This window comes from Larkinella arboricola, assembly GCF_003259745.1.
Classification (GTDB): Bacteria; Bacteroidota; Bacteroidia; order Cytophagales; family Spirosomataceae; genus Larkinella; species Larkinella arboricola.
In genome coordinates this window covers 576,713-1,499,458 of sequence record NZ_QLMC01000001.1, presented here as the reverse complement: position 1 = coordinate 1,499,458, position 922,746 = coordinate 576,713, and the positions used below count along the sequence as shown (strand labels likewise).

Below are 922,746 nucleotides of genomic sequence, written 5' to 3'. Positions count from 1 at the left end.
CCGTCGGTTTTTGTCCAGATTCGCAAGAGCCAGCTCACCGGTTTGCTGCAAAATCTCCCGTTGACGCGTCAGCGGATCGTTGGCAATACCGGAGGAATAGCATTGCTCCAGCGTTATCACCGACTGAGCCCGCGCCAATGGCATCAGCAGCAGGCCAAACAAAAACATGGATAATGGTTTCATACGGACAGTATTAAAAACTATTTTTAAAAATATTTTTAATGAATAGACAAAAAAATTCAGGTTGGTTTTAAATACGCCATAATGGTTTCAAAAACCGTCACTTTTCGTTCCTCCAGAAAAGCCTGATAAGCTCCATTATCCATAGCACCGATGTAAGAAATAATGGGTTTAGCCATAAACGGAAAAATCAGGCTGCCCAGCATCGTGACAATAAGCTGCAACGGTTTTACGGGTCGAATAGCTCCTTTTTCTCCTTCAATTGCCAATTGCCTGACAAAGAAAGACGACTCAACAGCCGATTTGACATTGAGCTTTTCGAAAATTTCGCTACTATCTTTCTGAAGCTCAGCTAGAACGAAAACCGGTACATGGGGGTTTTGAGTTAAAAAGTCAGTATAGTTATCAACTACTTTCCAGACTTTAATCTCCAGAGGCACTTCCTCATTCAGAATCGATACTACCCGTCCCAGGAAAGAACCCAGCGTTTCCAGAAAAATACTTTGAAAAAGTTGCTCTTTACTTCGGAAATAATAATTGACCATCGCCATTGTCGTACCAGCCTCCTCGGCAATATGACGCAGTTTGGCACCATCAAAGCCCCGTTCCAGAAAGACTTTTTTAGCGGCTTCCTTTATTTTCTGCTCTGTATTCTGTTCGGCGTGTTTCGGTTTCATAAAGCAAAAGTAGTTGCCACCAGTTTATTAAAAAGTTTTTTAATAAATATTTTTAATAGAAATTAGTTCGCAGCGTAAAAAGAGTTGAACAGCGACTCCGTTTAACTTTCTTTACTCCGCTCCACTCCGCGAAATATCTCTTTTCCGTCCATTCTCGTGTGCTTCCTGCACTGCATATGCTAATTTAGTGGCTCCGTCACTCCCTATCCACTCTTATGCAACCTATTTCAGCCCCCGAAAAACCGCATCAGATTCCGATTGACCAACTAATTCAGGCTCTGAACGTTGACCCCAAAACGGGCCTGACCGCCGACGAAGCCAAACGCCGTTATGAGGAATCAGGACCGAATGCCCTCCAGGAAGCCAAACGGGAAAGCGCGTTTACGATACTGCTGCGCCAGTTTACCGGTGTCATTGTTTACATCCTGGCCGCTGCTGCTGGTATTTCCTTTTTTCTGGGTGAAACCGTCGAAGGTTTCGCTATCATTGCCGTGCTGCTCATCAACGCTATTACCGGGTTTATTCTGGAATGGAACGCCCGGCAGTCGATGGATGCCCTGCGCAAAATGGACACCACCCCCGCGCGGGTCCTGCGCGACGGCCGTATTCGGGAGATTTCGTCGGAAGAAGTGACCATCGGTGATATTCTTGTCGTTGAAGCCGGTGATCTGGTAGCCGCCGATGCCAACTTATTTGAAGTGAGCCAACTCCAGGCCGACGAGTCCGCCCTGACCGGCGAATCGCTGCCGGTCGATAAAAACACGGAACTGCCACCGGACGAATCCCCGCTGGGCGATCAGCACAACCGGCTGTTCAAGGGCACGCCCGTGACGGCGGGTACCGGGCGGGCTGTCGTTACAGGCATCGGCCAGCAAACCGAACTGGGCAAAATTGCCACGATGGTCGAAGAAGCCAAACGCTCGGCTACCCCGCTGGAAGCCAAACTCGACTCCCTGGCGAAAGTCCTGATCTGGGTAACGGTCGGGCTGGCGGCCCTGTTTCTGGTGGTCGGGCTGCTGCGCAACGAAGAACCGCTGCGGCTAATCGAAACGGCGCTGGCACTGTCCATTGCGGCCATTCCGGAAGGTATGTCGGTGGTGGCAACCATCGCACTGGCATACGGTATGCTGCGGCTGGCCGAAAAGAAGGTAATCGTCAAGCGGTTGTCGGCGGTGGAAACGCTGGGCGGCACCAACGTCATTTTTACCGATAAAACCGGCACCCTGACCCAAAACCGCATTGAAGTCAACACACTGCAACTGCCGGGGCAGCAGGCCGAGATCCGGGCGGACGCGGAAGCGCAGAAGCTGGAAGTAGTCCACGGCGATCAGGCCATTACCGAATCGGAAACCTACCAGCAACTCATTCGGGTCGGGGTGCTTTGCAACAACGCAGATTACGACATCGTTGACGGGAAACCGAAAGAAGTGGGCGATCCGGTGGAAGTTTCGCTGCTAAAATTTGCAATTGCCGCCGGGCAGAACCCGGACCAGATTCACAGGGAATTTCCGCGAAAAGCCGAGAAAGCGTTCAGCTCCGACACCCGGATTATGGGCACGCTCCACGAACACAACAACGGCTTTCTGGTAGCCGTCAAAGGCGCGGCCGAAGAGGTGCTGGACCGGTGCCAATCACTCGACGAAAAGGACCGGAAAGCCTACTACGACCTTTCTGAAAAGATGGCGACCGACGGCCTGCGAACGCTGGCGTTTGCTTACCGCCAAACCGATACCCGCCCCGGTGATGATTTTGCCGACAAAGACCTGACGTACATTGGCCTGATTGGTTTTCTCGATCCGCCCCGCACCGAAGTAACGCCCGCCCTGCAAGCCTGCCGCGAAGCCGGTATCAAGGTGATTATGGTTACCGGCGACCACCCTGCCACCGCCCTGACGATTGCGTCTAAGGTCAGGCTGATCGAACCCGGCGAAGAAATGGTACTGACCGGTAAAGACCTCAAACCGTTGAACGAACTCCAGGCCGACGATCGGAAGAAGCTGCTCGAATGCCGGGTGTTTGCGCGGGTTAGTCCGGCGCAGAAGCTGGATATGATTGAGTTGTACCAGCAGGATGGTGATATTGTCGGGATGACCGGCGACGGGGTGAACGATGCTCCGGCCCTGAAAAAGTCGGATATCGGTATTGCGATGGGACTGCGCGGAACGCAGGTGGCCGCCGAAACCGCCGATATGGTGCTGAAAGACGATTCGTTTACCTCCATTGTAACGGCCATTGCGCAGGGACGCGTGATTTTCGAGAACATCCGCAAGTTTGTCTTGTTCCTGCTGTCGTGTAACCTCAGTGAGATTTTTGTGGTGACGTTTGCCGGTTTCCTGAACGTCGGCAATCCGTTGCTGCCGTTGCAGATTCTGTTCATCAACATCGTCACCGACGTCTTTCCGGCGCTGGCGCTGGGCGTCGGTCGGGAGAATTCGAGTCTGATGCACCAGCCACCCCGCGACCCCAAAACGCCGATTATGGACCGTCGCGACTGGCGAATGCTCGTTTTGTATGCCCTGGCCATAACGGCTTCGGTGCTGGGGGCTTACTGGTTCGGAACCCAGAAGCTGGGATTGACGCAGCAGGAAGGCAACAACCTGACGTTCTACGCCCTGTCTTTTGCGCAGTTGATGCACGTCTTCAACCTGCGTTCGGGCCGTTCGTTTTTCGTCAACGAGATCACCCGCAACCGGTATATCTGGTACGCGCTGCTGCTTTGCGTGTTTATTCTGCTGCTGACCTATTACGTACCATTTTTGGCACAGATCCTGAGCATCAAAACCATCCCAAGTACGGAACTCTGGATGATTGCCGTGGCCGGTATTGCGCCGGTTATCCTGATACAGCTTGTGAAGGGAGTTATGCGGCTAGGGAAATAGCTTATTCCCATTTTCGGCCGGGGCGTCCGGCGTGGTTCAGACGCCCCGGCGGATTTTAATAGAAGTTCGAGCAGCGTTTATCAGAACACTAATCCCGCCGATTTTTTAAACCATTCAAGTTCAGCCTGATAGTTGAATACGGCTTTCCGGCGTTCTTCGGGGGTCCAGCCGAGTTCAACGGCCATCAGATCGGCAACGGTTTCGGTGATTTGTTCGGTAGATTGCCAGTCGGTCAGTTCCAGCCCAAACCGCCGGGCCAGCACATCTTTGAGGGTCTGGGCCATTTCGGCCCGCACCACAAACACGACTTCGGCTTTGGTGATGGGCAAATGGTCGGAAAGCCGTTGGTTCCAGTCGGGCTGTTCGCGCATGAGCTGCACAATTTCCAGGCTTTCCGTGCCGTACTGCCGGTTGAGGTGCTGGGCCACCGTTTCCTCAACCCCGTATTTGCTAACCAGCACTTTCCAGAAGTCATCCGCGTAGCCTTCTGCCCCGACCAGTTTGATGTGATCCGTCGTACAGGGCGTTTCGGTTACGCCTTCCAGTTCGTAGAACTTGTCGATGGTATCTTTTGCCATCAGCCGGTAGGTGGTCCACTTACCGCCCAGAATGCTGATCAGGCCCGACAATTTATCTACTTCCACTTCGTGATCGCGCACCAGTTGCTTCGTATCGGCATTCGGATCGGCCTGCAAAAGGGGGCGCAAACCGGCAAAACCGGCAATGACCTGATCCGCACGAATCGGTTTCTCGAAGTAGCGGTTTACGTAGTTGATCAGGTATTCGACTTCGGCCCGTTCCACCACCGGCTCCGATTCGGCCAGTTCAGACTCGGTTTCGGTGGTCCCAATCATCAGCTTACCGTTGTACGGGATAATGAATACCACCCGTCCGTCGTCGGTTTTAGGCACCAGAATGGCAGTATCGGACGGCATCAGTTCGCCCGGCACAATGATGTGAACGCCCTTACTCACCCGCATCCGTAAGCCCATGTCGGGATTGGCCAGCAGCCGGATGCGGTCCGCAAATGGGCCGGTGGCGTTGATAAACCGTTTGGCCCGAATCCGCAAAAGCCGTCCCGTCAGCGAGTCCCGCACGTACAGAACCACCAGCCGTCCGCTCGCGTTTTTCTCGAATGTGCGGGCTTCGGCGTGGTTGAGCGCCACGGCACCGTACTGCATCGCCGTTTTGACCAGCGACATATTGTAGCGGGCATCATTCAACTGCCCGTCGTAATACAAAACCGCACTGTGAATCTTGTGGGTCATGGCCGGATTGCGTCTGAGGGTCTCTTCCTTGTTCAGCCACTCGCTTTTTCCGATGCTCAGTTCGCCCGACAGGGTATCGTACATTTTGAGTCCGGCGGTGTAATAAATTCCTTCCATCCAGCTCATGCAGGGCGTCAGCAGGGCCAGCGGATGGGCCAGGTGGGGAGCATTGCGGATAAGCGTCAGCCGTTCGCGCAGGGCTTTTTTCACCATATGATACTGGTTCAGGTCGGCCTGTTTGACGGCCTGTTCCAGATACCGTACTCCGCCATGAATCAGCTTCGTTGATTTGCTGGACGTTTCGGAGGCAAAATCGTGCTTTTCAATTAAAATAGCTTTCAGTCCCCGACTCTGGGCGTCGAGCAGACAACCCGCACCGGTGGCCCCTCCGCCAATGATGCAAATGTCAAATTCCTGACTTTCGGCTTGTTCAAGATGGTAATTGCGTTGCATAAAGAAAACGGTTATTTCGCGGGTCTAGCGGAGGTAACAAAGTTACGCAGAGTCTCCGCTTAAGTCCGCACTTCACCCCGTAACTCTATGAAATAACTTTCCAAAAAACGTTTTTTGCCGCATTCCCATTACCTTTGGTTATTAAAAAAGCGTACTTGCCATCTCCATGGATGATTTTCGATTAAGAGTATTTTACAGCGTAGCCCGTCATCGCAGTTTCACCAAAGCATCGGCGGAATTGTTTATCACCCAACCCGCCGTTACCAAGCACATTAAGGCCCTCGAAGACATGCTCAGCCTGCGGCTGTTCGACCGGAAGGGCAATACCATCGTCCTGACGCCCCCCGGTGAAGTACTGTTTCGCTATGCCGGACAAATTTTCGATCTCTATCAGGAAGCCCTTTTTGAGTTAAACTCCTTTAAAAGCCAGCAGAAAGGCAGCTTGCGGCTGGGAGCCAGCACCACCATTGCCCAATACCTGATTTCTCCGCTGCTGGCGTCGTATTACGAACGGTATCCAACCATCCAGCTCAGCCTGCTAACCGGTAATACCGAAATGATCGAGCACGCGGTGCTGGCCAAAGAAATCGATCTCGGCATTGTGGAGGGCAAAAAGCACCACGCCGGTCTGAAATACCACGACTTTCTGGAAGACGAGCTGGTGGCCGTGGTCCACAGCAAAAGCCGGTATAGCCGCCTGAAAGAAATTACGCTGGAAGAACTCAGCGCCCTGCCGCTGGTGCTGCGCGAACGGGGTTCGGGTACGCTCGAAGTGCTGGAAACGGCGCTGCAAGGTCGGGGTATCCGGCCCTCCAATCTGACGGTAGTGATGCACCTGGGCAGTTCAGAAAGCATCAAGTCGTTTCTGGAACACGCCAACTGCCTGTCTATTCTGTCATCGCGGGCTATCGAGAAGGAGGTTCGGAGCGGTGAGCTCAAAATAGTCTCCATCAAAGATTTCCGGCTCCCCCGCACGTTTAGCTTTGTCCATCTGCAAGGCTTACCGGAAGGGCTGGCCGCGGGTTTCATGACCTTTGCCCGGCGGTATTATCAACAGTAATTGCTTTCAACAAAAACACCTACAACAAACAGTTAACAATCAGATCTTTACAACCTAATTACTTATAAATAATTGCTATTTCTGGCTAACACTATACCAATAGTAATTATTTATGAGTAATTTCACTTAGATTTTAGTGCATTTCGGCTCTTAGGACCAATTTCCACGTAGTACGAAAAGCTGTGCTAACTCACTAGAAGCGTGTTGTAAATGGTCTAATTCATGCTTGTTCGTTCTGCTCCTTTCCCTAAAACCCTCGATTCCATTCAGGCTTTACGGGCCATTGCGGCCTTACTCGTCACCTTGTTCCATCTATACATCAAAATGGGACAGATCCACATCCCGCCCTCTGTTTTCGGGTATTTCAAAGCCGGTTTTGGTGGAGTTGATCTCTTTTTTGTGATCAGCGGTTTTGTTATTACCCATACGAACGCATCCAAAATAGCCACACCCCGGTACCTGTTACCGTATTTCAAAAAACGACTGGTCCGGATTTACGCCATTTACTGGTTGGTTTTTCTGCTGGCCAGTGTCGGGTTGCTCGGGTTGCATGCCTTTGCTCCTTCGTTGCAATGGATCGCGTATTCCTTCGAACCGTTTACCACCCTGAAAGCGCTTTTTCTGGTTCCTGCGCATGAAAGTATCTTGCCGGTAACCTGGACACTGAGCTACGAGCTCTACTTTTACATCCTGTTCGGGCTGATGATCCTGTCCCCGTTCCTGCTGATTATTCCCGCGCTGGTTTTGGCGGCTACGGTCCTGAGCGGACTGGCCCGCTGGACGGGGCTGGCTTTTTTTCCCGAATTCCCGTTCCACGATTTTCTGTTTAGCCCGTTCAATCTGGAGTTTTGCTTCGGTGTAGTGGGGTATCTGGCCCTGCGACGGTATCGGTTTAGCATACCGCCCGTCCTGACGGTTGTGGCCCTGCTGGTGTTCTTCCTGGCGGGTAATTTCATTGATCCGGCAGACACCTGGCTGCGCATCGGAGGGCTGGGTTTACCTGCACTGGTTCTTTTACTAAGCCTGGTTAACCTGGAATTAAGCGGTCGTTTCCAGTACCCGGATTGGGTCCTTAAACTGGGCGATGCATCGTACCTGTTGTACCTGATTCACATTCCCGTCATTATGGTTGTCACCCACATACTGCTGATGAAACATCATTCCGAACTGGTGATTTTGGGCAATGTCGTTGTGTTGGTTGGGATGAGCTGGTTTAGCTGGCAGCTACACCGCTGGGTCGAAAAGCCGGTGCTAAACTGGATTTACGCGTATCGCTACCGTATTTTCGGCTTTAGCTACCGGGCTGTTGTTCTTGCCCAGCTCCGGGTCAGAATCCCCAAGCAATCCGACGACCACAAGATGATTTCGCATTAACGATTTTTGCCAATCAGGTATTTTTTTACCCCAAAGCCTCGAAAGAGGCTTTTTTTATTGACAAAAACTTTCGAAGATTGGTTTTATCTTTATCAATCACCTTTGTTTTTCATGCGCACCAACCTGTTTTATTATCTTGTTTTGCTGGTTCTGACCGTCGTTGCGGGCTGGTTGCTTGCCCACCCCAATCTGATCGGGCAGATCGGTATTTTCTGGTACGACCACGATTACCTCGAAACCCTGCCCAAAGCCATGGCAACCGTGGCGGTAACGGTGCTGGTTGCCTTAACCATCAGTCTGGTTATCAAGCGGGTGACGAGCGGCCCGGTGGCGGTGGTGCTGGCAATCGGCTTGTTTGTGGCCAGCCTTTTCCTTGTTTTTCAGACCTACACCCAGTTTTCGTCCGGCGCTTACCGGTTTACGGGCTCAGGGTTTAAAACCGGTGCCGTACTGTTGCCCATCATTCTGGCTATTGTTTTCGGAAAAACGTCGTACGATGTGATCACCACCCGGCGAACCAAACGCTGATAGTTCAGCACTAGGGTTTCCTGTTGCTGCTGATCGCTGGCCGATCTGGTCGCTGCCGAGAGGAACCTAATCCGGTTGGTGAGCGCGGTTCGGCGGGGGACAGGAATGGAGCAATTATCAAGCCATACCTGCAACTAATGGTCTCAACTTTGGGTTAAACAAGTAGATTTTGGACATTCCTCATGTTTTTACCAAAGTAATCATGTGTCGTTACTAGTTTTTGGCTAATTTCGCCCGGCGCGGAGTCTACCATTGCGGTGAGTATGCCCAATGTACCGTTCGCATTTTGCAGGTACTGATCCAGTGGAGTGCCAACCTAATTATTCCAATTTACCATAACCGATTTACTCTACCCCGAATACGTATGTCAAACACAGCCGAATTATCTGTCGATGGTAAAACCTATCAATTTCCTGTTATTGTTGGTAGCGAAAACGAAAAAGCCATAGACATTTCCAATCTCCGCGACCAGACGGGCTACGTCACCTTAGACAGAGGATATAAAAATACCGGTGCCACCCAGAGTGCAATCACGTTTCTGGATGGCGAAGAAGGCATCCTGCATTACCGGGGTTATTCAATCGAAGATCTGGCCGAAAAAGCCAGCTTTCTGGAAGTAGCTTACCTGCTGATTTACGGCGAACTGCCGACGCAGGAACAATACACGGCCTTTGAAGACCGCATCCGGCGTCATACGATGGTCAACGAAGACATGCGGAAGATTTTTGAAGGCTTCCCCAACAACGCGCACCCGATGGGCGTGCTGTCGTCGCTGGTCAGTGCCCTGAGCGCCTTCTACCCGGATTCGTACGACGAAAAAGCACCGGACCAAACCGAACTGCACATCATTCGGTTGCTGGCGAAACTGCCAACCATTGCCACCTGGTCGTACAAAAAGTCGCAGGGGCATCCGGTTAATTACCCCAAGAACCAACTTGACTACTGCTCGAATTTCCTGCAAATGATGTTTGCGCTGCCGGTGGAAGAATACCAGCCCGATCCGGTGGTATCCAGCGCCCTGAACAAGCTGCTGATTCTGCACGCTGATCACGAACAAAACTGCTCAACGTCAACGGTTCGGCTGGTGGGCTCGTCGCGGGCCAACATCTATTCGTCGATTTCAGCCGGTATCAACGCACTCTGGGGACCGCTGCACGGTGGCGCCAACCAGGAAGTAATCGAAATGCTGGAAGAAATCAAGGAGAACGGTGGTGATGTGGCTAAATACATTGATATGGCTAAAAATGCCAAGACAACCGGCTTCCGGCTGTTTGGTTTTGGTCACCGCGTTTACAAAAACTTTGACCCACGGGCTAAAATCATCAAAAAAGCCGCCGACGACGTGCTGGGCAAACTAGGCGTCAATGACCCGGTTCTGGAAATTGCCAAAGGTCTCGAAGAAGCCGCTCTGAGCGATGAGTACTTTGTATCGCGTAAACTGTACCCGAACGTTGACTTCTACTCTGGTATCATCTACCGCGCGCTGGGCATCCCGACCAATATGTTTACGGTAATGTTTGCCATTGGCCGTCTGCCGGGCTGGATTGCCCAGTGGAAAGAGATGCGCGAACAGAAGGAACCCATCGGCCGGCCGCGTCAGATTTACACCGGCGCTACGCTGCGGGAATTCAAAGCCATCGGCGACCGTTAACAGACTCGAATTCGTCCATACAGACAAAAACCGGCCGAGGCCGGTTTTTGTGTTTTATAGCTATCCAAAAAGCAAAAAAGAGGTGGTCAGCAACAGCCAACCACCTCTTCATTTGTCAAACAATAATTAAATAAAACACTCCGCTTCAATTTCTTCAAAGCAACGCACGGCGGAAGCTTAATTCAGTGAGTCCTCATCCTCTTCTGCGTTACCAGAAGCATCAACCAGGGCTTCTTCGTCGCTGTTGACGTGAGCCCGGATTTTGGCTTCCAGTTCAGCCATCAATTCGGGGTTGTCCAGCAGCAGGTTTTTAACTGCATCACGACCCTGCGAAAGCCGGTTCCCATCGTAGGAGAACCAGGAGCCTGATTTCTTCACGATATCGAGTTCTACAGCCAGATCAAGCACTTCGCCTACTTTGGAGATTCCCTGACCGTACATGATGTCGAATTCGATCACTTTGAACGGAGCGGCTAACTTATTCTTAACCACTTTCACTTTCGTGCGGTTCCCCAGAATATCGTCGCCGTCTTTAATCTGTCCGATCCGGCGGATGTCCAACCGAACGGATGAATAAAATTTCAGTGCGTTACCACCGGTCGTTGTTTCGGGGTTTCCAAACATAACGCCGATTTTTTCGCGCAACTGGTTGATAAAGATACAGCAGCAACCCGTTTTGTTGATTACCCCCGTCAGTTTCCGCAGGGCCTGTGACATCAACCGGGCTTGCAGACCCATTTTGCTTTCACCCATATCGCCTTCCAGTTCAGCTTTCGGAACCAGAGCGGCAACGGAGTCAATAACAATAATATCAATTGCGCCGGAGCTAATTAGGTGTTCGGCAATTTCGAGCGCCTGCTCTCCGTTATCGGGTTGAGAGATTAATAAATTCTTGGTATCGATTCCTAGCTTCTCGGCATAGACGCGATCAAAAGCGTGTTCGGCGTCAATAAAGGCGGCCAGGCCACCGTTCTTCTGCGCTTCGGCGATGCAGTGCATCGTCAACGTCGTTTTCCCCGACGATTCCGGTCCATAGATTTCAACGATCCGGCCGCGCGGAACACCGCCGATTCCCAACGCCAGATCCAACCCCAGCGAACCCGTCGAAATAACCGGAACATCAACGACTTTGCTCTCGCTCAGGCGCATTACGGTTCCTTTTCCGTAGGCTTTATCCAATTTTTCGATGGTCGTTTGCAGGGCTTTCAGTTTGCTGTCATTAGCCGTACTAGCAGGTGCTTGTGCCATGTGATGTGTTTACGCAAAAATTAATTTTTAGTATGTTTAACCTTATAAAATTAGCATTTTTCGGCCAAAATTGCAAGGAAGTCTTGTAAAATAATCAATAATACATGAAGCGTATTCCACGCCTTATTACCGGGCTAAAGATAACACAGATTAAACAGTTTCACAAAGGCCCCGTAGCATTCAGGCAAAAAGCTAAAATACTTATATGTTATTTATATTTTATTTCACACATAACATCGGCCCAAGTACCCAACCAGAAACTGGAACAACGGTTTCCGTTTGACAGTACGCAAAAGTGGCAATTTCGATTCAACGGCCTGGGGTTTGTCCGGAATAATGAGTACTTCGGACCCATCGCCGACGGCTATACTTTATTCGGCTATCAGCTGAACCCTCGGGTTGCCTACCAGCCTGCACCCAACGTGGTGCTGGAAGCGGGCGTGTTCTTTAAAAAGGATTTTGGACAGGACCGCATCACGCAGTTGGCGCCAACGTTTACCGTGAAGTTTCAGCACCGCAACTGGAATTACCTCTTTGGGACGCTGGAAGGATCGGTGGGTCACAGGCTGATCGAGCCACTGTATAATTTTGAACGGCTGCTCCAGCAACGGATCGAGAACGGCCTGCAAATTAACCACCAGACCGACCGCACATTCTTCGATTTCTGGATAAGCTACCTCCAGAACACCCTGCCCGGCTACACCCGTCAGGAGCACTTCTGGGGCGGCATTTCCGCGGAACAACGGTTTGGTAACCCCAATCAGGAATGGGTGCTTTCCATCCCCGTACAGATCACCGCTTTTCACGCGGGTGGGCAGAATATCAACAGCCCGCTACCTGTCCGGACAGCGCTTAATGCGACCGCCAGTCTGAGCCTGACGTGGCAGAATCCGAAATCCGGCTTTCTGCGTTCGGCCCGGCTGGATACCTACACGGTGGGCTACACCGAAAACGCCGACAAACCGTACTCCGGTGGGGCTTTTTACCCTAACCTGACGGTCAATCTGAAACCGGTAACGGTTTTGCTGAGTTACTGGAACGGCAACGGCTACCGGGCCGAATTGGGCGGAGATCTGTACCAGAGTTACACGCGCCGGTACAACAGCACGTATCGGGAACAGCACCGGCGACTGTTGATGGTACGGTTTCTGAAAGACATAAAAATAACGGACGGCCTTGGCGTAACCGTCCGGTTTGAACCGCATTATGATCTTGCCAATAACTTATTTGAGCATTCGGAAGGCGTTTACGTCTGGTTTAGCCGGTAAGCGCTTATTCGCCTGAAGCGGGGTAAGCCGGTCGGGCCACCGGCATCCGGCCCGAATCTTCCTGATAAATAACCGGAAAGCCCCGGCATTCGCTTTCCACTTCACGAATGGGTACGGGCGTGTTTTGTTCTACCACTGCCAGTATTGCCCAATCCCCTTCTCTTGTTGTTGTTACCCCGCTCCGGATAACCGCCGGATGATGCAGGTGCACGGAAGCGGCTAAATCACCCAGATTGGGCGGCTGCTCGGTTGTGGGTCGGCCCGGAATATGAACGCTTGGCTTCATGGCGACATGGGTTACATACGAAGTTACAGGTTGATGGCATCTTCTGCAACCAGCTGGAATTTACCCTTAAACGGGAAAAGCCTGAAATTGCCGGCACACCCCACCGAAATCGCAGGCGGTGGTTGTCCGGCCATCGCCCGCAAACAGGAGCGCCACCGGTCGGCCCGTATCCGCGTCCAGAATGACCGAACCCGAATCGCCGGGCATACTGAACGGTTTTGTCTCGTCTTCGCTCACAATCTCGACGGTATCGTTGAACGTCGCAATGCGGGGCGATGTACGGGTTCCGTAATTGACCTGCACACCGTTGACGCGGGTGGCCGTGACGATGCCCGTCGTTACGCCGGTGGTTCGTCCGGATTTGATCACCCGCATACCCGGAACAGCCGCGGCCACTTTCGGCTCATACCTGCCGATGCCCAGCATCTCGCCCTTACGAATCAGCTTTTCGTCGGCCACCACGGCAATGGCCGCATCGAACACATTCACAACCGGGTCAATGCGGGTGGCCGGAAACTGAATCGGTATAAAAGCACTCAGGGCGGCAAAAACGTCGTTTGGACTGGTGGGAGCTACTTCCGGCCCCGGCTGAACAACGGCCGTTCCAATAGCCAGCCGGTTTGTATCGGCCAGAACGTGGTTGTTACTCAGAACAAAAACTTGCTTGGAACCACTAACCGTCCGTTGCAGAAAGCACCCCAGCGTACCAACAAACGATTCATTCAGGGGCGCAATGGAAACTCCTCCGACAATGGGCCGCTGTTTGCTTCGGTGCTCCTCCACGGTGGTCGCAGCCTTAGCTTTTGTTTTGCTCAGCGCCAGTTGAATCGGTAACGCTTCTACATCGACTTCAATGCCCTGAAAGCTCCGGGTGATGGAAGGCGTGTTCGCACCCAGATCCAGTTTGTCGAACACATACACTTTCAGCACAAAATTATCCCTAACGGGTTTGCCTGCTTTGATTCGAATACCGACGCCGGAAGCGTGTACGTTCGACAAGGGCGTGGCAAATGCCGAAACCCCACCCCGGGCAGAAAACGCGTTCAGGATGGTACTGCCTTCCTCAAACTGGGATTCAATTTCGGTCTGAACCCGTTCTTCCAACTCGTTGCGGTATTCCCGCAGCGCTGCCAATACTTCGTTGTAACCAGCCATTTTGTTAACTTTTAAGGATTTGCGATCATTACCGCCCGCCCCGACGTTAAAAACCGTTCACCCGTATGAAGCTTGAAAACGAAAACAGAAAAAAAGAAGGAAAAATCATCTGTTGGAAGAGGATTTTTCCCGGATAAATGTCTTATTGATGTGTAATTTGGAAACACAGTCTGTCTAGTAAGCAACACCATAGTGCCAGTTCAGGTTTTATGGCTTGCGGGTATTCTATTCAATTTTTGTTCATGATTAAAAAAATCCTCCTGGCGCTCCTGGGTATCTGTATGGTGCTGGGCATCTGGTACCGCGAACTGATCGGCTACGGCTGGATGCAGGCGAAGGGACAATTCCGGATTCTGTGGAATACCCGACCGGTCGAAGAAGTGCTGGCGGATGCGTCGTTTCCGGACTCGCTCAAACGGAAAATAGAACTTATTCAGGAAATAAAGCGTTACTCTATTGACTCTTTGGGGATTAACCCCTCCAAAAACTACACAACATTTTACGACCAGCACGGGCAGCCGATCCTGTGGGTTGTCGTCGCTTCGGAGAAATACCGGCTTGCGGCCAAAGAGTGGGGGTTTCCGGTTATCGGTATGTTTGCCTACAAAGGGTTCTTCGAAAAAGACCGTGCCGACCAGGAGCTGAACGCGTTGAAACAACAGGGCTTTGATACGCGTTTAAATGAGGTATCGGCCTGGTCAACTTTAGGATTTTTCCGCGATCCGATTCTTTCGTCAATGCTGAAACGGTCGGAAGGGCAACTGGCGGAATTAATTATCCATGAGTTGACGCACGGCACACTGTTTGTTAAAGATAACCTGGAATACAACGAAAACCTGGCCGATTTTGTCGGTGAATACGGAGCGTTGAAATTCCTGACCCAGAAGTACGGCGCCAACTCGCCGGAAGCCCTGGGTTATCTGGATGCGAAGCAGTACGGCGAAAAGTACGACGAACATGTTTTGCGCGGTACCCAAAAACTGGATAGTTTATACGCAACTTACAACCCTCAAACGCCCGAACGGGTCAAAGAAGACAGGAAGTGGCAGTTGATTGCCCAGATTGTGGAAACCGTAGACACGCTGGAAACCAGACCGTCGGCGGAAAAACCGAATCCTAAAAAACGGCGGTTTACGCAACAGAATTTACCCAATAACGCGTACTTCGTAGGATACAAAACCTACCGGCAACAGCAAAACAGTTTCCGGCGCGAGTTTGAGGAGAAATTCAACAGCAATTTCCAGCAGTACCTGACGTATTTGAAAAAGACGTACCCGTCGTTATGAATTTTATCAATTGAACGGGCTTTTTTGTCGGTTCATGCGTTTATTGTAATAAATAGCTATCTCTAATCCTGAACTTTGCGAGGCCATGGGTCAAGCGATTATGAAAAAAGTTATTGTCATCCTGTCCATCATAACCACCGCTGCCTTATCACAGGTGGCGCTGAAACCGGAGAATGCGTACCGACGCGTCAACAATACCAGCTTTGGAACCGGCGAACACCTGGAGTACAAGGTCCATTACGGTATTTTTAACGCAGCCGAAGCCACGGTTGATGTTGCGCCGACGGTTTATAAAGTCAACGAACGCCCCTGCTACCGGGTCAATGTCTACGGTCGCACGGTGGGTGCGTTTGACCTGATCACCCGTATTCGGAATACATGGCGGTCTTACATTGATACGACGGCAATTTTGCCGCAGAAATTTTTCCTGCACGTTGAAGAAGGCAACCACCGCAAGGAAGAAAACGTTACCTTCAACCACTTCGCCAATACCGTTCGGTCGGAGGAAAAAACCGAGAAGGACGTGTTTAAAGTGCCCGATAACGTCCACGACGTCATCAGCGGCTATTATTACCTCCGGACCATTGATTTCAATCGGGTTAATACCGGCCAGGTGATTGAAGTACCCGCGTTTTTTGACGATCAGGTGTACAACATGAAGGTGCGGTATCGAGGCCGGGAGGTCATCAAAACCAAGTTTGGCCACATCAACGTGCTTAAACTCAATCCGCTGTTGCCGGAAAACAAATTGTTTAAAGGGGAAGATGCCATTAAAATCTGGGTGTCCGATGACGCAAACAAAATTCCGGTGAAGGTAGAAGTCGAATTGTGGGTTGGCTCCATGGAAATGGACCTGAAAAATCACGCCGGTTTACGAAACGAACTGAAGTTTTTTAAACGCTAATGATAACGGGCTTCGGCCCGTTTTTTTTACCCAATTGGCTCCCAAATCGCGCATCAGCGTCCGGGCGTACGTCAGCAGCCGGGGCAAACGGTTGTACGAAATCTCGGTGTAAAACCGGCTTTCGGCCCCGAAACTCTGGTAGTAGGCCTTGACCGATTCGGCCCCCACGGCGGGGCTTTCAAAATCAAATTCCAGCGGTTTCCCGGCCCATTCCTCCACCAGCCGGTTGATCATCCACAACCGGGCCTGCTGCTTCCGCCCGCTAACCGACGCGCCGTTAAAAAGGTAAATGATGCGGTTATGATCCACCACAAACACCCCACCGGCTTCCGGTGATTCGGCTCCTTCTTTTCGGGCCATCCAGATCCGGACCAAACCGCGCTGGTGCAGCTCATCGACGGCATGGGCAAAGCGGTCGTAAATCGTTAAATCCAGGTCGATACCGCCAACGGCTTTTTCCTCGTTGTGGGTGCGGTGCAATTGAATCAACGGCCGCACATCCGAACGTTCCTCCACCACCCAACCCGTATTCCGTGCGCGGTTGAGGTTCGTTTTCCGGTCCGTTGCGTACCCCTGATAAATTTCAGCGTAGGGTTTGTTTAACGGCAATACGTGATTGCTCCGTTTAATGACCTGTAACCCATCCGGAAAGCAAAGTTCGTGCTCATTTTTCTCGTTGAACCGATACGAAACCACCCACTTGAAGCGCCGGTTCAACCGCTGCCAGAAATAGGAAAAAACCGTTTTCAGATCAACACCGTCCCGGCTGAAAACGCCCAGTTGCTGGCAATAATCAGGCTGGAAAACATACCGAATACCGTACTTCGTTTTGTAAACAACCGGCATTACGGCCACATACCGCCCCTGATTTTCGGCCACGATACCGCCCCAGTGCGGGGCCTTGTCGCCGGTCGTGAGGGCGTCCAAATACCACGAAGCCGCGTAAACCAACCGCTGCGTCGACGCATTTACGCAATCATCCCAGCGATCCGGATCAAGGGCAGGGCGGTCGAGGTAACGAATTGTCATCGAAGCAGAAGGGTTTGGTGCAGCCGCTTTTTGATCTGGTGCAAAAACCGCATCGGCCCCGGTAACCGATTGCTCACCAGCCGGACATACGGCTCCGGCCCGGCCCCAAACCCCCGGTTAAAAGCCGCCAGACTGTCTACTTCCGGACTTTCGAAATCAAACCAGATGGATTGTCCGGCGTACTCCCGGATAAACTGATCCAGAATCACGGTTCGGGCACTGCCTTTTCGACCTTCCGGACTGGCCGAACAAAACAGGTGAATCACGCGGTTTACATCCGTCACCAGCAGGTTACCCGCTTCTACCCGGCCGTTTCGCTGCGCCACCCGAATGCGAACCTGCTGCCGCTCCTGCAATACCGCCACCAACCGCTGAAGTTTCGCGTAAGCGTCGGATGCCACCCGACCAATGCCACCGGTATTGTACGTTCGGAACAACCCGATCAGCGGAGCTATGTCGTCGGTTTCCGTAAATTCCCAGTTCTGCCGCAAACCGTGTCTGAGGTTCCATTTCTGCCCTTTCGAATACCCGGCAGCCAGTTCGGTATACGGTTTTTGCAGATTCAGCACGTGGTTGGTCATCGGAATCAGTTGCCCCGCTTCGGCCGTCAGGCCGGGCATGTTGGCGGCCTGAAACTGGTAGGAAGGAATGTAGCGAACGTGTTGATACAGCGTGTGCAGAAAGCGGGTCAATACCGTTGCGTCGGGCGTTTCATGAAGGGCAAATACGCCTAACTGGTGACAAAAGAGAGGCTGAATGACGGCTTTCACACCGTACCGCCAACGAACGGGCAACGGCATCACCCGTTCATAATCACCTTCCACGAGGAGTTCCCAGCCCGGCGTTACCACATCCAGATACCACGAAAACGCATAGATCAGCCGTTGCGGGGAATACGCAATGCAACGGTCGTAGGCAGTAACGTCAATCTGATTGCGGGACAGGTAGCGGACCAACGAGCGGATCGGTTTATCGTTTCTTGTTCAGAGTGACCGGAACCCATTAAGTCACTTACCGGAAACGATACCGACAAACTTTATTTTAGCGAGCCTTTCAGTTTTTCGACGGTTTCCCGGATTTGGGGGTTGTTGCTGACCAGATCGCTGATGGTCTGGATGGCGTGAATAACCGTGCTATGATCGCGGCCACCGAAGTGGTAACCAATTGATTTCAGTGACAATTCCGTCTGTTCTTTTGCCAGAAACATGGCAATCTGACGCGGAAAAACGGCTTCTTTTTTCCGGCTTTTGCTTTTCAGGTCGGCCACGGTGATGTTGAAATGCGCAGCGACTACGTCCTGAACGGTATCGATGGTTACTTCTTTATCCGAATCGATAACGATGTTGCGGAGGGTATTTCGGGCCAGATCGAGGTCAATTTCCCGGCGGTTGAGCGACGCCTGGGCCATCAGCGACACAATGACGCCTTCCAGCTCCCGAACGTTCGTATTGATGCTATGCGCCAGGTATTCAATCACATTATGCTCAATAAAAATCCCTTCGGCCTGTAGTTTTTTCTGGATGATTGCCGTCCGCGTTTCCAGGTCCGGCTGTTGCAGGTCCGCCGTCAATCCCTGCTTGAACCGCGACTGAAGCCGGTCCTGCATGCCCTGCAAATCGCGGGGAGCCCGGTCGGAAGTCATGATAATCTGCTTCTTGGCGCCGTGCAGGTGGTTGAAAATGTGGAAGAACGTCTCCTGCGTTTTTTCTTTTCCCGCCCAGAACTGCACATCGTCGATGATCAACACATCAACCTGCATGTAAAAACTCATGAAGTCGCGCAGTGAATCGGTCCGGATGGCGTTGATAAACTGGGTCGTAAACTTCTCGGAGGAAACGTACAGGACAAACTTATCCTGGTTGTTATTCTTGATATAATTGCCGACGGCCTGCACCAGGTGGGTCTTTCCCAAACCAACGCCCCCGTAAATCATCAGCGGATTGAAAGCCGTCGTGCCCGGATTCTGCGCAATGGCAAAGCCCGCCGAACGGCCCAGCCGGTTGCAATCGCCCTCTATAAAATTATCAAACGTGTAGGCCGGGTTCAGGTACGAATCCAGTTGCAGCGAGTCCAGATCCTTCATTTCGAACGGACTCTTCAGAATATCGGCATCTACATTGTCGGGTTTGGCGGTTTGGGGCGATTTTGTCGTTGGCACATTCACCGTCAGCGGTTTACTGCTTTCGTCGCCTTTATCGACAATAATGGAGTATTGTAACTGGCCGTGGCGCCCAATGGCAAAGTCAAGTGCTTTCCGGAGCAAATGAACATAGTTTTCCTCCAGCCATTCGTAGAAGAACTGGCTCGGAACCTGGATGGTTAGTTCGCTGCCATTCAGGCGCAGGGGAACGATTGGCTCAAACCAGGTCCGAAAACTCTGGTCTGAAACGTTCTCCTGGATTACCTGCAGGCAACGGTTCCAGACCGTCACTGCTTCGCGTTGTATGCCGGGTACGGGTATGCTCACTGTTACATTTTGCCTATTCAAAAGCCAATTACCCGAGGATAGTTAGCCCGGTGGGTTAAAAAAGGGAGACAAAAGTAGGAAAAAAATCAGAGCGGACAAGACCGATTGTCAACTCTGGTAGGATAAAAATACAGGCAAAATTTTTGTTGGTCAAGCCATAAAAATAGATTATGGGAATAATGCAACCCCATCCGCAACGGCTCCCTCCGCTCCTGTGACGTTCCTCTAAAAAGACCTAACTTTGGAAAAAAGACTGGATGATATAAGGGGGACCGGGATAAGACGAGTCAGCGTTTTTTTGGTTAAGGACAAGTATATAGCTAGTAAATTAACCGGATGACAACGCTTTCAATCCTTAAGACTACCCTTTGTAACCATCCAGCCATTTAAGTATCAAGAACCATGCCCGATCTTAATCTAGAAGCGTTGTTTCCGCCGGTTTCAAAAGCGCAGTGGACGCAGCAGGTGGTTGCTGACCTGAAAGGAAAACCCTTTGAATCCCTGAAACGGATGAGTCCGGAAGGTTTTGAACGAGAGCCTTTCTATACCGCTGAAGACCGCGACCGGCTGCCCCTTGCAACGGACCCAATCATAGCGAACCAGTCGCCGGGCTGGCTGAACGTGCCCCGAATACAGTTTCATTCCGTGAGTGATACCAATACCGTTCTGCGCGATGCGCTGGCCAAAGGAGCCGACGGTCTGCTGCTGGATCTGACCAGCTTCAACATGGCCGAACTGGATTGGAAACGGCTGCTGAACGGTCTGAAACTGAGCGAAACACCCGTCTGGTTTCAAACCGACGGCCCGGCAGAGACGCTGGTGGCGCCCCTGCTAGAACTGCTGCCCTACCAACTAAAAGGCGGTATTATTGCGGAACCTTTCTCTCCTTATCTTCGGTCTGGCGCGCCCCCCGGTGAAAGCCTTGCGCAACTGGCGGAAGCTACCCGCCGGACGCTGGATTCGCCCCAGTTCCGGACCATTACCGTGAGCAGCCACGTTTTCCATAACGCCGGAGCCAACGCCACGCAGGAACTGGCTTTTCTGCTGAACACGGCCGTCGATCTCTACGATTCGCTGACCGACGCCGGTTTGTCCGTTGAGTCACTGCTCTCCAAAACCATGCTCTCGGTTTCGGTCGGTACGAGTTATTTCACCGAAATCGCCAAACTCCGCGCCCTGCGTGTTCTCTGGCAACGCCTTATAAGTGGTTACCAATCATCGTCTATCGTTCATTCCTTATTTCTACACGGCCAAACTTCCACCTTTCACGACGCTACGGCTACGCCCTATACGAACCTGCTCCGGGGTACGACAGAAGCGATGGCGGCCGTAATCGGTGGCTGCGATGCGCTAACCGTTCATCCGTATGATACGGTTTTTGGTGAACCCAATGCGTTTTCGAGCCGCATCGCCCGTAACATTTCGATTCTGCTCAAAGAAGAAGCGCATCTGGACAAAACGCTCGATCCGGCGGCCGGTTCGTATTACCTCGAAACCCTGACGCATCAGTTGGCCGAATCGGCCTGGGCGTTGTTTCTGGCGGTAGAAAACCGGGGCGGTTTGCAAAAGGCGTTTGAGCAGGGCTTTATTCAGAACGAGATCGAAACAGCGTACCAGGCCAACGTGGAAGCCGTCAGAAACGGGCGGGTTCTGGTGGGAGTGACGAAGTTCCGGATGGATGAAGAATCGGCTGCCACTCCCATCCGTCAGCCCGACGACTCTTCAACCAGCACCGTCCAGGTTTTACCCGAACGCCGGTTGGCGGCCCCCTTTGAATAAACTTTACCCGAACACCGTTATGCGCCCTGATTTTAAAACCACACCCAGTCAACCACCCGCCGATCCACCTTCTGTGGCCTCCTCGGCCCGCTCGGTTGTTACCGCCGAAGGCATCCGAATCAAACCACAGTATGGTCCCCAGGACCTCGCCAATGCCCAGCATCTGGGCTCCGTAGCCGGGATTCCGCCGTTTTTGCGCGGGCCGTACAGCAGTATGTATGTGACGCAGCCGTGGACCATTCGCCAGTACGCCGGTTTTTCGACCGCCGAAGAATCGAATGCTTTTTACCGCCGGAATCTGGCAGCCGGACAGAAAGGACTTTCCGTAGCGTTCGACCTGGCAACACACCGGGGCTACGATTCCGATCATCCGCGGGTGGTTGGTGATGTGGGAAAAGCCGGGGTTGCCATCGATACCGTCGAGGATATGAAGATTCTGTTCGACCAGATTCCGCTCGATCAGATGTCGGTGTCGATGACCATGAACGGGGCCGTGATTCCGATTATGGCGTTTTACATCGTGGCCGCCGAGGAGCAGGGCGTGCGGCCCGAACAGTTGTCGGGCACCATCCAGAACGATATTCTGAAGGAGTTTATGGTGCGAAACACCTACATCTACCCGCCCGAACCGTCGATGCGGATCATCGGTGATATTTTTGCCTACACGAGCCGCCACATGCCGAAGTTCAATTCCATCAGCATCAGCGGTTACCACATGCACGAAGCAGGCGCTCCGGCGCAACTGGAATTGGCCTACACACTGGCCGACGGCCTGGAATACATCCGAACGGGGTTGAAAGCCGGAATGAACATTGACGACTTTGCACCCCGTTTGTCTTTTTTCTGGGGCATCGGCATGAATCACTTCATGGAAATTGCCAAGATGCGGGCTGCCCGGGTTTTGTGGGCCGCGCTGGTCAAGCCGTTTCATCCGAAGAACCCAAAATCACTGGCGCTGCGGACGCACTGCCAGACCAGCGGGTACAGCCTGACCGAACAGGACCCGTTTAACAACGTGGCCCGGACCTGCGTGGAAGCCCTGGCGGCCGTCCTGGGACATACCCAATCGCTGCACACCAACTCCCTGGACGAAGCCATTGCGCTGCCCACCGACTTTTCGGCCCGGATTGCCCGCAATACGCAGCTTTATCTGCAACACGAAACCGATATTACCGCCGTGGTGGATCCGTGGGGCGGTTCGTATTACGTTGAATCCCTGACCGATCAGTTGATTCAGAAAGCCTGGTCGTTGATTCAGGAGGTAGAAACACTCGGCGGCATGACCAAAGCCATCGAAACCGGTTTGCCCAAGCTCCGCATCGAAGAAGCAGCCGCCCGCAAACAGGCCCGGATTGATGCCGGGAAAGACGTGATTGTGGGTGTGAACAAATACCGTTCTGAAGCAGCCACCGCACTCGAATTGCTGGAAGTAGATAATCAGGCCGTCCGGGAAGCGCAGATCAGGCGGATCAACGAAGTAAAGGCGAACCGGAATCAGGAACAGGTTGAAGCCGCACTGGCTACGATTACGGAAGCCGCCGGTTTAGACCGTACCGCCGGGCTACCCGAATCCGGCTTTGCCACCAACCTGCTGGTCCTTGCCATCGAAGCCGCCCGGCACCGGGCCACCTTGGGCGAAATTTCATACGCTATGGAAAAGGCATTTAACCGACACAAAGCTACGATTAGGGCCGTATCAGGCATTTATTCCGCGGAAGTATCCGACGATGAAAATTTCCGGCTGGCCCGCCAGTTAACCGACCGCTTTGCCGAACGCGATGGTCGTCGCCCCCGCATTCTGGTCGCCAAAATGGGTCAGGATGGCCACGACCGGGGGGCCAAGGTCATTGCCACGAGCTTTGCCGATCTGGGCTTTGATGTAGACATGGGGCCGTTGTTTCAGACGCCCGCGGAAGTGGCCCGGCAAGCCGCAGAAAACGATGTGCATATTGTCGGGGTGTCGAGCCTGGCCGCCGGGCATAAAACGCTGGTACCCCAACTGATTGATGAACTGAAAAAAATTGGTCGCGACGATATTGTGGTCATTGCCGGGGGCGTAATTCCGGCGCAGGATTACCAGTTTCTGTACGATGCGGGCGTCAAAGGCGTTTTCGGACCCGGGACGGTTATTTCCGTAGCGGCTCAGAAAATCCTCCGGGAATTGATGCCCGATCTGAATGCAGAGAACCCGTAACTGGCGATCCGGTTAAAGGAAATAACGGTATACGGGCATTGCTGGCCCGGTAATTCGCTCATTTGTTGACTCGTAAGTTGGTGTTTACTATCCGGATGGTCAGGGAACGTAGTAAGCGGATGCGGTTGTGAATCAGCCGGAAAACCGGCATTTCCAATTATTTCTTTCTGGACAGGCCCGAACCGGTTTTAAGCCCGCACCGGAAAAAGGTTTAGTTGCTTTTCCAGATCGTAGATGGCGTGTTCCAGTTCATCATTGTCCGGCATGACGGGCAACCAGAACGGTTTTGAACTGTCGTCGTACCAGTCGGGCGTCGCTTCCTGATCGAGTTTGATGCCAAACTGGTAACGATTAATGTCACTTGACGCATAGCGGAAACCCAGACACGGTTCTACAAACGAAAGCCGGGGCGACAACTGCCGCCGGGACACCACCGAGCGCATCCATTGAATCAGCAGCTCAATTTCCCAGGTGGATAACAGGGGCGCCGTTGTGGTGTATTCCTTATTTTGGTAACGAGTTTTCAGACTAACCAGTAGCCAGTTGCGATCCATAAAATACTGTGAATCGCTATACTCGTAATCCAGAATATTCAATTCAAAAGAAGAATCAGGGCCAGTTAATTTCATGGGTTAGAAGGTCAACCGAACTGCCGGAAACAGGTCGCATTAGAAGACTACAAATTGCGTGGAATACGTTGGCACTGGGCAGCTATCGCAAAGGGAAACAGAGGCAGCAGAAAAAATCTGTTCGTCAGCGTTTTATTGGATAGCCATTAAGAGACTGGCAATGGTACACGTCATAAAGCATAGTAAAAATACAAAATCATCTGGATTTAGTATTAACTACATATTAAAAAATTTACCGGACAATGAAATAATTCAAATTCACCCTGTTACTGCCGCCAAAAATCAATTAAGTGGGACAGGATACGAACATTTTTTTTGTCTTATTGGAATAGTCGTTAATTTCACCTGTCCAAATTTTCTGTGAAGGTTTAGTTCACCACAAGCCATTGACTTTATGTCTACCAAACGAGTACTGATTGCCGAAGACAGCTCCGTTATCCAGAACCTAGCCCGTAAAATTCTCGAGTTTCAGAATTACGACATCACTTCCGTCAAAAACGGGGAGCAGGTCATGCAGATTCTGGAGAAAGAAGATTTCAGCATCATCCTGCTGGATATTAATATGCCCGTGATGGATGGAATGGAATGCGTACGCCGGGTGCGGGCGCTGGCCGATAAGGAAAAAGCCAATATCCCCGTTGTTGCCATTACCGGTAATGCCAAAAATTACACGGAAGAAGAGTTCAAAACCGCTGGTTTCAACGATGTGCTGGTGAAACCCCTGAACTTCGACCGGTTGGTGGAGGTTGTCAATCAGCTTACTGATAAATAAGGATTGAACGAGTGAGGGACGGCAGGATTGGAAATCACTCCCTCACTCCCTCACTCCCTCATTCCTTATGATTGTTACCTTACTCGGAACCGGAACCTCCTCCGGTGTGCCCTTGATTGGCTGTACGTGTGAAGTATGCCGTTCGATTGACTTCCGGGACAAACGGCTGCGGACTTCGATTCACCTCGCCGTCGGGGGCAAAAGCTTCGTCGTTGATACCGGTCCGGATTTTCGCCAGCAGATGCTGCGCGCAGGCATCCGGCATCTGGATGCCGTTCTGTTCACGCACGAGCACAAAGATCATACCGCCGGGCTGGACGAAGTTCGGGCCTACAATTTTCTTCAGCGGCAGGATATTCCCGTCTACGCCCACAAACGGGTACTCACGCAGCTCCAGACTGAGTTTGCGTACATTTTTGCGGAAAAGAAGTACCCCGGTATTCCGCGCCTTCAACTCAACGAAATCAACAACGAACCCTTTGAACTTGAAGGGGTGCCGATCATCCCCATCGACGTGTTGCACCACCGGCTGCCGGTTTTTGGCTACCGCATCCAGAATTTTACCTACCTGACCGACCTTAACTACATTTCCGATCAGGAGCTGGAAAAGGTCTACGGAACCGAAGTTCTGCTGCTGGACGCGCTGCAAATCGAACCGCATATCTCCCATTTCACACTCGATCAGGCCATTGCCCTGGTGGAGCGGATTCAGCCGGAGAAAGCGTATTTCATTCACATCAGCCACAAACTGGGCCTGCACCGCGAGGTGGAAAAGCGGTTGCCCGAATCCATGCGCCTGGGCTACGACGGGTTGAAAATCTCGCTCTGACGCCCCGCAACTTACCCCAGTCGGTCCACCATTTCGATGCACGCCCGGCCGTTGTGGTACGGGCATTTCCACATACTGATTTTGGTATTCCCGAGAACTTTGTGGTTTTCGTCGATGCCGCTGTACCACTCGCCGTTCTTCCGGTCGAGCATATATTCCTTAATAAACACCCAGTTTTTCAGCGACTTGTCCAGAAACTGCTTTTCCTTCGTAAGCTGGTAAGCGTTCATGAAACCCACCATCGATTCGGCCATGACCCACCACGAGCGTTCGCGGTTCAGGTGCTTTTCCTTCGGATCATATTCGTAGTTCATCCCCCCATCGGCTTCCAGACCCGTAGCGGCCGCCCGCGCCATTTTAACCGACAGGGCCTTAATTTTTTTAATCAGCGCTTCGTCGTGCAGAGCCTCGGCCGATTCGACCAGCAGCCACGACGCTTCAATGTCGTGTCCGTAGGAAATAGCGGTTTTTCGGACGTTCCAGTTGTCGTCCATGAACAGGTTCATGCGGTACGTTTTCGGATCGACAATGTGCTTTTCGAACATATCAATCAGCCCACGGATTTGCCCATTCAGCCCTTTATCCGGCCAGGCTCGGTACAGGTTCGTAAAGGCCTCCAGAATATGGAGGTGCGTATTCATGGTTTTACTTTCCTGATTTTCTTTTTTGCTGATGATGTACTCATCGGCCATCTCCGACCAGTCGCGGGTCAGGCATTCGTAAAAACCGCCCCGTTTCGGATCGTAGGCGTGTTTAATCATCAGACCGTAGATTTCTTTCGCAAAATCCAGCGCGGGCTGGTGTTTGCTGGCGCGGTAATATTCGCTCAAGCCGTAGATAGCAAACGCCTGACCGTACTGCTGCTTGAACGTTTGGAGCGGTTCGCCCTTGTAATCGACCGACCAGTAGACTCCGCCGTGTTCTTTATCCCGGAAATACCGCTCGATGTAGTTGTAGGCCCGCTCGGCGTACGGCAGGTATTCGTCGTGCTGCATGTGCCGGGCGGCGGCCGAAAATGTCCAGACAATGCGGCTGTTGAGCACAATGCCTTTGGCAGCATCGGTTTTCGGTACGTTCTGATAATCAACCTGGCCGTAATAACCGCCCCCGACCGGATCGGGACCGTATTTCTGCCAATACGCCAGAATGTCTTTCAGCTCCTGGTTAAGTTCTTGTCGGGTTGTTCGCAGGTCGAACATAGCGGGTTTAGTAAAAATGAAAAAAGGAATATTGATTAGTAAATATCGAATTACGAAGTGAAATATTCTACTTCGGCTTCCATATTTCCTGATCAATATTCCTTCCTACCGTTTATGGGCCGCTTCTTAATTACCCGAATCACTGCCGCTCCGCGAACTGCTATGCCCACTGTGTCCGTGTCCTCCGCGTTCTTCCTGCAATTCGGCTTTGGTTTTCTGAGTGTGGTCTTCGTCGGGTCCTTCTTTGGCTTTATTCTGGTTAGAACGCATCTTCTCCATGTTAGTCGTCATGGCGGAAGTATCGCGTGCTTCGTAGTTGCGGGTTCGCTTCGAATTAGCTTGTTTGTCGTTTGAACCCGGCTGGTCGGTCGTTTTGTTATTTGCCATGGCCTTGGTTAATTTAGTGATAAAGGTTAACCCACCGGCAGCCGCAATTGTTCGGATGAGTATGTTTGTGGATTCATAACTCGTTCGCCTGTGCACACCAATTATTATTTCCTTCGTCAGCTTGCGCCAGCCCTCCAGCCACACCTGAATGGCCTGAAATTCATGGAATGTTTCAGTCAGGACCGCGACGAACTGGTGCTGGTCTTTGCCCAGGCCCGGGGAAAACTCAATTTTTACCGACCTTTTTTTATCAAGGCAACGCTCCGACCGGATTTTTCGGGCCTGCTATTCCCCGAAACCATTCAGCGCGCCCGCTTCAACAGCGTCGATCTGTTTGAAGAATGGTACGACCGGGATGTGCTGGCCGTTCGCTCATTTCTGAACGAGCGATGTCTGGGAATCACGCTTGAAGGGGGGATAACGTTACTGTTCAAGTTTTTCGGAAACCGCCCCAACCTGTTGATTTTTTCGGACGATACCGTCATCGATCTGTTTAATAACAAACTCGTCGCCGATTCGCAATTACTCCTTTCCGGTCTCGACCGCCCCCTCGACCAATCGTGGGACGCCTACACTCGGAATGATTTCGACCACCGGAAGTTGTTTCCGACATTCGGCAAACTCGTCAACGCGTACCTGGAGGAAAACGGGATTCAGCAGAAAGAGCCGCCGGAAAAGTGGCAGTTGATTGGGGGAACCGTTCGGCAACTGGAGCATCCGCAGTACTACCTTACGACTTTCCAGCACAAACCGGCGCTCGCACTCCTGCCCTATGGTGAGCCGATTCGTCAGGAATTTACCGACCCGCTGGCCGCCAGCAACCGGTTTTATTCGGCCATTATGGGTCAGAATACGATGGACCGCGAGAAAGGCGACGCCCTACGGCTGTTGGAAAAACGCCTGAAACGCACACAGGCTTACATCGACACCAACCTGCAACGGCTCATCGATCTGGAGGACGCGGTGAAGAACGAAGAAATTGCCAACATCCTGATGGCCAACCTGCATCAGATTCCCGAAAAACCGGGGTCACGATCGCCCGACGTAGTGGAGCTGGACGACTTTTACCGGAATACGCCCATTAAGATCAAGCTCAAAACGGACCTCAGCCCGCAGAAAAACGCCGAGAATTATTACCGGAAAGCCAAAAACGAAAAAATTGAACGGGACCTGCTGCAACAGCAAATCGACAACCGGGAGCAGGAAGTGGGGCAAATTCAGCAGCAAATCGAAGCCATTCGGCCCATCGAATCGCTGCGGGAATTGCGGAAATACCTCAAAGCCCACCCCATCCTCGACGAGAAAGCCGCCGACGGCACGGCCCCGCTCTTCAAGCAGCTTGTCCATGAGGGTTTTGTCATTCTGATTGGCCGTAATGCTAAAAACAATGATCTGCTTACACAGCAATATGCTTACAAGGACGACCTCTGGCTGCACGCCCGCGACGTTTCGGGTTCGCACGTCATTGTCAAGTATAAAGCCGGAAAACCGTTCCCCAAAACCGTCATCGAGCGGGCTGCGGAGCTGGCGGCCTGGTATTCCAAACGCCGGACCGATTCGCTTTGCCCGGTGATTTATACGCCCAAAAAATTCGTCCGGAAACCCAAAGGGCTGGCCGCCGGTCAGGTGAAAGTAGACAAGGAAGAAGTGGTTCTGGTGGTGCCGCGGGGCGAAGAAGAAAAAAAGCCGTCGGCGGGTCAGTAACCAGTCACAACGACCATTTTTTCATTTTTATTTATCATCTACTTCCCCGAACTTCGTGCAAGTTCCCAAGCTTTTCTTTAAAAATTCCGATGTTAAAAATTTCACTAAGCCTGGTTTACGCCTTTCTGATTCTGCTCACGTTGATGCAGAAACTGGGGGATTCGGAAACCCGTAACCGCCAATCTCTTTCTGGACAACCTGCCCATTTCAAAACCGCCCCGGACGTTCCGGCGGACATTAAGCTGACCAATTTTGCCGGACCGGATTTAACGCCCAGCCCGGCCTGTCTGGCCGTAGCCCCAACCGGCGAGGTATTCGTAGGAGTCGACATGATTGGGTCGCTGGGCAAAACGCCGGGCAAAGGCTACATCATCAAGCTCATCGATAAGGACAACGACGGCAAAGTGGATGAGCACACGAAATTTGCGATGGTCGATAACCCACGTGGTATTCTGCCGGTCCGCGACCAGATTTTTGTGCTGCACACCACGTTCTCGAAAGAAACCGGCAAAGCGTCCGGTATGGATCTGGTGGTGTTTGACGATGCCAACCAGGATGGGGTGGCCGACGGCCCTTCAAAACCGCTCGTTCAGAACATCTGCTCGCCCAAATTTCTCCAAAGCCGGGGCACCGACCACGCCACCAACGGTATTCGGATGGGCATCGACGGCTGGATTTATATTGCCGTGGGCGACTTCGGTTTCCACGAAGCCGTAGACCGCAGCGGCAAGAAACTGACCATGCTTGGCGGTGGTATTGTGCGTGTCCGGCCCGACGGCACCGAAATGGAGATTTATTCGCACGGGATGCGGAACATTTACGACGTGGCCATCGACCCGTACATGAACATTTTCACCCGCGACAACACCAACGACGGCGGGGGCTGGAACATCCGGTTTAGCCACCAGATTCAGTCAGGCGAGTACGGCTACCCGGTTCTATTCAAGCATTTTACCAACGAAATCATCCCCGCGCTGGTGGATGTGGGCGGAGGCTCCGGAACGGGTTCTTTCTTTATGGACGACCCGACCTGGCCCGACCAATACAACCACGTTCCGATGATGGCCGACTGGGGGCGGAGCCAGTTGTATATTCACCGCGTGACGCCGGATGGCCCCAGCTACAAGCAGAAAGAAGAAGAATTTATCAAACTGGCGCAGATTACCGACGTAGACGTGGATGCGTCGGGTCGGATGTACCTCTCGGCCTGGGATGGAGCCGGTTATTCAGGAAACCCGAGCAAAGGGTATGTAGTCCGCGCCGTACCGAACAACTGGACGTATAAAGCGTTCCCGAGCATTAAAAAAGCGTCGGTGAAGGAGTTGACGAAGGTTCTGCAATCCGGTAGCGCCGTTGCCCGGCTGGCGGCTCAGCAGGAACTGCTGACTCGCCCGGCCAAGCAGGTAACCAAAGCCACCTGGAAAATCGCGGCTGATAAAACCGTACCCCTTCACGTCCGCATCGCCGGTATGTACACCTACGCCCAGGTTGCTGGACAGGACGGTATTGAAAATCTGGTCAAGCTGACCACGGAAAACGACATGCGTGAATATGCACTGCGGGCCCTCAGCGACCGGAAACCGTTTGTGTCCAACATCCCCCTCGAACCGTTTATGCAGGCCATGAGCGATCCATCCGAGCGGATTCGGACGGCGGCTACGATTGGGTTGGGCCGTCTGGGTCGTCCGGAAGCCGCTACGGCTTTATTGCAGGTACCGGTTCCGGCTTCGTTCGTTGAACCGGCCAAAGGAACGGAAGGTCCGCACGCGACTCCAAACGCGGCCATTATTCCGCCCCACCTGGCGGTACGGGCGCTGGTTGGTCTGAATGCGGTGGATGCCTGCGTACGGGCCATCGGAACCGGCAATTCGGCGCTGGCACTCTGGGCGTTGCGCTACATACACGATCCCAAAGCCGTAGACGGTTTGATCGCGGCTTACCAGCAAACTAACGACGGAAAACTCAAAAAAGAAATTTTGACTACCGTCGCCCGGCTGTACAAAAAAGAAGCGCCGTACGACGGTTCGTGGTGGTGGGGCACCCGCCCCGATACCCACGGGCCCTACTACAAAGGCATCACCTGGGAATCATCGCCCGCCATCGAGAAGTTTCTGAAAGCCGAATTTGAAAAGTCCGGAGAAGCCGAAAAACCGCTGTTTGCCGATCTGAACAGCCGTCTGCGTCTGGAGATTGCCGACTTTGGGGGTGAAGAAGCCGTGGCTGCGAAAGAAGAAGTTAAAATTGACCTGGAGAAAATCCGCAACCAGAAAGGGCAGATTGGCAAATCGTCGATTGAAGATGTAATGCTGGCGATGGCAAAAATCAAAGGCGATCCGATTAAAGGAAAGGCCCTTTTTGCTCAACAGGGCTGCATTGCCTGCCATAGCCTGTCGAAAAGCGAAACGATGAAAGGCCCGTTTATGGGGCAAATCGGCTCGATCATGAACCGGGAGCAGATTGCCGAATCGATTCTGAAACCCAACGCGTCCATCTCGCAGGGATTCGCAACGGTTCTGATCACGGCCAAAGGCGGTAAAAGCTACACGGGATTTGTGACCGAAGAATCAGCGACGCGCGTGGTGCTGCGGGACATCACGGGTACCGTGACCACACTGAAAGCGGGCGACATCGTTAGCCGGAAGGAAATGGAAACGTCAATGATGCCGAGCGGTCTGGCCGACGCCCTGTCGTATGAGGAATTTGCTTCGTTGATTACGTTCCTGTCGGAACAGAAAAAATAACTGGTTTTGATGATTCCGGCGGCTAATCCGGTCGCCGGAATCATCAAACTAATTTCTTACTTCTTCTTTTCGTTCAGTTCGAACAGATAACCGTCCGGATCGGGAAAATAAATCTGCACCACGCCGTCGAAGCGGACCTGTTTGTGGAATTTGATATTGTGCTGGGTCAGAAACTGTTCAGATTTAGCAATATCATCGACAAACAGCGCAAAATGGCTCCCGTCTTTGTCGTGTACAAAAGAGGCCGTCCGGCCCGCCAGCAAGTGAATCTGCTGCCCGTTCCCAATATCAAACCACGACCGAATTGCCTTTAGATTATCCGGTACCGGAATGGGTTTCAGACCCAGAATTTCGCGGTAAAACTTAGCACTCGTCTGAATGTCCTTAACCTGTAACGCCAGGTGATTATGACCCGCAATCCCGAGCGACTGGGGTTGATTCTGGGCGAAAAGGGTGCTGCCGGTCAACAACAAAGAGGCCATTAAAAGCAATCGTTTCATCATGGTTGGTTTTATTTAGTAATCAGGACGGCTTTGGTTAGCCGCCGTTCTCCGGTGTTGATTGTCAGGTAATACCGCCCAGCGGGAAGGTGCAACACCGGCCAGGTTATAGTGTGCCGTCCGGACGTAAAAAGCCGGTCGGATACCGTAACTACTTCCTGCCCCGCCAAATTTGTCAAGGTCACCCGGCCGGTAAACGGTTGGGCTACATCGAGCTGCGCCGTTAGCCGTTCGCGGACGGGATTGGGCAAAACCGTCAGTTGCGTAGCAGAAACCGGTTCGTTTACTGCCGTAATTACCTCCGTTACCTCCACCTGCTTCAGAATCCAGTTGTTTGGATCAATCTGCACCTCCGTCGGTTGTCCTTTTACAATCAGTTCAAACGTCTGGCTGGCGCTATTGTTCATTACCGTTATCAGCGTATCGCCCGCCGGGGTCAGCACCTTGACCTGCACCGGCATGGTAAAGAAAGCCGGGTTGGCGGTATTGGTACTTTGTTCCAGCCGCAGCGCCACCCGGTATTGGTCGGTTTGCCCCGCTACGGCCCCGCTGCTCCACCGAACCCGGTAGGTTGGGTAATTCTCGCCGTAAATCCACTGCTTGAAAAAATAATCCAGCGACTGTCCGTATACCTGCGATGCGATGGCGGCAAAGTCCTCGGTGGTGGCTGTACTGTACGCAAACTCCGAAGCCGCGTATTTCTGAAGAATTTCCTTGAATTTCTGATCGCCCACCACGCCCCGCAGCATGTGCAGCACCATCGCCCCCTTGTAATACGTCCGGTTGGACTCGAAAATATTATCTACATCGGTTAAATCCTGCACAAACAGGCTGCCCCGCGCCCGGCGTGCCAGGAGCATGTAGGTGTTGATGTAAGCGTTCAGGGCCGCCGTTCCGCCGGTTGCTTCCCGGTAAAGCACTTCTGCATAGGTCGCAAAGCCTTCGTTGAGCCAGATGTGCTCCCAGGTTTCGCAGGTGATCTTATCTCCAAACCACTGGTGCGCCAGTTCGTGGGCAATAATGTCGGTGTTGAACGCGCCCATCGAACTAATCGTCTGGTGTTCCATGCCTCCACCCCATCCAAATTGCGCGTGACCGTATTTTTCTTTCAGGAATGGATACGGCCCAAAGTAGTCTGAAAAAACGTCCAGCATCGACGTGGTCTGGTCGAGCGTCCGGCGCAGATTGTCGGTCAGCGCTTCCGGATAGATATAATGCGTCACTGGCATTGTAGCACCGGAAGCCGAACGGTAGGTTTGTTCGTAGAGTACATAATTGGCCATTGCCAGTGAAATCAGGTAATTGGCGATGGGATAGCGGCTTCGCCAGCGGTACGTGCGGGTGTCGTCGGCATTGTCGATGGTTTGTTCCAGAATACCGTTCGAGACAGAAACAAACTGCTTTGGCGCGGTAATCCACACATCCGACGAATCGGCTTTATCGGCGGGTGTATCTTTACAAGGAAACCAGTCACGGGCACCGTAGGGTTCGCTCAGGCTCCAGATCACCGGCTGATTTTGCGCACCGTGCAGGTCAAACGCAAAACTCCCTAAACCCGTTGCGCCCGGCACGCCCTGATAATAGACGGTAACAAACAGGTTTTGCCGCTGCCGAAGCGGTTGGGTTGGGGTAATGCGCAGCTGGTTGTCCTGCTGCGAAAAGGCCAGCTTTTGGGCGCCAACTTTCACCGAATCCACCGTCATGGCGTCGGACAGGTCCAGGTAAAACTGATTCAGGTTGTCGTTGACGCTTTGCAGACCAACCGTCACGGCCCCGCGCAGGTAATTGGGCGTGTAGGTAATGTTCAGATCGAGCTTGTAATACTTGATGTCGATGGTGGCATCGCCGGGGTATTTGATGCGGGCCGCCCGGTTTTTTGCCAGTGAACCGAAATAATTCAGACGGGTGTGCTGGCAGGATGCGACGCCTTCATCAGGCTGCTGGGCGTAGGTGGTCAGGATGCCTAAAAAAAGGACCCAGCTCCACACGGTTGCGCCCTTCCAAAGCTTCGTAAAATGTGTTCTCATACGCTAGGTTTCGTTCTTTAGTGCATCCCCCGGCAGGGCCTTGGGTTCAGCTTTCAACTGGTCATATTGCCGATTCAGTTCCGCTAATTTACGCTGTTCAGCTTCCGGCAGTTCGAGATTCCAGCCCATCGAATCGGCTAGCTGGAACATCATAAACTGAATCTGATTGCTGGCAATCCGGGGCAAATCGCTTTCCATCGCCCGGTCGAGCATCGTCTGTTTCGACTCGTCGAGCAGCCGCGTATAATCCTCGCTGCGAAAATGGTTCAGATAGCCCGGATCGATGTCGTAAAACTTGTAATCGGTATCGATGGACAGGACCTGCGGTTCCGGAAATGACTCAATAACCAGCTTTTTTTCGTCCCCCTCCGGCTGTCGAAAGCGAATTTTGGCAAAATCAAACCCGACCAGCACCTTTGCCTTCGCAATAATTAACGCTTTTTTGGGGTCAGTTATGAAATACAAATACTTTTTCTCGTCCTGATAACTCAAAATTTCGGTAAAATACCCTTCCGCCATCACCACTTTAAACACTTTCTCAATCCGATCCAGCAAGACCGTTGATTCCTGGCGGATTACCGTTGTTGGATTTTCTTTTTTTCTGCGCCACCAGTTTGCTACTACAATGCCGCTAAACCCACCCAACAGCAGCGTAACCAGCACTAACAACGTATTCGATGACTCCATAGCGAGTTGGATAGTTAACGAAAGGTACTGACTTTTGCAGTTCAACCAAAAACGAACCGCTCCTTATGATAAGACGCGTAAAAACGGGTTTGGTTTCGTATTGTTGATGAATAAATTACTGATTGTGGTGGCCGGTCCGACGGCGGTTGGAAAAACCAGTCTTTGCGTTCGGCTGGCTAAAGACCTGCAAACCGACGTTGTTTCTGCCGATTCACGGCAATTGTACCGCGAACTCAACATTGGTACGGCCAAACCAACGCCGGAAGAAATGCAGGGCGTTCGGCATCACTTCGTCCATTCGCACAGCGTGCTGGAACCCGTCAGCGCCGGGCAGTATGAGCGGGAAGCCCTTGCCGTGCTGGATGCGTTGTTTCAGGAAAAGGATCAGGTCATTCTCTCGGGCGGAACGGGTCTGTACATCAACGCCGTTTGCTTCGGCCTCGACGATGTGCCACAGGCCGACCCGGTCCTCCGAACGGAGCTGATGAACCGGCTCGAAACCGAAGGACTGGAACCGTTGCAGCACCAGCTCCGCCAGCTTGATCCGGTGTATGCCCAAACCGCCGATCTGCAAAATACGCAGCGCGTCATCCGGGCGCTGGAAGTGATCTTAAGCTCTGGCAAACCGTTTTCTTCGTTCCGAAAACAGGAGTCTACCGGTCCGGCGGCCCGACCGTTTCAAACGCTGTTCATCGCCCTGGACCGGCCCCGCGACGAACTCTACGACCGCATCGACCGCCGGATGGACGAAATGCTGGCCAACGGCCTGGTGGAAGAAGCCCGCTCGCTTCTGCCCCATCGGCAGCTCACAGCTTTGCAAACCGTTGGCTACAAAGAAGTTTTTGATTATCTGGATGGTGCGTACGATTATGAAGAAATGGTTCGCTTACTCAAGCGCAACTCCCGGCGCTACGCCAAACGCCAGTTGACCTGGTTCCGGCATCAGGGGGAGTATCACTGGTTTGGCGCAGAAGATTTTGAAGGAATCAGGAAGCTGATTGAGGAGTAATCTGTCTTGGATTGATGTAATCTAAGCCGGATATTTTCTTAAAATCTTTATCATTATCAGCTACTAATACCCAGCCATTTGCAAGAGCAGTAGCAGCAATGAGCGCATCGGGTAGTTTTACCCTGAATTCTTTCCGAATCCGTATAGTTTCACTGATGATGGTGGATGATGTGCCAATAACCTTTGAATTTGAAACAAACGTTTGATAAATGGCGGTGTCCTCCGGATTGGGTGGCGTCCAGACTTGAAGTTCGATTTCTGAAATAAACGAGATGGCACTTTGCTGATCTATGATGCCATCAATAAATAGAAGTCCATCCTCCGGAAATGTCCCGTTCAGGTATTTGATTACGGCGCTGGTATCAATTAAATATTCCGTTGCCACTCGTCGCGAAGCGTGTCTAACTGAGTATGTATTTCGTTTTCCTGCATTGGAGTTTTTATTTTCCCTCGCAGCGAAGACAATTTTTGTTTTCTTTTTACCAGTTTAATCAGATTTAACTCCTCCATATCCTGCAAGAGTTTAAGTGCCTTCTGATTGGTAAGTTCTATCTCTATAGTTTCCATAGGGCGATTGCGACCTTTTAACCAAAGATACAAAATTCAGTTGCCGTCATCAAATCAAACGGGCGGATTGAAGAACGATCCGCCCGTTTGCTGCTTTGTTTTGTACTGAATATGATCAACAAATCACCCCGCTTTCCGTTCGTTCTCGCGGTACGCCAGAATGCCGCCGGTTAGGTTTCGGACGTTTGAAAAGCCGTTTTGTTCCAGAAACTGTTGCGCCCGGGCACTGCGCGCACCCGACCGGCAGTGAATAATAATTTCTTCGTCTTTGCGGTCTTCCAGTTCATCGATCTGGCTGGGCAGACTGCCGAGCGGATAGAGTTCTCCGCCTAAATTATCTTCCTGATATTCGTTCTCTTCACGAACGTCGATCAGGTTGATTTTTTCGCCTTTGTCTAATCGTTCCTTGAGTTCCTGTACGGTAATGTCCATGGCTGTTTTGGTTTTGTCATTCCTTGGAACGGCAAAAGTAGGTTACTTTCGGATAATTAATTTCTGCACCACGGTCTTTTTACCATCCGACAACCGAACAATATAAAATCCGTTGGCCAGCTGACTAACATCCAGCTGCCGCTGCCCTTCCGTTAAGCTAACATTCAGTACACTCCGCCCGTTCAGATCAACCAGCTCAATTTGCTCAATAGCGGGGTTCTGCCAGATCAACAGGCCAGCGTTCGGGTTCGGAAACACCATCAGCCGGGTGAGGGCTTCGGGTTCTTCTTCCACACCCGTAACGGGAGCCGTACCGCCCCCGCCAATGATGGGCCGGATCATCGGTACACCGCCCGGATTAACCGCGTCCCAGGATGTGCCCTGCCCTTCGAAAACCTGCCCGCCGAAGGGACTGTTTTTATCAAATCCAATGGCGGTAATGTAATCCTCGTTCACCTGCGTCCAGCCCACATAAAAGGTATCCGTTACAGCAACTCCGTAGTCAAACGGAATGTCGATAAAGCCGTTGCGGGAACTAGCGTACCGGATGGTTGTAGCCTTCTGATACAGCGTTCGGCCCGGTTTACCGTCGTCATCGGCATAAATACCAAATACAGCCGTCTGCCCGGTCAGGTTGGTTTTCACGGGCGCAAAGCAGACCCGGAGTCCGGAGACGGCATCCGCTTTGTTCAGGATAAAACGCATGGCAACCCGTCCCTGACGCTGCGTGTTCTGAATGGCGGCTTCGGCGGTCCCGTCGTCGTAAGCATAATAGTTATCCAATACCGTTACAGCCGTAATTGTATCGTTCCGGCGGAGGTTAACGCCCGGAATGGTGTCGGTGGTCTGCACGGCAAACTGGGTTTGCAGCAAAGCCCGCTGTCCGGCAAAACTGGCGGGTAGGGGTTGCGGTTTCAGGATTCTGGTTTGGGAACTGAGTGCGGCAATTCCTTCCGACGGCGACTGGTATTGCTGCAAAACCCTCCCCGTCACCTGATCGCGGATTACGGCCCGGAAAGTTGTGAAGTTGAAGTTATTGAAGAGATTAACAATATCGGTCCGGATGGTATCGGCCGTTTCGCCCGCTGGGTTCAGCAGGTATTGTTTCAGCGGCATGGCCGTATACCGTCTGAGATACGGCGATACGGGTTGGCGGGTTGCAATGTCTTTGATATACAGGCTGGTGACAGAACGCCCCCGGTCCAGATAAATATAATCGAGGTGCCAGCTATCGAACGCGCCCGAGGTCCGGCCAAACGCCTGAAACCGGAACTGAAACGCATCGTGCAGAAAACGGGCCTGATTGACGGCAACGAACGATTGCGTGAAATTGTTACTGGCCGTATCGCCGGCCTGCATCCAGACGGTTTCCCAGGCACCGGTGTTGTTGCGGAACTGGAGCCGCAGCGAATCCTCCGCATCGGGCAACTCACCCAGGCCTTTGCGCTGCCAGTAGAAACTCAGGAAGATGGCATCAGCAGCCCTGCGCCCGGCCAGGTTGATGGGCTGGCTGGTCAGCGTATCGGTCGGGCCGGAGGCATTGGAATTCGTAAAATTGTAGGGTGAACCATCCGCTTTCAGACCGTCGAACGTGGCTACGTTCCGGGATGGGTGGTTGACGGGCAGCGTATTGTTGATATACACACTGCTGGGCTGCCACAACGTCGGATCGGGTCGGGTGGTTGCCGTGGCAAAATCGTCAAAAAAAGGGAGTTGCAGGGCTTGTATGCGGGCTCCGGCGGTCGGCGATTTGGGTGCCGTCGCCGGTTGCGGGAACGATTCAATCGGCACAATCCGAATCTGGGCCGAAGCCGTTGTTGCCAACAGGTAAGCAAGAAGCAGGAGGCTATAGACAGTCGTGTGGTTGCATGCATGCTTAACCAACTGTCGCCCGCTATTTCTACCTACCTGCGGTCTGTAAACCGGCCTGTAACTTCCTAAACGTTGCTTCATTCCTTACTGAGAATCATCATTTTCGACCGGGCCGACCACCCACAAGTCAATTACATCACCCACCCGGATGGTTGCGCCGGGCCGGGCAGCCGGGTTCTGCCGGACTACGGTACCGACTTCCTTCTCTGGATCATCCACCGGAAGAATTGTGCCGACCTGCAAATTGGATCCCCGAATGAGCATTTCGGCCTCGTCCCGGGGTTTACCTACAACGTCGGGAACGGCAAACATAGTATTGCCCAGGCCGTCACCTACTACAATATCAATCTTGGAACCTTTAGCAATCCGGGTACCCGGCAGAATTTCCTTGCCATCGTAGAGTTGTTTCAGCACCGTTCCCTGCGCCAGATCCGGTACGTATTTCAGCTTACCCATCTGTAACCCATTGCTCGCCAGCGCATACTGGGCACTCACATAGGTCTGATCCACCAGCTTGGGCATCGGAATCATCGGCGGATTCTCGGTTGTGATGGTCAGATAAACTTTCCGGCCCTGCTTGACTTTAAAACCCGGTTTGGGGTACTGCGCAACCACCGTCAGCGGTTCGGCTCCGGCTACGTACGTACAATCAGAGACTTCATACCGCAGATCGTAGTCGTTCAGAAACTCTTCCAGTTCAGACGTGTTCATCCGAAACAGCTCCGGTACGGTAATCGTTTGACCGTGGCTGGTTGTAAAGGGCAGATACAGAAAAAAAAAGCCTAAAAACAGAACGGCTACCAGGCCCAGCAGGATACCGATGTGCGTAAGCAGGTCGGCAGTGGTACGTGTACTGATTTTCGCCATGAAAGCAACTATAAACGCTTGGTTAAATCACAATATTAGCGGTTTGCCAGCCGGTTATTGATACAGGGCCAGCATTTTTTTTATGTATTTCCCCACCACATCGAACTCCAGATTGACCACATCGCCCACCCGCAGATCGCCAAAGGTCGTGTGTTCGTAGGTGTACGGAATAACGGTGACCCGAAATGAATCCGGTGCCGAATTAAAAACGGTTAAACTCACTCCGTTAATACAAATAGACCCTTTTTCCACGGTGATATTATTTTGCCGGGGATCGTCGGACACCGAACGGTATTGAAAATCGAACAGCCAGCTTCCGTTCTGGTCGGTAATGCTGGTGACGATGCCGGTCTGGTCGACGTGGCCCTGCACAATGTGGCCGTCAAACCGTCCGTTGGCGGGCATACACCGCTCCAGATTCACCCGGTCGCCTGGTTTCAGCAGGCCCAGACTGGTCTTTTTCAGGGTTTCTTCCACCGCCGTCACGGTATAGCCTTCTCCGCTTACTGACGTGACCGTCAGACACACGCCGTTGTGGCTCAGGCTCTGGTCCACTTTTAATTCGGGGGCAATACGGGAGGTTAGATGGAATGTCAGGTTGGTTCCTTCGGCGGTGATGTCGGTTACTTCGCCGGTTGCTTCGATAATTCCGGTAAACATGTCTTGAACTTGGATTACACTGATTGAAGGCTTAACAGGAAGTCCGGGCTAAGAATTCCGATTTATTCTTTAATCTGCCCTCCTTACACCGGCGCCCGGTTGATCGTGTCGATAATTCGCTCCATTTCGTCGTCACGCAGAACGGTATTCAGGGGCAGGCTAATCACTTCGCGGTGAAGTTGTTCGGTTAGCGGGAACGACAGCGACCGCAGATCAGAATAAGCCTGTTGATGATGCGGGGGGATGGGGTAATGGATAGCGGTTTGAATACCGTTGTGGCCCAGATAATCGATGAGCTTTTGCCGCTCCGGGTGCCGAATCACGAACAGGTGCCAGCCGTCTTCCGCCAGCGTATCAGCCGGCGGCAGTCTCACCTTCGGGTGCGCAATACCGTCCAGATACCGCCGGGCCAGTTGCCGCAGACGCCCATTTTCAGCATTCAGATAGGGCAGTTTTTCGGACAGGATAGCCGCCTGAAGTTCGTCAAGACGGCTGTTGCTGCCCACATACGCATTAACGTATTTAACCTGCGAACCATAATTGCGCAGATAACGTAGCCGGTCGGCCAGAGCCGGATCGTTGGTGGTGATCGCGCCCCCATCGCCCAGAGCACCGAGATTTTTGACGGGGTAAAAACTGAATCCGGACGCATCGCCCAGACTACCCGCTTTCTGGTTCCGGTGCGTTGCTCCGTGCGCCTGAGCTGCATCTTCGATGACCTTCAAACCGTGTTGCCGGGCCAGCCCGGTGATGGGTTCCATCTGACAGCATTTCCCATAAAGATGCACCACCAGAATGGCCCGGGTGCGGGGGGTAATGGCGGCCCGAATGCAATCCGGGTCGATCAGATACGTTTGCGGGTCGGGCTCCACCAAAACCGGTTTCAGACCGGCATGGGTAACGGCCAGCACCGACGCAATAAACGTCTGGGCCGGCACAATGACTTCGCTGCCCGGCGGAAATTCGTAGGCTTTCAGGATAAGTGTCAGGGCATCCAGCCCGTTGCCAACCCCCAGGCAGTACCTGACACCGCAGTAGTCGGCAAACCGTTGTTCAAACGTTTCGAGTTCTTTGCCCAGAATATACCATCCCGACCCCAGTACCCGCTCCGTTGCCCGACGAATGTTTTGCTGATGGGGCGCGTTTACCGCCTGCAAATCCAGGAACGCAATCGCCGGTTGGGGAGCGGGACGGCTCATACGGTTTGGAGGGAATAACGCTCGTAGATGTAATCGGCGGGATCGTAATATTCGTTGGAAAGCACCAGTAAAATCGCTCCCCTGGTAAACTGATCCATACTATGCCAGTCTCTGGGTTCCAGAACCAGACATTTCTGGGGATGATCCAACACAATATACTGTTCATCACGGCCATCATGACAATACACCCGGCAACTCCCGTTGACACACATCATCGCGTGCCAGGCCCTGCAATGCCGATGACCGGCCCGCTGAGCCGCTTCGGCGTCGTAAATGTAGAAAAACCGCTTGATTGACCCCGGCATCACGTTCTCCAGAACCGTCAGGTTGCCGGAATCGGAAGTAAAGGTGTTCAGATGTAACAATTGAGGCATACACGTATTTTATCAAAAACCGCCCGACAACAGATTATCGGCCATCCATCAATGCCGCATAAAGTGGCAATGACTGCCTTCTATAAAGCTAGCAAAACAGACGTAATATCCCGCAATACGATGACTTGTTTGTGCAATAATTACACCAATTAACGGTTTATTCCAGAAATCAGCCAGATTCTGCTACAAAATCACGGCACGAATCTTAATTTCACGACATTAAAAATCTTGTGGATATGCCTCGGAATCGTTTTGTCTTGGTGGGTCTTTTCCTGATTGTACTGGCAATCATCTATTATTCATTTTTTGACGGTGGCAACGTCGACACGCCCGCGGTGGCCAATCCGGAAGCCTACCGCCTGGAAGTTGCGCAGAAACGAAAGGAGAAAGAAGAATTTTTCCGAACCAGCACCGAATCCCCTTTTACGGATAAAAGTAAGATTGGCAGTCTGATTTATTTTAATCCGGACCCGGCCTACCGCGTTCAGGCCCGGCTGGAACGGTTTGCCGATAAGAAAAAAGTCGTAATCCGGTTAACCGACGGCAGCGAAGAAGTCTACGAAAAATACGCTCACGCGGTTTTCACGCTCCAGGATGAAATTTGCCGCCTACTGGTGCTCAAACAGAAGAACACGCTGTCCGTTCTCTTCAAGGATAAAACAAGTGGGAAAGACACCTACGGCGGGGGGCGCTACCTGGATTTCAGCGAAAATGACATCAAGGAAAACCGGCTAATCATCGACTTCAACGAAGCCTATAACCCTTACTGCGCCTACAACCACGAGTATGCCTGCCCGGTGCCACCCGCCGAAAATACATTGCCGGTTGAAGTGCGGGCGGGGGAGAAATATTCCGAACCCTGATCGAATAAGATTACGGATCAACGATGGGCGGCTGTTGCAGCGCCATACGGCGTTCTTCGTCACTCCTCTATCATTTTAAAAAAAACGCCCTTATCACTGGAATCATAGCTATCTTTGTAATCCATTTCCAGTTACTGTATGAAGATTTCGTATCAATGGCTCAATCAGTTGGTGAGCCTGACCGAAGATCCCGAAACTATTGGTAAAATCCTGACAGGTACGGGCTTAGAGGTTGAAAGCATTGAAAAAATAGAATCTATTCCCGGGGGGTTGGAAGGCGTCGTTATCGGCGAAGTCCTGACGTGTGAAAAGCACCCCGAAGCTGATAAACTGAGTCTGACAACGGTTGATGCAGGCCAGGCCGCCCCGTTGAACATCGTTTGTGGTGCGCCCAACGTTCAGGCCGGGCAGAAAGTGATTGTGGCGCTGGTGGGTGCTACCCTGCATCCGGCCAGTGGCGAACCGTTTACCATCAAGAAGGCTAAAATCCGGGGCGCAGCCTCCGAAGGCATGATTTGCGCGGAGGACGAAATCGGGCTGGGCACCTCGCACGCCGGTATTATGGTACTCGATACCGACCTGCCGAACGGAACACCCGCCGTGACCTACTTCGGACTGGAAGCGGATTACCAGATTGAAATCGGCCTGACGCCCAACCGGGCCGACGCGGCTTCGCACCTGGGTGTAGCCCGCGACCTGAAAGCCGTTCTGCAACGACCCGTCCAATGGCCTTCAGTAGATGCCTTTCAGGTTGATAATCAAAACCTTTCAATTTCGGTTTCTGTCGAAAATTCGGAAGGTGCCCCGCGTTATACGGGACTGACCATCGACGGCCTGACCGTGGCGGAATCGCCCGACTGGCTGAAGCAGCGACTGCGGGCGATTGGCCTGAACCCGATTAATAACGTGGTGGATGTTACCAACTACGTGTGCCACGAATTGGGCCAGCCGCTTCATGCCTTCGATGCAGATCAGATTGCGGGGGGCCAGGTGATTGTCAAAACCGTAGCTGAGGGAACACCGTTTGTAACGCTCGACGGGGTGGAACGGAAACTGTCGGCCAACGACCTGATGATCTGCAACGCCCAGGAACCGATGTGTATTGCCGGTGTGTTTGGCGGGCAGAAGTCGGGCGTAACGGCCCAGACAACCCGGATTTTTCTGGAATCGGCTTATTTCGATGCAGCCTGGATTCGGCGGACTTCCCAATACCACAGTCTGAAAACCGATGCTTCGTTCCGTTTTGAACGGGGCACGGACCCCAATATGCCAGTTTTTGCCTTGAAACGGGCGGCCCTGCTCCTGAAGGAAATTGCCGGAGGAACCGTCAGCTCGGACCTGATCGACCTGTATCCCAATCCGGTTTCGGATCGCCGGGTGCCGATTCGCTACCGGAACGTTGACCGGCTGATCGGTATTTCAATTGACCGGCCCGAAATCACCCGGATTCTGGAAAGTCTGGACATTCGCGTGGCTGACACGACGGACGACGGTTTTACGGCCCTGGTACCACCCTACCGCGTGGATGTGGAACGCGAAGCCGATGTCATTGAAGAGATTCTGCGCATTTACGGCCTCGACAACGTTCCGCTTTCGGATTATCTGTCGGCCGATTACCTTTCCGAAACTCCCGAAACCAATCCCGATCAGTTGCAGGGACGTGTCAGTCAGTTGCTGGCCGCTAACGGTTTTTACGAAACCATGACCAACTCGCTGACCCGTCCGGCCTACCACGACGCCGTCCGGGCCACGCTGCCCAATGCCGACGTACCGTTGCTGAACCCACTAAGTGAGGACTTGTCGGTCATGCGGCAAACGCTGCTGTTTTCTGGTCTGGAAACACTGGTTTACAACGTCAATCGACGCCAGAAAGACCTAAAGATTTTTGAGTTTGGCAAGGTATACAGCCGCAGCGACGAACGGTTTTACGAACGGCCCCGGCTGGGTATCTGGATGACCGGACGGACGCAGTCAGAAAGCTGGCTGACGGGCGGCCAACGGTCGGCCGATGCCGCCGTCAGCTACCATGATCTGGCGGCTGTGGTGCAGCGAATGCTGACTTTGTTCCGGATCAAATCCACTGATAGCCAGCCCGCTGATCCCGGTATCTTCCAGTATGGCTTGACGTTGCTGGTTAACAAAAAACCGCTGGTATCGTTAGGTCTGGTGAAGGCCGGTCTGACGAAACTGGTTGATCTGAAACAACCGGTTTTCTACGCCGATTTTGACTGGCAGTATCTGCTGAAGCTCTACAACGGCAAAGTAGAGTTTGAAGAGGTGTCCCGGTTCCCGGAAGTCCGGCGTGATTTGTCGCTGGTGCTCGATACCGGTGTCACGTATGCGCAGATCAGCCGGCTGGCTTATTTAACCGAGCGCAAACTGCTCCGCGACCTAAACGTATTCGACGTTTACGAAGGGGAGAACCTGGAAAAGGGCAAGAAATCGTATTCGGTCAGCTTTATTTTGCAGGACCCTGCTCAGACGCTGAACGATACGGTAATTGACAAAACGATGAACCGGCTGATGTCGGCCTTCGAACGGGAATTGGGTGCTGTGATTCGAAAATAAGCTTCACTCGTTATGAGCAATACGTCGTCGGTCTTCTCGCGCATGGATTCCTTCGAGGAAAAGCTGTATAGCCTGATCGAACGGGTCAATGCGGACAGGCAACGTATTCAGGAGCTGGAGCAGACGATTTCGGTTTTACAAAAGGACAAAGAAGAGTTAATCAAAGAAAAGACTAACTTAACCAATGACTTTACAAAACAGCAGAATCAACTGAAACAATTGGAAAAAATGGCGAATAATTTGCCAAAAGAGTTTTCAAAACCAACAAATATTCATAAGATTGTAAATAACAAACACAATGACGCAGCAACGGCTGCTGAATTGAAGCAAAAATTGACGGCGTACATCGAAGAATTAGATCGCTGTATTGCCTATTTGAGTGACTTGTCATAAAGCATATAACCGGTATGTTGAAAGGCGTATTTCCTTTTAGCGTCGGATCGACAAGCTGTACGGATGGAAGAATTATTGCCAATAAATATCCGAATTGCAGGCCGAACTTATCCTTTAAGCGTTCGTGCTGAAGACGAAGAAACGGCCCGTGAAGCCGGTCGTCTGGTGAATGAACGCTTTTTAGAAGAGAAGAATAAGAAAAAAAAACGCGACGACCAGGATATTCTGGCGGTAGTAGCCGTTATGAATACCGTAAGATGGCTGGAAGCGCGTCGTGAACGAACGGACCTGCAAGATAAGATAGCCCAACGGATAAGCCGTTTAGACGAACTGATCGACTCTACGTTAACAACCTGATTTATAGGATGGTAGCAACGTAAAAACCGGTCATCTTCCTATCCATTCACTCGCTGGCTGAAAGGTCGGCTTGCTTCTTTTTCGGCACTGTAGTTGTCTGTGCGAATTCTATTTCTCACACAAACGTCTACGGACCATGAATAAAATCGATTTCTGGGTAATGCTCCTGTCGGACTTTGTTTCGATAGCACTGGGCATTTACATTGGCAGGAAACTACTGAGTCGCCTGTTTACCCAGCGTGAAAAAAACGCCGAAGCTCGGTCGGCGGAGATTATCAAAAATGCCGAACTGACGGCTGAAAATATCAAGAAAGACCGCATTCTGGAAGCTCGGGAGAAATACCTTAAACTGAAAGCTGAATTTGAGGAAGACACCAACCGGAAAAAGAATATTCTGATTACCAACGAGAACAAGCTCAAACAACGGGAACAACAGCTCCAGCAGCAAGCCGAACAATATAAACGCCGGGAAGCCGAGCTGGACCAGCAAAAAGCCAAACTGGATCAGCAACTGGAAAGCATCGGCAAACGCCGGGAAGAAGCCGAACGGATGCGCCAGCAACAGGTGGAAGCGCTGGAAAAAATTGCCAACCTCACCGCCGATCAGGCCCGCGAACAACTCATCGATGCCCTGAAAGCCGAAGCCGATTCACGGGCGTCGTCCTACATTAAAAGCGTGGTGGAAGAAGCTAAACTGACGGCCACCAAGGAAGCGAAAAAAGTGGTGATCGAAACCATTCAGCGGACGGCAACCGAACACGCCATCGAAAACTGCGTATCGGTTTTCAACATCGAAAGCGACGATATCAAGGGGAAAGTCATTGGGCGCGAAGGCCGGAACATCCGGGCGCTGGAAGCCGCCACAGGTGTTGAAATCATTGTGGACGATACGCCGGAAGCCATCATTATTTCCGGTTTTGATCCCGTTCGGCGCGAGATCGCCCGTCTGTCGCTGCACCGACTCGTGCAGGATGGTCGGATTCACCCGGCCCGAATTGAGGAGATCGTGGCCAAAACCCGCAAGAACATCGAAGACGAGATTGTGGAAATCGGTGAGCGGACGGTTATTGATCTGGGCATTCACGGTTTGCACCCCGAACTGATTAAAATGGTTGGCCGGATGCGCTTCCGATCGAGCTACGGGCAAAACCTGCTGCAACACTCCCGCGAGGTAGCCAAGCTCTGCGCGACCATGGCCGCCGAACTGGGTTTGAACGCTAAACTGGCGAAACGCGCCGGACTGCTGCACGACATTGGGAAAGTCTGGCCCGAAGAAGCCGAACTGCCGCACGCGGTTCTGGGCATGGAACTGGCCAAGAAATACAAAGAACATCCTGAAGTTTGCAACGCCATCGGGGCGCACCACGACGAAATTGAAATGACCAGCCTGATTTCGCCCATTGTGCAGGTCTGTGACGCGGTGTCGGGTTCGCGGCCAGGGGCGCGTCGGGAGATGATGGAGTCGTATATCAAACGACTGAAAGAACTCGAAGAACTGGCGATGGGCTTCCAGGGGGTTCTCAAATGCTACGCCATTCAGGCCGGTCGCGAACTGCGCGTGATGGTCGATGCTGAAAATGTGACCGACGAAAAAGCCAATACACTATCCTTTGATATTTCGCAGAAAATTGAAAAGGAAATGCAGTATCCCGGCCAGATCAAAATTACCGTGATTCGGGAGATGCGTTCCGTAGCCTACGCAAAGTAACTTCTTCTACTCAAAATAGAGCAAACAAAAACCCGTACCTGGCTCACACCGGTACGGGTTTTATGTTGAAAGCCTGCTGCTACTACGGTTTATTGGACCGGGAAACGCAGTCTTGGCACTGCTGTTGGGGTGGGTGCAACCGGCAAAACGGCTTCGTGTTTCAGGCTGTCGGGTAAAATCTTCACGTCAATTCCAAGCTGTTTCCGCAACCCCTCCCAGTTATTGCGCCCATCCTGGTAAGCCGGATTGACCATCATCGACATATTGTAGAAATAGGATGCCAGATGATAGCGCCCTTCATTCTGGTAAATCACGCCAAGGTTGTTGTAGGCGGGTGCGTAGTTTGACGACGCCCGGATAGCCTGTTTGTAGTAATAAACCGCCGAATCCCGGTTAGGAATTAACTTCTGATACGAGTACGCAATGGAAAAGAAGGCTTCGCCAAAGCCGGGATAGATCTCGGTCGATCTCCGCAAATGGAAAATGGCTTTGTTGAAATAATACCGTTTCTTTTTCGGGTCTTTCTCTTCCGCGCATTTGTTGATCCACTCATTGGCCACGTGCCGGTTTACCTGACAACTGTTGGATGCGTAATCCAGACCGCTGTTAAAAAGCGTAAAGTTATCCTTCCAGTCTTCGTTTCGCACCACCGTCCGGAAGCTGAATAAAGAGCCAACCACCAGACAAAAGCCGATCAGAATACCGTACCGTTTCAGAACCGGCTTGTTTTCGGACAAATCCAGCCGTTTGGAGAGTACCAGATCAAGCCCGGCAATGACGGCTATAGCGAAGCCCAGAATCGGTGCGTACAAAAACCGTTCGGCCAGAATACCGCCCCGAAACAGAACAAAGCCCAGGCCCGGCGTCATGGTAATAAACATCCAGCTCAGCCCGAAACCCCACAACGACCGTTGCCAGAAGCCCTTCCAGGCCAGCCAGACCAGCCCGCCAAACGTAAACAGGCCCAGCAGCGTTTCCCAATCGCTCAGTTTCCCGGACGGAATGACGTTGTAGGAATAATCGTAGGATAAATGCAGCGGGAAAATCAACAGACGCAGATACTGGGCAAAAAATTTGAAGGTGGTCAGAAACTTCGTGTTTTCCAGCGCATAGGGATAATTGGCCCAGTCGACCGGCGGATTGCCGCTTAGCGTGCCGATCATCGCTTTTTTCTGCCAGAAAAACACCGCCGTCACGACCAGATACGGCCAGATGCTGATCAGTGACTGCCAGAAGGTACGTCTGGCAAAAGTATACTGCATGATGACAATGAGCCCTAAGCCAACCAGCGACGACTCTTTTGACAGGTAGGTGAGGTACATCCAGAAGGCCGAAAACACAATCCAGCCCTTTTCTCTGGTTTCCAGATACTTCCAGTAGGTCAGCATCACCAGCGTCAGGAACAGGAAACTCAGCATTTCGTCCCGGCTTTTGATATTGGCCACCACTTCGGTATGCAGCGGATGGGTCACGAACAGCAGGGCAATGAGTGTCGTCAGAACCGTTCGTCCGGGCATCCACTTCTGCAGCAAAACCACCAGAAAGAACCCTGTCAAGCCGTAAAGAATACCGTTTATGATGTGGCTGATGTGCGGATCAGCGTTGAAAAATTCTTTTTCGAGCGCAAACGTAATGAGAGCCAGCGGGCGATAATAGCCGAGTGAAATGTTACTGAAATGCCAGAATTCAGTCTTAAGAAGATCCGGAATGCCCTCTATTCCCTTTTGAACAAACAGGTTTTGGGTGATCGCGGCAATATCGTCGAGCGCCAGACCGTGGTTGAACGTATTCGCATACAAGGCAAAAGCTACCGTAGCGATGAGCAACGCCCAGATCCACTGAATGGGATGCACGGCTATTGGTTCGGAAACACTCGCCGACGGAGGTTGTGGAGCGCCAGAGACCGGAGGGCGACCGGTTAACTTACTGCCCGCAGTTGCAGTAGACCGAATGGGCGTTTTTTGTCCTGATAATGGCTGTTTTTTCTTAGACATATAAACTGGTCAGGTCAGTTAGTAGTACCACTTTTATTTGCTTAGCGAAACAACTTTAGATCTCAAATTTAGCTGTAAAAATGGTAAGAATCGTTAAAAAGTCAATGAGATAACGACGGACAAATGCCATATTGTTACCTTTCACTAAAGTAAGTTTTTTTGATTGCCCTGCCCGGTAAGATGGATAACGCTTTCTGATTAGAAACCAGCCACATAATTGTCTGTTTCTCCGAAGAAGTATAAACCGGAAAAGAAATTCTCTTCCCGCTATTTAATCTTTTTTCTTATTTTTCCATTTCATTTCCATACGCGGCCAATACCGTGGTGGGCAACTCTTTCCTTTTTATGGCATCCGCTTTTCTGGGCCTACGAACGGTAATCTACGCGGCACCCGATCTGGTTTACGCAAAAAGCTGGTACTCAACCATATTAGGTGTTACACCGTATTTCGACGAGCCGTTTTACGTGGGTTTTTCAGTGGGCGGCTACGAGCTGGGACTCGACCCGGCAGCCAAACCGTCGGACGGCAGCACCATTACCTATTGGGGGGTCCCTAATATTGAAAAAGCCTGGGAACACCTGATGAGCCATGGCGCCAGCCTCCATTCGGGCATCGAAGAAGTGGGCGAAGACATTAAGGTAGCCAGTGTAAAAGACCCGTTTGGCAATGTGCTGGGCATTATCGAAAACCCACATTTCAAGGCTGAATAACCCAATAGGGTTGACATAAAAAAGTCCCGCATAACCGTTATGCGGGACTTTTTTATGACTTCGTATTACCTTACAACCGCGGAATCCGCAACACCTGACCCGGGTAAATCAGATCCGGGCTTTTCAGCATCGGTTTGTTGGCTTCGAAAATAATACCATACTTCATCGGGTCCCCGTATACCTTCTTGGAGATGGCCGACAGGGTATCCCCTTCTTCGACCGTATGGAACTGGCCTTCGGGCTCCGGCGTGTCAACCACCAGGCGGTTGTCTACCTGATGAACGCCCTCAACGTTACCAACGGCCAGAGCCAACTTCTCGGCATCTTCCTGGCTAGCCACTTCGCCTTCCAGTACCACCGTATCACCTGCGGTTTTGACGGTTAGTTTCTTATAAGACAAGCCTAGCTGCTTTACGTGATTGAGCAATGCGCTGGCTTTCAACGGCTCCACTTCAGCCGCTTTGGCCGGTTCGGCGGCCGGAGCTTCGTGTTCTTTACCGAAAACTTTTTCTCCGACACCTTTGAAAAAACTGAGCAGTCCCATGTGTGTTTCGTTTGTGTGTTATTGAGTGTTGATACTGATTTAATTAGAACAACTGCGAATGCACTTGAACTGTTTACTGACGGATTTCCGGTACCATCACAATCTTATTTTAGACGGCAAAGTGGCGTGTAAGTAATCAATCTTCAATAAAATCTTTCAATTTCTATTTTTGCCTTGCCAGACTTTGGCCTTCTTGCGGTACTTTGCAGTCGGAAAAGAGGCAAACCAGACTTAGTTTAGCAGAAATGAAATTTCTTGGCGTTGCATGGATGATGTTGCTGATGGCCACAATGGCCCAGGCGCAGGGAACAGTTGAATTGGGAGTCAGAGGGGGCGCAACCTTCATGCACGGTTTTACGAACATTCCGGCCCGAACGTTAGCACCGGGTTTAGAAATACCCCGAATTCAGAACCAGAACAACGGAATCGGCACCGGCTACCTAGGAGGAATCTGGGTCCGGAAAACCTGGAACCGTTTTTTCCTCCAGGCTGAGGTAAGCTATTCAAAACTAGCCCTGAAGCAAAAGGCAACCATTGATCGGATCGACGTCGCTGCGGCTTCCGAATTTGGAGTTACGATCCCGAACATTCCCATCGGAACGTTATTCGTCAACCTGAATACCACATCCGACCCGGTACTCAATTCGATTAACATTCCCATTTATATCGGAAAACAAGGACAGGAAGGCAAATGGCGGCTCTACGGCGGCCCAACGTTTCTGTTCACCCAAAAGTCGGAAGCGGCCCGCACGGCTTCCGGTCGGGTGATATCGGGGCCAAATTTTCCGGTTTCCATATCCGACAAGGTCGATCTGACCGACCCGGAGCAGGCCGGTATTCTCCAGGTGAAAAACTTTAATTTCGGCATCGAATTGGGTGCCGGACTGACCGTTCTCAAACGGCTGGAAGTTGACGTGCGCTACGGTCTGCCCGTTGGCGGAGTCTTCAATGATAGTGGCATAACCGGCTACATTGGCTACGCAACGGTTGCCGTAGGGTACCGCTTTCTTGACTTTTGATACAGAAGCTTCAATACCGGAAAGCCCGGTATTGAAGCCTGCCTTTACATAAATACCCGCCCGACCTGACTGAGAACATCGATCACGGGCAAAACCGTATGACCTTTTTCGTTAAGCCGGTATTCGACGCGGGGTGGGACTTCGCCAAATGACTGTTTATCAACCATCCCCAACTCCACCAATTGCTTTAATTCGTGAACCAGAACTTTTTCGCTTATACCCGGTATCGCGCGTTTGATTTCTCCGTATCTGAGCGTTTTATCGCGCAATAAATGAATAATAATAAGTCTCCATTTCCCACAAATCACGTCTACTCCTTTTTTAATAATCTGTTCAATGGGAACATTTTCCTTCTCTGTTTCCTGTAGTTCTGGTGTCATTTCTCAATACGTACCATACAGCAATTAAAGCACTGTATAGTACGCCGTTATAGTACTAATTCCAGACAAAAACACATCAATGCAGTATAAGATAAACTGCCGACAGAGATTGATTTACTAATTGGAAGTAAGTTCTATAAATCAATTTACAACGGCCGTTATCTCAATTTCAACCAACAAATCTGGATGAATTAACGCACTAACTTCAACCATTGAAGTGGCCGGACGAATATCGTTAAATACTTCGCCATGAGCCCGACCCACCTCCTGCCATTGCGAAATATCAGTAACGTACATCCTTGTACGCACAACATTCTGTAAGGAGGCTCCCGCTTCCTCAAGCACTTGGCTCACCTTTTGTAGAATAAAACGGGTTTGCTCGTAAATGTTATTCTGACCTATTAAACGGTCCCCATCCATAGCGGTGGTTCCCGAAACCTCGATTAGATTCCCGATCCGAACCGCACGGCTGTAACCGACGACCGGCTCCCAGGGGGTACCCGACGAAATAAGTTGACGTTCTGACATAATTGTACCTTACCCGGCTTTTTCGGCGACCAACCGATCCAGCGCGGCTTTATACTCCTGAATAAAAATTTTAAACTCTTTGTCCAGCAGATGCAGATCATCGGCCAGCGAACTGGTATCGTTTACTTTCAGCTTGGCTTCGGCTTCACGGGCAATCTGCGCCATTCGGGCCACCCCAATTGTTCCGGCGCTGCCTTTCAGGGTGTGCAGATGGCTTTTGACGGTGGGTACATCGCCAATGGCAAACGCATCCAGCGACTCCTGCACAAGTGTGGTAGCCTCGATTTCAAAATCTTCATAGATCGACACCACCAGATCGCGACCGCCGACCTGCTCCAGTTGCGCAATAATCTCGGTATCAATCATCGGCGCTTCCAGTTCCCGCAGGGTTTCCAGTTGTTTGGAACGCATATGGGCGGCTTCCCTGAATTCCTTTCGAGCCTCGACGGTTTCTTTGACCTTGGCAATCAGGCTCTGGGCCCGGATTGGCTTGGCAATGTAATCGTCAAGTCCCTGACTCAGAAAACGATCCCGGTCTTCGCGCATCGAGTAAGCCGTCATGGCAATCACCGGTGGCAATTGGGCACCAAATTGGCTCCGGAGTCGGCTGGTGGTTTCCACCCCGTCCATATCCGGCATTTGAATATCCATAAAAATCATCTCGTACGGATTTCCGTTTTCGGACATGGCCGCCGTTACCTTATCGATGGCTTCCTGCCCGCTCGACGCCATATCGACAATACAACCCGATTTTTTCAGGATTTCGGTGGCCACTTTCCGGTTCACGGCATTGTCATCAACCAGCAGCAGATACGGCCGATGTTCTTTAAAAACATCTTTCAACGACACTTCGCCCGGATCGGATTTCTGCGCCGTCGGACTGATCAGGGTTTCTTTCAGTTCGATGGTAAACCAGAAGGTACTGCCCTCTCCGGCGACCGAATCCACACCAATGCTGCCTTTCATTAAAGCCGCCAGTTCCTTGGAAATGGCCAGCCCCAACCCCGTGCCGCCGAAAGACTTCCGCGACGACATTTCTACCTGACTGAACGAATTGAACAGGATTCCCAGATCATCCTTGGCAATACCGATGCCCGAGTCTTTCACTTCCACCTTAATCCGGTTGAATTTGCCTTTTTTCCCGATCAGGGTAGCCCGCACGGTGACGGCTCCGTTTTCGGTAAACTTGATGGCGTTGGAGGTCAGGTTCGACAGAATCTGCAACAACCGCGTCTGGTCGGCAATCACGAATTTCGGCAGGTCGTCGGCTAGGTGGTACGTCAGCTTGTTGCCTTTGACGGCAGCCTGCTGCCCGAACAGCGACACGAGTTTTTCAAAAACCTCCTCAAACCGGATGGGCGCTTCGTGCAGCACCATTTTTCCGGCTTCGATTTTCGACAAATCCAGAATATCGTTCAGGATGTTCAGCAGCGTTTCCGACGATTTTTTAATCGTCTGCACATAATCCTTCTGCTCCTGATTCAGCGGAGTGTCGTTCAGCAGATCAATCATCCCGATTACCCCGTTCATGGGCGTCCGGATTTCGTGGCTCATGTTGGCCAGAAAACGCTCTTTCACCTTCAGCGACCGCTCCGCTTCGTCTTTGGCCTTCATCAGTTCCTGGGCGTTGCGCTTCAGTTCGGTGATGTCGCGGGCCAGACCTGCCACTTCTTCAACCCGGCCATTTTTGTCGTTCAGCGTCAACATGTTGAGCATGATCTGCCGAACCGTGCCGTCTTTCCGCTGAAAGGTAGCTTCGAAATTTCGCAGGCTCTTGTTCCGGATCAGCCGGACCAGCGCCCGCCGGATGTACTGCTTATCGACAAAATCCGTAATGGGTCGGCCCAGCACTTCTTCCGGCGTATATCCCGTCCGTTTCAGCACCGACGGACTGATCATGGTAATCCGTCCTTCGCGGTCAACACGGCAATAAATATCCTGTAGATTGACAAATATGCCCCGGAATTTTTCTTCACTGCCGCGCAGTTCCAGTTCCGTACGCTTGCGGGCCGTAATGTCGCGGGCAATGCCCGACACTTCTTCAATGATCCCGCCCGAAAGCAGAATCGGGTTCAGATGCACTTCCAGCCAGGCTTCGCCTTTCTTCGTCTGAAAGTGCAGTTCAACGGTTTGCGGCAACCCCCGGAACGCCAGCCGGTATTTTTCTTCCAGCAACCTCCGGTTTTCGCCCCCAATGATACGCCAGCCTAATTTTTCGGTTGTCACGTTCAACTGCGGCACTTCGCCCAGCTGGTTTTCGATCAACCGGGTGTAATTGCGGTTGAAGGAGGTGAGCTGGAAACTTTTGTTGACCGACCAGATGAGGTGAGAACTGCTGTCAAAAATGGCATTCAACCGGGCGGTTTGTTTGTTGATGGCCGCTTCATCCTGTTTACGGGCAATCGCCAGCGCCACCTGTCCCGAGATAAATTCGAGCAGTTCGAGATCGCGGATGTTGTAGGTATCGGCTTTGTCGTACGCTTTTACCCCAATAATCCCCGTAATGCGTTCGCCAATCCGGAGCGGCACACAAAGCATGGCTTTCGGTATCTGGCCATAGAGGTATAAATTCTGCGTAGCCGCCAGTTGCTGAATATCCTGCTCGTAGAGAAACAGCGGTCGGTTGGCCCGAATGGCGTATTCTGTCAACCCGTTGCCCAGCCTCCGCTTCGTAAACCGCATTCCGGTGAAGTATTCATCAACGTAATACGGAAAATACAGAAAACTTTTGCTCTGGTCGTACAGCGCAATGAAGAAGTTCCGGGCGTCGATGATGTTGCTCAACTCATCGTGAATATTCTGGTATAGTTCGTCCAGATCGGTCGCATTAAGCGTCCAGTTGGCAATGCTGTAGTAGAGCTTCTGCGCTTTTTCGGCCCGGATGCGGCTCGTCGTGTTGTGCAGAATACAGCGGTACGCCGTGGGCTTTCCCTGATCATACCGGCAGTTGACACTCCCTGAAACGAAGATCGTTCTGCCTTTTTTGCTCTGAAAAACCGTTTCGAAATACGGAAATTTCTCCCCATCCCGCACCCGTTGCAGACGCATGAGCGTACTTTCGGCGTAATCGGGATGCAATACGTCTTTCAGTGTCAGCGACGAAATTTCGTCGGAACTGTATTCCAGCGTTTCGCGCCACGCCCGGTTGACAAACAGAAATTTGCCGTCGAGCGTAACGAGCTGAATCAGGTCGCTGGTGTTGTCAACCAGATCCTGTAACTGCGAGTTCGAATAGGAAAGTGCCGACGCCACCCGCTTTTTGTTGGTGACATCTTCGCCAATGATGGTATACGACGCCACCGCCGACAGGTCCGCGGCATTGTTGATGATAAACGAGTTCAGTTGAACATTCCGGACGGCCCCGCTTTTGGCCAGCAGGTTGATTTCCTTCTGTTCAAATACCCCATCCCGTCCGATGGCATCCTCAAAGTACCGCTGCACCTGCACGCGTTCGGCCGCAGGAATAAAAAGCTCAAAGAAATTTTGCCCGATCACGTCGGTCGGCTGCCAGGCCGTAATCCGGAATGTATATTGATTGCAGAACGTTACGGTTCCGTCTTTCTCAATCGTTAAACCGATAAGATTCAGTTGGTCAACGGTTTTGCTCACGTCGAAAACCGTCGCGTGCGGAATTTCGGGACTCCCATCCAGGGAGTTGCGTATATTGACTTCTTTACTCAGTCGCCGAATCTCGGCCACGAGCTCATCTTTTGTTTTTGCAGACCAGGACATTAGTATGTGTCGGTATTTGAACGCAGTAACACGTTATTTGCTGCTCCCTGTTTGGCATCGCATAAGCGATTCGCAGCCCCAGGACAAGGGCAGTATTACTGGATAAATTTACAAAAAAATACCGGCAATGTCATAAAGGTTTGGTTCGTTACCGGAATGGCCGTATTTTGGAAGTACGTTTCCTGGAATTTAATTAGTTTCGTAGACGTATTGAATTTTATCATGAAAGTCTTTATTGCACTGATTCTGACTAGCCTGTGCTTTTTTAGCTGTGAACCGTTTGATCTGGATCAGAAAAGCTTCCCGGTTTGCGAAAAACCGGAAGGGATCATCGGCTTCACCGTCTCTAAACTGGAAGTTACGTTTTACCTGGAAAATCCGAAAGGCGATATCGGGGCCGTCGGCTGGGACCTGGGCGATGGTCGAAACCGTTCCGGAAATCAATTTACGGTTATTTACCAAAAGCCGGGTACCTATAATGTCTCTATGGTCCTGGCCAATCAGTGTGACGATCGGTATACGGCCACCCAACTGGTTACCGTCTCCAACTAGCTCCTCCTGCTATGCATCAGTACTACACGCGTTACTGGCTGAAACGATTTGTTTGTTTTCTGCTGTTAATTCCGGCTTTGCCCACTTTCAGTCAGGTTTCCGTTACCAATATTCGCATTAACGTTATCGACGAATCAGCCGTTGAAATTCTCTACGATCTGACCGGCACTCAACCCGCCGACTCGCTATACCTCCGCATTCGCAGCCAAAGCAATGGTTTACTCAATCCAGCGGCTCAGTACCTCTCCGGCGATTGGGGCCAGGATGTCGCTCCGGGTACGAACCGACGTATTCTCTGGAAAGCACTCGAGAACGGTTATGAACTGGATGAACCCATTCGGGCCACTCTTCTGATTAAAACAGCGCCCAAGGCTGGCACACAACCTCCTGCAACGACAAATACGGTTTCGGAGACGGCGGCAGGAATTGACCCGACGGAGAAGAAATACCGTCCTGGCGGACCCGGATTTGCCCTGTTATCCGTGGTTGCGCCGGGCGTCGGCAACATTTTTGTTCAGTCGCCCCGCCCCGTTATCGGCCATCGGCTTGGCATTACGGCGGCTTGTTACGGCCTGATGGCCTACGGTCTTATCGAGAAGAAAAAGTCACGCGATGAATACGCGCTGTACGAGCAGCAACGCAACCGGATAGCCGCCCAACCCTTTTACGACCGGGCGAACGGGCACCACCACCGCTATTACCTCGCCACCCGGCTGGGCGGAGCGATCTGGATTACCGACATTGTAGCCACCTTTATCAAAGGGGTGCAGAATCAGAAACAGCGGGCAAAAGCGGCCCAGCCGAAGCTAAATCTGCTGCCGGGCTCTCAGGCGGGTTATCCGGTAGCGGTTTTTCAGTACAAATTTTAAGCATTGATCATGATCCGTTTCGCTATTATTTGGGGAATTCTGTGCAGCCTGATGAGCGAAAGCCAGGCGCAGGTTGGGGTTTATTCGGCTTCCAGCTCGTGGGTTCACGTCCGGTTAAAATCCAAGAGCCCCACGGCGACCAACAGCCGGACGCTGACCGACGACTTTAGTGATAACCACAACCGCTGGCGCATTGGGCAGCGGGGCGCTTATTCGTTTGATCTGTACCAGAATTCGTACCGGGTTCGCAAGCAGGCCAGCAACGTTCAGACCCCGGCGTTTAGCTACATTCCGATGCCACCGGCCATTGATCTGAATAAAGTTGATACGTTTATGGTACAGGTCGATGTGGCTGGCCCCAGCGGCATTATTCCAGACGCGGGTTTGCTGATCGGCGTGAAAGATACGCTAAATTACTGCCACTTCCGGATCAATAACAAGAACCAGGTATCGGTTAAATACGTCATTAACGGACTTAGTTATACGATTTACATGCGGGGAGATTATGTTCCGGCCGGTATTCCGCTCTCGTCGATGAAGAACACCCTGGCCGTTCGCAAAAAAGGGGATCAGATTCACTTTTACGTCAACGGACGGGAGATTCCCACCAGCCCGTATCAGTTCCGGCAATACCAGGGCAACGGCATTGGATTTGTTGCGAACACCGACGGAACCTTGTTCCAGAATCTGACGGTCAGCACGGGTGCGCCCTCGCGGTAATTATTCCTCCTCCCGAATGCGCACGCCGTCGCGGTCGATGCTGATCTGCTGACCATCCAGCATAACAATGGCCTTTCCATTCCGAAAGGGAGTAACATCGTCGTAGACCGGATCAATATGCCACTGATCTTTCGGGTCAACATACCCCCACTTGTTCCCTTTCCGGGCCGCCCGTAATCCAAAGTCGCCAACCCGGTCATCCACCGCATCATACGGCATTACCAAACTGGCTTCCAATGGCTTATCAGACAAAGGCATTTCAACAGGCTTGTCGGTTTTCGGGACCGGGATGGTCACCGTATTAGTTTCTGCCACCGAAGACGGAGAAGTCGGAGAACCGGCCCGCTGCCGCTGTACAAGGGCTGCATTCGACTGGGTAGTTACTTCGTTACCCGGCACTACGGCACCAGCCGCACTTGGTAAAGACTCGGACGAATCGCTTTGCGTCCCCTTGTCAATTTCGGAAAGCTTGCCTTTCCAGAGCCACAGCAGGACGCTTACAAACAAAATGACCAGTGTAATCAGAACCTTGTTCGACTGGCCCAATGGAATGGCTACAGGATGAGCCGAAACATCGGCAGTCATTGGCAGAGGCTGAGGTTCAGGCACCCAGTTCTTCTCTTCTTTCTGACGCCAGTCCGTCGAAATCAGGCGTTCCCGTAATGATTGGCCTTCCGGAGTTTTAAGTGCTTCGTAATTATGCTCCAGCAGGTATCCCATAATTTCCTGCGTCAGGGTCGTTTCATCGTTGGGTATAACCAAAAATAATCCCTTGATCACCTCGGCAGGAACATGACGATCATAGTGGCCAAAAACTTCTTGAATCCTTTGTCTAACGGTGTAGATCATTTTAAGTGTATCAATCGACGAGAGAATCGCTTCTTTAGACTTCGAAAAGTTACGAAAAGTCAAGCTGTCTTCATAATTTTTTATCTGCCCGATTGCCGGCACTCATCCATATAACATCCTTTATTGATGTGTGTTTACTTTTTTAACCATTCAGTTAAACTCAATTTTGGTCGCGTTCTTTTCCTGCCGTCTACCAGAATATTACTACTCAACTAGTTAGATTCGCGGATCCGACTCCCCTGCCGATTAATAAAAAATTGATTCCCGTCCAGCTCAACACTGGCCTTTCCGGCATTGAAAGGGGTAGCCAGATCAAACTGGGGAGCAATCACCCAGACATTCTCCTCATTGATGTACCCCCATAACGTACCCTTCTGAGCGGGTCGCAAACCGAATTCGCCAGCGCGATCATCCACGGCATCATAATCCGGTGTTCTCAATTCTTTTTCCGGTTCACCTGACGTATCCCGACCATACGTTTCTGTTTCTGCCCAATCCGTTTTTTCATCCCTAAGCTGCTTTTTTGTTTTTCCGAAGGTGAGGGATGCCCTTGACACCTTCCTGCCGTGATGAACGCTTCGATGCTGGCTCGTCGAGCTTTTCGATGGCGGACGAACCGGTTCCTCCTCTTCGTTTGCCCCGCGGGTTAGCCGCAACACCACCCAGATGATGACCAACGCCGATAAAACCGCCAGTCCGATCAGAGCCGCATCCGACAGCCCACCCTTCTTAGGCGGCTCAGTCGACAACGCTGGCGGCAGGTTCTGCGGTTTTTCCGTGGATGGCCAGGGCGGAGGAGCGGGTGAAACCGTCGGGTTGGGTGGTGTGGTGTAACCCGTTGGAGTTTTAACGTAGGCCGCTGGTTCCGGACTGGTTTTAGGCGTTTCCTTTTCCCACCAGCTCAAATGCCGCCAATCCGTCGAAATCAGCTTTTCTTTCAGCGTATTTCCGCGGGGCGGGTTAACGGAAGCGTAGTAATTTTCGGATAAATAGCGCCGGATTTCTTCCGCCAGAGCCGCTTCGTCGTAGTCAACGGCTTTAAACAGAAACTTCAGACTCTGCGCCTGAATGTGCTTGTCGTAATCATCCAGAATACTCTTGATTTTCTTCCGAACCGACTCCACTTTATCCGGCAGCGGTGCCAGATCGGCAGCCGCCAGGCTGGGCGTCGGTGGTTGCGGAAGGGGATTGGGTTCGGGTTTAACCGGATTTTCCGCTTTTGGAGCCGCGGGAAGAGCCGACAGAATGGTAGGTATCCATTGCTCGGTTACAAACGGGCGTGCCAGCTGAATCCGTTCGGCTTCGGCCACAAACTGGTTGATATCGGTATCGGATAGCCTGTTCTGACGCTGGAGAGCAACCGTAACAATTTTCTTTTTGAGGTCGAGAATCTTCCCGAAATCACGGTTTATCTGCCGACTTATGTCATTGACTAACCGGGTAAAATCAGTAATACCGAGTTCATTGGCTTCGTCCACCAGCCCTTTCTGACGCCATTGCCAGTCGGCCAGTTCGCCTTCGTACAGAACGACCTCATTTTTAATACGCTCCCGTAATTCTTCCAGTGTCATGTTACCAGTAACTGCCTATCCAGATACATAGGAAACCGGTTTCAGTGTCATTAGCGGCCACAATGTTCCTACTCTCTATCGACGTGGTTTAAATTCAACCCGGCTGGCTATTAAATTACGAAATAAATCGAATTTTTGCTTTCTCAATAATCTTCCACTTATCGCCCTGCAAACTCAGCCGACCGGCCTGCTCCGTGCGAATGCGGCTGGTGGGGTTAGGCTGTGTGAGGTATTCGCAGGCATCGTTGAGGTACGAATACGGATCGCTCAGGGCCAGACGCTGGGCGTCCGGATTTTCCGAAATCTGGTACGTAGCCAGGGTGTCGTTCTCCAGAACAACGTCAAATACCGTATCCCGCTCAGGCTTGGTCAGTAATCCCCCAGCACTGAAACCGTCGCCCAGATCGGCCGTTCGCGCGTAAAAAACCGATGGTTTGGGCGGCTCAACCGATGGCGTCCGGTAGCGGTTCATCGGACGGCCAGCCGCTTCCGATTCTTCCGGACTACCCGGAGCCGGCGGAACAACTTCGAGCGGTACTTTAGGAGCGGGGGCCGGAGTCGCCGGTTTTTCGGCCCGGTTTTGCTCCAGTTGACGAACGGCCCTTTCGAGGGCTTCCAGTTGCGAATTTACCTGAAAACTCTCGTTGGGCTGGTTTTTACGGACTTCCAGTTTCGTAACCCGGTCGGCCAGTTTTGCCAGTTGTGAGTCAAATTGTATATCCCGCGCCGACTGGTCCGGCTTCTGGTTTTTCAGTGCGGTGTATATTAAAAAAGCAACACCAATGAGACTAAGTATGGATAAAAAAAGCGCAATTCCTGCCATAGAAATCCAGTTTGATTGAGTAGTTGGGGTGGACGTAATCGGTGGTGAGGGCGTTTCCAGCGTATCGGGCAACCCTGCCGATTCCGAAACCGTCGCCGGTTTCTGGGATACCGCCGTAGCCGTTTCGGGCGAAACCGTCCGGTTGATGATGTCGTCCAGGGCCGCTTCAAAGGCTGCATACGTGGGCAGATTCTTCCGTTCCGCCCGGTTTCCCGAAGCTATTTTCTGAATCAGAAACTCCTTGACTTCGTTCAAAGCCGTCCGGGGCTGGTTGATCTGCGCAATATGCTGCGCGGCTCTTCGCTTAGATTCGTCCACCAGCTTATCCGCCCCGACCAGATCGTTCTGCTTGATAAACGCTTTCAGACTGTCATACGAGTCGCAGTTGCACTGCGTCGTCTGCACATTCGGGAACGTCTGCCGGTCCGTGGTCAGAAACTCAACGGTTGTTTTGATAAGCTGAAAAGAAGCCTGCTCGAGATTTTCCCGGTATTCGGCATCGGTCTGGGCCAAAGCCGGGCGGTTTAACAGCAACACGCTAAGCAGCAGGCACCAGCGGGTAATGGAAGCAATCATCCGTTGCGTCGGTGGTTAGTAGGTTGATGGTTACGATTCAGCAATGTGTTTCGACAGTTCATAGAGCGCATGTTTGAGCGGCAGGAAGAAGTAGGTTTCTCCCAGCGCATCGTTTGGCCGTTGTTCAAAGCCCATTCGCGCCAGCATATAACTGTCGTACAGCCGCCCTCCGCGCGTAATATCCGTGCCAGCCAGGTAGTCCACATACCGTTCGGGCGTCTGGATGTTGTATTCGCTCAGGAAGTACGCAATATCGCGGTCGAGCAGCGTCAGTTCCAGAAACCGTTTCATGTTGTGCAGTACCGAGTGGTGAAACTCCTGCAACGGGCTCACCTCCCCAATTTTGGTCCGGCGGTATTCAAACGTGAAGTCTGGTTGCGGCTCCTGCCCTTCCCCACCCTCGTCGGTTGCGGGCAGATTTCCCCAGTAGCTGGTCGTTTCACGGTTTTCGTACTGCGCTTTTTCGGCTCCGGCATTTTCGTACAGCACCGCACCGTTGGCCGTCGTTTCCTTTGGATTTTCGGAAAGAATCACCTCAAAATCGGTCGGAACTGGCTGCTTCGAGTACGCCTTGAACAGCATTTTCGTATACTGAATCAGGCGTGAACGCGACCCGAGCATCGCCAGATACTGACTGCCCCGACCCGTAAATGTCAGGTAACGCGGCAGGGCCAGATTGTGCGCTTCGAGCAGTTGCACCAGGTGGTACACAATGGCGCTGTAGTGCAGGTACAGAACAATTCGCAGGGCCGGTTTACCGTCCTGAATCGACTGCGTAAACTTGAAGTGACTATCGTATTTAAACAGTAAACTAACAATGTCCTCGGCAGTCAGCTCCGGTTTGTTCAGGAACGTATCGAGAATCGAGTCCTCCCGCGCGGGCGCCTGGTTGAGCGTCCGGCGGTAGGCCAGGTAATTCTTGACAAAACCGTTGTCCTTCCGGTGCGACGGATGACCCTGTTCGTCCAGTCCACCCCCCCAGATGTCGTACCCGGCAAACCGGAACGAAGTGTTCAGATACCGACCCTGCTGCTTCATAAACAGCATGATATCCGCCGTTCCGCCCCCGATGTCCACGTTGACGGTATCAGCAAACGATTTCACTCCGTTCTTCACCAGATAGAAATACGGAGCCAGTGACTCCGGCACCGGTTTCGACCGGAAATTGGCCGTTGTACCGAATACATTCCGAGCCGCCTGTTCCCACTCACCCACCAGACTCTCTTCCGTCATGGCCCGCATACTCGACGGAGCCAACCAGGCTACCGTTGTTTGCTGAACATTACCCTGATTTAGAATTACTTTATTCCGAATCAGTAACAACAATGTTTCAAAGAAAGCGCGTACACGGGGCCGGTTCAGGGTATCGGCCGGCTGGTTTTCAAACAGCCATTTCAGGTTCGTCACGTAGTGGTTAACACCCGTACTCCCCTCTTCCAGGTCGATGTTAAAGCCCAGGTTGACTTTCGAAAACAGGTTGTGGGGGCTGTTTGTAAAGCCGCTTTTTTCGTATACGGTAGTGCGTAGCGGAAACGAGAAGGGCGAGCCAAACTCTTTGCCGATGATGGCCGGAATAAACTCGCGCCGAATCAGGGCATCCAGTGGAACAATGCCTCCGTAACTGGCCGGAAGCCGGTATTTATCGTAAACGGTCTGTGCTTCGTAGCCTTCATACGGCTTGTTAAACAGGACCATTTGCAGTTCGTCCCTGTCCAGTGCCGTCACCTGATCGCTGACCGTTAAGGCTTTCGGCTCTACATCACCCAGCGCAGCATCGGTATAGGCAATGTGCGTGTTGGATGTTCCGAAATCGATGGCAAACGTAAAGTTTTTGTAACCCTTCTCGGCGATGGTCGTAAACTGCGGCAGGACCAGTCCACGGTACGGAATACCGCTGCGTTCCAGCCGGATTTCCATCACATCGAAAGCCTGCGGCACGTTGTAGAAATACGAAGCCGGTAGCGGGTCAACCTTCGGCGAACGCGGTTCGGGCGTCGGCACGTTGAGCGGTTTTCCGGCGATAATGTTGGGCAGTTCGTAAAACTGGACGGAATTGTGGGCCCGGAAACCGATGCTCGGGTCGCTGACGTCGGCCAGCATGACGTGGTACTGATTCAGGTTTTGCAAATCCGGAACCGTCAGCCGGTAGAACGGGAAGAAGGCCAGCCCAGCCCGGAAATCAACGGCGGTTTCCGTACGCGACAGGTTGTATTCTTTCCGGAACTCAATGGTGCGGTTATTCCGAATCGGTATCCGGAGGGTGGCCGTAATGATTTTATCCGTTCCGCGGTGTTCGGCCGAAAAGGTGAATTGCCTCTGCAAATCTTCGATCCGGAAGAAGTTAAAATACTCTTTCCGCACCGGCAGCAGAAATTCACACTCCCCGATTGTTCCCGTAAAAAACCGTTTGTTGTTGATCTTAAACGGCACCTGAATCAGAAAATCCTCCAGAAAATCGTCGGTAGTCAGGAAGGGATACCGCACGTTGTCAACGCCCGGCAAATACCGTTCGGCCAGTAAACCGCCTTCGCTCAGGTTGTTCAGCATCGACCGCAGAATTACCGTTTGCGGATTCCAGTTGGTGTTTTTAACATACCGCCCGGCTACATCCATGCGCGACGCGAGGGCCAGCGGTTTACGTACGTTCGTGGGCGCTCCGTTGCGACTTTCCTGCTGGTAATACGAAACCGTGGGCTGCATCACGAAATCACTGTTTTCTTCGATGTCGTCCAGCACGTCGTTTTCGCGCACTTTGTACAGCGCCAGCCCCGGCAACACTTGCAGGGTTGAATTGCCTTCGCCCCCAATCTGAATCGGCTCAAAGTTCGCCAGCGTCGTATTCCCTTCCACCGGCAGTTGCACGGCATTATCGAAAAACGCTTTGTATAGAAACTCGGAAAAACCGCTTTTGGCGGGCAGGGAATCCTTGTATTGATCGTAAAGCCGTCGCAGGTAGGTGACAAACGCCGTATCGCGGTCCTGCAACGGGATATATTCGTTCTGGAATAAGGTGCGGCCGGTTGTGCTTTTGGGCGGATCGATAAACTTGTTCTGCCGTTCCTGCTCCCAGTTGGGCGACGTAAACACCAGCGTCAGAGGTGATGTTCCGCCGAGCAGCGCGCCTTTGTAATAAATCAGCGTAAACTGCTGAAGAGTCTCCAGGGCACCCCGCAAATCCAGTTCCAGTGCTTTGGCCAGAATCTGGTGCGAATGCCGGACGGTTGTTGAAGTATTGGCTTTTCTGCGCAGGGTATCCAGCCGGTCGGCCCGGCTCCAGACCCGGTAGGTCAGGTCGGCACTGTTTCCGGCCTGAAACAGAAGCTCCAGCATATCGAGCGCGTGCGACACCAGAACGTGGTATAGCGACAATTCGCGGGGAGTCTGGTTGTTTTTGACCATTCGGAACGCCGTGTCGAACAGGTACAGCCGCGCAAACGGCGAAGGAATCGACGTTCCGGCTTTTGCTGCGGCCCCGGCGGCTCCACCACCTGCACCGGAAAGCGTGTCAGGAATGTGTTCAATGCGGTTGCCCGTCAGACCCGTGTGCGAACCCGTCCAATCCTGATGGTTCTGCTGGCTGACGTTGGGGTCGTTATCAATTCTGAGAATATGTGGCATATTTAAAAAACTATTTCGCAGAGTTTATCAGAGGAAATCAGAGCTAAGCGGAGCCTCTGATCAACGCTGATGATCTCCGCTAAACCGCCGGGCGGCCCCGTCTGTTAAATAACTTAAACCTTATACAGCAGCGTCGGATAGTTGCCGGTTCAGCGGGCCGAGTTTTTCGCGGCATTTTTCCGCTACTTCGATGAGCAGCTGCATAAACCGCTTCTCCGGTTCGGGGAAAGACGACTGTAGGGAATTTTCAATTTTCCCGGCCTGATCCCGCAGAAACTTCTCGCTGATTCCTTTGTCGAAGAAACCGGTTTCGATTCGCTTCGAGCGCACCATCGCGTTGAAATCGTTCTGCATATCGAACGGATAAAAAGCCCGGTCATTCTGCGCCATTTCGCCCAGCCAGTTCTTGAAGTGGTGCGTCATGAAATTGTCCAGCGACGTGTAGAACGTATTCGTCCGCAGGTTCTGCGACAGCGACAGGTTTTTGGCAAAGGCTTCGCCCAGGTTGCCTGGCACAAAGTCGGTGAAGAATTTTGTTGCGTAGGCAAACCGGATGAGGGGTTCGAGCAAACCGTTGTAGGTCTGGTCGTAGAAATGCGGCAGGTCGAGCGTGCGGTCGTTGCGCTTCAAACCGTACTCAAAATACCGTTTGGCATCGCCGAACTCGCCCTCGGGTTTGTTGGCAAAATCCAGAATGGACGCAGCCGCCAGCATCTCGACCACGTGGGCGTTGTTGGTCTGCTTGGCCCCGCCTTCTACGTTCGGATACAGTTTGCTGCCGGGTCGGTCGCCGATGTAATAGAGCGCATCCAGATTCACCTGCGTCTGGTAGTACGACAAAGCCGCCTTGGTTTTCGACAGGAAACGGTTCTGGTCGATGGCGCTTTGGCTGTTTTCTTCCAGCGCAAAATACGGCATTACCGTGACGGCACCTTTCTTCGCATTCCGAATCTGGATTTTCTGGCTGGGGTGTTGCAGCAGCTTCACCAACTGCGGAAAACCCGCCGAACCGGTTCCACCGAAAATGGAACTGATCAGAAAAATCCGGTCGGTCTGGTCGTTGAAAGCGCCGGTAAAATATTTATACACCGCCGAATCTTCCAGTGCATTAAACACCACACTGCCGATATTGGGATTCCCTTTAAAACCGACCGACAGATTGAGTTTCAGCTCCGCACTGGTGGGCTTGGCCGAGTTATCATAGAGCAGTTTCAGCAGTTCGCGGTCGATGTCGTCCATGTTGCTGACGCTCAGAAATTCTTCGAACGTGCCTTCGTGGTCGGTCAGCTTGGGCAGCACCGAGTCTCCGATTTTTTCCTGGGCATTTTCGGCCTGTAGGGTGCCGAGCGGTTGCAGGGGTGTGGCAAAAAAGGTTCGCCGTTCGGTCTGTGCGCCCTGGCTGGCGGCCGTGTCTTTATAAGCCACCCGGCGGATCGCGCGATACAGTTCAACCTCCCGCAAGGCCCGTTCCGTGTCCCCGTTCTGCATGTCCATATCAAGCAGAATAGGGATAATGGTCAGATCCGCAGGGGCTTTGGCTCCAGCCGCCAGTAACATCGTCAGCGAGCGAAGGACGCGGGCGCCCGTCCCGCCAATACCAAATAAGAATAGTTTCATAGTCGTCTTGAATTGGGATTATGCGGATTAAAGGGTTCCCAGGTTATAAAACCATAAGTGCTTACCGCTACTCCTCTAATCGGTAAAATCCCAGTTCAGATTTTCTTAGTTAATCCTTGAATTGGTGTAATTCCAGTTCAAGACCAGTTAAGTTCAGAAAGGGGTTCGCTTCGCAAAAATGGAAAACCGCTTCAGGAGTAACGAAAAAACGAAGAAGTAAATTAGAGCATACAATAAGTTTACTCCTCCAAACCCCTGCATGTAACTATCGGTTTCTTCGGCGTCGGTGGCATCCAGCGCGTACCAGAGCGCATAGGCGTATCCGAAAATACCGGCAATGACCAGCGCGATAATCCAGTGGGAAGTCCGGTAAAAAATGGCTTTCCAACGGCCCAGAATCAGGTAAAACAAAGCCGCTAATGCCAGTGAGAATAAGAGCGTAATGAGCCCAACCGGGGTAAAAATTTCATCAGCGTAGATGGGGTCGTTGTTCTGGCCCAGCCAGAGTTCATAGAGAGTTACAAACATTTGGGTAATAGTTAGTATTTGTTTGCATTTTACCCCTGAAGGTACCTGAACGCACGCAGCCAGTCACTCCAGAGTACGGGTAATTTATTTTTCCAGTGTAAGATTCAGGACCAGAAAATCGTTGGTCGACGATTGGTAGGCTTCCTTGACCCCGTTCATCAGGTGAACCAGCGCAAAGGTTTTGTTCAACCGGCTCGCGGGCGTCCGGTCGTCCATCGTCGACCAGCCGGTAGCATACCAGTCATCGAATCGGACCGGCAATTTAATAGCTACATTGGCTTTTTCATCATAAAGATTTTCGACCCGGAACGTCAATACGTGCGTATTCTGGTTGAGTAGTTTCAATTCCCGTTCTTTAATGCGCTCGGTCGGCACCTTCTCTTTCTTCTGCACATTGACCAGCTTGACGGTGGCATTAGGTGAGGTTACCGCCAGATTTTTCTTCACATAGTCTTCGGCCTGCGCGTAGGTTGGCAAACCGCCCAGGTTAACGCCGACCGCAAACTCAGCAGGCTTCGACGGTTTGACGGTTAGTTCAGAAAGGCCCGCTTTCTCGGCCCGCCAGTCTCCTTTTTTATTGAGGGAAAAGAACAGATCGTACTGTTTGAGTGCACCGCTGGCCCCGAAATCGAGTTGTTTGGCGGGTTTGGTGATCAGCAATTCGTTCAGCTTCTGGTTTAAATCGGCTACCAGTTCCTGTTTGCCAATTACCCAGACATAAAACGGCCGGGATTCGCCGGTCAATTTGTGTTTGTTGTTCTGATAGTCGTAGTAAGTCCCATTAAAACCGGAGCTGTAGGCAAAAACCGTGGCGCTGATGCCCTGTTTTTTTAAGGCCGCAAACTGGTCATTGATCTGGCTTTTCAGGACGCTTTCCGCGTTCTGGCGGTTGATTTCGGGGTTCTTTTTAATCTCGGCATCCGGAAACGAAAGAATGCAGTCTGATACCAGCATCGCAACGGTATTGCCTTTGGCCTTCTCGCCCACCTGCTTGAAAATCCGGTGCAGTTCTGAGCTTCGTTCGTTGGCCAGGGGCGTAGTGGCCAGATTGACCACGAACTGATTGTAGCCCCCCGCAAACGGCTGCGGTTTTCCGGCAATGGTCCAGACTTCGACCGGGGCCACCTGGTTCAGTTTGGTCACCAGTTCGGATACGGTTACCTTAAAATTCGTCTCTCCTTTCAGGTAGCCGCCCATACTGGCCGATGTTTCCAGAAAAAACAGAATGTTGCTGATGCCCGCGGGTTTGGTTTCGGGTTGTTTCTCGGCTTTTTTTTCTTTTCGGCTACACCCCTGAACCAGGAGAAGAAGCACTAAAAAAAACAGGCCATTGGCCCGGAAAGATGGCTGATTCATTCGTGTGTGCGTCGTAATTTTTATGTTCAGAAAGAAAGCTCCACCTGCCTCTTCCGGTATTAACTAGAAATAACGAATACTGTCACCCGTTTTTTTGCCGGGGTAGTAAGTAAATGATTACCATCAAAAGGGCCAGTACGATGGTATAAACGTCCGCTACCCGGTCGGCCTGATAATTTTCGCAGCCCTGCATGAGCAACGTGGCAAATACTGTACAAACGACAATCGCCCAGTAATTCGTACGTATGCGTGATCGGGCGGCTCCGATGCTGAAATAAATCAATTCGATCAGGAGCAATCCTCCGGCGGCTACGGCCCAGATCGACTCAATGAGCTTCGGATTCGTGCCCATGCCGTCTTTGCGGGGTCCGCCCCCAATGTTGATCAGCAGCAGCAGCGCCAGCCCGGACAAGGCCATGCCCGCCCAGTTCAGCACCTGCATCCGGCTCGCCCGTCCTGCGCCGGAACGGGTTTGGGATGTTACTATGGGCGGATTTTCAGCTACAACAACGGGTCTGGGCGGTATTGGCCCGGTTATTACCGAAGCCGTATCCAACGGTTTTTCCGGTAGTTCGTTCGCCCAAAGGCGCTGATAAACCGGATCGCCTTTCCGGAAAACATGGATCTGGCCGCTGGCGTCTTTAAACAGCCCGCATTCGGTCAACTCATCGTAGTGAATAACGCCCTTCTGCATGAATAAATGACGGATCGGCCCGAAAGCCGTAAAATTAACCAAATCTCCAGCAAATGCCACCCGATTTTATACCGTTCATCACTTGGTAAGCGTACCTTTGTAACTTAAAATAGCGGATCTATGTCTGAGCGTTCCTACGGAAAAAAATCTAAATACACGAAACCCGACCGGTCTTCTTCCGGCCGCGACGATGCGGTTCGGGCCAAAAAACACCTGGGTCAGCATTTTCTGAAAGACCTCAGCATTGCTGAACGCATTGCCGGGCTGCTGACGGGTCATAACGGCTACAAGACCGTTCTGGAAATCGGCCCCGGTATGGGCGTCCTGACGCAATATCTACTGAAAGACGGTTTACCGTATACTACCCACGTCATTGAAATCGACACCGAATCGATTGTTTACCTGAACGCTCACTTTCCGGCACTGCACGGTCGTATTCTGGAAGGCGACTTCCTGAAAATGGATTTATCGGCCCAGTTTCCGGAGCCAGTGGCGATCATTGGTAACTTTCCGTATAACATTTCGTCGCAAATTCTCTTTAACGTATTAGAACACCGCCAGCAGGTCCAGGAAGTCGTTTGTATGTTGCAACGGGAAGTAGCGCAGCGGATTGCCTCACCACCCGGCAACAAAGACTACGGTATTCTGAGCGTTTTTTTGCAGGCTTACTACGACATTAAATACGAATTCACGGTGGATGCCAGCGTTTTTTCGCCCCCGCCGAATGTGCAGTCGGGCGTCATCAGCCTGCGCCGGAACGACGTGGTGGCCCTGCCCTGCAACGAAAAGAAATTCATGCAGGTTGTCAAACAGGGTTTTAATAACCGCCGGAAAACGCTCCGGAACGCCTTGAAACCGTTGAATCCGCCGGAAAGTCTGCAATCTCACCCGCTGCTCGACAAACGCGCCGAACAGTTGGGCGTAGCGGAATTTGTCGAACTAACCACGTTAATGATGAACCAGGAATGACGAACGATGAATTTATCTGCGTCGCATTCATCGTTCATCATTTATAATGCATCATTCTAGCTAATGACTTTCGAGCTTACCAAAGAATACGTAGAGCACATTCAGACAGCCATCGACACCCAGGACGACGCTACGCTGCGGACGGAGATGGAAGAACTGTATCCGGCCGATATTTCCGGCATTCTCTACGAACTCGATACCGAATCAGCCCGGTATCTGCTGACACTGCTCGATAAGAAAGTTGGAGCCGAAATTCTGGCGAATCTGGAGGAGATCGACCGGCGGGAGTTTCTGCAAAGTTTCACCTCCGGCGAACTGGCGCAGTACGTCGATGAGATGGACTCCGACGACGCCGTGGACCTGCTCAACGAACAGCCCATCCAGACCCGCGAGGAAGTTATCGCCCTGCTGACGGACCGCGAACAGGCCCGGTTTATTCTCGATCTGCTGCATTACGACGAAGACGTAGCTGGCGGTTTGATGCAGAAGGAGCTGATCAAGATTAACCTCAACCTGACCGTCACCCAGTGCGTGGAAGAGATCCGGCAGCAGGCCGAAAACGTGGAGAACGTCTACTCGGTGTATGTGGTTGACGATACCGACAAACTCGTGGGCCGGGTGTCGCTCAAGAAAATTGTGCTGGCGCGCAAAGCCGCCAAAATAGCCGACATTTATGAGCCGGATGTTATTTTCGTGGAAACCTACCGGCCCGTTCAGGAGGTGGCTGAAGTGATGCAGCGGTATGACCTCGAAGCCGTGCCGGTCGTCAACGTACAGGGGCGGCTGCTGGGCCAGATTACCATTGATGACGTGGTGGACGTGATTACCGAGCAGGCCGAACTGGATATTCAGGCCATTACCGGTATTACGGGCGACGTGGAAGAAGAAGACGACACGATCTGGAAGCTCGTCGGTGCCCGCTTGCCGTGGCTGATTGCCGGAGCCGTTGGTAGTTTGCTGGCCGCTACGGTGATCAATACATTTAATGCCCAACTAAGCAAAATTGCGGCCCTGGCGGCTTTTATCCCGATTATTGGCTCAACGGGCGGCAACGTCGGTATTCAGACCGCTTCGCTGATCGTGCAGAGCCTCGCCGAAAAATCCGGTTTGAGCGCCACGGTGGGTCAACGGCTGGCGAAAATGGTGCTCGTGGCCTTAATCAACGGATTGATTATTGGCTCGCTGGCCGGTTCGTATTGTCTGCTCATCGGCGAACCGCGACTTGTACCGGTGGTTTCGCTGGCCCTGCTTACGGTGGTCCTGCTGGCGTCGTTTATGGGCACCATCACGCCCATCGTTCTGAATCAGTTCGGCATCAACCCCGCCATTGCGTCCGGCCCGTTCATCACTACCGTCAACGACCTGATTGGCATTGGTGTTTATTTTTTAATTGCCAGTTTATTACTTAGTATATAACCCGTGATTGCAGTTATTCAACGCGTTTCTGAAGCATCCGTCACCATCGACGGACACATAAAGGGCCGGATCGGCACCGGTTTTCTCATTTTGCTGGGCATCACCCACGAGGACACCCGCGAAGACCTCGACTGGCTGAGCAAGAAAATTGTCGGGATGCGGATTTTCGGCGATGCCGAAGGCAAAATGAACCTGGACCTGAAAGCCGTTGACGGCTCCATTCTGCTCATCAGCCAGTTTACGCTACACGCCAGCACGAAAAAAGGAAACCGCCCTTCGTTTATCGAAGCCGCCCGGCCCGAGGTAGCCATTCCCCTCTACGAACAAATGATCCGGCAGCTTTCGGCGGACCTGGGCAAACCCATCGAAACCGGTGAGTTTGGGGCCGATATGAAAGTAGCCCTGGTTAACGACGGCCCGGTGACGATTATCATCGACTCCAAAAACCGGCAGTAACACCCGGTGCCATATTCAGGTAAATTTTTCGTAATCATTTCCCGGTTGAAATCACAATTTCTTAACCTGTTTCGGCGGGCGTAAAATCTGTTAATTCTGTTTCTTCGCAGCTCAATTCCTAACCCCCGCTCCGATTCAGCCGGGTCGTTCGCCAGCGATCATTCGTCACCATCAGGCTGGTCAATCCAAAACTAACTAAAAAAACAGTTGAATATTTTCGACCAAAAGGTGGATTGGGATGAATGTGTAATGCGCTCAAGGACCGAAAGTTGAAATTTACTGCAAAATTAAGCAGCATCCAGCGCACAATAATAATCCAAAAAAACCTAGTTTTATTGTTGCAAATGAGCCAAGGCGGCATGATCTAATGTCCACTAACCTATTTATTTAGCCAAGTTTTCTATGAAAAAACTCGTACGAAACGCGTGTTTTCTGGCTGTCCTGCTGACCGGTAATCAGGTCACGGGCTATAGCCAGACGTTCGCCAGTATCAGGCAACCGGCCGATACAAAAACCGCCGTTGTTGACGTCTCCATTGAGGGCCGTGTCATCGACAGCGAAAAAGGCGAAGCCCTGCCCGGTGTCAGCGTTATTCTGAAGGGCTCCTCCAAAGGAACCACTACCGACGTTGATGGTACGTACCGTCTGGTTGTCCCCTCGACGGATGCCGTGCTCGTCTTCAGCTTTGTGGGTTACGAACCGCAGGAAGTGGTGGTGGGCAACCGCACCAGCCTGAACGTTTCGCTCAAACCGGACACCAAAACGCTGAGTGAAATCGTCGTGGTCGGTTATGGAACGCAGAAAAAAGTAAACCTGACCGGAGCCGTTGATCAGATCACCAGCGAAGTGCTCGACAACCGTTCGCTGCCTAACCTGACGCAAGGTTTGCAGGGCACCATTCCGAACCTGAACCTGAAAATGGGCGACGGCAAACCCATCCAGTCACCCTCCTACAACATTCGGGGTACCACGTCCATTGGTCAGGGAGGTAACGCCCTGGTGCTCATCGACGGTGTGGAAGGCGACCCCAGCCGCCTGAACCCGAACGATGTAGCCTCGGTATCGGTCCTGAAAGATGCGGCTTCGGCGGCTATCTACGGAGCACGGGGAGCCTTCGGGGTGGTATTGATTACGACCAAAAATCCAACGAAAGACCGGACCAGCGTTACGTACTCGCTGAATCATTCCATCAAAAGTCCGACGACAGTACCGGATTTTGTAACCAACGGCTACCTGTTTGCCAAAATGTTCAACGAAGGGTGGTCGGCCTGGAACGACTATTCCCAGACACCCCAGAACGTCAACAAAACCGTGCGGTTTTCTCCGGCTTACCTGGCGGAATTTGAACGGAGAAACAACGATCCCAGTCTGCCCAAAACCGACATTGACCCGGCCACCGGTGAATACGTCTATTACCATAACACCGACTGGTACAAGGAGTTGTATAAAAACCGGACCAGCGCTACTGAACATAACCTCTCGGTATCGGGCAGCAGCGGCAAAGCGGATTTTTACGTAACCGGACGGTATTACGCGCAGGAAGGGTTGTTCCGCTACAATTCCGATGATTACAACATTCTGAGTTTACGCGCCAAAGGGTCGGTGCAGGTGTTTCCGTGGCTGAAGGTTGGCAATAACGCCGATTTTTCGTCCATGAAATACCACAACCCGCTGAACGTTGGTGAAGGCGGCAGCATCTGGCGGAACATCTCGGACGAAGGCCACAACATGTCACCCATGTTCAACCCGGACGGAACACTGTCGTACTCAGCCGCCTATACCGTGGGTGATTTCTGGTACGGCAAGAACGGTATCGACATGGACCGGCGGGTTTTCCGGAACACCGCCGATTTTACGACGAACTTCTTCGATAACCAACTACGGGTCAACGGTAACTTTACGTTCCAGACGACCGACAACAACGAATACCGTCGGCGGGTACCGGTGCCGTACAGCCGCATACCGGGCGTCATCGAGTACGTGGGAACGAACACCAACGACCTCCAGAACATTTACCGCGAAACGCTGTATACGGCGACTAACCTCTACGCCGAGTACGAGCCTAAGATCAACCAGAACCATTATGTAAAAGCGCTGGTGGGTTACAACTACGAAACGTCCAATTACCGTCGGCTGGAAGTAGTTCGGAACGGCTTGATTTACGAAAATGCGAATGACATCAACCTCGCGTTGGGTCAGGCCATTACAACTGGTGGCGGCAGCGATATCTGGGCCATCGTAGGCGGTTTTTACCGGCTGAACTACGGTTTCAAAGACCGGTACCTGCTGGAAGTAAACGGTCGTTATGACGGTTCTTCGAAGTTCCCGGCGGGTCAGCGGTACGCGTTTTTCCCCTCGGTTTCGGCGGGCTGGCGCGTTATCAATGAACCGTTCTGGAAAGTATCCCCGAAAATCATTTCTGACCTGAAAATCAGAGGGTCGTACGGTTCGCTGGGGAACGGAACAATTGATTCGTACGCGTTCCAGGAGAAGTTTGCCATTTCGCAATCCGGTCGGATTCTGAACGGTACCCGTCCGCAGAAAACCGGCCAGCCGAGCGTCATCCCCGACGGCCTGACCTGGGAAACCTCCACCACCGCCGATCTGGGTCTGGACCTGGGTATGCTGAACAACCGCCTGACGCTGACCGCCGATGCCTACATCCGGAAAACAACGGATATGTTCACGGTCGGGATGACCCTGCCCGCCGTTTTCGGAACCGATGTCCCCAAAGGCAACTACGCCGACCTGACCACCAAAGGCTGGGAAGCCGTGCTGGCCTGGCGGGATAAGGCCAATGTAGGCGGCAAACCGTTCGGCTACGAAGTGCGGCTGACGATGGCCGACTACCTCGCACGGATCGACAAGTTTAACAACCCGTACAGACGACTGACAGATTATTACGCCGGTCAGACCGTGGGCGAAATCTGGGGGTATACCACCGAAGGTTTCTTTACGTCGGAAGAAGACATTAAGAATTCGGCCAAGCAAACGCTGTTCCGGGCGTCGAATACCGGCCAATGGCTGCCGGGCGACATCAAATTCCGCGACATCAACGGCGACGGCGTGATTAACAACGGTGATAATACCGTTGATAATCCGGGCGACCGCCGGATCATCGGTAACTCGACGCCCCGTTATACCTACGGCATCATGCTCAACGCCGACTGGAACAACTTCTTTTTCTCGGCTTTCTTTCAGGGCGTCGGCAAGCAGGACTGGTGGCCGGGTGCCGAAGCCGGTACGTTCTGGGGGCAGTACAACCGTCCGTACAACCGCCTGCCAACCTGGCATCTGGACAACATCTGGTCGCCCGAAAACCCGAATGCTTACCTGCCCCGGTACCGTGGCTACGTAGCCCAGAATGGCGCGGGTGAACTCCGTCAGGAACAAACCAAGTATCTGCAAAATCTGGCGTACATGCGGTTAAAAAACATCCAGTTGGGCTACAACCTGCCGAAACTGCTTATCAGCAAGGCGGGCATGAGCAGTGCCCGGGTGTTTGTATCAGCCGAAAACATCTGGACGCTGGCGTCGCTGTACAAACGGACGCGGGATCTGGATGTGGAAAGCGCAACCGAATCCGACCGGGTTCTGACCAGCGGCACCAGCGGAAACGGCCACAACTACCCGATTCTGAAGAGCTTCACGATGGGTCTGTCCGTAACCTTTTAATTGATCATCAGTAACACCATGAAATTACAACATATAGGACTTTTGCTGGCCGGTCTGTTTTTCACCGGCTGTAGCGAACTGGAACAGGTGCCGGAATCCACGGCCACCAAGAATGCGGTTTTTAGCAGTGAGAAAGGGTTAGAACTGTACGCCAACTCGTTTTACGATGCCCTTCCCTCGGCCAACGACATTATTCGCAGCGACGAAATGGCGGATTTTGCCGCCCGGACCCAGGTGCCGGATTTCATTCGGGAAGGTGCTTATGGCCCCCGCCAAAGCAGCGGATGGTCATGGACAACATTGCGGAACATCAACTATTTCATCGAAAATACGACCGATCCGGCGGTTCCGGTCGATGTTCGGCGGCATTACATCGGTCTGGCGCGGTTTTTCCGGGCGCTGTTCTACTTCGATAAAGTGAAGCGGTTTGGCGATGTGCCCTGGATCAACAAAGCTATGGGCGTGTCGGATCAGGATTTGTACAAAGGCCGCGATTCGCGCGTAATGGTGATGGATTCGGTACTGGCCGACCTGAATTACGCGACCCAGAACATCCGGACCACTTCCGACAACTCGCGCACGCTGATTACCAAATCCGTTGCCCAGGGGTTCAAATCCCGGATTTGCCTGTTTGAAGGTACATTCCGGAAATACCAGACCTCCTACAAGCTCGAAGGCACGGCGGCCAAATGGCTGGCCGAAGCGGTAACGGCCGCCGAAGCGGTGATGAAAGAAGGCGGTTTCTCGCTCTACGAAGCGGGCGGAACCGACAAATCGTACCGTCAGTTGTTCATCAATAAGACGCCGATCACGAACGAAATCATGCTGTCGGCGGTCGTTGATCCGGCCCTGAGCATATTCAACGACGCCAACTGGTGGTGGACCAGTGCTACCTACGGCGCCCGCGTGAGCCTGACCCGCACGTTTGTCAATACCTACCTGAACATCGACGGAACACCGTTTACGAGCAAACCCGGCTATAAAACCCTGACGTTTATGCAGGAAGTGAAAGGACGCGACAAACGGCTTTCGCAAACCATCCGTACGCCCGGTTATACCCGGGTAAATGGCGGAGTATCCGAGCCTGGCCCTCCGGTTTTCTCGTACACCTACACGGGCTACCAGCCGATCAAATGGACGCTGGACGACACCTTTTACGACGGTGGAAGCCGCAACGACAACTCCATCTCGATCATGCGCTACGCCGAAATTTTGCTGAATTACGCGGAAGCTAAAGCCGAGTTGGGTACCTTTACCGACGCCGACTGGACGCAAACCATTGGTGCGCTGCGGAAACGGGCCGGTATTACGGGTGGTCTGACGGCCCGGCCCACGGTGGCCGATCCGTACTTACAGGCCAATTATTTCCCCGGTATTTCGGACCCGTCGCTGCTCGAAATCCGGCGTGAGCGGGGCATCGAACTGGCGCTCGAAGGTTTCCGGTTCTCGGACCTGATTCGCTGGAAACGCGGGGAATTGATGGAGCAGGTCTGGAACGGTTTTTACGTTCCGGCGCTCGACACGCCACTGGACCTGAACGAAGACGGCAAAAACGACGTGGTGTTCTACAAGGTTAGACCGGCTACGCAACTGGCGGGCGTGACGTACATCAACGTGGCCGAAACCGTCAACGGTGTGCCGAATCCGCAGCGGCTGTCGAACGACACCTCCGGTGAACTGACCTGGCTGAGCAACATTCCGCGGAAGTGGAACGATAAATTTTACCTCTACCCCATCCCCGAAAACGACCGGCTGCAAAATCCGGAGCTGGGCCAGAATCCGGGCTGGTAACATTTTAGCTGTTCCACAGAGTTAATCAGAGGTTATCAGAGTTGATCAGGGAATACTCCGATTAACTCTGATAACCTCTGATTAACTCTGTGAATAACCCTTTTAATCCCAAATAACCCCTTATGAAACTAACAATCCTACTTCTGCTGACCAGCATTCTGATTACCCAAAACGGTTTTTCCCAGAAAAATACGCCTATTACCATTGCCACTTACAATCTGCGCATGAACACCAAAAATGACGGAATCAATGCCTGGCCCAACCGCAAGGAAGACGTCAAAGCCCTGATCCGTTACCACGAATTTGATCTGTTCGGAACGCAGGAAGGTTTTCGCGGACAACTCGAAGACATTGCCGAACTAAACGAATTTGCGTTTCTGGGCGCGGGCCGCGACGATGGCAAACAGGGCGGTGAGCACTCGGCTATTTTCTACAAAAAAGACCGCTTTAAAGTCCTGCAATCCGGCGATTTCTGGCTGAGCGAAACGCCCGACAAACCCGGTAAAGGCTGGGATGCGACCTGCTGCAACCGCATCTGCTCGTGGGCGCACTTTCAGGATTTGACCACCAAAAAGAAATTCTACTTTTTCAGCGTTCACTTTGATCACCAGGGCGTCGAAGCACGTCGGCAGTCGGGCAAGCTGATGGTGCAGAAGATTCAGGAGATTGCCAAGAATGAGCCGGTGATTCTGGTCGGCGACCTGAACTCAACGCCCGATACCGAGCAGGTAAAAACCATCGAAACCCTTCTGAATGATTCGTATAAGGTAACGGCCCAGCCGCCTTACGGCCCGGTCGGCACCTTCAACGCCTTCAAACACGATGCGCCGATGAAGATTCGTATCGATTACATTTTTGTCAAAAAAGGCATTGATGTGCTGAAATACGGTGTTCTGACCGACGCCAAAGACCAACGGTATCCATCCGATCACCAACCGGTTGTGATCAAAGCCGTTATCCGCTAACTTGGGTGCCGTATCATCCCGAATTCTTTTATGGCTGCCCTCAATGTCAATGGTACTCCGCTGGAATGCTGCTGCACCAAACCAATGACCGGTTTTTTCCGTGACGGCTTTTGCCGTACCGCCGAAGAAGACCAGGGCTATCACCTCGTCTGCGCGATTGTCACCCGGCAATTTCTGGAGTTTTCGCGCAGACGAGGCAATGACCTGATTACCCCGCGCCCCGAATTGCGCTTTCCGGGTTTGAAGCCCGGCGACCGCTGGTGTCTGCACATCCTGCGCTGGCGCGAAGCCTACGAAGCGGGCGTGGCACCACCGAACGAGCTTTGGATTACGTGACCGTCGATATGCTGCGAAAGCTGGCCTTTGAAGAGTAGAGAGGGCTCCATTCTCTACAACGACGCCAGTTGACCCACACAACCTAAACCCTTTATCCTTACCCCATCTTGTAAAGCTATGCCCTTTAACCGACGATCCTTTCTTGAAAAAGCAACCCAACTGGGTACGTTGAGCGCTCTGGCCCCCACGGCTTTTGGCGCAACCGGCCCGCCGGACAACGAAAAAAATACGTTTGTAACCGGTCCTTACCTGCAAAACGTTAGCCAGACGGAAGCCACAATTATGTGGGTGACCAATAAAAACAGCCTGAGCTGGGTAGAATACGGAGCCGGTATGCACGTAAGCCTGAAAGGATACCGCTACCGGAACGGTCACATTGAAGCGAATAACAAAATCAATAAGATTACGCTCAAAGACCTAAAACCCGGTACGACGTATAAATACCGTATCGTCTCCTCCGAAATCCTGAATTTTCAGCCTGCCAAAGTCCAGTATGCCGAGGCCATCAAAAGCCCGATGTATACGTTCAAAACGCCGGGAACAAACGACGAAGAGGTAAAACTGGTCATTTTTAATGACATTCACGACCGGCCCCAAACCATTCCTTACATGTTGTACCGGCATGGCTATACTGGCAACAAGCCGGATTTCGACTTTGTAGTTTTCAACGGCGATTGCTTCGATAATGTCAATACCGAACAACAGGTTTTTGAACACCTGATTAACCCTGCCGTCGATATTTTTGCTAAGGAAACTCCCTTTATTCTGACGCAGGGAAACCACGAAACGCGGGGTGCTTTTTCACGCAATATCCCTGATTACTTTGCCTACCCGACCGAAGAATATTACTACGCGTTCACGCAGGGGCCAGTTCGGTTTGTAGTTATGGATTCGGGGGAAGACAAAACCGACGACAACTGGGAATACAGCGGTTTAGCGGCCTACGACCAATACCGTGTTCAGGAACGCGCATGGCTGGAAAAGGAAATTGAATCCGAAGCGTTTAAAAAAGCGCCATTCCGGGTTGTACTGATTCACATTCCGCCGTTTCATTCCGGCGACTGGCACGGACCGCTGCACAACCGCGAACTGTTTGCGCCCCTGTTTGCAAAAGGCAAAGTGGATCTGGTCCTTTCGGGTCATACGCACCGCTACGGTGTTCATAACCCGGACGCGACCCATCCGTACCCCATCGTCATTGGCGGTGGCCCGCTGGAAGGAAACCGTACGCTGATAAAACTCCATGCCAACGCCAAAGAACTCAACCTGCGCATGATCCGCGACGACGGCGAGGAAGTGGGAAAATATACCGCCAGAAAAACGAAAACGTAGTGCATCCGGTACCGTATAAAACCAGCAAAGGACCGTGTTGCGGTCCTTTGCTGGTTTTAACACGTCCTATTAATATCCCTGATTCTGCGTAATCTTTGACCGATTGATGTCGATCTGACTTTGCGGAATGGGAAACACCAGGTTGTTTTCGGTCAGGTTGGTTTTAATACCAATGGCTGCGGCCTTGGCCTGTAGGACCGGCAACGCCCGGCCTGTCCGGACCAGATCAAACCAGCGGTGACCTTCAAATGCCAGTTCAACGCGCCGTTCCTGCTCCAGTGCCAGCCGCATGGCCGCCTGCGTGCCGACCTCGGTAGCGGTTTTGGCAGCCAGTCCGGCCCGGGTCCTGACACGGTTCAGATACGGCAGGGCATCGGCGGTTTTTCCGGTTTCGTTCAGGGCTTCGGCATACATCAGCAGCACGTCGGCGTAGCGCAATACCGGCCAGTTGTCTTCCGAATCGTTGTTGATAATGGGCGCATCACGGTATTTCCGGATGAAATTATAGTCTACGTTGGCTCCACTGGCGTTGGTGTAGCTGGTTGCCAATGAGACATCCTTTCGCAGATCACCCGGTTCGTAAGCCGCAATCATATCCGGCGTAGGCTGGTTGTTACCTCCACCGCCAAACTGAATGACTGCGTTCCCTGAGTTCTCGGGTGCGTACTGATTGGCAAAGCTGCTGCCCTCGCCGATGCTCCCCTTTTTATACTGCACATCAAAAATCGACTCTTTGTGATTCTTGTTCGATGCCTGAAATACACTGGCGTAGCTCGGCAGTAAATCGTACGTTCCGGCATCGATGACCTCTTTCAGCTTGGTTGCGGCATCCGCGTATTTCCGCTGTGTCAGATACACCTTGCCCAGCAGCGATTTAGCCGCTCCCCGCGTAGCCCGACCGACATTGGCACCCGTGTAGCTCACATCCAGTACGGTTTCCGCATCCGTCAAATCCTTGACGATCTGGGCGTACACATCGGCAACCGGTGCCCGGCCATAATCGTAGCCTTCCTGCGGGTCAATGATTTCCTTGACGACCAGCGGCACATCGCCAAAAACGCGAACGAGGTTGAAGTACATCAGCGCCCGCAAAAATTTGGCTTCCCCGAGAATCCGGCTTTTCAGGGCTTCGTCCATCGTTACGCCCGCGCTCCGGTCGATGATTGCGTTGCAGCGGTAAATCCCCCTGTACCCATCGCTCCAGCGGGCGGCCAGATACGGGTTGGTGGTGCGCAGGTAAAACTTATCGAATTCGTCCTGATCCGTTACCGAACCGGACAAAACCGGCCGCGTATCGTCGGACGGCACTTCCGACACCACATAGTACTGACCGTACTGACCGTTAAGCTGAAGCGCCCCGTATGCGCCGTTCAGGGCGTTCAGCAGATCGGAACTGGTTTTATAAAATGTGGTGGTACTGGCCTGCGAAATCGGAGATAACGCCAGAAAATCGTCTTTACAGCTCCCCAGCGTCAGGCTAAGCAGAGCAACAAGCAAATATGTTCGTTTCATGAATGTACAGGATTAAAGGCCAATGTTTACGCCAATTGTATACGTACGGGCCAGCGGGTAACTGCCGTAGTCAACCCCGCCGGTTAACGGCCCTTCGTACCCACTCACTTCCGGATTATAGCCCAGGTATTTCGAAACCGTCAGAACGTTTTGCACCCCGCCGTACAACCGGATCGTTTGCAGTTTGGCCCGTTGAATCAGCGTTTTGGGCAGGTTGTAACCAATCGTAATGTTCCGGATGCGGAAGTAGCTGCCGCTTTCGACCCAGCGCGACGAAATCGCGTTGTTGTTTCCGGTCGTGCGGGTGTTGGCGCGGGGCGTAGTCCCATCGCCGGGCTGCTCCGGCGACCGCCAGCGGTTCAGGGCCGTCGTCAGCGAGTTGGCATTCCCTTCGAGGTTTTCGTAGAACCGGCGCGACAGGTTCAGGATGCTCGACCCCTGAACGCCCTGCACCACAATACCCAGATCAAACCCTTTGAACGTGAATGTATTGGTCATCCCGTAGATAAAATCCGGCTGGTTGTTACCGATCAGCGTCCGGTCGTTGGCGTCAACTTTTCCGTCGCCGTTTACGTCTTCGTATTTTACATCACCGGGCCGCGTATCGGCAAAGTGTGGGTACGAATCCAGCTCGGCCTGATCGCGGAACACGCCAATCTGCCGGTAGCCGTAGAAACTCCCCAGCGGTTCGCCAATGACGGTGATGTTTGATTCGCCCACGCCCGTTCCGCTCCGAATAGGGTCGCCCGTGGGTCCGAGGGCCAGTACTTTGTTGCGGTTGAACGAGAAGTTCAAATCCGTTGTCCAGCTAAATTCGCCCGTCAGGTTGCGGGTGTTCAGCGCCAGTTCCACCCCTTTGTTTTCCACTTTTCCGATGTTCTTCACCGCCGTTGAAAAACCGGTCAGCGTTGGCACCTGCACGGCCAGCAACAGGTCGGTTGTGATGCGTTTGTAGTAATCCGCCGTCAGAAAAATACGGTTGTTCAACACACCCACTTCCAGACCAATATCGGTTTGACGGCTTTTTTCCCAGGTCAGGTTGTCGTTTCCGATGGTATTCACGGCCAGACCGTTCGCCAGCGCGTTGCCCAGCACGTAGTTGTCCGGACTCAACAGACCGATGGCCGGGTAGTTGCTTGTAAAGGCGTTGTTGCCCGAAAGACCGTAGCTGGCTTTAAGCTTCAGTTCCGAAATAAAGCGGTTGTTTTTCAGGAACGATTCTTCCGAAACCCGCCAGCCGACCGAAGCCGAGGGGAAGGTTCCCCAGCGGTTGTTGGACCCAAACCGCGACGATCCATCGCGCCGGAACGACGCATTGAACAGATACCGGTCCCGGAACGAATAGGCCACCCGGCCAAAATACGACGCCAGCGACCACTGATCGCGCAGGTTACGGCTTGAGTTTGTACCGATGATGGTTCCGGCATTGACCGTCCGGACCAGATCGTTCGGGAAGTTGTTCGCATCAATCCGGGTGCGCTCAAAATCGTTTTTCTGACTTTCCAATCCGACCAGCACCTCCAGTCGGTGCAGTTGGGCAATTTCTTTCTGGTACGTCAGCGTGTGGTTGGTCACCCAGTTCAGTTCCTGCGCGTTTTCTGCATAGGCGGAGTTGGGCGTTGGCGGCAGCAGTTGGTTGCCGGGCAGGGCCGACGTTTTGTAGTAGTTCTGCCGAAGCTGCCGGGCGTCGGCGCCGATGGTTCCCCGGTATAAAACGTTGAACGGTAATTTTACTTCTGCGTACGCATTTCCCAGCAGACGCATGGTACGAAGCTGGTTATCAATCTCGTAGATATTCGCTACGGGGTTCGTAATGCCCGGCCAGTCGTAGGGGGCTGCATAATAAGACTGCGAATTATACACCGTCGTTCCCGGCTGATAAATCGGAATAAACGGCGGCAGGCTCAGCGCAGCGTTGATAATCCCGTTGTCGGCCCAATGCCGGTCGGTATTAGCCTGATTCTCAACCGAAAAAGAAGGGCTCAGGCTGATACCCATTTTCAGATACGAGGTAATCTGGGCGTCTATATTCGTCCGAACCGTGTAGCGGTCAATTCCTGATCGCTTGATGACCCCCTTCTGGTTCAGATAGTTACCCGATACCATATACTGCACCTTGGCGCTGCCTCCCGACGCCGATAGCTGGTAGTTGCTTATGGGGGCATTCTGGAAAATCATATCCTGATAATCGTAGGTTGGTAGACTGCCGGGGTCATCAAAACTCACACCGGCAACCTCCCCGCGCGGATACCGATACCGTTGACCGGACGGACGGGCGCTATTGGGGTCGTCGATTTTGGCACCCGTCACCCGCTCAAGGTAGGCGTTGTTGAAGGCCTCTTTCGAGAACTCCGCAAATTGCTGGGAATTGAGCAGGTCCATTTTTTTAGTCACCTGCTGAATGCCGGTATAGTAATCGAAATTCAGCCGCCCCTGACCGGATTTGCCGCGTTTGGTCGTGACGACCACAACACCGTTAGCCCCACGAGAACCGTAAATAGCCGTTGCCGAAGCATCTTTCAGAATGTCAACCTTGTCGATGTCGTTCGGGTTCAGTAGGTTCAGCCCTCCGCCGTTGGCCAGATCACCCGAGTTCAGCGGCTGACCGTCGATCACCACCAGCGGACCGTTTCCGGCGCTGATCGACCCCAAACCACGAATCTTGATAGACGGACTGTTACCCGGTGCGCCCGTACTTTGCTGAATTAAAACACCCGGCAATCGCCCCGTCAACCCTTCCACAATGTTCGGAACGGGCTGGTCCTTGATATTTTTCGTACTGATTGAAGCAATCGAACCGGTAACATCGCGTTTTTGCTGCGTTCCATAACCGACCACTACCACTTCGTTCAGCGTCTGGTCAGATCCTTTTAAAGCTACGTTGATAGTTGCCTGACTGCCAATGGGCACTTCCTGCGTCACGTAGCCAATGAAACTAAACACCAGCGTACCGCCTTCGTTCGGGACAGCTACGGTATAATTTCCGGTTGCGTCGGTTGTGGTTCCGCGGGTTGTCCCTTTTAGGGCTACGCTGACGCCCGGCAACCCTTCCAAATTTTCTTCGGCGGTCACCCGGCCCGTTATGCGTCGTTCCTGCACAGTTGACCTTGGAACTTGCCGCATGGCCAATACCGTCGGAAGCGTTCTGGGGGCACGTTCGTCGCCGGATTCGCGGATGGCGTCATTTGAAACGGTTGAACCTGGGGTTCGGGCTACTTGGGACAAATGGCGAGCCGGTCGGTAATGCGATGATGCCAGCATTTGTGCTTCGGCCGTAGTCGCAAGACACCATACGCCCAGAATCGCCAGTCTGATTGGGGTTGGTAGGTGGTTTTTCATTGATTTAATTGGGTTAGCACAAGGTGATTTTGTTTTTATTAAACTGATACGTGTAATGGTGCGGCTGATTGGCCGGAACCATACTCGTCAACCGTTCAGCCGGAACAGAAATTGCAGGCCGTACGGGTTCGCCAGCAAAGCGGCTTAATCTGTAAAGGTCGTTGCGGAGCAAACCTAACCGGCTTCCGTGAAAATTGGCATTATTTACTGATTAATCCGGTTGAGCGTCGAACCAATCAACCGGAAGAAATAGCTTTGTACCTCTAAACGTTCGTTCAGAACGCTAAAACCGCAAACCGCTCTTTTCAAATGACCTTACGCGAAGCGCAGGATACCGTCGATGAATGGATCAAAACCATCGGCGTCCGTTATTTCAACGAACTCACCAACATGGCGATGCTGACAGAGGAAGTCGGCGAAGTGGCCCGGATCATCGCCCGGCGCTACGGCGAACAATCGGAGAAGGCGTCTGACAAGAGCAAAGATCTGGGCGACGAGATGGCCGACGTATTGTGGGTGCTGATCTGCCTGGCCAATCAGACGGGAGTAGATTTAACGGCGGCTTTTCAAAAAAATCTGGAGAAGAAAACCGTGCGGGATGCCACGCGGCACCGGGATAATGAGAAGCTGAAGTAGGAGTTGTTACACAGAGTTTATCAGAGAACATCCGAGAGAATCAGAGAACGCTCTGATAAACCCCGATAACCTCTGATTAACTCTGTGTGACAATTTTAATTATAAACCGTGTTGATCGAGTAGATAAACCAGGGCCGCCATCGAGGCCGCGCCCAGCTCCAGCTCCCGCTTGTTGACGCTTTCAAACCGATCAATACCCGCGTGGTGGAAGTCAAAATACCGTTGAGAGTCCGGCTTAAAACCAAACAAGACCGTGCCCAGTTGCGCCAGTGGGCCAATATCGGCGCCACCCGACCCTGCACCGATTTCGTGCAGACCGTAAGGAGCCAGTAACGGCTTCCAGGCGATAGCTTTGGCCCGTTGCTCCGGCGTCCCGACAATGCCGAAGCCGCGGGGCGTAAAACCGCCGTTGTCGGATTCGACGGCGGCAATGTGGTTTTCATTGTTCTTTTTGGCGTAGTCGGCGTAGCCAATACCGCCCCGCAAACCGTTTTCCTCGTTCATGAACATTACCGCCCGAAGGGTTCGTTTGGGTTTAATGCCGAGTGCTTTCAACGCCCGCAGCACCTCAATGGATTGCATACAGCCCGAGCCGTCGTCGTGAGCACCTTGTCCTATATCCCACGAATCCAGGTGCCCTCCTACAACGATGATTTCGTCCGGCTTTTCGGAGCCTTTAATTTCGCCCACGACATTATAGGATTTGGCGTCGGGCAGGGTTTCGCAGTTTTGCTTGAAATAAAACGTCAGCCCCGGGTTGTCTTTCAACATCTTACTGAGTCGTTCGGCTCCGTTGGTGCTGATGGCAGCCGACGGAATCAGCGGTACACCGGTTGCGTAGCGCATACTGCCGGTATGCGGATTATCGTCCAGCACCGTCGTCATAGACCGAACAATGGTGCCTACTGCGCCGAGTCGGGCGGCTTCCGTAGCACCGTTCCCGCGTTGATCGACGGCTCCGGCGTAGGCTTCGAAGGTATTCAGTTTGGTTGGGTCCATCGGGCGGTTGTAAAAGACGATTTTGCCCTTCACCTTACCCGCGCCCAAATCCCGCAGTTCCTGGAAACTTTTTACTTCAATCACCTGGGCTTCAATTCCCTTCGTCGGGGTAGCGACAGAACCGCCCAGGGCCGCAATCGGCACCGTAATTTTCTGCTTACCATTCTGAATGTAAGCCACTTCCTTCGCTCCGCGTACCCAGTGCGGTACCATTACCTCCTGCAAGAATACGCGGTCGAACCCTTGCTGCTCCATCAGTTGCTTCGTCCAGTCAACGGCTTTCTGCGCCCCCTCCGAACCGCTCAGTCGTGGTCCAATCTGCTGGGTTAGATGCCGCAGCCACTCGTACGACGGGCTGTTGGTCAGGACTTCATTGTAGATTTTCCGGATGGTAACCGAATCGGGTGATTGGGCCTGCGCACCGGTCACCAAAAGGCTGAAAGCAAGTAGTAATCGTTTTTTCATCGGATGAAGGGGTATGTACTAAAAAAGAAAAACCCCGCTTTATTTCCAAAGCGGGGTTGAAAAACAGCAAATAAGTCCTATCGGCTATCAGCTAATTGCAATTGCTTACATATGAATGGCCCGGTTCTCGGTCGCGGCCAGACAGGCTTCCTTGATGGCTTCCGTGTAGGTCGGGTGTGCGTGCGATATCCGGGCGATATCCTCCGCCGAAGCCCGGTATTCCATCGCCACCACGCCTTCAGCGATCATATCGGCAGCCCGCGCCCCGATGATGTGCATCCCCAGGATTTCGTCGGTTTGCTTATCGGCCAGCACTTTCACCAGACCGTCCAGGTCCATTGAAGCGCGGGCGCGGCCCAGGGCTTTGTAGGGGAACGTACCGACTTTATAAGCGCGGCCTTCCTGCTTCAATTCTTCTTCCGTGAAGCCCACGCTGGCTACTTCCGGCCAGGTGTACACCACGCCCGGAATCAGTCGGTAGTTGACGTGCGGCTTCTGTCCGGCCAGGGTTTCGGCTACAAAAACGCCTTCTTCCTCGGCTTTATGCGCCAGCATCGCCCCCCGAATCACATCACCGATGGCGTAGATGTTCGGTACGTTCGTCCGTAGGTGATTGTCTACTTCGATGCGGCCCCGGTTATCGACGGCCAGCCCGGCGGCTTCCAGATTCAGACCATCGGTGTACGGACGACGACCCACGGAAACCAGGCAGTAATCCCCTTCGATTGTAATCTGTTCGCCTTTCGGGTTATCGGCTTTTACTACCACGCCTTCGCCGGTGTTTTCCACGCTGGTTACTTTGTGGCTGAAATAAAACTCGGCTCCCAGCTTTTTAACGGCTTTTTGCAGTTCTTTACCCATTGTCTTGTCCATCGTCGGAATCATCGAATCAGCAAATTCGACGAACGAAACTTTGGAACCGATGCGGGCATAAACCGACCCCAGTTCCGCGCCAATGACTCCCGCTCCAATCACAATCAGGTGCTTGGGCACTTCCTGTAAGGTCAGGGCTTCGGTCGAGGTGATGATGCGTTTTTTGTCGATCGGCATCGACGGAAACGACGACGGTTTGGAACCGGTGGCAATGATAAAATTCTTGGTTGTAATCTGCTCTTCGCTGCCGTCCTCCTTCTTCACTTTCAAGGTGTTGGCATCAACAAACGAACCAAATCCCTGATGAACCGTAATCTTGTTCTTTTTCATCAGGAACGAAATACCGGTTACGTTGGCTTCCACGACACCAGCCTTGCGTTTAATCATCTGGGGCAGATCAACCTGCAAATCAGCCAGTTTGATACCGTGTTCAGCGAACGTATGGGCCGCATTGTAAAAATGCTCCGAAGAATCGAGCAGGGCTTTTGACGGAATACAGCCGACGTTCAGGCAGGTACCGCCCAAGGTTTTGTATTTTTCAACGATGGCCGTTTTCATGCCCAGTTGAGCGCAGCGAATGGCGGCCACATAACCACCCGGCCCGGAGCCAATGACGATAACGTCGTATTGCATAAAATTGTAACGCTTTTTGCCAGTGAATTAGCTATATACAAACGTAGGACGGACCCTAAAATCATCTCTGCGCCAGACAACGGTTGCCCGAAGCAAAGACAGTTTTACAATCCGTCCTACCAATAAGTTAAACGCCCAGTAAAATCCGAGCCGGATCTTCCAGCAATTGTTTTACCCGAACCAGGAAGCTCACGGAGTCTTTTCCGTCAATGATGCGGTGATCATACGAAAGCGCCACGTACATCATCGGACGAATGACGATTTCGCCGTTGACAACCACCGGACGCTCGACGATGTTGTGCATTCCCAGAATGGCCGACTGGGGTGCGTTGATAATCGGCGTTGACAGCATCGAACCAAAAATACCGCCGTTGGTGATCGTGAACGTTCCGCCGGACATCTGCTCGATGGTCAGCTTGTTGTCCCGCGCCAGACCGGCCAGACGAATGATTTCCTTCTCGATGGCGGCAAAGTCCATGCTTTCGGCGTTCCGGATTACCGGTACGACCAGCCCCCGTTCCGTAGAAACGGCAATGGACACATCGCAGTAATCGTTGTAAACAATGGAATCACCGTCGATCATGGCGTTCACGTTCGGGAAGTCCTTCAGGGCTATGCAAACCGCCTTCGTGAAGAAGGACATAAAGCCCAGACCAACCGCGTATTTGTCCTTGAACTTGTCTTTGTACCTGGCCCGCAGGTCCATGATCGGCTTCATATCAACCTCGTTGAAGGTCGTCAGCATAGCCGTTTCATTTTTCACGGCCACCAACCGCCGGGCGATGGTTTTCCGCAGGGAGGTCATCCGCTCACGGCGTTGACCGCGGTTACCGTCTCCAGAAACCGGGGCAGGTGCCGCAGGAGCAGGTGCCGGTTTCGAAGCCGGTGCAGCCGCAGGTTGGGGAGCCGCAGCGGCTTTTTCAGCCTTGACCGCATCATCTTTTGTAATCCGGCCACCAATCCCGGTACCGTTTACTTCTTTCGGATCGATGCCTTTTTCGGCAAGGATTTTAGCCGCAACGGGCGACGGATGATTGGCTGCATAGCCTTGTTCGGTCGATTGAGCGGCTGCCGGCTGGGTTGCCGGTTGTGATGACGGAGCTGCGGGTTGCGAAGCCGGTTGGGCCGCGCCCGCGCCAACTTCAATCCGGCAGATCACTGCGCCAATCGCCAGCGTTGATCCGGCTTCGGCCACAATCCGGAGCGTTCCGGCTGCTTCAGATGGCAATTCGAACGTAGCTTTATCAGACTCCAGTTCGCACAGAACTTCGTCCATTTCCACCCGGTCGCCGTCCTTTTTATTCCAGGATGCAATGGTTACTTCGGTAATTGACTCACCCACCGGAGGCACCTTCATTTCAACCGTTTGCGCGGCAGGAGCCGGAGCCGGTTGTGAAGCGGGTTCCGGTTTGGCCGGTTCGGGCTGCGGAGCCGCCGGTTGTTCGGCGGGCTGGGGCTGAGCGGGCGCTTCTGTTTTTGGAGCTTCCTCATTGCCTGCGCCAGCCGGTTCGAGGGTACACAGAACAGCACCGATCGGCAATACATCGCCTTCCTGCGCCAGAATGTGCAACACACCGTCGGCTTCGGCCGGAAATTCGAACGATGCCTTATCTGATTCCAGTTCACACAGCACCTCGTCTCTTTTAACCGTATCGCCCTCTTTCTTATGCCATGCACCAACCGTTACTTCCGTAATCGACTCCCCAACCGGGGGTACTTTCATTTCTATTGCCATTTTCTCTTAGTTTTCAGTTGTCAGCTATCTGTGCGTTTATGATAACTGTAAAACCTTATTCAAACGCCCGGCGGATAATGTCGGCTTGTTCCTGACTGTGAACTTTGGAATAACCCGTTGCCGGAGATGCACTATTTTTCCGCGTAATGCCGCGCAATTTCAGTTCCGGTGCCGTAGTACGCAGCAGGTAAGTCCAGGCTCCCATGTTCGACGGTTCTTCCTGCACCCACACCAGCTCCGCGCTCTTGCTGTATTCGGCCAGAACGGTATCGAGTTGTTTTTGCGGGAACGGATGTAACTGCTCCAACCGAACGATAGCTACATCGTCGCGTTTATCGGCCTGTTGTTTTTCGAGCAGTTCGTAATAGATTTTACCCGTACAGAGCAAAATCCGTTTTACTTTCTTGCCTACTGCGAACGGGTCAGGCAGAACTTCCTTGAAAGAACCCGTGGTAAGGTCTTCCAGCGGAGAACTTACTTGTGGGTGACGCAGTAACGATTTCGGTGACATCACCACCAGCGGTTTGCGGAACTGCCAGGTCAACTGCCGACGCAACAGGTGGAAGAAGTTGGCCGGTGTTGTTACGTTAGCCACCACCATGTTGTATTCTGCCGAAAGTTGCAGATACCGTTCCGGGCGGGCGTTGGAGTGTTCCGGTCCCTGGCCTTCGTAGCCGTGCGGCAACAACATCACCAGACCGTTCATCAGTCCCCATTTCGATTCGCAGGACGAAACGAATTGGTCGATGATCACCTGCGCCCCGTTCGAGAAGTCCCCAAACTGAGCCTCCCAGATAACCAGCGCGTGGGGGTTGGCCATCGAGTAACCAAACTCAAAACCGAGTACGCCGTATTCCGACAACAAGGAATTGTAAATCTGGAGTTTCTGCTGGCTGCCCTCAATGTGGTCGACCGAGTTGTACGATTCGTTGGTTTCAGAGTCATGCAGAACGGCATGGCGGTGTGAGAACGTTCCGCGCTGCACATCCTGCCCGCTCAAACGAACCACTTTATTTTCCAGCAGAATTGAACCGTAGGCCAGCAATTCTGCCGTTCCCCAGTTGATCTGCTTCGTTTCAAACAACATCTGCCGACGGTCTTTCAGCAGTTTCTCAATCTGCTTCAACGGTTTAAAACCGCTCGGAACCGATACCAGGGCGTTGCCGACTTTTTCGAGCACGTCCATTGAAACGCCGGTTTCGGGCGACTGGTCGAAGTCTTCCGGTTTGCTCACCCGCAACTCCGCCCACTCACGGTCGAGCCGCAGCGGTTTATACGGAATTTCGGCTTTCTGCTTCACCATATCGAGCCGGTCCTGCAACTCCTTCTTAAACTCAGCGTCCATTTTGGTGGCCAGTTCGGCATCCACTTCGCCCCGTTCGATCAAACTTTTGTTGTAGATCTCCCGTGGGTTGGCGTGTCTTTCAATGGTGCTGTATAACGTCGGCTGGGTAAATTTCGGCTCGTCCGACTCGTTATGGCCGTACCGACGGTAGCAAACCATGTCGATAAAGACATCCCGGTTGAATTTCTCCCGGAACTCGATGGCCAGCTTTACGCAGAAAATAACCGCTTCCGGATCATCCCCGTTAACGTGGAAAACCGGCGCGTCGATAATCTTGGCAACGTCTGAACAATAGATTGACGAACGGGCGTCTTCAAAGTCGGTCGTAAAACCAATCTGGTTGTTGATCACAAAGTGGAGCGTTCCCCCGGTTTGGTAACCGGCCAGTTTCGCCATCTGCGTCACTTCGTAAACAATCCCCTGTCCGGCCACAGCCGCGTCACCGTGAATCAGGATCGGCAGGATTTTATCATAGTTCCCGGCGTATTCTTCATCAGCCTGCGCCCGCACAAACCCTTCAATGATCGGGTTGACGGCTTCGAGGTGCGACGGGTTCGGCGCCAGTTTGACACTGACCTGCTTGCCCGATGCGGTTTCGATTAGACTCGAATAACCCAGGTGGTATTTTACGTCGCCATCGCCAAAAACCTGGTCGGGCACGTTGCCTTCAAAACCGCTGAAAATAGCCTCATACGACTTGCCGAGGATATTCACCAGCACGTTCAGACGACCGCGGTGCGCCATCCCGATCATCACTTCCTCAACGCCCAGTTCTCCGGCGTGATTGATGATGGCATCCAGCGCCGGGATGGTGGTTTCGCCCCCTTCGAGTGAAAACCGTTTCTGACCCAGGTATTTTGTGTGCAGGAAGTTCTCAAAAACCGTTGCTTCGTTCAGTTTTTTCAGAATCCGCTTTTTCTCATCCAGTGTCGGATCGAATACCAGCGCTTCTTTCTCAATTTTGTTGCGCAGCCAGTTCTTCACGTCGATTTCGCGGATGTACATATACTCGAAACCGATGGTTCCGGCGTAGATCTTCTCCAGCGATTCCATGATTTTCCGCAACGAGCTCGGCCCGATTCCCAACAGATTACCGGCTTCAAATACCGTGTCGAGATCGGCTTCCGACAGCGCATAATCTTCCAGACCAATCCGCGGATTGCGGTCTTTCCGATTCCGAATGGGGTTGGTTTTGGCCAACAGGTGCCCCCGTGAGCGGTACGCTTTAATCAGACTGGCTACTGATACTTCTTTTTCAGCGTGCTTGGTGTCGATAACGGGTTTTGTAGTTGCTTCCCCGTTGGTGTGGCCGTTGGTTCCATTACCACTTTCACTATACGACTGGGAAAATTCAAAACCTTCAAAAAATTTTTGCCAGCTTTCATCCACTGACCCGGGATCTTGCTTGTAGGCCCGGTATAAATCGTCGATGTAGGCTGCTTCAGAGTTAGCTATATACGAGAATCTGTCCATAATTCGGGATCACCCTTGTTCGATTGGCAAAGTTAAATGATTCAAATAGAAAGATTGTCTACTATTTATTCAATTCTTTACGAATCGACGCAGGTTTTATTTTGGTAACAACCCCGATTGCAAATAAGTTGAAAAAAAGGCGGTAAGAGGACGTGAAAGTGGGCTAAAAACGAAGCCGGGAGGAAAAGGGGAAGGAAACCCCAACAGGCTCCCTGCTCCTTCCCTCCCGGCTTCGTTTTTTCCGGTTTACACCAGATTATTCTTGAAGGCGTAGGCCACCATTCCGGCGGTGTTTTTGGTTCCGGTTTTTTCCAGAATCCGGAGCCGGTGTCCCTCGACGGTGCGCGGGCTCAGGAAGATTTTCTCGCTGATTTCAGCCGTCGATAATCCTTCGCAGATCAGCTTCAGAACCTCTTTTTCGCGCTCCGACAGCAGCACTTTGCTGTTATACAGCGTGGAGGTCTGCGGATTTTTGATCACGGTGGTGGGTTTGTTGACCATTTTCCGGTGCATGACCTTCGACACAAAATCGTTCAGGTAAACACCGTCGTCCATCACCCGATGAACAGCCTTCTCCACCTCGTCCAGATCGGCATCTTTCAAAACATACCCGCTAACGCCTTTTTCGAGCAGGTGCAGCACGAAACGGTCTTCATCGTGCATCGTCAGCATAATAATCCGAATGTCGGGATGGTTTTCGCGGATGTATTCGGTGGTGGCAATCCCGTCCATGACCGGCATTTCCAGATCCAGCAACACCACATCGGGCAGTCGGCGCGTCAGTTTGTCGATCAGTTCCTGCCCGTTGCTGGCTTCGAGCACCAGTTCAAAATCTGGCACCTGACTCAGTACGGAAGCCATTCCCTTGCGGAATAAATTATGATCATCGGCGAGGGCAATCTTGATTTTTTTCATAGTAAGGGGTAGCCTGGAGTGTAACGGTAATTCAGGGTGGATGCCGCGATGGTGCAACGGTCGCTCTGGGTGGCTTCTTCCGTTTTATATATTAACCATCCAGCTATTCAGAACTACTCTCCCGTATTCTTCAAGCTTTTTATTTTTTACACCGGTTCCACTTCTACCTCCACTTCCGGTTTCAGGTTTTTCACCTGAATGTGAATCCGGGAGCCACGGCCTTCCTCCACATCAAAGGTAACGTGTCCATCGATTACGTTCAGACGGCTTTCGATGTTGCGGAGCCCCAGCCCCCGCTTCCTGTCTTTCATGATTTCATCCAGATCAAAGCCCTGCCCGTCATCAATGACCGACAGCAGGATGCCGTTGGGCTGGCAGTGCAGATCAATAATAATGTGCTGGGCGTTGGCGTGTTTAATAGCGTTGTTGATCAGTTCCTGCGCAATGCGAAACAGCGTCAGGTCCAGTTGCGGCATCAGGGGCGGCAGCTTGTCAGAGCACGACAATTCGACGTGGACCTCGCCGTTGCTGGCTTTTTCGGCCAGTTCTTCCAGCGCCGAAACCAACCCGAAGCGTTCGAGAGTGGTCGGCACCAGATCGCGGCTGATGCGCCGGACGTTGGCAATGGTTTCGTCCAGCAGGGAGCGGGTTTTCTGAACCAGCACCGTTGAGCTGGGGTCATTGTGTTCCACGGTCCGACCAAGTTGATTCAGACTCAATTTGGTCACCGAAAGCATGGTACCAATTTCGTCGTGCAAATCCTGGGCGATGCGCCGACGTTCGTGTTCCTGCGCCTGGAGCGTGGCCGCGAGCAGACCTTTACGGTATTTCTCCTGCCACTCTTTCAGAATGAGTTGCTGACGAATTTGTTTTTGCTGGTAATAGGCCACAAAGACGATGATAAAAATCGCCATCACCAGCAAGACGGCCGTACCTACGGCAATGTATAATTTCATGTCCTCGTTCACAGCGAGTCAGAGGCAAAGTGCAATCCCATACACGGACTTATAAAAAATCAATTGTCGAAATATACCAGCTTGACGCCACATCCGCAAGCTCCTCATATTAAACGGTTATGTGCTCGGCCATTCTGAATTCGCGTCGTCGGAGCCAGAAACTGATGATCAGAACCACGTAAAAAAAAGCGGTAAAAGCCCTGACGATTTGAATATACAACCCGTAACTTCCGTTCGAACTAACATCACCGAGTGTTACTTTCACAAACAGAAAAACAAACAAGGTCCCGGCAGCGTGGACGATGGCCCCGGCGCTGATCCAGAACATGGCATGAATCAATATATTTTGTACTTGCATCTTCGTCAGAATGTAATGAAAGTACAGAAGCGCGTACACAATCATTATGATTCGCTGAACACCCAGTGTAATACCGGCAATTTTAGTCCAGCTAAAATCGTATAGAAATACCGATAGGTAAACTCCTAAGCTGATCAGCAGAATTGTCCGGTTTCGTTTGGATTTTAGCTCAACCCAGTACGCTCCCGTAAGGCAGCCTATTTCGGCAACAGAATTTAAATTATACAGGTAAAGATTATTCAGCCGATATGCGGCATTATGGTTCTGTAAAAGAGAAATCCCCAGTGATAAAATCAGCATTCTGAACAACCAATGACTTGCCTTATCCAGGAATAGGTAATTTACCAGACCCGTTACCAAGGCTAACACCAGGAACAGATCTGGTAAAAACGAATGGGGATACTTAAGAACTAGTTGAATATAAGGGTGATCCACCATAAATAACTCGTTCCTATCAACCTCCTTTGCCTACCTTATTACATTCTGGCGGACACAACGGGCCATCGGCTAACTGGCCGGACCGGACGGCGGGCATATCTTTCATTCCGGCTTCAACGGGTTCGCTCAACTCCAGCAGTTCATCCCCGTTTTCATCAACACCGACCAGCACCACCCGGGGCACCAGATGTTCGGAACCGTTGATTTTCTCCCGGCGTTTGGCGTGGTACACCCGGATGCCCACGCACCCCGGCTGACTTAGAATTTGTTGCAGATTGTCGCTGCCAAAAAACTCGGAACGAACGGTATCAGCCTCCGGAATTTGCTGTTCTTTCTTGCGTTGCTGATAGGCACCTTTAAATTCACTGGCTTCGTCTTCTGAAATAAAGCGTCCTGCGCCACTGCTGATTGCACTCATGGTTAAAAAGAGGTTTAACTTAAAAATGGTGGTTGTTATAAGGTTTCAAAGTTGCACAGACTTGTTGTGATAAACAATGGTCTTTTAGCAAACGGAATGTCAAATCATACTTCTATTCTTTTATTTAACTTTAAACTATTAGCCTTTGATTTTAGTAATGCTAACCAATTACTTGCTATATCTAGAGAAAATTGTTTTTATCATATTTACTTACCCAAAGACCAATAGATGAAAATAAAGCAAAAGTTATATACATTATTTGATTCATATTCCAATACAAGTTGAATAGACCAGATTCCGTGTTAATTGAAAGAGCATAATTAGCAAAAAGATAAACAAAAAAAGTACCAGTAAACTGTAAAATTAAACCGCTGCTTATCCAGAAGAGGGAATGCTTTAAAATATCCTTTACATTCATATCCTCTATTAGCTGCCTAAAATAAAATAAAACTACCAACAATTCATATAATCTAGACGATGTCAGTATCCCAGCAGATAACTCATTACTCCGCCAGAAGAAGACACACAGCAAAACAGTTATAAGGGCTCCATAATCAACAAACTTCTTGGTGCTTTTTTTAGTAATTTCAAATCTAAATAAAAGGCAGACAGAAATAACTTCAAAAAAAGCAGATAAATTATAAAGAAATAAGTTGTTTACTTTCCTAACGGCGTAAAGATTTGAAGTAAAGTCTCTAACAATTATTATAAAAAAAAATAATATCAGAAACTTTACTCCTTTTCTTAAAGATCTATACCTTACAACACCAACTATTAATGGAAATATGCTTATTGATTCGGCAATTAAGTCTAACGGATGTTCAGTAAAAATATCGTATAATCTATAAAACATTGGCGCTATGAATATTTTATCCTTAGCAATGTTGAGGACACGGTACTCCATTCGCCAAAGCATCTCGTCCGGCGGGCATGTCTTTCAAACCGGTCGGATCGTCGATATCATCCGTCTCTTTTCCTCTAAACTCCGAATCGCGGGTCAGGCTGCCCAGGAAAATATCTTTGCCTTTTGAGTTTACAGCCGTCAGCACCAGTTGCGGTTTCGGATCACCATTGTCGTCTTTGCCCCTGCCCAATCCGTAATAAATCCGGATGCCGACGCAGTCGTCGTGGCCCAGTAGCTCATTAATCCGATTGATCCCAAAAAACTCGGCGCGGGTGTACGTGTCTTTACCCGACCCCTGCCTTTCTTCTTTAAACTGACGAAAATTGCGGGTTAACATTTCCGCGTCACGATTCCGGATGAAGTCGCCTGCATCGCCCCGGTAGGGTTCTTTTGGATCCTGTGTCATGTTTTCCTGGATGAGAGTTGATCGTTAAGTTCATCCAAAATAGAAAAGAGAGGCAGGAATTACAAGGATAAAGGAAAGTTACTAACAACACAACGTCCTGATATACAGAGATATATCTTACCAAAAACAAGTAAAACTACGTGGTCGAATACGCAGAATCACTTGTGAAAACGAGATCGTCTTATTTTTTTATAAAGAAGGAATTTGTTCTCTGAATTTCTTACTAAATTCCCTGCACATTTGCAGAGACTTGGTACGTTTCATCACCCGATGAGACAAGCCGATTTTCTCATCTCATAGGTTAGGTTTGGAAAAGGCCAGGACTTTGTCCAGGCTTTTTTTTTGATGAAGCCAGCAAGAGGAAACAGGAAGAGAGAAAGAAAGCCGGGAGACAAGAAGGCCGCTTTATCCTTTTCTCCCGGTTTCCGTTATTTCAGTAAATTCAGCAGGTATTGCCCGTAGCCGCTTTTGACCAGCGGCTGGGCGATGGCTTTCAGTTGATCGTCGTTAATGTAGCTCATCCGGTAGGCCACTTCTTCAATGGAACCGATTTTCAACCCCTGACGCTCCTCGATTACTTCCACAAACTGACCCGCCTGCATCAGCGACGCAAACGTCCCCGTATCCAGCCACGCAGTACCCCGGTCCAGAATACCGACTTTCAGTTTGCCACGCTCCAGATACACTTTGTTCACATCCGTGATCTCGTACTCGCCCCGGGGGCTGGGTTCCAGATTCTTGGCAATCTCTACCACGTCATTGTCGTAAAAGTAAAGCCCCGGCACGGCGTAGTTCGACTTAGGCTGCTGCGGTTTTTCTTCAATCGACAGGGCTTTTTTGTTCTCATCGAACTCGACAACCCCGTAACGTTCCGGGTCGTTGACTTTGTAGGCATACACCACTCCACCGTCGGGATCGTTGTTGGATTGCAGAAGTTTCGAAAGACCCGATCCGTAGAAAATATTGTCGCCCAGAATCAGCGCCACTTTGTCTTTGCCGATAAACTCCTCCCCGATCACGAACGCCTGCGCCAGACCGTTCGGCAGGGGTTGCTCGGCATAACTAAACGAACAGCCCACCTGTGCCCCATCGCCGAGCAACTTCCTGAAATTAGGCAGATCGTGCGGAGTTGAAATGATGAGAATTTCGCGAATGCCCGCCAGCATCAGAATCGACAGCGGATAGTAAATCATCGGCTTGTCATAAACCGGCATAAGTTGCTTGCTGACGGCTAATGTCAATGGGTGCAGACGGGTTCCGGAACCTCCGGCCAAAATGATGCCTTTCATAGCTTTTCAATGAGTGAATGAGCGAATGATGGAATGAGTGAATAGCGCTGCGGGGTTAATAATAACAGCGTTATTCACTCATTCCATCATTCGCTCATTCAAAATTGGTTATCGGTTTTCGTACATGGAATCGTAATACTTCTGGTAAGCGCCGGACGTGACATTTTCCAGCCAGTCCTGATTGGCCAGGAACCAGTCAACGGTTTTTTCCAGCCCTTCTTCAAATTGCAGGGACGGCTTCCAGCCCAATTCGTTCATCAATTTGCTGGCGTCGATGGCATACCGAAGGTCGTGGCCCGCGCGGTCGGTTACGTACGTAATGAGTTGGGCCGATGTCCCTTCGGGGCGTCCCAGTTTCCGGTCCATGATGCTGCACAGCAAGTTTACCAAATCAATGTTTTTCCACTCGTTGAAACCACCGATGTTGTACGTGTCACCGTTTTTGCCGTTGTGGTAAATGGTGTCGATAGCCCGCGCATGATCAATTACATACAGCCAGTCGCGCACGTTTTCGCCTTTTCCGTAGACCGGCAACGGCTTGTTGGTCTGGATGTTATGAATCATCAGCGGAATGAGCTTCTCCGGAAAGTGATTCGGACCGTAGTTGTTCGAGCAGTTCGACAGGACAACCGGCAGTTTATAGGTGTTGCCATACGCCCGCACGAAGTGATCGGAAGCCGCTTTAGAGGCCGAATAGGGCGATTGCGGATCGTACGGAGTGGTTTCGACAAAGAAATCTTCGGGGTTGTGCAGCGAACCGTACACTTCGTCGGTCGAAACGTGGTAGAAACGTTTGCCGCTGAAATCGGATTGCCAGCTATTTTTGGCGGCATTGAGCAGATTAACCGTACCCACCACGTTGGTCATTACGAAGGCCATCGGGTCGGTGATTGACCGGTCAACGTGCGATTCGGCCGCCAGGTGAATGACGCCGTCGAAATTCTGTTCCTGAAACAATTGATCCAGAAAGGCAGCATCGGTAATGTCGCCTTTTACGAACGTGTAGTTGGGAGCGTCCTCGATGTCGGTCAGGTTGGCGAGGTTACCGGCATACGTCAGTTTGTCCAGATTAAAAATCTGATAATCTGGATATTTGGCCACAAACAACCGAACGACGTGTGAACCTATAAAGCCGGCTCCGCCGGTAATCAGAATCTTTTTAGCCATAACGATTAACCCGTAACGGTTGATTTTTTCAAGTGCAGATTTTGCTCCCAGCGCCACGCATCGCGCAGCCCGTCGGCCAGTGTTTGTTCGGCCCGCCAGCCCATCACATTGTTTACTTTATCGACCTGAGCGTAGATTTTCTCAACGTCGCCCGGACGGCGTGGCCCAATGGTGTAATTCAGTTTTAACTGGTTAACTTCTTCAAACGTCTTGATCAGTTCGAGCACGGTATTGCCCTGTCCTGTACCCACGTTAAATATATCGTAATAGGAGCTTTCCGATTGCGAATCGAGCAGCCGCAGGGCCTGAACGTGCGCTTTGGCCAGATCAACAACATGGATATAATCCCGGATGCAGGTGCCATCGGGGGTATCGTAATCATTGCCGAAAACCGTCACTTTTTCCCGCAGTCCGGCGGCTGTCTGCGTAATGAACGGAACCAGGTTGCTCGGCACGCCCAGCGGCAATTCGCCAATCAGACCGGACGGGTGAGCCCCGATCGGGTTGAAATACCGCAAAGCAATAGCTTTCAGAGCGGCTCCCGAATGAACGGTATCGCGGATAATGTCTTCGCAAATGGTTTTGGTGTTGCCGTAGGGCGACTGCGCCGGTAGCCGGGGTGTGGCTTCCGTCACGGGCAGTTGTTCGGGCTGGCCATACACCGTACACGACGACGAGAAAACCAGGTTCGAAACCCCGTACCGCTGCATGGTTTCGAGCAGCAGAATGGTCGAATCCAGGTTATTGCGGTAGTACATCAACGGTTTAGCCACCGATTCTCCCACGGCTTTGTGGGCCGCAAAGTGGATGACACCCCCAAGGTTTTCCTTTTCAAAGATTGCGTTCAGCGTTTCCGGATCGTTGCAATCCCCCTCATAAAAGGTAACGTCGCGGTTGAGAATCTGACGCAGCCCCTCCAGGGCCGAACGATCTGAGTTTGAGAAGTTATCGATGATAATCGGTTCAAACCCGGCATTCACCAGTTCCACAACCGTATGCGAACCGATGAATCCGGCTCCGCCAGTGACTAAAATTCTCATGGGAGTGCTTATATGTAAGACGTTATTTCAGGCGTTGAGTTTGTAGTAAGCAAGCAAAAAACTTGCCGTTACGTGCGGGTTGACTGCTAAATTTTATCCACCCTGGTAAGAAAATCATTTTTTATAAAATGGTGTTAAGGATTCAGGACATTTCCTGATTGCCTGCGGGCAAAAGTATAAAATTCACTAGGTTTCTAAAAATAAGTTTTTATCTTCGGGTAGGCCGTCGCAGCACGGCACCACCGAAGCTTCGGGCCACCGATTTGTCAAGGGTTCAACAAACCGGACCGTAACTCTAGTTGGAAGGGCATGATAAACGATAACGAAATAAAAGCGTTGATTTCGCTGTTAGACGATGACGACCAGGAAATCACCGAGCATGTAGAGCAGAAAATTCGTGAATTGGGTGGACAGTTAATCCCGTATCTGGAAAGTGAGTGGGAGGATAGCTTTAGTCCGCTTCATCAGAAGAAAATCGAGGAGCTAATCCACGATCTACAATACCAATCCGTTCTGGACCGCATCCGAATCTGGAAAGAAACAGGGGGCGTCGACCTCCTGGAAGGTTTATGGATTGTGGCAACATACCAGTACCCGGATCTGTCGCTCGACAAACTCCGGCAGGAGATCAAGCAACTTTACCTGGATGTATGGCTGGAAGGTAAATCGGAAATGCACCCGATTGACCAGATCAAGACCTTGAACAGCGTCTTTTTTAATAAGCTCAAGTTTGCCGCCAATACCAAACACTTTCATTCGCCGTCCAATTCGATGATCAACGTCGTCCTGGAAAGCCGGCGCGGTAACCCGATTTCGCTGTGCGTCATTTATATGATGATCGCCCAGCAGCTAGGCTTGCCGGTATACGGTGTCAACCTGCCGAGTCTGTTTGTGCTGACGTATAAAAAAGACCATACGCAGTTTTACATCAACGTGTTCAACCGCGGTCTGGTGTTTTCCAAGTCGGACATTGACCACTACATCGGTCAATTGAACCTGAAACCCGCCGACACCTATTACCAGCCCTGCACCAATCTGGACATTGTCCGGCGCGTACTGCGGAATCTGATGCTGGCGTTTGAGAAAATCGGCGATACCGGGCGTATCAAGGAAGTGGAACAACTGCTGGATGCCGTCAACGACGAAGGCGCCACCCCGCCCCTGTCGGACTATACGAGCAAATAACCTTACGTACCTGCGGGCGCGGGTCCGCAGGTACCCTAAAAGGCCACGGCCAGCATTCCGGGACCGGTTTCGAAGTAGTGAATAGTCAACTTCCGTACATCATCGGGCAAACGAACGTGTCCTGTCAATAACCCCGCACCGTCGGCAAACGGCTCGATGTGCAGGTGTTCGCGGAAGGTGAGCTGGCGTTTCCCGTACAGTTTATAGAGAGCTTCCTTGGCGCACCAGTAAACGGCCAGTCGGCGCAGATCACCATCGGCATGGCGGATTTCGTCGTCGGATAACACCCGCGGTACCACCCGCACAAACTGCTCCCGGAACGGTTCAATATCAATTCCAACGGGTTTGAAATGATGCATAACGGCAGCCGCCCAGCCCGTTGTGTGAGAAAGGGAGATGTGCGCATCCAGCCCGATCAGGTGCGGCTTTCCGTATTCGTCCTTGTACAGCCCCGCGTAGGCCCCGTTCAATTCTACCAGCGCCCGAACAGCCGCCCGGCACGCCAGCCATTCGACGCGCTGGGCCGGGTGCGTGATGGTCAGCAATTCCATCTGCTCCGGAACCGTCAGCGTCAGCAGGGGGCGCAGTTCGTCTTCACTTTCCTCAATTTTCCACAACACCGCCGTACAACTGGCCCCAAGCCGGTGGGTTTGATAAACTGACATAGTCCGAATCTCGATTTGAGGGTGCAATGATAAAGGAAAATGGCGAATCTGAAGCGAAAAAGTGAACGCAGCCACACAGTTTCGCATTTTCCCTTTATCATTGTACAAACTATAGCTAATGCAAGTCCATAAAGTTGATACGTTTGCCGGTCATCGCGACTGCGTCTATACGCTCGATGCGGGCACATCACCAACCGAATTTTTTTCGGCCGGAGCCGATGGTCTGGTGGTTCGCTGGCAATTGGACAAACCGGATCTGGGTACGCTGCTGGCCCGCATTCCGGCTTCCGTTTATGCCCTGGCGTTCGAGCCAGAGCGCGCGCAATTGTGGGTGGGGCAAAATTACGACGGTATTCACGTCATCGATCCGGTTCAGAAGCAGGAAGTTCGGTCGGCTCAGATTACCTCCGCGGCTATTTTTGACATCAAATTCTTTGAAGGTTCGGCCTGGGTAGCCTTGTCCGACGGGGTTGTCGCTGTGATGGACACTGACGAATTCGCCGTTCGTAAACACCTGAAAGTAAGCGAAAAAAGCGCCCGCTGCATTGCCATCAACCCGATCAGCCGGGAAGTGGCCGTGGGGTACAGCGACCACGGCATCCGTATTTTTGACGCCGGTGAATTGACGCTCAAACAGACCATTCCCGCACACAGCAATTCCGTTTTTACGGTCCAGTATTCTCCCGACGGACGGTATTTGCTCTCGGCGGGCCGCGATGCCCACCTGAAAGTCTGGGATGTTGCCGACCGCTACACCGAACAACAGGATATTCCGGCCCACCTTTTCGCCATCAACCACATCTGCTACAGCCCGGACGGCGCGTTATTTGCCACGTGCAGCATGGATAAATCCATCAAAGTCTGGGACGCCGGGAGCTTCCGGTTGCTGAAGGTAATCGACCGGGCAAGGCACGCCGGACACGGTACGTCGGTCAATAAATTACTCTGGAGTTCGTTTCACCAGCAGTTGGTATCGGCCAGCGACGACCGGCTGATTTCGGTCTGGGAGCTTACCCGCTAGCTAAATGATTTGCTTTGTTCTTGGCGATTTCGCAAATTTCAGGATAAAAAATTGATAATTTGGGCCGGATCAGCTTACTTTTAGCAGAAAAGTGAAAGTGATGGCACCATAAACCTTTCCAACATGAAAATAACGCCCATCGAGATTCGGCAGCATACATTTGAAAAGAAAGGATTCGGCGGTTATCGTCCCGAAGAAGTAGATGCTTTTCTGGCGTCTCTTTCGCAGGAATGGGAACGTGTAACAAGTGAAGGAAAAATGCTGAAGATGCAACTCGAACTGGCCGAAAAAGAACTCAGCAAGTTCAAGGACATCGAGATGACGTTGTTTAAAACGTTGAAGACTGCCGACGATACCAGTACGCAGATCACGGATCAGGCTAACAAAGCCGCTGAAAAATACCTAAACGAGTCCAAACAAAAAGCCGACGAAATTCTGGCCGAAGCCCGCAAGCGCTCCACGCTGATGGTGCAGGACGCTGAAAATCAGGCCCGTTACATTAAGGAAAATATTCTCAACGACCTGAAGGCGATGGAACACGACTTCAAGGCGATGGAAAAATACAAGGAAGGACTGATCAAGCAGATTCAGACGCTGGCCAACGGAGCCCTCGAAAACGTTGATCGGTTTGAAAAGAAATTTAATCAGGCGTCCATTCAGGCAAAAATTGACGAGGTGACCGCTCAGCACACCGAAAGCGAGCCCCTCGCAACCAAAGGCACGCCGGCTGCCGACGCTGATTCGGACCTGGTGGACCCCGAAACCCTGCGTGTTGAAACTACGGACGACACCCTGCAACATGAACCCGTTAGACTCGACTCCCCGACCGACGAAGCCGGGTTTGCCGATCCGGTGGCGGCCCAGGGTGCCGAAGCCGCCGAAGCGGGCCTGCCCATTACCGAACCGATAACCGCAGACGAACCAACCGAACCGCAGGCCATTGCGGAAGAACCTCAACCGGAAGGAAAGAAAAAAGAAGCAGGCTCCTTTTTCGATCAGATTTAACAAAAAAGCGGACCCCGAGTCCGCTTTTTTGTTCTACTTTTGGGCGAAACTTTAACCAGTTCGAAACGACGGAAAACCGTTGATTCACTGCCTATGGGAACGATTTCGCTTGAAGGGCTTGAATTTTTCGCCTACCACGGCTTTTATGACGAAGAACAAAAAATTGGCAACAAGTACTCCGTCGACATTACCGTTACCGCCGACCTCTCCGAAGCCGCCCAACTCGACCGCTTAAGCACGACGGTTAATTACGGCGACTTGTACAACATTACCCACGCGGCCATGCAGCAACCCGCCCGGCTGCTCGAACACATCGCCCACAACATCATCGTTGAAATCCGTAAAAAATACCCCCGGGTCGATACCGTCGAGGTGAGCGTATCCAAATTTAACCCACCCATCGGGGGCGTTTGTCACCGGGCGAAAATTACGCTGCGGGGTTAATTCATGGTGTGGCCGCTATAGTTGTGCCGGAATAAAATCGGTTCACAGTTCGTAGAGCCATGAAAAAGCGCCCGGTCTTTTGCAGACACGGGCGCTGGTCAATGCTTTATAGCTGGTTATGCCGATACGACCTGTTGTTTCAGGGTATCGAACGAAATGTCAAAATGAGACGCGTCGTAAACACATTCACCGTTCTGAATCAGCAAGACCTGCGGAGACTGGTGCGGAACGCCAAAATCCTCCGCCACCTGGTTTGACACCGAACGGAACGAAATCAGGTCCAGATAATACGGTTTAATACCAGCCGAATCGCTCCAGTTGCGCTCCATGCGGCTTAATGCTGTTGAGCTGATGGAGCAGCGGATGCTGTGTTTGAAAATCAATACCGGCTGTTCGGCCGACTCTTTCCGGATTTGGTCTAATTGGGCGTTGTCTTGCAGTTTGTTCCAGTTCATAAGGCTTGTTCACACGTAACTACGAGCATATAAGCCGAATGACCCTAAAAAAGTTTCGAACGAAATCACTCAATTTTTAATTTTGCCATCATTTCGTTCGACACCTCGTCGGCATACACCCCGTAGGCACTAACGAGCGTTCCCTTCTGGCCGTCGGTAGACTCAATGGCGTAAAGGATTGAATTATCATCCGGATTGCTCATGCCTTCAAAGCGAAAAACGTCCACAATATGAAACTGTTCGGGCCGGAGTTGTAGGAGGGGCTTATGGCAAATCAGGCAGTCGTTGGCCAGATTGAAATCATGCGTATAACCTTTTTTGTTCAGGTCGTCGAGGGCTTCGACAAGCGTGTCGTACGTTTGCATGGGGTATGAGTTAAGTTTGTAGTTTTGCACATCCGAATCAATCTGCCATCCGCTTGCTCGCTGCACTTTATACCACGTCCATCCGACTCTATCAGGCTACGCTCCAGATTGCGGCCCGGTTTCATCTCAAAGCCCGACTGGCGGTTCAAGGCCGTACGGGATGGATTAAACAAATAAACGCAAAACTCGCCGATAATACCGCACCCATTGCCTGGTTTCATGCCGCGTCTTTGGGTGAATTTGAGCAGGGCCGCCCGGTTATGGAAACCTTTCGGCAGCAATATCCCGGTTACAAAATTCTGCTCACGTTCTTTTCACCATCGGGCTACGAAGTTCGGAAAAACTACGCTGGTGCCGATTTCATTTTCTATTTACCGTTTGATACCCCCGAAAACGCCCGGCGGTTTGTCGAGATGGTGAATCCGGCGATTGCGTTTTTTATCAAGTACGAATTCTGGTACAATTACCTGCGGGAATTGAAAAGCCGTCAGGTTCCGGTTCTCTCCTTTTCCGCCATCTTTCGGCCCGATCAGATTTTTTTCAAACCGTACGGCGGTTTTTACCGGTCGTTCCTGCATTTTTTTGACCACATTCTGGTCCAGAATCAGGAGTCGGTAGACCTGCTGAAAGGCATCGGCATCACTCAGGTAACGCTGGCGGGCGACACGCGTTTTGACCGGGTAAAGCAGGTGGCCGACGCCCGGAAAGAGATTCCGGTGGCCCGGGATTTTAAAGACGGAAAACCGTTGCTGGTGATCGGTAGCGCCTGGCAGGCCGACATGGACGTGCTGATTACATTTCTCAACCGCTTCGACCGGCCATTGAAAGTCATCATTGCGCCCCACGAAATCCACAATGACGAAATCGAACGCTGGCGGAGCCAACTGCCCGGCCAGACCGTGCGGTTTTCGGAAGCCGCAAATCATTCAAGCCTTCAGCCGTTCAACCAGCTTATCATCGACAACATCGGGATGCTTTCCTCCCTCTACCAGTACGGCGAATTTGCTTACATCGGGGGCGCGTTTGGCAAAGGGCTGCATAACATTCTGGAAGCCGCCACGTTCCGGATGCCGCTGTTTTTCGGACCCAATTACGGCAAATTTCAGGAAGCCGTTGATCTGGTGAAGGCCGGGGCGGCTTTTCCGGTGACGGACTCCGCTTCGCTCGAGACGGTTTTCCGGCGGCTTTATGAGGACCCGTCGAAGGCTTCTGCGATTTCTGGTGATTACGTTACTCAGAATACCGGCGCTACGTCTAAAGTGATGGATGTAGTCAACGGGTTGGCTATTTCGCGGAGTTAAGCGGAGGTTAACAGAGTTTAGCGGAGGAGTATGGAGGATAGTAAGTTGTCGTATCAGATTATCAGGGGTGCCATTGAGGTGCATCGGGCGCTGGGGCCGGGGTTGCTGGAATCCGCGTATCAGGAGTGTTTGCACTATGAACTGTCAGAATACGGTTTGTATGTTGAGCGTGAAAAACCGATGCCGATTGTTTACAAAGAAGTTCGGCTAAATCACGGCTATCGAATGGATTTGTTGGTAGAGGGTCGAATCGTTGTCGAAACGAAAGCCGTTGAAGCACTGACCGACGTGCATTTTGCCCAACTGCTCACTTATCTGAAATTAGGTCAATTTCGGTTAGGTTTGTTAATCAATTTTCACGTAACCTTGTTAAAGGAAGGAGTAAGCCGAGTGTTGAATCCTGAGTTGAGAAACTCCGCTTAACTCTATTTCACTCCGCTTAACTCCGCGAAACAACTTAACTAAAGCTTTGCAAACCGGCTTAATCATACGCTCTACCGGCTCCTGGTACGAAGTCCGCCACCACGACGGACACATTTACCGCGCCCGGCTGAAAGGCAAATTCAAGATTCAGGGCCTGAAAGTCACGAACCCGATTGCCGTCGGCGACCGCGTGCAGTTCGAACTAGAAGACGAAACTGAAAATACCGTCGTCATCACTGGCATCGAGCCCCGCGAGAATTACATTATTCGTAAATCGGTCCACAAAACCGCCCACGGACACATTCTGGCCGCCAACATCGACCAGGCCGTGCTGATCGTCACGCTGGCGTTCCCGCGTACGTCGCTGGGCTTTATCGATCGTTTTCTGGTGGCATCCGAATCGTTCCGCATCCCGACGACGCTAGTATTCAACAAAGCCGATATCCTGAAAGATGAAGCCCTGGACTACCAGCAGGAAATTATTAACCTGTACGAAAACATCGGGTACCCCTGCTTGGAGACCTCGGCAACGGAAGGCGCCAACGTTGACGTTTTCCGGAACCTGCTCGATCAGAAAATCAGCCTGTTGTCGGGCCATTCCGGCGTTGGCAAATCGTCGCTGGTCAATGCCGTGGCACCGGACCTGCAACTGCGTACCAATGAAGTATCGACGTTTGCCAACAAGGGTGTTCATACCACCACCTTCGCCGAGATGTTCGAGATTGCGCCCGATACCTTTATTATCGACACCCCGGGCATCAAGGAACTGGGGCTGGCCGATATGGAAAAGGAAGAAATCAGCCATTATTTCCCCGAAATGCGCGACCGACTGAACCAATGCCGATTCCACAACTGCCTGCACATCAACGAACCGGGGTGCGCCGTCAAGGAAGCCGTCAACGAAGGCGACATTGCCGAAAGCCGCTACTGGAGTTACCTCGGCATGGTGTCGGGAGAAGACAACCGGAAATAGAGTTATGACGGGGCCGCCCGGCGGTTGGCTCCGCCGTTACCTAATCATATGGCAGCGCCAACCGCCGGGCGGCCCCGTCATCACTCTTCACTCATCACTTTTAATTAGTAATCGCGGCCAGAAGGTCAGCTTGCGTGATGATGTGAACCTGCTGGTTTTCATCGCGGACGAGCAGAGCTTTGTTATCCCGATCGATAAGCGAAGAAAGGACATCGACGGTATTGTCGAGGGCTACAAACTTGAAGGGTTTGTCCATCACTTCGCCTACATGGAGGTCTTTGACGGTTGGATCTTCGATTAATTTATTTAGAATGGTCGAATCGGTCAGGCTGCCGACGATTTCGCCCTCGGCATTGGTCACCGGAATCTGCGAAATACCGTGCTGGTTGAGCAGCCGGATAGCCTCGCCTATTTTCAGGTCCTGCCCTACCGTTGTTAGTTTCGCCTTTCCGTTTTTGCTGCGGACAATATCGCGGGCCGTCGAAAACTCGCGGGATTCCAGAAACCCGTGGTCTTTCATCCAGGTATCGTTGTAGATTTTGGCGAGGTAACGCGTGCCGTGGTCGGGCAGCAGAATCACCATCACATCCTCGTCGGTCAGGTGTTCGCGCGCCCATTCCAGCGCCCCATGCACCGCCGAACCCGTCGACCAGCCCACAAAAAGCCCTTCCTCCTTCGACAGCCGCCGGGCCATGATCGCGGCATCTTTGTCGGTTACTTTCACAAAATGATCGATCAGGCTAAAATCAACGTTCTGCGGCAGAATGTCCTCGCCGATGCCTTCGGTGAGGTACGGATAAATTTCGCGCTCGTCGAAAATGCCGGTTTCCTTGTATTTCTTGAACACCGACCCGTAGGTATCAATACCGACCGTCATAACGCCCGGCTTCTGCTCTTTCAGGAATTTGGCCGTGCCGCAGATGGTTCCGCCCGTGCCGACGCCGGCGGCAAAATGGGTGATTTTCCCTTCGGTATCGCGCCAGATTTCCGGTCCGGTAGAATCGTAATGAGCCGCCGTGTTCGAAAGGTTATCGTACTGGTTGGGATACAGCGAATTCGGAATTTCGCGGTTCAGCCGCTTGGCGACGGAGTAATAGGAGCGCGGGTCGTCGGGTTCCACGTTCGTCGGGCAGACCACCACATCGGCCCCCACAGCCCGCAGAATGTCGATTTTCTCCTTCGACTGTTTATCGGCCATCGTGAAAATACACTTGTAGCCCTTCGCAATGGCCGCCAATGCCAGCCCGAAACCGGTGTTGCCGCTTGTGCCTTCGATGATGGTACCGCCGGGTTTCAGGATTCCGGCTTTTTCGGCATCCTCGATCATGCGGATAGCGATGCGGTCTTTCACCGAGTTGCCGGGGTTGAAGTACTCGACTTTCGCCAGAACCGTTCCCCGGATGCCTTTGGTCACTTTATTGAGCTTCACCAGCGGGGTGTTGCCAATGGTATCTATGATCGAATTAAAGTAGTTCATGGTTGTGTGGTTTGGTGATTGTTTAGGAATGTAACGACTTGCTGGTGGAAATGGTTGAAGGAGCGGGATTGTTTAGCGAGTTCAACCTGATAAGGTAATCCTCTCCTTTAATCCGTGTAATCCCAGTTTAAGACGGGCCAATCTCCTGACACAACTCCACCAGCACGCCGTTCGTTTCTTTCGGGTGCAGAAAACAGACGAGTTTGTTGTCGGCGCCCCGTTTGGGTACTTCGTTCAGGGGGGTGAACCCTTCGGCTTTCAGGCGCTCGATTTCGGCGTAAATATCCGCTACCTCAAACGCCAGATGGTGGATGCCCTCGCCTTTTTTTTCCAGAAACTTCGCGATCGGGCTGTCGGGCCGGGTGGCCTCCAGCAGCTCGATCTTGGTCTGGTTTACTCTGAAAAACGAGGTGGTCACTCCTTCCGACTCAACAGCTTCGCTTTTGTAAGGTTTTTCGCCCAACAACTTCGTAAACAAAGCATTCGAAACCGCCAGGCTTTTCACCGCAATGCCAATATGCTCAACATTCGTCATCATTTCTCTGATTACCTCCGCTGCTCTCCGCTCTCCTCCGCGTAACAGCATTTCTTCTTTGGCACAAGTTAAAGAGTTATTTCGCAGAGTGAAGCAGAGATGTGCGGAGTTACGCGGAGTTTTTGAAGAAACTTTTCTTTTCGGCCTGCGGTTTTTACCTTAGTGACTAAATACTACGTACTGCTATGGTTTCGGTAACGGATAAAGCCAAAGATAAAATTATTGAACTCCGCCAGAAAGATGGCCTGAACGACGATTACGCTATCCGCGTGGCGGTTCAGGGTGGCGGATGCTCGGGCCTGATGTACGATCTGCAATTTGATACGGCACAGCAACCCAACGACCACATTGTGGAAGATAAAGGCATTAAAATTTACGTCGACCGGAAAAGCCTGCTTTATCTGGCGGGTACCGAACTGGATTTTTCCGACGGCCTGAACGGCAAAGGATTCCAGTTTAAGAACCCCAATGCCAGCCGGACCTGCGGCTGCGGAGAAAGCTTCTCCGTCTAAAATTTTTCTTGATTAGGATTGTTAAAGGCACCGTCGGCTTCCACGCGGTGCCTTTTTTATGGTTTTGGGGGAAACAACACGGGAATGTTGTAGTTGACCGACACCGGCTTTCCTGAAACCTTTCCGGGTTTCCAGCGGGACATATTCCGTACTAACCGAAGCGCTTCCTCATCACAGCCGTAACCAATCCCCTTGATTACCCGAATAGTAGAATCCTGGATATAACCCCGGGAGTCAATTTGAAAGTTAACTAAAACCATCCCTTTTACCTGATTCTGACGAGCCTGTTCCGGGTAGCGCTGATGTTTACTAAGGTAGGCTCCAATCCCACCCGGGTATTGAGGAGACGTCTCGATGGGTTCAGAGCCGCGATTGGTTAAATCTTTCAATTCAACGTTTACTTCGGTTCTCTGTCCATACACAATTCCGGATAACCCAAACAGACCGATCAGCAAAACGAACTTCTTCATGCCTTCTGTATGATTCTCATAAAATAACGGCGATTAATTCGGCAACTTCAGTGATTGCCAGGCCACCATCTGCCACTGCTGGCCTTTTTTAACGTACACGTCGGTATAGCGGATTTTCGAGTTGACCGTCTGGCCGTTGTTCGATGCCTTGATTAAACAAATACCGCTGATGACGGCGGTATTGCCGTACAGCTTGATTTTCTGCTCCTGAATCCCGATGGACTCATACGTCTGCTTGCCGTCTTTGAGCGACTGAATATACGATTGCTTCGTATCCTGAAGCCCGTGGGAATGTGTGTAAATCAGGTCGTCGCCGAGCACCTTTTCCAGCACAGCGTAGTTACGGGACACCTGCGCATCGAAGCGCTCTCTTTCGACCGCCAGCACGGCTTTTTCGTCGGCGGAATGTTGAGCGAAAGCAAAAGAACTGATTAACAGATACGTTAAAAGAAGGAAGGGTTTCATAATAGCTGACATAGATTACGGGATTAACAGGATTAAATAAACCGCTGATAGCGAAGCATCCTAGTTAATCCTTTCATCCGTGTAATCCAAGTTCAGGACGAGATTTATTCCGGCCAGACGGATTCAATATTCCGGATGGTGACAGCCCGAAAACCGTCGCCGAAAAACTCGAAACCCTGGCTGTCGGGTTTCGGAAAAATGAGGTTCGTCAGCGTCACCAAACCGTCGTTAACAAACACCTCAACCGACGAACGGTCCACGAAAATCTGCATGTTGATCCGTCCGTTCGCCAGGTCCTCCCGCTTTAACGGGGCCGTAAACCGTCCGGGAAACTCTTTTTTAAAATCGGTTTTGCCGGAGCGCGTGCGGTCCACGTACACCTCCTGTTTGACCGGATCATAACCGACCACCGTTTCTTCGCCCGTTCCTTTTCGCACTTTCACGCCCAGATCACCGGCAGCCGCGCCCGTTGCCTCCGCTTCAAGCGTCAGCACATACGTCTCGCCTTTGATGCGGTTCGAATCCAGACTACGGTTTAACTCTTTGGTGTCCAGCCCCCGCCATTGGAAACTGTCCGATGTGAGCGGACGGATTTCTTTGACCACTTGCTGCCGGAGTTCATAGCCATTTTTACCCCGAACAATTTTCAGCTCGCGCGGCAGCGTCATGGCGCCCCGGAACGGATTGGTCGGAATGTCGTTGGCGTACTGCCAGTTGTTGAGCCAGCCCAGACTGATTTTGCGGGGTGTATTGTTGTAGGTAATAGCCGCGTAGTAATCCTTGCCGTAATCGACAAACCGTACATCACCCTGTTTGAAATCGCTGCGGAACGCTTTGCCGTCGAAGTCGCCGATGTAATACTGCATGCCCGAACCACCGGCTGGCGTTCCGGCCCCGATGGAAATAAACAGCAGCCATTTGCTGCGCTTCGACCCAACCACCGGTATTTCCAACAGGGCCGGACATTCCCAGATGTTTCCCGGGGTATCAGCCGACGCAAACTCGCCGGTTTTGTTCCACTGTTTCAGATTGGTCGAACTGTAAAAGAGGGCCTTTTTCTCGGTTGGCAGCACCACACTCATAATCCAGCGTCGGGACGGTTCGTGCCAGAACACACTTGGATCGCGGAAATCCTTCTGGTTCAAATCAATTACCGGGTTGCCTTCGTACTTTGTCCAGGTGCGGCCTTTGTCCAGGCTGTAGGCAATGTGCTGACTCTGGTTCGTTTCGCGGTGGTTGGTGTAAATGGCCACCATCGGCACCACACCGTTTTTCCCAAAACCGCTTGTATTCTTTGTATCGACCACACAGCTGCCCGAAAAAATCATTCCTTTCTCGTCTTCGGCGATGGCGGGCGGCAGTTCTTTCCAGTGAAACAGATCCGGGCTGACGGCGTGGCCCCAGGTCATGTGGCCCCAGCGAATGCCTTTCGGATTGTACTGGTAAAACAGGTGGTATTCCCCATCGTGGTAAACCAGCCCGTTGGGGTCGTTGGTCCAGTTGATGCGGGGCGAAAAATGGTATTGAGGACGGTAGGGCTGGCTGTAAGCCGTGTCCTGCGCCAAACCCGATACCGCGTGAAGAGCCAGACCAAAAGCCAGGCCGATGAAAAGAAGGTTCATGGCAAAATGGGTTTAGGAACCGTTTCAACAATTTTCCCGGGAGCTTTATATACACGGGCAAAGCTCCGTCGGGAAGTCGGACAAGCTGTTAAAAAATCTCGCGGGCAATTTTGATGACATTATCCGATTTGCCCATCGTATAGAAATGCAAACCCGGCACACCGGCTTTTGTTAATTCCCGGCATTGCTGAATACACCACTCGACGCCCACCTGCCGCGCCTGCACATCATTTTCGCAGGCTTCCACGGCTTTGATCAGATCCTGGGGCATTTCGAGGTGAAACAACCGCGGCAGAACCTGCAATTGCTTCCGCGTACTCAACGGTTTCAGGCCCGGAAAAATCGGCACGGTGATGCCCGCTTCCCGGCATTTTTTTACGAAATCGAAAAACTTCTGATTGTCGAAAAACATCTGGGTCACAATGTAATCGGCTCCTTTATCAACCTTCATTTTCAGATAGTTGAAATCCGTTTCGTGATCGACGGCTTCAAAATGTTTTTCGGGATAGGCGGCCACACCGATGCAGAAATCGCTCGGCGTCATCGCGTGGTCGCTTTCGTGCAGGTAGAGTCCCCGGTTCATGTTGGCCACCTGCTCCACCAGTTCGCTGGCGTACGAATAGCCGTTGGTTTTAGGCTTAAACGTATCGAACGGTTTGGCCGGATCGCCCCGCAGCACCAGCACATTGTCGATACCCAGGTAATTCAGATCGACCAGAAAATCCTCGGTTTCGTCCCGTGTAAAACCACCACAGAGAACGTGCGGCACCGGATCAACGCCAAATCTGTGAAGAATGGCCGAACAGATGCCGACCGTACCGGGCCGTTTTCGGGTGATGATTTTCCGGATGGTGCCGTCGGGTTCGGGCCGCTCAATATACTCTTCCCGGTGGTAGGTGACGTCGATGAACGGCGGTTTGAACTCCATCAGGGGTTCAATGTTGTCCAGCAGGTTTTTGAGATTGTCGCCTTTAATGGGGGGGATAACTTCAATTGAAAAGATCGTTTTTCCGTTTGCCCGACGGATGTGATCAGAAACTTTCGCCATGTGGTGTTGTTTTGGAACAGTAGTTACGGCACGGGCTGCCCCGCGCCGAAGCCGAATGAAAACAATGTACGGCCGTAGTTACCACCCAGCCGTACACTGGTACAAAAGTACAGTAAAAATTGGAGATAATCGGCTTATAACTTTACCAGCCCGCAGCGAACGGCTTTCAACGCCATACCCACCCGGCTTTTCACCTGCATTTTCTGAAAAATAGCCTCCCGATAGCCGTCAACGGTCCGTGTACTGACGCACATTTTATCGGCAATCTCGGCATATGTCAGATCGCTGCACGCCATTTTTAGAAAGGTCCGTTCGCGTTCGCTGAACTGATAATACTCCCAGGGTATACCGTTTACCGCACCAGTCAGACTACGAAGGATCCGGTTGGTCACGAATTCGGAATAGCGGTCATTTCTGGTGCGCAGATGATCGAGTGCCTCGCGCAGGTCCGTTGGCCGTCCGCCTTTAGGCAAATAGTGCCGGGCACTGTTTTCTCCCCGGTCCCGCACCGACAACGCTAACACTTTTATGGCGGGATGGTGCTCTTTGAGGTACTTAGCCGTTTCATACCCATCCATATCCGGCATACTAATATCCAGCAATACCATATCCAGAGGGTTGCCCCGGCTCAAATACCGGATCAGGTCGCGCCCATTTTCGGCGATGTGGCGCACTTCATACGTCTCAAACTTCTGAATCAGGTCAGAAAGGGTCTGGGCCATCATATGATGATCCTCGACAATTACGATAGAAGTTTTCACAGGAATAGAGATTGATTTGTGTGAGTTAAGGTGCTGAAAATTAAGATAAATATAACCAAAAATGCAAGCCCCATTTACCTAATTTTCAGACAGTAATTTTACCTACACGTTGTCAAAGACTACCGTTTAATCAAAATGCTGTTCCTTCTTTTTAGTGAAAAATCCGGTTGATTGGCAGAAAGTGCGGTTCCAACCCGGAAACTTGCTGCCAGATAATAAATTATGTATAATCTGATTTGTCCGATAAACTACCTTGCACTTTATTACAATTAGGTCCCTTTCAATCATTTATACCTCAAACCATTTCGGGAATGACTACCTCAACCTCTACTCTTCGCTGGCTGCTGACGCTGGTGATTGTCGGCAGTTGCCTTTTTACCGTCACGAGTTGCCAGAAGCTCCTACAGGACCACGATTTTCCTAACCCCATGACCTTAGCCCTTGCCCCCGGGCCGCCGGTTGCCGCCGGGCTCATGGCCCCCATTGGTCTGGCCGAAGACAGCAAAGGGTATTTGTGGGTTACAGAAGCCGGTAGCGGCACGGTCAACAACGGGCAGGTTTCGGTGATTACCCCAACCGGGACCTACACCGCCATTACCGGTTTTGTATCGGCTGTCAGTCCTGAAGGTTCGCCTGAGGGCCTTAATCACCTGGCGTACCGGGATGGCAAGCTCTACATTCTGCACGGGTCTGAAGATAAACTCTACATTGTAGATGTTTCGGGCTTTGTTCCCGGCACGAGCGCCCCGATTCAGGCCAGCTCGCTTACGGGTATTGACCTGGGTACGACCATTCGCGGTTTCCACACGAATGCGCCCGACGCGCCCGACTCCAACCCGTATGATCTGACGTTTGGGCCGGATGGCGATCTGTTCATTACCGATGCAGGAGCCAATGCCATCATTCGCCGGGATAAAGACAACGGTGCGCTAAGTGTTTACGCCGTGTTCCCGGATGTTCCCAATCCGACTTATCCGGGCTCACCCGTAGGCCCGCCGACCATCGATGCCGTACCAACCGGAATCGTTTTCAACGGAACCGATTTTCTGGTTACCACATTGGTGGGCTTCCCCTTCCCCACCCACCTGTCCGCTATTTACAAAGTAAGTGGTACGGCAGCGGCCCCCGTTACGCCAATGGTTTATCAGGACAAATTTTCGGGTCTGACAAACATCGCTTTGACGCCCGGTGGTAAACCCATTGTAACGGAATTTGGTTTTTCAACACCGTCCCGCGTAGCCAACGGTGAAATGGATGGCGGTAATGCGGGTGGAACGTTGTTTTCGCCGGGTGTTCCGCCTTATGTCACGGCTGTTGACATCCTGACCAGCAGCACAGCAAACACCTATTATGCCCTGTATTACGGGCCGGGAATAATTGTAAAATTAACGGCTACGAACTAATCAAAAGTAATTAAAGCGGCCACCCGGAATCATTCCGGGTGGCCGCTTTAATTACTATTCTCTTTTTTGAGCAGCCTAATTTTCCACCGCTCGCCTTTATTTCCGGTTAAAACGTCAGCAGTACCCCCACCGATGCGTAATTGATCCAGGTAAAGGTGTAAATCTCCTCCGTGTCGGCCCCGCCTTCAACTACCCGGTAGCCCGCTTTTAGCGACAGTGCCGGACTGAATTTATAAGCGGCTCCCAAGAAAATATCTTCCGCGCGTCCCTGTTTCGCGCCCAGCGCATCGCCTTCCAGCAAAACCGTCAAACGCTCCCCGGGTGTATAAGCCGCGTAAAAATTCAGCAACGGTACAAACCCGACGTTATCATAATCCGACTGACGGCCTTCTGTCTCGAACCGGGTATTGGCATCACGGATTTTCGCCGTAAACCCCGCCCCAACCCGCCAGTGTTCACTGGCCACGAAATCGTAGCGATACGTCAGCCGGTAGGAGTTAAATTTGTAATAAGCCGTTGTGGGCTGGTTGGCGGGAAAGAGGACGTTATTGTAATTGATATTCTGGTTGAACTGCCCCTCGTATCGCACCGTCAGGGGAGCGTACAGGGCCGAAATGGTATGCCGGTTGGCGATGGTATACCCCAGCCGAACCCGGTAAAATACCTTGGGGTCGGTGCTCAACTGTTCAGCCAGATCCACGAGCGTACCGCCCTGATTCGGAATTCTAACATCCGTGTAGGCCGTTCCGAGTACCAGACCCGATTCAGCATCGATCCGAAATTGAGCCCGCAGGGGCAAGGCAAACAGCAGCAACAAAACGGGCGCTATCGCCCGGGAAAGAAAGATACGGTTCATCGTTTAGTTTAATGTGGATACCAGATAAACTCGTTCGGGTTGAAATGGTTTTCCACAAACCGTATTCAAATTTCAGCGGGTTAATCGGTACAGCAGCAGGGCAGCCCGCTGAATCAGCAGCGGATACTGCTTCAGATTGATGTCTTCCTCGATGCTGTGCGCCCCCCGGCCCGACGCTCCCAGACCGTCCAGACAGGGCAGATACTGCGCCACAAACGACACGTCGCCAGCCCCGCGTGCACCCGGATCACCCGACTTGACCGGCCCCAGTCCCATGTCGCGGCTGACCTGATCGACCATTTCCCGCAGCTTCTCGTTTTTTTCGGCCGGTTCCATCGCCGGAATACCGTCCTCAAACGTGATGGTGGCTTTGGTAATCGGCAGGCTTTTCTCCACAATTTCACGCATCCGGGCGCGGGCACTTTCCTTCTGTTTTTCCGAGATAAACCGCAGATCGCCCTGCACCAGCGCCAACGGTGCCACAATGTTGGTCTTTCCGGTGGTTTCGCCTTTGGCGGTCTTATCATCGTACCGAATGTCGGAGCCGCCAATAATCAGACCGGGATTGAGCGTCAGGTACTGCTCCTGCCCCAGCGCACGCCGGAATTCGTTCAGAATGCGGGCGGTTTCGAAAATGGCACCGTAGCCCAGCCCACTAAAAATCTGCGAAGAGTGGCCCGTCCGGGAAACCACCTTGAGTGTCCAGCTACTGAAACCGCGCCGACCCGTTGTTACAGTATTCAGCCCCTGCGCCCCTTCAAAAGCCAGAGCAATGTCGCACTGGCGGGCCCGTTCGATGAAATCCCGGCGGCTTTCGCTACCCCCGCTGCTTTCTTCATCGCCGGTAAAATAAGCCGTAATCGACACATCATCCAGCAAACCGTGCGCATGAAGGGCTTTCAAAGCCGCCAGAATCAGCACGTTGCCGCCCTTGATATCGTTGGCCCCCTGCCCCGTTGCCGTCGAATCGTTCACCCGCGTAAACGGTTCAAACGGGACACTTTTTTCAAAAACCGTATCGAGGTGCCCAATCAGAAACAGCTTTTTCCCACGTTTGCCCTGCCGGGTGGCCACCAGATGCCCCGCCCGGTTGAGCGAATCGGGAAGCGTGATCCACTCCGTTTTGAAACCCAGTTTCTCAAACTCGGCCGCCAGCAATTTCCCGTTTTCCCGAACGCCTTCGAGGTTGAGTGTCCCGCTGTTGATGTTGACGGTTTTCTCCAGAAACTTCTCCGTTTCGGGCTGGTTCTGCCGCGCGGTTTGGATTATCTTCTTTTCGATGGCCGTCAGCGACTGGCTCCGGGCTGCGCAATGGATTCCCAGAACCAGCAAGGCACTCAGGTAAAACTTGATCATATCAGAAATCTTCAGGTTTGCGGTAAATTAAGCAGCATCTGGAAGAAAACCGCTTTCGCGTCGAAAAACAGGTTATCGGCTCGCGGTGAAATGGCAGGGTTACAGGCAGGCCGGTCGTTGTACCTTAAAAATATCAACAATTTGCGCCGGGCATGAGAATTATTCAGCCATCAATAACCATCTTCGTACCCAACCCGGTCACACTCGCCCTGTTGTGGGGAGTTGCGATCGGTACAACCCCCTTATGGAAACCTTAGTCTGCACAACGCCCGGCCAGTTTGAATACCGTTCGGGCCAGAAACCGGAATTGACGCCGGGGCATGCCATCGTCAACATCAAGCGCATCGGTATCTGCGGAACCGACCTCCACGCTTTTGAAGGAACCCAGCCCTTTTTTGAATACCCCCGCATTTTGGGCCACGAACTGGCGGGCGAACTGGTCGATTTCGACGACGCCCCCGGTTTTGAAAAGGGCGAGCGGGTTACCATCATTCCGTATTTTTACTGCGGAACCTGCGTGGCCTGCCGGGCCGGGAAAACCAATTGCTGCGCCCAGCTACGGGTTTCGGGCGTCCACATGGACGGTGGAATGGTCGAATACCTGAGCGTTCCGACCTACTCGCTGGTGCACGGCGACGGGTTGAGCCTCGACGAACTGGCCCTGGCCGAACCGTTGTCCATCGGGGCACACGGTATTCGACGGGCTGGGGTTCAGGCGGGTGAGTTCGTGCTGGTCATTGGTGCAGGGCCTATCGGTCTGGGCGTCATGGAATTTGCCCGTATTGCGGGTGGGCAGGTGATTGCGATGGACATCAACGAAGCCCGGCTGGCCTTTTGCCGCGCGAAATTGCAGGTGCCGTACACCATCGACGCCCGCTCGACCGACGTGACCGAACAACTCCGGAGCATTACCAACGGCGATATGCCGACGGTCATCATCGACGCCACCGGCAACCTGAAAGCCATCAACAGCGCGTTTCAGTACATGGCCCACGGTGGTCGCTACGTGCTGGTTGGTTTACAGCGCGGGGATGTGTGCCTGAGTCATCCGGAGTTTCATAAGCGCGAAGCCACGCTGATGAGCAGCCGGAACGCCACCCGCCAGGATTTCGAGCACGTCCTGAATTCGCTGAAACAGGGGCTGATTGACCCCGTTACCTACATTACCCACCGGGTGCAGTTTGGTCAGGTGAAAGACCAGTTTGCCGACTGGCTGAATCCGGCCAATGGAGTCATCAAGGCGATGGTCGAACTGGATCGTTAAGCCGTTTGCCGAGCGCCATTAAAGCCGTTCCGTCCAGCCGCGAACGGCTTCTTTTTTAAGATCTCCCGCGCCATCCGGTGCAGCAGTTTTTATTTTCGCAAAGCCGACAAACCGGTACGCATAAACAGGAGGATCAGCCGTTTATAGATCATACGACCATCTCTTACGGCTTCTCTCATGAAAAGGTTTCTACTCCTGTTTTGCTGTGTAGGGTTTTGCCTGACAACCGCATCGGATGCACTGGCGACGCACGTTCGGGCGGGCGAAATTACCACCCGCCGGATTTCCTCAACCGCACTAACCTACGAGATTACCCTAACCGTGTATTATGATGTTACGCGCGGTGCGGGAGGTGGGTATCAGGCGGCCCTGAGTCAGCGGGATGTGAATTTCTGCTTTGGCGTGGGACAGGAAATGCGCCGGGTTCCCCGCGTGGATGCCGAAACCCGGAACATCAATCCCAACACAACCATTAATATTTACCGGACTACCTACACCTATCCCGGTCCGGGCACGTATGAGATCAGTTGCACGATTGTCAATCGGAACGAAGGAACCCGCAATATTCCGAACTCGATAGAAACCAATTTTAAGCTGCGGACCACCATCGTGGTCAACTCCGGTTTGGGACTCAACAGCACCCCGGTTCTGCTGAACCCGCCCCTGGACTCGGCCCGCGTCGGCCAGAAATGGTGTCACAACCCCGCTGCTTTCGATGCCGACGGCGATAGCCTGGCTTACCGGTTGTATGTTCCCTCCGGAAAACAGTACGAAGCCGACGATGCTTCCTGTAGCCCGCTTCCCGTGGCTGGTTATACTAACCCGGCCACCATTGGCCGCAACCCAACGACCGAAGCCGGTACCGGCCCCGCGACGCTGACCGTCAACCCTATCACCGGGGATGTATGCTGGGATGCACCCGCCGAACAGGGCCAGTACAACATCGCTTTTATTGTGGAAGAGTGGCGCGATGGCGTCAAAATCGGCGAAATTGTGCGGGATGTGCAGATTATTGTGACGCCTTCCATCAACAAACGCCCCGAGTTGAAGGTGCCAGACGAAATCTGCGTGGAAGCCGGAACGCTCATCAATGAGGCCATTACGGCCATCGACCCCGACGGAAACCGGCTTGAACTGACCGGTTACGGCGGGCCATTCAACAAAGGCGCCGACGGCACAACCCTCAATCTGGTGGCTAATCCAACGGCCACGCTAACGCCCTCCGGCATTCAGAACAGCCCACTAACGGGGACGTTCCGCTGGCAGACCAACTGCGCACACGTCCGCGAGGAACCGTATGACGTCATTTTCCGGGTGATTGACTTTCCCCACGCCACCCAGACACAACTCGCCACGCTGGGTTCCTTCCGAATCCGCGTTTACGCGCCCAAACCGCAGAACCTGACAGCCCGGCCCACCGCCGATGCCGCCGGGCGAGCCATCGCCTTGTCCTGGTCGGCCTACACCTGCGGAACTACCGCCCCGCCCGCCAACGCCCAGATGGTGATTTACCGCAAAGAAGGCTGCACTACCCTGACACCGGATGTTTGCGAAACGGGCGTTCCCGCCGGGTCGGGTTACGTGGAGGTGGGTCGGGTGCCCATTGGTCAAACCAATTTTACGGACAATAACAAAGGGGGCGGGCTGGCGCGTGGGGTGGCCTACAGTTACCGCATTGTGGTGCAATACCCCCGTCCCGGCAACGGCCAGAGCGTGGTTTCGGAGGAAGCCTGTATTACGCTGCCCGAGCAGGTGCCGCTGATCACCCACGTCACCGTCGACTCGACCGATGCCGCCCGGGGAGTGATTACCGTTCGCTGGACGCGCCCGCCCGGTATCAACCCCAACGACGGCACCGGTCCTTACCAATACCGTCTGCTGCGGGCAACGGGCCTGAACGGCACCGACTTCACCCAAATAGCCGCGATCAATACTACGCTTCAGGCCAGTGCCGCCGACACGGTTTTCACCGACCGGGGCCTGAATACCGTGGCCAATGCGTATCGTTACCGCGTCGAATTTTACATCACCGATCCCGTATCCGGCCAGTTGCAACGGCTCGACGCCACCGAAAACGCCAGTTCGGTCCGGCTGACGGCTACGCCCGGAATGCGCCGGGTGCAACTCAACTGGCAGGCCCGTACGCCCTGGAGCAACGACAACCGGGTTCACCGGATTTACCGCAGCAAAACCGGCCCCAACGGTCCGTTTAACCGCATTGCTGAAGTTACCGTACAAGGGCCTGACACCTATACCTACACGGATACCGGGGCCGATGCCTATGCGGCTGATGAAACCGTACCGGCTACCATGTCGACCGATAGCAACTACTGCTACCGGGTCGAAACGGCGGGTCAGTACACCCCTCCCCTCTCGGCGACGCTGCTCTATAATTTTTCGCAGGGCGTGTGTGCTACACCCATCGACACAACCCGGCCCTGTCCGCCCGTCCTGTCTATCGACCAGATTGACTGCGCCAGTCTAAGCGACGACGCTCTCTGCAACCAGCCCACTTTTACCAACACACTGACCTGGCAAAGCCCATCGACGGGTTCCTGCGACCGGAATGTTGTGAAGTACAATCTGTATTACACGCCTTGCCAGGACAGCGAACCGCAGTTACTGGCGACAATTGATGCTGCGACCCTGACCTACCGGCACGAAAACCTGACGTCAATGGCCGGTTGTTACCAGATTACGGCGGTGAGCCGGAGCGGACAGGAAAGCGCACCCAGCAACCGGGTTTGTAAGGATAATTGCCCGTTTTTCGGGATGCCCAACGTCTTTACCCCCAACGGTGACGGCAAAAACGATGTATTTCAGCCGCTGCGGTGCCCGCGCTTTGTGGAGTCGGCTGAGTTGACCATCATCAACCGCTGGGGCATGAAAGTCTACGAGAATAGCGGTGAGGGGCTGCGATGGGACGGCAAAACCAACCGGGAGCAGGACTTGCCCGGTGGTATATATTTCTATCAGGTACGGGTGAAATTCAAGCGGCTGGATTGCAGCGCTCCGGCGGAGGTTTACAAAGGCTGGGTGGAAATGCTGCGCGAATCCGGCGGGACGAACTAGTTGCCCCAGCGGAAATAGTTAGCCCCGGGCACAACCCGGGGCTGATAAAAATTCATCCTTTCAGGAGTGCGGGGTAACTCATCCACCCGAACAGGTTTTACTGCGCTTTCTGCAAGGCTTCCAGCGCCCCGGCCAGATACACCAGCGGAGCGTTCCAGTTGATGGCAATTTCGTTGGAAGCGTACGAACATGATGAATCGATAAACATTTCGTCGGCCGACGAGGCCGTGTACCCCGCGCATTTGTCCTGCTTCGGGGCGTTCCCATTGGGTCCGCCCGACAACAGGCCGGGAACGGGCGCTTCAATACCGTCGGCCACCGAGGGACGGTGGTGCGGGTTCATCACCTGCTTGTCGCCAAAGCCGGTCACGAAGCAGTAGCCGGTAGCGTTGCGGCCCAGCAGGTAGTCAAAGTTGGTCAGGGCGTTGCGCAGGTATTTTTTGTCGCTGGTCAACCGGTAAGCCTGAATCAGCGCAACACCCTGATTGGCGGCCACGGCACTGCTGCCCCAGATGTAATCCTGCGCCGATTTGCCCATAACGGTCTGGTACGCCTGTTTGTCCACATCCAGAATCAAGCCGTCGGCAAAACCGATCAATTGTTTCTTCAGTTTCGGAAGGTCTTTCCGGGCCAGCGGACTCAGGCTTTTCTCAAAACGGACCAGCGTGTAATAGCCCAGCAGCCGGACCTGCGCCCACGACGGCAGCGGCATTTTCTCGTCGGGAAACAGGTTGACGGCTTTGTAGTAAGCATCGTCTCTGGTGGTTACATACAGTTCGGCAGCCGCCCAGATCCACTCGTCACTGGCATCGCGATCACCGTATTCACCCGAGAGCACATCGGGATCAAACTTTTCGTTTATTTCGTTCTGCCGGTAAAGCTGATTGGGGTTTTTCCGGGCCCACTCCCATGCGCGAACGGCCGCCGTCACACACGAATCCGCCAGCCCGGGCAACTCGCGGCTGAACGGTTTGAAAATCCGTCCGGCCTGCGCCATCACGGCCGCAAAATCCAGAGCCGCCGTGACGCTTTTCTGCACGACATACCGTTCTTTATTCGCTTTATCAGGCATAATCATGCCGTCGAAGCGGGGGTTGGTCAGCTTGTGGTACACCCCGCCGTCGGCCGGGTCCTGCATGGTCAGCATCCAGCGCAGATTCCAGAGCGATTCATCCAGTAGATCAGGGATTTTGTTACCGCTTTCGGGAATATTGGTTTCAAACTGTTGACAGAACTGCGGAAAGTCTTCGTACAACGATAGCAGCGTACCCACGGTTATGCCCGAATTGACGATGTATTTGTTGTAGTCTCCGGCATCGTACCAGCCCCTCGGCGACGACAGAACCGTCCCTTCCGGACGCCCGGGCGACACCGCCGACGGATGCACCAGCACGTGCGTATCTTCCTGAACGTGTCCGGCCGGACGGCTCCACGCTCCGGCGTACTGGGGAGGTAAGTCAATCGAAATACGCTGATAATAAAAGCCTTTCAGGGAGCCAATGGCCACGGCGCGGTGTACGTCATTTTTGATTTCAAACGGATAGGAATGGCCTACACCGGGCACGACAACAACAAATGTTCCAGCGGTTTTCAGGCCCGAGAAGTCGGCGGTCCGGGCGTTTTTGCCGGAAATGGCATTTTGCCGGGCCGCGCTCAGCGTTCCTTTAAAGACCACCTTTTTCAAGTCCGGCGTCGTCACCTGAAATTCACCCGCTGCATCGCCCACGACAATAGCAATTTTGGCGGCATTCGGATAGAAGCCAATCTGATTCAACCGGATCAGTGGAGAAAGCTCCTGCGCCCGGACAACCAGAGCGCAGAAGGTAATAAAAAGAGCAGCAAGTGTTTGACGAAGCATGGGAAATCAGGAACAGAAATTTTGTCCTGAAGTAACAGAAAAAGTGTCAAAACACCCCCACGTAATCTTTCAAATGAGACCGGAGTGATCGTAGGGACTGCATAATGTGGTATTCGACGGTGCGTTCGGGAATGCGCAGGGAGGCTGAAATTTGCCGAACGGACTGGTTTTCCAGACGGTTCAGCCGAAAAATTTGCCGGGTTTTGTCGGGCAGGTGAGCAATTCCGGTTTCCAGAGCCTTATTGAGATCATTGTAGGCCAGTACTTCTTCCGTATGACAATCCAAATCGGCTAACTTCGCATTCTTAAAATCTTCATATTTCTGCCGGATTAACAGGGCTTTGATATGATTCAGTACTTTATACTTTACCGCACCAAAAAGATACTTTTTCAGATCGTCAATCTGGATGGTTCCCCGCCGTTCCCACAGGTCTACAAATAAATCCTGAACCAGTTCTTCCGCGTTTTCCTGCGAGTACAGTTTCTTACGGGCCACGGCCAGAAGCGGCTGCCAGTATTTACGGTAAATCGTTTGAAAAGCCGTTGTGTCTCCTGCCTGTAGGAGCTTTACCAATACGACATCACTCAGGATTGAGTAGTCCATAAAAGAGCATTATAGTGGGTCAGGGTACGTACCCGCCAAGTAATATTCCCGGCGGGAAACAATTTTATATTCTAAGATTCCCATTTTCATCTTTTATGCCGTCCTGTACTTACCTGTTTCGTTTGCTCCTTACCGGAAAGCCCAGCGACCAAACTGACGTTTTTTTTCTTTCCTTGCCGGAAGTGCCCAACTCTTCATTTTATCATATTTCTACAACGATTTGCATTAAAATAAGGACTTTAAACTATTTAAAAGCCAAGGATATAAACATTCAAATATTTTACAGAATGATTTGCGGCTCTCCACCGGTTTAATTGACATAGTTATAAAACCGCTCATTCTGTTTCTAAGCATGCAGGCAAATCATCAGGGATTCTTGGAGGTGCTTCAACGCTACATCGATGGTGCCTGTTCGCCAGCGGAGAAACAAATGATGGATTATTGGTACGACTTGCTGGATCACCGCCACAGCAGCTCAGCCTCCGCCTTGTCCGACGAGCAGCAGGAAGCTTTGCTCTGGGCCAAGATTCAGCAGCGAATCCGACAAAAGAAACCGTCTGATAACGGCCCACCGGGGTAGCCATCGTCCTGTAATCCAGGCCAGAAGTTTACGCTGCTAGTTCCTAAACCCTTACAGTATGTTTATCTCCCTCTACTGTGATTGGCCGCCCGAATGACCCTGGCACGATGCACGTGCGGTAACCGATTGATTACCGAAAGTATGTTTTGTTCTAATCCCTTAACAAAAAACGCAATGAAAAAACGCTTACTAACACGGCCCTTATCGGGTATTTTAAGGAGGGTTCCTCTCATTCGGCTGTGCCTGTTTCTGCTGGCTATTACCAGCCTGTCAGTTCGCGCCAACGCAGCCATCGACCGGCTCGTGTCCGGAACCGTGAAAGACGAAAAAGGCGAGGCACTGCCGGGCGTCAGCATCGTTCTGAAAGGAACTACCCGGGGAACCACCAGCAATGCCGACGGCAGCTATCGGCTTGATGTGCCGGAAAATAACGCCGTTCTGATTTATTCCTTCGTAGGGTATCTATCGCAGGAAATCAACGTTGGGAGTCGAACTAAAATCGATGTTCAGCTGACCGTAGGTGACCGTTCGCTGGATGAAGTTGTCGTTGTCGGGTACGGTTCGCAACGGAAACAGGATATTACCTCGGCCGTATCGGTTATCAGCATGAAGGACATTGGCGAACAGCCTTCCAACAACACCAACCAGCTCATTCAGGGTCGGGCGCCGGGGGTGGTTGTGAAACAGAAAGCCGGAACGCCGGGTGGTTCTTTTGAAGTACGGGTTCGGGGCATTGGCTCCCTGGGCGCAGGCAGCAACCCGCTATACGTCATCGACGGTTTTCCGGTGGGAACCGATGTTGGACAAAACCTGAACCCGAACGATATCGAAAGCATTTCCATCCTGAAAGATGCGGCTTCGACGGCTATTTACGGGGCCAGGGGCTCAAACGGGGTTGTGCTGATTACAACCAAAAGCGCCAAAGAGGGTAAAACAAGCATCAACTTCTCACTCGACTACGGCATTCAGACCGTACCCATGTCGCGACGCGTGAAGATGCTGAACGGTCCGGAATTCGCGCAGTTCAAGAAAGACGTTTTCATGGACCAGATTCGCATCCTGCAAAATCGGGAACCGTCAATTGAAGAGGTGCCTATCGGTTACCGGTATCCGGAACAAACGAAATATTCGACCGACTGGTATGATCTGATCATGCACAAAAACGCGCCATATACGGATGCGAACCTGACGATTTCGTCCGGCGGAGGGCCCCTGAAAGCCTTGTTATCGGTGGGGTATTACAAAGAAAACGGAACCATCAAGCACACGGATTACGACCGGATTTCGGTGCGTACCAACCTCGGCGGCCAGGTGAATAAGTTTATCAACGTAGGGCTGAACATCAACGGTTCTTACACCAACAACAACCTGGCTAACACAAACGGTCGGAGTGCCCTGGTTGGGGGAGCCCTGCTCATGGACCCACGCGCCACGCCCTATAACCCGGATGGTTCACTGATTCCGTATATCAACGGTGTCGACGGCGTATTCGGGTTTCCGAACCCGCTGTTTGTGCTCGAAAACGTACTCCGCAGAAGAAACATCGCCGATGTGCTGGGTAACGGTTTTATTGAGGTGTCGTTCCTGAAAGACTTCAAATTCCGGACGTCCGCCAACATCAAGCTCAATAATAATACCTATAAGGAGTTTGTGCCTTCAACCATTGGTCTGTCGGTTGCTAACGGTACGGCGGGAGCCCCTCCGCGCATTGCTACGCAAACCGACAATACGGAAGAGTTGACCAACTACGCGCTCGATCAACTGCTGACGTACACGCCCAGACTTGGCACCGGTCATACGATGGAAGCTCTGGTGGGTTACACCGCCCAGAAGGAACGGCTTCGGGGAATCACGGGTTCGGGGAATACATTCCCCGACGACATGGTGCCTTACCTGGGTGCGGCCTCAATCCGTCAGTCCAATTCTTACGAGTACGGCTGGACCATGTTGGCTTTCCTGAGCCGGGTCAACTACTCGTTTAAAGACAAATACCTGTTCTCGGCCTCTTATCGTCGGGAAGGTAGCTCCCGGTTTGGCTCCCAGAATAAATACGGGGATTTCCCGGCAGCGTCTGTTGGCTGGCGGGTAACGGAAGAATCGTTCATCCCCAAACCAAACTGGCTGAGCGATCTGAAAGTCCGGGCCAGCTGGGGGGTAACCGGAAACAATGACATCGGTAATTACCCGAGCCTGGCCTTCGTTAGCGCCAACAATTACATTCTGGGCAATGCCTTTGCCGCCGGAAAAGTCGTCAGTTCGTTTGCCAACTCGGGTCTGAAATGGGAGAAATCCAACCAACTGGACATCGGTATGGATCTTTCGCTGTTCAACAACCAGTTGAACTTCAACTTCGAGTACTATAAGAAGATTACCAACGATATGTTATTGCCCATTTCGATTCCGTCCGTTTCCGGCTTCACCACGAGTCTGGCCAACATCGGAAAAGTGGAAAACCACGGTATTGAACTGGGTGCCGACTACCGCATTAGCTTGGGTAAGCTGAACCTGCGGACGAACGCAAACATCTCCTTCAACCGGAACAAAATTCTGGCCATCAAAGGCCAAAACGATGCCTTGTGGTATGGTAGCTTCTACGGTGGCTACAACGTTCAGAAGGTGGGCCGCCCGATCGGTATGATTTACGGATACCGGAAACTGGGTATTTTCAATACGCAGGAAGAAATCGACGCTTGGCCGAAACAGGACGGAGCCATCCCAGGCGCCATGAAATTCTGGGATGCCAACGGCGACGGTGAGATCTCGTACGATACGCAGGACATGGTCGAAATCGGCAACCCGAATCCGGCCTTTACCTGGGCCTGGACGGTAGCCGCCGACTACAAGCAGTTCGACTTCAACATCATGTTCCTGGGTGCCCACGATTTTGATGTGTACCGGAACATTGAAGCCTCAACGATGAACATGGACGGCGTGTTCAACGTCCTGGACAAAGCCAAAGATCGCTGGCGGTCGGCCGAAAACCCGGGTTCCAATCCGAATGCGAAAAACTCACAGGGTGGTACGAGCTACTTTAAGTGGTCGCGGGAGAGCAGCGAGCGGTATGTCTACAATGCCAGTTACACCTGGCTGAAAACCATTACCATCGGCTATAATTTCCCCCGCTTTAAGTCCGTCCTGAGTAATGCCCGGATTTTTGTGACGGGCAATAACCTGTTCATGTTCACAAAATACCCCGGTAATAACCCGGATGCGGGCGTACGCGGAGGAAACGAACTGAATAATGACGATGAGTCTTATCCAGTTCCGAGAACAATGGCTGCAGGTATTAAACTCAACTTCTAATTGTCACGAAAATGAAAAAAATAACCGTCATAGGGACATTTCTTCTTTGCATGACTCAGTTTTCGTGTAAAGATGACTTTCTGGTCACCACCGATCCAACTCGGATTGGCACCGATCTCTTTTATAAAACCGAAACCCAGTTTCAGCAGGCACTGAATGGTGTATACGGCCAGTTGCAGCAAATGACCAGTTCGGCTTACATCTTTCAGGAGTTTCCGTCCGACAACACCACGCTGGACTTCAATCCGCTCGACCGCGGGGGAGCCGCCGGTTGGGAAGCCTTCGAATTCTCGACGGTCAACCAGGGAAATGGCGAAATTGCCAACATCTGGAACCTCTATTATTCCGCGCTTTACAATACCAACTATACCCTGGAAAAGCTATCGACCAGCACGCTCGACGCAGCGGCTAAAGGTCCGATCGAAGGGCAGTTGAAGTTCCTGCGGGCGTATTTCTATTTCCATTTGGTGCAGTATTTCGGGGATGTGATCCTGGTTACCTCCACGCTGGCTAACCCCAATGAGGCCTTTGACCTGGTACGGTCTCCCCAGGCTGAAGCGTGGGCCCAGATCGAAAAGGATCTGAAAGAAGCGGTTGCGCTGCTGCCCGCGACGTATCCGGCGGCTCAGGTTGGGCGCGTTACCAAAGGCGCGGCACTCGGTATTCTGGGCAAGGTGTACCTGACCCAAAAGAAATACACGGATGCCGTCACGACGCTGAAGCAAATCCTGCCCCTGGGCTACAGCCTGAATCCGCTTTATACCGACAACTTCAACCCCGCCAAAAAGAACGGTCCGGAGTCGCTATTTGAAGTGCAGTATCAGGGCGGTAACGACCTGGGCGAGTGGAGCAACTTTGCCTACGTCTTTGCTCCCCGGCTTTCGGCGGGTGCCATCACGGGTTTTGCCAATACGGCTCCTTCCGGTCGGAACATCCCAACCAATGACCTGATTGCGGCCTACGAACCGGGTGACGTACGGAAAGATGCTTCCCTGAAAACCAGTTATACCTTAAACGGCACCGTTGTAAACATGCCTTACGTTATCAAATACACGTATCCCCACACCATTACCGGTCGGACCGACAACAACTGGCCGGTACTGCGTTACGCGGACGTGTTGCTGATGCTGGCCGAGTCGATCAACGAAGCCACGGGCCCATCCGCCGAAGCGTTTGATTACCTGAATCAGGTTCGGAAACGGGCGGGACTGGCCCCAAAAACCGGTCTGGATAAGGTTGCGCTCCGCGATGCTATCCTGAAAGAACGGCGGGTGGAACTGGCGTTTGAAAACCACCGCTGGTTTGACCTGCGCCGGACTAAAACCCCGGCTGAACTAGCGGCTTTCATGAATGCCTACGGGGCGAAGGAAAAGGCAAAACCGACAGTCGACCGGGGTGGCATTGCTTTCAACGCCCAGGATTACGTGTACACCGAGAATGAATACTACCTGCCGATTCCGGCCCCGCAAATCCTGATTAACAGTAAATTAACCCAGAATCAGGGCTATTAAAGGAAAGTGCAGGATAGTTTCTGCGAAAAAATGCACCTTATTGGACGGATTAATGTAAATTTAGGATTGATCCATGCCATAAGGTGCATTTAACAATTGATTTTAGTTAACTAATTCGATTTCAAAGTGACGGTTTTAACAGAATCTTTTTGGCTTTGGCAATTCCTTGGCCGTCTGCACCCGCTGATGGTCCACTTTCCGGTTGGTCTTCTCTGCGTAGCCCTGCTCCTGGAAATCGTCGGCTGGTCACGGAAATCCACCGACCTGCGTGCTGGCATTACCGCCCTGATCTGGATTGGTGCCATCAGTTCGGTCGTAGCGGCAATTCTGGGTTTAATTTTAATCAACCAGGAAGAGTACGGTGGCGATACCGTCACCATTCACCAGTGGTCGGGTCTGGCCACAATGGCGCTGGCTCTTCTCACGGTTTTTGCAGTACAAACCAGGCGGTTAGTCTTATACCGTAGCCTGCTGTTTTTAACGGTTTTCGGGGTGACCATTGCGGGTCACTACGGGGCACTCCTGACTCACGGCGAAGACTATCTCACAAGTGTGTTGCCTTTCGGAAACGAGAAACAATCGCCCACGACCACCGATCCCAACCTTGCTTTTATCAGCAATACCAGCAGCCAGCCGCTTGACGCCAAACAGATTGAGGACCTCAACCTGGAAGTTCGTTCGATTCTGGCCCACAACTGCTACAGTTGCCACAGTGCCACCAAAATGAAAGGGGAACTGCGGCTTGATACCAAAGAACTGCTCATGAAGGGGGGCGAAAACGGTCCGATTCTGAAAGCAGGCCACCCGGAAGACAGTGATATGATTCGCCGGGTAAAACTGCCCGCCGGTCACGACGACGCCATGCCGACCAAAGGCAAACGGCTCACCGACAAAGAAATTGCCGTGCTCGAATTCTGGATCAAACAGGGCGCTCCCTGGCCCAGCGGGGCACAGAAAAGCATTTACCGTGTGGCAGCCCTGGAACCCCGGATGCCCGCCGTTCCCGCAGCAACCGGCGATCTGACCAACCCCATCGACCGGTTTGTAAACGCCTATTTTCAGCAGCACAAACTTACCTGGAAAGCGCCGGTCGACGACCGGACCTACCTGCGCCGGGTGTATCTGGATGTGATCGGGTTACTGCCGACGCCCGAAAAAATTCAGTCTTTCACGGCGGACCCGCGGCCCAACAAACGCGAGTTGCTGGTGACCGAACTGCTCAACCAGAACGACGCCTACGCGCAACACTGGCTTACCTTCTGGAACGACGCCCTGCGGAATGACTACTCCGGAACAGGCTATATTACCGGGGGCCGCTTCGATATTACGAAATGGCTGTATGCATCACTGAAGAACAATAAACCGTACAACCTTTTTGTCAAGGAACTAATCAGCCCAACCAAAGAGTCGGAAGGGTTTATCAAAGGCATTAAATGGCGCGGAACCATCAACTCAAGCCAGAGTACGGAAATGCAGGCGGCCCAAAACGTGGCGCAGGTGTTTCTGGGCCTGAATCTGAAGTGTGCGTCCTGCCACGACAGCTTTATCAGCGACTGGAAACTGGCCGATGCCTACGCCTTTGCCAACGTCTTTTCCGACACCACGCTGGAAATTCACCGCTGCGACAAACCGACCGGCAAGATAGCCGGACGAGCCATTCTGTTTAAAGAACTCGGAACCATCAACGGCGAAGCGCCCACGGCGGAACGGCTCCGCGAACTGGCCGAGTTTATGACCCAACCGAAAGACGGGCGGCTTTACCGCACGCTGGTCAACCGGGTTTGGGCGCAGTTGATGGGCCGGGGGCTGGTCGAACCGGTGGATATGATGGATAACGCGCCCTGGAGTCAGGACCTGCTCGACTGGCTGGCCGCTGATTTTGCCGCCAACGGCTACGATATTAAAAAACTGATGGCCAACATCCTGACGTCTAAAACGTATCAGTTACCGTCCATCAGCGTGAAAGACCCGGCTTTGCTGACGGCCCCCACCTTCGTGTTTGAGGGCATGGTGCGTCGGCGGATGTCGGCGGAGCAATTTGCCGATGCCGTTAGTCTGGCGTTCAATCCGGTTTACGGCGACTCGGCGCTGGCCGAAAAACGGCTTCCGGAAAACATCAAGCAGGAAATACCGTTCCCACGGGCTTCGCTGGTGAAAAACGATCCGTTCCTGACAGCCCTGGGTCGCCCGAACCGCGAAACCGTCAGCACCAGCCGGACTTCGCAGGCCAACCTGTTGCAGGCACTCGAACTGACCAACGGAGCCAAGTTCAACGCAGCCCTGAAACAGGGTGCCGAACGCTGGAAAGCCAAATACCCAACGTCGGACCGGTTGGTGAATCAACTCTACTGGAATGCGCTGGGCCGGGCACCACAACCCAAAGAACTGGCCGTAGCCGAGAAGATTGTGGGCAAGACCCCGAACGTGGAAGGCATTCAGGACCTGGTGTGGGCCATCAGCCTGCACCCTGAATTTCAATTAATCAATTAGAATACCAAGACGAATAGCGATATGAAAATGAGGTGGAACAGACGGGAATTTTTGCAGCGCACCAGCGCAGCGACGCTGGCCGCTATGGCAGCCGGTGCGCCGATGGCGAGCCTTCTGTCAGGCTGTAAAACCAAGAAAATCGGTCAGACCAACGGAACCGCCGACACGGTGATTCTGCTCTGGATGGCCGGTGGCATGGCTCATACCGAAACCTTTGATCCGAAGCGATACACGCCCTACGAAAAGGACATGGAAGGCAACCGTGTTCTGAGCACCTTCAAACCGGTGCCGACGGTGCTGGACGGAATTAACTTCTCGGAGGGCCTCGAATCCATCGGAAAGGTGATGGACAAAGGCACGCTCATTCGCTCCTATGTCTCAGCCGACCTGGGGCACATTCTGCACTCACGTCACCAGTACCACTGGCACACCTGCTACGAACCTCCCCAAACCGTAGCGGCTCCGCACATCGGCTCCTGGATTGCCAAGGAACTCGGTCCTAAAAACCCGGTTATTCCGGCTTTCATTGACATCGGCCAGCGGTTTACGGTCGGCGAGGCCGAAGAACTGAAGGCGTTCCATACCGCCGGTTTTCTGGGCAATGAGTTCGGTCCGTTCTTTATTCCGGACCCCAGCCAGGGTCTCGAGAGCGTTCGGCCACCGGTCGGGATGGATGCCAAACGGTTTGAGCGCCGGAACCAGTTATACAACGACCTGATCAGCAACAGCCCGTTTGGCGAATTCGGCAGCGATTACCAGAAAGAATCGCTCAAACGCTCGATGGAACAGGCGTATATGCTGCTCAATTCGCCGGAAGCCAAGGCCTTTGACCTGAGCACGGAGCCGAAGGAAAGCTACGACATCTACAACACCGGCCGCTTCGGGCTGGGCTGCTTGCTGGCCCGCCGACTGACCGAGCAGGGCGCACGGTTTATCAGCGTCACCACGGAATATGAACCGTTCAAGGGCTGGGATACGCACGAAAATGGGCATACGCGTCTGGTCGATATGAAGAAACTGATCGACGGACCGGTGGCCCAGCTGGTAAAAGATCTGGACAAAACTGGTCACCTGGACCGCACCATGATTATTCTGGCGAGCGAATTCAGCCGGGATATGATGGTGGAAGGCCGTCCGGGCGAGAAGGTGAAGGAGCAGGTTAACCAACCCGATATTCTATCCGACATGAAGTTCTATGGCATGCACCGGCACTTCACCGACGGCAGTTCGCTGCTGATGTTTGGCGGAGGGATAAAAAAAGGGTTTGTGTACGGAAAAACCGCCGACGAGCGCCCTTGCAAAACCATCGAAAACCCCGTCAAAATCGATGGTATTCACCAAACAATTTACCACGCGCTGGGCATTCCGGAAGACACACAGTATGAAATCGAAAAGCGGCCTTTTTACACGACACCGGACGGAAAAGGTAAAGCAGTCATGGAGTTGTTAGCCTGAAAATAGGCTAATAATGACATTTTAATCGAATAAGCACTTTTTTTCCTGAAACCAGCAGAGTAAAGGACGGTCCTTATTGCATATTTTTGCTAATTGAACTAATTTCATAATTAATAGAAATTAATGAATACAATTTTCCCTAAACCCTTAATTTTTTAAGTGTGGTAAGCTATCCACCGTCAGAATGAAGTATAACACTTAACCATCTCAATTATGCTGTGAAAGTAACGTACCCGGTGCCCATGATGCGAGAATAGATGTGGACGCACTTTTAACTCACTCCTGAAGAACATTTGGTTCTCAAACAGGACTTCTACTAAAACCTTTACCGATTATTTTCTCATGAAAAAACGCATTACTCACTTGGGTAGCTCCCAACGTATTGCCCAACAGATACTGACTCCGTGTCTGCTTTTTAGCCTACTAACCAGCCCCGCCTGGACCTACGCTGGTGATAAAAAACCCGGATCAGAAAAAAGTTTAACCGCAACCGCTCCGCTGGCCATTGACATCACGGGTACCGTAACCGACGAAAGCGGTGCTGGCCTGCCGGGTGTCAACGTAGTTGTAAAAGGAACCACTCAGGGAACGACTACCGATGCCGATGGTAAATTCAAAATCGCCGTTCCCGACAACCGCACAACGCTGGTTTTCAGTTCAGTAGGTTATACCAAACAGGAAATTGTAGTTGGCAGCCAAACGTCAATCAATGTCAGATTAGTCCCCGATGACCAGACTCTGTCGGAAGTGGTCGTAGTTGGTTACGGTAGCCAGTTGAAAAAAGAAGTAACCGGTGCCGTACAGACCGTTTCGGCGAAAGAGCTGAAAGATATTCCGGTTTCGCAGGTCACGCAGAAACTTCAGGGCCGTTTGGCGGGTGTGCAGATCAATCAGGCCACCGGTAAACCGGGTCAGGGGATGTCCGTCCGGATTCGGGGCCAATTGTCGGTATCGGCCGGTAGCGAGCCGCTGTATGTGGTTGACGGTTTTCCGATTACGGGTAACATCGGCGCCCTCAACCCCGACGAAATCGAAGATATTTCCGTCCTGAAAGATGCTTCGTCTACGTCTCTTTACGGGTCGAGAGCGGCTAACGGGGTGGTACTGATCACGACCAAACGGGGGCAGGCCGGTAAAACCAGCGTGAGCTTCAACACCTTTGTGGGGGTTCAGCAGGTACCGGAAAAGGGCCGCATCAAAATGCTGAATGCCCAGGAATTTGCGCAATTCAAAAAAGAATATTACGAGGACGAAGGCAAACCCGTTCCGGCCGAATTCCAGAATCCGTCCCAATACGCCGGCAAGGATAACGACTGGTTTGGCGCTCTGCTCCGGACGGCTCCCATCCAGAGCTACAACCTGACCATCTCGTCGAATACCGAGCGGGCCAGAACCTCAATTGTAGCGGGTTACTTCGATCAGGAGGGCGTTATTCTTAACACGAAATACACGCGTTACTCCCTCCGGATGAACACCGACTACGATGTATCCGATAAAATACGGGTTGGATTTAACGTGGCTCCGCAGTACGTTTTTGATAATACGCCCCGCACCGATGGTGACCGCGGAACGGGTATTCTCTTCAATGCCCTGCATACCTGGCCCGTCATGCCCATCCGTGACGCCAACGGTAATCTGACGAAGTTCAATACGTTCCCCAGCAGCACCGGTAACATTTATAACTACCCGAACTGGGTACGGGCCGCTACGGAACTGACCAACCAGAACAAGCAGACCAAACTGCTCAGCAACGCATACCTGCAATACAGCCCCATCAGCGGCTTGCGGTTGAAATCAACGATCAACATCGAGTTTGAAAACAACAAGTTTTTCTTCTTCAACCCATCGACAGCTACCAGTGCGATGAACGTACCGATTCCGACAACGGCGGTATCCATCCGGCAGGCGCTGGAAAACGTGGGCTGGCTGAACGAAAACACGGCGACGTATAACCGCAGCTTTGGGGATCATAGCTTTGAGTTGCTGGGGGGGTATACCAACCAGCGGTATCGTCAGGAATTCTCTCGTATCCAGGCCGATACGTATGCGGATGACCGTCTGCCAACTGTTCAGGGCGCGCTTAACATCAACCGCGGAGGAACAACCAATGGTGTAAACGAATGGACGCTGACTTCCTTGCTGTCCCGGCTTAACTACAACTACAAAGGCAAATACCTCTTCACGGCCGCGATTCGTCGCGACGGTTCATCCCGGTTTGGGTCCAACAACCGCTGGGGTACGTTCCCGTCTGTGTCAGCGGGCTGGGTTATTTCGGATGAAGACTTCCTGAAAAGCACTCCTCAGGTTTCCTTTGCCAAAGTGCGGGCCAGCTACGGGATTATCGGTAACAACAACATCGGTAACTACACGCAATATGCGCTGATCAACAATACCGTGAACTCGGTTTTTGGCAATACCGTTGCCACGGGAGCCGCCGTAACCTCACTGGCCAACGCCAACCTGGGCTGGGAAACCACCCGGCAGCTGGACCTTGGTCTGGATCTGGGCCTGTTCAACGACCGGATTCAATTCACGTATGATTTCTACACCAAGCGCACCACGAACCTGCTCTACGCCGTACAGATTCCGCAGGAAGCCGGATTTGGCAGCTTCTGGGATAACATTGGTGAGATCAAATTCTGGGGACATGAATTTGCCGTTACCTCCCGCAACACGGAAGGAAAACTGCTCTGGACCACCAACGCCAACATTTCCTTTAACCGGAATAAAGTACTGGAGTTAGCCCCGGGCATTGACCGCGTATACGGAACCTTCCACATTACGCAGGTTGGTCAGCCTTTCGGAATGTTCTACGGCCTGGTGAAGGACGGTTATTACAGAACAGAGGAAGAAGTCAAAAGCTCTCCCATCATTCCGGGTCGCTCGGCAGTTGGTACCATCAAGTTTAAAGATGTCAACGGCGACGGTGTGATTACGAATGGCGGTGATATGGACGACCGGGCCATCATTGGCAGCCCATTCCCCAAATTTACGTACGGTATTACCAACAACCTGAGCTACGGCAACTGGGATCTCTCCATCGTAGGTTCCGGTTCGTACGGCAACCAGTTGTGGGTTCGTCACCTCTACAGTACGGCCAACCTCGACGGGGTGTTCAACATGGTAGAAGGTGTTAAAGACCGCTTCCGGGTTAAAAATGTCCTGGATGCCCAGGGGAATGTTACTGGCCGTACGGTGATCACGGAAGGAAAAGGCATGTTTGGCGCTACCAACGGAGGAGGTAACTTCACGGGTATCGAGCGCGACTGGAACAGCAGCCAATTCCTGGCCGATGCGTCGTTCTTCACCATTAAGAACATCACGCTGGGCTACACCTTTGGCGCCCTCCAGAAGTTCTTTAAATCAGCCCGCGTGTATGCTTCCGTTCAGCAGGCTTACGTGTTCACGAAATACTGGGGTGGACCGAACCCCGAAACCAGTGCCCAGGGCGACGGTGGTGGTGACGGTGGTAACCTGAGCCAGGGTGTGGATTTCTCCAACTATCCGGTTCCGCGTACCTACACGATTGGTGTGAATCTAAATTTCTAAAACCAGTTGCCAGTCAACTTTCACAAGACTCTTATAGCCAATATGAAAATAAAATACGTAGCGACCTGGCTCTTGGCAATAGCCCTGACCGGTTGCAAAGACGATTTCCTGACAGTTATTCCCGAAACCCAGTTAAGTTCAGCTATATTTTTCAAGACCGAAGCTGATTTCGCGCAGGCTGTCAATGCCGCCTACGCGCCCCTTCGCCCGATGTTCAACGACCGGGCCTGGAAATTACAGGAACTGCATTCGGACAATGCCTACTACGCCCGAAACATTCTTTACGGGGCGGTTGATGCCACGGAAAACCTGGCCGACTTTGCCGTCCCGACGGCCAACGGTGTAACGGCCAACGATAACGTGCTTCAGCAGTATCGGTTAAATTACCAGATCATTGCCCGGACCAACCAGATTCTGACCACCATCGACGGCGTTGATTTTGCGGAAGCTTCCAAGAATAACCTGAAGGGTCAGGCGCTGTTTTTACGGGCGTTTGCGTACTTCGATCTGATTCGCCTGTTCGGGAAAGTGCCGCTGCACTTGAAACCCGTTCAGAATCGGGAAGAAGCCGCCCTGCCGCTTTCAACGGCGGATGTGGTTTACGCTCAGATCGAGAAAGATGCCAAGGAAGCGGCTACCCTGTTGCCCAATAAGGCCAAGCAGGAACCGGGTCGGGCAACGTCTGGCGCGGCCAAAACCCTGCTGGCAAACCTGTATATCACGCAGAAAAAATGGCCGCAGGCCGAACCGCTGATGAAGGATGTAATCGCCAACGACGGTTACCAGCTGATGCCGGATTACAACGATGCGTTTTCGAATACTGCTAGTAATAAAAATAACCAGGAGTCGGTTTTCGAAGTCCAGTACATGGAAGGCGCAGCCGGATTTAACGGGAACTTCATGTACCAGTTTATCCCCTCGCCCGTTACCATCGACGAGTTGAAACCGTTGACCGGAACCTCCAACACCCAGCCGACGTCGCAGGAAAGTAACAACATTCCGACGCCGAACCTGATCCGGGCCTACGAAACGGGCGATAAGCGCAAGGATGCCACTATTGGCTACATCACGCTGAGCACCAGCCTGCGGGCCGACAAGCGATTCCCGTACATTAAAAAATACGCCCGGACTCACTCGCTGCACGGCAACACCGGTCAGAACTGGCCCGTGTATCGCTACGCTGAAGTGCTGCTGTTCCTGGCCGAATCGCTGAACGAACAGGGAAAAACCGGCGAAGCCGCAACGTACCTCAACCAGGTTCGGGCGCGGGCTGGCCTGGCGCCTACTACCGCCACCTCACAGACGACTATGCGGGAAGCTATCTTCAAGGAGCGTCGTGTCGAACTGGCCTTCGAAAACAAACGGTGGTTTGACCTGACCCGGACCGGGCGCGTGAAGGAAATCATCACCGCTTACGGCGCCGAAGTCAAGGCAAATCCGGCAGCTTACTACTATCCGGCAGGTGCCGTTCCGCCACCAAACGCCTTTACGGTGCTGGATGATTATTACGGCCTTCCGGCGGTTGAGGCTGCCCTGACGCCCCATTTTTAATTACCATCAGCCCGGACGGTCCTAACACCCGTCCGGGCTACCTTTTGCCTTGTTTTGGAGTTGCAATCAGTAAGAAGGCCGTTCTTTTGGCTTATTAGAACAATACCTGTTCAACTATGATACGCTTCTATGCTACCACTCTCTACCCATTAACTATCTTTCAAAATCTACAAAATTATTGAGCCGGGTCAGTACAGCGCCGGACAATCCTTTCAAAGGATATCCATTATTTTACCATTTCATTGAATTTATATCACTTAATAAGTAACGGCTTTGCCCGGCATTCGGGTCAACAAGCATTTTTTACTGTATAAACCCAATTACTTATGTTTTCAACGTACCGATCGGTTAAGTTGTTTTTATCGGTTTCCGCACTGGCTCTGCTCGGGACATCCTGGGTAACGATGCAGGTTTCGGAAACGGATAAGAACCCGCTGGCCGACAACTCCAAAATCGATAAGCTCAAGCTCCTGCCCGGTTTTAAGGCGGAGCACCTGTACAGCCCGTCCGAAAACGGCCAGGGTTCCTGGGTTTCGATGACCTTCGACGACAAAGGCCGCATGATTGCGTCCGACCAATATGGTGGCTTGTATCGGCTGAAAATTCCGGCGGTTGGTTCCGGCTTAACCAAACCGGCCGTTGAAAGACTTACCGTTGGGAACGATACCCTCGGAATGGGCTATGCGCAAGGGTTGCTATATGCCTTCAACAGCCTGTATGTGATGGTTAACAACCGGTCTAACCCCCGCTTCCCCAAGGCCAGCGGTTTATACCGGTTGCAGGACACGAATGGCGATGAGCAGTATGATAAAATTACCCTGATCCGAGAGCTGAAAGGCGAAGGTGAACACGGCCCGCACAGCGTTGTGCTATCGCCCGACAAAAAATCGCTTTATGTTGTGGCCGGTAACCACACCGACGTACCGCAAATGGATGCCTACCGGTTACCGTCCAACTGGCAGGAAGACAACCTGTTCCCGTTAATCAAAGACCCGCGCGGCCACGCCAACGACCGCATGGCTCCCGGTGGATGGGTCGCCAAGATCGATCCGGAAGGAAAGCGTTGGGAACTGATCGGAGCCGGTTTCCGGAACGAATTCGACGTAGCTTTCAACGAAAACGGTGATATGTTCACCTACGATTCGGACATGGAATGGGATTTTGGTACGCCCTGGTACCGCCCCACCCGGATTTGCCACGTGACGAGCGGAGCCGAATTCGGCTGGCGCACGGGAAACAGCAAATGGCTGCCCGGAAATCCTGATAACCTGCCGCCGTTGCTGAACATCGGTCAGGGTTCACCAACCAATGTGTTTTACGGAGCGAATGCTAAATTCCCCCAGAAATACCGTCAATCGCTCTACGCATTCGACTGGAGTTTCGGGATCATTTACTCGATTCACCTGAAGCCTAAAGGGGCTACCTATGAAGGCGAACGGGAAGAGTTTATTTCGGGCTCACCGCTTCCGCTGACGGACGGCGCAATCGGCCCCGACGGAGCCATGTACTTCCTGACCGGTGGTCGGCGGCTGGAATCCGATCTGTACCGGGTTTATTACACCGGTTCTGAATCGACTTCGACGGCACCCATAGCGGCCAATAGTACGCCCGAGCACAAACTCCGCACCAGCCTGGAGCAATACCACGGCGAACCGAATCCGGCTGCCCTGGCTGCTGCCTGGCCGAATCTAAGCCACCCCGACCGCTTTGTGCGCTACGCAGCCCGGATTGCCGTTGAACACCAGCCGGTAGACCAATGGCAGGCCAAAGCCCTGGCTGAAACAAACCCGCAACGCGCTACGCAGGCCATCGTTGCCCTGGCCCGTCAAGGCAAAGCTGACGCCAAAAGCGGTGCCATCAATACCCTGCTGAAGATCAATTACGCCCAGCTTCCTGAATCGCAGCAATTTGACGTACTCCGCGCTTTTGAATTGATTTTCCTGCGTATGGGCGCTCCGGAAGCAGCTGATAAATCGAAGATCATTGCGTATCTGAACCCGCATTATCCGGCCAAAACCGCCTTGTTGAACCGGGGTCTGAGCAAAGTACTGATTTATCTGGAAGCACCGGGTGTCGTTAGCAAAACGCTGGCGTTGATGGATAAAAAACAGGAACCGGGTATGGAGGCTCTTGATTTAACACCTTCTACGGCCTCTTCCGACCTGATTTTGCGGAACCCACAGTACGGTCTGGACATCGCTAAGATGCTGGAAAAAGTACCACCGCTGCAACAAACGTATTACGCCGTCATGCTGAGCCGTCAGGAAACCGGCTGGACACCCGAACTGCGGACTAAATACTTTACCTGGTTTGGTAATGCCTTTAAATACCAGGGGGGACGCAGCTACGTCGGCTTTATCGACCGGGCCCGCAAACTGGCCCTGGCGCACGTTCCGAAAGACCAGTTTGAAAAATACAACAAACTATCGGGATCGGATCTGCTAACGACTTCAGGAAATGACCTGGCGATGGGGTATGCCCCCAAAGGACCGGGTCGGCGCTGGCAGTTGGATGATGCCGTGGCGGCTGTTGGCAACGATCTGTCGGGCCGGAATTTCGAACAGGGCAAGAAAATCTACGGTGCCATTCTGTGTAGCCGTTGCCATTCGATTCAGGGTTCAGGTGGAGACGTCGGGCCGGATCTGACACAGCTGGGCACGCGGTTCTCCAACAAGGACATCCTCGACGCCATTATCCACCCGAACAAAGCGGTTTCTGACCAGTATGCTTCGACAATTTATTACCTGAAAAACGGGCAGTCTGTGGTAGGTCGCCAGTTGTCGGAAGATAAAACGAGCTATACCATTTCGCAGAACCCGTTTGCGACAGACCAAACCCGCAAAATTCTGAAGAAGGACGTTACCTCGACCAAGTTTTCATCGGAATCAATCATGTTGCCCGGGCTGATCAACGCCCTGAACCCCGAGGAACTGAAAGATCTGATGGCGTACCTGAAAGCCGGTGGAAACCCGGACAACGAAGTGTATAAAACGAATGGTGGAGCCACAAAAGGCAAATAAATAACGAACAGAACCGTAATTCTCCGCCTGGGTGGGGGATTACGGTTCTTCGTTTTCGTAAACGTTCACGCGCTAAAATTTAACAGTACAATGTTCACAAAAACAGGATTGAAATTCCTTACGGTCGGTCTGACACTGGCCGCCATGCTCTTTAGTGGTGTAACAACGACCAGCCTGGCACAAGGAAAAAAAAGTAAAAAAGATAAAGGGTTTGTCTCCATCTTCAACGGCAAAAACCTGGATGGCTGGGACGCCGACCCAACCTACTGGCGGGCCGAAAACGGCGTCCTGGTGGGCGAGATCACCCCTAGCACCCTCCTAAAAACCAACAACTTCATTATCTGGAAAGGCGGACAACCCGCTGATTTCGAGCTAAAAGGCGAGTTCAACATTACCGAAACCGGCAACTCCGGCATCAACTACCGCAGCGAACAACTGACCGACATTCCATTTGCCCTGCGCGGTTATCAGGCCGACATTGACGGTAAAAACAACTATACCGGCCAGAACTACGAAGAACGTAAACGCACCACGCTGGCCTACCGCGGGCAAAGAACCACCATCAAACCCTACACCGGCCCCGCAACGCCGGAAGGCATTCGCGCCAACGTCAGCCGCAATGCCTGGAACGGCCTGAACGTAACCGGTTCGCTGGGTAGTTCCGACTCCCTGAAGACTTTAATCAAGAGTGGCGACTGGAATTCGTTCCACCTGATCATAAAAGGCAACAAATTACAGCACTACATCAACGGCGTTCTGATGAGCGAAGTAACCGACGAAGATACCGTCAACGGAGCCAAAAAGGGACTTCTGGGCGTTCAGGTACACGTTGGCCCGCCGATGAAAGTGCAATACCGTAACCTGATGTTGAAGCAATTGTAAAAAGGCATCGATTTGACACCATCAAACTGGCATAATAAACTCTCTCATCCTGCCCAGTGGGGCGGCATCGAAACCGCCGTACTCGACAACGGCTCCGGCCGGGGCACCCGCATTGCCTGGATCAATACCGGAACGGGCCTGCGGTATAAAGTAGTCATTGACCGGGCGATGGACATCGCCGATGCCTTTTACAACCAGCACGGTCTGGCCTGGATCAGTCAGGTAGGCATTACGCCCCCGCAACCGTTTTCGGACCGGGGCATCGACTGGCTCCGTACCTTCACCGGCGGTTTGCTGACCACCTGCGGCCTCACCCACGCCGGCGGTCCCGAATCGGACGAATACGGACAGCGGGGGTTGCACGACGAAATCAGCAACATTCCGGCAGAAATCGAATCCATTATTCAGCCTGACCCGGCGCGGGGCCAGTTCGACATGAGCATTACCGGACGCATCCGGCAAACGCGGGTGTTTGGCCCCAGCCTGGAACTCCGGCGCACGATTTCGGGTACGCTCGGCCAACCGACAATCCGGATTCACGACGAGGTGATCAACCGGGGCAACACGGCGGCTCCGCATATGCTGCTGTATCATTTCAACTTCGGCTGGCCCCTGGCTGATGAAGGAACCGACATCGTCTGGCAGGGCAGCTGGCAACCCCGCCACCCCGATCAGAACAATAAGATCTTCGTAGAAGGCAACGACTTCCGCAAATGCCCGGCTCCCCGGGAAGACCACAACGGCGCGGGCGAAGAAGTGGCCCTTATCGATCCTACCGCCGACGCCAATGGTATCTGCACCACCGGCTTATACAACGCCAACCTCGGTTTTGCCCTCGCTCTGCGGTTCCGGAAAGAGCAGTTACCGTGGCTGACCAACTGGCAGCACTGGGGCCAGGGTGAATACGTAACGGGCCTTGAACCGGGTACGCATCCGCCCATTGGTCAGGCAGCCGCCCGCGCACAGCAGACGCTGCTGTTTCTGGAACCGGGCGAAAGCCGGCGTTACGAAGTTGAAATCGAGATTTTGAGTAAGGAAGACGCCATTCAGTCCTTTTTAGGAAAATAAGTATTAGTCGATTAAAAGTAACCCTTCATGGAAACAACCGAGAAAGTAAGTTTAGCTGAAAAAGCATTAGAACAAGGCCAGGGAATTTTGCGGCTGGCCCCGACCTGGGTGCCGCGCTCTTTTTGTGTTCCCGGACGCCGGATCAAGCTGCATCCTGATGACTATTACGTCCTGGGTGGTGAGCGTGGCGGTATCGACGAACGCTGGTTATCGTCGACGACGCCCGCCAAAAACGGTCCGCTGACCGGCGAAAACGAAGGGCTGAGTCAGATTGTTTTCCAGGATGGCGATCAGGAAGTGCAGTTTTTGCTGAAAGACGCCGTTGATGAACTGAAAGGCGAGTTGATTGGCGACCGGCTATGGGATCAGTACGGTAGCTGGCCGATGTACTCCAAGTTTTTCGACAACATGGGTCCTCTGCCCCACCACCTGCACCACAACGACGAGCAGGCGGCTCAGATCGGGCAGCTGGGCAAACCGGAAGCCTATTATTTCCCTCCGCAGCTGAACAACCACGGCGGTGATTTCCCCTATACGTTTATCGGTATTGCCCCCGGCACCAGCAAGGAAACGATCAAGGAATGCCTGAAAAACTTCACCAAAGGCGATAACAAGATCACCAATTACTCGATGGCCTACCGGCTCGAACCGGGAACGGGCTGGGATGTGCCGCCGGGCCTGCTCCACGCACCCGGTAGCCTGTGTACGTACGAGCCGCAGAAAGCGTCGGACGTATTTGCCATGTACCAGTCGCTGGTAAACGAAGCCATTATTCCGGAAGAACTGCTCTGGAACGGCACGCCGAAAGACCGTATTGGCGATTACGACCAGTTGATGGAAGCCATCGACTGGGATCTGAACGTCGATCCGGAGATGATGAAAAACCGTTTCATGGCTCCGAAACCGGTGAAAGACGAAGCCGAAATGGCCGCCGAAGGATACCGTGAAGTCTGGGTTTGCTACAAATCCGACGCCTTCAGCGCCAAGGAACTGACGGTTCTGCCCGGCCAGACCGTCACCATCAAAGACAGTGCGGCTTACGGCCTGATTGTCATGCAGGGTCACGGCAAAATGGGCGTCTGGGACATCGAAACCCCCGCCCTGATTCGCTACAGCCAGTTGACGAACGACGAATTCTTTGTCAGTGAAAAAGCCGCTAAAGAAGGTGTCACCATCGTCAACCCGTCAACGACCGACCCGATTGTCATGCTGAAACACTTCGGCCCGGGCAACCCTGACCTGGTGCTGTAATACCCGGCGCTGGTAGACGACGTTCAGGCGTCGTCTACCAGCGTTCTCAATCAACCACTAAAACCTTAAACCAAAAATTCATCATGAGTGCGAATACGTTTCCCAAGCTCCACAACGCTACCTGGCCGGGTGTTGTCGGAAAAGGCCCTGACTCCGAGCCGCTGATTCCCATCGATACCATGCTTGAACTGACGGCGGCTGCGGAAGTTGACGGTGTGAAGTTCGACGGTGTCGATGTCGGCCTGTTCGACCCCAGTATTGATATCAACGCCCCCAAAGAAGGGGCTAAAAAATTAGCCGATAAAGTAGCGTCGTACAACCTGGTCATCGGTTCGCTGGTGGCTCCGATCTGGGGCGGCCCCGTTCTGGGCAGCAAGGAAGACCGGGCCACGTTTGTCGATATGGTACGCAAATCCTGCCAGTACGGCCAGTACCTGCGCGAAATCGGGATTCGTCCGTACGGTGTGATTCGGATTGACTCGGCCAGCTCCCCCGAAATCTGGTCGAAAGATCCCGCTGGCAACACCAAACTGATTGCCGACACCTTCCGCGAAGCCTGCGATGTGGCGGCTGAGTACGGTGAAAAACTGGCCGCTGAAGGCGAAATCTGCTGGGGAGGTATGCATAGCTGGCGGGCGATGATCGATACGCTGGAAGCCGTTGACCGTCCGAACATGGGTTTTCAGGCCGATATGTCGCATACGTTCCTGTACCTGTTGGGTTATAACAGCCCCGAAGACCGCATTCTGCCCGCTGATTTTGAATGGAGCGACCGCGCTGCGCTGGAAGAAGGTCTGAAAAAAATGACGGCGGCCCTGCGCCCCTGGACCATCGACTTCCACGTCGCCCAGAACGACGGAACCGTCCACGGAACCGGCTCCCACGACAAAACTGGCCGTCACTGTCTGGCTACCGACCCGAACGGTAAACTCGACATTACCAAAGACGCCGGTTACTGGCTGCGCGACGAAAACGGCAACCTTACCAAAGCCTTCAAACACATCTGCTGGGATGGCTGTATGTTCCCGAATGAAGTTATGCATAAACAACAGACCTGGAACGACATTCTAGCGGCCATGATTAAAGTCCGCGATCAGCACGGCTGGAGCGAATAAAAACTTTTCCGTAGCTACGGGCTAAACAGGGGTCGCCCGGCTGTCTGTAGGTACGGAAACGAAACACCGTAAATCTGTAAACCCATTACTTCTAAAAATGGCAGCTAAAAAAGAAATACGAATTGGATTGATCGGAACCGGTTTTATGGGCCGGACGCACTCCAACGGTTATAATCGCGTACCTAATTTTTTCCCGGATCTGGCCTACACGCCGGTCCTGAAAGCCGTCTGCTCACGCAACGCCGAAAAAGTACAGGCATTTGCCGACCAATGGGGCTACGAATCCATCGAAACCGACTGGAAAGCCCTGATTGCCCGCGACGACATCGACGCCGTAGACATCTGTACCCCGAACGATACCCACGCCGAAATCGCCATTGCTGCGGCTGCCGCTGGCAAAATGATTCTCTGCGAAAAACCGCTCGCCCGCAATCTGGAAGAAGGCCAGAAAATGGTGGATGCCGTTAACAAAGCCGGTGTTGCCAACACGGTTTGGTACAACTACCGCCGTCTGCCCGCCGTAACGCTGGCGAAGCAGATTGTGGCTTCCGGTAAACTGGGCCGTATTTTCCACTACCGCGCCAACTTTTTGCAGGACTGGACCATCAACGCCGATGTACCACAGGGCGGTACCGGCACCTGGCGGATGGACGTGGAAGCCGCTGGTTCGGGTGTAACGGGTGACCTGCTGGCGCACTGCATCGACACGGCCATGTGGATCAACGGCGGTATTACCGACGTGTCGGCCGTAACCGAAACGTTCGTGAAAGAACGGATGCACGCTGTAACGGGTAAAATGCAGCCGGTGGGCATCGACGACGCCTGTATTTTCCACTGTCACTTCGAAAACGGTTCGCTGGGTCTGTTTGAATCAACCCGGTATGCGCGCGGACACAAGGCTCTGTATACGCTCGAAATCAACGGCGAAAACGCTTCGATTCGTTGGGATCTGCACGATCTGAACCGCCTGGAATACTTCGACCACAGCGATGAGTCGGTGGTGCGGGGCTGGCGTTCGATTCACGTCACGGACGGCGATCAACCCTACATGGACAAATGGTGGGTGCCGGGTCTGGGCATTGGCTACGAACACGGTTTTATCCACCAGGTGGCCGACTTCCTGAAAAGCCTGGAAACCGGAGAGCCCTGTTCGCCCACGTTCAAAGACGCCCTGGAAACCCAGAAAGTCTGCGAAGCCGTCATCAACTCCGCCAAAGCCAGAAGCTGGCAGGATACCGGTGTCGAGTGGACCGAGAAATAGCCTGAAATACAACCAATGGACAGCCCACGGTTAAAACCGTGGGCTGTTGTTTATCCCGAAATTCGCTTTTAAACCAATCATGCATCAGGATTCCATTCTCACCGTTCGGGGGCTGACGAAAACCTTTTCGGGCGTGAAGGCGCTGGACGGGGTTCAACTGGACCTGCGAAAAGGCGAGGTTCATGCGCTGATGGGCGAAAACGGGGCCGGTAAATCGACCTTCATGAAAATTCTGGTCGGATTGCACCAGCCGGATGCGGGCGAGATTTTCTTTGAAGGTCAGGCGTTAAAGAGCCAGGCGGTCAGCGAGGTGCTGAAAAAAGGCATTTCCATGATTCACCAGGAATTGCTGGTGGTGCCGGAACTGACGGTTGCACAAAACATCTTTCTAGGCCGCGAATCCCGCGGGGGGCTGTTTGGCTGGATCGACGAAAAAAAACTGAATCAGGAAGCCGGGGCGCTGCTGACGCAGATGGGCGTGACAATTTCGCCCACCACTAAAATGAAATACCTGAGCGTGGCCGAAATGCAGATGGTGGAAATCGCCAAAGCTATTTCGAACAATGCCAAGGTGATCATCATGGACGAACCGACCTCCGCCCTCTCCGACCGGGAAGTGGCTACGCTTTTCGGCATCATCCGCGATTTGAAGACCAAGGGGGTCGCCATTGTTTACATTTCCCACAAAATGGACGAAATATTTACCATCTCCGACACCATTACGGTTTTGAGGGATGGCAAATACATCGCCACCCAACCGGCCAGTGAGCTGGACAATACTGCGCTGATCAGGATGATGGTCGGACGCGAGCTTGACAGCCTGTTTCCCGAATCCGTTGCGCAAAAAGGCGCAGAAATCCTGTCGGTGCGCAACCTCCGCCGGAACGGCAACTTTGCCGACATCAATTTTGAGGTTCATGCCGGGGAAGTGCTGGGGCTGGCGGGTTTGATGGGGGCCGGTCGCACCGAAATTGCCCGCGCCATCTTCGGCCTGGACCCGCTCGATGAAGGGGAGATTTACCTGAAAGGGCAACCCGTCCGGATCAAGAGTCCCCAGGATGCCATTCAGCACGGAATTGGTTATGTTAGCGAAGACCGTAAAGGCCTGGGATTCATCCCCGGTATGTCGGTGAAGCACAACATAACGCTGGGCAGCCTGTCGAACCACGCCCGAGGGCCCTTTATTCAGGACCAGAGCGAAGCGGCTACGGCGGCCCGGATGATTACCGACTTACGCATTAAAACCGCCGGTCCGGACCAAAAAGTCCAGTTTCTGAGCGGAGGCAACCAGCAGAAAGTGGTCATCGGCAAAGTGCTGCTGTCGTCGCCCGAACTGGTGATTCTCGACGAACCGACGCGGGGCATTGATATTGGGGCCAAGTCCGAGATTTATAAACTGATCAAGCAACTGGTGGCCGACGGCATTGCGGTCATCATGATTTCGTCCGAACTGCCCGAAATTCTGGGCCTCAGCGACCGGATTCTGGTGCTGTCGCAGGGTCGGCAGACCGCCCTGCTGAGCAAGGAAGAAGCCACGCAGGAAACCATTATGCACTACGCGGTGCATCACTAATTACGCCTGAAAACCCGAATGAAAACCCTTTTTAAACCGGACCTGACTACCGCTGACAAACCGTCCCGGACGCGCCTGCGCGGTTTGGGCCAATACGGTCTTTTGATTGCCTTTATCGTTGTCTGCGTAGTTTTGTCACTCATTACGCCCCGGTTCCTGACGGTTTCCAACCTGATGATCATCGTCACGCAGGTTTCGATTAACGCCCTGCTGGCGTTTGGGGTAACTTTTGTCATCATTACGGGCGGCATCGACCTGTCCATCGGTTCGACGGTGGCCGTAACGGGCGTGGTAGCAGCCATGTTTGCCCATCCGGATACGTACCCGGTTATTGTTCCGGTGCTGGTGGGGCTGGCGGCTGGTTTGCTGCTGGGTGCCTTCAACGGTCTGGTCATTACCAAAAGCAAAGTGCCGCCGTTTATTGTTACGCTCGGAACCATGACGATTGGCCGCGGGCTGGCCCTGATTCTGAGCAAAGGCCGCCCGGTTTCAAACCTTTCGGATTCCTTCAACTTCATTGGCGGTGGTCAGGTTCTGGGCATTCCGACGCCCATCATCATCCTGATCGTTTTCTTCATCATCTGCTCGGTACTGCTCCGAAAAACCGTATTGGGCCGCTATATGTATGCCGTGGGCGGAAACGAACAGGCCGCCAAAGCGTCGGGCATCCAGTTAAATAAAGTCAAAATGGTGGTGTATACGCTCTGTGGAGGGCTGGCCGCGCTGGCCGGAATTCTGCTGACTTCCCGCATCACCACCGGCCAGCCGAACGCGGGCGTCGGTTTTGAGCTTGACGCCATTGCGGCCGCCATTATTGGCGGTACCAGCACCTCGGGCGGCACCGGCACCATGACCGGCACACTGATCGGGGCGCTGCTGATTGGTGTCATCAGCAACGGGCTGGACCTCATGAACGTCACTTCGTACTACCAGCAGGTCGTGATGGGCATTATCATCATCGGCGCGGTGGTTTTGGATAGTTTAAATCAACACAAGAACGGGTAACCGACTCCCTTTAGCTATTGTATGAAACGCATTATTTTCTATTCATTTTCCCTTCTCATTGCCAGCTTTTTAACCAGTTGCAACCAATCCTCATCGGGCGAAAACGGCGAGAAAAAACTGACGGTGGGCGTGTCGATGCTCAGTATGCAGAACGAGTTCATCGTCAATGTCCACGACGAAATTGAGAAGAAAGCGAAGGAGTCCGACGTCGAACTGATCACCGTCGATGCCGAGCGTTCGGCCCTGAAACAGATTGAGCAGGTGGAGAGCTTCATCGCGCAGGGTGTCGACGCCATCATCATGAACCCCTGCGAAGTAGAAGCCAGTTCGCCCGCCGTGACGAAAGCTCTGGCCGCCAACATTCCCATTATCAACGTCAACTCCGAAACCACGGCCAAACCGTCGGCCTTTATCGGTTCCGACGATGTGGAGTCGGCCCGCATTGCGATGAAGTTTATTGCCGAAAAACTGAACGGCAAAGGCAACGTCCTGATGATGCACGGCTATATGGGCCAGGCCGCCCAGATCAAACGGGAACAGGGCGCCCGCGAAGTGTTGAAACAGTACCCCGGCCTGAAACTCATTGCCCACCAGACTGCCGAATGGGACCGCGCCAAGGCGATGGCCCTGATGGAAAACTGGATTCAATCGTACGGCAACACCATCAACGCGGTTTTTGCCCAGAACGACGAGATGGGCATGGGTGCCGTCAAGGCCCTGACCGATGCCGGACTGAAAGATAAAGTCGTGGTGGTCAGCATCGACGCCATTCCGGATGCCCTCCAGGCTGTTCAGAAAGGCACACTCAACGCCACGGTTTTCCAGAATGCCGAGCAGCAGGGTGCCCAGGCCATCGAAACCGCCATCAAAATTGCCAAAGGCCAATCCTACGAAAAAGAAACCTTAATTCCGTTTCAGTTGGTTACCAAGGAAAATTTGGCTAAATTTATGAAATAGTAGCATTATCTAGTTGAATCGTATCAGTTCTTTACCCGCCATTTTCGTTAATTGCTTATTGTTTTGGGCTATGGTCGCCGGGCCGTAATCCCGCAAATTTCCTAAACCTGAATAGTAGTAATGAAGCGGTTTTTTTATTTGATCGGCGCATTGACCGGCTTTATGGGGATGATGCAAGCCTGTCAGACGGATTCAGCCACGAAAGCCGACGATGCCAAACTGCCGGATGTGGTGAGTTATAATTTTGACATCCGGCCCATCCTGTCCGACAAATGCCTGGCCTGCCACGGACCCGATGCCAACAAACGCGAAGCCGGTTTACGGCTCGATGTGGCCGAAAGTGCCTTCAAAGCCTTGCAGGAAAATCCATCGGCCCACGCGCTGGTGGCGGGCAAACCCGAGGTATCGGAAGCGTTTCTGCGGATTACGACGCAGGACACGTCCCTGCTGATGCCCCCGCCCTCGTCCAACCTCAAACTCTCCCAACGCGAAATCAGGCTCATTGAGAAATGGATCAAGCAGGGCGCCAAGTACGAAAAACATTGGGCGTTTGTGCCACCCCAGAAACCGGCGCTGCCCGAGGTTGACCAAAAAGACTGGCCCAAAAACGAGATTGACTACTTTATCCTGCACAAACAGGAACAGAAAGGTTTGAAGCCCAACGAGGAAGCCGACAAAGAACGGCTGCTGAAGCGCCTGAGCCTGGATTTAACGGGATTGCCGCCGAGTCTGGAAATGATGGACCGGTTTATGGCCGACAACAGCCCGAACGCCTACGAAAAAGCCGTCGATCAGTTGCTGAAAAACCCGGCTTACGGCGAGAAAATGGCCCTCCACTGGCTGGATCTGGCCCGCTACGCCGATTCGCACGGGTATCAGGACGACGGCTACCGGACGCAATGGCCCTGGCGCGACTGGGTGATCCACGCGTTCAACAAAAACATGCACTACAACGACTTCGTCACCTGGCAGTTGGCGGGCGATCTGTTACCCAATTCGACCAAAGAACAACTGCTGGCGACGGGTTTTAACCGCAACCACAAAATCACGGAAGAAGGGGGCGTTATTCCGGAAGAATACCGGATTATGTACGTCACCGACCGGACGGATTTGTTTGGAAAAGGTTTGCTCGGCGTCACGATGGAGTGCGCACACTGCCACGACCATAAGTACGATCCGTTTTCGCAGAAAGAATATTACCGGCTGTTCGCGTTTTTCAATAATGTGGCCGAAGTCGGCATTGAGTCGGTGATCGGCGGGCCGGAAACCTACGCCAAAAAACCGTTGATGGAAATCAGCGACAAGGATGTAAAAGACATTCTGACGTTCGTCAACAAACCCGACACCAACCGGCTGATTGTCTCGGTGATGGGCGACCTGGATACCCTCCGCAAAACGCACATCCTTAATCGGGGCAACTACGACGCGCCGGGCGATGTGGTGGAGCCCGGAACACCCGAAGCCATTCTGCCCTTCAACAAAAACTACCCCAAAAACCGTCTGGGACTGGCGCAGTGGCTGTTCGACAAAAAGAATCCGCTGACGGCCCGGGTGTATGTCAATCTGCTCTGGCAGGAATTTTTCGGCAAAGGCATCGTCAAAACCTCCGGCGATTTCGGCATGCAGGGCGATTTGCCCACCCACCCGGAACTGCTGGACTGGCTGGCCGTCGATTTCATGAGCCACAATTGGGACATTAAACGGCTGGTGAAACAGATGGTGACATCGGCCACCTACCGGCAATCGGCGGTGGTTCCACCGGAAAAGCTTAAAAATGACCCGGATAACGTATATCTGGCGCGGGGTCCCCGCTACCGCATCCACGCCGAATTTGTGAAGGACCTCGTTCTGTCGAGCAGCGGCTTGCTGAACCAAAGCATTGGTGGGCCGAGCGTTAAACCGTACCAGCCCGCCGGTTTGTGGGAAGGTGCGACTTCCGGACGGGGTTTACTCTCCACCTACAACCAGGACCACGGCCCGAGCCTGTACCGCCGGGGTATGTACACACTGATTAAACGGACGGTTCCGCCCCCATCAATGGCGATTTTCGACGCCAGCAACCGGGATTTGTGCGAAGTAAAACGGCTCCGGACCAATACGCCCCTTCAGGCCCTGGTGATGATGAACGACCCGACGGTATTGGAAGCATCGCGCGTACTGGCGGCTAAGTTGTTGCAGGAAAACACGGCGGATAAAGACAAGATTTCCAAAGCCTTCCGCCTGATTGTGGGCCGAAAACCGCGGGAGCAGGAAGTGGAAATGCTCACGGCTTATTACGAAAAAGAAACGAAATCCATCAAAAAACCGGTAGCCGAAAAAGCGGTATCCGTAGGTGAATACCCCATTCCGGGGAACGTTGACAAAACGAAACTGGCGGCTTTAATGCGTGTAGTTTCAACAATTTACAACCTGGAAGAAACCATTACAAAGACTTAATCACATGGAAAAGGAAATCCTGGAACACGGCTTTAATTTCAACCGGCGTCGGTTTCTGTCCCGGTTAAGTTTAGGATTGGGCAGCGCGGCCCTGGGGTCGCTTATGATCCCCGATCTGTTTGGCGGAAACAGCACCGACGAAGAAGGGTTCACCCCCGGCATTCCGCACTTTGCGCCCAAAGCCAAACGCGTCATTTATCTGTTTCAGAACGGCGCGCCCTCGCAGCAGGAACTGTTTGATTACAAGCCCAAACTGCGCGAAATGCTGGGGCAGGAAATACCGCCTTCGGTGCGCGGTAACCAGCGGCTTACGGGCATGACGGCCAATCAGTCGTCGTTTCCGCTAGTGGGTTCGTTCGTCGATTTCAAGCAGTATGGCCAGTCGCGGGCGTGGGTGAGCGATCTGTTTCCCTACACGGCCAAAATCGTGGACGACCTCTGCATCGTCAAGTCGATGTACACCGAAGCCATCAACCACGACCCGGCGCTGACCTTTCTGCAAACCGGCTCGCAGCAGGGCAACCGTCCGAGCATGGGCGCGTGGCTGAGCTACGGACTGGGTAACGAAAACAAGAACCTGCCCAACTTCACGGTCCTGCTGTCGCGCGGTGTCGGCAACGGGCAGGGGGTTTATTCCAAACTGTGGTCGAACGGTTTTCTGGATTCCATTCACCAGGGCGTGCAGTTCAGCAAGGGCGAAGACCCGGTGTTGTACCTGCGCGACCCGGAAGGCATGGACCGCCACGCGCGCCGGGATATGCTCGATAATCTGGCCAAGCTCAACGACATGGCCTATCAGGAGTTTGGCGACCCAGAAATTACGGCGAAGGTGAAACAGTACGAAATGGCGTACCGGATGCAAACCGCCGTGCCGGAAGTCATGGATTTGTCGAAAGAACCGGACGATATTGTCAAGCTCTACGGCCCCGACTGTCTGGTACCCGGAACCTATGCCGCCAACTGCCTGCTGGCCCGAAAACTGTCCGAAAACGGCGTCCGGTTTGTGCAGCTTTACCACCAGGGTTGGGACCAGCACGGCAACCTGCCGTTCGAAATTGCCAAACAGGCCAAAGACGTTGATCAGGCGTCGGCGGCCCTGGTAACCGATCTCAAACAACGCGGTTTGCTGGACGAAACGCTCGTCATCTGGGGCGGTGAATTTGGCCGCACCAGCTACACCCAGGGCAAACTGACCGCCGATAACTACGGTCGCGATCACCACCCGCGCTGCTTCACGATCTGGATGGCCGGGGGCGGAATCAAACCCGGTATGGTCTACGGCGAAACCGATGAGCTGGGCTATAACATCGCCCAGAACCCCGTCCACGTGCACGATTTTCAGGCGACGGTCTTGCACCAGTTGGGCCTCAATCACGAAAAATTGATTTTCAAACACCTGGGCCGTCGCTACCGCCTGACCGATGTATCGGGAAAGGTTGTGCGCGACATCATTGCCTGAAAAAGTACCCCATTCCTAAACCCGCTGGATTAATTTTGTGATGACTAAAAAGGTCAAAAGTCTGGCCGAGCAGGCGTTGTTTGCTTCGGCCATCTTCATTCTATTTCTCTTGCTGTTCGAGAGCCGGATTGTCGTACCGGCCTGGGTGCAGTCCATTGGGCGGATGCACCCGCTGTTTCTCCACTTCCCGATTGTTATTCTGCTGCTGGCGATGGCGATGGAACTGTTTCGTTTCAATGCCGCCAATTCGACCAACGAGTTCTACCGGGACTTTCTGACCAACCTGCTGCTGGTCGGTCTGCTGTCGGCCGGAATTACAGTTATTATGGGCTTGTTTCTGTCCAAAGAAGACGGCTATTCGGGTCAGGTGCTGCAATGGCATAAGTGGACGGGCGTACTGCTTTTTTACCTGTCCTGCTTCATCTACTGGAGTCGCACAAAAAGCTGGTACAAGGCTCCGCTGGCCAAGTCCACGGCCATTTTGACGGTTTTTCTGCTGGTGGGCGCGGGTCATTATGGCGCGGTTTTGACGCATGGTGATGATTTCATTTCGGGGCCGATCATGAAGCAAACCGAAGCCGAACCGGTGGCGCTGGATCAGGCGATGGTCTACAAGGATGTGATTAAACCCATTTTTGAGCAGAAGTGCGTCAGTTGCCACAATCCTGAAAAATTAAAAGGTCAACTGAGTATGGCTACGGAGGAAGCCCTGCTGAAAGGCGGTAAATCCGGCAAGCTGTTCAAACCCGGCGACCCGAAAGCCAGCCTATTGCTTCAGCGGATTCATTTGTCGGAAGAAGACAAAAAACACATGCCCCCCAAAGGCAAAACCCAGTTGACCACCGACGAAATGACGCTGCTGGCGTTGTGGGTGAAAGGCCGTCCGGATTTCAATGAGAAGGTCATCGACTTGCCGCCCTCGGATTCATTACGACAACTGGCATCAAGCCGGTTTAAATCGGCCGATCCGGTGCAGGAAATTTACCGGTTTGCCGCGGCTGATGAAGAAGCCGTTCAGAAGCTGAACAACGACTACCGCACGATTGCCCCGCTGGCCAAAGGCTCCCCGGCGCTGGCGGTCAACCTATATAATCAAAGCACGTATTCCGCCGAGAAATTGCAGGAATTGAGCGACATTAAAAGCCAGATCGTTTCGCTGAATCTAAACAAACTGCCGGTGAAAGATGCGGATTTGAAAACGATCAGTCAGTTTGAAAACCTGCAACGACTGGATTTGAATTTTACGGATGTGACGGGCCAAAACCTGAAAGAACTGGCCAGGCTGCCCCATCTGAAAAGCCTGACGCTGTCCGGCACCAAAGTTACCTACGCCCACTTGCAGAACCAGATTCGCGACTTCAAAAGCCTGCAAACCGTGGCGTTGTGGGAGACGAAGTTAACGCCGTCGGAAATTCAGCAGTTGCAGAAAGCGCACAAAAATATCACGTTCATCGCCGGTTTTAAAGACGATGGCAGCAATCCGCTCACGCTCAACCCGCCGGAGATTAAAAACCCTTCGATGGTTTTTGATCAGTCGCTGGCGCTGGCCCTGCATCACCCAATCAAAGGTGTGCAGATCCGCTACACCACCGACGGTACCGAGCCCGACAGCATCCATTCGCCGGTTTTCAACAACAAAACCGTGCTGACCGACCGGACCACCATTAAGGCCAAAGCCTACAAAGATGGCTGGTACGGCAGTAGCGTAGCCACGTTCGACTTCTTTAAATCCGCCTACAAACCCGACAGCATCATCCTGCTGCAACCGCTAAACCGGGTCCACCAGGCCGACGGCCCCAAGTCTTTCTTTGACCGCAAGCTGGGCACCTTTAACGCCAACAGCCCGGCTTGGGCCAATAACTGGACCGGCGTTCGCAACAACGACATGGTGGTGGTTTCGGAGTTTAAAAAACCGATTACGGCCTCGTCGGTGGCCCTGCGCATCATGATCGAAGAAGCCACCGGTATTTTTCCACCGGCCACAGTGGAAGTCTGGGGCGGAACTAGCCCCGATCAGATGAAACTGCTCTCGACGGTTAAACCGAAGATGCCGGCCAAAGGTGACGAACATTCGCTGACCAACGTGACCTGTACGTTCAAACCGCAAACCGTGGCCTGTCTGAAGGTCGTTGCCAAACCGTGTACGCTGCCGGAATGGCACGGCGGCAAGGGCAAGCCGGGGCTGGTGCTGGTGGATGAGATGTTTATTAATTGACGCCAGTATGCGGACGCTTTGAACCGCATTGTTAATGAGTAACGGCATATGGATCAGAAGCCCCTACCCTTCAATCGTCCCGCAGAACTTGTTGTATGGCAACGGTTTCTGTCAGGCGATACCGTGGCTTTTGAGTATCTGATGTCTTCTCATTTTCAGGCTCTGTTTCGGTACGGCAGTAAATTTTCAAAAGACAGGGAGTTTGTCAAAGACTGCATCCAGGACCTGTTTCTGATCCTTTGGGAACGTCGTGACCGACTCAACACAGAGGTGGCAGTGAAGCCTTACCTGATGACGTCGCTCCGTCGGCTGATGAACCGAAGCGGGCAATCCAAACCCGGCTTATCGAATGAGATTCCCGACGACGACCAGGGAGCCTTTGACATCGAATATTCGGTGGAAGAGGAATACATCGAACAGGAAAGCGTCCGGGTCCTCACCCAACGGTTCAAAAAGCCGCTGGATGAACTTCCCAAACGGCAGAAGGAAGTCATTTATCTGAAATTTTTTCAGGAAATGGACCGTAACCAGATTTCGGAGGTGATGGACATTACTCCCCAAACCGTATCCAATCTGCTTCAGATTGCCATCAGACAACTGAAAGTGTACTGGAAATTTGAATTCTTAACGCTGCTTCTGGTCTATTTTACGGATACCCAATTCTATTGGCACCATTCTATTTTTTTAAAATAATTCTGATTTTTTTGGTATCACGGCTGTGATTTCGTCTATCGTAGAGTATAGATAGATGCACAGGCAGGTATGGACCAGTACAAGTACAGAAGTTACAAAACCGGCGACTTTGTCTGGGATCCTTTTTTCCGGCAGTGGGTGCTTACACCCACCAGCGAGACGGATTTCTTCTGGAATCAATGGATGCAGGAAAACCCGGACCGCGCCGACCGGATTCACGAGGCCCGAAGCGTTGTGCTGTCTCTTCAGGTAAAGGAATCTACGCTGCCTGCGCACGAAATTGAGGAGGTCGTCAAATCGACGATTTCCAGAATCCAACAGCCGTCATCATCAGCCCCGGAATATAAGCAACTCCCCTTACCGGTTTACAAACGCAGTTGGTTCCAGGTGGCGGCATCAGTCAGCGTTGTTCTGCTGGCAGGATGGCTGACTCGCCACTCTCTCCATTCCGAACGGCCGTCCGCCCTGTTGAAATCGCCCTTCACAATTACCCAAAATCAGCCATCATCCGTTACCGATACCGCGAATACCTCATCTCAACCGATCTTGATTCACCTTAGCGATGGCAGTACCGTTACCCTCGCGCCCGCCAGCCGGATTCACTACGCAAAAAACTTTTCAACTCTTAAACGGGAAGTCTACCTCAGCGGAGAAGCCTTCTTTGACGTTGCCAAAGATCCGGCCCGGCCTTTTCTGGTATATTCAAAAGGCCTGGTTACTAAAGTTTTAGGGACTAGCTTTACGGTAAAAGCCTATAAAAGTTCGCGGGAAGTTATCGTAGAAGTGAAGACCGGGCGCGTTTCGGTGTTTGCCCAGTCGGACCCCAAAGCCAGGGAGAAAGCAACCAACCACGAACTGGAAGGGGTCATTCTTTCTCCCCATCAGAAGATTGTCTATAACACGGATGAAGTACGGATGCGAAAGACCCTGGTGGAAAAGCCGGTGTTACTCAAAACCGCAGTTCAGCCTTCATTCCGTTTTGAAGACAAACCCCTGAGCGAAGTTTTTGCTTCTCTCGAAAAAGCCTACGGTATTCCGATTGTGTATGATAAAGACCTGATGATGGATTGTCCATTGACGGCATCTCTGGACGGTATGTCATTGTATAATCAGCTAACCATCATCTGTAAAGCCGTAGAAGCCCGGTATGAACTGGTAGAAGGGAAGATTATCATTCACGGCAAGGGATGTAAAACAAATTGAATCATACCTGTTAAGCCGGTTTGTATACTGGCTGAATTCTTTTTGTGATAGCAATAACCTAAACCCTTAAAACTTTATACGGTATGATGACCGCAAAAACCTGCAATCTGAAAAGGTGCCGGGCGGAGTTCGTTCGGCCCGGTTAAATTCCAGCACTTCTGTTCAAAAATGTTTGTGATGCTACTCCCCGAAAAAGGGGAGCCGGGAAAACTATTGCCTACTCAAATTCCTATACCCTTAACTTTTATGAAAAAAAACGTACAGTATCGCCAATTCGCCTGTCGAATCATCTGTCGAAACCTGGGGCTTACTGCGATTCAGGCCTTGTTCGCTTTATGCTTCGCCAGACTGGGCTACGCCAGCGACGGCCTAGCCCAATCAATTCTTAATCAGAAAATTACGATCAAAGCGCAGGACATGCAGATTAAAACGGTCCTGAGCCAGTTGGAACGGCAGATAGACGTCCGTTTCGTGTTTAGTTCCAAACTGATTCAGTCCAGCCGAAAAATTACCCTTTCTGCCGAAAACAAACCCCTTCAGCAGGTACTGGACCACATCCTGAGCCCGCTGGGATTGCAGTATGAACTAACCGGAAAGGTCATTATCATCCGACGCGAAGAAGTTACACCGGTACCACTTCCACCGGTGGGCCAGGTTGCCCCCAAGCGGGCGGTTTCCGGAAAAGTACTCGATGAAACCGGGAAAGGATTGCCCGGTGTCAGCGTCGTTGTGAAAGGAACGCAGCGGGGTACGATTACAAACGGGGAGGGCGGTTTTCAACTGGAGACGGAAGACAATGCCACCCTCGTTTTTAGCTTTGTTGGCTACAAAAGCCAGGAGGTGACGATGGGCAACCAAAACACCCTTTCCATTGCGCTGGCTCCGGAAGACCGGGCGCTGGAGGAAATCGTGGTGGTGGGCTACGGCACGCAGAAACAGCGGGAAGTTACCGGTTCCATCGCAACACTGCCGGCGGCCCAACTGGAAGATCAGCCGGTGGGCCAGTTTGCTCAAAAGCTTCAGGGGCGCATTGCCGGTGTCCAGATCAACCAGGCTTCGGGAACACCCGGTAGCGGAATGGCCATCCGGATTCGCGGAGCGGCTTCCATCAATGCCGGCAATACGCCCCTGTATGTGGTCGACGGGTTTCCGATTGTGGGCGGTATCAACAACATCAACCCCAACGAGATCGAAAATTTCTCCGTCCTGAAAGGCGCTTCAGCGGCTGCTTTATACGGTTCGCGGGCGGCCAACGGGGTCATTCTGATCACCACGAAACAAGCCAAAGAAGGCCGGACCACCATCCAGTTCAGCGCCACCTACGGCATTGCCCAGGTTCCGCAGCGGGGGCGGGCAAAACTCATGAATGCGAAGGAGTTTTTACAGGATCGGAAAGAAATTTTTGAAGATAAAATTAAATACGAAGGGTACACGGGCGGTATTCCGGAGCTGTATCAAAACCCCGAAGCCTATACCGGAAAAAGCACCGACTGGTATAATGAACTATTGCAGACGGGCGGGCAGAATAGCTATAACCTTTCCATTTTATCAAACAAAAACAATTTCAGTTCGGCCACAACCCTCGGCTATTACAAAGAGAAAGGGGTGGTCTTGAACACCAATTACGAGCGGTTTTCCCTGCGGTCCAACAATCAATACAAGATCAATGACTTTGCCCGGGTCGGCATCAACATAGCCCCAACCTATCAGCGTAGTCTGAATCAGGAAACCGACGGTTTCTATAGCACGATCTATTCGGCCATCATTACGCCACCCATCTTTTCGCCCGATGACAAAAACCCCGATGGTTCCGACAAAGTTAGTTTTACCGGACCGGGGCTTTTTACATTTCCGAACTGGAAAAAAACGCTTCTGGAAACCACCAACCGGTCCAACTCAACCCGGATCCTAAGCAACGCCTACGCCGAGATCGACTTTCTCAAGAATTTCCGGTTTAAAAGCTCCCTCTCCCTGGATCTGGAAAGCCGGAAACAGCGAATTTTCAATCCCTCGACGGCGGGCGGCATTTTTGCCCCCCCGCCCAAGCTGGCCACCGGCTCGTATGAAACGAATGAATATACATCGTGGCTGACCGAGAACACCCTCAATTACAGTAAAACCTTTGCGACAGACCATCACGTCGAAGCACTGGTGGGGTATTCGGCCCAGCAGTTTCGGCAGGAAACCAACCGGCTGACGGGCACCAGCTTTCCGGATGACGCTGTTACCTGGATTGACGCGGCTGCTATCAAAAACGGGAACAGCTACTCAACCGAATGGTCGCTGCTTTCGATGTTTAGCCGTGTAAACTACAACTACAAAGGGAAATACCTGCTGGCCGCTTCCATTCGCCGGGATGGCTCCTCCCGGTTTGGCTCCGTAAACCGCTGGGGCGCTTTCCCCTCCATATCGGCGGGCTGGATCATTTCAGACGAAGGCTTTGCCCAGAAATGGAACGGCCTGAGTTACCTGAAATTACGGGCCGAATACGGCGATGCCGGCAATTTTAACATTGGTAATTACAGCCAGTTTGGCAACATCCTCTCCACCAACTACACGTTCGGAAATGCCCTTGTACAGGGCCGAAGCCCCAACACAATTGGCAACACCAGCCTGACCTGGGAAACCACCACCGGAATGGACATTGGTCTGGATGTGGGGCTGTTGAACGACCGGATTTCGCTGACGGCGGATTATTACAACAAAAGAACCAAGGACATGCTGTATCAGGTGGATATTCCGACGGGTACGGGTTTTTCCAACATTCAGGACAACATTGGCGAATTCCATTTCTGGGGGTATGAATTTGGTGCCAACACCCGGAACCTGGTTGGAAACCTGAAATGGAGCAGTGATTTCAATATCTCTTTTAACCGAAACAAGGTCATCAAGTTAGGAACCAATGACACGCCCATCGGCGGCATTGGCAACTATTCCAGTACGATCTGGAAAACGGAAGTAGGCCATCCCATCGGGCAGTTCTACGGCTACGTATTCGATGGCATTTACAAAACACAGGAGGAGTTTGATACGCAGCCCAAACACAGTACATCTGCGGTTGGCACCATGCGCATGAAAGACATCAACGGCGATGGAGTCATCAACACCCTGGATAAAACGTACATCGGCAACCCCAATCCGAAATTTGTTTACGGCCTCAATAATACATTTTCTTACCAGAATCTGGATCTGAATATTGTGATTTCAGGAGCCTACGGTGGGAGAATGTACTATGCACTGGCGGAATGGACCGAAACACTGGAAGGGATTTTCAATATCGAAACGTACATGAAAGACCGCTGGCGGTCGCCCGAAAACCCCGGTGCCGGTATTGTCGGACGGTCACTGTCGGGAACCACTGAATTTCCGCGCAATGTACAGGACCGCCTGGCGCTCGATGCATCCTATCTAACGGTAAAAAATATTACGCTGGGCTACACCTTGCCGAAAGTGTCGAAATACCTCTCCAAATCCCGGATCTTTTTGAGTGTACAGCAGGCGCTGGTTCTGACCAACTACAAAGGGGCCAATCCGGAAGCCAGTTTCAACGGTTTGAGCGGTCTTAGCGAAGGGGTCGACATCAGCCCTTATCCAGTTCCCCGCACGTTTGCACTGGGCCTGAATTTAAATTTTTAATCGTATTGGAAACCAAAGACATGAAAAAGCTTCTGTATATATCGTTCTTAACGACCTTCCTCCTAACGGGCTGTTCCGAAGATTTTCTGGAAAGAGTGCCGGAAAGCTCCGTCACATCCGGTAATTTTTACCAGACCGAGGTCCAGTTCGAACAGGCTATGGTGGGTGCTTATGCGGCCATCAGAGACGCCAAAGGATCTATTGCCGCCTGGTGCATGGGGGAGATGCGTTCTGACAACACGCACCTCGAGTTTAACAACACCAACCGCGGACCGGCCTACATTGAACGGGAATACACCGATTTCTTTCTGGATGATGTCACCAGTACGCTGGTTGCCGACAAATACAACCGGTGTTACATCGGCATTGCCCGCGCCAACAACATCATCGACTACCTGCCCGGAGCGGGGTTGAGCCAACAGGTATCCGACCGGCTTACGGGTCAGGCCAAGTTTTTACGGGCGCTGTTTTATTTTGATCTGGTGCGGTATTTTGGCGGTGTTCCGCTGTACCTGAAAGCCGTGTCCGGAGCCAGTGATGCCTATCTTCCGCGTTCGTCCGTCGACGAGGTGTATAAAGTCATTATCGACGACCTGAAAGACGCCATTACCAAACTGCCGGTGCCAGCATTTCCACAAACGGGACGTGCCACGCAGGCAGCCGCTAAAATGCTGCTGGCCGATGTGTATCTGACGCAGAAGAATTTTGCACTGGCCGAAACCGAATTGAAAGAGATTGTCCCGATGGGTTTTACCCTCCTGCCCGACTATGCCTCGGTTTTCAGCTTATCGAATAAAAACAGCCGGGAATCGCTGTTCGAAATCCAGTACCAACAGGGGAATCAGGGGCAAAACAGCAACTTTCTGTATCCTTTTCTGCCCCTGGCTTCGGATGTCAGCCGGATCACCGGCATCACCTCACAAAACCGCCAGGGGGGCGGCTGGAACGTCCCGACGTTCGAGATGATTGGCACCTATGAACCCGGCGACAAGCGGCTGGAAGCGTCGATTGCCATTGCTGAAGGTACCGGTGTGGTGGGCGATATGACCATTGAAGCTGTAAAAAGCCCGATTGGTTATGTCAAACCCGCTGGTAAAAGGGCGTATCCGTTCATCAAGAAGTATCTGCACGCCCACAGCCTGGAGCAGAATACCGACGACAACTTCCCGATTTATCGGTATTCCGATGTGCTCCTGGGGCTGGCCGAAGCCCTCAATGAACAAAATAAAAGTGCCGAAGCGCTGACCTATTTGAACCCAGTCCGGGTTCGGGCGGGTCTGGCCCCGTCGACGCAAACCAGTCAGGCGGCTCTGCGGGACCTGATCGCCCACGAACGACGCGTTGAATTCGCCTTTGAAAACAAACGCTGGCTGGATTTGGTCCGCACCGGTAAAGCCATCGAGGTGATGAACAAGAACGGGGAGTACATCAAGGCTTTTCATGCCGGCGAATCGTATCTGCCCGGCACCAGTTACAATGTAACCCCGCAGCGTTTGCTTTTCCCGATACCCAACCGCGAAATATTAATCGGAAAACTGCAACAAAATCCGGGTTATTAACGCGTCATTTAGATTAAAAAACCACGTTTACCTGTTTTATAAATGAGACGCTTCACGGCGGTTTATTTATAAAACAGGCTTTCAAATTTAATTCAACGAATCGTAGTCCAGAAGTTGCAATGAGAAGGCTTTGTTATTTACTGCTCATGGTGGCCGGTAGTACAGGCACTTTCCAATCCTGCTCGACGGGTTTGACGAGCGGGTCAGCGGAGGAGAAATTACCGGAAACCGTCAGCTATAACTTTGACATCCGGCCCATTCTCTCCGACAAATGCCTGGCCTGCCACGGGCCCGATGCCAACAAACGCGAAGCCGGTCTGCGGCTCGATGTGCCCGAAAGTGCCTTCAAAGCCTTGCAGGAAAATCCATCGGCCCACGCCATTGTCGCCGGAAAACCGGAATTATCGGAAGCGTTTCTGCGGATTACGACGCAGGATACGTCCCTGCTGATGCCCCCGCCCTCGTCCAACCTCAAACTCTCCCAACGCGAAATCAGGCTCATTGAGAAATGGATCAAGCAGGGCGCCAAGTACGAAAAACACTGGGCCTTTGTGGCTCCCAAAAAAGCCCCCCTGCCGCCCATTGATCAGACGGAGTGGCCCCGGAATGAAATCGATTATTTTATCCTGCACAAACAGGAACAGAAAGGTTTGAAGCCCAACGAAGAATCCGACAAGGAACGGCTGCTCAAACGGGTCAGTCTGGACCTGACCGGACTACCACCCGACTTGTCGATGATGGATCAGTTTTTGACGGATACCCGCCCGGATGCCTACGAAAAAGTAGTTGATCAGTTGCTGAAAAGTCCAGCCTATGGGGAAAAAATGGCGCTGCACTGGCTGGATCTGGCCCGCTACGCCGACTCCTACGGCTATCAGATGGATAATTTTCGGACGCAGTGGCCGTGGCGGGATTGGGTCATTCATGCCTTTAACCAGAATATGCCGTACGACCGGTTTATCACCTGGCAGCTGGCGGGGGATTTGTTACCGAACCGCGACGGCGGACCGGCAACCAAAGAGCAGCTACTGGCGACGGGCTTTAACCGCAACCACAAAATTACCGAAGAAGGTGCCGTAGACGAAGAAGAATACCGGGTTACCTACGTGACCGACCGCAACGACACCTTCGGCAAGGGGCTACTGGGGATCACGCTGGAATGTGCGCATTGCCACGACCACAAGTATGATCCGTTTTCGCAGAAAGAATATTATCAGCTCTTCGCATTTTTCAACAACGTCGATGAAATGCGCCCCAAATACACGGCCATCGACCCCACCGTCGGCAAACCAGAGTCGTATGCAAAAAAACCGCTGATGGAAATCAGTAACGACGATGTAAAAAGCCTGTTGAAATTCGTCAACAAACCCGACACCAGCCGCCTGATTGTGTCGGTAATGGGCGATCTGGATACGCTTCGCAAAACCTACATTCTGAAACGGGGGGTTTTCAATGCCTATGGCGACGAAGTGCAGCCCGGCACACCCGAAGCCATTTTGCCGTTCAACAAAAATTATCCCAAAAACCGTCTGGGGCTTTCGCAGTGGCTGTTCGACAAAAAGAATCCGCTGACGGCCCGGGTGTACGTCAATCGGATCTGGCAGGAATTTTTCGGGCAGGGCATTGTCAAAACCTCCGGCGACTTTGGGATGCAGGGCGAGCTTCCCTCCCATCCGGAACTGCTGGACTGGCTGGCCGTCGACTTTATGCAGCACGGCTGGAACATCAAACGGCTGGTGAAACAGATCGTCACATCGGCCACGTACCGCCAGTCGATTGTCGTTACGCCCGAAAAGCTGCGGGCCGATCCGGAGAATGTGTTGCTGGCCCGGGCGCCACGCTACCATATTCCTGCCGAACTGGTGAAAGATCTGGTGCTGGCGAGCAGCGGTCTGCTGAACCGCGCCATCGGCGGCCCCAGTGTAAAACCGTATCAGCCGCCGGGTCTGTGGGAAAGCGCCACCGCCGGGGGCGACGGTATGTTGTCCACCTACAACCAGGATCAGGGTCCGGCCTTATACCGGCGCGGTATGTACACGTTCATCAAGCGAACCGTGCCGCCCCCCTCAATGGCGATTTTCGATGCCAGCAACCGCGACCAGTGCGAAGTAAGCCGGCTCCGGACCAACACACCGTTGCAGGCCCTGGTGATGATGAACGACCCGACGGTATTGGAAGCATCGCGCGTGCTGGCGGCCCGTCTGTTGCAGGAAAATAGTGGAATGGAAACCAAAATCGGCAAAGCATTCCGGCTGATTGTGAATCGAAAACCGACTCAGCAGGAACTGAGTGTACTCATGACCTATTTCGGTGAGGAAATGCAAACGATGAAAAAAACGGACCCTGAAAAAGTGCTGGCCGTCGGGGAATATCCGGTTCCCGAAAAGATCGATAAAAAGCGGCTGGCGGCACTGATGCGCGTTGTATCGATGATTTACAACCTGGAAGAATCCATTACTAAATCCTGACCGTCATGGAAAAAGAACTGCTGGATCATTTACTGACCTTCAACCGGCGTCGATTTTTCTCGAAGCTAAGTTTAGGGCTGGGGAGTGCTGCGCTGGGTTCGCTGCTGATCCCGGACCTGTTCGACAAACGCAGCGATTCCGACGACCCTGATTTCATTCCCGGAATCCCGCATTTTGCTCCGAAAGCCAAGCGGGTTATTTACCTGTTTCAGAACGGTGCCCCTTCTCAGCTCGAAACGTTCGACTATAAACCCAAGTTGCGGGAGCTTTTTGGCAAAGACCTCCCGCCGTCGGTGCGGGGTGGGCAGCGACTCACCGGTTTTACCGCTACCCAGACCACCCTGCCCATGGCCGGATCTTTCGTCGATTTCAAACAGTACGGCCAGTCGCGGGCGTGGGTGAGTGATCTGTTTCCGCACATAGCCAAAATTGTGGACGATCTGTGCATTGTGAAATCCATGCACACCGAAGCCATTAACCACGACCCGGCCATCACATTTTTTCAGACGGGTGCCCAGCAGGGCAATCGTCCGAGCATGGGCGCGTGGCTGAGCTACGGACTGGGCAACGAAAACAAGAACCTGCCCAACTTCACGGTATTGATTTCCCGGGGAAAAGGCAACAGCCAGGGCGTTTATTCCAAACTGTGGTCGAACGGTTTTCTGGATTCCATTCACCAGGGCGTGCAGTTCAGCAAGGGTGAAGACCCGGTGTTGTACCTGCGCGACCCGGAAGGCATGGACCGGCAGTCGCGCCGGAAAATGCTCGACCGCCTGGCGGAATTAAACCAACTGGCGTACGAGCAAGTGCATGATCCGGAGATTAATGCCAAAATTAAGCAGTACGAAATGGCCTACCGAATGCAAACTGCCGTGCCGGAAATTACGGACCTGTCGAAGGAACCGGACGACATCGTCAAGCTCTACGGTCCCGACTGTCTGGTACCCGGAACCTATGCCGCCAACTGCCTGCTGGCCCGCAAACTGTCCGAAAACGGCGTCCGGTTTGTGCAACTCTACCACCAGGGTTGGGACCAGCACGTTAATTTGCCCGAAGAGATTACCGGCCAGACCAAAGACGTTGATCAGGCGTCGGCGGCCCTGGTAACCGATCTCAAACAACGCGGGTTGCTTGATGAAACGCTCGTCATCTGGGGTGGTGAATTTGGCCGCACCTGTTTTAGCCAGGGAGAGCTGACGAAAGAGAAATACGGTCGTGATCACCACCCGCGCTGCTTCACAATCTGGATGGCCGGGGGCGGAATCAAACCCGGTATGGTCTACGGCGAAACCGATGAATTGGGCTACAACATCACCCAGAACCCGGTCCACGTGCACGATTTTCAGGCGACGGTCCTGCACCAGTTGGGCCTCAATCACGAAAAATTGATTTTCAAACACCTGGGCCGTCGCTACCGCCTGACCGATGTATCAGGCAAGGTTGTCCGCGACATTATTGCCTGAAAAAGTGGCAAGCCGGGGTTGGTGCTGGTGGATGATCTGTTTATTAATTGATGCCGAAGCCGTGGAACGTGCCTGACAGCCAACACATCCCAGAAGAAAAAAAGCGAAAAAGTCCGCTTTTTTTCCTAAATTCCGGTTCCTAATGACCCGATAATAACCGTTCCTGAATTCCCATGAACTACAAACTCCATCTGGTGGGTGCCGTCCTGGCCGTGGTGGTCTTGTCCTCCTTTTTGTGGGTGGGACTGTTTGAGGATAAAGTTGATTTCAACACGCAGATCAAACCGCTGCTCAACAAACACTGCATTGCCTGCCACGGCGGGGTCAAAAAAGCCGCTAACTTCAGTTTGCTCTTCAAACACGAAGCGCTCCAGCCCGCCAAATCCGGTAAACACCCAATTGTCCCCGGCGATGCGTCAGCCAGCGAAATGATCCGCCGGTTGACGCTCACCGACCCCGAAGAACGGATGCCGCTGGATGCACCCCCGCTCAACCCGGAGGAAATCGAATTGCTGAAAAACTGGATTGATCAGGGCGCCGAGTGGGGGGATCACTGGGCCTATCAGTCCGTCAGACAACCAGACGTACCGCAAATTGGTACATTCTGGGCCCGGCTGGGGCTGGCCGAAAGCGACGAATTGAAGTGGGCTAAAAACGAAATCGACCATTTCATTCTGGATAAACTCAAAGCGGAAAACCTGAAACCGTCGCCCGAAGCCGACAAAGCCGCCTTGATTCGGCGCGTTTCGCTCGATCTGACGGGCTTACCGCCTACTGAACAGGACGTGACGGCTTTTCAGCAAGACACCTCGGCAAATGCCTACGAAAAAGTAGTGGACCGGCTGCTGGCATCTCCGGCTTTTGGCGAACGCTGGGCAGGTATGTGGCTCGATCTGGCCCGCTACGCCGACACCAAAGGCTACGAAGCGGATTTGTCGCGCACTATGTGGCGATACCGCGACTGGTTGATCAAAGCCTTCAACGCAGATAAACCGTTCGACCAGTTTACCATTGAGCAACTGGCGGGCGACCTGCTGCCCAACCCCACCGACGATCAACTGGTGGCCACGGGTTTTCACCGCAACACGATGACCAACGACGAGGGCGGTACACAGGATGAGGAGTTTCGGGTATCGGCCGTGATCGACCGGGTGAATACCACCTGGGATGTGTGGCAGGGCACGACGTTTTCCTGTGTGCAGTGTCATAGCCACCCCTACGACCCGTTTGTACACGAAGACTACTACAAATACCTGGCTTTCTTCAACAATACCCGCGACGAAGATGTGCCCAGCGACACCCCCACCCTGCGGTTTTACAAAGGCGACGATTCGCTGAAAGTCCAGGAACTGCAACAATGGCTTACCAGCCAGTCGGCTCCACGCCCGACGGTTCGGGATGCCATGCGGCTGGTTCGGGTGGTGGAGCCAAAAATCAACTCGCACAGCTTTGATGAGTACGTCAATGCCTCGCTGATGGGCGCCATGTACACGGCCATCCAGCACGGCGGCTCGGCCCGGATCAAAAATATGGAACTCACGGGTAAGAATCGGTTGCTGATTGCCTGGGGTACCAAAGCCGAAAAAGCCGTGATGTCCGTTCGTCGGGATAGTGTCAACGGCCCGGTCTTGCTGACACAGCCGGTCGCCAAAACCGGCAGTCCCTGGAAAGACACCACCCTGATTTTTGCCCTGCCGGACGTATCGGGGCGGCACCACCTGTACCTGACGCTCGACAGTCCGAAAATGCCCAAAGAATGGGTGATGGTGAAATGGGTGGCACTGCAACCCGCCCTGCCCGGTCAGCCCGCCCACGCGCTGGGGCCGATGGACCAGAAACTGGGCGAACTGCTGAACGCCAAAGCCGAGGTTGTGCCCATTCTATACGAAGGAACCGGCGATCTGGCCCGGAAAACCCACGTTTTTGAGCGGGGCAACTGGCTGGTCAAAGGAAAACCCGTGCGGCCCGATGTACCCAAATCCCTGCCATCCCTGCCTGAAAATTCACCTCAAAACCGTCTGGGGCTGGCGCAGTGGATGGTCAGTCCTGAACACCCGCTCACCGCCCGCGTGGCCGTCAACCGCTTCTGGGAGCAGTTGTTTGGTACCGGTATCGTCGAAACCGTTGAGGATTTTGGTACGCAGGGCATCCCGCCCACCCACCGCGAACTGCTGGACTGGCTGGCCGTTGAGTTCATGGAAACCGACCGCTGGAGCGTCAAGAAACTGCTCAAAAAGATGGTGTTATCAGCCACATACCGTCAGCAATCGGCGGCCTCGCCCGAGTTACTGGCCAAAGATCCGTTCAATAAACTGCTGGCCCGGGGTCCGCGGGTTCGGCTGTCGGCAGAACAGGTGCGCGATCAGGCGCTGGCTGTGACGGGTTTGCTGAGTTCCAAATTGGGTGGTCCGAGCGTGATGCCCGCCCAGCCCGACGGCATCTGGCAGTCGCCCTACAGTGGCGAAAGCTGGAAACTCAGTTCAGGTGAGGACCGCTACCGGCGGGCCCTGTACACCTACTGGAAGCGCACGGCCCCCTACCCCTCCATGATTACCTTCGACAGCCCCAGTCGGGAGTTCTGTCAATTGCGAAGATTGCGAACCAATACCCCCTTACAGGCACTGGTGACGCTCAATGATCCCGTATATGTGGAAGCCGCCCAGCGACTGGCCGAAACGATGAAGTTGCGCGGAAAAACGCCCGAACAGCAATTGCGGGCGGGCTACCGGCTGGTGATGCAACAGGAAATACGGCCGAAGAAACTAACGGTATTGAACCGGCTGTATCAGAACACCATAGCGCATTACCGGCAACACCCGCAGGAAGCCGTGCAACTGCTGGCCTGTACGGAAGCGACGCCGGAACTGGCAGCCCTGACCGTTGCGGCCAACACCCTGCTGAATCTGGACGAAGTGGTTACAAAAGAATAAAACCCCGGAAAGGAACCGGTTTTATTACACCCAAATGCGGTAACTTCCGGTAAGAAGGCGGGTAGTTAGAAATTCCTGGCAGGTAAGTAAATGGTTTGGGCAAGCTCCCCAATTCGGAACAATGTCCCCCAATCCTTGAGTAAGAAGCAAGCTTTCTTCTCTTCTTATGCTGTTTACTAACCCATTTTCTATGCTACGAATCGCCTTAGCCTCTCTTTGTTTTTACTGTTTTGCCGGTCTTTTTTTTCAATCCAGTGCGCAATCCACGCATCTGGGCATCACCGCACACCGCGGCAATTCAACTCAGTTTCCGGAAAATACCCTGCCTGCTTTTAAAAGTGCCCTTTCTCTGGGCGTCGATTGGGTGGAACTGGATGTGTATAAAACCAAAGACGGCAAGCTGGTGGTGCTGCACGACGCAACGACCGGGCGGGTGGGCAACCAGAATCTGGACGTGGCCCAGTCAACCTACGACCAGTTGAAAAAAGTGGATGTGGCCACGGACTTTCGGAAGCGAACCGGAAAATCCAGCCGCGAATGTCCTCCGCAGACCATCCCGTTGCTGGAAGATGCGCTGAAACTTTTTGCCGCGCAGTCGAAAACCCGGGTTTCCATTCAACCCAAAACCGACTGTGTTGCCGAAGCCATTGCCCTTGTCCGCAAAAACCAGATGGAAAAAAAGGTGGGGTTCAATGACGGCAATCTGGCCTACATGGCAAACGTCAAAAAACTGGCCCCGGCTATTCCGGTTTTCTGGGATCGCCCGGCGAACAGCGACATTCAGGAAGATATCCGAATTGCAAAAGAACACAGTTTTGAGTCGTTGGTCATCAACGAAAAGGGTCTGACGGAAGAAAAGATCAACCAGTTGAAAATCGCCCGCATCGAACCGGGCGTCTGGACGGTGAACGAGCGGGACGATCTGATTCGTTTTCTGGATATGGGCGTAGCCCGGATTTATACGGACGATCCGGCCCTGTTGATTGATTTAAAAAAAGTACACCAGACGGTGGTTTGTGAAGGTGCCTACGAAGTGCATTTGCAGGGCATTTGTACCGACCAGAAATCGTCCATTTACTGGAGCTGGACCACAGCCATTGTCCGGACCGATATGCAGGGGAAAATCCTCGCCAGCGTAGCGGCTCCCAGCCACCAGGGCGATTTGTGTTACCACAACGGAAAACTATACGTAGCCGTGAACCTCGGGGAGTTTAATAAACCGGCGGGTGAGGCCAAATCGTGGGTATATGAGTATGATGCACTTAGCTTGAAGAAACTGAATGAATATCCGGTTCCGGAGCTGGTTCATGGTGCCGGTGGTATGGAATTTCATCAGGGCAAATTTATGATTGTGGGTGGGCTGGTACCCGGCATAAATGAAAATTACGTGTATGAATACGATGAAAAGTTCCGGTTTATCCGTCGCCATACCGTCGCCAGCGGCTATACATTAATGGGGATTCAAACCATTGCGTATGCGAACGGAACCTGGTGGCTGGGGTGCTACGGCAAGCCCGCTGTGACCTTGCGAACGGATGACGCGTACCGGTTTCAGGGACAGACGGTTTTCGATGCATCGCTCGGCATTGCTCCGTATTCCAGCACCCATCTCTGGATTGGGAGTAATGTCCGACTGCCCGGGCAGGGCCATGTGGGCCGGGTGCGTCTGGTAGCGATCGAAAAAATAGCGCAGTAACGCGGAAAAAGGCCGGGCCGTCACCTCTTGATCAAAGGCAGAAGATCGGGAGGTGACGGCCCTTTTTGGCTTTTTGGGTTTCGGCAAAACGGTTTTACTCCACAATCCAGCGCCCCAGGTTGTTATACCGCCCTTCCAGCACGATTTTGTAAAAACCGGCGGGGAGCTTTGCAACATCAATAACGGTTTTTTCAGCACGGGCGGGCACTTCATCCATCAGCAGATAAAGGTCGCGCCCCCCCTCCTCAAACTGGTTGGTGGTCGTGAGCCAGATTTTGACGGCGCCTTCCGGGTCGGCGGCTTTCCAGGTCAGCGCAATTTTCCCGGCTTCTTTACGGGCCGTCGGGTCGGTGATCGACAGTTTGCCGGTCAGCGGAATACCGTCGATTTCAAACGCCTGTTCTTTCGGAATCGAAACGTTCAGGTGCCGGGCCATCGTCGGCATGATATCGACGACGCCGGGCAGGGCTTTCCTAAAGTATGGATTCAGGGCTTTGGCGTTGGTCACAATCCACGTGCTCCGCTCCCGGTCCGACTGTCCGCCGTGGTTTTTGCCCATATCGGCGCTGCGGCCGTGGTCGGTCGTGATAAACACCTGCCAGTCTTCCCCGAACGTTTTCTGCCGCTCCTTCACGGCTTTCCACAGGCGACCGATCTGATCGTCCATGATCCGAATGGCGCGGTGGAACTGTTCGCTATCACCGTATTTGTGGCCCATGTCGTCGGTATATTCCAGGTACACCCACGACAGATCAGGGCCTTCCTGCCGGATGTAAGCCGCAGCTTCGTTCACCACTTTTTCGTCGATCTTGTGAATGTATTCCCGCTCGGCATCGTGCGGAAAATTAATCGTGTCCAGCTCAAAACCGTCGAACGAATAATCCAGCCGCAGGTGGCCGGTCGCTGCCAGCCCCTCGCCCACCAGCTTGGTCCGGTTGTCGAGCCAGGTCGAGAAAACCGCCGTTTTTTTGTGCGGATACTGGGTTTCAAAAAGCCGGAAGATCGTCCAGTAGTGGTAATTCGGCGCCTTGATGCTGTTGTCCCAGACGTTGTGCTTATTGACCCACGTACCTGTCAGCAGACTGTTGTAGCCCACCGCCGAAATGGTCGGCGTCTGCGAATATGTCCCTTTCTGCCCACCGACGTACGCCCGGGCGTAACCGCCCTCCTTGGCAATCGCGTCCAGATTCGGTTTGGCAATTTTCTCGATTACATCGGCCGAAATACCGTCTACAATCACAAAAAGGGCTTTTTGCCGGTCGATCTGGGCCCAAGTGATCTGAGCAACAAGGCAACTGGTAGCAAACAACAATACGGTTTTGGAAAACATTTGGGTTACAGAAGTTGGGTTAGTAATAATGCGGGTAATGGGTATGGGTTACGATTCCGTTTATTGCCAGCCAAAAACCTGCCGCAGGTTCGGATTCAGCACCAGTTGCTGCTGCGGAACGGGCCGGTAATAGTATTTGGGGTCTTCAAATTTCCGGGGGGCGGTTTCTGTTACCATTGTACCGCCATTGACGCCGTTGCGCAAAAATACAGTCACGTCGTCGGTGATGCTCCCGGCGCGGTAATAAATCAGCGTTACCCCCAGCGAATTTTTCTCTTTTTTGTCCTCCGTCGGAATCGAGGTCGCTTTGTCGATCAGCACGATGTCGGCCACGCCGTCGCCGGTCAGATCGTATTTACCCAGACCGGGAAAGTACATTCCTTCGGGGATGTTGGTCAATAATTTACCCGCTTTCCAGCGCATCAGATCGTCGAAGCGCGTATTTTCAAAGGCAAACTCCACGCGTCGTTCCCGCCGGATTTCGAGCAGAACGCCCTGATTCGCGCCGGTCAGGTTCGGGTATTTCTGCGCCATGAACGGGTCCGGACTGGCATTGGCTTTGGCCAGATCGAGGTTCGGCAGCCCCGCGCGCTTCCGCAGCAGATTAACAGACTGGTCGAGGTCGGCCTGCGTCAGTTTACCCAGTTCGGCCTGTGCTTCGGCGTAGATCAGCAGGGCTTCCGCGTAGCGGTAAACCGGAAAATCTGCCCCGCCGATTACGGTTGAAACCGTGCTGTTGCTGAACCCTTTTAACTGGTGATACCCCGTAAAGTTCTTGTTTAACCGCTGAATATACGGCTGCGGGTCCGGCTGACGTACCCAACCCGGATAGACTATGGTCTGGGCCAGACGCGGATCGCGGTTCTGAAACTCCTTCACAAACTGAAATTGCTGATACCCCGGCTGACTGGAAAAATAGCTGCCGTCTTTCATCAGGTACGTCTGAACCAGATCGCGGGAAGGCGCCTGTTCATAATCCCCGAAAACCGCCAAGTTAATGTCCTGCCCCCGTTTTTTGTCTACATCGTAGATGTTGACCAGCATCACTTCCGGATTCGCCAGCAAATCCGAACTCCCAAACAGGGCCGCATAATCCGCTTCGGGCTTGCCGGTATTGTAAATTGAATACTTTTTGGACGCCATAATTTCGGCAGTGACCGTAGCCGCCGTTTCCAGAAGGGAGTTGGCCGTGGCTTTCAGATTCAGCTCGTCGTGGTACTTGCGGAACGTTCCTTCGTAGAGGGCCACCCGCGCCCGGAGGAGTTGAACGGCCCATTTGCCGGGCGTACCGGTCGGTACGGCTTCCCGCACGTTGGCAGCCGCAAACGCCAGATCAGCCATGACACTGTCCATCACCATCGCCCGCGAATCCTGCGGTTTATAGAGTTGCTCGTCATCCGGGTTGAGGGCTCCCGAATACCACGGCACGTCGGAATACCGCTTCACTTTGTTGAAATAAAATTCGGCCCGGTAGTAGCGCGCCAGTCCGGCATAATGGTTTTTCACCGCAGGGGCGGCATTCGCCTTCTGGTAATTGTCCAGAAAATAATTGATGTTGCGCAGCCGTTCCCAGCTCCAGCCGCTCGTGATGTTCTGGGAACTGGGCGAACCGGTCATGATGGTTTTGACTTCCACAGCCGCGGTGGTGGCGGCATTGTCGGAATTCTGATCGTTCAGGTACGAATCCCGACCGGGCAGCGAAAGCAGGCCGTTGACATACAGGGCCAGGTCTTCCTCGGTGTTAAAAAAGGCTTCCGGTGCAATCGACGTTTGCGGATACCGATCCAGAAAATCATCCTTGCAGGCAGTGGCCCCGATCAGCAGGCCGGAAAGCAGAATATATAAGGTCTTTTTCATGATTTTTAGCGGTTCAGGAAGGTTCAAAGTTCGAAATTCAAGCCAACGGCCATCTTCCGCTGGAAGGGATAGGCCCAGCCGTATCCGTCGTTAACCGACTCGGGATCAACGTATTTTTTAAGTTTCGAAAACTCGAACAGGTTCTCACCACTCGCAAACACCCGCACCCGGTTAACCTTGATCCGACGCGTCAGCACGGCGGGCAGCGTGTAACCGATGGTCACATTTTTAACGCGCACGTAAGCCGCACTGAGCAGATACTTGGTTTGGGGAATATCCAACCCGGCGGCTCCTCCTCCCTGATAGTTGTTGTCCGCCAGCCACGATTGCAGCACCGGATACTCGGCATCGGTATTGGCATCAGCCAGACCCGCCTGAATGTACGAGGCCGAATGTTTGGCGCGGTCGGCTTCCGGTTCGGACGTGCCCCGGTAGAAATCCAGATTCCAGGGGTAGATGTTGGCGTAGGGCTGCTGGTACGGCCCCCAGAACAGGTAGTGTTGCGGGTAATAATCAGCTTTGCCCACGCCTTGCAGGAATACCGTTGCGTCGAAACCGTTCCAGCTGGCGCTCAGATTCAGGCCCAGCCGGTAGCGGGCTGTGGTGTTGCCAATGACTTGGAGATCTTTCGGGTCTTTCTGCGAAAAGCCTTTCTCGATTTTGCCGTCACCGTTCAGGTCCTTGTATCTGGGCCAGCCCGGCACTACTGACAACGCGCCCCAAGGCACAATGGCCGACTGATCGAGTTTCTTGATTTCGTCCTCGTTAGCAAACATTCCGTCGTTGACCAGCCCCCAGATTTCGCCCAGTTGCTGGCCTTCGCGATACGTCGAAAACAGTTGCTGATCGTTCCGGAACTTTGTAATCACCGAACGCGAATCAGACAGGATAAATTTAGCATCAAGCGTCAGCGGTTTGGCCCCCACGACGTACGAATCCCGGTAATTAAGCGTCAGTTCCCAGCCGTTGGTACGCAGATCGGCGGCATTCTGGCTGGGCACCGACGTTCCCAATACGCCCGGCAACTCCTGACCCGCCGTTAACATTCCCCGTGTGTTGCGGATGTAGTAGTCAAACGAAATCAGGACTTTTTCTTTGAATAGACCCACATCAGCGCCAAAATTCATGGTTGAAACCCGCTCCCAGGTATAATTCCGGGGATCAATTCGCAAGGAAGGCGCTCCGGTAATGACGGTTTGCTGGCTACCGTTGATCAGGTAGCTGGATAAAGCCGTCGGTAAGGTTTGTAAATAATTGAAGTACCCAACGCTCTGATTACCAAGATCACCGTAGGAAGCCCGCAATTTCAGCGTCGGAACATACGGCAGCATACCGTTCAGGAACGGTTCGGCGCTGGCCACCCAGGCTGCGGAAATCGACGGGAAGAAGCCCCAGCGGTTGTTGGATGGAAAACGGGAAGAACCGTCATACCGCCCGTTGGCTTCCAGAATATACCGTTCTTTCAGGGTATAGTTAAGTCGGCCAAACAGACTGCGAGTAGCGTACGAATTGTAGCTTGGACGAATGAAGGCATCGCCGGTGGTAAGGCCAATGTGCGGCAGGGAGGACGAGATCAGCACGTTTTTTTCGGACTCAACCGTCGAGTAAACATATTCTTCCTGATTGTAGCCCGCCAAAGCCGTGATTGTGTGTTTCCCCAGCGTTTTGGAATAATTGGCGTAGAGGTTGTAAACGGTATTTGTCAACGTTCCATTCCGCTCGATGACTGCGCCGTTGGCGTAACTGCCAGTGCCCTCCTGCCGAATATCGCCAGGACCGAATCCAATGCTGAATTTTCGGTAGTCCCGATGGTACTTCCATTGTTCACGTTTGAAACTGGCGTCACCCGTTACCTGTAAATCGCCGTTCAGAAACGTAGCCACCATTCGGCTGATGTTCTGAAACCCGAACATATCTTCCTGGTTATTACCACCGTCGGTCAACCGGGCGGCCAGTCGTCCGGCACCGGTATTGGCCCATGAACCATCCGGGTTTACAGCCACGTCGGTGGGTTGCAGGTAATAAATATCCGTAATGTTGACAGATGGGCTGGCGCGTTTGGTCTGGTAGATGGTCAGGTTGTTGTCTATTTTCAGCCATTTCAGGGGAGAGAAATTGACCCGGGCGCGGAGCGAATACCGATTCCAGAAGTCGTCCGCAATTTTGTTCAGTCCGTTTTCCTTGGTATAATCGGCGGATACGTAGTAGCCAATCGGCATGTTGTTAGCCGTGGCGCTTCCGTTGAACGAAACGCTGTGGTTCTGCGACAGGCTGGATTTATTGAAAAAGTAGTCGTACCAGTTGTTGCTACCCAGGTACGCCCATTTCGTCGGGTCCGCCGGGTTCAGCCGGACATCCTCAATTGCCGGGTTTTCCGAGCGTTCTTTGGCCCACCGGTAATGCTCGTCCGAGTAGTTCACGTAATCCCAGGGAGTGTTGTCGGTCGATGTTTCCAGCACGCGGGAATAGATGTAGGGGTCAGTCACCGGCTGCGGCAATACCGTGGGTCGTCCCCACGAAAAGTAATTGTTGTAAATGATGGACTGGCGCCCCTGTCCACCCTGCTTGGTCGTGATCAGCACCACGCCAAAAGCCGCCCGTGCGCCGTAAATCGAAGCCGTAGCCGCATCGCGCAGCACCGAGAAGGAGGCAATATCCGACGGGTTGAGCCGCAAGAGATCCTCGTTGTTGGAGGAAGGAATCCCGTCAATGACAATCAGCGGGCCACCGCCGTTGATGGATGTAAAACCGCGGATGTTGATGTTCGGCACGGTTCCGGGCTGCCCGCCCTGGTAGGTAATGTTGAGCCCCGGACTCACGCCCTGCAAGCCCTGCATGACGTTGGCGATGGGCCGGGCTTCCAGGTCTTTCCCGGCAATCTGATCGACGGCCCCCGTGATGTTGATTTTCTTCTGGGTCCCGTAACCCACCACCACCACCTCCTGCAAATTGGCCGCGTCGAGCGTCAGATTCAGGTTGACGGTATTGCGACCGTTCAGCGGTTCTTCGGTGGTTACATACCCGATATACGACGCAACCAGAACCGCGTTAGACGGCACATTCGTAATGGAATACCGTCCGCTGCCGTCGGTGGTGGCCCCTTTCTGCGTTCCCTTGATCACGACGTTAACGCCCGGTAATGGTTCGCTGGCGGTGCCGCCGGTAATCAGGCCACTTACCGTGACGCCCTGCGCAAAAGAAGCGATACGGGCCGAAAAGACGACTATCCAAACAAGCCCCAAAAGCCGTAAGGAGCTGCAACGACCGGAAAAAAAACCTGGTAAATTTTTCATCATACTGACGCGTTAAGTTTGATTTTAAGCAAGGCGTATCATGGATTGACTCAGGCACTGAGCTGGCGGCAAAGGTAGGGAGCGCCGGTTCCAGGTGACGTTACGGTAATGTTACAAAAACATTAATTTTGTTTGAATATTCATTCAATAAAAAAAGGAAAGGAGGCTCCGGTTTTTACCTTATATTTGAGCAATTCTTTTGAAGTATAGTCTGAATGTAAGCAGAATGGGCAGAAAAAGTCTGAAAGACACGCGGCAGAAGGAAATCATCCGGATGTTTTACCGGGTAGCCAAAAAAGAAGGATTGGAAAACACGTCGATTGCCAAGATTGCCGCCGTAATGGACATCAATCCCAGCCTGATCATGCATTACTTTCAGACCCGGGATGACTTAATCAGCGGCCTGATTGATTTTATGCTGGATAAGTACCAATTACTCTTTGGCATCACCTCCAAAACGCCCGACAAACCCGAAGTGGTTTTGCTGAAAGTAATCGACCGGCTGTTCTCCAAAGAGTGGAACCAGTTGTTCGACGACGGCCTGTTCTATAGTTGTTATTCGCTGACCTTCCGGAATGCCCAGATTCGCGAAAAATACAAGACATTACTGGATTCGCTGCGGCAGAAACTGGCCGCGCTGATTCAGGATTGCGCCGATGCCGGAACGTTACACACACCGGATGCGTACCAGACCGCCGATCTGATTTTTATCCTCGTCGATGGAGCCTATTATTACCTGAGTCTGGTCAATGACAAAAAGGAGTACGGCCAAAAGCTGGACCACTATAAACAGCAGGCACTGCAACTTCTCCAGTTGTCAAAAACTTTGACGGGGCCGGTAGTTGCGGTAAGTCGCCCAGAGCCCGATCAGCAGCCAGGCTACATTGACGACAATACTCTGCCGGTCGTGGGTGTGCAGTGAGTTAATAATCAACCCCGTTGCTCCAACCACGTTTAGACAATGGTAGGTCAGCGTGTCGGCGCGCAGGATTCGCAGAGCCAGCAGCAGATAAGCCGCCAGGTAAGACAGTACACCCAGCCAGCCGGCCAGTTCAATCCAGTAAAGCATCATGGTGATACAAGTCGGTCATTGAGAAATAAATTGAAAGTACTTATTTCCTCCCGGCAGCCGTCGCTTTTACGCTGCTCTTTTCACCAAATGGCCAATTAACCGTACGTATGAATCGTCTGGCAGGGCCAAGCACCCGCCTTTCTCATTCCGCCAGATAATTACCAATCCCGACAACCACGGTTGAAAACACCACCGTGGCAATGCCGATGGTGATGGTACGCATGGTCGGGCGGTTGGCACCCCGCCATTCGTGCAGGTACAGTCCCCAGAAGCTGCTGAAGGCAATGATGAAGGCCATGTGCAGCGTCCAGCCCGAGAAACGGTATTCGCCCATTTTGCTGTCGCCCATACCGTAAAAGAAAAATTGCAGGTACCAGGTCACTCCAGCCAGGGCGCAGAAGGTAATATTTCGAACTGCCGGTGCCGAAATATTGCGGTAGTCGGTATAGGTTTTATTTTTGATATTCAGGTAGAGGCACCAGATCGCGTTGGTGGTCAGACCGCCCAGCAGAATGTAAATATAAGGGGCGCAATTCATAAAAAGCGGATCGGCGCCATGCTGCACGGCCAGTTCGGCAATGGGCTGTCCGGCTGTCACGCCAAACGAAAAACAGGCGCTCATAACGCCCGAAAAAATGGCCACCAGCACGCCTTTTTTGAGATCAAACTCGGCCACAGACTCCTTCTTTTTCTCCTCCGTCACGGATTTTTCTTTCATCATCCCGGCCACTCCGCAAATGGCGATTCCCAACACGCAGATGGCCAGTCCCAGCACAATAACCTGCCCGGAGGTCGTCCGCATCAGATCCCCAAACTGCCCCAGCCAGATGGGCGGCACCAGCGTTCCGAACACGGCACAAAGGCCCATAACCACCGCCATACCGAGCGATAACCCCAGATACCGCATGGTTAGCCCGAACGTCAGGCCCCCAAAACCCCAGAGAACTCCCCAGAAATAAGACCACCATTTGGTTTCGGCTGGAGCCGCTGCCAACACTTCGAATAAATTCGGAACGGTTACGAGGGCAAAAATCAGGGGCGCCATCACCCAGGAAAAAAGACCACCAACGAGCCAGTAACTTTCCCAGGCCCAACCCTGTACTTTTTTGTATGGTAAATAAAAACTCCCGGAAGCAAATCCTCCGATTGCGTGCAAAACAACTCCCCAGATTACAGCCATTGGTTACAATTATAAAAGTCCGCGGGTACGTGCGTATAGTGCTTTTTCAACAAATCTGTGTAGTTTCTGGAGAAATACTTTCCTGCCCTCTCCTGACTCTTAAAGCGTAAATCCCGTTCGATCTAACGATTACAACAGCTAACTATTTTTGAAGAAGCAGGAGAGCACGGTATAGTTGGATCAAACTCATTTAATAGTATTGTCGTGTAGAATACTATTTCATCATAGGTTAGTAGGATAGGCCCGTTAGATTTCTAATGGGCTTATTTTGTTTTTGCCCCAACCCCATTAGAACCGCCCCCGCCGACACTCGTTCAGCCCCATCGTCCCACTCATTTTCAGCCTTTTGTTTACGCTTCATTAAATACCGTCGGAGTGCCGGAAAACCTCGCCTGTTTCGCGGTGTTGACGTGAGAAGAGTGCCCCGAAACAAACCGCTGTTTTTTTATAAAAGTACGCTTCGGCGCACCCTGTTTCACCGCCGACAGACCGGGCTATGCGGCCGTTTATTTGTTTATAACCTTCTTTCAAACCTGCTCATATTCTGGTTAATTTGTATAGTTCATCAGCTACACAATGAAAAAACTAAGCTACTACCTTGGCTTCCTGAGCCTGATGGTGACCCATCTGGCTTTTTCACAAGCCAAACTCGTTGAAACCGTAACCCGTAAAGACGGCGAACTGATTATTCCGTACCAGAAGTACGTCCTGCCGAACGGTCTGACGGTGGTGATTCACGAGGACCATTCGGACCCGATTGTACACGTCGATGTTACCTACCACGTTGGCTCGGCCCGGGAGGAAATCGGCAAATCGGGTTTTGCGCACTTTTTTGAGCACATGATGTTTCAGGGATCCGACCACGTGGCTGACGATGAGCACTTTAAACTCGTCACCGAAGCCGGAGGAACGCTAAACGGTACCACCAACGCCGACCGCACAAACTATTTCGAAACCGTACCCAGCAACCAGCTGGAGCGGGCACTCTGGCTCGAAGCCGACCGCATGGGGTTTCTGCTGGATGCCGTGACCCAGAAAAAGTTTGAAATTCAACGCGCCACCGTCAAGAACGAACGGGGTCAGAATTACGACAACCGCCCCTACGGGCTGGTTTACGAGTACACGGCCAAAAACCTGTATCCGTACGGCCACCCGTATTCCTGGCTCACGATTGGTTACATCGAAGACCTGAACCGGGTGAATGTCAATGACCTGAAAAACTTCTTCCTGCGCTGGTACGGCCCCAACAACGCCGTATTGACCGTTGGTGGTGACGTTAATCCCAAACAGGTTGTGCAACTGGCCGAGAAATATTTTGGCGGTATTCAGAAAGGGCCGGACGTAACCAAAACCGTGGTGCCGGCTGCCGTATTGGATAAAGACCGGTATGTTTCCTACGAAGACAACGTTCGTTTCCCGATGCTGCGGATGGTGTACCCGACGGTGCCACGTTTCCACCCCGACGAAGCCCCGCTGGATGCGCTGGCCCAGATTCTGGGTGGTGGCAAAAGCTCGTTGTTCTACAAAAATCTGGTAAAAACCGAAAAAGCCGTGCAGGCCAATGTCGGCCACCCGGCGCAGGAACTGGCGGGCGAGATGGCCTTTACCGTATTGCCCTTCCCGAATATGCGGCTGGACAGCACCGAAGCGATTATCCGCAACACGCTGACTGAGTTTGAAAAACGGGGCGTCACCGACGATGACCTGGCCCAATTCAAAGCCACCCGCGAAGCCGAAATTATCAAGTATCTGTCGAGTGTAGCGGGCAAAGTTTCCCAACTGGCTTCCTTCCAGACATTTACCGGATCACCCAACTACCTGCCGAAAGAACTGAAACGGTATCAGGAGGTTACGAAAGCGGATATTATGCGGGTCTACAACCAGTACATCAAGGGCAAGAAAGCCGTTATTCTGACGGTATATCCGAAGGACCAGAAAGAGATTGTAGCGCATCCAGACAATTATACCATTGATACAACCGGTTACAAAGCACCCGATTATGGTTACACCGGATTAAAATACGTCAAGGCCAAAGACTCGTTCGACCGCAGCAAAAAACCGGCTTCCGGCCCTAGCCCAACCCTGAAAGTTCCGCCTTTCTGGACGGATAAACTGCCGAATGGTGTGAAAGTGATCGGAACCAAAAACGACGAGGTGCCCGAAGTAACGCTGGTGTTTTCGGTCAAAGGCGGACACATGCTGTCGGCCAGCGATCCGTCTAAAGCCGGAATTGCCCAGCTTACGGCGTCTCTAATGAACGAAGCCACGCAGAATTTCAGCAACGAAGAAATCAATGCGAAACTCGAAAAACTGGGCAGCAGCATCCAGGTGTACGCCAGCACGGAAGAAATTCAGGTGGCGGTGTCGTCGCTGACCAAAAATCTGGACGCAACGCTGGCGCTGGTGGAAGAAAAAATGTTCCGCCCCAAGTTTGCCCAGGCCGACTTCGACCGGCTGAAAAAACAGCAGCTCGAACTGATTGCCAACCAGAGTACGCAGCCGGTGGTGATTGCCAACAAAGCATACAACAAACTGCTGTACGGCAACGACAACATCCGCGCCATCCCGACCAGCGGAACCACTAAAACCGTTGAAAGCCTTACGCTCGATGACGTAAAGGCGTTTTATCAGAAGAACTTCTCCCCCTCCGTTACGAATCTGGTTGTGGTGGGCGACGTGGATAAAGCCGTCATTTTGCCAAAGCTCGATTTCCTGAAAAAATGGGAAGCGAAACCCGTCACGTTGCCGAAACCGGCGATGGCGAAGAAAATCGACAAAACCCGGATCTACCTGATTGACAAAGACAAAGCCGCACAGTCGGAAATCCGGATTGGTTACCTGACCGACCTACCGTTTGACGCGACGGGTGAATACTACCGGGCGGGGCTGGCCAATTACATCCTCGGCGGGGCTTTCAACAGCCGCATTAACATGAACCTGCGCGAAGACAAAGGCTGGACGTATGGTGCCCGGTCATCATTCGGAAGTACCAAAACCCCCGGACCGTTTACGGCACAGGCCGGTGTGAAAGCCGCAGCCACGGACAGCTCGGTGGTTGAGTTTATAAAAGAGATGAAGAACTACAGCCAAACCGGGATTACGGATGCGGAACTGGCGTTTCTGAAAAGCTCGGTGGGCCAGCGGGATGCGTTGCGGTACGAAACCTCGTTCCAGAAGGCCCTCTTCCTGAACCAGATTATTGACTACGGTCTGCCGGGTAACTTTGTGGAGCAGCAAAGCCAGATTCTGAAAAACATCACGAAGAAGGAAATTGACGCGATTGCAAAAAAACGGCTTCCCATCAACAACCTGATTATTACCGTGGTCGGCAACAAATCGGCCATCAAGCCGGGCCTGCAAAAGCTGGGTTACGAAGTGGTTGAACTCGACAAGGAAGGGAATCCGGCCGTAGCCGAGGGAACTTCTACTCCGGCATCTTTGGGCGGTGCCTCATCGACGCAACCAAGGAAGTAGAACGAAGCTGTTGAATAGTTCTCCAAAAAGAAAGCCGCTCCTGAGCGGCTTTCTTTTTGGTAGCTGATTATCAGGCCAAAAAATAACTGGGGAATTATTTGCCTTTCATATACCGATCGGTATATATTTGTCACATGAAATTTACACCGCGCTCCGAAACCACCCGCCAGTTTATTATTGAGACTACCGCCGGTATTTTCAACAGGAAGGGATACGCCGGTACGTCGATGTCGGATCTGACCGAAGCAACCCGGTTGACCAAGGGAAGCATTTACGGAAATTTCGAAAACAAGGAAGAAGTTGCTCTGGCGGTTTTTAATTTCAATGCGGCCCGGCGGAAGAACATCATTCAAAATAAACTGGACAGGGCAACCAGCAGCAAGGACAAACTGCTGGCCTTTATCCAGTTGTTTAACAGTACGCAGATTCAGGTCTTTCCGGAAGGCGGCTGCCCCTTGCTAAACGCCGGAACCGAAGCCGACGACACGCACGAACCCCTGCGGCAACGCGTGGCGGAAGAATTGCTCAGTACTCATAAAAATCTGACAACCCTGATTCTGACGGGTATAGCCAATGGCGAGTTCCGCAGCGATACCGATGCCGACCTACTGGCTTCGTCCCTTGTGGCGCTAATCCAGGGCGGTATTTTCATCGCCCGTACAACCAGGGACCCTGCCGCTCTGGACAGGGTACTGGAAACCGCTACCTATCTTATTCATCAAATTGAAGAAAAACCCTCTACGTAATTTTTTTACCTCTACATATACCGATCGGTATATAGCCATTTAACAGTTTAACTAAATAATTGAGAAATGAAAACGCAGCACAACACCGTGTTGATTACAGGCGGAAGCGCCGGTATCGGCTTTGAAATTGCCAAACTGTTTGCTCAAAACGGTAATCAGGTCATTATTACCGGACGCAATGCCGAACGGTTGCAGGAAGCAGCCACGCAACTGGAAAATACCACCGCCATTGTATCCGACATCAGCAAACCCGACGATGTAAACCAACTTGTCGAACGATTACAGAAAGAGTTTCCGACGCTGAACGTCGTCATTAACAATGCCGGACGGGCGTTTGCCTACTCGCTGTCCGCCGACGGCATTAACGCGGCCGGGAAGGCTACGGAGGAAATTACCACGAATTATCTGTCCGTGGTTTCCTTAACCGAAAAACTACTGCCTCTGCTGAAACGACAAAACGAAGCGGCTGTGGTCAACGTCTCCTCCATTGTTGCCTTTGTGCCGGGGTCCCGAACGTCTACGTATTCGGCCAGCAAAGCCGCTCTTCACTCCTACACCCAGGCGCTGCGCTATACCCTGGCAGCAGACACGGCCATCAAGGTTTTTGAACTGATGCCTCCGCTGGTCAACACCGATTTTTCGCAGGAAATCGGCGGCATTAACGGTATTTCGCCCGTTGTTGTGGCGGAAGCCCTGCTGGAGGGGCTGCAACAGGACACGTATGAAATCCACGTTGGCAATACCGCCAACCTCTATAAGCTCTTTCTGTCGTCGCCCGAAGAAGCGTTACTGGCGATGAATAACGGACGCTAAAAGAAGCTGCCTTTACAGCCTTCTATCAACAGTTTATAAGTATCTTTAGCGGTTAAACAACCTTGTATTGCGATGGAAGAACCGCTGGTTGATGGCTCATACCGGCTCAAAAAATTTGAGGGTAAAGGAGGTTGGACCTATGCTGCCCTGCCCGAAGTCAAGCCCGATAAAAAGTCGTATTTCAACTGGGTGAAAGTAAAAGGCCGTATCGATGAGTATGAGCTTAAAAACTGCCAGTTGATGCCGCTGGGTAACGGCCAGCTTTTTCTGGCGGTGAAAGCCGAAATCCGGAAACAGATTGGGAAACAGGCCGGCGACTGGGTACACATCACCCTGTATCCGGAACAGGCTCCGGTCGATACCCGGAAGGATTTGTTACTTTGTCTGGAAGACGAACCCCAGGCTCATCAGACCTTTTTGAGTTATTCAGACGACGAGCAAAAAGCGTACATTGACTGGATTGATTTGGCCAAAACTGAAGAATCCAGAATTGAACGCATGGCCGAAACCATCAACCGATTGCTACGAAATAAAAAGCTGTCCGATGTATAAACCAAAAGCCACCCGGAAAAGGTGGCTTTTGGCATTCTGTTTCGAAGTTTTGGTAGCGGCTAACCCGCCGTTACTTCAATCTCCTCGCCCTGTTTGTTGTAGAACTTAAATTCATTGATGCCAAACGAGCTGTCTTTGATCAACGTGATCCACGTTTTATATTTCATAAACCACTGCATCTGCTTCGACCACCAGCCTGCGGTATAATAGGCAAAAAGGTAAGGATGCAGCATAATTTGGACCCCGCGCTCGTTCTGACGGGTCAGAATATATTCCAGGTTCTGCTCAATGACGTCGGTAATCAGGATACTGGCCTGAATGGTACCGGTTCCGCCACAGGTCGGGCAAACCTCTTTGGTAACAATATTGATTTCCGGTCGAACACGCTGCCGCGTAATTTGCATCAGACCAAACTTGGTTAGCGGCAAAATCGTGAATTTGGAACGGTCGGCTTTCATTTCCTCCCGCATCACGTCGAAAATCATTTTCTTGTTGTCGGGCTTCTTCATGTCGATAAAATCGATCACGATAATTCCGCCCATATCGCGCAGCCGGAGCTGGCGGGCAATTTCTTTGGCAGCCTCTTTGTTGACGCTGACAGCCGTAGCTTCCTGATCCTCCTCAGAATTCGATTTATTACCGCTGTTGACGTCGATGACGTGGAGAGCCTCCGTGTGTTCGATAATCAGATAACCGCCACCGGGCAGACTCACCGACCGACCAAATAGCGATTTAATCTGTTTTTCCAGCCCGAATTGTTCGAAAACCTTCGCCTTTGTGTTGTTGTGTAACTTGACGATCTTTTCTTTTTCGGGGGCAATTGTGTGAATGTACGTTTTAATTTCATCATACATCTCCCGGGTATCGACGGTAATGCTGTCGAAGGATTCGTTCAGCATATCGCGGAGGATGGATGAAGCCCGGTTCATCTCGCCAATAATCCGGTCGCGGGGTTTGGCGTCGCGCAGAGCCGCAATTCCTTTTTCCCATTTTTCGAGGGAGTTAGTCAGATCGCGGTCCAGTTCTTCAACGTCTTTCCCTTGTGCGACGGTCCGGACAATTACGCCAAAATTTTGCGGTTTAATCGACGACATCAGGCGCATCAGGCGCGTCCGTTCGGCTTTATCCGTAATTTTTTTGGACATATTGACCGTATTGGCAAAGGGTACCAACACCAGATACCGCCCCGCAATGGAGATATCGCAGGATAAGCGCGGCCCTTTGGTCGAGATGGGTTCTTTGACAACCTGCACCAGAATGGGTGCATTCTTGTTCAATACCTTATCGATTTTCCCGAGTTTGTCAATTTCGGGTTCGAGCTTGAAATTGTTCAGCTTGCCGGTATTGACCCGTTTGGCGATTACATCTTTGGTAAATTTGTTAAGCGAATTAATGTTGGAGCCTAGATCCAGATAATGCAGAAACGCATCTTTTTCGTAACCAATGTCGACAAATGCCGCATTGAGGCCCGTCACTAATTTTTTAACTGTTCCTAAATAGATATCGCCGACGGTAAAGCTGCTGTCCGACTCTTCAACGTGATATTCCAGCAGTCTTTTGTCTTGCAAAAGTGCTATCCGATCGCCTTTCTGAGTCGAACTAATTACTAATTCGTTACTCACAAGATGAATGTGCGGTTAAGAGGCCTGAGATAAAGAAAAAGGCCGGACAATCGGTTCGTTGGCATTCAGGCAGTTACCTGCTGCACAAGCGAATAAGTCCTCCGATTGGCCGGCCCGTATGGTATCATACCACCCGCAGGTGGTCTACCTTATTTTTTCTTATGGCGATTCTTTCTCAGGCGCTTCTTCCGCTTGTGGGTAGCAATTTTGTGGCGTTTTCTTTTCTTTCCGCAAGGCATAATAGTAAATATGTTAAATGGTTTTAAAAAATTTCGTACCCACCTACCTTCGTCTATGAATCGAACAAGACGGATGAAGTCCGTGAGCACGTTACAAATTCTGCTCGAGTTCTTTGATAGCCGCCTGAATGGTCGGGTCTTTCTCCCGCGCTTTCACCTTGGCCAGCAACTCCCGGGCTTCATCTTTCCGGCCCATTTCGCCTAGGCTAATGGCCAGATAAAACTGCGCTTTGGTATTTTCCGGATGACTGCTCAGGATTGCCTGAAACCGTTCGACGGCCCGGTTGTATTGTCCGGAACGCATCGCGAGCAGCCCCATGTTAAACAGCGCCAGCTCATTGGTCGGGTCGTCTTTCAGAACCTCCCGCAGCAGCATAATTCCCTGCATGGGCGTTTCGGTCGTCACATAGGTCATCGCCATGTTTGCCTTGGCCGCCAGCAGATTAGGGTTGCCGTCGAGGGCTTTCTGATAAAACTCCCGGGTTTTTTTACCCAGACTTACCATTTTCTGGTTGTCTGCGGCAAACCCGTAGGCTTCATAATACAAATCTCCGGCCCGCAGCACATTTGCTTCGGTCGGAGCCACCTGAGCCAGTTTGTCGGCAACGTAGGCTGCACTGTCATAGCGACTTACCTTCCGATAAGCCTGAATCAGTTCGGCACCAACGGCCGGTTTTTGTTTATCGTCAACGGCTTCAAAACGGCCGCTTAAACGGTTAAGTTCCTTCTGCTGTTCGGGCGTCAGTTTAACCGTGTGCAGGTCGCTGCGATCGGAGCGCAACACCGCCGTATCCCGAACGGCCGTTTCCGGATCGGTGGTCCGTTCGTTGGTCAGTGTGCGATCTTCGTTCCGAACCACCACGTTTGGCAGACTATACAGACCTGCCGTCGCCAGTACGCCCAGGCCGATGACGAGAAGAATGGATTTGTTCATTGTATCAGACATGAGAGATTAGATAAGAGGGGGTGAGAATGCTTCTCTTGTCTAATCTCTCATCTCTTTTGTCTTACAAAAGATTAAGCTGAAACGTTCTCCTGCTTAACCTGCGTTTTTACTTGTTCAACAAACACTTTCGCCGGCTTGAAGCTGGGGATATAATGCTCGTCAATCACCATCGCCGTATTCTTGGAGATGTTCCGGGCCACTTTACGGGCTCTTTTTTTGTTAATGAAACTACCGAACCCTCTCACGTAGATGTTCTCGTTCTTCGCCAGGTTGTTCTTAATTACGGTGAAGAATGTCTCAATGGTGTGTTGAACATCTGCCTTGTCGATTCCTGTCTTCTCGGCAATTTCTGCGATTACGTCTGCTTTCGTCACGTTCGTACTAAACTTTAAGGTTCAATCAGTTGTTGAAAAAAAGTCTCTCCAAATTGGAGCACAAAGGTAGATTTTTCCTGTTATAGAAAAAACACTATTTCGGGTTTTTTCTTCTCAACGACACCTAGTTACAAATTATTTTGGATTGGATTTCAGACTCAGACGACTTAAAAGACGGTTTTGTCAACACCCTGACGGCATGGTATGAACATCATAAACGGGATCTGCCGTGGCGCCATACCCGCAACCCTTATTTGATCTGGTTATCAGAGGTTATCCTGCAGCAAACCCGTGTGGCACAGGGCCGCCCCTACTACGAACGCTTCGTGGCTGCCTACCCCACTGTGCAGTCGATGTCAGACGCCGACGAACGGGATTTGCTCCGGCTCTGGCAGGGTCTGGGGTATTACTCCCGCGCCCGAAATATGCACCGAACCGCCCAGTATGTGGCCGGGCCGCTGGCGGGAAAATTCCCGGAAACGTACCAGGAATTGCTGAAACTTCCGGGAGTTGGTACCTACACGGCGGCCGCCATTGCCTCATTTTCCTTCAACGAAAAGGCGGCCGTTGTCGATGGCAATGTGTACCGCGTACTGGCCCGGGTGTTTGGCGTTGAAGCGGATATTACGACGACACTGGCTAAAAAGACCTTTGCAAAACTTGCGGACCAGCTTATTCAATTGTCTGACAACCCGGCTACCTACAACCAGGCCATCATGGAGTTCGGGGCAATTCAGTGCACGCCGGTTTCGCCCGATTGCCTGATCTGCCCGTTACAACAGCGGTGTCAGGCGTATCTGACGGGTCGCCAGCGCGAATTACCGGTTAAAAGCAGGAAGAATGCCGTCCGCGAACGGTATTTTAACTACATTGTCATCCGGCAGGGCGACCGCATTGCGTTGAAGGAGCGAACAGAGAAAGACATCTGGCAACATCTTTACGATTTTTGCCTGATTGAAACCGAAGAACCGATGGAAGCGTTTCGGGAATTACCGGAAGGAGCCATCCTGAACTGGGTCTTGCAGGAAGGAATTTTGAAGGGATTATCTGACGAACGGACGCATGTTTTATCACACCAGCGTATCCGCGCGCGGTTCTGGCTGGTGGAGATTCCGGAGGGTCGAAATGTGCCGCTGCCCGATGGCTTAATTTTTTGTAAACCATCTGATACAGAACGGTTACCAAAGCCAATTTTAGTAGTAGACTATTTGAAAAGTCTTCATTTTTGACTAACTTTACTTGCTTAGATAATCTCAATTCATCATCTTATTTTTACCGTTTTATGGCAAGCATGAACAAAGTGATTCTGATTGGCAATGTTGGTAACGATCCGGAAGTCCGCTACCTTGATGGAGGGTCGGTTGTTGCCAAATTTAGCGTTGCCACAAACGAACGCTACACCACCCGCACCGGAGAGCAAGTAGACCAAACGGAATGGTTCCGTGTGGAAGTTTGGAATGATCAGGCTAAAACTGTTGAAAAATATGTCCGCAAGGGCAACCAGATTTACGTTGAAGGACGTCTGAAAACCGAAACCTATACCGACCGCGAAGGGAAAGAACGTTTCTCGCTGACGGTTCGGGCCACCACGTTCCAGTTTCTGGGCAGTCGCCAGGACGGGAGTGATGGCGGAGATTACCAGGAACCGGCTCCGCGTCAGCAGGCAGCTCCGCAAGCCGCTCCAGCTCCGGCCCCGCGTCAGGCCGCCCCACAACCGGCACCAGCCCGGCAGGCGGCTCCGCAAGCCGCTCCGGCAGCGCGTAAACCGGAACCCGTTCCCGACGATATGAGTAACGCCGGCGACGACGATTTACCGTTCTAAGCCTGCGCTTTGTTCACTTATAAACAACTACATGGATAGCGATCCACTCTCGGGTAAGGTGCTCCAGGCTGACGTCTGGAGCACCTATCTTAGTTTTTACGGCCCCTATGCCGCCATTCTGATTGTCTTACTGGCTCTGGCGGCTATTGTTTCGGCTTCTGAAGCCGCTTTTTTCTCCCTTTCGTCCGACGATCGGGCGGTCTGCCGCGTCAGTGACAATACTGCCGAACGCCGGATCATGCAGCTACTCGACCGCCCCCGGCGGTTGCTGGCTTCCCTGCTCATCTTCAACAACTTACTAAACCTGGCTATTGTCGTCATCGTGACGTATCTGGTCTGGAAACTGAGCCAGCTCGACCCTACTTCCGGCTGGGTACTGGCCAGCGTGACGGTTATTGTAACCCTGGCCATTGTGTTGTTCGGGGAAATCATTCCGAAAGTCTACGCCAGCCAGAACAGTTTGTCGGTAGCCCGGCGAACGGCTCCGCTGGTTGCCCTGGCCTCCACCCTCTTCCGGCCTTTATCCATCCTGCTCGTCAGCCTGACCAGCGTTATTGACCAGCGTATTCAGCGACGCGGCTATAAAGTGTCAATGGAGGAACTCAATCAGGCGGTTGAACTGACCAGCCGGGACTCTACGCAGGAAGAACGCGAACTGATCAGAGGGATTGTCAATTTCAGTAATCTGACGGCCCGGCAGGCCATGCGGGCGCGGGTTGACATTACGGCTTTTAGCGACGATTTGACCTTTACGGAACTGCTGGCGCAGATTAATCAGTCGGGTTATTCGCGGGTGCCGGTTTATAAGGAATCGCTGGACGAAGTGGAGGGTATTCTGTACCTCAAGGACTTACTGCCGCACCTCGACAGCGATGATTCGTTCCGCTGGCAGACGCTCATTCGGCCCGCCTTTTTTATCCCGGAAACCAAAAAAATTGACGATCTGCTCCAGGATTTTCAGAAACGACGGGTCCACATGGCCATCGTTGTAGACGAATATGGCGGAACCCGGGGATTGATCACCCTGGAAGACATTATTGAAGAGATTTTTGGCGATATTAACGACGAGTTCGACGACGAAGAACCCGTGGCTTTCCATCGCATTGACGAGCGAACGGTTGTTATGGAGAGCAAAATTCTTCTGACGGACGTTTGCCGCGTTCTGAACGTCGACATGACCTATTTTGACGCCGTTAAAGGCGAAAGTGAGTCGCTGGGTGGGCTGCTGCTCGAACTGTTTACTCGCGTTCCGGAAACCGGGGAAGAGGTTAGTTATGAAAGCTTTACATTTAAAGTTCTTTCGTCCGACGGTAAACGGATTCAAAGCGTGGAAATAGTAAGGCAGGAGACAGCCGCTTAACCAGCTTTTAACCCGTTTATTATGCATAGTCAATCGCTGCCGCCTGAATTATTTACGTTTTCGTGTTATGCCGGGCCCGACGCCGGAAAAACCCTTGTTCTGACACCCCATCACCGTCTGTTGCTGGGCAGTGGCGGTCAAAGCAGCTACCAGCTTGCTGATCCGTACGTGGCCGATCAGCACCTGCACCTCTTTTTCGACGGCAGCCGACTTCATTTCCGTACCATTGACAATCAGTACGTCCGACTCAATAGCGCCCCCGTCATGACGGGTGAAATGGATGTTGGGACCGACAGCCTCCAGATTGGCAGTTCGCTGTGGCGGCTGGCAAAACCGTCCCCTCCTCACACTTCGGACAGCCACTTTGGCGAGCCCTATCAACGGTTTTCCACCTTCGCCAATGTCGAACAGCTCGACAACGATTTTAGTCTGAAAACCATCTTCTCGCGCATCGGCGAAAAACGAAGCGACGACGACATCGAGAATGCCTTTACCGTGGGCACACGCGACACCACACCCCCGCTTGCCAGTATTGCAGCTACCTGGCCGCAACCCTGGCTTTTTGGCCGGATTGCCTCAGCCTCCTTACTGGTTTTCTGGGGGTTATACATTGGCGTAGCGCAGTTCAACAACATCATTGTTATTCCCGGCTTACTCTTTATCGGGGCTTTCGCCGTACCGTTTGCGTGTCTGATTTTCTTCTGGGAAATGAACGCGCCCCAGAACGTTTCGCTGTACCAAACCGTAAAGCTCCTGTTTACCGGCGGCATTCTGTCCATCCTGATTTCGCTGCTGTTTTTCAGCAACGTTAGTTTTTTATCGAGCTGGCTGGGTGCTTCGAGTGCCGGTATTGTGGAAGAATCCGGCAAGCTCCTGACGGTTCTGGCCCTGATGCGGAACAAACGAAAATACCCCTGGATTCTGAATGGTCTGTTGTTTGGTGCCGCCGTCGGAACAGGTTTTGCGGCTTTTGAGTCAGCCGGTTATGCTTTTGTTGCCCTGCTGGAATACGGCTCCATCGACGTGGCCCTTGCCAACATTGTGGCGCGGGGCATCATGGCGCCGTTCGCGCACATCATCTGGACGGCCATCACGGCTGCTGCCGTCTGGCGGCTGAAAGGCTTCGGGCCCTTCCGGTGGGAGCTTTTGCAGGAGAAATCGTTTATCCGGTTGTTTGTTCTTGTCATGTTTATGCACATGCTCTGGAATGCCGATTTCGGTCTGGCGCTGTCCGTCTTTGGAATTGAATTCAAGCACATCCTGATCGGACTGCTGGGCTGGACGATTGTGCTGAGTCTGGTTCAGGAAGGATTAAACCAGATTAAAAAGGCGCAGAAAGACGGCGGGCCCGCCTTGGTTACGTACTGAAACCACTCCAAACCCCGGTTTACTTCCTTACTCTGGCGATTAGTTCTACGTTTGCCGAAATTAACTTATTTATAGATTCGATTGTAATTAACGAACAAGCAGCGACTTCCTTTCAGTTAACGTTCGTTTAATCATTACTTTAGTAATAGAACCTAAACGTTACCAGCCATGAAAAGACGCCTGCTGCTTTTTAGCGTCCTGACCAGCCTTTCCCTGACATCGTTTGGCCAGAACGACAAACCGGATAGGGCCGTTGTCAAACAAATCCGGGAGGAAGGGCTAAACCGTTCCAAAGTGATGGAAACCGCCTTTTACCTGACAGATGTAAACGGACCGCGTTTGCAGGGACCAGGTTTTATGAAAGCCGCCAACTGGACGAAAAACAAGCTGACCGAATGGGGTCTGCAAAACGCCCGGCTGGAACCCTGGGGCGAGTGGGGCAAAGGCTGGGAGATCGAGCGCTGCTACATCGCCATGACGGTGCCGTACTACAAGACCATTATTGCCGTACCGCGCGCCTGGAGTGGCGGAACTGACAAACTCCAGCAGGCCGAAGTGCTGTATATTGATGAGTCGGATACGACGGCTTTGGAAGCATACCGCGACAAACTTAAAAATAAAGTAATCCTGATTCATCAGCCTTTCGCCATCCGACCCTCATTTAATCCGGACGCCAGACGGTTTACGGAAGCGGACCTTGAAAAAATGGCGAAAGATGAATCTGCGCCCCGCGACTCCTCCTACCGCAGCATGATTCAGGCCATGCGGACCCGCAACGCCTTTAACCAGAAAATGCGGAAACTCGCCAAACAGGGCGGTGCGCTGGCGATTCTGAATACCAGTCAGCTCAGCAAGGACGGCACACTATTTGTGAGCGGTGATTTCGCCAATGCCGCCAGCGGAACGGCCCATGATGACCTGGCCGACCTGACCATTTCCGTAGAAGATTATCTGTCGCTGAGCCGAATGGCGAAAGCGGGCATTCCGATCAAACTGGAACTGGACGTAAAAACCAGGTTCTACACGACCGACACGAAAGGCTACAACGTGCTTGCCGAAATTCCGGGCACGGACCCCAAACTGAAAGATGAAGTAGTAATGCTGGGCGCTCACCTCGACTCCTGGCACGCAGCGACGGGGGCTACAGACAATGCGGCAGGGTGTTCGGTGATGATGGAAGCCGTCCGGATTCTGAAAACGCTGGTGCTTAAACCCCGCCGGACCATCCGGATAGCGCTGTGGAGCGGGGAAGAACAGGGCTTACACGGTTCCAAAAATTACGTTACCAAGCATTTTGTGGACCCGGCTACCAACCGATTATCCAAAGAAGGGCAGCAATTAGCGGCCTATTTCAACGTCGATAACGGAACCGGGAAAATTCGGGGTATTTACCTTCAAAACAACAGAGCCGCCGGACGGATTTTTGCGCAGTGGCTGGAACCGTTTCACGATCTGGGGGCCACCACGATTGCGCCCAAAAGCAGCGGAGGAACCGACCACGTACCATTCGATCAGGCTGGGCTGCCGGGTTTTGGTTTTATTCAGGACGGTATTGAGTACAGCACCCGCACGCACCACACGAACATGGACACCTACGACCATCTGCTGGCCGATGATCTGAAACAGGCATCGACCATTGTGGCCTCGTTTGTGTATAACGCAGCCATGCGCGATCAGAAAATCCCGTTAAAAACCGCGTCTGCTGAATCAGGGCGTTAATGAGCTGAACCCGTAACAATCGGCTTGCTTACAGGCCGATTGTTACGCTCTTTATAAATAAAATCACAAAGGCTACGGTTGTAATAATCAGCCCCCATTCTTTGATGCGGGTCAGCAGTTGCCGGTGTTCAACCTGACTTTGGAAAGAACCGACAAGGTGCTCGGCAATATCGGCAGTAGCAAACAAACTGGCGATTTGCAGCAGATGCCAGGCATACTCATACCCATCGACACAGCGCTGCCACACGAGAGGTTGCACGAAAAAATAGAAAAGCAGCAGCCATTCTTTGATTCCAAATTGAGTTACACGAACTTGAACGCGGCCAGCGAGATTGATAAAAAGTTGTCTGATCATGGCAGGGTTGTACGATGAGCAACTCAAATATAGCAAATATCAGGCTAGACTTTCAGACTTTTTTCACAAAAAAGTGCAATTAGTTAACTTTTTTTCTGTTTTTGGGTTGGTGCATCATTAATGCTTCGATTTCTTCGGTAACCTGCGCCACCGGCATTTTATCGGTCAGGTAATAATGAGTTCCATTCGGATCATCCTGCCAGCCGTTGTTACCCCCTTTGGCGATATACCGTCCTCGTTTCAAACCATAATACGGTTCGGCACCGCGAATGGCCACCAGGACGGCCGTCTGGTCCCAACTCATCCTCCCGTTATTATCGTCCTTCGTCATGGGCATACAACGGGCAAAAACATCCTTCACGGGGCTTTGCAGCTTCTGGTCAGCCACCAGCCGGAGGCCGGTTTTCACCTGCTTTCCAATTTCGAAACCGCTGAAAATAATCGGTGTAGGCCAGTTGGCAAACGCTTTTTCGGAAGCCACCGAGTCTTTGAACACATTAAACTCACGGCCTTCCGGAAAAAGTCCTGCCATTGATACCAGCTCCTTTACTTTCTGTTTTACCAGGTCTCTTCCGTTCAGTCTGGAATACTGATCCGGCTTTGAGTCCAGCAGATCCGCCATATTCGTTAGGAATCCGATGGTAACAATGGTGACGCTTCCGTTGGGTTGGCGGGCCAGCACCCCGCGATAGGTCGTTACGGCATCGGGCGCGTCGGCGCTCGACCGAATGGTATGTGGGTAGGTAGCCACCAGCATTTCCGGCCATTTCTGCCAGGCGCCATCCGTCACGCCGGGGCCTTTCGGCACACCGGTCGGCAGGTCCGGGCGGCCAAAATACGTGTTCAGCACATCAATCGTTGGGACGACTAATTTGTGCTTGTTGGACGAAATAACGGCCAGCGGTCGGGCCTCTCCCCGATCGGCCAGGGCGTGCAGCACCGCCATAGCGCCAACATCGTCATAGTCGGGGCCAATATCGGTATCTAAAATGACGGGAACGGGTTGTTTCGGGCGGTTTTGAGCAAATGAAATGATGGCAAAAGCCAGCAGGCACAGGGTTAAAAAGGGTTTCATAGGAATAGATGATTAACGGACCAAGTTCCGAAATTACACCCACAACCCCTCTCCTTTCACAAAATTTCTCTGCATTGTCTCCACATCAGCCATCGGCGTTTTCACCACGCCCGCATTTTGCCATTGCCGGAGCCGGTTCCGTTCCAGCGGTGATAGATGCCCGTCGATGAGAATGGTAAATAGAAAAAGCCGTTCGACTCCCTGCCGAATATGATTTGGACAACTAGCCAGTTGTTCGGCAAAACCGTCGGTTCTGACCACCCGCATCTTATCCGGATCAATGGCAAAACGAGACATAAGGGCTTCCAACAGCAGCAGATGCGGATAATTGCCCGGCTTCGACGAAACGCCAGCCTGCTGCAATATGCCCGGAAGAAACCGCCGAAAGGCAGGCTCCCGCCCAAACTCCTCGACCAGATCGTTGGTAAACTGCCGGATCGTAAGCGGAACCATCACCCGAATCTGGGCTTGCTGTAAAATCTGGTGTGTGGCCCAGCCAATCCAGACGGCGGCAACCAGTGTACTGCTCAGCACCATACTAACGGGCGAGATGGGCTGCCCATTCCAGAACCGAAACCCCAGTTGCACAATCGCATCGCTTGCAAAAGCCAGCAGTAGGACCGTTACCAGATAACCGGGCATTGTCCAGGGCAACAAAGGCCGGGGTTGCATTCGAAGCCGAAACACACTGCGTTGGGGGCCGTTCTCGGCCAGTTGATTTAAATGACGGTTGTACGAAGCATCATGAAAGCGGGGAAACTGGCACGTCACCTCAATAAGCCGAATAGCCCCGTTGTGAACCAGAATCAGGGCGTGTACAACCAGATACAGAATTAAAACCGCAAACAGGATGCTGATCAGCGGCCAGTCACCCAGCGTGGTATGGGTTTTGGTAAACCAGTCGGTCCACAAAACGTGTGGCAGGTAAAACACCCAGATACCCAGCACGACAACAGCCGCAGCCGCCAGCATGGTAAAAATCTTGAGCCGCTGAATTGCAAGCTTTTCGGCACGACTCAACACAAATGGCTCGTCTGACGGATGGACTGTATGCATGGCGCGCGCCAGATAACGAAGAGCCGTCCGGCCTGCGGTGGCCTGGTCAAAATCGCCAGTAGAATCGGGGGAATCGGACATGAACGTAAACAGCTTGCTTCTCTTATAACTCATAAAAAAGGCAAGCTGTTTACGTTCAAACGGACTTTAGCTCACAAATCCCGGGTTCGGGTCTGAGTATCAGGACGTACAAAGATTAAAGCCTGGAATGGCTGATCCGTAGGCCGATTCTAGACCGGATATTTCCATTCACCGCGGTATTCACGGCTCAGGAGTTTGTTGGCTTCGGCGTCGTTTTTGATCAACTGTTTTTCACCATCCCACTCAATACTACGCCCTAGCTTATACGACAACATCCCCAGCAGCGCCATATTGGTCGAACGGTGTCCGATTTCAATGTCGCAGGTCGGGAGGCTTTTGGATTTAATGGCTTTCAGAAAATCATCCCACAGTTGGGCAATGTTCTGATCATCGGGCTTATTGAGTTGGGCATCCTGATGGATTACCGGCTTTTTGGGATCCGTCGGATAAAAGGTCCAGCCATCGAGCCACCCCATGTGGAAGGTTCCTTCCGTGCCGTAGAAATAAACGCCTACGGCCTGCTGCGGGTGGGTTTTCTCGGCGTTGTTGCCCGCAAACGTGCGATGTTCCCAGACCGCCGTAAAGTCTTCAAACTCGAAGCTGGTCACCTGATGATCGGGCGCGTCGGTATTGTCTTTTTTGATGGCCCGACCACCGGCGGAAAAGACCTTTTTCGGATATTTTTCTTCCGTCCACCACAGAATCTGATCCATCCAGTGGATGCCCCAGTCGCCTAGCGTTCCGTTGGCATAATCCAGATACTGCCGGAAACCGCGCGGATGGATGGTTCGGTTGTAAGGCCGCAGGGGGGCGGGTCCACACCAGAGGTCCCAGTCCATTTCTTTCGGTGCTTCCTCATCCGGCACCAGTTGCCCCGGTCCACCGCCGTAATGCACAAACGCCCGGGCCATTCCGATCTTACCGGCTTTGCCCGACTTCAGAAACTCCATTCCGGACACGTTATGCGGAGAAACCCGCCGGTGCGTACCAACCTGACACACTTTACCGGTTTGCCGGGCGGTTTTGACCATGGCTTTCCCTTCATTGATCGTATGCCCGATTGGTTTTTCTACGTACACATGCGCGCCCTGTTTCATGGCTTCGATGGCAATGAGCGGGTGCCAGTGGTCGGGCGTGGCCACAATCACAATTTCGGGTTTCTCGCGGGAAAGCAGCTCCCTGAAATCCCGGTATAATTTTGGTTTGTCGCTGGTAAGTTTGGAGAACTCTCCGGCGGTTTTGGTCAGTTGGCGCTGGTCAACGTCACAAAGCGCCACGAGTTTTGACTGCCCGGACTGCATCGCACAACGCAGGATATTGTTGCCCCACCAACCGGCGCCAATCAGGGCCGTACGGTACGTCGATTGCTGGGCCAGCGTGATCAGGGGACGGCTCATCACCGCAGCACCGGCCAGAGCCGATGTTTTCAGAAAGTCGGAACGATTCATAGACACAAAGGGAAGAAATAGTCCTGGAAAACTACGGATTCTGAGAAGGAATCACAAACTTTCTAGCCAAAGGCACCTACCTTTGTCAAACGAAATGGTTGAATGGTTTTGAGGGTTACCTAGTTAGAATGGTCAGATGATTTCAGCGGCTGAAAAAGGGTTAGCGGGTTGGTACCCGGGCAGTTTTTTCATACCATAAATTATCCAGCCTTTTTAGCTACTAAACCGTTTAACCAGCAATAACCATCTCAATTATTTTTAATCATTCAGCCAAGAATCATCATGGCCGTTGTTCCTTACAAAGATAAAAAAACCAGCAAGCGCGAGCAGGTCGAGGAAATGTTCGACTCCATTTCGCCCAAGTACGACCTGCTGAATCACCTGCTCAGCGCCGGTATCGACATTGTCTGGCGGAAGAAAGCGATTCAATTGCTGCAACCGGAAAAGCCCCGCCGGGTGCTGGATATTGCCACCGGTACGGGTGATTTTGCCATCGAAGCCCTCAAACTGAATCCCGAAAAAATAACCGGCGTCGATATTTCGGAGGGAATGCTGAAAATTGGCCGGGAGAAAATCCGGAAACTGGGCCTGGAAAACAAAATTGAACTGCGCACCGGCGATTCGGAAAGATTGCCGTTTTCAGACAATGTTTTCGACGCCGTGATCGTTTCGTTTGGTGTACGCAATTTCGAAAATCTCCTCAAAGGGCTAACCGATATGTACCGTGTGACACGGAAGGGCGGCACTTGTGTGATTCTGGAGTTTTCGAAACCGCGTAAATTTCCATTTAAGCAGTTTTTTAGTTTTTATACCAATCGCTTGCTGCCTTTGATCGGTCGGCTGGTGTCGAAAGATGCTTCGGCCTACACGTATCTGCCCGAGTCAATGCAGGCGTTTCCGGATGGCCCGGATTTTGTTCGGGTTCTGGAACAGGCAGGTTTTACGCAAACACGATGGATACCTCTTACATTTGGCATTTGTTCTATTTACATCGGAAAAAAAGTATAGCGGTTGGTTTGCTGCTGACGTTGCTGATTCCCGATCTGCGGGCGCAGTCGTCGATGCGCTACCGCCGGATTCACCTGGAAGATTACGAAGACAGGACCATCCGGTACGGTTTTCTGTTTGCGGCTCCCATTACCCGCTTCAATATTAAATACAGCGACGCCTACGTGAACGCCGATTCAGCCTACCAGCTGTATTCGCCCAATAAAGCGGGGTTTCGGGTTGGCTTCATTCTGAACACCATTCTGAGCAACCGTTTTGATGTCCGGATTACGCCCGCCGTGTCGCTTTATTCCCGCTCGGTCGAGTCCAGATACCCGGGCGGTACGGGCAAAAGTGAAGTACGCGAATCGACCTGGGTTGACTTTCCGGTGTTGTTAAAATACAAATCCCAACGGCGAAGGAATTCGCGGATGTACATGGTGGGTGGCGCATCGCTCGGTCTTGAGACGAACGTTCGCCGGCGGGAAGTAGCCGGTTCAAGCCGACTGCTTACCAAAAACAAGGATCTGTCGGTGGAATACGGTATTGGGTTCGAGCAGTTTTTCGAGTTTTTCAAATTTTCGCCGGAGATCCGGTTTTCGCACGGTTTGGTCAATCTGTTCGAACCGGTGCAGGGTAATACCGCTAATATTGGCCTCCAGAAACTGCGGACGCATACGGTAACGTTGTACCTCAATTTTGAATAAAAAAGCCTCTATAAAAGTCACTGAGGCTGAATGCATTGGAAAATAATTTAATTTTTTTTGGTTAAAAGCTTGCATAAAGCCCCCAGAGCTAGCTATATTTGCACTCCCAAACGACGGGAAATAGTCAGCGGGAAAACATAAAAAGGGAGTTTAGCTCAGCTGGTTCAGAGCATCTGCCTTACAAGCAGAGGGTCGGCGGTTCGAACCCGTCAACTCCCACCTTGAAAATCAAGCACTTACAATAATTTGTAAGTGCTTTTTTGTTTTTAGGTAAAGCGTTAGGTAAAACATTGGCACATAAGTTGTAAAAGGCGTGCTATTTATGGCTCATCGGGTGTCAGTCTCTTTGCCCCTACTGAATAATCAATCAGTGTAAACTTGGAGGTGTTGGGTATCTGATCAAACTCTTTATCAGTTAATAGCTTTTGGCTACCATCTAAATTAATCAGGTATTTTATGGCTTCTGTAGTACTGTAAACCGCCCAGCGGTAGGAGGAACACTGTTTTTGCTCCTGCTTGCCTTTATAGACTCGCAAGTTTTCTGGTTTGCCTGTAAAGAAATCCGCCAATAGTTGACGTTTGATGTTACTCCGGGTGTAGCTCATTAGTTTGACGTCGATAGTTATCGGGTATCAGGATTAATACCTTTCCTGCCTTTGCCAAGATTTCGCCGTATGTAAGTGAATCTGTTATCATAATGCCACTATTGAGAGTATAGCTTGCTTGAACAGGTTCACCGCTCAACTCATCAGGCATCCGGTCAACGATTATAACCCCGGTAATACGCTGCTGTTCCTCCTTTAAAGCCCGTAAGCCGTTTGTCTGTCCTTGTAGAAGCTGGTTTAACAAAGTACGTTTATCCGGTTGCTGCATGATTAAATGTCTAGAACAATACAACTACAGCCGTAGTAAATGGGGTCGTTTACAAAATCTTTATAGTGTATTTTTTTGACAATTCCTCCATGCCGGGGCCGGACCTCAACCCAATCCATTGGTTCAGCGTCTCTTCCCTCTGTAACGACCATGAACCAGGCATCGCGCTTTTCTTCCCGTAGCTGTTTTATTGCTCGCTGGCTTGATCTCCCATTTATCAATTTTGAAAGAAAGGCAATTTTTTCAGCTCGTTTCATAAAATGTTCTTTTTTGTCTGGCTGAACAGTCTTATCTAGAAGCGTCCGTTTCAAAGGAAAGAAGAAGTATAGGATACAAATCAAAAGCTGATGCACTTTGATTGAAGTAACGGCGGAGGTCTGCAATAGTGCCGCCTTTTAGGTAGCGGTTTGAATAATCAGGATAGCGGATTTGAATAGAATCTAACTGTACAGCATCAAACCTATAATCATCAACATCAATACTTCCAACGGCACTATAAGGATAATAAGGGTACTTGAAAGTGTCAATTGCATCAAATCGGCGTAAGCAGTCCCTTAATGGTATGTAAACCTTTCGGTTATGATCTATGATACTTGCGGTCGGCATTACCAACACATCTAATAGAAGCGGAGAACATTGTCGGATATTAACGAACCCATAAACTTCAAGATAAGGCATAGCCTTTTTCTGGCGTTCACAGTGTAATTCTCTCAACTTTTCATTGTTTCCCTCCAAAAGGTTCTCCAAGACTTTTAGTTTTTCGGTCCGGTTCATAAGCTGTTACGTACGGTAAACGATTCGTCCATCCGGGTAACGGTCATAACTCTTGCTAGTGCCATCGCGATAGATTTCAATGTGAAATGTCGGCTGGTCGGGGTTTTGCAGCTGTAGACGGGTTTCGTCGCCCAAATTCAATGTTAAATAGATGGGTTCCTGACTTTTACGAAAGTCCGAAATCTGTTTTGGCGTCATCGTGCCTTGCAATGCACTGGCTAATAGCTTAATCTTTTCGGCACGGGTTAGCAATGGCATGGCGGAAGTTATCTGCATGTGCTCTTAGTTCCTCATCTGTCAATGCTTCGAAGTCAGGTAAGGGTGGAGGCATGATACCGGTTTCTCGATATATCTTTTTCCTGATTCGTTCTTGCTTTGCTTTTATTTCCGCATCCGTCATTTTGGAAAAATCGCGTTCACGGCTTTGGTAATGGCTACGTATCGGGGCTGACCGACCATTCACTAATTCATGCAAGATCTTCACCTTTTGCGAGCGGCTAACTTGTGCTAATCTCATGCCTAATCCAGCTTAGCCATTGCCTTATCTAACAGAGCGTCAATTTGATCATCCGTCAGCGTGGATAGATCTATTTTCTGTTCCCGCTGTTTGGGCAGTACATACTCGATAAATTTCAGGTAAGCCATTACTCGGTCTTTTGGTTCGAGCAATTCCAGGTCAGCTTGAATCGAATCAAACTGATTGTCGATAAGAGTAGCTATCCGATTTTTTAAATCCGTGCTGGTTCGGTTGGTGCTACCGAGCTGTCTCCCTCCCGTTTTTTCGCGTCCTTTTTCAAACTTCATCGGTCCTCTATTTTCTCTCTAATTTAGAGAAAATAAGGCTAAAAAAGAAGTTAAAAGTAAAGTCAGATTTTGTAAATAAATGCAATAAAAGTATTTTATTTTAAAGAGAGACAACGGTTCGGACACTGCCGAAGGGGAGGATTTTCACCACGGCCGTTTAATAGAATTACAATGTTCAATTACTTTCATTAGTTTAATAGTATTGCGCACCCCCGCCTCTGACAATTATTTGTACCAATTAGTTCTTTATTTCCTTTCCATTTCTTATCAAGTCAGTGAGTAACTGTCCATTTTGATTAATCCAATAACTTTTGTCACAAACTATTATTAATTGCTTTTTAGCTCTACTTACAGCGGTATTAACTAAGTTTAATCCCTTAGAGGCTAATATAGTTGAGTCAACAAACCATTTGTCAGATGTATCAACAACACTAAGGATAACCGTATCCCATTCACGCCCTTGAGAACCATGTACTGTAAGAATTTTTAAGTCATTTCTTTCTTTTGGCAATTGAGTATTCAAGAGCTTTATCTGTTTCTTATATGGCGTAAGGATAACAAAATCTTCTTGATTTAATCTTTTCAAATTTTCAACGATTTTTCCTATAGCCTGAACCTCATTACTTGAAATTCGACTCTTTAGACCTTCAATCTTTTTAGCGTCAATATATAAAATCTGGGTTTCACCAATAGGGTTTAATGAGGTAAATTGCCTATTATAAACATGTTGTCCCAGTATAAGGGCTAAGTTATTGCCAAATCTATATGTAGCATTTAACGATGTTTTTTTGATATCTATAGGATTAAAAGGAATATTATTTAAGTATTGATTAAGACAAGTATCTCTATCTCTTACAAATATATGGTCAAGATGGATAGCCGATTGAGCCCACAAAAACATATTTTTATATTTAGCCTCTCCTTTGATATCTGAATCGTTTATCTCACAAACAGGAGGCAATTGCATGTGATCACCAAGTAGCGTAACTGGTACTCTATGATTGAAAATTGTTAATGTTTTAATAATATTTGCATAACCCGCTTCGTCTAAAAATATATGGTCAACATTTAATTTAGATTCTGTATATCTTCCAATGTATCCGTCGAGTGTACAGGCTATGACTTGCACAGATTTTAACCTTTCTTCGGTTGAAGCAGCCGCTAACTTATTTCTTAAATTTATGTATTTTGTTAGTTCGTATTGAATCTGTTGAATTGGTATTTGTTTATACTCTTGGATGAGATGACTATCTATTTCTCTCTCTTCTTTTTCTTTTCTTAATAAGCTTTTTATCACACTTTTAACTTCTTCCAAATTTTTTTCTGATAAATCAGCTATTTGCGGTTCATAGTTTGTGTATTCTATGAAGAGGCCCTTTAAGTTTGAAAGTATATTCAATACATTACTATTTGCCTTTTCAAAAGATACTTGTTCCGCGTTAAGTTCTCTATCTAAACTTTCGTATTCATAATTATAAAAATCTAAGTCTTTATATGCATTTATAATTTTTGATTGAACTACCTCTAACTGGTCTTCATATTTTGAAGAAGATGAGAAAAATTTAGATACAGTGTATAAAATTGAGTTCTTCTTTCTTTCAATAATATTTTTATCATTTAATATCTTTTTAATTTCTTCATTTTTAAATTTTATATCTATTTCTTTTCTTTTCTTTAAGTTTATTTTATTGTCAACCTCATCTTTTATTTTTAACTTTTTTTGATATGCATATAATAAAGTATCAAAAATCCTTAAATTTTTTTCTTTAATCTTTATCTCTTCTATAGCATTATCGTAGCTTATAACTCTCTCAAGAATAGATATTTGTTTGTCAATTTCCTGTAAGTTTTTTTGAACTCCTTTTTCTTCACAAACGTCCGGAAATTCTTCAGCAAATTTCTTTGAAGGTGTTCCTAATCTTAATATTTTCGTTCTATCACTCCCCGCTTTGTCAGTCATTTTAATCACACCTCTCAAAACTTGTTCAATTGAATTATTAGTAGGTGCAAGTATTGCTACTTTTTTATTATTAGATATATAATGCAATACTGCGTATGAAAGGACGAATTGTGTTTTGCCCGTCCCTGGCGCTCCCCATACATACGAAAATGGGTTAATAAAAATATTTTCAAGGGACTGTTTCTGATTCAATGAAGGTTGGAATTCCTTTCCCGGAATAAACCTGATTGAGTCAAAAGTTTCTTTGAGAGAAGAAGTTTTTAAAGGGAGTGCTATATCCGCACCGTTAAGCTCAAACCAAGTTTTGACTCTCTGAATCAAGAATTTCAAATCAGAAATAACCTTAATGTCTGAATGCTTCAGATTTTGAAACTCATCCATTAATTCAATTGATGGCTTTATTAGCAGAATGTTTTTGTCTCCATCATATTCAACGACCTTTACTTGACCTGTATCATATTTTTTATTGTTTCTATAATTCTTAAAAAATAATGCTTCAGTATCAAAAAGTTTAGCCGATAGCCTTAGTTTAATAAACAGGTCTCTGCTTTCAAGATATTCTAACTCAAATACTTCTACCTCTTGTATTCCTTTTTCGTTTTGATCTAGGTAGTTATAATAAGCTGAGGAACTATCTATGGCAATTTCTCTAATTTCTTCTGTATTCATTCTATATCAATTTTGTCAAAAGTGTCAAGTGGGCCGCTAGCAAATGGCAAATACTCATATAACAGACAAAAACTTTGGTAATTAGATATAACTTTAATCTGAATCCCGATTCTCCAGTTTTGACTGTCCAATATTTGGAATAAGTTCACACTTTCTTGGCTTCGAGCGCCGGGATATCTGTATTCTCGGTACTTGAGTTCAATTCGCCAGCTTATCGAATTGTTAATTGTTCTTTAATTGGTTGTTGAGAAGACCCAAATCCAAACCTCATCGAAAGTTTGATCACAGCAAAGGCTTTTACCACTCTGTTTAAAGCAATCGGCTACAGGACTTTACAATGTGCTGTTCAACCTTTGATTCGCATTAAAAACTGTTGAGTTTCCTTCACCAATGCTCCACCCATACTTAGCCTGCGTCGCTGGAATCATCTCATACTTCATCGCTGAGGCATCCGCCATCTCATTTGCCCATTTTTTCTTGGCTTGGACAATGGCATCATCAATTTGATAATCCGCTTTCACTTCAAACATGACGTAACTACCGTCTGTGAGTTGAACCAAAAAATCTGGGTAATATGTTCGTAGCGAATGGCTTTCCGGGTCTATGTAAGGAATGCAGAAATCGCTTTGGCCGTGGGTCAGCATACCGGTGAACCAAACCTTATTGACTCGACTATCCCGAAGAAGTTCTTTGAAGAACTCGAACTCCGGTAAAGAGTCGAAGCAGTAGTCGCTTAAGTGAAACGACTTGTGTTTATACGCTTCATAGTATGAAGCTTGGTAGTTGGCAACACGATCTAGCCTGGCCTTGATTCGGTAGAAACCATCTTTGGGAGGTTTCACCAATTCGATTTCTAGTGGTTCTTTATACTCAAACGACTTCAACTCATACAATTCGTTGAACAGATGTGGAATAACCCATTCGTATAGCAATTCATTGAACTCGTTAACCGATTCAAGAATAGCAGTTATCCCTTCTTCCGAATTACGAAGCAGTTGAGCAACCCGCACAGGTGACAGGTTCAGGTAGCGGGCAATTTCGGCTACTAAACTTAATTCTGAAAATGTCCTTTTCTCCTTTATATCGGTCATATCCAGCTCGGGACCAATTTTCTTATCCAAGTTGGTCAGTGATCGTTGCGTGACAGAAATCCGATACTGTTCGGTCGGTGCTTCCCGAAGGCTAATCCGGGGACGCTCTACCTGCTTGGTCCGCAATTCAAACCGCTTCTGAACTCTTTGGAGCTTTACCTTAATGGGAGGGGGTACTACATGTACTTCAATCCGGTCACTATCGTCATCGCCTGCTGTAGTCAGGTCCTCAAGGGTCAATTTAAAGTTCTGGTCTAGTTCATTACGCAAAATGGTTTCGCACTCCTTCGATAGATAGACCTTAGCTGTTTCCTGTACCTCTCCAATTGCCCGCAAACAGCGCATTGTGGCTTGTAGCACAAAAACTTTTGACTTCGGCTCCCGGTGCATAGCCACTGAGAAAAGGCTCCGACAGTTCCAACCTTCTTTTCCCTTGTTAACCAGCAGAATAAACTGCTTCTCCGACGCGGGGGTATCAAGTAGGTTGAACTCTCTAATTTCATCGTTGGTACTCTTTTCGGTATTCTCCAGAACTTTACTGGTTGGAATGTTCAATTCTGCCAAAATGCTTTCTACTGAGGGGCGAATATCACCCTTTAATTCATCGACCGTTGTGCAGAAGATAGCCATTTTAGGAAGCATTCCTTCGTAGCGCTCTTGCCCAAACTGCTCCCAAAAGCCACTAATTGCCGACTTCAAAAAAGCCTTGGTCTGATGGCGAACGTTCTCATAAGCATCGAGTTTGACCTGTTTTAGGTATTTATTGTCAATGGCTTCTTTCAGTCCATAGCTATAGACTACTTCGGGTAGCAGGCGACTTCCGACGTAGGGCGTTCCGGTAAAGTTGTAACAGGCTACTACCTTTTCGCCCCGGTCACTGAGCAGTTTGGCTAATGCGTTGATCGTCGCCCGCAAACTGGTTTGTTGGGTAGGGTCAAAGTCCTGCGCCAGCTTGGTACCAAAGACGTGGTGGGCTTCATCGACGTAGATACCCAGGTTGCGCAGCCGACGCAGCTTCTCGAACCGCTGGTTGGTAACCAGCTCGGCTTCGGAGTCAAGATTGTCAAAGTCGTACAGGTCTTCAAAGTCCTTGTTCAGTTCTTTGATGTTGTAGGTTTTCTTGGCGTCGGCAAAGAGCAGGTCAGCGGCTTGTTTGGCCTTGTTCTGCCGCTTCAGGATGATCTTCTGCGTGTTGGTAATGATGACATTGTAAGCCGTTCCATCCAACACGTTCAGCGCGTCGCCCGACTCATCCAGGAAGTGAAACTTCAAATGGGCGTCCAGCCAGTTGATGTGCTCGGCCGGGACAACCCGCGATTTATCGAAGGTTTCGATCTCACGCAGGGCGGTCAGAACGGTTTTGTCAGGGGCAAATACCAGCGCGTTGTGGCAGTATTTCTCATCTTGAGGGAATTTATTGGCCAGCAAAAACTCGTAAAAGATGCAGGTAGCCATCAACACGGTTTTGCCAAGGCCCATCGTCAGGGCGAAGATGTAGTTTGGATAAGCTTGTTTGTAGGCGGCCATTTGCTGGAAAATGACGCGGGCAGTCTCCTTGTCGGTTTCCTGGTCCTGTTCCAGCACATCAAAAATTTGCCCTTGTCCGCTACGGTTAAAACCGCCTACGGCCCGCCCTTCAAACTTGCCACTCCGCTCAAACCACTCCATGAAGATGTCCGAGAGCTGAACGTTCCCAAAATACTCTTTTAGGAAGACGTAAATTTCGAGGGCCTCAAACTGGGGTTTGCGGAGGTAGGCACTGGCGTTCGTAGGGTCGTTAAATCGTAAAAATTTACGGGTTATCGCCGGATAGCTGGCGTAGATATCCTTGCGTTTCTCGGTATGGAACTTGAGCAGGAACCGGTAGAAGTGAAACTCTACTGATGGTTGCTTGGTGCGTTTAGCCATGAGTAGGTCAGTTAAAACGGTTCTACGGTTAGTTCAAGGGATTCGGATAGCAAGTCCGTAATTTTTACGCGGATCGTTCCGTGATTTGCCGGTAAAGGGTATACGCCACGCACGAGGGCGTTACCTTCGGGAATATCGACCGTGGTAGGTTCGAGCACGGCCCCGTCGTAGTTCCAGTCAATCAAGACTGATTCGACCAGTTCTTTCCAGTCACCCGCGTCCTCTTTCATGAGCGAAAGTTTTTGGAGCAGGTTCATCGGGTAGAACTCCCGGATCAGTAGCTGGTTGTTCTCGATAGTTACCACGGCCTCGGCGTCACGCTTGAATTCAAGCTTCGAGCGATCGCGCAGGACATCCACAACCTCTACGTCGATGAGGTAACCCATCTGCTTGACTTCGGCTTTGAGCTGCGCAGCCAGGTCGGGTTCGTGACCCATACAAACGAGCGTGATATGTTCGACGGGGCGGTTAGGGCTTGCGTCTTTGCGGATCTGGTAGGCGCGCAGGTCGATGTTGGCCAGCAGGTCGTTGAGGTCGGCGCGGGTAGCAATCCGGTTGACGGGCATGACCTTGACCATGCGCCCGTCTTTTTCACCGTCCCACAACCCACCGGCGGGGGCAGGTTCCACTTCGAGCGCTTTCATTAGGATTTCTTTAGCTTCGAGCGGATTGCGGAATACGTCGTAGTGGTTGACGTTATAGACCTGAAAGCCGGTATAAACCTTGCCATCGGGCAGTTTGGCGTTCAGTTCCTGAGCCACTCTGACAAGCCGTTTGGTAGTGGTCTGAATAGCGCCGAGGTTGATATCAGCCCCCAGAAACCGCCGACCAAGTTTCATGGCTACAGCTTGCGTAGTGCCACTGCCCATAAAGCAGTCAAAAACGAGGTCGCCAGGATTGGTGGAAGTTTTTAGTATTCGTTCAAGTAGTGCCTCTGGTTTTTGAGTAGGGTAATCTACCCTCTCTTCCGCTTGGGAATTTATAGTGAAAACATCAGTCCAAAGGGACTGTACAACTTTTCCTTCCCATTCATCTAGATATTGCTTGCGACGTATTCTTTTTGTCTTATCTTCGGGAAAATACAATTTGCCTTCTTCTTCATATCTTAGCATTGTTTCGTAAGAAACACTCCAGCCATTTGAATGAGGTTTATAACCTTTATAATCATAGATAAGATTTGGCCGAGGATTTGGCGAATTAAGAGCAGTTAATTGATATAGTCTGCCATCAGCATCTCTATTTGTAAATTTTTCTTTAATATATTTTTCTGATTCTTCTTTCGAAAAAAGCTGATGGTAAGTATAATTCTCCGATTTGACGTACCAAAATATCGTTTCCGTTACTGACTCAAATAAATTTGATTCACCTGTAGTCGTTCGTCCTCCTCGTCTTTTCCAAATTATCTCGTTCTTAAAATTACTTTGCCCAAAAACTTCATCCAATAAACATCTTAAGTAATGATTTTTATGATAGTCACAGTGTAGATACAGAGAACCCGTTTCGGCTAACAATTCCCGTAATATTACCAAACGTTCATACATAAACTGCAAGTACTCGTCATTGGTCCAAATGTCAGTATACTGCTTTTCCTCAAAAGCGGTGGCGTCGTTGGCAACGGCTTTACCACGTAGTTGAATCTTCTTCTTATAATCCGCCTTCGAGTCGAACGGCGGGTCAATGTAAATCAAATCCACCTGCCCCCTAAACTTCTTCAGCAAGTGACTCATGACTTGAAGGTTGTCTCCCCAGAAGATCTGGTTTATCCAACCATCGGTCTCTTCGCCGTAGGTTTCTTTAAGTTGAGCGGGGTAGAACTGCGTACTGGTAAACGGCCGTTTTCCCTGCCACTGGAGCATGGGGTAACCTTTGATGGGTTCAAACTGGTAATTTTCTACGGTGGTTTCCTCCTGCCGAGTACGGGCGTTGAGGTTAAGGTTAGTTTGCATGTTGTAAAGTGTGTTCATTAAATCTATAGGAAAAGCCACTGAGCTAAAGGAGAATCAATCTGCAGGTCGTTGATAACCAACCTGTACCTTGGGGCAAACCCAGCGTCCTCGGTGCCTTCCTGACTTTTCTTTCTACTCTTCTGCCTTCTTGGCAAGGCCTCATTTGTTGAAACCCAGTTATTGCCATCTTCATCAAACGGTCGCTCATATTGTGTTAGGTTATCATCAGTGTTTTCGAGATTGGCCGACCGAAGCATATCCCTCAAATTAATCGATGTATCAGACAATTCCATAGTCTCAAAAAGTTTATAAAAAGGCTTTGCCTGTTGAATATGCAGTGATCTAAAGGTTGGTATCGTATGCCAGTCATTGATAGAGTAATAGTTTCCTATCAATGACCTTGCATCTACGTATGAACATCCATATACTTCGATATTTTCCGATGAGGACTGGACAATATCGTTTACTGTTTTTTGATCGGCGCAATAATTGTAAAAAAGGTAAATGGGGATACCCCCTTTCCTCTTCGCATATCGTAACAGACTTTCGATCTGTTCTTCAGGATTGGGTGTTTTTTTATTTATCAAGTGTTTAATCGAATCATACGTATCTGGTCTTCTTGCGCTACTCTTATCATAGACAATCTTGGCTTGGCAGGCAAAAAATATATACCGGCCGTTGATTTTAATGTACAGCTCAATGTCATTGCCATTCGTCTTTTCGCTATCTGCTTCATACATAATCACACCACTGGGATTGGCTTCTGCTAACAGGCGAAATTGAAAAAGGAGGTTTTGCGTGGCCGTGACCTCATGGAATTTAAGTCCTTTCTGTCTCCTGACAAAAGCAATTTTCTCCCATGTAACAACCGAGAAGAGTTTAATGAACGAAACTACGTCCTTGCTGGCCATGAACTGCTGATGGATCTTAGTTAAAATTCCACTCATCTAATTATGTCGTTTAATTCCTACCCAGTTAGAGCGAAAACTTTGTGGGGTTACAATGATACCGCATGTCGCAGTCACCACAAAGTTTTTCGGTTTTAGGCGTGTGGGCCATGTCGTAGTCATGCGCTTCAATTTTCTTGACGACTTCATCAAATGATCCCACTGTAACAGCTACATTGTCACGGTTGTAGGGGAACGATACATAGGGGCTACCGCTTTCCTCCTTCGGGTAATACAAATTCATTCGCGAAACCGTCTGCCCTGTCCGCTCCTCCACCAGGTGTGCGTAAATCTCCAACTGACGCCGGTATTGGTTGAGTTGTTTCTTCAGCCGGGGGTCGGTTGTGTTTACGTCCGGCTTGTCGCCCGACTTAAAATCTACCAGTTCCACCGTCCCGTTTTCGCCTTCAATGAGGTCAATTGTCCCCTTTAGTATATAGTCCTCTTTCACCAGCGACACATCGACTTCAGCTTCGCGGATCAGATGCCATTGATTGGCCTGTCGATCCCGGTAACGCAAAATCTGCCGGTATAGCGCATCTAACTGGGCCTGCCGGAGTTGGGTACGCTGTTGCTTAGCCAATAAGTAATAGTTGAGATCATACCATCCCTTTATTTTTTCATCGGTCAGTTCGTGGTGCGGTTCCCCACGTAACACGTGGCGATGAATGTCTTCGATAGTCTGGTGGAGCAGCGAGCCACCAAGTACGCCCCCCGTCCGAACTTCTACAAACTCCAGTTCTTTGTAAAACTTATACTGCAACGGGCAATTCTCATAAAGCAAAATGTGCGAAGTAAAAGAATATTCATGCTTGAGATTGACTGGTTTGAGCGAATCGAACACAAAGTCGTCCAGTCTAAAGCGGGCATCCCTCCACGATGGTAAAGACCAATATACCTCATCGAAATACTTGGACGGGCTACGTCCTTGCCCTTGTTTCTCATAAGTTGTGAGGACCAGCAGATTCTGCGGGCGGGAGAAAGCCGTATAGTAAAGCCGCCAAAAGTCAAAGCGGTGCGTCTCCGTGGTGGGCTCAAAGGGTGGCTTAGAAAGGTAGGCAGTCAAATCGACCGGTTCCGTTTGGGAACGTGGCACCCCATTGAGGGACCCCACCATAACAATTGGAAACTCCAGGCCTTTCGCCTGGTGAATCGTCATAAACGAGACACAGCCCGATGGAGCCATCTCGTCGAAATCCTCGTATTCCTGAATGCCGCCTTCGTAAACGAAACGTAAATACTGGTTAAAAAAACTTTGCAGGACCGATTGAAGTTTCTTCGGCGTCAGAATCGTAACATCATATAGATACTCGAAGCGGTAAAGAATTTTGGAAAGAAGGGCAATGTTAAACGCAGCTCGAAGGTTACGCTTTTTATCATTCATGTCCACCTCCAGGAACTCAGCAAACATAGGGAACTCAAGAAGTTGATAGAGCAGAGCTGCCAGCGCATAGGTAGTCGAACTGGCCATCGTTGCGTGAATTTTGGCTGTCTGTCGTACCCACAAGATCAAGTCACGGTGTTTATTTTTGTCAGCTCGGAGTGCATCTGCGAAGAATTGTTTCCACTCGGTGTATCGGTCCCAGATGCCGAGTTGGGCGTCTTCCTGCCACTTTAAGTCTTCGAACAGATTAGGGAACAAGAAAACTAGGGCTCCCAGCAGTAGTTTAATTTCGTCGCGTTCGAAGAACAGGGCTGAACGAGGTGAGAAAACCGGTACACCATTGTCTTCCAGAAACGCGGCCAGTGCCAGCACCTGATCGTTACGTACCGACCGGAATAGCATAGCAATCTGATTGTAATCGGAAATTTTACCCGAGTTTTCCAGTTGGCGAATGAAGGCCAATACCTCCTCGCAATAGCGCTCAAAACTCCCTGATGCGCCCACGCGGATTACAGAAGGCGATGAATGAAAGCTTCCCGGACGAGGTATGATCGTTTTATCGTATCGAAAGCAAGTGGATGTACCTCCCGACCAGTCAAGGCGAGCCATCCAGTCGTTATAAAACGCGATAATATCAGGATGCGACCGGTAATTTGTCTCAAGCCGAATGGTCGTGCATTCGCTTGGTGCAAAATGATTTGGAAATTCAAGGATGTTCCGGATGGATGCTCCACGAAACCGATAAAGCCCCTGATCGTCATCCCCCACAACACACAAGTTATGTTTGGCATCCGCTAACAGCAGCACGATCCGCTCCTGGATTGTATTGGTATCCTGGTACTCATCGATCATCAGGTATTTAAACTTCTCTTGGAGTCGAGACAATATCTGAGGCTGAGTTTCGAGCAGATGCAAAAGCTCGGTCTGGATAACAGCGAAATCCAATACATTTTCTTCTAGCAGGATTTCCCTATATAGGATATAAGTTTGACCTAAAACCTGGACAGCTAAATCGGCGGAATTAGAAAGGGTAATAGCATCTATATACTCTTCCGACACTTTGCCAAGCAGTCTGACTAATGAGGATGCTCTCTCCCAACGAGAGCGAGTCGGCGGCCCAGTCAAAACGTCAACATTCTGAATCTCATCAAATCGGCTAATATTCCGGTAAATGAGAAATTGCTGGTCGAAGTCATCCAAAATTCTGTAACTACGTTTGAATCGAGTGTACTCACGATATTCTTCAAGCAGGCGCAGAAACAAAGAATGGAGTGTACCAAGGTACATCTCATTAAGATTAACCCTAATATCCAACCTCAATAATTGATTAGAAATTCGGGTGACCAGTTCCTTGGCCGCTTTTTCGGTAAAGGTAGCTACGAACAAATCCTCAGCGGGGATGCCTTGTTCAATTAGCCGAACAATACGATCTACTAGGGTTTTGGTTTTTCCTGAACCGGGGCCCGCGATGATTAACAAGGGGCCTTCCAAGGTAGCTATTGCCTTTAGCTGTGAAGAATTAGGTGCATGATTCAATTCAGTCATTGAGAAAAGTCGAAAGATTCAGGAGGCTTGGAAAAGGACCAGGCAATAAATAGAACTGTCGGATAGTATCCAATGGTAGAGATAGGTTTGATTTACACCCTGCTAGTTTATTGACCTTAAATTAATTAAAGATATACACAACATGATATTATGCATTATATATATTAATTTTCAAGGACTATATATTAGTTCTATTATAAACTTCTGATGAAGACTAATTAATTGTTGATTGGCTTATTCTCATACCTAGAATCGTTTCCACAGTCGATGGAAGGAAATCGGCCAGAACAATTTTCCCGCCGGGTGCGGTACTCATTCGCATTAAGCTTTTCCGCATTCTCTCGAAACGTCAGGTCCTTCTGGCGATACGGCTGAATCAAATTCCCCGCCTAGCTGGTTTGGGCTTTTATATCCAAGGCCGTCTGAACGAAGGAGGTTGATAACGCAGACCTGCTTTCTGTATCAGTTCCAAATGGATGTAAAAGGAAAAATACTTTGCTTGAAACTCCCCAATAGAACTAATAAGGTTAAGACTTGTATAAAGTTAATTGACGCTGTGTATTCAACAAGGTAGAAAGGTAAAATCACTCGTCTTTTCCAATAATTCGTAGGTAAAAAATAATTAATTCTTGTTCGGGTTCTCAGTCCCTAATCTTCTCAGCGACACCAAACCAAGTTGATTAAACGGCGGATGTGTTCGCTGCCATTCAAAGAAGTTTATTTGCCAAAAGTCCCTATCAGAATTAACCGGTTCGGACCGGACATTTTTTTGGGCAGTAATCATCGGATTTAGCTTTTCTGGCGTTTCATCCGTGCAGTAACCATCCTTAATCCTATTATTTGCTTGAACTACTTCAGCAACGGATGAATGTAATGGGGCCTGCGGCTCTACAATTGGTTTAGCTAACCCATAGGCAATACCGTCACGAATCGTTTTTTGGGACTTGCTAAAGTTCGGCCACTCACTCGCTACGGTTTCCAGGGCATAAACGGCGGTTGATTCATCAAGCTTACCGGTGGCTACATAGCCGCCCGCAAGAATGGCCGCTTTCAATAGCGTTTCGTGCCGCTGGCCTTCAGCGGCATTTTGGGTGAAGCGAACCAGGCGGGTCACTAACTCATGTTGATCAACAGGCTTCGTTGGTCGGGCCGGATTTGTTCGGAAAGTCGGTTTTGAGGACGGTGTGTAAATCCCTTTCATCACCGTAGCGTTTTCATTCAGATACGGTTCGGCGTCATAGCTGACAAATCGTAAATGGGTCGGATTTCCACCTTTGCTGGCATCGAGTACAATCCCGAACTTTTCCAGGAACACCTTTTGCAAGTATCGGAAGTGAGCGGTCAACGTTTCCGGGGTCTGGTCATCCGGTAACCGCACCACAAACCAAAGTCCTCCCCGCACGGAGTAAGCACAGAGCAATACATACGGCAAGCGCGTCAGGTGTTTTTTCAGTTCGGCCATATCAACGCCCGGATTATCTTTCCAGTCAATATCCCCCATCAGCATCGGCCATTGTTGCTTAATCTTTTGGGCAAACGTCGTTTCGCGTCGGCGGTGGTAGAGTAGGGCTACGGGTGTAATAGCCGGAAGCTGTTTCTTGAGCTGGTCCTGCCGGATCGGATCGGTTTCGGATCGGATCGCTTCAATCGTAGACCGGTAAAACCGGGTGGTGACAATCCGCCGTAAAGTGGTTTCCTGGGAGGGTGTATTGGCAAAATGGTTGCGCTGGTGATCGTACTCAAAAAAGCTAATCGGCACGTCCAACAGATTCGGACGTAGGGCGTTCGGTTCCATGCTGCTAACTGCTAGAGTAGGTGCTAAAATGATTTTGGCAGTAATAAAGGTTAGTGCCAACTGCCAGCGGCCCTATAAGGGCTTTAGCAGTTAGCACTAACGTTAATCGGCGCTTTCGGCCTCATGGTCTTCCTCCAATGGCTCCAGCCGGTAGAACTGCTGTCGGCCTTCGCGGTATTCGCCCAATTTCACCAATACCCCCTGATCGTTGGTCATAAAGAGCTGATCGTTGATCACTTGCTTCAGACGTTCCCGAATCGTGGCATTTTTGGCCCCAAATTCAGCTTCCAGGGTTTCTATGACATTTCCTTTTGTCATGGGGCCATCTGCCAGCAAACTTGTCAAGCGGTCGGCAATATCCTCAGCGTCGGCTTTATGCTTCCGGTAGTTAATATGATTGGCTACCGCTTCCGCATCCGCTAACCGTAATCCATTCCATTCTTTGCAGAATTGCAAATACAGATGTTCAGGCTTTTTCCCGTAACGCAATTTGAGGTAACGAAGCTTAATCAAGTCGGTGTCGTTGCCGTTGGCATCTTTCTCAATCCCAATCTGAAAAACGGTGCTAGCTTTGTTAGCGGCTTCAGTGCCGGTGTGGCCTCTGGCTTTCTCGGTACCGGGATTCTGGTGGATAACCAAAAGAAACGTCGCGTCGTAGTTATCACAGAGGTTGCCGATAAAATCAAATAACGACATCGATTCTTTAGGGTCGTTAAAATCTCCAATGGCATCGGTGACCACATCAATCAGACAGACCAAATGCAGGGTGGTACTCTTACGAACGCTACGGATAAACGTATCGATGGCTTCAAATCGCTCGCTGCGTTTTTCGCCTTTGATGGAGGTAAAGCGGAACTGTTCCGGTAGCTCATCTAACCGATAGCCCGCCCGTTGCTTGATGCCCTGAATAGCAAACGGGAGTTCCTCATTTTGGTTGCGTTCGGTATCAATGTAGCAGACGCAAAACCGTTCCAGCGCTGCGCGAGCGAAGCCTAAAAATTTGGGATTCATACTCTCATTGACCGTGAGCATCAGAGACGCCAATAATTCAGCAAAGCGGGATTTATGTGACCCAAAAGCCCCTTGAATGACATTGACCGTACCCCGCCCAATAATTCCCATCTCATCCCGGCTGATCAGCGGAGGACTGAACACAACCGGTTTTGTGGCGGCTTCTGCCAGAGACTTTTCCTTATCTAACAGCCGCTGTAAAAGAAGGTCTTTCTTTTCAGGTTGCTGCGGTGGTGGTTCTTGTTCTTCCTCTGTAAACGGTATATCGGCGGTGTCGGCCAATTCCTCATCCGTCATGTCGAAGATTGGCGGCTTTTTCGTATCTTTATTCTGTTCAGTATTCATTTGGAAAAGTGTTGAACAGGGTCGATGCTGCGGGGTATCGACCCTGTTAGTTAGCGGAGGGATTCAAAAAGGTGGGGTTAGAAATTCGGCCTTGAACCAGTCGTAAAACCCCTGAAAGTTATCAGCCACATACACCCAGGCTCCGGCTTGCTCAAGCTGATTGATGGTGTGCTTCTGCACATCCGACAGCCGATCTTTTCTAACTTTGACTTCGATAAAAACGGCTCGGCCTTCAACGACTCCGAATACGTCGGGCAACCCGGCCCGTTGCTGAGACTGGACAAACTTTTGCAGGTCGGCGCGGTAGGTTCCCGTACTGGCAAGGCGGGTACCAAAATGACCCGATAAATTGAGATAATCTACAATGCACCGCGTCAAGTCGTTGGCGTCGCGGTCACTGTACTTGCTTGATGGTGTGTATTTAGCCGGAAAGCTAGGGTGTCTAGCGGCCTTGTCCTGGTCGGCCAGGGTGTTGAGTTTTTGAAGTGCGGTCACGATTCCAGCCCTCCTCTCTCCTTCCGGTTTCCCTGCTCTACCCAGGCAATTAGCTCGGTGCGGTTGAAATAAAGCCGGTTTCCGCGTTTCTTGTGGGGAATAGCCCTTTCCGATACGAGTGTATAGATACGGGCTTTGCTTAGGCGGGTAATCTGAGCAGCTAGCTCAATTCCGCCGATTTGGTCTTTAGGCGTAGGGTCGGAAAGGAGCTGGCTTATTGCCCTACGGACAGATTTTTCGATGAGAGTTTCAAGTTCGGACAGCCGTAGCGGGCTTAAAAGGATATCGTTCATAGCCGATGTAGTATTTGGTTCGGCTACAAAGAAAATAGCATTATTAGTGAAAAAACCAATTACTGCTTACCCCGTTTACCTAGAGTGTAAACGGGGTATTTTGTGTAATCAATAAGTACTTGCAGGCTTTATAAAATCAAAGTGAGAAGAAGAGGGCTGCGCTTTTTTTACACTATCTATACTTAATTGAACACCAAATGTATTTTGAGCAACAATGACAATTTCTTGGTTAGAAGGTTTCTTTTTATTCTTAAAAAAGCCTTGTGCATGCAGATGTTTGATTAATATAACTACTGTGCTTTTAAAACCTGGCGCTGTATCAATCCAAATATATGTTCCTGCCTGACAGTACTTTCTTTCAACAAGCAATTCCATAACTATCTTATATTTCGAAGTATGTTCAAAATATAATTCTAAAGCATTATTTGCAAAGGCTGGCTTCTTTTTTTTAATTGAAGGAATTGATCGTCCGCTTACATTTTGCTGTATCAACTCGTTAAATCTGCTGATTGCCTGATAGTAGCCATACAAATCACGTAACAGTCTCAAACCAACCATGAAAGGTTTATCTTGATTGTAGCAGAATAGGAACACTTCCGACTCTAAAGCATTAATATCTTTTACCTCTCGGGCTTGATCATCCCAAAAATTATGATACCAATTATCAATTGGCACATAAATATCTGCTAACCGCTTTACATACCAGTCTCGATTTTCAATTAATAATTCAGCTTTACGTTCAGGTTGCTTTCTTAACTCCCTTTCATAGCCTTCAATCAATCTATCAACTACTAATTTTGAATCATTTATATACCCTATAACTGCTTCACGAAAGAGGTCTTTAGTTTCTTTACGTTCTTTTCCTTCGAGCGAATTCCATAAATCAGCAACTGATTTATATAAGTTCGGAGCAAATAGCGAGCTTCTAAATTGGTCATTTACATTATTTGCTATTTTTTTCTCGACTGTCGCAATTTCATCTAAAAAGTTTTGAGACTTGTCTATAACTACTATTTCTGGATTCTTAACAGATATTTGAGGGAGATCAGTTGTATAGGTTGCTTGTGAAAGATGTAATTGCTGAATCAAGAAAAGTTTAAACGCCACCATATCCCACAAGAAAGCAAACGGTTGTAATTGATATCCACGATGAAAAGCTAACCAGTTGATTGCTCTGTTGCCTAATAACTCACTTTCAATAAGCATAGGTGCAGTCAGCCGCTGCCGCTTTACTTCAATCAGTTCTGAATCTCTTGGTTCTTTGTCCCAGAACCCATTATACTCTTTATGAAACCGAGCTATTTCATTATTAATGATATTAAGATGTAGCCGGGCCAAGTCAACCGAATTGTAATTATTCAGTTGCTTATTATATAATTCTTTACGCTTCTCCAATGGCTCATTAATCCAGGTGCCGAATGCCTTGAACTCCGAATGCCTCACCTCGATAAACCATAACTTCCGGCTTATTCTACGTTCCTCATCCGTAGTTACTTTTAATCCCCATTGCTTATGCGGAACCAGGTTGCCCTCTTTATCTAGGAAATTAAGTGGTTCTCCATTATCTGTAGTCCAATAGTCCCGCTCAAATATGTTTTGCGTTCCCATATTAAGCGCCGGAATACCTACACCCAACACTTTACTAATCTTCATAAAGTATTGTACTCTTTCTGCATAAGGCTCAATCGTATTCATGTATTCCGAGAATTGATCGACCATTGCAAACCGATATGACTTGTCAACCAAAAGTCGATCAACATCATATGACGGCTTTATACTTGCTTTATGTTGTGATAGTGAAGATAGCGAGGCAATTTTTTCACTCAACTCTTCAAACCAGTCTGGCATACGTTGTAGTTCTACTAAATACTTGTAATACTTGTATGCTTGTTCACCTTCAATATATCTTATCATTTCATCAAACCCTCTATGCATTTTAGGCTCCTCAGCATAGTTAAGTACGAAGCCATTGTAACGGTCTTTAAAGGTTTTGATATGTGCGTTAATATGTTCAGTTTGCGGGGTCCATTTTTTGCCTGGTTGAAAATATTCATCATAAATAGAATCTATTTCATCCTGTAACCCTTTTGCTGGATACAAATGATTGATAATACGTTCAGTAAAAGTCTTCTTTCGAATAGCAAACGCTTTATTCTTAAGAGATGGGGTTTCAAGCAAATGTTTCTCCCAAGATTCATATGATAGTCGGTTATATATCTCCCATTCTTCAGGCGTTTCTGGCAGAGTACTAAATATAATTCCCTCTTCAGGAACGAACGTATTTAAAGCCATACCAAAATGCTTAAGACAAAAATCTATTCTATCTTGGTAAGTCGTTAGTTGGTCGAAAGTTGCTTGAAATGGTTTGTAATAATTTTTTCGCCATTCAATTAATATGGCTTGTTTTTCTGGAGTGAAGTTTTTGGCGCACTGTGGGCTTTCGCAATAGAAATGGAAAATAATTTTATAACCAACATCTACAGAGAGCCTTCTACCCATAGCGGGCAAGTCGAAATATTTATTCCATAAATCTAACTGATCGCTGAAATCAGTTAGGTTAAGCACCGTTGACTTAAAATCATCTAAGTTAAAATCATTTGCTTTTTCAGGGCGTAAATTGTTATACTTATCTTCCATATAGCATGAAAAATTACAATAAAGCATCATAAGCCGAATCTACAATCTCTGATGCAAAGGAATCTAAATAGACAGCGGTAACGGCCTCTGTCTTGTGTCCCATTGCTTGACTAATTACAGCCGTTGCGGTTCCTTTCTGTTTTAACGTAGTCGCAAAGGAGTGACGGGCAACATAGGTAGTTAATGGTGTATTGATTCCGGCACGGTCAGCAAGCGTTTTCAATTCCTTATTCACTTGCCCCAATACCTTATGGAGCCGGTTATTGATCTGCACCTCAGTAACATGTGCCGCAGTGTCTAATATCGGAAAAATGTAGCTATTAAGGTTATTGAAAGTGAAAGAACGGTAGGACTCAATAATGGTAACGGCTGGAGGTAGTAATTTCACAGTAAACTTGCCTCCTGTTTTCTGGCGTATGTATGATAGCCGTAGATTTCCATCCGCGTCAATGCTGATATTGCACCAACGAAGTTTTGCCAAGTCAACAAAGTTGATCCCTCCACAATAGAAAGAAAATAGAAATACGTTTTTAGCTAATTGAAGGCGTTCCACTTCAGCAGCATTCTTTTGACTAGACCAAGCCCCGGTAGCTGTTCCGACAGGTTGGTAAGCTTCCAACTTCCGTACATCATCCCGGGTAATGGCCCGTTTCTGGGTTGAGGTATCAAATTTACCGATACTGAATTTGTGTTTTTCAGATACATTACGAGCAAATGGATAATGTTCGGCTTTGGCTACTCCTTCGGCAATTGCTTTATTAAGCACAGCCCTTAAGGTTCTAAACCGGTTGCTTAATGTAGTGTCAGAGTTGCCCCGCTGCCGGAAGAAAGTCTCTAATTGATTACAAAACCGTACTGTTACTTCACTAAAGGGCAGGTCAGCACCACGGCTTTTATATTCATCGGTCAAAAAGTCGGCAAGCTGGTTTCTCAAATCACGGTAGATAATGCTGTTACCCGTCTGTTTGGAAGCTACCATTCCGGCTACTAACTCATCAATGTAAGCGAGCAACCCGACACGACGGGCCTTATTACGGCCTTCCGCAACTTTGGAGGCAACAGCCTTTGAATCATACACCTCATCCGTTTTTGCCAGCTCCCTTTCACCAAGGATATATTTATTTTCCCAATCGGCTAGACGGGTCAGTAATTCGTCACGAAGTTTATCAGGGTATTTCCGGCGTATAGCTTCTTTGTAGCCGGTTGCCTTTTCATTCCAGTACTTAGGATGCAGACTTAAGCCGGTGGCAATGTAGGTGCTTTTGCGGTTCTTGGTAATGCGTATCCAAAAAGGATGTGACCCATCTTTGAGCGTCTTATCAACCCGGTAGATGATCTTTACGGTAGCTTTGCCTTCTTTGTGTTCGGTCGTTCTAGCCATTTTGTTTTACCCAGCTTTTAGGTAAAGCGTTAGGTAAAACAAATATAACAAATTATGCTATATCCACAATAAGCGACAGCAAAACAAACCTTATCAATAAACTGATAATCAATATATTAAACAAACAATAACAAGCAACTTAAAGTCATTTCACACCGCCTTACAAGCAGAGGGTCGGCGGTTCGAACCCGTCAACTCCCACACTGAAAATCAAGCACTTATCAGAAATGGTAAGTGCTTTTTTGTTTTTGTTTACACTTTGATAATTATTGTATATCTTTTCTGTGTTTATTAATTTATGCCATCAAGTCTATTATTTCGGGAAACTAAATTTTTAAGGTATAAACGGCTCAGTAAATTATAGTCATTTACACCTTAGAAGGGAGTATTGGCTGATCATCGCGTTAACGGCCTCCTCCTCTATCAACGTCAGGAGGCTAAAACATAGAAAGATGATAGGTAAATAAATTCGCATAGAGGTCTCATGGTAACGTAGCTGAAAGTATGGACTTTAAAGCTCTTCCGTATTTTATGACAGATCAGATACCTATATTTCTCTGCTAAGTTATTTTTAGGAGAATTCATCACTTCTCAATAACCTATTTCACCTATTTCTAATCGCCCCGCCACCAGCAGGTGAGTGTTAGCCCGGGTCTGTACCTGTTGCAAGTCGGGCAGGGCAAAGCCACGCAGCACTTTAAGGTGATCAAAACGCAGTAAGTAAAAGCGCAATAGGATCACCATTTAAACGGGCGGGGTAACCTCCTGCCCGTTTTTTAACAGATATGGGATGACTCCCTGCCCTCTGATTTTCCCGCACTTTTGCGAAAAAAGGCTGATTGTGGAAAATTAACGGTTATTCACCTCACCCCAGAGCTAGCAATGGGCTCAACCGAAGCCCTATTTTTCCTCCCCAACGAAAAAGCCCCGCCATCCTTCAGGGTCTATAAGTTTACTTTTCTAATGACCACTAAAGCTTTCAGCAGTCTTGTTTTATGGCACACCTTCAAGCACTTACCTCTCCACCATTAAGTAATTAAAAATCAACCAAAAAGAGATTGCTTGTCGTTTTTTATTTTAATTTTCTTCCTGAGAAATACTACCTCTATTACCCCACCGGCCTTTCAATTTTACAGCTAGCTATAGCTGCCATCCATGCAACCAGCAGCCGATTCTCGTTAGCATGAACCGGTTTGCGGATCAACATGGAGCAGAGTGACAATAAAATAATTGCGATTACTCATTTACACATTGTATCAATCCTAACCTGTTTCTTTATGACCCGTTCACTACGCTTTTTCCGATTCCCGTAGCCGGTTTGTTAACCGCTGGTCTCCTACTAGCAGGATGCTTATTTACGGCATCCGCTCAAACCATTACTACCGTTGCGGGTAACGGCCCTGAAGGCAATTATAGTGATGAGGTACCCGCAATCAGTTCACGCTTATACACCGTCTATGGACTAGCCGTTGATGGCCAAGGCGACCTCTACATTTCCGACGGCGGGCGCATCCGCAAAGTCACATCTGATGGCATCATCCACGCCTTTGCCGGTGATGGTTGGACTGGCTTTCAGGGGGATGGTGGTCCAGCCATAAAGGCCCGTTTTGCCAATACACACGGCATTGCCGTTGATGCCCAAGGTAGCCTGCTCATTGGTGATCAAGTATTCAATAACCGCATTCGTAAAGTGACGCCTGATGGCATCATCAACACCATTGTAGGCAACGGTTTAATTTGTGGCGGTCCTGGTAGTCAAGGTTGCTTTACTGGTGATGGCGGACCAGCCATCAATACGAGCTTGTATAGACCCATATCGGTAGCCCTCGATTCGCAGGGGAACCTCTTCATTGCTGATCAGGGTAACTCTCGCATTCGTAAGGTAACGCTCCAAGGCATCATCACTACAGTGGCTGGCAATGGCACTTATGGCTTTAGTGGTGATGGCGGTCCAGCGACCAGCGCCAGTCTGAATCTTCCGATAAGTATCGCCGTGGATCGTCAGGATAATGTCTTAGTTGTCGATTATGGTAATCACCGCATTCGAAAAATTACTCCGGATGGCGTTATCACCACCGTTGCGGGAAATGGGCAAATAGGCTTTAATGGAGACTAGCAAGCGGCTACCAATGCCAGCATGTTTCCAACGGCTATTGCCGTAGATAACCATAATAATATCTTGATTCTTGATTGCGGATGTTGGCAACCACCGCATTCGTCAGATTAGTCCTGATGGTATTATTAGCACCATTGCCGGCAATGGCATAGCAGGTTTTAGCGGCGACGGCGGCTTGCCTTCACAGGCAAGTTTTAATCAACCCATTGCGATTGCAGTCGACGCTCAGGACAATATTTACATCAGTGACGCCATAAACGAGCGTGTCCGTAAAATTACTCCGGCCGCCGTGCCGCTGGCTGTGCTGAGTGTTAGCTTAATCAACGCCCATACCGATCAACAGATCCGCGAACTAAAGGCCGGTGAAGAAATCAACCTGGCGGGCCTGCCTACCCGTAACCTGGCCATCCGGGCCAACACCAATCCGGCTACTGTGGGCTCGGTGGTGTTTCAACTCAGTGGTCAGCAGTCGCGCACTCACATCGAGAATACGGCACCCTACTCCCTGAGTTTTACGATAGCAGACTATTTGAAGGTGGAAAATTTCACGTTGATCAATGCGGTAACCCATCAGCCCATTCAGGAAATAACCGATGGGCAAGTGCTGGATCTGGCCAGCCTGGCCAGCCATATGTTTAATATCCGGGCCCACATCAATCCCGACACGGTTGCCTCGGTCATCCTGTAGCTAGACGGTACGCAGACCCGTACCCAGTTGGAGGATGCGCCCCCTTATGCGCTTTTTAAGGATGATGGCAATGGCCATTACCGTACCTGGAAACCGGTTCTTGGCCCTTATACGCTGACGGCGACGCCTTACCCCGGTAAGGATGGCACCGGTTCAGCCGGTATCCCTTTAACAGTCAGTTTTCAATTCGTTGATTCATCACCCGCAGCCCGGCTGAGTGCCGACACAGAGCCGGGCTGCGTTCAGGTCTTCCCGAACCCCTTCCGGGAGTCGTTTCAGCTCAAGGGCAGAGGGCAGGTAGCCAGCAAACGACCGGTAGCTCTTTACGATCTCTCGGGCCGGAAGGTGCTGGAGTTAAGTGACGTGCAGGATGAACAGTCTATCGATCTAGGTCCAACGCTGGCTTCCGGCATGTACCTTTTGCAGGTGGGTCAGGGGAAGGCGGCCAGGCGATACCGACTGGTCAAAAGTAAGTAGGCTGACTAAAGGGTGTAGAATTAAGTGTATGGAGCTTCCATACACTTTTTCGCTTCTGGTTGCTTGGGAGAATAAGGCCACTCTAGTTATGACTGCCCAAGGAATTTTCAGCCGCTTAGCCAATAAGGATTTGAGGGGTGAAAGCGAATGCGTAGGTTGGCCTGAAGAACATACATTCGTTTCTTTTTTCTCCCTTGTCTTCAAGTCATTAACCACGTCCGCCCCTTATATCTCCTACCGTCTTTATTGCGGCTGCGCTCCGGGCAGGTGGAAACTGGCACCTAAGTCTTCATTCCTACCGCGCAGGCAAGGCGATTGTTAGCTCGAGTTGGCACAGGGTTTGCGAAGACATAGGCATGAAACAATTAAGTACTCCCCGCTGGTCAATTGTTGTACTGGATAATGCAAAACAGGTAACCCATCAATCGGAACACTGTACATTGATAGACGCTATTCAGCAGCAGTCTGTTTATGTGCTCCATGGAGCCTTTCGGGTAACGATTTACGACACGACTACCCTAAAACCCTTGATTGTGTTGCACAGTTCTCCCAGATAAAAAGCCGGACCTTTTAGACCACATAAGGACAAATCGGTGAATTTTCCTGTTAGAAAACAAACGCTTGCATCCTAATGCCATCCTACGGCCTTCTGATCGCCACTCACACTCCCTTGAGGCTAGGTATGGTTTTCAGAAACAATGGGTAGTGCAGCAAGCCGCCTTAAACGCTAAGTAGGGGCATCTGGCACTTTCTAGGGCGTCATTCACAAACCATTTGCAATGTAGTCTGTTTGCCCAAACAGGACTATTTCATCAATGCTATGCCTGAACTCCTACCCGAAACGCTGCTTCCAATCTACCAGACGGTCATTGATAGCATGAACCAGGGCTTTTGCTTATTGGAAAAAGTCCCTACTCCACCCAATGCCCCCAGCGATTTTCGCTACCTGCTGACCAATCCCGCTTTCGAAGAGCAATCCGGACTTGGGCAGGTAGTCGGTAAAACCATTCGGCAACTGGTCCCTGGGGCCCAGGAACACATCATGGCCCACTATGACCAGGCCGCTTTAACCGGCCAGCCGGTTCATTTCCAAGACTATGTAGATTCGCTTGACCTTTGGATTGAGGCTCATGCTTTCCGGCTCGAGGGGTATGATCTGCCCCGAATCGCAGTGCTTTTTACAAACATTACCGAACGCAAAAAGAGCCAGGAAGCCCTGCACTACAACCACCTCTGGCTGACGCAAGCCATGCGCAGTGCCCGGGCGGGCTGGGCCCGGTGGGACTTGGTGAGTGGTCAGGTGGAATGGAGCCCGGAAGGCAAAGCCATTGTGGGATTTAGCTCTCAGGAAGAGGCTCAAACCCTTGAAGGTTGGTTGGGTAGGATTCACCCCGAAGACCGCTCCAACGTCCAGGCCCGGGCCGCCGAATCGATTGCCCAGCGCAAGGAGTTTGAATACGAATACCGGGTGGTGCACGATGATGGGCAGGTGCGCTGGCTTCAGGGGACCGGCCAGGTATTTTATAATCAGAGTGGCAGGCCCTATCACAGCGCCGGATTAGTCATCGATATCACCCAGCGCAAGCAGGTAGAGCAGGCCTTGCGCCAATCGGAAGAACAATACCGCCTGTTGTTTAGCTCCATCGAGGAAGGCTTCTGCCTGATTCAGGTCCAATTCAATGAGTGGGGCCAGGTCGAAGACTACCGCCTTCTGGAGGTCAATCCCTCGTTTGAGAAACTGACCGGCATCTACCAGGGCACAGGTCGATGGATTCGGGATATTGTCCCCACTTTTCCTCAGAACTTTCTGGATATGTTTGGCCAGGTTGTGCTCACTGGAGAACGCTGCCGTTTTGAAGTCCAATCGAAATCAATGGACCGCTGGTATGACATCTATGGCTTTCGGGTAGGGCAGGCCAGTGAGCAGAAAGTGGGCCTGTTGTTTAACGATATCACCCAACGCAAACGCCAGCAGGACCACCAGGACCTGCTGGCTGACATCACAGAAGCCATCACAGGCCAGGTTGGCACCCAGGAGATTATGGCAATAGCAGGCCAAAAACTCACGGCCGTTTTTCCCATTTCCTCCTTTAGTATCTGGGACATCCGGCCCGACTCTGACGAAGTGTACCGGCGCTTCTTCTGGGCAAAAGATCCCTTGTTGCTGCCCGAAAGAGCCCACCTGTCGGCGTACTTCAGCCCCGACGGCGTCGGGCGGCTTCGCCAGGGTGAAAACGTGGTTATTAGGGATATCCAAACCGATTCGGGGGCCAACGCCGAGGCATTCAAAGCCCTGGACATTGGTTCGTATGTAGGCTTGCCCTACCGCCGGGAGGAACACTGGAAATCGATTCTGACCCTCTTTTCGCCCATTGCCTACGACTGGCAGCCCGACCAGATTGCCCTGCTGACCGATGTGATGAACCGGCTGCTGCCCCGCATCGAACGCGCCCGTGCCGAGGAGGCCTTGCGGGCCAGCCAGGCCCGGCTGACGGCCCTATTCGAAAGTCTGCCCGTAGGGGTGGGCGAAGCTGACACCAACGGTCGACTGGTACTCGCTAACAGACAGATGCAACGATTTTTACCCAATGGTCTGATCCCTTCCCAGGACCGAGCCCGGCAGGATCGCTGGCAGGCTTATCACCCGGAGGGCCGCCGGTTGGAGCCAGAGGAATACCCTGCAGCCCGGGCGCTACGGGGGGAGCGGGTGGTGCCCGGCCTGGAAATGCTTTATACCCCGGATGAGGGGCCTCCCATCTGGATCCGCATGGCTGCCGTGCCAATTCGGGAGGATGAGGGCCGGGCCACGGGGATCGTGGCCATCATCACCGACATCAGTGAGTTAAAACAGGCGGAAGAGGCCCTGAAAGAAGCCAGCCAACGCAAGGACGAGTTTCTGGCCATGCTGGCTCATGAACTGCGCAATCCCCTGGCCAGCATCCGACTGGGTATGGGCCTGCTGAGCTGGACGGACGAAACCGATCCACTGCAGCAGCAAACCGTGCGCCTGATCAATCAGCAGGTCGATCACCTGGTCCGGCTGGTCGATGAACTGCTGGATGTGAGCCGAATCAGCCGGGGAAAAATCCAGCTTAAGCTTGAGACCGTAGAGTTAACAGGTCTAATAGCGAGTTCGGTAGCAGCGATTCGTCCCCAGTATGAGGCCCTCGGCAAAGGGCTCCACTTCACTCCTTGGGGAAAACCGCTCTTTGTCCAGGGCGATGCCACCCGGCTGGGGCAGGTGGTCACCAACCTGCTGACCAATGGCCTGCGCTACACCGGCGAACAGGGGCAGGTATGGGTAAGCCTGCAGGAAAAAGACGGACAGGCCCTGCTGCGGGTAGCCGACAACGGCATTGGCTTAACGCCCGATCAGCAGACGGCCATCTTCGAGCTGTTTGTTCAGGTGGATGTCTCGCTGGCGCGTTCGGAGGGGGGGCTGGGCATTGGCTTAACGCTGGTCAAGCGGCTGGTAGAAATGCACGGGGGGCGAGTGCAGGCCCACAGTCCGGGCTTAGGCCAGGGCAGTGAGTTTCTCATCTGCTTACCCTTGCTGGAGCCGTCCTCCAATGCGGCAACGCCGGTTGCCTCCCCCCTCGATGCAAAGCTAGTCCACCAGCGAATCCTGGTGATCGACGATAATCCCGGTCTGGCTTTTATGCTCACCCATACATTAAAGCTACGAGGCTATGAGGTTCATACCCGGCACAGTGGCCGGGAAGGAATCCAGGCTGCCGAAGTGCTTCATCCTACGGTCATTCTGTGTGATATTGGAATGCCCGAGCTGGATGGCTACGAAACCTGCCGCCTTATTCGCCAACAGCCCTGGGGGCAGGACGTGGTGATGATCGCTGTAACCGGTTATGGTGGGGAAGAAGATAAACGAAGAGCCAGGGAGGCAGGATTCGATCACCATCTGGTCAAACCGCTTGATATGAAGCTGCTCACACAGCTATTGAATCAGCACTCTATCCACAAGTAAGTATGTGTCATAGAAACGAGCTCTTTAGCCATGAATGGCTACAGGTGGCCTCAACTCACAAAGACTCTGGTAACCTTAAGAGCGGTGTTTGAAATCAACAGCCTCAATCCGGATAGGTCGTTACCCGGCGTGCCACCGGGATGGCTTCCCCGTGGTTAAGTACGCAAACCGACCCTGTGGTGACTTGCGAATCAGCCGAATATAATCCGGATTAACCAGGTGCGATTTGTGCGTCCGCCAGAAGGCCGCCAGCCGCTGACTGCCCTTTTGCAGCGTCACGGCGATGACATACGCCTGACCGCTTTGGATGTAGATACGCGGCTAGGAGAATCATTTTGCTTAAAAACGTAATAATCTTTTCAGTTCCTCCCTGTTCCTTCTGGATATGGGTACCTGGGAGCCATCGGTCAGCAACAAAAAGTCACCAAATTCCTTTTTCCAGCTCTTTATATACATTTTGTTAACCAGGTGCGATTGATGGCACCGTATAAAGCCACACGCCCCTAATAAATCATTATAGCTATAGATGGGCTTGCAGACAAGCAGGGTTTCGCTACCAGTCAGATAGAAGGTTGTATAGTTGTTAGACGATTCGCAACGAATGATTTCACTGGTTTTGACGAAACGCGTTTCTTTGGCCGTTGCTAAGGCAATGCGTGGCTCATCTAACTTAGGGTCAGCTTTCAAAAAGTGCATCAGGTTTTGAAGCAGTTTATTCTGCTCCTTCTGATGATGCTGCCGATGGGCTCTTTCCACTGCCGCTTGTAGCTCCTCAATTGCAACGGGTTTCAACAGATAGTCAATCGCCGAAAAACGCAGGGCCTGGATGGCATACTGATCATAAGCTGTCACAAAAATTACCTCAAAGTGATAAGCAGGGAGGCTACGTAATAAGTCGAATCCATTTTGCCCCGGCATCTGGATGTCTAGAAACATCAAATCCGGTTGGTGGATATACAGCAGCCTTGTCGCATCCTGAGCGTTCAGGGCAGTACCACAAATCTTTACCTGGGGGCAATACATCTCCAGCAACGCCTGTAGATTATCCAGGTTGGGTTGCTCGTCATCAATCAGAAGCGCTTTCAAAACCATTGGCTAAAAGTGAGGATAATTTGCGTGCCAGATGAAACGGCGTTCCGAATGGCTAAGGTAATCTGCGATTCAGAATGAAACTTATTTAGCAGATTGATTCGGTCACGGGTGAGCTTTAAGCCTAAACCCGAAGTTGCTTTGTCCTCCTTAAAACCATTGCCGTTATCAGTAACGGATACGATCATGCTGTTATTGGACTGGTTAATGGCCAGATTAATTGAGCCTTTTTCTCCCAACAAGGCTACACCGTGCTTTACCGCGTTTTCAACCAAAGGTTGTAAAAGCAGGATAGGTACACTCGTTTCGTATACGTTAATCGTCGAATCGACCTGAATGGTGTATCCAAAACCAAACCGCAGCTGCTCAAGCTTTAAATACCTGTCTAATGTCTGGATTTCTTCATACAGCGCTATTTCATCTTTCTGGCTCTGCTGGAGCGACTGCCGCATCAACCGGGCAAAGTCAGACAGGTAACTGTTAGCTCCTTTAATATCTTGTTTATTGATGAGGCCCTGAATCGAGCTAAGGGCATTGAAAACAAAGTGAGGGTTTAGCTGAGCATATATAGCTTTTAATTCGAGTTGTAACTTGGTTTTATTGAACTGTTCCTGCTGGGTTTTTAGTCGCTGTCGAATCAACAAGAACAGTAATCCCACTAGTCCAGCCACCAGCATACCGGCCAAAAGGCGGAACCAATTGGTTTGGTACCAAAGGGGAGCTACCTCAAAGCGGTATTGGGCGATATGCTGAGGCTGAACGGAGTAACGTATTCTCATCGTATAGCTGCCGGGCGGGTAATCTTTGATCCAGACAAAGCTATTGTCATACGCATTGTATCGCCAGGGGGTATAAACGCGGCCATTGCGAATCAATTCATATTGAATCTGCTTTTTAGTAAATGTGCCATTTTGTAAGGAAAATATCAGGTTTGTATTGGTGGCAGGCACGGTGAGAACCGGCGAAAAATGGCCAACCGACTGATCGTAGGGCATCCAGGGTGATTGCAGCCGCTGCAGAAATTTATCCATCGTTTCGGAGGTATAAATACTGGTAATCTCCGGTTTGATGGACTCCCAGGCAATCAATGAAGTGGCTACAATCTGATTTACATCTACTCTCCTAACATCTATAATCAACATTTTACCCAGGCTGGTTTTATAGCCCCCCAGATAAGCCATCTTAGGCAGACCTGAACTGTGGATCAGAGTTGAATCGGTGAACCGGGTGATTCCATGCCAGGGGACTTGAATTCGCTTACTGGGGTATTCCATAACCCGGAATTGATATAAGTGGGCATTTTGCGGACCAACTCCGTGCAGAAAGAAGTGGGCACAAGCGGTATCAAAGGTAGTACGTGCCAGGATTTCTTTAGGTCTGAAACGTCGGAAAGACGAATCCTTCGCCAGCGTATGAAAATGATTACTCTTGTCCCGGATTTGCCAAAAGGAGTTATTCTCTTTCCGGATGGCTAGAATTAACCCCAGGACTGAGGGGTGTTTTTGGAGCTTATCCGGGTAGCTATGCGAGTAATCGCCCCAGTTAATTTGCGCCTTGACTGAAGAAAGTGTTAGTACCCCTGCAATAATAAATAAGGCTGTCTTTTGCATGTTGTCGAAATTATAAAGACAAAAAACAGTTCTTTCTAGCTTCCCAATCCGGCTTAATGTGAATCCGGTTACGCTGCCTGTGAATTCGGTATAACGGATATAGTAATCAATACCACTGTAGGCGGTCAGATGAACGCCAACTGGCTGTTGAGAACCTATTTAGAAGAATTTTAGACGACTTGGCCACTTCAGGGCCATTATACTGGGCAGGTAATCGTAGCGGATAATGAGCTACGTCATCCTTGCAAAAGCAGGATGGGTGATGTTGCCTGTAAAAAGTATACTAAGCCGGCTGCTTTTTGAGTAGCATCTGCGGCAGTATTATTCCGATCGCAAACTCCTCACCGGGTTGACCAGGGCCGCTTTAATGGATTGGTAACTAACCGTCAGGAATGCAATAAGCATCGCCACTACACCCGCCAGAGCAAACATCCACCACTCCAGATCAATGTGATACGCATAATCTTGTAACCATTGGCCGGTGACCCACCAGGCTATGGGAAAGGCAATCCCATTGGCCACTAACACTAATTTGAGAAAATCCCCCGAGAGCAGCGTAGCCAGGCTGACGGTGCTGGCACCCAGTACTTTTCGAACCCCCACTTCTTTGGTGCGTTGTTCGGTGGAGTAAGTAGCCAGACCAAACAAGCCCAGGCAGGCGATGAAAATGGTGGCCAGGGCGACCCAGATGAGCAGCGTCTGTCGGCGGGCGTCTTCCTGGTAGAAGACCGCCAGTTGCTGATCCAGAAAATGATACTCAAACGGCTCGTCTGGATCAGCTTTCTGCAGGATAGATTGAAGCTTTTCCAGGGTTTGGGAAATGCCATTGGCATCAATACGTACCGTATAATAGTCAATGCCATGAATCGGATTTTGGTGGTAAGCCAGCACCAGCGGTTCAATCTTAGCCTTTAGTGACTGAAAGTGAAAATCCTTGACAATCCCGATGACCCGGACTTTGAAGGGCGTATTGTCGGGGTTGACCGGCCGAAACTCACCGCCCCATGACAGGGTGGGAATCTCCAGCCATTGGCCGGAAGGCTCAGTCAGATTAAACAGACGAGCGGCTGTTTCATTCAGCAGTACGGACATGGAATCCGCCGGATTGACAAAGTTTCGTCCCTTTAGCAGGTCAACCTCAAAGGTTTTAAGAAAGTCCTTGTCCGCCCCAATCAGGTAGGAAATTTGTTGATCATCCGCTTTACCCGGCGGGTGCATCTTAACCGTCCGAATCATCTTCCATTCCCCGGGTACTCGGGAGGTAACCGATACATTTTTTACGGTAGGTATTTTGGCCATGTCCGCTTTGATCGTCTCAAAACGGTCCCTTGCGGTACCGGTATTGACATCGATGACCACCAACTGGTCTTTATTAAAACCCAAATCGGTGGTGTTCATAAACCGTACCTGCCAATACAGAACGATGGTACCAATCATCAGCACCGTCGAGATTGTAAATTGAAAAACCACCAGGACTTTCCGCAAACTCAGACTACCCCGCGGGTTAATCTTCATGCCTTTTAACAGGAGCACCGGCTTGAAACCCGATAGCAGCAAAGCGGGGTAACTTCCCGACAACAGCCCGATCAGTAGGGTAGCGCCCAGAGTCATGAGCCAGATTCGGTAATCCGTGCCCCATCCCAACGTCAGTTGTTTCTTGACAAATGAATTGAAGAAGGGCAGAAGAATGTTGACCAGCAGCAGGGCTGCCACCAACGAAAGAACCGTTATCAGCAGAGCTTCTACCAGGAATTGATAGATTAGCTGACTGCGTTGGGCTCCAATCGACTTACGGACTCCAATTTCCTTTAAGCGGTTCGAGGCCCGGGCGGTCGATAAATTCATGTAATTGATACCGGCAATACCCAGAACAAACAGCGCGATAAATAGGAAGATTCGGATGTAAAACAGACTTCCCTGCGCCATGGCCTCCACGTTCGTATTCCGGGCGCCATCGATGATGCCTTCCGAATGCAGGTGAATATCGCTCAGTGCCTGAAGGCGGTACGACAGGTGGGTACCTGGCTCGGGCTTAACATTAGCCAACACGAGCCTGGTTAATTGAGAGGAAACCGTTTCGGCGTTGGTGTTGGGCCGTAGCAGAACATAGACGGAAAAATCGGCAGACGACCACCCACTAGCTACGGTTTGTTTATAGAAATCGGTATTCTGATAGGTAGCTTCCGAAACGAGCGAATTAAAGTCGAAACTGGAATTACGCAGGTGATTTTTGAGAACACCCGTCACTTTCAGCGGGGCGTCCAGGTGGCTAAATTGGAGCGTTTTGCCCAAGACCTGGGTGTGGCCAAATAGCCGCATGGCCAGGTCTTCATTGATCACGATGGAGTTGGGCTCCTTTAACGCCGTGTACTTATCACCTTGAATCAGGGGAAAGTCAAAGATTGACAGGAAGTTTTCATCGGCGTTGGTGACGGTTTCCTGAAAGTTTACCGGGTTTTCGGGGTTGATCAGGTTCGCCCGCCCGATCCGGGAAAGACGCGTCGTGTTTTCAATTTGGGCAATGGTTTTCCCCGATTCAGCGGCCAGTTTGTAGCTGGCCGCGGCAAGGGTGGTGGCCTCACCTTTTACCACCTTATGCTCAATAACACGGTAGATGTGATTGGCCCGACTATGGTGTTGATCAAAAGTGAGTTCATCGAACAGATACAGCCCAATGAGCAGAAAGCAGGTAATTCCAAACGTAAGCCCCGCTATGTTGAGGGCGGTATAGAGCTTGTTTCTGCTCAAGGTTCTGAAGGCGATGGTGAGATAATTTCGTAACATGGCCGGGCGGAGAAAAAAGGGTTGGGAAGAGTCAGAAGGATATTGATGCAAAAAGGTAGATTGATCCGGCGGTCGGCGCCAGAGCCGGGGATGCAATAGCAGCAGGACATCCAGCCAATACAACCAGCGCGCCTTTGGGTAGCCCTGGCGCTGCGCCCGTTGATGAAACAACTCATCGAGGTCGCCTAGAATTTCCTCCCGCAGATGAGCAGCGGCAATCCAGGCCAGCAGGCGCTGCGCCCACCTGGGTGGTTGGGGTCTTGCTTGATGGCTCATAGGGTAGGTCCGCCGAAAGCGGTTTTCGGAATACCGGCCCACAGTTCGTTGCGAAGTCGGCGAGCTTCCTGCAAAGCCTGCTCACCGGTCATGGTAACGGTGTAAAGCCGCTTGCGACGTCCACCTCGTTCGGCACTGGCCTCTCCAAACCGGGAATTTACCAGGCCTTTTTCTTCCAGTCGTTGCATCGTGCGGTGAACAGCACCTAAACTCACGGGGCGCTCCAGCCGCTGCCCCAGTTCTTCAACCACCGCCACACTGTAGGCGTCATCATATAGGAGCGCGATGGCCAATAAGACCAGCTCTTCAAATTCGCCCAACTGGGTGCCTTTCATTAGTTATCTGTATCTGAGTTTTATCTTTCTCATTTGCATAGCAAATAAATTGCCAGTTTATCAAAATAGGCCTCAGAAGAAATCAAAGCGGATTTTGTAGATAAGCGAATTCAACTAGCTGTCCGCAAGTGGACAGAATCTGTACGATTCAGGACACCTTCGAGAAATGGAGGATTACTTTTTACTTGATGGGTTCATGCGTCTTTACGGAGATTGAGGTCATCTAGGATGCTTTTGACCAGTTGTAGCAGAGCTCCGCCTGTCCTTTTCATGAATTTTTCGTACGGCGGTGTTTGGCACGATCGTATGAAGAATTGGCAATTCAAAAACGATCTATTATTTAGCAAGCCTCAGCGCCAGTAGCTATCAAAAACTTAAGCCATCGGCGTCCAGTCATACTCCCGGGAAAACACCTGGCAGTCCAAAGGTGGCTCCAGCTCCTGTTTGGTCACAAACGAATCGATCTGTTGCAGCACCCAGTCCGAGCCGAGTCACACCGGAGCTCCGTTCGCATCAACGAGCAAAGAAAGCATTCTCGCAAAGATCAGCGCCATCGAGTTTTGGCAAAGGTGTTAATGCTACGCAATTGACTTTGACATGGAATCAGGCCAGTAACATTACAGAACTGACGCAGGCTCAGTTAGCCCTATTAAGCATTGTGGGCTGGAACCCAACGACCCTACAGTGGGAAGCTTTACCAACTTTGGTTGACTCAATAGCGCTTTTAGAAGGGGCCAGTACTTTAACCGCCGGGTCGATTACTACCATTGAACGGGTTATTCCTAATACATATAGCGTTTATACCTTACCAACCCGCACGTCAGCTAACCTTCCGGCAAGTTATAGCGGAAAGTTAGAGTTCGGCTTTGACGATTGAAGTACTCGAAGGTACTACTGTTCATGCCACTGCCCAGGCCGATCTAACTCGGCCTGACTTGAAACAGGCCGGCACGGGTTCGGGTCAATATGGGTTTAGCTTCCCCCTACCCTCAAGTCTGATTGACGGTCAGTCGAATCAGGTGAGTTTTCGTAAGGTGGTGTGGGCGGCAATCAAACCCGAAAATTACCCAAGTGACACCGTATAGAGCTGTGAGGAAGTGCCATAATTCCGGCTGTTTGCCGGCCAGCCTGTCAGTTGACCGAACCCAAAGCTGACGCTCATGCCACTATTCTTACCCGCTTCTTGAAAAGAAGCTGAACCACATCCGTTTACCAAACGTATGTTAGGCTTAGTCGGGCAAAAAACGGGGTTCCCGGTGTAAAATGAATCTCTTCCACCGGTTCAGCTTCACCCCGCAACCGGCTTTCGGTCGCAAACTGCGTTTCTTTCCAGCGTACGTTAAAGAGATTTTGCACCGACAGTCCCAACATGTAGTTGCGCCGGGTATAATTGACTTGCAAATCGTTCACGAAGTACCCTTTGGCAACGATGCTGTTGTCTTCGTTGGCCGGTCGGTTTGCCAGGTAACGGTAACGGATCGAACCACTCCACGGCCCTGCGTTCTGAAGCGACAACCCACCCACAGATGTCAAAGTGGGGGCCAGCGGCAGATAAGCCTGCCCCGCTTCGGCACCGATGGCGCGTGGCCTGGTCGTATTCAGGTCCAGATCGGCATACAGATGGTGGGTCAATTGATAGCGCACCGACAAATCGAGACCATAGCGACGTGTCTTTCCGCTTGGCTCAACCACGCCTTCGTCGCCCACGTATACAAACTCCTGTTGCAGCCATAAATACCAGGCAGCCGCGTTGATGAGCAATTTAGGAAACGGTTTGAAAATAACACCCAGATCAGAACCATACGCCGGAGGCAGAATTTGCCGACCATTTTGCGGAATGACAACCCGCACATCGTTGGAATGAAAACCTCTACCGGTATTCAAGTACAATTGCAAAGCCGGATTTGCCGTATAGTAGAGATTCAGCTTGGGCGAAAAAATTCCCTGGGTGGCGTGTCTAACCGTGACCGGCAGAGCCAGTAAATCCTCGTACTGACTGCGAAAAATGTCGTAGCGTAAGCCCACATTCAGGCTAAACCGGTCGGTTAGCTGCACGAGCTCGTCGGCGTACAGGGCCGCATTGATCTCGTTGATGTTGCCGTACTGCATCCGATCCAGCGTTTCGACCCGGTTTCTGGTATGCGACAATTCAGTTTCCCGCGTTATATCCTGACGGTATTGAGCGCCCAGAGTCGTTGTCCACTGGCTGCGACCAATAGACGCCTGGGTCGAATAGCTGCCATTGTAACCAAATAAATTTCGGTGTTCTTTCTGACGAATCTGATCGCCATTCAGGCTGTCGTTAAGAAAGAACGTAAAGTTGGAGTAAAGCTCAAAGTTGTAATTGCTGTAGAAAAACTGGTTTTTGACGGTGTGATTGCGGGGCGTCACCGTCACCAGTTGCGCATTGATATTCGTCCGACTGGTCTGCCCCCCTTCCGTCGGATCAACCGAACCAAACCAGCCAATCAGGCCCGATTCCACAGCCCGGTCGGGAATCTGGCCGGAGTGATTCCACTTGCTCCAGAACGTTGATCCCGTCAGAGTCAGGTGGGTGTTCAGGGATAGGTGCCCGTGGTATTTACCCTGTATATTAAACCGTTTGAAATTTTGCGGATGTTCGAAGTACGAATCCGAATACGAGTACTCCGAGGCCAGGTAAGCCGACTGATTGTTAGCCCGGCCGGTTTGTCCCAGCAAATCCAGTCCGGCCACGGCCCGGAAGGTACCGTATTGTCCTCCTTCCAGTTTAACAAAACTTTTGTCCAGCGTGGTGCGGGTTCGGAAGTTGGCCCAGCCGGCGGTCGTAAAATTGCCCTTGTCGGTCGAGTAGGAGCCTTTTTTAAAGTCAACGGCTTCCACCAGTTCGGGGATAACGAAGTGCAGATCGGCGTAGCCCTGACCGTGGGCGTGTGAAACCATGTTGACCGGCATATCATCGACCGTCAGGCGGATGTCGGTACCGTGGTCGATGTCGAAGCCGCGCAGAAAGATTTGTTCGGCTTTACCGCCCCCCGCGTGCTGGCCAATAAACAGACCCGGCACAATCCGCAGGATTTCCTGCGAGTTGGTGATGGGCCGCAGCCGAATGTCGAGGCTACTAATCAGCTGCTGATCGTGGGCTTTCAGGGCGGATACCGTCACGGCATTGAGGGTTACCGGCGCTGTTGTTAAACGGGCTTGAATATGGGTGGTCTGGTCGTCAAAAACCGTGGTTTCCTGCACGAGAGAAGCGTAGCCAACATGCGAGAATTCGACTTTATACGGAGAAGCCACCAGGCCATGAAAACGGTACCGTCCCAGTTCATCAGTTAGGGTGGACTTTCCCAGTCCGACCACTTGCACCGTTACAGACCGCAGGGGAAGACCGGTCGTGCCATCGATTACCGTTCCAGTGAGCGTTCCCAGGTGGGCATACGTAACTCGGGCAATCAGCAAAAAGAAAAGCGTTAAAAAGGGGAATTTCATGTAAAATCAGTTTGGCTGCAATATAGCCTCAAGCTATCCATGAGCGCAAACCTCCAATATGAAACCGTGAGAGGAAATACCGTGTCTCCTTAATCCGCTCACCATTTCTTTCTAAATCAGACCGATGATTTACCAACGGAACCCAACCTCCGTGCAGGTTGGAATAAAAGTGGCAGATGCTTTAGTATGGGCTAAAAAAGATAAAGCCTCCCGATCATTGCGAGAGGCTTTATACTGACTATTCCTAAACCCTTAACCTTTTCTTTTTGAAAACTTATCTTCCAGTCACCTGATTGCCAGAATAGTTCTGAAGCAATTGCCTTTAAGACGTGGCGTTGTTGTGGAAGTAACAAACTAAAATCAGAATTCTCTAAGTTAACTTAATATTTCCTGATTTTGTTCAATTGCCCTTCCGTTGAAGAACAATGCAAATATCGCAATAAATTTTAAGAGTACAAATTTTATTTTTAAATATTTCCCACAAACCAATGAGGTATAGTATTGATTTGTAAATGGTTACAATGGCTTCTGTACGCTATTTAAGCCGTATATTAAAACAATATACTACAAATTACCCAATTCCGCCAAAGGAAATTTTTATTTCAGAAACTGAAAAAATCTTTAAATTATTCTATTATTGGTTGAAAAAATTCATCGTATGTTGTAACCCAGAAGTACAAAAACTGATCAAGGCATCACCCGCCCGGTCAAGATGCTGCGGGAGTTCCGCCATTTCCTCTTCAGGAAACCGTCCTAAGACGAAATCAACCTGACGACCTTTCGCAAACGTGTTGCCGATGCCGAACCGAAGCCGGGCGTACTCCTGCGTTCCCAACACCTCGTCAATATTACGCAGTCCGTTGTGGCCGCCCGGCGAACCTTTGGGTTTCAGACGCAGCTTACCGAATGGTAAATCTTTATCGTCAGTAATAACTAACAGATTTTCAACCGGAATGTTCAATTGCTTGAGATACGAGCTAACGGCCCGTCCGCTCAGGTTCATGTACGTCGTTGGCTTAATGAGATGAATCACTTTCCCTTTATACCGCCATTCTGCGGTATACGCCAGCCGGTTGAGCGAAAAAGTCAAACCGTGCTGGGCGGCCAGACGATCCAGCACCATAAAACCGGCGTTGTGACGAGTTAGCATATACTCCGGACCAATGTTGCCAAGCCCGGTAATGAGAAATTTCATGGAAAACTACGTTAGTGAGTCTGTCGATCGTTACAGGACGCAAAGTTCGCAGAAACAATTCAACAAAAAACACCCCCTGAAAACCGAAAACTGGAAACCGACTACTATCTTTCGTTCATGAACCAGAAACGTCTTATCCTCGCCAGCCCGCTCTTCGAAATTGTCATCAGCCGGTTGTGCCAGGAACTGATTGAAAATCATCAGAATTTTGCTGATACCGTCGTTTTGGGCATGCAACCGCGCGGTATTTATTTTGCCAAACGGATCGTAGCCGAACTGAATCAGACCTTACAGAAAGATATTCCGCTGGGCTTTCTGGACGCTACGTTCTACCGGGATGATTTCCGCCGTCGCGAACTGCCGCTGCGCCCCAACAACACGAATGTCCCCTTCCTGATTGAAGACAAAAAAGTGATTCTGGTTGATGATGTAATTGCAACGGGTCGGATGGTTCGGGCTGCGCTGGATGCGATGACGGCTTTCGGGCGGCCCCGTTCCGTGGAACTGCTGGTGCTGATCGATCGGCGGTACAACCGCGATTTGCCGATTAAAGCGGACTACATCGGCAAGCGTGTTAATACGCTGGAATCCCAGCGGGTGCTGGTCGAGTGGACCGAGCAGGGCGCCGAAACCGACCGCATCTGGCTCATGGAATAAGCTTCTTTAGTCGGCATAACTCATCGCTTCCAGGGAGAAGCGTCTCTCATTGGCTTTTAACCAGCCATTAATGTGATGCGAAAGCTGTTCGTCATTTAATGTCGTGCCGCGTTGAATCAGGGTAGCCAGCAGGTTAGGATCAGCCTCCATCTCAATAAAAACGTGCGTCAGACCGTTGATTACGTTGTTTTTTATCCGGAGATGATACTGCACTAAGCTATCGATAAGGATACCGGAGAATACGGTCAGCAGGGCGATAAGGGAAACGATTAAATAAGTCATGGTTACGGTGGGTGAGAATGTTTAAAAACTAGATTGGTTAAATCTTCCGCCCCCTTCGGAGCTACAATTGTTAAACGGTGTTGCTGTTGAATTATGCTACCAAATTGAGTAAATCATTTGTCAACACCAAACGGATTACCCCTAAAACCACAGATTTTAACCAGATTCTAATCGCCCGCTCTCCACATTAATTCTTCTTTAATAATTTTGCTGCTTTTAAGGCCATTCCAGAGCGTAAACGGACATTTTAAGATTCCCGCAAAATCCATTACTTAAGTAGTTACCGAAAGGAATAATTAAGTAAACTAACCCACACGTCCGTCAAAACCGACTCACTTACCAGTGCCACTCTGAGCGTCTAGCAGATCCAGATTTTTTAAAGTTTTTTTACTACCGCATAGGGGTATGGCTCCCGGTGCGGGTCATAGCGGCATCAAACAACAGATACCTTTAAAAATTGCTATGACAGCCATGAAATTCACCTCCACTTTCTCCGCATTATTTATCGCCACACTGGTATTGCTGACATCCTGCGACTTTGAGCGCGTCGGACCGTACGAAGACGACGACCGTACCTATGGCCTTTCTAACTTTGACCGGCTCGACATGGGCAGCGCTTTTGATATAACCGTTCAGGAAGGAAGCAATTTCAGTGTTGAAGCCCGCGGAAACCGCCGGGATCTCGACGATCTTGACATTTACACCAGCAACGGTACGCTGCACGCCAAATACCGTAATCACCGGAACCGTCGGTACGACATGCGCCTTACGATCACCATGCCAACGCTCCGGGGGGTCGATTTCTCCGGTGCTTCCCGTTCGGAAGTCAGCGGTTTTCAGGGCTTGCGCGAGTTTGATATTAAACTGACGGGAGCTTCTCGCGCTGTATTCGATGTAGATGCCAACCGCACAAACATTGACCTGTCGGGGGCATCGGATCTGGACCTGAAAGGGGCCAGCGGAATTCTGAAGGGTGAGTTGTCGGGAGCGAGTAAACTGGAAGCATTTGACTACCCGGTTGACGAAGCAGAACTGGATCTGTCGGGCGCCAGCACGGCGCGGGTCCGGGTAGTAAAACGGCTTGATGTAACGGCCAGTGGTGCCAGCAGCGTACGGTATCGGGGAGCCCCCGAACTGCGGTCCCGTCTGTCGGGTTCCAGCACCGTACGGCAGGATTAAACGGCTTTTAATTGATCGAAGCGCGAAAAGCAGAAATGTAAGGACGCTGTCCCAGGATCATAAGCCTTCTATAACAAAACGCCCGAAACCCGCTTAAACAACGGGTTTCGGGCGTTTCAGTATTTACATACCGGCTAGATTAGTCGATGGCTTTTGCCACTTCCAGTTCCTGCGGTTTTTTCGGTTTTACTTTTTTACCGCTGAAGCGGGCCATTAGCCGGTCAACCACCAGGTACATCGACGGCACCACCAGCAGGGTCAGCAACATCGAGGATGTCAGACCACCGATGATAACCCAGGCCATACCGTTTTTCGTCTCCGCACCGGCACCACTGGCCAGAGCAATCGGCAGCATACCCAGAATCATCGCCAGCGTCGTCATCAAAATCGGCCGCAGACGTTCTTTACCCGCTTCAATCAGCGCGTGAATCACATCGTGCCCTTCAGCTTTCAACTGGTTGGCAAAGTCAACGATCAGGATGGCGTTTTTGGCCACCAGACCGAGCAGCATAATCATACCGACAATCGAGAATACCGTCAGACTTTCCATCGTCAGGGCCAGGGCCAGCAAGGCGCCGACCAGCGCGACCGGAATCGAGAACAAGACGACGAACGGATACACGACGCTTTCGTACAGGGCCACCATGATGAAATACACCAGCAGAATAGCGATTCCCAAAGCCAGCCCTAAGCTACCGAAGGCATCCGACTGTTGCTGCAACTGACCCAGATACTGAATGGAAACGCCTTCCGGCAGTTTCACCTGCGCCATTTTAGTCTGAATGTCGGTACCCACCGTACCCACCGGACGACCCACGACCTGCGCGTTAACTGTTACGGACGAAAGACGGTCGATCCGTTCCAGAACGCTTTCTCCGATTTGCTCCTGTACCTGGGCAAACTGCGACAGTTCAAACGTTTTACCCTGGTTGTTCACAAACGTCAGGCGACTGATGTCCTGCGCGCTGGTCCGGTTAAATTGATCCAGGCTGATCAGGATGTCGTACTCGTTACCGGCCTGTTTGAACTTCGACTGATCGTTACCCCGGAAGGCGTTTTGCAGCGCCATCCCAACTTCGGAAGCGTTGATGCCCAGTTGAGCCATCTTTTCGCGATCAAGGTTCACGGTCACTTCCGGTTTCGGATCTTTCACCGAATACTTCACGTCCTGCGTACCCGGCACCGACTTCGTAACATTCAACACCGTTGCAGCCGCTTCCCGAATATCCTTCAGGTTGGTTCCTTTGACCGCAATCTGGATCGGTGCCTGCGCATTCCCCACAATACCGACCGGGCTAACCGTTACTTTCGTTCCCGGAATCTGACCCACTTCTTTTTTCAGCAACTGCCCAAACTCTTCGGTCGAAATGGTACGATGTTTCTTATCCACCAGTTTGACGTTGATATCCGCAATATTGCTGTTCGAGGAGGTCGCCAATCCGTTACTCGTGTAACCGACGTTGGTAAAAACATTGGTTACTTCCGGGTGTTTCATAATGATCTCTTCCGCACGCTGGGCGACGGCATTCGTCTGGTAAATCGAAGCCGTTGGCGCCAGTTCAATGGTAACGGCCGTCTCACCCATATCGCTTTGGGGCATGAAGGCGCCCCCGATAAATCCGGCAGGAACCAGAGCAATTGAACCGACCAGCAGGGCAATCGTGCCCAGAAAAACATACCGTTTATGACCCAGCACCCACACCAGAATACGGCCGTAGGCTTCGGTCAGGCGGGTAATAATGTTTTCAAAGCCCAGGTTCAGACGGCCCCAGAGCGAGTTCCGGCTCAGTATTTCAACTTTACCGAACCGCGAAGCCAGCAACGGCGTCAGCGTAAACGACACCAGCAAACTCATCAGGGTTGAGAATACGACCACGAGGGCAAACTCACGGAGAATGTTCCCGATCAGACCACCGGTCATTGCCAGCGGCACGAACACCACGACGTCAACCAGCGTAATGGCCAGGGCCGTAAACCCGATCTCACTCCGACCGTCCAGAGCCGCCGAACGCTTGTCTTTCCCCATTTCGAGGTGTCGGTTGATGTTTTCCAGGACCACAATCGAGTCATCGACCAGAATACCCACCACCAGCGAAAGGGCCATCAACGTCATCAGGTTCAGGGAGAAGCCCATCAGATACATCAGCGCAAACGTCGGAATCATGGACGACGGCAGCGCCACCAGCACGAACATGGCCGACCGGAAACTGTGCAGGAACAGCAGCATCACCACGGATACAATCACAATGGCCAGCCCCATATCAAATACCACCGCATCCGCCGAAGCCAGCGTGTAGACCGACTGGTCGGCGGCAATGTTGAATTTCAGGTTGATGTTGCTGTACTGCTTTTCAAGCTGCTTGATGCGCTCCTGCGTCAACTGACTCACCGACACGGCATTGGCGTCCGATTGCTTCTGAATCTGCAAACCGATGGACGGCTGTGCGTTGATGTGGTTAATGGCGGTCGGTTTCGTCGTTGCGTCCACCACTTCGGCCACATCTTTCAGCAATACCTGACTACCGTTGGCCTTGCGGGCAACGATCAGGTTACGCAGCCGGTTTGTCGTTTCAACCGACGCATCAAAGCGAATCGAGAGTTGTGATTCGCGCGTCTCCAACTGACCAGCCGGGTAGCTCGTGTTAGCCGCGGCAATCGCCTGCGACACCTGCCCAATGGACAGACCGTAACCCCGCAGTTTTTCCTGATTAACGTTTACCTGAATTTCGCGTTCGTTTCCGCCGATGACGTTCACCTGACCGACCCCCGATACGTTCGACAACTGCGGTTTGATGTTGTCATCAATCAGGTCATACAGTGCCGTAGGCGGCAGATTGGCCGTAACCCCCATCCGCAGAACGGGAATTTCGTCAGTTGAGAATTTATTGATAATCGGACGATCGGCTTCGTCGGGCAGCAGGTTCAGAACCTGTTCTACTTTCCGCTGGGCGTCCTGTTGCGCCAGGGTGGTACTAACCCCGTTTTTCAACTGAACAATCACAATGGAAGCACCTTCCTGCGACGTGGACGTCATACGGTCCAGCCCTTCGAGCGACGACAGTGCGTCCTCGATTCGCTTGGTTACGTTGGTTTCAACCTCATCGGCCGAAGCACCCCGGTAGGTTGTCGCTACGCTGATTACGTTGGCTTCGAATTTTGGCAGCAGGTTGTATGATAGCTGTTTGTAGCTCAGGGCGCCGAACAGAATCAGCACGGTGAAAACCGTGAGGACCAGTAGGGGGCGTTTGACGGCTATTTCGGATACAGACATAATTTCTTACTTATTTTGTGATTTGTACGGGTTTGCCGTCGCTCAGGTTCAATTGACCCGTAGCCACCACCTGGTCGCCAGCCGACAAGCCTTCCAGCACTTCAATATTATCGCCGAATTCCCGGCCCACTTTAATCTGGCGTTGTTTGGCCACATTGCCTTCGATTACGTATACATACGGGTTCTTGATGCTTTCCACCAGAGCAATACGCGGAATTTGCAGGGCTTTCTGGTTGGATTTCTGCGAGAAATCGACATTGACAAACGTACCGGCTTTCAGACCACCGGCGCTGGCCAGCGTGATTTCGACGGGGTAGTTATGTTCTTCGGTTCCCTGCGGAGCAATGTAGGTGATCTGACCGCTGAACGTTTTGCCGGGGAAAACATCCGCCGTAATCCGGACCGACTGGCCTTTGCGCAATGCATAAACATCACTTTCGTTTACCAGCACATTGACTTTCAGACGGTTTACGTCCAATACCGTACCCAATACCGTACCCGGAGAAATGTACTCGCCAGGTTCAATGTCTTTCTTAACAATCTGACCATTGATCGGCGCTTTTACATTCGCTTCCAGAATCTGCTTTTTGATCTGCTCGGCCTGATTGATGGCATTCTCGTAGTTGAAGCGGGTTTCGTTCACCTGAATTTCGGTGGTGGCATTCCCGGCCAGCAGCGTGTTATAGCGATCAACGTCTTTTTTGAGTTTATTGATGTTTAGCTGTGTGGCTTCCAGCGAGAGTTCTCTCAGTTTATTATCCAACTGAACCAAAACCGCACCCTGACGAACCTGCGAGCCCAGATCAAAATTGACCTGCGTAACCCGACCAGCCGTTGTTGCCGTAATGTTAGCCTCTTTGAACGGAATCAGATTACCGGTTTTCACCAGTTGCTGGCTAACTTCCCCTTCTTCAACCCGCGTCACGGTCACCGGAATGGCCACATTGGTATTCGTCGGCTGCTTGTTTTTCTCATCGATGGTCTTCTTATTCGAAGCCAGTCGGAAGCCGATGAGCGCAGTAACGGCCAGAAAGGCCACTACAACGAGGATGGTTGACTTTTTCATGGTGTTTTTCAGTTGTATTCTATGGTGTATTATCAGAGTTGATTATAAAAGTTTAACAAAGAGCCCTGCGATTGTTCCAGATCGAGCCGGGCCTGATAAAAATTAATGAGCGAATTGATGTAGTTCGACTGGGCCTGCCGGTACGAGTTATCGGCGTTAATCAGGTCCGTTAGCGGTTTGGTTCCCTGCCGGTATTGCAATGTGGTGATGTTGTATACCTCCTGAGCCAGTTTCACATTTCGGTCATCGTTCTGAACGTTTGTCTGAGCGCGTTGAATCTGCGACTGCGCATTGTTGAACTGAAGCTGATAGGCCGCCGTGTTCAAACGCTGTTGCTCTTCCTGCGTCAGTACGGTTAATTTCTGTTGCTGTACCTGCGCATCCCGCTGGAAACCGTCGAAGATGGGGACATTCAAACGCAGACCGATGCTGCCGTATCCGAGGAAGTTCTTAAAGGCGTTATCAAACTGATTCGCGAAATTCAGCGTACCATAATTGGCGGTAAAGTTTAAACTAGGCATATAACCGGCCTTGATGCGTTGAAGCTGGATGCGTTGCAAGGCCAGATTGGTCTCCCCCTGTTGAAAGGTGACCAGATTTTTGGCATCGAACTGGGTTTGCTCCACGCGGGGTGCCACTTTCATCAGTAAAGAATCCGATAACACCAGCGGTTGATCCTGAGGCAACCCCATTTGGTATTTCAGGCGGTTTAAGGCCAGATTGACGTCGTTTTCGGCCAGCGACAGTTGCGAACGGGTGTTATTGTAGCTCACTTCCGTATTTGTATAATCTACGGGTTGAATAACACCATTGTCCCGTTGCAGTTTCAGAATGTCCAAAACCTGCTGCGTTCTTTCCAGATTATCTTTCAGAAGCGCGATCTGCTGCTGCGAAATAAAGACCTGATAATAGTTGCTCGTAATGTTGTAAATCACGTCTTCACGCGTTTGCCGGGTGTTCAGTTCAGCCAGTTGCTGATTCGGCTTATTGGCCTTTAACCCAAGCAATAACCCTTTGTCATAAATAGGTTGATTAAGCTGGGCCGAAACGTTGTTCTGGTATTTCTGGCCAAAAGTGATCCGGATTGGTTCCGGATTCAGCGGCCCTGCCGGTAAAATGGATGATTGCAGCTTGAGGTTGTCCGTAAAGTTCGCTGAACCCGATACTTGTGGTAAGTAAAGTCCCAGCGCTTGCCGAGCTTGCTGGTTAGCGGTTTCAACCTGATACTGAGCGATCTTCGTGGTCCCGAAATGCTGAAGACCGTAGTCAATACATTGTTTCAGCGACCAGCTCGTCTGTGCCTGGGTGGGCAACGAAGCCGTCAGCAGTAAAGAGGCAACAAAAGCAAATAGCCTTTTCATAATTTGTACTTAAATAAGAAAAACTTAAATTGTGGATATATCAACAGTGGATATATCAACTATCCACCCAAATAAAAAATTAGCACTCCAGTAATTTCGAGATTTTCCCCAGAATCCGTATCAGCGATTCTACTTCTTCCGCTGATAGTTGGTTGGTCACTTCGCGATCCAGGTCTTTGGCCGTTGCAATTACTTTTTCTATAATCACCTTACCTGCCGGCGTTAACTGGATCAGATTTTTACGACGATCGGTGCTATCAGGCATTATCCGCAGGTACCCATCACGCTCCAACGTGCGAATAGAGCGCTGAATACCCGATTTATCCCGATGCAATACGTTGGCAATGTCTTGTTGTGAAAGCAGGCCATCCGTCGAACAATTCACAACAAACAGGATAGGCAACTGCTCCAACTGCAATGAAAAACCTGACTTCGTTAAGTTCCGGTTGGCTTTGCGGCCAAACGCGTGCGATACCTGATGAATATTGAATACCAGGAGCTGCCCCATTTGAGCAAGTATCTTTTCTTTTATTCCGAGTTCTTCAGTTACCATGACACAAAAGTATATTCCGTTGATATATCAACCAAAATATTCAGGAAAAAGTTTTGCATTTTTTTAGGAAGTGGTGAATAGATTGGATGAGCGGTAAAAGAAAAATTCCACGGACCTGGGCCTGTAGCCCTTCGTCCGTGGAATGAATATAATCGGCAGTAATTTTTGCTGGAGAACCTTATGAAAGTGAACGATACTGCTCTACGCAGCCAGATCAGTCAATAGATCACACGGCATACCGGCCGGCGGTGGTATAATGCTTGAGTTCGATGGTATCGCCCGGCAGCGGTTTGGAGTTCCAGTGGTGATGAATGGCCAGGGCAGCACCGAGCGCAGTGGCCTGCGCCATCGAAGCCGCGAATACTTCGGTCTGGGGAAAGGCTGCCGCCAGCAAATTCATGTAAATCGGATTTTTGCTGAAGCCGCCATCCACAAAAATGCGTTTCACGGGCGAGTTGTCCAGTACCAGATTGGTCGAAATCAATTGCTGGGCGACAATATCCAGCATCAGTTGATGGTAAGCCTCCTCGTAACTGCGGAAAACCGACAAATCCCGGTGACTAAACAGTGATTCCTGGAGCGGGGGCGCTTTGACCTCTTCAAACCGGTTGTCAGCGTTGGGCCGTGATTCCCGCAGGTACTGAATCAAATCCGGGTTGTAATCGACTTGCTTGTAGTAATTTTCGGCGGTATTGAAGTGCGCGGCCAGCCGTTTGGTTTGCTGCTCGTGCTCGTACCCCGCAAACAGCCGCGATGCCTTGACCGGCTGGCCTTTATAATGCATGTAGCACAGGCAGTCGTACTGCAATTCCTCGGCTGTCAGCGGTATGGTATTAAACGGGTTCAGGCTAATCGACCAGGTGCCGGTTGAGATCAGCACGAACGGTTCCTGAAAAGAAGCCAGATACGGTATGAGAGCCGCCGAGCTATCGTGCAACCCAACTCCCACCTTCAGCGGATGATTGAGCCAGATGGCGTTCAGTACGCTGTCGGACGTAAAAATCGGCCCGAAGAGTTTATCCAGCTTCTCGTTAATAACCCAGTCGTGGTACTGATTCTTGGTATAATCCCACAGCATCGTGTGGCAACCAATGCTGGTTACATCCGTCAGCACCTGCCCCGTAAACAGGAAACTCATGTACTGCGGCAAATGCAGCGAATACCAGATCCGGCGGAATAACTTCGGTTTGTCGTATTTGATCCGGTATAGCATCAAACCCGAATTCAGGCTATCCAACGCCGGAGATGCGGTTTCCATCGCCAGCGTCGCTTCGTCACCGTAGGTTTTGTAGAACTTCTTTCGGATAGCCGCCGGATACGGTTTCAGGTAATTGTACAAATGACCAATCGGACGGCTTTCTTCGCTCAGATGGACAAAGCTGGCCCCGTAGGTTGAAAAATTCAGGGCCTTGATATCAAATTCCGGCAGCTCGATCACCTCCTCCAACAGCGTCTGCACCCAGTTGGTCAGCCGCGAAAGGTCTTCGCACGGATCGCCATCATCGTCGACAATTTCAGCAAACGGTTCGGTGCGTTCCCACACGATCTCATACCGCTCGTTGAACAGAAACAGCTTCTTATTCGTCTTCCCGATGTCAAAAATGGCAATAACTGGCGTTTTCATGGTTTCGAATGACTGAATGAGCGAATGAGTGAATGAGTGAATAGGATCAAAGATCATGCTTTTTATAGCGGCAGCTATTCCCCGCACCGGCTGCCCGGTTATTCACTCATTCACTCATTTGCTCATTCAAAATTGAATTTAAAGTCCTGTTGCAATGGTTTTTAGTCCTCGTTCGCTGATGAGTTGCTGGCGGATGTTTAATTGACGGAATAAGCTCAGCGGCTGTAAGGCGCCACCGGTCCGCCAACGGGCTTCGGCCACCAGCGGGCGAACGTCAGTGCGGAAGGCTTCCTGCAAGATCTCCTGCGCCCGTACCACATCGTTGGCTTCACGGGCTTCCTCCAGCGCGGGCCGGTCCACCAGCAACGCCTGGGCGTAGGCCAGCTGAATGGCTTCGACCGATTGCAAAAGGTCTTCCAGCGGATCTTTAACGTTATGGCTCGCGTCGATCATCCAGCCGAGGTCCGTTGCGTGATTCATCCCTTTGCTGTCCATGCCGTCGATCAACTCATTGAAGATCAGGAAAAGCTGGTAAGGCCGGATGCTGCCCACGGTCAGGTCGTCGTCGCCGTACTTGGAGTCGTTGAAGTGAAAACCGCCCAGTTTGCCTTCCATCAGCAGCAACGATACAATCTGCTCAATGTTCGCATTCGGCAGATGGTGACCTAAATCAACGAGCGTATACGCTTTGGGACCGAGTTTGTTGGCGAACAGCAGCGACGAACCCCAGTCGCCGACCGTCATGGAGTAGAAATTGGGTTCGAAGGCTTTGTATTCTACAAATACTTTCCAGTCGTCGGGCAGGGCCGCGTAGATTTCCTGCAAACTGTCCAGTGTCCGTTCAAACGCTTTCCGGAAATTCAACTGACCGGGGAAACTGGAACCGTCAGAGAGCCAAACCGTCAACGACTTGGAACCCAGCGCAACCCCGTGTTTGATGACATCAATATTGTGTTCGATAGCCTGTTGCCGAACCGCCCGGTCGACGTGCTGCAACGAGCCGAATTTGTAGCTCAGCGGCTGGTCGGGCTGGTCCTGGAAGGTATTGGAGTTCATCGCGTCGAACCGCAAACCGTAGCTGGCAGCCAGGCTTTTAATGGCGTCTCCATCTTTCGGAATATCCCACGGAATGTGCAGAGAAATAGCTCCGCTCGACTGGTTCAGGGCGTGCAACAACCCCACATCTGAAATTTTTTCTTCCAGCGAACGTGGCTCTCCCCCACCCGGAAACCTGCCGAAGCGTGTACCACCCGTGCCCAGTGCCCAACTCGGAATCGCAATCTGAAAATCAATCAGTTTTTGGATCACCTCCTCGGCGTTGGCGACCTCCTCGGTCCAGTACGACAGCCTGCGCTGGTGCGCTTCCTGGAGCTTATTATTATGATCTGCAATCTGATACGCTTCGAGTTGCATGAGAGGTTAGGGGTTTAGGAGTCTTGTTACACAGAAGTTAATCAGAGATTATCAGGGTTCATCAGAGAAAACTCTGGTACGCTCTGATGAACCCTGATAATCTCTGTGTAACAACGTAATCAATTTATCGCACAAACGCCATAGCCACACCGCCATCGACGTTCAGGACGTTCCCGGTGGATTTGCTCAGCAAACCGCCCACAAACGCAAAACAGGCATTGGCAATGTCGTCCGGCAGAATGATTTCATTCAGCAGGGTCCGTTTGGCGTAGTAAGCGGGCAGTTCCTCCACCGTCACGCCATAGGCTTTGGCCCGGCCTTCCGCCCAGGCACCCGCCCAGATTTTGCTGTCGGAAATCACCGCATCCGGATTCACGACGTTGACGCGAATGTGGTCTTTACCGAGTTCGGCGGCATTCAACCGGCTCAGGTGCAATTGAGCGGCTTTGGCCGAACCGTACCCCGCGTTATTCGGACCCGAAACCAGACCGTTCTTGCTGGCGATGTTGATGATATCACCGCCCAGTTTCTGTTTCCGCATGACTTCAACGCCTTTCTGCGTCACCAGGAACTGACCTTTCACCAGTACATCATACAGCAAATCCCAGTCTTTTTCGCTATGTTCTTCAATCGGTTTGGAGATCGACAGACCCGCGCAGTTGACCACAATATCCACTCCACCGAACGTCAAGGCCGCCACGTCGAACGCGTTGCTGATCACTTCGGCGTTGGTTACATCCAGAGTAGCCGAGGTGTGCGTATCCCGGCCATACTGCTGGCGGAATTCTTCGTCGGCTCCTTTCAGGCGCTCGGGATCGTTGTCGTTGATAACCACCACCGCACCTTCGGCCACAAATTTCTTGGCAATGGCTTTTCCAATACCGCCTGCGCTACCAGTAACCAGCGCAATCTTGCCCGACAACGGTTTCGGCTTCGGCATCCGCTGTAATTTCGCTTCTTCCAGCAGCCAGTATTCAATGTCAAACGCTTCCTGACGCGGCAGTGAGGTGTATTCCGAAATGGCTTCGGCCCCCTTCATCACGTTGATGGCGTTGGTATAAAACTCAGCCGCCACCCGCGCCGTCTGCTTGTCTTTGGCAAACGCGAACATACCCACGCCCGGCCACAGAATCACGACCGGATTTTTGTCGCGGATTGCCGGACTGTTCGGGTGTTTGCAGGTTTCGTAGTATTCTTCGTACATCGCGCGGTAAGCTTCAAACGCCGGCGTCAGCCTTTCCTGAATGGCGGCCGTATCCGTTACGTCCTCGTCAGGTGTCAGGTCCAGCACCAGCGGGCTGATCTTGGTCCGCAGAAAGTGGTCGGGGCAGGACGTTCCCAGCGGAGCCAGCCGCTCCAGGTCGTTGGAGTTGATGAACTCCAGCACGCGATCATCGTCCGTAAAGTGGCCGATCATCGACGTTTTATTCGAACAGAAACCGCGCAGCACCGGCGCCAGCGTGGCCGCCTGTTTCGCACGCGCTTCTTTTTCAAGGCTTTGCAGTTTGGCCCCGCCAAAAACCGGACGGTTTTTACCGTAGTTTTCTTCCAGGTATTCCGCACACCGTTCGATGACTTCCAGCGTGTTGATGTAGCTTTCGTATGCCGTATCACCCCAGGTAAACAACCCGTGCGAGCCCAGCATAATACCCCGGATGCCCGGATTCTGTTCCAGGCATTCGGCCAGTTTCAGACCGAGATCGAAACCGGGACGCTGCCAGTCCACCCAGCCGATGGTGCCGTCGAACAACTCCTGCGTAATTTTTTTACCGTCTTTGGCCGCAGCAATCGCAATGGCCGCATCCGGGTGCAGGTGGTCGATGTGCGCAAAGGGCAGAAAACCGTGCAGGGGCGTGTCAATTGACGGGGCTTTGGACGACAGATCGAAAATGCAGTGGTTGAACAGTTCGACCATCTCATCTTCAAATTCAATGCCCCGGTAAATGTTTTTCAGACTCCGCAACCGGTCAACGTACAGGGCGGCCAGACCGCTCCGTTTCATCGTGCCGAGGTCTCCCCCGGATCCTTTGATCCACATCACTTCGGTTTCGTTGCCCGTCAGCGGATCTTTCGCCATGGTTTTGCAGGACGTGTTTCCTCCGCCGTAATTGGTCAGCCGGAGGTCGGCACCTAGAAGGTTGGAACGATAAATGAGGAGGGCCACTTCGTCACCGGCCAGTTCGGCGGCTTTGGCTTCATCCCACAAGTAGCTTACATGACGAAACTCGTTCGCCTGCCGTGTGTTGTTCGTACTGAGCATATCGAATTGATGTCGGAACGCCGACGCGATTGAATCTTCAGAGTTTAGACTCTCCTATAAAAGAAGATTTAGCTGATTTATACCCAAAGATAAAAGCGAATGACAGGTTGACTTTCATGCACTGTCCTATTTGAAGTCTGAAAAATAAACTTTGCATCCAGCCACCAGCGTTTGAAATTGCGAAAAAATGGCATTCTGGCGCATTTGAACCCTTTTCGTAAAATTGAGTTATTTAAATAAATAGTAAGAAATTATTATGCTGACCGTTGCCCCCGTAACCATTCAGAAGGTTACTCAATCGCATGAGCCTCTGGAACACAGTGATTTGCTGGCCGTAGAAGAACCGCTGGAAATCCGGCTGGGCTTTGGTCCGGTTGATGACCGTCAGCAACGCAGCGTGGCTGTAACCATGCGAACACCCGGGCATGACGAAGAACTGGCGCTGGGTTTTCTGTTCACCGAAAATATTATCCAAAATCCGTCGCAGCTCATTTCCGTCCGCCACTGCGTAACCAATTCCGAGAAAAAGGGCAATGTGCTACGGGTAGAACTGCAACCGGACGTTGAAATCGACTGGCAACGGCTTGAACGGCACAGTTATACGGCTTCCAGTTGCGGTATCTGCGGAAAAGCCTCCATTGAAGCCGTTCAGACCGTTTGCCGCGCTCCCCTGTCATCCGGCTTTTCCATCAATGCCGACATCATTCACGGTTTACCCGAAAAGCTCCGGGAAACGCAGCGGACGTTTGCCTATACGGGCGGTCTACACGCAGCGGCTCTATTCGACGAAACCGGGCAACTAATGCTGGTCCGGGAGGACATTGGGCGGCATAATGCGCTGGATAAGCTTATCGGTGCGGCTTTCTGGCAGGGCTGGCTACCGTTGAGCCAGTACGGTGTTCTGGTCAGCGGGCGCGTGGCCTTCGAACTCGTGCAGAAATGCTGGATGGCGGGTGTTCCCCTGCTGGCAGCCGTGGGGGCGCCGTCGAGCCTGGCGGTAGACCTGGCCAAAGAAGCCGGAATGACGCTACTCGGGTTTGTGCGGGACAATCGGTTTAATAACTACACCCCGACCGCTCTATCGGTCCCCTAAAAAATAGACAGCAAGCTTTCCTCTATATCATCAAGCGGTCAAGCAAAACCGGGCATACCGCCAGGCCGCTCCTGCCATCGTGCTGTCTAATAAAGTGGGTCGTAGCTCTTCACAGAAACCGTTACAATTTTTCTCTTACTCCCCTCGTACCGGAAATTACTGAGTCATAGGCACGGATTAACAGACAGTAAAAATTATCCAACAGGCTTTTTAGCAGACAATATTGCCTTATCTTGACCAGCAATCTTTCTTATCAATCCCTAAACTAAGTGTTAGTAAATGAAAAACATCAACCTTTTTACCACGCTCCTCGGGCTTTTTTTTCTGGTTACCAGTTGTGAAACCGACACCTTAACCATTCCGCAGGATAGACTACACTCCCGCCATGCTTCCGCCCGACAAGCCGCGTCACCTGCGGCTGCGTTGAAAGCAAGGCTCGCCCAATTGCAGGCATCGTTGCCCGCCAGCTACGGAGGAAAACTAAAACCCATCCCGGCTCTTTCGGGTAAAGTTGATCCGCAGTACCGGGAGTTGGTTACCCGGGCGCTGGGGGCCATTGAACCTACTCCCTGTGAGACCAATACCCGCATTAATCTCTGGCTGGATGAACAGCTGACCGATTGGGATAGAGAAGTGATTTCGTTGGTTTACGAAACCGCCATGCTCGATCTGCCCACTTACTATACCCTCGTTTTTGAAAATAGCTCTGCGAACCAGACCTTTGGTGTAAAGGGTGAATACACCCAGAAGCTGACCAAAACCTTCAAGGACCTGAAACGGTTCTGGAACATAGAATCCAGCGATATTGCCCTGGTAGCCATGCATGGAAGCATGCTGCGCGACCGGACCAAACTGATTAAAACGTATATGGTTGTCTACGGCCTGCCATCTTCGCTGGCGGCTGCTTATGCGGATATCGTAATCGATGCTCTGACTTATTTGCCGCAATACCGGAACGGCGACCACCCGATCTTTACCTTCAACGCCTTTGCACAATCGTCTTTCAACCTGCCGGGTGTGGGACTGATTCCCGACAAAATTGTGATGGGCGACGGTATCATGGCTGCCTACACTGCCATTGGATACGGTGATGTAGCAGTACCGGCCATCCTGGCCCATGAATTTGGTCATCATATTCAGTTCCAGTTAGACTTATTCGGTGACGAATCTAGTCCGGAAGCGACCCGCCGGACAGAGTTGATGGCGGATGCCTATTCTGCTTATTATCTCTCCCACGCCCGAGGAGCTTCCATGCAGTGGAAACGCGTTCAACAGTTCCTCCAGGTGTTTTATAACATCGGCGACTGTGGATTCACCAGCGACGGGCATCATGGCACCCCCACGCAACGAATGGCAGCCGCCGAATGGGGTTACAATGTGGCCAACAATGCGCAGAAGCAAGGACATATTCTGACGGCTCAACAGTTTACCGCCCTCTTCGAAGCGCAACTCCCCTCCCTGGTTACGCAGTAAAACCATTAGCTTACAAAGCTTTTTAATAAAAAAGAGCGAATCAAACATTCGCTCTTTTTTATTGGTCTTACCCTACTTCGCTTCGCCCATATCGCTTTTCAGAACTCCAGCAATTGGTTTGCCCATAGTCAAAGCGACCGGGTCAGATTAGGCGAAAATTCAGGAACGCCCCGGGAGCCGATCATTATCTTCCCCGTATTTCAATCCGGCTTTTTTTGGAATAGGTCCGTTCCCTGCCTTACTTTGGATTTTCACTCTTATCACGATCGCATGTCTACCGTTTTATTGACGGGTGGAGCCGGTGGCCTGGGCCGCGCCATCACCCAGAATCTGCTCAAAAGCGGCCATACCGTAGTGGCAACCCTCGAACCGGGCGGCCACAAACTCGCTGCCCAACCCAACCTGTTTCCCCACGAACTTGACCTGACCGACGAAGCGGGCTGTCAGGCGCTGGTGCAGCAGATCGTAGCCGAGCACGGCAAAATCGATGCAGCCGTTTTGCTGGTGGGCGGTTTCGCGATGGGGTCGATCAGTGAGACGGATTTTGCTGCCGTCGATAAAATGTACCGCCTGAACTTTCAGACGACCTACCAAATGGTTCGGCCTGTGTTTGAACACATGAGCGGACAACCCGATGGCGGGCGGCTGGTGCTGGTGGGGGCCCGGCCCGCGCTGGTCCCGTCGGCAGGTCAGCATATGGTGGCTTACGCCCTGTCCAAATCGCTGGTGATCCAGTTGTCAGAAATCATCAATGCCGCCGGGAAAGATAAGAATATTGTGTCAACGGTATTGGTTCCGAGCACCATCGACACGCCCGCCAACCGGCAAGCCATGCCCAACGCCGATCCGGCCCATTGGGTCAAACCCGACGATATTGCCGAGCTGGTCGATTTCGTGACGTTCGGAGCCGGAAAAATGCTGCGCGAACCGGTTTTAAAAGTGTATAACAAAGCCTGACGTCGGGTACCGGTAGAGTAATTTTTCGTATCGATTCACTTTTAAACGTATGCACGTATTTACGCCTTGCTTGCGAAAAGGCCGTCCATTCCTATCCCGAAAAACCGTCTGGGTTAGTCTGTTCTGGCTCGTTACAAATGCACTTCTGGCGCAAAAGCCGTCGGCGATCTGGTACCGGCAACCCGCCCGCAACTGGAACGAAGCCCTTCCGGTGGGCAACGGGCGACTGGGCGCGATGGTATTTGGCCGGGCAACTGACGAACTGATTCAACTGAACGAATCGTCGCTCTGGTCGGGCGGACCGGTCAACCGCAACCCGAATCCCGGAGTTGCCAAATACCTGCCCGAAATCCGGGAAGCCCTTTTTCGGGAAGATTACAAGGCTGCAGCCAAACTAACCCAACAGCTACAGGGCCTGTATACGGAAGCCTACCAGCCACTCGGCGATTTGCTGCTAAAACAAACCCTTTCGGGTCAGCCAACGGATTATTACCGCGATCTGAACATCACCAACGCCACCTCGACCACCCGTTTTCGGGCCGACGGTGTTACCTACACCCGTGAAATCTTTGCGTCTGCACCCGATCAGGTCATTGTCCTGCGGTTGACTGCCGACAAAAAAGGAACCCTGAATGTAACGGCAGCCGCCCGAAGCGTTCATCCGGTCACGAAAACCGTGGCGGGGCGCGATGAACTGGTCATTCGCGGCAAAGCGCCCGCCCACGCCGATCCGAATTACGTCAACTACAATCCCAAACCGGTACTTTACGACGATGCCGACGGTTGCCGGGGGATGCGGTTTGACTGGCGCGTGAAAGTCCGCTCCACCGACGGTACGGTTTCGGCTGATACCGCCGGAATCCGGATTCAGAACGCGACCGAAGCGGTTTTACTGCTGACGGCGGCCACCAGTTTTAACGGTTTTGACAAATGCCCCGACCGCGAAGGCCGCGACGAAAAACAACTGGCCGATGGTTACCTGAAAAAAGCCGTTGCCAAAACCGTTGACGCCATCCGCCGAAACCACATCGCTGATTATCAACGGTATTTCAACCGGACCACCTTCACGCTGGGCAATGCCGCCCCGGTCAATCTGCCGATGGACGAGCGACTACAGCGGTATGCGGAAGGGGCCGCCGATCCGGAACTCGAATCATTGTATTTTCAATTTGGGCGGTATCTGCTCATCTCAAGCTCGCGACCCGGCGGCATTCCGGCCAATTTGCAGGGCCTCTGGAACCCAATGGTGCGCCCGCCCTGGAGCAGCAATTACACGACCAACATCAACACCGAGATGAATTACTGGCCGGCGGAAATGGTCAACCTGTCGGAACTGCACACGCCCCTGCTCGACTGGATCAGCTACATGGCGGCAACGGGTCGTGAAACAACGAAAAACTTCTACAACGCCCGCGGCTGGACCATTCACCACAACTCCGACCTCTGGGGCACCAGCAACCCCGTGGGCGACAAGGGGAAAGGCGATCCATCGTGGGCCAACTGGGCTATGGGCGGGGCCTGGCTGTCTCAGCATTTATATGACCATTACCTGTTTACGGGCGACAAAAAATACCTGCGCGAGTACGCCTATCCGCTCATGAAAGACGCGGCCCAGTTCTGCCTCGACTGGCTGGTGCCGGACAAACAAGGCCGTCTGGTTACCGCACCCGCCACCTCGCCCGAAAACATTTTTATCACCGATCAGGGCGTCAAGCAATCGGTGTCCGTTGCCACGACGATGGATATGGGGCTGATCTGGGATGTATTCTCAAATGTCATTCAGGCATCCGAACAATTGGGCATCGACGCCGATTTCCGGAAAACCGTCGCCGACAAAAAACGCCAGTTGTTTCCGTTGCAAATTGGTCAGAAGGGGAATTTGCAGGAATGGTATAAAGACTGGCAGGACGAAGATCCGCAACACCGCCACGTGTCACACCTGTACGTGCTGCACCCGGGCCGGGAGGTTTCGCCCCTGACGACACCGAAGTTGGCCGAAGCCGCCCGAAAAACGCTTGAAATCCGGGGCGACGGCGGAACCGGCTGGAGCAAATCCTGGAAAATCAACTTCTGGGCGCGGCTACACGATGGCAACCACGCGTACAAACTCCTGCGCGAACTGCTGAAACTGACGGGCATGGAAGGCACCGATTACGCCAAAGGGGGAGGCACCTATCCGAACCTGTTCTGTGCTCACCCGCCGTTCCAGATAGACGGCAATTTTGGTGGCACGTCGGGCATCGGCGAAATGCTGCTGCAAAGCCACGACGGCCTGCTGAACCTGCTGCCCGCCCGCCCCGATGCCTGGGCTGATGGGGAAGTAAAAGGGCTGAAAGCGCGCGGTGGTTACGAACTGGACATGACCTGGAAAGCAGGAAAGCTGACCCGCGTGGCCGTTCGTTCGGCGCTGGGCGGCAACTGCCGATTGCGGGTGGCAAACGCGCTTAAAGGCGACAGCAAAACCCGGCTGCAAACTGTCAGTGGCAAGAATCCGAATCCGTTTTATCAACAACCGGAAAACCAGTACCAGACCAGCTCGCCGGAAACACCCGCCAACGGTGTCTGGGTCTATGATCTGAAAACCGAACCCGGTAAAACATACGTCTTGCTGGGCGCTAATTAATTCCAGACAAAAGAGTAAAGTTCTGCGTTTCGCATCTCTTGTCTCACGTCTTGTGTCTCTTGTCTATTCGTTCATTTCTTTATTACAACTCAAATCAGATTACCCATGAAAACCCTGAAATGCCTGTTAATGCTGTTGTTTGTTGCGGGAAACGTAATGGCCACCAACCCCACCAAAGATGAGAAACAAGCCGTTGAACAAGCCGTTGAGAAGCTGCGAAAAGCCATCATCGACGCCGACAAAGCCGCCCTCGCAGCACTGACTACCGACCAGCTGACCTACGGCCACTCAAACGGTTTGGTGGAAGACAAAGACGCTTTCATCAAAGCGCTGGTGAGCGGAGAATCAGACTTCACCTCCATCGATTTAACAGACCAGACGGTGACGGTGGTCGATAATACAGCCTGGGTTCGGCACAAACTGGCGGGCAACACCAACAACAAGGGCGTTCCGGGCACAGCCAAACTATCGGTATTGATGGTCTGGGTGAAACAGAAAGGCGGCTGGAAATTGCTGGCACGTCAGGCCGTCAAAATTTAACGCCCATCCCCAAAAAACAAAAAAGGAGGCCACGGCCTCCTTTTTTAGTTTCTATCTACCAGATCATCAGCTTACCGTTCCGCCGTTCCAGACGGCTTTGTCGGGGCTGATGAGCGATAAACTACCATCTCGGTCTTCGGCCATCAGAATCATGCCCTGCGATTCGAGGCCCATCATCTTGCGGGGGGCCAGGTTTGCCAGGAACGTTACCTGCGTACCGATGAGTTTTTCGGGCTCAAAGTGTTTGGCAATGCCGCTCAGAATCTGGCGCTGGCCGGTGCCGTCGTCTACTTTCAGTTTCAGGAGCTTATCACTTTTCGAAACGCGCTCGGCTTCCACGATGGTACCGATGCGGATGTCCATTTTAGCGAAATCGTCGTATTGAATCACCGGCTTGGCTTCCGGTACGGTTTTGGTGGCCAGTTCGTTCATGCGTTTGGCTTCGTGCAGTTTAGCGATTTGTTGATTAATCAGGTCATCTTCCAGCTTCTCGAACAGCAGCACCGCTTCACCCAGCGCATGGCCATCGGGCAGCAAATCCGCTTTGCCCGCATTGATCCAGTGGAAGGCCGTGCCGGTGGCATCTTCCGGCGTGATGTTGGCGGTATTCAGCAGCTTACGAAGTTTCTCGGCCGTAAACGGCATGAACGGTTCGCAGACAATGCTGAGGTTGGCCGAAATCTGCAAGGCCAGGTTCAGAATCGTGTTAACGCGCAACGGGTCAGTTTTGGCAACCTTCCACGGTTCCGTTTCGGCCAGATACTTGTTACCCAACCGCGCCAGATCCAGCAAATGGGCCAGAGCTTCGCGGAAACGGTATTGCTCGATGGCCTGCCCGATGCGGTCCGGAAACTGCGCCAGTTCGTCCAGCACGGCCCGATCCAATTCCGTCAGCGACCCTTTGGGTGGTACCTTGCCTTCGCAGAATTTCTGGGTCAGCACCATCGCCCGGTTCACGAAGTTACCGAACACGCCAACGAGTTCGCTGTTGTTGCGAGTCTGGAAATCTTTCCAGGTAAACTCGCTGTCCTTGGTTTCGGGCGCATTGGCCGCCAGCACATAGCGCAATACATCCTGCTTGCCCGGCAATTCGTTCAGATACTCGTGCAGCCAGACCGCCCAGTTCCGCGAGGTCGAAATTTTGTCGCCCTCCAGGTTCATGAACTCGTTGGCGGGGACGTTGTCGGCCAGAATATAGTTATTTTCGTGCATCAGCATCGCCGGGAAAATGATGCAGTGAAACACAATGTTGTCTTTCCCGATGAAGTGAACGAGCTTGGTGTCCTTGTCGCGCCAGTACAGCTCCCAATCGCGGCCCTGCTGCTCGGCCCACTCTTTCGTCATCGAAATATACCCGATCGGCGCGTCGAACCAGACGTACAGCACCTTGCCTTCGGTGTCGGGCAGCGGCACTTTAATGCCCCAGTCGAGGTCGCGGGTCATGGCACGGGGCCGCAATCCTTCCTTAAGCCACGACTGGCACTGCCCCATCACGTTGGTTTTCCATTCCGGGTGGCTGTTCACGTATTCTTCAATGCGAGGCTGCATCCGGTCGAGGGGCAAATACCAGTTTTTGGTTGCTTTCAGTACGGGTTTGGAGCCGGAGAGCATCGAGCGCAGCGGTTCTTTTAACTCCGTCGGGCTGAGCGTTGAACCGCAGCGTTCGCACTGATCGCCGTAGGCGTTTTCGTTGGCGCAGACCGGGCAGACGCCGATGATGTAACGGTCGGCCAGAAACTGCCTGGCGGTTTCGTCGTAATACTGCTCGGTGATTTCCTCGGTGAAGTTGCCGGAGTTGTACAGGTTCAGAAAAAACTCTCGCGATGTTTCGTGGTGAATCGGTTTGGACGTGCGCGAATAAATATCAAACGATATTCCAAACTCCTCGAACGACCGCTTGATCTGGCCGTAGTATTTATCGACCACTTCCTGCGGGGTAATGCCTTCTTTCTGAGCGCGGATGGTGATCGGGACGCCGTGCTCGTCGGTGCCGCTGATGAAGGCCACATCCTTGCCCGTGGCCCGGAGGTACCGCACGTAAATATCGGCGGGCAGGTAACAACCGGCGATGTGTCCGATGTGGATCGGGCCGTTGGCGTAAATCAGGGCCGCCGTGACGGTATAGCGCTGCGGATTTTCTAGTGACATGTGCTTCGGTTTACGGTTTGCGATTGATGGTTCCTGATGCGTGAGCCGGGGCCAGACCGGCGTTGACCCGTATCTGAACCTTGAACCCAAAACCTAATTTTGGCGCGAAATTAGCAAATCGGCGGCAAACGTTGTTATGTTTACAAATTGGATGGTACGAACCGTACCATGATTAAGTGAACGCTTATTAACGGGCCGGTTACGGATAACAACATGGAAACCACGAATAATTTCCTGAACTGGGTTGAAAATCACTAAATGACTTCCTCACAACCTGACATTACGCTTATTACCGGCGCCAACGGCCTGATCGGCAGCCACATTGTCCGGCGGTATCTCGACGCGGGCCGGAACGTGGCCGCCCTCCGACGCACCGGTAGCGATCTGCACCTGCTCCACGATATTCAGGACCGGATTACCTGGCTCGAAGGTGACATTCTGGACATTCCGGCACTGGAAGAAGCCGTGCAGACCGTACAGGCCAGCGGCACGGTGGATGTGGTTCACGTAGCCGCCATGATTTCGTACCAGCCCAAAGACCGCGCCCGCATGGACAAGGTCAACGTGGAAGGTACGGCCAACGTGGTCAATGTCTGTCTGGCGAAGGGCGTTCGAAAATTGGGCTACGTGAGTTCGGTGGCCGCCGTGGGCCGCCCGACGGTCAAAGGAGATACCGGAAAGCTCCTGGTGATCAACGAGGAGCAGCGCTGGGAGGAATCCCCGCAAAATTCGTTTTACGGGCAAACCAAATACCGGGCGGAGCTGGAAGTCTGGCGCGGCATGGCCGAAGGGCTGCATGCCGTGATCGTCAACCCGTCGCTGGTGCTGGGCGAGGGCGACTGGACACGCAGCAGCACCCAACTGTTCAAGTATGCCTTCGACGAAAAACCGTTTTATCCCGCCGGTATTGTTAATCTGGTCGATGTGCGGGATGTGGCCGAAGCGGTTTTCCAATTGATGCAAAGCCCGATCACCGCCGAACGGTTTATCCTGACAGCCACGACCTTACCCTACAAAACATTCCTGGACAAACTGGCCGATGCGCTGGGCAAAAAAAGGCCCAAATACCGTGTTCCGCCGAAATTGACGCAACTGCTGTGGCCGCTCGAAGCCGTCCGCTCCTGGTTTACGGGCAAGGCTCCGCTCATTACCCGGGAAACCGCCCGCTCGGCTTCGGGACTCTACCAATACGACGGTCGGAAGATTGAAACGGTGCTGCCTTTTCGTTATCGTAATATTGACGAAACGATTCAGCGGATTTGTATGTTCTTCAAACAGAAGAAGGGGTAATTTACCGAGCATTTTGGTAAAAACCTGATCGCCAATTCCTGCCAAAAATGCGACAAAGCCAGTCGCTACATTTTTTCCCGGAATGGTTGCGAAACAGAATATTAGTTGTATATTTCTACTACATTTCCACGCACAAGAGTGGTGTATAGAATATACGTAACCCCTGTAACGATGTGAATATGGAGCAAGAGTTTGAGGAAAGAGAAAGCGAAATAAAAGCCTCTATACAGCGGTTTGAAAGTATGCTGGGAGGTACTGAAACCCAATTTTTCGACCTGGATGTTTACGAACAGATGGTCGAGCATTACATGGAAGAGGGCGATCTGGAAAAAGCCATGATGGCCTGCGACGCCGGACTCGGAAACTTTCCCTACTCGCTGGAGTTAATGTTGGACAAAGCGCAGTTGCTAGCCACCAGCGGGAAGTTTGAGCAGGCGCTAAGCCTTCTTGATAAAGCCGCTCTCTACAACCCCAGTGATCTGGATATTCAGTACATGCAGGGAACCATCAGTAATCTGGCCGGTAATTACGAACAATCCATTGAGATTCTGACCGATTTGCTGGAAACCGCCGACGAGAAAGACGATATCTACTTTCAGATTGGACAGACCTACCAGAACTGGGGCAAATACGAAGAGGCCATCGATAACTACAAAACATCGATTCACCACAACATCAACAATGAAAACTCCCTGTACGAACTGGCGTTTTGCCTGGATCTGATGGGAGAACTGGAAAACAGCCTGGATTATTACCAGCAACTGATCGACCGCGATCCGTATTCGCACAACGCCTGGTATAACATCGGTATTGCCTACAGCAAACTCAGCCGCTACAAGGAAGCGGCTGAAGCGTATGATTACGCGACGATTATCAAGGAAGACTTCGCGTCGGCGTACTTCAATCTGGGCAATACCTACATGAACCTCAACGAGTTTGTCAAGGCCGAGGAAGCCTACCGCAACACGCTGAAGTATGAGGAAGCCACCGCTGAAACCTATTGTTACCTGGGAGCCAGTCTGGAAAAACAAAACCGGTATGGCGAGGCCATTACCCGCTACCGGGATGCCGTTCGGTTGGACAACCTGTGGGACGAAGGGTATTACGGCATTGGTGTTTGCCTGAGCGAACTGGGAAAGTGGCACGAATCCATTCCGTTTCTGCGGAAAGCCGTCAAGCTGAACGAGAAAAACGCCGAATACTGGCTGGCTTTAGCCGAAACCGAGTATAAACTGGGCAACGGTGTGTCGAGCATCGAAGCGTTCGAGAAAGCCGTTGAAGCCGATCCGGCCAATATCGACATTTACCTGCAATGGTCGCTGGTGATGTTCGATCAGGGCGATTTTAGCCGGGCTCATGAAATTATTGAAATGGGAATCGAGGAGTTGCCGCAGGAGGCCGATCTGTACTACCGCGCGGTGATTTACCTCATTCATGCCGGTTCCTACCGCGAGGCCTTGGTTAGCCTGGAAGCCGCCCTGACGCTCAACTACGATCTGCACGTTCAGTTGTTCGACTTTTTCCCGGAGCTGGAAAAACAGAAGGCCTTGTACAAAATTATTGAGCAATATCGCAAAAATTGATTTGACCCATTCCGGTAAAAAAAGCTACTCTATTCAGTGTAGCTTTTTTTACGGGCATAGTTTTTGCGCCCGATTCTACGATTCATCCATCCCCTAACGTTATGACGAAAACGCTTTTACCCTTCCTCTTTCTGGGCATTCTGATCGGATTGAGCATTTCCCACTCATCGGCCGCTCAGAGTCGGCTTAAGAAAATCACGTATTCAGATGGTAGCGTACGGCAGTTTTTTTATGATGCGACCGGCAAACTGACCAAAGAAGAACTCACGCGTGATAAGGCCCCCGTCAGCCAGGTTCAGCACGGTTATGGCACTGCCGGTAAACTGACGACCTATTCCATGCAGTACGTACACCCCGAAACGCCTTGGAATGTGGGTTACTCCGAACAGTATAATTACAATCCACAGGGCCGTCTAAGCTCGAAAGTACGCTACCTGCTCCACAAGGGTGCCACGGCGGGCAAGACCGACAAATCCGTCTTTTTTTCGGACTCGCTGATCTACAATACCAGCGGGCAAATTGTGGGCCGTCAGCGTTATACCTACGCAACCACCCAGGGTCTGACAGGCAAGTCGCCGGTTACGCTGACCACCCACCAGTACCGTTACAACGACCGGGGTAATCTGGCAGAAGAAACTGTGACCACCGTTCCGCTGCAACGCCACGCGGCTGCCTCCTCGCAAACCCGCCGGATTGTCTACGAATACGACAACAAACCCAACCCATACCGCCTGACCGACTGCCCGATTTTTGACGAGATGAGCTGGTCGGCAAACAATTGCATCCGGGCTTCAACGTATCTGGTGAGTGCAGGCAGCACGGCCAAACCGTCCGTCAACGAATACCGGTATGTGTACAGCAACAACCTGCCCGTCAGACGGGTACAGGCCAACAATTCGACGGTCCTGGAGCAGTACGAGTACGAAACGCTTTAAGACTGCGTTCCCGCTGTAGATTCATTCGCCCGCTTTTTGAGGTCGTAGGTGTGCGGTGGAAACATCATCAGCACGTCGTTTTCCCGAAAAGCCTGTTTGACGGCCTTAATGGCTTCGCTGAGGGCTTTGGTCGCATCGTTTTTGGTCGGATCAATCCAGAACCAGACCATAAACTGAACCATGTCAATGGTAAGGCCCTTATAGTGCATTTCTACCGGCTTGTCTTTCCGGATAAACGGCAGTGCTTTCACGGCACTGATGGCTACTTTTTGCGCCTTCGCCAGATCGTCGAGGTGCGAAACGCCCGCCGTTAATTCAATCCGTTGCAGCCCCGTGCGCGAGAAGTTGATGATCGGTTTCTGAAAAACGTCTTTGCTCGGAATTTCAATGGTTTGCCCCGCGCCGTTGTCCAGCACCACCGAGCGAAGTTTGATGTTAACAACGCGCCCCTGAAAACCGTTGGTTTCGACAATGTTGCCGACTTCGATGGGCCGCTGAATGGCAATGATGGTTCCCGAAATGAAATTGGCCGTCAGGTCCTGAAACGCAAAACCAACCGCCAGCGCCAGCACACCCGCCCCGGCCAGCAGCGAAGTGACGGTTTTCTCAAGCCCCAGCACGTCCAGCGCAATAAACAACCCCAGGGCCAGCGCCAGCAGTTGGGCCACGGTGCCGGTCAGGTTAATGAGCGAAACGTTGTTGCTGAAACGGCCAAAACTCCGCACCACCAGCCGCCGGAAATACCGGGAAAGGATATTGAAAAAAGCAATGACCAACAGCGCCACAACCAGATTCGGCACCAGAATTACGGCAGTTTTGCCCCAGCTTTCGAGTTGTCCAAAAATCAGTCGGGCTATTTGTTCCAGATTGAGCATATACTAAAAAATTAGGCCGGTAGAAACCGTCGCAGCAGGGCTTCCTTCGGCGGAATCAGGCCAGCAGCGGTTGCAGTAACTGGTCCGTCCGAATTCCGTAGGCACACTGAAAATGCCCCAGCGGACACGCCTTTCGCCCGTGCAAACTACAGGGTCGGCATTCCAGGATCTCCTCAATTTCAACCACATAGGACACATCAGCCAGCGGACCAAAACCAAACTGCGGTATGGTCGAACAAAAAACGGCGGTAGTGGGCGCATTGACCGCCGACGCCAGGTGCATCGGAGCCGAGTCGTTGACGTAGTTCATCTGCGCCCCCTTCATCAAAGCCGCCGACGCCAGCAGCGATAACTGGCCGGTCAGATTCACCACCCGCTCACTGCCAACGGCCTGCCGAATGCGTTCCGCAGCGTCCCGGTCCGACGGCGCTCCGAGCAAATAAACCGTTAGTGAAGCGGGAAGCTGCCGCACAAAATCAATCCATTTCTCTTCCGGATATTGTTTCGTAAACCAGACGGAGGTGGGCGCCACGCAGATATACGGCCCGGTCTGATACGGTTGTACCTGCGCGAAATCGTCGGGTGATGGATAAAGCCGGGGTTTAAAAACTAACCCGTCGGTAAACCAGCTCACCAGTTCGGTATTGCGGTCAATTTCGTGAATACCCGGCGCAATGTGGTGTTCGATGCGGTGGTTGAAAAAACGGGCAAACGGATTTTTGCTAAAGCCTGCCGTTTCGACAGCGCCCGACAGGGCCGTTAGCAAACCCGTGGCCCCAAACCGTTGCAGGTTGATAACCTTATCGTAACGACGCTGCCGAAGCAGCCGAATGAGCCGGAGCAAATCGCGGTATTTTCCGTTTTTTTTATCCCAGATCAGGACTTCATTCAAATACGGGTGCCCCTTGAGTAAACCTTCGTTGCCTTTCCGCACCAGAAAATCGATGGTGGCTTCGGGAAAGTGAAAATAGAGTTTTTCAATAAGCGAGGTTGCCAGAATAACGTCGCCAATGAAAGCCGTTTGGACAATAAGAAACCGTTGATTCGGGTACATTCAGGAGTATTTCAGGACAAAGTAGTTACATCTCAGCGTAATTATGTCAATATTATAGCAAAAAAACCGGGAGTCCAAAACCGTCCGGCAGAATACCATTGCCCCGGCTTTTCTGCCAACTGGTTCCGCTGGTACGGCCTTGTCCATAATTGTACATCCCCTGTCCGTTTCTGGACAAATTGTAGAGTACCATCTCGTTAAAATAGCCCTCATTTCGTCAAAAAGCCACATTTGTTTCTTTGGCAAGGCATTTGTTTAGCAAATAATAATCAAATCCACTGCATCATGGGCCGACCTTATCTGGGAGAGTTTGAAGAGCTGGTTCTGCTGGCCGTCGCCGTGCTGGACGGGGGCGCATACGGTGTTACCATAGCCGCCGAACTCAAACAGCGTACCGACCGCAGCATCAGCCTGAGCGGAATCCACATCGCTTTATACCGCCTGGAAGAAAAAGGCTTTGTGTCCTCCATGCTCGGCGGGGCCACAGCCGCCCGCGGAGGGCGTCGGAAACGGCTATTTGCCATTACCGCGGCCGGGAAACAAACCCTGCACGAAATGCGGCAGATTCGCAATGAACTCTGGAATGCCATTCCCACCCCAAGCTGCTCGTAGCCATGAAAAAGCCACATCAAAATCCGCCGACGCCCCCAGCCTGGGCCGACCGCCTGCTGGGCGCGCTGTGTCCACCTTATTTACTGGAAGAACTGCTGGGTGACCTGCACGAGCAGTTTGCCGATCAGGCAGCCGAATTCGGGACGGCAAAAGCGCGTCGGCTTTACGGGCTGGAGGTCATTAAATTCTGCCGCCCCTATTTTCTGAAACGCCAGGCTGCCAGCCTGACCCAGTCCGCAACCCGAAAACCCGTTTACCCCGCGAACGATTATTCCCAACCGTTTTTTCTGCATCCGGACATGCTTCGTAATTACTTTAAAATTGCTTTCCGCAGCCTTTGGAAAAGCCGGGGCTATGCGGCCATCAATGTCGTGGGCCTCTCCGTGGCTTTCTGTATCTGCGTTTTCCTTTTCCTGACGGCCTACCTGCAACTGACGTATGATTCGTTTCACCAGGACGGGGACCGGATTTTTCAGACGTATTTTTTCTCAAATGATCCGGAAAAAGCCGTCCGCAGCGGAGGAATGCCCCTTCCTTTTACACCGGCCTTAAAAGCCGATTATCCGGAAGTGGAAGCCGCAGCCCGAATTCTGACGGGCCGCAAAAGTCTGGTGGAAGTAAATGGGAAGTATTTTGACAAACTGGTGGTGCATACCGATCCGGATTTTCTCACTATCTTTTCGTTTCCCTTGCTCAAAGGCAGCCGGGAATTGGCCCTGCGTAACCTGAGCAGCATTGTAATCAGCGAAAACATGGCCCGGACCGTCTTTGGCTCCACTGACGTTGTCGGGAAAGCCGTGCGGGTAGGCAGCGGCAGCGATCGGAAACAATACGTCGTAACCGGTATTCTGAGCGATGCCCCCAACAACTCGTCCATCCAGTACGATGCGCTGATTCGAATTGAAAACACCCCTAATTACCAGAGCGACAAAGATAACTGGAGCGCTGGTTCCCACCCGGTTTTTATCAAATTGTCACCCCGGGTTGATCAGGCTACGCTGGAGAGCCGGTTGAAACCGTTCGCCCAAAAGTATTTTCCCGGAACGCTGGCCGAACTTAAAAAGAAGGGAGCCCAGCCCGACCCGGCGGGCGATCTCTTTGCCGTGCGGTTGCAAAAACTTTCGAACGTTCATTTTGACCGGGAGATAGACGGTGGTAAAGGCACGCCAATCGCCATCGTATACATCCTGCTCGGCATTGGCCTTTTTATTCTGCTGATTGCCTGCATCAATTTCATCAACCTGAGCATCGCCCGGTCGTTCACCCGCGCCCGGGAAGTGGGCGTGCGCAAGTCGCTGGGCGCGCTCAAAAACCAGCTTTTTGTCCAGATCTGGGGCGAATCGACCGTTATTTGCCTGATCGGTTTTGGCGCTGGCGTGCTGCTCGCGTACCTGCTGCTGCCGCAGTTCAATGCCACGTTTGATGCACGGCTGAAACTGTCCTCTATGCTTCAACCGGGTTTTATTGGATTGATTGTCGGTGTGTTTGTGCTGGTAACGCTCATCGCGGGTGGTTATCCGGCCTGGCAAATGGCAAAGTTTAACACGGTGGAAGTCCTGAAAGGCAAACTTTCCCTGAAGCGCCCCGGTGTTTTACGAAACTCGCTGATTGTAACACAGTTTTCGATGGCCTGTCTGCTGGCCTGTTGTACGATCATTGCCGCGCAACAGGTTGATTTTCTGCGCAGCCGACCACTCGGTTTTGACAAAGAGCAGGTGATTAGCATCCCGGTGGGGAATCAGGTGGACGGTCGGCAGGTACTCGGACGGTTGCGGAGCCAACTGGCAACAGACCCGTCGGTAGTGGCCGTGACGGGCACAAGCGTCAACATTGGCCGGGGGCAGGATCGCGTCAGTTCGAGATCGGTATTGGGTTTTACCTACAAAGGCAAAAACATCGCAACCGACTGGCTGCTGGTGGATTACGACTACCTCAAAACCCTCGGTATGAACGTGGTAGCCGGACGGGATTTTGACCGGGCTTATTCAATGGATTCCGTTAACCGGGTGATCGTGACGGAAAGTATGGCGAAAATGCTGGGAGAAACCAATCCGGTGGGCCAGTTGCTGGGCGACGATACCGATTCTTCGGGCACAAAATCGCAGATTATCGGGGTTGTTCCGGACTTTTACCTGTATTCACTGGCGGATAAATCCCGGCCCATTACCATGCATATTTCCCATTCGGAGCCTATTCACTACATTTTTGTGCGGGTCGCTCCGCAAACGCTGGCGGGTTCAATGGAAAAGCTGAAAGCCGTCTGGCAGCAAATAGCCCCCCAGTCGGAATTTATCGCTTCGTTTCTGGACGAAAACGTCGATGCCTGGTATCAGAACGAGGAACGGATGGCCCAGATTTGCAGCCTGGCGTCGGGCATTGCGGTTTTACTGTCCTGCCTGGGGCTGTTTGCCGTTGCCCTGATGATGATTAAACAGCGGACCAAGGAAATTGGCATTCGGAAAGTGATGGGGGCCAGCATCGGCAACATCATCCTGGTGCTCTCGCGGGACTTTGTCAAACTGGTGGTTCTGGCCTTACTGATTGCCCTGCCGATAGCCTGGTTTCTGATGAATACGTGGCTGGACAATTACCTGCAACGCATCGAGATCAGCCTCTGGGTTTTCCTTGGAGTGGGGCTGGCCGCCATCCTGATTGCGCTGGCAACGGTTAGCATTCACACAATCAAAGCCGCTTTGGTGAACCCCGTAACGAGTTTGCGAAGCGAATAAATAGTTACCCCTATTAACAGTGAGGCATTCCTTTTGTGAAGCCTCACTGTTAATAGGGGTAAGTTACCGGGCAATCCGGTATTTCTGCTGAATATTCTGGCGAACGCAGGTGCCAAGGGCGTAGGAGAAGCAAATCAAACCCGCCGTCCAGATTGCGCCCCAAACGCTCAGGTAATTCCATTTTCCGGCGCTGAAACTCGCCAGCAGCGACATCATCATCATGACCAGCCCGACCGTCATTAACATCGCCATCAGCAGCGAATACCGGTATTCCTGCCGCAGATCGTAGGCTCCGTAGGCTTTGTTTCGAAACTGGAACACAATGTCGTCCAAATCCGCCTGCTGGAGTTGCTTTTCGGAGAGCGTCAACTCAATCTGATACGTTTTGCGCAGGTACTTAAAAGCCTTGGGGCTGGCTTCAAGCTGTACTTTTTCCAGCGCCGTTTCAAACGGAAGGCCGATCCACATGTAGTGCTCCACCTCACAAGCCAGGTGATCGAGGAGTTCTTCAAGCAAGGCTTCGTCGGTGCCGTTCCGAAGCAGGTGACGGTGTAACGTGTCTATTTGCTGCGGGCTGAGCTTTTCCATGTTTCTAGCCGATTTAGAAGTTAGTCATTCGGGATGTTACTGCCCCAGCGACAAAGCCGGTGCGGGTTGGAGGAGGTGTTTCATCACTTCAACAAACCGCTCAAAATCAGAGACTTTCTGAATAGCAGCTTCGTTGCCACGCGGAGTTAGCGTATAGTATTTGCGCAGTCGCCCATCTACTTCTACGGATTCCGTAATTAATAAACCCTCCTGTTGCAATTTATGCAAAACCGGATATAACGCCCCAAAGGTGAGAATGACCTCCCCCTGCGTACGTTCCTTAACGGACTGTGTGATTTCATAACCATACATCCGGCCCCGCTCAGTCAGCAGTTTCAACACGATTGTTTTGAGGGTTCCCCGCAAAAATTCGTTGCCTGATGGTTCCATTGGCTGAAAAGCTAAATTGTGAATTGATTCGTCTCCAGCAAATATATAAAAGATTCCAATATATCCTACAAAAAATAAAAACTTTCATAAGAAAGTTTTTATTTTTTGCTGTTACTGATAAACTATTCCAGCGTTGTATAATGCTAGTATTAGGCGTCGTACGACAGCACCGGCGACAACCAGCGCTCCACTTCCTCCACGCTCATGTTTTTGCGCTGGGCGTAGTTAAGCACCTGATCCTTATTGATTTTCCCAACCGCAAAATACCGTGAAGCCGGGTGTGAGAAATAAAAACCGCTTACCGACGAAGCCGGGTACATCGCAAAACTTTCCGTTAGTTCGATGCCAATCTCGCCCGCATTCAGCAGTTCGAACAACGTGGCTTTTTCGGTATGATCGGGACAGGCCGGATAGCCCGGTGCCGGACGAATGCCCTGGTATACTTCCTTGATCAGTTCCTCGTTGGTCAGGCTTTCGCCGGTTGCATACGGCCAGAACTCCGTCCGCACCCGCTTGTGCATCAGTTCGGCAAAGGCTTCGGCCAGCCGGTCGGCAATGGCCTTGATCATGATGCTGTTGTAATCGTCGTGGTCTTTCTCGAACTCCTCGATCAGTTTTTCAATACCGATTCCGGCTGTCACGGCAAAACCGCCGATGTAATCCGTATGACCCGTTTCCAGCGGTGCCACAAAATCCGACAGGCAGAAATTGGGCAGACCCGGCGCTTTCTGGTTTTGCTGCCGCAGGAAGTGCAACACGGTTTTGGTATCGTACATCAGCTCACCGACGGATTTCTGTTCGGCTTTAGCCTCCGCCAGATGGCTCAGTTTGTATTCAATATGGGTATGCGAACCGTGCCGCTCACAGGGAACCTCGCGGGCAATTTCTTCAAACTCGTGCAACAGAATATCATCTTCCGCCGAGTTGGCCGGAAAAAACCCAACCACGGCTTTCGCTTTCAGGAGCTTTTCGTCAATAACGCGCTGCAACAGCCGGTTGGCATCATCGTACAACCGCTTTGCTTCCTGACCCACCACGGCGTCGTCAAAAATCATCGGGTATTTGCCGTGCAACTGCCACGTCTGGAAAAATGGCGTCCAGTCGATGTATTCTGCAATTTCTTTCAGGGAATAATCCGGAAAATACCGGTTGCCCAGGAATTGCGGTTTTACTGGCTCAAAGGCCGACCAGTCAATAGCGGTTTTGTTTTTGCGGGCCGCGTCGATGGTCAGGTAATTTTTGTCCTGCTTCCGTTTCGCATGATCCGCGCGTAGTTTGACGTATTCGGCTTTGATTTCCTGAAAAACCTGCTCGCGGGTGCTTTCCTGCTCGCTGGTAAGCCGTCCGGCCACGGGCACGCTCCGGCTGGCGTCCAATACGTGAATCACCGGCCCCGAATAATGCGGATCAATCTTGACGGCGGTGTGAATCCGGGAGGTGGTGGCCCCACCGATCAGCAACGGCAATTTGAAGCCCTGCCGCTCCATTTCTTTTGCCACGCCCACCATTTCGTCGAGCGAGGGCGTAATCAAACCGCTCAGGCCAATAATATCGACGTTATGTTTTTTGGCTTCCTCCAGAATTTTCTGGGTCGGCACCATCACGCCCAGGTCAATGATTTCGTAGTTGTTACAGCCCAGCACAACGCCGACAATATTTTTACCAATGTCGTGCACATCGCCTTTGACGGTTGCCATCAGAATTTTTCCGGCGGCTCTGGCGCCTTCCTGCTTGCTGGCTTCGATAAACGGCAGCAGATAAGCCACGGCTTTTTTCATCACCCGCGCCGACTTCACCACCTGCGGCAGAAACATTTTTCCCTCACCGAACAGGTCGCCTACCACGTTCATACCGTCCATCAGCGGCCCTTCAATGACCTCAATCGGGCGCTCAAACTGCTGCCGGGCTTCTTCGGTATCCTGATCAATGTACTCGGTAATCCCGCGAACCAGCGCGTGTTTCAGCCGTTCGGCCACGGGTTCCAGCCGCCAGCTTTCGTCCTGCACCACGGCTTTGCCTTTCGCTTTAACGGTTTCGGCAAACTCGACCAACCGCTCCGTAGCGTCGGGACGACGGTTCAGGATTACGTCTTCGCAGTATTCGAGCAGGTCTTTCGGAATCTCGTCGTACACCGCCAGCTGACCGGCATTCACGATGCCCATGTCCATACCGGCTTTGATGGCGTAGTACAGGAATACCGAGTGCATGGCTTCCCGCACTACTTCGTTGCCCCGGAACGAGAACGAAATGTTGGACACCCCACCGCTCACCTTCGCCAGCGGCAGGTTTTCCTTAATCCAGCGAGTGGCATTGATGAAGTCAACGGCGTAGTTGTTGTGTTCTTCAATACCGGTCGCAACGGTCAGGATGTTGGGGTCGAAAATGATGTCCTGCGCCGAAAAACCGACCTTATCGACCAGAATCCGGTACGCCCGTTCGCAAATTTCGATCCGCCGTTCGTAGTTGTCGGCCTGACCGGTTTCGTCGAACGCCATCACCACAGCAGCGGCCCCGTAGCGTTTAATCAGTTTGGCCCGTTCAATGAACGCTTCCTCACCTTCTTTCAGCGAAATCGAGTTGACGATAGCTTTCCCCTGCACACATTTCAGACCGGCTTCAATCACCTCCCACTTCGAGGAGTCGATCATGATGGGCACGCGGGCAATGTCCGGTTCGGAGGCAATCAGGTTCAGGAAGGTAGTCATCACCTCTACCGAATCCAGCATTCCCTCGTCCATGTTGATGTCGATTACCTGCGCACCGTTCTCCACCTGCTGGCGGGCCACGGCCAGGGCCGCATCGTAATCACCGGCTTTAATCAACCGCGCAAACGCTTTTGAACCCGTCACATTCGTCCGCTCGCCGACGTTGACGAAGTTGGTCAGTTCCGTAATTTTCAACGGTTCCAGCCCACTCAGTTTCTGGTACGGTTCGGGCTGCGGTTTCGGGCGGGGCGCGTATTTGGCCACAGCCTGGGCAATCGCCCGGATGTGATCCGGTGTTGAACCGCAGCAACCGCCCACGATGTTCACAAAACCGTCCTGTACAAATCCTTCCACCTGGGCCGCCATTTCAGCCGGCGACTGGTCGTATTCGCCCATTTCGTTGGGCAAACCGGCATTCGGATACGCCGAGGTATAGAACGGCGATTCTTTCGCCAGCGTCTGCACATAAGGCCGCAACAGTTCGGCGCCCATCGCGCAGTTCAGGCCAATGCTGAGCAGCGGCAAATGCGATACCGAGTACAGAAACGCTTCCGTCGTCTGCCCCGAAAGGGTACGGCCCGACGCGTCGGTGATGGTTCCCGAAACCATGATCGGCAGCGGCTGCTGGCCTTTGTCCGAGAAGTATTTGTCAATGGCAAACAGCGCGGCTTTGGCGTTGAGCGTATCCGTGATGGTTTCGATCAGCAGCAGGTCGGCCCCGCCTTCGACCAGACCGGAAACCTGCGTATAAAACGCTTCCACCAGCTGATCGAACGTAATGGCCCGGTAACCGGGATTGTTTACGTCGGGCGACATGGAAGCCAGCCGGGTGGTTGGCCCCATCGCACCGGCCACAAACCGGGGCTTGTCGGGCGTCAGGCGGGTCACCTCTTCGGCTACCTCTTTCGCAATTTTCGCCGACTGGTAGTTGAGTTCATACACCAGCTCCTCCATGTGGTAATCGGCCATCGCCACCCACGTACCGCTGAAGGTATTGGTTTCGATGATATCCGATCCGGCGTCGAGGTACTGGCGGTGGATTTCCTTGATAATGTGCGGCTGCGTAAGGGAGAGCAGGTCGTTGTTGCCCTTCAGTTCGTGCGGCCAGTCGGCAAACCGTGTGCCCCGGTAATCTTCTTCCCCCAGCTTATAGCGTTGAATCATGGTACCCATGGCACCATCCAGTAGCAGGATGCGCTGTTGAAGGAGGTCGGTTATTTTTTCCAAGTTAGTGTATCAGTTATTGTTACAGACCAATGCCAATTGTCCGTCGGTAACGAAATAGGTGCAAATTATGGGACGCAGCTTATCGAAGAAAGGAAGCGGGGTGCAGGCTTTCAACTTATCTGTCCCCGTCGTCGGGGCGGAATTTGGCACCTTTTTCAGGGGTTTGAATGGTTGCCAAGACTTCATTGGGTCCAATCCCTCCGTCTTTCTCGATAAGCATTTGACAAAAATAGAAAAAGCACCGGTTTTCGCCAAACCGGTTTTGATGAGGCAAACAGACGGGCGCTTCAAAAAATTCCGCTACCAGGTATGTTCCAGATCGTCTTTGGTATAGGTATGATCTCGTTCGTGGTACAGGGAGTCACTTTCAGGCCGTTTAATCGCCAGCGGATTTTTGGTCGTGCGTCGGTACAGCCACGCAATGGGCACCAGAACCAGCCCGAATAAAACCGTCAGAATAATTTTGCTGTTTACAAAGCCGAGCCCTTCGGCCAGCTTAAACCACAGCCAGGCAATGCCGTTCCCGGCCGCCGGAACCAGCACGCTCAGCAACCCCACGGCAGAAGCTGCATAAAGCCAGTAAACGGAGTTAAACACAAAATACAACACAACCAAACCGGTTACGATTACCAACTGGGCCTTTGCGCGATCTAAGGTGCTCATTGTGTATACGTTACGATATAGGTTCGGTCGTCAATCCAGCACAAACTCGTTCTTCCATTCCTCCTTTTCCGGCCAGTCGGGCTGCTGTTTTTTATCAAACCAGTAATTTCCAACGATCAGATAATCCATTTCCGTGCGCATGAAACACCGGTAAGCATCGTCGGGCGTGTTGATGATGGGTTCGCCCCGAACATTAAAACTGGTGTTGACCAGCACCCCGCAGCCCGTCCGCTTCTTGAACGCATCAATTAACTGCCAATACCGCGGATTCGTAGTTTGGTGTACGGTTTGCAGCCGGGCCGAGAAGTCAATGTGCGTAACCGCTGGCAAATCAGACCGTTGGTAATAGAGTTTGTCCCTCAGGGAAAGACCGGAATAATCGGCAGGCAACGATTTTCGACGGTTTTCCCGAACCGGATGCACCAGCAGCATGTAGGGCGAACAACCGCCGTAGTCGAAATAGTCAGCACAATCGTCGGCCAGCACCGAGGGCGCAAACGGCCGGAACGACTCGCGGTATTTGATTTTCAGGTTTAGTTTTTGCTGCATATCGGCACTACGCGGATCGCCCAGAATGCTCCGGTTTCCCAGCGCCCGGGGGCCAAACTCCATCCGTCCCTGCACCCAGCCGACAACGTGTTCACTGGCCAGCAAACGGGCGGTTTCTTCGCACAATTCGCCAAAATCGTCGTAGCGGACGTAAACGGCTTTGTATTTTTTCGCCATCAATTCCACCTCCAGATCCGAAAACGTCGGTCCCAGGTACGACCCGTGCAGCGCATCGTCCTGATAATCGATCACCCGTTTCTGGCCGAAATAAATGTGGTAAGCCGCCAGAGCCGCCCCCAACGCGCCCCCGGCATCTCCGGCTGCGGGCTGAATAAAAATATTTTCAAAAATACCGGCTTTTTGCAGCTTTCCGTTTGCCACGCAATTGAGCGCAACGCCCCCCGCCAGCACCAGATTGTCGGTATTGGTCAGCCGCCGGGCTTCGCGGGCCATCTTCAAAACTACCTCCTCGGTTACGCGCTGTATGGCCAGCGCCAGGTTGCCGTGTTCCGCGTTCAGTTCGTCCTCCGGGTTTCGCCGGGACAGGCCAAACAGGGCTTCCCACTTTTTTTCGTGGACCATCCGCAGCCCCGTCGCGTAGTCGAAGTACTGCTGACTGAGCCAGATCGAACCGTCGTCCTTCATTTCGACCAGACTGGTTTTAATCAACTCCACATACCGTTCGACTTCCGGTGAACAGGGATCGCCATACGGCGCCAGTCCCATCAGCTTGTACTCGCCGGAATTGACCCGAAAACCCAGAAAATACGTAAAGGCCGAATACAGCAGGCCCAGCGAGTGCGGAAAATGCTGCTCTTTCAACACCGTTATGTCTTTTCCGCGACCCAAACCGATGGAAGCCGTTGCCCACTCCCCCACCCCGTCGATGGTCAGAATAGCGGCTTTTTCAAACGCGGAGGGATAAAACGCGCTGGCCGCGTGGGACAGATGATGTTCGGGAAACAGGAGTTTAACGGGTTTGCGGGCATCGTAACCCAGCTTTTTCAACTCGTTGCGGAGCAGCCGTTTCAGAAACAGCTTGTCTTTCAGCCAGACCGGCATGGCCGTCAGAAACGACCGCAAACCGCGCGGGGCAAAGGCATAATAGGTTTCCAGCAACCGCTCGAATTTCAGCAGCGGTTTGTCGTAAAAAACAATCGCATCCAGCGCATTCAGCGTCGTTCCGCCGTATTCCAGGCAGAACCGGACGGCATTTGCCGGAAACCCGGAATCGTGTTTTTTACGGGTAAATCGCTCCTCCTGCGCAGCCGCCACAATCCGCCCGTCTTCGATCAAAGCCGCAGCCGAATCATGGTAAAAAGCTGATATTCCTAGTATTGTCATAAGAAAAGGCCGCTACCGGATCAAATCACGGCAAAGGTAACGAGAGAGCCCTTCATTTCTGCACGGTATTTGCGGTACGTGCCACACCATAGAAAAGCCCTTTTATTGCGTCTACGGAACGTAAATTGACTATATTTGGGCGTTTCAGTAACCACTTTTCCCAACGTCACCTTGAAAGTTGCTGCTATCGATATCGGTTCCAACGCGGCCCGTCTCCAGATCTCTACGGTTCTACACGCCGACGACGGGGTTAGCTTTAAAAAGGTTGAATACGTCCGTTTTCCGCTCCGGCTCGGCCACGATGTGTTTAATTTTGGCGAGATTACGCCGGAGAGCGAGGTTCGCACCAACAAACTGATGCAGGTTTATAAACTGCTGATGGAACTGCACGAAGTGGAGGACTACATGGCCTGCGCCACGTCTGCCATGCGCGAAGCCGCCAACGGCCACAAAGTAGCGACCCGCATCAAGGAGCTGACCGGCATTGAAATCACCATCATCGACGGTCAGAAAGAAGCCGAACTGATCAACAATGTGGTGGTGCAGGCGCTCGATGAACGGCAGTTTCTGCACATCGACGTGGGGGGCGGCAGTACGGAACTGAACCTGTATCTGAACCGGAAAAAAGTTAATTCGAAGTCGTTCAAAATCGGCTCCGTGCGGCTGCTGGAAGGCAAAGAAACCAAGGGTGCCTGGAACAAGATGCGGGAATGGGTGGAGGAAAATGTGCAGAACTCCCAGGAACTGGTAGCCGTTGGAACGGGTGGTAACATCAACAAGATTTTCAACCTCGTCTCAAAGGTGGACGACACGACCACGCTGGCCGAAATTGAACGGATGCGGAATTATATTTCGGGATATAGCCTCGACGACCGGATCAACAAGCTGCGCCTGAATGCCGACCGCGCCGACGTGATTATTCCGGCGGCTGACATTTACATTTCGGTGATGAAATGGGCCGGTGCCGATACCATCATCGTGCCCGATCTCGGTCTGAAAGACGGAATTATTCAACTGGTCCACGATCGCTGGATTAAAAAACAGCAAAAAAAGAAATAACAACGTGGTGCTGCAACGGCCTTCGTTTCTCCCACGTTCAACGCGCCGTGTACACCCTGCTTTCAATCGAAAATCCACTTTCTGAACAGTTTCCGGCGTTTTACCGCGACGGTTTTCTGTTTTTGCAGGCCCGCCATCTGCTCCATCAGCCCTGCCGACCGCTTCATTATCTGGCTCTGATCAACGCAGAAACTGGTGTGGCCGACGCCCACTGTGCATTTTTTGTCCGCGATGGCTGGGTGGTAAGCCCGTGTGCGGCTTCGTTCGGGTCGGTTGAATTTTCGGAAAACGTACCGGATGCCGCGATCCGTCAGTTGATTGATGCTGTAGTAATGTCTAGTAAAAAGTTACTAGATGCTGATAAAAAGTTACCAAATTTTGGAGTTCGTCTGGTCAATTATCCGGACTTTTACTTACCCAGTCAGGCGCAGCGGCTTCGTCATCTGCTTCTGAACGCCGGTTTTACGGTCTGTTACGAAGAACTAAATCAGCATATTCCGGTTGATAACCGTCCGTTTATCGATCACGTACATCCTCCAGAGCGCCGACGGCTGCGAAAATGCCGACAGGCCGGTTTCACCACCCAGATTTGGGAAGATCCGGATGTTGACAAACTATTTACGCTGATTCAAAAAGCACGCCATAGAAAAAGCCTGCCTGTAACAATTCAGAGCAAAAATCTTGCCAGCTTACTAAGCAATTTCAAGGATGTTTGTCCGGTTTTTACCGTCAGAAATGGCGAGCAACTCATTGCCGCCTGCATTGGAATTCGGGTCACGCCCGACATTCTCTACTACTTCCTGCCCGCCGATCACGAAGATTACCAGCAATTTAGCCCGTCGGTGCTGCTCATCGAATCCCTGTATGACTATTGCCGACAACACGGTATTTCGTGGCTCGATCTGGGTATTTCGACCAGCCGGGGTATTCGGAACGAGGGATTGATTCGCTTCAAGCGGCAGTTGGGCGCGGTCGAAACGCCGAAGTTTGTGTACGAGATGCGGCTTTAATTATCGCTGCCGGAACGCCCGTACCTGCCCCCAGAGCGAACCCGCCAGCCCGTTGACGTCCTCCGACACCCGCAGCCACAACACCAGCCCCGCAAACAGCCCCGTCAGAATCAGGGAGCGTAGCGCGATACTTAAGAGCGTTATCCACAACGACCCGCTCCACTCGGGCAGCAGCAGCGACACGCCGTACACCAGCGCCAGCACCGCAACGGCCTTCACGCCCGAAAACGTAAACGGTAGAATTCGGAAGAATATCCAGACCATGCCCACTTTACTCAGGGCAAAGATCAACGTCGTAATCGTGGTGGCTAAAGCCGCTCCGTTGATGCCGTAGCGCGGAATAAAATAGGAATTAGCCCCGATGGCAAGGCAAGCCATCACAATCATCAGGTAGGTTGCGTACCGGAAATATCTGGAGTAGTTGATGATTTCGCCGTTTACGCCGGTTGCCATTTCGAACAGTTTCGCCGACGCCAGCAACAGCACCACCATCTTGCCCTGGCTATAGATTTCGGCCTTCGGCAAGATGCTGAAAATACCGTCGATGTTGGTCCAGATCAGCAAAAACACGAAACCGCCCGCCAGTAACTGATTGAGCGACGATTTGTGGTACAACTCCTGAACGTGCGCCATGTCGTTCTGACGCAGTGAATTGGAAACCAGCGGAGTTGAAATCTGTGTGATGGTTTTTCGCGGTATTTCGATAATTCCGGCGATGTTCGTCGCAATGATAAAAATAGCGGCATTCGCCAGCCCTTTTCCCCCGGAAAGCATGGTCCGGTCGATAAAATAAACGACCTGCGTACCCACCCCGCCCATGACAATAAACAGCCCAAAATACAGCATCTGCCGAAACAAACCGCCTTTTAACTGACCAAAATCAAATTGTAGCGAAAACTTGCCCAGTTGATAAATATAGAACAGCAAAATGACTACCGCTAAACCGTGAATTCCGATCACCAGATACAGCATCCAGTCAAAACTATACCAGCCCAGTCCAAACATCAGAATCACCAGCACGTTCGCCAGTTTCAGATAAACTTCGCGGACAAAGGTTGGAATGGCAATGCGGGCGTTGTTACGGCAATAGGCTTCCAGAACGGAAATGTAAATCCAGAAAATGGTAAACGGGATGACCAGAATATGGTACGGGATCAGCTTCGCGGATTTTTCGGCAAAATAGCCTTTAATCTGCTGTTCAAAACCGAGGTAGGCGGCTATAAACAAACTAATCCCGATGAGCGGAAAAGCGAGTAGGAAGCCTAAAAACCCGTTGTTTTTGGTTTTATCATCCCGAAAATAGCTAAAAAAGCGATCAGTAATAAATGGGGTTCCCAGGTGGGCAAAGGCCGCAAAAAGAATGCTGTTTTCCAGCAATAGCCGTGAAATGGCCAGTTGATCGGCTTCCAGAAACTCCAGCGAAACATACAACTGGTTAATGATCCCGATGCCGACTCCGATGTACGAACCGACGCTGGCTTTCAGGCTTTGACGAATGACAATTCCCATGTATTCTGATTAACTCACTTTCGATAAATTGCCACCACCGTCGCACCGTCGGACATAATGGGCAGGCGTTTGGCAACGAAGCGGGTGCTTTTGTACACCAGCGTGGTCAGCAAATTCCGGCCCAGATTTTTCTCCAGCCACAGCCGGTAGCCCAGACTCCGGTGCGTGACCGTTGCGGGCTCGTTGCGGGTTTCGACCACCTTCAGGCCCATCAACTCCCCGGCATACCGCAGCGACGTAGGGTCCCAGAGCAAGGTGTGGTGGGGCGGCAGGTTTAGCGTGTGGTACGGGTCTTCGCGGAAATAATAGGAGGCATTGTTCGGCACGCCGATGGCCAGCAAACCGCCCGGTTTGACGCACTGAGCCGCCTGCCGGAAAAACTCGCCGACGTTGTTGACGTGCTCAAATACCTGAAACGCGCACACCACATCATATTGACCGGCGTGCTGCTCCGCGTGAATCTTCAAATCTTCGTTGATGATGTTAACGCCGATTTTTTTTCCGTACGCAATCGCATCATCGTTCAGTTCCAGACCCAGCCCGACGGCCTCTTTTTCGGGCAGCCGTTTCAGGAAATAACCGTTACCGCTCCCGATTTCCAGGACCCGATCACCCGATTGAATGTGCTGAAAAACCGTCTCATGCTCCCATTTCCACGGACTGTAGTAGCCTTTGTAATGCTGGCCCAGATCGGCGTAAAAAGCCGCGTCGCCCGCCAGCGAAAACGGGTAATAAAACCGCAGTTTCGACCGATTGCATTCGTAAATCATCACCTCATCCAACCCGGCAAAATACCGGCTGACATCCATCCCGAACTGCTCACGATACCGTTGTTCGATGGTGCGGGCGTTCAGGCTCCGAACGGGCGAAACATCCGGGGAATTGGTCAATGGTGAGATCACGGTCATAGTTCCAGAATGTGTTTGAGAGCGTTGATGCGGTCGCTCATTTCGTATTCATGAATCATTTTCTGGCGGGCGTTCCGGCCCAGTTCTCCGGCCAGCTTTGGCTCATCCAGCAACTGGACCATGTGGTTCGCCATCGCCTGAAAATCGCCTTCCTCGACCAGAAAACCGGTTACGCCGTGCTCAACGGCTTCCTTGATTCCGGCATGGCGCGTACTAACGATGGGCAAACCAGCCGCCGACGCTTCCAGTACGGTATTGGGCGTCCCTTCCGAATCGCCGTTTACCGGGTTCACCATCGAATGCTGGGCGTACAGCCGCGCCTTCCGGTGCCATTCGGCAATTTCTTCGGCGGGTTTCACACCCAGCAGGCTAACGGCGTATTTTAACTGCAACTGGTCCACCAGCTTTTTACATTCTTCAACTAACTCGCCGGTGCCAATCATTACCAACTTTGCGTCGGGGTGCCGGTCCAGCACTTTATCAAACGCCCGAATGGTCAGTTGGGGCGCTTTTTTGGCCGTAAACCGCCCGACTGAAACAATTACTTTATCCGCCCTTTCCGGTTCGGCCCCGGAGAAGAATTTCGTTTCAACTCCGTACGGATTCCGGTGGACTTTGGCTGGGTCGCCCCCCAATCGAATAAGCTGCTCCACCATGTCATTGGATACCGCCACAATCGCTTTGGCCTGTGCGAAAAGTTGACGGTAGGCCGCCCCGTATTTCCGTAACGTTTCCTTATCCACGGCGTCGAACCCGTGAAAATGCACCACCAACGGCACACCCGCCTTCCGGCAAGCGGCCATTACGGCGCAGCCCGTCGGACCGTATTCAGCCAGTACCACATCCGGACGGTTTTGCCGGAGATACCGGGTCAGGAAATGCGTGTAAAAAGCCGGATACAGAAACGACAAACCCCGTTTGACACCCACCCGAATCGGCTCGGCCAGCGGCATTTGGATGATTGAATCGCCGTCTTTGGTACGATACGGTCGCCAGCCGCCGGAAAGCGTCAGTTCCGGTTTGAGGTTTGCTATATGGTTGTAAATAAACGTCTCCGAAAAGCTATTTTTGTTCGGATAGGCAATGCAGAGCTTCATAGTTTCCTCCCAACGACCAGATACGTACACGCGTCCTTGTCCTTTGTTTCCTGCGAGGTCGTTTTATCAAACAAACTGATCGACGCCTGCATCACCAACGCGAACGGCGGCCACAGCCAACGCGGTATTTTAAACAGAAAACCGTCCTGAAACAGTTGCAGCCCCATCGCCGACCGGCCAATAATTCCCCGGAACGAGACGATTTCAAACCCGTTGCGAGCTACAATTTTTTGCAGCCCCGATGAGGTCCACCGCCAGTAGTCGGTGGGGTCGGGGTGATACATCCAGTAACCGTGGGTGGTCAGCAGCAGCAAACCGCCGGGTTTCAGAATACGGCAGGCTTCCTGCAAATACCCTTCCGGATCTTCGACGTGTTCGAGCACCTGCGTCGACAGCACCACGTCCACCTGCGCATCGGGCATGTTGATGCGGCTGTCGGAGCCAATATAGACATCCGCGTGCGGGTTCCAGTCGAGGTCGATGCCGATGTACTGCACCTGTTCGGGCGGAAAAAGCGAGACGTACGGTTTGGTGCCGCAGCCGTAATCGGCCAGTTTAATCCGGCCCGTTTTCGTCATCGGATCGATAAACGTAGTTTTGGCATACTGCACCAACTCCCTCAGTTTCATGAGGTAATACCGTCGGGGATTGGTCAGTGGAGGTTTAATCCGGTAGTGCTCAGACGGGTCGTCCGGCATCGCTTCAGCGCGGATTGTTGTCATAATAAAGTCTAAACGTCGTGGTACCGCCCGGGCTGCTAATCAACTGATTTGATGGGCTCCTGCGGGTAAGCCCGGCGCAAAGATACCACTTTTGTACAAGCAGGCCCGACTGCTTTTTCGATGCGGGTCGAAATCCTGCACGCAAAGAAAGCAGAGACGATGCAAATAATTGAGTAATCTTGCAATTAGTTTGAAGGATACGGTATTGGGTAGCGACTACCCAAATGCTGTCATCGGAATACCGGCTATTGAAATGACTCTCGCTCCCATTGTTTTATTCTGTTACAACCGCGTCGATCACCTGCGCGAAACCATCCAGTATTTAGCGGCCAACCCGTTGGCAAAAGACAGTACGCTGTATGTTTTTTCGGATGGTCCTAAGACAAATTCAGCCACCGCCAAAGACGATGCCGAACGGGTGCAGAAGGTACGGGATTACCTGCCAACCATCGAAGGCTTTGCGGACGTTCGCATCAAAGCCGCCGAAACCAATCAGGGCCTGGCCAACTCCGTCATCCGGGGCGTTACGGAAGTAATTGCGCAGCACGGCCGCGTGATTGTCATGGAAGACGATATTATTTGCACGACCGATTTCCTGGCGTTCCAGAACGCGGCTTTGGACTTTTACGAAAACCACCCGCTCGTTTTTTCGATTTCGGGGTATTTGTATCCGTTCACGATTCCAGCCACGTATTCCAGGGACGTTCTGCTGTTGCCCCGCGCGTCGTCGCTGGGCTGGTCGACCTGGAAAGACCGTTGGGAACTGGCCGACTGGTCGGTACCTGACTACGCCGATTTTATCCGCAATCCGGAAGCGCGCCGGGCGTTTTCGGCCAGTGGCAGCGACCTGATTCCAATGTTCGAGAAGCAGCAAAAGGGCCTGATCAGCTCCTGGGCCATTCGCTGGAGTTACACACATTTCAAGCAAAAACGGTATTGCCTCTACCCCATCCGGTCGAAGGTGGAGCACATCGGTTACGACGCCGGAACCAACTTTGGCCGGTTCAGCCGACACCACAACACGGCCCTGCACGAAGGAAAAATTCAGTTAACGTCAGACGTGCAGCCCGAGCCGGAAATGGTTCGCAACCTGAAACGATACTTCCGCCCGAGCCTGATCCGCCAGGCTATCAACCGCTACAAGTACGGTATCTAGCCCCATCCCCGTTCGGGGTTGCGGGACGACTTTAGCGGCTGGCGGTTTCGATTCTGTGCGAGAGTGACTATTTTTGTCGGGATGCGGGACCGCTGCCTGCTCCTTGATTCACTACGGCTTTGACACTAACCGACCGCACATTCTGGCTCAATTACTGGGAATCGAAAGAAGGGTTGATTTTTAAAGTACCAAACAAATACCCCTTTTTGCCCCTCATTCGGCAACTGGCAACAGCCCGGCCCACCCATTCGGCGCTGGAACTGGGCGGTTTTCCGGGCTATTATTCGGTCTGGATGAAAAAGCACCTGAACACCGACACCACGCTGCTCGACTACGTTGTCCATCCGAAAATTCTGCACGATCTGGAGCGGGCCAACGGGTTGCCGGAAGGCTCAGTGGGCGTTATCGAAACCGATTTGTTTCAGTATACCCCACGACAGGGCTTTGACCTGGTGATGTCGAACGGCCTGATCGAGCATTTCGACGATACGGAAAATATCATTGAAAAGCATGTGGAATCGCTCAATCCGGGTGGAACGCTGCTTGTTACCCTGCCCAACTTTCGCGGGCTGAACGGCTGGTTTCAGAAAACCTTCGACCCGGAGAATTATGCCAAACACAACATCCAGTCGATGGATCTGGACCGATTGCGAAAAGCGGGTGAGCGGCTGGGGCTGAAAAACATTCGGGTGTATTATGACGGTCGGTTTATGCTCTGGCTGGAACGGGAACACGAAAAGCCGTTGCTGGGCCGGATACTGAAAAAAGTGCTCTGGCTGCCGTTAAAGGTGTTCTTCAAACTGGTTCCGGTGGAAACCAAAGCGTTTTCGCCTTATATCGTCCTGACGGCTACCAAATGAAGGTTCTTCATCTGAGCACCTACCACCGGGCGGGCGGGGCTGCCATTGCCGCCAATCGGCTCAATCAGGCGCTGAACCGAGCGGGTTTGCCATCGCAAATGCTGGTGGCCGAAACCTCGATCGACGAACCGTCGGTGGTTTCGCTGGCCCGGACAGGCTGGCAAAAACGCTGGGCTACGGCCCGGTTTGCGCTCGACCGCCTGACGTTTGTGCCCTTTGAACGCAGCCGCGCCGTTCGGTTTGCCTTTTCCCCCGCCCTGATCGGTACTGACATTAGCGACCACCCGCTCGTTCGGCAGGCCGACATTCTGCACCTGCACTGGACCACGTTCGGCTTTTTATCCACCCGCTCGCTGGGCAAACTGTTCGCGCTGAGAAAACCGGTGGTCTGGACCATGCACGATATGTGGTCGTTTACCGGTGGCTGCCACCACAGCGGTACCTGCGAACGGTATCAGCAGCAGTGCGGCCACTGCCCGTTCCTGCGCAATCCGGCGCCCGACGACCTTTCCCACGGCGACTGGCTCCGCAAACAACAAGCCTACGAAAATGCCCGGTTAACGCCCGTTGGTTGCAGCCAGTGGCTGGCCAATCGCGCCCGGCAGAGCAGCCTGTTCGGGAATCTGGCGGTTAAAGCCATCCCCAACCCACTTGATACCCAATTATTTTCTCCGCTGGAAAAAACCGCAGCCCGGCAAGAGTTGAACGTCTCGACAGACAAACGACTCATTCTGTTTGCTGCCGCCAAAGTGTCGGCGCTGGGCAAAGGGTTTTCGTATTTCCAGCAGGCGCTTCACTCCTTACACCAACAACTGGCCCGGCCTGAGGAGGTGGAATTGCTGATCTTCGGCGGTGGTGACGAAAGCTTGTTGCAGGACCTACCGTTCCGGTATCACTTTTTAGGCTCGTTGAGCAACCTGCGGCAAATCGTGGCCGCTTACAGTGCCGCCGACCTGTTCGTGATTCCTTCGCTGGAAGAAAATCTGCCAAACACGATTATGGAGTCGATGGCCTGCGGAACGCCGGTAGTGGGCTTTGAGGTGGGCGGTATTCCCGAAATGGTGCATCACCAGCAGAACGGCTATCTGGTACAATACCGTTCGGTGGACGATCTGGCCAATGGGATGCAGTGGATTCTGGAGCAGCCTGCCACGGCTTACGAACAACTGGCCGCAAACGCCCGCCAGCACGTAGTGACGAATTACGACGAAACCGTGGTTGCCCGGCGCTACATCGAGCTGTATAAGAGTGTTGTTACACAGAGTTAATCAGAGGGAATCAGAGAAAACTCCGGTAAACTCTGATTCCCTCTGATTAACTCTGTGTAATAAACTTCCCTAGAAAATAGCCAGATCACTTTTTTTCCGGCACAAAACCGCGAAGGCACTCGGCTTGATTTTCCGCAACGGCGGCACGGATTTCAGAATCTGCGTTTTCAGCCAGATGGCCCAGAACGCCAGTGCATTCGGTGCCGAATGCCGGATGGCGGCTGTGTCGTAAAAAACGCTATGCTCCGCCAGAATTTCGAAACCCTCGGATTTGAGCAGGAATTTAAACAGGGAGGGCGTGAAAATATTGATGTGGCCGTACGACAGAAAGTGGTCGGTTTTCCGGTCGACGAAAAAGCTGAAGTCAATAGGCACTTCGAAAAACTGGTACTCTGACACCCGAGCGATTTCGCGCAGCAGCAACCGGGGATGTTCGACGTGTTCGATGACGTGCGAGCAGGTTGCCAGCGGAAACTCCTTTTCTCCGTACGGTATTTTGTAACCGTCGAAAAGCTGCACATTCTGCAACGTACTCAGGCCCCGCTCCCGGATTCGGCTGGCCCCGCTTTCCGAGATTTCCAGCGAATACAGGGCCGGGCAAAACCGGGCCTGATCGAGCTGCTGCAACACGGCACCGTCGCCCGAACCCACGTCCAGCATCTTCGGGAAGTTGTAGGATTGACACAGACGACGAATGGTTTCGGCCTTCATCCGCGCACCCATATTCCGCCAGGTCCGGTCAGAATCAGCGTATTGGGACCGGTACGCATCCTGAAGCGCCGACGAAGTTGTTGAATTCGTTTCCATTCAGCCGTTGGTTAGCACGTAAAATTACCGTTTTTTTGCAAATTGCGCCACGCAGCTATGCCCTTACTCTCAATCATTACCGTCACCTACAACGCCGAACGGTTTCTGGAACGCACAATCCAGAGCCTGATCGCCAATCAGCCGGGCGACGAGGTGGAGTATCTGATCATCGACGGCAACTCGAAAGACGGTACCCTGGACCTAGTACGGAAATACGAAAACCACATCAGTCGCTGGATTTCGGAGCCGGATCGCGGTTTGTACGATGCCATGAATAAGGGCCAGCAACTGGCGACGGGCGACTACGTGTGGTTTATGAACGCCGGGGATGAAATTCATGACGCCACAACGGTTGCCAACCTGCTGCATCAGATCCGGACTAATCCCGCCGATATCTATTACAGCGATGCCCTGTTTGTTGATGAAACGGGAAAACCGTTAGGGTTGCGTTCCCGGGTAACGCCCCATACGCTACCCCACCACCTGACCTGGCGCGATATGGCGATGGGTATGAAGGTGTGCCATCAGGCTTTTATTGCCCGACGGAGCCTGGTTCCCGATTTTTGGGTCGATAATCTCAGTGCAGACATCGATTGGGAAATTCGCTGTTTAAAAGCCGCCCGAACAATAGTTTGGCTCGATTTTATCTTGTGTAAATACCTGACTGGTGGCTTGTCTGTTCAACGCCACCGGCAATCGCTGGCCGATCGGTTTAAAGTACTGGCAACGCATTTCGGAACCGCGACGACACTATGGAACCACGTCCGAATTGTGGAGCGGGCGGTACGGTTTCGGTTTGCGAAATGAAGCCCTAACGTCGTTAAAAAGATTGGCGGGAGAAGTACTTTGGTTTTGTAAAAACTCATCGCTTTAGCCGTGGGTACAGGAGGCAACGCTTCCGGTTATCCAAACGGCTTTAACCGATTTAATTTCACATCATGGCTCAACGCATACGGTTTCTTTTCTTATTCTGGCTCACGGCTTTTCGGTTGTTTGCCCAGACGGCGGGTGATTCCATTCCGACCGAACGACGGTATCCGTTAAAGGCCTTTATCGTTCCGGCGGCACTGGCGGGTGTGGGAACCGCGCTGCTGGGCCATCCGACCCGCGAACCCTTTACCTCAACCGGCCACGTCAGTGCCGCCGACGATTACCTGCGGTTTGGACCTTATGGGCTGCGGGTAGCGTTGCAGGCAGCGGGCGTTAAACCGGCCATTAAACTGGGCGACGAAATTGCCGTGACGGTTTTATCAAATGTTGTCATGGGTGGTGTCACGGAAGGACTCAAGCGCACGGTTCAGTCGACGCGCCCCGATGGTTCCAATCGGCGGTCGTTTCCGTCCGGGCACACGGCGGTGGCCTTTACGGGTGCCGAACTGCTCCATCAGGCTTATAAACACAAAAGTCCCTGGATCAGTATTGCCGGTTACGCGATGGCAACGGCCACCGGTGTGTTACGGGTTGCCAATGAAAAACACCATTGGGCCGATGTTTTGACCGGGGCAGGGATTGGGATTGCGTCGGTGAAGATAACGTATGCCGTTTATCCGGTGATAAAGCGAAAGTTGAAACGCCATCGCAAGCAGCCTGATAAGTAATCACAAACAACTCATTCCCAATCGCTTATTGAGCGTTTTTGAATAAGTAATCCGGTTAAAAAAAACGACTTTGGACTTTACGAAAGTATTAAATTCGTTTTTCATTGAGCACATTTGTCGGTTTGTCCGAAAATGAAAATAAATTTGCGGTTCGCAAGCGAAAGGCAAACGAATATCTTTTTGCACACTGAAAATTTAAAATAGACTTTTATCATGAAGCGCGTAGCTGTTTTTACTTCCGGCGGTGACGCCCCCGGCATGAATGCCTGCATTCGGGCGGTTGTCAGGGGAGCAGTCTACCACGGCGTCGAGGTGTTCGGCATCCGTCGGGGGTACAACGGAATGATTAACGGCGATATATTCCCCATGACGTCCCACTCGGTTAGTAACATCGTTCAACGCGGAGGGACTATCCTGAAATCAGCTCGCAGCAAAGAGTTTATGACCCCCGAGGGCCGCAAAAAAGCCTACGATCAACTGATGAGCCACGGCATTGAAGGGTTGATTGCTATCGGCGGGAACGGGACTTTTACCGGAGCTTTAAAGTTTTTTGAAGAATATCATATTCCAACCGTCGGAGCGCCCGGAACCATCGACAACGACCTCTACGGAACGGATTATACCATTGGCTACGATACGGCTGTCAACACGGCCTTGGAAGCCATCGACAAAATTCGGGATACGGCCGACTCCCACGACCGGGTGTTCTTTATTGAAGTAATGGGCCGCGACTCGGGGTACATTGCCATCCAGTCGGGAATTGCGGGCGGTGCCGAACTGGTGATGGTACCCGAAGTGCTGACACCCATTCCGGAAGTTGTCGAAACGCTGAAACAGGGCTGGAGCCGGTCGAAATCGTCGTCCATCATTATCGTGGCGGAAGGCGACGTAGAGGGCAATGCCGTCGTGCTGGCCGAACAGATTCGGGAGCAGGTTGGGGTTGACATCGATATGCGGGTTACCACGCTGGGCCACATTCAGCGCGGGGGCGTTCCCACCGCCTACGACCGGATTCTGGCCAGCCGCCTGGGTCTGGGAGCCCTGGAGGGATTAATGGAAGGCCAGAAAAACGTGATGGCCGGTATCGTCAATAACGAACTGATTTATACTCCTTTTATTGACACCATTAAACTGCCGAAGCCGATCAATGAAGATCTGCTGCGGATGGTGCGGATTCTGAGTGTTTAGAACAAAACCGTAGTTGGATGGATTGCGATCCTTACCCAATGAAAAGGGAGCCGAAAACGGCTCCCTTTTTTCTTGCGAATCCAAACGCAGATTGGACGGATTCAAACGCTCTGGGTGCCTCACTCCGCTCGCAGCGACTTCACCGGATTGGTCAAAGCGGCTTTGATCGACTGGAACGATACCGTCACAAACGCAATGACCACGGCGACAACACCAGCGACGGCAAACACCCACCAGGGCACATCAATTTTATACGCAAAGTCTTCCAGCCACTGATTCATGCCGTACCAGGCAATCGGTGTCGCAATCAGAATAGCAATCAGAACGAGTTTGAGAAAATCCTTCGACAACAGGCCCACAATGCTGGTGGCGCTGGCACCCAGGACTTTGCGAACGCCAATTTCCTTCGTGCGTTGCTCGGCCATGAAAGCCGCTAACCCAAACAGGCCCAGACAGGCAATCAGAATAGCCAGCACCGAAAACGTCAATACAATCTGACCAACACGCTGTTCGGCACGGTACATCGAATCAAAACTGTCTTCCAGAAAGGAATAATTGAAGGGCATACCCGGCGCCATTTGTCGCCACTTCGCTTCCACCTGTTTGACCAGCGCCGGAATATCCTGACTACTGATCCGGAATGAAACCGCCCCACGGGACGGATCCATGAAAAAGGCCACCGAACCGATGTTCTGCCGAAGAGACTCAAAATGGAAGTTTTTTACCACACCAATAACCGTGTAGGTTTTGAAAACCGTCCCTTCATCGTCTAGCATTCGCGCCACCCGCTGGCCAATCGGGTCCTTAAAGCCAAAAATTTTGACGGCGGTTTCGTTTAGAATAATGGCGGAGGAATCGGCCCCAAACTCCCGTGAGAAGTTCCGGCCCTGGGCCATTTCCATACCCAGCGTCGGGATATAGTCATGATCGACGGCCCACAGTTGTGAAGAAACCGCCTTGGCCTGATCAATCTGGCCTTCCGGAAACAGCGGGCTGTCACTCCGATCCGACGGTACGGGCAGGTAGCTCGATAACGAACCCGATACCACACCCGGAAGTTTCAATATCTCCTCTTTAAACGCCTGCGCCTGCTTATCCAGTGCGTAGGCTTCATTGATGGTCAGCACCTGATCGCGTTTGAAACCCAGTTTGGTGGTCTGGATGAAGTTAATCTGTCGATAAACCACCATCGTGCCGATAATCAGAATAACCGACATCATGAACTGAAACACCACCAGACCGCTCCGCAAACCGGCGCTTTTTAACCCCAGGTTGACCTTTCCCTTCAACACGCTGATGGGCCGGAACGACGACAGAAAGAATGCCGGATAACTGCCCGCCAGCAAACCGACTACCAGCGGCAGAATCAGTAAAACCGGCAGGAACTGGGGTACAAACAGGCTGTCAATGGTCAGTTGTTTGGCCGAAATTTGATTGAAGAACGGCACCGTCAGGGCCACGATCACCAGCGCTAATCCCATTGCCAGAATGGACATCAATATCGACTCGGTCATGAATTGCCCGATCAGTTGCCGCTGCACGGATCCCAGCACTTTCCGGACGCCCACTTCCTTCGCCCGGTTGGCCGAGCGGGCCGTCGAAAGATTCATGAAATTAATACAGGCAATCAGCAGAATAAATACCGCCACCGCCGAGAATACGTAGACGTACTGAATGTCGCTGTTGGGTGCCAGTTCAATGGTCTGCTTGGAACGCAGGTGAATATCAGTCATCGGAATCAGCGAGTAACTAATTCGGTTACCCGATTGCCGAAGTTGCTTAATGGCTATTCCCAGAAAAGTTACCACCTGCGGTCCGACGTATTTTTGAATGATGGTTTCAAAGTTCTGATTAAACGTCCGGTAGTCTACTCCCTCTTTCAGCAAAACGTACGTATGATGGTTGTTGCTCAGCCACCGCCCCCACTCGTAATTGTCACTTCGCATACTGATGAAATAATCCGTCCGGAAATGCGAATTCGTGGGCATATCCCGCATGACACCCGTTACCCGGCAGGTCAATTGATTATCAAACACCAGCGATTGCCCCATCGGGTTCTGGTTGCCGAACTGCCGTTTTGCGGCCGACTCACTGATAACGACGGTATTGGGTTCGACCAGCGCCCGTTTCGGATTTCCGGCCACCAGCGGCAACGTAAAGACGTCAAAAAGCGTCGAATCCGCAAAAATGATGTCTCTTTCCCGCAGGCTGTTCAGTTGTCCCGCCCGTTTGACCAGCCACGTACCCCGTCCGTGTAACCGCACGAAGTTCTCCACCTGCGAATAATCTTTCAGCAAGGTTGGCCCCATCGGGTCGGGCGACACGGCCATGTGCATATCATTGCCGCCAAACTTGATGTCGCTGTTGACCCGGTAAATGCGGTTAGCTTTTTCGTGGTAGCGGTCGTAGCGCAGTTCATCGATCACATAGAGCGTAATCAATAGACAGCAGGCCAGCCCAACCGCCAGCCCAAAGATGTTGATGAATGTAAAGCCCCGCTGCTTACGGAGGTTACGAATAGCGATTTTGATGTAGTTGCGTAGCATGGTTTTAAAGGCCGTGAATCGTCCTGATCGTTTTATTCACTCCGCAGTGACTTTACGGGATTCGCCACGGCGGCTTTTAGGGATTGATAGATAACGGTTATCCAGCAAATGAACAGGGTGAGCGCACAGGCCATCACGAAAACGCCGACGCCAATTTCGGTTTTGTACGGAAAATGCTGCAACCACCGGTCCATCGAATACCAGGCCACCGGAATGGCGATGGGAAATGAAAACAGCACCAGTTTGGTAAAGTCTTTGGAAAGTAAGAACACGACGTTGGAAACCGACGCCCCCAGCACTTTCCGAACGCCGATTTCCTTTACCCGCTGCTCGGTTGTGAACGTCGCCAGGCCAAACAGACCCAGACAGGCAATCAGAATCGTCAAGGTCGAGAAAGCCGTAAAGACGCGCCCACGGAGTTCGTCGGCCCGGTAGGCCGATTCAAAATCCTGATCCAGAAAACGGTATTCAAACAACCGGTCGGGGTAGGTTTCGCGCCATTTTTGCCCGATAAACGCCACCGTCTTGTCGGCATTCTTCGCATCGATCTTGATGTGTACCACCCCATTATTCGGACGGTATACCATAATCATCGGTTCGATGGGGCTGTACAACGACTGCTGGTGAAAATCTTTCACCACACCCACCACTTTCGCCGTCGGCGGAGATGGCTGACCGGCTTGCGGCAACCCGCCCAGCAGCACCTTCTTGCCCAGCGGTTCTGTCCAGCCCATGCGCTTGACGGCGGCCTGGTTGATCAACACGCCGTTCGTGGTATCGGCAGGAATATCGGCGGAAAAATCCCGCCCGCTGACCACTTTCATGCCCATCGTTTTCAGATAATCGTGGTCAATGCCCATCGGTTTGAATCCCATCTCTTTCAGGCCGGTATTGGACTCCACCGCAAAAATAACGCGCCCGCCAATGTTGCTGGTCGGCGACGAAGCCGTGGCAACGCTGCGAATGTTCGGGTTGGTCAGGAGCGCCGTCCGCAGTGCATTGTAGCGGTCGCGGGGTTGACCATCCTGGTAGTCGACGGTCAGCACCTGCTCGCGGTCGTACCCCAGGTCCTTGTTCCGCATGTAGTTCAGTTGCTGATAAACAATCCAGGTGCAGATGAGCATGATCAGCGAAATGGAAAACTGGGCGACCACCAGCGTTTTCCGGAAGAAACTGCCGCCTTTGGCATTAAACGAGCCTTTCAAAACCGTTGCTGGTTCAAAAGAAGACAGATAAAAAGCGGGATAACTGCCGCTGATGAATCCGGTAAAAACCACGATGGCCAGCGCAATGAGCAGAAACTGCGGCTGCAACAGCTCCCGGAACTGAATCTCTTTACCCGAAACGGTATTGAAAAACGGCAGCAGCAGAGCCACAAAAATGAGACTGGCTGTCAGGGCCAATACCGTCATCAGTACCGACTCGGTCAGGAATTGGGCCATCAGTGCCTTTCGGAGCGACCCCATCACTTTCCGCAGACCGACTTCCTTGGCTCGCTTGGCCGAGCGGGCCGTCGAAAGATTCATATAGTTGATACTGGCAATCAGCAACATAAAGAAAGCCACAGCCGCAAACGTATACACGTACCCAATGTCTCCGCCCGCTTCCCCGTCCAGTTTGGAGTGCAAATGAATTTTGGTCAAGGGTTGCAGTTCATAGGTAATTTTGATGCCCATCCGCTGGAAAATCGACGCCATGTGCTTCTCGTAGAGCTGCGGAAATTTGCTTTCCAGAATCTTCGTGTCAAAGTTTTCGGGCAGCAGCAGGTAGCTCACCACGTAAAAATTACCCCAGTAATCTGCCTGACGCTCGTTCGGGCCGAGCGCGAACAAGGCGTTGAAGGTGAAGTGTGAATTTTTGGGAACATCTTCAATTACGCCCGCAACTTTGTAAAACGTTGTATCGTTCGTTTGCAGCGATTGGCCCAGGGCCGGTTGGTTTCCGAAGAATTTACGAGCCGTCGTTTGCGTCAGAACGACATTGCCGGGCCGGTCTAAAGCCGTTTTAGGATCACCTTCAATGAACGTGTAGCTGAATACGTCGAAAACCGTCGAGTCGGCGGCATACACGTCGGTTTCGTAAAACCGCTTTTCACCCCGCCGGAACATCACCCGACCGTATGGAAAAAACCGTACGTAATTTTCGACGAACGGGTAATCCTGCCTGAGCGTTTTCGCCAGTGGGGCCTGTGTATCCCGCCAATGGTTGATTTTATCCGGTTCCGTGATGTTTGAAACAATCCGGTAAATCCGGTCGCGCTTTTCGTGGTAGCGGTCGAAGCTCAGTTCATCGGTCACGTAGAGCAGCAGCAACAGGCCACAGGTGACGCCGATGGTCAGGCCCAGAATATTGATCAGGCTGTAGAATTTGTCTTTCAGAATATTCCGCCAGGCAATGGTCAGGTAGTTTCGCAGCATAAAAATCATCGGAGGAGGTTAGGCTACCAATCCCCGTTCAACTTTTATGCCGACGAAACCATCCCACTGGCTTACAGCTATTTACAAAACAAAATAGTATGCTTATGTACGATTTCGGACAAACCGATGTCCGCGGATGAACAATAAGATTCGGAATCACCTTATTCCGTCCGCAAACTCCTGACCGGGTTCATCAGGGCGGCTTTAATGCTCTGGAAGCTAACGGTTAGCAGGGTGATTGTCAGTGCGCCAACGCCCGATGCGGCAAAAATCCACCAGGAAATCTCCGTCCGGTATTCGTATTTCTGTAGCCAGCCATGCAGGAAATAATAAGCGATGGGCGTCGCTATTCCGAAGGCGATCAGGACCAGAAAAACAAAGTCTTTCGACAACAACCCCCATAAGTTGAGCACCGAAGCCCCCAGGACTTTCCGCACGCCAATTTCTTTGGTCCGCTGCTCCACCACGAAGGAGGCCAGCCCAAACATCCCCAGGCAACTGATGAAGATGGCAAGCACCGCAAAACCCGAAGCGAGGGTGCCGATCCGCTCCTCAGCCGCAAACTTGGCCGCAAACTCTTCATCCGCGAACTTGTAATCGAAGGGAGCCGAGGGAATGACGCGCTTAAAAACGGCTTCTATTTTAGCCACGGATTCGCTTGCGCTTTTGGCCGGGTTCAGCTTCAGATCGATCCAGTTCACATTTTCATAATCGAGCAGATAGAAGGCTTGCTTCACCGGGTCATAGGGCGAATCCATGATCATGTCTTTGATGACACCGACGATCTTGAACGATCTGGCCCTACTGTCGGTTCCCCACCGCACAACGGTGCCAATTGGGTCCTTGATGCCCATGAATTTGACGGCGGCTTCGTTAACCACAAGGGATGAGGAGTCGGTTGAAAAGTCCCGCGAAAAATCCCGGCCTTCCTTAAATTGCCAGCCGACGGTTTTTCCAAACTCGTGTGTTACCCAGATGGTGGAAAAATCAGCATCCAGGCTGGGATCTTTACCGGCCCATTCAAAGCCCCCGTTGTTTGACCAGACCGATGTTACCGGGCTGGACGATTCGGCCATTTCGATAATGGCACCGGAGCGTTTGAGTTCGGACCGGAGCAACTCAAATTTGCCGTAAAATTCCGGCGATTTCATCTGAATCATCATCAGTCCATCCCGGCTATACCCGATGGGACGGTTTTTTGAAAACTGAATCTGGCGGTATACGATGATGGTCCCGATAATCAGGGAAACCGAAACCGTAAACTGGAGGACAACCAGGACTTTCCGGGGAATGGAAACGAAACGGATGGTCTGAAACCGTGATGCGTACCTATTTCCTTTCAATGCTTTAATAGGCTCAAACGACGATAAATACAGGGCGGGGTAACTACCGGCAACCAGGCCCGTCAGCAGGCTAAAACCGAGGCCGAGCAGCCAGAAGCCCGGATGAGTCCATAAAACCTCCATGCGCTTGTTGGCCACCTCATTGAACCAGGGCAAACTCAACTGAACCAGCAACAGGGCCAGCACAAAGGCCACGGCAACGACCAGCAGCGATTCGCTCAGAAACTGACTAATCAACTGGCTGCGCACCGACCCGATGGCCTTCCGGATACCAATCTCCTTGGCCCGCTTTTCCGACCGGGCTGTGCTCAGATTCATGAAGTTAATACAGGCCAGCAGCAGGACGAAAACGCCGACGATACCAAACAGCCAGACATATTCAATGAGTCCGCCCGTCTGTACTCCCTCCTCCCAGTTGGATCGCAGGTGCCAGTCGCGCATGGGATGGAGAAAAATCCGGGCATTGAATTTTTTCTCGCTCTCGTCCACATTGTTGTACCTGGCCTTAAGGATGCGTTTGTTGACCGTTTCGTAATGGGTCTGGTCGTTAATCTGCGCAAAAAGCTGGAAGGAGTTATTACCCCACTCGTCCCGGGCGCGTTTAATCCACGATTCCGATGTAGCGTACAAGTCCCAGGGCGCAATAAACGCGAGGTCTCTGAAAGTCGTATTGTAAGGAAGATCTTCGTACACTCCGGTTACTTTGACATCCAGCTTATTGTCAATTTTCATCAGCTTATTCAGCGGATCTGCCTCGCCAAATACAGCTTTGGCTACCGACTCGGATAGCAGAATGGAATTGGGCTCTTTTAACCCTTCCTCCGAGCCTCTCAGCATGGTAAGCGAGAACATCCGGGGCGCATCAGGTTCCATGTAACAGCCCGATTTCGAAAACTTCCTGTCGCCGTACGTCAGAATATGTTCCCCCTCCCAGGATGCCATCGACAGGTACTTGAACTCACCGCCGTATTTGGTTCGCAGTTCGTTGCCCAGCGGAAAAGGAATTGCAGACTGCGTGTATATTTTCCCGTTCGAGGTTTGCTGTTGCATTACCTGCGCAACCCGATCGTAATTTTTATGGTATTGGTTGAATGACAGTTCATCATACAGCCAAAGGCCGATAAGCATTGCTACAGCCATTCCGACGGCTAATCCGCCGATGTTGATAAACGAATACACCTTGTTTTTGACAAGGTTTCGGAAGGCCACTTTCAGGTAATTGCGGATCATAACAGGGCTTAGGAAAAAGGGTGTTGAATAGTGCGTTGCGGGTTTACGACGGGCCAGAGGCCGCATTAATTTCAGGGCATTCAGCCAGTAGCGCCAGCGAGCCTTGCGTTCTCCGACGGTTTCGACCCAATAGGCATACAACTCCAGCAAGTCGCCCTGCACTTCCTCCCGCGAATCGGGATGGGCGAATGCTTCCAGCAGCCAGGTGGCCCAGCGGGGCGGTTTTGACGTTTTCATGGGTGATTGTTAATTTCCCATTAATTGCAGCGTTTGCGGAGGCAGCGCGCCCCACAATTGCTCGCGGATATGTTTCACTTCTACGAGTGCCTTCCGGCCCGCGGTGGTGACCGTAAAAAACCGTTTCCGCCGACCACCGCGTTCAGCCGTAGCTCCGCTCATTCTCGACGACAGATACCCTTTTTCCTCCAGGCGTTGCAGCGTGGTATGAACTGTACTGAAGCCCACCGCCCGACCGGTTTTCTGTTCGATCTCCTGCGTAACCGTCACGCCGTAGGCGCTTTCGTCCAGGACAGCCACGGTCAGCAAAACCACTTCTTCGAATTCCCCCAAAAAAGCCCTTTTCATGGCGCTGGTATTTTATACGATAATGCCGAACAAATGAAGTGCCAAGCAGGCCAAACAGCCTTTGCCGGGCATTAAGCCACTATTTTCAGTCTATTGCGTTAAAAATATGTCCAAAAGCGGACAGCAGAACGTACTAAAGCGGACACCGCCTGACCTATAACAGTCTTGAAGCTAGCATGACGCGGATTGAACTAGTCCGCGTCATGCTAACGTAGATTATTCACTCCGTAAACTCTTCACCGGATTTGCGAAGGAAGCCTTGATGGATTCGTAGGAAACCGTTAGTAAAGTGATCAGGGCTGTCAGAAGCATCGCCAGAGCAAAAATCCACCAGTCCAGTTCGATGCGGTAGACAAAATCCTGCAACCAGTGGCTCATAACCCACCAGGCCATCGGCGTTGCTATGACAAAGGCTACGACAATCAGCCGGAAAAACTCCCGGCCAAACAGCCAAAGGATATCCCGAATGCTAGCACCCAGGACTTTGCGAACGCCAATCTCCTTGGTTTTCTGAGCCGCCATAAACAGCACGAGTCCGTACAGACCCAGGCCACCGATAATAACCGCAATGCCGGCAAAGAAATTGACCAGACTTGCCATCGTCTGCTCCTGAACGTAGAATTCCTGCAATTGCTCATCAACGAATTGCGCGGAGAAATAACTGTCCGGATAAAGTCCGTTATAGTCCTTTTCCAGTTGCTCAATGACACGCCTGAAATTGCCATTGTGCAGTTGCAGATTCGCATAGAAATAGCTGGTTGCCCGGGTGGTCATATAAAGTGGCGCAATCCCGCTTTTCAGATTGTTCTGATTGAAGTCCTTCAGCACCCCGACAATTTCGAGTCCCCGCCCGTTATGCATGAGTTTACCCAGCACCTTCGCCGGATCACGAATTCCCAATGCCTTCACAAACGCTTCGTTGACCAGCACCTCGCGGGCGGTGTCGGCAGGTTGAAGATTCCGCCCGGCGACCAGTTTTAAGCCGTATACATTCAGGTAATCGGCATCGATAAATTGTTGCTGGGTAGTAAATTTTTCGGGTTCAGGCCGAGTATCGAACTTAATCATCGTCTGACTAATCCAGCCCGACTGAGGTGGTCCGCTAACCGAATAGCTCAGTTTTTTCACCTCCGGAATAGCCAGGGCCAGATTTCGGAACGTGTTCATTTTGCTGATATCCTGCTTCGGTGAACTGGGTAGCCTAACCGTTAAAATGGCCTCCTGACGAAAGCCCAGATCTTTGGTCTGAATGTATTGCAACTGGCTGGCCACGACGATCATGCCCACAATCAGCATCTGGGAAATAGCAAATTGGGTAATGACCAGACCTCGCCGTACCGAAAACCCGCCCACCTGCCGGGTCGTAATCCGCCCCGCCAGGGCCATTGCCGGTTTAAAGCCCGCGAGTACCAGCGCCGGATAAAGACCAGATAAGCCAATCACGACGACAACGATTAGTGCCAACCAACCAATGACTGACACGTCGTAGTAGAACGTAAACCGAAACGCACCGTGTAAACGTTCCTGCGCCAGTTGCTGACCGATCTGGAAAAAAAGGAGCGCCAGGGCCGTTGCTGCGAGGGTTAGCAAAGCCGTTTCGCCGATAAACTGCCAGAACAACTGTCCCCGGGTGCTGCCCAGCACTTTCCGGACCCCCACCTCCCGGGATCGGTTGAGGGCCTGCGCCGTGGCGAGGTTGACGAAGTTGATGCTGGCCGTAATGATTAGGAAAACGCCAATGGCAAACAACGACCAGATCAGCCCCTGACTAACTCCGCCGGTGTCGGTCGAGAAATGAATATCGCGCAGCGGCTGCATCGGAAACCGGGTATCCTTGACGCCATGCGGTTTGTATTTCTTTACAAATGCCATCATCTGCCGGTCCCAGTCGGCTTTGGAGAAACCGTCATTCAGGCTCACAAAGCATTGTGTATCGCCGTTTATATTGTCAAAACCCTCCGTCAATGGTCTACCGTAGAACTCCCGCAGACTGGCCCACGAAGCCATGATTGGATAGGCGAAGTCGGTATTGTCCCGGTAATCTTCAAAAACACCGACAATCCGGGTATTCATGACAGCATTGAGCTTAATGACTTTACCGATTACCTGCGTTGTGCCAAAGTACTTCGTTGCATTTTCGGCGCTGATCACCACGGTATTAGGCTGAGCCAGTTCAGTTGGTCCGCCCACTACCCAGTGATAATCGAAAATCCTGAAATAAGCCGGTTGCACAAAAGCGCCCATTTGGTGAGCTTCCTTGAATTTCCGGTCGGGTCCGGTGGGCATCGGTATGGCCACTAAAGGATCCCGATAAATATCGATCATCGCCAGATTTTCGATAGCCGGATGGTCATTCTGGAGTGCTTTCCCCATTGCATAAGGCACACCGGCTATATCAAAAACGCCTTCGGGGGTTACAAACTCGGTCAGTACCCGGTAAATGCGATCATACTTCTGGTGGTGTTTATCAATGGCATAATGGTAACGAACCAGCGCAAAAATCAGGAGCGCAGCGCCAATACCCAGTCCCAGACCGGTAACGTTGATGAGGGCATACGTCTGGTTTTTCACCAGGTTCCGCCAGGCGATTTTGACATAATTTTGAATCATAGAAGGGCTGAATAAAGGGTTTGGCGAATAGTCGCCCGGTTTACGCCTGATGGCGAAGGGCCTGAAAAATCCCAGCACATCGCGCCAGTACCGCCAGCGCGCCCGCCGTTCGCCGACGCGCCTAACCTGATAGGCAAACTCCTCGTGCAAATCGCCCTGCACTTCTTCCAGCCGGTCAGGAGCGCAGAAGAATTTGAGGAACTGGTCGGCAAGGCGGGGCGGGGTCATGGGAGTTAAGAATTAAGAGTTATGAGTTACAAATAGGCCCGGGAGCTAGAGGATTCTGATGTGTTTTAATTCTTCACTCATCATTCTTCATTCCGAGCGCAGCGAGCGAACCGGGTTCATCAGCGCGGCTTTGATGCTCTGAAAGCTGACGGTCAGTAGCGCAATGGCAACGGCCAGCAAACCCGCCAGCGCAAACATCCACCATTCTATGTCAATCCGGTAAGTGAAGCTCTGCAACCAGCGGTGCATGGCCCACCACGCCACCGGCGAGGCCAGCAGAATAGCAACAAAGACGAGTTTCAGGAAGTCTTTCGAGAGCAGCACAAGAATTCCGCCCACGGATGCGCCCAGTACTTTCCGGACTCCAATTTCCTTCGTCCGCTGCTCGGCGGTAAACGTGGCCAGTCCGAACAGGCCCAGACACGAAATGAAAATGGCCAGAATTCCAAAATAGTTGATGAGGGTATTTACGAGCGTCTCGCTTCGGTACAGTTTTTCGTATTCTTCGTCCACAAAATGGTAGTCAAACGGATAGCCGGGATTGAGTTGCCGGGCCGTCTGTTCAATCACCTGAATGGCCTCCTCGGTTTTTCCGGGCTGCGTTTTGATCAGAAAGTAATTCGTCCATTTCGGATAATTGCTTAACACCAGCGGACGGATGGGTTCGTGAAAAGAACTCAGGTGGAAATCCTGCATTACACCGATAATCCGCCCTTTTCCCCGCTGAAAAGTCACTTCGGCGCCGATGGGATTTTCAAGCTTCATCATCTTAACCGCCGATTCATTCACCAGGTAATTGGACGTATCGGCTGCGGTAAAATCGCGCCCGGCCAGCAAGTTGATCCCGAGCGTTTTCGTAAAATCGACACCGACTTTCATGGTCGAAACCGACGCGTCGGTTTTCGGATCTTTCCCCGGCCAATCGAGGCTACCGGTGCTGCCAATCCGGATGGGTAATTCACCCGTTGTGGTTACGGCCTGAATCGCATCAGAACGTTGCAGTTCCTGCCGAAACGCTTCCATCCGGGGCCGCAGGTTTCCTTCGACAGCGACGTGCAACAAATCTTGCCGGTTCAGGCCCAGTTGTTTCGTACGGATGTAATGCATTTGCCGACCGATAATCAGCATACCGACGATCAGAAAGATGGAAAGCGAAAATTGAAAAACCACCAGCGTTTTCCGGAATCCGGCGCCGGTCGGGGTGCTGCTTAACGCGCCTTTCAGCACCCGGGCGGGCTGCATAACCGACAGCACCAAGGCCGGGTAACTTCCCGCGATCACACTGGTGACGCCAATCAGGGCCAACAGGCTTCCCCAGGCCAGGGGTGCGGTAAAATCGATTGCCAGTTGCTTGTCCACCAGTGGGTTGACGTATGGCAGCATCAGTTGAACCAGGCCAACCGCCAGCCCCGCCGAGAAGACATTCAGCAGCAACGATTCGCTCATAAACTGGCCTATCAGCGACAGCCGTCGGGCCCCAACGACCTTCCGAATCCCCACTTCTTTTGCGCGCAGCGATGACCGGGCCGTGGCCAGGTTCATGAAATTGACACAAGCCACCAGTAGAATGAGCAACGCGATCAGGCTGAACGTACGCACGTACTCAATCCGCCCGCCGGTAGGCTTGCCGTTCGTATACTCGCCATACAGGTAAACGTCACCAAGCCGTTGCAGAATCGGTTTGGCGGTTGCTCCCGTCTGATACCGTGGCAGCAGCCCCGCCATCCGGGCTTCCGCACCGGCCTGGGTACTCCCATTTTTGAGCTTTACATACGTCCGAAACGCGTTATTGTTCCAGGTTTTCATCCAGCCTTCTTCGGCTTCGCTGAAGTTGACAATCCAGTCAAACTGGACCGATGAGTTTTGGGGCACGTTCTCGATGACGGCCCCAACGCGGTAGTATTTTTCGTTGTTGAGCTGGATGGTTTTGCCGACGGCTTGCGAATTCCCAAAAAATGCCTGCGCCACATTGCGGGTAATAACGATTGCGTTGGGCGACTGAATGGCCAGACCGGGGTTGCCCTGTAAAACCGGATACTGAAACACATCGAAGAAATCGGCGGATGCGTAAAGGCCCACTTTTTTACCAAACCGGTTTCCGGCCCTGAGCAGAAAATCGTTGCTCCAGACCGTAAATTTCGTGGCCTTATCCACCTCCGGAACGTCTTTCTTTAGGGCTTCGGCGAGCGGGCCCGGCAGAATATCACTGGTATAGGCACCATCCGTCAGCCGGACCAGGTAAAGCCGATCGCCATCCGGCAGCCCTTTATCAACCTGAAACTCATCCCACACCCACAGACCAATAAGCAGACTACAGGCCATCCCGAGCGATAAACCCGCAACGTTGATAAATCCCAGCAAACGATTTCGTTGCAGGCTTCGCCAGGCGATTTTAAAATAGTTCTGGATCATATCGAACGGTATAATTTTTTGGTATTCTTTTGATTTTCTCCTACTCGCGAACGGTCGAATAAACCCCAGCACGTCGCGCCAATACCGCCAGCGTGCCCGTCGCGCCCCCACCCGCCGAAACTGGTACTGAAATTCCTCGTGCAAATCGCCCTGCACCTCTTCCAGCCGGTCAGGCGCGCAGAAGAGGTGGAGAAGCCGGTCGGCCAGGCGGGGCGGGGTCATGAGTGAAGAGTTATGAGTTAAAAGTTAAGAGTGATGATTTACAAATAGGCCAAGGTTCTAGAGCATTCCGATGCGTTTTAACTCATCACTCTTAACTCATTACTCTGCATTCCTCTTATGAGCAGGCGACTCCAGAACGTCACCCGCACCTCCTGAATCTCTTCCAGGGTTCGTCGGCCGTACGCCGTGACGGTAAAAAACCGCTTGCGCCGACCACCGCGCTCGGCCGTGGGTTCGCCCATTTCCGACTTCACCATCCCTTTATCTTCCAGCCGTTCCAGCGCCGAATGAATCTGGTTCAGCCGCACCGAACGACCGGTTTGCTCAATGATTTCGTGGGTAATGGATACGCCGTAGGCCGCACCTTCCAGCACGGCTACGGTGAGCAGAACGATTTCCTCAAACTCACCTAAATAGCTGCGTTTCATCGCTATCAATTAGTTCTATTTTTGCTGATCAAATATCTTACCAGGCTAAAAAACCGCCCTAAATCGCCATTTCAGATGGGTTTCAGAAAACCGTTGTACGATTTCGGACAACGAATTGTCCGGTTGTGAACGGGCTCATCCATCACGGACAGTAGTTTGGCCGCCCCTCCCGCTTTTCTCTTCAATTCCTGAACCGATAGGTATTCCGCCATGAAACCGTTGCTCCTGCTGCTCCTGCTCGGCCTTACGACAGGGTTTGCCCAGAAGAAAAATGTCTCTGTCATCGACGCCGGTGTCATTCAAGTTGACTCACTGCTGTGGGATTTGAAAGCCCTGAGCAAAGCTCCCCGTGTTGAATGGATAAACCAAAACGGCACCGTTCATTCCTTGCTTTACCAGGGAACTGACTACGAAGGAAAACCCACGCAGGTTTTTGCCTATTACTCCAACCCTGATCTGATTCGGGGAAAAGCCACCGGTAAACAGCGGTTTCCCGGCGTTGTCCTGATCCACGGCGGGGGCGGAAAAGCGTTCAAAGAGTGGGTCGAAAAATGGGCTGCCGACGGGTATGCCGCCATCGCGATGGACCTGGCCGGAAAAGGAGCTGACGGCCAACGGCTGGCGCAGGCCGGACCCGACCAGGGCGATGTCGATAAGTTCTCTAAACTGGAGAAAGCCGCTCTGAAAGATATGTGGACGTATCAGGCCGTGTCCAGCGCCATTCTGGCCCACTCGCTGCTGCGGAGCTTTCCGGAAGTGGATGCGGCCCGAACGGCGGTAACCGGAATCAGTTGGGGTGGTTACCTGACCTGCCTAGTTGCCAGTCTGGACAACCGGTTCAAAGCAGCCGCCCCGGTGTACGGCTGCGGGTATTACGACGAGTCCGATATTTTCAAAAAATCGATCAGCCGGCTTTCGGCGGGGAGCCACCGGAGATGGATGAAGTTTTTCGACCCGTCGAGCTACCTGCCCTTTGCAAAGCCCCGGTTTCTGTTCGTCAACGGCAATACCGACCGGTTTTACAACGTGGTTCCCTACCACAAAACCTATGATCTGGTGCCTGAAAACCAGCGAACCCTGTGCCTCATTCCGAACATGGCGCACGGCCATGAAGCGGGCTGGATACCGCACGAAATCCGGTATTTTTTCGAAAGTGTACTCAACGACGGCGTTCCGCTGGTGCAGGTGGCACCGGTAACGGTTCAGGACTCCACACTCCATTTGTCCTACCAGTCGCCGGTCTCCATCCTCACCGCCGAGTTTCACTACTCCAACGACACCACCTCACTGAACGAACACCGGGTCTGGTCGAAACAGAAAGCAACCGTTGATCCGAAAAACCGTACCGTCACCAGCCCCATTCCGAAAGAAGGTTTTCGATACGGCTTTTTTTACCTGAAAGACCACCGGGACGTGTCGGCTTCCAGTTCATTCATAATTAAACCGAATTAGATTATTTCCCGTTGGTCGGTAGGTGTATGGGCGTTCGCTTGAAGAGCTAAATAAATGCCGTTGGTCCAGCCAAAACCATCCTGATTAGGGTATTCGCCCCCACCCGCCGTTAAACTGGTGTCCACGACATTGTACTTTTCCATCATTTTACCGGTATCGCGAAACACCTTATCATTGAGTGCCATCCAGCGCTTTCGGATTTCATCAGCAGTCTGCGTAAACCCATACCTCAACAGGCCCTGATGGGTGATCCATTGCAGGGGTGCCCAGCCATTCGGAGAATCCCACTGTTGTCCACTTTCCTGAAGCGTTGAAACGACCCCGCCTTCTTTCAAAAAGCTTTTTTCAATGTGCTCGTGCACATGAGCCGCCTGCTCATCGGTAGCTATTCCACAGAATAAAGGAAACAGGGCCGCCAGCGACCAGACCGGCGTTGGCTTATGTAAAACGATGTCATAATCCATGAAAAAGTGCCCTTTTTCGTCCCAGAGATAGGTCATTATGGCTTTTCGTCGAGTCTCCGCTTTTTGTCTGAAATGGTCACCTGGCTCCTGAAAAGAACTCTGGAGATAAGCGTCTGACAGGGTCATTTCCAGCTCATACATCAGGCAGTTCAGATCCACCGGAATAATATCCGTTGTGTGAATGGTGGCCAGATGTTCTGGATTGCCAAACCAGCGGCAACTGAAATCCCAGCCGGATTCGCAAGCCGCCCGGATGTGTCGATACAGCGTTCCGGGCGATATCCGGTATGGAGCCGCCTGGTGAGCCAGTTCAACATCCTCCCGGTACGATTCGGGGCGGGGTGCTGAAAGATCATCCCAGTAACGATTTAAAATGCTGCCATCGGGCAACATAACCACGCGCCGGAAAGCGTTATCCTGATCATCGAGCCGAAAGTATCCATCCATCCAGTAGTTGTATTCTTTCTGCATGTGGGGCAGGTAGCGAACCAGGGTATCTGGACCATCCATTTCGGCCAGTAGCCTTACCATCAGGGCAAAAAACGGCGGTTGCGACCGGGTCAGGTAATAGCTCCGGTTGGCATTCGGAATATGACCGTAGGTGTCAATCAGATAAGCAAAATTATCGACCATGTCCCGAATCAGTTCGTATTCGCCCGAAACCCGCAGCCCCAGCATGGTAAAGTAACTATCCCAGTAATAGAGTCCCCGAAAACGCCCACCAGGGACGATATAGGGCTTGGGAACGGGCAACATGGAGCACTGCGGCTCTGACTGTCGCTTGAAAATCGGCCACATCCGGTTCAGATGCACCGACGTCGGCAGCGACTGGTCACTGATATGGTTGGTTTCCAGATTTTTGGGCAGATGAAAATACGTATGCACAAAATCCTCCAATCGAAACCCATCCCGGTGTTTCTCAATTTCATACCGGCTCAGAATCTCTTCCGGTGCCCGCCTGGGATAGCAGTCGGCAAATGTAATGGAATCGTCAAACACGAATTGCATCTGCACATCATGAAACAAAGGGCCGAATAGCTGGTCGGGGGGCAAAATGGCTGGTACTATACTGTATATTTGAGGGAAATGCGGAGTTGTGTCTGCCATAGAATCACATTGCGTTTATTAACTAAACGCAATGCGATTAAGTTAATTATGGATTTTTGCACTTCCCATTGCCAAACTCATAGACTAAAAAGTCATTTTTCTGTTGATTCAAGCTGTCGCCTTTTAAACCCGCCGTTTGCTGACGGCTTCCATCAGTCCCCGCATATAACCCAGGGCGTACAGGGTTCCGATGGTGCTATAACCGGGGTGCTGGTTGCTGTCACCGGCCATCGTCGGGACGTGGTCGGGACGGATGGGCCCTTTGAAACCGATGTCGTAATACGCCTTCATGCTCGCGTACATATCGATGATGCCCTCGTCGTGGAAGGTTTCTTCAAAGGCAAACTTGCCGCCCCGTACGTTGCGGAAATGAACAAAGTGGATTTTCTTCCGTTTGCCGAAATACGCGATGAGGTTCGGAATATCGTCGCCCATCAGGGCAAAATTACCCTGGCACATCGTAATACCGTTGCTCGGGCTAGGGTGAATCTCCAGCAGACGTTTGAAGGAATCAACGGTATTCATGATGCGGGCAATCCCCCGAATGCTGTCCACCTGCGGGTCGTCCGGGTGCATCGCCAGTTTCATGCCAACTTTCTCGGCTTCCGGGACAACGGCTTTCAGGAAGTACTCCAGATTTTTCCAGAGCGTTTCTTTCGATACTTCACCGTACTGGGTCGGCGGCAGATTCTTAACCGTTTCATAATCGAAAGCCGTTACCAGCGCCCCTCCCCGACCGGGCTTATCGTTCTGCGTACGGTACCAGCCGATGACCGGCATCCAGTTGTAGCAAATCGTATCAATCCCGACCTGCGTCAGGTTTTTCATGAGCGTAATAAAATTGGCAATTTCCTCATCCCGGCCCGGCAGCCCCAGCTTGGTTTTTTCGCCCAGCGCTGGTGGCCCTTCAATGACGCGCAGCTTGAGTCCGACGTTATCCCAGGCTTCCTTGACGGCCTGCACGGCCTTCAGTTCCCACGGTTTGACATCCTTCAGCCCGACCATACCGGGGTTAATGCCGCCTACCGCCCCCAATACGTCCATCTGCTTCGTCAGCGCCATTTTCTGCTCTTCCAGTCCCCAAAAATACGCTTCGCACAGGTGCATACCGGCATCCCGAATCACCTCATTCGTTTTGCGGTTTTTATCAGCCAGCGATGGAATACGACTGACGCCCCCGACGGTGAGGGCAGCCAGGGAGGAGCTTTTTTGGAGGAACGTTCTGCGGGAATCTCTCATCTTGAACTGGGATTACACGGATGAAAGGATGAAGGGGAACAATCTTACTTAATCCTTTTATCCGCACAATCCCGGTTCAGGACGGTTTTATTCGGTTTTCAATGACTTTACCGGATTCATCAAAGCCGCCTTGACACTCTGGAAACTGATGGTAAACAGCGCAATGAACAAGGACGCTACCACGGCAACGGCAAACATCCACCACTCAATGTCGATGCGGTTGGCGTATTTTTCCAGCCAGCTACGCATGGTCCACCAGGCTACCGGCAGCGCCACCACCGAGGACAGCAATACCAGTAGCAGGAAGTCCTTCGACAGCATCAGCACGATGTTGGTTACGCTGGCTCCCAGCACCTTCCGGATGCCGATTTCCTTGGTTCGTTGTTCAGCCGTAAAAGCCGCCAGGCCGAACAGTCCCAGGCACGAAATAAAAATCGCCAGAAAGGCAAAGTAATTCGCCAGTTTGCTGATGATGTTCTCGCTCTTGTAATAGGTACCAAACTCCTGATCGGTAAACTTGTATTCAAACGGATACCGTGGATTGAATTTCTGAAACGTTTTTTCCAGACTGGCCAGGGCTTCCCGCGTCTGGCCGGGCTGAGTTCGGGCCAGCACTACCCCGTCAAATTCTTTGCGTTGCATGTGCAGAATCAGCGGATCAATGGCCACATGCAGCGAATTGATGTGGTAATCTTTCACTACGCCGACAATAACACCTTTACGACCCCAGAACGTCAGTTCCTGCCCCACCGGATTTTTGTAACCGATTTTCCGGGCCGCGGCTTCGTTGATAATGTAATTAGTGGTGTCGGTGGTGTAAGCGGGCGAAAAATCCCGACCTTCCTTCAGCCGGATGTTCATGGCCTTGAGGTAGCCGTAATGCACCGCCGTCTGGTTGAACAGAATCCGTTGCGTGGTGTCCTTGCCGCGCCAGGTGACGCCGATGGTCGAACTGCCCACCTCCAGCGGATCGGACCACGAAGCCGAAATTTCCTGAATACCGGGCTGCGTTTTCAGTTCGTTGCGGAAGGTCTCGTAGTTCTTTTTCAACTCTCCTTCCAGCGGCATATACACCAGATTTTCTTTATCAAACCCCAGGTTTTTGGTCTGGATATAGCGAATTTGCCGGTAAATAATAATCATCCCGGCAATCAGCATGATAGACAGGGAAAACTGAAACACCACCAGCCCTTTCCGAAAAAATCTGGCACTCGGCTTGAATTTCAGAACGCCTTTCAGCACCACCACGGGCCGGAGCGACGACAGAAACAAGGCCGGATAACTGCCCGATAGCAAACCGGTTACGAGCGTCAGGCCCAGCAGGATCAGCCAGAACGTCGGGTCCTTCAACCGAAACGTCAGGTGTTTTTCCGTCAGTTCATTGAACATCGGCAGCATCAGGGCCACGACCACAACCGCAACAAAGAGCGCCAGAAACGAAATCAGGAGGGATTCGCCCACAAACTGCGCCATCAGCGACTGCCGCATGGCTCCCACCACTTTCCGGACGCCCACCTCCTTGGCCCGCTTCACCGACCGGGCCGTGGCCAGATTCATGAAATTGATGCAGGCAATGATCAGTATAAAAATCGCTACCACCACAAACATCCGGACGTACTCGATCCGGCCGCCGTTGAGCTGGCCGTTTTTGAAGTTCGAGTGCAGATAACCGTCACTGTTTTTTTGCAGAAACAGCTCGATGTTGTTTGTTTGCTGATTGGTTTTCTGCTTGATATAATCCCTGATTTTGGCCGAAACTTTCTCCGGATTGGCTTTTGCGCTCATCAGCACAAACGCCCGGGGACCGTTGTTTCCCCACTCTTTCACCCAGGGATTTAGTTTAACAAACCGCTCCCACGAAATCAGGTAATCAAATTTCAGGGTGTTATTCTCCGGCAACTCGGCCATGACGCCCGTTACCATCAAATCGTCGGTATTATCCACGCGAATCGTTTTGCCAAGCGCATCCTGACCGGGGAAATACTTGTGGGCCAGTTTTTCAGAAATAACAATGGCATCCGGCCGGGCCAATGCGGTGCGAAAATCGCCCTGAAGCAGCGGAAATGAGAAAATACTCAGGAAATCGCCACTGGCATACCGGCCTTTTTCCTTGCCAAAGGTGTTGCCCACGGTCAGCAGCATATTCCCTTCCCAGGTCATCATGGCCGCTTTCTCGATCTCCGGAAAATCCTTTTTCAGACTTTCGGCCAGAATACCGGGCGTTGACGGGGTAGTTCCTATATCCTGCCCGGCCCAGGCCTGGTTTTCCATGACCCGAAAAATCCGGTCGTCGTTCGCATGAAACCGGTCCATCGAAAGTTCGTCCTGCACCCAGAGCAAAATGAGCAGGCTGCACGCCATACCAAGGGCCAACCCCAGGATGTTGATCAGCGAAAACGTTTTATTACGCAGCAGATTCCGCCAGGCGATTTTGAGGTAGTTCGTTAGCATCTTCGCAGTTAGGGTTAAGAGTTATGAATGAAGAGTTAAGAGTGATGAGTTGGCGGACGCATTAATGCTTAACTCATCACTCTTAACTCATCATTCTTCATTCCGAGCGCAGCGAGCGAACCGGGTTCATCAGCGCGGCTTTGACGGACTGGTACGAAACCGTCAGGAGCGCAATGAGAATAGCCAGCGCAAACACCCACCAGTCGATCTCGATCCGATAGGCGAAATCCTGCAACCACCGGTTGATCGCGTACCAGGCCACCGGTGAGGCAATCAGGATAGCCACCAGCACCAGTTTTAAAAAATCCCGGGAAAACAGGGTCACAATTTTGAAGTAGTTAAGTAGCATAGTTGTAAGGCGTCTTGAACTGGAATTACGCAGATGGTTTATTCTGCACGCAGAGACTTCACCGGATTCGTCAGTGCGGCTTTCACCGATTGAACCGAAACCGTCAACAGGGCAACCAATCCGGCCAGACCACCGGCTACCGCAAAAACCCACCCGTCAATTTCAATTTTGTACGTGTACTCCTGCAAAAAGCGGTGCATGGCGTACCAGCCAATCGGCACGGCAATTGCAAAAGCGATCAGGACGAGCTTGAGGAAATCTTTCGATAAGAGCGAAACGATGCTGGTGACGGTTGCCCCCAGCACTTTGCGAACACCGATCTCCCGGGTCCGTTGGGTAACCACAAACGATACCAGCCCGAACAAGCCCAGGCAACCGATCAGAATCCCAACGGCAGCAAAGAGCGTCAGGAAGTTGGCTATTTTGCGTTCATCGTCGTAGAAAGCCCGAATGTCCTGATCCAGAAACCGGGACTCAAAATAGTGATTGGGAAAAATCGCTTTCCATTCCTCTTCAATGTGCCGTAAAGCCGCCAACGGGTGCCGCGAATCGATGCGAATGCTGGCCTGCTGAAAATTCCAGTCGGCATATAGAAAGATATGCGGCACAATGGACGACCGCAGGCTCTGCGAATGATAGTCTTTCACCACACCCATGACCGTAAATGGCTGATTGTCGCCCAGATAAACCCGCTCCCCAATGGCTTTTTCAGGATTTTTATAGCCAAAATCCCGGGCGGCTTTTTCGTTGATAACCGCCACGGCATTCGTATCCGCCCGGGTCCACGACCGCCCGGCCACCAGCGGAATTTTGAAGAAATGGAAGTAGTTCGTATCGACGTATTGCATCCGAAATTCGTTCATGCCGTTGGGCAGGCTGGGATGGTGAACGGTTCGCCACCACCAGTTGTGGTTGCTCGACGGCGTGGTCAGCGCAAAGGCCACGTCTTTTATTTCCGGATGCTGAAGCAATTGCCGCCGTAACCGCTCCCGCAGAACCCCTTTACCCCAGTCCGGCACGTCGACCGTCACAACGGCTTTTTTATCAAAGCCCAGGTCGGTTTCGTAAAAATAACGAATCTGTTTACTACCAATTAAGGTGCAAATTACCAGCACCTGAGCAATAACGAACTGCGTGACTACCAGCGACGAACGTAGCGAAATACCGTTAGGTCGTGATAAGGCAAACCGTCCCCGTAACACCTTCACGGGTTGAAAACCGGATAGCACCAGTGCCGGATAAAAGCCCGCCAAAGCCGTTACCACAACCCCCAGAAGCAACAGAAACGCGACGGTATTTTCGTCCCAAACCTCCGACTGCGCGACCTGCGTATTGAGTAACTGGTCGGCGTACTGAATGAACTGCGTAGCCAGCAAACCGCCCAACCCGATGGCGGCAAACACTAGAAAAGCCGTTTCCCCGAAAAACTGGATCATCAGTTGTTTCCGACTGCTACCCAGCACTTTCCGAACGGCAATTTCACGGCTCCGCTGAACAGCCTGCACGGTGGCTAGATTCACAAAGTTGATGCAGGCAAGCAGAACCAGAAACAGACCAATGGCGGTCAGCGTATTGAGCATCCACTGCGCAATGACGTAATTGAACGGATCCGGATCGCTTTCCGTGTTGCGATGAACGTCCGAAAGCGGCAGCAAACCGTAGCCCATAGCGGACGAATCAGTCTGGTGTTGCCGGGCCAGCTTCGTTAGCGCAGCTTCAACGGCAGCCGCCGAAACGCCCGATTTCAGCACTACATAACCGTGGTGCATCGAATCGCCCCCACCCCAGTATTCCTCGCGGTTAAATTCGTGCCGGATGCGTTTCAGGGTTTCGCGGGAAGCCATCACCTGAAACTGAAATTCGGTATTGACCGGCATTTTGCGGATAATTCCCGACACGACCAGATCGATCTGGTTATTCAACCGAATGGTTTTACCCATTGCTTCGCCGGTATTGAAAAACCGTCGGGCCGTGGGCTCGTCCAGCACCACCTGACCCGGTTGGCTAAGTGAGGACCGGGCCGATCCGGCTAGCCACTCCACATCAATCATTTCCAGAAACTGCGGGGGCGAAAAAAAGACATGCTTCACATTAAAAATGGCCTGCCCGACCCGTAAGCCACTGGACTCGGTGCCGTAGACATTGGCCGCATCGTCAACCCCCGGAATCTGTTCTTTCAGCGCCTTGACGACCCCCTGCGGAACATAGGTGCTCTGTTCGCCGTAGCGGTCCTTCGAAATGATTCGATACAACCGGTCGGCTTTCGCGTGATACCGATCAAAACTATACTCAAACCGTACAATCCAGAACAACACAATTGCTACGCCCAGCCCCAGCGTCAGGCCCGTGATATTGATGAGCGCATAACTCCGGTTCCGGATGAGACTGCGCCAGGTCGTTTTGAGGAAGTTGCGAAGCATCTTTCTAGTTATGAGTTATGAATGAAGAGTGATGAGTTGGCGGACGCATTAATGCTTAACTCATCACTCTTAACTCTTCATTCCTTATTCCGAGCGCAGCGAGCGAACCGGGTTCATTAAAGCCGCCCGGATACTCTGGAAACTGACCGTCACCAGCGCAATCATGCCCGCCAGCAACCCCGCTATCGCAAACATCCACCACTGAACCTCAATCTTGTAGGCAAAGTCCTGAAGCCATTTGTCGGTAAAATACCAGGCGATGGGTGCAGCTAGCAGCAGCGCCAGAAAGACCAGTTTCAGAAATTGCAGCGAGAACAGGCCGAAGATATGGGAGGTTGAAGCCCCCAGCGCCTTGCGGATACCGACTTCCTTCGTCCGCGACTCGGCCATGAAGGCCACCACCCCGTATAATCCCAGACAGCCGATAAAGATGGCAATACCGGCCAGCAGCCGGAACAGCGAGTACAGCCGTTCTTCGGCCGCGTAGAAGTTGGCAATGGTTTTGTCGAGGTATTCAGACTTAAACAGAAAATCCGGGAAGGTTTCCGACCAGGCCGCTTCAACGGCCACCAGCGTTTTTTTCACCTGCGCCGAATTGCCCGAAATCTGAACGCCCAGATTTCCGTAAGCACCCCGGTGGGTTGTCAGGATGCAGGGTTCGGTTTGCTGGTGAAGTGAGAACGTATTGAAGTCTTTGACAACCCCCACAATCGGTAGCCGCCGATCGTTCAGCAAAACGGTTTTATTCAGAATGTCCTGAGGCTGCCGAAAACCGAGTTTAGCCACAAACCGCTCATTCACCACCACTTCCCGCATGGTGTCCGCCGGTAAGTTGACCCGGCCCGCAATCAGTTTCAGGCCGTAGGTATGAATATAGGAGGTGTCGGCGGGGCGCATCACCACGCTGTAGTCTTCGGGTTTTTCGCGATTTTCGAATTGAAAACTCGTCCACCAGTTGCCCCGCGCCGAGGGCGACGAAATGCCGAAGCTCATGGAGCCGATGCCGGGCAAACCCGTCAGTTTGGCCCGCAGCGATTCAAGTTGACCCGGTTTTTTTTCCGGAATGGGAATCATCACGACGGCATCTTTACGGAAACCCAGGTCGGCATTTCGGAAATAATCCATCTGGTTGTAGACAATTACGGTTCCGATAATCAGCGTCTGCGAAATAGTAAATTGCAGGACGATCAGGCTCCGGCGAAGCGTTAACTGCCCGCTGCCCATGCCTTTGATCTTGCCTTTGAGGGCCAGCACCGGCTGATAGCCCGACAATACGAGCGCCGGGTAAAAACCCGCCAGAACCGTGGTTAACACCGCCAGCAGCACCAGAAAGCCCAGCACAACCGGATCGGTAAAGAAAGAAACATCGAGTTTGATAGTGAGCAACTGAGCTACGGATGACAGCGAAAGCTGGGCAATCAGGAAGGCTAGCAAAACCGCCACCCCGGTCAGAAAGCCGGTTTCGCCCAGAAACTGCCGCACCAATTGCAGCCGCGAACTTCCGAGCACCTTTCGAACCCCCACTTCCTTCGACCGCCGGATAGCCTGCGCCGTGGCCAGATTAACGAAGTTGACGCAGGCCGTGACCAGCAGAAACAGGCCAATCAGCGCCATCGCCCAAATCATTTCCTTGCCAATGGTCCGCTCGTTAAAGCTCGACATTTCTGTCGCATAATGAATATCAGTCAGCGGTTGTAGCTCATACCGTTGATCGCGGGCTTGCTCTTCACTCACGTGTTTCCGCAGAAAAGAAAGCAACTGCTGCTCCATAGCAGCCTCCGAGGTCGTTTCTGGTAACGTCAGGTAGAGCTGCGCGCCACTGTAGGAAGAACCCCAGTCGTCCCAGTTGGTGTTGGCACCAAATTGTTTCAGGGAAGAAAAGGACAACAATGCCTGAAACGGAATGCTGCTTGTTACCGGCGGGTTCTTCACGACCCCGGTGACCAGAAAATCCATCTTGTTTTCTACCTTCAACGTGCGGCCCATCGGGTCGGCATCGCCAAAATATTTATGCGCCAGCTCTTCCGACAGCACCACCGTACCCGGTCGGTTCAGGGCCGTGACCGGATTTCCGCTAACCCATTCGTAGTCAAACACCCGGAACAACTCCGGTTCGGCAAAAGCAACCGTTCCGCTCTCTTCCTGAAACCGGCGCAGATTGCCTTTGGAGCGGATATCTTCAGCCGCCACAACCGGACTTCTGACATCGTGGATAAAGGTAACCTGCTGCTTCAATGCCGGAAAATCCGTCCGCAAACCGGCCAGCACCGGCAGCGGAATTCCCACATTGTAGCCGTCTTCCGGTTTGGTAAAATGCCGGATCAGGCGGTAAGTCCGGTCGGCGTTGGTGTGGTGCCGGTCGAAACTCAGTTCATACCGGATCACGACAAACAGCAGCAGGCAGCAGGCCAGACTGAGCGTCAGGCCAATGATGTTGATGACCGAATAATTCCAGTTGCGCCGAAACGCGCGGAAGGCGGTGAGAAGATAGTTCTTTAGCATTGTTGTTACTGTTGTAATCCGGGTTCAGATTATCTATTCACTTTTAAGACTTTTCACCGGGTTTGCCAGGGCGGCTTTGATGGACTGATAGCTAACGGTTAAAAAGGCGATGATAACCGCCACCAGCCCGGCGGCAACAAACAGGCCCCACGATAGCTCAATCCGGTATTGGAACGTGCCCAGCCATTTGGTAATCGCCCAGTAGGCCAACGGAGATGCCAGCACCAGCGCCACCAGCACCAGCTTCAGGAAGTCTTTCGACAGCAGCGAAACAATACTACCGACCGATGCGCCCAGCACCTTCCGGACGCCAATTTCCTTCATCCGCTGCTCAGCCGTGAAAGCCGCCAGCGCAAACAGACCCAGACAGGAAATAAAAATCGCCAGCGTTCCGAAGTAATTGATCAGCGTGTTGACCTGCTGCTCACTGCGGTACATTTGCTCGTAGGCCTCGTCCAGAAAGTGGTATTCAAACGGATAGTCGGGGTTGAACTCCTTGGTTACCTGCTCCAGTTCAGCAATGGCTTCGGCGGTTTTTCCTTTTTCCGTCCGCACCAGCAAATAACTCGTATTCGTCGGAATCAGCGTCAGCACCAGGGGCGTAATGGGGCTGTGCAGCGATTGCAGGTGAAAATCTTTCATCACCCCGATAATCGGCCCCTTGCCCATCCAGAAGCCCACCTGCTGGCCCAGCGGGTTTTTCATGCCCATCATTCTGGCCGCGGCTTCGTTGATGATGTAAGACGCAGAGTCGGCTTTACGGTCGCTCGAAAAATCCCGGCCCGCCACCAGCTTGATGTTCATCGTTTTCAGGAAATCGTAGCCTACCGATATGGTCGATACGTCGTCATAATGAACATTCGGTTTTTTACCGGCCCAGGTCAGGTCGCCCGAAGTGGCCTGAATGTTCATCGGCAGACTCATGCTCACCGAAGCCGACGAGATTGACGGGGCTCGAATCAGTTCCTGCCGAAAAGCTTCCATGCGGTTGTAGGTTTCGCTTTCGAGCGGCACATACAGCACGTTTTCGCGGTCGAGCCCCAGGTTTTTGGTGCGGATATAGTCCATCTGATGCGCCACGGCGAGCATCCCGATGATCAGAAAGATGGATAGCGTAAACTGAAAAATAACCAGCGCCCGACGAAACATGGCGGGTCCGGCACCAAATTTTATTGTACCTTTCAGAATGCGAATCGGTTGCAGTGACGACAAAAATAGCGCCGGATAACTACCTGACACAAACCCTGTTACCAATACCAACGTCACTACCCCTAACCAAAGCACTGGGTCCGCCAGATTCAAGGTAAGCTGTTTCGTAAAAACCGTGTTGAAAACCGGCAGCACCACTGACACGATGCCCAGCGCCAGAAAAACCGCCAGCAGACTCGTCAGCACCGACTCGCTGATGAACTGCCCGATCAGCGATGACCGCAGTGCCCCCACCACTTTCCGGACGCCCACCTCTTTGGCCCGCTTCGCCGAACGCGCCGTGGCCAGGTTCATGAAGTTGACGCAGGCAATCAGCAGAATGAAGACGGCGACTACGGCAAAAATCCGGACGTATTCAATCCGCCCGCCCACGGCCTTACCGTCTTCGTATTCCATGTACAGATACACGTCCTTCATCGGCTGGAGCGTCGGCCTCGGCACCTCTTTCCAGTTGGTATTCCGGCGGTAAATGTCTTTCATATTGGCCTCCGCTTTCGCCGGATCAGCCTTCGAATCGAGCCGGATAAACGTCATGAAGGAGTTGTTTCCCCAGGTTTTTTTCCAGTCCTCTTCCTGTACATCATAATTGATAATCCAGTCGAACTGGAATGTCGACTGGCTCGGAATATTTTCCAGCACCGCTCCAACGGTATAATACGTCGTGTTGTTGAATTGCAGGCGCTTCCCAACGGCATTGGTCGTTCCAAAAAATTTCTCCGCCAGTTTCCGGGTAATAATAATCTGATCCAGTCTGGAATGCGCTACGAAAGGGCTTCCAAAAAGGGCGGGATAGTCGAACACCAGAAAGAAGTCTTTCGTGGCATAAAAGCCGCGTTCTTTGGTGGATTTCTCCCCCACTTTTACAAGCATTTCTTCCGGAAACTGCATCTTGGTCGCGTAACGGACCTCCGGCACATCGCGTTTCAGAACGCCCGCCATTGGCCCCGGTGTCAGCGTCCCGGTATAAGTTTTGCCTTCGTACGTGCTGCTCGTGCGCACGAAGAAAATTTCATTCAGGTGGGGCAGGAATCGGTCATGGCTCAGTTCATCTTTCACCCAAAGCCCAATGAGCAGGCTACAGGACATCCCCAGGGCTAACCCAAAAATGTTGATAAAGGAGAAGAGCTTGTTTTTCAGTAAACTTCGCCAGGCAATTTTGATATAATTTCGCAGCATGGTTAAGACGGGTAAGGCTTGTTTCTTTCGTATCCCAAACGGTATACCAGAAATCATAAAATACTAACTACCAATACCTTACTATTAAGCCAAAGAAATAAACTGTCCGCAAACGGACGGTTTTGCGGACACCTGCGGACAGCCAACCCGGTTTTGTTCGGGCCCTTACTTCACCACGAATTCAACCCGACGGTTTTTCGACCGGCCCGCTTCTGTCGTATTTTCGGCTACGGGCTGCGTCCCGCCGTACCCTCGGGTTTCAATCCGCTGGCTGTCAATACCGTTCCGGATGAGGTAGGTGGCAATCACTTTCGCACGGTTTTCGGATAAAGCCAGATTCAGGCGCGGGTCGCCCACGTTGTCGGTGTGCCCGCCAATCGCAATTTGAAGGGCCGGATTCCCGGTCATGGCCCGGACCAGCCGGTTCAGTTCCGCGTACGATTCGGGCAGCAAACGGTATTGACTTTGCTCAAAGAACACCTCTTTCAGCACTAGTTTGTCGCCGGTTTTCAAAGCTTCAAACCGTTCAGGAACAATAACGGGTGCCGGAATGCTGGCCGCTACAACGGGCGTTTTATTGGCAACCGGGTTTGGCATCACCGAACTCCGAACGACAACCGGCTGGGGTTTGGGCTTCACCGCTACAGGCTTCTCAACGGCTTTGGCAAGTACGGGTTTGGGCGGTTGGTAGTTCGGACGGAACAAAAAGTTAGTAGTGACAACCGTATACGCCGTCTGTTTGGGCGGCATCCAGAACAGCCGGATACTGCCGCCGTGTACATCATTGAAATAATCGACCCGGAAATCGTAATACTGACCCGCTTTCAAGCTGATTTCGCCCTGAAACGTCTTTGAGTCGTTGAGACTCCAGACATCCATGACCTTTTTACCGCCCACCCAAAGCCGAATACCGTCGTCGACTGTCGCCGTAAATTTGTAGACGCCGGTTGTGGGTGCGTACAATTTCCCGGTCCAGCGGACGGAGTAGAATGAATGTCCGATTCCCGGCCCTGGCGTCGACCGCCACTCCCAGTCAAAATCAATTTGCGGGTCTATGCGGGTGAAGACCTTTCGCTGGTAGCTGGTCCCGTCGAAATACTCCCCTTTCAACCCGTTTCCGGTTGTTGTTTTCGATTGGCCGGTTGCGGTCTGCGCCAGTAACCAACCCATCACTCCCCAAAGTAAACACCGCGCTACCATAGCCCATGAAGTGAAGAAGTATGAGTTAAAAGGTACGCATTAAAAATAAAAAAGTCCAGTATCACACGCGCCCATTCTTTACTCTTACTCCTTCATTCTTAACTCTTTATTCCGAGCGCAGTGAGTTCACTGGATTCATCAGGGCCGCCCGGATGCTCTGAAACGAAACCGTTAACAAGGCAATGACAAGCGCCAGCCCACCGGCCAGTACGAACACCCACACACGCAGGCTGATGCGGTAGTCGAACTGCTGGAGCCAGTCGTTCAGGAAGTAGGCCGCCAGGGGCGACGCCAGCAGACCGGCAATAACCACCAGACTGACAAATTCGCGGGAAAGCAATCCCCATAAACTGGCAACACTGGCCCCCAATACTTTCCGAATACCAATTTCTTTGGTCCGCTGCTCGGCCAGCGAAGCCGCCAGCCCGAACAAGCCCAGACAGGCAATGAAAACCGCCAGGACCGCAAACACGCCCGCCAGCGTGCCAATCAGTTCTTCCTGCTTAAACTTACGGTTATATTCCTCATCGACAAACTGATAATCAAACGGATAAGCCGGATTGAATTGCTGAAAAATCGGTTCGATACGCGCCAGAGCTTCGGCGGTATTGACGTGAGCCGCCAGCCGGAAAATGGTGTAATTTTCGAACGGAAGACCGGTCAGCAGCATGAGCGGAGTAACAGGCGTGTAGGGCGATTCGATAATTGAATTTTCGACCACGCCCACCACCCGAAGCTTCTGACCGGGATTCCAGACCAGGCTCATTTCCTGATTGAGCGGTTCGTTCAGGCGCATGGCCCGCACGGCGGCTTCGTTCAGAATGACCGACAGCGAATCGGCCCCGGTCGGGCTAAAATTGCGGCCACGTTTGAGCTTGATGCCCATCGTTTGCAGGTAGTCCGGCGATGCCGAAATCAGATTAAGCCGCATGATCTCGTCGGGTGCTTTGCCCGACCAATCCACCCGTGTATCACTCGTAATGGTCGTTGCCGGGCTGGATGCTTTGGTCACCTGTTCGACCACGCCCGACCGGAGCAATTCGTTACGCAAGGCGTTGTAATTCCGTTGCAGATCGCCGGTTAGCTCAACCGTCAGCAGTCGGTCGGGATTGTAGCCCATCGGACGGTTTTTGGCGTACTGAATTTGCTCATAGACCAGCATGGCACTGACGATGAACGCAATACAAACCGTAAACTGGACGACAACCAGCACTTTTCGGGGCCAGTTGGCCGTTCGGCCCGCGTGAACCCGGCCCTTCAGCACCCGCACCGGATTGAAGCCAGAAAGATAAAAAGCCGGATAACTCCCCGCCAGCATGCCCGTAATACCGGTAAAACCCTGCGCCAGCAGCCAGAAACCGGGTTCGCTCCACGGAAAGCTGAATTGTTTTTGCGTAATTCCGTTGAAAACCGGCAGCAGCAGCCACACCAGTACCAGCGACAGTACAAACGCCAGCCCGGCAATCAGCAGCGATTCGCTCAGAAACTGGCCGATCAACTGCGACCGAAACGACCCCACCGACTTCCGCACGCCTACTTCCTTTGCCCGTTTTTCAGACCGGGCCGTCGCCAGATTCATGAAGTTGATGCAGGCAATCAGTAAAACCGCCACCCCCACCATGCCGAAAAGCCGTACGTATCGGATAAAACCGCCGGTATTCTGGCCATTCTGGAATTCGCCGTACAGATGCCATTGAGCCACCGGATGCAGAAACGCTTCGAAGATCGATTCCGGATTGTGGCGCTTGATGATGCCTTTCAGTTTGGCGTCCACGGCGGCCCGGTTGGCGTTCGGGTGCAGTTCAACCAGGTACTCAATCAGGTTGTTGTTCCAGTCGGTCCGGCTGGCCTGCGCCCAGGGCAGATTTACCTCAAGGTGCCGGAAGGGAACCAGAAAATCAAAGTCCCAGGCCGTATTGCGGGGCAGTTTTTTCAAAACGCCACTTACTTTCAGGTCAAACTGGTTGTCGAGCCGCACGGTTTTTCCGACCGGATCAGTTTCATCAAAAAGCGCCTGGGCGGTTTCTTCGGTCAGCACCACCGAATTCGGGTCGCGCAGGGCCGACTTCCAATCGCCGGACCGCATCGGAAACTGAAACATCGCCAGGAACCCCTCGCCGACGTTCTGCACTTTTCGCAGCACTTTCCGTTCGCCCACCTGAAGAGCCGTTTTACTCTGCATCCTTGCTGGCAGGTTCTCCACCACCCGTTTGATTTCCGGCACTTCGGTTCGCAGCACATCCCGCAGCGGCAGCGCGGCATTGGCCTGGGTAGTGGTTTCGCCGTTGGCCGTCCGGTTCAGCATGATCCGGTACAGATTGGCTTCGTTTTCGTAAAACCGGTCGAAGGTCAGTTCATCCCACACCCAAAGGCCGATCAGCGTTGCCACCGCCATCCCGACCGCTAATCCGAGGATGTTGATGAAACTGAACCCCTTGTTTTTTCGCAGACTGCGCCAGGCAATTTTCAGGTAATTTTGGAGCATGTTTGTACGTCTTGGTTTAAGCGCCAAGGTACGTACAACCGTCAATTTCAGGCCGTTAAAAAATGTTAAGCTTAGGGAGTTATGAGTGAAAAGCTTTGCGTCAGCCAACCACCCGGTGCCCCTGTCTTCACGCTTAATTCTTTATAATCATTATTTTAGCCCATCATACCAGTTCTTGTTTCTTAAAACCATGAGTCAACGGCTCCGATCAGCGGCTTTCTGTTTTGCATTAACGTGTTTATCGTTCCAGAGTCTGCGCGCTCAGGAAACCGTGCCGGTCGACAAACGCTACACCGACGAGATTAAGGCGCTGGCGAATCGTCCGGCGGTCAAGGCGGTTTTTCAGACCTTTCTGGACCTCGAACCGCAAACCAAACAGGACCTGATTACGCTCACCGAAATACCGGCTCCGCCGTTCAAGGAAGAAGCCAAAGCCAAAAAATATGCCGCCATGCTCAAAGAAGCCGGGGCGGATTCAGTCTGGACCGACGAAATCGGGAATGTGATTGCGAAACGCAAAGGCCGCTCCGGGAAGAAAACCGTGGTGGTCGAAGGGCATCTGGATACGGTTTTTCCGGAAGGTACCGACGTGAAGGTGAAACAGAAGGGCGACACGCTCTACGCGCCCGGTGTGGGCGACGATACCCGCGGGTTGGTGGCGATTCTGACGGTTTTGCGGGGACTGGAAAAAGCCAAGATTGAAACCGATGCGGATGTCTGGTTTGTCGGGACGGTGGGCGAAGAAGGGCTGGGCGATTTGCGGGGTATGAAACACCTGTTTAAAACGCACGGTTCGAAGATCAATGCCTGCATCTCCGTCGATGGCGACGGGTTCAGCGAAATCGTACACCGGGGACTGGGCTCCTACCGATACCGGATTACATTCAAAGGGCCGGGCGGGCATTCCTACGGCGCGTTCGGTATTGTCAACCCGCACAGTGCGCTGGGCAAAGCGATTTATTACTTCACCAGTGAAGCCGACAAATTTACCCGGCAGGGCATCAAAACTACTTACAGCGTCAGCGTGATTGGCGGTGGCACGTCGGTCAATGCGATTCCGTTTGAGTCGTGGATGGAAATTGATATGCGCTCCGAAAGCCCCGAGCGACTCAACGGCATCGACCAGTTGCTGCAAGCCGCCGTTCAGCGGGCGTTGAAGGAAGAAAACAGCCTGAAACGCAGCGGCCCGGATTTGACCGTCGATGTTAAGAAAATTGGCGACCGGCCTTCGGGCAAAATCGAACCGACGGTTCCGCTCGTTCAGCGGGCGATGGCCGTTTCTACGTACCTGGGTGCCAAACCCCGGCTCGACGTTTCATCGACCAACGCCAACACACCCATTTCGTTAGGGGTTCCGGCCATTACCATTGGCAGCGGGGGCACGGGCGGTAACGTCCACGCCCTGAACGAATGGTGGCTGAACGACAAAGGGCATCTGGGTTTACAGAACGTACTGCTCGTGATGCTGGCCGAAGCGGGAATGAAATAACAAGAGCTAAAAGCAGCGGGCCATAACGCTATCACGCGTCAGCGGTTCAATAGGCTCCGACCCGCCTAATCGCTTATTTCCGCGCGTTCGACAGGCCCAGACTCCGCTCGGTGTCGGCAATCAGCCGTTGTTTTTCGGCTTCGGATTTCCCCTGCACGTTGAGCGTCCGCTCGAAAACGTGTTCTTCGCCGTCCAGTTTGTATTCGTATTTGAGTTTCAGCCGGCTGTTGTCCGAATCTTCAATCACGGTTTTGGTATAGGGCGTGCCGTCCGGGGCCACGATGACGTTTTTGGGCAAGTTGCCATCCTCGTTTCGAGAACGGTTTACAGTGCTGGCGTTCCGGTTTACGGTTGCCACTTCGCCTGATTCGTACCGGGGCGGCCGGGTATCTCGTGAAAACGTGGGCGCTTTGGGCGGGCGCGGAGGGCTCACCACCACGTGCACACCCAGCGAATCCTGAATATGGCTGATCAGATAGTCCTTCTCCTCTTTGCTCATGCCCGTCGCATCAAACTCCTCATCGTAATGAACCTCCCGGTTGGGCTGTTCTACGTCGATCTTTATACGTACAGTTTTGCCATTATCGCTAATGCTCCGGCTGATCGACGAGCGCTCCTGCCCGACGGCCACGACACTGATTCCTAGAAGTGCGAGGGTAATTGCTGTTTTCATTGTGTTTACTGTTTTGGAAACTATCTTGAACTCGGATTCAGGGGATTATACGAATCAACGGGCACTTTACAGAAGTTCAGGTCAAGACTCTTTTATACTAGTCACCGGATTCATCAACGCGGCTTTCACCGACTGGTACGACACGGTCAGCAGCGCAATCAGAACAGCCAGGCCGCCCGCCCAGGCGAAACTCCATCCTTCCAACCCCACACGATACGCGAAATCCTGCAACCAGCGATCCAGTGCATACCAGGCAACCGGCGCAGCAATGATAATGGCAATGAAAACTAACTTGAGAAAATCTTTGGAGAGCAATAATACCACGTTAACGACAGAGGCACCCAAAATCTTGCGTATGCCGATCTCTTTTGTTCGCTGTCCGGTGGTAAAGGTAACTAAACCAAACAGTCCCAGGCAAGAAACCAGCACGGTTAATGCCGCAAAACCGTTAAAAACCGTCGTCATCAACCGATCTTTCGTGTATTGCGCTTCCACCGATTCGTCCAGAAACTGATAATCGAACGGGTGCGCCGGGTAATGACGCTGCCAGATTGCCTTCACCACCGGCAGATGTTCGGGTTTAACGTTCACCATCAGACTGGTCGCCGGAAACGTGTTGTAAATCAGCACCAGCGGCTCCACCAGATTGTGCAGGGAACGGTAATGGAAATTTTTGACGACACCAACCACTTTCCCCTTGTGACCAAATCCTCCGATGGTCTGCCCGACACCCTGCTTCCAGCCCGCCATCTTTACAAACGCTTCGTTGACGAGAAACCCGCCGTTCCAATCGGCTTTCCGGTCAGACGACAGGTTCCGGCCCGCTTTCAGCCTGATGTTGAGCAACGGCAAAAACTGGTCGTCGATAAACAGGTAATTGCTCATGATTTCGCGCTTCCGTCCGTTGCTGACCAGGTTGGTGGAAGCCATCGGCAGCAAACCGCCCGTCGGCAACCCCGACCCCAGCGTGACCCCGCCCATTTCGCTCCGGTTTTTCAGGCTGTTGGCAAAGGCCGTAGCCCCAGCCTGAGCGGTCGAATCGTCGGGCAGGTGGACGCTCAGGATGCGCTCTTTCGTAAAACCCAGATCATGATTTTGCAGAAAATTCATCTGTTGCCGGATCACCAGCACGCCCGCAATCATGCCAACGGCCAGCACGAACTGAAAGACAATCACCGATTTGCGCAGCCAGGCCCCTTTTCCGTAGGTTCCCAGGCGCCCTTTCAGCACCTCGACCGGGCGGTAATTCGACAGGACAAAAGCCGGATACAAACCACCCGCCAGCGTGATGAGACTCCACGTAAAGACCGTCAGCGAAACGGCTTCCGGGACCGAAATTTGCAGCCGGATGTTTAACAGTTCATTAAAAAACGGAACCGCCGTTAGCACCACGAGAACCGCCAGGCCAACGGCCATACCGCTCAGGAGCCACGATTCAAACAGAAACTGCCGAACCAGTTGCCCCCGTTGCGCTCCGCTGGCTTTCCGAACGCCCACCTCCCGGGCCCGTTCGGTAGCTTTGGCAGTCAGCAGGTTGATGTAATTGAGCAGGGCGATGGTCAGCACAAAAACCGCCAGAAATGCGAACAGATACCCGTACTGCTTATTGCCCTTGGGTGTGTCGGCCATCTTGCCCTCGCTGTAATGCACGTCTGTGAGCATTTCCACCGGAAAGCGGAGCGAATACCCTTCTGCCCCCATTTTCTTCAGCTCCGGATTGGCGTATTTTTCGGCGATCTGCGCCAGCTTTTTACTGAAGTCGGCCAGATTGGGCTGCTCCCGGAACAAAACGTAGGTGTAACAGGGGAAATCATCCTCCACCCACGAGCGGGTTCCCGTAAATTTTCTCGACAACAGGGCACTCACGGGCAGGTCGGTATTGCTGGGCCCATCGGCCATAACCCCCGTCACCTGATAAAGCTGCTTATCGAATTTGATGGTCTGCCCCAACACGTCCGTCTTCCCGAAGTAAGTGCGGGCAAACCGCTCCGTCAGGACCACGGTGTTCGGGTTGGTTAAGGCCGTTGCCGGATTTCCCGCCAGAAAGCGATAGGAAAAAACCGTGAACACATCCTGATCGGCGTGATACACATTCGGTTCTTTAAGCAGCTTTTCGCCATGCCGCACCACGCCCTCAAAAGGCGTTAGCCGGATGGCGGTTTCCACTTCCGGATAATCCCGTTTCAGGGTGGTCGCCAGCGGAACGGGGCTTGACGCCAGCACCAGGGGCGATTCCGGTGTTGTCATGGTGGTCGTGACGCGTACAATCCGGTCGGCCCTGGCGTGAAAACCGTCGTACGAAAATTCGTGGTTTACATACAACGCCATCAGCAAACAGGCCGCCAGCCCAATCGCCAGTCCGCCGACGTTCAATGCCGTATACAGTTTGTTGCGCCAGAGATTGCGCAGGGCAATTTTGAAGTAGTTGCGAAGCATCATTGTTGTTCGTTATGAGTGGACTGACGACTCTTCACTCTTAATTCTTAATTCCTCACTCCGACCGCAGGGAGGTGACCGGGTTCGCCAGAGCCGCTTTGACGCTCTGAAACGAAACCGTCAGCAGGGCGACGACAACCGCCAAACCACCTGCCAGCGCAAACATCCACCACTCGATGCTGATTTTATAGGCGAAATCGTTCAGCCATTGTTTCATAGCATAACCGGCCATTGGCGATGCGATCACCAGGGCAATGACCACTAGTTTGATGAAATCTTTCGAGAGCAAAGCGACAATGCTGGCGACCGACGCGCCCAGTACTTTCCGAACGCCGATTTCTTTGGTTCGCTGCACCACCATCAGCGACACCAGGCCGTAAAGGCCCAGCCCGCAGATCAGCATGGCAATCCCGGCAAACGTGTTGACCAGCCGGAAAAGCAGGCTTTCGGTTTCGTAGAATTTCGCCAGTTGCTCGTCCAGAAACTCATACTCAAAGACTTCATCGGGATAGACCTTCTCCCAAATCTTCTGAATTCGCTGCACGGTCTGCGCCGGATTCTGCCCAGCAATCCGGATGCCTACCCGCTTGTAGAACTCGGCCTTACTGGCAATGAAACAGGGTCCAATCTCGTCGCGCAGCGAGCGTTGGTGAAAATCTTTGACGACCCCAACAATGGGCAGCAAAACCGGCGACAGATGGTACTGCATCCGGCGGCCCAGCACCTGTTGCGGATTTTGGATGTTCATTTTCCGCAAAAACGCTTCATTGACCAGGTACTCCCGGAGCGTGTCGCTCTCTGAAATGTTCCGCCCGGCAACGAGTTGCAGCCCGTAGGTTTTCAGGTAATTGGCGTCGGCCAGCCGCTCGCGGATCGGAAATTCCGCCCATTCGTCGCTCTCAAACTTAAACGAGCCGCCATTCATCATCTGCGCCGACGGTGGCCGGTAGCTGGCACTGACGGTTTTGATTTCGGGATATTGCAGCAATTCGTTTTTGAACGTTTCCCGCAAGGATTTTTCGGATTTGGGCAGCGGCACCACCACGACGTTTTCTTTATCAAGCCCCAGATCGGCGTTCTGGATATAACGAACCTGCATAGCCACCACCAGCGACCCGATGATCAGAGCCTGACAAACCACAAACTGGACCACCACCAGCGACTGCCGAACGGAGTAACTTCCCAACGACCGCGTTGGAATTTTGCCTTTCAAAGCCGCCCAGGGAGTGAAGCCCGATAAAACCGCAGCCGGGTATCCACCCGCCAGCAGAATAACAACCCCGATGAGCAGGAAGATAAAACCAAGCATCAGCCCGTCGAGGTGCAGGGTCAGCGGGATGCCCGACCAGCGGTTAAAAAGCGGCAAACTGAAAAAGGCCAGTAACAGGGCCAATACCGTCGCGGTCAGCACGATCAGGGCCGTTTCGAGCAGAAATTGCCGGACCAGTTGCGCCCGCGTACTGCCCAGCGTTTTACGGATACCCACTTCTTTGCTCCGGCGCAGCGCCTGCGCCGTGGCCAGATTCACAAAATTGATGCAGGCCGTCAGCACCAGAAAAACGCCCACCAGCCCCAGCGACCAGAGCAACAACGGACGAATGGCCGTGGCCCCCGTGGCCAGCCGCCGAACATCGAAATGCACTTCCCGGAGTGGTTGAAAATGGAAATGAAAATATTTAGCACTTTCCCCGAACTGCTTTTTCGACAAGGCCGGCATAGCCGCTTCCAGATTACCAACAGCTTCCGGGTTTTTCAGCGTGCAGAAAAGCCGGTAATTGCTGTTGAGCTGGCTCCACTCGTTCTGATTGAACTGCGGGTCCAGCGTTTTGAGCGTCGCCATCGAAATAAACAACTGGATGTCTACGTCGGTCGTCCGGGGTGGATCGGCCAGAACGCCCGTCACTTTGGCATCCGTTTTATGATTGAGATTCAGCGTCTGGCCCATCGGGTCGGCTTCACCGAAGTATTTTTTCGCCCACGACTCCGTGATCACTACGGTATTGGGTTCGCGGAGGGCGGTTTCCGGATTCCCGCGTAGCCACTGATAATCCAGAATATCGAATAGTTCGGGTTCGGCCAGCCCCGTGCCGCTATGTTCCTGAAAACGCTGAGGGGCGGTTTTTCCGGGCTTCTGATAACTGACGATCAGCTCGCGGTTCATGATCAGAAAAGCCGCCTGATCGACCTGCGGATAATCGGTCCGCAACGTCCGGGCCATCGGCAAGGGGGCTTCGGGATAATATTCCACGGAACCGTCATCCAGGTGCAAGTCCGTTACGACCCTAAAAATGCGGTCGAATCGGGTGTGGTGCCGGTCGGTACTGAGGTGATACCGGATAAACAAAAACAGCAACAGGCCGCCCGCCATTCCGACTGACAGGCCCAGGATGTTGAGCAGCGTATAACTTCGTTGCGTAGTTAAATTCCGCCAGGCGATTTTCAAGTAGTTTTGCAACATACGTTCCGTCAGCAAGTTTCGCGTTGCGCCAAAGGTACTCTCAATCGCTTCTGAACGGTTTCGCCGGGGTGTTAATAAACGTTAAACCCGGTTCAGACGGCTTTTATTCACTCCGCAGTGACTTCGTCGGATTCGTCAGGGTAGCCTTTATACTCTGAAAACTCACCGTTGCAAACGCAATTCCAATGGCCAGACCGCCCGCCAGCGCGAACATCCACTATTCGATAGCAATTTTATAGTTAAAATCGGCCAGCCATTGGTTGCACAATGAGCGGACAGCTTGCGACGCCCACTGCCAGCCCAAACAGGTTACTGAACGAATAAACCGTGTGCGTCCGCAGATTTCGGAAGGCAATTTTGAGGTAATTCAGCAGCATCGGAATAAAGGAAATAGCGTTAACCTTTTCATCTAAGCACTAACTCACTGTTGGTAATCCCGCCAAGCTTATGCCACGCTACTATAACACTGACTGACAAGTCATTAAAACCATAACCGGTAAGATTACTGTCCGATTGCGGACGATTTTCGTACGGTAGCGGACAGGCTAATGCAGCATACGTTCCTTGTTTGCGCTCACGCAGAGAATCTCTGTATTCTTTCGTCTATTGACTTCTTTTTAACCAGTTTTTACTTTTTTTTAACTAGAAAGGTTAAATTATTTTAATAATTATTATTCTATTACTAATTTAACATTACAATTTTGGAAGTACACGACTATTAAATAGCACTATTCAAACAAAGCTAATAAACAGAAATGTCAGTTCGAAGCCAATTGGCTGACCTGGGTAAGCGGAGTGAAATAGTACTATTTTGACAAAAAATGCACTCATTAGCCTGTTTTGTCAAAAAAGTGTTCATTTCATCATTTAAATGTTCAGCGAACCATCTCTATTAATTTTATCACTTATGCCAGAAAACTACTATAATCGAGTACGTTCCCTCCCCCTGTCAGTAGTTCCCTTTCGATTTTCAATGCGTTTTCCGGTAGTAGCCACTAACCGGAGTCATTGACGCCTGCGCTCTTGCTATCCACGCTTTCGCTTAAATCGTTTTGAGTATTGAGTTCCTAGTTAATTCCTTAATTAAAACCAATCCTTCTTTATCTGTATGAAAAAGTCTACTCATCAGGTACCGGTACCTCCCGAAAAAAGGTACCTTTTAGTACTTTATTTAATGCTTATTTCCGTCACTGGTGCGCTGGCCCAGACAACTGTAAAAGGAAAAGTGACGGGTTCAGCCGGTGATCTCCTGCCGGGTGTAAGCATTGTAATAAAGGGTACCACACAGGGAACTACCACCACCTCCGAAGGTACTTATTCGCTCAATGTTCCGAATAAGAATGCGACGCTGGTGTTTTCATTTATTGGATACGTTACCCAGGAAGTCGCCCTTAACGGTCGCGCAAACCTGGATGTTAAACTGCTCGACGACATCAGCCAGCTGAACGAAGTCGTGGTGGTTGGATATGGGGTTCAGAAGAAAGAAACCGTAACCGGTTCGGTTGTTTCGGTTAAAGGAACGGACCTGATCAAATCCCCGACGACCAACCTGTCCAACTCCATCGCGGGCCGTCTGCCGGGTGTGGTTGCCGTAAACCGTTCTGGTGAACCGGGTTATGACGGTTCGGCCATCCGGATTCGCGGTACCAACACACTGGGTAACAACAGCGCCCTGATCGTGGTCGACGGTGTTCCGGCGCGTTCCGGTGGTCTGGAGCGGATCAACCCGAACGACATCGAAAACATCTCGGTCCTGAAAGATGCGTCGGCGGCTATTTACGGTTCTCGGGCGGCCAACGGGGTTATCCTGATCACGACCAAACGGGGAAAAACCGGCAAGCCGCAGTTGTCGTATTCGTTCAACCAGGGCTTTTCGCAGCCAACCGTTGTTCCGAAACTGGCCAACGCGGGCGAGTATGCCAAAATGCTCAACGACCTGAGCGTCTACGAACTTCCGGTTTCGGAATGGGGTCCCGCAACCCAGGCTTATACGGCCACGGGTTCGTATACCCGCCCCGACGGAACGATTCGGAAAGCGCCTTACTCACCGGACGACATTACCAAATACAACGACGGTTCGGACCCCTGGGGCCACCCGAACACCGACTGGTATAAATCAACGCTGAAAACCTGGTCTCCGCAGCAGCAGCACAACCTGCAAATCACAGGCGGTACCGAATCGTTCAAATACCTGGCTTCGCTGGGCTACCAGGATCAGGATGCGTACTACAAACGGTCAGCAACGGGTTACAAACAGTATGACCTGCGTATAAACCTCGACGCCGACATCAACAAGTACGTACACGTGGCCGTTGGCTTGCTGGGTCGCGAAGAGTTCCGGTTCTATCCGACGCGCGGTGCCGGTGCCATCTTCCGGATGCAGATGCGCGGTAAACCAAACCAACCGGCTTTCTGGCCCGATGGTCGTCCAGGTCCGGACATCGAAAACGGTGAAAACCCCGTGGTGATCACGACGAACGATACGGGTTACGACAAAGACAAACAGGATTATTTCCAGACCAACGGGCAGCTGGACATCAAAATCCCAGGTATTGAAGGCTTGAAGTTCAGCGGTACAGCCGCCGTTGACAAACGGATTCGCAGCCGTCGGCTGTGGCAAACGCCGTGGACGCTGTACGAACGTGGAACCGGTGTCGATGCCAACGGTATTCCGAACCTGATTGCCAGCCGGCGCGGTCCGGCGGAACCCCGTCTGAACCTGTACAACGAAAACCAGTTGAACATCCTGCTGGGTGGTATTGCGAACTACGAACGGAAATTCGGCACGGATCACGGTCTGACCGTGCTGGCCGGGGTAAACCGGGAAACCATCACCGGTGACAACTTTGAAGCCTACCGCCGGTACTTTATTTCGCCGGCCATCGACCAGCTTTTTGCCGGTGGTGACCTGGAGAAAAACAACAACGGTGGCGCTTACGAACGGGCCCGGATCAACTACTTTGGTCGGGTAGCGTATAACTACAAGGAGAAATACCTGGCCGAGTTCCTGTGGCGTTACGACGGCTCCGACATCTTTCCGCAGGCAACCCGTTACGGTTTCTTCCCGGGCTTCCTGGCAGGCTGGGTAATTTCGGAAGAAAACTTCCTGAAAAACTCCATTCCGGCCCTCAATTACCTGAAACTTCGCGGTTCATGGGGTCAGTTGGGGAATGACCAGATCTACCTGCCGGGAACAACTAATTTAGCGACCTATCAGTATCTGGCAACCTACAACTTCAACACGTACATTATCAATAACCAGCAGCAAAAAACGCTGGCAGAAGCCCGGATTCCGAACCCAACCATTACGTGGGAGGTAGCCAATAATGCTAACATCGGTCTGGAAGGACAGTTGTTCAACGGGAAAATCAACTTCGAATTTGACTACTTCAACAACCTGCGGACGTCCATTCTCTACCCCCGGAACGCATCCATCCCCCGCACCACGGGTCTGGTACTGCCTCCGGAAAACATCGGAAAAGTTCGCAACAGCGGTTTCGACGGTCAGATTGGCTACAACGGCCAGGCGAAAGACCTGAAGTTTACGGTCAGTGTAAACGGTGGTTACGCCCAGAACAAAATCATTTTCTGGGATGAAGCACCGGGCGCACCAGCCTGGCAGCGGACCACGGGTATGCCGATCAACTCGTACATTGCGTATCAGTATGATGGCGTATTCAAGGATCAGGCCGAAATTGACGCCAACCCCATCGACTATTCGGCCATTGTCAAAACCCTTCGTCCGGGTGACATGAAGTACAAGGATTACGATGGAGATGGTAAAATTACGCCCGATGACCGCGTACGGAACAAACGGACGAACCTGCCGCTGTTCCAGGGTGGTATGAACATCACGGCTGCTTACAAAAACTTTGACCTGACGATTCTGTTCCAGGGTTCGGCCGGTGCACAGCAGTACATCAGTCTGGGTGAATCTGGTAACATCGGTAACTACCTGAAAGAGATCTATACGGATCGCTGGACGGTTGAAAACCCGAGCAGCGTTCACCCCCGTATCGCCAACCGGAGCGACCAGTATTTCTCCGGCGGAAACACCTACTGGCTGCGTTCGGCTGATTACATCCGCCTGAAAAACCTCGAACTGGGTTATACCATTCCGGACAATATCGGTAAGAAGGTAGGCGTTAGCAGCTTTCGCTTATATGCCAATGCGCTGAACCTGGCGACGCTGGTCAACAAACTGGGATCATTTGATCCGGAAGTAGAAAGCACGACCGGTCAGTACTATCCACAGGCTCGGGTTATCAACGTTGGTGCGTCGATTCGTTTCTAATTTTTAATTCAACATGCTACGAAAATTTAAAACCATAACATTAGCCGTCGGTATTGCCGCTTTTTCCGTAACGGGTTGTAACGACGATTTTGTAAACACCCAGCCGCTGGATCAGGTATCCGGTGAGGCTGTCTGGTCGGATGCGGCTTTGACCGAAGCGTTTGTAACCGGAATCTATGCCGGTCTGGGACAGGGTGGCCTGAACGAAGAGCAACTCTCGTCGTTCACCGATGAAGCCATCTTTACGCACCCCGGTCGGGGTATCACCAACATCACCGAAGGACGTTCAAACCCGGCTGATCCGGGTTTGATCAACGAAACGCGTGAGTGGAATAACATGTATCTGCGCATTCGGGCGACCAACCTGGCGCTGGCTAACCTGGCTCAGCCCAAATTTGCCAATACCAACAAAATTGTGGAACGGTTAACGGGCGAAGCCAAGTTTCTGCGGGCCTACTACTACCATCAGTTGGTGCGGTATTACGGTGGGGTTCCGCTCATCGACCGTCCCTACGAACTGGGTGAAGCCGACTACGCGGTTACCCGGAACACGATGGAAGAGTGTATCAACTTCATTGTGAAAGATTGCAACGATGCGGCCGCCCTGCTGAAAGGAATGTCGATGGCGAAAGGCCGGGCCAACGAAGTGGCGGCTCTGGCGCTGAAATCCCGCATCCTGACCTATGCCGCCAGCGATCTGTACGATGCCGCTACGGCCAAAGCCAAATCATCGGTGCACGCTGCCTATGCCAAACCGGAGTTGCTCGGTTACACGACCGGAACCCGGGCCGAACGCTGGAACAAAGCCAAAGAAGCTTCCAAAGCCGTTCTGGATCAAACCAGCTACGGGTTTATGTTTAACCTGACGGCTCCCGTTGCAAAAGAAGAAGGTACGACCAATTACAACAGCATCGCTCTGTCGCGCAACGGTGGTGAGCGGGATGTGCTCTTCTCCCGTTCGTTTATTAACGACAAACAGGAAGCGGGCGGTCAGGTAGGCTTGCACAATGGGCCCAACGGGTACCACAACTGGGCGGGCAATACGCCGGTTTCGTTGCTGGTCGACGACTACGAAATGATGGATGGCAGCAAATTTAGCTGGAGCGATCCGGCCAAAGCAGCCAACCCGTATGCCAACCGCGACCCACGTTTTTATGCAACGATTCTGTACGACGGCGCGCCCTGGAAACCCCGCACGGCCGATGTAGCGGCCAAAGATCCGGTTAACCAGATTCAGACGGGTAGCTACGAGGTCACGGGGGCTGGTGGTGCCAAAACCGTCATTGCCGGTCTGGATACCCGCAAGAGTTCGGTAGAAGACTGGAACGGTAGCTATACAGGCTATTACCAGCGCAAATTTACCGATCCAAACCCGGCGATTGTTGACCAGAACACGTATCAGCAAATTCCCTGGCCGTTCTTCCGTTACACGGAGGCCGCTTTGAACTACGCCGAAGCGTGTATCGAACTGGGTCAGGATGCCGAAGCCAAACTCTGGCTGAACCGCATCCGCTTCCGGGCCGGTATGCCCGCTATCACCGAAACGGGTGCCGCCCTGCGGGAACGGTATCGGAACGAACGCCGGGTCGAACTGGCTTTCGAAGAACACCGCTACCACGATGCCCGTCGCTGGATGATTGCCCCTACTACCCTGGGCCGGAAAGCCAACGGAATCACGATCACGGGAACCCTGAAGCCGGGCAAAACGGTCACCTTGTATAAGTACGACCCGACGAGCTACGACTACACGTACAAAGTAACCGAGATTGACCCCGGTAAAGAAAACCGGAACTGGGCCGACAAGCAGTATTACCTGCCGATCCACCGCGATGAGATGAACCGGAACAACAAACTGGTGCAAAATCCGGGCTACTAAGAACCGGAGCATCCATTCACACAATAGACCTGTGCCAGCTCATTTTGGGCTGGCACAGATTTTTTGAAAGCACCCTAACCGCAACGCCATGAAAACGATTCTGCTGATGATAGGAATTGGGCTGTTCCATTCGGCGGTTCTTTGGGCACAAACTGCTCCAACCATCCGGGTGAAAGGCGGTCCAAACTGGCAGCGATCCGTCCCATTTGAGGAACGCTATCGGTATCCTCAATTCCGGACCGGTACCATCACCTACCGCAACGGTTTGGCGGCAACCGGACGGTTCAACTACAACATCTTGATCGGTGAAATGCAATTCATTGACGCCAAAGGTGATACTTTAGCGCTGGCCAATGAAAACACGATCCGGGCCGTGCAGGTCGCACAAACGACATTTGTGTATGATCAGAAGTACGGTTTCATGGAAGTGACCGCCGATTACAATACCGTCAAACTGGCGATGAAACCGATTTTCAAAACCGTCCGGGCCGAAAAGAACGGCGCGTATAATCAGTCCTCCGGTACGTCGTCCATCACCCAATACAAATCCTTTATCGGCAGTACCGGCCAGTTGGCCCGTCTGGAGCAGGAAGGCGACCTGCTGCTGGAAAAAGAAGTCGTTTATCTGGTGATCGACCCGAACAATCGTTTTTACCGGCTCAGCAGGGGCTCCATTCTGAAAATATTCCCCAAAAACAAATCCGCCATTGAAGCGTATCTGAAAGCGGAATCCATCGATTTCAAAAAGGAAGCCGACCTGAAAAAATTGCTGCAATTTTGCAGTGAATTAAGCATTTAGCCTTCGTAAATTTACAGTTTACAAGGCCATTAGCCGCGTACCTCTGTCTACTATAAATTGATTGTGTCAATACCGTCTCGCTGTAACATCGTATGAAGTTGCCCCTTCCCTTTTTCCTTTACCCATTTTTGCTATTTCTCGTCCTGACCGGCTGCCGGGATTCGTCCTCCCGGGAGGAACAAACCGCCGTTGAAAATACCGGCCCGCCCCTGTTTACGCTGCTATCGCCGGACGAAACCCATGTTGACTTTGCCAATACCCTGACCGAAGGATTGAATACCAACGTCCTGATGTACGAATACTTCTACAACGGTGGCGGGGTAGCCGTCGGCGATGTCAACAACGACGGCTTGGACGACTTGTATTTTACCGGGAACATGGTTCCCAACAAGCTCTACCTCAACCGGGGCAACCTCAAATTCCAGGACGTTACCGACTCGGCGGGCGTGGCCGGACGCGAAGGCCCGTGGAAAACCGGCGTGACGATGGCCGACGTCAACGGCGATGGTCTGCTGGACCTGTACGTTTGCTATTCGGGAAACCTGTCGCCGGAAAAAAGGGTCAACCAACTGTTTATCAACGAGGGTAGTCGGGCGGGGGGCGTCCCACGCTTTACCGAAAAAACCGCCGAATACGGACTAAACCATCCCGTCAACGGAACACAGGGCTTCTTTTTCGACTTCGATAAAGACGGCGATCTGGATTTGTTTCTGCTGAACCACAACCCCAAATCCCTGCCGGTTCTGGACGAAGCCAGCACCGCCGATCTGCTGAAAAACCCGAATCCGGAAACCGGTATGCGGCTGTTCCGCAACGATCTGAAAAACGGGAAACCGTATTTCCAGGACATTACCCGCCCGGCTGGTCTGCGAAATACCTCCCTCTCGTACGGCCTGGGGGCCGGAATTGCTGACATTAACAACGACGGCTGGCCAGACCTGTACGTGTCTAACGACTATACCATTCCCGATTATTTATACATCAACAACGGCCGGAAAGGTGGACCGTTTTTTTCGGATAAAATTCAAAGCAGTCTGGGCCATTTCTCCCATTTCTCGATGGGCAACGACGTGGCCGACATTAATAACGACGGCCTGCCGGATGTGTTTGTGCTGGACATGCTGCCGGAAGACAACCGTCGGCAAAAGCTGCTCTTTGCGCCCGACAACTACGAGAAATTTGACCTGAACCTCCGCACCGGTTTTCATTACCAGTATATGCGGAATATGCTGCAAGTCAACAACGGCGACGGCACGTTCAGCGAAATCGGGCAGTTGGCGGGGCTGTCGAATACCGACTGGAGCTGGGCTCCCCTGCTGGCCGATTACGACAACGACGGCTGGAAAGACCTGTTTGTAACCAACGGCTTTGTGCGGGATTTCACAAACATGGACTTCATGAAGTACATGAACGACTACCTGCAAAACAACCAGAGCAACGTCCGGCGGCAGAACATCCTCGAATTGGTGTACCAGATTCCGTCGTCGGATGTGAGTAATTACGTCTTTAAAAACAACGGTAACCTGACGTTTTCGGACGTGAGCAAAGCCTGGGGTATGAACCTGCCGTCGAACAGCAACGGGGCCGCCTACGCCGATCTGGACAATGACGGCGACCTGGACCTGGTGGTGAGCAACCTCAACAAACCGGCGTTCATTTACGAGAATGAAGCAAATCGACATCTTAAAAACAACTACCTGAGCATCAAACTGGAGGGTAAAGGCGTCAACCGGTTTGGGATCGGGGCTAAAGTAACGGTTTATCAAAAAGGACAGCAGCAATTTCTGGAACAGATGCCGTCGCGGGGCTACCAGTCGAGCGTGTCACCCGTGCTGCATTTTGGCCTGGGTAAAAACACCACCATCGACTCGCTGCGGGTGGTCTGGCCGGGCGGGAAACAGCAATTGTTGACGAATGTAAAAGCAAACCAACGACTAACGATTTCGGAAAAAGACGCCCAAACCACCGCCCGCCCGCTTCCCACTCCTGCACGAGTGTTTACCGAAACCCCATCGCCCATTGCATATCAGGCCGCCAGAAACAACCTTAATGACTTCAAACGCCAGCCGCTGCTGGTCAACCCGCAGTCGTTCGTTGGCCCCTGCATGACGAAAGCTGACATCAACGGCGACGGGCTGGAAGACGTGTTTGTGGGCGGAGGCAACGGGCAAGCCGGAATGCTCTATCTGCAACAGGCCAGCGGGCAGTTTTTGCCCAAACCGCAACCCGCACTCGAAGCCGACAAAGCGAGCGACGATGCCGATGCGGTTTTCTTTGACGCCAACGCCGACGGCAAACCCGATTTGTACGTCGTTAGCGGAGGGTACGCCAACTTCCTGCCCGACGACGCGAAGCTCCAGGATCGGCTATATCTGAACGACGGCAAGGGTAACTTCATCAAAAACCCGGCAGCTTTGCCCACCATGCGTACCAGCAAAAGCTGCGTTCGGGTGGCCGACGTAAACGGCGACGGCAAACCGGATGTGTTCGTGGGTGGCCGGGTTATTCCGGGACGGTATCCCGAAGCGCCCCAGAGCTTTTTGCTCATCAACGACGGGAAAGGAAAATTCAGCGATCAGACGGCCAGTCTGGCTCCGGAACTGCAACGGATCGGGATGGTAACGGATGCCGCCTGGACCGAGCTGAACGGCGATAAAAAGCCGGAACTGGTTGTGGTGGGCGAATGGATGCCCGTGACGGTTTTCGGAAACAGCGATGGAAAATGGACCGATCAGACGACCGCCTATTTTGAAAAACCGTACCGGGGCTGGTGGAACAAACTCCTGGTGGATGACCTGAACGGCGACGGCAAACCGGATTTTGTCATTGGTAATCAGGGCCTAAACACGCAGTGCAAAGTGACCGACCAGGAGCCTGCCGAACTGTTCTACAAGGATTTTGACGACAACGGCTCCGTCGATCCGATTCTGTGTTTTTACATGCAGGGCAAAACCTATCCGTACGTCTCCCGCGACGAACTGCTCGACCAACTCAGCATCATGCGCACGCGCTTCCCCGACTACAAGAGCTACGCCGATGCATCGATGAAAGACATTTTTACCGAAGAAGAACGCAAGGGCGCTAACCGACTGGAAACCAACTACCTGAAAACCGCTTATTTCGAGAGCAACGCCCAGGGCAAACTTCAGAAAAAACCCTTGCCGATTGAAGTGCAGGTTTCGCCGGTTTTCGCCTTGACAATTCTCGATTATGACCGTGATGGGAAGAAAGATTTGCTCGTTGGCGGCAACATCAACCGGGCACGGTTGCGGTTTGGCAAATCCGACGCCAACTATGGTATCCTGCTGAAAGGCAACGGCAACGGACAGTTCACGTACGTTCCGCAGCGGCAATCCGGTTTCCAGCTCAAAGGCGACGTGCGGAGTATCCTACCGATTGGCAACACGGTTTTATTCGGAATTAATCAGCTGGGTATCAAAGCGTATACGTATAAATAGAAATTTATTGTTTCGCAGAGTCAAGCGGAGGAAATCAGAGGTACGCAAAGACTCTGCTTAACTCCTTTTATCTCCGCTTAACTCTGCGAAATAGCTTTTCAGTCTCCATGAAAAAACTCCTCTTTTTCTTCCTTATTCTTAGTAGTTGCCAGACCAAAAAAGCCCCGGAACTCAGTAGCCGGGAGATCACCAAAGTCGTTGACGAAATGACCGAGGTCATGATCCACGACGTGACCAACCCGCCCCTGGCCGCCCGGTTTTTCGCCTACGCCTGTCTGGCGGGTTACGAAGTGGTGGCCCAGAACGACAAGGCGTACCGGAGTATGCACGGTGTGCTGAACGAGTACCCGGTTATTGAAAAACCGAAAGATGCCGACGGCTTTTCCACCGATCTGAGCGCCGTATTGGCCATGATGAAAACCGCCCAGAAAATGCAGCCGTCGGGCAAGCGGATGGAAACGCTGGAAAAGCAGTTGCTGGATTCGTGCCGCGCCGTAGGCTTTTCCGACGACGTCATTGAAAGCTCCCTCAGCTACGCCCAGCAGATTAGCCAGCAGATACTGAAATATGCCAAAGCCGACCGGTACAATAAAATCAGCAACTACCCGCGCTACACGCCCTCCGGCAAAGAAGGAACGTGGTATCCCACCCCACCGGGCTACTTTGCGCCAGTGGAACCGTATTTCAATACCGTCCGGCCCTTTACGCTGGACTCGGCCACGCAGTTTAAACCCGTGCCGCCGGTGCGGTTTTCCAAAGAAAAAAAATCAGCTTTTTACCGGTTACTGGTGCAAAACCACCAAGCCGGAAGCGGTACGTTAACGGACGAGCAACGACATATTGCTGCTTTCTGGGACTGCAACCCGTTTGCGCTCGAAAATAACGGTCACATGCTGGTGGGCTTGAAAAAGATTTCACCCGGCGCGCACTGGCTGGGCATTACCGGCATCGCCTGCGCCCAGGCAAAGAAGAGTTTCGCGGAATCGTTGAAAATTCATACAGCGGTTGCCATCGGTTTGATGGACGGTTTTCTAGCGTGCTGGGACGAGAAATACCGCAGCGACCGCATCCGGCCCGAAACCGCTGTCCGCCAGCTTATCGATCCGACCTGGAAACCGTTCCTGCAAACGCCCCCGTTTCCGGAATACCTGAGCGGACATTCCACGATTTCGTCGGCTTCGGAAGTGATTCTAACCCACTTTTTCGGTGATAATTTTGAATACACCGATACCGTTGAGGAACGCTACGGCCTGAAAGCGCGTTCGTTCAAATCGTTCCGGGAAGCCGCCATTGAAGCGGGTCTGTCACGGTTTTACGGCGGGATTCACTTCATGGACGCCATCGATCAGGGCCGGGCGCAGGGACTCAACGTGGGCGAATGGGTCGTAAAGAAAATCCAGTAAAACCGTAGCTGCGAACCGGACTATTCCGGTCGTCCGGTTCGCAGCCAGTTTACTAATTCCCGGTTAAACCGGTCGGGTTCTTCGAGTTGGGGCGTGTGGGCGCTTTTTTCGAAAATTCGAAGGGTGAGGTTGCTGAACCGATGCTGCACCTCGTCCCACAGGAACGGCAGACCCGTCAGGTAATCATACCGCCCCAAGGCCAGCAACACCGGACTATCCAGCTTTTCCAGTCCAGCGGTGATGTCAATGTCCCGAAAAACCACGCCCCAGACGTAATCGAAAACCTGCATATTGGTGTATACGCCCTCCCACAAAGCCGTCGCGTCAAACCGGTAATCGTACCAACTGGCGGGACCGGCGCAGAGGCACATTTGCACAAACCGGCGTTCGGGATCGGCGGCAATCCGTTGCGGCAGTTGCGCCATGCTCGCTTCAAAAACCGCCTTGCGCTCCGGAGTAGTGTCTTTTTCAAAAAATGCCCAACGGGCCTGGGTAGTGGCTTCGCTATAATCCGGGCTGGCCCCAATCATCACGACCTGCGAAACGTGCTGCGGGTACCGTTTGGCGTATTCGAGAGCCAGAAACGCGTGCCCCGAATGCCCGATGACGACGAACCGTTCCAGCTTCAATGCCTTCCGGACGGCTTCAATATCGTTCAGTAGCACTTCCAGTCTAAAATCTTCGTCTTGCCAGTCGCCGGGCGGGGGCGGCACAAACCCCCGGTGGTCGATAAAGATCAGTTGTAAGTGCTGCCGGAGGTTGCCCACAAACGTTCGTGGGTAATAAACCGTACTGCCAATCACCAGCGCCGGAAGGCCCGCACCCTCCACTTTGTAACCCAGCTTGAAGCCTTCGACCTCAACAATGCCTGTCGTGTTCATTTCTGCCATACTTTTTACAAAGCAAGCCGACAGACCGAAAAAACGCACGAAAAAGGTATTTGATAGGCCGGATTAGCGGCTTGACCTGTCAAAAACCGGCACTGAAGCGGTTATTTCACGCGTACGTACACCAGTTTCATATTCCTCTTGCCCGTGTCCCGCTCGTCCACCTCAAATTGGTCGACGCTTTTCAGCAGCGGAACCAGCTTTTTAAATCCATAATTCCGGGGGTCGAAATCGGCCTGTTTTTTGGGCAACAGATTGCCCAGTTCACCCAGAAAGGTCCAGCCGGATTCGTCGGCCAGGTCGTTGATGCTGTCAGCGAGCATCTTGATGACCTCCGGTGTTAGTTTACCAATCGCTTCGGGTTCCTTAACCGGTTTTATCGGGGTTTCGGCCGGTTTTGCCACGGCTTTCTTCCTGGATCGGGTTTTGGGGACGAGCACGGGTACCTCCTCGTTCTTTTTCAGAATCTCCAGGTAGATAAATCGATTACAGGCGGATATAAAAGGCGTTGGCGTTTTCTTTTCGCCAATCCCAAACACTTTCATGCCTGCTTCGCGCAGTCGGGTTGCCAGCCGCGTAAAATCGCTATCACTCGAAACGATACAAAAGCCGTCGACGCGTCCGGTATACAGAATATCCATAGCATCAATGATCATGGCCGAATCCGTGGCATTTTTGCCGGTTGTGTAGCTATACTGCTGAATGGGCGTAATGGCATTTTCAAGCAATACGGTTTTCCAGCCAGCCACGGTCGGCTTGGTCCAGTCGGCATAAATTCGTTTAAAGGTCGGGGTTCCGTACTTGGCAATTTCTTCCAGCATGCCCCGCACGTTGGAATACGGAACATTATCGGCGTCGATCAATACAGCAAGTCTCAGATCAAGGACGGTTTCCATACGTTATAAGGATGTATCAGCAGAACATAATTCCGGCAACTTTACCGAAAATTACGCAGAATACAAGCATCCTGCTTCACAGCGCGGCCCCTTCAATGAGCAAAACGCGGTCGATGGATTGATCTTTCAAGGCCAGATGGCGCTTCCGTTCCGGGTCGTCACGGTAGGCTTCAAAGTCCGCCCGGGCCTTAAACGTAACCAGATGGATTTCGTACGGGTACCCCAACGTGGTAGCAATAACCGAGGATTCCGACGGTCTGATTCGGTAAATCAATTCGCCGTTGTAGCGTTCAAGCAGGGGCAGAACCTGGTCCTCAAATGAATGAAAGACCGTTTCCTGACCCGGTTTTACAAACAGAATCTGCGTGTAATAAAGCATAGGATGGTTGTTAGTGGCAAACCCATCATTCAATGACCCGAAACAGCCGGTTCCAGCGGATTTTGGCCCACGCCGTCGCGGGTGTGGGGTCGATGGACATCCAGACGAAAACCGCTTTGCCCACGATATGATCCTTCGGCACGAAACCCCAATAGCGGGAATCGTCGGAATTATGGCGATTGTCGCCCATCATGAAGTAATAATCCTGTTTGAAGGTATACGACTGAATCGGTTTTCCGTCAATTTTGATGCTGTTGGGCGTTATTTCTACCTTCTCGTTGCCGTCGTACCGGCTGATGACGGGGCCGTACACGGCAATGGTTTGCGGGTTAATCGGGATGGTCTGCCCTTCTTTCGGAATGGTGAGCGGACCAAAATTGTCGCGGTTCCATTCGTGGGTCGCTCCGCCGTATATGCCCGGCTCCGGCTGGCCTGCGGGTTCGGTCAGGGGTTCAACGGCTTTTACCCAGTCGAGCGCCCTGATTCTGGCGATGGTTTCCGCCGTGGTGGTCACCTGATAGCCCACCAGCGCCGATGTTTTGGCTGCTTCGTCGTATTGCTCAACGGGTTGCCAGTTGATAAACGGCCCTTCTGCCGAATTGTAATCGTTGACAATGTTGTATTTCCGGAAAAACCGTTCGTTCAGCACCTCCGATGTGCGGATAAAATAACTAGTTTGGGAGCGGGCCGGAGCCGGAAACGCCTTGCCGTTGATGTAAACCTTTTCCTGCCGGATTTCCAGCCGGTCGCCCGGAATCCCAATACAGCGTTTGATCAGATTCGTCCGCAGATCGACCGGGTGATCGGGCTCGCCGGGTTTGGGCGGAGGAAAGTTGAACACCACCACATCGCCATTTTTCACCGTCGTAAAACCGGGCAACCGGAACGACGGCAACTGAATCAGGTCACTGTACGACGGTATTTTCGTCCCCCAGATGGACTGGTGCGTGAGCGGAATTTGCAGCGGAGTTCGGGGCGTCCGAATACCGTAGTGCAGTTTGCTGACAAACAGAAAATCGCCCACCATCAGGCTGTTTTCCATCGACGGCGTCGGAATGGCGTAGGCTTCAAACGTCAAAAACCGGATCAGGGTGGCGGCAATGACCGCAAACAGAAGCGAATTGAACCACTCCCGGAGGAAGGATTTTTGGGGTTTGGCAGGCTGATGACCCAATGTTTTTTTGCGCATGACGGAGGAGATCAACGTTCCGGGACACGGTTCGGAAAGAACCCGGATCTATCTAGGCAAGATACGGCCCCGTCGTATAGCCGGACACCGATTTTATAGGAATGGTTTGTTTATTTGCTGAATGGCAATCCCTTGGCAACGAAGGGCTTCGGCTTCCGGCTAGCGCAGCAGTACCATCCAGAGGATGAACAGCGAATTAAGTCCGACATACCAGTAATCTTTCAGTTCCCGGAGGGTTCGCCAAAGCAGATTGGCAACGCCCTGACGGCTGAGCGACATCAGTTCTGCAATCGCCTGGTTATCGAGGTTTTCGTAAAACCGCAGGTAGATAATTTCCTGCTGACGGCGGGAAAGCTTGGGAATGAGCAGTTGCAGTTTCCGGATGTAATACTGGCTGGCTTCGTCTTCGATGATGGCGGTTTCGATGGGAAAGGTCCCCACCCGATCCGACTCGAACGAAAGTTCTTCCCAGTCTTCCATCCACTTCAGTTCACTGCGTTTGCGCTGCATTTTCCGCCGGAGCGAGATCAGCAGGTAGAGCTTCACCGAGTCCGGCACACTCAGGTTATGGCGTTTATCCCACAACTCCAGAAATAAATCCTGAATGCAGTCTTTGATGAATTCGCCGTCTCTGGAAAACTTACTGCCGTAGCCATACAGGCGTTTGTAATACCGTTCGGCCAGCATTCCAAACGCCAGTTCATCATCACCCTTGAATTGCCGCCATAGTTCCGCATCGGTCTGAAAACCAGAAGCCGGATCGGAAAGTGAAAAATTGGCCATACGTGCTCAACAAAGAGAAATTAGACTTCAAACACCGGTTTGGCGCTCCTCCGCAAACCAGTCAATGGCCGTTACCCGCTCCTCTATAAAGAAACGCTAACTGTTTGATATACTGCCTTCCGACGGATGAGACCGGGAATAGTTGAAAAATAATACGTTTTTTTTTGATTATTCCACCCGGCAGGCTGTCTCTCCCTATACAAAAGGCACCGTGTTGTATCGCCATGAAGCAATACCAAAAAATAGAAGACTTTCTGCTCGACGACTCGTTCCATGCCTGGATCGAGGGCGATCAGGAAGCGGCCGTGTTCTGGCAGAACTGGCGAAAACATCATCCGGACCAGGAGGAGATGCTGAATCAGGCCAAAGCACTGGTATACACGCTGAAACGACAGCCGGATCCAATTTCGGACGGAGAAATGCGTCAGGAAGTGACCAGACTGGTTCAGGAAGCCCGTCGCCGAAAATCCACAGCAGAAGCGGAAGCCGTTGCCGAAAGGAGAATAGAAATCCGTTGGAGTTCCTGGCTGACGGTGGCGGCTTCGATTCTACTGGTGCTGGGGCTTGGCTTAGGCTGGCGCTATTACCAAACCGCTCAGTCCCCGGCAGTTAGCTATCATCAACTAAAAGCCAAAGCCAAAGCCCCGGTTGCGCTGCTTGAAAAAGTGAACCATTCGGCCCAGCCGCAGACGCTTCTGCTGGCGGACGGCTCGGCGATTCGTCTGGAGAAAAACAGCCGGATCAGCTATCCCGCAAAGTTTTCGGGCGATTTCCGGGAAGTGTATTTGTCGGGCGAAGCCTTTTTTGAAGTTGCCCCCAACCCCCGAAAGCCGTTTTTGATTTACGCCAACGAAACTGTTACAAAAGTGCTGGGAACCAGCTTTCGGATTCGGGCTTTTGATAATGATACCCAAGTAGAAGTGGCCGTACGAACCGGCAAAGTATCCGTGTACACTCAAAAAACCTTTCGGAAAGGGCCGGTCGCCGACCATGAAGGCACGGGCGTTCTCCTGATTCCGAATCAGGAAGTGGTGTACAACCGGAAAACGGAAAGCCTGCAAAAAAGCCTGGTAAAAATACCGGAACTGGTGGCCCCAAAAACCGGCGAAGCCCTGATGACTTTTGACGATCAGCCGGTAACGGACGTGCTGCAACGCCTGGAGAAAGCATACGGTATCGACATTGTCTATGACGAAGAATTACTGCGCCACTGCCCCATTACCGCCGAATTTATGGATGAAACCCTGTATCAGAAACTCCGTTTCATCTGTCAGGCGGTGGGAGCCAGTTATGAAGTACTCGACGGGCAGATCGTCATCAGCAGCTCCGGTTGCCGGTAACTTATTAAACTAACCCTGTTCTAACCTTTAATCCCTGTCTATGACCGACTAAGCGACCTTTACACTCCCCCGATTTTCCGCAAAGCAAGTCGGTGATGGGCCTAGCATCACCGACTCAAGCAAGCCTCCTCACCGAAGTAAGACGCCCTTTCGGGCGTTAAGAGGTGGTTTTTGCCCATTTCCCGTAGAAACGAACCAAAAACAAGCCAAGTTATGAAAAATCCAGACCGGATTTCACCCTTTCTAATTAAGCTTATGAAACTTTCGCTGTTGCAGGTCCTGCTGATCGCTGGTCTGGCAAGCTTCTCCTTCGCCCGGGATAGCAAGGCGCAGGAAGTGCTTCATAAGAAAGTAACCATCCGAATTGTCGATCAGGACATTAAATCGACGCTCAAACAACTGAGCCGTTCGGCTCAAGTGCGTTTTCTGTATAGTTCCCTGCTCATCCAGGCCGATCGGAAAGTAACCCTCACGGCCGTTGACGAGCGTCTGGAAAGTGTACTAAACCGCCTTCTGGTGCCCCTGAGAATCCACTACAAAGTCGAAGGACAGCAGATTATTCTGGTATCGCCCCCCGCTGCTGGTGCCAAACCGCAGCTACCCGACGAAGCGGCATTGCCAACTCCGGTCGACCAGACCATCACGGGCCAGGTTTCGGACGAAAAAGGCGAGCCGCTGCCCGGCGTTAACGTTGTTGAAAAAGGCACCAGCCGGGGTACGACCACCGACAATAATGGTAATTACCGGTTTCAGATTTCCAGCGGAAATGTAGTGCTGGTGTTTAGCTCCATCGGCTTCACCCCCCAGGAAGTAGCCGTTGGCAACCGCCAGACCCTCAACATTCGGCTGGAAGCCGACACCAAAACGCTGGGTGAGATTGTAGTGGTGGGTTACGGCACGCAGGCCCGGCGCAACGTAACGGGCTCAGTGGCCAAAGTGGACCTGAAAGTGACGGAAAACCTGCCCAATACAAACGTAGCCCAGTCGCTGCGGGGCCGCGTGGCCGGGGTGCAGTTTATTGACAACGGCCGACCGGGCCAGGGTGGTAGCATTCTGGTGCGGGGCCGCCGGTCCATCACGGCCAGCAACGACCCGCTCATCGTGCTCGACGGTATTTTCTTCAATGGCAGTCTGGCCGAGATAAACCCGAACGATATCGAGTCGATGGAAATTCTGAAAGACGCCAGTGCTGCGGCCATTTACGGTTCGCGGGCGGCCAACGGGGTTATTCTGATTACATCCAAACGCGGAAAAAGCGATAAGCCAACCATTCGGGTCAACAGCTACTACGGCGTATCGGGCTGGAGCAACCGCATCAAACTGCTGACACCCGAACGATACATTGAGAAAACACTCGATTATCGTCGGCAGAGCGGCCAGGAGGCCGATCCGAGCCAGGTGGCGATGTACCTCCAGAATACCGAAGCCGAAAATTACCGGAACGGCAAAACCATCAACCCCTGGGACGAGATTTCGCAGGAAGCCGGTATCCAATCCTACGATGTGAGTATTTCGGGACAGTCGGGCCGGACCAATTACCTGGTTTCCGGGGCCTTCGTCAACGAAAACGGCTTGATGCTGAACGACCGCGCCAAACGGATTACGCTCCGGAGCAACCTCGAAAACCGCATCACCGACTGGCTGACCGTGGGTGTCAATGCCACATACGCCCGTCGGGACCTGTCGGGTGTCGATGTAGCCATCAACTGGGGGTCCATGCTGAGTCCATTCGCCAAAATGTACTACGACGACGCCCAAACCGACCCCGTCCGGTTTCCGCAGGATGCTCAGCTCGTTCCGAATCCGATCTTCAATACGCTCCGCCGGCAAAACGAGGAGGTGTACCACAACCTGTTTTCCAACTTCTATGCCACCATCAACTTTCCGTTCGTGAAAGGGCTGAGTTACCGCGTCAACTATTCGCCCAACTACCGCTGGCAGCACAACTACACGTTCGAACCAGCCTATCAGCGCAACGGCGATAATATTCTGGCGAACGTCTCTAAATTCAACCGGGAAGATTTTGACTGGGTGCTGGAAAACATCGTAACCTACAGCCGTCAGTTTGGTCAGGATCACGCGCTGGATGCCACGCTCCTATACGGTCGTAACCACTTCGGCTGGGAGTCAACCACGGCCACGGCGTCCAACCTGTTCAACGGTGCCAACGGCTGGAACAACCTCGGTATCGCCCAAACCCAGCAGACCCAGTCCAATGCTTCCGCTATCGAAGGCATTTCGTCGATGCTGCGGCTCAACTACCACTTCAAAAACCGGTATTTGCTCACCCTGACCGCCCGCCGGGATGGAAGTTCCGTTTTCGGAGCCAGCAACAAATACGCAACCTTCCCTTCGGCGGCTCTGGCCTGGATCGCGTCGGACGAAGCCTTCCTGAAGTCCCTGACTTTTATTGACCTGCTGAAAGTCCGGGTTTCGCACGGTTCGGTCGGCAATCAGGCCATTTCACCCTTCCAGTCGCTGAGTCGGTCGGGAACGTCCCAGTACGTGTTCGGCGACGGCAGTGCCACCTATACCGGTACCTTCCCGTCCGGCATGGCCAATACCTCCCTCATGTGGGAAACCACCACATCGACCAACACTGCGCTGGATTTTGAAGTGCTGAAAGGCCGGATCGGCGGTACTCTCGAGTATTACAACATGAACACCAAAAACCTGCTGTTGAACCGCTCACTGCCATCGGCAACGGGGTTTGCGTCGGTCATTACCAACCTGGGTGCCACCAACAACCGGGGTTTCGAACTGACCCTCAATGCGCTGGCGATGCAGCGGGGCGCGTTTGAGTGGAACACCAATGTGGTTTTCTCGACCAACCGCAACCGGATTGTTCATATCTATAACCGCGACCTGAACAAGGATGGACGGGAGGACGATGACCTCGGAAACCGCTGGTTTATCGGGAAACCCGTTCAGGTGGCTTATGATTACGTCATCGACGGGGTGTATCAGGATGGCGAACAGCTGCCGACGGGCTACAAACCCGGTTTTTACCGCCTGAAGGATATCAACAACGACGGCAAGATCACGACCGACGACCGGGCCATCATCGGGCAGCTCGAACCCCGTTACCGCTGGGGATTCACCAACAGTTTCCGCTACGGTAATTTCAGCCTGACGGTTTTTCTGAACTCAATGCAGGGCTGGATCAGAAGCTTTAACCAGATGATTCCGAGCAATAACTTTCCCGGTGGTGCCGCCAACTTTCCGGACAACGGCTGGTGGACACCCGAAAACAAATCGAACACCATGGCGTCGCTGGTGTACACCAACCCCTACGGACACGGTTATTACGTAAGCCGCAATTTCGTACGGGTACAGGATGTAGCGCTGGCCTACGAGTTTCCGAAAACGCTGCTGAACCGCCTGAAAATCGGCACACTGCGCGCCTACATCAGCGGCAAAAACCTGCTGACGTTCACCAAATACCCCGGTTTTGATCCTGAGATCGGTTCGGAGGCTTCGGGCTATCCCATGCCCCGTTCGTTTACCGGCGGTTTAAATATCAGTTTTTAATCCTGACCCTCCATCCTGAAAATAACGACTGTATGAAATCTATTTTCTTTCTTTCCCGGCGTCGATGGTCGGTACTATGCAGTATGGCACTCCTGCTCTGGACGAGTGGCTGCAAAGACAGCGTGCTGGACGAAAAACCGCTGGCCTTTCTGAACCCGGACGTGGTACTGGTTGATAAAGCCGGTTTTGAAACCGCCATTGTTGGCCTTCACATTGCCGCCCGCGACGAATTGTTTGGCACCGACAGCGAAAATATGCACGCCATGAACATCGGCACCGACGCCTATATGCAGGGGGCGGTTTCGCCCCTGCTGCGCGACTATAACATTTCGCTCACTCCCACCCTCAACCCGGTGGATTACTGGTGGGAATGGGCCTATCTCAAAATGATCCCCCGCTCCAACAGCGTGATTGAATACGCCGAAAAACCGCAGGCAAAATGGGCCAGCGAAGCCGAAAAGAACGCCATCGTGGCCGAAGCGCGGTTTTTTCGGGGGTATACCTACAATATTCTGGCGAACCTGTACGGCGGGGTACCCCTCGTCGCCAGGGTTGAAACCGGCCCCAAAACGGATTATGTCCGGGCCAGTCGGCAGGAAGTGCTTGAGTTTGCCCGGCAGGATCTGGAGTTTGCCTCACAATGGTTGCCCAAAACCCCCGCGGCCCCGGGCCGGATCATCAAAGCAGCTGCCGACCATGTGCTAACGGAAATCTACCTGGCGCTCGGCAACAACGACAAAGCCATTGAAGCGTCCTCAGCCGTCATCAACGACGGCATGCACAAGCTAATGACCGAGCGGTTTGGCAGTAAAGTATCGCAACCCGGTGATGTATTCTCGGATCTTTTCCGGGATAAAAACCAGAATCTGGCGGCCAATACCGAAACCATCTGGGCCATCCAGTTCGAGTACCAGACGCCGGGCGGGGTGGCCTACTCAAACGCGACCAACCCGACGGCGTTCGGCGGCAATAGCAGCATGCGGGCCTGGGGAGCCGGGTACCACAACATCAAAGACCCGGAAGGGAAAGTGGGTATGCTGGTCTGCGACAGCCTGGGGCGCCCGGTCGGCTGGGTAATGGGCACGCCCTACGCCAGCTACGATATCTGGAAGGAAGACTGGAATGATATGCGTAATTCACCTTATAACATCCGCCGGGCTTTCTACTACAACAACCCGGCTTCCAACTTTTTCCTGAAACGCGTCGATCCGGTGGCCGCCAAAATCGACACACTCAATTCGGGCTGGTATTTCCCGTACACGCGCAAACTCGAAGGCGACCCGCTGGCGGGCAATACCGCGGGCCGGACCTTCGTGGAATTTTACAAAATCCGTCTGGCCGAAACGTATCTGCTCCGCGCCGAAGCGTACCTGCGAAAAGGCGACCGCCAGAAAGCCGCCGACGACCTCAATGTCCTGCGCAGTCGGGCCAAAGCCAAACCCGTGACCGCCGACCGCTTATCACTCGACTACATTCTGGACGAACGGGTGCGGGAACTGATTATGGAAGAACCCCGCCGTCGGACGCTAATCCGGTTCGGTTTTCTGGCTAACAAAAATTTGCTCGTCGAACGGGTCAAGAAATATAATCCGAAAACCGGCAGTAATATTGCCGACAAGCACGAACTCTTTCCCATTCCCCAAAAGTTCATCGACGCCAACCTCGACGCGCCGATTGAACAGAATCCGGGGTATTAAAAACACTTAGCATTTGCCTTTTGAGCAGTATGACGTATTTGAAGCACAACGCCCGGCGGTTTTTCCTCTTTTTTATTCTGTTCAACACCCGGCTGATCGCCCAAACGCCTGATTCGCTGGAGGTCCGTTCGCCGAATGGCCGGCTGCGGTTTGCCTTCTCGATTCAGGCGGAGGGCGTGCCAACCTACGAAATTCAGGATCAGAACCGGCCCATTATTCTGCCTTCGCCCCTCGGACTAAGCAGCAATCCGAACGGGCGAAACACCAGTTGGGACCGCAACCTGCGCGTTGTTTCAGTAACCCGCAACCGCCGGGATACCACCTGGAAACCGGTTTGGGGCGAACGGTCTGTCATCCCAGACCGGTTTAACGAACTGGTTATCAACCTGCAACACACCAGCGGCAACCGGGGGGCGTTACAAGTTATAGCACGAGCCTACGACGAAGGCATTGCGTTCCGGTATTCTTTCCCGGAAAATATGCGTACCCAGATTCTGGACATCGGGCAGGAACAGACGCATTTCAGCCTGCCCGTCGGCACCAAAGCCTATTTCACGAGCCACGCTCAGGGGAGCTACGAAGAACGGAATCCTGAAAACTGGACCCAGGGGGCCGAACTGCCGGTTACGCTGAAACTGCCTAATGGGTCGTGGGCGTCCATTGCGCAGGCCGAGCAAACCAACTACCCCCGCATCCGGCTGCACACGGCCAGCCCGGGGCAATTGGTCAGCCGCTTGTTCGGAGACGTCACCGAAACCTCGCCCTATGCCCTGCCCTGGCGGGTGGTGCTGGTTGGCGACCGACCGGGGGATTTGATGGAACGGAATTACCTGATTCAGAACCTCAATCCGCCCACCGAAATAAAAGATGTGAGCTGGATTCAGCCGGGAAAAGTGATGCGGGAAGTGACGCTTTCGACCAGCGGGGCCAAGGAACTCGTCGATTTTGCCGTTGAGCAGAACATCGACTACATCCACTTCGACGCGGGCTGGTACGGACACGAATACGAAGTCGGTTCCGATGCCACCACCGTAACGGTCGATCCCCGGCGGAACCCGAAAGGGGATCTGGATTTACCGGAAGTCATCCGCTATGCGCGTTCAAAAGGTAAAAAAGTGATTCTGTACGTTAACCACCGGGCACTCGAACGGCAGCTCGACACCTTGTTTCCGTTGTTCAAAAGCTGGGGCGTCAGCGGGGTCAAGTTCGGATTTGTGCATACCGGTTCGCACCGGTGGACGGTTTGGGTACACGAAGCGGTCCGCAAAGCCGCCCAGCACCAACTGGTGGTGGATATTCACGACGAATACAGCCCGACCGGTTTCAGCCGGACGTTTCCGAACCTGCTGACGCAGGAAGGAATTCGGGGCAACGAAGAGTTTCCCAGCGCGACCCACAACACGGTTTTGCCGTTCACGCGCTTCATTGCCGGTGCCGCCGATTACACGTTCTGCTTCAACGAACCCCGGCTGAAAAACACGAAAGGGCATCAACTGGCGCTGACGGTTATTTACTTCAGTCCGCTGCAATACCTGTACTGGTACGGCAAGCCGGAACATTACCCGGATCGGGAGGAGATTTCATTCTGGAAAAACCTGCCGACGGTTTGGGACGACACGAAAGTGGTGGAAGGCACACCCGGCCAGTGGGTTTCGGTAGCCCGGCGAAAAGGAAAGGACTGGTATCTGGGCACCATCACCAATACGGAAGCGCGAAAAGCATCGGTTCCGCTGACTTTTCTGGAACCCGGCAAAACCTACACCGCCGAATGCCACGAAGACGACGGAACGGGCAAAGTTCGCAAAACCGTCCGGAAGGTAACAGCGAAGGATCAGTTACCGGTTACGCTGCTGGCTTCCGGCGGTCAGGCGGTTGTTCTGAAACCCGTTAAGTAATGCATGGCTGGAGATGATTGATGGGTCATCTCCAGCTTTTACCGCAAAAGCCAGTTTCCAGCGCCCATTGGTTATTTTTATTCCGAGCGCAGGGATTTCACGGGGTTCATCAGGGCGGCTTTAATGCTTTGAAACGAAACCGTCAGAAAGGCAATCAGCAGGGCGATAGCCGCCGTCACCACAAATACCCACGGACTGATGCTGGTCCGGTACACGAAGCCTTCCAGCCATTGATTCATCCCCCACCACGCTACCGGCGAGGCAAGGATGAGCGAAATCAGCACCAGCTTCAGCAGGTCTTTGGAAAGCAGGGCCACCAGACCGGGCGTTGTTGCGCCCAGCACCTTGCGAATCCCGATTTCTTTCGTGCGCTGCTCGGCCATGAACATGGACAGGCCAAACAAGCCAAGGCAGGAGATCAGGATGGCAATTCCGGCAAAAATTCCGAACAGCGTCTGCTGCGTTTGCTCGGTGGTGTAAAGTCGCCCAAACCGCTGATCCAGAAACTCGTACGTGAATGGCCGCTCCGGAAAGCGTCGCTTCCAGACGGATTCAATGTAGGCCAGGCCGTTTTGCAATCCGGCTCCACCCGCCAGTTGTACCGAAATCCAGCCATTCCGTTTTGGTTCCATAAAAATAGCGATGGGCGGAATCGACTGCTTGAGGGATTCAAAATGAAAATCTTTGGTTACGCCAATGATCTGCCCCCGCCGTTGACCATACCCGAAAGCCTTGCCAATGGCCTGCTCCGGCTGCTTCCAGCCCAGCATACGAGCAGCCGTTTCGTTCAGAACAAAGGCCGCGGTATCATCGGTAGCATAGGAACGGGAGAAGTTGCGACCGGCGGCCATTTTCATGGCATATGCCGAAATAAAGTCATGATCGACCGACAGGGCTTTCAGAATCACTTTGGAAGGCGCCATGCTATCGCCCTTGGCGACGTAGGACTCCCAGGAATCCAGCAACCGCCCCGATGGTATTCGCGACGACATGCCCACGGCCAGTACCGCACTATTGCGTTTCAGCTCCTGTTTGACGGCTTCGTAATCGATCCCCGAATCGGAAACCGTCCGTAGCAAAACAATCTGGTCTTTCTGATAACCCAGTTTGTAGTTTCGAATGTAATCCATCTGGTTATAGACCACCACCGTACTAATGATCAGTACCACGGCAATGGCAAACTGCGCCACGACCAGCACAGCCCGGAGCTTTCCCGTCCGCATAGCCGACGCAATTTTACCTTTCAATACACTGACGGGCTGAAACGAAGTCAGAAAGAAAGCGGGGTAGCTACCTGATACCAGTCCGGTCAGCAGCGTAATGCCCACTACAATGACCAGAAAGCCCGGGTTGATCAACTGCGACAACGTCAACTGCTTCTGGGTAAAATCATTCAGGTACGGCAGACACACTATCACCAGGATTAAAGCCAGCCCCAGCGCGAAAACCACCAGCAAAATCGATTCGCTCAGAAACTGACCGACCAACTGCCCACGAAAGGCCCCGACTACTTTCCGCATCCCGACTTCCCGGGCCCGCAGCGCCGACCGGGCCGTGGCCAGATTCATGTAGTTAATGCAAGCAATCAGCAGAATAAACAAGCCGATGGCCGAAAACAGATACACGTAGCGAATATCACCATCGGCGTCCAGGGCGTCATCTGTATCCGAATGCAGGTGAATATCCGTCAGCTTCTGTAGATTCAGGATCGAATAGGTCGAGGCTTTGGGTTCAATCCGACGGTTTTGAAACGCCGGAAACGCCTTCACGAGTTTGTCCGGGTGCGCGCCTTTTGCCAGCAACACATACGTCAGAAACGAGTTATTACTCCAGTTGGTCCGCAAGCCTTCCGCCCCGTACACACGGTCGTCGCGGAGGGTACTGAAGGCGGCCAGAAAATCCGGATGAATATGCGATTGCGACGGCAACGGTTCAAATACGCCCGTCACCATAAAATCAAACCGGTTGTTGAGCCGCAGGCTCTTGCCCATCGGCGACTCGTTGCCGAAGTATTTCTGGGCCATCGGCTGCGACAGCATGATCGAAAACGGATTTACCAGTGCCTGATCCGGATTTCCGATAATTACCCGAAAATCCAGCACCTTAAAGAGGTTTTCTTCGGCAAAAAGAATATGGCTCTCGTTGTAAACATGGTCACCGTGCTTCACCAGGGCGTTGTTGTTGAGCGTTCGGACCACCTGTTCGGCTTCCGGGAAATCCTGTTTGATAAGTGGACCAAACGGGGGAGCCACCGTTCCCAACTTCAGTTCAACGGTTCCGTCATTGGCATTCAGAAACGTCCGCAAAACCCGGTACGTGCGGTCGGCTTTGGCGTGGAAGCGGTCAAAACTAAGTTCATCCCGCACGTAGAGGGCAATCAACAGGAAACACGCCAGCCCGATGGCCACACCGACAATGTTGATAAACCCGAACGTTTTGTGTTTCAGCAAATTCCGGAATGCAATTTTCAGATAGTTACTTAGCATACGATTCGTCGTTCACTGTCCAGTCAAGGTATGTTTTCCAAACGATCAAACCCTATACCAACAAACACAACCACCTGTTAAACAATAGGTTAAACAACGGATCAGCTATTCATCTGTCCGATTGCGGACGTCTTGCGTTCGCAGCCGGACAGGGAAAAGAGTCAAGCGGAGTCTCTGCTAACCTCTGATGATCTCCGCTTAACTCTGTGATACAACCCACCCTCTACTCCGTTCGCAAGCTTCTGGCCGGATTCAGCAACGCGGTTTTTACTGACTGAGCCGAAACCGTTAGCAACGTGATGCCAATGGCTACCAGCCCGGCTAAAGCTGGAGCTTCTAAACAAAATGGATTTTCGCCCGGCTTTGGGCCACTGGTCCGACCACAAAAACACTCGAAAAAATTGGTACAATCCAACGGATATCTAGGACAATCCAGTTTAAGTACTAATCCTGAATTAATGGTATAAGTCCCATTTTGGCAAGTCAAAAAAACGCTGTAAAATTTTGTAAATGAATTGTAAAAATTATTACTTTTCCAATAAAATAACCCATTTCGGCCAAGCCTCCAGCCAAGCTATGTACAGCGGTATTAAACGTCTTTTGCCCATTTCCCACAAATTATTCCATAACTACCATTCTTTAGAAAGGTTTTAAAAAGTGAATTTTTATACCAGTATTTGCCTAATAAACCCAACTAAATATTAATTTAAGGCCCGAATGTAAAATATAATTAAACAATGTGAAATTTCGCCAAAATTATTACAATTCCCACACCTTCTTCGATTAGTAAGTACTTAACCACCGATTACCATTTCTAAAACCACTATTACTTGTATGCAAAAAACAGTACATCTTCTAACGCAGAAAATGCCGACTCCCCGCAGCCTGCGCCGATGCACGCTTCTGGCGCTCGCGGCTACCTGTACGGCATTTCTAACTCCTCAGGTACCTGCCCATGCTAAGTTGAAAGGAGACAACGTTAACGCTCCGCTTGCCAAAGACATTACCGGAACGGTGAAAGACGCAAACGGCGCGGGTATACCGGGTGTAAACGTCGTGATCAAAGGAACGACCAAGGGTACAACGACCAACAGTGCGGGCCAATATTCCATCACGGTTGACAACAACGCTACGGTTTTGATTTTCTCGTTCATCGGATCCATCACGCAGGAAATTGTCGTGGGCGATCGCTCGGTGATCGATGTCATGCTTCAGGAAGATGCCAAGCAATTGAACGAGGTCGTCGTAACGGCCCTCGGTATTGAACGGAACGCCAAAACACTGACCTACGCCACCCAGCAGATTGATGGCAAGAAGCTGGTCGATGTGCGGGATGCCAACTTTGTAAACACGCTGTCGGGTAAAGTAGCCGGTATGGTGGTTACGCAGGGCTCCTCCGGTCCGGGTTCGGCCACGCGGGTTGTATTGCGCGGAAACCGTTCCATTACGGGTAACAACAACGCCCTGTTTGTGATTGACGGTGTGCCGGTTGATAACACCGTGCGGGGTCAGGTAACGAGTGACTTCGGCGGTATTAACGGAAGCGACGGTGCCAACAACATTAACCCGGACGACATCGAATCCATGAACGTCCTGAAAGGTGCGGCCGCTTCGGCGCTGTACGGTTCACGGGCGGCCAACGGGGTTGTCATGATCACCACCAAAAAAGGAAAAGCCGGTAAAGTGTCGGTGGATGTAAACTCCGGTGTTCAGGCCGAAAGTCCGTTCCTGCTGCCCAAACTGCAAAATACGTACGGACAGGGCGCGGGTGGTAAATCCAGCGAAAACTCACCGTATAGCTGGGGTGCGGCCACTACGACCTACCCGAACAACGTCAAAGACTTCTTCCGAAACGCCATTTCAACCAACAATTCCGTAGGGATTGCCGGCGGTACGGACAAGGTGCAGACGTATACTTCGTATACGAACAATTACAACCAGGGGATTCTGCCGAACAACGAACTGGTGCGTCATACGCTGAACCTGCGCCTTAACTCGCAGATTACAAGCCGCCTGTCGACCGACGCCAAGATCACGTACATCAATCAGAAAATTGATAACAAACCGCGGTCGGGTGAGGAAAGCTCCGTGACGATGAACCTCTACAAAGTGCCGCGCAGTGTGGATTTGAACGGTAAGTACAACACGTTTGAAGATGCCAACGGCAATCCGACCTACTGGACCAGTTCGGGGATTTATATGAACCCGTACTGGACACTGAACCGGACCTTTGCCAATGAAACCCGGAACCGGGTAACGGCCCTCGGATCGGCGAAATACGATATCACCGATTGGCTGAACATTCAGGGACGGATCAGCTACGACTGGTATACCGACCGCAACTCTCAGAGTTATGCCAACAATACCCTGTTGTTTGCCGGAAGGGGTGGTTCGTATCAGGAGTTTACGCTCGACCAGCTGGAGCGCAACATGGACGTGATCATTTCCGGAAACAACAAGCTGAGCAATGATTTCGCCATTACGTACAACGCCGGAGCTGGACAGACGTACAACCGCTTTTCGCAGGTAGGCGCCAGCACCAACGGTCTGTCGGTAGCCAACCGCTTTGACCTGTCATTTGCGTCGGCACTGACTCAGATTACCGGCTTTAGCCAGAAAGAACTGCAATACGTATTCGGAACGGCTTCGGTTTCGTTCCGTGATTATCTGACGCTCGATGCTTCGGTACGGAACGACTGGTCATCTACGCTGCCTCCGCCGTATTCGTACATTTACTCGTCGTTCGGTGCTAACTTCATTCTGTCAGACGCGGTAAAGCTGCCCAACTGGATCAGTTTCGCCAAAGTCCGGGGATCGTTGGCCCAGGTGGGTAATGATGCGGCCCCCTACAGCCTGCAACAAACGTATTCGTTCTCACAGGGCGGAACCGGCGGTTTCATTTCGCGCAGCACCCAGCGCCCGGCCGAAAACCTGAAGCCCGAGATTTCGACGTCTACCGAACTCGGTGCGGACGTGCGTTTCCTGAATGGTCGGCTGGGTCTCGACTTTACGTATTACAACAGCAATACGGTCAACCAGCTTCTTTCACTCGGTCTGGCTCCGGCATCCGGTTTTGCCACTCAGTTTGTTAACGCCGGAAAGATCAACAACAAAGGTTTTGAGCTAACCCTGACGGGTTCTCCGCTGAGAGGCAACGCGCTGAACTGGGATGTTTCGCTGAACATGGCCCGCAACGTCAACACGATTGTCGAACTGTACCCCGGTATAAAACAGGCTACCCTGGGCGGTAATACCCGGACCACAACGGCTGTCGTAGAAGCGGGTGGTTCATACGGTGATTTGCAGGCCTATGGCTGGGCCAAAGACGCGCAGGGACGGTTGGTGGTCAACGCCAACGGTCTGCCGGTGGTAAGTGCCTTCCAGACCATTGGTAACTTCAACCCCAAACTGACGTTCGGTTTTAACAACACGTTCTCGTACAAAAACTTTGTCCTGAGCTTCCTGGTGGATGGCCGCGTGGGCGGTATCATGGTATCCGGAACGGATGGCAACCTGGCTTACGACGGAACCGCCGAATACACGCTCGAGCACCGCGAAGGTGGTTGGATACTGCCAGGCGTAACGGCAACGGGCGAAACCAACACCAAAGCGATCACGTCCGAGCAATTCTGGCAAACCGTATCGCAGGGCCGGTATACCTGGGGCGAGTTTTTTGGCTACTCAACAACCAACGTCCGGCTGCGCGAGTTGACGTTCGGATATAACATTCCGTTCCCGACGAACTTCTTTATCAAGAATGCCCGTTTGTCACTGACGGCCCGCAACCTGTTTTTCCTGTACCGGGGCAACGCCCTTCTGGACATTCCCGGTCTGAAAACCCGCAAACTGCCGTTTGACCCGGATGTTAACATTAGTGCCGCCAACTACCAGGGTTCTGAATACGGCGCCTTGCCTTCAACCCGCACCGTTGGTCTTAATCTGAAATTAGGATTCTAAAAGTAAGCCCACCTGAGAAACCCTCATTTTTGGAATCAAAAACACGTTAGAAAGTATCATGAAAATGCCAATTAATAAATTCCTTAAAATGTCAATGGTCGGGCTGCTTGCCGGTTCGGCCGGAATCTGGAGCGGCTGTACGGGCGATTTTGACGAAATCAACACCAGCAAAACCGCCATTACCACGCTGACTCCCACGGAACTCCCGTACCTGTTTGCGCGGGCTCAGCAACAGGCTTCGTATGCGGCCGGTACGTACCAAACCGCCCAGAACCTGTACGCGGATTTGTTTGCCCAGTACTTTGCCACCACGACGCCGAACTTCCAGTCGGACCGGTATTTCATGCACCCCACCTGGATCAACTCCCACTGGAACCCGATTTACACGCAGGTGGTACCGCAGTTGAAGACCCTGTTTGAGCAAACCGATCCGGCCTCGTCGCAGTACGCACTGGCCAGCATCTGGTGGGTGTTTGCCTTCCACCGCCTGACGGACTACTACGGCCCGGTACCTTATTTCGATGCAGGTGTTCCGGCAAACAGCGTTAAATACGATCCGCAGGACAAAATTTACGATGACTTCTTCAAGCGCCTGGCGGCAGCTACCGAGGTTTTGAAAGGCAAAACGGCCGAAAAACCGTACGGCAGCTACGACATCATCTACGCGGGTGATGTGAATAGATGGATCAAGTTTGCCAACACATTGCGGTTGCGGCTGGCACTGCGGATTTCAAAAGTCGATCCGGCCCGGGCCAAGACTGAAGCGGAAGCCGCCATTGCCGGTGGCCTGTTGACGGCGAATACCGACAATGCGTACATGGTTAAAAACCTGGCGGGTGGCGACAACAACGGTCTGGCTACGATTTCGGGCTGGGGTGAGTTCCGGATGAGTGCCGCCATGGAATCCGTTCTGAAGGGTTTTGAGGATCCGCGGATCGGTATCTATTTCCAACCGGCTTTCAACACCAAAACCTACGAAGGGCTGCGGAATGGCTTGGGACCCACGGAGTTGACCGACCCACTGAACACGAACGACAACAATTCCAATATCGGTACGCTCTGGATTCGCAACACGGGTGCGGGTTCGGCCTGGGATCGTCAGTTGGCGGTAAGACAGGACATCATGCACACGGCGGAAGCGTATTTCCTGCTGGCCGAAGCCGCCCTGAACGGCTGGAACACCGGTGGTGTGACGGCGCAGCAGGCTTACGAAAACGGTATCCGGGCTTCGATGGAAGGCTGGGGTATTACGGGCGCAACGGTTGATGCCTACATTGCCAGCACGAAAACGCCCGTTGCTCCGCAGGATCAGCAGAAATCGCCCGCTCTGACGAACATTACCGTGAAGTGGGGGGCTACAGAAGCCGTTCAGCGGGAACAAGTGGGAACGCAGAAATGGCTGGCCCTGTACCCTGACGGTATTGAAGCCTGGGCGGAAGTTCGCCGGAGCCGGTATCCGAAGCTGTACCCCGTTGTCAACTCGGTGAACGCCGATCTGCCGACCACGAAGTCCCCCCGCCGGATTCCGTTCCTGTTGCTGGAACAACAATCCAACACCGAAGCCGTCAAAGCCGCCGTTTCCCTGCTGAACGGCCCGGACAATGCGGCTACGCCGTTGTGGTGGGATAAAAACTAAAAACTCTTTCGCAGAGTGACGCAAAGTAAAAAGGAGTTTAGCGGAGAGAATATCTCTGCTAAACTCCTTTTTTTCTCCGCTAAACTCGCGCAATAGCCTTCTTTTCAGGCCCCCTCCACCAGCAACCTGCGCTGTTTGGCCAGGTCTTCCCGCTTCACAAACGTAATGGGCACAAACTGCTCGGTGGGCGAACCGATGTAGTAGAGCGTCCAGTCCTGATCATAACCCGCCAGCATTTGCCGGATGCAGTCCACGCGGTCGATGGTCGGAATGTTGCAGTCTTCCCAGTAAAACAGCTCAACCCGGTAGTGTAACTCCTGACGTTTGCCGTTGATGGTCACTTCAATTTCGATGTCCTGTTTGCCGGGCATCATGGGAATGGGAATCGCGATATGTGCCATAGGTATAGGAAATTATGTCAACTTATTCACTTCTCAAACTCTTCACCGGATTCGTCAACGCGGCTTTAATGCTCTGAAAACTGACGGTAACAAAGGCAAGCACGATGGCTATAACGGCTCCGGCGGCAAAAATCCACCATTCAATATCAATTTTATAGGCAAAGTCCTGCAACCACTTATCGGTAAAGTAGTACGCAATTGGCGAGGCAATCAGGATAGCAACCAATACGAGCTTCAGGAAATCTTTGGTCAATAGGCCGACAATGCTGAATACCGTCGCGCCGAGCACCTTCCGAACGCCTACTTCCTTGATGCGCTGGTACGCAATCAGGGTTGAAAGGCCGAATAAGCCCAGGCAACTGATGGCAATGGCCACCGCCGTAGCCAGATTGATAACCCGGGCCGTATTTCGCTCGCTGGTGTACATCTCTTCCAGCGTGCTGTCGTAAAATTTGTACTCGAACGGTTCGGTCGGGTAAAACGTTTTCCAGATCGGTTCGATCCGTTTGAGGGCGGCCTGCCACTGTTCGGGGTTCGACGACTGAAGTTTGATGTTAAACGTGGTCAGATGACGCTTTCCGTTCATCAGAATTACCGGCTCTATTTTCTGGTAGAACGTCCTGATGTGAAAATCCCGGACCACGCCCACCACCGGAATCGCCTTGCCATCGATTTTCTGAATGTACTTCCCAATGGCCTCCTGGGGCGACTTAAACCCGAATTCATGTAGCGCCGTTTCATTGAGGATGTACTCCTGAACGGTATCGGTTGCCGACAGATTCCGCCCCGCCAGCAACGGTATTTTATACAGCGAAAGCAGCGTTGTATCAATGGTCTTGAAGAAAACCGATCGCTCGGTAATCTGCCCCCGGCTATTTTTATACTGAAAATTATCGCTGCTGAACGAAGTGTTCATGGGCGGTTCTCCCAGGGCAACACTGGCAATGCCCGGCTGCCTGACAAGTTCCTGCTGCATCGTAAACTGCCGCCCCTTATACGCCGGGTCATCCCACAACTTCCAGGGAACCTGCAACAGCACAACCGCTTCCCGGCTGAATCCCAGATCTTTGTGGAGCAGATAATTCAATTGCCGGCCCACCAGCATTGTTCCGACGATAAACAATTGAGCTACCACAAACTGAAACACAATCAGGCTTTTGCGCAGCGTCAGACGGTTTTTGCCAACCTGCACCGTGGCCTGTCCGCGCATGATGCTGACGGCCTGTACGCGGGTGATCAGCCAGCCGGGATATAGGCCCGAAAACACCGTGATGCCCAGCATCAGCGCGAGCAGGAAAACCGCAATTTGCCCGTAGTCCGTATGTTGCCCCATGCCATCCGGAATCAGCTCCTGGAAGGTAGCCAAAACCCAATAGGATAACAGATACGACAATAGAATCGAAAAAGCCGTAATGACCAGTGTTTCGCCCAAAAACTGCCGGATCAGGTGCCAGCGCGAACTGCCTAGCGTTTTCCGAATGCCGATTTCCTTGGCCCGTTGCGGCACCTGCGCCGTCGTCAGATTGATGTAATTGATGCAGGCCAGCAACAACAGAAAAACCGCAATACCCATCAGACCATAGAGCACGTTGCGGTTAGCCTTGCGCATGTTCTCACCGTATTCCGTCGAAAAGTGAACGTCTGACAAGGGCAGCATCACGTGCCACCGCTGGAAGTGGTACTTCTTCATGTTCTCCGCGCCGTTCCGGTACGAAATGGCGTTGATCTGCTTCAGCACCGCCTGCGGAGACGCCTGCGCAACCAGTTGGAGATACAGTCGGTTGTTGGAGCTAACGCCCCCCCATTGTTTGCTGATGTCGCCCTTATTTTCGAGCGGAAAAATTTCTTTGGCGCTGAAGCTACTCGGGAAATCCAGATCGGCCACCACCCCGGAAACCCGCACGGCCACCGTGTCGTCGTACACGAGGGTCCGGCCCAGCACATTTACAGGCTTCACACCCGGAAAATACTGCTCCGCCCGGCTTTGGGTTAGCACAACCTTATCCGGCGCATCCAGGGCCTTGACCGCACTTCCCGCCAGCCAGCGGTAAGGTACCAGTTCAAAATACTGGCGGCTGGTCATGACCTGGTTTTTCGGCTCCGAAAACCGGTCCGCCCCGGCTTTGGCACCCGGTATTCGTACGGATTGCGTCCATTGATCCCACACCGGCACCACCTGCTCTACGCCCGGCACCTGCTGCCGAATTGCTTCGGACAACGGTTTGGGTACGCCAGCGTTACCGCTCTCGATCCCGTCGTATTTGAAACGGCTCACCACTCTGTAGATCCGTTCGCGGTTGGGCTGTTGCTGGTCAAAGCTAAACTCGTAACTCACAATCCGGTAGATGACCCAGCAACCGCTGATGCCAATCGACAGGCCGATGATGTTCAGGAACGTAAACAAACGGTTCCGCCAAAGATGGCGCAGGGTGGTTTTGAGAGCGTTCATGGTTAAGGTATATCCAGAGCTGGGTTGGTTTTGGTTCAGACCGTTTTATTCGCTGCGTAACGACTTCACCGGATTCGTCAACGCGGCTTTGATGCTCTGAAAACTCACCGTCAGCAGGGTTACGGCTACGGCCAGAACGCCCGCGAGGGCAAACATCCACCACTCGATGTCAATCTTGTAGGCAAACTCGGAGAGCCACTTGTTCATGGCCCACCACGCCACCGGGGAGGCAATGACCAGAGAAATCACCACCAGCATTACGAAATCCCGCGACAACAGACCGACAATGCTGCCGACGGTTGCGCCCAGCACCTTCCGGATGCCGATCTCCTTCGTTTTCTGCTGGGTCACGAGCGACACCAGACCGTATAAACCCAGGCAGGAAATCAAAACCGCCAGCCCGGCGAAGTAACCGATGAGTTTGCTCAACCGCTGTTCGCTTTCGTACAAACGTGCCAGACTCTCGTCCAGAAACGTATAGGCAAACCCTTTTTCCGGGAAAAACCGGTCCCACTCCTGCTGAATAAACTTCAGCGTTTCGGCCCGGTTCTGCGACTGGATTTTGATGGAAAATAACCGCAACAAGGGCTGGTCGATGGTCATCAGCATCCCCTCGATGGGCCGTTGCAGCGACTGGTTGTGAAAGTCCTTCAGCACGCCGATGATCCGGCCCTGCTTCCCTTCCAGATTGATTGACTTGCCCACAGCAACCGCAGCCGATTTCCAGCCCAGTTGCTTCACCCCGGTTTCATTGATGATAAAAGCCGCCGTTTTATCGGTTTCGAATGACTCCGAGAAATCCCGTCCGGCCACAAACTTCAGGCCGTAGGTGGTGGCAAAATTGTGATCAACGCCCATTGTTCCCATAAAAATGTTTTCCTCCGGCGCGTGGCCTTCCGCTACTACACTCCGCCGGACCGAGCCGGACCCCATCGCTTGCGTCGAAAGCGTCACCTGCCGGATGTTGGAATTTTTCAGGAGAATGTCCCGGAACGTCCGCAACCGGAAATAGGTGCTGTCGGAGCGATCGGCAAACACATTGGTAATCTTCTCGTTGCGCGTATTCGCGGTAATGATGAAATCTTTTTCAAACCCCAGCGGCTGGTTTTTCATGTAGCTGAGTTGCCGGAAAGCCACCACCGCCCCGATAATCAAGGCAATGGAGGCCACAAACTGCGCCCCGAGCAGGACCTGACGCAACCGTCCGCCTTTGGCTTTCCCGCTCACAAAGCTGCCTTTCAGCGTAGCAATGGGCTGAAAACCGGAGACGAAAAAGGCGGGGTACGTGCCGGACAGCAAACCCGTTATCAGGGCAATGCCAACAAACAGCAGCAGGAGACCGATGTCGGACAGAAAATAGCCAATGGTTAATTCCTTGCCCGTCAGGTTATTCAACGCCGGAATCAGAGCCGCAATCAGAACAAACGAAAGGGCGAGTGCAATGACACTCAGCAGCAGCGACTCCCCCAGAAACTGCGCGATCAACTGTTGTTTTTCGCTGCCCAGCACCTTCCGGATACCGACTTCCTTCGCCCGTTTCAGCGAGCGGGCCGTCGAGAGATTCACGAAGTTGATGCAGGCAATCAAGAGCGTAATGAACGCCACTCCGAGAAAAACGTAAATGTAGAGCATCCGGCCGGGCGCTTCGGGTGTAGCCTGCGCCTGTGAGCGCAAATGGAAATCGCGCATCGGTTCGAGTTTGTACTCAATGTCTTTGGCTACCTGCTTGGGCGCGTAGGTCTGTAAAAACTTCGGAAACCGGGCGTTGACGGACTCCGGCGTTTTGCCGGGTCGCAGCAACACGTACGTATAGCCGTGCGAAATAATCCAGTTTTGCGGCAGGTTTTGCCGCACGGCTTCGCTTTCGGTTGCGTACATGGTTTCGTAATTCGACAGCAGATCGATGTGAATGTGCGAATTGTCCGGAAACTCCTCAACCACGCCCGTTACCCGCAGGGGATGTCGCCCTTCGTACAACAGCGTTTTGCCGAGCGGGCTGGTTTTGCCGAAATACTTCTTCGCAATTTCATCGGTAATGACCACCGTAAACTTGTCCTTCAAGGCCGTGCGTGGATTGCCTTGCAGGAAATTGAAAGAGAAAATATCGAGCAGCGTCGAATCGCCGAAAAAAAACCGTTCTTCGTCGTACTTGACGGGCTGCGACTGCCGGTTATCCCGCAGTTCAATGGTGGCGCTGCTGTTGAAAATCCGGGCCGATTTTTCGATTTCCGAGAAGTTCGAAGCCAGAACCGGCTGTACCGGGGGCGGGGTCAGCGCGAGTGGTTCGGTCAGACCGGCGAATTTGGGCAGGTACGTCACGCGGTAAATCCGGTCAAATTTCTGCTGAAACGTATCGTAGCTCAGTTCGTGCCTGACGAACAGCAAAATTAGAAAACAGCACGTCAGCCCGACGGTCAGGCCAACGATGTTGATTACCGAAAACGTCTTTTGCCTCAGCAGGTTTCGGTACGCGATTTTCAGGTAATTCTTAAGCATAACGTATAGGATAGGTTTGGACTTATTCACTTCGTAAGCTCTTGACCGGATTCATCAAAGCCGCCTTGATCGACTGAAACGAAATCGTCAACAGGGCAATACCGACGGCCAGAAAAGCTGCCAGCGCAAACACCCACCAGGCGAGATCGATGCGGTAGGCAAAATCCTGCAACCAGTGGTTCATGACCCATCCCGCAATCGGAAAGGCAATCAGGACGGCGATGAGCACCAGCTTCAGGAAGTCTTTCGTCAGCAGCAGCACAATGCTCGACGAGGTGGCCCCCATCACTTTCCGAACCCCAATTTCTTTCGTGCGCTGCTCCGCCGTGAACGTGGCCAGACCAAACAGCCCCAGGCAGGCAATGACAATGGAAATTCCGGCAAAAACCGTAAACAGGCTACCGGTTTTCTGCTCGGATTCGTAAAGGGCCTCAAACCGGTCGTCCAGAAACGTGTAGGTAAACGGAGCCGGTGGGTTAAACGCTTCCCATTTTTCGCGGATGGCCGCAATCACCCCGGCGGCATCGTCCGCTTTCACTTTCACCTGCACGGCCCCCGAATTATAGCCCAGCAGCAGCATGAGCGGGGCAATTTTCTGCCGGGCCGACGCGTAATGAAAATCCTTAACCACGCCAATCACCGTAAATTCTTTCCGCCCGGACCGGACCAGCGTTTTGCCAATCGGGTTGATTGGCCCCCAGCCCAGCTCCCGCACCACGGCTTCGTTGATGATGACGGCGGAAGAGTCGGATGGGAATGCTTTGGAGAAGTTGCGTCCCTGCCGCAGTTTGATGCCCAGCGTGGGCAAATACTGGTCGTCGATTCGGAAGATAGCAGTTTGAATTTCCCGGGTGGTCTGCTTTTTAACGGGGTCTTTTCCGTAAATCTGCGTCCCTTCCTGGCCCTCGTTGCTCAGGGGGATGCTCCGCGACAGACTGGCCTGAACAATCCGGCTGTCCTGCCGCAACTGATCTTTAAAAACCGTTTCGTTTGTTCCGAGGGTATACGTGTCGTGAATCACCATAACCTGCTCTTTGTCAAATCCCTGCGTTTTGTTCTGCATGAATTTCAGTTGCTGATACGACACGATGGTGGCAATGATCAGGATGCCGGAAATGGCGAATTGAAAAACCACCAGGCCGCTGCGCAAACCGTTCCGGCTGCTGGTCTGGAGCACCGAACCGCCTTTCAAAACCGTCGTGATTTTGGAAAACGCCAGGAAAAAAGCCGGATACGTTCCCGCCAGCAACCCGACAATCAGACCGAAGCCGAACAACACCGCCAGATTTGGAGCCGTAAAGAAGCTATCCAGTTCGATCTGCTTGCCGGACAGTTCATTAAAGAAAGGCAGGAACATCGTAATGAGCCCCAGCGAAAACAGCAACGACAGAAACGTGATAACAATGGATTCAATCAGAAACTGCCCCACCAACTGCCCCTTTACCGACCCCATCACCTTGCGTATCCCGATCTCCTTCGAGCGTTTGGCGGCCCCGGCCGTCGACAGATTCGTGAAGTTGACAATGGCCAGCAGGAGAATGAAAACCGCCAGAACGCTGAAAATGTAGACGTAATTGATGTTGCCGTTGGGCTCCAGTTCGTATTTGGTAGCCGAGTGCAAATGGATGTCGGTGAGCGGTTGCAGGAAAAACCGGAATGTATCGACCGATTTCTGCGCTTCGGCCAGACTAACGCCCATGTCGCGCTGCACCTCCGGAACAACGTGCTCGGCCACCAGTTGCGGTAATTTCGCTTCCAGTTTCTGCGGATCAGCGCCTTTTTTGAGCACCAGATACGTATAGGTGCTCACATTACTCCAATCCTGCCGCTGGGCGAAGGCTTCCCCGACGGTGCTCAAAAAGATGTCGAAGTGGAAATGGCTGTTTTTCGGAATCGCGTCGATGACTCCCGTAATCTTGCGGGCCTGCTGATCCTGGCCAAACTTCAGAACTTTACCCAGGGCCGGTTCACCGCCAAAAAACCGTTCGGCAAAGGCTTTCGTCACCACCATCGAGTTGGGTTCCCGCAAAGCCGTTTTGGGGTCGCCTTCCAGGAACGGGATCGAAAATATTTCCAGAAAGTTAGAATCGATCATGGCAATCGACTTCTCCTTGCTATTTTTTTCCTGATAGCGGATAAAAATCTGACCTCTCCGGAACAGGCGTGTGGAAGCTTCTACTTCCGGAAATGCCCGTTGAATGCCCTGCCCTACCGCCATATCGGCATTCGGAAACTCCGTCACTGCTCCGTTGCCAATCAATCGCACACCAACGCGGTAAATCTGCTCGGCCTGAGCCGGATACCGGTCGTAGCTTAACTCGTCTTTGACAAAAGCCGCAATGAGAATGCAGCAGGTTAACCCAACCGACAAACCGACACTATTGATGAGCGAAAACACTTTGTTTTTCAACAAATTCCGCCAGGCGATTTTGAAGTAACTGCGTATCATAGGGACAAAAGCAGAGGAAAGAGACACGTATCATTTTAGAGCCGCCCAAACTACGTACCAGTTTCATAAGTAACTTATTACCAATTTCATACAGAAGGAAAATAAAATAAAATGTCCGTAAACGGACGATGAACGTACATTTACGGACAAGTATAAACAACCGGCCTGGATAAGATAAAACCGGCTCAGTTCGGAATCATGCCGTGCGGGTCGATAACGAATTTTTTGGCGGCTCCCTTATCGAAATCCTGGTACCCCTGCGGGGCTTTATCCAGCGTGATCACCTCCACATTGACGGCTTTGGCAATCTGGATTTTGTCGTACAGAATGGCGTTCATCAACTGCCGGTGGTATTTCATCACCGGACACTGGCCCGTGTAGAACGAGTGCGATTTGGCCCAGCCCAAACCGATCCGGATGCTCAGGCTTCCTTCCTTGGCGGCATCGTCTTTCGCGCCGGGGTCGCCGGTTACGTACAGGCCCGGAATGCCGATGGCTCCGCCCGCCCGGGTAACCGTCATGACGGCGTTCAAAACAGTGGCGGGATGTTCTGTTCCGGCTTCCGAACCGTGGCCGCGCGCTTCAAAACCGACGCAATCGACCGCACAATCGACTTCCGGTACGCCCACAATGGCGGCAATCTGCTCCGACAAGGCAACGTCTTTCCGCAGATCGACGGTTTCACAACCGAAGCTTCTGGCCTGTTCCAGCCGCTCGGGAATCATGTCGCCAACAATAACCACAGCCGCGCCCAGCAGGTGGCAGGAAGCCGCACAGGCCAACCCAACCGGACCCGCTCCGGCCACATACACAATGGAACCCGGCCCCACACCCGCCGTAACCGCACCGTGATACCCCGTCGGGAAAATATCGGACAACAAGGTCAGGTCGCGGATTTTGGCCATTGCCTGGTCTTTGTCCGGAAATTTCAGCAGATTAAAATCCGCGTAGGGCACCATCACGTATTCGGCCTGCCCGCCAACCCAGCCGCCCATATCGACGTAACCGTAGGCCGCGCCGGGCCGGGCCGGGTTCACATTCAGGCAAATACCGGTTTGACCGACCTTGCAGTTCCGGCATCGTCCGCAGGCAATGTTGAACGGCACCGACACCAGATCACCGACTTTGATAAACTCCACATCGCGACCGGCTTCGATCACCAGACCGGTAATCTCGTGGCCCAGCACCAGCCCCGCCGGAGCCGTGGTTCGTCCGCGAACCATGTGCTGATCGCTGCCGCAGATGTTGGTCGAAACGATTTGCAGGATGACACCGTGCTCGCATTTGCGGTCGCCTAGCGCCAGTTTGGGATACTCAATGGATTGTACTTCGACCACACCGGGTTTGATGTACGCAACACCGTGGTTTTGACACATATTGTATAAGGGATTTAGGGGTTTACTGGCTAATCGCATCAACACCGGCCTGCGCAACGGTGTGATCATTTTCAACGGTACTGCCCGACACACCAATGGCACCGATGATCTCTCCGGCTCCGTTTTTAATCGGAATTCCACCCGGAAAGGTGATCAACCCACCATTCGAGTGTTCAATGTTGTAAAGTGAACCGCCGGGTTGTGAGAGCTTGCCGATCTCGCCGGTTGGCATATCAAAATACCGTGCTGTCCGTGCTTTTCGCTGCGCAATATCAATGGAACCCAGCCATGCACCGTCCATGTGTACAAACGCCTTCAGGTTAGCGCCAGCGTCCACGACGGCAATGTTCATCAGGGTTCCGATCTCGGCGGCTTTGGCTTTGGCGGCTTTTACAGCCTGTTCTGCCTGTTCTAACGTGATGCTCATGATTTTAAGTTAGGATTAAAACGTGTACGCAATCCGTTTCTGCAAACAAAGCTAGTCAAAGCACCAGGCGGTGAATTTACACTATAATACCAATAAATAATATTATTATCCAAATCCTGTTGTAAACTCAATTCTATCTCCGCAGAAAGCCCTTTCTTTAGCGTATGACAACGAAGCAGGCAAACCTTTGCGGATGCAAACTGGCTCCTATCAATTTATCCGACGCGAAAGAGTTGCATTCTTTGGTGGAGCACCGGCGTGTTTTTAACCTGAACCAGTACGAACTCAATATTTTTGAGACGTATCATCCCTGCTCGGGCGTCGTGCTATCGTACGACGGTCTGGTGATTACCAGCATGATGCGGGGCCGCAAGGTCATGTATCTGTCCGAACGATCAGGCTTTGACTTTCTGCCGGGCGAAACCGTCATTCTGCCCGAAGGCATTTCCATGAAGGTGGATTTTCCGGAAGCCGATCAGAAGCATCCGGTGCAATGTGCCACCATTGCGCTGGACTGGCAGGTGGTTAACCAGACGCTGCATTTTCTCAATGAATACTACCCCAGACACGATGCGCTGGGGGAATGGAAACTGAATTTCAGCCAGTATCATTTTTATAACAACCGGGAGCTGGCTAACGTCATGAACCGGCTCATCAGCATCAGCATGGAAGATGATCCGGCCAAAGATGCGCTGGCCGATCTCACGCTTAAATCGCTCCTGATCCGGGTTATTCAGACGCAGAATATGGCTCCGGTTGAAAACAGCCTGCCGGTCAGCAACCGCTTTGCCGAAGTCCTGGAATACATCCGAGAGCACCTGACCGAGAAAATCGGGATTGACGTGCTATGCCAGAAAGCGTGCATGAGCAAATCCGGCTTTTTCCGGTTGTTTAAAGAAGACTTTGGTTTATCGCCCATGGAATACATCATCCGCGAACGCATCAACCTGGCCAAGCGTCTGCTGACCAATCCGGCTTCTACCGTGACGGAAGTTTGCTATCAGGCCGGTTTCAACAACCTGCACTATTTTTCCAGATTATTCAAGATGCTGGAAGGCACCACCCCCACGTCATACCGGCAATCGGTGGGCTGAACTTGCGGGAAGTGATTTCTAAACTACCGTCCTATTGCGATTCTACTCCGTTTTCAGACTCTTGACCGGGTTCGTTAAAGCCGCCCGGATGCTCTGGAACGATACCGTCAACGTTGCCAGCACCACCGCAAACCCGCCCGCCAGCGCGAACATCCACCATTCCATGCTGACTTTGTATTCAAAATCCTGAAGCCATTTATCCATCACATACCAGGCAACGGGTGCGGCTACCAGCATAGAGATTCCGACCAGTTTCAGGAAGTCTCTCGAAAGCAGTAGCACAATGCCGGATACCGACGCGCCCAGCACTTTCCGAATCCCGATTTCTTTCGTGCGGGCTTCGACCGAAAAGGTGATCAGACCCAGCAAGCCCAGACAGGCCACCAGCAATGTCAAACCCGTAAAACCGTTGAAAAGCCGCAACAATTGCTGTTCTTTCGTATACAGTTTATTATACGCGTCATCCAGGAAATAGTAATCGAAAGGGGCCGTTGGCTTACTCCGATCATAAATTGTTTTCAACTCCCTGAGCGCCTGTTCCACATCAGTATGCGGCTGTAACCGAACCAGCAGGTAACTCCCCCGCTCAACCAGAGCCTTGGCCGTGTCGCTCACCACCTCCAGCCGCAGGGGCGATACCGGGCCGTGCAGGCTACCAATGTGAAAATCAGCCACCACGCCCGCGGTTTCCATACCCTTAAAGGGCGGTCCCTGTGACTGTGGGTTGCCTTTGATGTCGGCGGCTTTCATCACCGCTTCGTTAAATACATTCAGTGGTTCGGTTACCGGTTTTTTCTCCCAGCCCTCGGGTGGATACAACCAGCGAATACCCATCATCCCGAAAAAGTTTTTGTCAACCGTCAGCATCTGCACGATGACCTGCTTTTTGGTTTTCGCGGTATTCATAAACCACATGGAGATATTGTTGGTAAAAATAGCCGCGTTAGAAACCGCTGTATTCTCCGGCCCGGCCCATTGCCGCACGTCGTCGCGTAACGCCGGAAACTGGCTTACCATTTCGGCATCTACGGCCAGTGCCACCACCTGCGCCCGGTTAATTCCCAGATTTTTCGTCCGTAAAAACCGCATCTGCGTATACAATACAATGCTGCAAATCAGTAAGCCAATTGAAGTGGCAAACTGAACGGTGGTAAATACCCGTCGAACCGTAGCCCCGCTTCGCCCCGAACTCATGGTTCCCTTCAGCACCTCCTGCGGTCTGAATCTGGATAACAGCAAAGCTGGATAGCTCCCCGCCAGCAGCGAACAGCCCAGCCACAACACCAGCATCAGCATCCAATAGGCCCCCTGCTGCAATACCCGGTTGTCCATGTGCAGATCCAGCGCCTGATTGGCCCACGGAAAAAGCGCCTGCAAAACGCCCAGCGACAGAATAAAAGCGAGTGTGGTGGTCAGAAATGATTCGGTGAAAAACTGACCGATCAGTTCGTTGCGCAGTCCGCCCACGGCTTTCCGGACGCCCACCTCGCGGGCGCGTTTGGTAGCGCGGGCGGTGGTCAGACTGATGTAATTGATCACGGCCAGCACCAGAATGACCAGCGCAACCGTCAGAAAAATGTAGAGGGTTTGCCGGGCATTTTTCGGGGCCATCTGGCTGTCGAGGTGCAGCGAAGGCAGCGGCTCCAGGATGTACCGCGATGTTATATCCTTGAATACAAGACTAGTAACTACCTTTTTCAATTTCCTTTCAACCAAACGCACATCGGCATCCGGACGAAGTACCAGATAAGTGGTCAGAAAGCCGCCAGCCTTATACATATTCTGCCTGACGGGCCCCAGGGTTGGCATGGAACTCAGCGACACCAGCGCCCGGAATTGAAGCACCGAGTTCGTAGGCAGTTCTTCCAGCACTCCCGAAACCGTTAGCGGGTACTGTTTGTCGTACTGGATTGTACGCCCGACGGGGTTATTCGGGCCAAAATACTTCTCGGCCAGCACCCGGGTCAACACAATCCGGCCCGGTTCACTCAGGGCGGTTTTGGCATCGCCCCAACGCAACCGAATCCCCATCACTGAAAGAATCGAGGCATCCGCAAAACCTATTTTCTCCTCTTTAAACCGAGGGTTTCCATCAGGCTGTAGCACCACTTCCGCCAATCCTTCTGACACCCGCACGGCGGTTTCTACTTCCGGAATCTGTCGTTTTGCTTCCGTGCCAAAAGCTTCGTGTAGGCCCGGAATGGAAACATCTTCACCTCCGTAATTCACTACCGACAGGATTCGATACGTCCGGTCGGCGAAGGGATGGTGCCGGTCGTAGTGAAACTCGTGCCAGACGTACAGGGCAATGAACGTGCTGACGGCTAGCCCGACGGTTAATCCCAGGATATTCATGAAGCTGAACAAGGCGTTGGTTCGCAGTTGGCGAAAGGCAATTTTGAGGTAGTTCGTTAGCATGAGCCTTATTCGGTTTTTAGTGATTTGACCGGATTCATCAGGGCCGCCTTAACGCTCTGAAACGATACCGTCAGGAAAGCAATACCGACGGCCAGGAGTGCCGCCACGAGAAACACCCACCAGGCTACGTCAATGCGGTAGGCAAACCCCTCCAGCCAGCGGTTCATGGCCCACCAGGCCACCGGCGACGCCAGCACAATGGCAATCAGCACCAGTTTCAGAAAGTCTTTGGAAAGCAGCAGCACGATGTTGGAAACCGACGCACCCAGCACCTTCCGAACACCGATCTCTTTGGTCCGCTGCGCCGTCGTATAGGCCGACAAACCAAACAGCCCCAGACAAGCCAGCAGAATCGACAGAAAGGCAAACACACTGAAAATCTGCCCGGTACGGGTTTCCAGCGAATACAGCCGGTTAAATTCCTCATCCAGAAACTCGTACGCGAAGGGCAGGGAAGGCACGATGGTTTTCCACTTTTGTTCCAGAAACTGAAGCGTATGCGGCAACCGGCTTCCCGACAACTTCACCAGCACCACATTCCCGCCGTCTTCCGGAAACAGCACCAACGGCGTGATTTTCTGCTTCATGGACGCAAAATGAAAATCTTCCACCACCGCCCCTACGACACCGGGCCGCCCATTTCCCATATCCATCTTCTGGCCGATGGCTTCCCGGGGCGATTTCCAGCCGAGTTCTTTCACCGCCGATTCATTCAGTATAAAATGAAAATGCCGCAGGCTATCGCTGCCCGGAACCGTGGCCCGCTCCAGATCCCCGGCCGTCAGGTCACGACCCGCAACAATCCGCAGGTTCATGGTTTTGGCAAAATCCTCATCGACGGGCAGCGCCGTCACCGATTTGTACTGATTTTCGGCTTTATCAGACCGGCGCATACTATACCCCCCTTCGATGAACGTCGGCGATTCGTAAGCGCGGGCCACCTGTTGCACGTCGGCATGCTGCTTAAACTCCGATTTCAGGGCCCGGATTTTTTCGTTTACCTGCCCATCCGCCGGCAACACAAGCACGTGCTCCTTGTCATAGCCCAGTTTTTTATCCTGAATAAAGGCCAACTGATTGCGAACCAGCAACGTACAAACGATCAGAAAAGCCGTAACAGCAAACTGAAACACAATCAGCGCCCGGCGAAACTGTCCGGCTCCGGCGACTTTCAGGTGGCCCGTCAAAGCGCGAACCGGCTCAAACCGCGCCAGCACCAGGGCCGGATAACCACCCGCTACCAGACTAACCAGCAAACCGATACCCAGCAAACCCAGCAGATGACCCGGCTGCATCAGCATCTCAAACGAAAATTGCCGGTCGGACAACTCATTGAAAAGCGGCAGGGTGAGGTAGACCATCAGCAGACTCAGGGCCAAAGCCGTAAACGTCACCAGCACCGACTCACCCATGAACTGCCCGAACAATTGCCTTCGCAACGCACCCATCACCTTCCGCACACCGACTTCCTGCGCCCGTTCAACGGCTCTGGACGTTGCCAGATTGATGTAATTGACGCAGGCAATGATCAGAATCAAAACCGCTACCGAACCAAAAATGTAGATGTAAAGCCGATCGCCGTTGGGTTCAAAACTGCCTTCCGTGTCTGAATACAGGTGTACGCTCCGCAAGGGTTCGAGCAGGTAGGTCAGGTAATTGCCCGCACTCATCTGGCCCGGACCGAACTGCGTTTTCATGAAGCCCGGAATCTTGACCTGTAAAGAAGCAATCGACTCGGGTTTCCGAAGCAGCAGGTAGGTGGCGTAATTGGCCGAAAACCACTGCTCGATTTTCGAAGCCGACAGCGTGCTGAATGACGCCAGCACATCGTATTTGATCTGCGAATTGGCCGGACTGTCTCCCACAATACCGGTGACGGTATAGTCCTGATCACCCCAGCCGGTATTGATCCGCACGGTTTTTCCAACCGGGTTCTGATTTCCAAAATATTTCCGGGCCGTCGATTCCGACAAAACCGTCTTGTTCGGACCAGCCAGCGCGGTTTTCGGATTACCCACTTTCAACGGAAACGAAAAGATAGCAAACAAGGTCGAATCAGCATACACCACCCGTTTTTCCAGAAACTTCCGGTCGGCGTAACTGACGACAGCGGGCCGGTTTTCGAGCCGAACCCCCAACTCCACTTCCGGAAACCGTCGGCTGAACTCCGGTGCCACCTTCGTTCCGGTCTGCTGTACCCGGTTTACCTGGCCTTCCATGCTGTATTCCATCACCACGCGCACAATCCGGTCGGCGTTCGGGTGGAAATTATCGTAGCTCAGTTCGTGCGAAATATAGATGTACAGCAGCAGGCAGGATGCCAGCCCGACCGCCAGCCCCACCACATTGATTCCCGTAAAAACCGGGTTTCTCCGCAGGTTTCGAAAAGCGATTTTGAAATAATTTCGTAGCATTGATAAAAGGGTTTAGGAACTCATTTTCTGATCTGTACACGGCTTTCGTCACAAGCTGGTTTTATTCGCCCCGCAACACATCCGCCGGTTTGATTCGGGTAGCCCTTGCGGTTTGCGACAGTACGGTTAGGCCCCCCACCAGTACCACCAGACCAAAACCAATCAGCAGATTGACCGGCCCCAGATCAACCCCGGAAGCCATGCGGTCGCGCAGGAGTTTCCCGCAGAACCAGCCCGCCGGTAAACCAAAAAGACCCGCCCACAGGAGCAGTTTGATAAACGTTTTTGAGAGCGTCCAGATCACCTCGCCCGGGCCAGCGCCCAGCGTCCGCCGAATACCAATTTCGCGCGTCCGGACCTCCACCGCATACGCCGAGATACCCAGAATACCCAGACAGGCCACCAGCATGACGAGGCCGCAGAAGAACCCGAAAAACTGATTTACCGTCCCAAATCCTTTCTCAAAGTCCTCCTTCACTTTTTCGTCATAGCGGTATACTTCGGGCAGACGGTTGGGCACGCGCTCCTGCCAGATCCGGCGGCTGGCTTCCAGAACGGCAGACTCGCTGCCGGGCTCGGTTTGCAGGGCCAGCAACGTAGCCTGAGCTGGTTTGTACCGGAAAACCGTGGGCTGGATGGGCGACAACGGGGCATCAGGCTCGGCCAGTACGCCCGCAATCTGCACATCGGCGGAGTCGATCCGGATGCGTTGCCCGATGGCGGTTTCGGGCTTATTTCCCGGCAGTTGCCGCGCCAGTTGCTCGTTGACCAGCACGTATTGCTCCCGCGTGGGCGAGAGGTTTGACGGCAGGTTGCGACCCGCCCGCATGGTAAGCCCAAAAACCGGAACGTAATGCTCATCAATCACTTTGGAAACCACGGTTCGGGAAGATGCTCCTTCCACACGCAGCGTGCCGGGAATCGTCGCCGGGTAAATGGCTACCTGACTGGCAGCTGTAACGCGCCGGACCTGACTTAGTTGCTCCAATTGCGGTTTGAGCGTTGCCACCGACTCACCCCGGAGCGTCAAAAGCACTACGTTGGTGGGTAATACGCTTCGGAGCTGATCGCTGGTATGCACACCGACATCGCGCAGGATCACCAGAAAAACCATCAGCATGGTCGTAACCGCAAACTGAATTACGATGAGCACCCGGTAAAAGCCGACCTGCCGGAACAACCGAACCGTTTGCAGATTACGCAGTACCTGAACGGGTTGAAAACGGGCCAGCAAGCCCGCCGGAACCGCTCCGGCCACCAGACCAGTCAGCAATGCATACCCAAAAAGCCAGCCCGTTAATTGCGCATCGGGCCAGAATGCGCGGGCTTTGGATTCGGGCAACCAACCCGAGTTGACCACCGTGTACCAGAGAGTCAGACCCACCAGCAGCGCAACCAACGCAATAACCGTCGATTCGGTCAGGAACTGGCCCACAATCTGCCTCCCCAGTGCCCCGCTGGCTTTCCGAATGCCCACTTCTTTCGCCCGCGTGAGCGACCGGGCCAGCGAAAGGCTGGTGTAGTTGAAAGCCGCCAGCAGGGTAAGCGTTGCGATCAGAAATAAACTTTGGCTGATGCCCGCCCAGTTTATACCCGCGTGCCGGTCGTTCTGAATTGCCGGGTTCCAGGGTGTAATATCTTCAATGGGTTGTGCCGAAAAAGACAGCGCCGGACCAGGTTCTGCCGATTTTGATTTCTGATTAATCCGGCTTACGAGTTGATGAAAAGCCGGCGCATTGTCAGCGGCTCTTAGCAGGGCATACGTAGCCGTTGTTTTGTACTCCGTCCACTGCTCCGACAGCACAGGGATTCGGCCCGCTTTTTCCAGACTCCGGGCGGCTTGCAGCGAGAAAACGGCTTCCACGGGCAGGTGCGTACGCAAAGGCGGCTCCTGCATGATACCCGCTACTGTAAACCGGCCCAGGCCATCAAACAATACCGTTTGCCCCACCGCGTGCTGTTCCCCAAAAAGCCGGAGCGCAACGGACTGACTCAGTAAAACCGTCTGCGGGGATTGTAAAGCCGTGCTGGCGTTGCCAACGGTCAGCGAAAACCCAAATACATGGAAAAACGAAGGTTCCGTAAAAACCGTGTTGATTTCTAATTCGCCCTGATCGGTCAGTACCCGGACGGTTCCGCCCTGCCGCACCTGCACGACCTCTTCGACCATGCTCATCTGCCGGATGGAGGCCGCAATGGGCTGTGGGGCCGTAGCCCAGCGGGTTCGGCCTTCGGAGGTGGTGGCATCCGTCAGCACCCGAAACGTACGATCCAGGTACGGATGAAAATGATCGGTATCCAGATTTGCTTTCAGGCTGGTGAGCATCCCGATTCCGACGGCCATGCTGAGCGATAACCCAATGATGTTGACCAGCGAAAACAGCTTGTTGCGCCAGAGGCTACGAAGGGCAATTTTCAGGTAGTTTTGTAGCATAGTCAATTCGTGTCTTTCATCCGCGTACTCCTGGTTCAAGACTATTCATTTTTTAACGAATTCACCGGATTCATCAACGCGGCTTTGATGCTTTGAAAACTGACCGTGATAAAGGCCACCACCACCGCACCGATCCCCGCAATGGCAAATACCGACCACCCCAGGTCAATTTTGTAGGCAAAATCCTGTAGCCAGCTGCTCATGGCATACCACGCAACCGGCGATGCGATCAGGATGGAAATGATCACTAGTTTCAGAAAATCTTTGGAAAGCAGCGCAACAATGCTGCCCACGCTCGCACCCAGCACTTTTCGGACTCCGATTTCTTTGGTCCGTTTTTCGGCGGTGAACTTGGTTAGCGCGAACAAACCCAGGCAAGCGATGAAAATGGCTAATCCGGCAAACACGCCAAACAGGGCCGACAGTTGCTGCTCGGTTTTGTATTGGCGGTTAAAATCTTCATCCAGAAAATAATAGTCGAAATCATAGCCGGGAAACCGCTTTTGCCAGAACCGTTCTACCTCCGCAACGGTTGTGCGCACATCACCCGCCCCTAGCCGGAGCGATAAATAGCGATACGTATAAGCCGGGGTGATAAACGTCAAAACCGGTTTTATTTTTTGCTGTAAACCGTGCTGGTGAAAGTCGGCTATAACACCCACCACCCGACCATCGTCGAGTCCCGCTGACTGGATCCGTTTGCCAATGGCTTCGTCGGGTTTCCAGCCGATCGCTTTGCAGGCGGCTTCGTTGAGCAGCACACCGTGCCCTGCATCCGTCGAAAAGCGTTTAGAATAGTCGCGCCCGCTGCGAATCGTAAGGCCCAGCGTTTTGACATAATCATGATCAACCGGGATCACTTCCATCGACAACGGCTGATCGGACGGCCGACCTTCAGGATAAACGATCTGGCCGTTCCAGCCGTCGCGCCCCGGCAAAGCCGACACGCCCGATACCGACTTGATAGTGGGCAGAGCCGCCACCTGCTGCTTCAGGCTTTCGTAGTTCTGAATAAAATCCAGCCGTGGTAATTTGCGCAATTCCACCGTAAGCACCCGTTCTTTATTAAATCCCAGGCTCTGGCTTTGCATAAACCGCAATTGCCGGACTACTACCAGTGTACTGATAATGAGGACCAGCGAGATACCGAATTGAAAAACCACCAATCCGCGACGCAATCCAGCCCCTTTGGTCGTGACAACCTGTCCCTTCATGGTATCGACCGGACGGAAACGCGCCAGCAGTAAGGCCGGATACCATCCCGCCAGCAGGCCCGTCAGCAATAAAAAACCAACACCCATCAAAACCGTACCGGGTTGGGTCAGCATAGACAGCGGAATGGTCTTTCCCGTGAATTCATTCAGAAAGGGTAAGGTCCCCAGCAGCAGGACCACCGCCAGCATTCCGGCCAGAAACGCCAGCAGGATCGATTCGCCGAGAAATTGAAGCACCAATGCCATATAGCCCGCTCCAATGGCTTTCCGAACCCCTACCTCTTTCGCCCGCTCTCCCTGATGGGCCGTGGTCAGGTTCACGAAGTTGATGATCGCCAGCAACAGGAGAAATAAACCGATTGCCCCCAGCCATTGCAGTTGTTTCGCACTACCGGTTGCGCGATTAGCCCCACCCGGGTCCGGAATCCCGGTCGAATTAAGGTAAATCGAGGACATTGCTTCCAGCGATTGCGTTATATAAATACCATTATTGCGGTATTCTTCCGCATTGTATTTCATCGGCAGGGCCGAAATTTTCTGTTCAGCTACGGCCCGATTGGCCTTTTCGGGAAGCAGCACATAACAGAATTCATCCCAGGTAAACCATTGCCCTTCAGACGTATTGCCAACCGCATAGAATGTCGGCATCGACAGCAGTAGCTGAAAGGAAAGGTGGGAAGGCTGCGGTTCGGCCAGAACGCCCGTGACTTTAAACGGAAGGGTGTCGCTCAGCATCAAAGTTTTACCAAGTGCCGGGCCGTCGCCGAAATACTTACGGGCTGTGCTCTCTGTCAACACTAGGGTATACGGTTCGCGCAGGGCGGTTTTCGGATCTCCTTCGAGCAGCGGAAACGTAAACGTGGTCAGGAAATCCTCCCCCACATACAACTCCTGGTCGTAGAAATACCGGTTGTTATGTTTGATCGGAAAGTTCGCCCAATGAATCGGCACCACCGCTTCAACTTCAGGAACCTCCTGCCGGATGGCTTGCGTCAGCGGCCGCCCAACGGTATTGGCTGCCCGTTCGGTTTCGCCTTTGGTGACGGTATTGGTTACCACCCGGTAAATACGATGCCCCTTTTCGTGAAACCGGTCCACCCGCCATTCGTTGAAAATATACAGCGCAATCAGACCACAGGTTGCCAGCCCTACACTAAGGCCCACGATGTTGGTCAGGCTGTAAACCTTGTTTCTGAACAGCACCCGAACGGTTATTTTCCAGTAGTTGAATAGCATATTTTTGGGAGCAAAGAGTTAAGAATTGATGACGAATTCTTTTTATTCTGGCGGAGCCAACTCACCATTCTTACCTCATCGTTCTAAACTGACTATTCAGAGCGCAGCGACCGCACCGGATTCATCAGGGCCGCCCGGATGCTTTGGAACGATACCGTCAGAAAGGCGATCAAAACCGCTCCGGCTCCCACCAGCGCAAACACCCACCACTCCACGTCGATGCGGTAGCTGAACGCGCTCAGCCAACGGTCCATCGCGTACCAGGCAATCGGTGTAGCAATGAGCAACGCGGCCAACACGAGTTTGAGGAAATCTTTTGCCAGCAGTGCCACAATACCGGCTACCGACGCGCCCAACACTTTCCGAACGCCAATCTCTTTGGTTCGGCGTTCTATCACGAACGACGCCAGCCCCCACAATCCCAGGCAGCAAATGACCAGGGCCAGCCCCGCAAACACGCGCAGGAGCGTAAACTGCCGCTGCTCGTTTTCGTATAATGCCTGCAAACTCTGATCGAGAAATTTTGCTTCGAACAGCGCGTTCGGGAAAATCTTTTTCCAGCTTTTTTCAATGGCCGCCAGCGTACCGACATAATCGCTCGTTCGCAGCTTTATACCCGCCGAATAGTAAAGGGAGGGAAAATTCATCATCACCATTGCCCGCATCGGCTCCCGCAGGGAACTGGTGTGAAAATTCCGGACGACGCCAATGATTTCGCCTTCAATATCATACAGACCCGCCCGAATTTTGCGACCCAGTGCCTGTTCCGGCTTCGATAGGCCGAGCGCCTTGACGGTATTTTCATTGACAACGTACAGAAACCTCCGCTCGGCTTGCGGAATCGTGTTCGCAATGGCCAGCGTGTCACGATGTTCGAAAAACCGCCCCGCCAACAACCTGAGTCCGTACGTCCGGAGGTAATCGGCATCCGCAAGTTTAAGCGAAATACCTACTTTTTCATCTGGATTGGCCGGTTCGATCTGGATGGACGTATCGAAATTGTTGTTTGACGTTGGTGCTCCGATGGCAAACGAAAGTTGCTCGACGCCCGGAATCTGCCGCAGCGACTGGCCCAGCTCCTGCAAGCCTTTTGCTTCGGGCAATCCGACCTCCACGATGGCTTCCTGATCAAAACCGAGGTCTTTGTCGCGGAAGAAGTTCATCTGGCGGTATACAACCATGACGCCTACGGCCAGCACGAGTGATATCGTAAACTGAAAAATCACTAACCCCTGCCGCAACCAGGCCATACTGCCCCGCCCCGGCTCGGCCGCCGTTTTCAGCACCCGGATGGGCTGGAACCGCGCCAGAAAGAATGACGGATACAAACCCGCCAACAAGCCCGTCAACAGGGCCAGGACCGTTAATAAAACGATTGATTCACCCCAGACAAAGGCAATCTGTTTCTGCATAAAGTCGTTGACCAGCGGCATAACCTGATACGTCAGCAGCAATGCCAGCACCGCCGAAAAAGCCGTTACCCAAAAAGCTTCACTCAAAAATTGAGCAACCAGCTGGTTCTGTGTTGCCCCGATCACTTTCCGAACACCCACCTCCCGGGCGCGGATCATGGCGCGGGCGGTCGACATATTGATAAAATTGACGCAGGCAATCAGCAGCACGAACAACCCAACAATTCCAAATACATAGAGGTACGTTGGCGAAATGGCGGGCGTCAGAATCGTTCCGTCAAAAGCCGGGCTGAAATGAATAGCGCGCAGGGGTTGCATGACCAGTTCGGAAGTCTCCCCGGCCCGCTGAGGAAAGTACTTCTTTGCTGCCTGACGTAGCCGGTTTGCGTATTCTTCGGGCAAATGGCCTTCGGGTAACACGGCATAGACACTACCGCCCGATCGCAGGCCCCATTGTTCGATTCCAAACTGGAAATAGGTTTTCATCGACGAAAACGAGACCAGCATACTGGCGGGCAGATTCGATTGTACCGGCACATCCTGCATAAGACCTTTCACTACCACCGTCAGATCATTGCCCAGGCGAAGCGTTTTACCAATAGGTAAATCCGTACCGAAGTATTTTCGGGCGGTACTTTCATTCAAAATCACCTGATTAGGCTGGCTTAAGATAGCCGAACCATCACCGGTCAGTAGGTTAAAATCGAATATATCCAGCAGTTCCGGCTCGGCAAAAACCACCTTGTCCTCCTTGAAAAGCTTTGTTGGAGAGACAACAACGGTCAGGTCCTCCTCCGCGTGAATCCGGGCTATTTTCGGCCAGTCGGAAAAATCCGTTCGCAGCGCCGGGGCTAATGGATACGGCGTAACACCCCCCTGTTCCACGTTGCCCCCGGACGTCCGCGTCATCCCGATGCGGTAAATTCGGTCCTTTTTCGTGTGGTAATCGTCGTAGCTGAGTTCGTTGCGGATAAACAGCCCGATCAGAAGGCAGGTTGCCAGCCCCAACGTCAGCCCCACAACGTTAATACCGGTTGTAGTGGGGTATTTGACCAGATTCCGCCAGGCTATTTTCAGATAATTACGTAGCATTTGAGAAGGTTTAAAGCAATGGAGGAAAACGAGATAGAGATTGATATGCTACTTACTCTACTCCGTTTTTAAACTTTTTACCGGATTCATCAACGCGGCTTTGATGCTCTGGAAACTGACGGTAATGAATGCGATTAGCAGGGCCAGCGCACCGGCGACAAGGAACACCCACCACGGAATGGCAATTTTGTAGGCAAAATCCTGGAGCCACTCATTCATGGCCCACCACGCAATCGGTGAGGCAATCAGGATGGCGACAATGACCAGTTTCAGAAAATCTTTGGAAAGCAGCAAGACAATGTTAGCCACCGACGCGCCCAGCACTTTGCGCACGCCGATCTCCTTCGTCCGCTGCTGGGCCGCGAAAGCCGCCAGCCCGAACAGCCCCAGGCACGAAATCAGGATAGAGATGGCCGTGAAATAGCCCACAATCCGCGAAGTCCGGGCCTCGGCCTGGTAGTTTTTCTGAAAATCTTCGTTCAGAAACGAGTATTCAAACGGTTCGTCGGACCGTAGCGATTTCCATTTCTGTTCCAGAAAACCCAGCACCTGCTCCATATTGGCCGTGTTGACATGCACAATGATGTAGTTGTAATTGGGCCGATTGTTCAGCATAAACCCGTAGGGTTCAATGGTCTGGTGCAGGTTTTCGTAGTGAAAATCTTTCAGCACGCCCACAATTTCGTACTGATGCGTCTGGCCCTGCCAGTCGAAGTTCAGCTTCTGGCCAATGGCTTTCTGAAGCGGTATCTGCAACTTCCGTAGCGTCACTTCGTTGACCACCATGCGGTTGGCCGTATCGCCGGGAAACTGACGCGAAAACAACCGCCCGGCTACCAGCTGGAAACCCATCGTTTGCAGAAAATCGTAATCGACCCAGTTGGTTTTGATACTCTGGGCGTTGGCCACGCTCTGCTCGGGTTTATACAACATAAAGTCGCTGGCATTGACAATGCCCGGATAATACTGCGTTCCGGCAGCCGACGCCACCTGATTGTTGCGCAGGATTTCGTTGCGGTAAGTCGTATAAATACCGCGGGATTCGCTGCTGCGGAGCGGAATGGCAATCTGCTGATCCTGCGTGAAACCCAGCGACTTATTCCGTAGAAACCGCATCTGTTCCTGAATGACAAACGTGGCCAGGACCAGCCCGACCGAGATGACAAACTGAAACACCACCAGCCCGCGACGCAGGGCCGTAGCCGACAGCATGTTGGTAACCTTGCCGCTGCTGGTCCCCGCCTTCAGCACCTGTGCCGGATTGAACAGCGACAGATAGAGCGCCGGGTAACTACCGGCCAGCAGCCCCGTCAGCATGGCTAAACCCAGAAAGGCCAGAATGATTCGCAGTTCGAAAAGCTCGGACAGGTGCAACGTCTTATCGGTCAACTGGTTGAACACCGGCAGGAGAAGCGCAACCATTCCCAGGGCTATAAACAGGGCCAGCAACGCCAGCACCATCGACTCGCCCAGAAACTGCCCGATCAAAGCGCCCCGTTCGGCGCCCATGACCTTCCGGATGCCCACCTCAGCCGCGCGTTTGGCCGAGCGGGCCGTCGAGAGGTTCATGAAGTTGATACAGGCAATCAAGAGTGTAAACAGCGCAATCGACGCCAGAATATACAGGTAGGTTGTGGTGTTGGTGGGGGTGACCACGGTTTTGAAATCGTGGTAAAGATGCAGGTCCGGCACCGGAGCCAGGAACAGCCGTTTATTGAACCCTACCATTTTCAGGTCGTTGCGGGCGTACTTTTCCACAAACGCGGGCAGTTTCTTTTCCAACTGTTGCACGTCGGTTCCGGGGCGTAACCGCAGGTAGGTCGTAAACATATTGTTGCTGGCGAAATCCAGCCTTTCATTCCGCAGAAAGTTGCCGACCCAACCGGAGTAAAGCGGCAAAAAAAACCGCGCGTCGATGTGCGAACGGGCGCTTTCGTCGCGGTAAACACCCGTTACCTTAAAATCTTCTCCTCCCCCCATCGTGCCGCTGATGCGAATCAGTTTGTTCAGCGCCGGAGTATCGCCAAACAGCTTATACGCCATGTCTTCCGACAGGACCACCGAGTTCCGGTCTACCAGCGCGGTGCGGGCGCTGCCTTCGGTAAACTCGTACGAAAACAGGTCGAAGAAGGTAGAGTCCACCTGGTAGCCTCTGGTTTCATAAAACGATTTCAGCGCCTTGCCTCCTTCCCGCACCTGCAACAGCGCCTTCCCGTCGATCATGTTGACCCAGAGCCGGGTTGCCTGTTCAATTTCCGGAAATTCGGATTTTAGCGCAAACGCGTAGGGAGCCGATATGGAGGGCCACATCTCTCCTTTGCCCTGCCCAACGCGCGACTCCTGCCCCAGCAGGTATAGTTCACGGGCATGCTGGTGGTGCTTGTCGAATGACATCTCACTCCGGACATAGAGCAGCAGCAGCAGGCAGCACGTCATCCCGACCGACAGCCCCAGGATGTTGATAGCTGAGAACGACTTGCTTCTCAGCAGATTGCGGATGGCAATTTTCAGATAATTCCTCAGCATACATTGGAGAGTTAGGAGTTATGAGTGAAGAATTAAGAGTTGGCTGACGCATTATTCATTTCTAATTCTTCACTCATAATTCAGCATTCCGAATTCTTTATTCCGAGCGCAGCGAGCGAACCGGGTTCATCAGGGCGGCCCGGATGCTCTGAAAACTCACGGTTGCGAACGCAATCAGGATGGCCAGCAAACCCGCCAGCGCAAACACCCACCAGTCCAGGTCAATTTTATAGGCAAACTCCGTTAACCACTGGCTCATCATCCACCACGCGATGGGTGAAGCAATGACAATTCCAATCACTACCAGTTTCAGAAAGTCTTTCGAGAGCAGGGCCACAATGCCCGTCACCGACGCGCCCAGCACCTTGCGGATACCGATTTCTTTCGTCCGCTGCTGAGCCGTGAAGGTAGCCAGCCCGAATAAACCCAGGCAGGAAACCAAGATTGTGATGCCCGCAAAGAAGTTGAACAACTGACCCGTCCGCTGCTCCGATTTATACATTTCGTTGTACTGCACATCCATAAACTGGTATTCGAATGGATAATCCGGGCTGTACTGCTTCCAGAGCTTTTCGGCTGCGGCCACGGCTTTGGGAGCATCGAGGCCGGTGGTTTTGATGTAAATCCGGCTTAAGTTGTTGTTAGGACGGTAGTAAAAAACCGCCGGTTCCACTTTCTGGCGCAGGGAGGCAAAATGAAAATCCTTGATGACGCCAATGATGATGCCTTTGGTCTGCCCCAACGTAAAGCTTTTGCCAATCGGTTTTTTGATCCCGGCCTTTTTCACGGCGGTTTCGTTCAGGATGTAGTGCATCGAATCGGCGGGCGAGCCGGTAAACGTTTCACCGTACGCCATCTTCAGCCCGAAAGACGAAATAAAGTCTTTTTCCACCTGCATCCGACTGACAATGAACATGCTATTTTTAGGCTTCCCCTCCCAGTCCGTATCGCCGGTGCTGTTGCCGATACTCAGCAGATTGTTGTTGGAAGCCGTTACACCCCGCACACTTGGCTGACGCAGCAACTCGGTTTTTACCGCATCATAATGCTTCGCCATTTCTCCGGTCATCCAGAACGCAAAGGTGTTGTCACGGTCGTAGCCTAAATTACGTTCCCGCAAAAACCGCAATTGGTTGCCGATGATGAGCGTCCCCACGATCAACGCCGTTGAGAAAGCAAACTGGACGATGACCAGCGTTTGCCGGAATGTTACACCTTTACCACCCGTCGCCATTTTGCCGCGCAACACCTTCAGCGGCTCAAACGACGACAGGACCACCGCCGGATAGATTCCCGCAACCGCCAGCGTGAACGCCAGCGCCCCAACCAGCACCAGCCAGACCTGCGGATCGAGCAGCGAAAAAGGCTGTGACTTGCCCGCCAGCTCCTGATAGGTCGATTCCAGCCCTTTGAGCAGGGCTATTGCTCCCACCAGAGCCATCACGAAAATCAGCAGCGACTCCGCCAGAAACTGACCAATCAGGTGTTCACGGCCCGCGCCGACGACTTTCCGAACGCTCACCTCCCTGGCCCGTTGCGTGGCCCGCGCCGTCGCCAGATTCACGTAATTGATGCAGCCAATGGCCAGCAGAACAAGGGCGACAATACCCATCATTTTAACTTCCTGCATGGCTCCCGGCGTACCGTCGGGCCGGTAGAGGTGAATGTCTTTCAGCGGTTGCAGGCGGTATACCGTCACCTGGTCATACTGATTGCTGGCGTGATGAACGTCGGTCAGCGTTTTGGCAATTTTGTCCAGATCGGCTTTTGGATCAACGCGGACAAACGTTCTGGCGTACCAGTTACCCCAATCTGAGTCCATTGACTTCCAGTAATCGTTCGGCTGATAGGCTTTGGCGACAAGTTCCAGCGGAAATAGCATATTACCCCGGATGCTGGAGTTGTCCGGAAAATCCCGCATAATCCCGCTGACGACATAGTTCTGCTTCTTGGAAACGGAATACAGCACTTTCCCGACGGCATCCGTTTGCCCGAAATACCGTACTGCCGCCGATTCCGTCAGGATAACCGACTGCAAGTCCGGGAACGGCCGCGCCCGGTTTCCCTTGATGAATTCAAAATTGAAAAAGGTAAAAAATGCCGGATCGACGTACATCGCTCGTTCTTCCACGAGCGTTTTATCCTGCACTTTGAAAGGCGACATATCGTAACTATCCACAACCCGCACGGCATCCTCCACATTCGGCATGTTTTTCCGGGCATAGGCCGCTACCGGAGCGACAATCTGCCCCGAAAACTGCTGCGACTCGCTCGATCCGAAGCTGCCGTTAATGCGGTAAATCCGGTCGCTGTGGGTGTGAAAACGGTCAAAGCTAAGTTCGTCTTTCACCCACCAGAGCAGTAGAATACCGATGCCCAGCGCCACGGCCAGCCCGCCAATGTTAATGGCCGAATAGCCTTTGCTGTTGAGAAGACCGCGCCAGGCAGTTTTGAAGTAGTTACGTAGCATAGTTGTTGTCGGACCGGTTGGCGGAAGGGTTTAGATAATTTTATTCCGTTCTTAAACTCTTCACTGGATTGGTTAAAGCCGCTTTGATGGACTGGAAGGAAACCGTTAGAAACGCGATGGCAATGGCCAGTACGCCCGCCAGCACCAGAATCCACCACTCGACGTTAATTCGGTACGCGAAATCCCGCAACCAAGTATCCATCGCCCACCAGGCCACCGGAGACGCCAGAATAACGGCTATTAAAACCAGTTTTAAAAAGTCTTTGGACAGCAGCAGAACAATGCTGGGCACCGACGCTCCCAGTACTTTGCGCACCCCAATTTCCTTGGTTCGTTGGACCGTTGTGTACGAAGTCAGGCCAAACAATCCCAGACAGGCAATGAAAATAGCCAGTCCCGAAAAGTAGAGAAACAGCTTCCCAAACCGTTCTTCAGCCCGGTATTGCTTATCGAATGCCTGATCGAGAAAGTAATAATCGAAAGGCCGCTGCGGCACGGCGGTTTTCCAGAAGCGCTCCAACGCCCGGATGGTTTTTGTTACATCGACACCTTTGACTTTCAGGGAAAAAAGCGAAAAGTCACTGGGTTCGATGCGCAGCGTGAGCGGCTCGATTCTCTCCCGCAACGAACTGGTATGAAAGTCCTTGACGACACCAATGATCTGCCCTTTTCGGCCCCATTGCGAAAACCGTTTGCCAATAATCTGATCGGGTGAATGGTAGCCCAACGCCCGGGCCGCGGCTTCGTTGATGACCAGCGCCTGGGTTGAGTCGGTTGAAAATTTCGGTGAGAAAACCCGTCCGGCAACCACCTTCACGCCGTATTGCGGCAGGAAATCAAAATCGACGGAATACAGCCCCATGTTGGCCGCCTGCATCTCGCCCATCGTGTTCTCAATCTCGGTATAGGCACCCAGACTACCGCCACCGGGCAGGTGTGACGAAACGGCCACAGCCTGCACACCGGGCAGGGTCGCCATCTGGTTTCGAAGTGCCCGCTGGTTTTTCAGCATGTAATCCCGGTCGGGCAGGCTCACCACCAGCGTCTGATCTTTCTGGAAACCCAGTTGCTGGTTGCGCATAAAATTCAACTGACGATAAGCCACCAGCGTCCCGATCGTCAACGAAACCGAAATCATGAACTGCACGACGACCAGGGTACGGCGGAGTAAAATACCCTGTGAACTGCTTACGAAACGCCCCTTGAGAACCGCAATCGGCTTGAAGCTGGACAACACCAGCGCCGGATAAATCCCGGCGAAACCACCCACCAAAGCCGCTAAACCCAGCAGCGTAAGCCAGTAGGTTCCGTCGGTAAACAGACTGTGGCTGATGATTTTACCCGACAGGGTATTGAAAGCCGGTAGTAACAATTCGCACAGAATACCGGCCAGGATAAACGCAATAAAGCTTAGCAGAACGGATTCACTCAGAAACTGTCCCGTCAACTGGCTACGAACTGCGCCGACAACCTTGCGGACACCCACCTCCTTGGCCCGTTCCGACGACCGGGCAATGACAAGATTCATGAAGTTGATGCAGGCAATCAGCAGAATAAAACCGGCCACAATCGAGAAAACATAGATGTTCGTTAGACTACCGCCTTCGGTTCCCTGTGTATGCCGGGGTGAGCGCAGGTACACATCGGTGAGCGGCTCCAGCAAGAGGGTAAACTGCATTTTGTTTTGTTTCATGAACGATCCCGCCCGGCGTTCCAGCAAATCCGGCAGTCGGGATGTTACTACTGCGGCATTCGTATGTTCTTTCAGCAAGAGATAGGTAATAGGGCCAAAATTCCCCCACTGCTCATCAATACCGGGCGCAAACGTTCTGGTCAGCGTTGCCATGGAAACGAGGATGTCGAATTTGACATGGGAATTATCCGGCACATCGGCCACCACCCCGGTAACAGTTGCGCTGTTCTGCCCGTCGAGCATCAGGGCTTTTCCAATGGGATCTTCGTTACCAAAATATTTTAAAGCCGCTTTTTCGGTCAGCACCACGCTAAACGGAGCCACCAGCGCCGTCTGCGGATTGCCTTTGAGCAACGGAAAGGAAAAGACCTGGAAGAAAGCCGAGTCGGCATACAACAGGCGGTCTTCCTGAAATTTGTGTTCCCCCCGCTGCACCAGCATGCCCCGGTTCAGCAACCGAACGGCCTGTTCAACTTCCGGCAATCCGGTTTTGACGGCATTCGCCATGGCAAAGGCCGTAGATTCCGTGTTAATGGTTTCGGTTGGCGTTTTAATGTCCGTAACGAGCCGGTAAACCCGACTGGCCTTTTGGTGAAACTGGTCATAGCTCAACTCATGCCGCACGTACAGACTAATCAGCAGGCAGGCCGTCACCCCGACCGTTAGCCCTAAGACGTTAATGGCCGAGAATCCCCAGTTGCGCAGCAGGTTCCGCCAGGCGATTTTCAAGTAGTTCGTTAGCATGTTGTTGTTAGTTATAAGTGAAGCTTGTGGTTACGTCGGCCAACACATCATTTCTTAATTCCTCATTCCGAACGAAGTGAGGTTACCGGATTGGTTAAAGCGGCTTTGATGCTTTGGAAGCTGACCGTTGCCAATGCGATCAGGATGGCCAGCAAACCCGCCAGCGCAAACACCCACCACTCAATCGTGATCTTGAATGCGTATTCTTCCAGCCACTGCGCCATCATCCACCAGGCCACCGGCGTAGCAATGACAATGGCGACCAACACCAGCTTCAGGAAGTCTTTCGAGAGCAGGGCCACAATGCTGCCCACACTCGCACCGAGCACTTTCCGGACCCCGATTTCCTTGGTCCGCTGCGCCATCATCATCACCGCAATGGCAAACAGTCCCATGCAGGAGAGCAGAATAGCAATCACAGCCGCGCTGATAAACATCTTCGACATTCGCTCCTCCGACTGGTATTGCCGGTTGGTGTTTTCGTCCAGAAAACTGCCCTGAAACTCCGACGTGGGCGCCACCTCTTCCCAGGCTTTCTTCAGCGTAGCCATCGTTGCCGGAACATTATTTGGAGCGATTTTAACCAGAATATAAGCAATGGGCCAGTCGTGGCTGATCAGCAGGGTATTCGGCTGGATGGTCTTCTTCAGTGACTCGTGGTGGTAGTCTTTTACCACCCCGATCACCTGCATCGGCGGAGCGTTCTCGTCTACGTTCAACAAGGTTCCCACCGGGTTTTTCTCGCCCAGTTGTTTGGCCATCGTTTCGTTGATGATGACGCTGGTGGTGGTATCTGTTGCGTACTGACGGGAGAAATCCCGACCAGCCAGCAGCTTGATGTCCAGCGTTTTCAGGTAATCATAATCGACGGGTTGCCAGTGCGAACGAACCGTACGGTTTTTGTGATCAAATCCAACAATGGATATAAAGGTTGAGCCATCGAGGCCCCGGCCAAAGTTCTTGTATGCCCCCGTAACACTCAATACATTCGATTGTTGAACGAGTTTGTCGCGGAACAGATTCAGCGCCTGCCGACCGTTGATCCGGTCGCCCACCGGGATGCTGACCACCTGGCTTTCGTTGTAGCCCAGCGGCATATTTCGTAAAAAGGTTACCTGTTGCCACGCAATCATGGTGCAGCCAATCAGGAACGTCGCGATGGCAAACTGAACGATGAGCAGGGTGTTCCGGACGGCGCCGGTTTTGCCCAGTGAGACTTTGCCTTTCAGAATTTGGGTGGTGTTCAGCCGCGAGACGAACAAGGCCGGATACCCCCCGGCAACGAAGGTGATGAACACAAAAACCGCTGTCATTGAAAGCAGCAGGCCGGGCGTAAACACGTCGTCGAAGGAGGTTTGGCTCCGGAAAATCGCGTTAAACTGACTAAGCAGCGATACGGCGAGCAGCCCGCCCAATACCAGCGCGATCAGACACAGAATGAAGGCTTCTCCCCAGAACTGGAGTACCAGTTGCTGCTTTAGCGCCCCCAGCACCTTCCGCATTCCAACCTCGCGGGAGCGGGTCATGGAGCGGGCCGTTGACAGATTGATGAAATTAATGCAGGCAATCAGCACGATAAAACCGGCAACAACCAGCAGCAGAATTGGATAAGACCGTTTAATGGGCGAATTGTTGCCCCCGCCAATTTCCGTATCGAAATGCAGATCGCGGAACGGTAACAGCCGCAAACTGGTCAGATCCCCGTTTTCGTCGGGTTGTCCGCCATCGCGCTTCAGGTTTAAAATCGAATTGGCGTAATACTTTGCGACAAACGGCCGGAGTCGCTGTTTCAGAGCCGCTTCGGTTGCTTTCGGATCGACCTGGACGTAAACCGTATGGAATTGATTATCCCACTGATCTTTATTGGGCTGATACTCCGGATAGGCTTCAAACCGGGCCAGAATGTCGAATCTGATGCTGGAATTTTCGGGGGCGTCGGCAATGACGCCCGACACGACAAACGGTTTCCAGACCTCTTCCTGACGCAGCAACAGCGTCTTGCCAATGGGGTCGGTTTTTCCAAAAAGGGCTTCGGCCGTCTTTTCGCTGATGACGACATTGCTCAGGCTGTTCAAAGCCGTTGCCGGGTTGCCTTTCCGTATCGGAAACGAAAACATGGCAAAGAAATCCGGATCAACATACTGAATGTTCTTGTCGAACTCCTGATTACGGTATTGAACCAGTCGGCCCCCGCTGACAATCCGGGTAGCATGTTTGATTTCCGGCAATTCCTTCCGAAGCGCAGGGGTCAGCGGAGCGGGCATTGCCCCCGACTTGTTGGTGGGTCCGGATTGTTCGTACACCATGTACAACTGGTCGCGGTTCACCTGAAAATCATCAAAGGACAATTGGTTCCAGGCCGTCAGAAACAGCAAAAGGCAGCTCGCAAAAGCTACCGACATGCCAATGACGTTGACCAGCGCAAACGTTTTGTGTTTCCACAGGTTACGCAGCGCAATTTTAAGGTAGTTAAGAAGCATGGAGAGAAAATGAAGAAATACGATTAACCAGCCAGTGCCCGGACGTATTCAATCAGGGATCGCTTTGAAAGGCGGCAAGCTGATCGCTGCCCTTCTTTGCTTTTCGGCGCATATTGCTTTGCTTTCTGATGCACCGAAAACAGGTTGTGTGGGTGGCCCATCGCCGAAGCCGACAAACGCCCAAAACAAACCAGCACTAAGAACAGGATCAGCTTTTTCATAAGTAATTTTAATCTTGAACTGTGATTACGCGGATTAAAGGGATGAACCGGAGTCCATTCACTGCGAAGCTTTCCCTTACTCCCCTGATCGGCGTAACCCCAGGTCAGAACGGGTATTATACGTGGAAATTCTCCGTCACAATCTTGCCGTCAAACAGGTTGACAATCCGGTGGGCAAATCCCGCATCGTAGGGTGAGTGCGTCACCATGATGATCGTTGTGCCTTCGGTGTTTAACTGGTTCAGCAGTTTCATTACCTCTTCACCGTTGGTCGAGTCGAGGTTACCGGTCGGCTCATCGGCCAGGATCATCTTGGGTTTGGCAACCACCGCCCGGGCAATGGCCGTCCGTTGCTGCTGACCACCCGACAGTTGCTGCGGGAAGTGATTCCGCCGGTGCATGATGTTCATCCGCTCCAGCACTTCCTCAACGGCTTTTTTACGTTCGTCGGCGGGGGTTTTCAGGTACAGCAGGGGGAGTTCAACGTTCTCGTAAACCGTTAGTTCGTCGATCAGGTTAAAGCTCTGGAACACAAAGCCGATGGAACCTTTCCGCAACTGCGCCCGCTGACGTTCCGACATCTTCGACACCTCCGTGCCGTAGAAGAAGTACTCGCCCTCCGAGGGGTTGTCGAGCAGGCCAAGGATATTCAGCAGCGTAGACTTTCCGCAGCCCGACGGGCCCATCATGGCCACAAATTCGCCATCCTTAACATCCATTGAAATACCGTGCAGGGCGGTGGTTTCGACTTCTTCTGTCGCGAAAACTTTTTGTAGGTTTACAGTCCGTATCATGTTTTATGACTAGTTTCTGGTTTTACTCGGTTTACCTCCGCGCCACTCTGATGCTCTCTGCTCAACTCCGCGAAACAATCTTTGAAACCTATTTCGCCAAATTGAGCAGAGAAAGATAGAGCGAAGCTGAGAATTAGAATTCGAGGACTTCGTTGTCGCCAAAGTTTTCGTACGACGAGGTGATGACCTGATCGCCCGGTTCCAGGCCCGTCAGCACTTCGAAATATTCCGGGTTTTTGCGGCCCAGCGTAATGTTCCGCTTCACGGCCCGGTTGCCTGTTTTGTCGATGACGTACACCCAGTTGCCGCCCGTATCGGAGAAGAACCCACCTACCGGCAACAGCGTCGCTTTTGAGGCTTTGCCCAGTTCCAGCTGGATTGGCGTCGACTGACCGCGCTTGATTCCCGCCGGAGCACCTTTCGTGAAAATCATATCCACTTCAAACCGTCCGTTTCGCACTTCCGGATAGACGCGGGTAATCTGCAATTCGTGGTTTCCGCCGTTGTATTCAAACGTTCCTTTCAAACCCGCAAAAATCCGGCTGTTGTAGTGTTCGTCGATGCCGACGCGCATTTTAAAACCGTTTAAATCGTCGATCTGGCCAATGTTCTGCCCCTGATTGATGTTGGAGCCGACTTCTACGTCCATCGATGACAACTGACCCGAAACCGGCGCTTTCACAACCAGGTTATTCAGCGTTTGCTGCCAGAGGGCTACGTTTTTCTGGGTGCGGGCCAGCGTTTCTTCCAACTGTTTGATCTGAATCATGGCGTTCTCCTGCTGGTATTTCTGCGATTCCACCTCAATTTTCCGCTGCTCAATCAGGCGGTCGTAATCCCGTTTGGCGGTCAGATAATCCTGCTCAGGGATGGCTTTGTCTTTGAAAAGCCTCGTTTGCCGCTCATAGGTATCTTTCGCCTTATCAAGCTGAAAATCCAGGTCCGACAATGTTTTTTGCAGCGTATACCGCTCTACCCGCAACCGCTGCCGGGTGTTTTGCAGATCGTTCACCAGTCGGTTTGCTTCCGTTTCCGATTGAAGGAAGTTCAGTCGCAGGTTCTGGTTTTCCAGCCGCAGCAGCGTTTCGCCCTGCTTTACCATGTTACCGCCTTCTACCAGTTTCTCCGTAACGTAGCCGCCCGCAATGGCATCAAGCCGAATGGTTTTCAGGGGTTGAACCACCCCGGTTACGACAATAAAGTCGTCAAACGTGCCCGTCGAAACGGTGGATATTGTAATTTTATCTTTCTCGACGTTCAGCTTAGAACGGTGATCAGCCCATATAAAATTATAAACCAGCAGTCCCACTAACGCTATCCCACCGCCGACAAGCGCAATTCGCTGATTTGTCCAGAATCGTTTTGGTAATACGCGATCCATTACTTTTAAAATTGTTGATTGGTAGATGATTCAGAGTTGGATACCGTTTCCAGTGTTTCCCAACTATTCCGTCTAGTGCCAATTGACGTGCCAGTAATCAACCAATACTGACAATCAATACGTTACATTGGACTTATTGCCTTTTTCCTGTCCACATGCGGACAGGTTTTGTCCGAAAGCGGACACGGACAAAAATAGCGTATCTTTCGGCCAAAAACCGCTGGTATAAGCCACTTTGCAGGGTAGCTTGAGACTGGCTATATTTAGGCAATAAATCGCTATCCTGCCTGCATAAATGATGCGGTTTTGACCACCGTTTTAGAAAATTATATGTCCAAAATCCTGATTATTGACGACGATGTTGATGTGCTGAGCGCGGCTAAATTGCTGCTCAAACGCCACTACCCCCAGGTTGATATTGAAAAAAATCCTGAGAAGATTCCGTTTCTGATCACCAACGGTAGCTACGATCTGGTGTTGCTCGACATGAACTTCCAGCGCGACAACAGCAGCGGCCGCGAAGGCTTTCTGTGGCTCGACCGCATTCTGGATATCAAACCAACTACGGCCGTCGTCCTGATTACGGCTTACGGTGACGTAGAAATGGCGGTGCGGGCCATCAAGTCCGGTGCCCGCGATTTTGTACTCAAACCCTGGGAAAACGATAAACTGCTGGCAACGCTGCACAATGCGCTGGAAGGCGGCGCCGGACAAGGTGCCGCCAAGGGAAATGGGCAAAACGGATCGGCCCCAGGTGCCCCGGCTTCGGGCAAGGCCAATGCCTCAGGCGCATCGTACATTGCCGTCAGCCCCGCCATGCGGCAGGTTTTTGCCACCATCGAGCGCGTCGCTGAAACCGATGCCAATGTGCTGATTTTGGGTGAAAATGGCACCGGAAAGGACGTGGTGGCCCGCGCCCTGCACCAACGGTCGCTCCGGCGCGACAAACCGTTTGTAAGCGTCGATCTGGGGGCGCTCAGTGATAGTTTGTTTGAAAGCGAGCTGTTCGGACACGTCAAAGGTGCCTTCACCGACGCCCGTGAGGACCGCGCCGGACGGTTTGAAGAAGCCCAGGGCGGCACGATTTTCCTGGACGAAATTGGCAACATCTCACTCCCGCAGCAGGCCAAACTCCTGACGGTTCTGCAGCAGCGGGTAGTCACGCGCGTAGGCTCCAACAAGCCGAAAAACATCGACGTTCGGTTGATCTGCGCCACCAACTCACCGATTTACCAGCACGTCAGCGACCGCTCGTTCCGGCAGGATTTGCTGTACCGCATCAACACCATCGAAGTACACATTCCCCCGCTCCGCGAACGGCCCGAAGACATCCTCCCACTGGCCGAACATTTTCTGAAGCAATACCGCAAACAGTACAACCGCAAAGTCGCTTCCATCAGCCCGGCTTTGGCGCGGCAGTTGCAACAATACCGCTGGCCGGGCAACGTTCGGGAGTTGCAGCACGCCATCGAACGGGCTGTCATTCTGGCGCAGGGAAACGTCCTGGAGCCGGAAGATTTTTACTTTGGCACCAATGCTCCGGCCGCTATTCCGGCGGATAAAGAGCTTCCTTTCCAGGAAAATCTTCAGATTGAAGACATGGAAAAAAAGATGATTCAGCAGGCCATGCAGAAGTACCACGGCAACATTACCGACATTGCCCGGGAACTGGGACTGTCGCGGCAGGCGCTATACCGGCGACTGGAGAAATACGGACTTTGATGTATGAAACGATTCGCCACGGGGCTTTTTATCCGCATTGCCATCATTCTGCTTACCTGTTTACTGATCGCCTACGCCTGGTGGGCGGTTCCGGCCAGCCGGTCGCTGCTGGTGGGCCTCGGTATTATTCTGCTGACCGCCGAAACCGCCAATCTGCACCGGTACATCACCAGCCTGAACCGCAAGCTGACGCGGTTCATGGAATCGGTACGGTATTCGGATTTTGCCGTGGCTTTCAAAGCCGATAACGAGCTGGGGCCGAGCTTTAAAGAACTAAACCAGCAATTCAACGAAGTGCTGGAAGCGTTTCGGCAGGCGCGGGCCGAAAAAGAAGCCAATCTGCACTACCTCAACACCATCGTTCAGCAGGTAAGCGTGGGTCTGATTTCGTTCGATGCCGTGGGCAATGTGGAGATGAGCAATCAGGCAGCCCTGCGGTTATTAGGAATTTACCGGCTCCGACATCTCTCTGATTTACAAACCGTTCACACTGGATTGTACGACATTCTGACGGCCACACCCAGCAGCACCCCCGCCATTTACCAAAGCAGTTTTGAGCAGGAACTTTCGGTACGGTGTGCCACGGTCAGTCTGCGCGGTCGGCCGGTGACAGTGGCGTCGATCCAGAACATCCGGACGGAGTTGCAGCAAAAAGAACTGGAAGCCTGGCAGAATCTGACGAAGGTGCTGCGGCACGAAATTATGAACTCGGTTACGCCCATTGTGTCGCTGGTCGGAACGATGCAGCAGATTGTGAATACCGAACTGGCCGGAGCCGACGAAGAAGCCGTCAACGACCTTCGCGAAGCCCTGACCACCATCGAACACCGGGGGCGGGGCATCATGCGGTTTGTGGATGCCTACCGCAATTTTACGGCTATTCCGCAACCCCGTCTGGCCGAAATCTCCGTCGAGAACCTCCTGAAAAACGTGATCGCGCTGGTTCAGGCTGAATTACAACAGCGACATATCATCCTGCAAGCCCCGCCCGTTCCGTCATATCTGATGATTTTTGCCGACGCGGGGCAGATCGAAATGGTCCTGATCAATCTCATCAAAAACGCGATGGAAATTCTGGAAGGACACCGCAAACCCAAGCTCAGGATCGAAGTAAAATCGGAGGACAACCGCCTGATTATTTACGTCAGTGACAACGGCCCGGGCATCGAACCGGAAGCCATCGAAAAAATTTTTATCCCGTTTTACACCACCAAAAAAACCGGTTCCGGTATTGGGTTAAGCCTTTCCCGGCAGATCATGCAGCTTCACAACGGCCAGTTGAAAGTAACCTCAACGCCGGGGCAGGGCAGCACGTTTTCCATGATTTTCTGATAAGAATACCGGCTCATTTTCAGCCTCGGGCCCAGAAGATAAAATCCGTCATCGGTACGTCGGCCAGCTGCGGGCGGATCAACTGCACAACCTGGCCCCGGTGGTAAGCCGCGTGATGACTCATGTGCATCAGAATGTCGATCAACGGGTTGGTAAAAGGCTGGCCCGACGTAGTTTTATACGAAATTATACGGTTTAGGCCCTCTGCCGGTTCGGCTTCCAGAAACGTTTTTAACCGCTGGGAATTCCGGTTGGATGTCTCGCTCATCCGGGCCATCGGAATGTCTTCCCAAACGGCTACGTTACTGACCTCACCCGTCAGCCGCGACAGCCAAATCTGCTGCGCCGACAAAATATGGCCCATCACCCTGACCGCGCGCTCGGGTGGATTTTCAACACGCACCAATGCGTCAATTACGGCCTGATTGGCCCATTGCTCGTAGTCGAGCAAACGAATAAGATAACTTTTCATGGCACTCAGATTAACAGTACGCAGAAAAAAGCACCTTTAGCCTAGCCTGCCCAAAACCGTCTTACGGCGTTGCCAGGATGCCGGCCAGGTTCGAACTGGGCCCCCGGCGGATGGCTTCATACAACACATCGGCAACATTCGTCCGGATGTTCAGGGTAATGAGCTTGGTATGCGTACGGCTCGGATACACCCGGTTCGACATAAACACGTACGAGGTATTGTACTGCGGGTCAACCCAGATAAACGTTCCGGTGAAACCCGAGTGCCCGAAACTCTGCGGACTGGCATATCTGGGCGCATTTCCCGTGTATTTATATGTCGGTTTGTCGAAGCCGATTCCCCGCCGGTTGCCTTTTTCCGGAAACTGATACCGTGTAAACTCCGTAACTGTCTGCGGGCTGATGAACTGTTTGCCGCCGTAATACCCTTTTTGCAGGTACATCTGCACCAGTTTCATTAGGTCATTGGACGAACCAAACAGACCGGCATGGCCCGAAACCCCGCCAAGCATGGCCGCCCCTTCGTCGTGTACCCGGCCCCAGACCAGCGTCTTGCGGAATACTGAGTCGTATTCGGTCGGCACCATGCGCGGCAAGGGATAAAACCGCATCGGATTGAACGTCAGTGTCGTTGCGCCCAGCGGTTCGTAGACGTTCTGTTTCAGGTAGTCCTCAAACTTCTGATCCGTCATTTTCTCCACAATTTTCGGGTAGAGGATAAACGACAAATCGCTGTAAACGTAATCCTTCTTGGCACTTACGGGCGAATCGCGAATCGTCTCGAAGATGGTTTTCCGGTATCGCCGGTGCATAAACAGATTGTCCGTAATCTCTATTTTATACGGTCCATGCTTCTCTTCATCAAAGGTCTTGTCCTTCCAGGTGCCATCGGGGTTTTTCGTATCCGTCCAGAACGCAATCGACGCCTTCAAACCGGCCTGGTGCGTCAGCACATCGCGCCAGATGAGGTTGGCCTTATTCGACTCTTTGAAATCCGGCAGATAGTCCGCCATCGTTGCGTCGAGGTTGAATTTACCTTCGTCCACCAGTCGCATCAGAGCCAGCGTCGACGTACTGACTTTCGTCACGGACGCCAGATCGAACAAGTCGTCTTCTTTGGTGGGCGTGAGTCCTTCGTACGTGTGGGTTCCGTAGGCTTTGCGGAAAATCACCTTGCCGTCCTTGGCCATCTGCACCACACCGCCCGGCGTCGCTTTCTGGGTGAGGGCCACCTGCATCAGCGAGTCAATTTTCGCCGTCAGAAAATAGGAGTCTACCCCCACTTCTTCCGGAATCGTGTATTTCAACCGGCCAATCGACGAGGTAGCAATTCCGTCGTTGCGTTTATACCGCTCGTTGACCGTCACCGGCAGTTTTCCTTTCGCCGGAATGGCGCCAAAAATCAGTTGAGCGGCCAGTTCTTCCGTGAATTGGGTTAACTGGTACGCCATGATAACGCCCCGCGCCTGGTCGAGCCCTTCCAGCTTCGCCAGCGCATACGGGTTTCCAAACACCGAAACCACGGCTTTTCCGGTTTCGCACAACTCTTTCAGCATCGCGACGGTTTTGGGCGTAACGCCGTATTGCACCGCCGGACGGATGTTGCTCAGGTGAACCCCCACCAGCAGCAGGTCATAGTCTTTCAACTCCTGCCGAATCCGTTTCAGAGTGGTGTCCGCCGTAGCGGCCGCTATGTTGAAATGCTTGACCGCCGTATAATTACCAAGCATTTTCTGGAAATACGTTTCCTGTGCGGCATCCAGCGAAACCGACGCAATCTTTTTCGTGCCCAGATTCAGCAACGGAATCAGCGGTTCACCCGACTCTTCTTTATCATTTTTCAAAACCGTCAGGGCCTCTTCCGTCAGCAGGCGGTTGAGCAGTTCGGATTCGGGTTCATTCAAATCCCGGACGAGGTTCATCAGGTCAACGGGTTTGTAGCGATCCAGCCCCGCCCAGGCTTTGGCCGCCAGCACTTTGCGGCAACGGGCATCAATGTCGGCCTGCGAAAGCCGTCCGTCGGCTATGGCCTGCTTCACTTCGGCAATGGCCCGCGGAATGTCGAGCGTATATTCCAGCACATCCATTCCCGCTTCGAGCCCCATCCGATCGGCAATACCGGACGGATAATATTTGGTGACCCCCTTCATGTTCATGGCGTCGGAATACACCAGTCCGCCGAAACCCAGTTCGTTTTTGAGCAAATCGGAAACGACCTTGCGCGAGAGCGTACTCGGCAGGTTAGGGGTAGCATCCAGCGCCGGAATGTTCAGGTGGGCAATCATAACGCCCGCAGCCCCGGCATCGATGAGTTTGCGGAACGGATACAATTCGAGCCCTTCGAGTTGCTGACGGTTTTTAGAAATCAGCGGCAAATCATAGTGCGAATCCGTTCCGGTATCGCCGTGGCCGGGGAAGTGTTTCAGGGAGGTTAGCAAACCGTTGTCCTGCATCCCTTTCATATAAGCCAGCGCCTTGCGGGCTACGGCTTCCTTGTCTTCGCCAAACGACCGGAAATTGATTACCGGGTTGTTTGGATTGTTGTTCACATCCGCGACCGGCGCAAAATTAATGTGGATGCCCAGCCGACGGCTTTGACGGGCCACGGCCGCTCCCATCTTATAAATCAGGTCGTCGCGCTCCTGAATGGCTCCCATCGTCATCTGGTACGGAAACCGTACGGTGCTGTCCAGCCGCATACCCAGCCCCCACTCACCATCAATCGCCACCAGCATGGGCACTTTGGTAACGGTTTGCAGCCGGTTGATCAGCCGGGCCTGCCGGATGGGTCCGCCCTGGAAAAACACAATTCCGCCAACCTGATACGTCTGCACCAGCCTCATCAGCGAATCTTCGTACCCCCTGCTCCGGTTCGAAAAACCCGCGACCATGATAAGCTGGGAAATCCGCTGATCGGGCGTCATGGCGTTAAACACCGAATCAACCCAGCGCGGATTCGCTTTTAAAAACGACGGAACAGTTTGAGAATGAGCCGTATGAAAAGACACAAAGAGGCTGAAGGCACAGGCTAACGAACGCAGACAAACGGAAAAACGCATGAGCAACAAATCAATGGTTATGCAAAAATAACAAAATTGAAGGGCTAAATGTGCTCCAACGCCTGCTTTAGGTCCGCAATCAAGCCCTCCGGTTCTTCCAGCCCAATGTACAACCGGATCAGATTAAACCCTGTATCACCGGGCTGGGCGGTGCCGTCGGCATAGCCGGAACTGGCCGGGAACGCCAGTGACTCGTGCCCACCCCACGAAACACCCAGCAAAAACCGTTTCAGCGAATTGGCAAACCTGTCAACCACCTCAATCTGATCGGTTTCGAGCGAAATGGTCAGCAAACCGCCACAACCTGACATCTGCCGTTTGGCCAGTTCGAGCTGCGGATTGGTTTTTGAATACGGGAAATAGACGCGCCGGACCTTCGGATGGTTTTCGAGGTACGCTACCACTTCGGCAGCCGTCCGGGCCGACCGCTCGAGCCGCAGCGGCAAAGTCCGCAGCCCGCGAATCATGAGCCACGCGTTCATGGGTGAGATAATACCGCCCAGCGTCATGTATTCGGAATAGAAGATTTTCCGCATCATTTCCTTCGTTCCACAGATCACGCCCGCCACCACATCGCTATGCCCGCCGATGTATTTGGACGCCGAGTACAGCACGACATCAATGCCCAGTTCAACGGGTTTCTGATACAAAGCCGTCGAGTAACTGTTATCGATCATCGTAACAATTCCGTGCGCCTTCGCCAGTTTTGCCACGGCGGCCAGGTCCTGCAACTCGAACGTGAACGTATTGGGCGATTCGAGGTAAATAACTTTGGTATTGGGCTGGATGGCGTTTTCAAACTGGCTCACGTCCGTACCGTCAACAAACGTCGTTGTAACGCCGAACCGGGGCAGAAAATTCTGCATGAGCTTGGTGGTCCAGCTATACGGTTTGGCCACCGAAACGATGTGATCGCCCTGATTAACGTTGGCAATTACCGCCGTGGCAATGGCCGCACTGCCGCTCGCCAGCACGAGGGCGTCTTCGGAGCCTTCGAGAGCCGCCAGTTTCTTCCGCAGAATTTCGACCGTCGGGTTGTTGCCCCGTGTATAAATCGGCAGTTCAAATTCATGGGGAAACATCCGGCGCATCGTCTCTACGTCCGGAAACATGAAATTACTGGTTTGGATAATGGGCGGGGCCACGGCATTGAAATACTGGCTGCGCTCTTCTCCGAGTTCATTGAGAATGTACGAAATATCCACGGGTAATTGACGTAAGTGATTCGGACGGCAGACCGTCGCGGTTTAACATTCAAAGATAATCTGCATTCAATGCGGGTCGAAACCGTACCGCCCTTAAAAGACCTTTTTGAGCAGCCAGTACAGGGGCGCTCCGCTGAAAAACAGGCCCCAGCCAATAGCCGCCGGAACCGGATCGCTCACAATCACATTGACCGAAACCGCTAGCAGAAACAGGATGAAAATCAGCGGAATCCACGGATACAGCCGAAGTTTGTAGCCCGTGTGCGGATCATTGCCCCGAACGCGGTGCCGAAACACAAAAATCGACGCAGCCGCACTCGCCAGCGCCAGGCTGTCAATCGACATGACGTAACTGACGATTTTCTCGAAGGTGCCGAGTACGAGCAACGACGCCAGCACCACAACCGTAATGAAGACCAGCGTAAACTCCTGCACCTGCGTCCGTTCGTTGACTTTCTTGAAAATGGGCGGCAGCACACCATCGTCGGCCATTGCGTAAAACACCCGTGGCAACGACAGTAAGGTTGCGTTGATGTATCCCAGCACCGAGATAAAAATCGCGACCGAAACAAAGGTAAAACCCCAATCGCCAAACAAAGCCCGCGCCAGATCGGCGGCAATGAGTTTGGAATTGGCCAGTCCGGCAAAGCCCAGTTGGTGGTAATAGGCGTAGTTGATGCACAGATACAAACAAATGACGATGGCCATTCCGATCAGAATACCGCGTGGGGTATTGCGCACCGGATCTTTAATGTCTGCGCCGAAATTCAGCGTCTGCTGATAACCGCCGTAGGTGTAAAAAACCGCAATCAGGCTAACGGCAAAGGCGGAAAAGAAGTTATACGTGCCGAGTGAAGAGGTATGCGTCACAACGGGAGCGATTTCCGCGCCTGGAGCAATGACGACACCCAGACAGAGCAGCGCCATCAGAACGATTTTGAGGCTACTGAGGATGTTTTGCAGCCGGGCGCTGGACTTGATGCCGAGGTAATTGATCACGAAGAAAAAAAGCACCGTTGCAATCACCGTTCCCTGAACACCGGCTCTGGTTTGCAGCGATACCGGCAGCAGCGGGTTGATGTATTCGGCCCCGATGAGGGCCACCCCAGCCAGACCCGCGCCGTACGTCAGCACAATGACCCAGTTGAGCATGAAAGCAAAAACCGGGTGGAAAGCCGTGGAGATCAGTTTGTAAAAACCGCCGGGGAAGTGATACCGGGCACCAATTTCGGCGTAGGTCAGGGCACCGCACAAACTCACAAAACCACCCGCCACCCAGGCGGCAAAAAATACCGTTGCCGACCCCGCCGATTGGGCCACGATGGCGAGCGTTCGGAAAATACCCACGCCAATGACCAGGCTAACGACAATCATTGCAACATCGAACGTGGTCAGTTTGGGCTGGATCATTGGCCTGTTTCTTATTTTTTCCGGTTTTTAGCGGCCTGCGCCTTTTCCCGCTGTTCTTTTTCGTAGGCTTCACGGTGGCGTTTCTCAGCCGACAGGTTACGGTACAGGCCGTTCAGAACGTAAATATCGTCTACTTCGTCGATGAGCCGGTGCAGTTGTTCGCGTATTTGATCAATGTTCATAGTAAATCAATAATCGTTGCAAGTCCAACGTGGACCTGACTATGGATAACCCGGAATCCTGATTTCGGGTTTGCTCAATGAAAAAAGAAGTACCCCAGCGCAATCCCGGCCAGTACCCCTGCGGCATCAGCAATCAAACCGGCCACAATGGCGTAACGGGTTTTCTTGATACCGACGGAGCCGAAGTACAGTGCAACGATATAAAACGTGGTGTCGGCGGCTCCCTGAAAAATGCAGGATAGCCGGCCTACGAACGAATCCGGCCCAAATTCTTTCATGGCGTCGATCATCAACGCCCGCGACGCGCTGCCGCTCAGGGGCCGCATAAGGGCAACCGGCAAGGCATCGGTGAAATCGGTGTTTACGCCCGTCAGCCCAATAATGTACTTCATCCCATCCACCACATAGGCCATCGCACCGGAGTTTCGTAGTGCGCTGATCGCAACCAGCATACCGACCAGATAGGGAATAATCCGGACGGACGTTTCAAAACCACCTTTCGCCCCCTCAATAAACGTATCAAAAATATCGACCTTCTTCCGCATCGCGCCGAGCAGAAACGCCACGATGATGACAAACAAAGTAACATTGCCCACCACCTTGGACACCTGCTCAATTTCCTCCTTTGGCAGCGATGAAAGGTACCACAATGCCAGCGCCAGGAAAGCCGTAATGCCGCCCAGCCAGCCCATTACCAGTCCGTTGAAGAGGTTGATTCGCTGTTTCAAAGCGACAATGAACATGCTGAAAACCGTGGCGACGTAGGTTCCAATCAGGCAGGGGATAAAAATATCCGACGGATCTTTAGCGCCCAGAATGGCTCGTTGCGCCATGATGCCCAGCGGTATGATGGTCAGCCCGGAGGTGTGCAGCACCAGAAACATGATCTGGGCATTGGAAGCCGTGTCCTTTTGCGGATTCAGTTCTTGCAAACTCTGCATGGCTTTCAGGCCGAAGGGCGTAGCGGCATTGTCCAGCCCGAGCATGTTGGCCGAGAAATTCATGATCATCTGCCCGTTGGCAGGGTGGTCTTTCGGCACTTCCGGAAACAATTTGTTGAAAAAAGGACCGATAATCCGCGCCAGAAAATTGATGGCTCCGGCTTTTTCGCCAATGTTGAGCAAACCCAGAAAAAAGGTCATGACGCCCGCCAGTGGCAGGGCAATGTCCATCACAGCCACTTTGGAAGAATCAAACAACCCTTCCACAATGGTCTTGAAAATTTCGGTATCGCCCAGAAAAATCAGCTTAAAGAGCGCAATCAGAAAGGCAATCAGGAAGAAAGCTACCCAGATGTAGTTAAGGGCCATGTTACGGGGAAACGCGTTATGTGTAGCAAAATAGCGGGTTTTTCGTTATTTCGCAACGAATCCTCTCCGATCAACTCTGATGTTCTCTGATTAACGCTGTGTAATAGTTATTAATCAGGGTTAATCAGAGAACATCAGAGTTGATCAGGGTTTTGTAGACAATGAGATATACCGTTTTATCACTTTTGCTAATTCCGCAATTTCTCTTCGCGCAGGGAAAACTGGAGCAGGCCATGATCCGGCAGGGACTGGTAGATATTCAGAAAGTCGATCCGACGATTCGGGTGGAGCTGAAATACTCGACAACCGACAATTTTATCGGCAAGGACGTGTACGGCGACCTGACGCGGGCCTACCTGCAACCGATGGCCGCCCGCAAACTGGCCCACGCCAGCCAATTGCTCCGCCAAAAGCACCCGGAACTGCGGCTCCTGGTTTACGACGCCACCCGCCCGCGCTCGGCGCAGTGGGATTTGTGGAATACCCTGAAGCACCTGCCCGTCAACGAGCGCGGAAAGTACGTTTCGAATCCCCGCAACGGCTCCGTCCATAATTACGGTTGCGCCGTCGATCTGACCCTGGCCACCAAAGATGGCAAACCGCTCGACATGGGCACCCGGTTTGACTACTTCGGCGAACTGGCGTACCCCGTAAAAGAGGATCAGTTACTGAAGCAGGGGAAACTAACGCAAAAACAGGTTGACAACCGGCGGTTGCTGCGGTCGGTGATGAAACAGGCCGGTTTCGCCCCGTTATCGGCCGAATGGTGGCACTTTAACGCCCTGACACGGGCGGAGGCCAAAAAGCAGTATAAGATTGTGGAATAAAGGGACGTTGTACAGATACGGCAAACCTAAACCGTCAGTTGCCGGTCCTTGATCAAACCGTGAATGTCGTTCATCAGCAGCCGTTCAAAAAGCTGGACCGTAGCGGCTGCATCCCCGTGGGCACGGTGGCGGTTGCTCACCGGTATTTCCAGCGAACGACACAGTTTACCGAGGCTGTAGGAAGGCAGACCGGGAAAAATCCGGCGACTGAGCTGCACGGTGCAGAGCCGGTTCCGCTCAAAGGGCAGTCCCACCCAGGCAAATTCTTTTTTGAGAAAACCGTAGTCGAACGGGGCGTTATGGGCCACGAAAACCGCACCCTGCGTCACGCGGTCAATTTCACGGGCCACATCAGCAAAATCGGGAGCCTCCTGCACCATCGCATCCGTGATGCCGGTCATGCGCGCAATAAATGGCGGAATCGGGCAACGGGGGTTCAACAGCGAATGAAAGCTATCAACCACCTCGACACCATCGTACCGAAAAACGGCTACCTCTGTCAAACGGGTTGGTCCTCCGATTCCTCCCGTCGTTTCTACGTCAACAATTGAAAACATCGTTTTGCAAGATACGTTTTTTTCCTGTTCAGTAAGTTTTTCGGGAAAGAATACCGTCAACAAGGTTGTCGTTTAAACGCAATACCGTTTGTCGGGCGCAAAAAAGAAACCAGTCATGAATCGTCGCGAAGCTCTTTCCTCCATCGGCCTGCTCACCGCTGGTCTGCCAGCCACTCACCTGGCGGGACCTTACCAGCGGAAACGCGTCCTGCGCGTGGCTCACCTGACCGACGTACACATGATGCCGCGCCCGAAAGCCGAAGCGTCACTGGCGACCTGTCTGCACCGGCTCCAGTCCATGAAAGACCGTCCGGCGTTTATTCTGAACGGTGGCGACGCCATTATGGACGCCCTCTCGCGGGATAAAAGTACCGTTCGGCGGCAGTGGAATGTCTGGAACCGGATTCTGGAGCAGGAAAACGGCCTGCCCATTCACCATTGCATTGGCAACCACGATGTCTGGGGCTACAAAGGTTCGAGAAAAGACCCGCTGTACGGCAAAGCCTGGGCCGTCGATCAGTTAAAGCTTTCCAACCGTTACTACAGTTTCGACCATAGCGGCTGGCATTTTGTGGTGCTCGACAGTACGCAGCCGACGCCCGAAGGGGGCTGGTACACGGCCCGGCTGGACGAATCCCAACGCGACTGGCTGGAAAAGGATCTGCGGAAAACCGATCCGAAAAAACCGGTGCTGATTCTGTCGCACATTCCGATTCTGTCGGCATCCGTGCTGTACAACCGAAAGGTGCTGAAAAACGGTCGGCGGGAAATTTCGGGCGGCCTGCTGCACACCGACTCCTCGGACCTGATCCGGTTGTTTCACAAACGCCCGAACGTGAAGGTTTGCCTGAGCGGCCACACGCACCTGCTCGACCGGGTGGATTATAACGGGGTTACGTACCTCAACAACGGCGCGCTCAGCGGCAACTGGTGGGACAATGCAACCTACCACCACACCCACGCCGGTTACGCCCTGATCGACCTGTTCGACGATGGCTGGGTGGAGCGGACATACGTCAATTCCTAAGCCGCGCTTCGCTTATTTACCTTTTTTGTAGAAATTATAGACAATAGACACCTGGAACGTCCGGTTGCGGTGTTCGACAATCGGGTTGGCCGACACATTGTTCAGTCCGTAGATGTAGCGCAGGTGTAGACTGAATTTTTCGGCCATATCCAGAAAATCATAGTGCGCACCGACGGCAATACCGGTATCCTGCTTTTTACCCGGTCCATTCGGGGTATTCAGGGCGTAGCTGAATTCCGGACCGGCCTGAAGCACGAGCCCTTCCGTAGGAATCCAACCCAGTAAAACCGGTAAACTGATGTAATTATAATTATTCCGGATGACCTGCTGGGTCGGGGCGGTGCGTTTAAAAGAGCCACCTTTCACGGACAACAACAGTTCGGGTTGAGCCACAAAACGCTGATACCGCAAACGGTAAATTCCACCCAGGTGAAAAGCGGTTTTGTAACGGGAAATATACGGTGTAACGCCCTCCTGCGCGGTGATGGATGAACTAGCGCCCGCTTTAAGACCGAACACGCCCTGAAGCTGAGCAAACGAAGAAAACGAAGCGAATGAAAACGCAAGCAGTAGAAGTAATCTGACTTTCAACATACCGTTTTGGGTAAAAAACCGACCGGCCCACCATCCTGAGAGTAAACCGGCAGACAAATAACGGGAGAATTTGGGTTATCTTACGGCTGTCGCCCGAAGTTTCACGGTATTTTCACAAAAATTAAGAGATTGGACGAGCGAGAATAGACAAGAGACAAAAGACAAAAGGCCATTAACTAGCGGGTGTTTTACCTTTTTACGCTCTTGTCTCACGTCTCCTGTCTGACGAAAATTAGTTCAATCGCGGATCAACCGGATAATGCGACAGTACCCGGTATTGCCCGCCCATCTGGCGCAGAATACCCCGCCAGAACTGATCGGAAGGCGTATTCAGAATAAAGTCCGAGTCGGCATGGGTCACAATCCAGGCGTTTTGCGCCATCTCATCGGCCAGTTGCCCGCCCGACCAGCCGGAGTAACCGACAAAAAACCGTACGTCCTGTTCTTTGACGGCTCCGGCGTTGATCAGTTGCCGCAACTGATCGAAGTTGCCGCTCCAGTAAAGACCGTTTGGCAGCGCGATGGACTCCTCCAGCGCCGGACCCAGCCGGTGAATATAATGCAGTGTATTCTGCTGAACCGGCCCACCGACGTACAGCGAATAGTCGTGATACATTTCTTCGGTCAGCACGTCGTTTAGTTTTACCTGGGCAATCTGGTTCAGAACCAGCCCGAAAGTGCCCTCTTCGTTGTGATCGCACACAAGTACGACACTCCGTTCAAAATTAGGATCGCCCAGAAACGGCTCGGCAATCAACAAACAGCCATTGGTGATAGTGTGCGTACTCATATTGCTTGGATTCAGGTTGTGACAAACAGGAATGTTACTACTATATACGAACAATGGGATAACTTCCGTACGTGCCTGGCGTATTTCCGTAACACAATCTTATTACCAGAAAGTAGTCAGTAACGGGTAGTGTTTGGAAATTTGATTTTTAGGACCAAACACGTATGGTATTTCGCAAATCTGTGTAATTTGTGCCTAAACCGATACGAATGCCCAACAAATCTATTTTACGCAACCCCATCCTCTTTGTTCTGTTCGGCGCGGTGGCCGCATTCTGCACGTATGCCTGCATGTACGCATTCCGCAAAGGCATTACGGCCGTGATCTTCGAGGGCATGAGCTACGCCGGAATCAACTACAAAATCTGGCTCATCACGGCCCAGGTGCTCGGCTACGCGGTTTCCAAGCGGATTGGCGTAAAGGTCGTGTCGGAGATGCAGCCCGGCCAGCGGGCGCTGTACGTGCTGCTGTTCATTGGCCTTTCGGAGCTGGCACTGCTCGGTTTTGCGCTGGTGCCCCCGCCCTACAACATCGTTTTTCTGTTCCTGAACGGTCTGCCGCTGGGGATGGTCTACGGTATTATGCTGGGTTTTCTGGAAGGTCGGCGGCAAACCGACGCGCTGGTTGCGGGCCTGACGGCTTCGTTTATTTTCGCGTCGGGTTTCGTTAAAACCGTGGCGCTGACGATCCGGAGCGCCTGGGAAATCTCGGAGTTCTGGCTTCCGTTCGTAACGGGGCTGCTGTTTGTCGTGCCGCTGCTGGTATCGGTCTGGATGATGACGCTGCTGCCCCCGCCTTCGGCTGAAGACCGCGCCCTCCGCACCGAACGCTCGCCCATGAACCATACGGAACGGCAGCAATTTTTACAGACCTTCTCGGTTGGCCTCACCACGCTCATTATCTCCTACGTGCTGCTCTCGGCGTTCCGCGATTTCCGCGACAATTTTGCGCCCGAAATCTTGTCGGCGGTCGGCATCTCCAATCCGGCGGTTTTTACCAAGACAGAAACCACCGTTGCGGTTGGTATTCTGGTGGTGATGGGGGCGTTGCAACTGGTGAAAGACAACTTTCAGGCGTTTCGGCTGATCAACATCGTCATGCTGCTGGCGGCCGTTCTGATCGGGAGCAGCACCTGGTTTTTTCAGCAGGGAATGCTGTCGCCGGGGGTCTGGTTTACGCTGGTTGGATTGGGATTATACGGGGCGTATGTCCCCTGCAACGGCTTGTATTTCGAGCGGCTGGTGGCGTCGTTCCGCTACGTCAGTACGGTTGGCTTTATCGTAACGCTGGCCGATTACTACGGTTATATGGGCAGTGTGGCCGTAACGCTCTATAAAAACTTTGGCCAGCCGAACATCAGCTTTCTCGACTTTTTCGTCTATTCGGCGTACGTGGTTTCCGTGGTCTACGGCGTCCTGGTGATCGTATCTTTTGGGTATTTTCAGCGGAAGTATACCAAAACTATTTCGCGGAGTTTAGCGGAGGAAGTCAGAGTTTAGCAGAGCTTATGTAAAAGAAAAGGAGTTGAACAGAGATACTCCGCTCAACTCCTTTAACTTCGCTACGCTCCGCGAAACAACTCGCGTTACTACACGATACTCAATTTTACGGTATTGGTTTTCAGGCTTTCCATCAACGGCATGCTGAGCGTGTTGATGAAAATGTCGCCCGGTTCCAGAACGCCCTGTTTCACCAGCAGGTCCCTGATTTCGGCCACGGTCTGATCAACGGTATTGGCCGGATTCGGCTCGTACGGCAGCACATTGACTCCCCAGTACAGCGCCAGTGTACTCATCATGGCCTTGTTGGCCGTGAAGACGTACAGACCCGCTTTCGGACGGTGGTGCGACAAACGGAAAGCCGTATAACCCGAAGTTGTAATGCCGATAATGGCTTTGGCTTTGGTATCACGGGCCAACCGGCACGCGCTCATCACCACATTATCGTTCAGGACGTTTTTCCCCGGGTTTTCGTTGACGTAAGCGTGATACCGGTAATAGATTTTATCACTCAGTTCTTCAACTTTCCGGATGGTATTCGTCATGTTCTCAACGGCCAGAATCGGGTACTTACCCGAAGCCGTTTCGGCGCTCAACATCACGGCATCGGCACCGTCCAGCACCGAGTTGGCAATGTCGTTGACTTCCGCGCGGGTCGGGCGGGGCGCGTCGATCATGCTTTCGAGCATCTGCGTCGCCACAATAACCGGCTTGGCGGCTTTGTTGGCTTTCTCAACGATCATTTTCTGAATCATCGGAACGTCCTCGGCGGGCAGTTCAACGCCCAGGTCACCGCGGGCGACCATCACCCCGTCGGTAGCGGCCACAATTTCGTCGATGTTCAGGATCGCTTCGGGCTTTTCAAGCTTGGCAATAACGCGGCACGTTTTGCCCCGCGCCCGGATGTATTCTTTAATTTCCAGAATTTCAGAAGCTTGCCGGACAAACGACAGGGCAATCCAGTCGACATTATGTTCCAGACCAAAATCCAGGTCTTCAAAATCCTTCTCGGTCACCGACGGCATCGAAACCTTCGTGTTGGGCAGGTTAACGCCTTTCTTCGATTTCAGCGGGCCGCCATAGACCACTTCTGTAACCACATCGGTTCCTTCCGTGCCGATTACCTTCACTTCCAGTTTGCCATCGTCCAGCAAAATGCGCTCACCGTTCCGAACGTCGCGGTACATCCCTTTGTAGGGCGTGCTGACGCGCTCGGCGGTTCCAATGATATCATCGTTGGTGAAAATCAGCTTATTACCGGGCAGAATCTGCACCCCTTCATCGCTTTCAACTTTGCCAATGCGGATTTTGGGGCCCTGCAAATCCTGCAAAATGGCGAGATTCAGACCGTATTCTTCGTTAATTTCCCGGATGCGCTGGATGCGAACCAGGTGTTCTTCGTGAGTGCCGTGGGAAAAGTTTAGCCGGAAAACGTTAACACCGGCGCGGGCTAAAGCCAACAGTTTTTCTTTGCTCTCGGACGCCGGACCGACCGTGGCAACAATCTTGGTTTTTTTCAATGACATAGAATTTGACGGTAGTCAGTAGACCATATAAATGCAAAATAAGCAACCCTTTCTGACATATCAGCAAAATTTCTGTAAAGGTTGTGTAATGTGCGGTAAAAAAGCCGTCTTTAATGGCTAAAAGCCAACCGGTTTTTTTCTTTTATTCGGGGATTGCCTTCGTTTGGAACAGGGCTTTTTCGTGCATGAATTGCAGATAGACCCCATTGGTCCAGCCAAACCCGTCCTGATTGGGATACGCGCCCCCACCCGCCATCAGCACATCGTCCACTACATTATATTTTTCCATCATCTTGCCGGTTTCGCGGAATACCCGGTCGTTCAGCGCCAGCCAGCGGTCGCGCCCGGTGGTGGCCGTTTCGGTAAAACCGTAGTTCATCAGCCCTTTGTACACAATCCACTGCAACGGAGCCCAGCCATTGGGCGAGTCCCACTGCTGCCCGGACCGGACCAGCGTGGTTACCCAGCCGCCCATTTTCAGAAAATCCGCCCGCAGCCGGTCGTGAACGGCTTTGGCCTGTTCGGAAGAGGCCAGTCGAAAGAAGAGCGGAAAAGCTGCCGCCAGCGTTAAAGCCGTGGTGCGCTGCTGCGTTGCCAGGTTATAATCGACATAAAACTGCTGGTGTTCATCCCAGAAGATCTGGTTAATGGCCATTTTCCGGTCCTCAGCGCGTTTTTCAAACCGTTCGGCTTCCTGCGTCTGGCCCTGCTGCCGGTAGACATCTCGCAGCGTTTGTTCGAGAAAATACAGAATACAGTTCAGATCAACCGGTAGCAAATCGCCCGCGCTGGTGTTTACAATGGTTTCATCCTGACCAAACCAGCGGCTGCTGAAATCCCAACCCGACTCGCAGGCCGCCCGCAGATGACCATACAGCGTTTGGGGTTCAATCCCGGCGGCCCGGGCCATTTCGGTCAGCTCCCACTCCTTGTAATACGCTTCTGCGCGGGGGCGGGGTGTTGGATCGTAATACCGGTTCAGCACCAGCCCGTCCGGCAGCGTTACGGCCCGGGTTTGGCCGCTTTCGGCCTGCTGCATCCAGAAGGTATATTCCTGTTGAAGCTGAGGCAGGTAACGTGTCCAGACCTCCGGGCCGTCCGTTTCGACCAGCAGTTGAAGCATCAGCGCAAAAACGGGCGGCTGCGAACGGGTGAGAAAATAGGTCCGGTTGCCGTTCGGGATAAAACCGTAGGTATCAATCAGGTAAGCAAAGTTATCCACCATGTGCCGGATCAGGTCGATTCGCCCGGCCCTTTGCAAACCCAGCATCGTGAAATAGGTATCCCAGTAAAAAATCTCGCGAAACCGTCCGCCCGGCACCATATACGGATGCGGTAGTGGCAACCGCGAACTGCCCTCCACGGCGGCATCCGGTGGGCGCGTGAGGACATCCCAAAGCCGGTCGATGTGTTCGCTGGTCGGCATTGACGGATCGCTGACAAAACCAGATGTGATTGATTCGGGAACAGTAAAGTGTTGATTGACAAAATCCTTCAGGGAAAAATCCTGCTTTTCTTTCTGCGCTTTATAGAGCGTTAGAATGGCCTCCGGCGCCATCAGCGGCACACAATCGACGAACGTCTTTGAATCCGGAAATATCCGGCTCAACTGCACATCCAGAAAAAGATCGCCGAACAGTTCGTCCGGAGCAGGCGGAGTCTGGTAGACACGGGAGGTAACGGTTTCAGGCTGCTTCATACTTCGATCAACTCCGGAAGTACCCCGGTGGTTTACATCGTTCAACCCCGTTGTGGCCTGACGTCGGTTCCCCCGAATGGCATCCGTCCCCTTCCGGCCTAGCTCGTCACGGGGCTGGGTAAGGCTTTTTCAGTATTGATACTTGTTAGATGGGCGGTTTGTCTGCAATTCCGGCGTTCTGCAAAACATCTCGTTGCCGTACAAGTTTGATTGATTAAGCACCGCTCACTGGCGGTCAACTCCATTCAGATTAACCGGGATTTTTGACGAATAAAACATGGCAACACAGAAAACAGCTTTAGACGACAAACTCCATTGGTACAAGGATGCCATTATTTATGAATTACATATTAAAGCCTTCCGGGATAGCAACGGCGACGGTATTGGGGATTTTCAGGGCCTGCTCGAAAAGCTGGACTACCTCCAGGACCTGGGCGTAACGGCCATCTGGGTACTCCCCTTCTACCCTTCTCCCCTGCGCGACGATGGGTATGATATTGCTGATTATTATAGCATTAACCCGTCCTACGGCAACATTGAGCAGTTCCAGCAGTTTTTGCAGGAAGCCCACAACCGCAATCTGAAAGTGATTACGGAGCTGGTGATCAACCACACCTCCGATCAGCACCCGTGGTTTCAGCGGGCCCGCAAAGCGCCGAAAGGGTCACCCGAACGGGAGTATTACGTCTGGACCGACGACCCAACCCAGTATAAGGACGTCCGGATTATTTTTCAGGACTTTGAAGCGTCAAACTGGACGTGGGACCCGGTGGCGCAGCAATATTACTGGCACCGGTTTTTTCACCACCAGCCCGATCTGAACTACGACAACCCGCTGGTGCAGGAAGAGGTCATGAAAATTCTGGATTACTGGTGCGCCATGGGCGTTGACGGCTTCCGGCTCGATGCCGTGCCGTATCTCTACGAACGCGAGGGAACCAACGGCGAAAACCTGCCCGAAACCCACGCTTTCCTGAAGCAGCTTCGGAAGCACATGGATGAGAATTTTCCGGGAACGGTTTTTCTGGCCGAAGCCAATATGTGGCCCGAGGACTCGGCTTCGTATTTCGGCGACGGCGACGAGTGCCACATGAACTACCACTTCCCGGTAATGCCACGGATGTTCATGGCGGTGCAGATGGAAGACCGGTATCCGATTACCGACATTTTTGATCAGACCCCCGAAATTCCGGAAACCTGCCAGTGGGCGATTTTTCTGCGGAACCACGACGAGTTGACGCTCGAAATGGTAACCGACGACGAACGGGATTATATGTACAAGATGTACGCCAAAAACCCGAAAGCCCGCATTAACCTGGGTATCCGGCACCGGCTGGCTCCGCTGATGGACAACGACCGGCGGAAAATCGAACTGCTGAACAGCCTGCTGTTTTCGCTGGCGGGCACCCCGGTTTTATATTACGGCGACGAAATCGGCATGGGTGATAACGTTTATCTGGGTGACCGCGACGGCGTTCGGACCCCGATGCAGTGGACGCCCGACCGGAACGCCGGTTTTTCGGTGACCAACCCGCAGAAACTGTACCTGCCGGTTATTCTTGATCCGGCTTACCATTACGAAGCCGTCAACGTGGAAACGCAGTGGCAGAATACCTCGTCGCTGTTGTGGTTTACCAAGCGGATGATTAACATGCGGAAGCGGCACAAAGCGTTCGGACGGGGTGACCTGAAGTTCCTGAACGTCGAGAATCCGAAGGTGCTGGCATTTACCCGTACGTACGAAGACGAAACGCTGCTGATCGTGGTTAATTTGTCGAAACACTCTCAACCGGCGGAAATTGACCTGACTGATTACAAAGGCTACCGGCCCGTTGAGGTGTTCAGTAAAAACCGTTTTCCGGTAATTAAGGACGAACAGGGCTATCCGTTCACACTGGCACCGTATGATTATCAGTGGTTTACACTACAGAAAGTCCATTCAGAAACCGATCCCGGCAATGTACCACAGTTAACACTGGCGAAATGGGATGACCTCACCCAGAGCCGAGCCCGGGCAAAACTTGAAAACGAAATTCTCCCCGCCTATCTGGAAAAAGCCCACTGGTTTATTGGCAAAGGCCGGGCGCTGGAGGGTGTTACCATTGCCGATCAGGCCGTTGTTGGGCTGGCCGACAAAAAAGGTACGCTGCTGCTGATCGAAGTGACGTATGAGCAGGGACTGCCCGAATTATACCAGATTCCGGTTACGTTTGTGCAGGGCGAGCGGGCCAGTCAGATTACCGCCAGCAGTCCGCAGGCGGTGTTGGCACAACTGAAACTGGATGGAGAAGAAGGTTTGCTCTGCGATGCCCTGTTTACGTCCCGACTGCATCAATTGCTTTTCGCCAGTCTGGTCACCAACCAATCGATTCCGGCCCAGAAAGGCAAACTGGTTTTCTCGGCAGACGGGCCGCTTAAGGCATACGACCCCAAAACCGACGAGCCCAAGTCGAAAGTGTATACCACCGACCGGGATTATACGGCCATTTCGTACGACAACCGTTTCTTCCTCAAAATGTACCGGAAAGTGGACTGGAACAGCAATTCGGATGTAGAAATTAGCCGGTATCTGACCGAAGAAGCCAAATTTGAATACGCGCCGACATTTATCGGAACCATCGAGTGGCAGTCTGAGAAAGGAACGGTGGCGCTGGGCATGATCGAAGAATTGATCGAAAACCACGGCGACGGCCACAGTTTCATGCTCGAACGGATTCACAACTATATTGAACGGATTCTGGCCCGGAACAAAGAAACCCTGTCGAGCATCTGTAAACAGGGAAGCTGGACGGACCCCATGAGTTTCGAAGAACTGTCGCCCGGCTGCCGCGAATTGCTGGGCGGAACGGCTTCGGAGCAGGCCCGGCTGTTAGGCGTCCGGACCGGTCAGCTGCATCTGGCGCTGGCCAATACGACCCTGAAAGATTTTGCCCCGGAAGCGTTTTCGCTGCACTACCAGCGGTCGCTGTTTGCGGGAATGCAGTCGCTCGTTCGGGAAACGTATCAGGTCCTCGACCATACTCTAAACCATTTATCGCCGGACCTTCAGCAGGAACTTGCCCCGATTCTGGGTAAAAAGCAAGCGGTATTGACGGCCCTAAAGCGGGTTTACGCGCATAAATTTGACGCCCTGAAAATCCGGATTCACGGCAATTATCATCTGGCGCAGGTGCTGCTGACGGGCAAAGATCTGGCCATTCAGGACTTTGGTGGCAACCCGCAGCAGAGTGTCACCACCCGACGCATCAAGCGATCGCCGTTGCGGGATGTGGCCGCCATGATCCGGTCGTTTTACTACGCGGCGTATGAAGGCTTTATGGCCACAAGTCAGGTGCCTAAAGAAGAGGTTAATAATTTGCTGTCGTTTGCCGATTTATGGGCCTATCAGATGAGCGGAATCTTCCTGAAATCGTACCTGGAAACCGTAGAAGGCAGCGCGTTTTTCCCAAAAAATAACGACGATTTTCAGATCATGCTGGAAACCTATCTGGTGGAAAGGGCCATTTCGGATTTAAACGATGAGCTGAAAAACCGTCCCGAGCAGGCTTTATTACCCGCCCGGATTCTTAAATCGATTATTGACTAAACTACCCATTCCCGGTATACAGCCACGGCCCGACAGTGTTCACGATGTGGCTGTATACCAAACCTTTACCATACCGTTAGAATACCGATGATCCGGCTGCGGCCCAGATTAGAATTTCTCTAATTCGTCTTTTTTAGAACCATAATACCGTAAATAGTCTTATAATTAAGTGCCCAACGTAATTTGTAAACTAGTTTACGGTACTCAGTTTACAGTCCAGGGATGCCAATCCGCCGGGTGCTTATTCCCCAAAAACCGTAAACCGAGAACCTATCCTCTCCCGCTATGAAGAACAACAACAGATTGATTATCGTATCGTACCGTTTACCTTTCTCCTTTGAAACCGCTAGTGGCAGTACAACCGTAAAAGCATCCGCCGGAGGATTGGTAACGGCGATGAAATCGCTGGACTTTAGCGAGGCCAGGGAAAAGCCGGTCTGGATTGGCTGCGCCGATTTTTCCCGCCGGACCTGGGAGAAATATCAGCATCTGGTCAATGACGATTTCGAGTTTGTCCCGGTTTTTTTAGAGCGCAAAATTCAGCAGAACTTTTACAACGGTTTTTCCAATTCAGTGCTGTGGCCGTTGTTCCACTATTTTCCTACCTACGTTGATTACCAGGAGCGGGATTTTGTGGCTTACCAGAAAGCCAATGAAACCGTCAGTGAAACGGTGGCAGCGGTGGTGCAGCCGCAGGATATTGTCTGGGTACACGATTACCATTTTATGGGATTACCCAAATTGATTCGGGAGAAAAAACCCGAGGCTACCATCGGGTTTTTCCTGCACATCCCGTTTCCCTCCTACGAAATTCTCCGGATTCTGCCCTATAAAGTCAAAGAGTACCTTTTAACCGGCTTGTTAGGGTCCGATCTGATCGGTTTTCATACGAACGATTACAACATTCACTTTCTGCAATCGATCCAGATCAACCTGGGCGTTCAGCACAAAATCTGGAAGATCAATTACCAGGACCGGCTGATTCAGTCGGACTCGTTTCCGGTAGGAATCAATTATTCCCTGTATCATGATGCGTACGATAACGAGGATGTGATTGCCGAACGGGAAGCGTTAAAGAATGCCTATCAGGATACTAAAATTATTTTTTCGGTTGACCGGCTGGATTATACCAAGGGTGTCATGCAGCGTCTGGACGCCCTGGAGGCTTTTTTCGCAAGGTATCCCGAGTGGATCGGACGGCTGACGTTTATTCTGGTGGTGGTACCCTCGCGCGACGAAATCCAGAAGTACGGCGAACGGAAAGTGATGATTGAACAGGCCGTCGGGCGAATTAACGGAAAATACGGGACGCTGATCTGGCGGCCGATTGTATACCGCTATGGTTCCGTGCCGTTCCCCCAATTGGTTGCGCTCTATACCGCTTGCGACGTGGCCCTGATCACGCCCATCCGCGACGGTATGAATCTGGTAGCGAAAGAGTTTGTTGCGACTCGCAAAGACCACCAGGGCGTGCTGATTCTGAGCGAAATGACCGGAGCCGCCAACGAACTGAGTACCGCCCTGCACATCAACCCGATGGACGAAAACGAAGTGGCCGACAAAATGAAACAGGCGCTCGAAATGGAGCCGGAGGAGCAGGCCCGCCGAATTGCCATCATGCAACGACGCCTGAAAGACTATGACGTAAAAAAATGGGCCAACAGTTTTGTTGAGTCTCTATTGAACATGGAAAACACACAGCACAAAGACCCCACCCCATTAACCACCCCACTCAATTCGGAAAGTGAGCTCTCAATCCGGGAACGCTACGCTCAGGCCCGCTCCCGGCTTTTGCTTCTTGATTACGACGGTACGCTGGTCAATTACAAAGCCAAGCCGGAAGACGCTTCTCCGCCCGCCGAGGTGATCAACATCCTGGGTCGGCTGGCCAGCCGCCGGGAAAACTACGTGGTGATCATCAGCGGACGCGACCAGCAGACGCTCGACGAATGGCTTGGGTTTCTGCCCATTGATATGGTGGCCGAACACGGTTCATACATTAAACAGAAGGGACTTTGGCGACGTGATATTCTGGACGACGGTTCGTGGAAACAGATTGTCAGCCCCCTGCTGGTTGATTTTGTCACCCGCTGCCCCGGTTCGTTTATTGAAGAAAAAAGCCATTCGCTGGCCTGGCATTACCGCAGTTCGGAATCGGAAACCGGTTTTGTCCGCTCCCGCGAACTAATCAACACGCTGGAAAACCTGCTTCCTTACCAGCTCCGGGTCATTGACGGCAACTGCGTGGTTGAAATCAAAAGTACCGAAACCGACAAGGGAAAAGTAGCCAAGCAGTTGTCGCTGGCCCGCCCCTACGACTTTGTGCTGGCCATCGGCGACGACCGCACCGACGAAGATATGTTTTCGGCCCTGACCCTGGAAAACCAGTATACCGTCAAAGTGGGCCCCGGCACCACCAGCGCGGCTTACCGGCTTGAGGGCGTCGAAGAAGTATTAGGGTTGCTGAAAGATTTTTCCGCTGACTGGGTCAACAATACCTGGTAATTACACTTGCTTACCTACGGCGCTGCCCGGGACCGAAACGGCGAACCGTTGCAATCCCGGGCAGCTTAATCCGGTGAAAAAGAGAAGTTTTTGTTGCGTTTCGTAAATCAGCGTTAAGCCACGACGGCATCTTCAAAGACGCCTTTCCAGACCAGAGCCGCCAGCACACCGCCAAGAATCGGCGCCACAATGAACAGCCATAGTTGCTGCATGGCCAGACCGCCCGCAAAAACCGCCGGTCCGAAGCTCCGTGCGGGGTTCACCGACGTTCCTGTGATGGGAATGGCAACCAGGTGGATCAGGACGAGTGTAAAGCCGATGGCCAGCCCCGCCATGGAGCTGTTTCCCCATTTGGCCGTGGTTTTGAAAATGACCAGCAGGAATAAAAAGGTCAGCACTGCTTCCGCAATAAAAGCAGACGTGGCATTGTAAGCGGCCAGTAACCCGGTCCCCAACCGTTTGCGCCCAGCGCCCATTCTTTCATCATGAAACCGGGAGCCCCGCTTTCGATCAGGTACAAAACACCCGCTGCTAACGTTGCGCCCACAAATTGGGCGATGATGTACCCCAGGGCCTCACCGGTTCTGATTTTTCCCGCCACCAGCATTGAAACCGTAATGGCCGGGTTGATGTGACAACCGGAGATGGGCCCGATGGCATACGCCATGACAACAACCGTCAGGCCAAAGGCAAACGAAATACCCAGCAGACCAATACCGGCGGGGCCGGTTGCCGAAATCCCCGAGATACCGGCAGCTCCGCATCCAAAGAAAACCAGCGAAAACGTGCCGATCAGCTCAGCCAGCGATTTTTTCATAATCCGTTTTTTAGTTAAAAGAAAGGCTTTGTTTTTCCAATCTTTGGACCCCAAAAAACGAATTACGTCACAGTGAAGCAGGATTAACCCCGCCCAAACCACCAGTTTTGGCCTGTGGCCCTATTTCAATTCCTTAATTTTCATATTTCGGAAATAAATCGGCGCTCCGGCATGCTTGCCCTGAAAACCAACGTTTCCTTCGTTCGGCAACGTCGCCCACGGTTTGCTGAGCCAGTTCGGGATGGCCGAACCGTCGGGGTTGGTTTTGCCGGAAGTCCACTGGCTCATGTCGATTTCATTGACCAACTGACCATTCAGCAGAACGGTGATGTGCTTGCCCCGGCAGGTAATTGTGTAGCGGTTCCATTCGCCCGCGGGTTTGACTACTTTTGGCCGAACGGCGGGTTTATGGCCGAAAAAGGCTGCACACTGCCACGAAGCGGGCGCTTTGGACCACTGTTCGCTGTAATCGTCGGCAATCTGAATTTCAACGGAATTGGGGATAAAGTTGGCTGTATCGCTGCAATAGACAAATACCCCGCTGTTGGTACCGGATGCGGTCTTGAATTCCAGATCGAGAATAAAATTTTTGTAGGTCTTTTTGGTCCAGATCGGAATGTCTTCCGTAGCGGTCAGTACGCCGTTTTCCACGCTCCAGATTCCTTTCGGAAAACCGGCATCGGACAGGTCGGCGGCAAAAAGCGGTTTCCAGTCTTTTCCGGATGTTTTGGGGTGTTTCTGCGTGGTCTGGGCAAACGTCAGGCTGGTCAGCAGACAGCCGATCAATAGAAGAATCTTGTTCATGAAGTTGATTGTTTCAAAATAGATTAGCGGTGCGAAGTTGCCGGTCTTTTCCGAAAAAGAAAAGTTTTGGCTGTCCAACCCCACGGCAACCGGTCGTAATACGGGTCATTATCCGCTGTTTTTACCGGGGCCCAATGACTTCGCTCACCGTTGAAACCCCGTTTTCGTTGAACGCTTCGATCGCATAATAATAGGGCACACCCACATTCAGTGCCCGAAGCTCCAGTTTATTCGGCTGGTCGTTCCAGATCTGGTACGTCTGGTATAATTTGTCTTTGCCAATTCCCCACAGAATATTATACCCCACCGCACCGGGTACTTTCTGCCAGGTAATGTCGGCATTCCGCTGATCTTTCTGCCGGACAACGGTGAGCTTTGGCGGAGTGGCCGGAGCTTTCCCCAACCCGTTTCCAAATACCCGAAAACCGTTGATGGCTACGTAAGGACCGGCGGTATAGACGTGTTCGTACCGCACGTACCGCGCCCGCACGGGAGCTGGCAATTCAACGTAGGCGCAGGCCCGGTCGCGCCGGGGTTCCGGACGGTCCGACGAGTCGGTCAGGTCGGCAATTTTATTCCACTTTTTGCCATCTTTCGACGCATAGAGCCGAAACTGCGTATAGACCGTAGAGTCACTGTCAAAAATGGTGTTTTTGTAATCGACATAAGTGACCTGCACCGCCCGTACGTCGTGTTCGGCGCCCAGATCCGTCGTCAGGGTTTCACCCGGCTGGTTTTTCGTCGGCACCCAGAACGTGCGCGGGTTTTCGTCGGCGGTCAGTTCGGCCCGCAGCGTATCGAGCGTCGAGGAAGCCGTTACCGGCTTTTTGTAATTGAGCAACATCCAGCCCGTAAACAGTTCGTTGCTGTTCTGCCACTTGCTGGTTGGCAGCCGGTGCGGAAAATCCCCGAAGCGGGTGTTGGCATACAGTTGATCGTCTTTGTCGAAACCGGCGGGGTGCATAACAATCCGGCGCTCCATGCCCCAGACAATCCCCAGCCAGGTGGTGCCGGTATTCCAGTAATTACCAAAATTGTCCTGAAACGTGTTCCCGTGGCCGGTGCCGGTAGCATACCCGCCCGGTTTGTAAGCAATCGGGTTATAAGGTGCGTATTCAAACGGTCCGAGCGGATCTTTCCCGACATACGTACCGTTGGCATAGACGTTGTATTCCGTGCCCGGTGCACCGTACTGAAGGTAGTATTTGCCGTTGTGTTTGGTCATCCAGGCTCCTTCCGTAAACGGTTTAATGGGGTCAGAATGGTTGGGGCCAAAACGCTCCCAGCCGTGCTGCCAGGGGTCGAGCCAGAGCATCGGCTGATAGGCTTTGGACGGTTCCGGATTTTTATACGTCAGCCGGCGGCTGTGATCGAGTTCCGCCCCGAAAATGGGGTAGACGTTCGAGGAGCCCCAGTACATATACCATTTGTCGGTATCAGGGTCGTGAAACAACGCCGGGTCCCAGGGGCCGATGTCTTTGGGCAACCGGGGCAGCCAGCGGTTATAAAACTTGAGTTTGCCTTTTTCCGGCTCGGTAGAATAGAAAATAGGCCGCTGTTCGAACGTGGACTGAAACAGAAACAGGGTATCGCGCACCGATAAGGCCGCCGGGGCGCACATATCTTCCATCGGCCACTTATCCGGAACGACATACTGCCAGTTGACCAGATCCTTCGATTTCCACCAGCCGCCCGAGATGGTTACAAACAGAAAGTACTCGCCGGGTTTGTTGCCTACTTTATGATTGATAATGACGGGATCGGCACCGGAGCGGTAGGAAATCCGTTCGTTTAACTGTTCGAAATTATACCGATAGCTAATGTCCATCGGGTTGCAATAGGTTTGCTGCTGGGCAAAACCGTGAACTGTTACCAGGAGGAGAACACTCCCTAACCACAACTTTCGATCAAAGATTTTCATAACCGTTCCGCCATTTCAATTTCTTCTTTGAAACCTGCAAATTTAATGCATGGTACGGTAATAAAAGCAATCGCTGATCGGAACGAGTTTATTTCTCTTTTGGGCTTGACGGCTTGAAAAAACAGGCGAACCGGCCCAAAAATCAGGATGCCACTTTTCTGCGGGTTAATGCCGGATTGGGTTGTCTGCCTGGACTCGGCAATCGGTTATTATTCCGCATTTTATAATCTATTTCTATAAAGCTTTAAACATATGATTAACGATAAAAGCAAATTGGACGACTTCTTTAGAAATTGATTTTATTTTTAAAAATTGACTAAACGGTTGTCTGATTATTTTAAGTATATTCGCTAAAAAATTAAGAGAACAAACCTCTTATAAAGAGTTTATACCATAGGAACCGCTCATATATACGATTTTACAAACTCGTTTCTGAGCATACCCCCGGCCGAAAAAGGCTAAAATGGTATAAGGGGGGCCTATCTTGTAAACTATAGCCTTTTCACCACGGTTCGTTTTGAAGACAGATTGACTGCCAGCCCTTTGAAAAACATACCAATCAAGGGCACTAAAAAGTCGTTTTAATCTGTCCGGTAAACGTTTCAGCAATAGGATTAAAAAAAGATTTGGTTCGCAAAATTTTGAAAATTATTACGATGGGTGATCCTAACCCGGTCATCGAGACAGCACGAATTGGTCGATAATACAATGAAGGAAGTAGCCAAAGCCGTTTTAGACAAGGAACTGGATCTGATTCAGGCGTATAAAAGGACGATGAAACTGGCTGAGTTAGCGGGCCTGACGCTGGTCGATCAAACCTCGTTTGCAACGGCGGTTTCGGAAGTGACACAGGATGCCATCACCCATAGTTCCGGGATAACGCTGGCGCTGGGTGTTTCGGAGGAAACGGAACGGCACTTGCTGGCCCGGATTCAATTGAAAAAGGGCCCGCTCACCGGTATCAGTCAAACCGGAATTGACTATGCCCGGCCCTTAGTGACGCACCTCGCCCTGGCCGAAACCGAAGGCGGCTCAGAAATTACCCTCCATTTCCGGCTCCCGGCCAGCACACCGATCAGCGACGTTACCCTTCAGGAATGGGAAATGCAATTACGCGATGAACCCGTCCTCTCGCCCATTGAGCAAATCCGGCAGCACCAGCGGCAACTACAGCAAATGGCCGAACGGCTTCAGGAAAGCAAAAACCAATACTATACCTTGACGAATTCGCTGCCGCTGATGATTTTTACGGCCACGAAGGAGGGAAAACTTCTGTATGCCAATAAATGGTTACAGGAGTACACCCGGACAACACCCGATATACTGAATGCCAAAGGCTGGCGGAGCATCGTACACGCCGACGACGCTTACAAAAAATGGCACTGGCAGGAACAGCTTCCCAAACAAACCAACTTCCAGAACGAAATCCGAATCCGGCATGCGGCCACGGGTGAATACATCTGGCACCTGATCAACGCAACGGCGATTCTGAACGAGAAAAACGAGGTAACCTCCTGGAACGGTTTTCTGGTGAACATTCACGCCCAGAAGATGATGGACCGCACCCTGAAAGACAATCAGGAACTGACGGAAACCAAACAACAACTGGAGCAATACCAGCTCGAACTCCAGATGAACATTGGTGAACTGAACCGGAGCAATCAGGAACTGGCCGAGTTTGCCTACGTGGCCTCCCACGATTTGCAGGAACCGTTACGCAAAATTCAGTCGTTTGGCACCTTACTGCTTCAACAGGCTTCGGCAGAGTTGAGTCCATCGGCGCAGGATATGATCCACCGGATGCACTCAGCGGCCGAGCGGATGCACGTTCTGATCAAGGATCTGCTCTCCTACTCCCGGCTTAACACCCACCAGCAAACCTTCCGGCCCGTCGATCTCAATGACCTGATCAGCGAAGTGATGGTGGATCTGGAACTCAACATCCGGGAACGGAACGCCCAGATAAAGTGCCCCACCCTGCCAACCATCAAGGGAAATCCGCTACAGCTTCGGCAGATGTTCCAGAACCTTCTTTCCAACGCGTTGAAATTCAGGTCGCCCGAACGGCCTCCCCAAATCCGGATTCGCACCGAGAAAGTAACTATTTTTGACATTCCGGTACCCATGCGCAAACGGGAACCGGCTTACCTGGCCATCAGCGTGGAGGACAACGGAATTGGTTTCGATGAACGCTACCACGACCGGATTTTTCAGCTTTTCCAACGGCTACACAGCCGGGATCAGTATGCCGGAACGGGTATCGGCCTGACAATCTGTAAGAAAGTAGCCGAGATGCACGGCGGCACCATCGCGGCCCAGAGTATACCCGGAGAAGGCGCAACATTCACGGTCTACTTACCGGTCAGCGTACTCGTGAAAACGCCCGTTGCCAGTGAGTCTTAATCTACCCTCACCCGGAATTTTCTACCGGCCCAACAAACGGTCCTGATAAAACGGGTCAGTAGACTGGTTCATCCGTTCCCTTAAACGAAAAAGCTCCCCGAGTTATCGGAGAGCTTTTTCGTTTCGTTCGTTTGATCTATTTATTGAACCGGAACACAATCGGTTATTTTGTAAATCCGTCCGTCGGCTTTCGTATACAAGAAGAAATCGTTGTTCAGCCCGGTACCAAACCGCAAATCCGTTTTCTTGCTGTTGCTCAATTGCTGGAACGTAGCCGGTTTACCCGCCACCTGAATCGCCAGTTCCCGGATCGGGGTCTGCTTACCCGGCGTTAACTGACGGCTTTCCACGTAGTAGACCCGCCCATTGACAACATCGCCAAAGATATACTTGCCCGTCAGGGCCGGAATGGCGGTTCCGGTATAGACAAACCCGGCCGAGAACGCATTTCCCTCGTCGTGGTCGTACTGCGCCACCGGGTACGTATACTTGAACGTCGCATCGTTGGCAGGCAGGGCATACACCCGGTCCATACGTCCCCGGTAGTTGATAACAAACGTACCTTCGCGGTCCGGCCAGCCGTAATCGGCCCCGGCCTTACCCAGATTCAGTTCCTCCGAGTGGGCCTGACCAATATCGGAAATCAGCATTTTACCGTCCGGTGTCCAGCTAATGCGGTTGGGATTCCGGAAACCCTGGCAGAAAATTTCGCCCAGAGCCGACTTATCCCGGGCAAACGGGTTATCAGCCGGAATACCGTATTTCCCATTTTTGCTGTTTCGGCCTTTTGGATCAATGCGCAGCACCTTGCCCCAGGGGCGGCTTCGCTCCTTGCAGATGAAATAATAACCATTTTCGGTACAGCCGCCGTCGCCGATGCCGATGTACAGCATACCGTAATCGGGTGTGCCGGGTTTGGCCAGCGGGTTAAATGTAATTTCCTGAACGCCGTGAATCGGGCTCACCATGTTGATCCGGAACAATTCCCGACCGGTTCCTGAAAACTCCGCAGCGTTCGGATCCGTTACCTTCCATTCGGTCAGTACCCATTGCAGCGTAACCTTGATGGAATCGGCATAACCGAAGTCGGCGGGTGCGGCATTGGCCTTTTCGGTATGGGTCGTATACAGCAAACCGTTGGTGTAGAAATCCGGATGAAACGCGTAACTGCCAAAACCGGTAGCCAAACCGGGTGTATGGATAAAGCCCGCGCGTTCTTTTGCCATCGACATATAGGGCCGCAGCGAATTACCCTCCATTTCGTACAGGGTTCCGCGCAGATCTTCCAGAAACAGCCGGTCTTTTTTACCGGGCAGCACCTGCATTTTGTTGATGCGCGCCAACGGAATTTTATCCGCGCTGGCCGGAGCCGTCGTCACTTCCTCTAGCTTGAGCTGCAAACCAGACTGCGCTATTTTGGCCGGAATGGGGTCGTTCAGGGGCGCGCCCAGCTTTTCGCTCCCGGCATCCGCAGTCGACACTTTGCGTTTCGAATGAATAAAAGCCATCAACGCTTCCACATCACCATCGCTCAGGTGCGTGAAAGGCGGCATGGTCTGCTTGTATTCCTCAAAAAGCGCATACGCCCGGGCGTCGCCCCGTTTGATCACTTCCGGCGCGTTATGGATAAACGCTTTCAGCCATTCGGCGGGAACTTCGGCCGTTACGCTGGCCAGATTCGGTCCAATTCCTTTTTGCAGAAAGTTATGGCAAGCCGTGCAGTTCTGCTGAAACAATTGCTGTCCTTTTGCCACCACCTGCTTGTCGGTTGAGTAAGCGGCCCCGGCAGACCCCGCCTGTTTAGCACTAGCAGCCTGCTTACCAGCCTTTTGTGCGTACGTTTGTACCGAAAGACTAATCAGAACCAGGAGCCAAAGGGAGGTAAAGATCTTTAAAAAATGATACGGAAAGTTGGTTAGGTTGAGGGGAATTAGAAGAATTTTCATGTCGTTATTTCATTTTCAACCATGAAAATTAGGGCAAATCTTCGCCAAAATCAACCTTTTTGGTCATGCAGTTCAACAACGCCATGTGATTTGCGTTACGGGCTGACGATTGCAGCGGCATTTCCGGCTTCATATCCAAAAGCAGCTTCCCGGACGGGCCTTTTCGGTAGGCGGTTTTTCGGCTATCCGGCGGTTTCCTGACGGTCAGGGCGGATGCTGGCTGTATTTTCCGGCCCAGCAATCCACCATCATCGTGTTTCTGAACAAAGGCGTGCCGACCGACAAAAGTCTGGTAGACCGCGTTCTGTTCGCGCCCTGACTTGATCGGCTTTGGGATAGCTGCAACGACGCGGCTTACAACGTCTTATTTGAAAAAGTGATGATGGGGAAGCACTCCGGAACGTGCGAGTCCCAGACGCGGTGGGAGTTCCAGGCCCAGCCCCCATGATCGTCGGACGGGGCGGCTTCCTTGTAGGTATTGAAGCGTGAGAAATCAATGCGCCAACGGTCGTTGTTTCGGGGCGGAAGTGCCCGGTTGTCTGCCCTGGCAATCCACTCCATCCCTTTCCAGGGGAAAGCCAGTTCAACCGTCCATCTCCGGTCGCGGTCCTGGTTATTGTTGATGGTTCCGTCGATATGAACCGCGCTTTGCAGACCCGGGAAACGGAAATCCCACGAACCGTAGCGTAGCCCCCGCGGATGGTTTTTAAAACCGACCCCGTTGAACGGCTTCACCTTCGGATTGGCAAGGGCAAACAGGGGATTCTTGTCAAACCCGCCTTTTTCGTAAGCGTCTTTCCAGATAAAAAAAGCTTCGTAAAGCGTCCCAAAAGAATTGATTTCAAATTCGTAATAGGTATCCTTTCCAGCGACAAATACCTCCACGTCGTTGTCCGTATAAATCGGATCGTTATGATTGGTCAGTTTGGCGTTGATAAAGGGTTCTTCCACCCAGAAGGCTATGTACAGATTATCGTTGTCCCAGCACACGGCAGCCCGCGTGTCGTGAATGGTTTTATTGCCCGAAACCAGATCGACGAACCGGGGAGAACGCGGAATTTTTGTCCACATTTCCTCGTCCAGCTTTCCGTCAATCACGGGCGGTTTGGTGGTTCGGTAAGCCGTATACCGTTCGATGGTCTTTCTGTCGCAGGGAAACGCCCATTGAGCCGTATCACCAGCGGCCGGCCGCCCGATTCCGACTTTCCCGGCGTTGCGCTCATCGTCAGCCGGTTGCCCCGTTTCACCAAAGTCCGTTCGAAGGCTTGAGCCTTGAAAAAATAGTAAACCAAGGGCAAGAACAAAGAACGAGGGTAAGCCGACCGGACGATATTTTTTCATTCGTGTACCTGAAGCGTTATTTTATCGGAATGAGGAGAAAGGGCAAATATAGCCCGTTCAAGGCGTAGTAACCTATTGAATGCAATCCTATTTTGCCTCTTCCCGACGCGCCATACCGTTCTACCCTCACCCGTAGCGAGGCTGCGACAGGCGTTTTCCTGCAACAACCGGTTGAGAGCTACGGGTTAACCGCTTCCGGGGCCGTGATGATTTTCCAACGGTGTTTCATTCCCCAATTCCGCAACGCACCCAGCACTTCGTCCAGCGTCGTACCGTGGGGTGTGATGGCATATTGAACACTAACGGGTTTGGTTTGCAACACCGTTCGGGAAATCAATTGATGTTCTTCCAGTTCCTGCAACTCCTTGGAAAGCATCCGGGGGGTAATGCCAATCTCACGGGCCAGTTCTTTAAATCGATACGGCCGATGTTGCAGGGTAATCAGAATCAGGAGCTTCCACTTTCCATTGAGCACTTCGAGCGTATCCTGAATGGCTAATCGGCTCTTGGCGCAGCTTTCGGCGGTATGATTTTCCATCGCTATAGTTTTTGATACCGGTATACTATATGTAACTGATAGCAAATGTATACCATTGGGTCCATACTTTTGACCATCACTAACGAATTCCTATTGCTATGGACATTTTTGTATGGGTTTTACAGATTTCGCTGGCCCTGTTTTTTATGGCTCCGGCCCTGATGAAAATCAAAACACCGAAACGGGAAATGATTGAAAAACAACAACTTGCCCCGGGCGAATCCATTCTCCCGATCCGGGCTCTTGGCGTGATAGAAGTTCTCGGCAGCATCGGCATCATTTTGCCCCTTTGGCTGGGTATCCTTCCCGTTCTGACACCCCTGGCAGCCACGGGTTTTTGCGTGGTCATGGTGGGGGCTACCATCGTGCATTACAAGAAAGGCGATTACAAGGTTTTGCCGCTGCTGGTGGTGGTATTTATCGCTGCGGCCTTTGTCGCCTGGAGCCGCTTCCAAAGCCTTCCGGCATGAAACTCGTTTTTCTTATCGGTCGCATTTTTAAAAGCAGGAATAGAATGTAATCAAGCTTGTTAACGAGCAGATCAGTGTTTATTAGTTGAGTGCAAAGTGTCGGGCCGGAGATGGGAATACGTGTTTTTTAAAAGTGCATACCACTTACTCACTTAAGATTAGGTGGGTAGTTTTCCTGCGTAAATTCCCAACGGTTTATTTTTACATTTGGTGTCATTAATTAAAAACCAAACCTATGTTCATGCAGTGGATAGAGGCCATTTAAAAATTCAACGCTTCCCGACTCCACTGACACAAACGCCCGATCAATACTTCTATGAAGCTCTTTACCCAATCCTGCCTGCTGGTTGCAAGCTTTCTCCTTTTGTTTGGTTCCTGTACGCTACAGGATCATCAGTTACCACCCACAAGTGCAACCTGTTTACTGTATCAAGTTGCCGAACTGTATCAAGTTATGGATGGATCTAACCCCGAAGATATAATTGAGGTAGATGGGCAAAAAATTCCAGTGAAAACCTCTTCATATACTTCATATAAATACGACGAGCAGGGACGGATTATCGAAAAATATAACGTTCTGGATAAGTGGAGGACCTATTATGAATATCTGACGAAGGATATAAAATGGACTAGTGTACCAGATCCGGATCGTCCTTATGCAGTGTCAACTACAGCTATACTAGGATTAGATTCACGAGGTTTATTTGCAAACGCTGCAAATGTTTTTGATTCAGAAGGCTTTCGGACTTATTTTAATGAAGGAACCTGGAAGTTATATACCACTATTACAGACGGCAATATAACTAAGACTGAAAGGACGGAGGTCAGATGGTTCACAACCACAGAGTATGAATATGACCTAACACAGCCGAATAAGATTCCTAATCCTGAGCCATTTTATGGTAAAACGAGTCGCAACATGCTCATTAGGGAAAAATATAATGCTGTTGATTCCAAAGGAGAACGCTTTTACTCAATAACGGACTACAAATATTTTTACAATCAAAACGGACAGGTCAAATATCGTGTAGGTTTAAAAAAGACTTACAGTCCCTACTTAGTAGAGCAACCCGCTATTCAGTACACTATTACTAGCTATACTATTACTTGTCAGTAATAGCCTCTGCTAAAAGCATACCTGTGAAGGTTGGTTACAGGTATGCTTTTAAATTTTAATTCGTCATAAACCGCCACGTCACTTTCCCGACCGTATCCGGTTTGCCCTTCTCAGCCGCCGACATCCGGCCTTTCAACGCCCCGTTTTTCTGCCGTTCGACCTGAATCAGCCGCCAGCTAAACTGACCTTTTTCGTAGTTATAGGTTTCGCCATCGTCGTCGTAAAGACGGTATTGCGCTGGTTTTTCGCCGTAATGCCGGATTTCCAGATCAACCTTCTCCCCGGCTTTCGGCGCGTGGAGCCTCGGCGGTGTCATCGGCACAATGCCACCATCTTTCACAAAAACCGGAATCCTGTCCAGCCCCGGTGTGATGGTAATCACCTCGCCGTTACCCGCATACTTACCCGTGTAGAAATCATACCACTTTCCCTTCGGTAAAATCACCTTCCGCGACGACTGACCGGTAAACATCGGCGCGACCAGCAGGTACTCCCCCGCCATGTACTGATCCTTAATTTCTTTGGTAACGGCCTGCTGGTACGGGTTTTCACCCAGATCTGCCACGGTGGTTTGCTTCTCCACATTCTCGATAAAACCGTCTTCCAGATTCAGCGCCCGGAACGGTGGCGTCCCTTCAAAATGGTATTTGGCAAATTCCGTATACCAGTACGGCATCATCTGCATCCGCAGTTGCGCCACGGCTTTCACCTGTTCGGCCACATCCGGGAACGACCACGGTTTGGTACCGTCCGCCCAGGCGTTGATCATCGCCATCGGTGAAAAACAAACCGACTGAAACCGGCGCAGCCATTCTTCGCCCGTCTTGGATGCCCGCACTTCCGGCGTCCACAACACCCCGGCAAAACCGCTGTTGATCACCCCCGTAATAAAATCCTGGTGGCTGTAATTGTCGTTGTAAATCACGTACGGAAACGACGAGCCGCCCGCGTTTGACGCCCGCACCAAACCGTAGGTCCGGCTATTCCGGTTACGGTACAAGTCCGTGCTTTGCTTCTGCACCAGCAAACCGTAGGTCTGCCGCATCTGCTCGGCGCTGATACCCGACGGAAACGTAGCAACATCCGGCCACAACCACGAATCGTTGCCGTCTACCTCGTCGATTTTATACCCGCTGACGCCAATACCGACGTGATCTTTGTCGAACTGCTGCCAGTAAATTTTCTGCGCCTGCGGAATCGTCAGGTCGGGTACGGCCCCGACCCAAACCGTGTGTGAACCGCTGAACGGTTTGATCTGCGGAAAAATCGACGCATCGGGCGAGACGTAGGGGTTGGTCCAGAGGTTGATTCGTACGTTTTTGCTGAGCATTTCCTTCACAAAACCGGCCGGATCAGGAAAGCGGGTTTTGTCCCACTCAAACGTGCAGGGGTACGATTTACTCTGCCAACCCGGTTCCAGCCCAATGAAATCCAGCGGATACTTTCGGGCTTCAAATTCGGCGGCCTCTTTCCGCACACTGTCGGCGGTATACAACCGGTGGACACGCTGCGTAAAACCGAGTCCCCAGCGGGGCGGCAAACACCCTCCGCCGTTGAACAGATTAAACCGCCGAACGGCCTCCATCGGTTTGGGACCGCCAAAGACGTAAATCTCAACGCCCTCCGCCGGAACCAGTACCTCAACCGCGTCGGAATACGGATTCGCCGACCAGTCTTTATCGGTATTCCGGTCCTGCACCTTTGGTGCATTTTTACTGTCCAGCCGGGCCGCCGATCCGGCATACACCGTCAGGTAGCGGGCCGAATTAACGAAAACACCGTATCCGTTGGACGACACATAAAACGGTGTAGGCGAATGGGTTCGCCCATTATCGCGGTTTCCGTAATGATCCATGTGCAGGTTCAGAATCCGGCCGCGCTGGTGAACCGTCTGGAAATTCAGGCCGAAACCGTACAACTGCTCCCCGCGTTCGAGCGGAAAACGCAGGTAGGTTTTCCCGTCTACTACTTTCACCGAAATGTCTTCTTTTGGTAGCGGAAAATCGGTTTTGGGCAGAGCGGCTAGTGCAACGGTATTGGGTTGTACACCCGCTGCCGTCAGTAGATTATACGCTTCCGGTTTCCCAACCGAAAGCTTCCAGACGCCGGGCGCGGTTTCGGTCCAGGCGGTTTGGGCGAAGGCCGACAGGCTCCCGATCCATAAAAAGAAAATGGTTTGGGCTAGTTTTTGAGCAGTAATCATAGACGAGAAGCGTGTTGACCAACAACGTACTGAGTTGAAAAATGGGCTTACGGCCAATTCTACTCACTACACGTTCCAGGCACAAAATTTTTGAAAAGAAAAAAGCCATTGAGCGTTGTTTCTCAATGGCCTTCTTCAACGATTACAGGTTTTCACCAGGGTTTTGAGGTTCCCTGTACAAGCCACATTTTGGCGTAGTGGTGATCCTTGCTCTGGCCGGATGGAATAAAGTTGGTATTGCCCAGCCTTTCTACAGCCTCATTATAATTCGCGATGTATTTGGGGTCCAGGTTGGGCGTGGGATACATATAACGGATCGGCAGGGCCGCGCCAAACTGCGCCACCGGGCCGGTTTTGAGCGCGGGATAACCCGTCCGTCGCCAGTCGAACCAGGACTGGATACTAAACCAGGACGAAATCCATTTTTGCTCTAAAATCCGTTCCTGCTTGTTGGCCGCGCTCGCGTAGTTTACCCCGGGTTGCGCATAGTACGTATCAAATTTAAAGCCGGTGGCTGCCAACGCCCCTTCTTTGTCCATCGACGCCTGGACGGCTTTTTTGTAGTGATCTTCCGCATCCGTGGCGCCGAATCCGCCCAGCAAGGCGGCCTCCGCCAGGATAAACTCCACCTCCGGGTAATTCATGAAATTCATCGCTACATAGGGATCGTTATTGTTCCGATACCGGTCATGAGTTAAGGAAATGTAGGGATTCCGCTCATTGGGATAAACCGCTACGTCATTTCCCTTGTTGTAGACGATGCCCTGTGTGATGGGAAGGCCGACCGGTAAGCCCACGTAAAGGTTGGTATCGGCAGTTGTAGCTACGCTCGGAACATACACCACGGAATAGGTTTCCCCGAACAGGTTTGTGACCGACTTCGTGGTTTCTGTTTTCACGTTGGCATCCCATTTCCTCAGTACCGGATTGGCCCAGCGCTGCAACCGGGGATCGTTCAATTGAAGCAACTTGTCAACGAGCGGTTTGGCGGGTTTGGTCAGCCGGTTGGGCGTAGCCGTCGCCAGCGGACCACCGGGCTGGGCGTTGTCGGAGTTGGTCCCCAGAAATGCAATGGTGGCATCATCGGCCTTGCTGGTAAATGCGCTGGCAGCCGCTTCCTTGAACTCGGTTTCCAGATTGATCCCCAATGCCGCCATCTCCGCCTTTTTATCCGCCAGTCGAAGGGCATACCGCAGCCGCAGCGAATTGGCAAACTTCCGCCATTTGGCCGCATCGCCCTTGTACATCACGTCGGAAGTGGCACTTACCACGTCCCTGGCGGTCAGGTTCTGAAGCAGTTGGTCGGCCTGTTTCAGGTCGGTGAGAATGCCTTTGTAGACATCGGCCTGTTTGTCGTATTTTGGAAAAAACGACCCGGTGCTGGCCTGCAGGGCCTCGCTGTACGGAATATCGCCATACAGGTCGGTCAGCAAGCCGAAGAGCATGGACTTCATGGTCAGCCCGATGCCCTGGAAGAGCTTGTTGTCATCCCGCACGCCGTTGTCATAAATGATCTGCACGTTCCGCAGGATGTCGTAGTAGCCGCCCCAGCCATCCTGCACCCAGGCATACTGATTCTTCTCGGCGGCCCCTTCGTTGGTTCCCGCCTGCATGTACTGCATGGCAGCCGCGATCTTGGAGCCGTCTCTACCGAGATTGAAGACCAGCTTCCCGCTATTGACCAGCGAATAGGTCAGGATGTAGTTGGACGACACATTTTCAGGACTGTTGGGATTCTGGTTGATCTCGGTAAGGTCCTCCTTACAGGCCGATAGCCATAGACACATCACTGCCAGCAGGGGAATTCGCAATGCTTTTATCGTATTCATTTTCACTTCCAATTAAAAGTCCACATTCAATTTAGCCCCGAACGAACCCGTGAAAGGCAGTACGTTGTAATACTCCACGCCCTGCGACCAGCCTGCACCGTTGGGCCGGAAAGCGCGCTCGGGATCCAGTCCTTTAATACCGGCTGCCGTCCACATGAAGAGGTTGTTCGCGACGAAGCCAACCGATGCATTCTGCAAATGCAGGCGGTTTACGAAGGCTTTGGGCAGACGGTAGGTAATCGAAACTTCTCTCACTTTCACGTACGTGGCACTGTACATGTTCTTTTCCGCAAACGGACGGTTGGCGTAGCGGTAGGCGCTGAAGGGGTCCAGCCATTTGCTGCCGGGGCCGCCCAGGTTTTCGGTATAAACCGTATTGCCGTTGGCATCTTTGGTGGCGACAACACCGGGGTTCAGGCTGGCATCCTGCACCCGTCTTCCCGCTTCCACACTTCCTTCCGGCCAGGCAAAACCGTGGTATTCGGCATTGCGGCCGCCCACCCAGCTACCCAGGTATTTGTCCGGATTTTCTTTGATCTGCTCGGCCAGGCTCCGGTTCGGATCGTAGCTTTCGCCGGTCAGGGTTTCTTCCAACTGCCCATTATTGCCCAGGAACATCATCGTATTGGAGTAGAACGACCCACCAAGACGCCAGTCCACATTGGCAAATACCGTTATATTTTTATACGTGATTGAGGGTTGAACGCCCATCAGAAACTGGTGGTTGAAGTTTCCGATCTTTTTCAGGTTGTTCACATCGTTGTCGGTCTGGTAAAGCCCTCCGCTGGTCACGATCGGATAACCGTAGTACGGTGAACTGGTATCTTTCACCTTCAGGATCGGGGCCGCGTAGATGTCGCCCACCTGACCGCCTTCGTACGTCCGTACTTCAGCGCCGGAGTAGGACGCAAACGAGAAGTACTTGATGCCGTCCGCCAGCCGGGTGATGTACGTGCGGTTTCGGGTCAGGGTGAAGTTCATGTCCCAGCTAAAGTCCTGCGTTTTGATGGGCGTCGTGTACAGGGCCAGCTCAAAGCCTTTGCTTTCCACCAGTCCGGCGTTGATCTGCTTGGTGTTGGCTCCGGATTCAATGGGCGTTACGATCGACAGAACCTGGTTTTTGTTTCCCCGCTGATAGTAGGTCGCATCCAGTCCCAGCCGGTTGTTCAGAAATTTCAGGTCAACACCGATTTCGGTCGATGTAGCAATTTCCGGTTTCAGGTTCGGGTTGGTGAGCGTACCACCCATGTACATGCTTTTGGCAGCGCCCCAGTCGAGGGCGGTCTGGTAAATACGGCTGTAGGCATAAGGCGCTACGTCATTCCCCACCTGCGCATAGCCCGCCCGGAGTTTGGCGAAGTTTACCCAACGCGGCATTTCGATCATTTCCGAAGCGATCACGCTGAGCGAAGCGGACGGATAGAAATAGGAATTGTTTCCTTTCGGCAGGGTGCTGGTCCAGTCGTTACGCGCAGTCAGATCAAGGTAAACCATGTCCTTAAACCCGATAGACGCCGATCCGTACACGCCGTACAGCTTCTTGCGGTTCAGCAGGCTGTTGTAGGCAACGGCTCCGGGAGCGCCATTGGAAATGTTATACACGCCGGGTACCACCAGCGCGGTGGCCGAAGTCGCCAGACTGCGTCCGTATTGCTCCAGCCGGTTTAATCCGGCCAGGGCGTTCAGGCTCCAGGCGTCGCCAAAGCTTTTCTTGTAGCTCAGAATCAGGTCAAGGTTGGTTTCCTTGTTGTAGTTGTTGGAAACCTGATAGGCACCATTCAGAGCCTCGAAGTTGTTGTAGGCCTTTTTAGCTTCCTGAATCTCGGTATACGAGTCGCGGGAATACCGCCCAGTAATCGAAAACTCCTTCGTGATATCGTAGTCGAGCTGGATCTTGCTCACCACCCGGTCGCGTTTAAAACCGGTAGGATTCTCGTATACCAGGTAGAACGGGTTATTTTGTTTGTCCTTGTATTTCCGTTGCGCAATGCCCTCCTGACCGGGAAGCCAGTAGTCGCGCAGATCGTTGATGTTTACCTGCGAGCCGGTTTCGTAAACACTCCGAACCACGTCATTGCGGCTTTGGTCGATGATCGGCCGGTTGTTGGAACCCGATTCGGTGATGTTCATATTCACCGACGCCCGCAGCTTGTCGGTCAGGTTATAGGTGGTGTTCAGGGCGAGCGTCAGGCGCGACAGATCCGTGTTCGGAATGATGCCGGTATTGGTCATGTTCCCGAGCGACAGCCGGAAGTTTCCCTTGTCGTAATTACCGTTAACCGAAATGTTGTTCGTGTTGGTGATTCCGGTCTGGAAAAAATCCTTGAAACGGTTGGGGTAAGAAACCAGGGGCACTTTTTGTCCATTGCTGTTCCACAAGGCCCATTGTTCGCCTTTGTCGAGTGCAGCGCCCCAGCTTTCATTTTCCTGCTCCTCCAGAACGTGCGCACCGGTTTTACCCGATCCGAATTTGTTCTGAACCGCCACATACTGCAACGGAACGTCGGCCACCATGGCGGTGTTCAGCGACACGCCAATGCCTCTTTTTCCTCCCGCGCCGGATTTTGTCGTGATCAGCACAACCCCGTTACCGGCCCGTGAGCCATACAGGGCTGCGGCACTGGGGCCTTTCAGGACGGACACATTGGCAATATCGTTCGGGTTAATATCGGAAATGGGATTCCCCATGTCAGCGCCCCCGAACCCGTTATTGAGCTTGTTGGCGACCGGAACGCCGTCAATGACAAACAACGGCTGGTTGTCGCCATTCAGGGAGTTGGCACCGCGGATGACCATGCTCACCGACGACCCCGCGCCCCCACCCATCTGCGAAATCTGCACCCCGGCCACTTTGCCCGACAGCGCGTTCAGGACGTTGTTCTGGGGCGTTTCCGTCAGGGCTTTGCTTTCGACATTGCCCACCGAATAGCCCAGGGACCGTTTTTCGCGCTTGATTCCCAGGGCCGTCACGACGGCTTCCTGCAACGTCGAAACATTTTCGGTCAGGCTCACATCGACGGTTTGGCGGCTGCCAACGGGAATTTCCTGCGTATTGAAACCAATGTAGGAGAAAACCAGCGCGGGAGCCGTACCATTCACATCAATCGTATACTTGCCATCGCCGTTAGTGGTCGTGCCGACCTGCGTTCCTTTCAGAACGATGTTGACACCCGGCAGCGGAGCACCGTCAACGGTTGATGTTACTTTGCCCGTAACGACTTGCCGGGCGGGGCTCTGAGACCAGACCGGACTTCGACACACACCGATCAGGCCGGCAAAAAGCAGAGTCCAGCGGAAGAGGAATCTACCAGTAGATTTTGTTTTCATAAAAGGTTAATTGAAGGGTTAGACTGAATTGCCAACCTGCTGATGCGGAACATTAATTCAGGCTGACAATTGGATTGCTTACAATGGGCCTTGCTTTCCACCGTGACTTGCGGAAAGGCCAGAATTTACTGAACATCAGGCTGACCAGTCAGGATTGACGGTTTTAGAAAAGCCGCACAATGGATGCGGTCTGTAACTTTTCTTTTTTAAAGTACTGCCCGTCAAAGGCTTTATGCTCCTTATTCTGGTGAGTGGTTTCTGCGCAGGTCTGCCGGATCAGCTCATTTCGGTCAGCGGTTCGCAGATGGATCAGACATTGATCCCGCAGACGCAGGAAAAGGCCAGTTTTAAATTTCCAGTCGGGTTGCAGCGCCAGACCGCTCTCCTCAATTTCACCAAAAACGTCATTAACCAGCCTTTCGGCGGCCGCTTTGTCTTTTATCAATGACTCGCAGAACCGTAGGGCAACGGCCCGATAATCGATGGTCCGCCAGACCATTTGATCTTCTCCGGTTACCCGATACGGTCGTTGGTCATTCGTTGAAAGCATAACTGATACTTGTATACGTCTTAAAATCTACGTGAAGGTATGCTCGGATTCTCAGGGCCTGCGATCAGGATGCCGTCTTACGCTTAGCCCGGAAACAGGCGCACGTGTTCATACTAAAATAATACACTTTACCATGCCCCTATCGGCGGTACACCTTAGTATTATGGAACACATCATGCATTTCATTCAATTATATCACAATATTATAATAAACAAGTCCAAGTTTTTTATACATTCATATCAATTCACTGTACAATATTAGCACAAAAGAAAGATGCACTCTCCCGACCACCGATAAGCGCCCTAAATGCACGCGGAATAAGAGCAAATGGCTTCAGAAACCGTATCCGAAAACCGTAATTCCCCTGCCTTGATGACTTATTCACGGAATAAACTGCCCTGCCTGCCGCTTCAGACCGACGATCCGGAAGTAGTATGCAACCCGCTTCGCCCGTTCGTTTGAATTTTGTAAGTTTGCTCTATGGAAAAGCCTGAAACACTCGAAGACTTTTATCAGAAGAAGTTTAATTGGCTGCCCGCCAATCTGCAACAGGATATGGGGCACTTCAACGTCTTCCGGCTGGAAGACTGCATCGGGCAGGGCCAGGAACCGATTAAATACAGCCGCCGGGATTACTACAAAATCACGCTGATCCGGGGTCGGAACGTCTACCATTATGCCGACAAGAGCCTGGAAGTTGATGGCCCTGCCCTTCTCTTTTTTAACCCGCAGGTCCCTTATAACTGGGAGCCGTTGTCCGGTGATATTACGGGCTATTTCTGCATTTTCAAGGAAGGTTTCTTTACCGAAAAAATGAAGGGCAGTGTAAGCGAACTGCCACCGTTTTCCCCTGGCGGCAAACCCGCGTACCTGCTCGGTGGCCCTCAGCATGAGCAGGTTGTTCAGTTATTTCAGAAGATGCTAGATGAAATCGAATCAGACTATCCGTACAAGTACGACTTGCTGCGAAACTATGTGATGGAACTGATTCACTGCGCCCTGAAAATGCAGCCGACAGAAACACTGTACCAGCATACGGATGCCAAATCACGGATTACGGCCATCTTTACGGAATTACTGGAACGTCAGTTTCCCATCGAATCGCCCACGCAGCGGTTTCAACTGCGCTCGGCGCGTGATTTTGCCGACCAGCTTTCCGTACACGTCAACCATCTGAACCGCTCAATCCGGGAAACGACCGGCAAAACCACCACCGAACACATTACCGAGCGGCTGGCCAGTGAAGCCAAAGCCCTGTTAAAGCACACGGACTGGAATATTTCTGAAATTAGCTACGCGCTGGGTTTTGAAGAACCCGCCCACTTCAACAACTTTTTCAAGAAACAGACCCAGTTAACACCGTCTGCCTACCGCACTGTTTGAATTTTGCAAGTATCGGTTTGATTGCCGCAATGTCCGCCTTCTCCTGCCGTCCTACTTTTGTTCCACCCAAACAAACAGAGTTATGGACACGCAAAAAGTATGGTTTATTACCGGAGCCTCAAAAGGTCTCGGATTGAATTTAGCGAAAACATTGCTGGCTGCGGGCCACTCGGTGGCGGCTACGTCGCGCCAACCCGACGATCTTATTAAAGCCGTTGGGCAGAAATCTGCCCACTTTCTCCCCTTACAAGTCGATTTGGCAGACGAACAGAGCGTTGCCCGCGCCATTGAACAGACCCACGCCCTGTTCGGGCGAATTGATGTCGTCGTTAACAACGCGGGCTACGGGATCGGGGGCAGCATTGAAGAACTAACCGACGCCGAAACCCGCGTCAGCTTTGATGTAAACGTGTTTGGCGCCCTGAACGTCATTCGAAACGTCCTGCCTTATTTACGCGCCCAGCAATCCGGCCATATCATTAACATTTCGTCGATTGCCGGATTTACGGCCAACACTGGCTGGGCGATTTATGCCGCAGCCAAGTTTGCGATTGTGGGTTTTTCGGAAGTGCTGGCGCAGGATGTTAAGCAATTTGGTATCAGGGTGACGGTGGTAGCGCCGGGTGCTTTCCGGACCCGCTTCCTGTCGTCGGACTCCCTCGCGCTGGCTCAACACCCCATCGATGCTTACACGGATGTACGGGCTTCGCACGCCCAATACCTTCAAATGAACGGCCAGCAATCGGGCGATCCGGAGAAAGCCGCAGCCGCCCTGATGCAGTTGGTTAACGAATCGAATCCGCCCATATACCTATTGCTCGGTAGCGACGCCTACCGACGCGCCATGCAGAAAGTCGATGTGTTGAGCCAGACATTTTCGCGCTGGGAAACGCTTACCCAATCGACGGATTTTACGCAGGCGTAACGCAAAAAGACCAACCAGTATACCATAATATCCTATCAACATGAATACACAAAACGTATGGTTTGTCACCGGAGCTTCCAAAGGCCTGGGACTTTCCCTCGTCAAACAATTACTAAACCGTGGTTACCGCGTCGCTGCGACCTCCCGGAAGCTGGATGAGTTAAGTCGGGCCGTCGGCACAAATGACCATTTTCTGCCGCTGGCGGTTGATCTGAAAACGGAGTCGAGCGTTGCCGAAGCAATTACAAAAACCGTTGACCATTTCGGACGGATTGATGTGGTGGTCAACAACGCCGGTTACGGTTTGCTCGGCAGTCTGGAAGAGTTAACCGACGCCGAATCCCGCGACAACTTTGAGGTCAATGTCTTTGGTTCACTCAACGTCATCCGCAACGCAATGCCGCATCTGCGGGCGCAGCAGTCGGGACATATTTTCAACATTTCGTCCATTGGCGGTTTTACGGGTGCCTTTCCCGGCTTCGGTATTTACTGCGCTACCAAGTTTGCCGTCGAAGGATTCTCGGAATCGCTGGCGGCCGAAGTGAAGCCGTTCGGAATTCACGTCACGATTGTCGAACCGGGCTATTTCCGGACGGAGTTTCTCTCGTCAGGCTCGATGGGTGTCCCTCAGAACCAGATTGAAGCGTACCGGGCCGTTCGGGATTCGCAGCAGGCCCACCAGAGCCAGATCAATGGCAACCAGCCCGGCGACCCGGAAAAAGCCGTAGCGGCCCTGATCCGAATCGCTTCGGAAAACAACCCGCCCCTGCATTTATTTCTGGGTCAGGATGCGTACGATAGGGCGTACGAAAAAATCAATGCCGTCCGGAACGATCTGGAAACCTGGAAAGCCGTTACGGTATCCACGGGTTTTGAAACCGTGAGCGCCTGATCGGTTCTGCCCATAAAAAAGCCGTCGCCCGAAGTAAGCGACGGCTTTTCAGTAGTTGGTTTACGAACTGATTACAATTTAATCTGCGCGAGTGCTACCGAATTTTTCTTGTTATCGTTCACGGCTTCGTAGGCAACAATCAACTGGTTATCAACCACCAGGCCGCTAGCATTCATCGCGTGGCGGCTTTCTTTCACAAACTGGGTGGTTGGGTTGCTGTCGCCCGAAATGTTTTTATAGCCGATGGTCGAAACCCGTCCGCTTTCCGACGCCAGACTCTGCTCCCACAACAGAATCGACGACTTCGGGGCCGATACCAGAAACGCGCTTTTGGCCGTCGGATCATCCAGCACAAACAACCGCTTGCCCTGCTGATCGACGATTCGAACGCCCGGCGCATCGGAACTGCCAGAAAACCAGGCAATCAGGTTTTTACCCCCACCCGTACTTGACGTAGGGCCAGAATGCGGGCAGGCTTTTACCTGCCAGTTGTCTTTATACAACGGTTGGCCCTGGGAGAAGGTTTTGCCGTTATCTTTCGAACTGATCTTGAAGATATCGCGAATATTTTCCTGATTCTCACGATAATACATATTCAGCGTTCCCGACGCATCCACCAGCAGACTGATCGGGCAGCAGTCGCAGACAAAGGGGTCAATCACCTTCTCGGCTTCAAACCCGTCGCCGTTGGAGGCCACAAACCGCAGGTCGCGCTGGTGCGCTTTGCCCGGAATGTCGTTCAGGTACGCTACGCCAATTTCGCCGTTGGCCAGCACCGTCGCATCAAAAAAACCGCGCACCACATTCGGGGACTGGTCCTGGTGTACGGGTTTGGGGGTGGTCCAGGTGTTGCCCTGATCTTTCGACAGGACGTAGACAATCTGCAAATCGGTAGGTCGTCTGCCTTTGGCTTTGGCCGGAGCCGTCTGGCCATGTCCGCCATGCTCACCGCCCTGATGAGCCGCGTGGTTATCGTGGGACGCCTGAGCTGCAGCCGCTTCCCCCCGCAGGCCAAAAACCGCCACCGCCGAACCGTCTTTTTTAAACAGCAGTTTGGGTTTCATCAGACGCGAATTGCCAATACCGCGCGACGCGAAAATCAACTTCTTGTTATCGAACGTCTTGCCTTTGTCTTTCGATTCCGCCCAGTAAAAGTAAACGACGTCTTTGCTGTCTTTTTCGGTCCATGACAGGGCAACCGTACCTTTCGGCGTTTTGGAAAGCAGCGGGGTCGCATACGCCCGGGTGGTGTCGCCTAAGTTGTTAGCGGCATAGCTTTGCAGCCCCAAAGCGAGCAACCCGGCACAAAGAAATGGTTTAAAAAACGACTTCATACCAGCAGGTTTTAGTGAAATGCGCTAGTCTGCCTCCATCGGCAGTCAGCATGCACCTGCAAAATAAACGCAGCCGATGCGTTTTTGAAATGATTTTGCGGTTTTGTTTAGAATTATTTTAAATAAATTCTCTCTTTGAAGTATAAAGGTCGGCTAGCGCCCGTATCTGGAAGCAAGCGTGAATGGGAATAGCACTTTCCGATTGGAGTGCGAAGCAAAGAAAAAGCCAGTTCAAAAGAACCGGCTTTTTAAGAGTTGGTCAACGCTAATAAGTAGTATTGGTATGTGCATACCGTTGATACAAACTTCGTAATAAGGAGCATGCTCTGCTTTAAAATGAGCTTAAATCTTGCTCCAATACAATTAAAAACAGATTAAATTTTAATATACCGTTCCTAAGCCGAACGCTTTGCTTCTCCGCAAAAAGTGTATAGTTTCGTAGCGAAGCCGTTGCCTGCGGTTTCTGTTCATTCCAAATCCCTCCAAACCATGCGCAGCCTTCTTACACTCCTCTTCATTGCCCTGGTTCACACGGTTTTTGCCCAGGACCTGATCAGCAACCGCCAGCGGGAAATTGTTTTTAAGTCGGTTAATGTCATTCCGATGGATCAGGAACGGGTGCTGGCGAACCAGACCGTGGTGGTCAAAAACGGGAAGATCACCGCTATGGGTAACGACGGAAAAGTAAAATATGCCAACGATGCGCAGGTGATCGATGCCAAAGGAAAATACCTGACGCCCGGCTGGGCCGAAATGCACGCCCACGTTCCGCCCATCGACGACATTGAGCCCATGAAAGACGTGCTGATGCTGTACCTGACCAACGGTATCACGACCATCCGCGGGATGCTGGGCCACCAGAAACACCTGGAACTCCGCAGCAAGATCAACAGTGGGGAAATCCTGGGACCGCATTTTTACGCAGCCGGACCGTCGTTCAGCGGCCAGACCGTCAAGTCGGCAGAACAGGGCGCCCGGATGGTGCGGGAGCAGAAAGCCGCCGGATACGATTTTCTCAAGCTCCACCCCGGTCTGACCAAAGAAACCTTTCCGGCTATTGCCAAAACCGCGAAAGAAGTCGGTATCCCGTTTATCGGGCACGTTTCGTTCAACGTAGGTGCCTGGATGGCCATTGATGCCGGTTACTCGTCAATCGACCATCTGGATAGTTTCATGGAAGCCATCACGCCGGGTTCGGATACGCTGGTGGAGCAGGAAACGGGCTTGTTCGGGGCCTGGATTGGCTACCGGGCCGACCCGAAGTTAATCCCGAAACTGGTAAACGGTCTGCGCCAGAAAAACATCCGGGTTGTGCCCACCGAAGCCCTGGCCGAACGCTGGCTATCTCCGCTCCCGGCCGACGAGTTTGTGAAAGCGCCCGAGATGAAATACATGAAAGCCGAAGAGGTGCGAAACTGGACCAACACCAAAAACAGCTACAACAATAACCCGAATTTCTCGAAAGAGAAAGCCGAGAAGTACATCGAAATGCGCCGGAAAATCCTATACGAATGTCAGAAAAACGGGGTTCAGATTCTGCTCGGTTCGGATGCTCCCCAGGTTATGAACGTTCCGGGCTTTTCGATTCATCACGAAATGCAGTATCTGGTCGGTGCGGGCCTGACTCCCTATGAAACCCTGCGCACGGGAACGGTCAATGTGGCTTCATACCTCAAAAAACCGGATTCGGGCACGATCAAAACCGGAAATGTGTCGGACCTGGTCCTGCTAAACGGCAATCCACTGAAAGACATCAGCCAGACCCGGAACATCGAGGGCGTCATGATTGGCACCAACTGGTTGTCGAAGGCGTATATTCAGCAGGAATTAAAAAAACTGGAGAAGCAGTAAACCCGTTTCGGACTTCTGCCTGCCCTGATCAGCGAGCCAATCATCCACGGACGGACCGGGGCTGGTCAGGCTCGTTTCTTTTTGAATAGCCGGAGAAAGCGTCAGCAGAATTTATAGCCAGAAAACCGTCGCCTTATCTCCCTAAACACCTAGTCAACTCCGTGGTTTATGGTAGACACTCTTTGCCAGATGTAATGAACACCTTTAACCAATCAGAGACTGCCGGATCGCTCGGCCCGACAACGGCTGAAGATTACCGTACGCTTCTGGAGTCAGTTGCCCAGGCATTTTGGGAAACCGATGCCCAGGGTAAAGTTGTTACGGACTCACCAAGCGGGCGGGCGTATACGGGTCAAAGTTTGCAGGAATGGCTGGCTGGAGGCTGGGTGGCCGCCATCCATCCCGACGACCGACCCGATGCGTTGCGGCAATGGCAGCAGGCTGTTGCTCAGCACGTACCGATAACTACCGAGCTTCGTTTACAAGGACCCGACGGCGGCTGGCGCTGGACGAACATGCGGGCCGCCCCGATTCTGAATTCCGACGGCTCCGTGAAGAAGTGGCTGGGAATCAACCTTGACATTAGTGATAAAAAGCGGACCGAAGCCAGTGTTCAGGCCCGGTTGGAAGAGGAAACAGCACAACGGCAGTTTCTCCAGGCCACCCTCGACAGCGTACCGGCGATCATCCAGGTCTTTGAAGCCGTCCGGGATGAGCAAAACCATATCATTGACTTCACCTGGGTGCTGAACAACCGGAAAGCGATTGAACAAAATGGCGACGTTATCGGTAAACGTCTGTTGCAACACCATCCGGATGTGCTCCAAACCGGCTTATTTGAAAGCTTTGTTCAGGTTACCGAAACCGGCTTACCAATGGAGCAGGAGCAATTCTATGACCAGGAACAATTTAATGCCTGGTTCCACCAGTCCCTAGTAAAAATGGGGGATGGTTTTGTGATGAATACGCAGGAAATCACCGCCCGCAAACAAGCCGAGCAGGAGGTATTCCGGTTAAAAGATGAAACAGCCCAACGGGCCGAAGAAGCCATTCGGGAAAGCGAAGAACGCTATCGTACCCTGTTGCAGAACCTGCCTGATTATGCCATCTACCGCCTTGACCCCAGCGGCTTCATCACCGAATGGACCGAAGGAGCCCAGCGCATGAAGGGCTACACCACCCAGGAGGCTATCGGACGGTATGCCTCTCTATGCTATACACCGGAAGAACTGGCCGCTGGCGAACTTGAAAAACAACTGGAGGAGGCTACCCAAACCGGTCGTGCCGAACGGGAGTCGATCCGGATACGGAAAAATGGAGAGTATTTCTGGGTCAACGAAATTACCACGGCAATCCGCGACACCCACGGGCAGTTGACGGGCTTTACCAAAATCAGCCGCGACATCAGCAAGCGTAAACGAGGGCAGCAACTGCGTCGGCAATTGGAAGAACGCACACGTCTGGCTGTCGAGGCCGCCCAGATGGCTACCTGGGAGTGGCATCTGCCCACCGATAAAGTGTACTGGAACGAGCAACACTTTCATCTGATGGGCCTGCCAGTGAAAACCGGACCGCAGAAGTCCGATACCTTCCTGAGCCATATCCATCCGGATGACCGGCCCTGGGTAACCCGTGAACTGACCCAGGCCATTGACGAGCAAAACTTATTTGATGCTGAATTTCGGCTAGTGCGGGCCGATGCGGTAACCCGATGGATGAATGGCTACGGACGAGTAACGCGGGAAAGAGCCGGCCAACCAACCCAAATGAGTGGGGTTATGTTTGACATTACCGACCGCAAGCTGGCCGAAGAAAAGCTCAGAAAATCAGAAGAGCGGTTGCAACGGGCCATGTCGATCAGCACCGTAGGGGTTATCTACTTTGATTTAGCGGGAAGCATACACGGTGCCAATGAAGCCTTCCAACGCATGAGCGGCTATTCGCTTCAGGCGTTGGTCAATGACCCGCTGCGCTGGAATGAACTGACACCCCCGGAGTTTATGGACGTCACACTGAATGCCCGGGAGGAATACCGTACGAAAGGAGAAAACACCCCGTATGAGAAGCAATCTATTCGTCCGGATGGCAGCCGCTGGTGGGGGCTGTTTGCGGGAAGGCGGCTGAGCGAAGACGAATACGTAGAATTTGTCGTGGACATCACCGAAAGCAAACAGACTCAGCAGGCGCTTAAAGAGGCCGACCAGCGTAAGGACGAGTTTCTGGCCATGTTAGCCCACGAACTGCGCAATCCGATGGCGACTCTTCACAATGGCCTGCATATCCTGACATTAACCGCAGCAGAGGATGACATAACGCGGTCCACGTTAGCCATGATGACGCGACAAACCGACCACCTGGTGCGACTGGTGGACGATCTGCTCGATGTAAGCCGCATCAGTAGGGGTAAGATCGAATTGCGCAACGAACGGGTGAATCTGGTAGAACTGGTAAGCCACGCAGCAGAAGCTATCGATTCGCTCTATCAGGAACGTAACCGCAGGTTATATCTTCAGTTACCGCCCTCCCCCATTTATCTGAACGGCGATCCCGCCCGGCTCACCCAGGTAGTAACCAATCTGTTAAGCAACGGCGTCCGCTACACCAAGGAGCAGGGTCAGGTCTGGCTGACCCTGGAACTGCGCGATGGGGCGTCTCCCGGCGGACCGACATTCGGCCCGGAAGCCGTCCTGCGGGTGCGGGACAACGGTATTGGCCTGGCTCCGGACCAGCTCACCGCGATCTTCGAGTTGTTTGTGCAGGTCGATAACTCACTGGCCCGTTCACAGGGTGGTTTAGGATTGGGGCTGACACTGGTCAGGCGGCTGGCCGAAATGCATGACGGACGGGTTGAGGTCCAAAGCGAGGGGTTGGGCAAAGGCTGTACATTTACCGTCTACCTGCCAACGTTGCGCCGGAATTACTGACTACCTTGCCCGATACGTCCCAAAGCCGGTATTCAGGTGATGCAGAACCAGTGCCTGATGATAGAACACGGCAATGGACAGGCTGTCGCTGGATTGTCGAGGTTTTATCTCATAGCAGGAACCGGTGCAGAAACGACGGCGTTTACGGGTAAATACATCTCCGAACAAAAGCATGAAATTCATTCTTTTCTTAAGTACGCTGCTCATTGCCCAACTTAGCCTGGCCCAAACCATGTCGCCCGATTCCTTTGCGCGCCAGCTTACCCAGAGTCCGCAAGGTCAGTTGATTGATGTCCGCACCGCCCAGGAGTTTGCCGGAGGGCACCTGGATAAGGCCATCAACCTGGATTTCAAACGGGCTGATTTTGAACAGGCCGCCAAAAAACTAGACCCTGGCAAACCGGTTTTTGTATATTGCCTTTCGGGCGTAAGAAGCCGGGCGGCCGCTGAAAAATTACGGGAATGGGGTTACGGTCCCGTCTATGAACTCGGAGGTGGTTACCTTAAATGGTCGGCGCGGATGATGCCCGTTGTGGGTGTACAGCGCTCCTCGGCCCCCGCCCAGTGGAACGCCCAGCGACTTGATAGTCTGGTACGGTCCCAGTCGCTGGTGCTGGTTGATGTGTATGCCCCCTGGTGTGCGCCCTGCCAGAAAATGGCGCCGATCATCGACAAGTTATCGACAGAATGGGCAGGCAAAGCCGTGATTGTCAAACTCAACGCCGATCAGGAAAAAAAGATGCTGGCCCAGTACCGCGTGGAGGAACTGCCGACAGTGCTGCTATTCCGGAACGGTACGCTGGTCGATCGTAAAATTGGCTTTCAAGATGAAGCAGCTCTCCGGTCGCTGGTTACCCCGGAAAAATAGCCCCCTCGGAAGGGGATAAAGAACGGTAAAAACGGCTGCTGGCGCGTCGAGTTGACGGTGTTTAAACCGTAGCCACCTAACGGTTTTTAGCAAATACCCAATTTAACACACTCATTATAAGCGCATTAAACCAGAAAAAAAATGAACTGCACGAGCAAGAAACGTGTTAGGTAATTGTATGCGTTCCTTCCAACCAACCCCCATTTTCTACACCCCCGATGCGCTGAATGAGCGTGGGCGGCAGGTGTTGCAGACGTATCCTGAAGCCGTTCAGCAGCCAGTTGGTCAGCACAACCGGTTGCCGCAACTGGATGCCAATCTGTATAAAATCAAATCGGATGTACTCGTGCTGGGCCGACTCAAGACACTGATTTGCCGGGAGAGCGGTCGGAGTGCTGATTTTGTGTCGCCGAGTCTGGCCAATGGCTGCTTTGGCGCCTGCGCCTACTGCTACGTTGACCGCAACAAACCCGTCAATCCGATTACGCTATTCACCAACACGGAAGAAATTCTGGGCGCGGTAGACAAGCACGTTTACAAGCAACCCTGGCCGAAGGTACCCAATCAAACGCATGAGTTTTACTATACGTACGATATTGGCTGTAATTCCGACATTTCGGTAGACGCTTCCCTGACCGACGGCGTCGAAACGGCCGTTGCATTCTTTCGCGATCATCCGCGCGCTCTGGGCACTTTTGCCACCAAGTTTGTCAATCCGCAGTTGCTTTCGTATGATCCTCAGGGTAAAACGCGCATCCGGTTCAGTCTGATGCCGACCCGGATTAGTAAACTGGTGGATGTGCGCACCGATTCGATCGAATCCCGACTGGCGGCTATCAATGATTTCTACGAGGCCGGTTATCAGGTCCATGTCAATTTTTCGCCGGTTATTTTTTACGAAGGCTGGCTCGACGACTACCGCGAACTCTTCGAGCGGCTGAACGAAGTCGTACATCCCGCCGTGAAAGCCCAGATGCAGAGCGAAGTTATTTTCCTGACCCACCACGAAGGAATGCATCAGGTAAACCTGTCGCTCAACCCGAAAGCCGAGCAACTGCTCTGGTCGCCCGATCAGCAGGAGTACAAGCGGAGTCAGTGGGGCGGCATCAACATCCGTTACCGGTATGAGCTGAAGGGACAAATGATTGCGGCCTTCAAACACCTGTACCAGCAGGTGATTCCGTGGTGCGACATCCGGTATATCTTCTGACGGCTATACCTGATCGTAGCGACGCCTGAATGTACCGCTCACGACGCTATCGGGACCGGGGCGACGGCCCCGTGGTTTGTCTGATAAAAGCCGTACCACGAAAGCGTCCTGACTTATTTTCTAAACACTTTTTTCACCCCAAAAGCGGGCGGGTTTATCCCCTGAAAATGAGCGGGAGGAGACGGGAATTGTGTGCAGTGGCGGCTGCAACGTCGATAATTTTTCGGGCATTATGTGCTTAATTGATCTGATTAGGGGCAAAAAGGTCGTATAATTGTAAGTATGTCCTGCATTTGGCTATCCATACCGCTGCTTCGGCAGGAATCCATTAAATAGACAACCATTCTCCGTTATGGCTCATTTACCACATCTGATTGTCGATCTCGCCATCATTTTGGGTGCTGCAGCCATTACTACGCTTCTTTTTAAATGGCTCAAACAACCGCTCGTGCTGGGCTACATCCTGGCGGGCGTTCTGGTAGGCCCCAAGTTTTCGTTATTCCCGACGATTTCCGACCCTAATACCATCCGCATCTGGGCCGACATTGGCGTTATTGTGCTTCTGTTTAGTCTGGGGCTTGAATTTAACATAAAAAAACTAGTTAAAATCGGCGGCACGGCGGCCATGACGGGCGTCTACGAGATTTTGGCCATGATTTTTCTCGGTTACCTGACCGGCCTGTGTCTGGGATGGTCGACGATGGACAGCATTTTTCTGGGCGGTATTGTCAGCATTTCATCTACGACCATTATCATCCGCGCGTTTGAGGAACTGGGCGTCAAAACCCAGAAATTTGCGGGCAACGTGTTTGGCATTCTGGTTATTGAAGACATTGTTGCGGTTTTACTGCTTGTACTGCTTTCCACGCTGGCCATCAGCAAGCAGTTTTTCAGCCCCGACATGCTGTTTGCCATCATGCGGCTGGCGTTCTTTCTGGTCATCTGGTTTTTAGCCGGTATTTTTCTGGTGCCGTCCATTCTGCGCAGCAGCCGAAAATTCATCACCGACGAAACCCTGCTGATTATTGCCCTGGCGCTGTGTCTGCTGATGGTCGTGATTGCGACCAGTGTGGGCTTTTCCCCGGCGCTGGGGGCGTTTATCATGGGGTCTATTCTTGCCGGAACCCCTTACGCCGAACGCATCGAACACCTGCTGACCTCGATCAAGGACCTGTTTGGGGCCGTTTTTTTCGTTTCCGTTGGGATGCTCATCGAACCGGCCAAGCTGGTTGAGTTCGGCGGTCCCATTGCCTTGATTACGCTCGTGGTGATTGTCGGAAAAGCCGTGAACGTAACCCTGGGTGCGCTGGTGGTTGGACAGCCGTTGAAGCAGTCGCTCCAGACCGGGATGAGTCTGGCGCAGATCGGTGAATTTTCGTTTATTATTGCCACCCTGGGTCTGAACCTGAAGGTGACCAGCGACTTTCTGTATGCGATTGCCGTAGCGGTTTCGGCCCTGACTGCTTTTACGACGCCCTACATGATCCGGGCATCCGGACCGCTCTACAACTGGCTGGACCGCAAACTGAGCCCCCGAACCAAGATGTTCCTGAGCAGCTACAGCTCCGGGGCACAAACCATTGGCAGCGTGAGCGACTGGTACCAATTGCTGCGGGAACACATCCAGATTATGATTGTCAATACCGTTGTCATTCTCGGTATCATTCTGATGACCTCCCGTCTGCTGCTTCCGCTGTTGCACGAACAACTGACGGGCGCTTCGTGGGCCGAACCGCTGGCTGGTTTTCTGTCGTTTGTGCTGATGGCTCCTTTCCTCTGGGCGCTGGCGCTCAAACGCATCAACCAACCGGTTTACACCCGACTCTGGACCGAACGACGCTCCTATCGGGGGCCGCTGGTTACGCTGGCCGTGACGCGCGGACTCATTGGGCTAGGACTCGTTCTGCTGTTGCTACAACAGTTTTTCCCGGTCAGCATTATCCTGTTTTTTATTGTCGTAGCGGTCGGAATCTGGCTCGTGTTTGGCAAACGGCTCCCGCTGATTTATCATCTGATCGAAAAACGCTTTCTGCTCAACCTGAATGCCCGTCAGATTCACCAGGAAGCCCGAATGGGCCGGAATCTGCTGCCCTGGGATGCCCACCTCTCCTACTTCGAGGTAACGGCCGAATCGCCGGGTGTGGGCTTTACACTGGCGGAACTGGCCCTGCGGGAAAAATACGGCGTCAACGTCATTTCAATCGCCCGGGGTAGCCTTACCGTACTGGTGCCGAGCGCCAGCGAGCGCTTTTATCCGGGCGACAAAATTGCCGTTATCGGTACCGATCAGCAACTGGAGCAATTCAACAAACTGATTGAACCCGCCCCTGCGAGCCACCTACGGGTAACGCCCGCACAGGAAATTTCTTTGCAAAAAATTGCCGTTGATGAATCGTTTCCGTTTGCGGGCATGACCATCCGCGAATCCCGCGTCCGCGAAAAAACCCAGGGGCTCATTGTCGGTATCGAACGCAAGGGAACCCGTATTTTAAATCCCGATTCAACGACCTTTTTCCACCCCGGCGATGTTATCTGGCTGGCCGGGAATACCAAGCTGATTAAAGAGTTTCAGCGCGAGAATCGTTTGCGGAACGTCCAATAACGCCCATTACTCTTCCTGGCTAACACCGTTCCAGACCGGTGCCTCTACCTCTCATTTTAGCCTATGAAACTACTTTACAGCTACTTACGCCATTATTGGCCCCTGCTCATGCTGGCCCTGTTACTGGCTGCCATCAACCAGATTTTCTCGATGCTCGACCCGTATATTTTCCGGAAGATCATCGATCAATACGTCGTCAAACCGGGTTCAGCCATTCAGAAACTGGATTTTGTGAGCTTCCTGAGCGATGGTGCCGGTATTCTTATTTTGCAGGCGCTGGGCGTCGCCATGGTCAGCCGCATTGCCAAGAATTTCCAGGATTACTACGTAAACGTCATTACGCAACGCCTTGGAGCCCGGCTTTATTCCGACGGCCTGCGGCACTCGCTGGACCTGCCCTATCAGGTGTTTGAAGACCAGCGCTCGGGCGAAACGCTGGGAAAACTCCAGAAGGTGCGGACGGATGTCGAGAAGCTCATTCAGTCGTTTGTCAATGTCCTGTTTACGTCGGTAATTGGCATTATCTTCGTCATGTGGTACGCCAGCACGGTATACTGGCCCATCGCGCCCGCTTATTTTCTGACCATCCCGCTCCTGGGTTTTGTCAGCTCCCTGCTGAGTAAAAAGATTAAGGTCGTACAGAAAAACATTGTGGCCGAAACCACGGCCCTGGCGGGTTCAACCACCGAAAGTTTACGCAACATTGAACTTGTAAAAAGCCTCGGTCTGGCCCAGCAGGAAACCGAACGGCTAAACGCGACCACCGAAAAGATTCTGCGGCTGGAATTGAAAAAGGTCCGCTACGTTCGATCGCTGTCGTTTGTGCAGGGAACGTTTGTTAACCTGCTGCGCAACGCCATTATGCTGATGATGCTGTTTCTGGTGGTGCAGCAACGGATTACCGTGGGCGAGTTTTTCTCCCTCTTTATTTACTCCTTCGCCATTTTCGGCCCGTTGCAGGAACTGGGCAACATCATCAACATTTACCGCGAGACGGAAGCATCGCTGGCCAATTTCCAGCAGATTCTTGATACACCCCGCGACGTAAAACCGGCGCATCCCCAACCCGTCAGAAAAATCCAGACGCTGGGGTTCGAAGATGTGCGGTTCAAGCACCTGTCGGCGGATAAACCGGCCCTCGACGGCATTTCGTTCGATGTTAAACTCGGCGAAACCATCGCCTTTGTAGGACCGTCCGGTTCCGGGAAAACGACGCTCGTCAAGCTGCTCGTGGGATTATATCCGCCACTGGCGGGCCGGATTCTGTACAACGGAATTCCCAGTACGGAGGTGGATCTGGACGAACTCCGCGAACAAATCGGTTTTGTGACGCAGGATACCCAACTGTTTGCCGGGACCATTCGCGAAAACCTGCGGTTTGTAGCGCCCAACGCCACCGATGCCGAATGCCTTATGGCGCTCCGCCAGGCTGCGGCTGATTCGCTCCTGAGCCGGGCTCCGCAGGGACTCGATACGGTGATTGGCGAAGGTGGCGTTAAAGTTTCCGGGGGCGAAAAACAGCGGTTGAGCATCGCCCGCGCCCTGCTGCGCCGTCCGACGCTGCTGGTGTTCGACGAGGCAACCTCAGCTCTCGACTCGCTGACGGAGGAGGAAATCGGCAAAACCGTCCGCCAGCTTTCGGGATCGCGGCAGCACATTACCATTCTGATTGCCCACCGGCTAAGCACGGTTTTGCACGCCGACCGGATTTTCGTCCTGGAAAAAGGTCACGTTGCCGAACAGGGTCACCATGCTGAATTGCTGGTGCAGAAAGGGCTGTATTACGCCATGTGGCGGCAACAAATCGGCGAACGGAAAGAAGTAGCCACAGCGTAATGCATTGCTATCCTGCGTTTACTCCCCGTTAACTTCCAGAGCCTGCCTTTTGCTGATGGTATTCAAAAGCATATAGCCCAGGACGCCAGCCAGGGTTGACGCGGTTAGAATGGCGAATTTTGCCTTTGCCGCAACCTCTGGCTGGGCGGGGAAAGACAGCAGGGCGATAAAAATCGACATCGTGAAGCCAATGCCACCCAGAATGCCCAAACCAATCAGGTGACGCCAGCGGGCACCCGCCGGTAAGACACACCAGCCAGCTTTGACCGAAAGCCAGGAGAACAGGGAGATGCCCAGCGGTTTGCCAACGACCAATCCCAACAGGATGCCCAGACCCAGAGTAGTAGTTAGTCCTTCCAGCATCCCCGATTCAAACCGGATATTTGTGTTCACCAGCGCAAACAACGGCATAATGATGAAATTGACGGGTTTAATCAGTGCGTGCTCCACTTTTTCGAGCGTAGATGGTGTATCATCCTCTGTGGTTGGCAGCGTAAACGCGGTTAACACCCCGGCGATGGTGGCATGAATTCCGGAGTGGTGGATAAAATACCAGATAAACAGGCCAGGAATCAGGTAAAACACCGGATGGGTGACGCCCCGCCAATTCATAAGCAGCAAACCAGCGAAAATTGCAGCCGCGTAGGCCAGATATGTAACGTGTAAATCAGTCGAGTAAAAGACCGCGATGACCACAATGGCCGCCAAATCATCCACAATGGCCAGAGCGGCCAGAAAGATTTTCAGCGATGCCGGAACGCGTTTTCCGAGCAAGGTCACAACGGCCAGCGCAAACGCAATGTCCGTCGCCATCGGAATGCCCCAGCCTCCCGCCGTTTCAGTGCCCTGATTGAAAGCATAGTAGATAGAAGCCGGTACCAATACGCCCCCCAAAGCCGCAAAAATTGGCAAAGCCGCTTTTTTAAGGGACGACAATTCTCCTTCGATCAGCTCCCGTTTAATTTCCAGTCCTACCATCAGGAAGAATATGGCCATCAATCCGTCATTAATCCAGATCAGAACGGAATAGCGCAGGTGCAGATTTTCACTCGCATACCCAATTTCAGTTGACAGAAGCTGTTCAAAAGGCGTTCCTGACGACGAATTAGCAATGAACAATGAGACAAAAACGCACAAAATCAGGATGATACCACCAACGGAACCAGACTGTACAAAATTCTGAAATAATCTATAAAGCGTACCTTTCATAGGATGAGCTGACTAGTGAGAATACAATAATAGGCAATATCCCCTGTTCCCTTTCGATCTATTTTTACTTTTTCTCCTTGCTTTTTTTAATTCCTTTTTAATCTTTGTAACCAGTTATACCGAAACTATGCCGCAACTTACTCCCCCCTGATGACAACTCTACGCTGACAGTCCTACTGGTCAGCCTGTCATTTCGGCGTTCTCCGAGCGCCGGGGAGATTCCTTATTATTCCCTGATTATCAAACCGTAATAGCTAACTATTACTGGGTCTGTTACACCCTTCCTGCTCGCTCGGGAAGCGGCTACTCGTTTGTTTTACCCTTCTAACACTACAATGCCCATGAGCACAATGCTGAAAAAGAACGTACAGGAGTTTAACCGAAATGTCCATGAGAACGGCGGTTTTCTGTACACAACCAATGCCCAATTCTCTTCTTACGTTGCCAACAAACGTATTTCGGACGAAATCTTTAAGTTCATCAAACCGCATTATAAAACGCTGGTTGATATCGGTTGTGGAGACGGTATGTATACCAACAACATTAAAGAGAACTTTCCGCATCTGGACGTGTACGGTTTTGACCCCGCCCAGTCAGCCATTGAAATAGCCCGCAACAAGTATCCCCGGGTTAGTTTCGACACCATCAATTTGCTGGACGATAACCTGCCCGTACCGCAACAAAAATACGATGTAGCCGTCATTCGGGGCGTTCTGCACCACTTATCTGACCAGCAAAAGGCCATTACCAATGCGTTCCGGCTGGCTGATCACCTGATTATTATGGAACCCAACGGCAATAATCCCCTTCTGAAGCTGATCGAAAAAACCTCGAAGTACCATATTGAGCACGAAGAACAATCGTTCTTTGCGTGGCAACTGAAGCGGTGGATCAGGAATGCGGGCGGTGAAGTCAAGGACTGGAGCTACGTCGGTTATGTGCCGTTCTTTTTTCCTACCCTGCCCGCCAAAGTTATCTACTTTTTCCAGCCCTTCCTGGAGAAAATACCGGTTCTTAAGCACGTTTTTTCCGCCCAGTTTATCATTGCCTGTTCGAAGAAAAAGTAAGCGCGTACGTTTGCCAGCCTAATCCTTTCCAACCCACTACCGGATTGTTCCGCCCCCGCAGGCGCGGAACAATCCATAATTCACGTTAATTTTGCATCCGGTAACGCATTTCGAGCCTGGCCGGAAGAGGTTTGCCCCAACAGGAACCGGTTTTTCAAAAGCCACCGCCGGAATAAAAACCAAACAGCCTCGTTATCAGTAACGTGATCTAAACACCATTTAAATGACCAGTACGCCATCCGGACACGCTGCTTCGGCCAATCCGACCTCCAAGAAACCGTTTAATCACCTGAAACAACTGGATGGGATTCGCTGTATTGCCGTTACGCTGGTCCTGATCAGCCACTGGATGGCCGGGCATACGACACTGCCCATTGGCTCACTGGGCGAACTGGGTGTCACGATTTTCTTCGTACTCAGCGGCTTTCTGATTATTCGGATTCTGTTGTCGGGGAAAGACCAGCTGGAGCAATCGCCGGAAAAAACGCCGGGGAGTTACTTTAAAAATTTCTACATCCGCCGGGCCATCCGGATTCTGCCCGTTTACTACGTTACCGTGCTGGTACTGGCCCTGATCGGTGAGCCGGGTATCCGCCAAACGCTGCCCTGGCTGCTGTTGCACGGCACCAATTACTACGTTATTCTGAACAATACCTGGATTGGAACGGCCGATCACCTCTGGTCGCTGGCGGTTGAGCAGCAGGTGTATTTATTTCTTCCGTTGCTGATTTTCTTCGTACCCCAACGGTTTATTCCGCTCACGGCCGGGATCATGATTGTCGGGAGTGTGGCCCTGCGGTTTATATTTTACCTGATGGATTTGCCCTGGGCCGTCCAGTACATTTTCACGCTGACCTGCATGGACCCCTTCGGATTTGGGGGCGTGCTGGCTTACGGGTACCTCTACCGCCGAAGCTGGTTTGAACAGTTTTTCCGGGGACGCTGGTGGCTACCGCTGAGTATTCTGTCTTTTTTTGCGGTTGTATTCCTGTATGAATTCTTGCCGAAGGTCAATCACGTCAACGTCATGAATTACATTTGGGAACGGTTTGCGGCCTCGCTGCTGGGCTTTTTCCTGATTGGCCGGGGCATTCTGGGTTTCAACGGCTGGATGAAGTGGCTGCTGGAAAACCGTGTCAGCCAGCATATCGGGCTGGTCAGCTACGGTATTTACCTGTTCCACAATTTTATTTATAACTACTACCACACGCCCCCCACGCATTTTACGCTGCGGCTCTGGAATCACCTGACCAACTACGTTCCCCTGCTGAATGCACATTACAGCTTCCAGCTTCTGTATTTTGCGGGCCTGACGATTGGCCTGGCAACGCTTTCCTGGTACCTGCTCGAAAAGCCCATTAATTCGCTGAAGGTGTCGTTTTCCTGAAGCCGGTTACCGCAAGGATCAGGTGTGGTCAATCATTCGTTTCATGACGACCGCCGAAGCCGGGCATAGGCCGCCAAACTGCGGTGTCTGCCGGATCGCTATTGGTACCGTCTGCCGGTCTACGGGCTGAAAACCGTGTCGCGCAAAATACCGATCGGCTGTAGTCGTGATCAAATACAGCTCTTTTACTCCGGCACGTTTCGCCCTTTCCAGCAACTGCTCCACCAATCGCGCGGCTATCTGCCGGCCCTGATGGTCAGCATCAACCGCTACGGAGCGGAGCAGCGCCACCGGGCCAAACCGTTCCAGCCCGGCGACGCCCACGTAACCGTCCGGCGCTTTTGCCAGCATAAAATCCGCCAAATCCGTCGGCAAATCATCGGTCAGCAGGTCCGCCTTTTGCAGCAGGGCTACAATCGTTTCCCGGTCTTCCGGGCGGGCGTTTTCAATGGCTATATCCATTTGTTTACACTAACTTCTGGTCAACAAACTGTCGGCAAAACGCCTTAATCTGATCCCGTACCAGCCGGAAGGATTCGGGCGAATCCGGGTCCGGAAAGCTCTCGTGAATGCGCTGGACACTCGCCGGATAGACCGGACATTGTTCACGGGCGTTATCACAAACCGTAATGACGTAGTCGAACCGCAGGTATGCATACTCGTCCACATGATTAGAGGTGTGGCCGGAAATAGCAATGCCGTCTTCGGCCATCACCTGAACGGCCAGCGGATTGACGCCCTTCGGGTTTGTTCCGGCGCTGTAGACCTCGGCCCGTTCTTGGGCAAAATGCTGCAAATATCCCTGCGCCATCTGCGAGCGGGCGGAATTACCTGTGCAGAGTACCAGAATTGTTTTCATCAATACAAGTCCTTTTGTTTAACAACATCCAGTACCGGGCTGACAAGCCGACACCTGAGGCCGATTTTCGACGGTTTTCACCGGGGCCACTCCACAGCTTTCGCCCCGATCCTCGGCTTTGCACTGCGTAACATCCGGCGTCAGTCTAACCGTAAACGTATCGTCATCGGCGGTGAATGCACTGGGATAGAGTTGGCGGGCGTCGAACTGCGTATTACCATACTCCAGCTTTACCGTCGCCAACGGGTTGAGCGGCAAGACGCTTTCCACCCGGTTAATGATGGATAAGGCTTTGCTAACTTTCATCGACCGGTCGGCTTCTTTAACGGCTGGCTCCCAAAGCTGCACGATGATTTCGGTCCAGCTATTCATTTTTCCGCCACAGTCGACAGACACAATCGGCGCCTGTTTGATTTCGGTAATGTGAAACGAAGGATCGACAAATTGCCCGGCGGCATACTCGATTTGCAGATGCTTATCCGGATGTTGGTCCAGGCTGTTCTTGAATGCCTGCCAGGTCAGGGTGTTTGTGGTGTTCATCTTATCGGATTATTGTAATATTACGATTGATTAATGTAAAAAAAATAGACGACTCAGCAACAGGTCGTTTTTTCGGTCATCAGCGCATTCAGCAACGAACCGAATACCTGCCGGGCCTCCTCCCAGACGGTTTCATTGATGCAATAGCACACCCGGGGCGGATCAATCTCGCCTTTGATAATACCGATGCGCTTCAGTTCTTTCAGGTGCTGCGAAACCGTCGGCTGCGCCAGCGGCAGTTCGTCCACCAGATCACCGCAAACACAGGCTTTTTTGGCAATCAACAATTGCAGAATGGCCACCCGTGCGGGATGGGCAAAGGCCTTTGCCAAATCCGCGATGCGGTTTTGCTGCTCGGAAAATATTTCGGTTTTGGTTGCGCCCACGCAGCAAAGATAACAACGACTCCCTTTATCGCAATATTACGATAGGTTATTTTTTTAAACGGTAATTTCTATCGGAACGATTTACGGCATTTGAACCGGAATTGGCTTCTCGAAATCGGATTGCATTTTCGCCGGTAACTGGAAAACATGGCCCTTCTGGTTGCAGAAATACAGGTACGAAGCCGATGGCTGCCGGGCGTTGCCGTCGGCCCAAAAAGCATAGAAGTCGGGATGGCCCGCCACCGGACGACGCGGATACGACTGATTGCGCGCCGGATTGCGGGTTATATTCTTTACGGTTTTCCAGCTTTTGCCCCGGTTACGGCTTTCGAGCAACACCAGATCGCCCCCGGTTCCGTAGGGTTGTGGTCCCGCTCCCACCGAGCCAATAATCCGCCAGCGATTCCCTTCGACATACAGCGATCCCATATCATAATTATGGTCCGATTGGGTAACGGGCCAGATTTGCCACGCGGTGCCGGTCCAGTGTGCAACGTTCCATTCATACGGTCCGTTCGTCGGGCCGGGTTCGGGGCCTTTGCTGGTGACGTACAGAATGATAGGACGTCCCGACGGGTCGTAATTAACATCGCTGATGTACACATTCAGTCCCAGGCTTTTGTAGTCTTTTACCAGCGCCGGATTCGTGATTTCCGTCAGCGGCAACTGAACCGGTTTGCCGTCGGCGGTCTGCCAGGTCTGGCCAACATCGCGGGTTTCCACGTAATACAGGTTGGTGCGGTAATCGAGTCCGGCCCCGACTTTGGTGTTGGGGTGGTAGTTAAAGGCGCTACCTACTTTATCTCGCCATTGCCCGCTGCTCTGGTAGTGGCCCTCTTCGATGGTACCGATGTCCTGCCAGGCCGACCACGAAATACCGTCCGGACTCGTAATGGCTGACGTGGTTCGGCGGGGTTTATTAGTGCCATACACCAGAACACCCCGGTCGTAGTGGGTCATCAGACCCAGAAAGCCGCGTCCGTTCTGGTAATAAATCTGTAAGTACGAAAAATTGTCGAACGGAATTCGCTGCCCTTTCTCGTCGAGTCGCGTGGCTTCAATTTTCTCGAACGCGTCAATGTTATACGGCTGGCGGCTCCGGTGGATGAACGACGGTCGTTCGGTGCCGTGGGATGTCGAGAAAATCCAGACGTACCCCTGCGCATCCAGTTGAATTACCGGGTTGTCGTGAGCGTCGTTGGTTTGTTTGTTCAGGAGCAGCGTCGGTTTTGAAACCAGCCCGGTTTTATGGTCAAATACCCCAACCATATGGCACAGTTCCCGCGAGGTCGAGTCGGTGACGCCCCCGTAGCAGAAGAACGTCTTGTCAACTGCTGGCGAATACACCGAAAACGGGTAGTGGTTGGCCGGATAGGTTCCTAATCCGCCACTGTATTTATAGGCGTATTCGTTTTTGGTCGGGCCAATGAAGTACCAGATACCCCGATACCCATCGGCTTTTATGACATTCTGGCTGCGGGTTTCCGGCGCAAAAACCGTAACGATAAGCCAGCCAATCCAGCTTAGAATAATTTTCTGTTTCATAGATAGCTCTAAAACGGGTAGCCGGACTAGCCAACTTCAACTTTTGCAGGAAACAATTGGAGGGACGTAAAAAGAATGTACATTTGCCCGTCACTCTACTGCACTCTACTGTATACCGATGAAAGTAAAAGTAGAAACTTTTCTACCGATTTACAATGGTTTGACAGGCAAATCAGGTCATTATGGATAAGCTTACGCCCGATTTACAGCCCCAGGCGGTCAGTGGGCAACCCAAATACCAGCAGTTAATCGAATCCGTCCTGACGGCCATCGAACACGGCACACTGGCGCACGGTCAGCAGCTCCCGTCCATCAGCGAACTCGCCGGTACCCAGAAGGTTGCGAAGGTGACGGTTGCCAAAGCCTACGAAGAGCTGCGGCAAAGGGGAATCATCCGTTCGCACCACGGCAAAGGTTTTTACGTCACCAGTACCGACGTGCGGGCGCCCCTGAATGTGCTGGTCATCTTCGACACCCTGAACGCCTACAAGGAAACGCTTTATGACGCCCTGAAAGCCGCCTTACCGCCCGATACCGCCCTGAGCATTTTCTTTCACCATTACAATCCGCAGGTTTTCGAAAACCTGATCCGGAATGGCGTCGGGCATTACAACGCCTATGTCATTATGCCGCACTTCGACGAGGATGTTTCCGCGATTGTGGACGTGCTGCCGAAGGATAAACTGCTGCTCATCGACCAGGCCCTGCCACAACTGGAGGGTTCATATGCGGCTGTTTATCAGGATTTTGAGCACGACATTTATCAAGCCCTGATGACCGCTCTGCCAACCCTCCGAAAGTACAGAAAACTGACGATGGTACAGTCCAGAGCGCGGTTTCAGTACATACCGTCGGGTACGCTGGCTGGTTTTAAACGGTTTGGCGAAACGGCCGGTATGGAATGTACGGTGGTCGACGATTATTCCGACGACCTCGTTCAGCCGGGCGAAGCCTATCTGCTGTTTGCCGACCGCGACCTGATTCAGTTTATTAAGTATGTCCACCGAATGAACTGGCGGCTGGGCAGGGAGGTGGGCCTGATTTCGTACGACGACACACCGATGAAGGAGATTCTGGCGGGAGGTATTACGGTTATTTCGACGGATTTTGCCCGCATGGGACAAACCGCCGGGCAACTGCTGGCCAAGCGGAGCCGGGTTCAGCTTGCCAACCCCGGCGGGTTGATTCTACGCCGGTCGCTGTAAACCGCTGCGGCAGTAGGCACACCGTCTAAACTTAAAAATTCCGATTTTCCACGAAATACCGTCTTCCAAGCCGTTTTTTGCAATTATCTGCCTATTTTTAGAGCCTCACCCAGGCAGAACCAAATTGCTATGAAACGCAGGGAAATCTTGAAAGGCCTGACGGCTTTACCGCTGGCCGGGGCCGTACCCGCAGCCGCTTCGTCTACGACAACCACCCCTAAAGCGGTCGCCCGCGAGCGGGATATTTTCAAGGAACTGGGCGTACGGACGTTCATCAATGCCGCCGGTACGCTCACCTACATGTCGGGTTGCCTGATGCGCGACGAAGTAGTGGACATCATCAACAGCACCTCAAAGCATTTCTGCATGATCGATGAGGTGCAGGACAAGGTTGGCGAACGGATTGCGCAACTGGTTCACTCTGAAGCCGCGATGGTGACCTGCGGGGCATTTTCGGCCATGACGCTGGGGCTGGCGGGTATCCTGACTGGCGAAGATGTGCGGAAAGTGGAGCAACTGCCTCACCTGGAAGGCACCGGCATGAAATCGGAAGTGATCTGCCAGAAAAGTCATAACGAGCGCTACAATCACGCCTTTCTGAATACGGGCTGCAAGATCGTCGAGGTGGAAACTATCGAAGATGTGGAGAAGGCCATCAACGAAAAAACCGCCCTGCTGCATTTTCTGAATATTACCGCCAACCACGGTCAGATCAAACACGAAGAATGGGTGGCCCTGGGCAAAAAACACAATATTCCGACTTCCATTGACATTGCCGCCGACGTGCCGCCCGTTTCCAACCTCTGGAAATTCAACGACATGGGCTTTGATCTGGTGTTTATTTCGGGCGGGAAAGCCATCCGGGGGCCACAAAGTGCCGGTATTCTGATGGGCCGCAAGAACATCATTGCCGCTGCCCGGCTGAACGCGCCCCCCCGCGGCTATACCGTTGCGCGCGGTCACAAGGTGAACAAGGAGGAAATTCTCGGTATGTATATCGCGCTGGAAAAATACATCGCCACCGATCACGACAAGGAGTGGAAAGAATGGGAAACCAGGATTGCTCACATTCAGAATGCCGTGAAGGATTTGCCCGGCATTACCACCAAGATAACCATTCCGGAGCTGGGGAATGTTACGCCCACGCTGAGCATTAACTGGGACGACACGGTAGTGAAGTTGACGGGCCGGGAAATGCGCGACCGGCTTCGGAACGGCAATCCGTCCATCGAAGCCGGTTTTTCGGGGCTTCCTCTCTACCATTATCAGGCTGGTTCGGATTCGATTGACCCCGCGGTGGCCGAAACACTGAAGGGGGCCAATACCGTTCGCGTAACGGCCTGGATGCTGCAACCTGGTGAAGAAAAAATGGTGGCCCGCCGAATTCGGGAAGAACTCCTGACCGCATCCGCCAGTAAAAGTTAAGCAGCAACCGCCGACGGCCTTCGGTGGGTTGCACTCGTTTTCAGGCTGGTCAGATCATCCCTGATACCGTTCCAGCATCGCCCGCAGCGATTCTTTCATGGCCTTGACCAGACTTTCCGGCTGCACCACTTTCAGGTGTTCACCATAACTGCGCAGGTGCATCATCAGGTCGCGGTTCGGAGCCAGCCGAAGTTTCACGACGCATTCGGTATCGTCGTCGCGCAGCACCACCTGCGTCTGGTGAATCGGTTTGGCTTTGACGTAGCGACCAAACAGGGGCGTAAACGACAGAATAATATCCTCAACCGGATCGCTGGTGTCCGTAATGCCGTAAATGTGCTCGAAGAACTCCGACACATACGCCAGAACCGAATCCGGTACGGCACAGGGTTCGTCCAGAATTTCCAGGTCGCTCATGCGGTCGAGGGCGTAGGTTTTTTCCCGGCCGCTGGCTTCATCATACCCGATCACATACCAGCTATCCGACACTTCCCGCAGCAGAATAGGGTGAAGCTTCCGAGTGCGCTCCGCGGATGCGACGGTTTCGTTCACCGCCCCGTCGTGTTTGTGGTAATGAAAAGAAACCTGTCGGTTTTGGTTGACAGCCCGAATCAGCACCGGCACGTACTGGCGGTTGCCGCCCAGAATTTTCTCTTCGACATACACCACCTTGCGGCCCGGCGCCAGGGTATTGCCGTCTTCGTGCCGTACTTCCCGCACAATATCCAGACTCTGCCGCACTTTTTGCAGCGCGTTGGTCAACTCGGCCACCACCGGCGCGCCCTGCGTAGCGGCCAGTACCTCGCGGGCATAATCGAGGGCTTCCATGTCGTCGGGGGTGAGCATGAGCCGGAGCAACCGGAATTGCGGATCGGTGTAGTAATAGCCGTTGGCCCGTTTGTCATAGGCAATAGGCGCATCGTGGTCTTCGCGCAGCCGCTGAATGTCTTTCTCCAGCGACGAAATGGACCGGATGCCGCAATGCTCGCGGAGCAGTTCAAAAAGCCGTTGTTTGGAATACCGGCGGGGATGGCGGCTGATCACTTCGTCGATCAGGCGATACCGTTGAAAGGCAGAGCGGGTTATGGGCATAGGGCAACGAATTAAGCGCGGTAAAAGAAGCGATTTTTTTTGCAGAAAAATAGAAGACCGTAAAAAGATTACGGTGTGGGCGGGGCAACTTTGTCCTGTTCGATTCCTCAACCGAACCGTAAACAACAACACGATGAACGCACTATTCTCCTCTCCGCAAACCGCCGTTACCCCCGGTCGCCGGTCGGTTCGGCTCTCCGCCCGCCAGCTTCTGGACGTTGAACTGGGCCTGTTTCTAATCTCACAGCTACGGCCTGACGCATCCCCCAACGCCCTGCCTGACCTGCTCAGCCAGGTCAACCCCGGCTGGACCACCCGCCAGCATAAACTCCGAAATCGCGGACTGGCACTGTTGGCGCACCTGACGCAGTATAGCCGCTGGCACCACCTGCTGGAAAGCTACATGGCGGCCCCCGTCGAGCTTCAGGCGTATGACATCAGCCGCGACCGCAGCCGGTTTGGCCCAAAAACCGTCGGATTTTCCCGCAACCGGTTGACCGTTCTGCGGAAAGTGCTGAGCTGATCGCCCTCCTGTTTGTTTCTATCCCTCCTTTACTAAATTTTCCAGATTGCTATGCTTTCGAATCTGATTCAGCAGGTCGCCCAACTTGTTGCGCCAGCAACTGCGCCCAAAACCGCCCCCTTTCCGACTAATCCCCCCACTCCCATTCTTGATTCATCGGCCAAACCGGTTGATGTTCCAACTCCAAAGCTGCGTACCGTAAAACTGATTATGGTAACCGCCGAAAACAACAACAAATACTATGAAATGCACGAACAACCGGATGGTACGTTTACGGTCCATTATGGACGGGTAGGCGGCTCAAAAAGTGTTGCCACCTACCCGATGGCGCAATGGGACCGGAAAATTCGGGAAAAAGTAACGAAAGGCTATGTCGATCAGACGCACATGTACGTCGAGGGACCCGCCGTTACCGATGCCAGCACCATTGCCAATCCCGAAGTGCGCGGCCTAATGAGCCGGTTGATGGAACTCGCCAACCAGTCGATTTTCCAGAATTACGTTGTAACGGCCCAGCAGGTTACACACAAACAGGTTGAAACGGCCCAGCAACTGCTCAACGATCTGACGACGCTGGTGGGACTGAACGCCGACGTAACCGCTTACAACCAGACGCTGCTCGAGCTGTTTAAAGTGATTCCCCGGAAAATGGGCAAAGTCGGCCAGCATTTGCTAGCCCAAACGCCCCAAACCGCCGACGACCTGCAAAAGCTGCACGATCAACTGGCTTCCGAACAGGACACGCTGGACGTTATGCGCGGGCAGGTTGAGTTGCGTCAGTCGCAGGAAAGTCCTGACCAAACGCCCGCTTCGCTGCTTGAGATGATGAACCTGACGGTAGAGCCCGTCACCGACAAGCGGGTGCTTACGCTCATCAAACGGATGATGGGTTCAGACGCCGATAAGTTCGACGCGGCTTTCAGCGTCAGCCAGGCCCACACGCAGGCGGCTTTTGAAGCCCACGTCGGCAGTAGCTCCACTCCCAAAACACAGTTGCTCTGGCACGGCAGCCGCAGCGAAAACTGGTTATCGATTCTCAAAACCGGGTTGGTGCTGCGCCCGACGAACGCCGTCATCACCGGAAAAATGTTTGGCTACGGCATTTACTTCGCCGATCAATTCAGCAAATCCCTCAATTACACGTCTCTACACGGGTCAGTCTGGGCCAACGGAAAGCAGAGAGAAGGATACCTGGGCATCTACGAAGTTCATGTCGGCAAACAGATGAAAGTAACCCGGCACGAGCCTCAGCACATGAACCTGGACCAGGAAGCTCTGAAGCGGATCAATCCCCGGTACGATTCGGTGTTTGCGCAACGGGGTGAGAGCCTGCTCAAAAACGAATTCATTGTGTACAATCAGGCCCAATGTACGGTTCGGTATATGGTCAGAATCAAACTATAAGCATGAAAACCGGAGCAAAGAAAATTACCCGGCAGGCCGTCTGCCTGGCCGCTACGACGCTGATCCTGGCTGAAGGAAGCACCACAACGCTGGACGTAAAAAACCACCTCCGCAACCGGGGTTATCGGGCCTATCAGGCTGAAGTTTCAACCTGGCTGTTTGCAGTAGCCCAACAGCAAAACTGGGCCATCAACGATAACGGAACCTACCGGGTCTACTATTTTGCACCCCTGACGGCCCTGCCAGCACGGCTGACAAATCGGACAAAAAATAATTGATAAAAAAGTTGACAACGTAAAAAGATTACGTTCTTCAGGGTGCATTTTTGTTATGATCAACGCGTCGAACTGACCGACGGTAAACAACATCGACTATGAATGCACTGCGTTTGTCCAACTCCTCTCTCGCCCGCCAGTTAAGTCCTTTTCTTCTGCACTGGCAGGAACCGCTGGCGACGCAGCTCCGCTTTCAGCACGAACTGCCGGGCCAACTGGCCAACCGGCTGCTGAACGTGGAACTGGGTTTGTATCTCCTGGCTGAACTGCTGCCGCTGGCTCCACCCCAGGCCCTGCCGGATTTGCTAAACGGCGAGGGCATTGTGTACGAGCAACGCCCCGTCTGGAAACCGCGCCAACACCGTTATCTGAACCGCGCCCGGGCACTCCTGACTCCCTACATGGACCGCACCCGCTGGCTGACGGCTTTGGCAAAATACGATTCGCTGCCGACGAGTGTGCGGGCTTTTGGGTCGCACACGGCGGGTAGCTATGGGGCCGAACTGAATCGGAGTATCTTACGGAGTCGGGAAGAACTTTTTCGGCAAGCACTGGCCTAAACCCATGAAAACCAATCCACAATCTGCATTCGCCACGACCGTCATGGCCTTGAAGATCCTGTTATTGCTTATTTTTCAGAATAAACCGTTACTCCTTTTCCAACTGACCTGCTATTCGATGCTGGCCCGGTTGCAGGCGGTTTTCTATGTGGTATTACTCCACCAGAGTTTCTACCGGCGATAGAACTCCCCCGCCTTTGGGCTTGCAGCGGTAGGAGCTTAGAGACAATCCACATCCGCTACGATGGTGACAGCTTTCAGACCCTTGTCGCTCAGCAGTTCGTTGATTTTTTCCAGAATAAACACCTTGACGGCTTTGGGGCTGATGCTGCGTTCGAGTTTGATCAGCACCGTGTACAGAAACTGGTTACGGATGCGCTCAACGAGCGGTACTTCCGGCCCGAGTACCCGCGCTTCGCCCAGCTTTTCGGTCAGCTGATCCACCAGCCGTTGAGCCGCCTGCTGGCTGATGTTCTGCTCGGTATGCCGAACGGTCAGCTTAATGAGCCGCGAGAAAGGCGGATAATTAAAATTCTGCCGCTCAACAATTTCCTCCTCAAATAAGCCTTTGTAATCGTTTTCAAGTACCCTGAGTAACACCGCCTGTTGCGGATTGGTCGTCTGAATCAGGACTTTACCCCGGCGGTCAGCCCGTCGCCCGGCCCGGCCACTGACCTGCGTAATCATCTGAAACGCCCGCTCAATAGCCCGGAATTCCGGATAGTGAATCATACGGTCGGCATCAAAAATACCGACCAGACTGACATTTCCGAAATCCAGTCCCTTGCTGATCATCTGCGTTCCGACCAGAATATCAACGTTGCCGCCCTCAAATTCGGAAATAATCTGTTGGTAGGCATTTTTAGCCCGCGTTGTGTCCAGGTCCATCCGCTGAATCCGGGCTTCCGGAAACACAATCTGCAACTGGTCTTCCAGCTTCTCCGTTCCGAAGCCGATGGTGCGCACCTTGAACGAACCGCAGGCCGGGCAGCTTTTCGGTACGGGGTCTTTGTGACCGCAGTAGTGGCAACGCAATTCGGCAGCCCGCATGTGGTAGGTCAGGCTCACATCGCAGTTGGGGCAGCGGCTGGTCCACTCGCAGTCTTCGCATTGCAGGTACGGCGAATAGCCCCGCCGGTTCTGGAACAGAATACTCTGTTCCTTCCGCTCCAGATTGTGTTGCAGATGCTCCAGCAAAACCGACGAAAACTCGTTTTTCATCTTCTTCTGCTGCTTTTCGATGCGGGTATTCACCAGCACAATGTCGGGCAGCATCGCGTCGCCGTAGCGTTCCAGCAATTCCACCAAACCGTAACGGCCCTGCTGTGCGTGGTAATAGCTTTCGATGGAGGGCGTGGCCGAACCGAGCAGGACTTTGGCTTTCTGCCAGTGGGCAATCATCATCGCCACATCGCGGGCGTGGTAGCGCGGGGCCGGGTCGTGCTGTTTGTAAGAGGTTTCGTGTTCTTCATCCACAATGATCAGCCCCAGGTTGTCGAACGGCAGAAAAACCGCCGAGCGAACCCCCACCACAAACTGATATTGCCCGTCGACAATACCTTTCCAGACCTCCACCCGTTCGTTATCCGAAAATTTCGAGTGGTAAATGCCGAGTTTGTCGCCAAAGACTTTTTTGAGCCGGACCACAATCTGGGTCGTCAGGGCAATTTCAGGCAACAGGTATAAGACCTGCGAACCGCTTTCCAAAGCCGTCTGGATCAGATTAATATATACCTCCGTTTTCCCACTTCCGGTAATACCGTGCAGCAAAACGATGTCTTTCTCGTTGAACTGACTGAGTACCTCGTTGCAGGCCCGCTGCTGTACCTCCGTTAGTTTTACTTCCACATTGGGCAAATCATCGTCGCCAAAACGGGGCACAATCACCTCAAACGTTTCAAAAATCTGGTTCTTGATCAGCGTTTGCAGCGACGACTGCGACACCTCATCGTCCTGGTTCAAGACGGTTTTGTCGAGCCCTTTGCGGTTCAGGATGGGGTTGTTCTGCACCGGCACGTAGCTCAGGTATTTCATCACCACTTCCTGCTGTTTGGGCGATTTTTCCAGCGTGTTAATCAGGGCCAGCACCTGCTCACGGGTTTCGTAGCGCGTCGTCAGCCGGACTTTCCGCACCATCTTCGGCACGTATTTTTCCCGCACTTCGTCGAACACAATGACCGCCCGTTTGCCCACCAGCGATTTGATGGTCGTCGGCACGTTGGTCTCCCCGACCAGCCGCCCCAGCTCTTCGTACGACAGGGCCGAATGTTTTTTCAGTTCATCCAGCAGCCGCGTTTCCCCGTCCGTCAGCAGTTCAGGATAATCGAAGTCCGGGTTGTACTGTACTTTCGACTGACTCGTAATCTTCAGTCCCGACGGCAGGGCCACGTTCAGCACCTCGCCGATGTTGCAGAGATAATACTCGGCCATCCAGGAAAATAGCTCGAGTTGGTACGCCGTCACCAGCGGATATTCGTCCAGCAGTTCGAGGATGTATTTGGCCTGGTAATTACTCGGTGGCTGGTGGTGAATGCGCCCCACAACGGCCGTATACACCCGGTTTTTGCCAAACGGCACAATCACCCGCGCCCCCACTTTCAGCCGTTCCACCATATCGCGCGGCACGCGGTAGGTAAACATTCTCGGAATTGGAACGGGCAGAATCAGGTCGGCGAAATAGGTGGTTTCTTCGGCAAAATCAAATGTCAGCGGCAACGGTTGCACAGGTCGGTATGGCTATATTCTTACAGCAAGTTAACAATTGCCGCGATAAGTTCCTTCCGAAAAATCGCCAAAGCCGCCCCAGTGCTCAAAACAGCGTCTTAATTTTTTGGAATGCTCACGGCTTCATCTGCCGGACTTCATTGCGCAGACTTTCGGGGTCCCAGCCGTCTTCCACGTCTTTCAGCCAGCGGTCGTTGGTGTCGGAACTAAGCAATTCTTCGAGGTCGCGGATACGCTGGCGGGCGCTGCTGAAATACTGTTTGCGGTCGTGCCGGACGGCGGCCAGTTCGGCCATATTCTGTTCGTCGTGCTTCCGGAACAACCGGGCCGCCCGCTGCGACTGGTAGGCCCGAAAGCCCAGCAACGTCATGGCATCGACGCCCATCCGGAGCGAACTGTCCAGTGTTTCGCGGTAAACATGGGTAATACCCGCATCCAAAAGTTCGTAGGCATCCTCACGGTCGGCCGCCCGCACCAGCAGTTTCAGGTTTGGAAAATGTTTTTTAGCAGTTTCGACCAGTTCAAGCACTTTTTCCGGCGAATCGAGCGCAATGATCATCAACCGGGCTTTGTCGGCCCCCGCCGACTTCAACAGATCATACCGGGACGCATCACCGTAATACACTTTCATACCCAGTTTCCGCAGCGTATCGACCCGGTCCGAATCGAAATCCAATACCGTCGCACCAATATTATTGGCCCGCAAAAACCGCCCAACAATGTTTCCGTACCGCCCAAAACCGGCTACGATCACGGCATTGTGTTCTTCAATGTGGTCCTGCTCCTTACTGGCCTTTTCTTTCGTACCCAACCGCGGCAATAACAGCTTTTCGTTCGCCAGAAAAACCAACGGAGTTACTCCCATGCTGATGGCTACGACTGCCGTCATCAAATCCACCACCTCCTGCGCTAAAATGCCGTTCTGCGAAGCGAAAGAAAACAGCACAAAGGCAAACTCCCCCACCTGGCAAAGCCCCAGCGCAAACAGCAGATTCTGGTCTGTCTGCAAACCAAATACCTTTCCTAATAATCCTAAAACCAACCCTTTAACTGCCATGATACCCACAACGAGCCCAATAACCAACAGCGGATTCTCCCTGATTAAATCGAAATTGATAGCCGCCCCGACCGAGATAAAAAACAAACCGAGGAGCAAGCCTTTGAACGGATCTATGTCGCTCTCCAGTTCATGTTTGTATTCACTATTAGCCAAGACCACCCCCGCGACGAACGCCCCCAGCGCCGGACTCAACCCCACCATTTCCATCAGGACCGCGATACTGGCCACCATCAGCAAAGCCGTGGCAATAAACACCTCCCGCAGACCGGTTCGGGCGATGATCCGAAAAACCGTTCCCATTACATACCGCCCAATCAGCACCAGACCCAGCACCGCTCCCACGACCACAAACGGCCGCAACCAGCCGGGCAAACCGTCGGTCAGCGAAAAATGCGCATGATGGTCGGTTGACTCCGCAACGGGATACGTTGCCAGGAGGGGCATAATCGCTAAAATCGGGATAACGGCAATGTCCTGAAACAGCAGCACCGCGAACGTATTCTGTCCGGCGGCTGTCTGCATCAGCCCTTTTTCGTTGAGCGTTTGCAGCACAATGGCCGTCGACGACATGGACAGAATCATACCCAGCGCCAGCGCCGGTTGCCACGGCAAACCCGCTACCAGCGCCAGCCCACCGGTCAGCAAGGCCGTTAGCAGCACCTGTAAGCCGCCCAGCCCCAGCACCGGAACACGGAGTTTCCAGAGCCGTTCGGGTTCGAGTTCCAGCCCCACCAGAAACAGCATGATGATGACGCCGAATTCGGCAAAGTGCATGATGTCCTGCCCTTCATCGCCCACCAGCCCCAGCACCGCCGGACCGATGGCCACCCCAGCCAGCAGGTAACCCAGCACCGACCCCAGCCCCAGACGTTTGGCAATGGGAACAAACAAAACACCCGAGGCCAGATAAATGATGGCCTGAATTAAAACAGATTGATTCATAGTGGATTAATCAACAAGTAATTCATTCAGATACTGGCGATTCCGGGCATCTTCCACGTCAAGCTGGTCGGTGGTCAGCAGGGTTAGCAGGCTTTTGTATTGGCGGGCGTACTGGTGCATTTCCTCCTCTGTAAGCCGGTGCGTGCCGTGGACAACGAACGGGGGCAGGTAAATCATCTTGCACAAGTGGGCCGTCTGGTCGAACGGAGCCAGAAACTGCCGTACCGTAAAACGGTTTAATCCCGCTTCGTCGTAAGCGCGCTGAGGGCCACCGGTCGTGATGACGTTAAAGATTTTTTTGCCCACCAGCGCATTACCCTCCCTGCCGTACGCCCAGCCGTGTTCGAGCACCAGATCTTCCCACTGCTTTACCATTGCGGGCGAACTATACCAGTAAAAGGGATGATGCAGAATAATGTATTCGTGGTCCAGCAACAACTGCTGCTCGCGGTCTACGTCAATATCAAAATCCGGATATTCCTGGTAAAGATCGTTGATTGTTACCGACGTAACCGAGGCTACCGACTGGCAGGCTCCCATCAAAATCCGGTTGGTTCGGGACTTTTCTAGGGCGGGATGCGCAAAAAGGATGAGAACGGACGCCATTTTTAGTCAAAAAGGAAGTAAAACAAGTAACGGGCCAGTCCGTTGGATGCCCCATCTGGTCAAATGTAAGCCAAACGGAAAGAAATAAAAACCGCCCGCGTCTTTACCCGTTCATGACAGCCCTGTGGAACGGTGTCAAATCAGCGCAGGATTTCGGGAAAATATCCCGCCAAACAGAACTTCTTTGGTTACTTTTGGTATTCTTATATTGGTGCATGAATACAGCCTGATTAAGAGAGTTCCAACTATGTACGACGTAATAATTATTGGCGGTGGACCGTGTGGACTGGCCGCTGGTATTGAGGCTTCCAAAGCCGGTTTGAGTCACCTGATTCTGGAAAAAGGCAGCCTGACCGAATCCATCCGGCGGTATCCGAAAATGATGCGGTTTTTCTCCACCGCCGAAAATATTGAGATTGGCGGCATTCCGTTTCCGATTTCGGGCGTAAAGGCCAACCGGAACGAAGCTCTCCAGTATTACCGCAAAGTAGCGGGTTATTTTAACCTGAATTTCAAGCTATTTACCGAAGTCAACCACGTAACCCGATATGCGCCGACTGGCAATGAGGGTGATCAGAGCGAGGAGTTGTTTACGGTTTTTACAACCGACGGCCAGGCGTATCAGGCCCGCAAGGTGATTCTGGCGACGGGTTATTTCGACAAGCCACGCTGGTTGCAGATTCCGGGCGAGGATCTGCCGCACGTCACGCACTATTACGACGAACCGTTTCAGTATTCTTACACCAATGTTGTCATCGTTGGCGCGTCGAACTCGGCAGTCGAAGCGGCTCTGGAACTTTACCGCGCGGACGCCCACGTGACGATTATTCACCGGGCTGACGATTTCCGCAAAACCGTCAAATACTGGCTGGTGCCGGATGTTAAAAACCGGGTGAAAGAGGGCAAAATTCATACGCGGTTCAGCACCTGTGTAACCCGCATTGAACCCGGAAAAGTCGGCATCACGGACTTGCAAACCGGCGAAGAAAGCGAACTGCCCGCCGATTTTGTCCTGATTCTGACGGGTTATATTCCCGATGCCGGGCTGCTGCGGGAATGTGGGGTAGAACTGAATCCGGAAACGCAGGTACCGGTCTACGACAAGGAGACGTTTGAAACCAACGTGCCGGGTTTGTACGTCTGCGGTACCGTTATGGCCGGGATTTATACCGAAAAAGTGTTTATCGAAAACGGCCGCGACCACGCCAAAGCCATCATGGACCACATTACGGGCAAGCCGGTGCGGAAAGTGGCCGAGTTGATTGAGCGGATTTGATGGTGCTTGGCAGCTTCTTTGTCCAGTGCCATATTTATACAACTGACAGTCTATTAAGATAAGCATTGAAATTCAGTAATACCGGGTTTCCAACGACGGCTTTCTTCTCAAACGGACAAAAGCGCAGAAGCGCGGATTTGTCATTATCTTGCAGCAAGATTCTGATTGATTCGCGCTTATATGAAAACCCGGTTGCTGTTTTTCTTTATTCTTCTCCCTTTCATTTCTTTTGCCCAGACTCCTGCTCCCGTGGCCGCTACCCCCAATCCCCGCTGGCAAACCGACTTCTGGAAAGCACAGTGGATCGGGCACCCAACAGCGCCGATTCGGTCATACGGTGTTTACCATTTCCGCAAGAGTTTTGATCTGGCCCAAAAGCCCAGTCGCTTCGTCATTAATATCTCCGGCGACAACCGCTATCAACTGTTCGTCAACGGAAAAGCCGTGGTGTCCGGCCCCGCCCGCAGCGATCTGCAAAACTGGAATTACGAAACCGTCGATATTGCGCCCTACCTGACCAGCGGCAAAAACACGCTGGCGGCTGTGGTGACCTACATGGCCGAATACGCCCCGTTTTACCAGATGCACTACCAGTTTGGATTTATTGTGCAGGGCGATAGCGACGCCGAGCAGGTCGTTAATACCAACAACACCTGGAAGGTTTACCAGAATCCGGCCTATTCGCCCGTTATCAACGACATTCCAAAGCTGCGAACCTACATTGTTGTCGGTGCGGGCGACCGCGTAGACGGTTCCAAATATCCCTGGGGCTGGCAGGAACCGGCTTTTGATGATACCGGTTGGTCGGCGGCCAAACCGGTGGGCTGGGCCGCCAAACCGCGCGGACTCGGCACCGACGGCAACTGGAATCTGGTACCACGCACCATTCCGCTGATGGAAGAAATGCCGCAACGGCTGGCGACGGTCCGCCGGGCGGAGGGTGTGGATGTAGCCGACGACTTTTTGCAGGGGAAAAACTCGTTTACCGTTCACCGCCACCACAAAGCCGTGATCCTCTGCGATCAGGGCCATCTGACCAACGCCTTTCCGGAACTGACCATCAGCCGGGGCAAAGATGCCGTCATTACGCTGGCGTACGCCGAAGCACTGGTGGACGATAAACGGCAGAAAGGCAACCGGGATCAGGTAAACGGCAAACAGTTGATCGGCTTTGAAGATCAGTTTATTGGCGACGGCAGCAAACAGAAAAGAACTTTCCGGCCCCTCCTGTTCCGGACGTATCGCTACCTGCAAATTACCATCGAAACCAAAGGCGATCCCATCGAAATCCACGATCTGACCGGCCACTTTACGGGGTATCCGTTTCAGGAAAAAGCCCGGTTTGCCAGCAGCGACGAAAGCCTGAAAAACGTCTGGACCGTGGGCTGGCGGACGGCCCGGTTGTGTGCGGGTGAGACGTATTACGACTGCCCCTACTACGAGCAATTGCAGTATACCGGCGACACGCGGATTCAGTCGCTGATTTCTCTTTACGTGACGGGCGACGACCGGCTGATGCGGAAAGCCATCATGGATTACGACCACAGCCGGTTTAACGACGGCTTGACGCAGAGCCGCTACCCAAGCGCCGATTTTCAGGTGATTCCGCCATTTTCGTTGTTCTGGGTGACGATGGTTTATGATTACTGGATGCACCGGAAAGACGATAAGTTTGTCGAATCCATGTTGCCCGGTATTACAACCGTACTTGACTGGCACGAAAAACGACTGGCCGACAACGGCCTGAACGGTCCGCTTCAGTGGTGGAACTTCGTGGACTGGGCGAAGTGGGAAGCGCCGGATGAAGGCATGGGCGGGGTGCCGAAGGGGGCCAGAAAAGGCGGCTCGGCTATTCTGACCCTGCAACAGGCATATACCATGCAGCGAATTTCGCAGGTATTTTACCATTACGGCAAAAACCAGCAGGCCGAACATTACCGTCTGATGGGCGCACGGCTTGCAAAAAATGTATACAACCGTTGCTGGGATGCGGGCCGGGGGCTGATGGCCGACACGCCCGACAAAACCGGCTTCAGCCAGCACGCCAACATCTGGGCCATTTTGACCGACGCGGTTCCGGTGGCGCAGCAGAAAGCCCTGATGCAGAAAATCATGAATGAGCCGAGCCTGACGCAGGCTACGTTCTACTTCAAATTCTATCTGTTTCAGGCACTGAAAAAAACCGGCATGGCCGACCAGTTTCTGCCAACACTCAAACCGTGGCACGACATGCTGGCGATGGGCCTGACCACCTTTGCAGAAAACCCCGAACCGACGCGCTCCGACTGCCACGCGTGGAGTGCGGCCCCAAACTATGAATTCCTGTCAACGGTCTGCGGCATCAATCCGGCTTCGCCCGGTTTTCAATCCGTCGTCATCACCCCCTATCTGGGGAATCTGGAATTTGCGGAAGGGGCCATGCCGCATCCGGCGGGTGAAATTACCGTACGGTTCGATAAAACTCCGACTGGTGGTTTGAAAGGAACCGTTACCCTGCCCGACGGCTTGACCGGCACCCTGAAATGGCGCGGCAAAACCGTGGCCTTGAAGGAAGGGGAGCAAACCATCAATTTATAAACTGATGCAACACAAAAAGACCGGCGCAGGCCGGTCTTTTTGTGTACTCGTCCTTCGACTACATCATTGATGCGAAGAACGGACCGGCAATCGCCAGCACTTCATCTTTAGTCAACGGTTCGTCAAACGATTCGTAGACCGTACGCTTCGCCATTTCCGGCGTGTATAATTTCATTTTATTCTCCGGCAGGTTGAAATACCCTTCCAGATCAGCCCCACCCTGCTGGCCCATGTCTTCGTGCGCATACACTTTCGGATCAGCTTCCATTCCGTTTTCGCCACTGGACGCCCAAACGCGCAATCCACGCATATGACGAACAGCGGCCGCGTGCCGTGCTTCTACCGAGTGAATCCGCAGGGCTACCGGCAGCGCCACTTTCGCCGTAGCCGACCCCTCTTCCAGCAGACAGGCGGCCTGTCCTTTGTACGCCCGAACCCCAGTGTCTTCCAGCGCCTGGGCATAGGTCAGGAAGGTATCATAATCGGCCAAAGCTGCGTTGAGCGTACCCGTATTATATTTTGGCTGCAACTCATTCTTTTTCAGACCCAATACGCCTTCGAGCAGATCAACGTGCTGCGCTTCGTGTTTGGCAATTTGCACCACGTATGCCCGTGTTCCGGCAGGCAATAATCCCGCTTTGAACTGGGCGGCCCGGTAGAAGTCGCGTTCCAGGTATTCCAGCGTCAGGGCGTATTTCAGGATCGCCACCGCATCACCGGCGCAACCTTCAGCCGCAAACGCCTTGTTGACCATCCCGACGAAAAACGCGGGCGTAGCAGCAGCAGCCACCGTTGCGGTTTTCAGCATTTTCCGGCGGGCAAAATCCAGTTTGTCACCCGCTTCTGCATCCGCTTTTTCAATTTGTGAGAATATTCCGAAGAGATTCATGATCGTTCGTTGGGTTATGATTTGGATGATTCCAGCGCCAGCAAGGAAGCCGGGTTGATAGGAGTTTTGATGTACTTACCGGCTCGGCCCAGTACCTCGGAGATCGTCAGCGGTCGTTCTAAACCGTTGTTATCCACCACATAATCACCGGCAAACAAAGCACCACCCGGTTGCAGAATCATACTGATCAGGGACGCGTGACGAGCCTCCACGGATACGATTTTCCCCGCCAACGTCATGAAGGTTGAATTGGTCAGCAGCGGTCCGGCTCCGTTATAAGCCGCCACTCCCGTATCTTCCAGTATCCGGGCGGTGTTCAAAACTTCCCGGCGATTGCTGAAATCAATGCTGCTCACGTCAAACTCCAGTTCACCAATGGCGTTGGAACCGAGTGCCAGCTTGAAAAACTCCCGGTGGACGAGCTCGTGATCATGAATATCTTTAAAAACCATCTCTTCCTTGCTACCCGCCGGGAACGTTTTCTTCTCGATCACGGCCATGTAAAAAGCGGTTTCTAACTGCTCAAGAGCATAGGCGTAGTTCAGAATGGCAAAATCGCCTTCCCCGAAACTGACTCCTTCGGCCGAAATCCGGGCACCGGAAATCTTGGGAGCAACATCATTTATTGAGTTCTGGCAGGCCGCCAGAAACGCTGAAGCAGAAACCGTTGTCAAGCCCAAAGCACGCAGAAACATCCGGCGCTCGACCGATGGAATGGCCGCTACACTCGGACCTTTTTTGGGGATAGAGGTACTCGTTAATTCTTCCATGACAAAAGATTAGTTGTAAAATGGGTGAATTGAAATGGTGCTTCTTGCAAGACAACCATACGAACGAGTAAGCCTGATTTTTGGATTTCGGGAGTGCAGAATTATTTTTTTCCAAGGCACTATTCGAGGGAACGGGCAAGCGGAAACCCTGATTCTGGAGCGTAAGAACCGTTTTTTCTAAAATTATTTTTTATTGAAATCTTTCACTCGCCCTTAAAAACACGGCTTGCCTGTCAACGAAATCCGGTGATCATACGTGTTATTTTGCCGCGTGTCAGATCGTAAACCGCGTCTTGAACGGGCGATCCGGACGGTTTTATTCCTGAGGTTATACCGGCAGGTGATGAATTTCCTGGGCGAGAAACTGCTGAAAACGCTCTTGCAGTCCGCGGTAATAGGTGAGGTATTTGAGACCTTCTTCGGTGACGACGGCGCCCCCGCCCCGCTCCCCACCGGTCTGGGTACTGACCAGTGGCGCATCGGCCTGGCTGTTCATGGACTGCACCAGTTCCCAGGCGCGTTTGTAGGACATTTTCATTTCTTTGGCGGCCTGGTTGATCGAACCGGTTTGCTGAATCCGTTCCAGCAATTCCATCCGACCAATTCCGAAAAACCGTTCCTGCGCTTCCAGCCAGACCCGTCCGTTGATGTGTAAATTTGCCATACTCGAAGGCAAGTTTAAAACAATGTCGTCACTTTTCGAAACGACCGTTCCAGTCGGTTCAGTGACAAAAACCGGTTTGATGGCCGGAATGGCAGCGTCACCAGCACCCTCGTTCCTTCGCCGGGCGTCGATTGCCAGTCAATATCACCGTTGATCAGGGCCACGCGGGATTCGATGTTACCAATTCCCAGCCCTCGCCGGGCTTCCTTAAGTTCAAAACCCTGACCGTCATCACTGTAATAGAGCTTTACCAGCGGCTGTTCGAACACCAGCCGGATACTGACCTGCCGCGCGTTGGCGTGCTTCAGGGTGTTGTTCAGCAATTCCTGCGTGATTCGGTACAGCATTAGTTCGGTTTCAGCCTCAAGCCGCGACGGTAATTCATCGGCCCAGAAATGGGTTTCCAGCGTCGTGCGGTCAATGCGCGAGAGGAGTTCTTCCACGGCTGCGGCATACCCGTATTGCTCGAGCGTCCGGGGGCTGAGTTCGCGCAGCAGGTTACGGATGTTACCGATGATATCGCTAATAAGTTCGCGGGCCAGTTCGCTCAAGGAGGTAGAACGCGCGGGTTGGCCGGGGGGGTCGGTCAGGCGGCTGACGTACAGTTTGAGGGTGGCCAGTTGAGTGCCAATTTCATCGTGCAGATCGCGGGCCAGATTTTTCTTGATCTGCTCCTGCAACTCAACGGCCAGCCGGGTATTCCGCTGGTGCTGCCGGTGAATCCGGTTTTCGCGCCGACGCAGCCAGTAAAAAGCGGCAGCAACCACCAGCACGGCAAGCAATCCCAGAAACCAGGCCCGCTGCCAGAAAGGCGGTCGGATGATAACCGTCAGCCGCCTGATTTTGGGGCTCCATTGTCCGTCTTTGTTGGCGGCCTTGACCCGAAACACATACGTACCCGGCGGCAGATTAGCGTACCGAACATACGTAGCATTTCCGGAATTCACCCACTGATCATCGTAGCCAACCAACTGATACTGATACTGGTTACGGCCGTTGCTGTAATAATCCAGGGCCGTAAATTCGAGGGCTACGGTATTTTGATTGTACGGCAGTTCAAGCCGGGAAGTTTCCCCAATGTAGCCGTCGGACTGATACGGCATTTCGTTGACCGTCATTTTGTGAATATGCACCGACGGCATGTACGAACTCGTCCGGAACTGCTCGGGATAAAACCGGTTGAAACCGTTGACGCCCCCAAAAAACAACTCACCATCCTGGGTTCGGTAGTATGCATTGCCGTTGAACTCATACCCCTGCAAACCGTCGGTGAGGTCGAAGTTCTTGAACGTGCCGGTCGTGGGGTTAAAGAATGAGATGCCGCGGTTACTGCTGATCCACAGCCGGTTCTGGTGGTCGGGCAAAATACCGTAGACAAACGGATTGGCCAGGCCCTGCCGGTGATCGTAAATCCGGATCCGTCCCGTCTGGGTATTCAGAGCCGCAAGCCCTTTGTCGGTGGCCATCCAGATAATCGGACGAACGGGGTCCTCGTAAAAATACAAAATGGTGTAACCGTCCAGACCCCGAACAATTCGTTGCGGACGCAAATCATTGCCAATGGGTGCCCGCTCATAGCAGTAAAAACCATCCGAGTACGTGCCGACCCAATAACGCCCGGCCCGGTCCTTTGCCAGACTAAAAATATTTTTATGGGCCAGCGTTGGCAGCAGCCTGAACTTCCGCTGACGCACATCGAGCAGAAAAAGACCGTCTTCCGTAGCCGCCAGTATGGCGTTGTCATCCAGCGCCAGCAACCGACGAACGTAGTTTTCGACCACTTTGCTGTTGGCCGAACCCGGCAACGGAATTTTACTAAACGTGGAACGGGCCTTATCGAACGTAAGCACACCGCCGTTTGCACCCACCCAGATCCGGCCCAGCGGATCCTTGTACAGGCATTTGATGAGGGTGCGCGTCGGCAAATCGCTGTATTTGGCCTGCGTCAGATAACGTCGGACAATGCGGTTTTGGGTTCGGTCCAGCACGTCGAGGCTGCGCTCGGTTGCAATCCACATTTCGGTCGATGAGGTTTCCAGGAATCCCCGAACCACAAAATGGCTGAGTGTGGAGGGGTCTTTGGTCTCATGGGGTTTGGTCTGAGAAACGGCCATACCGCCAAAAAACATGCTTCCCGGCACAATCCGGGCCAGACCGCCGGGGTCGGTATTCGCCCAGATAATGCCTTGCCGGTCGATGTAAATTTTACAGATTTCGTAGTCGGTTAGCTGCCAATTACTGCTGGCAAGACCGCCAACCTGACTAAGCCGTTTGTCCGACTTGTCGAAAAGCCAGATTCCTCCGCGCTGCGTCCCGAGCCACAACCGGCCATCGTGGTCTTCCGCAATGGTATAAATTGAGGTTAAATTCTGGCCCTTATCGGGCACAAACGTCTGATAACGTCCCGTTTGCGGTTCAAATCGAATCAGTCCGGCTGCCGTTCCGAGCCACACCACACCCGCCGAATCGCAGTGAAATGAAAAAACGCCCATCGACGGACCGGCTTCGTTGGTGGGGTGACTGCTGAAATAATAATGCGCCCGGCGTTCGTAAAGATTATAACGAATCAAACCCGTGGGTGCGTGGAGCCAGACATCGCCCAACGGCGTACGAACCGTCGAATTAAGCTGGTCGTACTCGTGCGTGGGCCGAATGGTGGGGTCCAGCACCAGCTTCTGCCGCGTTTTGATGGTCAGCGAAACCAGCCCTTCCGTTTCACTGTAATACAGCACCTCCTGTCCATTGGCGTAAAATGGAATGGTTTTACTCTTTAACAGTTTTTTCGACTTGGAGTATGAATAAATGCAGGTAAAGCGGTCCGTTGCGCGGTCATAATAATTCAGACCGTATTCGGTACCCACCCAGAGGTTGCCGTTGCGATCCTCGACAATACCGGAAATATTGATTCCGACAATAGCCTTCGGGTCCATCCTGTCAGGGCGGAAATGGCGAAAATGGGCGCCATCGTACCGGTTCAGACCGTCCTGCGTACCAAGCCAGAGAAATCCCCGGCTGTCGTTCAGGATATGATACACCGACCCCTGCGTCAAGCCCTCATCGACCCCGATGTGATCAATCCGGAGAGACTGATTCAATGGGTCTTTGGGGGCTCCCGAAACGTCTGGCGACCCGAAGGCCAACAACCAGATGATCAGAGCGAAGAATGGGGTTAGTTTCATTTGTTACCGGGCCGGAAACATCATGGTAAATTAGCGGATTGCTTGATAATCTGCAAATTCCGTTGTTATGGCAAATTTTCCCAGCGTGACTTTACCAGACCGGAAAGAATGATTCATCAACCGTCTGAGGGCCGGATGGACTGTCATTGACGGTTCTTGATTCTGGGGCTGATCCGATCAATCGTGCTGTTTTCAAACCGGCCGGAGTTGTGAAGCTGTACCCGTACTCTAATTATCCACCGCGATATCCTGAGCCGTTGGTTAACTAACTTATTATAATGACATCATCAATTGATGTTATATTATTCCGTATTATTACCACCACAACCGTAAAATTTTAATACCCTAAACCCATGAGGAAAAATTTACGCAGCCGCTTATGGCTGCTTATTGGCCTATCAATCTGGGCTTTACAACTCCATGCACAGTCCCGGCAGGTAACCGGGAAAGTAGTCGATGAAACCGATTCCGCCGTTCCAGGCGCGAACGTCCTGATCAAAGGTTCTACAACCGGCACCACAACCTCCAGCGATGGTAACTTTTCGATTTCGGTACCGGCCGGAAAACAAACCCTGGCCGTGTCCTCCATTGGATTCCAGACCAAGGAGGTTGAAATCACCCCGGCCATCTCAAAGGTGACAATCAAGCTTCTCCCCGATGTTAAAAGCCTCAACGAAGTGGTTGTGACGGCGTTGGGGGTTCAGCGCAATACGCGTAATGTGGGCTACGCCGTCCAGCAGATCGACGGCTCCGGCATTCAGGAAGCGCGGGAAGTCAATTACATCAATTCGCTCCAGGGCAAACTGGCGGGGGTGCAGATCGGCGGCAACAGCGGCTCGATGGGCGGCTCATCGCGGGTTACCATCCGCGGTTTGAAATCCATTTCCGGCAACAACAACGCCCTCTTTATTGTGGACGGCGTGCCGATGGCCAACATGAACATGAATTCGACCGCCACGACGGGCGGACAGGGTACTGGCGGGGGCGGCTATGACTACGGTAACCCGGCGCAGTTGCTCAACCCCAACGATGTGGAAAATATTTCTGTCCTGAAAGGTGCTGCGGCCACGGCCCTCTACGGCAGCCGCGGGCAAAACGGCGTTATTTACATCACCACCAAGTCGGGGAAAGGCGCGGGCAGCCTGTCGCTGAACTACGATCTCAACGTGCAGATCGACGAGGTTTCGTATTTGCCGAAACTTCAGAATTCCTACGGCGGGGGTGGCAGTCCGACCTTCACCAAGCTGTATGTCAACGAAAATCCGAGCGGTTTTCTACCCGGTGGCGGTACCTACGACGACAACGACGGGAAAGGAAAATACGACCTGATCCCGCAGTATGGCATCGACGAATCGTGGGGGCCGAAACTCGACGGAACGCTGGTCCGGCATTACTGGTCGTGGGATCAGGACCGCAACAACCCGAACTTCGGAAAAGCCGCCCCTTGGAGCGCCCACCCTACCAATGCACGGGATTTTTTCAATACCGGCATCACGTTTTCCAATAACCTCTCGGTTGCCAGCAGCAGCGACAAAGGCTCAATCCGGTTTTCGCTGGGCAACACCAACCAGAACTTTATTTACCCCGGCAGCGACCTGAAGCGGTTTTTCATGAGTCTGAATACCGTCTACAAATTCACGGATAAATTTACGTTCAGCGGGGGGATCAATTACATCAGCGACAAATCCAAAGGACGGCCCGGAACCGGCTTCTTCGGTAACAACCCGATGCTGTTTTACGTCATGTACGGCCAGCGCCAGATCGACGACGCGTATCTGAAGAATTACAAATACGCCGACGGCACCGAACAGTCGTGGAACCGTACCGCCTGGAATATCCAGAAACCGGCGTTTACGCAGAATCCCTACTGGAATCAGTACGAAAACTACAATACCGACCAGAATACGCGGTATTTCGGTAACGCCGGTTTGACGTATCAGATTATGGATGGGCTGACGGCCGACGTGCGCGTGTTTTCGGACTACCTCAATCACCTCGATGAAGTCAGAAGTGCCAAAGGCTTTTTCGTCGGTTCCTACGCCAAACGGACGATGGTGAACCACGAAACAAACTACCAGGCCACGTTGAACCTGAACCGGACGTTCAACGATTCTAAACTTAGCCTGGAAGCCGTAGCCGGGGGTAACATCCTGAATATCAAATCCAGCACGGATGCAGGTACGACGAATGGCGGCCTCCAGAACCCAATGGTCTATGTCCTGCAAAATTCGGTAACCCCAGCAACGATTTCCAATATTTTTAATAACCGGCAAACCAACTCCCTTTTTGCCTCGGCCACGCTGGGTTACAACAAAATCCTGTATCTGACGGCCACGGGCCGCAACGACTGGGCCTCGACCCTGTACCAGACCGGCAACTATTCGTACTTCTACCCGTCCGTTGCCACCTCGTTCATCTTCTCGGATGTACTGCCAAAAACCAGGTGGCTCACGCTCGGCAAAGCCCGGCTGTCGTATGCCCAGGTCGGGAATGACGCCGATGCGTATTCGGTTTCCCGGTATTACGATTACGTAGCGCCGTTTGGCTCTTTCCCCCTGCAAAGCACCTCCGACAAGCTGTTTAACGGCAAATTGAAACCGGAGCTGTCGTCGGAAGTAGAAGGCGGTGTCGACTTCAAGTTTTTCAATGAACTGCTCGGCCTCAATTTCACCTATTACGACCGCCGGACCATCAACCAGATCTGGAATGTGCAGATACCCGCCGAAAGCGGTTTCACAACCAAGGTTGTCAATGGCGGAACCGTCCAGAACAAGGGGATTGAACTCACGCTCTCAGCAACGCCCGTTATGACCCGCACGTTTAGCTGGCGGACCACGCTGAACTTTTCGAGAAACCAGAATACCGTGCTCAACCTGAACACAAACGGCGAGAAGGTCGAAGGCATCGAACGACTGATCGTCGGCACCGAACGCCGGACGAATAAAGTGTCCATGATTGCGCAGAAAGGGATGTCGCTGGGTACCATGATCGGCACCGACTACGTGTACGACGCCAATGGCAACCGGACTGTCGGCGCCAACGGAACCTACAACGTTACGCCTACGCCGGTCATCATCGGCGATGCCAACCCGGATTTCTTCGGCGGTTTTAACAACATGTTCAGCTATAAAAACCTCTACCTTTCGGCGCTGGTCGATTTCCAGAAAGGCGGAGATTTCTTTTCCTACACGAATCTGTACGGCAATAAATCCGGGATGCTGGCCGAAACCGCCGAAAACGGTATTCGGGAAAACGGCCTGATCAATCCGGGTGTGAAGTCCGACGGAACCCCGAATGATGTGGTGATTACGGCCCAGACGCACTTCAACGCCGACGGCGGAAACCGCATCAGCAAGGCCAACCTGTACGACGGCAGCTTTATTTACCTGCGCGAAGTCCGGCTGGGCTGGAACTTCCCGGATGATGTTGCCAAAAAGCTCCGGATGCAGGCACTGCGGCTGACACTGACGGGCCGCAACCTCTGGCTGATCAAAAGCAACGCGCCCAACGTCGATCCCGCCAACATCACCAACTCCATTGGCAACCAGCTTGGCTTTGAGGGCGGTGCGCTGCCCCCGGTGCGCAGCTACGGTGTCAATTTAAACCTGACTTTCTAAGGGTCGTTTCGCACCCTGTCGATCAAAAAATACGGACATGAAGTTTAAAAATAAACTATGGTTAGCGGCTCTGTTCCTGACATTGACGGGCTGCAACAATTTTGAAGAAATGAATACCGACCCGGCCCGTTCGAGCGAAACCCAGCCGGAGTTTCTGCTGGCCAGCGCCGAAAAACGGGCCTCCGACCTGATGTACGATTCGTATTTCAATGGCCGGATCGGGATGGAGCTTTCCCAGTACTGGATGGGCACCGACAAGACCTCCGACGGGCGGTTTCTGTTTACCAACGAAGGACTCTGGTCGGGCCTGTATGCGGGTCCGCTGATGGATTTGCAGGAAATTCAGAATTACTACGACCAGCATCCGCAGGAAAGCAACCCGCACACGCTAGCCGTGGCCGAAGTGCTGAAAGCCTGGCTGTTTCACGTCCTGACCGATGTGTATATCGACATTCCGTATTCGCAGGCGCTGAAAGGTGACGACATCCCCCAACCGGCTTTTGACAAGGGGAAAGATGTGTATGCGGGCCTTTTGGCTTCGCTGAAAAAACAGGTGGATGTTCTGCAAAATACGGCTTCAGGGGCCATCCGGGGCGACATTATTGCCAACGGCGACCCCAAACAATGGGTCCGGATTGCCAACGCCCTGCGAATCCGGATTGCCCTGCGCATGGCCGACGCCCAGCCCGCCGAAGCCAAAACCGTGATTGAAGAAGCCGTCAAAAACACCCTGACCAGCGTTAGTCAGGATGCGTTTTTCCCGTATAACCTGACCACAACAACCAACCGGTTTCCGTACAATGATGTGGAGCGGCCCCTGGTGGAGTTTGCTGTCACCTCGACCCTGGTGGATTACCTGAAAACCGTCAATGACCCCCGCTTGCCCATTTATGCCCGCCCGGACGAAACGCAGGGGCAGTACATTGGCAAAGTATACGGTACGGAAGCCAACGCCCCGACCATGATCGGCCTGTCCAAACCGGGTGTGGTAGCCTACAGCGGTTCGGCGAAAGGCTACATGATTACCTACGCGGAAATCGCTTTTGCCAAAGCCGAAGCAGCCGCCCGCGGCATGAACGTAGGTCCCGAAAGCGCCGAAGCGTTATACCAGGAAGCGGTCAAGGCTTCGCTGGCGCAGTGGGGCGTTACGGATGCAAAAGTGGTGGCCACCTACCTGGAAAGTGTACCCTACAAGGCCGGAAACTGGAAAAACGTGATTGGCACCCAGAAGTGGCTTGCGCTGTATATGCAGGGAATACAGGCCTGGATGGAGCGCCTGCGGCTGGACCCGAAGAAACCGGACGGAAGCATCCTGTTTATTAATCCGGCGTCGGGCAGCCTCGATCCGGATGTCACTGACGTTCCCAAACGGCTAAAATACCCGAGCGCTACCCGAACCAACAATGCCGTGAACAGCCAGCAGGCTACCCAGAGCATCGGTGGCGATACCCAGGCTATTAAAAACTGGTGGGATATTTTCTAGTCTTAAGCTGTCCTTTTATTGCCCGGCCCGTTGTTAAGATGTTAACAACGGGCCATTTTTATGCAATCCGCCGGAACTGATTTTCAAGCAGGTTTCTTTTTTGTATATTAAGCTAGTACGAACAATGAACCTGCTTGCTTCGTACGACCGATTATGCTAAAACCGTTATTGACTGGCTTCATCCTTATGCTTGAAATTTCCGGGGCGCTGGCCCAATCAAACCCGATTACGTATCCACAAACGCGTAGAACCGACCAGATTGACGATTACCACGGCACCAAAGTCGCCGATCCATACCGCTGGCTGGAAGACGACCGCTCGGCCGAAACCGAAGCGTGGGTAAAAGCCCAGAACGCCGTCACGTTCGGTTATCTGGAGCAGATTCCGTACCGCAAACAACTCGAAAACCGGCTCGAACAGATCATCAATTACCCCCGCTATTCGGCGCCGGGCCGCAAAGGCGAATGGTTTTACTTTTACAAAAACGACGGTCTGCAAAATCAGTCGGTGCTGTACCGGCAGAAGGGCCTCGACGGTAAACCCGACGTGGTGATTGACCCCAATAAACTCGCAGCCGACGGCACCACGCGCCTGACCAGCTTTTCGCTGTCGAAAGATGGCCGGTATGCGGCTTATGCGCTCTCCAAAGCCGGTTCCGACTGGCAGGAGATTTTTGTGATGGACATGCAGACGCTCCAGACACTGCCCGACAAACTCGAATGGGTGAAATTTACGGGAGCCGCCTGGCAGGGCGACGGTTTTTATTACAGCCGTTACGACAAACCGGCCGCGGGGCAGGAACTGTCGTCGAAAAACGAGTTCATGAAGGTGTATTTTCACCGGAAGGGCACTCCGCAAACGCAGGATCAGCTGATTTACGAAGACAAGGCGCACCCGCTGCGGTATTTCTTCCCTCAGACCACCGAAGACGAACGGTTTCTGATTCTGAACATTTCGGAAGGGACCGACGGCTCCGAAATCTGGTACAAAGACGCCCAATCCGGCGACAAGGAATTCAAACGACTTTTTGAGGGCTTCAAGTATAATTATTCGGTGATCGACAACGTGGGCGATGCGTTGCTGGTCTATCACAATAACGGGGCTCCGAATTACAAGGTGTCGAAAGTGCTGCCGAAAACCGGCGCCATCAGCGATTTGATTCCCGAAAAACCGGAGAAACTGGACGAAGCGCATACCGCCGGGGGAAAGCTGTTTGTCAATTACCTGAAGGACGTGACCTCGCGCATTTACGTCTATGACCTCAACGGCAGGCTGGAGAATGAGGTGAAACTGCCGGGCTTGGGTACGGTGAGCGGTTTTGGCGGTGAGCGCGACGACAAATTCGTTTTTTATACGTTTACCTCGTTTACGTTTCCGGCGACGATCTACCGCTACGACATTGCTACGCAGAAAACCACGCTGTTCCGCGCCCCGGAGGTGACGTTCCGGCCCGACGATTACGAAACCAAACAGGTGTTTTTCAACAGCAAGGACGGCACCCGCGTACCGATGTTTCTGACCTACCGCAAAGGGCTAAAACTCGACGGCAGCAATCCGACGATGTTGTACGGCTACGGCGGTTTTAATATCAGCCTGACACCCGGCTTCAGCGCGTTACTGATTCCGTTTCTGGAACAGGGCGGCATTTACGCATCGATGAACCTGCGCGGAGGCAGTGAATACGGCGAAACCTGGCACGAGCAGGGCATGAAGCTGAAAAAGCAGAACGTGTTTGACGACTGCATTGCGGCTGCCGAATACCTGATTGCCCAAAAGTATACCTCACCCCAGAAGCTGGCGTTGCGCGGTGGTTCCAACGGCGGTTTGCTGGTGGGTGCCGTCATTAATCAGCGACCGGATTTGTTTCAGGTGGCCATTCCACAGGTGGGCGTGATGGACATGCTGCGGTTTCATAAATTCACCGTCGGCTGGGGCTGGGTGAGCGACTACGGTAGCAGCGATAATCCCGAAGAGTTCAAGGCGATTTATCAATACTCGCCCATTCATAATATCCGGCAAGGCATCAACTATCCGGCCACGATGATTACGACCGCCGACCACGATGACCGCGTGGTTCCGGCCCACTCGTTCAAATATGCCGCGACCTTGCAGGAGAAGTACAAAGGGCCAAATCCGGTGCTGATCCGGATTGAAACCAACTCGGGCCACGGCGCCAGCAATACGAAGAAGAACATCGAAACGATGGCCGACATTTACGCCTTTATGCTCTGGAACATGGGCGTGAAAAGCCTGAAGTAACCCGTATGATGAGACGGGCCTAAAGCAAAAACCCGCCGGGAGATCGCTCCCGGCGGGTTTTTAATTATAGAACGTTATCTTAGAATTTGAAGGTAACCCCCAACTGGAGAGGTGCTATTCCAAAACCGGCTTCGGCAAAAGCACCGACGCTTTCAGAGAAGAAGTACCGACCACCAACGTGACCACCAAGATCAACACCGCCGATGGAATTGCGGAAACCGCCGTAGGCATTGTTCCAGCTCCAGCCACTATAAATCAGACCAAGACCGGCGTACAGATCTACTTTGTCATTGTCCAGTTGCAGCAATTCATTGAAGTGGTATGAACCCCGTACACCAATACTGTAGTAGGAGCCATAACCGCTGTAGCCGCGAAAAGCGCCCAGCGCACCCACTGTGATATTTTTAGCAACACCAAGATCAAATGATGCCCCTAAACCAATACCGCCACCGCCAAAGCCAATACCGCCCCAGCCGCCTAAGCCAATACCGGCGTTGAGAAATTTCGATCCTTTATCAATAGGCATCTGAGCGAATGTTTCGGTACCAACCAACAGAAGGGTCATTACAAGCAGAGAAGAGAGAATTTTTTTCATCAGTATTTGTAGAGTTGAATGTTAAACTTGGGCCAAAATAAGGGAGTTTCTAAACGTCTTACAAGAGTTTTACGGCCAGTTTATCAATTTTGGCTAAAAATTGGGTAGAAATCCTACATGATATCGCCGTGGTACCACGTATTAACAACCATCCAGCAAGTAGTTCTACGTATTGTCTGCCTCTCCAGACGATGGGCCGAATGTCAACAGCCCACCAGCCGCCCGTGTCTTCTTTGTAACGGTTTCTACATTGGCGTGAAAATAAACGATGGACTTGTTGGCTGGCGCTGTACCGAATTTCGCTTCCGTCGGCGCTGTCACCAAAATGAAAGTACAAGCCTTCAAACACAAGGCACGCCCGATTCAATACTGCTTTGCAGTAGTTTTTCTACCAAACGCCAGCCATTGGATTCGTACAACAGTGCGAAGCCCCGGCTCTGCGGGTAGCTCCGAAACCGGTATCCGGACAGACTAAAATCACAGCTCCCCGTCGGCAGACGATGATGCTGATCGCAGAAGGGCATCAGGCAACGGAATTTCAGCCTACGGCCAGACCAAATTATCAGACATTGCCAGCGTGCGGCATTGCTTTACCCAGACGGGGCCGCCTGCTGACCCTCAAAACATAATCAGGAGTTAGCGGTTTTATCCACCAGTTAACCGGGTTTTCGCGGACAGTTCATGAAACGCCCAGTCGTTGACCCGTATCGGTACAACTAAATGACTGAAGATTATGGCACGAGGAGACAAATCGGCTTATACAGATAAGCAGAAACGACAAGCCGAACACATTGAGGAAAGTTACGAAGACCGGGGCTTACCGGAAGAAGAAGCCGAGCGCCGGGCCTGGGCTACCGTGAATAAAACGTCGGGCGGAGGCAAAAAAAGCGGTTCGGGCCGGGGCCACGCCGAAAACCGGGAGCCTGCCCACAAAGGCGGTAAAAAAGGCGGAGCGGCATCCGCTTCGCGCAGCCCCGAAGAACGGTCAGCATCAGCGAAGAAGGCCGCCGAAACCCGGAAAAGAAACGCGGCCAAGGCCGCCAGCTAGAATACTGTTCCGGGGTTGATTTCGGCGGTCGTTGGCCCCAACAATACTCCGCAGACCTGAACACAAAAAAACCGTCCCGTTGAAGCAACGAGGACGGTTTGAGGTAAAGAATCGCGTCTTCCCAACTCAGGAAGACGCGATTGCAGCATCTCACGCGAAGGTAAAGGGCTCAGGTATTTCCAGTTATTCTTCCAACCAAAAAATTTTGTTACGCAAATATGGGCTCCAGCCGATACACCTCATCGATCTCGCTGGTATGGTCTTTGGTAATTTGCAGATCTTTCAGCAGGCCCGTTTTCAGGTCATACACCATGCCGTGAATCTGCAACGGTCTGCCCGCCGTCCAGGCATTCTGAACAATAGTCGTGGTGGTCAGTCCGTACACCTGTTCCTGAATGTTCAGTTCGATCAGCCGATTGAGCCGCTGACCCGGATCTTCAATGGCGTTCAGTTCATGCTGGTGCAGCCGATACACGTCCTTGATGTAGCGCAGCCAGTTGTCAATTAACCCGACCTGCTTGTTGCCCATAGCAGCCGCCACACCTCCGCAACCGTAGTGACCGCACACAATGACGTGCTGTACACCTAACACGTTGACGGCATAATCGAGCACGCTCAACATACTCATATCATTATGAATCACCATGTTGGCGATGTTGCGGTGCACAAACAGATCACCAGGGTCGGTACCGGTTACGACGTTGGCCGGAACCCGGCTATCAGAGCATCCAATCCACAAGAATTTAGGCCGTTGTCCTTCGGCCAGGTTATCAAAAAAGGCGGGGTCCTGAAGGGTGCGGTCTTCAACCCATTTTTTATTATTAGCAAAAAGCTCCTGGTAGGTTCGGATCATCTAATTATCTGTCTATTTTAAATAAACCAGCATTATTTACCCGAGATCGCGTAAGGACCGGCTTGCGGCCCCTTACGCGGTCGGGCGAGGAAAGCCCCTGAATTAGTTTTTCTGGGGAAGGGAGGTGTGTGGAATCGAATTGGCAACTTCGGGCGTAACCGGGGCCGCAGCATTCACGCGCTGCATTTTATAGTTCCGGTTGGCCAGATTTTCCTGGGCGGTATGCGGCACAATCAGCCCGTCAACGGGTTCGGTACGCACGACCTGCTGTTTATAATTGGCCACCCGTTTCTGATCAAAGCCGGGTACGCTAATTTCGGACCCTTTTTCAGCAGCCCATTTCCGGGCTACGGCCGACTTATTCGGGTGTTTGTAATTATGCGTCGAATAGGTAACATCGTTCCGGCGTTTTGCATCGTCCTGAGCTGAAGCTGTCAACCCAAAAAGTCCGATAAACGCGAAGGCAAAAAAGTATGTTTTCATGGCTATTTTATCTTTTAGTGGTCAACTCTGCGAATTTCAGGCAGTTACTACCTAATTCCTTGTTGACATTACAAAGATCGTAAGCCGGGGTTAGGCTCGCGTTAGAGCCGCATTAGAACGGGATTAGAAATGCATCAATCCCTCCCAAAACGCCGGAAACGGCGTTTTGGGAAACATTTTAACCACAAAAACCGGTGTGAAAGAGAAGTGGGAAACCCGAACCAATTTTAACGCGGGAAGGTGACAACAAAAGTGGTTCCGGCTTCGGCCGACGATTCAACCCGAATCTGGCCCCGGTGCAGTTGTACAATGCGCTCGGTCAGCGGTAGCCCAATGCCGTAGCCCGGTAGTCCGCTGGCATTGCGGCCCCGCTGGAAAGGCACAAAAATTTCGGCTAACTGGTCAACCGGAATCACCGAACCGGCATTATGAACCCGGAGTTGCATCGACTTAGCCGGTGCCGACAACTGCATGGTTACGGTATGATCCGGCGAAAACTTGCCACCATTGTCCAGCAGATTAAAAAAAGCCGTCCGCAGTAAGGGTTCACTGCCCGTCAGTTGCCAGTCGGCATACGGTTTCTTCACCGGGTCGATCTGGAGATGAACGGTATAATTCGGTTGCAGGCGCTGAATTTCCCGGCAAACCTGTTCGAGCAGATGGTCCAGTTGCACGGGTCCCATGGGTACGGCGGACGAATCCATACTGGCACTGGCAAGGGCCAGCAATCCGTTGGCCATTCGGTTCAGCCCCCGCACATCGTCGAGCACCGACCGGAGCGTGGCGCGGAGTTCGTCCGGCTCATCGTCGGCCAGCAACGAAACTTCCAGTTGACCCGTGATGGCAGTCAGCGGAGTGCGCAGTTCGTGCGACGCGTGCGACACAAACGACCGCTGCAACCGAAACGCTTCTTCGAGCCGATTGAGCATCCGGTTGAATCGTTGCGCCAGTTGGGTCAATTCATCACCGCTTTTTCCCTCCGGCAACCGCAACGACATATTGGAAGCCGTAATTTCATCAATCCGCTGATTGATCCGGCTAATGGGCTGCACGATGCGGCCCATAAAAAACCGTCCGGCAACCAGCACGATGCCGGTCATCAGAAACCAGCCTCCCGCCAGTAGCCGGGCAAAATCCTGAACGGTCCTCACACCGTAGATATCGACAGCGGAGGCTAAAATGACGAAGGGTTCGGCCTCTTCGGTGAACAACATACCGACAATTTCGCGGTTGCCTTCCCGCCAACGCGTGGTTTTCAACTCCCGAACGCGTTGCAGGGTGGCCGGCGTGACGGAGATGTAATCCGTGCCGCTTTCGTAAATCAATTCATTTTTGACGTTGTAGATGATGATTTCCTCATCCGGCAAGACCGTCAACTGGTTTTTGTCGATTAGTTTATAAAGAGCGGGTCCCAGGCGCTCCCGACCGACCAAAAGATGACCCGCCGTCAGTGCTTCAGCCCGCAACCGGGTCAGAAACGCGTGATTACGGTATTGTTCGGCCATCAGGTACATAAATAGGCAGAAAACCGCCAGCAGAACTGAGACGATGGCAGTCGATAAGAGGGTCAGACGGTTCTGAAGGCTCATTTTTCTTTCAGCACATACCCCATCCCGATCAGGGTATGGATCAGTTTAACGGGATAATCCTTGTCAATTTTGGCGCGTAGGTAGCTGACATATACATCAATCACGTTGGTCCCCGTGTCGAACCCAATGTCCCACACCTGCTCGGCAATATCCACCCGTGACACCACGCGCCCGGCATTACGCATCAGGTATTCCAGCAGAGCATATTCGCGGGCGGTTAGTTCGATGGTCTGCCCCTGCCGACGGGCCACGCGCTCATCCAGATTAAGCTCCAGATCGGCCACGCGCAGAATGCGGTCCGCATCTTCCGTCGTACCGGCCCGGCGGAGCAGGGCTTTGACTCGGGCCATTAATTCCAGAAAATCAAACGGTTTGGCCAGGTAATCATCGGCCCCGGCTTCAAACCCCAGCAATTTGTCGGCGGTGGTATCCAGGGCGGTCAGCATCAGAATAGGAACCCGGCGGTTCTGCTGACGGATGTATTCGGCCAGTTCGAGGCCGCTGATGTCGGGCAGATTCACATCCAGAATAATCAGATCAAAGGCCGCTGCGTCGAAACGCTGCTTCCCCTCCTCGCCCGTTAATGCCACTTCAACCGTGTACGACTGCGTTTGCAGCCCTTTTTTAATAAATGAAGCTACCTTGGGTTCGTCTTCCACCAGGAGCAAAGTCGCGTTAGAACCAGCCGTCATAAGCAAGAATAGAGGCATTCGGGAGCAGCCCCGACAACCCGATTGCAATGTACTTATTTCTCTCCTAGCTTTCAGGGTTGGCATCCATGAAAAAAGCCCCTTGCGGGGCCTTTTGAAACAGTATTCACCAATACGGTTCATTGTTGAGCAGCACTAATCCGTCCAATGCCCACCAACAAGCGAACAAAGGGCCCTGACGTACCGAACGATGTACCCTTGACAGATTCTGTGTAATTGACCCGCCATTTGGTACTGGCCGGCATAAAGCTATAGCCCGCCCGCAGGCCAACCGACAAGCCTTTGGTACGGCTCCCAGCCTGTTTTCCGAGTATATACTCCGCTCCGGCGGCTATGCTGCCCGTCACACCTTGTTGCGATGAGACGATATTTTCCCGCATACTGACCTGCTCCGGGACGAAGGACGGATACCGTTTTTCGGCTTCCCAAATCCGGGTGGCAAAAAAGCCGTACCCCACCCCGGCAATCGGAAACACCGTCAGCCCTTTCTTATGCAGCAGGACATAACCGAAATTAAAATCAAGATTAGCCGCACAGGGCGTCAGTTTGGCGGCCGTATTACGTACTGTGCTCCCGGTCTTAACCTGAAGCTCCCCGCCTAACAACACATTGTTTCTGACTCCGTAACCGCTAAAACCGAAGGTGGTGTACGTTTTTTGAAGGGTGGGATAACTGGGTAAGAACCAGCCATTGATTTTCGCGGCATTGAAGTTTTCGTAACCCACCTGCAAATGCAGCGCCCGACCCGAAACCTGAGAAAAACCTAATTTTGAGCAGAGTAAAAATACTCCCAAAACACTAACCCGTAAATAGAAGTTGATCATCGTCTTATTGTTTTAACCTGGATATAAGACGAATGTATAGAAAATTTCAGAATATCTAATAATCAAGCGATTTAGCTTAAAATATTTTTTTCTTTCAAATTTACAGGCCGCAAGCCGCAAACATCCGCATCTGCTACACGCTACCTTTATACGTCCGGCAAAGCGACAACGGCCCTTATTTACCCTAAGTACATATTACTAATTAAATTCAGCCATCCTATTTTAAGAGTACAAACCACGGTTTCAGTCATGAATTTATGACAAACCGGCTTTTCCAAAAGCGGTCTTTCTGAAGACATTGCCTGATCGTGCATAAGCCTATAAACGAAAAAAGCCCCTTGCGGGGCCTTTTCCAGAATCAGTGCAGTACTTACTCAGTGGCTTGAAAGCTCGCTGCTTTTGAGCTTATCCTTGAACACCTTGCGGAATTTATCCAGTTTCGGCGCAATCACGAAAGCGCAGTATCCCTGCTCCGGGTTATTGGCAAAATAGCTCTGGTGGTAATCTTCGGCCACGTAGAACGTCGAAGCCGGGCTGATTTCGGTCACAATCGGTTTATCATACGCACCGGACTCGTTCAGTTCTTTCTTGATGGTTTCGGCCAGTTGCTTCTGCTCGTCGTTGTGGTAAAAAATCACCGAACGGTATTGCGTACCCACATCGGCCCCCTGGCGGTTCAGCGAAGTGGGGTCGTGGCTGCGGAAAAACGCTTGGAGCAGTTCGGCGTACGTGATTTTTTTCGGATCATAGGTTACTTCTACACACTCGGCATGGCCGGTTGTTCCGGTGCAGACTTCTTTGTACGTCGGGTTAGCTTTGGTGCCGCCTTCGTAACCGGAAACGGCTTCCGAAACGCCGTCCAGAGATTCAAACATGGCTTCCGTACACCAGAAGCAGCCGGTTCCGAAGGTCGCTTTTTCCATTCCGGGGGCAATAGATGCAGTGTTGCTGATATTCATACTAGTAGGTTTTCGTTCGGATGATGATTGTTTTGAGGATTGACCACACGACAACAGCGGGACGATGGGCAGCAGCGCCATCAGCCAGGCCGCAAGACGTTTCAGTTGCAGAGGTTTGAACATAGTTCGATGTTGAAAGGTTTACACCCCTAAAACAAAAGCGAGTTCCCGAACTGTACATACGCAGGAATCGGCCCGACGGTTTTTATTAGAACATAATCTGTTTTAAGACGGTTCGGTGGGCTTCGCGTTTATCACAATCCTTGCAGCACCATGACCGAATCCCTGGCGATAGACACCAAACAATTCCGTTTTACGGGGCACGAATCCAAAAAAATTTCCATCGCTGACGTTCCCACCAGGATTGACGATTTATACGAGAACCGGGAGCACTACGAGGTCTTACTGCGCAACCTGGCGTCCGAACTGAACGAGTTACAGGAAAAGATGTTTGCCCATAACCGCTACGGTCTGGTTACGATTTTTCAGGCGATGGATGCCGCCGGTAAAGACAGCACCATTCAGCACGTCTTTTCGGGCGTCAATCCGCTGGGGCTGCGCGTTCACTCCTTCAAACGGCCCAACGACGCCGAACTCGAACACGATTTCCTCTGGCGCAGCATGATTAATCTGCCCGAACGCGGCACCATCGGTATTTTTAACCGTTCGTATTACGAAGAGGTGCTGGTGGTTAAAGTGCATCCCGACATTCTTACCCAGAGCCAGCGGCTGCCCGACGAACGCACCGACAACCTGGATAAACTCTGGAAGCAGCGCTACAAGGACATCCGGAATTTTGAAACCTACCTGACCCGCAACGGCTTTCCGGTACTGAAATTTTTCCTGAACGTTTCGAAGAAGGAACAGGCTGAACGGCTGATTGACCGCATCGAAGACCCGGCCAAAAACTGGAAATTCGACAGTCAGGACGTGGTTGAACGCGGTTTCTGGAAACAATACATGCAGGCTTACGAAGAAGCAATCAACGAAACCGCCACCGAAAAAGCGCCCTGGTACATCATTCCGGCCGACGACAAGAAAAACATGCGTCTGATTGTGGCAAAAGTGCTGGCGGAAACACTGCAAAGCCTGAAAATGGACTATCCGAAGGTGACCAAAGAACAGCAGAAAAACTTGCAGGACCTGATTGATGTCATCAACAGAGCGGACTGATGATCCAAAAAGCCATTCGAACGGTGTATCTTCTAAACGCTTCCGTCGTCTAAGCAACTGAAAGAAATCTTTCAGCCGGACCGGGCCGTCCGGTAAACGTGCGGCCTTTTCAGTTGTGACGACGCTTTGAAACACCGTTTTACAGTATGGTTCGTTGGCGGCTTTCTGATGCTTCATTCGCTTACGTGGGCGCAGCAATACCGTCGGCACGAAACCAACCTTGGCGACCTGATTCATAATCTGTTTCCGGTGCAGACCGATGGCATCGATTACCCCACGGTTTACGAAAACCTCTATCAGCTTTACGCCAGCCCGCTGGACCTCAATACTGTCACCCGCGACGAGCTTTCGGCCACCTATCTGCTTACCGAACGTCAGCTTAACAGCCTGTTTGAGTACCGGGTCAGCTTCGGCCCTTTTTTATCCGTCTACGAATTACAGGCCGTCCCGGATTTCGACCTGCCGACCATCCGCCGACTGTTGCCGTTTGTGACCGTCGATGCGCAAAACCGTCTTTTTTCAATCCGTAACCCGACTGACCACTACCTGATCATGCGGGTCGAACGGGTGCTGGAGCCGCAGAAGGGCTTCACACCGGGCGAACCCGACAAAAACGGGAAGGTACCCCGGCGCTACAACGGTAGCCGACAGCAGTGGTACTGGCGATACCGCTACAGCCGCCCGCGCGATTTCAGTTTCGGCTTCACGCTCGAACAGGACCCCGGCGAACCGTTCCGCTGGCAGCCGGACCGTTATCAGTACGGTATGGATTATGTCTCGTTCCACGCCCAGTTCCAGAGCCGGGGACGCTGGCGCAACATTCTGATTGGCGATTATCAACTGCAAATTGGGCAGGGGCTGGTGCTGGCGTCGGGATTTTCGCTGGGCAAAGGGTCCGAAACCGTTGCGGGCGTTCGGCGGCCATCGCTGGGCGCACGGCCTTATACCTCGCTGAGTGAATACGGTTATTTACGGGGCGTAACGGCAACCTATACGCTGGCCAAAAACTGGGATATTACGCTGCTGACGGCCCGGAACCGGCGCGACGGCAATGTGGTAACGGATTCAGAAAATCAGGAGGACAAAATCAGTTCGCTCCTCACCAGCGGTCTGCACCGAACCTCCGCCGAACTGGCCGACCGCGCCAGTGTTCTGGAACAGAACCTGGGGGCACATCTGCTCTATCGTACCGACCAACAGGTGCAACTGGGCGCGACGGTATTGCACACTACCTTCGACAAAACGCTGCAAAAACGCGATTTGCCTTATAACCGCTACGAATTTACAGGCACCCAAAATACCGTAATCGGGCTGCATGGGAATTACATCTGGCAAAACATCAACTTTTTTGCAGAAGTAGCCCGTTCATCAAGCGGAGGTATTGGCGCCGTGGGTGGGGCCATTGCCAGCCTGACCAAACGATTGGACGCGGCCCTGCTCGGACGGTATTACGACCGGAATTTTCATAGCTTCTATGCCAATGCCTTCGGCGAAAATGGGCGCAACAGCAACGAGCGCGGCATTTATACGGGTTTGCGTTACGTCATTTACCGCAAACTGACCTTAGGTGCCTCCTTCGATTATTACCGGTTTTCGTGGCTGAAATACCTGGTTGACAGGCCGTCGCAGGGTTACGATTTTTTGGTACAGGCCACATATACGCCCACCAAAAGACTAACGGTTTACGGGATTTACCGCGAAGAACACAAGGAGAAAAACCTGCCGACGGCGCTGAGTAAAACCAAAGAAACAGTCGGAACTGTGCATAGAAATTACGCGCTCAATGCCGAATTCGCCCCTTCGCGCATGTGGTCGCTGCGGACGCGCGTGCAGTGGGGCGGTTTCCGATACGACGGTTTTGAACCCTCTAACGGCTTGGCGGTGGTGCAGGATGCAACGGCGGATTTTGGGTGTATCTCGCTCAGTGGGCGGCTGGCGTGGTTTAGCACCGATACTTACGACAGTCGGCAGTATGTTTACGAACGGGATGTGCTGTCGGCTTTTTCGATTCCGGCCTACGCCAACAAAGGCATCCGCAATTATCTTCTGATTCAGTACACGCTGAACAAGCATCTGGACTTCTGGCTGCGCTGGAGCCGCACCGATTTTCGTCAGCAGCACACCGTTGGCTCCGATCTGGACGAAATTGCCAAACCGCACAAAAGCGAAGTGAAGGTGCAGGCGCGGTGGAAGTTTTGAGAAACAGAAAAAACGGATTCAACGAACCCGTTTTTATGACCTTCTATCGTACAAAACCTCACAGCTCGGTGAGATTTTGTCCTCGTAAACAACGAATACTTTTTAAAGGTGTGGATAAATGATGTTTGCCGTTGCTGAACAAGACAAAAGTACCTTATCGCTAAAACGGATTTGAATACCCATCCGCTACCGGGACAAAACGAACGGTTGGGCCGCTCAAACAGGCCGTTGCGTGGTCCAATGAGCAAACGGTTTTCAATCGTCGCTTGGCCGAATGGTGCCCGGTTCTACCCTGGCGGTTCGGCTGCTGAGGGCCGACACCCCGAAGAAACCCACGGCTTTCGGACCACTGGCGTTGCGGTTAACAATGTTAGTCGGCACGTTGGCGGGCGGGGAGGCAAACAACCCGCCGTTGTTAATCTGCGTGCTCAGTTGTTGAAAGAAATAAAACGCATCCGGCGTAATGGACAACACTTCAACCCGTACCGAATCGTTCATCTGATAGAGGTCTTCGGGATTGATCGACCACCGGATGGGCTGAATAAACAGCAGGCCATCCGTATCCGCCGACCCGTTGAACGACCCGTTGTAGGACACCACAATGTTGTTGGTGCCGTCGAGCCGCTTGCCGTTGTGGTAAGTACGAATCCAGTAATAATCAGCCTGCCCCGGCAGGTCGGTGGCGTAGAATTCGCTCAGAAAACCCGTTTCACTCGAAACCGGATTGAGCTTTTCTTCCCGAAAAACCAGCGAATCGACAGTCGGAACGGGCTGCATCTGCGAAATGGCGTAATACTCCTGCCCTTCGTAGCGAATGCCCAGCAAATACTTCTTCCCGATTTTACCAAATGTCTCGCCGTTTTTGGGCGTCCAGACGTAAGTACCGTTGCCTTTCAGGTCGATAAACTCGTGAATAACACTGTCTTCGTCGGCCACAATTACCGTCGCACCCAGAGCCGCCGGGGGTTGGGCCGCATCGAAATAACCGGCGGTACGCATCAGCCGGATTGTTTGCGGACCGGGCTGATCGGTCAGCCAGCCGTCAACGGCCAGTTGCACCGGGCCGGTTTTCAGGTTAATGTCGATGGGGTCTTCGCAGGAAGTCAGGCCGAGCAGAAGCAGGCCGAACAAGATTACATGAACAATCGAAAAACCGCATATATGGATATTTTTCATGGCTATTTTCTATAAAAAAGTCCGTGGGTTGCTTAGAACTTGAAATTGTAGGTTGCTGACGGAATCAGCGTAGCGAAAACCGAATACCGGACGGCTTCGGCGACCGGAATCTGCACCTGTTCGCCGTTCAGCATTACAGTGCGTTTCTCTTCGGCCTGCCGGAAAAAGACCGAGAACGGATTTTTGCGGCCGTAGGCATTATAAACCGAGAACACCCAGTTGCTCTCCCACTTCTGATCGGGCCGTTTTTTCCTGTTTTGCAACGTCGCCGACAAATCGATCCGGTGGTACGGCGGAATGCGATAGTTGTTGCGGGAGCTTTCGGCGTTGTGCGGTATCAGATACCCCTGGAAAAGATAACCGTTGGTCGGGAAGGTGCCGGGCGTACCGGTTGCAAACGCGAAGGAGGCCGAGAAACTCCAGCGTTTATTGAGGTCGTACAAGGCCACGGCGTTCAGGGTGTGCCGCTTATCGAACCGCGTCGGAAACCACCGGTTGTTGTTGATACCGTCCACAAACCGTTCGGTTTTGGCCAGCGTGTAGCTGATCCAGCCGGTCAGGTCGCCCCGGTTCTTTTTCAGATAAAATTCGGCGCCATAAGCCCGGCCTTTGCCGTTCAACAGATCGCCTTCGAGGTATTTGTTGAGCAACAGTTCGGCCCCATCAATATAATCGACCTGATTTTGCAACCACTTGTAATACAGCTCCACCGAAGCTTCAAACTCCGTTCCGGTTTTGCCAAAGTTTCGGAAATACCCCCCGGCAATCTGGTCGGCAAGTTGCGGTTTGATGTTGTTTGTCGATGGGGTCCAGACGTCCAGCGGAGTCGACGCCGTGGTGTTCGATACCAGGTGCAGGTACTGCGCCAGCCGGTTGTAGCTGACTTTCAGCGAACTTACCTCGTTTAGCTCGTACTTGGCCGAAAACCGGGGTTCCCAGTTTCCGTAGGTCTGGATCACTTCGTTGCGGTCATAGGTCGTGGTCGAAACCGGAAACCGTCGCTTACCGGCGGGCACATCCGTTTGAAATTCGTAGGATTCGCCGGGGCCGAGGTAGTTGTAGAGCGAATACCGCAGGCCGTATTGCAACTGCACCCGCCGGGAAAGCTGTTGCTCATTGCCGATATAGAGCGCGCTTTCGAGGGCATACTTGCTTTCCAGCCCAAACGACCGCACCTCTCCCCCGCTGGCGGCATTGGCCTCGCCCGGTCGGAAGTCGTAGATAATGGCCTGCCCACCAAAGGTCAATGTATTGTTTTTCAGGAACAACGTAAAGTCGGGCTTCACGCTATAATTGATAATACTCGATTTCCAGTTGAAAAAGTCTTTCTGATTTTCGCGTTTCAGGTCGCTGTCCAGCAGGTAATCGTAATTGCTGTAAAATGCCGTGGTATTCAGAAACAGCTTGTCGCTAAAAACGTGGTTCCAGCGCAGGCTCGTCGTGGCGTTGCCCCAGTTAAAGCCAAAATCGGCACCAAACACATCGCGCCCCAGGTAGCCGGATGCGTAGATGGTATTTTTGTCGTTGATGCGGTAATTGGCTTTGGCCGTCAGGTCGTAGAAGAAAAACCGTGAGCCTTTCAGATCGCCGGTCAGAAATGGTTTGGCCAGCACGTCGGCGTAAGACCGGCGGCCCGCGATGATGAACGAGCCCCGCGCCTGTCCGTCTTTGTCCTTAAAGAGCGGCTGTTCAATTGTCAAGCGACTGAAAATAAGTCCAATACCGCCCGATACCGTGGTTCGCTTCGAATTACCTTCCTTCATCCGAACATCCAGAATCGAGGAAATCCGACCGCCATAAAGCGCAGGAATCCCGCCTTTCACCAGCTTTACGTCCTTGACCGCATCGGGGTTAAAAACCGAGAAAAAACCAAACAGGTGGGACGAGTTGTAAACCGGCGCTTCGTCGAGCAACACCAGGTTCTGATCAACGTTACCGCCCCGGACGTTGAAGCCCGTTGCACCCTCGCCCACCGTCGAAACGCCCGGCAGCAGTTGAATGCTCCGGACGACATCCACCTCACCCAGCAGGGCCGGCATTTTCTGAATCGTTTTCATCTCGACCGTATTGACGCTCATGGCCATGCTTTTGACGTTATCGTCTTCACGTCTGGTCGAAACGGTTACTTCCTGAAGCTCACGTCCTTCTTCCTGCAATTCGATATTAAGCCGGACGTTTTCGCCCGTCAGGTCGACAGTACGGGTTTGTCGGGCAAACCCGACGTAGGTGTAAACCAGATTATACGTACCGGCCGGAAGCGTGAGGGAATAAAAACCGTAGGAGTTGGTGGTGATACCCGCTCCGGTTTCCTTCACAAAGACCGATACTCCAATTAACCCTTCACCGTTGGCGGCATCCTTGATGTAACCACTCACCGTTGCCTGCTCATTTACGCGCCGGGCCGTCGGAGCAGGCGTTTCCTGCGCCCGCAGGGTTGTGCTGATCAACAGCAGCAGAAAACATGCTTGTAACAACTGTTTCATAAGTCAGGCTGTAAACGCGCCATTCGCTTTTCGTATTTGTTGATTGACAGCAAAGGTCGGCTTTCCCCCCATCATGTAGGACAAAAAAATGACGAACCGTCCAAATTCCGTTCTGAAAGGTACAGGACGTTGGATAAAATCTATGAAAAAACAACCATCTGTGTCTATCCGTAAATCCTTTCAACAGTTCCGCCAAATTGTTGTTAAATGAAAGACGATACAACCAACGAACGCATCATGAGTGAACTAAAAGAACTTGGCTTAGGCATCATTGGTTTCGGCGGCTTTGGCCTTTTTGCCGCCCAGCATTTCCTGCAATCTCCACACCTTAAACTTATTGGCATCGCCGGCTCCCAGCGCGAGGAAGCCAACCGGGCAGCCGCCCGCTTCGGGGCAACCCATTTCGATTCCATCGACGAAATGCTGGCCCGGCCCGATCTCGACATCGTGTACATTGCCACCCCGCCTTTTCTGCATTACGAGCAATCCATGCAGGCGCTGCGGGCCGGGAAGCACGTCATCTGCGAAAAACCGCTGGCAACAAACGAGGAACAAGGCCGCGAAATGGTGGAATTCGCCAGAAGCAAGGGGCTGCTGATGGTAACAAACCTGATGCAACGCTACAACCCGATGTTTGAGCGAATCAAAACCCTGATTGACAAAAAGATACTGGGGGAATTCCTGCACGGTTATTTCGAAAATTACGCGGGCGACGAAGGACTTTCGCCCCAGCACTGGTTCTGGAACCGCGAACTCAGTGGCGGTATTTTCATCGAACACGGGGTTCACTTCTTCGATCTGTTTGCCGGGTGGCTGGGCGACGGCAAAGTGGAAGCCGCCCAGGTCTGCAAACGCCCGGGTACGGACCTGGAAGACCAGGTGCAGGCCACCGTCCGCTACGGCGATTCGCTCGTCAATTTTTACCACGGTTTTACGCAGGTGGGCCGGATGGACCGCCAGGAAATGCGGCTGTTGTTTGAGCGGGGCGATGTCACGCTGCATGAATGGGTGCCGACGCGGGCCGTCATCCGGGGGCTGGTGGACGAAGCCGGGACGCGGGCACTGATGGATTTGTTTCCGGGTTCCATTCTGGACGTGACGGGCAATTATGGCGGCAAAGACCGGGCAGTCCGGGGGCGTAACAAGGAGTTTGAAATTGCCCAGAATGTGGAGATTCGGTACGGTTTCGATCACAACAAAATGCACCTTTACGGCGAACTGCTGCGGCTGATGATCCGCGACCAGACCAGCTACCTGTATTATCCGGAAACACACCGGAAAATCACGGAACAGAATGGACTAACCTCCCTGCTGACGGCGGTAGAAGCCGACCGGCTGGCACACCGCGCCTAGCCTAAGGACAAGCCTGAAAGGCTTGTCCTCCCATTACCCCGACGGAGTCTGATGCCGCCGGTAAAAGTTGCAGGTAAAACCAATACGTTTTACATTTGCCCCACTGAAAATCATCATCATTACATACTGCCCCGCAAGCACTTACCGGTAATCGGCAGGTGCCTTACTGCACGCTTCACTTTATCGCGTGGCAGCATTCCATTTTAATTTCTTACCAAGTCCAAGGACGTGAATCCGGACAACTCCGGGTCGTACCCGGGCGGCAGTATGCCCCGCCATCGCCGTCCCCGAACCATACGGAGGAATCCAGCCAAAAGCACGTCGGGCTTCTGTATGAACCCAATAAACTTGATGATTATCATGCATTCCATAGAAGTTAATAAAGCCATCATCCGGGACTTTTACCGGCGGGCCATCGCCAGCGGTGACCTCGATTATGCCGACCAAATCATCGCCGACGACTACATTCAACACAGCGCCACGGTTAAACCGGGGAAGGCGGGCCTACTGGATGCGCTCCGGTACATAAGCCAAATGCCCAAACCAGCCACCTCCGCTAAACCGTTTATGCGGCTCATTGCGGAGGGTGACTACGTGGTAACCAACCTGCGTTTCGCCGTCGGCGGTCAGCCAAAAGCCGTTGTTGATCTGTTTCGGCTTCACAACGGGCAGGTGGTTGAACACTGGGACGCGGTTGAGAATCAGCCAGAAAGCACCCTGAATGGAAACCCCATGATGGACGGAGCCGTTGAGATTGAAGATGTTGCGCTGACCGGAGAGAACAAAAAAATCGCTGGAGAATTTTTCCAGCGCGTTCTGGTAAATCGGGAGTTGGTGCTTCTCCCCGAGTATGTAGTCTCCGATCTGGTTCAGCATCAGCCCGACATCGCCAACGGGCGGGCCGGTCTGGAGCAGTATGTACAGCAAAATGCCGATCTGTTAGTTTTTCAGAAAATACACCGAATCATCGGGGAAGGCAATTTTGTCGTGATTCAGTCGGAAGGACAGCTTGATCAAAAGCCGTATGTGTTTTACCACGTTTTTCGGCTGCATGAACGGAAAATTGTAGAACAGTGGGCCGTGAAGCAGCAAATACCGTAATAACAACCGCCCCCGGTGTAAGCCGGGGGCGGTTAAAAAGGCAACACTTTTTTATTTACAATCGCGCCGTTCGCAGCCGTAAACTGTTGCTGACCACCGACACCGAACTGAGGGCCATAGCCGCTCCGGCCAGCATCGGATTCAGCAGGAAACCGCTGATCGGGTACAAAATACCGGCGGCAATCGGAATACCGATCAGGTTGTAAATAAACGCCCAGAACAGGTTCTGACGGATAACCCGCACCGTCCGGCGCGACAGTTCCAGCGCTTTCGGAATCCGGCCCAGGTCCGACGTGATGAGCGTCATCCGGGCCACATCCATCGCAATATCGGAGCCTTTACCCATTGCCATACTCACATCGGCCTGCGCCAGCGCCTGGGAGTCGTTAATGCCGTCGCCCACCATCGCTACGACCTTACCCTGCTTTTGCAAATCCTTCACAAATTCGGCTTTGTCGGACGGCATTACCTCGGCGCGGAAGTCCGTCAACCCCACGGTTTGGGCAACGGCTCCGGCGGTTTGCGGATTGTCGCCGGTCAGCATATACACCTCGATTCCACGGCTTTTCAGCGTCTGAATCGCGGCTTTGGATGTTTCCTTGATCGGATCGGCAATGGCAATGAGGGCCAGCACGGTTTTTTCGTCGGCAAAGTACACCACCGTTCGGGCTTCTTTCTGCCACTGTTCGGCCCGCTGCATGACGGGCAAACTCACGGAAATCCCCTGCTCGTCGAGTAAATGACGGTTTCCGATTAGGTACCGAATTCCTTCGTACCGGCCTGTCACCCCGCGCCCGGTCAGGCTTTGAAAGTGGTCCAGCGTCACGCTTTTTTCAACCGAACCCTTCAGGTAGTCCACCACGGCTTCGGCCAGGGGGTGTTCCGACTGATTTTCGAGGGCGTATAAAATGGCCGCTAGTTGCGTTGATTCTGGCTGCTGCCAGTCCAGGTCTGTAACGGCGGGTTTTCCGGCGGTGATGGTACCGGTTTTGTCCAGCACCACGGCGTTCACCCGATAGCCTAACTCTAGACTTTCAGCATCTTTGATTAGAATCTGGTTGTCTGCGCCCTTGCCAACCCCGACCATAATCGCCGTGGGCGTTGCCAGCCCCAGCGCACACGGACAGGCAATGACCAGCACCGTTACGGAGGTTAGCAGGGCCTGCGCAAAAGCATTTTCGCCCCCAAAAAGCATCCAGACGATAAACGTCAGCAGCGCGATACCGATAACGACCGGCACGAAAATACCGGCAATCCGGTCTACGAGCTGCTGTACCGGCGCCTTGCTGCCCTGCGCTTCCTGCACCATGCGGATGATTTGCGCCAATACCGTGTCGGCCCCAACTTTCTCAGCCCGGAAGCGGAAGCTGCCTTTCTGGTTGATCGTTCCGGCAAACACCTTTTGATCAGCTTTTTTCTCGACTGGCACGGCTTCGCCCGAAATCATGCTTTCATCCACAAACGAGGAACCCGCTATCACCACGCCATCGACCGGTATTTTTTCGCCGGGCCGCACCACAATTACCTGCCCAACCCGTACTGATGCCACCGGAATTTCGGATTCAACGTCATTTTCTACAATGCGGACGGTTTTGGCTTGCAGCCCCATGAGCTTCTTAATGGCCGATGAGGTGTTTGATTTAGCCCGTTCTTCGAGCAGTTTTCCGAGCAAAATAAAGGTGATAACCACGGCGGCTGATTCGAAGTAGACGTGGGGATGAATGCCGCGCTGGTGCCAGAAATCCGGGTAAACCGTGTTGAACGTGCTGAACAGAAAGGCAATGCCGGTGGACAGGGCCACCAGCGTATCCATGTTGGTTTTGCCGTGCCGGGCCTGCTTCCAGGCATTGACGAAAAAGGAGCGCCCCAGCCCGAACACCACCGGCGCCGACAACGCAAGCATGATTTCGTTGGCAAAAGGCATATCCATGAAAACCATGCCGATGACTACCAGCGGAACCGACAGAATGCCCGCCCAAAGGGTGCGTTTTTTCAGCGATTCGTAATGCCGCTGCCGGGCTTCGGCCTGCACTTCCTGCGGGTCTTCGGCGTCGATAATCAGGTCGTAACCGATGGCGCGCACGGCATTCTGCAAGTCCTGCTGCGTAACGGCTTTGGGATTGAATTCCACCCAGGCCTGCTGGTTGGCGTAATTGACCCCCGCGTCGGAAACACCCGGCGTGTGTTTCAGCATGGATTCTACGCTGACGGCACAGGCCGCACAGGTCATTTCCAGCACGGGATAGGTTTTCCGTACCGACGGGGTGCCGGTACGGCCCGTTCGTTCGGTTACGGTTGGTTGCGCGTTCATACCAGTTCGGCTTTATACCCGGCGTCTTTCAGCGCTTCTTTCACCTGATCGGCCGTGGCGCCTTCGACCGTCAGCAACTTATCCGGGTTTTGCGTATCTACCTGCCAGTTGTTGTCGCCAACGGCTTTGTTCAGAAACGGCGTTACCGTGGCCACGCAGCCACCACACTTGATATTGGTTTTGAAAGTCAACTTTTCCATGATCTTGTTTGTGTATTTTGATAGGGCAAATATCATCGATAGAACACCGGCAACCGTTACAGAATTCCGGTTGGTTGGTGCAGAATTGTGCGCCAGTCGAAAACAAACAAAAAACCGGGCCTGTCCGGACCCGGTTTCTGCGTATGGAATTGATGCCGGTTTTCCTAGCATTCTGCCAGATGGGGCAGTTCGACGGTTCTTAACCAATACCGCAGGGTGGTCTGCAATTGCTCCTGCCAGTCTTCAAACAAAACCGGTTTGGTATGAAAAGCGCGCGCGCCCAGCCGGTACGCCTGGCTAATGTCTTCGGGCCGCGACGACCCCGACCACATCACGACCGGTATCTGCTGGAAATTTTCGTTGGCTTTCAGCTGTTGCAGGGTTTTCAGCCCATCCAGCACCGGCATAAAAAAATCGAGCATGATCAGAGATGGGTATTCGCCGGGCTGGCTGTTTTGCAGATGAGCCAGCAAAGCCGCACCGTGCAGAAACCGCCGGATTTTTAAGGCCGGCTGAATCTCGTGAATCGCCCGCTTGATATGTTCAAAATCCGTCTGGTCATCTTCCACAATGTAGAAGGTTATGTTTTCTTCTTTATCCATGTTCTCGCTACTTCATCCACTCAAAATAAAATGTAGTGCCTTTGCCCATTTCGGACTCCACCCAGATTTTACCGCCCTGCTCTTCCACCAGCATCTTCAGGATGAACAACCCCAGCCCCGTACTGCTCTCGGTCTGGGAGACGTTGGCGGTGGTTCGGAACAATTTAAAGATGGCTTCGTGCTCATCCTCCGGAATGCCCGGACCGTTGTCTTTTACGTAAAACTCCACCGAAGCCCCCCGATCGGTGCCTCCCACTTCGATGTGTCCCTCGGCTTTATCGTTGTACTTGATGGCGTTGCTGAGCAGGTTCTGAAAGATTTGATGAAGCTTGATTTTTTTGGTTTTCAATACGGGCAGCCGACCGTTGATTTCGATGGAAATATGCCGGGGCGGAAAAAGCATCATCGCAATCTGATCGACCAGTTCGTGAACGTCCACTTCCTCCACGGTCTGCTGCGCCACGTTTTGCCGCGAAAATTCGAGCAATGAGTTAATCATTTCGGACAAGTGGAAAGCCGCCGACTTCGAATGCCCCACGTACTCCTGGATCTCATCCCGCGGCACCACATCTACTTCGTTTTTCATTTCCAGCAGCGACAGGGCGGCAATCATACCAACCAGCGGAGACTTCAGATCGTGCGCAACGATATAGACAAACTTCTCCAGCTGTTTATTGATCTTTTCCAGTTGGAGGGCGGTCTGTTTCAGTTCCTGCTGATAATGATAGAGTTGTTCAAAAACGTTGACCTTGGCTTTGGTGACATTGACATCCAGCGGCTTTTGCAGGTAATCGACGGCGCCTTCGCCGAAGCCCTTCAAAATATACTGTTCTTCCTTGTTGATGGCCGTCACGAAAATAATCGAGATATCCTTGGTTTTAGGGTTCGACTTCAGAATGCGGGCCACCTCAAACCCGTCCATCTCGGGCATCTGAACATCCAGCATCACCAGCCCGATGCGATCATTTTTTAAGGCATGACGCAGCGCTTCATTGCCGGACGTGGCCTTTATAAAAGTGCGCTGATCATTAGCCAGCATCTCTTCCAGGACAAGCAAGTTCTCTTCGCGGTCGTCGACGAGCATGATTGTCATCTTCTGGGAGTTATTCGCTGCTACCATTTTTTATCGGTTATTGAGTAAGAGTTCGTAAAAAAGCTGCAATTTCCGGCGGTGTCAGAACGACAGCCTCCCGGTTCCGCTCCAGGGCGGCTTTCGGCATTGCCGGATATTCAGCGGTTGCCGGGTCCTGAACGATCACCATACCACCCTGATTGATAATGGCCTGCAAGCCGTCGGCTCCGTCCTGATTGGCTCCACTCAGTAACACCGCCACCGCCTGACTGGCATACACCTGCGCAACGCTTTCAAAGGTTACATCGATGGACGGACGGCTGTGGTGAACGGTTTCGGAGTAATCCAGACTGAATGTTTTATCCGCTTCAATCAGGAGGTGGTAATTTTGCGGGGCTAAGTAAACATACTGCTCCCGAATTTCCTCCTTATCATTCGGTTCCCGAATGGTAATTACCTGAACTTTGTTTCCTAAAATAGTATCCAGGCTGCTGATGACATTCCTCAGCCGGTGCAATACAATAATTACACTGAACTGAAAATGCCGGGGTAACGCCTGTAACAATTCTGTCACAACCGGTATACTGCCTGCTGAACCACCAATCACCACCACACTCACTCGACTCATCTGCCCCTGGTTTCCTTATCGTTTACTGCGGTAAATCCGGACCGCGGGATTCACTACTTCAAACTGGTGCCGGACGTCTGTAAACAGCAGTGATTCCTTCATACCGAGGGCCAGATACCCCAGCGGTGTCAGGCTGTTGCTGAACAGATTAATCGCCCGGTTCTGTAAATTTCGATTGAAATAAATCAGTACATTCCGGCAGCACACCAGCTGAAATTCGTTAAAGACGTGATCTGTCGCCAGATTGTGCACCGCAAACACGATGTTCTTCCGGTATTCCTTGTGGATAATCGCATTTTCGTACCGGGCGGTATAATAAGCCGAAAAATCGTTGGTTCCGCCCGACTGAATGTAATTGGCCGTATAGTCTTTCATGTATTGCAGCGGAACAATGCCCTGCCGCGCCCGGTCCAGATTCGCCGGATTCAGGTCGGTGGCATACAGCCGGGTTCGACTGAGCAAACCCATTTCGTGCAACAGAATAGCCATTGAAAATACCTCTTCACCCGTTGAACAACCGGCGTGCCAGATTTTAATGGCCGGATACGACGCCAGTTTGGGCAGCACATTCTGGCGTAATTCTTTATAAAAACTCGGATCGCGAAACATTTCGGTGACATTTACCGTCAGCGACTCAATAAACCACGCAAAAAACCGGTGGTCGTTCGTGAGCTGATACTTTAATTCGTAGGCCGTCAGGCATCCCGCCTTCTGCATACACCGAATGACCCGACGATGCAGGGAAGCCCGGGCGTAATCGCCGAAATCATAGCCGTACTGTCGCTGAATCAGGATGATAATCTCCTCCAGTTCTTCCGCTGAAATGGAATTCTGCACCGTCATATTTTTACCGACAACCATACCCGCATCAAAGAAAACAAGCGCCCGCTATCGACTGGTTTAGTAATGTAATCCGACGCACCCGCTTCAATGGCCTTTTCGCGATCGCCGGGCATGGCCTTGGCTGTCAGGGCGATCACCGGCAAATGGGGCCTTTTCAGATCCGTGCGAATCCGCCGGGTGGCTTCATAACCGTCCATTTCGGGCATCATAATATCCATCAGTACCACATCCACATCCGGGTTCTGCTGCAACGTTTCCAGGGCCTCCCGACCGTCGACCGCCGTCAGCACCTCCATTTGCTGGTCTTCCAGCAACGTACTCAGGGCAAAAACGTTCCGCATGTCGTCGTCGACCAGCAACACTTTTTTGCCCTGCAAACTCTGGTCGTTGATCTGCGTCAACGGCTGTGGCAGGTCTTTGGTTTCTACCTCCTGAACTTTATACAAAAACAGTTCCAATTCATCCATGAGCCGGTCGATCGACTGCGAGGATTCGCGAATCACTACGTCTGATAGCTTTTTGAGCTTCCACTCATCCGCCGGGCTCAGGTCCTTATCCATGTAAATAATGACCGGCAACTGTTCAGACGGCATAGCTTCCCGCAATTGCTTCAGTTGTTCCAGACCGTTTTCCAGATCGCCCCCCATATCCACAATCAGGCAATCGAAGGTTCGTTCACGAAGTTTTTCGAGCGCTTCTTCGTTTGTACGCACGTACTCGCATTCCAGTTCGAACTGGCGCTGACCAATAATCTGCTGGAGGGAATCATCGTTCAGATAATTGCCCGACAACACCAGCACCTGTTTGATCTGAGCATGCAGATGGTCGCTGATTCGTCCGAACGCCTTTTCCAGATCCTGCTTCTCAACGGGTTTACGGAGGTAAGCCAGCGCACTGCCGATGCCGGATTTCGGTTCATCAGCCGCCGACATGACATGCACCGGAATATCCTTCAGCGTTTCGTCGTTTTTCAGCCAGCTCAGCACGTTCCAGCCGTCGACTACCGGCAACTGCATGTCCAGAATAATGGCTGACGGTTTATACTTCCGGGCGTAATAGATGCCTTCGTCACCCCGCAGGGCCACCACGGTTTTGTATCCTTTTCCGCGGGCAAAATCCTGAACCACCGACGCAAACGCCGGATCATCTTCCACAATCAGCATCACCTTATCGCCTTTCTGCACGGCATTCCGGTCGTCTTTCAGGTCGTTTTGCTCAACAATATCAGCCTGCAAATGCGTCACTTTATCCTTCACGGGTGCAGGCTGCTGGCTGGGTTCCGGCGTTGGCTGCCTGGTCGGCGAAGCGCTCGTGGGGGCTTCCACCAACGGCAGATAAATGGTAAAGGTGCTTCCTTTTCCTTCTTCACTGTGCAACCGCATTTCGCCCCCCAGCCGTTTGACCAGCTCTTTACTAATGGAAAGGCCCAGACCCGTACCGCCGTATTTCCGGCTGGTGGAGCCGTCGGCCTGCTGAAATGCCTCAAAGATCAACTGCTGTTTGTCCGCCGGAATGCCGATCCCGGTATCGGTTACGGAAATAACCAGCAGGCGACTGGCGCGAATCAGCGGCTCATTGGTAAAGCCGTTCATAGGCGCTTTCGTCCGGAAAGAAAGCGTGACGGTGCCGCCCACGGGGGTAAATTTAAACGCATTCGACAGCAGATTTTTGATCACCTGCTCGAGTCGCGTCTTGGCTATAAAGAGCGTCTGCGGAACCGATTCGTCGATTTCCGTTACCAGTTTCACTTCTTTCTGCTCGGCTACCACGCTGAACAATTGTTCCTGATCGTGGATCATGTTGCTGACCGACGTATTTTCGGGCACCATGTCAACTTTACCGGCTTCAATTTTGGAAAGATCCAGAATGTCGTTGATCAGATTGAGCAGATCCGAACCGGATTTATGGATTACCTGGGCGTACTCAATCTGTTTGGCGGTCAGATTGCTGTTTTTGTTTTCCGACAGCATTTTGGCCAGAATCAGGACGCTATTCAATGGAGTTCGCAGTTCGTGCGACATATTGGCCAGGAACTCCGACTTATACTGGCTGTTATTTTCCAGTTCGCGGGCCTTCTCCGCCAGGGCCTGCCGACCGACTTCCACGGCTTCGTTTTTCTCTTCCAGTTCGGCATTGATCTGGCGTAACTCTTCTTCCTGGACCCGCAGTTCTTCTTCCGACGCCTGCAAAATTTCGGCCTGCCGCGTCAATTCCTCGTTCGACTGCCGGAGTTCTTCCTGCTGATGTTCCAGCGCTCCTTTCTGTTCCTGAACCTGCTCCAGCAGACGCATCACCCGTTTCCGGGCTTCGGCTGCGTTCAGGGCAATGGCAATGTTGTTGCCAACGGTTTTGAGCAAATCCAGTTGCGCCGGGCTCAATGCCTGAAAGGTCGCCAGTTCCAGCACACCCTTCAACTCCTTTTTGTACCAGAGGGGCACACAAACGATTTGTCCCGCAACCGCCTGCCCACTGCCCGACCGAATGGACCAGTAAGCCGCCGGAACGTGATTCGTCACAACGATCTCATGACTGGTAGCCGCCTGCCCCACGAGCCCTTCGTGCAAACCGTACGTGCGCTGAATCTGAGCCGGTAGGGCCACAGCCGCATTCAATTCCAGCAACTGCCCTTCTTCGTCGTAGCAATAAAAACCGCCCGCCGGAATATCCAGGTAGCGGGTAATCGTTTGCAGGACCTCCTGCGCCAGTGAGTCGGATTCGGTCACGGCCTGAATCGTATCATTCAGCAGCGACATACCGGTCAGCATCCAGTTCTTTTCCGTACTCACCTGGTTAAGTTGCTCCACCTCATCCAGATTCTGCTGAAGATAAACTTCCGCCCGCTGGCGTTTCCTGATCTCGGACGAAAACAGGTAATAGAGAAGAACACCCAGCCCCAGCAGGAAAACGGCGCCAACGCTAAATACCGTAATCGCCAGCTCCACCGCCCGGTTGCTTTCTTTTTCCCGGTTGGCCAGCAGTACTTCTTCTACCCGAATCATGGTGGCCAGTTGCTGCCGCAGCGTATCCATCCGGGCCTTCTCGCCGTCCGTAATTCGAACGATGTCGGCACGGCTATACTGGCTGGCGTCGTTGCTCTGGCTTTTCCAGTATTGCAGTATCTCCAGCACCCCCCTTTCGATCTCAACGGCCCGTTCGGTCTGTTTGGGATTATCCGAAACCAGATCTTTGATGTGACTGGCCGCTGGCATCACTTTATGAAGAGCGTCGTTATAGGGTTTCAGAAACCGCGTCTCACTGGTGCTTCGGAAGCCCCGCCGACCTGTTTCCATGTCGATTAGCAATTGCCGGGTCCGACCAATCTGGTTTAAAACCTGATAGCTATGTTCCACCCACCGTGCTTCTTCCAACTGGTTCCGAATGGTTCGAAACGCAATAAGCCCGAGGGTAACAAAGATCACTAATGCAATTACTGATCCGATTGACAACCATTTGGTTGATGAGATTCTCATACGTCTGAAGCTGGAGACGATAGCAATAAATTGAAATTTTATGCAAATTGGCCCCCTAAATTATCTGTAACTAATTTAAGATTATTCCCGGCATACCGAATCACCACCTGAAGCCGTGATTCGTGTGGTAAAAGGGCCACTATTCCTATCGAGAGGGCAAAAACCGTACCGCTCCTTGTTACTGTATTTGTATAATAGTATCTTTAAAGAAATTCTCTAAAAGTAGTAACTAATCCTAATTATCAGACATAAAATCCCCGAAAAGTTGTACTGTTGCCTTAAAATCTATGAAAAGCCATTTGTCAGGAATTCATCATGAGTTTTCCAAATTTACAACAACCCCCAAGTACTGAACTGGCTGGTCAGGTGCTGATTGTTGAAGACAATCTGATTAACCAGGCATTTCTGTCGACCCTGCTTCGCAAATACGGTATTTCGAATGCAGTAGTCAATAATGGATTGGAGGCTGTTAACTTCCTGAAAACGGAAACGGTCGATCTTGTACTTATGGATATCCAGATGCCGGTTATGGATGGTCTGATGGCTACAAGGATGATTCGGGAGCAACTCCAGCTTACAGTTCCGATTGTAGCGGTTACTTCTAACCCGGAATTTGATGCCTGGCCCCGCTGTCTGGCCGCTGGCATGAATGATTTCCTGTCAAAACCAGTTCAAAAAAGACGCCTTGAAGCCGTGTTACAGCGGTTTTTACCGGAGAAAGAGCAAAAGCCGCCCGTCATTGATCGGGCCTATCTGGAAGAAATGACGGGGGGCAGCAGCGAGTTACTGAATGAGTTAATCGATTTCTTTAAAAACGAACTCCCGAACAATCGGCAGGCGCTGTTCAATGCACTCGAACAGCAAAACCGGGAGGAGTTTGATCGGGTTGCCCACCGATTTCGCTCCTCGCTTAATTCAATAGCCATGCTCGGACTGGCCGCCGAACTAAAAAAACTGGAACGAAACCCCGCCCTGCCCGACGATGAAATCCGCGAAAAACTGACGATTCTGTTTGGCGAGATTGCAGTCGGCCTGAAAACATTGGACGAGGTGGACAACAGGTAGCGTTACTTCTTTGTTTCTTCTCCACTTATACGGAACGGCAACGTTGAAAACAGACAAAAAAACAGGGCCTCACTGAGTGAGGCCCTGTTTTTTTACCAGGACAAAGGAAAAGTTGATTACAGCAAGAATTTAAGCCGAATCACTTCTTTTTCGTCCAGATACCGCCACGAACCGCGCGGCAGTTCTTTTTTGGTTAACCCGGCATAAACCGTGCGGTCCAGCTTCGTGACTTCATAGCCAAAATGCTCGAACATCCGGCGGACAATCCGGTTACGCCCGCTGTGAATCTCAATACCAATCACCTGAGCATCAGGCGTTACAATACCTAAATCATCGGGCTTAACAAACCCGTCTTCCAGTTCAAACCCGGCGCGAATCGCTTCGAAATGCTCGTCGGTAATCGGTTTATCAATTTCTACCTGATATACTTTTTTAACCTCGTTCGACGGGTGCGTCAATTTTTCAGCCAGTTCGCCGTCGTTCGTCAGCAGCAGCAGGCCGGTCGTATTGCGGTCCAGACGCCCTACCGGATAAATCCGGTACGGAGTAGCGCCTGCCACCAGATCCATTACCGTGTTGCGGTCGTTCGGATCGTCGGTGGTGGTGATATAATCTTTTGGTTTGTTCAGCAGCACGTAGGTCATTTTCTCCGGATTCAACACCCGGGTACCGTATTTGACCACATCCGTGGGCTGCACTTTGTAACCCATCTCGGTAACCACTTTTCCGTTGACGCTCACGTCACCCTGGGCAATCAATTCGTCAGCATCCCGGCGCGAACAAATCCCGGAGTTGGCAATGTACCGGTTCAGGCGAATCAACCCCGAATCCTCATCGTGCGAAGCCGACTCGCTGCGGCCTCTGTTACCAGCCTGACCCCGACCCGGTTTTTTCCCTTTTTTGTCGCGCGAATCCCGACCGCCAAACGCTTTGGCTTTCATTTTATCGAGATCGTATTCCGGAGCCTGTGAACGACCCACCTGACGCTCCCGGCTGTCTTCTACCTTGCGCCGGAAGGTTTCATCCCCCTCATCCCGGCGCGAACGTCCAAACTGCGAGGGACGCTCATCGCGTGACGGGCGGTCATCCCGACGTGGCCGCTCGAAACTCGGACGCTCATCGCGCCGGTCGCGGGAGCCGGTATCACGGCTACGGTCTGAACGGTCGCTGTAGCTGCGCTCGCTGCCAAAACGATTGTCCCGGCGGTCAGAGCGAGCATCCGTATTCCGTGAGCGGTCACCATACGATCGCTCTCCGCCAAAGCGGTCTTCGCGCGATTCCGAATTACCAAAGCGATTTCCGCGGCTTTCCCGGCTGTCATCCCGACGGAATCGGTCGTTATCCCGGCGGGGTTCCCGGTTGCCATCGCGCGATTCGCGCGGGCGATCAAACTCCCGACGCGGCCCTCCGCCTTCGAAACGGCCGCTGCGTTCTCCACGGTCATCATTCCGTTCGAAACGGGGGCGTCCCGCGTTGCCACGGTCTCCAGAGTCCCGATCATCCCGGCGAAATCCTCTGTCCTCGTCTCTGTTGGAACGCGATCCGCCAAAATCACGACGGCCACCCGCGCCTTCAAAGCGCTTGCTCTGGTTGTCCCGGTTGTCATCCCGACGGAAACGGTCGTTATCCCGGCGGGGTTCCCGGTTGTCGTCGCGTGATTCGCGCGGACGGTCAAAATCCCGGCGGGGTCCTCCGCCCTCGAAGCGGCCACCGCGTGGGGCATCATTACGGGAACGGTTATTGTCGAATGGACGTCGGCTGTCGGGCGAACGTTCTCCACGCGGTTTGTCGAAGCTGCGCTCCCGGCGTTCTTCCCCGCGAAAATCGTCCCGACGATCGGCGTCTTTATTAAATTTGCTGTAGAATTTATTGGCTGAATCAGGACGCCCCGCTCCTCCTGTCGGGCCTTCCCGGCGCCCTGTTGATTCTTCTCTCCTTTTGCTCATAAAAGTTGCAGTATCACTACTGTAGTCTGTATAGATTAAATTGATTTTCAGCCAGTTCCGAAACGGCCTCTGAAATGGGCTGCAAAGTTAGCGTATTTTCGTATATATTCTGACTTTGTTCTGAAACGGAACATAATTTCGTCCGAAACGATTCAGAATATTCCAGAATTACGAGTTTGATTTATAATATGGCCTCTGAACACATCCCCACACACGCTGAACGCAAAGAACCGCTCTGGAAACCCGACCGGCGGTTCATCGAATCCTCCCAGATGAAACGGTATCTGGACTGGCTGTTTGTCAAAAAAGGACTGTATTTCCGCGACTATCACGATCTCTGGGACTGGTCGACCACCGATCTGGAAGATTTCTGGCTGAGCATCTGGCAGTTTTTTAATGTGATCTGCCACGATGACTACCAGGAAGTGATCGAAAAACCGGCTTCCGGCCAGATTGGTACCCGCTGGTTTACGGGCGCTACGCTGAACTACGCCGAACACATTTTTCGCAATAAAACCAACGAACGTCCGGCTCTTCTTTACCAATCCGAACGAAGCCCGCTGAAATCCCTGAGCTGGTCGGAACTGGAGCAGCAGGTAGCTTCGGTAGCCGAATTTCTACGCCAGAACGGTGTCCAGCCCGGCGACCGCGTGGTGTCGGTCCTGCCCAACATTCCGGAAGCCGTCGTGGCGTTTCTGGCCACCAACAGCGTGGGCGCTGTCTGGTCGAGTTGCTCACCGGATTTCGGTACGGCCAGCATCATCGACCGGTTCCGGCCCATTGAACCCAAAGTTCTGTTTGCCATCGACGGTTACGTATACGGCGGCAAGGAAATTGATAAAACCGACGCGCTGAGTGACTTGCAGAGCGCCCTGCCGACAGTAAAGAAAGTGGTCTGGATACCGTACCTGAATCCCTCCTTTGAGCCGCCGGCCAGTCCCCGCAACAAAGCCATTTCGTGGAATACCGTGCTGGAAACCATCCCCATTGCTCCCCTGGCATTCGAACCCGTACCGTTTGAGCATCCGATCTGGATTTTATTTTCGTCGGGCACCACGGGCAAACCCAAAGCCATTACCCACAGTGTCGGCGGTTGCCTGCTCGAACACCTGAAGGCACTGTCCTTACACCAGGATGTGCAGCCCGGCGACCGTTATTTCTGGTATTCGACCACGGGCTGGATGATGTGGAATTATTCGGTGGCCTCGCTGCTGGCCGGCGCGACGCTGGTGCTTTACGACGGTTCAGCGGTTTCCCCGGATATGGACGTACTCTGGAACCTGGCCGAGCGGGCAAAAGTCAACCATTTTGGCGCGGGAGCGGCTTACCTGCTGGCCTGTATGCGGGCGGGGGTATCTTTCACGGGCCATTCAAAACTGGCGCATCTGAAAACCATTGGTTCAACGGGTTCGCCCTTGCCGCCCGAAGGATTCCGCTGGGTTTATGAATCGGTCAAAAAAAATGTCTGGCTCGTGTCGCTCAGCGGTGGCACCGATGTATGCAGCGGGTTTGTTGGCGGGTGTCCGCTCCTGCCGGTGTATGAAGGCGAAATCCAGTGCCGGATGCTGGGCTGTAAGCTCGAATCATTTGATGAAAACGCGTTGCCGGTACGGAACGAACTGGGCGAAATGGTAATTCTGGAACCCATGCCGTCGATGCCGGTGTATTTCTGGAACGACCCCGACCACCAACGCTACAAAGCCAGTTATTTTGAGCAGTACGAAGGCATCTGGCGACACGGCGACTGGATTAAAATTACCGACCGCAAAACCGTCATCATCTACGGCCGCTCCGACGCCACCCTCAACCGCGACGGGGTTCGGATCGGAACCAGCGAAATCTACAGTGCCGTTGAAAGCCTTCCGCAGGTAGCCGACAGCCTGGTGGTTTGTCTGGAGCTTCACGGCGGACGGTATTTCATGCCCCTGTTTGTCGTACTCAAGGATGCCCCGAACCGGCAGGCAACGGAACTGGATGAGGCTACGGCCCAACCGATCCGGCAGGCACTCCGGACGCAGTATAGCCCCCGGCACGTTCCCGATATCATTTATCAGGTACCCGAAATACCGTACACGATCAGCGGCAAAAAAGTCGAAATGCCGGTAAAAAAAATCCTGATGGGGGCGTCGCCCGAACGCGTTGCCAACCCAGACACCCTCCGGAATCCATCGGCCCTCGATACATACATTCAACTGGCGGATACCCTAAAATCAGATTTATTGGTCAAGTAGGAGAGTCAGAATAAATTACGTATCTTTCATTAAGAATCCGGCAAACAATTTACCGGTTATTTTACGTTATGCAGAAGTTGCGTCCCTATAGTCCGAGACGGGCGGGCTTCGTCCGTAAAGAAGGTGAATGACAAAGCCAGTTAAATGAAAACACGACCTTTAGTCCGTGAGTATGTTTATGACGAAAGAACCTGAAAACGAAAAAATTAACAACCCCAGGGCGACTGTGCGGTTGCCCATGCTTCTGGGAATTACGCTGGCAGCCGGCGTGTTGATCGGCGCTACGTTTTTTGGGGGCGGCAAAAGCCTCAACAACATCGGACGGGGCTATTCCAAGTTTAAGGAGGTGCTGCAACTGATCGAAAACAACTATGTGGATTCGGTCAATACGGAGGAACTGGTGGATTATTCGATCTCCAAAATGCTGGAGAAACTCGACCCGCACACCACGTATATGAACCCGCAGGATGCCGTGGCCGCCCGGACACAGCTCGAAGGCGGTTTTGACGGTATTGGCGTCGAATTCAACATTTATAAAGATACCGTGTATGTTGTGACGCCGATGGCGGGCGGTCCGTCGGAACACGCCGGTATTCTGAGCGGTGACAAGATCATCAAGGTTGATAATACGGAAATGACCGGCAGCAAGCTCGACAATGCGCTGGTTTTCAAAATGCTGCGTGGCAAAAAAGGCACAGAGGTGAAACTCGCTATTCTGCGGAAAGGTGAGAAAAAACCGTTGACCTTTACGGTTCGGCGGGACCGGATTCCGACCTATTCGGTGGATGCGTCGTACATGATCGATGACAAAACGGGTTACATCAAAGTAAACCGCTTCTCGGAAACCACCTACGATGAATTTAAGAAGGCCCTAGCGCTACTGAAAGAGCAGGGAATGAGCCAGTTGCTACTCGACCTGCGCAACAACCCCGGCGGCTATATGGACAAGGCAACGAGTCTGGCCGACGAATTTATTTCCGGCGATAAACTGCTGGTGTACACCGACGGGAAAGATGACCGCTACGACCGCCAGACCAAAGCCCGGATCGCCGGTCAGTTTGAAGACGGCCCGCTGATCGTGCTGGTGGACGAAGGAAGTGCGTCGGCGTCGGAGATTGTGGCCGGAGCGTTGCAGGATCACGACCGGGCGCTGATCGTCGGTCGGCGGTCGTTTGGCAAAGGACTGGTACAAATGCCGGTGACGCTGTCTGACGGTTCGGAGCTGCGGTTGACCATTTCACGGTATTACACGCCGAGCGGTCGGAGCATCCAAAAACCGTATACGGCGGGTCATGGCGAAGACTACGAAAAAGAACTGGAAGCCCGCTCGAAAAACGGTGAATATTACGTAGCCGACAGCATCAAGAACAACGAGAAATACAAGTTCAAAACCACGGGTGGACGGCCGGTATTCGGTGCGGGAGGAATTACGCCCGACGTCTTTGTGCCCCGCGACACGATGTTCATGACCAAATACCTGATTCAGTTGTTCAACAAGAACATTGTGCGGGAGCAGGCGATGGAGTACGCCAACGATCACCGCAAACAACTGGAGAAAGACGGCTTTGCAAGCTACAAGAAAAGCTTTGTCATCACGGATGCCATGCTGAAACGGCTTACCGACGACGCCACGGCGCAGGGCATCAAGTTTAACGAAGCGGAATTCAAGCGTTCGAAAAAATACATTCAGACGCAGCTAAAGGCGTATATCGCGCAGAATGTATGGCGGAAAAGCCACCGCGATGGGCTCAACAACGAGTTCTTCGAAATGCTCTCGGAAAACGATGAAACGTACCGAAAAGCACTCACGCTCTTCCCGCAGGCCCGGAATCTGGAGCGGGGAAGTTATACCTCCCAGAAATAAAAGCAGGACTAAACCAAAGAAGGGCGGGGATGATCCCCGCCCTTCCTTATTTTTATAGCCACCGTCAACCGGCTCACTTCATCATTTTGCTGAGTTTGCCCGACGACTGCATCTGATTCATTTTCTTCATCATCTTCCGCATCTCGTCAAATTGTTTCAGCAGGTTGTTTACTTCCTGAATGGACGTACCGCTTCCGTTGGCAATGCGTTTCTTGCGGTTGCCGTCGATGATCTCGGGCCGTTCGCGTTCTTTGGGTGTCATGGACCCAATAATGGCTTCAATGGGTTTGAACGAATCGTTGTCGATGTTAACGTCCTTCATCATCTTGCCCATACCCGGAATCATGCCGATAAGGTCTTTGATGTTCCCCATCTTCTTGATTTGCTGCAATTGCCCGCGGAAGTCGTTGAAATCGAATTTGTTCTGCCGCATTTTGGCGCTGATGCGCTTGGCCTCGTCTTCGTCGAAAGCCTGTTGCGCCCGCTCCACGAGTGAAATCACGTCACCCATGCCCAGAATCCGACTGGCCATCCGATCGGGATAGAAGACATCAAGCGCTTCCATTTTCTCCCCCGTACTGATGAACTTGATTGGCTTCTGCACCACGCCCCGAATCGAAAGCGCGGCCCCACCCCGGGCGTCACCGTCCAGTTTGGTCAGTACCACCCCGTCGAAATTCAGCCGTTCGTTGAAGGTTTTGGCCGTGTTGACCGCATCCTGCCCCGTCATGGAGTCAACCACAAACAGCGTTTCGGCCGGATTCAGCGACTTCTTGAGGTTTTCCACCTCCGTCATCATCACCTCATCAACGGCCAGACGACCCGCGGTATCGACAATGACCACTTTCTTATTGGTCTTGCGGGCGTGTTCCAGGGCGTGCTGCGCAATCTCAACGGCATTTTTGTTTTCCGGTTCGGCATACACCTCCACGCCAACCTGCTCACCCAGCACTTTCAACTGGTCGATAGCCGCCGGGCGGTAGATGTCGCAGGCCGTCAGCAGCACGTTACGGCCCTGCTTTTTCAGATAAGAGGCCAGTTTACCCGAGAATGTGGTTTTACCCGAACCCTGCAAACCTGCGATCAGAATAATGGCCGGATCACCTTTCAGGTTGATGTTCTGGGCCTCACCGCCCATCAGTTCGGTCAACTCCTCCTGAACGATCTTGACAAACAACTGGCCCGGTTCAACGGCAATCAGTACTTTGCGGTCAAGGGCTTTTTCTTTAACACGGTCGGTCACCTCTTTAGCAACCTTGTAGTTAACGTCGGCATCCGTCAGTGCCCGGCGCACTTCCTTCACGGTCGCGGCCACGTTGATTTCGGTAATCCGGCCCTGCCCCTTGAGGGTTTTGAAGGCCTGATTCAGCTTATCCTGAAGATTTTCAAACATATTCCCAATTTTTACCTCTGATTACCTCTGATGTTCTCTGATCAACTCTGATTAATAGCTATAACACAGAGTTAACCAGAGAATATCAGAGGTAATCAGAGAAACGCAAAGGTAGTGATTTTTAGGAGCAGAGGAAATAGGAGACGGCGAAGGTAGCCCCCTGTTTTTCATCATAGCAACCGGTGCCAGCCTTCCCGCAGTTTGTTGACGGCCCGGTGCAGCAGATTGCCGACAGACTGGTAATTGAGGCCCATCACTTCCGCGATTTTTTCGTTGGGCAGGGCCGCAAAAAATTTCAGGTGGATGGCTTCCTGCTGGCGGTCAGTGAGGGTTTTTAGCAGGGCTTCCAGGCGCGACCGCTGGTAGGTCGATAGCTCCGTCCGGATCAGCTCGTCTTCGAAACTTTCGGCATAAAAAAAGTCGTCCGAAAAATCTTCCTCCAACGGTTCGGCAAGCCCATTCCGAAGGGCGCTTTTGTGCAGTTTCCGCCGTAACGATTTAAAAAGATAAACCCGTACGTATTCGGTTTGCGTAATGTTCCGGCGGTAGGTCCACAGTTCCACAAAGAGGTCCTGAATACCGTCTTTTAACAAATCGATGTCGCGGGTGAATTTCAGACCGTAATGGTACAGGGGCCGGTAGAAACGCCGGATTAACTCTTCAAAGGCCGGTTCATCCCCCATCCGGACCTCTTCCCATAGATCGGAATCCGGCAAACTTCTTTTCATACAGGCGGAATATTAAGCATACGGTGGTCTTTCTCACCTACAAAGTAGCAAAATTCTCCAATGAAATAGCACTGGATCGGGACATTATTGCAAATAAAAAAATTTACCCGGCGTTGGGTATGCCATCGAAAAACCGTCCTATCTCCAGTAGACAGCTCACATCGGCCCGTTATTCCCACTCCATGCAGGCGTATCATACCTACAAAGCCGAAGATTTTTTAAATGACGATTCGTTTATCGCCTGGGTTTACACCCGCGACCCTGCCGCTGTGGCTTTCTGGTCCGGCTGGATGGCCGAAGCGCACCCAAACCGTTCGGAAGCCATACTGGCCAAAGACATTCTGGAAGCGCTGAGCCCGTCGGATGCGGGTCTGACTGACGCGACGCTGGAGTACGAAGCGGGCCAGATTCTTCGCCGGGTGCGCCAGGTTCCCAAACGAAAGTTTTTTCCCGCTTTCGGCTTAACGGGCTACCGGATTGCGGCTTCGGTGGCGCTCCTACTGGTGGTTGGTTGCCTGGGCTGGCTCATCACGCATCAGGCGTTGTCGCTCAGAAGCTCCCTGTCGGCGGCCCACGCCCACGAAGGAATGGTGGAACAGACCAACCGAACCAGCAAGCCTGTTCTGGTGCGGTTGCCGGACGGCAGTACGGTTCGGCTGCAACCCAACAGCCGGATTCAGCACGTTGCCAGCTTTGGGCAGGGTGTTCGGGTCGTTATGCTCACGGGCGAGGCTTTTTTCAACGTGGTTCCCAATCCGAAGGTGCCGTTTCTGGTTTACGCCCGCGACGTGGTGACACGGGTGGTCGGTACAAGCTTCACGGTGAAAGCCTTTGATCCGCAGGTAACGGTTGCCGTTCGGACCGGGCGCGTGACGGTGTATTCCCGCAAGGAACTGGAGCAGCAACGGAACGCCGAAAAGCCGGTGGTGTCGGGCGTGGTGCTAACCCCCAACCAGCAGGTGGTTTTCAACGCAAAAGAGGAAGTTTTCCGCAAGGAACTGGTGGAAGAGCCGGTTCGGGTATCGCCCCAGGCGGCAACGGTTTCCTTTGAATTTGAGGACGTACCGATTGCCGAAGTGTTCCGGCGCATCGAGGAAGCGTACGCAATCGACATCGTGTACAACGAATCATTATTGCAAAAATGCACGCTGACGGCTTCGCTGACCGGCCTGACGCTGTATGAACAACTGCGAATGGTCAGCAAATCGCTCGGTGGTTCTTACGAAGTAACCGACGGCAAAATCCTCATCCTGGCAACCGGATGTGGCGAGTAAAACTGCATGAATTATGCGACACCTTTAACAAACAAACAATGAAAAAACGACTACGAATCCAACCGTTCGTGGGGTATCTCCACCGAATGACGTACCTGCTCCTAATGTTGGCAGTCACGCGGGCCGGTTTTGCCTTCAGCCCCGATCAGACCACGAAAGAACTGCTGAGCCAGCGCATCAGCCTGAGCCTGAAAAACACTCCGCTGAAGCAGGTTTTAAGCACCATTGAAAAGCAATCGCAGGTTAAGTTTATTTACGTTCCCCAAAACATCCGGGCCGAGCGCGACATTTCGGTCAGTGCCACCAACGAGGTCCTGTCCGGCGTTCTGGAACGGGTTCTTGTCCCGCTGGGCATTGCCTATGAAGTGGCCGACAACCGGATTATCCTGACCAAAGGAAAAACGAGCGAACTGGCCCCTACTGACCCCGCAACGCTGGATCAGACGGTTTCGGGAAGCGTTACCGACGACAAAGGAGAAGCGCTGCCGGGCGTTAGTATTGTGGTCAAAGGTACCAACCAGGGTACCACCACCGACGCTCAGGGAGCGTTCAAAATCAACGTCCCTAACGGCAACACTGTACTGGTTTTCAGCTTTGTAGGCTACGCCAGCCAGGAAATTACCGTCGGCACGCAAAGTGTCCTTACGGTTCGGCTGCTGCCCGGCGATCAAACACTCAACGAAGTGATCGTGACGGCATTGGGTATCAAACGCGAGAAAAAAGCCCTGGCGTATGCCGCCGGTGAAATCAAAGGTTCCGATCTGGCGCAGGCCAATGTTACGAACCTGGGTACGGCCCTGTCGGGAAAAGTGGCCGGGGTACAGGTGACCTCCTCGGCGGGTGGAGCCACCGGTTCGTCACGCATCGTGATCCGGGGAAACTCCTCGCTGTCGGGCAACTCGCAGCCCCTCTACGTGATCGACGGGGTTCCAATCGACAACTCCAACCGCCGGGCAATCAGCTCGTTCCAGCTTCAGGGCGGTCTGGATGGCGGTGACGGTATTTCGAACATTAACCCCAACGACATTGAATCCATGACCATCCTGAAAGGCCCCAACGGAGCGGCTTTATACGGCCAATTGGGAGCCAACGGGGTTGTTATTATTACCACTAAATCGGGCCGTCGCAACCGCCGTCCGAACATTCAGTACAACGGCAGTTACTCGGTCGGCAATGCCCTGGTCACACCGGATTACCAGAACGAGTACGGGCAGGGCTACAACGGCCAGTTTACGTTTTATCGTCAGGCCGACGGCAAGGTTGTCCCCTATAATTCAGCGCTGACGGGCGGTATTCCGAAACTGAGTGCGGGCCGCAACCCAACCACGCGTGGTAGCTGGGGACCGAAAATGCAGGGGCAAACCGTGGAGGATATGTGGGGCGATACCGCCAGTTACTCACCGATTGCCAGTCCGTACAAGGAGTTTTTCCAGTCCGAAAAACAGGCCATCAATACCGTCAGCGTCGATGGCGGGGGCGAGAAAGTAAATTACTACTTTTCGCTCACCAACCTGAACAACAACGGTTTTGTGCCGACCAACAAACTAAACCGTAATTCCGTAACGGTCAAGCTGTCGGCGGATATTGCCAAGGGCCTGAACCTGGACACGAAAGTGAATTACATCAACCAGAAGGTCAACAACCGGCCGTATGTGGGCGACGATGGCTTAAACCCCGTCTACCGGTTTCTGTACGTGCCGCGCAGCCTGAGCATGGACGGTTTGAAGCGGTATGAGTACACGGCTAAAGACATTCGCTACTCGCAGGACCTGGGCGGAAACGGTTTCTTTGTCGGCGGGGAGAAAATTTTCGAAAGCAATTCGGTGACTTCCAACCCGTTCTGGACGATCAACAACACGCACAACGAAGACACCCGCGACCGCATCATTGCCTACGCCAAGCTGAATTACGAGATCGCCAAAGGCATCAACGTCCAGGTTCGCTATGGCTCCGATCTGTATTACGAACGGCAATTTAGCTGGAGAGCCGTTGGAACCCGCATCTCGCAAACCGGCGAAGTAGCTGAAAATATGGAGTTTAACAAAACCGAGAACGTGGATGGTTTGCTGATGATCAACCGGGAAATCGGTGACTTCTCGATCAATGCCAACCTCGGCGCCAACCACCTGAGCAGCCGCTACCGGATTACGGGTAACGCCGGTACGCAACTGAGCATTCCGGGCCTGTACGCCGTCGGCCGGACGGTTTTGAATACGCCCCGGCTGGGCGTGGCCGAATCGGTCATTAACTCCGTGTTCGGGCAGGCCAGCGTCGGGTTCCGCAACTACCTGTTCCTCGATGTATCGGCGCGCAACGACTGGTCGTCCACCCTCCCGATCACCAACAGTTCCTTTTTCTACCCATCGGTGGGGTTGAGCTGGGCCGTTACGGATGCCATTCCGCTGAACATCCCGGCTCTGGATTTCCTGAAACTTCGGGCTTCGTACGCGCAGGCCGGTCGGTCGGGCGATCCGTATTCGACGTTGGGCTATTACAACCTGAACGCCAACACGTTCCTGAACCAGCCGCTGGCCACCTACACCAGTACGGTAGTTGACCCGAACCTGAAAAACGAACTGAAAACCTCGTACGAAGCCGGGGCCGAACTGCGTTTTTTCAAGAACCGTCTGAATCTGGACTTTACGTATTACCAGTCCGTAACGAGCAACCAGATTCTGCCAATTGTTATCTCACAGTCAACCGGTTATAGCAGCAAACTAACCAACGCGGGCCGGATCGAAAACAAAGGCATCGAGTTTCTGATTGGGGGTACGCCCGTTAAACTCAACAACGGTTTTAGCTGGGACATCAGCTTCAACTTCTCGGCCAACCGCAACAAGGTGCTGGAACTCATTGACGGCGTCAACGAAATCGTCGTTGGTTCCGACCGCAACATTCGCGTGGTGGCCGCCCCGGGTGAACCCTACGGCCAGTTGAAAGCCGCCGACTACGCCTGGCTGAAAGACGAAAACGGCAACCGCCTGATCGACGACAAAGGCCTGCCGATTGTGCAGAGCATCGGAACGCTGGCCATCGGTAACGCCACCCCGAAATGGATTGGCGGTTTGACCAACAGCTTTTCCTACAAAGGTTTGTCGCTGAGCAGTTTGATCGACATTCGGCAGGGCGGGCAGATTTTCTCGCAGGGCCGGGTGCAGGAAGCCGCCTACGGAACGTCGAAACGGACGCTGGAAGGCCGGGAAGGCGGTTTGATTGCCTCCGGCGTCAAAGCCCGCAAGGAAGGCAACCAGTGGATCAGCACCGGCCAGCCAAACGACATTCCGGTGACGGCCCAGGCCTACTGGAACCGCGTGGCTTCGGATAAGGGCTTTGCCGTGGCCGAAGAATTCCTGTACGATGCCAGCTACATTGCCATTCGGGAGATTCGGCTGGCGTACCAGATTCCGGCGGGGCTGCTCAAAGACAACAAGGTAATCCGGGGTGCGTCGCTGGCCCTGTATGGCCGAAACCTGGGTTACATCGAACGGCATACCGACGGTTTTTCACCCGAAAACGCATCGATCAACGTCAATTCCGGAACAATGGGCATGGAACAGCACTCGCTGCCGCTGATGCGGACGGTGGGTGTAGACTTAAACCTGAGCTTCTGATCGGAACCTAAACCGCCATTCAATTATGAAACGATTCTCTAAAAAAATACGGCTTTCGGTACTGGGCTTGCTCATGACGGCATCGGCCTGTACCAACAATTTTGAGGAACTAAACACCTCCCCAACCCAGCCCCGCAACGTACCGGCAGAATACCTGTACTCACAGGCGCAACTCAACGGTTTTCTGGCCGATGGCACCAACTGGTGGCAGGTCGGTTCGTGGGTGGAGCAATGGGCCAGCGGTTCGCTGTCGGCGCCTTCGCAATACCTCGAAGACCGGGATATTTACGAAACCAACAACTGGACGTCGCACTATGAGTTGATCAAAAACCTTTCTCAGATTCGCAATCAGATTCTGAAGGGACAGGAAACGACGCCCAACGGACGCACCAAGCTGGCCATTGCCAAGATTACGGAAATCTATTTCTGGCAGCGCATGACCGATTTCTGGGGCGATATTCCGTACACCGAAGCCGGTTTGCCCGATAACAACCTGATTCTGCTCCCGAAATACGATAAGCAGGAAGACATCTATAAATCGCTCATTGCGGAGCTGGATGCGGCCATCGGCCAGTTGAACGCAACGGATGTGTCGTACGGAAAGGCGGATTTTGTTTATAATGGTGATGTAACCAAATGGCGTAAATTTGGCAATTCGCTGAAACTCCGGTTGGGGATGCGCCTGCGGTATGCTGATGCGGCCCTGTCGCGCAAAACCGTGGAAGAAGCCCTGAGCGCGCCATTGATCGAAAGCAATGCCGACAATGGCGCCATGCCGACGGTAACGCAGGACGGTAACCCGTTTGGTTACCACCCGATCATAGGCGGTTACAACGGTAGTAAAGAACTGAACCAGCTGGCCGCTCCGTTCATCGACGCCCTGTTGGCGAAAAAGGACCCACGGCTGCCGCGCATTGCCGAACCCACCGAAAACTCCAAGAAAGCAGGTAACCCAATTTACCGGGGCCTTGGCGTGGCGCTGGGCAACAGTGTGATTATCAACCGGGATGATTATTCGTACGGAAACATTGCCATTTACAACGACCGGAAATCCACCTTCCCGTTCGTGTTTCTGGCTTATTCGGACAACTGCTTTTTCAAAGCGGAAGCGGCTTTGCTGGGTTGGGGCGGTCTGACACCCGCACAGGCGGAAGGCTTCTACCAGGCCGGTATCCGGGCCGCCATGCAGATTCAGCCGTATTCCATCCCCGAAGCCGACATTACGGCCTACATCGCCCGGGAAGGGAAACTAACGGGAACGGCCGAGCAGCAACTGGAACAGATCATGACCCAGAAGTGGATTAGCCTGTTTATGCGTCACTACGAAGCTTATGCCGAATGGCGCCGGACGGGTTACCCCAAACTGGTACCCGGCCCGAACCCCGGAACCACCAATGGCCAGATTCCGCGCCGGGGCGTGTATTCGAGCACCGAACGGATTCGAAATGCCGCTAACTACAACGAAGCTTCGTCACGCCTGAGCAACGGCGACACCTACCTGAGCAAAGTCTGGTGGGATAAGAAGTAAGGTTATTTAGAAAAAGAGCCAGGACAGGAGAAGAAAGACTTAGGGTCTCTACGCTCCTGTCCTGGCTCTTTTGTCTTTACTCTCTCGTCCGAAATCCCTATTCCGACAAAGCCGCAACGTCTTCTTCGGACAATTCAATCTGGTCGGCAGCCAGGTTTTCTTTCAGGTGTTCGGGCGAACTGGTGCCCGGAATCAGCAGAATGTTCGGGGAGCGTTTCAGCAGCCAGGCCAGCGCAATCTGGGCGGTGGTGGCGCCGTGTTTCTGCGCGATAGCCTGAATTTTGCTCGCCAGTTTGTCCGGCCCCGACGCCAGCGGATACCAGGGGATAAACGCCATGCCGCGCTGTGTGGTATAATCCAGTACGTCTTCCCACTTGCGGTTACCGAGGTTGTATAGGTTCTGAACGGAAACAATCGGCAGGACTTTTTCGGCCCGTTCAATGTCTTCAATACCGACTTCCGACAGCCCCACGTGCCGGATTTTACCGGCCTGAACGGCTTCTACGACCGGCCCGAGGGTTTCTTCTACCGGTACCTTCGGGTCAACCCGGTGCAGTTGCCAGAGGTCAATGCAGTCCAGTTTTAGCCGTTGCAGACTGCCCTCGATGGCTTCGCGGATGTGCTCCGGGCGGCCGTTGGTGACCCACTGGTTGGGGCCCGTCCGGTCGAAGCCGCCTTTGGTCGCAATCAGAAGCCCGGCGGGATACGGGTGCAGGGCCTCGGCAATTAACACTTCATTGGTATGGGGACCGTAGGAGTCTGCCGTATCGATGAAATTCACGCCCGCTTCCACGGCATTCCGCAGAACCTGCTTGGCGGTTTCCCGGTTGGGCGCATCGCCCCAAACACCGAAACCCGTCAATTGCATACCGCCGTACCCCAATCGATTGATTTCCAGTTCACCGCCAATCTTGAAAGTTGAAGCGGCCTGTTTTGCTGTGTTGCTCATTCTTTTTTGGGTCTAAATGAATTGACCACAACACACTGAAAAGCAGGCAGGCAGTTCCGCTACAGGGTAAAACTTAGCCTGTGGCCTTTATAAAAAATTGTAAACGAAGGGATGCATTCCATTAACAACTTATCAGCTTTGGGCGAAACTCCGAATCAGCGGACGAATTTCAATACCTCGGCCACAAACCGGTCGGTTTCGGTAATAAACGGCTCGTGGTGCGACTGCTCGAACGTTACGAAGGCTGGAACGGTTTTCGACAGTAAATCCCGGGTTTCGTAGCCGATTTCGATGGGCACCACCCCGTCTTTTTTGCCCCAGAACAGGGCCACCGGAATCTCGATATTTTTCAGCAACGGACCTTTTTCGTACGTCCGGATTTCATGATCACCGTAATCGGTGTAGGCTTCCGGGTGCGAAAATTGCGCCAGCGCGGTATTCGGCGAAGCAAACAGGTAATTGAGGACGAACGATTTATCGTCGTAAATCGAAACCGGATTACCGCCCAGATCCAGCATCCGTTTGTAGAGTTCCGGCCATTTATACGTGCCCAGGTTTTCGCGGGTTACCGGATTTTCCTGAGCGTATTTTTCTATTTCGGTCCTGTTCTGAAGCCGGGCTTCGCGCAAAATCCACTCCCGCATCTGCACCAGCCAGCGGAAGGTCGAAAACGTACCGTTGACGGCCATCAGTCCGCTCACCATCTTCTGGTTGTCGCCTGTGGTCAGAAACTGCCACGCCAGTTCGACGCCGAAGCTGTGGGCCAGCAGGTAAATCCGGGTGTTCGGATACTGTTCTTTCAGGAGCTTCACGACGTAGTAGGCATCTTCCCCAAATTGCGCGTAGTTCAGGGTTTTCACGTCTACTTTCCCCGACGACGAACCCGCAATCCGCTGGTCCCAGTAAGCCACGGCCACGTCTTTTTCCAGCCCCTTCAAATAATGACGGTAACACATAGCGCAGTCGCCGGGGCCGCCGTGCAGAAACAGAACCAGCTTGTTCGATGCCAGATTGCCGCGCACCCAGATGGGCATATCCGCGCCTTTGTGCCGTAAATAAAGCGTCCGTTCGGTGTCGGCCATCTCGTTTTTCTCACACGCGGATAACGAGACGAGCAGTAAAAAAAGAAGGCAGAAATAGCAGGGTTTCATTTGCGTTTCAGCGGTTTACGGATTCCACATTCGATACCGAAGCGGTATAACTGGGAGGCATTGTAAGGCCGTTGCTGCATCAGGTTCAGCCGGGCATACCAGGCCAGCGAGCGGTTGTGCCGAACAGACAAATCCCGGCCAAAACCCACCGAAACCGTGGGCAGATAGGCTCCGCGCCCCGCCATTCTGACCCGCCGGAACGCGCCATTTTCACCAACTTCGAAGGTTTGCCCGGCCAGAAAATACCGCAAATAGGAATTGGAAAGACCGACCTCAAAAACACCACCGCGCCGACCGGTTCGCTGGTAGGCCAGTTCGGGCGAGAAGACGACCCCAACGTGGTTATGCGGATGGTTATAGACCGCCAGCCCGGGCGTAATCAGAAATTCTTTTCGGGCGTTATTACTGGATTTGACGCGACTAATCAGCGGGTATTCGTAAGCAACTTTCAAACCGTAGTGCGTGACGGTTTCGCCGAAGTAAGCCACTCGTAGTTGCTGGGCCTGAGCAGTCAGGCATCCCATCAACAGGAAACCCGCTACCCGGCAAAGAGCGCTTTTCATAAGTATCTAGTTGTTTATCAGCGCAAAACTACCAGAACTCCGCCATACAAGGGATAGCAGAAGGCGTAAAAAAACGGGCAAAAGACGACACATACGACATAATGCCTAACCTTCGGGCTAAACTTTACGTTATGAAAAGCAGTTAATCAAGCCGTGCGAAACGCGCCCTGCTCAAAACACGGTTTATCCCAAACCATTATGCATTTAACGAAAGAAGACCTTGACAATACCGAGCGAATCCGGCGGCTCAACATCATCAATTCCGTTACCGGCATTAAACCGGCGAACCTGATCGGCACGGTTTCCGGTAAGCAGCAATCAAATCTGGCAATTTTTAGTTCGGTGGTTCATTTGGGGAGCAATCCGGCCCTGCTCGGCTTTGTACTCAGACCGGAGCGCGATGCGGGCCAGCATACCTACGAAAACATTCTCGAAACCGGCTATTACACCATCAACCACGTCCACGAGGATTTCATGGAACGGGCGCACTATACTTCGGCCAAATTCAAAAAAGAAGAGTCGGAGTTTGACCAGTGCCATTTTACGGAAGAATACCTGGCCGGTTTCCCGGCTCCGTTTGTGCAGGAAAGCTCGCTGAAAATAGGGCTGAAATTTTTGCAGGGTCTGCCCATTGAGATCAACGGAACAATGTTGATTATCGGTCAGATTGAACACCTGATTGTACCCGACGAAGCTATTGATGAAGAAGGACATTTTGACCTCAGTCGCGTCAACGATGTCGGTATTTCGGGCCTTAACAGCTACTATAGACTGACCAAGCTGGGGCAGTTTCCGTACGCCCGCCCGCAAACCATGCCCGATTTTTCGGCTGGAGATCAGGCATAAAAAGCAGCATTTACCAAACCCGTCAGGAGCAACGTGACGGATGGCCGTGATTGCTGCCGACGCCCCAAAAATCAACCGTTGGGCTGATTATTTGCTCATGTACGAATCGTTGTTGATGTAGTCAAATTTGTTGTTCCAGACCAGCGCAATCTGCGTGGCCCGCTGCCGGGTCAGTTCGGCGTTGGTCCCTTCAAAATGCTCCGTCAACGTCTCGGCAAACAGCTTCAGCCAGCGTTCGAAGTGGTCGAGGGTCAGCGTGTGCTGCTGGTTGATCAGCAGATGGGGACGGAACGGGTGGCCCTGGTAAGCGTTGTTACCCAGGATGATGTTCTCCCAGAAGGCGTACATTTTGGGCAAATGTTTCGACCAGTCAACGTGGGCGACGTCGGTAAAAACCGGGCCGATAAAGTCGTCGGCCTGCACTTTCTCATAAAACGAATCCACCAGAAAACGAATGTCTTCCGGTGTATCCAGCGTTCGTTTACTCATACCGAATTTCAAAAGATGCTCTAGTTAGAGAACACATTTTGGTAGTCATCCGGTTTAAAACCGAGCGCAATTATTTTCCCCTCCGCTTCGATCAGCGGGCGACGAATTACCGACGGCTTTTCCATCATCAAGGCAATGGCGGCTTCAGCGTCCGTGGGTCTTTCCGGTTCGGGTATTTTTTTCCAGGTGGTTCCGACGCGGTTGACGAGTTCCTCCCACGGCTTTTGTGTCAGCCAGTGTTCAATCGTAGGTCGGTCGATGCCCTGTTTTTTGTAATCGTGAAACTGGTAGTCAATGCCGCGCCCGGCCAGCCAGGTGCGGGCTTTTTTTACGGTATCGCAATTCGGAATGGCGTATAAGGTATACATGCAACTAGCTTTTACGGGCCGCTAAAGTACGGATTTGCGAAGTCGCGTGTACGTTTACTTCGCGTAATTTGTAATTTGAAGACCGTTTGACCAATCTCCGCTTACACGCGCTATGCTGACCCTGAAAACCCGGCTTCTGTTTCTTTTTTTACTCATCACTTGTTACGCCCAATCCCAGACCACCGACGCTTTTCTGCCCGGCGACCCATTGCCCGATGCCCCGGAACTGGCCGCCCGTGGTACCTACGGTGTTGGCGTTCGGACGCTGAAACTCACGCACAAGGCGCAGGTGGATGTGCTGCGTACCAAAGATGGAAAAAGCCCGGTTTACGACCGGCCGCTAACCCTTGAGGTCTGGTACCCGGCCCGCATACCGGCGGGTAAAGCCCAACGGGTAACGTACGAAGAAGTGCTGGGCCGCGCCAACGACCCCAAGCGTCCGCTGGTTCCATTCTCGTTCACGGGCCGGGCATTGCGGGATGCCGAGCCTGATGCGGGCGGAGGAGCGTACCCGCTGGTGATTGTTTCGCACGGCTACCCCGGCTCCCGGTTTTTGCTGACGTATCTGACCGAAAATCTGGCGTCCAAAGGCTATGTGGTGGTAGCCATCGACCATACCGAATCGACTTACCGCGACCTGGGCGGCTTTCCCAGTACCCTACTCAACCGCCCGCTCGACGATCTGTTTGTGCTGGATGAACTCACCCGCCTGAGTGCTAAAACCTCCAGTCATTTTCTGGCCGGACTCGCCAATACCGATAAAACCGCCCTGATTGGTTACTCGATGGGCGGATACGGGGTACTCAACGTCGCGGGAGCCGGATTCAGCGCCCAAGCAGCCAAATTTTTCGGGCAACTGACCGGCGGCAGCACGGCTTTGCAAACGCGAACAATGGCCGCTCCCGACTACAAAGCCTCGCAGGACCCGCGCATCAAAGCCGTGGTAGCGTTTGCCCCCTGGGGCATGGAACGCGGGGTGTGGGATGCCGAAGGACTGGCAGGGCTGAAACTCCCGACGATGTTTGTCGCGGGCAGCAAAGACGATGTTTCGGGCTACGAAAAAGGGATCAAAGCCATTTACGACGGTGCGGTCAACGCCGACCGGTATTTGCTGACCTACATCAACGCCCGGCACAACGTGGCCCCCAACCCACCGCCAGCCGCAGCACTCAAACCGGGCCACTTTGATGATTATCAGCACTTTTCCGAACCCGCCTGGAACGAGCGCCGGATCAACAACATCAATCAGCATTTCGTCACGGCTTTTCTGGGCATCCACCTGAAAGGAATGGATTACGCGAAATACCTTGCGCTGCCCGAAAACTCCGACGCCGAATCGTGGACGGGCTTCAAACCCCGCACGTCGGTGGGACTCGAAATGCGTCACGCCAAACCGTGAGTTATCCGCAAAAACCATGACCCCTCGAATAGAAACCCTGCCCGAAAAGAAACTGGTTGGCAAGCGACTGCGTATGTCGTTTGCCAACGACCGAACCGGCGAATTGTGGCGAAGTTTCATGCCCCGCCGGAAGGAAATCGTCAATCCGGTGACGACGGATTTGTTCTCGTTGCAGGTCTACGAAAAACCGTTCGACTACAACACGTTTACCCCAACTGCTGAATTTGAAAAATGGGCGCTGGTGGAGGTTGCCGACTTCAACCACGTTCCGGATGGTCTGGAAACCGTCATCCTACCCGACGGCCTGTATGCGGTTTTTCTCTACAAAGGCTTACCGAGCGAGTTTGCCGAAACGTTTCATTACATCTTCGGAACGTGGCTGCCTGCTTCCAATTACGTACTGGATCACCGTCCGCATTTCGAGGTTCTGGGCGAGAAATACAGAAATAATGACCCGGATTCGGAAGAAGAAATCTGGGTACCGATTCGGACAGGTGGCTTTGCAGAAAGGCGCTCACCCGTTTGAAGCGGATTTTATCGAAGGCGGTGGCGGTTTTACGCTCAAATTGAAATATAGCCTGAACGGATCAGCCCCCGCCGACATTCCCGATAGCCGGTTTACGCATTAACAGCCATCGGATTGCTTCTCAAATGATCTATAATGACCGGGCATCTGAATACCCGGTCATTTATTTTGTCCGTTCTGATTCCCGTTATTTCTCCAGCAAAAACAACTGCAAAAACCGCCCCTTCTCTGTCGTCACATACCGGTTATACGCAATCTGATCGCCTTTGTTGGACCAGACAATACCGTTGCGGGGTTGCTCGTCGTCCGACGAACGGGGCGTCAACCGCTTAAACTCGCCGGTGGCTACCTCGGAGATGAACACGCTGTTGTCGGCGGCATAGGCGACCCAACGGCCATCCGGGCTGAAGTTAAAAGTAGTTTGAATGGAAAACGGTTGCCGGGTGAGTTGCCGGATGGGGCTGCCGTTGGGCGACACGCCAAAAAGCTGAACCGTTCCGGACGGGTCTTTCGCCAGAAAACCGATCATCGAACCGTCGGGCGTAGTCCGCAGCCAGTGCCGGGGACCTTCCGCGCCGTGCTCCGTAAACGTAATCCGGCGCTGCTGAACGCCTTTGGGTGGGTTGGGCCGACTGGTTTCGGTGCCTTCCAGCGGCTGGCCGTCGGCGACTTTCGTCAGGTCGTCGGGGAGGTCAGCCACGAAGATTTCGGCCACGGTTTTGCCTTCCCGGTTCCGCACATTGCCCTGAAACGCCAGCGCCCGCTTCTGCCAGCTTCCGTCTGCTTTCCGGTACCCATCCAGACCCATCCAGCCTTCATCAAAGGCTTTATCAATTTCGTCGCTGCCCGGCTTCGGCGATTCCGTGACGCGGGTGACCACCACCGAAAACAATTCCCCAGCGTTATTCTCCCGCGAACCGTCGTCGGTTACGGTTACTTTCCCAAACGGAGCCATCACCCCCACCACGCGCAAATCCTTGACCGCCGGGTTGGTTTTGCTCAATCGGTCGAGCGGGTAATCGTTGTACGTAAAGCTGATCCACTGGCCGTCGGCGCTCCAGCCGTGCGCGTGGGTGCCGCCCCGCAAAGCCCCCGGTGTAAACGGTGGTGTCACATCGCGGGCATCCAGAAAAATCGGTTTTCCGGGCTGATCGGTGTCAATCGCAACGCCCGTCCGCCGGGCAAAATCATACGGTTTTTCCCGGTTCGCGTTTCGAATGCCGTGAATAAACAATACCCGGTTCCGGGTCGGCGAAAACGTAACCGCCCCCACGCCGGGGCCAAACTCGGTCTGGTTTTCGGTTTGATACAGGACCTTGATCTCGCCGGTTTTAACGTTCACCATTTCAATCGATCCCGTACTGCCGATGCCGGTGTCCACATTCCGGGTGTCGTAAACCAGCCATTCGTCGGATGGTGAAAAGGCCTGAGCGTTATGAATAGTGTGTCCTTTGGTGTCGAACGTGAGTTGCTTTTCGGTAAAATTCATGGTCAGGTGGGGTTTGGGAGCGCAGGTTTGCAGACCCGCACCGAGAATGAGCCAGCCAATCCGGGAGTTCATTAAATGGGATGTCGGTTTAGGGTTTTGGTGTATAGTATACGGTTTGCCGCCTTTTCGGGCTATTCGCCTTACGCAGAAATCCCCATAAACAGGAAGTTGTAACGGTTTCACTGTAGGTAGTTCCGTTTGTACTCGAGGGGGGTCACGCCCTTGACGCGCTTGAAATGCCGGTAAAAGTTTGACAGGTTGTTAAAGCCGCTATCGAAGCAGATTACCTCCGCACTCAGCTTGTTTTCGACCAGCGCCCGGCACGCGTGGCTGATTCGGACTTCGGTCAGAAATTCATGGTACGTCTTGTGCGTCATCATTTTAAAATACCGGCAGAACGAGGTCACACTCAGGCTGGCAATAGACGCCACTTCCTCCAGCGTAATTTCCTTGGCGTAGTTCGACAGCGTATACGTACAGACTTTATTGAGCCGCACGGTTTCGAGTTCGTTCGACTGGTAAAAAGCGTGTTCCGACGTAATGGTTTCCAGTTCATCGGATTGGGACAGAATTTCCAGAATCGACAGCAGAATAATCAGGCGTTGCAGCGGGCGGGCTTCCACGACGCTGTAGAGCAGCGACGCTATTTTTTCGCCCGTTTTACCTTTAATCAGCAGCCCCTGCGAAGCCCGTTCGTAAAGCCGCCGGATGGGTTGGGTTTCGGCCAGATTCAGGAAGTCGCGACCCAGGCAATCGGGCCGGAACTGCATCAGAATCGCTTCCACCTCCAACCTGGAATTGTCCTGAAAATAAGCGTCGTTACACCGCCACGTGTGCGGCAGATTCTCGCCCACGAGCAGAATTTCGCCCGCCGAAAAATTGCTGACATTATCGCCAATAAACCGAACTCCCTCCCCCTGAATAACGTAGTGAAGTTCCAACTCGGGATGATAGTGCCAGATGTTCCCAAAATTGGGCTTTCGATCGTGCCGAACACTGAATGAATCCTGAGCATTGACGGGTACTTTATGAAAATGCGCCTTCATTCTCTAAAAATCGTTTATGCTAAAATCGTACAATGATTGGAAAACTCTACATAAAACACCAGCTACTTTAAAGACTATTTTTGCCAGTATAATCAAATTTATTAGTAGCGCAGTCATAAAATCGCGTTTGCAAGCTAAGTAAGAAGCCGTTATTTTCGCTCAAGACTAAAAAAAATTCTGATAAATTACCGTAACCCGCCGAATGAAAAACCTACCCGTTATCGATTTACTGGTGATTGTTGCTTATCTGATCGGGATGGTGGCCGTTGGGGTCTATTTCTCCCGTAACAACAAGAGCGCCGACCAGTTTACGAAGGCGTCGGGCAAGATTCCGGGCTGGGCCATTGGTATGTCCATTTACGCTACCTTCCTCAGCAGCAACACGTTTCTGGGTGTACCGGGCAAAGCATTCGGCAGCAACTGGAACTCGTTTGTGTTCAGCTTAGCCATGCCGCTCTCGGCCTGGGTCGCGGCCCGGTTTTTCGTGCCATTCTACCGTCATACCGGCGAAGTATCGGCCTACACCCACCTGGAACACCGGTTCGGAGCCTGGGCCCGGACCTACGCCGTAGCTTGTTTTCTTCTGACACAACTGGCCCGCATGGGCTCCATTTTCTTCGGCATTGCCCTGAGTTTACAGGCGCTGACGGGCTATCCGATGGCCACCATCATGATTGTGGTCGGCATTTGCATCATTCTCTATACCGTCATGGGCGGTATGGAAGCCGTGATCTGGACGGAGGTGGTGCAGGGCGTCATCAAAACCGCCGGGGCGCTGATCATCCTCTACCTGGTGGTTGACGGGATGCCGGGCGGAATTGACAAGATCGTTGAAATTGGAAAAGCCGACGACAAATTCAGTCTCGGCAGTTTTGCGCCCGACTTCACCCAATCGACGTTCTGGGTGGTGTTGCTCTACGGTTTTTTCATGAACCTGAACAACTTCGGGATGGATCAGAACTACGTGCAACGGTATCACACCACCACCTCCATCAAGGAAGCCACGCGCTCCATCTGGCTGTGTGTATACCTCTACGTGCCGGTTTCGCTCGTCTTTTTTGTCCTCGGTTCGTGTCTGTACGCGTATTATGAAAGCAACCCGGATATGCTGATGGCGGTCCGGATGCAGGTCGCCGGAGAACGTCTGCCCAACGGCAGCCCGGAAGCCATCCGGCAACTGGCCAGTACGCTGACCCCCGCCGAATTTGGCGACAAAGTCATGCCGCACTTTATGGTCAACAGGGTTCCGGCGGGACTCGTCGGACTGATTGTAGCGGCTATTCTGTCGGCGGCCATGAGTACCATCAGCTCGAGCATGAATGCGTCAGCGACGGTTTTCTCGGTGGATATTTACCAACGGTACCTGAAACCCAACCTATCGGGCGGGCAATCGCTGCGGTTGTTATACATTGCCACCACAGTTTTTGGTTTGCTCGGCATGATTACCGGTATTGCGATGATCGGGGTCAAGAGCGTGCTCGATATCTGGTGGATGCTGTCCGGTATTTTCGCGGGCGGTATGCTCGGCCTGTTCCTGCTGGGCATGATCTCGCGGCAAACCCGCAATACCGAAGCCTGGACGGCCACGGTGATTGGACTGTTGGTGATTGTCTGGATGACGTTTTCGGCCCAGATCCCCGACGAGTATGCGGCCCTGCGCAGTCCGTTTCATCAAAACATGATTATGGTAATCGGTACGCTGGCGATTTTCTTGGTCGGTCTGCTGTTCACCAAACTTCGCGGTAAGAAAAATACAACTATTCCTGAACCCCATACTACCGTTATTCAACCCTAACCCAGTTTTTTATTCCTAAACCCTTAACCGTTATTTCGCAGAGTTAAGCGGAGTTTTTAGAGGTTAGCAGAGACTCCGCTAACCTCTAACTAACTCCGCTCATCTCCGCGAAACCACTTGACAAGATCTCGTTCAAACTTACTTTCTTCACCATGCCTTCTTCTTCTTCTGCCGGATCGTTACCCCAGGGTTTCATCCCCGTCATGCTCACTCCTTTTCAGGAAACCGGTGCCGTCGATTACCCGGCGCTGGCTCAGTTGGTCGATTTTTACCTGGAGGCCGGGGCCGCGGGCCTGTTCGCCAACTGTTTGTCCAGCGAAATGTATGAACTGACGGAAGAAGAACGGCTGGAAGTCACCCAGTTTGTGGTTACTCAGACGGCGGGGCGCGTGCCGGTTGTGGCAACGGGGACCTTCGGCGGTCCCATTGCGCAGCAGGCCGAGTTCGTTAAACGTATATACCAAACCGGCATTCAGGCGGTTATTGTCATTACCGGTCTGATTGCCGACGAGGACGAGTCCGACGCGGTTTTTCTGGAACGGATGCACCAGCTTATCGACCTGACCGACGGTATCCCGCTCGGTTTCTACGAATGCCCAGTGCCCTACAAACGCCTGATCAATACCGAAATCCTGAACGAACTCCTGCCCACGGGCCGGTTGATTTACCACAAAGACACCTGCCTGGACGATCAGGAAGTGGCGCATCGGATTGCCGCCGGAGCCGGTTATCAGTTTGGGCTGTACGATGCGTATATGGTCAACGCGGTTTCTTCGTTGCGGGCCGGAGCCGCCGGGCTGTCGTGCATTCAGGGCAATGAATTTCCGGAACTGATCGTCTGGCTCTGCAACAACTTCGACCAGACGGACAAACAACCGGACATCGACCGCGTGCAGCAGTTTTTCGTCGACTGCATGGACCTGGTTCACTCCGCTTACCCGATTATCGCCAAATACACCCTGCAAAAACGCGGCTTGCCGATTTCGCTGTACACCCGCCGGGATGTGGGTCAACTGACGCCCGAACTGCAACGCGACATGGACGCCCTGATCGAAACCGCCAGCGAGCTTCAGGCCTCATTAGGCATTGAAACGGTTTCCGCCGGAAAGCTGGTCGGCTAAAATTCATTTACTTTGCCTCCAGTTTAGTCCGGAGGAATCCGATTTCACCCTACGTTATGCAAGTAAACCGTCTGATTGTCGCCTTTCTTTTCGTTGCAAAAACCGCTTTTGCGCAGGAAACCAATTCGCTGGGTATGAAGCTCGTAACGGTTCCGGCCGGACGGTTTTACATGGGCTCGGAGGGCGAGGGCGAAGATTATGACGAAGCGCCGGTTCACCGCGTAACGATTTCGAAACCGTTCCGGATGGCGGTCACGGAAGTCACCAATGCGCAGTACGAAGCCTTTGATCCCGAACATAAAAAATTGCGCGGGAAAGCTGGTTTTTCGAAAGAAGACAATGAAGCCGTCGTGTTTGTGAGCTACGCCGAAGCCGTGGCTTTCTGCGAATGGCTCAGCAAAAAAGAAGGAAAACCGTATCGCTTGCCGACGGAAGCCGAGTGGGAATATGCCTGCCACGCCGGAACCGTTACGCCGTTTTCGACCGGACGGTTTTTGCCCCAGAGCTACCAGAAAAGCCAGAAAACCGACCGGGTTCCGGTTGTGGTTCCTCTGACCGTGGGCCAGACGCCCGCCAACGCCTGGGGCCTTCAGGATATGCACGGGAATGTGGAAGAATGGTGCTCGGACTGGTACGGACCTTATGAAGCCGCCGAACAACGCGATCCGGTGGGCCGCGCATCCGGCCCGTTTCGGGTGACGCGCGGAGGCAGCCACGGAACGCCGGTGCAGTACCTGCGCACCACCAACCGGCTCGGCATGATTCCCGAAGACAAAAACTGGCTGGTGGGTTTCCGGGTCGTGCAGGCCGAAAAACCGTCTACCCAACCCCTTCCGGCCCTGCCGCCAAAAACCTACGCGCTGAACGTTTCGCAAAAACCGTTTGCCTGGAAAACCGTTTCAGCCACCCAACCGGTATTTATGGAACCTGTACGGTATGCCAACCGACCGGACTGCAATGCCGGGGTTCCGTATTACTCGCACAACCACCAGCCCGCCATCGCCTGGATGCCCAACGGCGACCTGATGGCGATCTGGTTTTCGACCGAAAAAGAATCCGGCCGCGAAATGACGGTAATTGCTAGCCGGCTGCGGGCCGGACAAACCCGTTGGGATGCGCCCTCCGAGTTTTTCAAAGTGCCGGATCGGAACATGACGGGCAGTTCGATTTTTCACGACGGCAAAGGTACCATTTACCACATGAACGGCGTCGAAGCCAGCGGTGACTGGCAGAATCTGGCGATGTCCCTGCGCACCAGCCGCGACAACGGCGCAACCTGGACGGCACCGAAACTGGTGGCACCGGAGCACGAAAAACGGCATCAGGTTATTGCCGGGATGTTTCAGACGAAAGAAGGCTGGCTGGTGCAGACCTGTGATGCCGACCCCAGTTCATCGGGCGGTTCGGCGATTCATGTCAGCAAGGACGGCGGCAAAACCTGGGCGGCTCCGTATACTGACCCTCAAAAACCGGACTTCAAAAACGGTGCTTCCGGCGGGTTAATTGCCGGGATTCACGCGGGCGTTACGCAGTTGAAAGACGGCAGTTTGATGGCGTTTGGGCGGGGCGATAATATTGCCAATGCGGACGGTATTCCACGTATGCCGATGAGTTTGTCGCGCGACATGGGTAAAACCTGGACCTATTCACCCTCCGAATTCCCGCCAATTGGGGGCGGGCAACGGCTGATTCTGCACCGGCTGAACGAAGGGCCGATTATGCTGATTGGCTTTACGCACCATCCCGAAGAACCCGACGAAGCAAAGAAAGGTATGTTGTTTACCGACGACAAAGGCAAGTCGTTCCGGGGCCACGGTATGTACGCGACTCTGTCGTTCGATGAAGGCAAGACGTGGCCGGTCAAGAAACTGCTGACTGACGGCCAATACCGTTACCTCAACGGCGGTGCCTGGACCGGAGCGTTTGAGATGGATGCCACCCACGCCGAGCCACGCGGCTATCTGGCGCTTACCCAAACCCCCGACAACCTGATTCACCTGATCAGCAGCAGCATTCATTACCGGTTTAATCTGGCCTGGCTGCAACAGAAAATGGTGGTGGAAGCAGCCAGACAATAAATCTGAAAACTTGTCCACGGATTGGCGCTTTATGCCATAGCTGAACCGGAATTCTGTTGCTACTTTTACAGCATGGAACCGCTTCGCATTGCTACCGCCCAGTTCGAACACTACAACGGCCAGAAAGCGCATAATCTGGCCATCATTCGCCGGATGGCGGCACAGGCCGCTCAAAAAGGTGCCGACGTGATCGCTTTTCACGAATGCTCCATTCCCGGCTACACCCACGCCCGGAACCTGTCGCGGGAGCAGATGCTGGCAATCGCCGAGCGCATTCCGGATGGAGAAAGCATTCAGACACTGACCGACATTGCCCGCGAACACCAGATTGTGATTCTGGTGGGGCTGTTCGAAAAAGACGAGCAGGACCGGCTTTTCAAGGCGCAGGTCTGCGTCGGCGAAAACGGTTTGATTGCCAAATACCGTAAGCTGCACCCGTTCATTAACCCGCACCTGCTGCCGGGTGATCAGTATGTGGTATTTGAGATCAAAGGCTGGAAATGCGGCATTCTGATCTGCTACGACAACAACATCATCGAAAATGTCCGGGCCACCAAACTGCTGGGTGCCGACATCATTTTCATGCCCCACGTCACGATGTGTACGCCCTCGACCCGGCCCGGTGCGGGCTTTGTCGATCCGGCGCTTTGGGAAAACCGCGAGCATGACCCCACCTCACTCCGGCTCGAATTTGACGGGATGAAAGGCCGGGCCTGGCTCATGAAGTGGCTCCCGGCGCGCGCTTACGACAACGCGGTTTACGTGGTTTTCTCCAACCCGATTGGCATGGACGACGATCAGCTTAAAAACGGCTGTTCGATGATTCTTGACCCGTTTGGCGACGTGCTGGCCGAATGCCGGAACCTGGGCAACGACATTGCTATGGCGACTTGTACGCCCGAAAAACTCACGATGGCGGGCGGCCACCGGTATCTAAAGGCCCGCCGACCCGATTTGTACCGCGACATTCTTGGACAGGACCACCAGCCCGAACAAAAAGTAGTCTGGCTGAATCCCGAAATTGATCCGTCGGCGTAGACCGTTTTTCGGTAGGCTGGCTCATCAGGGCCGGGGCCGTTTCGAAACGTACACCATGCCCCGCCCCGCCTGACTGTTACAAAACGCAAACCGCTGGCCGTTACTACAGACGGCATCTGTACCGGCCAGATAAAGACGCTCGCTGGCATCGAGATAGAGGCTCTTCAACTGATGAAGCTGGGGTAAGTCGATCCGGCGGCCCGTTGCGGTCATCACGCCCGGGGTTTCAAACCGGCGCAATGCCTTTGTCGAATCATCCAGATAAACCATGTTAATGGTGTACGATTCGCGGGTGGAAGTCGAAACGGGGTTTATAAACAAACGACGCCGGGACTCTTCCGGAAGGCGATGATAATCCAGAGCCGCATTATATCCCTTGTAGGGTTGCCAGGTTCGGCCGTCATCCAGGCTATAGCTGTCAGGATTAACAAGGGCCTGATGCTGAACAACCGCATTTTTCTGTACGCTGCTTAACCCGGTCATTGTGAACAGCGTATCCTGGTGCTTAATGATCCCAAAGATGCCGATTCTGGAATTCCCGACTACTTCCTGCCAGGTTTTGCCCCGATCGACGGAGCGGTAAACGGCTATCCCGGTCGATATCAGCAGCGTTTTATCAATATCGCCCCAAACGCCTTCAATGGGCCTGTCAGTCGGTGACTGAAAAACATACCAATCGTTGTACGTGGGCAGGACAAATTCCGGTTCATTCTTTTTGCAGGAAAAGGCCAGTACGGCCAGGCAGAGGTAGATGAGCTTCTTCATAGTAGTTTGTTGTGGCTGTTTTTCAGCAAACTAGAAAGTAGAAACCTACATTCTTCTACTAATCCTTCATCCAATCATATGCAAACTGGGCATAGACGATTTTTGCGTATTTATCTTTCTCATACAGCACCCCAATGTTACTGTCCCGCTGAATCACCAGATCGGAGTAGGCAGCCGGGCCGCTGTAAACGGTCTTGCCCGCCGACCAGCTTTGGCCGTTGTCGGTGCTGATCCGGATCGTCAAGTTTTCGCGGCTGGTCGGGCTGTTCGGGTTGGAAAACAGCAACACGCGTTTGCCCCGGCGGGGTTGGTAATGGACCATACTGCCCTGGCAAACCGGGTCGGGCAAATCCTGCGCTACCCGTACCGGCTCCCAGCTTTCCCCGCCGGTTTTTGAAAGCGATAGCAGCCGGTTTTTCACGTCGCCGGACTGGTTGCGGCTGTTCATCAACACATAACCGTCGGCGGTTTCGGCAGCCGTACTTTCGTTACTGCCGGGATAGTGAACATCCGGTGTCAGCTTCCAGGTTTGGCCGTGATCGTCGGAGTAAAAACCGTGTGCCCGGCCTTCCTGAAATTTGGGTTGAAGCGGTCCGGCGGTGTGGTTGGCGGCCACAAAAAGCCGTCCCTGGTAGCGGCCTGTCTCCATTTGCAGGGCGTGACCCGGCGTGTTGGCGTACCACCGCCAGTCTTCCGGAAACGCATACGCCGAGTTTACATCGGGTTTGTTCGGGCGGTTTACCTGCGTGGTGATGTTGACGGCTTCCGACCAGGTTTGCCCATTATCAGTACTGGTCTTATACCACACTTCCCGAATGCCCTTGCCGTTCCGAATGTCATTTTCCGAAACCGTGCTGGTGTTATAAACCAGAAAAAGCCGCCCCTTCCTGAATCTGCGGTCGGACCGGTCAAAAACCGGCGCGGGATTACCGGCCAGCCAGTCGCCATTATCAGCCACAATCTGAAGCGAACCCCACGTCTGGCCGTTGTCCGTACTCATTCGCATAACCAGATCAATGTCGCCAAAATCGTTGCAATCCTTCTTCCGCCCTTCCGCAAAGGCCAGCAAATGGCCGTTAGGCGCTTTTACAATAGCTGGTATCCGGTAACATTGATACCCGTCCTGACCGTTCTGAAACACCGTTGTTTCTTTTACGGCAGTTTTCGTCAGTACTATTTCACTGGTTAAGGCAAGAAAAATGGTGAGAAAACCGATCAATGAAAATAAGCGTCGGCGCATGGCAGGAATCATCAAGATAGGGTCAGGAACGCACGAAATTAGATAAATTTTGCCGCAAATGATGAAAATGTGTTTCCTTTGATCCATGAGCAACTGGTATCTCATTGACCTGGTCGGCACCAGCATCTTTGCCATTTCGGGGGCCTTATCGGCTTTGAATAAAAAAATGTACCACGATCTGTTTGGTATTTCTTTTATCGGTTTTCTAACGGCGGTCGGTGGCGGTACGACCCGGGATATCATCATGGGCGCTCATCCCATTTTCTGGATTCGGGACCCGAATTATATCATTGTCATCATGCTGGGCGTAGGCATCGCCATTGCCGGACGGCGCTGGTGGTTTGGCCAGCTCTGGCGTCCCCTGATTTTTTTCGATACGCTTGGCATCGGCATTTATACCATTTTCGGCTTACAAAAAGCGTTGAGCCTGGAGGTCAATAACTGGGCTGCCGTTTTAATGGGGCTGATGACGGCGCTGTTTGGGGGCGTTCTGCGCGATACGCTGGTCAATGACATTCCCCTGATCTTCGAAAAGCACATCTATGCCACGGCTTGCCTGGCTGGTGCCCTACTGTATGTGCTGGGTAGAGCGTTAGCGATCGATCCTAATTTGAATTTTCTCATTTCGGCCGCCAGCATTACCCTCATCCGCCTGTGTGCCATCCGGTACGGCTGGACGTTGCCCCGAATCGGCAATCAATGAATCACATAACCCAGGTTGTGCTTGATTTCTTTCAGAACGAAGGTGCTATTGAGCACACCAATATTCTCAATTTCAGAGAGTTTATACTTCACAAAATTGTGGTAACCGTCCAGGCTGCTGACGTGAATTTTTAGCAAAAAATCGACCTGACCGGCCATGTGGTAACACTCCTGCACCTCTTCCAGCTTCTTGATTTCTTCCTCGAACTTGTCGATAAACGCCTTGTCGTGGTAACGCATCGACACCTGACAGAAAGCCGTGATGGGTTGCCCCAGCAGATTTTTATCCAGAACCGCCACGTACTGTTTGATGAAACCCAGACTTTCCAGTCGTTTAATCCGTTCGTAAACCGGCGAAAGCGTCAGGCCCAGTTGAGCGGCCAATTCTTTCGTAGTCAGCTTGGCGTCTTCCTGCAAAAGCCGCAATAATTTCTTGTCAATGTCGTCAAGTTGTTCCATACCGAAAATTTTTCTACCACTAATTATCCGAATATTCCAAAATAGAAATTTTATCTACTAATGCTCTCCACAGCAACAATATTAACGGATTTATTGAACTATTATCCAAAAATAGTTGGCATAAGTAACTTTGCACCACAAGACAACCAACTTTCAGCGTTGTTAAGTTTACACTTCAACCGGCTAAAAAATGAAGCGCGAAACCATTTTAGTGATCGGGGCCAACGGCCAGATCGGCACAGCACTTCTCCCCCGGCTTCAGGCCCTTTACGGGACAGATTCGGTAATTGGCGCAGACCTGCGTCAACCCGCTCAGAAGTCCGGAATTTTTGAATTATTGGACGCCACCAAAGCCGATGCACTGGCCGAGCTGGTGCAGCGGTACGGTGTTACGCAGATTTACCACCTGGCGGCTGTGCTGTCGGCCAAAGGCGAAACCGACCCGCTCGGTGCCTGGAATCTGAATATGCAGACGCTGCTCAACGTGCTGGAAGTGGCCCGCATCCACCAGGTCCGGAAATTGTTTGTACCGAGTTCCATTGCGGCTTTTGGCGAACACGCGCCCAAGTTTGAAACGCCCCAGACGGCTTCGCTCGACCCGGCCACAGTGTACGGCATCAGCAAGGTGGCCGCCGAAAACTGGTCGCTGTACTACCACAAACGCTATGGGCTGGATGTGCGCTCGCTGCGGTATCCGGGCCTCATCAGCTACCAGTCGATGCCGGGGGGCGGAACCACCGACTACGCCGTTGCCATTTTTCACGCGGCCGTACAGGGCCAGCCGTTCGAGTGTTTTCTGGCGGAAGACACGCTGCTGCCGATGATGTACATGGACGACGCGCTGCGGGCCACGCTGGAACTGATGGAAGCCCCCGAAAACCGGATCAGTGTACGGACCTCCTACAACCTGGCCGGCATGAGCTTCACCCCCGCCGAACTGACGGCTTCGATCCAAACGTATTTTCCCGACTTCACGACCCGCTACGTACCGGATTTCCGTCAGGCCATTGCTGATTCGTGGCCCCGAACCATCGACGATACGGTGGCCCGGAACGACTGGGGCTGGCAACCGGAGTTTGACCTGCCGCGCATGACGCAGGAAATGATTACGCAGCTTTCGACTATCTATCAACCTTCCATCCCAACATTTTAACGGTATGTACGGTATTCAACACGAACTTCAGCAGGAACTTGATTCCATCCGGGAAGCCGGTTTGTATAAATCCGAAAGGATTATTGTTTCTCCGCAATCATCGGTCATCGCCGTTCACGGCGGGCAGGAAGTCCTGAACTTCTGCGCCAACAACTACCTCGGTCTGTCGTCGCATCCGGAGGTGATCAAAGCCGCGCACGAGACGCTCGACAGCCACGGTTTTGGGATGTCGTCGGTGCGGTTTATCTGCGGTACGCAGGACATTCACAAAGAACTCGAACGGAGAACCGCCGAGTTTGTCGGAGCCGAAGACTGCATTCTGTACGCGGCTGCGTTCGATGCCAACGGCGGGATTTTTGAACCGCTCTTGAACGAAGAAGACGCCATTATTTCGGACGAACTGAACCACGCTTCGATCATCGACGGGATTCGGCTGTGCAAGGCCAAACGGTTTCGGTACAAACACAACGACATGGCCGATCTGGAAGCCCAGTTGCAGGCGGCTTCGGGCAACCGGCGGAAACTGATCGTGACGGACGGCGCGTTCTCGATGGACGGCACCATTGCCCAACTCGACAAAATCTGCGATCTGGCCGATCAATACGGCGCGATGGTGATGGTGGACGAATGCCACGCCAGTGGTTTTCTGGGCAAAACCGGTCGCGGAACGCCGGAATACCGGAACGTGTTCGGTCGTATCGACATCATCACCGGCACGTACGGCAAGGCACTCGGTGGCGCGTCGGGTGGTTTTACGGCGGCCCGGAAAGAGATTGTGGAGCTGCTGCGCCAACGTTCACGGCCTTATCTGTTCTCGAATACGCTGGCACCGGCCATTGTCGGGGCGTCGCTGAAAGTACTGGAAATCCTGCAATCGTCCACCGCCCTGCGCGATAAACTGGAAGCCAACACACGGTATTTCCGGGAAGCCATGACAGCCGCCGGATTCGACATTCTGCCGGGCGAACACCCGATTGTTCCGATTATGCTGTACGACGCTCCGCTGGCCCAGGAATTTGCGGCCCGGTTGCTGGAAGAAGGCATTTACGTCATTGGTTTCTTCTACCCGGTGGTTCCGAAAGGCAAAGCCCGAATCCGGGTGCAGATTTCGGCGGGCCACGAACCCGAGCACCTCGAAAAAGCCGTGACTGCCTTTACAAAGATTGGCCGCGAGTTGGGTGTTATCTCCACCGAACAGCCCAGCGCCGTCTCCTCAGCATCCTAACCACATCCTAAGCTTTGCAGGCTTGGGATCAGTACTTGCTACACGGGGCAGGGTTCCTCTGCCCCGTGTCATCGCTGGCTTAACCGCGCATCAATCCGTGAGGCAACGGCCCGTTCATTGGCGAACTTTCATTTCCCGTTACGCCCAGAATTATTACCTTTGCGGCTGATTTCCTGTATCGTTTCACTGATTGATATCTAACAAATGGAGAAAATTAAAGTAGCTAATCCGGTGGTCGAACTGGATGGCGACGAAATGACCCGCATTATCTGGAAGTTTATCAAAGACAAGCTTATCCTCCCTTACATCGACGTTGACATTAAATATTACGATCTGGGCATCGAATACCGCGATGAAACCAACGATCAGGTAACGGTTGATGCCGCCAACGCCATCAGAGAATACGGTGTTGGTATCAAATGCGCGACCATCACGCCCGATGAAGACCGCGTGAAAGAATTCAACCTGAAACAGATGTGGAAATCGCCGAACGGTACGATCCGGAACATTCTGGACGGTACGGTTTTCCGCGAGCCGATTGTGATCAACAACGTGCCGCGTCTGGTAACCAACTGGTCGGCCCCGATCATCGTGGGTCGTCACGCTTTCGGCGACCAGTACCGCGCTACGGATTTCGTCGTACCGGGCAAAGGAAAGCTGACGATGAAGTTCGAAGGCGAAGACGGAACCGTTCAGGAATTTGAAGTATACCAGTTCAAAGGAGCCGGTGTGGCGATGGGGATGTACAACGTAGACGAGTCGATCCGCGGTTTTGCGCAGGCTTGTTTCAACATGGCGCTGCAAAAAGGCTGGCCGCTGTACCTGTCGACCAAAAACACGATTCTGAAAAAATACGACGGTCGGTTCAAGGATATTTTCCAGGAAATTTACGAAAACGAATTCAAGGCGAAGGGCGTTCACTACGAACACCGCCTGATCGACGACATGGTAGCATCAGCCCTGAAATGGGAAGGTAACTTTGTCTGGGCGTGTAAGAACTACGACGGTGACGTTCAGTCGGATACCGTTGCTCAGGGCTTCGGTTCACTCGGTCTGATGACCTCGGTACTGGTAACACCCGATGGCAAAACGATGGAAGCCGAAGCGGCCCACGGTACGGTAACGCGCCACTACCGCGAGCACCAGAAAGGCAACCCGACTTCTACCAACCCGATTGCGTCGATTTTCGCCTGGACGCGCGGTCTGGCTTTCCGGGGCAAACTGGATGGCAACCAGCAACTCATCGACTTCTGCGAAGCGCTGGAAGCCGTTTGTATCGAAACCGTCGAAAGTGGCAAAATGACCAAGGATCTGGCCCTGTCGGCGTTCCCGTCAGGTACGAAACTGGTAGCCGGTGAGCACTACCTCAATACCGAAGATTTCCTGGAAGCACTGGATCAGAATCTGAAAGTGAAACTGGGTTAATTTCAACTCGCACCCATACGACAGCCCCAGATGGTTTTAAAACCGTCTGGGGCTTTTTTATAACGTCTTTCTAAACTAACAGCGGCCTTCTCCAACCATTTCCGCCTTCCGGGTGTCTTATATCAGTACTTAAAATAAGCACAGTGATGAAGACGCTAACTTTAGTATTGGGCCTGACGCTCCTGATGGCAACCTGCCAAACCGCCCCCTGGAACAACGAAGTACCCGTGAGCACCGATTGTCCGTCTTATGCCGAATGGAAAAAAGCCGCCGAGTTGCGCGAGGTGCCGGGTACAGTAGTCAATGAAGCGGAAACGTCCCAAACCAGCACCTGGCTCTATATCCTGACCAGCGACAGCACACGCTATTTTGCCTGCAACCTACCCGACCAGGCTCGAAAAACCGGAACCAAAGTCGTTTTTAACGCCGATGAGTTTGCGCCCCCGCCGAATGTTCGGCTGGCGGGTGTTCCCGTCAAGCTGACGAAGTTGCGGGTCACGCCCTGATAAACCTTATATCTTTTCCCGAATGAGCTTTAGAACGTCGTCGGATTTAGAGGGTAGCGGTGCATCCCGCTTGATGAATTTTCCGTCGCGACTGAGCAATCCAGCCGCCGGAATGTACTCGGCCCGAAGTGAGCCCAGCAGATTGCCTAACTGGTCCTGATCGACATAGACGTGCAGCCCCTTCGGCTTGTTTTTTGCCACCCACTCCCGCCAATGATTCAGAGACGTTTCGTTGCTGCATACATAGGCAAACAGGATGTCGCGGCCGGGGAGCTGTTCCTGAAGGGCACGGGACGCCAGCACTTCCTGCCGTGAGGGATCGACATCCGTCGACCAGGCCAGTATGTAAATCAAGCGGCCCTGGGCCTGTTTTTGCAATTGGTCAATGAAATCTTTCCCGTACCGGCTCGACCGCAGGAGCGTGACACCCGACAGTACCTCGACCGGTTCATCAATCTGTGTGTCGGTGAATTTTCCGGCCACTTCCCGTACCGTCGCGCTATCCTTTACTTCCATCCGATACAACTCCTCCAGCGAAAGCCGGTAGTGCGGATCGCCCACCTGTGGCGTAATATGTCGATAGAGCAATTCCTGATTTTTCAACTCGATGGTGGGCAGGTTCATGGCCAGGAAGTGCGCTTTCATGTAATCCAGACCCGTCGTGTCCACTAATTTCCGGTACTGGGCCATCGTCGTTTCGTAAGTCAGCAGTTTGGACAACTTCTCGTCGTTTCGCTGCATAATCCGTTGCAGCATCGTAATGTCCCGGTTCTGCCCCGATTTGGCGGTCTTCAGTTCCTCAATCCGGGTGCGCTCGGTTTCCGACAGGTCCGTCACATAACGGTCTACCAGACGGGCAAAGGTGCTGATGGGAATACTCCGTCCCGAACCCGCGAGCGATAAGTCGGTGATGCGGGAGCCCGCATATTCAGCAAAACGCTCCAGCGCCGTCGTCCGCTGAATCGTCAGAAACCGGTCATCGGCGGGGCGCAGGCTACTAACGGGCACATCCGTTTCCAGACGGCTATTCTGCTCAGCCAGTGCCTTGTCGTACAGAAAAGCCGCTACTTCGTACCGGATCGCCGAATTGATGTACTGATCCAGCAACGGCAGAACCTCGTTCGTCTGGCGAAATTTTTCGTACGTAGCGATAAACTCATTGGTCAGAAGTTTCCGGCTGTCCTCTGCCGACCGCCCGGCCAGCCGTCGCGAGAGCTGACGGTTATCAATTTTAGGCCGGTTCTTAAACTCAAATGCCTTGTAGCGCGTCAGTTGATTGTTAACCTGCGCGTTGGTGCCGCTAAACCGGAAAGGCGCTTCCGACAAAAACAGGGAATCCGCATCCAGCGCAATCTCGACGGTTCCGGCCGAAGCCAGAAAAACCGTTGAAATCTGTCCGAAATTGAAATATAATTCTTCGTAGGGATACACCAGCGGCAGCGTCACCTGAAACGAACCATCAGGTTCGAGCGGGGCCGGTCGGGCCATTTCGCGGCTGGCCTGCAAAATGTTGTTGCGCGAAACGGTAACGTTCGGACTCTGGCGATACAGCTGAATCGTCAGATTTTTAATTCGTCCCTTTACCGTTACGGAATCAGCTTTGGGCTGCGCGCAGACCACCGACGATGCGCCCAAAAACAAGGTCAGCAGCAGGGTGGAAACCAGAAACAGAATATGTCGAAGCGTTAGCATGGAGGCAAAATCTCAGGTCTATTCAGAAAGGAAGACAAGTTAAACTGCCTACTGCATACTACCAAATGATACCGATTGCGCGGGCTATTTCACCTTGATACCGTGGTACGTTTCCAGATCCTGGTAATCTTTCCGTAACGGGTGCCCCTGCCAGTCGGTGGGCAACAGAATCCGGCGCAAATCCGGGTGTCCTTCAAACCGGATCCCGACTAAATCGTAAATTTCCCGCTCGTGCCAGTCGGCCGTCCGCCAGATGTGGCTAACGGTCGGTATTTCGGGCAACGGTTCACCGTCAGCATTGCGCGGCATTACGACTTTCAGCGTCAGATTGTGTTCGTACGGTATGGAAGTCAGGTTATAAACCACCTCCATCGTACTGGCTTGCAGACCATTGTCGATGCCGGTCATACAGGCCAGAAAATCAAAAAACAACCGTTCGTCGTCGCGCAGAAATTGGCAAAGACTGGCTATTGCGGTTTTCTGAACGACGAGAAACGGTTGCGGATTGGTGGTATTGGCCTGCTGAATAACGTCGGGGCCAAACTGGGCCATCAGCAGATCGGTGATTTCAGAAAAAGTCATTTCGTAAGTTAGCGAATCGAGACAATCGTTATCTCGTCGGCTTCAAATTTAGATCCCCAGCCGCACTGAACGGTTTTCTTCCGATCCGTAAATTTGTAAATAATATCGCCCTGTTTCTGGGGTTCTTTGCCCAGAAAGTTTTCGAGCAGCGCAACCGACTCCGCATCCGGGGCATAGCGAACTATTTTGTTCGGATCGTTCCAGTTCAGCGCCACATGGGTTTCACACCCGTCGTAGGCCAGGCCGTTTTCATATACCATTACGTCGTTCCGGAGTTCCGGACCGGTCGGATCATCGCTCTCCCGGCACATAGCCAGGCAGAACACCGTCGACAAAATGATCAGGGTCGTTTTCATAGCAGTTTTCTTTTACTTTTTAGGACCCTTTTGTTGTATCATGGGTTGGAGGACTGCTTAAACTTTTACAGCTTCTTCCGCTTCCATTGCCAGTAAAGCCGTGGGCGCGGGATCTTCCGTCAGCCGGGCGTTTCTGATTTTTTCCTGCAATTTCAGAAATCCGCCAATCAGGGCTTCCGGACGCGGGGGGCAACCCGGCACGTACACATCGACGGGAATAATCCGGTCAACGCCCTTAACCACATGATACCCGTGCTGCCAGTACGGTCCTCCGCAGTTGGAGCACGACCCCATTGAAATGACATACCGGGGTTCGGGCATTTGTTCGTAAAGCCGCCTGATGCGGTCGGCCATCTTAAACGTTACCGTTCCGGAAACAATCATCACATCCGACTGCCGGGGCGAAGGGCGCGGAAAAATCCCGAACCGCTCCAGATCATATCCCGACGCAAAGGTTTGCATCATTTCAATCGCACAGCAAGCCAAACCGAAGCCCATCGGCCACAGCGACGACAGCCGCGCCCAGTTCAGCAGGTCTTCGGCCGTGGTCAGCAAAACCCCACCCTCACCAGATTTAAATTTTTGATCGAGCAGACCACTCATCTTTTATCTTTCGGCCCAAAAGGCGCTATTTATATTTCTGATTTACTTTTTCGTACAGGGAGGCCGGTACGCTGGTTTTTATTTCCGGCACTTTCGGCTCGGGTTTTACCCAATCCAGAAAACCTTTTACCCAGGCATACGCCAGTCCCAGGGCCAGAAGCGCCACAAAGACCAGCATTTCCGAAAGTGCCAGCCAGCCCCACAAACCACCCGTCTCTTCAATCAACGTTTTTTGACCAAAAACCGTTGCCCACGGAAACAGAAAAACCAGCTCAACATCAAATAAAACGAAGATAATAGCAACCACGTAAAACCGGACGTTGAACTGCACATTGGCATTACCAACGGGTTCTTCCCCCGACTCGTAGGTGGTTAGTTTTTCAATATTCGGGCGGTTCGGGCGGAGCAGCCCCCCCACAAACAAAATTAGCCCAACAAATGCCAGGCCGGTGATAATAAACAGAAGAATGATGCCGAAGTCGGAGAGCATGGTTCCTGAACGATGGTTGCACTACGGGTCGTGGTGGAAAGGGATCAATCCAAACGTTGAAGGTGGTCCCAAGACCACCTTCGTACAAAGCTACCCAAAAAGTATCAGAAAACACGGTGACGGATCAAATGGCAGCGGGCTTCCTATAGGTTTACGCTGGCTCCGTTTTTCCGTCGGCTCACATCGGCGGCATCGATAAAGGCGAAGATTTCCAGCGTTTCTGCCGGACTTACAGGGGGCGTTCCGGTCTGAAAGAAACGTACGATTTGCTCGACCAGCGGTTTGTAGGTCTGAAAAGGACCCAGCGGGGCAATTCCTTTCTCCCCGAAAGCCGTTCCGGCAATGTTGGCCGCTCCTTTGCGGATTCCCCTGACGGTGCCCACGCGGCCATCGTTCCAGACGCCCACCACCAGATCAACCCCGTCGGTATGGGTTCGGGTCACGCTTTTACAACCGGTACCCATCACGGTAAACAGCATTTCTACGCCGTGAATACCGTACCAGGCTAAATCCATATGGTGTTCTTCCAGCTCGGCGGGCGTATACACATCGGCACCGGTTACAGGGCCAATTTTTCCGGCCACGACCTGTTGCACGTTCTGGTCAAACCGTAGGGCAGACGACGTAAAAACCGGTACTTTGTATTGAGTTGCCGCCTTAAAAATGGCTTTGGCATCGGCCAGGGAAGCGGCAATCGGCTTATCAATAAACACCCGTTTGCCCGCCTTGAATACGGGCAAAGCCTGCTCAAGGTGAGGACGTCCATCGTTTGTTTCCAGCAGAACCACATCCACCTTGGTCAGCAGTTCATCAATGGAGTTCACGATTTCTACCCCCAGCTTTTTGACCGCTTCGGTAATATCCGGTTTCATCTTAAGCGCAGAGGGGATGTCTTTACTGCCCTGCGCATAGGCCGCCACCACCCGGTAGCCGCCCAATTCGGGACCGGCTTTCGGGTCGTTTAACATCTCGCTGAATACCTGACTATGCGAGGTATCCAATCCGATAATCCCAACCCGGCGCCCCTCGGCTACCGACGTATCCCGACTGACGAAGGCCGACAGGCCCTGAGCCAGCCCCAATCCGGCCCCAGCCGCTGCCGTTGTTCGGATGAAGTGCCGGCGATTATAAAATGCTTTCATTCTGTCTGCTAATCAAAAGTGAATTATTGCCTTGAAGCGTTACGCCCGAAAGACAGCCAATCAATAAAAAACAGCTCCCGGTGGCCCGCATCGGCATTGGTAAATACAAAGTACAGATCATGAAAGCCGGTGGTTGGCTGAACCGTTGCCGTTACGTTGTTCCAGTCCGTTTTGGGGTCCTTCACCGACTGGCCCGGAACCGTTGCCGTACTGACGATTGGTCCCTGCGGGCTGTCCAGACGGAGTTCGATCCGCCCACCAGCCGGCTGCGCCTGAACCCGGTACGTCATCTGCGTCACCTGCGTCAGGTCGATGTGGTTAAATTTCAGGAATTTTCCATTGGTTATGCCCCGGACGTAGGAAACAAAACCCGTATTGGCCGTGGCAATAACGACCCCCACATTGCTCCCGTCATTGTCTTCCGTCTGAAGCAGCGGATTCCGCAGGACGATATGTTCGCTGGTCGATAAAGACTCAATCCCATTGGCTCCTTTATCTTTATAACTCGCTACGAGTACATAAGCCCCTTCCGGCCCTTTGCCTACATGTTCGGTCAATTTCAGCGCACCCTGCATCGGCAACCGAGCCTGCTGTTCATTTAAAGCCAGAATATAACGAACCATCTCCTGGGCTTCATTCAGCGGCAGATCGGGATGAGCCGTCATCTGATAACTCCCCCAGTTTCCACTACCCCCTTTGATGATTTTCCCGGCCAACTGATCCACAACCCCGGTTTTATTTCCGTATCGGGCCGCAATCGCCTTCAGGCTTGGACCTATCGACGTTTTATCGAGGGCATGACAGGCTTTGCAATCCGAGCCCGAAAACAGCTTCTCACCCCGAATGTGCTGCATCCCGGCCGCACTTCCGCCCGATAAAGCACCGGCCAGATCGTTTCCGTAGGGCAGGTAATTAAAAGAAACAGAGGTTCGGGCGGGGTCAATTTTACCATCCTCCGGATCTTTGATGGTAATTCGATAATCCAATTGCTGATTATCCCAATAAAAACTGCGGTTGGCCGTCGTGTTTATTTGCACCACCGGCGGGGTGTTCCCCACTTTCACCTGAACCGTAGTGCTTCCCTGCCCGCCATGCTGATCGGAGACGGTTAAGGCAACGTTGTACACACCCGGTTTGGTAAACGTATGGACCAATTCCGGCCCGGACTGGCGCGCAGAAGGCTGGTTTCGTGCACTGATCTGCCAGGCATAACTGAGTTTGTCGCCCGGATCGTGATCTCTCGAATCCGCAGCCGACAGCCGGACTTTCAGGGGAGTGGCGCCGTACCGTTTATCGACCCGGATATCGGCGATGGGGTTTCGGTTGCCTTCGGTATATTCCACCCGGATTAAACCGGCATCGGTATTTTTGGCAAACCAGTTGGTTCCGTAAGCCAGAATATACATAGCCCCATCCCGATTGAACTGTATATCCATCGGAGCCACGAGTTTCAGATGGCTCAGGAAAGGCTCCATGCTTTGGTAGTTGCCGTTTTCATCCAGCGTAACGGCCATAATCCACCGACGAATCCAGTCGTAGATAAAAAGCTTGCCATTGTAGTATTCCGGCAGACGGTATTTGGCCCCGGCGAACTGATCGCGGTAATAGACCGGGCCCGCCATCGCACTGGCTCCTCCTTTGCCCACCAGCGGGAAACGTCTGGACGCCTGTTTGCCGTACCAGATCATGGCGGGCTGGGCCGGGGGAAGCTCCCGGATGCCCGTGTTGTGGGGGGAGTTATTGACCGGATGCCGGGGGTCCTGCGGGGGACCTTCCTTTTTGGTCGCAAAATCGTATTTGGGGAAAGCCTCGTTGTTGCCCAGAAAATACGGGTATCCGAAGAAACCCGGCTTACGGGCCTGATTGATTTCATCGTAGCTGAGAAATCCCTCTTCCGCCGGAACCTGCGTATCCGGTCCTACATCGCCCCAGTAAACGTACTTCGTTTTTGGGTCAACAGACACCCGGAAGGGATTGCGGCAACCCATCACATAAATCTCCGGACGGCCTTTCGAGCCATCTTTTGGAAATAGATTCCCGTCGGGAATGGAATAGGTACCGTCTGGCTCCGGCTTGATCCGCAGAATTTTACCGCGCAGATCGTTGCTGTTGGCCGTCGAAGCCTGGTCGTCGGACAGTTCCCGGCCCGGTCGTTCGTCGGTCGGATTATGTCCTTCGATTTCTTCCGCATTGGTGTTGTCGCCAATAGACAGATATAGCAAACCGTCGGAGTCGAAGGTGAGATAACCCGCCGAGTGGCAGCAGTACTTCCGTTGGGTAGGCACTTCCAGCAAGACCTTTTTCGAGGACTGAATCAACTGATCACCCCGCAACTCATACCGTGCCAGGTGGTTGACCCATTTCTCACCACCGACCGCATAATAGAAGTAGGCCCAATTGTTGTTTTTAAAGTCCGGGTCGAGGGCCACGCCCAGCAACCCATCTTCAATGCCGCTGAAGACATTGAAGTGGGCGATGGTCTTAAGCTCTTTCGACTGGGCATCATAGAGCCGGACTCCACCCTTCCGTTCAACGATCAGGACGTTGTTGTTGGGCAGAATAGCCATTTCGGTCGGCTCGTCGAGCCCCTGCACCAGCATCATGTGGGAGAAGCGGCTGCTGTCAGGCGCATTCTGCGCGCTGGCCTGCTCCCGGAAACGAAACGGATGCGGGCGTTCGGACGTGCAAACGACCGTGATAGCAATCAATATGAACCAGTTGAGGAATTTCATACAGAATTATTAAGGTTGGGGCAGAACCCCGGCTGTTTGGTTAGTAGCCGGGATTCTGAATAATTGAACCCGCAGAACGGTCTATTTCTACCTGCGGAATCGGAAATATTTCATTAATTCCGGCTTTAAAGTTCGCACCCTTCCCATTCGAATTGGGCTTCCTGGAATATGTATTCATGGTTTCTACCAGTTTGCCCCAGCGCATCAGATCGTACAGCCGGTGGTATTCCAGCGCCAGTTCGACCCGGCGCTCGTGCCGGACGGCCGTTTGCAGGTTATCAGAAGCCTTGACGTCGGGAAGCGGAATTGCCGCAATGGTGATCGCCCGCGACAGGGCTTCTACATCCTTTCTCGAAGAACTGCTGGCCCGCCGTCTGACCATATTGATGTAATTGGCTACTTCCTGTTTATCGCCACCGCTTTCCAGCAGGGCCTCTGCGTACATCAGCAATACATCGGCATAACGGATGGGATGGTAGGTCCAGGCATCATCACCCCAGCCCTGGCCCCGACGGGATTCGGGCAGATAGACTTTCCGATTGTGATACCCCGTATTGGGATAGGTGGAAAAGTCGAGCACTTCGCGCTGCGACGACGCTTTTGGAAAAACATCTCCTTCTTTCAGAACGGAAAACAGCAGTCGCGGGTCCCCCGGCTCGAATTCACTGACCAGATCCTGAGTCGGGCAATCGAAGCCCCAACCGCCGGTAGCGCCCCGTGGTGAACAATACACCGGGATGGTACTGCCGTAAATGAAGGCCGCCGGATTGTCGCCCATAATGATGGAGAAGACGGCTTCTTTGGTTTTGTAGCCGTGTTCCAGAAAAATCTCCTGAAACTGCGGATGGAGTTCAAAAGCCTTGGAATCAATTACTTTTTTGGCGGCATCCCGGGCTTTGGCAAACAGGCTCTTATCGTCTTTGGCAAAAAACAGATAGGTACGGGCCAGCATAGACCAGGCCGCTTCCTGCGTAACCCGTCCGAGTTCAGCCGCGGGGAGCGCGTTTCGGGAAGGCAGATTGGGTTCGTTGGCAGCCGCCGTAAATTCCTGTTCAATAAATTTGAAGACGTTCTGTTTGTTTTCCCGAACCAGCTTAGAGCGGTCATCAACGGTTAAGGTTCTGGTAATCAGCGGCACATCGCCATAAACCCGTACCAGGTCCAGATAAAAGAACGCCCGCAGAAACTTAATCTCGGCCAGATAACGCTTCCTGACCGATTCGGCCAACGGGTTTCCGCTGGCATCGATCAACGGCGCATCGGGTAAGCGTTCCAGGGCTACATTGCATTCGCCAATGGCCCGGTAGCAGGCAGCCCAGTATCCCTGAAGCGTTTCATTGGAAGACAACGTCCGGCCAAAACCCAGATCCGTGACGAAAGGCCGGTCTCCGGCATCCGAACCGCCTTTATCGCTATCGTCGGTGGCCATGTTACCCAGTTCGGCGCGGGCGGCCTGATACCCCCAGAAGTCGTAAAAGCCGCGGTAACAGGTCACCAGCATTTTAAAACCGGCATCGGGTGATTTATAAAAGTTTTCGTCCGTTTGGTTACCCAGCGGAGGACGATCCAGATACTTTTCAGAGCAGGATGTCCCGATAATGGACAAAAAAGTAACGAGTATGATCCATAATGTCTTTTTCATGTTTCTCTGCTTTTTAAGAAGTTAGAACCGCGCATTGATACCAAACATAAACGTGCGGGCCTGGGGGAAATAGCCCTGATCAATGCCCATCAGTTTAGGATCGGTAGAGCCCATTTCGGGGTCGAGTCCCGAATACTTCGTAATCGTAAACAGGTTTTGTGAGCCAATGTAAAAGCGGGCCTGCTTGATTTTCAGGCTCTGTAGAACCCCATTCGGCAGATTGTACCCCAGTTGCAGGTTCTTCAATCGCATGTACGAGCCATCTTCTACGAAATAGTCGGACACGTTGGTGTTCAGACCGGCGTTTTGCGAGATTTTGTAGTATTTGTTGGTACTTCCGGGGCCATTCCAGGCTTTCTCCAGAAATTCTTTCGGAGCATTATACCAACCCGTACCGGCTTCCGTATCATACCGCAGGATGTTCATTACGTCATTGCCCTGCGAACCCTGAAAGAAGGCACTCAGATCGAATCCTTTATAAGAAGCATTTAGCGTTAACCCGTAGATAAAGTCCGGCCAGGGGTTTCCAATCTTTACGCGGTCATTGGCATTCAGGAGTCCATCGCCATTGATGTCCTTGAACCGCAGGTCGCCCGGCGTCGAAAGACCTTTCTGAGGGCTGTTATTCACTTCCTCCTGGGTTTGGAAGATTCCGTCGGTCATCCACCCGAAGTAATACCCTACCGACATTTCTTCTTCGGTTTTAGTGATCGTTTCCCCTAAGTGGGCCGTTGAATAGATCGGTTCGCCACCGCCCAACGTAGCTACTTTATTGCGGACGGTAGAAAGCGTAGCGCGGGCATTGAACTGGAAATCGCCGATTTTATTCTCATGACCTACGGCAAACTCCCACCCTTTGTTGATCATTTTGCCCGCATTGGACCACGGGAAGTTCGGGAAGCCCAGGGTCGTGGGTAACGGCACAATCAGGAGCATGTTGTCAATTCCCTTATGGAAATAATCAACCGTAAAGTCCAGCTTTCCGGCAAATAAGGTCATATCAAGACCAACGTCGGTTTGAGTAGAGGTTTCCCATTGCAACAGCGGATTGCCGATGGAGATACGTCCGGCACCCAGATAAGGCGTAGAATTATCACCGAATAAATAACGGTTGGTATTGCCATAGGTAGACAGGTAAGCTCCTCCGCCTACATTCTGGTTTCCGATGCTGCCGTAGCTAACCCGCAACTTACCGTTGGAAAGCCATTGTGACGTGGCATTCTGGACAAAATCCTCCCGCGTAAAATTCCAGGCTGCCGATACGGAAGGGAATGTTCCCCACCGATATTCCTGGGCAAAACGCGAGGTGCCATCCCGGCGGATGTTGGCGGTCAGGATGTATTTCCCGTCATACCCGTAGCTAACCCGACCGAAATACGAATTCAGGGAGTTGGAGGCCTGGTAACCCGACGCGCCGGGGTTGATAGTGGCCGCATTGATAATCCGCATATCCTCCTCGTTATTGACGATTCCCTGCTTCGATGCGCCGTATTCAAGCCCCTTGGTCAGCTCGGCCGACGTACCCGCCAGCGCCGTTACGTGGTGTTTATCCCACATCTGATCGAAGGTCAGAACGTTCTCCCAGACGAAGTAGTTGGTCCACCACGAATAATTGCTCACGCTGTTCAGCACACTCCGATCATACGCGTTGAGGTCGTATTGGGGTGAAAAACCTTTGGAAATGCTCCGTTGGATATCAACGCCAAAATTGCTGCGAAACTTCAGCGGTTCCACGATTTTCACTTCCAGGTTGGCCCCTCCTTTTAAACTAATTCCCTCCCAGATGCTTTGGCGCATCCGCTCAATCTGCGCAACCGGGTTAGGCTTGTTGGAGTACAGAATTCCGGCGTATTGCGAGAACGGGTTGTTGGCCTGATACCCGCTCATGATCGTTCCCAGAAAAGAAGGCACTTCGGTCAGATTGTTGCGGTAAACCGGCGTAATCGGATCGGCGGTCATGGCGCTGAAAATCGTACCGGTATACGGATTGTTTTCGTCGATGTTCCGGCGGCTTTCGTAAACCAGGGCGAAATTGGTGCCTAGTTTGATTCGATTGCTGATCTGGGCATTGAGGTTGTTGCGCCACGAAATCCGGTCATAATCCGAGCCTCTTACGATCCCCTGCTGATCCATATACCCCAGTGAAGTAGCAAAGTCGAGGTTCTGGGTTCCGCCCGTTACGGTCAGGTTATGGCTTTGAATGGGAGCGTTGTAGTGGGTGATCTGCTTCCACCAGTCGGTACCGTTCGGACCGGTATTGGCATTGACAAAACGCAGCACGGCCTCAATGTTCTGGGGCGTGGAAAAGTTGGCGGGTAAAGCAGCCCCGGCCGCCGTGGCCGCCCGGTTTTTATAGGTAATAAACTCTTCCGCGTTCAGCATATTCGGTCTTTTCCAGGGCGATTGCACCCCGTAATAGGCGTCATACGAAACACTGGCTGCTTCTTTTTTACTGCCTCTTTTGGTGGTAATAATAACCACCCCGTTGGAGGCCCGTGAACCATAGATGGCCGCAGCCGACGCGTCTTTGTGGATATCCATCGACTGAATATCGTTGGGGTTCAGCCAGCCGATTCCACTTTGCGGCAGCCCATCCACGATGTATAAGGGCTGGTTTTCGCCGTTGATGGAACCAATACCGCGAATCCGGACGACGCCCATCGAACCGGGGCTACCACTGCTCTGCGTAACCTGAATACCGGCGGCTTTGCCCTGCAATACGTCGGTTGCCGTGCGCACCGGCATGTTTCTGATGTCGTCGCCTTCAATGGTGGATACCGCGCCGGTCACATCTTTTTTAGAAACCGAGCCATAACCTACCACCACCACTTCCGACAAAGCCTTGACATCGGCATTTAACTTGACATCCAGGACACTCTCACTGCCGACCGCCATTTCCTGGGCGGTATAGCCCACAAAGCTGAAAATCAGGGTTACATCTCCTTCCGGGACGGCGATTTGATACCGCCCGTCGGCATCCGTAACCGTTCCTTTCTGGGTGCCTTTGATGACGATGCTTACACCCGGCAGTGCTTCTCCTTTTTCATCGGTTACCCGTCCGGAGAGGCTTCGGTCCTGCCGTTCGGCTTTCAGCGAGGGGGTATTATCCATTTCGGCTGCCGGCACGGGGGGATCTCCAAGCTGTGGTGAGCTAAGCAGGATTTGACCGCCAATCACTTTATAAGTCAGATTCAGCGGGGAAAGCAGCGTATGCAGTATCTCCGACAACTTCCGGCTCGTCATGTCAATAGTCACTTTCCGGTTCGAACGGATCGTATTCGGGCTATAGACGAATTTGACATCGGCCAGGTGCTCGAGTTTGTTCAGAACGGTTTTGAGTGGAGTGTTGTCGGCCTTAATAGAAATGCTCCGATTGAGGATATCCTGAGCCTCGACCTCAAATGCGTACGACGCACTGGTAAACAGGAGAATCAGGCAAAAATTGGGCAGCGAGATTTTCATGACGGTTACTAAGATCAAACCGAACTCTCGTAAAATTTTCATACATTTGGATTGTTTTGTTAGGATTCGTGGAAAAGATTCGACAAAACAAACCCCGGATTCATCTGGACAGACGAATGTCAGGTTTGCAACAGGGACGTTCGTAAGCCGGTAGTGTTGGCGCACTGTCGGCTTTTTGTTTTTACAATAGGGCTGATTACAGCATACGGTATTGGGTTTGGGCGGTTAGGGTAAAACAGTTAAGATCCGTTGAATTTAGGGCGTGCATCCTGAACCGTTGATCAGAATGCGGGTGCCCCGAACTTCGTATTGCGCATTGATCGACTGGCAGATCAGATCCAGCTTGGTGTATAAAGGTTGTTTACTGAGATCTCCGGTGAACGTACAGGTATGTAGCCCATCGTTGCCAATAACCATTTCGATGCCGTACGCCTTGCCCAGTTCAGCCAGAACCTCGTCCAGGGTCGCTTCTTCATACGTAAAGCGCTGATTAGTAACCGCCGGTGTCGTTCCAACCAGCTCGGGACGGGTGACCAGGCCCGTTACCCAATGGTTATTCGTGGAAAAGAAAGTTGCTTTCTGATTGGGCGTTAAAACGACGCCTGTACTCTGATTAGCCGCCTGCTGATCGTTTTTTCGCCGGATCGCGGCATTCTGTTCAAAAACGGATACGCGTCCCGTCCGTACGGCCACCTCAATCGCTTTGGACCCTTCGGGGGCTTTGACCCAGAAACTGGTTCCCAACACCTGCGTAACCACCGACCCGCTATAGACAAAAAATGGCCATTGCGAATCTTTATGGACGTTGAAAAAGGCGCTGCCGGTTAGCCAGACTTCCCGCTTTTTGGAATTCTCCATCCGGGAGTAAGCAATGCTGCTCTGGGGGTACAGGTTAACCACACTGCCATCTGCCAGTGTCAGGCTCTCGATATGAGTCGTTGTATTGACCTTCTTATACGCTCCGGCGGCTTCAAAACGGCTTTCCGGCTGCCGCTGGGAGGTGCTGCTGCGTAGCCATACCCAGTAGCCCACACTGACAAGCACAACGGATGCCGCCAGCGCCATATACCGACGGTAACTCTTCCAGGGGTTGAGCGGTCGCGTTGTTGCTGGCGTCGTTTTTTCGTCAATCCGATTCCAGAGCCGGGCTTTAACCTGCGCTTCTTCGGCTTCTGTCAAAGTCCACTCCTTTTGCGTACTTAATTTTTTATACCATAGATCAAGCTGACGGACCTCCTCCGGAGTACACCGCCCCTCCCGGTATTTATGCAGTAACTCTTGAAATTCTTCCGGGCGCATAAGCGGTTGTCAATACCTTTGAATGCTTCTACTGGTAAAGACGAAAAAAGCCTTGCAGCAGCCTAAACGTTTTTCGAAGTCCCTGATAAGATTATAGGTTATGGGAAGAATAAAGGGAAATTTGTTCAAATAATCCTATTTGTATTTTTTGGCGGGAAGTACTTCGGGAAAGGAGGAGCGCTGAATGAATCAGGAGAAGAGAAGGATAAAATAAGGCATTAGATAGGCATATTCGTGCAGATGTTCACGGAGTACCTTAAGGGCTTTGGTGAGATGATACTCGACCGTTTTTTCGGTAAGCTGAAGCCGGTAGGCCGCTTCTTCGGTAGACAGGTCTTCGAACCGACACAGCCGGAATACTTCCTGGGTCTTCACCGGAAGCTGGGCCAGAAGGAGCTGAACCGCATTAATGAGATCATGATGCGCCAGTTGATCTTCGGTATCTGTCGTGGCTTCCGAAACAAAGGATTCGTAATAGAACGTAAACTCTTCCTGCCGGGTTAAATGGCGGATGTAATCGATTATAGCAAATTTGAGAGCGGCAAATAAATACAAATCGACCCGCTGAATCTGGAATCGTTTCCGGCCTTCCCAGAGTTTGATAAACAGGTTCTGAACCAATTCCTCCGCAACTTCGTGGGATCTGACTTTCTGATACGCGACCCGTAGAAGCTGGTTCCAATACCGGTCATAGAGTTTACTGAGCGCTTTTCGGTCGTCATTCGCTATGGCATTTAACAATCGAAGGTCTTCTTCAATTTCCGGAGAATGAGGACTGCCGCTTTTGTACATAGCCGGAATAAAACGCTGATTTTTTATCTAAATTACAAATATCATAAATCTTATGAGTAAATGGGACTTATTTTAAAATAGTACTACTGAGAAAAATAAATTGGGTCACCGGATGATTCAGCCCTGCTTTGGAGAGTTGACCCATCCGGTGACCCAGATCTTTACCTACAGCTTGCCCGTCGTTTTTTATACGCTATCGCCCAGGCAACCGCTTATTTCATATAGGTTCCAAACACGTAATCCCAAACCGGCGACGAAACACCGTAATTTTTGTCGTGGTCTTTGTAGTGGTGAACCGAGTGGTTAATCCAGAGCCACTTGAAAAAGTTCTTAGGCGGTGCGTAGGCATGGACGATAAAATGCACGAACAAATAGCCTGAATAACCGACCAGAAAGCCGGGAAAAAACGCATAAGAGGCTTCGCCCAGCAGCAAAAACATGACAGCAAATAACGCTGCACCGACAAAAATAGCCGCAGCCGGGGGCATCGCCAGCCGGGTTTTATCTTTCGGGTACTCGTGGTGAATCCCGTGAAAGGTGTACTGAATCTTGGCCTTGGCTGGCGTATCGGTTTCCATATGGAAAACGCCCCGGTGAACGGCGTACTCAACCAGCGTGAAGACCGTTATTCCTGCGAAAAACAGGAAGCCAATCCAGGCCGCCGACATGTCGGTATATTCAAACGCATACCAGCAAAAAAATGTAGAAGTGATCAGGTAAATGGTAATCGGAACAGAAATGTGGGTGCGTGACAGGCGTTCCAGAATGGGGTTCTCGAACAACGGTTTAGTGCCACTATTTTTCGGTCTGACTTTGTTTTTGGTTATTGTTTGTTCCATAATCATAAACAGTTAAAATCCACCGGACGTTAGGGAACACGGTGGCGATGGGTGTGTATATTAAGCGCAAATTTATACTCCAATTCAAGAGATAGTCAAATTTGTTGACTAATATCTATTTAGTCACCAACTGATCTTCGACCTTCTGCCTGATTGCTTCCATATTGCCTTTTGGCAGTTTGGGCTTAATGATCAACCGCAACGACTGGTCGTCGCTCAGGTAATTCCAACCCCAGTTGATTAAAATCAGGAGCCGGTTTTTCACTCCTACAATGGCCATCAGGTGAACAAACAGCCACACCATCCAGGCAAAAACGCCCTGAAAACTCCAGAACGGCAGATCGACCACGGCTTTTCCGCGCCCGATGGTGGCCATTGTGCCGAGGTCTTTGTACCGGAACTCCTTCATCGGCTCGCCTTTCACCGTTCGGATCAGGTTTTCGGCCAGATGCTTGCCCTGCTGGATGGCCGGTTGGGCAATCTGCGGGTGGCCGTCCGGGTATTTCTCTTCCGTCATCAGCGCAATGTCACCAATGGCGAAAATGTCCGTAAAGCCCTGCACCTGACTAAACCGGTTGACCATAAGCCGTCCGCCCCGGCCCAGGGCTTCCGCTGGCAACCCGTTGAGGGCATTGGCCCGAACGCCAGCCGCCCAGACTAGATTGTTGGTCCGGATGGTGGTTCCATCGTTCATGTACACATACCGTCCGTCGAAATCCTGCACCCGCGTCTTTAGCCTGACGATAACGCCGAGTTTTTCGAGGTATTTCAGGGATTTGACCTGCGATTCCTGCGACATCGGCCCCAGCAACTCGGCTCCGGATTCGATCAGATAAATTTTCATCATCCGGAAATCCAGTTCGGGATAATCGCTCGGCAGAACGGTTTTCCGCATTTCGGCAAACGTTCCGCATAGTTCGACACCCGTAGGCCCCCCTCCCACTACGACCACGTTCAAAAAACCTTCTTTTTCGTCCAGGCTATCAACGGAGAGTGCATCCTCGAAACTCTGCAACATCCGATTCCGAAGCGTAATGGCCTCCGAAACCGACTTCATGGGCAGCGCCCGCTCGATGATGTTCTTCTGGCCAAAGAAATTCGTATCCGCCCCGATGCCTACCACCAGATAGTCGTATTCAATCGGTCCGAGGTCGGTATCGATGGTTTTGGTGTCGGGATGTACCATCGTAACGGTAGTAACCCGGATGTGAACGTTTTTGCAGTCCTGAAAAACCGCTCGAAGTGGAAAAAGAATGGAACTGGCTTCCAGCCCGGAAGTGGCCACCTGGTAATAGAGCGGCTGAAATTCGTGGAAGTTATTTTTATTGATCAGAACGACCTGAAACTCTTTCCGGCTTGAGAGTTTGCGGGCCAGCCGCAAGCCTCCGAACCCTGCCCCCACAATCACTACACGCTTTCGATCCGTACGTGGAATATTTGGGTTCATGTTTTTTCGAGTTAAATACTTTGTCTGGATAACTCGAATCGATTCAGTAAGGTTTCAAACGACGAACCTAAACGTTCGTTTCGGGTCAGGATTTCACGTCAACGGCTTTCCCCTCAGTAGCCATCTTCGCTTTACCCCGTTCAAACATCAGATCGATACGCCCCAGGTAGATCCCGGCAAACCCGACCTGATTGATCAAAACCGGCAAACCGTCCTGATTGAGCACGTTGACGGGTGCGTCCAGAAACGTGTGTGTATGCCCCCCAATAATCAAATCAATGTTCCGGCTTCGGGAAGCAAACACGCGGTCCGAGACGGTTTTGTCGTTGTATTGATAACCCAGGTGTGACAGGCAAATCACGTAATCGCATTTTTTATCGTTCCGCAGGGTGGCTGCCACCTCGTTGCCCACTTCGATGGGGTCCAGATAGCGGGTCTCCCGGTACAACTCTTTCGTAATCAATCCTTCCGGCTGAATACCCAGCCCAAAAACACCGATCCGCAAGCCGTCTTTTTTAAAAACCCGGTACGGCTCCGTCCGGCCATTCATGGCGGTATTTTTGAAATCGTAATTGGCAATCAGAAACGGGAACGCGGCTTTGCCAAATTGCGTCACCATATTATCCATCCCACCGTCAAAATCGTGATTGCCAATGGTTCCGCCGTCGTAACCCATCCGGTTCATGGCCAGAATTTCGGGTTCGCCCTTGTACACGTTGAAATACGGCGTTCCCTGAAAAATATCGCCCGCATCGAACAGCAGCACGTTCGGCTGTTCGTTCCGGATCTGCTCGATCAGCGTGGCCCGGCGTACAATCCCGCCCCGCCCGGCGTTGCGGCTGCCATCCATCGGAAACGGTTCGAGCCGACTGTGCACGTCGTTGGTATGCAGGATGGTCAGGCTCGTTGTTTTCGGTTTGGCCCACACCTCCGGCGCCAGACTGCCGACCACGGCGGCTGTGCCGAATACTTTCAGAAACTGGCGTCTACTGGATTGTGATGCGTCCATCGGTCGTGGGATTTATGGGTTTGCCGGACTTGCCGAGTTGCCGAAAATAATCAATGAAAACATCCCGGATCGTGATGGGAAAGTCCTGCCGCCGTACGGCATCCTTCAGAAAAGCCGTTCCACCGCCCCGGTTGGCAATGTAATCGCTCACCAGAACCGTGTAGTTCTGATTGGGATCAAACGTTTTTCCGTTTGTAAATTCGATGGAAGTCAGGAGATTGTTCTTGATCGTAACCCGAACGCCCCCCACGATCAGCGCGTTTTCTTCGGCCTGATTCCCGATAAAATACTCGAAAAATTCGCGCAGCATGGAGCCTTTCAGTGTCAGCAGGGTAAGCTGGTTGTCGAACGGCATGACTTCGTAAATATTACCGATCCGGATGGGCCCCTGGGGCAGGTTGGTCCGGATACCGCCGTAGTTCAGGTGCGAACAGTCAACGGGTTGGCCCAGCTTCTGCTGCCCGTACTGCAACATGGCGTCGGCCAGCAGGTTGTTCAGGGCCGACTCGGGTCTGGCTTTATTGAGCGGCACCGCCGATTCCACCAGCACTTCGTTCATGGTTTGGCCGAGTTGCTGGCTGTACGGTTGCAGGAACCGGGCCATACCGCTGTCAGCCGGAGCCGCCAGCGAATCCACCTGAACGCGGCTATACGCCTGATTGGTCAGGTGATAGCCCGTCTGACAAGCCGTGATGAGCAGCGTCAGAACCGGGATTAAAAGTGTTTTAGGAAAGCGCATGACGACCTTATTCCTGTGGTTTTAAGTTGCTAAGATCCATGTGTTTGGTGCCAAAGTATTGCAATTCATACGCAAAATTCAGCCACCCGTTCGACCGGCGGATGAGCGTCGTCTGCCATTCCCGCGTTGGGTACAAGGTATGCCACGGGCCGTAGGCAAACCGGTATTTCAGGGGCATATTAAAGCCGTAAGTTTCGGCAATCCAGCGGTGTTGCAGTTCGATGTAGTCGCCTTTTTCGGTAACCCGGTATTCAAGAACGGGCGGGGCGGCATAATTCAGAAACTGGTTGAAAATCAGCCGCAGGTCCATGTTGGTTTCCCGGCACAGAATGTCGATAATCTGCTTGGTGGTTACGGGCGAATGTTTCCGTTCCAGCGCCACTTTACGCAGGGCCATAAACCAGATGTTGTCGTCGTCCACCACGCAGCGCAGGGTATGCAGCAGCCACGCTCCTTTGTAATAAATATCCGTATCCTTGTGCTGGTAGTTGACGCCCCGGGGGCCAATCATCGGATACTTGTTTTTGATCAGCGGTTTTTGCGACATCAGATACCGGATCATCGACGGATAACCGTCCGTATTCTCTACGTAGATGGATTCCATGTAGGTTGCAAAAGCCTCGTGAATCCACATTTCAGCCGGATCGGTACAGGTCAGGCTGTTGCCAAAATATTCGTGCGCACTTTCGTGAATCAGAATCGGGTCGAAGCCAAAGGAGTTATTCTTGTAGTTATTGCCGTATCCAATGGCGCTCTGGTGTTCCATGCCCAGATACGGTGTTTCCACGACGTTGAATCCATCGCGCCAGAACGGAAAGTGCCCGAAATACCATTCGTAGCAATCCAGCATCCCGATCACCTGCTCAAAGTGCTTGACGGCTTTTTCGCCATTGTAGCGCAGGACGTAATAATTCAGCGTGAGGTATTGATAATCCCGGCTGCGGTATTGGTCACGGATCATGACAAAATCGCCCAGGTTGACGGTAACATTGTAGGTATTGATGCGGTACGAAACCTCCCAGGTAAATTCGATCTGGTTCGTGCCGACCTCCTGCTGTCTCAAAAGCCGTCCGTTCGAGATGGCTTTCAGGCCGCGCGGTACCCGGAACGTCATCCGCATCGAATCGGGTTCGTCGGACAGGTGATCTTTGCAGGGCCACCACGAACTCGCGCCGAGTCCCTCGCACGACACGCCCACCCAATCCTTGCCGGTGCTGTCTTTCTTCCAGGAAAAACCGCCTTCCCAGGGCGGATTGACGGCTTCGCGGGGCTTGCCGTGGTACGACACCTTGATTCTTTCGACACTGCCCTGCTCCTGCCGCTCCTTCATCGTCACAAAAACGGCGTTTCCTTCGCGAACGTACCGCAGCGGTTCCCCCCCCTGTGTGATGGACTCGATGGTCAGGTTCTCGAACAGATCAATCTGCATACGTTTGAACGGCTCACGCACCCGGTAATGGATGGTGTTGCTTCCCGCAATTGACTTGGTAGCCGGATCAATGGTTAAATTCAGTTCGTAAAACCCGACATTGTAACACGTCCGTTCGGGACGAAGCGAACCACGCAGGGAGTCCTGGCGGGTATAACGTTCGGGTTCGGGAGATTGCTGCGGCTCTTGGGCCAATAAGGAAAGCGAAGAGAAAAATGCCGTAACGGCCACCAACCACTGTTTCATGAATGCACGTCCAAAATCTATACAATAATAAGCAATTATCCCCCGCCAACCAGCACCGGCCGTTCGGACAATCGCTGAAAAGTGAGATTACGTTGTATCTTTAAAGCTGGCAGACCCACGCGGCTTTTCCTTTTTATGACCAAACCGAATAGTTCCGAATTGCAGGAATCGGAGCGGTTTCACCTGGTCAAACCGTGCTGGATTGACAAGTACCGGGCAATTACGTACTGGTTCAGTATGCCCGGAAAAACCGCCACCGGACGATGTTTACCTACGACGATTTAACCGAACAGAAATCGTATTTCTACGAGAAACAATAAGAGCGCGGCCCCGTTTCCGAAACCACGCTCTGAGAATTATGAATGATGAGTTAAGAATGAAGAGTTAACACGCGGCAGCAACTCACCACTCTTCATGCTTAACTCTTAACTGATCAATACCGGTACAGTTCGGATTTGAACGGTCCTTCGACGGTTACGCCGATGTATTCGGCCTGCTCCTGTTCCAGTTTTTCCAGTTTCGCACCAACGTGATCGAGGTGCAGAGCGGCTACTTTCTCGTCCAGGTGTTTCGGCAGAATATACACCTTGTTCTCGTATTTGTCCGAGTGGTTCCACAGCTCCAGTTGCGCCAGCGTCTGGTTCGAGAACGAGCACGACATCACGAACGACGGGTGACCCATCGCCACACCCAGGTTCACCAGACGGCCTTCGGCCAGAACGATGATTTCCTTGCCGTCGATTTCGTACAGATCCACCTGCGGTTTAATCTGGCTTTTGGTCGAACCGTAGTTTTTATTCAGCCACGCCATATCGATTTCGTTGTCAAAGTGACCGATGTTACACACCACGGCTTTGTCCTTCATGGCCTTGAAGTGACGGTCTTTCACGATGTTGATGTTCCCCGTGGCCGTTACGAAAATGTTGGCGCGCGTAGCGGCTTCGTCCATCGTTACGACTTCATAACCGTCCATCGCAGCCTGTAGGGCACAGATCGGGTCGATTTCCGTCACCAGTACGCGGCAACCCGCGCCCCGCAGTGATTCCGCCGAGCCTTTGCCTACGTCACCGTAACCCGCTACCACAGCTACTTTACCGGCCAGCATCAGGTCGGTTCCGCGACGGATAGCATCCACCAGCGACTCGCGGCAACCGTATTTGTTATCAAATTTCGATTTGGTCACCGAGTCGTTCACGTTGATGGCGGGCAGGTGCAGCGTGCCATTTTTCATGCGCTCGTACAACCGGTGAACACCCGTTGTAGTTTCTTCCGACAAGCCTTTGATGCCCGAAATCAGTTCCGGATACACATCAAAAACCATGTTGGTCAGGTCGCCACCGTCGTCCAGAATCATGTTCAACGGTTTGCGATCTTCCCCGAAAAACAACGTCTGTTCGATACACCAGTTAAATTCTTCTTCGTTCATACCCTTCCACGCGTATACCGAAATACCGGCGGCTGCGATGGCGGCTGCGGCATGGTCCTGCGTTGAGAAGATGTTGCACGACGACCAGGTTACTTCCGCACCCAGTTCCACCAGCGTTTCAATCAGAACGGCGGTCTGAATCGTCATGTGCAGACAACCCGCGATGCGGGAACCCGCCAGCGGTTTCGACGGTCCGAACTCTTTGCGAAGTGCCATCAGACCCGGCATTTCGGCTTCGGCCAACCGGATTTCTTTGCGGCCCCAGTCGGCCAGCGCGATGTCTTTAACTTTGTAAGGAACGTACGTTGATGTTTCTGTAGACATAAAAAGTGTAAATTATGATTTGATGAGAGGAAAGCGGTTAGACAGGAGACAAAAGAGTAAACTACTTAATAACGCTTTTATCCCGTTTCTCTTGTCCAACGTCTTTCTTCTGCTATTACTTTAACGTAGCCACGGCCTCTTTGATCCGCTGAACGGCTTCGGTCAGCGACTCATCCGATGCCGCCGTCGAAATCCGCAACCCGTAGGGAGCCCCAAAGCCCGAACCGGCTACTGTGGCCACATACGCTTTGTTGAGCAGCCAGAGCGCGAAATCGTCGGAGTTGTTGATCGTCGTTTCGCCGTCCGATTTGCCATAATAATAGCTAATATCCGGAAATGCGTAGAAAGCCCCTTCCGGAACATTCACCTTGAAACCGGGGATTTCTTTCAATAGCTTCACCACTAAATCCCGGCGACGCTCGTACGCCTGTGCCATTTCCTTAGTGGGTTCGGTGGGACCGTTCAGGGCGGCAATCGTGGCCCGCTGTGCAATGGAGTTAGTACCAGATGTTACCTGACCCTGCAATTTCTCAACACCGTCGGCAATCCATTTGGCGGCACCGATGTATCCAATCCGCCAGCCGGTCATGGCAAATCCTTTGGCAACCCCGTTAACGGTAATCACGCGATCTTTGATTTCCGGAATGGAACCGATGCTGAAGTGGCCGTTGGGCGTAAAGTTGATGTGTTCGTAGATTTCGTCGGCCAGCACAAACACGTTTTCGTGCCGGGCAATCACGTCGGCAATCGCCCGCAGTTCGGCTTCGCTATACACTGAGCCCGTCGGGTTGTTCGGCGACGCGTACATCACAATTTTGGTGCGGTCGGTAATGGCGGCTTCCAATTGCTCCGCCGTTACTTTGAAATTATTTTCAAACGCACCATCGAGAACAACGGATTTTCCTTCGGCCAGTTTCACCATTTCGGAATAGCTCACCCAGTACGGTGCCAGAATGACCACTTCATCGCCGGGGTTAACCAGCACCTGAATGACGTTTGCCAGCGAGTGTTTGGCACCCGTCGAAACCACGATGTTTTCCGGCTTCCAGTCGATGTTGTTCTCCCGTTTAAACTTATCTGCAATGGCTTTCCGCAGATCGGCATAACCCGCTACGGGCGAATAGCCGTGGTATCCTTCGTCAATAGCTTGCTTGGCGGCTTCGCAAATGTGTTTCGGCGTCTTGAAATCAGGCTCGCCGACGCTGAGACTGATTACTTTATGGCCCTGAGCGGCCAGTTCGCGGGCTTTCTTGGTCATCGCCAGTGTCGATGATTCCTCCAGCGCGATAATGCGGTCTGCCAATAAACTGGCAGTTTCTACCGATGCAGACATGAGAGTATAATGAGATTAATTCAAGAACCGGGTTCTTTAACCCAACTGCAAAATTACTAACTATCCAACGATAAGTGCGTATAATTTAATTTTTTATACCAGCGGCAGGAAAAAAGAATGAAAACAACCGTTTTTCAGCCAATTAATTGAAATTCATCGGCGTCGCGGTTGGCGGGAAACCGTTCACGGTAAGTGCGTAATTCGTCCAGGGATAAGGTGGTCTGGTAAACCGTTTCGGTCTGGCTCTGCCGGAACAGCACCTCCCCTTTTGGATCAATCAGGGATGAATCGCCCGCGTAGGGATGGCCGTTGCCGTCTACACCCACCCGGTTGACACCGGCCACGTACGACAGATTCTCAATGGCGCGGGCCTGTAGCAGCGCATTCCAGGCCAGACTGCGGGGCGCGGGCCAGTTGGCGACGTAAAGAAGAAGATCATACTCCAGGCCGACATTTCGGCTCCAGACCGGAAAACGCAGGTCGTAGCAGATAAGCGGGCAGATATTCCAGCCTTTCCAGGATTTTATGAGCCGCTTCGAGCCGCCCGTGTACGTAAGCTCCTCTCCCGCCATCCGGAACAAATGCCGTTTGTCGTAGACATCGAACATGCCATCGGGCTGCATCCAGATCAGCCGGTTGTAAAACTGGCTATTTTCCTGCACAATGTAGCTACCCGTTACCACGGCACCGGTTTGGGCCGCCATCTGTCTGAGCCAGCGGAACGTGGTCAGGTTCATGGGTTCGGCCAGCGAACGGGCGTTCATCGTAAACCCCGTTGTAAACATTTCCGGCAGGACAATCAGATCGGTCGGTTCGGGCAAGGCGAAGATTTTCTCTTCCAGCATCGCGCGATTGGCCGTTGGATTTTCCCAGTAAAGTTCGGTTTGAAGGAGAGTTAGGCGCAGCATGGAACAGCGGAAGGAAAGGAAGAAAGCGGATTCTCACCCGGGCTACTTCACAAACTTCATTTTATAATTCACTCGTACATTTCCCTTCGTGATATCGGACAGTTTTTTCTTCAGCAACTGGCGTTTCAGCGGGGGCAGATAATCCGTAAATAGTTTCCCTTCCAGGTGGTCGTATTCGTGCTGAACGACGGAAGCGGCCCGGTCCTCGTATTCGTCGATGTGCTCGTTCCAGTCGGTGTCAAAATACCGGATTTTAACGCTGACAGGCCGGAAAATGCGGGCTGTGAAGCCGGGCATACTCAGGCAGCCCTCTTCAAAAAGCCCTTCATCTTCGTCCGTTTCCAGCATTTGGGGATTGATGAATACCTTTCCGACTGGTGGCCGGGGCGTTTCTTCCTCGTCATCGTCGTCCTGCAACGCCCGCGCATCCACAACAAAAAGCCGAACCGCCTGCCCAATCTGCGGAGCGGCCAGCCCGGCCCCCGGGATAGCAAACAGGGTTTCCAGCATATCGGCGCTCAGCTTCTTAACGTCCAGGGTATCTTTCTGGATGTCCTCGGCCCGTTTTCGCAGAATCGGATCACCGTATGCCACAATCGGATAGATCATTTCCCTTCGATTTATTTCGGAAACTTCATTCGGTAATCCGCTTTCACATTCCCCTTCGTGATGTCGGACAGCCTTTTCCGGATCAACTGGCGTTTCAGCGGAGGCAGGTAATCGGTAAACAGCTTGCCTTCCAGGTGGTCGTATTCGTGCTGGATGATGCGGGCGGCCATGCCGTCGTACTCTTCCACGTGTTCGTTCCAGTCGGTATCGAAATATTGAATTTTGACGATTTCGGGCCGGAATACTTCACCCCGGATTTGCGGAATACTCAGACAGCCTTCCTCAAAGCCCCATTCTTCGCCGTTTTCTTCCAGAACCTGCGGATTGATAAATACCTTCTTGAAGCCGTCCAGGCTGGGGTCCTTGTCTTCTTCCGGTTCGTCTTCGTTGAGGGCCGTGCCGTCAACCACAAACATCCGGATGCTCTTGCCAATCTGGGGAGCCGCCAGCCCGATGCCCGATGCGTTGTACATCGTTTCGAACATATCTTCACTTAATTTTTTCACATCGATGCTTCCTTTCTCGATGTCCTGCGCCCGTTTCCGCAAAACGGAGTCGCCATAGGCAATTATTGGAAATATCATTACCGTCTGGATTCCATATAAGATTGTAAAATAATCACTGCGCTCACTTTGTCGATGTTCCCTTTCTCCCGCCGATCCTTCTTTTTAGTCCCGCCCGCGATCATCGCCTGTAGCGCCATGGCCGACGTAAACCGTTCGTCGTGCCAGTGTACCGGAATGTCCGGAAAAGCCGTTTTCAGTTTCCCCACAAACGCTTTCACCCGGGGTGTATTGTCGGTATCAGAACCATCCAGTCGGGTGGGCATCCCCACCACAAAGGCTTCTACCGGTTCGCTCGCGATATACCGCTTCAGGTAATCCAGCAACTGGAACGTCGGAACCGTCTCCAGCGCCGTGGCAATAATCTGTAACGGATCCGTAACGGCCAAACCGGTGCGCTTTGTTCCGTAGTCGATGGCCAGTAGTCTCGGCAAAGTAACATTCGTTAAATGAGTTGCAAATATACGGAAATCCAAACGGGGCTGTTTATATTGACCCGAAATCCTTGATTCCTCGCCCATGACCAAAATGGCTTTTTGCCCCCAATGTGCCAGTTCGCTGATCCCGGGTGTTGCGGGAGGCCGCGAGCGGCTGATCTGTTCGGCGGCTTGTGGTTATATCTTCTGGAACAACCCGCTGCCTGTAGTCGGCGCGATTGTCGAGTACGAAAACGACACGGTTATTCTGATCCAGAACCGGGGCTGGCCCGCCAACTGGTTTGGCCTGGTAACAGGTTTTCTGGAACCGGGCGAGGAACCGGATCGGGCGGTTTTGCGGGAAATCAAGGAAGAAATCGGGCTGGAAGCCGAGATTGTCGAACGGCTCGGCGTGTACACGTTCTACCAGCGCAACGAAGTGATCATTGCCTACCACGTCCGGGCGTGGGGAGATATTCAGATCGACGAAGAAGAGCTTCAGGCTTATAAACTCGTGCCCATTAATGAGCTAAAACCGTGGCCATTCGGCACCGGCCCGGCGGTAAAAGACTGGCTGAAGAAGCGATCTCAACTGTCGTGAACTGGGCTTACGCGGATTAAACCGGGCCGATTTAATCCGCGTAAGCCCAGGTTCAGGACGGGTTAGCATACGTTACCATATCAATCCCAATCCCGTTTGGGTCCACGATGGCAAAATGGCGGTCGCCCCAGGGTTCGTCGCGAAGTTCAATTTCAATCGGAACGTTCAGCGACCGGATGCGTTGGTATTCGGCGTCTACATCGCCTACTTCAATCGTTAGGTAAACGCCTTCGCCCGCAAACGGTTTCTGGAAAACGGGCCGCTGCGATGGGTGATTCGGCAGCAGAAAGCTTAGTTCGGCCTGTTGATTGGGTGTGTGCAGCAACAGGTAAAAGTCGTTCTCGAATGTGATGCCGAAGTTCAGTACGGTTTGGTAAAACGCTTTGGTTTCGGCCAGCTTATCGGTAATAATGCCTGCGTTGAGTTTCATGATGGAGTAGTTTTAAATAATTTGAACCTGAATTTCTGTTACATTATTAGCCGGATTCTCAAAATCCATATTGATGTAAACCTCCCGGCTCCGTGCGCCCTGCTGATACCCTTCCTGCATCAATCGGCTTCGCAACGAAGGGTAAACGATAGCCAGCCCATCCCAGGGACCCGTATGCTCAACCGAAGCACAGGAAAAAGCCGCTACGGTCTTAAACGCGAGAGTATCTGCCGGTTCGCCCTGAGCCGAATGAATTGGCAAGAGAATATCCAGTTGAAAAACGGTTTCCGGTTTTCCATCAACGCCGTCGTACTGCCAGATGATGGGACCGGTAATTTCGAGATCGAGCCGGACGGCTTCGCGGTATAATTGCCGTGCCACCGTTCGAACAAACGCGTTCAATTCAGGGAGGGTGGTCCGGGTTGAAAAGGCCAGTGTGGTGAGTGATGGGGCTTTTTTAAGCTGCATAGCGAATGGTGTTTTGGTGAACAATCGCCCAAAATAAACACCCGGTTATGACAGCGGTATGTCAGTAGGTTTAACCGTTCTGAACACGAATTACGCAGCGTAAAAGAGTGTAACCGCCATTTGGGTTAATCCTTCAAGCCGTGGACGCCGAGTTCAGAAATATAATGCTCCTGCACCTCCAGCGCCAGTTCCCGCATGATCTGCTTCAGTGACTCCGGTTTTTCGACCCGAACCTGATTCCCAAACATCAGTAGCCACCGCCCCACCCCTTTGGGATACTGCGTCATAAATTTCATCTGAACCCCGCCATCCACCTGTTCTTCCGACACATACCCGTAGCAGTATTTCATTTCCTGAATGTGCCGCACTACGTTTTTCGTAAAAAAGATGACTACTTCTTCCAGGTTCTGATTCTGCTGAATCTGTTCGAGGTAAGCCGGTAAGGAAAGCAGATTCTGGCTGGAATACGTCTGCCCGGTATGGTCCAGCTTCCGGATTCGGTCCACCCGGAAATCGCGATAATCCTGCCGAAGCCGACAAAAAGCAATCAGGTGCCAGCCCGAACCGTAGTGATACAGACCCACCGGTTCCACTTCCCGAAGCGTGGTTTCCTCCTTATAAGCCGACCGGTAATCCAGTTGCAGCACCTGCCGCATGCTAATCGCTCGCTGGATATCCGCCAGCAACATATCCGAAAATGGGGGCGTGGTGGCGCGTTTCTGCACGTAAACGCGCGGTTCCAGATCGTCCAGGTGCTCCTGATCCGTCCGTTTCAGCACGGATTTTATTTTGTACAAAGCCGAGTCGAATTGCGTCCGGATCGATTCATCAGCGAAGGTTTCAATCACTTTCGCTCCGAACAGCAACGCCGTGGCCTCTTCACGGGTCAGCATTACCGGCGGCAGGTGATAATCTTCCAGAAAATACCCAATTCCGGCTTCGGCTCCGATCGGCACCCCCGCTTCTTCCAGCGACCGGATGTCGCGGTAAATCGTCCGCAGGCTGGTTCCAAACCGTTTGGCCAGTTCCTGCGCCTTCACTACGCGCTTGGTTTGGAGATGAATCAGAATAGCGGTCAGTCGGTCGATGCGGTTCATGGTGGAGGAGCGATTTTCCACAAAAATAACCAGCCGACCGGGTTCGGGTAAAGATTTTTTTCGAATCGAATGGGGGTAAGTCGTGGTACGGTGGTCATACGATCAGTTGGGGCAACCAATTGCTCCGTTCATCTAAAACCATACAACCGTCCATCAGTAAACACCTATACGGTCATGAAAAAAATCTTGTCTCTTGCTATCTCTCTTTTTTGGGTCACGACTTCTTCCTTTTCGCAGGACACCGATGAGCAGCGGAATCAATTGAACGAAGCGCGGCAAAACCGGTATCCCATCCGGCCTGTCCAGATCGGCTTTGTTCCGCCCCTGAGTACCAACGGCATGGATAACGGTATTGTCAGCAACCGGCTGTCGCTCAACCTTCTGGGTGGTTTTTCCGCGGCACTGGACGGCGCTGAGTTCAGCGGCTTGTTTAGTCTGGAAAAAGATTATGTAAGAGGTGCGCAGTTCTCGGGCATTTTAAACGGGGTTGGGAATGAAGTTGACGGAGCCCAATATGGCGGAATTACCAACGTTGCCGGTGGCCCGCTTTACGGCGCCCAGTTTGCCGGAATTGCCAATATTGTCGGTAAAAATGTGAAAGGCGCCCAGTTTGCCGGAATTGCCAACATTGCCGGGGAAAATGTCCGAGGTGCCCAGGTTGGTGGAATTGCCAACGTTGCCGAGTCGGTAGACGGTGTTCAGATTGCGGGAATTGCCAACGTTGCCAAGCGGGTCAAAGGCACCCAGATTGGTCTGATCAACATTGCCGAAACCGTCGATGGCGCGCAGATCGGTCTGCTGAGTTTGTCCAAAAACGGCTACCACCGCTTCGAAGTCTGGGCGGGCGACGCGCTTCACGCCAGTATTGGCTACAAAATGGGCGGAAACCGGAAGTTTTACAACATTTTTACCGTCGGAGCCGCCTGGCCCACCGGCGATAATGTCCGCTGGGGCAGCATCCGCTGGGGATACGGCTACGGGCTCGGTACCAACCAACCGATGGGGAAACGCAACCAGATCAGTATCGAAGCCATTTCCTACCAGATTCAGGAAGAAGGTAATTACTGGGACGAACTCAATATGCTGAATCAGGCGCGGGTAAGCTTTATTTTCCCGCTACGCAACCGCCTGGCCCTGACCGTCACCCCCACCTTCAACGTACAGGTAACGAAATTTGAAACCGGCGAAGGCGTCGGTACGGAGTGGGTAAAGTGGTCCGTTTACGACCGGACGTTTGCCCGTCGGTGGGACGATGAGCAGGTTCGGGTACGGATGTGGCCGGGCCTGAACGTCGGGATTCAATTTTAACACGGACTGTTGTAGCAAACCAGACCCACCAGTAGGGTTTTATCCGATCGGTTGAAAGCAGCAGACTTTCAACCGATTTTTTATTTTAAACCCTCTAGGATACCGTCGTAAGCCGGTTTTTTGGCATACTGCTTGTCGAATGGCAGCGGAAAATCCTGGCATTTGCAGAAATTTGGAATCCAGCTATCGCCGTCACCGATGTTCCAGATGGTGATTCCGTGCTGCTGCTCTTTCGGCACGACGGTTTTGTACATCCGCACAATCGACGCAAATTTCTGTTTTTGCTGCTGCCAGAGGGCGTCGGTGGGCACTAGGTCCGGTTTTTTATCTGGATTGATGCGGATATCCAGTTCTGAAATATGCACCAGCAAGCCGGTATTGACGGTCTGCCGAAGGGTGTTTTCAATCTGGCGGTCCGGGTGCCGGATGTTGGTGTGCATCTGTAAACCAATCCCGTCAATGGGAATACCGCGCCGTTTGAAATCGGCCACCATGTCCAGCATTGCCGTCAGTTTTCCCGGGCTACTCTCCTGCCCGTAATCGTTGTAAAACAGCTTTACGTCCGGGTCAGCTTCGCGAGCGTACCGGAAACAACGGGCGATATAATCCGGCCCCAGGTGCTCCAGCCAGATGGTTTTTCGCAAACTTCCATCCTCTTCAAAGGCTTCATTCACCACGTCCCAGGCCGCAATCCGGCCTTTGTAATGGCCGACAACGGTTTGAATATGTTCTTTGATCAATTGCTCCCAGGCCGTTGAATCACCCTGAAACTCCCGCACCCATTTTGGAACCGCCTGATGCCAGAGCAGGGTATGCCCGTGCAGCCGCTGCCCATTGCGCTGGGCAAATGCCATTAACGCATCACCGCCCGACCAGTCATAACGGTTTTGCTCCGGATGAATATGGTGCATTTTAAGATGGTTTTCAGCCGTTACGCTGCTAAATTCCCGTTCGGCAATCCGGCCATACAAGGCGTTGTTCAATAGTTTCGGATTGAGAGCTGCCCCCAGCGGAAACGAAGCAACCGACTTTAAAGTAACCGCTTCCTTCGAAACCGTTTGGGCATGATTCGTCTGAGCCATAGCCAGCAACATCATGAATAAAAATAGAAACCGTATCATGATAACCTATCTAATTCTTAACTACTTATCGTAAATTCGCTGGACTATTTGAAGAAAGTTACCCATTTTTACAACATCGTGAACGTACTTGCGCAGCGTGTTGTACTAATATAAAGCAAACACACGCATTTATGTTCTGTTTAAACGGACTTTGTGTTCCCCAAACTGATGGATTGCAAATTTATTGAAAAAGCCTCCGGTGCCATTGCTGATAAATATCGGTTACAAATTTTACTGGCTCTTTCTGAAAAAGGCAGTTTGAACAATTCGGATATTCAGCAAATGACCGGACTGTCACAACCATGCGTTTCTCATCACGTCAAAACCTTGATTGACAGCGGTTTAGTAAACTCTCAAAAGGAAGGACGGAATCAGAACCTAAGTTTAAATAAAGAAGGATTGAAGGACTTGTCAGGCTTCCTCGATAAGCTGACTTAAAAAATTTGCCCCTAAACATCCAAACTTTTAAATATATAGATGTGTTATACCGCCGAACCAAGACTAACAAGACTAAAAAACAACAATGAGTAATCTACTGTTTTCACCAGCTCAACTCGGCTCGATAACACTGACCAACCGCATTGCCATGGCTCCGATGACCCGCAGCCGGGCTTACGACAACCTCCCCAACGACCTGATTGCTAAGTACTACGCTCAACGGGCGTCGGCTGGCCTGATCATTACCGAAGGCGTGGCACCCTCGCCCAACGGCCTGGGATACGCCCGGATTCCTGGACTTTTCAGCGCCGAACAAATCGCGGGCTGGAAAACCGTAACACAGGCCATTCATGAAAAAGGCGGCCATGCTTTCGTGCAGTTGATGCACACCGGCCGTATTGGTCACCCCCTGAATTTACCCGCCGGTGCGGAAGTCGTGGCCCCCTCAGCCATACCGGCCAAAGGCCCCATGTGGACGGATCAGGAAGGTTTGAAAGAGAATGCCGTTCCCCGCGAAATGAGCACGGCTGACGTAAAACAGGCGATTCAGGAATTTGTACAGGCCGCCAAAAATGCCGTAGAAGCGGGATTTGACGGCGTTGAACTGCACAGTGCCAACGGCTATCTGCTCGACCAGTTCCTTAATCCCCACAGCAACCAGCGTACGGACGAATACGGCGGCACCGTCGAAAACCGGACTCGCTTTTTATTGGAAATTGCGGAGCAGACGGCCCAGGCCATCGGAAAAGAGCGCGTTGGCGTTCGGTTTTCGCCCTACAACGTCTTCAACGACATGGCCGTTTATCCCGAAATTCCGGAAACCTATACGTATCTCGCCGAAAAGCTGAACGACCTCGGCATCGCTTATCTCCATTTGATCGATACGGCGGCTCCGGATGGTGCCGAAACGACCCGTCCCCTGATCAAAACTATTCGGGAGAAATTCAGCAATACATTGATTCTGAACAATAAATATACCGTAGACCGGGCTGAAGAAGACCTGCAAAGCGGTCTGGCCGATCTGATTGCGTTTGGCGCTCCTTTTATTGCCAACCCCGATCTGGTCGAACGGCTGAGCACGGGCGCGGAACTAGCCCAATTTGACGCTGCCACGCTGTACGCCGGTGGTGAAAAAGGTTTCGCTGATTACCCGGCGCTGGCTGAAGCAACCGCTTAAGTGGGAAGTGAATAAAAAGTGAGGTAAGAGAGCAGAACCATACAGGTGACCATCTCTTGTCTCACTTTCCCTTTTTATCTTCTCTTTTAACGTGCCTGTCGGCCCACGCAATAAACTGCTCCCAGTCATAGCGCTTCACGTCGTGCTCCCCCGCGCGAATGTGGTACCGGACGGTTTCGCCAACGGGTTGGTGAATATCCGGCCAGGTATCTGTACCGATGCCTTTTTTTCCGTAGAGCTGATACACCGGATCGGTTTGCCGCGCGCTGAGAAACTCCCCTCTGGGGTCGGCCCAGTGGTCTTCCTGCGCACTGGCAACGTAGAGCGGACGCGGAGCAATCAACGCCAGTAACTCATGCTGATCGACCGGCAAGGCCGTGGGCTGGTTGTTGTAGGTACGGTATTTGGGGCAAAACCAGTAAGGAAACGTGGTGTTGAGCCGCTCGATGGTTTCGCCAAAAATCCGTCTCGACGGAGCGGCTCCCCCCTCACCCGAATCATTTGAAATAACGGCGGCAAACCGCTGGTCCTGCGCGCCAGCCCACAAAGCGGCTTTCCCCTGCCGGGAATGCCCGATGGCAATGGCTCGTTTTGCATCAACGGATGAGTCCGTCTCCAGATAATCCAGCATCCGGCTCATTCCCCACGCCCACACGCCAATGGCCTGCCAGCTATCACTCCGTGATTGGGTCGGCGGGTCCAGCACAGACCGGATTCCGTTTTTCCACCCCTCTGCATGGTCCGGTTCCAGATCACCGTAGTGGGCCGTTGCGACACTGTACCCACTGGCTATAATCAGTTCGAGCGGCCAGCGTGATTGCTGAACACCCCGGGCGGCTTCAGTAGCCCGGTTGTTCACCACTTTGCCGTCTTTCCGATCCGGCAACCAGCTTTTGGCCAGCGCAATACCGGGTTCGGTACTGACGCTGTGGTTGCCCATGTAATTAAGCCCCACAAAAACCGGCGTTCGTCCAGAACCGTTTTTGGGTGTATAGAGCAGAATGTCCAGCGAAGGCAAATTGGGGTACTCCGTCCAGACAACAGAAATCTGTTTGCGAATGGCCGTTCCGTTCAGGGCCGATGAATCGACCGACTTCACCACGTAGCGGGTTGCCAGCTGTTGGTTGGGTGTTGTCCCGTACACTTCGCTGGCAAACTGCCGCAGCAGGTCCGGGCGCCGTTCACGTTCCCACTGCCGGGCCGTCGTCACGCGCTTTCCCGTTGAGGTAATCAGCGGGTCGGGCAGCGTATAGGAGGGCACTTTAGCCTCGTCGTAATTGAATCCGGCGGGCCCTTGTCCAGCCGCAACCGATGAATAGAAAAGCAATCCTGAGAGAATAACAAACTTGAAAAGCGGAGTCTGCATGGTGTTGATACCGTTCGTAAAGAACCGGTATACTACAAAGACACAGCCGCCATCGTTTTACTTTGCAGATTGGAAACCGTGGCCAATCATTTTCGGACGGTATCCACCTTCATGGCGCCCCCCCGGCGGAGCGAATCAGTACGTAACTGCTTCGGATCCGGGTCGCCTGTGGGCCGTCGATCGTCGATCTGCCCCCGACGCATCCGGTCCTGCATTCCGGTTTTATCTGTTTTTTGTTTTCGGGTGGTATCCTGCGCAGCAGTAGCTACCGCCGACGGTTTTGTAGCAGACTGATGATCGGAATTGATGCCGGCAACGCTGTAGGCCGAAATACCGATCAGGATGGCAATAAGTAGCTTTTTCATAGGAATAGTGAGAAAAAAAAGCAGATACCTAGCTGATATCTGCTTTTCCTGGATTACCTAACTGATTCTCTATTAATTATTTTAGCGTATCGCGTTGCATTGTCGAGTTCGAATTACCCCGGTTCCGGTTGTTTCTACGGTTTTTCCGGTCATTCGTATTCATGTTCGAATTGCCCGAGTTCATGCTCGGATTCGTTGAATTGTTCAGGGTTGAGTTGCTGTTCGTCGTTCCCTGGCCTGAATCGGTCTGGTTAGACGTTGGGTCAGTCGAACGACGTTCGCGGCTCATCTGGCCCTGATCCTGCGGTATCGTGGTGGTGCCGGTCGTTGGCTGCTGTGTCGTTCCTACGCCTGTTTGCGTCTGCGGATTTGCCGTCGATCCAGTAGGATTTACGGTTCCCAGCGGTGCTTGTCCCTGCGGATAACTTGTTGTATTGGTACTTCCCGTCGTAGACGGTAAGGTAGACTGCGGTGTTGTTGTCTGCGTTTGCGGATTTACCGTCGTGCCAGTACCCATGTTAGATGTTGAACCGGAGGTACCTGTTGTACCGGGTGTTGTCTGCGCTTTTGCGTTGAAGGCAACCGCCACTAACAGAGCCCCCATCATTACTATCTTTTTCATCGTTGAGTTTGTTTTATGATGGTTGTTATAATTGAACCAATTACTAACAATAACTCCCCGACTTCTGAAGTTGTTTAAGAAAATTTATATTTTTTAAATAAATCAGGTAAAAAAAATCATATACTCGGTTGCCAGTGCAGTCCGATAACCAAGCCGTAACTGTAAGGCCGGACGCTGAAACACCGCGAATTATCGCTGATGGAGCGCAGATTATAAACAATACCCGGTTCAACCTGTAGCCGCACCTGTTGGGTCAATTGACGCTCGATCCCGTAAGAAGCCTGTGCTATGGGCTGCCAGTTTTGCCGGGAACGTCCACTGATTAAAAAGCCCAGACTACCGCCAGCCGCCAGATAATGCCGCAAACCGGCCTTCCCCGGATTTAACTGCAACCGGCCTTCCGCGCTTATGGCGGCATACTGCCAGGTGGTTTTGACCTGATGCTCCTGCGACCGGTATAAGGGCGTTACCTTCATCGTTTGCGGATCAATCCATTCCACTTTTGACGAATCGGAGCGCAGAGCGCGGGCCGTGTACGTCAATTGCTGCTGCAACTGCTGATAGACCACCCCGACCCGCAGCCCAAACGTGCGGCTGAGTGCCCACTCGGCTCCGGCCTGCACCCGCCAACCCGTTCGGGCCGATAGCGCGGTTGCCGGGCGGATTTTCTCCATTACGATCTCATCCTGCCGCGAAGGGGTCAGTTGCCGGAATGTATAAAGCGGCATTACGCTGGTGAAAAAGGATGGCTTGATTCCTGGCCGGTCGGGTTCAACAGTTGGTGTGTGGTCCGTTGATGATATTCGAACGTTTGGCAAAGCTGCCATGAGCAATGGAGCGTGGACGGGTCTAGCAACAATGGGCCCGAAGTCTGGCTGTGCCCAGGTCCGCTCCGGTTCTGAAATCGGGTGTGCGGTTGAAGACAGAGCCGACACTATATTTTCCCCGGCGGGAATATCCGGAATAATTTCCGGTGCCAACAAGCACCGCAAAACCGTCCGCCGGTTCATCGCCACCCGTTGATCAGACGGTTCGCCAACGACTTCCGCCCGCTCCCGGGATAGGCGTTTTTCCGCGGTCAGGGCTGCGGGATCCGTAACCCGGTAAGTAGAAGGAACTTCCGCTGGGTTCGTGTTTTTTGTGGATCGAGCCGAAATTCCGGTCGGCAATTTCGAGCGGTCAGCTGCTGTTGGCAGCAAGTATTGCCAGAGGCTGAACAGTAACAGGGCCAGAATGCCCAACGCAACCAGTCCCGAACCAAGCCGCTTTTTCCAGCGAGCCGATGATTTTCCGGCTGACACCGGTTTTACATGGCTCAGAATGTGTTCCAGCGCGTCTTCATCCGGTTCAGACTTGTAGTTTTCGAACCGTTGCCGGAAAAGCCGTTCCCATTCCTCGTCAGTAGTGGCCATAGCTGAAAACGCCCATTTTTTTCAGTTTCTGCTTCAGAACGTCTTTCGCCCGCGCCAGCTGCGACTTTGATGTTCCTTCCGAAATGCCCATCATCCGGGCTATTTCGAGGTGGCTGTAGCCGTCAATGACGTACAGGTTGAACACCATACGGTAGCCATCGGCCAAATCCTGAACGAGCATGAGTAACTCCTCGGTACTGATGCGGGCCAGCAGGTCGGTATGGTCGGTGTTGCTGGTTTCCCAGGCTTCTTCGTAGTCGGTTTCGAATTGTTCGTGGTGGTGCTTGTGGTACCAGTTGATGGCGGTATTCACCATCACCCGTTTCATCCAGTGAATCAGCCGGGCAGGTTGCTCCACGGTATGAATCTGCTGAAAAATGCGAATGAATCCCTCGTGAAACATATCTTCTGCTTCCTGCTGCGAACGGGCATAGCGACGGCACAGGCCCATCATCCGGCCTTTGTGAAGTTCATACAAAGCCGTTTGAGCCCGCCCATCGTGGCGCTGGCATGCCTGCAACAGTTCTATCTCTGACAACGGGTTTCCGAGGAGTCGACGGTAATCTTACGAATTACGTTTTTTTCGTGCAGTGAACAAACTCACCCGTCTGAATTTATTTAATGGATAAATTGACCGTTGCCGACGACTTGTTGCTTTGTATGTCCGTCAGTTCATAGGTAAATTGCAGATTTCCTTTAAAATCCGCAGGTGGCCGGTACAGAATCACCCCGTTGGGTAACACCTGCAAATTAGCCTGAGACGGATTATCGGTAATTACCATCTGCCGCAAAGGAACGCAAACCTGGTCATTTCCAAGGGCGTAGATAAACACCACGCGCCGGTTCGGGGCCGCAGACAGAGCTGCCAACGAAATCTGCCCCTTATCGTTTCGGGCCTGTAGCGCACAGTTGGCTTCCGGACCGCTGATCGAGATTCGGGCGGTGGCCTCCTGACACGCGCCATTGTCGCACCGCTGGTATTTCAACTGATCTTCGCCCTTAAAACCGTTGGCAGGGTAGTAAATCACCGTGTTGTTTCGCACATTCACCGTACCGTTTACAGGGGGCCGGGTGATGGTTATCGGCAAATCAAAGCGGGAACGGCAAAGTTGGTCGTTGCTCAGTACGGGAATGCGCAGCGAGTCGGTGATAAACCACTGCTTCCAGTATACGTCGTCGTCGCGCAGCGTAATCTGGCAATCTTTGTAGGGGTCGCCAACACCAATTTTGACCGGTGCCAGAAACGTGCGGTTTTTATCCGGAAAAACCGCTTTTACTTTATAAAAGAAATAATCGAAACCGTTGAATCCCGCCGAGGGCGTGTAAATAATCTTCCCATTTTCGACGGATAATTTGCCGTGTTCCGGTTGCTGGCCCACTTCCAGACTCGCCAGATCGACCGTAGCATCACAAAAACGGTCGTTTTTCAGCACGTCCATCGTAAGCGCCTGATTCTCCGGCGTTCGGTACCAGTCCGGCAGCGGCCCGGCATTGCAGGGAATCCGGCTGCTGTCGGCGGCCATGTTGATCCGGAACGACCGGGCCAATTTCGACGCGTTGGCGGCACTGACCATAAACTGGTCTTCGCCCACCACAAAGGTAGAATGCGGGGTATAAATCAGCAGTCCGCTCCGGCTAAACGTCGCGTGTCCCAGGCGGGGCGTTTGCGTAATGTGTAGCGTCGTAACGGTATTCAGGCCGGAAATGGATTTCAGATCAATAGCAACCTGCTGATCGGGCAGCGTATAATATTCTATTTCTTCATGATCAACTGGGTCCGGATCGGGCACGGCTTCTTCGGTAATCCGGTCGCAGGAGGCTACGATGCTCCATACCAATACCACAAAAAATGTCCTGCAAAATCTGGCTTTCATTTTACCGTTGTCAAAACCGGCCCTGTACTTTATGACACGGCAGCCGTCAAAAGGGTTGCAACGGCATTACCGGTTTCCCTTCTTTTTACCCGAAAAATTGCGCGAAAACGCCGGTTTACCACCCTTATCCTTTTTGGCACCCAGCAACCGCTCCACCAGATCGGGCCGGTTAAGTTTGTTCAGACGGTTCCTAATCCAGTCTTTGTATTCGGGTTTGTACCAGAAGAAATACCGGTTTTGAGCCTGCTTCTCTTCCCGCGTCTTCGCCGTTTTAACCGGTTTCAGCGTATACGGGTGTACTCCGGAGTAATAAATCACTTCAGCCACGGTCATCGGTGTAGGCGTAAAGTCCTGAACCTGTTCGAGCTGGAAGCCCAGATCTTTGGTTTCGGCGGCCAGGTTAGCCATATCCTGTTCTTCACAACCCGGGTGCGACGAAATGAAGTACGGAATCAGTGGTTGTTTCAGGTTAAACTTCTCCTGAATTTTATCGTATTTCTGTTTAAACAGCTTGAAATACTTGAACGACGGTTTCCGCATAATCCGCAGCGTATCGTCGGAAGTATGCTCTGGCGCAACCTTCAGCCGACCCGATACGTGGCGCGTAACGAGTTGCTCCATGTATTCGTCGTGGTTGCCGTCCTGGTTATTCTTGTTGAAGTCGTCCACCAGCAGATCATACCGGACGCCCGAACCGACAAACGCTTTTTTGATCGCTGGATTTGCATCCACCTTGCGGTAAATTTCGGTCAGCGGTTTGTGTGAGGTATCGAGGTTCGAGCAGATTACCGGGTGAATACAGCTTGGGCTCTGGCAACGGGCGCAGATCGACTCATCTTTGCCCTTCATTTTGTACATATTGGCCGACGGTCCGCCCAAATCCGAGATATACCCCTTAAAGTCGGGGTGCTTCGTGATTTCGTCGACTTCTTTCAGCACCGACTTTTCGCTCCGCGACGCAATAAACTTGCCCTGATGGGCCGAAATTGTGCAGAAGCTGCAACCGCCGAAACAGCCCCGGTGCATATTGACCGAGAACTTAATCATTTCGTAGGCCGGAATCGGTCCACGCTTTTTGTATTTCGGGTGCGGCAGACGGGTATAGGGCAAATCGAACGACTTGTCAATTTCGGCTTCCTCCATCGTTTTAAACGGCGGATTGATCACCAGAACCTGATCGCCCACGTTTTGCACAATCCGGTTGGCCTGCCACTTATTCGACTCTACTTCAACGATTTTGAAGTTAGCCGCGTATTTAATTTTATCGTCCAGACACTCCTCATGACTCGCCAGCGCCACGGTATTCCAGTTGTTGTAGTCCCGCAGTTCGGTGCTGGCGTCGTGCAGAAACGCCACCTGATTGATGTTGCGCATCGACGAAAACGGAACGCCCTGCCGCGCCAGTCTCAGAATCTCGCGCAGGGGCTGCTCACCCATCCCATACACCAGCATATCGGCCTGCGCATCGACCAGAATGGACGGCATCAGCCTGTCCTGCCAGTAGTCGTAATGCGTAACCCGGCGCAACGAAGCCTCAATCCCGCCGAGCAACACCGGCACGTCGGGATACAGTTGTTTCAGAATCTTGGTGTAAACAATTGTCGCGTAGTCGGGCCGGAAACCCGCTTCCCCACCGGGCGTATAGGAGTCATTGGAGCGCAGGCGCTTGTTGGCCGTGTAATGGTTCACCATCGAATCCATACAGCCCGCCGTCACGCCAAAGAAGTATTTCGGTTTTCCGAACTTTTTGAAGTCGCGCAGGTCATCCTTCCAGTTGGGCTGGGCAATGATGGCCACGCGAAAGCCTTCACTTTCCATGATGCGACCAATCACGGCGGTTCCGAAAGCCGGATGGTCTACGTAAGCATCCCCCGACACCAGCACAATATCCACTTCATCCCAACCTCTTTTCTCAACTTCCTGTTTCGTTAGAGGCAACCAGTCGGTAATGGGTCTTTCAATCATGAGTAAGTAACGTATCTTCTCTGATAGAACACCGAATAAAAAAAATAATTCACTTAAAAGAGCTAAGAGTGATGAGTTAAGAATGAAGAGTTACTACTGATTGCGTCAGCCAACCCTTCATTCTTAACTCATCACTCTTAATTCCAAAAGCCGGAACGGCTTACAGGTTCTGACGCTTCATCTCCTGTACGGCGTAGTTGGCCGCACGGGCAGTCATGGCCATGTAGGTCAGCGACGGGTTAACACACGAAGCCGACACCATGAAGCCCCCGTCGGTGTTGAACACGTTCTTCACCGTATGAACCTGATTGAATTTATTCAGAACCGACTGTTTCGGGTCGTTACCCATCCGGATGGTTCCCATCTCGTGGATACCCAGACCCGGCCACGAACCGTTGTCGTTGATCGTCACGTTTTTCAGACCAGCGGCTTCGAGCATTTCGGCTGCGTCGTTACCCATGTCTTTCCGCATCCGCATTTCGTTGTCTTTGAATTCGGCATCGAAACGCAGCACCGCCAACCCGTATTTATCTTTCTTCGACTTGTCGATCACGACTTTGTTTTCGAAATACGGCAGACATTCGCCGAAACCGCCGAGGTTCATCACCCACGGTCCGGGTTTGGTCATTTCTTCCTTAAACGAAGCCCCAAAGCCTTCCGTAGCCGTACCACGGCCCCAGTTCAGGCGGGAAGCCCCACCCTGATAACCGAATCCGCGCAGATAATCGCGTTTTTCCTGACCCGGCAGGTTGCGGAAACGCGGTATGTAAATACCGTTGGCCCGCCGACCGTAGTAGTATTTATCGGTAAAGCCTTCGTACATACCGCTGGCGCCGACCCGGAAATGGTGGTCCATCACATAGTGGCCCAGCACCCCGCTGTCGTTGCCCAAACCGTTCGGAAAACGGTTTGAAATCGAGTTCATCAGGATGTAGGTGGAAGCCATCGACGAGGCACACAGGAAAATGATACGGGCGTTGAACGTCATTTCCTCGTTCGTCAACTGATCGAGCACGCGCACACCCGTCGCTTTTTGTTTTCCTTCGTCGTAAATAATGGACGTTACGATGGAATGCGGACGGAGCGTCAGCCGCTTGGTTTTCATGGCAGCGGGCAACGTAGCCGACTGGGTGCTGAAATACGCGCCGAACGGACAACCCCGGCTACACAGATTCCGGTATTGGCACTGCGCCCGGCCCAAGGCGGTTTGTTCCGCCGTCGGCTTGGTGATGTGAGCCACCCGGCCAATCGTGATCGACCGGTTGAATTTTTTCGCTACGGCCTCTTTGACGTGCTTTTCAAGGCAGTACATATCCATTGGCGGCTGAAACTGGCCGTCGGGTAGCTGTGGCAATCCGTCGCGGGAACCACTAACGCCGATGAATTTCTCGACGTAATCGTACCAGGGCGAAATATCTTTGTAGCGAATCGGCCAGTCGGCACCAACGCCCTCTTTGATGTTGGCTTCAAAATCGAGGTCGCCCAATCGATAGCTCTGACGGCCCCACATCAGCGAACGGCCTCCGGTATGGTAGCCGCGCATCCAGTCGAAGCGTTTATCTTCCAGATACGGGTTTTCCTTGTCGTTCACGAACAGGTAACCGGTTGCTTCCGAGATGGTGTAACCCGTCCGGGCCTGCACAGCCTGTTCTTCGGCAATTTGTGAAGGCACCCGGCCCCGGTGCGGAAACTGCCAGGGATCGGTCATGGCCGTTTTGTAGCCTTCAATGTGTTTAATGTCTTCGCCCCGTTCGAGCATCAGCACTTTCAACCCCTTCTCGGTCAGCTCTTTGGCCGCCCATCCTCCGCTAATACCTGATCCGACCACAATGGCGTCGTAGGTAGTTGCTTTTATGCTATCTATATTAAGATTCATGTTGGTCTGAATGAAATTTTAAAAAGAGAATGAACAATATACCGTGAAGCGGTTCCGTCCTGTTCATTTACAACTAGATGGCCCAGGCTTTCTGGCCGGGCTTCAGATCAATGCACCCCTGAAAGCGCCCCGGCACGGCGACATACTCCAGCGCCTGGGTTGCGCCGATCTGGGAGGTAAAATAACCGTTCAGTGTCAGCGATTTCAGCGTGTTGAAGAACGGTGTATACCGCTGTTCGGCGGGCAGATTGGCCATGGCTTTCCGTTGCTCGGCGGCTTCAGCCTGGAGCTTGGTCATCACTTCGATGCGCTGCTTCTCGTCGAGAGCCACGAAATTTTTGTTATAACTGGCCTGACTCAGTTCATTGGTATGCGCCAACCCGTCCAGAAACAGCTTCTGTTCTTTCTGAGGATAACAGTCTTTCAGAATAATATCAATGATCTCGTTGACTTTAGCAGCCTTGGCACCGGGCGTGTTGGTCGTGGGAATAATGACTTCGGTCATTTCAGCGACCATCGTGTCCTGGTCTGCCGTAAACAACAGAGGCTTTCCGCTAACGGCGCGCTTGGTCGCCGAGGCTTCGAGCGTATCCGCGAGTGCAGGAAGCGATAGGGTGGTCCCCATCAAAGCCGCAACCCGCATCAGGGCATCTCTTCTGTTCATAATGTACTGAGTAAAAGATTAGTGAGATTCAAAAAAGTAACGGAATAATCCATGACAAATATATACAATCCGGCGGCTATTTGTATGGCGACCGGACGGTTTTGTAATAATTAATCCAAGCTAACCAATTCTGAGCAAATCTGCCCAGAATGTTTAATGATCCACTAAAAGCCAGTTATAACCCGCTTTAGGCCATTTCTCTTTGTTAACGGCCAAACGGGCTTACCTATTGGATTGTTCTTTCGAAGAAATCGCCGTCGAAACGGCGATACATGCGGCTGTCGCTTTGGTATAAAAAAGGGCGGCATAACACCGCTTAAATCTGCTTCTTCGAGATCAGTTTGCTGATTGCCGTTCCGTTGATGGAGATGATTTCCTTGGACTGCATGGCCGGTTCGAGATCGACCGCCCGAAAGTGAATGCTGACTCCGCCTTTCGGACGAATCAGAGCCACCAGCCGCCGGTCGCTGCCGGAGCCAACTTCCCGAAACTCTTTGATCGTCGCGTATTTGTAAGCATAGCCTTCTTCCAGATGAGCGGTTTCTGCTTTTTGTCCAAACTTATCGAACGTCAGATAAATGTGCTGATAACCGCCCGACGCCAGACCACCTTCACCAAACCGCACCTGATCACCTTCTTTCAGAACAATGCCGCGCTTTGTCGTTACAGGGCCATACACCCGTTTTCCGGTAGCCGGCAACTGCGCCTGGCTAGTCAGCGATATACCAATCAGAGCAACAAATAAAAGCCATTTCATAAGGGTTCAGGGTTTATAACGTACTCACTTAGGCTGCGGGATCCGGTTTATGAATCGTGGCTACAGCCTCCCAAACCGAATCCCGTACTACTCTTTTATGAAATCTGCGCAGCCAGAACGGCAATGCCTTCTTCAAAACTTTTCGGGTCGTAGCCCAGAACCCGGCGCGGTTTATCTAGCACGAAACCCGTACGCGGGGGCCGCCGGGCCGGTTGCGTAAACGTCGAGGAATCGGCCTGGGTGATGAGCGACTTATCCAGTTGGAAGTAATCGGCGGTTTTGATAGCCATTTCGTAGGGAGTTAGAAAATCTTTCCCGGAAATATTATAAATCCCTTCCGCTTCTTTGTCGGCAATCAGCCAGCAGCCCATAGCCAGGTCTTCGGCCAGCGTTGGAGAGCGCCACTGGTCCGTTACGACCTTGATCGTCTTGCCATCTTCCAGCGATTTTTTTACCCACAGAATAATGTTGGTCCGGCTCATGTCGTGGGCAATGCCGTAGACCAATACCGTCCGGGCAATGGCCCATTTGATCCCTGAATGGATAACGGCTTTTTCGGCGGCATATTTGCTCCAGCCGTAGAAACTGATGGGATTGGCCTCAGCCTCTTCGTCGTACGGACCGGCCGCACCGTCGAAGATGAAATCCGTTGAAACGTGCACCAGAAACGCATCGTTGATCCGGCTCGCTTCCACCAGATACTCCACCGCCGACACATTCTGCGCCCAACACGCATCCTTCTCCGCTTCGCACTGATCCACGTTGGTCATGGCCGCCGTGTGAATAATCACATCCGGTTTCGTCTCCCCCACCACGTCGAGTACCTGTTGCCGGTCGGTAATATCCATCGGCTGATAGGTATAACGCTCCGATGCGGGCAGGCGGTTGGCTCCGCGCGCGGTGGCAATTAACTCCACGTCAGGCTGCTGCGTTAATAGATGAACCAGTTTTTGCCCCAGCAAACCGTTGGAGCCGGTAATCAGAATGCGTTTTTTCATAAGAGTGTGTAGAGGATCTATCTGTTTTTAGGATAGACGTACCCGAACTGTTTTGTAATTTTTTTCTTTTTCATCCATTCGCCCGATACCGTCATTTTCAAGTCTTTGAGCGGACGGTTGAGCGGATTGGCGGGTTGTCTGGCGATGCTGTCGACCACGGCCAGACCGTCAATCACTTCGCCAAAAACCGTATAATTTCCGTCGAGATGTGGGCTGCCGCCCAGCGTTTGGTAAACCTGCTTCTGCGCATCGGTTGGCTGACGGCCTTTCATCTGGGCAATGCGTTCGGTTTGCTGCTGAAGCTCCGCGTCGTTCCAGACCCGGCCCTGCACTACGTAGAACTGGCAACCGCTCGATGCCTTTTCGGGGTTATTATTCCGGGCTGCCGCCAGCGCGCCTTTCTTATGATATAATTCCGGGACAAACTCGGCCGGGATGGTATAGCCTGCATCACCGCTGCCCAGCATCTGGTCGGGCGGGGCGTTTCGGGAGTCTGGATCACCACCCTGGATCATGAAATTCTGAATGATTCGGTGGAACAGCAAACCGTCATAAAACTTCTCCTGAGTCAGTTTAATGAAGTTCGCTTTGTGTTTCGGGGTCTGATCGTACAAAATCAACCGCATCGGGCCAAATTCCGTGTTGATCGTCACCAGATAATCCTTCTTTTTAGACGGTTTTTTGGCCAGAACGGGCCAGGCAAGCAGCAGAGCAATGAGCAGAACGGGTATCCGCATAGTAAACGGGTTAGAAGTCAAAACCGAAGAAGTGCGCTTTCTTCTTTTCTCTGTTTTCGTTTGTCTCAATTACAATTTCAACGCAAAATGGTGGCTGACAATGTTAAACCGTTTGTTCAGATACAGCCGGTGCGCATCATACCGCTGCGGATTCTGACCCGAATCGAGTGTCACGGCGGTACAACCGGCGCGTCGGGCTTCGGCAATCACAAAGTCGACCAACTGGCTGGCGTACCCTTTGCCGCGCTGGTCGGGCAGCGTTGACAAATCGTCAATGTAAAGCGTTTTGCCACTGAACAGCAGGTTCATATACCGGTATCCGATGGCCGCCGGAGCCGCCGTTTCGGAAGAATCCTGCCCATCTGGCTCAACGTAGGCCACCACGTAACGGTCTTCTTTCTGTAGCAGCAAAATTTGTTCCAGGGCCTCGTTGGGGCTCAGGTGCGGTCGTAACGTAACCAACGCGGGAAGACAACGGCGAAGGTCGGCTTCGGTTTGGGCAATTTTAACCATAACAAGTTGTAACAGCGGGTTTTGGACCGACAAGTTACAAGTTTTGACGCACCGCCCGCAAGATTTCGTCCCCACCTTTCGCTAAAATACTCTCAGCCAGTGCGTGTCCCAGCCGCTCAGCTTCCGCCGGTGGTCCGCTGAACCGGTCGCGCAACAGCTCACTGCCGTCCAGGCTAACAACCCCGCCCGTCAGGCTGATCTCACCGTCCTGCCAGGTGGCCAGCCCGAAAACCGGAATGCTGCAACCGCCTTCCAGCCGCCGTAAAAAGGCCCGCTCGGCTTTCAAACAGGCTTCGGTTGGTTCATGGTTGGTTAATTGACGGATGGTGTTCAGTTTATCAATGGACAGGCTCGAGGCCGCTTCGATGGCTACGCTCCCCTGTCCGACGGCGGGGGTAAAATCCTCGGTAGGCAGGTATTCGGCAATCAGATCGTCGTATTCCATCCGGTGAACGCCCGCGTAGGCCAGCAGCAGGGCATCGCACTGGCCTTCTTCCAGCTTGCGCAACCGGGTTTGCAGGTTGCCCCGCATATCGACGGTTTTGATGTGCGGACAGAAATGCTTCAGCATCGCCACCCGGCGCGTGGAGGAGGTACCGACCACAAATTCCCGCCCACTCGTCAGCGACAGGCTTTTGTCCTGGCTGATTAAAACGTCATTGACCCGCTCGCGTTCGGTAAACGCAATAATGGATAAATCTTCCGGCAGCGACGATTGCAGGTCTTTGGCGCTGTGCACGGCAATATCAATCGTTCCGGCCCGAAGCTGGTCTTCCAGTTCCTGCGTAAAAACGCCCTTACTGCCAATCTTGGCCAGCGACCGATCCAGAATTTTATCGCCCTTGGTTTCAATAATAACCAGTTCCGAATCCACTTCGGCGGCTTTTAACAGATCCTGAATGTAGTAAGCCTGCCAGAGCGCCAGCCGACTGCCGCGTGTTCCAATTTTAATGTTCATCATTCCATTTATACACCAACCGTGTCCACTTCATCGGTCGGAATTTTTTCTTCAATGTATTCAACAATCTGGCCAGCAATATCAACCTTGGTTGTCTTTTCGACACCTTCCAGCCCCGGCGACGAGTTGACTTCCAGCACCAGCGGCCCGCGTTGCGATTGCAGCATATCCACCCCTGCCACCCGTAAACCCAGGGATTTGGCAGCATGAACGGCGGTCCATTCTTCGTCGGGGCTCAGCAAAACCGTCTGCCCGGAGCCGCCCCGGTGCAGGTTGGAGCGAAATTCACCCTCTTTGCCCTGCCGCTTCATGGCAGCAACCACCCGGCTACCCACCACAAACGCCCGGATGTCGGCGCCTTTTGCTTCGGCAATATACTCCTGGATCAAGACATTTGCCTTCAATCCGTAAAAAGCTTCGATGGTCGATTTGGCGGCTTTGGCACTTTCGGCCAGCACCACGCCCATGCCCTGCGTTCCTTCGAGCAGCTTGATCACGACCGGCGGGCCGCCCACCAGCGCAATCAGCGGGTCTACATCTTTGGGATGTTTGGCAAATACGGTTTTGGGCAGCCCCACCCCCGCCTTCGACAAAATCTGCAAACTCCGCAATTTATTGCGGGAACGGGTAATGGCCTGCGACCGGGCCGTTGTAAATACTTTCATCATCTCAAACTGCCGGACAACCGCACAACCGTAATCAGTTGCCGAAGCGCCAATCCGCGGCACAATGGCGTCGATGTGTTCCAGCGGCTGACCTTTATAAAGAACATCCGGCTTGCCGCCTTCAATCATCATCTGGCAGCGCAGGTGATCAATGACAACGGCTTCGTGTCCACGTTCTTCGACGGCCCTGACCAACCGTTTTGTAGAATACAATTCGGGATTGGTCGACAAAATAGCGATACGCATATCGGATAAACAAGAAAGTCAGTGGATGGAAAGGAGACAGAACCGGCCCGTGTCACCAACGTCAGGAAGCCGGGCTCTGTTGTTTCATCTGGTACGAAACGTTTTGGAGTGATACGTCAACAACAAATTTGTTGCGCAATAGTTTGCGCCCCAGTAATACCGGGAAGCGCATGGTTCCGCGATTGGCCAGCGAGAATTCAGCCCGGATCAGCCGCCCCATGATCAGCACACGGGTCTGAATGACAAACCGTTTCTCGGACTGCCCAAATGAGTTTTTAATGGTTTTGTACTGGAACAGATCGGTAACAAACTGTTTTTTCTTCCGGCCCCGATCCCCGACCAGCGTAAAGCGCAGGCGAAAGCCGTCGCCGTGGGGCACCAGTTTAACGTCCGTACAGTGCAGAGCAGACGTATAAGCGCCCGTGTCAATCTTGGCATCAACGTCGGTCCAGCCCAGGTCCGGAAAATCCAGCCGGTCGGCAAAACCGATTACCTGTTTGGGGCGCTCGCCCGAAACGGTCTTCGTCGGGCGTTTCATTTTCCGTTGCGAATCAGGCTGCTGAAGGAAAGTGACAGGTCCATCATGACCATTTTGGCCCGGACGTTTCGTTCGATATGAAATACCGCTTCGTTCAACTGACCAACCATACTTTCCAGGTGTTCGGATGTGAGAACTTTACCAAAATTTTCTACAAACGTACGTTCTTCGTCCGGGAGTCGCAAGAGTTCGTTGACGCCGTGTTTCCACAAAAATAAATCCCGGCAAAGGTTCAGGCTGTAGTCGAGCAAACCCCGCTGTTTTTCCTTTCCCATCGCATCAAACTGATCGGCCTGTTTGACGAGTGTAATCAAATCCTGCCGGTAGCACAACCGCATCCATTCGGCAAACCAGCTGTGCCGGTCGGAACCCGGTTCGCCCTCGCCTTTTTCCGGTTCTTCTTCCGACAACCGGATGGCTTCCGAGAGATTACCATCGGCCAGATAGGCCAGTTGCCGGGCGCGTTTTTCGGGCAGATTCAGGTGCTGGCGCAGGTGCGTAGTCACTTCGTCGTCGGTAAAGTTCTGCACGGCTACGCGCTGGGTCCGCGACAGAATGGTGATCAGCAATTTATCGGCCTGGTTGGTCACCAGCAGAAAAAGCGTTTGGGCGGGCGGTTCTTCCAGCAATTTCAGCAGGGCGTTGGCCGTGGCGGTATGCAGGTTTTCGGCGCACCAGATCAGGACAATTTTGTAGTTACCCTCGTAGGCTTTCAGCGACAGTTTTCCCATCAGTTCCCGGGCCTCTTCGACCGGAATGTTGCCCTGTTTGATGCTGACAGCCGCCAGCCATTCGTCCAGCACACGGTATGGATGTTCGAGCACAAACTTGCGGAAGTCGGCCATCAGGGTTTCGCTGGTTACTTTGCTGCCCGCCACCGGAAAAATAATCGACAAATCGGGGTGTACCAGCTTCTGCATTTTCAGGCAGGACGCACACCGGCCGCAAGAGTCGGCCAGCCCGTCGCCGGATTCTTGCCGGTCTTCGCAGTTGACGAAGGTGGCAAACGCCAGCGCCAGCGCCAGATTTGCGCTGCCCGGCGGACCGTCAAAAAGCTGGGCGTGGGCCAGGTGGTTGGTCTGCACCGCCCGGATCAGCGCCCGCTTGGTATCGTTATGTCCGATGATTTCACTGAATTGCATACTGAAAAGAAGAAAGCAGGAAATGGATTACACGCCCCAGTTGCCTCCCGTTTACGATTTGTTGTTTCTGTTCTCTTTCTCCATTCGATGGACTTCCCGCAGAATGGCTTCGTCCACGTCGGTAAAGACCATGCCCCGCTGGGTGATGGTTTCCCGGACCACCTCGACGGCTTTTTCAAGCCGGTAGTCGGTAAGCCCTTCGGCTCCACCGCCCCAGGAAAACGATGGAATGTGCTTCGGCTGAAAACCCGCGCCAAACACGTTGACGTTGACACCCACCACCGTACCGGTATTGAACATCGTACTGATGCCCGCCTTGGTATAATCGCCCATCATCAGCCCGCAAAACAGCCGATCGATGTTTTCGAACTGGCCGGTCGCGTAGCTGTAGAGCTTTACGTTGGTATAATCGTTTTTCAGATTCGAGTTGTTGGTATTGGCTCCCAGATTGCACCATTCCCCAATCACCGAATTGCCCAGAAAACCGTCGTGGCCCTTGTTACTGTAGCCGAAGAAAACCGAATTGCTGATTTCTCCGCCCACCTTGGTATACGGTCCGATGGTGGTATTGCTGCGCATTTTGCCGCCCCAGTTGATGGTGGCGTGGTCGCAGAGCGCAAAAGGCCCGAGCATAACCGTACCTTCCTGAATCAGCGCGTTTTTACCGATATAAATTGGACCGCCTTCCGCATTCAGTACAGCCGCCCGGATTTGGGCCCCTTCTTCCACAAAAATGTTTTCGGGCGCGTAACAGCGCGTATGGGGGTCCGTGATGGGCTGCGACGTGCGCCCGGCCGTTAGCAACTCAAAATCGGCCCGGATCTGCTCGCTGTTGCTGGCAAAAATATCCGGCAGACTTCTGATGACCGTCAGCGGTTCCTCAAAAACCGTTATCGTTTGCGCGTCGTCAGCCGAAGGAGCCGATTCCAGCGGTTTTTCCGTATACAGCGCCAGCAGCAAGCCATCGGGTGTTACCAGAGCTCCCTCCAACGGCAAACTATTCAGTGCAATAATTAGTGACTTCGTGGGGCAAATGGCGCCGTTCACGAACAATCCGGATGGCTTTGGCTGATAAGGATATTTTATTTGCAGGTAAGGCTGCGTTAGAAACGCAGGTACGGTATTGAACTGCCGGGTCCATTTTTCCGTGATGGTGCAGATGCCAACCCGGATTTCACTCACTGGCCGCGTAAATGTAAAAGGTAACAGGGCCGTGCGAATCGTTGAATCGTCAAACAGAATCAGGTTGTACATACGCTACTCGAAAGTCTGGCTGCAAATATCCGAGTTTAATTGCGAAAGTGCCCGATCCGGTTTTAGTAAATAGTTAATTTTTTGATGTGTCTTTTAAACCCTTGCTCCGTCTAAACGGTCATTAACACATCGAGATAACCGCTACCCACCATCCCACCATGAAGAATATTCTTTTACTGACTTTAATTGGGTTTCTGTTGAACTGTGACAATAAAAAAATAGGCGTTCCCCAGCTCCCGAACTGCGGTAACTTCATGGCTCTGAAAAACAAACAGGAGTGGTCGGCGTCGCCATCCGCGACTTTTTTTAACCGCGACAGCATCAATCTGATGGTCGAAGAATGTGGTAGCTTCCGCACACATGGCGAAGTTCAGTGGCTAAGTATCAACCAACTCCCCATCAGAACCGGCCGTTACCCGTTACAGGCGACCCGCTGGGATGCGCTAAACGGCACGCCCCTCTCGGTCTGGCTCTACACCCGCATCGGCGAGAATACCACCGGCATCCGGTACAACCTCTATCATGCGGCTCCCGAAGCAAACGAAATTACGATTGATAAGTACAACCCAAAAACCCGGCAACTGGACGGACACCTGAATGCTACGTTCGTTATCGACCCGGAAAGCGCCGCACCGGGACAGTCGCAAACCGATACCATCCGGATTCAGGACGCGATTTTTTCGGTGGTGGTCAACGGTGCAATTTAATCTGTTTTTTACCGGTCCTATCGGTTTTGGTCGTAGTTTTGGGCAACCGATTTACGCCTATTTATGCACCGCTACGGACTCATTGGATACCCGCTAACCCACTCGTTTTCCCAAAAATATTTTACCGAGAAGTTTGAGAAAGAAGGCATTCCGGACAGCCGTTACGACCTGTTCGAGCTTCCTGACCTGACGGCTTTTCCGCAACTGATTGCCTCCACGCCCGATCTGGTTGGCCTGAACGTAACGATTCCGCACAAGCAGGCTATTATTCCATTTCTCGATGAACTGGATCCGGCGTCGGCGGGCCGAATCGGAGCCGTCAACACCATCCGAATTTTACGGGACGGCCGGAAAATCGGCTACAATACGGATTATTACGGTTTTCGGCTTTCGCTCGAACAATGGTTACAGTCCCTCGATCTGCTTCCAGCATCGCTTCAGGCGCTGGTGCTCGGCAACGGCGGAGCGGCCAAAGCCGTGATTGCGGCACTCGGTGATCTGCAAATCCGCTATCGGCTCGTTTCGCGTCAGCAAACCGCCGAAGCGTTATCCTACGAGTCCATCAGCCCGGAGATCCTGGACGAATACCGCCTGATTATCAACACCTCACCCGTTGGCACCTACCCCAGGGTGGAAGCCAGCCCGGCCATTCCCTACGGGATGCTGACCAGGGGTCATTTGCTCTACGATCTGGTGTACAACCCCGCCGAAACGCGGTTTTTGCAGCAAGGCCGTGAACACGGAGCCGCTACGCACAACGGGCTGCCGATGCTCTACCTGCAAGCCGAAAAAGCCTGGGAGATCTGGAATCTGTAAGCCATAAAACGACGCCATCATGCAGGACTTCACGCTGTATAACGCCACGGTTTTTACCGGAAACGACGTGCTGCACGGCGCATCGGTTCGGGTGGCAAACGGATTGATTCAGGAAGTCTGCACGGGCGGGCCAAATGACGCCGACGGTATTGATTTACGGGGCCAATGGCTGGTACCCGGCTTTGTCGATCTGCAACTTTACGGCGGCTCCGACGTCTGCCTGAATGAATCGCCCACGGCCGAAACCGTTGCCCATATTTACCAGACGCACCTGAAAAACGGGACGACCTCGGTGTTGCCCACGCTTTACTCCACCTCGTTTGACAGAACGCTGAAAGCCGTGGAAGCCGTTCGGATAGGACAAAAGACGGCTCCGAACGGTGTTCTTGGTCTGCACGTGGAAGGACCGTACATCAACCCTGAAAAACGGGGGGTACACAGCGTAACGCACGTTCGGCCACCGGTTGATGCAGAACTGGATGAATTACTGGAAAAAGGCCGGGAGGTTATTCGGATTCTGACGGTGGCCCCCGAAATTTTTCACCCGGAACAACTGAGCCGCCTGCTTGAACAAACCCGTACTACGCCCATCCGGCTTTCGGTGGGCCACAGCAACGCTACTTACCAGCAAGCCACGGCGGTATTTAACGCGGGAATTCCGCTGGCTACGCATCTGTACAACGCCATGCGCCCGTTCGAAAGCCGCGAACCGGGTACCGTGGGGGCCATTTTTGACCATCCAACGGTCCGGGCCAGCATCGTCGCCGACGGTTTTCATTGCGACTGGGCCAGCATCCGCGTGGCGAAACGTCTGCTGAATGAACGGCTTTTTCTGATTTCGGACGCCATGTTTGCCAACCCACCCCGCCCTTCCCACGCTCTGGAAGATCTGGTGATTCAGTACGAAAACGGGCGCTACACAAACCACGAAGGCAAGCTGGCGGGTTCGGCAATTACGCTGCTCGACGCGGTTCGGAACGGTATTCAGTATGTCGGGCTGGAGCCTGCCGAAGCCTTCCGGATGGCATCGACCGTTCCGGCTGAAATCATGGGACTGGGCAATACGTTGGGAAAAATTCAGGCGGGTTTTGTGGCCAATCTGGTCGTTTTAACCGACGCGTTGGCGGTTTCTGAGGTAATCGCCAACGGGCAGTTTCAAAACCGTTCGCGCTAGTTTCGGTACGTCATCAGCCAGTCGTCGCCAATCCGCTCAGTATGGACCAACCGCCCCCGGACCACCGGGGCCGCCAACCCGTTGCCCAGCACCGTTGAGCTTTTAAAAACCTTACCTTCATCCCAAACGCCGGAGGCCAGAAAACTTTCCAATACGCCCGCTCCGCCTTCCACCACCACCGACTGAATTTTCTGCTGGTATAAATCGGCAAGCAATTGCGGCAGGAAATCGGCTTCCGGATCCAGCGTAATGTATTTGACACCCCCGACCATTTCGGCTTCAGGGCGCACCACCGAATACACCAGCGTGGGCTGCGAACCGTCGAAAAGATGCAGGGAAGGCGGTAACGTCAATTGTTTATCAATGACAATCCGCACCGGATTTCGCCCGCTCCAAAGCCGTACGTTCAACTGGGGATTGTCGTAACGGGCGGTGTTAGTACCAATCAGAAAGGCATCTTCTTCCGTCCGCCATTTGTGCACAAGCTGTCGCGATAACGATCCGCTGATTGGAACCGGCCGGAAATCAGCCGGAGCCATAAAACCGTCGGCGGTTTCGGCCCATTTTAAGATCAGGTACGGTCGTTTTTGCTCAATAAAGGTAAAAAACCGGCGGTTTAATTCGCGGCCCTGATCGGCCAGCAGCCCGGTTTCGACGTCAATACCGGCCGCCCGCAGCTTGGCCAGTCCTTTCCCGGCCACCAGCGGATTGGGGTCATCGTTGCAGACGACCACCTTTTTTACCTTTTTTTCAATTAACAAATCGGCGCAGGGGGGCGTTTTCCCAAAATGAGAACACGGTTCCAGCGTGACATACACCGTCGATTCGGGCAGCAGCGACTCGTCTGTTACCGACCGCACGGCATTCACTTCGGCGTGCGGTCCGCCGTATTGCCGGTGCCAGCCTTCGCCAATTATGTGCCCATTGTATACAATTACGCAGCCCACCAGCGGGTTGGGACTAACATGCCCCCGACCCAGCTTAGCCAGTTCGAGGGCACGAAACATAAAGAGAGAATCGTCGATCAACGGTTTCAGAAGATGGTTTATAGGTACCGAAAGTAAAGAAATCCGGCAAATCGGTAAAATCTGTCTGATGAAGGTTTAGATTTACGCAAAATTTACGTCCGCATGCATACAGCCAAGTCGCTATTTGATTCGCTGGTGGGTCAATTGCAGGGATACCGCCCGGAAGAAGCCCGCGCCATTGTATTTTTATTACTGGAACATTTTCTGTTGCTGCGCCGAACCGACGTGGTCGCCGGAAAACCGATTCCGACAACCCCACCGCAACCTGACTGGGACGAACTGATCCGGCGGCTCAATAACCAGGAACCCATTCAGCACCTCATCGGCACCACGGAGTTTTGCGGACTGGAGTTTCAGGTGTCTCCCGCCGTGCTGATTCCGCGCCCCGAAACCGAAGAACTGATCCGGCTCATCGTCCGGGATTACGCCGAAACCACCGGCCAGCTGAACATTATCGACCTCGGCACCGGAAGCGGCTGTATTGCCGTCACGCTGGCCCGGTTTCTGCCGCAGGCATCCGTACTGGCCTGGGATTTGTCACCGGAAGCGCTCGAAGTGGCCCAACTGAACGCCCGCACCCTGCTGGCCGAGGTAGAATTTGAGCAGCGCGATATCCTGAACGTTGGGGCAGAAAACCGCCGGTTTGAGTGCGTGGTCAGCAACCCGCCGTACGTTACGCTGTCGGAAGCGGAACATATGGATACAAACGTTTTACGGTATGAACCGCATTTAGCGTTATTTGTAGAAGATCAGGACCCGCTGCTTTTTTACAAGGCCGTTGCCGATTTCGGGCAGCAGCACCTGAATCCGGGCGGGGGCTGTTACGTCGAAATCAACGAACGGTTTGGTCCGCAGACCCAGCAGGTTTTTGAAGAACGCGGCTACCATAACGTTCAGATTTTTAAAGACATTCACGGCAAGGAGCGATTTGTAAAAGCGATTAAATCGTAATAAGTCCGGGCAGAGCGCCCTGGCTTATTATTTCTACCCCATGACTTCAGCAGATATTATGTATCATGCCAAAATCCGGCAGGTGTTTGAGGAAATGAGCAAGGTGGTGGTGGGGCAGCAAGCCCTGCTCAACCGGCTGCTGATTGGTTTGTTTACCGGCGGACATATTCTTCTGGAAGGCGTTCCCGGACTGGCCAAGACCCTGACCATTAACACGCTGGCAAAGGCATTACAGCTCGATTTTCAGCGAATTCAGTTCACACCGGATTTGCTACCCGCCGATCTGGTCGGTACGATGATCTTCAACCAGAAATCGGGCGATTTTGAAGTAAAGCAGGGGCCGATTTTTGCCAACCTGATTCTGGCCGATGAAGTAAACCGCTCGCCCGCCAAGGTGCAGTCGGCCCTGCTGGAAGCCATGCAGGAAAAACAGGTAACGATCGGTGAAGAAACGTTTGTGCTCGATAAGCCGTTTCTGGTGCTGGCTACGCAGAACCCCGTGGAGCAGGAAGGAACCTACCCGCTGCCGGAAGCCCAGATCGACCGGTTTATGATGAAGGTTTTTGTGGGGTACCTGTCGCGGGATGAGGAACTGGAGGTGATGCGCCGGATGGCCAACCTCAACTTTGATTACGAAGTGCAGCCGGTGCTGGACAAAGATGACATTTTCGGGATTAAGAACGAAATCAACAAAATCACGATGTCGGAGACGCTCGAACGCTACATCATCGAACTGGTGTTTGCGACCCGCCGACCGCTTGATTACAACCTGCGCGACGAAGCCCGGTATATCCAGTACGGGGTTTCTCCGCGCGCCAGCATCCACCTCAACCGGGCCGCCAAAGCCCTCGCCTACTTCGACCAGCGCGATTATGTCCTGCCGGAAGACATCAAGGAAGTGGCCCCCGACGTGTTCAACCACCGGATTCTGCTCAATTACGAAGCCGAAGCCGATGGCGTGACCACGTTGCAGATTATCGATTCGATTCTGCGGAAAGTGGCCATCGGGCGGTAATCTCTTCAGTTTACGGGCTGCACGGCTTTCCGGATTGCTTCGGCCCAGAAAATGCCCAGGGTTGCCGATCCCTTCTTGTTCGGATGCAGGTAAAAGGTCCCCTGCTGGCCGGTTTCGTGCCGAAAATCTGTCAGGTAGTGCGTCCTGAAATAGTTGAATCCCTGCGTATCGCCCACGTAAACCTGTCTGGGATGCGTGGTTGCGTAAGCGGCCACCAGCCCGTCAATCTGCGGAAAATAGCTCTGCAACCGATCCAGCCCTTCCTGCAAATATTTCGAACGGTTATAGGTGGTGGGGCTATACCAGATCGGACGGTGAATCACCAGTTTACACCCCGGATAATCCATCAGTAGCCGGTCGGCAATGGTTTTCAGATTGGTCCGGTACGACTCGGGCGAAACCGGCGAACCGTTCGGCCCCTGAATGGCGCTGTCGTTCGTTCCGAGAACAATCGAAAAGACCAGTTGACCCGTTTGATCGCTCTTAAAGGCATCGGCAGCCTGCGCCACCTTGCCAAATGCTTTGTTGGTAGCGGGCAGAAAATCGACGGTAGTATACCCGCTCACGCCCTGATTGGAAAAAGCCACCTGATCGATACCGGCCTGCTGCTTCAGGTATGCCGTCGCCAGCACCGGCGGGGCTTCCGTCTCGCGATCCTGCAAACCCGCACCCGCCGTGATGCTGTTGCCAATGAAAACGACATTCAGCTTTTGCGATGCCATCGAAGCAACTTCCGATGCGTTCAGAATACCGGCAGTGACACGCTTCCGGTTTACGTCATCAAGGTTAGGCTTGGTGCGCACCCGATCCCGTTCGTCCAGTGCAGCCGTAATGACTGGAATCCAGCGTTGCTGCCCTGCCCGGTTCAGGTGCAGCCGGTCAGCCATGAACAACTGGTCGCGATCCTTGCCGTCCGTCAGCGGAAGCACATCGACGTAGTACAAACCGTCTACTTTTCCGGCTAACGCTTTCACCAGTCGATTAAACTGGTCGGTCTGTTTCCGGAATTTTTCGCGGGCGGGCGAATGCCGATTAGACACGAAATACACTTCCGTCAACGGATTAGCCCGCCAGACACGGGCCAGAAAAGTCCTGAAATTGTTGACAACCGTTTCCGGTGTGTCACCGCCCGCCAGATCGTTGCCTCCGCAGGAAAACACAATGCGGGCCGGACAGTGTGGCAGAATGATCCGGTCCATAACGCGCAGTACATCTGGAATGGTTGCCCCGCCAAACCCGCGATTCACCGGACTAAATTTGCTAAAATCTTCTTCCAGCGCGGGCCCCCAAAGCCGCCAGGTGGAGCTTCCCACAAAAAATGTAGAACCCGGAATTGGTGGGTCATCGACGGCTTTGGCTTCGTAGGCCCTGATTTCGGACTCAAAACGCAGCTCCTGAGCCGCCAGCCTCGCCCCAACAGCCATCCAGGCCAGAAAAACCGTAAGAAAAAATCGTATGGCGACGCCCTGAGACAGCTTTTTCATTTCCGTAATCCATGCTTTTGACCAGAGAGTCGCGCAGTGACAAATCCTACTCGTTATCCGGTGTAGTTTGCCCATTTGAGCTTAAAATCCGGCAAATGATGGTTTAGAATTGGAAATAGATAAACTGGTTTGAGGTAAAGACGCCGAATAGATACGACAGGAGGCAGATCAGTGGGAACAGCACAAAAAACAGCACGGTATTGCGCGTCGGGATGGTCAGGTAGAATTTTTCCTTCAGGAACAAAACCGCCACCAGCAGCACGCAAAACCAGAGTTCAGTGGTATTGAACGGCGCACTAAGCGGCCCGTCGAACGGCGTAAAGATGATTTTACCCAGAATATAAAAGGCATTCTCGACCGGCGCTTTGTGGTTCCGGAAAAACACCCACGTCAGCATCACCAGCACGAACGTCAGCAGGAGTTGCACCAATTGATACGCCTTGTTCTCCTCCGGAAATGTGATGCCCCATCGGCTCAAGGCTTTATCGCGCCAGCCCGCCATGAGCTGATAGGCGCCGTGCAAACCGCCCCAGATGACGTAGTTCCAGCTCGCTCCGTGCCACAAACCACTGACCAGGAAAACAATAAAGACATTCAAATACCGTCTTGACGGGCCGACCCGGTTACCGCCCAGCGGAATGTACAGATAGTCGCGAAACCAGGTGGAGAGGGAAATGTGCCAGCGTCGCCAGAATTCGACAATGGAACGCGAAAAATACGGTGTTCGGAAGTTTTCCATCAGGGTGAAGCCCATCGTCCGGGCCGCACCAATGGCAATGTCGGAATACCCGGAGAAATCGCAGTAAATCTGAATACTGAAGGCCAGCGTTGCTACCAGCAGGGTCAGACCGTTGTGCTGCGTTGGGTTGTCGTAGCCATGGCTAACGATCTCGGCCATCCGGTCGGCAATGACCACTTTCTTGAAAAAACCGAAGGCCATCTGCATCAGCCCGGCTTTCAGGTTCTCGAAATTGAAGTGAAAATACGTATGAAACTGGTGCAGAACGTTCTGCGGTCGTTCAATTGGCCCGGCCACCAGTTGCGGATAAAACATCACGTACAGGGCGTAAATCCCGAAATGCCGTTCGGCTTTCTGGTTGCCACGGTAGACCTCGATGGTATAGCTCATTGCCTGAAACGTGTGAAACGACAGTCCGATGGGCAAAATGGCATCAACAATGCTGAACGAGGTGGTGCCCGGCTGGCCAAATAGCACCAATACTTTGTTGAGCAGGCTGATGGCTTTTCGGTTAACGGCCTGGGCCGGGCCATCCAGGTTAGCCTGATCCAGCAGCCAGACGAGGCTATCCGTAAAAAATCCAAAATACTTGAAAAACGCCAGGATACCGACGTTGGAAATCAGGCTGATGATTAGCAGCCATCTCCGCGCCGAACCGGGTTGGGTTCGCTCCAGCCAGATTCCGGCGTAGTAGTCGATCACGATGGTCAGAAACAGGATCAGGATGTAAGCCGGTTTGAAGACCATGTAGAAATAACAACTGGCCCCCAACAGCAACGCCCATCGCCCGCGCCACGGCAAACTGTAATACGCCAGCGTTACGACAACAAAAAATAATAAGAACTGGAGCGAATTAAATAACATCCCTTCTAGAGTAATGAGTTAAGAATTAAGAGTTAAGAATTAAATGCTTCGGCCAACTCTTCACTCTTCACTCCTAACTCTTAATTTATTACGACTGGCGTTCTTTTTTCCGGATGATCTCGCGAACAATGTACAGCGGACGGCCTTTGCTCTGGAAGAAAATCCGCAGTACGTACTCTCCGATTAATCCTAATCCGATCAATTGAATACCGCCAAAAAGAATGATGGTAAACAACAAAGCCGTAAAGCCCTGCGGTACGCCCCCGAAGAAATATTTTTTGATGAGCGTCTGAATAAAATATAAGACGGCAATGCCAATGGATAGCATTCCCATATTGGTCACGAACTTGATCGGAAATTCGCTGAAGTTGAAAATACCGTTATAGGCCAGCCGCCGGAGCATTTTGAACGTGTATTTGGCTTCTCCAGCCACGCGGGCATCACGTTCGTACTCCACGCCAATCTGCTTAAAACCGATCCAGCTGCGCATTCCCCGAATGAAGCGGCTTTCTTCCGGCATCTGATTCAGGACATTGGCGACCCGGCGGCTGATCAGGGAGAAATCACCACTGTCGAGCGGAATGTCAACGTAGGAAATGGATTTCATGAAGCGGTAGAACAGGAAATAGGCGGTTTTTTTGAAAAAGCCTTCTTTCCGCTTTTTCCGAACCGCATATACCACGTCGTAGCCCTCCTTGAATTTGGCGTAGAATTCGGTCAGCAGTTCGGGGGGGTCCTGCAAGTCACCATCAATGATAAACAGCGCTTCGGTTCCTTTGGCAGCGGCCATGCCCGCCGTCAGAGCAATCTGGTGTCCATAATTCCGGGCCAGAAAAACGCAATGGTACCGTTCGTCGGCCAACGCTAATTGCTGCATGAGCTGCGCCGTATTGTCGCGGCTGCCATCGTCGATCAGGACAACTTCAATAGAAAGCGGAGAACTGTCCATCAGGGCATTCAGCCGCGCAACAAGGTGTGGAAACGATTCCCGTTCGTTATAAAGCGGAGCGACAATCGAAATGAGTGGTTCAGACAAAGCGTATCAAGTTAATATAGGACGCACAAAATTACATGATTGTGTTTACTTACCGAACGATTAAGGTTTGATTCGAATACCGTATATCGACGGATTCACTTGTCGCTACCAGAATACCAACCTGATAGGTATCAGGGTACATAAATGATTTGAGCACCCGGGCAGTGAGGTTCGGCATCCGTCGTCGCAGGTAAAAATGCATTGGAAAATACGGGTTCTCCGCCGGAAACAGGTATGTATGGCGGGCCGATTTCACCACGATACAGGCATCCCGAATCCCGGCGGGCAACGACCAGTTTTCGGTGATTACCCGGAATTCAGCGTCCATTTCATGCACCAGCAGCTTCAAAGCCGGATCAGCGGGCGGGGCAGGATTCAGCAATGTCTGCTCATACGGGGCATAAAACATATTCTGCGGGTACGCATAAAAGCCTTTGTCCTTGGCCGTGTCTACCCACCGCTTGATCGCAGCCGCGTACTCCGACCCGATAATGGCCCCGAAACCAAGCTCATTGTGTTTCTGGTTAAAAACGGAAGTCTGCCGCGTGGCCTGCTGCGCAGCCAGCAGGGGCAGGTGATGAAAATACATTACACTCCAGACGAGCGCGCCCAGCACAATACCGCTTGTCATCCACTTCTTTAGCCGCTGCGGGTCCTTAAACTCGCTCAAGCCGTCCAGATACAGCAGGATAACCAGCAGTGCCGGGTAGAGCATGTAGTTACTGATCAGCATGACCTCGTACCCAAACCGGGGCCGAAGCACCGCCACCACCACGGCATTGACCAGCAGAAAACCATACGCTCCCACGAAAAAATACCGTCGATGGTTCAGTTTCCTGTCCACCGGTTTTTGACCTGGCTGCCACAGACTATGGAACATCGTTGTTCGAAACAACCAGAATAGCAGGGCGATACACGCCATACCGGCCAGCGTTGGCAGGATGCTGCGGGGTAAAATGTCGAGCGTGGGAAAAAAGTCAAACAGGCCGCCCAGGAAGGTGAAAAAGCCAAAAATGACCAGATGGGGGTGTTTCAGGAAAAACGACACACTGCTTTCGTTACCCTGTAAATTGGCAAAATCGTGGAAGTAGAGCAGAATCACCACCACCCCCAGCCCAGCCCAGACGACCAGCCGCCACAGATAATTCATGCCTTCCAGCCGCCACTGCACCAGCAAAACACCCAGTCCGGCCACCCACCCAAACAGGCCGTTGCTCATGGAAAAAGAAGCAAGCATCTGCAACAGAATGGCTCCGATGAAGCGCCAGGGCGAACGGCTGGGATTCGCCAGCCAATACAACGCCCACAGAATCAGCATCGTAACGGCCAGGTGCTGCAACGCCGTGATGGCCCAGAAACTGGTCAGACGGTATTGGGGCTGGAACAAAATCAGCGACACCGGCAAAAAGGCCAGCAACGGCAATCGCATGGAACGAAATATCCGGTACAAAACCAGCCAGATTACCAGCGTACAGCCGAAGGCGACAAAGATCAGCCACCGGAAATTGAGCAGCCCCGTTAGTTTATAAAAAAACAGGGTGGTCAGTTTGGCAAACAGAATGCGGTGTTCGTTGTTGGGAGCCAGCAGCCAGCGCCATTTTTCCGAAAACGAATCGGCACTGGTGTAATTGATGAGAAACCCGAAAAATGATTCCAGATCATCCATCCAGGGGATGTTATCGACAAACAGAAGCACCAGCGCCAGAAAACAAATCACCGGAAAGGCGACCAGCAAAGGAGAAATCTTCCGAAACAGGGGTACAACGGGAATCATGGCTGGCTCGTAACTTGACGTGACGCGGGTTGAACTTCGGACGCTGTAGCTGTAGCCGACGCCGTACGTAATTTGACGCCTTTTCGGTAAAAATAACCCGCCCAGCAATCGTTGAACATGGCTTCTGACCGGTAACTGAGGTCTTCTAACACCAGCGAAGCCGGTAAAGCCGTCAACGGGGGCACGGCAACGGTATCGCCCCGGCTACTGGTCATCAGTTGATACCGTTCTTCCATTTGCTGATGATATTCCCTGGCCCTTCCCGAGCGAAGATCATCGTAGGTCAGCCGCAGGTTTGTATTTCGGTAGCCTGCAACCCCCAACAAAACCGCAACGACCGCAACCGTCGGCCAGCGGTAACCGGTCACAAGCGCCCAATTGCTGATGCGATGGCGGAAAAGCCGGACAAAAACCGTCAGCATGTAAAACCAGCCGACCACCCAGACCAGATTGACGACGTTGAGCAACCGCGCCACCGGCGGAACTCCTACCGCCCAGAAATGCAGGAACGTCAGGACAAACAGCAAACCCAGATAGAAACCCAGCGCCAGCCACCAGTAAATGGAAAAGTAAGGACGCGTCGGGCTATGGCTGTCGGTCAGGCGGTAGGCAACCGGTAAAAAAAGCGCCGAGAGAATTAGAATCGACGAATTTAAAAGCTGGTCGCGGAAGTAAACCGAACCGAATTTGACCGTTTCGATGGCCGAAAAAAGAAAATCCTGACTCAGGCTGTTTCCACCCATCCGGATGGCATTTCCCGGCGCCTGTATCAGGGCATAACTACACAGACCGGCCCAGATTAACAGGCCAATCTGGGCAACCGGAATGGTCCGCCGATACAGTAAACTGACCAGAGCCCGGAACCCTAAAAACGATAACGTCACCACCATCCAGGTTTCACTGGAGCCGATGATGCACAGGACCAAAACCGCTTCCAGCAACAGCAGGGGGCTTTTCCAGCCGGTACGCTGCCGATCGTGCGCAATAAACACACCGAGCAGAAACAGCAGCAGTACGCAGGCCAGGGAATACCCCGCCAGCCCGGTATACCAGTAAAAAAATTCGGCAATGGAGCGCAGTTGGGAAATGTACAGAAAACAGGCACCCGATGCGATGGCAATCTGTCCGGCGGTTGTGATAACCCGCTGGCCAATCTGACGGATTAAGGTAAAAAAGCCCGTCCAGAGCAGACCCAGCAACACAATCGGGAAAATCGTGTAGGCGCTAAACCACCGCCAGATCAGCGGACTCGTGTGCACAATGAAATTGTGGAAATAGCGGCCCGTCCAGCCGTCGTAATAAAACTTCTGGGACCTCCAGACCCCAAAACGCATGACGGTATAGGCGAAACAATAATCATCGACCACCGACGGATGGTTGTAAAAAGACAGCAGAACTAAGGGAGTTGCCACCATCATCAGGCAGCCAATGAGCAGAAAAAATAGAATTTTATTGGGCGTAATCAGTTGATTCATCAGCTCGGAAATTCGTTACCAAAACCGCCATTGACGTTTCGTAACCCTGGGTTATTGAATCGGATAAACATTTTTCTTATCCATTTTTCGCTGCCAGACCGGATACACCAGCACCGCAACCAGAATCACCACGGTACCTGCATAAAAGCCGGTGGTCATCCGTTCGCGGTCGCCGAAAAACAGCCAGGCCAAGGCAATACCGTATACCGGCTCCAGATTGACGGTCAGGTTTACCGCAAAGGCCGAGAACTTACGCATCAGCCAGACCGAAGCCGAATAAGCGTATACCGTACAGACAAACGCCAGAATGGCAATCCAGAGCCAGTCGGTTGGCTGGGGCCACAGCGATGACGGTGTTTCTAAACCAAATGCCAAATATAACCCCAGAAATAGCAGTGAACCACCAAAAGCCCCCGACATTTCGTAAAAGGTGATGGTCATGGGCGGATACCGCCGGGTAAACTGGCTATTGACAATCGTGAAAACGGCCGCCAGCATGGCCGAGAAAACCGCCATCAGCAAGCCAGCCGCCCGGTCAATTTCAAAACGAAAAATCATGTATAAACCCGCCATAACAAGCATACCAAGTATGACCTCGATCAGTTGCAGCCGTCGGCGGACAAACAACGGTTCGAGCAAACTGGTCCACAGCGAACCGGTTGCCATGCCGGCCAGACAAACCGACACATTGGCGACGCGGGCCGCTCCGAAAAACAAAGCCCAGTGTAAGGCAATCACCACGCCGGTTGCCAATAGTTTCAACCGATCGGCGGGTGCAACCGGCACCATTTTTCGCTGAACCACCAGCAGCAATCCCAGCCCAACAGCCGCCAGCAGCGTCCGGTAGACCACCAGTGTGAGAGCCGGTACGGAAATCAACAGCCCCAGAATGGCTGTAAATCCCCAGATCAGGACCAGGAAATGAAGGTGCAGGTAATCAGTGAGTGTTGGACGGTTCATACAGACCTAGGACCGGGCCTCGTAGGCTTTAGTCCGTTAAATACGTGCGGGGTCACTATTAAATGCAAAAACTTACCCAAACCAAAATGCCTACGCGGCCCGACCTACGTGGCCCGGCCTGCGCGGCCCGGTTATCGTGGAATGGTATGGTACAAGATCAGACCGATGGCGGTAAACACAATATTGGGCAGCCAGACAGCCAGGATCGGATTCAGGTTCCCCGCTTCAGCAATACCTTTGGCCAGCATGAAAAACAGCAGATAGACAAATGCCAGAATAAAGCCCAGCGCGACCTGCCAGCCCACGCCCCGACGGCTTTTCCGGGCCGACATAATGACGCCAATTGCGGTCAGAATCAGAATGGCAAACGGACGCGTCTGCCGCGAGTATTTTTCCAGCAAGTAGGTTTCAACACCGTCGGCGCCCCGGCTGCTGAGCAGGGCAATATAATTGTCGAGTTCGGGGAAGGTAAAAGTTTCGTAGAGACTAAAATCACTGTCAAAGTCCGACGGATAGAGGTTCAGCAGGGTATCAACTTTTTCGCCATGCGTCAGCGTTTCCTGCAAGCCGTTAATTTTCCGTAGGTTGTAATTGTATACCGTCCACTTTTTCTTTTCCGGGCTCCACTCAATGCGCTCACCCGCCATTTTTTGCATCAATTGGTTGCCCTTCACCTCCTCCAGCGTGAATTTATACCCCGTATTGCTCTGGTTGTTATAACTTTCCAGGTAAGCATAGACGTTGGGCGCCACCTTGATGTGAATATTCCGGCCCGAATACGTGTAGGGGTCTTTGGTGTATTTCAACTCAAAAGCGATACGGGTTTGATTGGCTTTCGGCACCACCCAGCCCACCAGAAAATACGTGGCAACGCTCAGGATCAGGGCCCCCAGGGCATACGGAACCATGAGCCGGACAAAGCTGATGCCGCTGCTGAGAATGGCAATAATTTCGGATTTAGCCGCCAGCCGCGAGGTCATAAATACCGTGGCAATAAACACCATCAGCGGACTGATGTAGTTGGCCCAGTACGGAATGAAGTTGAGATAATAATCAAAGATGATCCTGTCGCCGGGGGCATTGTGCTTGTAGAAATCGTCTACTTTCTCCGTGTAGTCAACAACGCAGACTACCAGCACGATAACCATTACGACAAAGAAGTACGTCAGCAAAAACCGCTTTAAAATATACCAATCGAGGAGTTTCATGAAAGCTTGCTGGAGTCCGTTCGGTTTTAATTGACCAGTAAATTTCGGGCCACTTCGTTACTGACAAATAACGTTTTTTCCTGGTTAATCTGTACAGAGACGGATTTATCAAAGGTGTTGATGTCCTGCACCCGTACCCGGCAACCCAGATTAAGACCGGTTTTATCGAGGTGTTGCAGAAATTCCGGCGAATGTTCCAGCACACCCATGACCTGCACCTCCGTTCCGACACCCACCTCCGAGAGTTTGCTGTATTCAACAGCTGGCATCTGCCCCGCCGGACTCGGAATCGGATCGCCGTGGGGGTCAAACTGCGGGTAGCCCAGAAACGCGTCGAGTTTTTCGACCAGCTCCTCCGAACGGATGTGCTCCAGTTCTTCGGCCATTTCATGCACTTCGTCCCAGCCAAACCCCAGCTTTTCGGCCAGAAAAACCTCCCAGATCCGGTGCCGCCGAATTACTTTCAGCGCCAGCCGCTCCCCCTCCGCCGTTAGCCGTACACCCTGATACTTTTTATAATGAATCAGTTGTTTCTCAGCCAGTTTGCGCAACATATCCGATACCGAAGCGGCCTTCGTAGCCGTCATTTCGGCCAGCGAATTGGTTGTAACCTCTCCCTCCTGCCGGGCCGCCAGGTAATAGATGGTTTTTAAATAATTTTCTTCCGTGAATGAATGCATAGGCTCAGGACAGACAAACCGTCTACCCATCTCTACTTAATAGACTTACCACCAGAAAGATAGACACCGTGTCTATTCTATTCTTCTTACAAATCTAGTTTTTTATTACCGTTCAAAAAATTTTTAGACTGCCCTAAATTTTTATTTAGAAACATTAGATATATTTGTTGTGTTATTGTAGACGGAAATTAAATAGCAGCCTAACGCTAGCATTACGAATAAAAATACCTCCATAATGGCACAGGGATGGAAATCTGAAAATTTATCAAAATCATTACCCGAGGTCCACGCCAGTATTCCTGTCCCGGAAAATGGTTCTTTTTTAAAACGGCTGATGGCTTTTGCCGGACCGGGCCTGATGGTGGCCGTTGGGTATATGGACCCCGGTAACTGGGCCACTGATATTGCCGGTGGTTCGCGATTCGGTTACACCCTGTTGTCGGTTATCCTGATTTCCAATTTATTTGCCATGCTCCTGCAGCACCTTTCGCTCAAACTGGGCATTGCTACGGGCCGCGATCTGGCACAGGCCTGCCGCGATCACTACAGCCGCCCGGTGGCGATTGTCCTCTGGGTTCTGTGCGAAATTGCCATTGCCGCCTGCGACCTGGCCGAAGTAATTGGCTCGGCACTGGCGCTGAATCTGTTGTTCGGTATCCCACTGACCGTTGGGGTGTGCATCACGGCGCTGGACGTTTTACTGCTGCTGTATTTGCAACACAAAGGTTTTCGCTGGCTCGAAAGCATCGTAGCGGCTCTGATTTTCGTTATTCTGCTGTGTTTTGGATATGAAATTATTCTGGCCCGGCCCGACGTTTCTGCCATCTTTGGTGGGTTGATTCCGCAGAAAGAAGTGGTAACCAATCCCGGTATGCTCTACATTGCCATCGGTATTCTGGGAGCCACGGTGATGCCGCACAACCTGTATCTGCATTCCAGCATTGTTCAAACCCGCGACTTTGCCCGCACTGAATCGGGCCGCCGGAACGCCATTCGGTTTGCCACCATCGATTCGACCTTATCCCTGTTTATGGCGTTTTTTATTAATGCCGCCATTCTGATTCTGTCGGCTGCGGCTTTTCATACGTCCGGCAATCATGAGGTGGCCGACATAACCGATGCCCACCGCCTGCTCGATCCGCTGCTGGGCGCTACGCTGGCCAGTGTGCTGTTTGCCGTGGCGCTGCTGGCTTCGGGGCAAAATTCAACGCTAACCGGTACACTGGCGGGCCAGATCGTCATGGAAGGCTTTCTGAACATCCGGCTCAAACCGTGGCTCCGCCGACTGATTACCCGTCTAATTGCCATTGTTCCGGCTCTTATTGTCACCATTCTGTACGGCGAACGGGGCACCTCGGAATTGCTGGTTTTCAGTCAGGTGATTTTATCGGTGCAATTGAGCTTCGCCGTCGTGCCGCTGGTGATGTTTACGAGTGATAAGCTGAAAATGGGCGCTTTTGTCAACCCCCGCTGGCTGACCATCCTGAGCTGGGCCGTAGCCGCGTTAATTATTGTGCTGAATCTGGTGTTACTGGCCGGGACCTTATAGGCTGTTTTGCAGAAATTCTGGTGATATAAATAGAAGAAAATCGTTAAGCGAAAGGAGAAGCTGAATCCGCTAAAGGTCACAATGCCTTTTTCCGGATCAATCTTCTCCTTTCTCCTTTTTTTAACGTTATCTTTAAGCCGGATTTTACCGGCTGAACCTGAGTTAGCTCGGCATCTACTTTCTATGGAAGATAAAAAGCACCTGGACAAGGTAAGCGCAGCGGGTTTGCTGGTTGCTCTGGGTATTATCTACGGCGACATTGGTACTTCGCCACTTTACGTGCTCCGGGCCGTGGTTGGCAGCGATCAACCCATTCAGGAAGATATCGTCAGAGGAGCTTTGTCCTGTATCTTCTGGACCATTACCTTACAGACTACCATCAAGTATGTCATTTTGGTATTACGGGCGGATAACCGGGGAGAGGGCGGAACCTTCGCACTCTACGCGCTGGTTCGGCGCCACGCCCGCTGGCTGACCGTTCCGGCCATTATCGGGGGGAGTTCGCTGCTGGCCGATAGCATCATTACACCACCGATTTCGGTTTCTTCCGCTATTGAAGGGCTTCGTATTATTTACCCCGACATTCCTACGGTTCCGATTGTTATTGGCATTCTGGCTTTTCTGTTCCTGATTCAGACGTTTGGGACCAGCGTGGTCGGAACGGCTTTCGGCCCTATTATGCTGTTGTGGTTTACCATGCTCGGCGTACTGGGAGCTTTGCATATTATCGATGATTTATCCATTCTTCAGGCCGTCAACCCCTATTATGTTTATCACTTTCTGAATGATTATCCCGGGGCGTTCTGGCTGCTTGGGGCCGTCTTCCTCTCAACTACGGGGGCCGAAGCCCTCTACGCCGATATGGGGCATACGGGCCGGGGCAACATCCGGGTCAGCTGGATGTTCGTGAAAGCCTGTTTGCTGTTGAATTATTTCGGACAGGGTGCTTTTATTGAAGGGCTGGCGGGCCAGAAGCTCGGCGAGCGAAATCCGTTTTACAGCCTGATGCCCGAATGGTTTCTGTTTGCCGGTATTGTGATTGCCACCGCAGCGACGGTTATTGCGAGCCAGGCCATGATTACGGGCGCTTTTACGCTGATCAGCGAAGCCATCCGGCTCAATTTCTGGCCCAAAGTCCGGTTACGCTACCCGACCAATAAGAAGGGTCAGCTTTACGTTCCGAGCATCAACTGGCTGCTTTTTGCGGGTTGTATTGGAGTGGTTCTGTACTTTCAGGAATCCTCGCGGATGGAAGCGGCTTACGGTCTGGCCATTACGCTGACCATGCTGATGACCACCATTCTGTTTAGCTACTACATGTACTCCCACAAGTTCAACGCGTGGTTTGTCATGTTTTTCCTGATCTTTTACCTGTTCGTGGAAGCCAGCTTTCTGGTTGCCAACCTGGCCAAATTTACGCACGGTGGCTGGGTATCGGTGCTGATCGCCGGGATAATGGCGGGTATTATGATTATCTGGCTGAACGCGAGCCGGATCAAGCTGCGGTTGACGGAATACGTCAAAATCGACCAGTACATCCAGCCGTTCAAGGAACTCAGCCGCGACATCAGCATCCCCAAATACGCCACACACCTGGTGTTCATGAGCAATGCGGCCCGGGCCGCCGAAATCGAGTCCAAAATCATTTATTCGATTTTCCAGAAACGGCCTAAACGGGCTGATATTTACTGGTTTATCCACGTCGATACCACCGATGATCCATACACTATGGAATACAAGGTGAATACCATTGCGCCCGACGATGTCTACAAAGTCACGTTCCGGCTGGGTTTCCGGATTGAGCAGCGGATTAACCTTTTCTTCCGGAAGGTCATTGAAGACATGGTAAAAAATAAGGAAGTGGACATTACCAGCCGGTACGAATCGCTCAGTCGGCAGAATGTCATCGGCGACTTCCGATTTGTGGTGCTGGAGAAATTTCTTTCCTACGAAAACGACCTTCCGTTTCGGGAGCGGTTTGTCATGGATATCTACTTTTTCGTCAAAAATTTCACGACGCCCGAAGACCGCTGGTTTGGCCTCGACACCAGCGCAGTGAAAATCGAGAAAGTGCCGCTGGTCATTCGCCCGGTTGTTAATGTTAAACTCAAACGAATCGATACCTAATAGCCATACGTTAGCAGTCAACGGTTTTATGTTCTAACCAAAGCCATTGATTGACCGCTAATTAACTTTTATCTGAATGAAAATACTGATCACTGGCGGAGCGGGATTTGTTGGCTCCTCACTGGCTTTATCCCTCAAAAGCGACTATCCACAGTACGAAATTTTTGTTCTCGACAACCTCAAACGCAAAGGCTCCGAGCTGAATGTAGCCCGGCTGACCAAAGCCGGTATTCAGTTTGTACACGGCGACATCCGCAACAAGGAAGATTTTGACCCCATTCCGCCGGTTGATACGCTGATTGAAGCCTCCGCCGAACCATCGGTTCTGGCCGGTCTGACCGGAACGCCCGACTACCTGATGAACACCAACCTGTTCGGTACGGTCAACTGCCTGAACTTTGCGCTGAAATCCAAAGCTAACGTCATTTTTCTTTCTACCAGTCGCGTCTATCCGATCAAAACCATCGAAACCTTGAATTTTGATGAGCACGATACGCGGTTTGTGCTTTCGGATAACCAGCCCGTACCGGGCGTTTCGTCGAAAGGCATTGCCGAGAACTTCCCACTCGACGGCGCCCGTTCCCTGTACGGCACCACCAAGCTGGCGTCGGAACTGATTATTCAGGAGTACAACGAGTTTTTTGGTCTGAAAACCGTTATCAACCGCTGCGGAGTGATTACCGGACCGTGGCAGATGGGCAAAGTTGATCAGGGTGTCATGGTACTCTGGATTGCCAAACATTATTTCGAGCAGCAACTGGCGTACATCGGCTACGGCGGAACCGGCAAGCAAACCCGCGATATGCTCCACATTGCCGACCTCTACCGCCTGATCGACTGGGAATTGCATAACATCGATAAAGTTAACGGCGAAATTCTGAATGCCGGTGGGGGTGTCGAAAGCAGCGCATCATTGCAGGAACTGACGAAAATCTGCCAGGAAGTAACCGGCAAAACTATCCCCATCAACAGCGTGGCCGAAAACCGGGCCGCCGACATCCGGCTTTACATTACCGACAACACGAAAGTAACGAAACTGACGGGCTGGAAACCGGAATTGGGCATCAAGGAAATTGTCTCCGATATTGCGCAGTGGCTCGACGAAAACCGGGCGGCTCTCGAACCGATTTTGAAGTAAGAACGAAAAAGGCGGGCCATCGGTCCGCCTTTTTTACTTTATTTAACCGCAGCCAGCACCCGTTTAATCAACTCGTCCGGGTTGCCGTCGTGCCACCGCCAGACGATCACAAGGTCGTGTTCGGGATCAATCCAGATGGTGTTGGAGCCCGCGCCAATGGCGGCAAAGCTGGTTGCCGGGGCGCTGGGCCAGGCTTTCTTCTCAGTGTTAAGCCACCACAAATACCCGTAGTCCGGGCCAACCGGGCCGCGCTGGACGGCGGCTTTAAACCAGTTTGCCGAAACCAGTTGTTTGTCCCGCCAGCGGCCATTTCGCAGGGCCAGGTACCCAAACCGGGCTTCGTCGCGGGTGCTGATCCAGAGGCCACCGCCCCAGCGCGTTCCGCCACTGACCGATGACATCATTTTTCCGTCAATCATAACCCGGGCATTGGGGTACCCCACGTACTGCCACGTATTTGATGCGCCAATCGGGTCCATGATTTCGTCTTTCAGTACGCTGGGCAACGGCTTTTTCCACAGGCGGAGCAGCGACAGCGCCATCCGGTTGATCCGCACGTCGTTGTATTCGTAAAACAGGCCGGGCTGCTGCAAGGTACGCGGTTTCCGTTCCCCTCTGCCGTAAGCCTCCTTTCCCACAAAGTCGTGTTTTTTGCCCCACAACTCTCCTTCCCATTCGCTCGTTTGCTGCAAATGGTGTTCCCAGGTAATTTTGCGGTTTTGCTCAGAATCATAACCGCCGTCGTGAATGGATTTCGCCACCGGATCGTGGACATCATTGATCAGGCCCCGGTCGATGGTCAGCCCGGTCAGCGTAGAAAGGACACTTTTAGCGACGCTGTACGTTGGATCGGGCCGGTCGGTTTCGCCCCACTCGGCCACAATATAACCGTGTCGGAGGATTAGGCCATTGGTCTGGGCGCGGTCCGATGGGACGGGTCCCAGCAAGGTTCCGAAGATTTCTTCCTGCGTCGAAAAATCTGGGGGCATTTGGGTGGTTTCCCGCTGTTTGGCAAACGCAACGGCCTGTCGCAGCAAATCCGCATCCATCCCGACAGCCTCTGGTTGCCGATGTTCCCAGGCATTGCCAGCCGCCGGGAAATAGTCGGTAGTCTGGCTAGAGGATTGCCGGGCAGGTCGCTGGCAGGCCGAAACAAGAAGCGTAACAGCCAGTGCGACGATTTTAAAACGATTCATAGACGAGTGAAAAGAAGCTATTGGCCGGGACAATCTAATCCGTATTGATTCTGGCAAGTTAACAGAATTGGAAGAAAACAAGCCCTGCGGGAAAGCAATAAACCGACCATTTATCGCACGATTTGCTTTAATCACCGCAATAGTGTTATATTGACCAGACTATACACCCAAACTACGGTATTTTAACTTGAAATTCTCAGACTTTGGCTTCGATGAACGCTTGATGGAAGGCATCGACGCCATGAATTACGATACACCCACACTGGTTCAGGAAAAGGTTATTCCGCTTATTCTGGCAGGCAGGGACCTGATCGTGTCGGCGCAAACCGGTACGGGTAAAACGGCTTCTTACCTGCTGCCCATTCTTCACAAAATTACAACCGCTGGCCCCGATGACCACATCAAGGCGCTGGTTATTGTGCCCACCCGCGAACTGGCGATCCAGATTGCCCAGAACCTCGAAGGGTTTTCTTATTTTACTGCCGTCAGTTCGATTGCGGTATACGGCGGGGGCGATGGCGCATCGTACAGCACCGAACGCCAGGCCCTCTCGGGGGGAGCCGACATTGTGATTTGCACACCGGGTCGGATGATTAGCCACCTGAACATGGGCTATGCCAAAATTGAACACTTGCAGTACCTGGTGCTTGACGAAGCCGACCGGATGCTGGATATGGGCTTTTACGGCGACATCGTGAAGATCATTTCTTTCCTGCCCACCAACCGGCAAAGTCTGCTGCTATCGGCCACAATGCCGCCCAAGATTCGGGAACTGGCCCGGAAAATCCTGAAATCACCGGAAGAAATTACGCTCAGTCTGTCGAAGCCACCCGCCAAAATTGTTCAGGAAGCGTTTGTGCTCTACCAGAAACAGAAAATCGCGCTGGTCAAGTACCTGCTGAAGGAACATAGTTTTCCGTCGGTGCTGATTTTTTGTTCCCGCAAGGAAAACGTCAAGCAACTGACCCGCGAGCTGAAACAGACCGGTTTTGCCGCCGAAGCCATTCATTCTGATCTCGAACAACAGGAACGGGAGCAGGCTTTGCAGGCTTTCCGCAGCCGGAAACTGAACATTCTGGTGGCAACCGATATTCTGTCGCGCGGGATTGACATCGACAACATTGACCTGGTAATCAACTACGACGTTCCGCACGACGGCGAAGATTACGTTCACCGGATTGGACGCACCGCCCGCGCCGAAACCACCGGCATTGCCTACACGTTTGTCAGTGAAACGGAGCAACGGAAATTTGCCGCCATCGAACGACTGATCGGAACGCCGGTCACGAAAGTATCGCTGCCGGCTCATCTGGGCGAAACGCTGGAATACAATCCGGGCAAAAGCGGGGCGCAGCCGCAGCGAAAACGCCGAATGAATGCGAAAAAACGCCCCGCACGTCAGAAAAGAAGCAGTGGCGGTTCGGAGCAATAACCCTTTTTGTCTTTTCTCCTACCCTTTCAGCCATGGATCAGCAAATCATCAATCTGTATGACGAGTACACCCACAAACCGCTGAAGCGGGATGTTTTTCTGCAACGACTGGCGAAGCTGACCGGCGGTATGAGCGCGGCTCTGGTGGTTTTATCAACGCTGGAAGTCAACTATGCCCACGCCCAGACCGTAAGCGGCCAGGACGACCGGATTATCACCGAACGCGTTACGTATCCCGGTGCCGACACAACCATGAAAGGCTACCTGGCTCGTCCGAAGGCCAACGGCAAATACGGTTCTGTGGTGGTCATTCACGAAAACCGGGGGCTAAATCCGCATATCGAGGATGTTACCCGTCGGCTGGCCGTAGCCGGTTTTCTGGCGATGGCCCCCGATGCCCTGTCGGCAGCCGGTGGAACGCCCCCCGACGAAACGCAGATGCGGGAATTGTTCGGCAAGCTGGACCCGGAAAAAACCCGGCAGAATTTCCTGAAAGGGCTGGATTACCTGAAAAGCCGTCCGGACAGCAACGGAAAACTCGGTTGTGTTGGTTTTTGCTGGGGCGGGGCCATGGCGAATCAACTGGCTGTTCATGCGCCGGATTTGAAAGCGGCTGTGCCTTTTTATGGCCGCCAACCGGACGTGGCCGATGTACCCAAAATCAAAGCCACGGTTCAACTGCACTACGGCGGTCTGGACGAGCGGATTAACGCGGGCATTCCAGCCTACGAAGAAGCTCTCAAAAAAGCGAACGTGCCGTATCAGTTGTATATCTACGAAGGAACACAACACGCCTTCCACAACGACACCGCCGGACCGCGTTACAACGAAGCCGCTGCCAAACTCGCCTGGGAACGTACCATCGGCCTTTTTAAAGAAAAATTAGCCTGATCGCATACGCCCAAAGGTGCGGTGGATGTTCCTGAAAAACGCTACTTAACATAAAACCGTCAGCCGGACCCGGCTGACGGTTTTATAAGAATGCTTCCAGTTGGAAAGCCGTATTTCTTGCTGATTATACCGGCGGTTCCCAGCCTTTTTCGTACGTCCGGCCCCACAGCTTCATGGCTTCCCGGTCACGGATATGGCCGTTTTTCGTATCAATTTCCAGCGGTTTATTGGTCCGGTACGCAATGTTGGCCAGATGGCAGAGCAACGTACTTTTCGCCCCTTCGTCGATGGGTGAGTTCTGTTTTTCCTTGCCCCGAATGGCGTTGAAGAAGTTGACCACGTGGCGCGTCGTCATATCGCCCCCTCCGCCCAGCGCCGTTCCGGCTTCCGAACCGCTGGATTTGCTGTCTTTGATCATCTTCCCGTCGCGGTTGAAGAGTTTGTAACCATCCCGGTCGACATAAACGCTGCCGGTGCTGCCGTAAATGACGGTTCCGCGGTCGGTGCCGTAGGTTTTGTATCCGTTGCGGCTCTTGCCATCCCACTTGATGATCTTGTTGCCCGGAAACCGGAACGTCGCATCCATGGTGTCGTACATCGACCAGCCGTCTTCCAGAAAATGCCGTTTGGCGGCTTCGACCGTTACAAATTCTGGGTAATCGACCTGCAACGCCCAGCGGGCTACGTCCAGTTCGTGGGTAGCGTTGTTGCCACTTTCGGCGGTTCCGTAGTTCCAGCCGTACCAGTGCCAGTTGTAATCCCAGGTATCGTGCATGTAGGGCGTGCGGGGAGCCGGTCCCTGAAACAAATCCCAATCCAGCCCGTCGGGTACAGGAGCCGCTTTCGGAACGGGTACTTCGCCCCGCTGAGCGCTATAAAATGCAACGGCTTTGTAGGGCGTTCCGATGGCACCGTTGTGAATCTGATTGATGATATCAATCGACTCGGCGGCTGACCGCTGCTGGTTACCCATCTGAATTACTTTGCCGTATTTTTTCTGGATTTCAACCAGAATTTCACCTTCGCGCGGGTTCTGGCTACACGGTTTTTCGACGTAAACGTGTTTGCCCCCCTGCGCAGCCAGCCAGGTTCCGGGTGCATGCCAGTGGTCGGGCGTTGCATTGATCAGCACATCCACGTTTTTGTCGGCAATCACTTTGCGTATGTCGTTTTCCAGCTTCGGCTTATAATCGATATGCTTCGAAAACTTCTGCAAACCCGCTTCGCGCTGCTTTTTCATCACATCGCACAGATACACCAGCTCGACGTTGCTGTCTTTCCTGCCAATTGGGTCGTAGTAGGCACCTAACCGGCGGCCCAGCCCGGCAATGGCTACGTTCAACCGCTCGTTGGCCCCAATAACTTTTGCGTAACTCTTTGCCGACATCCCCGTTGCCAACCCGCCAAAAGTGATTCCGGCGGTGCTCAGAGCGGCTTTTTTGATAAAATCACGTCTGGAATTTTCCATTGAAAACTGATTCTTGAGAATTTATGGCGGTACATAGCCCGGCCGGTATTTACAGCGCGGAATCCGTACGCCAATCTACTCTGTAAGGAAGTCGGCGACGAAAAATACTGTTGTCCGGATGGATTTTCGACGGGAATCTGCCGTTGAAAGGAATTTTATACGGTATCCGGCCATCGACGTGGTTTCGGCTGATGGCCGGATACGGTTTTATGCTTATGACACCAGCGTTTGGCGAGCGGATGATAAATGCAGACGGGAAGGCTCTGTGCCTAACTGTAATTCAATATGGCCATGCACCTCTTCGAATAAGTCCTGAAGCTCGTGTACATACTGGAGATACCGGCGGGTATAGACGCAAAGCCAGCAGTTCATACCGGGTACCAGTCTGACATCTTCCAATAGCCAGGAGTTGGCCGATGGGTCGGGCCAGAAACCGAAAGCTGAAAGCCACGGTTTTGTTAATTTAATCGGTCGGGGACGGTTGGGCGGCTGAAGATCGCGCAACAGCTTTTCAGTTAGTAAAACAGGCTCGTTATGAATGAGGTAATACCGATTGGGCTTGGCGCTATTAGCCATCATACTGAATAAAAGAGTTTTACCAATATAGCTAGAAAAGAAAAATACAGGATACCGGCACACAGCAAGCGGTACGACGGTTTACTAACCGGTCATACTATAATCTGCGTAAGGCCCCAAATTGTTTTACAATAAGAGCGAATCAACCCGGTGGGCGTGTACCATCAGGTCATTCGGTGACCAGGCAAAGATCGTAAAACGACCATCCTGAGAAGCCACCAGTGCCACGGCATCGCGCTGATCGTAGATAAACTGGGCCGCCGACAGATGGCGGGTTCCCCCGATCTGGGCCGGATGCACCACAACCGCTTCATTGCCCACGATGGGTTCTGTCCAGATGATCTGTTCCACCCGATCGCTCAGGGCCGAACGGCCTATTTTTGCCCCAAACGCCAGCACCTCATACCGATCATTGATGATTGTGGCTCCATCCACGGCGGTCAGCCCGGCAATGCTGTCAATGGACAGACTAACGTCACGACGCCAGACATTCTCTTCCTTTTCCTGCCGCAATAATTCTGCCAACTGGGAGAAAACCGGAACCACCGGATAGGAAATTGGCTGGATAATGGAATCGCGCCACGCATTACTCATCGAAGGAACAACCAGCAGCAAGCCGCCCCGCCCGTGAGCGCGCATGGAAACCGCCAGCTGAACCAGGATATTCATTGAGTTATTCCAGAACGAGGGCAGCGTGAAACCCAGCATCGACGTTACCACAATAGGGCAATCGAGCGAATCGGCCGTACTTTCATCCACGATTTTGATCTGGTCACCTTTTAGAATGGCTACGTTGACGAACTTGCCAAAGCCGTCGAGCCGACGGTGTTTAATGACCAGCAGACCCGGTTCGATAACCTCCAGCACGAAGCAGTTGCCCGGAATTTCCCGGGTAGTTCCCCAGATATAGAGTTCCTCTCCTTCGCACCAGACGCCGAGGTGAATACCCGGTCGCTCGACGGCCGGGGCCAGCTTGGTTAGAATGTCGGGCGTAAACCGCAATCGGTGGGCAAAAATAAGAGGCCGACCGGCTTGCTGGGGCGGCAGAAACGCCAGTGTTACCTTCGGCGAATAGCCTTCTTCGTGCCGCAGGCTGGCCCAAAAAGCGGTATCAATCATTGCTTCAATTTCCGGTGCATGCGGTTGATGCACGGCTTCAGGGCCACCGTTCAGCGTGGCAGTAGCAAAATGATGGTCGAAATAAGATTCTATCGTTCCGGCTACCGATCGGGCGGCCTGGTATGTTGCTTCAAAGGGCATATTCTTCGTGACTCCTGGCATGTATTAACAAGAAACTAAGCCAGATTTAAGTTCCTCCAACAATATGCGGTTTACCGTGTTTAATTGACATCCCCTGGGCAAAAACCGTCAGAAGAATTGATTATCAAGTTAATAAATAATCCCACATGAATTTTATACCGGCCCTTCACTACCGGGGAGCTGACTGTGAGACCGTCCGTTATAAACTAATTCTGGAATTCTTTGTATTAGAATTCCAGGTGCATTTGGGTACCTTTAAAACTGCATTTTTTTAAAAGAGGGAGATAAGTTTGTGAATACGGACTCAGAAACGAGTAATGGGTTATTTGAACTACTGACTAAGGCAACCCGGGACGCCGTCTGGAACTGGAACCTTGAAGCCAATACCGTCTGGTGGAACGAAGGATATACTATATTATTTGGTCACCCCGGATCACCGGCCGATTACGGCCTGGAATCGTGGTCCGATTATGTGCATCCGGAAGATAAAGAACGTATTATAGGCGGTATTCACCGCATCATCGACCAGGGGGGCGAAAACTGGTCGGCAGAGTACCGGTTTCGGCGGGCCAATGGCTCCTACGCCATCGTCTACGACCGGGGCTACATCATGCACCGGGACGGCAGGGCAATCCGCATGGTGGGTTCCATGCAGGACATTACCGAACGGGTAGCCCTGCAACAGTTACGCACCGAAAGCGAGGAACGCCTGCGTATTGCTCTGGACTCCGCTCAGTTAGGAACCTGGGATCTTGATCTGCTTCAGAACGCGGTCATCGCCGACGACCGGTGCCGGGCTTACCTGGGGCTGACGGAAGGCAATCAGCTCACCTTTGAGCAGGTTCTCCGCTGCATTCATCCCGATGATCAGGATCGGGTCAGCAAAGCCGCTCAGCGGGCATTAACCCCGCAGTCGGGTGGTAGTTTCGACATTAGTTTCCGGACTATTGGCGTACAGGACAGCAGACTGCGCTGGGTTCGTTTTATGGGTCAGGCGCACTTCAACGCAGCCGGGCAACCCTACCGGTTTTCGGGAGTTGCCCACGATACAACAGACGACGTACTGGCGCAGGAAAAAACCGCCCTCTCCGAGCAGCAGGCCCGTTTAGCCCTGGAAGGGTCGGGTTCCGGGTCGTTTTCGGTTGACCTGGAAACCAATGAAGTTCTTTACTCTCCGGCACTGGTCCGCATTCTGACCGGTACCGAGCAGCTCGGTCTGACGCGCAACAGCCTGGTGGAACACCTGCATCCGCTGGATGTTCCGGTTCGGGAGCAAGCCTACCAGCTAGCGCAACGCACCGGCACCTTAACTTATGAAGCGCGCTATATCTGGACCAACCAGGAGGTTCACTGGGTGAAAGTGCTGGGCCAGTATCTCTACAATACCGCCGGAAAGCCGGTTTCGTTTTCCGGCATTGCGCTCGATATTACCCAGCAGAAAGAAAACGAATCCGTGCTTAAAAAGGCCGAAGACCGTTTCCGTAACCTGGTGCTTCAGGCCCCGGTTGCTATCGGTATTCTGGGCGGAGAAAGGCTTGTCATTGAAACCGCCAACGAGGCTATCCTGAAGTTATGGGGGAAAGATGCTACCATTCTTGGGCTGCCGCTGCTGGACGCTCTGCCCGAAATTCATGGACAAGGTTTTGCGGAGTTATTACAAAAAGTGTATAAAACCGGGACTTCGCACTACGGTTTTGAAACCCTGACGCGCTTATACCGCAACAATCAGCTGGAAGACGCCTATTTCAATTTCGTGTACGCGCCCATGCGTAACGAAGCCGGAGACATCACAGATGTTATGGTGCTGGCCTCTGAGGTCACCCCGCAGGTAAAGGCCAAACTGGCCCTGGCAGAGAGCGAACAGCGTTTCCGCAACCTGATTGAGCAGGCTCCGGTGGCTATTTCGCTGTACACCGGGCCGGATATGGTGATTGAAATGCCGAACCAAATCATGCTCAAATTTTGGGGGAAGGATGATACCATCAAGGGAACACCGTTGCGGGAGGCCCTTCCTGAGTTGCAAGGGCAGCCGTTTCTGGACATTCTGGACCGGGTTTACAGGACCGGTGTTGAACACGCGTCGCAGGAAGCCGAAGCCCGACTGATGGTGGACGGCCAGCTCAATACGTATTATTTTAACTATACCTATAAACCGTTGCGTAATTCCGACGGAGAAGTGTATGCGATTCTAAACATAGCTATCGACGTTACCGAGCAGGTGCTGGCCCGCCGGAAGGTCGAAGCGAGTGAAGCCCGGTTTCGTACGCTGCTCGAAGCGATTTCGCCCATGACGTGGACCAACACGCCCGAAGGAGAAATTACGTTTTACAATCAGCAATGGTACACTTACACGGGTCTGGACGAGGAGCAAACCAGAACCCAGGGCTGGCCGGCGGTGGTGCATCCGGACGATCTGCCGGCAACCCTGGCCGCCTACCATAAAGCCCTGACATCGGGCGACGTTTTTGTGGTTGAAAACCGATACCGCCGGGGTCTGGATGGTATGTACCGCTGGCATCTCAACCGCGCACTACCCATCCACGACGAAACCGGAACGATTACGCTCTGGGTTGGAACGGCGACGGATATTCACGAGCAGAAACGAATTGAAGCCGAGCTGGAAAGCCAGGTGCAGGCCCGCACGCAGGAATTGAACGAATCGAATCTGGAACTACGCCGGTCCAACGAGAATCTGACGCGTTTTGCGTACGTAGCCTCTCACGATTTGCAGGAACCGTTACGCAAAATTCAGTCGTTTGGAAGTCTGTTGCAGACTCAGCATGGCGCTGATCTGGGCGAAACCGGCCAGGATCTGATCAACCGGATGCAGGTGTCGGCCCGGCGGATGTCGGAATTGATCCGGGATTTGCTGGCCTTCTCGCGTGTTTCGACCCGCCAGCAGACCTATGACCCGGTTTCGCTGACAGAAATTGTCACTAAGGTGTTGGAAGTACTTGAATTACAAATTCATCAGTCGGGTGCTACCGTCCAGCACGATCCGCTACCGACTCTGACCGGGGATGCTTCGCAGTTTGGCCAGCTTTTTCAGAATCTGGTGTCGAATGCCATTAAGTTTCGTCGCCCGGATACCGCGCCGTCTATCCAGATTACGTACACCGCCCTGATGGCCCACGAACTGCCGGAAAAAATCAAGCTTCCCCGGCCCGCCAGCCGCTACCACCTGATCAGCGTCATTGACAACGGTATTGGTTTTGACGAAAAACACGCCGACCGTATTTTTGAGGTTTTTCAGCGATTGCACGGGCGGTCGGCCTACAGCGGCACCGGCGTTGGGCTGGCGATCTGTCAGAAAGTGGTAGAAAATCACGGGGGCGCCATTACCGCCCATAGTCAGCCCGGTCAAGGCAGTACGTTCAGAATTTATCTACCCATTTAATCCAACCGGTTGTTCATCTCAAATCCGGATTTCACCAGCAAACCGCATACGGTACGGGCGAAGTTCTGCCAGGCGGTGTAGTCATTAGGCTTGATCCAGCACCAGGCAACATTGAGTTTCTGGCAATAGGTTTCCCAGCTAGGATCTATTTCGGAACTCATCCAGGCTAACGGAACGGTTTCCAATGCGGATTTGGCCCGTAGTGCTTCCGTTAGTTCCAGTCCGTTCATTCGGGGCTGGTGGAAATCAATTAAAATCAGATTAGGAAGAGAATCAGACCCGTCCATATAACGCAAAAGACTTGCAGCATCGGTAAACGGATGAATCTGACAGATTCCACCAATCTGTAGCATCGCTTTTTGCAGTAGCCACAAATCGTCCTCATCGTCGTCTACTACCAGTATAAGTGGCTTCATAAAAATCAATCAACTGCAAGCACCTGAATCACAGGCGCACTATCTCATTTTTCAGATCAGAGAAAAACCCTTTGTCCATAAACGCGTTTCCGGGCGGTTTGTTCGATTTTTCTCTGCTGGCAGATGCCTTCTGGTCGTGGACGAATAACAATTTTCACCTCCTCATTCTCTTCCTTCGCCCGGGTAAGAACAGCGGTATTCTTACATGCACCCGGCCCTTTATACTCCTTCAGACTTGCTAACCATTCCCGGTGTATAAAAAGTCCACCGTTTATTTTCGCAGACACGGGGTTGAAACTAAGCTCTTCTACAGACCTATAAAACAGCCTTTTCCGTAAGCTGTTTGTCTGACAACCTGTATACCAAATCACCTGAAAGAGTAACAACGCCCCTGACCTGACTTTCCGGTTTTAAAACCTGTAAAGCGGTATGGATAAAACCTATTTTGAAAAAAATTTTACGAACTGAACGATAAACCGCATAAAATGGCATTGAAATTGGACGAAATGAAATGAACCTTACTCACGATCGTACAGCAGTTGCCCCGGAGGCAGCGTGTCTTGTTTTGCAGGTGAGCTATCCTCATTATTTGAAATGTCTTTCTGGTTTACTCAACGCAATCGAATTGAAACTGAACTTACTGAAACGCTTCCTGAGGCCGCTCCGTCGGCCCTGGATTTAAAAGTAGCAGCAATTGCTAATGAAGCGTTCCTGTATCACTCTAAAGTCTGGGCGCAGAAACGCCTTTCTTTATCGCAGATTATGGCGCAGGCCCGGTGGTTTATCCTGTGGCACGACCCGGCGGGGAACGCAACTCCTTACGGATTTGCGGTTCTGGAAGAAGGCCCCCATGCTGTTTACGGGTACAGCTTATGGGCCCGTCAGAGCGGTCGGATTCAACGGATCGCAACGGCAACAGCCAAAATTGTACTGGATGATTATTTACAAGCAGATCGCTGCGAACTAACTACGGAAGCAGGTCAGGTCCGTCAATTTTTGCGGAACGTCTCCCACCAATTGACGATTCCCTCGTAATGCAGCCGAAAACCGATTTATTACAACTCAGAGGGTATAAATCTCCTTTACCGCTCTCTGATCTCATTTGGCTGGAGGGCAACAGTAATTATAGCCTGTTGCACCGTCATAATGCGCCGAAATTGATGACGGCAAAAACGCTGATACGATGGCAAAAACTTCTTCCTGATTTCATCCGCATTAGCCGCGGGGCACTTATTAACCCGCATCATATCGTACGATTTGAACGGCTATCGACTTACCAGGTTGAAATTACGTTAACGAATGGCCTGGTTTTGCCGGTTGCCCGTCGGCGAATTTCGCATGTTTATAAAGTGCTTCAGAAGCGTGACTAATTGGCCGGAGCCCATTCCGGCCTGTTATGATTTCGAATATAGCAATAGTCTACCCGGTCTAGATAGTCGCCACTTACTTTCATGCTACCATTTTCGGCCAGCAGGGTAAGGCTATTTTCAAACGTGCTGCCCCAGGTCGCCGTTGCAAAGCTCAGGCAGCCCGTTCCACCACCCGACAGGCTGAACAACACAAATCCGTTGTCGTCCCTATCAGTCGGGTGGTCTAGGTTCATCAGCCGGGCTTCGGTCGGCCTTATACCACCAAACAGGTTGTGAAGCAGATTGATGTAGTGAAAAAAATGAGTATATAACGCATCTTCCGTAAGCTCCCGGCGACCGTGCCAGCTTCCAGAAGTATAATATCCTTCGTCGCGTTTCCAATAACAGCTAACCTGAACCAGTCTGATATTTCCCAACACTCCGGACTTGATCACGTCTTTCAGCCGGTGTAAAGCCGTTGGATACCGATTGGGAAGGCTGTCAAACCCATCTTGATGACGCATCAGGGCGTTATGCAGTGCTCGTCTGGCCTCCGGATTCCCGGCAATCACTTCGCCTGGGGATCTTTGAATGCGATCACCGGCCACGATTGTCCCCCGAATCGGTTTTTCTGAAGCGTTCATCTCGCAGTAATGTATTTAGATTGAACATCGAATCGTAACAAAAAGGTAACGAAATGGAGTTCCCCTATTCCGCCCAAGGCTTTAGCAGGGAAAATTGAGGAGAGACAAGCAGCCGTACGTTTCTGGCAACGGTGTTTCCTCTGGTCTCATCTCGTTGCCTTACTTTGCATTATATCTTTCCACTACCGCAATCAGCCCGGTTTCATCGTTGAGGTTGAGGTCCTGCTCTTTGATAACTTTTTCAAGGCGGTCTTTCTGATCGGACAGAGCGGCCAATACCGATTTTTTGTTTTTCTGAATCCGCTGGACCGTCCCGTCCGGTTTCGCCACAAAATACAACTCCTGTTTCTGGAATTCTTTCGTTACCGTGGCGGAGTTGAACGGTTTATTTTCGATCATATTCACTTTAAATTGCTTGAGCAGCTTCGCAGGACCGTCCACCAGAACCTGATAGAAGGTGGTGGGCGTATTGTTGTTGACGGCGGCAAAACCGTTCCGGAAAATCATCTCCCCGCTGTCGATAATCCGAAATTCCTTCATGGCACCCGGACTCAGTCGGTACGTCTGGTTGTTTTGCTGGTATTCCAGTTCCGCCCCATACACGTCGTAGCGTAATTTCAGGTTTGGATATAATTTGTTGGTAGCGGCCATTACCGTCCCTTCCTTCCAGGCTTCGTTCAGATACGGCGATCCCTGTACATCGACATACTTGGTAGCCTGCAACACCTGCCCATTCACATCCGTCAGAAAAACACCCTGAGCCCGGGTTCCGGTTGCCAGGCCCAGAACAATCAGGCCCGAAATCAGCATTGCCTTCATTAGAAAATCATTGTTTAAACTGTTGATAAAGAGCCTATACGACCTACGGCCGTACAAGATAACGAACCAATCCGAAAACCAGTACGCTTTTTTTGTACCTTTACCGCCGTCAAAATCTGCCCATTTTTCTTCGCTTTGCAACTCATTGATCAACTGAACGATAGTATACGGAGCCTGGCCGGTTTCTGGCCGGAGCTTGCGCTGGTATTTGCTATCGGTATCGTTATTCTGGCGGATTTGGTTCTGATGCCCCGTTCAAAAGTCCGGCAGTTCAGTCCAAAACCGGAACTCATGGAAGGTTCGTTCAGCCAATTGACCAATGCCAGAAACCGTTCTGTTGTCTACGCACTTTCGCTAATGGCGGTGGTGGTGGCTGGCGTCCTGCTGGCCGTACAATGGTCGCAGCCCCGGGGTTTTCTATTTAGTTCGGCCCTGCTGCTCGACAACCAGGCGGTATTCTATAAAATGGTGGTCACGCTGGCGGCTTTTTTCGCTATTCTGCACGCCTGGCTGCTGCCCCCGCGAAACGGTTTTCCGCTCGACTGGCTCCCGATTCTGCTGGCCATGCTCCTCGGCTTGTACCTGATGACTATGGCCGTCAACCTACTGACGGTTTACCTCAGCATTGAACTAGTGTCGATTAGTTCGTATCTGTTAACAGCACTTTCAACCGACCGCAAAGCGTCGGAAGGCGGTCTGAAATACCTACTTTTTGGTGCCGTCAGTTCGGCCATCATGCTCTACGGCATGTCGCTGCTGTATGGTCTGACCGGCACCCTGTCGCTGGCCGAATCGGCCGAACCCCTGACGAGCAATGATTCGTTTGTTATCTACATTGCGGGCTTTCTGACGCTGGCTGGTATTTTGTTTAAACTGTCGCTGGTTCCGTTTCATGTCTGGACACCCGACGCCTACGAAGCTGCGCCTACACCCGTTGTGGCGTTTTTCTCGGTGGGTCCGAAAGCCGCAGCCCTGCTGGTGCTCATGCGGATACTGACTGCCCTGCCCGCTAATTTTCAGATCCCGTTGGCCGCTATCGCCCTGGCCAGCATTACCCTGGGTAACCTGTCGGCCCTCTGGCAAACCGACGCCAAACGGCTGCTGGCCTACTCGTCCATTGCCCACGCTGGTTTTTTGCTGGTAGGCATTGTGAGTTTCAACGAAACGGGGTTCGAAGCCTCGACTTTTTATGTAGCCACGTACGTCTTCATCAACATGGCGGCTTTTCTGCTGATTGACCTGCTGGCCCACCAGCACGACGGACGGCTTTCGCTTCAGGATTTCAGTGGATTAGGATTTACCCAACCGTTTCTTGCCTTTGCACTGACGGCGGTTATGATTGCGCTGACCGGCCTGCCGCCAACGGTAGGCTTTACGGCTAAGCTGCTGGTTTTTTCGTCACTGCTGGAAGCGTATCAGTCAAACGGAAATCCGTGGCTGCCCGCCTTGTTTGGCTTTGGCCTGCTAAATGCCGTTATCTCCCTCTTTTACTACCTCCGGATACCGTTTTTGCTCTACTTCCGCCCAACCCTTACCGACCAGCCCGTTGTTAAAGCGTTGAGTCGGCCCCAATTTGTTTTAGCGGCCGTATTGGCCCTGCCGGTTGTGCTGCTGTTTTTTAAACCCGACTGGTTACTGCGGTGGATTGAACGTTTATAAGTGAATAGCTTTTTATTAAAATAAATAGACAAAAATCATTTCAGAAGCTTCTGGAGCGATTTTTGCCCCGCTGAAAGGACCAACAAAAAAAGTCTTGTTAACGGTAAAGGTTCGGCTTTGTCCTTTTCGTAACTTTGCCTTAACTCCAATTGAACGAAAATCAATCTTCGGAAGTTACCTTCATAACAACTAAAGCACCAGGCATGAGCGACGCCATAAAGCACGAGTGCGGAATTGCCCTGATCCGGCTCCGCAAGCCATACCAGTATTATATCGATAAGTATGGCACTCATTTATACGGCATCAACAAACTGTATCTGCTGATGGAAAAACAGGTAAACCGGGGCCAGGACGGCGCCGGGGTTGCCAACATCAAAATTGACGTACCCCCCGGCCACCGCTACATCAGCCGCTACCGCTCGGTAGCCAACCAACCGGTCGCCGACATCTTCCAGAAGATTAACAAGAAATTCCGCAAAGCACTTAAGAAAAACAAGGATAAAGCCCGCGACGCCCGTTGGCTACAGGAAAACCTCGCCTTTACGGGTGAAGTTCTGATGGGCCACCTGCGCTACGGCACCCACGGTGCCAACGAAATTGAAAACTGCCACCCGATGCTCCGCCAGAACAACTGGCGCAGCCGCAACCTGGTGATTGCCGGTAACTTCAACATGACCAATGTTGATGAGTTGTTCAAGAAACTGGTTTCCTTAGGTCAACACCCCAAGGACGAGGTGGACACCGTCACCGTCATGGAAAAAATCGGCCACTTCCTGGACGAAGAAAACCAGCGCGTATTCGACCGGTTCAAGGGCATTTACGAAAACCCCGACCTATCGGATATCATCGAGGACAACATGGACCTGCAACGGGTGCTGCACCGCTCCTGCCGCGATTTTGACGGCGGGTATGCGATGGTCGGCATGACGGGTTTCGGAGCCGCGTTTGTCGCCCGCGATCCGGCAGGGATTCGCCCGGCGTATTATTATGCCGATGATGAAGTGGTGGTGGTGGCCTCCGAAAAACCAGCGATCAAGACGGCTTTTAACGTTGAATACGAACAGATTCACGAAGTGAAACCCGGTCATGCACTGATCGTTGACAAGTACGGCGAATACGGCGAACATGAATTTGTCAAACCGATTGAAAAACGGTCGTGCAGCTTTGAACGGATTTATTTCTCGCGTGCTTCCGATCCGGATATTTACAGCGAGCGCAAAATGCTCGGCAAGTTGCTGATTCCGCAGATTTTACAGGAAATTGATTACGATCTGGAGAACACGGTATTCTCTTACATCCCGAATACCGCCGAAACCGCTTTCTTCGGAATGGTGGAAGGACTGGAAGAACATCTGGCCAAACAGCGCAAGAAAGCCATTATGGAGGGCATTCTGTTCGAGAAAGACCTCGATCGGGTGCTGTCGTTCCGTCCGCGAGTTGAGAAACTGGTTTCGAAAGATGTCAAACTCCGGACGTTTATTACCGATGACTCTCAGCGGGATGAAATGGTTTCCCATGTGTATGACACCACCTTTGAGGTAATCCGGAAGGGTGTGGATAACGTGGTGGTCATTGATGATTCCATCGTTCGGGGTACGACGCTGGAAAAGAGCATTCTAAAAATGCTCGACCGGCTGGGACCCAAGAAAATCATCATTGTTTCGTCTGCTCCGCAAATCCGCTTTCCCGACTGCTACGGTATCGATATGTCCAAAATGAAAGAGTTTGTGGCATTCCGGGCCACGTTGCAGTTATTGCAGGAAAGCGGTCTGGACAACCGGATGGATGAAATCTACGCGCAGTGTGTGGCCGCCATCGAATCCGGCAATGCGTCGGCGACGAACTATGTCAAGGCGTTGTACGAGCCATTCACCCACGAACAGATTTCGAATAAGGTGGCTGAAATCGTAACGCCGAAAGACCTGAAAGCAGACGTAGCGGTGATTTTCCAAACCGTTGAAAACCTCCGCAAAGCTTGCCCAAACCATTCCGGCGACTGGTATTTCACGGGTAATTACCCAACACCGGGCGGCAACAAAGTCGTCAATAAAGCCTTCGTTAACTACATGGAAGGCAAAGGCGTACGGGCTTATTAAGAATAAGGAATTAAAAGTTAAGAGTGATGAGCGGGTTTGTACCTACCTCATCACTCTTTTTATTTTCTCCATGACAGCCGGTTAATGTTCTGCCCGATTATCTTTCCAGTACTCAGGCCGGTTTCGTTATCCTGCCGGGTATGAATACCGCCCAGATACCTCGAATACGCCGACTCTTCAGCCGCCTGCCAGAACGATGTAAAACTCCGCGCCTTAAAATCAGTATTCCGTTTCAAATCCCGGATTCGGCTGACGTGCGAGTTATCAGTAAATGAAAAGGATTCGCCGTAGATGCCAGCCAGAACAATAGCCGCTGCCGCTGACTGCGTGGCGTGTCCGGACGTATAGCCGGGAAAAGGCGGAGCAGGCCAGAACGGTGTCCAGCTCGGATCAATCGTCCGACGCACAAACGTGTAAGGGCGCTCATTATTGAAGACATATTTACATTTCCAGCAAACCGTAAAGGCGTCGGCCACGGCTATCCCCGTTCGGGCGAGCGTTTCGGCTGCCGTACCCAAATCCGCCCGGGCCGTTTGAATAGTGATCCGGGCCAGGTTATACGAATGTCCAGGAGGTGTAAAGGTTTCGCTCGGGTCATCGGCCCACCAGATCGAAATCTCCTTCTCCGTCTGCGTTAAGGACTTATTTTTGGTGTATACTTCCAGATACTGAGCGAAATAGTGCGATTTTACATCAGCCGACACCGGAAGTGGCCTGGGCATCGGAAGGACGGCATTGCTGGTTAAAAAGGTACGGTTTCGGCCCCAGTACGGCTGCATCGGAATTTTCCGGCCATTCTCGGTCGGTTGCCAGGCCCCGTTGAAAAGCGGAGGTTTATAATCCGCCGGGAAGTTTCGATTATAGCCTTCGTGCCCGCCGTCGGCTTTGGACCATTCGAAAACCGCATCGGCAATTTGCTTTCCAAAAGCCGTGGATCGCTCCAGTGTTGCATCGCTAAGATTTTCAGATTGGAACCCGGCCACGAGTCGGTTTTCCAGCGAATCAATTTTGGCTTTGTTTGCCTCACTGGTGTTGGCAAAGAGCATTCGCAGCATCTGAGCTTCTGCTGCGTTTGCAGAGGCCGCCCAATGATAGTCGGCTTGTGGGTCTACGCGCGGCAAGTTCTTCAAACCATCTAACTGCCCGGCCATCGACTGGTGCGTTGGCAGACCGGGGACTACGGCTTCGTACAGAGCCAGCCCCCCGTAGCCTAGTGACCGTGAAGCGACCGGTGGCGTAAATCCAGCCGTATGCTGAATAAGAAATAACTGCATTGCTGACCATTGGAGCGCAACATCCGCCGTGTACTGATCGGCGGTTTTGGATTGAGGTAAAACGACATCCGTATCGCCCGGCTTACGGCAACTGTTTAATCCAGCGAACAGGAAACATAGTACCACAAGAAATATTGCATGCTCAAGCAATTGTTTTAATGAGAATGGTGCTGACTGTCGGGTTGTAAAATCCATCATATTGTAGGAAGAATAACAGTAAGTAAGGTTAATATAACTCAAAAGTCGTAGATACAAAAACATTGCCAAAAGCGCCGGGAGTTGTGTACCTTTGAATTATGCGTATTCCGGAAGAAACCATCGACCGCATCCGTCAGTCGGCGGATATTATCGACGTTATTAGTGATTATGTTTCGCTTAAAAAGCGGGGGCAAAACTGGATTGCCTGCTGTCCTTTTCATAACGAAAAGACCCCGTCTTTCAATGTATCGCCCAGTCGGCAAATCTATAAATGCTTTGGCTGTGGCAAAGCGGGTGACCCCGTGCGGTTTGTCATGGACATTGAAAACATCGGCTATCCGGAAGCTCTGCGCCATCTGGCAAAGAAATACGGTATTGAGGTAGCTGAGGAACAGTTAACGCCGGATGAGCTGATTAAGCAAAATGAACGGGAAAGCCTGTTTATTGTCCTGAACTTTGCGAAAGATTATTATCATTCACATTTGTTAACCTCCGAAGAAGGCCATAGCATCGGGCTGAGTTATTTCCGGGAACGCGGCTTTCTGGACAATACCGTTCAGGCTTTTGAACTCGGTTATAGTTCGGACCAGTGGGACGCCCTACTTCAGGAAGCCGGTCGCCGGGGCTATCGTCCGGAATTGCTCGAAAAAGCCGGTTTGGTGTTGTCGAAAGAAGGCGGTAAAACCTACGATCGGTTTCGCGGTCGGGTTATCTTCCCGATTCATAACGTTTCGGGCCGGGTTATTGCGTTTGGAGCGCGCATCCTCAAAACGGACAAAAACCAGCCTAAATACCTGAACTCACCCGAAACGGAAGTCTATCACAAAAGTCAGGTTCTATACGGTATTTTTCAGGCCAAAAATGCGATCCGGCAGGAGGACATCTGCTACCTAACGGAGGGCTATACGGATGTCATATCCTTGCACCAGGCGGGGATCAAAAATGTGGTCGCTTCTTCAGGAACCTCGTTAACCATCGAGCAAATACGTTTGATTAGCCGCTTCACTCAGAACGTAACCATTTTGTACGACGGTGACGCTGCGGGCATCAAAGCGGCCTTACGGGGGTTGGATATGGTGCTGGAAGAGGGGCTGAATGTAAGTGTCGCAACGTTTCCCGATGGAGATGATCCGGACAGCTACGTGCGGAAAGTGGGGGCCGAAGCGTTTCGGAGTTACCTCAGTCGGCATTCCAACGATTTTATTACGTTTAAAACCGATATCCTGCTGAAAGATGCGGGTGACAATCCGTTCAAGCGGGCGGAAATTATTTCGGAAGTCATCCAGAGCATTTCAAAAATTCCTGATCCGATTAAACGGCAGGTATTTTTTCAGAAAACCGCACGTCAACTCCAGGTTGATGAGCAAACACTGATTTCGGAAAGCAACCGGATGTTGCTGAATCAGCAGAAGCAGCAAGTCAAACAACAGGAAAAAGCGGGGCCTTCAAACCGGGTAAATCAGCAGAGTTCAGTTTCCGCCCCTCCCGATTTAACGGAGCTTTTGCATGAATTCCCGGTAGAATCTCCCCCGACGGCTCCCAAAACAGCGGATCCGTTACCTTCCAAAAACCGTTCTCCTCTCTTCTATCAGGAAGAAGAATGCATTCGACTTTTGATTAATTACGGGGCACATGAACTGGAACCGGACATTTCGGTCTGCCACTATATGTTAAGTGAACTGGGTACAATGGAATTCGTGACGCCGATATTTAATAAAATGTTGAATGAAATTCGGGAGGGGTTTCTATCCAGTGAAATACGAACCGCAGATTATTTTCTGCGTCACCTCAATCAGGATTTCCAGCACCAGGCGATTAGCCTGGTTACGGTTCGGCATCAGCTCAGCGAAAACTGGCAGAAACACGAAATATACGTACCAACAGAAGTTGATAAATTAGCAGATGCCGCGTTTGGCAATATCCTGCGATTGAAAAAGCTGGTTGCCGAACAGCAAATGAAGGAAATAAAACAGCTAATTAGCCAGACGAACGATCCGGTTGAAAGCGATCGGCTCATGCTGGAATACATGCACTACAAAAAAGTAGATATTGAAATCGGCCGTTTACTAGGAACGGTCATTTCATGATGTTGCTGAATAACTAATGGTGATAGCCACGGGAGTAGTTCACCATTAGTTATTCAACCTATAACTTGATAGTCAGGCAGCCATGCTGTCCAACCTCGATATTTTCTTTACAAAGCGACGTAGAGTGTCCTGGCTAATAGGCTTTGGAAGCTGGTGGTTGATTTGTTGCAGGACCTGACGAGGTTCCTTCGGGAACGACTTCATTGCTTTCATTACTTTTTCAACGTGCTGCTGATCGTCTGGGTTCAGCTTCGGCTTCAGACCACGGCCGGGTTTGTCCTGCAACCCCTGAACACCATCCTGCTGCCAGCGATTCATCCAGTTATAGATACTGCGACGATCCACGGCGAACATTTCCATCAGTTCAGTAACCGTTAAACCGTAGTAGCTATACAATACACATTGGCAACGTTTTTTCAACACGTTGTTCTGGCTCTCACGAATCGTTTGACGGAGTTGCTCAATTTGTTGTCCAGTTAAATTTTTAACGTTCCGCATTGTTATTGATTTAGTAGTTGAGTTCCTTGAGTTTCGGAGTCTTGCTGTGAATTACAAGTGAAAACTACATCGTCAAATAGTATATAAAAAGTCATTTCGTACAGAATAACCACTTTTACGCGTGAAATAACCAAAATTACCGTATATAGCACCCGATTTTTTTGTTGGTTTCCTCTTCAGTTTTTATGTATCCGGTAAGTAAGAAGATTCAGAAGAACCAAAGCTGTATTTTGGTGATTTCACACAAAAAAGTAATGATTTCAATTTGCTCGATGAATCTCTAAGGAATGTTAATTTGTAGCTTCAAAAGAAAGGCTGCTATCTTTATCATGAACAATACAAATTCAAAACAGGAATCGTCTTCGCCTTCGTTTTCCCTTCGACGAAAAGACTTTTCCATCTTAGTAGCCCAGGCAGAATTGTTTACTTGTGAGGTACTGTGTCAATTACTGAAAGAACAAGGGTATAATGTAGTTGGAAAGGCAATTGAAATGGAGGACACACTTCAGCAGATAAGGGTTAAGCAACCCCAGTGTGTGATACTGGAGTCAGAAATCTCTGGCCGACGTAGCGTTGACATTGTCCAGCAGGCTCGTTCGGATAATCAACGGACAAAGTTTATTCTATATACCAGCAAACCTGATTTGAAGCTGGTAGCCAACGCAATGCAACAGGGCTTCTATGGCTTTTTGTACGCTAATGATGGCTTAGATGAACTCTATAAATGTTTTCAAACCATCAGCAGTGGCGGTTTTTACTATAGCCCGGGATTTTTATTGTTGCTGAAGAACTATGGAATGAATGTCATGACCGATGAGGTAAAACAGCAATTAAATCGGTTGACGGAACGGGAGCTTGAAATTCTTCGCTTAATAGCGGTGGGAACACCTGGTCATGAAATTGCGGACCGGTTATACATTAGTTATCGGACTCTGGCGAATCATAAAACTAACATGGCACAAAAACTGGATTTAGGAAGTTGTCGTAACTTAGCGCGTTTTGGAATTTCTGTAAAGGATTACCTCTGAGAGCTGACTTAGAACAGTTTTCAGTTTTTATTCCTTACAAAATTTCACTTTTAGGGGGAAGGTATTCAACTTCCTGAACAGAGAACTGTACAAGCCGATTTTTAAACTCTTGAAGACGAGCACGGGGCATATCGGTTTCGTCGTTATTAGGAGTCCGCATTCGGATAATGTACTTACCATTTTCCCAATGGGAATAACTTATAACAAAACTTAGATTAATAATGCAATTGCGTTTGGTTCGGAAGAACATGTCCGGATTCAGCTCCGCTGCCAGTTCGTTCATTGTTTTAGCGATGGCAAACCGGCCCGCAGGATGCACGGCATAGTAATACCGGTCTTCTGTCTCAAACCAATAACAGTCCTGTACGGCGATAATGGTTTCACCATGCGTACTTTTCACTTTCAGGTGGGTTAAATAAGCACCCGCCTGTGGAATTAACGACTGAAATGGATTGGCGGATTCACTGTTCCGTTTTCGCTGTCGGCGTTTTTCGAGTAAATCAACCAGCAAGGAACCGTTCACGGCTCCGTACCCCATAATCAGAACCGGAATTAGATACATAAAATAAACTTTGATGTTATATGTACCTTGAAGATAATTTTCTAAGTAGTAGGCGAAGCTGTAGTTTGGAAACTCTACCAGTAGATACCGAATGGTTTGCGTTACCGGATTAAACAGAAAGAACGCAAATAGCATAACAGGTAGAATTTTCACCTCATAATTCAGGATGTTTTTAGGGGTCAGTTCAAGGTTCTTGATTCGACAGGCGTCATGAAAGGTATTCAGAAGCATTAACAGGATAACAAGAGTAGATACTTCTGGCAGAAGCATTCCCCGAAAAATAATCCATAGGTAACCCAGCAAGCCACCAAATTTTTGGACTATGTCCAGCTTCCTTTCAAAAGCAAATAGCCAGTTAAATGCCTCAAAAGTCAGTACTGCCAACAGCAGAATGCTCAGACTCTTAAAGGGCCTTCTTACATACGTCAGATTTAGCGGTACTTCGGTCATGATTACTCTAAATCGTGTTCTTTTCGTTTGAACTCTGCTAAGTTACTAACAAATAATAGTAATTAGTTACTAGAGCCGCATAAATTTTTAGCCAAAAGCTGCTATTCTCTAGCCCCCTATAACCCGGTAATTTTGTCTTAATCAATCGGCAGAATAATCCCGGGTAAAAATGGTCGATTGATGACAAGTTTCATTTGAATCACTTAATATCATCTATCGTCATGAAAAAGAACTTTGTTATCAAATCAGCTAAACAAATGTTGAATGCAGCTACTACAAACCTGAATGTAATAGCTAAAAATGAAACCAATGACAATGCCTTGTTGGCCGCAAAGGGGGGCAAAGAACAGGTCTGCTGCGAATGGATCCCTACATTCCTCGGTCTACAGCCGAACGCTGACCAACTGGCACTTTCTTAATCTATATTGTTTATGAGCAACTTCGTGCATCAATATCAAAGAGAACTGGATCGTTGTCGCCAACAATTCGAATCTTTGGACCTTCGGAAAGAGCAAGGTTATCTCTTTAAGTTTACCACGTTCTCGGCGAGTGTTCAGAACATCCTGCCAGAGATTCCGATTGAGAAGCACGAGGAACTTTTTCAGAAATTGCTGCTTCAGCAGGTCTACACAACCTTTGATCAGCAATTTCTGACCGCTAACGATCTGATTCAGACGAAAGGACCCATTCAGGAACTGATTAGTAGCCCACGGCCCAATATTTATTGCACTTTTCACTTGGGCTCTTATCGGCTAATGGCTACGTATCTGTACCGAAATGGCCTTGACGTTACGCTGATGGTCAGTAGTGGTACCTATCAACAACAGGGAAAGGACATTTGGGCAACCATCAAAGGGCTTCAGAAAAAGCATAAGCTAACCAACTCCTTTCAAATGCTGGATGCCGAGCAGCCGTCATCGACTCTTCAGGTCATCCGTGCATTGCGGGCCGGCACTTCTCTGGTTATCTTTATTGACGGTGTTACCAGTACTACGGGTTTAAACCGCCAGGAAGATAAAGAAATCCAGGTACGCTTTGGTGCTCAGAACGTTTGGGCCCGTAAAGGAGTTGGTTTTCTTTCCCATATGACCCAGACACCTATTATTCCGGTGATTGGGTACCGGGATAAGAACCTGAACAATGTGTTGTCTTTCCTTGATCCCATTATTCCTGAAGCCGGCTGCGACCGTGAAACCTATTGTCGCCGTAGCCTGCAACAAATTTATGATCTGTTCTGGCACTACTTAACGAAGTATCCGGAACAATGGGAAGGCTGGAATTACATTCACAAATTCCTTGACCAACATGAATTAGAACAACGTGCCGACTCTTTTAGGTCTCAGCATCAGCAGCTTACTAAAAGAGTAGCTTTTAACCACGAGCGCTATTCCATCTGCGATTTAGAAGAAGCGCCGATTCTTTTTGATCGTCGGTTGTACCTCACTTACGAAATCACAGCGGACCTGCGTGATTTTCTGCTACAGATTGGCACAATCGAAACCCCCGAAGAGGTACTGGGTACTGATTTATATCTCGATCTTCTATCTAAGCAAATTATTGCTTAACCAGGACCCTCACTAAGTTACTTAATGTTACTTTTTAAGTCGGATTGTGAACATCTGTTCAAATCCGACTTTTCTTTTGCACTATCCCAATATTACCTCTTTCTTAAAGCTTAACTGGCATAAATTTTGTAACCATTTAAGTGAAAGCGTACCAATACTTGTCCGGCAATTCTTAAAAAAGGTAACTTGAGAACTGGCAGTTAAAGTAACCGCCAAATGGCAAAAAGCATATTTATAGTTTATTTTACGGACAAGTATCTTGGATTAGAACAACTTTCACTAAATTTGATTTACCGATTACAAAGAAGCTTGTTTGAGGTTACTCGGCCTTTTTGACTGATAATTCTTGTAAGCGAATAATGGAAACAGAATGATTTAATGTTTTTAGATTTAAAGTAGCATTATTTTTTAATAGTTACTTTAACTGTAAAGGTTTCTATCTCTGTTGCACCATTCTTTTCAACGTATATTGAAAGGAATCAAAAGCGTAAGTTGTATTCGTCTATTGAGACGAATGAAACGTTAGCTGATATGTCGAAATACACGCTTGTATCTAACTAACAGACTGATGAAGGGGTTGCTCCGATGTAACCGGTGCATAATTTTCTGTTGCGGTTACAGCAGGGAAATTCAATTGCAAAAGCGTCAGAATTTTAGCCAAGGTACCATCGCGTTGCCAGCGACGAAAACGATCATAAATGGTTTTCCAGGAACCGTAACGTTCAGGCAGATCACGCCAGGGCGCGCCGGAATTTAAGATCCAGAGAATACCATTAATGGATTGACGGTGGGAGCGCCACGGGCGACCGGGGCGATTGTTAGAGGGCATCATATCCTTTAGTTTTTCCCACTGGGAGTCGGTCAATTCATACTTTCGCATGGCAAAAAAGACAAGAGATAAAGATTAATACCAAAATACCGGACTAAGTAATTGCAAAGATAAATTCATAGTCTGTACAGTGTCGATTATGAATTCGCACAATTCACGGGGTCGCGATCAACCGTTAAAAGTCTGATAACTCATTCGACACCGAAAAATGAGAAAATATTTTTGCAATTCCTAAAACTGATGGCCATAATTTTAGGATACGGTACGTATTTTGTTACCATAAAAACAAAACACTTACGAAATTTTTTTTGCGTTTTTCATCAGGACTTTAAATAAATAGCTTTAGAAAGGCTATTTCAAGGGCGTCTAGATCTTCGGTCTCGTCTTTCTGTCGGATAAATCAGTATTTATAAAGGTTATTTAACATAAACACATGAAGAATTGGAATTGGCTCGTATTCGGTCTAATGATCATTGGTTTCTCGTCCTGCATCTCCCAAAAACAGATCACTTATTTTCAAGGCCCCCTCGCTGACAGCACGGCAATCGTTCAGGAAATTACGAACCGGTATGTACCGGTTATTCAAATCAATGATTTATTAGGTATAAATGTCAATAGTCTGAACCCGGAAGCCAGTAGTTTTTTTAACCCCTACGCCGGTATCGAACAGCGTATGAATCTAAACTCTTTTCAAGGGCAGGTTCCGGTTACAAGCGCTGTTGGTTACCTGGTAGATGCAGAAGGCAACGTTCAATTACCATTGGTAGGAAAAATAAAAATTGCCGGGCTGACATCGACCGGCGCACGGGATTTAATTCAGGAGAAACTTAAAAAATATTTGAAAGAACCGACGGTAGCGGTCCGATTTTTGAACTTCAAAGTATCGGTACTAGGTGAGGTAGCCCGACCATCCATGTTCAGCGTACCAAACGAACAAATGACGCTGACAGAAGCCCTGAGTTTGGCCGGAGACATTACCATCTATGGCCGACGCGACAATGTCATGATTATCCGGGAGACTAATGGTAAACGGGAATTCGGCCGAGTCAATATGAACCAGCGCGACTTGTTTAAATCTCCTTTTTACTATTTGCATCCAAACGACGTCATATATGTAGAACCGGGAAAAGCTCGTCTGGCCTATGCTGATCGCTTCTACACGATTCTACCCTCCGTGATTGGTGCACTATCCTTTATAGCTGTTATTCTACGCAATTATTAGTCAAGTTATTAGCAGACAAATCCGTTCCGGACAAACTGCCATCCAAATAAATACCTAATTACTCAAAACGTTATGATTACGAACCCGTACGTTTATCAGCAGGAGGAAAAAGAACCTGACCTGCAGTTAATCCTCTTTCGGTATTTGAAAAACTGGAAGTGGTTTCTCCTCTCGCTCATTGTTGCGCTTGCACTTGGGTACACGTATCTCCTTTACCAAGTTCCCATCTACAAAGTACAAAGCAGTATTTTGATTAAAGATGAGAAGAAGGGAATCTCGGCTGACAACATCATGAAAGAGATGGATCTCTTTACCGACTCGAAAGTTGTTGAAAACGAGATGGAGATCCTGAAGTCCTACACAATCATGGAGAAGGTAAACGACGCCTTGTCGCTTGATGTGACCTATTTCCATGATACGCCAGTGGGCGAACGTGAGATTTATAAAGATTCTCCTTTTCGCCTGGTCATTGAGCAACCGAATGCATTGATCTATGAAGAGCCTCTTACGGTTTCCTTTACAAGTGCAAAAACCGTCAAGATTGGAGAAAAAATCTATCCGGTTAACCAAAGCCTGAATACGGAATTCGGACGCATCCGGGTTTTCCCAAAAGCAACGGCTGGACTTGATACCATACCGGTTATTGTACACGTAGCTCCTAAACAGGAAGTTATTCAGAGCTACGTTGAAGCGCTGAAAGTGGAACCCACCAGCAAGCAATCAACGGTATTGGTACTTAGCCTGGAAACGGCCGTGCCCGAAAAAGGACGCAATATTCTCGATAAGATTATTGAGGAATACAACGATGCTGCTTTGAAAGATAAAAACCTGGTAGCTTCCAATACCCTTGATTTTATCGAAGAACGTCTTCAGTTAATCTCTGGTGAGTTGGCTACCGTAGAAAAAGACGTGGAGGTTTATAAATCAGCCCAGGGTATTACAGACATTAGTACCGAGTCTCAGATCTTTCTGCAAAGTGTTCAACAGAACGATGCTCAGTTGAGTCAGGTTAATATTCAATTGGGTGCATTAGCAGATGTTGAACGTTACATCCAGCGAAAAAATGGTGAAAACGGTTCGGCCCCATCTACGTTAGGCTTGAGTGATCCTACCTTGTTAAAACTAATTACAAATGTATCGGAACTCGAGCTCCAACGTGAGCATCTAATTAAAACAACTTCCGAAAACAACCCTCTTCTGCGATCATTGGATGACCAGATTCGTTCTACCAAGGCGAATATTAATGAAAACATCCAGACAATGAAAAATATTTTACAGGGAACCCGGCAGAGATTACTGACTCATAATCAGAAGTTTGAAACAATGATTCGGTCAGTTCCCCGTAAAGAACGTGCGTTACTGGATATTACTCGCCAACAGGCCATTAAAAACAACCTGTATACCTACTTGCTTGCTAAACGGGAAGAAACAGCCCTCTCCTACGCATCAACGATTGCCGACAGTCGGACCATTGACAGAGCAAGAAGCACTAGTAAGCCGGTTAAGCCTAAGAAAGCCTTGGTTTTCCTCTTATTCGGAGCTTTTGGCCTTATGATTCCGATAGGGGTGCTGGCCGGTCGAGATATGCTGAACAACCGCATCAGCAAGCGCACGGATATTGAAGAACTGACCAAAACGCCTATTATCGGTGAAATCGCTTATGCCAAGCATAAATTCCCGATGGTTGTCACTTCCAATAGCCGATCCATTGTGGCTGAGCAAGTGCGGGCCATGCGTACCAACCTGCAATTCCTCAGATCGAATAACGAGAGCTTGGCTATCCTGTTCACCTCAAGTATGAGTGGTGAAGGTAAATCATTTATCTCACTCAACCTCGGCGCCAGCTTAGCCTTAATTGATCGTCCTACGGTCATTCTGGAAATGGACTTGCGTCGTCCGAAGCTGCATTCCATGCTGAACATGCCGAATACCGTGGGCCTTAGCAACTACCTCGTCGGCCAGGTATCCTTGGATGAGATTATACAACCGGTTCCGGGCATGGACAATTACTTTATCCTAACCAGCGGCCCCATCCCGCCAAACCCTGCCGAACTTTTGGTTAGCGATAAGGTAGAAGAATTATTCCAGCAGTTACGCGAACGGTTCCAGTACATTATCATAGACTCCCCCCCAATTGGTCTGGTTACAGATGCACAGATTCTGGCCGATAAAGCGGATGCAACCATGTACGTTGTGCGGCACGAAGTAACGCCGAAGCAACATTTGAAGATGGTGGATGTCATGTACAAAGAACAGCGGTTCCGCAAGCTAAGCCTGGTCCTGAATTCCATCCAGGAAAACAGCGCCTACGGCTATGGGTATGGCTACGGCTATGGGTATGGCTATGGGTATGGCGCCGGTGGATATTATGAACAGGACACCGATAAAAAGAAACCTTTTCTGAAGCGGTTGTTACCAGGAAGCTAAGCTGCTTAGCCCACTCAACAAAGTTTACGGCAAATTACTGGCCGGGGTAAAATCCGGCTAGTAAAAACTTTGCCCAAACTGCCCCAATCACTCAACCTGGAAACGTTATGATTAACTTGTTACAACCGAATTCCTCGTATTATGTGGTCAGGGAGACGACTGCGAGGAAGCCCCAACCCATGGTGAAACGATGCTTCGACCTCATCGTTTCTCTGCTGGTTACTGCCTTTATTCTTTCCTGGCTACTACCATTAATCGGTTTTCTAATCCGACTGGAATCCAAAGGCCCTATTTTATTTGTGCAGCTACGTTCTGGAATAAATGGTCGACCATTTCCCTGTTTGAAATTCCGAACGATGAAGCATCAGAAAAATGCTTCCTTTAAGCAGGCTACTCAAAACGATGTCCGGGTAACTCGGATTGGACGAATCCTTCGAAAAACGAATTTGGATGAGCTGCCACAAGTATTGAATGTCATTGCTGGCCATATGAGTATAGTAGGTCCACGTCCACACCCTATCCCACTGGATATTCAGTACTTACCCCTTATACCAGAATACCGCGAACGCTTCAGAACTAAACCTGGAATAACCGGATTAGCTCAAGCAAAAGGATTACGGGGTGAAACTTCAGAATTAAACCAAATGCGCCATCGCGTTCGCTATGATATTTGGTACACCAAATATTCCTCACTGCTTCTTGATATAAAGATTTGCTGGTGGACGGTGGAAAAGATGATAAAAGGTGATAAAAATGCCTGGTAAAAACGCGCATTAGAATCTGCTAAGATATAAAACCCATGACTTGTAGCATTATTATACGAGCATTCAACGAAGAAGCTCACATTGGTAAATTGTTGAATGGAATCAAACAGCAGGAAACTCATACAGACTTAGAAGTTATTCTGGTTGATTCTGGCTCCAAAGACAAAACCGTTCAAATTGCCGAAAGCTATGGTACCAAAATTGTACGGATTAGACCTGAAGAGTTTTCGTTTGGCCGGGCATTGAATCTTGGCTGCCAGCACGCTTCGGGTGACATACTTCTTTTTGCGAGTGCTCACGTATATCCAGTCTATACCAATTGGATCGATCAGATGTTAAAACCATTTGAAGATCCTAAAGTCGCTCTTTCATATGGTCGGCAGATTGGAAATCACCAAAGTAAGTACTCCGAACAGCAACTGTTTGCCAAATGGTTTCCGGCGGTATCTAATTATAACCAGCAAATTCCGTTTTGCAACAATGCCAATACCGCAATTCGTCGCTCTTTGTGGGAGGAATTGCCGTATGATGAAACCCTCACGGGACTAGAAGATTTGCATTGGGCCAGTGAGATTTTACAGCGAGGCTACCGAATTGCCTATGATGCAGATGCAACGATCGTCCATGTACACGAAGAAACGCCCCGCAAGGTATTTAACCGCTACTATCGGGAAGCCATTGCCTTCAAGCGGCTCAAACCAATGGCCAAATTCAGCCTATGGGACTTTGCATATTTATCGGTCTCAAATTTGATGAGTGATTATGTGACAGCAATTCAGGAGCGTGTGTTTTGGAAACATATTACAGAAATTCCAGTGTTCAGAATCCTTCAGTTTTGGGGAACGTATCAGGGATACCGTTTCATTGGTACCCTTGACCGAACGCTTCGAGAACGCTTCTATTATCCTAATGAAGTATTCAGACGCGAAAAACCTGCTACTCAGGAGCCCCTGGCTATGAAACAGATCGCTTATGAATAATCAGGAACTAATTGATATTTCAGTAACATTAGCTCCGAACCTGCCTACATGGCCAGGCAGCTATGGACTCAATATCGAGCGATTACAGGAAATTGGAGCTGATTCGGATGCTAACGTTAGCCGACTGGATATGGATGTCCATACGGGAACGCATATTGATGCTCCTTTGCATTTTGTTGCAAATGCCGAAGATACGTTATCGATTCCCCTATCAACGCTGGTAGGCCCGTGCCGGGTGATTTCCATTCCGCATACGGCCGTTATTACCCGGGACATGCTACATAGGTGGGTTGGTACTATGGTTCCAAAGCGCATTCTGTTTCAAACTGACAATTCATCATCCCGTTGGGACAAGCGACCTTTCAATCAGTCTTTCACGGCTTTGTCGGCCGATGCCGCCGAATGGTTGGTGGAAAATGGAGTTCTGCTGGTGGGTATTGATTACCTCTCGATCCAGCGCTTTGCCGATGCCCCGGACACGCATCAAATTTTATTAAAAAACCGGGTGGTCATTCTGGAAGGAATTTATCTGGGCCGCGTGACCCCGGGAAGCTATCAATTGATTTGCCTGCCCTTAAAAGTAAAGGGTGTGGAAGGAGTGCCCTGTCGGGCTGTGTTACAAAAAACTACTTAACGTTATCCAATATGTCTTATTCTGTTGCAGCTATTGTTCCCATGCGTCATTCAAGTGAACGCGTTCCCGGGAAAAACTACCGCGATTTCGCTGGTAAACCTCTGTTTCATCGTATCATCGACACCCTGTTGGAATGTCCGTCTATTTCTCAGGTTGTTATTGACACCGACAGCCCGACGGTTATCGAGCAGGCTGCATTTCATTATCCGACAGTAACGGTATTGGAACGGCCTGAACACTTACGGGATGGAGCCATTCCAATGAACAATGTTTTGTTGAATACGTGTGATCAGATTAAAGCTGACTTCTATTTACAAACCCATAGTACCAACCCGCTGTTGTCTGCAGAAACTGTCGAAAAAGGAATTCAGCAGTTTTTGAAAAATTATCCGATTTATGATACTCTATTCGGAGTAACTCGCCTGCAGGTCCGCCTGTGGGATGCCTTGGCGAGAGCCGTCAACCACAACCCGGCCATCTTGCTGCGGACACAGGATCTGCCCCCGCTGTACATGGAGAACTCCTGTATGTACCTCTTCAAAAAGGAAACGCTGATCCAGAAGCATAACCGTATCGGTGACCGTCCTTTTATGTACGAGATCCCCGAAATTGAGGCTCAGGACATCGATGTTGAACTGAATTTTAAAGTAGCTGAATTTCTCTTTACCGAACTCTATCCCGAACTGACCGTATGAAAGTTTTAATAACCTGTCCCCCAATGCTGGGACAATTGGCTGAATTCTTACCTATATTTGAAGAAGCTGGCATTGAAGTTGTCGCGCCGAAAGTAGTTCAGATTTTGTCGGAAGAAGAGTTGCTCGAACTCGTTCCAACTGTCGACGGCTGGATTATCGGTGACGATCAGGCGACGGAGCGAATCTTCCGCGCTGGTAAAGCCGGAAAGCTGAAAGCAGCCGTTAAATGGGGCATTGGCGTTGATAACGTCGATTTTAAAGCTTGTAAAGAGTTAGGTATCCCCATCATCAACACTCCGATGATGTTCGGAGCTGAAGTTGCTACGATTGCCGTCTCTTACGTCCTGGGGCTAGCTCGGGAAACTTATTATATCGACCGTGAAGTGCGGGCTGGCAATTGGGTAAAGCCGGCCGGAATGTCGCTGGCAGGTCATACCGTTGCGCTGGTTGGTTTCGGTGATATAGGTAAGTCGACTGCCCGCTTCCTGAAGGCATTCGACATGAATATCAATGTTTATGATCCTTTTGCCAAGCGTACGGAAGAGGATGAAGCGGCCTATCGTTTTCTGGACTTCCCTCAAGAGCTGGAAACCGCCGACTTTGTGGTTACAACCTGTGCGCTGACACCAGCAACTAAGCACATGATTAATGCTGAGACAATTCAACGAATGAAAGATGGCGTTCGGATCGTAAATGTATCACGTGGCCCGATTGTTGATGAAGTTGCATTGGTTGAGGGCCTCAAAAGTGGCAAAGTTCACTCAGCTGGTTTGGATGTATTTGAAGTCGAGCCCCTACCTATGGATTCTGAACTGCGTAAATTTGACCGCTGCATATTCGGAACCCATAACGGCTCTAATACGATTCAGGGCGTTCGGCGCGCCAGCCATCAGGCAATCCGTTCAATGTTTGAATTTCTGGAAGTTGGTGTAACGGCTTAAGATTATGAGAAAAGTATTAATCACAGGTGTTTTAGGTGGTATTGGCAGTGCGTTAGCGAAAGGTTTTCGGGAAGCGGGTTACTATGTATATGGTCTGGATATTCAGGATTCTGATAATCACCAGGCTGACCGTTTAATCCAGTTCGATTTGCATCAGTTCAGCACCAACGAAGACTACCGGAACGAGTGGAAACACAATTTCAATGTTCTGATTCCGGAGCTCCATGTTCTGATCAACAATGCAGCCGTACAGCTTCTGGATAGTCTCGACGATCTAAAGCTTAATGACTGGAATCATACCATGTCGGTTAACCTGACCGGACCGCTTTTGCTGAGCCAGCATTTTCTGGAGCAACTGGAAGAAGTCAATGGATGCATTGTCAATATTGGCAGCATTCACCAGCAGTTGACGAAACGCCGGTTCATCAGTTACGCGACCTCAAAAAGCGCTCTAATTGGCTTGACAAAAGCGTTGGCGGTCGATCTAGAAGGTCGTGTTCGGGTTAATGCAATCAGCCCAGCCGCCATTGAAACCGATATGCTACTGGCTGGTTTCAACGGAGACCAGGGTGCTCTCGACGAACTGCGGAAAATTCATCCAGTTCAACGCATTGGCTCCCCCAACGATGTTGCCAAGCTGGCATTATTCCTCGCTTCGGAAGGTTCCGGCTTCATCCACGGTGCCAACCTGTCGCTGGATGGTGGAATTAGCTCAGTGTTGAAGGATTTGTGAGAATAAATTAAAGAATCGAACGGGAAAGAATAATGGGAAATAACGTAAAGGTATACTACTTCATTCTTTTTTTCCTTTTATGGGTAAAAACGACTGGTGGCTATGCTCAAGAGACGGAACAATACCCCATTATTCTTTCTTCCCGCTGGTTTCATCCTTCATCGCCGAAAGACACGCTTAGCACAATCCGAATGGTAGAGTTGTACAAACCTGACCGAATTGATTGGATGTACTGTACGAATGATAGTCAGCTCGCTCAGCTTCGGATGAGAAAGGTACCTTACAGTTTGGCTATTAATCCGCAAGTACCAGATTCTGCTGGTTACACGGTTAACGGGCGGATAAAAGACTTTCGGGGACAGAAACTGGCCGCTCCCTGGATGCGAAACTGGAAGCAAAAGAACCCGTATTGGGGATGTGTTAATGCACCCGTCTTCCAGCAATTGTTTCTCCAAGAGTCTTATAAATTAATCGATCTAAAAGCGTATGGGCTATTTGTGGATGATGCCCGATTTAATGACCACGCCACAGAATGGGGCGGCTGTCTCTGCGAGTATTGCCTGACCGGTTTTACAAAGTATTTACAAGACAATGGTGCCGACAGCCTCAAATCGTCGTTCAATTACCGGGTTTTTTTACAGAATGAGGGAATTGAAGTACTCCCTATCAAGGACCGCCTTATTCCGCTGTGGATTCATTACCAAACTTTCCAGACACAGTCAGTAATTCGCTTTTTGAAAACTTGGCGACAAGAAGTAGAAAAATACGCAGGACGACCCGTTACATTCTTAACAAATAATTACGGTGGTCAATGGACTGAGATCTATAAGATTTTTGACATTGGCGTAGCCGAATTGCCCGAAAACCGATTAAACCGGAATTATTTATTGGCTCGTATGACAGAAGCCGATCGATTGAATAAAAAGCAATACTTTGCTCTTTCATCCGATAAGGAGGGAAAGCAATTAAAGGCTCTTTTTCTAACTTACTCCGCAGGCAGTACACTAATTATTCCATGGGACGTGTACATTCCTACAAAATCAGAGCAGACAGCGAACCGCTATTTTGGAGAAAACCAAAAATTCCAACCTATTTATCATCTACTTCGGCAGGGACAAAAACATATTCTACGAACAGCTAACGCAAATAATAAAGCTCGCAAAGCCGCCCCTTTCCAAATTATAACTGAATCCAAAAGGGATTCTTTAAACTTACATGAATATGACTTTGGAAAATATCGGATTGTTATGATTGAAATTGATAAGTATAGAAAGAGTCACACAATTAAGTTGCAGCCATCAACTCTTTTAAAAAAAGAAAATATACAAGTGCTGTTCCCAGACCCAGAACTTGTGGATATCTGGCAAGAAGGCCGAAATTATAAAGTAATTTTTTCTTCCGAGCTAGTTATTTTAAGAATATCTAAATAGTAATGAAGAAAAGGTTTATAATCTTATTCGACAAAGTATGGAACTCACCTACAGCGACAACCTGGATGAGTTATTCAACTCGTGCATTAAGTCTATTTGTGATATTACCATTAGTATTAAAAAAGTTTCCTGAAGAAGAAATTGCATTATGGTATCTATTTTCTACCGTTATTGCTCTTCAAGGCATAATGGACTTAGGTTTTAGATCTACATTCATCCGATTAATATCTTATGCACATGCTGGAGCAAAAGATATTGAAACAATTTCCAAGCATACAAAGAGAAGTATATTAGATGTGCCCAATTGGGAATTAGTCGGTAAGCTATATTCTAATATGATTTACATCTATAGAATATTAGCGCTTATTGCCTTCATTGTGATAGGAACTGCAGGCACATGGGCAATGATAAAGCCAATATTTCAAACAGACGATTTACTTTCCTCATGGCTTTCGTGGGGTGTTGTAGCAGTCGCATCAGTATACAAGTTTTATGGAGCAATATACAGCAATTACTTAGAAGGTTTAAATAAAATTCCGCTGGTAAGAAGGTGGGAATCTTTAACTTCAATTGCTGGCAGTGTTACTAGTATAATTGCGCTTTTATTCACAAACGATCTCCTCGTTTTAGTTTCAACTAACCAATTCTGGGTAATTGCCTCTGTAGCAAGAAATTTTTATTTGAGTAGAGCTATAGAAGGACACCAGTTTAGCAAACTAAGGATAACCAATAAATTTGATAAAGAAATTTTCAACAGAATATGGCCAGTGGCTTGGAGAAGTGGAATCTCCGGAATTATGTCTAATGGACTTGTCAATATTACAAGCATTCTATATGCTCAAATTGGTACAAGTGGAGATGTAGCATCTTATTTATTAGCTGTAAGAATAATAACTCAAGTTAAAGAGATATCAATGGCTCCTTTTTACAGTAAAATTCCATTATACTCAAAATTACGCATTCAAGGAGAAATTAGAGAGTTAATATCTAAAGCTCAAAAAGGAATGTTTCTATCACATTTAATATATATTTTAGGTGTAATAGCAGTAGGTTTAGGTTCTGAATTTGTTATTTCTCTATTAGATAGTAATATAAAATTTATTTCAAATGATTTATGGATCCTATTATCTATTGCCTACTTCGTTCATAGATTCGGGGCTATGCATATGCAGCTATACCTAACAACTAACCATGTTATATCGCATATTGCAGACGGGGTATCTGGCATAATATTTGTAATTATAAGTTTTGCATTGATAAGCACATATGGTTTATATGCTATTCCTATTGGGATGTTGGCTGGATATTTAGGATTCTATGCATGGTACGCTACATCAGCTTCTGTTAAGAGTCTTTCGATAAATTTTTATAATTTTGAACGTAAGACCTCTATGATACCACTATTATTATTTGCATTTTATGTATTTATAGCATACATAATTTGACTATTAATTTATGTAACATAACCTAACATGAAAGCATCCATTTTGATAAACAATTATAATTACGGAAAATATATTGAAAAATCAATTCTTTCTGCGCTAAACCAAACCTATAAAAATATCGAAGTAATTGTATATGATGATGGCTCCAAAGATGACTCTATTAGCAGAATAAAAAAATATTCAAAAAGTATAGAAATTATAGCAAATGAAAATTATGGAAAGGGGCACTGTTGGAATCAAATTAATGCTATAAATCAAGCTTTTAAAAAAAGTAGTGGTGATATAATATTTTTGATGGATAGTGATGATTGTTTTTTTAAAGATAAAGTTGAAAAAATAGTCTCTATTTTCGAAAAATCACCAAATGTCATTTATGTTCAGCACAAATTTGAACTTGTTGACGAAGAAGATAACATATTACCTTATGAGAAAAGGCCTTTTTTTTCAGACATAAATGTCTTAAATGGTATATATTTCACAAAAAGGCTGGACTTTTTCTTTACTCAAACAAGTGGCCAATGCTTTCGAAGATCATTTTTACAAAAAATATTGCCCTTACAAGAAGATGAGCTTTCTTTAGTATGTGTTGATGTGAGATTAACTAGATTAGCTGCATTCGAAGGTGATATTATCTCATTGCAAGATAAACTCACATCATATAGAATTCATACAAATAACCATTCTGCTGCCTTAAAAAACAAAGAATATTATACAGAGTTTGAAAAGCAACATATAACTTTTTTCAATAATTTAGCTCAGAGTTACAATTTTCCACATTTTCAAAAAAGTAGCAACATTATATCATACTTCCGGGTATTACAACTCCTGCTAAAAAGCAAGATGAAAACAACCCAAAAGTGGTGTTTCTTAAAAGATTGGTACAAATCATACGCACATAAATAAATGCAACCTTTAGAACAATTCGACCGAATACAAAGAGCAAGTATTAATCCATATTTTAATGCGCTTTATTTAATCAAAAGCAGATTAATGTGGGATTTAAACCCTTATTCATGGTCTTCTAGAAATAAAATGAATAAACTTAAAGACTCGCATATCGGCAAAAAAGCGATTATCATTTGTAACGGTCCTTCTTTGAGAAAAGTAAATTTTGATTCTTTAATTGGATCTGATGTTTACTTTTTCGGATTAAATAAAATTAATTTAATGTTTGATGAGACCGCATTCCGGCCAAATGCAGTGGTTGCCAGTAATTATTTTGTAATTGAACAAAATAAAGAGTTTTATAATACAACCGATATTCAACTATTTTTAAACTCAGACAAAAGTGCACTAATTCAGAATAGAAAAAACGTCATTTTTGTCAATTACTCAAGCATCCCTAGAAAGTTTGCCCGAGATTGTAGTATGTCATTATTTCAAGGGCATACAGTTACCTATACAGCAATGCAGTTGGCATTTCATATGGGGTTTTCCGAGGTTGCTCTTATCGGTTGTGACCATCACTTTGAAACAAAAGGAGTATCTAATAAAACCGTAATTGCTGGTGAAACTGATCCAAACCATTTCCATCCTAAATACTTCGCAGATGGTGTAAAATGGGATTTACCAGATCTTTTAGGCTCTGAATACCATTATGACTTAGCTGATAAAATTTACAAACAATTCGGCAGAAAACTAATCAATTGTACAGAAGGAGGTAAACTAGAAATATTTGAAAGGATGCCATTGGACGCGTTTATTATTTCAAACAATCAACCAAAAAAATTTATATAATTAATGAATAAAAATACCATAATTTATTTCATTAACGTTATGTATCTTTATTATTTGGCAAGTAATTAGTTTTTGATATCACACAATATGAAAAAGTTTGGAATAGCATTCTCTCTAACGCTTTTGGGTTTTGAAAGCTTCACAAACAATATTGTAATAAAATTAATACCATTACTACTATTAGTATTATTATTACTTTATAATATTTTTAATCAAAAAAACAAAAGAAGAATTACCCCTCCACCATACATATACATATTATTGTGTATTATAATAATGGGTACTATTCGGAATAATCATCCTAACTCAAGTATTACACATGAAATATATAGGCTCTCATGTTTTTTATTAGTAATAATAACATTTATACAGACTATAAACACAACAACCATTAAATTAGAAAACGACCTCCATAAGTTGTTTTATTGGACAATTTACATACCTATATTTATTTTAATTTTAATAAATATACTTGGACATCTAATTGGGCTTACTTCAATTAGAGACATGGAGGTTAATTTAGGTGAGGCATTAATTCTGTCAGAATTTGGAATACATGTAGATAGGGTCCTTTTCCCTTTTGCAATTGGATTCAACTCGTATTCCATAATTGTTGGAATATTTTTGTTACTTAGTATTTATAGTTTATTATTTTATAACCGCTATAAATTAATCACTATAATAGGCTTTGCATTGTCAACAGCAACTTTACTATTAATTGACACACGATCTGCCTTATTATATCCATTTATTTTATTGCCAGTTGTATTTTATATCAGAAAAAAACCAAAAATGCCTTCTTTCATTTGGGCGACTCCTCTAATTATGATTTTCGGGTCAGCATTATTAATGACCATATTGACATTTGCCGTTAAGATACCTGAGTTAGCCTTTCTCGGAAGATCGTCTACTGATTTTGAAACTGGAAACTCTAGGAGTTTTATATGGCTAATTTCATCATTAGAATTTATCAGTTTTAAACCCATTCATTTAATCGGTTATGGAGAATACGGCCATTATAAATCTGGTGCATCTTTAGAGTGGTCTAATATATTTGGACAATGGGGTGACTCTTCCGACTTAATTACTCCACATAGTGTTTTCTATTCGATTCTATTCGATTATGGTTATATTGGCTTATTATTAATTATTATATTTCAATACAAAATAATATCCCTAATAAGTAAGTATTGGAAGTCGAGCACCACAACTTCAATACTACTGGCATTAATTTTGTTTTATTGGAACCTTATAGGTGTCACTGAAGCTGCTTTTGGTTTCTATACACCTAATATATTAATCCTTCTAATTCTATTTTCTATATTTGCTCATTCACAAGATTCGCTCAACAGCAATCACAAAGAAATCACATTGCCAAGTATTAAATATTCGGCATGATGGGTTTCTTTAAAACTCAAAATAATAAACATTGATAGATTTAAATAAGTATAATCATGCGAATCAAGCTTAGAGATATTACAATAACTCGGATTGTTGAAGCAGTCGACCGGAGGGTCAACAATTTGCCTCATTTGCAGGGTTGGAACTTCTCTCCAGAAGGTAAATCGAATCGGTCCCGTCTTTTACAATTCAAAGATAAACATAAAGGCCAACGCTGTTTTATTATCGCAAATGGCCCCAGTTTGTCTGGCATGGACCTCTCTCCGTTGAAAAATGAAATTACCTTCGGGATGAATCGGTTATATCTTATTTTTGATAAGATTGGTTTTATTCCTACGTATTTCAGTGTGATTAATGAACTCGTTATCCAGCAATTCGCTAAAGATTTAGCAGCATTACCTTCTACTCTATTCTTGAATTGGAGTGAGCGAAACTTATTTGAACAGAGCCCATCGATAAATTATCTTCGCAACTACTTCGACCTAAAAGATAAGTTTTCCCGCGATATAACCCAGGGTATTTATTCTGGAGGAACGGTTACTTATGCTACCTTGCAGCTAGCTTATTACATGGGCTTCTCAGAAGTTTATATTGTTGGGATGGATCATAATTTTGTCGATAAAGGTCGACCTAATGCAACTGAACTCCGCAAAGATTCCGAAGATAAAAACCATTTTCATCCTGACTATTTTCCGAAGGGCATGAAATGGCAATTACCGGATTTGTACCGCTCGGAATTGGCATACGCTCAGGCTCGTCAAAACTTCGAAAGTAATGGCCGAAAAGTCATTGATGTTACTGTTAATGGAAAGTGTACTATCTTTGAAAAAGGCACTTTTAGTGATTTATTTAATTAAATTGATCGCTGGTAACTGCTTACTATTAAAAAAGGCTCCGAAATCGGAGCCTTTTTTAATAGTAATGAAAAATAACGGATTTAAACTAATTTCATTTATTACCCCAGTTTTTTCGCAAACTTACCCAGCCACCAAGAGCATTCTTATATAGATTTCCCTGATCAAACGCAATCGCGGTTTGTAGTTCACTCCCTCCCAACCAGGCTAGTGGCCAGGTTAACCAAACACTACCGGAAAACTGATGCACCAACTGTCCAAACGGGTTTCTGAATATACCATAATTACGGCTTAGGGAGAATCTCGATTGAACTCGAACTCCCGAGGGAAAAATACCCGACAAACCTAGGTGGAAAAGCTGTACACGGTTATTCACGATAGACAAGGTATATTTTCCCGGTCTGTTTTGCCATTCTGGCTTCACATCCTGACGCCGACTTATAAACGGAGTTCCGAGAACACGGTTTTGGTGCGTCCATCCGTTCAGGTATTGAAAATTATTAAAATAATCATCAATACCTTCATACAATCGGCTACCGATCTCCAATGTACTTCCACTCTGGCTCATCGTTGTTAAGTATTCGAACAGAACCTGATTGAATTGAAAAGAATGGGCAGGCCCCGTTGGTCGTCGTTTCAACCTGAAACCGTATAACCCATCTGGCAGATTGACCAAAGCAACGCCAGACTTATCCTCAAAAGGGTGTTGATAGTAAGCCAGCGCTTCCCAATGAGCCAATGTTAGTTCCGCTCCAATATCCATGGAGCCCACATGATTCCCGAATTGATTGACAAGATCATGATTAGAAAGATCAGCAGCGTTTGCTGGCTGCTTGGCAACTATAATGTGCAGATAATCGTTGAAAGAAGACGGTAGTTTACCGCTTGTAGCATGATTGGTTCCCAAGTAATTGGATCGCCCCCCCCATTGGACAGCATGCAAAATCCCCCCATATAGCTTTACCTTCCAATGCGGTTTACCAATTCGCCCGTAAACTGCTTTTTTATGCAGAAAGGAATTCCGAATTGAGTCGGTGTTAGCAAACCAGCCATGCGAAAAAAAAGCATTGATGGCGACTAAGTCCTTTGTAAAACGCAGGGGGACAAAACCGCGGGTACCGATCTGAATTTTAGGAATCGGAAGTGCATTGCCCGACCACGCATACGAACCGGATGATAAGGTGGTATCAACCAGCCCCAGTACTTCCTTACGACGACCGACAATCAATTCAACCGAACGATGTCCAATGCTGGCATAAGCTTCCGGCAAAAGCATTGGGCTCCGTGAGCCAGCATTGGCAACAACCTCTGCACTATAACCCCAAAACCACCCGCGGGTGGTTGTATCCCGACTAAATAAAGCCGAAGTTCCCACTCTTACCGTGCCAGCTGGGGCGACTAATGGAACTGTGCCAAACTGATTGGCTCTGAACCAAAAAGGCGTCTGACGGCCGGATGAAGCCATAACCCCTATTTCTGCCGAATACTGAATAGACGATATCCCCGATTGCTGGGCGTACGAGCCGCAACCAATTGAAAAAAGAAGCAGAGTCAATAACGGAGTGCGCATAGGGATGGAAAACCGGAGGTAATCAGGCTACCTACTGCTGCGTACTTGTCGCATGAGCCAAATTCATTATCGTTGTTCTTGCTTGTGCCACAACCCAGGTTACCTGTTCGTGAATCGCCAAAAATGAGGTGTCAAGCAATTGGGCATCGTCTGCCCGTCTCAGAGGACTCTCGATACGGGTAGTATCCAAATAGTCCCGTTTTTTTATATTGCCAATAATATCCTCTAGCTCTACTATCTCCCCTTTTTCCCGTAACTCAAGCTGACGGCGTTGGGCCCGAATTATTGGATCAGCATTCATAAATATTTTGAGCTCGGCTTTAGGGAACACATGTGTGCCAATATCCCGGCCATCCATCACGACCCCCCGCTTATTTCCCATCATTTGCTGTTGAGTCACCATGGCTCTGCGTACCTCTGGAATTGCACTGACTTCGCTGACCGAATTAGCTACATACTGCTTTCTGATTTCCTCTTCTACATTCAAGCCATTCAGATAAGTCTCATTACATCCCTTTACTGAATTATAATTAAATTCAATATGAATGTGCTCTAACGCATCTTGTATAGCCCTGCTATCAGTGAGTAAAATATGGTTCTGTAAAAAATAGAGCGTAACCGCTCTATACATGGCTCCTGTATCGATGTAGGCGTATTCTAGCTCGGCAGCAACCTGTTTCGCGGTTGTACTTTTACCGCAACTGGAATACCCATCAATTGCTATAATGATTCGATCAAAGGGGCAGGTCTTATCAACTACCATCACGTTACAAGGATCAGATTGCGAATAAAGCATAGAGGTCGGTATTATGAATGGATTGATGTCTTATAAGGAGAATGATGGTTGCCGTCAATTAATTGCTTCATCAAATACCAAGTATATAAGCTATTAGTTACTGCATACCGTTTGAATAGACGTCGGGGTTCCATAATGAACCGAAATAGCCACTCCAGACCCGCACGTTGCATCCATTCCGGCGACCGTTTTACATCTCCAGCTAATACGGGTAATGCTCCACCAATCCCTAACAACACAGCAGGGATTCGACCGCGCATTTTAGCCATCCACATTTCCTGCTTAGGGCATCCAAGCGATACAAACACCAATCCAGCTCCTGATTGGGTAATTTGTTTAACTACCTCCTCATCTTCTTCTGGGGTAAGCGGTCTAAAAGGAGGAGATAATGTTCCTGCAATTTTTAACTTTGGGTATTTCTGACGGCATACGTCAATAGTCTGTTGCAAAGTTTCAGGAGTTGATCCGTAAAAAAATACAGATACATTTGTTTCTTCGGCATTTTGCAACAAATCGGGTAGCATATCTAAACCTGTAGCCCGGTTTTGTTTTACACCATATAGCCATTGTAGGCTCCATAACAAAGGCACACCGTCACATAAGACCCAGTCGGCTCCGTTTACCGCTTCGGCAATACTCGAATTGAACTTTGCCTCAATAGTCATATGAACGTTGGCAAAACAGACAGAACCTGTCTGTTTTGCCTTTGCCGCTGCAATGATTTCATCCTGAAATTGTCGATAGTTACCTAGAGAAAGATTTAGGCTTATAACTGTTGCCCGTTTTTTCGAGGTTAGTGACATAATTTAAGCGGATTTAACGTTCTAATATCTAGTCTTATTCATAATAATTAGGCACCAGATGGCCTTCGCCGGCCAGCAACTGATCCCGCCGGAACAAGGCTACATCCGCCTGCATCATGTCTTTGACCAGACCCGCCAGGTCGTATTTGGGCGTCCAGTTCAGCTTCGTCATCGCCTTGGTCGGATCCCCCAACAACAAGTCCACTTCCGTCGGACGGAAATACCGCTCATCGATGCTGAGCACTTCCTGACCCACCGCGACGGGAAAGTCCGGATTCGACGCACGCACCACATACGCCTTCTCGTTGACACCTTCCCCCTTAAATTCCAGCTCCACGCCTATCTCGGCAAAGGCCATCTTGACAAACTCCCGGATCGAGGTCGTCACCCCGGTTGCAATTACAAAATCTTCCGGCTTCTCCTGCTGCAGAATCAGCCACATGGCTTCCACATAATCCTTGGCATGACCCCAGTCGCGTAGCGAGTCGATGTTGCCCAGAAAGACTTTGTCCTGCAAGCCCAACCCAATGCGGGCCACCGCCCGGGTGATCTTCCGGGTTACAAACGTCTCCCCCCGCAGAGGTGACTCGTGGTTGAACAGAATCCCGTTACAGGCATACATCTCGTAAGCCTCCCGGTAGTTGACCGTGATCCAGTACCCGTAGAGCTTGGCCACCGCATAGGGTGACCGCGGATAGAACGGAGTTGTTTCCGACTGGGCATGGCCCTGCACCCCCCCATATAATTCAGAGGTAGAAGCCTGGTAGATGCGCGTTTTCTTGGTCAGCCCCAGCAAACGAACCGCTTCCAGGATGCGCAGGGTGCCGATGCCATCGACCTGAGCGGTGTACTCAGGTTCATCAAAGCTCACCCGCACATGCGACATGGCCCCCAGGTTGTAGATCTCATCGGGTTGTACTTCCTGGATGATGCGGATGATGTTGGTCGAGTCCGACAGGTCACCAAAGTGCAGCTTGAAGCGCACGTTTTTCTCGTGGGGGTCCTCGTAGAGGTGGTCGATGCGTTGGGTATTGAACAACGAGCTCCGGCGTTTGATACCGTGCACTTCGTAGCCTTTTTCTAATAGTAATTCGGCCAGATAGGTACCATCCTGACCAGTTATTCCCGTAATTAATGCTTTTTTCATATGTGATTGCTTAATTCAAGTTGTCTAGTTACTACACATATACTTCCTGGTTAGCCAGGAAATCCTGATAGGTGTCGGCAATACCGGCTTTTAAGTCGATGCGGTGCTGCCAGCCTAGCTCATGCAGCCGCGAGACATCCATCAGCTTACGAGGGGTGCCATCGGGCTTGTCGGTGTTCCACACCAGCTCGCCTTCAAAGCCGACGGTTTCTTTGACCAGCTCAGCCAGCTCTCGGATCGTTACATCCTGGCCCGTACCGATGTTGACAAAGAGCTCCTGATTGTAGCTCTCCAGCAGAAACACACACGCATCGGCCAGATCATCTGCGTGCAGAAACTCCCGCCGGGGAGAGCCCGTGCCCCATACCTCTACAAACGGCTCGTTGATTAGCTTGGCCTCGTGAAACTTGCGGATCAGCGCCGGCAAGACGTGCGACCCGTTCAGATCGTAGTTGTCATTGGGACCATACAGGTTGGTGGGCATGGCCGAGATAAAGTTACAGCCGTACTGGCTGCGGTAGGCTTCACAGAGCTTGATGCCGGCAATCTTGGCGATGGCGTACGGCTCGTTGGTCGCTTCCAGATACCCACTCAGCAGGTACTCCTCCTTCAGGGGCTGGGGCGCCAGCTTGGGATAGATGCAGGAAGAACCCAGAAACAGGAGTTTTTTGACCTGATTCTGGTAGGCACTATGAATGATATTAGCCTCAATCAGCAGGTTATCATACAAAAAGTCGGCCCGGTAGATGTTGTTGGCCCAGATCCCGCCCACTTTGGCCGCGGCCAGCAGCACATACTCGGGTCGCTGCTCGGCAAAGAAGTCGGCGACGGCCGCCTGGTTGCGCAGGTCGAGCTGGGCGGAGGTGCGGGTGATGATGTTATTGTAGCCCTTGTTCTGCAAACAACGAACCAGGGCCGAGCCTACCATGCCCCGATGACCGGCTACATAGATTTTTGAGTCTTTTTTCATTAATTATTTACTTGACGATGAAGCCTCCCATCGTTTATATCTTATTTATCAATCTTTTATTAAGTTGTAAATTCCCGATGATAAGCAGCCTTATAAAGTTCTTCTTCCGGCAAGCTCTTGAAATATTCGTAAGTAATCCGTAATCCTTCCTCCCGCGATACTTTAGGCTCCCAATCCAGAATTGCTTTCGCTTTGCTGATGTTTGGCTGACGTTGCTTGGGATCATCGGTCGGCAACGGCTTATAGACCACTTTTTGGTTGGTTCCCGTTAGTTTGATAATCTCTTCTGCAAACTCTTTAATGGTTATTTCAACCGGATTACCAATATTTACCGGCTGCGGATAATCACTCAGCAGCAGACGGTAAATACCTTCGACCAGATCATCGACATAGCAAAAGGAACGGGTTTGGCTGCCGTCGCCAAAGATAGTTAAGTCTTCACCCCGTAATGCCTGACCGATAAAAGCTGGCAATACCCGGCCATCGTTCAATCGCATCCGCGGGCCATAGGTGTTAAAAATGCGAACAATGCGCGTTTCCAGACCGTGGAACGTATGGTAGGCCATCGTCATCGCTTCCTGAAACCGTTTGGCTTCATCGTATACTCCACGCGGTCCGACGGGATTGACATTGCCCCAATACTCTTCAGGCTGTGGATGAACCGTCGGATCACCGTATACTTCTGATGTAGAAGCAATCAAAACGCGTGCGTTCTTAACCCGGGCCAATCCCAGACAATTATGGATACCCAGCGAGCCGACTTTTAAGGTCTGGATTGGAATCTTTAAATAATCAATCGGACTGGCGGGTGAGGCAAAATGTAGAATGTAATCCAATTCGCCCGGAATATGGATAAACTGCGAGACGTCGTGGTGGTGGAATTCGAAGTTGGAGAGCGGATACAGATGCTCAATGTTACGGATCTCTCCCGTAATGAGATTATCCATAGCGATAACATGATACCCTTCCTTAATAAATCGATCACAAAGGTGAGAACCCAGAAAACCCGCTCCACCCGTTATTAAAATGCGCTTCATGTAAACCGCTAAAAAAGTTTATAACGTTGAGTAAGTAAATCTGCCTGCCGAAGTCAGTGTTCGGCAGGCAGTAAGTCTTAATTAAGCCGGTTGATTGACTTCCGTCCCGATGGCTTCCCGCCCGATGCTGTAGTAGGTGTAGCCCAACTCCTTCATCTGATCCAGCTCATACAGGTTCCGACCGTCAAAGATCACCTTGTTCTTCAACAACAACGCCATCTTGCCAAACTCGGGGGTGCGGAACATCGGCCACTCAGTCATGATCACCAGCGCATCAGCATCATCCAAGGCCGCATATGAGGTGTGCGCATAGGTGATCTTGTTGCCCAGCACTTGACGAACGTTCTCCATCGCTTCCGGATCATACGCCGTCACCTTCGCACCCGCAGCCAGCAGCGCCTGAATGTTCTCCAGAGCCGGAGCCTCCCGGATGTCATCCGTGTAGGGCTTGAAAGCCAGCCCCCACACCGCGATCGTCTTGCCCTTCAGATCTCCGTTGAAGTGCTCATTGATCACCGGCAAGAGCTTGGTCTTCTGCTGGGCATTGACTTCCATGACCGACTTGAGGATCTTGAAGTCATAGGCATACTCCTGGGAGGTCTTGGCCAGGGCCTGCACATCCTTGGGAAAGCAGCTGCCCCCGTAGCCAATGCCGGCAAACAGAAACCGCTTGCCGATGCGGCTGTCGGTACCGATGCCCCGGCGGATGTCATCGACGTTGGCCCCCACCTTCTCACACAGGTTGGCAATCTCGTTCATGAAGCTGATCTTGACGGCCAGAAACGAGTTAGCCGCATACTTGGTCATCTCCGCCGAACGCTCATCCATGAAGATGACGGGGTTACCCTGGCGCACCAGGGGAGCATACAGCTTAGTCATGATGACCTTGGCCCGCTCCGACTGCGTCCCGATTACCACCCGGTCGGGTTTCATGAAGTCTTCGATGGCTACGCCTTCGCGCAGGAACTCGGGGTTGGACACCACATCAAACTCCACCTGAGCCGCCAGCGAGATGTACTCACGGACTTTCTCAGCGGTGCCCACCGGCACGGTACTCTTGTCGACGATGACGGCGTAGTCTTTCATGATCTGCCCCAGGTCGCCGGCCACTTTGAGGATGTATTTCAGGTCAGCCGAACCGTCTTCGCCGGGAGGGGTGGGCAGGGCCAGAAAGATAACCTCAGCGCCTTCGATGCCTTCGGCCAGTTGGGTGGTGAACTTCAGGCGTCCTTCGGCGGTGTTTCGGTTGAAGAGCACATCCAGGCCGGGTTCATAGATGGGGATGATGCCATTGTTGAGTTTTTCGACCTTACGCTGGTCGATGTCAATACAGGTAACCTGGTTGCCGGTTTCGGCAAAGCAGGTGCCGGTCACGAGTCCCACGTAACCGGTACCCACAACTGCAATTTTCATAACATTGAATAAATAAAATAATATAATATGCCTAATAGCAGGCGAACGGAAAAATCCTATACTTTATGACCGTTCGATAGTGGATCGTTAGCTGATTTAGCACGTTAATAAACGGCTAAAATCAGACAACCATTTAGAAATGCCATTTTATCATTGTTCGTTTATCTATAAAAGATGTTCGTATGTTCAACTTTATAAACTACAATAATTTTGGCGTAGACAGAGAAGATAAACTGGTATATTATAATTACAATCCTTATCGGATAGAACTATATTTTTTAAAATGTGCGGAGTGGAAAATTACTTATAAAGCTTTTCGCTATTTAACAGACAAAGGAACAAAAACTATGCCGGACTTAAAAGCTCCTTAAATAAATATAAAAACATGACCCTAGAATAATAAAAGCCAATAGCAGGCTTAAAAGTTACGGGCAATTAAAGCAATGAAGAATTCAGAAAGGTGTGCGATTGGAGCAAGGCCATTTCTTTGGATTGAAGTAGCTGCGTCAGTTTCTCTCCATCTCGAATCCGGTGTAAATCCGAGCCAACAAAATCAATCAGCGACTCTTCAAGCAACTGCTTGGCTTGCTGCTGAGCCCGGCTTCCATATTGCCCAACCAGCGACAGAAGGTTCAGCTGCAACATACAGCCCTGCTCTTTCAGCTTATGGAAACGTTCGGGATGGTCTTTTAAATAAGAATACCGTTCGGGATGCGCTAGAATGGGCTGGTAACCTCTGGTCTGAATCTGAAAGACAATATCGTCCAGATTCATGGGCGCAATGGCAAACGATAACTCAACCAGTACATAGTTTGGGCCAAAGGTCATTAGGTTGTTGGCCTGAAGCTGCGTAACAAAATAATCATCAATGAGATATTCAGCCGCTACGTCGACCTGGATGGTCAGGTCTGTTTCGGCCATCGCCTGACGGAGTTCGTCCAGACCGCGCCGGATAATATCACTATCGTTGGGGTAGTAATCACGGATTATATGCGGTGTTGTTATTACCTTTTTATAGCCCAAGGCTTCAAAAGTCCGCAGACAGGCTAAAGCCGTTTCAAGGTCGGGAACACCATCATCAATCCCGGGAATGAGATGCGAGTGAATATCAACACCCAGAAAACCAAAATCTGAAACCGTGGCCTTTTCCGGCCGACGCTTAAAAAATGAGAACATAGATTCAAAGGAAGCCATCTGTCTTCAATCAGCCTTTTGTGGGCTAATCCGACCGGTGATTAACGTATTAGATTGATGACTTTTTTGACGAACAACCTGTTCGAGTTCCTGCCGAAGCAAGTCGTTAGTCTGTTGCAACAAAGCTACACGTTCGTTTAACTGAAACAAAAGAAACTCCATATTTCGCAGCCGGTCATCCAACGTAATCGCCGACAGGGGCGTTTGCGGCAACGTGCGAAACATAAGCCCTTCGCCCCGTAGCAGCCAGTCGGCATTCACATCGGGGTAAGTCTGTAATATTTTCTCTAACGTTTCATAACGCGGTTTCAGTCGACCATGCAGAATGTGGTACACTTTCTCTCCCCGTTTTTCACCTAGTTGCCGGGCAAACTCCAGTACACTGATATCCAACGCATCAATTAGTTGCTGTAAACGGTCACCAATAGGCATAAGAACAGTAACAACTTACACAAAAGTATGTAATTTTTTATCCCACCTTAGTATACCCTGTCTCCCCAAGGGTTGCTACGTATACTTAACAACCCCTGAATATAATAGAAGAAGAAAGGCAAAAAAGCGAATTTTATAGGATGTATCAATTAAAATAAGTTTCCTGCAATCTTTTTGTGTATGATTTTGTATTATACATAAAAGTATGTATATTTAAAGTTAAATATAAGCCCTATAAAAAGGCAAAAGGGATCGCATAGCGGTCCCCCTGTCCGAACAGTAAACAACAAATACTAATGAACACACAAAAAAACAACACCGGCGCAACAAATCAAAATGGTTTGGAAGTGAAACTTTATCAGAATGTTAGCAAAGCGACAGATGAAGCCGTTAGTAATTCAACCATCGGTCCGTTTAAATATCTGGAAGGACACCCCCGCCAATACCGTTTTGACGCTAAAGAAGGCATTTTTAACATTAATGGAACCGAAAAACTGGGTGGGTCCACGAATGGCCAAACCCTGACTTTTCAGCCAATTGCCTGGCGCATCTTTACTGATAATATTTTAAACATGGGCACCAAAAATTGGGCCGATTTTTTTTTCATCGACGAAAAAAACTGCGTTTCGGCCATTTTGTTCCATGGCTACTCGGTCGATAACATCTTTCGGCTGATCGAACCCCTGTTTTATGATGACCTGACACTGGCCGATGTGGTGGTGACGGCCACCGCCGAGCGGAAAGAAAATACGAAAATTCAGCCGAAGGGTGTTTACTACGTCGCCAATTTTAGTTACAAACTGGCCGATCCCGAGCAGACAAAAAAACTGAAGGCTTTCGGACAGTCCACCAAAATTTTCCGCCAGGAAACTCTGACGGACATTGCTACCATTAAAACAGCTTACAATTATTACAACCCGTTTAATAACCCCGGTGAAGAGCTGCTGACCGGCAACGGAATCCATGTGCTGAATTAGTAAATCATCGCTGGCCAGCGTTTGGCAGACGCAGCAACGCACCTCCCTAAACGCTGGCTGATTACTTGTTGTATTTCATGAAAAGCAATCCCGTTATGATTACCGAACTCATCGACTACCGCTCCATTCCACGCGTCTCAAATTCCGATCTGACCCGTTTGAAAGAAGAGTTTCTGGGAACCAACCGATTTATTGGACAACGGGCGCTACAATTCGGCCGGGCCTTCCATTCGCATCTGCTGGAACCCGAAAGTGTGGGCGGAATTATCGAGCAGCTACTGCCCGACTTGAAACCGATTGAATCAGGCCGGCTGGAGCAACTGACGGAACAAGTCCGACGCGATTCGTTCTGCCGTCGTTACCTCCGGAAATCAGAACGCGAACGGGTGATTCTTTTTACCGACCCGCTGACCGAACTGGCCTGCAAGGCGCGACTGGATATGGTCTACACCAGTCCTAAAAGCCGCAATGCGCTCATTCTGGATTTTAAAACAACCTCGGCCCGAACACAAAGCCAGTTCCTGCAAAGTTGTTACGACTATGATTACGACCGGCAGGCGGCTTTCTACATCGACGGCCTGCGCCACGCCGACAGCCGGGAGTGGGACCAAACGCGTCAGATTCGGTTTGTCCTGATTGGGGTTCAGAAGCAAAAACCACACCGGCTTTTTGCCATTGAGGCTACGTCGATTCCGGATTTTGTAGAGTATGGTCGGAAGAAATACCGTTTCTGGCTTCGCAAATGGAACGAACAACAGCAGAATGCTACGCCCTGGCTACGGCAGGCATCGTAAACTAGCTGAAAAAAACGCACCCAAAGGAACAACGATTTTATAACCAGCGTTTTAGCTATATACAATGATGACAGACAAGACAGTGATAACAATTCCTGCCGAACGGTCTGCGTTGCATCCCTTATTTGATTGGGGAACCGACGGACTGGTTATCTGGATCGAAGAACTGGACGGTTTTGGCAGCTTGATGGCTTACATCGACGAAGCGTTGGCGCAAGTTGCCTTCGCTATTGAACTTCAGACGGGCTGGGACCACCGCACCGATGGTCATACCTACCACCCGCTCTACGGGTACCGGCTTCTGCTCCGTGATGCCACGGGGCTTTGGTACGCCATCCGGCTGGACGAAGCCGGAAAATTCGCTGAGTTTGTACCGCTGGAAGAACTGGATTACAGCACCGCTTACGAAAAAGCGATCTGGATTCCGTAAAACTCCTAAAATCAATTACCAATAACAAAAACGCCCTGACGCAAATCAGGGCGTTTTTATTTCTAGGATAACGAAAAGCTAACCAATTACTTAAAAACAAATCAGGTCAGTCTGTAACCGGTCATGCAACCTTTTCGGGGTGGTTGTCATCATTATTGAAAATTAGATCCTCTCCCAAATGAAAACACTACTAACGGCCCTGCTGCTGGTTGCAACCTCTCTACTACCCTCCTGGGCACAACGCACGGTTGCTGCCAAAGAAATTCTGGATAAAATCAACCGTCGCGAAACGGTTTCTTATGAAAACACAATCATCACCGGCGACCTTGATTTGACGGAGCTGGCCAACAAAAAACGGGTGAGCAACAACCGCTGGGCGGAAACTGAAGCGTATGAAAGTACCGTTGAAACACCCGTCACATTCCGGAACTGCACCTTCAAAGGCGCTTTTCTGGCTTATAAAAACCCCGAACCCATCCGCTTGAAAGGCAACGGCATCCTGTACGCTACCCATTTTAACGAAGCCGTAACCTTCGAAAACTGCACGTTTGAGCGGGAATCGGAATTTAAATACTCGGATTTTAAACAACGTGCCGTGTATACCGGCTCCAGTTTCCGCAAAGAAGCTAATTTCAAATACGCCAAATTCCGGGCAGCCGTTGATTTTAGTGATGTTCGATTCGGAGCATTGGCTAACTTTAAATACACCGCCTTCAAAGAAGATATCGCCTTCCGCAAAGCCCGTTTCGAAGAGTATGCGGATTTCAAGTATACCAAGTTCAACGAGGGCGCCAGCTTCCAGAACTCGCGTTTCAATGGTATGGCCGATTTCAAATACACTCATTTACCGCGTACTTCCAGCTTTGAAGACACAGTTTTCAGCGGTCCGTCCGATTTTAAATACGCAACCCTCGAGGGCCGCAAATTCTCACCCGCCCGCCGGTAATTCTCGTCCCCACGGACTAAAGCCGACGTAGCCCGGTCCGTGGGAACTTATAACCCTTGCGCCATTTTTTGGTTTTATAAGCAGCATTAACCCTTGTTGCTTTGAAACGATCCACAAAAATTGTCCTGGCGCTGGTTGTCTTGTTGATCGTCGCCAGATTGCTGCTGCCGTACATTGTTTTACGCTACCTCAATAAAATGCTGGCCGACATGGGCTCTTATACGGGCCATGTCGAAGATGTCAATATTGCCCTGATCCGGGGAGCATACCAGATTGAAGACCTGCGAATCCGCAAAATCAACGGAAAAATTAAGGAGCCGTTCCTGTACATTCCTAAAACTGACCTTTCGGTTGAGTGGGAATCTCTGTTCAAGGGCTCGCTGGTTGGGGAAGTGGAATGTTACCAACCCGAACTTAATTTTTCGTTTAGCGATAGCGAACAGGCCAGCCAAACCGGTGAAGAACTTGACTGGACCAAGCTGGTGAAAGATTTATTGCCCATTCAGATCAACCGGTTTGCGGTGTATGGCGGCAAAGTCGATCTGCTCAATCTCTTCGAGGCCACCAAGACCAATCTTTCACTGGAGAAAGTGGCGGTGGATATTCGGAACATTCGGAACGTCGAGGATAACCAAAGCCGTCTGCCTTCTCCCGTTACGGCTTCGGGCGATGTGCCGGGCTGGGGCGGTACGATGAAGTTTCAAGCGGGAATGAATTTGCTGAAAGTGTTTCCGGACTTCAATTATAACCTCAGTTTCAACAACCTGCAATTGGTCAAACTCAACGATCTGGCCCGGGAATACGGTAATGTTGATTTCGAGAAAGGAACGGTAAGCGTGATCAGCGAGATGGCCATGTACGACGGTAAATTTGTGGGTTATTTTAAACCACTGACCAAGGACATGAAGATTTTCAAGTTCAAGGAACCCGGCGAAAAACGCACCGTTGGCCGCTTTTTTACGGAATTACTGGCCGAAGGCGGTCAGGCCATTCTCAAAAATCATAAACTGGATCAGGTAGCCACCCGCATACCGATACAGGGAACCGTTGAGAATACCGAAACCGAAGTCTGGCCCATCATTATCGGTGTATTGCGTAATGCATACGTTAAAGCATTTACCGCCGAATTTGATAATACCGTCACCTTTAAAGATGCGGTTCAGAATCTGAAACAGGATTACAAGGAAAAACGCGCCGAAAAGAAAGCCGAACGCAAAGAACGACGCGAAGCCCGCAAAGAGGAACGCCAGCAGAAACGTGAAGCCCGCAAAGAAGCCCGTAAAAAAGAGAAAGACCGTTGACAAAGCCGGAAAAGCCGTAGCTTAGCAACTGCATGAGGTAGTTTCTTTTGTTCCGATCATCCACTATGCCCCAACCCAAATTTGCCCGTGAGTCGCTGACCACCATGACCGAGATGGTCTTGCCAAACGATACCAATACGCTGAACAACCTGATGGGCGGTCGGCTTCTGCACTGGATGGATATTTGTGCCGCGATTGCCGCTCAAAAGCACTCCAATCGCATCGTCGTTACGGCTTCGGTCGACAACGTTTCGTTTTCGGAACCCATCAAACTCGGTAATATCGTAACGATGCAGTCCAAGGTCACGCGCGGCTTCAATTCGTCGATGGAGGTAAATATTCAAGTATGGGCGGAAGACATTCCGGCCGGAACACGCGTCATGACCAACCGGGCTTTTTACACCTTCGTTGCCGTTGATCAGAACGGACGCCCTATTGAAGTACCGCCGGTTACGCCCGAAACCGACGAAGAGCACGAATTATTTAAAAGTGCGCTCCGCCGTCGGCAACTGCGGCTGGTGCTGGCGGGACGAATGAAACCGCATGACGCAACCGAACTCCGGGCGCTGTTTGGGGTTAACGAGGAAAAATAGGATGACCTTCGGTGGTCTTGTCCTTCAATGACCAGCCGTTTCTATGGTTTCCATCGAAAAGGCCGTTGGCCGGTCGGCGAACAGCACTTTGGTAGCTGCCCAGGTGGCTCTGAAAAGATCAGAACGACGGTATTGCTCCAACGCTTCCGGCGACTCCCAATGGCTGTAGGTAACATAAACCGTCGGCTGGTCGAGATCCCGGAGCAATTCGAGGTGCAGACAACCCGGAAACGCCCGAATCCTTTGCTTCGACGCATCAAAAATAGCCCGGAAATCATCGGTTTTCCCTTCCTGAAAAGCCATCCGCACAATACGAACCAACATAATATTAGTGAAGAGTTAGGAGTTAAGAATTAAGAGTTAAATCTTGCGCGACAAAAATAACCGCTCTGAAAAAGCCGCCTGCGATTTTATCGAAAGGCGTATTAAATTCTTAATTCATAACTCTTAATTCTTAATTGATTATGCAATACCGTACGTTTGGCCGAACTGGCTGGCAGGTGAGTGACATCGGTTACGGCATGTGGGGGCTGGCCGGGTGGACGGGCTCCGAGCGGGAGGAGGTCGATCAGGCGCTGAACCGCTCCGTCGAACTGGGCTGCAATTTCTTCGATACGGCCTGGGGCTACGGGGAGGGACTGAGCGAGCGGATTCTGGGCGATTTGCTGAAACGCTACAGCGACAAACGGTTGTACGTCGCCACCAAAATTCCACCCAAAAACCGCAAGTGGCCGTCTAAACCGGAGTTTTCGCTGGACGATGTTTTCCCGGCGGAGTATATTGTTGAGTACACCGAAAAAAGTTTGAAAAACCTGGGTGTTGAAACCATTGACCTCCAGCAGTTTCACGTCTGGGAAGACGGCTGGGCCGACCGCGACGAGTGGAAAGAAGCCATTACGAAGCTGACCAAAGAAGGTAAAGTGCAGGCCTGGGGGCTTTCGGTAAACCGCTGGGAACCCGACAATTGTCTGAACACACTGCGGACGAACCTGATCGACGGGGTGCAGGTGATCTACAACATTTTCGATCAGGCTCCGGAAGATAATCTGTTTCCGCTTTGCCGCGAACTGAACATCGGCGTCATTGCCCGCGTTCCGTTCGACGAAGGCACCCTGACCGGAACACTAACCAAGGAGACTACTTTCCCGGCGGATGACTGGCGCTCGACGTATTTCGTACCGGAAAACCTCAACGCCAGCGTCGACCACGCTGAAGCCCTAAAGTCGTTGATTCCGGCCGACATGACGATGCCTGAAATGGCCCTGCGCTTCATTCTGAGCAATCCGGACGTTGCCACGACGATTCCCGGTATGCGTAAACTCCGGAACGTGGAAGCCAACATGGCCGCCAGCGACGCCAAAGGCTTATCCCCCGAACTGATTCAGCAATTGAAAGGCCACCGCTGGGACCGTACCCCAACCGAATGGAGCCAATAGGGAGTTAGGAGTTAAGAATTATGAGTGAAGAGTTAAATGCGTCAGCCCACCGCCGGGCGGCCCACTCTTCACTCATAACTCTTCATTCTTTTAGTACGTAAACCGTACGGTTACGCCGTAGGTACGCGGGTCACCCACAATACCGGCATATTGCCCGTAGCTTCCGGGAGCGGCCAGAAGCTGCTCATAGTAATCCTTATTGAAGACGTTTCGGCCCCATACGAAAAACGTAAGCCCGTTCGATGCCCGGAAACCCAGCCGGGCATTGGTCAGTGCATACCCGTCAATATTCAGATATTGCGAAGGCGATGGACTGGAGGAGAACTCCGACCGGAAAAACTCATCAATGCCCAGAAAGTAATTTCCCTTGAGGCCAATGAAGGTTCCTTTGGTGGTTACTTCGCCCCCTACTGAGCCCGACCATTTGGAGATACCGGGCAGCCGACCGCCCGAAATGTCCTTGAAAGCCTGCTCTCCTCCCACTTCTTCCAGGGGCACGGGCGCATTCGTAAACCGCACATATTTACCGTCGGTATAAGCCATAGCGGCATTCAGACTCAGGTTAGGAAAGCGAATATTACCGTCGACCTCGATCCCCTGCACCCGCACTTTTTCCGCATTGGCCAGATAGCCCCGGTTTACGCCCGGCTCCGGCGTCTGTACCTGGGTTTGATAATCTTTGATATCCGAACGATAGACGGTCAGGTTCAATACCGAATTGCGCGACGGCCTGGTTTTCACCCCAACTTCCTTGTGATCCACGTATTCGGGTTTCACGTTGGCCAGATCAATCAACACCTGTCCGCCGGCTGTTGGCAAGCCGCCCACATTTACACCAATGGGCTTATAACCAACAGAATACGTAGCATAGGCATTCGCACTGGCATTGGCTTTATACTGTACAGACACCTGCCCTGAGAAATTTCCCTGCGCATAGTCCGTGTTAAAAGCCTGATTGGTATAAACACCGTTTTTGAGGGCAATCAGGGCCGGGTCGGTAGTTTGCAACCCACCATAGGTCACGCGGCTGTAGTCTACCACCTTTTTGTCGTAGTTATAGCGCACGCCCGGTAAAATATGCAGCCGGTCGGTTACCGCCCAGTCGGCCTGTGCAAACACGGCCAGACTCGTGCTCTTGATTTCGTTGGAAGTGCGGATGCCAAAGTTATCGAATAAACCGGGCGTTTTCCAGAGCGCACTGGTGGAACTCTGGGCAAACCGCCACTGGGCCGAACCGGCTTCTTCCGTCTGCACCGGGTCGGATTTCAGGTCCTGCCAAAGGCCGAATACACCCACTACCCCACTCAATTTCGAAGAAACTCTGCCGGAATAGCGGATTTCCTGCGACCACTGATCGTGCTTCGAGTTACCGGAAGAGATCGTAAAGACCGGCAAACCGATGTAATCGCGGTCATTTAAAGGCGTCCAGATCCAGTAACGCCAGGCCGAGGTAGCCGTCAGCGTTCCGTTCCCGATTTTGATATCGGCATTGACCGAAACACCGCCCAACTGGTTATCTGCCTTCGAAGGCGTATCCAGATCCACAATCCGCTCGAACGCGCTCTTATAGGGAAGCGTGTAGCCCAAATCAGCAATAATGGCATTGAACTGGCGATAAGCGGCCCGCTTGGTCGGAACCACGCCCGCAACCGGCCAGCCGTACCCCGTGGGCTTCTGGTCAGAAACATCGCCGATTACCGTGATTTGCACGTTATCGCTGGGTGTGTACAAAAACTGTCCTCTGACACCGATGTTATTGACGTCGTTGATCGGCAACTGGGTATGCGCGTTGTAAAACAAGCCGTTCCGCTGGGTGCCGGTGAAGGAAACCCGGGCGGCCAGTTTTTTGCTCAATGGTCCTGTCAGCGATCCTTTTGCCTGAATAAAACCGTAATTGCCATAACTCAATTCAAAATTGGCACCGGGCGTGAAACTAGCCGCCCGCGTCGTAATGTTGAACGCTCCGGCGGTGGTATTTTTTCCGAAAAGCGTTCCCTGTGGCCCGCGCAGGACCTCAACGCGTTCGATGTCGATAAAATCGAGCGCCGTGGCTGCCGGACGCGCGTAGTAAACACCGTCTACGTAGAAACCCACGCCCGGGTCAACACCGTCGTTGGTCAGTCCGTAGGTAGATCCCAGTCCGCGAATGTTCAGCGTGGTATTGCGGGCGTTGGAAGCATACAACTGGACCGTAGGCACCAGTTCCTTGAGACGGTTTACATTGAAAGCACCGGCGTCTTCGGCTCGTTGTCCACCGACCACCGAAATAGGAATCGGCACTTCCTGAGCGGCTTCCTGCCGACGACGGGAAGAAATCACGACGTCCTCCAGTTGGGTTGTGTTCGCATCCAGTTTGATCTCGACTCCGCTTTCATTAATTAAAACTTCCTTTTTAAGGTAGCCTATGTAGGATACGATCAGCGTGAATGGTAACCGTTGGCCTGTGATCAGGCTGAAGTCACCGTTTGCGTCCGTTGCAGCGCCGTTGGTCGTTCCCTTGATGGATACCGTGGCCCCAATCAGGGGTTCGCTGGTGCGGGAATCAAGTACTTTTCCAGAAATGGTCGAGTTGATGACGGGGGGATTCTGAGCAAATAGGACTGCGGGCATAAGCACCACTCCTATCCAAAAAACGATTGTGAAAACGTGTCTCATTGTGGTTGTTTTGGTATTGATTCTGTTTGGTAGAGATGATTACAATGGGGTCTTATAGGTCTGACGATGAAGAGGCTAACGGCAGGAATAAATAAACGTCAGCAGCACCGACCGTTCATAGCACCGGGTGTTTTGGCTGCCTGAGAAACAGCCAGACCGGGCCGTTGCCGAAGTGGTAAGACGGTATACGTAAGACGCTGTACTGATTTTTTCATGGGCTTTTAGAAACTATCAATAACTACTTCTCTAGATAGACTATACGGATTTATAGTATTTAAAATCTATTGACTTAGTAGTTTATAACACAAAAAAAGAGTGCCATTCTGCGATTTGCAACGAATGGCACTAAAAGTTTTTGAAAAAGCCCTAATTTCTTTAAAAAATCCAATCACTTAACAACCTCAATCCAACTAGCTCGCTAAACCGGATTTAAGCTACCTTCTTGACCTGCGACCGGCGGTTGGCGCGGATGGAGTCATTTTTAGCGTCTTCCAGTACCGTATCCGAGATGATTTCCAGTTGATGGGCGCGTTTCAGCACGGATTCGAACGGTAAATTAAAGTAGTTGGAAACATCCATCCGGAAACTATCCGGGAAACGCGACAGCCGGACCCCAAAGAAACTCCGGATTTCGGATTCGGGCAACAAAGCGGCCAGCGCCACTTTCTCGGCTTCTACCAGCAGTTCGCTGCGATTGGAATACAAATGATCCAGACCAATAGCGGCCGTCAGAATGTGCAGATAAAGCTGCTTAAAAGCCCCGGATAGCTCATGAGGCAAAATCACCCAGCCCTGCTCCCGGAATTTAGCGGCAAAACCAGACAGGCCCGGCACACCGCGTAGATCGCCCGCAATGATTTCTTCCGGAAATTGCAGCCGGTCATCGGTTTTTGATAACCGGTACACCACCGCTTCAACCGGGCTTTTCTGAAACAGCAGGTCGGCGGGTAACTGCTGGTTGTTTTCCCACTGATCGCTTAGCCTGACAAAAATCGTCTCGTTGACGAGTATGTTCTGAGAATCCCCCAGACTAACAAGCATACGCCGAAACGCAGCCAGAAAGTCGATCTGAAATTGATTCGGGTTAAATTTTGTGCGTCTCATAGCGTTTTGTTCCTCTGGCGTACAACCCGCCGGGGTTCGTGAACATCAAGGAGTTAAATCCCCGAAAAGGGTTATAAAGATACGAAATACCGAACATATTTGCAATGCCCTGTCCGCCCATCCAAACGGAAAAATCAGGCTCTTCCGGATACCAGCCCGTCGGCCCGTTTGCCACCTAACGGTTTTTCTTTTACTTGCGCTCTGATACGTTTACGCTAGCCGATCTAAAACTTAGTCGGGGTTGCTTTCCCTATTTATTTCTGATGGAACTCAATACGTTTTTAAAGCAGCGGGTCGCGCTTTCGCCGGACCTGGAAACCGTACTGGACCAGGCCTTCAAACGGGAACAGTATCCCAAACACCATAAATTACTTCAACCGAATAACCGCTCCCAGAAGGTTTTTTTCATCGAAAAAGGGCTGGCCCGCACCTATTACCTGAAAGACGAAGGCAAGGATATAACGCATTTCTTTTTTGCCGAAAATGCCTTTGCTATGCCCATCGAAAGCATTTTTTACAACAACAGTTCGCCCTACGGCATGGAGTTACTGGAACACAGCGTTGTCCGTTCCATCCACTACTCCGACCTGGAAAAATACATCGAGCAGTCCGACGCCCTGGAAAAACTGATGCGGCTGCTTTTGATCGATGTGCTGAAGGCTTTTTCGGACCGGTTTTATGCCCTACAGTTCCAAACCGCCCAGGAACGTTACCGGATTATGCTCGAAACGTACCCCGATATTCTGCTGCGCGCACCGCTGGGTCATATTGCTTCCTACCTGGGTATTACGCAGCAAACGCTCAGCGTTATCCGGGCGCAGCGGTAAAATAAAACGCATACGCATCGACACCGTACGTTCCTCCCTAAAACCGTTATAGCCAAGCGGAACCGTCGATTAATTGGCTACTCCCATCCTTTTTACAGCATCGATAGCCTTCCGGAAAAAGCGGTTTTTCGGGTCAGGCCACCGCTTTTTCCGGACGTCAAAAAAGTCGCCGGCTTCCTGCATTTTTTAAGATAGATGAAAAGAAAGGCCCTTCGAACCGCCGAATTTTGCAGTGTCATTCTAATCATCACCAACCACACAATGAGACGCAACAAACTCTATCTCTTCCTGACAGCCAGCCTGTTTCTGGGCGGTTGCCAGCCGAAAACTACCCCAACGGACGCGCCCGAAACAGCTATTCCGGTGGTTACGGCGCAGATAAGCAAGATCAATTCCAACCGCGACATTTCCATTAGCGGTAATATTGAAGGCAGCAAAACCGTTCGGCTGGGTTTTATGGTAGCGGGCAAGATTAATTTCATTGCCGCCGACGAAGGTCAGTTTGTTCGCAAAGGTCAACTGCTGGCCAGCCTCGACCCCACCAACTACGGTATTGCCAAGGAAATGGCCGATGTGCAGGTGAATCAGGTTACCGACGAATTTAACCGTCTGAAACTCATGCGCGACCGCAACAGCCTCAGCGAAAGCGATTTTGCCAAAGTCAACTTCGGACTGCAACAGGCCAAAGCGCAGCAGAAACTACAGGCTAAGAACCTTTCTGACACCAAATTATACGCGCCCATTGGTGGTGTTATGCTGAAAAAGCTGGCCGAAGTGGGCGAGATCACGGGCGTTGGTACCCCGCTGTTTGTCATTTCGGACATCAATACCGTGAATGTCAACGCCTTTATTCCTGAAAGTGAACTGCACAACATCAAGCTGGGCCAATTGGCTACGGTGCTGGTCTCTTCCCTTAACGAGACATTTACGGGGAAAGTCACCGAAGTGGGTTCGGCGGCTGATGCCAGTTCGCGCGCCTTTACCGTCAAAATTCAGTTGAAAAACCCCAAACAGCTCATCCGCCCCGGCATGATCGCCGAAGTGAAGCTGGCGTCCAACCAGAAAGCCGAGATGCTGGCGCTCCCCGCCGAAGCCGTTCTGCACGATCTGGACAATCAGAGCTACGTTTTTGTGGTCGATTCGGGCCAGCAGAAAGCCTTCAAACGCAAAATCAGCGTCGGGCAACTCATTAACAATCAGATCGAAATTACGTCGGGCCTCAACGCCAACGAGGTCGTAGTGACCGGCGGTCAGCAAAAACTCAGCGACGGCGCTCTGATTTCACTCACTAAATAACCACAGCGATGAATTTTGTTCAGGCATCTTTAAAATACAAACAGGTCACCCTGTCGGTGTTGCTGCTGCTCTTCGCGGTGGGCGTCCACTCGTTGCTGACCATGCCGCGCCGGGAAGATCCGAAAATTACGGTTCGTCAGGGGCTGGTGCTGGCCTACTACCCCGGTGCGAATTCGGCCCAGGTGGAAGATCAGGTCACGAAAAAACTGGAACAATACCTGTTTCAGTTCGAGGAAGTACGGAAAGACAAAACCTACTCGACCACACAGGACGGTATGGTAGTCGTCAACGTCGAACTGGGCGAAAACGTCAAAAACCCGGATGTATTCTGGAGCAAATTGCGCCACCAGTTGCTGGTGGTCAAAACGCTGGATTTACCGCAGGGCGTCCGTGGACCGATTGTCAACTCCGACTTTGGTGATACGGAAGCACTCGTCATTGGCATCGAAAGCGATGAGGCCAGTTACGCGCAATTGAAAGACTACACCCAAAAGCTGGAAGACAACCTGCGAACCATCAAGGCGGTTTCGAAAATCAAGCGCGTCGGGGAGCAGAAGGAACAGATTACGGTTTCGTCCAACTCCGAAAAACTGTCGCAGTACGGCGTTAACCTTCAGCAGGTCGTAAAGCTCCTGCAATCGCAGAACACGATTGGCGCGACCGGGGATCTGAAAACCGAAAACAGTAAAACGCCCCTGTACACGAGCGGCTATTACAATACCGAAAAAGAAATTGCGAACCAGATTGTCGGGGCGTCGAAATCGGGTGCGATTGTGCGGCTGGGCGATGTCGCCACCGTCCGCCGGGAGTATGCCGAGCCGACGAGCAAAATCAGCGTCAACGGGCACAAGGCCATGATGCTGACCGTCCAGATGCACGAAGGCAATAACATTGTGCAGTTCGGGGAGGAAGTAAACCAGAAGATTGCGGAGGTAGCCAACTTATTACCGGCCAACGTCAAACTGAGCACAATTGTGAACCAGCCGCAGATGGTCGACGCCAACGTGTCGCACTTCATCGGGGAGTTTTTCCTGGCCATATTCTCGGTAGTCATTGTCGTCATTCTGCTGTTACCGTTCCGGATTGCCGCCGTGGCCGCGATGGCGATTCCGATGACGGTGGCCGTCACGTTTGCCCTGATGCACGCGTTTAGCATCGAACTCCACCAGGTTTCGCTGGCGGCCCTGATTGTGGTGCTGGGCATGGTGGTGGACGACGCCATTGTGATTGCCGATAATTACGTCGAACTGCTCGATGAAGGAATGGACCGCTGGACGGCGGCCTGGCGCAGCGCAAGTGACCTGGTGATTCCGGTGCTGGCCGCTACGGTGACCATCATTGCCTCCTTCATGCCAATGGTGCTGCTGACCGGCGCGGTCGGCGAATTCATCAACGCCCTGCCGTGGACGGTAGCGATTGCCCTGGCGGCTTCGTTCATCGTCGCGATGGTGCTGACCCCGTTGCTGTGTTACACATTCATCAAAAAAGGTTTGCACGATCCGAGTGCCGAAGCCAATCCCAAAAAGAAATTTTCGCTGCTCGACCGGATGCAGAACGGTTATAACACAGCCCTGGAATGGTCGGTTAAACACCCGGTCCCGATTGTGGGCGTCAGCCTGATTACCATTGTGCTGGCGGGCCTGCTGTATTTCGGCGGAGTGCGTCAGAAGTTTTTCCCGGCCGCCGAGCGGAACCAGTTTGTCGTTGAACTCTGGATGCCCACGGGTACCAAGCTGGAAAAAACCGAAAAAGCCATTCAGAAGGTGGAAAGCCTGATTCGGAACGATGAGCGGGTGACGTCGTTTGCCACGTTTGTCGGCACCAGCGCCCCCCGGTTTTACTACAACTTTTCGCCGGAAGTGCCCGTCAGCAATTACGCCCAGATTCTGGTAAACACCACCACGGAGCAAACGACCGAAGCCTTGTCAGAAGAACTGGCGCATCAGGTAGCGCAACTGATTCCCGAAGGAATGCCGCAGGTGAAACTGATGCAGCAGGGCCAGCCCCTGAAAGCGCCCGTCGAAGTCCGGATTGTGGGCGAGGATCTTAACCGCCTAAAACAGATCGGTCAGCAAGTGCAGGATATTGTCAAAAAAGCGCCCGGCAGTGCGCTGGTTCGCAACGATTTCCGGGAAGACTACTACGGCATCAGCATTCAGCTGAAAGACGAAGCCAACCGCCTGGGATTCACCACGTCCAGCATTGCCCAAATGGTGTATACCGGGTTTAGCGGAGCGCCGGTTACGACGCTGTATGAAGGCAATAACGGTATTGATATTGTCCTGCGCCTGAACGAGCAAAACCGCCAGACCACCAACGATTTACAGAATACCTATCTCGAATCGCCGGTTACCCAGGCCCGCGTGCCGCTGCGTCAGATTGCCGCTATTCAACCCGAATGGCAAACCGGCAAGATCATGCACCGCAACGGGGTTCGGACGCTGACCGTGCAGAGCGAAACCCGCCACGGCGTACTGGCCGCTGAATTGCTAAAAGAAATTCAGCCCGACATTGCCAAGATTCAACTTCCGGCGGGATACCGCATCGAGTACGGCGGAGAATACGCCAATAAGCAGGAAACCTTCAGCCAGATGATTACGGTCCTCGTCATTAGCCTGGTGCTGATTTTCTTTATCCTGCTGTTCCAGTTCCGCAACCTGAAAGAAGCCACGATTGTCATGCTCACCATTCCGCTGAGTTTATTCGGTGCTCTGTTCGGGCTGTACATCACGGGCAACAACTTCGGATTTACGGCTTTTGTCGGTCTGATTAGCCTGTCGGGGATTGTCGTCCGGAACGCCATTATTCTCGTCGATCATACCAACGAGCTGTTGCGGCACGGTATGGACATCCGGACGGCGGCCATCGAATCAGGCAAGCGCCGTCTGCGTCCCATCTTCCTGACCGCCATGGCAGCCGCGATTGGGGTACTTCCCATGATTCTGTCCGGTTCGCCGATGTGGAGTCCGCTGGCCAGTGTGATTGCCGTCGGGGTGGTCTGGTCCATGATTATGGCGCTCCTCACCGTACCGGTTTTGTACATCGCCTGGGTAAAGCCGAGTGATAAAAAAGATAATCAAGTCGTAGCGAGTCAACCCGCACACCATGAAATCTAACAGCCTTAAAAATAATATCGCCATCCTTCTGCTGGTGATGGCGACAACGCTGGCCCACGCGCAGCAGTCCGAACCGTTGAGTTTGCAAAAAGCCGTCGACCTAGCCTTGCAGAACAACCGTTCGCTGACCATTAAAAAATTGCAGGTAGCCGAAAAACGGGCCAAAGTCCGGGAGGACGAAACCCGGAAATACCCGTCTGTAACGGTTAATTCGACGTACCAGTATAACGTCAATCTGGGGCAACTGGTCATTCCGCAAGGGTCGTTTGGCGCACTTCCGGTGAATCAGACGACCGTGGTTCCGCTGCCGAACGAAGCGAAAACGTTCAATCTGGGACAACATAACACGTTCAACGCGGGGGCTACGGCCTACCAACCGCTGACCCAGTTGGGGAAAATCAAAACCGGTCTCGCCATCGACCAGACCGACGTGCAGATTTCGGAGCAGGAACAGGTGAAAGTGGCCCTCCAGATCCGGCAGGGTGTCGAGCGGTTGTATTACGGTATGCTGATTACGCAGAAGCAGAAAGAGGAAGCCACCGCGAAGCTCGAACTGGCCAAACTCAAACTGTATGATGTGGAAAGCGCCCTGCTGTCGGGCAAAACCATCGACGCCAGCAAGGCCGGATTGCAGGCCAGCATTGCCGACGAAGAGCAGAATCTCTTGAAGCTGAACATCCAGATTGAGGACTATACGGCGGATTTGAAACACCTGACGGGTTTAACGGCGGATCAGGTTACGTTGGAGGGCGTTGATCTGACGACCCTCCCCACGGCCAATCCGGAAGAAGCCAAAGCCACGGCCAGCAAAAATAACGTCGATCTGAAACTGGCCACGCTGGGCCGCGACAAAGCCGAACTGGCTATCAAAGCCGCTCAGCAAAGCTACCGCCCCGATGTGGGTCTGGTGGCCGGTTATACGTATCAGGTCGGTAATTTGCTGTTCCCGACGCACAATCCGTTTGCCGGTGTCAATTTCAAATGGAACATTCAGGATTTATTTGCCAATAAGCAGGTGCTCAACCAACGTAATTTCTTACGGCAGCAGGCGCAGGAAAACATTGCCAACACGCAGGAGCAGGTCAACAACGACATCGAAAAAGCGTACCGCAAAATCAATCAGGCAACGGCTTTGATCAACGTCGCGCAACGGGCCGTTCAATACCGTACGGAAGAACTGAAAGTTCAGAATGACCGCAAAGCCGCCGGGCTTAACCTCCAGGCCGACATCCTGACCACGCAGTCGCAATTGGCGAAAGCGCAGGCTGATTTATTGGCCGCCCAGTTGAATTACCGGCTGGCGCAGTCGGAGCTGAAAATCCTGACGGGCGAACGCTAACCCCGTCGGCACTACTTCCAGCGCAGCGTTTTAAGCAGGTGTAGCACGTCTTTGCGAACGTAATCAATCACCGGGGCCAGTGAATCGTTGCGGGTGGCGGTGTTGAAATACAGGGCTCCCCGCAGAAAGTGGGTGGTCGTATCCGTCGTAAAAAACTGCAACTGGCTGGGCACTTCACCCGTAATCGACAGCACGTCGGCTTTCAGGCCGGAGGGCAACTGAATCACTTCCTCCTTGAATGCGTACGCTTTTTCGTTGTGCATGGCGGCCAGTTTGTAGGAGTCGGCAATCATCCCCGCCAGCCGTTTTTCGCTGTTCTGGACGGAATGATACGTCAACTGAACACTGGCTTTGAATTCGGGATAATGAACAAAAATCCAGTGCGGCTGCGCTCCACGGAATGTATCCGGTAAAATCCGGGCCTCTCTGGAATATTCAAACGTATACGGATGCGCTTCCGTCAACGGCTGATACCGATGCGGAGGCAGGTCGATGCGGTTGTAGCCTTTGGGTTTCGGGACATAGTTATCCGCATTGCGACCTCCGCAGGCAGCCAGCAAAACCGCAGACAAGACGAAAAGGAATTTTGTCACAGATTGATGAGAAGTTACACAAGAAGGTAAACGAAAAAGCCCGGCGATTTCGTGCCGGGCGATTCAATTCCTGCTCGGTTTTAAAAACCGTACCCATTAACAGACTTTACGAATTGATCATTTCCAGTTCTTCCTGCCGGACGGGCTGCCCCAGCAACGTCCGAAACCGGTTGATGTTGAACGTGGGTTCAAACCAGACTTCGCCCAGAACTGGATGCTTCACCGGCACGTCGGGATTCTGGATTTCGCCCAGCAGTACGCCCGTTTCGCCGTTGGTATGGCGTTTCACCATCCTGACTGTATACATCTGGTCGGCCTTGGGTGTTTTAACGCCAAATTCGGCATAGAAAGCCAGGACTGGCGCCGGAAAGTTGTCGTTTACGCAAATGATTTCCATAACTATTGCTTACTGTCTTGAACTGGAACTCAGGAAGATCAAAGAATTTCTAAAAGAACGGTACAATTCTTTAATCCTTCTGAATCTCAGTCCAGAACGATTTAATCCTCAAATAAATTCCCAAGGCCGCCCAGCACGGAGCCGCCTTCCTTACGGGCCTGTCCGCCACCCGCCGACAAACGATCCACCAGTTTGGAAATCGGCATCGACTGAATCCAGACTTTGCCGGTTCCGCGCAAGGTGGCCAGAAACATACCTTCACCCCCGAAAACCATGGATTTCAATCCACCTGACCGTTGAATATCGAAGCTAATCGACGGTTCAAAACCGACGACGCAACCCGTATCGACCCGCAGCATTTCGTTGTTTAGCTGGCGCTCCATCACCACGCCCCCGGCGTGAATAAAGGCCATACCGTCGCCCTGAATTTTCTGGAGAATGAAACCCTCACCCCCGAACAAACCGGTGCCAATCCGCTGGTTGAAGTGGATGGCCATTTGCGTACCCAGAGCAGCACACAGGAATGCGTCTTTCTGCACGATGAGTTGATTACCGTAAATCTTGGCTAGGTCGATGGGCATGACCGTTCCGGGATAGGGAGCCGCAAAGGCTACTTTCCGTTTGCCATATCCCCGGTTGGTAAAATGCGTCATGAACAGCGACTCCCCGGTCAGCAACCGCGAACCGGCCTGAAACAGCTTGCCCATGAACCCCTGGTTCGGTTGGGAGCCATCGCCCATTTTGGTTTCAAACTGAATGCCGTCTTCCATGAACAACATGGCACCGGCCTCGGCAATAACGGTTTCATTCGGGTCCAGTTCAATCTCAACAACCTGAATGTCTTCGCCAATAATTTTGTAATCAATCTCGTGTGAACGCATGAAGTTAGGTGAGTTTGGGCTTAAAGGTTAGCGATCAAAATCTTTGTCAGCATTGTCTTCCTCATCGGTATACTCTTCGTCATCGTCCTCATACGACTCCCCCTCTTTCAGATCTTTCCGATTCCGAAGCTTTTTATCATCCACGGTTTTATTCAGAAACGCATTGATTTTGTCAATGTCATAACTGGTCGTGATCTCACCGAACGTGTTGATTTTAATATCAAACCCTTCCAGTTCTTTATGAACCCGCGGTTTATCGTTCGACTGCTCTTCCGGTTTTGCGCCTTTCTTTGCCATTTCCTTTTTCAGTTATGAGTGAAGAATTAAGAGTGATGAGTTGCTCCGCTCGATTAACAATAAAAGTGGCAGGGCAACTCATCATTCTTAACTCATAATTCTTAACTCTGTTAATGCTTTTTGTAGCCGGTCAATTGTAGCCTGTTTTCCAATGATTTCCAGAGTAATCATCAGATCCGGACCCGCGCCGACGCCGGTAATCGCCAGCCGAAGCGCCTGCATGATTTTACCCTGCTTGATGCCAATGGCGGTTAGTGCATCCGCCAGCGTTGTTTTGGCGGCTTCAGCCGTCAGGGGCTCCTCTACCGAAGTTAATGCATCTTTAAATGCGGTCAAAGCCCGAACCGCGTCGTCGTTCCATTTGGATGAGGCAACGGCCTGATCATAGCTTTGCGGCTCCCGGAAAAAGATGGCCGACTCGGCATAAATCTCGCCCGCGAAGTTGACGCGCTCTTTGAGCAAACCGGCAATTTTGGCGGCTTTTTCGAGCGAACAATCAAAACCGTCGGTAGTAGCCTGAGCGGCAATCGTTTCGGCCAGTTGCTCGTTGGGTTGCTGCCGCAGGTATTCGTGGTTGAACCACTTCGCTTTCTGAATATCGAACCGGGCACCGGCTTTATGGATTTGCTCCAGACTAAACGCCTGAATCAGCTCGTCCATCGTAAACATTTCCTGCTCCGTGCCGGGGTTCCAGCCCAGAAAGGCCAGAAAATTGACCAGTGCTTCGGGTAAATAACCGTCTTCGCGGAATCCCCGGGCCACCGCGCCGGTAAACGGATCGGTCCATTGGAGCGGGAAAACCGGAAAACCGCCCAGATCGGCGTCACGCTTGCTGAGCTTGCCGTTGCCATCCGGTTTCAGCAGCAGCGGCAGGTGCGCAAACTGCGGCATGGTGCTTTCCCAGCCCAAAAACCGGTACAACAACACGTGCAACGGAGCCGACGGCAGCCATTCTTCCCCGCGAATGACATGCGTAATGCCCATCATATGGTCGTCAACGATGTTCGCCAGGTGGTAGGTCGGCATCCCGTCCGACTTCAGCAGCACTTTATCATCAATCTGCGAGGAATGAACCACAACCCAGCCCCGAATCAGGTCGTTCAGCCGAATGTCTTCTTTGCGCGGTACTTTCAAACGAATCACGTACGGTGCTCCCGACTCGATCAAGGCCATCACCTCCTCGGGTTGCAGCGTCAGCGAGTTTTTCATCTGAAGCCGGGTAATGGAATTGTACTGCGCCGACGGAGCATTGGCCTCTTCCATCCGCTTCCGCATGGCGTCCAGTTCTTCCGCCGTATCAAACGCGTAATAGGCTTTGCCTTCCGCCACCAGCCGTTCAGCGTGTTCGCGGTAGATTGCCTTACGCTCCGACTGCCGGTAGGGCGCGTGCGGACCACCCGCTGTTAGCCCTTCATCAATTTCAATCCCGACCCACTTTAAAGACTCAACAATGTAATCTTCGGCACCCGGCACAAACCGATTCTGGTCGGTATCCTCGATGCGAAGCAGCATTTTCCCGCCGTGCTTACGGGCAAACAGGTAATTATAAAGAGCCGTCCGCACCCCACCAATGTGCAGTGGACCGGTCGGACTGGGCGCAAAACGAACGCGTATTTCGGACATAAAAAGAAAGGAAGAAAGAACGAAGGCGAAGAAAGGACGAAAGGAGGATAATGGTTTTACACCGCTCCTCCCCTCGCCCTTTTTCCACTTCTTCTATTTAAACGACTGCAATTACGGATATTTCGACATTTACATCTTTCGGCAAACGTGCCACCTCGACGGTTTCGCGGGCGGGCGGATCGGGGGTGAAAAAGCTGCCGTACACCTCGTTAATAGCGCCGAAATTATTCAGGTCTTTTACAAAAATGGTCGCTTTTACCACATTCTCAAAGGAAAGTTCGGCGGCCTTTAGAATAGCACCGAGGTTTTCCATCACCTTGCGGGTTTCGGCCTGAATATCGCCGGATGAAGCTACGTCGAGCGCAATCTGTCCGGACACGTACAACGTTCCGTTTACCATAACGGCTTGGTTATAAGGCCCGATGGGGGCTGGAGCGTCGGGAGTAAATATGATTTTTTTCGTTGGCATACGGAATTCTTATTTTCTGCTAAATCGTGCTGCAAGTTAGCAATCAATTCTATCGGATGGTAACTAAAAAGGCTCTCCAACTGGCCAAAACCCGGCAGGTCTGAATTTTTAGAGCCGTCCTGCGTCATCCTGGCGTTACCGACCGGGCCAGCCAGCGTTTTGGCCGGACGGAGCAGAAACAAAAAAGCCAGCCCCGATAGGAACTGGCCTGCTGTTTTCACTTATGATTACTGCGTGTACGTATAGAACACAACCAGTTTGGCCGTAACCGGACCGCCCAGCACTGCCCCATTTAGCTGATTGTAAGTATAAGGCTGAACCTGATAGATAAGCGCTCCGGTCGTTTGGGACTGCGGAACCAGGTCCGCTGCTGACGTCGGAAACAGTACCAGCGCGTTATTAGGCTGGAAACCGACCAAAGTAGCCTGCACATGGGTCGTAACGTCGAACGCATACGTTTTCTGGCGGCTGCTATAGCCCACCACCTGCGGATAATACCACTTATTGCTCGTTTGAAAGGTTCCTTCTTTCCTCTGTAACAGGTGGAACAGCTGACTTCCGGTGCTGGCTTCATTCGTACGCAAAATCCGGTTGTTGTTATCGGTCTGCGCCAGCGTCATGATCGATGGCACGGGTCCACCGGGGCTGCTTCCTTTCACGAAAAATTGCAACTCAGCCCGGTTAATGGCAACCCGGCCCGTTTCCTTTTTCAAATTTTCGAGAGTCGGAAACTGCACCTTTGTCGTTAAACCGGTTGCAATCTGGACAAATACTTCTCCGCCGGTTGCCGAGCTCGGCAACGGTTTGGTAACGCTCAGACCCGCCAGCTTGGTTGCCGACCGATCCACCTTGAGCTGGCTGAACAATTGCCGGGCCGTAGTCGTATAGAAGGCTTTCCCAGTCGATACCGTATCACCCGATTTATGATAATACAATTCAAAACGAATGTCTTGCGGAGCAAATCCAAAAACCGTTGTATTGTTCGCACCAGGAACCAGAGCAACCCCTTTAAAGAATTGCTGAAAAGCAACCTGGGTAAAACCCGCCCCTTTTGACTTTTCCAGGATTTCGCGGCCCAGAACATCCGACAAACGAGCGGTTTTGGCTTCTCCGCCAGCCGTTGGCTTAATAGTGAGCTTGCCTAAAGGCTGAGCTGCATAAGCCGCTGACTCTGATGCCGTGTATTGCCGGGTCGTATCGAGGTCTTCCGTAATCTGGTGGAAAAAAAGCTCCTGCGATTTGGTCGTATCACCATACAGATACGAATAGGCTACCCAGGCCCGCAGGGAGTCGTATACCATTTCACCCTCGGTTTTGAAAACACCGTCGGTTACGGGCGCTTGCAGCTGCCCGAAGGTTTTGGCGGTTACCTTACCAAAAATCGGATCATTGTATTGCCCGGCTAATTGCCGTGAATTCCGGCCGGTCACCACCGAATCAAGTTGAACCGTGGAAGTCTGAACCGTCAGTGTATCCGTATACAAAACACCGATGGCCGTAACCGGCGGCAAACCGATGTCCTTCGGCTCTTCGCAGGCCACCAGGCCAACAACCAGCGAAACCAGACCCGCCAGGATGCTCAGGCGAACCGGGTGCTGATTAACCCGCCAGGTCCGTGTAAAGGTTGTAATATTGGTCTGCAACTTCCTCACCTTCTTCGGTAAGTTCAACTTTCTTGTTGGACAAATCATTGAGAATACTATTTAAACTCTCGCTATAATCTTCATTGGCCTTGACCACCACATCGGCGTAGGTGCAACCCATCCGGATAAAACCGTCGTAGTCAGCCGATTTCAGATATTGTAACATATCTTCGTCCACGTCCAACGCTTTGGCTTTCTCGACCAGGCCATCGTCGAAACGGTAAGAAAATGAATTGTTGTAGACCGAAAAGACCGACTTGGTGTCTTTAAACATCGGGTCGTTTTTGTAGGTCGTTTTCAGATAGAGCGGAATCAACGCCGTCATCCAGTCGTTACAATGGACAATATCGGGCGACCAGCCCAGTTTTTTAACGGTTTCCAACACGCCTTTGCAGAAGAAAATCGTCCGCTCATCATTGTCTTCGTAGAACCGGTCGTCCTTGTCAAGAAAAACGTGTTTACGCTGAAAATAGTCTTCGTTGTCAATAAAATACACCTGAAGCTTAGCGTTGGGGATTGATGCCACCTTGATAATCAGTGGTTTTTCTTCGTCGCCCACCGTAATGTTGATTCCCGATAACCGAACCACTTCGTGCAGCCGGTTTTTGCGCTCATTAATCAGCCCGAAACGTGGCACCAGAATACGAATTTCCATGCCCCGCTCCTGCATCGCCTGCGGAAGTTTCCGAACGAAATCGGCAACAGCAGAGGTTTGGAGGAAAGGGTTGATTTCACTGGCAACGTAGAGAATCCGAAGTTTGCTCATAACACGATTGGGGGGCTTTAGTGAAATACACCGCCGTAGCGGAACAAATTAAAAATCTGCAAAATTATACAATTTTTTCTGGTATTTCAATAGAATTTCGCCAGAAAAACTCCTGTTTTGTCATTATCAAACGCTCGATGGTCCGCTTCCCACCGGAATGCTGGCTCTGGGCAACTGAACAAACTCTTTGAAACGTTAGCATGCACCTTTACAAAACCATTGCCGACTTGCGTCAGGCGATTAGCTCTCAGCGCAAAAACGGCCTGTCAATTGGGCTTGTACCGACTATGGGAGCCCTGCACGCGGGCCACCTATCGCTGATCGACGCGTCTAAAACGCAAAATGACCTGACGGTTTGCAGCATCTTCGTCAACCCGACGCAATTCAACAACCCCGACGATCTGGCCCGCTACCCGCACACGCTGGAAGCCGACTGTGCGCTACTGGAAGCCGCCGGTTGTGACCTTGTTTTTGCTCCTTCCGTGGACGAAATCTACCCAACCAGCCCCGTACTAACGTTTCATTTCGGAGAACTGGAGACGGTTATGGAAGGCGCATTCCGGCCAGGTCACTTCAATGGCGTCGGCCTAGTCGTCTCCAAATTGTTCAATATTGTCCAGCCCGATCGGGCGTATTTCGGGCAGAAGGATTTGCAGCAGGTGGCGGTGGTCAAACGGCTGGTCCGGGACCTGGGCTTTCCGCTGGAACTAATCCGGATGCCGATTGTGCGGGAAGAAGACGGTCTGGCGATGTCGTCACGAAACCGCAATCTGACACCCGACGAACGCCAGCAAGCCCTGGAATTGTACCGGGCGCTGAGCAAGGCACAGGAAGTGCTGCAAACCGGGGGCACCATCGAAGCGGCCAAAATCGCCATCAATGAGCATTTTCGGGCGCATCCCGCTTTCCGGCTCGAATACTTCGAAATTGCCAATGCCGATACATTGCAACCCGTTGACCAGCTTCAGGCACCCGGAACAACGGCCTTGTGCATTGCCGCGCACCTCGGAAAAACCCGGCTGATCGATAACCTCATTCTCTGACAGCCGCTTGGCTGAACTAAGTCGGTTTGTGGGCTGTTTTTGCGGTGACTGCAACGTGTGGTCTGTTTTTCACTATTTTTGATGGCCCGTTTGAACCGGGCAGTCAATACAACTATGTTTATTACTGTGATGAAATCCAAGATCCACCGGGTCCGGGTGACGCAGGCCGAACTGAATTACGTCGGCAGCATCACCATCGACGAGGACCTGATGGATGCGGCTGGCCTGATCGAAAACGAGCAGGTGCATATTGTAAACAACAACAACGGTGAGCGCCTGATTACCTACGTAATCAAGGGGGAACGCGGCTCGGGCATCATCTGTCTGAACGGGGCGGCTGCCCGTCGCGCGCAGGTTGGCGACATCATTATCATCATTTCCTACGGGATGATGACGACCGAAGAAGCCAAAGCCTACAAGCCACAGGTTGTTTTTCCGGACGGCAATAACCGGCTCGTCTGATTAATTCTGGAATGATTTTTATGGTAATGAATAAAGCTGGTCGAAATGATTACAAAGTGGTTAAATGGTTCGTCAGAACCGGAAGGGCCAATTAGCACCCTCGTTCCCCGATTTAACCAGCCGGCCATTCAGCTTTTTAACTCATCAATAACCATTTTAAACCAGCCTGAATTTTGAAAAACATTCTGAAGTACGGCATTTCGCTTGGTCTTGCGGGCGGGTTGCTCTGGTATGTCTTTAAAGACATCGATCGGGCGGCAATGCTGGAGGCATTCGGCAAAGCCGATTATAGCTGGATTGTTGTATCGGGTTTACTTACCATTGTCGCTCACTGGAGCCGGGCCTACCGCTGGGGGTTGCTGATGGAACCCGTCGTAGGGCGCCGACCTTCGCCGTTCAACACCACTGTATCGGTTTTAACGGGTTATTTTGCCAACCTGGTGGTGCCCCGCATGGGCGAGGTAACCCGCTGCGGTACGCTCAACCGCCTGGAAGGCGTACCCGTCAATGTAAGTTTCGGAACGGTCGTGGCCGAGCGGATTGTCGACGTACTGATGCTGTTGTTGTTACTGGGTGCAACCTTCCTGATCGAATTCAGCCGGTTAAGCACTTTTCTGACGGATTTTTTCTCGTCAAAACTCAATATGACGGGTTTGCGGGATAACTCCTGGCTGCTGGTCATGGCGGGGGGCTGTCTGCTCGGGTTTGCCATCATGGTCTGGTTTTTCTACAACCGCTACAAAGAAATCCTCCGTCAGAAACCCTTCTACCAGCGGATCGAAAAGTTTATGGCGGGGCTGCTCGATGGACTGCTGAGCGTTCGTAAATTGAAGCGTCCCGGCGCTTTCGTCTTCCATACGGTTCTGATCTGGACCATGTATTACTTTATGTCGTTTGTCCTGTTTTTTGCCATGTCCCAAACGGCTGGTCTGGACTGGCGGGCCGGACTGACTATTCTGATCATGGGGTCAATCGGCATGGCGGCCCCGGTTCAGGGTGGTGCTGGTGCGTTCAACATTCTGGTCGGTGCTGCTCTGGCGCTATACGGCCTGAGCAATCAGGACGGTGCGACGCTGGCGACGCTGATGCTGTTTACGCAATGGTTCTACATCGTGGTACTGGGCGCCCTGAGTTTTCTGGTCGTGATGATCAAAGGCAAGAGCCAGCAGCCGAAAACCAGCCCAGGCACGCAGCCGGTTGTCAATGCGGAACCGTAATTTGTTAGCTGGTAAAACGGAACGACCAATCAGGTAACCCATTTGAACCCGTTCGCCCTTAAAAAACATCGCATGACCGAATCAAAAATCCTGACCCGCGAACAAGCCGTTGAACAGGCTAAAACCTGGCACGCCGAAGGCAAGCGCATTGTGTTTACCAACGGTTGTTTCGACATTCTGCACCTGGGGCACGTCGATTACCTGGAAAAAGCGCGGCAGACCGGCGACAGACTGCTGTTGGGATTAAATACTGATGCCTCCGTAAGCCGCATTAAAGGCCCGCTGCGGCCCGTTGTGAGCGAATACGCCCGCGCCCGGCTGATGGCGTCGCTGGCGTTTGTGGATGCGGTTGTGCTTTTCGACGAGCCTACGCCCCTCGAACTCATTCAGGCCGTTCAGCCGGATGTGCTGGTAAAAGGGGATGATTACGCGGTTGCCGACATTGTGGGTGCCGATTTCGTACTGCAAAACGGAGGGCGGGTGCAAACTATTCCGCTCGTGGCGGGTTATTCTACCACGGCGATCATCGGAAAAATCCGCAAGGCATACGCCGAAGGATGAACATTCTAAAATCGTGATTAGCGGTTTTAAGTATGGATGAGCAATGAACTGTTTTTTTGATAATATTTGTTTACTAAATAAACCATCCACCCAATTGTTTGACCATAACCTTAATTGTACCGGTAAACCGGTCTTCATGTAACTATGCCTGGAATCTGGATTATTTTCATCATTTTCGCCCTTCTGAGTGCTGGTGTAAGCTGGCGGTTGAGAAGTAAGTTTAACGAGTATTCACAAATCGGACTGACCAACGGTCTGAGCGGTAAGGAAATTGCCGAACGGATGCTCCACGAAAACAACATTTATGACGTTCGTGTCCTGTCGGTTGAGGGGATGTTAACGGACCATTATAACCCGCAGGACAAAACCGTTAACCTGAGTGCCGATGTTTATTACGGTCGAAGTGTAGCGGCTGCGGCTGTGGCGGCCCACGAATGCGGTCACGCCGTGCAACACGCCACGGCTTACGGTCCGCTCAAGTTCCGGTCGGCCATGGTGCCTTTCCTGACGGTTTCGTCGAGTTACCTGCAATGGATCATTCTGATCGGTATTCTGCTGATCAATACGACCATCATTCCGCTGGCTATTGGGGTGGCACTGTTTGCCGTAACGACCCTCTTTAGCTTCGTAACGCTGCCCGTCGAGTTCGATGCCAGCCGTCGGGCGCTGGCCTGGGTACAAAACCGGAATATTGTTAACCAGCGGGAGTATGGTTTCGCCAAAGACGCCCTCTGGTGGGCCGCCATGACCTACGTGGTAGCTGCGCTCGGTTCACTGGCAACCCTACTCTACTACGCCAGCCTGCTTATGGGCGGTCGCCGAAGCGACTAATTCTGTCAAAGCGTTGATAACTAAAAGCCCCGGCATAAGCTGGGGCTTTTTCATGGCACGATAGATAAACCAATCCACAAAAAAGCCTATAGGAACTCCCCATAGGCTTTTTACCTTATTGCGAGATGTAAATAGACGCTACAGTTGTGTTGAGATCCGTCTGCTGCTTTTGTCCTGATTTATCGGGATGACCAAATCCCTGATAGAGTAATAGCAAATATAAATGAATTATTTGCATATACAACTATACTTTACTGAAAACATAACCAACTGATGGAATCAGCCCATAAGATTGCGGGTTTATGCCTTGTTTTCCAGGGCCAGCTTGCTTTTCCGATAGCCGTACAGGAAGTAGATAACAAGCCCAATCAGTAGCCAGATGACAAAAATAAGCCAGTTGCTGACGCCCAGTTCGGTCATCAGGTAGAGGTTGGTCAGAATACCCAATACCGGCAGCAACGAGAAATTCTGGCGGAAGGCCAGCACCGCCATCACCGCCCAGGTGAGCCAGAAGAAAGCCAGCAACGGCTTTTCCTGAATACCACTTACAAACCCATCCGCCCGGACTACCAGCACTAAGGCAATGACCAGAGCAGCCCCGATAATGTATTTTCCGTTGACATAAGGAACTTTAAACTTCGAATGCCGGGAAAGACCTTTCGCGTCCAGGTACAAAATCCCCCCGCATACCAGGATAAAGGCGAAGAATGTACCCACACTCGTTAAGTCAATAAAGAACTGCATGTCCAGAAAAAGCGACGGTATTGCGACCAGAAAACCCGTCACAATGGTAGCAAACGAAGGCGTCCGGTACCGTGGATGAATCTGTGAGAAACGCGGCCACAGCAAACCGTCGCGGCTCATGGTCATCCAGATGCGCGGCTGCCCCAACTGATACACCAGCAATGCGCTTGTGATGGCCACAACGGCGCTGACGGAAATAACACCGGCCACAAAATTCAGATCTACTTTCTGGAACACGTAGGCCAGCGGATCGTCTACGCCCAGTTCTTTATAATTCACCATGCCCGTCAGTACCAGCGTGATCAGGACGTATAAAACCGTACAGATAATCAAACAGTAAATCATGGCCCGGGGCAAATCCCGCTGGGGATTGCGGCATTCTTCGGCGGTTGTTGAAATGGAATCGAAACCGATGAAGGCAAAAAACACCGAAGCGACCCCGCTGAGTACCCCGCTGACGCCATTAGGCGCGAATGGCGACCAGTTCTCGGGCTTGACGTAAAAAGCCCCGACGGCAATCACTAGCCCGATGACGGCCAGTTTCAGGACCACCAGAATGTTGCTGGCCGTCCGGGATTCTTTGATACCGACATACACCAGGGATGTAATCAGAATGGTAATAACCCCGGCGGGCAGATCGGCAATCAGTTTCAAACCACCGACGGTCGGAGCATCCTGAAAAGCCTGCGCCAGCTCCCGGGTGTTAGCGGGCAGACTACCGGGCGATGCGCTGGCCTGCACTGCCGCGTAGGCCCGGGCGGCCGACCCGTAGTCCGTGGCCCAGTAGGCCGGAAAATGAATGTTAAATCCGGCCAGCATCGATGTAAAGTACTCGGACCATGAAATCGCCACCACCATGTTGCTGACGGCGTATTCCAAGATAAGCGCCCAACCAATAATCCAGGCAAAAATCTCCCCAAACGACACATAGGCGTATGTGTAGGCACTTCCGCTGACGGGTACCGTTGAAGCAAACTGCGCGTAGCTAAGGGCCGTAAAAACGCAGGCAATGGCCGTGAAGACAAACAGCAGCGATACCGCCGGACCGCCGTTGACGCTGGCCCGCCCGATGGTACTGAAAATTCCGGCTCCAATGATGGCGGCAATCCCGAAGGAAGTCAAATCCCGAACGCCCAGGATTTTATTCAGGTGGGACGAATCTCCTTCGTCGGTATCGGCTACGGCTTTACCAACTGATTTTTTCCGGAATACAGAATCACTCATACGGCAGGCGACTATTGTCTAAGTTTACGTTCAGCTATTAATTCTTTTAATTCGTTAATCCGGTTCAGGGTTGCGGCTTCCCTGCAATTGGCAAGCACCATGCTCAGCATGGAACCGCCCGCATACATTTTTTCGTAAATCTTGCAGTGAGCATCGCGGTAAGCCAGCCATTGACGCTGGGCATCAACCACCATCATTTTATCGTCTTTGGGCAGCAAATCGAGCAATTGCCTGTAGAGCGCATTCAATTCCTGATCGGCTTTCTGAAACCGCATCTGGGCGCATAAATTCAGCTCGGTTTGCGTCTGGGCGCTGTCGCAGTTGGTAAAAACGTCCGGCGGATGATCGGCATTTCTCCGGTTTGGCGTTGAAACACCCGGTTGCTGCGCCCAGGCACTGATGGTCATCAGGCAGCCTACTACCATACCGATGTGTTTCGTCCTCATTGCAGTTCGTTCAATCCGTTTGAAGGATGAACGGAAGGCTAAAAATAAAAATTGTTTTCGGTTTTTTAAGCGGTTTAGCCAAAACGCCGTTACTAGCATACCGCTTAGTTGCTGATACTAACGGGTTTATTTTTCAAGCCGCCCTTTTCGTCTTCTCACGGAAAAAAGAGTCTGCCTCCCGCACAATCAACGCTCTCCTGTGTTGCAATGACAAAAAATGTTCGGTGGCTTTCGTACCTTGCACGTTATCTTTTTGCCTTTTGTCCTGAGCGATGTCCATTCTGGTACAAAACCTGACTAAACTATATACCCGTCCGGGTGCCCCGGCCCAACGGGCAGTCGATGCTATTTCCTTTGCGGTTCAGCCGGGTGAAATCGTGGGGTTTCTGGGCCCCAACGGTGCTGGAAAGTCAACAACCATGAAAATTGCCACGGCTTACCTGCCGCCCACCGAGGGCACGGTACAGGTCAACGGTTTTGATGTCCGCACCCAGTCCGTTGACGTCCGGCGCAATCTGGGGTATCTGCCCGAGCACAATCCGCTCTACCTGGATATGTACGTGAAGGAGTTTCTGCACGTTGCGGGTTCGCTGCACGGTTTGCGGGGCGCGGTCCTGCGTCAGCGGATAACCGAAATGATCGATCTCGTCGGGCTGCAACTGGAGCAGCGGAAGAAAATCGGTCAGTTGTCGAAAGGCTACCGGCAACGCGTCGGACTGGCTCAGGCGCTGATTCATAACCCGCCGGTGCTGATTCTGGACGAACCCACCACGGGTCTGGACCCGAACCAGCTTACGGAAATCCGCCAGGTAATCCGGACCATTGGCCGCGAAAAAACCGTTCTGTTTTCGACCCACATCATGCAGGAAGTGGAAGCCCTCTGCGACCGGGTAATCATCATCAACCGGGGGCGCATTGTAGCCGATGGGCAGTTGAGCGCCCTGCGGGAAACCTCCGACGGCTCGGTTGCCGTGGTGGCCGAATTTGAGCAGGAACTGGCCGACGTATCGGTCCTGAACGAACTCCCCGGCATCCGGCATATTGAAGCAATGGGCGAAAACCGTTACCGCCTGACCGCCGACAGGGACAGTGACCTGCGTGCGGCCATTTTCCGGCTGGCCGCCGATAAAAACCTGACGCTTGTTGGCCTGAAACAACAGGAAAGCAGTCTCGAAGGAATTTTCAGGGAATTAACCAAAACAAATAGCGAACCATAGAGGAGAAAATCCTTATGGTTCGCTAGACGATACGCTGACGGCCAGCCCGCTACTTGCGGGCCGAAGCCATCAAGGGGTACTGGTCGAAAATGGATCGGACAATACCCTTGAAATAGTTGTTCTTGAAGTTGGGATTTCGCGTGACGCGTGACGCATAGCCTTTCCAGATCACCTGGTAAGTTTCCGCATCGATCAGTGAAATCATCAGAGTACCTTCGTCGAGGTTGTAATCAATCCGTTTATAGGTTGCATCTCCGTCTTCGCTCACCACCCAGTCTCTGATGACCGGTTGCTGATACCCCCGGAAACGTAGATCGTTCCGAAAAATGTTGTAGGAAATAAGCAGGTTTGGAGACCGGTTGGCTACTTTATAGCCGCGGGCTTCCATCTGATGGCGAATGGCTTCCTGAATATCCGAGCAAAGTAACGTTGAGTCGATGTACTCACATTCCAGAAAATTAAAAGACTCGTAATTTTTAAAATGCCCCTCGTAGCTGTAATCGTGTTCGACAAATAACTTTCCGGGCATGCAGCCAGCAAGCGAAACCACAGCCAGCAGCACAAGGACGCCAATAAAATGTTTCATAAACGGACTGTTTTACGGGGTTGTAAAGTTGACACTTATAGACAAAACTGGTTAGGAAAACAATACTTGAATTAATTGATTTTCTGTCTGTAAGGTTCAAAAAACCGCGTGAACGGCCCGCTTACAGTTTAGGTTCGATAGTACTCCAGTGCCCGGCTCATTTCGGCTTTTGTAACCGGCACATCATAGGCGCAGCTTCCCGGTCCGTCGAGCAGGGCCATCCGCACCTGACCATTCCGGTTTTTCTTGTCCTGCAACGTCAGCGCCAGCACCGGTTCCAGATCTGTATCGGCGATCGTGACCCGGCCGTAGACCGCAAAAAGGTACTCCTCAATCTGCTCGAGCAACCCCGCCTGAATCATGCCTTTCCGATGGGCAATAAACGCTTCGGCAATCATGCCGGCGGCAATGGCTTCACCGTGCAGCAACCGGCGCTTCGGATCGGCCAGGAAATGGGTTTCGAGCGCATGACCCAGCGTGTGACCGAAGTTTAATATTTTACGAATGCCGCGCTCAGTTGGATCTTGCCCGACAATATTTTTTTTAATCTCCACCGAATGCGCCACCAGATCATTCCAGTCCTGATCGTGCAGATCACGACGACGGATTATGTTCCATTTGGCTCCATCGGCAATCAGGCAATGCTTGACGATTTCGGCAAACCCCGACCGCAATTCCAGCTCCGGTAACGTCTGAAAGAAAGCCGTATCAATCAGAACCGCTTCCGGCAGTTTAAACACCCCAATATGGTTCTTAAATCCGTGAAAGTCAATACCCAGCTTCCCGCCCACACTGGCGTCAACCTGCGACAGCAAGGTGGTCGGAATCTGGATAAAATCGATGCCCCGTTTGTAGGTTGCCGCGCAAAAACCGCCTAAATCTCCAATTACGCCCCCTCCCAGATTAATCAGCAGGGCGTGCCGGTCGAACTGCGCGTTTGTTAACCCCTGCCAGACGGTTTCGCAGGTGGCTAAATTCTTGTGTTGCTCACCCGCCGGAATCGTAAAAATTTTATGTTTCGGTAAAAAATTTTTTATAGCCGGATAACAAAAACGTTTCGTATTCGTATCGACAAGAACGGCAACAGCCGAATAATTATGCTGTTGAATAAAAGTGGGCAGACTTTCGGCCAGGGGAGAAATCAGAACAGACATAGGAAGTTATAAAAAGAAATCGCTCCCAAAGGTAAAACTTCGGCAGCGATTTCAACTCACCTGATCCAGGACTTTCAGTCCGGAGAGCACTTATGAAACAACTTTCAGCGCATCGGCGAAGGCTTTCATCTGATCCATTGTTCCGAGGCTGACGCGGCACCAGAACTGGCCGTCGAATTTCCACTGGCGAACGCTTACGCCGTTGTCCATCATCTTCTTGGTGAAATCCTCCCCTTTCATCCGGATCGGGAACAGGACGAAGTTGGTGCCGGACGGCAGATACGTGTAGCCGTTCTGTTTCAGCGTTGCATACAAAAACTCGCGGGCTTCCACTCCTTTGCTCAGCGAATACTTGATGAATTCGTCGTCTTTGAAACAGGCCAGCCCCGCCCGCAGCGTTGTCATGCTAAGGTTACCGGCGCCCCCACCCCATTTGGAGATGGATTTGAGCATGTCGGGCTGACCGACCAGGTACCCCAGCCGCAGCCCGGCCATCCCGTAGATTTTTGAGAACGTCTTGGCCACCATCACGTTCTGGCCTTTCCGGATGTTCTCAATTACCGTGTATTTTTTCGGATCGCCCGTGTAGTGGATGTACGCTTCGTCGACAAACACCGGTTTTTTGGCCGAAACACGGTCCACAAACGCCCGCAGGCTCTCCGGATTCATCGTCACGCCCGTTGGGTTGTTTGGGTTGCAGAGGTACACCAGACTCGTTTTATCGTTCATGCGCTTCTCCATTTCCTCCAGGTTGTGGTCGTAGGTGCCGGAGGTCAGCGGTACTTTGTCCCAATTCATACCGTGCATCACAGCCGCCCGAACGAGCTGCTCATACGTCGGATCGGCCGACAGAACACTGCCACCCGGATTCTTGTGCGAAAATTCCAGCGCCGTAGCGTGCAGCAACGAACCTGACCCGGACGAAAGCAGAATCTGCTCGGGCGAAACCCCTTCTTCTTCCGCAATCATTTTCTGCAACTGCATACTGTACTGAAACGGATACAGAAATCCGTCCGGAGCCGCTTCGGTAATGGCTTTCAAGGCCTTGGGCGACGGACCATACGGGTTTTCGTTGGACGACAAACGGGCCTTCAATGCGCCTTTTGGCGTGGTCGGCGGCAGGGTGCCGGCCAGCTCGGGTTTGTCCAGCCAGGGTTCACAATAGGCGGCTGGAGCAGCGGCTAAACCTACACCGGCCAGTAAGCCAGACCGGAGCCATTCGCGACGATTCAGAGACATAGTTGAGAATTGGTTAGATGTTTGTTATTTTAAATGGGTTTATAAGTGGTGATCAGCCGTTCCTCTTTCCTCCGTCAATCAGGAATCTGACGACTAAAAACAGAAAGACGAACGACTGACCGGTGGTAGGTCTGAATGGGTTTACTTTACGCCCTGTACCCGCGACAAACGGGCAAAGGGCTGTCCTTTGTATTCACCGGCCCAGGTCAGTAAAACACTGCTCCCTACGGCGGGTGCGGCAATGCCCAGTTCGGCCCAGGTTTTGGTCAGGGTAGCCAACCCGTTGTTGTCGGTTTTCAGATCCGCCAGCGTCGTTCCATCCCGTTTGGTCAGTTTGAGGGCCAGCGAAGCCACCGGAATCGAGTCAATACCCACTTTATAATCCAGAATACCACTCTTGTCGAGTTCATAGACCCTGACGCTCATGGTTACCGGTGCCGTAATGGTTTGCGACACCACGGGCTCGGCGGTTTGCCCACCCCCGTCAGCAGCACCCTGAATCACCACCAGCACGGGTGCCACCACCCGATCAACAAACGGATCTTCTTTTTTCTCACACCCCGCGAGCAAGCTACCTACCACAAGTAACCCACTCAATATAAGACCTTTATAGCTATTCATAAATAACATCACGGTTTATTATGATTATTTCTCAACCCACCACAACTTCGTCTTCATATCGTCGGCTCCACCCAGGAGCGAGATTCCTTTGTCTAGGCCGGCTTTGTTCAGCGAATATTCCGAGGTGGGGTATTTCAGACGGGTTGGCATTACACCGTCATTGGCGAACACAGCGCGGGAGTCTTTGGCGGGAAGCGCCGGTAAGCCCGTCCGACGGTATTCGGTCCAGGCTTCAATGGCTTGTCCGAACAGCGAAATCCACTTCTGTTCCAGAATGGTTGCTTTGGTCGCCGGGCCTATTTTAGTCAGGTAACCCGCCGGAACCGTCAGACCGTATTGCTCAAAAGAAGCCGTAACACCTTTCTCCAGGTACGTCTGCGCACTGCCGGGGATGTCGCCGTCGGCAGCCGCTTCGGCCAGAATCAGGTTTAGTTCCGAGTAGGTCATGAGCACGCTGGGAGCCGTGGCCTCCGTGAAATAATTGCCCAATAAAGAACTGGTTCCCAGGTAAGCCGTGGCCACCGCGTCGGGCAGGCCGTTGGCGTGACCCTCGTATTTACCCGCACCATTCGGCTGAGCGTAGACTTTAATCCGGGTGTCGCCCAGTTCATTGAGCCGGTCAGCAACGGTTTTGCCGATGTTCCAGTCGGTTCGGCCATCCTGAATCATCACCTGATGCCACTCGTTGTTGCTGGGCAATACCGCCGAGTTCGCCAATCGGGCGTTGTCGGCATTGCTGGTAAAAATGGGATACCTCGTGGCATCACCCAGAATCTCGGCCATGATCGCTTTCGATTCGGCCGGTTTCTTGGCCGCCTGGCGGTTGGCTAGCCGCAGCCGGAGTGAGTTGGCAAACTTTTTCCACTTCAGAATATCGCCCCCGTAGAGAATATCACCCGAAATGGCAGGCCCTGTGACCGTCAGCTTTTCGCTGGCGGTTTTCAGGTCAGCCAGAATACCGGCATAGACGGCTTCGACCGGGTCGTAGCTCGGCGTGTAGTTTGGCTCGGCAGCCGTCCCTTTCAGAGCCTCGCTATACGGGATGGGGCCGTAGGTATCCGTCAGCAGCGAAAACACCCAGGAACGCATCACCAGCGCCACACCTTCGTAGTTCGGGTTTTCGAACTGGCCACCCGGTCCCGACAGCGTAATAATCCGCTGGAAGTTCACCTGGGCGTCGTTGAAAAATCCCTTCCAGTTGTTGGTGTAAAAACCAACCGAAACTTCGTAGTTGTCGCCTTCGTTCGAGTAGATGTTGCGGGTCAGGTACTGCATCCAGCACATGGCTCCATCCAGATTCAGTCGTTCGAAGCGGGTGCGAACACCCCAATACCGGTCAATGGAAGATTCGAGGGCATACGGCAACAGATATTGGGGAGAGATGGAAGTTGGATCGTTCGGGCTGACGTTCATCTCGTCGAAATCCTTCGTGCAGGACCCCGCCAGCGTCAAAACCCCCAGACTTATGAAAGCGGCTTTTATGATCTTCATAGATAAAATCTTTTTCCGGAATTAGAATGACAGACTCAGGTTGGCACCGATGCTGCGGGAGCTGGGCAATTCGCCATACGCAAACCCCTGCTGATTTCCGCCGAAACGGTCCACCTCAGGATCGACATGGGTGGTGTTCTTGAACAGCATGAGGAGGTTCCGGCCCACCAGCGAAATTTTGGCCGAACGGAGTTTAATCCGGTTCAGGAAAGCCGGCGGAATCTGGTAGCCCAAGGTAGCCTCCCGAAGTTTGACGTAGCTGCCGTCGTAGATGGACGCTTCGTGGTAGCTGCGCGGGTTGTTGTATCCAATGAGGTTTTTGGCCGGTACAATAACCGTGTTGGGAATGTAGTTTGGATTTTCGGCGGTTCCGGCGTTGTAAACTCCTTTGCCAATAACCCCTTCCTCGCGTCCGATGGCCGTTTCTTCGTACTGACCGGTCCAGCGGGCGGTTCCGGTTCCTTCGTCGAAGAAGTCGCCACCCCATTTCACGTCAACCAGTGCGGAGAGCGAGAACCCCCGGTATGAGAAGCTGTTCAACCAGCCACCCGTCCATTTGGGCTGAATGTTGCCGAGGATGCGGGGCGTCGACGAAACGACTGGATAGCCATTGGCTCCGTAGATAATCTGTCCGTCGGGTGCGTGCTCGAAACCGACTCCGTAGAAGCTTCCGTACGGTTGTCCTACCCGCGCTTCCGTAATCAACCCCTGGCGGGTCGTCAGCGTGTAGGTGGTCAACCCTTCGGCCAGTTCAATCACTTTGTTGCGGTTGCGCGAGAAGTTAACCGTCGTTTCCCAGCTAAACCCGGTTCCGGTTTTGACGGGCGTACCGGTCAGGACGATTTCAAGACCTTTGTTGGAGATTTTACCGGCGTTCAGGATTCGCGAGTTGTAACCGCTCGCCTTGGAGATTTCAACGCCCAGAATCTGGTTACGCGACAACTGATCGTAGTACGTCAAATCCAGCCCGACGCGTCCTCTCAGGAAACGAACATCCAGTCCCAACTCGGTTCCGGTTGTAATTTCCGGTTTCAGCGTGGCATTAGCAATGGTCGTATTTTCGTAAAACTCCGGTGTTGAACCCGCCCAGGACGTTCCGGCCCGGAAGGTTTGCAGTAACTGATACGGCAAGGCATCGTTCCCCACCTGCGCCCAGCTCGCCCGCACTTTCCCGAAGGAAATCAGGCTGCTCTGAACGTTCAACAGGTCCGTGATGACGGCGCTGGCCGATACCGACGGGTAGAAATACGAACGGTTGTTGGACGGCAGCGTACTCGACCAGTCATTGCGGGCTGTTGCGTTCAGGAAGAGGGCATTTTTGTAGCCCAACTCGAACGACCCGAACACGCTGTTTACCTGCGATTTCTCGATGCGGCTTTCGGCGGTATTCCGGCTGGGGTTGGCATTGGAAGCATTGTATAAACCGTCTACCACCAGTTCACCCACGTTCAGATAATTGCGTTTGTAGTAATTGGTCCGCGAAATACCCCCCGCCTGGATGTTCGTCGTAAAATTTGTGCTGAGGGCTTTGTTGAACGTCAGGATGGCATCGTGGTTGGTTTCCTGCCGACGCAGCACTTCTTCCGAGAAAGCACCCGGCGTCCGGTTTCCGTTCCGGACCCGCTCAAAGTTGCTGACGCTGATCCGCGTATCCGTCCACACATCGGTTCCGCTCCGAACCATCAGGCTCAACGAAGGCAGGATTTTATAATTCAGGGCAATGTTGCCCACAACCCGGTCTTTCTCGTTGTCAGACGGCAGCATTTCTGACGAAAAGAATGGGTTGGTAAAGAAGGTGTGCTGCCAGTTCGGTGGATCGGTGTCGGCGGGTTTACCGGGCAGGGCGCGCTGAATGTGAACGCTCGTGTAATCGCGCCAGTTGCGGAGCTTCGCCCAGTCGTTTTGCCGGTGCGACCAGATAAATTCCTGCCCGTTGCTGTAGCTCCGGTTACCGCCCGATTTAATGTATTCCGCCGAGATGGTCGCGCTGAAGTTCGACGTAAAGTTATACGCCGAGTTCAGCTTGAAATTGTTGCGGTAAAAGTCGTTAAAATAAACCAGTCCTTTCTGATCAAGACGGCCAACCGACAAGCGAAAACTGCCTTTGTCGTTTCCGCCCGAAAGCGCCACACTGTTGGTGATACTCTGACCGGTTTGCCAGAAATCTTCCCAGCCGTTGGGATTGGGTGTCAGCGGAGCCACGTCTTTGCCCGTCCACCAGTGGCGCACCAGCCGCCCGTCCATTGGACCGCCCCAGCTTTCGTCGGTGCCTTCTGTACCGGTCAGCGGAGCGTTGGGGCCGTAAGCAGCCCGGTATTGTTCGATTTCCAGCGGATCGGTAATGGCGCCCGACCAACCGTCGTTATACCACGTGCGGTACCCGTTTCCACCGCCGTAGATATTCTGGAATTTCGGTTTGATCCACGGACGCTCGAACGTGACGTTGGAGTTGATCTCTACCCCGATGCCCTTCGTTCCGGCGCCGTTTTTGGTCGTGATCAGAATAACCCCGTTGGCCGCCCGCGATCCGTACAGAGCCGCTGCGTTAGGGCCTTTCAACACACTCATTTCCTTGATGTTGTCCGGGTTTACTTCCGAAATACCGGAACCGTACGTCTTGTCAAACGATTGCTGAATCGGAACCCCGTCAATAACAATCAGCGGCTGGTTGTTGCCCGATACCGACGAAGCGCCCCGAATCTGAATCGTGGAGCCGCTCCCCGGACCACCGTTGGAACTGACGCGCAAACCCGCCACTTTGCCGGACAAGGCATTGACCACGTTTGACGAACGGGCTTCGGTGAGCGACTGGCCTTTGATTTCCTGAACACCGTATCCCAGCGATTTCACTTCTTTTTCAACCCCGAAAGCCGTCACCACAACCTCGGCCAACGATTTCACGTCCGATTTCAACGTCAGTTCGAGCGTTGAACGATTACCAACGGGTACTTCTTCCGTCATGAACCCGATGGAGCTGATTATTAATGTGGTATTGTCACTGGGAATTTTCAGGCTGAATTTGCCTTCATTGTCGGTTGTTGTACCGGTCGTACTGCCTTTAACCACCACATTGGCCCCCGGAAGCGGGCCTTCTTCTGCCGCCATGATCGTCCCGGTAAGCGTGCGAATCTGAGCGGTGGCAACGACCGTGGATAGCCAGATCATCCCTACTATCAGAAGTAGCGTTCTCCTCATAAATCAGCTTAGGTTAAAAATAGAAAGATGGATAGTTGAAAAGATCCGTTGTCATGCAAACCCGGTGCGTCGGACGGCCGGACACTGGCCGCTTCGCCGAACCGTCTTTCGCAGCCGGGCGCATGGCAATGGCTGATAACCAGACAAATCTGGCATTCAGTCTCGTAATTCGCTCGTTCCAGAACCGGTGGTGCGCAAAGACAAAGCGCAGCCCGGCCACACAGAACGTTGGCGACATATCAGCATTTTTGGCTAAACGGAATTATAAGATCTGCACTGGTTGTTCAGGCAGATTCTCCGAACATCTTGCTTCAGGCAAGACTATTTCATTCGGTTTGAGACAATCCGGTAGTGCGGCCAGCGGATAGCCTCAGTGGAAAGATGAGATCACTGTGGTTTGTTGATAAACCAAAATTAAGCAAAACATTATTTCTACCAAATTTAATGGCTATTTTTTTACTTATAAACGTATAAAATTTTTAAATACTTATCATTTACCAAATACATCCATTAAATTGATAAAACAATTTCACTATATAATACAAATTTCACGTATCCATTATCACATTAGCGACCATAGCGATTGTTTAAAGAGAGAATGATAGATCATCCCTCTTCAAAGAACGCCAATATTTGAGTGGCTTATTAGTACTGATGGGTTCAAAAGACCTCGCAGGCCGGATATAAACCAACCGGGCAATTATAGCCCAACGTGGTAGTCGTAGCCCCGTTCGGCCCAGAAGTCGCGGGGGCGTTCGTCGCTGAACCAGATGCTGCCGATGCGTTTGAGGTTTTTAACGCCGTATTTTACCGGGATGATCAGCCGGAGCGGGGCGCCGTGCAGGTCGGTCAGTGGCTCATCGTTCATTTCGTAGGCTAGAATCGTCTGCGGGTGCAGGGCGCTGGGCGTGTCGATCCCGACATAATAGCCGCCATCGGGGGTTTTCATCCCGACGTACGAATACCACTCCTCCGACCCGTCTTTTTTCCCAAGCTGGTATTTCTTCACAAACTCGGCAAAGTTCACGCCCCCCCAGTGCTGAATCTGGCTCCAGCCTTCGATGCACTTGAATTGAAAAATAATTTCCTGCTTCGGCAAGGCTTTTAGTTCGTCCAGTGAAATGGACAGCGGTTGCTGACCGGGCCGTTCCACCTGCAAGCGCCAGACGTCTTTGTCAAGGGCGCTCCGCAAACCGTCTTTTCCGTTCACCCGAACGTTTTTAGCGGCCATTTCTTTGGGAAAAGTCGGGGCCAGGTGGGCGTTACTGAAATAACCGTTGGCAAGCTGCTCATTCGTGTTTAATACCTTACGAAAAACCTTCGGCAGACCGGCTTCTTTCGGTTGCGACCGAATCCATTTCCAGACGCCATACGGTACCAGACTCGCCAGCCCGAACCAGCCGAACGCTTTCAGCATCCGGCGCCGAATCTGCTGATCGGTGGCCAGTTCCTCGCGCTCCGGTTTTTTGCCGGGCCGTTTTTCATCAGGATTGTCTACTGTCGCCATAAAATAAGGAATGGTTTCGGGCTAGTTGCCAGCCACGCATTTACGTTCCGGGGCTACTGGATAACCCACTCCCGTTGCCTGATTGTTCAGTCGGCCGAACGGGAAGGTGTCTTTTCGGGCAAACGGTTCTTCACTTCAAAGCCGGTAATCATCGACTGAAAATTGTTCCAGCCCGCCCGGATGACCTGCGCGACGTGAATGACGAAAAATAACACGTATCCAACCGTCAGGACAAAATGCCACATCCGGGCCGTTTCATACCCACCGAACAAGCTGGTCAGCCACGCGAATTGCGTGGGTTTGTAGATGGCCAGCCCCGTCAGCAGAGAACCCAGCCCCATCAGGATGATTAGGGTATAGACGATACGCTGGGCACCGTTGTATTTGACCTGCGGAGGAGCCGTTTTGCGAATGCCCAGATCGTGCAGAAGTACCTGTCCGGCTTCCCGGAGCGATTGCCGATTGGGCACCAGCAGCCGCCATTCGCCAGAAATCAGGGTGTATAGCACGTACAAAATACCGTTAATGGCAAACAGCCACATGAATACAAAATGCCACGACATGCCCTCGGCCAGTCGCCGACGCAGCTTCAGCGCCTGATAAAACGAATCCGGAAAAAACTGAACCAGAACCGTATCGCCAATCTGAATTTTGTACGGGTCCCAGGCCCAATAGATAAGCAAACCGCTCCAGATCATGGCAAATAGGATCGGGACGTTGAGCCAGTGAAACCAGCGAATTGCCAGAGGATGCTTGTGAATAATCTGCTTCATTTCCCGACCAGTTCCTGCACCAACCGGGTCGCCTTGTAGATATACCGCATGGAGGCCACGATAGCGCCGGTATTGACCGATACCGTCCGGTTTTTATCGGGAACAAAAATAAAGCTTCCCGGCAAACTTTCCATGTTACCGTCGAAGGCCAGCCCAACGGCTTCGCGGTTTTTATTGATCAGCGGACTACCCGAGTTACCGCCGATGATGTCGTTGGTGGAGATAAAACACATCGGCTGCCGCAGCAACTCGGCGGGAGGGTTGAGCCAGCGTTTGGGCAGCGACCACGGAAATTTGCCGTTGAACGAGTAATACCGGTCGTACAAACCCGCAAACGTAGTTTGATACGGTGCAATCGTTCCGTTATAGGGAACGCCTTTTACAACGCCATCGTTAATCCGCAGCGAAAAGGTAGCATCGGGCGGAATCGCGGTCCCGTATACCTCATAGAGCAACCGCCCGAGGTTACTCCGCAGAACCGCCTGTCGCCGGTTGATTTCCTGCGTGGCGGATGCGGCTTTCTGGTAGCGCGGCACAGCAATCCGGGCCAGAGCCAGCAGCGGGTCGTTATCAGCGCTGATAGCCGCCGGACCTTTGGTAATCAGGTCGTTGATATAGCCCTGATCATTCATTTTGGTCGTATTGAGCAGATAAGCAGCCGCTTCTTTGGGTGATTTCCCATTCAGGGCCGCCTTTACATACGGATCGTCGTTGCCCAAAGCCGCCTGCACTTCCCCCAGGTGAGCAGCCAGATAGGCTTCCTCCAGCGAACGGTCGGTTAGCCTGGGTGTCTGCAACAATTCCTTCATCTGCTCGGCCCGACCGGGAGCCTGACGGGCGGCTTCGGCATACATGGCCAGCAAATGCGCAAACACCAGCAAATCGCCCCGGGCCAGTTCCAACGGTGCCAGGTAGGTATTGTCTTTGTAATGTTTCCGAAGATCAGCTACATTATTGGCAAGGTCGTCCCACAATTTGAGGTTGATATCAAGACGGGAAGCGGCCGTTCCGGCGGCTGTTTCATTGCCGACTCCCCCACTGCGACCCGAACCGGTGCTTACTTTCGACTGGCCGCGTCCTGCTTCCAGCCGTTGCGCATCGGCTTTAAACTGCTGCTCGAAAGCCGCTTTCCGGGCAATCAGGTACGGATCGCGTAAGCCATCCAACTGCCCGCCATACGCTTTGAGGCTATTCTCCAGACTAAAAATCTCATTCTGGATGCTGTCGTTTTTGGCTTTCGCGTTGTAAGCCCGCAAGGCATCGGCCCGGTTGCGGAGCAGTTGCACAACGTACGAAATTTTCAGATCGCGGTCCAATTCCAGTTCGGCCACGGTTTTCAGGCGCTCCGTACTGCCGGGGTTCCCGGTGACAAATACGGGCTCTCCTTCCTTAATTCCGTTCGGATTAAACTTAAAGAAATGAGTCGTTCGAAGCGGCTTGCCGTTGTCATACACCCGGAAAAACGAGAAGTCCAGCGCGTAACGCGGGTAAGTGAAGTTGTCGGGATCACCACCAAAAAAGCCAAGCTGCAATTCGGGCATCAGCACCAGCCGAACGTCGTTGTACCGCTTGAAACCGTAGAGCGAATACCGCCCGCCGTTATAGAACGTAATGGTTTGCAACTCCAGCCCTTTCCAGTCGGCCTGACTGCCGTATTCCTGCTTGATGGTCGCAAATTCGCGCTCCCGGAGTTGCAGTTGTTCGGTTTCAGACTTACCAAGGGCCATCGTAGCCTGCACCCGGGTCGTAATGTCCTCAATTTTTACCAACTGATCGACATACAGATTCGGCACCTTGCGTTCTTCGGCCAGCGTTTTGGCAAAAAAACCGGTATTGTTTAAATCCTCGCCTTTCCGTTGCACACCCGTACCCGACTCGCGGGCGCAGTGGTGGTTGGTCATGACCAGCCCATTGGCCGACACGAACGAAGCCGAACAGTAATCCGCAAACCGCAACGACGCGAGCCGAACCTCGTCAAACCATTTCTGGTCCGGTGTAAAGCCGTAGGTTTTCTGGAAGTACTCCCGGGGTGGCGTGTCGAACGTCCACATTTTCCCCATATCGAACTGACCGGCTTTCACCGTATCGGGATTCAACGTGGTCTGGGCCGAAACGGTGAACGTTTGAGCAAGTAGTAAAGCGGTCAGCAGGAGCCTCATCTCTGAACGGGGATTATGCGGATCAAGGGATTCATATTGGTTACAGGCTTGGCGAACGAAAGGATACACTACTCGTAGTTACTCCTTTCATCCTTGCCATCCAAATTCAAGACAATCCCGTTCAGGACATTTCATTTTTTACGACAAAATCCTGGGCCACCTTGTCATCTTTTCGGATAAAGGGCCGGATAATAAGCCTGGTTCCACGCTCGTAAGTAAACAGGCGGTATATCCAGTTGCTCAGCACCACCAGTTTGCTGCGGAAACCGATCAGGTAGTAAATATGAACGAACAGCCAGGCGACCCAGGCAATGAAGCCGCCGAGGTGTATATTTCCGGGCAAATCGGCCACAGCACGCACCCGACCAATGATGGCCAGAGAGCCTTTGTCGAAATAATCAAACTTGGTCATCGGCTCCCGGCGAATCAACCGGCGCAGGTTTTTCGCCAGATGCTGCCCCTGCTGAATGGCCGGTTGAGCCACGCCCGGGTGACCGTTCGGGTATTTTTCGGTTCTCATCAGGGCAATGTCGCCAATGGCAAAAATATCGGCAAAGCCCTCGACCTGATTGAATTCATTGACCATCAGCCGCCCACCGCGCCCGATAATTTCTTTCGAAAAACCGTCGATGAGCGCCCCCGTAACGCCAGCCGCCCAAACCACCGTCTGCGACCGGATTTGCTCCCCGCCTTTGAAGGTAACCACTTCGCCGTCGTACGACTCCACCAGCGTTTTCAGCTTCACAACCACCCCCAGCTCTTCGAGGTACTTTTGCGTTTTTGCACTGGCTTCGGGGGACATCGGCGGTAACACCCGGTCCAGCCCTTCAACCAGATAAATATTCATCTTACTAAAATCCAGTCCCGGATAATCGCCCGGCAGCACGTGTTTTCGCATTTCCGCCAGCGAACCGGCCATTTCCACGCCGGTCGGACCCGCGCCGACAATAACGATGTTCAGCAGACTTTCGCGAAACAACGGATCAACCGTAATGCTGGCCTGCTCGAAGGATTGTAGCAACTGGCTCCGCAGGTTCAGCGCTTCCGGAATGGTCTTGAGCGAAAACGAATACTTCTGCACCTGATCATTGCCGAAGAAATTGGCCTTGGTTCCGGTCGCAATGACTAGGTAATCGTAAGGCAGATCGCCGATCATCGTCTTGACGGTTTTTGCCACCGGATCCACCCCAAGCACCCGTACCAGCCGGAAGTGAAAATCTTCGTAATCTTCGTCGAACATTTTGCGGAGCGGCTCGGCAATGGCGTCAGGTTCCAGCCCCGCAGTGGCAACCTGATACAGCAGCGGCCAGAAACCGTGGTAGTTCTGTTTATCAAACATCACAATCTGGAAATCCTTACCATTGAGCTTTTTAACCAGATTGAGCCCCCCAAATCCACCACCGATGATCACCACCCGTGGCTTGGTCGTTTCGGGAATATTGAGTGTAAGTTTATCAAAATTCAGCATGACTGTTGTGTGTTAATCAGGTCGTTGCTATGATAACTCTCCTTCGCCTAAACTGTTAAGTTCTGTTCGGTTATACTTTTTGAACGTCCTCTGTCGTAATAACAAATACTACGCTTGACAAATGCCCGAATGAAGCACTTCTTTCTGTTTTTCATGGTCTTTTTAGGAACCGCAATCCCGGTTCTGGCCCAGTCGTTTTCCGGCCGATCTCTCGTAACGGTGAGCGGTTACGTCTACGAAACCGGTAGCCGGGAAGCGCTCATCGGCGTCAACGTCTACCTGCCCGGCACCGCCACCGGTACGACCACCAACACCTACGGCTTTTACTCGCTGACGCTGCCCGCTCAGGATTCATTGACGCTTGCCTTTTCCTTTGTCGGCTACGAAACCGTACAAAAGACCCTCTCGTTGCGGAAAAATAATGAAGTTACGGTGTTGCTCACGCCCGGCCAGGTTCTCTCGGAGGTGACCGTGAGCGGAAAACGCAGTGAGGAGAAAGTGAGTGAAAGCCCTCAGATGAGTAAAGTAGACATTCCTGTTGCACAAATCAAAAAGATACCGGCTTTTCTGGGCGAAAAAGATGTCCTGAAAGTGCTGCAACTCATGCCCGGTGTGCAGAAAGGCTCTGAAGGCAGCACCGGCATCTACGTGCGCGGGGGCGGCCCCGATCAGAATTTAATTATGCTCGACGACGCCATTGTCTACAACGCCAATCACCTGTTCGGTTTCTTTTCGGTCTTCAACGGCGATGCGCTCAAGAGTGTAGAACTGATTAAGGGCGGTTTTCCGGCGCGGTTTGGCGGACGGCTCTCTTCGGTCATTGAAATGAACATGAAGGAAGGCAACAAGGAGAAACTGCACGGCGAAGGCGGTATTGGACTGATTGCATCGCGACTCACCCTCGAAGGACCGCTTACGAAAAAAAAATCCGGCGCGGGCTCGTCCGGGACGCGCTCGTCTTCGTTTCTGGTGTCGGCCCGGCGGACCTACCTGGATTTTGTGGCCCGGCCCATCATTAAACAGCAAACCGACGGGCAAACCGTAGCGGGTTATTACTTCTACGACCTGAACGCCAAAGCGAATTATGATTTCGGCCCCAAAAACAAGCTGTACCTGAGCGGTTATTTCGGTCAGGACCGGTTTTACGCCGATGACAAAGAATCGCTGACGAAGATCAATCTCGACTGGGGAAACACCACGGCAACACTCCGCTGGAACCACCTGTTTACGCAGCGGCTTTTTTCCAACCTCTCGCTGATTTTCAGCAATTATAAATTCCAGATTCGGGCGGACGAACGGGATGTGGTATCGGCGGACCTGTTTTCGCTGCGCTACAGTTCGGGCATCCGGGATTTTTCGCTGAAATACGATATTGATTTTTACCCGTCTCCAAAACATTCGTTACGGTTTGGCGTCCAGAGTATTGCGCACCGTTTTACGCCCAGCGCCGTGGTGTTGCAGAATACCCTCATCAACCAGTTCACCACTGAAATCGACGCCATCAATGTGCTCGAATCCGGCCTGTATGCCGAAGACAACTGGCGACCCAACGCCCGCTGGCGCATCAATGCGGGCATTCGGTTGAGTCATTTTGTGCAGAAAGAGGTCAACTACCTCCGCCCCGAACCGCGCATCTCGGCGGCTTACGTGCTGAAACCGTCGCTGTCGGTCAAGGCGTCGTATGCGCTCATGAACCAGTATGTGCATTTGCTGTCAAATACTGGTATTGGCTTACCGACGGATTTGTGGGTACCGACCACCGATCGGGTCAAACCGCAGCAATCGCAGCAGGTCGCCGTCGGTCTGGCGAAAGATTTTAACGACCGGGGAGCCGGACGGGGTTTGACGCTGACCCTCGAAGGCTATTACAAAACCATGAACAGCATCATCAATTACCGCGAAGGTGCCAGCTTTCTGCTGGTCAACGACCCGACTTCGGCCAATCAGGTGCGGTGGGAAGACAACGTGACGGCGGGCCGGGGCTGGTCGTACGGTGCCGAATTTCTCCTGCAAAAAAAACAGGGACGGTTTACGGGCTGGACCGGGTATACGCTCTCGTGGACGCAGTGGCAGTTTCCGGAACTGAATTTTGGCCAGAAGTTTTTCCCGCGCTACGACCGGCGGCACGACATTTCGCTGGTTGGTATTTACGAGATCAGTCCGCGCATTACGCTGTCTGGAACGTGGGTCTACGGTACGGGTAACGCCCTGACGGTTCCGCTGGCGAAATATCAGGCCGCCACCCACCAGCCCAATCCGATCATCAACAACGAAAATTCCTTTATTAATCCGTTTTTCAATTATGGCCGGGCCGTGAACGACTACAGCACCAAGAATAGTTTCCGGGCCGAAGCGTATCACCGGATGGACCTTGGGGTTCAGTTTCACAAGAAAAAACGCCACCACGAACGCACCTGGGAGATCAGTGTTTACAACCTCTATAACCGCCGAAACCCGTTCTTCTACCAGCTCACTACCCAGACCAGCGAACAGACCAGTCAGCCGACGCGGACGGTTTTTCAGCGCTATTCGGTTTTTCCCATTGTTCCGTCGGTTACATACGGTTTTAAATTTTAGGCTCTTATGGTAATTCGTTCAATACTTCTGTCGGTACTGCTTGTATTCGGGACGATGGCCTGCCAGAATCTGGTCACCGAAATTGATCCATCCCGGCTGCCCCAAATGGACCGTAAACTGGTTGTTAATGGTTATCTGTCGCCCCAGGATACGGTTTTGGCCGTATCGGTTTCCAGCTCCCAGACGGTTCTGGGCGACATTGTGGGCGATTCGGTCAATACGGTTGGGGAAGCCACGGTCACGATCCGCAGCGAAGGGAAAGCCATCACCTTAGCCTACGATCCAGCCGAACGGGCGTATCTGGCCGACGCCCGCCGGTTTCCGATTCAGGCCGGAAAAACCTATACCGTACAGGTTGACGCACCGGGTTTCGAAACCGTAACCAGTTCCTGCACCGTGCCCCAAGCCGTTCCGGTAGCAGAGTTAAAACTCGACTCGACGCGGAATTATACCGACTCAGGCATCGAACTCACCTGGACGTACGGGGTGCGGGTGGTGTGGCAGGACCCGGCGGGCGAAACAAATTTTTATCGGGTAGTCGGTTACGGGGAGTGTCTGAGCCGGATTCCGCCAACCGGAACTGCGCACATTGATTCGACCACCCCGAAGGTACTGACCCGGGGCATCATCGGTTTCGGACGGCTGGAACAATTCATTTCCGACCGGAATCAGGACGGGCAACGGCTCGTTTCGGCGCGGGGCGAGGTACCCCGGTTTTTCGATTATGCTTACTACGACAGCACAACCCAGCAGACGTATTCGGGGAGTCATTTCTATACCAAACCGTTAACCCTGCGCCTTTCCGTTTTACAGACCGACGAAAATTATTACCGATACCATCGGGCGCGTCAGCAACAGCGTCAATCGCAGGGAAACCCGTTTGCCGAACCGATTCTGATGCCGTCGAACATTCAGGGCGGACTGGGCTGTTTTGCAGCCTACAACCGTTCGACGATGGAAGTTCGCCTATAACGGTTTTCTGTGCCGGAACAGGCCGAAGAGTCGCAATTACTGGCAGCTCTATCCCGAAACAGCCAGCCGTATACTATGTAACGTGATCATCCAGCTCCGCGCGTTCTCATTCGTTGTCGGCGCTGGTTCCGCTCAACTACCGGTTGCGTACGCTGGCACGGGTAGCCGCGTTTGCATCTACGCCTTTTCGGTCAACCCGGACGGAAAATAACACTGACTATCAGCCTGTTAAAACACCAATTGAGCACAATGAAAAAACCGCTCGGGTTGATAAAAAATGACCATTACAGCGAATTCTGACATATGAAAATCTTCCGGCGCGGTTCTACTACAATCGATTTGATTGTCCCCTGAATGGTGGCTGCGAAACCAGGGAGGTTTGGAAAATAAAAGGAATAATCTGTATGATAGCCAGATTACCGTATAATAACAATTTTTATTGGGCCGTATGATATAAAATTCACAATTTACGACTGATAATTAATTACTTTAGTTCCCGCCCATCCACGACAGTCCGTCTCTATGAAACATCTGGTTACGATGCTATGCCTTCTCCTTTCCGGTTTTTGTGGCTGGAGTCAGACACAGTATACCGTCCGTGGAAAGGTTTCGGAAGAGGGTCGCGGCACCGCGCTCGCCGGCGTACATGTCTATGTACCCGAAAAAATGCTAGGTACTACGACAAATGCCCGGGGTTCCTTTTCACTGGCGTTGCCCGCCCAGGACAGTCTGACGCTGGTATTCTCGCACGTGGGTTATCAGACCGTTCAGAAAACCATTCCGTTTCAAAACGATCAGGAACTGGAGATTGCGTTGCCCATTGGGCAGGTTCTGGAAGAATTGAATGTTCGCGCAACACCGGAGCGGGCGGCAGAAAGTGCCCAGATGAGTCAGATTGCGGTCTCGGCTGAAGAGATTGCAAAGATTCCGGCCCTGCTGGGCGAAAAAGACGTCCTGCGGGTCCTGCAACTGTTACCGGGTGTACAGAAAGGCTCCGAGGGAAGTACCGGCATTTACGTGCGGGGCGGTGGCCCCGACCAGAATTTAATCCTCCTTGACGATGCCGTTATTTACAACTCCGGGCATTTGCTGGGCTTTTTTTCGGCATTTAATGGTAGTACCGTTCGAAACATCGAACTGACCAAAGGCGGTTTTCCGGCGCGATTTGGCGGACGGCTTTCCTCCGTGATTGAGGTCAATACCCGGGAGGGAAATTCGGAAAAACTGGCCGGAGAAGCCAGTGTAGGTCTTATTTCGTCACGGCTGTTGCTGGAAGGACCGCTCGGAAAAAAGAAAGCAGGTAAATCGCCCGCAACGTTTCTGATCGCGGGCCGCCGGACCTATGTTGACCTGCTCAGCAACCTGCTTACGCCTTCTGCCCAATCGCAGTCGGTGCAGAGTAACACCTATTTTTACGACCTGAATGGCCGCCTGAACTACACGCTCGGCCGGAAAGATAAGCTTTTTCTAAGCGGCTACTGGGGGCGTGATGCCTTTCTGAACAACCAGGGGTCGAACGGCAATCCGTTGCAGGGCAGTCTGAACTGGCGAAATTCTACCGCCACGCTCCGCTGGAATCGCGTTGTTTCGGATCAGGTCCTGTTCAACGTTTCGCTTATTTACAATCAATACCGTCTAAATGTCGCCAACGAAGGAAGAGCCGAGCTTGACACCAACGGACTGCGGTATTCCCTCCGGTATCGGTCCGGCATTCGGGATCTTTCCCTGAAGTACGCCGTTGAATTTTACCCGACCAACCATCAGATCCGGTTTGGCCTCCAGACCACGCAACACCGCTTTACGCCCGGTGCCGTGGTGACAGCGGGCGACCGGGAGCCGACCTCGCCCGGTGTATTTATTGATGCGCTGGAATCCGGTCTGTACGGCGAAGATACCTGGCATCCCGCTTCCCGCTGGCGTTTGAACGCTGGTTTCCGACTCAGCCATTTTCTGATGCTCCAGACTGGCCAATTGGCAACCGACGGCAAGGCGATGGACCAAACCAACTTTCCTATCCCGATTATCGGTCTGCTCATGGGTCTAGCGCCTAAAAACGGCCGCCCCGTTCAGTATTTCCGGGCCGAACCGCGGTTGTCGGCAGCTTTCCAGATCGACAGCTCTACGGCCATCAAGGCATCCTACGCACTGATGAATCAGTATGCGCACCTGCTGTCGAACAACGGAATGGGCCTGCCCGCCGATTTGTGGGTTCCAACGACCGAACGCATCAAACCCCAGCAGGCTCAGCAGTTCGCCGTCGGGCTGGCCAAAGATTTTATCCATCCTACCAACCCCCGGCGAAGTTTGACGCTGACGCTGGAAGGCTATTATAAACGGCTGGAAAATACCATCAGCTATGCGGAAGGAACCAGCTTTCTGAGCACCGAAACGTCGAAAGCAGCCAGCCCGACCCCTTGGGAAAATAACATTACAACGGGCCGGGGCTGGTCCTACGGCAGCGAATTTTTTCTGCAAAAGAAAACCGGACGGCTTTCGGGCTGGATTGGCTACACCCTTTCCTGGACCTGGTGGCAATTTCCGAGCCTGAACGGGGGCGCCAAATTTAATCCCCGTTACGACCGCCGACACGATGCTTCCGTCGTGGGTATCTATGAAATCAAACCCGGGATTACACTATCCTGGACCTGGGTGTATGGCACGGGTCAGGCGCTAACCCTGCCGATCTCCCGGTTCACGGGCTACGAAAACCGCCCGACTTACCCCGTTGGTACGGGAAAACCGTTGCAGCAATTGTTCGGCAATGGCCCCAACGTGAAGGAGTACAGCGGTCGTAACGGTTTCCGGGCCGAGCCTTACCACCGACTGGATGTGGGCGCCCGTTTTTTCAAACAGCGAAAACACTACGCCCGTACCTGGGAAGTTGGCGTTTACAACCTGTATAACCGGCGAAATCCTTATTATTATTCACTGGAAGGGAAAAGCCAGGGGCCGGGTAAACATTCGAAAAGCGTGTTGTATAAGTATTCGCTGTTCCCGGTGGTTCCGTCGGTTAGTTACACAATAGCCTTTTAATTTCAGTTCATGAGACGATTCAGCTTTCTGTTTGGTGCTCTTCTGTTTTTCTCCTGTCAGAGCCTTCGGCAGGAGGTGGAACCTCAACAACTGGCCGACCAACCGGTTAAGCTAATCGTGGCCTGCTTTATTGCACCCCAGGATACCGTTTTGGCGGCTAAAATAACCCGCTCGCGCCCGATCCTGGACGACGAACCGGTGAATGGGCTAAACATTACCAGTGCCACGGTAATGCTGGAGAATGGTACACGCTCCATTGTCCTGAAGTATGATTCCGATCTCCAGTATTACCGGGCTGATCCTGAAGACTTTCCGATTCAGGCCGGAAAAACCTATCAGCTAAAGATTAAAACACGGGACGGCCGATTGCTACAGGCGCAAACGACGGTACCGGATCCGGCCCGGTTGCAACGGGCACAACTGGATTCGGAACGGGTGATCGAAAACAACGAAATAAAGAAACGATTTTTCACGCGTTACTACTGGACCGATCTTCCCAACCAAAGTAATTATTACCAAACCAATGGGGTAATTACATACCCTTGTCTGACGTGTTCGCCCATTGAAACCGTTCGTCAACCGGTTCAGTTTATAACCGGTGAAGGTTCTCAGGCGATTTACACCGATGAGGATAGCCCAAACGGACCCATGACATCCGCCAAGGGATACATGGGCGCTTCCATTCCGTCCGACAAGCACTTCTTTCCCGTCTTCTTCAGCAGACCGTTTGTGCTTACGGCCAGCTTACTCCATGTAAACAACGACTATTTTCGCTACCACCAGGCACTCGCTCAACAGCTCGAAATTGAGGACAATCCCTTTGCCGAGCCGGTACCCATTCCGGGCAACATCCAGGGTGGGCTGGGCTGTTTTGGGGCCTATAACCGTTCAACGGTAACCGTTACGCTGAAATGAGCGCAAAAAAAGAGGAAAGGCATCCTGGCGACACCTTTCCTCTTTTTAACTTATTGTTTATTTCAGCAATCAGGCACTTTGCTCGTTGCTGTTCATTACTTCCGTTTGCTTCCGGATGGATTCCATGTGAATGATCTTGAAGATCTCTTCCACCAGTTCCGGATACAGGCCCATTTTCTTGCCTTGTTTTGCGCGGGTTTCGTGTACTTCTTTCCAACGTTCGGGCTGGAAGACGGTTACGTTGTTGTCGCGCTTGTATTCAGCCAGTTTTTCAACCAACGCCATCCGGGCCGCCAGGGTTTCAACCAGTTGCCGGTCAACATTGTCGATTTTGCTGCGAATCTGCTCAAGGGCGTTCTGGAACTCCAGGTTTGGCGAATCCGCTTTCCGAATGTGCAGGTGCTCCAGCATTTCGCCGAAAGCCGCCGGGGTCAACTGCTGAGCTGCATCGCTCCAGGCATTATCCGGATCAATGTGTGACTCAACGATCAGACCGTCGTAGTTGAGGTCCATCTGCATCTGCGCCAGTTCCTGCAAATACGCCCGCTTGCCGGCCATGTGGCTCGGGTCGCCGATGATGGGCAGATTTGGGAAGGTTGATTTCAGCTCGATGGCCATTTGCCACAGCGGCACATTACGGTATTTAGAAGCCTCGCCCGTTGAAAAGCCGCGGTGAATAGCACCTAGTTTGGTGATACCGGCACCCGCAATCCGCTCAAACGCGCCGATCCAGAGGGCCAGATCCGGATTAACCGGGTTCTTCACCAGAACGGGTACGTCAACGCCCCGCAGTGCATCGGCAATCTCCTGGACGTTAAACGGGTTTACGGTTGTGCGGGCACCTACCCACAGAATGTCAACACCGTATTTCAGGGCCAGTTCGATGTGCTCGGGAGTCGCTACTTCCACCGCAAACGGCAGACCGGTTTCGGCTTTGGCGCGCTGAATCCACGGCAGAGCGGCTTTTCCCATGCCTTCAAAGCTACCGGGGCGCGTACGGGGTTTCCATACACCAGCCCGAATGACATGAACGGCGCCCAACTGGCTCAATTGGCGGGCCGTTTCCACTAATTGCTCTTCGGTTTCGGCACTGCATGGGCCTGAAATGATGAGCGGTTTTCCGTTCGTCTCTACCCAGCTATTGAGCGGCAGGACTTCTAAACTTGGCTTCATACTGGTACTCTATTCTTGTGATTACTTCTATTACTCTATCGGAAACTTTTATTAAATTTTTTTAGTATACTAACTGTAGATACAACCGTTTTTCCGTTAACTTTACATCCCTTTTGCGCTGACAACAAAACGAGGCTAAAACAAGTTTACCGATCAGTGTTAGGAATACCGGAAACAAATTTTAACTTTCGGACCTCAAGTTGGTGCATCAGACAGTAATTATGTCAAACCGAAGTCCATCTTCTATGCCAACGATCGTTCAACGGGCCACTGTATCCAAGGCCGTATCGTTTGAAGACACGTCGATTGCCTTTTCTTCCCAGTCCAACAAGAAATTATTCAAAACGTACTGGTTATTTGCGTTGATGAACCGGGGTTGGCTGGTAAATTTAGGTACTTTTTTTATCAAACTGGCATTGAACCTCAAACTTCCCGTAAAAAAACTCATTAAGAGTACGATTTTCGAGCAGTTCTGCGGGGGAGAGACCATACGTGATTGTGAAAAAACGATCCAGAAACTGCACGACGGTCACGTTGGCACCATTTTGGATTATTCCGTTGAAGGAGAAGGGAGCGAAACCTCCTACGACGAAACCGTACTGGAAATTCTGCGGACTATCGAACGGGCCAGTGAGTCCAACGATATTCCGTTCTGTGTTTTCAAAGTTACCGGCATTGCTTCTACCGAATTACTGGAAAAAGTGCAGGCCGGTGACACGCTAACCGATGCCGAGCAGGAAGCCTACGAGCGGGTTCAGCAGCGGGTTGATGCGCTTTGCCGCCGGGCCAGCGAACGCAGTATCCGAATCTTTATTGATGCCGAAGAAAGCTGGATTCAGGACACCATTGATGCGCTTGCCTACACCATGATGGATCGTTACAACCGTCAGCAGTGTATTGTTTACAATACCTACCAGCTGTACCGTTCCGATAGCCTGGGTAATCTGAAAAAAAGTGTCCAGACCGCCCGTAACAAAGGGTATCTGCTGGGTGCCAAGCTGGTTCGGGGAGCCTATCTTGAGAAAGAACGCATCCGGGCCTACGAAGGTGAATACCTCGACCCTATTCATCATACCAAGGCAGAAACCGACCGGGACTTTAACGAAGCCGTTGATTTCTGCATGGCCAACCGGGATATCGTATCGATCTGCCTGGGAACGCACAACGAATATAGCTGCCAGTATTGCATCAGCCATATGCAGGAGTTACGGCTTGCGCCTAATGATCCGCACATCTGGTTTGCTCAGTTGCTGGGGATGAGCGACAACATCTCCTATAACTTGGCCAATGCCGGTTATAATGTCGCCAAATATGTCCCGTATGGTCCGGTTGAAGCTGTCATGCCGTATCTGTTCCGCCGGGCTGCCGAAAACAAGTCGATTGCCGGTCAGAGCAGCCGCGAGTATCTTCTGGTAAAAAAGGAGCTGCAACGTCGGAAAAACTGCCAAAATAAGTAGATTCGCCGAATTCAGGAGTTTTACTCCAAAAACCTTCACCCGGCTGGCTGCTACCAAGTCTGACCAACCGGGTGATTTACGTTATAAATCATGGTAAAGAAAAGTCCGCTGAAGTTCTTTGTGTTGAGTCTGGTATTGATCGCGCTGGATCAGGCGGTTAAATTGTTGGTACACTTCAATATGGAGCCGGGATTTGCCGGCCAGATTCGGCTCGTCGGCGATTGGCTTAAGTTACACTATGTTTTGAATCCGGGCATGGCTTTTGGAATGCAGTTAGGCCACGAATACGGCAAATTGCTGCTTAGCCTGTTTCGTCTGGTTGCTATGGGCGGTATTGGCTGGTATCTGGTGCATCTGGCCCACCGGGGTGCTCCCAATGGTTTGCTCTGGGCAATGTCAATGATTCTGGCCGGAGCGGTTGGCAACGTCATTGACAGCACCTTCTACGGCGTTTTCCTTGACAACGCTCCCTATGGCTCTACAACGCCCTGGTTTCACGGTCAGGTAATTGATATGATTTTTGTGGATGTCTGGGAAGGCTTTTTGCCGGATTGGGTACCGGTTTGGGGCGGTCAGTATTACTCCACCCCGATTTTTAATATTGCGGACTCCTGCATCTTTGTCGGCGTTTGTATTATTCTGTTCTTTCAGCGTCGGTTTTTCCACGATCAGCAGGACGAAGACGGCTTTTTACCCGAAGACCCATCGCCCGAAAACGCTTCGGTCCTGCCCGTCGATGAGTTCGAAAACACCCCTTCCACGCAAACGAACGCGGAGAAAGATCCGGACCCGGTTCCCTCCGACGAACCGCGAGCCAGTCAGCCGGATCACGGGGCAGACGATGAACGTACCCGCTAATTGTCAAAAGGCGTTTTTTAAGGCTTATTGACCTCAAAATAAAGCCCGGCTTGCAAGCTGCAAGCCGGGCTTTATTTTGGAATTCAGGACACCTGCCGCACCGTAACCCGTTATTGCCGGTGCGTTGGCTGACGACTGCTGGTTTGCCCCTCTTCCATAGGTGAGAAATCTTTAAACATACGCTTGAGTGCTTTGTCATTGGCCTCGGTCTTACTCTGCCAGGCAGCATCCAGTTCCAGCGCCACTAAACCCGAGAGGCTCATAGCCGCCCGAAAATCATCAAGCTTCTTGACAAAATCCGGATTTCGCCGGGTGGCCTTGAGGGCAAACTCGCGGGCAAAAACATCGCCTTTGTTCTGCAACTCACTTTTTTTACTCATGACGTAGTTGAAACGGTCGAGCAGGTCTTTCATCGATTTACCAATAACTTCCGTCGCTTCGAGTGTTCCCATTGTCAGCACGGCCGTCCCGCCTACCGCCGATACATACCGCATATTGGTTTGTATTTTGGTATTCTGGTTATTGGCTACGATGGCCGGGGTAACACCGGTAACCGCTCCGAGTCCAGCGTTGGCAACCGACCGATTCCGCTTTCCGGTTTTGGCTTTCCGGTAACTTTTCTTGAGTTCTTCTTCCTTTTCACCCAATTGCGTCAGCAGGTTCCAGGCCGTTACCAGCGACTGGCGGTATTGGGTGTAGAGGTAGCGATCCTTCTCATCTTCATTTTCGGCATTGTATACCGTGAAATTAATTTTCCGCTCGGCCCGGTTCTGGCCCTGATCCAGCACGAAAAACACGATCTGAAACGCCAGTGAATCGTAGGGATCTTTCACAAAGTTGTAGCCCGGATTCCAGATGAACTCATAATTCGTTTCCGCATTTTTCCGCAACGAACTCTTGGGTACATCCTGACTTTCCGACAAAAAGTCAAAGGTCTTGATATCGTCGTCGCCGTTGGGATCGGCTAAATAAAATTTCAGGTTGACGGTCGCATTTTCCTTGATCCGAATCCGCGATACCTCAGGAACCATCGTAATTTCGGGGGGTATATCCATCTGCGTAACTTCCAGCTTTAACCGGCCTTTGGTACGTGATTTGGCAGGCTGATCTTCCACCCAGAATTCAATATAATCTCCCTTGCTGTTCTTAAGCTGATGAAACTGATTCAGAGACGGCTGCCAGGTTATTTCTCCCTGTGCCGTCATCTTGGCCCCTTCCGGCAACTTATCCGGCATGGGAATAAATACGACTGGATCGTTGTCTTCGTCCCGAATGGCGGCCGCGTCAATTTTGTATACGTTCTGCGTTTTGTTCCGAACGTAGAAGGGACGTAAATCGCCCACAACAGGCGCCCGGTTTACGTGCTGCACCTTAAAGTCAACCGACTGGGTTGCTGTTTCGCCTTCTTTATTCCGAATCTCAAAAATAACCGGAATGGATTTGGTGGTATTGATGCGGTCGGCAATATCAAAACCGGGTGTCCACCGGAAATTGCCTAGTGAATCCAGCGTCATGCCTTCCATCTGCCCTTGTTTGATGGCATAGGTCAATGTGTCGGATTTACCACCTGCCGCTCTTAGCGTAAATTCGATTAATTGGCCTTCGGCCACCGAATTCCAGGTCGTATTCAGACGATCCACCTGGTTCGGTAGGATTATTTGAAGAGGTTTACTTTCCTGTCCAAAGCTGCTTAGTCTGGTAAATAGTACTAATATAGCAACTATACTCCCTATTTTTTGCAACATGAGGAATCTGTTACTGATGGTTTTAAAGTGTAACGCAAAAATACTAGATAGATTTTATGTAAGCCGAAAACAGGCTATTTTATTAGGCTCACTTGTTATAATACGATTCTGAGTTGCATTTAAACCGGATAAAGTTTACGGCTTATTTCCTACCTGTTAAAGCCGTACCTCGTAAAAAGACAAAAAGCCGCCCAAAAGTGAGCGGCTCTCCGTACATCCATTTGTTTCTTAATTCTTCTTCGGAGCCGGTTTCGCAGCATTCGTGTTGGTAGGCTGTTGCGTCGTTTGAGCAGCCGGTTGCTTCGACGGAATCGCTACACCCATTTTTTTGAACACCAGGTTGGTAACATCATTTTCTTCCGGAGCATACAGCAGTACGGGGATGGTACCCGAACCAGCATCCAGATTGAAAACGAAGGTGAAACCGCTCTCTTTGGCTACCGCATCAATATTCGTCTGAATCTTCTGCATCACCGGATTCACCAGCTGGTTGTATTTGGTCTGCAACTGAGTCGATGAGTTTGCCTGAAACTCCTGAATCCGTTGTTGCAACCCCTGAAGTTCTTTCTCTTTATCCGCTTTGATTACATCAGACATCTGCGCCTGGCCTTTTTCGTAAGCGCCCAGCTTATCCTGAAACTCTTTGGTCATATCACCATAGTTTTTCTCCAACTGCGTCCGTTGAATGGTAAGCTGGTTTTGAATATCCTTGAATTCCGGCATATTTTGCAGGATATATTCCATGTTCGTGTAACCGATCTTCACAGATGCTACCGGAGCCGCTGTCGTGGCCGGTTGTTGCGCCTGTGCCCACACCTGGCTTCCTCCTAATAGCAGGGTTACTGCCAGTGCAATGAGTTTGTTTTTCATTCTAATCGTATTATTTTGGTTGTTTTGATGGTTTACTTGTTGCATTAGATCTTGAATTGCCCGCCGGGTTTAATCGCTCTTCCGAAGAATTTGTACCGGGAGCTTCGGCCGGAGCGGTTGTATTTTTCGCTTTTAAGTCAGCCGTCAACCCCAACTCCTCCATAACATAGTCCGTGTAATCATGCTTCGGATTGGTGTAGAGCATTACAACACCTTCGCTGGCTTTATCCAGCACCATGTCCAGCCGTTTCTGAGCCGCTACCTTGTCGATGGCCCGCATCACCGTTTCGGTCACAGGTTTCATCAGTTCTTTCTTCTTCTGAAACAGCAGGCCTTCGTAGCCGAATACCTTGTTGTTATACTCCCGGGCCTCACGCTCCTTTTCGCTGATGATCCGCAACCGCTCCCGCTTCATGTCCTCCGTCAGCAGGATTTCCTCGGCCTGATACGTCTTTTGCAATTTATCGATCTCCGAATATTTATCCTGAATATCCTTCGACCACTTTTCGGCGAACTGGTCAATCTCCGTCAGCGCTTTCTGATACGCGGGCATCTTGCTGGTGATAAACTCCGAGTCAACATACCCTAGTTTTTGCGCCTGTACCGACCCAAAGGCCGAAAAGGAGAGCAAAGCTACAAAAATTAGTCCTTTTATCATGACATTTTTCGAGACAAAACCGAAACGCTTCGACATTATTTTATTCTGCATGAAGCAATTACCGCCAAACGGCTGCCTGTTTTGTATCTAATAATAACGTCGCGACCAACGGTTTGTTATCTGATCTGCTGACCGATTGTAAAGTGGAACTGACCACCTGGTCCTGTACGCGTCGGTGAACCCGGCATCCGGTCGAAACCATAACCGTAGTCAATCCCGATCAGACCGAAGGCCGGCATAAAGATTCTGGCCCCAAAGCCCGCCGAACGTTTCAGATCGAACGGATTGTAGTTTTTGAAGTTCCCCCAGTTGTTACCGGCTTCCAGGAAGCCCAGCACGAAAATCGTCGCTGACGGGTTAAGGGATACCGGATACCGCAATTCCATAATATACTTGCTGAAGGCCAGACCACCCCGCGACCGCTCAAGCGCCGTGGGCGAAATACCGTTCATACCCGTATACACGTCCCGGTCGTTGTAACCCCGCAGACCGATGATATCCTGAGCAAGAGCAAACTGCCCCGTACCAGCCAGACCGGAACCACCCAACACAAACCGCTCAAAGGGGCTAAACTCCGTGCGGGGATTATACCGGCCCAGGAAGCCCATGTGCGCGCGGGCATTCAGGACCAGCTTGCCCGTAACCGTTGCAAACCAGCTTGCATCGAACATCCATTTGTGGTATTCAACCCACTTGTAACGATCTTTTACATCGACGTTCGCGCTGGTCGTTTTGTTGGAGAACGCCGAGTAAGGCGGGGTCAACGTGGCAGACAGCGAGATCGACGAACCGGAACGCGGGAACTGCGGCTGATCGATGCTGTTTCGGGCCAGCGTTGTATTGAACGTAACACTGTTCGATGTTCCGTTCCGCAGACCAATTCCGAAAATATCGTAGTTGTTCAACTCATACCGCTGGTAGGTCAGCGAGTTGCTCAACTGGAAATAATCATCCGGGAAGTGCAGACGGCGGCCCAAACCAAGCGAAATCATGGTGTTTCCGTATGAGCCATAGAAGTTCTTGCCGTAAGCGGTCGGATCGGAATAGAGCAGGCTATAATCCGAAAGCCGGTAGATGGTACGCGACAGGCTGACCGACAGGGCGTTTGGTTTCCGGCCGCCCAGCCACGGTTCGGTAAAGGTCAGCGAATAGGTCTGGAACTGCCGTCCGTTGGCCTGAAAACGCAGCGCCACTTTCTGACCGTCACCCGCCGGCAGGGGCCGCCAGGATTTCATGTTGGTAATGTTGCGGGCCGAGAAGTTGTTGAATACCAGACCCAACGTACCGACAAAGCCAACGTAACCACCCCAACCACCGGATAATTCGATCTGGTCGCTCGGTTTTTCTTCCACGGTGTACTCAATATCCACGGTCCCATCGGGCTGCGGTACGGGATTGATCCCGATTTTTTCGGGGTCAAAGTAACCCAGCGTCGCTAATTCGCGCTGCGTCCGGATAATATCGGTTTTGCTGAACTTCTGCCCCGGTAGCGTGCGGATTTCCCGCAGCACCACGTGGTCACTGGTTTTGGTGTTTCCGTTCAGGATGATCCGGTTGATGGTGGCCTGTTTGCCCTCAAAAATCCGGAATTCGAGATCGAGCGAATCGCCTTCAACGCTTTTGATCACATCTTCGGCGTTGAAATACAGGTAACCCCGGTCCATGTACGCCGAGCTAAGGTCACTGCCCGGAATACCGTTCTTCCTTTTTTCGATGTCTTCCTTACTGTATACATCGCCTTTTTTCAGGCCCAGCACCTGCGTCAACTGCTCATCGGTATACAGATAGTTGCCTTCCCAGGTGACGTTGCGGACGTAGTATTTCTGGCCTTCGTCGATGTTCATTATAATGTTCACCGTGCGGTCGTCGTTGGCAAACACCGAGTCGGACATGATGCTGGCATCGCGGTATCCTTCTTTATTATAATACTCGATAATCTTCTGCTTGTCTTCTTCGAATTTCTTGGGAACGAACTTGGAGGGCGTAAACAACCGCCCAAAGCGCATCTGCTTGGTGCCTTTCATCTTCAACCGAATTTTTGACTCTTCCACCAGTTCCCGTCCGCGAATCTCAATGTTGTTGATCTTCACCTTGCTTCCTTTGTCGATGGAAACGCGCATGGTGGCCTGGTTGCGGGTGCTGTCGGTCGGTACCGAGATGATTTTTACTTTCGTGTTCAGGTAGCCTTTTTCAATAAAATACTTCTTCACACTAAGCTGCGTGTTCTTGATCAGCGTGTTGGAAATCAGGCGGCCCAGGTTCAGCTTTACTTTGTCCTTCAGCGCGTCCTGCTCCGATTTTTTAATACCAACAAAGGTTACTTTGTAGAGACGGGGTTGCTCTTTAATGGAGACATTGAGGGAAATCTGGTCACCCTCCACTTTCGTTGCCAGAATTTCAACATCTTCCAGCAGTCCCTGGGCCATAAGCCGTTTGATGGCGCTGTTGATGCCTTCGCCCGGAACCCGGATTTTGTCACCGACTTTCAATCCCGTTAATGACAGCAGCGAGTTCGGGTCCAGGTACTTGTTACCCGTAACTGTTAGCCCGGCAATCTCGTACTCTTTCGGATCGGCATAATTCAGGTTGATGGGTGAGGCCGATTCCGTTGAAGGGCTCGTTGTAATGCGTCCGCCCCCGAAACCGGGCCGAATCTGTGCCTGCGCAGGCAATTCAGCCAACAGCATCAGCGAACCGACGGCCGCCAGTAAAATTTTATGTTTAAAAGATACCAACGTGGTAGGAGTTGATTTCATAGATCACTTGACAAGTTGTTCGCTTATTTTGCCAAAACGCCGTTCGCGATTCTGATAGGTTAGAATCGCTTCCCACAAATGCGGTTTACGAAAATCGGGCCACAACACGTCATTCATTATATATAGTTCTGCGTAAGCCAGTTGCCAGAGCATAAAGTTACTGATGCGATGATCTCCGCCGGTCCGAATCATCAGGTCAACCTCATCAACTCCTTCCGTAGCCAGGGCGCGGGCAAACACCTCATCGTCAATCTGGTCAGGCGTTAACGTTCCTTCCTGCACTTGTCGGGCCAGTTTTTTCGTGGCCTCCAGAATATCCCATTTACCGCTATAACTCAGGGCCAGAATCAGGTTCAGGCCGGTGTTATTTTCGGTCAGGCGCATGGCTTCCGTCAGTTCGGAACGGCAGTCGCCCGGCAGCGTATCGATGCTGCCAATAGCCGTCAGCCGAACGTTGTTTTCCATCAGCGTGGGAACCTCCGCCCGGATGGTGTGCACCAGCAAATGCATCAGTGCATCAATCTCCAGTTTTGGACGGTTCCAGTTTTCCGTTGAAAACGTATAAAGCGTCAGGTATTTCACGCCTAGCTCCGCACATCCCTCGGTTACCTCCCTGACGGCTTTGATGGCATTTCGATGGCCGAACACCCGTGCAGCTCCCTGCTTTTTGGCCCAACGTCCGTTTCCGTCCATAATAACGGCCACATGTCGCGGCAGATTGCTCAGGTCAATGAGTTCTTTCATTCAGCCAGATCCGTTTTAACAAACTTTAACATAAAGACGGCCCGACGAGGTGGGCCGATGAAAATCAGGTTGCAAGTTACTAAAAGGGGCGGTTTTATGAAAGAATAAAAAATGGGATTAAAGGAAGAACGGCAAAAGAATATTGGAAAAGAAAGAATTGGAAAAGAGGAGAAAGAGAAAAAATGAAAAATTGACAAATTCCGTTCAGGCTCCCTTTTCACTTCATAGCTCCATCAGATTTTTCAGGTTGTCTGTAAAACTGCTGCCGGTCATGAGTTGCGTCGCCTTTTTATCCTGCATGACCACCACAAACTTCCCGTTGAAATGCCGTTGAATTTCCCGGATGTGCCGGATATTGAGGAGGGTAGAACGGCTGATTCGGGTAAACGTATCGGGCAGTTTTTCTTCAAGAGTTGTAATGGTATGACTGGTCAGAAACTGCTGACCGTCCAGGGTATTTAGAAAAACGTATTTATCCTCTGCTTCAAAATAAGCAATGTTACTCAACGGAATCAGCAGGATTCGGTCGCCGGTTTTAACCGAAATGGAATGCAGTTCTTTTTTGGGTTTGAGCAATTCGAAGACATGCCGTAAATCCGGGCTGGCAACGGCGGAATCCAACCGCATTTTTCGAATTCGCTCGACGGTTTTTTCCAGCCGCTCGGACTCAATGGGTTTCAGCAGGTAATCGATGGAATTTTCCTCAAACGCCCGCACGGCATAATCGTCGTAAGCCGTCGCAAAAACGACGATGGGCAGATACGGTAGCCTCGCCAGCATCTCAAAACCGTTCAGACCGGGCATTTCGATATCCAGAAATACGAGATCGGGTTTTAGCAGATCAACGGCTTTTAAACCTTCGAGGCCATTGGCAGCTTCGCCCACGATTTCAAATGTGTCTTCGTACGGTTTCAGCAAACGCCGGAGCCGATTGATTGCCAGCGGCTCATCGTCCACCAGCAGGGTTCGAAGCGGAAATTGACCCGGCATGGTTCAGGCTTTTAGTTTGAAGGGGCGCAGACCGGGTTTACGCGGGTTCGTCGAGGGAGCTTTTCCGGTTCCGATACCCACCCATTTTTTAACCCAATGCCCTTTCCAGAGCCAGAAACCGGACAAAATAACCAGCGGCAGAATAACGGCTTTCACCATCAAAGCGGCTTCGGGAAGCTGAGCCACGGGTCCGTAAATGTACCCCAGAATGGGGATGCTGGCCATGATGTGGAACCAGCGAATCAACAGGCGTTCGGTTGCAGCTTTCATTGCGGAACGGGTTTGGTCCGGACGGGTCGCATCACGTCTGGCGATGCGCTCAGTCGCTCTTTCTTAATCTGAACAATTACTTCTTTCATCGGCTTATTTTCGACCAGCAGGCGCGCGTCGTTGCCATACAGTAATATCAGCTTGTCCTGAATACTTTGCAGGCCGTACCCCGCAACAAGCTCTTCGGGGAAAGCCGGGCCGTTATCGTGAATCCGGCACGTCAGCCAGCCGTTTTCTTCCGTAATCCGGAGAATAATCGCCCCCGGTCCGGCCACTTTCGAAATACCGTGTTTGATGGCATTTTCGACCAGCGGCTGCAACAGAAACTGCGGAATATAAACCTCATTCAGCGCGGAATCGGGCAGGTCGATGCGGTAACTCAGCCGGTCGCCGAAGCGAACCTGCTCCACGTCCAGATACGTCCGGACCATCTCCAGTTCATCGGCAACGCTGTTAAAATACCGGTTTTTCATACCGGTCGTGTAGCGAAACAGTTTCGACAGTAACAACACCATGCGTTCGGCCCGGTCGGGTTCGTCGTGTACCAGACTGGCGATGGAATTCAGGGCGTTATACAGAAAGTGCGGGTTGATTTTGGCTTGCAGCGCTTCCAGTTCGGCCCGGGCCTTCAACTGCTCCAGGTGCAGCAACTGGTATTCCTGTTCGGTGATTTTGCGCGTCACGTTGCGGGCCTGCCGCTGAAAATAATAAAACAGATTGCCGATCAGCGGGGCCGGAACAATGTAAAAAATATTCACCCACTTCGGTATTTCCATATGATTGACCGACGGATCGCCCACCAGCCAGAACAGGAAAAAACTTTCTATCATTCCTGCCACAATAATCGCAACCGTCAGCAGCACATGCCGCAGCCAGACCGACGGAATCCGGTCACCAAACCGGAGAAACACCTGACTCGTCAGTACCGCCACCAGCGCATCGAACAGGTTATTGACTACGATGAACAGGGTCGGCGCATGAGCGTCCGACCCGCCCAGCAGCAACTCCGTTGTGAAGTAAATAATGGCGCTGCCGCCGTAAACGCCCATGATACAGACCAGGACGGAGAGCAGGATGCCCACCGGACTGCGTTGCGATATCTGACGGATGATGTTCATAATTCGGAAACCCCGGTTTTACGGACCGTGCTGATTCAGTAGATTCTGATTCGTGTCTATGCCCCGTTGGGATGAATGGTTGATGCTGGTTTGAAGGTAGCGAATTTTTCGGCGGCTTGTTTCAGAACCGGGCAGACCGCTGTTTTACCGTACCCGACGGTTCCGGTGTGTACAATACCGGCTGGCCTTCCAGCGATAAATTCGCGGGTATTCGGTTTGATTGCCTGTTTTTGCCATTGCCGCTCCAAAGCTATCCGGTCTGCCGAAAAAAGAGGAGTCATTTCGGACGAAAAACGATTTCTCCGGAGTAAACCCGGGGAAATAACGGATGATCTGCTCCTAACTACCGGCCTTTGTCGGGAGTTTTGGCCTACTATTACAGTATATTATTTCAGTATTCTAAAAATTATCAAAAAAAAATTTCAGAAAAAGGAGTATTGGATAGGTACGGCTACATCTTTACTCCAAATCCACAATACGATCTATTGTACCGCACCATAATTCTGTTCTGGTTTCGTGAGCCGGAGCCTCATTGCAGCGACCAGCGTATACGGTCTGTCTGCACGAACCATAACCCAATTGATCGCATTCAACGCAATCGGTAACCCTGTTAGGTATCCGTACCAACCTGACTATTCTACGAAAAAATACACAACCTATGAATATAATTCACTACTAACCTTTCAGCAAGCCGGTATGCTTATCCCGTCGCTCCCCTGATTTTCCGCTCGTTGCGTTCCTTTTGCTACATCCGTTTGGCGGATGGATGAGGATTTTTTATGCCGAAAACCAACTCGACAAAACCATCATTATGCTTAAACTCAGACAATTTTACGCTGCCATACAGATCATTGGGCGCACTGCTCTGTACCCGGCGCTAGTATCCCTAGTGATCCTCCCTGGTACGCCGGCCCACGCCCACGACCTGCGCGGCCCACGCGTTCTGGAGCAAAAAATCACCCTACGCTTAAACAACGTGGATGTTGAAAAAGCCCTGGAGAAGCTTGAAACCCTGACGAAAGTCAAATTCATGTACAATCCCCAGATTTTCAGCAACCAGAAATACACGTTCAAATTCCAGGAAGAGCCCCTGGCGGAAGTACTGGAAAAAATTCTGGCACCTCAGAAAATCGTCTACGAAGTGGTGCAGGACAAAATCATCCTGAAGCGTGTGCAGACCCAACTGCCGTCGGTTCCCGCCAGCATTAAAGAAGCACCCAAACGCAACATAACCGGAAAAGTAACGGACGAAACCGGCGCCGGACTCCCCGGTGTGAGCGTGCTGGTGAAAGGAACCCAACGCGGAACGTCCTCGGATGCAGAAGGAAAATATACGCTGGTGATTCCGGACACCGAAGTTGAATCCGCCGTCCTGATTTTCAGCTTCGTAGGATACACGTCCCAAGAGGTTACGGTAGGAAACCAGAGCGTGGTTTCGGTTCAGCTGGCCCCCGAAGCCAAGTCACTGAACGAGGTGGTAGTAACAGCCCTCGGTATTGCCCGGGAGAAAAAGGCCCTGGCGTACTCGGTTTCGGAAGTAAAAGGCACGGAATTTACGCAGGCCCGCGAAACCAACGTCGCCAACGCCCTGACCGGTAAAATTGCCGGGGTAAATGCAACCGGTATGGCCACTGGCCCCGGTGGTTCGAGCCGCGTCATCATCCGGGGTAACGGTTCGTTGAACGGTAACAACCAGCCCCTGTACGTGATCAACGGGATGCCGATGGACAACAGCATTCCCGGTGGTGGTACGGCTGCCGACGGAAACGGGATGAACGTAGACCGTGGTGACGGGATTGGCGGTATCAACCCCGACGACATCGAGTCGATCAGCGTTCTGAAAGGCGGACCGGCTGCGGCTCTTTACGGGGCACGGGCTTCCAACGGAGTTATTCTGATTACGACCAAAAAAGGCCGGGGTCAGAAAGGCATCGGTGTGGAAGTGAACAGCAACACGACGTTTGAAGACCTCGCCGTGATTCCGAACTGGCAGTATGAGTACGGTCAGGGCGTAGACGGTAAAAAACCGACCACCCTGACGGAAGCCAAGAGTACGGGACGGCTTTCGTACGGAGCGCGCATGGACGGCCAGCCGTATACGCAGGTGGATGGTCAAATGCACCCTTACTCGCCCCAGAAAGATAACCTGAAAAACTTCTACCGGACCGGTACCAACTACATCAACTCCGTAGCGTTCACGGGCGGTAACGAGTCGGTCAACTTCCGGTTGGGTCTGAACAATACGCAGTCAAACAGCATTGTACCGAATTCGTCGTTCAACCGCAAGATTGCCAACCTGAACCTGAATGCATTTCTGGGCAAGAAGCTGAGCATCGAAACCGTATTCCAGTACAACCTGGAGGAAGGCAAAAACCGTCCGAAAGTGGGTTATGCCGACATGAACCCCCACTGGGCAACGTATCTGATCGCCAACACGGTAGATATTCGGACGTTGGCGCCGGGTTACGATCCGGTAACGGGCAAAGAAGTGGAATGGAACCCCGTTCCGGCGGCCCCGAACCCGTATTTTGTGGTTAACAAGTTCAAAAACGATGACACCAAACACCGGTTTTTAAGCCAGGGAAGCATCCGGTACGACATTCTGGATAACCTGTACATCAAGGGAAGCGTCAGCCAGGATTATTACAGCTTCCAGTCTGAATATGTCCAGCCGACCAACAACGCCTTCCAGCCGCTCGGTACGTATGATGCCCGCAAGGTAACTTCATCGGAAACCAACGGGATGCTGACCCTGAATTACAACACGAATTTCCTGAACGACAACCTGAGTTTTTCAGCCCTGTTAGGCGGTAACGCCCAACGGTCCATCTACGATCAGACGGTCATTGCTGGTAGCGAATTCACGGTTCCGTACTTCTACAGCTACACCAACCTGGCTACGTCGATCACCACACCGACGTACATGAAAAGCGCCATCAACTCGGTGTTTGGTTCGGTAGACTTCGGTTACAAAAACGTGGCGTATCTGACGCTGTCGGGCCGTCAGGACTGGTTCTCGGTCCTGAATCCGAAAAGCAACAGCATTTTCTACCCATCCATCGGTGGTTCGGTCATTCTGTCGGATGCGTTCCAGATGCCCAAAGCCATCAGCTTTGCCAAGTTGCGGGCGTCATGGGCGCAGGTGGGCGGTGCCACCGTTAATGCCTACCAGATTTACCAGTATTACACGATGCAACAGGGTGGTCATAATGGCCGTCCGGTGCAGGGATTGTCTTCGTCACAGGTACCAAACCCGGATCTGAAACCGTTGACCTCAACCACCTCCGAAGCCGGTATTGAAGCCAAATTCCTGAACAACCGGCTGGGTCTTGACCTGACGTTCTACGACCGCAGAACAACAAATGACATTGTAACGAGCAATATTGCCCTTTCATCGGGTTACACCTCGGCCCTGCTGAACGTGGGGGAACTGAGCAACAAAGGGATTGAGTTACTGCTCACCGGAACGCCCATTACCAAGAGCGGCTTTAGCTGGGATGTAAGCTACAACATGGCCTACAACAGGAGCAAAATCGAGCAACTGGCCGAAGGACTGAGCGGTATCGACGTGGGTTCAGGTGTCGGGGGTGGTCTGGTGCGGAACGTACTCGGCAGACCGTACGGTACGGTTTGGGGATACCGCAAGAAAACCGACGCCAACGGTAATGTGGTGTACAACACGGCCAGCGGCTACGCCGTACGCGGTGATCTGGAAGAAATCGGACAGGGTACTCCTCCGCTGACGATGGGGATTACGAACAATTTCCGGTACAAAAACTTCTCGCTGAACTTCCTGATCGACGGCAAATTCGGTAGCATCGTTTACTCAAACCTGTACCAGTATGCCTACCGCTTCGGTCTGCCGCAGGAAACGCTGCCGGGCCGCGAAACCGGTGTTACTGTAACGGGCGTTACGCCGGAAGGCAATCCGTTCACCAAAACCTGGGCCAAGGAAGATGTCGATACATACTACGACAACGACAAGAATTACACGGAGATGTTTATGTTCAACAACGACTTCGTGAAACTGCGTCAGGTAGTACTGAGCTACAACCTGCCCGTCAGCAAGCTGTCGTTCCTGAAATTGCAGGGTGCATCGATTTCCTTCGTAGCCCGCAACCTGGCGATTCTTTACAAGGATAAAAAGAACCAGTACTTCGATCCGGAATCAGGTTACACCAGCACCAACGCACAAGGTCTGGAAGCGTTTGGTGTACCCAGAACCCGTAGCCTCGGAGTAAACTTAATGGTGAAATTCTAATCTACTACTATTGTGATGATGAATCGTTTCTTTCAAAAAATACTCTGTGCGGCTCCGTTGTTCCTGCTCTTGTCCTCGTGCGACAAAGGCTTTGAGGAAATGAACGTTGACCCGAACAAATATTCGCAGGTTGTCCCCGAATACCTGTTTACGCGGGCACTGCTGGACGGGGTCAGCACCAACTTTACGGGAGCGGCCTACCTGACCATCGGCCAGTCGATGCAGCACTTTGCTACCTACAAGGAGGTTCCGGCTGCGGGCGATAAATACTTTAACTTTGGCTATTCGCAGGGTAGCTGGAACGCCTACGCCGGAACGGGTGCCGGACAGGGTTCGGTGGTTTCCATCCGTCAGGTGATTGACGCGGTTTCGACGAATCCCGCCGATGTCAACAAACTGTCGGCAGCCCGCATCTGGAAAGCCTACATCTTTCACCGTCTGACCGACCTGTACGGCGATATTCCTTATTTCGACGCGGGAAAAGCACTTTCTGACAAAAACTACGGTCCCAAATACGATACGCAGCAGGCTATTTATGCGGACCTGCTGAAAGAACTCGACGAGTCGATTGCGGCTTTCGATGCCACCAAAGGAACCTTCGGCAATGCCGATCTGATGTACGGTGGCGATGTAACCAAATGGAAGAAATTTGGCTACTCATTGATGCTTCGGCTGGGTATGCGGCTGACGCAGGTGGAGCCCGCCCTGTCGAAAACCTGGGTGGAAAAAGCCATCGCAGGCGGTGTTATCCTGGACGATGCTGACCGGGCCGTAATTAGCTACGTAGACGGTTCGCAAACTGCCAGCCGGAACTTCATCGCCAGCGGCTTGTTGAGCACGGATTACATCACGCCCGGTGGCGACAACGTGGAAGGCGGTAAGTTTGCCAAGACGTTTATCGACTACCTGAAAGCCACCAAAGACCCGCGCCTGAATGTGTTCTCCGTCGTCTGGACCACCACCGACAACAAAACATACACTGCGGATACGACCTCGGCTCTGCAAATGGGTATGCCGAACGCAGCCTACAACAGCCTGCCCTCTAATTTCAACTCGTTTTCGGAACCCAACCCGAATACCCTGCTGAGATACAGCGCGCCGTTGATTGTGATGGGGAATGCCGAAATGCATTTGCTGCTGGCCGAAGCCGCCGTTCGTGGCTGGTCCAGTGGAACGACCGCAGCAACGGCCTATGCCAACGCCGTCAAAGCCGGTATGCGCCAATGGTCCTTATTCGGAACGGGTGGCGTTATTTCCGAAGCGAGAATGAACGCGTATCTGGCGGCCAACCCGTACAAAACCACCGGCAGCGTAGCGGAGCAACTGGAGCAAATCAGCACCCAGAAATGGGTCGCGCTGTTCCTGGAAGATGAATTCGAAATCTTCGCCAACTGGCGCCGGACGGGTTACCCCAAACTGACCCCGACAAACTACCCCGGCAACCTGACCGGCGGAAAAATCCCGACCCGGTTTGTGATTCCGGATTCGGAGGAAACCTATAACCGCAACAACTTTATCGAAGCCCGGACGCGCCAGGGAGGCACCAATACGCTTTCCAGTGTGGTCTGGTGGGATAAATAAACTATTAAAAATATTCCGGTGTGTTCCGGGGACAATTGAATAGCGAAAAGCACTGGGGTTTCCCTGGTGCTTTTTTTGTTTTCAGACGGCTACTCAAGCCCGAAGTACTTGGACCCGGATAACACCGTACGGAGTGCGGAGCTACTATACCGGGCGGGGCTCCCTCCCGGTCAATCCAACCCCGGACAGACGGCCCTGGTCGCATACGGTATCCTGCTGTCTGGCCTTCCTCCCCGCGCTCGGACAGTAGAGGGCATAAAAAAACCACGGGGCGGTTTTCAGGCCATTCCGTGGTTTTTTTATACCGGATTTTTGTCTCCTTACAGCGGCTTCAGCACCAGGTTCTTCCAGCGGACTTTGATACCGCCCCCGTCGTGAATTTGCAGGGCAATACCCCCTTCACCTTTGCCAATCTTTTCGTCTTTATAATCAACCATCTGCTGACCGTTGAGCCAGGTCTGTACGCGATCACCTTCGGCCCGGATGCGGAGTTTATTCCATTCGCCGGGTTTGAGGATGTTTTCTTTTTCGTCCGGAATCTGAATCAGCCAGCCCCGACCGTAGGATTCATAAATACCACCCGTATCGTGGTTGGGGGGCGCTACCTCAACCTGCCAGCCGTTCACTTTCGTTCCTTCGACCGTCGAACGGATAAAAACGCCACTGTTGCCGTTGGCTTCCTGCTTGAATTCTACCGACAGATCAAAATTCTTGTAGTACTTGTCGGTCGCCAGATAACCGTACCCTTTGTCCGGGCCGCTTTCGCAGATGAGTTCTCCGTTGTCGACGTACCATTTTTCGGTTCCGTAGATTTTCCAGCCCGTCAGGTCTTTACCGTTGAACAGACGGATTTTTTTCATGGGTGCCATAAAGCCAACAGTCACCGCAGCCATCAGAACCAAGACCAGCAATTTTTGTTTCATGGGGTTAGTAATCAAGTAAGTTTAATAAATGATTTGATAGTTTTGCAAAGCGATTTACCGATTTTTTCGTTTACTAAACGCCGGGCCGGATTCGTTTGCAGGACGGCATAAAGATAACAAGCCGAAACGTCCGTCTGACGAAAGGAGGCACTTAATCTTCAATAATTGATAGCTTTTACATGAAAAAACCGATCTTTTTTGCCTTCCAGGTCCGTACGCTGACACTGGCAGTTTTGGCCTTTCTTTCCGTGTTCACAACCAGTTGCGGTACCGAAGACGAAAATGCTCCCGCTCAACCCAAAACAATAGCCGATTACATCGTTGAAAGCAACGATTTTACGATTCTGGAAGCGGCCATCCGACAGGCAGGCCAGCTCGATGCGTTCAAAAATCCGAATCTAACGTTTTTTGCCCCAAATGATGCTGCCTTCCAGGCTTCCGGCATCACGGATGCAACGGCCCTGGCCAATCTGCCGCAGGAACAACTGACCGCCATTCTTCAATACCACGTTCTGAAAGCTGCCGTGGCTTCGTCCGGCTTTCCGATCGAGAACAATAAACCCGTTCAGACTTCGCTGACCCTGAATAATCAACCTATGGTCTTGTACATCACCAACGGTTCCGCCGGGTTGTTTGTCAACGGGTCTAAAGTGGTTACGCCTGACATTCAGGTGGCCAACGGGGTTATTCACGTCATCGATCACCTGCTGTCTCCGCCCCCGCCTACTACGGGTGGCGGTACGCTGGTGGGCGTTGTGGCCGCCGATACCAGTTTATCGCTGCTCGGTACGGCCGCCCTGCGGGTTGCTGCGGAGAACCCAGCGTTGGCGGGCGTTCTGACCGGTACGGATGCGTATACGGCTTTTGCGCCCACAAACAGCGCCTTTCGCGCCCTGAATCTCAGCACACCCGACACCATCAACAAAATACCGGTTTCGACGCTGGCGACGCTGCTGGCCAACCACGTAGTACCCGGACGGCTTTATTCCAACGACCTCAAAACGGGAGAACTGGCGGCTTTCAGCACCGGAAAACTGTTGCTTCAGGCGGATAGCACGGTTATTACCGTAAAAAGCAGCGGGATTGCCTCGCCAGCGATTGTTACCCGGGCCAATCTGACCGCAACCAACGGCGTCGTTCACAAAATCGATAAGGTACTGTTGTAAGCAAGACCTTTATGTTTCCGAAAATTTTCCTGGGTCTGCTGATCGTTATCGTCGTTGCGGCCGTCATTCTGCTGACCATCGGGTATCTGATTTCAGCACCGCGCTACAAAGGTCCGGTAAGCGATCATTTCGACGGTAAACGGTTTCATAATTACAACGGCATGGAGGCCAAAAGCTTTCCCGAAGCGTTGCAGTGGATGTTGTCGAAACGGGATAAAAAGCCGTGGGGCGCTTTCCATCCGGTGCCGCCCGGCCCTCCCCCACCGGCTCACGTTGCCGGATCGCAGGTCCGGGTTACGTTTGTCAACCACTCAACGGTATTGCTTCAGTTCGATAGCCTGAACGTGGTGACCGACCCGGTTTGGTACGACCGCACCAGCCCCTACCAGTGGATTGGCCCCGAACGGAATCGGCCACCGGGCATCCGGTTTGAGGACCTGCCGAAAATCCATATTCTGCTGCTCAGCCACAACCACTGGGATCACCTCGACATCAAAACCGTGCAGAAAATTTGTCAGCGCGACCAGCCAAAGGTGTATTGTCCGCTAGGTGTCAAAGCGTTTCTGGAAGAACAGGGCTGTAAAAACGTCACGGAAATGGACTGGAACGGATCGCTGGCCTACAACGACAGCACAACCATTCACTGCGTTCCGGCGCAGCACTTCTCCGGTCGCGGTATGTTCGACCGCGACGCGACGCTCTGGTGCGGTTTTGTGATCGACAGCCGGGTTGCCGGGAAGCTGTATTTCGTTGGAGATACGGGCTACGGTCCGTTTTTCAGGAAAATCGGAGAGCAGTACGGTCCCATGCGGCTGTCGCTGATTCCGATTGGTGCCTTCCGGCCTACCTGGTTTATGGGACCGATTCACTGTTCGCCCGCCGAAGCCGTGCAGATTCACGAAGACGTTCGGTCGCAGCAGAGTGTAGCGATTCATTACGGCACGTTTCCGCTGGCCGACGATGGTGAGACCGAACCCGTGGATGAACTCCATAAAACCCTCCGCAACCACCCCGAACTTGCCGAACGGTTCTGGACGCTACCGGAAGGAGCGGGCCGGTTAGTACCGTAATTTTCTGTGAGATTACAACGCTTTGTCAGCCATCGGGGTCCTGGTTATAATCACCACTTTATCAATTCATTTTTTATCGTGAGCATGAAGTCCAAACAATTCAGTATTCTTATTGCCTTACTACTTGGGGTTGGCATGACCTCCTGCATGAAAGACCTTGATAATTCCAGTGCGGTTGAAGCCCAACGCAACGATCAGGAAATCAGGAGTTACCTCACTGCCAACAAATTACAGGATTCCGTATCGTCATCGCTATCGGGTTTATATCACATCATTACACCGGCTAATTCAGGCGCGAAGCAAACCAAGGCCGGTGAAGAACTGGAATTTACCTACGTTCTATCGTATATCGACCCCAGCAACCCCAGCAGAGCGGTGGTGGTAGATACGGCCAACCGGACCAAATCAATTTACATCCCCTTCTTATCCGGTGTTGTGATTCCGGGTCTGGAAGAAGGATTGGTCTTAATGAAAGAAGGACAGCGGGGCCGGTTTTATATGCCCTCTAACATTGCGTTTGGCAACGACACCCGGAATAATAAAATGCCGGCCTACAGCGCCGTAATTTTTGATGTCCAGCTCAAACGTTCCCGGACGGAAATGCAGCAGATTGACGATTTTGTACGGATTAATAAATTATCGAATCCGATTCTGGTTTCTTCCGGAATACCGGCTGATACCAACAAAGTACGGGTGTACAAAACGACCCAGGGTACAGGCGAAAAAATCACCGCAGGAAAGACCGTAACCGTTGCCTACACCGCCACGCTGTTCCGGGCAACCACGTCTTTCAGCAAAAGCGACTCGCTGACATTCAAACTGGGCTCCGGTCAATACATAACCGGTTTTGACAAAGGTGTTGAAGCCTTAACAGTTGGAGATAAAGCCTGGCTGGTGTTTCCTTCCGCTCTGGGTTATGGCACACAGGGTAGTGTAAATCAGTCAGGTACGTACGTTGTACCGCCTTCTACGCCACTGGCTTACGAGATAACCGTAAAGTCGGTTAAATAAATAACCTTCGGGGCCATTCCACCAGAAAACGGGATGGCCCTACATTTTTTCTTCTTCCTGCTGACTCCTCCTCCCTTCGACCGCCAGCAGATACAACTGCATCGATTCGCCGGTAGCTGCAATCCACTGATCGTATTCTTCAATCGCCTGCCGCCGATCTTCCTCCGAAAGATAACCGTCTTTGACCAACTGCGGTCCCCGAATTTCGGCTACCTCCGCCCAGATGCGGCTCGCAACGGCAAAACCGGCTTCCGCTTTCCGGCTACGTTCAACTTGCGGTTCTACGGTTATATTTTCCAGCCCATTGCGCTCAAAAAGATCCCGTAAATGATCGGCGATGGCATTGTCAAAACCGGCATCCTGCCGCCATTTCAGAAACGCTCCGTAAAAACGTTGCATGGCTTTGGGCGGTTCGGGCGTCCATTCAATTTTCTCATGGTTGTAATCCAGTACGGCCAGAATCCCGCCCGGTTTCACCAGATTCTTCATGCGCACCAGAGCCTCTTCCGGGCGGTTGAGCCATTGTAACACGCGGGCGCAGGTCACCAGATCGAACCGCTCCTCCGTCTCGAAATGAAAAAGATCGGCCTGCTGAAACGCCAGTTGCGGCAAACCGGCGGTATGCTGCTGGGCTTCCGCGATCAGCTTTTCACCCGGATCAATGCCCAGTACGCGACCTGCTGTTCCAACCCGTTCGGCCAGACCGCGGGTAATCGCTCCTGATCCACAACCTACATCCAGCACAGAAAGGCCAGGTTTCAGGTGTTTCAACAAATTGCGGTTGCTGTTTTCAACGGTCCGGCGTTCCAGAATCGGATTGGCAACGGTGGGCATAGCCGCCCGGCGACTGGCAGTTTCGTTCGACATAGTAGTCCAATGTACGTATTAGCGGCCACACCCTATATATGAATAAATAAAATACAATGTATTATTTGATTACTACCATATAATAACGTAACTTCATTAACACCATTCCCCGATACGATCATGAAAAAGCTCCTTATTTTATGCGTCGTTCTGGTTGGCCCGATCCTGCCCGTGTGGGGGCAGGATGATCAGGCGGCCATCAAAGCTCTTCTTTATAATGAAACGGTGGGTTTCTTTAAACGCGACAAGGCAAAATGGGAAGATTGCTGGGCTCACAAACCCTACATTTCCTTTGCTGCCAATCTCTACGGTGGTGATTTTACCCTGATCAAAGGGTGGGATAATATGGAAAAGCAGTTCAGGAATCAGTTCAAGAGCGGACGACCGGCGGATAACGTCACCGTGAAGAACTCAAATTACACGATTCACCAGAACGGTAATATGGCTTTTGTGTGGTACGACCAGACCCTGCTAGACAGCCACGGTAAAACCGACTCCAAAGAATCGCGCGTGGTGGAAAAAATCGGCGGCAAGTGGAAGATTATTCATGTTACGGCCCTGACCAATCTAAACACACTGGCGAGCCAAACGAGCAAGTAACGCACATTCAACGGCACCGGCAAAACTTCCTGGCAACGCGTGTTGTTATGGTTCTGCCGGTATATTTTTTGCCCGGTACTTGGCCATGAATAACGCAACAACCAATACCAAAGCCGAATCTTTCCACGACATTATTCGCGGAGAAAAACCTGTTCTGGTCGATTTTTACGCCGACTGGTGCGGCCCCTGTAAAGTCCAGGCTCCTACGCTGAAGCAACTCGCTGAACGAACCGGCGATAAACTGCGCATCATCAAAGTTGACGTCGATAAAAGCCGCTGGGCCTCCAGTACGTACCAGATCCAGAGCGTCCCGACGCTGATTCTGTTCCACAAAGGAAAAATCATCTGGCGGAAGTCGGGCGTGTTATCTTTACCCCAACTGGAGGCAATGGTGCGGCAGGTAACGGGCTAACGTTTAGCGAAACGCTGATTAAACAATCGCCACGGCCCTAAACGGAGTCACCCGCCGGGCCGTGGTTACGACTACGTCGGAACGTCACAGCGATGCCCAGCAGAATGATAATGCCGCCCAGCATCATCTGGAAGGTAATTTTTTCGTCAATCAGCAGCCACGCCAGAAAGCCGGTCACCACGGCCTGACTCAGCAAGCTCAGCGACACCTGTTGTGCGTCGATGGACCGAAGAGCGTGGCTGACCGCAAACCACCCCAGCAACTGGCAGATTACTGCCTGAACCGTCAGCAAGCCCCAGACACGCGGTTCGAAGCCCCACAACGGCTCTCCCATCACCAGACACATCCCCAGCAGATAGACACTCGAAACCGTCATGCTGCACGTCATGAAACTCAGGATTGACACCTTGCTCAGTACGGTTTTGCTCACTACGATGTATCCGGCATAAAACAGACCTGAGAGAACGGCCAGCAGGAAACCTTTGTCGAACTGCATGGTTAAGAAAGTCTCGACACCCATCAGCAGTACCAGCCCGACAAGCGCCAGTGCGGTTCCGATCCAGAAATAGCGTGTTGGTTTTTCGGGAAAAAACAAAAAAGCCCAAATACCAACCCAGATGGGCGACAGATTGGTGAGCAAACTGGCCTGCGTGGCGGATGAATACCGGAACGAGAGATTCCAGACGGCAATGTCGGATGCGAAGAAAATACCGCAAATGACAATCGGTTTCCAGTATTGGAGCACAGCCCCGTTCCATTTTCGGCGGATGAGGACATACGGCCAGATCAGCGCCGTGGCAATGCTCATGCGATAAAAGGCGTCGCTAATGCCGGATATGGGTGTAACCAGAACCAAAATTGGAAAAATACTGATGCAAAGGATGCCAACGATGAGACTCAGCCGGGCCGACATGGAGGTGCAGATGGGAATGGTAGACGAGTTCAAAGGTAGTTAGCCGTTGCTGTTCCGCCAATGCTTCCTCCTCACAAATCCACAGTAACCCCTCAAACGAAATGACCAAACTACGTCATCCTCAAGCCGTTCTTATAAGCCTTACGCTGTCGGTTTTACTTTTGGTACAGGCTGGTTGCCGACGGCAAACCCCGAATCGCCCGGAAGCCGGAATCGTAGACTATTGGCTCATCAACCCGGACCGGTCGGCTTTGTTTGAGAAACAGAATACCGCCCTTTCGTTCAGCAATGCAGCCAGCCAGCAACCGACCATCGACGTCGACGAAAGCCAGACCTTCCAGCCCATCGACGGTTTTGGCTACACCCTGACCGGCGGTAGTGCCATGCTTATCAATCGGATGGCGGCACCGGAGCGGGCGGCTTTGCTAAACGAGTTGTTTGCCACCGACGGCAAGAATATCGGGGTGAGCTACCTGCGGGTCAGCATCGGCGCATCGGACCTGGACGAACGCGTTTTTTCGTACAACGATTTACCCGAGGGCCAGACCGACCCCGACATGAGCCGGTTTAGCCTGTCCCCCGACCGTGAGCACCTGATTCCGGTCCTGAAGCAGATTCTGGCGATTAACCCGGCCGTCAGGATTCTGGGGTCGCCCTGGTCACCGCCGACCTGGATGAAAACCAACGGCCACTCGAAAGGCGGCAGTCTGAAACCGGAATTTTACGACGCCTACGCCCGTTACTTCGTCAAATACATTCAGGGCATGAAAGCGGAAGGCATCCGGATTGACGCCATCACGATTCAGAACGAACCGCTGCATCCGGGCAATAATCCGAGTCTGCTGATGCTGCCGGAAGAACAGGCCACCTTCATCAAAAAGAGCCTGGGACCGGCGTTCAAAGCCGCCAGCATCGACACCAAAATCGTACTGTACGACCACAACGCCGACCGCCCGGATTATCCCATCACGATCCTGAACGACCCGGAAGCCCGTCAGTACGTCGACGGGACGGCCTTTCACCTGTATGCGGGTCCGATTGAAGCGTTATCGGAGGTTCACAAAGCCCATCCTGACAAAAGCCTGTACTTTACCGAGCAGTGGATTGGCGCACCCGGTAATTTGAAAGGCGACCTGAACTGGCACGTCAAGAACCTGATTGTGGGCGCTACCCGCAACTGGGCGCGTACGGTGTTGCAATGGAACCTGGCCGCCGATCCGCAGCAAAATCCACATACTGTGGGCGGCTGCGACCGCTGCCTGGGCGCCCTCACCATCGACGGCAATACCGTAACGCGCAATCCGGCGTATTACATCGTTGCTTCGGCTTCCAAATTTGTCAGGCCGGGTTCCGTTCGGATTGCGTCGAATCTGGTACCGAATTTGCCCAACGTCGCCTTCAAAACACCGGACGGTCGCCGGGCGCTGATTGTTCTGAACAATAGCGTGGCTCCGCAAACTTTCTCGGTTCGTTTTCAGAAAAAAACCATGACAGCAAGTTTACCGGCGGGGGCGGTAGGAACCTACATCTGGTAAGGCGACGCATAGATTAAAGCAATCCGTTTTCACGAATGCCGAGAATTAGTAACTTGCGTTTGCGATAACCTGCTTTCCCAAAATATGAAAAAAACGATTCTATCGTTCGCCTTTGCCCTTTTAACGGTATTTACCCACGCCCAACAGAAACCCAATATTGTCCTGATTTACGCCGACGACCTCGGTTACGGTGATTTAAGTTGTTACGGAGCCACCAACGTGAAAACGCCCAACATCGACCGGGTGGCCGCCGAAGGTGTACGGTTTACCAACGCCCATGCCACCTCGGCTACCTGTACGCCCTCCCGGTATTCGCTCCTGACGGGCCAGTATGCCTGGCGTAAAACCGGAACCGGCATTGCACCCGGCGACGCGGCCCTGCTGATTCCGACGGACCGTGTTACCCTGCCCGGTATGCTCCAACGGGCTGGTTACCGAACCGGTGTTGTGGGAAAATGGCACCTGGGACTCGGCCCCAAAGGCGGCCCCGACTGGAACGGCGACATCAAGCCCGGTCCGCTGGAAATCGGCTTTAACTACTCTTTTCTGCTCCCGGCCACGGGCGACCGCGTGCCCTGCGTGTACGTCGAAAACCACCGCATTGTTGGGCTGGACCCCAGCGATCCGGTGCAGGTTAGCTACAAAGACCCCATTGGCAACGAACCCACCGGCAAAGCCAATCCGGAGTTGCTGAAAATGATGTACTCCCACGGTCACGACCAGACTATTATTAACGGTGTTAGCCGAATTGGTTACATGAGTGGCGGAAAAGCTGCCCGCTGGGTGGACGAAGAAATGGCCGATGTGCTGACCGGCAAGGTGGCCCAGTTTATGGAACGCAACCAGAAAAATCCGTTTTTCGTCTACTTCTCCACCCACGATATTCACGTTCCTCGAATGCCGCACTCGCGTTTCGTGGGCAAAAGCGGCATGGGACCCCGGGGTGACGCCATTCTGCAACTGGACTGGTGCGTGGGCGAAGTCATGAAAACGCTCGAACGGCTTGGATTAAAAAACAACACCCTGGTGATCATCAGCAGTGATAATGGCCCGGTGGTGGACGACGGTTATAAGGATGATGCGGTGGCGAAACTAAACGGCCATAAACCAGCCGGACCGCTGCGGGGCGGCAAATACAGCGCCTTTGATGCCGGTACGCGGGTGCCGTTCATTGTGCGCTGGCCGGGTAAGGTGAAAGCCGGTACATCCGATGCCCTGCTGAGTCAGGTGGATTTACTGGCGTCGCTGGCGGCTTTAACAGGCCAGAAACCGGGTGCCGATGAAGCCACCGACAGTCAGAACACCCTCAACGGCTTTCTTGGAAAAGACAAAAAAGGCCGCGATTACGTCATTGAACAGGCCATCAACAATACGCTTTCGGTTGTGAAAGGCAACTGGAAGTATATTGAGCCCAGCACAGGACCACAGATCATGGTCCATACCAACACCGAGTCTGGCTACGACCCGCAACCCCAGCTTTACGATCTGAAAACGGATATAGGGGAAACGAAGAATCTGGCTAAACAACACCCGCAGGTGGTTCAAGAGTTAACGAATCTGCTGAAAACCGTGCGGGGCAACGATCAAAAATAACGGTAATGAGAAAACGGACCGCGTTTTACGGGTTGGCCGCTTTGCTGCTGTTTCTGAGTACCGGACTGTCGGTTTCGGAGCGGCCAGCGGACGAACCGTTGTTTACGCAGCGCCCGAATATTCTCTGGATTTTGTCGGAAGATATTTCGACCGAACTAGCCTGTTACGGAACGTCGGTGGTGCAGACGCCGAATCTGGATCAGATGGCCAAAGACGGCATTCGGTACACCAACGCCTTCACGACCGCGCCGGTTTGCTCGCCCAGCCGGTCGGCAATCATTACGGGTATGTACCAGACCAGCATCGGGGCGCACAACCACCGCAGTCACCGCGACGATGGCTACAAGCTACCCGCGCCCGTGAAGCCCATAACGGATTATCTGCGGCAGGCCGGTTATTATACTGTTAACGTGAAAACAGCTGCGCCGGGCGTGACAACCCCGACCAAAACCGACTTTAATTTTCTGCCCGATCATCCGGTTTTCGACGGCACCGACTGGAATCAGCGCCAACCCGGGCAGCCGTTTTTCGCCCAGCTCACCATCGACGAAACCCACCGCGGCAAAGCCTGGAAAACCGTTGTAAAACAGCACGAACCGCACATCCGGCCCGAAGACGTGGTGTTGCCGCCGTATTATCCCGATCATCCCGTTGCCCGCGCCGACTGGGCGACTTATCTGGAATCCATTCAACTGATGGACAGCTACGTCGGCAAAATTCTGCAACGGCTGAAAGACGAAGGAATTGCGGATAATACCGTGGTGATTTTTTCGGGCGACAACGGCCGCTGCCACGCCCGCGACAAGCAGTTTCTGTATGAGGGCGGCATTCACGTTCCGCTAATCATTCGCTGGCCGGGAAAATTGAAAGCCGGGCAGGTCAACACCGATCTGATCAGTGCCATCGACGTTTCGGCCACGATTCTGAAACTGGCCGGGGTGACGCCCCCCGCGTATCTAGACGGTCGGGTGATGCTGGGCAAAGACGCTAAAAAACGGGATTACATCATTGCCGCCCGCGACCGTATGGACGAAACCGTGGACAAGATGCGCTGCGTGCGCGACAAACGGTTTAAATACATCCGGAATTACCGCCCGGAGGTGCCGTATATGCAGCCCAACGCCTACAAGGAAACCGAATACCCGATGTGGAACCTGCTGAAAGAACTCAACCAGCAGGGCAAACTCACCTCCGCGCAGGCGCTGTTCGTCGCTCCCACCAAACCCACCGAGGAATTGTACGACCTGCAAACCGACCCGCACGAGCTAAGCAACCTGGCGGCATCGGCCAAACACCGGAAAACCCGGGACAAGATGCGGACGATTCTGGATGCGTGGGTGCGGGAGACAAACGATCAGGGGCAGTATACGGAAGAGAAAATCTGGCTGCCAAAGAAGTAGTTCGCTCGTGTAAATGGAAAATACCAGCTGCGGCCTGAAACCGTATTTTTAAATTGTTGTTAAACACGTATGGACCAAAGCAGCATCCAGCCTTTGTTAACTTCCTTTAAGGAAGAAGCCCGACGGCTTTATCAGGACCGTCTTGCTGCGCTGTATCTATTTGGTTCTTACGCCCGGGGAGACGCCGGGGAGCATTCTGATGTCGATATTCTGGTTGTGCTGACTGACGAAGTAATCTCTCCTTTTAAAGAACTAGAGGCCATGGAAAACTTCACGTTTGACCTGGAGTTAGCTCATGAAAAACCCATTCAAATCGTTCCAACTACCCAAAAGCAGTTTAATAAGCTTGCCAGTCCTTTGTATCATAATGTTAAGCGGGAAGGCCGGGCTTTATGAATGACCTGATTACTCTTTCGCCACTCCAAAATCAAAAAGCCCCGAAAAACGGGGCTTTTTGACTAGATAGAATAATTTATTTCTCAGCTTCCGCAAGCCTCGCAGCCTTCCGGATTATCCAGCGAGCAGATCATCGCGGCATAGGCGGCTTCGGCTTCGCTGACCTGCACCGGCTGGGCAGCGGCCCCTTCCTGTGCGTATTTCTCGTAGTTCAGCGGTTTTTCCATCGTTTCGGCCAGTACCGGTTCCAGTTGCGCGTCGGCCTGTTTTTCGACCGTGAACTTCACGGCGTCGGCAGCGGCTTTCGTACGCAGGTAGTACATACCGGTTTTCAGTCCGCGCTTCCAGGCGTGGAAGTGCATCGACGTCAGCTTGCCGAAGTTGGCATCCACCATGTGAATGTTCAGCGACTGCGACTGGCAGATGTACGCACCCCGGTCGGCAGCCATGTCGATGACGGTTTTCTGCTTGATCTCCCAAACGGTTTTGTACAGATCCTTGATATTCTGCGGAATACCCGGAATGTTCTGCACCGAACCGTTGGCGGCAATCAGCATATTTTTCATGCGGTCGTTCCACATGCCGAGCTTCACGAGGTCTTTCAGCAGGTATTTGTTGACGACCACAAATTCGCCCGACAGCACGCGACGGACGTAGATGTTCGACGTAAACGGCTCGAAACATTCGTTGTTGCCCAGAATCTGGCTGGTTGAAGCCGTCGGCATCGGGGCCAGCAGGAGCGAGTTCCGAACACCGTGCTGGACCACTTCTTTCCGCAGCGACTCCCAATCCCAGCGGCCTGATTCGGGTTTCACGCCCCACATATCGAACTGGAAAATGCCTTGCGAAATCGGAGAGCCTTTCCAGGTTTCGTACGGACCCTGCACTTTCGCCAGTTCCATCGACGCGGTCATGGCGGCAAAGTAAATCGTCTCGAAAATATCCTTGTTCAACTGCTTCGCTTCTTCCGATTCAAACGGCATCCGCAGCATGATGAACGCATCGGCCAGCCCCTGAACGCCCAGACCGATTGGCCGGTGGCGCATATTCGACCGACGGGCCTCTTCTACCGGGTAGTAGTTGATGTCGATGATCTTGTTCAGGTTCTTGGTGGCCACCCTCGTAATGTCGTACAACTTCTGGTGGTCGAACCGCAGAATACCGTCTTCGCCTTTGGTAATATACTTCGGCAGGGCAATCGACGCGAGGTTACAAACCGCTACTTCGTCGGCATCAGTATACTCGATGATTTCGGTACAGAGGTTCGACGACTTGATCGTACCCAGGTTTTTCTGGTTTGATTTCGAGTTGGCGGCATCCTTGAACAGCATGTACGGTGTTCCGGTTTCGGTTTGCGATTCCAGAATTTCGTACCACAGATCCTGCGCCTTGATTTGCCGACGATACCGGCCTTCGCGCTCGTACTGCTCGTACAATTGTACAAATTCCTCCCCGTGCGTATCGGCCAGACCGGGACACTCGTGCGGACACATCAGCGACCAGACATCGTTGTCTTCCACCCGCTTCATGAACAGATCCGGCACCCAGAGGGCGTAGAACAAATCACGGGCGCGGAGTTCTTCCTTGCCGTGGTTTTTCTTCAGTTGCAGGAAGTCGAAAATATCAGCGTGCCAGGGCTCCAGGTACACCGCAAACGAACCTTTGCGCTTGCCCCCACCCTGATCGACATAGCGTGCCGTATCGTTGAACACCCGCAGCATCGGAATAATACCGTTCGAGGTTCCGTTGGTTCCTTTAATATAAGTACCCGTTGCCCGGATGTTGTGGATGCTCAGACCAATACCGCCCGCCGACTGCGAAATCTTGGCGGTTTGCTTCAGCGTATCGTAAATGCCCTCGATGCTGTCGTCTTTCATCGACAGCAGGAAGCAGCTCGACATCTGCGGCTTGGGCGTTCCGGCGTTGAACAGCGTCGGCGTTGCGTGTGTAAACCACTTTTCCGACAGCAGGTTATAGGTTTCAATGGCGGCTTCCACGTCGTTCATGTGGATACCGACGGCCACGCGCATCAGCATATGCTGCGGACGTTCGGCAATTTTGCCGTCCATTTTCAGCAGATACGATTTTTCCAGCGTTTTGTAGCCGAAATAATCATACCCGTAGTCGCGGTCGTAAATGATCGTTGAATCAAGCAGCGCGGCATTTTTCCGAACCACATCATAGACTTCCTTTGAAATCAGGGCTGCATTCTCACCCGTTTTGGGATCAACGTAATTGTAAAGCCGCTTGATGGTTCCCGAAAACGATTTGTTGGTTTCTTTATGCAGGTTGGAGATTGCAACACGGGCTGCCAGAACCGCGTAATCCGGGTGACGGGTTGTCATCGAAGCCGCCGTCTCAGCCGCCAGATTATCCAGCTCGGTTGTCTTTACACCGTCGTAGATCCCGTTGACCACCTTCATCGACACTTCGATCGGTTGCACATAAGCGGGGTCCAAACCGTAGCACAGTTTCTCAATCCGTGCGGTGATTTTGTCGAGTTTGACCGATTCCCTGCGGCCGTCACGCTTGATTACGTACATAGTATGATTGGGAGATGTTGTAGTAGATAGTATGCAAAAAAAGGAGACTCTTCTTTTATGATTCCTTAAAGGTACTAAGCAGTAGTACAACAAACCAAGACAGAATGTTCGCCCCCGTCGTACCAACTTAAAAATATTCTAACCCACGGCTGTATTAACAAACTGTTAAGACCTTACTCAGAATTACTTATCGAAACCCTACCGGGAAAAGGGCCTAAAAAAGTTGATAGGATAATTTTAGCTAACGGTACCTTTTCGCTGCTAAAACTCTGATTGTTACCTAATTGTTAGCCAAATTGCCAAAAAAGCCATAAAAAATCAACCAAGATTAACATACTTTTTTCAGTAGAAACAAAAGCTAGCGAAGGGGTTGTAAACCAAGTAGAAAGTCCTTATCTTTGCAGTCCTTAAAATCCACCACTCTACCCCAAGGCGTCGGTGGCAAGACATTCAACAACTGATTCATTTTTTGTATTTTTTATATTGTCATGAAAAAAGGCATCCATCCAGAGTACAGAGATGTTGTGTTCTGGGATCTGACCAGCGATCACAAATTTCTTTCCCGCTCGACCATTCAAACGAAAGAAACCATTGAGTTTGAAGGTAACACTTACCCGGTGGTTAAAGTCGAAGTAAGCTCGGAGTCTCACCCATTTTACACGGGTAAGAACGTTATGCTCGACACCGCGGGTCGCGTTGATAAGTTCCTGAAGCGGTACGGCAAGAAATAACCCGTACTGAACGCATTAAAAAAGCCGTCGCCCGAATCTCGGGCGACGGCTTTTTGCTTTCCGGACTACCGAACCACTAGCCAGCCAGCGCGGATGTTTCCTTCCTGCGCCGGGCTATTCGCCGAACAACAACCGAAAATACCACCAGAAGCAGCGCCAGAATCAGAAGATACGCGTAGCCCGCTGACAGATCGGGAACGGCAACGGCTTTTTTACTGGTCAGCATTTCGTAGGTCGGAATAATCCAGGTAATCGCGTAGGCCTGCGCCAGTGTAATGAAGCAGATGATGACCAGCATCAGAAAGCTGTGCGCAACTGTAAAGCGAAAGAGCTGCGATTCCTTGCCCACCAGATCGCCAGCCGCAGCCGCCACCGCAATGGATTGGGGCGAAATCATTTTTCCGACCACGCCCCCCGACACATTAGCGGCCACAGTCACCACCGGATCAACGCCGATGGTCTGGGCCGTCGCGTATTGAAGCTTACTGAACAGGGCATTGGCCGACGTATCGGAACCGGTAATGAAAACGCCCAGCCAGCCGAGTACCGGCGCAAAAAATGGAAACCAGGAACCGGTGTTGGCCAGAACAGCCGCCAGCGTCAGCGTAATGCCGGAATCGTTGACGATGTAGGCAAACCCCAGCACGGCGGCAATCGTCAGGATCGGAAACTTCAACTGATTAAGCGTATCCACAAACACCCGCGCTCCTTCGCGGTAGGTCAGTCCCACGAGCGGTATGGCAATTAAATCGGCAATCAGAATGGCGGTTCCGGCGGCAGACAGGTAGTTCACCTTAAAGATTTTAGGAATCGGATTGCCGTCCTGCCCCAGAATCGCGTTGTGCAGCCCCGGCACTTCGAATTGAAAAAAAACCCACGAATTCAGCACATCCTTAATTGGCTGCAACCCCCAGGCAATGATCATAATGGTCAGCACGATAAACGGTGACCATGCCCGGAGCACCTGCCCGCTGGTGTACGTGGTGGTTACAAACGTGGGTGCGGGTTCGTTGGCAAACCGCCAGACGGCTTTGGGTTTCCAGAACCGCAGAAAAACCATCAGGCAGATGATGGACCCCAATCCGGCAATGACATCGGGCAGCGAAGGCCCCAGGTAATTGGACGAAAACCATTGCAGAAAGGCAAACGACGCACCCGACACCAGCACCGCCGGAAACACCTCGGTGGCACGCTTGAAACCGGCCACAAGCGTCACCAGATAACACGGCAGAATAATGGACAAAATGGGCAGTGTGCGGCCCACCATCTGCGAAATCGGCATTTCCGGAATGTCCGATACCTGCGAGGCCACCGTGATGGGAATACCGATGGAGCCAAAAGCCACCGGGGCGGTATTGGCAATCAGGCAGATTCCGGAAGCGTAGAGCGGATTAAACCCCAGGCCCACCAGCATGGCCGCCGTAATGGCAACGGGAGCGCCAAAACCCGCCGTGCCTTCCAGAAATGAGCCAAAGGAAAACGCAATCAGCAGGGCCTGCAAACGCCGGTCGCCCGTAATCGACGCCATGAAATGCTTGATGATTTCGAACTGCCCGCTTCTGACGGTCAGATTGAAGAGAAAAACCGACATAATAACCAGCCAGCAGATTGGAAACAACCCGTACAGGGCCCCGTGCCCGATGGACAAAACCGCCAGTTTCAACGGCATTCCGTACACCAGCACCGCAAGCAGGGCCGCCAAAGCCGTAGCGATCAGACTGGCCTGATAGCCCTTCATTTTCTTGACGATCAACGCCCAGAAAATAAAGAGAATGGGCACAGCCGCGACCAGAACAGACAAGGCAATGTTATGGAAGGGGTCAATAACCTGTGTCCATTTCATGATAATCAAGACGTTTAAAAGGTAAAGGGCTGGAAAGTCAATGGTTTCAGCGTTAATAAAGAGGGAGAACGGCTTTTTCTAATCGGTTTCCCAAACCCGTACTGACGCCGATTTGCAAAAAAATACCCCGCTGAATACGTCCAGCGGGGTCGGGTTTAGGAGTACGTCAGAACCATCAGAAACCGGAGTTCTGCTGCAAGTTGCGGTTGTTGTCGATCTCACGCTTCGGAATGGGCAGCAGGAGCTGATTGGCCGTAAACGTTTTTCCGTAAACGGTCGTGTGGCCCACAAAATCATCCCACTTCTTGGTGATATCGTTGCGCACCTTACGCGTCCGGATCATATCAAACCAGATTTTACTTTCGAAAGCCAGCTCGAAATACCGCTCCGCCCAAACCGCCTGCTCGAACGCATCAACGTTTGTTGTTGTAACCGGGGCCAGTTTAGCCCGCGCCCGAACGTCGTTGAGAGCTTTCTGTGCTGCGGCATTAGGAGCGCCTTCCGCCCGGTTCGACGCTTCGGCGTACATCAACATCACGTCGGCCAGCCGGTAAATCGTGTAGTTGATATTTGCTTTGGAATCGTTGTCAATGGCCTGTTTATCAAAATACTTGTAAATGTAATAGCCGCCAAGCGCTAAAGAATCCCGACGCGGATCGCCCAGCGGATAATCCGACGGGTGCCCTTTGTAGTAGGTGTAGTAGAACTGCTTTTCCTGCGTCCGTTTGTCGCCTTTTTCGTAGCTCTCAACAAATTCTTTGCGCGGAATCAGCCCGCCGTATTCATCCGCGTAAGCCGCAATACCCCGGAAAGCGGGCAGCGTTACCGGCGTCATGCCGTTGTGCCGGATGTCTTTCTCATGCTGAACCTGAAGAATGAATTCCCCCTGGTTGCGGTTAGCCGGATTGATCATGTCGGTGTATTCCGGAAACAGCTTGTACGTACCGTTATCGATCACTTCTTTTGAGCGTTTAGCCGACTCGGCATAGTATTGATTACCCCCTCTAACCGGATAACCTGCATAGGTCAGGTAAACATCGGCCAGCAGGGATTTGACAGCGCCCATCGACATTCGGCCTTCGGTATCACGCCAGGGCAGGGTCGACTTCTCGGCTTCTAACAGATCCGGAATGATGATTTCGTCGTAAATCTCCTTCACCGGCGAACGGGGCGTCTGCACCTGGCTCAACTCCGTAATCTGCGCTGTAATCTTGGGAACATCGCCAAACATCCGGACCAACTGAAAATAATAGAGCGCCCGCATCGCTTTGGCCTCTGCAATCATGTTGGTTTTGGTAGCTGCGGGCAGGGTCGTAAACTCGCCCAGTTTCTGAATCGCCAGGTTAGCCCGGGTAACACCGGCGTATAGCCCCGCCCACCAGTTGTCGATGTAAAACGCCCGGGCGTCGTATTCCAGGTTGAAAAACTTGAACGCTTCGGTTTGGGAATTGCCGTCGGCTTTGCCGGTCATGAATTCGAGCAGGGACGCATTGTTGCCGCCCCATCCCCCACCGCCGTTGTTCCAGGTGCCAATGGTTGAGTAAGCGCCATTTACAAAAGCGCGGGCAATTTCCGGGCTGGATACCGAAGACGAGGTGGTTAGCGAACCCGTCGGATTTTCTTTCAAAAAGTCCTCGCAGGAAGTCAGCGTCAAACCAACGGCTGCCAGGGTATAAACAATATGTCTTTTCATAGTTGCAAAGTTGAGGTCCGGCGTTTCAAATGGATGAATTTGCCGAACGGTAAACAATTAGAACTGAACATTCAGACCGAGGCTGAAGGTCCGGGGCCGGGGATACTGGAAAAATTCGATATTCTGAATCAGCGGACCACCAAAAGCCGTTAGCGCTTCCGGATCGTAACCGGAATAATCCGAAATCAGGAAGAAGTTCTGTGCGCTGGCGTACACCCGCAACCGCTGAAAATTGAGCTTGCCAATTTTATTGGGCAGCGAATAACCAAACACCAGGTTCTGGCCCCGGATAAACGAACCGTCTTCCACCCACCAGTCGTCCATGGCGGTATCGTAACCTGCGTTGTAATGGCGGATTTCGGCAATCATGCTGTTCTGGTTTTCGGGCGTCCAGGCTCCCAGAACGGTCCGCGAGCTGCTGGCGATGGCCTGACGGTCTTCTACCGAGTGTTTCGTGGCATTAACGGTATTGACGCCCATCACAAACCGGATGTCGAACGACAGATCGAACTTGCCGAACTGGAACGTATTGCCCACGTTCAGGTTCCACTTGGGGTACGCCCGCCCGATGATGGTTTCGTCTGAACCGTCGATCTTACCGTCGTTGTTTAAATCGGCCCATTTAATATCACCCGGCAACCGGTTGTATTTGGCCGCCAGATCCGCTTCGGCCGTGCTGAACGTTCCTAACCGTTTGCGGCCCCAGAAGGTACCGATGGGCTGACCAACACGCAGAATGTTGGTCTGGCCCAGGAACCACGGTCCGGGAAAAATATCGTCGTTGTTGACGCCCAGTTTCAGGATTTTGTTTTTGTTGGTCGAGAAAGCCAGGTTGGTCGTCCAGGAGAAGTTATTCGTAGCGACGTTTCGGCTATTGATCCCGATTTCCAGCCCTTTGTTTTCAACCGACCCGATGTTTTGCGTCACAACAGCCAGCCCCGTTGACCACGGAATGGGCGCATCCAGCAGCAGGTCTTTCGTGATTTTGTGGTAGTAATCAATCGTCAGATCAAGGCGGTTGTTCAGTAAACCAATGTCGGCACCGATGTCCAGCTGGTTCGTAAATTCCCAGCGCAGATCCGGGTTTCCGAACGAACTCTGCCAGATACCGGTCTGGCGAACGCCACCCAGCAGCACATCACCCGTGCCAAGGAACTGCTGCGAACGGTATTGCCCGATTTCCTGGTTACCGGTTTTTCCGTAGCTGGCCCGCAGTTTCAGGTTCGACAGCCAGGAAACCGATTTCAGAAACTCCTCCTGACTCACGTTCCAGGCAATGGCCGCCGAAGGGAAGAAGGCGTATTTGTTGTTGGCTCCAAACTTCGATGCGCCATCGTAACGGCCTGTGAAGGTGACCAGATACCGGTCTTTGAAGTTGTAGTTTAACCGGGCGAAATACGAGTTCAGCGACCATTCCTGATCTTCGGATGACGGTTTTTGCAGGCTGGTTCCGACGCCGAGGTTATGATACCCCCAGAAATCGTCGATGAAATTCTGCGCAGCCGCCAGATACCGTTCCCACGAGCGTTTCTGCCACGACAAACCCGCCAGTGCCGAAATGGTGTGGTCGGAGTTGATGGTTTTGTTGTAGTTCAGGTAGTTTTCAAACTGCCAGTAATATTCCTGATTGCTCCAGATATCGGCCGTTCCTTTCTGGTCGGCCGACAGCGCGTTGAGGTCGCGGCCGGAATAGAAATTGTTTTTCTCGAATTTCAGCTCGTACCCGAAGTTACTGCGTAAGGTCAGTTCCGGCGAAAACGTCAGCAACGAATAAATCTGTCCCAGCATCTGGTTTTTGGGGTTGATCCGCAGACGCTGATTCGCAATCCGGACCGGGTTTTCGCCCCCTTCCATACCGGGCCAGTCTTTGTTGCGGCCCCAGCTTCCATCAGGATACTGAGTGGGCAGAATGGGAATCGCTTCCATCACCATCCGCGGAACGTTCAACCCGCCGGATGCGTCATCTACTTCGCGCTGATTCGTACGGTTCAGGAACATGCTGCCGCCTAGTTTCAGCCATTTTTTCACGTCGGTGTCGAGCGTAAACTTGGCCGAATACCGTTTAAACCACGAATTCAGCATCAAACCACCCTGATCAGTGTAGCCCAGCGACAGGCTATAGGACGTTTTTTCCGTACCTCCGCGCACGCCCAGTTCGTGGTTTTGCGCCCATGTTGGCTTGTACACTTCCCGCTCCCAATCCGTGTTGTATAAGGGTCTTCCGTTTGCATCGAACAGATTGGGGAAGTTTTTCGGATCATTCCGCACATATTTACCATCTGCAAAACCTTCCGGATCGTATTTCTGCGCGTTGTCATACGCCTTGTTGTATACCGCCATAAACTCGTCGGCCGACAGCGTGCCGAGGTATTTGGCCGGTGTAATATACGATCCCCAGGTATCGTAAGACACCTGTGTGGCTCCCGATTTGCCGCGCTTGGTCGTAATAATGATTACCCCATTGGCACCCCGGGCACCATAGATGGCCGTGGCGGAAGCATCTTTCAGAACCTCCAGCGACTCAATATCGTTCGGGTTGATCAAGTTAGCGTTCGTTACCCCAATGATTCCGTCAACGACATAGAGCGGCTCCAGGCTGGAGTTAATAGAACCAACCCCCCGAATCCGAACCCGGGGCTGATACCCCGGCGCCGACGACATCACGGCCACATCGACACCCGGAAGACGTCCCTGCAACGCCTGACCAATGTTCGTTGCCTGCCGATCAAGCAGTTTTTCACCTTTAATAGCGCCCACGGAGCCGGTCAGATCGCTTTTCCGGACCGTACCGTAACCAATTACGACCACTTCATCCAGGTTGCGGTTGTCCGATTCCATCGTGACGTCAATCGTGCTGCGGTTACCCACCGCGACTTCCTGCTTGGCATAACCAATCGAACTGAACACCAGCGTGGCGTTTCCGTCGGTTACATCCAGCTGAAAGGCGCCATTGGCGTCGGTGTTGGTTCCGCGGCTGGTGCCTTTTTCAACGACGTTCACGCCCGGAAGGCCCGAACCGTTGGCTTCTTTCACTACACCCCGCACGGTAAAAGCAACGGCTTGCGGCCGTTTTACGCTGGCGGTTTGCTCAGCCACCGGCGTTGCGGTTTCTGTAGCTGCGGTTTCCTTTTTAGATAAAACAATCTGATTATCGACTAATTCGTACGAGATACCCAGTGGTTTCAGCAACTGGTCCAGAACCTCGGCCAACCGGCCTCCCTGCGTCTGGAAGCTCACACGTTGCTCCTGGATAATACGGCTGCTGAACACAAATTTAATGTTGGCCTTCTTTTCAATCCGCAGCAAGGCATCCCGCAGGGTCACGTTTTCTACTTTCAGGGCTACTTTCCGACTCAGCTCATCCTGACCATACCGAGGGCCAGCAAAGGACGCGGAGGACAAAACCATCACCAGAAGCAGTTGAACGAAGGTCAACCGGAGCGGTAATGCATGGCCGCCTGGTGGGGCGTAGAATTGATTGCTCATAGCAGTGTTTAGTGAAACAGGTTAAAAATTGGGTATTAACTAAGAAAAGCGCACTATTAAAGGCAACCCGGACCATCGAGCACAATCTGCTGACCGTCAAGGGTGTAAGAAACATCGGTTGTTTTACAGAGTAAATTCAGGATGGCGGGCAGCCGCATATTGGTAAAGTCGGCCCGCAGTTTACAGTCTCGAAGGGCCGGGTTGCGGAAAAGAATCCGGACTCCAAACGTTGCTTCCAGCGCATCAGCGACCTGCCGCAGCGACGTCCATTCGAAAGCAATTGTAGTGGGTTCCCACAACTTGGGTTTGGCCGAGGGGGATAGGCCGGTTTTAGCCAGCGATTCGGCTGCCGGGTTAAAAAAAGCCTGTTGTCGGGCAGTCAGCAGAATTTTCTTCTGATCGGCAACACTCACGGCCACCTTGCCCGTAACGACCGAAACCTCAAAACGCGGGCTGTTGCGGTAGGCCCGCACGTTAAACGTCGTGCCCAGCACTTCGGTCTTGAGTTTTCCGGTCTGAATCACAAACGGACGGGTCGTATCCCGGCGGACTTCAAAAAAAGCTTCGCCCTCCAGTTGCACGTTCCGAACCGACGACGCAAACCGCTTCGGAACATGCAGTTTCGTAGCCGGATTTAGCCATACAACGCTGCCATCGCTCAGTTCCTGGCGCAGGATGGTTTTGCCCTTATTCTCCAGCGTGGCCAGTGGAGACGTCAACGAAGCAAGGGGCACGGGTGTTTCCGCCTGTTCCGGACGCTGAATTTGCCAGACGCCCACCGCCAGAATGATGACCGCAGCCGCCACGCCACTCAGGGTCCAAAGTCCGTTTTTGCCCGGCCACAGCCGACGCACAGACTTCGGCCTGGACTCACGGGTGCGGACTTCGATGCGTTGCCGGATTTCCTCCAGAATTTTATCAGCATGAGCCGGATTCTCCGTTTCGGGATGCGCCTGGGCTAAGTTCTGATGGTTTTCGAATGAGTCATACCAACGCTCTACCTGCCGGGCCTCTTCGGGTGAACAGCAGCCAACAAGGTATTTTTCCAGTAATTCAGGGGACGGGTAGTTGTTCTCCATTCTTTACAGGTTAATAGATTATGACGTTAAAATCCAACCTATTTACCTTAAGACGAACAACCCGGGGAAAAACCTTAGTCGATTTGACTAAATAGTATAAAAATTTTTACAACCAATCCGGCGGCAACCGGCCAGCGTCGTTTCTTATACCAGAAATAAGTTAAAGAGCGCTACGGTAACCACCGAATAATCTTTCAGTACATCCCGTAGCGTCGTGTGCGCTTTCAGCAGATGGCTTTCTACGGTTTTGGGGGCAATCTGGAGCCGTTCAGCAATGTCGCCCACCGAATAGCCCCGCTGGTGCAGCGTGTAAACCTCACGGCATTTATCGGGTAACTGGCCGACGGTCGATTCGTAGGCGCGTTGTAAATCGGCGTAGAAAATCTGTTGTTCCGTAGCGTTGGTAATCTGATAGTCAGGCTGAGCCAGTCGCTCAGCCGCAAAGCCGTCCTGCCGGGTCTGGGTTCGAAACCAGTCGATCACTGAATTGCGAAGCAGGGTTTGCAGGTAACTTTCGGGATTTTTCAGTTCGGGCAGCCGGTGCCGTTTGAACCAGAGATTAACAAACAATTCCTGAATAATCTCCTCGGTCACTTCCCGATTCTGAAGCCGTTTAAAAGCCGTATTGGATAACTTCAGGAAATAGCGATAATAGATTTCTTCGAAAGCCTGAGGGTCGTCCTGTTGCATCCGCTGAAACAAGCCGATATCCTCTTCCGTTTGGTAGTTTCTTTTCATCATCAGCTCATTAGTATAGGTTGGCGCGCTACCAATGCAATCCCAAATTATGGCTTTTTTTAGTAATATTACTACCATTTTAAGGAGAAAATACCGTTTAATCACTATCCAACCTGGGACTTTGCAATAGGTAGCTAACGGGGGTGAATATGAATTCGTGAAGAACTTCGTGTTTCACAAACGAACCTTCGGGCTTCGCGCGGTTTACCAAATTATTTTACGGGTTTTACGATCCTTACCATAATTTTTTCACAGAATGTGAGAACTACCGGGAAGAAAATCTTACCTTACGGCTCAATCTTATTTTTTTAAAGTTATGCCAACGGGTACCGTTAAATTTTTTAATGAAAGCAAAGGATTCGGGTTCATCGTACCCGATGACGCGAGTGGAGACATTTTTGTACACGTATCTGCTTGCCAGGATCAGTTACGGGAACGCGACAAAGTCACTTACGAAGTTGAGCGCGGGCCGAAAGGATTAAATGCCAAAAACGTAAAATTGGCTCACTAGAAACGAAAAGCCGGTTAGCGTGGAAGTCTTTCCTTTCTGAGCTAACCGGCTTTCTTATAACCTTGGGAGTTCTGACTCGGTTTCATCCTCTTTTCAGGCTCCCATCGATTTTATCCTGCCTTCACGGTATTTGTACTAGTCCCTATACGGTATCGTGCTGGCCTGAAAAAGTATGCTCTTAAAAAAGCGAAGCTGTTGCATCACTGGACCCGCCGGACACTCCGGATGACAATGGGGGTTTGAAGGAGTTGCGCGGAAGCCGCATCTGACCCGGTTTTACCCTGCTGAATCCGGCGCACCACGTCCATTCCTTCCACCACACGCCCAAAAGCCGCAAAGCCCTGGCCGTCAGGATTGCGTTTTCCGCCGAAATCAAGCTCGGGCTGGTCATTAATGCAGATAAAGAACTCGGAACTTCCGCTGTCGGGTTTGCCACGCGCCAGCGAGAGCGTACCATTTACGTGCTTCAGACCGGTTTTTTGGGTGGTTTCCTGCGGGATGGGCAGCAGTTGCCGGGTTGTGTCGTCCTGTAATCCGCCCTGAATAACCTCTATTTTTACGGGACTGCCGACCTGGTTATCCATCCGAACCACGCGGTAAAACCGGCTTCCATCGTACCGTTTTTCATCCACATACCGCAGGAAATTAGCCACCGTACCGGGCGCTTTATGCGCATACAAGTCAAGCACAATGGAACCGGCGTCGGTTTCAAGCCGGACGCGCTGGGCAAGAGCATTCCAGCTAACCAGTGCCAGCAGACCAATTAAAATGGATTTCATAGGCTTTTTGGGATGACGGTTTTCAAAGATAGGCCGATTCCAAAACAAAAACCGGGCGGCCCACCAGAACTATTTTCTGATGAACCGCCCGGTCGTATAAAAAGCCGGTCAATGATTAGGCCGTTGCCCGACGAAGCTTCGTTTTGACGAATTGAAAAATAATGGGCGCAATCGATAAACCGATAATACCGAAGATCACCAGCTCAAAGTTGTTTTTGATAATCGGAATATTTCCGAAGAGATAGCCCAGCATGGTAACACCGACTACCCATAAGATCGCACCGACGACACAATAGCCGATGTACTTCGTGTAATTCATGCTTCCGGCACCGGCCACAAACGGTGCAATCGTCCGGACAATGGGGATAAACCGGGCCATGATGACGGTTTTGCCGCCGTGTTTGTGGTAAAAATTCTCGGTTTCGGTGATGTATTCCCGCTTGAAAAACAGAATTCGCTCCCTCATTTTGATCTGATTCCCGAGCAGTTTACCGACAAAATAATTGACGTTATCGCCCATCAGAGCCGCAAGAATCAGTAACGGCATCATCAGCTTAACGTCCAGTGCTCCGGTTGAAGCGGCCAGTGCTCCGGCGGCAAACAACAGCGAGTCTCCCGGCAATAAGGGCATGACAATCAGGCCCGTTTCAACAAAAACGATCAGAAACAGAATGACGTAGGTCAGCGTGCCGTATTCGTTGATGATATCGGCCAGATGCTTGTCCAGGTGCAGAAAGAAGTCGAGAACCGACTGGATGAATTCCATATAAATTAAATAACTTGGTTGATTAATGGCTCGGCCCCAGACCATTCTGCCCAAGGCCATTGAGGAAGTGGCTAAAGGTATCACCGCGCAGACCTAACCGGATGGTTTCCAACGGAATAGCTTCGTTCGGAGAAATATTTCCTAAGTTCACATTCGCTCCCAGCAGTTTTACAAACCAGACCTGTTGTTCCTTCTGGGGAGCTTCCCAGATGATTTTTTCAAACGGAACCTGCGTTAAAATCTCTTCTACCAGCCCCTGCCGCACTTCTCCGCTCGACCGGAAGAGACCGACGGTTCCGCCTTCGCGGGCTTCGCCGATTACTTTCCAGGCTCCGGCTTCCAGTTCGGCTTTCATCAACTGAATCCATTTGTAGGGCGGAATGATCTTGGCTTCGTCTTTCGAGCCCACCTCCGATAAAACCGTTACCTGCTCGGCCAGCTTTCTGATGTAACCGCACTTTTCGTCCTGCTTCATTTCGATGGAGCCGTCCGAAACCTCGGCAAATTCCAGTCCGTAGACATCAAGCAGCCGCCGGTAGTCGTCAAACTGGTTCCGAACCACAAACGCTTCAAATAGCGTGCCACCAAAATAAGCCGGAATGCCGGCATCCTTGTAAACCTGCAGTTTCTCTTTCAGGTTGGGAGTTACAAACGACGTTGCCCAGCCCAGCTTTACAATATCGACATAGTCGGCAGATGTTGACAGAAAATCTTCGACTTGCCGGATACTCAGGCCCTTATCCATCACCATCGTCAACCCATGTTGACGCGGTTTCAGGGTCCTTTCCGGAATATGGGAAAGTGTATAATTCATTGTGAGGGGATAGCGTATAGGCGCAAAAAACGCCCAAAAGTAACACAAGTCCTGCTACCTCCCAAGAAAATCCATAAATTATACTTGCTTAAACCCCATTCGGCTTAGTTAAATGCTATTTTTACAAAAACATTCCTGTTTTATGTCCACATCCGAAACGAACCATCGCTTACTCTTTTTCCAATCCCTGATCGATCAGGATATGCAGCAAAGCCCCTCGCCGTTAGGTCGCTGGCTGAATGGGACGCTGCGGGCCGTGGAAGAAGGTTCGCTGACGATCGAATACACCGTTCGGGAAGACATGACCAATCCCATGCAGATTTTACATGGCGGGGCCACTGCGGCCATCATCGACGACCTGATTGGGATAACGGTTTTCGTGCTGGGCCGGGAATACCTGTATACGTCTGTTAATCTGAATGTTGATTATCTGTACAGCGCCCAACTGGGCGACATCATCACCGCGCAGTCGCGGATTCTGCGGGCGGGCAAAAACATTATTCATGCCGAATGCCTGATCACGGCGGAAGACGGCAGAATCATTGCCAAAGCGGCTTCCAATCTGGTTCAGACCTCGGTGAAACATTAAATACGTGGTATGGGGTATCCGGCACAGAACACCGGATACCTGAATCTGTCCATTATACCGGCAGCGGATTCAGATCCGGATTCATGCGCTGGTGCCAGTACGGATAAATCGTCGGTTTATCACTGACCGCATCCAGCCGGGCGACCTGCTCTTTGGTTAAATTCCAGCCCACCGCACCCAGATTCTGAACCAGTTGTTCTTCCGTCCGGGCACCGATGATAATGCTCGAAACCGTCGGGCGTTGCAGCACCCAGTTCAGGGCCACCTGCGCCACGGTTTTGCCGGTTTCGGCGGCCAGTTCGTCCAGCGTATCCATGATTGAAAACCAGTATTCTTCCGGAATCGGCGGGCCTTCGCCCCCACCCTGCGCAATTCGGCTGTCGGCGGGTGCGGGATTGTTCCGACGGTATTTCCCACCCAGTCGTCCGGCCGACAGCGGACTCCAGACCACGGTTCCGACCTTCTGATCAAGGCCCAGCGGCATCAACTCCCACTCGAACTCGCGGCTCAAAAGCGAGTAATACGCCTGATGAGCCACGTATTTTGCCCAGCCGTAGCGTTCCGAAATGGAGAGGGATTTCATCAGATGCCAGCCCGAAAAGTTGGAGCAGCCAATGTAACGCACTTTGCCGCTCTGCACCAGATCGTTCAGCGCGCTCAGGGTTTCGTCTACCGCCGTGTGCCCGTCGAAACCGTGCATATAATACAGGTCAATGTAATCGGTTTTCAACCGGCGCAGGCTGTCTTCGCACGATTTGATCAGCCGAAACCGCGACGAGCCAAAATCATTCGGGCCACTGCCCATTTTAAAGGTGGTTTTCGTCGAAATCAGGGCCTTGTCCCGCTTTCCGGTTAGTGCCTGGCCGAGAATTTCCTCGGACATGCCCCGCGAATAAACATCGGCCGTATCGAACATGGTCAGTCCCGCATCCAGACACAGATCGACCATCCGGGTTGCTTCGGCGACCTGCGTTGTTCCCCACGCTTTAAAAAACTCGGTGCCCCCGCCGAACGTACCGGTTCCAAAACTCAGGACCGGAACCTTCAGGCCCGATCCACCTAGTTGTCTGTATTCCATATGAGAAGCTCTAAAAAATTAAAAAATCAGGTTGTTGGCATTCGGTCAGTTATCAGTCTGATGGCCGTCAAGTTAGAAAATATCAGGTGCAAGTGGGGATCTTTGCCTAACTTTTCCCTCATCTAACCGTACCCACCAACAAAAAGCCGTGCGGTTTTTCCTTTCAAACAATCCGTGGGCTGCGACACTTAAACGGCGCGGGCCGACGATACACGTCATTGTAAGTCTTGGCTGGAAGCTTTAATTTGAGGGCCAAATACGGTTTTGCGCATCACCGTTTATATCCTTATGGAAATAGGTTCTTTTCTGATTGTCTTTTTCATGGTCCGGTACATCCGTACCTCACTTCAGACCGCCGAGCGGTTTCCGGAGTGGGACCGGATGCTGCTCATGGTGCAGTATGTAGCCACCGGGCTATTGGTTTCTGATATTTTTCTGGATTCTGATTTTACCAAATGGGTCTGGCATCTGCTGCTGATCGGCATGGTGGGAGCGGCTTACCTGCTGAAAGATTTCCGACCGGTTCGGAATGTCTGGCTGGCTGTCGGGCCGTTTATTTTGATCTCGCTGTTTGGCGACCTTGTTGAGTTGATTGTTCCGGATTTCTATGAAAGCATCAAAACGATGGTTGAAATTGCGGAGATGTTTTCCTTTATCTGGATGGTAGCCACCTGGTTTATCACCCGGAAGCAGCAGAAAGCCCTTGAAAAAGAACGACTGAAACGGCAGCAGGAGGAAGAACAGAACCGCATCATTGCCAGCCAGAACGTGATGCTTGAACAGATCGTTGCAGAACGGACTGCCGAACTGACCCGGCAAAAAGAAGAACTCGAACAAACCTTGACAGAACTGAAAGCCACGCAGGATCAGCTGATTCAACGCGAGAAAATGGCTTCCCTAGGCGAACTGACCGCCGGTATTGCCCACGAAATCCAGAACCCGCTCAACTTTGTCAACAACTTTTCGGAAGTCTCCGTCGAATTGATTGAAGAATTGAAGGAAGAACGGCAAAAAACCGACCGCGATGCGGGGCTGGAAGAGGAAATTCTGGCCGACCTTGCGCAAAACCTGCAAAAAATCAACCACCACGGCAAACGGGCCGACTCCATCGTGAAGGGGATGTTGCAGCACTCCCGCGCCAGTACCCACGAGCGCGAACCCATCGACATCAACAACCTGGCCGACGAATACCTGCGGCTGGCCTACCACGGGCTGCGGGCCAACGATAAGTCATTCAACGCCACCCTGCTGACCGATTTTGACAGCAACCTGGGAAAAGTTTCCGTTGTCCCGCAGGACATGGGCCGGGTGCTGCTCAACCTGTTTACCAACGCTTTTTACGCAACTGAAGAAAAACGGAAAACCGGTCTGGCCAACTACCAGCCCACGGTGCAGGTCATCACGCGACGCATCGACGGAGAAACCATCGAACTCCGGGTGCGCGATAATGGCTGCGGGATTCCGGCTTCCGTCCTGAACAAAATTTACCAGCCCTTTTTCACCACCAAACCCACGGGTCAGGGTACCGGTCTGGGCCTGTCGCTCAGCTACGACATTATAACCAAAGGACATGGCGGAGAACTGGTCGTTGAGACGGAAGAAGGGAAATTTACAGAGTTCACCATCCGGTTACCCACATAAAGACCGACTTTCCGTATCTTTGATAGTAAACCCGATCTACCTTTTACTTAACCTGCGGCATGAAAGTCTTGGTTGTTGACGACGAAACGGACGTACAAACCCTCTTTGAACAACGCTTCCGGCGGGAAATTCGCGCTGGTGAAATCCAGTTCGCCTTTGCCCACTCCGGCGAAAAAGCCCTGACGTATCTGAACGATCATTCGTCTGAATATGTCTTAATTCTGTCGGATATTAACATGCCCGGTATGAGTGGTCTGGAATTGCTGCGCCTGATCAGAACCACCTATCCGGTTGCTCCGCCCACGGTGATGATGATTACGGCCTACGGAGATGCCGAGAGTCACGACCAGGCCATGAAGCTGGGAGCCGACGCCTTTCTGACCAAACCGCTTGACTTTTCCAACCTGAAAGAAAAACTTAAAAGCGCCCTATGAAGTCCAAAATCCTGGTCGTGGATGACGAAACCGATCTCGAATTACTGATTCGGCAGAAGTTTCGTCGGCAAATCCGCGAACAGCAATACGAGTTTGTTTTCGCCTACAACGGTGTTGATGCGCTGACCAAAATTCAGGAGCAACCCGACATTGATATTGTCCTGAGTGACATCAATATGCCCGAAATGGACGGCCTGACGCTGCTCGAAAAGCTGAGCGAAGTTAGCCCGTTGACCAAAACCGTGATTGTATCGGCCTACGGCGACATGACCAACATCCGTACGGCCATGAACCGGGGGGCATTCGATTTTATCTGCAAACCCGTCAATTTCGATGACCTCGATTTGACCATGCAGAAAACCCTGCGGCACGTGGCTCAACTGCGGGATACGCTGAAAGCCATCAAGGAGAACAACATTCTCAGGATGTACGTCGATGAATCGGTGCTCAACTTCATGGACCGGCGGGAGTTTGAAACGTCGCTGATGCTGAACGAAACTGTCAATGCCACGGCGGTTTTTATCGACATCTGCGGCTTTACGGCCATCACCGAACGCGAAAACGCCGACACCGTGGTCAAGCTGATCAATCTGTACTTCGACGTAATGGTGAAGGAAATCATTGCCCAGGGCGGTTTTGTCGACAAGTTTATGGGCGACGCCGTGATGGCCGTCTTCCGGGGAGAATACCACCTCGACCGCGCCATCGAAGCCGCTCTGGCCGTCCGCAACCACATTGAACTGCTGGAAAAAACCGTTCCCGGCGAACCGGTTTACACGCCCAAGGTAGCCATCGGCATCAATACCGGCGAAATGATTTCGGGAAATATTGGCTCGGCCACACTCCGGCGGCTCGATTATACCGTCATTGGCGACGTGGTCAATACCGCCCAACGGCTGCAATCGGTGGCGCAGGAAGGTCAGATCATCATTAGCGAAACCGCCTATCAACTGGTTAAGGATTCTTTCCGCTGCGAACCGCTGGGCGAGGTCCGGCTCAAAAACAAATCAAACCCGGTCGCTATTTACGCCGTTATTGAGTAAAAAAGCCGCCTGACGTTTTTCGTTCGTTTCGGAATTTTGACGGTTGACGACCGAATTCGGATTGTTCATCTCCTGTTTTTTCCGATCCAGAAAAACACCTCTTGATTAATAAACGGTGTTCAGTACATTTGTAACGTTAATTAACACATATGGGAATTGTTGAGCGGAAAGAGCGCGAGAGAGAGGAAATGCGGAAACGGATTCTGGAAGCAGCCCAAAAGCTGTTTCTGGAGAACGGGTACGAGAAAGTGAGCATCCGTAACATTGCCGACGCCATTGAATACAGCCCGGCAACGATTTATCTCTATTACAAGGATAAAAACGAGCTGCTCTACGCGCTTCACCAGATTGGTTTTCATAAAATGATCGATGCGTTTCAGTCGGCTCTGCAACTGGAAGATCCATTTGATCGGCTGGTAGAATTGGGCCGCCGGTATTTCCAGTTTGCTTTTGACAACCCCGAGTTGTTTGACCTGATGTTTATCATGACGGCTCCAATGGACGCATTGGCCTGCAAGAATGACATCTGGGACGAAGGCAAATCGGCGTTCAACCTGCTGGTCACCTGCGTACAGGAGTGTATTGACAAGGGCCTGTTCAAAACGCAGGATGCTGAAGTAGCGTCACTTATGATCTGGAGTTCCGTACACGGTTATACCGCTCTTTTTCTGCGGAAACGCCTGGAAATGTTTGAAGAAAACCGTCGCAAAGAACTGATGGAAAGCGCTTTTAACCTTTTTAATGAAACGATCCGCCACGGTCTCTAAAAAAATTTTAACAACTAGTGAACACTGTTTATTTTATTATGTATGATTACAAGACTAAAAGTCAGCTACTTGATCATTCTTACGCTGGCAACCATCTCGCGCCCGGGTGCCGCCCAATCGGTAGAAGCACCCTCGATTATTCTGGATGCGTACATTCAGGAAGGGTTACAAAACAATCTGGCGCTGAAACAGGAGTCGCTGGAAATCGGTCGGGTTACCGAGTCGATCAACCAGGCCCGGGCATTGTTTTACCCCCGACTCACGTTTAACCCCACCTATTCCGTGGCCGCTGGCGGTCGACGGTTGCAATTTCCGGTCGGTGACATGCTTAACCCGGTGTATGCCACACTCAACCAGCTTACGGGTGCCGAACGCTTTCCGACAAATATCCCCAACGTGAACGAATTGCTGGCTCCCAACAATTTTCACGACACCAAACTCAATGTCCAATACGCCATTTTCAACTCCGACATTCAGTACAACTACCTGATTCAAAAAGATTTGCTGTCGGCGCAGGAAGCCCGGAAACGGGTAGTTGAAAACGAATTGCGGTATACCATTGCAACGGCGTATTACCAGTACCTGCAAACACTAGACGCCGTTCGGATCTTCGAAAATTCCCGCAACATGCTGCGCGAACTGGCCAAACTGAATGAGAAACTGGTTAGCAACAACGTAGCAACGAAAGATGCCGTAACCTCGGCCCGCTACGAAATCAGCAAAATTGATCAGCAACTGGCCAACTCCGACAAAAACCGTCAAACCGCCAAAGCGTATTTCAATTTTCTGCTCAACCGTGACCTCACGGCTGATATTCAGGTGGATTCGCTCCTGACCCGGAGCCTGCCCGCGGCCCCTCCTGCCCTCACGGCATTGCAGCAAACCGCTTTGCAGGGCCGTCAGGAACTGAAGCGGCTCGGCGGTTCGCTCCGGGCCACCCAAAATGCCGTCAAACTGAACGAAGCCTCCATCAGGCTACCCAATGTCTATGTCGGTGGAAGCACGGGTTTTCAGGGCTTTGGCTATACATTCTCCAATCAGGCATATGTAGTTGGACAGGTTGGTTTGTCCTGGGATTTATTCAAGGGTTACGAAAAACGTTCGAAGGTGCAACAGGCCAAAATCCAGACAGAACTGGTGCAAACCCGGCTGACGGAAGTAGAAAAACAGATTCAGTTGCAGGTTTTGCAGGCGTATTATGAACTGGATGCGGCCAACGAAAGCCTGACAGCCAGCCAGACCGGCCTCGCCAACGCCGAGCAGACCTTCCGGCTCATCGACAGCAAATACCGCAACGGCCAGGCCCTGCTGGTGGAGTACCTGCGCTTCCAGAATGACCGGCTAACGGCCCAGATTCAGCAGGTACTGGCGCGGTATGATGTGCTGACCAAACGGGCCGCCCTCGACCGCGCGACGGCGATTCAGTAACCACTCCAACACTTTCCTCCTGATTAGTAACCGATTACTCCAATGAAAGCGATACCATTCATCTTGATTATTCTGCTGACGGGCGGCCTCTGGGCCTGTGGTACGAAAGCCAAAGAAAGCCGGAAAGAGAAACCGGCGAGCCAAACCGACGACACCTCCATCCCGGTAAAACTCACAAAAGTCCAATCCGTGGTACGAACGGAACCCATCGTGGCATCAGGTCTGGTTTCCTCCTCCGAAGAAGCCAAACTATCCTTTAAAGTAGGCGGAATCATTGAAAAACTATACGTCGATGAAGGCCAAACCGTCCGGAAAGGGCAACTGCTGGCAACCCTGAATCTGACCGAAATTAATGCTCAGGTGAGTCAGGCGCAGTTTGCAAAGGAAAAAGCCGAACGGGACCTCAACCGCGTCAAAGCGCTTTATGCCGACACAGCCGCTACACTGGAACAGTTGCAGAATGCCACCACGGGCCACGATGTCGCCCAGCAGCATCTGGCTATCGCCCGGTTTAATCAGGATTACGCCCAAATCCGCTCGACGGTCGATGGAACCGTAACGCGCCGAACCATGAACGAGGGCGAATTTGCCGCAGCCGGGTCGCCGGTTTTCCTGATCTCGTCCACCCGCCGGAACGACTGGATTGTCCGGGTGGGCGTGTCCGACAAAGACTGGGCGCGGCTGAAAATTGGTAACCGCGCCACCATTTCGCTGGAAGCGTATCCCGAAAAAACGTTTACCGGAACCGTCAGCGAACTGGCTCAGGCCGCCGATCCCCAGAATAAACTCTATGATGTTGAAATCCGGATTGACCCCGGTACGGTGAAGTTTGCGCCCGGCCTGTTTGCCAAAGTCACGCTGCAACCCGCCCAAAGCCGCAGCTACGCCCTGGTTCCGATTGAAGCCATTGTTGAAGGCGACGGGAAGGCCGGTTTTGTTTTCGCTTTATCTGACGACCAGAAACACGTCCGCAAAGTCCCGGTTCAGATCGGCTTTATTGATAACGACAACGTACTGCTTACGAACGGCTTATCGGGTATTTCAAACGTCGTCACAGCAGGCTCGGCCTACCTCACCGAAACGTCAACGGTAATCCTCAAATAACCCCTCTGATAAACTCAGATTACCCCTGATAAACTCTGTGTAACGGTTTTTCATGTTATTACACAGAGTTTATCAGAGAGCATCGGAGTTAAGCGGAGAAATGACTCTCGCCATGAATCTCTCTGAATTTTCCGTTAAAAACTGGCAGTTTATGCTGGTCGTCTTCATCGCCGTGGTGGCGCTGGGGGTCAACTCGCTGTTCAACATGCCCCGGGGTGAAGACCCTGAATTTGTCGCTCCCTCCTTTGCCGTTGTCATCGTCTATCCGGGCACCGATGCGCAGGACATGGAAGAATTAGTGGTCGATCCGGCCGAAGCCCGCTTTAATGCCCTCGACGATATTAACCATGTGATTACCAACATCGACGATGGCCTGGCTGTTCTGCGCATTGAATATGATTATGGCGCCGATCCCGACGAAAAATACCAGGAAATGGTGCGGGAAATCAACGCGCTTCGGGCACAGCTACCACCGGATATTTTTAACATTGAAATTCATAAATTTTCGCCGACCGACGTAAGCATTGTACAGATCGCCCTGCAATCGGAAGTGGCCTCCAGCAAGGAATTGGGCGATTACGCCGATGCGTTAAAGGAGCGGCTGGAAAAAGTCAAAAGCCTGAAAGGCGTCAAGGACTGGGGCTATCCGGCCAGCACCGTCCGGATTTCGCTGAACATCGAACGCATGGCGCAGGAAGGCATTCCGGTCAACCGATTGGTGGGGGCGTTGCAGGCTGAAAACTTGAACATTCCGGGTGGAAGCGTCCAGGCCGGGACGCGCAAGTTCAACGTCAAAACCAGTGGAGATTACCAGTCGCTCGACGAAATCCGTACTACCGTGGTGGCCACCAACGGGCAGAAAATCATCTACCTGCGTGATGTAGCCGAGGTTGATTTTAGTTACGAAGACGAAACGCACATTACCCGGCTGAACGGCCACCGGGCGGTGTTGATCACGGCGGGCCAGAAAATGGGCGAAAACATTGCGAAGGTTGGCGAACAGTTGAACCCGGTGATCGAGAGTTTTGCCAAAACCTTACCGCCCCACATCAAGCTGGTTAAGAACTTCGACCAGGCCGCCAGCGTCAACGCCCGGTTAGGCCGGTTTGCCAAAGATTTCGGCATTGCCATTCTGCTGGTGGCCCTGACACTGCTGCCGCTCGGGATGCGGGCCGCGATGGTGGTAATGATCTCGATTCCGCTTTCGCTGTCGATTGGCTTATCGCTGCTCAATGTATTCGGCTTCAGCATTAACCAGTTGAGCATTGTGGGCCTGATCGTGGCGCTCGGTATTCTGGTCGACGACTCGATTGTGGTGGTTGAGAACATCGAACGGTATTTGCGCAACGGTTTTTCCAGACGCGATGCGGCCATTAAAGCCACAAAACAGATTACACTGGCCGTCATTGGCTGTACCGTAACCCTGATTCTGGCATTCCTGCCGCTGATGTTCCTGCCCGAAGCATCCGGCGACTTCATCCGCTCACTGCCTACCGCCGTTGTAACCACCATTCTGGCGTCCCTGCTGGTTTCGCTGACCATCGTTCCCTTCCTATCGAGCCGGATTTTGAAAGAAGAACACAATCCGGAGGGCAACATTTTCATGCGTTCCCTAAAACGATTGATCAGCGGGTCGTACAGTCGGCTGTTGCACACGGCGCTGCGGCATCCGGTTCTGACGCTGCTCGGGGCGCTGGCGATCTTCGCGGGGGCGCTCGCGCTGGTTCCGAAAGTGGGTTTTGCCTTGTTCCCGGCATCCGAAAAACCGCAGTTTCTGATCAACATCGAGACGCCCGAAGGAACGAGTTTGCAGGAAACCAACCGCGTGGCCCGCTACATTGAGAGCCAGTTGGGCCAGGAGCCGGAGGTGAAATATTTTACAACCAATGTCGGCAAGGGAAATCCGCGGATTTATTACAACGTCATTCAGCGGAACGAAGCCACCAACTTTTCGCAGTTCTTCGTCCAGTTGCACGATATGCCGCCCGCGCAAAAACGCCAGCTAATTGACAAAATGCGGGATAAATTCAAGTTCTATCCCAACGCCCGAATCGAGGTAAAGGACTTTGAGCAGGGTCCCGATCAGGAAGCGCCGGTAGCCATTCGTGTGTTTGGTGAAAATCTGGATTCGCTCCGGACGGTGGCCGCAAATGTAGAAAAAGTCCTGAAAACCACGCCGGGTCTGATTTATATCAACAACCCGCTGGCCACCCGCAAAACCGATCTGCGGGTGAAGATCAACAAGGAAAAAGCCGGGATGCTGGGCATGTCGGTCGCCGACATCAACCGCACGATCCGGCTCGCTATCGCTGGGCTGAACGTGGGCACATTCAAAGATGCCAACGGCGACGATTACCAGATCAACGTGACGCTGCCCAAAGGCAAAGTGGCCGACCTTCGGGTGCTCAACAACCTGTACGTCAATACCCTGAATGGCGGTTCGATACCCTTGCGTCAGATTGCTGATTTGCAGTTTGAGACAACGACCAACCAGATTCGCCACTACGACAAAGACCGTTACGTAACGGTGACGGGTTTTGTGAAAAGCGGTTATCTGGTCGATAATGTCTACAACCAAGTGATTCAGAAACTTGACGCGCTGAAATTTCCGGACGGGTTTCGTTACAAAGCCGCCGGGGAGCTGGAAAGCCGGGAGAAATCGTTTGGCGGTCTGGGCACCATTATCCTGATTACGGTTTTCGGTTTTCTGGCCGTGCTGATCCTGGAATTTGGCACCTTCAAAAGTACGCTGATTGTGCTGTCGGTGATTCCGCTGGGCATCATCGGGGCCATTGCCGCGCTGCTGCTGTCGGGCAATCCGTTCTCGTTCGTGGCTGTCATCGGACTGATCGCGCTAATCGGCATTGAAGTAAAAAATTCCATTCTGCTAGTCGATTTCACCAACCAGCTCCGCGAAGGCGGAATGCCGTTGGTCGAAGCCATCGAACAAGCCGGAGAAATCCGTTTTGTGCCCATCGTCCTGACGTCGCTGACGGCCATTGGTGGTCTGATCCCGCTGGCTATCGAAGGCAATCCGCTTTATTCTCCCCTGGCGCTGGTGCTCATCGGCGGTCTGATCAGTTCGACGTTGTTATCCCGGATTGTTACCCCGGTTCTGTACAAACTGCTTCCGCCCCGCGTGGAGGTCAAAACCGTTGCGCTGGAAGAAGAGCCGCAACTTGTCTAAACCTTTCAGGAATCTATTGTCAGACTAAACGGCTGCTCTCGGGCGGCCGTTTCTGTTGTTGAGCAATTTTTAAATACCGCAAAACAACCGGCTGCCAATTGCGTTTATCGAAATATGAGAACAATTCCATTTCTGCTGCTGGCTTTGTGCGCGTCAGCGTTCGGTTCGTACCGTGCCGACACACAGCTTATCGTTGATGTTCAGAATATCAAAGAGGTGAAGGGGCAGCTTCGGGTGGGCCTTTACAAACCGTGTGATAACTTCCCGTCGGGCTGCAAACCCATTGCCAACCAAATTGTCGCCGTAAAAGGCAACAGTACGCGTATTACCTTCACCGTGCCGCCGGGTGATTATGCCGTTGCACTTTTTCATGATGTAAACGATAACGGGGAGATGGATAAAAAAATGTTTGGCATCCCGAAAGAACCGTATGGATTCAGTAATAACTACCGTCCGCGCGTTTCAGCACCTGATTTTGATGATTGCCGGGTGAAGGTGGAGACTTCCGGAAAAACGATTTCAATAAAATTAATCTAAGTTCAGAAGTTTTTTGTAACTTTACCCGGCAAATAACATATCCTGTTGATTTGCCATGAGCTTAGACTCCTCCAAGTTTCTTTACGAAGCGCTTACTTACGACGACGTTCTTCTTTTGCCTGCCTTTTCGGAGGTTCTTCCCCGCGATACCCAGACGACTACCCAACTCACCCGCAACATCCGGCTGAACATTCCGCTTATTTCGGCGGCTATGGATACCGTTACCGAATCCGAACTGGCCATTGCGATGGCGCAGGAAGGCGGCATCGGAATTATCCATAAAAATATGAGCGTTGAGGCTCAGGCGGAACAGGTGCGAAAGGTAAAACGCTCAGAAAGCGGAATGATCATCGACCCGATTACGCTCTCGGAAGGCGCCACGCTGGCCGATGCTCACCAGATTATGCGAGAGGCCAAGATTGGCGGTATTCCCGTCATCGATGCCTCCAACAAACTGATCGGTATTCTGACCAACCGCGACCTCCGTTTCCAGACCGAATTATCAAAGCCGGTGACGGATATTATGACCCGGACGAACCTGATTACGGCCCGAGAAAAAATTACGCTGGAAGAAGCCGAAAGCATTCTGCAAGAATACAAAATTGAAAAACTGCCGATTGTCGATGCGGAGAATCACCTCGTGGGGCTGATTACATACAAAGACATTCTGAAGAAGAAAAACCACCCCAATGCCTGCAAAGATGCCCTGGGCCGGTTGCGCGTAGGAGCCGCCGTTGGTGTGACGCCCGATCTGACACGCCGGATTGAAGCCCTCGTGAAAGCCGGTGTCGATGTCATCAGTGTGGATACGGCCCACGGCCATTCGCAGGGCGTTATCGATGCCGTTCGGGGAATCAAAGAACGGTTTCCGAAGCTGGACGTTATTGCCGGTAACGTGGCGACGGGTGAAGGGGCCAAAGCCCTGGCTGAAGCGGGAGCCGATGCGGTAAAAGTGGGTGTCGGACCGGGCAGTATCTGTACCACCCGAATCATTGCCGGTATCGGGATGCCGCAGCTAACGGCCGTGTACGAATCGGCCAAAGCCCTGAAAGGCACCGGTGTTCCAATCATTGCCGACGGTGGTATCCGTTTCTCGGGCGACATTACGAAAGCCATTGCGGGCGGTGCGTATACGGTGATGGTCGGCTCGCTGCTCGCCGGAACCGAAGAAGCTCCGGGCGAAGTGGTGCTTTACGAAGGACGCCGGTTTAAGACATACCGCGGTATGGGTTCCGTTGAAGCGATGGAAGAAGGTTCGAAAGACCGCTATTTCCAGGATGCGGAAGACGATATCAAAAAACTGGTGCCGGAAGGCATCGTTGGCCGGGTGCCGATCAAAGGCCGGGTTGCCGAAATTATTTACCAGCTGGTCGGCGGTTTGAAAGCTGGTATGGGGTATTGCGGAGCCAAAGATATTGAGACCTTGCAAGACGCTAAATTCGTGAAAATCACGTCGGCCGGGGTTCGTGAAAGCCACCCGCACGACATCCAGATTCAAAAAGAAGCCCCGAATTATTCAGCGCGGTGATAATAATGTACCTACGGACAAAAGGCTGTACGCTGGCCTGTTTTTTTGGCTGTGCAAAAATACGAGCGCAGACTTTTTCCGTAGGTACATAAAAATCGTTTATATTGTGCAACATTATTCGGTAGTTTTTCAAGGCAGGCAATAAAAACCGGCTTTGCCCGTTTATGAGGAAACAGTCGCACACTATTTACGAAGTTACCGTCCACTACGTTGGCTCTCTCAATGCGCTCCGCCAGCGCGAACCTTTCACCGTTTTTTTCTCCAATCTCAAGAAAGCCGTTGAAACGATTGTTGGGCAACTGGCGCTGAATGGCTGGCCCATCAAAGTCAATTACACGGCTGTTTACCGGAGCCTGAAACAGCGCGGTACGTACCAGTGCGATTTTGACGTAGCCGGTGCCAAAGTTTTCCGCATCCGGATTGTTCCCCAAACCCTGAATCCCGTCCTGACGACGATGGGAATTGACGAAAAACCCGCCGAACCATCGCGTAAAAAATAACCTTTCTGGAAATTACCGGTCCGGGTGCTATATCCCGATTCCTCAGTATCCCGGTATCGCATTTTACAGTCTCCAGACGATACAATAACCCTCTTTGCCGAAGCTTAAAGCATCCTTTTTCCCAATTGGGTAGCTGCAATGGGCGCATAGATGCCGGGCAGAACGTACTTTTGCATCCAGTTTATGCCATGCAACGGCTTCGTGATTCGATGAATAGCCTATAAAATCAACGAATTATTTTTATTGGCCCGTTTATTCAGGATATTTGCCCGGCCGAACGTCCACCCGTATCTTGCGTGATGCTTGACGAAAATACCGTCCGAAACCTTCTCTGGCTCCTTATCCTCCTGCCTTTTCTGAGCGGAAGCGCCTGGCTATTGGCCGGTCGGCGCATTAATGGCTGGGTGGGTAGCGCGGCTGCGGTTTTAACGCTGACGGGTCTGGGTTTGTCGATCTGGCTGACCACACAAACCGGCTCCGACCTCCTGACCCTCCGCACCGACTGGCTGGCTATTCCGGGCCGTTCGGTCCCCATCACCTTTCACGTTGATCCGCTGACCCTGCTGATGCTGGTCATTGTCCACTTCATTGCGCTGCTGGTTCAGATTTACTCCATCTCCTATTTGCACGATGAGCAGGACCGCTACCGGTATTTCGGCTTTCTGAGTCTGTTTATCGGCTCCATGCTGGGCATCGTTCTGGCCGGTAACCTGATCATTATGTATGCTTTCTGGGAACTGGTGGGCCTTTCGTCGTATCTGCTGATTGGTTTCTGGTTCCGCAAACCCGAAGCAGCCGCGGCTGCCAAAAAAGCGTTCATCATGAACCGCATCGGCGACGCAGGTTTTCTGCTCGGTATTTTTCTGCTGCTTTTCCAATCCGGCACCACCGACCTGACCGAGCTTCCGGACCTGTTCGTTTCCGACGGTCGGCTGGCTACGCTCACCGGGCTTTGTCTGTTTTGCGGCTGCATCGGCAAGTCGGCCCAGTTTCCGCTGACGACCTGGTTGCCCGACGCCATGGAAGGCCCCACGCCGGTGTCGGCCCTGATTCATGCGGCCACGATGGTAGCCGCCGGTATTTTTCTGCTGGCCCGTATCCATTTTCTGCTGACGCCCGATGCCCTGCTGATCATTACGCTCATCGGTACCATTACGATGTTGATGGCGGCTTATTCGGCGCTGTACCAAACCGACATCAAGAAAGTACTCGCCTATTCCACCGTTTCGCAACTCGGGTTGATGGTCATCGGCATGGGCACCGGAAATGCCGTCGGTGCGCTTTTTCACCTGACTACCCACGCATTTTTCAAAGCGGGCCTGTTTCTGGCCGCTGGCTCGGTCATTCACGGTGTTCATACGCAGGACATGCGCCGGATGGGCGGTCTGCGAAAGGCCATGCCGCTGACGTTTGTGGGCTGGGCGATCTGTTCGGCTGCGCTGGCGGGTCTGCCCCTGTTCTCGGGCTTTTTATCAAAAGAAACCATCCTGACGGGTGCCTTCCAATGGGCCGGGCAACAGGGCAATTGGGCTTATCTCATTCCGGTCCTGGCGGTATTGTCGTCTGGCTTAACAGCCTGCTACATGGCCCGGCAGGGGCGTCTGGTATTCTTCGGCGAAACGCGTCATGCCGAAGCCGGGCATCACAGTCCTGCGCATGAATCCGGACTGATGCTGACAGTTCCGATTCTGTTGCTGGCGGCTTTATCCATCGGTTTCGTCTTTGCCGGAAACCCGTTCTCCGCCGGACATAGCTGGTTTTTCCGGGTATTTCCTTCGCAGGGCGAACCCGAAGAACATCTCTGGATTGCGGTTTTGTCGGTAACCGTGGCCGCGCTTGGCATCTGGCTCGGCTGGCGAATGCCGGTTGTACCAGACTCCACCACGCATAGCCGCTTATCAGAGCACAACTGGTATCTCGACGGTTTTTATAAACGGTCGATCGTTCGGCCTTTCGTTCAATTTTCCCGGTTCTCTTACCGGTTCGACCAACGGGTGGTCGATCGGGTGGTCAATTTGATTGGTATGGGAAATGTCGTGCTGGCCCACATTGTCGGCTGGATTGACCGGAATATCGTCGATGGGCTGGTTAACGGTGCGTCGTGGCTGGCACACCGGCTGGGTAGTCTGACGCGCTCGGTGCAAAACGGGCGGGTTCAATCGTACATTGCCAGTGCCGTCATTGGTTTGTTATTGATTCTTTGGTTCTTGATGTAGTCGGTCTCATTACGGCTACCGGCTCTATACTATGTTATCACTACTCATTTTTCTTCCGTTGATTGGCTCGTTGCTGGTGGCTCTGCTCCCGGACAGGCTGAAGGCTAGTTACAAGTGGATTACCCTGACGGTTTGCGTGCTGGAACTCCTGATCTGCGGGGCGGTTTATGTCTCCTTCGACCCGGCCCAGGCCAGTTATCAACTCCTCGAACGCACGGACTGGATCAGCCTGCCGCTGGGTTCGCTTGGTCTGGTTTCCATTGATTACCTGGTGGGTATCGACGGGATCAGCCTGCCGCTGGTGTTGCTGACGGGGGCTGTTATGCTCGTGGGGGCCATCTCCTCGTGGACCATTGACAAGCGGCTGAAGGCGTACCATTCGCTCTATTTGCTGCTCACATCAACCATCATCGGCTGTTTTGTTGCGCTCGACTTCTTCCTGTTTTTTCTGTTTTTTGAATTCATGCTGCTGCCGATGTATTTCCTCATCGGTTTGTGGGGCGGTCCGCGCCGGGAATATGCATCCATTAAGTTTTTTCTCTACACACTGGCGGGTTCGGTGTTTATTCTGCTGGTAATGATCTGCCTGTACCTATCGGTGATGGACCCGGTCGAAACGGCCCTCCAGATGGGCATCATCAGCGACCGCTCGGAAGCCACCGCCGAGTTGATCGAACAGGTCCAATACCTGCTGGCCGATTACAAAATTCAGCCGCAGCAAATCGTTCATACGTTTGATCTGCGGTACATGACCCACGGCGGCAATTACCTGCCCGATTCGCTGCTGGGCCCGGCGGGCGAAATTGTCTGGCTTGGTATTCCGTCACGGATGCTGGCTTTTCTGTGTGTCTTTCTGGGCTTTGCGATTAAATTACCGGTCGTTCCAGTGCACACCTGGCTGCCTGACGCGCACGTGGAAGCTCCTACGCCCGTATCGGTTGTACTGGCGGGTGTTCTGCTCAAAATCGGGGGGTACGGTTTTCTGCGCATCGGCTGGGGGCTGTTCCCTGACGGGGCGGCAGAATACGCCCTGTTGCTAGCGGGTCTGGGCGTCGTTTCGATTGTCTACGGCGGCTTTAACGCACTGGCTCAGGTTGATCTGAAGAAGATGATTGCGTACTCGTCGGTGTCGCACATGGGCTTTGTTCTATTGGGCATTGCGTCGCTGACGTCGGAAGGCATCAACGGTGCGGTGTATCAGATGGCGAGCCACGGTGTCCTATCGGCAATGTTGTTTTTGCTCACCGGCGTCCTCTACGACCGTACCCACGACCGGCGCATCGACAGTTACCGGGGTCTGGCCAGTGCCATGCCGCGTTACACGGCCCTGACAGCCATTGCTTTTTTTGCCTCCCTCGGGTTGCCCGGCTTCTCGGGATTCGTGGGCGAACTTTTCACCCTGATGGGCAGTTTTCAGTCGCTCTGGTTGCCCGGCTGGATGACGGCGGTGGCAACATTGGGCATTATTCTGGCGGCCGCGTATTTTCTGTGGACACTCCAGCGCATGTTCTTCGGAGCGCTCTGGTCACGCACGGAAAACACCCACCCTCTTTCTGACCTCGACGCCCGCGAACGGCTGATGCTGATTCCGCTGGCGGCTCTTGCCCTGCTGCTTGGACTTTTCCCGAACCTGCTTTTCAACCTAACCAACGCTACCGTGGCGGAATGGATTCAGCGGTTTACGGTGGAGTAAGGTAGCAAACCCTTTTTCACTCCTAAGTCCGTAAGGGTTAGGGGGCTGGTCCGGCTTCTTACGAACTTGTCTGGCCTGTGGGTTATGTTCTATGGCTAAAAGTTTGTATCATTACTACTTTAAGCCTGTGTCAAAACCAATGGTTTTGGCTCTCTAAGCCCAATCCTGCTACCTTATGTTTTTCCTGATCCTCGGCATTCTGGCGCTCATCGTCGGTTTTTCCATCAATACGCCATCGCTGGCAGTCTCGCGGTTCGCCCGACCGTTTAAGGTTGTCGGAATCATCCTTATTCTGGTTGGCCTGCTCGCGGCTTCGGTTCGCCAGATCGACGCCGGAACGGTGGGGGTACAAAGTTTGTTCGGCAGCGTTCAGAACCGGGTTCTCGAAAGCGGGCTGAATGTGGTGAATCCGCTGGTGGCCGTGACGGAGTTCGACATCAAGACTCAGAATTATACCATGTCGGGTGCCCATGACGAAAGCGGGCAACTGGGCGACGACGCTATCCGGGTACTGACTGCCGACGGGTTGGAGGTAGTCATCGACCTGACGGTTCTCTACAGCGTGATTCCCAGCGAGTCGCCCAACATTTACCGCAGCATCGGCTCCGATTATTCCAACAAAGTGGTGCGGCCCATCACCCGAACGCGCATCCGCGACAACGCCGTCTACTATGATGCGGTTTCGCTTTATTCCACCAAGCGCGATGAATTTCAAAGCCGGATTTATAAAACCATCGAATCGGACCTCCGTAAACGGGGCATCATGCTCGAACAACTGCTGATCCGGAACATCAACCTGCCCGCATCGGTCAAAACGACCATCGAATCGAAGATCAATGCCGAGCAGGAAGCGCAGAAAATGCAGTTTGTCCTGCAAAAAGAACGGCAGGAAGCCGAGCGAAAACGCGTTGAAGCACAGGGCATTGCCGACTACCAGAAGATTCTGGCAACGGGCCTTTCTGATAAGCAATTGCAATACGAACAAATCAAAGCCCAGCGCGAACTGGCGGCCTCACCCAATACCAAGATTGTGGTGCTGGGCGGGCGCGGTAACGTTCCGCTGATTCTCAACGAGAAATAAAGGCTGTCCCGGTATGGATAGCCCATTCGTGGTTCGGCGCAGTATTACCAGTAATTCATACAACCAACCCACCTATGCAAGTAACCTCTACGGCTACCACCGAGCCGGCAATCGCTCAACCGGCGCCCGTCCGACGCCTGATGTCTCTGGATGCCCTGCGGGGTTTTGATATGTTCTGGATTGCGGGCGGAGAAGAGATTTTCCACGTTCTGGCCAAAACAACCGGCTGGGCATGGGCCGCCCTGCTGGCCGAACAGTTTACTCACGTCGAATGGGACGGTTTTCGGGCATACGACTGCATTTTTCCGCTTTTTCTGTTCATGGCAGGGGTTTCAACGCCGTTTGCGGTGGGAAGTCGGCTGGAACGGGGTGTTTCGAAAAGTGAGCTGGCCCGCAAAGTCATCACGCGCGGTTTGATTCTGGTTGCACTCGGCATCATTTACAACAACGGATTGTTTACAAAACCCATCAGCGACATGCGGTTTCCGAGCGTACTGGCCCGGATTGGTCTGGCCGGGATGTTCGCTCAACTGATCTACCTGTATTTTCCGAACCCCAAAGCCCAATACATCTGGTTTGCCGGTTTGCTGCTGGGCTACTGGGCCGTGATGAAGCTGATTCCAGTGCCGGGTTGCGGAGCCGGAGTGCTAACGCTGGATTGCAGTCTGGCGGGTTATATTGATCGATCGGTTTTACCGGGCCGCTTATACCTGAAAGTCCACGATCCGGAAGGGTTGTTCTCCACCATTCCGGCCATCGGTACGGCATTGCTCGGTATCTTTTCCGGCCAGTTGCTCCGCAGCCAGGGGCCTGTTGCCCAGCCTAATCAAAAAACGCTGTGGCTCATGCTGGGCGGTGTTGGCTGCCTGATTCTGGGGTATAGCTGGGGCTGGATTTTCCCGGTCAACAAAAACCTGTGGACCAGCTCATTTGTGCTCGTAGCCGGGGGCTGGAGCGTGCTGATGCTCGCCCTGTTTTACTGGATTATTGATGTCAGGAAAGTGAGCGGCTGGGCGTTTTTCTTCACGGTAATCGGCATGAACTCCATCCTGATTTACATCGCTGGCGAGTTCATCGACTTCGAATATGCGGCCAAATTCTTCTTTGAAGGACTTCTGAGCTTTTTCTCCGAACCCGTCCGGGCGGTGGGAAGCGTCCTGGCATTCCTGGCCGTGAAATGGGCGTTTCTGTATTTCATGTACAAAAAGAAAGTTTTCCTGCGGGTATAGAAGCATGGGTTATTTCGCAGAGTTAAGCAGAGCCTCTGATCAACTCTTTTTAACTCCGCTTAACTCTGCGAGATAACTTTTTACTTTTTATCAAGTAACCCCATCGACTTCAGCCAGTTTTCGCACGCTGCCGGCCAGCCTTCCAGCGAGCCTTTACCCTTGGTGCGGAGCGCATAGCCGTGGCCGCCCGTCGGATACAGGTGCATTTCGGCGGGGATGTTGAATTTCTTCAGCGCCAGGTAATAGTCGATGCTGTTCTCCACCGGCACGGCTTTGTCATCTTCGGCATGGACCAGAAACGTCGGCGGGGTTTTGGCATCGACCTGTAGCTCATTGGAATAATAAGCTACCTGCTCCGGACTCGCGTTTTTGCCCAGCAACCGCTCCCGTGAGCCCGCGTGCGCTTTTTCGCCGAACGTCACTACCGGATACATCAGAATCGCGAAGTTGGGTTTGGCCTCTTCGCTGGCACTCGCCCCCCGGTGGTAGTGCGTCGATAAAGTGGCCGCCAGGTGCCCGCCCGCCGAAAAGCCGATCACACCCAACCGATTCGGATCAACGTTCCATTTGGCGGCATTCTGCCGGATCAGTTTCATGCCCTGCATGGCGTCGGCCAGCGGCACTTCGTGTTTGTTGGTCTGCGTCCGATCGTCGGGCAGGCGATTTTTCAGGACAAAAGCCGCAATGCCGCGCTCGTTGAACCACTTCGCCATTTCTTCACCTTCGTGCCCGTACGCCAGCAGTGCGTATCCCCCACCGGGACAGATCATAATACCCGCTCCGGTGGCCTTGTTTTTGGGTGGCAGAAAAGCCGTTATGGTCGGCACTTTCACATCACTGATGCGCAGAATACCGTCCTTGCCCGTTTCCGCCTTCTCCTGAACGGCCTCGTTCGGGATGGCATTAAAGACTTGGTTGGTTGGCCAGAGATCAACGGTTTCCGGTTTTTGAGCCATAGCGGAAGTTGCCAGCAACAAAGCGGCTGAGAGCAGCGTGGGTGTAAAATTCATATGGGTTCAGGAAATAAAGGGTTGCCTGTAGTGGCAACGGTTTTGGTTATCTGGGGGCCAAATTAGCGACTTTCCCTTTCAAATACCCAATTACCACGTCCAGCCCTTTCTGGTAATGATGATTGTTTGGAATCACAATGTCGGCTTTGGCTTTGTGGGGTTTGATAAACTCCCGGTAGGTTGGGCGGACGTGGTACTCCCACTGGTGTTTGATCATTTCGGGGGTCAGGGCGCGTTCGGCCTGATCGCGGGTCATCCGCCGTTCGAATTTTATCTTGTTGCTGGCGTTGATAAACACTTTTAAATCCAACTGTTCGGCAACATCTTCAAAATGGAAGACAAAGATTCCTTCGACAACAATAATGGGCGTTGGTCGAAGAATGAGTTTTTGGGGAAGCGCGTTCGGGTTATTGAATGTGTACTCGGTCGTTTCAACAACTTTGCCCTCGTGCAATTGCCGAATATGCTCAGCAAATTGGTGATGATCAATGGTTTCTGGTAAATCAAAATTAGGAATACCGATCTCATCGCGCGGAATCTGGTCCAGCGTTTTATAGTAATTATCCTGCGAAATCAGGCAAATTTCGTCTTCCGAAAAAGCACTAAGCAATCCTTTCAAAAAGGATGTTTTGCCGGAAGCACTCCCGCCCGTAATTCCGACAATGAATGGTTTATTGATCATTCTACAAAAATAAAACGTTAGGACAGAATTACCGCACAACAGCCAACTTCCCGGCCATGCCCTCCCGTCCGTCCGGACTGACGGCAAACACAAAATAAACGCCCGTTTCGGCAACCCGGCCCCGGTAATCGCGCAGATTCCACGTAGCGGTGCCGCCCTGCGAACGGGTTTCGTAAACGAGCTGCCCGCCCGCATCCATAATTTTGACAACGGTATTTTCGACCAGACCCCGAATGCTTACCAAACCGCTAAAATCGGGCCGGACAGGATTGGGGAAAACGGTAATGCCCGCAAAGGCCGGAGCCGGTTCGCTGGCGGTTCCGCCGTATGAAACCAGACCGTTGGGTGTGGCGACAAACACCTCACCACTTCGGGGTTCGATGGCCAATGCGTTGATCCGATTCGACGGCAGCGGGCTGTTCTGACTGGTGAACTGTTCGACTAGCCCGGTACCGTCTTCGTTAAACAGGTATAAACCGTTGGCCGTCCCGATCCATTTGCGGTTGCCCCCATCGACGGCCAAGGCCGTGACGGATTCGCCACTCAGCAACCGGCGACGCTCAAAAACGGGCCGGTAGGCATTGACGCTCCCGGTAAAAACCGCCGACGGATTATCGAAAACCGCAATGCCGTTGTCGGTCCCAATCCAGATCAAACCGTCGCGGTCTTTCACCAGCGAGCGCACATTCCGGTCCGGCAAATCCCCTTCGCCCGCCTGATCGTACAAGAGTCGGCTCCGGTTCGTAGCCGGGTCGAACACCTGCATTCCCCCGCCGTTGGCCGCACTCAGCCGCATCCACAAAAAGCCGTTATCATCCATCAAAAGCTGCTGAATATCGCCCCGGCTGGGCGTGAAGGATTCGAAGGAACCATTTTTCCGCCGAACATAAAGCGACGCTAGCCCACCATTCAGGGTCGGTGTTGCGAGCCAGGTTTCGCCGTTCGGATCAACGGCCAGACTGCTGATGTTGCCCAAGACCCGGTTAAGAGCCTCCGGCGGATTTCCGTTTTGATAGTGCCATAAACCGCCCCCAAAACTTCCCAGATAGGTGCGCTGGTCGGTGGGGTTATACACGGCGGTCACAAAATCGGTGGGCAGGGAACGGTCCAGGAAGTTCTGCCAACGGTTTTCCCGAAACTGATCGAAACCGCGCCGACGGCGCAACGGTTTTAATTCCTCCGAAAATCCACCCGGCAAGGCTACAATCTGCGACGGCTGACCAGCCGCCACCAGTTGCTGAAACGCATCCGAACCGGGCCCGTCCGGACTGACGGCCTGAACCGCCGTGCCGGTGATTTGCAACAGGCCGGACAGCGAATCGGCCACCCAGAAGCTACCGGCGGCTTCCACAACTTCCTTCGGTTCGCCAATCAGCGCATTATTCAGCACCATACCCGACTCGCGCTGAAGCTGACCGGGGGCCGTTGCTACCCATTCCGTGGCCGTTTGCACTAAACCCGTGATGGTCGGCAAGGCTTTCACAACCGTCCAGCGACCGCCCTGTCGCTCGGCAACGCCCTGACCCGGAACGGCTGCGTATAACCGGTTATTGACCCCGACAACCGACCGCACGGATGTACCCGCCGGTAAAGACACGGTTTTCCAGTTCCCGAAAAAAGCCAGATTGACCGTCGGGTCAAAACGAGCCGCCAGCAAGCCACTCGAGGTGGCGGCATAGATGGAATCGTTGGCAAACGCCGTGGCATATACCACCGCCGTGGCACCCCTGGGACCGATGTTGCGGTAGGTATCCCGGATTTCGGAGCTGGCAATGTCCAGCACCACAATGCCAAAATCGCAGGAGAGATAGGCGTCGTTGCCAACGCGGACCAGGTGATTGATGCGCTTACTACCGGAAATTTGGGCGGCATCGCGTATAAGGGTAATCGTCCTTATTTCGGCGGGTTCGCCGGTATTGGAGACAGAAAGTAGGTCGATCGCGCCACTCCGGTAAGCAATCAGGAGCCGTTTCTGATCGGTCAGGTAAGCCAGTTGGCTCACTCCTATTTCGCTAAAACCGTCATCGCGGCTCAGGCGCGTGGCTTCGCTAGCCGTGGCGTCGTAATAAAAAAAACCGTTTTCCGATGCGCAGTAGATCTTGTCCTGAACAGCCGCCACGGTTTGGGTAGAGAGAAAGCTCGGATGCGTTCGCCAGATGCCGGGCTGCGCGAAGGAGTTAGGAATGAAGAGTGATGAGTGAAGAGTGAAAAGCAGAAACCAGGAAATTAGCCGGCCGGAAACCGCCTGACCCGTTCGCTTTTGCCACCCGAATTTCCAACTCATCATTCCTTAACTCTTAATTCTTACCTCATTGCTGTCTTCGTACACCCACTCCTTGCTTACGACCTGACTGCCCAAGTTGTAGCAACGGCGGCAGCGGGCTTCATAGTTTTCGGTTTCGCCGAGCAGGACTTTTTCTTTGGAAGGGGCCAAGCGGTATGAATAGCTGGCAATGTCTCCGCAAACGACACAGATAGCGTGAACTTTGGTAACGTATTCGGCAATGGCCATCAACTGCGGCATACAGCCGAATGGCTTCCCTTCAAAATCCATGTCCAGTCCCGCCAGAATAACCCGTTTGCCCTCGTTGGCGAGCTGGTTACAGACTTCAACCAGTTCTTTGTCGTCGAAAAACTGGGCTTCGTCGATGCCCACCACCTCGCTGTCACCGGCCAGTTCAAGAATTTCCCGGGCCGACTGCACCGGCTGGGAACGAACGGCATTGGCGTTGTGCGAAACGATATTTTCTTCGTGATACCGTTTGTCGATCAATGGTTTAAAGATAACAACCTTGACCCGGGCAATGATGGCCCGGTTAATTCGGCGGATGAGTTCCTCGGTTTTGCCGGAAAACATGGAGCCGCAAATCACTTCAATCCAACCCGTACGGAGGTGGGGCGGTTCACGTCGGCGGTTTGGTTCAATAAACATACGTTCGTAGCATTGAATAGGATAACTAAGTCGCCACAGGGCTAACTTCCTCTATCTTTCCGTACGCTGGCCTTTTTCTGTTGTGACAAAAAGCAGTACCGGCGATAATTTCAATTCGGGCGGGTCGGAATTTTCTAAGCGAAAACCATATATTTACAAAGCAAAGATATTTTGATATGTCGAACAAGTTCAATTCCTCTTCCCTAACTGAATATTGCAAATCGTATGCCCGAAAAGTGGCGGGAGAATTTTTTGCCCACCATACCGTCATCAGCGGGCAGGAATTATTGAAACTGAGTGCCGTCAGCCAAGTCAATCTATTTGTAATCAGCTCCCTATCGGAGAAATGGCGGAGCGATGCCGAGCGGTTTCGCAGTCCTTATTTTGACTTTGAGCACCCGGATGTCCGGCAGGCGATGCAGGTGTTTATGAATACCGTCTCCCAGCATATTTCGGTGCGCCGGGATCATCTGGAGCCGCTGCTGGCCGAAGCCACCCGCCGGACGCTGGTTCTGCTGTTCGATCCGCGTTATTACTTCGACGATATACTGCGGAATCAATCGGATTTTTCGCTATCAGCCGAAACCGCCCACCAACTGACCCGCTACACCCAGATTAACAAGTTTGTACCGGCGGCCATTGAGGAGCGGATGAAAGGCAAAAGCTCCGTTTACGTGAATCAGGCGCTGAACTGGCTCGACGAAATTTTGATGCAGCGGGGGCGCGAACTCGAAAAACCGGATAAATACATTCCGTTGTTTTCGGAAAAAGTCTTGCTCGACCCCGCTGTTCTGCTTCGCAAGGCTTCCTACGAGCACGTTCCCCAGCCGACGGTTTTCACGCCGAATAAGTCGTTTTTTGATACCGACATCGAGACGACCGTTCCACCGGTCCCGCTGGCAGCCCCTTCGTCCAACGGTTTTGAACCCGTGGTCAACCTTGCCCCGCCGGATTCGGAATCAAGCGTAAGACCGTTGTTTCTGGACGATTCAGGACCGGCCGCCGAGCCAGCCGCCCCGTCGATGCAGCCGAGTCAGATGCCCACCCATACGAGCGATGTTTCCACGCTGGAAGTGAGTCCGAAAACGGAGGAACCAGCCGGGCCGGTCACGATTGGCGAAACCTTTTACCGCGCCCCAATCGAGAGCATCAGCAAGAGCATTTCGCTGAATCAGAAGTTTATGTTTATCAATCAGTTGTTTAATGGCAGCGCGGCTTCCTACAACGAAGCCATTGAGCAACTCGACCACGCCACGAGCTACGAACAAGCTCACGATCTGGTCACGAACCGCTATTCGGCGCAGTATTCGTGGGACATGAACAGCGATGAAGTGGGGATGCTGGTTGAAATTCTGAAAAGACGGTTTGCGTAATTACATCGGCTCCACTTTATAGCCTTCTTTTTTCAGGAGTTCAATTAAACCGTTCGGCCCCGGCAAGTGCAGGGCGCCAACCGCCACGAATGTGGGCCGGACGGCCAGCAACGCCGGTATGCGTTTCATCCAGTTGCGGTTGCGCTCGTCGATCAGGTAGGTCATGTCGCCAAACGAGCTACTGTGTTTTTCGTTCAGTTTCCACATGCCCTGTAAATCCTGTTTCAGGTAGAGGTCGGTAACCGATTTGCTCATTTCATACATATCAGCTTTCCCTTTTACCATTTCGACTAACTGCTGGGCCTGCTTTTCCACCGGGTCGTGGTCGAAGAGAAAGCTCATCTGTTCTTCCATCGTTTCGAGCGTGTTGACGGCTTTCTGGCGCTTGCGGCCGTCGCTGGCGAAATACAGATCAATTGGCAAACCCGTAAACGTGCTGAGCGTATCGGACTGCTTCTGGGCATAGGCCAGGCTCAGCATCGTGGCCGTCACGATGGGCTTCATCTGATTGAAGAGGGCCAGATCGTACCCCGTTCGTTCCCGGAATTCGTCGGCCACCAGTTTGTAGTCGGCTTCCGACAGCAGCTTATTGAGACTGGTGTTGAGCATCAATCCGCGCATGGCCATCGACAGCATGGCCGACGAGTCGATTTCGGTTTCGACCACCACCCCTTCCGCTCCCTCGTAGGCCGATTTCACCTTGGGGTTCTGCTTCAGGTAACTATCCTTCAGAATGTGGTACGTTCCGAACAGGTAAGACGGTTGTTTCAGGCCGTTGCCCGACACTTTCCACAGCAGCGACTGCGAAAAAGCCGTGGTCGAAACGAGCAGGAGTAAAAAGGGAATCGTTTTCATCAACACAAAGATAGACTCAATAGAGTTTTTTCCGCTTCACGGTCCGGACGATCAGGTACAGCAGTAAACCAACGGGGCCCAGCAGAAAGCTAAAAATCAGGCACGGAACCAGCCACGCATGGGCGACCTGCCGACGCTGGGCGTTTCGCAGCATCCAGCTTCCCACCGTCAGATCGAACGCCAGGTAGTGAATCCAGCCCGCCAGCACCGCAGTATCCTTGCTAAATAACGTTTTGATGCCCGCTAACGTACTGAACGACTGAAAATCTAGCCCGCTACTGCCAAAAAAAAGATAGAAAATGTAGAAAATGGCTAATATAGCCGGAATCAGCAGGGTTTTGGTCAGGAAGTCCGTGGGATGCCAGCGGGGCGCCACGATCATAAGAATCCACTGCGGCAACACGAGCGCATTGGCGATTTGGAAGACGATATCTGGAGTCATAACAGGTAGGAGAGTTGGACAAAGTACAGAAAAACCAGTAATGTACCAACACAAATTATCCAACTGGCGCCCTACCTATTCAAAAAGAAGAATTAATAAGCCGAACGTTTACCAGCCTAACCCGATGACGGCGTTGACGCGCAGGGATAAGCTAAGACGATTACTATTCTTATACATTTTTATAAAAGGTAAGTATGTATAAATATCTCTTCTTTTCCACTCCCGGACCGGAATGGTTACTTCTGGTCCAGCATTGATGTCAACAAATCCCCGGCGTCCTAGTCTCCGTTGCATTCCCCACATGGCGGAGAGCAATGGAGCATTATATGCGCTCCCATAATCTCCGTTCTCTGTTCGCACACTTGCTCCGGTTTTTGTATCATATATATGTTGAATTACGCGGGCAGAAAGCCCCTTGGTCAACTGAAGACCGACGTAGTTTCCCGAAAAGTTATTAGCAGATTTGCCTTCCTGAATCCGTTTTGCCATACCGTAGTAATATCGTGCCCCTACTTTCGCATAGACAAAGGCCCGGAAGATCTTATCAGTATCATTAAAATCATTGCCATTATAAAATGGAACCGCAAACTGATTAAACCGATTGTAACGAAGCATAAAATCGGCCCCGGCCAGCAACGAAAACGAAGGGGTTATTTTCCGTTCTACGGACACATCGGCATTCAGGCCAATTCGGAAGGACGGCCTTCCCGTATAATCCCGGTCTCCGGCATTGGGCCAGAAGCCCACCTTGATCAGGGTTTTCTCCTCCACATTTGCCCGCGTGATGTACTGGTAGGCCCGTTTTAATTCGCTGGTGGTTACGGTGCTGTCTTCCTGTGAGTAGGTAGTTTGCTGGGCCTGGGCGGATTGAGCATATAAAAAGTAAAAACCGCAACATGCGATAAGTGTAAAAAGGATGCGTTTCATAGCTATCAGTTCAGCTTTTAAAAATTAAGCGGCTTCATTTCGCCAGCGTCACCCCAACAAGTGTCGGCTGAACGACCACCGGACTGTACGAATTCGTCACCGCAATCGTTGATTTCTGAGAGGAAGGCTGATATTTAAACCGCCGTTTGTTAGCATCGAGGGATTCTCTGTACCCATCCGGTACCTGAATGGTCGAATAGCTGGCTTCTATATCGTACTGAAAATCATCCATTCGCTTCGGATACACGAACACCTCCGTACGGGCCGCCTGAACACTCAAAGCCGTCAGGCCGGTTGTGGGATAGACGGTTAGCTTCCCGTACCGGCTCTGAATTGTTCCGCTTCCGCTCAGTTCACGCAGTACCGTTTCGGCTTTCTCGGCCCTGATCGTAAACGTTCCACTTAACTCGCTGGCTTCAATATCACCATACGCCGACGTAACGATGGTTTTACCGCTCAGATTCACCAGCGATAACTTCCCGAATTCCAGCTTTAAAACCGTCTCGCCCGACAGATCGCTCAGGTTTACCTCGCCAAAGCTGTTGTTGAGCGAAACCGGGCAGCGCGTCGGCAGCCAGATCTCATAAACCGCTTTCAGGTTGCCTTTAAGACTGCCAACCCGCTGCGGAATGGTGAAGCGATTGGAGAGGTCAATCACGTTATTCCGACTCTGAATCTCATACTTAAGGTAATCCAGCTCGCGCTCGGCCACTTCGCGCTCCGGGTGCTTGGCAATCAGTTTCAGGCGGACCAAAACCGTTGATTTCTGCCAGCCTTTGATCGTAATGTCGGCTTTCTGGGCCGTCAGGTTCACGCGCTGGCCGCTGCTGTACGCCAGTTCTTTCTCCACGGTCTTCGTCACCACCTGGAGCCGCGTTTGCGCAGCGGCAGGGAGAGCGAAAAAGGTCAGTAGAAAAATCAGCGTTCTCATATCGTTAAAATCCGGACAAGTTCTTTGGTCACCTCGGCCCGTTCGTTTTCAATTTTGATTTGCGCCTGCACCAGTACCGGATCATTGCCAAAAAGGGCCAGTTGCTCCGCTAGACCCGCTTTTCGGGTGTTCAGCTCGTCAAGCTGGTACTTGAGTTCTTTCACTTCCGGTTTTTGGCAGACCACGGTTTGCTGTGCACACTGCTCCCGAATAAACCGTTCAGCTTTCTGATCGGCGGCAGGAGCAAATGGTTCAGGCCCGCTTTCCGGTTCAATTTCGACGGTTTCAGTGGCGTAGGCAATGGTCACTTTTTCGTCCGAATCCGCTTGCCACACCCGCCAGACACCGATCATCAGCAGGACAACGGCAGCCGCAGCCACCCACCGCAACGAACGCGCCCACAAGGGCTGCACTGATGTTGCTTCCGCTTCCAGCTTTCCGGCAATCTGCTCCCAGGCATCGGCTTTCGGTTCCAAAACCGGCAGATCATCCAGCGCCTGGTCAATGACGGCATCGGCCCGCAAGTCGGCGTCGATGCGCTCCCACAGGTCGGCCCGTGGCTCGTGTTCCGGTAACTTCTTTATAGCCTTTCCGAGATCCATTTTGCATTCCTGTTAATTCCTGCATCTGCATAATCCGGGTTCAGATCAGTTCTGCTAGTTTTCTCCGCAGTAACTTTCGGGCGTAACTGACCTGTGATTTGCAGGTTCCTTCCGAAATATTCAGCATGGCGGCAATTTCATGGTGTTTGTAGCCTTCCACTTCGGCCAGCACAAACACCGTCCGCGCTCCGTCGGGCAACGACCGAATGGCCGCGTCCAATGCTTCGCCCGTTACCGTATCCGGCACCTCAACGGCCTGATCGTGCCGCTCTTCATCGATGGTTTCAAACCGCCATTCTAGCTGCCGTTTCCGCAGAGACTGCCGAACTACAATAATCTTGATCCAGGCCCCCAGCGTTGATTGAAACCGGAACGAATCCAGGTGCCGGAACACCTCCACAAACGCATCCTGCAAGGCATCATTGGCGTGATCATTATCGTTCAGAATCCGCAGTGCGACCGAAAACATGGCCCGTTTATACCGCTCGAACAGCAGCCGCTGCGCCATACGCCGATCCGCCGGACGGTCTGGCTCCAGGCAGCGGGTTACCAGTTCTTGTTCCGTTAAGTCGGGCGTCAGGGTCAAGTGATCGGTTTCGTTGAACGTTCGATCTAAAGTGCGACAGAATGATAAAAGGGTTGGAAAGAAAAGGAAATAAATTGTGAAGAATGGGCGGCAGATAAGTAATCGCCGATTTTAATATCACTCCATAATCCGCAAAAGCTGGCCCTTCTGGGTTTCTGTCACCACCAGTCCAAGCCGGCCGGTGGGGTCAAAAGCGCAGTTGGAAGGATTTTCGCCGGGGAGTTTGATGGTATCCGATAAGGTGCCGATTGGCTTGTAAACCTGTAAACAACTACCGCCGTAGATGGCGGCATAAAGCAGATTGTCCGGCCCCAGCGTCAGGCCGTCGGGTCCAAAACCGTCCGAACCGGTTTCGGCCCAAACCGTCGGATTGATCCAGTTCAGGCCCGTCGAATCCCAGCGCCCGGTCCAGATGCGTTTGCGGTGGGTTTCGGCCACCACCAGTGTGCGGGCATTCGGCAGAAAGGCCAGACCGTTGGGGTAAAACAAACTCTCGGAAATCTTTTTGACCTCACCGACCGCCGAACAAACGCAGATGTAACCCGGTTCGTCTTTGTCGGGCGACCCCGGACAGGTAAAAATCATATTCCCTTCGGTATCAAACGTCAGATCGTTGGGCCAGCTAAGCCGCTCCCCATCCACCTGATCGACCACGATTTCGGGCTCCTGACCGGGGTAACTAATGCAGCGAATGGCGTGCAAACCGGAATCGCAGAACCAGAGCCGGTCGAGGTCGTCGATATAAAGACCGTTCGGGCGGCTGCCCGTGCCGACGTGAATGCGCCCCTGGGTTCCGTCCGGCTTCAGCCAGAACAAACTTTCCCCCTCCTGCTCAACGCACCAGAGCGTACCGTCGGAGGTAAAAGCCGGACCTTCCGGGAATCGTAAATCGGTGGCAATCACGTCTATGTTTTTCATAATTGGCAACTGGTTAAAAGCTAAAGCCTTTATTAAACCCGAAAACCGTTTGTCGGTTTACTAAATCAATAAATGTCTGTATTTTAAGGTAACCAAATCGCTTGCCTATGCGTCAGATTGTCCTTTTTCTCGCCATTCTGGTAACCGCCTGTGCCCCGCAACAACGGCTACGGGTTGAGCCAAACCGGCTTTTGCGGCAAAGTGCGGATGTAAACAGCACCGGTGTCGATCAAGCCATTACGGCCATTCGGCCGGCGTTTCCAAGCTTCGGCAATCTGGTTGTCCGATACGCCGATGGCCGTACCGAAAAGGTGTCCAGAAAATCCGTATGGGGCTATACCGATAAAAAAGGTCGTGTCTATCGTCAGTACGGGAATTCCTATTACGAAGTGATTGATATGGGGGAGGTTGTGCAATACGAGCGCAAAAACCCGCAACCAAACCAACGATACAGACGCTACAGCAAGACGCTCGACAGCAAACTGTATCTCACTCGTAAAAAAGCCCTTCGGGATGTAGCCGCCCTATAAAGAATTCACCGGCTTTTTCCGGAAATTCTTGATGCGGTGAAACGTCAGGAAATTGGCGTCGTGGTTGTTGTGCGCCCCGCCCAGGCCGTCGTCATACGCCGTGCGCGACAGCAGAATAATGTCCCTGCCATCGAACAGCCAGTCCACATACTGAAAACCGTGTTTGGCCACGTCAGGATGTTGCAGCACAATCTGGCGCAGGTTCCAGTTTTTTAAATCTTTAGAGCTGCACAGCGCCTGCGTGTTCCGAATGCTGGCCGGATTTTTCCCGGTATTGGCCTGTTTGACTTCCTGCGGAATATAATTCGTCAGGGTCCAGTATAGTTTCGATTTGGGGTCGTAGCGAATCGTGAATTTCTTGCTGCCGCCCGGAAACGGCACAAAACCGCTATTGACGTCAAACGCAGCGGTTTTCCCATCCGCGCTGATGCGCACGAAAGCGGCTTTTTCGTCCAGTGATTTCCGATGATCGACGCGCAGAATGTCCAGCATCTCGCCCGCCGGACTCAGGACGGCATTCCCTTCAATCCAGCCGCCAAAACCGTTGTTCAGGTACGTGGAGTCATACCGCAGCACGTTGCTGCTCGTCCAGCTAGCGGCTTTCATCGGGTCGGCGTCCAGCGGCATCGACATCATGAAAGCACCGTACCGTTTGCCCCATTGTTTGATAGTTCCCATCGCGTCTTCCATCGCCCGCCAGAGCCGCCCGTTGTGTTCGAGAAACGGCATGGGTGCACAGTGGTATTCGCCCGCCAGCAGCAAACCGTGGTCGCCGTCGGTTGGGTTGGTCCAGGTAACGCCCCCGTCGTCAGATTTCCGGATGATGGTATTGCCGTGGTGTTTGTCGGTGCCAAAGAAGTACAGGCCGTTGCGGTGAACGTAGAGTTTCGACCAGAACTGACCGTTGATTTCGGCAATCTGCGTCCAGGTTTTACCCCGGTTGGTGGAGCGGTAAATGCGGGAGTTGGGCCGGACAAACTCGTTGGATTGCGGACCAAACAAATCGTGGGAGGCCAGATAATCGCCGTTGGGCAGGACGCAAAGGCTAGGAGAGCCAATGTACAAACCCGAAACCGCCGGGCTGTGGGCGACGATTATGCCCGGTACCTGAGAAAAGTCGGGGGTCTGCGCCAGACTGCGCCCAACGGATAAAAGGATAAGTAAACCGTATAGGAAGAATTTCATGCTGAATCGGGATTACACGGATTAAAGAATCAAGAGAATCCAAAATACTCTTGGTTAATCCGCGTAATCCCAGTCCAGACTAGAAGAACGACACCCGGATCACCCACGGGCTACTGCCGTAGACAAACGACGAAAAGGTGGGATCTGCGTTGTAGCTGAGGTTATACAAAGCCGTTAAATTGATACCAAACCGTCGGCTGATCGGTTGCGAGTATGTCAAACCCACCAACCCGGCACTTACCCAGCGACGCTGGGTTTCGTACGGAATAATGTTGTAGTTGGTGTACCCGATGTTAGTATTTTCAAATTCGCCGTGCAGATACAGGTTTTTGACCACATTGGGCAGAATTTCGTACATCCCGAATACGCGTCCGCCATACTGGTTAGCCCGGTAAATTTCGGTTGCCCCGCCCTGGTAGTACAATTTAGCCCGGTAGTACACGTAATTAACGCCGACGCCGAGGATTGCCCGCTCGGAAGCCTGATAACCGATAACGGGTGATACGCCAATGCTAAACGGATTGCCAATCGAGACGTTGCTGATACCGCCCCCAAACCGTAAACGCTGCGAGAATGGCAGGGGTTCTCCTTCCGGCGTTTTGGTTTTTAACGGATCTTTACCGTCTCCGCGCCGATCTTCCGGGTCCTCGGTAAGCTGCCCGAAGGCGACACTGCTACTCACCAGCATGATCGCCAGTAAGCCTTTCTGTATGAGGTTCATAGAGTTGATTAATGAACAAAAATGAGTACTTGCAATATAAACGAAAAAATAAGGGTTTTTAGTTAGTGGTTCTTTTAAAACGTAAACTCTTTCACCTCCGGATCACTCAAAAGCTGTTGAATGCAACGTTCGTGGGCATCTTCCGGCCCGCTAACCCGCCAATAGCCAATGATTTCATTACCAATACGCTGTTGCGTCTGCCGTTGCACCTGTAGCCCGAATTCTTTAAAAAGCATTTCATAATGAATCAAGGTCTGATTTTTAAAAATAGTAACAATTCGGTATTGCCGATCCTGACTAATCCGCCCGATGCGCGCAGCCAGTGCCGACAGCATCAGCAAGGTAGCTCCAATCAGAACAAACCCGCCCACCGCAATATCGTAAAAGCCGCCCCCAATCGCCATTCCGATTGCAGCAACCGACCAGATGGTGGCCGCCGTCGTTAATCCTTGAACACCCGTTTCCTGCCGGAAAATAATACCGGCTCCCAGAAACCCAATCCCGTTGACAATGTTGGAGGCAATCCGGTCGTATTCGCTAAAACGCCCGGAAACAATGGTAAACAGCGCCGAACCCACACAAATCAGAATGGTGGTCCGCAACCCCGCCGATTTACCACGGTATTCGCGTTCTGCACCAACAAGACCGCCCAGCAGCATCGCCAGCAGGAGCTTGATAATATCTTCCCAAACAATTAAATCCATCCCGTTTCTCTTTTACTGACAGGTCGTTGTAACCCAAGAACCCCCATGCCGGTTTGCGGCTGCCTGAATCAATTAGCAAAAGGAAACCATACTTTCAAAAAAACCGTTAGTCTAAAGATAGAGTTTTGCTAAACGTATAGGATGAATTTATCAGTTAGTCTGCCGCCCGACGGCTCCTTTCAGCAACCCGAGGTCGACCGCCTTGATCCGAAAGATTATATCATTATCAAGGGTGCCCGGGTCCATAATCTGAAAAGCATCGACGTTGCCATTCCCCGTAATCAACTGGTTGTCATTACCGGCCTTTCCGGTTCGGGCAAATCGTCGCTGGCGTTCGACACCCTGTTTGCCGAAGGTCAGCGGATGTACGTCGAAAGCCTGAGCAGTTACGCCCGGCAGTTTCTGGGCCGGATGGAAAAACCCGAAGTCGACTACATCAAGGGCGTGTCTCCGGCCATTGCCATCGAACAAAAAGTAACGACCCGCAACCCCCGCTCCACGGTTGGAACGACCACCGAAATTTATGACTACCTGAAACTGCTCTTCGCCCGCATTGGCGTGACGTACTCGCCCATTTCCGGGGGCGAAGTTCGCAAAGATACGGTAACGGATGTTGTTAATTATCTATACACCTACGAACCGGGCCAGCGCGTCATGGTGATGGCTCCGCTGCACATCCGGACCGACCGCACACTGGCCGACGAGCTAAAAGTCCTGCTGCAAAAAGGGTACACCCGGATTGTGGCCAACGGCGAGGTGCTGTTTATCGAGGAAATTCTGGAAAAAACCGCCCCCGAACCGGCTTCCGGCACTGATCTGGAAATCCTGATCGACCGGAGTACCGTGCAGTTTGATGAAAACGGACAACCCGAAGAAGACAATCAATACCGTTTCTCGGATTCGATTCAGACGGCGTTCAGCGAAGGCGAGGGCGTTTGCCGGGTCGATATAGTCGGTAAAGAATCGCGCGTTTTCTCGGATAAATTTGAGTTAGACGGTATTGCGTTCGAAGAACCGAGCGTGAACCTGTTTACGTTCAATAACCCCTATGGTGCCTGCCGCCGGTGCGACGGTTTTGGCAAGGTCCTCGGAATTGACCCGGATCTGGTGATTCCGGATAAAAACCTGTCCGTTTTTGAAGGAGCCATTGCGCCCTGGCGAAGCGAGAAAATGAGCGAGGAATTTCTGCGCCCGCTGCTCAAGAACGGTATTCGTTTCGACTTCCCGATTCACCGCCCCTACAAAGACCTGTCGCAGGAGCAGAAAGACATTCTCTGGACCGGAAACGCCTACTTTCAGGGCCTGAACGCCTTTTTCGATTTTGTGGAAAGTCAGACCTTCAAGGTGCAATACCGCGTAATGCTGTCGCGCTATCGGGGCAAAACCACCTGTCCGGAATGCCGGGGCTCGCGGCTGCGCAGAGACGCCAGCTACGTGAAAGTTGCCGGGAAATCCATCACAGACATTGTCCTGATGCCGATTGATGAGGCCGCGGCTTTCTTCCGGACGCTGGACCTGCCACCCCATCAGCAGGAAGTGGGCAAACGCCTGCTGACCGAAATTCGCAACCGGCTGGACTACATGGAACGCGTCGGGTTGACTTACCTGACCTTAAACCGCCTGACCAACACCCTGTCGGGTGGTGAGTACCAGCGTATTAAACTGGCTACCTCACTGGGCAGTGCGCTGGTTGGCTCCATGTATATTCTCGACGAACCCAGTATCGGCCTTCACCCCCGCGACACCAAGCAGTTGGTGGGCGTGCTGGAAACCCTGCGTGACCTGGGCAATACCGTTATCGTGGTTGAACACGAAGAAGAAGTGATGCGGGCCGCCGATCAGTTGATCGACATCGGTCCCGACGCGGGCGTCAACGGCGGCCATCTGGTGTTTCAGGGAACGTGGGAAGAGGTGAAAAGTTATGAGTTAAGAGTGAAGAGTGACAACGCCAACGAGCAACAACTCATAACTCAAAACTCTTCACCGCCGGGCGGCCCCGTCTTAACTCATGATTCCCACACCATTGCTTTTCTGACGGGCAGAGAAACCGTTCCGGTGCCGAAGTTTCGGCGGAAGGCCACGCACTGGCTGGAGGTGAACGGCGCGCGGGAAAATAACCTGAAAGATGTGAATGCACGGTTTCCGCTGAACAGCCTGACGGTCGTAACGGGGGTGAGCGGTTCGGGCAAATCGACTCTGATTCGTAAGGTGTTGTATCCGGCGCTGGCCCGTCTGAAAGGCGATGGTTCGGAGGAAGCGGGCAAGCACGACAGCCTGGGCGGTAGTCTGGAACGGATTACGTCCATTGAGATGATTGACCAGAATCCGATTGGTAAATCGTCGCGCTCGAATCCGGTGACCTACATCAAAGCGTACGATTATCTGCGACAGGTAATGGCGGAGCAGCCGGTGGCGAAAGCACGGGGTTACAAACCGTCGCACTTCTCGTTTAACGTCGATGGCGGGCGCTGTGAGGTGTGCCAGGGCGAAGGCGAGGTGAAGATCGAGATGCAGTTCATGGCCGATATTTACCTGAAATGCGAAGGCTGTAATGGCAAACGGTTTAAGCAGGAAGTGCTGGAAGTGACGCTGGCCGACAAAAACGTGTCGGACATTCTGGACATGACCGTCGATGAAGCCATTGATTATTTCCGGAAAGCCGAACACAAAATGGTGGAAAAACTGCTGCCGTTGCAGGATGTCGGTTTAGGCTACATCACGCTCGGCCAGTCGTCGAATACCCTGTCGGGTGGGGAAGCCCAGCGGGTAAAACTGGCGTCGTTCCTGGGCAAAGGCAATCCAAACAAAGGCGGCACCCTGTTCATTTTCGACGAACCGACGACGGGTTTGCACTTCCACGACATCCGGAAGCTGCTGAAAGCCATCAACGCACTGGTTGATCAGGGCGACAGTGTGATCATCATTGAGCACAATACGGAAGTCATCAAATCCGCCGATCATGTCATCGACCTCGGCCCCGAAGGCGGTGCGAAAGGCGGTTACATCACGTTTGCCGGTACGCCCGAAGAACTGGTGAAACTGCCGGAGGGTGAAAACTATACCGCCGATTTTCTGCGCGGGAAAGTGTAACGACTCTGAGAGACTCTCTATAAAACCCGAATAGCTGGTCCATTGGGCCAGCTATTCGGGTTTTATACCGTTGATAAATTTAGCACTTCCAACGGTATTACTCCGCAATTCGTCATTCCCCGGATTAGGGTTTACTCATCAGGCCAAAGAAAAACTCCAGCGCAGCCGCATCGGCCAACGGTTTCGCTTTTACCTGATCGCCCAATTCCACTATCTGCTTGTCTTGCGTCGAATAAGCAGGCCATTGGGGCAGACCCGGGCCGTTGGGGTTCCCGGTTTTAGTGAAATTGGCCCAGTAGGATGAGATAATCCGGGCGAGCTTGTCATCCGTCGATTCCAGCGGTCGAAGCTGGCGGTCGATAAAGCGCAGGTTGTCGTAAGCGTAGGCCACCTCACCGGTATGAAATGCGCCATAGTGAGCGTATTGGCCCGTTGCCGGAATCTTTCGGGTAAAGCGGTAGACGTAAACGGGTCGGCCCTGCTGCGCCTGAATGGTAGCCCAGGTGTAATTTTGCGCCCCGAAAACCTGGTCGCGGGAAAGTTTTACCTGCGATTCGGCGGCTTCGGCATCGGTCGTACCCGGATAAAACTGGAGGAGCGTCTGAGCCTTGTCGCCATATTGCTGTTCGAGTTGCTTCCGGTATTCGTCCGCTTTTTTCTTCGGGCCAAATGCCATTCCTTCATCCTCATTCCAGCCAGTCAGCAGAGCAACGGGATTCGCTTTTCCGGCGGCAAAAATGCTGGCGATGGACTGGGGCAGCACATAACCGTCGATAATCGGACCCCGTATTCCCTGCGCTTTTTGCAGAATCTCGCTGGCCGGTTTGGCTCGCAATTCGGCCAGCGATGTAGCCCCCAATGCCTGCATCATTTTTAGCCCGGCTTCTTCCGCCTGCTGAAGCGACGCATGGGGCCGGGCAAAGCTGGCTCCGCTCTCGGCAATGGCTTTGTTAAACAGATTTTTGGCAACCGGTGAAGCCACCAGGCAATTGACACTCATGGACCCCGCCGACTGGCCCGCAATGGTGACGTTGTCGGGATCCCCACCGAACACGGCAATATTCTGCTTTACCCACTGCAAAGCCGCAATCTGGTCCATCAACCCGTAATTCCCCGACGCGCTACGGCCCGGCGTGGATGCGCCCCGCGTGGATTCTCCCGGCGTGGACTCGCCCGACTCTCTGGTTAGTTCCGGGTGGGCAAAAAAGCCAAACGACCCAACCCGGTAGTTGATGCTGACAAACACAATGCCTTTTTTGGCGGTTGCTTCGCCGTCATAAATGGGCACTGCACTGCCTCCGCTGTTAAAACCTCCCCCATAAATCCACACCAGCACCGGGCGTTTCTCCGCAGCTGACTTGGCGCCCGACCACACATTCAGGTACAGACAATCTTCGCTGATGGGTTCTTTCGGGATCAGGTACTCGGCGCTCCACGGCCCGAACGGATTGGGCGCTCCCTGCACCGGACTGGCTCCGAACCGATCACATTTCCGCACCCCTGACCACGGCTTTACGGGCTGTGGCGCTTTCCAGCGCAGGTCGCCAACGGGCGGAGCGGCAAACGGAATACCTTTAAAAATCTGCACATCACCGTCCGGGTTTACGGTTCCCGAAATAAGCCCTCCGCTTACTTTCACAGGACTTGTTTCGCGGGTTGAGGGCGCGAAGGCCAGAAAAACCAGGCACATGAGGCCAAACAACGGTACTGCGGTTTTCATGCGTTGATTAAGGATTAGCAGCCGGATAGGCATTGAGAACGTTGCTAAAAAACAGTACCTGATACGGCAGCGCATTTTCCCAGTACTCCCAGGTGTGAGCACCGGGTCGCTCGGTGTAATCGTGGGGCGTTTTATTTTCCACCAGCCGCCGGTGGAGGTCGCGGTTGGTTTCTATCAGAAAATCATCAACGCCGATGTCCAGAATGAGGGGCAGGTTGTTGGCTTTCAGCCGGTCGGCCAGCGTGACCAGCGTGTAACCCGGATAGGGCTCGTCTCCATCCTTCGGCGGTCCCAGCAAGCGGGCAAAATTTTCGGAACGGGATTTGGCAAAATCGGGCGCTACTTTCCAGGTGGCGGTATTGATGTTCATCACTCCGCTCATGCTCCCGGCGGCTGCATACAGTTCCGGGTGGCGGCTGGAGATAAACAAGGCACCGTGCCCACCCATCGACAAGCCCGCAATGACCCGCCCTTTCCGGTCACGAATGGTTCGGTAGGTGTTGTCGATCTTCTCCATCAGCTCTTTCGAAATAAATGTTTCGAACTGGCTGTTTTTGATTAGTGGGCTGTCGAAATAATAACTGGTCGGATCACCGTCGGGCGTCACAATAATCAGGTTATATTGATCGGCCAGACGGTGCAGCAGCGTTTTGTCGGGCGTTTTGGTCAACCAGTCGCGGAAGCTGCCCGTGCCCCCATGCAGCAGGTACAGCACCGGGAAGGTCTGTTTTCTGGCTTTTCGGTAGGTTTCCGGCAGCACGACAGCCGCCCGCAAGGTGCGGTTCATACTGGCGCTCGGTACGTCCAGCGTATCCACCTTCGCACCAAACATCAGGAAAGACAGGAATTGCAGAGAGAGGCAACTAATCAAACGGAAAGTACACATGGACACGTAGTTGAATGGAAATACCGCCTTTCCGCCAAAGGTACGGAAAGAGCCAGCACGCCAAAAACCCGGGAAGGGATTTTGCAAAATTTCACGAAGGATTATAACCATCCGGCGGTCCGTGCCGTAACAACTCAACACGTAACTTACCTGCTAACCGCGCTGTTGTCTATCCCGGAACTGCAACGATTGTACGAAACCATTCCGGAGCATCCCCCGACGCCCGTAACTTTAAAAAATAATGGCTTCTAATCATCTGAAGCGCCTTTCCGAACGACGAGCCGGTACTCCGCATAAAATCTCATTTTTGTACCGGTTCAAGTCGAATAATATTGACCCCGACTCCGCAGTCGTATAAGCGTACCGTTATCACTTTCCGGTCTTTCTCAGCCACTTATCCCCGGGGGCCATACAACTCCTTTTGCCAGCCACCCAGCCTGGTGCGGGTTCCTTTGTCTGGTATCCGGAATAGCCTGTGGACCGTACGATCACAAAACACAGAATGGTTTCAACTTTTTTTATCAGACAAAGTTTAGTTATTTCATTTAGCTCATATTAAACCAGTGTGCCTTCCTGACCAAAAAACTACCGGTTTCATTGCCATGGTAACACCCCTGGCTGACAATTGCCCGACATTCGTGCCTGGCATGGAAACGTATTATTCCGCCTATCCGGTGGTCTATTACGAGTCGGCCAAGCAGTTATTCGGAAAGCTATGCGATTCGGCTACTTTTTGTTTACCCAAAGTGATTGTCCTTGATCTGGCCCGATCAACCGACGCGAATCTGGACCTTTTGCGGGAATTGAAAGCCAACGAACGCTTACGGTCTATTCCTGTTCTGATCCGCAAGTTGTCAACGGCTTCTTCCACCCCGCGAACCATTACACATGCCGTTACGACACCTGCTGTCAGCCGCGAAGAGTCGATCCAGCCCGAGATTATCTGGAAACCACAGTTATTAATTGCTTCCTAGGAGATTGTGTATGAAAATTGGCGACAAATTGATGAAGCACCTGAACAAAACGTACCAACCGTCTACGCTGGTGACCTTCAAATTCAATCGCTACGACGTGGCGCTGAAAACTGACGAAGACGGTAACCCGATTGTGATGTACATTGGTACGGCCAACGAACGGGGCATCATCAAAGGCGATCAGTACACCCGTAAATTGCTAAAAGAACCCAGCGGTGCCGTGATTAAAGACCATTGGGATCACAAAGGAAAAGTCTAGCCGATCGATGGTCAACGTTGGTACCTGCGGCTTTAGCCGTCCCAAAACCGAGTTAGCCCAATTCCTTTCGTGCGTAGAGGTGCAGCAAACCTTTTATCAACCACCCCGACTGGCCACCCTGGAAAACTGGCGTCGGCAGGTGCCACCCGAATTTGAGTTTACCCTAAAAGCCTGGCAACTCATTACCCACGAAGCCCGCAGTCCGACGTATAAACGGCTGAAAAAACCGCTTTCGGACGAAGAACGCCAGCAGGCCGGTTCCTTTAAGCCCACGGAGGTGGTCCGGCAAGCCTGGCAGGTGACTGCCGATTGTGCCCGGGCGCTTGGAGCCAAAACCATCCTGTTTCAATGTCCGGCCAGTTTCAAACCAACCCGCGAGAACCGGACCAATCTGGAACGCTTCTTTTCGGACATTGACCGCCAGAATTTTCATTTAGGATGGGAACCCCGGGGCGCGTGGGATCGTGATCTGATCCAGGATATGTGTCATGACCTGAACTTATGGCACGTAGTTGATCCATTTGTCACGAATACTGTCACGCCGGACCACTGTTATTTCCGGCTTCACGGCCGTCAGGGCTGGCGGTATCAGTACGAAGAACAGGAACTGACCGAACTGGTTGAGCTTTTACCAAAAAACCGTCCCTGCTACGTTTTTTTCAACAACGTCCACATGTTTGAGGACGCGCTGCTGTTCAAAAAGATTCTTCAGACTACCACGACTTAGTCCGACCGGCCGAGAGCCAGACCATAGCGGCCAATCCAATGGTAGCCAGAGCCGCCCCCGTAATCAGGGGATGCAGCGAAGCCCGGGTATAGAAACTGGTTTTCATCACAGGGCCGGGGTGATCGCCATGAACCGAACCGTCGGAGCCAGACCGGTGCAAAGCGCCCGCTGAATGCCGTGCGGGTTCCGACCGGCGCTGCTGATCGAACAGGATTTTTTCACCAACCCAGTCCATCAACTCCGGGGCATATTTATTCCCCATACTCATCATCTTGGCGGCACTACCGACGTAAATATCCCGTTCAGCGTGCGTAGCCGCATGAAGAATGGCCAGCGCTACTTCCTTGGGTTCATAAACCGGCGGGGGCAGTTTAGGCTCCTGATCCATGTAATTTTGGGCATGTTGCGGCAACGGCGTATTGATGCCAGCCGGTTTAATGGTTGTGACGGAAATGGGAGCCTTTTCTTCGGCCAGTTCCATCCGCAGCGCATCGGTAAATCCCTTCACGGCGTGTTTACTGGCACTGTACATGCCCTGTAGAGGCAGCGCCAGATCGGCGGCCGCGCTGGCGATGTTAATGAGCGAACCGCCCCGCTGTTTCAGGTGGCCCACCGCAATCAGTGAACCATAAACCGTCCCCCAGAAATTCGTCTCGAACAACCGGCGATGGTCTTCATCACTGACGGCTTCCAGACGCCCCCATATTGCCATACCGGCGTTGTTGACCCAGGTATCAAAGCCGCCAAACCGTTCGATGGCGGTATCGGCGATGCGCTGCACATCCTCCCGCAGCCCCACGTCGGCCACGACATAAACGGCCTCCCCGCCCCCGGTCCTGATCTGGTTGACAAGGGTAGCCAGGGCCGCTTCGTTGCGCGAAGCCACCACCAGCCGGGTGCCGTGTCGGGCGGCTTCCTGCGCGGTAGCCAGACCAATTCCGCTCGAGGCTCCGGTGATGACCATTACCTGCTCTTTCAGGGGTTTGAATGAAAGCTTCATAGGTTTCTGCGATGACCGTCAATCAGGTTTTAGCTTTAATAAAGCAACAATAAGGTCCACTCACCGACCGTCGTTCGACTTTTATGAGGTTTACGCAACGGCAACTACCTCCGTTGAACCATCGCCTTTCACAATCGCATCGGCAACCGGCTCTACGGTGACAATCACAAATTTGGAAGTGGGCGTATTGCTGATGTAAGCTACGCTGGCGACCGGCACCAGCACATTGGCTTCGGGATAATAAGCCGCCGTATTACCCTTCGGAATGTTGTAAGGAATAGCAATCAATCTCTCCATCTTCCGGGTCTGGCCTTCAAAATGACTGGTAACATTTACCAACTGCCGTTCCCGGATGTTCCGCTCGGCCATGTCCTGCGGGTTCATGAAAACGATCCGCCGTTCGCCGTGAATACCGCGATACCGGTCGTTGTAATCATATACCGTCGTGTTGAACTGGTCGTGGCTCCGGATGGTCATCAGCACCAGTTGATCGGGTTCGATGGGGTGCATCACCATGTCGGTCACCGAGAAATTGGCCTTGCCGTTTTCCGTCGTGAAATTTCGCTCGCGGGGGCCGTTGGGCAGGTAAAAACCACCCGGTTTACGGATTTTCTCGTTGAACTCTTCAAAGCCAGGGATCACCCGGGAAATCGCGTCACGGATGGTGTCGTAGTTTTCCGTGTAGGCGTCCCAATCCACCGTAGACCGGGCTCCCAGTGTTGCTTTGGCAATTCCGCAGATAATAGCAACTTCACTGCGCATCTCCCCTTCCAGCGGCTCCAGCACGCCTTTATTCCGACTGACTACGCCCATCGAATTTTCGCAGGACGTAAACTGCTGGCCCGACTTCTGGACATCAATATCGAGGTGTGTAAAGCAGGGCAGAATAAGTGAAATGTCCCCGGTAGTCAGGTGCCCCCGATTGAGTTTAGGGGCGACAAAAGCCGTCAATCGCTGCTTACGCATACAGTCCGCTATAAATTCGGTGTCCGGCCCGGCCGACAGCAGATTACCACCCAGGCTCAGAAACACCTTGATTTTGCCGTCGTACATGGCCTTGATGGATTCTACGGTGTCCAGACCGTGTTCGCGGGGCGGCTGAAAGTTGTATTCTTTCTCCAAAGCATCCAGAAACTCCTGATGGGGGCGCTCCCAAATGCCCATCGTCCGGTCGCCCTGCACGTTGGAGTGGCCGCGAACGGGACACAGCCCCCCGCCGGGAATGCCGATAGCGCCTTTGAGCAGGTGCAGGTTCACGATTTCCTGAATGCTCATCACGCCATTTTTCTGCTGCGTCAGGCCCATCGCCCAGCAGGTAATAATTTTCTTTTTATGGGCGAGGAGGTTGGCCGCTTCCAGCAACTGCCCGCGCGAAAGGCCGCTCATTTCCTCAATATCCTCCCAGGTAGTGCTACGAATCACCTCCACAAATTCTTGGTAACAGGTGGTGTATTGCCGGATAAATTCGTGATCGACTACTGTGCCGGGACTTTTGTCTTCGGCATCCAGCAGGTGCTTCATAATGCCGCGCAGAACCGCCATATCACCGTTGATCTTCACTTGCAGAAACAAATCGGTAATCGGCGTACCGTGGCCCAGCAACGTCCCAACGGCTTTGATCGGATTCATGAAATCCTGCGGGTTCTTGAAGTGGCTCAACCCCGCTTCGTGCAACGGATTGACGGAAATGATCTTGGCCCCCTTGCGCTTGGCAATCTGCAAAGCCGAGAGCATCCGGGGGTGATTGGTTCCCGGATTCTGGCCCATGATGATGATCACCTCCGCATCATAAATATCATTGAGCGTTACCGAACCTTTGCCCAGGCCCACCGTCGGGCTCAGGGCCGAACCGCTGCTCTCGTGGCACATGTTCGAGCAGTCGGGTAAGTTGTTGGTCCCAAACTGCCGCACAAAAAGCTGGTAGACATAAGCCGGTTCGTTGGGGACTTTACCCGAGGTATAAAAAGCGGCCTCGTGGGGTGATTCCAGCTTATTCAATTCATCGGCAATGAGTTGAAAGGCGTCGTCCCAGGCGATGGGCGTGTAATGAGTAGCGCCGGGCCGCAACACCACCGGATGCGTGATGCGACCGGCATTGTTGAGATCGCGGTCGGTCATCTGCGACAATTCCACCACGCTGTGTTTGGCAAAAAAATCCGGATCAACGCGTTTATGGTCGGCATCGGAAGCGGTGGCTTTGGCTCCGTTTTCGCAAAATTCGGCAATGGAACGGTCCCGGTCCGGGTCGGGCCAGGCGCAGGACGAACAGTCAAAACCGTCTTTCTGATTGAGCTTGAGCAGGGCGTGGGTTCCGCGGCCCACCCCGGCTTCGCTCCAGGCAAAGGCGCCCGATTTCAACACGGCCGGTAATCCGGCGGCCACATCAGCCGGTTTACCCAGTTTAAGCCCCGTGAAGGCTTCGGGCGGCTGGGCCAGAATCGGGAATTTTCGTTTATTTCCTACGGTGTCGGGTGCGGGCAAAACGCGCTTGTCGGCATCCGGTTTACCCTGCGGATCGTAGTGGTCGTTTGTCATGGCCATTCCCTGGTCAGGACGGTCCCCGCTTTTGGGCTCATTCTCAATGTGCTGCTGAGGAATATCCGCTGGCTTCTTTTCGTTATTCGGTGACTTTTCCATGACAAAAGCGATAAACGTTAACGGTTTTGATCAATAAACACATTAAATCCGAAGGTGGATAGCCGTACAGAAACTTTAATTCCATTTAAATGAAAATTGGACCTCGGTACCAGAGGTCCAATCATTTACAAACGGCTTCGTGGTTAAATCGTTGGTGATCCGCCCGTTACCTGCACAGTGCTCCCGGTCATGTAACTGGAATCGTTGGAAGCCAGAAGGACGTAAATCGGGGCCAGTTCGGCGGGTTGACCAGCGCGTTGCAGGGGAACGTCCTGCCCGAAATTCTTTACTTTTTCCGGTGGCATGGTCGATGGAATCAAGGGGGTCCAGATCGGCCCCGGCGCTACACAATTGACCCGGATGCCTTTTTCACCCCACACCTGCGCCAGGTTGGCCGTAAAATTCTGAATAGCCGCTTTGGTGGCCGCGTAGTCCAGCAATATCGGGCTGGGTTTGTAAGCGTTCACCGAGGTAGTATTGACCACCGTACTACCGGGTTTGAGGTGTTTTTCGGCCGCTTTGCACAGATAAAACATGGCAAAAATGTTCGTGCGAAACGTGCGGTCCAGTTGCTCGCTGGTAATGTCCTGCAACGATTCCTGTGACATTTGATAAGCCGCGTTATTGACCAGAGTATCCAGCCCACCCAATTCGGCAACCGCCCGCTCCACAAGCTGCTGGCAATGCGCTTCGTCGGAGATATCGCCCGGAACCAGTACGGCTTTTCGACCGGCTTCTTCTACGTAGCGGGCGGTTTCTTTTGCGTCCTCGTCTTCATTCAGGTACGAAATCAGCACATCGGCGCCTTCCCGCGCAAAGGCAATGGCCACAGCCCGACCAATGCCCGAATCGCCCCCGGTAATGATGGCTTTCCGGCCCGTCAGTTTACCCGAGCCTTTGTAGGATGTTTCGCCGTGATCGGCTTTGGGCTGCATTTCGGCTTCGCTGCCGGGCACCTCCTGCTGCTGTTCCGGTTGCGGTGGTTGTGGGTACTTTTCCTGAGGGTCCTGTAAATTGGTTGAATTACTCTCGCTGGATGGATTCATCGTACTTTAATTTTCAGATTAAACATGACTACTATCCTGTTAACCTGATTGCTCAACCCTCAACCGGATCGGCGGGCATTCCTTTATCAGAAATGATTCAATGGACCCTCTCCGCCCGACTTATCCACGCAGCCCAAACCATCCTTTCTTTTTCACATCGAACCGCAGTCCATTTGCCAGACGGTGGCCCGCCCGCGCAACCCGCTGTTCGGCAACGGGCCGCATCGTCGCCAGATAATCGGAAGGCAACACAACACCGTTGTCGCCCGTACCCGCCTGAAGCGACCCCTCGCGGTAGGACAACCGGCGGGCCAGTTCAAAACTTTCTACGGACCAGGCACTAATATCCGGTTTGCGTCGGCGCGGAGCGTTCCGGCGTGGGTAGGTTTGCTCCAGTTGCCGGGCTAGTTGATCGGCTGCATCGAAGCTGTCCGTACTCAGCAGCATTCCATCCCACAGGCTGTGGAGGTTGCGCGTCGGGTTGCTCATGCTTACTTTGATCTTGAACAGGTTACCGCCCTGATCTCCCGCCGGGAATTGCGGACTAATCAGAGCCGTCGTATGCAGGGGTTGCTGCACATCCCCGCCCAGGTGCAGCAGCCAGCATAAGGCAATGGCTTTGGCGCTATCTGCTGCGTCACTTTTCAGAATCTGCCGGTTGTGTTCAAACGCCTGTAGAATATTTTCGCCCGTTGCCAGGGTGGTATCGGTCCGGGCCATCCCCAGCGTCGGGTTGTAGATGTAATTGATGTAGTGCCAGGTTGGGTGGTCGTAGGGGTTGTTTGGCTCTTTGATGTCGTCTGGCCAGCGGGCAGCCAGCATAAAGAGGTAGCGGTTTTTATCGTCTTCCGACAGCGTTGAATCCCGGAGCGTGGCCGCCCAGCGGGTTCTGGCGTCCGGATGCTGCCGCAGCAGGGCAACCAGACGCGCTAGTTTACGGGGCGATTTCGCCTGCAAATCCCGGTATGTAATGGCTCCAATGGCCATGTGTGTTGGTTTATTCCAGCCGCAGACCGACAAAGGCAGCATACTAAGTAGCAGCCACGGCCAGAGCCTCTTTAATGCGTTTGTCATGGTTTATGAGTAGGTTGGTAACATCCTATAACCCGCTATTCCTGTTTGGTCGGTTGATTCTGCAAATAAACCACAGAACCTTCAACTCATTTATTGTCGGTCAGAACCGGGGGGCAGGAACGCGGTTAGCATGTTGCAAAAAAATGAAAAGTAAAGCCCCAGAAGGAGCGTTCTGCGTTCATCAGGCCAGCGAAACTCCGGCTTCGGCGGCTTTGCTGATGACAAATTTCCGGGCTTCGTCGTATTCTTCCGGGGTGCGCAGGTGTTCGAGCAGAAAAGGCGTTTCTTGCGGCAAGGCCGCCACATTCCGGATGTACGTCACGTAATCGAGGGCGCCACGCCCCGGTATGGTTTCGGCAAAATGAACATCCTTGCCGTGAACATCCTTGGCGTGAACCGACACAATCCAGCGGCCCAGTTTCCGGAACGTCTCGTTGATGAGTTCCGTGTTCTGGTAATACCGTCCGGGTGTGTTGATGATGTTGGCGATGTCGATGTGGGCCGCAAACGCCGGTCGGTCGATGGCTTTGATAAACTTCAGGTACGAATCCGGCCCATCGGGCAAGCTCCAGCCCATCATTTCGAGCGCAAATTTGGCCCTTTGGGGCTTCACAGCATCAATCACTTTCCGGCAGTTTTCAACCGTCGCATCAAAATACTCCTTCGACAGATTACGGGCATCCGGCCCATCCCACTGTTTGGGGTTGTAAGAACCGCCAATGTTGACGCAGGTCAGCGCCCCGACGGCCTCGGCCAGCGCCAGTCGTTCCGATACATACGTCAGGTTCCGGTTCCGCTTTTCAGCATCCTGCTCCAGCATATTCACCCAGGCTCCCACTTCCGCAATCATCACATTCTGGGCCGCAAACGCTTTCCGAATGGCTTCAATCTTCGCGGTATCCGTCAGATTCACCGCCGGAATGTAGGCCGCGCTGTACTGCAACCGCCGGTGTTCCCGCGCCAGTTCCTCCGGATCATCGCTTTTCAGGAAAATCGGTCCGCCCAGGCGTAACGGTTTGGGTGCCGTTCGGAAAGCCGGGAGCAATGGCGCCAGCAGGCTGCCAGTAAGAACGGCCGAAGATTGCAGGAAATGGCGACGAGAAAGAAGGGTCATAGCATTATCTTTCAAACAGACGCCTAAATCTACACTTTTCCGGCCTATTCTGTTTGCGATTGTTTTTATCTGTCTGCTGCTTTTTCCCTAATAAAATTAATAAGCTGTGATTTTGTAAATCACAAATCTCTCCTATTTTTGCATCACTGTTGCATTTGCATCATTGTTGCATAAAACTCTTAAAACATGAAAATTTCCTTTTACCAACTGGCTCTCTTACTAGGTGTGGTCGCCCTCTTAACGTCCTGTCAGAAAGAAGGCGATGACCCATCTCCAAGTCAACCGGCCGCTGAATACCAACACGTACGGCTTCTGGTCGCGCATGGAACCAGTAACCAGCTCACCCAAATCACGCCCGCCAACGGCACGGTTACGGCCTTTGAGGCCCAGTATCCGAACGCAGCGTTGTATACAACGGCATCCGGACGGTTTGCCGCCCTGCTATACGGTTCTCAGAATTTTGTTCAGTACTTCGACAGCGGTCTGGAATACCACGGCGACCACGTCGATGTGAAGGGTACCCCCAAATTTGCCGCCATCACCAGCGACCGCCCAAAACCGACTCACTTCAAAACAAGGGGAACCGAATCCCTGGTTTTCAACGATGGTGACGGCACGCTGAGCATTGGCAACGAAGCCGACTTTCACATGGCAGGTGCGAAAATGAAAGTAATCAACGCCGGACTGACGGCGCACCACGGAGCAATGGCCAAATTTGACAACGGTACGTATGCGGTTACATTTGTGGATGCTGCGTCAAAATTATCGGGGCCGCACGGGGTTAAAATCATAGATGCGACAGGCAAAGAAGTCTCTGCGTCGAAGTTGCCCGTGAGCCGGTTACACGGTAATGCCACCGACGGGACCAATGCCGTCTTTGGGGTAGCGGGTGGTGCGCTAGTGGTTACTCAGTCTGGCGGGCAGCGACTCATTCCTAATCCTGAAGGATTCGGTGATATTCGACTGGGCACGGTTCTAGAAGCGGCTGCGGTAAAGAAGTTTATTGGCTTCGTTGCCACCAAAGGTGCTTACTTTATTGATATTGTGGGAAATAAAATCACACCCATTTACGAAGGAACGGATATCATGCAGTGTAAAGTGGATCGGGCGGGTAAAAATTTGCTGTTGCTACTGACTAACGGAACCCTGAAAATCTACGACCTGTCAACAGGTAGCCTGAAGAAAGAAGGCAGTGTTATTGGTGCGCCACCTTCAGCCGACACGTTCAAACCCGTTTTGGAAGCTACCGAAAAGTACGCTTACATTGCCCTTCCTGCGCTGGGCGAAGTTCATCAGATTAACCTGGCTGACTTTGCTCAGATCAAGAAGCACAAGGTTTCGGCTCAACCCACCCGGTTGGTCATTCTGGGCCATGAAACCGATGACTCGCACTAAGCTGCACTCTTCTCTGTTGCGGAAAGGTGTTCTGCCGGTCCGCAACAGAGAAAATCTTAATCAGCGGACTTAACTAATCCGACTCCAGTTCGTTTCGCCCTCCCGCTGAATCTCAACCTGATTCCGAATGGGCGCATGTTGCGGTAACACCAGGCCGGGGTCTTCTTCCAGAATCCGTTGCGCCGATTCGCGGGCGGCCGTCAGAATGGCTCCGTCTTTGGCCAGATCGGCCAGCACGAGATCGGCAATACCGCTTTGCTGGGTTCCGGAAAGATCGCCGGGGCCACGGAGTTGCAGGTCCACGTCGGCAATTTCAAAACCGTTGTTGGTTTTTACCAACGTTTCGATGCGCGTCCGGGTTTCCTTGCTGAGTTTATAACCGGTCATCAGCACACAATACGATTGCTCGGCTCCCCGCCCCACACGCCCCCGCAACTGGTGCAATTGCGCCAGCCCAAACCGTTCGGCACTTTCCACCACCATGACACTGGCATTCGGAACGTTGACACCGACCTCGATAACCGTTGTTGCCACCATAATTTTAGTTTCCGCTTTCACAAACCGCTCCATCTCAAAATCCTTGTCGTACCCGCTCATCCGTCCATGCAGGACGCCAATGGGGTGGTTCGGAAACGCCCGGGCAATGCTTTCGTAGCCGTCCATCAAGTCCTTGAAATCCAGCTTTTCCGATTCTTCGATCAACGGATAGACCACATACACCTGCCGCCCCTGCTCGATTTGCTGCCGCATGAAGCCAAACACTTCCAGCCGGTGCGTGTCGTACCGGTGAACGGTTTTGATGGGTTTGCGCCCCGCCGGTAATTCATCAATAACCGACAGATCGAGGTTACCGTAAAGCGTCATCGCCAGCGTTCGCGGAATCGGTGTGGCCGTCATGACCATCATGTGCGGGTAAATTTCCTGATTTTTGTTCCAGAGCCGGGCGCGCTGGGCCACCCCGAAACGGTGTTGCTCGTCGATAATGCAAAGGCCGAGGTTTTTAAACTGTACGGCATCTTCGAGCAGCGCGTGCGTCCCGACGATAATGTGCATCATGCCGTTCTGCAACTGTTCATGGATGATCCGGCGGCCTTTCGTGCGGGTCGAACCCGTGAGCCGCCCGATGTTCAGGCCCAGTTGGTCGGCGAACACTTTCAGGCCGTAGTAATGCTGATCAGCCAGAATTTCGGTGGGAGCCATAATACAGGCCTGCGCGCCGTTGTCGATGGCCATCAGCATCGAAATGAATGCCACAATGGTTTTGCCGCTTCCTACATCCCCCTGTAAAAGCCGGTTCATCTGCTTGCCGCTGACCAGATCGGTATGTATTTCACGCAACACCCGCTTCTGGGCACCGGTCAGATCGAACGGCATGAATTCTTTGTAAAACCGGGTTACTAATTTCGTATGGCGGAAAACCTGACCCGGATATTCGGTTTTGTGAACCAGCTTATTCTTGATCAGCCGCAACTGGTTGTAAAACAGCTCCTCAAATTTCAGCCGCCGTTCGGCCTGTTTCAGCCACGCCTGACTTTTAGGCAAATGGATGTTTTCAATGGCGTCGGCTTTCGAAATCAGGCGGTATTGTTCCAGCAGCGAATCCGGCAGCGTTTCGTGAATATGCGGATAAGCCACTTCGAGCAACTGACGCATGGTTCGGGCAATCAGTTTGCTGTCTACCCGCATCCGACGCAGCTTTTCGGTCAGGTTGTAAACGGGCTGGAAAGTGCTGTTCTGTTCGCTTTCGGGCGTGAGCGGGTCCAGCTCGGGGTGGGTGATGCTATACGTACTGCCAAAGGCGATGGCTTTCCCGTAGGCAATGTATTCGGTGCCCGCCCGCAGAAATTTTTCGAAATGCGAAATGCCCTGAAACCACACCAGGTCCATCGAACCCGTATGATCAGTAAAGGTAGCCACGAGCCGTTTTTTGGGTCCTTCGCCCGCAATAACCCAGTCGCGGATGCGGCCAATAACCTGAACCGCCGGGAGAGCGTCGTTGATTTCGGCGATGGTATAAAAACGCGTGCGGTCTTCGTGTCGGAACGGGTAATACTGAAGCAGGTCCCGGTACGTGAAAATATTGAGTTCGGTATTGAACAGTGCAGCCCGCTGAGGCCCTACGCCCTTTAAAAATTCAATCTTTGTGTCGAAAAACGTGATGCGCTCCGTCATACCTCTGTTTGTAGAACAATTTCGTTGGCCCGGAATCGTTCTGTTGCCAGGTTCTTCTGATTAACCAAAGCTACAAATTTTCTTAAAAGATACGGTTTTTCACCCCATTTGATCACCGGTCTGGAGCTTAAATCCGTATACAAAACAGGAAAGGGACAACTTTTCTCCGATCGACACTTGTGATAATTTGGACAATGGCTTACTTTTTGCGAGAAATTTACCGGACAGCGCGCAGTCTATGACTCAACGGAATACTTTTTTTTTACTTCTCCTTCTACTTGGCTTAACCAATTGGCTATCAGCCTCCCATATCGTTGGTGGCAACGTCCGGCTCACCCGACCGGGAACAGCCGATCAATTTACCTTATCACTCAATCTGTTTATTGACGACCTGAACAGCCGTGCGGGCGACATCAAGCCAACCGTTAAACTGGCCATTTACCGCCGGAGGGATAATTTGAAAATGGGCGAATTTGAGCTCCCATTGCTTAATCAGCAGCCGCTGGCTGCTTCGAATCAGGCGTGTGCCCAACTGCGCCCCCTGAAACTGCGCGAAGTTGTTTATAGCAAGGACATCGAACTTTCGGCAGACCGTTTCGACGATCCGGGCGGTTATTACGTGGTCCACGGGGTTTGTTGCCGCAGCGGTGCGATTGATAATATTACGCAGGCCGATGAATCCGGAATGGTTTTCTACCTGGATTTTCCGTCGCCGAAAACAACGCCAAACTCCTCACCTACTTTCTCGATTCCGACCGGCGAGTATGCGTGTAAAGGACAACCGTTCAGCTTCAGCTTCAAGGCGACCGACGCCGACGGTGATCAACTTAAATACTCGCTGGTAACACCCTACAAAGGTTTTACCGATCAGGGCACGGCGTATGACAACCAGCCAAGTTCGGCCTATCCGACGGTTGGCTGGCGACCGGGGTTCAGTGCAGAAAATGCCGTTCCGGGCGCCCCCGCCCTCAGCATTAATTCGGAAACCGGGCAACTGAACGTCACGGCCAGTCAGGTTGGCTTGTTTGCCTTTGCGGTTTTGTGTGAGGAATTCCGGAACGGCCAACGGATCGGCGCAGTCCGGCGCGATTTCCAACTGGCCGTGGTCGATTGCCCCACTAATACCCCGCCTGCCCCCGTTATCCAATTGGCGCATGCCCCCGTCAATGCCCATATTGAAGAAGACGCCGGTGGAATCGTCACCAGCGTCTCGGTTTGTCAGGGGCAAGAAATCACACTCCGGACCGAATCATCAGCGGAATGGTCGTTTCAGTGGCAGCGCGACGGTCAGAATCTGGAAGGCGATACCACAGCTACCCTGGTTGTCAAAGCATCCGGCGACTATACGGTTATCAAAAAATACCGAAATACCTGCGGCAAGCCCAGCCCGGCGCAAACCAGCGTCCGGGTGGATATGACCGAAGCGGAAAAACTGAAGCTAACGGCCAGCGGGCCCACCGCGTTTTGCGACGGTCGATCGGTTATTCTGAAAGCGCCCGAAGGCAGCTATACCTACGCGTGGTTCAAAAACGACCAGCCGATACCGGACGCCCGCGAATCGGATTATCAACCCCACGAAACCGGCGAATTCAAGATTCAGATTTTCAGTGCTATAACCGGCTGTACAGTTACCGACAGTGTTCAGGTTCAGGTCTATCCCAAACCGGTCGCGGTCATCACCCCTCCGCCCACCACAACGGCCTGCTCCGGCGATACAATTCGTTTAAATGCCGTCGCTAATCCGTTGTACCGCTACCAATGGGAGAATACCGGAACGATTCTGAATCAGGAAGTAACCTCATCGCTGGCTGCCACCCAACCCGGTTATTACGTACTGACCGTTACCGATACCAACCAGTGTCAGGCCGTCTCAGACGGTATTCGGCTTACTTTCAACACGGCCCCGACGGTTTCGATGACTCGCTTACCGGCCATCTGTGAAAACGCAACCGAACGGTTATCGTTGCAGGCCGAACCCGGTGGTGGTACCTTCACGGGCATTGGGCGGGCCGCCGGAGCGGTATCGGCTTCGGAATTTGATCCGTCCAAAACCGGGCCGGGGCAATTCGTCATTACCTATACGTTGTCGCAGGCGGGAAATGCTTGCCCGGGTCGGGCGCAGCAAACCGTGCAGGTCCTGCCCGCTCCGTTTATCACCGTTTCCGACGTGACCGTTCGGCGGGGTAGCGAGGTTCAACTGAACCCCACCAGCATTGACACCCTTACGTATGTCTGGACACCCTCTATGGGTTTGAGCAGCCCGGTAACCGCCCGGCCTTACGCCAGTCCCGACACCACGACCACCTACCGGGTAAAAGTCACCACCCCGCAAGGCTGTGAATTTACCGCTCAGTTAACCGTTACGGTCATCACTGCCCTCTACATTCCGGACGCTTTTACCCCCAACAACGATGGGCTGAATGACAATTGGGTGATCCGGGGCATTGCCGATTATCCGAACTGTACTGTAGAAGTCTACAACCGCTGGGGTAATCCGGTTTTTGTGTCTAAAGGCTACCTGCAACCCTGGGATGGTCGGAGCAACGGTCAGGATTTACCCCCCGCCGTTTACCACTATGTGATTAAACCCGGCGATTCGCAACCTCACCGGAGCGGCAGTGTGCTGATTACCCGTTGAAAAACCAGACTGTTGCTTATACCCTTAAAAGGGTCTTTAGCTGACCGGCTGTGCAACTTTTGTTTAAGAATCATTCAACAAATATCTTTTTTCTATTGAATGGGTTTTTACGTTGGTTGTGATTAACGACTTTTGTGGTAGTTTGTGTACAAAACTAGATCGTATGGAAATATCGTATACAAATTCTAATCATAAACCAATTGTCCTACTGGTTGATGATGATGAAGAAGACCGAATGTTGATGCGGATGGCACTTGAATCGATGCAAATGGCCGCACCGATTCAGGAATTTGATAGTGGGGAACGTCTGCTGAATTTTATGCAGCAGGAAACCGATCAATCGGTCACCTCACTGAACTCATGGATTGTTATTCTGGATAAATACATGCCGGGTCTAAGCGGCTTTGATACGCTCCGCAAAATCAAAGAGAATCCACTCTGGGAACGCATTCCGGTTGTTTTGTTTGTCAATACGCAGAATCAGGACGAGATGGAACTATGCATTGATCTGGGTGCGACAGTCTGTATCAGCAAACCACTCTACTTTGATGAAATTAAGGAATTAATGCGGGAAGTATACCAACATTGGCTCAATTCTGCATCAGCTTCCTCCAACAAGTAATCATTCCAGAAGCCGGACCTCTACCCGGCGGTTTTTCTGCTTGTTTTCCTCCGTATCATTGGCGGCAATGGGCCGGGCCGGGCCGTAGCCTTTATAACGCAGACGGTTTTCGGCAATCCCGTTAGCAACCAGATACGACATAATCACGCGGGCGCGGTTTTCGGAAAGCGCCAGATTCAGCCGTGGATCTCCTACATTATCCGTATGCCCGGAAATTTCAATCTGTACGCCCGGACGGCTTTTCAGCAAAGCAACCAACTGGTTCAGCTGGCCGTAAGACTCCGGTCGGAGCAGATAACTACTCTGGTCAAAATACACCTTGTTAAGCGTAACCGTTTTGCCGGAAGTCAGGGTTGATAAATCCGTATTGACAGTGGCTGGTGGCACGTCCGAACCCTCTGGTTTCGATGCTGACGTACTCGGCGGAGGAGTTGTTGAAGCCGGTGTTGCGGCAGCGGGCGGGGTGGTTGTTACAGGAGCAGTAGCAACCGGCGGAGCCATTGTTGGTGCCGTCAATTGCGGTACCGTCTCCGAAGCTGGCGCTGCCTGAGCGACCACTGGATTTCGGGCGCGTTGCAGCGGAATGGTAATGTCGTGCTGATCTTTCACATCAACAACATACGTATAAGGCTGGTAGCCCGCCGTTTCGACCGTAAAACGGATTTTTTGACCAAATCCGGCCAGAAACGTAAAACGCCCGTCACGCGGTGGCCCCGTCATGATAACCCGCTTTCCGTCAAATTCCTGAATCTGTACGTTGAGTACCTGCCGGATGAGTTGTCTGGTATCGTAATCAATCACGGTAACGTTGACCGGCGATTCGCTCGAAATTTCCCGCTCCATAACCAGGACAATGGTCTGCCGGGCCTGATTGGGATCGACAACCCGGTCGAGCCGGAGAATTTTCTGGGCAGGACGGTATCCGGTATGCGTTGCATCGAGCCGGTAGACCCCTCCCGCCGGAAGCGCAACGGTATAAGAACCAGATCGCAGCGTCCCTCGCTGCACCTTCCGGGTAGCCTCGTTGGTGATCGTGAGCGTGGCCGGAACGGGTTGCCCACTGCGTTCTTTTGTTTCAATCTGGACGGTATATTCTTCGACCGGATTACCCTGGCCGCTGCAAACCACGGCCTGTATGATCAGGACAAATGCTACTGCAAAAACGTTAAAGACCCTCATTACGCTCAATTGCTACGGTTTCCGGTGCAGACTTGCTATCGCCAAACCGGCGTAGATGTCGGCACCGCGCGGGCGCAATTTATTGGAATTACTGCCAATCATACCAAACAAATTGTCGGTTCCCAGAAAAACCGGCCCAATTCGGATGGATGCGCCCGCAACAAACGAATTGTTGATCAGCGTTAGTGGAATGGCTACACCCAGAGCCGAGGTTTCCAGTCGGGGTGTTACCGAAACCAGCGAAGGCTGACGAATGGCAATGGCATCTTTGGGCCGAACATCCTGCAATAAGGTGCCCGTCAGGTAAAAGCCGTTGCCAATCGCTATGTCGGCGTTAATGGAAAGAGCCGTTGGCAATCCTGAAGTAAACCGCCCGGTATTGTTGGCTTCGGTCAGGCCCAGCCGGTTCGTAATCACGTCAGCAATTTCCTCGCTGCCAGAAACTTCGTTAAAATCCGTCGACTCAAACCGTTTATTGGCGGCATCAATCGAATACTGCCGTACATACCGGTCGTCTCGGTACCGAATGGCACCCACATCCGTCAAGGCAACGCCAAGCCGAAGGGCATACGTATCCGGATTATCGACAGATTTTAGCTGGTACGAAATTCCAATATCAGCCCCCCAGCCCCGACCGGGATTGTTACCATCAAAAAGCTGACGAAGTGTTACGGAACGCCCCCGGTCCTGCAAATACGTGGTATAACCCAGTTCGGCAGTAAGCTCATCGACTTGCAGGTAATACTCACCGGATTGAACTGAATCAGCCAGCACACGGTACGAAAGACCGTTGTTTTTAAAAAAACCGGCCGTAATACCCTGAAGCCGTTTTACCGTAACCCCAATTGAAAGCTGCTGATCATCGTTGCGAATGATAGCACCCGCCAGCGTCAGGCCCAGTTCGGCGTAGGTGTTGGTATTGACCGTAAACTGATTATCCCGGTTTGGCAGGTTATAAAACCGTTGATCTTCCAGCCCCGCCCGCACCACCGACAGCAGCGCTTCGGAGGCATTGTTGATCTGGGCAGTGGCCCGCAGACGCGTTGTCAGGCCAATAGCGGCCCCTTCGCCCAGCCGAACCAACAGAGATGGTCCGCGCAGGTCCGTCCAGGCCGTCGCCGATTTGGCCTTACCATTTCCGGTTTCGCCCAGGTATTCGGGCCGGAATAAGACCGCACCATCCGACAGCCGGTATTCATCGGGCACGCGCTTCAGAACGAGCCCCAGAAGCGAATACGGAGCCTGGTAGCGAAAGTAATCGTTGTTGAGGTGGGCGTTTCCGGCTCCAATGTTCAGGTAAAAGCCGTATTTCGAATCCGCGGCAAACGCCGGATTCAGATAAAGACTCTGCGTTCCCCCGTACGGACTGGGTGACACGCCCAGGAAATTCTGGGCCTTGCTGGAAGAAGCGAAAAGGCAAAAGCAAAGAATACAGGACAACAGCCGCAAGCTCATAAGCGAAAAAGGTCAGAATATGATGATGAATGATGGTTTACAAACGATAATTGTCAACACGCCAAGTTACCATTTTCAAACCATCATTCATCATTTCCTTAAACGCCTTCCGCTTCGACTTGTTTTACATCAGGTACTAATCGGGTCAGTAGATTTTCAATACCGGCTTTCAGCGTTAGCGTAGAGGAAGGGCAACCGCTGCATGAGCCTTGCAGCAAAACTTTAACGGTACCGTCCTCTTCGTTGAAGGAGTGGAAGCTGATAGCGCCCCCGTCGGATTCTACAGCGGGCCGAATGTATTGATCGAGTACGGCTTTAATTTTCTGAACCGTTGGCGAATCGGCTTCTACTTTCGTCGTATTGGCATCAACCGTCTGCTGCGCAAATACCGGTTTCTGGTCACTGAAATACGCCCGAACGAAGTGTTTGAGTTCAAAAAGCACCTCTTCCCACTCGGTTTCGTCATCTTTTGTAACCGTAACGAAATTGCTGGCAATAAACACCCGCTTTACGAAATCAAAGCCAAATAAAGCAACTACCAACGGCGAGCTTTTTCCGGTAGCAATGGCTTCCGATGCATCGGCATAATCAAACGAAAGCCCTTCCGGAGCCAGCGGAAAGTTGACCACAAACTTCATGGAGTTGGGGTTTGGGCTGCTTTCGGTGTACAGCGAAACTGGAGGATATAGCGAAGTTGTCATTTTTTAACGTTTCAATAGTTAGTTCGAACCGGTATAGAAGAAACAGCCGCCGGAAAAGATTAGTTTGCGTATACGAAAAAACCTGCCCGGCAGAGCCAAGCAGGTTTTTTCGTATACGCTGATTATTCCGACTGGAATAACTTCAGAAGCTTATTCAGCAGCTACCGTTTCTACCGCAGCCGTTTCAACAGCCGGGGTACCAGCGGGGACCACGCTCACGAAGGAACGACCACCCTTGCCTTTACGGAACTGAACCTGACCATCGATCAGCGCAAACAACGTGTGGTCTCTGCCGATGCCAACATTTCTGTCGGGGTGATGCTTGGTACCGCGCTGACGAACGATAATGTTACCAGCAATGGCGGCCTGACCACCAAACAGTTTAACACCCAGGCGTTTACTGATCGAGTCACGGCCGTTCTTGGAACTACCTACACCTTTCTTGTGTGCCATTTTTTTAGAAAAGTTTACGGTTTACGGTCTACGGTTAAAAGTCACTACGGCTTAAACCTTAAATCGTAAACGATATTAAACAGTAATGTCTTCGATTAATACTTTGGTTAGATACTGACGGTGGCCATTTTTCTTTTTGTAGCCTTTCCGACGTTTCTTTTTAAAGACGATCACTTTCTCGCCTTTCAGGTGTTCCAGGATTTTACCGGAAACCTGAGCGCCAGCGACGGTCGGGGCGCCTACCGAAATAGTACCGTCATTATCGACAAGAAGAACCTTGTCGAACACAAGTGCAGCGTCCGTATCGCCTTCCAACCGGTGGGTGTAGACGTAACGGCCCTTCTCTACTTTAAATTGCTGCCCTGCGATCTCTACGATTGCATACATGATTGATTCAGAAAATATTGTTTCTCAAAAATGAGGTGCAAATATAGGGCTTTTTCTTTGAAAAAAGAAAACAGAACCTTCTAATCCTGAGAAATGTTAATTTGCTAGGAAACTTCTTGGTTCTTTGCTGGTTAGCATGAATTTTGTGTAGCTTTCCCTGACATAACCGACAGCGCGCAGAACCTGTCGGTCGTGAGTTTCCCTGCCGGAAGCATCTTTGGGGTTTCGGCACTGCACGGTTCTGTAACGAGATGTTTTTGCTTAACCCATACATATGCATGAAAGCGTGGATCAGCCTGCTGGCTGTACTGATGACCACAGTAGCGGCTACTTTTGCTCCGGAGCCTCCTTCCGATAAAAAAAGGACTTACCCGCTCGGCGACGCTGTGCAGGATTTTAAATTGAAAAACGTTGACGGCCGAATGATTTCGCTGTCGGATTATAAAAACGGAAAAGGCGTAATTATCATCTTTACAACCAACCACTGCCCGTTCTCGAAAGCCTACGAAGAACGGATGATTGCCCTGGATCGAAAATACGCCCCGCAGGGGTTCCCGGTTGTGGCGATTCAGCCCAACGATCCGGCGGCTTACACCGAAGATTCATTTGAGAATATGAAAGCCCGGGCAAAGGAAAAAAATTACTCATTCCCGTATTTATCAGACGAAGCACAGACTGTAGCCCGCCAGTTTGGGGCCACCCGTACTCCGGAAGCATTCGTGCTGAAACAGGCTGGTGGGCGCTTCACCATCGAGTATACGGGCGCTATTGACGATAGCCCTCAACTGGCCTCGGCGGTCAAACGGCGGTATGTCGAAGAGGCCGTCAACAACCTGCTGGCGGGCCGACCCGTAGTCACCACCACGGCAAAAGCCATCGGTTGTGCCATCAAATGGAAAGGCATGATGAGCTATGAATGACGAATGGGTTCGCCCAAGGCCGTTCATCACTCCTGGCTTATGACTTCATCTGGCATCTCTTTTGCCAACGACCTTTTACAAACCAATCAATCAGAGAGATGAAAAAGGTCATCATGACATTCCGACAGATCCGAGCCCTGGCTGGTGCCGCATTAGTTATAGCTTCCCTTTCCTTGACGGCTTGCCAAAATGACGGCAAAAATGAATCCCGCACCGAAGATGCTATGGAAAATACCGGCGAAGCCGTAGAAGCGGACGCCGAAAGAGCAGGTGATAAAATGGAGGCCAAAGGCGATGAAGCCGCTGCCGACTTCCGGGAGGAACGTGATAAGGCAGTAGCCAATATGAAGGAAGCGCAACGCAAACTCGACGCCCGAATCGACAAATTAAAAGCCGATATGAAGCAGGAAGGAGCGGAAGCCAAAGCCAAATCCCGTGAAAAACTGGCCGATCTGGAACAGGAACGTAAAGAACTTGGCGAGGATTTGGACAAAGCACAAAACGCCACCGCAGCGGCCTGGAAAGATGTAAAGAAAGGCTTCAAACAAGCCGGTAAGAACATTGGTGATGCGTTTGATAAAGCCGGTGAAAAACTGGATAACGACGGAAATTAATAAGCCGTTTGGCGTTCGATAACCGAAAAAGCCGTCTTGACCACCCAGGTCGAGACGGCTTTTTTGTGGATAAATGTCCACGGATTCCTGGAAAAAATTACCCCAATTTGGTAGACTATAACACCTGGAAACTGCTTCGCTCCGTAATTTTATCACGTTCCGGATTAAAAATAAAAAGCACCGGGTAGCAAACAAGCCGTCCCTATCCGGGTAATACTATAAACGGCACGTAACCAACCGTTCTCTTACAGTGATCGTTACCTTTACGCTATTACGGTATCGGCCCCGCGGCTGGTACGGGGCCTTTGCCAACATGGGCCGCTGGATGATGCAACCTTTTCAGGCCGACGGCTTGCGGTTCCAGAAAATGATGGGTTGCGGCCGAAACTTTGGGCTAATACCAGACATGTCGGCCTACGCTTTTCTGGGTGTGTGGACCGACGAAAAAGCCGCCCGGCTTTTCTTTGAATCCAACCGCTGGAAACGCATCTGCCAGCACACAAAAGAGGTAGGAACACTTTATCTGCACCCGCTCCGGTCGCACGGCGCCTGGGACGGCCAAAACCCGTTTGACTCTTCGTCGGAACGGGCTCCTGACGGTTTTCCGATTGCGGTTCTGACGAGGGCCACCGTCCGGCTGGCCGCTTTACCCGATTTCTGGCGACACATTCCACAGGCCCGTGAGCGCCTGAAAAACCACGCTGATGACCTGCTGCTGGCCCTGGGCGTGGGCGAAAAACCGCTGGTGCAGCAATGTACCGTCAGCGTCTGGAAGGACGCCAAAACAATTGAGCGATTTGCGTATCGGGAAAGTGGGCACAAGGAGGTTGTCCGGCGGACCCGCGAACGGCGCTGGTATTCAGAAGAACTGTTTGCCCGGTTTGCGGTGGTAGCCAGTGAAGGCCATTTTTTCGGCAAACCAATCGGGTGGGAAACGGCTGATACAATACCGTAAAGGATCAAAAGCGTTATTTCGGTGCCATTCGGATGGCACCGTCCAGTCGGATCACTTCGCCGTTCAGCATGGGATTTTCAACGATGGCTCTGGCCAGCATTGCATACTCGTGCGGCCGCCCCAGCCGCGACGGAAACGGCACCTGCTGCCCCAGCGAAATCCGCGCTTCTTCGGGCAGGCCCATCAGCAGCGGTGTTTCAAACAAACCGGGTGCAATGGTCATAACCCGGATACCGGTTCTGGCCAGATCACGGGCCACGGGCAAGGTCAGGCTGGCAATACCGCCCTTCGAAGCCGCATAAGCCGCCTGCCCGATCTGGCCGTCGTAAGCCGCTACCGATGCCGTGTTGATGATCAGCCCCCGCTCCCCTTCCGCATTGGGCAGATTCTTTTCCATAGCAAAAGCCGCCAGCCGGATAACGTTGAACGTTCCGATCAGGTTGATCTTAACAACTTTTTCAAAAACCGCCAGCGAATGAGGACCGTAGGCATTGTCCACCTTACCAATGGTTTTGCGGGCTTCGGCAATACCAGCGCAATTGACGACAATCTGCAAACTCCCAAACTCCTGAAGAGCCAGATCGACAGCCGCCTGAACGTCGGACTCGCTGGTTACATCGGTGCGCAGAAACCGTACCCGCTCCTGAAGCTCGACCGCCAGGGCTTCGCCTTTTTCTTTGTTTAAATCCAGAATGACAATATTGGCACCCTGCGAATGAAACAGCCGAACCGTGGCTTCGCCCAGGCCGGAAGCCCCGCCGGTAATCAGGGCTGTGGTGTTGTTTAACTGCATAACGGCGATTACAGAATGGCCATCAATTCTTTCAGGTGCTGAATTTCGTACGTCGGCTTCGGGCCTTCAATCGGCAAGGTGGCGGTGTTGTAATAAACCACATCCATACCGGCATTCAGCGCCCCGCACACGTCGGCTTCGTAATTATCGCCAATCATCAGGCTTTCGCGCAACGACGCCCCGGAGGTTTCCAGCGCAAACTGAAAAATACGGGTGTCGGGCTTCTTGGCGGCTGCTTTCTGATTGGTAATGATGTGTTGAAAATAGTCGGTCAGGCCCGAGCTGGCCATTTTCAGCGCCTGAATTTCATCAAAACCGTTGGTGATGATGTGCAGCACGTACCGATCTTTCAGGTATTCCAGTACTTCAATTGCCGACTCCATCAGATGCGGCTTTCGGGGCAGCAGTTGCAGATACCGCTCGTTCATATCGTCGCAAATGGAATGATCCGTTACCCCAACGGCTTCCATCACCAGCCGGAAACGCCGTTCCCGAATCTGGGCGTGTGTCAGACGGTTGTTGTCAAAATCCGACCAGAGCTGCCGGTTAATGACCGTAAAGTGCTGGTTGAACACGTCGGCCGACGCCACGCCAACTTCTGCCAGCCGGAACGTCTCGTATAATTCACAAAGGGATTCTGTCGAATTGCGTTCAAAATCCCAGAGTGTGTGATCCAGATCAAAAAAAAGATGTTTATACATAAGCTACTAAAGTAGGAGCTACTCCATCAAAAGCTCCTTTATTACCCGATAACGTCCAACTTGGTAAAGTGATTATACGAGCCGTCGGTGGGGCCTAAAAAACGCATGGATAAGTTTTCAACGCTTTTCTAATCCGAAACTAGACGAACGTCGTATATTGGGTTCGTGCCGCACCGTTCTGGTCAATTCCTTACCGGATACGGCCCTAATTTTTTTGAAATAATTTTAAACGATTTAAACTCTTTTGTACACTTTGGGGTCTACCCAAAAAACGGCACAAGAAAAGTACAAAGTATTCATTGAATAAGACCGAAATCGAATAATTAATAATAATCAGCCGTTTTTTTGCGATTTGCCTAATAAAGTGCAATATTTTGACCGATTATTATGAAAATAATTCTTCCGGGTATTGCAAAGTACAATGAAAATATTTTACTTTGAGTAAAAGAATCAGATCATTCACTAAAAATCCCAACGCTCACACACTATCGATACAACGCTCTACGTTACCTAACTGATTACTGAAAAATGGACAAATTGCAGGTTAGCGACAGTGAGCTTATATCCCTGTACATCCGCGGTAGTGAAAAAGCCTTCGAGAAGTTGGTTCAGCGCCATAAGTCGAAAGTTTATACCACGATTTATCTGATTGTAAAAGACCAGTACGTTGCCGAAGATTTAATGCAGGACACCTTTATCAAGGCCGTCGAAACGCTTAAATCAGGTAAGTACAACGAAGAGGGTAAATTTTTACCCTGGATTATACGGATCGCTCACAACCTGGCTATTGATTTTTTTAGGAAGGAAAAACGCTACCCCAATGTAGTGTTTGAAGATGGTAGTAATGTGTTCAACTCGCTGGAATTTGCTGAAGATTCAATTGAATCGGTGCAGATCCGGCAGGAAACACATGAACATCTGCGTGAGCTGATTCAACGGCTGCCCGAGCAGCAACGACAGGTTCTGATTATGCGGCATTACGAGGAAATGAGTTTCCAGGAAATTGCCGACGCAACCGGAGTCAGTATCAATACGGCATTGGGGAGAATGCGTTATGCTTTAATTAATTTGCGTAAGCAACTAAGCAAACGTTCCCCATACTATGATACAAATCTTTACCAACGATGACGTGATCCGGTACGTCTATGAGGAGACTTCCGCAGAGGAAAATCTGTTGATTGAAGACGCCCTGATGGCCGAACCAGAATTAATGAATTTCTACCTGGATACGCTGGAAATCAAGTGTTTGATGAACAAAATCGAACGCACTCCATCGAATGCCTCTATTCAAAATATCCTGAATTTTTCTAGGAATTATTCGCCAAACCCGTCCGCCTGACTACGGCTCGACGGGTTTTCGTTTTCTCTGATTTTCCCTGATAATCTCTGATCAACTCTGTGTAATAACTTTCATTCCTGTTACACAGAGTTGATCAGAGATTATCAGAGTTGATCGGAGGGGTTTATAGTTGCATCATGCAAAAGAAAGAACGCTTTCGCCTGTTTCTCGATTACTTCACTACGAACTTTCCAGAACCAAAGACCGAACTCAATTACGGCAATCCGTACGAATTGCTGGTTGCGGTTATCCTGTCGGCTCAATGCACCGATAAGCGGATTAATCAGGTAACGCCCACGTTGTTCGAGCGGTTTCCTGATCCCGAATCACTGGCGGCAGCGTCGGTCGAAGAGGTGTTTAGTTATATTCGGAGTGTGTCGTATCCAAACAACAAAGCCAAGCACCTGGTCGGTATGGCAAAAGTGCTGACCGAACAGTTTGGTTCGGAAGTCCCGGCTAAAGTGGAAGAGTTGCAGAAAATGCCGGGGGTGGGCCGCAAAACCGCCCATGTCATTACCTCCCTGATTTTTAATCAGCCAACGATGGCCGTCGATACGCACGTATTTCGGGTGTCGCACCGGCTGGGTCTGGTTCCGAGAACCGCCACTACTCCGCTGGCTGTTGAAAAGGCCCTGATGCCTTACATCCCGAAGGAGTATGTGCCCAAAGCGCACCACTGGCTGATTCTGCACGGACGGTATGTCTGTATTGCCCGCACCCCAAAGTGTACAGAATGCGCCTTGACGCACTTCTGCAAATACTATTCGGAACTGGGATTACGCAAATTAATAGATTAATCAGGCTATAACAGGGATGCTTGTGTTGCCAATCGTCGTTAATCTGTGTAATCCTGGTTCAAGACAATCAGCGGTCAGAACTGCTCCAGCCCGGCAAAGAAGAAATCGCTTTCAATTTTTGCGTTTTCATCTGAATCCGAACCATGAATAGCATTGGATTCCACAGACTTGGCAAACTGTTTCCGGATGGTACCTTCTTCGGCCTGGGCCGGATTCGTTGCACCAATCAGTTTGCGGAAATCAGCGACAGCATTGTCTTTTTCCAGAATCATCGGAATAATGGGCCCCGACGACATATACGTTGTTAAACCGTCGTAGAAAGGCCGCTCCTGGTGTACGGCGTAGAACTGCCCGGCGCGTTCTTTGGTCAGGTGAACTTTCTTGATGGCAACGATTCGAAAACCGGCTTCTTCAATAATTTTAATGATTGCACCGGAATGGCCCTCTGCTACGGCATCGGGCTTAATCATCGTGAACGTACGGTTAGTCGTCATGCGGAAGTGAGCCAAAATATTATTTGGCTTCAAAGGTATAAAGATTAGATAACAATTCTTCGTAATTTTGTGAATTGATACTTACCCGTTTCCACGGGATGATTTATAAATGCAAGACTTCGACGCTATCCGTGATTTAATTGAGAAGCCCCAGACGGTGCTGATTACAACCCACCTCAACCCCGATGCCGATGCCATGGGGTCGTCGCTGGGTCTGGCGGGCTATCTGAAAAAACGGAACCACCGGGTAACGGTTATTGCTCCGACCGAGTATCCCGACAATCTGAACTGGCTCAGCGGAAACAGCGAAGTCATTGTCTTTGAGGAGAAAAAACGGATTGAGGTTACACAACTGTTCGAGCAGGCCAACGTTATTTTCTGCCTCGACTTTTCGGTCTTGAACCGCATTCGTGATCTGGAGCCGATGGTGCGGCAGTCGCGCGCCAAAAAAGTGATGATCGACCATCATCTGGAACCCGAAGCATTTGCGGATTTCACCTATTGGGATACCTCGGCTGCGGCTACGGCCCAGTTGATTTTTCGGCTCATTGACCAGATTGGCGACAAGGCACTCATTGATGTACCGATCGCCGAATGCCTGTACGCTGGTATCATGACGGATACGGGTTCGTTCCGGCACGCCAGCACCACGGGCGACGTACACCGGGTTGTGGCCGACCTAATCGACATCGGAATCGAAGTAAGCCCGATTCACCGCCGGATTTATGACAATGTATCGCTGGATAAACTGCGGTTTACCGGCTATGCCTTATCGGAAAAGCTGGTGGTGTTGCCGGAATACCGCTTTGCCTACATCACCATTACGGACGCGGAACTCAAACGGTTCCGGTCGAAAATGGGCGATACCGAAGGGCTGGTTAATCAGGCGCTGGCTGTGGAAGGCGTTGTGATGGCGGCCATTCTGATTGACCGGGGCGATGAAGTAAAAATGTCGTTTCGGTCGCTGGGCGATTTTTCGGTGCGCGATCTGGCCAGCCAGCATTTCAACGGTGGCGGCCACAAGAATGCCGCTGGTGGCCGAACCACCCTGACGTTGCGGGAAACCGAAGAAAAACTGTTAAATGTATTACCCGCGTATCAGGAACAACTCTTGGAATCCGTTTAACCTAGTAACACTATACCGTTTGTGGTGTGTAGTTAACCACAAATTCTAACCAAAAACTACGAACTACAAACTCTAATTTCATGAATCTCAAATCCATTGGTACACTTTCTCTGCTGGTAGCTGCTCTGGCTGCCTGCGACAACAACCGGGTGCAAGTAACCGAGAACGGTCTGAAGTACAAGTTTCACGAAGATGTTGAAGACACGCCCAAGGCAAAAGTCGGCGACGTGATGACATTTAATATTACGGTTAAAAACAGCAAGGACTCGACGCTGGGCAGCAGCTATACCACCGGCTCACCCGTAAAACAGCCCCTACAGGCTTCGACGTTTAAAGGCAGCCTGGAAGAAGGTCTGGCCCTGCTGAGCAAAGGTGACAGTGCCACCATTTATGTGAACGCCGATTCCATTGCGGCACGGTCCATGCAGCCCCTGCCGCCGTTTATTCCGAAAGGCTCCGACATTGCCTATACCATCAAAGTGATTGATATCCAGTCGATGGAAGAATTCCAGAAAGCTCAGGTGGAGCTTCGGGAAAAACAGAAAGGGGTCGATGCCAAAACCATCGCCGATTACGTAGCGAAAAACAAACTGGCCGCCCAGAAAACGGCGTCAGGTCTGTATTACGTCATTACGCAGCCGGGAGCAGGTGCGCAACCGGCCAACGGAGATGTGGTAAAAGTGAAATACACGGGCAAGCTGATGGACGGTAAAGTATTCGACAGCTCCGATAAACAACCACAAACCCAGGCCGGTATTGACTTTCCGCTGGGCCAGGGCGCCGTTATTCCGGGTTGGGAAGAGGGCATTCGCCAATTGCGCAAAGGTGCTAAAGGCACGCTGATTATTCCGTCGGGCCTGGCCTACGGTACGGAAGGCGCTCCGGGTGCCATTCCGCCTAACTCCGTCATCATGTTCGACGTGGAACTGGTTGACATCAAGAAAGGAGCCGCACCGACGCCACCGCAAATGCCACAAATGCCGCAGGGCGGCCGGTAATCGGTTGCTAAAATCTGTCGACGAACCCGATACGGAATCCGGTATCGGGTTCGTTGTTTAGAAACAGAAGACCGTGAGAAGAACCACCTTTATCTATACGCGTAACATGAATGTGACAAAAAATTGGCTGAAATGGAGCGTTGCCGTTTCACTAATTGGGCTCTTAACCGCGCAGATGGCTTGCCAGCCCGATCCGGGTGAGGCTCTGAACGAACGGAAGCGACGCGAAAACGAGGAAGATATTCTTGCCTATCTCGATAAAACCAACCTTAGACCAAAAGCGGAAAAAAACGAGCTAACCGGCCTGTATATCATCCGGACGAAAGCCGTGGAGAACGGGCAGTTGGCAAAGGAAGGCGATGAAGTAAAATTCTTTTTTACGCAGAGCCGCCTGGACAGCGTTGTAGTGGATAGTTCAGAAACAGCCGCTGGCATTCCTAACCTTGCCACGGTTGGAGTAACAAGGGGCATCACCGCCCGGCTATACCAAAGCCTGCAACTACTGAAAGAAGGCGAAGAAGCCATCATACTGGCTCCCTACGACCCAACCGACAACAAGGGCGGCAATTTGCTGTTACCGGCTTACACGCCCGTTCGGTACGATATTAAGGTTGTTAGCGTCCGGACGGAAGACGAGCAGATTCAGGATTATCTGGTAGCGAATAAACTGACGGCTGCCGAAAAAACGGAATCGGGACTGCGGTTCCTCCTGACCAAGAAATCACCGGCGGATTCGGCGCAGGTGAAGGCGGGGCAGACGGCGAAAGTGAAATACACCGGCAAGCTTTTGAACGGCAACCAGTTTGACGCCAGCGCCGACGGCTCTGAATTTAACGTTGGTACCGGGGCCGTTATTCAAGCCTGGGATGAAGCGCTGGTGAAAATGCGCGTTGGCGAGAAAGCCACCATCGTACTACCGTCCTCGATTGGATACGGGCCAACGGGGCGTCTCAACCAGACAACCGGAATCTACACCATTCCTCCCTATGCGCCACTTGCGTTTGAACTGGAAGTGGTGAGTTCGAAGTAACGTTTCTTTCCTATACATTTAGGCTGTCTTTCACGGGACAGCCTATTTTTTTAACCATTTGTCTATGACACTTTGTTTTGCCACCAATAACGCCAGTAAACTGGCCGAAATCTCGGCCATGCTGGGTGATCAGTTCGAGTTGAAAACCTTACATGATATTGGCTGTTTTGAAGAAATCCCCGAAACGCAGGACACGATACCCGGCAACTCGCGACAGAAAGCCACACACGTCTGGGATCATTATCAGGTCAACTGTTTTGCCGACGATTCGGGTCTGGAAGTCGATGCGCTGGATGGTGCGCCGGGGGTTCACTCGGCTTATTATGGCGGCCATCCGCGAAGCTACGAGCGTAATCTAAACCTGCTGCTGACCAATCTGGCCGGTGTCTCAAACCGGAGTGCCCGCTTCCGAACCGTCATTACGCTGGTCATCGACGGCCAGTATCACCTTTTTGAAGGCGTTGCAGAGGGCCAGATTCTGACCGAACCGCGCGGCACGGGCGGTTTCGGCTACGACCCGATTTTCCAGCCCGACGGTTATGATCGTACCTTTGCGGAAATGAGCATGGACGAAAAAGCGGGCATCAGCCACCGCGGTCAGGCGTTTAAGAAGCTGGTAGCCTTCCTGAAAAATCAGTAAACTTCTTTTGGGCATAAAAAAAGCGACCCGGCTGGGGTCGCTTTTTTTATGCATTATCTCGAACGGATTAATAGAACTTAGCCCGACGATCTTTAATATCGGCGTTATCACGAATGGCTTCATTGATCATGAAACCGGCCCGGCTGCTGGCGTTTTGCTGTAACTGGTTTTTGTAAACCGTATAATCGGCAACCGACGGAGCCGGGGTCACTTTCGTTGTTTCCACGATTAATACCCCCGCGTCGCCCGCAAACGGTTTTGAACGTTTGCCGGCTTTCAGTCCGAAGATTTTACCAACGGCCAGCGGATCAACACCCGCACTTTTCAGAAAACCGGTCGCCATGTTGATATCCGGCACGGTTTCTACCAGAGCCCCGGCGCCGTATTTCTGCGCAATGGATTCAAGTGTGCCGGATGCACTGCCCAGCTTGGCAATGATCTGTTCAGCTTTCAACTGGTTGCGGACTTTCGCTGTCAGTTCCTGACGGAAGTTTTCAATTGAAACTTCATCTTCGGACGTTTCGCCGGTCAGAACAGCCACCACATACTGGTCGTCTACTTCAATTGCCGATGAAACATCGTTAATATCCGTATCCTTATTGAAGGCCCAGCGAACCAGTTCACGGGCATTACCCAATGCGTTAACGCTGGTTGCGTTTTCCGGGATGCGTTCGGCAGTAGCGACCACCAATGTTTTGTCTTTTTTGGTATTCTCGTCAAAATCATCCTTCGACTTGCTTTCCGTTGCGAACTGTTCAGCTTTGCGGTACACTTCGTCGCGGGTAGCCTGACTTGGCGTAATGGTTTTACCAATGGTGGCAATCCGATACAGGGTGTTGGTTTTTGGCTCGGTTATTTTAATAATGTGAAAACCAAACTCGGTTTCAACCAGACGCGGAATCAAACCCGTTCCGTTGAAGCTGAAAACCGCATCCTGGAACGGCTTCACCATCTGGTTGTTATTTTTGAAGTACCCCAAATCACCGCCCTGCTGACGTGATCCATCGGCGCTGTTCTCAGCCGCCAATGCTTCGAAACTAGCACCTCCCTGAATCTGTCTCAGAATTCCTTCGGCCTTGGTACGCGCTGCGGCTTTGGCCGTGTCGCCACCGGCGGCCCGAATCAGGATGTGGCTGGCCCGAACCGTGAAGTTGGTATCTTTTTTCGTACCACTGTATTTGTAAATAAAATACGTGTTTCCTTCTTTATACGGACCGTAAACTCCGCCGGAAGCAAAGGTGCCTACGGTAGCTTTTAGCTGTTCCGGCATTTCGCCCAGCGTCATGTACAACGGAGCCTGAATATCAGAGTTCATCCGGGCATACGACGAGTCATTGGGTGCAGCGGCCAAACCACGGGCCAGGCTTTTGATCTGATCATACAAAGCCGTGCTGTCTTCTTTTGAGGGAGCCACCGGGAACGTCACGTATTGGAGCGTCCGGCTGTTATAGCTCTTATATTCGTCTTTGTGCTTGTTGAGGTAGTCCTGTAACTGGCTATCGGTAACTTTCACCGTTGTGTCAGGAACGACGTAGTACGGAACCAGCAGAAATTTGGCATCGGCGCGGGTATTTTGTGCCTGATACTCTTTCTGGGCTTCGGCGGTGGTCACAAACGACGACAATCGGAGCAGGTTTTCGTATTTGACCCGCATACGGTCGGCGCTCAGATTCCGCTCGAAGTTCGTCCAGGCCATTTGTTGTTCGGCCGGTAAGGTCTTGAGGCTTTTCAGGTAATTGATAACTGTATTTTTATCGAAAGCTCCGGTTTGGGGATCCGTAAAGGTTTGCCGGATGGCGGGGCTGATGTAGTTACCCTGCACCATGTCGATCAGTTCTTCTTTGGTAACGGCCAGACCCAGAGCGTCGTACTCTTTCGCGTAAGCAATGTCTAAAATAAACTGGTTCCAGGCTTGATCGCGGAGTTGAACCTGATCCTGCTCCGTAGCAGGCCGACCGGTTTGCTGCTCATAAGCTGCCCGGGCTTCATCGACTTTCGCATTGAATTCCTGGTATGAAATCTCCTGCCCGGCAATCTCGCCTACCGTCTGATCCTGCCCTCCAAACAGGCTCTGAGACCCGAGCAAATCCCCGCCGACAATAAATAAAATCAAACTGACGGCAATAATACCTACCGCGACGCCCGATTTTTCCCTGATTTTGTTAATTAAAGCCATTACGATGTTAGTTACACAAAAATCTGACCCGCAAAATAACACTTTTTCTCACAGAAATACAAGGCTAAACCCAGACCAAAAACCGCCAGATTGTTAAAATCAGGGAAGTTCTGTCCGGATGAATTAACAACTTCCAAATCAGGTGCTTCTATTTACTTTCCTCCCTTTTCCAGTAAGGCAAAATCGTCCCATTAATGCTTTCACCCAAGTAGAAAAATTTGTATTTTTGCTTGAATATTTTTTATAATGAAACCGTTTGTTTGCGCTCTTCACTAAACTACTTACTGGCTATGGAGTTTTTTCAAACCATTTACGACGAATTTCTCTCCTTTTTCGGCGTCGGATCATGGCTAAAAATGTTCAAATCCGGCGATTATTCCGCCTTGCTTACCTGGGATGGTATCCGGTCGGCCATGTCACCCCTGATTCCGCTGCTGCTGATTATCGAAATTGCCCGGGCCTCGTTTTATAAGCGATTCAAGATTGATAATTACAAAATATCGTTTCTGATCATCGTTTTTAACCGATTTATCGGACGCTACCTCTCCTTTGCGATGGTGGCGCTGTGTATCGGTCTCTTTGAAAAATACGCGATCATCACCACCACACCGACCTGGTACTGGTTTTTGTACGGGTATGTTGTCTGGGAACTGGCCCACTTCGTCTACCACTATCTGGGCCACAAGGTCCGGCTTTTCTGGTGCCTGCATTCGACCCACCACGCTCCGGAAGACATGAACCTTTCGGTAACGTACGCCCACTTCTTTCTGGAAGCGCCCTACGCCGACATTATTCGAACCACCATCTGTATTCTGCTGGGTGTCAACCCCGTCCTGTTGTTTCTCATCATGTTTATCGACGGAACCTGGGGGGCGCTGATCCACGTTGGCGAGAACATTCTGAAAGACGGTCGGCTGGGCTTTTTGCACAAAATCATCCTGACGCCTTCGCACCACCGGGTTCACCACGCCAAGAATCCGCTGTATATGGACACCAACTTCTGTAACCTTCTGAATATCTGGGACCATGTATTCGGAACGCTGCAACACGAGAAAAAAGAAGTACCGATGGAATACGGTATTACGCGGGAGATGAATCCGGGAAATTTCTGGGATGTTTATTTCGGTGAATTTTATGCGCTGGCGAAAGACATCCGGAAAGCCCCCGGACTGAAAAACAAGCTGCTTTACATCATCATGCCCCCGGGCTGGAACCATACGGGCGACCATAAAACGGCAAAAATTGTTAAAAAAGAATTTCTGGACACCTCCGATGCCCAACCCGTTGTCAATGTCTCCTGATAAGGCCAAAACCGTTCTGGATGTAGCGGTTTGGGGAGTCTGCTAAAATAAAAAAGAGCCTACCTTCCGGTAGGCTCTTTTTTATGACACGGTTTGATACTGGATTAGAAATCAGCGTCAAACGTAATTTTCTGATCTTCTTTTTCCTTCGTCGATCCCATTACGCCCGCTTTCTGGTATTCACCAACACGCTTCTCGAAGAAGTTGGTTTTTCCTTGCAACGAAATCATGTCCATGAAATCGAACGGATTGGTTGAGTTATACACCTTTTTCAAACCGAGTGATACCAGCAGGTGGTCGGCCACAAATTCGATGTACTGATTCATCAGATCCGCGTTCATGCCGATCAGCGATACCGGCAACGCATCCGTCACAAACTCCTGTTCAATGCTGACGGCATCCTTAATCATCGCATACACATCTTCTTCCGGCAGCTTATTCTGAATGTGGTCTGTATAAAGCAGGCAGGCAAAGTCGCGGTGCAGCCCTTCATCGCGCGAAATCAATTCGTTTGAGAACGCCAAACCGGGCATCAGACCCCGCTTTTTAAGCCAGAAAATCGAGCAGAACGAACCGGAGAAGAAAATCCCTTCCACCGCAGCAAACGCTAGCAGGCGCTCAACAAACGACCCGTTTTCGATCCACCGCATGGCCCAGTCGGCTTTCCGTTTCACGCACGGGATGGTGTCGATGGCCCGCAGCATTTTGTCTTTCTCAACCGGATTTTTGATGTAGGTATCAATCAGCAGCGAATAGGTTTCCGAATGGATGTTTTCCATCATGATCTGGAAACCATAGAAACACTTGGCTTCGGCATACTGTACCTGCGACAGAAACCCGACCGCCAGATTCTCATTGACAATTCCGTCGGATGCAGCAAAGAATGCCAGCACGTGCGAGACAAAATGCCGTTCACCATCGGTCAGGTTTTCCCAGTCGCGCTGATCCTGTGAAAGGTCGATTTCTTCGGCTGTCCAGAACGATGCCTCGTGCTGTTTGTACATTTTCCAGATGTCGTGGTGCCGAATGGGGAATAGAACAAACCGGAGCGGGTCCTCTTGCAGTATCGGTTCGAGTGCTTCAGGTTGAGCCATGATCTATTGACTTATTTATAACTTGACGTATGATGAACAAAAAAGTGAGTTAACAAAGTTATCGGATTGAGGGAGGAATACAATCGAAAAATTACGGGATGAAAGTAGTTTACGAAACCCTTGTGGAATAACTACATAACTATCAAACAGTTGTTGAATACGGGGCGCAATAAGTTCTTAGAAATCTGCTAAAATTTGATTTTTACATTGAAAAACAGTCATTTGTAGTCCCATCTCGATTTTAGTCGTTTTATGTCCGTATCACCCGTATCCAGTTCCCCGCCCGTCAGTGCCGTAATGATTACGTTCAACTCCGCCCGGATTCTGCCCGCCGTGCTCGGTGCATTAACCTGGTGCGATGAAATTGTCGTGGTCGATTCGGGCAGCACCGACCAGACTCTGGCGATTGCCCAGCACTTTGGCTGCCGGGTGCTGCACCGCGATTTCAACGGGTTTGGTCAGCAGAAAGGATTTGCCGTGGATCAGGCCCGGAATCATTGGGTGCTGGTGGTGGATGCCGATGAAGTGGTGACCGATGCCCTCCGGTCAGAAATTCAGCTTCGGCTGGCGGAAGCTGAAGCCGGTACACTCAGCTTCCGGGGCTTTGAAGTGCCGATTTCGCTGGTATTTCTGGGACGATTGATGCGCTACGGGGGAGAATATAAAATGCCGCACCTACGGCTTTTCGACAAACGGTTTGGGAATTACAATTCGGCCCGGGTTCACGAAGATGTGGTGCTACAGGGTTCGGTTGGCAAACTGACGCACCACATGCTGCACGACAGCTACGGTAGTCTGCACGAATATTTTGAGAAATTCAACCGCTACACCACCGCCGGAGCCCACGATCTGCAAAGCCGGGGCCGACACGGTTCCATTGCCCAGATTGTCTTTCGGCTCCCGATCACCTTTCTCAAGGAATACCTGCTCAAACAGAATTTCCTGAACGGGTATCCCGGCTTTATCTGGTCACTTTTTTCGGCCATGTATCCGGTGGTGAAGTACGCCAAACTGCGGGAACTGGAAAACAGCGGCCAGGCTCATCCGGTTTCCAGAGTCTCCTAACGGTTTTTATAGCACGCCGAGTTGCTTCAGCAAGGTTTCGGTAATTTCCCGCCGGGCCGCTATAAAGGTGTCGGGGACGGGTTTAGGGCTTTCGACGTTCGTAGCAAAATAATACACCTTGTCGCCTTTTTCGACGTACCCCACAAACCAGCCGATGTTCGGTTCGACAGCCGCCCAGCCGGTTTTGCCGTAGAGTTTAACCCCCTGCTTTTCTTCAATCAGCATGATTTTTTTCAGAATGGCCTGATTCCGTTTCGAAAAGGGCACATTGCCCTCGTGTACCCGGCGCAGAAAATCAATCTGTTCCTCCTGACTGATTCCCGATTTGCCCTCCAGCCAGAACCTGTCCAGGTTGTCGGCATTGATGTCCATTTTGCCGTAACCGGTTTTACCGACCCACTCCTGCATCCGTTTTACGCCGACGTTCCGGGCCACTTCCTGATAACACGGTACACACGACGCCTTAAAAGCCGTTTCGAGGGTATGGTCGCGGTTCCAGGTTTCAATGTCGCGTTTAACACTGTCCCACTTCATGACCGAATGTTCGTCTTTCAGTACGCCGGTTTCCAAGCCGATCAGGGTATTCAGAATCTTGTAGGTTGAAGCGGGCAAAAAGCGTTGCCGGGTACGCTCGAAGTTGTAAGCCGTGTAATGATCGCGCTGCGGATCATAGAGCAGGAAAGAGCCTTTGAGTTTTTTCTCGGTAAAATACCGTTCAAAATCCGGCCGCTCCGTGACAGAAGCCAGCCGGTAACTCAGCACAAGCATCGATGCCAGCGCAACCAGGAGTTTCATGAATCAAGACATTACGGTTTGGACGAAATATACTGAATTTTGGCCCACTTGCCGGGTCCGCCTTTTTCGCCCAGGGCAGGTTCAAAACCGAGTTTGACAATGGTGCCTCTCCAGGCCGGAACTTTGGTCATATCCAGTTCATAGGTACGGTATTGGCCGTCGCCGGTGATGGGAAAATCAAAGATCCGTTCGGGCAGAAACTCGGGGTCGTTGGGTTCGGTCCACCGGAGCCGGGCGTGGGTCGCATCGGTTTTGAAAGCCGCCCGGATGTAGACCTTCGGCATATCGGCGGCCTGCCACATTTCGCCCGGACCCATCATTAGTAAATTGCCGTTGTCGAGCGGAATATCCAGTTCGTTCTTAATGGGCCAGCCACGATCAACCCCTCCATAGTACCACCACGATTGCCGATCGGATACGAAACGGTAATCCGGGGCTTTGCGGGTTCGGGGCTGCGCATACACATACTTGCGAATCTCGTCGAGCGTCCCCAGAACCAGGATGTACTCATAGTCGTACTGAATGTTGTGGTCCAGAATCTCGTAGGTGGATGGCGTAATGTAAGCCGTCGTAAAATCGTATTCCCCCCCCACAGAAGAGGTTCCGAACGTACCGCCGATGAAATACTGATGATTCGGTTTATAAACAGCCAGTCCCCAGTTGGACGTATTGACCATAGCCATCCAGTTTTCGGGCGACAGCATCGGCACTCCTCCAAAAATTTCGTTGACGGTCTGGCTCGTGGTTCTGGTCAGCGCGTCATTGGTGAAGGGGCGCGTACCAGTGTACGAAACAATAAACCGGTAGGGCGCATTCAGGAAAATAGCGGGCAACTCCTGCGGTTTGGCCGAATATTGTTTCGTATCCGATCGGTTGTTGTTGAGCCGGTGACGGACTTTAACGGTATTCTGATCGAGTGTAATCCAGGTTTCAATCGTGCATTCGGCGGGTATATTATCGTTAGGCCAGAGCATCGGAGCGGTTTTAACGTAAATTTCCCGGCCATTGTTGCGCGATTCGAGTACTTTTGAACGGTGCCCGTATACGTCACCCGACATAACGGGATTCCAACCCAGATCCTTCCATTCCGGGTGCGGCTGCTTGCCGTTCGGAGCGTAAGGCGTCGGACCTGAATAAAACGATGCCTGAATCTGCCGGCCAGCGTCCCAGTTATTGACGAGGTTCTGGCCGTTGGCCGAAGCCGCCAGGTACGTGATGGCCCCGCCCATATTCAGATCGACACTGAGCCGAATAGACCCGTTATCAATGTATGAAGGGCGCGCCGGAGGGTTCGGCAAACCCGTAATGGGCGACGTGCCGGGACCGCCCGAACCCGGATTATTCGGTGAGCCCGGTGTTCCGGTGCCCGAACCGTTCTGCCCGGTCGGTGCCCGCCAGACCCGATCCTCGTATTTGTAACAGCCTGCCAACGCCAGACCCACCACCCAAATCAGTACCCATGCCCGTCGACGTATCATCATATACTTACCGTTTTTACCGTTGAGAGTTACACCTGTTGTTTCTGATTATCAGTCTTTAGCTTCTTCTTATTAACGCCAAACTGGGGATAAGTTTACAAAAAAAGGTATTAATGTTTAAATTGCCAGCTATTCCTAACCAAAAGCAATTCGACAATGAGCCTGAAGAGCTTGATTCCTAACCCGATAAAGACCGCCTTAAAAAACATAATTCCGCTTTCGGTGATCGATCAGCTGGAGATTATCACCGGCGAACGGGATGCGCTTACCCCGCCATCGCGGATGATTTTTATCGGTGACGGTGATTTCAAGAAAGTGGGCGAACTGACCGTCAGTCACATTAAAGACCTGGTTGGCCTCAACGCCACTGACCGCGTGCTAGACGTGGGCAGTGGCATCGGACGAGTTGCTATTCCGCTGACCAAATACATCAATCCGCCGGGTGGCTACGACGGTATTGAGATTGTCAAAGAGGGCGTTGACTGGTGCAACAAAGAAGTACACAAGCGGTTTCCGCACTTCAACTTTCACCACCTCAATGTGTACAATAAAATGTACAACCCGAAGGGAACCATGCAGGGCCACGAACTGCGGTTTCCGTTTGAGTCGTTAACGTTTGATCTGGTAATTCTGAATTCGGTGTTTACGCATATGCTCGAAGCCGATTTTGAGCGGTATCTGGCCGAAATCTCGCGGGTATTGAAGAAAGGCGCCCGGGGCTACATCACGATGTTTCTGCTCAACGAAGAATCGCGCCGGCTGAACGCCCAGGGCAAAAATAAATACGAACGTCACCTGACACCATTCACCGACAAAACAATGGTGTATTTGCAGGACCTGCCCGAAAGCATGATTGCCTTCGACGAAACCTACGCCCGGGAAGCTTTCGCCAAAGCGGGTTTAACAATCCAGAACGTCCAGTTTGGTAATTGGTGCGGCCGGGAGAATACCGTTGACTATCAGGATTTGCTTTCTGTCTCGAAAATCTAGCTTTTTTGCCGTTAGGCGCTAATTCTGTTACCTAACGGCAAAAACATTTAAAAAAATTCTTATTAATTCGTCGGCATCCACTAATTTTGTGGGATTTTTGACCATACCGAAACAGATTGGCCTAGAAACTCCAAAACGGTTCGCCTTGTGACTGCGTTCCGGCCGCTGTGCCAACCTGTTTTCGCTTCGGGCCAGTACGTTTCAGGGGGTCAGGAATAGTGATTGTTTTTTGTTACGACTCGACGGTTTGACGTAACGATTCATTATTCATTTTCCTCATTGTAATGCCCAAAGATTCTTCCATTCGTTCGATTCTTATTATCGGCTCCGGCCCTATCGTTATTGGTCAGGCGTGTGAATTCGACTACGCGGGTTCGCAGGCAGCCCGTTCACTGCGCGAAGAAGGTATCGAGGTAACGCTGATTAACTCGAACCCGGCCACCATCATGACCGATCCCATCAATGCGGATTACGTCTACCTGAAACCGCTCGAGAAAAAATCCATCGTTGAGATTCTCAAAAAGCATCAGGAAGAAGGCCATCCCATTGACGCGGTGTTGCCCACAATGGGTGGGCAGACGGCCCTGAACCTGGCTATTGAATGCGACAAAGCCGGTATCTGGACAAAATACGGTGTTCGCATCATCGGCGTTGACATCAAAGCCATCGAGACCACCGAAGACCGGGAGAAATTCCGGCTGAAAATGCTCGAACTGGGTGTGGGTGTTTGCCGAGGCCGGACGGCCCGCTCTTTCCTGGAGGGCAAAGAGATTGCGCAGGAAATTGGTTTTCCGCTTGTTATTCGCCCTTCCTTTACGCTGGGCGGAACCGGGGGCGGTTTTGTCGACAAACCTGAAGATTTTGACAAGGCGCTCAACAATGGTCTGCACGCGTCGCCGGTTCACGAAGTGCTGATTGAACAATCGGTGATGGGCTGGAAAGAATACGAGCTGGAGTTGCTGCGCGACGGTGCCGGTAACTTTATCATCATCTGCTCCATCGAAAACTTCGACCCGATGGGGATTCATACGGGCGACAGCATTACTGTGGCTCCGGCCATGACGCTGCCCGATACGCTGTACCAGCAGATGCGCGATCTGGCCATTAAAATGATGGACGGTATCGGCAAATTTGCGGGAGGCTGTAACGTTCAGTTCTCGGTAAATCCGGCCAACGACGATATTATTGCCATTGAGATCAACCCGCGCGTAAGCCGCTCGTCGGCGCTGGCGTCGAAAGCAACGGGTTATCCGATTGCCAAAATCGCGGCTAAAATGTCGATTGGGTACAACCTCGACGAGCTGATCAACCCGATTACCGGTTCGACCTCGGCGTTCTTCGAACCCGCCATTGACTACGTGATCGTGAAAGTGCCGCGCTGGAATTTTGACAAATTCCCCGGTTCTGACCGCTCCCTGGGTCTGCAAATGAAATCGGTGGGTGAAGCAATGGGCATTGGCCGTAACTTCCAGGAAGCGTTGCAGAAAGCCTGCCAGTCGCTCGAAATCCGGCGCAATGGGCTGGGTGCCGACGGCAAGGAACTGACCGATCAGGAAGCCATCAAACACAGCCTGGCTAACCCGAGCTGGAACCGTCTGTTCCATATTTACGACGCGTTCAAGGCTGGTCTGTCGTTCAAAACGATTCAGAATCTGACCAAAATCGATAAATGGTTCCTCTACCAGATTGAAGAACTGGTGGAACTGGAGCGCGAAATTGGCCACTACGATCTGGAAGACGTTCCTCCCGCTCTGATTTTGAAAGCCAAGCAGAAAGGGTATGCCGACCGTCAGTTGGCCCACTTGCTGGGTGTCAAGGAAAGCAGAATTTATAACTTCCGGCAGGAGCATAACATCCGGCGCGTCTTCAAGTGTGTGGACACCTGTGCCGCCGAGTTTGAAGCCCGCACTCCTTATTACTACTCGACCTTCAACAGCCCACAATTGCCGATTGAAGGGACCGAAACACCCGAAAAAGGTGCTTTCCCGGTTGGTGCGCTGGCCGGTAACGAGTCGATTACCAGCGAACGCAAAAAGGTTGTCATTCTTGGCTCAGGGCCCAACCGGATCGGACAGGGAATTGAGTTTGACTACTCGTGTGTACACGGTGTACTGGCCGCCAAAGAATGTGGTTACGAGACGATTATGATCAACTGTAACCCCGAAACCGTTTCGACCGACCCGGATATTGCCGATAAACTCTACTTTGAGCCGGTGTTCTGGGAGCACGTTCACGCCATCATCATGCACGAGAACCCCGTGGGTGTGATTGTGCAGCTGGGTGGACAGACGGCCCTGAAAATGGCCGAAAAGCTGACGCGCTACGGCATCAAAATCATCGGTACGGATTACGAATCGCTCGATCTGGCCGAAGACCGGGGCCGTTTCTCGGCCCTGCTGCGGGACCACAACATTCCGTATCCGAAATTTGGCACGGTGCGCGGTTCCGACGAAGCCGTCGAACTCTCGCGCGAACTCGGTTTCCCGCTGCTGGTACGGCCCAGCTACGTTCTGGGTGGCCAGAGCATGAAGATCGTTCTGAACGAACAGGAACTGGAGCAGCACGTGGTCAAGATTCTGCACGACATTCCGGATAACAACATCCTGCTCGATCACTTCCTGGAGAACGCCATCGAAGCCGAAGCCGACGCCATCTGCGACGGGGAAGATGTTTACATCATCGGCGTTATGGAGCACATCGAACCGGCCGGTATTCACTCCGGTGATTCGTACGCCCTGTTACCGACGTTCGACCTGAGCGAAAACGTAATCCAGCAGATTGAAGAACATACCCGCACCATCGCCAAAGCGCTGAAAACCGTCGGATTGATTAACATTCAGTTTGCGGTGAAAGACGATAAGGTATATATCATCGAAGCCAATCCCCGGGCGTCGCGGACGGTGCCGTTCATCTGCAAAGCATACCAGGAACCGTACGTTAATTACGCAACGAAGGTGATGCTGGGCGAGAAAAAAGTGAAGGACTTTGACTTCAACCCGGTGAAAGAAGGATATGCCATCAAAATTCCGGTGTTCTCCTTCAATAAATTCCCGAACGTGAACAAAGAACTCGGACCGGAAATGAAATCAACCGGCGAAGGCATCTACTTCATTGATGATCTGGAAGACGAGTTTTTCCAGAAAGTTTATTCCGAGCGGAATTTGTACCTGAGCCGGTAAGCGTAGGAATTAGCAGGAATTTACTACTTATTGATTGCCGGTATTCACAAATTTAATCGTGAATACCGGCTTTTTATTTTCTTACGAACGAGTGACTATAGCAGTCGTTGCAAAAATCTTCAACAAATTCAAGTTTCGCATCGGAAAGCTCCCTGATCCTACCCCCGCCAAACAGTGGGTAGTTATCAAGCGTATCTCTCTGATGAAGAATCCCGTTGTTAACGGCAAGAATCAATTCCTGCGCACGGTCGGAGCCACTTTTTCTATTGGACAAGCGATACTCGGCAGATAGTAACAACGCCCTGTTGGCGTATACTTCAAATTTTCCATCTGCGGTAAGTCGTAACGTGCGCTCATTGTCATTTCTGGGTTTTATCGTCCAGCCACCTATCCCACCAGTCGATGAAATCCAGCGCCATTCACCAACCACGAGATGCCGCGGCTCATCCGATGTGCATCCCAAAACCGTCAGAAAAAACAGTATCAGAACCCTTTTCATATAGTTTAGGAATAATTGACAAACGATGGACCCCTCTGGATTTACTTAATAAGTTGTAAATGGCAGGTAATAACCATCCCTCCCATTCATAGGAGACCTGAAGACTCAAATTAGTTTTTCTTCAATAGTAGAGCAACTGTTTCTCGGGCTTTTACGTTATAATTGTATCTAGGAACCGACACCGATTGTTGTTCAGCATGATTTTTAAATTCTTATTCGTTCTTCTGCTCTTAATTGCGTTTGTACCGCCGGTGCGCCGGTTTTTCTTTTGGCTGCTGGTTGGTCGGCAACTGGCCAGAGAGCAACGCAAAGCTAATGAGCATTTTAACCGGGGAACCCGTGAAGGAGAAACCCGCGTTCATACGGCTCCGCCCGATGCCGGTGAATCCAAACTGAAAGGTGGCGAATACGTCGATTATACGGAAGTGAAGTAAGGCATCACTGCCCCACTTCCCGCTCTTTCTGGTATTTCACGGCCATGCCCCGCATGGAATATCCGTGCACTGTAGCTGAGCTGTAATACTGATACCGTACCGCAATGAGCGCATCGGCTCCCATTTTTTTAGCCTGCATGGTCAACCGTGCCAGCAACAGATCCTTTTGCTCAATGTTGTTTCCCCGTTTCACCATTCGGCCTTTCTGCGGTTTCTGCTGATCGGCCAGCGGAACTTCTTCCTTGTATTCGAGCCATTCCAGTTCCGTAAACGGCCGGTCGGGCTGCTGATTTTCGTAGAAAACATCGACCGGATAATTGGGCGACATTGAAATGGGAATCGCGGGCCGAAAACAGCCTGTCACAGCCATTGTCAGAAAGATGAGTCCTACCCAGGCCGACCGGCGCAACGTCTTTAGTTTCCTTTCATCGTTCATCATCTATCCTGTTTAGTACTTTCACCACGATTTCGGGATAATACTGGTGTTCCAGCACCTGTACTTTCCGGGCTACATCCTCCGGCGTGTCCTGTGGATCAAGCTCGCAGGATGCCTGAAAAATAATGTTTCCTTCGTCGTACCGCTCGTTCACGTAATGAATCGTAATACCGGTTTGCGATTCGCCGGCAGCCACCACGGCTTCGTGTACAAAATGCCCGTACATGCCTTTACCGCCGTAATTGGGTAACAGGGCCGGGTGAATATTGATCATCCGTTGTGGAAACGCTTTCACCAGCGCTTCGGGTATCAGCCACATGAAACCGGCCAGCACCACCAGGTCAATCTCCTGTTTCTGAAGCAGTTCCACGATGCGATTGCTTTCGTAAAACGTCGCCCGGTCGAAGACCAGCACTGGCACGTGCAGCTTCCGGTCAGGGCCAAATCCTTTGCGCGCCCGGTCAATGATTCCGGCTTTCGGGTTGTTCGACAAAATCAGTGTGACTTCAATGTCGGGATAGGCGGTCAGGTAACCGGCAATTTTCTCGGCATTGGTTCCGGAGCCGGACGCAAAAATGGCAATTCGCTTCATGGATTATTAAACAATAGAAAGTGCAATAACGCTACAAACCTACGTATCTTTAGCAAAAATTGATGATATTAGCCGTATGCTTCAATCGCATCAACTGACCTTTTCGTACTCTCCAACCAAGCGGTTCTCTTTTCCGGATATTCGCTGCAACGATCGCGAAGCGGTTTTGATCCTGGGAAACTCCGGCACCGGCAAAACAACGTTTCTGCATTTGCTGGCCCTCCTTCTGCGGCCCGAGAGCGGTTCCATTACCATCGATCAGACCGATCTGACCCAATTATCACCGGCAAAAACGGCTTCGTTCCGGGCGGCTCACGTGGGGATTATCTACCAGCGACCGCACTTTGTCAGTTCCCTGTCGGTCATGGACAACCTACTGATGGCAAACTACTTAGCCGATAAGCCACAGGATAAAGACCGGGCCCGCGAACTAGCCACCCACCTGGGTTTTGCCGATCATTTAAACAAGAAAACAAACCAGATGAGCCAGGGCGAACAGCAGCGCGTCAGCATTGCGCGGGCTGTGATGAACAAACCCGGTGTTATTCTGGCCGACGAACCTACGTCCAGTCTCGACGATGTCAACTGCGCCCGGGTGGTGGCCCTGCTGCGCGAACAGTCCGAGCAGATTGGCGCCAGCCTGATTGTGGTTACGCACGATCAGCGGCTGAAAGACGAATTTTCGAATCAGGTGATTTTATAGATCCATATGAATCTGTTAAAAATAAGCTGGGCCAATCTGAAAGACAAACCGCTCAGCAGCTTTCTGAGTGGCCTGCTCATGACGCTCGGCATCACGATTATCTCGCTGCTGCTGCTCCTCAATAAGCAGTTGGATGAGCAGTTTTCCCGCAATGTCAAAGGCATTGACATGGTGCTGGGGGCCAAAGGCAGTCCATTGCAACTCATCCTGTCGAGCATCTACCAGATCGACGCGCCAACGGGCAACATCCCGCTCGAAGAAGCCGAGCGCCTGACCCGCAACCCGATGATCAAAACCGCCATTCCACTGTCGATGGGCGATAGTTACCAGACGTTCCGGATTGTCGGCACAGACAAGAAGTACGTCGATCATTTTGAAGCCACCGTCGGTCAGGGGACTCTATTTCAGAAGGAGTTAGAAGCTACCATCGGCGCACGGGTAGCCGAAGTAACCGGTTTGAAAATTGGTGACACCTTTTCGGGTTCGCACGGTCTGGACGGCGAGGGTGAAGAACACGGTCAGGCCCAATACAAGGTTGTCGGGGTTTTTAACCCCAGCAATACCGTCATCGACCAGTTGATTCTGACCCCGCTATCGAGCGTCTGGGCGATTCACGCGCACCACGACGAACACGAGAGCGAATCCGTGGAAGACCTTGAAGAAGATCATGACCACGAGCACGAGCATGACCACGAGCATGAAGCCGAAGAAGCCCGGGAGATTACCAGCATGTTGATTAAATTCCGTAACCCGATGGGGATGATGATTGCCCGGGGTATCAACAACAACTCCAAGTTGCAGGCGGCTTTGCCTTCCATTGAAATCAACCGGCTGTTTTCGCTGCTGGGCATCGGCGTCGATACGCTGCGCGGACTGGCCGTCGCCATTATGCTCATTGCCGGAATCAGCGTATTTGTGTCGCTGTATAATTCACTGAAAGAACGCCGGTACGAAATGGCCTTGATGCTGTCGATGGGTGCCAGACGGACGCAGTTGTTCGGAATGCTGCTGCTCGAAGGGCTGGTTTTATCACTGATCGGTTTCGTACTCGGCCTGATTCTGAGCCGCATTGGGCTGCTGCTGTTCTCCATGCAGGCCGAGCAGAATTTTCATTACAGCCTGAACGACATCAGCATCTTACCCGAAGAGTGGCTGGTACTGGGCGTAGCGGTTTTGATCGGTATTCTAGCGGCTGCCCTACCGGCGCTGGGCGTTTACCGGATGAACATCTCCCGGACACTGGCCGAAGAATAAACGGGTTATAGCGTATCGTTTAAAACGTCAGCGATACGCTATAACTTCCTATCCAAACACCTTCTTTACGTACTGTAAATCCTGCCGGTGGGCCGTTACGGCATCCAGCGTATTGGGCGATTCTTTTTCGATGCACTGCTCCAGCACCAGATGCGGACGGATGCCGATGGCCTTCAGCGTTTGGGCCAGCCGCGGATAATCAATGTCGCCTTCCCCGAAGGTTTCGCTCCAAACGCCGTTTTGCGACTGGCGCAGGTGGAGTTCCGCGATGCGTTTACCGTATAATTTCACAATGTCGAACAGCGCCACCTGCGAGTTGCCGGAGCCACGGTAAATCCAGTGTACATCCAGACAAAGCGACACATGGTCAGGGTCCGTCGCCAGCATCATGTGGTGAAACTCACGGGCGGCATTCCGCATTTCGACATCGTGCGTGTGGTAGGCCAGCGTCATGCCCCGTTTTTTCAGTTCGGCCCCAAGCCGGTCGAGATTTGTGGCCTGAATGGCTAGTTGGTCATCGGTTTTGCCTTCCGCACGGCCCCAACCAATCGGACTCGGATTGGTTACCACAATCTTCAGGCCCAGCGGCCGGGCAGCATCGGCAATAGCCGTTACGGTTTCCAGGGTTTTACCGGCTTCGTCGGCTTTGTGCAGGGTGCTGTTGACGTACAGCGAATGCATTTCCAGCTTGTGTTTTTTCAGCAACGGCGCAAGCGTGCGAATCTCATCCGCCGAATTGACCGACGGTTCGTAGCCCACCAGACCCGACTTTGCAAAATCGGCCAGCGACGCATCCAGATTCGCCGACCAGTTACGGCCCTGCCGTTGATAAAACGTATGCCAGGTGTATTGATTACAGGCAATCTGCGGGCGGGCGGCTAAGCCGGTTCCGCTGCGAGCTGCTACACTTCCAACAGAACACAGAGCAGCCAGACTACCCAGGGATTTCAAAAAGTAGCGACGATTTGCAGTCATTGGTCACCAGATCAGGAGTAAAGGCTAGTAAATACGGGTAACTCAGGCAATTTATTAAATCTAACGCTTCACTTCGTCTTTAATAAACGAAACTGGCCGAAAAACCATTGGCCACTAGCCGTCAGGACAGCGTCGCCCGTTGCCCGACCGTAATACCGATCTGATCATCATGCGGGAGCAGAAGAATAAGCCACTCACCGTGGAGGAGCCGAACATGCGGGGCATGAACTACAGAAAGTCAGCGGACTTGTGAAAGGCGGTATTATAGCAAAAACACGGTAATGTTCGTTACCGCAGGTACACCCCCATCCGTTCCTGGTCGCTCAGGATAACCTCAACGTGTTCGGTCAGCGTGGTCGATAGCTTGTAGCCAATGTAGTCAGCTGCCACGGGATACCGTTTGTGGTCGCGATCGACAATCACCGCGACTTTCAGGCTGGTCAATGGCACGTTCAGGAAGGGTTGCAGCGCAAACGCCAGTGTCCGGCCCGAGTTCAGAACGTCGTCCACCACAATGACCGATTTGCCGGTAAAAACCGTTTCTGCGCCATCCAGATGAATGGAAGGTTGCTGCCGCAGGGTTTTGTCCAGCATGATTTTCATGACGGTGGCCTTCAGGGGAGCAATCTGTTGCAGCACGTCTGCCAGGCGCTGCGCCAGCACATAGCCCTCGCCTGACACCCCGGCCAGAATCACTTCCGATTGTTCAAAGTTGTTTTCGTAAATCTCAAACGCAATCCGACGGATTTTCTGCTCAACCTGCACACGCGTCAGAATCTGGGTAATCTCGGAAGTCATACACTCGTTATTAAAAATGAAAAGTAACCGAAAACGTCGAAGGCTCAAAATAAACAAAGCCTTTTTGTATTTTTGCAAACTGATTCAGACAAGAGAGTGAAGACGAGGGACAAAAGACGCTGCGTAACTTTCTCTTTATTCTCTTATCTCCAATCTCTCCTCTAAAGTTTATTTATTTCAATGATTATTAAAACCAAAAAATACGGTCTCGACCAGAAAACCTACATCAGTCTGGCGATGCGTAGCTGGGTAAAACAAAATTGGTATTGGGGTCTGATCCCGCTGGTTCTGCTGATTGCAACCATTACACTGGATGTGACGGGCGTGCTGACCAGCACCTGGTGGATTTATGTGCTGATTGTCCTGCTGACGGTGCTGTACGTTCTTTTCTGGGCGGTGCAGTTTACGGGCATCACGCAGATGGAACAAACCAAATCACTGTTTCAGAAGTACGTGTACGAAATCGACAGCCGCCAGATCCTGCTGAAACTGAATGCCCGCGAAGGCGGTATTCTGAAATGGGATCAAATCCGGAGCGTTACGAAAGATAAAGATGCTTACGTGATGGTGGTTTCCAACGAGCAGGCTACGAACGGAATGAAGGCGAACTGGCTGGCTAAAATTGTGGCCAAAGGCATGAAAGACGCCCAGTTCCTGTATTTGCCGTATTCCATCTTCACCACCGAAAACGAGCTGAAGTTTATGGATACGCTCCTGAAACGGAAAGGCTTTTTAGCGGAAGGAAAAGAATAAAAAGAAGAAACGAAAAGAGGAAGGGGCGAAAGGACGAAGGCTAGACCTTTTATCCGCTCACCCCTTCCTCCTTTTTTGTTTTATTTCGCCTGATTTGTAAAATCAACCACGGTTAAATCCGCCAGCCACGGGCCAACGATTTTGCCAAATTCCTTGTGGGCCGGATGCGGCAGGTACGTATCACGGTCTTTCTCATTGTTGAACGTCAGAATAAAGGCGTGCGTCAACCCTTTATCGTGGCCCTCGGGGCTATTGTTCGTTCCCCACTTAAAGCCTTTAATTTCTTTGATTTTCGACGGCAGCGCTTCAAAAGCCGCCACAATTTCCTTTACCTTTTCAGGCGTCGTTTCCGGTTTAAATTTAAATAGCACAACGTGCTGTAGATCACCTTTAGTCATTTTGTTCTGGGCGGTCGCACCGGTCAGGGCTAGACCAAAGAAAAGAAGGGTGGCAAAAATGGTTTTCATGTAAATCGGATGTCAATAAACGCTGCGTGCGCTGTATGGTTAAAAAGTGAATTCATCAGGGAAACTACTGCCTACTGTTTTTCGGCATACGGAATAACCAGCTTTTCGCCCCGGGCCGCATGGTTTTTGGTTTTTCCATTGGCTTTCATCAGCGCATCGACCGTCACACCGTATTTGTCGGCCACCACCCGCAGAATATCGCCCGGACCAACGGTATGGTAGGCCCGCGCTTTCACCTTCAGCTTCGTCACGTTGGCTTTCACATCGTTGCCTTCCAGGTCCGGATTCAGCGCTTTTAATGTATTGACGGACATATTATACTTGGTAGCCACGCTGTAGATGGTTTCGCCCGGCTTAACGGTATGCGTAACCGAAACGCCCCCCGCCGGAACATTCGCTTTGGGCGTTTCCTTTTTCTCCTCTTTTGGTTTTTCCTCTACGGGTTTTTCTTCGCGAGCCGGTTTTTCGGCCACCGGCTTACTGGCAGCGGACTCACTCGTAGCCGGACGCTCTTCCGAATCCAATGCCGGTTTTTTAGGAACTTCCTGCTCCTCTTCAATGGGTGCCGGAGTAGACTGTGACAAATCCACCGGGGCATTCCGGCTGGACGTATCAATCTCAATCGGGGCGGCCAGCTCCGGTTCGATGGGCAGTTCGGCCGGTTTCTGTACGGTCGTATCCAGGGCCACGCTAGTCAGCTCTTCCGAGCCTTTTGTGTCGTCGGCCACATACTCATACCCAATGTATAACAGGGCCAGAATCGTCAGAACCAGAACGGCCAACGTAATGGTAGGCAAACTTGACGTTTCCGTAGGCCGCGGATTTCGCTTCGCATTTTCGGTTTCCATAGTGGGATTTTCGGTTCAGCGTTGGATGGAAGTTGGCTGAAGCGTTTTTTCAACTTGATCCTTTATTCAACCAGAACCCGCCATTAACTGTTCTTCACTTCCTGACTCATTTTTTCAACTTTCAATTTCATATCTTCTTTGTAATCCTGCAACTGCCGGGCGACCTTTTCGTCAAATGTCCCCACAATCTGGGCCGCCAGAATCCCGGCGTTCCGGGCTCCGTTGAGTGCCACGGTTGCTACGGGAACCCCCGACGGCATTTGCAGAATCGACAGAACCGAATCCCAGCCGTCAATCGAGTTGCTGGATTTTACGGGTACGCCAATTACCGGTAGTGTGGTCAGCGAAGCCACCATGCCCGGCAGATGGGCCGCTCCACCCGCCCCGGCAATAACCACTTTCAGCCCCCGCTGGCGGGCGGTTTTTCCGTATTCCACCATTTTCTCCGGCGTTCGGTGGGCCGATACGACATCAATTTCGTAAGCAACCCCCAATTCCGTTAATATATCGGCAGCCTCCTGCATGACCTTGAGGTCCGAGCTGCTGCCCATGATAATTCCAACCATTTTCTAGTTATAAATTACGAGTTAAGAGTTAAGAGTTAAGAGTTGGCTGACGCCTTATCCCAGTCTTACCCCTTACTTTTCACTTTTATCGTTTCCTTCACGGCGTCGGCTTTTGCTTTCAGGCCGTTTACGTCCGGACTAATAACGGTAATATGCCCCATTTTGCGAAACGGGCGGGTTATTTTTTTACCGTATAGAAAGGGAAACACGCCGGGCATTGCCAGCAGGGCTTCCATCCCTTCGTATTGGGCCGGACCGCTGTGGCCGGGTTCGCCCAGCAGGTTGATCATGGCCGCCGGGGTCAGAATCGAGGTGTCGCCCAGCGGCAGGTTCAGGATGGCCCGCCAGTGTTGTTCAAACTGCGAGGTCACATTGGCCCGGATGGTGTGGTGACCGCTGTTGTGCGGACGCGGAGCCACTTCGTTCACAATCACCTGACCGTCTTTAGTCAAAAACAGCTCAACGGCAAGCAGGCCCACTATTCCAAACGCTTCGGCCGTTTTCCGGGCTACGTCCTGCGCCTGCTGATCAACGGTTTCGGAAATGGCCGCGGGTGCAAACAGGTATTCCACCAGATTCTGTTCGGGATGAAAAACCATCTCAACCGTCGGGAAGGTAGCGGTTTGCCCCTGCTCGTTCCGCGCAACAATCACGGCCAGTTCCTTCTCAAAGTCAATGGCTTTTTCCAGCACACCGGGCGCATCAAAGGCTTTCTCAACATCCTCCGACGTAGCAATCCGCTGCACCCCGCGACCGTCGTACCCATCGCGGCCTAACTTATGGAACGCGGGCAGAAAGTCCGGCTTTTGGGCTAACACCTGCGGCACGTCGGCGCGGTTTTCGGTCAGGATAAAATCGGCAGTGGGCAGGTTGTGCTGGCGGTAAAATTGCTTCTGTACCCGCTTGTCTTGAATAATCCGGATGACCGACGGCTGCGGAAAAATCCGTTTTCCTTCCCGTTCCAGTGCTTCGAGCGCATCAACATTAACCCGCTCAATTTCAATCGTTAGCAGGTCAACCGTCTGACCAAACTGATATACGGTATCGTAATCGGTTAATGCCCCCTGGGTAAAGGACGTTGCCAGGTGGCGGCAGGGCGCTTCGGCATCAGGGTCAAGAATATGGACGGTCAGGTTCCAGTCGATACCGGCCTGAAGCAGCATCAGTCCGAGTTGTCCTCCGCCGAGAATACCGATGCGGGTGTTGGGATTAAATGTAGACATAGGTAGAAAAATCCGTCCGCAAAAGTAGCCCCATTTCCGGCTTTCTGGTAGTTTTTAGTCTACTTGTTTCTCGCTCCCCGCTCAGTTTTTGGCTCGCTGACCGCGTACGTTCTGTGTCCGGTATCTGATTTTGCGGATACGAATTCCAACGCTTCCTGCTAATTTGCGGGTCTTATTGGGGCGGAAGGCATTTATTTATGGCAAACAAACTGTTTAATCAAAAAGACTTACTTGCGTATTTTATTGTAGCGGCCATTGGTGCATCGCTGCAAATTGTGGTGAGTTCGCTGCTTCAGGAGTGGTTTCAGATCTCGTACGAAAACGGGGTATTGATTGGTTATGTCAGCTCCTTTTTTATCGGCTTTTTCCTGACCAAGCTCCTGGCGTTCAACGCTAAAAATTCGGCCAAGACCCGGCGCGAGATGGCTAAATTTGCGATGGTTTCGGTGATTTCGTGCCTGATCACGGTATACGGTGCCTCGGCGCTGTACAACCTTTCCCTGAGCCACGGCAGCCATTATACCTTCACCATACCGAACTCCGTCAAAACCGTGAACGTCAATAAGCTGGTTTCACACACAGCGGGGATGGGCGCCAGTTTCGTTTCCAATTACGTGCTGCACAAAACGTTTACCTTCCGGAATACCGGCTTCTACGAAAAGCTGAAAGCACTGCTGAATCTCTAAACGTCCGGTTATTCGAGCAGGGCCATAATATCTTCTTTTGTCAGCGACTTCATAAAATTCTCTTCGGTCGCAATCAGATCGCTGGCCAGCTTTTGTTTGGAACGTTGCAGCGCCAGAATTTTTTCCTCAACGGTATTGCGGGAAATAAACTTATAGGTAAACACGGTTTTTTGCTGCCCGATGCGGTGTGCCCGGTCAATGGCCTGGGCTTCGATGGCCGGATTCCACCACGGATCGAGGATAAACACGTAATCGGCCGCCGTCAGGTTGTGGCCCAACCCACCCGCCTTCAGCGAAATTAGAAACAGCTTGATGGCATCGTTTTTCTGGAACAAATCCACTTGCCCCCGGCGGTCCTGCGTCGATCCGTCCAGGTAAGCATACTGAATACCGCGTTCCTGCAAATATTGCTGCACTACATCTAAGTGCTTAATAAACTGACTGAATACCAATACCTTGTGATTATCCGCCATCGCCCCTTCCAGCCGCATCACCATATCGTCCAGCTTACCGGAATTGCCTTCGTAGGTTTCGTCGATCATGCGCGGGTGATTGGCAATCTGACGAAGTTTGGTCAGGCCCTGCAACACCACCATCTGGGACTTGGCCATCCCGTCTTCTTCAATACGCTCCAGAATCAGGTTCCGGTAGTATGATTTGGCTTCCTCATACTGTTTTTCCTGCTCCGGCGACATATCGCTGTAGTGAATGCTCTCTACCTTTTCGGGCAAATCACGCGCCACCTGCGACTTGTGCCGACGCAGCATAAACGGTTTAATGATGCCGTAAAGCCGCTGCGTTTTCTGCTCGTCGTTCTTTTTTTCGATTGGCACCAGAAATTCGTTGCGAAAAAACGTCTGGCTGCCCAGCAAACCGGGGTTGATAAACGTCATCTGCGTCCACAAATCCATCGTGCTGTTTTCCAGGGGCGTTCCGGTCAGAATCAGCCGGTGTGCCGAGTCGAGTTGCATTACCGCCCGGGTAATGTGCGACGACGGGTTTTTGATGGCCTGCGATTCGTCCAGAATAATGTAATGAAACCGGTACGTTTTCAGCAGGTCAATGTCAATCCGGACAATACCGTAGGAGGTCAGAATCAGGTCGTAATCGTCAAATTGGGCGGTATTCTTATCCCGGTAGGTGCCTGTGTACGACATTACCCGCAAATCGGGCGTAAACCGGCGGGCTTCCAGCTCCCAGTTGTAGAGCAGCGACGTAGGCATCACCAGCAGCGTGGGTTCTTTGTGTCCCGCTTCCTTCTGCGATTGCAGAAACGCCAGCGTCATTACGGTTTTGCCCAACCCCATGTCGTCGGCCAGACACCCCCCGAACCGGTATTGATTCAGGAATTGCAGCCAGTCGTACCCCGCTTTCTGATAAGGCCGCAACGACCCTTTAAAACCGCTCGGCAGCGGATGGGAGGCTATTTCTTCAAAGCTCCGCAATTGTTGGAGCTTCCGGCTGATGACCGCCGACGCCAGACTTTCCTCCTGCAACTCCTGAACGAGCGCAATATGGTGTTTACGAAGCACGAGCCGGTCGCTGTCGTCATCGTGCTCCATAAAGGCAAACAACTCCGAATATTTGGTAAACCAGGTTTCCGGAATGACCGCAATCTCGCCGTTGGGCAGCGTAAACTCGCGTTTCTTGTTTAGAATCAGCGTCCGCAGTTTGATAAATGGAATCTCAAATTCCCCAAACTGCACTTTGGCGTAAATGTCGAACCAGTCACGGGTTTCGTTGATGGAAACCACAATGGACGAATAGCCCAGAAAATACCGTTTTGTATCGTTGGCGTGCTGCGAAACCAGAAAACCGGCCTCCATCAGCAGGTTGTGGTTTTGCTGAAGCCACTCAAAAGCCGCAGCCTTGCCCAACCGGGAGTGCCCGTTGTCTTTCAACTCCAGACCGTTTGCCTTCAGCCAGAAAAGAGTTGACTGCTCCTTGCGTATATCCCGCCGGATTTTGTGGAAAATATACTGATCGCCCTGTTTTTCGATGCTGACGTTAGACGAATCCGTAAAACCGTCGTACCGGAACGTGAACTGGCCGTACCGAAACAACAGGTCAAAAACCACCTGAGAATCATCGAAAGACGTGGTCGGACCAATTTCCGTCAACACATCCGTCATGCGCCCCGAGGAGCCATTCCGGTGCACGTCGCCGTTTGTACCTACCTGCTCGAAGAGCGCGGGAACCACCCGATGGTCAACCTGTTCGGAAACCGTCAATACCGGTGCGGGCGTCAGTTCTTCATCCCGGATTTCAAACCCCCGGGCGTAAACATCATACGAAGCAATCAGCGGGGCAACGAAGCGGTTATAGTACTGCTCCTCAATATTTTTGGGAATAACAATATTGCGTTTTTGCAGGAAGGGACGCAGTTTTTTCCCGTCAATGTTGTTCTCAAAATGAAACAGCCGGTTGCCCACCATCATCCAGGCGGGTTCGTCGCAGATCAACAGGGCGTCTTTAAACTGAAACTCAACCCGTTCGCCCTTGTATTTGATAATCGGGAAATATTCGGTAGCGGTTTCCGTACGAACAAAATTAAAGAAAACCCGGGCTTTCTGCGGCATTCGCTCGATGGCCATCCAGGCCGGATTCCCATCGCTGCCCATGACAAATAATTTCTTGTCTACCAGCCGTTCCAGAATCAGCGCCCGGCGTACTTCGAGGTATTCGCAGATACGGTCCTGTAACTCTTTATCGCCTTTCTGCGGATCGTATACTTTCAGAAAAAAATCAACTGCCGGTAATTTCTTCGGATTGAATTTTTTGAGAATCACATCCTGCTGTATTTCATCAATGATCCGAACCAGCTCGAAGTCGGCGTCGTCCAGCTCACTGGCAAATTCGCCCGCATTTTTGGCCGATATCGTCTGATTTTGCAGGGTCAACTCACCACGCGGGTTTAGCTGAACCACGAATGCTTCAAACAGATAGCCCAGAAACTCGTGCTCCAAAAGTGAGTACACCAATTGAAACGGTTCCGCAGGAGAGACTTTCATAGCACATTAAGGGTCCGTAGTAATTACTGGCTACCCTTACTCAACCCTCATGCCCCGCCGTCCATCCGTTCCAGATTCGAGCGGATAAACTGCTGAAAAACAAACAAAATGAGCGATTTGCCGTCAGGTTAGAGTAAGCAACAAATTCAAATATACGAACCGGCACAAAAAAGACAAGCCCGGAACCTCGTTCCGGGCTAGAAATGATTAAATGGGTCAGAACTTGGATTCGGGGAGATTAAAGGAGTCATTAAAATGAATGATTTGCGTAGCCATTCCGGCCAATCCTTTAATCCGCGTATCCAGGCTCAGATTACGCGTATGTATTCAGCATAACCGGCATGACCAGCATCAGCATATCTTCGTTTTCTTCTTTATCAGCCGGGATGATCAGGCCCGCCCGGTTGGGTGCCGACATCTCGAACGAAAGCATTTTGGCGCTCAGGTTGTTGAGCATCTCGGTCAGAAATTTGGCGTTGAAGCCGATTTCCAGCGGGTCGCCGTCGTAATCGCAGAGCAACTTTTCGTTGGCTTCGTTGCTATAATCCAAATCCTCGGCGGAGATCGTCAGGGAATTCGTTTTCAGCGAAAGCCGGATCTGGTGGGTAGTCCGGTTGGCGTAAATCATGATCCGCTTCAGCGAATTCAGAATATCGGTCCGGCCAATGGTCATCACGTTGGGGTTGTTAACCGGAATGGCATTTTCAAAATCCGGGAACCGCTCGTCGATCAACCGGCAGATCATCTGCGTGTTGCCAAACGTAAACGACGCATTCGACTGGCTAAACTCGGCCCGCACCACCGCATCTTCGGGCAGCGACGCCTTCAGCAGCGTGAGGGCTTTCCGCGGAATAATCATCGACGCACTGCTGGGCGAACTGATATCCGTCCGGCGGTAGCGAATCAGCCGGTGGCCGTCGGTTGCTACGAACGTTGCGTTCTCTTCATTCAGTTGCAGGTACACCCCTGTCATGGCCGGGCGCAGATCGTCGGTGCTGGTAGCAAAGACGGTATTGTTGATGGCGCTCAACAGAGCATCCGACGACAGTTCAACCGCCAGACTACGGTTTACGGCCGGAATTTTCGGAAAATCAATCGGGTTTTCGCCCGATAATTTATAGCGACCATTATCGGTCAGAATCTCAGTTCCAAACGTTTCCGTGTTGACGTTGAACGTAATCGGCTGTTCGGGCAGACCGCGCAATGTATCCAGCAGCAGCTTGGCTGGAATGGCAATGGCTCCCTTCTCCGACGACTCAACGGCGATGTTGGTGATCATGGTCGTTTGCAGATCCGAAGCCGTCACCGTCAGGGTGTCATCTTCCAGTTTAAACAGAAAATTCTCCAGAATCGGCACAATTGGGTTCGTTGCCACCACACCGTTGATGGCTGAAAGTTGCTTGAGTAATACGGAGGAGGAAACGATAAATTTCATATGCAATTTTGTTTGGGGCCGTTTGTCCAATAAGAACAAAAGTAGGAAAAATAGTCGAGATATAAGGGGGTTGTTTCGCAGAGTTTAGCGGAGTTTTTCTTGAGGTAAGCAGAGTCGTTCTCCGCTAAGCTCTGATGTTCTCTGCTCAACTCCGCGAAATAATTTTAAGCCCCTCAGGCGTACTTCCTCCGGCGCGCAAACTGCCACGTAACACCCACTAAACCAATCAGAACCACCGGTCCGAGTAGGTTCAGAAGCTGCCATGAAAGCCGGTCTTCGCGGAGCCGGATTTTATCCAGGGGCCGGAGCGTCACCTGCCGGGTGCGGGCAGCAATAATACCGTTGTCGTCCAGCAGGTAATTTACTGCATTCACCACAAAATCCTTGTTGGCAAACGTGTTTTTCGAGAACCGTTCGTAGCCGAGCGGATACGGTGTATTGGTTTGGTAATTGATGTCGTTGATCAGCAAATCCCCGTCCGAGCAAACTACAATTTTGGCCGGTTGCCCCTGCGCTTTGAAGGAGGCCGCCCGCGGGTCGCCGGGCAGGATGCGGTTGGTGTAAAGCGACTGAAAACGACCTTCCAGCAAACAGGCGATGAGCTGAACCCCGCTGTCGTAGGTGCGCGGGTCGGGCTGCTGACGGGCCTCGTTGTAGCTCACCAGCGCCGGAGCCTTCAGAATTTTGGTGTACTGCGAACTCATCAGCAGGGGCGTTTTCGCGATGCCCGGCGCCTGAACGGTATCGAGCGTACTGGTAAACCGGCTATAAATAGCGTCCAGATTCCGGACAATCGGGCTGCGACCAAAATTGTTGATCAACGGAAAAAAACGCCACGGCAACAACTGCACGTTGGGTTTATCGCCCATGTTTCCCACATTGAGGGGAATAAAGGCGCAGCTTAAGTCTTTGATAATGTCGTTGTTGACCCGAACACCCCAGCGAAAAAACAGATCGTTCAGGTTCAGGTTGAGCGGCTGGGCATAGGTCCCCTCCCGCCCGATGCTGTCGATTTGTAAGCCGTCAACAAAGAACAGGGCTCTTCCGCCGTTGACTACAAACTGGTCGATCTTGTATTTATCGGCTTCGGTGAATGGACGGTCGGGTTTGGGCACAATCAGACCATCCAGCCCCACCAGATCGCGGGATGCCTGCAAATCAATCAGTTTGATGTCGTAAAACTCCTGCAACGTAGCCAGCAGATCCGACATGCGCAGCGGCTCGATATCCGTGTAGGAAACCGCCACACCCAGGACTTTTTTCTCCCGAACCGTCAGCCGCCGAATGGCCGATGCCAGTTCATACTCCACATTCTCAATCGACTGATTCAACTGTTCTTCCGGCGAGCTGGAACGGTTTCCGCGCAGGAGCAAAACCGGCAGTTCACGGCCTTTATACGACACAATCGCCCAGGGGTAAATCAGTTGTTCGGTACGCTGATTCCCCTCATTCCTGAAATTCAGGTTGGTCGGCGTCAGGCCCTTCTGGAGCAATTGGGTCTGAAATTCTGTCCGCTGCTTTTCGTTCGGATTGGCGGTCGGGTCAATAAACCGGTAGGTCAGCGTCTGGCCGGCCCGCGCCTGAAATTCCGCCAGCGTTTCCCGGATACTGGTTTCCAGCCGTTTAAAACCGGGCGGCAGATTACCCGTCAGGTACACGTTAACATGGACATCATCGTCGAGGTTAGCTAACAGATTTTCAGTAGCTTCCGAAAGCGTATAACGGCCTTCCTGCGTCAGATCAACCCGAAAAAATAAAAATGACGACAGCAGATTAACCACGACCACAACGGCCAGCACAATTCCAAATCGAACCAAGAATGACTTCATACCTGCGTAAAACGCTGAAAGCGGTTTAGTTGTGCGAAAGTAGAAGAAAAAATGACGGGCCGCCAAATTTTTGGGCTCGACGTAGGGGGAAGTGCCGAGATGGCGGTCTTAGAGACGTAAACAACACCATGCTACTGAATTATTGTTATGAACTACCGTCATCTTTTTTTCCTGCTGTTTCTGCTGGAACTGACCAGCGCCTTTACGACCGCAGCGGGCGGTGCCAGCGAATTCCCCGTGCCACCGCCCGCACCCAACCGTTTGTTTTACATTCAGCGGAGCAACGACGCCAATACCGTTATTTACGAAGCGAATGTAACGGCTGGCCGACAACTCAACGCCGAGGACCCCGTTCATGTCTACTGGATTCGCTACGCCGAACAGGGCCAGCGTGAATCGCTCTCGATGTTTCAGTGGAAAATGGCGTACGGTTACAAACACAAGCCACTGGCCCAAAGCGACAACAGTTTTGAAATTCACCTGAATGCGTTCAAAAAACGGCCCATCTGGGTCGATCTGCACCAAGGCAAACCCGTTGCGCTGACTACAATCAACGGTCGGAAAGCCTGCTTGCGGAAGGTTTTTGTGCAACTGGATTCGGATTCGGGTCTGCTGCCGAAAGTAGAGTATATTGAGCTCTTCGGCACCGATCCGGGAGCAGGTACGCCGGTTTACGAACGCATCCGGGTATAGTCTAAACCGGACCACGGCCTCAGAAAACCGTGGTGCTTCGGGTTGGCTGCTTATCTTTAAGGCCCATAAAAACCTTAAAGGAATGCTTCACAACCCTCAACTTGACCCTGCCCCGATTACCCGCCACCTGCGGGCTATGTTCGGTTCCCGTCTGCTGATTGCCGCCGTTCATCACCTGAATGTTTTTGAAGAACTAAGCAACGGACCGCTTTCTGTTCCCGAACTCAGCCAGCGGCTCGGACTCAAAGAACGTCCGGCCAGCGTACTTTTCCCGGCGCTCTGCGCGATGGAACTGCTCGAATACAACGAATCCGGTGCGCTTCAGATTACGGCCCTGGGACGGTATGTGACCCAGACCCAGACGCCCAATTTAACTGGCTATGTGGGTCTGGAAAAAAATGATCCCGGAGCGGTGGAAATGGCCGTTCGGCTGTGGAACGACGGCCCGCTGGACACCTCAGGCGGCATTTCGTACGTGAAAGAAGGCGACGATCCTTCGCCGATGGACGATGCCGAACTCTCCCGTATGTTTACGCTCGGCCTGGCCGGGCGCGCCCAGAAACTTTCTCCGATTGTAGCCAGTAAAATCTCGAAACATTCCGGCCATTTGCTGGACGTAGCGGGCGGAACCGGCTATTATACCTACGAATGGCTGCTCGTCAACCCAACCGCAACAGCCACCCTCTTCGACCGCCCCGCCGTCCTGGCCGTAGCCGCCGAATTGCTTGACGCCTTTGCCCGGAGCGGCCGTCCGGGTGCCGAGACCATCCGGGAGCGGGTGACCTTCCATCCCGGCGATATGCTGACCGACGAATTACCAGAAACAGATATCCTGCTGGCCGCCAGCCTTTTTCACGACTGGCCCACCGAAACCTGCCAGATGTTGGCAAACCGTTTTGCGGCCGCCATCCGACCGGGAGGTGAACTGTGGGTTCACGACGCTTTTCTGAACGACGCCCTGGACGGCCCCCTGCCTGTTACGGATTATTCAGCCCAGTTATTCTGGGGAACCAAAGGACGTTGTTACAGCCGGAAAGAATACCGTCAGTGGTTCGCGCAGGCCGGTCTTCAGCCTACCGAAGAAGATATTTCAACTCAAATGGATTACGGTCTGATCTGGTCAAAAAAAGTGTAAAATGAATTAGAGAATTACTGTAGCTGTCTGAAAATGTGGACAGTCATATTTGTTTTCACAGCCCTTATACGTAAGTATAAATACAGTTTACATTTTGATAAATTAATTTTGCCGGCCTTGATAATTGTCAACAAAACCCTTAACTATGTGACCTGAAACTCAACTATTTTAGCGCAATAGCAATTCATATGAAAAACGAAGCATGCAGCTTTCAATCCACCGCTGCGTACTCAATTAATTTTGAAAGTATTCTGGTCGTGGAAGATAATCTCAATGATCATTTGCTGTTGCATTATCTGCTCCGGCAACACCTTCAGGAAGTGGTGCCGGTTGGGGCTACGTCGGCTGCACAGGCTATGACGTATTTAAATAATTGTTACGCCCAACAAAATCCGCTTCCCATACTGATTTTGCTGGATCTTTACTTACCCAGACGGGCGGATGGCTGGAAACTGCTGCGCCAGATTCGTTCGAACCCGATTTACCGGTCTATCCCAATTGCCATTTTCAGCAACTCCACCGATCTGAACGACGCCGAACAAGCGTACGCCCGGGGGGCTGCCAGTTATATTAAAAAACCCGTATCACTGGAAGGCTGGCAGAACATCCTGCTGGGTATTCCGCGCTTGCTGAAAGTCGGCGAAGCGGCTATTTGATCTGTCCGGCTTTCTTTAATAAATCCACCACTTTTTCAACCGGCAGTCGCTCCACGCGGCTGCCGTGGTGACCAGTTTGGGTCCGGGCGGCAAACAGCGAATTGATAATGGCTTCTTCCGTGGCCTCGATGGCGGCCAGAAAACAGGGCGAAGCATCGTCGTTCCGGAGAACTTTCATTTCGTCGAGCGATGATTTGGAGACATTTGGAATCCGGTTGGCAGTTGAAACAGCAATGACGTAATCCCCACTTCCGTTGGAAGCAATCCCACCCGTGCGGGCCAGGCCCATAAATGCCCGTTTGGCCAGCCTTTTTAGGTTGCGGGCATCGAGAGGAGCATCCGTCAGCACCACCATCATGCACGAGCCGTCGAGCTTTTCCCGGAACGAAAATTTGCCCAGTTCTACCCCTACCGGAACACCCGCAATCTGTAAAACACCGCCAAAATTGGTTTGCACCAGCACACCGACGGTATACCCACCCAGCGAAGCCGGGAGTTTCCGCGAAGCGGTTCCGATACCGCCTTTGAACCCGAAGCAAACCGTACCCGTTCCGGCCCCCACATTTCCTTCTTCCACCGCCCCGGTTTTCGCCTGTCTGATCGCATCCAGCACGTGTTGTCTGGTGACAGGACGGCTACGGATGTCGTTCAGGCCGCCGTCGTTGGTTTCGCCCACCACCGGATTCAGCGAACGAACCTGTTCATTACCGGGTTGGGCCAGTGTGTAATCAATCACGGCGTCGGCTGCCGTCGGAACGCCGAGGGTGTTGGTCAGCACAATGGGTGTTTCGAGTGTGCCCAGTTCTTCTACCTGACTGTATCCGGTCAGTTTGCCAAAGCCGTTGCCGATGTAAATAGCTGCCGGGCATTTCTCCTGAAAGAGATTTCCGCTGTGCGGCAGAATGGCCGTAACGCCGGTCCGGATGCTTTGCCCCTCCTGCAAGGTAACCTGTCCCACCCGAACACCGGGTACATCAGTGATGGCGTTCAGGGCACCGGTTGGCAAGACGCCAAAACGGATACCATACGCACGGGGTCGTTGCATGGGTTGAGCCAATACGGTATAACCGACCCCGAAAAGCAGGGCCGTCAGCAGGAAGCGGAACGTTGGTTTCATACGTCCGAAGATAGAAAACGAACCGTAAAAACCGCTACGGAATTTTCTTCTTTCGCCGTCGTAACCGCAGCATTTTGTTGATATCATCCTCCGTGGTCTGGTCGCCGAGCAAAATTCCCCAGTGTTCCAGCCCCTCCACCCGGTCGAAGATTACTTTCAGAATAGCAATGATGGGAATGGAGAGAAACATACCGGAAACACCCGCCAGCGCCCCGCCAAGCAGCACGCCCGCGATGGATACCAACGCGTTAATCCGCACTTTGGAACCGATAATAACCGGTACCAGAACGTTGTTGTCGATGAATTGCACGACCAGAAATACCGCCACGACCCCCACCAGCGTCGAAACTTCGGGATGGTTGACAAACGTAACCACTACGGCCAACGCCGTTGCCACCAGCCCGCCGATGTACGGTATCAGGTTCATGATGGCGGCAATCACACCAAGCAGAACGGCGTACTGAACGCCCAGAATCAGCAAACCCACCGAATTGAGTACTGCCACGCAGGCCGTTTCGGTCACCAGGCCCACGACGTAACTCTGAATCACCGATCGAATTTCGCCCAGCACCTCCCGAACCCGCTCCGCATGCTCGTCGGTAAACGACCGGATGATGAACTGAATCAGCATGGCCCGGTAATAAAGCAGCAGAAAAATGTAAATCGGCAACAACAGCAGCGTGCCCAGCGGACCGGTAATGATGCCGAGCGTTCCGGTGCCCTGTAGAGTATCCATCGTTTGAGCCTGGGCCTGCTTGAGGTACCGATCCTGCTGGCTGTAGCTGACGTTATACTCCCGCCGAATCCAGCGCCGGGCGTCGCCGTAGAAATCATTCAGGTTCCTTTTTAATTTGGGCCAGTCATCGGTAAAATGCGCCAACTGCATGGAAATGAGGATGGTCAAACCTGCCAGTACTACAATGGCCATGAGCAGCACCAGGCTGATGGCGAGGACTTTGGGAACACGGTGCTGGATAAGCCACGTTTCGAGGGGCCGTAGTAAAACCGCCAGTAAACCGGCCATGGCAAACGGGACAATGATATCCTGCCCCAGGTAAAACGCGGCCATAATCAGCCCCAGTGCCAGTAACGTATGAGAAAGCCGGTGATAGAACGGCGGGGTAGATGTGGAAGGCATAGCAATCGAGTTGGTGTAACATTCCGTTTTATTTCCCGGTTTCTCCCCCTTCCAGCGCCCCATTCACGGAGAAATAATCCCTGATAAACGGTATTGGCCCGGATTTGTTCGGGAAAGGCCGGCTTGCGGCATCCGAAACCGCCCTACTACGTGAGCGCCCCCTTTTGGTAATGCCCCGGTGTGGTGCCCGTCCAGCGTTTGAAAGCCCGGCTAAAAGCACTTAATTCATTATAGCCGAGAATATAGGATATTTCTTTAACCGGATAGGTACCCGACGACAAATAATTCAGGGCCAGCGATTTACGGATGGAATCGGCTACCTGCTGGTACGTAACTCCTTCGTCCTGAAGTTTGCGTTGCAGGCTGCGGGGGCTGGTATTGAAATTTGCGGCCATCTGCTCCAGCGTCGGGACACCAAGATAAGCGTTGGTCAGCAGATAGCTCCGAATCCGTTCCTTCATGGCTTTTGCGTTCTCAAATTCCCGGTTCTGCTCACTGACCTTTTTCAGTAGCAGCGTTTGTAGTTCGTAATTGGCTGTCAGAATCGGTTCGTCCCAATACCGGCTTTCAAATTCCATCGAATACACACCCGGTTTTTTGACAGGCTTGCCCCGCAGCACCCGTTCATATTCTTCCGGTTTTGACAGATCATACGGTATGCAGACGGTTTTGGGGCTGATTTTCTTCAGAACCAGGCCATCGGCTTCGTGCAGGGTAAAGACCATAAACAATTCCATCATCTGCCGAAGGACAAACGCCTGATCTTTTTCGTGGTCCGGATTCGGTCTATAATGAATGGTGAAGGATGGCCCGGACTGGCTCACTTCCATCCTGAACAGGTCCGTGATCAGGTGAATAGCCCCGGACGCGTGCGTCAGAGCCTCCCCAACCGTTGCGCAACTCTGCACCAACTGGCCAACACTGCCCAAAGCCGCCAGTTGCAGCGATTCGCCAAAATGCAGTCCAAACAGCGGGTCGTGGGTCAGATGAACCGCATTCAGCCAGAGATCGCGAAACTGCCTGGGTGTCAGCGGCTCATCTGACTTTCCTGTAAGAGCCTGCCAATCAATGGAAGACAGTTTACACAACCGCTCCGGATCGGCATCTTTCTGGGCCGCATACGCCAGCAAACCGAGTACAAACCGTTTCTGTGGATTTTCCATGTGGTAAAGGTACTTCTCGATCCGAAAAGCCCGAATGGTTCTGTCGTGAAATGGTAATCAATTGGCGCCTTTGGGTAAGCCCCGGCAACGCCCTCTCCTCTACCTTTGAGCTATCACTAAAACAAACACGATCATGGAAAAATCAACGGTATTGCAGAAAGCCCTGTGGAGTAATGTCTTTTTTGCCGAGCTCAGCGCCATCGCCTTTCTTTTCTTCGGCAACACCTTTTCGTTTCTTAACGAGCTGGCGGGTGGCCAGCCGTTGGTCTTTGGCATCGAATTTCTAGTGATGGCCGGACTGGCAACGTACGCAGCCCTGCGCCCGGCCACTTCCCGATGGCTGATTCAGGTAATCATTGGACTGAACCTGCTTCTGTTGGGTTATTACGTAGACCTGCTGATCTGGGGGCCAGCGGTTTCCGTCATTGCCACAGAAATCAGGGTGATCGATTCGGTAATAACAGCGGTTTTGGTCGTTGCGCAGATTGCGGGTCTGCGGACGGCCTTCCCGAAGAAAAACATGGCACTGATTCCCTGAGTCTTATGAAATACCGGTCGCTGATTCACGATGGATTAGCGACCGGTTCTGTAACCGTTCCCGATAAAGAAACGTACACTGCCGTACGCTTCCGCAATCCCCTACTCCGCCCAACCCCTTGTGTCTCTCTTTCCCGGCCAGAAAGCTGGAAAGGGCGTTTTTCTGGTAATTGCAGCAATTACTTAACTAAAAAATAGCACATTTTTGTGCCCCCTGATTTTCAATAAAACCCTACCTATTTCAATACCTATCGCTGTTTTTTTACATTAAAAAGTTATCGAATGGTTCAAAACATTAATAAAGTTATATAATCAGCGAAAAATTTTTAGAATAGTCCAGTTGTATTAATCTGATAAACCTAGTAACTTCGTAGCCACAATTGAATAGCTGGTTTTTAGACCGTTATTCATCCCACCGTATCGTTTCCCTGAAGAGTCTTTTTCCAATCCATGTTAACTAATTGACCTTTTACGTTACGAGTGTATGTCTTTACCGCTGACCCAGCAACAAGCAGCATCGGCTGATTTCTTAAAAATGTTTCCGCAGTTTGATTGTATTGCCGCGGCCCTTGACCGTCGTCAATGCATCGACAAACGTACTGGCGAGCTTCACAGCATCATTCGCCTAAAAAAAATGCATTACTGCGTAGTGCCTCCGCAATGGGCCAGGCAGCTCGAAAAAGCCGGATATTCCATCGCTGTCCGGTAACCACGAACACGTTTCAGCAGTCCTTATCGCTTTTCCAGTTGGCGGGTTGATTAGACGGGTAATACACCCTACCTTGCCATCATGAAAAGACAGATCCGGGAAATCCGGTATTTTCTATCTGGCCAGCACTTTTCGGATGGCTTGCGGATTACGCTGGCCATCCTGATTCCTTCCGTCGGTTTTTATCATTTCGGAGACTTCGAAACCGGCCTGCCGATTTCGCTGGGCGCTTTATGGGCAAGCATCACGGATGCACCAGGCCCAGTCATGCACCGGCGAAACGGCATGCTGGCCGGTACACTCCTTATCGTGCTGGTCTCCCTGATAACGGGTTTTACCCGGGCGAACGTCTGGCTGCTGGGCGTTGAAATTGCGCTTTTCAGCTTTTTCTTTTCCTTATTCGCGATCTACGGCAACCGGGCGACCTCCGTCGGGACGGCGGGCTTGCTGTCGATGATTCTGATGATGGACCGGGACCTCGAACCGGCCGCCGTCTGGCAATACGCAGCCCTCGTCTGCGCCGGGGGACTCTGGTACACCGCCATCAGTCTCTCTTCTACCCAACTCCGGCCCTACCGGGCGGCTCAGCAGGCGCTGGGCGAATGCATCCACGAAATCTCGAAGTTCCTCCTGATTAAAGCCGAGTTTTACAGCATTCGGACGGATTTACAGGAAGATTACCGAAAACTGGTTACGCAGCAGGCCGTAGTGAGCGAAAAACAGGATGCCGTGCGTGAACTGCTGTTTAAAACCCGGGTAATCCTGAAAGAATCAACCTGGACGGGCCGCCTGCTGGTGCTCACTTTCAGCGACATTGTGGACCTGTACGAGCAGATTGTGGCCATGTATTATGATTATACCTCGATTCGGGAACGGTTTGGGAAGACGGGCATTCTGGACGAAATCGCCCGGCTGATCCGGCAACTGGCTATCGAAATGGATTATATTGGCCTGGCGATTCAGACCAACCGGCCTTACAAGAGCCGTGCGGACCTGATGCGGCACCTGGAACGACTCAAGACCCGGATCGACGAGATCGGCCAGCAGGAAAAAGACAACAGCAATTTTGTGCTGAAAAAAATCCTGATCTCCCTCCGCAACCTGAACCAGCGCCTGACCACAATTCACACCTATCTGTCAGCGGATGGTGATAAAAACCCCAACGATAGAGAAGCCCCGGAGTATTCGCGTTTTGTGTCGCACCAGGAAATTGACCCGAAGCTGATCCTGAACAACCTGACGCTTAGCTCCTCCTTTTTTCGGCACTCGCTCCGGATGACCGTTGCCTGTCTGATTGGTTTTCTGACCGCCAAACTAATTGCCTACGGACACCATAGTTACTGGGTTTTACTGACCGTTTCGGTTATTCTGAAACCCGCTTTCAGCCTGACCAAACAACGGAATTATGAGCGGATCATTGGCACCGTAGCGGGCGGACTCATTGGTGTAATCATTCTGATGCTGGCTCCCAACAATACGGTTTTGTTCTGGGTGATGTTACCGCTTATGCTCGGCGCGTATAGTTTTCAGCGCACGAATTACATCGTCATGGTTATCCTGATGACGCCCTACATTCTCATCATGCTTCATTTTTTAGGATTGGGTGGCATCAGCGTGGTGGAGGAGCGGGTACTTGATACGCTCATTGGCTGCGCCATTGCGTTTGCGGCCAGCTACCTGTTCCCGCGCTGGGAATCGCAGCAACTCAAAGGATTGCTGCATGAGGTGCTGGAAGCCAACCGCAATTACCTCCGGATTCTGGTGGATACGCTGTCGGGAAAACCGCTCATCATCACCGACTATAAACTGGCCCGTAAAGCCGTATACGTTAACTCCGCCAACCTGTCGGCTGCTTTTCAGCGCATGACCTCTGAGCCGCAGAGCAAGCAGTGGCACCGCAACGACATCCACGAATTTGTGGTCCTGAACCACATTCTATCGTCCAACATTGCCACCATTACGTCGGCCCGCCTGAACGCGGAACGTTTAACGGCCTGTCCGCCCGAATTGCTGCGCCCCGCCCGTCGCGCCCTGACGGTTTTAAACGAAAGTCTGAAACGTCTTGATGAAGAGGCCGCCAAAACCGCCCCGGAACCGCCCGTTACCGAAACCAGTAGTTTGGAAAAGCCGGATCCGATGGTTACAGAAGATCCGACCCTAAAAGAACAACTGGAATTTATTCAGAAACTTGCCCACGACATTAGTAAGCTGACGGATACAATCCTGACCTGACTCATCCCGTTTTCCAGCCTGTCATACACGCCCCCATCCATTCATAAGAATCTTCTTTCGCTACTTGGCATTGCATAGTACCTTTGCATCAACAGTAAACACAAAGAAACTGAAAACGTAAACAACTAAACTAATAAAAACTATGACTGCTAAACAGTTGCATCAAATTCCTTCCGAAGCCATGCTGGGTGGCGTTTCTGCCGGCCTAGCCGATTACTTCGGTATTGATAAAGTTTTTGTACGCCTTTTCTTCGTACTGATGCTTATTTTGCCAACCTCTGTACCCATTGTCATTATCTACATTGTCCTGTGGATTGCCATGCCGAAAGGGGAACGGTACTTCCAGGCGCATCCCGATCAGCGGCATCACTAACGGTAGTTTATTAATTCCACAAAAGCGGGCTTCACGGTCCGCTTTTGTGTTTTGTCAGCGTGCGTGATGGCGGCCCAACTCGCTGTCGTCTCATTGAATAGATTTCCGGCGCAAATTATCGGATTACCTGCCGTTTTTGAACAAACTTAAAGTAACTTAGGTAACTGAAATACAGTGAGTTTTTTGCGTTCCGGTGCTTTCACGAAAACTAGTCCGTTATGAAACGACTTCTCACGCTTCTGCTGGTCCTTATGGCAATGGCCGCTCGCGCCAATTCCATCCTGATTCCGATGGATGACCGCCAGAAAAACCACCTTAAATCATACGGTATCGCTTATTTTGTCCTCAAATCCGGCCTGGAACTGGACTGGCTGCTCAATTACCGGGGGGGCAGTTTCCTGATCAAACAAAGCCCGGCCGTCGAAACGGAGTGCCGGGTACGCGGTATTTCCTTCGAAATCATTTCCGATGCCGAAGCCAACGAAATTCAGCGACAGATTGCCGACCCGGACCTGAACATGGCGTCGGTCAAGCTGGTTACGGCGGCCAAGATCGTGGTGTACTCGCCCATTAAGGTCAGCCCGTCGGAATTCGAGAACACGGATGCGGTTTTACTGGTGCTGAAATACGCCGAAATACCGTTTGAAGTGGTGTACGACGAAGAAATTCTGAAAGGCGAGTTGGTTAAATACGACTGGCTGCACCTGCACCACGAAGATTTTACGGGACAGTACGGCCGCAACACCCGCCGGATGTCAACGGAAGATCTTAAGGCGCAGGAAGACATTGCCCGGAAATTCAATTTCTCCAAAGTGTCCCAGATGAAGCTGGCAGTGGCCAAGAAAATCCGGGATTTCTGCGCCGGGGGCGGTTATTTATTCGCCATGTGTTCCGGTGCCGAGACATTTGATATTGCGCTGGCAGCCGAGGGTGTTGATATTGTTGGTAGCATTTACGACGGCGACGGGATTGACCCGAACGCGCAATCGAAGCTCGATTTCAGTAAAACCGTCGCTTTCCAGAACTTCACGCTGGAACTCGACAACGGCTACGGCGGCATGGCCTTCTCCGACATCAACAGTTCGGCGGGGCGGTTTGGGGGCTGGGATCAGCCTTCGGGCTATTTCAGCCTGTTCAACTTTTCGGCCAAGTGGGACATGATCCCTGCCATGCTCGTTCAGAACCACGAATCAAACATTAAGGAATTTCACGGCCAGACCACGGCTTTCCGCAAAAGCACGGTCAAACCGAATGTACTTGTGATGGGCACGAGTCCCAGTTCCGACCGGTACATTTACGGCGAGTGCGGTATCGGTCAATGGACATTTTACGGCGGCCACGACCCCGAAGGCACACGGGGCGGAGGCTGGAAAATGGCAACCGATCTCAACCTGCACCCCAACTCGCCCGGTTATCGTCTGATTCTGAACAACGTCCTGTTTCCGTCGGCCAAGAAGAAAAAACGGAAAACCTGATTAACGGCGGCCCAGCCCTTGGGTTAAAAGGCCCGGGCCTGACCGTTTAATTCTCCCGCGACGATTGCGCCTGACGCAAAAGCGCAGCCTGTTGCAGGGCCGTTTTCAGTTCTTCAATGACGATGGGCTTGGAAATGTAATCATCCATACCGGCGCGCAGACACTCATCCCGGTCGTTGGCCATGGCGTTGGCGGTCATGGCAATAATCGTGGGTTGCGGTCCCGGCTGCTGGCGAATCCAGACCGTAGCTTCCAGACCGTTCATTTCCGGCATTTGCACGTCCATCAGAATCACCTCGTAAAACCGTCGTTGCACCAGTTCCAGGACTTCGGCGCCGTTTTGGGCCAGATGCGCCTGATACCCCAGCCGTCCGAGTATATTCAGGGCCAGTTTCTGGTTGGCCGGGTAGTCTTCCGCAATCAGAATTTGCAGGGGGTAGTCTTTGGAAAAGGTTTCTGTAAGGGCGCTGGTCGCGGGCTTTGCAGAAACCGCCTGCCCTTCGCCCGACTGCTTCAGTTGTTTTTGCACCACGTCAAAAAGCTGCTGCTGCTTAACGGGTTTGGTCAATACCGCCGTAAAAAGCTCCGGATACGCCTTACGGTTTTCCTCCCCAATGGAACTCAACAGGATGATTGGAATGGTGAGATTGCGGCTGCGGATGCTGCGCGCCAGTTGGACCCCGTTCATTTCGGGCATCTGCATATCGGTCAGCACCAGGTGAAAGGGTGCTTCCTGCATCATGATAGCCAGCGCCTGCTTGCCCGATGAAGCCGCTACGACCGTCAGTTTCCACTGCTCAAGGTGCGATTTCAAAATGGTCAGGTTGGTGGGGTTATCATCGATGAGCAACACCCGTTTTCCGTCGTTTTCGCCGGTATTAAAGAAAATATACTGGCGCTGCACCTGCTGGCTGACCGGACACTGAATGGTAAATGCAAACGTGGTTCCGTGGCCAACCTGACTCTCAACCGAAATAGTGCCGCCCATTAGTTTAACCAGCCGTTCGCTGATGGCCAGCCCCAGCCCCGTACCGCCATACCGCCGGGTCATGGATGAATCGACCTGCGAAAAAGCCTTGAAAAGCCGTTGCAGCTTGTCTTCCGGAATACCAATGCCCGTATCCCGCACCCGAAACACCAGTTCCATAGCTTGATCACCGATGCGTCGTTGGACCCCGATGCTGACAAAAACCTCGCCCCGCTCGGTGAATTTGATGGCATTTCCGACCAGATTAATCAGAATCTGGCGAAGCCGGAGCGCATCACCGATGATCTGGGTTGGCACCTGATGCTCTATTTCGTAAACCAGATCGAGTTCCATTTCGGCGGCTTTGCTGGCAAACAGATCGAGTACGTCTTCCACGCAATGCCGTAGATCGACATCCTGCTGCTCCAGTTCCATGCTTCCCGATTCGATTTTGGAGAAGTCCAGAATGTCGTTGATAACCCCCAGCAGGTTCGTGCCGCACTGGTGAATGGTATCGACGTATTCGTGCTGCTCCTCCGACAGGTTTGTTTCCTGCAACAGATAGGTCATGCCCAGCACCCCGTTCATGGGCGTCCGGATTTCGTGGCTCATCGTCGCCAGAAAGATACTCTTGGCCTGGTTGGCTTTTTCGGCTTCTTCCCGCGCCAGTCGTTCCTGCGTTCGCTGATCATGGATTTCCTCCACCAGCGTCTGTAAATGTTCCGACTGCGTTTGTAACTCTTCCTTCTGATGAAGCACCTCGGCGGTTCGTTCGCTCACGACTTTTTCCAGGACTTTTTTCTGCGCTTCGATAGACCTGATTCGTAGCCGGTATAGAAGGTACGCGATCAGCAGTGACGACAGCACCAGCCCCGCCCGAAACCACCAGGTGTGCCAGAACGGTGGGGTAATCGTGATCCGGAGTGCGGTTCCCTGCTCATTCCAGATTCCATCGTTGTTAGACGCTTTTACCCGAAAGATGTATTCGCCCGGGTCCAGGTTCGTATACGTAGCGGTCCGGGTATTGCCCACGTAATTCCATTCTTTCTCGAATCCTTCCAGTTGATAGGCATACTGGTTTTTTTCGGGCAGCGAATAATTCAAAGCCGCAAACTTAAGCGAAAACCCTGATTGCCAGTACTCAAGCGTAATTTCAACGGTTTCACTAATGCTTTTTCGGAGCGGGGAGTACGGCGCTCCAATGGCAACGGGCTGGTTAAAAAGCTGAAAATCGGTAATAAAAACAGGCGGAAGACTGGGATTGTCCCGCAGTCTGTCGGGGTAAAATAGGTTTAAACCGTTGGTGCCGCCAAAGAAAAGCGCACCATCGTGCCCCACAAAAACCGCATTCCGACTAAATGAACTGCCCTGCAACCCATCGCTGACCCCGTAATTCCGGAACGTTCCGGAACGCCTACTGAACCGGGAAAGCCCTTTGTTCGTACTGATCCAGAGATTTTTATGCGTATCCTCGGTAATGGCCTGTATTACGTCGTTCGGCAGGCCCTCCGGCTGGCGATAGACGGTAAATGTCTGCGTCCGGGCGTCAAACCGGTTTAACCCGCCGTCGGTACCCACCCACAATGTGCCGTCGGTATCTTCGTAAATACTGTTGACCTGATTATTGCTCAGACTACCCGGACTCTTCTGATTTTTCCGGTACACCGTAAACGTATTCTGGAGGGCATCAAACCGGTTTAACCCACCCTGCGTACCCACCCAGATGACACCTTTACAGTCACAGTACAGCGAACGGACAAACCCGTTCGAAAGGCTACCCGCCTGCTGTAGATCAGGGCGGAAATGCGTAAACGTTCCGGTTTTTTTGTCATACCGGCTCACCCCCGCTCCCAGCGTGCCAAGCCATATATGCCCCTGCTGATCCTCAGCGATGGCGTAAATGCTCTCGTTGCTGATGCCAAAGGCATCATTGGTCTGCGGGAAATTGAAAAAATCATCCGTCTCTTTTCGCCACAAACTTAACCCGCCCTTATAGTTACCGGTCCAGATGTTATGGTCACGGTCTTCATACACACACACGACAAAGTTGCTGCCGATGCTGTGCGGATCGTCGGGGCGGTGTACATACCGGCGGTAGTGATGGGTTTCGCGGTGCAGACGGTTGAGGCCCCCGCCGTCCGTTCCCATCCAGACCCACCCCTGGTGGTCCTCTGCTACCGACAGAATAGTATTGTTATTCAGGCCGTTGTCATTATTCTTTTCTTTCCGATAGACCTCAAATTTGGGCGGGTTCCGGTCATGAAAATTAATTCCTCCGCTGTAGGTACCCACCCACATATTGCCCCACCGGTCGCGGCACATGGCGTAGATAGAGCCGTTGTTCAGTCCTTCGGTATTGTTGGCGTCATACGGATTTCGGGTAACCGTTGTACGGCTTTTGTTTAACAGGCTGATACCGCCGTTTCGGGTGCCAATCCACAACGTACCAGCTTGATCTTCCGCCAGCGAAATGACATCGTTATGTCCAATGGTATTGGCATTAGCCCTGCTGTGTTGAAAACGGGTAAACGTTTGCTGGTCCGGGTTGAGGCCATTCAGGCCGCCCCCTTCGGTTCCTATCCAGATTCGTTTCTGAGAATCCTCAAACAGCACCATTATGTTGTTGTAACTCAATGATCCAGCATCAGCCGGATTGTGCCGAAAATGCCGAAACGTTCGGGTAGAAGCGTCGAGCAGGTCCAGCCCTCCGCTCGTTGCCACCCAAACCCTCCCCTTCGAATCGACCAGAAGATCGTTGACAAAATCATTCCCAAGGCTGCCGGGTTGAGCCGGATTGTGGGTAAAATGCGTGAACGTCCGGCTGACCGGATCGAAGCGGTTTAGCCCCCCACCGGCGGTTCCGACCCATAACTGCCCCTGTCGGTCTTCCGCAATGGTTGTCACCTGATTATGGCTGATGCTTTTCAGATTAGCCGCCGAGCGCTGGTAATTCGTAAACGTTTCGGTCTCCCGATTGAACAAGCTTAGCCCTCCGTCATCGGTACCCACCCACAAGCGCCCCTGCCGGTCTTCGTATAGCGCCCGAATAAAACTGTGGCTCAGGCTTGCTGGATTTTTTGGGTCGTTCCGGTACACCGTGAAAGTATAACCATCGAACCGGTTTAAACCGTCCTGCGTGCCAAACCACATAAAGCCCCGCTTATCCTGCAAAATACAAGTTACATTGCTCTGCGAAAGCCCCTCGTCGGTCGTAATGTGTTTAAAGCGGATCGGTGTCGCCTGGATAAAAAAGGGCCAAATCAGCAACAGAACTAGCAGCAGGATTCTCAGTATATTCATAATAAACCCGCCGAGCGGTCCAGTAAGAGAGACGATCTTCTAATTATAATGTTATCATGTCTGGTAATTAGAACATTATATCAAAAATCGTGCGTAACATTTTACCGTACAGGGCGAATCGTACCGTATTTTTCGGGATCGCTTTTATTTGTAGGCCAACCGGGGTTTCAAGCCCCAGGTGGGCAGTTTTTTTCGTTAAGTAGAATAAAGAAAAGCACAAGCCCCAAACCGCTTTTTAGCTATCGGTTTTAGACAATCAGGAAACACGCGGATGATCAGTAGCCGACCCGTCGGGGTATCGGCTTCGGCTGGTTGAGTAACCGCTTCTGAAGAAAATTGCTATAATGTACCCCTATTTAAATGGCGTTGCCATCCCTCGTCGGACAACCGCTGACCGATGAGAAATGGCAAAACTAGTCGCTTTCGTACGGCACAGCTGGCAACTGTCGTTAGCTGGCGCTACCGGCAATGGCTCCGTATCCTGCCCACTGGTGTACTCTACATTACATGGGACTGTCGCTGAGGTTGTAAATTTCCATGATTTCTTTCAGCTTCTTCTCGAAATCAATTTTCAGATCGATCAGTTTGCCGGACGCAATATCGAAAACCCAGCCATGTACCCGAAGCCCCCGCTCGCGGAATGCTTCCTGAACAGCCGCCGTTTTGATCAGGTTGGTGACCTGCTCCTCGACATTCAGTTCCACCAGGCGGTTGTACCGGACATCCAGGTCTTCAATGGCGTTCAGTTCGTCTTTGTGCCACCGGTATACATCACGGATATTCCGCAACCAGGGGTTCAGAATGCCCAGATCAACCGGCTGCATAGCCGCTTTGACACCACCACAATTGTAGTGCCCGCACACCACAACATGGTTGACCTTGAGGTGCCGGACGGCATAATTCAATACCGACATCACACTCAGATCCACGTTGTTAACCAGGTTGGCAATGTTCCGGTGTACAAAAACATCGCCCGGCTGAACGCCCATGATATCTTCGGCCGTCACCCGGCTGTCGGAGCAGCCAATATACAGGAATTCGGGACTTTGCCCTTTCGCCAGATTGGTAAAATAGTTTTCATCGATTGCCAGTTTCTCAGCAACCCACTTCTGATTGTTTTCAAAAACTTTTTCGATCTTCATGGATAGGATGTTAAAGTGGAGCTTGAAATTTAATACACAAGGCGAACAGGGCCAAAACAATCTTGTGAATCTGCTTGCACGGCCTGCCCCGCAACGGTTTTACACCGTATTCTTCCTGAAAGCCGTGTTTTGCCCTCCGCCAGTTTTGGCGATTTCACCTTTTTGCGCTCTGGTAGGACGGTTTCGCCACCAACCGCACGGACTAAACCGTCTTGTGCCGGGTCTCGGCCACTTCGTCGATCAGCCGTTGCAGCGTTGCGTCGAGGTGCGGAACGTCGGGCAGGGCGATTTGAAAAACGCCTTCCAGTACCGTTCGAATTTCGGCCACGCTGGTCAGCTCGCGCTGCTCCGACTCACCGCCCAGATGATGCGTGGTAAAAACCGTGTTACGAAGTCCATACCGGCGGTCGGCGGTAGAGCGGGCAACGGCCAGATTGTTCAGAAAATACGAATCGGGGTGATTACACAAATACCAGCTAAACATCTCATAATCCGGCGACTGATGTTCGCGTAACGTAAAACTGTACAACGACCGCCATTCGTCTTTCACCAGAGCCTGCAACCCCATTTCCTCGTTTATGTCAACCACCCGAAACGGCTCATGGGGCGTAGTCTGCACGGTATCCAGCTCAACCCGTACGGGACCCGTCGGCGACAGGCCGCCAAAACCAACATCAGCCAGATACCACGCATCGCCCACCTGCACGTTCAGCAACTTATGACTGATTGCTTTGACAACGCCGTCCGGCACGTTCCAGAGCACTCGGGCGGCCAGTTCCCGCACCCGGAAACCCAGGGCTTTCAGAACCTGACTTAACAAACGGTTTTGCTCAAAACAGTAACCCCCACGCCCATTTTTCACCATCTTTTGCTGCAATGAATTGAGGTCGAGCAAAACCGGGATGCCCAGCAACGGATTCAGGTTTTCGAACGGGATGGCGGCCGTATGCAACCGCTGGATCTCCCGAAGTGTTTCGAGTGTAGGCGTGCGGTCGCCCGTGTAGCCGATGCGCCGGAAATATGCGTCGAGGTCAATGGCCGTTGCCAATGGCGTCGGCATCTGCTGCTGAATAAGTTCGGATGACATGGCGTAAACGGAGGTCCGATGAAAAAATAGCCGGAAAAATTTTTCAACTAATCCGAAAACCGGAATTTGCTGCTGACATAAGGCTGTCACAAGGTAATAGTTTCTTTGCAGTACACGAAAACCAACAGCAACATGGTACTGACTTCCGCCGCAAAAGCCGAACTGACCCTGGCATCCTTCCTGACCGACCAGGCTATCTACAACCAATGGGCCAACCAGCGGCTTGTTGACTGGCTGAAAACCAAACCCGCCGAATTGATGGATCAAGTGGTTCCGTCGAGCTTTCCGAGTGTCAAAGAGACGCTGGTACACATCTGGGATACGCAACGGTTCTGGCTTTCAATCCTCAAACAGACACCCCCTCTGCCCTCGTTCCGATTGTCGGGCTTCGATGGCACGCTCGACGCGGTTTTTGAAGGAATCACCGACAATTCGGTAGAAATGGCGGACTATCTGCAATCGCTGACGGCCGCCGAATGGCAGGAAAACGTGATCTTTACCTCGCCCTGGGCCGAAGGCATCCGCTCCCGCCTTGAGTTTACCCAGCACTGCCTGTACCACAGCGCCTACCACCGCGGCCAGGTCGTCACCATTGGCCGCAATGTCGGCCTGACGGATGCGCCCATGACCGATTACAGCTTTTATTTTCTGATGAAATGAAATAGACAAGAGAGGAGAGACAAGAGAAGAAAGACTTCCGACAGATACCCGCCGTTTTTCTCCCTCCTTTATCTCTTTTCTTTTCTCTCTTGTCTTTAGTCTTTTCTCTTTTGTCTCTAAAAAACCATGACCCTTTCAGACATCACCCGCTACCGGCTTTACAACCAGCAATTGACGCAAACCGGCTTTCAGACACCCGCCGAGGTGGTATCGTGGTTCGGGGCGGTGCAGGCGCAGGATCATCCCGCCAGCAAATGGGCACTCGGCAACCGCCTGCCCGGCAGCACGGATGCCGATATGGAACAGGCACTCACCAACCGGACCATTATTCGCACCTGGCCCATGCGAGGCACCCTGCATTTTGTGGCCGCGGCTGACATTCACTGGCTGCTGAACCTGATTCACCCGCGTTCGAAAGCGACGTATGCCAATCATCTGCGCCGACTGGAACTGAACGAAACGATTATTGCCAAAAGCCATGAGGTGATAACAAAAGCACTGGAGGGCGGAAAACAGTTGAAACGCAGCGAGTTGAAACTAGCTATGGAGCAGGCCGGAATCCCGACCCACGACAACCGGCTGGGTATTTTGTGGGGACAGGCTTCGTTCGACCGGCTGATTTGTCACGGAACCCGGTGCGGCAGTGAGTTTACGTTTGTCCTGCTCGATGAATGGGTACCCAGAACAAAAAGCCTGACGCGTGACGAAGCCCTGGCCGAACTCACCCGACGGTATTTTACCAGCCACGGCCCGGCTACGCTGGCGGATTTTAGCTGGTGGTCGAGCCTGACGCTGACCGAAGCCAGAGCCGGTATTGAACTTATTAAAGCCGATTTTATGTCGAAAACGGTTGAGGGGCAAACGTACTGGATGCCGTCGTCGCTACCCGATTTGAGCCCGGCCGAAACCACGGCTTTCCTGCTGCCGGTTTACGACGAGTATCTGGTGGCCTACAAAGACCGGAGCGCCCCGCTCGACGGGCTGGACCTGGCGCAGGTAGCCAAAGCCGGAAACGGTATTTTCAGTCCCGTGATCGTGGTGGATGGGCGGGTGGTTGGTACCTGGAACCGCAAGCTTCAAAAGAACGAACTGCAATTGGAAACCCATTTGTTTACGTCACTCTCCGACGCGCAGCAACAGGCTCTATACAATGCCACCGAACGGTATCGACGGTTTTTGCGAGTGGCGTAAAACGGCCCGTTACGCTTCCTCCGGCTTCCGGGAAATGCAGAACCGGTGCCAGCCGTTGTGCTCCTCATACCGTATCCGCAAGCCGTAATTGTCGCAGATTTCCTTGATAATGGCCAGACCCAGCCCCACCGAATCGGGTCCCGACCCTTCTTTCTTAAACCGTTCAAACAGACGCTCCGGGTTCGTCGTGAGTGGGCTGCCGGTATTGCCAAGCCACAATTGATTTCCGTCCGACACCAACTCCAGACGCCCATCCGGGTAGTTGTGCTTGATGGCATTATTGACCAGGTTCATCACCAGACTTTCCGCCAGCGGCATCGGTAGTTGTACTTCAAACGGTATGTTGTTCTGACTCTGCACCGAAAGCCGTTTGTGGTGCAGCACTTCCTCCATGTCGTCCAGCTTTTCGGCCAGCAAAGCCGCCAGGTCAATGGTCTGATTGTGGGTAAACTGCTGGTTTTCAATTTTGGCCAGCAACAATAAACCCTGATTCAGTCGGGCCATGCGCCGGGACGCCTGGTAAATATCCTCGATCCAGCGGGTCTGGGTTTCGGTTAGTTTTTCCGACTGAATGAGCTGCTCCACTTTGGCGTTGATCAGCGCCAGCGGGGTCTGAATTTCGTGGGACGCATTTTCGGTAAACTCTTTCAGGCTCCGGTAATCCTGCTGCATTTTGTCGCCCATCTTGCGCAGCACCTCGTTCAGTTCCCGAAACTCGTTAATCTCCGGTTTGTCGAGTTGCAGGGGTGTTGCACTTGCTAGGTTGAAGCGTTTGATGCGGGACAAGGTTTCGTAAAACGGATGCCAGAGCCGCCCCGACAATTTGCCTTGAAACCAGAACGTACCGAGCAGCAGCAGCCCCAGACAGGCCGCCATCGTCACTGTAATGACTTCAATGAGCTGATACGACTGGATCAGCGACTTCCGAATCGCCACCCGGTGCATTTTCCCCTGGATGGTGGTATAAAAAGTCAATTGCCGAAAGGGCATCAGTTCGTTATCGTACCGGTTCCGGATCAGCGTATCAATAAACATCTCGGCCTTCTGGACGGACGAACCCGCCGGAACAACATCAATTTTATTTTCGATGAAATAAGTACTATCCGACCAGGCTCTATGAATCTGAATGTAATTCTCAAAATCAAGCCGCTCCACCCGCAGCCGGCTTTCCACTTCCTTATAAATCAGAAACCGGACGACCTGATAGAAGGCCAGCCCGGCGAAGAGGTAGATAACCAGCGAAAAAGCCAGGTAAATGCGGTTTGTTTTAGCCAGTAGTTTCAAGATTCTCCAAATTTGTACCCAATTCCATACACCGAGCGAAGGTAGTCGGACCCACCTTTTTCCAGCAGTTTCCGGCGCAGGTTTTTAATGTGCGAATACACCATGTCCAGTGAATCGGCCGAGTCGATGTTGTCGCCCCATAAATGTTCGGCAATGGAAACTTTGGTCAGCACCACGTCAATATTGGACAGAAAATACAGCAGCAAATCGTATTCTTTCCGGGATAAAACCGTCAGTTGGCCGTTTACGTACACCTTTCTGGCCAACGGGTTGACCACGATTTCCTTAAACCGGATTTCGGTATGACCGCCAAAATTTCGCCGTCGGATCAGCGACTTCACCCGCGCGTTGAGTTCCGACAGGTGAAACGGTTTGGTCAGATAATCGTCCGAACCGATTTCCAGTCCCCGGATTTTGTCTTCCAGCGAATTACGGGCCGAAATAATGATGACGCCGGTGGTAGCCAGCAGTTTTTTCAACGTCTGGATAATCTGAAAACCGTCACCATCGGGCAGCGTCAGGTCCACGATTACGCAATCGTAATTATACAGAAAAATCCGCTCGTCGGCTTCCCGGAATGTGCTCGCCGTTTCGCAAAGATAGCCTTCCTTGCTCATATAGTCGGTGATGCTTTCGGCCAGACCTTTTTCATCTTCTACCACCAGTACTTTCATTGCGTCATCAGCTTTTTATAGCCGCCAATGTAAAAGCCAATGTTGGAAAGATTTGGGAGGTTTCGGTTACACGACCCCTTCCGCCAACGGTATCTTCTTGACTATTACCTACTGATAAAACGAAAACGGCGAAGAAGTTGAACACTCCTTCGCCGTTTTAATCGTTATTTAATCGCTTATGCCAGCGTTGCATCTACGCTGATGGTGGTATTGAACAGTTTCGAGATCGGGCAGTTGTGCTCGGCATGGTCAACCAGTTCATCAAACTTCGCCTGGTCAAGACCCGGCACGCTGGCTTTGAGCGTCAGTTTTGAACTCGTAATGCCGCCATCTTCCAGCGTCACGGCGCAGCTCACGTCCAGCGAATCGGCGGCAAAACCAGCCTGCTGAATGTTAAAAGCCAGTTGCATTGCAAAACAGCCCGCGTGGGCAGCCGCCACCAGTTCTTCGGGATTGGTGCCAATGCCGTCGGCAAAGCGGGTGTTGAACGAATATTGAGTCTGGTTCAGAACCGTGCTGGCGGTGGTCAGGGTTCCTTTACCATCTTTGCCGGTTCCGGCCCAATGTGCAGAAGCATTCCGTGTAATTTTCATGGCAATCTGATTTTGAGTGGTTTGTGATTTATTTTTGATGGCTCAAAGGTAGAGGGCGCTTTTCGGCTTATTTTTCACCTACGTTAAAAAGCGCCGGACGCACCCAAAATTTTTCGCACCGCCTTCGGGCCGATCAGCACCTTAAAGGATGACTTCATCAAAACAGGCAACATTATACCACCACCTGCAACAATTTGCCGGAATTTCGGAAGCCGACTGGCAACTGGCCGAAGGGTTCTGGCACATCCGGACCATGGCCCGGCACGACTATTTCAGTTTTCAGAATTCCGTCTGCCGGCAGGTGGGCTTTATTCTGAAGGGGCTTTTCCGGGTCTATTACGTTGATCCCAAAACCGAGCAGGAACACAATCTGTACTTTATTCCGGAACACGCCTTTCTGACTTCCCTGAAGGGGCTATTGACGCAAACAACCTGCCCGTATCTCATTGAAGCCCTGGAAGATGCCGAACTGATGGTGATCGACCGCGACCATCTGCAACACTTATATGCACAGTCGCACGGCTGGGAGCGCTTTGGCCGGTTGCTGGCCGAGCAGTATTTCCTATTCAACCAGATGCGGTCAGAAAGTTTGCTGACGCAGAGCGCCGAGGAACGTTACATGGCGTTACTGGACAATTTCCCGGACATTCTGAACCGGGTTTCGCTCGGCCATATTTCCTCGTATCTGGGCATCAAAGGCCCCTCCCTAAGCCGCATCCGGGCGCAGGTGGCCCGGCGGTGAAACACTTCGTGGAGACGTTATTACACAGGGTTGATCAGCGAAAATCAGAGGTTATCAGGAAATTCTCTGATCAACTCCGCTCTCCTCTGATCAACTCTGTGTAACAATATTCTCTATTCCGCCCGTTTTCCCAAATGTTTCCAACATTGAGACCGTGTTTTGTAGTCCCTTGGCCGTGAAGGAGCAAAAATCCGGTCAGGAGACAGGGAATGAAGCAAGCACGTGATCAGGAAACCGTACAAGAACCCGCTGGCCGTCGGCGATGCAGCCGAACCGTCTGGTTGCTCCTGCTGGGAGCCGGTTTGTTGCCGAAGCAGGCCGTCGGGCAATCGATCAATCTCCGGCAGGCCATCGAACAGGGCACGCAGGCGTATCCGTTTCTGAAATCCAAACAGGCCGAGATTCAGAGTGCCGAAAAACGGCTACAGTCTGGCCGAACGGAGTTTCTGCCCAGCATCATCGTTCAGGATCAGTACACCTATGGAACCAGTAACGCCCTGAACGGTTCGTTTTTTCCCAACGAAGGAACGGCCATGGGTACTTCCGGCGGTATTCGGCCCGACAACATTTACCAGGGCACTACCGGCAGCTTCGTCAGCACCGTTATCGACTGGCGAATCGTCAACTTCGGGCGGGTGAAAGCCACCGTCAAAGCCGCCGAAGCCGACCTAAACCGCTCGCAGGTGGATTATGACAATGAACTGTTCCAGCACCAGGTCCGGATCATTGACGCCTACCTGACGCTGCTGGTCAACCAGAAACTGGTGGACGTGCAGCGGGCCAACCTGCAACGGGCGCAGACCTTCAAAAACGTGGTCGATGCGGGCGTTGGCTCCGGAATGCGGGCGGGCGTCGACAGTTCACTGGCCACCGCCGAAATGATTCGCGCCCGGCTGCAACTGCTGGAAAGTGAACAGCGCGAACAGGTGCAGCGGCTTCGGCTTTCGGAACTGGTCGGCCAGGTCCAGCCCGATATGCGGGTCGATAGCATGCGGTTTTACACAACGCTGCCCCAAACCACCTTCCAGTCAGATTCTATTTCCCCGAAAAACCCGGTTCTGCGGCTTTTTCAATCCCAGATCAACCTTTCGGCGGCCCGAAGTACAGCCCTGCAACGGTCCATGCTGCCCTCTATTTCGCTTGTCGGAGCGGGCTGGGCGCGGGGTTCGGGCTTTACCAACGCCGACGAAACTTTTCGCATGGATTTCAGCCGGGGCCTTGGCTACCAGGCTTATAACTACCTGTTCGGCGTTGTGGCCCGCTGGAATCTGACGAATACCCTGCGACTCAAACAGGATTACCGCGCCGAACAATTTCAGGTTGAACGGTTCCGGCAACTCTACAACGACCAGCAACTGCGCATCAACCGGCAAAACCGGGAAGCCGAAACGCAACTGCTCGTCGGTCTGGAACAGGCCCGGCAAGCCCCCGTTCAACTTCGGGCGGCCCGGCAAGCCTACAGCCAGGCCCAGGCCCGGTATCAGAATGGCCTGGCCGATCTGCCCACGCTGCTGCAAAGTTTTGTCACCCTCAACCGGGCCGAAACCGACGGCTATGTGGCCACCAGCAACGTCTGGCGGTTTCTGCTCCTGAAAGCCGCAGCCGAGGGCGACCTGTCGATCTTCATGAACCAGCTTAACTAGTCAATTTATGTATCAAATCATTCGTTCCGCCCTGCGGAAACCCATTTCGGTGGTGGTATTGGTGCTCGGTATCCTGTTTTTTTCGGGGCTGTCGCTGGTGACCATTCCGGTGGATATTTTTCCGAATCTGGATTTGCCCACCATCTACGTGGTACAGCCTTACGGTGGGATGGCCCCCGATCAGATGGACGGTTTTATTGCCACTCGTTACCAGGACCACTTTCTGTACGTTTCCGGTATTCGCGACATCGACGTAAAAACCATTCAGGGCCTTTCGCTCATCAAACTCTCCTTTTATCCGGGTACGGACATGGCGCAGGCGGCTGCCGAGGTCGCCAACAACGTGTCGAGGGCCAAAGCCTACATGCCCGAAGGAACCGTGCCGCCCCAGGTGGTGCGGTTCGATGCCAGTTCAGTACCGGTAGGGCAGTTGGTATTCGAAAGCCAGAGCCGTTCGCTGAACGAAATTCAAGATTTTGCTTCCTCGCGGGTGCGGCCCATGTTCTCCCGCATTCCGGGCGTTTCCAGTCCTCCGCCGTTTGGGGGTAACCAGCGGACGGTCATTATCAAAGTCGATCCGCAACTGGTGCGCAGCTACCAGCTTACACCAGAGGAAGTCATCAAGTCAATTGTAATCAACAACCAGCCCTCACCCGCCGGTAACATCCGGATTGGCGACAAAGCCCTGATGACGCCGGTAAACTCGCTGGTGAAACGGCCGGAGGATTTCCTGAACATTCCCATTCGCGTGGGGGCCGGGCCGACGGTTTTTGTACGGGATGTTGGCACGGTGGAAGACGGTGCCGACGTGACGGTTAGTTACGCGCTGGTCAACGGTCGCCGGGCGGTGTATATTCCGGTGGTAAAAAAATCGGATGCTTCCACGCTCGATGTCGTGAACAACATCCGGAAAGCCCTGCCCGAACTGCGGGCCGCCGTTCCGGAAGATGTAAAGATTTCCTACGAATTTGACCAGTCGGTTTACGTGACCAACGCCCTCAAAAGTCTGGTGACGGAAGGGATTCTAGGGGCCGTGCTGACGGGTTTGATGGTGCTGCTCTTCCTGCGCGACTGGCGGAGTGTGATCATTGTGATCACGACCATTCCGATCTCGATTCTGGCGGCTGTATTGATGCTCAACCTGTTCGGGCAAACCATCAACATCATGACGCTTTCGGGGCTGGCGCTGGCGATCGGGATTCTGGTCGATCAGGCTACGGTAACCATCGAAAACATTCACCAGCACCTTGAAATGGGCAAACCGAAAGCCGTTGCCATCTGGGATGCCTGTAAAGAGATTGTGTTCCCGGAATTCCTGATTCTGCTGGCGATTCTGGCGGTTTTTGCGCCCGCATTCGTCATGAGCGGGGTGCCGCGCTCGATGTTCCTGCCGCTGTCGCTCTCAGTGGGTTTTGCCATGATTGTCTCGTTCCTGCTGTCGCAAACCTTCGTGCCGGTATTAGCCAACTGGCTGCTGAAAAGCCATCCTGAACACGAAGCGCCGACGCTGGCCCTCGATGCGGACGAGCGTCACGCGATGCTGGACGAAGCCGCGCATCCGGCCAAAAATCCAACCGGTTTTGACAAGTTCAAGCAACGGTATTCCAACGCGCTCGAAAAAATCCTGAACCGCCGGGGACTGGTCGTTGGTGGGTATCTGGCGGGCAGTCTGGCGATTATCGTCGTCTGTTTTATGGTGATCGGAACGGACATTCTGCCGCACGGCAACAGCCACCAGTTCCAGATGCGCCTGCGGATTCCGGACGGAACGCGGGTAGAACGCACCGAAATGGCCACACTGAAAGTGCTGGATATTCTGAGAGAAACCGTTGGGGCCGAAAACGTGGATATTTCGTCGGCCTACGTCGGCACGGTGCCGTCCAGCTACGGTACGTCCAACATCTTTGTGTTCAACAGCGGCCCCCACGAAGCCGTCTTACAGGTGTCGCTCAACGAAGAACATCCGGTGAAGATGGATAACCTGAAGGAACAACTGCGGGAACGCATCGCCAAAGACCTGCCCACGGCCCGGATTTCGTTTGAACCGATTGAGCTGACCGAAAAAATCATGAGCCAGGGCGCGTCAACGCCGATTGAGGTGACCGTGGCCGCCAAAGACCTGAATGAAGCCGGACGGTTTGCGAACAAGATTCGGGCCGAAATGGCAAAAATCGACTTTCTGCGCGACGTGCAGATTCCCCAGCCGTTGCAGTACCCCATCCTGAACGTTACGCTAAACCGCGAACGTGCCGGGCAACTCGGTGTTACATCCACGCAGGTGGCCCGGTCGATGGTGGCTGCTACCTCATCCAGCCGTTTTACCGACAAAAACCTCTGGCTCGACGAATCGAAAGGGCTGGCGTATCAGGTACAGGTGCAGATTCCGGAATACAAAATGAGCAGCGCCAGCGACATTGGCAACATTCCGCTGCGGAGTGGCCAGATGCGCCCGCTGCTGTCGGACGTCGCCACCTTTACGGAAGGCACGGCTCCCGGTGAGTACGACCGCGCCGGTCCGAACCGTCTGGTAACGATCACGGCCAATTTGCACAACAAAGACCTCGGCTCGGCGCAGAAAGCCGTTGAACAAGCCATCAAAAACGCGGGCGAACCGCCCCGGGGCGTCATTGTGGAAATGGGGGGCCAGACCAACCTGCTGACCGATACACTCAGCAGTTTGCAAACCGGTCTGCTCGTCGCCATTGTGATTATCTTCCTGCTTCTGGCAGCCAACTATCAGTCGTTCAAGCTGTCACTGGTGATTCTGGCGGCAATTCCGGCGGTAGTAGCCGGGGCGCTGCTGATGCTGCTGGCCTGCGGAGCTACCCTGAACCTGCAATCGTACATGGGCCTGATCATGTCCGTGGGGGTGTCGGTGGCCAACGCCATTCTGATGGTGACGAATGCGGAGAATTTGCGGCTGGAAACCGGCGATACGCGCAAAGCCGTGGTGCTGGCGGCCAACAGCCGGATTCGTCCGATTCTGATGACCAGTATCGCCATGATTGCCGGGATGACGCCGATGGCATCGGGCATGGGCGAAGGCGGTGATCAGATTGCCCCGCTCGGTCAGGCCGTGATCGGCGGCTTGATTGCCTCTACGCTGGCGGCCCTGCTGATTCTGCCCTGCGTCTTTACGCAGTTCCAGACCAAGGCCACGCTCCAATCGGTATCCCTCGATCCGGAAGATCCGGAAAGCAAATTCTATAATCAACCCCTGAGTACTGTCGCATGAAACCGCTTTTAAACCTCGTTTGGCCTGTTGTTGCCGCAGCCGGTATGGCGGCCTGCTCCTCAGCTTCCAGTGAAGAAAAGAAAACCGTTAAAGAACCTGAAACGCAACAGGTTGCCACCACGGAAGTCCAAACCATGCGTCCGAGTAGACAGATTGTTCTGCCGGGCGAACTAAAGCCCTGGAACCGGGTAAGCCTGTACGCTAAAGTGAAAGGGTTCATCCGCGATGTGCGCGTTGACCGGGGTTCTGTCGTTCGCAAAGGGCAGGTGCTGGCAGTACTCGATGCGCCGGAAGTCCTGTCGGAACTGAGTCAGGCCGAAGCCCAGTTGCAGGCGCAGGAAGCCGCCATCAATGAGCAGAAAGCCCGTTTTCGGGCCAGTCGACTGACGTATAACCGCCTGCTGCAAACCAGCAAAGTAGAAGGAGCTGTTTCGCTGCACGAACTCGATCAGGCCGAAGCCCGGATGCTGGCCGACAGCGCAACGGTGGCCGCAGCAACCGGAACGATTCAGGCCAGCCGGTCGAACTACCAGACCAAAAAGGAACTTCGACAATACCTGACCATCACGGCTCCGTTCGACGGCATCATCACCGAGCGGAACGTCAGCGCGGGGGCGTTGGTCGGCGCGGGTGATAGCAACGCCAAGCCGTTATTTGTGCTCGAAGACAGCCGGACGCTGCGCCTGACGGTGGCCGTTCCCGAAACGTTCGCCAATCAATTGCCCGGCAAGAGTACGGTGTCGTTTAGCGTCACTGCCATGCCGGAGCAGCAGTTTAACGCGAAACTGGCCCGGAGTGCCCAGAGTCTGGTAGAAGCCAACCGGGCGATGATGGCCGAGTTTGATGTGGATAACAAAGCGAATTTGCTCAAACCGGGCATGTATGCCGAGGTGCGGTTGCCCGTTGAACGGACAGCGGCCACCCTTTTTGTACCGAAAACCGCCGTGGTCAGTTCCAGCGAAAAAACCTTCGTGATTCGCGTCAACAACAACAAAGCTGAGTGGGTGACGGTAGAAAAAGGCAATACGCTCGATAGTCTGGTTGAAGTATTCGGCGGATTGCGGGCCGGTGAACCCATTGTCCGGATTGCCTCGGAAGAGATCCGCGACGGTCAGGCCGTAAACGCCAGCCGGAAATGAAGCGGTATTTAATTGGCTTATGGGCGGTTTTACTCCTGACTCAGGGGTGCCGAACTCCCCGGAATCACTATCAACTGGTTTACCGTAACGATGCGGGTGGCTATCAGGTCCAAAAACCAGACGTACGGGCTGTGAAGGTTCACTGGCATCCGTACCAGGTGCAGGTCACGACGGATTCGGGCCAGAAAAAGACCGCGCCGACCGAGCAGCTTTGGGGCTATCAGCAGACCAACGGCACGCTGTACCGGCTGTATTTGGGCAACACCTACGAAGTGGTGGAAGAAAAAACGCTGACGCTCTACCGCCAGTCGGAATTTGGGGAGGGCGCCACGGAGCACTACTTTTTCAGCGTGACGCCCGACGAGCCAGTCCTGTCATTAAACCGCCGTAACCTGGAAGCGGCCTTTGCCAAATATCCCTGCATGCAGGAAATGATTCAGCAGACGTCCGCCCGAACCTGGCTCAAAACCCGTCAGCATCACAACCGGCTCATCGAAGCCTACGAGCACTGCCGCCAGCAAACGGGGGTTCAGCAGCTTTCGACGGCCCACTAATCATCCTTCATAAAACTCCAGAGGCAACCCATCCGGATCACTGAAAAATGTAAACCGCCGTCCGGTATGTTCATCGACCCGGATGGGTTCCACCTCCACACCAGCCGCTTCGAGTGCGGCTTTTGCTTCTTCTACGTTACCCACCGCAAACGCCAGATGCCGCAGCCCCAGCGCTTCGGGCCGCGAGGGGCGCACGGGCGGATTGGGAAACGAAAACAGTTCGATTACGTACTGCCCGTTCAGCGCCAAGTCCAGCTTGTACGAATCGCGCGCGGCCCGGTAAATCTCCTGCATAATTTCGAGTCCCAGAATTTCTGTATAAAAATGCTTCGACCGTTCGTAATCGGAGCAGATAATGGCAATGTGGTGAATGTGGTTTAGCTTCAGCATGTAAAAAGGGGCGTTTCAGTAAGAAAATAGTAACATTTTTTATAACTATAAAGCAGATTTATAGAACAAATTGCTTTATGCATATAATCAGGTCCTCCTGACCTCAAATGTACTATGATGAAACGAAGAATTGCCCTTAAAAATCTGGCGACGGCCGCCGGGGGCCTGCTGGCATTGCCTACCTGGGCGCACGGATGGAACACGGCCACGGTACAAACCAGATCGGCTTTTCTGGATCCTCACCTCGATGCCGTGCTAACCGAAGTCGTCGATACCATCATTCCCCAAACCGATACGCCGGGGGCCAAAGCCCTGAATGTGCAGACCTTTATCCAGAAGATGGTGGCGGATTGCTACGAAAAAGACGTGCAGACGGTTTTGGCCGACGGTCTGAAAAAAGTAGACGAAACCGCCCGGCAGCAACACGGCAAACCGTTCGATTCCTGCAACACCCCGCAACGGCTGGCGGTGCTGGCAGCGATTGAACAGGCCCCGGAAACGGCTTTGAATGATTTTTACAGGCTGGTTCGGCAACTGACGATTCAGGGCTTCACAACCTCGGAGTACGTCATGACGAAGCATTATAATTACCAACCCACTCCGGGCCATTACTACGGCTGCGTACCGATTTCTTCCAGATAAGCGATGGCAAATTTTACAATCGACGCCGTTAAAGCAGCCACCTACGATGCCATTGTCATCGGGTCGGGTATCAGCGGGGGCTGGGCGGCCAAAGAGTTGTGCGAAAAAGGACTCCGAACACTCGTGCTGGAACGGGGCCGCGATGTAAAACACGTTAAAGACTACCCCACCGCCAACCTCAACCCCTGGGATTTTGAGCACCGGGGGCAGGTGCCGCTGGCGACGCGGGCCGAGTACGGCAAAGCCCGTTCGTTCATGCGGGAAGAAACCCTGCACTGGGCCATCAAGGAAAGCGAACAACCGTATATCGAAGATAAACCGTTTACCTGGACGCGCGGCTACCACGTCGGCGGGAAGTCGCTGTTGTGGGCGCGCCAGACGCAGCGGTGGAGCGATTTTGATTTTGAAGGGCCCGCCCGCGACGGTTTTGCGGTCGATTGGCCCATTCGCTACAACGACATTGCCCCCTGGTATAGTTACGTCGAAAAATTTGCCGGGATTTCCGGGAATAAAGACGGGTTGCCCCACCTGCCCGACGGCGAATTTCTGCCCGCCATTGAAATGAACTGCGTCGAAACGCATTTTCAGAACGTAATTGCCAAAAATTATACAGACCGTCATCTGATTCAGGGCCGCTGCGCCCACATCACCAGTCCACAGCCGATTCATACCGCGCAGGGCCGGGCCAAATGCCAGCACCGGGCGTTGTGCGTGCGGGGCTGTCCGTATGGCGGGTATTTCAGCAGCAATGCCTCTACCCTGCCTTGGGCCGAAAAAACCGGTCGGATGACGCTGCGGCCTCATTCCGTCGTCCATTCAATTATTTACGATGAGAAAAAAGGGCGCGCAACCGGCGTTCGGGTGGTGGATGCGAATACGAAGCAGATGCTGGAATTTTACGCCCGGATCATTTTTGTGAACGGTTCGGCGCTCAACAGTAACCTGATTCTGATGAATTCGACCTCCAGCCGCTTCCCGAACGGCTTGGCTAACGACAGCGGATTGCTGGGCAAATACATCGCCTGGCATAATTACCGGGGCCGAATGTCGGCGGAGTTTGACGGTTTTCCCGACAGGGCCACCGACGGCAAAAATCCGACCCACAGCTACTTTCCCCGATTCCGGAATCTGCACAAACAGGAAATGGACTTTCTGCGCGGTTACGCCGTGGGTTTCGGGGCCGGACGCGGGATGTACGCGACGCAGGAAGGTATCGGGGCCGGTTTGAAAGAGCAACTGTTGAACCGGAAATGGGGAAACTGGGGCGTCAGTGCCTGGATGATGGGCGAAACCATCCCGAAAGAAACCAGTTTTCTGGCCCTCGACAAAGAGCAGAAAGACCCATACGGCATTCCGACGCTGCGGATCTCGGCGGACTGGGACGACAACGACGAGCGGATGATCCGGGATTACCTCGAACAGTTTACGGAGATGTTTACCAAAGCCGGTTTTACCAACATCAAAGCTACAGATTCCAAAGCCGCGCCCGGTTCTGATATTCACGAGATGGGCGGGGTGCGGATGGGTAAAGACCCCAAAACCTCACTGCTCAACGAGTGGAACCAGCTTCACCACTGTAAAAACGTGTTTGTTACCGACGGGGCCTGCATGACTTCCACCTCCACGCAAAACCCGTCGCTGACTTACATGGCGCTCACCGCCCGGGCCGCAGATTATGCCGTTAAAGAGCTAAAAAAGAAAAATCTATAAAAACCGTTAATTTGCCAGCCTGACCATGTCGTTGCTCATGCGAATCAGTTCCCTTTTTATCCTCAGTTTTGCTTTTCTGTTTCACGCCAGCATGACCGCCCGGATAGCCGACCCGGTTCGTGTGCTGGTGTTTTCAAAAACCAAGGGCTGGAAACATACGTCCATTCCGTTCGGCATTGCGGCCCTTCAGAAGCTGGGCCAGGAAAATAACTTTCTGGTGGATACGACCACGAATTCGGCCTTGTTTACGGACGAAAATCTGAAGAAGTATGCAACGGTTATTTTCAACAACACCACCGGCAATGTCCTGAACGGCGAACAGCAGGCGGCTTTTGAACGGTATATTCAGGCCGGGGGCGGCTACGTGGGCATTCACGCGGCTGCCGATACGGAGTACGACTGGCCCTGGTACGGCAAGCTGATGGGCGCGCATTTTGCCAGCCATCCGCACAACCCGAATGTTCGGAAAGCCACCGTCGAGGTGACCAACAAACGCCATGCGGCAACGGCCTTACTGCCCGACCGCTGGGATCGGACCGACGAATGGTATAACTACCGCTCGTTCTATACCGGCATCAAAGCGCTGGCCTACCTTGACGAAAGCAGCTACGAAGGCGGCACCAACGGGGCCAATCACCCGATTAGCTGGTACCACGAGTTCGACGGCGGGCGGGCGTTTTACACCGGCAGCGGCCATACCGACGAAAGCTTCAGCGAACCGCTGTTTCTCAAGCATTTGCTGGGCGGTATTAAATACGCCATCGGCGACGGCAAACCGCTGGATTACCGGAAAGCCTACGCCAAGGTGACGCCGGAGCCCAACCGCTTCGTCAAAACCGTGCTGGTCAACGACCTGGCTTCGCCGATGGAACTGGCCATTACGCCCGACGGCCGTATCTTCTTTACGGAGTTGCTCGGCAACCTGTCGGTATACGATACAAAAACCCGGAAACAGGCACTGGTGCATAAATTCCCGGTTACCAACGCGGGCGGTACGGGATTGATCGGTGTCACGGTTGACCCGAATTTTGCCAAAAACGGGCACATTTTTGTGTATTATGCGCCCGCCGGACAAACCGAGGAACCGGTCAATTTTCAGCTTTCTCGCTTTACGGTGAAGGCCAACAACACACTCGATCTGGCGTCGGAGAAAGTGCTGCTGAAAGTGCCGGTGCAGAAAGCCAGTGGGGCGCACCACGGCGGTTCGCTGGCCTGGGACAAGGATGGGAATCTGTACCTCTCGACCGGCGACAGTTCCAGCCCGTTTCCGTCCGACGGTTATTCGCCGATGGACGAGCGACCCGGCGCGGAATTTTACAGCCTGGATGCCCAGCGTTCGTCGGCCAACACCAATGACCTGAAAGGCAAGGTTCTCCGCATTCACCCCGAATCCGACGGTACCTATACCATTCCCAACGGCAACCTGTTTCCGAAAGGAACCGCCAAAACCCGTCCGGAGATTTACACGATGGGCTGCCGAAACCCGTACCGCATTGCCGTCAATCCGAAAACATCGGTTCTGTACTGGGGCGAAATCGGGCCGGATGCGGGTCAGGAAGGGCCGCAGGGGCCGCGTGGTTACGACGAGTTTAACCAGGCTAAAAAAGCCGGAAATTTCGGCTGGCCGTATTTTGTCGGTAACAATTACGCCTACGCCAAGTGGGATTTTGCGGCCAAAACCGCTGGTCCGAAATTCGATCCGGCGGCTCCGGTCAATACTTCGCCAAACAATACCGGTCTGAATCAACTCCCACCGGCTATGCCCGCCATGATCTGGTATCCGTATACACCTTCGGAGGAGTTTCCGGAACTCGGTTCCGGGGGCCGCAGCGCGATGGCGGGTTCGTTTTATACTTACAACAAAAATTCATCGTCGGCCAGTAAGTTTCCGGAGTATTACGACGGCAAGCTGTTTGTGTTCGACTGGATGCGTAACTGGGTGCTGGCATTGACCTTCGATCAGAACGAAAACTATGTCCGCAGCGAACCGTTCATGCCCGGCAACGGCGATTTCCGGCGACCCATCGACCTCGACTTTGGACCGGACGGCGTGATGTATATGTTGGAATACGGCTCTGTTTATGGCGCGGATAACGAAGATGCGCGGCTGGTGAAGATTGAGTACAACACCGGCAACCGCCCGCCCGTGGCCCAGGCCAGCGTACAGGACACGGCGGTGGAAAACCGCCTGGACCGCACGGTTTTCCTGACCTCCGAACGCCGGAACTTCCCGATGCTGCGCGAAACCGCCGGACCTGCGCCGTTGCGGGTGCAGTTCAGCAGCCGGGGCACCCGCGATCTGGACGATGACGACGCCGTGAACTACGAATGGCTGTTCGACGGAAAAACCGTGGGCGCTACGACACCGAACTCCAGTTATACCTACAGCAGACCGGGTGTTTACAAAGCCATTCTCCGCGTCACCGACCGGGCCGGGCTGGTGGGCCGGGACACGATACTGGTAAAAGTGGGGAATAGCAAACCAGCCATCGTCATTGCCAGTCCCCAGAATAAATCTTTTTTCTGGGAAGGAAAACCGTTTACCTATACCGTGAATGTGCAGGACAAGGAGGACGGCAGAATTGATCCGAAGCGCATCAAATTCGTTTATGTTTACAACCCGCAGCCGAGCACGCTCGACCCGAACGCGGCCAAAACACCCACGTCGGTGCTGGTGAGCAATCCGCCAGGCAAGATGCTGATGGACGCCAGCGATTGCAAAGCCTGTCACACGATTAACAACGTATCGGTGGGGCCGTCGTTTCTGGCGGTGGCACAACGTTATAAAAGTGAAACGGGTGCAATTGAGAAGCTGGCGATGAAAATCATCAAAGGTGGGGGCGGCAACTGGGGCAACGTGCACGTCATGAGCGCCCACCCGCAGATTGCCGACGCTGACGCGCAGGAAATGGTACGGTATATTTTCTCGCTCACCGACAAGCCACGCGATCCAAAACCGCTTCCGTTACAGGGTTCACTCACACTGAACGACCATCAAAAAGACGAGGTACGGGGGCAATACACGCTGCTGGCCTCGTATACCGACAAGGGCGGTCAAGCCGTGGGGCCGCTTACGGGTACAGAAAGCGTTACGCTGCGCAACGCGAAAGTCAAGTCAATCTACGCAGATGCCTACGTTGGGTTTGCCCGGTTTGGCAACAATCTGTCGCCGGGTGGCCACAAGGCGTACATTCTGCTGAAAAACATCGACCTGACCCACATCAACCAGTTTGTATACGAATACGCGTCGGAGAACAACACGGGCGAAATTGAGGTACGAATTGACTCGCAGGCCGGACCGGTCATCAGCCGGACAACCTACGCTCCCAGCGGAGACTGGAACAAAATGAAATTTCTGACCGGCAAGGTGACCAAACCCGTCAGCGGTAAACACGATGTATACTTTGTTGCCATCAAACGGGATAAACCCAACGACGATATTCTAAAGCTGACCAGCATCGAATTTAAGGAGTAGAGGAACCGGGCGCTGCGGGTGGCCCACGCATTTTAATTTGTCAAACCACCCACAGCGCCTAGCCCCTAATCCACGTTTAATACAAATTTTATTTCGGAAACCTGGGATTTTAACGGCTATTACTTGTATAAATCGCAAACGAGCGATTTTTTATTTATGTTTTACCAATTAATGCTGTTATTTTACCTTCTGTTAACAATGAGGTGCTGGTTACTTTGGATCATCGACAACGTATTATTGAGGAAAATGACCATTTACTGGATCTCTGGCAGCGATCGAAAGCCGGAGACAAGATGGCGTTTTGTCAATTAGCCGAATCGCAGTACCGTGCGCTGTTTGGCTACGCGGTTAATTTTACGACCGACCGGGAGTTTATTAAAGATTCGATTCAGGAGATTTTTATTAATATCTGGGAAAAACGGCAGTCGCTATCCATTCAGTACGTATCGATTTACCTTTTCAAGTCGCTCCGGAATCAGTTGTTGCAGGAGTTTCGGCGAAGCAAGCACGCGGTTTCGGTGCCCATGTTCCAGGAAGTTGATCAGGTTTCGGACTGGGAAACCGTTGAAACCGAAATTGAGAAGAGCGAAACCGACTCTGAAAGCCAGCGCAAAATCCGTCAGGCCATTGCGGGTCTGCCCAGACGGCAGCAGGAAGTAGTTTTTCTAAAATTTTACAAGGGTCTGGAAAACGAGGAAATTTCGGAACTGATGGAAATTAATCGCCAGTCGGTTGCCAATCTGCTCTATAAAGCCTTAACTTCCCTCAAAAGTCAGATGTCAATTTTTAAGTACTGGCTGATTGCGTTGTTTCTATTGCATTGAGTGGCAACAAAATAGCCATCGAACTCTTTTCCGATGGCTATCCGGCATTTTAGACAAACCTAAAAACGCGCTATACATTGCTAACTTCAGGAAGAATCAAGCGATCCGGGTCTCTATCATACCGAACAATTGCCTTTCTTCCCATGCAAAACAACCGGGGGGAGCTTAGAAGTACGTTAAGAACTGCTTAGAATTTGCTTAACAACCTGGCTAATGCTTTTTTTGCCACGCCGAATTCCCATAACAATCTGCACCGGGTATGGTTAGGTAACCAACGATCGGCTCTCTGATTATGAAGATTTTAGTGGTTGAAGATGAACCCAAAACCCTGCACGCAATCCGACAAGGGCTGGAAGAAACACAGTTTGAAGTGGACATTGCCTACGACGGACTGATTGCCAAACGGTTGGCCCTGAAAAATTCGTATGCCGCCATCATTACCGATGTCATCATTCCGGGCATCAACGGCTTCGAACTCGTTCGGCAACTGCGGGCTCAGGGCGTCACAACCCCGATTCTGATTCTGACGGCTCTGGATGAAACCAGCGACAAAGTGATGGGATTCGACGTAGGTTCAGACCAGTACCTGACCAAGCCATTCCAATTTGCTGAATTGCTGGCCCGCATCCGGTCCCTGACCAAGCGGAGCCGGCAGGTCGAGATGAACGCCCAGACGCTCCGGTTTGCGGGCATTGAAATGAATCTGGACGCCAAAACCGTAACGCGCGACGCCCACTCCATTGATTTGACCGCCCGTGAGTTTGCTCTGCTCGAATTTCTGATGCGCAACCAGGGGCGGGTAGTTTCAAAAGCCGACATTGCCGCGCAGGTATGGGATCTGAACTTCGACGCGGGCACGAACGTGGTGGAGGTGTATATCAATTACCTGCGAAAAAAAATTGACAAAGATTTTCCCAAGAAGCTTATCCACACGCAGTTTGGAATGGGGTATGTTCTTCGGGAGGAGTAAACCCCGCCAGATCAACTTCTAAGTAAATTCTAAGGTCTCATTTAGTCCAGTTTAAGAAATTTACTTTTCTTTTGTAGTCAAGCGTGTCAATATCAACACAATATGACTTCTAAATTCCGGCATAACCATCCGTTTGGAGCCAATTCGGGCCATCTGGCGCGCTCCCCCAGCAGTGTGCGGCCTACCAAACCCACCACCCGGGAGCCCTGGCAGCCTGATTGGCTCATGATCCTGATGGTCAGTCTTTTCATCCTGACCCTAATGATTGCCTGGCTGGTCGATATTCCTGCTTTGCTCCGATAATAACCGCGTCGGGCTTGCCGTTCTATAATTTTGTTTCAACGGTATGACCATCCGTACCCGACTGACTTTTCGCTTCACCGGCCTGGTTTCGGCCATTTTGGCTCTGGCGTTTACCTGTATCTACGCGTTCTGCTGGTATTTTATTTCTTCGGATTTCTACCGCCGTCTCGAACGGAAAGCGGATACCGTAGGGGAATTGCTGACGCGCCGGAATATGGGCCCTCAATTGTTAAGTCAATACGCCCGTCTGCGCAAAGATCAGCTCCCCGCCCAGAAAATAGCGGTTTATGACGGTCAGAACGTTCCTATTTTTATTACAAATCAGATCCGCAACAGCCCCCCTCTGGCCGTATCAACGAAAGACCTGGAGGCCATCCGGCGGCATGAAGGTATGCGCTTCCGGCAGGGGCTGGCTTACGTAACGGGCGTGGAGTACCAGAAGGGCTCGGAACGGTATATCGTACTGGTCAGCGCCGAAAACCTCTACGGCGATCAGTTTCTGCTCCGAATGCTGGCGGTTCTGATTGGGCTGTTTATTGCCATTGTGGGCATTGTAGCCTTTTCTGGCTGGGTTTACGCAAGCGAGGTCCTGCGGCCCATGCAGCGGATGGAACAACAGCTAAACCATATTTTTCCCAACACCTTGCAGGAGCGGTTACCCGTCAGCGCCGATAATGACGAAATCAGCCGCCTGTCGACAACCATTAATCACCTCCTCGACCGGATTGACGAATCGTTCGGGCTGCAACGGATGTTTGTTGCCAATGTCTCCCACGAACTTAAAAATCCGCTGACCCAGATTAGCTCTCAACTGGAAGTGGCACTGCTCAACCGCCGGGAATCGGAGGTTTACGAGGAAACAATCCGTTCCGTGCTGGACGACGTGAGTGAGTTATCAACCCTGACGCGTGAATTACTGCAACTCTCGCAGGTGAATCAGGCATCGGCGGTTTCGCTGCTGACAGATTCCGTTCGCCTGGATGAAGTGATTTGGGATATTCGGGATGAGGTTAGCAGCATCAATCCCTGTTACGAAGTGGCGGTTCATTTTGAGGAGTTGCCCGAAGATTTTAACCAGCTGGCCGTACCGGGCAGCACCGCGTTATTACGCACGGCTTTGAAAAACCTGACCGAAAACGCCTGCAAATTTGCCAGCGACGGCAAGGCGCTGATCCAGGTTTATTTTAACGAAACCTCGGTTCAGATCAACGTCCAGAATAACGGCGACCCCATCCCGGCCGACGATTTACCGTATATCTTCGAACCCTTTTACCGGAGCCGGCAAACCGCCGGAAGCCGGGGCTACGGTGTGGGCCTGTCGCTGGTGGAGCGAATCGTGCGGCTGCATCAGGGGAGCGTGTCGGTCACGTCGGGCGAAGGCCATCCAACGGTTTTTCACCTGGAACTGGTGCGGGAGTTTATGTAAACGACTCCCTTATGCCCGAAACCGGCTGCCGCCGGGCCAGTTCAATAATATCCGTTCCCTCCAGAATCGGCTTCTCGTAGCCCTGCCGGGCCGAATTGATCATGGCTTTCCCCAACTCCTCCATCGTACAGAAGCCGCTTGGGTACAGTGCCCGGCCAAGCGGAAACAGCCACCCGATATACTGGTAGTATTTATTGGCATTTTTTAAGTAACGCGTTGGCTTGATAAACCCGGGCCGGAAGTTAAACACCTGTTTGAACGGCAATCGGGTCAGCTCATTTTCGGTTTTCCCCTTAACCCGGGCCCAGCGGAAACGGCCTTTTTCGCTGCTGTCCGTACCCGCGCCCGACACGTAACAGAAGGTCATTTCCGGATTCAGACGGCTCAGCGTGGAGGCCACATGCAGGGTTAATGTGTACGTCACCCGGTAGTACTCCTGTTCGGACATGCCAACCGACGAAACACCCAGACAGAAAAAGCAGGCATTGTAGCCAGCCAGCTGATTTTCAATCGCCGAAAAGTTATAAAAATCGGTATGAACGATTTCTTTCAATTTGGGATGCGAAAAGCCGGACGGTTTCCGGTTGA

At 52.1% G+C, this 922,746-nt stretch carries 726 protein-coding genes, 1 tRNA gene, 1 pseudogene and 1 riboswitch (2 of these 729 only partly in view); of the genes and pseudogenes, 320 read left to right on the top strand and 408 right to left on the bottom strand.

The window, feature by feature from the left end; translation table 11 throughout:
• Positions 1 to 183, bottom strand: the 5' end (the start) of a protein-coding gene (locus LX87_RS05930; protein WP_111627211.1) for a TolC family protein. Its footprint begins 1,083 nt before the window's first position; 183 of the gene's 1,266 nt are visible here — the first part of the coding sequence; the start codon lies at positions 181 to 183; the stop codon falls past the left edge of the window.
• Between the two features lie 56 nt (positions 184 to 239).
• Positions 240 to 857 carry a TetR/AcrR family transcriptional regulator gene (locus LX87_RS05925; RefSeq protein ID WP_111627210.1) on the bottom strand — a complete coding sequence of 206 codons (618 nt, stop codon included), beginning with the start codon at positions 855 to 857 and terminating at the stop codon, positions 240 to 242.
• Positions 858 to 1,072: 215 nt separating this feature from the next.
• On the opposite strand from LX87_RS05925, the gene LX87_RS05920 reads away from it, so the two are divergent.
• On the top strand, positions 1,073 to 3,736 hold the full coding sequence (locus LX87_RS05920; RefSeq protein WP_111627209.1) for a cation-translocating P-type ATPase: 2,664 nt from the start codon (positions 1,073 to 1,075) through the stop codon (positions 3,734 to 3,736).
• 80 nt (positions 3,737 to 3,816) lie between these two features.
• On the opposite strand, the gene LX87_RS05915 is transcribed toward LX87_RS05920, so the two are convergent.
• A complete protein-coding gene (locus tag LX87_RS05915; RefSeq protein ID WP_111627208.1) occupies positions 3,817 to 5,457 on the bottom strand; it encodes a glycerol-3-phosphate dehydrogenase/oxidase in 1,641 nt (546 codons plus the stop codon).
• Positions 5,458 to 5,623: 166 nt separating this feature from the next.
• On the opposite strand from LX87_RS05915, the gene LX87_RS05910 reads away from it, so the two are divergent.
• From LX87_RS05910 to LX87_RS05895, 4 genes are all read left to right on the top strand, one after another.
• Positions 5,624 to 6,517, top strand: coding sequence for a LysR substrate-binding domain-containing protein (locus tag LX87_RS05910; protein WP_111627207.1), 894 nt, complete (start codon positions 5,624 to 5,626; stop codon positions 6,515 to 6,517).
• A 222-nt stretch (positions 6,518 to 6,739) separates the two neighbouring features.
• Entirely contained in the window at positions 6,740 to 7,891 is a 1,152-nt protein-coding gene (locus LX87_RS05905; protein ID WP_111627206.1) for an acyltransferase family protein, read from the top strand.
• Positions 7,892 to 8,002: 111 nt separating this feature from the next.
• The gene (locus LX87_RS05900; protein WP_111627205.1) at positions 8,003 to 8,419 is read left to right on the top strand and encodes a hypothetical protein; all 417 of its coding nucleotides are present in this window, start codon (positions 8,003 to 8,005) and stop codon (positions 8,417 to 8,419) included.
• 364 nt (positions 8,420 to 8,783) lie between these two features.
• Positions 8,784 to 10,070, top strand: a complete 1,287-nt coding sequence (locus LX87_RS05895; RefSeq protein ID WP_111627204.1) for a citrate synthase — start codon at positions 8,784 to 8,786, stop codon at positions 10,068 to 10,070.
• Positions 10,071 to 10,247: 177 nt separating this feature from the next.
• Here LX87_RS05895 and recA read toward each other — a convergent pair whose 3' ends face one another.
• Complete coding sequence (recA, locus tag LX87_RS05890; RefSeq protein WP_111627203.1) at positions 10,248 to 11,318, bottom strand: recombinase RecA; 1,071 nt, start codon at positions 11,316 to 11,318, stop codon at positions 10,248 to 10,250.
• A 104-nt stretch (positions 11,319 to 11,422) separates the two neighbouring features.
• On the opposite strand from recA, the gene LX87_RS05885 reads away from it, so the two are divergent.
• The gene (locus LX87_RS05885) at positions 11,423 to 12,586 is read left to right on the top strand and encodes a lipid A deacylase (RefSeq protein WP_111627202.1); all 1,164 of its coding nucleotides are present in this window, start codon (positions 11,423 to 11,425) and stop codon (positions 12,584 to 12,586) included.
• Between the two features lie 4 nt (positions 12,587 to 12,590).
• Here LX87_RS05885 and LX87_RS05880 read toward each other — a convergent pair whose 3' ends face one another.
• Both LX87_RS05880 and LX87_RS05875 read right to left on the bottom strand, forming a co-directional pair.
• A complete protein-coding gene (locus LX87_RS05880) occupies positions 12,591 to 12,872 on the bottom strand; it encodes a hypothetical protein (RefSeq protein WP_111627201.1) in 282 nt (93 codons plus the stop codon).
• A 66-nt stretch (positions 12,873 to 12,938) separates the two neighbouring features.
• Positions 12,939 to 14,027, bottom strand: a complete 1,089-nt coding sequence (locus tag LX87_RS05875) for a Nal1-like putative serine protease (protein ID WP_111627200.1) — start codon at positions 14,025 to 14,027, stop codon at positions 12,939 to 12,941.
• 242 nt (positions 14,028 to 14,269) lie between these two features.
• Here LX87_RS05875 and LX87_RS05870 point away from each other — a divergent pair, with 242 nt between their 5' ends.
• Positions 14,270 to 15,313, top strand: a complete 1,044-nt coding sequence (locus LX87_RS05870) for an aminopeptidase (RefSeq protein WP_111627506.1) — start codon at positions 14,270 to 14,272, stop codon at positions 15,311 to 15,313.
• Positions 15,314 to 15,413: 100 nt separating this feature from the next.
• On the top strand, positions 15,414 to 16,217 hold the full coding sequence (locus LX87_RS05865; protein WP_111627505.1) for a DUF3108 domain-containing protein: 804 nt from the start codon (positions 15,414 to 15,416) through the stop codon (positions 16,215 to 16,217).
• Here LX87_RS05865 and LX87_RS05860 read toward each other — a convergent pair.
• From LX87_RS05860 to dnaA, 3 genes are all read right to left on the bottom strand, one after another.
• The gene (locus tag LX87_RS05860) at positions 16,185 to 17,246 is read right to left on the bottom strand and encodes a GNAT family N-acetyltransferase (protein ID WP_111627199.1); all 1,062 of its coding nucleotides are present in this window, start codon (positions 17,244 to 17,246) and stop codon (positions 16,185 to 16,187) included. The genes LX87_RS05865 and LX87_RS05860 overlap by 33 nt on opposite strands.
• Complete coding sequence (locus LX87_RS05855) at positions 17,243 to 18,202, bottom strand: GNAT family N-acetyltransferase (protein ID WP_111627198.1); 960 nt, start codon at positions 18,200 to 18,202, stop codon at positions 17,243 to 17,245. The genes LX87_RS05860 and LX87_RS05855 overlap by 4 nt, the downstream gene beginning before the upstream one ends.
• Before the next feature lie 80 nt (positions 18,203 to 18,282).
• A complete protein-coding gene (gene dnaA / locus LX87_RS05850; protein WP_111627504.1) occupies positions 18,283 to 19,692 on the bottom strand; it encodes a chromosomal replication initiator protein DnaA in 1,410 nt (469 codons plus the stop codon).
• A gap of 423 nt (positions 19,693 to 20,115) precedes the next feature.
• Between dnaA and LX87_RS05845 the strand changes: the two genes are divergently transcribed.
• Positions 20,116 to 21,492, top strand: a complete 1,377-nt coding sequence (locus LX87_RS05845) for a methylmalonyl-CoA mutase family protein (protein WP_229310554.1) — start codon at positions 20,116 to 20,118, stop codon at positions 21,490 to 21,492.
• A gap of 19 nt (positions 21,493 to 21,511) precedes the next feature.
• Entirely contained in the window at positions 21,512 to 23,686 is a 2,175-nt protein-coding gene (gene scpA / locus LX87_RS05840; RefSeq protein WP_111627197.1) for a methylmalonyl-CoA mutase, read from the top strand.
• A gap of 188 nt (positions 23,687 to 23,874) precedes the next feature.
• Here scpA and LX87_RS05835 read toward each other — a convergent pair whose 3' ends face one another.
• Positions 23,875 to 24,315, bottom strand: coding sequence for a WapI family immunity protein (locus tag LX87_RS05835; protein ID WP_111627196.1), 441 nt, complete (start codon positions 24,313 to 24,315; stop codon positions 23,875 to 23,877).
• 394 nt (positions 24,316 to 24,709) lie between these two features.
• Here LX87_RS05835 and LX87_RS05830 point away from each other — a divergent pair, with 394 nt between their 5' ends.
• Both LX87_RS05830 and LX87_RS05825 read left to right on the top strand, forming a co-directional pair.
• Positions 24,710 to 25,087 carry a response regulator gene (locus LX87_RS05830; RefSeq protein WP_111627195.1) on the top strand — a complete coding sequence of 126 codons (378 nt, stop codon included), beginning with the start codon at positions 24,710 to 24,712 and terminating at the stop codon, positions 25,085 to 25,087.
• Between the two features lie 67 nt (positions 25,088 to 25,154).
• Entirely contained in the window at positions 25,155 to 25,916 is a 762-nt protein-coding gene (locus tag LX87_RS05825; protein WP_111627194.1) for an MBL fold metallo-hydrolase, read from the top strand.
• 11 nt (positions 25,917 to 25,927) lie between these two features.
• Here LX87_RS05825 and LX87_RS05820 read toward each other — a convergent pair whose 3' ends face one another.
• Entirely contained in the window at positions 25,928 to 27,115 is a 1,188-nt protein-coding gene (locus LX87_RS05820) for an AGE family epimerase/isomerase (protein ID WP_111627193.1), read from the bottom strand.
• A gap of 126 nt (positions 27,116 to 27,241) precedes the next feature.
• On the bottom strand, positions 27,242 to 27,502 hold the full coding sequence (locus LX87_RS05815; protein WP_111627192.1) for a hypothetical protein: 261 nt from the start codon (positions 27,500 to 27,502) through the stop codon (positions 27,242 to 27,244).
• Positions 27,503 to 27,592: 90 nt separating this feature from the next.
• On the opposite strand from LX87_RS05815, the gene LX87_RS05810 reads away from it, so the two are divergent.
• Entirely contained in the window at positions 27,593 to 29,206 is a 1,614-nt protein-coding gene (locus LX87_RS05810; protein ID WP_111627191.1) for an NFACT RNA binding domain-containing protein, read from the top strand.
• 89 nt (positions 29,207 to 29,295) lie between these two features.
• On the top strand, positions 29,296 to 31,947 hold the full coding sequence (locus tag LX87_RS05805) for a DUF7133 domain-containing protein (RefSeq protein WP_111627190.1): 2,652 nt from the start codon (positions 29,296 to 29,298) through the stop codon (positions 31,945 to 31,947).
• 56 nt (positions 31,948 to 32,003) lie between these two features.
• On the opposite strand, the gene LX87_RS05800 is transcribed toward LX87_RS05805, so the two are convergent.
• From LX87_RS05800 to LX87_RS05790, 3 genes are read right to left on the bottom strand one after another with little or no spacing between them, the layout of a single operon-like run.
• Positions 32,004 to 32,450: a VOC family protein gene (locus LX87_RS05800; RefSeq protein WP_229310553.1), complete on the bottom strand. Its 447-nt coding sequence runs from the start codon at positions 32,448 to 32,450 to the stop codon at positions 32,004 to 32,006.
• 8 nt (positions 32,451 to 32,458) lie between these two features.
• A complete protein-coding gene (locus LX87_RS05795; RefSeq protein ID WP_111627188.1) occupies positions 32,459 to 34,474 on the bottom strand; it encodes a M1 family aminopeptidase in 2,016 nt (671 codons plus the stop codon).
• Between the two features lie 3 nt (positions 34,475 to 34,477).
• Entirely contained in the window at positions 34,478 to 35,161 is a 684-nt protein-coding gene (locus LX87_RS05790) for a DUF4230 domain-containing protein (protein ID WP_111627187.1), read from the bottom strand.
• 106 nt (positions 35,162 to 35,267) lie between these two features.
• On the opposite strand from LX87_RS05790, the gene miaA reads away from it, so the two are divergent.
• Positions 35,268 to 36,170 carry a tRNA (adenosine(37)-N6)-dimethylallyltransferase MiaA gene (miaA, locus tag LX87_RS05785; RefSeq protein WP_111627502.1) on the top strand — a complete coding sequence of 301 codons (903 nt, stop codon included), beginning with the start codon at positions 35,268 to 35,270 and terminating at the stop codon, positions 36,168 to 36,170.
• Here the strand turns inward: miaA and LX87_RS05780 are convergent.
• From LX87_RS05780 to LX87_RS05745, 7 genes are all read right to left on the bottom strand, one after another.
• Complete coding sequence (locus tag LX87_RS05780; protein ID WP_170139309.1) at positions 36,148 to 36,555, bottom strand: type II toxin-antitoxin system VapC family toxin; 408 nt, start codon at positions 36,553 to 36,555, stop codon at positions 36,148 to 36,150. The genes miaA and LX87_RS05780 overlap by 23 nt on opposite strands.
• 305 nt (positions 36,556 to 36,860) lie before the next feature.
• A complete protein-coding gene (locus tag LX87_RS05770; RefSeq protein WP_111627184.1) occupies positions 36,861 to 37,169 on the bottom strand; it encodes a rhodanese-like domain-containing protein in 309 nt (102 codons plus the stop codon).
• A 42-nt stretch (positions 37,170 to 37,211) separates the two neighbouring features.
• Positions 37,212 to 38,993 (bottom strand): T9SS type A sorting domain-containing protein, encoded by a 1,782-nt coding sequence (locus LX87_RS05765; RefSeq protein ID WP_170139308.1) that lies wholly within the window; start codon positions 38,991 to 38,993, stop codon positions 37,212 to 37,214.
• A gap of 132 nt (positions 38,994 to 39,125) precedes the next feature.
• A complete protein-coding gene (locus tag LX87_RS05760; protein ID WP_111627182.1) occupies positions 39,126 to 39,908 on the bottom strand; it encodes a PASTA domain-containing protein in 783 nt (260 codons plus the stop codon).
• A 54-nt stretch (positions 39,909 to 39,962) separates the two neighbouring features.
• Complete coding sequence (locus LX87_RS05755) at positions 39,963 to 40,568, bottom strand: riboflavin synthase (protein ID WP_111627181.1); 606 nt, start codon at positions 40,566 to 40,568, stop codon at positions 39,963 to 39,965.
• 83 nt (positions 40,569 to 40,651) lie between these two features.
• Entirely contained in the window at positions 40,652 to 41,767 is a 1,116-nt protein-coding gene (locus tag LX87_RS05750) for a DegT/DnrJ/EryC1/StrS family aminotransferase (RefSeq protein ID WP_111627180.1), read from the bottom strand.
• Positions 41,764 to 42,141, bottom strand: a complete 378-nt coding sequence (locus LX87_RS05745) for a sugar 3,4-ketoisomerase (RefSeq protein WP_111627179.1) — start codon at positions 42,139 to 42,141, stop codon at positions 41,764 to 41,766. The genes LX87_RS05750 and LX87_RS05745 overlap by 4 nt, the downstream gene beginning before the upstream one ends.
• 236 nt (positions 42,142 to 42,377) lie before the next feature.
• Between LX87_RS05745 and LX87_RS05740 the strand changes: the two genes are divergently transcribed.
• The 5 genes from LX87_RS05740 to rny all read left to right on the top strand — a co-directional run bounded on the left by LX87_RS05740 (position 42,378) and on the right by rny (position 48,030).
• Positions 42,378 to 43,004: a DUF1684 domain-containing protein gene (locus LX87_RS05740; RefSeq protein WP_111627178.1), complete on the top strand. Its 627-nt coding sequence runs from the start codon at positions 42,378 to 42,380 to the stop codon at positions 43,002 to 43,004.
• Positions 43,005 to 43,142: 138 nt separating this feature from the next.
• Positions 43,143 to 45,572, top strand: a complete 2,430-nt coding sequence (gene pheT / locus LX87_RS05735; protein WP_111627177.1) for a phenylalanine--tRNA ligase subunit beta — start codon at positions 43,143 to 43,145, stop codon at positions 45,570 to 45,572.
• A 42-nt stretch (positions 45,573 to 45,614) separates the two neighbouring features.
• Positions 45,615 to 45,965, top strand: a complete 351-nt coding sequence (locus LX87_RS05730) for a coiled-coil domain-containing protein (RefSeq protein ID WP_146624433.1) — start codon at positions 45,615 to 45,617, stop codon at positions 45,963 to 45,965.
• A 63-nt stretch (positions 45,966 to 46,028) separates the two neighbouring features.
• Positions 46,029 to 46,322 (top strand): cell division protein ZapA, encoded by a 294-nt coding sequence (locus LX87_RS05725; RefSeq protein WP_111627175.1) that lies wholly within the window; start codon positions 46,029 to 46,031, stop codon positions 46,320 to 46,322.
• A gap of 136 nt (positions 46,323 to 46,458) precedes the next feature.
• Positions 46,459 to 48,030, top strand: coding sequence for a ribonuclease Y (gene rny / locus LX87_RS05720; protein ID WP_111627174.1), 1,572 nt, complete (start codon positions 46,459 to 46,461; stop codon positions 48,028 to 48,030).
• 89 nt (positions 48,031 to 48,119) lie between these two features.
• On the opposite strand, the gene LX87_RS05715 is transcribed toward rny, so the two are convergent.
• Positions 48,120 to 50,024 (bottom strand): tetratricopeptide repeat protein, encoded by a 1,905-nt coding sequence (locus tag LX87_RS05715; RefSeq protein ID WP_111627173.1) that lies wholly within the window; start codon positions 50,022 to 50,024, stop codon positions 48,120 to 48,122.
• A gap of 345 nt (positions 50,025 to 50,369) precedes the next feature.
• On the opposite strand from LX87_RS05715, the gene LX87_RS05710 reads away from it, so the two are divergent.
• A complete protein-coding gene (locus LX87_RS05710) occupies positions 50,370 to 50,735 on the top strand; it encodes a VOC family protein (protein WP_111627172.1) in 366 nt (121 codons plus the stop codon).
• Between the two features lie 70 nt (positions 50,736 to 50,805).
• Here LX87_RS05710 and lysM read toward each other — a convergent pair whose 3' ends face one another.
• On the bottom strand, positions 50,806 to 51,279 hold the full coding sequence (gene lysM, locus LX87_RS05705) for a peptidoglycan-binding protein LysM (protein WP_111627171.1): 474 nt from the start codon (positions 51,277 to 51,279) through the stop codon (positions 50,806 to 50,808).
• A 245-nt stretch (positions 51,280 to 51,524) separates the two neighbouring features.
• Between lysM and LX87_RS05700 the strand changes: the two genes are divergently transcribed.
• Positions 51,525 to 52,298, top strand: coding sequence for an outer membrane beta-barrel protein (locus tag LX87_RS05700; RefSeq protein WP_111627170.1), 774 nt, complete (start codon positions 51,525 to 51,527; stop codon positions 52,296 to 52,298).
• 44 nt (positions 52,299 to 52,342) lie between these two features.
• Here LX87_RS05700 and LX87_RS05695 read toward each other — a convergent pair whose 3' ends face one another.
• The 3 genes from LX87_RS05695 to LX87_RS05685 all read right to left on the bottom strand — a co-directional run bounded on the left by LX87_RS05695 (position 52,343) and on the right by LX87_RS05685 (position 56,938).
• Positions 52,343 to 52,678 (bottom strand): winged helix-turn-helix transcriptional regulator, encoded by a 336-nt coding sequence (locus LX87_RS05695; RefSeq protein WP_111627169.1) that lies wholly within the window; start codon positions 52,676 to 52,678, stop codon positions 52,343 to 52,345.
• A gap of 141 nt (positions 52,679 to 52,819) precedes the next feature.
• Positions 52,820 to 53,206, bottom strand: coding sequence for a RidA family protein (locus LX87_RS05690; protein ID WP_111627168.1), 387 nt, complete (start codon positions 53,204 to 53,206; stop codon positions 52,820 to 52,822).
• Between the two features lie 9 nt (positions 53,207 to 53,215).
• Positions 53,216 to 56,938 carry a PAS domain S-box protein gene (locus LX87_RS05685; protein ID WP_111627167.1) on the bottom strand — a complete coding sequence of 1,241 codons (3,723 nt, stop codon included), beginning with the start codon at positions 56,936 to 56,938 and terminating at the stop codon, positions 53,216 to 53,218.
• Positions 56,939 to 57,160: 222 nt separating this feature from the next.
• Between LX87_RS05685 and LX87_RS05680 the strand changes: the two genes are divergently transcribed.
• The 3 genes from LX87_RS05680 to LX87_RS05670 are packed head-to-tail and all read left to right on the top strand — an operon-like array spanning position 57,161 to position 59,079.
• Positions 57,161 to 57,490, top strand: a complete 330-nt coding sequence (locus LX87_RS05680; RefSeq protein ID WP_111627501.1) for a PKD domain-containing protein — start codon at positions 57,161 to 57,163, stop codon at positions 57,488 to 57,490.
• 11 nt (positions 57,491 to 57,501) lie between these two features.
• Positions 57,502 to 58,359 (top strand): hypothetical protein, encoded by an 858-nt coding sequence (locus LX87_RS05675; RefSeq protein ID WP_229310552.1) that lies wholly within the window; start codon positions 57,502 to 57,504, stop codon positions 58,357 to 58,359.
• Between the two features lie 9 nt (positions 58,360 to 58,368).
• Positions 58,369 to 59,079 carry a hypothetical protein gene (locus LX87_RS05670; protein ID WP_111627166.1) on the top strand — a complete coding sequence of 237 codons (711 nt, stop codon included), beginning with the start codon at positions 58,369 to 58,371 and terminating at the stop codon, positions 59,077 to 59,079.
• Here the strand turns inward: LX87_RS05670 and LX87_RS05665 are convergent, their stop codons facing one another.
• The 8 genes from LX87_RS05665 to LX87_RS05630 all read right to left on the bottom strand — a co-directional run bounded on the left by LX87_RS05665 (position 59,080) and on the right by LX87_RS05630 (position 70,771).
• Entirely contained in the window at positions 59,080 to 59,841 is a 762-nt protein-coding gene (locus LX87_RS05665) for a WG repeat-containing protein (protein ID WP_170139307.1), read from the bottom strand.
• Between the two features lie 299 nt (positions 59,842 to 60,140).
• Entirely contained in the window at positions 60,141 to 61,499 is a 1,359-nt protein-coding gene (locus LX87_RS05660) for a WG repeat-containing protein (RefSeq protein ID WP_111627164.1), read from the bottom strand.
• Between the two features lie 115 nt (positions 61,500 to 61,614).
• Positions 61,615 to 62,898, bottom strand: coding sequence for a PilN family protein (locus LX87_RS05655; protein WP_111627163.1), 1,284 nt, complete (start codon positions 62,896 to 62,898; stop codon positions 61,615 to 61,617).
• Between the two features lie 30 nt (positions 62,899 to 62,928).
• A complete protein-coding gene (locus tag LX87_RS05650) occupies positions 62,929 to 66,516 on the bottom strand; it encodes a hypothetical protein (protein ID WP_111627162.1) in 3,588 nt (1,195 codons plus the stop codon).
• Positions 66,517 to 66,636: 120 nt separating this feature from the next.
• A complete protein-coding gene (locus LX87_RS05645) occupies positions 66,637 to 68,133 on the bottom strand; it encodes a hypothetical protein (RefSeq protein ID WP_111627161.1) in 1,497 nt (498 codons plus the stop codon).
• A 153-nt stretch (positions 68,134 to 68,286) separates the two neighbouring features.
• A complete protein-coding gene (locus tag LX87_RS05640) occupies positions 68,287 to 68,661 on the bottom strand; it encodes a hypothetical protein (RefSeq protein WP_111627160.1) in 375 nt (124 codons plus the stop codon).
• Between the two features lie 84 nt (positions 68,662 to 68,745).
• Entirely contained in the window at positions 68,746 to 70,017 is a 1,272-nt protein-coding gene (locus tag LX87_RS05635; protein ID WP_229310551.1) for a hypothetical protein, read from the bottom strand.
• An 82-nt stretch (positions 70,018 to 70,099) separates the two neighbouring features.
• Entirely contained in the window at positions 70,100 to 70,771 is a 672-nt protein-coding gene (locus LX87_RS05630; protein WP_211325272.1) for a hypothetical protein, read from the bottom strand.
• A gap of 60 nt (positions 70,772 to 70,831) precedes the next feature.
• On the opposite strand from LX87_RS05630, the gene rsmA reads away from it, so the two are divergent.
• From rsmA to LX87_RS05590, 8 genes are all read left to right on the top strand, one after another.
• A complete protein-coding gene (rsmA, locus tag LX87_RS05625) occupies positions 70,832 to 71,680 on the top strand; it encodes a 16S rRNA (adenine(1518)-N(6)/adenine(1519)-N(6))-dimethyltransferase RsmA (protein ID WP_111627158.1) in 849 nt (282 codons plus the stop codon).
• A gap of 63 nt (positions 71,681 to 71,743) precedes the next feature.
• Positions 71,744 to 73,096, top strand: coding sequence for a magnesium transporter (mgtE, locus tag LX87_RS05620; protein ID WP_111627157.1), 1,353 nt, complete (start codon positions 71,744 to 71,746; stop codon positions 73,094 to 73,096).
• 3 nt (positions 73,097 to 73,099) lie between these two features.
• Positions 73,100 to 73,552, top strand: a complete 453-nt coding sequence (gene dtd, locus LX87_RS05615) for a D-aminoacyl-tRNA deacylase (protein WP_111627156.1) — start codon at positions 73,100 to 73,102, stop codon at positions 73,550 to 73,552.
• Between the two features lie 402 nt (positions 73,553 to 73,954).
• The gene (locus LX87_RS05610) at positions 73,955 to 77,227 is read left to right on the top strand and encodes a SusC/RagA family TonB-linked outer membrane protein (protein ID WP_111627155.1); all 3,273 of its coding nucleotides are present in this window, start codon (positions 73,955 to 73,957) and stop codon (positions 77,225 to 77,227) included.
• Between the two features lie 18 nt (positions 77,228 to 77,245).
• Positions 77,246 to 79,018, top strand: a complete 1,773-nt coding sequence (locus LX87_RS05605) for a RagB/SusD family nutrient uptake outer membrane protein (protein ID WP_111627498.1) — start codon at positions 77,246 to 77,248, stop codon at positions 79,016 to 79,018.
• A gap of 122 nt (positions 79,019 to 79,140) precedes the next feature.
• Complete coding sequence (locus tag LX87_RS05600) at positions 79,141 to 79,983, top strand: endonuclease/exonuclease/phosphatase family protein (protein ID WP_111627154.1); 843 nt, start codon at positions 79,141 to 79,143, stop codon at positions 79,981 to 79,983.
• Between the two features lie 30 nt (positions 79,984 to 80,013).
• A complete protein-coding gene (locus tag LX87_RS05595; RefSeq protein WP_111627153.1) occupies positions 80,014 to 80,319 on the top strand; it encodes a DUF2237 family protein in 306 nt (101 codons plus the stop codon).
• A gap of 117 nt (positions 80,320 to 80,436) precedes the next feature.
• Positions 80,437 to 81,651 (top strand): purple acid phosphatase family protein, encoded by a 1,215-nt coding sequence (locus tag LX87_RS05590; protein WP_111627152.1) that lies wholly within the window; start codon positions 80,437 to 80,439, stop codon positions 81,649 to 81,651.
• A 69-nt stretch (positions 81,652 to 81,720) separates the two neighbouring features.
• On the opposite strand, the gene LX87_RS05585 is transcribed toward LX87_RS05590, so the two are convergent.
• On the bottom strand, positions 81,721 to 83,163 hold the full coding sequence (locus LX87_RS05585) for a RagB/SusD family nutrient uptake outer membrane protein (protein WP_111627151.1): 1,443 nt from the start codon (positions 83,161 to 83,163) through the stop codon (positions 81,721 to 81,723).
• Positions 83,164 to 83,175: 12 nt separating this feature from the next.
• Positions 83,176 to 86,502, bottom strand: coding sequence for a SusC/RagA family TonB-linked outer membrane protein (locus LX87_RS05580; protein ID WP_111627150.1), 3,327 nt, complete (start codon positions 86,500 to 86,502; stop codon positions 83,176 to 83,178).
• A gap of 309 nt (positions 86,503 to 86,811) precedes the next feature.
• Here LX87_RS05580 and LX87_RS05575 point away from each other — a divergent pair, with 309 nt between their 5' ends.
• Positions 86,812 to 87,138, top strand: coding sequence for a nucleotide pyrophosphohydrolase (locus tag LX87_RS05575; protein ID WP_111627149.1), 327 nt, complete (start codon positions 86,812 to 86,814; stop codon positions 87,136 to 87,138).
• A 99-nt stretch (positions 87,139 to 87,237) separates the two neighbouring features.
• Here LX87_RS05575 and LX87_RS05570 read toward each other — a convergent pair whose 3' ends face one another.
• The 13 genes from LX87_RS05570 to galE form a co-directional block, all read right to left on the bottom strand.
• A complete protein-coding gene (locus tag LX87_RS05570) occupies positions 87,238 to 88,602 on the bottom strand; it encodes a M20/M25/M40 family metallo-hydrolase (RefSeq protein ID WP_111627148.1) in 1,365 nt (454 codons plus the stop codon).
• A gap of 105 nt (positions 88,603 to 88,707) precedes the next feature.
• Positions 88,708 to 90,108, bottom strand: coding sequence for a dihydrolipoyl dehydrogenase (lpdA, locus tag LX87_RS05565; protein WP_111627147.1), 1,401 nt, complete (start codon positions 90,106 to 90,108; stop codon positions 88,708 to 88,710).
• Positions 90,109 to 90,235: 127 nt separating this feature from the next.
• Positions 90,236 to 91,843 (bottom strand): 2-oxoglutarate dehydrogenase complex dihydrolipoyllysine-residue succinyltransferase, encoded by a 1,608-nt coding sequence (odhB, locus tag LX87_RS05560; RefSeq protein ID WP_111627146.1) that lies wholly within the window; start codon positions 91,841 to 91,843, stop codon positions 90,236 to 90,238.
• 55 nt (positions 91,844 to 91,898) lie between these two features.
• Positions 91,899 to 94,661 (bottom strand): 2-oxoglutarate dehydrogenase E1 component, encoded by a 2,763-nt coding sequence (locus tag LX87_RS05555; protein ID WP_111627145.1) that lies wholly within the window; start codon positions 94,659 to 94,661, stop codon positions 91,899 to 91,901.
• Between the two features lie 246 nt (positions 94,662 to 94,907).
• On the bottom strand, positions 94,908 to 95,576 hold the full coding sequence (locus tag LX87_RS05550) for a response regulator transcription factor (RefSeq protein WP_111627144.1): 669 nt from the start codon (positions 95,574 to 95,576) through the stop codon (positions 94,908 to 94,910).
• 146 nt (positions 95,577 to 95,722) lie between these two features.
• Positions 95,723 to 96,532, bottom strand: coding sequence for a sensor histidine kinase (locus tag LX87_RS05545; RefSeq protein WP_111627143.1), 810 nt, complete (start codon positions 96,530 to 96,532; stop codon positions 95,723 to 95,725).
• 109 nt (positions 96,533 to 96,641) lie between these two features.
• Positions 96,642 to 97,190 (bottom strand): hypothetical protein, encoded by a 549-nt coding sequence (locus LX87_RS28740; RefSeq protein ID WP_170139306.1) that lies wholly within the window; start codon positions 97,188 to 97,190, stop codon positions 96,642 to 96,644.
• A 154-nt stretch (positions 97,191 to 97,344) separates the two neighbouring features.
• The gene (locus tag LX87_RS05535) at positions 97,345 to 97,746 is read right to left on the bottom strand and encodes a hypothetical protein (RefSeq protein ID WP_111627141.1); all 402 of its coding nucleotides are present in this window, start codon (positions 97,744 to 97,746) and stop codon (positions 97,345 to 97,347) included.
• Positions 97,747 to 97,927: 181 nt separating this feature from the next.
• Positions 97,928 to 98,650, bottom strand: coding sequence for a hypothetical protein (locus tag LX87_RS05530; RefSeq protein ID WP_111627140.1), 723 nt, complete (start codon positions 98,648 to 98,650; stop codon positions 97,928 to 97,930).
• On the bottom strand, positions 98,622 to 99,056 hold the full coding sequence (locus tag LX87_RS05525) for a hypothetical protein (RefSeq protein ID WP_111627139.1): 435 nt from the start codon (positions 99,054 to 99,056) through the stop codon (positions 98,622 to 98,624). The genes LX87_RS05530 and LX87_RS05525 overlap by 29 nt, the downstream gene beginning before the upstream one ends.
• 428 nt (positions 99,057 to 99,484) lie before the next feature.
• Entirely contained in the window at positions 99,485 to 100,345 is an 861-nt protein-coding gene (rfbA, locus tag LX87_RS05520; protein WP_111627138.1) for a glucose-1-phosphate thymidylyltransferase RfbA, read from the bottom strand.
• A gap of 108 nt (positions 100,346 to 100,453) precedes the next feature.
• On the bottom strand, positions 100,454 to 101,512 hold the full coding sequence (rfbB, locus tag LX87_RS05515; protein WP_111627137.1) for a dTDP-glucose 4,6-dehydratase: 1,059 nt from the start codon (positions 101,510 to 101,512) through the stop codon (positions 100,454 to 100,456).
• Between the two features lie 5 nt (positions 101,513 to 101,517).
• Positions 101,518 to 102,552, bottom strand: a complete 1,035-nt coding sequence (gene galE, locus LX87_RS05510; RefSeq protein ID WP_111627136.1) for a UDP-glucose 4-epimerase GalE — start codon at positions 102,550 to 102,552, stop codon at positions 101,518 to 101,520.
• 312 nt (positions 102,553 to 102,864) lie between these two features.
• Here galE and LX87_RS05505 point away from each other — a divergent pair, with 312 nt between their 5' ends.
• Positions 102,865 to 103,737, top strand: coding sequence for a transglutaminase-like domain-containing protein (locus LX87_RS05505; protein ID WP_111627497.1), 873 nt, complete (start codon positions 102,865 to 102,867; stop codon positions 103,735 to 103,737).
• A 35-nt stretch (positions 103,738 to 103,772) separates the two neighbouring features.
• Here LX87_RS05505 and LX87_RS05500 read toward each other — a convergent pair whose 3' ends face one another.
• Positions 103,773 to 104,402, bottom strand: coding sequence for a 4'-phosphopantetheinyl transferase family protein (locus LX87_RS05500; protein WP_111627135.1), 630 nt, complete (start codon positions 104,400 to 104,402; stop codon positions 103,773 to 103,775).
• A gap of 118 nt (positions 104,403 to 104,520) precedes the next feature.
• On the opposite strand from LX87_RS05500, the gene LX87_RS05495 reads away from it, so the two are divergent.
• The 3 genes from LX87_RS05495 (at position 104,521) to folB (ending at position 106,872) form a co-directional block, all read left to right on the top strand.
• Entirely contained in the window at positions 104,521 to 105,423 is a 903-nt protein-coding gene (locus LX87_RS05495) for a WD40 repeat domain-containing protein (RefSeq protein ID WP_111627134.1), read from the top strand.
• Positions 105,424 to 105,546: 123 nt separating this feature from the next.
• Positions 105,547 to 106,428: a DivIVA domain-containing protein gene (locus tag LX87_RS05490; protein ID WP_111627133.1), complete on the top strand. Its 882-nt coding sequence runs from the start codon at positions 105,547 to 105,549 to the stop codon at positions 106,426 to 106,428.
• Positions 106,429 to 106,521: 93 nt separating this feature from the next.
• Positions 106,522 to 106,872 carry a dihydroneopterin aldolase gene (gene folB / locus LX87_RS05485; protein ID WP_111627496.1) on the top strand — a complete coding sequence of 117 codons (351 nt, stop codon included), beginning with the start codon at positions 106,522 to 106,524 and terminating at the stop codon, positions 106,870 to 106,872.
• Positions 106,873 to 106,988: 116 nt separating this feature from the next.
• Here folB and ytxJ read toward each other — a convergent pair whose 3' ends face one another.
• Together ytxJ and LX87_RS05475 are read right to left on the bottom strand one after the other, a co-directional pair.
• Positions 106,989 to 107,327, bottom strand: a complete 339-nt coding sequence (gene ytxJ / locus LX87_RS05480; RefSeq protein WP_111627132.1) for a bacillithiol system redox-active protein YtxJ — start codon at positions 107,325 to 107,327, stop codon at positions 106,989 to 106,991.
• A 65-nt stretch (positions 107,328 to 107,392) separates the two neighbouring features.
• Positions 107,393 to 107,692, bottom strand: coding sequence for a phosphoribosylpyrophosphate synthetase (locus tag LX87_RS05475; RefSeq protein ID WP_111627131.1), 300 nt, complete (start codon positions 107,690 to 107,692; stop codon positions 107,393 to 107,395).
• A gap of 53 nt (positions 107,693 to 107,745) precedes the next feature.
• Between LX87_RS05475 and LX87_RS05470 the strand changes: the two genes are divergently transcribed.
• From LX87_RS05470 to rsgA, 3 genes are read left to right on the top strand one after another with little or no spacing between them, the layout of a single operon-like run.
• Positions 107,746 to 108,993 carry a 3-deoxy-D-manno-octulosonic acid transferase gene (locus LX87_RS05470; RefSeq protein WP_111627130.1) on the top strand — a complete coding sequence of 416 codons (1,248 nt, stop codon included), beginning with the start codon at positions 107,746 to 107,748 and terminating at the stop codon, positions 108,991 to 108,993.
• Between the two features lie 30 nt (positions 108,994 to 109,023).
• Positions 109,024 to 109,416: a GxxExxY protein gene (locus LX87_RS05465; RefSeq protein ID WP_111627129.1), complete on the top strand. Its 393-nt coding sequence runs from the start codon at positions 109,024 to 109,026 to the stop codon at positions 109,414 to 109,416.
• 46 nt (positions 109,417 to 109,462) lie between these two features.
• The gene (gene rsgA / locus LX87_RS05460; protein ID WP_111627128.1) at positions 109,463 to 110,389 is read left to right on the top strand and encodes a ribosome small subunit-dependent GTPase A; all 927 of its coding nucleotides are present in this window, start codon (positions 109,463 to 109,465) and stop codon (positions 110,387 to 110,389) included.
• Between the two features lie 100 nt (positions 110,390 to 110,489).
• Here rsgA and LX87_RS05455 read toward each other — a convergent pair whose 3' ends face one another.
• Together LX87_RS05455 and mce are read right to left on the bottom strand one after the other, a co-directional pair.
• Entirely contained in the window at positions 110,490 to 111,866 is a 1,377-nt protein-coding gene (locus LX87_RS05455) for a cystathionine beta-synthase (RefSeq protein ID WP_111627127.1), read from the bottom strand.
• 127 nt (positions 111,867 to 111,993) lie between these two features.
• A complete protein-coding gene (gene mce / locus LX87_RS05450; RefSeq protein ID WP_111627126.1) occupies positions 111,994 to 112,404 on the bottom strand; it encodes a methylmalonyl-CoA epimerase in 411 nt (136 codons plus the stop codon).
• Between the two features lie 182 nt (positions 112,405 to 112,586).
• Between mce and LX87_RS05445 the strand changes: the two genes are divergently transcribed.
• On the top strand, positions 112,587 to 112,913 hold the full coding sequence (locus LX87_RS05445; protein WP_111627125.1) for a HesB/IscA family protein: 327 nt from the start codon (positions 112,587 to 112,589) through the stop codon (positions 112,911 to 112,913).
• A 56-nt stretch (positions 112,914 to 112,969) separates the two neighbouring features.
• Here LX87_RS05445 and LX87_RS05440 read toward each other — a convergent pair whose 3' ends face one another.
• From LX87_RS05440 to LX87_RS05420, 5 genes are all read right to left on the bottom strand, one after another.
• Positions 112,970 to 113,383, bottom strand: coding sequence for an energy transducer TonB (locus LX87_RS05440; protein WP_111627124.1), 414 nt, complete (start codon positions 113,381 to 113,383; stop codon positions 112,970 to 112,972).
• Between the two features lie 33 nt (positions 113,384 to 113,416).
• Positions 113,417 to 113,848: a nuclear transport factor 2 family protein gene (locus LX87_RS05435; protein ID WP_111627123.1), complete on the bottom strand. Its 432-nt coding sequence runs from the start codon at positions 113,846 to 113,848 to the stop codon at positions 113,417 to 113,419.
• 104 nt (positions 113,849 to 113,952) lie between these two features.
• Positions 113,953 to 115,470 (bottom strand): glycoside hydrolase family 32 protein, encoded by a 1,518-nt coding sequence (locus LX87_RS05430; RefSeq protein ID WP_111627122.1) that lies wholly within the window; start codon positions 115,468 to 115,470, stop codon positions 113,953 to 113,955.
• 88 nt (positions 115,471 to 115,558) lie between these two features.
• On the bottom strand, positions 115,559 to 116,518 hold the full coding sequence (metF, locus tag LX87_RS05425) for a methylenetetrahydrofolate reductase [NAD(P)H] (protein ID WP_111627121.1): 960 nt from the start codon (positions 116,516 to 116,518) through the stop codon (positions 115,559 to 115,561).
• Positions 116,519 to 116,652: 134 nt separating this feature from the next.
• Positions 116,653 to 117,279 carry a response regulator transcription factor gene (locus LX87_RS05420; protein ID WP_111627120.1) on the bottom strand — a complete coding sequence of 209 codons (627 nt, stop codon included), beginning with the start codon at positions 117,277 to 117,279 and terminating at the stop codon, positions 116,653 to 116,655.
• A gap of 311 nt (positions 117,280 to 117,590) precedes the next feature.
• Between LX87_RS05420 and LX87_RS05415 the strand changes: the two genes are divergently transcribed.
• Positions 117,591 to 118,682 carry a ScyD/ScyE family protein gene (locus LX87_RS05415; RefSeq protein WP_111627119.1) on the top strand — a complete coding sequence of 364 codons (1,092 nt, stop codon included), beginning with the start codon at positions 117,591 to 117,593 and terminating at the stop codon, positions 118,680 to 118,682.
• 106 nt (positions 118,683 to 118,788) lie between these two features.
• Here LX87_RS05415 and LX87_RS05410 read toward each other — a convergent pair whose 3' ends face one another.
• Together LX87_RS05410 and LX87_RS05405 are read right to left on the bottom strand one after the other, a co-directional pair.
• The gene (locus tag LX87_RS05410; RefSeq protein ID WP_111627118.1) at positions 118,789 to 119,538 is read right to left on the bottom strand and encodes a porin family protein; all 750 of its coding nucleotides are present in this window, start codon (positions 119,536 to 119,538) and stop codon (positions 118,789 to 118,791) included.
• Between the two features lie 72 nt (positions 119,539 to 119,610).
• Positions 119,611 to 120,894 carry a M20/M25/M40 family metallo-hydrolase gene (locus tag LX87_RS05405; RefSeq protein WP_111627117.1) on the bottom strand — a complete coding sequence of 428 codons (1,284 nt, stop codon included), beginning with the start codon at positions 120,892 to 120,894 and terminating at the stop codon, positions 119,611 to 119,613.
• Positions 120,895 to 121,138: 244 nt separating this feature from the next.
• Between LX87_RS05405 and LX87_RS05400 the strand changes: the two genes are divergently transcribed.
• Together LX87_RS05400 and LX87_RS05395 are read left to right on the top strand one after the other, a co-directional pair.
• The gene (locus LX87_RS05400; RefSeq protein WP_111627116.1) at positions 121,139 to 122,158 is read left to right on the top strand and encodes a zinc-binding alcohol dehydrogenase family protein; all 1,020 of its coding nucleotides are present in this window, start codon (positions 121,139 to 121,141) and stop codon (positions 122,156 to 122,158) included.
• A 177-nt stretch (positions 122,159 to 122,335) separates the two neighbouring features.
• Complete coding sequence (locus LX87_RS05395; RefSeq protein ID WP_111627115.1) at positions 122,336 to 125,230, top strand: T9SS type B sorting domain-containing protein; 2,895 nt, start codon at positions 122,336 to 122,338, stop codon at positions 125,228 to 125,230.
• Positions 125,231 to 125,327: 97 nt separating this feature from the next.
• Here the strand turns inward: LX87_RS05395 and LX87_RS05390 are convergent, their stop codons facing one another.
• Positions 125,328 to 127,088: a glycoside hydrolase family 9 protein gene (locus LX87_RS05390; RefSeq protein ID WP_111627114.1), complete on the bottom strand. Its 1,761-nt coding sequence runs from the start codon at positions 127,086 to 127,088 to the stop codon at positions 125,328 to 125,330.
• A 46-nt stretch (positions 127,089 to 127,134) separates the two neighbouring features.
• Positions 127,135 to 127,692 carry an RNA polymerase sigma-70 factor gene (locus LX87_RS05385; protein ID WP_111627113.1) on the bottom strand — a complete coding sequence of 186 codons (558 nt, stop codon included), beginning with the start codon at positions 127,690 to 127,692 and terminating at the stop codon, positions 127,135 to 127,137.
• Between the two features lie 376 nt (positions 127,693 to 128,068).
• Here LX87_RS05385 and LX87_RS05380 point away from each other — a divergent pair, with 376 nt between their 5' ends.
• From LX87_RS05380 to LX87_RS05250, 27 genes are all read left to right on the top strand, one after another.
• The gene (locus tag LX87_RS05380) at positions 128,069 to 128,272 is read left to right on the top strand and encodes a hypothetical protein (protein ID WP_170139305.1); all 204 of its coding nucleotides are present in this window, start codon (positions 128,069 to 128,071) and stop codon (positions 128,270 to 128,272) included.
• A gap of 174 nt (positions 128,273 to 128,446) precedes the next feature.
• Positions 128,447 to 131,575, top strand: coding sequence for a SusC/RagA family TonB-linked outer membrane protein (locus LX87_RS05375; protein WP_111627111.1), 3,129 nt, complete (start codon positions 128,447 to 128,449; stop codon positions 131,573 to 131,575).
• A gap of 11 nt (positions 131,576 to 131,586) precedes the next feature.
• On the top strand, positions 131,587 to 133,086 hold the full coding sequence (locus LX87_RS05370; RefSeq protein WP_111627110.1) for a RagB/SusD family nutrient uptake outer membrane protein: 1,500 nt from the start codon (positions 131,587 to 131,589) through the stop codon (positions 133,084 to 133,086).
• A gap of 186 nt (positions 133,087 to 133,272) precedes the next feature.
• The gene (locus tag LX87_RS05365) at positions 133,273 to 135,576 is read left to right on the top strand and encodes a DUF1549 domain-containing protein (RefSeq protein ID WP_229310550.1); all 2,304 of its coding nucleotides are present in this window, start codon (positions 133,273 to 133,275) and stop codon (positions 135,574 to 135,576) included.
• Positions 135,577 to 135,597: 21 nt separating this feature from the next.
• Entirely contained in the window at positions 135,598 to 137,031 is a 1,434-nt protein-coding gene (locus LX87_RS05360) for a DUF1501 domain-containing protein (RefSeq protein ID WP_111627109.1), read from the top strand.
• A 342-nt stretch (positions 137,032 to 137,373) separates the two neighbouring features.
• Positions 137,374 to 140,580 carry a SusC/RagA family TonB-linked outer membrane protein gene (locus LX87_RS05355; RefSeq protein WP_111627108.1) on the top strand — a complete coding sequence of 1,069 codons (3,207 nt, stop codon included), beginning with the start codon at positions 137,374 to 137,376 and terminating at the stop codon, positions 140,578 to 140,580.
• Between the two features lie 42 nt (positions 140,581 to 140,622).
• Positions 140,623 to 142,131: a RagB/SusD family nutrient uptake outer membrane protein gene (locus tag LX87_RS05350; protein WP_111627107.1), complete on the top strand. Its 1,509-nt coding sequence runs from the start codon at positions 140,623 to 140,625 to the stop codon at positions 142,129 to 142,131.
• 326 nt (positions 142,132 to 142,457) lie between these two features.
• The gene (locus tag LX87_RS05345; RefSeq protein ID WP_111627106.1) at positions 142,458 to 145,151 is read left to right on the top strand and encodes a c-type cytochrome; all 2,694 of its coding nucleotides are present in this window, start codon (positions 142,458 to 142,460) and stop codon (positions 145,149 to 145,151) included.
• Positions 145,152 to 145,295: 144 nt separating this feature from the next.
• Positions 145,296 to 146,033, top strand: coding sequence for a 3-keto-disaccharide hydrolase (locus LX87_RS05340; RefSeq protein ID WP_229310575.1), 738 nt, complete (start codon positions 145,296 to 145,298; stop codon positions 146,031 to 146,033).
• A 12-nt stretch (positions 146,034 to 146,045) separates the two neighbouring features.
• Positions 146,046 to 147,101: an aldose 1-epimerase family protein gene (locus tag LX87_RS05335; RefSeq protein WP_111627104.1), complete on the top strand. Its 1,056-nt coding sequence runs from the start codon at positions 146,046 to 146,048 to the stop codon at positions 147,099 to 147,101.
• 27 nt (positions 147,102 to 147,128) lie between these two features.
• Positions 147,129 to 148,352 carry a cupin domain-containing protein gene (locus LX87_RS05330; RefSeq protein WP_111627103.1) on the top strand — a complete coding sequence of 408 codons (1,224 nt, stop codon included), beginning with the start codon at positions 147,129 to 147,131 and terminating at the stop codon, positions 148,350 to 148,352.
• Positions 148,353 to 148,435: 83 nt separating this feature from the next.
• Entirely contained in the window at positions 148,436 to 149,467 is a 1,032-nt protein-coding gene (locus LX87_RS05325; protein ID WP_111627102.1) for a sugar phosphate isomerase/epimerase family protein, read from the top strand.
• A gap of 97 nt (positions 149,468 to 149,564) precedes the next feature.
• Entirely contained in the window at positions 149,565 to 150,728 is a 1,164-nt protein-coding gene (locus tag LX87_RS05320) for a Gfo/Idh/MocA family protein (protein WP_111627101.1), read from the top strand.
• A 79-nt stretch (positions 150,729 to 150,807) separates the two neighbouring features.
• Entirely contained in the window at positions 150,808 to 152,301 is a 1,494-nt protein-coding gene (locus LX87_RS05315) for a sugar ABC transporter ATP-binding protein (RefSeq protein WP_211325270.1), read from the top strand.
• 18 nt (positions 152,302 to 152,319) lie between these two features.
• The gene (locus tag LX87_RS05310) at positions 152,320 to 153,306 is read left to right on the top strand and encodes an ABC transporter permease (protein ID WP_111627100.1); all 987 of its coding nucleotides are present in this window, start codon (positions 152,320 to 152,322) and stop codon (positions 153,304 to 153,306) included.
• 21 nt (positions 153,307 to 153,327) lie between these two features.
• A complete protein-coding gene (locus LX87_RS05305) occupies positions 153,328 to 154,263 on the top strand; it encodes a sugar ABC transporter substrate-binding protein (RefSeq protein ID WP_111627099.1) in 936 nt (311 codons plus the stop codon).
• Between the two features lie 120 nt (positions 154,264 to 154,383).
• Complete coding sequence (locus LX87_RS05300; RefSeq protein WP_111627098.1) at positions 154,384 to 156,699, top strand: PSD1 and planctomycete cytochrome C domain-containing protein; 2,316 nt, start codon at positions 154,384 to 154,386, stop codon at positions 156,697 to 156,699.
• Between the two features lie 4 nt (positions 156,700 to 156,703).
• A complete protein-coding gene (locus tag LX87_RS05295) occupies positions 156,704 to 158,158 on the top strand; it encodes a DUF1501 domain-containing protein (RefSeq protein WP_111627097.1) in 1,455 nt (484 codons plus the stop codon).
• A gap of 40 nt (positions 158,159 to 158,198) precedes the next feature.
• Positions 158,199 to 160,373: a c-type cytochrome domain-containing protein gene (locus LX87_RS05290; protein WP_111627096.1), complete on the top strand. Its 2,175-nt coding sequence runs from the start codon at positions 158,199 to 158,201 to the stop codon at positions 160,371 to 160,373.
• A gap of 48 nt (positions 160,374 to 160,421) precedes the next feature.
• Positions 160,422 to 161,066, top strand: coding sequence for an RNA polymerase sigma factor (locus LX87_RS05285; protein ID WP_111627095.1), 645 nt, complete (start codon positions 160,422 to 160,424; stop codon positions 161,064 to 161,066).
• 69 nt (positions 161,067 to 161,135) lie between these two features.
• Positions 161,136 to 162,269, top strand: a complete 1,134-nt coding sequence (locus LX87_RS05280) for a FecR family protein (protein WP_111627094.1) — start codon at positions 161,136 to 161,138, stop codon at positions 162,267 to 162,269.
• 246 nt (positions 162,270 to 162,515) lie between these two features.
• The gene (locus LX87_RS05275; RefSeq protein ID WP_229310549.1) at positions 162,516 to 165,905 is read left to right on the top strand and encodes a TonB-dependent receptor; all 3,390 of its coding nucleotides are present in this window, start codon (positions 162,516 to 162,518) and stop codon (positions 165,903 to 165,905) included.
• 20 nt (positions 165,906 to 165,925) lie between these two features.
• Complete coding sequence (locus tag LX87_RS05270; RefSeq protein ID WP_111627492.1) at positions 165,926 to 167,464, top strand: RagB/SusD family nutrient uptake outer membrane protein; 1,539 nt, start codon at positions 165,926 to 165,928, stop codon at positions 167,462 to 167,464.
• Positions 167,465 to 167,583: 119 nt separating this feature from the next.
• Positions 167,584 to 169,932 carry a PSD1 and planctomycete cytochrome C domain-containing protein gene (locus LX87_RS05265; RefSeq protein WP_111627093.1) on the top strand — a complete coding sequence of 783 codons (2,349 nt, stop codon included), beginning with the start codon at positions 167,584 to 167,586 and terminating at the stop codon, positions 169,930 to 169,932.
• Between the two features lie 5 nt (positions 169,933 to 169,937).
• Positions 169,938 to 171,395: a DUF1501 domain-containing protein gene (locus LX87_RS05260; protein ID WP_111627092.1), complete on the top strand. Its 1,458-nt coding sequence runs from the start codon at positions 169,938 to 169,940 to the stop codon at positions 171,393 to 171,395.
• A gap of 173 nt (positions 171,396 to 171,568) precedes the next feature.
• A complete protein-coding gene (locus tag LX87_RS05255) occupies positions 171,569 to 174,325 on the top strand; it encodes a DUF1553 domain-containing protein (protein WP_111627091.1) in 2,757 nt (918 codons plus the stop codon).
• Between the two features lie 190 nt (positions 174,326 to 174,515).
• Positions 174,516 to 176,021, top strand: coding sequence for a glycerophosphodiester phosphodiesterase (locus tag LX87_RS05250; RefSeq protein ID WP_170139304.1), 1,506 nt, complete (start codon positions 174,516 to 174,518; stop codon positions 176,019 to 176,021).
• Positions 176,022 to 176,115: 94 nt separating this feature from the next.
• Here the strand turns inward: LX87_RS05250 and LX87_RS05245 are convergent, their stop codons facing one another.
• From LX87_RS05245 to LX87_RS05235, 3 genes are read right to left on the bottom strand one after another with little or no spacing between them, the layout of a single operon-like run.
• The gene (locus LX87_RS05245; protein ID WP_111627089.1) at positions 176,116 to 177,351 is read right to left on the bottom strand and encodes an alkaline phosphatase family protein; all 1,236 of its coding nucleotides are present in this window, start codon (positions 177,349 to 177,351) and stop codon (positions 176,116 to 176,118) included.
• Positions 177,352 to 177,411: 60 nt separating this feature from the next.
• The gene (locus LX87_RS05240; RefSeq protein WP_111627088.1) at positions 177,412 to 179,208 is read right to left on the bottom strand and encodes a RagB/SusD family nutrient uptake outer membrane protein; all 1,797 of its coding nucleotides are present in this window, start codon (positions 179,206 to 179,208) and stop codon (positions 177,412 to 177,414) included.
• A 23-nt stretch (positions 179,209 to 179,231) separates the two neighbouring features.
• A complete protein-coding gene (locus LX87_RS05235) occupies positions 179,232 to 182,504 on the bottom strand; it encodes a SusC/RagA family TonB-linked outer membrane protein (protein WP_111627087.1) in 3,273 nt (1,090 codons plus the stop codon).
• A gap of 223 nt (positions 182,505 to 182,727) precedes the next feature.
• Here LX87_RS05235 and LX87_RS05230 point away from each other — a divergent pair, with 223 nt between their 5' ends.
• Positions 182,728 to 183,423 (top strand): TetR family transcriptional regulator, encoded by a 696-nt coding sequence (locus LX87_RS05230; protein WP_111627086.1) that lies wholly within the window; start codon positions 182,728 to 182,730, stop codon positions 183,421 to 183,423.
• Here the strand turns inward: LX87_RS05230 and LX87_RS29465 are convergent.
• Together LX87_RS29465 and rhaT are read right to left on the bottom strand one after the other, a co-directional pair.
• Entirely contained in the window at positions 183,319 to 183,570 is a 252-nt protein-coding gene (locus LX87_RS29465) for a CBU_0592 family membrane protein (protein WP_445470969.1), read from the bottom strand. The genes LX87_RS05230 and LX87_RS29465 overlap by 105 nt on opposite strands.
• Before the next feature lie 145 nt (positions 183,571 to 183,715).
• Positions 183,716 to 184,753: an L-rhamnose/proton symporter RhaT gene (gene rhaT, locus LX87_RS05225; protein WP_111627085.1), complete on the bottom strand. Its 1,038-nt coding sequence runs from the start codon at positions 184,751 to 184,753 to the stop codon at positions 183,716 to 183,718.
• A gap of 576 nt (positions 184,754 to 185,329) precedes the next feature.
• Between rhaT and LX87_RS05220 the strand changes: the two genes are divergently transcribed.
• The 4 genes from LX87_RS05220 (at position 185,330) to LX87_RS05205 (ending at position 190,338) form a co-directional block, all read left to right on the top strand.
• Entirely contained in the window at positions 185,330 to 188,227 is a 2,898-nt protein-coding gene (locus LX87_RS05220) for a M16 family metallopeptidase (protein WP_111627084.1), read from the top strand.
• Between the two features lie 134 nt (positions 188,228 to 188,361).
• A complete protein-coding gene (locus LX87_RS05215; RefSeq protein WP_111627083.1) occupies positions 188,362 to 188,973 on the top strand; it encodes a TetR/AcrR family transcriptional regulator in 612 nt (203 codons plus the stop codon).
• 66 nt (positions 188,974 to 189,039) lie between these two features.
• Entirely contained in the window at positions 189,040 to 189,786 is a 747-nt protein-coding gene (locus LX87_RS05210; RefSeq protein ID WP_111627082.1) for an SDR family oxidoreductase, read from the top strand.
• A gap of 72 nt (positions 189,787 to 189,858) precedes the next feature.
• Positions 189,859 to 190,338: a YdeI/OmpD-associated family protein gene (locus tag LX87_RS05205; RefSeq protein WP_111627081.1), complete on the top strand. Its 480-nt coding sequence runs from the start codon at positions 189,859 to 189,861 to the stop codon at positions 190,336 to 190,338.
• A gap of 59 nt (positions 190,339 to 190,397) precedes the next feature.
• Here the strand turns inward: LX87_RS05205 and LX87_RS05200 are convergent, their stop codons facing one another.
• The 3 genes from LX87_RS05200 to LX87_RS05185 form a co-directional block, all read right to left on the bottom strand.
• Complete coding sequence (locus LX87_RS05200) at positions 190,398 to 191,960, bottom strand: Rne/Rng family ribonuclease (protein ID WP_111627080.1); 1,563 nt, start codon at positions 191,958 to 191,960, stop codon at positions 190,398 to 190,400.
• 330 nt (positions 191,961 to 192,290) lie between these two features.
• The gene (locus tag LX87_RS05190; RefSeq protein WP_111627078.1) at positions 192,291 to 193,133 is read right to left on the bottom strand and encodes a tetratricopeptide repeat protein; all 843 of its coding nucleotides are present in this window, start codon (positions 193,131 to 193,133) and stop codon (positions 192,291 to 192,293) included.
• 83 nt (positions 193,134 to 193,216) lie between these two features.
• Positions 193,217 to 193,519 (bottom strand): HU family DNA-binding protein, encoded by a 303-nt coding sequence (locus LX87_RS05185; RefSeq protein WP_111627077.1) that lies wholly within the window; start codon positions 193,517 to 193,519, stop codon positions 193,217 to 193,219.
• Between the two features lie 140 nt (positions 193,520 to 193,659).
• Between LX87_RS05185 and mutY the strand changes: the two genes are divergently transcribed.
• The 5 genes from mutY (at position 193,660) to LX87_RS05160 (ending at position 199,788) form a co-directional block, all read left to right on the top strand.
• On the top strand, positions 193,660 to 194,748 hold the full coding sequence (mutY, locus tag LX87_RS05180; RefSeq protein ID WP_111627076.1) for an A/G-specific adenine glycosylase: 1,089 nt from the start codon (positions 193,660 to 193,662) through the stop codon (positions 194,746 to 194,748).
• Positions 194,749 to 194,801: 53 nt separating this feature from the next.
• Positions 194,802 to 195,341, top strand: a complete 540-nt coding sequence (locus tag LX87_RS05175; protein ID WP_111627075.1) for a single-stranded DNA-binding protein — start codon at positions 194,802 to 194,804, stop codon at positions 195,339 to 195,341.
• 31 nt (positions 195,342 to 195,372) lie between these two features.
• A complete protein-coding gene (gene gldE, locus LX87_RS05170; RefSeq protein WP_111627074.1) occupies positions 195,373 to 196,701 on the top strand; it encodes a gliding motility-associated protein GldE in 1,329 nt (442 codons plus the stop codon).
• Between the two features lie 21 nt (positions 196,702 to 196,722).
• Positions 196,723 to 198,069 (top strand): PrsW family glutamic-type intramembrane protease, encoded by a 1,347-nt coding sequence (locus LX87_RS05165; protein WP_111627073.1) that lies wholly within the window; start codon positions 196,723 to 196,725, stop codon positions 198,067 to 198,069.
• 168 nt (positions 198,070 to 198,237) lie between these two features.
• The gene (locus LX87_RS05160) at positions 198,238 to 199,788 is read left to right on the top strand and encodes a M20/M25/M40 family metallo-hydrolase (RefSeq protein ID WP_111627072.1); all 1,551 of its coding nucleotides are present in this window, start codon (positions 198,238 to 198,240) and stop codon (positions 199,786 to 199,788) included.
• A 28-nt stretch (positions 199,789 to 199,816) separates the two neighbouring features.
• Here LX87_RS05160 and LX87_RS05155 read toward each other — a convergent pair whose 3' ends face one another.
• The 4 genes from LX87_RS05155 to LX87_RS05140 form a co-directional block, all read right to left on the bottom strand.
• The gene (locus LX87_RS05155; RefSeq protein WP_111627071.1) at positions 199,817 to 200,143 is read right to left on the bottom strand and encodes a hypothetical protein; all 327 of its coding nucleotides are present in this window, start codon (positions 200,141 to 200,143) and stop codon (positions 199,817 to 199,819) included.
• Between the two features lie 79 nt (positions 200,144 to 200,222).
• Positions 200,223 to 201,218: a nucleoside hydrolase gene (locus LX87_RS05150; protein ID WP_111627070.1), complete on the bottom strand. Its 996-nt coding sequence runs from the start codon at positions 201,216 to 201,218 to the stop codon at positions 200,223 to 200,225.
• A gap of 33 nt (positions 201,219 to 201,251) precedes the next feature.
• The gene (locus tag LX87_RS05145; RefSeq protein WP_111627069.1) at positions 201,252 to 202,388 is read right to left on the bottom strand and encodes an LBF_2804 family protein; all 1,137 of its coding nucleotides are present in this window, start codon (positions 202,386 to 202,388) and stop codon (positions 201,252 to 201,254) included.
• Positions 202,389 to 202,504: 116 nt separating this feature from the next.
• Positions 202,505 to 203,803, bottom strand: coding sequence for a Gfo/Idh/MocA family protein (locus tag LX87_RS05140; RefSeq protein WP_111627068.1), 1,299 nt, complete (start codon positions 203,801 to 203,803; stop codon positions 202,505 to 202,507).
• 282 nt (positions 203,804 to 204,085) lie between these two features.
• Between LX87_RS05140 and ubiE the strand changes: the two genes are divergently transcribed.
• The 3 genes from ubiE (at position 204,086) to LX87_RS05125 (ending at position 205,716) form a co-directional block, all read left to right on the top strand.
• The gene (gene ubiE, locus LX87_RS05135; RefSeq protein ID WP_111627067.1) at positions 204,086 to 204,811 is read left to right on the top strand and encodes a bifunctional demethylmenaquinone methyltransferase/2-methoxy-6-polyprenyl-1,4-benzoquinol methylase UbiE; all 726 of its coding nucleotides are present in this window, start codon (positions 204,086 to 204,088) and stop codon (positions 204,809 to 204,811) included.
• Entirely contained in the window at positions 204,781 to 205,497 is a 717-nt protein-coding gene (gene porT / locus LX87_RS05130) for a type IX secretion/gliding motility protein PorT/SprT (RefSeq protein WP_229310548.1), read from the top strand. The genes ubiE and porT overlap by 31 nt, the downstream gene beginning before the upstream one ends.
• 144 nt (positions 205,498 to 205,641) lie before the next feature.
• Positions 205,642 to 205,716: transfer RNA gene (locus tag LX87_RS05125), tRNA-Val, on the top strand.
• A 101-nt stretch (positions 205,717 to 205,817) separates the two neighbouring features.
• Here the strand turns inward: LX87_RS05125 and LX87_RS05120 are convergent.
• The 16 genes from LX87_RS05120 to LX87_RS05040 form a co-directional block, all read right to left on the bottom strand.
• On the bottom strand, positions 205,818 to 206,102 hold the full coding sequence (locus tag LX87_RS05120) for a hypothetical protein (RefSeq protein ID WP_111627065.1): 285 nt from the start codon (positions 206,100 to 206,102) through the stop codon (positions 205,818 to 205,820).
• A 270-nt stretch (positions 206,103 to 206,372) separates the two neighbouring features.
• On the bottom strand, positions 206,373 to 206,627 hold the full coding sequence (locus LX87_RS05110) for a hypothetical protein (RefSeq protein ID WP_111627063.1): 255 nt from the start codon (positions 206,625 to 206,627) through the stop codon (positions 206,373 to 206,375).
• Between the two features lie 31 nt (positions 206,628 to 206,658).
• Positions 206,659 to 207,144 (bottom strand): hypothetical protein, encoded by a 486-nt coding sequence (locus LX87_RS05105; RefSeq protein WP_111627062.1) that lies wholly within the window; start codon positions 207,142 to 207,144, stop codon positions 206,659 to 206,661.
• Between the two features lie 226 nt (positions 207,145 to 207,370).
• On the bottom strand, positions 207,371 to 207,661 hold the full coding sequence (locus LX87_RS28505) for a hypothetical protein (RefSeq protein ID WP_146624428.1): 291 nt from the start codon (positions 207,659 to 207,661) through the stop codon (positions 207,371 to 207,373).
• Between the two features lie 2 nt (positions 207,662 to 207,663).
• Positions 207,664 to 207,948 (bottom strand): hypothetical protein, encoded by a 285-nt coding sequence (locus LX87_RS05095; protein WP_111627060.1) that lies wholly within the window; start codon positions 207,946 to 207,948, stop codon positions 207,664 to 207,666.
• A gap of 238 nt (positions 207,949 to 208,186) precedes the next feature.
• Positions 208,187 to 210,577, bottom strand: a complete 2,391-nt coding sequence (locus LX87_RS05090; RefSeq protein WP_111627059.1) for a DEAD/DEAH box helicase — start codon at positions 210,575 to 210,577, stop codon at positions 208,187 to 208,189.
• A gap of 332 nt (positions 210,578 to 210,909) precedes the next feature.
• Positions 210,910 to 213,336 (bottom strand): TnsA endonuclease N-terminal domain-containing protein, encoded by a 2,427-nt coding sequence (locus LX87_RS05085; RefSeq protein WP_229310547.1) that lies wholly within the window; start codon positions 213,334 to 213,336, stop codon positions 210,910 to 210,912.
• Positions 213,337 to 213,587: 251 nt separating this feature from the next.
• On the bottom strand, positions 213,588 to 215,522 hold the full coding sequence (locus LX87_RS05080) for a site-specific DNA-methyltransferase (protein WP_111627057.1): 1,935 nt from the start codon (positions 215,520 to 215,522) through the stop codon (positions 213,588 to 213,590).
• Positions 215,523 to 215,545: 23 nt separating this feature from the next.
• Entirely contained in the window at positions 215,546 to 216,469 is a 924-nt protein-coding gene (locus LX87_RS05075) for a DUF6615 family protein (RefSeq protein ID WP_111627056.1), read from the bottom strand.
• 28 nt (positions 216,470 to 216,497) lie between these two features.
• On the bottom strand, positions 216,498 to 219,398 hold the full coding sequence (locus tag LX87_RS05070; protein WP_111627055.1) for an ATP-dependent helicase: 2,901 nt from the start codon (positions 219,396 to 219,398) through the stop codon (positions 216,498 to 216,500).
• 622 nt (positions 219,399 to 220,020) lie between these two features.
• On the bottom strand, positions 220,021 to 221,193 hold the full coding sequence (locus tag LX87_RS05065) for a BT4734/BF3469 family protein (RefSeq protein WP_111627054.1): 1,173 nt from the start codon (positions 221,191 to 221,193) through the stop codon (positions 220,021 to 220,023).
• Positions 221,194 to 221,295: 102 nt separating this feature from the next.
• Complete coding sequence (locus LX87_RS05060) at positions 221,296 to 222,549, bottom strand: AAA family ATPase (protein WP_111627053.1); 1,254 nt, start codon at positions 222,547 to 222,549, stop codon at positions 221,296 to 221,298.
• Positions 222,550 to 222,612: 63 nt separating this feature from the next.
• Complete coding sequence (locus LX87_RS05055) at positions 222,613 to 223,044, bottom strand: VRR-NUC domain-containing protein (RefSeq protein ID WP_229310546.1); 432 nt, start codon at positions 223,042 to 223,044, stop codon at positions 222,613 to 222,615.
• A complete protein-coding gene (locus tag LX87_RS05050) occupies positions 223,041 to 223,337 on the bottom strand; it encodes a helix-turn-helix domain-containing protein (RefSeq protein WP_111627052.1) in 297 nt (98 codons plus the stop codon). Before LX87_RS05050 ends, LX87_RS05055 begins: the two co-directional genes overlap by 4 nt.
• 108 nt (positions 223,338 to 223,445) lie before the next feature.
• Positions 223,446 to 225,974: a hypothetical protein gene (locus LX87_RS05045; RefSeq protein WP_111627051.1), complete on the bottom strand. Its 2,529-nt coding sequence runs from the start codon at positions 225,972 to 225,974 to the stop codon at positions 223,446 to 223,448.
• A 13-nt stretch (positions 225,975 to 225,987) separates the two neighbouring features.
• Positions 225,988 to 227,355, bottom strand: coding sequence for a site-specific integrase (locus LX87_RS05040; RefSeq protein ID WP_111627050.1), 1,368 nt, complete (start codon positions 227,353 to 227,355; stop codon positions 225,988 to 225,990).
• 1,318 nt (positions 227,356 to 228,673) lie between these two features.
• Between LX87_RS05040 and LX87_RS05035 the strand changes: the two genes are divergently transcribed.
• The 4 genes from LX87_RS05035 to LX87_RS05020 all read left to right on the top strand — a co-directional run bounded on the left by LX87_RS05035 (position 228,674) and on the right by LX87_RS05020 (position 234,618).
• Complete coding sequence (locus LX87_RS05035; protein WP_111627049.1) at positions 228,674 to 229,471, top strand: NHL domain-containing protein; 798 nt, start codon at positions 228,674 to 228,676, stop codon at positions 229,469 to 229,471.
• A gap of 70 nt (positions 229,472 to 229,541) precedes the next feature.
• Positions 229,542 to 230,159, top strand: a complete 618-nt coding sequence (locus LX87_RS05030) for an NHL repeat-containing protein (protein WP_111627048.1) — start codon at positions 229,542 to 229,544, stop codon at positions 230,157 to 230,159.
• Between the two features lie 27 nt (positions 230,160 to 230,186).
• Positions 230,187 to 230,636 carry a T9SS type A sorting domain-containing protein gene (locus tag LX87_RS05025; RefSeq protein ID WP_111627047.1) on the top strand — a complete coding sequence of 150 codons (450 nt, stop codon included), beginning with the start codon at positions 230,187 to 230,189 and terminating at the stop codon, positions 230,634 to 230,636.
• An 820-nt stretch (positions 230,637 to 231,456) separates the two neighbouring features.
• Entirely contained in the window at positions 231,457 to 234,618 is a 3,162-nt protein-coding gene (locus tag LX87_RS05020; RefSeq protein ID WP_146624427.1) for a hybrid sensor histidine kinase/response regulator, read from the top strand.
• Positions 234,619 to 234,738: 120 nt separating this feature from the next.
• Here LX87_RS05020 and LX87_RS05015 read toward each other — a convergent pair whose 3' ends face one another.
• The 7 genes from LX87_RS05015 to pth form a co-directional block, all read right to left on the bottom strand.
• A complete protein-coding gene (locus LX87_RS05015) occupies positions 234,739 to 234,927 on the bottom strand; it encodes a LytTR family transcriptional regulator DNA-binding domain-containing protein (RefSeq protein WP_262511066.1) in 189 nt (62 codons plus the stop codon).
• Positions 234,928 to 234,957: 30 nt separating this feature from the next.
• The gene (locus tag LX87_RS05010; RefSeq protein WP_111627044.1) at positions 234,958 to 235,710 is read right to left on the bottom strand and encodes a LytR/AlgR family response regulator transcription factor; all 753 of its coding nucleotides are present in this window, start codon (positions 235,708 to 235,710) and stop codon (positions 234,958 to 234,960) included.
• Positions 235,701 to 237,317 carry a sensor histidine kinase gene (locus LX87_RS05005; protein WP_111627043.1) on the bottom strand — a complete coding sequence of 539 codons (1,617 nt, stop codon included), beginning with the start codon at positions 237,315 to 237,317 and terminating at the stop codon, positions 235,701 to 235,703. Before LX87_RS05005 ends, LX87_RS05010 begins: the two co-directional genes overlap by 10 nt.
• 321 nt (positions 237,318 to 237,638) lie before the next feature.
• Positions 237,639 to 240,377, bottom strand: coding sequence for an ABC transporter permease (locus LX87_RS05000; protein WP_111627042.1), 2,739 nt, complete (start codon positions 240,375 to 240,377; stop codon positions 237,639 to 237,641).
• Positions 240,374 to 240,712 carry a PadR family transcriptional regulator gene (locus LX87_RS04995; RefSeq protein WP_111627041.1) on the bottom strand — a complete coding sequence of 113 codons (339 nt, stop codon included), beginning with the start codon at positions 240,710 to 240,712 and terminating at the stop codon, positions 240,374 to 240,376. Before LX87_RS04995 ends, LX87_RS05000 begins: the two co-directional genes overlap by 4 nt.
• Before the next feature lie 1,209 nt (positions 240,713 to 241,921).
• Positions 241,922 to 244,180 carry a TonB-dependent receptor gene (locus LX87_RS04990; RefSeq protein ID WP_111627040.1) on the bottom strand — a complete coding sequence of 753 codons (2,259 nt, stop codon included), beginning with the start codon at positions 244,178 to 244,180 and terminating at the stop codon, positions 241,922 to 241,924.
• Between the two features lie 634 nt (positions 244,181 to 244,814).
• Positions 244,815 to 245,375, bottom strand: a complete 561-nt coding sequence (gene pth / locus LX87_RS04985) for an aminoacyl-tRNA hydrolase (protein ID WP_111627039.1) — start codon at positions 245,373 to 245,375, stop codon at positions 244,815 to 244,817.
• 117 nt (positions 245,376 to 245,492) lie between these two features.
• On the opposite strand from pth, the gene pyrR reads away from it, so the two are divergent.
• Entirely contained in the window at positions 245,493 to 246,032 is a 540-nt protein-coding gene (pyrR, locus tag LX87_RS04980; RefSeq protein ID WP_111627038.1) for a bifunctional pyr operon transcriptional regulator/uracil phosphoribosyltransferase PyrR, read from the top strand.
• A 6-nt stretch (positions 246,033 to 246,038) separates the two neighbouring features.
• On the opposite strand, the gene LX87_RS04975 is transcribed toward pyrR, so the two are convergent.
• Positions 246,039 to 246,314, bottom strand: coding sequence for a hypothetical protein (locus tag LX87_RS04975; protein ID WP_111627037.1), 276 nt, complete (start codon positions 246,312 to 246,314; stop codon positions 246,039 to 246,041).
• Between the two features lie 471 nt (positions 246,315 to 246,785).
• Between LX87_RS04975 and LX87_RS04970 the strand changes: the two genes are divergently transcribed.
• Positions 246,786 to 247,493, top strand: coding sequence for a head GIN domain-containing protein (locus tag LX87_RS04970; RefSeq protein WP_111627490.1), 708 nt, complete (start codon positions 246,786 to 246,788; stop codon positions 247,491 to 247,493).
• A gap of 139 nt (positions 247,494 to 247,632) precedes the next feature.
• Here LX87_RS04970 and LX87_RS04965 read toward each other — a convergent pair whose 3' ends face one another.
• The 7 genes from LX87_RS04965 to LX87_RS04935 form a co-directional block, all read right to left on the bottom strand.
• Positions 247,633 to 250,764: an efflux RND transporter permease subunit gene (locus LX87_RS04965; RefSeq protein WP_111627036.1), complete on the bottom strand. Its 3,132-nt coding sequence runs from the start codon at positions 250,762 to 250,764 to the stop codon at positions 247,633 to 247,635.
• A gap of 10 nt (positions 250,765 to 250,774) precedes the next feature.
• A complete protein-coding gene (locus LX87_RS04960) occupies positions 250,775 to 251,830 on the bottom strand; it encodes an efflux RND transporter periplasmic adaptor subunit (RefSeq protein ID WP_111627035.1) in 1,056 nt (351 codons plus the stop codon).
• Positions 251,831 to 251,862: 32 nt separating this feature from the next.
• Complete coding sequence (locus tag LX87_RS04955; protein ID WP_111627034.1) at positions 251,863 to 253,191, bottom strand: TolC family protein; 1,329 nt, start codon at positions 253,189 to 253,191, stop codon at positions 251,863 to 251,865.
• Positions 253,192 to 253,270: 79 nt separating this feature from the next.
• Positions 253,271 to 253,744 (bottom strand): MarR family winged helix-turn-helix transcriptional regulator, encoded by a 474-nt coding sequence (locus LX87_RS04950; protein ID WP_111627033.1) that lies wholly within the window; start codon positions 253,742 to 253,744, stop codon positions 253,271 to 253,273.
• 226 nt (positions 253,745 to 253,970) lie between these two features.
• Positions 253,971 to 255,368, bottom strand: coding sequence for an FGGY-family carbohydrate kinase (locus LX87_RS04945; protein ID WP_111627489.1), 1,398 nt, complete (start codon positions 255,366 to 255,368; stop codon positions 253,971 to 253,973).
• A 138-nt stretch (positions 255,369 to 255,506) separates the two neighbouring features.
• On the bottom strand, positions 255,507 to 256,781 hold the full coding sequence (locus LX87_RS04940) for a sugar isomerase (protein WP_111627032.1): 1,275 nt from the start codon (positions 256,779 to 256,781) through the stop codon (positions 255,507 to 255,509).
• A gap of 124 nt (positions 256,782 to 256,905) precedes the next feature.
• The gene (locus LX87_RS04935; RefSeq protein WP_111627031.1) at positions 256,906 to 259,041 is read right to left on the bottom strand and encodes a bifunctional aldolase/short-chain dehydrogenase; all 2,136 of its coding nucleotides are present in this window, start codon (positions 259,039 to 259,041) and stop codon (positions 256,906 to 256,908) included.
• Between the two features lie 256 nt (positions 259,042 to 259,297).
• Here LX87_RS04935 and fdhD point away from each other — a divergent pair, with 256 nt between their 5' ends.
• The 5 genes from fdhD (at position 259,298) to LX87_RS04910 (ending at position 265,727) form a co-directional block, all read left to right on the top strand.
• Positions 259,298 to 260,134 carry a formate dehydrogenase accessory sulfurtransferase FdhD gene (gene fdhD, locus LX87_RS04930; protein ID WP_111627030.1) on the top strand — a complete coding sequence of 279 codons (837 nt, stop codon included), beginning with the start codon at positions 259,298 to 259,300 and terminating at the stop codon, positions 260,132 to 260,134.
• 279 nt (positions 260,135 to 260,413) lie between these two features.
• The gene (locus LX87_RS04925; protein ID WP_111627029.1) at positions 260,414 to 261,607 is read left to right on the top strand and encodes a M48 family metalloprotease; all 1,194 of its coding nucleotides are present in this window, start codon (positions 260,414 to 260,416) and stop codon (positions 261,605 to 261,607) included.
• Positions 261,608 to 261,877: 270 nt separating this feature from the next.
• The gene (locus LX87_RS04920) at positions 261,878 to 262,564 is read left to right on the top strand and encodes an SDR family NAD(P)-dependent oxidoreductase (RefSeq protein WP_111627028.1); all 687 of its coding nucleotides are present in this window, start codon (positions 261,878 to 261,880) and stop codon (positions 262,562 to 262,564) included.
• A gap of 49 nt (positions 262,565 to 262,613) precedes the next feature.
• On the top strand, positions 262,614 to 265,187 hold the full coding sequence (locus LX87_RS04915) for a glycoside hydrolase family 95 protein (protein ID WP_111627027.1): 2,574 nt from the start codon (positions 262,614 to 262,616) through the stop codon (positions 265,185 to 265,187).
• A 105-nt stretch (positions 265,188 to 265,292) separates the two neighbouring features.
• Positions 265,293 to 265,727 carry a nuclear transport factor 2 family protein gene (locus LX87_RS04910; protein WP_111627026.1) on the top strand — a complete coding sequence of 145 codons (435 nt, stop codon included), beginning with the start codon at positions 265,293 to 265,295 and terminating at the stop codon, positions 265,725 to 265,727.
• 66 nt (positions 265,728 to 265,793) lie between these two features.
• Here LX87_RS04910 and metG read toward each other — a convergent pair whose 3' ends face one another.
• Complete coding sequence (gene metG / locus LX87_RS04905; RefSeq protein WP_111627025.1) at positions 265,794 to 267,875, bottom strand: methionine--tRNA ligase; 2,082 nt, start codon at positions 267,873 to 267,875, stop codon at positions 265,794 to 265,796.
• A gap of 258 nt (positions 267,876 to 268,133) precedes the next feature.
• Between metG and LX87_RS04900 the strand changes: the two genes are divergently transcribed.
• From LX87_RS04900 to LX87_RS04890, 3 genes are all read left to right on the top strand, one after another.
• Complete coding sequence (locus LX87_RS04900) at positions 268,134 to 269,165, top strand: SDR family NAD(P)-dependent oxidoreductase (RefSeq protein WP_111627024.1); 1,032 nt, start codon at positions 268,134 to 268,136, stop codon at positions 269,163 to 269,165.
• Positions 269,166 to 269,344: 179 nt separating this feature from the next.
• Positions 269,345 to 270,748, top strand: a complete 1,404-nt coding sequence (locus tag LX87_RS04895) for a tetratricopeptide repeat protein (RefSeq protein WP_111627023.1) — start codon at positions 269,345 to 269,347, stop codon at positions 270,746 to 270,748.
• A 101-nt stretch (positions 270,749 to 270,849) separates the two neighbouring features.
• Positions 270,850 to 271,683 (top strand): hypothetical protein, encoded by an 834-nt coding sequence (locus LX87_RS04890; RefSeq protein WP_111627022.1) that lies wholly within the window; start codon positions 270,850 to 270,852, stop codon positions 271,681 to 271,683.
• Here the strand turns inward: LX87_RS04890 and LX87_RS04885 are convergent.
• Genes LX87_RS04885 through LX87_RS28735 form a run of 3 tightly spaced genes read right to left on the bottom strand, consistent with a single transcriptional unit; the run spans position 271,680 to position 273,805 of the window.
• Entirely contained in the window at positions 271,680 to 272,558 is an 879-nt protein-coding gene (locus LX87_RS04885; protein ID WP_111627021.1) for a mechanosensitive ion channel family protein, read from the bottom strand. The two genes, LX87_RS04890 and LX87_RS04885, sit on opposite strands and share 4 nt — an antisense overlap.
• Positions 272,559 to 272,613: 55 nt before the next feature.
• Positions 272,614 to 273,612: a glycosyltransferase family 9 protein gene (locus LX87_RS04880; RefSeq protein ID WP_111627020.1), complete on the bottom strand. Its 999-nt coding sequence runs from the start codon at positions 273,610 to 273,612 to the stop codon at positions 272,614 to 272,616.
• Positions 273,613 to 273,664: 52 nt separating this feature from the next.
• Positions 273,665 to 273,805 (bottom strand): hypothetical protein, encoded by a 141-nt coding sequence (locus tag LX87_RS28735; protein ID WP_170139301.1) that lies wholly within the window; start codon positions 273,803 to 273,805, stop codon positions 273,665 to 273,667.
• Positions 273,806 to 273,897: 92 nt separating this feature from the next.
• On the opposite strand from LX87_RS28735, the gene LX87_RS04875 reads away from it, so the two are divergent.
• Together LX87_RS04875 and LX87_RS04870 are read left to right on the top strand one after the other, a co-directional pair.
• Positions 273,898 to 274,224, top strand: a complete 327-nt coding sequence (locus LX87_RS04875) for a PadR family transcriptional regulator (RefSeq protein ID WP_111627019.1) — start codon at positions 273,898 to 273,900, stop codon at positions 274,222 to 274,224.
• Between the two features lie 2 nt (positions 274,225 to 274,226).
• Positions 274,227 to 276,953: an FtsX-like permease family protein gene (locus LX87_RS04870; RefSeq protein ID WP_229310545.1), complete on the top strand. Its 2,727-nt coding sequence runs from the start codon at positions 274,227 to 274,229 to the stop codon at positions 276,951 to 276,953.
• Positions 276,954 to 277,016: 63 nt separating this feature from the next.
• Here the strand turns inward: LX87_RS04870 and LX87_RS04865 are convergent, their stop codons facing one another.
• The 5 genes from LX87_RS04865 to LX87_RS04845 form a co-directional block, all read right to left on the bottom strand.
• Positions 277,017 to 277,541: a hypothetical protein gene (locus LX87_RS04865; protein WP_111627018.1), complete on the bottom strand. Its 525-nt coding sequence runs from the start codon at positions 277,539 to 277,541 to the stop codon at positions 277,017 to 277,019.
• A gap of 36 nt (positions 277,542 to 277,577) precedes the next feature.
• Positions 277,578 to 277,931: a PadR family transcriptional regulator gene (locus LX87_RS04860; protein WP_111627017.1), complete on the bottom strand. Its 354-nt coding sequence runs from the start codon at positions 277,929 to 277,931 to the stop codon at positions 277,578 to 277,580.
• A 149-nt stretch (positions 277,932 to 278,080) separates the two neighbouring features.
• The gene (metH, locus tag LX87_RS04855) at positions 278,081 to 281,809 is read right to left on the bottom strand and encodes a methionine synthase (RefSeq protein ID WP_374755113.1); all 3,729 of its coding nucleotides are present in this window, start codon (positions 281,807 to 281,809) and stop codon (positions 278,081 to 278,083) included.
• A gap of 166 nt (positions 281,810 to 281,975) precedes the next feature.
• A riboswitch (SAM riboswitch) is annotated at positions 281,976 to 282,082 on the bottom strand.
• 81 nt (positions 282,083 to 282,163) lie between these two features.
• Entirely contained in the window at positions 282,164 to 282,526 is a 363-nt protein-coding gene (locus LX87_RS04850) for an SxtJ family membrane protein (protein WP_111627015.1), read from the bottom strand.
• Between the two features lie 30 nt (positions 282,527 to 282,556).
• A complete protein-coding gene (locus LX87_RS04845; protein ID WP_111627014.1) occupies positions 282,557 to 284,419 on the bottom strand; it encodes a carbamoyltransferase family protein in 1,863 nt (620 codons plus the stop codon).
• Between the two features lie 171 nt (positions 284,420 to 284,590).
• On the opposite strand from LX87_RS04845, the gene LX87_RS04840 reads away from it, so the two are divergent.
• Both LX87_RS04840 and LX87_RS04835 read left to right on the top strand, forming a co-directional pair.
• Entirely contained in the window at positions 284,591 to 285,478 is an 888-nt protein-coding gene (locus tag LX87_RS04840; protein WP_111627013.1) for a Ppx/GppA phosphatase family protein, read from the top strand.
• A 47-nt stretch (positions 285,479 to 285,525) separates the two neighbouring features.
• The gene (locus LX87_RS04835; RefSeq protein WP_111627012.1) at positions 285,526 to 286,488 is read left to right on the top strand and encodes a GNAT family N-acetyltransferase; all 963 of its coding nucleotides are present in this window, start codon (positions 285,526 to 285,528) and stop codon (positions 286,486 to 286,488) included.
• Here the strand turns inward: LX87_RS04835 and LX87_RS04830 are convergent, their stop codons facing one another.
• Genes LX87_RS04830 through LX87_RS04815 form a run of 4 tightly spaced genes read right to left on the bottom strand, consistent with a single transcriptional unit; the run spans position 286,489 to position 290,724 of the window.
• Complete coding sequence (locus LX87_RS04830) at positions 286,489 to 287,997, bottom strand: lipopolysaccharide biosynthesis protein (protein WP_111627011.1); 1,509 nt, start codon at positions 287,995 to 287,997, stop codon at positions 286,489 to 286,491.
• A gap of 14 nt (positions 287,998 to 288,011) precedes the next feature.
• Positions 288,012 to 288,905 carry a class I SAM-dependent methyltransferase gene (locus LX87_RS04825; protein ID WP_111627010.1) on the bottom strand — a complete coding sequence of 298 codons (894 nt, stop codon included), beginning with the start codon at positions 288,903 to 288,905 and terminating at the stop codon, positions 288,012 to 288,014.
• Positions 288,902 to 290,002, bottom strand: a complete 1,101-nt coding sequence (locus LX87_RS04820; protein WP_111627009.1) for a glycosyltransferase — start codon at positions 290,000 to 290,002, stop codon at positions 288,902 to 288,904. Before LX87_RS04820 ends, LX87_RS04825 begins: the two co-directional genes overlap by 4 nt.
• Positions 289,999 to 290,724, bottom strand: coding sequence for a class I SAM-dependent methyltransferase (locus LX87_RS04815; protein ID WP_111627008.1), 726 nt, complete (start codon positions 290,722 to 290,724; stop codon positions 289,999 to 290,001). The genes LX87_RS04820 and LX87_RS04815 overlap by 4 nt, the downstream gene beginning before the upstream one ends.
• Before the next feature lie 253 nt (positions 290,725 to 290,977).
• On the opposite strand from LX87_RS04815, the gene LX87_RS04810 reads away from it, so the two are divergent.
• The 3 genes from LX87_RS04810 (at position 290,978) to LX87_RS04800 (ending at position 294,008) form a co-directional block, all read left to right on the top strand.
• Positions 290,978 to 291,880, top strand: coding sequence for a glycosyltransferase family protein (locus LX87_RS04810; RefSeq protein ID WP_146624426.1), 903 nt, complete (start codon positions 290,978 to 290,980; stop codon positions 291,878 to 291,880).
• A gap of 119 nt (positions 291,881 to 291,999) precedes the next feature.
• Positions 292,000 to 292,740, top strand: coding sequence for a class I SAM-dependent methyltransferase (locus LX87_RS04805; protein ID WP_111627006.1), 741 nt, complete (start codon positions 292,000 to 292,002; stop codon positions 292,738 to 292,740).
• Positions 292,737 to 294,008 carry a glycosyltransferase family 4 protein gene (locus LX87_RS04800; RefSeq protein ID WP_111627005.1) on the top strand — a complete coding sequence of 424 codons (1,272 nt, stop codon included), beginning with the start codon at positions 292,737 to 292,739 and terminating at the stop codon, positions 294,006 to 294,008. The genes LX87_RS04805 and LX87_RS04800 overlap by 4 nt, the downstream gene beginning before the upstream one ends.
• Before the next feature lie 69 nt (positions 294,009 to 294,077).
• Here the strand turns inward: LX87_RS04800 and LX87_RS04795 are convergent, their stop codons facing one another.
• Entirely contained in the window at positions 294,078 to 294,815 is a 738-nt protein-coding gene (locus LX87_RS04795) for a class I SAM-dependent methyltransferase (RefSeq protein WP_111627004.1), read from the bottom strand.
• A gap of 57 nt (positions 294,816 to 294,872) precedes the next feature.
• Here LX87_RS04795 and LX87_RS04790 point away from each other — a divergent pair, with 57 nt between their 5' ends.
• The 3 genes from LX87_RS04790 (at position 294,873) to pfkA (ending at position 297,601) form a co-directional block, all read left to right on the top strand.
• Positions 294,873 to 295,622 carry a glycosyltransferase family 2 protein gene (locus tag LX87_RS04790; protein ID WP_111627003.1) on the top strand — a complete coding sequence of 250 codons (750 nt, stop codon included), beginning with the start codon at positions 294,873 to 294,875 and terminating at the stop codon, positions 295,620 to 295,622.
• Between the two features lie 131 nt (positions 295,623 to 295,753).
• Positions 295,754 to 296,413: a phosphatase PAP2 family protein gene (locus tag LX87_RS04785; RefSeq protein ID WP_111627002.1), complete on the top strand. Its 660-nt coding sequence runs from the start codon at positions 295,754 to 295,756 to the stop codon at positions 296,411 to 296,413.
• A 213-nt stretch (positions 296,414 to 296,626) separates the two neighbouring features.
• Positions 296,627 to 297,601, top strand: a complete 975-nt coding sequence (gene pfkA, locus LX87_RS04780; protein WP_111627001.1) for a 6-phosphofructokinase — start codon at positions 296,627 to 296,629, stop codon at positions 297,599 to 297,601.
• A 119-nt stretch (positions 297,602 to 297,720) separates the two neighbouring features.
• Here the strand turns inward: pfkA and LX87_RS04775 are convergent, their stop codons facing one another.
• The 7 genes from LX87_RS04775 to LX87_RS04745 all read right to left on the bottom strand — a co-directional run bounded on the left by LX87_RS04775 (position 297,721) and on the right by LX87_RS04745 (position 311,622).
• On the bottom strand, positions 297,721 to 300,147 hold the full coding sequence (locus LX87_RS04775) for an ABC transporter permease (RefSeq protein WP_111627000.1): 2,427 nt from the start codon (positions 300,145 to 300,147) through the stop codon (positions 297,721 to 297,723).
• Positions 300,148 to 300,179: 32 nt separating this feature from the next.
• Entirely contained in the window at positions 300,180 to 302,564 is a 2,385-nt protein-coding gene (locus LX87_RS04770; RefSeq protein WP_111627487.1) for an ABC transporter permease, read from the bottom strand.
• Positions 302,565 to 302,725: 161 nt separating this feature from the next.
• Positions 302,726 to 305,374 (bottom strand): ABC transporter permease, encoded by a 2,649-nt coding sequence (locus LX87_RS04765; protein WP_111626999.1) that lies wholly within the window; start codon positions 305,372 to 305,374, stop codon positions 302,726 to 302,728.
• 9 nt (positions 305,375 to 305,383) lie between these two features.
• A complete protein-coding gene (locus tag LX87_RS04760; protein WP_111626998.1) occupies positions 305,384 to 305,722 on the bottom strand; it encodes a PadR family transcriptional regulator in 339 nt (112 codons plus the stop codon).
• Between the two features lie 216 nt (positions 305,723 to 305,938).
• Positions 305,939 to 308,560 (bottom strand): permease prefix domain 2-containing transporter, encoded by a 2,622-nt coding sequence (locus LX87_RS04755; RefSeq protein WP_229310544.1) that lies wholly within the window; start codon positions 308,558 to 308,560, stop codon positions 305,939 to 305,941.
• Between the two features lie 87 nt (positions 308,561 to 308,647).
• The gene (locus LX87_RS04750; RefSeq protein WP_111626997.1) at positions 308,648 to 311,194 is read right to left on the bottom strand and encodes an ABC transporter permease; all 2,547 of its coding nucleotides are present in this window, start codon (positions 311,192 to 311,194) and stop codon (positions 308,648 to 308,650) included.
• A 77-nt stretch (positions 311,195 to 311,271) separates the two neighbouring features.
• Complete coding sequence (locus LX87_RS04745) at positions 311,272 to 311,622, bottom strand: PadR family transcriptional regulator (RefSeq protein WP_111626996.1); 351 nt, start codon at positions 311,620 to 311,622, stop codon at positions 311,272 to 311,274.
• 210 nt (positions 311,623 to 311,832) lie between these two features.
• Between LX87_RS04745 and LX87_RS04740 the strand changes: the two genes are divergently transcribed.
• On the top strand, positions 311,833 to 313,074 hold the full coding sequence (locus tag LX87_RS04740; RefSeq protein ID WP_111626995.1) for an alpha/beta hydrolase family protein: 1,242 nt from the start codon (positions 311,833 to 311,835) through the stop codon (positions 313,072 to 313,074).
• On the opposite strand, the gene treF (LX87_RS04735) is transcribed toward LX87_RS04740, so the two are convergent.
• The 9 genes and pseudogenes from treF (LX87_RS04735) to LX87_RS04695 form a co-directional block, all read right to left on the bottom strand.
• Complete coding sequence (treF, locus tag LX87_RS04735) at positions 313,071 to 314,645, bottom strand: alpha,alpha-trehalase TreF (RefSeq protein WP_111626994.1); 1,575 nt, start codon at positions 314,643 to 314,645, stop codon at positions 313,071 to 313,073. The two genes, LX87_RS04740 and treF (LX87_RS04735), sit on opposite strands and share 4 nt — an antisense overlap.
• A gap of 123 nt (positions 314,646 to 314,768) precedes the next feature.
• Entirely contained in the window at positions 314,769 to 315,884 is a 1,116-nt protein-coding gene (locus LX87_RS04730) for a mannonate dehydratase (RefSeq protein WP_111626993.1), read from the bottom strand.
• A gap of 87 nt (positions 315,885 to 315,971) precedes the next feature.
• Positions 315,972 to 318,335: an ABC transporter permease gene (locus tag LX87_RS04725; protein WP_111626992.1), complete on the bottom strand. Its 2,364-nt coding sequence runs from the start codon at positions 318,333 to 318,335 to the stop codon at positions 315,972 to 315,974.
• A gap of 97 nt (positions 318,336 to 318,432) precedes the next feature.
• Positions 318,433 to 318,663: pseudogene (locus LX87_RS04720) on the bottom strand (ABC transporter permease); the annotation flags it as partial.
• Positions 318,664 to 318,722: 59 nt separating this feature from the next.
• A complete protein-coding gene (locus LX87_RS04715) occupies positions 318,723 to 321,104 on the bottom strand; it encodes an ABC transporter permease (RefSeq protein WP_111626991.1) in 2,382 nt (793 codons plus the stop codon).
• Positions 321,105 to 321,188: 84 nt separating this feature from the next.
• Entirely contained in the window at positions 321,189 to 323,606 is a 2,418-nt protein-coding gene (locus LX87_RS04710; protein WP_111626990.1) for an ABC transporter permease, read from the bottom strand.
• Between the two features lie 33 nt (positions 323,607 to 323,639).
• Positions 323,640 to 325,991 carry an ABC transporter permease gene (locus LX87_RS04705; protein ID WP_111626989.1) on the bottom strand — a complete coding sequence of 784 codons (2,352 nt, stop codon included), beginning with the start codon at positions 325,989 to 325,991 and terminating at the stop codon, positions 323,640 to 323,642.
• A gap of 165 nt (positions 325,992 to 326,156) precedes the next feature.
• Positions 326,157 to 327,161: an OmpA family protein gene (locus tag LX87_RS04700; RefSeq protein ID WP_229310574.1), complete on the bottom strand. Its 1,005-nt coding sequence runs from the start codon at positions 327,159 to 327,161 to the stop codon at positions 326,157 to 326,159.
• Positions 327,162 to 327,297: 136 nt separating this feature from the next.
• Positions 327,298 to 329,676: an ABC transporter permease gene (locus tag LX87_RS04695; RefSeq protein WP_111626987.1), complete on the bottom strand. Its 2,379-nt coding sequence runs from the start codon at positions 329,674 to 329,676 to the stop codon at positions 327,298 to 327,300.
• Between the two features lie 190 nt (positions 329,677 to 329,866).
• On the opposite strand from LX87_RS04695, the gene LX87_RS04690 reads away from it, so the two are divergent.
• Positions 329,867 to 331,165, top strand: coding sequence for a M20/M25/M40 family metallo-hydrolase (locus LX87_RS04690; protein ID WP_111626986.1), 1,299 nt, complete (start codon positions 329,867 to 329,869; stop codon positions 331,163 to 331,165).
• 73 nt (positions 331,166 to 331,238) lie between these two features.
• Here LX87_RS04690 and LX87_RS04685 read toward each other — a convergent pair whose 3' ends face one another.
• From LX87_RS04685 to LX87_RS28725, 4 genes are all read right to left on the bottom strand, one after another.
• The gene (locus LX87_RS04685) at positions 331,239 to 331,838 is read right to left on the bottom strand and encodes a hypothetical protein (protein WP_111626985.1); all 600 of its coding nucleotides are present in this window, start codon (positions 331,836 to 331,838) and stop codon (positions 331,239 to 331,241) included.
• An 81-nt stretch (positions 331,839 to 331,919) separates the two neighbouring features.
• Positions 331,920 to 334,277 (bottom strand): ABC transporter permease, encoded by a 2,358-nt coding sequence (locus LX87_RS04680; protein ID WP_229310542.1) that lies wholly within the window; start codon positions 334,275 to 334,277, stop codon positions 331,920 to 331,922.
• Positions 334,278 to 334,329: 52 nt separating this feature from the next.
• Positions 334,330 to 336,732: an ABC transporter permease gene (locus tag LX87_RS04675; protein WP_111626984.1), complete on the bottom strand. Its 2,403-nt coding sequence runs from the start codon at positions 336,730 to 336,732 to the stop codon at positions 334,330 to 334,332.
• Between the two features lie 239 nt (positions 336,733 to 336,971).
• Entirely contained in the window at positions 336,972 to 337,109 is a 138-nt protein-coding gene (locus LX87_RS28725) for a hypothetical protein (protein ID WP_170139281.1), read from the bottom strand.
• A 797-nt stretch (positions 337,110 to 337,906) separates the two neighbouring features.
• Here LX87_RS28725 and LX87_RS04670 point away from each other — a divergent pair.
• The 5 genes from LX87_RS04670 (at position 337,907) to LX87_RS04650 (ending at position 348,562) form a co-directional block, all read left to right on the top strand.
• Positions 337,907 to 341,026, top strand: a complete 3,120-nt coding sequence (locus LX87_RS04670; RefSeq protein ID WP_229310541.1) for a SusC/RagA family TonB-linked outer membrane protein — start codon at positions 337,907 to 337,909, stop codon at positions 341,024 to 341,026.
• 13 nt (positions 341,027 to 341,039) lie between these two features.
• Positions 341,040 to 342,902: a RagB/SusD family nutrient uptake outer membrane protein gene (locus LX87_RS04665; RefSeq protein ID WP_111626982.1), complete on the top strand. Its 1,863-nt coding sequence runs from the start codon at positions 341,040 to 341,042 to the stop codon at positions 342,900 to 342,902.
• A gap of 88 nt (positions 342,903 to 342,990) precedes the next feature.
• A complete protein-coding gene (locus LX87_RS04660; protein ID WP_111626981.1) occupies positions 342,991 to 343,701 on the top strand; it encodes a hypothetical protein in 711 nt (236 codons plus the stop codon).
• Between the two features lie 92 nt (positions 343,702 to 343,793).
• Positions 343,794 to 347,159, top strand: a complete 3,366-nt coding sequence (locus tag LX87_RS04655; protein WP_111626980.1) for a VCBS repeat-containing protein — start codon at positions 343,794 to 343,796, stop codon at positions 347,157 to 347,159.
• Between the two features lie 107 nt (positions 347,160 to 347,266).
• The gene (locus tag LX87_RS04650; RefSeq protein ID WP_111626979.1) at positions 347,267 to 348,562 is read left to right on the top strand and encodes a vanadium-dependent haloperoxidase; all 1,296 of its coding nucleotides are present in this window, start codon (positions 347,267 to 347,269) and stop codon (positions 348,560 to 348,562) included.
• Positions 348,563 to 348,582: 20 nt separating this feature from the next.
• On the opposite strand, the gene LX87_RS04645 is transcribed toward LX87_RS04650, so the two are convergent.
• The 5 genes from LX87_RS04645 to LX87_RS04625 all read right to left on the bottom strand — a co-directional run bounded on the left by LX87_RS04645 (position 348,583) and on the right by LX87_RS04625 (position 352,696).
• A complete protein-coding gene (locus LX87_RS04645) occupies positions 348,583 to 349,443 on the bottom strand; it encodes an alpha/beta fold hydrolase (RefSeq protein WP_111626978.1) in 861 nt (286 codons plus the stop codon).
• 110 nt (positions 349,444 to 349,553) lie between these two features.
• Positions 349,554 to 350,345, bottom strand: coding sequence for an NYN domain-containing protein (locus LX87_RS04640; protein ID WP_111626977.1), 792 nt, complete (start codon positions 350,343 to 350,345; stop codon positions 349,554 to 349,556).
• Positions 350,346 to 350,421: 76 nt separating this feature from the next.
• Positions 350,422 to 350,724 (bottom strand): DUF1330 domain-containing protein, encoded by a 303-nt coding sequence (locus tag LX87_RS04635; RefSeq protein WP_111626976.1) that lies wholly within the window; start codon positions 350,722 to 350,724, stop codon positions 350,422 to 350,424.
• 25 nt (positions 350,725 to 350,749) lie between these two features.
• Positions 350,750 to 351,913: a signal peptidase I gene (gene lepB / locus LX87_RS04630; RefSeq protein WP_111626975.1), complete on the bottom strand. Its 1,164-nt coding sequence runs from the start codon at positions 351,911 to 351,913 to the stop codon at positions 350,750 to 350,752.
• 159 nt (positions 351,914 to 352,072) lie between these two features.
• Positions 352,073 to 352,696, bottom strand: coding sequence for an RNA polymerase sigma factor (locus LX87_RS04625; protein WP_111626974.1), 624 nt, complete (start codon positions 352,694 to 352,696; stop codon positions 352,073 to 352,075).
• 224 nt (positions 352,697 to 352,920) lie between these two features.
• On the opposite strand from LX87_RS04625, the gene LX87_RS04620 reads away from it, so the two are divergent.
• The 4 genes from LX87_RS04620 (at position 352,921) to LX87_RS04605 (ending at position 361,159) form a co-directional block, all read left to right on the top strand.
• The gene (locus tag LX87_RS04620) at positions 352,921 to 354,036 is read left to right on the top strand and encodes a FecR family protein (protein WP_111626973.1); all 1,116 of its coding nucleotides are present in this window, start codon (positions 352,921 to 352,923) and stop codon (positions 354,034 to 354,036) included.
• 213 nt (positions 354,037 to 354,249) lie between these two features.
• Positions 354,250 to 357,567 (top strand): TonB-dependent receptor, encoded by a 3,318-nt coding sequence (locus LX87_RS04615; protein ID WP_229310540.1) that lies wholly within the window; start codon positions 354,250 to 354,252, stop codon positions 357,565 to 357,567.
• An 83-nt stretch (positions 357,568 to 357,650) separates the two neighbouring features.
• Positions 357,651 to 359,264 (top strand): RagB/SusD family nutrient uptake outer membrane protein, encoded by a 1,614-nt coding sequence (locus tag LX87_RS04610; protein ID WP_229310539.1) that lies wholly within the window; start codon positions 357,651 to 357,653, stop codon positions 359,262 to 359,264.
• 29 nt (positions 359,265 to 359,293) lie between these two features.
• Positions 359,294 to 361,159: a glycoside hydrolase family 97 protein gene (locus LX87_RS04605; RefSeq protein WP_111626971.1), complete on the top strand. Its 1,866-nt coding sequence runs from the start codon at positions 359,294 to 359,296 to the stop codon at positions 361,157 to 361,159.
• A gap of 77 nt (positions 361,160 to 361,236) precedes the next feature.
• Here the strand turns inward: LX87_RS04605 and LX87_RS04600 are convergent, their stop codons facing one another.
• Complete coding sequence (locus LX87_RS04600; RefSeq protein ID WP_111626970.1) at positions 361,237 to 363,645, bottom strand: ABC transporter permease; 2,409 nt, start codon at positions 363,643 to 363,645, stop codon at positions 361,237 to 361,239.
• Positions 363,646 to 364,479: 834 nt separating this feature from the next.
• On the opposite strand from LX87_RS04600, the gene LX87_RS04595 reads away from it, so the two are divergent.
• Together LX87_RS04595 and LX87_RS04590 are read left to right on the top strand one after the other, a co-directional pair.
• Entirely contained in the window at positions 364,480 to 367,602 is a 3,123-nt protein-coding gene (locus LX87_RS04595; RefSeq protein WP_111626969.1) for a SusC/RagA family TonB-linked outer membrane protein, read from the top strand.
• A gap of 58 nt (positions 367,603 to 367,660) precedes the next feature.
• Entirely contained in the window at positions 367,661 to 369,238 is a 1,578-nt protein-coding gene (locus LX87_RS04590) for a SusD/RagB family nutrient-binding outer membrane lipoprotein (protein ID WP_111626968.1), read from the top strand.
• Positions 369,239 to 369,342: 104 nt separating this feature from the next.
• On the opposite strand, the gene LX87_RS04585 is transcribed toward LX87_RS04590, so the two are convergent.
• The 6 genes from LX87_RS04585 to LX87_RS04560 all read right to left on the bottom strand — a co-directional run bounded on the left by LX87_RS04585 (position 369,343) and on the right by LX87_RS04560 (position 378,836).
• On the bottom strand, positions 369,343 to 369,639 hold the full coding sequence (locus LX87_RS04585) for a hypothetical protein (RefSeq protein ID WP_111626967.1): 297 nt from the start codon (positions 369,637 to 369,639) through the stop codon (positions 369,343 to 369,345).
• Between the two features lie 22 nt (positions 369,640 to 369,661).
• On the bottom strand, positions 369,662 to 372,088 hold the full coding sequence (locus LX87_RS04580; protein WP_111626966.1) for an ABC transporter permease: 2,427 nt from the start codon (positions 372,086 to 372,088) through the stop codon (positions 369,662 to 369,664).
• 45 nt (positions 372,089 to 372,133) lie between these two features.
• Complete coding sequence (locus LX87_RS04575) at positions 372,134 to 374,584, bottom strand: ABC transporter permease (RefSeq protein WP_111626965.1); 2,451 nt, start codon at positions 374,582 to 374,584, stop codon at positions 372,134 to 372,136.
• Positions 374,585 to 374,606: 22 nt separating this feature from the next.
• Positions 374,607 to 377,033 carry an ABC transporter permease gene (locus LX87_RS04570; protein WP_111626964.1) on the bottom strand — a complete coding sequence of 809 codons (2,427 nt, stop codon included), beginning with the start codon at positions 377,031 to 377,033 and terminating at the stop codon, positions 374,607 to 374,609.
• A gap of 185 nt (positions 377,034 to 377,218) precedes the next feature.
• The gene (gene fdhA, locus LX87_RS04565; protein WP_111626963.1) at positions 377,219 to 378,409 is read right to left on the bottom strand and encodes a formaldehyde dehydrogenase, glutathione-independent; all 1,191 of its coding nucleotides are present in this window, start codon (positions 378,407 to 378,409) and stop codon (positions 377,219 to 377,221) included.
• 22 nt (positions 378,410 to 378,431) lie between these two features.
• Positions 378,432 to 378,836 (bottom strand): GlcG/HbpS family heme-binding protein, encoded by a 405-nt coding sequence (locus tag LX87_RS04560; protein ID WP_111626962.1) that lies wholly within the window; start codon positions 378,834 to 378,836, stop codon positions 378,432 to 378,434.
• A 164-nt stretch (positions 378,837 to 379,000) separates the two neighbouring features.
• Here LX87_RS04560 and LX87_RS04555 point away from each other — a divergent pair, with 164 nt between their 5' ends.
• Complete coding sequence (locus LX87_RS04555; protein ID WP_111626961.1) at positions 379,001 to 379,930, top strand: AraC family transcriptional regulator; 930 nt, start codon at positions 379,001 to 379,003, stop codon at positions 379,928 to 379,930.
• Between the two features lie 42 nt (positions 379,931 to 379,972).
• On the opposite strand, the gene LX87_RS04550 is transcribed toward LX87_RS04555, so the two are convergent.
• From LX87_RS04550 to LX87_RS04495, 12 genes are all read right to left on the bottom strand, one after another.
• A complete protein-coding gene (locus LX87_RS04550) occupies positions 379,973 to 382,348 on the bottom strand; it encodes an ABC transporter permease (RefSeq protein ID WP_111626960.1) in 2,376 nt (791 codons plus the stop codon).
• 5 nt (positions 382,349 to 382,353) lie between these two features.
• Positions 382,354 to 384,762, bottom strand: coding sequence for an ABC transporter permease (locus LX87_RS04545; RefSeq protein ID WP_111626959.1), 2,409 nt, complete (start codon positions 384,760 to 384,762; stop codon positions 382,354 to 382,356).
• Positions 384,763 to 384,823: 61 nt separating this feature from the next.
• Complete coding sequence (locus LX87_RS04540) at positions 384,824 to 387,196, bottom strand: ABC transporter permease (protein ID WP_111626958.1); 2,373 nt, start codon at positions 387,194 to 387,196, stop codon at positions 384,824 to 384,826.
• A gap of 41 nt (positions 387,197 to 387,237) precedes the next feature.
• Positions 387,238 to 389,646, bottom strand: a complete 2,409-nt coding sequence (locus tag LX87_RS04535) for an ABC transporter permease (RefSeq protein WP_111626957.1) — start codon at positions 389,644 to 389,646, stop codon at positions 387,238 to 387,240.
• Positions 389,647 to 389,738: 92 nt separating this feature from the next.
• Positions 389,739 to 392,150, bottom strand: coding sequence for an ABC transporter permease (locus tag LX87_RS04530; RefSeq protein WP_111626956.1), 2,412 nt, complete (start codon positions 392,148 to 392,150; stop codon positions 389,739 to 389,741).
• Between the two features lie 57 nt (positions 392,151 to 392,207).
• Positions 392,208 to 394,676 carry an ABC transporter permease gene (locus LX87_RS04525; RefSeq protein WP_111626955.1) on the bottom strand — a complete coding sequence of 823 codons (2,469 nt, stop codon included), beginning with the start codon at positions 394,674 to 394,676 and terminating at the stop codon, positions 392,208 to 392,210.
• Between the two features lie 97 nt (positions 394,677 to 394,773).
• Positions 394,774 to 397,146: an ABC transporter permease gene (locus tag LX87_RS04520; RefSeq protein ID WP_111626954.1), complete on the bottom strand. Its 2,373-nt coding sequence runs from the start codon at positions 397,144 to 397,146 to the stop codon at positions 394,774 to 394,776.
• Positions 397,147 to 397,186: 40 nt separating this feature from the next.
• The gene (locus LX87_RS04515; protein ID WP_111626953.1) at positions 397,187 to 399,583 is read right to left on the bottom strand and encodes an ABC transporter permease; all 2,397 of its coding nucleotides are present in this window, start codon (positions 399,581 to 399,583) and stop codon (positions 397,187 to 397,189) included.
• Between the two features lie 62 nt (positions 399,584 to 399,645).
• Positions 399,646 to 402,063, bottom strand: a complete 2,418-nt coding sequence (locus LX87_RS04510) for an ABC transporter permease (RefSeq protein ID WP_111626952.1) — start codon at positions 402,061 to 402,063, stop codon at positions 399,646 to 399,648.
• A gap of 23 nt (positions 402,064 to 402,086) precedes the next feature.
• Complete coding sequence (locus LX87_RS04505; protein ID WP_111626951.1) at positions 402,087 to 402,284, bottom strand: hypothetical protein; 198 nt, start codon at positions 402,282 to 402,284, stop codon at positions 402,087 to 402,089.
• A 116-nt stretch (positions 402,285 to 402,400) separates the two neighbouring features.
• Positions 402,401 to 403,078, bottom strand: coding sequence for an ABC transporter ATP-binding protein (locus LX87_RS04500; protein ID WP_111626950.1), 678 nt, complete (start codon positions 403,076 to 403,078; stop codon positions 402,401 to 402,403).
• 133 nt (positions 403,079 to 403,211) lie between these two features.
• Positions 403,212 to 404,459, bottom strand: coding sequence for an efflux RND transporter periplasmic adaptor subunit (locus LX87_RS04495; RefSeq protein ID WP_111626949.1), 1,248 nt, complete (start codon positions 404,457 to 404,459; stop codon positions 403,212 to 403,214).
• A 330-nt stretch (positions 404,460 to 404,789) separates the two neighbouring features.
• Here LX87_RS04495 and LX87_RS04490 point away from each other — a divergent pair, with 330 nt between their 5' ends.
• Both LX87_RS04490 and LX87_RS04485 read left to right on the top strand, forming a co-directional pair.
• On the top strand, positions 404,790 to 406,181 hold the full coding sequence (locus LX87_RS04490; RefSeq protein ID WP_111626948.1) for a sigma-54-dependent transcriptional regulator: 1,392 nt from the start codon (positions 404,790 to 404,792) through the stop codon (positions 406,179 to 406,181).
• 3 nt (positions 406,182 to 406,184) lie between these two features.
• Positions 406,185 to 407,513: a sensor histidine kinase gene (locus LX87_RS04485; RefSeq protein ID WP_111626947.1), complete on the top strand. Its 1,329-nt coding sequence runs from the start codon at positions 406,185 to 406,187 to the stop codon at positions 407,511 to 407,513.
• Between the two features lie 19 nt (positions 407,514 to 407,532).
• Here LX87_RS04485 and LX87_RS04480 read toward each other — a convergent pair whose 3' ends face one another.
• The 6 genes from LX87_RS04480 to LX87_RS04460 form a co-directional block, all read right to left on the bottom strand.
• Positions 407,533 to 407,985, bottom strand: coding sequence for a DinB family protein (locus LX87_RS04480; protein WP_111626946.1), 453 nt, complete (start codon positions 407,983 to 407,985; stop codon positions 407,533 to 407,535).
• 61 nt (positions 407,986 to 408,046) lie between these two features.
• Complete coding sequence (locus LX87_RS04475) at positions 408,047 to 411,043, bottom strand: serine hydrolase domain-containing protein (RefSeq protein ID WP_111626945.1); 2,997 nt, start codon at positions 411,041 to 411,043, stop codon at positions 408,047 to 408,049.
• A gap of 44 nt (positions 411,044 to 411,087) precedes the next feature.
• Positions 411,088 to 412,248, bottom strand: coding sequence for a trans-sulfuration enzyme family protein (locus LX87_RS04470; protein WP_111626944.1), 1,161 nt, complete (start codon positions 412,246 to 412,248; stop codon positions 411,088 to 411,090).
• Positions 412,249 to 412,341: 93 nt separating this feature from the next.
• Positions 412,342 to 413,658: an APC family permease gene (locus LX87_RS04465; RefSeq protein ID WP_111626943.1), complete on the bottom strand. Its 1,317-nt coding sequence runs from the start codon at positions 413,656 to 413,658 to the stop codon at positions 412,342 to 412,344.
• 11 nt (positions 413,659 to 413,669) lie between these two features.
• The gene (locus LX87_RS28720; protein WP_166674451.1) at positions 413,670 to 413,840 is read right to left on the bottom strand and encodes a hypothetical protein; all 171 of its coding nucleotides are present in this window, start codon (positions 413,838 to 413,840) and stop codon (positions 413,670 to 413,672) included.
• Positions 413,841 to 413,914: 74 nt separating this feature from the next.
• Entirely contained in the window at positions 413,915 to 415,150 is a 1,236-nt protein-coding gene (locus tag LX87_RS04460; protein WP_111626942.1) for a spore maturation protein, read from the bottom strand.
• Between the two features lie 161 nt (positions 415,151 to 415,311).
• Between LX87_RS04460 and LX87_RS04455 the strand changes: the two genes are divergently transcribed.
• Entirely contained in the window at positions 415,312 to 415,977 is a 666-nt protein-coding gene (locus tag LX87_RS04455; RefSeq protein ID WP_111626941.1) for a M15 family metallopeptidase, read from the top strand.
• Positions 415,978 to 416,003: 26 nt separating this feature from the next.
• Here the strand turns inward: LX87_RS04455 and LX87_RS04450 are convergent, their stop codons facing one another.
• On the bottom strand, positions 416,004 to 416,534 hold the full coding sequence (locus LX87_RS04450; RefSeq protein ID WP_111627483.1) for a 3'-5' exonuclease: 531 nt from the start codon (positions 416,532 to 416,534) through the stop codon (positions 416,004 to 416,006).
• A 115-nt stretch (positions 416,535 to 416,649) separates the two neighbouring features.
• Between LX87_RS04450 and LX87_RS04445 the strand changes: the two genes are divergently transcribed.
• The gene (locus tag LX87_RS04445) at positions 416,650 to 417,561 is read left to right on the top strand and encodes a metallophosphoesterase family protein (RefSeq protein ID WP_111626940.1); all 912 of its coding nucleotides are present in this window, start codon (positions 416,650 to 416,652) and stop codon (positions 417,559 to 417,561) included.
• Between the two features lie 12 nt (positions 417,562 to 417,573).
• Here the strand turns inward: LX87_RS04445 and LX87_RS04440 are convergent, their stop codons facing one another.
• Entirely contained in the window at positions 417,574 to 418,155 is a 582-nt protein-coding gene (locus LX87_RS04440; protein WP_111626939.1) for a porin family protein, read from the bottom strand.
• Positions 418,156 to 418,387: 232 nt separating this feature from the next.
• Entirely contained in the window at positions 418,388 to 418,945 is a 558-nt protein-coding gene (locus tag LX87_RS04435; RefSeq protein ID WP_111626938.1) for a YqgE/AlgH family protein, read from the bottom strand.
• Positions 418,946 to 419,154: 209 nt separating this feature from the next.
• On the opposite strand from LX87_RS04435, the gene LX87_RS04430 reads away from it, so the two are divergent.
• Entirely contained in the window at positions 419,155 to 420,444 is a 1,290-nt protein-coding gene (locus LX87_RS04430; protein WP_111626937.1) for a DUF5690 family protein, read from the top strand.
• Positions 420,445 to 420,533: 89 nt separating this feature from the next.
• Here the strand turns inward: LX87_RS04430 and pyk are convergent, their stop codons facing one another.
• Both pyk and treF (LX87_RS04420) read right to left on the bottom strand, forming a co-directional pair.
• Positions 420,534 to 421,970, bottom strand: a complete 1,437-nt coding sequence (gene pyk, locus LX87_RS04425) for a pyruvate kinase (RefSeq protein WP_111626936.1) — start codon at positions 421,968 to 421,970, stop codon at positions 420,534 to 420,536.
• 142 nt (positions 421,971 to 422,112) lie between these two features.
• The gene (treF, locus tag LX87_RS04420) at positions 422,113 to 423,669 is read right to left on the bottom strand and encodes an alpha,alpha-trehalase TreF (RefSeq protein ID WP_111626935.1); all 1,557 of its coding nucleotides are present in this window, start codon (positions 423,667 to 423,669) and stop codon (positions 422,113 to 422,115) included.
• Positions 423,670 to 423,946: 277 nt separating this feature from the next.
• Here treF (LX87_RS04420) and treS point away from each other — a divergent pair, with 277 nt between their 5' ends.
• Positions 423,947 to 427,255 carry a maltose alpha-D-glucosyltransferase gene (treS, locus tag LX87_RS04415; RefSeq protein WP_111626934.1) on the top strand — a complete coding sequence of 1,103 codons (3,309 nt, stop codon included), beginning with the start codon at positions 423,947 to 423,949 and terminating at the stop codon, positions 427,253 to 427,255.
• A 285-nt stretch (positions 427,256 to 427,540) separates the two neighbouring features.
• Complete coding sequence (locus LX87_RS04410) at positions 427,541 to 429,760, top strand: bifunctional alpha,alpha-trehalose-phosphate synthase (UDP-forming)/trehalose-phosphatase (protein WP_111626933.1); 2,220 nt, start codon at positions 427,541 to 427,543, stop codon at positions 429,758 to 429,760.
• A 113-nt stretch (positions 429,761 to 429,873) separates the two neighbouring features.
• Here LX87_RS04410 and LX87_RS29325 read toward each other — a convergent pair whose 3' ends face one another.
• The 4 genes from LX87_RS29325 to LX87_RS04395 form a co-directional block, all read right to left on the bottom strand.
• Positions 429,874 to 430,158, bottom strand: coding sequence for an aquaporin (locus tag LX87_RS29325; RefSeq protein WP_310587889.1), 285 nt, complete (start codon positions 430,156 to 430,158; stop codon positions 429,874 to 429,876).
• Positions 430,152 to 430,577, bottom strand: coding sequence for an aquaporin (locus LX87_RS29320; protein ID WP_310587888.1), 426 nt, complete (start codon positions 430,575 to 430,577; stop codon positions 430,152 to 430,154). The genes LX87_RS29325 and LX87_RS29320 overlap by 7 nt, the downstream gene beginning before the upstream one ends.
• A gap of 120 nt (positions 430,578 to 430,697) precedes the next feature.
• Positions 430,698 to 431,381: a 3-keto-disaccharide hydrolase gene (locus LX87_RS04400; RefSeq protein ID WP_111627482.1), complete on the bottom strand. Its 684-nt coding sequence runs from the start codon at positions 431,379 to 431,381 to the stop codon at positions 430,698 to 430,700.
• A gap of 121 nt (positions 431,382 to 431,502) precedes the next feature.
• A complete protein-coding gene (locus tag LX87_RS04395; RefSeq protein WP_111626932.1) occupies positions 431,503 to 433,302 on the bottom strand; it encodes a family 43 glycosylhydrolase in 1,800 nt (599 codons plus the stop codon).
• 708 nt (positions 433,303 to 434,010) lie between these two features.
• Here LX87_RS04395 and LX87_RS04390 point away from each other — a divergent pair.
• Complete coding sequence (locus tag LX87_RS04390; RefSeq protein ID WP_111626931.1) at positions 434,011 to 435,705, top strand: sensor histidine kinase; 1,695 nt, start codon at positions 434,011 to 434,013, stop codon at positions 435,703 to 435,705.
• Positions 435,706 to 435,845: 140 nt separating this feature from the next.
• Here the strand turns inward: LX87_RS04390 and LX87_RS04385 are convergent, their stop codons facing one another.
• Complete coding sequence (locus LX87_RS04385; RefSeq protein WP_111626930.1) at positions 435,846 to 437,651, bottom strand: PQQ-dependent sugar dehydrogenase; 1,806 nt, start codon at positions 437,649 to 437,651, stop codon at positions 435,846 to 435,848.
• 109 nt (positions 437,652 to 437,760) lie between these two features.
• Between LX87_RS04385 and LX87_RS04380 the strand changes: the two genes are divergently transcribed.
• On the top strand, positions 437,761 to 437,970 hold the full coding sequence (locus tag LX87_RS04380) for a hypothetical protein (RefSeq protein ID WP_111626929.1): 210 nt from the start codon (positions 437,761 to 437,763) through the stop codon (positions 437,968 to 437,970).
• Positions 437,971 to 438,005: 35 nt separating this feature from the next.
• Here the strand turns inward: LX87_RS04380 and LX87_RS04375 are convergent, their stop codons facing one another.
• Both LX87_RS04375 and LX87_RS04370 read right to left on the bottom strand, forming a co-directional pair.
• Positions 438,006 to 438,992, bottom strand: a complete 987-nt coding sequence (locus tag LX87_RS04375; RefSeq protein ID WP_111626928.1) for a carbohydrate-binding family 9-like protein — start codon at positions 438,990 to 438,992, stop codon at positions 438,006 to 438,008.
• A gap of 178 nt (positions 438,993 to 439,170) precedes the next feature.
• Positions 439,171 to 439,530 (bottom strand): winged helix-turn-helix transcriptional regulator, encoded by a 360-nt coding sequence (locus LX87_RS04370; protein ID WP_111626927.1) that lies wholly within the window; start codon positions 439,528 to 439,530, stop codon positions 439,171 to 439,173.
• A gap of 98 nt (positions 439,531 to 439,628) precedes the next feature.
• Between LX87_RS04370 and LX87_RS04365 the strand changes: the two genes are divergently transcribed.
• Positions 439,629 to 440,000 (top strand): DoxX family protein, encoded by a 372-nt coding sequence (locus LX87_RS04365; RefSeq protein ID WP_111626926.1) that lies wholly within the window; start codon positions 439,629 to 439,631, stop codon positions 439,998 to 440,000.
• A gap of 316 nt (positions 440,001 to 440,316) precedes the next feature.
• Positions 440,317 to 441,117 (top strand): hypothetical protein, encoded by an 801-nt coding sequence (locus LX87_RS04360; protein ID WP_111626925.1) that lies wholly within the window; start codon positions 440,317 to 440,319, stop codon positions 441,115 to 441,117.
• 55 nt (positions 441,118 to 441,172) lie between these two features.
• Here LX87_RS04360 and LX87_RS04355 read toward each other — a convergent pair whose 3' ends face one another.
• The 4 genes from LX87_RS04355 to LX87_RS04340 all read right to left on the bottom strand — a co-directional run bounded on the left by LX87_RS04355 (position 441,173) and on the right by LX87_RS04340 (position 449,026).
• Entirely contained in the window at positions 441,173 to 443,320 is a 2,148-nt protein-coding gene (locus tag LX87_RS04355) for a glycoside hydrolase family 31 protein (protein WP_111626924.1), read from the bottom strand.
• 152 nt (positions 443,321 to 443,472) lie between these two features.
• Positions 443,473 to 445,149 (bottom strand): SusD/RagB family nutrient-binding outer membrane lipoprotein, encoded by a 1,677-nt coding sequence (locus LX87_RS04350; RefSeq protein WP_146624425.1) that lies wholly within the window; start codon positions 445,147 to 445,149, stop codon positions 443,473 to 443,475.
• Positions 445,150 to 445,161: 12 nt separating this feature from the next.
• Entirely contained in the window at positions 445,162 to 448,476 is a 3,315-nt protein-coding gene (locus tag LX87_RS04345; protein WP_111626922.1) for a SusC/RagA family TonB-linked outer membrane protein, read from the bottom strand.
• Between the two features lie 163 nt (positions 448,477 to 448,639).
• Positions 448,640 to 449,026, bottom strand: a complete 387-nt coding sequence (locus LX87_RS04340) for a hypothetical protein (protein WP_146624424.1) — start codon at positions 449,024 to 449,026, stop codon at positions 448,640 to 448,642.
• A gap of 481 nt (positions 449,027 to 449,507) precedes the next feature.
• Between LX87_RS04340 and LX87_RS04335 the strand changes: the two genes are divergently transcribed.
• The 3 genes from LX87_RS04335 to LX87_RS04325 all read left to right on the top strand — a co-directional run bounded on the left by LX87_RS04335 (position 449,508) and on the right by LX87_RS04325 (position 452,227).
• A complete protein-coding gene (locus tag LX87_RS04335) occupies positions 449,508 to 450,410 on the top strand; it encodes a helix-turn-helix domain-containing protein (protein ID WP_111626920.1) in 903 nt (300 codons plus the stop codon).
• A gap of 82 nt (positions 450,411 to 450,492) precedes the next feature.
• On the top strand, positions 450,493 to 451,335 hold the full coding sequence (locus tag LX87_RS04330) for an oxidoreductase (protein WP_111626919.1): 843 nt from the start codon (positions 450,493 to 450,495) through the stop codon (positions 451,333 to 451,335).
• Between the two features lie 40 nt (positions 451,336 to 451,375).
• Entirely contained in the window at positions 451,376 to 452,227 is an 852-nt protein-coding gene (locus tag LX87_RS04325; protein ID WP_111626918.1) for an oxidoreductase, read from the top strand.
• A 71-nt stretch (positions 452,228 to 452,298) separates the two neighbouring features.
• On the opposite strand, the gene LX87_RS04320 is transcribed toward LX87_RS04325, so the two are convergent.
• Entirely contained in the window at positions 452,299 to 453,561 is a 1,263-nt protein-coding gene (locus tag LX87_RS04320; protein WP_111626917.1) for a sialidase family protein, read from the bottom strand.
• A 489-nt stretch (positions 453,562 to 454,050) separates the two neighbouring features.
• Between LX87_RS04320 and LX87_RS04315 the strand changes: the two genes are divergently transcribed.
• The 6 genes from LX87_RS04315 to LX87_RS04290 all read left to right on the top strand — a co-directional run bounded on the left by LX87_RS04315 (position 454,051) and on the right by LX87_RS04290 (position 464,852).
• On the top strand, positions 454,051 to 455,412 hold the full coding sequence (locus tag LX87_RS04315; RefSeq protein WP_111626916.1) for an amidohydrolase family protein: 1,362 nt from the start codon (positions 454,051 to 454,053) through the stop codon (positions 455,410 to 455,412).
• A gap of 194 nt (positions 455,413 to 455,606) precedes the next feature.
• On the top strand, positions 455,607 to 458,336 hold the full coding sequence (locus LX87_RS04310; RefSeq protein WP_111626915.1) for a PAS domain-containing sensor histidine kinase: 2,730 nt from the start codon (positions 455,607 to 455,609) through the stop codon (positions 458,334 to 458,336).
• 172 nt (positions 458,337 to 458,508) lie between these two features.
• Positions 458,509 to 459,204 carry a thioredoxin gene (trxA, locus tag LX87_RS04305; RefSeq protein WP_111626914.1) on the top strand — a complete coding sequence of 232 codons (696 nt, stop codon included), beginning with the start codon at positions 458,509 to 458,511 and terminating at the stop codon, positions 459,202 to 459,204.
• Positions 459,205 to 459,382: 178 nt separating this feature from the next.
• Positions 459,383 to 460,414 (top strand): spore photoproduct lyase family protein, encoded by a 1,032-nt coding sequence (locus LX87_RS04300; RefSeq protein WP_111626913.1) that lies wholly within the window; start codon positions 459,383 to 459,385, stop codon positions 460,412 to 460,414.
• Between the two features lie 352 nt (positions 460,415 to 460,766).
• On the top strand, positions 460,767 to 463,016 hold the full coding sequence (locus LX87_RS04295; RefSeq protein WP_111626912.1) for a monovalent cation:proton antiporter family protein: 2,250 nt from the start codon (positions 460,767 to 460,769) through the stop codon (positions 463,014 to 463,016).
• A 63-nt stretch (positions 463,017 to 463,079) separates the two neighbouring features.
• On the top strand, positions 463,080 to 464,852 hold the full coding sequence (locus LX87_RS04290; protein WP_111626911.1) for an ABC transporter ATP-binding protein: 1,773 nt from the start codon (positions 463,080 to 463,082) through the stop codon (positions 464,850 to 464,852).
• Positions 464,853 to 464,870: 18 nt separating this feature from the next.
• Here LX87_RS04290 and nhaA read toward each other — a convergent pair whose 3' ends face one another.
• Entirely contained in the window at positions 464,871 to 466,061 is a 1,191-nt protein-coding gene (nhaA, locus tag LX87_RS04285; protein WP_111626910.1) for a Na+/H+ antiporter NhaA, read from the bottom strand.
• Between the two features lie 341 nt (positions 466,062 to 466,402).
• On the opposite strand from nhaA, the gene LX87_RS04280 reads away from it, so the two are divergent.
• Together LX87_RS04280 and LX87_RS04275 are read left to right on the top strand one after the other, a co-directional pair.
• Positions 466,403 to 467,128: a class I SAM-dependent methyltransferase gene (locus LX87_RS04280; protein ID WP_111626909.1), complete on the top strand. Its 726-nt coding sequence runs from the start codon at positions 466,403 to 466,405 to the stop codon at positions 467,126 to 467,128.
• A 223-nt stretch (positions 467,129 to 467,351) separates the two neighbouring features.
• Positions 467,352 to 468,515 (top strand): acyltransferase family protein, encoded by a 1,164-nt coding sequence (locus tag LX87_RS04275; RefSeq protein ID WP_111626908.1) that lies wholly within the window; start codon positions 467,352 to 467,354, stop codon positions 468,513 to 468,515.
• Positions 468,516 to 468,533: 18 nt separating this feature from the next.
• Here LX87_RS04275 and arsN2 read toward each other — a convergent pair whose 3' ends face one another.
• The 5 genes from arsN2 to LX87_RS04250 all read right to left on the bottom strand — a co-directional run bounded on the left by arsN2 (position 468,534) and on the right by LX87_RS04250 (position 471,845).
• Entirely contained in the window at positions 468,534 to 468,977 is a 444-nt protein-coding gene (arsN2, locus tag LX87_RS04270; protein ID WP_111626907.1) for an arsenic resistance N-acetyltransferase ArsN2, read from the bottom strand.
• 4 nt (positions 468,978 to 468,981) lie between these two features.
• A complete protein-coding gene (locus tag LX87_RS04265) occupies positions 468,982 to 469,374 on the bottom strand; it encodes an arsenate reductase ArsC (RefSeq protein WP_111626906.1) in 393 nt (130 codons plus the stop codon).
• An 18-nt stretch (positions 469,375 to 469,392) separates the two neighbouring features.
• Positions 469,393 to 469,914: a DUF6428 family protein gene (locus tag LX87_RS04260; protein WP_211325269.1), complete on the bottom strand. Its 522-nt coding sequence runs from the start codon at positions 469,912 to 469,914 to the stop codon at positions 469,393 to 469,395.
• A 53-nt stretch (positions 469,915 to 469,967) separates the two neighbouring features.
• Entirely contained in the window at positions 469,968 to 470,300 is a 333-nt protein-coding gene (locus LX87_RS04255; protein ID WP_111626905.1) for an ArsR/SmtB family transcription factor, read from the bottom strand.
• 81 nt (positions 470,301 to 470,381) lie between these two features.
• Positions 470,382 to 471,845 carry a BNR-4 repeat-containing protein gene (locus LX87_RS04250; RefSeq protein ID WP_111626904.1) on the bottom strand — a complete coding sequence of 488 codons (1,464 nt, stop codon included), beginning with the start codon at positions 471,843 to 471,845 and terminating at the stop codon, positions 470,382 to 470,384.
• A 182-nt stretch (positions 471,846 to 472,027) separates the two neighbouring features.
• Here LX87_RS04250 and LX87_RS04245 point away from each other — a divergent pair, with 182 nt between their 5' ends.
• Together LX87_RS04245 and LX87_RS04240 are read left to right on the top strand one after the other, a co-directional pair.
• On the top strand, positions 472,028 to 473,050 hold the full coding sequence (locus tag LX87_RS04245; protein WP_111626903.1) for a GntR family transcriptional regulator: 1,023 nt from the start codon (positions 472,028 to 472,030) through the stop codon (positions 473,048 to 473,050).
• Between the two features lie 129 nt (positions 473,051 to 473,179).
• Positions 473,180 to 474,475, top strand: coding sequence for an aminotransferase class V-fold PLP-dependent enzyme (locus LX87_RS04240; RefSeq protein WP_111626902.1), 1,296 nt, complete (start codon positions 473,180 to 473,182; stop codon positions 474,473 to 474,475).
• A gap of 54 nt (positions 474,476 to 474,529) precedes the next feature.
• Here LX87_RS04240 and LX87_RS04235 read toward each other — a convergent pair whose 3' ends face one another.
• On the bottom strand, positions 474,530 to 475,567 hold the full coding sequence (locus tag LX87_RS04235) for a helix-turn-helix transcriptional regulator (RefSeq protein ID WP_111626901.1): 1,038 nt from the start codon (positions 475,565 to 475,567) through the stop codon (positions 474,530 to 474,532).
• 133 nt (positions 475,568 to 475,700) lie between these two features.
• Between LX87_RS04235 and LX87_RS04230 the strand changes: the two genes are divergently transcribed.
• The 5 genes from LX87_RS04230 to LX87_RS04210 all read left to right on the top strand — a co-directional run bounded on the left by LX87_RS04230 (position 475,701) and on the right by LX87_RS04210 (position 478,513).
• Positions 475,701 to 476,090 carry a pPIWI_RE_Z domain-containing protein gene (locus LX87_RS04230; RefSeq protein ID WP_111626900.1) on the top strand — a complete coding sequence of 130 codons (390 nt, stop codon included), beginning with the start codon at positions 475,701 to 475,703 and terminating at the stop codon, positions 476,088 to 476,090.
• Between the two features lie 51 nt (positions 476,091 to 476,141).
• A complete protein-coding gene (locus LX87_RS04225; RefSeq protein WP_111626899.1) occupies positions 476,142 to 477,494 on the top strand; it encodes an ADP-ribose polymerase in 1,353 nt (450 codons plus the stop codon).
• A gap of 2 nt (positions 477,495 to 477,496) precedes the next feature.
• Positions 477,497 to 477,772 carry a hypothetical protein gene (locus LX87_RS04220; RefSeq protein WP_111626898.1) on the top strand — a complete coding sequence of 92 codons (276 nt, stop codon included), beginning with the start codon at positions 477,497 to 477,499 and terminating at the stop codon, positions 477,770 to 477,772.
• Between the two features lie 95 nt (positions 477,773 to 477,867).
• Positions 477,868 to 478,329, top strand: a complete 462-nt coding sequence (locus tag LX87_RS04215; RefSeq protein WP_111626897.1) for a pPIWI_RE_Z domain-containing protein — start codon at positions 477,868 to 477,870, stop codon at positions 478,327 to 478,329.
• A gap of 4 nt (positions 478,330 to 478,333) precedes the next feature.
• Positions 478,334 to 478,513 carry a hypothetical protein gene (locus LX87_RS04210; RefSeq protein ID WP_111626896.1) on the top strand — a complete coding sequence of 60 codons (180 nt, stop codon included), beginning with the start codon at positions 478,334 to 478,336 and terminating at the stop codon, positions 478,511 to 478,513.
• Between the two features lie 35 nt (positions 478,514 to 478,548).
• Here LX87_RS04210 and priA read toward each other — a convergent pair whose 3' ends face one another.
• The 3 genes from priA to LX87_RS04195 all read right to left on the bottom strand — a co-directional run bounded on the left by priA (position 478,549) and on the right by LX87_RS04195 (position 483,661).
• Positions 478,549 to 481,053 carry a replication restart helicase PriA gene (priA, locus tag LX87_RS04205; RefSeq protein ID WP_262511064.1) on the bottom strand — a complete coding sequence of 835 codons (2,505 nt, stop codon included), beginning with the start codon at positions 481,051 to 481,053 and terminating at the stop codon, positions 478,549 to 478,551.
• A gap of 115 nt (positions 481,054 to 481,168) precedes the next feature.
• Positions 481,169 to 483,055 (bottom strand): monovalent cation:proton antiporter-2 (CPA2) family protein, encoded by a 1,887-nt coding sequence (locus LX87_RS04200; protein ID WP_111626895.1) that lies wholly within the window; start codon positions 483,053 to 483,055, stop codon positions 481,169 to 481,171.
• A gap of 6 nt (positions 483,056 to 483,061) precedes the next feature.
• Positions 483,062 to 483,661, bottom strand: coding sequence for an NAD(P)H-dependent oxidoreductase (locus LX87_RS04195; protein WP_111626894.1), 600 nt, complete (start codon positions 483,659 to 483,661; stop codon positions 483,062 to 483,064).
• A gap of 247 nt (positions 483,662 to 483,908) precedes the next feature.
• Here LX87_RS04195 and LX87_RS04190 point away from each other — a divergent pair, with 247 nt between their 5' ends.
• On the top strand, positions 483,909 to 484,937 hold the full coding sequence (locus LX87_RS04190) for a YpdA family putative bacillithiol disulfide reductase (RefSeq protein ID WP_111626893.1): 1,029 nt from the start codon (positions 483,909 to 483,911) through the stop codon (positions 484,935 to 484,937).
• A 180-nt stretch (positions 484,938 to 485,117) separates the two neighbouring features.
• Positions 485,118 to 487,514 carry an alpha-L-rhamnosidase-related protein gene (locus tag LX87_RS04185; protein WP_111626892.1) on the top strand — a complete coding sequence of 799 codons (2,397 nt, stop codon included), beginning with the start codon at positions 485,118 to 485,120 and terminating at the stop codon, positions 487,512 to 487,514.
• Between the two features lie 58 nt (positions 487,515 to 487,572).
• Here LX87_RS04185 and LX87_RS04180 read toward each other — a convergent pair whose 3' ends face one another.
• The 4 genes from LX87_RS04180 to LX87_RS04165 form a co-directional block, all read right to left on the bottom strand.
• Positions 487,573 to 488,403, bottom strand: coding sequence for a ferritin-like domain-containing protein (locus LX87_RS04180; RefSeq protein WP_111626891.1), 831 nt, complete (start codon positions 488,401 to 488,403; stop codon positions 487,573 to 487,575).
• Between the two features lie 14 nt (positions 488,404 to 488,417).
• Entirely contained in the window at positions 488,418 to 489,173 is a 756-nt protein-coding gene (locus tag LX87_RS04175) for a ferritin-like domain-containing protein (protein ID WP_111626890.1), read from the bottom strand.
• 328 nt (positions 489,174 to 489,501) lie between these two features.
• Positions 489,502 to 489,837, bottom strand: a complete 336-nt coding sequence (locus tag LX87_RS04170) for a winged helix-turn-helix domain-containing protein (protein ID WP_111626889.1) — start codon at positions 489,835 to 489,837, stop codon at positions 489,502 to 489,504.
• Positions 489,838 to 489,851: 14 nt separating this feature from the next.
• Entirely contained in the window at positions 489,852 to 493,016 is a 3,165-nt protein-coding gene (locus LX87_RS04165) for a ligand-binding sensor domain-containing protein (protein WP_111626888.1), read from the bottom strand.
• Between the two features lie 353 nt (positions 493,017 to 493,369).
• On the opposite strand from LX87_RS04165, the gene LX87_RS04160 reads away from it, so the two are divergent.
• From LX87_RS04160 to LX87_RS04150, 3 genes are all read left to right on the top strand, one after another.
• The gene (locus tag LX87_RS04160) at positions 493,370 to 496,633 is read left to right on the top strand and encodes a SusC/RagA family TonB-linked outer membrane protein (RefSeq protein ID WP_111626887.1); all 3,264 of its coding nucleotides are present in this window, start codon (positions 493,370 to 493,372) and stop codon (positions 496,631 to 496,633) included.
• A gap of 37 nt (positions 496,634 to 496,670) precedes the next feature.
• Complete coding sequence (locus tag LX87_RS04155; protein ID WP_111626886.1) at positions 496,671 to 498,116, top strand: SusD/RagB family nutrient-binding outer membrane lipoprotein; 1,446 nt, start codon at positions 496,671 to 496,673, stop codon at positions 498,114 to 498,116.
• A 186-nt stretch (positions 498,117 to 498,302) separates the two neighbouring features.
• Entirely contained in the window at positions 498,303 to 500,375 is a 2,073-nt protein-coding gene (locus LX87_RS04150; RefSeq protein ID WP_111626885.1) for a prolyl oligopeptidase family serine peptidase, read from the top strand.
• A 79-nt stretch (positions 500,376 to 500,454) separates the two neighbouring features.
• Here the strand turns inward: LX87_RS04150 and LX87_RS04145 are convergent, their stop codons facing one another.
• Positions 500,455 to 500,970 (bottom strand): hypothetical protein, encoded by a 516-nt coding sequence (locus LX87_RS04145; protein WP_111626884.1) that lies wholly within the window; start codon positions 500,968 to 500,970, stop codon positions 500,455 to 500,457.
• 733 nt (positions 500,971 to 501,703) lie between these two features.
• On the opposite strand from LX87_RS04145, the gene LX87_RS04140 reads away from it, so the two are divergent.
• Entirely contained in the window at positions 501,704 to 502,018 is a 315-nt protein-coding gene (locus tag LX87_RS04140; RefSeq protein ID WP_111626883.1) for a plasmid stabilization protein, read from the top strand.
• A 208-nt stretch (positions 502,019 to 502,226) separates the two neighbouring features.
• On the opposite strand, the gene can is transcribed toward LX87_RS04140, so the two are convergent.
• The 6 genes from can to msrA all read right to left on the bottom strand — a co-directional run bounded on the left by can (position 502,227) and on the right by msrA (position 507,436).
• Positions 502,227 to 502,871, bottom strand: coding sequence for a carbonate dehydratase (can, locus tag LX87_RS04135; RefSeq protein WP_111626882.1), 645 nt, complete (start codon positions 502,869 to 502,871; stop codon positions 502,227 to 502,229).
• 102 nt (positions 502,872 to 502,973) lie between these two features.
• Positions 502,974 to 503,354 carry a hypothetical protein gene (locus tag LX87_RS04130; protein ID WP_111626881.1) on the bottom strand — a complete coding sequence of 127 codons (381 nt, stop codon included), beginning with the start codon at positions 503,352 to 503,354 and terminating at the stop codon, positions 502,974 to 502,976.
• A gap of 227 nt (positions 503,355 to 503,581) precedes the next feature.
• Positions 503,582 to 504,943: a HAMP domain-containing sensor histidine kinase gene (locus LX87_RS04125; protein ID WP_111626880.1), complete on the bottom strand. Its 1,362-nt coding sequence runs from the start codon at positions 504,941 to 504,943 to the stop codon at positions 503,582 to 503,584.
• The gene (locus LX87_RS04120; protein WP_111626879.1) at positions 504,940 to 505,635 is read right to left on the bottom strand and encodes a response regulator transcription factor; all 696 of its coding nucleotides are present in this window, start codon (positions 505,633 to 505,635) and stop codon (positions 504,940 to 504,942) included. The genes LX87_RS04125 and LX87_RS04120 overlap by 4 nt, the downstream gene beginning before the upstream one ends.
• Before the next feature lie 137 nt (positions 505,636 to 505,772).
• Positions 505,773 to 506,477, bottom strand: coding sequence for a hypothetical protein (locus LX87_RS04115; protein ID WP_111626878.1), 705 nt, complete (start codon positions 506,475 to 506,477; stop codon positions 505,773 to 505,775).
• 374 nt (positions 506,478 to 506,851) lie between these two features.
• A complete protein-coding gene (gene msrA, locus LX87_RS04110; RefSeq protein WP_111627480.1) occupies positions 506,852 to 507,436 on the bottom strand; it encodes a peptide-methionine (S)-S-oxide reductase MsrA in 585 nt (194 codons plus the stop codon).
• 273 nt (positions 507,437 to 507,709) lie between these two features.
• Here msrA and LX87_RS04105 point away from each other — a divergent pair, with 273 nt between their 5' ends.
• Both LX87_RS04105 and LX87_RS04100 read left to right on the top strand, forming a co-directional pair.
• On the top strand, positions 507,710 to 508,609 hold the full coding sequence (locus LX87_RS04105; RefSeq protein WP_111626877.1) for a polyphosphate kinase 2 family protein: 900 nt from the start codon (positions 507,710 to 507,712) through the stop codon (positions 508,607 to 508,609).
• Between the two features lie 168 nt (positions 508,610 to 508,777).
• Positions 508,778 to 510,808 carry a ComEA family DNA-binding protein gene (locus LX87_RS04100; RefSeq protein WP_111627479.1) on the top strand — a complete coding sequence of 677 codons (2,031 nt, stop codon included), beginning with the start codon at positions 508,778 to 508,780 and terminating at the stop codon, positions 510,806 to 510,808.
• Between the two features lie 255 nt (positions 510,809 to 511,063).
• On the opposite strand, the gene LX87_RS04095 is transcribed toward LX87_RS04100, so the two are convergent.
• The gene (locus tag LX87_RS04095) at positions 511,064 to 511,984 is read right to left on the bottom strand and encodes a DUF4249 domain-containing protein (RefSeq protein ID WP_111626876.1); all 921 of its coding nucleotides are present in this window, start codon (positions 511,982 to 511,984) and stop codon (positions 511,064 to 511,066) included.
• A 32-nt stretch (positions 511,985 to 512,016) separates the two neighbouring features.
• Positions 512,017 to 514,467 (bottom strand): TonB-dependent receptor, encoded by a 2,451-nt coding sequence (locus LX87_RS04090; RefSeq protein WP_111626875.1) that lies wholly within the window; start codon positions 514,465 to 514,467, stop codon positions 512,017 to 512,019.
• Positions 514,468 to 514,674: 207 nt separating this feature from the next.
• On the opposite strand from LX87_RS04090, the gene LX87_RS04085 reads away from it, so the two are divergent.
• Together LX87_RS04085 and LX87_RS04080 are read left to right on the top strand one after the other, a co-directional pair.
• Positions 514,675 to 515,820, top strand: a complete 1,146-nt coding sequence (locus LX87_RS04085; protein WP_111626874.1) for a Gfo/Idh/MocA family protein — start codon at positions 514,675 to 514,677, stop codon at positions 515,818 to 515,820.
• A 360-nt stretch (positions 515,821 to 516,180) separates the two neighbouring features.
• Positions 516,181 to 516,921, top strand: a complete 741-nt coding sequence (locus tag LX87_RS04080; protein ID WP_111627478.1) for a nuclear transport factor 2 family protein — start codon at positions 516,181 to 516,183, stop codon at positions 516,919 to 516,921.
• 55 nt (positions 516,922 to 516,976) lie between these two features.
• Here the strand turns inward: LX87_RS04080 and LX87_RS04075 are convergent, their stop codons facing one another.
• The 7 genes from LX87_RS04075 to LX87_RS04045 all read right to left on the bottom strand — a co-directional run bounded on the left by LX87_RS04075 (position 516,977) and on the right by LX87_RS04045 (position 526,047).
• The gene (locus tag LX87_RS04075; protein ID WP_111626873.1) at positions 516,977 to 519,232 is read right to left on the bottom strand and encodes a heavy metal translocating P-type ATPase; all 2,256 of its coding nucleotides are present in this window, start codon (positions 519,230 to 519,232) and stop codon (positions 516,977 to 516,979) included.
• Positions 519,229 to 519,432: a heavy-metal-associated domain-containing protein gene (locus LX87_RS04070; protein WP_111627477.1), complete on the bottom strand. Its 204-nt coding sequence runs from the start codon at positions 519,430 to 519,432 to the stop codon at positions 519,229 to 519,231. The genes LX87_RS04075 and LX87_RS04070 overlap by 4 nt, the downstream gene beginning before the upstream one ends.
• A 164-nt stretch (positions 519,433 to 519,596) precedes the next feature.
• A complete protein-coding gene (locus LX87_RS04065) occupies positions 519,597 to 520,034 on the bottom strand; it encodes a response regulator (protein ID WP_111626872.1) in 438 nt (145 codons plus the stop codon).
• A 7-nt stretch (positions 520,035 to 520,041) separates the two neighbouring features.
• Positions 520,042 to 521,154 carry a sensor histidine kinase gene (locus LX87_RS04060; RefSeq protein WP_111626871.1) on the bottom strand — a complete coding sequence of 371 codons (1,113 nt, stop codon included), beginning with the start codon at positions 521,152 to 521,154 and terminating at the stop codon, positions 520,042 to 520,044.
• Positions 521,155 to 521,164: 10 nt separating this feature from the next.
• The gene (locus tag LX87_RS04055; protein WP_111626870.1) at positions 521,165 to 521,734 is read right to left on the bottom strand and encodes a chemotaxis protein CheB; all 570 of its coding nucleotides are present in this window, start codon (positions 521,732 to 521,734) and stop codon (positions 521,165 to 521,167) included.
• Between the two features lie 15 nt (positions 521,735 to 521,749).
• A complete protein-coding gene (locus LX87_RS04050) occupies positions 521,750 to 522,577 on the bottom strand; it encodes a CheR family methyltransferase (RefSeq protein ID WP_111626869.1) in 828 nt (275 codons plus the stop codon).
• On the bottom strand, positions 522,574 to 526,047 hold the full coding sequence (locus LX87_RS04045) for a response regulator (RefSeq protein WP_111626868.1): 3,474 nt from the start codon (positions 526,045 to 526,047) through the stop codon (positions 522,574 to 522,576). The genes LX87_RS04050 and LX87_RS04045 overlap by 4 nt, the downstream gene beginning before the upstream one ends.
• A gap of 315 nt (positions 526,048 to 526,362) precedes the next feature.
• On the opposite strand from LX87_RS04045, the gene LX87_RS04040 reads away from it, so the two are divergent.
• Positions 526,363 to 527,112 carry a response regulator gene (locus LX87_RS04040; RefSeq protein WP_111626867.1) on the top strand — a complete coding sequence of 250 codons (750 nt, stop codon included), beginning with the start codon at positions 526,363 to 526,365 and terminating at the stop codon, positions 527,110 to 527,112.
• A gap of 116 nt (positions 527,113 to 527,228) precedes the next feature.
• Here LX87_RS04040 and LX87_RS04035 read toward each other — a convergent pair whose 3' ends face one another.
• Positions 527,229 to 529,058 carry a pseudouridine synthase gene (locus LX87_RS04035; protein ID WP_111626866.1) on the bottom strand — a complete coding sequence of 610 codons (1,830 nt, stop codon included), beginning with the start codon at positions 529,056 to 529,058 and terminating at the stop codon, positions 527,229 to 527,231.
• A 188-nt stretch (positions 529,059 to 529,246) separates the two neighbouring features.
• Between LX87_RS04035 and LX87_RS04030 the strand changes: the two genes are divergently transcribed.
• Positions 529,247 to 531,289 (top strand): acetoacetate--CoA ligase, encoded by a 2,043-nt coding sequence (locus LX87_RS04030; protein ID WP_111627476.1) that lies wholly within the window; start codon positions 529,247 to 529,249, stop codon positions 531,287 to 531,289.
• Positions 531,290 to 531,467: 178 nt separating this feature from the next.
• Positions 531,468 to 533,153 carry a S41 family peptidase gene (locus tag LX87_RS04025; RefSeq protein ID WP_229310538.1) on the top strand — a complete coding sequence of 562 codons (1,686 nt, stop codon included), beginning with the start codon at positions 531,468 to 531,470 and terminating at the stop codon, positions 533,151 to 533,153.
• 73 nt (positions 533,154 to 533,226) lie between these two features.
• On the opposite strand, the gene ffh is transcribed toward LX87_RS04025, so the two are convergent.
• Both ffh and LX87_RS04015 read right to left on the bottom strand, forming a co-directional pair.
• A complete protein-coding gene (ffh, locus tag LX87_RS04020) occupies positions 533,227 to 534,546 on the bottom strand; it encodes a signal recognition particle protein (RefSeq protein ID WP_111626864.1) in 1,320 nt (439 codons plus the stop codon).
• Between the two features lie 170 nt (positions 534,547 to 534,716).
• Positions 534,717 to 535,274, bottom strand: coding sequence for an RNA polymerase sigma factor (locus LX87_RS04015; protein WP_111626863.1), 558 nt, complete (start codon positions 535,272 to 535,274; stop codon positions 534,717 to 534,719).
• 119 nt (positions 535,275 to 535,393) lie between these two features.
• On the opposite strand from LX87_RS04015, the gene LX87_RS04010 reads away from it, so the two are divergent.
• Genes LX87_RS04010 through LX87_RS04000 form a run of 3 tightly spaced genes read left to right on the top strand, consistent with a single transcriptional unit; the run spans position 535,394 to position 541,687 of the window.
• The gene (locus LX87_RS04010) at positions 535,394 to 536,548 is read left to right on the top strand and encodes a FecR family protein (RefSeq protein ID WP_146624423.1); all 1,155 of its coding nucleotides are present in this window, start codon (positions 535,394 to 535,396) and stop codon (positions 536,546 to 536,548) included.
• Positions 536,549 to 536,586: 38 nt separating this feature from the next.
• Positions 536,587 to 540,159 carry a SusC/RagA family TonB-linked outer membrane protein gene (locus LX87_RS04005; RefSeq protein WP_170139299.1) on the top strand — a complete coding sequence of 1,191 codons (3,573 nt, stop codon included), beginning with the start codon at positions 536,587 to 536,589 and terminating at the stop codon, positions 540,157 to 540,159.
• A 25-nt stretch (positions 540,160 to 540,184) separates the two neighbouring features.
• Entirely contained in the window at positions 540,185 to 541,687 is a 1,503-nt protein-coding gene (locus LX87_RS04000) for a SusD/RagB family nutrient-binding outer membrane lipoprotein (RefSeq protein WP_111626860.1), read from the top strand.
• Between the two features lie 97 nt (positions 541,688 to 541,784).
• Here the strand turns inward: LX87_RS04000 and LX87_RS03995 are convergent, their stop codons facing one another.
• The 3 genes from LX87_RS03995 to LX87_RS03985 form a co-directional block, all read right to left on the bottom strand.
• Positions 541,785 to 542,636 (bottom strand): aldo/keto reductase, encoded by an 852-nt coding sequence (locus tag LX87_RS03995; protein ID WP_111626859.1) that lies wholly within the window; start codon positions 542,634 to 542,636, stop codon positions 541,785 to 541,787.
• Between the two features lie 155 nt (positions 542,637 to 542,791).
• Positions 542,792 to 543,787: an alpha/beta fold hydrolase gene (locus LX87_RS03990; RefSeq protein WP_111626858.1), complete on the bottom strand. Its 996-nt coding sequence runs from the start codon at positions 543,785 to 543,787 to the stop codon at positions 542,792 to 542,794.
• Positions 543,784 to 544,350: a hypothetical protein gene (locus tag LX87_RS03985; RefSeq protein WP_111626857.1), complete on the bottom strand. Its 567-nt coding sequence runs from the start codon at positions 544,348 to 544,350 to the stop codon at positions 543,784 to 543,786. Before LX87_RS03985 ends, LX87_RS03990 begins: the two co-directional genes overlap by 4 nt.
• A 198-nt stretch (positions 544,351 to 544,548) precedes the next feature.
• On the opposite strand from LX87_RS03985, the gene LX87_RS03980 reads away from it, so the two are divergent.
• A complete protein-coding gene (locus LX87_RS03980) occupies positions 544,549 to 545,196 on the top strand; it encodes a flavin reductase family protein (RefSeq protein WP_111626856.1) in 648 nt (215 codons plus the stop codon).
• Between the two features lie 87 nt (positions 545,197 to 545,283).
• Here the strand turns inward: LX87_RS03980 and LX87_RS03975 are convergent, their stop codons facing one another.
• Positions 545,284 to 545,685, bottom strand: a complete 402-nt coding sequence (locus tag LX87_RS03975) for a group III truncated hemoglobin (protein WP_111627475.1) — start codon at positions 545,683 to 545,685, stop codon at positions 545,284 to 545,286.
• Between the two features lie 20 nt (positions 545,686 to 545,705).
• Complete coding sequence (locus tag LX87_RS03970) at positions 545,706 to 546,053, bottom strand: ArsC family reductase (protein ID WP_111626855.1); 348 nt, start codon at positions 546,051 to 546,053, stop codon at positions 545,706 to 545,708.
• A 112-nt stretch (positions 546,054 to 546,165) separates the two neighbouring features.
• On the opposite strand from LX87_RS03970, the gene LX87_RS03965 reads away from it, so the two are divergent.
• Genes LX87_RS03965 through LX87_RS29260 form a run of 3 tightly spaced genes read left to right on the top strand, consistent with a single transcriptional unit; the run spans position 546,166 to position 548,081 of the window.
• Positions 546,166 to 547,452, top strand: coding sequence for an alpha/beta hydrolase family protein (locus LX87_RS03965; protein ID WP_111626854.1), 1,287 nt, complete (start codon positions 546,166 to 546,168; stop codon positions 547,450 to 547,452).
• Positions 547,453 to 547,468: 16 nt separating this feature from the next.
• A complete protein-coding gene (locus LX87_RS03960) occupies positions 547,469 to 547,978 on the top strand; it encodes a GyrI-like domain-containing protein (protein WP_111626853.1) in 510 nt (169 codons plus the stop codon).
• Entirely contained in the window at positions 547,947 to 548,081 is a 135-nt protein-coding gene (locus LX87_RS29260; protein WP_262511063.1) for a hypothetical protein, read from the top strand. The genes LX87_RS03960 and LX87_RS29260 overlap by 32 nt, the downstream gene beginning before the upstream one ends.
• A gap of 84 nt (positions 548,082 to 548,165) precedes the next feature.
• On the opposite strand, the gene LX87_RS03950 is transcribed toward LX87_RS29260, so the two are convergent.
• Both LX87_RS03950 and LX87_RS03945 read right to left on the bottom strand, forming a co-directional pair.
• The gene (locus tag LX87_RS03950; protein ID WP_211325268.1) at positions 548,166 to 549,539 is read right to left on the bottom strand and encodes a DUF3748 domain-containing protein; all 1,374 of its coding nucleotides are present in this window, start codon (positions 549,537 to 549,539) and stop codon (positions 548,166 to 548,168) included.
• Between the two features lie 107 nt (positions 549,540 to 549,646).
• A complete protein-coding gene (locus tag LX87_RS03945; RefSeq protein WP_111626851.1) occupies positions 549,647 to 550,513 on the bottom strand; it encodes an AraC family transcriptional regulator in 867 nt (288 codons plus the stop codon).
• A 202-nt stretch (positions 550,514 to 550,715) separates the two neighbouring features.
• Between LX87_RS03945 and LX87_RS03940 the strand changes: the two genes are divergently transcribed.
• The 4 genes from LX87_RS03940 (at position 550,716) to LX87_RS03925 (ending at position 556,545) form a co-directional block, all read left to right on the top strand.
• Positions 550,716 to 552,308 carry a sodium:solute symporter family protein gene (locus tag LX87_RS03940; RefSeq protein ID WP_111626850.1) on the top strand — a complete coding sequence of 531 codons (1,593 nt, stop codon included), beginning with the start codon at positions 550,716 to 550,718 and terminating at the stop codon, positions 552,306 to 552,308.
• Between the two features lie 152 nt (positions 552,309 to 552,460).
• The gene (locus LX87_RS03935; protein ID WP_111626849.1) at positions 552,461 to 553,429 is read left to right on the top strand and encodes a dihydrodipicolinate synthase family protein; all 969 of its coding nucleotides are present in this window, start codon (positions 552,461 to 552,463) and stop codon (positions 553,427 to 553,429) included.
• 56 nt (positions 553,430 to 553,485) lie between these two features.
• Complete coding sequence (locus tag LX87_RS03930; RefSeq protein ID WP_111626848.1) at positions 553,486 to 555,507, top strand: SUMF1/EgtB/PvdO family nonheme iron enzyme; 2,022 nt, start codon at positions 553,486 to 553,488, stop codon at positions 555,505 to 555,507.
• Positions 555,508 to 555,579: 72 nt separating this feature from the next.
• The gene (locus LX87_RS03925) at positions 555,580 to 556,545 is read left to right on the top strand and encodes a nitrilase family protein (RefSeq protein WP_111626847.1); all 966 of its coding nucleotides are present in this window, start codon (positions 555,580 to 555,582) and stop codon (positions 556,543 to 556,545) included.
• A 24-nt stretch (positions 556,546 to 556,569) separates the two neighbouring features.
• On the opposite strand, the gene LX87_RS03920 is transcribed toward LX87_RS03925, so the two are convergent.
• Positions 556,570 to 557,310: a beta propeller repeat protein gene (locus LX87_RS03920; protein ID WP_111626846.1), complete on the bottom strand. Its 741-nt coding sequence runs from the start codon at positions 557,308 to 557,310 to the stop codon at positions 556,570 to 556,572.
• A gap of 58 nt (positions 557,311 to 557,368) precedes the next feature.
• Positions 557,369 to 558,550 (bottom strand): sialidase family protein, encoded by a 1,182-nt coding sequence (locus LX87_RS03915; RefSeq protein ID WP_111627473.1) that lies wholly within the window; start codon positions 558,548 to 558,550, stop codon positions 557,369 to 557,371.
• A gap of 85 nt (positions 558,551 to 558,635) precedes the next feature.
• Here LX87_RS03915 and LX87_RS03910 point away from each other — a divergent pair, with 85 nt between their 5' ends.
• Complete coding sequence (locus tag LX87_RS03910) at positions 558,636 to 559,253, top strand: trimeric intracellular cation channel family protein (RefSeq protein WP_111626845.1); 618 nt, start codon at positions 558,636 to 558,638, stop codon at positions 559,251 to 559,253.
• Here LX87_RS03910 and LX87_RS03905 read toward each other — a convergent pair.
• Positions 559,247 to 559,711 carry an Lrp/AsnC family transcriptional regulator gene (locus LX87_RS03905; protein WP_111626844.1) on the bottom strand — a complete coding sequence of 155 codons (465 nt, stop codon included), beginning with the start codon at positions 559,709 to 559,711 and terminating at the stop codon, positions 559,247 to 559,249. The genes LX87_RS03910 and LX87_RS03905 overlap by 7 nt on opposite strands.
• A gap of 190 nt (positions 559,712 to 559,901) precedes the next feature.
• On the opposite strand from LX87_RS03905, the gene LX87_RS03900 reads away from it, so the two are divergent.
• The 4 genes from LX87_RS03900 (at position 559,902) to LX87_RS03885 (ending at position 564,020) form a co-directional block, all read left to right on the top strand.
• Positions 559,902 to 560,864 (top strand): NAD-dependent epimerase/dehydratase family protein, encoded by a 963-nt coding sequence (locus LX87_RS03900; RefSeq protein WP_111626843.1) that lies wholly within the window; start codon positions 559,902 to 559,904, stop codon positions 560,862 to 560,864.
• A gap of 4 nt (positions 560,865 to 560,868) precedes the next feature.
• Positions 560,869 to 562,089, top strand: a complete 1,221-nt coding sequence (kbl, locus tag LX87_RS03895) for a glycine C-acetyltransferase (protein WP_111626842.1) — start codon at positions 560,869 to 560,871, stop codon at positions 562,087 to 562,089.
• Positions 562,090 to 562,293: 204 nt separating this feature from the next.
• Positions 562,294 to 563,514, top strand: a complete 1,221-nt coding sequence (locus LX87_RS03890; RefSeq protein ID WP_111626841.1) for an NADP-dependent isocitrate dehydrogenase — start codon at positions 562,294 to 562,296, stop codon at positions 563,512 to 563,514.
• A gap of 146 nt (positions 563,515 to 563,660) precedes the next feature.
• Positions 563,661 to 564,020, top strand: coding sequence for a hypothetical protein (locus LX87_RS03885; protein ID WP_146624422.1), 360 nt, complete (start codon positions 563,661 to 563,663; stop codon positions 564,018 to 564,020).
• Positions 564,021 to 564,026: 6 nt separating this feature from the next.
• Here the strand turns inward: LX87_RS03885 and LX87_RS03880 are convergent, their stop codons facing one another.
• From LX87_RS03880 to LX87_RS03805, 16 genes are all read right to left on the bottom strand, one after another.
• Entirely contained in the window at positions 564,027 to 565,712 is a 1,686-nt protein-coding gene (locus LX87_RS03880; protein WP_111626839.1) for a TlpA family protein disulfide reductase, read from the bottom strand.
• A gap of 84 nt (positions 565,713 to 565,796) precedes the next feature.
• Entirely contained in the window at positions 565,797 to 566,294 is a 498-nt protein-coding gene (locus LX87_RS03875; protein WP_111626838.1) for an NADH-quinone oxidoreductase subunit C, read from the bottom strand.
• Positions 566,295 to 566,302: 8 nt separating this feature from the next.
• A complete protein-coding gene (locus LX87_RS03870; RefSeq protein ID WP_111626837.1) occupies positions 566,303 to 566,650 on the bottom strand; it encodes a hypothetical protein in 348 nt (115 codons plus the stop codon).
• Positions 566,651 to 566,707: 57 nt separating this feature from the next.
• A complete protein-coding gene (gene nuoB / locus LX87_RS03865; RefSeq protein WP_111626836.1) occupies positions 566,708 to 567,253 on the bottom strand; it encodes an NADH-quinone oxidoreductase subunit NuoB in 546 nt (181 codons plus the stop codon).
• Positions 567,254 to 567,278: 25 nt separating this feature from the next.
• Entirely contained in the window at positions 567,279 to 567,743 is a 465-nt protein-coding gene (locus LX87_RS03860; protein ID WP_111626835.1) for an NADH-quinone oxidoreductase subunit A, read from the bottom strand.
• 143 nt (positions 567,744 to 567,886) lie between these two features.
• Entirely contained in the window at positions 567,887 to 568,885 is a 999-nt protein-coding gene (locus LX87_RS03855) for a Gfo/Idh/MocA family protein (protein WP_111626834.1), read from the bottom strand.
• 23 nt (positions 568,886 to 568,908) lie between these two features.
• On the bottom strand, positions 568,909 to 571,617 hold the full coding sequence (locus LX87_RS03850; RefSeq protein WP_111626833.1) for a PQQ-dependent sugar dehydrogenase: 2,709 nt from the start codon (positions 571,615 to 571,617) through the stop codon (positions 568,909 to 568,911).
• Between the two features lie 40 nt (positions 571,618 to 571,657).
• Positions 571,658 to 573,259 (bottom strand): RagB/SusD family nutrient uptake outer membrane protein, encoded by a 1,602-nt coding sequence (locus tag LX87_RS03845; protein ID WP_111626832.1) that lies wholly within the window; start codon positions 573,257 to 573,259, stop codon positions 571,658 to 571,660.
• A gap of 21 nt (positions 573,260 to 573,280) precedes the next feature.
• Positions 573,281 to 576,763 (bottom strand): SusC/RagA family TonB-linked outer membrane protein, encoded by a 3,483-nt coding sequence (locus LX87_RS03840; protein WP_111626831.1) that lies wholly within the window; start codon positions 576,761 to 576,763, stop codon positions 573,281 to 573,283.
• A 213-nt stretch (positions 576,764 to 576,976) separates the two neighbouring features.
• Positions 576,977 to 578,020, bottom strand: coding sequence for a FecR family protein (locus LX87_RS03835; RefSeq protein WP_111626830.1), 1,044 nt, complete (start codon positions 578,018 to 578,020; stop codon positions 576,977 to 576,979).
• Positions 578,021 to 578,209: 189 nt separating this feature from the next.
• Positions 578,210 to 578,812: an RNA polymerase sigma factor gene (locus tag LX87_RS03830; protein ID WP_111626829.1), complete on the bottom strand. Its 603-nt coding sequence runs from the start codon at positions 578,810 to 578,812 to the stop codon at positions 578,210 to 578,212.
• 212 nt (positions 578,813 to 579,024) lie between these two features.
• Entirely contained in the window at positions 579,025 to 579,651 is a 627-nt protein-coding gene (locus LX87_RS03825) for a sterol desaturase family protein (RefSeq protein WP_111627472.1), read from the bottom strand.
• 115 nt (positions 579,652 to 579,766) lie between these two features.
• The gene (locus tag LX87_RS03820) at positions 579,767 to 581,098 is read right to left on the bottom strand and encodes an NAD(P)/FAD-dependent oxidoreductase (protein ID WP_111626828.1); all 1,332 of its coding nucleotides are present in this window, start codon (positions 581,096 to 581,098) and stop codon (positions 579,767 to 579,769) included.
• 85 nt (positions 581,099 to 581,183) lie between these two features.
• On the bottom strand, positions 581,184 to 582,107 hold the full coding sequence (locus LX87_RS03815) for a bifunctional metallophosphatase/5'-nucleotidase (RefSeq protein ID WP_111626827.1): 924 nt from the start codon (positions 582,105 to 582,107) through the stop codon (positions 581,184 to 581,186).
• Positions 582,085 to 582,846, bottom strand: a complete 762-nt coding sequence (locus tag LX87_RS03810) for a 5'-nucleotidase C-terminal domain-containing protein (protein WP_111626826.1) — start codon at positions 582,844 to 582,846, stop codon at positions 582,085 to 582,087. Before LX87_RS03810 ends, LX87_RS03815 begins: the two co-directional genes overlap by 23 nt.
• Before the next feature lie 7 nt (positions 582,847 to 582,853).
• The gene (locus tag LX87_RS03805; RefSeq protein WP_111626825.1) at positions 582,854 to 584,521 is read right to left on the bottom strand and encodes a M1 family metallopeptidase; all 1,668 of its coding nucleotides are present in this window, start codon (positions 584,519 to 584,521) and stop codon (positions 582,854 to 582,856) included.
• A 135-nt stretch (positions 584,522 to 584,656) separates the two neighbouring features.
• Here LX87_RS03805 and LX87_RS28715 point away from each other — a divergent pair, with 135 nt between their 5' ends.
• Entirely contained in the window at positions 584,657 to 584,806 is a 150-nt protein-coding gene (locus LX87_RS28715; protein ID WP_170139298.1) for a hypothetical protein, read from the top strand.
• Positions 584,807 to 584,954: 148 nt separating this feature from the next.
• Here LX87_RS28715 and ahcY read toward each other — a convergent pair whose 3' ends face one another.
• The 6 genes from ahcY to ruvX all read right to left on the bottom strand — a co-directional run bounded on the left by ahcY (position 584,955) and on the right by ruvX (position 590,118).
• Positions 584,955 to 586,271 carry an adenosylhomocysteinase gene (gene ahcY / locus LX87_RS03800; RefSeq protein ID WP_111626824.1) on the bottom strand — a complete coding sequence of 439 codons (1,317 nt, stop codon included), beginning with the start codon at positions 586,269 to 586,271 and terminating at the stop codon, positions 584,955 to 584,957.
• Between the two features lie 115 nt (positions 586,272 to 586,386).
• A complete protein-coding gene (locus LX87_RS03795) occupies positions 586,387 to 587,604 on the bottom strand; it encodes a pyridoxal phosphate-dependent aminotransferase (protein ID WP_111626823.1) in 1,218 nt (405 codons plus the stop codon).
• A gap of 134 nt (positions 587,605 to 587,738) precedes the next feature.
• A complete protein-coding gene (locus tag LX87_RS03790) occupies positions 587,739 to 588,509 on the bottom strand; it encodes an amidohydrolase (RefSeq protein ID WP_111627471.1) in 771 nt (256 codons plus the stop codon).
• Between the two features lie 45 nt (positions 588,510 to 588,554).
• The gene (gene def / locus LX87_RS03785) at positions 588,555 to 589,121 is read right to left on the bottom strand and encodes a peptide deformylase (protein WP_111626822.1); all 567 of its coding nucleotides are present in this window, start codon (positions 589,119 to 589,121) and stop codon (positions 588,555 to 588,557) included.
• Positions 589,122 to 589,132: 11 nt separating this feature from the next.
• Entirely contained in the window at positions 589,133 to 589,705 is a 573-nt protein-coding gene (gene def / locus LX87_RS03780; protein ID WP_111626821.1) for a peptide deformylase, read from the bottom strand.
• Positions 589,705 to 590,118 (bottom strand): Holliday junction resolvase RuvX, encoded by a 414-nt coding sequence (ruvX, locus tag LX87_RS03775; RefSeq protein ID WP_111627470.1) that lies wholly within the window; start codon positions 590,116 to 590,118, stop codon positions 589,705 to 589,707. Before ruvX ends, def (LX87_RS03780) begins: the two co-directional genes overlap by 1 nt.
• Positions 590,119 to 590,203: 85 nt before the next feature.
• Here ruvX and LX87_RS03770 point away from each other — a divergent pair, with 85 nt between their 5' ends.
• The gene (locus LX87_RS03770) at positions 590,204 to 590,701 is read left to right on the top strand and encodes an NUDIX domain-containing protein (protein WP_111626820.1); all 498 of its coding nucleotides are present in this window, start codon (positions 590,204 to 590,206) and stop codon (positions 590,699 to 590,701) included.
• 52 nt (positions 590,702 to 590,753) lie between these two features.
• On the opposite strand, the gene LX87_RS03765 is transcribed toward LX87_RS03770, so the two are convergent.
• The 3 genes from LX87_RS03765 to LX87_RS03755 form a co-directional block, all read right to left on the bottom strand.
• Positions 590,754 to 591,131 carry a VOC family protein gene (locus LX87_RS03765; RefSeq protein WP_111626819.1) on the bottom strand — a complete coding sequence of 126 codons (378 nt, stop codon included), beginning with the start codon at positions 591,129 to 591,131 and terminating at the stop codon, positions 590,754 to 590,756.
• 12 nt (positions 591,132 to 591,143) lie between these two features.
• Positions 591,144 to 591,599: a GyrI-like domain-containing protein gene (locus tag LX87_RS03760; protein ID WP_111626818.1), complete on the bottom strand. Its 456-nt coding sequence runs from the start codon at positions 591,597 to 591,599 to the stop codon at positions 591,144 to 591,146.
• Positions 591,600 to 591,724: 125 nt separating this feature from the next.
• Positions 591,725 to 592,696 (bottom strand): helix-turn-helix transcriptional regulator, encoded by a 972-nt coding sequence (locus LX87_RS03755; protein ID WP_111626817.1) that lies wholly within the window; start codon positions 592,694 to 592,696, stop codon positions 591,725 to 591,727.
• Between the two features lie 174 nt (positions 592,697 to 592,870).
• Here LX87_RS03755 and LX87_RS03750 point away from each other — a divergent pair, with 174 nt between their 5' ends.
• Positions 592,871 to 594,004: a hypothetical protein gene (locus LX87_RS03750; RefSeq protein WP_111626816.1), complete on the top strand. Its 1,134-nt coding sequence runs from the start codon at positions 592,871 to 592,873 to the stop codon at positions 594,002 to 594,004.
• Between the two features lie 80 nt (positions 594,005 to 594,084).
• On the opposite strand, the gene LX87_RS03745 is transcribed toward LX87_RS03750, so the two are convergent.
• Positions 594,085 to 595,125 carry an endo-1,4-beta-xylanase gene (locus tag LX87_RS03745; protein ID WP_111626815.1) on the bottom strand — a complete coding sequence of 347 codons (1,041 nt, stop codon included), beginning with the start codon at positions 595,123 to 595,125 and terminating at the stop codon, positions 594,085 to 594,087.
• A 168-nt stretch (positions 595,126 to 595,293) separates the two neighbouring features.
• Here LX87_RS03745 and LX87_RS03740 point away from each other — a divergent pair, with 168 nt between their 5' ends.
• Entirely contained in the window at positions 595,294 to 595,563 is a 270-nt protein-coding gene (locus LX87_RS03740; RefSeq protein ID WP_111626814.1) for an ArsR/SmtB family transcription factor, read from the top strand.
• Between the two features lie 85 nt (positions 595,564 to 595,648).
• Positions 595,649 to 596,740 carry an alkene reductase gene (locus tag LX87_RS03735; RefSeq protein WP_111626813.1) on the top strand — a complete coding sequence of 364 codons (1,092 nt, stop codon included), beginning with the start codon at positions 595,649 to 595,651 and terminating at the stop codon, positions 596,738 to 596,740.
• Positions 596,741 to 596,801: 61 nt separating this feature from the next.
• On the opposite strand, the gene LX87_RS03730 is transcribed toward LX87_RS03735, so the two are convergent.
• The 18 genes from LX87_RS03730 to LX87_RS03645 all read right to left on the bottom strand — a co-directional run bounded on the left by LX87_RS03730 (position 596,802) and on the right by LX87_RS03645 (position 614,692).
• A complete protein-coding gene (locus LX87_RS03730) occupies positions 596,802 to 598,106 on the bottom strand; it encodes a glucuronyl esterase domain-containing protein (RefSeq protein WP_111626812.1) in 1,305 nt (434 codons plus the stop codon).
• 86 nt (positions 598,107 to 598,192) lie between these two features.
• The gene (locus tag LX87_RS03725; RefSeq protein WP_111626811.1) at positions 598,193 to 598,471 is read right to left on the bottom strand and encodes a hypothetical protein; all 279 of its coding nucleotides are present in this window, start codon (positions 598,469 to 598,471) and stop codon (positions 598,193 to 598,195) included.
• A gap of 76 nt (positions 598,472 to 598,547) precedes the next feature.
• Positions 598,548 to 599,093 (bottom strand): hypothetical protein, encoded by a 546-nt coding sequence (locus LX87_RS03720; protein ID WP_146624421.1) that lies wholly within the window; start codon positions 599,091 to 599,093, stop codon positions 598,548 to 598,550.
• Between the two features lie 116 nt (positions 599,094 to 599,209).
• A complete protein-coding gene (locus LX87_RS03715; protein WP_111626809.1) occupies positions 599,210 to 600,505 on the bottom strand; it encodes a hypothetical protein in 1,296 nt (431 codons plus the stop codon).
• Complete coding sequence (locus tag LX87_RS03710; protein ID WP_111626808.1) at positions 600,492 to 601,043, bottom strand: RNA polymerase sigma factor; 552 nt, start codon at positions 601,041 to 601,043, stop codon at positions 600,492 to 600,494. Before LX87_RS03710 ends, LX87_RS03715 begins: the two co-directional genes overlap by 14 nt.
• A 76-nt stretch (positions 601,044 to 601,119) precedes the next feature.
• On the bottom strand, positions 601,120 to 602,379 hold the full coding sequence (locus LX87_RS03705; protein WP_111626807.1) for an Ig-like domain-containing protein: 1,260 nt from the start codon (positions 602,377 to 602,379) through the stop codon (positions 601,120 to 601,122).
• Positions 602,380 to 602,445: 66 nt separating this feature from the next.
• Positions 602,446 to 604,344, bottom strand: coding sequence for a YgiQ family radical SAM protein (locus LX87_RS03700; protein WP_111626806.1), 1,899 nt, complete (start codon positions 604,342 to 604,344; stop codon positions 602,446 to 602,448).
• Between the two features lie 160 nt (positions 604,345 to 604,504).
• Positions 604,505 to 606,220 carry a GMC oxidoreductase gene (locus LX87_RS03695; RefSeq protein WP_111626805.1) on the bottom strand — a complete coding sequence of 572 codons (1,716 nt, stop codon included), beginning with the start codon at positions 606,218 to 606,220 and terminating at the stop codon, positions 604,505 to 604,507.
• Between the two features lie 73 nt (positions 606,221 to 606,293).
• Positions 606,294 to 606,884 carry a gluconate 2-dehydrogenase subunit 3 family protein gene (locus tag LX87_RS03690; RefSeq protein ID WP_229310536.1) on the bottom strand — a complete coding sequence of 197 codons (591 nt, stop codon included), beginning with the start codon at positions 606,882 to 606,884 and terminating at the stop codon, positions 606,294 to 606,296.
• Between the two features lie 316 nt (positions 606,885 to 607,200).
• On the bottom strand, positions 607,201 to 607,641 hold the full coding sequence (locus LX87_RS03685; RefSeq protein WP_111626803.1) for a hypothetical protein: 441 nt from the start codon (positions 607,639 to 607,641) through the stop codon (positions 607,201 to 607,203).
• Positions 607,642 to 607,736: 95 nt separating this feature from the next.
• Complete coding sequence (locus LX87_RS03680) at positions 607,737 to 608,639, bottom strand: SDR family oxidoreductase (RefSeq protein WP_111626802.1); 903 nt, start codon at positions 608,637 to 608,639, stop codon at positions 607,737 to 607,739.
• A gap of 17 nt (positions 608,640 to 608,656) precedes the next feature.
• A complete protein-coding gene (locus LX87_RS03675; protein WP_111626801.1) occupies positions 608,657 to 609,376 on the bottom strand; it encodes a peptidylprolyl isomerase in 720 nt (239 codons plus the stop codon).
• Positions 609,377 to 609,445: 69 nt separating this feature from the next.
• Positions 609,446 to 609,889, bottom strand: coding sequence for a GNAT family N-acetyltransferase (locus tag LX87_RS03670; RefSeq protein ID WP_111627469.1), 444 nt, complete (start codon positions 609,887 to 609,889; stop codon positions 609,446 to 609,448).
• Between the two features lie 34 nt (positions 609,890 to 609,923).
• The gene (gene hemC / locus LX87_RS03665; protein WP_111627468.1) at positions 609,924 to 610,847 is read right to left on the bottom strand and encodes a hydroxymethylbilane synthase; all 924 of its coding nucleotides are present in this window, start codon (positions 610,845 to 610,847) and stop codon (positions 609,924 to 609,926) included.
• 8 nt (positions 610,848 to 610,855) lie between these two features.
• Entirely contained in the window at positions 610,856 to 611,758 is a 903-nt protein-coding gene (rimK, locus tag LX87_RS03660) for a 30S ribosomal protein S6--L-glutamate ligase (protein WP_111626800.1), read from the bottom strand.
• A 61-nt stretch (positions 611,759 to 611,819) separates the two neighbouring features.
• A complete protein-coding gene (locus tag LX87_RS03655; protein ID WP_111626799.1) occupies positions 611,820 to 612,296 on the bottom strand; it encodes an ATP-dependent zinc protease family protein in 477 nt (158 codons plus the stop codon).
• Complete coding sequence (locus LX87_RS03650; RefSeq protein WP_111626798.1) at positions 612,293 to 613,438, bottom strand: DNA polymerase III subunit; 1,146 nt, start codon at positions 613,436 to 613,438, stop codon at positions 612,293 to 612,295. The genes LX87_RS03655 and LX87_RS03650 overlap by 4 nt, the downstream gene beginning before the upstream one ends.
• A gap of 51 nt (positions 613,439 to 613,489) precedes the next feature.
• The gene (locus tag LX87_RS03645) at positions 613,490 to 614,692 is read right to left on the bottom strand and encodes a putative sugar nucleotidyl transferase (protein WP_111626797.1); all 1,203 of its coding nucleotides are present in this window, start codon (positions 614,690 to 614,692) and stop codon (positions 613,490 to 613,492) included.
• Positions 614,693 to 614,850: 158 nt separating this feature from the next.
• Here LX87_RS03645 and LX87_RS03640 point away from each other — a divergent pair, with 158 nt between their 5' ends.
• The 3 genes from LX87_RS03640 to nagA all read left to right on the top strand — a co-directional run bounded on the left by LX87_RS03640 (position 614,851) and on the right by nagA (position 617,389).
• Positions 614,851 to 615,399, top strand: a complete 549-nt coding sequence (locus tag LX87_RS03640; protein ID WP_111626796.1) for a hypothetical protein — start codon at positions 614,851 to 614,853, stop codon at positions 615,397 to 615,399.
• A gap of 63 nt (positions 615,400 to 615,462) precedes the next feature.
• A complete protein-coding gene (locus tag LX87_RS03635) occupies positions 615,463 to 616,215 on the top strand; it encodes a shikimate dehydrogenase family protein (RefSeq protein ID WP_111626795.1) in 753 nt (250 codons plus the stop codon).
• Between the two features lie 19 nt (positions 616,216 to 616,234).
• On the top strand, positions 616,235 to 617,389 hold the full coding sequence (gene nagA, locus LX87_RS03630) for an N-acetylglucosamine-6-phosphate deacetylase (protein ID WP_111626794.1): 1,155 nt from the start codon (positions 616,235 to 616,237) through the stop codon (positions 617,387 to 617,389).
• Here nagA and ribD read toward each other — a convergent pair.
• The gene (gene ribD, locus LX87_RS03625) at positions 617,386 to 618,396 is read right to left on the bottom strand and encodes a bifunctional diaminohydroxyphosphoribosylaminopyrimidine deaminase/5-amino-6-(5-phosphoribosylamino)uracil reductase RibD (RefSeq protein WP_111626793.1); all 1,011 of its coding nucleotides are present in this window, start codon (positions 618,394 to 618,396) and stop codon (positions 617,386 to 617,388) included. The genes nagA and ribD overlap by 4 nt on opposite strands.
• A gap of 123 nt (positions 618,397 to 618,519) precedes the next feature.
• On the opposite strand from ribD, the gene prmC reads away from it, so the two are divergent.
• Positions 618,520 to 619,368: a peptide chain release factor N(5)-glutamine methyltransferase gene (gene prmC, locus LX87_RS03620; RefSeq protein ID WP_111626792.1), complete on the top strand. Its 849-nt coding sequence runs from the start codon at positions 618,520 to 618,522 to the stop codon at positions 619,366 to 619,368.
• A 58-nt stretch (positions 619,369 to 619,426) separates the two neighbouring features.
• Entirely contained in the window at positions 619,427 to 620,383 is a 957-nt protein-coding gene (locus LX87_RS03615; RefSeq protein WP_111626791.1) for an AAA family ATPase, read from the top strand.
• Positions 620,384 to 620,388: 5 nt separating this feature from the next.
• On the opposite strand, the gene LX87_RS03610 is transcribed toward LX87_RS03615, so the two are convergent.
• The 8 genes from LX87_RS03610 to LX87_RS03575 all read right to left on the bottom strand — a co-directional run bounded on the left by LX87_RS03610 (position 620,389) and on the right by LX87_RS03575 (position 630,603).
• A complete protein-coding gene (locus tag LX87_RS03610; RefSeq protein ID WP_170139297.1) occupies positions 620,389 to 621,867 on the bottom strand; it encodes a GDSL-type esterase/lipase family protein in 1,479 nt (492 codons plus the stop codon).
• A gap of 103 nt (positions 621,868 to 621,970) precedes the next feature.
• Positions 621,971 to 623,470 (bottom strand): MBOAT family O-acyltransferase, encoded by a 1,500-nt coding sequence (locus tag LX87_RS03605; RefSeq protein ID WP_111626789.1) that lies wholly within the window; start codon positions 623,468 to 623,470, stop codon positions 621,971 to 621,973.
• A gap of 88 nt (positions 623,471 to 623,558) precedes the next feature.
• Positions 623,559 to 624,506: a glycosyltransferase family 2 protein gene (locus LX87_RS03600; RefSeq protein WP_111626788.1), complete on the bottom strand. Its 948-nt coding sequence runs from the start codon at positions 624,504 to 624,506 to the stop codon at positions 623,559 to 623,561.
• 49 nt (positions 624,507 to 624,555) lie between these two features.
• Positions 624,556 to 626,280: a hypothetical protein gene (locus LX87_RS03595; protein WP_111626787.1), complete on the bottom strand. Its 1,725-nt coding sequence runs from the start codon at positions 626,278 to 626,280 to the stop codon at positions 624,556 to 624,558.
• Positions 626,277 to 627,755 (bottom strand): hypothetical protein, encoded by a 1,479-nt coding sequence (locus LX87_RS03590; protein WP_111626786.1) that lies wholly within the window; start codon positions 627,753 to 627,755, stop codon positions 626,277 to 626,279. Before LX87_RS03590 ends, LX87_RS03595 begins: the two co-directional genes overlap by 4 nt.
• 51 nt (positions 627,756 to 627,806) lie before the next feature.
• Positions 627,807 to 628,715 carry a DMT family transporter gene (locus LX87_RS03585; protein WP_111626785.1) on the bottom strand — a complete coding sequence of 303 codons (909 nt, stop codon included), beginning with the start codon at positions 628,713 to 628,715 and terminating at the stop codon, positions 627,807 to 627,809.
• Positions 628,716 to 628,846: 131 nt separating this feature from the next.
• Positions 628,847 to 629,923, bottom strand: coding sequence for an LptF/LptG family permease (locus LX87_RS03580; RefSeq protein WP_111626784.1), 1,077 nt, complete (start codon positions 629,921 to 629,923; stop codon positions 628,847 to 628,849).
• 26 nt (positions 629,924 to 629,949) lie between these two features.
• Complete coding sequence (locus tag LX87_RS03575; RefSeq protein ID WP_111626783.1) at positions 629,950 to 630,603, bottom strand: metal-dependent transcriptional regulator; 654 nt, start codon at positions 630,601 to 630,603, stop codon at positions 629,950 to 629,952.
• Positions 630,604 to 630,838: 235 nt separating this feature from the next.
• Between LX87_RS03575 and LX87_RS03570 the strand changes: the two genes are divergently transcribed.
• The 3 genes from LX87_RS03570 to LX87_RS03560 all read left to right on the top strand — a co-directional run bounded on the left by LX87_RS03570 (position 630,839) and on the right by LX87_RS03560 (position 635,417).
• Positions 630,839 to 632,152, top strand: coding sequence for an Nramp family divalent metal transporter (locus tag LX87_RS03570; protein ID WP_111626782.1), 1,314 nt, complete (start codon positions 630,839 to 630,841; stop codon positions 632,150 to 632,152).
• Positions 632,153 to 632,335: 183 nt separating this feature from the next.
• The gene (locus LX87_RS03565; RefSeq protein WP_111626781.1) at positions 632,336 to 634,279 is read left to right on the top strand and encodes a KUP/HAK/KT family potassium transporter; all 1,944 of its coding nucleotides are present in this window, start codon (positions 632,336 to 632,338) and stop codon (positions 634,277 to 634,279) included.
• A 76-nt stretch (positions 634,280 to 634,355) separates the two neighbouring features.
• Positions 634,356 to 635,417 carry an NAD-dependent epimerase/dehydratase family protein gene (locus tag LX87_RS03560; protein ID WP_111626780.1) on the top strand — a complete coding sequence of 354 codons (1,062 nt, stop codon included), beginning with the start codon at positions 634,356 to 634,358 and terminating at the stop codon, positions 635,415 to 635,417.
• Between the two features lie 38 nt (positions 635,418 to 635,455).
• Here LX87_RS03560 and LX87_RS03555 read toward each other — a convergent pair whose 3' ends face one another.
• The gene (locus tag LX87_RS03555) at positions 635,456 to 636,613 is read right to left on the bottom strand and encodes a serine hydrolase domain-containing protein (protein ID WP_111626779.1); all 1,158 of its coding nucleotides are present in this window, start codon (positions 636,611 to 636,613) and stop codon (positions 635,456 to 635,458) included.
• Positions 636,614 to 636,800: 187 nt separating this feature from the next.
• Between LX87_RS03555 and LX87_RS03550 the strand changes: the two genes are divergently transcribed.
• Together LX87_RS03550 and LX87_RS03545 are read left to right on the top strand one after the other, a co-directional pair.
• On the top strand, positions 636,801 to 638,045 hold the full coding sequence (locus LX87_RS03550; RefSeq protein WP_111626778.1) for a DEAD/DEAH box helicase: 1,245 nt from the start codon (positions 636,801 to 636,803) through the stop codon (positions 638,043 to 638,045).
• 32 nt (positions 638,046 to 638,077) lie between these two features.
• Positions 638,078 to 638,935 carry a dienelactone hydrolase family protein gene (locus LX87_RS03545; RefSeq protein WP_111626777.1) on the top strand — a complete coding sequence of 286 codons (858 nt, stop codon included), beginning with the start codon at positions 638,078 to 638,080 and terminating at the stop codon, positions 638,933 to 638,935.
• A 124-nt stretch (positions 638,936 to 639,059) separates the two neighbouring features.
• Here LX87_RS03545 and LX87_RS03540 read toward each other — a convergent pair whose 3' ends face one another.
• The 3 genes from LX87_RS03540 to LX87_RS03535 all read right to left on the bottom strand — a co-directional run bounded on the left by LX87_RS03540 (position 639,060) and on the right by LX87_RS03535 (position 642,260).
• Positions 639,060 to 640,403 carry a Gfo/Idh/MocA family protein gene (locus LX87_RS03540; protein ID WP_111626776.1) on the bottom strand — a complete coding sequence of 448 codons (1,344 nt, stop codon included), beginning with the start codon at positions 640,401 to 640,403 and terminating at the stop codon, positions 639,060 to 639,062.
• A gap of 213 nt (positions 640,404 to 640,616) precedes the next feature.
• Positions 640,617 to 640,982 carry a hypothetical protein gene (locus LX87_RS28500; RefSeq protein ID WP_146624420.1) on the bottom strand — a complete coding sequence of 122 codons (366 nt, stop codon included), beginning with the start codon at positions 640,980 to 640,982 and terminating at the stop codon, positions 640,617 to 640,619.
• 123 nt (positions 640,983 to 641,105) lie between these two features.
• The gene (locus tag LX87_RS03535; protein ID WP_229310534.1) at positions 641,106 to 642,260 is read right to left on the bottom strand and encodes a putative sensor domain DACNV-containing protein; all 1,155 of its coding nucleotides are present in this window, start codon (positions 642,258 to 642,260) and stop codon (positions 641,106 to 641,108) included.
• A 271-nt stretch (positions 642,261 to 642,531) separates the two neighbouring features.
• Here LX87_RS03535 and LX87_RS03530 point away from each other — a divergent pair, with 271 nt between their 5' ends.
• Positions 642,532 to 645,636 (top strand): PAS domain-containing sensor histidine kinase, encoded by a 3,105-nt coding sequence (locus LX87_RS03530; protein ID WP_111626774.1) that lies wholly within the window; start codon positions 642,532 to 642,534, stop codon positions 645,634 to 645,636.
• Here LX87_RS03530 and LX87_RS03525 read toward each other — a convergent pair.
• Complete coding sequence (locus tag LX87_RS03525) at positions 645,633 to 646,052, bottom strand: response regulator (RefSeq protein ID WP_111626773.1); 420 nt, start codon at positions 646,050 to 646,052, stop codon at positions 645,633 to 645,635. The genes LX87_RS03530 and LX87_RS03525 overlap by 4 nt on opposite strands.
• A gap of 594 nt (positions 646,053 to 646,646) precedes the next feature.
• Between LX87_RS03525 and LX87_RS03515 the strand changes: the two genes are divergently transcribed.
• Entirely contained in the window at positions 646,647 to 647,087 is a 441-nt protein-coding gene (locus tag LX87_RS03515) for a hypothetical protein (RefSeq protein WP_111626771.1), read from the top strand.
• Positions 647,087 to 647,422, top strand: a complete 336-nt coding sequence (locus LX87_RS03510; RefSeq protein ID WP_111626770.1) for a LytTR family DNA-binding domain-containing protein — start codon at positions 647,087 to 647,089, stop codon at positions 647,420 to 647,422. Before LX87_RS03515 ends, LX87_RS03510 begins: the two co-directional genes overlap by 1 nt.
• Here LX87_RS03510 and LX87_RS03505 read toward each other — a convergent pair.
• Together LX87_RS03505 and LX87_RS03500 are read right to left on the bottom strand one after the other, a co-directional pair.
• Positions 647,419 to 648,045: a Gfo/Idh/MocA family protein gene (locus LX87_RS03505; protein ID WP_111626769.1), complete on the bottom strand. Its 627-nt coding sequence runs from the start codon at positions 648,043 to 648,045 to the stop codon at positions 647,419 to 647,421. The genes LX87_RS03510 and LX87_RS03505 overlap by 4 nt on opposite strands.
• A gap of 159 nt (positions 648,046 to 648,204) precedes the next feature.
• Positions 648,205 to 648,864, bottom strand: a complete 660-nt coding sequence (locus LX87_RS03500) for a hypothetical protein (protein ID WP_146624419.1) — start codon at positions 648,862 to 648,864, stop codon at positions 648,205 to 648,207.
• Positions 648,865 to 648,999: 135 nt separating this feature from the next.
• Between LX87_RS03500 and LX87_RS03495 the strand changes: the two genes are divergently transcribed.
• Both LX87_RS03495 and LX87_RS03490 read left to right on the top strand, forming a co-directional pair.
• A complete protein-coding gene (locus LX87_RS03495; RefSeq protein WP_111626767.1) occupies positions 649,000 to 650,523 on the top strand; it encodes an NADH-quinone oxidoreductase subunit N in 1,524 nt (507 codons plus the stop codon).
• A 203-nt stretch (positions 650,524 to 650,726) separates the two neighbouring features.
• A complete protein-coding gene (locus tag LX87_RS03490) occupies positions 650,727 to 652,619 on the top strand; it encodes an amidophosphoribosyltransferase (RefSeq protein ID WP_111626766.1) in 1,893 nt (630 codons plus the stop codon).
• A 59-nt stretch (positions 652,620 to 652,678) separates the two neighbouring features.
• On the opposite strand, the gene LX87_RS03485 is transcribed toward LX87_RS03490, so the two are convergent.
• On the bottom strand, positions 652,679 to 653,893 hold the full coding sequence (locus LX87_RS03485) for a vanadium-dependent haloperoxidase (protein WP_310587883.1): 1,215 nt from the start codon (positions 653,891 to 653,893) through the stop codon (positions 652,679 to 652,681).
• Positions 653,894 to 654,189: 296 nt separating this feature from the next.
• Between LX87_RS03485 and dnaG the strand changes: the two genes are divergently transcribed.
• On the top strand, positions 654,190 to 656,178 hold the full coding sequence (dnaG, locus tag LX87_RS03480; RefSeq protein ID WP_111626765.1) for a DNA primase: 1,989 nt from the start codon (positions 654,190 to 654,192) through the stop codon (positions 656,176 to 656,178).
• Positions 656,179 to 656,250: 72 nt separating this feature from the next.
• Here dnaG and LX87_RS03475 read toward each other — a convergent pair whose 3' ends face one another.
• Positions 656,251 to 656,676 carry a helix-turn-helix domain-containing protein gene (locus LX87_RS03475; protein WP_111626764.1) on the bottom strand — a complete coding sequence of 142 codons (426 nt, stop codon included), beginning with the start codon at positions 656,674 to 656,676 and terminating at the stop codon, positions 656,251 to 656,253.
• A 329-nt stretch (positions 656,677 to 657,005) separates the two neighbouring features.
• Between LX87_RS03475 and LX87_RS03470 the strand changes: the two genes are divergently transcribed.
• Positions 657,006 to 657,704 (top strand): response regulator transcription factor, encoded by a 699-nt coding sequence (locus LX87_RS03470; protein WP_111626763.1) that lies wholly within the window; start codon positions 657,006 to 657,008, stop codon positions 657,702 to 657,704.
• Positions 657,705 to 657,738: 34 nt separating this feature from the next.
• Here the strand turns inward: LX87_RS03470 and LX87_RS03465 are convergent, their stop codons facing one another.
• Positions 657,739 to 658,716, bottom strand: a complete 978-nt coding sequence (locus tag LX87_RS03465) for a LytTR family DNA-binding domain-containing protein (protein WP_111626762.1) — start codon at positions 658,714 to 658,716, stop codon at positions 657,739 to 657,741.
• 221 nt (positions 658,717 to 658,937) lie between these two features.
• Between LX87_RS03465 and LX87_RS03460 the strand changes: the two genes are divergently transcribed.
• Entirely contained in the window at positions 658,938 to 659,135 is a 198-nt protein-coding gene (locus LX87_RS03460; RefSeq protein WP_111626761.1) for a hypothetical protein, read from the top strand.
• A 12-nt stretch (positions 659,136 to 659,147) separates the two neighbouring features.
• A complete protein-coding gene (locus LX87_RS03455) occupies positions 659,148 to 660,281 on the top strand; it encodes a lysophospholipid acyltransferase family protein (RefSeq protein WP_111626760.1) in 1,134 nt (377 codons plus the stop codon).
• 553 nt (positions 660,282 to 660,834) lie between these two features.
• Here the strand turns inward: LX87_RS03455 and LX87_RS03450 are convergent.
• The gene (locus tag LX87_RS03450; protein ID WP_111626759.1) at positions 660,835 to 661,161 is read right to left on the bottom strand and encodes a transposase; all 327 of its coding nucleotides are present in this window, start codon (positions 661,159 to 661,161) and stop codon (positions 660,835 to 660,837) included.
• Between the two features lie 382 nt (positions 661,162 to 661,543).
• On the opposite strand from LX87_RS03450, the gene LX87_RS03445 reads away from it, so the two are divergent.
• The 14 genes from LX87_RS03445 to LX87_RS03380 all read left to right on the top strand — a co-directional run bounded on the left by LX87_RS03445 (position 661,544) and on the right by LX87_RS03380 (position 676,376).
• Entirely contained in the window at positions 661,544 to 662,332 is a 789-nt protein-coding gene (locus tag LX87_RS03445; RefSeq protein ID WP_111626758.1) for a polysaccharide biosynthesis/export family protein, read from the top strand.
• 72 nt (positions 662,333 to 662,404) lie between these two features.
• Entirely contained in the window at positions 662,405 to 664,759 is a 2,355-nt protein-coding gene (locus tag LX87_RS03440) for a GumC family protein (RefSeq protein ID WP_111626757.1), read from the top strand.
• Positions 664,760 to 664,938: 179 nt separating this feature from the next.
• Positions 664,939 to 665,523 carry a sugar transferase gene (locus LX87_RS03435; protein WP_146624438.1) on the top strand — a complete coding sequence of 195 codons (585 nt, stop codon included), beginning with the start codon at positions 664,939 to 664,941 and terminating at the stop codon, positions 665,521 to 665,523.
• Between the two features lie 35 nt (positions 665,524 to 665,558).
• The gene (locus LX87_RS03430; RefSeq protein WP_111626755.1) at positions 665,559 to 666,503 is read left to right on the top strand and encodes a glycosyltransferase family 2 protein; all 945 of its coding nucleotides are present in this window, start codon (positions 665,559 to 665,561) and stop codon (positions 666,501 to 666,503) included.
• Positions 666,496 to 667,137, top strand: coding sequence for a cyclase family protein (locus LX87_RS03425; RefSeq protein WP_111626754.1), 642 nt, complete (start codon positions 666,496 to 666,498; stop codon positions 667,135 to 667,137). Before LX87_RS03430 ends, LX87_RS03425 begins: the two co-directional genes overlap by 8 nt.
• 11 nt (positions 667,138 to 667,148) lie before the next feature.
• Entirely contained in the window at positions 667,149 to 667,832 is a 684-nt protein-coding gene (locus tag LX87_RS03420) for an acylneuraminate cytidylyltransferase family protein (protein WP_111626753.1), read from the top strand.
• The gene (locus tag LX87_RS03415) at positions 667,829 to 668,773 is read left to right on the top strand and encodes a phosphoglycerate dehydrogenase (RefSeq protein ID WP_111626752.1); all 945 of its coding nucleotides are present in this window, start codon (positions 667,829 to 667,831) and stop codon (positions 668,771 to 668,773) included. Before LX87_RS03420 ends, LX87_RS03415 begins: the two co-directional genes overlap by 4 nt.
• A 4-nt stretch (positions 668,774 to 668,777) precedes the next feature.
• Entirely contained in the window at positions 668,778 to 669,506 is a 729-nt protein-coding gene (locus LX87_RS03410) for an SDR family NAD(P)-dependent oxidoreductase (RefSeq protein ID WP_111626751.1), read from the top strand.
• A 32-nt stretch (positions 669,507 to 669,538) separates the two neighbouring features.
• Positions 669,539 to 670,936 (top strand): hypothetical protein, encoded by a 1,398-nt coding sequence (locus LX87_RS03405; protein ID WP_111626750.1) that lies wholly within the window; start codon positions 669,539 to 669,541, stop codon positions 670,934 to 670,936.
• A 2-nt stretch (positions 670,937 to 670,938) separates the two neighbouring features.
• The gene (locus LX87_RS03400) at positions 670,939 to 672,381 is read left to right on the top strand and encodes a lipopolysaccharide biosynthesis protein (RefSeq protein ID WP_111626749.1); all 1,443 of its coding nucleotides are present in this window, start codon (positions 670,939 to 670,941) and stop codon (positions 672,379 to 672,381) included.
• Positions 672,382 to 672,408: 27 nt separating this feature from the next.
• Positions 672,409 to 673,284 (top strand): glycosyltransferase, encoded by an 876-nt coding sequence (locus LX87_RS03395; RefSeq protein ID WP_111626748.1) that lies wholly within the window; start codon positions 672,409 to 672,411, stop codon positions 673,282 to 673,284.
• Positions 673,285 to 674,118, top strand: coding sequence for a 6-hydroxymethylpterin diphosphokinase MptE-like protein (locus LX87_RS03390; protein WP_111626747.1), 834 nt, complete (start codon positions 673,285 to 673,287; stop codon positions 674,116 to 674,118).
• Positions 674,119 to 674,205: 87 nt separating this feature from the next.
• Positions 674,206 to 675,516, top strand: a complete 1,311-nt coding sequence (locus LX87_RS03385; protein ID WP_111626746.1) for an O-antigen ligase family protein — start codon at positions 674,206 to 674,208, stop codon at positions 675,514 to 675,516.
• A gap of 56 nt (positions 675,517 to 675,572) precedes the next feature.
• Positions 675,573 to 676,376 (top strand): 6-hydroxymethylpterin diphosphokinase MptE-like protein, encoded by an 804-nt coding sequence (locus LX87_RS03380; protein ID WP_111626745.1) that lies wholly within the window; start codon positions 675,573 to 675,575, stop codon positions 676,374 to 676,376.
• A 91-nt stretch (positions 676,377 to 676,467) separates the two neighbouring features.
• Here LX87_RS03380 and LX87_RS03375 read toward each other — a convergent pair whose 3' ends face one another.
• From LX87_RS03375 to LX87_RS03335, 9 genes are all read right to left on the bottom strand, one after another.
• Positions 676,468 to 677,943, bottom strand: a complete 1,476-nt coding sequence (locus LX87_RS03375) for a capsule assembly Wzi family protein (protein ID WP_111626744.1) — start codon at positions 677,941 to 677,943, stop codon at positions 676,468 to 676,470.
• A 31-nt stretch (positions 677,944 to 677,974) separates the two neighbouring features.
• On the bottom strand, positions 677,975 to 678,706 hold the full coding sequence (gene cmk / locus LX87_RS03370; protein WP_111626743.1) for a (d)CMP kinase: 732 nt from the start codon (positions 678,704 to 678,706) through the stop codon (positions 677,975 to 677,977).
• A gap of 44 nt (positions 678,707 to 678,750) precedes the next feature.
• Positions 678,751 to 679,542 (bottom strand): WecB/TagA/CpsF family glycosyltransferase, encoded by a 792-nt coding sequence (locus LX87_RS03365; RefSeq protein ID WP_111626742.1) that lies wholly within the window; start codon positions 679,540 to 679,542, stop codon positions 678,751 to 678,753.
• Positions 679,543 to 679,576: 34 nt separating this feature from the next.
• Positions 679,577 to 680,689, bottom strand: coding sequence for a GDP-mannose 4,6-dehydratase (gene gmd / locus LX87_RS03360; RefSeq protein WP_111626741.1), 1,113 nt, complete (start codon positions 680,687 to 680,689; stop codon positions 679,577 to 679,579).
• Positions 680,690 to 680,720: 31 nt separating this feature from the next.
• A complete protein-coding gene (fcl, locus tag LX87_RS03355; RefSeq protein WP_111626740.1) occupies positions 680,721 to 681,659 on the bottom strand; it encodes a GDP-L-fucose synthase in 939 nt (312 codons plus the stop codon).
• 59 nt (positions 681,660 to 681,718) lie between these two features.
• Entirely contained in the window at positions 681,719 to 682,696 is a 978-nt protein-coding gene (locus tag LX87_RS03350; protein WP_111626739.1) for a UDP-glucuronic acid decarboxylase family protein, read from the bottom strand.
• An 81-nt stretch (positions 682,697 to 682,777) separates the two neighbouring features.
• Complete coding sequence (locus tag LX87_RS03345) at positions 682,778 to 684,109, bottom strand: UDP-glucose dehydrogenase family protein (protein ID WP_111626738.1); 1,332 nt, start codon at positions 684,107 to 684,109, stop codon at positions 682,778 to 682,780.
• Positions 684,110 to 684,544: 435 nt separating this feature from the next.
• Positions 684,545 to 685,285, bottom strand: coding sequence for a tyrosine-protein phosphatase (locus tag LX87_RS03340; protein ID WP_146624417.1), 741 nt, complete (start codon positions 685,283 to 685,285; stop codon positions 684,545 to 684,547).
• Between the two features lie 24 nt (positions 685,286 to 685,309).
• On the bottom strand, positions 685,310 to 685,735 hold the full coding sequence (locus LX87_RS03335; protein ID WP_111626736.1) for a helix-turn-helix domain-containing protein: 426 nt from the start codon (positions 685,733 to 685,735) through the stop codon (positions 685,310 to 685,312).
• 296 nt (positions 685,736 to 686,031) lie between these two features.
• Here LX87_RS03335 and LX87_RS03330 point away from each other — a divergent pair, with 296 nt between their 5' ends.
• From LX87_RS03330 to LX87_RS03305, 6 genes are all read left to right on the top strand, one after another.
• A complete protein-coding gene (locus LX87_RS03330; protein ID WP_111626735.1) occupies positions 686,032 to 686,712 on the top strand; it encodes a hypothetical protein in 681 nt (226 codons plus the stop codon).
• 95 nt (positions 686,713 to 686,807) lie between these two features.
• Positions 686,808 to 687,506 (top strand): PD-(D/E)XK nuclease-like domain-containing protein, encoded by a 699-nt coding sequence (locus LX87_RS03325; protein WP_111627466.1) that lies wholly within the window; start codon positions 686,808 to 686,810, stop codon positions 687,504 to 687,506.
• An 82-nt stretch (positions 687,507 to 687,588) separates the two neighbouring features.
• Complete coding sequence (locus tag LX87_RS03320; RefSeq protein ID WP_229310533.1) at positions 687,589 to 687,936, top strand: hypothetical protein; 348 nt, start codon at positions 687,589 to 687,591, stop codon at positions 687,934 to 687,936.
• Between the two features lie 178 nt (positions 687,937 to 688,114).
• Positions 688,115 to 688,882, top strand: a complete 768-nt coding sequence (locus LX87_RS03315) for a pentapeptide repeat-containing protein (protein ID WP_111626733.1) — start codon at positions 688,115 to 688,117, stop codon at positions 688,880 to 688,882.
• Between the two features lie 101 nt (positions 688,883 to 688,983).
• A complete protein-coding gene (locus LX87_RS03310; RefSeq protein ID WP_111626732.1) occupies positions 688,984 to 690,183 on the top strand; it encodes a DUF748 domain-containing protein in 1,200 nt (399 codons plus the stop codon).
• 65 nt (positions 690,184 to 690,248) lie between these two features.
• Positions 690,249 to 690,776: an acyl-CoA thioesterase gene (locus LX87_RS03305; RefSeq protein ID WP_111626731.1), complete on the top strand. Its 528-nt coding sequence runs from the start codon at positions 690,249 to 690,251 to the stop codon at positions 690,774 to 690,776.
• A gap of 24 nt (positions 690,777 to 690,800) precedes the next feature.
• On the opposite strand, the gene LX87_RS03300 is transcribed toward LX87_RS03305, so the two are convergent.
• Positions 690,801 to 691,100 carry a putative quinol monooxygenase gene (locus LX87_RS03300; RefSeq protein ID WP_111626730.1) on the bottom strand — a complete coding sequence of 100 codons (300 nt, stop codon included), beginning with the start codon at positions 691,098 to 691,100 and terminating at the stop codon, positions 690,801 to 690,803.
• A 140-nt stretch (positions 691,101 to 691,240) separates the two neighbouring features.
• On the opposite strand from LX87_RS03300, the gene LX87_RS03295 reads away from it, so the two are divergent.
• Positions 691,241 to 692,212 carry an aldo/keto reductase gene (locus LX87_RS03295; protein WP_111626729.1) on the top strand — a complete coding sequence of 324 codons (972 nt, stop codon included), beginning with the start codon at positions 691,241 to 691,243 and terminating at the stop codon, positions 692,210 to 692,212.
• Between the two features lie 90 nt (positions 692,213 to 692,302).
• Here the strand turns inward: LX87_RS03295 and LX87_RS03290 are convergent, their stop codons facing one another.
• Together LX87_RS03290 and LX87_RS03285 are read right to left on the bottom strand one after the other, a co-directional pair.
• Entirely contained in the window at positions 692,303 to 694,822 is a 2,520-nt protein-coding gene (locus tag LX87_RS03290; RefSeq protein ID WP_229310532.1) for a TonB-dependent receptor, read from the bottom strand.
• 474 nt (positions 694,823 to 695,296) lie between these two features.
• Positions 695,297 to 695,971, bottom strand: coding sequence for a hypothetical protein (locus LX87_RS03285; RefSeq protein ID WP_111626727.1), 675 nt, complete (start codon positions 695,969 to 695,971; stop codon positions 695,297 to 695,299).
• A 263-nt stretch (positions 695,972 to 696,234) separates the two neighbouring features.
• On the opposite strand from LX87_RS03285, the gene LX87_RS03280 reads away from it, so the two are divergent.
• From LX87_RS03280 to LX87_RS03265, 4 genes are all read left to right on the top strand, one after another.
• Positions 696,235 to 696,798, top strand: coding sequence for a Crp/Fnr family transcriptional regulator (locus LX87_RS03280; protein WP_111626726.1), 564 nt, complete (start codon positions 696,235 to 696,237; stop codon positions 696,796 to 696,798).
• A gap of 261 nt (positions 696,799 to 697,059) precedes the next feature.
• Complete coding sequence (locus LX87_RS03275; protein ID WP_111627465.1) at positions 697,060 to 698,094, top strand: efflux RND transporter periplasmic adaptor subunit; 1,035 nt, start codon at positions 697,060 to 697,062, stop codon at positions 698,092 to 698,094.
• Positions 698,095 to 698,102: 8 nt separating this feature from the next.
• A complete protein-coding gene (locus LX87_RS03270) occupies positions 698,103 to 701,210 on the top strand; it encodes an efflux RND transporter permease subunit (protein WP_111626725.1) in 3,108 nt (1,035 codons plus the stop codon).
• Positions 701,200 to 702,549, top strand: a complete 1,350-nt coding sequence (locus LX87_RS03265; RefSeq protein WP_111626724.1) for a TolC family protein — start codon at positions 701,200 to 701,202, stop codon at positions 702,547 to 702,549. Before LX87_RS03270 ends, LX87_RS03265 begins: the two co-directional genes overlap by 11 nt.
• Positions 702,550 to 702,560: 11 nt before the next feature.
• Here the strand turns inward: LX87_RS03265 and gldD are convergent, their stop codons facing one another.
• The 8 genes from gldD to LX87_RS03225 all read right to left on the bottom strand — a co-directional run bounded on the left by gldD (position 702,561) and on the right by LX87_RS03225 (position 709,218).
• Positions 702,561 to 703,142: a gliding motility lipoprotein GldD gene (gene gldD, locus LX87_RS03260; RefSeq protein WP_111626723.1), complete on the bottom strand. Its 582-nt coding sequence runs from the start codon at positions 703,140 to 703,142 to the stop codon at positions 702,561 to 702,563.
• A gap of 106 nt (positions 703,143 to 703,248) precedes the next feature.
• Entirely contained in the window at positions 703,249 to 703,539 is a 291-nt protein-coding gene (locus tag LX87_RS03255; protein WP_111626722.1) for a hypothetical protein, read from the bottom strand.
• Positions 703,540 to 703,640: 101 nt separating this feature from the next.
• Entirely contained in the window at positions 703,641 to 704,420 is a 780-nt protein-coding gene (locus LX87_RS03250) for a TIGR00266 family protein (RefSeq protein ID WP_111626721.1), read from the bottom strand.
• Between the two features lie 27 nt (positions 704,421 to 704,447).
• The gene (locus LX87_RS03245) at positions 704,448 to 704,717 is read right to left on the bottom strand and encodes a hypothetical protein (RefSeq protein WP_111626720.1); all 270 of its coding nucleotides are present in this window, start codon (positions 704,715 to 704,717) and stop codon (positions 704,448 to 704,450) included.
• An 87-nt stretch (positions 704,718 to 704,804) separates the two neighbouring features.
• Positions 704,805 to 706,340, bottom strand: coding sequence for a glutamate--tRNA ligase (gene gltX, locus LX87_RS03240; RefSeq protein WP_111626719.1), 1,536 nt, complete (start codon positions 706,338 to 706,340; stop codon positions 704,805 to 704,807).
• Between the two features lie 97 nt (positions 706,341 to 706,437).
• Positions 706,438 to 706,809, bottom strand: a complete 372-nt coding sequence (locus tag LX87_RS03235; protein WP_111626718.1) for a RidA family protein — start codon at positions 706,807 to 706,809, stop codon at positions 706,438 to 706,440.
• Between the two features lie 227 nt (positions 706,810 to 707,036).
• Complete coding sequence (locus tag LX87_RS03230) at positions 707,037 to 708,452, bottom strand: DUF4270 family protein (protein ID WP_170139296.1); 1,416 nt, start codon at positions 708,450 to 708,452, stop codon at positions 707,037 to 707,039.
• Positions 708,409 to 709,218, bottom strand: a complete 810-nt coding sequence (locus tag LX87_RS03225) for a glycogen/starch synthase (RefSeq protein ID WP_111626716.1) — start codon at positions 709,216 to 709,218, stop codon at positions 708,409 to 708,411. Before LX87_RS03225 ends, LX87_RS03230 begins: the two co-directional genes overlap by 44 nt.
• Positions 709,219 to 709,418: 200 nt before the next feature.
• Here LX87_RS03225 and panC point away from each other — a divergent pair, with 200 nt between their 5' ends.
• The 5 genes from panC to LX87_RS03200 all read left to right on the top strand — a co-directional run bounded on the left by panC (position 709,419) and on the right by LX87_RS03200 (position 713,332).
• Positions 709,419 to 710,261, top strand: a complete 843-nt coding sequence (gene panC, locus LX87_RS03220; RefSeq protein WP_111626715.1) for a pantoate--beta-alanine ligase — start codon at positions 709,419 to 709,421, stop codon at positions 710,259 to 710,261.
• A 114-nt stretch (positions 710,262 to 710,375) separates the two neighbouring features.
• Positions 710,376 to 710,723, top strand: coding sequence for an aspartate 1-decarboxylase (gene panD / locus LX87_RS03215; RefSeq protein ID WP_111626714.1), 348 nt, complete (start codon positions 710,376 to 710,378; stop codon positions 710,721 to 710,723).
• Positions 710,724 to 710,896: 173 nt separating this feature from the next.
• The gene (locus LX87_RS03210) at positions 710,897 to 711,940 is read left to right on the top strand and encodes a lysylphosphatidylglycerol synthase transmembrane domain-containing protein (protein ID WP_111626713.1); all 1,044 of its coding nucleotides are present in this window, start codon (positions 710,897 to 710,899) and stop codon (positions 711,938 to 711,940) included.
• A gap of 72 nt (positions 711,941 to 712,012) precedes the next feature.
• Positions 712,013 to 712,501 carry a D-glycero-beta-D-manno-heptose 1-phosphate adenylyltransferase gene (rfaE2, locus tag LX87_RS03205; protein WP_111626712.1) on the top strand — a complete coding sequence of 163 codons (489 nt, stop codon included), beginning with the start codon at positions 712,013 to 712,015 and terminating at the stop codon, positions 712,499 to 712,501.
• A gap of 144 nt (positions 712,502 to 712,645) precedes the next feature.
• Complete coding sequence (locus LX87_RS03200; protein ID WP_211325267.1) at positions 712,646 to 713,332, top strand: zinc metallopeptidase; 687 nt, start codon at positions 712,646 to 712,648, stop codon at positions 713,330 to 713,332.
• A gap of 300 nt (positions 713,333 to 713,632) precedes the next feature.
• Here LX87_RS03200 and LX87_RS03195 read toward each other — a convergent pair whose 3' ends face one another.
• Both LX87_RS03195 and LX87_RS03190 read right to left on the bottom strand, forming a co-directional pair.
• Positions 713,633 to 715,300: an amino acid permease gene (locus tag LX87_RS03195; RefSeq protein ID WP_111626711.1), complete on the bottom strand. Its 1,668-nt coding sequence runs from the start codon at positions 715,298 to 715,300 to the stop codon at positions 713,633 to 713,635.
• Between the two features lie 11 nt (positions 715,301 to 715,311).
• On the bottom strand, positions 715,312 to 715,746 hold the full coding sequence (locus LX87_RS03190; RefSeq protein ID WP_170139295.1) for a lysozyme inhibitor LprI family protein: 435 nt from the start codon (positions 715,744 to 715,746) through the stop codon (positions 715,312 to 715,314).
• Between the two features lie 272 nt (positions 715,747 to 716,018).
• Between LX87_RS03190 and gldA the strand changes: the two genes are divergently transcribed.
• The gene (gene gldA / locus LX87_RS03185) at positions 716,019 to 716,963 is read left to right on the top strand and encodes a gliding motility-associated ABC transporter ATP-binding subunit GldA (RefSeq protein ID WP_111626709.1); all 945 of its coding nucleotides are present in this window, start codon (positions 716,019 to 716,021) and stop codon (positions 716,961 to 716,963) included.
• Positions 716,964 to 717,012: 49 nt separating this feature from the next.
• On the opposite strand, the gene LX87_RS03180 is transcribed toward gldA, so the two are convergent.
• From LX87_RS03180 to LX87_RS03130, 11 genes are all read right to left on the bottom strand, one after another.
• On the bottom strand, positions 717,013 to 717,549 hold the full coding sequence (locus LX87_RS03180) for a DUF4136 domain-containing protein (RefSeq protein ID WP_211325266.1): 537 nt from the start codon (positions 717,547 to 717,549) through the stop codon (positions 717,013 to 717,015).
• A gap of 128 nt (positions 717,550 to 717,677) precedes the next feature.
• Positions 717,678 to 718,703, bottom strand: coding sequence for a 3-dehydroquinate synthase (gene aroB / locus LX87_RS03175; RefSeq protein WP_111626708.1), 1,026 nt, complete (start codon positions 718,701 to 718,703; stop codon positions 717,678 to 717,680).
• A gap of 90 nt (positions 718,704 to 718,793) precedes the next feature.
• A complete protein-coding gene (locus LX87_RS03170) occupies positions 718,794 to 719,942 on the bottom strand; it encodes a pyridoxal phosphate-dependent aminotransferase (RefSeq protein ID WP_111626707.1) in 1,149 nt (382 codons plus the stop codon).
• A 141-nt stretch (positions 719,943 to 720,083) separates the two neighbouring features.
• Entirely contained in the window at positions 720,084 to 720,563 is a 480-nt protein-coding gene (locus LX87_RS03165; protein WP_111627462.1) for a hypothetical protein, read from the bottom strand.
• A 24-nt stretch (positions 720,564 to 720,587) separates the two neighbouring features.
• Entirely contained in the window at positions 720,588 to 722,054 is a 1,467-nt protein-coding gene (locus LX87_RS03160; protein ID WP_111626706.1) for a SusD/RagB family nutrient-binding outer membrane lipoprotein, read from the bottom strand.
• A 21-nt stretch (positions 722,055 to 722,075) separates the two neighbouring features.
• Positions 722,076 to 725,249, bottom strand: coding sequence for a SusC/RagA family TonB-linked outer membrane protein (locus LX87_RS03155; protein WP_111626705.1), 3,174 nt, complete (start codon positions 725,247 to 725,249; stop codon positions 722,076 to 722,078).
• 13 nt (positions 725,250 to 725,262) lie between these two features.
• Positions 725,263 to 725,487: a hypothetical protein gene (locus tag LX87_RS03150; RefSeq protein ID WP_111626704.1), complete on the bottom strand. Its 225-nt coding sequence runs from the start codon at positions 725,485 to 725,487 to the stop codon at positions 725,263 to 725,265.
• Positions 725,488 to 725,949: 462 nt separating this feature from the next.
• Positions 725,950 to 726,756, bottom strand: coding sequence for a molybdopterin-dependent oxidoreductase (locus LX87_RS03145; protein ID WP_111626703.1), 807 nt, complete (start codon positions 726,754 to 726,756; stop codon positions 725,950 to 725,952).
• A gap of 86 nt (positions 726,757 to 726,842) precedes the next feature.
• On the bottom strand, positions 726,843 to 727,529 hold the full coding sequence (locus LX87_RS03140) for a cytochrome b/b6 domain-containing protein (RefSeq protein WP_111626702.1): 687 nt from the start codon (positions 727,527 to 727,529) through the stop codon (positions 726,843 to 726,845).
• The gene (locus LX87_RS03135; protein WP_111626701.1) at positions 727,526 to 729,688 is read right to left on the bottom strand and encodes a S46 family peptidase; all 2,163 of its coding nucleotides are present in this window, start codon (positions 729,686 to 729,688) and stop codon (positions 727,526 to 727,528) included. Before LX87_RS03135 ends, LX87_RS03140 begins: the two co-directional genes overlap by 4 nt.
• Before the next feature lie 121 nt (positions 729,689 to 729,809).
• Positions 729,810 to 731,156: an NAD(P)/FAD-dependent oxidoreductase gene (locus LX87_RS03130; protein WP_111626700.1), complete on the bottom strand. Its 1,347-nt coding sequence runs from the start codon at positions 731,154 to 731,156 to the stop codon at positions 729,810 to 729,812.
• Positions 731,157 to 731,309: 153 nt separating this feature from the next.
• Between LX87_RS03130 and LX87_RS03125 the strand changes: the two genes are divergently transcribed.
• The 4 genes from LX87_RS03125 to LX87_RS03110 all read left to right on the top strand — a co-directional run bounded on the left by LX87_RS03125 (position 731,310) and on the right by LX87_RS03110 (position 738,653).
• Positions 731,310 to 733,733, top strand: a complete 2,424-nt coding sequence (locus LX87_RS03125) for a TonB-dependent receptor (RefSeq protein WP_374755112.1) — start codon at positions 731,310 to 731,312, stop codon at positions 733,731 to 733,733.
• 6 nt (positions 733,734 to 733,739) lie between these two features.
• Positions 733,740 to 734,705: a DUF4249 domain-containing protein gene (locus LX87_RS03120; RefSeq protein ID WP_111626698.1), complete on the top strand. Its 966-nt coding sequence runs from the start codon at positions 733,740 to 733,742 to the stop codon at positions 734,703 to 734,705.
• Between the two features lie 522 nt (positions 734,706 to 735,227).
• On the top strand, positions 735,228 to 737,738 hold the full coding sequence (locus LX87_RS03115; protein ID WP_310587880.1) for a TonB-dependent receptor: 2,511 nt from the start codon (positions 735,228 to 735,230) through the stop codon (positions 737,736 to 737,738).
• A gap of 9 nt (positions 737,739 to 737,747) precedes the next feature.
• Positions 737,748 to 738,653 (top strand): DUF4249 domain-containing protein, encoded by a 906-nt coding sequence (locus LX87_RS03110; RefSeq protein ID WP_111626696.1) that lies wholly within the window; start codon positions 737,748 to 737,750, stop codon positions 738,651 to 738,653.
• Between the two features lie 69 nt (positions 738,654 to 738,722).
• Here the strand turns inward: LX87_RS03110 and LX87_RS03105 are convergent, their stop codons facing one another.
• Positions 738,723 to 739,826 carry a chorismate mutase gene (locus tag LX87_RS03105; RefSeq protein WP_111626695.1) on the bottom strand — a complete coding sequence of 368 codons (1,104 nt, stop codon included), beginning with the start codon at positions 739,824 to 739,826 and terminating at the stop codon, positions 738,723 to 738,725.
• A gap of 245 nt (positions 739,827 to 740,071) precedes the next feature.
• Between LX87_RS03105 and LX87_RS03100 the strand changes: the two genes are divergently transcribed.
• Together LX87_RS03100 and LX87_RS03095 are read left to right on the top strand one after the other, a co-directional pair.
• Positions 740,072 to 741,283 (top strand): proline dehydrogenase family protein, encoded by a 1,212-nt coding sequence (locus LX87_RS03100; RefSeq protein ID WP_229310531.1) that lies wholly within the window; start codon positions 740,072 to 740,074, stop codon positions 741,281 to 741,283.
• 90 nt (positions 741,284 to 741,373) lie between these two features.
• Positions 741,374 to 742,141 carry a lipoprotein signal peptidase gene (locus LX87_RS03095; RefSeq protein ID WP_111626693.1) on the top strand — a complete coding sequence of 256 codons (768 nt, stop codon included), beginning with the start codon at positions 741,374 to 741,376 and terminating at the stop codon, positions 742,139 to 742,141.
• Between the two features lie 110 nt (positions 742,142 to 742,251).
• Here the strand turns inward: LX87_RS03095 and LX87_RS03090 are convergent, their stop codons facing one another.
• The 9 genes from LX87_RS03090 to LX87_RS03050 form a co-directional block, all read right to left on the bottom strand.
• On the bottom strand, positions 742,252 to 743,886 hold the full coding sequence (locus LX87_RS03090) for a hypothetical protein (RefSeq protein ID WP_111626692.1): 1,635 nt from the start codon (positions 743,884 to 743,886) through the stop codon (positions 742,252 to 742,254).
• Between the two features lie 228 nt (positions 743,887 to 744,114).
• Positions 744,115 to 744,756, bottom strand: a complete 642-nt coding sequence (locus LX87_RS03085) for an OmpH/Skp family outer membrane protein (RefSeq protein ID WP_111626691.1) — start codon at positions 744,754 to 744,756, stop codon at positions 744,115 to 744,117.
• A gap of 10 nt (positions 744,757 to 744,766) precedes the next feature.
• A complete protein-coding gene (locus LX87_RS03080; protein ID WP_111627461.1) occupies positions 744,767 to 745,414 on the bottom strand; it encodes an OmpH/Skp family outer membrane protein in 648 nt (215 codons plus the stop codon).
• 116 nt (positions 745,415 to 745,530) lie between these two features.
• Positions 745,531 to 748,170 (bottom strand): outer membrane protein assembly factor BamA, encoded by a 2,640-nt coding sequence (bamA, locus tag LX87_RS03075; protein WP_111626690.1) that lies wholly within the window; start codon positions 748,168 to 748,170, stop codon positions 745,531 to 745,533.
• A gap of 3 nt (positions 748,171 to 748,173) precedes the next feature.
• The gene (gene uppS, locus LX87_RS03070; RefSeq protein ID WP_111626689.1) at positions 748,174 to 748,914 is read right to left on the bottom strand and encodes an undecaprenyl pyrophosphate synthase; all 741 of its coding nucleotides are present in this window, start codon (positions 748,912 to 748,914) and stop codon (positions 748,174 to 748,176) included.
• A 222-nt stretch (positions 748,915 to 749,136) separates the two neighbouring features.
• Complete coding sequence (locus tag LX87_RS03065; RefSeq protein WP_111626688.1) at positions 749,137 to 749,904, bottom strand: LytR/AlgR family response regulator transcription factor; 768 nt, start codon at positions 749,902 to 749,904, stop codon at positions 749,137 to 749,139.
• A gap of 3 nt (positions 749,905 to 749,907) precedes the next feature.
• The gene (locus tag LX87_RS03060) at positions 749,908 to 750,174 is read right to left on the bottom strand and encodes a hypothetical protein (protein WP_211325265.1); all 267 of its coding nucleotides are present in this window, start codon (positions 750,172 to 750,174) and stop codon (positions 749,908 to 749,910) included.
• Entirely contained in the window at positions 750,171 to 751,292 is a 1,122-nt protein-coding gene (locus LX87_RS03055; RefSeq protein WP_111626687.1) for a sensor histidine kinase, read from the bottom strand. Before LX87_RS03055 ends, LX87_RS03060 begins: the two co-directional genes overlap by 4 nt.
• A gap of 56 nt (positions 751,293 to 751,348) precedes the next feature.
• A complete protein-coding gene (locus LX87_RS03050) occupies positions 751,349 to 751,573 on the bottom strand; it encodes a hypothetical protein (protein ID WP_146624416.1) in 225 nt (74 codons plus the stop codon).
• 608 nt (positions 751,574 to 752,181) lie between these two features.
• Here LX87_RS03050 and LX87_RS03045 point away from each other — a divergent pair.
• Together LX87_RS03045 and LX87_RS03040 are read left to right on the top strand one after the other, a co-directional pair.
• The gene (locus LX87_RS03045; RefSeq protein ID WP_229310530.1) at positions 752,182 to 755,553 is read left to right on the top strand and encodes a SusC/RagA family TonB-linked outer membrane protein; all 3,372 of its coding nucleotides are present in this window, start codon (positions 752,182 to 752,184) and stop codon (positions 755,551 to 755,553) included.
• A 15-nt stretch (positions 755,554 to 755,568) separates the two neighbouring features.
• On the top strand, positions 755,569 to 757,134 hold the full coding sequence (locus tag LX87_RS03040; RefSeq protein WP_229310529.1) for a SusD/RagB family nutrient-binding outer membrane lipoprotein: 1,566 nt from the start codon (positions 755,569 to 755,571) through the stop codon (positions 757,132 to 757,134).
• 320 nt (positions 757,135 to 757,454) lie between these two features.
• Here the strand turns inward: LX87_RS03040 and LX87_RS03035 are convergent, their stop codons facing one another.
• Positions 757,455 to 758,057, bottom strand: coding sequence for a 3-keto-disaccharide hydrolase (locus LX87_RS03035; RefSeq protein WP_111626685.1), 603 nt, complete (start codon positions 758,055 to 758,057; stop codon positions 757,455 to 757,457).
• Between the two features lie 179 nt (positions 758,058 to 758,236).
• On the opposite strand from LX87_RS03035, the gene LX87_RS03030 reads away from it, so the two are divergent.
• The 3 genes from LX87_RS03030 (at position 758,237) to LX87_RS03020 (ending at position 761,304) form a co-directional block, all read left to right on the top strand.
• Complete coding sequence (locus LX87_RS03030; protein ID WP_111626684.1) at positions 758,237 to 759,223, top strand: fasciclin domain-containing protein; 987 nt, start codon at positions 758,237 to 758,239, stop codon at positions 759,221 to 759,223.
• Positions 759,224 to 759,234: 11 nt separating this feature from the next.
• Positions 759,235 to 760,293 (top strand): MBL fold metallo-hydrolase, encoded by a 1,059-nt coding sequence (locus LX87_RS03025; protein ID WP_111626683.1) that lies wholly within the window; start codon positions 759,235 to 759,237, stop codon positions 760,291 to 760,293.
• 84 nt (positions 760,294 to 760,377) lie between these two features.
• Positions 760,378 to 761,304: an FKBP-type peptidyl-prolyl cis-trans isomerase gene (locus tag LX87_RS03020; RefSeq protein ID WP_111626682.1), complete on the top strand. Its 927-nt coding sequence runs from the start codon at positions 760,378 to 760,380 to the stop codon at positions 761,302 to 761,304.
• 39 nt (positions 761,305 to 761,343) lie between these two features.
• Here LX87_RS03020 and LX87_RS03015 read toward each other — a convergent pair whose 3' ends face one another.
• Complete coding sequence (locus LX87_RS03015) at positions 761,344 to 762,171, bottom strand: class I SAM-dependent methyltransferase (protein ID WP_111626681.1); 828 nt, start codon at positions 762,169 to 762,171, stop codon at positions 761,344 to 761,346.
• A gap of 120 nt (positions 762,172 to 762,291) precedes the next feature.
• Here LX87_RS03015 and LX87_RS03010 point away from each other — a divergent pair, with 120 nt between their 5' ends.
• Both LX87_RS03010 and trxA (LX87_RS03005) read left to right on the top strand, forming a co-directional pair.
• Positions 762,292 to 762,771 carry a YybH family protein gene (locus LX87_RS03010; protein WP_111626680.1) on the top strand — a complete coding sequence of 160 codons (480 nt, stop codon included), beginning with the start codon at positions 762,292 to 762,294 and terminating at the stop codon, positions 762,769 to 762,771.
• An 85-nt stretch (positions 762,772 to 762,856) separates the two neighbouring features.
• Complete coding sequence (trxA, locus tag LX87_RS03005; RefSeq protein WP_111626679.1) at positions 762,857 to 763,183, top strand: thioredoxin; 327 nt, start codon at positions 762,857 to 762,859, stop codon at positions 763,181 to 763,183.
• A gap of 37 nt (positions 763,184 to 763,220) precedes the next feature.
• Here trxA (LX87_RS03005) and LX87_RS03000 read toward each other — a convergent pair whose 3' ends face one another.
• On the bottom strand, positions 763,221 to 764,129 hold the full coding sequence (locus tag LX87_RS03000) for a DMT family transporter (protein ID WP_229310528.1): 909 nt from the start codon (positions 764,127 to 764,129) through the stop codon (positions 763,221 to 763,223).
• A gap of 68 nt (positions 764,130 to 764,197) precedes the next feature.
• On the opposite strand from LX87_RS03000, the gene LX87_RS02995 reads away from it, so the two are divergent.
• The 4 genes from LX87_RS02995 (at position 764,198) to LX87_RS02980 (ending at position 769,020) form a co-directional block, all read left to right on the top strand.
• Positions 764,198 to 765,631, top strand: coding sequence for a glycoside hydrolase family 30 protein (locus LX87_RS02995; protein ID WP_111626677.1), 1,434 nt, complete (start codon positions 764,198 to 764,200; stop codon positions 765,629 to 765,631).
• A gap of 84 nt (positions 765,632 to 765,715) precedes the next feature.
• Positions 765,716 to 767,224, top strand: a complete 1,509-nt coding sequence (locus LX87_RS02990; protein ID WP_111626676.1) for a sulfatase family protein — start codon at positions 765,716 to 765,718, stop codon at positions 767,222 to 767,224.
• A 5-nt stretch (positions 767,225 to 767,229) separates the two neighbouring features.
• Positions 767,230 to 768,624, top strand: coding sequence for a sulfatase family protein (locus LX87_RS02985; protein WP_111626675.1), 1,395 nt, complete (start codon positions 767,230 to 767,232; stop codon positions 768,622 to 768,624).
• Positions 768,625 to 768,693: 69 nt separating this feature from the next.
• Complete coding sequence (locus tag LX87_RS02980) at positions 768,694 to 769,020, top strand: nucleotidyltransferase domain-containing protein (RefSeq protein WP_111626674.1); 327 nt, start codon at positions 768,694 to 768,696, stop codon at positions 769,018 to 769,020.
• 83 nt (positions 769,021 to 769,103) lie between these two features.
• Here the strand turns inward: LX87_RS02980 and LX87_RS02975 are convergent, their stop codons facing one another.
• Complete coding sequence (locus LX87_RS02975; RefSeq protein ID WP_111626673.1) at positions 769,104 to 771,563, bottom strand: ribonucleoside-diphosphate reductase subunit alpha; 2,460 nt, start codon at positions 771,561 to 771,563, stop codon at positions 769,104 to 769,106.
• Positions 771,564 to 772,051: 488 nt separating this feature from the next.
• Here LX87_RS02975 and LX87_RS02970 point away from each other — a divergent pair, with 488 nt between their 5' ends.
• Positions 772,052 to 772,294, top strand: coding sequence for a type B 50S ribosomal protein L31 (locus tag LX87_RS02970; RefSeq protein WP_111626672.1), 243 nt, complete (start codon positions 772,052 to 772,054; stop codon positions 772,292 to 772,294).
• 76 nt (positions 772,295 to 772,370) lie between these two features.
• On the opposite strand, the gene LX87_RS02965 is transcribed toward LX87_RS02970, so the two are convergent.
• From LX87_RS02965 to LX87_RS02945, 5 genes are all read right to left on the bottom strand, one after another.
• Positions 772,371 to 774,137 carry an L-lactate permease gene (locus LX87_RS02965; RefSeq protein WP_111626671.1) on the bottom strand — a complete coding sequence of 589 codons (1,767 nt, stop codon included), beginning with the start codon at positions 774,135 to 774,137 and terminating at the stop codon, positions 772,371 to 772,373.
• A 175-nt stretch (positions 774,138 to 774,312) separates the two neighbouring features.
• Positions 774,313 to 775,830: a RagB/SusD family nutrient uptake outer membrane protein gene (locus LX87_RS02960; protein WP_111627458.1), complete on the bottom strand. Its 1,518-nt coding sequence runs from the start codon at positions 775,828 to 775,830 to the stop codon at positions 774,313 to 774,315.
• Positions 775,831 to 775,887: 57 nt separating this feature from the next.
• Entirely contained in the window at positions 775,888 to 779,316 is a 3,429-nt protein-coding gene (locus LX87_RS02955) for a TonB-dependent receptor (RefSeq protein ID WP_229310527.1), read from the bottom strand.
• Positions 779,317 to 779,372: 56 nt separating this feature from the next.
• A complete protein-coding gene (locus LX87_RS02950; RefSeq protein WP_111626670.1) occupies positions 779,373 to 780,395 on the bottom strand; it encodes a FecR family protein in 1,023 nt (340 codons plus the stop codon).
• A 144-nt stretch (positions 780,396 to 780,539) separates the two neighbouring features.
• On the bottom strand, positions 780,540 to 781,136 hold the full coding sequence (locus tag LX87_RS02945) for an RNA polymerase sigma factor (RefSeq protein WP_170139294.1): 597 nt from the start codon (positions 781,134 to 781,136) through the stop codon (positions 780,540 to 780,542).
• 313 nt (positions 781,137 to 781,449) lie between these two features.
• On the opposite strand from LX87_RS02945, the gene LX87_RS02940 reads away from it, so the two are divergent.
• On the top strand, positions 781,450 to 781,644 hold the full coding sequence (locus LX87_RS02940; RefSeq protein WP_111626668.1) for a cold-shock protein: 195 nt from the start codon (positions 781,450 to 781,452) through the stop codon (positions 781,642 to 781,644).
• A 200-nt stretch (positions 781,645 to 781,844) separates the two neighbouring features.
• On the opposite strand, the gene LX87_RS02935 is transcribed toward LX87_RS02940, so the two are convergent.
• The 3 genes from LX87_RS02935 to LX87_RS02925 all read right to left on the bottom strand — a co-directional run bounded on the left by LX87_RS02935 (position 781,845) and on the right by LX87_RS02925 (position 784,003).
• Entirely contained in the window at positions 781,845 to 782,423 is a 579-nt protein-coding gene (locus tag LX87_RS02935; RefSeq protein ID WP_111626667.1) for a peptidylprolyl isomerase, read from the bottom strand.
• A gap of 115 nt (positions 782,424 to 782,538) precedes the next feature.
• A complete protein-coding gene (locus LX87_RS02930) occupies positions 782,539 to 783,189 on the bottom strand; it encodes a DedA family protein (protein WP_111626666.1) in 651 nt (216 codons plus the stop codon).
• Between the two features lie 22 nt (positions 783,190 to 783,211).
• Positions 783,212 to 784,003, bottom strand: a complete 792-nt coding sequence (locus LX87_RS02925; protein WP_111626665.1) for a phosphosulfolactate synthase — start codon at positions 784,001 to 784,003, stop codon at positions 783,212 to 783,214.
• A 142-nt stretch (positions 784,004 to 784,145) separates the two neighbouring features.
• Between LX87_RS02925 and LX87_RS02920 the strand changes: the two genes are divergently transcribed.
• Positions 784,146 to 784,592 carry a PaaI family thioesterase gene (locus tag LX87_RS02920; protein WP_111627456.1) on the top strand — a complete coding sequence of 149 codons (447 nt, stop codon included), beginning with the start codon at positions 784,146 to 784,148 and terminating at the stop codon, positions 784,590 to 784,592.
• Between the two features lie 52 nt (positions 784,593 to 784,644).
• Here the strand turns inward: LX87_RS02920 and LX87_RS02915 are convergent, their stop codons facing one another.
• Positions 784,645 to 785,670, bottom strand: coding sequence for an aldo/keto reductase (locus tag LX87_RS02915; protein WP_111626664.1), 1,026 nt, complete (start codon positions 785,668 to 785,670; stop codon positions 784,645 to 784,647).
• Positions 785,671 to 785,958: 288 nt separating this feature from the next.
• Between LX87_RS02915 and LX87_RS02910 the strand changes: the two genes are divergently transcribed.
• The 14 genes from LX87_RS02910 (at position 785,959) to LX87_RS02845 (ending at position 804,058) form a co-directional block, all read left to right on the top strand.
• Complete coding sequence (locus LX87_RS02910) at positions 785,959 to 787,311, top strand: sensor histidine kinase (protein ID WP_111626663.1); 1,353 nt, start codon at positions 785,959 to 785,961, stop codon at positions 787,309 to 787,311.
• Positions 787,312 to 787,370: 59 nt separating this feature from the next.
• Positions 787,371 to 787,745 (top strand): response regulator, encoded by a 375-nt coding sequence (locus LX87_RS02905; protein ID WP_111626662.1) that lies wholly within the window; start codon positions 787,371 to 787,373, stop codon positions 787,743 to 787,745.
• Positions 787,742 to 788,788 (top strand): adenylate/guanylate cyclase domain-containing protein, encoded by a 1,047-nt coding sequence (locus LX87_RS02900; protein ID WP_111626661.1) that lies wholly within the window; start codon positions 787,742 to 787,744, stop codon positions 788,786 to 788,788. Before LX87_RS02905 ends, LX87_RS02900 begins: the two co-directional genes overlap by 4 nt.
• Before the next feature lie 149 nt (positions 788,789 to 788,937).
• Positions 788,938 to 789,555 (top strand): TetR/AcrR family transcriptional regulator, encoded by a 618-nt coding sequence (locus tag LX87_RS02895; protein WP_111626660.1) that lies wholly within the window; start codon positions 788,938 to 788,940, stop codon positions 789,553 to 789,555.
• Positions 789,556 to 789,624: 69 nt separating this feature from the next.
• On the top strand, positions 789,625 to 790,983 hold the full coding sequence (locus LX87_RS02890; RefSeq protein WP_374755109.1) for a TolC family protein: 1,359 nt from the start codon (positions 789,625 to 789,627) through the stop codon (positions 790,981 to 790,983).
• A gap of 42 nt (positions 790,984 to 791,025) precedes the next feature.
• Positions 791,026 to 792,087 (top strand): efflux RND transporter periplasmic adaptor subunit, encoded by a 1,062-nt coding sequence (locus LX87_RS02885; RefSeq protein ID WP_111626658.1) that lies wholly within the window; start codon positions 791,026 to 791,028, stop codon positions 792,085 to 792,087.
• A 112-nt stretch (positions 792,088 to 792,199) separates the two neighbouring features.
• Positions 792,200 to 795,274 carry an efflux RND transporter permease subunit gene (locus LX87_RS02880; protein ID WP_111626657.1) on the top strand — a complete coding sequence of 1,025 codons (3,075 nt, stop codon included), beginning with the start codon at positions 792,200 to 792,202 and terminating at the stop codon, positions 795,272 to 795,274.
• Positions 795,275 to 795,388: 114 nt separating this feature from the next.
• The gene (locus tag LX87_RS02875) at positions 795,389 to 795,811 is read left to right on the top strand and encodes a DUF2141 domain-containing protein (RefSeq protein WP_111626656.1); all 423 of its coding nucleotides are present in this window, start codon (positions 795,389 to 795,391) and stop codon (positions 795,809 to 795,811) included.
• 55 nt (positions 795,812 to 795,866) lie between these two features.
• The gene (guaB, locus tag LX87_RS02870) at positions 795,867 to 797,339 is read left to right on the top strand and encodes an IMP dehydrogenase (protein ID WP_111626655.1); all 1,473 of its coding nucleotides are present in this window, start codon (positions 795,867 to 795,869) and stop codon (positions 797,337 to 797,339) included.
• A 164-nt stretch (positions 797,340 to 797,503) separates the two neighbouring features.
• A complete protein-coding gene (locus LX87_RS02865) occupies positions 797,504 to 797,839 on the top strand; it encodes a hypothetical protein (protein WP_111626654.1) in 336 nt (111 codons plus the stop codon).
• A 299-nt stretch (positions 797,840 to 798,138) separates the two neighbouring features.
• Positions 798,139 to 800,055, top strand: coding sequence for an NADH-quinone oxidoreductase subunit L (nuoL, locus tag LX87_RS02860; protein ID WP_111626653.1), 1,917 nt, complete (start codon positions 798,139 to 798,141; stop codon positions 800,053 to 800,055).
• Positions 800,056 to 800,086: 31 nt separating this feature from the next.
• A complete protein-coding gene (locus tag LX87_RS02855; protein WP_111626652.1) occupies positions 800,087 to 801,748 on the top strand; it encodes a complex I subunit 4 family protein in 1,662 nt (553 codons plus the stop codon).
• 175 nt (positions 801,749 to 801,923) lie between these two features.
• Positions 801,924 to 802,829, top strand: a complete 906-nt coding sequence (locus LX87_RS02850) for a prohibitin family protein (protein WP_111626651.1) — start codon at positions 801,924 to 801,926, stop codon at positions 802,827 to 802,829.
• 74 nt (positions 802,830 to 802,903) lie between these two features.
• The gene (locus LX87_RS02845; RefSeq protein ID WP_111626650.1) at positions 802,904 to 804,058 is read left to right on the top strand and encodes an acyltransferase family protein; all 1,155 of its coding nucleotides are present in this window, start codon (positions 802,904 to 802,906) and stop codon (positions 804,056 to 804,058) included.
• An 80-nt stretch (positions 804,059 to 804,138) separates the two neighbouring features.
• Here the strand turns inward: LX87_RS02845 and LX87_RS02840 are convergent, their stop codons facing one another.
• Genes LX87_RS02840 through LX87_RS02825 form a run of 4 tightly spaced genes read right to left on the bottom strand, consistent with a single transcriptional unit; the run spans position 804,139 to position 808,682 of the window.
• Positions 804,139 to 805,068, bottom strand: coding sequence for an alpha/beta hydrolase (locus LX87_RS02840; RefSeq protein WP_111626649.1), 930 nt, complete (start codon positions 805,066 to 805,068; stop codon positions 804,139 to 804,141).
• Positions 805,069 to 805,114: 46 nt separating this feature from the next.
• Complete coding sequence (udk, locus tag LX87_RS02835) at positions 805,115 to 805,750, bottom strand: uridine kinase (protein WP_111626648.1); 636 nt, start codon at positions 805,748 to 805,750, stop codon at positions 805,115 to 805,117.
• A 28-nt stretch (positions 805,751 to 805,778) separates the two neighbouring features.
• Positions 805,779 to 808,037 carry a type IX secretion system anionic LPS delivery protein PorZ gene (gene porZ, locus LX87_RS02830; RefSeq protein WP_111626647.1) on the bottom strand — a complete coding sequence of 753 codons (2,259 nt, stop codon included), beginning with the start codon at positions 808,035 to 808,037 and terminating at the stop codon, positions 805,779 to 805,781.
• A gap of 3 nt (positions 808,038 to 808,040) precedes the next feature.
• Positions 808,041 to 808,682, bottom strand: a complete 642-nt coding sequence (locus LX87_RS02825; protein WP_111626646.1) for a thymidine kinase — start codon at positions 808,680 to 808,682, stop codon at positions 808,041 to 808,043.
• Positions 808,683 to 808,858: 176 nt separating this feature from the next.
• On the opposite strand from LX87_RS02825, the gene LX87_RS02820 reads away from it, so the two are divergent.
• Positions 808,859 to 810,055, top strand: coding sequence for a DUF8457 domain-containing protein (locus tag LX87_RS02820; protein WP_111626645.1), 1,197 nt, complete (start codon positions 808,859 to 808,861; stop codon positions 810,053 to 810,055).
• Here the strand turns inward: LX87_RS02820 and LX87_RS02815 are convergent, their stop codons facing one another.
• From LX87_RS02815 to LX87_RS02785, 7 genes are all read right to left on the bottom strand, one after another.
• Positions 810,056 to 810,910 carry a TraB/GumN family protein gene (locus LX87_RS02815; protein WP_111626644.1) on the bottom strand — a complete coding sequence of 285 codons (855 nt, stop codon included), beginning with the start codon at positions 810,908 to 810,910 and terminating at the stop codon, positions 810,056 to 810,058. It lies immediately after the preceding gene.
• Positions 810,911 to 810,926: 16 nt separating this feature from the next.
• Complete coding sequence (locus LX87_RS02810; protein ID WP_111626643.1) at positions 810,927 to 811,352, bottom strand: ABA4-like family protein; 426 nt, start codon at positions 811,350 to 811,352, stop codon at positions 810,927 to 810,929.
• A 108-nt stretch (positions 811,353 to 811,460) separates the two neighbouring features.
• Positions 811,461 to 812,279: a hypothetical protein gene (locus LX87_RS02805; protein ID WP_111626642.1), complete on the bottom strand. Its 819-nt coding sequence runs from the start codon at positions 812,277 to 812,279 to the stop codon at positions 811,461 to 811,463.
• A gap of 34 nt (positions 812,280 to 812,313) precedes the next feature.
• Positions 812,314 to 813,210 carry a DUF4097 family beta strand repeat-containing protein gene (locus LX87_RS02800; RefSeq protein WP_111626641.1) on the bottom strand — a complete coding sequence of 299 codons (897 nt, stop codon included), beginning with the start codon at positions 813,208 to 813,210 and terminating at the stop codon, positions 812,314 to 812,316.
• A complete protein-coding gene (locus LX87_RS02795) occupies positions 813,207 to 813,812 on the bottom strand; it encodes a hypothetical protein (RefSeq protein WP_111626640.1) in 606 nt (201 codons plus the stop codon). The genes LX87_RS02800 and LX87_RS02795 overlap by 4 nt, the downstream gene beginning before the upstream one ends.
• Positions 813,813 to 813,852: 40 nt before the next feature.
• Positions 813,853 to 814,398: an RNA polymerase sigma factor gene (locus tag LX87_RS02790; protein WP_229310526.1), complete on the bottom strand. Its 546-nt coding sequence runs from the start codon at positions 814,396 to 814,398 to the stop codon at positions 813,853 to 813,855.
• Between the two features lie 117 nt (positions 814,399 to 814,515).
• Complete coding sequence (locus LX87_RS02785; protein WP_111626639.1) at positions 814,516 to 815,316, bottom strand: SMP-30/gluconolactonase/LRE family protein; 801 nt, start codon at positions 815,314 to 815,316, stop codon at positions 814,516 to 814,518.
• A gap of 107 nt (positions 815,317 to 815,423) precedes the next feature.
• On the opposite strand from LX87_RS02785, the gene LX87_RS02780 reads away from it, so the two are divergent.
• On the top strand, positions 815,424 to 815,846 hold the full coding sequence (locus LX87_RS02780) for a hypothetical protein (RefSeq protein WP_111626638.1): 423 nt from the start codon (positions 815,424 to 815,426) through the stop codon (positions 815,844 to 815,846).
• On the opposite strand, the gene LX87_RS02775 is transcribed toward LX87_RS02780, so the two are convergent.
• The 3 genes from LX87_RS02775 to LX87_RS02765 all read right to left on the bottom strand — a co-directional run bounded on the left by LX87_RS02775 (position 815,841) and on the right by LX87_RS02765 (position 818,456).
• Positions 815,841 to 817,031 (bottom strand): exo-alpha-sialidase, encoded by a 1,191-nt coding sequence (locus LX87_RS02775; RefSeq protein ID WP_170139293.1) that lies wholly within the window; start codon positions 817,029 to 817,031, stop codon positions 815,841 to 815,843. The two genes, LX87_RS02780 and LX87_RS02775, sit on opposite strands and share 6 nt — an antisense overlap.
• 79 nt (positions 817,032 to 817,110) lie before the next feature.
• Complete coding sequence (locus tag LX87_RS02770) at positions 817,111 to 817,752, bottom strand: hypothetical protein (protein ID WP_111626637.1); 642 nt, start codon at positions 817,750 to 817,752, stop codon at positions 817,111 to 817,113.
• A gap of 74 nt (positions 817,753 to 817,826) precedes the next feature.
• Positions 817,827 to 818,456, bottom strand: a complete 630-nt coding sequence (locus tag LX87_RS02765) for an MgtC/SapB family protein (RefSeq protein ID WP_111626636.1) — start codon at positions 818,454 to 818,456, stop codon at positions 817,827 to 817,829.
• Positions 818,457 to 818,597: 141 nt separating this feature from the next.
• On the opposite strand from LX87_RS02765, the gene LX87_RS02760 reads away from it, so the two are divergent.
• Positions 818,598 to 821,546: an excinuclease ABC subunit UvrA gene (locus LX87_RS02760; RefSeq protein WP_111626635.1), complete on the top strand. Its 2,949-nt coding sequence runs from the start codon at positions 818,598 to 818,600 to the stop codon at positions 821,544 to 821,546.
• Between the two features lie 124 nt (positions 821,547 to 821,670).
• Here LX87_RS02760 and LX87_RS02755 read toward each other — a convergent pair whose 3' ends face one another.
• Positions 821,671 to 823,266 carry a carboxylesterase/lipase family protein gene (locus LX87_RS02755; RefSeq protein WP_111626634.1) on the bottom strand — a complete coding sequence of 532 codons (1,596 nt, stop codon included), beginning with the start codon at positions 823,264 to 823,266 and terminating at the stop codon, positions 821,671 to 821,673.
• A 7-nt stretch (positions 823,267 to 823,273) separates the two neighbouring features.
• Positions 823,274 to 824,152: an alpha/beta hydrolase gene (locus LX87_RS02750; RefSeq protein WP_111626633.1), complete on the bottom strand. Its 879-nt coding sequence runs from the start codon at positions 824,150 to 824,152 to the stop codon at positions 823,274 to 823,276.
• A 602-nt stretch (positions 824,153 to 824,754) separates the two neighbouring features.
• Between LX87_RS02750 and LX87_RS02740 the strand changes: the two genes are divergently transcribed.
• The 3 genes from LX87_RS02740 to LX87_RS02730 are packed head-to-tail and all read left to right on the top strand — an operon-like array spanning position 824,755 to position 826,112.
• Entirely contained in the window at positions 824,755 to 825,126 is a 372-nt protein-coding gene (locus LX87_RS02740; RefSeq protein WP_146624415.1) for a response regulator, read from the top strand.
• Between the two features lie 10 nt (positions 825,127 to 825,136).
• Entirely contained in the window at positions 825,137 to 825,385 is a 249-nt protein-coding gene (locus LX87_RS02735) for a hypothetical protein (protein ID WP_111626631.1), read from the top strand.
• Between the two features lie 7 nt (positions 825,386 to 825,392).
• Positions 825,393 to 826,112: a DUF72 domain-containing protein gene (locus LX87_RS02730; RefSeq protein ID WP_111626630.1), complete on the top strand. Its 720-nt coding sequence runs from the start codon at positions 825,393 to 825,395 to the stop codon at positions 826,110 to 826,112.
• Here LX87_RS02730 and LX87_RS02725 read toward each other — a convergent pair.
• From LX87_RS02725 to LX87_RS02705, 5 genes are all read right to left on the bottom strand, one after another.
• Positions 826,099 to 827,112: an SDR family oxidoreductase gene (locus tag LX87_RS02725; protein WP_111626629.1), complete on the bottom strand. Its 1,014-nt coding sequence runs from the start codon at positions 827,110 to 827,112 to the stop codon at positions 826,099 to 826,101. The genes LX87_RS02730 and LX87_RS02725 overlap by 14 nt on opposite strands.
• A 90-nt stretch (positions 827,113 to 827,202) precedes the next feature.
• The gene (locus LX87_RS02720) at positions 827,203 to 829,749 is read right to left on the bottom strand and encodes an FdhF/YdeP family oxidoreductase (protein WP_111626628.1); all 2,547 of its coding nucleotides are present in this window, start codon (positions 829,747 to 829,749) and stop codon (positions 827,203 to 827,205) included.
• 143 nt (positions 829,750 to 829,892) lie between these two features.
• Positions 829,893 to 830,795 carry an SDR family oxidoreductase gene (locus tag LX87_RS02715; protein ID WP_111626627.1) on the bottom strand — a complete coding sequence of 301 codons (903 nt, stop codon included), beginning with the start codon at positions 830,793 to 830,795 and terminating at the stop codon, positions 829,893 to 829,895.
• A gap of 120 nt (positions 830,796 to 830,915) precedes the next feature.
• Complete coding sequence (locus LX87_RS02710) at positions 830,916 to 831,869, bottom strand: S1/P1 nuclease (RefSeq protein WP_111626626.1); 954 nt, start codon at positions 831,867 to 831,869, stop codon at positions 830,916 to 830,918.
• Between the two features lie 181 nt (positions 831,870 to 832,050).
• On the bottom strand, positions 832,051 to 832,983 hold the full coding sequence (locus tag LX87_RS02705; protein WP_111626625.1) for a sugar phosphate isomerase/epimerase family protein: 933 nt from the start codon (positions 832,981 to 832,983) through the stop codon (positions 832,051 to 832,053).
• Positions 832,984 to 833,169: 186 nt separating this feature from the next.
• On the opposite strand from LX87_RS02705, the gene LX87_RS02700 reads away from it, so the two are divergent.
• Positions 833,170 to 834,378, top strand: coding sequence for a hypothetical protein (locus LX87_RS02700; RefSeq protein WP_111626624.1), 1,209 nt, complete (start codon positions 833,170 to 833,172; stop codon positions 834,376 to 834,378).
• A 69-nt stretch (positions 834,379 to 834,447) separates the two neighbouring features.
• Here the strand turns inward: LX87_RS02700 and recG are convergent, their stop codons facing one another.
• Positions 834,448 to 836,550, bottom strand: coding sequence for an ATP-dependent DNA helicase RecG (recG, locus tag LX87_RS02695; protein WP_111626623.1), 2,103 nt, complete (start codon positions 836,548 to 836,550; stop codon positions 834,448 to 834,450).
• Positions 836,551 to 836,788: 238 nt separating this feature from the next.
• On the opposite strand from recG, the gene LX87_RS02690 reads away from it, so the two are divergent.
• The gene (locus tag LX87_RS02690; RefSeq protein WP_111626622.1) at positions 836,789 to 839,188 is read left to right on the top strand and encodes a T9SS type B sorting domain-containing protein; all 2,400 of its coding nucleotides are present in this window, start codon (positions 836,789 to 836,791) and stop codon (positions 839,186 to 839,188) included.
• A 163-nt stretch (positions 839,189 to 839,351) separates the two neighbouring features.
• Positions 839,352 to 839,810 carry a response regulator gene (locus LX87_RS02685; protein ID WP_111626621.1) on the top strand — a complete coding sequence of 153 codons (459 nt, stop codon included), beginning with the start codon at positions 839,352 to 839,354 and terminating at the stop codon, positions 839,808 to 839,810.
• Here the strand turns inward: LX87_RS02685 and LX87_RS29070 are convergent, their stop codons facing one another.
• From LX87_RS29070 to rplU, 5 genes are all read right to left on the bottom strand, one after another.
• Positions 839,811 to 840,989 (bottom strand): OmpA family protein, encoded by a 1,179-nt coding sequence (locus LX87_RS29070; RefSeq protein ID WP_229310525.1) that lies wholly within the window; start codon positions 840,987 to 840,989, stop codon positions 839,811 to 839,813.
• Between the two features lie 12 nt (positions 840,990 to 841,001).
• Positions 841,002 to 842,444 (bottom strand): DUF5723 family protein, encoded by a 1,443-nt coding sequence (locus tag LX87_RS02675; protein ID WP_111626620.1) that lies wholly within the window; start codon positions 842,442 to 842,444, stop codon positions 841,002 to 841,004.
• 98 nt (positions 842,445 to 842,542) lie between these two features.
• Complete coding sequence (locus LX87_RS02670; RefSeq protein ID WP_111626619.1) at positions 842,543 to 843,145, bottom strand: NifU family protein; 603 nt, start codon at positions 843,143 to 843,145, stop codon at positions 842,543 to 842,545.
• A gap of 150 nt (positions 843,146 to 843,295) precedes the next feature.
• Positions 843,296 to 843,598 carry a 50S ribosomal protein L27 gene (gene rpmA / locus LX87_RS02665; RefSeq protein WP_111626618.1) on the bottom strand — a complete coding sequence of 101 codons (303 nt, stop codon included), beginning with the start codon at positions 843,596 to 843,598 and terminating at the stop codon, positions 843,296 to 843,298.
• Positions 843,599 to 843,673: 75 nt separating this feature from the next.
• A complete protein-coding gene (gene rplU / locus LX87_RS02660) occupies positions 843,674 to 843,985 on the bottom strand; it encodes a 50S ribosomal protein L21 (protein ID WP_111626617.1) in 312 nt (103 codons plus the stop codon).
• 278 nt (positions 843,986 to 844,263) lie between these two features.
• On the opposite strand from rplU, the gene LX87_RS02655 reads away from it, so the two are divergent.
• From LX87_RS02655 to LX87_RS02645, 3 genes are all read left to right on the top strand, one after another.
• Positions 844,264 to 844,905 (top strand): thioredoxin family protein, encoded by a 642-nt coding sequence (locus tag LX87_RS02655; RefSeq protein WP_111626616.1) that lies wholly within the window; start codon positions 844,264 to 844,266, stop codon positions 844,903 to 844,905.
• A gap of 98 nt (positions 844,906 to 845,003) precedes the next feature.
• Positions 845,004 to 845,519, top strand: coding sequence for a sll1863 family stress response protein (locus LX87_RS02650; RefSeq protein ID WP_111626615.1), 516 nt, complete (start codon positions 845,004 to 845,006; stop codon positions 845,517 to 845,519).
• Positions 845,520 to 845,769: 250 nt separating this feature from the next.
• Positions 845,770 to 846,474, top strand: a complete 705-nt coding sequence (locus LX87_RS02645) for a DUF3291 domain-containing protein (RefSeq protein WP_211325264.1) — start codon at positions 845,770 to 845,772, stop codon at positions 846,472 to 846,474.
• 13 nt (positions 846,475 to 846,487) lie between these two features.
• Here LX87_RS02645 and LX87_RS02640 read toward each other — a convergent pair whose 3' ends face one another.
• Together LX87_RS02640 and LX87_RS02635 are read right to left on the bottom strand one after the other, a co-directional pair.
• Positions 846,488 to 847,267, bottom strand: a complete 780-nt coding sequence (locus LX87_RS02640; RefSeq protein ID WP_111626614.1) for a 3-hydroxyacyl-CoA dehydrogenase — start codon at positions 847,265 to 847,267, stop codon at positions 846,488 to 846,490.
• Positions 847,268 to 847,275: 8 nt separating this feature from the next.
• A complete protein-coding gene (locus LX87_RS02635) occupies positions 847,276 to 847,968 on the bottom strand; it encodes a YjjG family noncanonical pyrimidine nucleotidase (RefSeq protein ID WP_111626613.1) in 693 nt (230 codons plus the stop codon).
• Between the two features lie 528 nt (positions 847,969 to 848,496).
• On the opposite strand from LX87_RS02635, the gene LX87_RS02630 reads away from it, so the two are divergent.
• From LX87_RS02630 to nth, 3 genes are all read left to right on the top strand, one after another.
• Entirely contained in the window at positions 848,497 to 849,096 is a 600-nt protein-coding gene (locus LX87_RS02630) for an RNA polymerase sigma factor (RefSeq protein WP_111626612.1), read from the top strand.
• Positions 849,071 to 849,307 carry a hypothetical protein gene (locus LX87_RS02625; protein ID WP_111626611.1) on the top strand — a complete coding sequence of 79 codons (237 nt, stop codon included), beginning with the start codon at positions 849,071 to 849,073 and terminating at the stop codon, positions 849,305 to 849,307. The genes LX87_RS02630 and LX87_RS02625 overlap by 26 nt, the downstream gene beginning before the upstream one ends.
• Before the next feature lie 137 nt (positions 849,308 to 849,444).
• Positions 849,445 to 850,104 (top strand): endonuclease III, encoded by a 660-nt coding sequence (nth, locus tag LX87_RS02620; RefSeq protein ID WP_111626610.1) that lies wholly within the window; start codon positions 849,445 to 849,447, stop codon positions 850,102 to 850,104.
• 74 nt (positions 850,105 to 850,178) lie between these two features.
• On the opposite strand, the gene LX87_RS02615 is transcribed toward nth, so the two are convergent.
• Positions 850,179 to 850,598, bottom strand: coding sequence for a nucleoside-diphosphate kinase (locus LX87_RS02615; protein WP_111626609.1), 420 nt, complete (start codon positions 850,596 to 850,598; stop codon positions 850,179 to 850,181).
• Between the two features lie 109 nt (positions 850,599 to 850,707).
• Between LX87_RS02615 and LX87_RS02610 the strand changes: the two genes are divergently transcribed.
• The 4 genes from LX87_RS02610 (at position 850,708) to rdgB (ending at position 854,392) form a co-directional block, all read left to right on the top strand.
• Entirely contained in the window at positions 850,708 to 851,724 is a 1,017-nt protein-coding gene (locus LX87_RS02610) for a DHH family phosphoesterase (RefSeq protein WP_111626608.1), read from the top strand.
• 80 nt (positions 851,725 to 851,804) lie between these two features.
• A complete protein-coding gene (locus tag LX87_RS02605; protein WP_111626607.1) occupies positions 851,805 to 852,722 on the top strand; it encodes an FKBP-type peptidyl-prolyl cis-trans isomerase in 918 nt (305 codons plus the stop codon).
• 106 nt (positions 852,723 to 852,828) lie between these two features.
• On the top strand, positions 852,829 to 853,752 hold the full coding sequence (locus tag LX87_RS02600; protein WP_111626606.1) for an FKBP-type peptidyl-prolyl cis-trans isomerase: 924 nt from the start codon (positions 852,829 to 852,831) through the stop codon (positions 853,750 to 853,752).
• Positions 853,753 to 853,816: 64 nt separating this feature from the next.
• A complete protein-coding gene (gene rdgB / locus LX87_RS02595) occupies positions 853,817 to 854,392 on the top strand; it encodes an RdgB/HAM1 family non-canonical purine NTP pyrophosphatase (RefSeq protein WP_111626605.1) in 576 nt (191 codons plus the stop codon).
• Between the two features lie 67 nt (positions 854,393 to 854,459).
• On the opposite strand, the gene LX87_RS02590 is transcribed toward rdgB, so the two are convergent.
• A complete protein-coding gene (locus LX87_RS02590; RefSeq protein ID WP_111626604.1) occupies positions 854,460 to 856,568 on the bottom strand; it encodes a peptidylprolyl isomerase in 2,109 nt (702 codons plus the stop codon).
• A 290-nt stretch (positions 856,569 to 856,858) separates the two neighbouring features.
• Here LX87_RS02590 and LX87_RS02585 point away from each other — a divergent pair, with 290 nt between their 5' ends.
• Positions 856,859 to 857,869, top strand: coding sequence for a sterol desaturase family protein (locus tag LX87_RS02585; RefSeq protein ID WP_111626603.1), 1,011 nt, complete (start codon positions 856,859 to 856,861; stop codon positions 857,867 to 857,869).
• Positions 857,870 to 857,973: 104 nt separating this feature from the next.
• On the opposite strand, the gene LX87_RS02580 is transcribed toward LX87_RS02585, so the two are convergent.
• Positions 857,974 to 858,963: a ribonucleoside-diphosphate reductase small subunit gene (locus LX87_RS02580; protein WP_111626602.1), complete on the bottom strand. Its 990-nt coding sequence runs from the start codon at positions 858,961 to 858,963 to the stop codon at positions 857,974 to 857,976.
• A 252-nt stretch (positions 858,964 to 859,215) separates the two neighbouring features.
• On the opposite strand from LX87_RS02580, the gene LX87_RS02575 reads away from it, so the two are divergent.
• Positions 859,216 to 860,028, top strand: coding sequence for a glycosyltransferase family 2 protein (locus LX87_RS02575; protein ID WP_111626601.1), 813 nt, complete (start codon positions 859,216 to 859,218; stop codon positions 860,026 to 860,028).
• 6 nt (positions 860,029 to 860,034) lie between these two features.
• On the opposite strand, the gene blaOXA is transcribed toward LX87_RS02575, so the two are convergent.
• Positions 860,035 to 860,823: a class D beta-lactamase gene (blaOXA, locus tag LX87_RS02570; protein WP_111626600.1), complete on the bottom strand. Its 789-nt coding sequence runs from the start codon at positions 860,821 to 860,823 to the stop codon at positions 860,035 to 860,037.
• A gap of 11 nt (positions 860,824 to 860,834) precedes the next feature.
• A complete protein-coding gene (locus LX87_RS02565; protein WP_111626599.1) occupies positions 860,835 to 862,304 on the bottom strand; it encodes a hypothetical protein in 1,470 nt (489 codons plus the stop codon).
• A gap of 153 nt (positions 862,305 to 862,457) precedes the next feature.
• Between LX87_RS02565 and LX87_RS02560 the strand changes: the two genes are divergently transcribed.
• Positions 862,458 to 863,291, top strand: coding sequence for a class I SAM-dependent methyltransferase (locus tag LX87_RS02560; RefSeq protein ID WP_111626598.1), 834 nt, complete (start codon positions 862,458 to 862,460; stop codon positions 863,289 to 863,291).
• A gap of 284 nt (positions 863,292 to 863,575) precedes the next feature.
• The gene (gene carB / locus LX87_RS02555) at positions 863,576 to 866,470 is read left to right on the top strand and encodes a carbamoyl-phosphate synthase large subunit (RefSeq protein ID WP_111626597.1); all 2,895 of its coding nucleotides are present in this window, start codon (positions 863,576 to 863,578) and stop codon (positions 866,468 to 866,470) included.
• A gap of 73 nt (positions 866,471 to 866,543) precedes the next feature.
• Here the strand turns inward: carB and LX87_RS02550 are convergent, their stop codons facing one another.
• On the bottom strand, positions 866,544 to 866,969 hold the full coding sequence (locus tag LX87_RS02550) for a hypothetical protein (RefSeq protein WP_111626596.1): 426 nt from the start codon (positions 866,967 to 866,969) through the stop codon (positions 866,544 to 866,546).
• 197 nt (positions 866,970 to 867,166) lie between these two features.
• Here LX87_RS02550 and LX87_RS02545 point away from each other — a divergent pair, with 197 nt between their 5' ends.
• Positions 867,167 to 867,403: a DUF4834 domain-containing protein gene (locus tag LX87_RS02545; RefSeq protein WP_111626595.1), complete on the top strand. Its 237-nt coding sequence runs from the start codon at positions 867,167 to 867,169 to the stop codon at positions 867,401 to 867,403.
• Positions 867,404 to 867,407: 4 nt separating this feature from the next.
• Here LX87_RS02545 and LX87_RS02540 read toward each other — a convergent pair whose 3' ends face one another.
• Complete coding sequence (locus LX87_RS02540) at positions 867,408 to 867,842, bottom strand: YbjQ family protein (RefSeq protein WP_229310524.1); 435 nt, start codon at positions 867,840 to 867,842, stop codon at positions 867,408 to 867,410.
• Positions 867,829 to 868,431 (bottom strand): phosphoribosylglycinamide formyltransferase, encoded by a 603-nt coding sequence (gene purN, locus LX87_RS02535; RefSeq protein ID WP_111626594.1) that lies wholly within the window; start codon positions 868,429 to 868,431, stop codon positions 867,829 to 867,831. Before purN ends, LX87_RS02540 begins: the two co-directional genes overlap by 14 nt.
• A 76-nt stretch (positions 868,432 to 868,507) precedes the next feature.
• Between purN and LX87_RS02530 the strand changes: the two genes are divergently transcribed.
• Positions 868,508 to 869,134, top strand: a complete 627-nt coding sequence (locus LX87_RS02530; protein ID WP_111626593.1) for an ABC transporter ATP-binding protein — start codon at positions 868,508 to 868,510, stop codon at positions 869,132 to 869,134.
• Positions 869,135 to 869,140: 6 nt separating this feature from the next.
• The gene (locus tag LX87_RS02525) at positions 869,141 to 870,388 is read left to right on the top strand and encodes an ABC transporter permease (RefSeq protein ID WP_111626592.1); all 1,248 of its coding nucleotides are present in this window, start codon (positions 869,141 to 869,143) and stop codon (positions 870,386 to 870,388) included.
• Positions 870,389 to 870,436: 48 nt separating this feature from the next.
• On the opposite strand, the gene LX87_RS02520 is transcribed toward LX87_RS02525, so the two are convergent.
• On the bottom strand, positions 870,437 to 871,363 hold the full coding sequence (locus LX87_RS02520; RefSeq protein WP_111626591.1) for a sugar phosphate isomerase/epimerase family protein: 927 nt from the start codon (positions 871,361 to 871,363) through the stop codon (positions 870,437 to 870,439).
• Between the two features lie 288 nt (positions 871,364 to 871,651).
• Positions 871,652 to 872,161 carry a phosphoribosyltransferase family protein gene (locus LX87_RS02515; protein ID WP_111626590.1) on the bottom strand — a complete coding sequence of 170 codons (510 nt, stop codon included), beginning with the start codon at positions 872,159 to 872,161 and terminating at the stop codon, positions 871,652 to 871,654.
• Positions 872,162 to 872,341: 180 nt separating this feature from the next.
• Here LX87_RS02515 and LX87_RS02510 point away from each other — a divergent pair, with 180 nt between their 5' ends.
• Entirely contained in the window at positions 872,342 to 872,914 is a 573-nt protein-coding gene (locus LX87_RS02510; protein WP_111626589.1) for a YcxB family protein, read from the top strand.
• Positions 872,915 to 872,994: 80 nt separating this feature from the next.
• Here the strand turns inward: LX87_RS02510 and LX87_RS02505 are convergent, their stop codons facing one another.
• The 4 genes from LX87_RS02505 to LX87_RS02490 form a co-directional block, all read right to left on the bottom strand.
• Positions 872,995 to 873,381, bottom strand: a complete 387-nt coding sequence (locus tag LX87_RS02505; protein WP_111626588.1) for a Dabb family protein — start codon at positions 873,379 to 873,381, stop codon at positions 872,995 to 872,997.
• Between the two features lie 71 nt (positions 873,382 to 873,452).
• Positions 873,453 to 874,229 (bottom strand): LysM peptidoglycan-binding domain-containing protein, encoded by a 777-nt coding sequence (locus tag LX87_RS02500; RefSeq protein WP_111626587.1) that lies wholly within the window; start codon positions 874,227 to 874,229, stop codon positions 873,453 to 873,455.
• A gap of 83 nt (positions 874,230 to 874,312) precedes the next feature.
• Positions 874,313 to 874,795 carry a 5-(carboxyamino)imidazole ribonucleotide mutase gene (gene purE / locus LX87_RS02495; protein ID WP_111626586.1) on the bottom strand — a complete coding sequence of 161 codons (483 nt, stop codon included), beginning with the start codon at positions 874,793 to 874,795 and terminating at the stop codon, positions 874,313 to 874,315.
• A gap of 65 nt (positions 874,796 to 874,860) precedes the next feature.
• Positions 874,861 to 875,958 carry a 5-(carboxyamino)imidazole ribonucleotide synthase gene (locus LX87_RS02490; protein WP_229310571.1) on the bottom strand — a complete coding sequence of 366 codons (1,098 nt, stop codon included), beginning with the start codon at positions 875,956 to 875,958 and terminating at the stop codon, positions 874,861 to 874,863.
• Between the two features lie 257 nt (positions 875,959 to 876,215).
• Between LX87_RS02490 and LX87_RS02485 the strand changes: the two genes are divergently transcribed.
• Positions 876,216 to 876,704 carry a GtrA family protein gene (locus LX87_RS02485; RefSeq protein WP_111626584.1) on the top strand — a complete coding sequence of 163 codons (489 nt, stop codon included), beginning with the start codon at positions 876,216 to 876,218 and terminating at the stop codon, positions 876,702 to 876,704.
• Positions 876,705 to 876,712: 8 nt separating this feature from the next.
• Here LX87_RS02485 and LX87_RS02480 read toward each other — a convergent pair whose 3' ends face one another.
• The 3 genes from LX87_RS02480 to gldG all read right to left on the bottom strand — a co-directional run bounded on the left by LX87_RS02480 (position 876,713) and on the right by gldG (position 882,979).
• Complete coding sequence (locus tag LX87_RS02480) at positions 876,713 to 879,715, bottom strand: DEAD/DEAH box helicase (protein ID WP_111626583.1); 3,003 nt, start codon at positions 879,713 to 879,715, stop codon at positions 876,713 to 876,715.
• Positions 879,716 to 880,028: 313 nt separating this feature from the next.
• Entirely contained in the window at positions 880,029 to 881,150 is a 1,122-nt protein-coding gene (dnaN, locus tag LX87_RS02475; RefSeq protein ID WP_111626582.1) for a DNA polymerase III subunit beta, read from the bottom strand.
• Positions 881,151 to 881,323: 173 nt separating this feature from the next.
• A complete protein-coding gene (gene gldG / locus LX87_RS02470) occupies positions 881,324 to 882,979 on the bottom strand; it encodes a gliding motility-associated ABC transporter substrate-binding protein GldG (RefSeq protein ID WP_111626581.1) in 1,656 nt (551 codons plus the stop codon).
• Between the two features lie 147 nt (positions 882,980 to 883,126).
• On the opposite strand from gldG, the gene LX87_RS02465 reads away from it, so the two are divergent.
• The 3 genes from LX87_RS02465 (at position 883,127) to LX87_RS02455 (ending at position 885,463) form a co-directional block, all read left to right on the top strand.
• The gene (locus tag LX87_RS02465) at positions 883,127 to 883,672 is read left to right on the top strand and encodes a DUF4833 domain-containing protein (protein WP_111626580.1); all 546 of its coding nucleotides are present in this window, start codon (positions 883,127 to 883,129) and stop codon (positions 883,670 to 883,672) included.
• An 82-nt stretch (positions 883,673 to 883,754) separates the two neighbouring features.
• Positions 883,755 to 884,807: a methyltransferase gene (locus tag LX87_RS02460; RefSeq protein ID WP_111626579.1), complete on the top strand. Its 1,053-nt coding sequence runs from the start codon at positions 883,755 to 883,757 to the stop codon at positions 884,805 to 884,807.
• 188 nt (positions 884,808 to 884,995) lie between these two features.
• A complete protein-coding gene (locus LX87_RS02455; RefSeq protein ID WP_111626578.1) occupies positions 884,996 to 885,463 on the top strand; it encodes a response regulator in 468 nt (155 codons plus the stop codon).
• On the opposite strand, the gene LX87_RS02450 is transcribed toward LX87_RS02455, so the two are convergent.
• From LX87_RS02450 to LX87_RS02440, 3 genes are all read right to left on the bottom strand, one after another.
• Positions 885,456 to 886,580 (bottom strand): DmpA family aminopeptidase, encoded by a 1,125-nt coding sequence (locus LX87_RS02450; protein WP_111626577.1) that lies wholly within the window; start codon positions 886,578 to 886,580, stop codon positions 885,456 to 885,458. The two genes, LX87_RS02455 and LX87_RS02450, sit on opposite strands and share 8 nt — an antisense overlap.
• A 34-nt stretch (positions 886,581 to 886,614) precedes the next feature.
• Positions 886,615 to 887,718: an AI-2E family transporter gene (locus LX87_RS02445; RefSeq protein WP_111627451.1), complete on the bottom strand. Its 1,104-nt coding sequence runs from the start codon at positions 887,716 to 887,718 to the stop codon at positions 886,615 to 886,617.
• Between the two features lie 146 nt (positions 887,719 to 887,864).
• A complete protein-coding gene (locus tag LX87_RS02440) occupies positions 887,865 to 888,881 on the bottom strand; it encodes an AraC family transcriptional regulator (protein ID WP_111626576.1) in 1,017 nt (338 codons plus the stop codon).
• Between the two features lie 133 nt (positions 888,882 to 889,014).
• Here LX87_RS02440 and LX87_RS02435 point away from each other — a divergent pair, with 133 nt between their 5' ends.
• From LX87_RS02435 to LX87_RS02415, 5 genes are all read left to right on the top strand, one after another.
• Entirely contained in the window at positions 889,015 to 889,419 is a 405-nt protein-coding gene (locus LX87_RS02435) for a hypothetical protein (RefSeq protein WP_111626575.1), read from the top strand.
• A 483-nt stretch (positions 889,420 to 889,902) separates the two neighbouring features.
• Positions 889,903 to 890,127: a hypothetical protein gene (locus LX87_RS02430; protein WP_111626574.1), complete on the top strand. Its 225-nt coding sequence runs from the start codon at positions 889,903 to 889,905 to the stop codon at positions 890,125 to 890,127.
• A gap of 81 nt (positions 890,128 to 890,208) precedes the next feature.
• Positions 890,209 to 892,359, top strand: a complete 2,151-nt coding sequence (locus LX87_RS02425) for an FUSC family protein (RefSeq protein ID WP_111626573.1) — start codon at positions 890,209 to 890,211, stop codon at positions 892,357 to 892,359.
• A gap of 142 nt (positions 892,360 to 892,501) precedes the next feature.
• A complete protein-coding gene (locus tag LX87_RS02420) occupies positions 892,502 to 892,732 on the top strand; it encodes a PspC domain-containing protein (protein WP_111626572.1) in 231 nt (76 codons plus the stop codon).
• A 218-nt stretch (positions 892,733 to 892,950) separates the two neighbouring features.
• Positions 892,951 to 894,207 carry an asparagine synthetase B gene (locus LX87_RS02415; RefSeq protein WP_111626571.1) on the top strand — a complete coding sequence of 419 codons (1,257 nt, stop codon included), beginning with the start codon at positions 892,951 to 892,953 and terminating at the stop codon, positions 894,205 to 894,207.
• Positions 894,208 to 894,253: 46 nt separating this feature from the next.
• Here the strand turns inward: LX87_RS02415 and LX87_RS02410 are convergent, their stop codons facing one another.
• From LX87_RS02410 to LX87_RS02400, 3 genes are all read right to left on the bottom strand, one after another.
• Positions 894,254 to 898,474 carry a hybrid sensor histidine kinase/response regulator gene (locus LX87_RS02410; RefSeq protein ID WP_111626570.1) on the bottom strand — a complete coding sequence of 1,407 codons (4,221 nt, stop codon included), beginning with the start codon at positions 898,472 to 898,474 and terminating at the stop codon, positions 894,254 to 894,256.
• Between the two features lie 503 nt (positions 898,475 to 898,977).
• Complete coding sequence (locus LX87_RS02405; RefSeq protein WP_111626569.1) at positions 898,978 to 899,616, bottom strand: carbonic anhydrase; 639 nt, start codon at positions 899,614 to 899,616, stop codon at positions 898,978 to 898,980.
• A gap of 202 nt (positions 899,617 to 899,818) precedes the next feature.
• Positions 899,819 to 900,703, bottom strand: a complete 885-nt coding sequence (locus LX87_RS02400; protein WP_211325263.1) for an arylamine N-acetyltransferase family protein — start codon at positions 900,701 to 900,703, stop codon at positions 899,819 to 899,821.
• A gap of 132 nt (positions 900,704 to 900,835) precedes the next feature.
• On the opposite strand from LX87_RS02400, the gene LX87_RS02395 reads away from it, so the two are divergent.
• Both LX87_RS02395 and LX87_RS02390 read left to right on the top strand, forming a co-directional pair.
• Positions 900,836 to 901,363 carry a DinB family protein gene (locus tag LX87_RS02395; protein ID WP_111626568.1) on the top strand — a complete coding sequence of 176 codons (528 nt, stop codon included), beginning with the start codon at positions 900,836 to 900,838 and terminating at the stop codon, positions 901,361 to 901,363.
• Between the two features lie 126 nt (positions 901,364 to 901,489).
• On the top strand, positions 901,490 to 902,554 hold the full coding sequence (locus LX87_RS02390; protein WP_111626567.1) for a winged helix DNA-binding domain-containing protein: 1,065 nt from the start codon (positions 901,490 to 901,492) through the stop codon (positions 902,552 to 902,554).
• A 9-nt stretch (positions 902,555 to 902,563) separates the two neighbouring features.
• Here LX87_RS02390 and LX87_RS02385 read toward each other — a convergent pair whose 3' ends face one another.
• The 3 genes from LX87_RS02385 to LX87_RS02375 all read right to left on the bottom strand — a co-directional run bounded on the left by LX87_RS02385 (position 902,564) and on the right by LX87_RS02375 (position 905,105).
• Positions 902,564 to 903,838: a sensor histidine kinase gene (locus LX87_RS02385; protein ID WP_111626566.1), complete on the bottom strand. Its 1,275-nt coding sequence runs from the start codon at positions 903,836 to 903,838 to the stop codon at positions 902,564 to 902,566.
• Positions 903,835 to 904,512, bottom strand: coding sequence for a response regulator transcription factor (locus tag LX87_RS02380; protein ID WP_111626565.1), 678 nt, complete (start codon positions 904,510 to 904,512; stop codon positions 903,835 to 903,837). The genes LX87_RS02385 and LX87_RS02380 overlap by 4 nt, the downstream gene beginning before the upstream one ends.
• Before the next feature lie 176 nt (positions 904,513 to 904,688).
• Positions 904,689 to 905,105, bottom strand: coding sequence for an OsmC family protein (locus LX87_RS02375; protein ID WP_111626564.1), 417 nt, complete (start codon positions 905,103 to 905,105; stop codon positions 904,689 to 904,691).
• Between the two features lie 148 nt (positions 905,106 to 905,253).
• Here LX87_RS02375 and LX87_RS02370 point away from each other — a divergent pair, with 148 nt between their 5' ends.
• From LX87_RS02370 to LX87_RS02350, 5 genes are all read left to right on the top strand, one after another.
• Positions 905,254 to 905,847 (top strand): Crp/Fnr family transcriptional regulator, encoded by a 594-nt coding sequence (locus tag LX87_RS02370; protein ID WP_111626563.1) that lies wholly within the window; start codon positions 905,254 to 905,256, stop codon positions 905,845 to 905,847.
• A 209-nt stretch (positions 905,848 to 906,056) separates the two neighbouring features.
• Positions 906,057 to 907,490 carry a TolC family protein gene (locus LX87_RS02365; RefSeq protein WP_111626562.1) on the top strand — a complete coding sequence of 478 codons (1,434 nt, stop codon included), beginning with the start codon at positions 906,057 to 906,059 and terminating at the stop codon, positions 907,488 to 907,490.
• Positions 907,491 to 907,497: 7 nt separating this feature from the next.
• Positions 907,498 to 910,725 carry an efflux RND transporter permease subunit gene (locus LX87_RS02360; protein ID WP_111626561.1) on the top strand — a complete coding sequence of 1,076 codons (3,228 nt, stop codon included), beginning with the start codon at positions 907,498 to 907,500 and terminating at the stop codon, positions 910,723 to 910,725.
• Positions 910,722 to 911,864: an efflux RND transporter periplasmic adaptor subunit gene (locus LX87_RS02355; RefSeq protein WP_111626560.1), complete on the top strand. Its 1,143-nt coding sequence runs from the start codon at positions 910,722 to 910,724 to the stop codon at positions 911,862 to 911,864. Before LX87_RS02360 ends, LX87_RS02355 begins: the two co-directional genes overlap by 4 nt.
• Positions 911,861 to 912,418, top strand: coding sequence for a hypothetical protein (locus LX87_RS02350; protein WP_111626559.1), 558 nt, complete (start codon positions 911,861 to 911,863; stop codon positions 912,416 to 912,418). Before LX87_RS02355 ends, LX87_RS02350 begins: the two co-directional genes overlap by 4 nt.
• Here the strand turns inward: LX87_RS02350 and gloA2 are convergent, their stop codons facing one another.
• Positions 912,419 to 912,808, bottom strand: coding sequence for an SMU1112c/YaeR family gloxylase I-like metalloprotein (gene gloA2, locus LX87_RS02345; RefSeq protein ID WP_111626558.1), 390 nt, complete (start codon positions 912,806 to 912,808; stop codon positions 912,419 to 912,421).
• A gap of 114 nt (positions 912,809 to 912,922) precedes the next feature.
• Between gloA2 and LX87_RS02340 the strand changes: the two genes are divergently transcribed.
• The 7 genes from LX87_RS02340 to LX87_RS02310 all read left to right on the top strand — a co-directional run bounded on the left by LX87_RS02340 (position 912,923) and on the right by LX87_RS02310 (position 922,158).
• The gene (locus LX87_RS02340) at positions 912,923 to 913,450 is read left to right on the top strand and encodes a gluconate 2-dehydrogenase subunit 3 family protein (protein WP_229310523.1); all 528 of its coding nucleotides are present in this window, start codon (positions 912,923 to 912,925) and stop codon (positions 913,448 to 913,450) included.
• Between the two features lie 3 nt (positions 913,451 to 913,453).
• A complete protein-coding gene (locus LX87_RS02335) occupies positions 913,454 to 915,160 on the top strand; it encodes a GMC oxidoreductase (RefSeq protein ID WP_111626556.1) in 1,707 nt (568 codons plus the stop codon).
• A 37-nt stretch (positions 915,161 to 915,197) separates the two neighbouring features.
• The gene (locus tag LX87_RS02330; RefSeq protein WP_229310522.1) at positions 915,198 to 918,635 is read left to right on the top strand and encodes a ThuA domain-containing protein; all 3,438 of its coding nucleotides are present in this window, start codon (positions 915,198 to 915,200) and stop codon (positions 918,633 to 918,635) included.
• 293 nt (positions 918,636 to 918,928) lie between these two features.
• The gene (locus tag LX87_RS02325) at positions 918,929 to 919,459 is read left to right on the top strand and encodes an RNA polymerase sigma factor (protein ID WP_229310521.1); all 531 of its coding nucleotides are present in this window, start codon (positions 918,929 to 918,931) and stop codon (positions 919,457 to 919,459) included.
• 292 nt (positions 919,460 to 919,751) lie between these two features.
• The gene (locus LX87_RS02320; RefSeq protein WP_111626553.1) at positions 919,752 to 920,429 is read left to right on the top strand and encodes a response regulator; all 678 of its coding nucleotides are present in this window, start codon (positions 919,752 to 919,754) and stop codon (positions 920,427 to 920,429) included.
• 102 nt (positions 920,430 to 920,531) lie between these two features.
• Positions 920,532 to 920,732, top strand: a complete 201-nt coding sequence (locus LX87_RS02315) for a hypothetical protein (RefSeq protein WP_111626552.1) — start codon at positions 920,532 to 920,534, stop codon at positions 920,730 to 920,732.
• Positions 920,733 to 920,775: 43 nt separating this feature from the next.
• Entirely contained in the window at positions 920,776 to 922,158 is a 1,383-nt protein-coding gene (locus tag LX87_RS02310) for a sensor histidine kinase (protein WP_111626551.1), read from the top strand.
• Here LX87_RS02310 and LX87_RS02305 read toward each other — a convergent pair.
• Positions 922,151 to 922,746 carry the 3' portion of an NAD-dependent epimerase/dehydratase family protein gene (locus LX87_RS02305; protein WP_111626550.1) on the bottom strand. It continues 109 nt past the right edge of the window, so the window shows 596 of its 705 coding nt (coding positions 110–705); the start codon falls outside the window, past its right edge — the gene reads right to left on this strand; the stop codon is at positions 922,151 to 922,153. The genes LX87_RS02310 and LX87_RS02305 overlap by 8 nt on opposite strands.

Coding starts and splice junctions, on each gene's coding strand:
- LX87_RS03855 (WP_111626834.1), bottom strand. CDS start 568,885: ATGAAAGCATTTTATAATCGCCGGCACTTCATCCGAACAACGGCAGCG.
- LX87_RS02510 (WP_111626589.1), top strand. CDS start 872,342: ATGATTATTAAAACCAAAAAATACGGTCTCGACCAGAAAACCTACATC.
- LX87_RS03300 (WP_111626730.1), bottom strand. CDS start 691,100: ATGTTGGTTCGTATTGTGCGGATGGCTTTTCAGGAAGGGAAAACCGAT.
- LX87_RS03235 (WP_111626718.1), bottom strand. CDS start 706,809: ATGCCAACGAAAAAAATCATATTTACTCCCGACGCTCCAGCCCCCATC.
- LX87_RS04365 (WP_111626926.1), top strand. CDS start 439,629: ATGGACATTTTTGTATGGGTTTTACAGATTTCGCTGGCCCTGTTTTTT.
- LX87_RS05750 (WP_111627180.1), bottom strand. CDS start 41,767: ATGAGCCGTCCCGCTCCCCAACCGGCGATTGCGTTCCTGGATTTGCAG.
- LX87_RS02650 (WP_111626615.1), top strand. CDS start 845,004: ATGAAAAAGGTCATCATGACATTCCGACAGATCCGAGCCCTGGCTGGT.
- LX87_RS05175 (WP_111627075.1), top strand. CDS start 194,802: ATGGCAAGCATGAACAAAGTGATTCTGATTGGCAATGTTGGTAACGAT.
- LX87_RS04615 (WP_229310540.1), top strand. CDS start 354,250: ATGAAAAATCCAGACCGGATTTCACCCTTTCTAATTAAGCTTATGAAA.
- LX87_RS03755 (WP_111626817.1), bottom strand. CDS start 592,696: ATGAACCGCATCGACCGACTGACCGCTATTCTGATTCATCTCCAAACC.
- LX87_RS02815 (WP_111626644.1), bottom strand. CDS start 810,910: ATGAAAACGATTCCCTTTTTACTCCTGCTCGTTTCGACCACGGCTTTT.
- LX87_RS03500 (WP_146624419.1), bottom strand. CDS start 648,864: ATGAAGGCAATGCTGATTTCGGGCCTGATTGTTCTGGGCCTGGCAACC.
- LX87_RS04935 (WP_111627031.1), bottom strand. CDS start 259,041: ATGCTCAGTACGAACAACACACGGCAGGCGAACGAGTTTCGTCATGTA.
- LX87_RS05490 (WP_111627133.1), top strand. CDS start 105,547: ATGAAAATAACGCCCATCGAGATTCGGCAGCATACATTTGAAAAGAAA.
- LX87_RS04235 (WP_111626901.1), bottom strand. CDS start 475,567: ATGCCCATAACCCGCTCTGCCTTTCAACGGTATCGCCTGATCGACGAA.
- LX87_RS05340 (WP_229310575.1), top strand. CDS start 145,296: ATGCTCTTTAGTGGTGTAACAACGACCAGCCTGGCACAAGGAAAAAAA.
- LX87_RS05660 (WP_111627164.1), bottom strand. CDS start 61,499: ATGACACTGGAAGAATTACGGGAGCGTATTAAAAATGAGGTCGTTCTG.
- LX87_RS03765 (WP_111626819.1), bottom strand. CDS start 591,131: ATGAAACTCAACGCAGGCATTATTACCGATAAGCTGGCCGAAACCAAA.
- LX87_RS05395 (WP_111627115.1), top strand. CDS start 122,336: ATGAAAAGGTTTCTACTCCTGTTTTGCTGTGTAGGGTTTTGCCTGACA.
- LX87_RS03670 (WP_111627469.1), bottom strand. CDS start 609,889: ATGGTTAAAATTGCCCAAACCGAAGCCGACCTTCGCCGTTGTCTTCCC.
- LX87_RS04660 (WP_111626981.1), top strand. CDS start 342,991: ATGAAAACGATTCTGCTGATGATAGGAATTGGGCTGTTCCATTCGGCG.
- LX87_RS05095 (WP_111627060.1), bottom strand. CDS start 207,948: ATGAAGTTTGAAAAAGGACGCGAAAAAACGGGAGGGAGACAGCTCGGT.
- uppS (WP_111626689.1), bottom strand. CDS start 748,914: ATGAAAGAACTCATTGACCTGAGCAATCTGCCGCGACATGTGGCCGTT.
- LX87_RS03885 (WP_146624422.1), top strand. CDS start 563,661: ATGAAGACGCTAACTTTAGTATTGGGCCTGACGCTCCTGATGGCAACC.
- LX87_RS05010 (WP_111627044.1), bottom strand. CDS start 235,710: ATGGTTTTGAAAGCGCTTCTGATTGATGACGAGCAACCCAACCTGGAT.
- LX87_RS03200 (WP_211325267.1), top strand. CDS start 712,646: ATGCCTGGAATCTGGATTATTTTCATCATTTTCGCCCTTCTGAGTGCT.
- LX87_RS05230 (WP_111627086.1), top strand. CDS start 182,728: ATGGGCAGAAAAAGTCTGAAAGACACGCGGCAGAAGGAAATCATCCGG.
- LX87_RS03410 (WP_111626751.1), top strand. CDS start 668,778: ATGAGAAAAGTATTAATCACAGGTGTTTTAGGTGGTATTGGCAGTGCG.
- LX87_RS04650 (WP_111626979.1), top strand. CDS start 347,267: ATGAAAAAACTCCTCTTTTTCTTCCTTATTCTTAGTAGTTGCCAGACC.
- LX87_RS05005 (WP_111627043.1), bottom strand. CDS start 237,317: ATGCAAAAGACAGCCTTATTTATTATTGCAGGGGTACTAACACTTTCT.
- gmd (WP_111626741.1), bottom strand. CDS start 680,689: ATGAAAAAAGCATTAATTACGGGAATAACTGGTCAGGATGGTACCTAT.
- LX87_RS05220 (WP_111627084.1), top strand. CDS start 185,330: ATGAAAAAACTAAGCTACTACCTTGGCTTCCTGAGCCTGATGGTGACC.
- LX87_RS05330 (WP_111627103.1), top strand. CDS start 147,129: ATGGAAACAACCGAGAAAGTAAGTTTAGCTGAAAAAGCATTAGAACAA.
- LX87_RS03250 (WP_111626721.1), bottom strand. CDS start 704,420: ATGCGTTCACACGAGATTGATTACAAAATTATTGGCGAAGACATTCAG.
- gldG (WP_111626581.1), bottom strand. CDS start 882,979: ATGAAGTCATTCTTGGTTCGATTTGGAATTGTGCTGGCCGTTGTGGTC.
- LX87_RS02995 (WP_111626677.1), top strand. CDS start 764,198: ATGACCAAACTACGTCATCCTCAAGCCGTTCTTATAAGCCTTACGCTG.
- LX87_RS03280 (WP_111626726.1), top strand. CDS start 696,235: ATGGAACTCAATACGTTTTTAAAGCAGCGGGTCGCGCTTTCGCCGGAC.
- LX87_RS04330 (WP_111626919.1), top strand. CDS start 450,493: ATGGACACGCAAAAAGTATGGTTTATTACCGGAGCCTCAAAAGGTCTC.
- LX87_RS05020 (WP_146624427.1), top strand. CDS start 231,457: ATGCCTGAACTCCTACCCGAAACGCTGCTTCCAATCTACCAGACGGTC.
- LX87_RS04970 (WP_111627490.1), top strand. CDS start 246,786: ATGAAATTCACCTCCACTTTCTCCGCATTATTTATCGCCACACTGGTA.
- LX87_RS03375 (WP_111626744.1), bottom strand. CDS start 677,943: ATGCGCACTCCGTTATTGACTCTGCTTCTTTTTTCAATTGGTTGCGGC.
- can (WP_111626882.1), bottom strand. CDS start 502,871: ATGATCCGAACCTACCAGGAGCTTTTTGCTAATAATAAAAAATGGGTT.
- rsmA (WP_111627158.1), top strand. CDS start 70,832: ATGTCTGAGCGTTCCTACGGAAAAAAATCTAAATACACGAAACCCGAC.
- LX87_RS03615 (WP_111626791.1), top strand. CDS start 619,427: ATGTATCATGCCAAAATCCGGCAGGTGTTTGAGGAAATGAGCAAGGTG.
- panC (WP_111626715.1), top strand. CDS start 709,419: ATGCACCTTTACAAAACCATTGCCGACTTGCGTCAGGCGATTAGCTCT.
- LX87_RS02970 (WP_111626672.1), top strand. CDS start 772,052: ATGAAAAAAGGCATCCATCCAGAGTACAGAGATGTTGTGTTCTGGGAT.
- LX87_RS02330 (WP_229310522.1), top strand. CDS start 915,198: ATGCGAATCAGTTCCCTTTTTATCCTCAGTTTTGCTTTTCTGTTTCAC.
- folB (WP_111627496.1), top strand. CDS start 106,522: ATGGGAACGATTTCGCTTGAAGGGCTTGAATTTTTCGCCTACCACGGC.
- LX87_RS02705 (WP_111626625.1), bottom strand. CDS start 832,983: ATGACCCTTCTTTCTCGTCGCCATTTCCTGCAATCTTCGGCCGTTCTT.
- LX87_RS04140 (WP_111626883.1), top strand. CDS start 501,704: ATGGCACGAGGAGACAAATCGGCTTATACAGATAAGCAGAAACGACAA.
- LX87_RS04065 (WP_111626872.1), bottom strand. CDS start 520,034: ATGGATAAAGAAGAAAACATAACCTTCTACATTGTGGAAGATGACCAG.
- LX87_RS05075 (WP_111627056.1), bottom strand. CDS start 216,469: ATGAGTGGAATTTTAACTAAGATCCATCAGCAGTTCATGGCCAGCAAG.
- LX87_RS04465 (WP_111626943.1), bottom strand. CDS start 413,658: ATGATCCAGCCCAAACTGACCACGTTCGATGTTGCAATGATTGTCGTT.
- metF (WP_111627121.1), bottom strand. CDS start 116,518: ATGGCGAAAGTTTCTGATCACATCCGTCGGGCAAACGGAAAAACGATC.
- LX87_RS04275 (WP_111626908.1), top strand. CDS start 467,352: ATGACCAGTACGCCATCCGGACACGCTGCTTCGGCCAATCCGACCTCC.
- LX87_RS02800 (WP_111626641.1), bottom strand. CDS start 813,210: ATGAGAACGCTGATTTTTCTACTGACCTTTTTCGCTCTCCCTGCCGCT.
- LX87_RS04975 (WP_111627037.1), bottom strand. CDS start 246,314: ATGACTTATTTAATCGTTTCCCTTATCGCCCTGCTGACCGTATTCTCC.
- LX87_RS03485 (WP_310587883.1), bottom strand. CDS start 653,893: ATGCAGTTATTTCTTATTCAGCATACGGCTGGATTTACGCCACCGGTC.
- LX87_RS04515 (WP_111626953.1), bottom strand. CDS start 399,583: ATGCTAACGAACTACTTGAAAATCGCCTGGCGGAACCTGCTGCGCAAC.
- LX87_RS05250 (WP_170139304.1), top strand. CDS start 174,516: ATGCTACGAATCGCCTTAGCCTCTCTTTGTTTTTACTGTTTTGCCGGT.
- LX87_RS02710 (WP_111626626.1), bottom strand. CDS start 831,869: ATGACAAACGCATTAAAGAGGCTCTGGCCGTGGCTGCTACTTAGTATG.
- LX87_RS04340 (WP_146624424.1), bottom strand. CDS start 449,026: ATGCTTTCAACGAATGACCAACGACCGTATCGGGTAACCGGAGAAGAT.
- LX87_RS02810 (WP_111626643.1), bottom strand. CDS start 811,352: ATGACTCCAGATATCGTCTTCCAAATCGCCAATGCGCTCGTGTTGCCG.
- LX87_RS05900 (WP_111627205.1), top strand. CDS start 8,003: ATGCGCACCAACCTGTTTTATTATCTTGTTTTGCTGGTTCTGACCGTC.
- LX87_RS02420 (WP_111626572.1), top strand. CDS start 892,502: ATGACTGCTAAACAGTTGCATCAAATTCCTTCCGAAGCCATGCTGGGT.
- LX87_RS03380 (WP_111626745.1), top strand. CDS start 675,573: ATGCGAATCAAGCTTAGAGATATTACAATAACTCGGATTGTTGAAGCA.
- LX87_RS28505 (WP_146624428.1), bottom strand. CDS start 207,661: ATGAGATTAGCACAAGTTAGCCGCTCGCAAAAGGTGAAGATCTTGCAT.
- LX87_RS03510 (WP_111626770.1), top strand. CDS start 647,087: ATGCAGCCGAAAACCGATTTATTACAACTCAGAGGGTATAAATCTCCT.
- LX87_RS04050 (WP_111626869.1), bottom strand. CDS start 522,577: ATGACGGTGCAGAATTCCATTTCAGCGGAAGAACTGGAGGAGATTATC.
- LX87_RS02610 (WP_111626608.1), top strand. CDS start 850,708: ATGCAAGACTTCGACGCTATCCGTGATTTAATTGAGAAGCCCCAGACG.
- LX87_RS03890 (WP_111626841.1), top strand. CDS start 562,294: ATGGAGAAAATTAAAGTAGCTAATCCGGTGGTCGAACTGGATGGCGAC.
- LX87_RS03035 (WP_111626685.1), bottom strand. CDS start 758,057: ATGAAACAAAAATTGCTGGTCTTGGTTCTGATGGCTGCGGTGACTGTT.
- LX87_RS02805 (WP_111626642.1), bottom strand. CDS start 812,279: ATGAAACGCATCCTTTTTACACTTATCGCATGTTGCGGTTTTTACTTT.
- LX87_RS02340 (WP_229310523.1), top strand. CDS start 912,923: ATGATGAAACGAAGAATTGCCCTTAAAAATCTGGCGACGGCCGCCGGG.
- scpA (WP_111627197.1), top strand. CDS start 21,512: ATGCGCCCTGATTTTAAAACCACACCCAGTCAACCACCCGCCGATCCA.
- LX87_RS04480 (WP_111626946.1), bottom strand. CDS start 407,985: ATGAAAAGTTATCTTATTCGTTTGCTCGACTACGAGCAATGGGCCAAT.
- LX87_RS03950 (WP_211325268.1), bottom strand. CDS start 549,539: ATGAACTCCCGGATTGGCTGGCTCATTCTCGGTGCGGGTCTGCAAACC.
- LX87_RS02915 (WP_111626664.1), bottom strand. CDS start 785,670: ATGGAATACAGACAACTAGGTGGATCGGGCCTGAAGGTTCCGGTCCTG.
- LX87_RS04090 (WP_111626875.1), bottom strand. CDS start 514,467: ATGAAACAGTTGTTACAAGCATGTTTTCTGCTGCTGTTGATCAGCACA.
- rhaT (WP_111627085.1), bottom strand. CDS start 184,753: ATGGCTGTAATCTGGGGAGTTGTTTTGCACGCAATCGGAGGATTTGCT.
- LX87_RS04915 (WP_111627027.1), top strand. CDS start 262,614: ATGCACGTATTTACGCCTTGCTTGCGAAAAGGCCGTCCATTCCTATCC.
- LX87_RS04265 (WP_111626906.1), bottom strand. CDS start 469,374: ATGAAAACAATTCTGGTACTCTGCACAGGTAATTCCGCCCGCTCGCAG.
- LX87_RS03860 (WP_111626835.1), bottom strand. CDS start 567,743: ATGCTCTCCGACTTCGGCATCATTCTTCTGTTTATTATCACCGGCCTG.
- LX87_RS02755 (WP_111626634.1), bottom strand. CDS start 823,266: ATGAAAACCGCAGTACCGTTGTTTGGCCTCATGTGCCTGGTTTTTCTG.
- LX87_RS04075 (WP_111626873.1), bottom strand. CDS start 519,232: ATGAACGCGCAACCAACCGTAACCGAACGAACGGGCCGTACCGGCACC.
- LX87_RS04060 (WP_111626871.1), bottom strand. CDS start 521,154: ATGGTAGCAGCGAATAACTCCCAGAAGATGACAATCATGCTCGTCGAC.
- LX87_RS02405 (WP_111626569.1), bottom strand. CDS start 899,616: ATGAAGATCGAAAAAGTTTTTGAAAACAATCAGAAGTGGGTTGCTGAG.
- LX87_RS02370 (WP_111626563.1), top strand. CDS start 905,254: ATGACTTCATCAAAACAGGCAACATTATACCACCACCTGCAACAATTT.
- LX87_RS05305 (WP_111627099.1), top strand. CDS start 153,328: ATGAAACGCATTATTTTCTATTCATTTTCCCTTCTCATTGCCAGCTTT.
- LX87_RS04890 (WP_111627022.1), top strand. CDS start 270,850: ATGACGAAAACGCTTTTACCCTTCCTCTTTCTGGGCATTCTGATCGGA.
- LX87_RS03080 (WP_111627461.1), bottom strand. CDS start 745,414: ATGATAAAAGGACTAATTTTTGTAGCTTTGCTCTCCTTTTCGGCCTTT.
- LX87_RS03690 (WP_229310536.1), bottom strand. CDS start 606,884: ATGAACAGAAGAGATGCCCTGATGCGGGTTGCGGCTTTGATGGGGACC.
- LX87_RS02460 (WP_111626579.1), top strand. CDS start 883,755: ATGCTTCACAACCCTCAACTTGACCCTGCCCCGATTACCCGCCACCTG.
- LX87_RS04410 (WP_111626933.1), top strand. CDS start 427,541: ATGAAGAACAACAACAGATTGATTATCGTATCGTACCGTTTACCTTTC.
- LX87_RS04440 (WP_111626939.1), bottom strand. CDS start 418,155: ATGTTGAAAGTCAGATTACTTCTACTGCTTGCGTTTTCATTCGCTTCG.
- LX87_RS05085 (WP_229310547.1), bottom strand. CDS start 213,336: ATGGAGTGGTTTGAGCGGAGTGGCAAGTTTGAAGGGCGGGCCGTAGGC.
- LX87_RS03455 (WP_111626760.1), top strand. CDS start 659,148: ATGAGCAACTTCGTGCATCAATATCAAAGAGAACTGGATCGTTGTCGC.
- LX87_RS04750 (WP_111626997.1), bottom strand. CDS start 311,194: ATGACCCCGCCCCGCCTGGCCGACCGGCTTCTCCACCTCTTCTGCGCG.
- LX87_RS04455 (WP_111626941.1), top strand. CDS start 415,312: ATGAGATATACCGTTTTATCACTTTTGCTAATTCCGCAATTTCTCTTC.
- LX87_RS02605 (WP_111626607.1), top strand. CDS start 851,805: ATGAATCTCAAATCCATTGGTACACTTTCTCTGCTGGTAGCTGCTCTG.
- LX87_RS03350 (WP_111626739.1), bottom strand. CDS start 682,696: ATGAAGCGCATTTTAATAACGGGTGGAGCGGGTTTTCTGGGTTCTCAC.
- LX87_RS05285 (WP_111627095.1), top strand. CDS start 160,422: ATGGATCAGAAGCCCCTACCCTTCAATCGTCCCGCAGAACTTGTTGTA.
- LX87_RS04240 (WP_111626902.1), top strand. CDS start 473,180: ATGAAACGCAGGGAAATCTTGAAAGGCCTGACGGCTTTACCGCTGGCC.
- LX87_RS05570 (WP_111627148.1), bottom strand. CDS start 88,602: ATGAAAAAACGATTACTACTTGCTTTCAGCCTTTTGGTGACCGGTGCG.
- LX87_RS05770 (WP_111627184.1), bottom strand. CDS start 37,169: ATGGACATTACCGTACAGGAACTCAAGGAACGATTAGACAAAGGCGAA.
- LX87_RS04895 (WP_111627023.1), top strand. CDS start 269,345: ATGGAGCAAGAGTTTGAGGAAAGAGAAAGCGAAATAAAAGCCTCTATA.
- LX87_RS05805 (WP_111627190.1), top strand. CDS start 29,296: ATGTTAAAAATTTCACTAAGCCTGGTTTACGCCTTTCTGATTCTGCTC.
- LX87_RS05885 (WP_111627202.1), top strand. CDS start 11,423: ATGAAGCGTATTCCACGCCTTATTACCGGGCTAAAGATAACACAGATT.
- LX87_RS02925 (WP_111626665.1), bottom strand. CDS start 784,003: ATGAATTATACACTTTCCCATATTCCGGAAAGGACCCTGAAACCGCGT.
- LX87_RS03650 (WP_111626798.1), bottom strand. CDS start 613,438: ATGCAATTCAGTGAAATCATCGGACATAACGATACCAAGCGGGCGCTG.
- LX87_RS03700 (WP_111626806.1), bottom strand. CDS start 604,344: ATGATTGAAAGACCCATTACCGACTGGTTGCCTCTAACGAAACAGGAA.
- LX87_RS02640 (WP_111626614.1), bottom strand. CDS start 847,267: ATGCAGTTAAACAACACCACAGCCCTGATTACCGGCGGGGCTTCCGGC.
- LX87_RS02940 (WP_111626668.1), top strand. CDS start 781,450: ATGCCAACGGGTACCGTTAAATTTTTTAATGAAAGCAAAGGATTCGGG.
- LX87_RS02310 (WP_111626551.1), top strand. CDS start 920,776: ATGACCATCCGTACCCGACTGACTTTTCGCTTCACCGGCCTGGTTTCG.
- gltX (WP_111626719.1), bottom strand. CDS start 706,340: ATGTCCGAAATACGCGTTCGTTTTGCGCCCAGTCCGACCGGTCCACTG.
- LX87_RS05040 (WP_111627050.1), bottom strand. CDS start 227,355: ATGGCTAGAACGACCGAACACAAAGAAGGCAAAGCTACCGTAAAGATC.
- ffh (WP_111626864.1), bottom strand. CDS start 534,546: ATGTTTGAAAATCTTCAGGATAAGCTGAATCAGGCCTTCAAAACCCTC.
- carB (WP_111626597.1), top strand. CDS start 863,576: ATGCCCAAAGATTCTTCCATTCGTTCGATTCTTATTATCGGCTCCGGC.
- LX87_RS02865 (WP_111626654.1), top strand. CDS start 797,504: ATGAGGAAACAGTCGCACACTATTTACGAAGTTACCGTCCACTACGTT.
- LX87_RS04695 (WP_111626987.1), bottom strand. CDS start 329,676: ATGCTCCAAAATTACCTGAAAATTGCCTGGCGCAGTCTGCGAAAAAAC.
- LX87_RS05645 (WP_111627161.1), bottom strand. CDS start 68,133: ATGAAACTATTCTTATTTGGTATTGGCGGGACGGGCGCCCGCGTCCTT.
- LX87_RS04370 (WP_111626927.1), bottom strand. CDS start 439,530: ATGGAAAATCATACCGCCGAAAGCTGCGCCAAGAGCCGATTAGCCATT.
- LX87_RS04230 (WP_111626900.1), top strand. CDS start 475,701: ATGAACGCACTATTCTCCTCTCCGCAAACCGCCGTTACCCCCGGTCGC.
- porZ (WP_111626647.1), bottom strand. CDS start 808,037: ATGATGAGTTGGAAATTCGGGTGGCAAAAGCGAACGGGTCAGGCGGTT.
- LX87_RS04700 (WP_229310574.1), bottom strand. CDS start 327,161: ATGGGTTGGTTACTGGCGCAGACCGCAACCGGCCAATCGAAAACAACA.
- lysM (WP_111627171.1), bottom strand. CDS start 51,279: ATGGGACTGCTCAGTTTTTTCAAAGGTGTCGGAGAAAAAGTTTTCGGT.
- LX87_RS03715 (WP_111626809.1), bottom strand. CDS start 600,505: ATGGCCACTACTGACGAGGAATGGGAACGGCTTTTCCGGCAACGGTTC.
- LX87_RS02690 (WP_111626622.1), top strand. CDS start 836,789: ATGACTCAACGGAATACTTTTTTTTTACTTCTCCTTCTACTTGGCTTA.
- LX87_RS02985 (WP_111626675.1), top strand. CDS start 767,230: ATGAGAAAACGGACCGCGTTTTACGGGTTGGCCGCTTTGCTGCTGTTT.
- LX87_RS05800 (WP_229310553.1), bottom strand. CDS start 32,450: ATGATGAAACGATTGCTTTTAATGGCCTCTTTGTTGTTGACCGGCAGC.
- LX87_RS02880 (WP_111626657.1), top strand. CDS start 792,200: ATGAATCTCTCTGAATTTTCCGTTAAAAACTGGCAGTTTATGCTGGTC.
- LX87_RS04260 (WP_211325269.1), bottom strand. CDS start 469,914: ATGAACACCACAAACACCCTGACCTGGCAGGCATTCAAGAACAGCCTG.
- LX87_RS05300 (WP_111627098.1), top strand. CDS start 154,384: ATGAAGCGGTTTTTTTATTTGATCGGCGCATTGACCGGCTTTATGGGG.
- bamA (WP_111626690.1), bottom strand. CDS start 748,170: ATGAAATCAACTCCTACCACGTTGGTATCTTTTAAACATAAAATTTTA.
- LX87_RS03390 (WP_111626747.1), top strand. CDS start 673,285: ATGCAACCTTTAGAACAATTCGACCGAATACAAAGAGCAAGTATTAAT.
- LX87_RS04335 (WP_111626920.1), top strand. CDS start 449,508: ATGGAAAAGCCTGAAACACTCGAAGACTTTTATCAGAAGAAGTTTAAT.
- fdhD (WP_111627030.1), top strand. CDS start 259,298: ATGCTGACCGTTGCCCCCGTAACCATTCAGAAGGTTACTCAATCGCAT.
- LX87_RS05860 (WP_111627199.1), bottom strand. CDS start 17,246: ATGACAATTCGTTACCTCGACCGCCCTGCCCTTGATCCGGATCGCTGG.
- LX87_RS03820 (WP_111626828.1), bottom strand. CDS start 581,098: ATGAACCCAAATATTCCACGTACGGATCGAAAGCGTGTAGTGATTGTG.
- LX87_RS02930 (WP_111626666.1), bottom strand. CDS start 783,189: ATGGAATTCATCCAGTCGGTTCTCGACTTCTTTCTGCACCTGGACAAG.
- LX87_RS05740 (WP_111627178.1), top strand. CDS start 42,378: ATGCCTCGGAATCGTTTTGTCTTGGTGGGTCTTTTCCTGATTGTACTG.
- LX87_RS02320 (WP_111626553.1), top strand. CDS start 919,752: ATGAAGATTTTAGTGGTTGAAGATGAACCCAAAACCCTGCACGCAATC.
- LX87_RS05920 (WP_111627209.1), top strand. CDS start 1,073: ATGCAACCTATTTCAGCCCCCGAAAAACCGCATCAGATTCCGATTGAC.
- LX87_RS05870 (WP_111627506.1), top strand. CDS start 14,270: ATGATTAAAAAAATCCTCCTGGCGCTCCTGGGTATCTGTATGGTGCTG.
- LX87_RS05555 (WP_111627145.1), bottom strand. CDS start 94,661: ATGGACAGATTCTCGTATATAGCTAACTCTGAAGCAGCCTACATCGAC.
- LX87_RS03645 (WP_111626797.1), bottom strand. CDS start 614,692: ATGTACAACCTGATTCTGTTTGACGATTCAACGATTCGCACGGCCCTG.
- LX87_RS04095 (WP_111626876.1), bottom strand. CDS start 511,984: ATGAAAAATATCCATATATGCGGTTTTTCGATTGTTCATGTAATCTTG.
- LX87_RS05535 (WP_111627141.1), bottom strand. CDS start 97,746: ATGAGTGCAATCAGCAGTGGCGCAGGACGCTTTATTTCAGAAGACGAA.
- LX87_RS03740 (WP_111626814.1), top strand. CDS start 595,294: ATGGATTGCAAATTTATTGAAAAAGCCTCCGGTGCCATTGCTGATAAA.
- LX87_RS05350 (WP_111627107.1), top strand. CDS start 140,623: ATGAAAATAAAATACGTAGCGACCTGGCTCTTGGCAATAGCCCTGACC.
- LX87_RS03105 (WP_111626695.1), bottom strand. CDS start 739,826: ATGAAGCCAAGTTTAGAAGTCCTGCCGCTCAATAGCTGGGTAGAGACG.
- LX87_RS04710 (WP_111626990.1), bottom strand. CDS start 323,606: ATGCTAAAGAACTATCTTCTCACCGCCTTCCGCGCGTTTCGGCGCAAC.
- LX87_RS04595 (WP_111626969.1), top strand. CDS start 364,480: ATGCAAAAAACAGTACATCTTCTAACGCAGAAAATGCCGACTCCCCGC.
- LX87_RS04880 (WP_111627020.1), bottom strand. CDS start 273,612: ATGTACCCGAATCAACGGTTTCTTATTGTCCAAACGGCTTTCATTGGC.
- LX87_RS02410 (WP_111626570.1), bottom strand. CDS start 898,474: ATGAATATACTGAGAATCCTGCTGCTAGTTCTGTTGCTGATTTGGCCC.
- LX87_RS03170 (WP_111626707.1), bottom strand. CDS start 719,942: ATGTCTCTGAATCGTCGCGAATGGCTCCGGTCTGGCTTACTGGCCGGT.
- treF (WP_111626994.1), bottom strand. CDS start 314,645: ATGGCAGACACAACTCCGCATTTCCCTCAAATATACAGTATAGTACCA.
- hemC (WP_111627468.1), bottom strand. CDS start 610,847: ATGAACATTAAAATTGGAACACGCGGCAGTCGGCTGGCGCTCTGGCAG.
- LX87_RS04550 (WP_111626960.1), bottom strand. CDS start 382,348: ATGCTAACGAACTACCTCAAAATTGCCTTTCGCCAACTGCGAACCAAC.
- gldE (WP_111627074.1), top strand. CDS start 195,373: ATGGATAGCGATCCACTCTCGGGTAAGGTGCTCCAGGCTGACGTCTGG.
- LX87_RS04300 (WP_111626913.1), top strand. CDS start 459,383: ATGCGTTCCTTCCAACCAACCCCCATTTTCTACACCCCCGATGCGCTG.
- pfkA (WP_111627001.1), top strand. CDS start 296,627: ATGAAGCGCGTAGCTGTTTTTACTTCCGGCGGTGACGCCCCCGGCATG.
- LX87_RS05465 (WP_111627129.1), top strand. CDS start 109,024: ATGGAGGATAGTAAGTTGTCGTATCAGATTATCAGGGGTGCCATTGAG.
- LX87_RS04145 (WP_111626884.1), bottom strand. CDS start 500,970: ATGAAAAAAATTCTCTCTTCTCTGCTTGTAATGACCCTTCTGTTGGTT.
- LX87_RS04790 (WP_111627003.1), top strand. CDS start 294,873: ATGCCCTTACTCTCAATCATTACCGTCACCTACAACGCCGAACGGTTT.
- LX87_RS04645 (WP_111626978.1), bottom strand. CDS start 349,443: ATGAACACGACAGGCATTGTTGAGGTCGAAGGCTTCAAGCTGGGTTAC.
- def (WP_111626821.1), bottom strand. CDS start 589,705: ATGATATTTCCAATAATTGCCTATGGCGACTCCGTTTTGCGGAAACGG.
- LX87_RS04490 (WP_111626948.1), top strand. CDS start 404,790: ATGTCCAAAATCCTGATTATTGACGACGATGTTGATGTGCTGAGCGCG.
- LX87_RS05310 (WP_111627100.1), top strand. CDS start 152,320: ATGAAAACCCTTTTTAAACCGGACCTGACTACCGCTGACAAACCGTCC.
- LX87_RS02685 (WP_111626621.1), top strand. CDS start 839,352: ATGGAAATATCGTATACAAATTCTAATCATAAACCAATTGTCCTACTG.
- LX87_RS03190 (WP_170139295.1), bottom strand. CDS start 715,746: ATGAGGACGAAACACATCGGTATGGTAGTAGGCTGCCTGATGACCATC.
- LX87_RS03925 (WP_111626847.1), top strand. CDS start 555,580: ATGGAACCGCTTCGCATTGCTACCGCCCAGTTCGAACACTACAACGGC.
- LX87_RS02440 (WP_111626576.1), bottom strand. CDS start 888,881: ATGGAAAATCCACAGAAACGGTTTGTACTCGGTTTGCTGGCGTATGCG.
- LX87_RS03545 (WP_111626777.1), top strand. CDS start 638,078: ATGGATCAGCAAATCATCAATCTGTATGACGAGTACACCCACAAACCG.
- LX87_RS04845 (WP_111627014.1), bottom strand. CDS start 284,419: ATGACAATACTAGGAATATCAGCTTTTTACCATGATTCGGCTGCGGCT.
- LX87_RS02675 (WP_111626620.1), bottom strand. CDS start 842,444: ATGAGCTTGCGGCTGTTGTCCTGTATTCTTTGCTTTTGCCTTTTCGCT.
- LX87_RS04955 (WP_111627034.1), bottom strand. CDS start 253,191: ATGAAAAGGCTATTTGCTTTTGTTGCCTCTTTACTGCTGACGGCTTCG.
- LX87_RS03590 (WP_111626786.1), bottom strand. CDS start 627,755: ATGAATCAACTGATTACGCCCAATAAAATTCTATTTTTTCTGCTCATT.
- LX87_RS02505 (WP_111626588.1), bottom strand. CDS start 873,381: ATGAAAACCATTTTTGCCACCCTTCTTTTCTTTGGTCTAGCCCTGACC.
- LX87_RS04635 (WP_111626976.1), bottom strand. CDS start 350,724: ATGCTTTATTACACGCAGATTCTGTTTGTAAAACCGGGTCAGGAAACG.
- LX87_RS04190 (WP_111626893.1), top strand. CDS start 483,909: ATGTACGACGTAATAATTATTGGCGGTGGACCGTGTGGACTGGCCGCT.
- LX87_RS02540 (WP_229310524.1), bottom strand. CDS start 867,842: ATGATGAACGATGAAAGGAAACTAAAGACGTTGCGCCGGTCGGCCTGG.
- cmk (WP_111626743.1), bottom strand. CDS start 678,706: ATGGTAGTTGATAAGACCTGCCCCTTTGATCGAATCATTATAGCAATT.
- LX87_RS04590 (WP_111626968.1), top strand. CDS start 367,661: ATGAAAATGCCAATTAATAAATTCCTTAAAATGTCAATGGTCGGGCTG.
- LX87_RS04900 (WP_111627024.1), top strand. CDS start 268,134: ATGACTTCCTCACAACCTGACATTACGCTTATTACCGGCGCCAACGGC.
- LX87_RS04755 (WP_229310544.1), bottom strand. CDS start 308,560: ATGACCCCGCCCCGCCTTGCCGACCAGTTCCTCAAATTCTTCTGCGCT.
- LX87_RS03875 (WP_111626838.1), bottom strand. CDS start 566,294: ATGACTTTTTCTGAAATCACCGATCTGCTGATGGCCCAGTTTGGCCCC.
- guaB (WP_111626655.1), top strand. CDS start 795,867: ATGAGCTTAGACTCCTCCAAGTTTCTTTACGAAGCGCTTACTTACGAC.
- LX87_RS02900 (WP_111626661.1), top strand. CDS start 787,742: ATGAAGTCCAAAATCCTGGTCGTGGATGACGAAACCGATCTCGAATTA.
- nhaA (WP_111626910.1), bottom strand. CDS start 466,061: ATGAAAGGTACGCTTTATAGATTATTTCAGAATTTTGTACAGTCTGGT.
- LX87_RS04960 (WP_111627035.1), bottom strand. CDS start 251,830: ATGAAAAAGTCAACCATCCTCGTTGTAGTGGCCTTTCTGGCCGTTACT.
- LX87_RS03990 (WP_111626858.1), bottom strand. CDS start 543,787: ATGAAACCCTGCTATTTCTGCCTTCTTTTTTTACTGCTCGTCTCGTTA.
- LX87_RS05600 (WP_111627154.1), top strand. CDS start 79,141: ATGAAACTAACAATCCTACTTCTGCTGACCAGCATTCTGATTACCCAA.
- dnaG (WP_111626765.1), top strand. CDS start 654,190: ATGCGTATTCCGGAAGAAACCATCGACCGCATCCGTCAGTCGGCGGAT.
- LX87_RS05865 (WP_111627505.1), top strand. CDS start 15,414: ATGAAAAAAGTTATTGTCATCCTGTCCATCATAACCACCGCTGCCTTA.
- lepB (WP_111626975.1), bottom strand. CDS start 351,913: ATGCGCAAAAAAACATTGGGTCATCAGCCTGCCAAACCCCAAAAATCC.
- LX87_RS04010 (WP_146624423.1), top strand. CDS start 535,394: ATGCCATCGAAAAACCGTCCTATCTCCAGTAGACAGCTCACATCGGCC.
- LX87_RS02625 (WP_111626611.1), top strand. CDS start 849,071: ATGATACAAATCTTTACCAACGATGACGTGATCCGGTACGTCTATGAG.
- LX87_RS05680 (WP_111627501.1), top strand. CDS start 57,161: ATGAAAGTCTTTATTGCACTGATTCTGACTAGCCTGTGCTTTTTTAGC.
- LX87_RS03130 (WP_111626700.1), bottom strand. CDS start 731,156: ATGCTGAATTTTGATAAACTTACACTCAATATTCCCGAAACGACCAAG.
- LX87_RS02360 (WP_111626561.1), top strand. CDS start 907,498: ATGTATCAAATCATTCGTTCCGCCCTGCGGAAACCCATTTCGGTGGTG.
- LX87_RS04770 (WP_111627487.1), bottom strand. CDS start 302,564: ATGCTGCGAAACTACCTGACCATTGCCTGGCGGAATATTCTGAAAGAC.
- LX87_RS05260 (WP_111627092.1), top strand. CDS start 169,938: ATGGAAAAAGAACTGCTGGATCATTTACTGACCTTCAACCGGCGTCGA.
- LX87_RS05385 (WP_111627113.1), bottom strand. CDS start 127,692: ATGGACTACTCAATCCTGAGTGATGTCGTATTGGTAAAGCTCCTACAG.
- LX87_RS04080 (WP_111627478.1), top strand. CDS start 516,181: ATGCATTCCATAGAAGTTAATAAAGCCATCATCCGGGACTTTTACCGG.
- LX87_RS03980 (WP_111626856.1), top strand. CDS start 544,549: ATGCATTTAACGAAAGAAGACCTTGACAATACCGAGCGAATCCGGCGG.
- LX87_RS04990 (WP_111627040.1), bottom strand. CDS start 244,180: ATGAAATTCCCCTTTTTAACGCTTTTCTTTTTGCTGATTGCCCGAGTT.
- LX87_RS05355 (WP_111627108.1), top strand. CDS start 137,374: ATGAAAAAACGCATTACTCACTTGGGTAGCTCCCAACGTATTGCCCAA.
- LX87_RS04035 (WP_111626866.1), bottom strand. CDS start 529,058: ATGAGCAAAAGGAGAGAAGAATCAACAGGGCGCCGGGAAGGCCCGACA.
- LX87_RS03640 (WP_111626796.1), top strand. CDS start 614,851: ATGAAGAATATTCTTTTACTGACTTTAATTGGGTTTCTGTTGAACTGT.
- LX87_RS05345 (WP_111627106.1), top strand. CDS start 142,458: ATGTTTTCAACGTACCGATCGGTTAAGTTGTTTTTATCGGTTTCCGCA.
- LX87_RS03995 (WP_111626859.1), bottom strand. CDS start 542,636: ATGAGCAACACAGCAAAACAGGCCGCTTCAACTTTCAAGATTGGCGGT.
- LX87_RS03870 (WP_111626837.1), bottom strand. CDS start 566,650: ATGAAAACGACCCTGATCATTTTGTCGACGGTGTTCTGCCTGGCTATG.
- LX87_RS04430 (WP_111626937.1), top strand. CDS start 419,155: ATGCCCAACAAATCTATTTTACGCAACCCCATCCTCTTTGTTCTGTTC.
- LX87_RS02435 (WP_111626575.1), top strand. CDS start 889,015: ATGGAAAAATCAACGGTATTGCAGAAAGCCCTGTGGAGTAATGTCTTT.
- LX87_RS03145 (WP_111626703.1), bottom strand. CDS start 726,756: ATGGCGACAGTAGACAATCCTGATGAAAAACGGCCCGGCAAAAAACCG.
- LX87_RS02325 (WP_229310521.1), top strand. CDS start 918,929: ATGGCGTTTTGTCAATTAGCCGAATCGCAGTACCGTGCGCTGTTTGGC.
- LX87_RS03770 (WP_111626820.1), top strand. CDS start 590,204: ATGACCAAAATGGCTTTTTGCCCCCAATGTGCCAGTTCGCTGATCCCG.
- LX87_RS03900 (WP_111626843.1), top strand. CDS start 559,902: ATGAAGCGCGAAACCATTTTAGTGATCGGGGCCAACGGCCAGATCGGC.
- LX87_RS04530 (WP_111626956.1), bottom strand. CDS start 392,150: ATGCTACGTAATTATCTGAAAATAGCCTGGCGGAATCTGGTCAAATAC.
- LX87_RS03720 (WP_146624421.1), bottom strand. CDS start 599,093: ATGAAAAAGATAGTAATGATGGGGGCTCTGTTAGTGGCGGTTGCCTTC.
- LX87_RS02845 (WP_111626650.1), top strand. CDS start 802,904: ATGCAAGTAACCTCTACGGCTACCACCGAGCCGGCAATCGCTCAACCG.
- LX87_RS05275 (WP_229310549.1), top strand. CDS start 162,516: ATGAAAAAAAACGTACAGTATCGCCAATTCGCCTGTCGAATCATCTGT.
- LX87_RS03535 (WP_229310534.1), bottom strand. CDS start 642,260: ATGCCAGGAGTCACGAAGAATATGCCCTTTGAAGCAACATACCAGGCC.
- LX87_RS04250 (WP_111626904.1), bottom strand. CDS start 471,845: ATGAAACAGAAAATTATTCTAAGCTGGATTGGCTGGCTTATCGTTACG.
- LX87_RS05790 (WP_111627187.1), bottom strand. CDS start 35,161: ATGGAGTCATCGAATACGTTGTTAGTGCTGGTTACGCTGCTGTTGGGT.
- LX87_RS04220 (WP_111626898.1), top strand. CDS start 477,497: ATGAAAACCGGAGCAAAGAAAATTACCCGGCAGGCCGTCTGCCTGGCC.
- LX87_RS05090 (WP_111627059.1), bottom strand. CDS start 210,577: ATGAATACAGAAGAAATTAGAGAAATTGCCATAGATAGTTCCTCAGCT.
- LX87_RS03405 (WP_111626750.1), top strand. CDS start 669,539: ATGGGAAATAACGTAAAGGTATACTACTTCATTCTTTTTTTCCTTTTA.
- LX87_RS03115 (WP_310587880.1), top strand. CDS start 735,228: ATGAAACATCTGGTTACGATGCTATGCCTTCTCCTTTCCGGTTTTTGT.
- LX87_RS03575 (WP_111626783.1), bottom strand. CDS start 630,603: ATGCATTCATTCACGGAAGAAAATTATTTAAAAACCATCTATTACCTG.
- LX87_RS04400 (WP_111627482.1), bottom strand. CDS start 431,381: ATGAACAAGATTCTTCTATTGATCGGCTGTCTGCTGACCAGCCTGACG.
- LX87_RS04540 (WP_111626958.1), bottom strand. CDS start 387,196: ATGCTACAAAACTACCTGAAAATTGCCCTTCGTAGCCTCTGGCGCAAC.
- LX87_RS02520 (WP_111626591.1), bottom strand. CDS start 871,363: ATGACTGCAAATCGTCGCTACTTTTTGAAATCCCTGGGTAGTCTGGCT.
- LX87_RS05070 (WP_111627055.1), bottom strand. CDS start 219,398: ATGACTGAATTGAATCATGCACCTAATTCTTCACAGCTAAAGGCAATA.
- LX87_RS05715 (WP_111627173.1), bottom strand. CDS start 50,024: ATGTCTAAGAAAAAACAGCCATTATCAGGACAAAAAACGCCCATTCGG.
- LX87_RS04920 (WP_111627028.1), top strand. CDS start 261,878: ATGTCTACCGTTTTATTGACGGGTGGAGCCGGTGGCCTGGGCCGCGCC.
- LX87_RS02390 (WP_111626567.1), top strand. CDS start 901,490: ATGACCCTTTCAGACATCACCCGCTACCGGCTTTACAACCAGCAATTG.
- LX87_RS02785 (WP_111626639.1), bottom strand. CDS start 815,316: ATGAAAAACATAGACGTGATTGCCACCGATTTACGATTCCCGGAAGGT.
- LX87_RS05925 (WP_111627210.1), bottom strand. CDS start 857: ATGAAACCGAAACACGCCGAACAGAATACAGAGCAGAAAATAAAGGAA.
- LX87_RS03810 (WP_111626826.1), bottom strand. CDS start 582,846: ATGCGCTTTCCTAAAACACTTTTAATCCCGGTTCTGACGCTGCTCATC.
- LX87_RS05700 (WP_111627170.1), top strand. CDS start 51,525: ATGAAATTTCTTGGCGTTGCATGGATGATGTTGCTGATGGCCACAATG.
- LX87_RS03010 (WP_111626680.1), top strand. CDS start 762,292: ATGAAAAAGCTCCTTATTTTATGCGTCGTTCTGGTTGGCCCGATCCTG.
- LX87_RS04395 (WP_111626932.1), bottom strand. CDS start 433,302: ATGAAAATCTTTGATCGAAAGTTGTGGTTAGGGAGTGTTCTCCTCCTG.
- LX87_RS03850 (WP_111626833.1), bottom strand. CDS start 571,617: ATGAAATTCCTCAACTGGTTCATATTGATTGCTATCACGGTCGTTTGC.
- LX87_RS05235 (WP_111627087.1), bottom strand. CDS start 182,504: ATGATGAAAAATTTACCAGGTTTTTTTTCCGGTCGTTGCAGCTCCTTA.
- LX87_RS05370 (WP_111627110.1), top strand. CDS start 131,587: ATGAAAAAAATAACCGTCATAGGGACATTTCTTCTTTGCATGACTCAG.
- LX87_RS03830 (WP_111626829.1), bottom strand. CDS start 578,812: ATGTACAAAAGCGGCAGTCCTCATTCTCCGGAAATTGAAGAAGACCTT.
- LX87_RS04280 (WP_111626909.1), top strand. CDS start 466,403: ATGAGCACAATGCTGAAAAAGAACGTACAGGAGTTTAACCGAAATGTC.
- LX87_RS02565 (WP_111626599.1), bottom strand. CDS start 862,304: ATGATGATACGTCGACGGGCATGGGTACTGATTTGGGTGGTGGGTCTG.
- LX87_RS04155 (WP_111626886.1), top strand. CDS start 496,671: ATGAAGTTTAAAAATAAACTATGGTTAGCGGCTCTGTTCCTGACATTG.
- LX87_RS02515 (WP_111626590.1), bottom strand. CDS start 872,161: ATGACTTCCGAGATTACCCAGATTCTGACGCGTGTGCAGGTTGAGCAG.
- LX87_RS04510 (WP_111626952.1), bottom strand. CDS start 402,063: ATGCTTCTTAACTACCTTAAAATTGCGCTGCGTAACCTGTGGAAACAC.
- LX87_RS05695 (WP_111627169.1), bottom strand. CDS start 52,678: ATGACACCAGAACTACAGGAAACAGAGAAGGAAAATGTTCCCATTGAA.
- LX87_RS05605 (WP_111627498.1), top strand. CDS start 77,246: ATGAAATTACAACATATAGGACTTTTGCTGGCCGGTCTGTTTTTCACC.
- treS (WP_111626934.1), top strand. CDS start 423,947: ATGGCAACACAGAAAACAGCTTTAGACGACAAACTCCATTGGTACAAG.
- LX87_RS03940 (WP_111626850.1), top strand. CDS start 550,716: ATGAAAAACCTACCCGTTATCGATTTACTGGTGATTGTTGCTTATCTG.
- LX87_RS02525 (WP_111626592.1), top strand. CDS start 869,141: ATGAATCTGTTAAAAATAAGCTGGGCCAATCTGAAAGACAAACCGCTC.
- LX87_RS04105 (WP_111626877.1), top strand. CDS start 507,710: ATGACCGAATCCCTGGCGATAGACACCAAACAATTCCGTTTTACGGGG.
- LX87_RS04005 (WP_170139299.1), top strand. CDS start 536,587: ATGAAAAAACGACTACGAATCCAACCGTTCGTGGGGTATCTCCACCGA.
- LX87_RS02850 (WP_111626651.1), top strand. CDS start 801,924: ATGTTTTTCCTGATCCTCGGCATTCTGGCGCTCATCGTCGGTTTTTCC.
- rfbA (WP_111627138.1), bottom strand. CDS start 100,345: ATGAAAGGCATCATTTTGGCCGGAGGTTCCGGAACCCGTCTGCACCCA.
- LX87_RS03135 (WP_111626701.1), bottom strand. CDS start 729,688: ATGAGGCTCCTGCTGACCGCTTTACTACTTGCTCAAACGTTCACCGTT.
- LX87_RS03365 (WP_111626742.1), bottom strand. CDS start 679,542: ATGTCACTAACCTCGAAAAAACGGGCAACAGTTATAAGCCTAAATCTT.
- LX87_RS05745 (WP_111627179.1), bottom strand. CDS start 42,141: ATGCCTCAATTGTTACATCTGAACACCTTTACTTCCGATTCCGGCAAC.
- LX87_RS03425 (WP_111626754.1), top strand. CDS start 666,496: ATGAATAATCAGGAACTAATTGATATTTCAGTAACATTAGCTCCGAAC.
- LX87_RS02740 (WP_146624415.1), top strand. CDS start 824,755: ATGGTAACACCCCTGGCTGACAATTGCCCGACATTCGTGCCTGGCATG.
- LX87_RS02840 (WP_111626649.1), bottom strand. CDS start 805,068: ATGAATTTTACACCCACGCTGCTCTCAGCCGCTTTGTTGCTGGCAACT.
- LX87_RS03555 (WP_111626779.1), bottom strand. CDS start 636,613: ATGAATCGTTTTAAAATCGTCGCACTGGCTGTTACGCTTCTTGTTTCG.
- LX87_RS05725 (WP_111627175.1), top strand. CDS start 46,029: ATGGAAGAATTATTGCCAATAAATATCCGAATTGCAGGCCGAACTTAT.
- LX87_RS04785 (WP_111627002.1), top strand. CDS start 295,754: ATGGCTCAACGCATACGGTTTCTTTTCTTATTCTGGCTCACGGCTTTT.
- LX87_RS03750 (WP_111626816.1), top strand. CDS start 592,871: ATGAAAAAAATCTTGTCTCTTGCTATCTCTCTTTTTTGGGTCACGACT.
- LX87_RS02990 (WP_111626676.1), top strand. CDS start 765,716: ATGAAAAAAACGATTCTATCGTTCGCCTTTGCCCTTTTAACGGTATTT.
- LX87_RS03565 (WP_111626781.1), top strand. CDS start 632,336: ATGGAAGATAAAAAGCACCTGGACAAGGTAAGCGCAGCGGGTTTGCTG.
- LX87_RS05280 (WP_111627094.1), top strand. CDS start 161,136: ATGGACCAGTACAAGTACAGAAGTTACAAAACCGGCGACTTTGTCTGG.
- LX87_RS04450 (WP_111627483.1), bottom strand. CDS start 416,534: ATGTTTTCAATTGTTGACGTAGAAACGACGGGAGGAATCGGAGGACCA.
- LX87_RS04945 (WP_111627489.1), bottom strand. CDS start 255,368: ATGAAAACGCCAGTTATTGCCATTTTTGACATCGGGAAGACGAATAAG.
- LX87_RS03580 (WP_111626784.1), bottom strand. CDS start 629,923: ATGAAACTCCTCGATTGGTATATTTTAAAGCGGTTTTTGCTGACGTAC.
- LX87_RS04475 (WP_111626945.1), bottom strand. CDS start 411,043: ATGCGTTTTTCCGTTTGTCTGCGTTCGTTAGCCTGTGCCTTCAGCCTC.
- LX87_RS05650 (WP_111627162.1), bottom strand. CDS start 66,516: ATGCCACATATTCTCAGAATTGATAACGACCCCAACGTCAGCCAGCAG.
- LX87_RS05065 (WP_111627054.1), bottom strand. CDS start 221,193: ATGGAACCGAACGCCCTACGTCCGAATCTGTTGGACGTGCCGATTAGC.
- def (WP_111626822.1), bottom strand. CDS start 589,121: ATGATCTATCCGATTGTGGCATACGGTGATCCGATTCTGCGAAAACGG.
- nuoL (WP_111626653.1), top strand. CDS start 798,139: ATGCTTGACGAAAATACCGTCCGAAACCTTCTCTGGCTCCTTATCCTC.
- udk (WP_111626648.1), bottom strand. CDS start 805,750: ATGATCAATAAACCATTCATTGTCGGAATTACGGGCGGGAGTGCTTCC.
- LX87_RS04885 (WP_111627021.1), bottom strand. CDS start 272,558: ATGCTCAATCTGGAACAAATAGCCCGACTGATTTTTGGACAACTCGAA.
- LX87_RS05590 (WP_111627152.1), top strand. CDS start 80,437: ATGCCCTTTAACCGACGATCCTTTCTTGAAAAAGCAACCCAACTGGGT.
- LX87_RS04725 (WP_111626992.1), bottom strand. CDS start 318,335: ATGCTAACGAACTACCTCAAAATCGCCTGGCGGAATCTGCTGCGTAAT.
- LX87_RS03110 (WP_111626696.1), top strand. CDS start 737,748: ATGAGACGATTCAGCTTTCTGTTTGGTGCTCTTCTGTTTTTCTCCTGT.
- LX87_RS03255 (WP_111626722.1), bottom strand. CDS start 703,539: ATGGAAATCATTTGCGTAAACGACAACTTTCCGGCGCCAGTCCTGGCT.
- LX87_RS02600 (WP_111626606.1), top strand. CDS start 852,829: ATGAATGTGACAAAAAATTGGCTGAAATGGAGCGTTGCCGTTTCACTA.
- LX87_RS05390 (WP_111627114.1), bottom strand. CDS start 127,088: ATGCTTCGTCAAACACTTGCTGCTCTTTTTATTACCTTCTGCGCTCTG.
- LX87_RS05245 (WP_111627089.1), bottom strand. CDS start 177,351: ATGTTTTCCAAAACCGTATTGTTGTTTGCTACCAGTTGCCTTGTTGCT.
- LX87_RS05045 (WP_111627051.1), bottom strand. CDS start 225,974: ATGGAAGATAAGTATAACAATTTACGCCCTGAAAAAGCAAATGATTTT.
- galE (WP_111627136.1), bottom strand. CDS start 102,552: ATGAGAATTTTAGTCACTGGCGGAGCCGGATTCATCGGTTCGCATACG.
- LX87_RS04560 (WP_111626962.1), bottom strand. CDS start 378,836: ATGAGCATCACGTTAGAACAGGCAGAACAGGCTGTAAAAGCCGCCAAA.
- LX87_RS02415 (WP_111626571.1), top strand. CDS start 892,951: ATGAAACGACTTCTCACGCTTCTGCTGGTCCTTATGGCAATGGCCGCT.
- LX87_RS02480 (WP_111626583.1), bottom strand. CDS start 879,715: ATGAAAGTCTCTCCTGCGGAACCGTTTCAATTGGTGTACTCACTTTTG.
- LX87_RS05140 (WP_111627068.1), bottom strand. CDS start 203,803: ATGAATCGTTCCGACTTTCTGAAAACATCGGCTCTGGCCGGTGCTGCG.
- LX87_RS03030 (WP_111626684.1), top strand. CDS start 758,237: ATGAAAAAACCGATCTTTTTTGCCTTCCAGGTCCGTACGCTGACACTG.
- LX87_RS04150 (WP_111626885.1), top strand. CDS start 498,303: ATGCTTGAAATTTCCGGGGCGCTGGCCCAATCAAACCCGATTACGTAT.
- rplU (WP_111626617.1), bottom strand. CDS start 843,985: ATGTATGCAATCGTAGAGATCGCAGGGCAGCAATTTAAAGTAGAGAAG.
- LX87_RS04925 (WP_111627029.1), top strand. CDS start 260,414: ATGAAAAACATCAACCTTTTTACCACGCTCCTCGGGCTTTTTTTTCTG.
- LX87_RS05430 (WP_111627122.1), bottom strand. CDS start 115,470: ATGAACCTTCTTTTCATCGGCCTGGCTTTTGGTCTGGCTCTTCACGCG.
- LX87_RS02400 (WP_211325263.1), bottom strand. CDS start 900,703: ATGTCATCCGAACTTATTCAGCAGCAGATGCCGACGCCATTGGCAACG.
- fdhA (WP_111626963.1), bottom strand. CDS start 378,409: ATGTGTCAAAACCACGGTGTTGCGTACATCAAACCCGGTGTGGTCGAA.
- LX87_RS03945 (WP_111626851.1), bottom strand. CDS start 550,513: ATGAAGGCGCATTTTCATAAAGTACCCGTCAATGCTCAGGATTCATTC.
- LX87_RS05325 (WP_111627102.1), top strand. CDS start 148,436: ATGAGTGCGAATACGTTTCCCAAGCTCCACAACGCTACCTGGCCGGGT.
- LX87_RS05375 (WP_111627111.1), top strand. CDS start 128,447: ATGAAAAAACGCTTACTAACACGGCCCTTATCGGGTATTTTAAGGAGG.
- LX87_RS03835 (WP_111626830.1), bottom strand. CDS start 578,020: ATGCGCCCGGAAGAATTTCAAGAGTTACTGCATAAATACCGGGAGGGG.
- LX87_RS04570 (WP_111626964.1), bottom strand. CDS start 377,033: ATGATACGCAGTTACTTCAAAATCGCCTGGCGGAATTTGTTGAAAAAC.
- LX87_RS04210 (WP_111626896.1), top strand. CDS start 478,334: ATGAAAACCAATCCACAATCTGCATTCGCCACGACCGTCATGGCCTTG.
- LX87_RS05825 (WP_111627194.1), top strand. CDS start 25,155: ATGATTGTTACCTTACTCGGAACCGGAACCTCCTCCGGTGTGCCCTTG.
- LX87_RS05915 (WP_111627208.1), bottom strand. CDS start 5,457: ATGCAACGCAATTACCATCTTGAACAAGCCGAAAGTCAGGAATTTGAC.
- LX87_RS04045 (WP_111626868.1), bottom strand. CDS start 526,047: ATGAGAATCTCATCAACCAAATGGTTGTCAATCGGATCAGTAATTGCA.
- LX87_RS02490 (WP_229310571.1), bottom strand. CDS start 875,958: ATGCTGCTTCAGGCCGGTATCGACTGGAACCTGACCGTCCATATTCTT.
- LX87_RS04655 (WP_111626980.1), top strand. CDS start 343,794: ATGAAGTTGCCCCTTCCCTTTTTCCTTTACCCATTTTTGCTATTTCTC.
- LX87_RS02395 (WP_111626568.1), top strand. CDS start 900,836: ATGGTACTGACTTCCGCCGCAAAAGCCGAACTGACCCTGGCATCCTTC.
- LX87_RS05295 (WP_111627097.1), top strand. CDS start 156,704: ATGGAAAAGGAAATCCTGGAACACGGCTTTAATTTCAACCGGCGTCGG.
- LX87_RS03325 (WP_111627466.1), top strand. CDS start 686,808: ATGATTACCGAACTCATCGACTACCGCTCCATTCCACGCGTCTCAAAT.
- LX87_RS05145 (WP_111627069.1), bottom strand. CDS start 202,388: ATGAGTTATAAGAGAAGCAAGCTGTTTACGTTCATGTCCGATTCCCCC.
- LX87_RS03465 (WP_111626762.1), bottom strand. CDS start 658,716: ATGACCGAAGTACCGCTAAATCTGACGTATGTAAGAAGGCCCTTTAAG.
- LX87_RS04545 (WP_111626959.1), bottom strand. CDS start 384,762: ATGCTACGAAATTATTTCAAAATCGCTTTTCGAAACCTGCGGAGAAAC.
- LX87_RS04170 (WP_111626889.1), bottom strand. CDS start 489,837: ATGGCAAATTTACACATCAACGGACGGGTCTGGCTGGAAGCGCAGGAA.
- LX87_RS04640 (WP_111626977.1), bottom strand. CDS start 350,345: ATGGAAACCGTCCTTGATCTGAGACTTGCTGTATTGATCGACGCCGAT.
- LX87_RS02895 (WP_111626660.1), top strand. CDS start 788,938: ATGGGAATTGTTGAGCGGAAAGAGCGCGAGAGAGAGGAAATGCGGAAA.
- LX87_RS05580 (WP_111627150.1), bottom strand. CDS start 86,502: ATGAAAAACCACCTACCAACCCCAATCAGACTGGCGATTCTGGGCGTA.
- LX87_RS05875 (WP_111627200.1), bottom strand. CDS start 14,027: ATGGCTGGTTACAACGAAGTATTGGCAGCGCTGCGGGAATACCGCAAC.
- gldA (WP_111626709.1), top strand. CDS start 716,019: ATGTCCATTCTGGTACAAAACCTGACTAAACTATATACCCGTCCGGGT.
- odhB (WP_111627146.1), bottom strand. CDS start 91,843: ATGGCAATAGAAATGAAAGTACCCCCGGTTGGGGAGTCGATTACGGAA.
- LX87_RS02425 (WP_111626573.1), top strand. CDS start 890,209: ATGAAAAGACAGATCCGGGAAATCCGGTATTTTCTATCTGGCCAGCAC.
- LX87_RS03420 (WP_111626753.1), top strand. CDS start 667,149: ATGTCTTATTCTGTTGCAGCTATTGTTCCCATGCGTCATTCAAGTGAA.
- LX87_RS03460 (WP_111626761.1), top strand. CDS start 658,938: ATGAAAAAGAACTTTGTTATCAAATCAGCTAAACAAATGTTGAATGCA.
- LX87_RS02955 (WP_229310527.1), bottom strand. CDS start 779,316: ATGAGCAATCAATTCTACGCCCCACCAGGCGGCCATGCATTACCGCTC.
- LX87_RS05120 (WP_111627065.1), bottom strand. CDS start 206,102: ATGAGCTACACCCGGAGTAACATCAAACGTCAACTATTGGCGGATTTC.
- LX87_RS03845 (WP_111626832.1), bottom strand. CDS start 573,259: ATGAAAAAGACATTATGGATCATACTCGTTACTTTTTTGTCCATTATC.
- LX87_RS02550 (WP_111626596.1), bottom strand. CDS start 866,969: ATGAAAAGGGTTCTGATACTGTTTTTTCTGACGGTTTTGGGATGCACA.
- LX87_RS02335 (WP_111626556.1), top strand. CDS start 913,454: ATGGCAAATTTTACAATCGACGCCGTTAAAGCAGCCACCTACGATGCC.
- LX87_RS05610 (WP_111627155.1), top strand. CDS start 73,955: ATGAAAAAACTCGTACGAAACGCGTGTTTTCTGGCTGTCCTGCTGACC.
- LX87_RS04715 (WP_111626991.1), bottom strand. CDS start 321,104: ATGCTTCGCAACTTCCTCAAAACGACCTGGCGCAGTCTCATCCGGAAC.
- LX87_RS04605 (WP_111626971.1), top strand. CDS start 359,294: ATGACGTATTTGAAGCACAACGCCCGGCGGTTTTTCCTCTTTTTTATT.
- LX87_RS04115 (WP_111626878.1), bottom strand. CDS start 506,477: ATGATCAACTTCTATTTACGGGTTAGTGTTTTGGGAGTATTTTTACTC.
- LX87_RS03970 (WP_111626855.1), bottom strand. CDS start 546,053: ATGTATACCTTATACGCCATTCCGAATTGCGATACCGTAAAAAAAGCC.
- LX87_RS02585 (WP_111626603.1), top strand. CDS start 856,859: ATGGAGTTTTTTCAAACCATTTACGACGAATTTCTCTCCTTTTTCGGC.
- LX87_RS03100 (WP_229310531.1), top strand. CDS start 740,072: ATGCCAACGATCGTTCAACGGGCCACTGTATCCAAGGCCGTATCGTTT.
- arsN2 (WP_111626907.1), bottom strand. CDS start 468,977: ATGGATATAGCCATTGAAAACGCCCGCCCGGAAGACCGGGAAACGATT.
- LX87_RS03505 (WP_111626769.1), bottom strand. CDS start 648,045: ATGAACGCTTCAGAAAAACCGATTCGGGGGACAATCGTGGCCGGTGAT.
- LX87_RS05675 (WP_229310552.1), top strand. CDS start 57,502: ATGCATCAGTACTACACGCGTTACTGGCTGAAACGATTTGTTTGTTTT.
- LX87_RS03095 (WP_111626693.1), top strand. CDS start 741,374: ATGGTAAAGAAAAGTCCGCTGAAGTTCTTTGTGTTGAGTCTGGTATTG.
- LX87_RS05080 (WP_111627057.1), bottom strand. CDS start 215,522: ATGCAAACTAACCTTAACCTCAACGCCCGTACTCGGCAGGAGGAAACC.
- lpdA (WP_111627147.1), bottom strand. CDS start 90,108: ATGCAATACGACGTTATCGTCATTGGCTCCGGGCCGGGTGGTTATGTG.
- LX87_RS05635 (WP_229310551.1), bottom strand. CDS start 70,017: ATGAATCAGCCATCTTTCCGGGCCAATGGCCTGTTTTTTTTAGTGCTT.
- LX87_RS04825 (WP_111627010.1), bottom strand. CDS start 288,905: ATGACCGTGATCTCACCATTGACCAATTCCCCGGATGTTTCGCCCGTT.
- LX87_RS03150 (WP_111626704.1), bottom strand. CDS start 725,487: ATGTCGCCAACGTTCTGTGTGGCCGGGCTGCGCTTTGTCTTTGCGCAC.
- LX87_RS03330 (WP_111626735.1), top strand. CDS start 686,032: ATGAACACACAAAAAAACAACACCGGCGCAACAAATCAAAATGGTTTG.
- LX87_RS02455 (WP_111626578.1), top strand. CDS start 884,996: ATGAAAAACGAAGCATGCAGCTTTCAATCCACCGCTGCGTACTCAATT.
- LX87_RS02735 (WP_111626631.1), top strand. CDS start 825,137: ATGAAAATTGGCGACAAATTGATGAAGCACCTGAACAAAACGTACCAA.
- LX87_RS05210 (WP_111627082.1), top strand. CDS start 189,040: ATGAAAACGCAGCACAACACCGTGTTGATTACAGGCGGAAGCGCCGGT.
- LX87_RS04585 (WP_111626967.1), bottom strand. CDS start 369,639: ATGGCACATATCGCGATTCCCATTCCCATGATGCCCGGCAAACAGGAC.
- LX87_RS04215 (WP_111626897.1), top strand. CDS start 477,868: ATGAATGCACTGCGTTTGTCCAACTCCTCTCTCGCCCGCCAGTTAAGT.
- ahcY (WP_111626824.1), bottom strand. CDS start 586,271: ATGTCTACAGAAACATCAACGTACGTTCCTTACAAAGTTAAAGACATC.
- LX87_RS04315 (WP_111626916.1), top strand. CDS start 454,051: ATGCGCAGCCTTCTTACACTCCTCTTCATTGCCCTGGTTCACACGGTT.
- LX87_RS04865 (WP_111627018.1), bottom strand. CDS start 277,541: ATGGAAAAGCTCAGCCCGCAGCAAATAGACACGTTACACCGTCACCTG.
- LX87_RS03125 (WP_374755112.1), top strand. CDS start 731,310: ATGGTCTTTTTAGGAACCGCAATCCCGGTTCTGGCCCAGTCGTTTTCC.
- LX87_RS03445 (WP_111626758.1), top strand. CDS start 661,544: ATGAAGAATTGGAATTGGCTCGTATTCGGTCTAATGATCATTGGTTTC.
- LX87_RS02760 (WP_111626635.1), top strand. CDS start 818,598: ATGAATTTATCAGTTAGTCTGCCGCCCGACGGCTCCTTTCAGCAACCC.
- LX87_RS04760 (WP_111626998.1), bottom strand. CDS start 305,722: ATGAAAAGGGCTTTTTTGGGGGAATTCGAAGAAGTGGTTTTGCTGACC.
- pth (WP_111627039.1), bottom strand. CDS start 245,375: ATGAAATTTCTCATTACCGGGCTTGGCAACATTGGTCCGGAGTATATG.
- mgtE (WP_111627157.1), top strand. CDS start 71,744: ATGACTTTCGAGCTTACCAAAGAATACGTAGAGCACATTCAGACAGCC.
- LX87_RS03270 (WP_111626725.1), top strand. CDS start 698,103: ATGAATTTTGTTCAGGCATCTTTAAAATACAAACAGGTCACCCTGTCG.
- LX87_RS03725 (WP_111626811.1), bottom strand. CDS start 598,471: ATGAAAAAGCTACTTATTGCCATCCTGATCGGTATTTCGGCCTACAGC.
- LX87_RS04000 (WP_111626860.1), top strand. CDS start 540,185: ATGAAACGATTCTCTAAAAAAATACGGCTTTCGGTACTGGGCTTGCTC.
- pyrR (WP_111627038.1), top strand. CDS start 245,493: ATGAACCAGAAACGTCTTATCCTCGCCAGCCCGCTCTTCGAAATTGTC.
- LX87_RS03020 (WP_111626682.1), top strand. CDS start 760,378: ATGAAGTCCAAACAATTCAGTATTCTTATTGCCTTACTACTTGGGGTT.
- LX87_RS05440 (WP_111627124.1), bottom strand. CDS start 113,383: ATGAAGAAGTTCGTTTTGCTGATCGGTCTGTTTGGGTTATCCGGAATT.
- LX87_RS02575 (WP_111626601.1), top strand. CDS start 859,216: ATGTCCGTATCACCCGTATCCAGTTCCCCGCCCGTCAGTGCCGTAATG.
- LX87_RS05400 (WP_111627116.1), top strand. CDS start 121,139: ATGGAAACCTTAGTCTGCACAACGCCCGGCCAGTTTGAATACCGTTCG.
- LX87_RS04180 (WP_111626891.1), bottom strand. CDS start 488,403: ATGAATCTCTTCGGAATATTCTCACAAATTGAAAAAGCGGATGCAGAA.
- LX87_RS03025 (WP_111626683.1), top strand. CDS start 759,235: ATGTTTCCGAAAATTTTCCTGGGTCTGCTGATCGTTATCGTCGTTGCG.
- LX87_RS05905 (WP_111627206.1), top strand. CDS start 6,740: ATGCTTGTTCGTTCTGCTCCTTTCCCTAAAACCCTCGATTCCATTCAG.
- prmC (WP_111626792.1), top strand. CDS start 618,520: ATGCATACAGCCAAGTCGCTATTTGATTCGCTGGTGGGTCAATTGCAG.
- LX87_RS02375 (WP_111626564.1), bottom strand. CDS start 905,105: ATGAAAATTACACGGAATGCTTCTGCACATTGGGCCGGAACCGGCAAA.
- LX87_RS04860 (WP_111627017.1), bottom strand. CDS start 277,931: ATGGAACCATCAGGCAACGAATTTTTGCGGGGAACCCTCAAAACAATC.
- LX87_RS05215 (WP_111627083.1), top strand. CDS start 188,362: ATGAAATTTACACCGCGCTCCGAAACCACCCGCCAGTTTATTATTGAG.
- LX87_RS28715 (WP_170139298.1), top strand. CDS start 584,657: ATGACCAAACCGAATAGTTCCGAATTGCAGGAATCGGAGCGGTTTCAC.
- LX87_RS03305 (WP_111626731.1), top strand. CDS start 690,249: ATGCCCCAACCCAAATTTGCCCGTGAGTCGCTGACCACCATGACCGAG.
- LX87_RS28735 (WP_170139301.1), bottom strand. CDS start 273,805: ATGGTACTCTACAATTTGTCCAGAAACGGACAGGGGATGTACAATTAT.
- LX87_RS05710 (WP_111627172.1), top strand. CDS start 50,370: ATGGCATCCGCTTTTCTGGGCCTACGAACGGTAATCTACGCGGCACCC.
- LX87_RS03345 (WP_111626738.1), bottom strand. CDS start 684,109: ATGAAAATTGCAGTTGTGGGTACCGGTTACGTGGGACTCGTGACCGGC.
- LX87_RS04125 (WP_111626880.1), bottom strand. CDS start 504,943: ATGAGCCTTCAGAACCGTCTGACCCTCTTATCGACTGCCATCGTCTCA.
- LX87_RS03705 (WP_111626807.1), bottom strand. CDS start 602,379: ATGAAAGCCAGATTTTGCAGGACATTTTTTGTGGTATTGGTATGGAGC.
- LX87_RS05880 (WP_111627201.1), bottom strand. CDS start 12,872: ATGAAGCCAAGCGTTCATATTCCGGGCCGACCCACAACCGAGCAGCCG.
- LX87_RS03930 (WP_111626848.1), top strand. CDS start 553,486: ATGCAAGTAAACCGTCTGATTGTCGCCTTTCTTTTCGTTGCAAAAACC.
- LX87_RS05405 (WP_111627117.1), bottom strand. CDS start 120,894: ATGATCAAGTTTTACCTGAGTGCCTTGCTGGTTCTGGGAATCCATTGC.
- LX87_RS03065 (WP_111626688.1), bottom strand. CDS start 749,904: ATGCCGGGTCAATTTCCGCTTCGAACCCTGCTGGTGGACGATGAGCCG.
- LX87_RS03400 (WP_111626749.1), top strand. CDS start 670,939: ATGAAGAAAAGGTTTATAATCTTATTCGACAAAGTATGGAACTCACCT.
- LX87_RS04665 (WP_111626982.1), top strand. CDS start 341,040: ATGCTACGAAAATTTAAAACCATAACATTAGCCGTCGGTATTGCCGCT.
- LX87_RS04500 (WP_111626950.1), bottom strand. CDS start 403,078: ATGATACGGACTGTAAACCTACAAAAAGTTTTCGCGACAGAAGAAGTC.
- LX87_RS05835 (WP_111627196.1), bottom strand. CDS start 24,315: ATGAAATTAACTGGCCCTGATTCTTCTTTTGAATTGAATATTCTGGAT.
- LX87_RS04820 (WP_111627009.1), bottom strand. CDS start 290,002: ATGAAGCTCTGCATTGCCTATCCGAACAAAAATAGCTTTTCGGAGACG.
- LX87_RS02430 (WP_111626574.1), top strand. CDS start 889,903: ATGTCTTTACCGCTGACCCAGCAACAAGCAGCATCGGCTGATTTCTTA.
- LX87_RS02960 (WP_111627458.1), bottom strand. CDS start 775,830: ATGAAAAGACATATTGTTTATACCCTGGCAGCCGTTGGTTTGACGCTG.
- LX87_RS29070 (WP_229310525.1), bottom strand. CDS start 840,989: ATGAGGGTCTTTAACGTTTTTGCAGTAGCATTTGTCCTGATCATACAG.
- LX87_RS04245 (WP_111626903.1), top strand. CDS start 472,028: ATGGATAAGCTTACGCCCGATTTACAGCCCCAGGCGGTCAGTGGGCAA.
- LX87_RS03910 (WP_111626845.1), top strand. CDS start 558,636: ATGAGCAACTGGTATCTCATTGACCTGGTCGGCACCAGCATCTTTGCC.
- LX87_RS04485 (WP_111626947.1), top strand. CDS start 406,185: ATGAAACGATTCGCCACGGGGCTTTTTATCCGCATTGCCATCATTCTG.
- LX87_RS05585 (WP_111627151.1), bottom strand. CDS start 83,163: ATGAAACGAACATATTTGCTTGTTGCTCTGCTTAGCCTGACGCTGGGG.
- LX87_RS03880 (WP_111626839.1), bottom strand. CDS start 565,712: ATGCTAACGCTTCGACATATTCTGTTTCTGGTTTCCACCCTGCTGCTG.
- LX87_RS03090 (WP_111626692.1), bottom strand. CDS start 743,886: ATGTTGCAAAAAATAGGGAGTATAGTTGCTATATTAGTACTATTTACC.
- LX87_RS04165 (WP_111626888.1), bottom strand. CDS start 493,016: ATGAAACTAACCCCATTCTTCGCTCTGATCATCTGGTTGTTGGCCTTC.
- ytxJ (WP_111627132.1), bottom strand. CDS start 107,327: ATGAACTGGAACAAACTGCAAGACAACGCCCAATTAGACCAAATCCGG.
- LX87_RS29465 (WP_445470969.1), bottom strand. CDS start 183,570: ATGCTTTACTGGATTGAACTGGCCGGCTGGCTGGGTGTACTGTCTTAC.
- LX87_RS02465 (WP_111626580.1), top strand. CDS start 883,127: ATGAACTACCGTCATCTTTTTTTCCTGCTGTTTCTGCTGGAACTGACC.
- LX87_RS04225 (WP_111626899.1), top strand. CDS start 476,142: ATGCTTTCGAATCTGATTCAGCAGGTCGCCCAACTTGTTGCGCCAGCA.
- LX87_RS02855 (WP_111626652.1), top strand. CDS start 800,087: ATGTTATCACTACTCATTTTTCTTCCGTTGATTGGCTCGTTGCTGGTG.
- LX87_RS05110 (WP_111627063.1), bottom strand. CDS start 206,627: ATGAAACGAGCTGAAAAAATTGCCTTTCTTTCAAAATTGATAAATGGG.
- trxA (WP_111626679.1), top strand. CDS start 762,857: ATGAATAACGCAACAACCAATACCAAAGCCGAATCTTTCCACGACATT.
- LX87_RS04745 (WP_111626996.1), bottom strand. CDS start 311,622: ATGAAACGCAGCTATTTAGGTGAGTTTGAGGAAATCGTTCTGCTCACC.
- LX87_RS05165 (WP_111627073.1), top strand. CDS start 196,723: ATGCATAGTCAATCGCTGCCGCCTGAATTATTTACGTTTTCGTGTTAT.
- LX87_RS03155 (WP_111626705.1), bottom strand. CDS start 725,249: ATGAGGAGAACGCTACTTCTGATAGTAGGGATGATCTGGCTATCCACG.
- LX87_RS05815 (WP_111627192.1), bottom strand. CDS start 27,502: ATGGCAAATAACAAAACGACCGACCAGCCGGGTTCAAACGACAAACAA.
- LX87_RS03335 (WP_111626736.1), bottom strand. CDS start 685,735: ATGCCTATTGGTGACCGTTTACAGCAACTAATTGATGCGTTGGATATC.
- LX87_RS03285 (WP_111626727.1), bottom strand. CDS start 695,971: ATGAGACGCACAAAATTTAACCCGAATCAATTTCAGATCGACTTTCTG.
- LX87_RS02720 (WP_111626628.1), bottom strand. CDS start 829,749: ATGGAAAAGTCACCGAATAACGAAAAGAAGCCAGCGGATATTCCTCAG.
- LX87_RS28500 (WP_146624420.1), bottom strand. CDS start 640,982: ATGATGGCTAATAGCGCCAAGCCCAATCGGTATTACCTCATTCATAAC.
- LX87_RS03975 (WP_111627475.1), bottom strand. CDS start 545,685: ATGAGTAAACGAACGCTGGATACACCGGAAGACATTCGTTTTCTGGTG.
- LX87_RS05255 (WP_111627091.1), top strand. CDS start 171,569: ATGAACTACAAACTCCATCTGGTGGGTGCCGTCCTGGCCGTGGTGGTC.
- LX87_RS03560 (WP_111626780.1), top strand. CDS start 634,356: ATGAAAATACTGATCACTGGCGGAGCGGGATTTGTTGGCTCCTCACTG.
- LX87_RS04580 (WP_111626966.1), bottom strand. CDS start 372,088: ATGAACGCTCTCAAAACCACCCTGCGCCATCTTTGGCGGAACCGTTTG.
- LX87_RS03585 (WP_111626785.1), bottom strand. CDS start 628,715: ATGAACCGTCCAACACTCACTGATTACCTGCACCTTCATTTCCTGGTC.
- LX87_RS04680 (WP_229310542.1), bottom strand. CDS start 334,277: ATGATGCTTCGCAACTACTTCAAAATTGCCCTGCGCAATCTCTGGCGC.
- rfbB (WP_111627137.1), bottom strand. CDS start 101,512: ATGGCTAAAAAGATTCTGATTACCGGCGGAGCCGGCTTTATAGGTTCA.
- LX87_RS04295 (WP_111626912.1), top strand. CDS start 460,767: ATGGCTCATTTACCACATCTGATTGTCGATCTCGCCATCATTTTGGGT.
- LX87_RS04385 (WP_111626930.1), bottom strand. CDS start 437,651: ATGAAAATTCTTCTAATTCCCCTCAACCTAACCAACTTTCCGTATCAT.
- LX87_RS05640 (WP_111627160.1), bottom strand. CDS start 68,661: ATGTTTGTAACTCTCTATGAACTCTGGCTGGGCCAGAACAACGACCCC.
- LX87_RS03825 (WP_111627472.1), bottom strand. CDS start 579,651: ATGGAACAAACAATAACCAAAAACAAAGTCAGACCGAAAAATAGTGGC.
- LX87_RS05530 (WP_111627140.1), bottom strand. CDS start 98,650: ATGGAGTACCGTGTCCTCAACATTGCTAAGGATAAAATATTCATAGCG.
- LX87_RS03695 (WP_111626805.1), bottom strand. CDS start 606,220: ATGAATCTTAATATAGATAGCATAAAAGCAACTACCTACGACGCCATT.
- LX87_RS04730 (WP_111626993.1), bottom strand. CDS start 315,884: ATGAGAGATTCCCGCAGAACGTTCCTCCAAAAAAGCTCCTCCCTGGCT.
- LX87_RS03605 (WP_111626789.1), bottom strand. CDS start 623,470: ATGTTATTTAATTCGCTCCAGTTCTTATTATTTTTTGTTGTCGTAACG.
- LX87_RS03055 (WP_111626687.1), bottom strand. CDS start 751,292: ATGAACATCATCCGTCAGATATCGCAACGCAGTCCGGTGGGCATCCTG.
- LX87_RS02580 (WP_111626602.1), bottom strand. CDS start 858,963: ATGGCTCAACCTGAAGCACTCGAACCGATACTGCAAGAGGACCCGCTC.
- LX87_RS04185 (WP_111626892.1), top strand. CDS start 485,118: ATGAAAACCCGGTTGCTGTTTTTCTTTATTCTTCTCCCTTTCATTTCT.
- LX87_RS02965 (WP_111626671.1), bottom strand. CDS start 774,137: ATGAAATGGACACAGGTTATTGACCCCTTCCATAACATTGCCTTGTCT.
- LX87_RS05105 (WP_111627062.1), bottom strand. CDS start 207,144: ATGAACCGGACCGAAAAACTAAAAGTCTTGGAGAACCTTTTGGAGGGA.
- LX87_RS28720 (WP_166674451.1), bottom strand. CDS start 413,840: ATGAACATTGATCAAATACGCGAACAACTGCACCGGCTCATCGACGAA.
- LX87_RS02820 (WP_111626645.1), top strand. CDS start 808,859: ATGTCGAACAAGTTCAATTCCTCTTCCCTAACTGAATATTGCAAATCG.
- LX87_RS05845 (WP_229310554.1), top strand. CDS start 20,116: ATGCCCGATCTTAATCTAGAAGCGTTGTTTCCGCCGGTTTCAAAAGCG.
- LX87_RS04950 (WP_111627033.1), bottom strand. CDS start 253,744: ATGGTAACTGAAGAACTCGGAATAAAAGAAAAGATACTTGCTCAAATG.
- LX87_RS02655 (WP_111626616.1), top strand. CDS start 844,264: ATGAAAGCGTGGATCAGCCTGCTGGCTGTACTGATGACCACAGTAGCG.
- LX87_RS03675 (WP_111626801.1), bottom strand. CDS start 609,376: ATGCGGATACCCGTTCTGCTCATTGCTCTGCTGCTTGCCTGGCCCGTT.
- LX87_RS04200 (WP_111626895.1), bottom strand. CDS start 483,055: ATGAATCAATCTGTTTTAATTCAGGCCATCATTTATCTGGCCTCGGGT.
- LX87_RS04435 (WP_111626938.1), bottom strand. CDS start 418,945: ATGAGTACGCACACTATCACCAATGGCTGTTTGTTGATTGCCGAGCCG.
- LX87_RS03395 (WP_111626748.1), top strand. CDS start 672,409: ATGAAAGCATCCATTTTGATAAACAATTATAATTACGGAAAATATATT.
- LX87_RS03315 (WP_111626733.1), top strand. CDS start 688,115: ATGAAAACACTACTAACGGCCCTGCTGCTGGTTGCAACCTCTCTACTA.
- LX87_RS04310 (WP_111626915.1), top strand. CDS start 455,607: ATGAACACCTTTAACCAATCAGAGACTGCCGGATCGCTCGGCCCGACA.
- LX87_RS05000 (WP_111627042.1), bottom strand. CDS start 240,377: ATGAGCCATCAAGCAAGACCCCAACCACCCAGGTGGGCGCAGCGCCTG.
- ubiE (WP_111627067.1), top strand. CDS start 204,086: ATGGCCGTTGTTCCTTACAAAGATAAAAAAACCAGCAAGCGCGAGCAG.
- LX87_RS03060 (WP_211325265.1), bottom strand. CDS start 750,174: ATGAAAGCTGCAACCGAACGCCTGTTGATTCGCTGGTTCCACATCATG.
- LX87_RS05205 (WP_111627081.1), top strand. CDS start 189,859: ATGGAAGAACCGCTGGTTGATGGCTCATACCGGCTCAAAAAATTTGAG.
- recG (WP_111626623.1), bottom strand. CDS start 836,550: ATGACGGAGCGCATCACGTTTTTCGACACAAAGATTGAATTTTTAAAG.
- LX87_RS03165 (WP_111627462.1), bottom strand. CDS start 720,563: ATGAATAGCTATAAAGGTCTTATATTGAGTGGGTTACTTGTGGTAGGT.
- LX87_RS03385 (WP_111626746.1), top strand. CDS start 674,206: ATGAAAAAGTTTGGAATAGCATTCTCTCTAACGCTTTTGGGTTTTGAA.
- LX87_RS04160 (WP_111626887.1), top strand. CDS start 493,370: ATGAGGAAAAATTTACGCAGCCGCTTATGGCTGCTTATTGGCCTATCA.
- LX87_RS29320 (WP_310587888.1), bottom strand. CDS start 430,577: ATGAAAAAATCGCTGGCTGAGCTGATCGGCACGTTTTCGCTGGTTTTC.
- LX87_RS02670 (WP_111626619.1), bottom strand. CDS start 843,145: ATGACAACTTCGCTATATCCTCCAGTTTCGCTGTACACCGAAAGCAGC.
- LX87_RS03160 (WP_111626706.1), bottom strand. CDS start 722,054: ATGAAGATCATAAAAGCCGCTTTCATAAGTCTGGGGGTTTTGACGCTG.
- LX87_RS04705 (WP_111626989.1), bottom strand. CDS start 325,991: ATGCTGCGAAATTATATCAAAATTGCCTGGCGAAGTTTACTGAAAAAC.
- LX87_RS03245 (WP_111626720.1), bottom strand. CDS start 704,717: ATGGCAAAGAAAGGCGCAAAACCGGAAGAGCAGTCGAACGATAAACCG.
- LX87_RS04130 (WP_111626881.1), bottom strand. CDS start 503,354: ATGAAAACATACTTTTTTGCCTTCGCGTTTATCGGACTTTTTGGGTTG.
- LX87_RS04610 (WP_229310539.1), top strand. CDS start 357,651: ATGGCACTCCTGCTCTGGACGAGTGGCTGCAAAGACAGCGTGCTGGAC.
- LX87_RS04870 (WP_229310545.1), top strand. CDS start 274,227: ATGAAAAAGCCACATCAAAATCCGCCGACGCCCCCAGCCTGGGCCGAC.
- LX87_RS04495 (WP_111626949.1), bottom strand. CDS start 404,459: ATGGATCGCGTATTACCAAAACGATTCTGGACAAATCAGCGAATTGCG.
- LX87_RS04055 (WP_111626870.1), bottom strand. CDS start 521,734: ATGAGTCGAGTGAGTGTGGTGGTGATTGGTGGTTCAGCAGGCAGTATA.
- LX87_RS02975 (WP_111626673.1), bottom strand. CDS start 771,563: ATGTACGTAATCAAGCGTGACGGCCGCAGGGAATCGGTCAAACTCGAC.
- LX87_RS02875 (WP_111626656.1), top strand. CDS start 795,389: ATGAGAACAATTCCATTTCTGCTGCTGGCTTTGTGCGCGTCAGCGTTC.
- LX87_RS02615 (WP_111626609.1), bottom strand. CDS start 850,598: ATGACGACTAACCGTACGTTCACGATGATTAAGCCCGATGCCGTAGCA.
- LX87_RS04360 (WP_111626925.1), top strand. CDS start 440,317: ATGAAGCTCTTTACCCAATCCTGCCTGCTGGTTGCAAGCTTTCTCCTT.
- LX87_RS04800 (WP_111627005.1), top strand. CDS start 292,737: ATGAAGGTTCTTCATCTGAGCACCTACCACCGGGCGGGCGGGGCTGCC.
- LX87_RS03815 (WP_111626827.1), bottom strand. CDS start 582,107: ATGGACGCATCACAATCCAGTAGACGCCAGTTTCTGAAAGTATTCGGC.
- LX87_RS05500 (WP_111627135.1), bottom strand. CDS start 104,402: ATGTCAGTTTATCAAACCCACCGGCTTGGGGCCAGTTGTACGGCGGTG.
- LX87_RS02980 (WP_111626674.1), top strand. CDS start 768,694: ATGGACCAAAGCAGCATCCAGCCTTTGTTAACTTCCTTTAAGGAAGAA.
- LX87_RS04040 (WP_111626867.1), top strand. CDS start 526,363: ATGAGTTTTCCAAATTTACAACAACCCCCAAGTACTGAACTGGCTGGT.
- LX87_RS03905 (WP_111626844.1), bottom strand. CDS start 559,711: ATGGAACAACTTGACGACATTGACAAGAAATTATTGCGGCTTTTGCAG.
- nagA (WP_111626794.1), top strand. CDS start 616,235: ATGCAGGACTTCACGCTGTATAACGCCACGGTTTTTACCGGAAACGAC.
- LX87_RS02920 (WP_111627456.1), top strand. CDS start 784,146: ATGTCCACATCCGAAACGAACCATCGCTTACTCTTTTTCCAATCCCTG.
- LX87_RS05820 (WP_111627193.1), bottom strand. CDS start 27,115: ATGTTCGACCTGCGAACAACCCGACAAGAACTTAACCAGGAGCTGAAA.
- LX87_RS03440 (WP_111626757.1), top strand. CDS start 662,405: ATGATTACGAACCCGTACGTTTATCAGCAGGAGGAAAAAGAACCTGAC.
- LX87_RS04685 (WP_111626985.1), bottom strand. CDS start 331,838: ATGAAAACAGCAATTACCCTCGCACTTCTAGGAATCAGTGTCGTGGCC.
- LX87_RS02630 (WP_111626612.1), top strand. CDS start 848,497: ATGGACAAATTGCAGGTTAGCGACAGTGAGCTTATATCCCTGTACATC.
- LX87_RS02905 (WP_111626662.1), top strand. CDS start 787,371: ATGAAAGTCTTGGTTGTTGACGACGAAACGGACGTACAAACCCTCTTT.
- nuoB (WP_111626836.1), bottom strand. CDS start 567,253: ATGAGTGGTCTGCTCGATCAAAAATTTAAATCTGGTGAGGGTGGGGTT.
- LX87_RS04600 (WP_111626970.1), bottom strand. CDS start 363,645: ATGCTAAGTAACTATCTGAAAATTGCATTCCGGAATTTGCTGAAACAC.
- LX87_RS04505 (WP_111626951.1), bottom strand. CDS start 402,284: ATGAAAAAGCTGATCCTGTTCTTAGTGCTGGTTTGTTTTGGGCGTTTG.
- pyk (WP_111626936.1), bottom strand. CDS start 421,970: ATGTCATTGAAAAAAACCAAGATTGTTGCCACGGTCGGTCCGGCGTCC.
- rpmA (WP_111626618.1), bottom strand. CDS start 843,598: ATGGCACACAAGAAAGGTGTAGGTAGTTCCAAGAACGGCCGTGACTCG.
- LX87_RS03920 (WP_111626846.1), bottom strand. CDS start 557,310: ATGAAGAAGCTCATCTACCTCTGCCTGGCCGTACTGGCCTTTTCCTGC.
- LX87_RS05550 (WP_111627144.1), bottom strand. CDS start 95,576: ATGAAAAAAATCAAGATTGCCCTCGCCGATGATCATAATTTATTCCGC.
- LX87_RS05575 (WP_111627149.1), top strand. CDS start 86,812: ATGACCTTACGCGAAGCGCAGGATACCGTCGATGAATGGATCAAAACC.
- LX87_RS04815 (WP_111627008.1), bottom strand. CDS start 290,724: ATGACAACAATCCGCGCTGAAGCGATGCCGGACGACCCGTCTGAGCAC.
- LX87_RS03840 (WP_111626831.1), bottom strand. CDS start 576,763: ATGAAAATTTTACGAGAGTTCGGTTTGATCTTAGTAACCGTCATGAAA.
- rdgB (WP_111626605.1), top strand. CDS start 853,817: ATGACACTTTGTTTTGCCACCAATAACGCCAGTAAACTGGCCGAAATC.
- LX87_RS03655 (WP_111626799.1), bottom strand. CDS start 612,296: ATGAAACGCCCGACGAAGACCGTTTCGGGCGAGCGCCCCAAACAGGTA.
- LX87_RS05155 (WP_111627071.1), bottom strand. CDS start 200,143: ATGATCAGACAACTTTTTATCAATCTCGCTGGCCGCGTTCAAGTTCGT.
- LX87_RS03140 (WP_111626702.1), bottom strand. CDS start 727,529: ATGAAGCAGATTATTCACAAGCATCCTCTGGCAATTCGCTGGTTTCAC.
- LX87_RS02560 (WP_111626598.1), top strand. CDS start 862,458: ATGAGCCTGAAGAGCTTGATTCCTAACCCGATAAAGACCGCCTTAAAA.
- LX87_RS02590 (WP_111626604.1), bottom strand. CDS start 856,568: ATGGCTTTAATTAACAAAATCAGGGAAAAATCGGGCGTCGCGGTAGGT.
- LX87_RS03680 (WP_111626802.1), bottom strand. CDS start 608,639: ATGAAAAAACGCATTCTGATTACCGGCTCCAACGGTTTGCTGGGGCAA.
- blaOXA (WP_111626600.1), bottom strand. CDS start 860,823: ATGAAACTCCTGGTTGCGCTGGCATCGATGCTTGTGCTGAGTTACCGG.
- LX87_RS04525 (WP_111626955.1), bottom strand. CDS start 394,676: ATGCTGAGGAATTATCTGAAAATTGCCATCCGCAATCTGCTGAGAAGC.
- LX87_RS02950 (WP_111626670.1), bottom strand. CDS start 780,395: ATGGAGAACAACTACCCGTCCCCTGAATTACTGGAAAAATACCTTGTT.
- LX87_RS05910 (WP_111627207.1), top strand. CDS start 5,624: ATGGATGATTTTCGATTAAGAGTATTTTACAGCGTAGCCCGTCATCGC.
- LX87_RS03015 (WP_111626681.1), bottom strand. CDS start 762,171: ATGTCGAACGAAACTGCCAGTCGCCGGGCGGCTATGCCCACCGTTGCC.
- LX87_RS03470 (WP_111626763.1), top strand. CDS start 657,006: ATGAACAATACAAATTCAAAACAGGAATCGTCTTCGCCTTCGTTTTCC.
- LX87_RS02885 (WP_111626658.1), top strand. CDS start 791,026: ATGAAAGCGATACCATTCATCTTGATTATTCTGCTGACGGGCGGCCTC.
- LX87_RS03225 (WP_111626716.1), bottom strand. CDS start 709,218: ATGAGCAAACTTCGGATTCTCTACGTTGCCAGTGAAATCAACCCTTTC.
- LX87_RS05060 (WP_111627053.1), bottom strand. CDS start 222,549: ATGAATACTGAACAGAATAAAGATACGAAAAAGCCGCCAATCTTCGAC.
- LX87_RS03985 (WP_111626857.1), bottom strand. CDS start 544,350: ATGAAAAGCGCTCTTTGCCGGGTAGCGGGTTTCCTGTTGATGGGATGC.
- LX87_RS02775 (WP_170139293.1), bottom strand. CDS start 817,031: ATGAAATTCTTCCTATACGGTTTACTTATCCTTTTATCCGTTGGGCGC.
- LX87_RS04535 (WP_111626957.1), bottom strand. CDS start 389,646: ATGCTATTCAACTACTGGAAAATAACCGTTCGGGTGCTGTTCAGAAAC.
- LX87_RS02780 (WP_111626638.1), top strand. CDS start 815,424: ATGCGTCAGATTGTCCTTTTTCTCGCCATTCTGGTAACCGCCTGTGCC.
- LX87_RS05360 (WP_111627109.1), top strand. CDS start 135,598: ATGAAAATGAGGTGGAACAGACGGGAATTTTTGCAGCGCACCAGCGCA.
- LX87_RS04690 (WP_111626986.1), top strand. CDS start 329,867: ATGAGTCAACGGCTCCGATCAGCGGCTTTCTGTTTTGCATTAACGTGT.
- LX87_RS04765 (WP_111626999.1), bottom strand. CDS start 305,374: ATGAAAACGTCAAAACCGCCCCGCTGGGCCACCTGGCTGCTGGAAGCA.
- LX87_RS03430 (WP_111626755.1), top strand. CDS start 665,559: ATGACTTGTAGCATTATTATACGAGCATTCAACGAAGAAGCTCACATT.
- LX87_RS03610 (WP_170139297.1), bottom strand. CDS start 621,867: ATGAAAAAGCTGTCTCAGGGCGTCGCCATACGATTTTTTCTTACGGTT.
- LX87_RS04850 (WP_111627015.1), bottom strand. CDS start 282,526: ATGAGCACCTTAGATCGCGCAAAGGCCCAGTTGGTAATCGTAACCGGT.
- LX87_RS04325 (WP_111626918.1), top strand. CDS start 451,376: ATGAATACACAAAACGTATGGTTTGTCACCGGAGCTTCCAAAGGCCTG.
- LX87_RS05730 (WP_146624433.1), top strand. CDS start 45,615: ATGGATTCCTTCGAGGAAAAGCTGTATAGCCTGATCGAACGGGTCAAT.
- LX87_RS04375 (WP_111626928.1), bottom strand. CDS start 438,992: ATGAAAAAATATCGTCCGGTCGGCTTACCCTCGTTCTTTGTTCTTGCC.
- LX87_RS05435 (WP_111627123.1), bottom strand. CDS start 113,848: ATGAAACCCTTCCTTCTTTTAACGTATCTGTTAATCAGTTCTTTTGCT.
- LX87_RS04520 (WP_111626954.1), bottom strand. CDS start 397,146: ATGCTACGTAACTACTTCAAAACTGCCTGGCGCGGTCTTCTCAACAGC.
- LX87_RS04195 (WP_111626894.1), bottom strand. CDS start 483,661: ATGGCGTCCGTTCTCATCCTTTTTGCGCATCCCGCCCTAGAAAAGTCC.
- metG (WP_111627025.1), bottom strand. CDS start 267,875: ATGTCACTAGAAAATCCGCAGCGCTATACCGTCACGGCGGCCCTGATT.
- LX87_RS05240 (WP_111627088.1), bottom strand. CDS start 179,208: ATGAAAAAGACCTTATATATTCTGCTTTCCGGCCTGCTGATCGGGGCC.
- nth (WP_111626610.1), top strand. CDS start 849,445: ATGCAAAAGAAAGAACGCTTTCGCCTGTTTCTCGATTACTTCACTACG.
- LX87_RS05150 (WP_111627070.1), bottom strand. CDS start 201,218: ATGAAACCCTTTTTAACCCTGTGCCTGCTGGCTTTTGCCATCATTTCA.
- purE (WP_111626586.1), bottom strand. CDS start 874,795: ATGGTTGGAATTATCATGGGCAGCAGCTCGGACCTCAAGGTCATGCAG.
- LX87_RS04290 (WP_111626911.1), top strand. CDS start 463,080: ATGAAACTACTTTACAGCTACTTACGCCATTATTGGCCCCTGCTCATG.
- LX87_RS03965 (WP_111626854.1), top strand. CDS start 546,166: ATGCTGACCCTGAAAACCCGGCTTCTGTTTCTTTTTTTACTCATCACT.
- LX87_RS02715 (WP_111626627.1), bottom strand. CDS start 830,795: ATGAATCCATCCAGCGAGAGTAATTCAACCAATTTACAGGACCCTCAG.
- LX87_RS05190 (WP_111627078.1), bottom strand. CDS start 193,133: ATGAACAAATCCATTCTTCTCGTCATCGGCCTGGGCGTACTGGCGACG.
- LX87_RS03180 (WP_211325266.1), bottom strand. CDS start 717,549: ATGAAACATTTTATTGGCGTCCTTGTGCTGCTGGCTGTGGTTTCGCTT.
- LX87_RS28725 (WP_170139281.1), bottom strand. CDS start 337,109: ATGCTGCTGAATTACCTCAAAATTGCCTTCCGAAATCTGCGGACGCAC.
- LX87_RS03595 (WP_111626787.1), bottom strand. CDS start 626,280: ATGATTCCCGTTGTACCCCTGTTTCGGAAGATTTCTCCTTTGCTGGTC.
- LX87_RS05545 (WP_111627143.1), bottom strand. CDS start 96,532: ATGAAATTATACATTGCCGTAGGTACGGCCGTCTTGCTGGTGATGGCG.
- LX87_RS04810 (WP_146624426.1), top strand. CDS start 290,978: ATGACTCTCGCTCCCATTGTTTTATTCTGTTACAACCGCGTCGATCAC.
- LX87_RS05760 (WP_111627182.1), bottom strand. CDS start 39,908: ATGGCGAAAATCAGTACACGTACCACTGCCGACCTGCTTACGCACATC.
- LX87_RS03730 (WP_111626812.1), bottom strand. CDS start 598,106: ATGCAGACTCCGCTTTTCAAGTTTGTTATTCTCTCAGGATTGCTTTTC.
- LX87_RS04015 (WP_111626863.1), bottom strand. CDS start 535,274: ATGAAAAGAAGTTTGCCGGATTCCGATCTATGGGAAGAGGTCCGGATG.
- LX87_RS02365 (WP_111626562.1), top strand. CDS start 906,057: ATGAAGCAAGCACGTGATCAGGAAACCGTACAAGAACCCGCTGGCCGT.
- LX87_RS02770 (WP_111626637.1), bottom strand. CDS start 817,752: ATGAACCTCATACAGAAAGGCTTACTGGCGATCATGCTGGTGAGTAGC.
- LX87_RS04350 (WP_146624425.1), bottom strand. CDS start 445,149: ATGAATACGATAAAAGCATTGCGAATTCCCCTGCTGGCAGTGATGTGT.
- LX87_RS04875 (WP_111627019.1), top strand. CDS start 273,898: ATGGGCCGACCTTATCTGGGAGAGTTTGAAGAGCTGGTTCTGCTGGCC.
- panD (WP_111626714.1), top strand. CDS start 710,376: ATGTTTATTACTGTGATGAAATCCAAGATCCACCGGGTCCGGGTGACG.
- LX87_RS05320 (WP_111627101.1), top strand. CDS start 149,565: ATGGCAGCTAAAAAAGAAATACGAATTGGATTGATCGGAACCGGTTTT.
- LX87_RS03275 (WP_111627465.1), top strand. CDS start 697,060: ATGAGACGCAACAAACTCTATCTCTTCCTGACAGCCAGCCTGTTTCTG.
- LX87_RS05685 (WP_111627167.1), bottom strand. CDS start 56,938: ATGTCCTGGTCTGCAAAAACAAAAGATGAGCTCGTGGCCGAGATTCGG.
- kbl (WP_111626842.1), top strand. CDS start 560,869: ATGTACGGTATTCAACACGAACTTCAGCAGGAACTTGATTCCATCCGG.
- LX87_RS04085 (WP_111626874.1), top strand. CDS start 514,675: ATGAAAGACGATACAACCAACGAACGCATCATGAGTGAACTAAAAGAA.
- LX87_RS02935 (WP_111626667.1), bottom strand. CDS start 782,423: ATGAAATCCATTTTAATTGGTCTGCTGGCACTGGTTAGCTGGAATGCT.
- LX87_RS05755 (WP_111627181.1), bottom strand. CDS start 40,568: ATGTTTACCGGAATTATCGAAGCAACCGGCGAAGTAACCGACATCACC.
- dnaN (WP_111626582.1), bottom strand. CDS start 881,150: ATGAAATTTATCGTTTCCTCCTCCGTATTACTCAAGCAACTTTCAGCC.
- LX87_RS03635 (WP_111626795.1), top strand. CDS start 615,463: ATGCACCGCTACGGACTCATTGGATACCCGCTAACCCACTCGTTTTCC.
- LX87_RS03050 (WP_146624416.1), bottom strand. CDS start 751,573: ATGACTCCTCTTTTTTCGGCAGACCGGATAGCTTTGGAGCGGCAATGG.
- ribD (WP_111626793.1), bottom strand. CDS start 618,396: ATGTTTCGTGCCCTCGAACTGGCTAAGCTGGGTCGGGGGCATGTTAGT.
- LX87_RS04030 (WP_111627476.1), top strand. CDS start 529,247: ATGGCCTCTGAACACATCCCCACACACGCTGAACGCAAAGAACCGCTC.
- LX87_RS04625 (WP_111626974.1), bottom strand. CDS start 352,696: ATGGCCAATTTTTCACTTTCCGATCCGGCTTCTGGTTTTCAGACCGAT.
- LX87_RS03040 (WP_229310529.1), top strand. CDS start 755,569: ATGATGAATCGTTTCTTTCAAAAAATACTCTGTGCGGCTCCGTTGTTC.
- LX87_RS04965 (WP_111627036.1), bottom strand. CDS start 250,764: ATGTCTGTATCCGAAATAGCCGTCAAACGCCCCCTACTGGTCCTCACG.
- LX87_RS05475 (WP_111627131.1), bottom strand. CDS start 107,692: ATGCAAACGTACGACACGCTTGTCGAAGCCCTCGACGACCTGAACAAA.
- LX87_RS05595 (WP_111627153.1), top strand. CDS start 80,014: ATGGCTGCCCTCAATGTCAATGGTACTCCGCTGGAATGCTGCTGCACC.
- LX87_RS02910 (WP_111626663.1), top strand. CDS start 785,959: ATGGAAATAGGTTCTTTTCTGATTGTCTTTTTCATGGTCCGGTACATC.
- LX87_RS03805 (WP_111626825.1), bottom strand. CDS start 584,521: ATGAAACAGTGGTTGGTGGCCGTTACGGCATTTTTCTCTTCGCTTTCC.
- LX87_RS02380 (WP_111626565.1), bottom strand. CDS start 904,512: ATGAAAGTACTGGTGGTAGAAGATGAAAAAGGTCTGGCCGAAAGCATC.
- LX87_RS03760 (WP_111626818.1), bottom strand. CDS start 591,599: ATGCAGCTTAAAAAAGCCCCATCACTCACCACACTGGCCTTTTCAACC.
- LX87_RS04355 (WP_111626924.1), bottom strand. CDS start 443,320: ATGATTACTGCTCAAAAACTAGCCCAAACCATTTTCTTTTTATGGATC.
- LX87_RS05690 (WP_111627168.1), bottom strand. CDS start 53,206: ATGTCAGAACGTCAACTTATTTCGTCGGGTACCCCCTGGGAGCCGGTC.
- gloA2 (WP_111626558.1), bottom strand. CDS start 912,808: ATGCTGAAGCTAAACCACATTCACCACATTGCCATTATCTGCTCCGAT.
- fcl (WP_111626740.1), bottom strand. CDS start 681,659: ATGAAAAAAGACTCAAAAATCTATGTAGCCGGTCATCGGGGCATGGTA.
- LX87_RS05495 (WP_111627134.1), top strand. CDS start 104,521: ATGCAAGTCCATAAAGTTGATACGTTTGCCGGTCATCGCGACTGCGTC.
- LX87_RS02545 (WP_111626595.1), top strand. CDS start 867,167: ATGATTTTTAAATTCTTATTCGTTCTTCTGCTCTTAATTGCGTTTGTA.
- LX87_RS02450 (WP_111626577.1), bottom strand. CDS start 886,580: ATGAAACCAACGTTCCGCTTCCTGCTGACGGCCCTGCTTTTCGGGGTC.
- LX87_RS04175 (WP_111626890.1), bottom strand. CDS start 489,173: ATGGAAGAATTAACGAGTACCTCTATCCCCAAAAAAGGTCCGAGTGTA.
- LX87_RS28740 (WP_170139306.1), bottom strand. CDS start 97,190: ATGCTGATTTTATCACTGGGGATTTCTCTTTTACAGAACCATAATGCC.
- LX87_RS02350 (WP_111626559.1), top strand. CDS start 911,861: ATGAAGCGGTATTTAATTGGCTTATGGGCGGTTTTACTCCTGACTCAG.
- LX87_RS02765 (WP_111626636.1), bottom strand. CDS start 818,456: ATGGATTTAATTGTTTGGGAAGATATTATCAAGCTCCTGCTGGCGATG.
- mce (WP_111627126.1), bottom strand. CDS start 112,404: ATGATGACGAATGTTGAGCATATTGGCATTGCGGTGAAAAGCCTGGCG.
- LX87_RS02500 (WP_111626587.1), bottom strand. CDS start 874,229: ATGGAAACCGAAAATGCGAAGCGAAATCCGCGGCCTACGGAAACGTCA.
- LX87_RS03570 (WP_111626782.1), top strand. CDS start 630,839: ATGGCACAGGGATGGAAATCTGAAAATTTATCAAAATCATTACCCGAG.
- LX87_RS05415 (WP_111627119.1), top strand. CDS start 117,591: ATGACTACCTCAACCTCTACTCTTCGCTGGCTGCTGACGCTGGTGATT.
- LX87_RS02700 (WP_111626624.1), top strand. CDS start 833,170: ATGAAAATTTCCTTTTACCAACTGGCTCTCTTACTAGGTGTGGTCGCC.
- LX87_RS03120 (WP_111626698.1), top strand. CDS start 733,740: ATGGTAATTCGTTCAATACTTCTGTCGGTACTGCTTGTATTCGGGACG.
- trxA (WP_111626914.1), top strand. CDS start 458,509: ATGAAATTCATTCTTTTCTTAAGTACGCTGCTCATTGCCCAACTTAGC.
- LX87_RS04670 (WP_229310541.1), top strand. CDS start 337,907: ATGCTTATTTCCGTCACTGGTGCGCTGGCCCAGACAACTGTAAAAGGA.
- LX87_RS03745 (WP_111626815.1), bottom strand. CDS start 595,125: ATGATACGGTTTCTATTTTTATTCATGATGTTGCTGGCTATGGCTCAG.
- LX87_RS04120 (WP_111626879.1), bottom strand. CDS start 505,635: ATGACGGCTGGTTCTAACGCGACTTTGCTCCTGGTGGAAGACGAACCC.
- LX87_RS04940 (WP_111627032.1), bottom strand. CDS start 256,781: ATGCAACTCGAAGCGTATCAGATTGCAGATCATAATAATAAGCTCCAG.
- LX87_RS05410 (WP_111627118.1), bottom strand. CDS start 119,538: ATGAACCGTATCTTTCTTTCCCGGGCGATAGCGCCCGTTTTGTTGCTG.
- LX87_RS05670 (WP_111627166.1), top strand. CDS start 58,369: ATGATCCGTTTCGCTATTATTTGGGGAATTCTGTGCAGCCTGATGAGC.
- LX87_RS03525 (WP_111626773.1), bottom strand. CDS start 646,052: ATGAAGCCACTTATACTGGTAGTAGACGACGATGAGGACGATTTGTGG.
- recA (WP_111627203.1), bottom strand. CDS start 11,318: ATGGCACAAGCACCTGCTAGTACGGCTAATGACAGCAAACTGAAAGCC.
- LX87_RS05795 (WP_111627188.1), bottom strand. CDS start 34,474: ATGAGAACACATTTTACGAAGCTTTGGAAGGGCGCAACCGTGTGGAGC.
- LX87_RS03540 (WP_111626776.1), bottom strand. CDS start 640,403: ATGGAAAATTCCAGACGTGATTTTATCAAAAAAGCCGCTCTGAGCACC.
- rny (WP_111627174.1), top strand. CDS start 46,459: ATGAATAAAATCGATTTCTGGGTAATGCTCCTGTCGGACTTTGTTTCG.
- LX87_RS05445 (WP_111627125.1), top strand. CDS start 112,587: ATGGTTTCGGTAACGGATAAAGCCAAAGATAAAATTATTGAACTCCGC.
- LX87_RS03085 (WP_111626691.1), bottom strand. CDS start 744,756: ATGAAAAACAAACTCATTGCACTGGCAGTAACCCTGCTATTAGGAGGA.
- LX87_RS02825 (WP_111626646.1), bottom strand. CDS start 808,682: ATGTTTATTGAACCAAACCGCCGACGTGAACCGCCCCACCTCCGTACG.
- LX87_RS05050 (WP_111627052.1), bottom strand. CDS start 223,337: ATGAACGATATCCTTTTAAGCCCGCTACGGCTGTCCGAACTTGAAACT.
- LX87_RS03960 (WP_111626853.1), top strand. CDS start 547,469: ATGACCCCTCGAATAGAAACCCTGCCCGAAAAGAAACTGGTTGGCAAG.
- LX87_RS02355 (WP_111626560.1), top strand. CDS start 910,722: ATGAAACCGCTTTTAAACCTCGTTTGGCCTGTTGTTGCCGCAGCCGGT.
- LX87_RS04345 (WP_111626922.1), bottom strand. CDS start 448,476: ATGAAAACAAAATCTACTGGTAGATTCCTCTTCCGCTGGACTCTGCTT.
- msrA (WP_111627480.1), bottom strand. CDS start 507,436: ATGAATATCAGCAACACTGCATCTATTGCCCCCGGAATGGAAAAAGCG.
- LX87_RS03295 (WP_111626729.1), top strand. CDS start 691,241: ATGCAATACCGTACGTTTGGCCGAACTGGCTGGCAGGTGAGTGACATC.
- LX87_RS04910 (WP_111627026.1), top strand. CDS start 265,293: ATGAAAACCCTGAAATGCCTGTTAATGCTGTTGTTTGTTGCGGGAAAC.
- pheT (WP_111627177.1), top strand. CDS start 43,143: ATGAAGATTTCGTATCAATGGCTCAATCAGTTGGTGAGCCTGACCGAA.
- LX87_RS04795 (WP_111627004.1), bottom strand. CDS start 294,815: ATGGAAACGAATTCAACAACTTCGTCGGCGCTTCAGGATGCGTACCGG.
- LX87_RS04555 (WP_111626961.1), top strand. CDS start 379,001: ATGACAACGAAGCAGGCAAACCTTTGCGGATGCAAACTGGCTCCTATC.
- LX87_RS05265 (WP_111627093.1), top strand. CDS start 167,584: ATGAGAAGGCTTTGTTATTTACTGCTCATGGTGGCCGGTAGTACAGGC.
- LX87_RS03515 (WP_111626771.1), top strand. CDS start 646,647: ATGTCTTTCTGGTTTACTCAACGCAATCGAATTGAAACTGAACTTACT.
- LX87_RS03340 (WP_146624417.1), bottom strand. CDS start 685,285: ATGTTCTCATTTTTTAAGCGTCGGCCGGAAAAGGCCACGGTTTCAGAT.
- LX87_RS05830 (WP_111627195.1), top strand. CDS start 24,710: ATGTCTACCAAACGAGTACTGATTGCCGAAGACAGCTCCGTTATCCAG.
- LX87_RS05315 (WP_211325270.1), top strand. CDS start 150,808: ATGCATCAGGATTCCATTCTCACCGTTCGGGGGCTGACGAAAACCTTT.
- LX87_RS03475 (WP_111626764.1), bottom strand. CDS start 656,676: ATGCGGAACGTTAAAAATTTAACTGGACAACAAATTGAGCAACTCCGT.
- LX87_RS02750 (WP_111626633.1), bottom strand. CDS start 824,152: ATGTGTACTTTCCGTTTGATTAGTTGCCTCTCTCTGCAATTCCTGTCT.
- LX87_RS05525 (WP_111627139.1), bottom strand. CDS start 99,056: ATGACACAGGATCCAAAAGAACCCTACCGGGGCGATGCAGGCGACTTC.
- LX87_RS02315 (WP_111626552.1), top strand. CDS start 920,532: ATGACTTCTAAATTCCGGCATAACCATCCGTTTGGAGCCAATTCGGGC.
- LX87_RS04320 (WP_111626917.1), bottom strand. CDS start 453,561: ATGAAGTCGTTTTTTAAACCATTTCTTTGTGCCGGGTTGCTCGCTTTG.
- LX87_RS03415 (WP_111626752.1), top strand. CDS start 667,829: ATGAAAGTTTTAATAACCTGTCCCCCAATGCTGGGACAATTGGCTGAA.
- LX87_RS03435 (WP_146624438.1), top strand. CDS start 664,939: ATGGTGAAACGATGCTTCGACCTCATCGTTTCTCTGCTGGTTACTGCC.
- purN (WP_111626594.1), bottom strand. CDS start 868,431: ATGAAGCGAATTGCCATTTTTGCGTCCGGCTCCGGAACCAATGCCGAG.
- LX87_RS03450 (WP_111626759.1), bottom strand. CDS start 661,161: ATGCGAAAGTATGAATTGACCGACTCCCAGTGGGAAAAACTAAAGGAT.
- rimK (WP_111626800.1), bottom strand. CDS start 611,758: ATGCGTATCGCTATTTTGTCGACCAATCCCGAATTGTATTCTACAAAA.
- LX87_RS02485 (WP_111626584.1), top strand. CDS start 876,216: ATGGCAAACAAACTGTTTAATCAAAAAGACTTACTTGCGTATTTTATT.
- LX87_RS04460 (WP_111626942.1), bottom strand. CDS start 415,150: ATGGCCCTTAACTACATCTGGGTAGCTTTCTTCCTGATTGCCTTTCTG.
- LX87_RS04775 (WP_111627000.1), bottom strand. CDS start 300,147: ATGCTACGCAACTACATCAAAATCGCTATTCGTAACCTCCGTAAGCAG.
- LX87_RS04675 (WP_111626984.1), bottom strand. CDS start 336,732: ATGTTGCAAAACTACTTGAAAATCGCCTGGCGGAATTTAACTACGCAA.
- LX87_RS05895 (WP_111627204.1), top strand. CDS start 8,784: ATGTCAAACACAGCCGAATTATCTGTCGATGGTAAAACCTATCAATTT.
- LX87_RS02945 (WP_170139294.1), bottom strand. CDS start 781,136: ATGATGAAAAGAAACTACCAAACGGAAGAGGATATCGGCTTGTTTCAG.
- LX87_RS02730 (WP_111626630.1), top strand. CDS start 825,393: ATGGTCAACGTTGGTACCTGCGGCTTTAGCCGTCCCAAAACCGAGTTA.
- LX87_RS05655 (WP_111627163.1), bottom strand. CDS start 62,898: ATGATTGCTTCCATTACCCGCTGGTGCCTGCTGCTTAGCGTGTTGCTG.
- LX87_RS04620 (WP_111626973.1), top strand. CDS start 352,921: ATGAAGCAATACCAAAAAATAGAAGACTTTCTGCTCGACGACTCGTTC.
- LX87_RS02635 (WP_111626613.1), bottom strand. CDS start 847,968: ATGTATAAACATCTTTTTTTTGATCTGGATCACACACTCTGGGATTTT.
- treF (WP_111626935.1), bottom strand. CDS start 423,669: ATGAAGCAGCCTGAAACCGTTACCTCCCGTGTCTACCAGACTCCGCCT.
- LX87_RS04995 (WP_111627041.1), bottom strand. CDS start 240,712: ATGAAAGGCACCCAGTTGGGCGAATTTGAAGAGCTGGTCTTATTGGCC.
- LX87_RS04070 (WP_111627477.1), bottom strand. CDS start 519,432: ATGGAAAAGTTGACTTTCAAAACCAATATCAAGTGTGGTGGCTGCGTG.
- LX87_RS04740 (WP_111626995.1), top strand. CDS start 311,833: ATGAAACCGTTGCTCCTGCTGCTCCTGCTCGGCCTTACGACAGGGTTT.
- LX87_RS03265 (WP_111626724.1), top strand. CDS start 701,200: ATGAAATCTAACAGCCTTAAAAATAATATCGCCATCCTTCTGCTGGTG.
- LX87_RS04100 (WP_111627479.1), top strand. CDS start 508,778: ATGCTTCATTCGCTTACGTGGGCGCAGCAATACCGTCGGCACGAAACC.
- LX87_RS04830 (WP_111627011.1), bottom strand. CDS start 287,997: ATGGGAATTGTCATTCGTCAAAGCCTGAAAGCCAGCGTCGGTTCGTAC.
- LX87_RS03935 (WP_111626849.1), top strand. CDS start 552,461: ATGCCTTCTTCTTCTTCTGCCGGATCGTTACCCCAGGGTTTCATCCCC.
- LX87_RS03490 (WP_111626766.1), top strand. CDS start 650,727: ATGAGCGACGCCATAAAGCACGAGTGCGGAATTGCCCTGATCCGGCTC.
- aroB (WP_111626708.1), bottom strand. CDS start 718,703: ATGTCTGTTCTGATTTCTCCCCTGGCCGAAAGTCTGCCCACTTTTATT.
- LX87_RS05160 (WP_111627072.1), top strand. CDS start 198,238: ATGAAAAGACGCCTGCTGCTTTTTAGCGTCCTGACCAGCCTTTCCCTG.
- LX87_RS04445 (WP_111626940.1), top strand. CDS start 416,650: ATGAATCGTCGCGAAGCTCTTTCCTCCATCGGCCTGCTCACCGCTGGT.
- LX87_RS03915 (WP_111627473.1), bottom strand. CDS start 558,550: ATGCGCCGACGCTTATTTTCATTGATCGGTTTTCTCACCATTTTTCTT.
- LX87_RS05290 (WP_111627096.1), top strand. CDS start 158,199: ATGACTAAAAAGGTCAAAAGTCTGGCCGAGCAGGCGTTGTTTGCTTCG.
- LX87_RS02445 (WP_111627451.1), bottom strand. CDS start 887,718: ATGCCTTCCACATCTACCCCGCCGTTCTATCACCGGCTTTCTCATACG.
- LX87_RS03735 (WP_111626813.1), top strand. CDS start 595,649: ATGAGTAATCTACTGTTTTCACCAGCTCAACTCGGCTCGATAACACTG.
- LX87_RS02725 (WP_111626629.1), bottom strand. CDS start 827,112: ATGAAGCTTTCATTCAAACCCCTGAAAGAGCAGGTAATGGTCATCACC.
- LX87_RS03195 (WP_111626711.1), bottom strand. CDS start 715,300: ATGAGTGATTCTGTATTCCGGAAAAAATCAGTTGGTAAAGCCGTAGCC.
- LX87_RS05365 (WP_229310550.1), top strand. CDS start 133,273: ATGGTCCACTTTCCGGTTGGTCTTCTCTGCGTAGCCCTGCTCCTGGAA.
- LX87_RS02795 (WP_111626640.1), bottom strand. CDS start 813,812: ATGGATCTCGGAAAGGCTATAAAGAAGTTACCGGAACACGAGCCACGG.
- LX87_RS02530 (WP_111626593.1), top strand. CDS start 868,508: ATGCTTCAATCGCATCAACTGACCTTTTCGTACTCTCCAACCAAGCGG.
- LX87_RS03685 (WP_111626803.1), bottom strand. CDS start 607,641: ATGAAATGGCTTTTATTTGTTGCTCTGATTGGTATATCGCTGACTAGC.
- LX87_RS04575 (WP_111626965.1), bottom strand. CDS start 374,584: ATGCTTAAGAATTACCTGAAAATCGCGTACCGAAACCTGCTGAGGCAA.
- miaA (WP_111627502.1), top strand. CDS start 35,268: ATGAATAAATTACTGATTGTGGTGGCCGGTCCGACGGCGGTTGGAAAA.
- LX87_RS05270 (WP_111627492.1), top strand. CDS start 165,926: ATGAAAAAGCTTCTGTATATATCGTTCTTAACGACCTTCCTCCTAACG.
- LX87_RS05455 (WP_111627127.1), bottom strand. CDS start 111,866: ATGAACTACTTTAATTCGATCATAGATACCATTGGCAACACCCCGCTG.
- rfaE2 (WP_111626712.1), top strand. CDS start 712,013: ATGACCGAATCAAAAATCCTGACCCGCGAACAAGCCGTTGAACAGGCT.
- LX87_RS03290 (WP_229310532.1), bottom strand. CDS start 694,822: ATGCCCGCAGTCCTATTTGCTCAGAATCCCCCCGTCATCAACTCGACC.
- metH (WP_374755113.1), bottom strand. CDS start 281,809: ATGGGTACCATGATTCAACGCTATAAGCTGGGGGAAGAAGATTACCGG.
- LX87_RS04390 (WP_111626931.1), top strand. CDS start 434,011: ATGAAGGAAGTAGCCAAAGCCGTTTTAGACAAGGAACTGGATCTGATT.
- LX87_RS03795 (WP_111626823.1), bottom strand. CDS start 587,604: ATGTCTGCATCGGTAGAAACTGCCAGTTTATTGGCAGACCGCATTATC.
- LX87_RS04025 (WP_229310538.1), top strand. CDS start 531,468: ATGACGAAAGAACCTGAAAACGAAAAAATTAACAACCCCAGGGCGACT.